Raw genomic sequence first — 922746 nt, 5'->3', positions numbered from 1 at the left:
GATCTAGACTTTGCACAGCAAGCTATGGAGTTGGGTTTCTATATTTCTATCTCAGGAATAGTGACCTTCCGCCAGGCAACAGAGCTAAAAGAGGTAGTTAAAGCCATTCCTCTAGAAAGATTGCTGATAGAAACCGATTCTCCTTACCTTGCACCTGTACCACATCGCGGAAAAGAGAACCAACCGGCCTATGTTGTTGAGGTAGCAAGCTATATTGCTAACCTAAAAGAGGCTTCGTTAGGTCAAGTTGCTGAAAAAACCACCCAAAACTTCAAAGATCTTTTTTTGCGGCGCTAAGTTAGTTTTTGTTCAATTAAGGGGCTTAAGCCCCTTTTTTATTCCACTTTCTAATGTTTTTACTATTATTGTTTATGTTTACTGGTTGGGTTTAAAATCGGCGTCACACTGTTTAATGAATAAATTTTTGCCCGAGAAATAAGTAATAATTCGCCTCATAAAACATAAAAAAAACTGATATTTTTCTTATTATAATTAATTAAAACAAAGGTTTATGTTGGACTTGTTGCTGTTAAAAAATCAAAGTTAAGTGTGATCTGGAATGGCTTTTTTAAGATTGGTTTTTGGCGAATGAAGAAAGTTGAGGCGCATCAATATATATTTAGAGGCGAAAAATATAATCCTTCATGTGGTTACATATTTCTGGGTGTCTAACATCGAGGCTACGGGGGTAAGCCGTTAGTACCCATATAATTTAAAAAAATACAATTCAGGAGCATAAACATGTTTAAGAACCTTTTTGCGAGCCTGCAAAAAGTTGGTAAGTCACTGATGCTACCAGTATCGGTACTTCCAGTTGCAGGTATCCTACTAGGTGTTGGTGCAGCCGACCTAGGCTTCATCCCAAGCGTCGTATCTAACCTTATGGAACAAGCTGGTGGCTCGGTATTCGGCCAGATGGCACTTCTATTTGCTGTTGGTGTAGCACTAGGCTTCACTGATAACGACGGTGTTGCAGGTCTAGCTGCAATCGTTGGCTACGGTATCATGGCGGCGACTCTTTCTGTTATGGCAGAAGTAATGGGCGTTGATAAAATCGATACTGGTGTTCTAGGTGGTATCCTTGTGGGTGGTGTGGCTGCATGGTCATTCAACCGCTTCTTCAAGATCCAACTTCCAGAGTATCTAGGCTTCTTCGCTGGTAAGCGTGCTGTGCCTATCATCACTGGTTTCCTAGCTATCGCACTAGGTATCGTTCTAGCGTTCATCTGGCCACCAATCGGTAACGGCATCTCTGCATTCTCTCATTGGGCAGCGAACCAAAACCCACAGGTTGCATTCGGTATCTACGGTATCGTTGAGCGTTCGCTAATCCCATTCGGTCTGCACCACGTTTGGAACGTACCTTTCTTCTTCGAAGCAGGTTCTTGTGTGAACGCAGCAGGCGAACCACAAACTGGCGTACTAACTTGTTACCTAGTTGCTGACGATGCATCTCGTGCAGCAGGCAACGGCTTCGGTCAGCTAGCTGGTGGTTACATGTTCAAGATGTTCGGTCTACCAGCAGCAGCGATTGCTATCGCTCACTCTGCTAAGCCAGAGAACCGCGCTAAAGTAATGGGTATCATGGCATCAGCAGCACTTACCTCGTTCCTAACAGGTATCACTGAGCCTATCGAATTCTCGTTCCTATTCGTTGCACCAGTACTATACGCAATCCACGCTCTACTAGCTGGTTCTGCATACTTCGTAGCGAACACTATCGGTTTCGTACACGGTACTTCATTCTCACACGGTCTAATCGACTTCATCGTTCTGTCTGGTAACGCTCAGAAGCTAGGCATCATGGTTGTTACTGGTCTTGTTTACGCAGCTATCTACTACGTAGTATTCCGCGCAGTAATCAAGGCGATGGACCTTAAGACTCCAGGTCGCGAAGACGAATCTGAAGAAGCATCTACAGTTTCTAGCTCTGAAATGGGTGGCGAACTAGTAGCAGCATTCGGCGGCAAAGGTAACATCACTGGTCTTGACGCATGTATCACTCGTCTACGTGTAGCAGTAGCTGACACAGACGCAGTTGACCAAGACAAACTGAAGCAACTAGGCGCAGCAGGCGTAGTAGTTGTAGCAGGTGGTGTTCAGGCTATCTTCGGTACTAAGTCTGACAACCTAAAAACTGAAATGGATGAGTGGATCCGTAACCACGGCTAATCATTCTCAGTAACCACTGTTTAAAAAGAGGGCTTTAAGCCCTCTTTTTTTGTGCCTAAACAAAGGGTTTCGCAAAACACTCATACTATACATAGCTTTTTGTTATGGAAGCCCTAGCCAGCAAGGGTGTACCGGTTCTCAAAAAATACATCTTCTTGCAAATGACTGACAAAATGTACCGATATTTGGGTAGAATAAGCGCAGTTTGTGAATATTTAAGGGATAGACGGAGTGAATATCGGCAAGTTAGCGCTAGTGACTCTAGTGCTAGGTGGCGTGGCGACCTATGTAGGTGCGGCCAAAGCTGCAGATGTGAAAGTAGGTATGGCGTTTGACCAAGGCCTGAGTGCAGTAGCAAAGTTTGATGACCGTTTTGCACTTTCCATCGGTAACGATGGTATGGCTTTTGATTACCATATCGTTAAAGGTAGCTTTGATCAGGATGTACCTTTTGATTGGTATGTAGGTGCAGGCGGCTGGTATGAGTGGGACGATGATTTCGGTCTGCGTGTGCCACTAGGTCTAGACTGGAACTTTGCATCGAACTGGAATGCTTACGGCCAAGTAAGCCCAGAATGGCAGATCCATGACAAGTCTAAGCTTAAGTTTGGTGCTGCTATCGGTGTAACTTACCGCTTCTAGTTTGAATCCATTAAAAAAGCCGAAGTATCAACTTCGGCTTTTTTGTGTCTGCGAATCAAGCTTACTGCTTGTTCATTGCTTTTCTGATACAGATGGCTGCGCCGCCCCAAGTGATGGCGAGGCCAAGTACCATCATAATGATTGCACCTGTAGTCATATTAAGCCTCCTTCTTGCTAAATGTGTTGATTAGTACCCCAATTACTACAAGCAGAGCAAGCAGGCCCCAGCCTAGAGTAAGTAGATCAGACTGCGCGTAACCGCCGTAGCCGTCAGTCACAGTAGTTTTAAGGGTGTTAAACAGGGTGATAGCTAGTATAGCTGGGCTTACAAACTTCAAGCAGATGTCATACCAACCACCAATCTTAAAGTCAGACACATTGTTTACGTAGTTACGGATGTTAGCGGCTTTCACTACCATTACTACAAGAATAACCTCGATAAAGCATGCCAGTACGATGCCGATCTGGTTAGTGAAGTAGTCGACGAGGTCAAGAAGCAGTAGACCGCCATTGGTAGCAAATGCCAGCGATACTAACGCACCGATACCACACACTAGTGTTGCCGCTTTTTTACGAGCAATCTTGAATTTATCGATAATAGCTGAGGTAACAGCTTCGATGATCGAGATGTGCGAGCTAAGACCTGCAATAGTCAGTGACAAGAACAATAGTGGGCCAAGGATATATGGCGCTGGAAGCTCGTTAATTGCTGCAGGTAGGGTAACGAAGGCTAGGCCAACACCCGCTGAAACAACATCTGTAAGCTCTTTGCTTTGCTCGTGAGCCATAAAGCCAAGGACGGCGAAGATCATGATGCCGGCAAGGATAGAGAAGCCACAGTTGATCAATACCGTCATGAAGGCGTTGTTATTGATGTCTGATTTCTCTGGCAGATAGCTAGAGTACGCCAGCATAATGGCAAAACCGATACTTAGGGTAAAGAAGATCTGACCGTAAGCGGCAGCCCATACCTTAAGATCCATGATCTTGCTGAAGTCTGGTTGGAACAGGTAGTTAACACCGTCTAATGCACCTGGTAGGAAGATAGTACGACCAATCAGTATTAGAACCATGATAAACAGGATAGGCATCATGATCTTAGCGGCACGTTCGATACCTGCTTTAACACCACCCACGATAGCCGAGTAGGTGATCGCCCAAGCGATCAGCATAGTACCGGCAATCTTCCATTGGATAGAGCCAAGGTTAGAAGGTGAGTTGTCACCTAGGTTTAGATATTGGCTAAAGAAGAAGGCGTTGGTATCTGTACCCCAACCTTGGTTGAAAGACATGCCAAGGTAAGAGATAGACCAGCCGATAACTGCAACATAGTAAACAGCGATACAAGCTGCGATACCTACTTGGAACCAACCTAACCATTCAAATTTAGGGTTGATAGATTTTAGTGCTGCTGGTGCAGAACCGCGATACTTCTGACCGATCTTGAATTCCATAATCATGAATGGAATACCGGCTGTTAGCATGGCAAAAATGTAAGGGATAAAGAATGCACCACCGCCGTTCTCATAAGCCATATACGGGAAACGCCAGATGTTGCCGAGGCCGATCGCCGAGCCAACTGCTGCTAGGATGAAGCCGGTTCGGGAACCCCACTGCTCTCGCTTCATGTAAACTCCTTCTCGTTGTGTTCGATATGAAGCCATACACATATTTGAAAAGTATTAGTAACTTTTGCTATCAAAAACTAAAAATGGAAAAGAATAATTGGTCAATAACGGAATTGAATAGTTTTATTCTCTAATAAAGTGTTTTTATATGGATGTATGTTTCAATAGATTTATAGGTTGAGTGAGAAAAATAGAATTAATCACTCATTGGACAGGGCGAGAGTATCGCTTTATCCGTACAGTGGCAAGAATAAATAACTGCGAGGAATAGCTAATAAAGCTAACTTTTGGTTACGAGGTGCGCATTGGGTGGAGGCTTTGTCTGTATTGGTGTAGTAACTTGGTTATATTAACTGCTGAAATTAAATTTGAGAGCCAGATCACCCAAAATAGGGCTAACGGAGTAAACGTCTAGGTAAACGCGACTCCGTTAGTGAAATGTTATTTTTCAGTTATGCGTCCGGTTGAGTATCCCGAGATCAGAAGCTGAAGGTTAAGCCGAGGTTAGCTTGAAACTGAGACATCCAATCGCTCTTAAAGAAGAATTGGCAACTGGTGCTGCTGCTGTCTCCTTCGCAATAAGAGATAGAATCACTATCGACCAGTGTGCCTAGGTAGCGCAGTTGCCCTTGTAGTGCAAAGTTGTCGGTGAACTTGTACTCAAGCCCGGTATACACGCCAGCAGAGAATTTATACTCAGCGTCTACGCGCTGTATATCGATCTGTGTGCCCCCCAGGCTCAATCCAAAGTAAGCCCCCCAGTTTTCCCTAAATTCACTAAATACAGCGCTTTGGAAATGGAGATAACGTACCGTAGAGTCAAGATTAAGGCCGTTGATTGTCACGTCGGAATCTTGTTGAGAATAAAATAGACCAAGACGTCCCTTCTCTACATCGGTCTCGATAGAAATGCCGTAGGCCAGAGCATTATCTATATCTGCATCGTTACCTTCAGCATCCTCAAAGGTGCCACCCATTCCATAACCAACTAGAGGGGTAATATAGACTTCCGCGTACGCGCCGGAACTGAAAGAGGCTAGAGCTACTGCTAGGCCAAGGAGATTTCGATTCATGCCACACCATCCATAGTGAATACCTAGTTCAATTGTGACAGTAACTACATAATTCTGCACGATTTTTTAACAACTCTTGAGCGATTGTCACAACGGTGCTAGAAAATAGATATAACCTTAAGGTATTCAAGGTTTCTTTGTTCACTAAGGAGAGGTATATGGACACTGAACTGAAGATGGCGCTCGCCATAGTAACAACCACCTTCGCGGTTCTAATCGGTTTTGGCATGATGGCTCTGTTTGGCTAACGGCTAGCTATGAATAACAGCGGCTTAATCTGGGGAAACGGCGCGCTATATCAACCTGATGTTTTCTCTGACTACCTCGGTGGTAAGACGGCACTCGTCGCACAAGGAGGTGGGCAGAGAGGCATCTTTACTGCAGGCGTTTTAGACGCCTTTCTCTATTCTAACTTCGACCCGTTCCACACCTTCTTTGGTACCTCTGCTGGGGCCATGAACCTCTGCGCTTATCTATGCAGGCAACCTGAGTTGGGTAAAGCATTCTTGTTAGATCTGACAACGGACGACAAGTTCTTCAACCTGTTTAGCTTCATTCGCCAAAAACACTATATCGGTCTGGACTGGGCGCTAGATAAGATATGTCATGCGCCGTACAAGCTTGATGTGGATATGGGGCGCGAGATGCTTTACGGGCGCACCGCCTATGCGGCAAGCACTCGTGTTGAAGAGTTTAAGGATGCCTATCTCCCTATGCTTGAGCATAATTGGATCGATGTTCTAAGAGCCAGTTGTGCTATCCCAAATCTGGTATCCCGCGCAGTAAATATTAATGGTGAGCATTATGTCGATGGCGGGGTGTCGGCCTCAGTGCCGGTTCAGGAAGCGTGGCGACGAGAATCGAGAAGTATCATAGTGATACGAACTGAAAAACCCGAGCATCCGCTGTTAGATACTCCGACTATGCCGGTACCTGTTGATGAAGAGTGGTACAAAAGGCCAGTGGAGGCGGTGCAAGGCTTGTGGCGCGACGCACTTGGACAGGGAAGAAAGAGTTTCGGTGAGTTTCTCGATGAGAGGATAGAGCAAAGCAAGCTTAAGCAGAAAAGCCCGGGCGTGGATATGCTAAACGGTGGACGTTGGCTGTTTGGGGCCGATAATGTCTATCGAGTGGCACATTTGCTGGGTAACGAGTTTGAAGCGGGTTTGGCAGATATGTTGATGATCCATTATCAGACTTACGCACTGACTCAAGACTTTATCGCGAAACCACCGTCTGATTGCTATGTGATGCAGATTATCCCAGAGCAACCACTTCGCTGTTCGACCCTGATGAGCAGTGTTGATGATCTACTGTTTGACTACCAGCAAGGTCTCAATTCTGGCTATCGCTTTATTGATGAATACCAAAGCACGAAGAAATTGGTTAAAGTGTGCAACCCAGTTTGATCTGGGTCTGCCTTCGAAAAAGAATACTGCGCGATAAGTGAGCAGGCTCACGCCTTTGTATGACTACGCTTCACATTTGTTTCGAGGTGTAAAAAAATAGCACATAGGCGTATCCGGAGGCTATATGTACACGTCACAACCAGGCCACATCGATTATATCAAGCAAGTGAATGCTGGAAGGGTCTACCAACTGATTGATCAGTTTGGTCCTATTTCGCGAATCGACTTGTCAAAGCTCAGTGCGTTAGCACCGGCGAGTATCACCAAAATCACCCGTGAGCTTATCGACGCTCACCTTGTGCACGAGACCATAGTGCAAGAGGTGACTAGTCGAGGCCGTCCAGCGGTCGGGCTACAGACTAACAATTCGGGTTGGCAATTTCTCTCTATGCGTCTAGCGCGAGGCTATCTCTCTATCGCTTTGCACGAATTGGGTGGTGACGTTATTGTCCAAAGCCAAGTGGAGATAGAAGAGCTGCATCAAGACGATGTACTCAAGCGCCTTATCCTAGAAATACATCGTTTCTTTGAACAGCAATCTGCACACCTAGAGCGTGTTACCAGTATCGCTATAACCTTGCCAGGCTTGGTTCACTCCGAGAGTGGGGTTGTGTTGCAGATGCCATATTACGATGTGGAAAGGCTAGAGCTTGGCCCTGCGGTGTTTAAAGAGACCGGACTTCCGGTATTTATTGCCAACGACACCCGTGCTTGGGCATTGGCTGAAAAGCTGTTTGGTAACTCTCAGCAAAACAAGAACTCAGTGCTTATCTCGGTTCACAACGGTTTAGGCGCAGGTATCATTCTAGAGGATAAGCTTCTGGAAGGTCGCTTGGGTAACGTGGGTGAGCTTGGCCATATTCAGATAGATGCTAACGGTAAACAATGTCACTGTGGCAATACTGGTTGTCTTGAAACCGTTGCCAGTGCGCGCGCTATCGTGCGTCAAGTGCGTGGGCTTATTCAGCAAGGAGAAAAAACCTCACTGACTGTTGAAGGCCTCACTGTGGTGGGCATCTGTGAAGCTGCCAATCAGGGCGATCCGCTAGCACTGTCCGTGATTAAAGAGCTAGGTCAAAATCTGGGGAAAGCTGTGGCGCTGGTAGTGAATATGTTCAACCCAGAGAAGGTGCTCATCGGCGGTGATATCAATGCTGCTAAAGACCTCCTGCTTCCAGAGATTTTTAACTGTGTGAAACAGCAGGCCTTGCCTATCTATTGCCAAGATCTAGAGATAGTGTCATGTCGCTTTATTAAGAACGCCACCATGCCAGGTGCGGCGCTGATCAAGCAGGCTCTGTATGATGGCGAGCTTTTGATGCGTGTTGTTGAGGGCTAGTGTAGCGAGCTTAGTTCAGGGAGAGGGTGTGATAGCTCCTCTCCCACATCCAGCAGCATATGATCGTAGACCCTAAAGATCACCAGCGATAAAGCCTCGCATTCGTTCATCACCTCTTGCTGTGTCAGCCTTTGTAAACCACCATTCGAATCCACTACCTCATCTAACCAACGCATAGCGGTAGCTGAACTTGGCGCGCTCACAGTGAGTGGTGCAATGAGTCCAAGTTGGTTGAGCTTTCTTTGTAGCAGCCGAGCTTTTAGTGTCACCCTATCTAAAGCCTTTGGGTTGTCGTCCAGATAATCAGCAAAGGCGATTTGAAAGCGGGTGAGTGCGTCTAGACTATCGATAATATGATTCCACTGGGCCGAATAGCGCTCGCTCAGGTCATATTTTTCCGATTCGATGAGCCAACTCAGGGTCATTTCGTCTATTAAATACAGGCAGACGCGTATCGACTTACTATGGCTCATCTGACTGCGACTCGGCGTCATTTCAGGCCAGTTTCCTAGCAGTATCCGAACCTGTTTCCTGAGTAACCTGAGCATTGGCCTTTTACTCATCTCCGCATTAGATAACAGCGCAGATATGGTATCTACGATACGATGCTTAAGCTCATTGCATTGGGAGGGAGGAATATCGCACACACAAAGATGAGTATGAGCTAAGGTACGATGCTCGCGCAAAAGCTCAATCAGGTTTCTAAGCTCGCAGATAAGCTGGTACTTGCGGTCGCTCTGTCGCACTTGTTGCCCATGTCTAACAAGCAGGGTAACGACTAACAAGGCGCACAAGCTGGCACTGATCACGATAAACATGGCGAACTCCTTTTCAACAACATGCTGAGCTAATAAACAGGTTGCACAAAGCGTGCCATGCTAAATCCAGAGTAACTCATTGAATATACGCCATAAATAGAACTCTGTTGCCCAGTTTTGGTGCAATTTGGCATTATCAGGGCACAAAAAAACCGGCTACGAAGAGCCGGTTTTATTATTCAATGACAGCGAGATTACATCACGCGCATGCCAGGCTTAGCGCCTTCGTGTGGCTCAAGGATCCACAGATCTTCGCCACCTGGACCCGCAGCCAGAACCATGCCTTCAGACATACCGAATTTCATCTTACGAGGCTTAAGGTTTGCCACCATTACGGTGTGCTTACCTACAAGATCCTCTGGCTTATACGCTGATTTAATACCAGCAAACACCTGACGAACTTCACCGCCAATATCCAGTTGTAGCTTAAGAAGTTTGTTTGCCTTTGGCACCTCTTCGCACTCAACAATCTTGGCAATACGAAGGTCAACCTTAGCGAAATCATCAAATTCGATCTCGTCTGCGATTGGCTCTTTAGTCAGCTCAGTTTCCGTTTTTGCTGCCTCAGCTTTTTCTTTCGCCGCTGCTTCTGCCGCTGCATCTTCTTTCGATGCTTCGATCATAGCTTCAACCTTTTTAGGGTCGATACGGCTAAACAGTGCTTTGAACTTAGTGATCTCATGACCCGTTAGTGGAGCACTGATGTTTTCCCAAGTCAGTTTTTGGTTTAGGAAGGCTTCAGTGCGAGCCGCAAGCTCAGGCATTACTGGCTTCAAGTAAGTGATAAGCACGCGGAACAGGTTGATACCTACAGAGCAGATATCTTGCAGTTCTTGGTCTTTACCTTCTTCTTTCGCCACAACCCAAGGTGCTTTCTCATCCACGTATTGGTTTGCTTTGTCAGCCAGTGCGGTGATTTCACGGATAGCACGACCAAATTCGCGAGTCTCGTATAGCTCAGCGATACGGTCAGCAGCATCAACAAACTCTTGGTATAGAGCAGGCTCAGCAAAGGTATCAGAAAGCTTGCCTTCGAAGCGCTTGGTGATGAAGCCTGCGTTACGAGAAGCAAGGTTCACGATCTTGTTAACCACGTCAGAGTTCACACGCTGGGTGAAGTCTTCAAGGTTAAGGTCAAGGTCGTCGATACGGCTGTTTAGCTTAGCCGCGTAGTAGTAGCGAAGACACTCTGGGTCTAGGTGGTCTAGGTAAGTGCTTGCCTTAACAAAGGTGCCTTTAGACTTAGACATCTTAGCGCCGTTTACGGTTACATAACCGTGTACGAATACGTTGTTTGGCTTACGGAAACCTGCGCCTTCTAGCATTGCTGGCCAGAATAGAGAGTGGAAGTACACGATATCTTTACCGATGAAGTGGTAAAGCTCAGTGCTGCTGTCTTTCTTCCAGTACTCGTCAAAGTCTAGGCCTTCGGTCTTGTTACATAGGTTCTTGAACGAAGCCATGTAGCCAACCGGTGCGTCTAGCCATACGTAGAAGAACTTGTCTTTTTCGCCTGGGATCTCGAAGCCAAAGTATGGTGCGTCACGAGAGATATCCCACTGTTGTAGGCCAGATTCGAACCACTCTTGCATCTTGTTCGCTGTTTCAGCTTGAAGCGAGCCAGAGCGAGTCCACTCTTGAAGCATGCTTTCAAACTGAGGCAGGTCGAAGAAGAAGTGCTCAGAGTCTTTCATGATAGGTGTTGCACCAGAAACCGCTGACTTAGGATTAATTAGGTCAGTAGTGCTATAGGTTGCGCCACAGTTGTCACAGTTATCACCGTATTGGTCTTCAGATTTACACTTAGGGCAGGTACCCTTAACAAAGCGATCTGGAAGGAACATTTCTTTTTCTGGATCAAACAGTTGCGAAATAGTACGGGTGCTAATAAAGCCGTTTTTCTTCAGCTCAAGATAGATCTGAGAAGCCAGCTCGCGGTTCTCTTCACTGTGAGTGCTGTGATAGTTGTCGAAGCTGATGTTGAAACCAGCGAAATCTTTCTGGTGTTCTTCGCTAACCGCGGCAATCATCTCTTCTGGGCTGATGCCCATCTGCTGAGCCTTAAGCATGATTGGAGTGCCGTGTGCATCGTCAGCACAGATAAAGTTAACCGTGTTGCCACGTAAGCGTTGGTAACGCACCCAAATATCAGCTTGAATGTGCTCTAGCATATGACCAAGGTGGATTGAACCGTTGGCGTATGGCAGTGCACAAGTGACAAGCATTTTTCTTAATTCTGTAGTCATACTTTACTTTTCGCAGATAGGTTACATTTTGGGTCGCTATATTACCCCAAGCCCGACTCTACGGAAAGGATCAACATATAAAACCACAGTGCTTTCATGGCTGATTTTTCTCTGATAGCGCACTATGATGGTTAAAAAAGGAAGCATTTATGTCTGAATCTCTACAAAGTATTCAAAGCTGGCTCAATCAGTTTTCTCATCCTCTGCTTATCGAAGAGTGGGCCAGCGTTCAGGGTGTGGTTACCCTTGATGAAAGCAGTGTCACTGCGACCATCGAATTTCCGTTTAAGCTCAACAGCCTAGAACAAGATCTAGAAACCTGGCTTATTCAAAATCCGCTGCCTCAGTGGGAAACCAAGATCACCAGTACCTGCAAAGCACTAGACTCTGTTGTTCCTTCAAATCTCAATCAGGTTAAGAACGTGATTGCGGTTACCTCAGCCAAAGGTGGGGTGGGTAAATCTACCACCGCAGTCAACCTAGCTTTAGCCATTGCGCAAAATGGTGCCAAAGTCGGCGTTCTAGATGCGGATATCTACGGTCCATCCATTCCACTCATGTTTGGCAGTCAAGGCTCGCAGATGGAAGTGGTTGACGGTAAATGGATGCAGCCTATCGTTGCTCTAGGTGTTCAAACACAATCTATCGGTTACTTGATGGGTGATGATGAAGCGACGGTTTGGCGTGGTCCTATGGCCTCAAAAGCCCTGGCTCAGCTCCTGCAGGAGACTCAGTGGCGAGAGCTAGACTATTTGATTATCGATATGCCACCGGGCACGGGTGATATCCAGCTTACTCTTGCTCAGCAGATCCCGCTCACCGCAGCTATCGTAGTGACCACTCCGCAAGATGTGGCGCTAGCAGATGCCTCTAAGGGGATCGCTATGTTTGATAAGGTGGAGGTACCTGTATTGGGCATTGTCGAGAACATGAGTTACCACATCTGTTCAAACTGTGGTTCTAAAGAGCATATCTTCGGTACTGGAGGCGCGGCTAAACTGGCTCAAGAAAAAGGCGCGGCGCTATTAGGTCAGATCCCACTGCATGTGAATGTCCGTCAAGATGTCGACCAAGGCTTCCCAAGCGTGCTCAATCCGCAGTCGGGAGAGCAAGCATCCCACTACCTTGAGCTTGCCGAGCAGGTAGTAAGCCGTTTGTATTGGACCGGCAAACCTAAGCCTGACACCATCCAATTCGTGGCGGTTTAAGCTCTACTTACCAGCTAGATTATTCGGGCAGGCTCTAAACTGTCCGAATAATGCGCAACTATTCTGTATTCTTATATAAGCGCTGGTATCAAATTATTTCCCTCCCTATAATTACACGGTTTACTAGCCGAATTTTATTCTTCAAGGTCATTCAATGTCTGATAATAACCAATGTGTAATTGTGGGGATTGCTGGTGCATCCGCTTCCGGTAAAAGCCTGATTGCAAGTACGATTTATAATGAGTTGCGTGCCAAGGTTGGCCCAGACCAAATCGGTGTCATTACGGAAGATAGGTACTACAACGACCAAAGCCATCTGAGTATGGAAGAGCGTGTAAAGACCAACTATGACCACCCGAAAGCCCTAGACCATGACCTTCTGTGTGAACACCTGCAATCACTTATCGCAGGTAACTCGGTTGAAGTACCAGAGTACAGCTACTCTGAGCATACCCGCACAGCGAATACAGAAACCATGACCCCGAAGAAGGTAATCATCCTTGAGGGTATCCTGCTTCTTACTGACCCGCGCCTTCGTGACATCATGCACGCGAGTGTATTTATGGATACTCCGCTTGACGTATGTCTGCTGCGCCGCGTTAAGCGTGACGTAGAAGAGCGTGGCCGTACCATGGAGTCGGTTCTGGATCAGTATCAGAAAACCGTTCGTCCTATGTTTATGCAGTTTATCGAACCTTCAAAGCAGTACGCGGACATTATCGTTCCTCGTGGTGGTAAGAACCGTATCGCCATTGACGTACTTAAGGCTCATATTGCTAAACTACTGAAATCTTAGTAGTTTGTAGAAATCTGCCATGAGGTAAGTGAAAACTATTACTTACAAGCCTCAGTTTTTGGTCTTCAATTAAATGGCACTTTAACAGTGCCATTTTTTGTTTGTGATTCGTCTTAGAAATACAGGGAAGAAAAGATGAAGAAGTTCTCTCTCATTATCCTTACTCCGATACTGCTGATCGTGCTGGCGGTGGCCGCACTATTGCTGTTCGTTGACCCTAATCAGTTCAAACCGCTTATCGTTGAACAAACCAAGAAGCACACTCAGCTCGACCTCACCATTGAAGGTGATATTGGCTGGAAGTTCTTCCCAAGCATCGGATTCACTTTGGGACGCACGACCTTGAGCAACCCACAAGGCTTCAGCTCTTCGAATATGCTTTCTGTGGATGAGGTAGGCCTAGATATCTCGGTATTGCCGCTTCTCGATAAAGAGCTTCAGGTGGGTAATGTGACCCTGAAAGGCGCGCAAATTTATCTGGAAACTAAGGCGGACGGCAGTAGCAACCTAGACGTGTTTACTGCGCCTGCAACAGAAGAGACGGCTGCTGCTGAACAAGCGAGTACAGAAACAGCGCCAGCCGAGACGGCTCCAGCTGAGCCTTGGACCATCAGCCTGCAGGGTGCAAATATCGAGAATGCACTGCTGGAGATCAAAGATGATTCAGCGGGTCTGTATACCAAACTTGAGAAGGTGAATCTGAATGTCGCTAGCTTCGAGTTTGACCAATGGACGCCGGTCACCTTTAGCTTTGAAGGTGTGAATAATGAGCAGAAGTTTGCCATTTCTGGTCAAGCAAATGCCAAGACCAATGCAGACTTTACCGATTATCAAATCAAGGATGTGTCTGTAAACGGTAGCTTCTCTCAGCCAGATTTTGACCTACAGAAATTCGAACTGAATCTTGACCAGTTTGCTCTGGGATCATTTGCTAACGTTAAGCTTACTGCCAACGGTGTAGCCGCGGGCAATAAGTTTGATATGAGCACTGCTCTGCAGGCCAAACTAGAGAAGGATCTAAAGACCTTTGCCGTTCAAGAGGTTGCGCTTCAAGCAAGCCTTGATGGCCCTGAGCTGGATGTAGAGCGCGTTACCCTTGATCTGAACCGCTTTAGTTTCGGTGAGCCGGGGACATTCCAGTTTGGCCTTAAGTCTAAATTGGCGGATATGACTCAGAACTTAGTCGCTTCGGGCAACCTGCTGGTGGACGAGGCGATTTCTAAGGTGTCCGTAAATAGCCTGCAGATGAATGGTACCGTTGAAGGCAAAGCACTACCTCAGACGCCAATGAGCATCGGACTTGAGTCTGATCTTAGCTTTGATCTTAACAAGAGCCACCTCGACCTAGTGCTAGCCAAGCTTGCCCTAAACGATCTGCAATTCGATGGCTCGACCCAGGTTACCCTAGCGGATATTCCTAAGGTGCGTTTCAAACTGCACTCTCCAGAAATCAATGTCGATGAATGGACGGGAGCCGGCGAACAGGCCCCTGCGGAGCAAGGTGCTGCGAGTTCAGGCAGTGGTACTTCTGGCAATCAAGCGGCGACTGAGCCTGACCTAAGCGCGCTGAAAACAGTAGATGTTGCCGGCACCATCACCATAGATAAGCTCACAGCAAGTAATACAAAACTGCAGAACGTATTTACCAATGTTGCAATTAAAGATGGGGTATTGAACCTTAAAGCCCTCAAAGCACGTCTTTATCAGGGCAGTATCGATGCCAAAGCTGTGCTGAACGGTAAAGGTGCAGTTCCAGCATACGATTTTGATGCCAAGGTAACAGGGGTTAAGGTTGGACCGCTTCTAAAAGATGTAGCGGACAACGAGATGCTTGAGGGGACGGGTAATATCACTGTAGACCTAAAAGGTAAGAGCCTAATACCTGAAAAGCTAAAACAGAACCTTGCGGGTAGCATTAATATGACTTTCACTGATGGTGCGGTAAACGGCATCAATGTGGCTCAGATCATCCGAACTAACTATGCCAAGTTTAAAGGTGATGAAGTACCGGCTGAACCTGAGGTTAAAAAGACGGACTTCAGCTCTATGTCTGCGAATGTGAAGCTAAATAAAGGCGTAGCGAATATCTCTAGTGTTAAGGCGCAATCACCACTGCTTCGCGTCGATGCTTCGGGTCAGGCGAACTATGTGCAAGAGACCATGAATATCCTGGCTAAGACCTCTATCGTGGGCTCCCTCGAAGGCCAGGGTGGTAAGAGTATCGATGATCTCAAAGACCTAACACTGCCGCTTCGCGCTGAGGGAAGCTGGGCACAACCTAAGTTCAGCCTAGACTTGGCGGCACTTCAAAAGCAAGAGCTTGAGCGCAACAAGAAGAAGCTAGAAGAGAAGGCAAAGAAAGAAGCGGAGCGTGGTATCAAGAAGTTACTGGGTGATAAAGCCAGTGATGAAGATGCGAAGAATGTGACCGACTCGCTACTGAAGAAGTTTTTCTAATTGGAGCTGTAAATGAAAACTTTGGGACTTATCGGGGGAATGAGTTGGGAATCTACCCAAACCTATTATCGTCTTATCAATGAGCAGGTTAAGGAAAAGCTCGGCGGATTACACTCAGCAAAACTAGTTCTGTATAGCGTGGATTTTGCTGAGATTGAAGCTCTGCAACATAAGGGTGAGTGGGATAAAGCGGGAGAGGCACTAGCAGAAGCGGGTAAATCGCTACAAGCTGCCGGCGCGGACTCTATCGTGATCTGTACCAACACCATGCATAAGGTGGCGCCTGAGATTGAAGCGCAAACTACTATTCCACTACTGCACATTGCCGATGCTACAGCGCTAGAGCTAAAGCGCCAGGGAATTACTAAGGTGGGTTTGCTGGGCACCGCCTTTACTATGGAACAGGCGTTTTATAAGGATCGCCTAACAGAGAAGCATGGTATCGAGGTGGTCATTCCAAACGATGCCGAGCGCAAGCTAGTGCATGACGTTATCTATGAAGAGTTGTGCCTTGGCACCATTAAGCCAGAGTCAAAGCGTGCCTATCTTGAGATAGTGGATAGCCTCAGCGCCAATGGTGCTCAAGGGGTGATCCTTGGCTGCACAGAGATTGGATTGCTGATCCAGTCGCAGGATACCGAAGTGCCTCTGTTCGATACTACGCATATCCATGCTACCGAAGCGGTAAATTGGGCGCTGTCATAACGCCCAGCAACTCATTACCAATCGATACCTTTACGCGCCTTCAACCCTGAGTCGAAGGCGTGTTTTACATTCTTCACCTCAGAAACCGTATCCGCCATTTCCATTAGGCTTCTATGAGCCGCGCGACCTGTGATCACAACAGATTGCTCGCTAGGACGATTGTTGAGCGCTTCCACGACTTCCTCAAGCTCGATATAGCCGTAGCTCACCATATAGGTCAGCTCGTCGAGAAGCACTAGGTGGATGCTAGGGTCGGCGAGCATACGCTGACACTCTTTCCACACCACTTGCGCCGCCTTTGTATCCGCTTCTTTGTCTTGCGTATCCCAAGTAAAGCCTGTGGCCATTACATTAAACTCGACCCCATGCTGCTCTAGCAGGTTGCGTTCACCATTATCCCAAGTACCTTTGATAAATTGCGCCACACCGCATTTAAAACCATGCCCTACAGCGCGTGCAACCGTACCAAAGCCAGATGTCGATTTACCTTTACCATTGCCGGTAATCACCAATAGCAATCCACGCTCTTCCTGCGCTTGCTCAATGCGCTCATCGACCTTTTGTTTAAGTTTTTGTTGCCTTTCTTTATGACGTCCTTGCTCTTGAGTCATCATATTTCCCAATTATTTAACAAAGTTTGGCTATCATAACGTTGGAAGTGTCCAAACATAAGGAAAAAGAGCATGAAGGTTCTAGTTGTATGTATGGGAAACATCTGCCGTAGCCCAACTGGTGAGGCAATTCTAAGAACCAAGGCGGAGAATAAAGGCTTGCTGGTGGAAGTGGAATCTGCAGGCACTATAGATTATCACCATGGAGAGAAGCCTGACTCAAGAGCAATGCAAGCTGCGAAGGCTCGTGGTTATTCGTTAGCAGGTAAGCGTGCTCGCGGTGTTACACAAGAAGATTTCTACTATTTCGATAGGATCTTGGCTGCCGATAGGCAAAACCTCGCCGATCTTCAGGCTATGTGCCCTGAGGAGTATCAGCATAAGTTGGGGCTATTTTTAGAAGGGGCAGGTTTGGATACCGACGAGATACCCGACCCGTATTACGGCGGTGAAGAGGGATTTGAGCATGTGTTGGACTTAGTTGAATCTGCTAGCGATCACATTTTAGAACAAATGTCTCATCGTGCGGCTTAATCGGCAAACCCATTTCTAGCACGTTATTTGTGCATAAATTGCTTATTAAATAATCCGGCATTGTCCTATGTCGGATTTTTTGTGGCACGTACAAAATATTGTGTGCGTAGAGTCACGTCTAGGACACCGATTCTGTCAACGCTCAAAAATAGAATATTAGGTTTCATTTGATTTTATAAAATTCGTCTCTGATAGCTTTCGTCAATAGATCGTTTTACTTTTGGGTTTATTGACATGTTGGAATTGCTAATTGGGTTAGTGGCCACAGTGATTGTGGGCTACTTCATTATCAAAGGCTATCGAGCCGCGGGTGTGCTACTGACTGCGGGTCTGGCACTACTTATTATCACAGGCATCTTAGGCCATACCGTCTTGCCATCCAAGGTGGCCTCAACCGGTAATACCTTTACCGATGCTCTGGAATTTGTGAAGTATATGCTTCAGTACCGAGGCGGTGGTCTGGGTCTACAGATCATGTTGTTGTGTGGCTTCGCTTCTTATATGACCCATATTGGCGCCAACAATGTGGTGGTTAAACAGTTCTCTAAACCACTTTCTGTAATCAAATCTCCATACGTCCTCTTGGTTGCCGCTTATATCGTGGCTTGTTTGATGTCTCTAGCGGTGAGCTCGGCAACAGGTCTTGGCGTGCTATTGATGGCAACCCTGTTCCCTATGATGACGGCAATGGGTATCTCTCGCCCGGCAGCGGTAGCTGTGTGTGCATCACCAGCGGCGATCATCCTTTCGCCTACCTCGGGCGACGTGGTTGTTGCAGCAGAAAATGCTGGCATGGCTCTGGACGTGTTTGCGTTCCAGACTGTACTGCCAGTATCTATCAGCGCTATCGTAGTTATGGCAGCAGCGGCTTTCTTCTGGAACAAGTATCTGGATAAGAAAGAGAACACCCCGATGGAGAAAATCGATCTTTCTGAGATCGAGGTAAAAGCGCCGGCTTATTACGCGGTAATGCCTTTCTTGCCAATTATCGGTGTATTCGTATTTAACGGCCGCACCATTCCTGGCTTGTCGCTAGATATCTACACAATCGTGGTGCTTTCTATCTTTATCGGTGCGGTAGTGGATTACGTAACCAAGCGCTTTGACGGTAAGAAGACCCTAGAAGATTTGGACTCTTGCTATGCGGGTATGGCAGATGCGTTCAAGGGCGTTGTGATGCTCTTGGTTGCCGCCGGCGTATTTGCTCAAGGCCTGATGTCTATCGGTGCTATCGACAACCTAATCCATCTAGCGGATAACGCAGGTGCTGGTGCCATTGCCTTGATGCTTCTACTTACCGGCCTTACGGTTGCGGCAGCTATCGCAACCGGTTCGGGTAACGCACCTTTCTATGCGTTTGTTGAACTGGCGCCAGCGCTGGCAGGTAAGATGGGCGTCAACCCAGCCTTCCTGATCATCCCTATGCTACAAGCGTCTAACCTGGGTCGCACTATCTCGCCAGTATCGGGCGTAATCGTGGCTACCTCAGGCATGGCAAATATCAGCCCATTTGAGGTAGTAAAACGTACCTCGGTTCCTGTATTGTGTGGTCTAGTGACCGTTATCCTAGGTACCGTCTTCCTTGTACCTATGTATGCATAAATAATGTTGTAGGCTCCCCAAATGGGGAGCTTTTTATTGAGGTTTCCTATGACGAATTCATTCCAGCTTGATACCTATATCGAGCAGCTCTCGAGCCTAGTTAACGTCGACTGTGGCAGTCATACCCCAGAAGGGGTTGCCAAGATCGCAGATATCCTTACCCCAATGTTTGAAAGCATCGGCTTTAGCGTAACTAGGCATACCGTTGCGCCAAACGCAGGTCCTTGCCTTGAGATCACCAACAAGCCTGATGCTGAGCAGTTTGATGTGATGCTTTGCGGACATATGGATACGGTTTTCCCTGAAGGTACGGTCGAGAAGCGCCCGCTGAGCTTCGACGAAGAGAAAATCTACGGGCCGGGTGCAACGGATATGAAATCTGGGATCCTCAGCGCTTGGTATGCATTGCAGCAGATGAGTACCGAGCAAAGAGATAAGCTCTCTATCTTGGTGGCGCTTAACTGTGATGAAGAGATCGGCTCTCGCTATTCCCGTGATTGGATTGAGAGCATGGCGCGTAAGAGCAAGCGAGTGCTGGTATGTGAAGCGGCGCGTGTGAGTGGTAATTTGATTCGTTCACGTAAAGGCAATGCGAAGTATGAGCTGACCTTTAATGGTGTTGCATCTCATGCCGGTTCTGCGCTAGAGCAGGGCGTATCCGCTATCTATGAGCTTGCCCATTGGTCATTGGCTATCAAGGATATGGTGAACCTAGAGACAGGTACTACCATGAACGTAGGTGTTATTGAGGGCGGTCTTGCAGTAAACGTAGTGCCAGATTATGCCAAGGCGACCGTTGACCTAAGATTCTGGAATACCGATGAGGCAGAGGCTATCGATGCTAAGCTTCGTGAGATGGCGAAAATGCCGTTTGAAAAGGGCGCTAGCGTTGAGGTTAACCGTGTGACCTTTAAGCCTTCTATGATCCCAACTGAGGCGACGGAAGAGCTTATTTCCCTAGTAAGTGAAGAAGCCGATAAGTTAGGGCTTGTTTACGGCTGGGAGAACGCTGGTGGCGGCTCTGACGGTAACTTCACCGCCAATGTAGGTACGCCAACCTTAGATGGTTTTGGTCCTATGGGTGCTGGCTTTCATTCGGACAAAGAGTATCTACTCATAGACTCTATCAAGCCACGAATCGACCTGTTAGCCAACGTACTTAACAGGTTATAAAACGAAAAAACCTGCCAAACGGCAGGTTTTTTTAGCTTCAATTATTGAGGCTCTAGGATTTCGTAATCCGTGTAGCCTTTGGCATCGCCACCGTAGAAGGTCGCGTGCGCATCGTAATCTACAGGGGTAAGATCTAGGCTGTTCTTGATGCGGTAGACGAAATCAGGGTTAGTGATAAACGGCTGGCCGAATGCCACCATATCAGCGTAATTGTTGTCAAGCAGCGCTTGAGCACTCTCTTGGGTTAGTTTACCCGCTACCATGATAGGGTTTGGATACACCTCACGTGCCTTGATACGAAACTCTTCGGTAGCTTCAGTGTAGTTTGAGATGTTCTCTGAGAAATGCACGTAGGCAAGCTTCATTGGAGCTAGCTTTTCTAGCGCACTTAGCGTCAGTTCAACAATCTCATCATCTTCTTGAGCGTAGCCTTCGGTTACAAAAGGAGAGAGACGAATTGCAACCTTGTCACCGCCTATGGCATCCACAACCGCCTGTGTTGTTTCAAGCATAAAGCGCATACGGTTTTCTTGAGAGCCACCATAGATGTCATCACGTTGGTTGCTCGCTTTACGCATGAACTGGTCGATCAGGTAGCCGTGTGCGCCGTGCAATTCAACACCATCGAAGCCTGCTTCAATCGCATTCTTAGCTGCTTGCACAAAATCCGCTGTGGTTGCTTGGATCTCTTCAATGCTTAGTGCTCTTGGCACGCCAGTTTCAATCATGCCGTATTCGCCATCTTGAGTTGGACCAAATACCTGATCTTTCTCCTTGATAGCAGAGGCAGAAACGATCTGCTCGCCGGCAATGCTCTCGTGAGATCGGCGGCCAACGTGCCAAAGCTGAATAAAGATCTTGCCACCGCGAGCGTGCACCGCATCTGTAGTCTTCTTCCAACCCTCGATGTGCTCTTGGGTATAGATACCAGGGGTCAATGAGTAGCCGCGACCTACCGCTGAGATAGGCGCACCTTCAGTGATGATAAGGCCAGCGCCAGCGCGCTGTTTGTAATAGGTTGCCATTAGATCGTTTGGCACATCACCTGGCTGGTCGGTACGAGAGCGAGTCATAGGTGCCATAGCGACACGGTTGTCTACTGCAAAGTCATTGAACGAAAATTTAGAGAAAATCATAGTCATATACTCGAATTTTGGGTGTACGAAGCCAGCCCCCTGAATACTCAGGGAGTTGGCTTGTCAGAAATTGGGGTTACTCTTGGTCTAGAGTTGGGTAGTCGATAAGGCCTTTCTCGCCGCCACCAAACAAGGTGTTTGGATCGTGCTGTGCCCACTGGGCGCCAGTGCGAATGCGCTCAGGAAGGTCAGGGTTTGCCACAAATGGGCGACCAAAGCCAATCATGTCAGCTAGGCCCTCTTTTACCGCCTCTTCGGCAGATTCAGGGTTATAGCGACCTGCGTAGATAAGCGTGTTCGTAAATGCTTTGCGCAGCGCTTGCTTGAATGATTTTGGCGTATCAGGTGCATCATCCCAGTCTACCTCTGCGATATGCAGATAAACGATGTCCTGCTTGTTAAGAAGTGCAGCTACCGCTTCATAGGTTTCTTCCGGATTTGCATCCACAGTACCGTTAAGGGTCGTCAGCGGAGCAAGACGCACACCTACGCGCTCAGCGCCGATCGCTTCAACCATAGCGCCTACCACTTCATCTAGGAAGCGAAGACGGTTTTCTAGGCTGCCACCGTATTGATCAGTGCGACCGTTAGATTCTGAGTCGATGAACTGGTTGATGAGGTAGCCATTAGCTGCGTGAAGCTCGATGCCATCAAAGCCCGCTTCAACAGCATTAAGCGCTGCTTGGCGATACTCTTCAACTACCGCTTTGATCTCATCTACCGAAAGCTCACGAGGCTCTACAACATCCACAAAACCAGGCTCGTCAGTGCCGTTGTCGATAAATACCTTAACGTTCTCTGCTTTGATTGCAGAAGAAGAAACAGGTTGCTTACCACCGATGTTGTCAGGGTGAGTTACACGACCTACGTGCCAAAGCTGAGCAAAGATAGTTCCGCCTTTCTCATGAACTGCTGTTGTCACCTTTTTCCAGCCAGCGATTTGCTCTGGAGTATAGATGCCAGGAGTCCAAGCATAGCCTTTACCCATTTCAGAGATCTGAGTACCTTCAGATACGATAAGACCCGCACCTGCACGTTGTGCGTAGTAGGTCGCCATCATATCGTTCGCTACATCGCCTGGCTGAGAAGCGCGAGAGCGAGTCATAGGTGGCATAACGATACGATTGTTAAGGGTTAGCTTGCCTAGTTTTACTTGGTCAAAAAGAACAGCAGTCATAGCAAAAATCTCTTGTTTGATTAACTGAGACTGAGAATACCAAGACAGGGTTTTTCAGAAAACGTCAAAACACACAAAAGACTTTTGCAAAATATGAAAAAATTAGTGCAGGTAGCTCTCGATACCGTTCAGGAACATCTGAACTGCGATCATTAGAAGTAACATGCCCATCAGACGTTCCACCGCTTTAAGGCCTTTTTCACCCACCACGCGCTGGAATAGCTCAGAGAACATCAGTATCACGGTTGAGGCCGCCCAAGCGCCAAACAGCGCCAGTGACCAGTCCATCATGCGCCCCGGCTCTTGGTGAGCAAGCAGGATAAGGGTTGCGATAATAGAAGGACCAGCAACCAAAGGAATCGCAAGAGGCACAATAAGTGGCTCTTCACCCGCACCTAGGCTGGCACTCAGGCCGCCCTCTGGAGGGAAGATCATCTTAAGGCTGATAAGGAATAGGATGATGGCGCCAGAGATAGAGATGGCTTCTTTATCTAGACCCAAGAAGTTTAGGATGGTTTCACCGGCAAACAAGAACAGTAGCATCACCAACAGGGCAATAACCAACTCACGAATTAATATCAGTCGACGACGCTTTTTATCTATGTGCTTGAGTAGCGCAGTAAAGACGGGTAGGTTGCCCATAGGGTCCATGATAAGAAAAAGCATTACAGCCGCAGAAAGAGTATCCATTCCAGTGCCTAAATTTGTAAGAAATTAATAGGGCGCGATTATGAATCAATCACTTGCCTCGTGTACAGAATAATAGTTGAGGAATTGAAGAGGATTAGCACAAACAATCAGCAGTTGTGAGCCAAGGGTTTGATTAGTCGATTTGGCTATGTTACATAATCTATTCCTCCCCTTAGTTCATTTGGATAGAACGCGAGCCTCCTAAGCTTGAGAGACAGGTTCGAATCCTGTAGGGGAGGCCACTCTTCTTATACTTCTTCTAAAATTCAATGGCTTAAGACTTAACTTCTCCTGCGATGGGTGCTTTTGGGGTGCTTTATTTCGTTAGGTTGCTCTTGGCATACAGGCTGAGCCTAGAAGTTTTGCGTGGTCTCACCATCATTTTACAATTTTCCTTTTTAGATTTTCCCTATAATTGGGTCTCAATGTGAGTCGAGTTAACCTTCTTTAGATCCTTTCCCCTCCATGATGCGGACTCTAAGTTATCTCGATTTGTTGCCTACCCCTCACGATGAGCATTTATATTCCTCAACACTCTCCAAAGATTGTTTTCCTACTTCTTACAGACACCAATTTGTCTGCGATTGAGGCAAGCGAAGTCGCATTATTCAAAACTGAATAACTGATATTTATATTTCCATATAAGAATCGCTATACAGGAAATACGATTCTGTTAATTTATATACCTAATAACATACGTAACTTATAACAAATCTGCTTACAGTTTAATTAAATTTTCGGATTAATGTTTTCCATAGATTATGGTTAACTTTATTTTCACGTATGACTACAGATAACAATTATAAAGGGATAAATATATGAGAGTTAAAGCACTATTAGCGTCTGCTATTCTATTACCGTTTTCATTGACCGCAGTTGCAGAGGGTGTTGATTCAAGTTTTAGCGAAGCAGAAGTATTGGCTGCTCAAAACAACTGGTGTGACGCTCTAGTTAATATCAGCAGCACCTATGAGGCTCAAGGTCACGAAGTCGCACAGGCACTTGCTAAAGAGGTGATTGATTCAGCGTATGCTTACCAGGTAGGCCCTGTGCTGTTTAAACCGACACTAACCGTTAACCCACAAACTTTCCGCACTGATAGCGAAGGTGCTCTGTCTTACTTTGTTGCGGGCAATGAGAACTACCCTCAAGACAGTGGGTTTGCTCTGAAAAACTGGACCAAGTGCGAAGTCGAAAATGCAGGCGTATTTATTACAGATGACAGTGCAAGCACCATGGGTAAGGTCCATTTCACCAATGCCGATGGCGAAGTAACGTCAGTAGATAAAACGTGGAAGTTTGTAAAAGACGAACAAGGCACAATTAGAATTGCATTGCATCACTCGTCGCTAGAATATATTTCTGAATAATAAAAATTACTTCTCCATTAAAAATCGTAAATAATAGCTACTAATATTAGGCTCAGGTGATTCTGGGCCTTTTTTGTTTTCAATCTTATATCACCGTCTAGCTCGCCCTTTTCGTGTCATGCATGGAAAGGGCCTTCATACGTGTGCTTAGAGAAAAAGTTGTATGGCGTGATCTGACAAGAGATACGAGTTGTTCGTAGAGTATGATTAATGCTCCAATTTGAGCGTTCGTAAAGGCGCGTTGAGCCCTGAAACAAGGAGTATTTGTAGTGTCTGATTTACTATCTCAATTGAGTCCCACTAAGAACAAGAAGCAAGCAATAGAGGATATTCTTGAGAAGCAGTTAAAAGACGAAGGTAGGGCTTTGGATGCGGTAGCCAAGCGACACAGTAAGAATGCATTGCTTCTGTTTATCGCGTGTGTATCGTTACTATTGTTTGCTGTGATCGGTGGTTTTTGAAAAGTACACTACACAGATTTGACCTGATTTAACATTGTACTCAGTTTGGCAAAAGTTATGACGTAAGTAATCGATCGTTACGCGAGCAAGAGGCTTTATCTAAAAACTGATACATGTTTGAAACTACTACACTGTGACCTTGTTTTGAAATTTGAAACATTATTGGATTATGCGACATTTTTCATATTTAGATCAGGGTGTTAGCTTCAACAAGTGAGCATTATGATTCCATCATTCTAAAAGAGGAATTGTTATGTTTTATGTTCATATGCTGCTCCTTCTGGCAGTGATATTTGTTGGTATTCGCTATGGAGGGATCGCCTTTGGCCTGCTCGGTGGTTTAGGCGTTTCTATTCTCAGCTTCTTCTTTGGTATTGCACCTGGCCAGCCTCCTATTGGCGTGATGCTTATTATCCTTGCGGTGGTTGCAGCCTCGGCAACACTTGAAGCGACGGGTGGTCTAAAACTACTTGTAAAGTACGCTGAAATATTACTGCGCAAACACCCTTCAAAGGTTGTTTTCCTTGGCCCTCTATGTACCTACTCCCTTACCGTTCTGGTGGGTACTGGGCACTCGGTTTATCCGCTACTTCCGGTTATTTATGACGTCAGTATCAAGCGTGGCATCCGCCCAGAGCGCCCAATGGCAGTCTCAACTATTGCATCGCAAATGGGTATTACCGCAAGCCCGATTGCGGCCGCAGCCGCTGTTGTTATGGCGACTGCTGCCACTAACCAGCTAGATATTACTCTCGGCCAAGTGCTAATGGTGACCATCCCTGCCACACTCACAGGTGTGCTTGTTGCCGCTACCTGGAGCTTGAAGCGTGGTAAGGAACTGAACGAGGACCCAGAGTTTTTAGAGCGTATGAAAGATCCTCAATTCAAGGAGCAGCTGATCGACAGAAGCGAAGTCAGCACTGGCACAACGGGCATGGAGGCAGATAAAAAGGCTAAGCGTGGATTGACTGTATTCCTACTCGGGATTCTGACCGTGATCTGTGTGGCGATGTTTGGTAAAGATCTAGGCTTGTTGCCAGCTGGGGTAAGCACCTCAACAGCGCTTCAGTTCTTGATGTTGTCCGTGGGTGCGATCATTTTGCTGACTACGAATGTAGATCCTAAAAAAATCGTCAATACCAATGTGTTTATTGCTGGTATGAGTGCGGTTATCATCATCTTTGGTATCGCTTGGATGAGTGACACTATCATTGCGCATAATAAGCCGTACATCATCAGCTTGGTAGAGGATGTAGTTAAAGCGCATCCGTGGACATTTGCTATCGCAATGTATGCATCTTCTGTGTTTCTAAAGAGCCAAGCAGCTGTGCTAACAATTATGTTGCCACTGGGCTTTGCGCTGGGTATTCCTGCTGAAGTGCTGATAGGTGTACTGCCGGCGTGTTACGCATATTACTTCTTCCCATTCTACCCATCCGACTTGGCGGCTATTACCTTCGACCGCTCGGGCACCACAAAAATTGGTAAGTACATACTCAACCACAGCTTCCTAATCCCTGGCTTTATTGGTGTATTGGTGGCGACCTTTATTGGCTATTCGTTGTCGGTTGGTCTCCTTCCTATTTGGCTGTGGGCGGTTGCTATAGTTGCTCTGGTATTTGGGGTGAATAGCTATATGAACCGATTGAGCTCTGAAACACTTAAGTTGGCTTGAGTGTATTTTCTGAGATGAGCTGAACCTTATCTGCTTGGTTGAATTGATGGTTTTTAACCTAAACTATCCTTGTAAAAAAGCGCTACCTAGTGGTTCACTAGAGTAGTGCTTTTTCGCTTTCAACCCTAAACCAGCGACTAGGATTGTCCCTCTACTATTAAGCAAAACCACCTTCTTAGAGGGTGGTTTTTATTCCTTTCATTTCTAACTTTTCGATCAAGGGAGACTGGTTACCCCTTACACCATTTCATTTCCCTTGCGCCAAAACAAGGTTTGCTCAATTTAGCAATCTATAATTGCTCGCCTCGTATTTGCATCTGGGTTGTTAATATCCATGCAAACTCCATGAGTTGCATACTCATGATGATTCCAGCTATTAAAGAAGGTAAGGCGTGAGCAAGCTATTTACTCCAACTCGTATCGGTTCTCTGACTCTAAAAAATCGCTTTGTGCGAAGTGCTACATGGGAAAATATGGCCACTGAAGATGGTCATATGACGGATAAGCTGTATGGCATCTATCGTGAACTGGCAGAAGGCGGGGTAGGTTTAATCGCAACGGGTTACGCTAACATCGTTGCTGACGAGAAACCAAACGCTGGCATGATGGGTATGTATGATGACTCATTTATCCCAGAGTATAAAAAGCTGACTGACCTTGTGCATCAACACGATAGCAAGATCATGATGCAATTGGCTTATGGTGGTACCAAAACGACCTACAACCTAGGTGAGCGAGTGATCTTTGCTCCAAGTGAGGTTGCTGAGCGTGGCACGCAGACGCTTGGTAAGGCGATGACTATAGATGAGATCGCTTATATTGTGGAAGCTTTTGCTAAAGCGAGTCTACGCGCGAAAGAATCAGGATTTGATGGTATCGAAATCCACGCCGCGCACACATATCTGATTAATCAATTTTTGAGTCCTTACTACAACCAGCGCACTGATGAATATGGTGGCAGTTTTGAAAACCGTATGCGTTTCTTGCTGGAGATCTTTGAAGCGACTCGAAAGCTAGTTGGCGTCGATTTCCCTATCCTAATCAAGCTCACTGCAACTGAGTTCTTTGAAGGCGGCTTAACTTTTGGTGAAACGCGTAAGATCTGCAAGAAGCTAGAGCAAGTAGGCGCAGATGCGCTAATCATCTCAGGTAACATTCATGGCAAGGCCATAGATATGGTGGGTGAAAGCTTTGATGGTTATATGCTAGAAAAAGAAGGCTTCTTTCATCAGTACGGCGATGTGATCAGTAGAGAGGTCAATATTCCGGTAATTACCGTAGGTGGTTTGACGGATATCGAAGCTATTGGGCAGATTGCTGAAAACACTAGTATTGAATGTTTCGCACTTTCCAGGCCTCTGCTTTCTGAGCCAAACCTGATTAAACGCTGGGAGGAAGGGGATAGAAGCCCTGCTTTATGTGAGACATGTTCGAAATGTCGAACCAAACGGGGTAATTTCTGTGTGGTAAATAAAGAGCGGAAGGCGCAGATAGCGGCACTTTAATCCTAATACTAGTAGTAGCTGGACGATGGTCTGAAGGGCGATACAGGCTAAGAGTACAACTTAGCCTTTTTCCTTTTTAGATGGTGAAAAGTTACTCCCTATCTACTTGGTTGATTTATAAGTTGCGAAATTTGCATGTAAATTAGTCAGGCTTATTTAATCTATTTTGATGGCACTAAATGTCATAGTTACTTTTATATATTATTAATTATGCTAGGAATTAATTATGCGTAAGCTATCGAAAAGTCTATGTTCAGATGAAAAGGGGGTTACAGCAATTGAATATGGCTTAGTAGGAGTCGCAATGGCGACTGTCCTTGCTGTTATTTTTGCTGACGTTGAAAATGGATTTATCGCCACCTTAGTGGATGCTTATCTTAAAATAATCGCGGTCTTTGATTCCTAGATTAACTCTTCTCCTTGAGTAATTACACTCTGTTACAAAGCTCACATAGTCACATTAAATCTGAAAAAAAATAGCAATACATAAAAAGTTAAAGTTTATGTAATTAGTCTGGTTTTGTGATCTATATCATCTTGATATCTTTAATAAGCACATATTTCGAGCAGTGGTAATGGTTTTTGTTAATTTTTTGTAAAGCGCATTAATTTTCCTTATTTAGACTCCTTTGAGGGGGAGGGACCGTCTTTCTAGTATCTAGGAGCATCTTTTAAACAGGGAACTCCCTGAATCAATCTTAAGGAACTTGAAAATGCTTAAATCTCTTATCTCTCGCTTTGTGAAAGACGAACGCGGCGTAACTGCGATTGAATATGGTGTAATCGGTGTTGCTATTGCCTCTGTACTTGGCATTGTTATGTATACAGGCGGAACTAACGGCGGCCTTGCTGGTGAAATTCAAGCTGCATTTAATGCAATGATCGGCGCATTTAGTAGTTAAAACATCCAAAGTGTTTATTCTGTACTTCTTAATCTCATGTTCAGTGTGTCTATCAGATATTACGAAAAGACGTATATATAACGTTCAGATAGTAGCGATGTTAGTACTTTGTTTAACAATCACTGAACAGTCGATCACCCAGATATTAGTTTCAATATTATTAATATTAAGCATCGCCTTGATTTTATTTAGTACAAACATATGGGGGGGAGGAGATGGTAAGTTGCTGACTGCTCTCTCCCCTTTATTTCCAGTTTCTCAAGTACCAGATTTACTGTTTTCAGTCTTGCTTTGTGGTGGTGTGGTTTCTTCCGTCTACCTATTAAAGAAGCTATTAGTCGAAAAAAAAAGAAGTTCTTTTGGTATTCCATATGGCGTTGCCATAGTGTGCGGAGCAAATCTCTCTCTCTACTTTTCTAAAGGACTTCCTATTTATTCATGAACTCTCGTTTGATATTTATCTTATCTTTTGTTTTCGTAGCATTTGGCCTGTTTGCTGTAATGCAGAATGTGAATGCTAGAGCAGAAGCCAATGCTAAAAAACAGGTGGAAGCGCAAGCTGAAGAGCGCAGAGAAGTTAAGTATGTTCTTTGGAAAACTAAAGAAGATATCAAGCGTGGTGAACCCGTCACCAAAAATAAGCTAGAGCGAGTGATATTACCCGAAGCAGAAGCTAATGCTCTGGGTGTAAATCGTGATGTGGAGTTGGCTCTAGTAGAAGATAGTCGAGCCAATCACGATATCGACGGAGGGACGTATTTCTTCTCCGAAATGTTTACCAATCCAGACCAAGCAGGTTATCTAGATCTTTTGGCATCTGAAGGGAAAATTCTTTATCCGCTCCCTATTTCCACCATTAACTTGATTAACAACTATATCCGCCCGGGTGATCTAATTGACATAATTTCAGTGAGTTCGCCTCTGACCAACCTAGCAGATACTGGAGCGCGAATTACTCAGTTTCAGGGGGTTAAAGCCCGAACTATCAAACGCGGTGTGAAGGTCTTAGCTTTTGAACAAAAGCCTGTTGACCCCAATGAGCAAGTTGCTCAGAGCGGCTCATCTATTAGCCCTCGAGTTTCTGCTACTGGCAATTCAAAAACTACAGTTGTGATTGAGGTAGAGCCAGATTTTGTTTCACGTCTCTCTCTTGCTCAGCGCACAATGCATCTAGAGATATATCGCTCGCAACTTAACAGTGAAATTCCGTCGGCAAACATGAGCGATGTTATAGAGAATTATCAAGGTATTCGCGAACTACGCGGCGCCGACACACAAACGACTAATGTAGAGGTTTACTAGTGCTACATAAATTTTTGGGCAAATTGCTGTTATTACTTTGCTTGGTATCACTAAATGCCTTTGCTTATCAAATTCCCCTAAATGATGCTCGTTCTGTGCGTACCAAACAACAGATTGGTACTGTATTTATGAGCCAGCCTAGTATTGCTGATTATAAAGTCATTAATGAGCGTCAGATTATCGTCTTTGGCAGTTCTGTCGGTCAGACTCGCTTGATGATATATGATCTAGAAGGGCGTTTGGTTGTCTCACGACTTGTTGAAGTGACGTTACCACTAAATCAAGTTCGTGCTGAGGTTAAAAAACGCTACCCAGACCTAGATATCGAAATAGTGCCTATGGGAGCTAAGATAGCGGTTAATGGTACTGTTTTTACCGAGAAACAACGCGATGGTATTTATGCATTGGTTGCAAGTATGCTTGGAATGGAAACCACTGAACGTTACCCAAGCTCTGATGCACCAATGTCATTGCCAGAACCATTTGTTGCTGACCCACAAGTAGAGTTCTATCGAAATAATACCTATGAAGGTTTGATTGAAGGTTTGGAACTTAGCTTTCCTTTTCAAGTAAACGTGCGTACAACCATTGCTGCTGTAGGAAGCGAGTTTAGGGAAACTGTGGGTGTTGATTGGACCTCAGCTGGCTCTCCCGGCGTGTTTACATTCCCTGACCTCACAGCGTCAGATCTATCTGCGACCATTACTGCTCTGAACAACGACAACTTAGGCGAGGTGCTAGCGGAACCAAACCTCACTGTCCTCTCAGGACAAGAAGCATCATTTCTTGTGGGTGGAGAGATCCCGATGATTACCTCTGATACCAATGGCACCACTATATCGTTCAAGGAGTTTGGTATCGGGCTAGACATTGCGGCCAAAGTTTTTAATGAAGAAGAAATTCGTCTTCGAGTTCAGCCAAGTGTGAGTGTCGTAGACCAGATAATCAGAACTACAACGGCGGAAGTTCCCCAACTGTCTACTCGAAAGGCCACAACTACTATAGAAATTGCTGACGGTCAGACATTTATGATTGGCGGCTTGATGAACAGTGAAGATATTGAGTCACTGCAGAAGATTCCAATCCTTGGTGACATTCCTTTCTTTGGTGCGCTGTTTAGTAAGGCCACAACCAACAGAAAAACGACGGAAGTTGTGATTATCGCTACCGTGAACTTGGTGAAACCAACTCAAGCGGACAAGCTTAATATCCCTCGTATCCATAAGACCAATACCTTCACCCGTTGGATGGGGATGAGTAGCGAGTTTGATAGTCAACGTCAGCAAGACGCTGAGTTTGTTGAGATGCTAAACAGCGGAGGTTTTGCACAATGATAAAGCCTTTTTTGACATTGCTTGGCGCACTTTTGTCAGTCGGTTGTGCAGACCATGCATTGCAACACAGGGGTACAGAAAGTATTGCCTATCAAGAACAGCATAGGTTTGAGCTCAGTTTTGAGTCCGATGATAAGAAGATCGAATTAGATCGAATTGAGTCGATTGTAAACCAGTTTGATCTGCGAAAAGCAAGGTTTGAATTGTCTTACCCTACTCAATATGAGCAACAAGCGTTGAGTATTGTTGAATTTATGTATGACATGAAAATTCGCCCTGACTGGGTCTCTGTATTCCCTAAAGGTGAAGAGAGCCCATTTGTTCTTACCGTTTATCAGTGGCAGTCAGTGATTGACCAGTGTAAGCCAATCACGATAACCAAATCTAACCCACAGGCGGGTTGTACTGTTGAGGCTAATCGAACTATTCAGTTGATAAATCCGGGAAGTAGGGTGAATTAATGGCAAATATATTTGACCTTTCTGAAGAGCTATCCCTCGATATAGACAAGAAAAAAAGCAGTTCTCCAAAACCTAGTCAACCAGCACAAACAGGTGGCGCAACTCTTTTCTTTAGTAGTAGCGATTGTCGTGATGGTGTTATAGAGGCTTATAATTTCGAAGGTTTGGAAGAGCCTAAATGCATCAAGGGCTTACCAACTAGTACCAAGGAAAAAGAACTAGGGGATGTTGTCATTGTAGAAATGACGAACTCCATAGATATTCAAGCTGACGCTCAAGAAATCAATGCTCAACTTCCAAATAGCAAGACGGTAATCCTGTTAGGTCAAACAGACTCAATTCAGGTTCTGCGCAATTTGGAAAAGATGGGTTTTTATTACCTTCCGTGGCCAAGTGACAAGTTAGAGCTTATCGAGTGTTTGAAGCAAGCCAGTCGTGACGAGAGAAAACGTTATGAAAGTGGTTACTTTAGGAAGGCTAAGCGAATTGCCGTGGTTGGTGCGAAAGGTGGAATCGGTACTTCTGTTATCTCAACAGAGTTGAGTGCGCTTTTGGCAAAAAAAGGTAGTCGCACCATCTTGGTCGATCATCATTACTCCCAGAGCAATATAGATATCATTCTTAGCCAAAAAGATCTTGAACAGGTTGATGTGAGCACTATCACCGTGGAACCTTCCAAGCTTGATGAAGAATCGGCTACGAGTTACTTGAATGAAGTAGAACACAATTTTCTTTATCTTGGTTTCACAGGCAAAGATAAGATAGAAGAATTAGAGAAATACACGAATACAGTAAGTAGTCGTCTTAGCAGGCAAGCAAACTTTATCATTTCGGATTTTTCTGGATCCTTAGACTTCCCATTGGATGCCGAAAAAATGGTGACAGAGAACGATGTAATTGTTCTGGTCACTGAGCCTTCGGTTTCAAGCGTGCGCGCAACCCAGCGTTTGTTAGACAGGATTAAAGATGTAGCTATACCCCAGTTGGTCCGCCCTCGTGTAATGGTAGTTTTGAACCATCATCGTCCAGAAGCATGCTTTAACCTCAATTTTGAAGAAGTAGAGCGTTTTCTGAAGATCAAGCCGGAAGTGGCAGTTCCATTTTACAAGACTGCAGCTAAGCAACTCATAGAAGGCAAAAGGCTCCAAGGGCTAGAAAAGGGAAAGACAAAACCATTTACGTCACTAGCCCTGTCAATAAATGGTAGAAACCCAAATAAGAAGACGGGTTTGTTTTCTAAGTTCTCTTTTAAAAGGAATAAGAAATGAGCCTGACAAAAGAGCTTTATGAGCAGTTTCGTGCACAAATCTTTGAGGTGATTGATGCTGGCATCTTGAGTGAGATGACGCCACAGGAGCTCACCTCACAGATAGAAAAAGCCATTGGCAAGCTTTGCGAAAACTACTCGATTCCGGTTCCTGCGGTTACTCGAGCCGAGCTAACCACAAACTTGGTTGACGAACTGATTGGCCTTGGTCCACTGCAACAGTTAATGGACGATGAATCCATTTCCGACATCATGGTAAACGGTGTCGATGAGGTGTTTATCGAGCGTAATGGTAAAACCCAGAAGGCAGATATTTCATTTATGAATGAGAAACAGCTGCTGGAGATAGCCAAACGTATCGCTAACAACGTTGGACGTCGTGTTGACGAATCTAGCCCTCTTTGTGATGCTCGTCTAGCCGACGGAAGCCGTGTAAATGTAGTAATCCCGCCGATTGCCCTTGATGGTGTTGCTATTTCGATTCGTAAGTTTAAAGAGCAAAAACTAGGTCTTAGAGAACTAACTGGGTTTGGTGCAATGTCACCTGCTATGGCGCGAGTATTAATGATAGCTGCCCGTTGCCGCTTGAATATTATTATCTCCGGGGGTACAGGGTCAGGTAAAACGACCATGCTTAATGCGCTATCTCAGTATATTGGTAATGATGAGCGTATTCTTACTATTGAAGATGCGGCAGAGCTAAGAATTCAACAGCCCCATGTTGTAAGGCTAGAAACCCGCCCTGCGAGTACTGAAGGCTCGGGAGCAATTACCCAGCGTGACTTGGTAATTAACGCCCTTCGTATGCGTCCTGAACGCATTATTCTAGGTGAGTGCCGAGGTGCTGAGGCTTTTGAGATGCTGCAGGCTATGAATACTGGACACGACGGCTCCATGTCAACATTACACGCCAACACTCCCCGCGATGCAATGTCTCGTATCGAATCTATGGTGATGATGGCGAACCTTGCATTGCCACTGGCCGCAATTCGAAGAACCATAGTTTCAGCAGTGAACATTATTATTCAAGTAAACCGGCTTCGCGATGGTAGTCGTAAGGTTACTAGTATTTCGGAGATTTACGGTCTTGAGGGCGAGGCTCCGGTAATGGAGGAGATCTTTAAGTTTGTGCCGGATGAAGATCAAGCAAAAGACAAGATCACCGGCAATTTTGTAACCTCAGGTTTATCTAGTCGTTCTCAAATAACGATGCGTGCATCTGAGTATGGTTTGTCACGTGAACTAGAAGCTGCATTTGATCTTCAACCGGAGCATGCATGAATATCTGGCTTGCTCTGATTCCATTGTTGTTTGGTTTGGGGTTGCTAGTTTATGCGAAGCGTAGGCCTGATCCGCGTTATATGTTTTTGGAGCAGGTATCAGAAGCAAAAAGCAAAGAGTTGTACGCTGTAGATTTAAAAGGTTTGACCAAATCAAACTTTTTACAAGGACTGACGAACTTCTGGAATGTTCTCAAAGCGTCCTTAGGTAAGTTTCCGATATCGAAAACAATAGTTTTTATTGCTTTGGTTAATGGCGTTGTCTTTTATGTCAATCAACGTTGGTTAAATTTCCCTGAACTAGAAGTTCATGTTTCTACAACAATACTATTCCTATTTTTTGGCGTCCGTTTTCTTGTAGATAGAAGACGTAAAGCCTTTGATAATGACTTTCCGGATGCACTAAATATTTTAATGAGTGCTGTTACAGCAGGCGAAAGTATTAATTCTGCATTTTCTTATGTTGCAAAAGTTTCCGATACCGATGTTGGTAGAGAATTTAAGGATATCTCTGATCGAATGAGGTTGGGTGAATCTTTGGAAAGTATTTTCGAGCGTTCATGTAAACGATTTCCATACCCTCCATTTCTATTTTTTGTCATTACTATTCGCGCTAATATGGAGCGTGGAGGACAACTTAAAAGTGTATTAGGTAAACTGATTCGAGTTTTGGTTGAAGCAAGAAATTTGGAAAAAAAGAAAATGGCTATGACCTCTGAAGCTCGTATATCTGCAAAGATAGTTGGAGCCATACCGTTCTGCTTCATGTTTCTTCTGAACTGGATTAGTCCAAAAGACTTAGAGTTTGTATTGTTTAATCCAGATGGTAAATGGATACTTTATTATGTTTTGATAAGTGAAGGGATCGGTATGTTTATTGTTTGGTGGTTAGTCAAGAGTATACGATAATGATAATTGCTATTTTTTTGATGGTTACTGCAGTTATAGCCTTTTGTATAACCAAATATTTAGACTATAAGTCAAAGCAATATAGAATCCAGCGATTGCTTGAAGGAAAAAAACAGATTAATTTTAGTTTTTTTCATGATGTCCTCGGAGGGGTGGGTAGGGGAACTCAGCGAGAAATAAGAGACAAATTCGAAGATGCTGGAATTTATAATCGAGAGTTGCTTAGGTACTATACGCCGATGAAAGCACTATTATTACTAGTATCTTCAATATCTATAGTAATGTTTGTTCATAATACCAATAACATGCTGATATCATTTATGTTGTCTCTTGTACTGGTTATCATTGTTCCAGATATGTACCTAGCTTTGCGTAAAAAAAGATTAGTGGAAAAAAACTCGCGCCAATTACCCTATATGCTGGATATGATGTCGGTGTGTATTCAAACAGGTATGACTTTAGAAGCCTCTTTTAGATATTTGGGTGACGAACTGAAAAGCTTTGATAAAGATCTATGCTACCAAATTCGCAAAACATCGGATGCAGCGGAAGTTAAAGGTATGGAGGCAGCTCTAAAAGATCTTACAAAGCGAGTGCCTACTCCACAGGTAAGGAGCTTTGCACTAACTCTTACTCAAAATATTCAATACGGCACTTCGGTTGCTCCAGTTTTATCTGACTTAGCTGAAGACTTTCGTAATGAACAGATTCTAGTCATGGAAGAAAAAATAGGTAAACTTGCAGCAAAAATGAGTGCTCCTCTTATTTTGTTTATTATGTTTCCAATCGTGATTTTGATATTAGCACCAGGTATTACTCGAATGATGACAGGCAATTAACATGAAGAAAATAATCCTAATTGTAGTTTTAGTTCTGTCTGGTTGTGCAAGTAACTCTCAGAATCAAGAGCAACAAAATATTGAGCAGCTAACGGTTAGTAACAACTACTCAGGTTTGGTTGATATTTATAAGACTAAAGTTGTAGAAAATGAAAGTGATTGGGATTCCCAGTTGAAATTATCTGAAGCTTATTTAAACAACAGTGACGTAGAGTCTGCTGATTTTTATATTTCTCGAGTCTTAGAACTTTCTCCAAATCCTCCGGCACAAGCTCATCTTATTAAAGGCAAGATTAACGCAAAGAACTTTTTATTTGATGATGCAATTGAACAGTATTCGAAGGCGATTGGCTTAGGTCTTAATAGTGGTGAGCTTTATATGCACAGAGGTATAGCGTTAGCTCAAACTAAAAAGTATGAAACCGCTATAGATAGCTTTAACCTTGCACGTTTAAGAGGCTATGACGAAACAGCAGTGAAAAACAATATTGCTATGGTTCATATTTATGAGGGGGATTTTCAAGCTGCGGTTGATATCTTGCTCCCTGTCTATGAACAGGATACAAGTAACAATAAAGTTAGCTCTAACTTAAAATTGAGTCTCATGAAATTAGAGGGCCAAGAGCAAAATGATATTACTGAGACAACTGATTCTGGATTGATTGAACCTGAAATAGAAAATGTTGCTCAAATTGAAGAGGTTTCAGCAGTAACCGCCGAAGAGTTCTTTGAAGCTAAAGAGCCAATCAACCAGTTAAAAAACACTGGACGTAAGTATCATATCCAGTTAGGTGCATACGACAATATGGCAGAGGCACTGGAGAAAAGAACAGAACTAATTGACACTGAACTTCCGATAGCAATTCGCCCCGTAGATCTTGGTGACTCTGGGACTTGGTATCGTTTATTGGTAGGGGATTTTAATACTTATCGTCAAGCTAGAAACTTTGCTCGGGAGAATAATGCTGTTTTGGAGAACCATGACTATTTTATTCAGGTGATCAATTGATATGAATAGACTAAGAGTTTCCAAACAGAAGGGCATAGTTTCTGTTGAATTTGCACTAGGTGGTTTCGCTCTTTTTTTCGCCCTGTTTGTAGTGTTTGAAATTGGTCGTTTTTCTTACATTGTTAATTTAACTGATGCGACTTTATCAGAGAGCACACGAAAGGTTAGGATTTTTGAGGGTGAGAAGCTTGAAACTAAATATGAAGAGCGGCTGATAGAAGTCCTAGAGAGTGACAATTCGTTTTGGAACAACCTTGGGTTTGTCAGTTATAAAGATTTTTCGTATGACATCGAAACTTACCGAACCCTAGAGTTACTTTCTCAGAAATTACCAGCGGAAGGCTGTGAGCGTTGCCCACTCGTTATGTATCAACTTACTTACAATTATCGACCAGTAGTATTTGAGACTATTCTGCCTAGCTCAACAATCTCAAGGCGTATTCTAACCGTTCAAGAGCACGAGGGGTGGGAAGATGAAGAGTCCTAAAGGGCAAAACGGTGCTTTTACCGTTGAAGCAGTTTTTGGGATGACAATATTGATTACGATGATGTTTTTTATCGGAGATTTAGCGTATGTATTGTCTGGTAAAACGCAGTCTATGCAAGTTAGTTACGCTATAGGCACAGCGACTAAAGAACGACTGCGGTTTTTTGATTCTCGTCAGACGCTAACGCAACAAGACTTCGATTTGATGAATACTATAGCTGCAGACATGCTCGAAAGGCAGGCTCCTGAAAAACAAGACGGTTATGGTTTGACCATTGAAGCTTTGACAGATGCTGGATCTCAACGTTTTACCAAAGACTTCGACAATGGTGAAACATGTAGTCCTGCTCAAGAGATTGAAACACTTGAGCACCTGAGGCCTGTTCGTGAAGATGGTGTAGTTTTCCCTATTTATCAAGTCACAGTTTGTATCAAGATGGAAGGTTTCTCTCAATATTTCCCTGGTATGAGATATGTAAATAACTCGTCGGTTTTACCAGGCCGTTAATACAAGGAAGTTCAAAATGAAGAGTTTCAAGAAGCAAAAAGGGGTCGCAATAATAGTTGTTGCTCTGAGTATGGTAGCTATTGGTGGTATGGCTCAGTTGGCTGTCGAAGGTAGTAGAATAATTCAGGAGCGTAATCGTCTGGCTGATGCCGCAGAGGCTGCAACCCTCGCGGTTTCAATCGCCAATCGCTCTGATAAAACATTTTCTGACCAAATGGCACGTGACTATCTTGAAAAATATCTACCAAATGTAGATATCGAAAACGTAAATGTTATTCGTAAAGAGGGTCAAGAAGAGGTTGATGGAAATAAACTCTACTATGTTCAATACGAAGTTGAGGCCGACGCTAAGTTTGGTTCACAGTTAAGTTTTATAAATAGTGGTTCTGGGGACTCTGATTCGAGAGCGATTGGGAATGAAGCGATGGCCAAAACTTATATGCTACCTTCAGATCTTGATTTAGTTTATGTCGCTGATTTTTCTGGTTCAATGGACGAGGACTGGAGCAGAACTCAGACAAGATTGGAAGTTCTTAAAGAGCAAGTAAATATAATTTCGGATGATTTACTCTCAAGCGGTGCCGTCGAAGCTGGCTATGCACATAGGATTGGATTTGTGCCATATAACATGCGAACACAAGAGTTAGTTGATGGAGAGAGAAGGTGTGTAACTGAATTGGAGTATAAGTCCGCGACAGTTGATGGAGTTAGGGTTAATCATAGTGATATTGATTGGTATCAATGGGGATACAAACGTGTTGGCGATGTCTCTGAATGCAGTAAAAAAGCAAAGAACTGCCCTGATTTCTCAACTCAAGCTCATGCATCTGTTATATCAGATATCTTCGATCAGTCTAGGCGAGAGACTGGATACGGTAAAGATACTGCTAGGTGGCCGGATCCTCTTAGTTATATCGATATTGATAAGACCGTAAGGAATTGGAATATTTCGAAAACTGTCCAACATAATTTACATCCGAATTACTCAGATAGTGGAATGAGATTGTTTGGAGGAAGTATATGCGGCTCAAAAGCTAAGTTTGAAACTATCGGGCTTTCAAACCAGAAACCAATTATCGATGACATGGAGGCCTCTGGGGGTACTTCAGTTTATCAGGGCTTCATTAGAGGAGCACAAATTTTAGCTTCAGCTCGTCCTGACAAAGACAATCCTGACGATCTTGAAGAATATTTTGAACGCTCACAGATGTTACTAATCTTAAGTGATGGGCAAGAAGACCCGTATAGGAATACTTTTTCTAGGCTAGTAAATGCGGGTCTTTGTACAGAGATCAGAGAGCATTTTAAAGACCATGAGCGACCATTATACATAGGAGTTATTGGCATAAGTTTTGACGCTTCAGGACAGACTGGATTTAGAGATTGTGCCGATGAGATTATAGATGTGTCCAATAGTGAAGATCTGTTGGAGAAGATTCAAGAATTGATTCAAAAGGGTGCGGCCACCAGTGGTGTATCTCGCCTGTACGATAAAACACTTTAGGAAATCTTTATGAAGTTTATCGTTGGGGCATTTGCCCTTGCAATGGGAACCTCAGTAGCATTAGCTGCTGAGGGTGATGTTAATGCTAATATTGAACAGCTTTGCTCTAGTGAGCATATGCTGATTAAGCACTCTGTTAATATTGCCGGTGCTAACGCTGTTGTTGCAAACAGAGCTCAGTATTACCAGATTCAACCTGAATTGTCTGATGAACAAAAATCGCGATTAGCTACAAGTAACATTTCATTGGGAGATGACTGTATCGAATATCTTGCGAAAGCAGAGGTGCTTGAAGTTGATTCAGATGGTGTGGTTGCTCGTGTCTATTTCAACTTTGATAAAAGTGAACTCACTGAGACTTCTAAGTTGACACTAACGACTCTAGCTGAGCGTTTGCAATCCCTACAACAGGTGCCTGATTTAGATGTTGTCGGGCATACAGACAACTTAGGCTCTGAGAAATACAACCAAGGTCTGGGGGAAAATAGAGCACTTACCAGTCAAGTATTTCTTGTTGATTCTGGTGTAGAAAAAGAAGTACTTTCTACACATTCAAAGGGTTTGTCTGAGCCGATTCGAGATAACGCAACTTCAGAAGGTCGAGCGATTAACAGACGTGTGGAGATTAAGCTTTCAGATCCTTCCTAGCACCTTCGTCTAAGTGGCAGACTCAAGTCTTGGTCTGCCACTTTGTATAAATATATTTTTTATGATCACTAAATTACTTAGCATTGTTGCATTAGTTGGCATTTCTCTATTTAGCTTTAATCTAGTTCTATTACCAGACCAAGGTATTATTTTATATGATTCCAAGCGTATATTTCTTTGTTTCTTAATTGTATTATCGTGTCTGTTTATTGTTGTGTCAGAAAACTTTAGGGAAAAGCTTGCACTTAGATTCCTTTCATCAAATTTTAATATTAAACTATTCACTATTGTATTTTTTTTACTAGCATTTCTTAGTGATATATCGGGGGATTATTTTACTCAAAGTATCACAAACTACTTTTATTATTTTGGATTGTTCTTACTCATTCTTATTTTTTCAATTGGGAGACCGGCAAAACTCCACTTTAGGTTCTTGTCGATAATTTCTACTTTATGTTTCCTTTCTGTATTTGTTGGATACTCAGTAGCTAACTTTTTGGGTGATGGTGCAGGAATATTTCATATTCTTAGCTACGCCAACCCAAGGTTTATGAATCAGGTCCAGATCTGGTTAATGATTCCTTTGTTGTACATTGCCTTAATTTCGAGAAGTAAACTCGCCTTTATTTTTCCTATCTTGAATTGTGCTGCAATAGTTGCTTTGGATGCTCGAGGCTTAGCTGTCGCGTCTTTTGGAGGTATTTTGCTTTGGTGCTTAATTGATAGACGAAGAGCCCCAGAGATCCTGAAAACTGCTTTAATTTGCTTTTCTACAGGGGCAGTAATTTCTTATATATTCTTAACACCCCTCCCAAGCCTATTGCTTCACGGGGAACAATCTCGCTCGCTTCTAGATATGCGCGGTACCACTGAAGATAGATTGAGTCTTTGGAAATATGCTATTGATATGTCGAGTTTTTGGGGGCTTGGAAGTGATGGCTTCGTTTGTAATTCCGTTCGAGAAGTAAGACCACATAATTCCATCCTAAAGATAATATTGAATTGGGGAGTAGTACCTGCATTTTGCTATATTTGTTTGTGTCTAATTTTGCTAAAGCAAGTTTTTCAAGAAAAAAATTATAGATATCGGATTATCGGTTTGTCGTTGCTTTCAGGGCTAGCTCATAGTTTGATATCAGGTGTATTGGATTCACCTTTAAGCCTATTGCTGGCTTGTTTATTTACCGGATGGTTCTGCAGCAGAGCAAAATACGACTCTATTGCTCCATTGAATAAATGGTATCATGGATTTTTAATCGTTATGTGTAGCCTCTCTATCTATTCTGTGACTTTAAAAGTCTATGAAAGGGTAAGTAATGACTTCTATAGGTGGAATGTTGAAGAGGTTGTCAGGCCTCAGTTTTGGGCAGGTAATAATTGTCCGGCAAGAAATTTGGATTTTAATTCAGTAGAAGTGAACAGATAGACGTAAGTCATTGTTTCTACATAGAGTGACCAGATGCCATTTTTTGCAAAGTAAGTTTCAAATTGTTGATTTACTTAACAAACTTGTCATGGAAATGTCAGAGAAAACTAGGTATAAATATACTCCTCAGACCATTCATAATAAAAATCGGTTTGTAGCCTAGTAGAATAGAGAAAAATAATATTCATGATGGAAATGTGACCTTGTTTTGGTTGTTTAATCATCGAACTGCTGGGTGGAGTATTTTATGTTCATTGGATGAACGCATTAAGTAGGTTTGAAATAAAATGATCGAAGCGATTGAAGCATTTATTTTAGCCGCCGAACACAACTCTTTTAGTATCGCAGCAAAGAAACTGGGTAAAAGCCAATCGGCGGTTAGTCAGTTGATACATAATTTAGAAATTGATTTAGGGTACGACCTGTTCACTCGAAATGGTCGCTTCATTTCCCTTAATGATAACGGCGAAGCTCTTTTAAAGCAGGCGCGCATGGTGAAGGCGCAGCATGCTAGATTTATGCAGCAAGCAGAGCAGCTAAAACATAATCAAAAACAACAAGTTAGAATCGGTATAGACCCGCTTCTTTCTCCGAGAAATATCACCCGTCTTGTGCAAGATTTTGAGGCTACCTTTCCTTCAGTTGAGGTATACCTTATCTATCGTGACAGTAAGACCTTAAACGACCTTCTAAGCGCCCATGATCTCGATATCGTAATTGGTGGCTGTGATGATTTTCTTCCAGCTTCTGAGTTCCATACCGAGAGCATAGGGGTAGCAGAGAATGTTTGGGTGGCGACAGAAGAAAACGCTAAGCGAATCAACAAGGCGCAAGAGCTGTTTGAGTTGTCTACTTATCGTTATCTAATACCGCCGCAGTTCAATTCTGATCTGCTCAAATCGATTACTGATTTTGCTTCAGTATGGTGGGTAGATGACGTGGTCACTCTGTTTCAGATGTGTCACTCGAATTCAAACATTGCCTGTATCCCGAGAAACGCTTTGGACTCCCTTTCTCAGTATGACTCGTTACGAGTGCTGAATTCCCGTTTTCTTCCAAAGGTGAGTAAAGGTTTGGTGCTGAGTTGGCAGTTGGATGCGCGAACTAGGCCGTTTTGTCAGTGGATTAGTCAAGCATTAGAGATAGCCAGTAAGCAGGATTATCGTGCTACAGTGAGTATCGCAAGCTAAAATAATAAAACCCAGCCTAGGCTGGGTTGTTAGGGTCTGTTGACCTTTTGAGTTTGTTTTTGTAGCGAATTGTTGGGTATTTATACAAGGCAGACGCTTTTGGGTGTAGTGGTTCTACATGAAAAGTGTCTAACGCGGTAGAAATGCCCAACAAACGCTACCCGAAGGGCTCGGCCAGAAACGATTTACTCTTTGTTGAGCCCCTTTTGCTTAGATGACTAGGCTACAAGGTTCTCGCCGCGATTAAATCGTTTCTGACTCGAGCAAAATTCAACCGCAAAAGGTCAACAGACCCTAGTATTTACAGTGCAGATAGGTACGCTTTTAGGGATTTTAGACGCACAGTTGCAGCACCTATGATATCCATGAAGCCAAGGATTGGAGCTGGTTTCTCTGCTGAAATCCAAGCTGATCCTGTTGCGCCGATTGGGATGGTCATCCCTTTTGGCTCTTTAAACTCGATGACTACGGTACGGCCATGGGAGCCGGCGTTTTGCGCTACGTGCTGGGTCACGTTTTGAGTCCCTTGTCTTGGGGAAACCGTCGCTTCACCGGTCCCTGAGGTGATGCTGTGAACCTTGCCTCTAAACACGTGTCCTGGATGAGAGTTTACATAGAACTCTGCAAACTGGCCTTTCTTAATATAGGTAAAGGCTTGGTCGCTGATGCGCATCTCCAAGAACTTCTTCTTGGTTTCATAGATGTGCATGTTCCCCATGCGTGAACCGTTACTGATGTTGACCACACCGATTACACCGTCAAATGGCGCAACGATTTGGTTAAGTGAACTCTGCCATTGGTTTTCTTTGATTTGAGCGGTAATCGAGGCCTTCTCAGCCTGCTTAGCTTGGATGTCGGCAAAGCCTTGTTGGATCTTCGACTCAAGGTCATCACGCTCCATGTCACTGCCATACTCACCAAGCTTCTTTAGACGAGCTAGGTTTTGTTGGTCATTCTGGATACGCTCTTCAATTGCTTTGATCTGATGATCAAGGGCGTTGATGTTTGCCTCTAGGCTTTTGATCTGCTCATCGGTATCTGTGCTCACCAAGGTATAGATAAGCTCACCTTTTTTGACCTCTTGGTTGTGCTTAACAAAGATCTGGTCAATCTTTTGGCCTACTAGTGGGCTCAGTACTGCTTGTGGGGCTTTTACCGTCGAACTATCAGTCAGGTCTACCGGTGCCCAAAAGCGTGAAGCGGTAAATAGCGATGTGGCTAGGAAGGCACCGAAACCAACACAGATTACTGCATTTCGCATAGTCCACTTTATGATGCCTAGCTTTACAAGAATCCAAATGATCAGGATATAGGGCAGCATTATCTCTTTCATTATGCTTGCTCCTCTTTGCGTTTCGACACACCGTTGCTGATGATCTTACTCATGTTTTTGCCGATGATGTCCCAGCGAGTGAAGGCGATAACAATAGCTAAAACCCACCAAGTCTTGTTGATAAATAGGCCACACAGAGAAAGTGCGAACACTAGCGTTGTGTGAGCGCTATTTTTGTGCTGACTCTCGTGGACCGCAATCTCGTGTAGGTCCCAGAAAAGCTTACCCACATAGATGAAGATACCTAGGGTGATCACAAAGATCAGTCCCATGAACAGCTCGGAGTTGATCAGCTTGATGATGGTTGGGTAGCCGTTAACGAACTCTTCCGCCGGCATCTGTTTACCGTGGATATTAGATAGCAGAGAGAAAAATTTTGCGGTCGCTGCGATTGAGGCCAAAAACAGCGCAATCTTGATCAGTTTGAAAACAAATCGCCATACCTTCCCCAGTATTGATTTTGCTTTCGAAGTCTTTTCGGTAACAACGTTCCCTGTTGCCGTCACTTGCTGCTTAGACATATGTGTCACCGTAGGTTTTTAGAAACAGGCTCAGTGTAAGAAAGGGCGTTGCTGAATAGAAATTGCCTTTTTGCATCTTAGGTATAACTAGTGTGCATATCAGGATAAATAGCTGTGACTAGCTATTTATATCAATAACCTAAGGTAAAGCTTCGACAAAATGCTGATGATGCATATCAGAAATGCCTATTTTTGATTGGATGTGGTTCACATAAGTAACTAAAACTAGCCTTTTTGCGCGTTCTGAATGCTATGAATCGTCTCAATAGGCTCACATTCGCCCTGATAGTTTTTCTGGGGGCTGCTCCCTTTTCCGGTTGGCAGGCTCGAGCTGAAAAGAACAAAGACCCTAACCGCACTCTATTTTCAATCTTGGGTGGTCCGGGCTATATGCCAGAAACCGGCCTGATGCTGGCAGTAGGTGGTCTGCTATCGTTTAAAACCGAGGATGACCTAGAGCTTCAGCGCTCATCCGTTACCTTAGTTGGGGTAGCGAATGAGCTTGATGATGGAATAGGTTTTGGCGTTCGCTCAAAGCAAAAAATCTTCTTTAACAATGATGATGTTCGTTATTTTGGTCACCTAGATGCCGGGCATCAAAGCCTTTATTACTGGGGCGTGGGTTATGATGCAGGCAAGGCTCAGGAGTCAAGTGATGAGCTTTTGGTCGATATCGAGTATGTGAAATATAACGCTGACCTGACCTTTAGGGTGTATGAGCAACTCTATGTCGGCCCTATCCTGAGACTAAAATACTTCTCTCCATCGGATGACCTGCCAGATTCAGCCATATGGGACCCGAACTTTAATCAATACAAAGATCTGCCACTGGGTGTTGGCCTAGGAGCAGTCGTTCAGTGGGATAGCCGCGATGTGGCGGTAAATGCCAGAAAGGGACATTTCTTTAATCTAGAGTTCACTGGTTACTCACCGGAGTGGGGGAGTGATTCAAGATATCAAAAAGCCCTACTGGATTATCGCTACTACTATACCCCGAGGCTTGGCTCTACCTTTGCGTTTCTTAATCGCATCGAGCTTAGTGATGGTGATGTGCCTTACTACGATATGGCAATGTTAGGTGGCATGGACTTCATGCGTGGCACTTATATGGGGCACTTTCGCGATTTGAATGCCACTGAAAATACCTTTGAATACCGGCATACCTTTGCCGATGGAAGTGGTCTTAGCCGACATGGCGTTACCGCTTGGATAGGGGCGGGTTCTATCTCAGATGAGGCGAGCAGTCTGTATCAAGATTGGATAGTGACTTATGGAGTGGGCTATCGCTATGAATTGCAACCTAGGATGAATGTTCGCGCCGACCTTGGTTTTTCTAGCGAAGATGAGGTGGGCTTTTATCTCACCTTTACAGAGGCGTTTTGATCATGCGCCTGTGTTTCTTCCTGATCGTTTTATTCAGCCCTTTGGCGATTGCTGAATCTGCTCGCGTTGATTTTCCTAATCAGGTTGAGCAGGAGAGGCTAAACAAGAAATACGATCGTATGTTGCCGTTTCATGCTCAGCAAGCCATTGACCTTGGGTATCATCTGCCATTGCCGTTTTCACTCTCTTTGGTTCCTAGTGTGGCAAAGCAAGGCTACGACATACATTCTCTGGAAGTAGGATATGGAGACAACAATCTAGGGGACAAATATGATCTGTCACAGGTAACCTGGGGTGATCCTGAGATAGAGAGCGCGACCCTGCAATTAAGGGCGGCCGCTTGGGTGTTGCCAAATTTGCAGATGGGCGTGCATGGCGGACGATTTCGAGGTCGAACGGCCCTAAGTGTTGGTATACCTACTTCCATATTTGAGCGTTTCTCAGAACATTGTCAGAGCGATCCGCGACTGGGCGGAGAGCTGTGTGACAAGCTTGGAGAGGTGATTGAATTCCCTACTTTTGAGATAGACGATATCGAAGGCACCAACTGGGGGCTGTCAGCCAACCTTGTAGGACAGTTTGGCGGTTTTACCTATGTGTTGCCTATAAGCATGACACAGTCGAAGACCGATGATGGCAGAACTCAAGCAAAGACCACACTAATTAGTCCGAGAGTGGGGCAGTTATTTCCTGTTGAGGGATATGGCGCTATCTATGGCTATCTCGGCTTAGCTTATATGAATACGGAAGGTACGGTCGCTGAAGAGAACGCATTGGGTGTTGAAGGGCTTAGTTATTCATTGAAGCAGAGCAGTTCTTCGCAGTACGCCGCAGTAGTGGGAATGAACTGGAATTTCGCCAAGTCTTTCGGAACTAGCCTAGAAGTGGTATCCGGACCGGAACGAAATCTGGTAAATATGGTAAATATGGTAATCACTTACTCCTACTAGGGTCTTTATTTGTTGGGAATATGACCCGATTCAAATCCTAGCGACATACTTCACTAATTGTGTGAAGAAACGCTTACTTATTAATCGTTTACATTAGTTGCGTATTCAAAGCCTGTGGTACTATGCCACTTCTGTGTGTTTTGTGCTGTCGGGCTATGCTAGAAGTAAATGGATTAACTGCAATTCGCGATGAAAGAGTTTTGTTCCAAGACCTGTCTTTCTCTGTACAGTCTGGTGACCTTATCCAGATTGAAGGACGAAACGGTACCGGGAAGACAACACTATTGCGCATCATTGCAGGATTGGGTGACAAGGAATCAGGCTCTATCACCTGGAAACAAGAATCAATTTTTAGCGACCGCGACGCATATCATCAAGATCTGTTGTTCTTAGGGCATCAGACGGGTGTTAAGCGCGACCTCAACGCGTTTGAAAACCTCTCCTTTTATCTTCAAATGACCAATCAAAGCTTCGCTGAGGACGAGATCTGGCAGGCTCTTACCAAGGTTGGCTTGGCAGGCCGTGAGGATGTCCCAGTTGCTCAGCTCTCTGCCGGACAACAGCGTCGCGTGGCCTTAGCAAGGCTGTGGCTAAGTAAGCACCCGTTGTGGATTTTGGATGAGCCTCTAACTGCTATCGACAAGCAAGGGGTTAAGGTACTTGAGCAGCTGTTTCTGCAGCATACCGAAAACGGCGGCTCTGTGCTGCTTACTACCCACCAAGATATGTTTACCAGCAGTGATAAGCTGAAGAAGATAAGGCTGGGGTATTGAGATGCTGAATAATATGCTGGCCATTATTCGAAGAGAGTTGCTTATCGCATTTCGCCGCCGCGCAGATGTATTCAACCCGCTGTGGTTTTTTATCATTGTCATCACGCTATTCCCGCTAGGTATTGGTCCTGAGCCAAATCTGTTGATGCGCATTGCACCGGGTATTGTGTGGGTAGCTGCTCTGCTTGCGGCCATGCTCTCGCTGGAGCGCCTATTTCGTGATGATTTCCAAGATGGCGCCCTCGAGCAATTAATGCTGATGCCAATTCCGTTGCCTTTGGTGGTGATCTCTAAGGTCATCGCCCACTGGCTGTTGACGGGGCTACCTCTGATTCTGATTAGCCCGCTGTTGGCAATCTTGCTTAGCCTAAATTTTGATACCTGGCTTGCGGTAGTGGTAACGCTTCTACTGGGTACACCAACCTTGAGTTTTCTTGGGGCTATCGGCGTTGCATTAACCGTTGGCTTGCAAAAAGGTGGGGTTCTGTTGAGTCTCTTGATCCTACCTCTTTATATTCCGGTACTAATATTTGCCACCTCTGCGATCGATGCAGCGAGCTTGGGTGTCAATTACAACGGACAAATCGCAATTTTAGCCGCTATGTTAGTGGGCTCCTTAACACTTACGCCGTTCGCGACTAGTTCAGCGCTACGGGTATCGGTAAATTAACACTATTCGAGTTTAGAGAAGAAACTGTATGTGGAAGTGGTTACACCCTTATTCCAATCCTAAAACAACCTACAACCTTTGTGGCACGTTGCTCCCTTGGTTCACCACATTGGCGGTTGTTTGTCTGACCGTGGGTACCGTTTGGGGACTTGCGTTTGCGCCTTCTGATTATCAACAAGGTGATAGCTTCAGGATTATCTATATACATGTGCCATCGGCTATCTGGTCAATGGGCGCTTATATGTCTATGGCGATCGCTGCGTTTGTCGGTCTAGTCTGGCAGCACAGACTATCAAGCATTGCCGCTTCTGCAATGGCACCTATTGGCGCTGTATTTACCTTTATTGCTCTGGTCACCGGTGCTATCTGGGGTAAACCTATGTGGGGTACTTGGTGGGTGTGGGACGCGCGTCTGACATCGGAGCTGGTACTGCTATTCTTATATCTAGGGGTTATCGCCCTTTATCATGCGTTCGATGATCAGAAAACCGCAGCTAAAGCTGCCGGCATTCTGGCTGTAGTAGGCGTTATCAACCTACCGATCATTCACTTCTCAGTGGAGTGGTGGAATACATTGCACCAGGGTGCAACCATCACCAAGTTTGAAAAGCCTTCTATTTCTAATGATATGTTGTGGCCTTTGCTACTGAATATCTTTGGTTTCGCCTTCTTCTTTGGTTCAGTTACCTTAACCCGCTTCCGCACTGCCATCTTGCAAAAAGAGGGGCACAGACCTTGGGTTCAGCAACTGGCCAGTGACACATTTAAACGAGGATGAGTATGCACTTTGACTCCTTTTCCGATTTTTTAGCCATGGGTGGCTACGCAGACTATGTATGGGCTGCGTTCGGCATCACCTTTGGTTCTTTAGCCCTGCTGTTTGTTCTCAGCAGACGTAGCAGCAACGCGGTACTCAAAGAAGTACAAAATAAGATGGATCGTCAGGCGCGAATCGAGGCGGCCAAAGATGTGGAGAATACCTTATGAACCCGAGACGTAAAAAAAGGTTAGGTTTGGTGTTGGCGCTGGTCGTTGGCCTAGGCGCAACCGTTGGTTTGATGCTATATGCACTTAGTCAAAATATGGACCTTTTTTATACCCCGACAGAAATAGTGAACGGCAAGGCAAATGGTGAAAAACCTGAAGTCGGCCAACGTCTGCGTATCGGTGGTATGGTGGTTGAGGGTTCGGTATCTCGCGACAACCAATCTTTGAAGGTTTCTTTTGACGTTGCGGATGTGGGTCCTGCGGTCACTGTAGTTTACGAAGGTATCCTTCCTGACCTGTTCCGTGAAGGACAGGGTATTGTAGCGCAAGGCGTTTTGACTGATGCGACCACGGTTGAAGCATTCGAGGTGCTAGCAAAGCACGATGAAGAATATATGCCTCCTGAGATTGCTGAGGCAATGAAAGTGGTACACGAACCGCTTCAATACACAGATGAACAGAAACAAGGAAGCGCTCAATGATTGCTGAGTTAGGGCATTTTGCCATGATCGCCTCTCTGGCGATGGCCGTGCTTCTTAGCGTGTTGCCATTGTGGGGGGCGAACAACAACAACGGCCTTCTGATGAACACCTCCAGACCTCTGTCTTGGGGTATGTTCATCCTTTTGGCTATCTCTTTTTATATTCTGTGCTACTCATTCTATGTGAATGATTTCACCCTGACCTATGTTGCGAACAACTCCAACACGGCACTGCCTTGGTATTATCGCATTACAGCGGTTTGGGGTGCGCACGAGGGCTCGTTGCTGCTTTGGGTGTTGATTCAAGCTGCATGGACGGTAGCGGTAGCAACCTTTAGCCGCGGCATGCCACAAGAATCGGTTGCACGAGTGCTTGCGGTAATGGGCATGATCACAGTGGGCTTCCTACTGTTTATCATCATGACCTCAAACCCGTTTGAGCGTACTCTGCCATTCTTCCCTGTTGACGGTCGTGACCTTAACCCACTTCTGCAAGACCCGGGTCTTATCATCCACCCGCCTATGCTGTACATGGGTTATGTGGGTTTCTCAGTTGCCTTTGCGTTTGCTATCGCATCTTTGATGACAGGTCGTTTGGATACAGCATGGGCTCGTTGGTCTCGTCCTTGGACGATTGCTGCATGGGCCTTTCTGACTCTCGGTATCGCACTGGGTTCTTGGTGGGCGTATTACGAGCTTGGCTGGGGCGGCTGGTGGTTCTGGGATCCAGTAGAAAACGCGTCCTTTATGCCATGGCTCGCGGGTACTGCATTGATGCACTCGCTAGCAGTAACGGAAAAACGTGGTACGTTCAAAGCTTGGACTGTACTGCTTGCTATCTCGGCATTCTCACTCAGCTTATTGGGTACCTTCCTTGTACGTTCAGGTATTTTGGTATCGGTGCACGCATTCGCCTCTGACCCATCACGCGGTATGTTTATCCTAGCTTTCTTGGTGTTTGTTATTGGTGGTTCGCTACTGCTGTTTGCTTTGAAAGGGCAGTCGGTGCGCGTGCGCGGCAACTTTAGCTTGGTGTCTCGTGAGAACGCCTTGCTTGCTAACAACATTCTATTGATGGCAGCTCTGGTGGTTGTGCTGGTTGGTACACTGCTTCCGCTAGTGCACAAGCAGATTGGTCTGGGCTCGGTCTCTATCGGTGCTCCGTTCTTTAATACCTTGTTTACTTGGCTGATGGTGCCGTTCGCCTTCCTACTAGGTATCGGTCCTCTGCTTCGCTGGAAGCGAGACAAGCTTGGTAACTTCATGAAGCCGCTTATCCTCAGTGGTATCGCTTCTGTAGGCTTTGCTCTACTGATGGTCTACTTGCTAAGCGATCATTTCACAGGTCTTGCTTTCCTTGGTTGGTTGATGGCTATCTGGATCATTACGCTGCATAAGTACGAGGTGTATCAGCGTGCTACCCACAGACACAGTTTCTTCAAGGGTTTAGGTAAGATCCAGAAGAGTCACTGGGCGATGATGTTTGCTCATATGGGTCTAGCAATTACCGTTATCGGTATCGCTATGGTGCAGAACTACAGCATCGAGCGTGACGTTCGTTTGGCGCCGGGTGATAACTTCGAGATCCAAGGCTATAACTTCTACTTTGATCAAGTGCGTGATAACGATGGCCCTAACTATGATGGCTATATCGCAGACTTCGACATCACCAAAGATGGCCGTAAGATCAACACTCTACACGCAGAGAAGCGCTTCTATACTACGCAACGCTCGATGATGACCGAGGCGGCTATCGACGCAGGCGTGACTCGTGACCTGTATATCGCACTGGGTGAGAAGCTTGATGACAATGTGTCTTGGGCAGTTCGTATCTACTACAAGCCATTTGTTCGCTGGATCTGGGCGGGTAGCTTACTAATGGCTATCGGTGGCGCTATTGCGATCAGTGACCGCCGCTATCGTTTCCGCGGTAAAGCACAAGCGAAGGAGGCGTAATGAACAAGAAAGTATTATTTGTCCCTCTAGTCTTATTCATGATTCTGGCCATAGTGTTTGCCACTCAGTTGGTGCGCAACGCTGGTGGTGATGACCCAACTAAGCTGGAGTCGGTATTGATTGGTAAAGAGGTGCCTGAGTTCACCTTGCAGGATCTTGAAAATAAGACATTGCAACACGACCAAGCCATCTTTAAAGGCCAGCCTCTGCTTCTAAACGTTTGGGCCACTTGGTGTCCAACCTGCTATGCAGAGCATCAGTATCTGAACGAGCTTGCGGCTAATGGCGTGAAGATCGTTGGGCTTAACTACAAGGATGACCGCACCAAGGCAATTAAGTGGCTGAAAGAGCTAGGTAATCCTTATGTGACCAGCCTGTATGACGGTAGCGGTATGCTGGGTCTAGACCTTGGCGTATATGGCGCACCTGAGACTTTCCTTATCGATGCTAATGGCGTGATTCGCTATCGTCACGTGGGTGACGTGAATGCGAAGAATTGGCAGGAGAAACTGGGCCCTATGTATCAAGAGATGCTAGCGGAGGCGAAATCATGAAAAAGTGGTTAATCGCCCTAGCCATGTTCTTCAGTTTCACCGCTTATGCTGTGATTGAGGTGCATGAGTTTGATAGCCCCGAGCAAGAGCGTCAGTTCCATGAGCTCAACCAGACACTACGCTGCCCTAAGTGTCAGAACAACACCATAGGTGACTCCAATGCCGAGCTTGCATTGGACCTTCGCCAAAAGGTGTATGAGATGACCAAAGCGGGTAAGTCGAAGCAAGAAATCGTCGATTACATGGTAGCGCGCTACGGCAACTTTGTTACCTATAAACCGCCGTTTACTGCTGCGACTGCGATTCTGTGGTTCGGTCCTCTTCTTGTAGTACTTGGTGGTTTTGCCATCATGATCACTCGAACCAAACGTAATCAAACCACGCGTAAAGAGAGCCTCAGCTCCGACGACAACGAGCGCCTAGATGCTTTGCTGAATGATAAAGACGGAGACAGCAAATAATGACGATATTTTGGATTGTAACCTTAGTTATTGTTTTGCTGTCTGCTCTGCTTATCGTTATCCCTTTGACTCGTCATAAGGTAGCAAACGATGCAGAAAGACGTGATGAACTGAACAAGGCTATTTACCGTGAGCGCGTTGCGGAGCTTGAAGTGGAAGATGATGAGGGTATCGTGGTAAACCGCGATGAGCTTATCACTGACCTTAAGCAGTCTCTTTTGGATGATATCCCTGAAAATCAGCAATTGGCGGCGAAAGAGCTTAACTCGCCTATTTTGGTTGCTGTTGTATCTGCGGTTCTTTTATTTGGTGTAAGCTATGGTTTCTATGCCAAGTTTGGTGCCATCGATGAAGTGAAAAACTGGCAAGAGGTGAGCGCAAGTCTGCCTGAGCTGAGTAAGAAGCTGATGAATCCGAGCAGTGAAGGTATGACAGAGCAGGAGATGAAAGATCTGACTCTGGCATTGCGCACCAGCCTGCATCGCAATGGTGACGATGCGACCGGTTGGCTGCTGTTGGGGCGTATTGGCCTAGCTAACCGTGATGTTGAGACCGCAATCGGCGCTATGGAGCGCGCGCGCAAGCTTGAACCAAAAGACCCTGACATCCAGCTTGGTCTAGCGCAAGCACTAACTATGTCCGCTGATCCGGTTGACCAAACCCAAGCAGACCGTCTTCTGAAAGATCTTCTACACCGTGATTATGTGGATGTGCGCGTGCTATCACTTCTTGCTTTCACTGCCTTTGAGAAGCAAGACTATAAGAGCGCCATTCGCTATTGGCGCGGTATGCAGCAGATGATAGGCCCAGAGGACAGCCGTTACGAGATGCTAGAACGCAGTATTGCCAGTGCTCAGCGTGCTATGGGTGATACCTCAGCTGCGCTACCAGGCGCGGTTCGTATTGAGGTTTCTCTAAATGATCAGGTTGAGATGCCGGAGCAGGGCGTATTGATTGTCTCTGTGCACCGCTCAGATGGCTCTCCTATGCCGGTGGCAGCAGCTCGATTTGGACTTGGCTCTTTCCCACGTACTATTATGATGGATGACGGTAATAGCATGATGGAAGGTCAGAAACTGTCTGATTTAGATGAATTTATTGTTCGCGCTCGTATCGATACCGATGGTAACGTAGGTACTCGAGATGGTGATTGGTACGGCGAAAGCGCCATCACGGCGCAAGGCGGTCAAGCAACACTGGAGATCAACCAGCGTTACTAGGCTCTAAGGGGCTCCTTTCGAGCCCCAATTAAACTTCAGGAGACGGATTTCCTGTTATGAGAATATTGTGGCTATTGATTGCCTCACTCTTGGTGGGGTGCTCTTCAACCCCAGATGAGGATGTTGAATCCCATCCCAATGACCCTTTCGAAGGGTTTAACCGCACCATGTGGGATTTCAACTATGAAGTCCTAGACCCTTATTTGGTTCGTCCTGTTTCCCTTGGCTACGTAAACTACACGCCCGGCTTTATGCGAACCGGCATTAGTAATTTCCTCTCTCATCTTGATGAGCCCTCTAGCGCCTTAAACAATCTGCTAATGGGTAACGGTCAGCTTGCCTTTAACCACTTTAACCGTTTCTGGATAAACACTACCTTTGGTGTTCTGGGGCTCTATGACGCTGCCTCTGAGGGAGGTATTGCCAAGATGGAAAGCCGAGCCTTTAGTGACGTGGTTGGTCACTACGGTGTTGGCAGTGGGTGGTACTTTATGTTCCCGGGTTATGGCCCTTGGACAGTGCGTGAGGTAGGGGATTTTGCTGATGATCTTTATCCACCACTCTCATTCCTCAATATCTGGGCCAGCTTTGGAAAGTGGGTGTTTGAGGGCATGGAGAGCCGAGCGGCTTTAGTGCCTCAAGAAGAGATTTTAGAAAACTCTCCAGACTCCTACTCGCTCACGCGTGATGCGTATCTGCAGCGCCGTGACTACAAGGCTATGGTGACGGACAACGAAGCCGTAGATGAGGAGGAAGAGGACTTCCTCGATGATTATCTGGAAGACGAGTTCTAGAGTAGCTCGTTAAAACGGTAGCCTAATGTCCAAGAGAATTGCCTAATGTCGTACTGCTCTTGGACATCAAATCGCAGGTCTGAATAGATACCGTTGCGCATCTGTAGCCTCACACCACCACCGTAGTTGAAACTGGTCTCTTCATGCTTAAAGGTATGTACGCCTTGTACCGTGTGAAAATCTTGTCTGTTCTTCATATAGGCAGCGCCTAGCAATGCGTAGGGCTTGATCGCCAAATATTCGAACACAAAGGTATAACCAAAGTCCAAAGAGCTTTTAAAGGTTCTACCCTCTACATCTACTCCAAGTCCTTCAAACATATCATGTGCTTCGTTGTACTCGTATGAGAAATTAAAGCCAACTAGCTTATTAAAGTCATAGCCATATTCGTACTTTAAACCCTCTCCCCATGACTGCTCTGTATCACCTACTTGGATCTCACTGTTTGAGTATCCGGCACCGAATCTGTGGCCTCGAAATTCTTCGGCTTGAGTCGGCAGTGAGAATAGAAGTAATAGCGCTGATGGGATAAGTATCGAACTGGATTTTGGCACGGTATTTAGGGGCATAGTTTCACGAGCGGCGATTATACATAATTGGGTTGATGAGTCATCAAGCTAATAGATTGATTTGTTTGATTGTTTATATTTCAAACAGCAAAGCAACCGGTTGCGTCATAATTGGACCACTTTGGTTCAAATTTGTTGGTTTCAATATGTAATTACTGACACCTTCGCTTACGTAAAGTGTTGTTTTGTATATGAATAAATATCCTTGTCATTGAATGTTACTTCTCGACACTCGGCGTCAAATTGTTGTCATGATTATTCACCGGAACTGTCATATTTGATTTCTAGTATGCCCTTGATTTTTCAATCACTTATCTCACAGAGGGCAACAATGAAATTCAAGGTTAGTGCTTTAGCATTCGTAACCGCAGCTCTGCTAGCTGGCTGTAACGACAGCTCGTCCAGCAACAATGACCATGGTGACAAGCCAGGTAATCTTCCAGAGAAGCCGCCAGTAGAAATCGAGGGTGTAAAGATAGCCTTCATGCCAGATATCCATTTCCACGATGTGTATGGCGATTTCAAAGATGGTTCATTTGATGGGCTGTATAACAGCATCACTGGCAAAGGCGCGACTATTCGTACTATGCAATCTCAGATGGAATCCACACGCCTGTTCAATGAGAACTACTTCGCGATGATTGCAGCTTTGGATGATGTGGTTGCTCGCGGTATTAAGCACGTTGCTCTTCCTGGTGATTTTAGTGATGATGGCCAGCCTGTGCATATGCGCGGCTTGGTGAGTATCTTTGACTACTATGCAGACAAATATGATCTAGAGTTCTTTGCCGCTCCTGGTAACCACGATCCAACGCGTCCATTTACTATTCCAAATGGTAAGCGTGACTACCTGGGTGCTGGTGGTAAAGAGCAGCGCATCTATAGCCGAGGAAGAGATGGTTGTGAGGGCTATGATGGTGATTGGACGGTTATTCATAACCCAGATTGGGAACTGCCTCAGATCTGTACTGAAGAGGTGAAAGAGTGGGGTTATAAGGAGATCATGGAAATCCTTGCTCCGCACGGCTTCCACCCAACACCTGAGCACTATTACTTTGAGACCCCATACTCATCTCAAGGTGCACGTGACAACTACCGCTATGAGACGGCTTATATCGAGTCTGCGTTTGAAAATCGCTTCTTTGAGATTTGCCATGAAGGTACCGGTGGTGACTATAAAAAGCCTGACTACACCTCATGTTCTATGGTCCCAGACACAACCTACCTAGTAGAGCCAATCGAAGGCGTTTGGTTGATGGCTATCGATGCCAACGTGTATCGCCCTAAAGCTGGGACTCCAGATAACTCTACTGACGGCAATGATTTCGATGGTTCGAGCAATGCTGGCTATAACATGATGTTGACCCATAAGCAGCATGTGATTGAGTGGATCACAGATACAGTGGAAGCAGCCAAAGAGCAGAACAAGGTACTTATCTCGTTTAGTCATTTCCCAATGACTGACTTCTATAACGGCGCCTCTGAAGAGATCGAAGACATCTTCGGTGAGGGTAACTTCCAGCTTAAGCGTGTACCTGAGGATGATACCTCTAAGGCTCTGGCACAAACGGGTCTTGGCATCCATGTCGGTGGTCACATGCACTTTAACGACACGGGTAAGAAGCAATACCACATCGGTGGTGAGACCTATACCCTGTTCAACATCCAAGCGCCTTCATTAGCTGGCTATATCCCAGCGTATAAGGTTCTGGAAATCAAAGGTGCAGGCCAAGTTGAGGTAGAAACCGTTATTATCGAAGAGGTTCCACGCTTTAATGAGCTGTTTGAGCACTATGCAGAAGAACATGCTCATCTAACTGCTAGTGGCAAAGAGAATGTTTGGACTCGCGAGATCCTAGATTCAAAAGATTACTACCAGCTAACCGATTGGCATATCAAAGAGCTTACACGTCTTCGTTTCCTACCAAGCGAGTGGCCGCAAGATCTGAAGAACATGCTATTCAACATGAATGGTAAAGATATGCTGATTCTGTCTCAGCTTGAAACTGACATCACTGTTTGTCAGTTAAAAGCAGCGCTAGATATGCCGTGTGCTGATGCATACAGCCAAGACGATCTGAATGAATTCATGAAGGATTGGAATGAAGCCAAGACTAAGGCAACACTACTTGCCCAAGAGCACGGCCTTACCCTGATTGAATTTGCAGAGTGGGACGGCACTGAGCTTGCGACAGACTTCTATCGCCTGCGTAACGCAGATGAACTGGCGTTCCGTGACATTAAGCAGTCTCGTCTGCCTCAGTACAAGCTACTAAGTAATGAGCTATCTGAGATGGAAACAGAAGTTCGTCTTCCGACTGAGTCTGATGGTCATACTCCGGTAGGTCAGGTATTCAAGGTTCGTTTCGGTACTCTGTTCTACATCCTAGACAGGTTCGCAACCGGTGAAGCAAGTGATCACTTCCTAATCGATACCGAGATGGGAGAGATTATCGACCTTAAGAAGGTGGCTGACCGCGAAGCGATGCAACAACAGTAGATTTTAAGATTAGACTCAAGGCGCTGGAAACAGCGCCTTTTTTGTTGCCTCAAAAATGAGTAACCTAGTGGTAGAAAAAGAGGTGAATATGAATCTAGAAAAGTTTGAAGATATCTATTTTAGAGCTGCGGAAAGAAAGGGTGGGGAAGCTGAGCTTGAAGCACGCTTATCATCGCCACTGTTTGATGATGAGATTGCTGAAATACCTGATGATCGCTGGTTGGCTGCATTCAGTCAGAAGGTGTTTCAATCAGGGATTTCTTGGTCGGTAGTTCGTAAGAAGTGGCCAAACTTTGAAGAGGTCTTCTTCGGCTTTAAGCCTGAGCATCTTTTGATGCTTTCTGATGAGATGTGGGAGAAAAAGGCGCAAGATCCACGCATTATTCGACATTTTGCCAAGGTAATGACCATACAAGCCAATGCCCAAATGATCATTGGCTCAAGGCGCGAACACGGCTCTTTCGCCGATATGGTAGCGAACTGGCCAGCAGAGCGAATTACAGAGCTTTGGGACTACTTGAAGAAAAACGGTAAGCGATTAGGTGGTAATACGGGTCCGTACGCCTTAAGACAGCTAGGCGTAGACACTTTTATCATGTCATCAGATGTTGAAAGTTATCTAAGAGCCTACAAGATTGTAGAAGGTGGTCGCGACACAAAACGAGCACGAACTTCGGCCAACAAAGCCTTTTGTGAATGGCAACAAGAATCAGGTCGAAGCCTTACCCAAATTAGTCAAGTTATTGCCTTCAGTTGTGGTGATAATCGAGTTTAAAGACCGTATATCCTAGTCTCAACGGTAAACGTGATACTGGCGTGCTCTTAAGCTGGTATCTTCATTGACAAACTTATCACCTTAAAAACAAAAAAGGTGTTGAACCAAGTTCAACACCTTTTCTTTTAGCTGGTTTCAGTCAAACCAATATTAGAATTGGTGGCTGTACTGAAGACCTACTAGGATAGCATCCGCGCGAGTTGTTGCGCTTAGGATACCTTGGTCTAGAACATCAGTGTCTGAACCTACTAGGTAAGTAAAGCCGAAGTCTAGGTTTTGGTCTTCGTTGAAGTGGTAAGTGAAGCCACCAGAGAACCAGTTACGATCTGAGTCAGGTACTGAGATTGAAGTAACTTCGTCTTGAGCGCTGGTATCGTGCATGTAACCAGCACGTAGTGTCCAAGCGTCGCTTAGGTAGTAAGTACCACCAATGGCGAAGCGCCAGCCATCTTGCCAATCGTATACTGACTCGTAACTACCGCTCGCGTTCATGCCTTGACCTTGAAGGTTTTCGAACTCAACTACGTCAAATGCGCTCCAACCGATCCACTGTACAGAGTAGTGAGCCGCAAACTTGGTATCTTGGATTCGGTGGTAACCAGAGAATTCAACCATGTCTGGAAGTGGTAGAGTGATCTTTTGACCAGCGTCATCTTTAGCTTCGATTTCTGGGCTGTAACGATAAGATAAACCGAAGCGGTTATTTTCGTTTAGCTCGTAAACTGTGCCTACGTTGAAACCTACACCCCAGCCTTCCGCGTCTTGTACGTTAATGAAGTCATTGCCAGGGAAAAGAAGGTCACCTGCTGGGCCAGCAAGAGCTTTAAGCTCTTGGTTACCACGACGTAGAGTACCTTTACCATAGATGATATCTAGGCCCGCACCGAAGCTCCATTGCTCGTTCAAGCGGTAAGAACCAGCAAGACCGATGTTCATGCTCAGGATGTCTGTTTCACCGCCGAATAGAGAGTTATTGTACTGAGGGCTATCAGAGAAGTCAGTGTTAGTACCAAAGTTTGAGTACGCGTTAACACCCCATGCAAACTTGTCATTTACTGGAACGATCAAGTGGATGTTTGGTGCTACAGATGTACCACCAACATCGTCGTAGTCTGGATAGATAGATGGTGCAGCTGAATCTTTAACAGAGATGTCAGTAATGATGGTTTCAAAACCTAGAGACAAAGAAGTTTTATCAAAAAGGGCCATTGTCGCTGGGTTACGAGCCATAGAAGACGCGTTATCTGCGATTACTGCGTCACCTGCAAATGCACGACCGATACCTGTCGCTGACTGTGCGTTAAGTTGGAAACCTGCTGCGTGAGCCTGAGAAGTGGTTACTGCTACTGCAACTGCAAGTAGAGAGCGTTGAAAAACACGCGTCTTATTCATGTTAACTTGTTCCTTATGTTTTACGCCAAATTCCTAGCGTATCAACCGGTTTTGCCCCTCATTTTCGTGGGCATTTATAATTAAGGTCGGCTGATACTATTGATTATTCTAATTTAAACAACTCAGACCACTACGAAAATTCCATAGAAAATCGCAAACTGGGCGCTATATAACGTAAAAAATCTGGAATATGGTTATTTATAGAGTTATTGCTCTAAGTCAATTATTGGTTCGAAAAATGGGAGGGAAGTGGGATCCCCTTAGCAATAGTTGATCTAAGGGGATGATTTATATGCAGTTTATACCTATGCCTTAGGTTCAATAATAGTAGAGAGGTGCTTAGCAATCTTCTCTACGTCTTCGTCCATACTACCGACAACTATCATAGAAGCGCCTTCGAGTGGCATCAAAGTACCTGACATTTCTCTATCGACGAAGTTAGCTGCATTTTCCGATGGGATATCGGTAATAAACAGGGTAACTTTGCCTTTTTCACCTTGGAACACCATATGGAAGGCGTTACTTGTACCAAATCCACAGTGATTTAGGTAGTACACGTGATAAGGGAAGGTCTCTTTAAAGCGATAAGCAAATGGAGACAGCTTCATGTTCACTTGAGCTGAGTCAGCTTGTTCATCCAAGTTACGGATAAACGGTTTTTCAGCCACAACGTGGTCCATCGCGGTGTCCGCTAGACTCGCTTGCGCAGTTGGCACTACAGCCGGAGTCCAGTTTAATTGGCCTACCATCACACCAAAGGCAAAGGCGATAGACGCGGCTAGCGCAAAATGACGTTTCACAAAACTTGGTCTTACAACCTTTTCAGTTGTGGACTGCTGAAACAGTATCTTGTCGGCCAGATTATCTGGCGCATCAACACGCATCGCTTGTTCGATTCGCGCATCTAGGCTTAACACGTCGTCAGCAAATCTCGCATTGCTTTCATTTGCCGTTATGGCCGCGATCAGCTCCTCGTCTCTCGCTTTGGGGTCTGACATGATGCGGCGACGAAATTCTAAATCATCCATTCTGCATCCCCTGTGTTTCTTTACTTGAATCCAATAGGTCTTTGAGCTGGTTTCGAGCTCTAAACAGTCGAGTCATCACGGTGTTTTTGTTGAGATCCAGAATGTCTCCGATCTCTTCCCCGCTGAACCCACCAATGACCTGCAAAAATAATGGTTCCCGATATTCAATATCGAGGCGCATAATCTGGGCTTGAAGCCATTCCCTTTGATGAAACCCATCATCGTTAACCTGACCCTCGTTACCGGGGTCATCAATATCAACTAGGTCTAACTGCTTACGTTCGAATCGGCGAGCATTCTCACGGCGTAAGATAGTGATTAACCATGACTTAGCCGCCTTTTCGTCCTGCAGAGAATCTAGAGCTTTCCATGCCCGTAGACAGGTTTCTTGCACAAGGTCTTCTGCCACGCTTTTGTCTTTACACAACCAATAAGCGTATCTAAACAGGTCCTTGTGATAGGCACGAACTAGTGCCTCGTATTTTCTTTGCTTGTCCATGTTAGATTCGACCGAGGAAGTCGAATTTTTATTTCGCGGACTTTGCTTTTTTTTGAAAAGATTTAATACGGCCACACTACCTCCTTTGTGAGCGGGCTGTTACAAGGTCAGGCATTACCATCTATAGATTTGCGTAATAACTTGTGATCATCAAGCAAAGTTTGATCTATTTCAAAGAATCAATATCCATAGTCCTTATAGTAGCGACCAGTCATTCAATCTGCTTATTTAAAGCAATCAATGACGGTTTCCTTTTAGACTGACTTCAATTTGCTCACTACCACATTTTTGCTCTGTTAGAGCCATCCTTTTTCAGTGAGATTGAGATTCAATGAGTAGTACATTGAATTAACAGTATATTACCGCACCTCTGGGTGCGGTTTTTTTTTGCCTTAGATCTAGTTTGGCAAATTTATCTTTTGAACTCATTAACAATTTCGTTACACTGGATCAGGTCTGACCTGTGATAAAGGAAGTGTAATGGGAATACAGCAGTTGACTACGCGTCAGGGAGACAGAATCGCTGTCGTCGCTGGCCTTAGAACGCCGTTCGCAAGGCAAAGTACTGAATTTAAAGATGTTCCGGCCCTAGACTTGGGCAAGATGGTAGTGAGTGAGATGCTTGCTCGCACCGATATTGACCCTAAGTTGATTGACCAGGTGGTGTTTGGTCAGGTGGTGCAGATGCCGGCTGCACCCAATATCGCTCGTGAGATAGTGCTTGGAACGGGCATGGATGTTAATACCGATGCCTACAGTGTTACCCGAGCCTGTGCGACCAGCTTTCAAGCTACGGCTAACGTCATTGAGTCTATCATGGCGGGTAGTGTAGAAGTGGGTATTGCTGGCGGTGCGGATTCGTCATCTGTTCTGCCAATCGGAGTGAGCAAATCTCTAGCCGCTAATCTTTTGGCGCTAAGTAAAACCAAAACCCTTTCTCAAAAGCTAAAGATTCTTAAAGATTTCAAACTCAAAGACCTTATGCCAGTGCCACCTGCTGTTGCAGAGTACTCTACTGGTCTTTCTATGGGGCAAACCGCCGAGCAGATGGCGAAGACCCATGGTATTTCTCGTCAAGATCAGGACGCGCTAGCACATCGCTCTCATTCCTTGGCCGCACACGCTTGGAATGAAGGTTTAGTGCGTGATGAAGTGATGACTGCCTATCCTGAGCCTTATAGGTCATGGATAGATAAAGATAATAACATCCGCTTTGATTCCACGATTGAGGGTTATGCCAAGCTAAGACCTGCTTTTGATAGACAATATGGCTCTGTCACTGCAGCAAATGCCACTCCGCTGACCGATGGCGCAGCCGCAATTATGCTGATGACGGAGAGCAAGGCCAAAGAGCTTGGTTTAGAGATCCTCGGCTTTATTCGCTCTTATGCCTTCAGTGCCACACAAGTGGAAAAAGATATGTTAATGGGGCCGTCTTACGCCACGCCAATCGCTTTGGACAGAGCAGGGATCTCTTTGGCCGATCTTGACCTTATCGATATGCACGAAGCGTTCGCCGCTCAAACCCTTGCCAATCTCAAGATGTTTGCCAGCGATAAATTCGCCCAAGAAAAACTAGGTAGAAGCCAAGCTATTGGTGAAGTTGATATGGACAAGTTCAATGTCCTAGGTGGCTCTATTGCTTATGGTCACCCATTTGCTGCAACTGGCGCTCGTATGATTACTCAAACCCTAAGAGAGCTGAAACGCAGAGGCGGCGGCTTAGCGTTGAATACCGCTTGTGCTGCTGGTGGCTTGGGCGCTGCTATGATCCTGGAGGTGGAATAATGAGTGATGTAAAAACCTTTAATTTAACCATCGACAGCGAAGGGCTTGCTTGGCTCTCAATAGATGTGCAGGGCGAGAAGATGAATACCCTGCAAGCAGCCTTTGCCGATGAGATCAAATCTATCCTTGAAGAGCTAAAAGGCAGTGATGCCAAAGGCCTTATTATCCATTCGCTCAAACCTGACAACTTTGTTGCGGGTGCGGATGTGCGTATGTTGGATGCGTGTACCAGTGCCGAAGAGGCCACTAAGCTTGCCACTACGGGGCAAGAGATGTTTAACGAGTTGTCGAAACTGCCATTCTCCGTTGTGGCGGCCATTCATGGTCCGGCCCTTGGCGGTGGTCTAGAGTTGGCGCTTGCGTGTGACTATCGCGTTTGTAGTGATGATGATATTACCCGCCTTGGTCTTCCTGAGGTACAGCTTGGTCTGTTGCCTGGCTCTGGTGGTACACAGCGCCTGCCTCGCCTTATCGGTTTGATGGCTTCGCTGGATCTTATCCTTACCGGCAAGCAGGTACGTGCAAAGAAAGCCAAGAGGCTGGGTATAGTAGATGCCGCTGTGCCGGATTCTATCTTGTTTGAGGTTGCCAAGCAGTTCGCTACTAAATCGAAACCTAAGCGCAAGACTCCACCTAAAGAGAAGCTTATCTCTAATATCTCGGTTAGCCGTAAGGTTATCTTTGATCAAGCAGCGAAAAAGACTCGAGCAAAAACCCGTGGTAATTACCCTGCAGCAGATAAAATCCTTGAGGTGATGCAGTATGGCTTAGAGAAGGGCTTTGCAAAAGGCTTAGAGAAAGAAGCGAACGAGTTTGGTGAGTTGGTGATGACCCCAGAGTCTGAGGCGCTTCGCTCTATCTTCTTCGCAACTACCGAGATGAAAAAAGAACATTTTGGCGATGCGAAACCCCGCACGGTTAATCAAGTAGGCGTGCTAGGTGGCGGTTTAATGGGTGCGGGTATTGCCCATGTCTCCCTTGGTAAAGCCAAGGTGCCGGTCAAGCTAAAAGATGTGTCTGAGGATGGGGTGCTTAACGCTCTGTCATACAACTACAAGTTGTTTAGCAAGCAACGTAAACGTCGCATCCTTTCCAAAGCTCAGCTTCAGGCGAAGATGGGGCAACTACGAGGCGGTACAGACTATCTAGGCTTTGAGCAGACGCAAGTGGTTATCGAGGCGGTATTTGAAGACCTGGCGCTTAAGCAGTCTATGGTTAAAGAGGTGGAAGCGCTTAGCGACAAAGATATTATCTTTGCCTCCAACACTTCCTCTCTGCCTATCCATCAGATTGCAGAGGGTGCTTCTAAGCCAGAGAATGTAGTGGGTCTGCATTACTTTAGTCCAGCAGAGAAGATGCCGTTAGTGGAGGTTATCCCTCATGCGACTACCTCAGATGAAACCGTAGCTACTGTGGTTGCGCTGGCTAGAAAGCAGGGTAAAACCCCTATCGTAGTCAAAGACAGTGCGGGTTTTTATGTAAACCGTATTCTTGCACCTTATATGAATGAAGCTGCACACGTTTTGATGGCGGAGCAAGAAATAGAGCACATAGATAACGCCTTGCTCAACTTTGGTTTCCCTGTTGGCCCAATCACCCTACTTGATGAGGTGGGTGTGGATATCGGTGCCAAGATAATGCCGATTTTGGTGAATGAATTAGGTGACCGATTCCAAGGCCCAGACCTGTTCGACACCTTGCTTAATGATGGCCGTAAAGGTCGTAAGGTCGGCAAGGGTTTCTATACCTATAAGGGTAAAGACAAGAAGGTCGACAAGTCGGTGTATGGTCTGCTGAAGTTGACGCCATCTAAGTCTATCTCTGAGGATGACATTGCCCTTCGCTGCGTGATTCCGCTACTTAACGAGGCGGTGCGCTGTCTGGATGAGGGAATTATTGCCAGCGCAAGAGACGGTGATATAGGTGCCATCTTTGGTATTGGTTTCCCTCCATTCACCGGTGGTCCATTCCGGTTCATGGATCATTATGGGCTGGATAAACTTATCGAGAAGATGGGTGAGTTTGAACTCAAGTACGGCGAAAGATTCAAGCCATGTCAGGCGATGCTGGATAGGGCAGAGCAAAATCGCACTTTCTACTAAAAATTTGGCCGGTTTACCGGCCTTTTTTTTTGTCTGAATTTCAAAGGGGTTTCTCCTTCTGCTTTTTTGAAGGCGCGGCTAAAGTGGTTGGGGTTTTGGTATCCAAGCATATACGCTATATCTATCACCTTTAGTTGGCTGTCTCGTAGGTACTGTTTGGCGGCTTCTAGCTTGGCTTTGTTGACTAGTTCTCGATAGGTGACCTTGTCTTGCTCTAAGCGAGACCTTAGTTGTCGGTTACTGAGCTCTAATTTATCTAAGAAGTACCTTTTGCTTGGCAACCCGTGGGGTGCAAAGGCCAGTAGAAGCTGATAGAGGCGTTCGCTAAAACTGAGTTCAGATAGAGAATGGTTGGAAAGTTCAGACTTACTTGGAACACTACTTTTCCGGTAACAAAAGACGCCAGTTTCGCTAGATAAAATGATATCTGCATTTGGAAATAGCTTTGAGAAGAGTAGTTGGTTTTGCTTGTTGATGACTTTAATGGCATCCGGCGCCCAGCCCTCTCCGAGCTTGAAGCGGCCTAAACGAATAAAATTGCACACCACTAACTGCTCTATCTGAGGGTAGTGTTCAACCCTCTGCTCTGTCCCAGTTCCCAAAAGCCACAGCCCTTTTTCAGTAGTATGTAAGCTTAAGGCGGCATTGCTTGATTGAGTATGGCTAAGGGTGGCAACTTCATGCCAGCAGCTTGCCAAGGTTTTGCTTTGATAAATGGCAGAACCAAACTGAGACATCAATGAAAAACCGCGGTCTTGGGCTTCGATATTCACACCTAACTGGTTGTTCTCAAGTTTGCTTGCGGCGAACTCTAGCAGCTTCCACCATCCTACAGAGGGGACTCGGCTCTCTACTTGGTCTAAAAGGGAGGGTGGCAGGCCGCAGTCGTGTAACCACTCTGATACAGGCGCTTTTTGAGATTTTAGATAGTTAATTGAAGCATATAGGCTTCTAGATTCTAGGATAGAGAGCATACAAAACCGGAATCGAATAATTAGTGTCAGTGTATGTCATAAAATGGTCTTTTAGTAATTATTAAGAGCCTAAGATGGACGCAGTTAAAGGCGAACTCATAGGAATTAATGATGCAAAAGACCCTCGTGGCTCTAATTATCGGTGCGACGATCTGCAGCACTGCGGTGGCTCATGAGATTGGACATGAGCATAAACACGTCAAGGATGGTTGGACAACAGATGCGGGCTTTGTGTCAGATGTAGATGTAAAGGCGAAGCTCTGGAATCCTCGTGGTAAATCCCAAGATGAGATAAACGAGCGGGCAGAATATGTGGCTCAGTTCTTCGATGCCGGTCGTACACCAGAGGACAGGACGGGCGACGAGCAGATCAAACAGCGTTATCAAGATGCAATCGTGATCAATTCCTTAATGCCATCGGGTGTCGGCATTCAAGGTGTGACCGAAGAGAAGTTTGCAGAAGCGGTAGAAAAGAATCGTGATAATGGCATTACCCTGATCTCAACATCTGTGTGGGCGTTTGAAGGGGTCAACGATGTCTCATTTGAAGAAACTATCCAGAAAACCAATAAGGTTTCTGAAGAGATGGACCTAGTTCGCGTAGTACGAGCTGAAGATATCCGCCGAGCAAAAGCCGAAGACAAGATGGCGATCATGTACAACTCTCAAGGTGCAGATTTTGTAGAGCAAGACTTAGAGAAGGTCGGGTGGGCGAAAGAGAATGGCATCATGGTGATGAACTTTACCTACAACAACGACAATGCCTTAGCGGGTGGTGGTCAAAGTGGTACTAATGCGGGTGTCTCTGAACTGGGAAAAGCGTTTATTCAAAAGATGAACCGAGAGGGTGTCATCATAGATTGCTCTCACTCCTCAAATCAGGCGTGTATTGATGCCGCTAACCTTTCTACTAAGCCGGTGCTTGCTACGCATTCGAATGCTAAAGCGCTGCGTAATCATGGCCGAAGTATCGATGATGAGGCTATACGCGCTATCGCGAGCACAGAGGGTGCGGTGTGCTCGGTAGGTGTGGGGCTTTTCTTGAATGAAGAGGGCACGGCAACTATGGAGGACATTGCTGAGCATGTTGATTATGTGGGTGACCTAGTAGGTCGAGACCATACCTGCTTTGCTTCAGATTACTCACACACCTACCAGGATTTCCTAAAGGCCTTCATCGGTGTGGTAGACAAGTATCCACCGGAGAAAGGCTTTGGTGCCCCTACCCAGAATGCTAGCGGCGGTGATATCTGGGGCGTGGCCCGAGTGCTGGAAGATAAATATGAATGGTCAGAGTCTGATATTCGAGGTTTCTTGGGTGAAAACCTAATGCGAGTGTATGAGGCTAATTGGCAGTAATACCAAAAGAGATTGGGATATCCCAACCTCTTTTTCTAACCGTTTTTCGGCGGATAGAGCGAATAAGCGGTCACTTGTCCTGCCACAATTGCAGAGAACATGAATAGTGCTGACAAGCCTATGCTGGGGATTGGTAATATGGATTGGTCAAATACCGTCTGACTGGCGCTGACCAGTACCCGACTCCCCGGTACCAAGATGATGATGCCCTGCAAAATATAGATAGAGCCAGTTAGCTTCATGATCTTGGCAAGCCAAGTGCCATAGAAGGTGATGAGCATAGTGGTCACCCAAGTTCCCACGATCCAGCCACTGCCAAAGTCTAGATACAGCGGTCCCCACATACCAAGAATTGCCACTGGCAGACCTAGCATCATATCGCGAGGCTTGGCATTAAATATCACGCCGATAGCGATGGAAATCAGAGGCACACCAGCAACGTGTAGCCAGACCGGCACGTCATTGGTGTAGTTGATGGAGTGAGATGCAGCCCAAAGGTTTTCACCAATATGGATACCCATAAAGATACCGATAAATAGCTTGAGTAGGACCAAGGCGCTTTGTCCCAACAGGCTAGTGCCAGAGACGAGATCGTTAAAGGCGAGACACTCTAGGGCGTTGGCGATGGAGAGGCCGGGTACAAACAAGACCACAGAGGCAATACACAAGGCATAGACTGGGATAGGTAAACCCGTTGAGCTGAGCCACGCCATGCAGACACCCACCAAAAGTGCTGAAACGAATTCGATAGCGATGCTGCGTCTGTCGGTTAGCATTAATTGAACCAGCCAGACTAAAAAGCCCAGAACCACTGAGCACCCAATGGCTTCCATAGTGCTACCCACTAGCATCAAGTAGGCAGGAGGGATGGACATATTAGCCAGCGCCATTACCCATTTTGGATAGAAGAAGGGTTTTTCGACTTTATTTTTTTCTGGGCTGTGTAAGCGTTCAATTGTTTGGGAGAGCAAAGCAAGATTAATAGAGGCTGGCGCCATACGGCGCATTACAACCTTACTGTTGTCACTGATAAACTGATAGTTAACCGAGGTCGGTAGAGCCTGAACCATAACCTCGGTGCCTTGTTGTTTTGCATACAGTTGGGTGTACTTTTCTACCTTGTAAGGAGGGCAGCCACTGCGGTGAAGGGTATCACCAAACTCGACGATTTCGCGTTGTTTCTGATCCATAGTTTCGAGCGTTTATTCGGTTCAGGGGAAAATTTCGCCCGAATGTAACAGAAGTTGCGCAAACGATAAAGCTAACCGAGTTCGATATCTTTTGGTCGTAGCTGAAATTCTTTAATAGATCCGATTTCTTGGCCAAGAGCGAGCTTTGGTGCATCTTGATGAGACTCACCTTGGGTGTGCATCACCAAGCGATTCGAGGTGCGTGGCTTAAGCTTGTCCACTACAAAGCGGATCATATCCGCGCGAGTAAGCTTGTGCAGATTCTCGACCACCTTTTCTCGGTTATTGAAATCCAGGTCTTTATTACCAATGGACACCCACAGCCTTTGCCCTTTAGCGCGCATATTGGTATCTGGCGCACCGATCTGATTAATAAGTCCAAGCTTACTGCTTTGCCACTGCGCCTCGGTAAGCTCCAAAAGCACCATATAAAAGGCGTTTAGGAATTCATCTATAGCTTGAATAAGAAGGCTTGGAGGTGCCACTGGTGATTGCACGTAGGCAACAATACCCGGATGTCGATTCATTGGCATATTGCCCGTGCCTACCATATAGCCCAGTTGTTGCTTGGTGCGGATTTCATTAAAGAAAGCCGACGACATAAGGTGATTGGCTAGGGTAAAGGTAGCGATGGTTTCTGGCTCCGAATCCGCCCCTTGATAGTAAACGGCCACCGCAGAGTCGTTTTGATTGCACCATACCTCGCGCTGGAAGGTGCCGTTCTCACCAAGCTTTATCAAAGGTCTCAGCGATTCTTTGTACTCTTGGTTTTCTACTCTAAGGGCATCTTTAAGCTCGCTAGCAACATTTTCAGCCGCATCTCGAGTCCAATCGCCGTAAACAAACATCTCAACATAGAGCTTACCTAGGAACTGCTCTACAAACTTTGGCAGTTCATCTACTGTCACCTGCTCCAATGCTTCTAGAAGCACTCGTGCTGGCGGGTTATTGGGTTGTAGCAGGCCAGCCATGTTGTTAAATAGCTGAGAAAGGGGCCTGTCTTTGCTGGCATTATTGAGTTTTCTTAGCATCTGCGCCTTGATGATCTCAAAGCGCTCAGGATCGAAATTTCTGGTGGCAAACTTATCTAGAATCATGCGAAGTAGCTGAGGCTGCTTCTCACTAAAGCCGTTTAGCGTAAGGGTAATACCACCTTGATGGGCGTACATGTTATAGCCCATTCCCGCAATCTCAGCCTGATAGGAGAGGCGGGACATGGTCTCCATAAACATTTCTACACAAAGCCTAAGGGTGACTATGCTCTTTGGATTTTCGACCGAGCATGGGCTATCGATAGCTATATATAAAGAGCCTTTAGGCACTCTGAATTTTGGCTCTTGTAGGTGCCATAAACGAAAGCCTGGCAGTTCCTCAATTAGCTCTGGCAGTTGTTTATCACCATCTAAAGGTTTAGGGTCCAAATCGTAGCTGATAAACGGGTTTTTCTGCGGAAGCAAAAACTCATCAACGGATTTCGGATTCTTCCAACGAGCGATCTGTTCGTCGCTAAATGGAGTCATAGAGTAAGGGGTGTCGTACCACTTAGCTTTGCGATCATAGTGACGCTCTTTAGCCGTCACCCAAACCCTGAGGTTCTCTACACAAAAGTAAGGAATGAAGCTTCGGATCAGCCCCTCATCATAATCGCTCATGCGATAGTCGCCGTAGATGACATCTTCGATAGGGTAGTTCTGCAGATTCATGGTCAGGTAACTGGCAAGGTCCATAGGCTTGATGGATTCTTGGAATCGAAACGCCGATTCGAGTACTGCCTGTTTTTCAAAGTAGCGCCAATCCTCGATCCCTTGTTCACACACTAGCTTGATGTAAGAGAGGATAAGCTCAACGATCTCTTCAGTGTGTTCGAGCCCTTCTTGGGTTAGAAGACAGCCGACCGTGAATTCTCTAAAGTTACTGCCGCTTACACCACCACCGGCCGCAAGTGAGGTAATCCAGTGCTTGTTTTTAAGGTAAAGGGTTAGACTCCCCGGCCCTTCATAGCCAATCAGATGCGCTAGATAGGAGAGTGGCTTAGTCTTGTAGTGCGAATGCATGTTGGGAAAAGAGAAGGAAAGACTTAGCTTACGCACGTCTTTTTCTGGCTCTAGCTCTATCCAAAGTTGCTGTTGCTTCTCGGTCAGTAGCGGGATAGAAACCGTTTTGTCCTTTAAGTCTTGATTATTGATATCGCTAAATAGAGTCCTGGCCAGCTGTTCTTGGTTATTCAGGTCTTGCGGGCCGACGAGGACTAGGCTCATTAGATCTGCCGAATAATGCTCAGCATGAAACGCTATGATTTCATCTCGGGTAGAGCCGGTTTCTCTGTCTGCAAGGGTTTCTTCATTACCTACAGAAAACTTTGAGAAAGGGTGTTCTGGGTTTACGGATTCCTTCTGCACCTGATAAAAGCGGCGAGCATCATCATGCACCTTCATCTGATACTCAGAGTTCACCGCTTGGCGCTCTTTATCCAGTGCCTCTTCGTTAAATAGAGGTGCAATAAAGAATTGACTGAATCTATCTAATGCAGGCTCGAAGTGGTTAGGTGAAACCTCGAAGAAGAAGTTGGTGTGCTCAGTGCCCGTCCAAGCGTTATTAGAGCCGCCGTGTTGACTGATAAAGGTCTGGAAATCACTAACTTGAGGGTATTTTTCCGTACCTAAAAACAGCATATGCTCCAAAAAGTGCGCTAAGCCTTCTCGGTCAGCGGGATCATCGAAGTGACCAACACGCACCGCTAGCGATGCTGCCGAGCGAGTAGCCTCAGAATCTTGCACCAAGATAACCTTGAGTTGGTTATCCAAAATGAGAGAGCGGTAGAGATTGCTGTCGTTTGGGCTAGTGTGCACCTTTGCCACCTAAGTTATTGGAACGCTTGTAGTTATCAAGTATGACGGAGCATGGCAATTGAGCAAATAGAATCGCGCTTTTTTTAAGAAATGTTTGTTTGGTCGAAGTGTTTGTAACAGTAATGGTGTAGGCTCAATTGAAGCGAATAAAGTTTTAAGAGAATTGGAGTCAATGAAAGTATTTATTATGCGTCATGGAGAGGCGGGCACTTTTGCTCAGTCTGATGCTGAGCGTACCCTTACCGATAGAGGTGAAAGTCAATCTCGTCAGGTGGCTCAGGCGGTGGTTGAACAGGGTGTATCCCAATTCGATTTGGTGTTGGTCAGTCCTTATATCCGCGCGCAGCAGACTTGGGATTGCATTTCTTCTAACTTTACAACCGGCTCTGTGGAAACCTCAGACGATATTACGCCGTATGGTCAAGCTGACGATGTATACCAATACGTTTGTGCGCTGGCAGAAACCCGCAGCCTAGACTCGGTGCTATTGGTCTCTCACCTTCCTTTGGTGGGCTACTTAACGGCTGAGTTTGTTGATGATATGTCGGCTCCAATGTTCCCAACCTCTGGCTTTGCCGCGGTAGATTTTGATCTCGAAAAGCGCTCCGGTGCTATCGAATGGCACATCGCTCCTTAAATACCTGTTGCCCGCGGCATGCGGGCGGTTTTCCTTTCCGTTTTATCAGCATCTAATGTAGAGCCACTGCGTCAACTTTTTCTTGTCCACCTAGCCTGAGACTTCTTTTGCAGCTACCTCCTCACTTGGCTCAATGCCGTGTGACGTCCGTCATATTGAAGTGTGAGCAATCAAAGTGACGGATTATATTCATCTCCAGCTTATACAGAGCAATAGATTCATAAATACTGGAGAAGTCTAAAATGTCTGATTACACCAAACTCGATCAAGAAGTGACCGAAATTGCCGATGAACTGTGGTCGGTCTCATCAAGGGTTTGGCAACTAGCTGAATTGAGTTATCAAGAGATTGAAAGCTCAGCCATCGAAAGTGCGCTGCTTGAGAAGCACGGCTTTACCATTGAAGCGCGAAATATCGCCGGTCTTGAAACCTCTTGGGTTGCGACCTGGGGTTCGGGTAAACCTGAAATTGGTTATCTTGTTGAGTTTGATGCGCTTCCTAGCCTTGGCAACGAAATCACTCCTCACCAACAAGCCACAGAGAACAGTAATGGTCATGGCTGTGGTCACAGTACAATCGGTCCAGCTTCCATTGGTGGGGCTGTCGCGCTTAAGAATCATATGCAGAAAGAGGGCATTCCGGGCACTATTAAGGTATTTGGCTGTCCTGCTGAAGAGGCCTTAAACGGTAAAAACTATATGGTAGCGGCTGGCGTATTCGACGGCTTAGACGTGGCGCTTCACAATCATCCATTCGATGTGACAACCGCGGTTAACTTCCATACTACCGCATCGGTGGATCTGATCATGGAGTGGCATGGTGTTACAGCCCACGCGGGCGTTTCTCCATGGGAAGGACGTAATGCTCTACATGCGGCAGAGATATTCTTAGTCTCAGCGAATATGATGCGTGAGCAGCTTGAGCCAACAGCGCGTTTGCACTATCAAGTGCTTGAAGGTGGCGCTGCGGTAAACGTGGTACCTGATTACGCCAAGGTCTTGGTTCGCTATCGAGGTAAAAGTGCTGAGGATGTGCGTAAGCACAAGGCATGGTTAGAAGATATGGCGAGAGGCGCAGGTCTGGCGACGCAGACCAAGTCGCAAGTAACCAATCTAGGTGGCATCTATGACATCATGCCCAACGACAGGTTCGCGGAGAGTATCACCACACACCTGAAGCGCTATTTCCCAATTCAGTGGAGTGAGGCGGAGCAGGAGTTCGCTCGCACCATTCAACGTGAAATAGGCAAGCCGGAAGCCGGTTTGACCGATGCTGTGCTCGAGCCACAAAAAGGCGTAGAAGTAGGCGGGTCGTCTGATGTTGGCGATGTAAGTTGGATTGTGCCAACCATGGGTGTTGCATTCTCGGCATGGCCAAAACACGTCCCTGCCCACCAGTGGGGTGTGACGGCATCAGTAGGTTCCAACATTGGTCGCAAAGGCATGATTTCTGCGGCGCATACACTAGCTGCACAAGGCTTGGAGCTGATGACAAATCCAGTATTACTTGAGGAGATTAAGCTGGACTTTGAGCAGAAAAAAGCGGGTCGAGAGTATCTAACCCTAAATGATCTTAGCGAGAACCCAGCATCTAGCCTGACCGAAGCGCAGCGTGCTGAGTATCAAGAGCTGTTGCAGTCATCTAAAGAGATGTTACTTAGTGCTCTAGAAAAATAGTCTTGGAGTGTACCAAACATACAAAAGCCCGCTTAGTGCGGGCTTAATTCGTTATGGGTTCATTATTTTGGAATAATTACAGTATCGATAACATGAATCACACCATTGGACGCTTTGATGTCGGTAGCAGTGACCATGGCATTGTCTACCATCACGTTGCCACCATCGACTTTGATCATCACCATGTCACCATGGGCCGTTTTGGCACTGTCCATTTTGACCACATCCGCCGCCATGACTTTTCCCGGCACTACGTGGTGTGTGAGCACTGCCACTAGTTTGTCTTTGTTCTCTGGCATGAGCAATGCGTCTAATGTGCTCTTCGGCAGTTTAGCGAATGCTTCGTTGGTTGGAGCAAACACGGTAAATGGACCTTCCCCTTTCAAGGTATCCACTAGGCCAGCTGCTTTTACAGCGGTCACTAGGGTAGAGAAGTCTGGATTACCCGCTGCGATGTCGACGATGTCTTTCTTCATACCGTGGTGCGCTGCGTTGGCACTGAAGCTAATAATGAACACCCCTAAAAGCCAAGCAAAATGGTGTAGGAATTTTTGTTTTAGTGTGTGGATTGCAACTTGAGTCATAACCTGTCCCTCGTAAATTGATTATGCAGATCTGATTACGAGGGGCAGGGGGAAAAGATCATTACTTTTCAGGGATAGAGAGCAGAACTAGGAGTGCACCGTCACCGCCAAACTCTAGGGGTGCTTGGTGATAGGCCATTACATCAGGATGTTGGGCAAGCCACAGCGGCACTTTCTGTTTGAGTATGTGTTTACCGATACCGTGCATCACGCTGGCACAATGGATCTTCTCTTTTACACAGTGTGCAATCATGGCACCGAGCTCACGCTTGGCTTCGTTTTGCGTCATGCCGTGCATGTCCAGAAATACGTCCGGCACATACACGCCGCGGCGCAGTCTTTTCACTTCGTACTTAGAGACGTCATCACGGGCATAGCGAGTCGGGCCTTCCTCATTTAGGTGCGGAACAAACTCGTCTGAGAAGAAAAATTCATTGTCTCTTGCTTCACGACTGAATCTTTGTTGCTGTTTTTGCTTTGTCTCTCTTTTTGGCTTCTGGATTATGGTATCCTGATCCAGTTTTTTAACGCCCTGTACTGCCTCTTGAAACAATGCAAAGTCGTCATCTTCTGTGTTGCTCATGTGGTCACTAACCAATCAAACCTTAATTGGGCAGTATTGTAGCGCTTTTTGGAGAAAATTTTGGATAAGATTTTTGTAGATGAAGCGGTGTCTGAACTCCATACACTGCAAGATATGATTCGTTGGACCGTTAGCCGTTTTAATGCTGCGGGTCTGTTTTATGGCCATGGTACAGATAACGCATGGGATGAAGCGGTACAACTGATCCTACCTTCTCTCTACTTACCTATCGACGTTCCGTCTCATGTCTTGAACTCGAGACTGACCAGCAGTGAGCGTCTGCGCATCGTTGAGCGCGTAATTCAACGTATTAATGACCGCACCCCAACCGCTTACCTTACTAACAAGGCTTGGTTCTGCGGTCTTGAGTTCTTCGTAGATGAGCGAGTGCTAGTGCCACGCTCTCCAATCGGTGAACTGATTGAAAACCAGTTCCAGCCGTGGCTACTAGAAGAGCCTCGTCGCATCATGGATATGTGTACCGGCTCTGGTTGTATTGCTATTGCTTGTGCGCACGCCTTCCCTGATGCAGAAGTGGATGCCATCGATATCTCGGCAGATGCGCTAGAAGTAGCTGAGCAGAACATTCAAGACCACGGTCTTGAGGCTCAGGTTACTCCGATTCGCTCAGATTTGTTCCGTGATCTTATCGAGGACAAATACGATCTTATCGTGACCAACCCACCTTATGTGGATGAAGAGGACATGAACTCTCTACCTGAAGAGTTTAAGCATGAGCCAGAGCTTGGCCTTGCAGCTGGTAGTGACGGTCTTAAGTTGATGCGTCGCATCATTGCTAACGCACCTCGCTTCCTGACTGAGAACGGCATCCTTATCTGCGAAGTGGGTAACTCTATGGTGCATGTGATGGATCAGTATCCGAACATCCCATTCACTTGGATTGAGTTCCAAAATGGCGGTCATGGCGTGTTTATGCTGACTCGTCAGCAGTGCGTAGATTGTGCGGATGAATTTTCTCTTTATCTCGATTAATTAGAGAATGCCAATTGTTTGAAAACAGCCCTTATGGGCTGTTTTTTTGTTTGTGCTCTTTACAACCTGAGTGGATCTATGGAGTATTGAGGGATTGTCAAAAAACGATTGAGTTACAACGAGGAAGTAATGGCAGGAAATAGCATAGGACAACACTTTCGAGTGACCACCTTTGGCGAGAGTCACGGTATTGCACTTGGCTGTATTGTAGATGGTTGTCCTCCGGGTCTAGAGATCACCGAAGCGGATCTGCAAAAAGATCTCGACCGTCGTCGCCCGGGTACTTCTCGATATACCACTGCGCGTCGCGAACCTGATGAGGTGAAGATCCTTTCAGGTGTATTTGAGGGGCAAACCACAGGCACCTCGATTGGTCTACTGATTGAAAACACAGACCAACGTTCAAAAGATTACTCTGAGATCAAAGATAAATTCCGACCAGGTCATGCGGACTACACCTACCATCAAAAATATGGTGTGCGTGATTATCGTGGCGGCGGCCGCTCTTCTGCACGTGAGACAGCGATGCGTGTTGCTGCTGGTGCTATTGCGAAGAAGTATCTAGCCAAAGAATTTGGTGTTGAGATCCGTGCATACCTTACCCAGATGGGTGACGTGAAGATCAGCGAAGTTGATTACAACGAGATCGAGAACAACCCATTCTTCTCACCAGATGCGAAAGCGGTAGAGCAGTTTGACCAGCTTATCCGTGATCTGAAGAAAGAGGGTGACTCTGTGGGCGCTAAGCTACAAGTAGTTGCAAAGGGTATCCCTGTTGGTCTTGGTGAGCCTATCTTTGATCGCCTTGATGCCGATATCGCACATGCGCTAATGAGCATTAACGCGGTGAAAGGCGTTGAGATTGGTGATGGCTTCGATGTGGCTGCGCAAAAAGGCAGTGAACACAGAGATGAGCTGACTCCTGAGGGCTTTGCATCTAACCATGCTGGTGGCATCTTAGGTGGCATCTCAACCGGTCAAGATATCGTTGCTAACATCGCGCTTAAGCCGACTTCTAGTATCACGGTACCGGGTAACACCATCACCAAAGAAGGTGAGCCGACTCAGCTGATCACTAAGGGTCGTCACGATCCATGTGTAGGTATTCGCGCTGTGCCGATTGCAGAAGCTATGTTAGCTATTGTATTGCTGGATCATCTGCTTCGTCATCGTGGTCAAAACCACGGCGTAGTGACCCAAACCCCGAAGATTTAGCCTCTGTTTGAGTTTGAAAGGCGCGTTTATCGCGCCTTTGTTGTATCTTGAGCCAAAAATCCGCACAATGTGCCCAGTGAAATTGAGCTAGAAGTTTTTATGCCTCACAAGATTGAGCACCTTATCGAACTCTTCGATACCACCTTTTTTGAGGAATTTCAGACTCGCCTTATTAAGGGTGACGATGAACCTATTTATCTGCCAGCCGATGCTGAGCACAATTACCATCGCATTATCTTCGCCCATGGCTACTACGCGTCAGCCATGCATGAGATTGCCCATTGGTGTGTGGCAGGCCCTAAGAGAAGGCTTCTTGAGGACTTCGGATATTGGTATGAGCCAGATGGCCGTGATGAAAAGACTCAGGCCGAGTTCGAAAAGGTAGAGATTCGCCCTCAAGCCTATGAGTGGATCTTATCGCAAAGCGCGGGTTTTCGTTTTCAGGTGAGCTGTGACAATCTTCATGGTAGCTTCGAGCCAGATCGACTCGGTTTTACTGCCAAAGTGCACGCTGAGGTGCTAAAGATTTTACAAACAGGATTGCCAAAGCGTGTTGAAATGCTGTCTAATGCACTCCGTGATTTTTACAACACGCCACCACTTAAGGCGCAAGATTTTAAGGTCGTTTAACCTATGATTTTACAGCTAGAAGAGCAATTGCTTGACCATATTGACCAGCAGGTAGCGACTGCTTCTGATGATGAATTGTTTGCAGGTGGTTACCTACGTGGCCATATCTCACTGGCCGCGGCCGATTGTGAGAGCGAAGCGATTGCTGACGTGGCACAGTTCAAACAAAAGATCGTAGAGAGCCTAGATAAGGCGCAAAGTGAACTGACTCCTGCTGACCGTGTGATCGTACAAGACATGTGGGATAACCTGTCGAATATGATTCAGGCGTAACGCTTATTCAAATTTTTCGAATATGATGTTAAAAGCTCTTAGGTGGTAACCCCTTAAGAGCTTTTTTATTATCTAACTCAAGGTCAAAACACTCCATCGCAAAAGGATACCAAGATGAAAATTGTCGCTTTCGGTGCAAGCACCAGCTCTACTTCAATTAATAAAACTCTAGCGGCTTACGCTGCGAACCTGATCCCAAATGCTGATGTTGAGGTGTTGGATCTTAAAGAATTCGATGCGCCATTGTTTAGTGAAGACAAGGAAAAAGAGATCGGTAAATCGGAAGATGCTCAGCGTTTTCTAGCCAAGCTTGGTCGCGCCGATGCCATCGTGGTTTCGTTCGCTGAGCACAACGCTAGCTACACCGCGGCCTACAAGAGCCTATTTGATTGGGCAACCCGTATCGACCGCAATGTGTTCCAGCACAAGCCTGTTGTCTATCTTGCTACTTCACCTGGCCCAGGTGGCGCGCAGAACGTGCTAAATACGGCAGTAAACTCGGCCCCTTACTTCGCGGCTGACGTCAAGGCATCACTGTCGGTACCGAGCTTCTATGACGTGTTTGATGTGGAAGCAAATGAGTTTAAAGACCCAGAGATGGGCGAGAAGGTAAAGCAGACGGTTGAAACCTTGATTGGCGAGTTAGTGTGAAGAGAAGGGGCATTAAGCCCCTTTTTTACGTTTGAAGTTTATAGCTCGACTATAGCTTTGCCTTTTCTGAGCTTTCTTACCCACATACGGCTTGGGTGCAGGGCTTCTAAGATATCCGTGGATAGCGGCAGTGGATGCTGGTGTATCTGAGAAGCAAGCACTTCACCAAGCAGTGGTGCTGTAGTTAGGCCCCTCGAACCTAGACCGAATAAGCAGTATAAACCCTCGTATTGAGCCACGGGCTGAACCTCTTTTTGATGTTGAAGGTCAGCATATTCGGTTTTGATTTGCTCAAACTTTCCTACATTACCTACAAACGGCAGATGGTCACGAGAGACACAGCGTACGCCTTGGCGAGACTGATTGTCTGAGGTGTCCACGCTTTGTGGCCATTCTTGATTTGGTAAGCAGGTTCTTAGCTTATCGCCATTTTGCTGTTGCGCGTCTGGGTCAAAGGCATTGGATAGATCTGAGCGATCATAGCTGGCACCAATACAGTGACTATTGGTTTTAGGATTGGCTGGGGTCATATAGCCATCGTAACAAAGTACTGTCTTAAGCTTCGACAAGGTTTCGTTGCTCGGGATATGACTCACTTGTCCCTTAACCTTGCCTAAAGGCACAGAGCAGGTTTGCTCAAACTGATCAAAGTGATGACCATTGGCTAAAACTACCACCTGATGTTCAAAATCGCCATCGGAAGTGGTGATCTTCCAATTGCCATTTTCCAATTGAGCTAAGGACTCAATTTGATGCGAAGTTTTTAGCACGCTCAAGCTTTCTAATAGGTTTTGGGTACACTGCTTGGGAGAGAGCCAGCCGCCCTGCTCATATGAGACTGCTTCCAAGTCGCAATCCAAACCCACGGCCTGATTGGTTTGCTCGGCAGTCAAATGCTTGACCAAGCTTTCTGGAAACTGGCCCTGTACGAGCTTAGTTAGCTTGGTTTTCTCACTCTCTTGCCACATTAATTGGGTTACGCCACACCAGTTATGGTCAAACTCATTCTGCTTAGCCGCATCGTCGTAAAAGCGCCTTGCAAAACCAAAACCGGACCCAAACAGTTTAGAGATGGTGGTCACCTCTGGTGTAAGTAACGGATAAAGCGCGCCTTGACGATTGCCAGAAGCGCCTTCGGCGGCAGTCTCATCTTTGCAATACACCGTCACTTTTGAGCCCCGTGCGATCAAAGCTTTAGCCAGAGTCGCACTTGCGATACCACCGCCGATAATAGCGATATCGTCGGTTTTGCTACTGGCACGGTCAAACATGGGTGAGATATTGGTATACGGAGTTTTTTGTTCTACTCGACCTGCCAGCATGTCACGCTTGGTGCCAAAGCCCTTTACTTTTTGCATAGCAAAGCCGGCTTCAATAAGCCCGCGACGTACAAAGCCTGCGGCGCTAAAGGTAGCCACGGAACAGTTAAGCTTTGCCAGTTCAGCCATGCCATTGAATAGGTCTTGATTCCACATCTCTGGGTTCTTGCTTGGGGCAAAACCATCTAAGAACCAAGCATCCACGATGCCGTCACTGTAGGTAGGCACCTTGGGCATACAGTCGGCGATATCGCCAAACCAGAGATCGAGAGTGATGGCGCCGTTATCTAATACAAGACGGTGGCACTCGGGTAGGGCATCTGGGTAAGAGGCTTGCAGTTCTTTGGCAAGCTCTGCTAGTTCGGGCCAACTGGCGTGAGCTTTCTCTAAGTCTTCTCGAGTAACCGGAAACTTCTCGAAAGAGATAAAATGAAGCTGGTTGAGCTTAGCATCTGGATTTTGAGCCCTAAAATCCTTGAATTCCTGCCAAAGGGCAAGAAAGTTGAGGCCAGTGCCAAATCCGGTTTCTGCCACTACGAAACGCGATTGCTGGTATTCATTCCATCTACTTGGGATATGGTTTTGATGCAAGAAAACGTAGCGGGTTTCCGCTAAACCGTTCTGGTTTGAGAAGTAAACGTCGTCGAAATGCTCGGAAACTGGGGTGCCAGCTTCGTTCCATTCAAGCTGTGCGTATTTAATTTTGCTCATTTAGATCATAAAATCTGCCACTAATAAGACAGATTGTACAAATTACAGGGAAAGCTGACCACTTTGTGTAGTCTTTGTCGGTATTATCTAGCGGAAAATTTGAATTATAGGATTGTCACATGAAACGAGTCGTGATCACCGGTATGGGTATTGTCTCAAGTATCGGTAACAACGTCGAAGAAGTACTTGAATCACTGAAAGCGGGTAAATCAGGCATTGAAGCTTCAGAACAGTTTAAAGAGAACGGCCTGCGCTCTCAGGTTTGGGGCAGTTTAAAGATTAACCCAGCAGAGCATATTGATCGTAAGCAGATGCGTTTCATGGGCGATGCAGCGGCATACGCTTACCTATCTATGGAGCAAGCGATTGCTGACTCTGGTCTAACTCCAGAGCAAGTTTCAAATGAGCGTGCTGGTATTGTTGCAGGTTCTGGTGGTGCATCATCACTGAACCAAGTCGCTGCAATCGATACTCTACGCGAGAAGAACGTTAAGCGCGTTGGTCCTTACATGGTAACTCGTACTATGGGTTCAACCGTTTCTGCATGTCTTGCAACACCATTTAAGATCAAGGGTGTTAACTACTCAATCAGCTCTGCATGTTCTACTTCAGCGCACTGTATTGGTCATGCGATGGAGCTTATCCAACTTGGTAAGCAAGACGTTGTATTCGCTGGTGGCGGTGAAGAACTAGACTACAGCATGTCTATGATGTTCGATGCTATGGGCGCTCTATCGACTAAGTACAACGATGACCCAACACGCGCTTCACGTACCTATGATGCGAACCGTGACGGCTTCGTTATCTCTGGCGGTGGCGGTATGATGGTTATCGAAGAGCTTGAGCACGCACTAGCACGTGGCGCGAAGATCTACGGTGAGATCGTAGGTTACGGTGCTAACTCTGACGGTCACGACATGGTAGCTCCATCAGGTGAAGGTGCAGTTCGTTGTATGAAGATGGCTCTGCAAAATGTAGATGGCGTTGATTACGTGAATACTCACGGTACTTCTACTCCAGTAGGTGACGTGAAAGAGCTTGGTGCTATCCAAGAAGTATTCGGTGGTAACAGCCCAGCGATTTCTGCAACTAAGGCTATGTCTGGTCACGCACTAGGTGCGGCTGGCGTACACGAAGCTATCTACACGACTCTAATGCTAGAGCACGGTTTTGTTGCACCAAGCATCAACGTAGAAGAGCTAGACCCAGCAGCTGAAGGCCTAGACATTGTAACTGAGAAGCGCGATGTTGAGCTGAAGACGGTAATGTCTAACAGCTTCGGCTTTGGCGGCACTAACGCGACTCTTGTTATCAAGAAGTACGAAGGCTAATTTTTGGAATTAATCCAAATCTGAATCTTTTGAAAAGCCCGACTGGCAATGCTGGTCGGGCTTTTTATTTACATTATTTTAAGCAGGGCTTAACCTAGCCTGATAATCAACAACGACCTACCTGTATGAAAATTATCATTGATGAAAACATGCCTTATGCCAAGGAGCTTTTTGGCCAACTTGGTGAGGTAATTCCCCTTTCTGGACGCACAATCACAGCCGATGACCTAGTGGATGTGGACGGTCTTATGATCCGCTCGGTGACCAAGGTGAATGAAGAACTGCTGTCAAAAGCCAACAAGCTAAAGTTTGTGGGCACGGCGACTGCAGGCTATGACCACTTAGACCAGGCTGCGCTTGAAGCTAAGGGTGTGCACTATACCCATGCACCTGGCTGTAACAAGGTTGGCGTAGCTGAGTATGTAGTTTCTTGCCTTATGGTACTGGCTCAAGAGAAAGGCTTTTCAATCTTTGATAAAACCGTTGGTATTATCGGTGCGGGGCAGGTAGGCAGTTATCTTGCTAAATGCTTGCAAGGCATTGGTATTAAAGTGCTTATCAATGATCCACCGGCGCAAGCAAAGGGCGATAAGCGTGAGTTTACTGAGCTAGAGACCTTGCTAGAACAGTGCGATGTTATCTCTATGCACACCCCAATCACCAAAGATGGCGAGTACCCAACTCACCACATAATCAATGAAGCACGCTTGAATAACCTGCGTGGCGATCAAATCTTGATTAATGCTGCTCGTGGCCCTGTGGTAGATAACTCGGCGCTTAAAGCCCGACTAGAAAAACAAGATGGTTTCACCGCGGTGCTGGATGTATTCGAGTTTGAACCAGAAGTGGATATGGAATTGCTTCCGCTGCTTGCATTTGCAACACCGCACGTGGCTGGGTACGGCCTTGAGGGTAAGGCGCGTGGCACCACAATGATCTTTAATTCTTTCTGTGAGCATATTGGCAGCGAGCTTAGAGCGAGTGCCAATGACCTATTGCCACAAGCGCCAGTGCCGTTTGTTCGACTTTCACGCGAGTGGGACGAAGCAACACTGCACAATCTGACTCAGTTGATCTATGATGTGCGCAAAGACGATGCTCTGTTTAGAAGAGAGATTGCCAAGCCTGGCTCTTTTGACAAGATGCGCAAGCAATACTGGGACCGCCGAGAGTACGGTGCAGTGACGGTTGCAGGTACAAAAGAGACCAACTTGAGCCAACTAGAGCAGCTTGGATTTAAAATTGAGGAAACGCAATGAGTCAAAAGTTTAATATTGCCATTTTAGGGGCAACCGGTGCAGTAGGTGAAACCATCCTAGAAGTTCTTCAGGAGCGTGATTTCCCAGTAGAAGAATTGCACCTGCTTGCCAGTGAGCGTAGTGAGGGTAAAAGCTACCGCTTCAACGGTAAGACCATTGCAGTACAAAATGTAGAAGATTTCGATTGGTCACAGGTGCATATTGCGCTTTTCTCTGCTGGTGGCGATTTATCCGCAAAGTGGGCACCAATCGCGGCAGATGAAGGCGTTATCGTGATCGATAATACCTCACATTTCCGTTATGAATATGATATTCCACTGGTTGTGCCTGAGGTTAACCCAGAAGCTATCGCTGAGTTCCGTAACCGCAACATCATTGCTAACCCGAACTGTTCTACCATTCAGATGTTGGTGGCACTAAAGCCTATTCATGATGCTGTGGGTATCGAGCGTATTAACGTATCGACCTATCAGTCAGTATCTGGCGCAGGTAAATCAGGTGTTGATGAGCTAGCCGGTCAAACCGCGAGCCTACTAAACGGTCGCCCTGTGGAGCCGAATGCGTTCAGTCAGCAGATCTCATTTAACTGTCTTCCACAGATCGATAAGTTCATGGAAAACGGCTACACCAAAGAAGAAATGAAAATGGTGTGGGAAACCCAGAAGATCTTCAATGATGCTTCTATCATGGTTAATCCAACCTGTGTACGTGTACCTGTATTCTACGGTCACGCAGAAGCGCTACATATCGAGACTAGCACCCCAATGGATGCAGAGTATGCGATGGAGCTTCTAGAGCAGACGGAAGGCATTGAAGTATTCCGTGGTGAAGACTACCCAACTCAGGTTCGTGATGCAGGCGGTAAAGACCATGTAATGGTGGGTCGCGTTCGCAACGATATCAGTCATCACAGTGGTCTAAACATGTGGGTTGTTGCCGATAACGTGCGTAAAGGCGCGGCAACAAACGCAGTTCATATTGCAGAAGTTCTAATCCGCGATTACCTATAAAATCGAGTGATTTTTAAGCTGAAGCCCGCCTTGATTGGCGGGCTTTTTGTTTATGACACATTTTTTGCTTAAAACTCGGGGTCAAAGTTGAGTTTTATGGTGAAATCTAGGAAATTAGTATTTCTACTGTTTCAAATGGATTTGTGAATGACTTTTTGGGCGAAACTTCTTATGAGTTTTCGAGTTAAATTTGTCGCCCTAATGGCGCTAATTACGCTAGCTACACCTGCGTTAGCGGAAGAGATTCGATTAACTGGACCTGATGGAGAACTTCAGGCCGTACCTACCTATATTGTGCCAGACACCTTTGACGGTAAAACTGTCATTAATCGTGCTGAGAATAAGATCTCCATAGAGCGCACCTATGGCCCGACTGGCATTGATGAAACCTTGTGGTCTATCGCCAGTAAGGCGATTACCAGTGAGGACCAATCGGTTTACAAGATGGTGCTGGCCATCTATCGAGCAAACCCAACCGCATTTGAAGACCGCAATATCCATCTGTTGAAACCGGGCAGTACCATCTCTATTCCAACAGAGGCGGAAGTGGACAAGCAAAGCGAAAGTGAAGCTATTCGCTTGATGAAGATTCACGAGAGGAAACCTAGCTATCTAGCTAAACTTGCGCAGGAAAACGGCCCCACACGAATCCAAGTTGAGGACTCCGGTGCTCGCGCTATCCAAGATGAGCAGATTGCGTTTTTGAAGCAACAATTGCAATCCTCTCAGAAAGATTCACAACGCCTGCAGCAAAACAATCAAAACTTGATGCAGCAACTTTCAAGCATCCGCACCGATGTGGTCGACCTTAAGGGAAAGCTAGAGCTTGAAGCTGAGAGGCGCTCTAACTTTGAGCAGCAGATCATCCAATCTAGAACGACGCCAGCCGAGCCTGAGAGTCTACTGACTAATGTGTGGGTTATCGTAGCGCTGTCTGTGGTGATCACGGCTCTTATCATGCTGCTTATGGTGCGAATGACCCTAAGCAGTGTTAAGGCGCTACCAAATCTTGCAAATGAGAATAACAAACCGAAAGAGCTGAACTCTATACCTGCTAGTACGGCTGCGGCTGAACAAGAAATAGAGAGTGCGGAAGCCAAGCCTAAAGCTGATGATGAGCCAGTTCAGCATGTAGTGAGTCCGCTTGATCAAGAGTTTGAGCAAAAACTTGATGAAATCTTGGCAAAAGAGAATCAGGTTGAAGAGGAAGAACCTGAAGCTTCCGAAGAGAAAGAGACGTGGCGGGACGAAGATCTGCCTGAATATGGTGAAGAAGAGGCCCTTGCTGAGGCTTTAGCCGAAACCGATGACAAGCCAGTGCAAGAAATGGCTGAGTCTGAAGCTTCTATTCAAGAAGAGAAAGCTCAAGAGAAACCAGAACCGGAGAAAGTAGAGCCTAAGAAAAGCAACTACAAGTCTATCGACGATATTCTGGCGGAGAACGACTCACAGCCTCAGGTAAATCCAGATGAAGAAGACTTAGATCTAAGGGTTGGTCTGGATGAGTTTCCTGATGTCATTGGCAAGGTTGAGCTGACCGATGTTGATGAGAGAGGGGAGATAGCCGGTCTTATTGACTTAGCCTCTGTTTATATCCAGATGAACGACTTTGTGCATGCCACTAAGCTTTTGCAAACGGTTATCGACAAGGGTGATAGTGAGCAGAAACAGCAGGCACAAACGCTTCTGGATTCCATCTCTAAGTAGTTTGAGAGCAATCAGAGCTTGGTTTATACTGCTCGCCCATTTTACATCGGTCGGCAGGCCTTAAAGAGTATCAAATAGATGAGAATTGCCCTAGGTATTGAATACGACGGCTCACGTTACTACGGCTGGCAAAGACAGAATGAATTCGATTCTGTGCAAGAGCGATTAGAGAGGGCGCTTACAGCGGTGGCTAACCATCCGGTCGAGGTTCAGTGTGCAGGTCGCACCGACGCGGGCGTGCACGGCACAGGGCAGGTGGTTCACTTTGATACCGAATCTAAGCGTAAGCTGGTGGCATGGCAGATGGGCGTTAATGCCAACCTTCCTAAGGATATCGCTGTGCGCTGGGCTGTTGAGGTTGACGAAGAGTTTCATGCTCGATTTAGTGCTACTGCACGTCGCTATCGTTATGTCATCTTTAACCATGCACTGCGTCCGGCAATTCTAGGCAAGGGCGTGAGCCACTATCATGGTGAGCTTGATGTTGAGAAGATGCACGAAGCTGCCCAGTTCTTGCTTGGTGAGAATGATTTCACCTCATTTCGCGCTGCATACTGCCAATCTCTAAGTCCGTTTCGCAATATGATGCACATTAATGTGACTCGTCATAATCACTATGTTGTGGTGGATATCAAGGCCAATGCCTTCGTGCACCATATGGTGCGAAACATAGTGGGTAGCCTTCTTGTAGTAGGGCGCGGAGAGCAACCAACAACTTGGATGAAATGGCTTCTGGAGCAAAAAGACAGAAAGCTTGCCGGAGCTACCGCCAAGGCTGAAGGCCTCTATTTGGTGAGTGTGGATTACCCAGAGCAGTTTGGTATTCCACAGGCGCCGATGGGGCCACTGTTCCTTCCTGAGGAACTTTAATTTTTACAACTTGCCCCAAAGGTGAGTTAGGTACCATTTTGGCAACAATCGACCCCAAAATGAGTCAAATTTTAACCATATTCTGATAGGTACAACCAGTTTTTTATCTACACTGATGTGGATATATGGTTTAATCCTTGCAAATTGTTCACCTCTTGTCTAAAGGACGGGAGCTCAAAGAAAAAGGTCTTTCATGAGTTGGCTTGAGAAGATATTTAACAAAAGCAGCATTTCATCGTCTCGTAAGGCAAGTATCCCAGAAGGGGTATGGACTAAATGTACTTCATGCGAGCAAGTGCTGTATCAAGCAGAGTTGCAACGTAATCTAGAAGTATGTCCTAAGTGTGATCATCACATGCGCATCGGTGCGCGCGCACGACTAGACAGCTTCCTAGATAAAGATGGTCGTGAAGAGCTAGGCACAGAGCTAGAGCCTAAAGACAAACTGAAGTTTAAAGATACTAAGCGTTATAAAGACCGTATCTCTACCTATCAGAAGAGCAGTGGCGAAAAAGACGCGCTTATCGCTATGAAAGGCCAGCTTATGGGCATGCCTATCGTTGCCTGTGCCATGGAGTTCAAATTCATGGGCGGCTCAATGGGTTCGGTTGTAGGTGCTCGTTTTGTTCGCGCAGTAGAAGCGGCTATCGAAAACAACTGTGGCCTTGTGTGCTTCTCAGCAAGTGGCGGTGCACGTATGCAGGAGGCGCTGATGTCTCTTATGCAGATGGCGAAAACCAGTGCCGCTCTTGAGCGTCTGTCGAACAAAGGCCTACCGTTTATCTCGGTAATGACTGACCCAACTATGGGTGGTGTATCAGCAAGCTTCGCTATGCTGGGTGACATCAACATCGGTGAGCCACGCGCAGTAATCGGTTTTGCTGGTCGTCGTGTAATCGAGCAAACGGTACGTGAAGACCTACCAGAGGGCTTCCAAACCAGTGAATTCCTGCTGGAGCACGGTGCTATCGATATGATCGTTGATCGCCGTGAAATGCGCCAGCGTGTGGGTGGTATCATCGCCAAGTTGACCCAACACAGCTCGCCAATGGTAGTACCTGTATCTCAAGGTGAAAAAGAGCCTGAATACGAAGTACCAGTTGCTAAAGAAAAATAGTAAAGTAGTACTCATTATCCCAAGCTTTGCGTAGATAGATGAGTTCTCAACGTCCACAAGCCACATCGCCACTATCGGTGTGGCTTGATTATTTGCAATCCATTCATTCCACCGCCATCGACCTTGGCCTAGACCGCATTACTGAGGTTGCCAAGCGAGCCAATCCTAGCCTTACTAAACCCGCACCTAAGGTGATTACCGTTGCCGGTACTAATGGTAAGGGTTCGACCTGTGCCATCATGGAAGCTATCTTACTAGATGCTGGTTACAAGGTAGGCGTATACAGCTCCCCCCACCTGATTCGTTACAACGAACGCGTTCGCATCAATGGCGAAGAACTTAGCGATCAGCATCATGTTGATGCCTTTGATTACATTGAATCCCTTCGTGGTGAAACCAGTCTTAGTTTCTTTGAGATAGCGACCTTAGCTGGGCTGCATCTTTTCCAACAGCAGCAGGTCGATGTGGTCCTGCTTGAAGTGGGTTTGGGCGGTCGGCTCGATGCCACCAATATCGTTGACCACGATGTCTCCGTTATCACTAGCTTGGCTGTAGACCATGTGGACTGGCTCGGTGATGACATCAATGTGATTGGTTTTGAAAAAGCCGGCATCTTCCGCAGTGGCAAGCCTGCTATTTGTGGTCAGCCTGATGCGCCGATGACGGTTGCCGCGCATGCCGATGACATAGGGGCGCCCTTGTATCAGGTGGAATACCAGTACAGCTATAAGCAAGATGGCGAGCGTTGGCATTGGCAATCTGGAAGCTTCGATCTGAATGACCTGCCACTTCCAAATCTTCCATTGGCAAACGCCGCTACCGCATTGATGGCACTTGGTGTATCCGAGCTGGATATAACCGATGTGAATGTGGTTAAAGGGCTAGAAGAGGCAAACCTTGCAGGACGTATGCAGAAGCTTGGTAGTGAACCGACCATTATCTTGGATGTGGCACACAACCCGCATTCGGCCGAGTATCTGGTCAAGCAAGTTAAACAGCGTTATGGCGATAAAAAGCTGCATGCTGTGATAGGTATGCTTCACGATAAAGACGTAGAAGCTACCCTAGAAGAATTAAAGGCGTGTGATCCTATCTGGTATCCCGCGTCGCTAGAGGGCCCTCGAGCGGCCAGCGCCAGTGAATTAAGTCAGCACCTCTCATCTGATACCCCAGAATTTGATAATCCGATCGATGCATTCAATGCGGCTTTATCGTCCGCTAGCAAAGAGGATGTAGTATTAGTGCTGGGTTCATTTTTCACGGTTGGCGCAGTATTAGAGTATTGGCAAACAAGGAGTTCAAATGGCAAGTAAGTTCCAAAGCCGTTTAGTTGGAACCATAGTTTTAGTGGCTGTGGGTGTAATCGTCCTGCCGGATGTTCTAGATGGACAGAAGCTCCATTATAAAGAGGAGTTTGTTGCTATCCCGATCAAGCCTGAACTGGAGTCTGAGGTTGAGTCTTTTGAGGTGCTAGAGCCGGTTGAAGAAGACGTGAGCTTGCCACCGAGTCCAGTTGAAGAGGTGATACAGGAATCTACACCAGAGCCTGAAGCGCCAAAACAGACGGTGAAGATAGAATCTAAACCTGTAGAAGTGGTTGAGGTTAAAGAGCGTGAAGTGCCTGAGCGCAACCAGTATCAAGATGGTGCTTATATCATTCAGCTAGTCGCGCTTCGCAATGCAGAGAATGCGGCAACCATGGTTAAAGATCTTCGCAGTCGTGGTTTTCAAGCCAACGTGAAAAAAGATAAGGACCTTTCTCGAGTAATTGTCGGACCTGACGTTTCCCGCTCCAAGCTAGAGTCTCAGTTGCCTGAGCTGAAAAAAATTACTGGCCTAAATGGTCAGATTCAAACATTTAAGCCACTAAATCCATAAAGAAAACGTTTGCGTCGCGCATTTTTCTGTTAGAATGCGCGCCAACATGAGGAAGTAATGCTCATGAACTGGGTAGATTTTACAATTTTAGGTGTGATCGGTTTATCTGCGCTGATCAGTTTAGTTCGAGGATTTGTTAAGGAAGCGCTCTCTTTGGTGATTTGGTTTGGTGCCTTTTTTATAGCCAGCCAATACTACGCCAAGCTCGCGGTTTACTTTACTAATATCCAAGATGACATGGTGCGAAATGGTGCGGCAGTAGGCGCGCTTTTCATCGCTACCTTGGTTGTCGGCGCGGTGGTCAACTATGTTATTGCCCAGTTGGTTCAAAAAACCGGGCTGTCGGGTACCGACAGAGTCTTAGGGGTGGTCTTTGGCTCCCTAAGAGGTGTGCTAGTTGTGGCGGCTGTATTGTTCTTTATGGATGCCTTCACTAGCTTGCCAAGTTCGGATTGGTGGCGTCAGTCGCAACTGATCCCTGAATTCAGTCGAATCATAGCCCCGTTTTTTGAACATTTGAAACAAACGTCTAGCTTTTTATCCGGCGTGGTATAAAGCGAAATAGGTCAATACTGAGGGTAAAGACATGTGTGGTATTGTTGGGATTGTGGGCACAACCCCTGTCAATCAGGCTATTTATGATGCACTAACCGTGCTACAACACCGCGGCCAAGATGCTGCGGGTATTATTACCATAGATAGCAATCGTTTTCGTCTGCGTAAAGCGAACGGTCTAGTTAAAGATGTGTTCGAAGCAAAACACATGCAGCGTCTTCAAGGCACAGTAGGTATCGGTCACGTTCGTTACCCAACTGCAGGCAGTTCAAGTGCGTCTGAAGCACAGCCTTTCTATGTGAACTCGCCATTTGGTATCACCCTTGCACATAACGGCAACCTGACCAACGCAGAAGAAGTTCGTCAGCGTCTGTTTGAACAAGACCGTCGTCACGTAAATACGACTTCTGACTCTGAGGTTCTGCTAAACGTTCTAGCTCATAACATCGATATGACTAAGAGCCTTAAGTTAACCAAAGAAGAGGTTTTTGAAGCGGTTGAGCGCGTTCACGAGACAGTAAAGGGTGCTTACGCAGTATCTGCAATGATCATCGGTCAAGGCATGGTGGCTTTCCGTGACCCTAACGGCATTCGTCCTCTTTGTCTTGGTAAGCGCGATGTAGACGGTAAGACCGAATACATGGTGGCGTCTGAGTCTGTAGCGTTAGATGCAGTTGGTTTTGACTTCATGCGTGACATCGCACCGGGTGAAGCGGTTTACATCACTTTTGATGGTGAGATCGCAACTAAGCAGTGTGCGAAGAATCCTCAACTGAACCCATGTATCTTTGAGTTCGTTTACTTTGCGCGTCCTGACTCTTTCATCGACAAGGTTTCTGTTTATGCCGCTCGCGTAGAGATGGGTAAGAAACTGGGTGAGAAGATCAAGCAAGAGTGGGATGACCTAGATATCGATGTGGTAATTCCTATCCCAGAGACGTCTTGTGATATCGCGCTTCAGATCGCTCAGATCATCGACAAGCCATATCGCCAAGGTTTCGTGAAGAACCGTTATGTTGGTCGTACCTTCATCATGCCTGGTCAAACCCAGCGTAAGAAGTCTGTGCGCCGTAAGCTGAACGCTATCCGTTCTGAGTTCAAGGGCAAGAACGTTCTTCTAGTAGATGACTCTATCGTTCGCGGTACTACTTCAGAGCAGATCATCGATATGGCTCGTGATTCTGGTGCAAACAAGGTTTACATCGTTTCTGCAGCGCCTGAGGTTCGTTTCCCGAACGTTTACGGTATCGATATGCCAAGTGCTAACGAGCTAATCGCTCACGGTCGTGAAGTCGATGAGATTGCGAATATGATTGGTGCTGATGGTCTGATGTTCCAAACTATCGAAGACCTAGTATCTGCGGTAGGTGAAGGCAACCCAGATATTAAAGAATTTGAAGCGTCTGTATTTAGCGGTCACTACGTAACTGGCGATGTAGACCAGGAGTATCTTGAGTACCTAGACTCTCTTCGCTCTGACGATGCAAAACTTCAGCGTGATATCGCGCAAGACCTCGCTAACCTAGAGCTGTATAACGAAGCTTAATTTAGCCATATATAGATACTAAAAAACCCAGCTGCCAGAGCTGGGTTTTTTTATGCTTAAAGACTTATGCGAAGTAGTCGCGGATAAAGTCGATAAGTAGACGAGTCTTCTCTGGGATATGGTCTTTGTGGTTGTATAGCACGAAGATATCACGCGGGTTTGCTGCCCACTCAGGAAGCACGCGCACTAGGTTACCCTCAGCAACATGGTGAGTCACCATCACATCAGGCACAAGTCCGATACCAAGGCCCGCTGAACATGCGTGACGCACTACATTAAGGTCAGACGCTTCAAGGCGACCCTTAGCCTTGTTTACCACAGTTTCGCCATGGTTGTTCACCAGTGACCAGTGAGTCAGTGGCAGACCTTTAAGAAGGGAGTGGTTTGCTAGGTCTTCAGCGTGCTGCAGAGAAGCTGAGGAGTTTTGCAGATACTCAGGGCTAGCAACCAGGATGTCTTTTACTTCCGTTAGCTTACGAGCAATAAGGTTAGAGTCACGTTGAGGACCAACGCGGAAGATCATGTCCCACTCAGTTGGATCCAGCTCGTCAGCTCGGTTAGTCATAGAAAGATCCAGATGGATATCTGGGTAGGTTTTCATGAACTTCTCGAACATCGGCATCAGCATACGCTTGGTTAGGTTTGCTGGTGTGGAGATACGCAGACGGCCTGCTGCACCACGACACTCTTCACCGAGCTCAACTGCAGAGGCAGAAATTTGTTTTAGAAGGGGACCGCATTCTTGATAGAAGCGTTGACCTGCCTCGGTCAAGGTTAGCTTGCGAGCGTGTCTATTCAAAAGTCGTAGGTCGATGGCATCTTCCAGAGCTTGAATACGGCGGGTAATGGTAGCCACCGGAATTCGTGTCGCTCGAGAGGTGGCTGTATAGCTTCCATGCTCCACTACTTGGCGGAACAAGTTAAGGTCATCGAGTTTCATAGTATCTTTCATGATCTTGAAATACACTCACTTAAGTTAATCAATTGATCGCATATGGATCGGGGAAATATCTTTTTATTATCAATTAGTTTTACATATTTGTCGCTAATTTAAAGGAATTATCTTTGAGATTCTATTGTCTGACACCTAAGGTTAAAGCGAATGAAGTAAACTTAAGGGGTAAGTCGTGCAACAAATGAGCGTAGAAGCGGAGCTGCCGATGGAGCAAGAAATTGCAGCTAAACAGGTTTTAGTTCTGGATGACGATGCTGTCTTCAGGGCTCTGGTGCGTTCTTTGTTGGAGTCGCAGGGTTACGATGTCTCTGAAGCCGATAATGGCCTAGAGGGCTTAAAGAGCTTAACCACGCAGGTTCCTGACATAGTTATCTGCGATATAGAAATGCCTCTATTAGATGGCATCGAGTTTGTGGAGGAGGTGAGTCATCAATATCCGTCTCTTCCTATGATAGTGGTTTCCGGTACCGACAAGATGTCGGTAGTGGCTAAGGCACTTAAGTTCGGTATTAAGGATTTCGTCACTAAACCCATCGTAGACCCGTCACATCTTTTGAAAACCGTTGCTAGCACCCTGAAAGAGTCTCAAGATGCGCTACTTGCGCAAAGAGATTTCTCTAGCCAATGGTTTCGCTTAAACGAGCAGGGTGAGCTTCCAGAAGACCAAGAACTACATTGGCACCTAGATTACCTTCATCAACATCCTGACGTCTCCCGCGAGCTTCTACAGGCACTTTTGCCAGAGCCTAGAACCCGTGAAGGGGATTGGGCGCTCAATTTCCGTATCCTACAAAACCCTAACCGTGTCCCTTTGGTGTTTGATTACGCCTGGAACATCAATGGTCAGTTCCTGTTTTACATTGTTGATGCCAATGTGGCAGGGGATCTGGCAGTTTCTTCTACGCTGCTGATCCGCGCCCTGTTTAACGATTATATCCGTAGCCAAGACGATCAACTGTTTCATATCGACAATCTAGTGGCGAACGTATCAAAGGCTATTCAGTTTGCCGATTGCGCGAAACCGTTTAACGCAGTTATTGGCCTTATCGACTTTCCATCCCAAAAGCTCAAAGTGCATGCCGCAGGTATCGGTTGTGTTTGGAGTTCAGACCAAGGCAGTATTGATATCTCTCCAAGCCGACTTCTTGGTGCTTCTGAAGATAAAGATTATGTCGCCTGTCCTATGAGTACCAGCGACAGCAACAGCCTCAAATTGAAAAGTATGGATGGAAGTAGCTGTCAGCTTATCATTCAAAACTGCCGTGCTTGAGGCCTGTAAATAGATCTTTACCCCAGATTTCAGCTTGGTTAGATTACTCATCTAAAGAGTTTGAAGGGGATCGTTTTGATCAAGGCATTGTGGGTTACAGCAGGTAGCGTGAGTCTAGGGTTAGGCTTGCTCGGGATCTTGCTACCTCTGCTTCCTACCACTCCGTTTATCTTACTCGCCAGCGCCTGCTATATGCGCGGGTCGACTCGACTGCATAACAAAATGCTGTCACATCCGACTGTGGGCCCGATAATCATCAATTGGCGAGCGTCTCGCTCCATTGAAAAGGGTGTAAAGCGAAAGGCCTATGTGTTTATCGTGCTCAGCTTCACTTTTTCTATCTTTATGGCGCCAATAATCTGGGTTAAAGTCCTGCTTGGCGTGATTTTTATACTGCTCATGACCTGGTTTATACAAGTACCAGAAACCAACTCCAGCAAATGTGATTAAGCCCTAAGTTTGTTCCGCAAACTTTGCTGTGAAATGGTATGATGTCATCCAATGTTCACCTGTGGTTCCCACCGATACAAGAAATTATTATGAATAGCGAAAAACAAGCGCTGATCAAAGCAAGCATCAAATCTATCCCAGACTATCCAAAACCAGGCATTCTTTTCCGCGACGTCACCAGTTTGATGGAAGACGCGGCCGCATATAAAGCGACCATCGAAGCCATGGTTGAGAAATACAAAGATATGGGCTTTACCAAGATTGTTGGTACTGAGGCTCGTGGTTTCTTGTTTGGCGCGCCACTAGCATTAGAACTAGGTGTAGGCTTTGTGCCAGTTCGCAAGCCAGGTAAATTGCCTCGTGCAACTATTGGTCAATCTTATGAGCTTGAGTACGGCACGGATACCCTAGAGATCCACACCGACGCCATCGTTGAAGGCGATAAGGTGCTGATGGTTGATGACCTACTTGCAACCGGCGGTACTATCGAAGCAACGACTAAACTTATTCGTAAGCTAGGTGGTGTTGTGGAGCATGCAGCGTTCGTGATTAATCTTCCAGAAATTGGTGGTGACAAGCGCATTGAGAAACTGGGCATTGAAGTGTTCAGCCTGTGTGAGTTCGAAGGCCACTAAGTTTCATCAATCTAGGTTAGTTAATGAGTTATTTAGCGTTAGCAAGGAAATGGCGTCCGAAGCGCTTTGGTGAGGTTGTTGGACAGGCACATGTTCTAACGGCTCTCGAAAACGCCCTTGATCAGAATCGACTGCACCACGCTTATCTGTTCAGCGGTACGCGAGGTGTAGGTAAAACTACCATTGGTCGTCTGTTCGCCAAGGGTTTGAACTGCGAAACCGGCATTACCTCAACACCTTGTGGTAAATGTCAGAGTTGTATCGAGATTGACCAGGGTCGCTTTGTTGACCTTCTGGAGATCGATGCTGCCTCTCGTACCAAGGTGGAAGATACCCGTGAACTTCTCGACAACGTGCAGTACAAACCTGCACATGGTCGCTTTAAGGTCTATCTGATCGATGAAGTTCACATGCTCTCGAAGCACAGCTTTAATGCTCTTCTAAAAACCCTAGAAGAGCCACCTGAGTATGTGAAGTTCCTACTAGCAACAACCGATCCGCAAAAATTGCCAGTGACAATCTTGTCACGCTGCTTACAGTTCCATCTAAAGCCAATCAGCTCAGATGATATCCATCAGCAACTTTCGCATGTGCTGACTGAAGAAAAGCTAGAGTTTGAAGAGCGTGCTCTGACTCTCCTCTCTCATGCTGCAGACGGCAGTATGCGTGATGCGCTGAGCTTGACTGACCAAGCGATTGCTCTGGGTAACGGCACTGTGGTGTCTGATACAGTTTCTCGGATGTTAGGTACGCTTGATAGTGAGCAAGCTCTGCACTTGATTGAAGCGATTGTGAAGAAGCAAGCGCAAGCAACTATGGATGCATTGAGTTTGCTTGCAAGCAATGGCGTTGATTGGGACGGTCTGCTTCAAGAGCTTTCCATGCAGCTGCATCGCATTGCTATGTATCAGGCCTTGCCTGCGACTTTGGATGAGGCTCATGACGTAGCGCGTATCAAGCTGATCGCAAGCCAGCTTCCGCCGCAAGAAGTGCAGCTCTATTATCAGATTGCTTTAAAAGGCAGACAAGAGCTGACAATGGCACCGACCGAGCGTGCTGGGGTTGAGATGACCCTACTGCGTATGCTCGCTTTTGCTCCTGCAAGCAAAAGCCAAGCGAATGTGATCAGTGTTGAAACCGTAAAGCCTCAAGCTGCACCAGCGAGTATTCCAGTCGTTGATACGCATCCTATGCCTGAACGCACTTCGCCTGTTGAGCAGGCGCGCAAGGCGGTTGAGAGACCTCAGCCGACTCAAGCAGTACCATTGCAGGTACCGCCTATGACTGAGGATCCGCGACCACAAGTGCAAACAGCACCGCCGGTTGAAGAGGCTTCCGTACAATCTGCCAGACTGCAAGGCTCAGGTTTAGGTGGCATTCGTCATCAGCTACGCTCTAGAAGACAGCAAGGCGGTCAGAGCGAGGGTGGTAACGGCGCAAAAAAGGCCGAAACAGCACAGACTAAAAAAGATAGCGTTCTTGCGCGTGTGACTAAAAAGCACCCGCCGTCAGCGCCTTCTGAGTCCGTGCTGTCGACCCCTAATGAACCTGTTACACCGCAAGAATACCAATGGCGTCCTTCACAACAAAAGAGCAGTGAGAATGAGACGCCAAGCATAACCCCGGCTATGCTCAAGGAAGCCTTGATGCATGAAAAGACCCCTGAAATGGTGCAAAAACTGCATACTCAGGCGGTTGAAAAGGATAGCTGGAGTGCACTGATTAATCAGCTAACTACAGGTAAAATGGTTCAACAGTTGGCACTTAATGCCCACCTAGTTGAGAGCGAGCAAGCTTTGGTGCTTCACCTTAGAGAGAGCCAAAAGCATCTCGACGGTGATAAATCTCGAGAAGAGCTTGCTAATGCCATTGCCGAGGTTAGAGGTAGCTTTAAGCCGGTTGAGGTGACCATCAGCAACGAAGGTACTTCACCACTTGAGCTACGTGATAGCTTGTATCAGCAGAAGCTGACTCAAGCGTTTGATAATTTACACCAAGATGAACACGTACAATTCATGCAGACTCGCTTTGCGGCAGAGTTGGATGAAAGCAGTGTTCGACCGATTTAAACTTGATAATGGCGCCGATAAGCCCCATTTAAAGTAATAACCAACAGTACCGATATCAAAGAGAGACAGAGAATGTTTGGAAAAGGCGGTATGGGCAACTTAATGAAGCAAGCCCAGCAGATGCAAGAGCGTATGCAAAAGCTTCAAGAAGAAATTGCTAACATGGAAATCACTGGTGAGTCTGGTGCTGGCCTTGTTAAGGTAACCATCACTGGTAGCCACAGTGTACGTCGCGTTGAGATCGATGAGAGCTTGATGGAAGACGACAAAGAGATGCTAGAAGACCTGATTGCTGCAGCATTTAACGATGCAGCGCGTCGCGTTGAAGAGACTCAAAAAGAGAAAATGGCTTCAGTAACTGGCGGAATGCAACTTCCACCAGGCATGAAGATGCCATTCTAATCAGAGTCTAAAAATATGCGCACCAGTAATATGCTGGAGCAATTAATGGAGGCCTTGCGTTGTCTACCTGGGGTGGGTCCCAAGTCGGCACAGCGTATGGCCTTTCATTTATTGCAACGAGACAGAAGTGGTGGGGTGAAACTGGCCGATGCTCTGAGTCAGGCGATGACAGAAGTAGGGCATTGTAGCGAGTGTCGCACCTTTACCGAACACGACGTGTGTAATATCTGTAGCAACCCTAAGCGTCAAGAAAGCGGTCAGATCTGTGTGGTTGAAAGCCCAGCAGATATCGCAGCGGTAGAGGCAACGGGTCAATACTCGGGTCTTTACTTTGTTTTGATGGGGCACTTGTCTCCACTTGATGGCATAGGGCCAAGCGATATAGGTCTGGATTCACTGGATTTCCGCTTGCAGCAGGGCGGTATCAACGAGGTTATCCTAGCCACCAACCCAACGGTTGAGGGGGAAGCGACGGCGCAATATATCGCCGAGCTTTGTCAGCTAAACCAGATCAACGCATCGCGTATCGCTCATGGTGTACCTGTAGGTGGTGAGCTTGAGTTAGTTGATGGTACAACCCTTTCTCATTCTTTGATGGGACGCCACAAGCTTTAAATACTCAAAAGCCGCTTCAATTGAAGCGGCTTTTCTCTATCTGATTGTCTATTATTCTTTCCCTGCAACAGCCTTGTAAACCACCGCACCTATAATGCCACCTATGATAGGCGCCACCCAGAATAACCACAATTGACTCAGGGCATAATCACCCACAAACACCGCAACACCAGTGCTTCGTGCTGGGTTCACCGAGGTATTGGTTACCGGGATACTGATAAGGTGAATCAAGGTCAGGCAGAAGCCGATTGCAAGTGGAGCGAAGCCAGCAGGAGCTCGGCTGTCGGTCGCACCCATGATCACAAACAAGAACACAGCCGTTAGGACGATTTCAGTCACCAAGGCCGCTGTCATGCTATAGCCATCTGGTGAGTAGTCGCCATAGCCATTGGTTGCAAAGCCACCTATATCCGCGCCCGCTTTACCTGTTGCGATAACATACAGCACGCCACCTGCGATAATGCCGCCGATTACCTGCGCCACTATGTATGGCACTACATCCTTGGTTTCGTGGCGACCGCCAGCCCAAAGGCCAATCGTTACTGCAGGGTTGAGATGACAGCCGGAGATATGGCCGATAGCGTAAGCCATGGTGACTACGGTGAGACCAAACGCCAGTGATACGCCAACGAATGCGATACCGAGGTCGGGGATGCCTGCGGCTAAAACGGCACTACCACACCCGCCGAGCACTAGCCAAAAAGTACCTATGACTTCTGCTAAGTATTTATTCATAAGTCGTCCTTTGTAACTGATTGAATAATCGAATTAAACATAGACGTTAAATGAAAAAATGGGAAAGGCTTGGCGAGAATTAAACCAAACAGGCTTTAGGTTAATGTCTCGAGCTCGGTAAGGATTGCGATAGCTTCCGAGCTTGTGTTGCCACATACCCATTTGGCAGCCTTAAAGCCATGACAAACTGCAGGGCGCTCTTCTTTACCAAATAGCTTACAAAGGTTGTCGTCTGTCAACTGTTTGCATCGCTCACCGGCAGGTTTGCCGTTGGGGTGCAGAGGAAACGAGCTTGAAATACTAGGCGCAATACAGCATGCACCGCAATGAAGTCGACATTCCATATTGTTTACCTATGAGCTTGCTTGTAGAAATTGAGGGTGAATTATCGACAAATTGACCATAATTGAAAGGGCTTTATGGAAATTAATTGAAATCCTTGCTTGCTTGCCTTTTGAGCATGAAATAGGTATAAAACGCGCCCACGCAGTAAATTTTAGGTATCACTATGTCCACTCCATTTTGGCAATCCAAATCTCTTGAGCAAATGAGCGAACAGGAATGGGAAGCTTTGTGCGACGGTTGTGGCAAATGTTGCCTGCATAAACTGATGGATGAAGACAGTGATGAGGTTTACTACACCAATGTGGCATGTAGCTGGCTCAATAGTAAAACCTGCAGCTGTAAGGACTATCCAAATCGTTTCGAGTCTGGCGAGGAGTGCCTAAAACTGACTCGAGATAAAATCGATGAGTTTAACTGGTTGCCTGAAACCTGTGCCTATCGCTTACTGTCGGAAGGTAAAGAGTTGCCAGAGTGGCATCCGCTTATCACGGGCTCTAAATCAGCAATGCACGCAGCGGGCGAAAGTGTGCGCAACAAAGTGGTTTATGAGATCGATGTAGTGGATTGGGAAGATCATATTCTAAATCACCCAAATCGCTAACGCTCTTTTTTAGACGCAATCTCACATCCAGAATGGCCATTCACATGCGGATGGCTATAGTCCCCCCCACCATGGCCTGATGTTCCGACACTCTGCTTTGGCAGGGGAAGTACTAACAGTTGATACTCAACAAATGGCGAGTTGCTGGTGTCCCCAATCTCGGTAACTGGTGTGATGAGCGCTATGTTAGTCTCAGGTGACCGCTTCTTCAGCGAATAGGCAATGCCGTCTCCATTTTCCACATGAAACTTACCAGCGGTGTGCATCACGTGGGCGCCCGGGTTTTGTTTAAGGTGATTCGCTATGCTCTCGGCCATGGTCTCATCCCAAGAGACTTGAGCGGCATACATGTTCTCAACCATCTTACCTTCCATGCCCTGCATCAAGGTCATGAACTGCGCTTTATAAGGGCGATCTGAGGTATCAAGCTTGGCTGCAACGAACTTCTTATCCTTTCGAGACAACTGCTTTATATAACTGGGGCCGACCTGACCAATGCAGTGAACGATATCTCGCGGAGCATTGGCTGCAATTACCCTTCTTTGTGCCACCTTTGCCTGTTCGATTAGAGCGCGATAGTCACTGGTGTAATTTGGCCAAGCGCGACCGTGCGCAATCAAGGCTCGTTCTCCAATCTCATCTTCGAGGTATTGATCCAATGTGCTCTGAGCGGGTCGGCTAAACTGCTCCATAGAAAGATCTGTTTTAGGGTTCTTTTGGAGAAGGGTTTTGTACAGGTCTGATTGAAATCTATGAACGGCAGAGTGAGAGTGCCATTCCCCAACAAGTATAACCTGATGATCAGCAATCGCCTTGGTCACCTCCTCAAGAGTGACGGTTTCACCGCTTGGAGTCAGAAGTTGGTATTCGAAAAAGGTTTGTGGCGCAGAAAAAGCAGTGGATGTACTGCACATCAGAATAGAAAACCAAGCTAGCCCTTTCATCACGCACTCCCTTTTGATGATTCCTCAAAAGGATAGTACGGCTTTGACTGGTAAAAAGGCTAGCAGGTCAGAATTTAATCTTTTTTATAGCGAGAGATCACGAAGTCAGCCTCACACAAAAACTGCTCGCTACCTGCAAGGCTAGCTCGAAGTTCATCCGATGCCTTCCACGCAAATGGTGTCATTTGTAATAACTGAAGGACCGAACCGTTTTCTAGTGCCATTTCATAGTGGAGAGGGGTTTGATCGACGAGAGCGAGTGTGTTGAACTTTTCGGTTTCATCCTGATGTGGACGCACGGTTTCGTAGATACGCTCCCTTAGTTGATATAGATGCCTTTCCCCTGGGGTTACTGAGATAAGTACTCCCCCAGGTTTTAGGCAGCGAAGCAGCTCTTCTTCGCTCGATGGCGCATACACCTTGACGATGACCTCTAGACTATTATCTGCAAACGGCAGGCGATAGCTGGACGCCACACTAAAATTGCATTCTGGATAGCGCTTTGAGGCGTAGCGCACGGCAACCTTAGAGATGTCGAGTCCGTACACCTGTGCTGTTTCTGGGAGAGCCTTGCGAATGCCATCTGTGTAGTAGCCTTCACCGCAGCCCATATCTAGAAGGGTAACGTTGTCGCTTCCTGATACTGAGTCCATAGCTACCTTTGCAAGAGTCTCGCTTAGTTTGGCATAGTGCCCAGTTGCCAGAAACTCTCTTCGCGCCTGCATCATCTCTTTACTATCACCCGGATTCTTAGAGTGCTTATGGTTGGCTGGCATCAGGTTCACATATCCTTCTTTAGCCAGATCAAAGCTGTGTCTGTTTCCACAACAGAAGGTGCGCTCGGTAAGGGTCAAGGGAGAGGCGCAAATAGGGCAGATATAGTGCATACGGGACTCGATTCGATAGCAGAGCGCCTAGTATACGGATTTACGCTCGATTTTAAATATTGTCGAGATCATCAAGGAGCTGCTGAGCTCTGTTAAGAACCGCAGATTGCGATTCCACATCTTGTTTATCCCAGTTTCGATACACCATATTCATCCTTGGGTTCTTAACTAGGGTTTCTCTGTGCCTTTGCATGAAGTGCCAATAGAGGCTATTGAGTGGGCAGGCTGTATCTTCCGCCTTTTGTTTGACCGAGTAGTGGCAATCTCCACAGTAATCGCTCATCTTGTTGATGTAGTTACCACTGGCCGCATAAGCCTTTGAGCCGACTATACCGCCGTCAGCAAACTGGCTCATACCTCGGGTATTGGGTAGTTCTACCCACTCGATAGCGTCTATATAGATAGACAAGTACCACTCATCGACTTGCTCAGGTTCTATCCCTGCCAGCATACAAAAGTTGCCCGTGACCATTAAGCGTTGGATATGGTGTGCATAAGAGAACTCTAGGCTTTGGCTGATGGCTTGCTTCTGGCAATTCATCTTGGTGTCGCCATCCCAAAACCACTTTGGTAGGTCTCTGTTGGCCTTGAGAAAGTTTAGGGTTTTGAACCTGGGCATATGAGTCCAATAAAGACCACGGATAAACTCTCGCCACCCTAGGATTTGCCTTACAAAGCCCTCTATTTGAGCTAAAGAGATTTCAGGATTGTTTCTGTAATGTTCAATGGCAGTTTGTATCACCTGCATGGGGTGGAGCATTTTGCTGTTCATCGAAAACGACAGCCTAGCGTGATACAAACTCCACTGTTTGTTACCGAATATGCCATTGGCTTTGTCCGTCATTGCGTCTTGGTAGCGCCCAAAGTTGACTAGACAGTGGCGACAAAAAAAGTCCAGCAGTTGCAATGATTGCTCCCGATTCACTGGCCATAACAAAGTGTCAGTGCCTTGGCCTATGCTGTGGATCTGATGCCTTGCGATTCTTTGGTTTATCTCCGTAACGTCGTTGCTAAAGAGTAACGGCTCTGGAAGCTCATCGATGGCACCTTTGGAGAGTTTCTGACGATTATCAGTATCGTAATTCCATTTCCCTCCTTCAGGCTCGCTCTCATCATCAAGTAGGATCTGGTACCTTTTGCGCATCTTACGATAGAAGGTTTCCATGCGCTGTTTCTTATCTGGATTGAAGTAATCTGCAATCTCTTCAAAACCCACTAGGAAATGCTCGCTACTGGTTCTGTGAGTGCCAACTCCGAGTTTGTTGAGCTCTAACTCGAGCCTACTCATCTGCTCTAATAGGCGATACTCATCGGCTTGCTGGTATTCAAACACTTGAATCTGCTTTTGAGCGCAGATGTGCAAGATGAGTTCGGTCAGGGAGAAACCTACAGTATCGTCGAGAGTCAGATGAAGGGTTTGATGTCCTGCTTGTTGCAGAGCGGATGCGAACCCTTGCATGGCGCAGAAGAAGGCCTGTATCTTTTGGATGTGATGGGGAACGTAGGTGGCTTCTTGGTGCAGTTCCGCGATGAGATAAAGGGTATTGCTGTCTTGCTCTTGATACCAAGAGTGATGAGCGTTTAACTGATCACCCAGTATGAGGCGCAGCCTGGTGACTGAGTCTGGAATAGAGCTGAGTTTATCTTCAAGCATAAGCAGAACAATCCGACTAAAAACAAAAGTTTAGACGAGTTTGCTCTGCCTATGGATCAACTAGATGGAAACGATCTTAGTTGATAGGGTGTGGCTCTCGCCTGGAGCAAGCTCAGTGCCTGATTCTAGGTCTTTTGCCCACTGACATGCCTCAATGCAAAGCATGGTCTTAAAGCCATCGTTTTGCATGTCGCCCATAGATTCTGCGCCTTGTGCCCAAGGATTCCAAAGAACGGCTGAGTTTGCACCGTCATTACTAACCTGAATGCGACGCTCGAAACCTGTATCAGAGAGCTCAATGCTTGCTTCCGGCTTAGTGTAGATTCGGTCTATGGTGTCGGTTAACACTAGCGTATCGCCACCTTGCGTCAGTGCGCCATTGTTTAAGCTGTCGATGTACTCACCGCCCATACCACGGGTTTCGACCTTGGTGATGTCTGAAATATTAAGGTAGGTGTGAAGTGCTCCTGAGAACTTCCAAGGGGCTTCGTCTGTATTGTGCATGGTCAGAGAAACCGTAAGCTCATCACCAATTTGAATATCTAGGAAAAGCTCAAACTTGTGCGGCCAGATTGCGAATGTCTCTTCGCTATCGGTTAGGCCTAGACGAAGCATCACACCTTCATCGTTCTCTCTGTGCTCAACCAATTTCCATTCATTGCTAGTACGGCAGAAACCGTGTGCTGGGGTTGCCATGCGTGCAAACCAAGGCCAGCAAACTGGGATACCACCACGAAGGGCTGTGGCACCGTCGTATTTTGCTTCTGCGCTCATCCAGATAGTTTCTGGTTTGCCCTCTGGAATATAGGAAAGCAGATGACCGCCAAACAAAGAAACCGCGCACTTTGCTTTTGGATGCATGACGCGGATGATTTTGACGTTATCTTTTTGGGCTGTGGTGACGCAGTCTGAGAGGGCAGTTAGGGTAGGTAATTGATAATAATCCATTGTTTTACCTCGATATAAAAACAAAAAAGGCGACTCGAGAGCCGCCTTTTCAAAATTCATACGCTAATTGCGCATCCTAAGAAATTACTTAGAGATGTGAGCGATTAGGTCTAGAACCTTGTTTGAGTAACCGATTTCGTTGTCGTACCAAGATACAACTTTAACGAAGTTGTCAGTTAGAGCGATACCAGCTTTAGCATCGAATACTGAAGTTTGAACTTCGCCGATGAAGTCTTGAGAAACAACTTGGTCTTCAGTGTAACCTAGAACACCTTTTAGCTCGCCTTCAGAAGCTTCTTTCATTGCTGCACAGATAGCTTCGTAAGATGCACCTTCTTTAAGGTTAACAGTTAGGTCAACTACAGAAACGTTAGCAGTTGGTACGCGGAAAGCCATACCAGTTAGTTTGCCGTTGAGCTCAGGAAGAACAACACCTACAGCTTTAGCTGCACCAGTTGATGATGGGATGATGTTCTGAGAAGCACCACGACCGCCACGCCAGTCTTTAGCAGAAGGACCGTCAACAGTCTTCTGAGTAGCAGTAGTAGCGTGAACAGTAGTCATAAGACCAGACTCGATGCCGAACTTGTCGTTAAGAACTTTAGCGATTGGCGCTAGGCAGTTAGTAGTACAAGAAGCGTTAGAAACGATGTCTTGACCAGCGTAAGTGCTGTCGTTAACGCCCATTACGAACATTGGAGTAGCGTCTTTTGAAGGACCAGTTAGAACAACTTTCTTAGCACCTGCAGTGATGTGCTGACGAGCAGTTTCGTCAGTTAGGAAGATACCAGTTGCTTCAGCTACAACGTCAACACCGATTTCGTCCCACTTAAGGTCCGCTGGGTTGCGCTCTGCAGTAACACGTACAGTCTTACCGTTAACGATTAGGTTGCCGTCTTTTACTTCAACAGTGCCGTTGAAACGACCGTGAGTTGAATCGTACTTAAGCATGTATGCCATGTAATCTACGTCGATTAGGTCGTTGATACCTACTACTTCGATGTCATTACGCTCAACTGATGCACGGAAAACGAAACGGCCGATACGACCAAAACCGTTAATACCTACTTTGATAGTCATTATAGTTGCTCCACAACTTATTTCTGATTAAAGATAAACTGGTAGTAAAATTACAAAACTCAGTTTTCAACCGCAATAGATAATCGTGTTTAATTTGTTTAAAGTCAAAAAAAACAGTGTTCTTTAACACCTAGTAAAATCAAGCGGTTGAATTATATGCATGTGATTGGTGATTTATTCACCTATTCAAATTTACGTAACAAATTTTCATAATTTATTTCGCAAACTTTTAGCACATTCACATAAGTGGAACAAAGTATGTGCTACAACCTTTCACTAGGCAAGTACAAAATCCTCAATGACAGATTGCTGTAATAAAACCATCATGAGCAAGATAGAAAAATCCCAGTCTGAGTGGCAGAACGAACTGACTGCCGACCAATTCCACGTATGCCGAGAGCAGGGCACAGAGGCCCCGTTTAGCGGTAAGCTACTACATAATAGAGAAACAGGTGATTATCTTTGCACCTGCTGTCAGTCCTTGTTGTTCAAATCTGAAAACAAGTACGACTCTGGTTGTGGCTGGCCGAGCTTCGATGCGCCGGCCGATAAAGAGTCGATTCGATACCTAGAAGATCATTCCCATGGAATGCACCGTATTGAGATCAGATGTGCAAACTGTGACAGTCATCTCGGTCATGTGTTTCCAGATGGGCCGCAAAGTACCGGAGAGCGCTACTGCGTAAACTCCATATCCCTAATTTTTAATAACGAACAAGGCACCAAGCAGGGCTAAAAGTGTTACGTTATTTTATTACAAGGCATTCAAGGAAGTAACCAAACATGAGTAGACCTAGCCTAGAAGAGATGGTCAACGCCATCACCCCTGAAGCGTATGATAGATTATTGTATGCGGTTGAAACGGGTCGTTGGCCAGAAGGTGCCGAACTAAACGAAGCGCAGCGCGCCCATTGCCAGCAAGCAGTGATGCTGTATCAGAGTAAACATAACTCGGATGCCCAGCACATGACTATCGATAAAGAGGGAGAGATTGCCTTCAAATCTAAGTCTGAGCTAAAGAGGCAGTTTGTAGAAACGCCTATCACTAAAGTTAAGGTATAAAAAATGGGGCTGCTTAGCCCCATTTTCTTTAGTGGCTCATTTCGCCACGCAGGATCTTTTGCATCTCTTGCTTTATCTCTTCGTAGCTAAGTCCTTTGCTAAGAAGGTAATGCAACTTAGCGAGCGCCGCCTCGTGCGTCATATCGTAACCGCTAATAACTCCAGCATCAGCCAGAGCACACCCAGTCGCGTAGCCACCCATGTTCACCTTACCTGCAAGGCATTGGGTTAGGTTTACCACAATCACGCCTCGCTCAGAAGCCTCTTTAAGGTGCGCAAGCAGCTCTGGATTTTGTGGTGCATTGCCTACGCCAAAGGTCAGCAGGATCATGGCATTAACCGGCTGGCGCAATGTGTTCCGGATCACCTCGTGAGAGATACCAGGGTACATGGTAATCACACCGATTGGTTGAGGTGTGATCGGGTGCACCTTGAACTCGCCATCTGGCTTTTTGTCTACCTCAGCATTCGGACTTACCTGGATGTTGATACCCGCTTCTAGAAGTGGCGACAGGTTTGGAGAGGTAAATGCCGAGAAACCATCCGCGTGTGATTTAGTGCTACGGTTGCCACGCATTAACTGATTATTGAAGAACAAGGTTACTTCATTGATAGGGTAGTTAGCGGCAATGTGCAGTGCATTAAGAAGATTCGCTTGGCCGTCTGAGCGAAGCTCTGCCAATGGGATCTGTGAGCCTGTCACAATTACTGGCTTGCCTAGGTTCTCAAACATAAACGAAAGAGCAGACGCGGTGTACGCCATGGTGTCGGTGCCATGCAAGATCACGAAACCGTCGTATTTGTCGTAGTTGGCCTTGATGTCGTCAGCAATCTGTTGCCAGTCCGCCGGTGACATATCGGAAGAGTCAATCAGTGGGGCGTACTCATGGATTGTATACTCTGGCATTTCTGGGCGGTTGAATTCAGGCATAGCCGCTAGCTGAGATTCCATGAAACCTGCCACAGGTACATAGCCGTTCTCCGACTTTTGCATTCCGATAGTGCCGCCCGTGTAGGCGATGTAGATGTGTTTACGTTGAGATTGGGAGGCTGACATAAAAGGTTAATTTACTAGTGAGGTGTTGAGCCGAAGTATAACTAAATTCGTAATTCAAGTAACCCTAGCGAGCTAGAGAAGTGTGAGCACCGAAACTTGGTAGTGTTAACGCCGTTGATGTGAACTTTTCCAAGTAGCCTTGCTTTGAACCTAGGCTCAGAGATCACCTGGAGCGTGCTTTGAATTTTATCCAACGTTTGAGTTTGTCTGCACTGCTGATTAGCCCCATGGCAATTGGCGGCCAGTGGACTGTCGAAATAGGGGCGTTTTATGCGTTTTCTGACACTGACTGGTCCACATCCTCACCAAATGGCAGTGGTTCAAGAGAGGTAGACTTTGAGTCTGATCTGCTATTAGAAGAGAAAACGACGCTACCTTATTTCAACCTATCTTATGCGTTTAATGACCGCCATGCGATCTACTTTGACTGGCGTCGATTACATCGTGATTCCAGTCTTTCTTTGATAACCGAAGCGTTTGAAATAACTACCGGCGGACAGACCTATGTAGCCCAAGTCGGCGCAGATATAGCGACTTCTCTGGATTTCGATATCTATCAGTTCAACTACCAATATCGCTTTTATAAGGCAGACCAGTTTTCGTCTGAGCTGATGCTAGGTTTGCATGTGATTGATTTAAACCTTGAGCTAGAAGGGGAGCTGCGCCTAGAGACCGATGCCGTCAATGGCAATGCATCGATCGATAGAAACATCTTCAGTGATCTGACTGCGCCTCTGCCCAATCTTGGTCTGGGCATGGAATACATATTGGGACCAGATTGGCTGTTAGATGCTAAAGCGCAAGCCTTCTACATTAGCTTCGATGAATTTTCTGGCTTTTTGTATGAGCTGGGTGCGGGCGTCAGTTATTCGCTATTGGACGATTTGTCCGTAAAAGCCTCTTACAGCTACTTCCAAATCGACTTGGATTACGTCAGCAACAGTCGAGATGTGGATGTGAATTATCAGTTTCACGGACCTATGTTGTCACTCCTGTACGACTTTTAGCGTTAAGCATAAAAAAACACGCCACAGATTGGCGTGTTTTTTATTGTCGGCTTACTGTACCTGACAGGGTAGGCAGAGAGTGTAGTAACCGTTAGGGTCGTTAAACTGCTGCATCAAGCTAAGGTCTTGCTGCATCTGAGTTGCTACTGGTACTAATGGCTCTGGGATAATGCTCTGTATATCCAAGCCAGCGCTGACCATGACACGTTTGCCTAGATCACGAATAAACTTCTGAGCTGGAGTGAGCGATTTCTCAAGCCAGTTCAGCTTGTACTCTTCTATGCTGGCAAGCTCTGCCGCGCGAGCAATGGCATCATCGAAGTCACCTATTGTGTCTACTAGGCCTCGCTCAACTGCATCTTGGCCAGTCCAAACTCGACCTTCTGCGATCCTCTCTACTTGATCTGCACCTAGATCGCGATTGTCTGCTACCAGGTTGGTGAAGCGGCGATAACCGTTTTCGATGCCGAGCTGCATCGCTTGCTTGGTGACATCGTTGAGACCCGTTACCGCACCCACACCTGAGAATGGCGAAGTGCCTATACCATCCGCATAGATGCCGTACTTGTTAAAGCCTTTCTCAAAGGTAGTGATAACGCTAAAGATACCAATAGAGCCGGTGAGGGTGGTTGGCTGGGCGAAGATTTCGTCTGCTGACACAGAAATCCAGTAACCACCAGAAGCCGCGAGGCTAGACATAGAAACGACCACAGGTCTACCAGTCTCTTTAAATGCCACGAGCTCATCACGAATTACCTCTGAGGCGAAGGCACTACCACCCGGGCTATCAACACGAAGCACCAAGGCCTTGATATCTTTATCCTGACGGGCTTTGCGGATGAGCGCGGCGGTTGTGTCGCCACCAACAGAGTTGCGCTGTTGCTGTCCATCCATAATGGCACCACTAGCAACCACCACAGCAATCTCGTCTTTGGCTGTATTCGGCTCAGGGTTCATATCTGCACGATAGCGGTAATAACTGACTGAGTTAAAACCATCTTTATCATTCCCACCAAACTGCTCAATAAGCGATTTACGCACTTGCTGGCGGTTTGCTAGTTCATCCACAAGGCCCGATTGCATCGCAAGTTGCGCTAGGTTGCCATCCGCCTTCTTGAAGTCTCGGATAAAGGAATCCGCACTCGGATTTAGAACCGAACTTTCAATGCCGCGGTTTTGCGCCACATCATTTACATAAGCACCCCATAGCTGCTTCAACCATACGGTCGCCGCCTCTTTAGCTGGAGCCGACATATCGTTGCGTGTAAAGGGTTCAACGGCTGACTTATAGGTACCAACCTTAAACACATGGGTGTTTACATCTAGATTTTCTAGAAGGGTCTTGTAGTACAACGAGTAAGAACTGTAACCGCGAAGCAAGACGCCACCATCTGGAGCGAGGTAAACCTTGTCTGCGTAGCTGGCTAGGTAGTACTGGCTCTGGTTATAGAAGTCACCCACGGCAATAACAGGCTTTCCGGATGCCTTAAATTCATTGATCGCTTTAGCAATATATCTCAGCTTGGTGAGGTTGGTTTCTGGCATCTTCTTCAGGCTAAGTACTAAGCCTGAAATGTTGTCGTCTTGGCCTGCATGGCGAACCGTCTCAACAATATCGAAGAGAACATTTTCACGGGGTCTGTCTTGACCCAGTAGTGATTCGGTAAGCGAGTCCATCGGATTGACGAAACTGCGTTGTTCGACAATGGGACCAGACAGATTCAACACTAATGCTTCCGGATCTTTCTGCTCTGGTTCTGGGGCCTTAGTGTCCATTCCAGTAAAGCTGAAATACACGATGGCTAGGGCTGCAAAAAATAGCAAATTGGTGAGAGCGAGACGGATGAATGTGATGATCTTCCATATGCCCTTGAATATTTTGCCGATGAAGCGAAATACTTTTTTCATAGTTTACCCGTCTTGATCCTTTCCAAGCTCAATAAAAGAGGGTGGATGTTATATGACAACTCTAAGGTCACCAAGGTATAGAGACTTAGGTTCCATTAAAGAGTTCAATAAAATCATAGGTCTATACACACTTCACCTCAAGCACCTGACTCTTTTAGTTACGAAATTTACTCAACTCCGTATCAAGTAGATAAGTGCATGGCCTCTGTTGCAGAAATGTAAAATTTAAGTTGCCAACTCAAAATTGGCGTTTTATTGTGGTCTGACCAGGTTAGGAATTAGGAAAGGAATCTGTATGTACTCTCACTTGCTACAACCGCTTGATCTTGGCTTCACTCAACTGCGCAACCGAGTCTTAATGGGCTCAATGCACACTGGGCTCGAAGATAGTGCCTCTGGCCTTGCGAAACTGGCAGCCTTTTATGAAGAGAGAGCGAAAGGGGGAGTTGGGCTGATAGTTACTGGCGGTTTTTCTCCAAATCTGAGAGGGCGCCTTTATCCTACCGCAGCTCAATTTAGCCGTTCTAAACATGCTGAATCCCATAAAATTATCACTGAAGCGGTACATAAACACGACGGAAAGATCTGTCTACAGATCCTCCATGCGGGTCGTTATGGTTACCACCCGCTCGCCCAGAGTTCCACACCCGCAAAAGCGCCGATCGCGCGCTTTGCGCCAAGTGAAATGAGTACTAAGCAGGTACTCGGCACTATCGAAGATTTCGCCAATAGCGCCAAGCTTGCCCAAGATGCGGGTTATGATGGCGTTGAACTGATGGGCTCTGAAGGATATTTGATTAATCAGTTTATCTGCCAAAGAACGAATCAAAGAGAAGATGAGTGGGGCGGAGAGTATGAAAATCGAAAACGCTTCCCGATTGAGATAGTTAAAGCGGTACGGCAGAAGGTTGGTTCAGATTTCATCATAGTATTCCGTCTTTCCATGCTGGATCTGGTTGAAGAGGGAAGTACACTCGATGAAGTCATTGAGCTTGCAAAAGACCTTGAGCAGGCGGGTGTAACTATTATCAATACGGGCATTGGCTGGCATGAAGCGCGTATCCCAACCATAGCAACCTCAGTGCCACGCGGCGCCTTTACTTGGGTGACCGAGTTGGTTAAACCGCATGTCACCATTCCGGTTGTGACTACTAACCGAATCAACAATCCAGAGCAGGCTAATGAGGTTATTGGCTCAGGCAAAGCGGATATGGTGTCGATGGCACGTCCTTTCCTTGCTGATCCTGAGTTCGTGATTAAGGCTCAAAATGACCAAGCACATCTCATTAATACCTGTGTGGGGTGCAATCAGGCGTGTCTTGATAATGCATTTAAGGGCTTGCGAGCGACTTGCATGGTCAATCCACAGGCCTGTTATGAAACAGAACGAGTCATCCATAAATCCGATACACAGAAACGAGTAGCGGTTGTGGGTGCAGGTCCGGCGGGGCTCAGTGCAGCGCTCTATTGCGCCAAGCGTGGGCATCAGGTGGACTTGATTGAAAAGAGCGATCGCATTGGTGGTCAGTTCCGCCTAGCGCTTCAGATCCCCGGTAAAGAAGAGTTTCGTGAAACCATTCGTTATTTTGCTAATCAGCTTTCTGAGCATGGGGTGAATGTCCTTCTAAATATGGAAGCGACCGAGCAGGTGCTCAGTGAATACGACGAAGTAGTTCTCGCAACCGGCGTTATTCCCCGCGAAATCAATATCCCTGATAGCGGTGAAGGCCCTAAGGTATATGACTATCAAACCGTCATTCGCGAGAAAACCTATCTTGGACAAAAGGTCGCTATCGTTGGTGCGGGTGGTGTAGGTGTTGACCTTGCATCCATGCTAACCGAACCATCGCAGCACTCTTTAGATGAGTGGCTAAATGATTGGGGGATAGATAAGCAGTATCAGCACGCGGGTGGTTTATATCCATTCCCAGAGATCAAATCATCAACCGAGGTTTGGCTGCTTCGTCGCAAGCCTGGCACTGTGGGCAAAGGCCCGGGCAAAACCACAGGTTGGATACACAGAGCAACCTTACAGAAGCGTGGTGTTCATCTTCTGTCTGGTGTGAGTTACGAGAAAATCGATAAGTTAGGGCTACACGTTACCGTAGAAGGAGCCAAAGAGGTTCTGGATGTGGACAGTGTGGTTATCTGTGCAGGTCAGGTATCGGTCAGGCCATTTGAGTCTCATTGGGAAGGACGCACAGTTCATGTTATCGGCGGCGCCGATGAAGCTGGAGAATTGGACGCGGTTCGAGCGATCAGGCAAGGCTTTGAAATCGCGACACAGATCTAGCGATAAGGGTTACTTGAGAACTATTTGCATGTAGAATCGAAGGGTAAAACATCAAATAATTCAAAGGACTGTAAATGGACGCCCTCGATCTGCTGTTAAATCGTCGCTCTATTGCGAAACTCACCGCACCTGCACCAAGCGGTGAGATTCTGGAAAATATCATCAAAGCGGGTATGAGAGCCCCAGACCATGCTGGTCTCACTCCATGGCGATTTGTGATAAGCGAAGGTGAAGGGCTGCAAAAACTGGCAAACATCTTGGTCGATGCCGCAAAAACGTCGGGTGCGGAGTCAGCAGTTGTTGAAAAGCTTTCGAACGCCCCATTTCGAGCGCCTATGGTGATCACGGTTATTGCAAAGACAAGGCCACATCCGAAAGTGCCTGAATTTGAACAATATTTGTCTGCAGGGTGTGCCGTTCAAGGCATGCAGATGGCGGCGATGGCGCAAGGCTTTCAGGGATTTTGGCGTTCAGGAACTTGGATGTTTGATGAAAATGTTGAACAAGCCTTTGGCCTTGAGGGCAATGACAAGATCGTCGGCTTTCTTTATTTAGGCACTCCAGAATGCGTTCCAGCAAAAACTCCAGAGCGCGATATCTCAAAGTTCGTTGAATATCTCTAACTAATGATGGATACTGGATAAAATAACAGTATCCATTTTTGTTTGTATGTCTCGACTCTTCATTGCCGAAAAACCTAGCCTTGGGCGAGCAATCGCTTCTGCACTTCCAAAACCGCACAAGAACCAACAAGGGTTTATTGAGTGCGGGAATGGAGATGTTGTCACCTGGTGTATCGGTCACCTGTTAGAGCAGGTCATGCCAGAAGAGTACGATGAGCGCTACAAGAGTTGGTCTATGGACCACCTCCCTATCGTGCCGCAGACATGGAAGCTCAAGCCGCGCAAAACCGCCTCAAAACAGCTTACCGTTGTTAAGAAACTGGTCAAAAAACACAAGCAATTAATTCATGCTGGAGACCCAGACCGAGAGGGGCAACTCTTAGTGGATGAGGTGATTGATTATTGCAAGGTAGCCAATAGCGAAAAGCAATCTATGCAACGCTTGCTGATCAGTGACTTAAACTTATCTGCGGTTAGGCGCGCTCTTGGCCAGATGCAATCTAACTCCAGTTTTATCCCTTTGTCCGTCTCTGCCTTAGCGCGCTCCAGAGCCGATTGGCTTTATGGCATGAATATGTCCCGCGCTTATACCTTGCTTGGCAAACAGGCCGGATACAATGGCGTACTGTCAGTGGGTCGTGTGCAAACGCCTGTGCTGGGCTTAGTAGTAAGGCGTGATAGAGAGATTGAAGCCTTTGTGCCGAGAGATTTCTTTACCCTAGATGCACTTATTCCCTATGGCAGTCCTGAGCAAGATATTAAAGCGCGCTGGGTACCAAGTGAAGCGTGTGAAAAGTGGCTTGATGAAGATGGTCGGGTTTTGAGTTTAGCCCTAGCTGAGAATGTGGCGAATCGCATTAAAGATAAACCTGCCAAGGTTGTAGATTCTCAGCAGAAGCAAACCAAACAGAGTGCGCCGCTTCCTTATTCACTAAGTGCTCTGCAGATAGATGCGTCAAAGCGCTTTAATATGAGTGCGCAGATGGTGTTGGATATCTGTCAGGCCTTGTACGAAAAGCACAAGGTAATCACCTATCCGCGTTCGGATTGTCGCTACCTTCCTAACGACCATTTCAAAGAAGCGGCTTCGGTTACTAGGGCTATTCAGGGCCTAGCTTCGGATCTTTCTAAAGCGGTCAGCGAGGCTAACCTTAGTCTCAAGAGCCGTGCTTGGAACGATAGTAAGGTAGAAGCTCACCACGCCATTATTCCTACAGCCAAAGGCTCAGCTTCTCTTTCTGCTAATGAAGCTAAGGTTTATCAGCTCATTGCTACTCAGTACCTGATGCAGTTTTATCCTGCAGCTGAATATGCAGAATCTAAACTCGAGTTTGAGATAGAGGGAGGCAAGTTTGTCGCCTCTGGTCGTGAGCTTTTAAAACCGGGTTGGAGAGTATTGGTTAGGTCCTCTAAAAAGGAGTCTGATGTCCCATTTGTACCTGCTCTTGAAAAAGGACAAATACTGACGTGTCGAGAGGGAGAGATCACCGCAAAGAAGACCGAACCGCCAAAACATTTCACTGAAGCAACTTTGTTGCAAGCAATGACAGGGATCGCCAGATTTGTGCAAGACAATGGCCTGAAGAAGATATTGCGAGATACCGATGGGCTGGGCACTGAGGCAACTCGAGCGGGTATATTGGATACCTTATTTAAGCGAGGCCTGCTTTCAAGAAGTGGCAAATCTGTGCTTAGTACTCAAGCAGGAAAAGGGCTGGTGGATGCGCTTCCAGATATTGCGACCTACCCAGATATGACTGCCCATTGGGAAAGACAGCTACACGACATGAGTGAAAAAAGGCAAGCCTATGCCCCATTTATGTCTCAGCTTGAGAGTCAGCTTGATGGCTTGATTGATGGCGTGAAATCGAGTCCAGTACCTGAATCACTGCGCTCCCTTCCTAAGGTTGAGAAGAAGCCCTACCGTAAAAAGGGAGCGAAAGGTCGCACAACTCGCGCCAAGAAAAACTACCAGGGTAAAGGCTGACCGTCGTAGTTGTAGAAACCGCCGGAGTCTTTTTCGGTGACGTTTTCTAGAACCTTTGCTAGCCCTGCCACGGATTCACTCACAGTAATAAGGGCGTTCGGTCCGCCCATGCGGGTTTGAACCCATCCTGGATGAAGAGCAAGTACCGTAAAGCCCTGTTCATTTAGGTCATTGTGGAGACTCTTTACCACAGAGTTTAAGGCAGCCTTTGAAGATCGGTAGATATAACCGCCCCCTGAGCTGTTCTCAGTAATGCTACCTACCTTTGAAGAGACGCAAGCAACCTGTCTGACTGAGCTTTTCTTCATCTTTGAATAAAGGGCTTCGACCAGTTTTAAAGGCGCTATGGTATTTACCTCTAGCACCTTTCTCCACTCCTCAACGTCGGTAAAACCGAAGCTAGTGCCTTTAGGCCCGTAATAACCCGCGTTGTTTATCAAAATATCCAGCTGTTCGAATTCATGAGAAAGCTGATGCACAGCGTCATAATCAGTGATCTCGAGCTGCCTTACCTTGAGGTTGTCATAGTTACTACACAGAGCAAGTAGCTCTTCACTATCCGCTGGACTTCGATAGGTGGCCGTTACTTGAGCACCAATACGAAGATAGTGTTTGGTCAAACCTAGGCCGATACCTCGGTTTGCACCTGTAATTAGAACTGTGCTCATTGGGCCTCCTATAACTACTTAGGTTGAGCGTCGATACATAAACCGTTGATTTCTTGTGATTGTTCACTCATTAGATACAAGTATAGAGGCATGATCTCGAGTGGTGTTTTAAGTAGCATGCTGTCCTCAGCAGGGTAGGCGCTAGCACGCATGGTAGTGCGGGTTGCGCCCGGATTGATAGCGTTGACACGAATAGTGGTATTGCTTAGCTCATCGGCTAAGATCTGCATCATGCCTTCGGTAGCAAACTTAGAAATAGAGTAGGTGCCCCACAGCGCGCGACCATCGTGACCAACGGTAGATGAAGTGAAGATAATTCGTCCCATCTCCGACTTTCGAATAACCGGCAATAACGCCTGAGTCATCAAGAACTGAGCTTTAACGTTGACTTGCATGATCTCATCGAAGGTATCTTCTTCGATCTGGTCGAACTGACTAAGAACGCCCAATAGGCTGGCATTTTGCAGTACGCCATCGAGGCGGCCATATTGACCTTCGATGGTCTCGGCCATATCTACATAGTTTTGCTTGGTTGCGCCCATCATATCTAGCGGGATAATCGCCGGCTCAGCGCCACCTGCTGCCATGATCTCATCATAGGTTTGTTCGAGTTTTTTTACTGTGCGGCCAAGCAGCAATACCTGAGCACCGTGCTCAGCAAAAGAGAGAGCTGCTTGTTTGCCAATGCCATCACCTGCACCGGTTACGAGAATGATTTTGTCTTTCAGTGCGTCTTTAGCAATCGAGTAATCCACAGTTTAATTCCTTGTCGTGCGGTTTTGATTTGTCTCTATGCAGAGTACAATACCTGAATAATCTAAATCAGGGAGAAGACATTGGAATTTTTGTTAGATTACGGGCTGTTTTTGGCCAAAATTGTTACTTTTGTCGCCGCTGTTATCGTGGTGCTTATCGTAGCTAAATCAGCATCGACTAAATCTTCAGCAAAAGGCACGCTAGAAGTCACCAACCTTTCCGAGCAACATCAGCAAAATATCGAACTGATGGAGCACCACCTGCACGATGAAGCCTTTATCAAGGCGCGCGACAAAGCGGAAAAGAAAAAGCTTAAGCAAGAGCACAAAGATCGTGAAAAAGAGATCAAGCAAGCGGCTAAAGAGGGAGAGCTAGACGCCAAGCGCAAGCCTCATCTATTCGTCCTTGATTTTGTCGGCAGTATCGACGCCAAAGAAGTGACCAACCTAAGAGAAGAAATCACCGCCATCCTTGCCTGCGCAAGAGAGGGCGATGAGGTGCTGGTACGCCTCGAGTCTGGTGGCGGTATGGTGCATGGTTATGGCCTAGCAGCCTCTCAACTAGACCGCATCAAATCAGCAAACATTCCACTGACTATTGCAGTAGATAAAGTGGCGGCAAGTGGCGGTTATATGATGGCGTGCGTGGCAGATAAGATTGTCAGTGCACCTTTCGCTATCGTGGGCTCTATCGGTGTTATTGCTCAGCTTCCTAACTTTAATAAGCTGCTCAAGAAGAATGACATTGAGTTTGAACAGCTTACCGCAGGTGAGTACAAGCGCACCCTGACCATGTTTGGTGAGAACACCGACAAGGCACGTGAGAAATTCAAACAAGAACTTGAAGAGACTCATGTGTTGTTCAAAGACTTTATTGCTGAGCGTCGCCCTGATCTTGAACTTGATAAAGTTGCAACAGGCGAGCATTGGTATGGCACTCAAGCCCTGGACCTTGGTCTGATTGATGAGGTAAAAACCTCGGATGATATCGTGGTCGATGCTTGCAAGGATAAAACAGTACTTGCTGTTCACTATGTGCAAAAGAAAAAGCTAACAGACCGATTAGGTAAATCAGCTGCCGACGCCGCTGATGGACTATTGATGAAGTGGGTTCAACGCGGTCAGCGTCCTATTGTTTAGTCCTGATAGAAGACGGCTAGCCAGATGGTTTTCTGGTTAGGGTCCGTCCAACACACTTTATGCTTTACTCGGGCGGGGATGTTCAGATGATCTCCCGCCTTCATTTTTTCTATTCGCTCATCTTCGAACTCAAGGTGTCCCTCACCTTGAATAATCAACACCCATTCATGCAGGTCTTGATCGTACCAACCTGACTCAGGTGAGATGTGTCCTTCAGAAACAATTCTCTCTATTTTTACCGCATTATGTTCAAGGAGAGAGTTAAACGCTTCTTGCTCAAGCTTTTCCGGTATCGCATCGAATAGATTTTTCACCACTATCTTTCCTTGGTTGAGTGATAAATGAGAGGCATGTAAACGGCAATTTTATGCCCCAGTTTTCCTCGCGAAATGAACCTTTTATCTCTATAATAGGCGCGCTCACAGTGACGTGACATAAAATATACTCGAGTGCTCAGGGAACTAGCCCAATGATTCGAGAATACGCCCGAGCGATCGGGTCGATAAGAAAAAACAAATGGAGCAAGTATGTCCTCTGATTCTCCTGTCGTTACCGTCGATGGCCCAAGTGGGGCAGGTAAAGGCACTTTATGTATGATGTTGGCTGAAAAGCTTGGCTATCAACTACTGGACTCTGGTGCGATTTATCGCGTGCTGGCCCTAGCGGCAATCCACCACGGTGTGGACCTTGAGTCTGAAGATGCTCTGGTACCTCTAGCAACGCATTTGGACGTGCAGTTCATTGCTAAAGGTGACCTAGTACAAGTGATTCTAGAAGGTGAGGATGTGTCGGGTGAACTTCGTCGTGAAGAGACCGGCATGGCCGCATCTAAAGTCGCGGCTCTACCGCGTGTTCGTGAAGCTTTGCTGCGTCGTCAGCGAGCGTTTAACACTGAGCCGGGTTTGGTGGCAGACGGCCGTGACATGGGAACGGTGGTTTTCCCGAACGCAGTGGCAAAAATCTTCCTTGATGCAAGCGCCGAAGAGCGAGCGAAAAGACGCTATAAGCAGTTGCAAGACAAGGGCTTAGAGGTTAGTATTGACCACCTTTTGAGCGAGATCCAAGAAAGGGACTACCGAGACCGCAACCGCGCAGTTGCACCTCTACGTCCTGCGGAAGACGCTCTAGTGCTTGATTCTACTGAGCTTTCTATTGAAGAAGTGATGGTAGAAGCACTGAAATTTATCGAATCTAAGGTGTCTTGATTCCGGTCAAGATACATGGAACGTTGGTCGCATGGATGATGACTGGCGAATTTATCAACCCCCACGCGGTAGGATGCCCGTGGACGTTTAAATATTGAAGATCAAATAATGACTGAATCTTTTGCTCAACTCTTTGAAGAGTTCCTAAACGAAACTGAATTCCAACAAGGTACTATTGTTAAAGGTACTGTAGTTGCTATCGAAAATGGCTTTGTACTAGTTGACGCTGGTCTTAAGTCTGAATCTGCTATCCCAGCTGAGCAATTCAAGAACGCTGCAGGCGAACTTGAAGTTGAAGTTGGTTCTGAAGTAGACGTAGCTCTAGACGCTGTTGAAGACGGTTTCGGTGAAACTCAACTTTCTCGTGAGAAAGCTAAGCGTCACGAAGCTTGGATCGTACTTGAGAAAGCATACGAAGAAGCTGAAACTGTTGTTGGTATCATCAACGGTAAAGTTAAAGGCGGCTTCACTGTAGAACTAAACGGTATCCGTGCGTTCCTACCTGGTTCTCTAGTAGACGTACGTCCTATCCGTGACACTGCTCACCTAGAAAACAAAGAGCTAGAGTTCAAAGTTATCAAGCTAGACCAGAAGCGTAACAACGTTGTTGTTTCTCGTCGTGCTGTTATCGAATCTGAAAACAGCGTTGAGCGTGATGAGCTACTTGAAACTCTACAAGAAGGCAGCGAAGTTAAAGGTATCGTTAAGAACCTTACTGACTACGGTGCATTCGTTGACCTTGGTGGTGTTGACGGTCTTCTACACATCACTGACATGGCTTGGAAGCGCGTTAAGCACCCTTCTGAGATCGTTAACGTTGGTGACGAGATCCAAGTTAAAGTTCTTAAGTTTGACCGTGAGCGTACTCGCGTATCACTAGGTCTTAAGCAACTAGGTGAAGATCCATGGGTAGCAATCGCTAAGCGTTACCCAGAAGGTCACAAGCTAACTGGTCGTGTTACTAACCTAACTGACTACGGCTGCTTCGTTGAAATCGAAGAAGGCGTTGAAGGTCTAGTACACGTTTCAGAAATGGATTGGACTAACAAGAACATCCACCCATCTAAAGTTGTTAACGTAGGCGACGAAGTTGAGGTTATGGTTCTTGAGATCGACGAAGAGCGTCGTCGTATTTCTCTGGGTCTTAAGCAGTGTAAAGCTAACCCTTGGCAGTCATTCGCTGAAGCTCAAGCTAAAGGCGACAAAGTTACTGGTAAGATCAAGTCTATCACTGACTTCGGTATCTTCATCGGTCTAGAAGGCGGCATCGACGGTCTTGTACACCTATCTGACATCTCTTGGAACGTTGCTGGTGAAGAAGCAGTACGCGAATTCAAGAAAGGTGACGAAATCTCTGCAGTTGTTCTAGCAGTAGACGCAGAGCGTGAGCGTATTTCTCTTGGCGTTAAGCAAATGGAAAACGACCCGTTCAACAACTACTTAGCTGACAACAAGAAAGGTGCTCTAGTTAACGGTACTGTGACTGCAGTAGACGCAAAAGGTGCTACAATTGAACTTGTAGACGGCGTTGAAGGTTACATCCGCGTTTCTGAAGTGTCACGTGACCGTATCGAAGATGCGTCTCTAATCCTAAGCGTTGGCGATAACGTTGAAGCGAAGTACACCGGTGTTGACCGTAAGAACCGCGTAATCAACCTATCTATCAAAGCTAAAGATCAAGCGGAAGAGCAAGAAGCAATGGCTTCACTGAACAAGCAAGATGAGTCTTCGTTCGGTAACGCTATGGCTGACGCATTCAAGGCTGCGAAAGGCGAATAATTACTTATTCTAAGTAACTATCGTTAAGAGGGGGCCTTATGGCTCCCTTTTTTTAATGTTGAAAGAGGGAAACTATGACTAAGTCTGAGTTGATAGAGAGATTGTGTGCAGAACAAACACACCTTTCTGCAAAAGAGATTGAAGACGCAGTAAAAGAAATTATCGAACATATGGCTGAGACTCTAGAAAGCGGTGAACGCATCGAAATTCGAGGCTTCGGCAGTTTCTCCTTACATTATCGTGAACCTCGTGTAGGGCGTAACCCTAAGACTGGTGATCAGGTGGATCTGGAAGGCAAATACGTTCCCCACTTTAAACCGGGCAAGGAATTACGTGAGCGAGTTAACGACAGCCTGTAACTCCCTGTTTTTATAGAAAAGCGGCACCGTTTGAGTGCCGTTTTTTTGTACCTGAAACGAATTTTATCGTACGAGAGTAGGGTAAAAATAGTGGAATTGTTTACCTCTACTGCAGTCGAGAGTAGAGAATCATATTTTCATGGTGTCGTGGTCGGATTTGCTGCATAATCGTCTAACGTACTGTGTTGTAAAAGGTAGTTTGAGTGAGAATCCTAAAAATTGCATTGGTTTTGGTTCTGTTTCTGATTGCTTTGGCGCTTGGCGCTCAAAACCAAGAAGTCGTGACCTTCAATTATCTTCTCGCCGAGGGGAACTTCCATCTCTCATCTCTCATCGGTGGCGTTTTCGTGTTGGGTTTTGTGATTTCTGGGCTTATCTTTGGCTCCATGCATTTCCGCTCTCAACTCCAAGTTCGTAAACTAAAACGCAAACTGAAAAAGCTGACACCACAAGTTGAAGTGCCATCCAAACCGAGCACTCAAATGCCAGTTGTGAAAGAGCCGAGTAAATAATCACTCTCTATGCTTCAGTTACTGTTTCTACTTTTGCCGATCGCTGCTGCCTATGGATGGTACATGGGGCAGCGCAGTGCGCGCCAAGAAAGTCAGAGACAGTCTAACCAGATTTCCCGTCAATATGTTCGTGGTCTTAACCTGCTTCTATCGGAGCAGTCTGACAAGGCCGTTGACCACTTCATCGAGCTGCTTCAGATAGACGATGAAACCATAGATACCCACTTAGCCCTGGGTAACCTGTTTCGCTCCCGTGGCGAAGTAGACCGAGCTATCCGTATTCACCAGAGCTTGATCGCTCGTACTGAGCTGACCATAGATCAGAAGAACATCGCGCTGCAGCAGCTAGCGCGAGACTACATGGTATCGGGCTTTCTGGACCGTGCGGAAAAGATCTTCGAACAGCTAGTAGAAGAGCCGGATCACAAAGAGCACGCTCTTTATCAGCTTGTTGCTATCTATCAACAAACCAAAGAATGGAGTAAGGCGATTCATTACGCCACCATGCTGGTGAAGATGGGTAAGCGCCGAATGAGGACCAGCATTGCTCACTACTACTGTGAACTGGCTCTGCACGAGAAGGCCTTTGGTAAGCGCTCAAAGGCGATAACCTTGTACAAGAAAGCGCTCTCGGAAGACCCTAAATGTGTGCGTGCCACCATTGCCTTGGGTCGTATCTACCTGGAAACGGAAGAGTACAGCAAGACCATTAAATACCTAGAGTCGGTACTTGAGCAAGATTCTGATTTTATTAGCGAAATCTTGCCAAATCTTGCAGATTGCTATCACCACCTCGGACAAGAAGATCAGCTCATTGAGTTTTTGCGTCGCTGTACTGAGAAGAAAGCGGGTGTGTCGGTTGACCTGATGCTCGCTCAGGTCGTGGCTCAGCATGAGGGTATCGAAGCTGCACAGGGGCTCCTTACTCGCCAGCTTGTAAAGAACCCGACCATGAAGGGCTTCTATCGTCTTATCGATTATCATATCGCTGAGGCGGAAGAGGGCAGTGCGAAAGATAGCTTGAGCACCCTACAAGCCATGGTTGGTGAGCAGCTTAAGGTTAAACCCCATCATAGATGCCGCCAGTGTGGCTACTCTACCCATGCCCTGCATTGGCATTGCCCATCTTGTCGTAGCTGGGGCAAGATCAAACCTATCCGTGGCCTAGACGGCGAATAAGGCTAACAATTTTCTGCGTTCGTGGTTAGAATAGGCGCGCTTTCATTTGATGCTCAACCTATGGAGAAACCACATGGACCAAAAAGTTATCGTTGCCCTAGATTACGATAAAAAAGATGACGCTCTACGCTTCGTTGATCGAATTGACCCAGCTTCTTGTCGCCTAAAAGTCGGCAAAGAGATGTTCACCCTGTTTGGCCCAGAATTTGTTCGTGAGCTGCATAGCCGCGGTTTCTCTGTATTCCTTGACCTAAAATTCCACGATATCCCAAATACCTGCTCGAAAGCGGTAAAAGCAGCCGCTGATCTGGGTGTATGGATGGTGAACGTTCACGCAAGTGGTGGCGAGCGCATGATGACTGCATCACGAGAAATCCTTGAGCCTTATGGTAAAGACCGTCCACTGCTTATTGGTGTGACTGTGCTGACCAGTATGGAGCAATCTGATCTGAGTGGTATCGGTCTGGATGTTGAGCCTAAGCAGCAGGTATTCCGCCTTGCTAGCCTTACCAAGAACAGTGGCCTAGACGGTGTGGTATGTTCAGCGCAAGAAGCGAGCTTCCTTAAAACTGAGCTTGGAAAAGAGTTTAAGCTAGTAACGCCGGGGATTCGCCCTGCAGGTGCTGCGGTAGGCGATCAGAAGCGCATTATGACGCCGGTAGATGCTATCTCTGCAGGTTCTGACTACCTGGTGATTGGCCGTCCTATCACGCAGGCTGAGAATCCATCTCAGGTACTGGCTGATATCAACGCTAGCCTAGCGTAAAGAATCAAAAAACCCGCTCTCTAGCGGGTTTTCTTTTATCTGAACTAAGCTGGAATTCCACTGTGGAATTTAAACTCTTCATCAGGCGTTGAGATAAGCTCAGCCTCAACCTTGGCAAAATGCGCCACTCTCTCTTCAATGCTTCCTCCCGCTACCTCTTCGGCAAGGGTTAGGTAATCCTGATAGTGCCTTGCCTCTGAACGAAGTAGGGATATGTAGAAGTTTGAAATGTCTTCATCCATATATGGCGCAAGGGCGGCAAATCGCTCACAAGAGCGGGCTTCGATAAAGGCTCCCACAATCAGCTTATCAATCAGAGTTTGGGGTTCATGGGTAGTGATGTGCTTGATCAGCCCCTTTGCATAACGCCCAGCGCTGACATTGTGATATTCAATACCGCGGCTATCCATTATCTCTAAAACTTGATAGAAATGGTGCAACTCTTCTTTTATCAGTAGCACCATCTTATCGATCAGAGATTGAGAGTAGGGTGAGTCAGATTTAGCGATAATCGCCTTAGAGATATTGCTCTTGCCTTTCAGGGAGTTAAGGTCACCTACACCACGATATGCGAAGTCCTCATAGGGCTGAAACCATTTAAGAAGTTGCTGCTTGCTGTCGGTGTCGGCCGCGTACTTTCGAATCAAAAACATCGCAGATTGCGCCGCTTTCAGTTCACACAATAGGTGGTCGATAAGCACGGTCGAAAGGCGCTGCTCTTTTTGCGCTTCATCAATCCAGGCTTGCGGGGTTTCGCAGTTAAGGAACTGCTTAATTGGCGTCAATAACTCTTGGTACATGCTAAAGAATCTAGAAAGGTGTAACAAATTTGAAGGGCTAGATTAACCAAATCCAGTCTGAATGTCTGCCACTCAAATGCCATTAACTTCAATTATATAGATAAAACCACTTCTCAATTTTTTCAAATGGCGTTATAACTAACGATTATATTAAACGTAATGGATGACAAGGATTAGCATGAAGCTACAACAGCTAAAGTACATAGTTGAGGTGGTTAACCATAACCTCAATGTGTCAGCGACAGCAGAGAGTCTCTACACCTCTCAGCCCGGTATCAGTAAGCAGGTTCGCCTTTTAGAAGATGAGCTTGGGATTCAGGTATTTGAGCGAAGCGGAAAACACCTTACTCAGGTCACCCCTGCAGGCGAGGAGATCATCAAGATCTCTCGTGAGATTCTTTCTCGTGTTGAGTCGGTAAAAGCCGTGGCCGCTGAGCATACACATCCTGAGATGGGCACACTGAACATCACAACTACTCATACTCAGGCTCGCTATGCGCTTCCTGATGTGATCAAAGGCTTTACTGCGCGTTACCCTAAGGTTTCCCTGCATATGCACCAGGGAACGCCGTCACAGATGTCTCAGGCAATCGCCAAGGGCACCGCAAACTTTGCTATTGCGACCGAAGCCCTTCATCTGTATCACGATGCCATCATGCTACCTTGCTATCATTGGAACCGCTCTATTGTGGTTACGCGTGACCATCCATTGGCGCAAAAATCTCATGTGACCATCGCTGACTTGGCTGCTTATCAACTCGTGACCTATGTATTTGGTTTCACCGGTCGCTCAGAGTTGGATGCCGCATTTGATAAGGCAGGCTTGTCTCCAAAGATCGTCTTCACTGCCACCGATGCTGACGTGATTAAAACCTATGTGCGTATGGGGATAGGGGTTGGCGTGATTGCTAGTATGGCGATCGATCAAGAGCAAGATAAAGACCTAGTGGCTATCGATGCCAGTCATATCTTTGGTGCGAGTACCACTAGCATTGGTTTCCGTCGCGGTACCTTTCTACGTAGCTATATGTTTGATTTTGTTGAGCGATTTGCGCCACACCTAACGCGCCCTGTGGTGGAACAAGCGATTTCGCTTAAGAACAATCAAGAAATCGAAGAGATGTTCAAAGACATAGTGCTTCCTGTGCGCTAGTTGCATTTAGCGCTCCGACTCGGTAAAAAGAGCGCTATGCAGACAAGATTCCAATCTCTAGACGCCATACTGCAGCAAAGTCAGCACTATTGGCGCTTCGAACCCTTCCATGAAAGTCGTAATGGCCTGACTCGATTTGGCTCGAATCAGGCTTTAACCGCTTGGCTTTCCTCACTTGAGCTATCTCAAGTAGAAGAACTAAAACAAAACTCTTCGCTTCTTACTGACGCTCTTGCTCGGTTTATTCAGGTAACTGAAGCGCTTAGCAGTCTATCCGAACTCAAAGATACCGAGTACAGAGCACAGAGGCTGGATTCACATCAAGCCAGTGGCATTCCTGGTCGCAAATTAACTCAAATCGAGGCCATGGGTTCGGCGGCGATGAGCCATCACCAAGGTCAGAGATGGCTCGAATGGTGCGCGGGAAAGGGCTTTCTGGGGCGAATGCTGGCGGTAGGAACCAAGCAGCCTGTAACCAGCTTTGAATGGCAACAGATGCTATGTGACAAAGGGCAAGCCGAATCAGATAAGCTTGAGCTTCCGGTTGAGTTTGTGAATGGGGATGCGTTTTGTTGTGAGAAGCATCAGCTCTTTTCAAATGATTTACACGCGGTTGCCCTGCACGCCTGCGGCGACCTGCATGTAGTCTTGATGAAGCAGGCAAGCCAGCATCAGATCAAGAACCTTTCTATTGCTCCTTGTTGTTATCACCTGATTCGAGATGACAGCTATCAAGCTATGTCTGAATATGGCAAGGCATCCGAGCTGAGCCTTTCTAAAAATGAGCTTCGAATTCCGCTGCAAGAGACTGTTACAGGTGGAGAGCGCGTATCTCGTCACCGTCACCAAGAGATGGTGTATAGATTGGCTTTAGATGAGTTGCTTCGCGACCAAACCGGAAAAGATGAATATCAGTCCATTCCAAGTGTCAAAAAATCCCAGTTGCAGTTCGGCTTTGAGGCATTTTGTCGTTGGGCGTCTGACAAGAAAGGCTTCGAGTTATTAGAAGCTGATTGGGCGGAATACGAAAGTAGGGGAGAGGCGCGCTTTTTGGATATGGAGCGTCTAGGACTAGTGCAGCAGCTTTTCCAAAGACCCTTGGAGCTCTGGCTGGTGCTGGATAAGGCGCTGTATTTACAAGAGCAGGGCTATCAGGTTGAGCTAAGCCAGTTTTGCGACAAAAAAATAACGCCGCGGAATATTCTTATTCAAGCGGCGTTAGATGAAAACTAACTGTTAGCTGTTAACACGCTGTATTGCATCCATAGGAGCAACGTATTCTAGGTCGAAGTTCTCAGCAACTTCCTTACATGTCACCATACCGTGGATAACGTTTAGGCCATTTAGGAAGCCGTTATCTTCGGTTAGCGCTTCTTGGTAGCCCTTGTTTGCCAGTTTTAGGATGTATGGCAGGGTTACGTTGTTCAGCGCGTAAGTAGAGGTGCGAGCAACCGCGCCCGGCATGTTTGCTACGCAGTAGTGAACTACGTCATCAACCATGTATACAGGGTCTGCGTGTGTTGTCGCGTGTGAGGTTTCAAAGCAGCCGCCTTGGTCGATAGCTACGTCAACAACTGCCGCACCACGTTTCATCGCCTTGATGTGCTCTTTAGTTACCAGTTTAGGAGCCGCAGCGCCTGGGATAAGTACTGCCCCGATAACAAGGTCAGCTTCGGTTACGTGGCGAGTCAGCGCCTCTTCAGTGGAGTAAACCACCTTAGCACGGCCTTGGAACTCTTCGTCTAGAGCACGTAGGGTGTGGATGTTGCGATCAAGGATTGTCACGTCTGCACGCATGCCAACTGCCATACGAGCTGCGTTAGATCCTACTACGCCGCCACCGATTACCACGATTTTCGCCGGTTCAACACCTGGAACACCACCAAGCAGAAGACCACGACCGCCATTTGATTTTTCAAGAGCTTGAGCACCGGCTTGGATAGCCATACGTCCTGCTACTTCTGACATCGGAGCCAGCAGAGGTAACTGATTTAAGTGATCAGTAACAGTTTCATAAGCAATACAAACCGCTTTGCTATTGATTAGTTCTTCTGTTTGTGGAAAATCAGGTGCTAAGTGTAAATAAGTAAACAGTATTTGCCCTTCGCGCAGCATAGCGCGCTCGACCGCTTGAGGTTCTTTAACCTTCACGATCATCTCAGCTTGAGCGAATATGTCTGTTGCACTTGGAAGAATGGATGCACCTGCAGCGATATAATCTTCGTCGCTGAAACCTATGCCAGAGCCGGCCTGGGTTTCGACAATGACTTGGTGTCCGTGTGAGATGACTTCTCTAACACTGGCTGGAACCATACCTACACGATATTCGTGGTTCTTAATCTCTTTAGGGATACCAATGATCATCCTGACTCCTTAATGTTTTTTAGTTATTGTTTCTAGGGTTTTGCGTTTATCACGAAATTAATGACTAGTATAATGTGTTTTAATTGAAATTTGATGCTAAATATTCTCTAAATGTAGCGTATATTGTTGCAAGGAAGTAAAAAGGTGGAATAAAACCATGGTAGAAGTGACTAAGCCGTCCAAGGAACTGGACCGTATCGACAGGAATATTCTGAACGAACTGCAAAAAGACGGTCGTATCTCAAATGTCGAGTTGTCCAAGCGAGTCGGCCTCTCTCCAACGCCCTGCTTAGAAAGGGTTCGTCGACTAGAGCGTCAAGGCTATATCCTTGGCTACACTGCGCAACTTAACCCTCAATATCTAGATGCCTCACTATTGGTATTTGTTGAGATTACCCTGAATCGTGGTGCACCAGATGTATTTGAACAGTTTAACAGTGCTGTGCAAAAATTGGACGATATTCAGGAATGTCATCTAGTTTCTGGTGATTTTGATTACCTATTGAAGACTCGCGTATCGGATATGGGCGCTTATCGTAAGCTGCTTGGCGATACCCTGCTTCGCCTCCCTGGTGTAAACGACACCCGTACCTATGTGGTTATGGAAGAGGTTAAGCAGAGCAACCAGTTGGTTATCAAAACCCGCTAAATCCATGATTAACAGAGGTTTGACTTGGGTTTTTACCTCTGCATGTGTTTAAATAAAACTATCCACGGGCGGCATTAGCCGCTCTTGTTGTATCTTCGCACACATGGATATGTTGAAAAGAAATTCCAAGATTCGAACCGTAATCCACACCTCTCCCTCAAAGACTAACTCGAACCTAACCGGCTCTCAGCGTCTAAGAGAAGGGTGTTTCATCGTCGGTATTCTCATCGCTGTCTTAATGGCAGTAGCCCTGTTCACCTTCAGCCCAGCTGATCCTTCTTGGTCCCAAACTGCTTGGGGCGGGGAAGTACAAAACGCTGGGGGCCTGTTTGGTGCCTGGATAGCAGACACCCTGCTGTTCACCTTTGGTGTGCTTGCTTATGCATTGCCACCGGCGCTGATACTGCTCACCTGGACAACCTTCCGCAAGCGTATGCCTGATGAGAGCATAGACCTTATGCTGTGGGGGACGCGTCTGCTTGGTGGTGCCTTGCTCATCGTGACCAGTTGTGGTCTTGCCGACATCAACTTCGACGATATTTGGTACTTCTCCTCAGGTGGCGTTATTGGTGATGTGATCACCAGTCTCGCGATTCCAACGCTAAACTCCCTGGGTACAACACTCGCGCTGCTGTTCTTATGGGGCGCATCCTTTACCCTATTTACCGGTGTTTCTTGGCTATCAATCGTTGAGTCTATCGGTCAAGCTACTCTAGATGCGTTTGCTAAGGCACTTAACTTTGTACGTGGCGACAAAGAGCAGGTTATCGAGCCCTCTCGCTTGGACGATCAGAAGCTTGTGTACGCAGATACGTCTGCAGACGAAGTCGTGATCGATAAAGCGGATGAGGATGACCCTCTGCTCAGCCCTATTGCAGAAGTGCCTAAGCAAGAGGAAGAAGAGTACAAGATCTACATTCCGAATGAGGCCCAGCCTCAGGAAGAGAGCTTCGAGTTCGATCGCACGGCTAACCTGCATGCACCTATTGAACAGCTTGAGAAAGACGCTCAACTTGCTAATGATTTTGTCGAGTCTGAAGAGCTTGTTATCGAGCGTAAAGAGCCTGAGATTGTGCTTCCTAAGACAGAAGAGCCAACCATCGAAGCTGTAGTTGCCAGTGCGCCAAGCTTTGAAGCCGTGGTGGAACCACAACAGCCAGCCGCACCTGAATCTAGTGCGCCGGAAGTTAATTTGCCGCATGATGAAGTCATTGATGAACCTTTCTCAATTGAGATTGAGGAAGAAGAGAAACCAGAGCCTACTATCAACATGGATCTGGTGGATGAAGAGCCACAACAAGAGCTTCAAGCCGACTCCGAGCAGCCAGTACAACAGCGAATCACTGAGGAAGTGGTCGCTGATCAGGTATTTGAGATTCCAGCTGAGCAAGAGGCGGATACAGACTCTGTTGAACAGCCGAACCAAAATCTTGAAGTCACGGAGGTAGCCCAAGAAGAAACTGTCGCTGTAGAGGGTGAAGTGGTCGAGGAAGAGCCAACCAATGATGCCGCAGCATTTGCAGCAGAGGTTGCCAAGGCTCAGGCTCGTGCTCAGGCCTCACAAAACCCGTTCTTGATTCAAAAAGACGCCAATCTGCCGAAACCGACTAGCCCGATGCCGACGCTAGAACTGCTCTATCATCCGGAAAAGCGTGATAACCATATCGATAAAGAAGCGCTGCAAGACATAGCTCGCCTAGTAGAGGCGAAACTTGCGGATTATAAGATCAAGGCGCAAGTTGTGGGCATCTTCCCAGGCCCTGTTATTACCCGTTTTGAACTAGACCTAGCACCGGGTGTCAAAGTATCGCGTATCTCGGGTCTTTCTATGGACTTGGCCCGCTCGCTATCGGCGATGGCGGTACGTGTGGTTGAAGTGATCCCAGGCAAGCCTTATGTGGGCCTAGAGCTTCCAAATATGTCTCGTCAGACGGTTTATCTGTCTGATGTGATCAGTAGCCCAACCTTCACCGAGAACAAATCACCAACGGCTGTGGTACTTGGTCAAGATATCGCAGGTGATGCGGTTGTAGGTGACCTAGCCAAGATGCCGCACGTGCTGGTGGCAGGTACTACAGGCTCAGGTAAGTCTGTGGGTGTGAACGTTATGATTCTGAGCATGTTGTATAAGTCAACGCCAGAAGATGTTCGCTTTATCATGATTGACCCGAAAATGTTGGAGCTTTCTATCTATGAAGGCATACCACACCTGCTTTCAGAGGTGGTCACCGACATGAAGGATGCGTCTAACGCACTGCGCTGGTGTGTGGGCGAGATGGAGCGTCGCTACAAGCTGATGTCAGCGTTGGGCGTACGTAACCTGAAAGGCTTTAACGATAAGCTTAAGATGGCTGCTGAAGCCGGCCATCCTATCCATGACCCGCTATGGCAGCCGGGCGATAGTATGGATGCAGAACCGCCACTGCTTGAGAAATTGCCGTATATCGTTGTGGTTGTGGATGAGTTTGCTGACCTAATCATGGTGGTGGGCAAGAAGGTAGAAGAGCTGATTGCTCGTATCGCGCAAAAAGCGCGTGCGGCCGGTATCCATCTTATCTTGGCTACCCAGCGTCCATCGGTGGATGTAATCACAGGTCTTATCAAGGCCAACATCCCAACCCGTGTTGCGTTTACCGTGTCTACTAAGACGGACTCAAGAACCATCTTGGATCAGGGCGGCGCAGAATCGCTGTTGGGTATGGGTGATATGCTTTATTTGCCACCGGGCTCAAGCCACACCATACGTGTGCACGGCGCGTTTGCTTCTGATGATGATGTACACGCGGTCGTAAATGATTGGAAAGCTCGAGGCAAGCCACAATATATTGAAGCGATTACCCAAGCTGAACAATCCGCCGATTCTCTGCTTCCAGGAGAGAAACCTGAAGGCGATGAGGATGTCGACCCACTGTTTGACCAAGTGGTTGAGCATGTGACTGAAACCCGTCGCGGTTCAGTATCTGGCGTTCAGCGTCGATTCAAGATTGGCTATAACCGTGCCGCGCGAATCGTAGAACAATTAGAGGCGCAGGGCATAGTGAGTGCACCTGGCCATAACGGAAACCGCGAAGTATTGGCGCCACCGCCAATCAAAGACGTGTAAGAGAACAGAATGAAGAAGATTTTAGTGAGCCTGTTGGCTCTGGTATCAGTGAATGTTTGGGCAAATGCTCAGGATGTGCTGGTGGAGCGTTTGGCAAAAACCGACGGTTTCAGTGCTAATTTTGAGCAAACCGTTGTCAGCCCTGACGATGAAGTGGTTATGGAAGGCACAGGTAAGGTGGAGATCGCAAGGCCTAGCCTGTTCCGCTGGACTAGCGAAACCCCAGATGAAAACATCCTAGTGTCAGATGGTGAAACCCTGTGGTACTACACCCCGTTTGTTGAACAGGTAAGTATCTACTGGCAGAAGCAAGCGACTGAGCAGACGCCGTTTGTTCTACTGACTCGCAATAAGGCGAGCGATTGGGACAAATACAGCGTGGTGCAAAATGGCGATCGCTTTACCCTAACTCCGACTGACGTAAATAGCACTCAGGGCCAGTTCCAGCTAGATATCGATGCCCAAGGCACCATCTCTGGCTTTAATGTGGTTGAACAAGACGGCCAACGTTCTAAATTTACCTTTAGTGATTACAAAAATCAGGTGCCAGCCAAGTCTCGCTTCGTGTTTGAGATCCCAAATGGGGTTGAAGTGGACGATCAACGCAACTAATTATGAGCAACTATCAGCTGGATTTTTCGTCTGGAGAGGATTTTCGACCATTAGCGGCTAGGATGAGGCCGCGCACTCTTGAAGAGTACATCGGACAGCAGCACATACTGCAACCGGACAAGCCGTTAGCACGTTCACTGCGCTCCGGGCATCTGCACTCTATGATCCTATGGGGACCTCCGGGCACGGGTAAAACTACCCTAGCTGAGGTGGCGGCAGGTTATGCCAATGCCAAGGTAGAGCGCGTATCCGCAGTAACCTCAGGTGTAAAAGAGATCCGCGCCGCTATTGAGAAGGCGAAAGAGAATCAACTGATGGGTACTCGCACCATTTTGTTTGTGGATGAGGTGCATCGCTTCAACAAGAGCCAACAAGATGCGTTTCTTCCGCATATCGAGGATGGCACTGTCACCTTTATTGGTGCCACTACCGAAAACCCTTCTTTTGAGCTCAACAACGCACTCTTATCCCGTGCTCGTGTGTATAAACTCCAGTCCCTTAATCAAGACGATATCCTTGAGGTTATTCACCAAGCTCTGAATGACAAAGAGCGCGGTCTGGGCAATCTTAAAGCTGACTTTATCGATGAGAGCGACAAACGCCTTGCAGAGCTCGTGGGCGGCGATGCTCGCATGTCTCTCAATTATCTTGAACTGCTGTTTGATATGGCGGTTGAAAAGGGTGGGGTGAAACAGATCGACCTTGAGCTATTGGCTCAGGTAGCCGGTGAGAAGGTTGCCCGTTTCGATAATAAGGGTGATATTTGGTACGACCTTATTTCAGCTGTGCACAAATCTATCCGTGGCTCTAGCCCAGATGGAGCGCTCTACTGGACTGCGCGTATGCTCACAGCAGGTTGTGACCCTCTCTATATTGCCCGCCGCTTACTTGCGATTGCCTCGGAAGATATCGGTAACGCTGACCCAAGGGCGATGGAGATAGCTATCAATGCCTGGGACTGTTTTACCAGAATTGGGCCTGCAGAAGGTGAGCGAGCACTTGCTCAAGCGGTTGTGTATCTCGCTTGTGCTCCCAAGAGTAATGCTGTGTACAAGGCTTGGAAGGAAGCACTCAATGATGCGCGCCAGACGCCTGATTTAGAAGTGCCACACCATCTTAGAAATGCGCCCACAAAACTCATGGCTGATCTTGGCTATGGCGCCGAGTATCGATATGCCCATGATGAGCCTGGGGCATATGCCGCTGGTGAGAGCTATTTTCCGCCCGAGCTCGACTCTCGCAGGTACTATTATCCTGAAAATAGAGGTTTGGAGACCAAAATCGCTGAAAAGCTAAACTATCTTCAATCTTTAGACCAAAAAAGCACGCAAAAGCGCTATAAAAAATAGTGTTTTTTCGATATCTTTACCTTTCCTTTTAATTCTCACAAATCAGAGAGATTTGTGAGTACGTACTAACCACTCGCAGGATTAGCAATGCTAGATTCTAAATTATTTCGTACAGAGCTGGACGAAACAGCAGCAAAACTAGCGCGTCGCGGATTTATCCTAGACGTAGACACCATTCGTCAACTTGAAGAACAACGTAAATCCATTCAGGTTGAAGTTGAAAACTTGCAATCCACGCGTAACTCCATCTCCAAGCAAATCGGCCAAAAAATGGCAGCTGGAGACAAAGAGGGTGCGGAAGAAATCAAGAAGCAGATTGGCACACTAGGTGCGGATCTGGACGCTAAGAAAGCAGAACTAGTAGAAGTTCAAAACAAGCTAGAAGACATCACTTTGTCTGTGCCTAACCTGCCAGACGATGAAGTGCCAGATGGTAAGAGCGAAGACGACAACGTAGAGGTTTCTCGTTGGGGTACGCCTAAAGAGTACAACTTTGAGGTTAAAGACCACGTTGATCTAGGCGAGCTAGGTGGCGGTCTGGACTTTGCAGCAGCAACCAAGATCACTGGCGCACGCTTTATCGTGATGAAGGGGCAATTTGCACGCCTTCACCGCGCTATCGCTCAGTTCATGCTAGACCTTCACACTGACCAGCACGGCTACACAGAGATGTATGTGCCGTATCTTGTGAATGCAGACAGCCTATACGGCACAGGTCAGCTTCCTAAGTTCGGTGAAGACCTGTTCCACACTGAACCTCTGACTGAAAAGGTAAACGATGAGGAGCCGCGTAAGCTGTCTCTTATCCCTACCGCTGAGGTTCCAGTGACCAACATGGTTCGTGACACCATCACTGACGAAGCAGATATGCCTCTTAAGATGACGGCGCACACCCCATGCTTCCGTTCAGAAGCAGGTTCATATGGTCGTGACACTCGTGGTCTAATCCGTATGCACCAGTTCGACAAGGTTGAGCTTGTTCAGATCACTAAGCCTGAAGAATCAATGAACGCTCTTGAAGAGCTAACTGGTCACGCTGAGAAGGTACTTCAGCTTTTAGAACTGCCTTATCGCAAGGTTGTTCTATGTACAGGTGATATGGGCTTCGGTGCTCGCAAGACCTACGACCTAGAAGTTTGGGTTCCAGCACAGAAGACTTACCGTGAGATTTCTTCTTGCTCAAACATGTGGGATTTCCAAGCTCGTCGTATGCAAGCGCGCTTCCGTCGTAAAGGCGAGAAGAAGCCTGAGCTGGTTCACACGCTGAATGGTTCTGGCCTAGCGGTTGGCCGTACTATGGTTGCTATCCTAGAGAACAACCAATTGGAAGACGGTCGCATCGAGATCCCTACAGTGCTACAGCCATACATGGGTGGTCTGACTCACCTAGACTAATGCCAAATACGATAATTAGAAGCCGACCTCAGGGTCGGCTTTTTTGTGCCCGTTAGCTAAAACATTCAGGCCTCGCCAATGCGCTATCTATTGCAGAGATTAGCTTTAATAGCTCGTCTGGCTGAATAATATAAGGCGGCATCATGTAGATGAGTTTACCAAACGGGCGGATCCATACTCCGCTGTCTACGAAGTGCTGCTGGATCACTTCCATATTGACGGGTTTGTGGGTTTCAACCACGCCGATAGCGCCAAGATAGCGCACATCTTTCACCATTGGATGACGTTTGAGACTCGGTAAAGCCTCGGCAAACAGGGTCTGTATACTATGAACCTGCTGTTGCCAATCTCCCTTTTGTAAAATACCAAGGCTAGCATTGGCTACCGAGCAGGCGAGAGGGTTGCCCATAAAGGTTGGGCCATGCATAAAACAGCCAGCGTCTCCACTGCAGACGGTATCTGCCACTTTTTTGCTGGTTAAAGTCGCGGATAAGGTCATATAGCCACCGGTTAGCGCCTTACCCACACACAAGATATCAGGCTGTATATCAGCATGTTCAACCGCGAACATCTTACCGGTGCGACCAAAGCCAGTGGCTATCTCATCAGCAATTAGCAGCAATCCATACTTATCGCATAGTGCTCTTACTGTCTTTAGATAGTTAGGGTGGTAGATGCGCATTCCGCCAGCGCCTTGCACGATAGGCTCAAGGATAATGGCGGCGATATCCTGATGATTTTTCTCTAGTGCTTTTTCGAGAGGCTGAATGTCAGTTTCATCCCACTCATCGAAAAAGCCACAGGTCGGTGAGTCTACAAAGATATGCACTGGCAAGAACCCCTTATACAACGAATGCATTGAATTATCTGGGTCTGTCACTGACATGGCCGCGAAGGTATCTCCATGATAGCCGTGTCTGAGTGTCAAAAATTTAGGACGCTTTTCCCCCAGTGAATGCCAGTACTGCAGCGCCATTTTAAGACTCACCTCAACTGCTACCGAGCCGGAATCGGCCAAAAAGATATGCTCTAGGTTATCTGGGGCAAGGTCTAAAAGCTTCTTTCCTAACTCTATAGCTGGCTCATGGGTCAAGCCACCAAACATTACATGTGACATCTTATCTATCTGCGAATGAGCGGCTTGGTTGAGCTGTGGATGGGAGTAGCCGTGAATCACAGACCACCATGATGACATACCATCGATAAGCTCTTGACCCGTTTCAAGCTTGATCTTTACCCCTTTTGCAGACTCAACGCCAAAGCAGGTCAGGGGATTTAAAGTGGAAGTGTAAGGATGCCAGAGGTGTTGTTTATCAAACGATAAATCCATATTCGATTGATTTTTGTGCATTAGTAAACTTTTGTGGTGTTGTTTTGTTGACAGTGTACATGGCGTCGATAGACTAGCCAAGTGATCAAAACAGGTAAAAAGGAACACCACAGTGGAATTACGTCATGACTGGACAGTAGAGCAAGTACAACAACTATTAGCTCAGCCCTTCATGGATTTGCTTTATCAAGCACAGACCATTCATCGCAATCACCAACAGCATAACTATGTTCAAGTGAGCACGCTGCTTTCTATAAAAACCGGCGCTTGCCCAGAGGATTGCAAATACTGCCCGCAAAGTGCTCACTATCGCACTGACGTCGATAAAGAGCGCTTAATGGAAGTAGAGCGAGTATTGGACGCCGCACAAAAGGCAAAGCAATCAGGCTCGACCCGTTTCTGTATGGGGGCGGCTTGGAAGAACCCTAAAGCGCGCGATATGCCTCTTTTGACTGATATGATCAAAGGGGTGAAATCCTTGGGTCTTGAGACCTGTATGACCTTGGGTATGCTGAGCCCAGATCAAGCTAAAGAGTTGGCGACTGCAGGTCTGGATTACTACAACCACAACCTAGATACCTCACCTGAGTATTATGGCAACATCATCACCACTCGTACCTATCAAGACAGGCTAGATACCCTGTCACACGTGCGTGATGCGGGTATGAAGATCTGCTCCGGTGGCATTATCGGCATGGGTGAAGGTCTTTCCGATCGAGCGGGTTTGTTAGTAGAACTGGCTAACCTACCAGTTCACCCTGAGAGTGTGCCGATCAACATGCTAGTGAAGATCAAAGGTACCCCACTCGAGGACGCTGAAGAGGTAGATCCTTTTGATTTTATAAAGCTTATCGCTGTTGCTCGCATCATGATGCCTGAGTCTGCGGTTAGGCTTTCCGCAGGCCGTGAAAAGATGAATGAGCAGATGCAGGCACTCTGCTTTATGGCTGGTGCTAACTCTATTTTCTATGGCTGCAAACTGCTGACTACGCCAAACCCAGCCGAAGATAGCGATATGTTGCTGTTCAAGAAGCTGGGCATCAATAGCCAACCTGCAGTGAGTCAGAAGCCCGATGAGGTCCAAGAAAGCGAATTGTTAGACAGGGTAGTTGAGCGTGTTGCAGCAAGACCGACCAAGGAAGACCTTTTCTACGATGCCAGCGTTTGATCAGAGGATTCACCAAGAGAATCAGAAGCGCAGGGAATTGGGGCTTGAGCGTCAAGTAACGGCCAAAGCTCATGGAAACTCGGCTTTTATCGAACTCGAAGGAAAGCGGTTTAATAACTTTTCGAGCAATGATTATCTTGGTTTAGCGTCGGATAAAGAGCTAGTTAAAGCCTGGCAACAGAATCTTGGGTTCTATGGTTCAGGTAGCGCGGCGTCTCCGCTAGTGGTGGGACAAAGCTTTGCTCACGCAGCCCTTCAAGATGCGCTTTGTGATTGGCTCGATTATCCAAGAGCGATTTTATTTAACTCTGGATTTAGTGCCAATCAGGCTGTTCTGTTTTCCCTTTTACAAAAACCGGACACCCTTATCCAAGACAAGCTTAATCACGCCTCCTTAATGGAAGCGGGAGTGTTGTGTGATGCGCAGATGAAGCGCTTCGCACATAACGACATGAGCCAACTAGCAAGGCTTCTTAAGTCGAATACAAATAACTTGGTGGTGACCGAAGGGGTTTTTAGCATGGATGGTGATACCTCTCCATTAGCTAAGGTACATGAGCTTTGTAGTGAGCACGATGCGTGGTTGATGCTTGATGATGCTCACGGTATCGGCGTTATTGGAGAAGAGGGACGAGGAAGCGCCCACACAGCAGGTGTTAATCCACAGCTATTAATAGTGACCTTTGGTAAAGCGATGGGCATTTCTGGCGCGGCGGTAATGTGCAGTGAAGAGACGGCAGATTATCTCACTCAGTTTGCTAGGCATTATGTTTACTCTACGGCCATGCCCCCGGCGCAAGCGGCAACCCTAACTCAAGCTATAAGCAAGGTTCGAAAAGAACAGTGGCGAAGAGACAAACTTGTTGAACTGCAGTACTGCTATCAGCAGCAGCTGAGTCATTTAGCAGGCTATGTAGAGACTCAAACCCCTATTAAGCCACTGATAATCGGTAGCAGTGGTGATGCCTTATATGTGGCTAAAGCCCTGCAAGCCAGTGGTCATTGGGTCAGTGCCATTCGCCCGCCATCGGTGCCTGCCAATACGGCAAGGCTGCGCATTACTCTCAGCGCCTCTCACTCTCTAGAGCAAGTAAAAGCACTGGGACAGTCGTTAAAAAGCCTTCTTGGCTCCAAGGAGGCGGTATGACAGTACTTGCTCAAAATAAAATCGAGATAGCAGAAGCCTTCGGGCGAGCAGCCATGAACTACGATCGGCATGCCGAGTTTCAGCGCGATGTGGTGGAGAGGCTACTTGACTACTTGCCGGACGATTTATCGGGCATTAAGGCTTTAGACGTTGGCAGTGGCACCGGATACTTTGCGGAAAAACTGTTGCAACGAGGCGCTGAGGTGACCTGCCTTGATATCTCAAGTGCCATGCTGTCACAAGCTGAGCAAAGGCTCGGAGCCTCGGCGCAATATTGCCTTGCCGATGCCGAGTCCATTCCGTTTGACGACAATGACTTTGATTTGGTGGTTTCTAGCCTAGCAGTGCAGTGGTGTGATGACCTGACAAAGCCTCTCATTGAGATGCAGCGGGTATGTGCATTTGGTGGCAGAGTGCTATTTTCTACCTTAGCGGAAGGCAGTCTGTTTGAGCTGAAACAGGCGTGGCGCTGTATAGATGATTACCAACATGTGAACACTTTTTTATCAGAAAAGCAGATAAAATTTGCGCTAGCTCAATCGAGTACTAGCCACTATCGAATAGACTTCCCGAAAATTACGCTCTGGTATACCTCGGCCTTGCAGTTGATGCGAGACCTGAAGGGGATTGGAGCCACTCGCGTTTCAGGGCGGAGTGCTGGGCTAACCAAGCCGAGTATCTTGAGCCGAGTGGATGGCCACTACCGAGAGCTGTTCCAGCAAAACCAACAATTACCGGCTACTTATCGGGTATGTTTAGGGATCATAGATAAATGAGTAAGACAATTTTTGTTGCCGGTACGGATACGGACGTAGGCAAAACCGTAGTATCAAAGGCACTTTTGCAGGCATTTAACGCACGCGGTATCAGCACTATCGGTTATAAACCGGTAGCGGCGGGTTCAGACATGACAGAGCAGGGGCTAAGAAATTCAGACGCACTGCATTTGCAACAAACCGCGAGCATTGAGCTTGATTACGAAGAGGTGAATCCAATTGCGCTTAAAGCGCCTGCCTCTCCACATATCGCTGCTGAAATCGACAGCACCAGTGTTGATTGTGCACTGCTTTCAGAGAAGCTTGAACAGCATAAATCTAAGGCTGAGCTCGTACTGGTAGAAGGTGCGGGTGGCTGGCGTGTGCCTATTTCTAAAAACGGTTTTCTCTCTTCTTGGGTAGCTGAAGAAAAGCTGCCAGTAGTATTGGTTGTTGGTGTGAAGCTAGGCTGTTTGAATCATGCCATGCTGACCGTTGAGACTATTAAGAATGATGGTCTCGAGATTGTGGGCTGGGTTGCCAACCGTGTAAACCCTTGCGAAGAGCACTATCGCGATATCATTAACTTCCTCGAGCAGAATATTGATGCTCCGAAGATAGGTGAGATCCCTTATGTGGCAGGGGTAATGAAAAAAGACCTCAGCAAATACATACAGTTGGATGCCATTATCTAAATAAAAACGGCGCACCTTGGTGCGCCGTTTGTCTACTTATTCTTCAACCTTACCTAGGCTTGCCTGAAACTGGGCGATGTGTTCGTCCACACTTGTGTCTTCATCACCCATTCCCAATTGCTTCAGCGCTTCTTCCTCGCTTAGGCCCAGATGTGCTTGCAGCAGGTCTACTGCCATTTGGTGTTTATTCTCAGACATAACTCTCCCTCAGTTACGTTAAACTTATCCTTAAGCACGTTGTCCTAAATATGGTAGACAACAACTGCCTGTTTCAAATTGCATCGTTAGCTTTTGATTGCACTCGCTAATTTTTTAACCATTTCTTTGATTTTGCGCAAGGGTTAATCAGTAATAAATGTGAAGTTGCAAGCCTACTTCTTAGTTTGTTGCAATTTGTTACGGCTCTTGAGTTTTGTTTGAGAGCCCATATCTATATAGTTGTGATACCTGATGGAGCAGTTCCATCACCTTTAACTTGGCTTCTTACTTGGAGAGAATGAATGAAGCGCGTAGCGTTATTTTTACTTACTAACTTAGCTGTAATCGCAGTGTTGAGCGTAGTGCTTAACCTGGTTTACGCCTTTACCGGAATTCAATCGGGCAGTCTTTCTGGCCTATTGGTACTGGCTGCAGTGTTCGGCTTCGGTGGTTCTTTTATTTCGCTATTAATGTCGAAGAGCATGGCCCTGCGCAGTGTAGGTGGTCAGGTTATTGAGAGCCCACGCAACCAAACTGAGCACTGGCTACTGGAGACAGTCTCTCGCCAAGCTCAGCAAGCTGGCATTGGCATGCCTACCGTTGCTGTCTACGACTCACCAGACATCAACGCATTTGCAACGGGTGCTAAGCGTAATGACTCTCTAGTTGCCGTATCTACCGGTCTTTTGCATAACATGACTCAAGATGAGGCAGAGGCGGTACTGGCACACGAAGTTAGCCACATCGCGAACGGTGACATGGTGACCATGACCCTGATGCAGGGTGTAGTGAACACCTTTGTTATCTTCCTATCTCGCTTCATTGCAAACCTAGTTGCAAACAATAATAACGAAGAGGGTGAGGGCGGTACCAACTATATGGTGTACTTCGGTGTGTCCATGGTACTTGAACTGGTATTTGGCTTCCTAGCGAGCTTCATCACCATGTGGTACAGCCGTAAGCGTGAATTCCATGCCGATGCAGGCGCGGCGCACCTAGTGGGTAAGCACAAGATGATAGCTGCCCTTGAGCGTCTAAAAACCAGCCACGAGCCACAACTGGAAGGCTCAATGATGGCATTTGGCATCAATGGTAAAAGCACACTAACAGAGCTTCTGATGTCGCACCCTCCACTGGATAAGCGAATCGAAGCACTAAGAAACACGCAAAGTTTCTAACCCGAATCACAGAAAAAGCTTGGTTTTATGACCAAGCTTTTTTTTTGATCTATTCCTTAATAAACACGTACTTATCTCAAGTTTAGGATTTATCTGCCATCATTTGAGAGATTGCCAAGGATGTGGCGACAAACACGAGTACAAGGACACAGAATATGAACGTAGAAATCGTTGCTGATGTTTATCAAAAGCTCAGCAAAGAGACTCTAGAAAGCCTCACCCAGATATATCATCAAGATGTGGTGTTTGAAGATTCCGCCCATCGCTTAGACGGCTGGGATGCTCTTTCCCTTTATTTTGACAATCTGTATCGAAACGTCATCGATTGTCGCTTCGATATACAAAGCTCACACCAAAGCCAAGACTGCGGCTTTATCGTGTGGGTGATGTATCTGCGCCATCCAAAGCTCAAGGGAGGTTCTGAGGTGGCGGTTAACGGCATTAGCCATCTTAAATTCTCCGACGGTAAGATCATTCACCACCGCGATTACTTTGATATGGGTGAGATGCTGTATGAGAACCTACCTCTGCTAGGCTCTGTAATCAGAGGCATTAAGAAGAGGCTAGGACAATGAGCAGTGTCTATTTGATCACCGGCGCTACCTCCGGAATAGGCGAGGAACTTGCGAGACAGTACGCCGCGAATGGAGACACTGTCTGGGCCTGTGGTCGAAATCAAGCCAAGCTTGATGAGCTCGAATCGCTAAGCCCAAACATCAAAGGGCTGGCTTTCGATCTGACTGATCTAGCACAGACTAAGCAGGCGCTAGAATCTCTCGAGCCAGCTCCAACCACTTGGATTCTAAATGCAGGTGATTGTGAATACATAGACGATGGCGTCATGGATGCGACTCTGTTTAAGCGTGTTATCGACATTAATGTTATCGGTCTCGCTAACGGCATCGAAGCCTGCCAGCATCATTGGCAATCGGGACACAGGGTGGTGATTGTCGGTTCCATTGCCAGCGAAATGGCGCTGCCAAGAGCTGAAGCCTATGGCGCCTCAAAGGCCGCCGTGAGTTATCTGGCGCGCACCTTGGGTGTAGACCTTGCCAAAAAAGGCATCGAGGTGAGCACTGTCTTCCCCGGCTTTGTAAAAACTCCTCTCACAGACAAGAACGATTTCCCTATGCCGATGATCATTACGGTAGAGCGTGCTGCGACAGATATCATCAAGGGCATCGCTGAGGGGAAGAAGTCCATCTACTTTCCAAGACGCTTTACCTCAATCTTGCGTCTCATCGGCGCGCTGCCTTATTCATGGCAGGCAAAATTTTCTCAAAAACTGATAAAGGAATAACAAGGATGAATATTGCTATTATCGGAACCGGCATTTCAGGGCTAACGTGTGCCTACCGCCTTCACCAAGAGCACGAGGTTACCCTGTTCGAAGCTAACGACTACATTGGTGGCCACACGGCTACCGTAGACGTCACCCTAGACGGTAAAGAATATGCGGTAGATACCGGCTTTATCGTTTATAACGACCGTACCTACCCAAACTTCATGCAGATGATGAGTGAGATAGGCGTGGAGGGTATCCCGACAGAGATGAGCTTTAGTGTGCGCAACGACGCTAACGGCCTCGAATACAATGGCCATTCTGTATCGAATCTATTTGCTCAAAAGCGCAACTGGCTCAATCCCAAATTTTATTCGTTTATTCTCGAAATCCTCAGGTTTAACAAGCTAGCAAAAGCGTTCGCAGACCAAGATATTGATGCTGACAGCACATTGGGCGAATTCTTAGAAGAACACGAATTCAGTGATTACTTTTGTGATAACTATATCCTACCGATGGGCGCGGCAATCTGGTCATCTACCCTTGCTGATATGCGCGGATTCCCACTGCGCTTCTTCTTGCAGTTCTTCTTGAATCACGGACTACTGGACATCAAAAACCGCCCACAATGGTATGTAGTCAAAGGTGGCTCTCGAGCCTATATCGACCCGCTTACGCAGGGCTTTAAAGACAACATCAGGCTGAGCAGTCCAGTGCAGAAGGTAGAGCGCTCGGATACAGGTATCAGGCTTCAAGTTAATGGAGAGTGGCATCAGTTTGACCAGGTTATCTTCGCTTGTCATAGCGATCAAGCCCTAGCTATTTTGGGAGAGCAAGCCTCTGACGCAGAGCGAGAGGTGCTAGGCGATATGGCCTACCAAGAGAATGAAGTAGTGCTACACACAGATACCCAGCTGCTACCAAAGCGTAAGCTTGCTTGGGCATCGTGGAACTATCACCTGAAAGGTGGCGCGGACCAAGAAATGAGGCTGCCGACCCTCACCTACAACATGAATATACTGCAGCATATCGAATCTGAACACACCTTCTGCGTTTCACTGAATAATAGCAGTATGATCTCATCAGATAAGATCCTGAGAAGCTTTAACTATCACCACCCAGTGTTTACTCGCGCCTCTATCGCGGCGCAGAAAAAGGCGGGGCTCGTTCAAGGTAAGCAGGGCACTTGGTTTTGCGGAGCTTACTGGCGAAATGGTTTCCATGAGGACGGGGTGGTCAGCGCCCTTGAAGTGGTCAAAGGAATCCAAGCATCCCAGCCTGCTGCCGCGCCATTCGAACAAAAAGGCGTAGCATGAGCAGTCTAATTATGCTTGGCGATGTAAGGCATAGAAGGTTCACGCCCGTTGAGCATGAGCTTAACTACTCTCTTTTCATGCCCTGCATCGACTTGGATGAGCTAGAAACTCTCAAATCCAAGGTATGGGGATTCGGTGATAAGTGGTATCACTGGGCTCGCTTTAAGCGTAGCGATTTCATCGGAGAGGGCTGTCTTAAAACAGCTGTGCAACAAAAGGTGTTTGAGCTTTCAGGTGAGCGGTTTGAGGGTAAGGTGGAAGCGGTTTGCCATCTTAGATACCTCGGACTCTATTTCAGTCCAGTTAATTTCTACTATGTTTATGATAAGCAAGGGAATTGGCGCTACCTACTCGCTGAAGTGAGTAATACACCTTGGAATGAAAGGCATTACTATGCACTAAATGCCGATGCTGGGGAAAATGGAGAGAACTGGCGTCACGACAAGGCATTTCATGTGTCTCCCTTTAATCCCATATCGCAGCTCTATCAATGGAAGCTTTCTAGAAAGGCCGATCGCCTTTTGGTGCATCTTGAGTGCCATAGAGAGCAGAAAGAGTTCGATGCGACTATGGCGATGCAGGGGATAGAGTTCAACTCGAAAAATATGCTGAAAATGCTGATCGCCACACCAGTGATGACAGTAAAAGTGGTGGCAGGGATATATTGGCACGCTCTCAAGCTTTGGCTCAAACGCGCTCCTTTCTATCCACACCCAGCTAAAAATAATAATTGAAGGTCAAAGCAGGAGGCTTTTTCATGATTAACTCAGAGTCACTAGCGGTAGACAAGGACTCCTCAATCTCAGAGATGTCGGCCGTGCAGAAGGCGGCTCGTTCGTTTCTTTTGGGACATCTCGAATCCTTGTCGTGGGGCGCGCTAACTATCACAGAATCTTTCACCGCCTCAAACGAATCCTTTCAGTTCGGTGACGAACAAGCTCTAGTGAATGCCGAGGTAGAGGTCAACCATCCAGATTTTTACGCTCGTATGCTAAAAGGTGGCAGTATTGCCGCTGCCGAAGCCTATATAGATGGCTGGTGGGAAAGCCCAAATCTTGCAGCCGTGATGCAGGTGATGGCGCACAACATCTCAAAGCTGGATCAGATGAACGGCAAAATGGGTTTAGTTAATAGAGCCTTAAACGTCATCGGGCATTGGAAGAATCGCAACACTCAGCAGAACTCAAAGAAAAACATCCTTGCCCACTACGATTTGGGCAACGCCCTATACGAGCGCTTTCTCGACAGCAACATGCTCTACTCAGCAGGCGTTTATCAAAGCGGTGAAGACTCACTGGAGCAGGCGCAACTGAACAAAATGGAGCGTTTGTGCCAGCAACTGGAACTTAAAGAGACAGATAGCGTGATTGAGATAGGTACGGGCTGGGGCGCCATGGCGATTTACATGGCGAAAAACTACGGCTGCCATGTCACCACCACTACTATCTCTGATGAGCAGTACGACTACACCAGGCAGCGAATCGAGCATGAAGGGTTGCAAGACCGAATTACTCTTCTGAAGAAGGATTACAGGCTGCTCGAAGGTGAATACGACAAGGTCGTTTCTATCGAGATGATAGAGGCGGTTGGACGCTCCTTCTTGCCCTCATACGTGGACAAATGCAACAGCTTGGTCAAGCCGGGCGGGCGCGTGGCAATACAAGCCATCACCATTTCTGATCAGAGATTCGACTCTTACAGCAAGGGTGTAGACTTTATCCAAAAATACATCTTCCCTGGCGGTTTTTTACCTTCAGTCACCTATTTGTTGGGGCAGACCACCAAGCACAGCCGCTTAGTGCTAGAAGACCTGCATGACATTGGCCTTGATTACGCCAAGACATTAAGAGAATGGCTGCACAGGTTTAACCTTGCTGAGCATGAGCTTACTGAACTTGGCTTTGATGACAGGTTTAAGCGTATGTGGCGCTATTACCTCTGTTACTGTGAGGGTGGCTTCTTAGCTCGCTCTATCAGTACCGTACACCTCACATTCCGCAAGAGCTACTAGGCATGAATAGGGCATTGGTAATCAAATCTCTCTGGTTCCAGTCCCTATGGTTTGTGGCGGTTATCGGTAGAGAGCAGACATTGGTTCTACTTACCGCCGCTATCTTGTTTACTCTGGCATATAGTGTTAGGAAGCAAGAGATACGGATGGGTTGGCTTGCAGGTTTCGTTATATCCGGTATCGCCCTAGACTATTTCAATTCTGTACTCGGCTTCTTCCTTTTCCCTACGGCGTTTGTGCCCAACTGGCTTATCGCCTTATGGGTGATCTTTATTTGGTACGCCTACCAGATGAAACCGGTTTTGACCCTTTATCCAATATGGGCCGTAACAGTGGTAGGCGCACTTGGAGCAGCTGGCAGTTATTTTGCTGGACTCAAGCTTGGCGCCGTAGAGTGGCCGCTTAGCAATTCTCTCACCTTTGCGGTGGTCACGGTGGAATGGATTATCCTCTTCTCTGTGATAGTGACATCATTGGGAGGAGAAAAGAGGGCACTCTCATGAAAGGGTTCATCACAGCAGTAGCCAGTCTGGCTCTCTCTAGTGTTTTATCAATCAGCCACGCCAGCGACGTGGACTCTCCAAAACTCGATGACCAATGGCAATCATGGCCAACAGTCGGTTCGGCTGATTTGGACTTCTTGTTCTTTGACATCTATACCTCTGAGCTAAAAGCTCCCCAAGGCAGTTATCAGCTAGGTGATGACCTCACTCCGCACCCTGTCGCGCTCTCTATCGTCTACGAGCGAGACATCTCTAAAAAACATCTACTGAAAGAGACCAAGAAACAGTGGGCTCATCTGGGTTATAAAGAAGAGCAGTTCACCCGCTGGGAGCGCAAACTTGCAGGCATTTACCCTGAAATCAAAAAGGGTGATCGCCTTGTGTATGTAACCAGCGGCGATAGTGGTGTTTTCTATTACTTCAAAGGAAATCAGGGCGCAACAGTAGTGGGTGAAATTCAAGATGAAGAGCTCAATGATGCCTTCTTAGCCATCTGGCTTTCCCCCAATACCGAGTACCCAGACCATAGGGCTAGCCTGATAGGGATGAATCAATGAGAGTGATGAAGGCGTTTTTTCTTGGATTGGTCGCAATGATGCTAGGGTGTAGCGCTGAGCTTTCAGACTATCAAGATGCATCGCCACGCTTCGATCTTTTTGGCTACTTTGATGGCCGTGTAGATGCGTGGGGTATGGTGCAGGACAGAAGCGGCAAGCAGACAAGGCGTTTTTATGTCGAACTTAATGGTTCCATTGAGGGGAATGTTTTGACCCTAGATGAGCAGTTTGAGTTTGATGATGGAGAGCAGTCTACTCGCATTTGGGTGATCACACGTTTAAATGATGGTACCTACGAAGGTAGGGCTGACGACATCATTGGCATAGCCACAGGTAAAGAGGTCGGGAACGCCTTACATTGGACCTATGACTTTGAGTTGCCTCGAGGAGACTCGACCGTAACCGTATTTTTTGACGACTGGCTTTATCGTCAAGACGATAAACACGTCTTCAATCTCACCTCAATTCGTAAGTTCGGTCTCGAATTTGGTCGCCTTACCCTGTTTTTTCAGAAGCAATAACGTGGCAGAGATCACTGTTTGTTACAAAAGCAGAACCGGCTTTTTTTGCCAGATCTTAGTTTGTGATAGTATTCTAAGTTCAATTGTATGATTTATTTGTATTATTAATGAGTTCTGCTGTTTCTTCTTCACTGCTGTTTCACAAGACCTTTCCTCACCCTTCTTCAAAGGAGTGGGTAGTGTTCGTGCACGGCGCAGGCGGCAGTTCTTCCATTTGGTTTAAGCAGATCAAGGCGTACAAAGAGCACTTCAATGTTCTGCTTGTAGACCTTCGCGGTCACGGCAAATCAAATAACCTTCTCGCTGATATCATCAACAAACGCTACACCTTTGAAGCGGTAACCAAGGATATCGTCGCGGTTCTGGATCATCTAAAGATCTCATCAGCCCATTTCGTGGGTATGTCTCTTGGCACCATTATCGTGCGCAACATGGCGGAGATCGCCTCTCATCGTGTTCGCTCTATGGTTTTGGGCGGTGCGGTAACTCGCTTCGATGCTCGTTCTCAATTCCTAGTTAAACTCGGTGACCTGAGTAAGAACTTTATCCCATACATGTGGCTGTATAGCTTGTTTGCATGGATCATCATGCCGCAAAAGGGCCAGGTAGAGTCTCGCCATATGTTTATTCGCGAAGCGCGTAAGCTGTGTCAAAAAGAGTTTAAGCGTTGGTTTAGATTGGCGGCTGAGGTGAACCCTCTGATGCGCTACTTCAAGGAGCGAGAGTTGGATATTCCAACCCTCTATCTGATGGGCGACAAAGACTATATGTTTATTAAGCCGGTTAAAGAGATGGTTTCAGTGCACGAGCACAGTAAGCTGATCGAGATTGAGGATTGCGGCCACGTGTGTAACGTGGAAAAGCCTCAGCAGTTCAACCGCGAGTCCATCGCCTTTATTCAGTCGGTGAGCTAGCCCCGCAGTTCCAGCAAAGGGCAAACTGCCCTTCGTTAACCTCACCACATTCACTACAGGTCCAATCGGCCTGCTCGTCCGCTTCCATATATGCCTTGATAATGGCTTCCGCTTTCTCTTTGTAGGCAGGGTCTAGCAGCCACACATGGGGCTGGGTGGAATCATCCATCGGTAGTTCGCCCTGAAGGCCAAACAAGCCAACACTTCGAACCTCAACAGGTATCTTCTCCGCAAGTAAAAGCTCACTGATAAAGTGAGCTTCGGGTGGATTTTTTGCAATATATATCTTCATCTAAGCGACCGATTGATTGGGTCTTATCTTGTTCATTATCCATTTAGCGATAAGTGGGAACAGGCCCAAGAGTGCAAAGGATGCCAGTACGGTCGGGGATACTATGCCTGCTAGGCTGTCTATCTCAGCAAGTTGAGTACCAGCGTTTAGATAAACCATAGTCCCTGCCAACATACCTAGCTGACTAAATAGGTAGAATTTTGCCACTGAGATTGGGGTCAGACCCATCAAAAGGTTGATCAGGAAGAATGGAAATACTGGAATAAGGCGAAGCGAGAATAGATAAAATGCGCCGTCTTTTTCCACGCCCTTGTTGATGGTATCTAACTTATTACCAAACTTAGCTTGTACCCAGTCGCGAAGCAGGTAGCGAGAGCTTAGGAAAGCCAGAGTCGCACCTATAGTGCTGGCAAACGACACCAATACTAAGCTGGTCCAAAAACCGAATAGAGCGGCACCTAATAACGTCACCACGGCAGCTCCTGGGATAGAAAACGCTGTGATAAAGATGTAACCAATAAAGTAGAGAGCAGCAGACAGAACGAAGTTTTGTTCTATATGAGCGTTTAACGCAGCTTGTTGCGCTTTAGCGTTTTCGAGGGTGAGGTATTGCCCAAAGTTGACCGCAAGTAGAATGATAGCTGCAACCAAAATTACGCCAATTATCAATTTCTTATTCATCGTCCTGACCTAAGTAAGTTCACTTAGCTATAGGGACAGAGTAGGACATAGAAAAATTTCATACAAAATAAAAAACGGCACGTTTATTTACGTACCGTTTGGAATTGATTGGATAATTCGAGCTTGGATGAGGTATCATCCGCTTTCGAAGTTAAGCGTTTAGGTTCTTAACGCTATCGCGTGAGATAAGTTCTGGCTGCATCTCAAATACGCGGCGATCGTGCTCTTTGTCGTTGATACGCTCAAGCAGGATTTCAAATGCTGTCTTACCCACACGACGCTTAGGCTGGTGGATAGTGGTCAGTGGCGGCGCAAAATAAGCGGCTAGGTCGATGTTGTCATAACCGATAACTGAGATATCTTCAGGAACCTTAAGGTCGTGCTGTTGCAGGCGACTGATAAGGCCAAGTGCCATGATGTCGTTAAAGCAGAACACAGAAGTAGGGCGAGTCTCGATTGGCATAGCGGCAAGTCTGTCAGCGGCTTCTACTGCGGTATCACACTCGAAGTTACCCTCAAGGATATATTCAGGATTGAACTCGATGTTCGCTTCAGCAAGGGCACGCTTGTAGCCAGCAACACGCTCGATACAAGCCAGTTTCTCTGCTTGACCAGTTAGACATGCAATCTTGTCGTGACCATTCTCAATCAGGTGTTTCGCAGCAATATAGCCACCTTCTTCAGAGTTATCGATGATCTTATCGGCCATTGATGACTCTGGGCCCCAATCCATAACAACTTTCGGGATGTTAGGGTGTGAGTCCAGCATTTCACGCAGCTCTTCTGTTAGGTCAGAACACATAACCAGAAGTCCATCTACACGCTTTTCAGCCAGCATGCGGATATAGTCGCGCTGCTTCTCGTAGATACCACCAGTGTTACACAGGATCAATGTATAGCCCTGACGGTAGCAATAGCTCTCAACACCATCTACAACCTCAGCAAAGAAAGGGTTAGTAGACTGAGTTACCAGCATGCCGATAGTACGAGTGGAGTTACACTTCAGGCTACGGGCTACCGCACTTGGCGCGTAGTTTAGCTCTTTAACAGCTTTCATTACTCGCTCTTGGGTAGACTCTGCTACGAAGCGCGTCTTGTTAATTACGTGCGAAACTGTGGTCGTCGAAACGCCAGCCAGCTTTGCTACATCTTTGATGGTAGCCATGCTTTACCTTGTAAACCTGAAGAAGTGTAGGGACCTACTTAAGAGTAGTGCAATCGATTGCGGAGGGCAGTCTAGCTAGAAATGCGTCAAGTGACAACGCATTTCTATACAAAATGAGAATTCATCAATCGTTCGCAAGATAGTGACTATCCAGCTCACAAAACGCCACCAAAAGCTCGGCTACAGAGGCGTAAAAACCGAATTCGTCGAACTTGGTGCAGTTTTCTGAAAACTGAGGCACCCAGGTCAGCAAATGTTGTTCGATGAAGGCTTGTTGCTCGGCTAGGGCTACCTCCATATGGGCTTCTTGCTCAAGCTCGTTTGAGCGGATGATGAGATTTCCGAGAAAGTCGAGCTGGATAGCAAGGTGATCCGCCGGCTCGTTGAAGTTCTTATCAACCTGAATGCCTTTTTCCTGCATCAAGGCCGCCATCTCTTGCGCTGGTTTGCCGTTAAGCAGTTTGCTGTCATCGAGATAGATAGAGGCATAAGGAAGTGCCGCATGTTTATCGGAGGTTAGAAACAGCTCACAGAAGTCGGCAGATAACTCTAACTGCGCATCCTCTCTGTCTTGAAGCTTGTTTAGAGACTCGATGACGCCATCAGTGGCTTTCTTTAGCTCTTCGTTTTCAGATAGGCCTTGTAGGAAGCCGCGAACTTGTTGGCTTTGATACGCCTTGAGCTCTTCGTCAGTCAGCTCTTTTGAGAATAGGCTTGAGAACCACCAGTAGATTTCGGCGCGTTGCTCATTGAATTTCTTGATTTCTTGCATTGTAAGATCCAACAAAGGGCGCATCGGCGCCCTTGTAACAAAATTTAACTATATGAATTATGAATCAGTTATTTACTACTGACAAGGTTGCGTATCTTCTGCCACCAAGTACCGAGGGTCTCATGCCAGTAGCGTTCTGTTTGCTCTAGATACTGAGCTTGTGGGGTGTATTTTACCCAAGCCTGTTCAATGTTGGAGTGAGCAAGGTAGTTAGTCGGTGCAGGCACCGGCTCTAGACCCGCCTCATTAAACTCCCCCAGAGCCCGATTCATATGGCTAGCTGAAGTCACTAACACCAGCTTCTTATTGCCAACAAAGCCGGCAGCTTGATGCGCCTCTTCCCAGGTATCTTGCGCGGTTTCAAGCAAGATAATATCAGGCTTAGCAACCCCAAGCGCCAGAGCAACCTGCGCCATCATTCTCGCTTGGCTGATCTCTGTACCGCCTGAATAACCTGAGAGAATCAATTTACTGCCAGGATACATACGCAGAATACGAATACCCTCAGACAGACGCATTAGGGCAGTACGGCTTAACTCAGAAGTGGGTGGGATCTCCGCATCTACAACATGACCACTGCCAAGAACCATCACGTAGTCAATATTCTCAGTGGTCGGCAAGAAGGCAGTGTATTTGCGTTCTAGCGGTTTTAGTAGAGAGGTCGAGATAGGTTGGAACGAGATGGCAAAGATAGAAAACAGTGATATGAAAATGACGATGCAGCCAAACTTATGCTTGCGTGTGAACATCACCAGAGCGAGACCAATGAAGCCAAGAATGAGCATGGCAGGCAGAGGCATCAAAAACGCAGAAATGAGTTTCTTAAGTTCAAACATGATTACAACAATATATCCCTAAATGATTTTAAGTCGAGGTATGCATAATTACGGCTAATAATGCGCCCAGATTGGCCGAAAAAATCGCCATTCAAAGCGCTCCCTCTTTATTCTTCATCTTCTTGTGACACAATACCAAACTTGATTCTATAACCACATGCTCGCCGTGAGAAAAGATCGCAATTTTGACGACATCGCCGATAAATTTGCCGAGAACATTTATGGTTCTGACAAAGGTAACATCAGGCAAACAATAGTTTGGGAAGACCTAAACCGAATTCTATCTCAAATGGATGGGAACTCGAAATCGCTCACCATCTTAGACGCAGGTGGCGGCTTAGCACAAATGTCGCAAAAACTTGCTGAGCTCGGACATAAAGTCATTTTGTGTGATGTATCTAACGAAATGCTGAACTTAGCAAAGCAAGAAATTGCGAACAAGGGGTTGCTGGAGCAGTATCAATTTATCCACGCTCCTGTACAGGAGTTACACCATCACCTCGATGAACAGGTCGATCTGATCCTATTTCATGCGGTGATGGAATGGCTTGCCGAACCGGAGGATGCCCTCAAGAAATTGATGACGCACCTAAAACCGCAAGGCATGGCATCGGTCATGTTCTACAACCACCACGGATTGGTGATGAAGAATGTGGTCTGTGGCAACATACCTCATGTTTTGCAGGGAATGCCTCATCGAAAAAGATTTAAGCTTCAGCCACAACAAGGCCTAGTCCCGAAGGACGTCTATCAGTGGCTGGAAGAATGTGACCTCACCATCTGCGGTAAGTCTGGCATACGTTGTTTTCACGACTATGTAGGCTTTACCCAGTATGTGGGTGATTATACCCCAGAACAATTGTTGGAGCTTGAACAGCAGTTATGCCGAACTGAGCCTTATCTGTCTCTGGGCAGATATATCCACGTTTGGGTTCAGAAGTAGTTAGCAAGGATCGGAATGAGCCAAGCACAAGAACAAAATAACGACCAGTTGTCGGTAGACGAGCTGGTTGGCTGGGTAAAACAGCACGATTTTTCATTAAACCTCACCAGTGAACGCCTTAGTTTTCTGGTGGCTATCGCCCTATTGAGCCAAGAAAGATTCGATGGTGAATTGGGTGAGGGTGAATTGCACGATGCATTCACCATAGTAGAGGGTCAGTTTCAAGACGCTGAGGTCAAGGGCAACAAGTTATTCAAAGCGAACAACGCCATCAACGACCTCGTCAGTCAGCGTCTATTAAACCGCTTTAATGCCGATGACCAAGAGGGCAATAGCATATATCGCTTGTCACCTCTGGCGATGGGCATTTGCGAATATTACTTACGTCATCGTCAGTTCTCCAAGCTCAAGCTGTCTGTGCAGCTGGTGCTGGTGGGCAAGGAACTCTCGCAAGCCGTTGAAACGGCGCAGGGTGAGCTCTCTATCGACGAGTGGCGCCGCGATGTATACGGCACGTTGAAATACACCGTCGGTGAGATCTTCGACCAGATAGACCTTAACCAAAGGGTGATGGACGAAGAGCAGGCTGAGGTTAAACAACAGATTGCCGCGCTTCTTAATCAAGATTGGCGCGAGGCGATCAGCCAGTGTGAAGGGCTTCTATCCGCCACATCAAATACCCTAACCGAACTGCAATCGTCACTGCAGGCAGCGGGTGATGAGCTTCAATCTCAACTGCTTGAACTGCAGCAGATGGTGTATGGCGAGGAAGAACTCGACTTTATCGATGCAGTGCTGTTTAGCCTACAGATAAAACTCGACCGTATTGTCAGCTGGGGTCAGCAATCCATCGATTTGTGGATTGGCTATGACCGCCACGTACACAAATTCATCCGTACCGCTATCGATATGGATAAGAACCGCGCCTTTAGCCAAAGGCTTCGTCAGTCTATTCAGGACTTCTCACAAAGCCCATGGTTACTTACCTTTGCCGATGCCGAGCGATTGCGTGACTTGCGTGATGAATCCTTGGTGTTGAAAAACGATGAAGCGCTAGGTGAATTACCTCCTGAGGTGGAATACCAAGAGATGCAACAGGTGAGCAATGAGCTTGCTGAGCATGTGAAGGCGCTACTCCATGAGCACAAGCAACAAGGCTCGAACATCGACCTTGGTGCGGTTCTAAAAGATTACCTGTCGAGCCATCCACAGGCACGACACTTTGATTTAGCGCGAATGGTGGTTGATCAAGCCGTTCGCCTTGGATACTCAGAACAAGACTATGCCGCCATTCAGCCTGACTGGCAGTCGATCAACGAATATGGCGCTAAGGTACAAGCAAATGTCATCAACAAATTCTGAACACTACATGCCAGAGGAACTGGCAAAAGCGATAGCTAACCCGCTGTTTCCGGGGCTAGACAGCCTATTGCGTGCCGGTCGTCACATCACTCAAGACGACATGGACAACTATGCACTGCTGTGCGATTTCGAAACCGATTTGGCGCTGTTTTATCAAAGATACAACGTTGAATTGGTTAAAGCGCCGGAAGGCTTCTTCTATCTGCGTCCTCGCTCAACCACATTAATTGGTCGTAGCGTGCTCTCCGAGCTGGATATGCTGGTGGGTAAGGTGCTGTGTTTCTTGTATCTAAGCCCAGAGCGTCTGGCGCAAGAGGGCATCTTTACCAATCAGGAACTGTTTGAAGAGCTGTTGAACATTGCTGAGCAAAAGACCTTGATGAAGTTTGTGACCAACAAGGCAACCGGTACTGACCTAGATAAAGAAAAGCTGTACGAGAAGGTTCGTACTTCGCTACGTCGCTTGAAGCGAATCGGTATGCTTTTGCCTATCGGTGAAGGTGAGAAATTCCGTATCAGCGAGGCGGTATTCCGCTTTGGTGCTGACGTGCGCGTTGGCGATGACGTACAGCAAGCTCAGCTTCGTCTGATCCGTGATGGTGAAGCGGTAGTTGAACAGAAAACAGAACAAACCAGCTTATTGGATGAAAGTGAGGAACAGGCATGATTGAACGAGGAAAATATCAATCCCTGACCATGATCAACTGGAACGGCTTCTTTGCCCGTACCTTTGATATTGATAATTTGGTTACCACACTTTCTGGGGGTAACGGCGCAGGTAAATCCACCACCATGGCGGCATTTATTACCAGCCTTATCCCAGATCAGAGCCTACTTCATTTCCGAAATACCACAGAAGCGGGTAGCTCTCAGGCATCTCGTGATAAGGGTCTTTACGGTAAGCTTCAGCCAGGCGTCTGTTATTCCGCCCTTGAGGTAGTGAACTCGCGTAAGCAGCGCCTAGTATTTGCAGTTAAGCTGCAGCAGGTAGCAGGCCGAGACAAGAAGGTAGATATCAAGCCATTCGTGGTGCAAGGTCTGCCGAGCCATATCAAGGCCTCTGAGCTATTTATTCAGTCGGTAAGCGAGACTCAGGCTAAGGTTCTTTCTCTGAATGAGGTGAAAGAGCGAGTTTCTGAGTTTGAAGGCGTTCAGTTTAAGGCGTTTAACTCGATCACTGACTATCACAGCCAGATGTTCGACTTTGGCGTGATCCCGAAGAAGCTGCGTAACTCAAGCGAACGCTCAAAATTCTATCGTCTGATTGAGGCATCCCTATACGGCGGTATCTCGAGCACCATTACCCGCTCTTTGCGTGATTACCTACTGCCACAAAACGGCGGGGTGAAGAAGGCGTTCCAAGACATGGAATCGGCCCTTCGTGAAAACCGCATCACCTTGGAAGCGATTAAGAATACCCAAGCAGACCGTGACCTGTTTAAGCACCTGCTTACCGAGTCGACCAACTATGTAGCGGCTGACTATATGCGTCACGCTAACCAGCGCCGCACTAAGCTAGAAGCGACGCTTTCCCTGCGTAAAGACTTGTTTGGTGGTCGCCAGCAGATCATCGACAACAACAAGCTTCTTAATGAAACTCAGCAACAGCTGAATATCCTAGTTGAAGAGTATTCCGCGCTTGAGCAAGACCATCAGGCGGCCAGTGATTATCTTCAGTTGGTGCAAAATGCCCTTCAGCAGCAGCAAAAGATTGAGCGTTACGAAGAAGACCTTCTAGAGCTTAGTGAGCGTCTAGAAGAGCAGATCATGGTGGTGGAAGAGGCGCACGAGTCTCTGGCTCAATCTGAAGAGCAGATGGAGCTGACGGAATCTGAGGTAGACAGCCTTAAATCTCAGCTTGCGGACTATCAACAAGCGCTAGATGTCCAGCAAACTCGTGCCTTGCAATACCAACAAGCGGTAAAGGCACTGGCGGATGCCCGTGAGCTATCTGGTCTAGAGATCGAAAGCGTTGAGGCCATTCCTGCACTATTAAGTGACTTTGAGAAACAGCAGAGCACTCAAACACAGACCCTGCTTACCCTAAAGCACAAACTAGATATCAACTCAGCTAGCGTTGAGCAATTTGCCAAGGCGTTTGAGCTATTGAAGCAAATCGTGCCAGAGGCGAGTCGTGAAAACGCAGAAGTGGAAGCTCGTCGTGTGCTCGAGAGTCTGCAAGCGGCTAAGCATGAGGTGGCTCAGCTGTCACATTGGCAATCACAAGCTCGTGACTTAACTAGGCGTGTTGAGAAGCAAGCTCAGGTTAAAAAGCTGGTTTCTGATTATGCAGCGCAAAATGCGGTGCAAATTCGCGATGAATTGGACATTGAAACCGAGCAGGCACGTCAGTTTGAGTCTATCGAGCAGAGTGAAAACGCTTTAGAGCAGGGACGAGAAAACCTGATCGATCTTCGTCGTGAAGAGCAAAAGCTCAGCGGTGAGATTTCACGCTTCGAAGGCATTGCTCCTGCTTGGATCAAAGCAAACGAGGCCCTAGAACAGCTGTGTGAAAGCACCGAATCTGAATTGACCGATGCTCAATCTGTTATGAACAAGATGCAGAAGGTGCTAGAGGCTGAGAAAGAGGCGTTGTCTCTGAAAGATCGCCTTGCACTTGAGCGCACTCAGGTTGAAAAAGAGATTGAAGCACTAGCTACACCTGGCGGTGCTAACGACCCACGCCTTAAGGCTCTGTCTGACAGCCTAGGTGGCGTGCTGCTATCTGAAATATACGACGATATCACTATCGATGATGCACCGTACTTCAGCGCAATGTACGGTCCTGCTCGTCACGCAATCGTGGTTTCAGACCTAGAAGGCGTCAAAGAACGTCTTGTAGAGTTCGATGATTGCCCTGAAGATGTCTACATCATCGAAGGTGACGTGGATGCATTCGATGACAGCCTGTTTGAAGTAGAAGAGTTTGAAGGTGCAGTTTGTGTTCAGGTAAGTGAACAGCAACTTCGTTATTCTCGCTTCCCAACCGTGCCTCTGTTTGGCCGTGCGGCTCGAGAGCAGCGTCTAGAAGCGCTACGCGAAAAACGTGATCAGCTGGTGGAAGACCACGCAAAAGCCGCATTCGATGCGCAAAAAGCACAGCGCCTATACCAAGCGTTTAACGACTTTGTGGCAAACCATGTAGCGGTAGCGTTTGAAGACAACCCAGAGCACGCCATCGGTGAGCTTCGCTCTGAGCGTAACAAGGTACTTGCCTCGCTAAATGAGGTAGAAGGTAAAGAGGCTGAGTTTAAGCAAGCTATTACTAAGGCAAAACAAGCTCTTTCTCTATTAGACAAGCTAGCCCCTAGCATCGACCTTATTGAAGACGAAACGCTAGCAGAGCGTGCTGACGAAGCAAAGGCTCGCGTTGATGAGCTTATTCAAAGCAAGGTAAACCTAGACCGTCATTTGGCAACGGCAGATAAACTGCGACCAATCGTGTCAGCGCTAGCAGCGGACCCAGAGCAGTTTGACGCCATTGAGCAAGAGTACAAAGAAGTGGATGAAGCGTTGCAGTCGCTGAAATCTCAATCTTTTGCACTGTCTAACGTTTATGAGCGTAAGGCGCACTTTGGTTATGCAGACTCTGAGAAACTGCTTGAGAAGAGCAGTGAACTGAGCGAGCAGCTTAAAGCCAAGCTAGTAGTTGCTGAGCAGCAAAAAGAGCGTGCTCGTGAAGGCTATAAACAAGCACAGCAACAGCACAGCCAATACAACCAGCTTCTTGCGACCTTGAAGAGCTCGCACCAAGCTAAGACAGAAACGGTTCAAGAGTTTAAACAAGAGCTATCTAGCGCTGGTATCTTGCTAGATGATGCCATCCTTGAGCGTGCGACTACGCGTAAGCAAGAGCTGCATCAGGGCATAGAAACCTCTCGTTCTCGCCAAGCTGAACTGTCTAAGACAGTAACCGCGACCGAGCTTGAGCTTAAGAGCGGTACTAAGGCACTTAAGAAACAGCAGAAAGAGTATCAAGAGCTGCGCCGCTTCGTGGTAACCGCAAAAGCCGGCTGGTGCGCGGTACTGAAACTGGCGCGTGAACACGACGTTGAGCGTCGCTTGCACAAGCGTGAGCTGGCGTATATGTCTGAGGGAGAGCTTCGCTCTATGTCGGATAAATCTCTGGGTTCACTGCGTCTTGCGGTGGCGAATGAAGAAGACCTGCGTGATGCGCTGCGTGCGTCAGAGGATAATGCTTATCCAGAGCGCAAGGTACTATTCTATATCGCTGTGTATCAGTTCCTGCGTGAGCGTATCCGTCAGGATATCATCCGCACCGATGATCCGGTTGAAGCAATCGAGGAGATGGAAGTAGAGCTAGCGCGTTTGACTGAGGAGCTTAACCAGCGTGAGAGCCGCCTTGCGATCAGCTCTGAGTCTGTATCTAGCATCATCAAGAAGACCATTCAGCGTGAGCAGAACCGTATCCGCATCCTAAACCAAGGTTTGTCTAACATTCACTTTGGTCAGGTTAACGGCGTGCGTCTGAACGTGAACATTCGTGAGAGTCATCAGATCTTGCTTGATAGCCTAGCGAATCCAGAGAAGTCTCATAAGCAGCTGTTCGACAACTCGCGTTTGACCTTCTCTGAGGCGATGGCGAAGCTGTTCCAACGCGTTAACCCGCATATTGATGTCGGTCAGCGTTCACCTCAAGTATTTGGTGAAGAGCTTCTGGATTACCGTAACTACCTAGAGATGGGTGTTGAGGTTAACCGTGGTTCAGAAGGTTGGTTACAAGCTGAGTCTGGGGCTCTGTCGACGGGTGAGGCGATCGGTACTGGTCAGTCAATCCTACTAATGGTAATTCAAAGCTGGGAAGAAGAGTCTCGCCGCCTGCGCAGCAAAGATATCGTGCCTTGTCGCTTGTTGTTCCTCGATGAAGCAGCGCGTCTGGATGCGAAATCCATCGCAACCCTGTTTGAGTTGTGTGAGCGCTTGAACATGCAGCTTCTGATTGCGGCACCTGAGAATATCAGCCCAGAGAAGGGCACCACCTATAAACTGGTGCGTAAGGTATTCAAAGACCACGAGCACGTACACGTTGTTGGCTTAAGAGGCTTTGGTCAACAAAGCGAAACCGCTCAGGCTATCGACGAAGCCGAGCTGATATAAAAGAAAAAGGGAGGCAATCATTGCCTCCCTTTCTTTATTCTGGCTATATCAGCTATCAGCTATCAGCTATCAGCTATCAGCTATCAGCTATCAGCTATCAGCTATCAGCTATCAGCGTTTAGGTCTGTCATACCTAATATTTACGTCATCCCCGCGAAGGCGGGGATCTTCCACCGCACCTAAACCAACTCCAACGTATGCTTGAAGCGATAAGAGTACCCAAGTCTTTCTGATAGCGAGCTATCAATTAACTTATCCTGAACTTCAGTAATTTTAGGAAGCTCAAGCGAGCTATCCACACTATCCAGCGCTGCTTGATAGAACTCTGCCTTACTACAAGTATTAGGCGTAGACGCATTGATAACTTGATTGGCAAGGGACTCACTCGCAAACGCGGTTATCCCCACAGCATCCAATCTATGCAGCATATTGGCAGGTGCTTGATTACTTACCGATTTCAGATGCGCCACAAACCGAGAAGGATGGCGCTTCTCATCAACTAAACCGCTACAGCGAATTACCACATAATCAAGGCCACTGTCGATAACCCGTTGTTCACCCTTCAGGAGCGCGACGCTCTTCTTACTAAAGCTCGAATCAGACAAAGCCATTTCATAGCTGGCATCAGATTCAAGCATTGCGCCTGAACGACTCGGATAAACCGCAGTAGAGCTGATCATCACAACCTTTTTCACACCGGCTTCTTTTGCACCAGAGCAGATCTGTTGCCACTTGTGAGCATAGCTATCCCAATCGGGCTCAGTGCCATCTTTGGGTTTTCGCAGACCTGGGGTGATGCATCCAATAACGGTCGTGATTTGAAGCTCTTTGAGTAGCTTAACGTAACTGTCTATGGAATCGAGAGGGAAGGAGAGTTGATGAGCACTTAATCCAAGTTGCTCGCTTTCAGAGATACCGCCAGCCGAGGCATTACTCACATGGACATTTTTGCCTTGCTGCAAAAAATGAAGCGCCAGAGGGCGACCAAGCCATCCAGCGCCTATAATTAGGGTTGCTGACATTTAGTGACTCAAAACTCGCAAGATCTTATCAGCTTGCTCTGCCACCTCGATACCCTCATCAGTGAGATAGCCTCCATCTTTAAGCGTGCACAGTCCTTTATCAAAAAGACGCTCAATGGCTTGGCGGGTAGATTCGGGGGCATCGGAATGAACCTTAATGCCGGTGGCGGCGCTACTTAAATCAAATTGAACCAGTAGGTTGAGCTCATCGATTAGTTGTTGGTCAAATTTCATAGCTTCTCTTTCTTTTATGTGTTTCAAGATTCACAGTAGACCTGCAACATTTTCCCTGCAACCGCTATTTCATCAAAACGTTAGCTCAAGCGATTTCGTTTTCATTGATAAAAAACTTAATTTTTGTGTTGACTCTTGCTCATGCTAATCAGCAACTGGCTTTAAAGGCTTTATCCACAAAAACTGTGGATAAAGCGCAGATCTTGGATGATAACTGTTTGCTTGTTTTTCGTACCGCAAAACGCGAAATATCATCTAAATTAGATATTTACATTTCCTTACAAGTGTAAATGCGTATAATCCCGCAATCTTTATAGGGGTATGCAATTCGATGCGTGATTGATGAGTTGAATATAAAAAACTCTCAATAGAATCAGGCACGTTTAAGGCGTGCTCCAGAAAATTGGTCTAAATTTTTTACTAACGTCTGACCTCGCATTCGCGCGGTCAATTAACCAGTGCAAGGCAAGATGCTATGAGTGATTCGAAGAGTATTCCTGAAGAGGAGACACGCTCCTTGGAGTGGAAGTCGTTTTTCTTTATCGCTGTCGTGATGTTCCCAGTGTTGAGCGTCATTTTAGTCGGCGGCTACGGATTTATCGTTTGGATGTTACAAGTGTTCGTTTTAGGTCCCCCTGGCGCACACGGCTAACTCAAGATTGACCAACTAAATATCCGATAAGTGAGAGCACAATGAAGTCACTAATTGTCAAAATGTGGAAAACCATGAGTCGTCCCGCCAGACACATCAGTCTAGGCGTGCTGACTCTCGGCGGCTTTTTAGCCGGCGTTATTTTCTGGGGTGGTTTCAACACCGCGCTAGAAGCAACCAATACTGAAGAGTTTTGTATCAGCTGTCATACAATGCGAGATAATGTTTACGTAGAACTTCAGGAAACGGTTCACTGGAAAAACCATTCTGGTGTAAGAGCAACCTGTCCTGACTGTCACGTACCGCATGAATGGACCGCAAAAATTGCCCGTAAGATCCAAGCCTCTAAAGAGGTGTACGCACAGATCTTCGGTGATTTAGGTACACCAGAAAAATTTGAAGCACGTCGCTTCGAACTTGCTCGTCATGAGTGGGATCGCTTTGCTGCCAATGGCTCCCTTGAGTGTAAAAACTGTCATAATTACGACTCAATGGACTTCGAGCTAATGTCTCCAACGGCACGTATCCAGATGAAGCAAGCGGCTGAACGTGATCAAAGCTGTTTGGACTGTCACAAAGGTATCGCTCACAAGCTACCTGAAAATATGGACAGCTCAGGCGGTATGGTCGGCGAGCTTGAGCAAATGGCACACTCTACCTCCTTCTCTAAAGACAACACTTATGTATCAGTGCGCCACCTTCCTCTATATGAAGATGAAGCCCTTAGCGTGGAAGCGGGTCTTCTAAACCCAGCCTCTGAGGTTAAGGTTCTTCAGGTTAAAGGCGATGCCATCCAAGTTGAGATTGCCGGTTGGCGTAAAGACAAGGGCTTTGGCCGTGTAATCCAAGAAGACTTTGGTATGAACATCCCTGTTGCTTCTCTTATGAAAGAAGCGGCTCAAAACGACCAGATTGTCGAGAGCTTTGAAGAGAAAGAGGATGAGCTAACCGGTCTTCCATGGGGTCGTGTTGTGGCTAAGGTATGGATGAAGCAAGGGTCTATGATCCAAGGCTACGAGCCTATCTGGGAAAGAGCGGCAGAGTCTTATCAAGTTAACTGTTCTACCTGTCACACCCAGCCAGCGCCAGCGCACTTCACTGCAAACGCATGGCCTGGCATGTTCAACGGTATGTCGGCGTTCGTTAACCTAGATACCGATAGTGAAGCCTTGGTACTTAAGTACCTACAGAAACATTCATCTGATTTCTCAGATGAGCATCACTAATTCTGACGGAGAGAAATAATGTCATTATCAAGAAGAAGCTTTCTGAAAGGTTTAGGTGCAACGGGTGCAGCAGCTTCTGTAATTGGTCCAAGCCTTCTGGTTTCATCTGGCGCGAGTGCGGCCGAATCTACTGACGGCGTATGGAAAACTAGTGGCTCACACTGGGGTGCTTTCCGAGCTCGTGTTTGGGCAGGTAAGGTTCAAGAGGTCACGCCTCTAGAAGCCGACAAGTATCCAACGGACATGCTAAACGGCATCAAGGGTATCATCTATAGCCCTTCACGTGTGCGTTACCCTATGGTTCGCCTAGATTGGCTGAAGAAACACAAATATGCGGCCGACACTCGTGGTAACAACCGTTTTGTGCGTGTGACCTGGGATGAGGCTTTGGATCTTTTCTATCGTGAGCTAGAGCGCGTCCAGAAAGACTACGGTCCATGGGCACTGCACGCAGGTCAGACTGGCTGGCGTCAAACCGGTCAGATGCACAGCTGTAACAACCATATGCAGCGTGCTATCGGTCTGCACGGCTACTCAGTGAAGAAAGTGGGAGACTACTCAACCGGTGCAGGGCAAACTATTCTGCCTTACGTTCTAGGTTCGACCGAGGTATACGCACAAGGTACCTCTTGGGAGCTTATCCTAGAGAACAGTGACAACATCATTATCTGGGCAAACGATCCGGTTAAGAACCTGCAAGTAGGTTGGACCTGTGAGACCCACGAGTCGTTTGAATACCTAGAGCAGCTTAAAGAGAAGGTTGCTAAGAAAGAGATCAACGTGATCTCGGTGGATCCGGTTAAGAACAAGACTCAGCAATACCTAAACAACGAACACCTATACGTTAACCCGCAAACCGACGTAGCCTTCATGCTAGGTATCGCGCATACCTTGTATAAAGAGGAGCTGTACGATAAGAAATTTATCGACCTTTACTGCCTAGGCTTTGACGACTTTGTTCCTTACCTAACCGGTGAGTCGAAAGACAAGGTTGAGAAAACTCCTGAATGGGCGGCTGAGATCTGTGGCGTACCAGCGGATAAGATCCGTGAGTTCGCTCGCATGCTGGTTAAGGGCCGTACCCAAATCCTGTTTGGTTGGTGTATCCAGCGTCAAGAGCACGGTGAGCAGCCATATTGGATGGGTGCAGTTGTCGCAGCCATGATCGGCCAGATCGGCCTGCCAGGTGGTGGTGTCTCATACGGTCACCATTACTCAGGTATCGGTGTATCGTCAACGGGCTTTGGCGCACCGGGTGCGTTCCCGCTGAACATAGATACAGGCCAACAGCCAAAACACACCAACAAGGACTACAACGGTTACAGCAGCGTAATTCCGGTAGCTCGTTGGGTAGACTGCTTACTTGAGCCGGGTAAGAAGATCCAAGCCAATGGTAACCAAGTGACACTGCCACCATTTAAGATGATGGTGATCAGTGGTAACAACCCATGGCACCACCACCAAGATAGAAACCGAATGAAGAAGGCGTTCCAAAACCTTCAAACTCTGGTCACTATCGATTTTGCTTGGACAGCAACCTGTCGTTTCTCCGATATCGTTTTGCCTGCTTGTACTCAGTATGAGCGTAATGACATTGATGGCTATGGTGCCTACTCTGGTCGTGGTCTGGTCGCTATGCATAAGCTAGTCGATCCACTGTTCCAGTCTAAGACTGACTTTGAAATCATGACCGAGCTGACTAAGCGCTGGGGCCGTGATAAAGACTACACTCGTGGCATGAACGAGATGGAGTGGGTGAAGAGCCTATACGATGGCTGTAAGGCGTCGAACCCGAACTTCAATATGCCTGAGTTTGCCGAGTTTTGGGAGAAAGGCTTCCTAGACTTTGGTAAAGGTAAACCTTGGACTCGTCATGCCGACTTCCGTGAGGACCCTGAGATTAATGCTCTTGGTACCCCTTCAGGCTTTATTGAGATCTCAAGCCGAACCATTGGTCGCTTTAACTATGAGCACTGTCAGAACCACCCTATGTGGTTTGAGAAGTCTGAGCGCTCACACGGTGGTCCAGGCTCTGATAAACATCCATATTGGCTGCAATCTTGTCACCCAGACAAGCGTTTGCACTCACAGATGTGTGAATCGGAAGAGTTCCGCGCTACCTATGCGGTACAAGGTCGTGAGCCTTGCTATATGAACCCGAACGATGCAAAAGCAAAAGGCATTAAAGATGGTGACCTAGTGCGCGTATTCAATGACCGTGGTCAGCTGCTTGCCGGTGCCGTAGTGTCGAGCGCATACCCTGAGGGTGTGGTTCGTATCGAGGAGGGGGCTTGGTATGGCCCTCTGAACGAGAAGATAGGCGCTATTGACACCTATGGTGACCCGAATACGCTAACCCAAGATATCCCATCTTCGGAGCTTGCTCAGGCAACCTCGGCAAATACCTGCTTGGTGGATTTTGAGAAGTTCAAGGGTGAGGTACCACCGGTCACAGCATTTGGTGGACCGATTGAGGTAAGCTAAAAGCAATTAGTCAATTGCAAAATAAAAACCAGTGGGGAAACTCGCTGGTTTTTTTGTATCTGAAAAGGGGTCACTAAACGCAAGGTAAAAAAAAGCCAGCCCTTAATAAAGATGGGCTGGCCTGTATTCTTGTGAACAAAAACTACGTTCACTAACAACGTCAGTTGGCTAGGTGATCCTTGGCTTAAAAGGATCACTGTACACTATGCACGGAGCGTGCCAACTTTTTATTTTTGTTGTTAAGTCTTTGTTTTTAATGGGAATGGTTATTCTGATGTTCGCAAGTTGCAAAATGCAAAGGCGTTTTGCAATAGATAATGTCTTTTTGCATATGTCTAGCTGTGCATAAAGCACGCAAATGCATTAACTTATCCAAACATAATTGAACTAAATTGCAATTTGATTAAATCAGCGCCCTGAAAACCAGGGTTTCTAGCGCAAGTAACAAAAATAGTGCCGGAAATGCGATACGACAGATGATATCCAGACGATGAGCGAGATGCATTTTGCCATCTTTTGCCAGTGCAGAGGTAGCGATGCATTGCAAAAGGCTCATAAACACCAAAATAGTCGAGGCAAGAATGAAGTAATCGAGGCTGGTGAGGTAGGGCAGTCTTGGTAATATGGTATCCGCAGAAAAGCGATAGGCGATTAGGGTCAGCATAGAGGTAATTGCGATACCAACATTACTAGATACATTCAAAGGGTCCATCCAGAACACCGCCCAAGACATAGCCACTATGAGCGTCAGTGGCAGTATCATCTTAAGTACGTAATAACTCGTTAGCCTCTCGGCGATAAACCCATAGTTGATACCCGAGACATTGATATTGTCGTTCTCATACGGTTGATAAGAGCGGGTCTCAGCAAACCAATCGATGATCTTCCAGTCAGCCAAAGAGAGACTTTTAGCAATCCCTGAAAGGTTTACTCTATCCACCATGATTATCTCATCAGGATTATATCCGGGCGCAACGATATGAAAGTTAAAGTCCTGCACATCAAAGGGAAAGCGATACAGTCTCATTGCTTGTGAGTATGAACCCCAGCTAGCAATCATCAGGGAGACCTGACCTTCGGGAGAGATGGTGACCCTGTCTTTGTTGTGAAAGAAGATCTTTTGCTGATTGACGATTTGAAACTGCGGATGCCACACATCATTAAGGTCTTTGGTAATAGGATCGGGTCCTGGGTGTGCTTCACGGGAGTCCATCCAACGCACGCTGTAGAAGAGGCGGATATCAAAGCTCTGTGATGAGGTGTCTATACCATCAACATCAGCAACGAATAGGGCAGTGTCTATTTTAAGGGGAAGAGGACCGGGAGGCAGTCCTTTATGAGCAAGGCTTTGCGGGGCAATCAGCAGAAACAGAATTAAGGCTATGACTTTGCTCATAAGTAATCCCAACCATGACAATGCAGTTAAGTATAGTTGGGATTACAGATAGGATTATCAGTTACTTAATGGCAAACATAGAGCCGAAGTTAAAGCACTGGAACCACACTTCACTGCTACTAAAACCAATCTTGGCGAAGCGCTCTTTGTGGGTTTCAATCTTGTCTGGACGCATCACGTTCTCAATAGCGCTACGCTTTTGGCTTATCTCAAGCTCGCTATAGCCATTAGCACGTTTAAAATCATGATGAAGGTCGATAAGTAGTTCGTGTGAAACCGAATCCTCAAATACGAATTTCTCCGATAGGATCAAGATGCCGCCAGGGTTTAGGCCAGTATAGATCTTCTCGAGCAGCGCTTGTCTGTCTGCAGGTGATAAGAACTGCAAGGTGAAGTTTAGAACCACCACAGAAGCGTCTTTGATCTCGATATGACGGATATCATCTTCACGCACCTCTACAGGTGTAGTTGCACGATAGGCATTCACATGCAATTTGCAACGCTCCACCATGGCTGGCGAGTTATCCACTGCGATGATCTTACAGCCCTCAACCTCTTCCAGACTGCGACGCATTGAAAGCGTTGCCGCTCCCAAAGAGCAACCTAGGTCATACAGGTTTGAATCCTTGGTAGCAAAGCGGTTTGCTAGCATGCCGATGGCTGAGATGATGTTGCTATAGCCCGGCACCGAGCGCTGGATCATATCTGGGAAGACCTCAGCAACGCGCTCATCGAAGGTAAAATCGCCGATCTTGTCGATCGGAGCGGAGAAAATATTGTCTTTGCTCATGAAGTTGTTTGAAATAATTACGACACCTAATTCTAGGAAATGGCGACATGGGTGTCACCCACTGTGTGGTGAGATCTTAGCTTTTAATGCCGCTATTGTTCAAAAACAGAGCAAAGCGAAGAGATAAGCCATAAAAAATCGTTAAGGCAGTCGATTTTGAGGCTATTTCCAAGTATAAATGTCAGCTAATTGCGTCAAGATCGAGAGATCGTTTACGCCACCTCTTTCAACATCAAAACATTCAGGAAATTGAATATGCGTAGCCATTATTGTGGTCAACTGAACAAGTCCCTTGCAGGACAAACGGTAGAATTGTGCGGCTGGGTTAACCGTCGTCGTGATTTAGGCGGTCTTATCTTTATCGATATGCGTGATCGTGAAGGTATCGTTCAAGTTGTTGTTGATCCAGATATGGCGGATGTATTTGAGGTTGCGAACCTTCTTCGTAACGAGTTCTGCATCAAGCTAACCGGTGAAGTGCGCGCGCGTCCAGACAGCCAAATCAACAAAGATATGGCTACCGGTGAAGTAGAAATCTTGGCTACTGGCCTAGAGATCATCAACCGTGCTGACGTTCTGCCTCTAGACTTCAACCAAAATAACTCTGAAGAGCAACGTCTAAAGTACCGCTATCTTGACCTGCGTCGCCCTGAAATGAGCGACCGCATCAAGCTACGTGCTAAAGCATCAAGCTTTGTTCGTCGTTTCCTTGATGAGAATGGTTTCCTAGACATCGAAACTCCAGTGCTGACTAAAGCGACTCCAGAAGGTGCTCGTGACTACCTGGTACCTAGCCGTGTTCACAAAGGTAGCTTCTACGCGCTTCCTCAGTCTCCACAGCTATTCAAACAGCTTCTAATGATGTCTGGTTTTGACCGTTACTACCAAATCGTTAAGTGCTTCCGCGATGAAGACTTGCGTGCTGACCGTCAGCCTGAGTTCACTCAGATCGATATCGAAACTTCTTTCATGTCGGCTGATGAAGTTCGCGCAACCACTGAGAAGATGGTTCGTGACATGTGGCAAGAACTACTAAACGTAGACCTAGGTCAATTCCCAGTAATGCCGTTTAGCGAAGCTATCCGTCGTTTCGGTAGTGACAAGCCAGATCTACGTAACCCACTAGAGCTAGTGGACGTTGCCGATCTTCTAAAAGACGTTGAGTTCAAAGTATTCTCAGGCCCAGCTAACGATGAGAAAGGCCGCGTTGCCGTTCTTCGCGTACCAGGCGGTGCTAAGCTGACTCGTAAGCAAATCGACGGCTATGCAGAGTACGTAGGTATCTACGGCGCGAAAGGTCTAGCTTGGATGAAGGTTAACGACCTTGAGGCTGGCCTAGAAGGTATCCAGTCTCCTGTTGCTAAGTTCCTAAATGAAGAAGTGATCAACGGCATCGTTGAGCGCTCTGGCGCACAAACTGGCGATATCATCCTATTTGGTGCAGACAAAGCAACCGTTGTAGCAGAAGCTATGGGCGCACTTCGTCTGAAAGTAGGTAAAGACCTAGAGCTGACTGACGAGTCAGCATGGGCTCCGCTATGGGTTGTAGACTTTCCAATGTTTGAAGAAGACGGTGAAGGTAACCTGCACGCGATGCACCACCCATTTACCTCTCCTCTAGGCGTTTCCCCAGAAGAGCTAAAAGCTAACCCAGCGGCTGCGAACTCAAACGCGTACGACATGGTAATCAACGGCTACGAAGTAGGTGGTGGTTCAGTACGTATCCACAACGCTGACATGCAATCTGCAGTATTCGATATCCTAGGTATCGAGGCAGACGAGCAGCAGCAGAAATTCGGCTTCCTGCTAGATGCACTTAAGTTCGGTACTCCACCGCACGCAGGTCTAGCATTCGGTCTTGACCGTCTAGTTATGCTTCTGTGTGGCACTGAGAACATCCGTGACGTTATCGCATTCCCGAAAACCACGGCTGCAGCGTGTCTGCTAACAGATGCACCTAGCCTAGCTAACCCAGCGGCTCTTGAAGAGCTAGCTATCGCGGTTACAGCAGCGAAGAAAGAAGCTGAATAATTACAGCCTCGGACTTGAAAAACTCCCGCTTTTGCGGGAGTTTTTATTTATAAGCTATAAAAAAGAGAACAGCATGACCATTATCTTAGGTATCGACCCAGGCTCAAGAATCACAGGCTATGGGGTTATTCGCCAGACAGGAAGAAAGCTGCAATACCTAGGCAGTGGTTGTATCCGCACCTCAGAAAAAGAGCTGCCGGGTCGCCTAAAGCAGATCTACGCAGGGGTGAGTGAGATTATTACTCAGTTTAATCCTGACGTATTTGCTATCGAGCAGGTGTTCATGTCGAAGAATGCCGACTCGGCACTTAAGCTTGGTCAGGCTCGTGGCAGTGCTATTGTTGCAGCGGTTAATGCTGATCTTCCAGTACACGAGTATGCAGCAAGGCTTATCAAGCAGGCGGTCGTTGGCACGGGCGGGGCAGATAAAGCCCAGGTTCAGCACATGGTTCAGCAGATGCTCGTACTGCCAGCCAAGCCTCAGGCCGATGCAGCGGATGCCTTAGGTGTGGCTATCTGTCATGCCAATACCAACAAGACGCTGGTGGCATTGGCGGGTAAGGCAACCTCAGCCAGACGTGGTCGTTATCGCTAGTACCTCAGAAATTATACGACTCCTTACCCACTCCTGACGATGACTACTGGCTATCCGTCCAGTTATTGATTATCATCTTTGGTTAGAGTTATCCCAATTGGAAATATGCAGTGATAGGACGTTTACGAGGCACCCTCATCGAGAAACAACCACCAGAACTTTTGATTGAAGTATCTGGTGTTGGCTATGAAGTTCAGATGCCAATGAGTTGTTTTTATGAGCTCCCTGAAGTTGGTCAAGAAGCCATTATTTACACCCATTTTGTTGTTCGCGAAGATGCACAGTTGCTGTACGGTTTTAACACCGTTGCTGAACGTGCGCTGTTCCGCGAAGTCATCAAGGCAAACGGTGTAGGCCCTAAGCTTGGCCTTGGTATCCTATCTGGTATGACCGCCTCTCAGTTTGTTAGCTGTGTAGAACACGAAGACATTTCCACTCTAGTTAAACTGCCGGGTGTAGGTAAGAAAACTGCTGAGCGCCTAGTAGTTGAGATGAAAGACCGTCTTAAAGGCTGGGGCGCGGGCGATCTGTTCACTCCTGCCACAGATGCCGCGCCTATTGATAACGGTGTATCTAAAGAAGATGCGGCGCTAGAAGAAGCAATCAGTGCGCTTCTGGCACTGGGCTACAAACCTCAGATGGCCTCCAAGGTAGTGTCTCAAGTAGCACAGCCAGAGATGAGCAGTGAAACCCTAATCAAAGAAGCGCTAAGGGCTATGGTATAAAGCATGATTGAAGCGGATCGCCTAATCGCAGCCGATAACCCAACCTTTAAAGACGAAGAGGCCATCGACCGCGCCATTCGTCCTAAAAAGCTGGCCGATTATCAAGGTCAGGATCACGTACGTGGCCAGATGGAGATCTTTATTAAAGCGGCTCAGCTGCGAAATGAGGCCCTAGACCACCTTCTTATCTTTGGTCCTCCCGGTCTTGGTAAAACCACGTTAGCCAATATCGTTGCTAACGAGATGGAAGTGAACATTCGCACCACCTCTGGCCCAGTTCTGGAAAAGGCCGGCGATCTAGCAGCGCTTCTTACCAACCTTGAAGAGAACGATGTGCTCTTTATCGATGAGATCCACCGCCTTAGCCCTATGGTTGAAGAGGTGCTCTATCCGGCGATGGAAGACTACCAGTTGGATATCATGATAGGGGAGGGCCCAGCGGCGCGCTCTATCAAGATCGATCTGCCTCCGTTTACCCTGATTGGTGCGACTACTCGCGCCGGTTCATTGACCTCGCCGCTGCGCGATCGCTTTGGTATTACTCAGCGCCTTGAGTATTACAAAATTGAAGATCTGCAGCATATCGTGCAGCGCAGTGCCGATTGCTTAAACCTTTCTATGTCTCCAGAAGGAGCATTAGAGGTAGCGCGCCGTGCTCGTGGTACGCCACGTATCGCTAACCGCTTGCTTCGCCGCGTTCGAGATTACGCCGAAGTAAAAGGTGATGGTCATATCGATGCGGATATTGCTGATAAAGCGCTTAACATGCTCGACGTCGACACTCTAGGTTTTGATTATATGGACCGTAAACTGCTACTGGCGATCATCGAGAAGTTCTCCGGTGGTCCCGTTGGTTTGGACAATATGGCTGCTGCTATTGGTGAAGAGAAGGATACGATCGAGGATGTACTCGAACCGTATCTCATTCAGCAGGGCTATCTGCAAAGAACCCCACGTGGTCGAATTGTTACTGAAAGAGCCTATCGACATTTTGGGTTTGATATCGAATCGTAAATTAGTGTTAAGGGGCTGTAAGCCCCTTTTTATTTGTCTGACAATAGCCTGGTTGTAATTGTTATCTTGTTCACATTTCAATCACCTATCGTTTAATAATCAACCTATTTCACTTCACTCTTCTTGATTCAAATCAAGGAAAAAATCTCAAATAAACCTTTTGAATCCCGCAAATGAAACCATTAATATTACTGTCAGGTATATTAGAGGTTGCTTAACAACTGTTTAACTGTTGATTTTAATAGAATTAATCTTTAACGCAGTTTCTTAACAACTCAGAATAAAATTTAACTTTTGTTTTTTGGTTGAACCTGTGTCTAGGAAGACACCCAAGGAGTTCTTATGATAGATGTCGTTGATCTGTCGCGATTACAATTCGCAATGACAGCAATGTACCATTTTCTATTCGTCCCGCTTACCTTAGGTATGGCTTTCTTGCTTGCCATCATGGAATCCGTTTACGTGATGACTGGCAAGCAAATCTACAAGGATATGACTAAGTTCTGGGGTAAATTGTTCGGTATTAACTTCGCCCTAGGCGTAGCTACCGGTCTTACCATGGAGTTCCAATTCGGAACAAACTGGTCATACTATTCTCACTATGTAGGCGATATCTTCGGTGCGCCACTTGCTATCGAAGCCCTTGTGGCCTTCTTCCTAGAATCTACCTTCGTTGGTTTGTTCTTTTTCGGTTGGGATCGACTGTCTAAGCGTCAGCACCTTTGTGTGACTTGGCTAGTAGCAATCGGTTCAAACTTCTCTGCTCTATGGATCTTGGTTGCAAACGGCTGGATGCAACACCCTGTGGGCGCAGAATTCAACTTTGAAACCATGCGAATGGAGATGGTGAGCTTCGCTGAGGTTGTACTAAACCCAGTAGCTCAGGTTAAATTCGTTCACACAGTAGCATCGGGTTACACCACAGGTGCGATGTTCGTTCTTGGTATCAGTTCTTACTACCTACTGAAAGGTCGTGATGTGGCGTTCGCTCGTCGTTCGTTTGCAATTGCAGCGTCTTTCGGTATGGCAGCAATCCTATCTACCATCGTTCTTGGTGACGAATCAGGTTATGAGCTTGGTGACGTGCAGAAGGTGAAACTGGCAGCAATTGAAGCAGAGTGGCACACAGAGCCAGCTCCTGCGGCATTTACTGCATTCGGTATCCCGAACCAAGAGACCATGGAAACTGATTACGCGGTTAAGATCCCATACGTAATGGGTATCATCGCAACACGTTCACTAGACAAAGAAGTAACGGGTCTTCGTGACCTGCGCGAAGAGCACGTAGTGCGTATCCGTAACGGTATGTACGCTTACGAGCTTCTAGAAAAACTTCGTGCGGGCGATAAGAGCGAAGAAAACATCGCCGCCTTTGACGAGGTTAAACAAGATCTAGGTTACGGCCTACTTCTTAAGCGCTACACAGACAACGTAGTAGACGCAACAGAGCAGCAAATCCAAATGGCAGCGGATGACTCTATCCCGACCGTATGGCCACTGTTCTGGTCATTCCGCATCATGGTCGCGTGTGGTTTCATCATGCTATTTATCTTCGGTATGGCATTTATCCAGACCTGTCGTCAGAAGATCGAACAGAAACCTTGGCTACTTAAAGCCGCTCTATATGGTATTCCACTACCTTGGATTGCAGTTGAAGCCGGTTGGTTCGTCGCAGAATACGGCCGTCAGCCGTGGGCTGTAGGTGAAATCCTACCAACTCACGTGGCCGCCTCCGCATTGACCATAGGTCAGCTATGGAGCTCGCTCATCGCCATCATTGCGCTGTACACAGTGTTCTTGATTGCAGAGGTTTACTTGATGCTGAAATTCGCTCGTAAAGGCCCAAGTAGCCTTAAGACGGGTCGCTATCACTTCGAACAAGAAGGCAACGAAGACGCACAAACTCGCGTTGGCCGCCAAGTAGAAGCGTAATAAGGGAAGCGCAAATATGTTTGATTATGAAGTTTTAAGATTTATTTGGTGGCTGCTGATTGGCGTACTGTTCGTCGGCTTCGCTATCACAGATGGTTTTGACATGGGGGTAGGCGCGCTAGTGCCTATCATCGGCAAGAATGACACCGAGCGTCGTGTGATGATCAACTCCATCGCACCTCACTGGGATGGTAACCAAGTTTGGCTGATCACCGCGGGTGGTGCGCTATTCGCGGCTTGGCCTCTAGTGTACGCAACGTCTTTCTCTGGCTTCTACTTTGCCATGATCCTGACTCTAGCGGCGCTATGGCTTCGTCCTCTTGGTCTGGATTATCGTTCAAAGATTGAAGATCCAAAGTGGCGCAGTGCTTGGGACGTATGTATCGGTATCAGTGGTTTCGTACCACCAATCATCTTCGGTGTAGCGTTTGGTAACCTGCTTCAAGGTGTACCGTTCGACCTAAACGAATTTATGATGCCAACCTACCACGGTTCATTCTTCGGTCTGCTAAATCCATTTGCTCTGCTATGTGGTCTAGTGAGCCTGTCGATGATCGTGATGCAAGGTGCAACCTGGCTACAGATGAAGACTACTGACGATATTCATGTTCGTGCTCGCGCAGTAGCGCAATGGATGGGTCTAGCGACTGTGGTTCTGTTCGTTATCGGTGGTATCTGGATTCAAAACATTGACGGCTTTGTTATCACTAGCGACCTAGACCTAGCGGCAGCATCTAACCCACTAAACAAAGAAGTGGCTACAGTTGCAGGTGCTTGGATGAACAACTTCGCTGAGTATCCAGCAATGTGGTTAGCTCCAGCACTAGGTGTGCTGATGCCTATCCTAGCTGTAATGATGTCTCGCGCTGAGCGCTGTGGTTTTGCTTTCCTGTTCTCAAGTCTAGGTAACGCAGGCATCATCTTTACAGCAGGTCTTGCGATGTTCCCATTCGTAATGCCATCGAGCCTGAACCCAGACGTTAGCTTGACTATGTGGGATTCAACCTCGAGTGAATTGACTCTGAACCTAATGACTGCTGTAGCGTTCGTAATGGTTCCAGTTATCCTAGGTTACACCACTTGGTGTTACTACAAGATGTTCGGTCGTCTGGATAACCAGTTCATCGAAGACAACAAAAATTCACTTTACTAAGGAGTACAAACCATGTGGTATTTCGCTTGGATTCTAGGTGTGCTACTAGCTTGTGCTTTTGGCATCATCAACGCTCTGTGGCTTGAGCACACAGAGATGATGGATAAAGATAAAGAAGACTAATCTCTTTAAGAATTGTCTTTAATAAATAAACGCCCCAATCAAATCTGATTGGGGCGTTTTTCGTTTGTTTAGGTATAAAAAAGGCCTATCAAGAGATAGGCCAACGGAGAAGAAAATCATTATTCGATGGAGTTACTTTCCATTTAGCTTAAGCGCTGAGAAAGTAACGCTGTTGTAGTCGCCGTTTTTCTTATCGATAGCAAAATCACCGGTACCTTCACAGCCAGGGCCCCATACTGGGTGCGACTCTTGAACACTGCATTGACCGTAGGCACCCGCTTTGAAATAGAAGGCATCTTTGGCATAGCCGTTTGGATTATCTTTGGCATCAACACCTTTAGCTAGGTCGATTTCGTAGGTTACCGTGTCGTGACGTTTAGTCTCGAAGGTCAGATACATAGTGGTGTCTTTCACTTCAATCTTGTAGCTAAACTCTTCACCAAGAGCGATACCCGCATCACCTGGCTCAGCAGTATTTTCCCAGGTATTGCCCCATACTGGATAAGCGATGTCAGCACGATCAGGATCGTTCTTTTCTAGGTTACGTTCATAGTTCCAGAACACTGAACCCATCTTGTGGCCAGGAAACTTCTTGTAGAAGATCTTAATAGGTTCGTTGCCATGACCATAACCTGTCTTAGCTTCGATCTGTGCTTTGTCTTTCTCGGCATGGATCTGACCAACAACGACTGAATAAGCAGGGTATTTTTCAGGATACTTCGCATGCAGTGATACATGGTTAACCTTGAGAGTAGCTTCAAGAGTGCCGCCGATAGCGCTGAAGGTTTTCGCATCTGGGTGGCTGGAAAGGGCCCAGTTGTTTAGATTGTCATGGGTATCGATAGAGAAGTCAGCTCCACGAGCCATTTGACGAAGCTCGGAGCGCGCATTCTTGGAGTTCTTGGTGGTAATGGCTTTGTTGTGAACCTCAAATACCATGTTTCCATCTTTATCTAGGAAGAAGAAATCTGAGTGGGAGTAGCTCATCATGGCAACGCCTTCTATTTCGTCCACGCGGCCATCTTGGTTAATGTCAGATGGAATAGTGATCTTCCAGTTACGCATATCGAATTTGTCAGCAGGAACTGGGTAGGAGACACCGTTGTTAGCAACGTCGGCCATTGCAGGGAGAGCGAGTAGGATTGAACTGGCAAGAAGGAGTTTTTGTTTCATTATGTAATTCCTTGTATGTATTATTGTCATACATAATACGATCGGAATTTATGGCGAATAGTCCAGGATTATCATTCTGCATGCCGCCTCACACTTCTGTTCCTCGGATTCTGAGCCAGTTCAAATAAATGAATATTCAACGGCTAACTTGTGTGATTTATTCACGAGAAATACTACGGTCGAAGTAATTGTTCTCAAACTCAAAACCTATGGGTAAGAGACGAGACAAATTGCCTCTTATCCGAGCCACTTTGGCCGTACTCGGCTTGTAAGGCCCAAGAGCGGTTGAAGTTATAACTCGCTCCAATCAGCCCCATCCATTTATCTAGGTTCTCTTGTTTTATCTTGTAATTGATGTGCTCCCCTTCAAGGGCGTCGGTTTTGAAGTAATGTTGTCCCTTGATGGTTAGCGTGCTGTCTAGGTAACTGGCACCTACGTATACATCCAAGCTAGTAGAGTCTTTAAGATGGAACTGTTTACCGATGCGGGGGGAGACATTGATAACCAACTCCTCAGCTTTTGCATTTTTCATATCCACATAACTCACCGATGCCGGTATTGCGAGAAAGTAGTCTTGCCAGCCCGCCGCTAATACAGTGCCGAGGGTGTAGTTCCATCCGTCCAAATCAACATCTAAAGGAACGGTTACGGATTTATCCTGCAGTCGACAAACTGGTGGTGTAAATAGACCCGAGCAATCCGCTCCAGAGTTTCCGACCAAGGTGTTACCGTCCATATCAAATTCAACATGCGCTATACCATTTACTTTACCCACAGTGGCGAATACGTTCATAAATGGAAATACCCAAGCATCGAGTTTTAATTGTGGTGACTGGCTGTGAGAGTAGTTATTGTCGAAGGTGACAAATTCAATAGGCCGAGTACCGTTTCCTCGCCAACTCATACCTGCTTCAAGATCGGTTATCGACATTCTTTGATAGGTATCCGCATAGATAATGCTAACCCCAAAAGGCAGTGGTAGGCTAAAGCCTTTATCGATAACGTCTTGTGCATAGAAAGGCAGGGGTCTATCCCAGCTTGGATTAGCAGTGTCACTGCTGCTGATATGGTTTGCGACCTTGGCTTCACCTAACCCTGTTTCTGTGAGCTCCTCATTAACAGAGACAGATAATAGACGTGCGCTACCAACGGCGGAGGCATTCGATTCAAAGATCACATAGGTTGGAAACTCGCTGTCCTCGACATAGTAAACCTGTTGATTTTCAAACCCACTGGTAGTGATGTTCCAGTCCGTGCCCCAAATAGGCTCACTAAAGCCTTGATTGAATCGCTCTAGATCTTGTTCAGATTCAAGAATAGAGATAACTCGATAGCTACTGGCACCCAAACCAGCCCCAAGGTCATATCTGTGTAAGTTTATGTAGGTAGTAGACTCCTCACCATACACTGCACCTATACCTGTACCTCCCCCCACTAATGGCACCTTGATATTGGACATTACTCCAGAAGCATAGCCTTCAGCGTCGGCGATTTGAGTCTTAATCTCCGGATATTGCTCGGCTAATTCTTCTATGATGAGTTCGGTCTCATAGTCGATAGATTCTCTTAGTTCCTCTCTCTCCTCATAAGACGCTGCAGAGCTGCATCCGGCTAAGATAAACAGAGATGAGAGCATAAGTTGATAGTTTCGATGCATACTAGTCAAGCACGTAGGCGATTAAAAAAGACGCGCTACGCTAGCATGTGAGTTCTACCTAACCTATCCAGGCTATTTATTTCATTCCTCAATCTGATTTATAGGAAGGTGTGAGATTTATTGATGTCTTTTTTACAGGTATTAATTAAGCACGAACCTATCTAGTTTGAGAGCTTTGTTTATGCTCAATAAGTATAAAAAATTGTTTGTTTACTGAGCGCTGACATATGGGTGTTGGTGCTTATTAGTATCTGCGGCTGAGAATAACAACTGAATTAAGCCCTTATGCTAAGAAGTAATCTGATTAAGAATGCCGGTGTGTTGTCAGCGCTTGTGATTTGCTCTCCAGTGATGGCTGAGGAGGAGGAGCTGAGCCCATGGGAGGGCAGCGCTAAACTAGGTTTTATTTTCTCCAAAACAACCACACGTTCTCTGTCTGTAAATACGGGCGCGACGGTGAGTTATGATGTGGATGACTGGAAGCATAGCGCCGAGTTCTCGAGTTATTACACAGACACCGAAGATAACGAAGATGGCACAAACAAATATAAGATGAGTTATGGGGTAGAGTACTCTCTGACAGACAGGCAATTTCTTTATCTAACCAATCATTATGAGCATGATAGGTTTGCAACCTATCGACATCAATTGACCATTGCGACGGGCTTTGGTGCTACTTTGATAGATAATGGCAAGACAAGCCTATCTGTGGGTGCGGGTCCCGGTTACCGCTTCTCACAACGTCAAGACTTTGACCCTGATTTCCCAAAGCAACAGCAGGATGAGGTGATAGCTAACGCCTTTATCGACCTTAGCTCGAGTTTAACCGAGAGTCTTGAATATGGCGGAAAAATCAATACCGACTACGGTGAGGCGAATACCTCGACCAATGTGAAGGCTTATATTAAAAACCAGCTTATTGAGGACGTTTCGTTACTGGTGGATGTGGAGTATATCTACAATACGGTCGTCGCATCAGACCAAACCAATGATGAAATCTACAGTACCATCAGCCTTAACTACGACTTTTAACTCTTTACTTTGCCTATCTGTGATGACCCTAGGTTAACTCTAGGGTTACCTTCCTCCTTTGCTAAACGCTAAAATCAGCCAAAAAACCACCAATTAACATTTAAAAGTCATACGTTTATCAAAAAAAACGTGTTAGATAAAAAAGAATGTGGTTTGATTCTGTATAGTAGAAATTAACTATATCCAGAGTATCAATAAAACCTATGAACGCTAGCACGGCGGACACACCTAAGGTGTTCGAATGGCCAATCCGCATTTACTACGAAGATACTGATGCTGGTGGTATCGTCTATCACTCCAACTATCTGAAATACTTTGAGCGAGCGCGTACTGAGTTATTGCGTGCGCAAGGCATCAATCAGCAAGTTTTGTTGGAACAGAACACGGGTTTTGTAGTCAGAAAAATGGATATCGACTTTTTACAAGGTGCAGTACTGGACCAAGAATTGACGGTAAAAACACAGGTTTCGCAACTAAAGCGTGCCTCTCTCGATTTTTGTCAAGAGATAGTCAATCTAGATGGGAAAGTATTGTGCAAGGCAGAGGTTAAGGTAGCATGTATCAATACAGTGAATATGAAGCCTACTGCTATTCCAAGTTTTATTATTTCGGAGCTTTCGTAACGTGACTGCGGAAATCAATTTTATTGACCTAATTTTAGAAGCCAGCTTACTTGTTCAGTTGGTGATGTTGACCCTAGTAGGCATGTCGGTGGCATCCTGGGCGATGATTATCAATCGCAGCAAGATCATCTCGGCGGCAACGGCGCATACCGCGCGCTTTGAAGATAAATTCTGGTCTGGCAAAGACCTTGGCAAGCTTTACCAAGAAGTGAAAGCACGCAAAGACAATATCTCAGGCATCGAAGAGATCTTCTACTCAGGCTTTACTGAGTTCGCTCGTCTGCGCCGCACCAATGCTGGTTCTCCTGATTTCATCATGGAAGGTACTGGCCGTGCGATGCGCGTATCGGTAGCACGTGAGGTTGATGAGCTAGAGACCAACCTACCGTTTCTAGCCACCGTTGGTTCTATCAGTCCATACATCGGTCTGTTCGGTACGGTGTGGGGTATCATGCACGCCTTCATCGCTCTTGGTGAAGTGAAGCAAGCGACCCTAGCCATGGTAGCACCGGGTATCGCAGAGGCACTGATTGCAACGGCAATGGGTCTATTTGCTGCTATTCCAGCGGTAATGTTCTACAACCGTCTAAGCAACCGAGTGGGCAAACTCGAGCACCAATTTGCAACCTTCTCTGAAGAGTTTCACGCTATCTTGCACCGTCAAGCAATGAGCGATAAGGCTTAATCCATGGCGGGTTATCAACCTAAAAAGCGCAAGCTAACCGCAGAGATAAACGTAGTGCCATACATCGACGTGATGTTGGTGCTATTGATCATCTTTATGGTTACCTCACCATTTATCACTCAAGGTGTAGACGTTGAGTTGCCAAAAACCTCTTCAGCAACACCAGCCTCTGAATTGGCTGGTGATTCTGAAGCGAGCTTTATCATCGTAGAGATCGATAAAGACGGTCAGCTTGGTCTTAGCGTTAACGACGATGAGGTTCAGCGTGGTCTGAGCCTAGATGACCTGATCGTTCGCGTTAAAGCAGAGCGTCAAGTATCGCCTGATGCACCGGTTGCGGTGGGTGGTGATGCGGCAACCCCTTATGCCGATGTGGTTTTGGTTCTGGATGAACTGAACCAGGCTGGCATTGAGAAGGTGGGCTTGTTAACGGATATCAAAGGATAGATACCGGAGCGCATGAAAAAGGATAAAAAGTTCACGAGATCATTGATGATATCAGGGGGAGCACACTTGCTTCTCCTTGTTGCTTTGATCTGGGGAACTAACTTCAATATGTCAAAGCCAGAACCTACGCCAAACATGGTGCAGGCGGTGGTGATTGATCCTAACGTTATCTCCCAGCAAGCCAAGCAGATCCGCGCCGACCGTGATGCCGCTAAGAAAGCGGAAGCTGAGCGTATTGAAAAGCTACGTAAGCAGAGCGAGCAGCTAGAGAAAAACCGCAAGGCAGAAGAAGAGCGTATTCGTCGTCTAGCCCAAGAGAAAGCAGAAGCGGCGAAGAAGGCTCGTGAAGCAGAGCAGCAACGCATTCTTAAAGAGAAAGAAGCGAAAGCCGCTGAGGTAGAGCGTCAGAAGAAACAAGAAGCGGCGCGTAAGGCCGAACAGCAGCGCGTTGCTAAAGAAAAAGCAGCCAAAGAAGCGGAGCGCAAAGCTAAGCTAGAGGCTGAAAAAGCCGCAGCAGCCGAAGCGGCCCGTATCGCTAAAGAGAAAGCGGCAGCCGAGGCAGCAGAAAAAGCACGTAAGGCCGAGCAGCAGCGCATCGCTCAAGAGAAAGCAGCAAAAGAAGCCGCAGCTAAAGCTGAGAAAGAGAAGGCACGTCTAGCGCAACTAGAACGTGAACGTAAAGAGCAAGAAGCCGCCCTTAACGACATCTTCTCTGGTCTTGAACAAGAGTCACAAAGTAACTCGGCGGCTAAGAGTCGTTTCGTTGCTGATGAGGTAAGCCGTTACGGCGCTATCTACACTCAGTTGATACAACGAAATCTTTTGGTCGAGGATTCATATCGCGGTAAACAATGCCAAGTAGATTTGCGCCTTATTGCAACGGGCTCAACTGCTATTGTTAGTGATGTGAAGACAATCGGTGGTGACCGTACCCTGTGTAGCGCGACCAAGCGTGCGATTGCTCAGGTTGGTAACTTCCCATTACCGAGTGACCCAGCTGTGGCTGAAAAACTAAAAAATATTAGATTAACCGTTGCACCTGATTAAGGAATATATGGTGATTAAACGTTTATTTGTTAGCGTAATGCTATTTATCGGCATGGCAACTTCTGCTCATGCCTCGCTAGAATTGGTGATCACCGAGGGTATCAACTCTGCGCGTCCGATCGCCGTGGTTCCATTTAAATGGGATGGTCCGGGCAAATTGCCTCACGATGTGAGTGCGGTTATCGCATCCGATCTGCAACGCAGCGGTAAGTTCAGCCCAGTGCCGACCAACCAGATGCCACAAACTCCATATACCGACAGTAATATCAATTATTCTGCTTGGTCTACCATGGGCGTGGATGCACTGCTTACTGGTACTATTACCAAAACCGAAGACGGCAAGTATCGCGTTAACTACAAGCTTATAGATATTACCCGTGGCGCACTGACTAACGGTCAGTCTAAGTCTTTGCAGGACGGTAACCTGGTTCTGTCAAAAGACCACATTCTATTTAATAAGGTAGCCACAGTACCGGGTCCGCGTCTGCGCGAGTACGCACACCGCATCTCAGACCTAGTGTATGAGCAGCTAACCGGCGAGAAGGGCGCTTTCTTGACCCGTATCGCTTATGTGGTGGTTAACGATAAAGACAGCTATCCATACCAGCTGCGCATCGCCGATTACGATGGCTATAACGAGCGACTAGTGCTTCGTTCTAAGCAACCGCTGATGTCTCCAGCATGGTCTCCAGATGGTCGTAAGCTTGCTTATGTAAGCTTCCAGAATGGCCAAGCTGAGATCTTTATGATGGACATCTACACGGGTAAGCGAGAGAAACTGACCTCGTTCCCGCGTCACAACGGTGCGCCAAGATTCTCTCCTGATGGCAAGTCGATGGCTTTGGTTCTATCCAAGTCAGGCAGTCTTCAGGTATACACGCTTGACCTTGCAACACGTAAGTTAAAGCAAATCACGCGTGGTAGATCAAATAATACCGAACCGTTTTGGCATCCAGACGGTCATTCACTTATATTCACCTCTGATAGGGGTGGTAGACCTCAGATTTATCAAGTAAATTTAGGTTCAGGGGCTACTAAGCGATTGACTTGGCAAGGAAACCAGAACTTGGGCGGTCAGATTACTCCAGATGGTCGATTCATGATTATGGTGAATCAATCACGCTCTGGATTTAATTTGGCGAAGCAAGATTTGGAGACTGGTGCGGTTCAAGTGTTGACCAAAACACTACTAGACGAGTCTCCGAGTATTGCTCCAAATGGCGGAATGGTGATATACAGCTCGATGTATAATAAAAACAACGTGTTATCGATGGTTTCTATTGATGGGCGTTTTAAAGCCAGACTTCCAGCAACCAACGGGCGTGTACGAGCTCCCGCGTGGTCACCATTTTTGTAACTTAGTTACTTTTTTATACGAGAAGGAAAACAAAACATGCAACTTAACAAGGTTTTCAAGGGTCTGCTAATTGCACTACCTGTTCTAGCTGTTACTGCTTGTAGTTCATCTGACGATGCAACTGAAGCGTCTGATGCTCAAACTACTAACCAAGAAGCTCAAGCAAACGCGAACGAAGCAACTGATACAACTGTAGTTTCTCCAATGACTGAAGAAGAGAAGCTAGCTGCTGAGCGCGAAATGAAAGAGAAAGCTCTAGCTGAAACTTCTACTCTGTACTTTGAGTTCGACAACTCAACTATCGGCGCACAGTACGAAGAGATGCTATCTGCTCACGCTCTATACCTAAGCGAAAACCCAGACGTTAAAGTTACTATCGAAGGTCACGCGGATGAGCGTGGTACTCCTGAGTACAACATCGCACTAGGCGAGCGTCGTGCTAACGCAGTTTCTAAGTACCTTCAAGCATCTGGCGTTCAAGCTGACCAAATCTCTATCGTGAGCTACGGTGAAGAGAAACCTCTTGAGCTAGGCCAATCTGAAGAAGCTTACGCAAAAAACCGTCGTGCGGTTCTAGTTTACTAATCTCAATAGGTAGTAAACATGTCTCTCAGTAACAAAGCAGTTGCGCTTACGTTACTAGCTAGTGTGGCGGGTTTTGCATCCGCCGCACCGGCTCCTGTTTCCGATTTAGACTCTCCAACAACGCAGACTACCGCGTCCACCACCGCGACTACGAGCAGTTCGGCTAGTCGAAATGAAACCGACGTACAGCGTCTAGAACGCCTGCTTAGAAACAGCAACCGAGTTCAAGCCAACCTGCAACAGCAAGTAGACGACATGTCTATTGAGCTGAGCGAAATGCGTGGTGAGCTAGAGCGAAATCAACATGAAATGCGCCAACTTGTTGAGCGCCAGCGCGAACTATTTATCGAGCTAGATAAGGTACGCACCGAGGCTGCCAAAGCGACCGTCGCTCCAGTGCCAACGGACACCAAGTCGACCTCAGGTAAGTATTCCGCCAACCAGAGTGAGCAACAAGCGTATCAAAGCTCTGTTGATCTCATCCTCAAGAATAAAGATTACGATGCAGCTACCGTGTCCTTTGAGAAATTCCTCAAGGATTACCCAGAGTCTGTATATGCGTCGAATGCCCACTACTGGCTAGGTCAGCTCTACTTCAGTAAGAAGAAAGACGTTGAATCTGCCAAATCCTTTGCGTCCGTTGTGTCTTTTAAAGATTCTAACAAGCGTGCAGATGCCTTGGTTAAACTAGGTGACATCGCCGTTCGCAACAACAACGCTAAGGCCGCTAAGAAGTATTACCAACAAGCTATTGATGAGTATCCAAATACCTCATCGGCCCAATCGGCTCAGTCGAAAATCGGCAAGCTTTAAGCAATATTTCTTGATAGAAGAGCTCAGCAGAAATGCTGAGCTTTTTGCTTTTGGCAAGGGCATGCATAAAAGTGTACAATGCCCGGAGTTATTGACGTTAATCAGGCGTAGTCATGAGCCAGATCTTAGAGACAGCAGAAACCATTTATCCATTTCCACCTAAGCCAGTACCACTTTCTATCGAGCAGAAAGCAGAGTACAAGGCGAGCATCAAAACTCTTCTAAAGGAGCGAGATGCTGTTCTAATCGCACACTATTACACAGATCCAGAAATCCAAGCCCTTGCCGAAGAAACCGGCGGCTTTGTGGGTGATTCTCTGGAGATGGCTAAGTTCGGTAACCGCCATGAGGCGAAGACGCTTATCATCGCAGGCGTTCGCTTTATGGGTGAGTCGGCTAAGATCCTGACCCCTGAAAAAACCATCTTGATGCCAACCCTAGAAGCAGAGTGCTCTCTAGATCTAGGTTGCCCAGAAGACAAATTCACCGAGTTCTGTGATGCGCACCCTGACCATACAGTTGTGGTTTACGCAAACACCTCAGCTGCAGTTAAAGCGCGTGCTGACTGGGTGGTAACCTCAAGTATCGCTCTTGAGATCGTAGAGCATTTAGACTCAGAAGATAAGCCAATCATCTGGGGCCCAGACCGTCACCTAGGTTCATACATCGCAAACCAAACCGGCGCAGACATGCTCCTGTGGCAAGGCGAGTGCGTAGTACACGACGAGTTCTCTGCAAAAGCCCTTCGCGACATGAAAGGCGTTTACCCAGATGCTGCTATCCTGGTTCACCCAGAATCACCAGCAAGCGTAGTAGAGCTAGCCGATGCAGTAGGCTCAACCAGCCAGCTGATCAAGGCTGCCAAAGAGCTTCCTCAGCAGCGTCTGATCGTTGCAACTGATAAGGGCATCTTCTTCAAGATGCAGCAACTAGTGCCAGAAAAAGAGCTAATCGAAGCACCAACAGCAGGTGCAGGCGCAACCTGCCGTAGCTGCGCACACTGCCCGTGGATGGCAATGAATGGGCTAAAAGCTATCGAAGCAGCACTAAAAGAGGGTGGTGCAGAGCACGAAATATTCGTAGATGAAGAAGTTCGTGTGAAGTCACTAATCCCACTAAACCGCATGCTAGATTTCGCAGAGCAGCTAAACCTCAAGGTAAAAGGCAACGCCTAATACCTAGCTCCAGAATACAAAAAACCTCGGTAGTTCACCGAGGTTTTTTTATTTCTGATAGCTTGCGGCTGACAGCTAAAGTTTTACTGCTCTTCCACCAAAGCCGCAGCGCGCTGAGTCAACCCACACAGCATAGCCGGCATAGCATTAAAGATCTCCGCAAACTGATCCAACCCATTCATACCTTCCTCCGAAAGCGTCGCTAGCGAAGTCTCCGGATCGTAAAGCATGCTGATAGACAGAATCACACCACCAAGTAGCGCGTTGTCTTGGCTATGCTCAGGCATCAATGTCTGCCAGTCATCTTGAGCCAACTGCCAACCTTGCAAAAGGCCTTCACAGAACATCTTAGTCTCAACAGTCACAATCTCTTCAGAGTCCAAGTCACACTCAACAGGCCATTGCCAGTTACCTTCAAAGAGAGCAGGGCGGGTCGCATTCCAAGAGTTGATAATTGCTTCTAGGTATTGCTCTAGTTGCTCACCACTAGAAAAAGGAGCAGTCTCGTCGCCACCCCAAAGGTAAGCCACCCATTCCGCCGGGTCCAATACATGTGGAGCCGCCGCCATAGCGGTCACAAAGCCTAGGGTTTGATGATAAGGTAGTAGGCGGTTTTCAAGCTCAGGTTGAGCAATAATTTCTGCTAAATCCACAATAAAGTTCCGTTTATATATTTCTCGTCATTCTAACCGCTGACGAGCGCGAGATACAGACTAGGCAAACTAAACCGCCAACAAATGAGACATATCGACGCATTAGCTGACAAAAATTCGCCGTTTAACTTAATTATTGTGCAAACGAATCAAAAGCCTCAAAAAACTTGCACCTAGTCCTTGACCATAAGCACACAAATCATTAAATTAGCGCCTCGTTGATTGAGCAAATCAACCCACAATTCGATTACGGTGAGTTGTCCGAGTGGCTGAAGGAGCACGCCTGGAAAGTGTGTATACGGCAACGTATCGAGAGTTCGAATCTCTCACTCACCGCCACATTCAAGATCAAAGACGTCCATGGGCGTCTTTTTTCGTTTCTAATCAATAGTTTACCCTTCAGTAGCGTCTATCGGTGCCTATAGTGTCTCCTATTTGATGTATAGAAATTAGTATTGTTTAATGTATATCGCCGGCAGCAATATACAAAACTGAGCAATATTATTTAGGTTTGAATCATTTTTGTTGAAGCATTTTTTGCTTATTCGAAAGCGAGAACCACATAACATTCAATGTGTTACGCTAAGTTTTGTATATAGCTAGATCTATCTCTTTTTACTGTTCAACGCTATACAGTTTCGGAGGTCGAAAATGGCAAAAGGTAAACTATCTTCAGCGCAAGTTCGCGCATTAAAACCGCTTAAAAATAAGATTAGCCAACGTTTCAGTGATGGCGGTGGTCTCTATTTTCACGCTAAACAGCGTGGTCAACACGCATGGGAATTTCGGTACAGAAGACCCACTGGTGGTGATACCTATATTGTTCTCGGGACATACCCGTCTCTTTCGCTCTCCGATGCTCGTCAAAATGCACTTGAGTATCGGGGATTATTGAAAGATGGGGTAGACCCTCAAGTAGAACGTCAAAGGATAGAGTTGGAGAAGAAAGCGGCTCGATTAAACGTTTTGAAGTTGGTGTTTGAGTCTTGGCTTGAGAGCAAGGAAGGACAATTGAAGCCTAAAACTCTGCAGGACATTAGACGTAAGCTTGAGATTCATGTGATGCCAAAGTTGGGCAACATGCCTGTTGAATCAATAACAGCGCCGATTGCAATCGGTGTGTTTAGACCTCTAGCTGAAAAACGTAAATTTGAAACTATAAAGAGGTGTATCCAACTTCTTAAGGCAGTCATGAATCATGCAGTGAACCTCGGAATTATTCCGAGTCACAACTTACATGGGATAGGTGAGGTCTTTCAAAAGCCAAGAGTGCGGCATGTAGCCTCTTTGGAACCTAGTGAGCTTCCTGAGTTACTGAGACATGTCGCGCTTTCAACGATGAGACCTTCCACAAAGCTGATGTTTGAATGGCAGTTACATACAATGGTTCGATCTGCCGAAGCTGCTACGGCCAAATGGACAGATATTGATTTGGAAACTCGTATTTGGACTATCCCGGAAGCAAGGATGAAAAACAATCGAGTTCATAAAGTACCACTTACAGACCAAGCTATCGCTATTCTTGAGCAACAACGCATTTACAGCGAAGGATGTGAGTATGTATTTCCGGCTATAAGTAATCGCAAAACACATGCGCACACTGAGTCGATAAATAAAGCTTTCAACAGATTGGGACTTCAAAATCGAACCACCGCTCATGGTTTACGCTCTTTAGCGAGTACAACCCTCCATGAGCAAGGGTTTGATACTCATGTTATAGAGGCTGCGCTATCGCACTCGGACAAAAATAGAGTTCGAGAAGCTTATAACCGCTCTAATTTCTTTAACGAAAGAGTGCGATTGATGTCGTGGTGGAGTACCCATATATCTTCCAGTTCTGTCATTGATTTATCTAAGTAATTTCAGATATTTAATGATTTTTTTGTCTATAACGTCTACAGAAAACTATTGAAGCAATGAGGCTTCAAAACTGCGCGTAGCTGAGTATATCTTGGTCTCTCCTGATTTTTGAGAGGCTACTGATGGCGACCAATAAACTTAACAAGACAAAAATTGAGAAGTTAATTTCGGATTGCAAATTTTACGGTAAGTTAAAGCGGGTCAATGACGGGGATAAACTCTATATCTGTGTAGAGGCTAACGGAAAGGCACACTGGGAGTTTCGTTACAGGAGGCCTCTCGATGGGAAAGATACCTATATGCGTATTGATTCTTACCCGCTTCTTGGCATAGCAGATGCTAGAAAGCAGAGCTGGCCTCTTCATCAAGCTTTACACGATGGTATTGACCCATCATTGGTCAAAAGTGGAGTTATAGAGTCTATCGAGCACTTAGGTAATGTTCGGTTTCACGATTTTTCTGAACATTACTTCTCCAAAAAACCTAAGAAATGGGGGACAGTCACCATAAAAGACAAGGAAGGTATAGTTAAAAAGCATTTAGTACCTACTATTGGGAATACCCCGCTAAAATCGCTTCGTTTGAATATGATTTGGGGCGCTCTTGATACCATAGAGTCAGCCAATGTTAGAAATAAGGCTTTTTTGATTATAAAGGATGTTCTGGAGTTTGCTGTTGCAAAAGGTGGCTTGGAAGATACAGTCGAACTGGATAAATTGAAGGCGTACTTTAAAAAGCCAAAGTCTAAGCACTATCCAGCCATGAAACCTGAGGAAGTAGGCCAGTTGATAAGCGATTTCGTGCACTCGAATACATCAGTGCTCGTTTTCTTGTTGTTTCTTTGGCAATTGCATTTGTTGTTGCGTCCCGGTGAGGCAGCGAGCACAGAGCTTGCAAATATTAATCTTACTGAACGAATGTTTATCATCCAGAATCTAAAAAATGATACTGAGCATGCGGTACCTTTATCGGAAAGTGCAATTCGAATCTATGAGTTTGTGACTGCTAATTTCCCAGATGAAAAGTATCTTTTCCCAGGGAGATCCAAAGCCGGTTGTATTGGAGATGGAACTGTAGGCAATGCTATTCGAAATACTTTGAAACTCAAGGGTAAAATGACAGCGCACGGCACTCGTAGCATGGGCAGCACCAAGCTGCATGAAAGTTTGGTGCCGAGCGAAATTGTAGAAGCGTGTCTTTCTCATATTGATAGCAATAACGTGCGTGCTGCATATTATCGGGACAACTTCTACGGTCCACGTATTGAGGTAATGGAGGGGTGGAGTGAGTTTATTGACCTTCAGTTGAAGAAGGTGGTTTCTAACTGTTACCGTGATAGTCCTCTAATAGAGGTTGTCAAAGCAATCTTGATTCAAACTCATATCGAATATTGATTCTTATTCGCCACATCTGTCATCTCTTGTCTAGGACCCCAATGCATTTCGGCTCAGAAGTGTGCTGGCGGTTCTAGCATTAATTCGTAAACGTCCAGAGACGTGCTGATGCTTCCTTAGTTAACACGCCTTTGCCCCTTTATGATTCAGAATAATTTTAATCCGTTAAATAGTGTCACCAACCATTCGCGCATATCCGTTTCGCTCGGCCTGAAGAAGTGATGCTCATTTTCTTCCTGAAGTTCTCACTCTTTAACATGTTTAGCCCAGAGACACTCGCGAATAATCATGCAAACTTACTTAAGTTGTAAGGATGATGGAAGTGAACATGAAATCGATTTAAATTATTTCACTAAACAGTTTTTACGCGATTGGGAGGGTTGTTTTGAAGCTTTAAGTACCGTTGTATCTTGTTCTCAAATACTCGAATCTATTAGAAGTCCATTGCATTCAAGTGTGACACTTATCTCTTCCATATTCCCTCAATAACTTAATGGATAATTCTTGCATATTAATCGAGTAGTGTGACTCCAGGAATAGTCGCCCCTTCTTCCGCCAGCGCCTTTTTGAATGCTAGGTCACTATGTAAACTTTTTGCTCCAATTGTCTTCAAGATTTTTTTTAGGTTATCCACAATATCACTGGCATCTAAAGGGATAATCATATTTCTGTTTAGAGTATCGTCAGTGTATTTAAGTGCCAGACACGCATAGAAATTAAGATTGTCGGTCATAAACACTTCCAAGATGTATCCATAAAGGGTTAAAACAGAGTCGCAATCAATCATCCTGAAATCTAGGCTACTTTCAATGAACCTGAATGAGTTGGCAGAATAGTCAGTTACAAATTTCTCAGTTCTCTTAGCTAATTTATCGTTAAGTCGACCCTCATCTTCAAATATACAATTCCCTTGAATTATGAACTCTTCACTAACTGGAATCTTTTTTATTTTCGTGTTTTCAAAGGCAAAGTTTTCAATACTTTCAAATAGGAAATGCATCATGCCCAATCTTTGGAAAAATGCCTCTATCTGCAGTCCAGGAGCCTCATTGACCGTGATGTTAAAGTAATCAAGAATAGATTGAAGCGTAGGGTAATCAGGTGCTTTAGGACTACCGCCCAATAACTCTGATATTGAACTGATATCATGACTTGGATGGTATAAATCAAACCATTCTCGGAATTCTTCTAATGACAGCAGTTCTTTCAGTATCTCTGTCAACCGTTGATATTTGTTTGCTCCTTGCTCAAGATGTGCATCTTTCAAATTCAGCATTAAGGTCATATTTTTTTGGAATTCTTCTCTTTTCCAATAACCTAACTGTTGATTAGCTAGGTATAATTCGTGACCATCTCTAAACCCATCTGTAAATTCTTCCACACTAGAATAACGTTCTGACAACTTGTATACACCAGATTGAAGGAAGCTTGGTTTCCCATATTCATCGATTAGGCTTGTTAGTTTATCTAACGAAAGAAACTTTTTCCCAGATTTACATTTTGAAAAGTAGCCAGCATCAACATCAATAGCAGCGCATATATCCGTTTGGCGCTCACCTCTCTTGATTGCTACCTCACACGCATGGTTAACGATGGCACATGATTGAACTCTACTGTAATTTTGCATAATTGCTCTCTTAATCATTTTAAACAACTTCATTTTATACAAAGTAAAGTTACTTGTAATTGACCCAAAAAGGACAATAACAGGTCAATATCAAAGTCTTCTACTGACAATAATCAAGATACACACAACTCCGACAGTTTGCGACAGAACTTATAGAGCAAAGTTCTCACTGCCAAATAATGAGGTAAAGTTGGTCAGGAATAGACTATATTTTGCATCTCCTGGACGAAATCCTGCATAGAGTGAACCTGTCAACACGCCTCTAGGGTGAGAGTTTCTCGTCCAATTTCGCACACGAGCAACATCACCTGAAGTGCTGCTGCTGAGCCTGTTTGGGCGATGGAAAAATTTCTGGTAGGTAGATTTAGTCCGAAGTTTTAAACTCATTTATGTCCAAAAACGTGTTTGAGAAGTGTATCTAGGAGCACAAATCAAGAACGGATAAGAACGTGCCACATATTCCGAGCTCTCTAAATTTTGCTCACCTCAATTGAAGAGTTCCAGTAGGTCGCTTAACGTATTGGGGGCGAAACCTGAGTGGTTGATGAAGTCCTTTTTTAACTAACCACCCGTTTACCCTCTAAAGCTAATACATGAGATCACAACCTTTGATTCAGTAGCTATAATTTTGTCTGTTCCAGCTATTTTCATGGGATTTTAATGTTTGTTTTAAAAATGACACCTTTATTTCTTGTCTTCTTTATTACCGCCTGCACTTCCTTAAAACGAAACCCATCTCCTGTTGAACAGATCCAAAACGCACATATTGTTGGCTTTCCAAAGCACATTAGAGCTTTAGGCTTGGATAAGAGTGAAGCGCTACAACAAGACTTTTCCAAAGCTATGGTTGATGGTGGTGCGCAACAGGCTTGTGACACAGACGAAGATAAAATAGTTTTCTGTGTCCTAGTAATCTCAGGTGGTGGAGGATACGGTGCTTATGGTGCCGGGTTCTTGAAAGGATGGACATTAACAGGTAACAGACCAGAGTTTAAAATTGTTACCGGTGTTAGCACCGGAGGGCTGATCGCTCCTTTCGCATTTTTAGGCTCTGACTGGGATGATGAGTTGGAAAGTGCTTACACAACGATTGAAAACCAGTCTTACATCGTGGAGCAAAGAAATTTGCTTGGGCTGTTTTGGAGTGACTCTATCACTACTGTCTCTCCGCTAAAAAAACTGCTAGATACTCATATCACTGAGGCTTTGATTGATGCTATAGCGGTTGAATACCAGTCGGGTAGACGTCTATACATTGGTACAAGTAATCTTGATAGTCAGACATTTACAGTTTGGAATATGGGGGCAATTGCTTCTGAAGGAGGTGATAAAGCGCTAGAACTGTTTAAGCAAGTACTGTTGGCTTCCGCTTCAATTCCAATCCTCATGCCTCCAACTCTATTTGAAGTTGATATTGATGGTAAAAGTTATGATGAAATGCACGCTGATGGCGGCGTGAATACACAATTCTTTATTCCTTTGAGAGTTATCAACTTAAATGAGGCAATTGAAAACGCTCAAGATAATGGCTTCCAGTTTACCCCAAGACCTAGAATGTACATCATCCGCAATGCACGCTTTGTACCTCACCCAAAAGTGGTTGATCGCAATTTAGCATCAATTACTGAAGGAACTATTACTTCGATGGTACAAGCTATGGGTAGAGCCGATCTTTATCAGATCTTTTCTATCGCGAGAGCGAGAGGAAATGACTTTAGGTATACCGAGGTGCCGGAGGATTTTGAATGGCAATCAGAGGATGAATTTAACGGCCCTGAAATGCGAAGACTGTTTAGTATAGGGGTTGAACAGGGATTACATAAGGATCCTTGGAAGAGAACACCGCCTGGGCTCTATCATTTGAATAGTGGCGATTGATACTAATAGCAATAGCTTTGAGTAGGACCAAAGATGCTCAGGAGGTCATACATTGCTTGATGCTGTGCTCTCTCAACAGTCACCTTGGTTAACATTTTTCGGAGTCATTAAGATCAGATTCTGTCCATTTTCTATCAGACATAAAAACCATCTAAAGACGGGACGGTAAAATTACCTTCTTAAAGAGTAAACATTCTTTCTATTGGCAACCTCTGAGGTCTAGTTCATCTGCCAGTTCTTCAAAGTCTTTAAATACGACGTAACCGTTGTTGTGGTTATAGACTAGGTTCACTACATCCTTGATAGTCTTTGCAACAATTCCTTGGGCTCTGGTCATAACCTTAAATGTGCCTTGTTCGCCTCTATCTGTATCTGTGATCGTAAAGGTGTTTTTGTAGGTAGTGATATCTAGTTTCATATGGTTACACTCCGCAAGTGGTCAAATGTACGTATATCTCTTCCATGTTGGCAAAGGTTCTAGAGCCGTTGTTGTGGTTGTCTACCGCATCTTCAATCTTTAGCAGTGCTCTAGTGCTATTGAACTCAAATATTTCTACTTCGTTTGTGTCTTTATTGGTTACTGTTGCTAGTCGGGTACACGGTGCAATATTTAGATATAGTTTCATATTAAAAAGCCCTTATAGACGTTAGATAGATTTTGTTGGTGTTGTACTCTTCCCTGAGGTATTCCATAAGTTCAAATTGTGCCTTGTTGGGGTTGTCGCTCTCTGAAGTAAATACTCCGTTAATGTCTCCGTTGTGTCCTAGGCAATCATTAATATAAGTTGAGTAAAAGAGTTTCATATTTAGCAACTTTAAAAGAATTTTAGTGAGTACCCCATACTTGGGGCGGTGGTTCTTCCTTTAGAGTCGATATACAAAAACTTCTGCGTCTTGCTTTAATAATCATTCTTTGTACCTCTTTTTTTCTGATGTGTGCATAGTACTGCTTATCTGCACACCCCAAGCCCTGGTTTTGCCTTGTTCTTCACGGCTTGTAATATCGATCGATATATCAATTCGCATTCCTTGGCCTGTTTCTGGTTGGTTGAAGCAGATACTGCACTTACTATTATCTACACTAGCTGAGGAGGTCATAGATAGATCGCTTGATACTGCGCTCTCTCAACTAAACACTCTGGCTAACATAGTCCATGAAGAAGTTTTGCTCGCAAAAATCGTCAATAGATAGCTTACTCTCTTGAGCATCGTTTAACTTATCCGACTTTCGTTCGGTATCAACCAAGTATTGATTATTACTTTTAATCATGGAGAGATTGCGGTCCATATTTGTATTTAGGTTTTTCATCTGGAAACTCGAGAGTTGCAAATCAATATGAAAATTCTAAATAAACGATGAGTTGATTGATGTGTTCAAAAAAGTATCTAATGTGTGTTTAGGATATTGAACGATAAACACCTATCGGCAAATAGCTAAGCCTATGGTTTGTGGATTCTTATCACCATAACGGCTAGATTTTGCGAACGCATAAAAAACCTCCCAGAGGGAGGTTCTTATCGAGAGGCTAGCGCTTATTTCGCCTTCATCTTTTCAACAATTTCTTTGGCGGTAAAGATGTCACTGGCGATCATTCGGTAGTTGGTCAGTGCTGATAGCATGCCATCGAGGCCCGGTACTTTAGCCGCCGCCGTTGCATCAGCGACAACCGCTACTTCAAATCCGCGCTCAACCAGTTCACGAAGGTGAGATTCAACACAAAGGTTGGCAGACATACCAGCTAGGATAACCTTTTCGACGCGCAGTTTTTGCAGTTGTAGGATTAAGTCGTTGTTTTCTGGGCCATAAACCTTGTGAGCGCCACAGATTACAGTGTTTTCGTCATTGATTGCCGGCTTAAATTGTTCCATCCAATCTGCGCCGCTGCCTTCAAAGCCATCTACGTCTAGCGCGCTTTTGCGGTCAAACATGTTAATAGCGTGCATCAGTTTTTCTAGAGTACCTTCAAATTTCCATTTGTGATCAGTTGGGAAGTAGTAGTGCGGGCTGATAACAAGCGGGAAGCCTTCGGCTACAGCGGTGTTCATTAGGAGTTCCATATTGGCAACGGTGTTGTTCTCAACCACGCTCTCGCCAACCGCGCCCCAAGCCACACCTTCAGGGTGCAAGAAGTCTACTTGAGGGTCCGTAATAACTACGGCGGTGCGACCCGGTTCGATATCAAAGCCAGTCACGGGTAGGCCGTGTTCTTTAGTGTCTTGAAGCCATTTTTCCACGCGGTTCAGTTTTTGTTCAGTCATGGTTCTATTCCTTATAGAGTTTTATATGCGGTGACAGAGTTGCCAATATTGTTTTGCTTTAATCGTTAATTCGTTGGTTTGATTTAAGCTCGGGATAAATATTATGATTTTTGAGTGATATTGGATGTGTGTAACTTGGAGCTAAATGTGCACAGTATTAGGAGCAAAGTGCTGCACTTAGGGACTGATTCTTAGAGTTGAACATTTGATGCATCAGCCGCTGGAGTAACAGGAATGGGCAGAGCCAGGTAGCACGGCTTTTACGTAGGAGAGGAGATGCACTGTTTAGGCTTATTGGAAAGGCTCAATGAGTGAGCTTAGGTTCGCTTTGAGTTTTGCTGTGTTGGACGGCTTTAAGCTCGAGATTTGAGCCTCTGTCTCAGTCATCAAAAAAAAAACAAAAAGACCCCACCGAAGTGAGGTCTCTTAAGAAAGAGTTAGACTTATTTTGCTTTCATCTTTTCAACAATTTCTTTGGCAGTAAAGATGTCACTGGCGATCATTCGGTAGTTGGTCAGTGCTGATAGCATGCCATCGAGGCCCGGTACTTTAGCCGCCGCCGTTGCATCAGCGACAACCGCTACTTCAAATCCACGTTCAACCAGTTCACGAAGGTGAGATTCAACACAAAGGTTGGCAGACATACCAGCAAGGATAACCTTTTCGACGCGCAGTTTTTGCAGCTGTAGGATTAAGTCGTTGTTTTCTGGGCCATAAACCTTGTGAGCACCACAGATTACAGTGTTTTCGTCATTGATAGCTGGCTTAAATTGTTCCATCCAATCGGCACCGCTGCCTTCAAAGCCATCTACGTCTAGCGCGCTTTTGCGGTCAAACATGTTAATAGCGTGCATCAGTTTTTCTAGAGTACCTTCAAATTTCCATTTGTGATCAGTTGGGAAGTAGTAGTGCGGGCTGATAACAAGCGGGAAGCCTTCGGCTACAGCGGTGTTCATTAGGAGTTCCATATTGGCAACGGTGTTGTTCTCAACCACGCTCTCGCCAACCGCGCCCCAAGCCACACCTTCAGGGTGCAAGAAGTCTACTTGAGGGTCCGTAATAACTACGGCGGTGCGACCCGGTTCGATATCAAAGCCAGTCACGGGTAGGCCGTGTTCTTTAGTGTCTTGAAGCCATTTTTCCACGCGGTTCAGTTTTTGTTCAGTCATGGTTCTATTCCTTATAGAGTTTTATATGCGGTGACAGAGTTGCCAATATTGTTTTGCTTTAATCGTTAATTCGTTGGTTTGATTTAAGCTCGGGATAAATATTATGATTTTTGAGTGATATTGGATGTGTGTAACTTGGAGCTAAATGTGCACAGTATTAGGAACAAAGTGCTGCACTTAGGGACTGATTCTTAGAATCGGACATTTGACGCATCAACCGCTGGAGCGACAGGGAAGGGCAGAGCCAGGTAGCTCGGATATTACTTAAGAGAAGAGATGCGCTGTTTAGGTTTATTCGAAAGGCTCAATGAGTGAGCTTGGGTTTGCTTTGAGTTTTGCTGCATTGGACGGCTTTGAGGTAAGGGAGTTAGCTCATGTGAATATCATGGTAAGTAATTGGTCAGCTTTGATGAGGTAGCTTTAAGCTCAAGATTTGAGCCTCTGTCTCAGTCAACAAAAAACAAAAAGACCCCACAGAAGTGAGGTCTCTTAAGAAAGAGTTAGACTTATTTCGCTTTCATCTTTTCAACGATTTCTTTAGCGGTAAAGATGTCACTGGCGATCATTCGGTAGTTGGTCAGTGCTGATAGCATGCCGTCGAGGCCCGGTACTTTAGCCGCCGCCGTTGCATCAGCGACAACCGCTACTTCAAATCCACGTTCAACCAGTTCACGAAGGTGAGATTCAACACAAAGGTTGGCGGACATACCGGCAAGGATAACCTTTTCGACGCGCAGTTTTTGTAGCTGTAGGATTAAGTCATTGTTTTCTGGGCCATAGACCTTGTGAGCACCACAGATTACTGTATTTTCGTCATTGATTGCCGGCTTAAATTGTTCCATCCAATCGGCCCCACTGCCTTCAAAGCCTTCTACGTCTAGCGCGCTTTTGCGGTCGAACATGTTAATAGCGTGCATCAGTTTTTCTAGAGTACCTTCAAATTTCCATTTGTGGTCAGTTGGGAAGTAGTAATGTGGGCTGATAACTAGGGGGAAGCCTTCCGCTACAGCGGTGTTCATTAGGAGTTCCATATTGGCAACGGTGTTGTTCTCAACCACGCTCTCGCCAACCGCGCCCCAAGCCACACCTTCAGGGTGCAAGAAGTCTACTTGAGGGTCTGTAATAACTACGGCGGTGCGACCAGGTTCGATATCAAAGCCAGTCACGGGTAGACCGTGTTCTTTAGTGTCTTGAAGCCATTGTTCCACGCGGTTCAGTTTTTGTTCAGTCATGGTTCTATTCCTTATAGAGTTTTATATGCGGTGACAGAGTTGCCAATATTGTTTTGCTTTAATCGTTAATTCGTTGGTTTGATTTAAGCTCGGGATAAATATTATGATTTTTGAGTAATATTGGATGTGTTCAACTTAGAGCTAAATGTGCACAGCATTGAGTACAAAGTGCTGCATCTAGGGAGCATCTGTGTAGGATGAAGGAATGTATTGCTTTAGTGGCGAGAACGCGTGGCTATTTAAGGGCACACTAGTATAAAAAGGCATTTATCTAGTGAAAGTTATTGAATCCACGGTTCAACGCAGGTCTAGGTTTATTTTTGTATCCACTTCTTTTCTTTTTAGAAAGGCGAACAAACACCAAGGCCGATAAGCAAGTACGTTTCGATGGAAGCCGTGAGCAAGAATCTTGTGTGAGTGCCCAAGAGAACCAGACAAACCCTGCAAAAGTGTTACACCTCAATGTTGCAGGGTTGAAATCATGGCAAAGCAAGTTAAGAGGCTGCTACTGGAGGACTTGAGACTTCAGAGTATAGGAATCAAAAAGCCCCACAGGGAGTACCTGTGGGGCTTTTGTAGTGATTATTAATATAATTGGCGTATTAGACTAGAGTCACTAGCATAAATAGACCGATAGCTAGGAAAGCAATTGAAATAGCAACTTTCATTTTATCCTCTGGTACGTATTGCTGAACCTTAGGGCCAAGTTGACCACCAATGATAACGCCTGGGATGGTAAATATAATCACGTTAAGTACTTGTTCAAGTACATCTCCACCTTCTTTAGCAAACTCGTAAAAATGACCAATCGATGCTGTCAAAACTGTAATTACAACAACAAAAATTGAGGTTGCAATTGCCACTGGAGCAGGTACACGACAACGTGCAACTAAGTGATACTCTTGTAATTCAGCTAGACCTACGGAAATCATACCAACAAATGCGCCGCCAATACCTGCAAAGGTTTTACCCATATTTGGGTTACAAACTGTGTAGTGATAGGTGTGGCCTGCGGAATCAGTAAGTGTTGATTCGAAATCTTCAGAGAACTCCTCTTTTCGCGTTTCTTCATGTTTTTCACGCTCTTCTTTTCGCCAAGCGCTGAAAAGTTGTGTGCCAATGAACACTAAGCCAACAGCGAAGATTGCCTTAAGAATGACAGGTGGTACTAGGTCAGAGTACATGGTGCCTAGCAATGCGGATGGGACAGAGAAAACAAGCAGTTTCTTGGCCAACTTGAAGTCGATCAATTTTGCTTTTAGATAAGCAAACAGACCACTACTAAATCCAGCTAGTTCGGTTGCGAGTGCCGCACCAATAGCGATCTTGGGCTCTAAGCTTAGTGCGATCATAAATAGCGGGGAGAAAAATACAGCGCCTCCAATACCACTCGACATAGCTATAGTAGCGATAACTGTGGCTACCGGTAATAAATACCAAAGTTCCAAACTTATATTCATAACTTCCTCTCTATATTAACTAGATGCTCTCAATAATTTGTTTCTATAAACAAACAACAGATTAAAAATCACTCTATGTAATATGGAGTTGCGTCCAGAGGCTTTAGCCAAGTTTTACCAGAGTGGATGATTTTCTTTGGCTAAGAATAAGGGAAGTCGTCGTGTATGAATGTGCTTATACGGGTGGCTTATGTGTCTATACGAAAGATCTACGTGACACTATTGGCTAACTGGTAGCAGGTTATAGCGACTGAATTCATCAGTCGCTATAAGTTATTTAGCATTACTTGGGTTCGGTAATCGGTGGAGGATTAGGCTTGGACTGAGTGGATGAACAAAGAAGTCGTTTACGCCCACCGCTAAACCTTTCTGATAGTGTTGCTCTTCCAAAGGTTCAGTCAACATACAAAAATGAGTACCCGGGTTTTGTGTTTTGACTTGTTTGATAAAATCAATTGCATTCCCCAGTTCATCTTCAGAGGATGAAATGCATATGGTGTTTGCGTGGCCTACCTGTTGCAAAATGGAGTGCGCGTTTTGAAAATCGGTAGCGATACTCACTTTGTATCTCTGTTTTAACTCGTTAATTAAGACTCTTAATCGCTTGAAATCATCTGAAATGATTAATATTCGATCTATTGATGGAGGCTCTGGAGTAGTTTCAGGGGTTTGTTGAACGACAGTAGCAAGTTCGGAGTGTTGTAGGAGTTTGGAACATGTTTGCTGCAGCTGGTTACTAAAATCATCGAGCTGATACGCTGACGGCCAGCGCTTTAAGCGGCACAAACTTTCAAGTGAACCTGCTGATAGAGCAACCGAAGACAGTCCTAAGTTCGCAGCAGTTCCTTTGATCGTATGAAGTGACGTATACAGATCTGCGGTTGTAAGTTGTTTGTAGTCAATTGGTGAAGTGTGTTGTTTGGCAAATTTGACCAGCAGTTCTTTGTATAACTGGATATTTCCACCACAGCAAAGAATACCTTCATGGGTATCGACGTTGCTAATCGTCAGCGTTTGATGGTCGTTGGGTGTCGAAAGTGTCTGAACACCTTGTACATTTGGAAGCCACTTTACTAGCAGTTTTGAAATCATATCCGGATCTAACGGTTTAGTAATATAGTCATCCATTCCCGCCTTTAGAAACCTTTCCCTGTCGTTGCTCATCGCGAGAGCGGTCATAGCAATAACGGGTATCTTTGAGTTGTCATACCCTGTGCCATGTATAGGCGAGAGAGCTCTTATCTCCTTGATCGCTTCCAAGCCACCCTTGTATGGCATCTCTATGTCCATAAAAGCTAAATCAAAGTGTTTCTCAGCGAGCTTATTTACCGCTTCTATACCATTTCCTACGACGGTGACCACCAACCCTTGTTTGATCAATAGTTCAGTAACTATCTGTTGGTTAACTTCGTCGTCTTCAGCCACCAGTATTCGGTATGATTTGCTAAACATGGGTGCTGTTGGCAGATAATCGGTATCGAGACTTCTCTTTTCTAAAGTGTTTTGTAGGCGTCTTGAGCTACACGGAACTGAAAGGTGGTAGCTTGTGGCCATACTGCTAAGCCAATTTAGTGGAGTGTTTGTGGCATGGATTACAGGTATGACATCGACCTTTAGTTTGAGATCTTGCAACTGACGAAGTGTTTCTATAGAGGCATTGTCTGTAAATTCTAATAGCACCTTGTCTATTTTGAGCTGTTTGTTACTCGAAGCAATCTCCTGAAGATCAGATAGGTCCTGTCCTGCGTCAATTACCTGATGAGAAAGTGACTGTACCTGCCCTGTTAACTGGGTTATAAACGGCTTAGAGCCAATGATTGCAACAGTAAACAAGTCGTGAATATTAGTGTTATCTGTTTTGCTATCAACGTTGAACCCTAGATCAAACTGTAATCTGCTGCCTACTCGCGGTGTACTTTGGATGTCGAGTTCACTGCCCCATAAACTAAGTAGGTCGGTGCAAAACTCCAACCCGAGCCCTATTGGTAGGTGACCTTTCTGCTCTTTATTCAATGTGCAGGAGATTTTTTTTGCCGAAAACCCTATACCTGAATCTTGGATAATAAAGCTCAGATTAATCTGGTTGTGAACCAATGACAAGACTCCCACTTTAAGTGAAATCGTGCCTTCTTCCGTAAATCTGATGGCGTTGGACATTAGATTTAGAATCAGTTGTTGTAGCCTTACTGGGTCACCAATGATAGGAGGGGTAGTCGGGAGCTCTACCTTTAGTTCGACCGAGTTCTCATGCATTTTGGGCGTTACTATGTCTATGACATTGTCAATAATGTCATCTAACCAAAAGGTTTCGTGTACTAAAGTGAGTTCGTTGCGCTCTAGCTTGTTGATATCAACAATATCATTCACCACGTTAAGCAAGTATCCGGCCGAGCGGTATATTTTAGAGAGGTAATCTTGGATAAGTGGGGAACTATCATGTTGCATTGCCAGAAACCCCAGACCTAATATGCTGTTAATTGGCGTTCTAACTTCTTTACTTACGCGCGTAACAAAATTGCTTTTGGCACTGTTTGCGGACTCTATTCTGGTATTTGCCTCTCTCAACAATTCAAGCGTATTTTTGAGCTCTTTTTCGGCTTGTTCCCTGCTTTTAACTTCTTCAATAAGCCGAGTGTTGCTCTCTTCCACTTTTTTCTGTTCGACCGTTTGGCTAGCAGCGATGAATCGGTAGTCGAGTTCTGGCAGATGCTTGTTCTCAGACCAAGCCTTGGCATCGGAAAGGGCTTCTCCGGATAAAAGGTACGCATCATCGTTTGTTTTGTGCCACAGTTTGAAAGCCTCAGAGTAAGGCCTTTTCTTCTCTAGTAGATCATCAATCCAATCCGAGTTAAATACTTCTCGATAAATTCTGGTTCGGACACGCAAGGTGTTTTCATGGTGGGATATGATTCCTGTGAGATATAGGTGGCGCCAGCTATCATCGCCATTGGAATCGATCTGGTAGCTGCCAGTTTTTAGTAGCTGTGAGTAGAGATCTAAGTTTAGAGTGCTATAGGCCTCATCATGTAATAGGCGGTCCATGATGGTTTTTAAATGCTCTGGGTTGTCCTTATTTTCCCAGCTGTCGATGATGTGCTCATATATTGAGGTGTCAACAAAGTCCTCAAGTGAACTACCTGTATCGCTAAAGGTTTCTATATTTTGCTTTTCTAACTGGTTGTTAATGAGTTGGCATACTTTCTGCGTTAAAAAGGGTTGGCCACCAGTCCAATAAATAATTCGGCTGAGAACAGCTAGAGCACTTTTCTCTTCGATTTTCAGCCCTGAAGCTAGTGGTGTTGCCTCAGGTAAGGTGAAGCCTTCTAACTTTATCGCGGTTCCGATATTAAAAGGCGAACGACTGGGTTCTGAAACTAAATCTGATGGGAGCGCAACGCCAAAGAATGCGAAATTAACCACATTTTGCGCCAACTGGTCGGCACGTTGATTGAAACTTGCCCTGATGACCGAAAAAAAATCATCGGCAGGGAAGGGCAGACTGAGAACGGAATCAATTTCATCAATAAATATCACCATCTCAAGGTCGGCGAGGCTTCTCGGCAACTTATCTTGGATAAAGTGGCTGAATTTTTGAGCAGCGGGTATATCTCCTTGTTCGTTCCACCATTCAAACATTGCCTGACCTTTGGGCAATGAAAATCCGCGCCAAAGCTCTGAAATGATCCCTGCATACCATTGTTCTTGAGTAGGCTGGATACTGCCGATTCGACTCATGTCCAAAAAGCAACATCTAAACCCAAGTTCCATTAAGGCGGATTTAACGCTCACCAGTAGCGATGATTTGCCAACCTGGCGAGAGTTAAAGACGTAGCACAACTCTTGGCGTTTTAGGGCTTCGAATAGCTCAACATCGGCAGCTCGTTTAATGTATATGGAGCTTTTTTCTGAAATGCTCCCACCCACTTGAAAACGATTTTTCGCTTGCTCCATATTCATCTCTGCCTAAATGTTACTCAAAAGATATTTGTAAATCATTTGATTCACTATCTGTGGCTCGCCTTCAATTATGTTGATCACACCGAGTCTTTCGAGTTGATACATTTCTACTCGGGTTAAGGGTTCTTGAGCACTTTCAAGCTTTCTAAGGGCAGACATGGCTGATTGATTATTATTCAAGTCGACAAGAATGAGTTGTAAGAAGTGGCTAAAAACTCCCCCTGGTTTGCTTGCATTGCTCAGAAGTTGTTTCAGTGACTGAGTAGGACTCTCAATAATCTCTGAAGAACTCGCCATGCTGTATAGCGCCAATTGACACAGATAAGGGTGCCCTCCTAGGCTGGATAGAAGCATGGTGATTGGGCTTGTCGCTTTACCATCATTTTTCCATCGGTAACCGTAAATGTTTGCAAGAGATTCAAGTTGGTCGCCATCGAAGCCTTTGAGTTCGATAGGAAGCCCCACATTGAAAGGGGATAGATTGATATCTAGGTTTACATACACTTCGGTAGAGTAAATTAATAGCTGCCTCAGTTTTTTCATTGCTGGTGCGTGTTTGGACTCCTCAAACCATGAGCGTAATAGAGGCAAGAAGTTTTTACTGACGTCTTCATACTCATAGACTAGGTTCAGTTCTTTGATAACGAGTAGCAATGGTCGGTCAAGGTCATCCAAGATATCGTGAAGCAGATTGCTGGTACTCAGCTTGCTACCTATAAGAGCGTTCCAATGATCATCTAGGTCTATGCTCAGTCTTAGCTGAGAAATAACCTGTGTCATTGTCCAGTAGAGCAGTTGGTCCAAATCAGAAAGTGTTTTGCTAGAAGCGTGTGTAAAGTCGATATTGACTATGCGATAGCCTTCCGACTCAACATGGTCTAATAGCCTCAGTGCGAGAGAGCTTTTACCCATTTTTCGGGGGCCTTTGATTCTGATCACCGCACCATCGCGAAGTACTTCATTGTAAACGGCTTTTTCTTGTTCTGTTCGTTCAATATAAAATGGGGATGTAAACGATATTATGCCACCCGGATACTCTAGTTCATGGGCAAGGGCTTCACTGTTGGCGGCAAGCGCTTTTTCTAGCAAAGGGCGGAAATTTCTCTTAGTAACAGAGCACTCCAATACTTCGCTAAGCGTTTTCCAAAGCCATGCGCCACCTTTCCGCACATAGTCGTGATCGTACCCTGTTTCTTCTGAAATTATGTTGTAGCCTTTCCCTTCCCAAGAGAGTCTGAATACTTCAACTCTGACCATATTGAGGCTTTCTGCGGGCAGAAGAGTGCTCAAAAGATCTTTGGCTTCTTGGTGATTCATCATAGCTGTGTGTCCTTTTAGCTATCTCCCCTTAGTAGAATCAAGGGGCAAATATACTTGTCTATTTATTGCTTAGTAGATTCTCTATGTTGGTGAGTAGATCCTCTCCAACCAATGGTTTTTGTAGGCAGTACGAGGCGCCTACAGTAGATGATTTCTTTACTGAGTCTTCATCCACAGTAGAACTGATTAAAATGACCGGTAATGATTGCGACTCTGGAGTTGACTTGATTCGTTCACAGGTTTCAAACCCACTCATACCAGGCATATTTATATCTAACAGAACCAAATCTGTGTTCTGTTTTTTAATAATTTGTAGCGCACTCTCGCCAGAGGTGGCGGCTAGAACACGGTATTGGTTCTTTAGGTAGCTGGTGATTAATCGGATGTTTGCTGGGGCATCATCGACAACTAAGATTGTGTGACCCTGTTTGCTCATTCTTTCTCGTCCTTAGTTTTGAGAACTTGATAACTTCAGATTTGGTTTACATATAAAATGAGGCTACATACTTTAGATAATCATCAGGCCTTTAAGCTTCTTGAAATAATCTAGTGCCTCTTTGAAGTCAAAGTCATAAATGTATCCCTCAAGTGTGGTTAGCTCGAGATTGTAATCTTGAAGATTGGGATCATTAACTAGCTGTACGATCACATCTTGTGCCTCGATATCACTCTCTATCAACAGCTTTTCTAGATGCATCAGAGTGGTTCGTGCACTAGAAACCGCCTCGCTATCAGAGGTTGAACTGGTGTGCGTAGCTTCAGTGTTTTCTGTTGGCGTCATGGCATTAATTTGAGTAACTGCTTTTTCAAGGTATAGCTTGAGTCCTTCTAGTATCGTAGATATCTCGGTTTTATCTGCTTTATCTGCTCTTTCAAGGCTACTCGCTAATTCACTAATCATAGTGGCTCCAATATTGGCTGATACGCCTTTTAATTCGTGTGCGAGGTGACCCAATTTTTCAGGGTCACCTTGCTCAGTAGCATCATTGAAACGCTTGATGAAGGAGGCTTGCGATTTCGCAAAGTCGTTTAGTAGATTCCAATATAGGCGTTGATTTCCCTGACAACGAGCGAGCCCTTCTTTAGTGTTTACGTTTTCCAGGGTGGAGAAATCAATCTCTATACTAGGTTCTGATACTTGATTCTTCGAAGGGCTGTTGGATAAAGGGGCTTCAATCCACTTTGCAAGCGTTTCAAAGACCGCTTCGACATCAATAGGTTTAGATATGTGATCATTCATCCCTGCGGAGATTTCTTTTTCTCTATCTCCAGCCATTGCATTTGCGGTCATCGCAATGATTGGAATCTCACTGGCTTGCGGTAATTGACGGATTTTTTGCGTTGCTTCATAACCATCCATGATAGGCATTTGACAGTCCATTAATATGGCGTCAAATGTCTTTTCATTTGCTAACTGTGTCGCTTCCAACCCATTGTTTGCGATAGTGACCCGCATGCCATTGGAACGCAGAAGCTCTTGAGTGATTTCTTGATTTATCAAGTTGTCTTCCACAACTAATATATGAGCAGAGCCGATTCGAGAGACAAACTGTTCAATGCTCTTGTCGCTAACATGAGATGTGATTGGCTCTTGGTGTTTTGAATTGACGGCTTTAAGAATCACGCTCATCAATGAAGAGGGTAGATAGGGCTTTGATAGCGAGAAAATATTTCTACTCTGCGCTTCAATCGAATCTCTATCTATGTTTTGTGGTGTTAATACGATAAGAGAGATCTTGTTATGGCTGTTTGAGATAACACTCAAGGCCTCATTTAAACTGTCACTGAACAATGAGTAATCAATGAATATCAGATAGTGGCTTGATTGAGATTCATTATTAAGTGATAGGCTTTGCTGTATTTGGTGTAGATCACCAAAGTTTACCTTCTGAACGCCCAGTTCACAGAGGCGACGGTCTAAATGGGTGAGAACAGTCGCTTCAGACTTGATGATAATAGCTTCAACGGGTTTATCTGCGATTTCATGTTTCAACGAGTATGCAGGAGCTGTCTGGTCACTCTTAGTTAAGGGAAGAGTGAATTGAAAATCGCTACCTACTGACTCTTCACTATCAACCCAAATGGTTCCGTCCATCAGCTCAACTAAATTCTTGCAAATCACCAATCCTAGCCCAGTACCTCCGAAGTCCCGTGTAGATGAGCTATCAAGTTGACTAAAGGGTAAAAACAGCTGCTGAGCTTGGTCTTTTGGTATACCTATGCCGGTATCTGAAACGGTAAAATGTAGTTCACACTGGTTGTCTGTCATCGTCTTGGCAGAGACGGAAACTGAGATGGAGCCGCTGGGCGTAAACTTAACAGCATTGTTGACTAGATTTATCAGTACTTGGCTGATTCTTAAAGAATCTCCAATCAGAGGACTCGGGATAGTTGTAGGGAGGTTGAACGCCAGTTCTAGCCCTTTTTCTTCGGCTTGGAAGCTTATCAAGTTGCTGATATTTTCGAACAGATCATCGATATAGAATTCCTTATGTTGAATGGTGAGCTTTCCATTTTCTATTTTCGAAAAATCTAAAATGTCATTGATAATAGCGAGCATGGACTTCGCCGAGCTATGCACTTTTTTAACGTAGTTGTACTGTCGCTGATTCAGGTCACTTTCCAATGCTAGATGCGATAGGCCAATGATGGCATTCATCGGAGTACGGATTTCGTGACTCATATTTGCTAAGAACTGACTTTTAGCGATGTTGGCAAGTTCTGCCTCTTCTTTTGCAATCGCAAGCGCTTGCTCTTGAGCTTTACGTTCACTGATATCTAGTAAGGTGCAATGTACTCGAACCGCTCTGCCTGATTCATCGTATTCTGCTTGGCCCTTTTCATAGACCCAGACTGTTTTGCCAGCCTTGTGAACAATTCTGTATTCGAGCTCAAAGCTCTGTTTTGACTCAACCGACAGCACTATGTGGTCTTTTACTCGTTGAAAGTCATCTGGGTGTATGTATTCCATCAAGGTTCGAGTTTGTTTTCCCACAAACATTGATGGGCTGAGGCCAGTGAGATGTTCGACATCATCACTGATGAATTCAACCGTCCAATCTTTGTCTATCAAATGTGTGCACGTCGTTCCGGGGATGGTATGAACAAGCGTCTCTAAATGGCTTTCCTTGGCTGCGAGTTCTCCTAAGAGTGCCAGTTGCTCTTTATCCCTTCTCATGGTTTGGCGGATAAAAAATGCAAGACTGAACGCAATAATCAAGATAGTGAGTGGAGGTAGAGCAATGGCAAATGAAAAAGAAGGATATAAATCCGTGTTTGCAGCTGAAGCGGTTAAAAGCCAATCGCGATTGGCAAATTTCAACGTGATATTTTTGGTTAGTTGTTCACTTGGTTGCGTCTTGGTCGCGATGCGTGATGTGTGTGAATAGAGAGGCGCAACTAGACTGTTATCTATAACATCGGAAAAGGTAAGATTAAGTCCCGTGGGTTCTAGATATTTATCTAAAATACCATCGATCATTGGTCCCACCTCAATAACCAGAACAACGAAGCCCTGTAATGCATCATTACGATCCGCTGAGCTAGCTAAACCTTGGTCGAGCTTAAAAACGGGTAGGGCAGCCAGCACACCAAATGAGTTTTCAGGCGTCTGTATTAAATCGATGCGTTTTGTCGCAATCACCTCATTGAGTTGCACTGAAGATTGCAGAATACGTTCAATCTCTTGATTGTAATTTAGGTCAATACCGAGTGCGGCAGCGTTCGGAGTGAAAGGCTCTAAATAAGTGACCGGATAGTAAAACTGTCTAGGCTCGGCTTTAGTAAGTGTCCGGTTTTCTTCTATTTGTTTTATTTCATATGGTCGCTTTAAGCTAGCGCTAATTTTGGCCTCAAAGTCATTGCGCTCTTCGTTATCAACCTTGGGAATCCATTGCAGAGAACGAATTCCAGGCAAGCGCTTAAGATCGTGTTGCACTATTTGTTGAAATTCATAGGGCTCCACATGTTGCGAGGCTTGGAACAGAGACCTCAGATCATAGAGAACTTCTGAATAGGCACCCATGGCAAAACCCATCGATTTGCCAAGATCCTCTGATGCCTTGTTAAACTGAGATGTCACCTTAGCTTGAAAATTATTGTGCAGTAGTTGCAACACAGCACCTGAAAGAAGAAAGCCAAGCACTATGGTGATGACAGGAGCAGACTTGCGATTCAGTGACGGCTCGACTCTTGGGACCGTGTAATATGTGCTTCGCACGGCCCAAGCCACGACTATGGTTAACAAAATACCAAACACCAACAAGCTTTCTGTAGCTAACCCTTGACTAATGTAGTGGGGTTTTAAGTTGCTTAGATTGTATTGATTGAGTGCTTCCCATATGGTGATTGTGATAGTAATGCCCCAGATTCCTATGGGCCAATGTAACCATGATGGAAGGCTGTTGTTTGAGTCTTTCTCTTGTTCTTTACCAATGGCGTAAGACAGGAAAATCACACCAACAACGGTAAAAGCTGTTGCAGTATGTACTGCCATGTAAGTGACGGAGCCCCATCCGTAAGCGGTGTTGATGTCCGTTAGATAGCCGCCCAGAGCTACAAAACCGAGAGCGAAAATAAAAGAAGCAAGGCTACCTATAACCGCATTGGAGTTACTAACCTTACTAGCACCACAAACTAGGGCTAAACCCGTCGCGATAAATCCTAAAGCTGTATTTGGAGCCATTCGGCCCGGATGAGATGTGTAAAGGTCACTCGATGCTGCAATGAAAAACTGATCAAATCCTGCATTAAATCCAAAAATATACTGGGATAGCGTGATGCTACAGGTCGCTACAGTCACTAAGCCAAATAGAGCTGTGAGCTTTAGACGTTCACTTAAAAGAGACAACAAACCAAAGCCAGACAATACAAAGTATAACGCTGTGTTGAACTGCATTGACACAAAGTTTGGGTTCATTTTGGTTAGAGTGTCATTACTGGTGAACCAGCCAAATATGACTATGAAGCCCATCATAATGACAGCGAGGGTTGGTATCACAAACAGCAGATGACGGTTGTTATTGAGGCTCATATTTCTCTCTTTTCAAAGCAAGAGTAATGGCACTTAAGCGTTAGTATCATCGCCGTCCATCTCACAATCTAATGCCGAAAGTAGTTTTTGGCATGAGGCCATTGCTTGATTGAAATCGTAGTTGTCTGCTGCATTTCTTAGCTCATTCAATAGCTTCTCAATCTCATCACCATGATGAGTGATTGAGATGTCTTCTATCTGCTCAATAGCCTCTGTATCCGATGACTCCAGTAGTATCAAAATAGAATGAAGTAGCTCACAGAGATCTTTATCAGTGAGCAGATTCGGTTTCTCAATGGCTAGGTCCTCAATCGCAACTTTAATGTTTGAAAGTAAATCCTCTAGAAGCCTAAAAACAGGCTTCGCGCGCTCATGAATCTGCTCATAATTACCTTGCTTACACGCTTCTTCCAACTCAAAAGCAGCTTGATATACCTTTTCAGCAGCAAGGTTGCCGGAAACGCCTTTAAGAGTGTGCGCACATAGTGTGGCGCTTTTGATATTGCGGTCGGCAAGGTGATGCTGGAATCGAGCTTTAAAGTCACTCTCTTGTTCCACTAGATTTTTAAGAAGTGAAAGATAAAGAGAGGGGCTATCATTGCAAATCGCTAGACCTGCATTAAGGTTTATTCCCTTAATTTCAGGAATGGATACTGGGTCTTCTGTTTTTTCTTTCGGCGCTTTCTTTAATAACGGTTGCGCTGGTTTTATCCATTTGGCCATTGTTAAGAAGAGCCTACGGCGATTTATTGGCTTTGTGATGTGGTCATTCATTCCAGCCTCAAGGACTTTCTCTTTATCGCCTGCCATGGCGTTTGCGGTCATAGCAAGGATAGGCAGCTGCTTAAAGCTTTCGTTGTTGCGAATGTTTCGGGTTGCCTCGTAACCATCCATTATTGGCATTTGGCAATCCATCAGTACACCATCGAATACTTGTTGTTCCAGTTGTCGTATTGCCTCAACTCCATTTTTGGCTGTGATAACATCGATATCTTGTCGATTAAGGACGTCGACAGCCAACTCCAAGTTAATAGCATTATCTTCAACAAGCAGAATTTTAGCGCCGCGCAGTCCGTCTATAGCCTTTTCAACTTCTTCTTCTCGCACTGCTGCTCGGTTTTGGTGAAGTATCTCTTTTCCTTTTTCAACCAAAATAGAGTCTAGTAGTGTTGAAGGGGTGACTGGTTTCGTTAGAAACGACTTGATCGGAGTTCCGCTGGCGGCCTCTTGAGCCTTTTGTTTACCATGCGCGGTCACCATTACAACAGCTGGTGGTGCCGATACAATGTCTAGTGTTTGTATGCGTTTAACTACCTCGATACCATCGATCTCTGGCATCTGCCAATCAATGATTATCAGCTCATAGGGTGCTCTATTTGAGTCCGCAGTTTTGATTTTTTCTAGTGCTAAGCTTCCGTTCTCAGCTTGATCGCAAGACATACCGAACGAAGTCAATATGTTGTTTAATATGTCTCTTGAGCTCTGATTGTCATCGACGATTAGAACTTTATAACTTGGATAATTTGTTGTGGGGCTACTCTCTTGCACCTCATCTTGCTGAAACTTGGCGGTAAATGAAAAGGTAGACCCTTTGGATAGCTCGCTTTCGCAAGTTAATTCGCCATCCATAATTTCTGCGATCTTTCGACTAATGGTAAGGCCCAGGCCTGTCCCTCCAAACTCTCTGGTTGTAGAGGTGTCAGCTTGTGTAAAAGAGTTGAATAGGGAATCTATCTTTTGTTTATCAATACCTATACCACTATCTTTGACGCTAAATTTGAGACGACACCATCCCTTAGCTTGTTCGATTAGACGTACGGAAATGATGACTTCACCGACTTCGGTAAACTTGATGGCGTTATCTCCAAGGTTAATTAAAACTTGATTTAACCTAAGCGGATCACCAATTAGACCTTCAGGTAATGCTGGAGGGATGTCGAAGAGAAGTTCAACCGACTTTTTTTCAGCTTTAAAACTGAGCATGGCAGCCAATTCATCGAGTACATCCTCTATACGGAAAGGAATACTTTCCATATAAAGCTTACCCGCCTCAATCTTTGAGAAATCTAGAATGTCATTGATGATGCCAAGTAATGAGTTGGCAGAGCGGTTGATGTTGTAAACGTAGTTATGTTGTTTTGAATCGAGTTTTGTCTCCAATGCCAAGTCAGACATACCAATAATTGCATTCATTGGTGTGCGTATTTCATGACTCATATTCGCCAAGAACTCACTTTTTATACTATTTGCTTTTACTGCTGACTCTCGAGCCGCTTTGAGTTCGTCTTCTCCTTGTTTTCGAGCACTAATGTCTCTAGATATTGTACTAAAGACATAATCATTACCTTGTAGAATAGGAGAGAAGGTGAGCTCTATGGGAAAAGCTTGGCCATGTTTACTGTGAGCCATAACCTCTAGCCTCTTGTTTTTTAGAGGGTTAACTCCCGTCGTTAGCAGAGTTTCAAGTTCAGAAGTGTAGTTATACGTGTCGTTATCCAGCTCGAAGATATCGGTAATAGGCTTGCCCAACACTTCTTGCTCTGTCCACCCATAGGTTAGATTTGCATGTTTATTCCAAGTAATAATGCGAGCGTTTTTATCAATTAGAATGATTGCATCCAATGCCGTTTCAATAATTGATTTTGTCATTGCTTCGCTTTTTTCTAGCTCTAGTGTCCTGCCTCTAACCATTGTTTCTAGGTTGTTCTTTTCGGCTAATAAAGCCTGTTCTAATCTTTGCTTCGATTGATAGGTTTTGATGTAGTCGAGTAGGAGGCCGATGAAGGGTACAGCGTAAGCAACAATCTTTAGGAAATGAGCAATGTTGAAATGACTGTCGTAGAGACCAGTGGAACCGAAAGCCATATGTAGCTCAGTCATAATCTGAGGAATAAGACTTATCCATAGAGCTTGAGTGAAAAGGGAAGGCTGGCGCTTGTAAAACTTAGGATACAGCCAAAGTCCACACACAAAGTACAATACTAATGGCCCTATATCCCAAGGTCTTGAAATGAATGCATTGGGATAGATCGTTTGTGGGAGAGAGGGTTGGGTTGCACAGAAGGCCATAATTGCATAGGCCACTAACCCAAAGATCACTGTGACCGAAAAGACGAAGCTTAGCTTCGCCTTTTTATTACCATAAATCAGCAATAGACATACACCTGCCATGGTTATGCTAGCGTTGAAAAGTCTTGCTATTGCCCAAGTAAAAGGGACGAAATATTCGTTCGGTGCAGCAGCTGAGATTAGTCTATCTGCGGCTAAGGCATGAAAAGCATCCATTAAACCAGCAGTAAATAAAGCGACCCCAATAATAGGGGTAACCGCATCCCTCTTAATTTTAAAGTGAGCAAAGGCAACGAATACGGTTAACACCGCGATACTTATTGATGCCCACTCTAAAATGGTGTGAGTAAACGAACCAGCGAAGCTTGGATATATAGCTTCTTTGATTTCAGTGAGAGAAGCGTTCAGCAGGGGTTCAATATCAATCAGTTGGCTTGATGTATCGAAGCTAATCCCAAGTAACAAAAGTGCTGCGGGGAAAAAGGATATAAATGCAGTGCCCCACACAAATGTAGATGGAACTTTTAACAACTGAGACATGATTTTGAACTAACTCCCTGTTAAATATCATGATATCTGAGTATATGTGACTTTTATTAAGGGTGCTATCCAACTGCAATTATTTCGATAGACGTCATTAGTTAATGACTTTGTACACTTTTTCGGTCTTCTAAGACACATCCAAATTCGTCATTCCTCGATAAGTTACTAATCAAATTAAGACACTGGAAAAATGGAGTGACCGACATGTTTAACATTAATAACCTAACTCGAGGTTTCGTTGCTGGTTTTATTGCAACGGCTGTACTTACGTTGTTCATGATGATTAAAAGCGTGCTAGGAGTTATGCCTGCTTTTAATCCCATTCATATTCTTAGCAACCTTATCACTGAATATATTGGCTTGAGTCTTGGCATGGGTGTCGGTTGGGTCATGCACTTTTTGCTAGGCAGTCTTGTATGGGGCGGTGCTTTGGTAGTGCTCAATAAAATTCTCCCAGGCACAAATCAACTGACTAAAGCCGTAGCACTCGCGATTTCTGCTTGGTTGGCAATGATGGTTGTACTAATGCCTCTGGCTAATCTCGGGCTGTTTGGCTTGGCATTGGACATCAAGGTGCCAGTAATGACATTTGTCCTTCACTTGGTGTTTGGCGTTGCTCTAGGTGTTTCGTACTCGAAGCTTAACAAAGGCTAATGACTCACTAGATGGCAATAAAGGCACTATTTGTGAATAGGTAAGGTGTCTAACAGGATGAGATTCACATCTTCAAAGCTGTAATGGGATAGCACCTTACTGTTCACTTTGTAAACCAATCTATATGCAACTAGCGTTAATGCTGGATTTAACTTGGTGGAAGAGAGCTTTAAATGACCCACTAAATAGACACGTAGATTGAAATCAATGAGTTAGAAAAAGAAGGTTCCAATGAAAGCATCAGACTTATTTGTAAGGGCACTCGAAAACGAAGGTGTGGAGTTTATTTTTGGCGTCCCGGGTGAAGAGAATCTCGATATGGTCGAGTCTTTGAGAAACTCTAACATCAAACTGGTGTTAACGCGTCATGAGCAAGGAGCAGCCTTCATGGCGGCAACCTATGGTCGTTTAACGGGCAAAGCCGGTGTTTGCATGGCGACGCTAGGGCCAGGAGCAACAAACTTCGCAACGCCAGCAGCTTATGCACACTTAGGCGCGTTCCCTTTGGTCATGCTGACAGGTCAAAAGCCGATAAAGAAATCTAAGCAGGGTCAATTTCAAATCATTGATGTCGTAGGTTTGTTTGACCCGGTTTGCAAAATGTCTAAGCAAATCGTTCATGGTAATACTATCCCATCCATCGTTAGAGAAGCCTTCCGCCTTGCCGAGGAAGAGAGACCAGGTGCAGTACTACTCGAGTTACCCGAGGATATTGCTAGAGAGGATTGTGATGCAAGCGTGATCACACCGCATCCTCGTTGGTATGCAAGGCCAGAGGATAATGTTATCCAGCAGGCTGCAGACCTCATCCGTTCGGCAAAATTTCCTCTTGTGCTAGTAGGTGCCGGTGCCAATCGTAAAGCAACTTGTAAAACCCTGCAAAGTTTTGTCGAGCATCTTCAGATTCCTTTTTTCAATACACAAATGGGCAAAGGGGTTGTCGATGAACGACTTGATATGTGCTTAGGTACAGCCGCGCTCTCCACAGGAGATTATCTGCACGAAGCAATCGCTAATGCCGATTTGATTATCAATATTGGTCACGACGTGGTTGAGAAACCACCTTTCTTTATGCATGAAGGCGATGACAGAAAGGTTATTCACATCAACTATAAATCCGCTCAAGTCGATCAGGTCTATTTCCCACAGTTAGAAATTGTCGGTGATATCTCTGCCTCTATCGAGCTCCTGAAGAACCACTTTGAACAGCCAATTGAATTTGACCGTTCCATCTTTAACCTGGTTAAAACCGAGGTAGAAAAGCATCTGCTTGAGGGAGTGGATGACCCGAGATTCCCAATCGTGCCTCAAAGGCTGGTGGCGGATGTCCGTCGAGTGATGGCCGCTGGAGATGTCATTGCCCTCGATAATGGTATTTACAAAATTTGGTTTGCTAGAAACTACAAGGCATACCAGTCAAATACTGTACTGCTCGATAACGCATTGGCCACTATGGGGGCGGGTTTACCGTCTGCAATGATGGTTGCGAAAATGCACCCTAACAAGCGAGTAATGGCAATTTGCGGCGATGGCGGTTTTATGATGAACAGCCAAGAAATGGAAACCGCAGTGCGCTTGGGGCTCAACTTGGTTGTTGCTGTCCTTAATGACAACTCCTACGGCATGATTCGTTGGAAGCAAGCCGCCGCTGGTTTTCAGGATTGGGGATTGGAGTTTAACAACCCAGATTTCGTTAAATACGCTGAATCTTATGGTGCAAAAGCAAGTCGTGTTCCGAGTGCAGAACAGTTAGTGCCCATTTTAAATGATGCTTTTGAGCAAGGCGGTGTTCACCTTATTGAAATCCCAGTGGACTATTCGGAAAACCAAAAGGTTCTGATTGATGAACTATCCAAGAGAGCGTGTGTCGTATGCAAAAAATAGCCAAAATTCATAACCCTTTTGACCTCTCTGAAATAGGGGAAGTGCCTTTCACTGATTGGGACACGGTCGAAGAATTTCTAGCCGAAGCTTACCATCTGTATCGTCATCGAGCACATTGGCAACCGAAACATAAACGCATTACGATTCTTGGCAACATTGCCAGAATTATGCAGGAAGAGTTTGAGCAGCTCGCTATGTTGATCGCTTCAGAGGGTGGAAAACCGCTTATCGATGCGAGAATCGAAGTAGACCGCGCAATTGCAGGCGTTCAGCTATGTATTTCGGAGTTGCAGAGTGAACGTGGTGTGGAGATTCCGATGGATCTTACTGCAGCAGGTGCTGGCAGAACGGCTTTCACCTCACGAGAGCCAATAGGGGTTGTGGTCGCTGTCTCTGCATTTAATCACCCTTTGAATTTGATTGTTCACCAAGTTGCTCCTGCTATTGCTGTCGGTTGTCCCGTGATTGTTAAGCCGGCTATGGACACACCTTTAAGTTGTCAGCGTTTTGTTGAAATAGCCTATGAAGCGGGATTGGACGATAGTTGGTGCCGAATGGTTTACCTTGAAAATGAGGTAGCATCGAAATTGATTACCGACCAAAGAGTCGCTTTCCTGACGTTTATTGGCTCAGCAAGAGTTGGTTGGATGCTCCGTTCACAATTAGCTCCTGGTACACGTTGTGCGCTGGAACATGGGGGCGCTGCCCCAGTTATCATGGCTGAAGATGCAGATCTCAACAGTGCCTTGCCGGCCTTGATGAAAGGTGGGTTCTATCACTCTGGACAAGTGTGTGTTTCAGTGCAACGTGTGTTTGCTCCTAAAAAGTACGCAAGAGAGCTAGCGCAGTTAATGGCATATGAGGCCAATAAGCTCGTTGTGGGTGACGCGAGAGAAGAGGCAACACAATGCGGTCCTCTGATTCGACCCGCAGAAGTGACCAGAGTTGCGCAGTGGGTCGATGAGGCGGTTCAAGAGGGAGCTGAAGTACTCTCTGGAGGGAAAGCTCTATCAGATACCACCTATGCACCCACCATACTGTTTGAGCCTTCGCAGCAAAGCAAAGTTTCCCAAAAAGAGATTTTTGGGCCGGTGGTGTGTGTGTACACCTACGATGACATTGATCAGGCTATTGAGTTAGCAAACTCTTTGGATGTGGCGTTTCAAGCTTCTGTCTTTACCGAAAACCAGGCCATTGCACAGCACTGTATAAAGCACCTGGATGCTACCGCAGTTATGGTAAACGACCATACAGCGTTTCGTGTTGACTGGATGCCATTTGCTGGCCGACATACCTCGGGATATGGAACTGGTGGTATTGGCTACACAATGCATGACATGACCCAAGACAAAATGGCGGTGTTTAAACATGGCTAATTACCAATTTGATGTAACAAAACTGACCGTTTTTTTAGTGATTTCATAAGGAGTTAAAATGGGTGATTTCATGTTTTCTGCCACCTCTTTTTTAGCGAGTATGCTGATAGTCGTAATAGGTATTGTAATTCTGGCCGTCATATACATGTATATTGTGGATAAGAATCAGTACGAGCACGCGATTCGTAGGAACTATCCTTTTATAGGGCGTTTCCGATACCTATTTGAAAAACAGGGTGAATTCTTTCGCCAATACTTTTTCGCTCTAGATAGAGAAGAGATGCCATTTAACAGAGCAGAGCGTTCATGGGTGTATAAGGCCGCAAAAAACGAAGACCGCACCATTGCGTTTGGCTCGACACGTAGTTTAGACCCATCCGGTACGATCTTATTTTTGAATCATGCTTTTCCGGTGATGACTGAGGACGCCGTTGAACCTGCAGCTGTCACCATTGGTGAGTACAGCCGAATACCCTATACAACTAAATCTGTTTTCAACATATCGGGAATGAGCTTTGGCGCTTTGTCTGCACCTGCTGTGCGAGCACTTTCTAGTGGTGCGAAAATTGCGGGGTGTTGGATGAATACCGGAGAAGGGGGCCTGAGCTCATATCACCTTGAGGGTGGAGGCGATTTGGTTTTTCAGATAGGTACAGCCAAGTATGGAGTTCGAGATGAAAACGGTAAGTTGAGTGATGAGAAGCTAAAAGAGGTAGCAGCTCACGAACAAGTACGAATGTTTGAAATCAAGATGAGTCAAGGAGCTAAACCTGGTAAAGGAGGGATACTGCCGGGTCGTAAAGTGACTGCCGAGATAGCACAGATTCGTGGCATCGAGGCGGGTAAAGATTCTATCAGCCCCAATGGACACCCAGAGATTAAGTCTGCTGCGGATCTGCTCGATATGATAGCTCACGTTCGAGAGGTGACAGGTAAGCCGGTTGGGTTCAAGTTCGTAATGGGTAATTCAGCTTGGTTAGAAGAGTTATTCGACGAAATAGAATCGCGTGGTATTGAGTCTGCCCCGGACTTTATTACGCTAGACAGTGCCGACGGGGGGACAGGGGCTGCTCCACAACCCTTGATGGATTATATGGGTTTACCTTTGAAAGACAGCCTACCTTTGATGGCAAAATTGTTGCGGGAAAGAGGCCTTATGCCCCGAACTAAGTTGATTGCATCTGGCAAATTGATCACTCCGAGTAAAGTTGCTTGGGCGCTCGCTTTAGGGGCTGACTTTGTTGTATCAGCCCGTGGCCATATGTTTGCACTGGGTTGTATTCAAGCACTTAAGTGCAATAAAGATACTTGTCCGACTGGCATTACGACACAGAATAAATCGCTGCAAAAAGGATTGAATGTCGAAGACAAAAAGCAACGTGTAGCAAACTACAACAAGTATATCCATTACGGCGTCGGGCTTATTGCGCACTCGTGCGGAGTGACCAACGCAAGAGACATTAAAATGGATCACGTTAGGGTTGTCACTGAGAATGGTTTGTCCATTGCACTTGATAAGCTCTATCAGCATCATGAGTAGTATGAGTGCTTTTATAGGGAAGAATCGCTCAATGGTTTCTTCCCTTCCTTGTTTTCGTAACGGCACCCCGTCACTCACTCGCATGTTTAACACTCACCAACCTAGTACACTTTTTCAAGCTTCTTAGACACATCCAAATGAGTCACTCCCGGATAGACTGTAAACCAAATCAAGACACCGGATAATAATGGAGTGGCCGACATGTTTAACATTAATAGTCTAATTCGTGGTTTCTATGCAGGTTTTATTGCAACACTTGCACTTACCTCAGTAATGATGATCAAAAGTGCTCTAGGGGTTATGCCCGAGCTTAATCCAATTCATATTCTTGCCAACCTAGCTACTGAACAAATTGGTTTGAGCATGAGCATCGGGGTTGGGTGGGCGATACACTTTTTACTAGGTAGCGCTATATGGGGTGGGGCGCTAGTAATTTTAAATAATACTCTTCCTGGAAGTAAGCAATTAACTAAAGCCTTGGTGCTTTCGACAGCGGCATGGCTTGCAATGATGGTCGTATTGATGCCTCTGGCAAACCTAGGACTATTTGGGCTAACCCTAGGAATTAAAGTACCTGTTATGACATTAATTCTTCACCTAGTGTTTGGTCTAGCCTTAGGCGTATCGTACTCGAAAATTAACAAAGACTAAGACTGATTTTTAGTTAAACAAAATCCAAGAAAATATTTATTAATTAAAGACGTAAGCAACTTGAGGAAACAATTATGAGCAACCTAAAGAACTTGAACCTAGCATTATACTACTTCGATGGATGTCCTTTTTGCACAGTAGTTAGAAGAGCAATCGATCAGCTCGGACTCGATGTGGAGTTGAGAAATACTATGACAGAACCAAAATATCGTGAAGAACTCCTAGAGGCAAGAAAGAGAGGTACTGTTCCTGTGCTCAAGATTACCAATGAACAGGGAAGTGAAACCTGGATGCCTGAATCAATGGATATTGTGGAATATCTGAGAAGCCTGAAATAACTTCTGTTGTAAGAGTAAATAACTGTAACGATAACGCCTTAATGTGTAGAGAGTTTAATAATGAACAAGCAATTTGATCTAATTTGGATAGGAACTGGTCAAGCAACGATGAGTATTTTACCTCGCATTCTTAAGGCGGGAAAAACGGTAGCGATTATTGAAGAAGATAAATTTGGAGGAACCTGTGTCAATAGTGGCTGTACACCAACAAAGGCTTTGGTTGCAGCCGCCAAGGCAATACATCAAGCCAAGCGTGGTTCTGATTTCGGTTTTGACATAGGCGAGCTCAAAGTTGATTTTGAGAAAGTAATGGAGCCGCAGAAAAAGACTCGCTCTAAGTCTACTCAAGGTATCGAGTCATGGCTTCAAAACGCAAAAAACTGTACGGTTTTTAAAGGCTCGGGGGAGTTTACTGGCAGTCACACTGTAAAGGTTGGTTCCGAGGAGCTTTATGGTAAAAATATTGTCATCAATGTCGGTTCAAGACCAAGGCAAGTAGCGACTCCAGGGGCAGAAACAGTCAATTGTCTAACCAATAAAAGCTTATTGGATCTGAATACCTTACCAGAGCATCTTGCGATTGTTGGCGGAAGCTATATTGGACTCGAATTTGCTCAAATCTTTCGCCGATTAGGCAGTAAAGTAACTGTCTTTGAGCGAGGTGAGCAGTTGGTCTTTCGGGAAGACCCTGATGTAGCCGAAATTGTAAAAGATGTCTTGTCCTCAGAAGGCATCGATATTGTCTATAACAGCGCTGTGGAGCAGGTTGAGCCTAAAGATTCTGGAGACTCTGTACTGGTAGCGTATTCTGAGTCAGGGATAAAAAAGACCTTGAAGGCATCACACATATTATTTGCCGTTGGACGAGAGCCAAATAGCGATAAGTTAGGGTTAGGTAAGGCAGGTGTAGAGGTTGATAGAAGGGGGTTTATTGAGGTCAACCAAACCGTTCAAACAAGCCAGAGTCACATTTATGCCGTTGGTGATGTAAATGGAGAAGGAGCCTTTACTCATACTTCTGTAAATGATGGTGAGATTTTTTGGGATCATTACAGTCGCTTGATGGATATGAACCCTGAGCCTCAGGAGCTCGATAGAACCTTATCCATGCGAACTACTATCTATTCCATGTTTATTGATCCGCCACTTGCTAGAGTTGGAATGAGTGAGACTGAAGCGAGAAAATCGAAACGAAATATACTCATGGCAACGCTACCCATGGAGCGCATTGCGCGCGCTCGCGAGAAACAAGAAACTTACGGGATCGTTAAAATCTTTGTTGATAAAGACAGCGAGCAAATTGTTGGTGCAACAGTATTTGGTACTGGGGGAGACGAAGTAATTGGAATCTTTGCGGCCTTTATGCAGACAAAATTATCATACAGAGTACTGCGAAGGACTGTTTTCCCTCATCCTACAGTTGGCGAGCTAATGCCCTGGATTATGGATGACTTAAAACCTTTTAAATAACTAGCAATATTTTCAATTTAAAAAATGACATCCTAGTTTATTTTAAAAGAAAGGCTCGTTGTAACTGCGATGAGTCTTTCTTTTTGTATTTTAATGGGGTTGAAAAATTAAATAAATCATGGCTAGGTAGGGTTAGAAATAATGTGAGTTCAGTTGAGAATAACTTTGCACACAATTCGCTAAATTTCTCACACATAAATAATGGGCAGTCCAATTCATAATTAATCTCATAGCTGACAAGAATACCTCAGTTAAAGCAATAGATATTGAAAAGGTAGGTAAATTATGACTATGAGAGCACACCCAGACGCAGAGTTGATGTCCACTGAAGTTGAAACCATTTCAAATTCTTTAATGAGTTTGAGAGAAGAAATTGACGCCCAAAATTCAGTCCATTTAGCCAATGTAATGAAAAAGTATGATTGCTCTTTAACTGACTTTGCAGATGCAGCAAGTCAATCAGAGCAAAGCTACAAGTCTCTTATTTTATTAAATAATAATAAAGAAAAGCTGCGCTTAGTTGAGCGGGCGATAGCTAAATTAAAAAAGGGAACATACGGAATAAGTGAATTAACTGGAATGCCAATCCCTTTTGAAAGATTAAAGCTGGTTCCATGGGCAACAACTTGTATTAATGATTAGGTGAGGAATACTCTAATGTTAATTTTTATTCTATGCTCTTGTATATTAAATAAATTCTAATATTGTGATTTATTCAGTATTGATTATTGAAGTATGTTCTTAATATGAGAATAGACAACCTGAATAATTCACCTATCTTGCGAAATGAAACGTTTAAGCTAACCTTAATCTAGTTCGGATTCAACAACCTTTGGCCACCACAACGTGCACAGGCTGCTTACGTTAGTCGAGTAGCGTATTAACTGTTTAGCAACTGAGCTCACCTCTAACCGACACTAGGACGTTATAATCATGAAGCGAGAAAATAAAACATTGGGAAAAGTTGATTCCGAAACCGAAGTTCAACCGGAAGCAGTAGATGATTCTCGTCGCTCTTTGCTCAAAGCCAGTGCAGCAGTAGCAACGGTGGCTACTGCTGCAGGCATCTCGGGTGTGGCAAATGCCGCAACTCCTGAAGCTGAAAAAAAGTATGCTGACCCCGAGAAAGGCGTATTACCACCAACAAAAATGAAGATTGATACCAATCGAACAGCTTTGGTGGTCGTAGATCCGCAGATCGATTTTTTGTCTCCAAAAGGAACAGCATGGCCGGTCGTTGGCAAAAGTGTCGAAGAAAACCAAACCGTTCCTAATATTGAGAGCATGTTCAAAGTGGCCAAAGAAGTGGGCATGCCCGTGTTTATCTCACCTCACTACTATTATCCTTGGGATAATGAACATCACTTTGGCGGACCGCTTGAAAAAGTCATGCACAACTTACCGATGTTTGTCCGCAAGGACCCATTAAGTTTGGATGGCTTTGACGGCTCTGGTGCTGACTGGATGCCTGAGTTTAAGAAGTATATAAATGACGGAAAGACAATTGTGTGTAGCCCACACAAAGTTTATTCATTGCAACAAAATGACTTAAACCTACAAATGAGAAAAATAGGTATAGATAAAGTGATTTTGTGTGGGATGTCAGCAAACTTGTGCGTACAGGCTCATTTGTATGAAATGCTAGAGTTAGGCTATGAAGTAGCAGTTGTGCGTGATGCAACTGCGGCTGCTCAAATACCAGAGGGTGACGGTTATTTAGCAGCACTTATTAATTACCGAATGGTTGCTAATGATTTGTGGTGGACTAAAGATGCTGTGGAAGTTGTTAGAGCAGCCTACAAAGCCAATCCGCCAACAATGAAGGACGACCACGGACACTAGGGACTTTGAAGCATAGCTCAAACTAGTTTTGCAGTCTGATTTTGACTGGCAAACCGACCTCAAGGCGCTCGATTAACATCGAGCGTTTTTTATTTCAACCGATATCAATGCAAAGGTGATGGTGATTGTTTTTCAGCCTGTATCATCCCCTCGAACCATAGAGCTATCTTTTGGCTATATCGGAACTGTTAAAGGATTCTCTACTTACGCCACTGAACTAAATAGACTCCCCATCACTGCTCGTTGGAATACACAGCTTGGTTGCTAACAGGCTATAGATTACTTTGAAGAAATAGTAGAACACCGAGGGATTAAGGGGACGACTTTTTGGTTCACTTACTTTTCATATACGGAGGACAGCCGGCTCTTATAGGTGTCTATACGATACTATTGATTAACACTAGGAGAGGCCACGAGTAGCTTAGTCGAAGGCCTAGATAGTAGCTCGGTAGAAGAAGTCGGTGTGGTAGGTATTGGATTATCTTCGCGATAGAGTGTTGTTATAGGTTGAAGGTGGGGTTTTTATTGGTGCTGTATTGATCTCTTCTTAACAGTTATTTTGTTATGTAATTTAGCGTTCTACCTATGTTTTAAATAACTATATATGACACCATATAAAAAGAAAGCCCCATATTTTCATATAGGGCTTTTGGGTGCGATATTGTTGTTGATGGTATGCTTCTCCTTATTGCAAGTATTAGCGATGGCGATTTTTATCTTCTGATGGTTGTAGCGAGTACCCACCTCCTGTTTTGTTTGATGGGTCTTCAAAAATTCCACCGCCACTCTTATTAGATGGGTCTTGCCAAGTATATTGTGAAAGACTATCAGTTGAGTTACCAGATTTGCTTTCTGCATATGCAACACCAGCGGTAGAGGCGATTGTAAGTAGAATTAGGTTTAGTGTATTGAATTTCATGATGCTGTCCTTAAATAGATGTTTGTTGTGTTTTTCTGTTTACGGGTTCTATTATTGTCGAATTTAAGGTTTGAGTATGTGCTCTTATTTAGAGAGGATGTGACTATATCAATTAGCTTTGGGTGCATGGATTGCTATTCATACTTGAGATGAGTTAGATAAATTTTGACGGATGTGTATGGGGCTCGTTCTCTGGGGAAATGTCGCACAACGTCGGTGTAGAGAGCGAGAATCGATATAGAACAAGATGTCACTGATAGATAGCCTGGCCTATATATTCGACTAATCAATTTTGTCTAGTCGAAGTATAGGCTGCACAGTGTTTTTGGAGTGCAGATAGGCTTATTTGAGATAGATGGCCACTGGCTTAATTTTTACAGAATGAGATTGGGTTAATGCCATAAAATAAAAAAGACCCTATGTCAGTATAGGGTCTTTAGAAATTACTTTTAAGCGAGAGCTTGGAATAAATAGCTATCTGTGTATTTTTTAAATGGGTCTTCCCATCGCAATTTAGTAGAGGTTAAACTCTCTGAAGTGTTTCTTTGTCCATGTTTTATGTACATATTAAAGGTGTGATAGAACGTAGAAAACGCAAAGCTAAAAAAATCCTTGTTCATAATGTTCTGCTCCTAAAAATATTTAATTTTTTATATGGCTCTGTATTAAGTTGCCGATTATAATCCCATGCCCAATTATAATCGGCAGCCTAGATTAACGATGACGATTTTTTGATTGATTGTTTTTGCTAGGGTCTTCTAACCAATAGCCACCGCCAGTTTTATTTGATGGGTCTGTCCAGTAACCGCCACCGGTTTTGTTCGATGGGTCTGCCCAATAACCGCCACCGCTTTTATTTGAAGGGTCTTCCCAAGTGTATTGAGATAGATTGCTATTAATTGATGCTGTTACAGAGTTGATTGCTGGAGCTGCTGCCTGTGCAAGACTTGCACTAGAAGCAAGAGTAACTAGAGCTAGAGTTAGTGATTTGATTTTCATAATGTGTTCCTCAGTTTTTAGATGTTTGGTGTGTTTTGTTTACGAGGCTCATTATTGTTGATAGCGGGGCAGGGGTATGTGTTCTTATTTATTGCTGTTGTGCCTATTCTGGAACACTATGGGTGCTACAAAGAACTAGCTACCTAGGTTCGCCGAAGCACGGGGTGCTGAGCCCAAAAGAAGCTAAAATTGTTTTATCAATTAGGTAGGAACCGGACGTTACCATGATCAGTTGCAGCCAATACGACTACATTGAGCTTATTTGTTTGTATCGTTATCCAGTTAAACTAGAACTCAAGTCCGGTTCTGTCGTCACCGGGAGTGCGCTAGAAAGTCGATTTTTAAGAAAAATAGAAAAAGTTTTTAGGCCGATAGCTCAGGTAGGATAAGGCTTTGTTGTCGAAAAGTCACAGTTAAAACAAAAAGAAAGCTGAAGATCAAAATCAACACTGATTGGTTGGACTACATCAAGTGCAAGGCAGAGGGAACTTCCCCGGGAACCACTGTTAAGTGGAATGACCGACGATTTCCGGGGAAGGGATAAATGTCCTCGTGTCCACCCTCTGTCTTGCATTTATTGAGATGTGTATTCCCTTAGCACCAGTGCCGGACTGAAAAGTCGGCACCATATACCAAATGGCTGAGAGGTCGGTTAGGGCAATCTTCGAGAGAAAGGTAATGAGAAACTATGGAAATAAAGTCACTGACATACTGCTAGTCGGTGACTTTGTTCCTCCCATTTAAGACGCAAGCAGGTCATGCCTTCTAGTTGAATTTAACCTTATTCTTTACTATCTGAAAAGCGTACTCAATGCATGCTCAAAAAACGCAAGGAGCCAGTGCAGTCCGCCTGTCTTATGGGGTTGAGGAACTGGCTCCTTTAGCTTGGGTTTGTTTTCTGTACCGGAATTTTCAGTAGTATCAATCGACTTCTGAGGCAGAGCAATTGATATGAGTGAAATAGATTTGCTTAGGCTTTCTGAGGTTTGGGTTTCAGGGACAATAGATGTGTCATTGGCCGCTTCGCATAATAAATATGTCTGGTAACGCTGTGATAGAATGCGAGCACTAGCCTCTTGTAACACAAGAGAGATATCTGCAGGTTTAGCGTTTTTCCTGAGGTTTTTAATCATTTTTCCAAGGTCGTTCTTCAGAACACCGGCTATGTATGCTTCACGTGTCAGGCAGCGAATTTGTCGAATGTAGTTATTGATAGTTGAGGGTGCCAAGTGTTTAAGATAGCGGTTAATGAACTCAACAATATCCTCTAGTGTGAGTTTAGTGAAATTCAAGTTATTGCGAATGTAATTACAGAATTTACGAAGGCACGGAATGTACACTAGCAGTGTTGAAGGTTTGTAGCGAAGCTTGTGGTTCTTTTCAATCATTGCTTGTAGTTCGTCTAATTTATCTATTGCTTTATTTACTTTCTGACTCATTGTCTGACCCTCTATGCAACACACACTGTGCGGTTGCTTCTGAGCGACGTAAGTCAGTTAAATTGGTAAAAAATCAGTGTTGCCACAGAAGTGGAACTTAACTCTTTCAGACCCAGCTTGGCTTGCTTTGAAGGCTGGTTTGGAGGGGCTTATGCGCTCGGCAGTTATGTGCTTTTCACCTATCTTTTTTGAGTGTTTCTACAAGGGCTTTCGGGCTCTATTCGACCTGATATGGTGGTTATGAAATTAACCCAATCACTAAGGTGGAAATCATGTTGAGACTTTATGGTGCAATGTTCATTGCAATTATGCTAACGCTGATAAGTTCAGTAGGGGTATACAAAGCTCAAGGCCATTCGCTGAGCATATACGAGTGCGCTAATCTTCACTGCCCGTATACCAGTGAAGTAGCGGAAGACAAATACTATGTTGGGCTCGAATGGAATGGATGGGTAGACCTGTTCGCCTCAAAGGCTGATGCTGTGCCCGCAGAAGAGCTTGAGCTCCAATTCATGGGTATCAACCCTTTGATAGGCGGAGTAAGTTGGTTTCATTGGTTATTGGCGCTTTGGCTGGCCTATATCGCGGTGACGAGTGCTAAATATCGAATGCGCTATGATATTCTGGATGAACGGTTCAAAGTGACTCAGGACGAACTTTCGGACAAGTTGTTGGAGCTTGCCAAGTACAAGGGAACGCACGATTTATAGTATGAGTAGTTATCATGAGGAAGCACTCCATAAGGGAGTGCTTTCTTTTTGATTCTAGACAATATGGTCGTATAGAAAGGAAAGTCATCATCAGGCACAAACTTAGGTCCTGAGTCCTCAGCGTTTGTTACTTTTTCCTTTTCAGATTCTTCCTGCAACAGGCTCTCAATGAAGGCTGTATGCAGTTCCCGAAGGTCATTTTTTAACCATGACGTCTGGTGTTCCAACATCCCGATTTTTTCCTCAACTTTCTTAATAAGCTCGTTAAAATCTTGATATTTCATGGGGTACTCCCTAGATAAATTAACATCGTTGATGTAGACCGAAATTGGTCTGCACATGAGTTAGGCGAAGAAAAAGAAATAAAATTTTGAGTCACGCTTTTTTTCTGTTCGTGGTTGAGGGTTATTGCTATCTCAAATAGACAAGCGTGATATCAGGTCTGAGATGCCCTAGCTCTTGTGAGACGGCCTTAAGCGCCTCTTCGTAACAGCAATGGTGCAGTAGCTCTTCCATTCGTCTTTGGGCATAGGTGTGTCGTAATCCATGTGCACCATTGCTCCAACCAAGTACGCGATTTGAGGCTTTGGAAAAAGAGTCTGACCATTGTTTGCCAAAGCCGATGTCGTAATGCGTTTTGTAGGGGATGTCTCGGTCAGTTTTCCAGATAGGTTTGTCGAGCCTGTGCTCCTCTAACTCATCCGCAAGTTCTCTGGGAAGCATCGCTATTCGGCACAAGCCCCCTTTACCAACGACGGTGTAGGCGACCCAACCTTCTTGTCCAGCAAAGCGGTAAGGAGAGTGCTCTATACGAAAATCGGGTTCCCTTTCTTCAAGGGGTAAAATCGTCCCAGGTTCATGGGCTCTTAAACCTGCTGCCACGGCTATTCGAGTCGTAAGGGAGTGCTTAGTGCTTTGAGCTTGTTGGACTGAATCAACTTGCTCATCTCTATAAGATCGAGAGTGGATGACTTCTTCTAGCTCTGTTTTGATGACCTCGAGAGTTTGCTTAGACTCCAACTCACCATTGTGTTGCAGTAGAGATTGTATGGCTTGTCTGTCCATATCGAGCTGCTTTTGTCCAACAACGACTGAGCGATCTGCCAGAAATTGCATGGCTTGAGTCTTGGTAGCGTTTCGAAGGCTGGTGTTCTTCTCTAGATTTAAATGTTGAGCAAACTTGATCAGGGAACGAGCGTAGTTGCGTTTGGTCCCCAAGCTACGAATACTCAGTTTCTTCATTACGTTTTTTGTTTGCTTCTTTGCGACCAGAAGCGGGTCTTTAATCTTTGGCATGTTTCTTAATCCATCTATAAACAGTGGTCCTAGCCACTTTGATTCTTGTGTTTGCGATTAGCCATGCGTGAATTTCAGAGGGGTTAGCCCCATTGCAGTGAAGTGCTAATATCTCGTAACCATACCTATCTAACTTTGAGGCGAGGTAAGGCTTGCTTTTGCGTTGTATGTTTCGTTTTTCTCGCAGATTTCTTAGCTCTTCTTCAGCATTAAACTTTTCCATGGTTCATCCAGCTCTGTTGTTCGAGACCTCGTAAGAGATACCCCTATGGGTACCGGCTCAGCCTTCGACTTAATGCTTGCCAGCGTGCGAGTGACTTCAGCGTGTTTGACCACTTTTAACCCTTGGTTCGAGCGGTTTCTTCTCGTCTTGTGTGGGACAAGCCCCCCTGTTTTATCTGTTCAGCTCAGAATACTCATGCTTTTCAGCGCCCTATCTCGGTAGGGTTCCGGCCCTATTCTGTGGCTAGACTCGATTTCATCTGTTCGAGGTCAGTCGGTCTCATCTACTTCGGGCGTTTCGGCCTTTACGTGATGAGTCATATCGCTTCACGCTCTTTTATGAGCCCCAATACCTGCCAATGCAGGCGCCGGTTCGGGTTTCCGGACTTTGCAGTGATGCTCACTGTTACTTTGGATATGCCCAAAAGCAGGGGAGGAAAGTAGGGTTGCGCTCCAAAAGCGGAGCTTTTGGTGTGCGCGGCGTTGTCACTGTGGATGTGTGCGCGTCAGCGCTGTGATGCCTTGTGTGGATAGAGGCCTCGCTGTGTCGAAGGTGGTCGACACAGCGAGGCCGATAGGCCGAGAAAAATTTTTGAGCCCATGCACACTTCAGTGTGTATGGGCGAGGAGATTTTAAGACGCGGTTTTACGTTTTAAATTTCGTGAATGACGAAATGTAGGTATGAAGTTCAGCATGATCTGGCACGTTCGATAGAGTAAAAATGCACTTCAACTAGCTCTTGATGTTTGTAATTTGTAATTACTTACAACTCATTTTTAAGAGGTTTTTTCCGCTCTCATATTTGATTTTTCTTAGTAAAGTCAACGGTTTAAATTGTTACATTTCTATCTTTGCGAGTTGAGACGAAGGATAAAAAGTAGCTGCACCGCGCAAGTATGAGTTGGGGTATGTTTTTTGCGAGAGAACAGAGCTCTTTTGTAAAGAGTGAGTTCATTTTTTATCCGAATAAGGAGCATGATTTATGACCCAGAAAGTTAAAATTTTGGACATCGACCGCTTAGTTGTCGCAATCGCAATTTCTCGCAATACTATCAATACCTTGATTGAGAATAAGGCCTTCCCCGCGCCTATTCAGATCCTAGGCAAGGCTAAGCGTTGGGACGTGAAAGAAATTGAGTCCTGGATGCGTGCGAAGATTTTGGAACGCAACCATAGCCCAAAGGAATACTATGATTATCATCGCCCCGAGAACGAAAACAAACTTCTAAGGTTTCACAGCTATGCGACTTTAAAGGCGGAGTTTGGAGTAGCGCGTTCGAGTTTGTACGTCTTAATGCGTGATGGTGGTTTTCCGCATCCTGTTAAACTATCAGCGCGTCGTGTTGGTTGGGTGGAAAGCGAAGTCATTGATTGGTTTGAGGCTCAAAAACTGAAGCGTCAGATGCTATAATATCTGGACAATACTCACGACTAAAAAAGCCGGTTTGCGCCGGTTTTTTTGACCACAGTAGACGCTTGTTTGTGATGCTGATCACATTTGTTAAAAGGATAGGAAATTGGATAGAAAAATCGAATTTCTAAAAAATAACTCATTAAAATCAGAGAGTTAAAAGCGTGCTTGAAAGTTCTCACTCACCGCCACATTCTAAAGGTCTGATTTATCAGGCCTTTTTTTGTTTTTCTTCTCAATAACTCTTCTGATAGAGACAATGTAAGCGACAATACCCGAATGTCCATATTCTTGCTTCATCAGTCATACATCAACTCTTTCGCTTTCTTACCATCAAACTCTTTCAAGAATTTACGAGCCTGATATCGCATTGGCACTATCTTAAGCACCTGCTCGAAGACCGTAATGGCGTAGACCCAGAAGATTGACGCCTTTAGAACGAGTACAGCGAAGGCAAATAATGGCAGGGCTATGATCCAGCGGGTGACAAAGTTGATGTTAAATACTGCAGTGGTTTTGCCTAAGGCTCTAAGAACTTGTCCGTGCACGGTTATATAGCCTTGGATTAATGGCATTAGGATATAGAGCGGGGCTATGGTGGCCAGTGCCTCGTAGGTTTGTTGGGAGTGACCTGGATAGATTTTATCTATGATAAGGCTGAGTCCCAGAGAGGCACAAGAGATGAGCGCCGATACCGCTATGGTAACCTTTATGCTGAGGTTTACATCCGCATCTAGGGTTTCTAGGTTGTTGGAGCCTATGGCCTGAGAGATGGTAATTGCTGAGGATACGGCCCAAGCAACAACGAACTGAGCTAGGGCGGAGAGCCAAGGAGTGACCATGACTACAGCAGCATACACTTCGGTCGGAAGCTGTGTATACAAGAGGTTATACACCGCGAGGCCCATGGCTAGAGCCATCATATTGGCGGCGATGGGGAAGATCTCTTTGAAGTGCAGAGTGACGTTTCGTTTTATCCCATCAAATGCTTTGGAGAAAGAGAGTTGAGAGGTTTTCTGAAATCGTAAGCAAGCGAGCAAGAAGGTCATTCTTAGACCTAGCGCGATTACTGAGCCCAAGGCTGCACCGGAGATGCCTATACCATTGAAGCTGCCAATGCCGTTTATCAGATAGTAAGAAACCACGGCGTTTACTGGCATGGTCAACAGATAACTCAGAAGCGGGATATGTGTCTTACCCATAGCATTGAATAGCGCGATAGAAACCTGAGATATACCCGTTAGTATCAAGGTGTATTTTATCACCGACAGATAGGCATCGATGTCTTGGTATAGGTGTGTATCTTGGCTGAGGAGTTTTATCAGTGGCCACTTTAGTACTGAGATCATTAGGAAGAATAAGATCGCAGCCGACAAGTTGATGATCATTCCAGACAGAAATGATTTTGAAATAAGGTCAGCTTTGCCGGAACCAAAAGCGCGGGATAGAACGTTTTGTGAGCCGTTTGCTAGCGCATTTTGCACCCCAAGTAGTAGCGCGACTATCGTGCTGGCGATACCCATAGCCGCTAGTGAGCCTTCACCAAGGGGAGAGATCAGCAGGGTATCTATCATCAACATGCCTTGCATTAGCAAAGCATTGAGTGCGATAGGCCAGGCCATTTTTATGTTCTTTTTGATGTAGTGACTGTTCTTAAACACGAATATCCTTTTTCATCTGTAAATCAACGAACCTCCATCCCTAGCATCTGATTTTATTGAATAAAATTTCTTCATTCTATAGCCCTTATTCAAAGGCTTGATTGCATTTCTGAAACATATGGCGGCTTAGGTGAAGTTCAAGCTTTGATTGGTCGGGCTTGTATCTTATTGAATTACATGGCTATACTCTGGCTTCATCTTGTCGGAGTGCCTTTTGGCTGAGACCGTTAATTCGGGATCCGTTGAACCTGTCAGGTTAGAACCTGCGAAGGAAACAAGCGAAATTCAGAGAAGTTCAATCTGAATTTCAACCGTTACGTATTTATCGCCCTGGGGCGAGGGGTGCGTTCAACTTTCACATTCTCATTTCTCCAGACAAGCAATTTCATTTCGTTATAAAAGTGAGTTTGCTAATGTCCAATCGTCGCGAAACCCGAGCTAAGGCTCAACAATTTATCGATACCCTAAAACCTCTTCAGCACCCTAATTCAGAGAAGATCTATCTTGAAGGAAGTCGAGTTGATATCAGGGTAGGTATGCGCCAAATCCATCAAACCGATACCTTGGTTGGTGGCACTAAAGATGCTCCAATCTTTGAGTCCAATGCGCCTTTGAAAGTGTATGACTGCGCGGGTGCGTATTCCGATCCTAGTGCGGATATTGATGTTCGAAAGGGGCTAGAAAAGCTTCGCTCCAACTGGATTTTGGAGCGAGAAGATACCGAGCAACTGGTACAGGCGAGCTCTGGATTTACCCAGCAGAGGCTTGCTGATGATGGCTTGGATCATCTTAGATTTGAGGCACTTGAGCCCCCACGCAGGGCAAAAGAGGGTATGCGTGTTACTCAGATGCATTATGCCCGCCAAGGCATTATTACCCCGGAAATGGAATACATTGCTCTTCGAGAAAACATGGCTCGCGCTGAGGTCACTGATCCTGTGCTTACCCAAAAAGCACCCGGTGAGAGCTTTGGCGCCGTAATAGGTGAGCCGATCACACCAGAATTTGTGCGCGAGGAAGTAGCTCGAGGGCGCGCAATTATTCCGCTAAATATCAATCACCCCGAGGCGGAGCCAATGATCATCGGCCGAAACTTCTTGGTGAAGGTGAATGCCAATATAGGTAACTCTGCGGTGACCTCTTCTATCGAAGAAGAAGTGGAGAAATTGGTGTGGTCTACCCGCTGGGGTGCAGATACGGTCATGGACCTCTCCACCGGTCGCTACATCCACGAAACTCGTGAGTGGATCATTCGTAATTCTCCGGTGCCTATCGGTACGGTTCCTATCTATCAGGCGTTAGAGAAGGTAAACGGCATAGCCGAAGATCTGAGCTGGGAGATCTTCCGTGACACCTTGATTGAGCAAGCCGAGCAGGGGGTGGACTACTTTACTATCCATGCCGGCGTGTTGCTTCGTTTCGTACCTATGACGGCTAAACGCCTGACAGGCATAGTCTCTCGTGGTGGCTCTATCATGGCGAAATGGTGTTTGTCTCATCATAAAGAGAACTTCCTGTATGAGCACTTTGAGGAGATCTGTGAGATCTGCGCTGCCTATGATGTATCACTTTCGCTGGGTGATGGTATGAGGCCAGGCTCTATTGCGGATGCCAACGATGAAGCGCAATTTGCGGAGCTCGAGACTCTCGGAGCGCTTGTAAAGATCGCATGGCAATACGATGTGCAGACCATCATCGAAGGTCCGGGGCATATTCCAATGAATCTTATCAAAGAGAATATGGATAAGCAGCTTGAGCATTGTGATGAGGCGCCTTTCTATACCCTAGGCCCGCAAACCACAGATATTGCCCCAGGCTATGATCACTTCACCTCAGGAATAGGGGCCGCCATGATTGCTTGGTATGGATGCGCCATGCTTTGCTATGTAACCCCGAAAGAGCACTTGGGGTTACCCAATAAAGAAGATGTAAAGCAAGGTCTTATTGCATATAAGATTGCCGCTCACGCCGGTGACGTGGCAAAAGGCCATCCAAGTGCGCAGATGCGTGACAATGCCTTATCAAAGGCACGTTTCGAGTTTCGCTGGGAGGACCAGTACAACCTTGGATTAGACCCAGATACAGCAAGAACCTATCACGACGAGTCCTTGCCTCAAGAGTCAGCTAAGGTCGCACATTTCTGCTCTATGTGTGGTCCTAAATTTTGCTCAATGAAGATCACTCAAGAGGTGCGCGAGTTTGCGGCCAAAAACGAGGCGCAGACTATCGAGCTCGAATCAGCTGAACAAGGTATGGCTAAGATGTCTGCTGAGTTTAAGGCGAAGGGTGCTGCTATCTATCATGAGACCTCTGACTAGGGTTCAAAATAGAGCCTAGTTAGCACTGGGTAATGGTCGGAGCCTTGGATTTCTCTGAGGCTTCTTCTTTCACAGATAGCGCTGTCTGTATCCCCTTGATACCAGAGGTGGTCGATGGCGCTAGCCATTAGAGGTACATCCAAGCCCAGTATGTCGAACGCCGCCCAACTGAGTACTGGTTCGTTCTCATATTGAGGGAACAGGGCTTCATAGCGAGGCGTGGTGGATGAGAGATTAAAGTCCCCCATGATGAGGTTGTGCTTAGTGGCTGAGAGAGCGGCAAACTCTTGAATAGTGGCTATCATGCTATTTCTTTGGTACCACAAAATTTCCGTGCGTGGTGAGGGTGGGTGAGCAAAGTAGGTAGCTATGTCTAGTCCTATTCTTGGCTGCCAAACTCCTCGAATGAGTTTGCCACCGTAGGGCGCTTCATACAGGTTAAGTCCGTAAAGCAACTCTTGGCTTAGGATCAATTGGTTCGATGGATAGCCAACCTTAGGTTGTCCGCCAAAGCGATATGGATACAAGTTAGAGAGCTTATCAAATTGCTCGCCATGCTCAGGGGAGACTTCCTGCATTACCACTAAGTCTGGTTGTTCTTTTTCCAGATAGTCGATGAACTGCGTGAGGTTTTGATTCTCAAATGCGAGGTTGTACTGGACTATGGTAAGGGCGTCACCACACTCTTGGGCAATAAGGGCTTTTTCTGGCGGGGCAAAGGCGTAAAAGAGCCCACCTGTGACTAGCGCGATTATGCCAAGCAGGTGTAGCCTGATGATAAAAGAGAGTGCGGCAATGACGAGGTAGAGATAGAAAAACAGCCCCGGTAGAGAGAGCAGGTTCTCAGTCCACCAGTTATTGTTGTACACCCAGCATCCAGCCCACACTAAGGTGAGCAGCACGAATCCTGTGGCTAGCAACTTCTCAACCATTCCTTTGGCTTTGATAGGGTGCTTCCTTTCCTCTTATCGTTTGATAACAGTATAAGCCACACTTGGGAAACTGCCTTACATTCAATGGCTTGCTCCCCATTTATGTTCGCTTTAAACTCTCACTCAAATTACTAGCAGAGAACAAACGTGGCTAAACGCACTCCCATCGTCGAAATGACCTCCTATGGTATCTACTCCCACTGGGATGCCGACTCCAAAGACCTTCCAAGAATCAAAGAATTCACTACCACTGTAGTGGCGGACGAAGAGGTTGAATTTGGCTTTATTGTGAACATCAAAAAGGCCAAGGGCGTACTGCTTAATTACTGCATCTATCACCCTGGCATTATTAACAAGAAAGGTAAGGTGCTAGCCCCGTTTGATGGAGACATCTATGTGCGCAGCAATGACTGGAACTTCTATCTTGGGGATACTATTCAGTTGATGCATCCAATCGATGGCCTGGAGAGTAACCTTGGGGAATGGCGCATGGTGCTGGAGATGAACGGCAAGGTTGTCGCTGAGAAAACCTTTAAGGTCGTTGGGCGAGATGAGGCGCAGTTTTGGAAGAATCGTGGCTACTAGGGTCTGTTGACCTATTTCACCCGAAGCAGTCGATAGGTAATGTCTTTAAGCTCAAAGTCCATGGTTTGCGAGCGATTCATCTTTTCTACTCGAGCTAGCATAGATTCATCGAAACCTTTGCGTTTCATCCACGACAGGGGCTCGCTGAAGCTGTCTTCATTTACAATATAAGACTCGCCTTTGCCCTTGCCTGCTTGTACGCTCACCACCCAGACGCGAGAACCAAAATCCATGACTTCGGTGAAAAAGGATTTGAGTTGCTTGAGTTTTGACATGTTGAACCTATAGAAAAAATGCGAGCTGATGCTCTTATATTTTCTGACCAGGGTCAACTGTAAAACGCCCCAGTGTGGGGCGTTATCTTGGCTTACTTACCTTGTTCGTTTCGGATATACATGATGGCTATCATGCTAAAGGCGATGAATTGCCATAGGTATTTACCATCGCTTGCGCCTGCGAGTGTTTGAGTGAACACCATGCAACCGGCCACAAAAATTGAAGCAAACGCGCCGCGAAGTAGCCAAGGGCGCTCTTTCTCTGCCATAAACTCGCCCGCTAGCACAGAGCGAATAATCAGAATGAAAGGCAGGCATTGCAGCAGGATCAAAATAGGGAACATAAAGTCGAAGGTAGGACTTAGTACTGCATGCGCAACCTGACTCTTGTCCCAAGTGCCTACGATATAGCCTTTCCAGCCCGCCCAGGTATCACCTTGATATGCCGTTTCCGGGGTAATAATGCCTAGGGTTACACCCATTACCTTGTCGATAAAGCCGTTCTTAAACCAGAAGATAAAAAAGAAAATTTGGATTGGGATGATCTGAAAGGCGAGCTTTTTAATCATGTTTTGTGCCTCTAAAAGGGTTAATTGAAACTGGGCACAGTGTGCAATCTTCAATGTGTAACTCTTTTGAGGCAAGGCAAAGGTTTACCCATGCAAACCTTTTTCAAACCCTTTTAGCTTTTTTTATTTCAATGCTGAAAGCACAAACAGCCCGTCCAATGGTTTGTTTGCCATAGATTGAAAGCGTTTGTGATAATAATCCGCACCCTTGTCGTTTTGGGTCTTTTGGTCAACCTTGTACAGCAGGTAAAAACCTAAGGCGCTAGGTGCGGTTTCTACCGCATAACTCAGGTAGGGGTAGGCTTGGTCATATTGCTGGTTGATGATAAGCGCCAAGCCTAATGAGAGATTGCTGATATCGCATCTTGGATCTTGCTCGAATGCCTCTTTTGCAAACATGAGTGCCTCGGCTTTAGTGCTTTCATCTTGACGCTTGAGGTATTCCACAGAGCTTGAATAAGAGAGCAGGGCGTCCACCAAATAATTATCTCTGCCTTGTTGGTGGATCTCATCGAGCTCAGCCGTGATCGAATCAAGCTCATCACTGCCACTGTAGAGGCTTTCAATCCCTTCAGAGATCACCTGCCAATCATCGAAATTGTTCACCGAGGTCACTTGATGATTACTTGGCTGATATTGCCAGTCATCATGATTTATCTCGGTTTTAAGTTCGGTGGCGAGATCGCCTATTGCGGTGAAGTAGTCATCTAGGGTAAAGGTCTTTTCTAGCTTGATGGCTTGTCCTTCACCCTCATCCAGAAACAGAGTGAGCTTGTAGCTGTTTCCTTGCTCGGTAAGGCTTCCTCTAAGCTGATCTGCATCGCTATTGAGCCTATGCCTATAAACATCTATGCCCTTGGAATTAAGCCCGTAGAAAAGGTAATTCTCAATGCTGTCTGATAGGTCGCTGTCTTGTTCACTCTCCAGCGTGAACGGGTGAATAACCAGCTTGGTCACTTCATTGATGCGCTGGCTTGGTGCTGAGTGAGAGAAAAAATGAATTCCGCTTAAAGTGGCGCATCCAATCAAGGCAACACCTGCGCCCCACTTCCAATACTGCTTGATCTTAGCTCCGAGAGTGGGCTGGCCAATCTTGCTTTGCGTGACCTCAATATCTAGCAAATAACCCTGCTTGGGAATGGTTTTGATGATGTGATAGGGCCTAGCGTTATCGTCCAGATGCCCTCTTAATGCGCTGATGACCTGACGAACCAGATTGTCGGATACGTGCGAGCGCTGCCAAACCTTTTGCACGATATCCTCAAGGCTGACTACCTGTGCTCGATGTTCTATCAAATGGACTAGAAGCCGAGATTGTAGTGGCTCGAGGTGTATCGCAACATCGTGAATCAAGAGCTGATTCATGTCTGGCTCGAAATGAATATCTGTTTGGGCGTGCAGTGTGTAGCGCAAGACGGTAGTAATTGAAATTATTGGATATTTGCAGTCTACAGCAGCTATGTTGCATAAGGATTGCTGTCATCTTTGTTTTCGCTTTTCACTATAAGCCACTAGTAAATCTTCATCGGTTCACTAGTAAATCTACCAGTAACGAAAGCCTGTGCCCTCTGCCATGTTTTGGTTAGGTATTTCTTTTTAAAATTAGACTCTAGGGTGAAGATTCAATTTTACGGTGACAGAAAGCTATTTGAGGCGTTAGAGGCCAGCCTAAAGTCTGAGCTATCTCAGGTTAATTTTGTGTATTCAAGCGAGGGTAAAGAGCCAGCATTGGAAGAAGGGGATGTGCTGGTTCTTGATTGTGCTTATTACAAAAGAGTGTTGGATTCGGGACTGCATCATGCCAGTAAGGTATTCGTGATTGGCCCTTACCTTGATCACTACGACATGAGTGCATTTAGTAATGAAGGCAGATGGCTGTATCTACCTCTTTCTCAGCTTGAATCTCGATTACTGCCTGCACTAAAACGATTCTTTGATCAGCACTGAGCCTGAAAACCCAGTCCAGAGCAGGCCGATAGTCTATTCGCTTATTAAAGCACCTGCTTTTTCTCAATCTTATTTCACATCGTCATCGCAAAATCGTATTCTGCTATCTTTCGATTTTTGAGCGCGATTGCTGAATTTGAGTGGGACGGTAATGGATAGAAAACTAAGAGATAAACTGTACGTGGGTATTGCACTGATTGTGTTTGGCCTGTTCGTTACCATGAGCGGACAAGGTAAGGCAAATCACTCTTACTCCGTCGATACTGCATCCATTAACGCTGGTGATGTCCCAATTACTCTGCTTTTTAAACACTTTGCTAACTGTGAGGCGTCTTCTTCTCTAGAAGTAGCCTGTGCTCGAGGTGTCAGTGACTATCAGCTAAATGCTCCGGATTCGGTGTCACTGATTGCCCTATCACTCGATAACGAAAATGATCGACTGGTCTTTAGAAAAGACCAAAACGACAACTGGAGAATGGTTACGGTAATTGATGAATTTTCCACTTCATTACAGCGGCACATGCTAGCGAGTGGTGTAGGAGATAAAGTGTTGGGCTCTCTTCTAACGGTGAATGCAGAAAATTATGCCATTACCTATCTCAATGGTGAGGGCAACCTGGTTAACGCTATAGGTGCTAGTAACTTAGAGTCAGTGAAATCTACTTTGTCGAAGGCCGGATCTCAGGCTAAAACATACAGGATTGTCATGTATGTAGGTATCACAATGATGCTGATAGGTGGACTGGCAATTATCTGGGTGATGCGTAAGAAAGCTCAGAAGATCAAGAAAGGCTAGTGCATTGGTCAAGCAGCGAATTGATGACTTAAAAGGGTAAGGTGGGCCTGTTGTTGTGCTTCGCCTTACGCGAAACTGAACAGGTCGCCTTCAATAACATTTCTGAGCATCTTGCGCGAGACAACGTTTTCTTTTTCGTCAACCAAGTCCACTCGATAGATTAAATCTCCATGGTCTACATACTCTGTGCTCATCTGTGAGAACAGGTTAGAGCACTTGGCGTAAGTACCTTTAATGCTCTCGCACGTCGTGAAATGACCACTAGGTTTTTGAACTGAAAGTACAATCGAGGCTGAGTTCATATTTCTGCCGCTCCACTTCTTACCATGTAGATAATTTACGCTGGCAGAGCGACTAAGATAACTCGGGAAATTACTAGTGGCTTTTAGAAAACTTGCTAGTCCAAATAAAGAAGTCGCACTCCTAGGTGCGACTTAAAAGGGTTAGGCGGTTGCTATGGCTTTCATTCTTCGGTTGTTATGTAACAAGAACATTAGGCCGATAACGGGAATGATGATGGCAAAGTAGGGCAATGACTGAGTGCTAAACGCTCGGGCGTCGATAACGCTACTGCCTATCATGCCGCCGATGGCGTTGGCTAGGTTGAAAGCTGAGATATTCGCGGTTGCTGCCAGCTCCTGTCCTTCTCCACCATGGGTCATAACCCTTAGTTGCATTGCAGGTACTTTGGCAAAAGAGACCACACCGAAGATAAAGGCGAGCACGATAAAGGCAGTGGTATTGCTGGCAAAGCTGCCTAGAGCAATCAGCACAACGATTGTTGCAACAAGCCAAAGGGTGAGTGATTTACTGAGATTCATATCCGCGCTTTTCCCGCCTAGGTGGTTACCAATTACCAGACCTGCACCAACTAGAATAAGTAGCCAGGTGACATTGTCACGTTGCATATGAGCCACGTTTTCAGCGATAGGTGAAATGTAGCCGTAGAAAGCCATGAAGCCGGACCATCCCAATACTGTGATAACAAGACCAGAGAGTAGGGCAGGGTTTTTAAATGCGCCCACTTGCTTACTAAGAGGAGTCGCCTCCGCTTGCGGCTTGATCTTGATAACAAAGGCAATCAATACCGTTGCCAGTACTCCAAGTACGGCAACCGCCCAGAAGGTTGTGTTCCAGCCAAACTCATTGCCAATCCAAGTGCCAGCAGGTACGCCAAGCACGTTCGCTAGAGTAAGGCCTGCAAACATCTGACCTACCGCGCGACCTGCCATTTTTTCTGATACCAGCTGGGTTGCCACTACCGCGCCGATGCCATAGAAAGGACCTTGTGTAAGACCAGACAACACGCGACTTAGCAGCAATAGATGGTAAGAGTGGGTGGTCGCAGAGATAAGATTGCCCAGAATAAATAGCCCAAGTAGAGAAAGTAGCGCTTTACGCTTGTCTACCTTAGATAGCGCCAGCATCAAAATCGGACCGCCGACAACGATGGCCAACGCATAGGCGGTAATAAGGTTGCCCGCCTGTCCTTCGGTGATGTGCAGAGATTCTGATACCTGGGTCAAAATACCAGCGATAACAAATTCAGCGGTGCCAATAGCGAACGCCGAAAGGGTAAGTAGCCAAACTGAAAGTGGCATTTTTTCATTGTGTGCATTTTTCATCATATGCTCCTTACAGCAGTGCGCCGCCATTGATATCGATAACTGAACCTGTGATTACAGGATTCTCTATTGCCAGCAGATAGCCGCCTACCAGATCATCTGCAGTGGCGACTTTGCCTAAAGGCAGAGACTTAGATGCGTTTTCGAACATGGCTTGGCGAGAATCTTCACTCATGCCTGAATAGGCTTCTGTTTGAGTAAGGCCGGGGCTGACTACGTTAACTCGGATTGGAGCTAACTCTTTTGCCAGTACCTTTGCACTTGCTTCGAGGGCAGCATTGGCGGCGGTTTTTACTAAGGTATTTGCCACCGGTTTTCGAGACAGCATGCCAGAGGTAAGGGTAATTGAGCCTTTTAGGTAAGGGATAGCTTGCTGAACTAGGCGCATGCTTCCCCAGAATTTGGTATCGAAGGCATCTGCTGCCTCGACAAGGTCTAGCTCTTTAACCCCACCGCTCGGGGCATAAGAGCCAGCGGTGATAATGAGGTGGTCGAACTCTCCCGCGTTTTTGAAGAAGTTCTGAATAGATTGATTGTCTTGAATATTTAGACCAGCTCGACGACTGCCGACGATGACTTCATGACCTTGTTTTTCGAGGGTATCTGCTAGTGCTTTGCCGATGCCGGATGTGCCGCCGACGACAATAAATTTGTTCATGTTCCGCTCCAACTGTTTGGTATGGAGCAGATAATACTGCTTGTTATTATTTTAATAATTAGCAAAAATTTGAATTAACTATTCAATAATTTTTAATAATGGTATGAGTATGGATAAGCTTCAGGATATGCGAATGTTTGTCGCTATTGTGGACAACTTAAGCTTGGTAGGAGCCGCGAATCAATTGGGCTTGTCGGCAGCAACAGTGACCACACGACTGAAGGCTATCGAGCAGCGCTACGGGGTAAAACTATTGCAACGTACCACGCGCCATATCTCATTGACCGACTCTGGTGCTGAGTATTATCGTCAGTGTCAGCAGATACTAGAGCAGGTAGCTGAGCTTGAGAATGTGCTCACTCATCAGTCGGATGATGTGCGAGGTACGATTAAGATCAGCGCGCCCAAGGATGTGGCCAAACAGATATTATTGCCACTTTTATCCGAGTTCTGCACTCTCTATCCAAATGTAACCCCACAGCTCAACTTCCATGACCACCTGTTTAATGTCACCGAGGCGGGTATGGATCTGATTATCCGCTATGGGGATCTGCCGGACAGTTCTCTTATTAGTCGCAAGTTAGCAAAGAGTCATCGCTTACTGGTGGCATCTCCTGATTATCTGAAAAATTATGCACCCTTACGCTCGCCGAGTGAGCTTAAAGACCACCGCTGTTTGGTAATGATGCGAAACAACGAAGCACTGAGAAACTGGCACTTTAAAGATAAGCAGGATCAATATTCCATTACGGTAGAACCAGCCATGCTCTCCGATGATGGTGAGGTGATTCGCTACTGGGCAAGCCAGGGGCAGGGTATAGCGCTTAAGTCTAATCTGGATGTAAAGCAAGACTTGGCCAATGGGATATTAGTGCCAGTTTTACAAGGGTTTAAGGTGAACTTTAATCATCTAAACCTAGACAGTGCGGATTTGAACCTTATCTATGCCAGCCGTTTGCATCAGCCAAAGCGCATCAGCTTATTGATTGATTTCTTGGTTCAGGCGTTTGAGAAGCGATATGGCTGACCAATATTATAAAGTTCATAAATGAGCTATTGTTCACACTTGTATTTCAAATAGTTACATTTTGCTCACATTTATAGTTTGCAAAAATGGACGCCTTTAAACACATCAGTATTCTCGTATCTTGAATAACTAGCTACGCATGCAGGCTCGATTGCATACGTATTTATATCAAGGAGAAGATAGTGTTAAAACGTAAATTTCTTGGGGCAGTGTTGGCTATGCTGCCGTTTGTTGCGAGCGCAGCAAACTACTCAATCGGTACTGGCGGTCAAAGCGGTATCTACTATCCATTTGGTGGTGCTCTGGCAAAGGTATGGAGTGAGCATGTGCCGGATGTAAACGCAAAAGCTGAGGTAACAGCAGCTTCTGTTGAAAATACCATCAAAGTGGTTCGCGGTGACATGATTGCTGGTATTGCAATGGGCAACGTAGTGCTGGATGCTTATAAAGGTGAAGGCAAATTCCCTAAAAAGATGCCAGTGAAAACCCTTTTCGCACTGTATCCAAACCTAGTGCATACATTGACTTTAGATAACTCAGGCATCAACTCTCTAGCAGACCTTAAAGGTAAGCGCGTTTCTCTTGGCGCACCAGGAAGCGGTACTGCGGTAACTTCAGCAGCACTGCTTGAGTCTATCGGTATCGATGTGAAGAACGACATCAAAGCGGTTTACCTAAACTACTCTGAAACCACAAATGCGCTAGCGAACGGGCAGGTTGATGCTGGTTTTATCGTTGGTGGTCAAGGTGTTGGCGCAGTAACTCAGGTTGCCCTGACTCATAAGATCAAGGTGCTTTCTATCTCAGATGCTGAGAGCAAGGCATTCATTGAGCAGAACCCAGCGTACAGCTCTTATGACATCCCAGCGAACGTTTACAACAACGTAGGTGAAGTATCGACTTTGAGCGTATGGAACGTACTTGTGGTTAACGCGAACATGGATGAAGAGATGGCGTTTAACCTAACCAAGGCGGCATACGAGAACATGGAAGAGGTTCGCAAGGTCGTTAAGATGGCTGAGATGACTACTCCAGCAAACGCTGAGCGTCTGCAAGGTGTGCCTCTACACGAAGGTGCGAAGAAATATCTAGACTCTGTTGCACAATAATTTAGCTCTACTAAAGCAAGGCTCTAACTAGAGTCTTGCTTTTTCTGTATTAAAACCCAACCAGCCAGAGTGAACTATATGGAAGTTGTCACTGATAAAGAATCAAATTTGCCGTACCACAAGCTGACGCAGATGCTTGGGTATTTGGTGCTGACCGTTGCGGTCGCGCTCTCGGTGTTCCAAATTTGGCAGGGTATTACCTCAACCATTTCTGCAACCTATTTTCGTCCAATACATCTGTGTTGGGTGCTAGTGCTGATCTTTTTGCACTACCCACTGATTAAAAACCCTCATAGCAAGCTCTACCTGCCGGGTAGGGTGTTTGATGTCGCGCTAAGTGCCTTGGTGGTATTTGCTGCCTATCGCATGACGGTGTTCGACTATAACGATATCGACTATCTCTTTTATGGCCTTTCTGACCTAGATATGGCCGCAGGCATCGCCTTGATTGCACTGCTGATGGAAGGGTGTCGCCGCACTGTCGGTTTGGTTATGGTGCTTATTGCCATGCTATTTCTTAGCTATTCCATGTTTGGGGATATGCTACCAAGCGCCTTTGCAACCAAGACCTACAGCCTTCAAGAGCTGATCCAGTTCCAGATCTTCTCTGCCAACGGTATTTTTGGTTCAGCCCTAGGTATCGCTGCGACCACAGTATTTATCTTTGTACTCTTTGGCGCTTTCCTTGAGGTAACCGGCGCCGGTAAGTTCTTTATTGATCTGGCATTTTCCATCGCCGGTAAATACCGTGGCGGACCAGCGAAAGCGGCAGTGCTCGCCTCGGCAGGTCTGGGTTCTATTTCAGGCTCAGCTATCGCCAATACAGTAACCACCGGGTCTATCACCATCCCTATGATGAAGAAGCTAGGTTACAAGCCTGAGCAAGCAGCCGGTATTGAAGCCGCTGCCTCGACAGGTGGTCAGATCATGCCACCTATCATGGGGGCGGGCGCGTTTGTAATGGCGCAGTTTACTGGTGTGCCATACAGCGACATCATGTTTGCCTCTATTGCTCCGGCTATCTTGTACTTCTTCTGTACCCTGTTTTATGTGCATTTGATGGCGTGCAAGCTGGATCTTAAAGCAGCTAGTCGCACTGAAGCCGTGATTGAGGTGATGAAGCACGGTGCGCACCACCTGGTCCCGCTTGTACTGATCACTGTGCTACTCATGATGGCTTACTCGCCTCTACTGGTAGGTGTCGCAGGTTGTGCCGCTATTCTAGTAGTGGCTTCGATGCGTAAGCACAGCCGAATCAACTTCTCACAGTTTTTGCTGGGTATGAAAAACGGTGCGCTACTGGCCCTGCCAATCTCGGCAGCATGTGGCGCAGCGGGCATTATCGTAGGTGTAGTTGGACAGACGGGTATCGGCCTGCAGTTCACTCAGTTTGTGATGGACTTCTCCGGTGGTCAGATGCTAGTGGCTTTGGGTCTTATCAGTATCGTTGCGCTGATTCTAGGTATGGGACTTCCAGTTACCGCCGCTTATATCGTACTAGCGGTAATGGCGGTGCCTATGCTGACCGACTTTGGTTTGCCGCTCCTAACCGCGCACCTTATCGTATTCTGGCTATCTCAAACCTCGAACGTAACACCGCCGATTGCGCTAGCTGCATTTGCTGGTGCGGGTGTAGCAAACGCCAACCCAATGCGCTCGTCAGTTGAGGCGTTTAAGCTTGCTGGCGGTCTATTCATCATTCCAATCATGATGGCCTATACGGACATAGTGAATACTCAGGATGGCGTCGTGGCTGTGCTTCTATCAGTGGCACAAACTCTAGCCATCATTATTGCGGTAGCGATTAGTATCGAAGGGTATCTATTGAAGAGCCTGAAGCTAGTAGAGAGAGTGGTGGCCTTTATTGCGATTCCGCTATTGCTACTGAACCCTTATAACCTCGGTATTCTTGGTGCGGCACTCGTGCTAGGTATATTCCTGCTGCAACTGAAATCACAGCGGGCTGAAAGCGTGGGTGTTTAGGTAAAATACTTTATGAATTAAGCACATGCTGCCTAAGGTGGTGTGTGCTTTTTATTTGGTTCATCGCAGATTAGCGGGAACAACTATGACTTCAGGTTGGCGTACCCACTCTGCTAGTGATGCATGGCAAGCCGCCGTAAATACCTCCCTGTAGGCTTGGTTTCGGCATCCATGCCTCAAACACTTGCCCTGCAACAACGCCTGTCGCTCACAACTCCTGGAGAGTGATTGATGGAGCAAGGTGTCGCTCGCAGGGAGGCGAGCGTCAAGCGCCCAAGGATGGGTTCACCGCGGCCTTGTGAATCAATCGCTCGGAGGGAGTGACTGGCTCAGAAGGAATTTTAACGATCCTCTCTAATCTGCGATGTACCTTTTATGTCCAAGGGAATTTCTGCTTTTGATGCAGAACACGCATCACTCGGATGTTGGTATCATCTTTCCAGTAAGAGACGATCATGGATATCTCTGGGATGATTAACAGCCGACCGCGGATACTATCACGTTGTACACCCATTTCTGGGTGTGACTTTAACTGTTCTACATTCTGCTCAATGAGTTCGTCGGTTCGTTCTGCTGCTATTGGATTAAAGTCGTAAAGAAACTCGAAGATCTTTTCTCTATCATCAAGCGACTTTTCTTCCCAGAAAATCATTACTTGTCTCGGTTTCGAATCTTAGCCTTGCGTTGTTCAATAAGGCTTTTAGCTGAGTCGTGGTTATGGAATACGGCCTTACCTTCGTCATATTTGGCAAAGGCTTCATTCACCTGCTCGGTCAACCAAGTTTCTTGTGACATCGCTTGGCGCTGTTCTTCTGCCAATGATTCAGTGAGTTCTCGACATGCATCGCTTAAGGTTCGACCTTGGCTTTCCGCTCTTTGCTGAGCCAGACGTTTGGTCTCTTCATCGACTCTGAATTGAATTCTGGTATCCATAGCTATCTATCTTCGATGTGTGTGTACAAATGTTAGCACTGCGGTCCATGACTAACAATATACAAGACTTTAGATAGCAGCCATTTGGCTAAGGGTATAAATACCATAGGAGCAAGATGCGATAAGGATAGCGCCAGATAGCACCTTTTTAACCGTCACTTCCATATCAGAAACGGCCATATGATTGGCAAAGGGTTGGGAGAATCGTTTACGATTATAGAGAATGCCGAGCACCGCAAGCACCAGCATAACCACACCAAGAACCTCAAAAATCCGTTGCTCTAGGTGCTCACCTGACTTAATCAGGATAAGGCTCATACCGAACATCAAAAGTACGGTTCGAAACCAAGACATCCAGGTGCGTTCGGGTTGCAGGCCGGGGTCTCTATCACTCATAGAGAGATGACCAAAACAAGGGCGAGGGTAAAACAGACCACCACTCCGCTAATGACCTTAAGAAAGCTGGTGTACTTGAGCTCTTCTTTTTTCCTCATCGAGGCTTCATTCGCTGCCCATCTTCGGTAGGCAAAGATGGCGAGCAGCCCTGAACAGGCACAAAGAAAGGCAGAGAGAATGCCACGCACAACGGGGTTGGCAAGATCAGGAGTCAGCTGGTCCACGGCAATGGCGCCGGCTAATAGAGCGAGGGCTGTGCGTATCCAAGCAAGATAGGTACGTTCATTGGCAAGGGAGAATCGATAGTCTGGAGCTTCTCCCGTTTGTCGCCATTTAATCTTCTTTCTTCTGAGTTTCTCGTGCATCCGATCTGATTTGCTCCTGTCAAAATAGTCTTTAAAGCCTAATCGCTTAAGATGAAGCTAATCAGACTCTTAGTATGACATTGTAGCGAATCAACAACAGGAATAGGGGATTTTGAGTCTTTTAGTAGCAGCGGAAACTCGGTACAACCTAGTATAACCGCTTGAGCCCCTTGTTCGGCAAGATTATTTATTACCTTCAGGAAAATCTCTCGGGTTTCATCGTCATATACCCCAATGGATAGTTTGCTATAGAGTAGTTGTTGGATTTGCTCTTGCTCTGCCTTCGAAGGAACCAAAGTCGTTATTTCATACTCTGCACTTAACCTGCCCTTGATGAAATCCTCAGACATAGTAAAGCGAGTGCCCAGCAAGCCTACCTTCTGGAACTCGTTCGCGTTTAGATGCTCACCAATGGCATCAGCGATATGGATGATTGGACAGCTTACACTCTGTTGAAGCTGGTCGAATACCTTATGTGGTGTGTTTGCACATAGCGCAATGGCATCCACAGAAACGCTTTCTAGCTCTATTGCTGCTTCACCAAAGATATTGGCGATAGCGTCCCAATCGTTTTCACGTTGTAGATCATGAAGTTGTTTCTGATTAAGGTTGATCAATCGAAGTGGTGGATTGGTATTGCTCTTATAATGCTCATTAACCCCTTGGTTTATATCGGAATAATATTCCAAAGTAGAGTGCCAAGAAGTACCACCAATGAGTCCTAGTTTTTTCATTTACTAACTCCTATCCATCTGAGAAATATAAACTTTATTGTTATCATAGGCAGTCTGGTGGATGAAGTACTAGGGTTCGGAAACTTTGATTTCGTCTATAGCGTTAATAGAGAAGCTCTAGGCTGTTTAGGATGATCAAACCGATAGTGGTGGTAATCACCGAGGCAATAGTAGTCAAGGCAATGATGTTTGCCGCTAAGGTAGAATTACCTCCCATAGCGCGCGCCATGACATAGCTGGCTGCTGCAGTTGGAGAGCAGGTCATAAAGAATATGATACCAAGCGCCTGGCCGCTAAAGCCTAGTAAATAGGCGGCTACAACACACAGTAGTGGCATAGCGATAAGCTTAAGTGACGATGCTAACCAAGTAGGTGCGGTGTCGTGTTTGAGCGACTTAAGATCAAGAGAGCCACCGGTGCACAAAAGTGCCAGAGGCAGTGTCATACTGGCAAAATAGTGGCCTGCATCTGAGGCAATCTTAGGGATAGGTAAACCTAGTGTTGAATACGTAAAGCCTGCAATTATCGAGATGATAAGTGGGTTGCTTGTAATACTTTTACCAATGGTTTTTAGCGGGCTTGGCGTCTTACCATTGCTGGAATTTCCATCTTTTGGAGTTAGGCAAATCACCGCGAGCACATTGTAGAGCAAGGTAGTCGCCGCCACATAGATAGCTGCCGTTGCAAGTCCATCATTACCGTAGAGGTTCGCCACATAGGCAAGGGCGATGATTCCGGTATTGGCGCGAAACCCGCCTTGAATTACCACCCCTTTATCTGCGTGCTGCTTTAGAATCAGTCCAACAACAATCGCACAGAATAGATAAAACAGTATGTTACTGCCGACACTGAAACTCACCAGCGATAGGCTACTGGCAAAGTCGTGATCAGATTCCACTAAGCTTAAGAACAGCATAGTGGGTAGGGTGACCTTGAAGACTAAGGTTGACGCTCCTTGAATAAACTCATCATTGATTACCTCAGTGCGCTTTAGCACTACACCCATAACGAGAATCAGACAGATAGGTCCTGTGACTGAGATAGAGAACAGCAGTTGGTCGAGTAGTCCCATAGTGATTCCGTTAAATTGTAATACAAAAGAGCGAGTTTGATTTTGCCATGGTTACGTATGCTTAGCAAAACCAATCATAACAATGACAAATAAAAAGCTCCGCGACTGCGGAGCTAATCACAAACCTTTTATGCGTTTTACATTATCCACTTCCACCAAACGAACAGTGCTAGGAAGCCAAACAGATAGACCAGGCCGACAATAGACAATGCCTTTAACTTCGGACCTACCGCTAGCTCAGCAGGTAGTGGTGTGCGGGTTACCAAGATGTAGTTCAATAGTGCAAAGAATGGTGTGGTGATAAAGGCCAATACCATAGCGAAGTCCAACATAGGCAGAAGCGCCTTGGCTAGGAATACCACTATGCATAGCGCAACCACTGAGATGGCAAACATCCAAACTTGGTTAGTCACAGGTGCGATTGTTTCTTTCTTAGTAAGCAAACGCTGAGATTCAGTGATAACGCGAGCGTAGCCATCGATTACTGTAATGGTACTGCCAAAGATACAGAAGAAAGCGATAACCGCGATCAGGTATCGAGACCACTCACCGATAGTGCTAGCGTACAGGCCAACCAACTGATGCGAGAAGCCAACGCCTGATTTTTGTAATTCAATGCCGGTGCCGTGCATCAACAGCGCACCTAGCGACAGGAATACGATAGCTAGTACAGCGGTGCCGATATAGCCAACGTTGAAGTCAAACAGTGCTGACTTAGCTGTTACCTCTTGGCCTTTACACTGACTTTTCAGCCACATAGAGGTAAGGCTAGAAATCTCAATAGGTGCGGGCATCCAGCCCATGGTTACTACAATAAAGCCAACCGCCGCTAGCGTCCAAGGAGATGGAGCAACGAAGTCAGCAGCTTGCACTGGAGCTGGCTTGCCAATAGCGATAAAGACCGCTGCAAGGGTTGCTACCGTTAGCACAGCCATGATGCCCTTAGACAGCACATCCAATGCCTTATAGTGACCGACAAATAAAATGGTTAGACAGGTTAGAAGCACGATTATGCACAGTACCGGCATAGAGAGGTCAAACGGAATAAAGTACTTCAGTAGGCTGGCACTGAACATCAGAAGCGCGGCTGTATTTACCACGGCAGATATCACGCTAAGAAGAGCGAAAACTACTAGGTAAGGGCGACCAAGCTTTGCATAGCCCTCTACTAGACTGTTTTTGGTGCCAACCGTGTACTGAACGCCTGCTTTAAAGAATGGGTATTTGAAAAGGTTTACCAGCAGGATCAGCGCCGCCAATTGCCAACCATAGATGGCACCGGCTTTGGTGGAGGCAACTAGGTGAGAACCGCCAACAGCTGCAGCTGCGGCCATGATGCCTGGTCCTAGTGAACGTAAAAAATTATTTACGCGTGATGGTTTTTGTTGGGTGTCTAGCGTGCTTTCCATGTCCCTTATATCCAATAGTTCTTGTCAATAAGCTATAGAAATAACACATTGAAATCGATCGTCAATTTAAATTTACACATTTACAGTTTTCGTAAATGCAAGTGTGCAGAAGATCGGCTTTCGGGGTAAAAAAGGTTCATCTCAGATTAGCGGGAGCAACTACAACTTCAGATTCGTGTGCTCACTCTGCCAGTGACGCATGGCAAGTCGCCGTAAATACCTCCATGTAGGCTTGGTTTCGGCATCCTTGCCTCAAACACTTGCCCTGCATCACAGCCTGCCACTCACTACTCTGGGATATTTGAGCCTTGCTAAGATGGGGTTCCCACCGATGCTGACGCTGGAGAGCGATTGATGGAGCAATGTGTCGCTCGCAAGGAGGCGAGCGCCAAGCGCCCACGGAGGGGTTCACCGCGGCCTTGTGAATCAATCGCTCGGAGGGGGACTGGCTTAGAAGGAGATTTACGCCCCCCTCTAATCCGAGAAGAACAAAAAAACGCCGATGCATGGCATCGGCGATAGTAGAGGTTAAGACAGTTTTTTAGTGTTAGTAGCTGGCGTAAACAAAGCTACCCTCATCGGTAAAGGCGATGACATCGAAGTCACGGTAGGCCTCTCCCTCGCGAGCCATACCTGGCGAATGCATAGGCATACCCGGAGCGGCAAGCCCTTTAACCCCTTCCGGGCGCTCTTTGAGTAATCGAGCTATCTCACGCTCAGGCACGTGGCCTTCGATAAGGTATCCATCAATGATGGCAGTGTGGCATGAGGTCATCTTGGCTGGCATTCCAAATTTCTGCTTCACATCATTCCATTGATTTTGCTCGTGAATCTCCACTTGGTAGCCTTTTGCTTCTAGGATTTCAGCCCACTCGGTGCAACAACCGCACTGAGGTGATTTGTACATTTCGACATCAAATTTTGCAGCATAACTGAGGCTAGTAAAAAGTAGGGATACAGATAGAACAATCTTGTTTACAGATTTCATAATAATTCTCCGAATGGGTGAGTGTTATACGGACTCGCCCTAATAAAAATGTTAGTTAAGTAGTGTGGATTTTGGGGTTTAGATTGGAGAATTAAGCGATCGGGGGGCGCAGCAATTGCTGAGTAAACTCAGGTAATTGTTCGCTTTTGCTTGGCACTAGTCTAAAGGGTTTAGGCTCGGTAAATGTGAAGCTATAAACTGTGCTTGGTAAGGAGAGTAGCGTTCCGCATACCTGGCCACCGCAGTTATGGGTGCTTCCAAAGCAGTGTTCCATGCTTTGCGCTGAAACCTTGTCACAACAATCATGGCTGAGGCTAGATTGAATATCTGAGCTTTGATGATGAACAACTGATGTGTTGGCGATACTCATGGTGCTGGCAAAAAGCAGACATAAGGTCAGCAAGATACTGATTATGCTCTGATTATTAATTTTGTTTGCCATGAAATACACCTATATGAAACTTCTTTTGTTATATCTCACCTTTTTCAATTAGGTCAATTAAGTTTTTCCAAAATTTGCTGTTGACCTGAGACCTACACACAGCTTTTAAACTGCACCCATATTCTCTAAATCAACCAAGGGGAAAGTCATGGGATGTTGTAATCAAGCACCTAATGGGGGCACCAAGCAACTAGGCTTGCTGTTTAAACTTATCGCCGCGATTTTTATCGTGATCATGGTGATTGGATACTTTTCAAATTAAGCTTGACCTAGGAGCTACACCTAGGTTTTAAACTGACCCTATCAACAACAGAATCAACAGCGGATAATCGTATGATCACTTCAGTTCTAGCAAAGCGAGCCAACGTCAGTTCAGATACCGTGCGTTACTACACAAAGCGCGGACTACTCACTCCGACGCGTAACCCTGACAATGGATACAAGGAATACGATATCCATGCATTGCAACGACTGAAGTTTATTCATCAAGCGCGAGAGATTGGTTTTAGTCTCAAAGAAGTAGAAGAGATCTTAGCCTCGGCAGAAGACGGTACCTCTCCTTGTCCTCGAGTGCGCGAAATGATGATAGAGAAGATCGAAGAGACACAAGCGCAGATTGTACGCCTACAAAATCATGTGCAGATGTTGCAATCCACCTTTGCTGATTGGGGTGAACTACCTGATAGCGAACCAACCGGTGAGTCTATCTGTTGTTTAATAGAGTCTTGGACTGAGGAACAAAAGTGATGAATGAGTATTCCATCCACTTGTCTGGCGTGTCCTGTGGCGGTTGTGTCAACAAGATTCGACGCTCGGCGCTAGAGCAAGATGCCAATTTTTCTATTGAGGTGAGCGAAGACAAAAGCCTAGCGAATATCTCAAGCTCATTGCCTGTGACCAGTATGATTCAAATCGTTGAATCCCTTGGCTACAAGGCCTCTGAAGTAGCCAGCAATACCTATGTTGGCAGTGTGCAGAAGGTCAAATGTGGTGGCTGCGTCAATAAGATACGTAAAGCTTTGGTTGAACTAGACCCAGAAGCAGAACTAGAAGCTGATATTGAGGCGCAGCAGATCACGGTGCAGAGCAAATTATCTGATGCACAGATTGAGTCGGAGCTCGACAAGCTGGGTTATCTGCCTGCGGTTGAATCAGAGCAGGCTCCGGCTCAAGAGAAACAAATTTCAGAGGAAGTAGCCACAAGCGCGGATAGCCCTCTGGTTCGCTTGAACCTGCAAGGGGTGACCTGTGCCAGCTGCGTTAACACCATAGAAAAAGCCTTGAATGGGGTTAAAGGTGTGGACTCAGTGATGATCAACTTTGCCAACCGCACCGCTCAGGTGCATGCAAGTGTTGGAGCTGCGAGCCTAATCACCGCCATCGAAAACTCAGGCTATGGTGCTACAGAAATCTTAGATGAGGAAAAGGCGGAGGCGGAGCGAGAACAAGCTGAGCAAGCCGAGTACAAACACAAGATGCGCCAAACTTATCTGGGCTTGGGCTTAGGTGTGCCTCTTATGCTGTACGGCATGCTTGGCGGCTCTATGACGGTAGATACAGGGACTGAGCAGTTTGCATGGGGCATCATAGGTTTGCTTACCCTAGCGGTGTTAGCAACCTGCGGTAAGCACTACTTTAAGGGTGCAAGTAAGGCGTTCATCAATCGTAACGCGAACATGGATACCCTAGTTGCTCTGGGTACAGGTAGTGCGTGGCTCTATTCCATGGTTATCGTGGTCATGCCGAGTATCTTTCCTGAGTCTGCAAGACATCTCTATTTTGAAGCGAGTGCAATGATCATTGGCCTTATTAACCTAGGTCAGGCGCTAGAGCTTAAGGCTCGAGGACGCACATCCCAGGCGATTAGACGTCTGCTTGATCTTCGCGCTAAGACCGCCTTGGTCATTCGTGACGGCGAGACTGTTAAGCTTCCAATCGAGCAAGTAATTGCGGGCGATAAGGTGGTGATTCGCGCCGGTGAAAAGGTGCCGGTGGATGGTGAGATTATTGAAGGCAGTGCCCTGATAGATGAGTCTATGTTGACTGGCGAGCCGATTCCGGTTGCCAAAGAGTTAGGTGATAGCGTTTCAGCAGGTACAGTAAATGGTAACTCGAGCCTGACTATAGTTGCGACCAAGGTTGGTAGCGATACCGTATTGGCTCAGATCATCAACATGGTGACCGAGGCGCAGAATTCTAAACCTGCTATTGCTCACCTTGCGGATAAGGTTTCTAGCATCTTTGTACCGAGCGTAATGATCATTGCAGTATTGACTGCGCTAGGCTGGTATAACTTTGGCGCCGACCTAGTAAGGATTCATATGTTGGTAACAGCGACCTCGGTACTTATTATTGCTTGTCCTTGTGCGCTGGGATTGGCTACTCCAATTTCAACCATGATAGGTGTGGGTAAAGCTGCCGAATTTGGTGGACTTATTCGAAATGGCGATGCCTTACAGCGCGCATCAGATATCGATGTTGTGGTGCTAGATAAAACCGGTACCATCACCCAGGGTAAGCCATCGGTAGTAGAGGCCGAGCTGTTTGATGACCAAGCTGTAACTGTGCTGAAAGCATTGGAGCAGGGCTCGACTCACCCATTAGCTGAGGCCATTGTGGGCTACTGTGAATCATTGAATTTAGGGTCATCGGTCGCTGTGGAGAACTTTGAGTCTTTAACTGGACTTGGCGTTAAGGGTGACTACAACAATGAAACCTATTTCTTGGGCAACGCTCGTTTGATGGTCTCAGAAGGTGTCTCGCTAGATAAAGTGACAGCAACCGCAAACCGTTGGGAGTCTGATGCAAATACCGTGGTGTATTTTGCTAAGCAAAATAAGCTTCTGGGCATATTGGCTATCCAGGACCCAATTAAGAAAGAATCGGTTGGTGCAATCAAGGCCATGCATGACTTGGGCATCAAGGTTGTGATGCTTACCGGTGATAATGCAGCGACGGCCAGAGCGGTAGCCGAGGTAACCAATATCGATGAATTCCACGCAGAGCTTTTGCCTCAGGATAAACTTGCTTGGGTTGAGCGCATGCAGAACCAAGGTAAGGTCGTGGCTATGGTGGGTGATGGCATCAATGATGCGCCAGCGCTAGCTCGCTCAGATGTGGGCTTCGCCATTGGGCAGGGCACGGATGTGGCTATCGAGAGTGCGGATATAACCCTGATGCGTGGCTCGCTGTACGGTGTATCTCAGGTAATCGAAACCAGTAAAGCTACCATGAAGAACATCAAGCAAAACCTGTGGGGCGCCTTTATCTACAACTCGCTGGGTATCCCAATTGCGGCAGGCGTGTTGTTCCCATTGACTGGTTGGCTGCTTAGCCCAATCGTTGCTGGTGTAGCTATGTCACTGTCGTCGATTACCGTAGTGAGCAACGCTAATCGGTTAAGATTGTTTAAACCAAAATCATCGGAGGTGTAAGATGTTGGTTAACGTATTAGGTATTCTAGCCATCATCGGAATCGTCTGGTGGTTTTGGTTGAAATAACAAAAGGTTAAGGTCGCGTTAAATGCGGCCTTTTTATTTGTATTCGCTAGATCGATTGTTTACCTTTAACGGGTGAATGGTACAATTCCGATGTAATAAAAGTGTCATATTAAAAGTAAGGAAAATAGCTCGCACCATGTTGGATCTAAAGATCACCGCTAAGAAGAAGATTGAAATCCAGCAGACCCTGTCCGCAGACTCGCAGTCTGAAACTAAGGTAGAATTTGTCATCCCGAGCAGTATTGATCTAGGGGATAGCTTTTCTGCAGGCGAGTTCTTCGATAAGTCTTTCTTACAGACCCGACGTTTCCACAAAGGCAAGAGCATCAGCTTGATGCTTTTGTATATCAAGATCCTTGAAAAAGAGCATCTGCCGTACGACTCCTATAAGACCTCTATCAGTCTGTTCTCTTATCTGTTTATCAACGATATTCGTTCGTTTAAGACCAATCTTGAGAAGGGTGAGCAAGCGGTTGAAGAGATCGTTGATAAGGCTAAAGGCCATTCCAATATCTTGGCTTCATTCCGCCGTTTTAACCTTGAAGACGACCAGAAGTTTGAGCGTTTCCGCAAGGTTGATGCCATCCTATCTTATGAGTTTGAGCAATATCTTCTGCGTCAAACCGCTTACTTGCAGAGTATTAAGGGCGCACAATCGGCTCGTGATTATTTAGCGCAACTTTCGATGGCTGAGGATGAGTATCGTATTACCCAGATGTACGAAAACATCTACTCGGTAAAGAGCATTGAAGCGGATGATGAAGAAAAGCTGACTCGTGTTTTCAACCAAACTGATCTGCAGAAAAAGCTCCTTGAGCTACCCCTGAAGGTAACCAGTAAAAGCACCCGTGTTGGGGAGAAGGAGAAGTATCTTTCTCTTGCTATTGCTACCGGCCTTATCATGCTCGGTTTTAGTGTAGTGATCTTCCAGTTCCGTTTGATGGGACTGGATACCGATCTGCAATTTGTACTGGCCTTCGCCGCACTCTATGTGGTGCGAGATGTGTTTAAGGAAAGCATCAAGTCGTGGGTGTTTGAGAAGATCATCCGCAACAAGCCTCGTGTGATTTCCCAATACACTATGCCGGACAAAAAAACCAACATAGGTAGTGGTGAGACCTGGTTTAATTCTCAGCCAAACTCGAAAACGGCTATCGCTAACAAAGAGAGTGTCTCTTTGTTCTTCCGTGAGTTGGTGAGTCTTAAGAACTTTGAATACAACGGCTTTAAGAAGATTAAGACTAACACCTCTATTAACCTTACGCCGCTGATGAACTGCTTCCCGAGTGAGAACCGCGATATGTATGTGTACTCCTCGACCAACAAGCCGCGCAAGGTAAGTATTTCTCGTCGTGGTCGTATCGAGGTGAAGATCCACGAGAAAAAGACTGAGCCAAGTGGCGTCAAGGAGCGTACCCAGCGCTATCGTGTCACCTTTGATAGAAGCAAAATAATCAAACTAGAGTTGATCTAACTTGCTTCTAATTGCGAATAAAACCTCTCATACTTTTTTACTTTGACTAAACTTTAAACAGGGTTTAGTACGGGTGAAACCGAGCCCCTCAATGCAAGGACTGCAGGAGGATGGCATGCAACAATACACAATTCATTCCAAACAACGTGGCTTAGTGATCATCTTTGCCACCTTAGCCATGCTTGTTTTTCTTATCATAGCGGGTCTAGTCATAGACACTGGCTATGCCTACTACAAGTACCGACAAGCTCAGACAGCTGCCGATGCGGCCGCTCTAACCGGCGCCTACGAGATCAAAAACGGGCGCGATACCTATAGCAACGTTTCTACTAAAGCACTTGCTGCCGCCGCCGAGCTTGGATTTGCATCAGGCACGGACGACACCCTTGTGACTATCGAGAGTTCCACCGTTGGGGGCAATCAAGTGGTATCGCCTACAACGGGTGCCTACGTGGGTGATACCAGCGCGGTAAGAGCGATTGTCTCGGATGCCTTTCCAAGTTTCTTCCTCAGCGTCATCGGAATCGATCAAATTGACTACAGCGTTTCGGCCACTGCCCGTGGGGGGGTAGGTGTGAGTAACAACTGCATCTATGTGCTAGGTGAAGAGAATAAGGAGAAGATGCTGTATGTGACTAGTGATTCAGAGCTGATTGCTAACTGCGGTATCGTCGCTAACTCTACTAGTAGCGATGGATTATATGTTTCCAGTGGCTCTAAGATCGAAGCGACGACAGTAGAGACGGTAGGCGGTACACATAAGAGTGGCAGTACCATTACATGCTCAGTAGAGGGTGCTGATTGCCCAACGGACAAAAACAGCGATAACCCACCGACCAAGGTTGCTGATCCACTCGCTAATATTGCGGCACCAGCAGTCTCGTATACAAATGGGGAATGCCAGCATGGTACCTCTCCTGGCGACGGTCAGAAAGAGGTCGAAGACACTACTATTAATCCCGGTGTTTATTGTGGCGGGTTACTGCTCAAGGGAAACATCAAAATGCGTGATGGCTTGTATGTCATGCGTGGTGGTGGTTTTACGGTAGATGGGTCTGATACTTCAGTTGAAAATGCGGGATCAGGTGGCGTAACCATCTATAACACCTGCAAGGATGCTTGCACTGGTAATGAGGAAGATAAAGAAGATTACTGGCAGATAGAGTTGAAGTCTGGGCCTTCTATCGATTTAGAAGCGACAAAGTGCAACGGCAGTTGTGAAGGCTATGAAGGTATTTTGTTTTTCGCAGATCGTGATGCACCAGAATCACCGGAGCCAGAAACAGAACCAAGAAACTATTTTGATAGTAGTGCTTCCTCTAGCTTCAGTGGAATCATCTATCTACCCAATCAGAGTTTTGAGGTCACCAGTGGCTCCACAGGATTTGGTGCCCAGACCATCATCATCTCTAAATACCTGTACCTATCGAGTAGTTCGGTACTTAATATTTCGAGCCTGAGTTCAGGTGAGAACCCAATTACTTCAGAAGTAACACTAGTGGAGTAAGGTTATGGACAACTTTAATAAACAATATGGATTTGCGGCAGTAGAAACTGTCGTGGTAACCCCAATCTTAATACTTCTTTTCGTGATTATTGTCGATGTAGGCCGCGTCATGTATCACAGCCTATCCACTGCCGCCGCCGCGAGGGCTGCGGCTGCCTATGGCGCACAGAGTACCAGTTTTATCTCTGATGCAGCTGGAATGGCGAGTATTGCCAAGCAAGATGGTGTGAGCTTAGGTAAAACGGCAGAGAACCCGGATATTTTTATCGTGAACAGTTCGCAATACTGCGTATGTGTAAATGGTTCTACCAAGTTTACTGGTTGTGTTCAGAGCGACTTAGATACCTGCAGTTCAGGCCATGAACGTTATGTATCTGTCACCGTAGGACGCACCTTTGAAACCCTGATGAACTACCAGCTAGTACCATCGACCATCGCATTATCAGAGACAGCAGTATTGAGAGTTGAGTAAGCCTATGAAGTATCGAATCAAAATGCCTCATTTATCCTTCAAGCAGCGCGGTATCACTATTACCGAGTTCACCATAGTGCTGCCCATCTTCTTGATTCTGATGTTTTCCATCATCCAAGGGGGCGTGGTGATATTTATGTACAATCAGGTATCTCACGCGGCCAAAGAAGGCGTTCGTTATGCGGTAGTAAGAGGAACAGAGGCAGGAGCTGATCCTGCTAGAGTAGGGGATGCTCCGGCCACATCGCAAACGGTCAGCACCTATGTAAAGAGCAAAGCCAGCCTAGATAATCTAACAGTTACAACTAATTGGCCAGTTTCTAAAGAGCCAGGGCAAGCGGTAACCGTGCAGGTGTCATATCCTTTGGCATCGGACTTTATCTTCTTCCCAACTTTTAATATAACTGCATCATCGACGGGCATTATTCACTACTAAATTGCAGACATCTACTTGGGCACTGATTGCTGACATCTATACACCGCTACTCCTCGCTTTAGCGGTGTATTTACTAATGGGGCGAGCCAAATCGCAGCAGCGTGGCTTCTGGCTTTGCGCTAAACCGCTTATCTACTCCACCATCTATCTCTATGTGATGCGATTTGTCGATATCGCGTTGGATATCTGGCCATCGTTTGGCTCTGATTACAGCACCCATACCGCGGTCGCTTTAGTGCTGGTAGTACAGATATGGATGCTTAACCTCAAGCTAGGGGTGTTATCCGCGTTTTCTCTGCTTGCGTATATGCAGCTAATGAACTTTCTCGATTACCATACCTATCTAGATATGGTATCAACTAGCCTGTTTTTGCTGCCAGTGTTTGTGCTTATTTGGCGTAATCAGAAAGGCTGATTGATCATAAACCACATATAGCTACCTTCCTCGGATACCGCATAGTCGGCGCGAACCACTAGGCCAGCGGTAAGGGCGCGCAGTGATACGCCGCCATCGAACTTCATATCACTAGTTAGGTCTTTGAGGTTGTAATCACTGGCTACCTGACCGGCTTCTACAAAGCCAACCAGTTGGAACCAGTCGAGGTTCAAGAAGCGTAGCCACTCTACATCTCTCACTGGGTTGTATTTTAATGTGTAGCGATATTCGGCGCTGGCGTAGATGCTGGCCTTATCGTGAAAGCGATTGGAGTCGTAGCCGCGCATGCGCTTGTAGCCGCCTAAGGTCGCACCTTCGTTATAGGGAGGGGCGTCTTCCACGATTCGGGAGTCATTGCCGACTTGTTTTACTTTCCAAGACGGGGAGTAGGCAGTCCAAAAATTGAAGGCGAAGATCCGCTGAGAAGCCCATTCACTTTCACCTATATTGGTGTATTTGCTGAGATCTAATTGCAACGCATCCCAGTTATCTTCTGGGGTTAACCATGCCCCTTCAAAGGTATAGCTAAGGTACTGTCGGCTACCCATACTCGGGTTGGGTGCAAAGTCGGTGTTGTCGTATTGGATGCCGAGTTCTACCGCATTTACGTCACCGCTCTGCTTGCCGTTGCCGTCGTCATAGGATTGATAGCGGTTAAACTGACGCAGGATCAGTATGGTGGTCCCGCTATCCAGTGGATTCCAGTTCGTGCTCGTTGGGGCATCGGTTAGCAAACCGCCACGCAGGTTGTATTGGATAATAGGGTCGGATTTACGCGAGCCTATTGGAAGCACGTATTCCATTTTCAGATCGAGCCAGTTGGAAAAGCCGTCACCCTCGATAAACTGATCTTGGCTCGAACCACTACTGCCCGGTAGGGGCTGATCATTTGGGGTAGGCGTTGATTTGTTGCCAGTATAGGCGCGCTGCTCAGGAAAGTAGGCGTACATGCCAGCAATAGAGAAAAAGGTACGATTGGAAAAGCTCGGTCTGTAGTTCCAGATCCCTCCGGAGAAACCATAGCTTTCAGCGCCACCCCAACCGGTTGCACCCATAGCCATTTGATCTTGACCTATACCCTGCACTACGCCACCTATACCCAGGTTAAAACCCATGGTATCTGAGGAAAAGAAGTAGGGAAGCACCATGGTATTGTTCTTCTTGGTGTTCTCGGCACGATTGACCGTGTATTTAATACTAACGGGTGTGGTTGCCAAGCAGGCACTCGATACTGCAGTAAGTGCTAGCGTCGCTAGGCTTGCTTTGGAGATTTTACGGATAGACATCGAACTGCTATGTGCTTCCTTGCTTAGAGTCGCTGAAGCAATAGTAACAGCATAAACAGTATGTTTGTCCAACTTGCATTAAAAAAGGAGCCATAAGGCTCCTTTTTGTACATTTGGGGTCAAAAGACCACCGAACTCAATCAGTTATTCTTCATATGGTCTAGCATCTGTGTTTTATACACATCACTGTTGCCGCCGAAGATAGCTTGAACACCAGTACCTACACGCACTACACCTGCAGCACCCAGTGCTTTTAGTTTGTCCTCGTCTACTTTTTCTTGGTCTTCAACCTGAATACGTAGGCGAGTAATACAAGCGTCGGTAGATTTGATGTTTTGCTTACCACCGAAGGCTGCTACGAGTTCGCGAGTGAAGTCGTCACCCGTAAGCGCTGGACCCTTCTCTTCTTTCGCGTCTTCACGACCTGGAGTCTTAAGGTCAAACTTGCGGATGAACCAAGAGAACACCACGTAGTAGATAGCGGCATAGGCAAGACCCAGTGGGATGATCATCCAGCCTTTGGTAGAGATACCGAAGAAGGTGACATAGTCGATAAGACCTGCACTGAAGCTATAGCCGTGTTTCACACCTAGGATGATACATAGCGGGTAAGCAAGACCTGCGATGATAGAGTGAATCACATATAGCGCAGGTGAGATGAACAAGAATGCAAACTCAACTGGCTCAGTGATACCGGTTAGAAATGAGGTTAGGGCTGCTGATGCCATGATACCCATTACTTTTACGCGGTTCTCTGGCTTAGCGGCACGACCCATGGCGATAGCGGCTGCCGGCAGACCGAACATCTTGAATAGATAGCCACCTGCTAGGTTACCTGCGTTAGGGTCACCTGCGAAGAAGCGTGGGATCTCGCCAGTGAACACCTGACCTGCGGCGTTGGTGAACTCACCCGCTTGGAGCTGGATGATAACGTTGATCACGTGGTGCAGACCGAATGGGATCAATGCACGCTCAGCTGTGCCGTATGCCCAGAATGCTAGCACTGGGTTTTGCTCTGTTGCCCAGTGACCGAATGCATCGATGCCTGCGCCAATTGGCTGCCAGATAAACGCAAGGATGATACCTAGGAACAGCATCGCAAAAGAGGTCACGATAGGAACGAATCGCTTACCGGCAAAGAAGCCCAAATACGCTGGCATCTTAATGGTGTAGAAGCGGTTGAACATATACGCACCAACAGCACCAGAGATGATACCGCCTAGCACGCCCATATCAATGTGGTCTACGCCCAGAACGCCTGCCATAACCTTTAGCGTTGCAACTAGAACGTAGTAACCGATACCGGCAGCTACTGCGCCCACACCATCGTTTTCAGTAAACGAGATAGCAACGCCTAAAGCGAAGATAAGAGGAAGGTTGCCGAATACCGCACCGCCGGCTTCTGCCATCAGTTGCGATACGATTGGAGGAATGATATCGAAATTGGCTGAACCAATACCTAATAAAATACCTGCTGCAGGCATGGATGCTATTGGCAGCATCAACGCCTTACCAACCTTAGAAAGGCTGGCGAAGAATTGACTAAACATGTGATTACCCCGTGTTATATATAGTTTTTTTAGTAGCCGAAAGAAGCTACTCCCTTCATTGCAATTACTCAAAATCTAAAATTGGATCTTAATTACTTGTTTTTATATGCAACCTGCTTGGTGGCCTTGTCGGGTCTAGTTTTCCCGCTCCCTAAATAGGGAAAGGACCAATTGTCTTCGAATCCATGAAGAGCAAATTGGTCCTTTATTTGTCCTAGCTATGCTAGGTTGAGATTTGAGTGCCCTTGTTTCTGTGCACCTCTAAAAGGGTGCGATAGCTTATCCATCTACTGTTTCTATAGGGGGGGGGATGGAGCAAAACCATAGATAAGCAAGCTATCGCTAAATCGTCGGCTAATTCGCCTTGAACTGGCAGGTCATCACTAGTGACGCTAGAGCTGCGCTCTGCAGTGAGCCTTTCTTGCCACGACTTACCTTTACTTGGTAGAAGTCAGACATTGGCTTTTTCGCTTTAGCAGTTGTCTTTTTCATTGCGTCACCTCGTTTGTGTTGTTCGCCTCAGTTGTTGAATGTAATTATTCATCCAAAGCATGAATTAAAAAACAGATAGGTTTTATCTATTTTGTTCCTTATTTATTGATTTTTTGCGATATCTGGCACATGTTTAGATTTAATAAGGAAAGGATTAGGCTATTAAGGTATGAAGCCACATAAGTTGGTTAGATATTTTGCGCGACTAGATGAATATCAGGTGGGTGTGGAGCACGCTGTTCTATTAGAAGAGATCGCTAATCATCTATATACAACAACACGTTATGCTCGAACCCTGTTGGGTGACATGAAGTCTCAAGGCTGGATCGACTGGACACCTAAAATAGGCCGAAACCAACGTTCTTTACTTTTCAAACGCGCTTCGGAGCAGGATATTAGGCAAGGAATTGCCTTAGAATTTATTGGCAAGCAAGAGTTTGAATCGGCGCTTGAGGTGCTTAATCAGGATCAGAATGTCTTTGGACAACTGCTAGCACGAGCCTCAGGCGCAGGGCTGGTGGATGGCAAACTTCATGTTCAGCTCACCTACAATCGCTTATTCAGCACATTATTGCCTCATGTATCCCTTCGAAATAGTGAGCGCTTCTTTGTGCGTCAGCTATATGCTTGTCTGGTGCAGAGTGATAGACAAGGCAGGGTGTCACCAAATATTGCCCACCATTGGGACTCGGCTAAAGAAGGTCGAGTATGGAGCTTTCATCTAAGACCTAAGGTCAAATTCCATAATGGTGAGCCGATAGACAGTACCGCAATAGCTGAGCTCTTCAACAAGCTAAAGTCCCATCCAAGGTATCTGAGTGAACTGGAACACCTAGTCGATATAGAAGCCGAGCACCCAAGGATCGTTCGTTTTCACCTAAGCGAGCCAGACCTAGGCTTTGCCGCAAAGCTGGCTGACCTTAAGTACGGTATTCAGCCTGCAGAGCAGGTCTCGATTAAACAGAGCAGTCAGGTGATCGGCAGTGGCTGTTTTAGAATGCTAGAGCAGAGCGATAAATGGCTGAGGCTAGAGGCATTTGATGGCTTCCATGGTTATCGCTCTCTGACCGATGAGCTGACGGTTTGGCTGGTTGAAAAAGAGCGGACCTCTAAAACCTATGGCAAGAAAGCACTCTCCGAAGCCGAGCATGAGCAAGAAGACTCCACTAAGCGCAATTTCGACATAGAAGATGGCTGTCTGCTTGCTATGATAAACGCTAATGCGAAGAAAGCCCTTAATATGGAAGAGCGTCAAGGCGTGCTGTCACGCATCAGTGGCGCCGCGTTGTGGCAGGCTTTAATAGAGCTCGACTCTACCTTTGGTTTGCACCTAGCGCAGAATCTATTCCCATTTTGGAAACCGACCTACCTTCCGCACGGCGAGGGTAAGCTTCCTAAGAAACTCTCTATTGCTGTGTACGACCATTTTGGTCTTAAGGCGTGCGCAAGTGCTATTACCCATGTGCTCTCACAACTTAGGGTGGAGGTGGATACTAAGGTTTATAGCGTTGCTGAGTTTGCCTCCCTTGCTGAGAACAAAGCCTTTCCACAGCAGCTAGTCCTGTCCAACCTGTTCTTGGATGATAATGTTTCAAGCTCGGCGTTTATTAAGTTCCGCAGTTATCTGCCGCTTAGGGCGTGTCTCGAGGATTCTGTCGCAAGCTGGCTCGACCAAAACCTTGATCATATTCAGCGAGAGGTCGAGGCCACTGACTACCTAGAATATCTTGAACCTATTGGTGGCTATTTGATGCACAGCCTTTCTGCTATGCCTATGTTCCACCATAGACAATCACTGAGTTTTCAAGGCATATTGCAAGGCGTTGCCATGACCCCTTGGGGCTGGCCAGATGTAAAACAGGTTTGGCTCGAAGAGTAATCAATGAACACAGAATATTTAAAAGATGTAATCGACGGATATCCGGTGATATCTAAACTCAATGTGAACGACTTAGAGGCCGGTGACCATACCTTCTGGTTTCGAGTGGGCACCAATGCACTTGGACAATGGCAGCACCTGCCGGTGATGGTGTTTAAGGGTAAAGAGGCAGGTAAGCGCTTTGTAATCACCGCGGGTGTTCACGGCGATGAATACAACGGCATTCTTACCTCGCACCAGATAGGTGAAGCACTCAAAGGTAAGGTGACCCGCGGCAGTGTGGTGATCGTTCCTACTATCAATCTCTCTGGCACCTTGAATCATAACCGCGACTACATTTCTAACGATCCAGACCATTCCACTGCTAATCTCAACCGCTTCTTTCCTGGAAACAAAGAGGGGAACGAAGCTCAGCGCTATGTGTTTAACATCTGGGAGTATCTACTAAAGCCAAATGCAGACCTTGCCATAGATCTTCATACCCAAACCAGCGGTACGGTCTATCCATTGTATGCCTTTGCCGATTATCGAATGCCAGACTGCGTCAAGATGGCAAAGCTTATTGGCCCTGATGTGATTTTGGATGATCCAGGCGACCCAGGTATTCTGGAAACCGTATGGAACAGAAGTGGTATTCCTTCCACCACCCTTGAAGTAGGGATGGGGCGCTATAGCGACTATCCCTTGATTGAGCGTTCAGTGAAAGGGGTTCTGAACTGCCTTTGTGCCTATGAACTGATAGATGAGGGCAGTTGCGAGGTAGAAAGGCTGGTTTTTGAAGGAAAAGAGGTAAGCTCGATTCGCGCCATCACCGGTGGTTTTTATCGGCCTCAGGTAGAGCTTTTACAGTTGGTGAAAGAGGGAGATTTACTCTCTATTCAAACCGATGCATTTGGTCGTGAGGTTAGGCGATATCTAGCACCGCGCGATGGTCTAGTTTTGAGCCTTAACGTTGAGCCGATGCGCGCCACAGGGGCGCTGATCGTTCGTCTTATCCATTAAACGCTCAGTTTACGTACAGGGTCGAATAATTTACTTTCAATTTACGTTTAGCGTAAAACTGTGAACTCTATCATAATATTTCTGACAGCTTAAAACGGCGCCGAACAGCCGTTTGGCTTCCAACCATTGAGAGGGGACAAAATGATGAAAGGTTTAATTATTGCTCTAGCACTTACGATGACCGCGCCATTGGTATTCGCCAGTAATGGTAGCCACAGCTCTCGCTCAGAGCGTTATGAGCTTTGCTATGTAGACGGCTCTGCCCGTATGCTTCAACCAAACATGTGCTACGCACTCGGTGGCAAGCGCGCTCTATAATCGCTTATCTAGTCGGATAGAAAGAGACCACGCAATTGCGTGGTCTTTGTGTTTCTGGGGCTCAACTTTGGTTCTTCGCGGGTTAGAGGGAGTGTAAATATTTCTTCTGAGCGAGCGACCCCTTGCTCCATCAATCACTCTCCTGTGACAGCATGAGAGGGAACCCCAGCTTAGCAAAGCACAAAGTCATCGCTGACATCCCTGCATCACTGGCAGAGTGAGTACACCAACCAGAAGTAGTAGTTGTTCCCGCTAATCAGAAAAGAACCTTAACTTTGAGTACCAAAGTAGCCTGCTAGCTCGTTAAGCTCGTCGGTTTCGGTCAGTGCCAGCATCAGCATGATGCGCGCTTTTTGCGGATTCAGATCACCAGAGCCAATAGCGTGCTCCTTGGCGGTCACAAAGCCTGAACCGGTGCGAGAAGAAAGCACAACTGGGTAGCCCGACTCATTTAGCTCACTGATCTTGTCACGTACCGCTTTCGGTACAGAACCATTACCACTGCCTGCAACAACAATGCCTTTCGAGCCTGACTCAATCAGCGCATCGATCATCTCTGGCCCCATATCTTGATAGCTGTAGATGATGTCTACCTTTGGCAGGGTTTCTAGTTTAGAGACATCAAAGCTAGGTTTGCCAGTAACCTTAGCCGGCTCGAAGTAGAACTTAGGTGCACCACCGGCGAAGGTGCCAAGAAATCCTTGATCATACGCTTTGAAGGTATCCATAGAGATAGAGCTGGTCTTAGAGATGTAATACGCCGCGCCTATCTTATCATTAAGGATAACCATGGTGCCGCGGCCGTTGGCCTCATCGCTTGCAGCAAGCGTTACCGCGTTCAATAGGTTCATAGGTCCATCTGCACTGATAGCGGTGGCTGGGCGCATGGCACCGACTACAACGATAGGTTTATCACTCTGGTTTACTAGATCCATGAAGAATGCGGTCTCTTCGGTGGTATCCGTACCATGGGTAATCACTATGCCATCGGTATCTTTGGCAAGGAGCTCATTGGCGGTTTTTGCCATACCAAGCAATATCTCGCTGTTGATATTAGAGCTACTGGTGTTAGCAACCTGAATGCCATCAACGTTTGCTACATCAACGATCTGTGGCACCGCTTCTATGAGTGTAGTTACCGCGATCTCACCTGCTTTATAACCGGTAACGTCGGTAGATTTAGCGGCAGAACCAGCAATAGTGCCACCTGTGCCTAATATAGTGACGTTGGGCAAGGTATCCGCTAATGCATTAAATGAAAGTAAAGATGAAATAATAATGGCGCTGGTTAATTTCTTCATGGTTTCCTCACGGTATTTTTATTAACAGTGGGGTATTGCACGAAGGGTGCCAAAAATGTGATTTAGAATACTTGGTGGATAATTATTTGCATATTTATCTCTCTATATTATCTGTAAATATAAAGTTCGTAACTTATTGAATTTAAATTGTAATTATTTGTAAGTTATAAGTGATCCATATTAGTGCGGCAGCACCATTTTATTACATCAGTATTATATTCTGTTAAATCTGAGAGCTGTATCAATTCATTCATGTAATAAATATTTTCGCAATAAAGTCTCAACCTAATTGAAATAAAACTGAATTAACTTGCTTCTCGATTTATATCTCAATTAGGAAATAACAAATGAAGCTAGTTAAAACTGCAGTTGCTGCTGCGCTTATGTTTTCTGCAGCCTCTTCTGCAATGGACGCTCGTTATCAAGACCGTAGTGGCAACCTAGTCGCTGATCTGCCACAAAATGAGGCGGAGTGGGTGAATCCAGGTACCCTTATCTTTGCTTACACGCCGGTAGAAGACCCAGCAGTTTATGCAGACGTTTGGAGTGAATTCCTTACGCACATGGAAAAGACCACAGGTAAAAATGTGCGTTTCTTCCCTGTACAGAATAACGCAGCACAGATTGAAGCGATGCGCTCTGGTCGTCTACATATCGCTGGCTTCAACACAGGCTCGACCCCTCTTGCGGTTAATTGTGCGGGCTTTGCTCCGTTTACGATGATGGCGGCAGAAGATGGTTCATTTGGTTATGAGATGGAGATCATCACCTATCCAAACTCTAGCATTGAGAAGGTAGAAGACCTAAAGGGTAAGAACCTAGCCTTTACCGCTCAGACTTCAAACTCTGGCTTCAAAGCGCCTTCTGCTATCTTGGCTGCTGAATACAATATGACGCCGGATAATGACTTTAAGCCGGCCTTCTCTGGTGCGCACGATAACTCTATCTTAGGTGTTGCTCATAGAGACTATGATGCGGCTGCGGTAGCAAATTCCGTATTGAACCGTATGCTTTCTCGCGATGTGGTAAAAGAAGAGCAGATCAAGAGCATCTACAAGTCTCAAACCTTCCCAACTACAGCCTATGGACTAGCGCACAACCTGCACCCAGAGCTTCAAGAGAAGATCAAACAAGCCTTCTTTAGCTTTGACTGGGATGGAACCAAACTAAAACAAGAGTTCGAGCGCAATGGTGAAGCACAGTTCATCCCGATCACCTATCAAGAGCATTGGGAAGTGATCCGCACAATTGATACTGCAAACAACGTTTCTTATACCTGTAGCTAAGGAACGTTATGTCAGCACTCACTCTTAAAGGCCTTACTAAGCATTACTCAGCTCATGATAAAGCACTGACTGATGTAAATATGAAGGTGGAAGCTGGCGAAGTAGTTGGACTTATCGGCCCCTCTGGGGCCGGTAAATCGACACTAATTCGTTGTATTAACCGTTTGACTGAACCTACTTCTGGTGAGGTTCTCTTTTCTAATCAGAACCTAGTTAATCTGTCCAAGTCTGGGCTGCGTTCGGCACGTCGAGAGATAGGCATGATTTTCCAGGAGTATGCCTTGATTGAGCGTTTAACCGTCATGGAGAACGTTCTGTCTGGCCGTCTCGGCTATGTAGGATTTTGGCGCAGTTTCACTCGTCGCTACAGCTCAGAAGATATCCAAACCGCGTATGCCTTATTGGATCGCGTCGGATTACTAGAGCACGCCAATAAGCGAGCCGATGCGCTTTCTGGTGGCCAGCGTCAGCGCGTGGGTATTGCAAGGGCTCTAGCGCAGAACCCTAAGCTTCTGCTTATCGATGAGCCAACCGCCGCGCTTGATCCCAGAACCGCTCGTCAGATCATGCGTCTTATCCGTGAAATCTGTGAAGAGAAGGGATTGCCGGCCATCATTAATATCCATGATGTTCAACTGGCCAAGCAATTTGTGGATCGCATCGTCGGACTGAACTCAGGTGAGGTTGTGTTTGATGGCACGCCAATTGCTCTTGATGAGTCTGTGCTGACCAAGATCTACGGTGAAGAGGATTGGAACCTCACGGTTCAAGAGGAATCTAGTGAGCTAGAGTTGGTTGAGGCTGTGGCATGAGCAAGCAGTACTCGACCACTTGGAAAAAGCCGCCACTGATAGCGAGTGCCTATTTAAGATATGGCTTGGTATTGGCCTCCATTATTTATCTAATCCTGGCCAGCCAGTCAGTTCACATCAACTGGCTTCGAATCTATGAAGGGGCAGAGCGTGGTTGGGCGTTTGTACTAGCCTTTATGTCGCCTGATTTTACCGGACGCTGGAATAACATCTCACAAGGCTTGGTTGAGAGTCTCACCATGACCTTAACCTCCACAGTAGCCGGTGTACTGCTCTCGATCCCTTTTGGTTTAGGTGCGGCGAAGAACATAGCGCCAAAGCCTGTGTATCTGTTCTGCCGCGGATTCATTGCGGTCGCGCGAAGCTTTCAAGAGATCATTATTGCCATCTTGTGTGTGGCCTTGTTTGGCTTTGGCACCTTTGCCGGCTTCGTGACCTTAACCTTCGCCACGATTGGTTTTCTCGCCAAGCTGTTTGCTGATGAGATTGAGGCGATAGACCCAGCGCCATTGACCGCTATGCGATCAACGGGTGCTAGCTGGCTTCAGCAGATCAACTATGCGGTGCAGGCGCAGGTAATACCGCGTTTTATTGGGCTGTCTATGTACCGATTGGACATCAACTTTCGAGAGTCGGCTGTTATTGGCATAGTGGGTGCGGGCGGTATAGGTGCAACCCTGAATACCGCAATGGACAGATACGAATACAGCGCTGCAGCGGCCATATTGCTTATTATCATCGCGATTGTGATGGTGTGTGAGTATGTATCGACCTTGATTCGTCAGCGCGTGCAGTAGGGGGAGCAATGACAGATACGACAACATGGCAGAAATACAGCCAAAAAGAGAGTCTTGCTCGCTGGTTAGCCTGGTTTAGTTTTATTTGCCTAGTGGTGTTTTGCTGGCAGGTGATGAACCGCGAAACCATCTGGTTTTTTGTGACCGATGCGCCGAATCAGTTTTCTGATATCTCATCACGCATGTGGCCTCCTCGCTGGAGTTACCTCGACCAATTATGGCAGCCATTATGGGACACCATTAATATTGCCACCCTAGGTACACTGTTGGGTATTGTATTAGCTTTTCCAGTGGCGTTTCTGGCAGCGAACAATACCACCCCGAGTACTGTGTTTGTGAGACCGATAGCTCTGTTCATCATCGCCGCAAGCCGTTCGATCAACTCATTGATTTGGGCGCTGTTGCTGGTGGCAATTCTAGGCCCTGGCTTGCTAGCGGGCATCATAGCCATTGCGCTTCGCTCAATCGGCTTTGTCGCCAAGCTAATGTATGAAGCAATCGAGGAAGTAAATGCGACACAGGTATCGGCTATCAGAGCAACCGGTGCTTCACCACTTCAGGTATTGGATTACGGCATTATGCCGCAGGTGATGCCAAGTTTTATCGGGACTAGCTTGTTCCGATGGGACATTAATATCCGTGAATCGACCGTATTGGGGCTAGTGGGCGCAGGCGGTATTGGCTTGAAGTTGCAAGAGTCGATGGCGGTATTGGCATGGCCTCAAGTTACTGTGATCTTCTGTGCGATCTTGGTGACTGTGGTCATCTCGGAGTGGGTATCCGCGAAGGCACGACACGCACTTATCTAGCTTTTCGTAAACTATTCGATATTTTGAACAGGGTCTGATTTTCAGGCCCTGTTTTTTTAGTGATATGAATAGTTTAGGTTTCTGAATCTCTATGTAAGGTTTCTGTGAAATTTCATACATCGGCTTGTAATACAGGTCTTTGGCCCCTTAGTGTAAACGCGCCTTTCGCTAGACACTCAATTCACGTTGTAGAGCTTAAATTGAGAGGTATAGATATAAGCATTAAAGGGTGTTTAGCCATGTTTGCAATGCTCATGGCAATAGGTGGAGCTGTTTGTGCGGCTTTGGGATTACTGGTTCTATTGGTGTTGTGCTTTGTGTAGGACACATTTAGATACCATTTGGAAACGCCAAAATAGGGAGAAATGGACAATAACAGTTGCACTGATTTGTTAATACTTCACACTAATTGTTAATTCGTTCACCAGTTCGCAAACATGTTATTCGCATCCCATAGGCAACATTCGTTTAAGTGGTCTTTGATCCTAGTTTTCTGGGTGATCACTGTGTGTCTGGCGAAAAATAGTGGTGTGTTTAACGCGTGCTCGACGAGTTATGTGGGGGAGGAACAAGCATCTTCTTCTACCTACATCGATAGTGGTGAATGTGATCTATCTGAACAATTGCTGAGTGCTCATCAGCATCAGGTTGATTCACAGGTGTTAACTCTGTTTGTGTTGGCCTTGGTTATAATTACTTGGCTGTTGGTGACACAAAATCAATTTGACCCATTCACTGAGCCCATAGTCAATAAGACTAGGGTGCATCTGCTCCTGTGTGTATTTAGAGAATAAACGAATCAAGGATTGGCTATCGCCAGAACATCTCGATTTCTTTATTTTATAGGTACATTTATGAATTATTCTAGGGCAATAAAACGTACATCCTTATTAGGGCTGTTCGTAATTCTGATTGCCACTTTTTCTTTAGCCGTCAATGCCGACAGCTCAGAACAGAGTTACGCTTCAGACGCCCACATGCAAGGCGTATCTGAGTTTGCTTCAGAACAGGCAGTTTCAAACTCTACCAAGCTAGAAAGCCAACCCGTATCTGAGAGTGAGCCTCTCACTGCACCAAGTTCCAACAGCACACCGCCAAGCGAGGATTCCATGCTACAAATGTTTCTATTCGCTTTAATTGGCGGCCTTATCTTAAACATCATGCCCTGTGTTTTACCTGTACTGGGAATGAAACTTGGAAGCGTAATCTCAGCGAAAGGGCTAGAGAAAAAACAGATCCGCTTGCAGTTTATCTCGTCGGCTTTGGGCATATTGAGTTCGTTCTGGCTGATTGCCGGTTTTCTTTCACTGCTTAAATTCTCCGGTAGCGCAGTCGGGTGGGGAATTCAGTTTCAAAGTGGATGGTTTATCGCCCTAATGGTACTCGTCACTGGCCTGTTTGGATTCAATATGCTGGGCCTGTTTGATATTAGGCTCTCTTCATCAGCGAGTACTTGGATGGCGTCAAAAGGTGACAACTCATATCGAGGACACTACCTGCAAGGTATGTTCGCGACCTTACTAGCCACCCCTTGCACAGCACCTTTTCTTGGCACCGCGGTCGCCTTTGCGTTGACCACTAGTATCCCCACTATGATTGCGATTTTTAGTGCCCTAGGTTTAGGTATGGCTCTGCCTTGGATTTTGGTCGCTTGTTTCCCTTCTATCGCGTTGGCTCTCCCAAAAGCGGGCCCTTGGATGAATAAGGTCAAGCTGATATTTGCCGCTATGATGCTGATGACCTGTTTATGGCTGCTGACACTACTGGCTAATCATCTACCTATCTTTTGGGTCTATGTTATTGGTATTGCTGGCTTTGTTTCCTTGGTACTAAGGGTACTTAAGATTCATGGTCCAAAACCAACCGCATGGCTGGGTGGGGGAGCCCTCTCGTTTGTCACCTTGGGCATGATAGTCGCAAGTCTTAATGCGGACAGTTGGGCCACACCATTGCCAAAAGACCCAGATTGGGTGCCACTATCTACACAAGCGATAGATGATTACGTTGCGGACGGTAGAACCGTTTTTGTAAACGTCACCGCCGACTGGTGTATAACCTGCCGAGCAAACAAGATAGGAGTCCTGCTGCAAAACCCTGTCTATGACTCGTTGACAAACAGCACTGTGGTGCCAATGGAAGGGGACTGGACCGTAGCCAGTGACCCTATCACTGATTATCTGAGACAAAACGGCCGGGTTGGCGTGCCCTTTAATATGGTTTACGGACCAGCAACACCCGAAGGGATCCCGCTACCGATTATCCTAAGTGAAGAAGCGGTTATGTCTGCTATTAAACTTGCGAGTGGGCTTTAGGGCTTTACCAGCACTTTTGCAGGTAAAGGAATTTCAATCGGCTTATAGTTTATGGCATAGGCTTTAACCGGAGAGCACCTTGTCGCCCGTTTTGTATTCACTGCACAACTGTCCTTATGCCATTAGGGCCAGACTCGCACTGCTCAGAGCGAAGCAAACCGTGCGCATGCGCTCCATCAAGCTCGACAATAAACCCGATGAGATGCTGCAAGTTTCTCCTAAGGGCAGTGTGCCTGTGTTGGTGGTTGAAGATTCCTTAGTGATTGAAGAGAGCCTAGAGATCATGCTCTGGGCTCTCGAGCAAAACGACCCCGATGATCTTCTCTGGGCTGACAGTCCAAGTGCACTGCCGGAGATGCTGACTTTTATTTATGAGTTTGAGCGCACTTTCACCCCGGCGATGAATACCTTTGCCTGCGCTAAGCGCTATCATGAAGACAATATCAATGTGCTTCGGGCGCATTGTGAGGCGGAGCTATCAAAGCTTGAGCACCGCTTAAGTCAGCATGCGTTTGTCTTCTCAGAGGAGGAGACTTTGGTTGATATCGCTTTGCTACCGTTTCTACGTAAATATGCCCGTATCGACAAGCAATGGTTTCGTAACAGCTCATATTTGAACCTGAAAAACTGGTTGAATGGCTACATTCAAAGCCCGCTATTCTCAAAGGTGATGAAGCACTATGAATTGTGGACGGATAATCGAATCGACCAGGATTTTGGTCCTAACTAGATTGAGTTAAAGGATGAAAGAATGTTAGTGAATGACACAGAAAAACAAGAGTATCGAGTGGCGTTAGAGGGTGATCACTTTGCTGTGGCGAAATACTCAATACAGGGCAAGGTTATGGAGATCTATTCCACTCGCGTGCCGGATGAGTTGCAAGGGAAAGGCTACGGGAAAGTAATGATGGAAACCATACTGCCCGAGGTTGAGAAACAAGGTTATAAGGTGATTCCTACCTGTAGCTATGTGGCGCACTATTTGAATCGTAATGCTCAATGGCAGTATCTTTTAGCGGATTAACGCCCACTTCAAAGTCGCAGGTAAAGCTTTGTAAATAACATTTCAGCTGACCCTATTTAGGCATAGTGTAATTAGAACAATACCGACAAATTAGGGACTGCTAGGGTGCGTATGTTTCGGCTTGCTTTGGGTTTAGTGTTATTTACCTTCCTTTCTACGGCAATGGCTCAAGATAGCAAAGCCGTTCGCGATATCACTCAGTATCAAGTGGATGAAAAGGCGCTAACCGACGCCGTTGCTTCACGCACCTTATCTTGGCTGACCGGAAGTTCATCTAACAATGACTATGTTTCCGTTGGTCGCACGGCGAACTATTTTGGCTTTGTCGGTCTGCGCGTGGCAAGTGGCCATAGTTTATCTAGAAGCCAGATTGCCAAACAAACTCTCTCCGTGCTCGACCCCAAGCAAAGATCGGCCTTGATATCCTTAGTCGAGAAGCAAAAATCGCCTTTCAAGCAGGTCTCCAACAGCCGTTTGGCAATGAATAGGGCGCTCGAAGGGCTGTTAGTCGGAGAGAATATTTCTGAAGAAGACTTTATCGCTCTTGGTCGAGCCTATGGTGAAGATGAAGCCAAGCTTGGCGAGGTGATAGCTGAAACCTTTGGCCAAATCATTCAATCTTTATCTAACGAACAGCAACAGCAATTGATGCGAATTCGAGAGGCGCACCTCGAAGGGAAAGGGCAGCAGTTGTCTCTGGTGAATGGCAACCCCAAGATTAAGCTAGGAAAAGAAGATAAAAAGGAATTAGTGAATCTCGCTGCCCGCTTATTAAGCTGGTCTACGGGAGATGAGGCATTCAATGACTTTGAGGTGGTAGGTAAGCCCAGTCAGCATTTTGGTTTTGTGAGTTTGAGACTAGCTTCAAATCATGGAATTAAGCGAGGTCAGGTATCGAAAGAGGTGATGTCCTTGCTTAACGAAGAACAGAGACAAACACTGGTACTGTCAGCAAAAAGCAATATTGCGGATTTTGATGACTTCTTGAAGCAGCGCGCAATGTTGATGAGAAGCCTAGATGAAGCGCAAAAGGGCGAACTGATCGACAGTGAAAAGGTAGTTGAATATGGCCGTGAGGTTGGGAAACTAGAAGCTAGGATGACCTGGGATCAGGCGATGGCGATGCTAGCGGTTAGAGAATCCTTAAGCGATGAGCAGTCTCAAGCCTTGCTCGCTCTTCGCAGTAAATATACCTTGAGTGAAGAGCTATCAGCGCAAAACTCCCTCGACCGAGGCCGTCAGCTGTACGCCCAATGCGCCTTGTGTCATCTGAGTTCATCGGCACCGAGCCTAGACTCCATTGTTGGGCGAAAGGTCGCCTCAGACAGCGGTTATAGTAACTACTCAGCTGCATTGGTGGAGCTTTCAAATCGTCAGCCTATCTGGACAGAGGCACTATTGAGTGAGTTTATTGATTCGCCCAAGAAACTCATCCCCGGAACTTACATGGGATATCGAGGACTGAGCCAAGCTCAGGATCGACAGGCACTCATAGGGTATTTGAAGACGCTGAAGGAATGACTTCATCGATAAACTAGACCTATTCTCGAACCGCAATCTATCATTGAGATAAGTGTCTAACTATCAATGAGTTAAATATGGATCCTCTGACACAGGGACTGCTCGGCGCCTCGCTGTCTCTATCTGCATGTAAGAAGCAGCATCTGCGTGTCGCAGGTGTCTTGGGGTTTCTAGCTGCAATGGCGCCAGATTTAGACGTACTGATTCGCTCTTCGAGCGATCCTTTGCTGTTCTTGGAATACCATAGGCACTTTACCCATTCGCTTCTATTTATCCCTTTTGGCAGTTTGATTTGTGCTTTGGCATTGCATCCAATTTTTGCCAAGAAACGGGGGCTTTCATTTAAACAAAGCTGGCTTTATTGCGCTCTAGGATATGGCACTCATGGTCTGCTAGATGCCTGTACCTCTTACGGCACTCAGTTATTATGGCCTTTGTCCTCCGAGCGATATGCATGGAATCTTATCTCGGTTATCGACCCGCTGTTTACCCTTCCAATATTGATACTTATTGGGTTTTCTTTGATGAAAAGAAAGCACTCGCTTGCTCGATTGGCTATCGCATGGGCACTGATTTATTTGTCTGTAGGCATAGTGCAAAAAGAGAGGGCAGAGGCAGTAGGCTCGAAATTGGCTTATGAGCGAGAGCATGTTCCGGTTCAACTGATAGCTAAACCAAGCTTTGGCAATATTTTGCTATGGAAGGTGGTGTATGAATATGAGGGCAAATTTTATGTTGATGCAGTTAGAACAGGGGATGTGATAAGCACCTATTCAGGGGAGTCTATAGATAAGTTAGTTCTTTCCAGAGATTTTCCTTGGCTCAACAAAAGTTCTCAGCAGGCCAAAGACGTTGAACGATTTCGCAATTTTTCAGATGGATTCTTAGCACGAGATCCAGATGATGCATCTCGTGTTATTGATGTTCGATACTCTATGGCACCGAATCAAATCCAGCCTTTGTGGGGAATTGAATTGTCAGCCGAAGCTTCAGCTGACAGCCACGCAAAATATGTGACTCTCAGAGATAACAGTTCTGCTTCGAGAAAGATCTACTTAGGTATGCTTTTGGGGCACTAAAGAGAAAAAACCTTTAGCTCTATTGTTTTTAGAGCTAAAGGTTATGTTGAGTGTGTGAAGGTTGGCTTTAGGTAATGATGTGGATACAGCCACATTAGTTTCATCACCGTGGTTACCCTAGGTGGTAACCACCGCCAGTACGTTTACTCGGGTCGTCCCATGTGTAACCGCCACCGGTACGTTCGCTCGGGTCATCCCAGGTATAGCCACCGCCAGTTTTTTCTCTGTGGTCCACATATGCAATACCACCACCGGTTCTTTCACTCGGGTCGTCCCAAGTATAACCGCCACCACCAGTACGTTCGCTCGGATCGTCCCAGGAATAACCACCGCCGGTTTTCTCACTATGGTCAATGTAGGCTATGCCACCACCGGTGCGTTCGCTAGGGTCATCCCAAGTATAACCACCGCCAGTTTTCTCGCTATAGTCAATGTATGCAATACCACCACCGGTTCTTTCACTCGGGTCATCCCAGGTATATCCGCCACCGGTACGTTTACTAGGATCATCCCATGTATAACCGTTTTGGGCACCCATGTTTGGATTGACGTTGATGCTCGATGCAAAGGCAACAGGCGCGACGAACAGTGATGTTAGTAGTAGAGTAGATAGAGTTTTCATGGTTTCACCTATGTAGTTGTATTTCTCGATAGCTGAACCGCGTTTCCTGTCGACTTGAAAATATTGCGTTCACATTAAGAGACCTCAGGCCCCTGAAAAATATTTCATTCAATTTCAAACAAAGTGAATAATATTTTTAACAGTGAAGTATTCAGTGTGATAAAAAGAGGCTAATTTATGTGCGAATTGAATGCTGCAACATCCCGTTAGAATTAATTTATTAAGGTTATATAAATCAGTGAGTTACCGGTTTTTAAAGGGTGAGTTCTATAGCCAATGAGTAATCATGTTTAATCGCGATTTTCATACTGCTTTTGAACCCTGTTATTTATGAGAATAAATTGAATATGAGTCTATTTTCTAAGTTATTAGCCGAAGTAAAGTCCTGCACACTTTGCAGTAAACACCTGCCTCTGGGCCCTAGACCCGTGGTTCAGATACACCCTGAAGCTAGGATTCTTATCGCCGGTCAAGCACCCGGAAAACGAGTGCACGATACTGGAATTCCATTTAATGACCCTAGTGGTGATAGGTTGCGTGAGTGGATGGGTGTGTCAAAAGAGGTGTTTTATGACGAAAAGCAGATAGCCCTGTTACCTATGGGATTTTGCTTTCCCGGAACGGGAAAGTCTGGTGATCTGCCACCGAGACCAGAGTGTGCACAAAGGTGGCGAGAACAACTATTGGCGCAACTGCCGAACATTAAACTCATACTGGTGCTGGGAAAACATGCGCAAAGTTATCATTTTGGGAAAAACAAACTGTCACTGACTGAGCTGGCGGCTGGATGGCAAGACTATTGGCCAAACAAGGTTCCCTTGCCGCACCCAAGTCCGCGAAATAATATCTGGCTGAAGCGAAACCCTTGGTTCGAGCAAGAGCTCATTCCGCAGTTGCAAACTAGGGTTGATGAGGTTTTATCACGCCCAGTAGATTAATAATGACTATCTTTATAAAGGTCTGAAATTTAAGGAGTGATCTCGATGAATACAGGTGGATGTCAGTGTGGCAAGGTGCGCTATCAGTTTACTGGTGAGCCTATCAATCAGATGTTTTGTTACTGCTCTGAATGTCAGCATAGAACCGGTGGGGACAAGTGGTTTGGCATCTGGGTGCAGACGGCGAACTTTGAGTTTGTAGGAGAGCTAAAACCGAGTTTTCATACCCGAAAGGGCAGTACAGGCAAGGATGTGCATCATTACTTTTGCCCAGAATGTGGGGTGAATGTATGCGCGGATATCACTGCAGGTAGCTTCTATACCGTAGCGGCTCCAACCCTAGATGAACCTGAAAGCTTCAAGCCTAATATGGCGATTTTTGCTGCTTCTGCTCCTACTTGGGCCGTATTGCCGACAGATATTCCCGTTTATGAGAAATTCCCACCTATGTAACGGGCAATAAAAAGTTTTTGCGGATTAGAGGGAACAACTAATAATTTAGGTTCGTGTGCTCACTCTGCCAGTGATGCATGGCAAGTCGCCGTAAATACTTCCCTGTAGGCTTGGTTTCGGCTGATGCTAACGCTGGAGAGTGATTGATGGAGCAAGGTGTCGCTTGCAGGGAGGCGAGCGCCAAGCGCCCACGGATGGGTTCACCGCGGCCTTGTGAATCAATCGCTCGGAGGGGGTACCACGCTCAGAGGGAGTGTTTGCGCTATCCCCTAATCTGAGAACAACCAAAAAAAAGACCATCAGTGGCAACGAAACTCCTGATGGTCAAACAGCAACACAATTAAACTTTTAACGAATCTTTCTTTCTAGCCAATCGCTTACGATAGATGCTACCTCTATCGGTTTTTCCATACTCGACAGGTGCCCACATTCAGGGATCACATGTAGTGAGACGTCTGCAATGTGCTCTGCCATCAATAGGTGATTAGCCATAGGGCACAGTGCGTCTTGCTTGCCGGTGATCACCAAAGTAGGGCAGGTGATGTCAGAGAGTAGTGGCCTCTGATCTGGTCTGGTGGCAAGGGCTTTGGCGTGCGCCTTTAGCGCTTCGAGCCCCACGCTGATTGTCATCTGGCTTACTCGCTGAGTAAGCTCGGTATCGTGCAATCGAGATTCATGTATAAGCACCGGCATCAATACCTCTGGGGTGATGGCTTCAAACTCACCGTTTACGGCACGCTCTACCAAGGCATCACGCTTTACAGAAACTTCAGGCTTCTCATCGGCTGCATTGGTGTCCATCAGGATTAATCCTTTAACCCTATCTGGTGCTTGCCTGTAAACCTCAAATGCTAAGATGCCACCCATAGACAGGCCGCCCAAAATAAACTCTTTCGGTGCCTCATCTAGAACTTTTTTCGCCATTGCTTGCATAGAGTCTAGGGCGCCAAGCTTTGCGGTTTGTGGAGCTACCCAATTGGGCAACTCCGCGTTCATATCCGCAAACAAGTCTTGGTCGCATAGAAGACCCGGTAGCCAAATTAGCGGGGTTTGACTCATGCCAATACCTCAGGCTGCTCCGGACGGTCACTACCAAGGATGCAGTAGGTTAAGCTCTCGCCACGCAGATTCTGTAGCGAAATAGCCGCACCCTCTGGCACATTAAAAACATCACCTGTAGTTAGAACTACTTCAGCTTTCTGACCGTTTTGTTCAACCGTCACCTTGGTATCGCCGGTGTAGTTGATCAGCACCTGCTTCTCCTTGCGGATGTGCTTAGGTAGCGCAACTTGGTTGTTTAGCTTGTAGGCGTGGATGCTCACCTCATCGGCACTCTTCACTTGGAAATCATAGCCAGCCAGTGGGTGACCGGTCAGCGCATACTGCTGATAATCAACGCCTTCGAAGTCTTGCTTCACAGGGACGTAATCTTTCGCTAAAGCCACAAATGGCATCATCTCTTGAGCTGTGTAGGTATCAAACTGAGACAGTTCTTCTTTGGTCAGCAGAGGCATTAACTCATTCTCTGATGGAGGAGCATCACCAAGGTGTGTATCCACTAGCGTTCCGTCAGCTTTCAAGTAAAGGCCATAGCCCTGGCTGTCTTCGATTACCTTCGGGTGCCAGATAACGCCGCCGCCTGAATCGTCACCGCCCAGTACAGAGTACATAAAGCCATAGTCACGACCGACGACTTCGAAACCGCGGAACAGATTAGTTGGGATAGAGATAACATCACCATGAGATAGCACAGCTTCGTGCTCACCGTCGTTGCCCCAATAGAAACGGAACTGCCCCTTGAAAACTAGAAATAGTTCAGCGGTACGGTGCGAGTGTAGAGAGTTTTTGATGCCAGGAGGTTGGCCCGCTGCACCGATATTAAAGCCTGATGTTTCACGGATATGAACGTGTTGGCGAGTGCTTTCAGCAACGCCTGCGCCAATAATACAGAAGTTGTCTTTTTTATCGCTACCCGGCGAACGTGCGTCGATGAATGCGCTAGTGCCAGGGATCAGCTCCATATAGCGAACGAGATTTTTATCTATTTGGTTTTGTAGGGTCATGGTGATGTCCTTAATCAATTTCCTAAAGGTCTGCCGCCGTCCACAGCGAGCGTGATACCGGTAGAGAAGGTCATGGTTTCAATGGCGGCGAGAACGGCGTTGCCTACCTCGGTTGGATGTGCGAGGCGATTAAGCGGCGTAGCGCCTTCTTGTTTGTTGCGCCAATCGTCGTCCAGCCCTTCTACAAATTCGGTGTCTACAAGCCCGGGAGCCACAGCCAATACTCGAATATCAGGGGAGAGGGCGCGGGCAAGAGAGCGGGTCATATTCTCGGTTGCTGACTTGCTGGCACAGTAAGCGATGTTGCTACCCATAGCGGTTTGCGCGGCGATAGAGGTGATGTTGACCACGCAGCCTTTTGCCTGCTTGAGCGGCGCTTCGAAGGCGCGGACCATAGCAAATGGCGCTCTTACGTTAACGCGCATAATGTTGTCGAACAGCTCGTCAGTAAGGCCGTTTAGGTCTGAGTGTTCCACAAACTTGGTCATGCCGGCGCAGTTAACTAGTGCATCCAAAGGAAGTTGGTCTTGTTGCCATTGCGTGGCAAATGCTTCTATGGCTTGGCTATCGGCAACGTCCAGTTGCTGCGCGGCATGGCCAGAGCCAGGCAGGCTCGCAAGAACCTGCTCAGCCGCTTCTGGTTTGCTGCGATAGGTCAGCACAACGCGATAGCCATTACTGGCAAGAGAGTGGCAGATGGCAGCCCCCAGACCGCCATTGCCCCCTGTCACTAAAGCGACTTTGCTCATATTAAGCCTCTTGCGACTGCTTTTTATAGCGACGCACGCGGATATCAGCTTGCTCTTTGTGTCCAGCAAAGCCTTCTAGAGCACATAGGCGAGAGCAGTATTCGCCCACTTTCAGTGACGCTTCTTCTGTTGCGCGCTGATAAGTACAAGTCTTGATAAACTTACCTACCCATAGGCCGCCAGTGTATTTCGCTGCCTTGTTGGTTGGTAGAGTGTGGTTGGTGCCGATACACTTATCGCCGTAAGAAACATTGGTTTCACGACCTAGGAACAGCGCACCGTAGTTGGTCATGTTGTCTAGGAAGTATTTAGGATCTTCGGTCATTACCTGAACGTGCTCAGAGGCAATCTCATCAGCGACTTCAACCATCTCTTCGTAGCTGTCACACACGATGATCTGACCGTAATCTTCCCACGCTTTACCGGCTACTTCTGCTGTTGGCAGGATAGTTAGCTGACGTTCAATCTCTAGTACCGTTTGCTTAGCAAACGCTTCGCTGTTAGTTAGTAGAACCGCTGGAGAGTTGTAGCCGTGCTCTGCTTGACCAAGAAGGTCAGCCGCGGCTAGCTCAGGGTCACAGCCTTTATCGTCAGCAATAACTAGCGTTTCAGTTGGACCTGCGAATAGGTCGATACCCACACGACCAAATAGCTGACGCTTGGCTTCAGCAACGAATGCGTTACCTGGACCAACAATCATATCTACTGGTGCAATGCTCTCTGTACCGATCGCCATTGCGCCAACCGCTTGCACGCCGCCCATGCAGTAGATCTCATCAGCGCCAGCCATTGCCATGGCTGCCACGATAGCCACGTTTGGCTGACCGTTGAAAGGAGGCGCACACGCGATAACTCGCTTCACACCTGCAACCTTAGCGGTTAGAACACTCATGTGCGCTGAAGCAACCAGCGGGTACTTACCACCTGGGATGTAGCAACCTACGCTGTTTACTGGAATGTTTTTATGACCCAGTACCACGCCTGGTAGTGTTTCTACCTCAACGTCTTTCATTGAGTCGCGTTGGATCTGAGCGAAGTTACGTACTTGGTTTTGAGCGAACTCGATGTCATGACGAGTCGCTTCATCTAGCGCATCCACACACGCTTGAACTTGTTCTTCAGTTAGACGGAACTGCTCTGGTGACCAGTTATCGAATTTTTCAGATAGCTCACGAACGGCAGAATCACCTTGGGTTTCAATGTTCTTTAGGATCTCTTCAACTGTGTTACGCACTTTTTCGTTGTTCGATGCCGATACTTCTGCGGTGATGCCTTCTTTAAGGTAACGAGCCATGAAATGTTCTCCTTGTCGGTGTTCAGTAGGGGATGAAGATGCCTTCTTCAGCCTGTTTTTGTAATTTTGGATACGAATGCAAAAAGAACAATAAACAATAATTTAACATTGAGCAAGGGGTGTTTGTTTTGTTTGAAAAACTGTGTTTAAGCCTTGTAAATGCTGGGTTTTGTCATGCTATGTAGGGTTTGGTGTGCGGTTTTCTTGAACAGCTTTTGTAATAATTGTTAACTTGATCACGATCAATATTGCTGGATTGTTGCAATTTGCGTGATATGTTTTTGCATACCAATGCAAAACAATATGGAGAACAGCAATGTCACTGGCTAAACAGCTTCAATCGCAGAAACAACTAGGTACCTTTGTCAAAACCCCACACCCACATGTGATTGAGGTGCTGGCGCTCAGCAACCTTGATTTCATTATCTTAGATGCAGAGCATTCTCCTTATGACAGGGCTTCTCTAGACCTTTGCATCATGACGGCGCGCTTGTCTGGCCTACCATCTTTGGTGCGTGTGCCGGATGCCCAGCCTTCAACCCTGCTCAATGCCTTAGATTGCGGCGCGAGCGGTGTGCAGGTGCCTCATGTGTGTACAAAAGAGCAGGCTGAACACATCGCTAAGATCACTCGCTATGGTGAGGGCGGCAGGGGATATGCAGGCTCTACTCGTGCTGCGAGTTATGCTACTAAACCTATGCCGAAACACCTTGCGGATAGTAAAGCGAGCACTACGGTTGTAGCCCAGATTGAAGACCCAATCGGTGTTGAGAACGTAGAAGAGATCGCCAAAGTTGAGGGTATCGATGCTCTATTCATTGGTCAGGTGGATCTTGCGGTTGCCTATGGCGCAAGCTCGGTTGCAGATGATGTGGTAACCCAGGCGAGCCTTCGCATCATTAAAGCGGCTAAGGATGTCGGTAAGCCGGTAGGTATGTTCCTAGCGTCGGGAAGCATGGTACCGCAGTGGAGCGAGGCTGGGGTGACCTTCTTCGGCGTTGGTTCTGAGCACAAAATGATCATTGAAGGCTTTAAATTAGAACGAGATCGTATGCTATCCGCTTAGTGCTTTCACAAGATGTAAGAAAAGGTTAATCTTTTGGAATAGCTAGATTACACAGGGCTTATTAATAACCCTTTGTTTTAATTTGGCAAATGGAACGTCCCATAGGTTCTTGGGGCGGCAAGGAGAGCAATAATGAGGAGTGCAGCTATCAAAGCGAAAGTCACCTCTATCGATGTCGCTAAGATGCTTGGGGTATCCCAATCTACCGTGTCGCGAGCTTTTAGCCCGACAGCGAGTATCAGCGAAAAGAAACGTAAAATGGTCATGGAAGCGGCGGCCAAGCTTGGCTATACGCCAAACGCCATTGCCCGTGGACTTATTTCAAACCGCTCTGGTTTGATAGCTATTGCCCTCGATAGCGAATCTAACCCTATGTATGACCTACAAGTGAGAACACTCTCCGCTGAGATACAACGTCGTGGTGGTCAGGTGGTGTTGTGCCCAATCGACCAAGATGACCTAGATCTTGCGATTTCTCGCGCCATTGAATATCAAGTGGACGGCCTGATCATCGCAACCAGCCGTTTATCGGGTAGGGCGTTAGCACAGTGTGAGAAATACGGTGTGCACCTGAGTCTTATTAACCGCTATATCGATGGCATCAACGCCAACAGTGTCGGCTTGGATAATTATCTGGCAGGGCAGATGGCGGCAGAATATCTAGTGAGCAAAGGATATACCAAATTAGGTTATGTCAGCGGTGAAACCGGCTCTATGACCAGTGATGAACGTTGGAGTGGGTTCTCGCAAAAACTTTCGAACTTAGGAATAGCACCACCTATCTTTATTCAATCCCGCTACAACTTTGATGCCGGTATGCAGGCGGCTAAAGAGCTATTGTCGTTGTCAGATCAGCCGCAGGCCTTGTTCTGCGCCAATGATATCTTGGCAATGGGGATGATGGATGGATTGCGACGACAAGGGAAGAAGATTCCCGAGGATTACGCGCTTATCGGCGTGGATGACATCCCTATGAGTGCTTGGCCTTCCTATAATCTGACCACAATTAGGCAACCTTTAGACGATATTACCAAGCAAGCAGTGGACGACTTGATGCTTCGCATCGAGGACGAGCGAGATGCCAATGGTGACTATTTATTGGTTCAAGGTGAGGTTGTGCAAAGAGGAAGCGCCTAAAAGGACGTTGTTCCTCAATACAAAATCACTAAAACAGCGCTCCTCCAACCAGAGGGGCGTTTTTTTATTCTGTGATTTATGCTCCATTTTTCATAATCCGACGGATTTTCATGCACACTTGTTGGGTTTTGTTGTTGACTTGTTACTGTGATGTTTTATTTTTGGATTCGTATGCAAGATTTGGATATGGAATGCACCGAATTGCATCAACGAAATAAATGCTTGTTGCCCCCGAAGGTGATTCAACAAGCAGAACAAGGAAGATAAAAATGAATCATGTAGTAAAGGCTGCAATAGCCACCCTTGGTCTAACCCTAAGTTTTCAATCATTTGCTAGCAACGTCATTCGTTTGGCTCACGACAGCCAAGAAACCTCGCCAGTTCACAAGGCTATGCTTCACTTTGAAAAAGAACTAGAGAAGCGCTCGAACGGTGAACTGGAAGTGGAAATCTATCCAGCGCGTCAGCTAGGTGATGTTCGTGAAACCACAGAGCTTGTACAGCAAGGCAACCTCCAGATGACCTTTGGTGCATCTGTTTTGCTTGCTCCTTATGTACCTGAATTTAACGTTCTGGATGTGTTCTATCTGTTCGATAGCACGGAGCAGGCGCACAAAGCACTAGATAGCGACAATATCGGTAAACCGCTGCTTCAGTCTATGGAGTCAAAGGGCTTCCACGGTCTTGGTTTTATGGAAGTGGGCTTTAGAAGCGTAACCAACAGCAAGCAGCCAATTCAATCTTTGGATGACTTGAAGGGCCTTAAGATCCGCTCGGCGGCAAACCCAACTCAGATAAGCGCTTGGCGTTCAGTAAGCACGGCTCCAACTCCGCTGTCTTGGGGAGAGATCTTTACCTCACTGCAACAGGGCCTGATCAACGCACAAGAGAGTTCTTTGTACTCTATCTACGCAGAGCGTTTCTATGAGGCGCAAGGCTACCTATCTCTAACTAACCACATCTACACCAACTATGTGCTGTTCATGAACAAAGAGTTCTGGGATGCATTGCCAAGCGATCAACAAGCGTTAGTAGATGAGGTTTCTCGCGAGACTATCGCTCTTCAACGCACCCTAGCAGCTGAGCAAAATGCATCGGTAATCGCTGACCTAGAAGAAAAAGGCATGAAGGTAAACGATGTGCCAGCTGAGGTTCGTGAGCAGATGAAAGTGAAGATGAACGCAGCAGTATATGACTCGCTACGTGAGCGTACTGGCGAAGAGCTGTTCGACAACATTATGACTGAAATCCAAAGCCTTTAATCCGTGTTTGGCGCCAGCTGCGGCGCCTTTTTTTTCACCCTCATTATTGGCTAAGGAGAGTTGTATGAAATGGTTTCGTTTCTTAGACAAATATCTAGAACCTAGCCTGATTGTGATTGCAATCAGCGCTATGACTACACTTTTGTGTGTGCAAATTGTACTTCGCGCGTTTGACGCTACCATCCCTTGGGCTGAAGAGTTGGCTCGTTACCTGTTTGTATGGGCTATGTATCTCAGCATCAGCTACTGCATCAAGGATGATCGTCATATTCGCATACGTATCCTTGTTGATAAGCTGCCTGCAAAAATAGGGCAGAGCATGCTTATTCTGTCCGATCTTATCTTTATGGCGTTTATGCTTGCCGTGACCTGGTATGGTCACAGCGTGATCGAGCGTAGCTTGAAGCTTGGTCAGATAGCACCAGCGATGGAGATCCCGGTAGCTTGTCTGTACGCCTCGGTACTGGTGTGCGCGGTACTGTCGGTTATTCGTCTCGGTGTAAGTATCAAACAGCGTGTGTTGAGCCTGTTTGAACCGAGTAAAGTGGTTCAGCGTTTCTCTTCTTCTCGCTATATCCATCTTAAAGCGAAGCACCGCACCTCGAATCGACTACTGGAGCTACAAGCATGACGTCTGCACTCTTGTTTGGCAGCTTTGGTATGCTGCTACTTATTGGCGTACCTGTAGGTATCGCCTTGGCAGGGGCGAGTATGATCGCCATCATGAGCCTGCCATTTTTGAACCCAGAATTTTTGGTTCAAGGCCTAGTAACGGGTCTGGACTCTTTCCCACTATTGGCAGTGGTTCTGTTTACTCTTGCGGGTAATCTGATGAGCCAGGGTGGGATCTCGAAGCGTCTATTGCATGTTGCTGAGGTGTTCTTTGGCCACTTTACAGGTGGTCTTGGCATCGTTGCTATCGTGGCTTGTATGTTCTTCGCCTCTATCTCAGGTACAGGCTCGGCAACGGTAGCCGCTATCGGTCTGACCATGATCCCGAGTATGGTGAAGAAGGGCTATAGCCGTTCATTCTCTGGAGCTTTGATAGCATCGTCGGGCGGTATCGGCGTAATCATTCCTCCGTCGGTAGTAATGATCGTGTACGCCATCACCGCAGAGGTCTCTGTAACCAAGATGTTTATGGCGGGGATTATCCCCGGCATCGTTGTTGGTATTGCGCTTATCGGCTACTGCGTGATTGTCTCTCATATTAAGGGCTATCAGGGTAACGATAGAAAAGCGACTTGGTCAGAAAAGTGGGCAGCACTGCGCGAGGCCAGTTGGGCTATGTTATTGCCGGTCATCATCCTCGGCGGTATCTACTCTGGCATCTTCACTCCAACCGAATCGGCGGCGATCGGTGTTATGTACGGACTCTTCTTTGGCATGTTTGTGTATAAAGAGTTGGATGTTAAGACGGTAGTGAAAACCATCTTGGAGTCTTCGCTGCTGGTGGGTGCGGTTCTGGTTATCGTAGGTGCTTCGGTTACCTTTGGACGCATCCTTACCTTAGAGCGTCTACCTACTGAGATTGCGACCTTTATTCTCTCTCTAACTGAGAACAAGATACTTATCCTGCTTTGCATTACCTTGCTTCTGTTGATTGTCGGTACCTTCATGGAGACCTTGGCTGCAATCGTGATCCTAACCCCGATTTTGTTGCCTATCGTTACAGCCCTGGGTATGGACCCTGTGCACTTCGGTATTGTGATGATCGTAAACCTAGCCATTGGCTTTGTGACGCCACCATTAGGGGCCAACCTCTTTATGGCCAGTCAGGTGGGTAAGGTTCCAATAGAGTCCCTTTCTCGAGCCATCATCGGCTGGATAGGTGCAATGTTAGTAGCACTGATGCTAATTACCTTTATTCCGGCAATTTCAATGACGCTGCCGAACCTTTGATTGAATGTGTTTGTGAGTTTGCCCGCGACGAGAGTTGCGGGCTTTTTTGTCTGTGGTGAAATGCGATTGTTCGGTAGGGGAGATTCCCGCTCGAATGGCTCGGCCATTCGTCGGGAATGACGGGGTGTTGTATGTAAGTCAGTGGAGGAAGGGCAATAGAACAGGCCCCCACGCTCGACCCAAAGTTCGTCACCCCGGTAGTCTTGAACTGACCCCCAATAGTTGGACAACCAATTATTGTGGGTCTTTTTATGTCCAAATACAGCAGAGAGTTTAAACTATCGGTAGCGAAGCAATGCAGTGACGGAATATCGTCTAGAGCACTCGCTAAGATATTTAATGTCAACTCCAGACAAATACGATACTGGACGCGTGTCTATGAAGAGAATGGCGAGCAAGCGTTTCTTCATAAACACCTCACAACAGCGAAAGCGAAGTTCGACGCTTTATGCCTAATGTGGGAAAACAACTGGTCGATCAATAAAACAAGCGCTGTGCTTAACCTCTCTACTCCATCTGCTTTATCTAGGTGGCTTCACCAGTACCAAGACTCTGGTGTCGTAGGGCTTGAGCCAAGATCGCGAGGACGAGCCACTATGAAATCTAAATCGCACACTACCAACAAACCAGACGATGAGATGACATTAGAGGAGCTAAAAGAGGAGCTTCTATATCTTCGTGCGGAGAATGCGGTTTTAAAAAAGTTGAAGGAGCTAAGACTGGAAAAAGAAGGACAAACCAAGAAAAAGCGCTGACTGTTTTAGCTCTAAAGCCTGATCATCCTCTTAAGTACCTATTGCGAGCGATAAAACTTGCTCGGAGTGTGTTTTACTACCAAGTAAAGGTGGCTCAGAAACCCTCGAACTATGCTAGTGAGCGTGAGCTTATTACTCGTATCTTTTATCAGCATAAAGGTCGTTACGGTTATCGACGTATCTACTGGACCTTGCGAAATAGGGGCATTCAAATAAACCATAAAACGGTCTACAAATTAATGAGAGAGCTAGGACTTAAATCCACTGTTAGACCGAAAAAGTATCGCTCCCATAAAGGAGAGTTAGCTTATGCAGCACCGAATAAGCTCGACCGAAACTTCTTTGCATCCAAGCCAGATGAGAAGTGGGTTACTGATGTTACAGAGTTTAAGGTCAAAGGACAGAAGGTCTACCTATCACCTGTCATCGACCTCTTCAATCAAGAAGTGGTGTCTTATCAGGTGACAAAACATGTTCGACTTCCGCTGGTACTAGATATGTTGAAAGCTGCGATTAACAAGCTCCCAAAAGGAACTCAGCCATTACTACACAGTGATCAAGGTTGGCAGTATAAACACAAGTTGTACGTCAGGATGCTAAGAGAACGTGGAATAGAACAAAGCATGTCTCGAAAGGGCAATTGCCTAGACAATGCTGTGGCGGAAAACTTCTTCGGTCTATTTAAAACGGAGATGTATCATGGTCGGGACTTCGACAACGCGGATGACTTGATTAGAAGCATCAAAGAGTACATCCATTACTACAACACTGAGCGAATCAAAGTGAAACTGAAAGGCCTGACTCCGATAGAATATCGAAACCAAGCCTTGAAAGTTGCTTAAGAGAAATGTCTAACTTTAAGGGGGCACTTCAGTCTTTTGAGCCGGGGTCTTCTGCTGTATCGGGTTTCAACACCGACTAGGGCTGCTTCATTCGCTCTGTGTTACAGACTGCTGAAAAGGTAAGTTTCAACAAATGAACTGGTTTGCCCCTAGAGATTCCCGCTCGAATGGCTAGGCCATTCGTCGGGAATGACGAAGTAGTGGATGTGAACTGGTGGGGGTACTCAGACGGCCAATTTAAGAGTGCTAGAGTTGCATTAAGTGGGGAGTGTATGGAACAGTCAGCTCACAGCTCACAGCTCACAGCTCACAGCTCACAGCTCACAGCTCACAGCTCACAGCTCACAGTGGCAATCTCTTGAGCCGGGGTCTTAATACTGCAGTAGTATTTTCATTTCACCCTAATTCTTCTCCACACTACAAAACACTATCCAGAACCTTTCGTTTAAAACAATTCACCATCTATCTGTGGTACGAATAGTTATTCTTCATTTGTGTTTTGGTTTACCTAGTCAGAGCTAGTTTTGCATTCCTATCCAAAATGAGAATGACTTCGTGATCTTGCTCAAAAAGTGTCTTTAATTCGTATTTTATTTGTCCAGTGTCAAGGTTTGTTACGAATTTCACTGTGTTAACTGCTTCATTTATGAGCGAAACCACATATTTGTAAACTGCTGGCGATATTTGTTAATGAATTGTTGTTTTGTGCGTTATGAATGTCATTATGAATTCGTATGCAAAATTATGCTTCGGATGAATCATTTTCCTGATCCGAGCATGTTTATGAAACATGGAGAGACACATGGCATCAATTTCGTTAAGGAACATCAAGAAGTTTTGGGGTGATTTCACCGCAATCGAAAATCTATCCCTAGAGATCAAGGACAAGGAGTTCTTGGTACTGCTTGGCCCTTCTGGCTGCGGTAAGACAACTACTATGCGCATGATCGCGGGTCTCGATACCCCGAGCACAGGTGACGTGTATATCGACGATAAATACGTGAATGATACGCACCCACGTGATCGTGACATCGCTATGGTGTTCCAAAGCTACGGCTTGTACCCGCAAAAGACCGTTTACGGCAACATCGCTTTCCCACTTGAGATGCAAAAAGTGCCAAAAGAGGAACTGCATGAGAGAGTAATGCGTGCTGCTAAACGTGTTGAGCTCGATCACCTACTGGATCGCAAACCAGCAACCCTATCTGGTGGCCAGCGCCAGCGTGTTGCACTGGCGCGTGCCATTGTACGTGAGCCAGCTCTGTTCCTGATGGATGAGCCTCTATCAAACCTAGATGCAAAGCTTCGCGTTTCGATGCGTGCACTTCTCAAGAATCTGCATCACGAATTCCAGCGCACCACGGTTTATGTAACTCACGATCAGATTGAGGCGATGACGCTGGCAGACCGTGTTGCTGTTCTTTATCAAGGTAAGATCCAGCAGCTTGATACGCCAAAAGAGATCTACAACAACCCATCGAATCTGTTCGTAGCGAGCTTTATCGGCTCACCTGGCATGAACTTCATCAAGGGTGACCTAGTAGATGGCACCTTCACTGGCGAAGGTTGTCAGGTGTCAGGCTTTGGCAACGTCTCAAACGAGGGAACAACCCTTGGCGTACGTCCTGAGGATGTGCAGATCGTTGATGAGAGCGAGGCAAACCTAGTCTCTGAGGTGTATTCAGTTGAGCTAACTGGTGAGTGCACCTTGGTTACCGTGCAGGTTGAAGACCACTTCATTATCTGCCGAGCGGATAAACACTGCGACTTAGCCATAGGCGAGAAAGTAGGCTTCAAGTTCAATCTAGAGCACACCTATCTATTTGATTCAATTACGGAACAGCGCATTCGTCCAGAAGAGCTATACACAGAGCGCGCAGCATAAGGAAGGCATGATGAAAAAGACACTAACTACATTGGCGCTTGTGACGGCGTCACTATTCTCAGTAAACGCGATGGCATCATGCGACCTTGGCGATATGGAAGCGAAAGGCAAGATTTCATTGCTTTCAAACAGCTACCCAGTGCTAAAACACTTCTCTGACAAGATGGAAGAGTGCGCATCACCACGTCTACAGATCAAAAACAAGCTAGTGAGCGGAAGTGCAGTGCAAGAGCAAGCGCGCATCGTGCTTTCTAGCCGTCGCGGTAACTCGCCATATGACGTGATTCAGGTTTCAGCGCAAAGCTTTCATGAGTTCATGATTAAAGAGCAGATCCAGCCTATTACTGACCTAGTTGAGAAGTACTGGGATGAGTACGACCTTGCAGACATTCCAGAAAGTATCTGGGATCTATCGCGAGTAGATGGTGAGATCTATGCACTGCCTATCCAGCTGAACATGCAAGAGTTCTTTTATCGTGAAGACGTGTTTAAGCAATATGGGCTAGAGGTTCCGACTAACTATCAAGAAGTGGTCTCTACCGGTCAAGCTCTGCAAAAAGAGGGCATTCAATACCCAGTATCACAAGCGATGGGTCGCGGTTGGGACGTAGCGACTGAGTTCACCAACATCTACCTATCACTAGGTGGTGAATACTTCGATGAGTCGGGTAAACCATTGTTTAACAATGAGAAAGGTGTAGAAGCGGCAAACATCCTAAAAGATCTACTTCCTCTAATGTCGCCAAACGCACTGTCTCTGTCCAATGACCTGGTCATGGTTAACTTCCAACAAGACAAGGCTGTAATGGGTAATGTCTGGGCAACTCGCGCAGCGGAAATGGACAACTCTGAAGTATCTAAGGTAGTAGGCAAGGTGAATTACGCGGCTGCGCCAACTGCGACTGCAAATACAACCGTGCCAGCCACCAGTATCTTCTGGGATGGTTATGTATTCCCGAATCGTATCGGTGCGGATCGCGAGCTTGTGTTCAAGATCATGATGGAAACCATGAAGAAAGAGAATATGGAGCAGGGTAATCATCTTGCGTTCCTATCTCGCACCTCAGCAAGCCAAGTGGAAGGGGATGAGTACCGTTACCTGACCGCTCTAAACCAGATGATGGAAAGTGGCGCACGTCCTTTCCCAACAGAAGGTTTCTATGGCTTGGCACACACCGAGATTGGCAACAAATTGCCTGATGCGTTGGCAGGTAAAACCGATATTCGTCTAGCACTAAACGATGCTGCTGAGACCTACTATCGCGAGGCTCGCTCGCAAGGCTACCTCGATTAAGGAGACAGGATGAACTTACGTAACTTTCTAGGTTTCTCAGGTCCATCCATCGCGTCCATGGTGCTGCTTATGGCTGCGCCATTGGTGATGACCTTATACCTGTCATTAAACCGATTTAACTTTAAGGGTGAGCTGAGATACGTCGGCTTTGAAAATTATTTCGAAATCCTCGCTGACGATGCGTTTTGGTCGGCGTTTCAGTTCACCCTTATCTATACCGTGAGCGTAGTTATTTCTGTGCTAGTGCTGGGCTTTATCGTGGCCCTTGCGCTAAACAAGCTAAGTAAAAAAGTACGCGGCATCTTTATGGCGGCAACGCTTCTACCATTCGTGGTAACGCCAGTAGTAGGTACGCTGATCTTCTCATGGCTGTTCCAAGACTTTGGCTATGTAACCTATCTGCTTAGCTTGATCGGCGTTGAGATCTACTGGTTCTCTGATGTGTTTGAATCGCGCCTACTTATCATCATGTATGGCATTTGGCAGGTAACGCCATTCGCGGCGATTGTGTTCTTCGCAGGCTTGCAAGCTATCCCGCAAGACACACTAGAATCAGCTGTGCTAGATGGCGCTCATCAGTGGGATCAAATCAAGCACGTGGTACTGCCAGCACTACAGCCTCTAATTCTGTTTATCTCGATGATCTGCATTATGGATGCCTATCGCTTGTTTGACTCGGTGGCGGTAATGACAGGTGGCTTGAACGCCACAGAGACACTCATGTATTACAACTATCGCGTGGGTATTGTGCAGGATGCAGTGGCGAAAGGAAGCGCAGTATCTGTGTTAACCATGGTGGGTATCTTCGTTCTACTGATCCCGTTCTTGTATCTAACCTATCGTGAGCAAAAAGGAATTCGCCAATGAACCCAACCAATATGAGCGTACAACGCATGATGGTTTACGCCGTTATGCTCCTTTGGATTGTGTTCTGCGCCTTTCCATTTTTCTGGACCATTATGACGTCCATTAAGTCTCCGGTAGATGCCTTTTCAAACCCGCCGGTGTGGGTGTTTGAACCAACCGCAGGCAACTATGCCAGCCTATGGCTAGAGTTTGGCTTCAGTGAGTATTTGTGGAACTCGGTCATCGTCACCCTAGGTGTGGTGGTTATCTCTCTGTCCATCGGCTGCTTGGCGGGTTACGCACTGGCGCGCTACCCAGGAAAACTTGGTTTCTGGCTATTGATGCTGGCGCTGGTATTCCGCTCGCTACCACATACTGTGTTCCTTATTCCTTACTATGAGTTCACTCGTATGGTTGGACTGTACGATACACACATCGTGCTTATCTTGGTGCTTGTGGCTATCAACCAACCGTTCACTATCTGGATGATGCGTTCGTTCTTTATGAATATTCCTAAGGAGCTTGAAGAGTCGGCAATGATGGATGGTTGTACCCAATTCCAAGCGTTCAGAAAAGCCATCGTGCCAGTAATGTGGCCAGGGATTATCACTACAGGTCTGTTTACTTTCCTATTGGCTTATAACGAGTTCTTGATCCCACTAACGCTGACAGCGACCAATGCCTCGACCATGCCAGTGGCCATCTCGCAATTTGGCGCCGATGACATCAAGTACTGGTCTATGAGTGCGGCCGGCGCGGTATCAATCACGCTGCCAATCGTGGCGCTTATCATCTTCTTCCAGAAGAAAATCGTATCTGGTCTCGTTGCCGGTGCAGTAAAAGGTTAACTCACATTCACTATTACCTCCCTCTGCCCTTAACGGGTGGGGGAGAGGCTTGTCCAAATAATAACAAAGGAGGTTTTTATGAACTCGCCACTAGAACTTCGTCGTCCTGAACAAGGCGTGCTAACTAAGGATAACGACTTAACTAAAACCGAAGAAACCCTAGCTGTTGTGGATGCCATGGTTGATGGCTTGAATGACCATGATATCGATAATATGGGACTTTTCTTTGCTGAGTCCTTCCGCTGGATGGGTAACGGCGGTTGCGGCTTCAAGAAAGACCTAAAAGAGTTTCAAGAAAATTGGCAGCGACCATTCCAAGCAGCGTTTTCTGAGAAAGTCTGTACCGATGAAGCACGCATCACACAAGGTGAATGGTGCGCAGCCTTTGGCAGACAAGAGGCCGTACACACTGGCGAGTTCATGGGCATTGCACCAACGGGTAAGAAGGTCATCATCCGCTACATGGATTTTTGGAAGGTCGTGGATGGCAAGATAGTCGATAACTACGTGATGGTGGATTTCCCAAGTGTGATGCAGCAGCTGGGTGTTGACCCGTTCAATGGTGGCAGCTGGGAGCAGCGTGATAGCGAGGAGAATCCGCTTTACAAAGTGGGAGAGCCAATATGCTAGAGCTGGGCGCAAAGGAGCTTATTCAATCCCTTGATAAGCTGATGTATGACTTTGATCTAGAGAAGATCAGTGGCTTTATAGACCACAACTTTGCCCCAAATGCCAAGATACAGCTAGCGCACCCGTTTGAGACGCTTTCTAACCCACAAGCACTGGCTTATGAGGTCTATCAACCACTATTAGAAGCTGTGCCAGATCTAGAAAAACGTACCTATATCTCGATGGCTGGTGAGGCTCGCGGTGCCTACTGGGTGGGCGTGGCTGGCTACTACACAGGTAGTTTTCTCGAACCTTGGCTGGATATTCCGCCAACCGGTCATCAGATGTCGATGCGCTTTCACGAGTTCTATCGCGTTGAAGACAATAAAGTGGTTGAAGTACAAGCCTTGTGGGATATTCCGCAGCTTATGATGCAAGCCGGGGTTTGGCCTATGGTGCCAAGCCTGGGCTGGGAGTGGAACCCGCCAGCGCCGGCCTCCAATGATGGCTTGGTAGCGGGTACTGATATTGCTCAAGCACAGGCGAGCCTTAATCTTGTGGGCGATATGCTAACAGGCCTTTCCAAGCATGCCACAGGCGGTGTTGAGGCGATGGAGCTAGAGAAATACTGGCATGAAAAATGTAGCTGGTATGGGCCATCGGGCATAGGTACCGCACGCGGTATTCAAGGTTTTCGCAACTGGCATCAGATCCCGTTCTTGAATGCCCTGCCAAACAGGCGCACCAAAGAAGGCATGGGGTATCTTTTCGCAGATAAAAACTATGTTGGTTTTACTGCTTGGCCGGGAATGGAGATGACAGTCAGCGGCAGTGGTTGGCTGGGCATTGCGCCAAGTAACAAAGAGATCACTATGCGCAGTCTCGATTTTTGGCGTTGTGAGAACGGCAAGATCCGCGAGAACTGGGTGCTGGTGGATCTTCTGCATGTTTATGATCAGCTCGGCGTCGATGTGCTCGGGCGAATGCGCGAATTGAATAAGGCGCGTTACAGACAATTTGATAGATAAGGAGGTTTTATGTCTATGCAAGGATTCGATCCAAAGTGGAAAGACTTTCCCGATTATATCTTGGGTATCACCAGTGAGATCTGGGAGGCGCGCGGCCTACATACCCTACACGAATATTACTCACCAGATATTATCGTGCGCACCCCGCAGGCAATCACCGTGGGCAATAAGCAGGTGATAAACGCCACCATGGAAGTGCTGGCACAGTTTCCAGACCGCACCCTGCTTGGCGAGGACGTGATCTGGTCAGGCACACCAGAAACGGGAATGCTCTCTTCGCACCGTATTATCTCCACTGCAACCCACAAGGCGACTGGCAAGCGTTTGAAGTTTCGAATCATTGCCGATTGCCATGCCATCAATAATCAGATTAACGATGAGTGGCTGATTCGAGACCAAGGCGCCGTAGCAAGACAGATAGGTATTGAGCCAAAGGAGATGGCGCTTCAGCAAATTAAAGCTGAGGGTGGGGCGCAGGTGTTTACACCAGATTTGGATGTAGCCGGTCCTTACCAAAGCCCAGGAAACGATAGCCCTTGGGGTTTGAAATATGCTCAGATCCTAGAGTCCATCATGGCGGCCGAGTTTAGCGTTATCCCGAGAGAGTATGACCGCGCCTGTATTGGCGAGTATGCCGGAAATCAAACCGCACTTTCACACGCCGAGATAGACGCTTTCTGGATGAGCCTTCGCTCCGCCTTTCCAAATGCTGAGTTTAAGATAGAGCACTGCATCGGCCTTGAAGAGCAGATGATGTCACCACGTGCGGCGATTCGCTGGTCTCTAAAGGGTAAGCATGAAGGCTATGGTGCGTTTGGTGAGCCAACTGGCGCCGAGGTATATATCATGGGCGCAAGCCATGCAGAGTTTGGGCCTTGGGGTCTTCGCCGAGAGTACGTATTGTTTGACGAAGTGGCGGTTTGGCGTCAGATCTTAGCTAAATAAGGTCATAATACGGTAAACCTTTGTTTTCATGTATTTAAACTTTTATTGCGTCGTCTATGCTTAGCAACAAGGTTAACGTGCAATTGAGAGAGTAAGGATGAAGAAACTGGTTATCGTAGCGGTAGTAGTCGCACTTGGTGCTGTATTTGTTTGGAACAACAACACGGCATTGTCGACGGTCTGCTCATCAGTCAGTGCCGTACAGAATCAGTTCCCAGTGGAATGTACTAAGGCACGAGCCGCCTCATTATTTAACTAGGTCAACAGAACCTAACAAAAGAGCGCCAAATTGGCGCTCTTTTCAGTTTTGGACGATTAGCTAGCCGTTGCAGCGGTTAGCTTAGTCTGCTTTTTTGCGTGGCGTACTCCAAGTACTAGGGTTAGGCCGAATGCAACAGCAAACGCGATAGCCATACCAATCACATACTGGGTTAGGTTCTCAGGGCGGATAGAGATGATGCCTGGAAGACCCGCCGCGCCCAGAGCTTGGGCTTTGACGTTGAACAGCGTGATGTATGCACTTTCGGTTGCCGCACCTATGATAGCCGCGATAAACGGATAGCGAAGCTTAAGGTTTACACCGAACATGGCTGGCTCAGTGATACCTAGAAGTGCTGTGACACCTGATGGCATAGCAACGCCTTTAAGCTTGGTATCGCGAGTTCTAAAGCCAACAGCTAGAGCCGCTGCGCCTTGAGCAACATTAGACATAGCTGCGATAGGGAAGATGAAGGTACCGCCAGTAACCGCGATGTCTGTAAGAAGCTGAGTCTCGATTGCGATAAAGCTGTGGTGCATGCCCGTGATAACGAATGGCGCATAGATAAAGCCAAATAGCGCACCGCCGATAAAGCCAGCAGAGTCATATAGCCAGTTCAGGCCATCACCCAATAGGAAGCCAGCATCGCGCGTGATAGGACCTACTAGAGTAAAGGTTAGGAAACCTGTGATGAAGATAGCCAGCATAGGTGTTAGCAGGTTATCGAGCACCGATGGAATGACCTTACGTAGGCCGTTTTCAACCTTAGCCAGTATAAACGCCGATACCAGTACAGGTAGAACAGAGCCTTGATAGCCCACCTTTTGGATCTCAAAACCAAAGATGTTCCATGTCGGGATAGTGCCACTTACTGATGCGCCGCCAAAGCCCCAGCCGTTGAGAAGATCAGGGTGCACCATCAACATACCTAGCGCCGCGCCAAGGAAGGGGTTACCGCCAAACTTCTTCGATGCTGAGAATGCCAACAGAACAGGTAGATAAACAAAAGGTGCGTTAGCAAAGGTGTTGATCATGGCTGCAAGATCAGCAAGACCTGGGTTGGCATCAATCAGCGATTGTCCTTCAAGGAAAAGGCCCGGAGCGGTCAACAGGTTAAAGATACCCATCAATAGACCACCCGCCACGATAGCTGGGATAATAGGAACGAAGATGTCAGACAGACCTTTCACCGCACGCTGAACGATGTTCTGCTTCTCGCTACCTGCCGATGCTACTTCGCTGGTAGACATCTCGGTCATGCCCGTTAGCTTCGCCATTTCAGCGTGAACTTGGTTTACGATGCCTGAGCCAAAGATGATCTGATATTGACCCGCTACTTTAAATTGGCCTTTAACGCCTTCAAGGTTGTCGATCGCATCTTCTTGGATCAGAGAGTCGTCTTTAACCGCTAGACGAAGGCGGGTTGCACAGTGGGCTAGAGCAGAAAGGTTCTCTTTGCCTCCAAGCATTTCTAATAGTTGTTTTGCTATGACTGGGTAGTTCATACCAAGCTCCGGTAATTAGGTTTGGAAATTTTAGAATTCGTTTTGGGAACGTTTGCAATAATATTTTTGAACGTCGTACTGTCAAAGCGACTTATTCACCTTTGTGATGATGATCTATAAATTAGCCACATGTATCTAACCTGTATTAGTGTTAAGTACGCATTTTTGAGACACTTATTCTTGTGTTGTGCACTTTAGTATCGAGCGCACGCATTTTACTTGGTTGAAGGTTTACACCTAGGGCTATTTGATGGATAGTCCAAAACGTTAATAGTAGGGAGTTCTATATCATGGTTAGTCTGCACGACGTTGCAAAACGTGCTGGTGTTTCAAAATCCACCGTTTCTCGAGTCGTCAACGATGAATACGGGGTAAAGCAGAGCACGAAGGACAAGGTGCAGCAGGCGATAGATGAGCTTGGCTACCAAACTAACCTAGTGGCGAGAGATCTCAAGTCTCAGCGCACCAACCTAGTTGGGGTTATCGTGCCGCGCGTTGCCTCAAACGCCACATCACAAGGGGTTGACGGCCTTAGCCTTGCCTTTGAAGAAGCCGGAAAACAGGTGCTACTTGCCAGTACCCAGCTCTCTTATCAAAAAGAGATAGACTTCATTAAGCTATTTAACCAAAAGCGAGTAGAGGGCATCATCTTGTATGCGACACACCTCGATGAAGCCTTGGTATCAGCCATCTCTAACTCTCAAGCACCTGTAGTTTTGGTAGGGCAGGACGGCTCTTTATTTAATATCCCGAGCATAGTGCACGATGACCTAAGGGTAGGCTTTGCCGCGGGCAGTCGCTTGGTGGAAGCAGGCTGTGAGAACATCGGCTTTATGGGCGTAGCCAGCAAAGATATCGCGGTAGATAAACTCAGATACCAAGGGCTCGAACAGGCACTGATGTTTAAAAACAAGCGTGAACCTATCTTCCATAGTCATGGTGACTTCTCTATCGAGTCTGGATTTGAGCAAGCGACTGAGCTGTTAAAACAATATCCTGATCTCGACGGCCTCTTCTGCGCAACAGACCGCATCGCTATTGGTGCGATTAAGGCTATTGAGCAGTCAGATAAGCGCGTCGGCAAAGACATTAAGGTGCTAGGTGTAGGTAACGATGAGCTTGGTTTTGTTTCTAGTCCGTCTCTTTCAACCTTTAGCTATACCTTTGATAAAGCGGGAGAAAGCGCTGCCAAGACCTTGCTTGAGCTTATCGATGGCCAGCCTGCTGTAACGAGCAAGGTAGTACTGAGCTTTACGGCTGTTGATAGGGATACGTGTTAAGGGAAGCTTTTAGCTGTCAGCTTTCAGTTGGTGGTCTTTTTGATGTGGGGCTTTGCTTGAAGATCCCGGCTAAGAGCCTGCCGGGATGACGTATTTCCTATATGTAGCTTGCGGAACAAAACTTTCTAGAACCTCTGTCGCGTCGCCTTTCTTAATTCTCATTAATCTAAAAAGCCCGTCATGCCGGAGCTCATCCGGCATCTTTGTAACGCACTTACTCTATATTCGAATGCGCTACGTTAGAGTGTCAAAGATCTCGGCTAAAAGCATGCCGGGATGGCGATGCACACGAACTTAAACCACCTCAAACCGACGTCATGCCGGAATCTATCCGGCATCTTTACCACTGAACATACTCAACCAACCCCCTCATCAAAGCCACCAAACAACTTTAGATCACGATCACACTTTTAATCTGCATATCAATTGAGCGTTGTATTTTTCTATCCCGATGAATATTATTGCAAACGTTCCCAAAAATGATATGCGGTATTTCAATGAGTAATCAGTCACAGTCAGTGCTAGATCTGGTGGAGTTTTGTGGTGGTCAATCTAACCTTCGCCGAGTACTAAAGGCAGAAGGGCAGCAGTTTATTGAGGTTGTAGATGCAGGTCTTCTTACCTCACAAACCGAAAACTGGGTAAAACTGGATGTATTGGGCGAGACTCAGGTTGTTCTTCCTATTGAACGTCAACTAACTGACTCTGAGCTTCTAGAGCTTGGTACCTTGATTGATGAAAATCTGCGAGTGCTCGCTGATGCTTGCGTTCAGCCTACTGAATGTGAATTCAGCCCAAGTTGGCATGTGGCTCCGCCACAAGGTCTACTTAATGACCCAAACGGGTTTATCTACCACAACGGCGAGTACCACCTCTTCTATCAGTGGTATCCATATGCATGTGTGCACAAAGACAAGTACTGGGCACACTTGACCAGTAAAGATCTGATTAACTGGGAGTGGAAGCCGCTAGGGTTAACGCCATCTGATTGGTTCGATAGCCACGGCGTATTCTCAGGCCACGCGCTAAGCAATGGCGATGAGTTGATGCTCTTCTACACCGGAAATACTCGCATCGGTAATGAGCGCATTCGCCAAACCACACAGTGTTTGGCTGTATCTGAAAACGGGATTGATTTTAAAAAGCTCGGTCCAATTGTTCCTGAATTACCCCCAGGTGTGACCGAGCATATTCGCGACCCTAAGATAGTGAAGCGTGGTGATGAGTGGTTGATGTTCCTTGGCGCACAGACTACCGACCTTAAAGGTCGCCTTGCTATCTACAGCTCTGCTGACCTAAAACAGTGGCAGTTCAAAGGCCTGTTTGGTGAAGAGCAGGGTGATTTCGGCTATATGTGGGAATGCCCAGATTTCTTCGAACTAAATGGCGAAAGCTTTGTGGTTGCAGGTCCTCAAGGTATTGAGTCTGAGAGCAAGCACCATACTATCCCTCATCACAACGGCATCTTCAAATCTGAGTTTGGCCAAGACAACGGTATTGCTCTGAAGGAGTTTCAGAACCTAGATATGGGTTTTGACTTCTATGCGCCGCAGTCTTTAGAGACACCAGATGGTCGCCGTATTATGTCCGGTTGGATGGGGCTTCCAGATGAGATTGAACACCCAAGCAATAATTGGGTGCATCAACTGACCGCACTGCGCGAGTTAACTTACGTTGATGGCAAACTTATCCAGTGGCCAATTTCTGAGATTGAATCTCTTCGCGGTGAAAAACAGCAGTTTGAACTTAATGAAGGCGAGGCGTATACCGGCCTAACTAGTAAATCTTTTGAATTGAATGTGACGTTAGAGCAGGGCGGCGAACTTCGTTTGCATAACTCTGGTGAGCAGTATGTGTCTATCAAGCTAGAGAATGGCACTCTGTTATTAGACAGAACCCACACTCAAATCCAGCAAGGCGATACGATCCGTGAGTTGCCGCTTGCAAGCGAGAAAGTAGAATTACGCATCCTTTCCGATAACTCTTCTCTAGAGCTGTTTGTTAACGGCGGCGAGCATGTAATGAGTGCGCGAGTATTTACCGATGGTCAAAGCATCAAACTAGAGAAAGGGAAGGCGAGTATTGAGCTTTATGAGCTCAAGAGTGCAACTAGACCTTATATCTAATCAAAAAAAGAGTGAGCTAAAACGCTCACTCTTTTTCTTTGTGTTGAAAGATTACGGCACCTCTATATTGAGCTCTAACACTCCGTCGGATGAGGTTAATACGTCCTCATATTCTTGAATGGTGTTGTTCATGCCTATCTTGATCCCAAGCTGAGCTGCACCACCGGAGACATGACGGATGATGATTCGGTGTTTGCCTTTCGGGGTTCGTTTATCTGACCACATGATGGTTTGCGTACCATTCATAGGGTCTTGGGTGAAATGACCGCCCTTTGAGCCGTTGGCACTTGCTTCGTTTATCGTTTCTCCGCTCGGAGTGACTACTTCGAGGGATAGTATTGCTGAGCTCGGTACCCAACCAAAGGCGACCTGCATTCTACCGTCTATCATATCTTCGATCTTTAGCCTTTCCAGTGGGGTCTTTTGGCTCTGCTTGTAGTCATTGATTTCGGTGACTAGCTTAGTCTGCTCTTCTTCGAATACTTGGATCTTGTCTCGAAGTTCCTGATTTGACGTTTCAAGTTCTTCAACACCTACTTGAGCGATACTTACTCTCGATTGCGCAGAGATACCCGCCAAGGTGAGCAGTAGAACTGATAAGAAGAGGGCCGCACCGTAAACAGTGTTACTCGATGGGGAAGGGGTGTCGGTTTCGGTATTACTCTCTAGCTGATGCTCGAGGATCTCACTTTCCAGCTCAGCCTCGCTTTCAGTTTCGGCTTCTACCTGTTTTTTATGAGTCAGGCTTTGCAGCTCTTGTTGGTATTTGCGAATGTTCTGCAGCAGCAGAAAGCAGGAGATCAGCGCCACGATTGCGGGGCCAATGATCAGAAGGTTATCAAAGATGAAATTGCCCATGAATTTTCCTCTCAAGTAAACGGGGAGGGGTCATACAACAAAGAGAACCGTAGAAATAACAATAGCACTAGATGCGCTAACGCGTTATTCGAAGCGGATATCGGGGCTTGGCTAAGCGTGTTTAATTTCTGTGACATTCATTGATTAACAGCCAATTTCAGAGAATAAAATTTCAGCTTACACTTGTTCGCTAAACGTGACATACTAGCTCGGTAATCGTGCAAGAGGGCGAGCAAATGTCGCAGTCACAGGCTCAATATTCAGTAAAAGAAGAGATAGCTAACTCCATTACCCACGGGGCGGGAATGGTATTTGGCATCGTTGGTTTGATCATGCTTTTGATAAAAGCGATAGACCACTCCGCTGATGGTTTAACCATTACTAGTATGGCTATCTACGGCTCGAGCATCATAGTGCTGTTCTTGGCCTCGACTCTCTACCACGCGGTTCCTTTTCAAAGGGCTAAGCGCTGGCTTAAAACCTTCGACCACAGTGCCATCTATCTGCTAATTGCCGGAAGTTACACGCCATTCTTGTTAGTAAGCCTAAGAACTCCGCTAGCGATTGGCTTGATGATAGTAATCTGGAGCATTGCGCTGCTTGGCATCATTATGAAGGTGGCCTTTGTCTATCGCTTCAAGCGTTTCTCTCTCATCTCTTATATGGCCATGGGTTGGCTGTCGTTAATCGTTGTTTATCAACTGGCGATGCACCTAGAAATAGGCGGGTTGGTACTCCTTGCCGTTGGTGGCTTGATCTATTCCTTGGGCGTGATTTTTTATGTGGCTAAGCGCATTCCGTTTAATCATGCCATCTGGCATTGCTTTGTATTGGCGGGCGCGGTATGCCATTTTCTGGCGATTTATTACTATGTCGAGCCAATCTAATCTAAACTTCTGATAAAACTCGTTTTTTGACTGATATATCGGAATTAGGTTATGAACGGAATCAAAGCTTTTTCAGGTGTGGCATTAGCCATTATGTTAGCGGGTTGCCAATCTGCCCCTGAAACTAGTAAGCAGACCCAAGCTGAAGTTAAAACTCAAGGCCCTCTGCCAAGCTATGCACAGGTTACCTTTCCTGAAGGGGAGACGGCCGATGGCACTAAATACAATTCCGGTAAAGCTGATCTGAATGGTGATGGCAGTGATGAGATCCTTATCTTAATGGAGGGGATGGAATACTGTGGCACAGGTGGATGTACAGCCTTTATTATCGATAGCGACAACAATCAGATTGCCCGAATGACGGTCACTGAACTACCAATTATGTTGGGTCATCGTGAGACAAACGGCTGGAAGAACCTAATCGTTTGGAGCAATGGTTATCTTCGACTGGTTAAGCACGATGGTACGAGTTATCCAAGCAATCCATCCACCATGCCTCGCTACAATCAAGAATCAAATAAAAAGCGCGCCATGACTTTTCTAACCAGTTCGCCTGAATATCAAGCTGATGGCTACGGCATTAGTTATTACGAAGACACGCCGATATTACTGCCCGTGTCCCAGTTCAAATACAAGTTCAAATCTGAAAGCTCTCCAACTGTCCACTATAAGGCAGTGGTAGATTCTCTGACTGGCAGTGTAGATATTGAACGCATCGATACACATCACGACCAGTAATGGCCAATCCGGAACATAAAGAAGAGTTAGATACCCTAGATAGGCTGAGCGTTATAGGGTATCGCTTCGGCATTTCATTACTGGCGTTCTCCTACCTTTTCTTGGCTTATATATCCATCGCGCAAGTCGCTGCTTCAGTGATGAGTTTGCTTGCCATAAGTGCTGCTTTGATTGCCGCTAACCTTCATATCTATGATAAGAATATTCGAGCGATCATAGTGTGGAGTTCATGGGTCGGCTTATTGGTTATTGCTGTCATAGGCCAGCCTCTCATCGCTCAACTGCTTTTCTGCGTTACCTTTTCCGGCATTGCTCTAAAAGAGTCCTTTTGTTTTAAGGTTCCGGGCCTAAAGCTTATCCCTGTTTTTATCGGTTTGGCTCTGATTGGTCAATATTTCTATCTAGACATATTAACGGCGATGAGTGCTTTGTTTACTGGATTAATCTTTGGTTTTTTGAGTATCAAAAAATGGCAGATGCCGCTTCATTTTGATATTGGAAACAAAGCCAATTATCAGGTATAGCTGTCGTCTAATGGCTAAGAGAATAAGCTCAATAGCATTAGAATTGAGGTGTCGAACCAAATGGATAACCCTATGCTCAAGTCTATATTCTCCTCTCTTGTTTTAGTTAGCTCAGTGGCCTTTGCGTTCGATGCGCCCGAGCCTCTTAAAGGCCAAATACGTTTCGCCATTATTGGTGACCTTACTGGTGGTGAGCGAGACGGCGTTTTTAAGGTAGCCTCAAAGGGTATCGAGCAGATGCAACCAGATTTCATCATGAGCATCGGTGATCTGATTGAAGGTGGCACCGAAGACGAAGCACAAATGAATAGTGAGTGGGCGACCTTCCAAAATAATCTAGGGAACAAGGGTATCCCGTTTTATCCAGCAGTAGGCAACCACGATATATCCAATGCCAAGATGCGAACCTGGTATGAGAAGACCATAGGTCCCCGCTACTACCACTTTGTATACCAGAATTCGCTGTTTATTGTGATGGACAGTGAGGATTTCACAGATGCCTTCTTTACCGACCTTAAAGTCAAAAGAAATCAGGCTATAGAGGTATATAAGAAAGACCCAGCACAGTTTGAAAATACCGAATATGCCAAGTTAAGCCAGCGCTACTATGGTGAAATTAGCGATAATCAACGTGATTATGTGATTGATGCGATCCAAGAGAACCCTAATGTTCGTTGGACCTTTATCTTCATGCATAAGCCGGTATGGCAGAATGAACAAGAGAAGAATTTCAAGGCCATAGAAACTGAATTGATGGGGCGCAACTACACGGTATTTAACGGTCATGTGCATAGCTATCAATATACTCAAAGGCTAGGGCAGGACTACATCCAACTGGCGACCTCCGGCGGTAAGATCTTTGAAGACCAGCTTGTGAATATGGACCACATAATGTGGGTAGGCCTTTCAGGAGACAAGCCGACTTACCTAAACATCAAACTTGATGGTATGCGTGATAAGAAGGGAGAGATTCCTGCCAGTGGTCAGTCTCTTTGCTTTGATAATGCCGATTGCAAATAATCGCCATATCAACCAAGAGTCCTACGTCTTGCATGCCTAAAAGATGATTGATACTTAACTTTCATCCAAGCTCATTAGTCGTGTTAGACTTAGCCCAACAAAAATAGGGTGCGAACATACTATGACAATCGATAGAGAAGGCTTACAAAACAATCCGCTGCATGGCTTGGGATTGGAACAAATGGTGACTGAGTTAGTGGAACACTACGGCTGGGATATCCTAGATACCGCCATGCGTTTTAACTGCTTTCATACCAACCCTTCGATTAAGAGCAGTGTAAAATATCTGCGTAAAAGTGATTGGGCTCGTGAGAAGCTAGAAGCATTCTATCTGTCTCGATTCAAGCGAATGCCTCGTCCGACAGAAGAAGAGAAGGGCATTCCTCCACGTATGAGAACCTTTGCCGACGGAATTGAACCAAGAGAGCCGATGAAACTCACTGTTGACTCAATTCTGGATTCACAAGCGAAAGCAGCTTCTGCGTATAAGGCTGCCAAGGCTCGAAACAGAGGTAAGCAAAGACGCTAACTTTACCGAACTAGCTATTTATATTAAAGATGAAAGAAGCCTGTATTAAACAGGCTTCTTCTGTTTCTAATCGCTGTGAATAAATAAGCACATCAGAATCGTTATTTATAAATGTTCAATATTCAACCGAGTAAAATAGGGGGTATATTTTGCCAAAGGAATATAGCCATTTATAAACTTGATGTTTCACAGATATATTAGAAAACGTATGTCAGCCTAACGCGAGCACCGAAATCATCGTCTTCGGAAAACACGCTCATGTTGTCGGTCTTATTTTCAACTGTGGTGTAGTAAGTACCAAGCGCGATGCCGAAGTCTTGAATGTCTAGCACATCTTTAAACTCATACGAGGCATAGGTGGTGTGCACATTCACGTCACCCACAGCAAAGCTGCTATTGTCGTATTCATTGGTAGCGTAGACGTGCCCTAAGCCAAAGTTCTTATACACGGCGTTTAGACCCATAGACATGTTCTCTTCATCTACCGCATCCATATAAGCGAAGTTGGCATTGACAGACCAGTCATCATTCGCCCAGTTTACCGTTGCGCCGTAACCGGTACGGTCGGAGATATCTCTACCGTTCACGTCAACTATCGCATCACTGACTAGGTTGCTTTCCATGGATGCAGCTAAGGTAAAATCACCGAGCTGATAAGCCACAACAGGGCGCACCAAGAAGGAGTCTTTCACATTGTCTCTATCCACTTGAACGCCTTGATAGCTGTCTGCGAATAGAGATGAGCGGTCGCCAATCATAGTCGCAAGCTCAAGGTACAGATTGCCAAAGCTCTGGTTATACATGATTTGACCGTCAGAGCCACGGCCACGCGCCTCTTTCATCTGGTAGATATAGGCACTGCCATCGGTATATAGGTCGTTTGAGGTATCGCCCGAATACTCAAGGAATACATCTAGCCCAACAGGGAACATGTCATAAGCCTCGAAGCGACCAGCAGTGATGGCCCAGCCATCTTTCTTACCGAAGGTTAGGTAGACGTCATCCACACCTACATCACCATCGGTCCTAAATAGCGACTCTACATTCACGCCCACGAAGTGACCGCTGTCGCTGTATCTCTCTCCAGAGAACTCGACTAGGATACGACCGTCTTGGTTAAACTCACTGCTACTGCCTTGGGTAGAGTCTCTATCCTGATAGTTGAAGTCCAACTCCACGTCACCACCGATAGAAAAGTGCCCTTGGTCATTGTCCAAGATCTTAATGCCAGCATTCGCCGAAAGGGCAGTAGTCGTCAACACTGCAACCAAAGAGTACTTAAATTTATTAATCATTTTTTCTCCAAAGATATATGTTTCTTTCGAGACGCATGATTATTGATTTGGTCTAGGTTGACGATGAATTAGAGATATTCATATTTGGGTGTGAACACTCTTAAATAAGCGAAACACTTTCAACTGCTAATAGATATTCGAGTGCGAGAGCTATTCATTGGAGGTCGTTTATGCTCTCTTCTTTCGACTGCTTCCAGTCTCTGTATCTGAGGCGCTCAGTTTTTCTGTATAGGTACATTGGTCGTGCGATAAACTGTAACCAGAGCAACCCCAGAAAATCCCTTTTTTTCCTGTTCGTTTTACCATAGGTCTGCCACAGGCAGGGCAGACTTTGGATTTATGTCCGCAGGCTGGGTTGTGACACACACTGTAGCTTCGCGTATCGGAAGAAGGAGACCCACATTTGGAGCAGCTTCGTACGTTTTTAACAGCGCATCCATTGCCCGTGCTGCAAGTGTAGAAGTCACCATATTGACCTTCTATTCGTTTCAAGAAGCCTTCTTCACAGTGCTTACATTTAAAGGTGGTTCGGTAGGCCTGCTTGAACGACTCAGAATGTATACCAACGCCAAATTTAGGGTTGAGTAGCTCAGTCACGAACTTAGAAGGTGAGCTTGGATCAGCAATAATATAGGCTTTCTTTTTTGCTCGAGTTACCCCGACGTAAAATAACCTGCGTTCCTCAGAGTCCGGAAAGCTGTCTATGGAGGGAAGGAGCGCCTCAACCACTGTATTTTCTAAAGTATCACTGGGAAACCCCTGCTTACCTTGACTGAACCCAATTAGGATACAGTAGTCCGCTTCCAAGCCTTTTGATTTGTGAAAAGTCCAGAACTTTACTCCGTCTCGAGCATTACGTTTACCTAACGCGATGTTCGCTTCAGAAAGCAAATAATTGTAGCGACCTATTATTGCTATCGAACCTTGGCTGTCATGACTTCTTATCTTGCTAACCACCTCGTATATTTTGGTCTCAAGGGCATCTTTCCCATTTTTCTTATCATCGAGCAAGTAAACTTGAGGTGTGTCGACGACGGTATGGGTTTGGATTTGCTTTTGATACTGCTCTGGGTTCTCCATAACAAACAGACCAGCTGTTTTTGCAATGCTATTGTTATACCTAAATGTTTTTTGCAGCTTGGTTTCACTGTAGGAACCAATGAGATCTGCAAATCGAGTAGTTAGTTCTAGTTTTCCACCAGAAAAACGATAGATAGATTGCCAGTCGTCACCTACAACCGTTAAAGCGGGTTTGGTTTTCGACATTTCGATAATAGTAGTGATTAGCTTCATTCTCGACGCTGAGATATCTTGGAACTCATCAATCAGTATTTGGCTCCAGGAGGGAGTAAACTCGTCTGAAGCAACCACCTCGGTTGCCAGATTTATCATGTCATCGAAATCGATACTTTCATTCGACCTAAGTTCTTCTATATAGTCGTCGTGAAGTTGAGTCAGCAAGTCAGTGGTGCTTTTGGCATCTATGATGTCGTTATGGGTAAGCCGCTGGAATATAGTAGCAGGCGACAGACCTTCTGAGCGGATAGCGGAAAGACACTTTCTTAATATCTTTGCCCCATCAGATATATAGTCAGATTCGTTAATGTGTTTAAGAATTTCATCTTTGTTCTTAGGGTGTGCTGGTATCTCGAGCTCGGATATTAAGGAATCTAAGCGATTGTTTAGAGTACCCTCTACCCAGTTGTAGTGATAAGTTTCGACCAACTTCGTTCCATTCGACTCATGAAACTGCCTCTTCCACTCGATATCACTGTTGTATTTCACTGAATCAATGTCGATGCGTGTAGAGCCGTCCCTACTGATTCCAAAGTGTTCCAAATAAACATCTGCTTGAGGGAGGTAGAAATCAGGTCGATAATCGACCCCAGCCGAGACTCTTTGCTTCACTGGATATTGAGGTTCGTATTCATACTCAACCCCTTTTATGAACAAGTAGTTTGCGATAAGGAGCTCTTGAAAGCCTTTGACCTTCTCTCCCTTGATTGTGCTGAAGGTGTTATCTCGCTGATAACGTTGAAATGCGGCAGCGCTGCGATAACTCATTGGGTCGATTGGGGGAGCAATCATTTCTATTAGAGTCGGCAATTTATCGAAGTGTTTTAAGAGGTAGGTTTGTAACCAGCGCGAGACCCAAATGTCTAATTTGTCGCTATCCTGAGTAAGTTGGCTTAGTCGCGTGTCGATACCACTTTCTTGGAGTATTTTTCTGCCGAGAGCGTGAAAAGTTGAGATTTGGGGTCTCTCTTCAAGATGAACATTGCTCTTTTGTGCTTTTTCAGAGAGGCGTTCATCTAGCTCGGTTGCTGCACTTTTGTTGTAAGCCATCGTCAATATTTGACTTGGGCTAGCGATTTTTCGGTCAACAAGATCCAGTATTTTTGCCACCATCACTGAGGTTTTACCTGTACCAGCCGCAGCAAGCACCATGTTGCGATCATTATTGCGTATAACCGCTAAACGTTGTTCTTGGGTTAGCGGATTTGATTCTACAGCGTCATAAAACTCCTCTCGTTGTTGAAGTTGATTCCCTTCGTGAAATGCGCGAAGAGATGCTATATCAAGAGGATAGAAGTCAGCTATCAAACGAACTAGGTTCCGGTCAGAATCTCCGAAACTAGATAACAAGCTTGGTCTCTGTGTAGTTAGAAGATGGATAGATTCACAGATTTGTGCGAGATGTTTGGACTCAGAATCTCTAGGGAATGAATTAACTGCGTTAAGCTCAAAATCTTTGATATCTGATAGAGTGCGGCTTGCAACTCTCTTCTCAATTGCAGTGTTTATGGCCTCGGTAAACGATGAAACTTGTTTTGGATTTAGACCATTTAAACATGTGCTTTTAGGAAGTGTTATCGAACCACCCAACCACGAAGTTGAAGATACAGTGAACGATTGAAAATTGTCAGTATCGATTGTATCTATTCGACGACCTTTTCGATAAAGGTTTATTGTTCCATCTTCAAAAGTGACAGTGTCAAAACTATTGGTAAGCTTGCCCCAAAGGTTTACAGAGATTGAGACTACGGACACGACACAGATTCCTTTGTTACAGCATTGATTACAGAACACCATAGGTGTAGAGAAAATGCATCATAAGATATGACAAGTAGTCTTGCTACAAGGAATGAGGCGAAGTTTAACCGAGATCATTTAACAGGATTTGCAGGGTTCTAAATGACCTTGCCTCGCAATGACTTAGTCGTTGAGCGTTTCTTTTTGCCTTCAAGTCGTCGCTTTTGCGAAGCTTTAGTTGGTTTGGTAGGACGACGCTTCTTCTGAACCACCATAGCTTTCTTTATGAGCTCGACCAATCTATCCAGAGCATCCTGCCTGTTCTGCTCTTGAGTGCGGTAGGTCTGTGCTTTGATGATAATAACGCCATCGCTACTGATGCGACTGTCCGATAATGCCAACAGTTTTTCTTTGTACACGCTAGGCAGGGTAGAGCGGTTGATATCGAATCTGAGATGTATTGCTGAGGAGGTTTTATTGACGTTCTGACCACCCGCACCTTGGGCACGGATGGCAGTCATTTCAATTTCCCAGTCGGCTAGGACTACTGTGTTGGAGATTTTAAGCATCTGAATTCAAAAAGTAAGTTAGATAACAGCAACAATTTAAATGCTGAGAGAATGTTTTAAGAAACTAATATTGGCACAAAGATAGTTTTGTCTTTTAATAAAGAGATTGTCTTGATAGGTAGAATTATGTCTGATAAGTCATCAGTTTACGACAAGTTTGCTCTTAAGTTCTATGAGCAGTATACATCGACCACATTTAGCGAAGTTCACAAATCTTGGAAATCGTTTTGGCCTCTTGAAGGAGATACGGTTTTAGATGTTGGAGCAGGTATTGGACGTGATGCTCTTCGAATGAGTGAATTGGGAGCTGATGTATATGCCGTAGAACCATCAAAAGAGATGTTGAAGCTAGGGAAAAAACATACAGGTGATAAAGTGACATGGCTATCGGATTGTTTGCCTAGCTTGGCTAAGGTTATCAATCTCGGAGTTAGATTTGATGTCATCTTGTTAAGCGGAGTTTGGATGCATATTCCTTCTTCTTATCGGGAGAGAGCATTCCGAAAACTATCAAATCTCCTAGCCCCCAATGGAAAACTAGTTATCTCTTTAAGATATGGAGATTTTTCTGACAACCGTATTTCTTATGGAGTCTCTGAGACAGAGATTGACCAACTTGCCAAGCATAATGCACTTCTGAAGGTTTTTTCTTCAGAAGTGCAATCAGATACTTTGAGCCGAGAAGATGTACGATGGCAAACTATTGTATTGTCATTACCCGATGATGGTACTGGAGACTTAACAAAAATTAGACATGTGATTGTCAACGACAATAAAACAGCAACCTATAAGCTAGCCCTTCTAAGAACTTTGCTTCGGATAGCAGATGCACACCCTGGAGCTGTGATTGATAGGCACGATGGGAAAGTTGTGTTACCCGTTGGTCTGGTAGCACTTTACTGGATTCGCCAGTACAAGCGTTTGTTGGACAAGCATTCTATCCAACAAATGAAAAATGGAGATAAAAAACTGGGCTTTGTCCGTGAAAAAGGATGGAGTAACCTTTCTGAATTTGGACCTGATGACCTTTCTATAGGGTCGATATTTTTGAATGGTGATGCAGAAGCGATCCAGCAAACCATCAAAGATTGTATTTCTACCATCAAGGATGGGCCAGTAACTTATACGTATCAAGGAGATAGGTCTAAACCATATTTTCAGATCGTAACTGAACGAGTTAAGAAAGCAGAAAGTATTGTTCTCGATTTGAAGTATTTAAGTAGCTTTGGAACTTTTATTCTGGATGAAAGTTTTTGGGAATGTTTGAGAATTTATCACTCTTGGATAGAGCCTCTGGTAGTCAATCAGTGGATCACACAAATGCGAAGCTACAAGTTAAATCAAACTAGAGAGATTACATTGGAGCAATACCACGCTTGTTTAGCTTGGCACGAAAGAGACCACGATACCAAGATCGTGCGAAAAAGAGTTTCAGAACTAGTTGATGAAAACTCAAAGGTTGAGAGTATTTGGAGCGGTAAAAAGATAAAGAACAATTATCACGTTGATCATTGCTTACCTTTCGCCTATTGGCCAAACAATGATCGATGGAATCTATTTCCGGTCTTAGCATCTGAGAACTTAAATAAAAGTGATAGATTACCAAGTTTGGAAAGGCTAAAAGACTCTAGAGAGCGAATTTTAAATTGGTGGGAGCTGGCTTGGGGGGATGATAATACTCAAGGAAGGTTTTTCAACGAAGCGACTTTATCTTTACCAAATATTCCACCTGAATGTCGTAACTTCGAGGACGTTTTTGAAGCAATGAGTTTACAGGTTCGCGGAGTCAAAAAAAGGCTTTTAGTTTCTGAATGGTAAAACAAACGACCCGAGCTTAGCTCGGGTCGTTTGTTTTGATTAAGCTGGCACCTCAACTGCCGTTAAAGCAATGGGTGTGGCTTGGTGATGAAGGAACTCTTCCAGTACGGCGCGGTTTTTACCCTTGATGGTGATGCCCCACTTTGAGAATACGGCTTCTTCGAAGCTCATTTCTGCTAGGTTGGTGTCGTGGTGACAACATGGCATCTGCACTGCAATTTGGTCAGCTGGAACGATAGTGAGCTTGCTGTTGAATTGCATTAGCTCTGCAGCGTCGACTGTGTGGTTGTGGTCGCAACGTGGGCACGATACCTCTTCGCTATCTTTGAACTTGCCGCTTTGGGTAACAAAGTCGGACTCCCAGAATGAGATCTCGGTTTCGCAGAAATAGTCTTGTAGCTTGGCAACTAGGTTGTTCTTTAGCTCAGGAGAAAGAGTCTGGTTGTTTGTCGGACAAAGATTTACTGAAAACATATTTAGCCACCTGCTTAAAATCTGAAAAGGTTTTACCAAGCAACAGAGCCTCAGTTCCGTGGAGATACTGCTGTGTACGGCGCCATTATATGGGCTATTTGTTAGAGTTACTTATCATATCGCGCCAGTGGATTGAGAAAGTGGGCTGAATCAAAAGTCAGCGAAGTATTCGTGAGCCTTATCAATCTTCACTACCTTTGCTAACACGCGGTCGCCGTTTTCTTTGGTACGGCGATATTGGATGTATCGGCTATGATCAGGTCCGAAACTCACATGTAGTGGGCGGTCTTTGCCATAGAAATAGAGACGATCGAAAGGCAGGTTTTGGGTGATGTAGAGGGCGACCTTGTGCATCTGGTTTTCATACCCTTCCACATAAAGGTCGCATGATGCGCCGTCTCTAGTGCAGATGCGTTTTCCTTTGAGGTTCAGCTCTTTACTGGCGTGCTGGTCTTCCTTTGGGCCGGTATCTTTTGCGTTGATACGTTGAACATAACGGTTGAGTTCGGCACTGTTAAAACCATAGGTGATAGAGACTTCGCCTAGAGCCTTTTGTAGCGGCTCTAAAATCTCTGAAACCAGTTCATGTAAGCAGGCTTCCGACTCGGGATTGGGCGTATTGGCTTTGGCATACTCTGGGTGTTTATGCTGATGCCAGTCGATGAGCTTATCAAACAGAATTTGATGCGATGCTGTGTTCATGGTTTGTCTCAATTTTCGGGAGTGGCTCTATCCTAGTTGTAAAAGAGACTAAAAGTGTCTGTTTGAAAGCTCAGATAAAAATATGCCCAACCAGTATATACCCGTCTTACTTGAAGATGCTGGGGTGTTGGCTGGCACTCCTCACTGGATGGCCAGCCCCGCTCCATCACATAGTTCATCTATGCTCAGGCGCTTGGCTCGTTTGCCGCCTACGAGCATCTCCAATTACTTAGGGTAACACCGGGCATTGATGTTACTTAGCTTGTTTGGCGGTGTTTTCCGCTATCTTGCAGATCACCTTAACCGCTTGTTCCATACCCTCTATGGTGATGAACTCATGGATACCGTGGAAGTTATAGCCGCCGGTAAAGATGTTTGGACAAGGCAGGCCCATGAAGGAAAGGCGAGCGCCATCTGTGCCGCCACGGATAGGCTTGATCTCTGGGATGACATCGCAATCAATCATAGACTGCTTGGCTATCTCGATGATGTGCGGATGAGGCTCAACCATTTCACGCATATTGAAATAAGCATCGGTCAGCTTTAGTTCAACATGGCCTTTAGTTAGTTGGCTGTTTAGCTGCTCAACCTGAGCTTGCATAAAGGCTTTGCGACGCTCAAGCCCTTCGCGATCAAAATCGCGAATGATATAGCCAAGCTCAGTACGAGCCACCGATGGCTTCATGGATTTAAGGTGATAAAAGCCTTCATAGCCTTGGGTACACTCTGGGGTTTGACCGGCTGGCATCATCATCTGAAATTGAGCAGCGATGTTCATTGAGTTGATCATCTTGTCTTTGGCAGTGCCTGGATGCACGTTTACGCCATGGCAGATGACATCCGCTGAAGTCGCATTGAAGTTCTCGTATTCCAGTTCACCCACAGGGCCGCCATCTATGGTGTAAGCCCACTGCGCGCCAAACTTTTCAACGTTAAACATATTGGCACCACGCCCAATCTCTTCATCTGGGGTGAAACCGATACAGATGTCACCGTGCTTGATGTCAGGGTTGGCGATTAGGTGCGAAACAGCAGTGATGATTTCGGCAATACCTGCTTTGTTGTCGGCACCAAGAAGGGTGGTTCCGTCTGTGGTGATCAGGTTATGACCGAGCAGCTTTCTCAAATCTGGGTATTGCACAGGTGACAATACTTCATCGCCAATGCCTAGGGCGATATCACCCCCTTGATAGTTCTCAACGATCTGAGGTTGTACATCCTTACCAGACGCATCTGGCGCGGTATCCATATGGGCAATGAAGCCAATTGCCGGCACTGGATAGTCGACGTTGGAAGGCAGGCGTGCGGTGAGATAACCATTGAAGTCCAGTGATACGTCAGAAAGGCCCAGTTCATTGAGTTCTTTCTCAAGTTGCTTGGCGAATAGGCGCTGCCCCTCAGTACTCGGGCAGTGATTGTTTTCGGGATCTGATTGAGTATCAAAGCTTACATAGCGTAGAAAGCGCTCTACTAGGTTGTCCATATCTCACTCACGGTAACTTATTGATTTGTCGAATCAGTATCCTCTTCTGAATGGTGCAAAGAATTGCGATGAATCAGTTTTTTGTGAATTAACAGGCGCACTTACGAGTTAAAGGCGGGATTGATGTGATCTACCGCATTATTTTTGACCATCAGCATTAGCCTTTAGTCTAAATTGTAAACAATTTGATTGTTATTAGTTGCATATAAGCCTAAATTTTAATCAGAAAAAGCAGATTGTCGACAATCTTGGGGCTTAGATGAATATTCCGCAGTTAGTAAAAGACACCACTAAATCAGAGAACCTCACCGAGTTTCTTATCGAAGCCGTGGTGTGTGGTGAGATAGCAGAAGGCAGTAAGATTTCCGAGCCCGAGCTTGCCAAACGCTTTGAGGTGAGTCGTGGGCCACTTCGTGAAGCCTTGATGCGTTTGGAAGGGGTAGGTCTTATTGAGCGCATCCCCCATGTTGGCGCGCGAGTGATCAGCGTTTCGAAACAGCATCTGATAGAGCTTTACACAGTGCGCGAGTCTCTAGAGGGAATGGCGGCAAGGCTTGCTGCCAAGCACATTACTGAGTCAGAGCTTGAGCGTTTGTCTTCGTTGCTACAAGCGCATGCTGAGCACCTCAACAACAAAGATGGTGAGCCTTATGCCCTGCAACAAGGGGATTTCGACTTTCATCATCAGATCATTCACGCCAGTAGGAACGGGCATCTTATTAAGCTTTTGTGCGGTGAGCTTTATCACCTAATTCGCATGTATCGCTATCAGTCGCCGCGCCGTCATAACCACCCTCATAAGGCGCTAGCCGAGCACCAGTTCATATTAGAGGCGATCCGTAATCGAGATGAAGAGCTTTCTGAAATCTTGATGCGTCGTCATATCTCGGGCAGCAGACGCTTGCTCGAATCAGAGATTGAGTAAGGGAAAATTGATGAGTCAGGGTAAGAAATTCAGACAGGCGGTGGCGCAAAACGATCCGCTACAAATCGTCGGCACGGTGAACGCCTACTGTGCCTTGATGGCAAAAGATGTTGGGCATCAGGCTATTTATCTTTCGGGAGCTGGGGTGGCGAATGCTTCCTATGGATTGCCGGATCTCGGCATTACTGAGCTTACTGATGTGCTTATTGACGCTTCGCGCATCACCAATGCCTGTGATCTGCCTTTGCTGGTGGATATAGATACCGGGTTTGGCGGGGCGTTTAACATCTCCCGCACCATTAAGGCGATGGAAAAAGCCGGTGTGGCCGCCGTGCATATCGAAGATCAAGTGGCGCAGAAGCGATGTGGTCATAGACCAAACAAAGCGATAGTAACCCAAGAAGAGATGGTAGACCGCATCAAGGCGAGCGTTGATGCCAGAATCGACAGTGATTTTGTGATTATGGCAAGAACCGATGCGCTAGCGGTAGAGGGGATGGAGCGAGCACTAGAGCGTGCTATCGCCTGTGTGGAAGCGGGCGCGGATATGGTATTTCCTGAGGCGATGAATGAACTGTCTCAATACCACGATTTTTCTACCGCGCTTAAGTCTGCCATAGGCAGAGATATTCCTATCTTGGCCAATATTACCGAGTTTGGTCAGACGCCTCTGTATGGCTGTGAAGAGCTAGCCGAGGTGGGCGTGGATATGGTGCTTTATCCGCTATCGGCGTTTCGCGCGATGAATAAGGCTGCTGAAACAACCTATCGTCATCTGCTTTCTGAGGGCAATCAACAAGCATTAATAGAACAGATGCAGACTCGAGCCGAGTTGTATAACTACCTGAATTATCATGATTTTGAACAGAAGCTAGACGAGCTATTTCGTCGATAACATTTGAGCGAACCTGACGCGTTTGAGTTGGAAGTAGTACAAACGTAAACAGGTCACAAGGAGTGATTATGTCGTTGGAAACTACCGCACCTATCGGAGGTGCAGGACTCAGAGGCCAGTGTGCAGGGGTAACCTCCCTATGTACCGTGGGTAAGTCGGGTACGGGCTTAACCTATCGTGGCTATGATATCTCAGATTTGGCCAAGCACGCTGAGTTTGAAGAAGTGGCGCACCTACTACTGAAGGGGCACCTTCCAAATCAAACTGAATTGGATAACTACAAGACAGCACTAGTGGCACAACGCGGTCTGCCGGAGGCACTAAAACAAGCGTTAGAGTTGCTGCCTGCAAGCGCACATCCAATGGATGTGATGCGTACTGGCTGTTCGGTGCTCGGCAATCTAGAGCAAGAGATGAGCTTTGATGAGCAGCAACAAGCAACGGAGCGAATGTTGGCGCTGTTTCCGGCCATCATCTGCTATTGGTATCGCTTTAGTCATGATGGTGTGCGTGTGGATACCGAAGATCAGAGCGAGCCATGCATCGGTGGCTACTTTCTAAAACTACTTACGGACAAGACACCGTCTGAGCTGCATAAAAAAGTGATGCATTGTTCTTTGATTTTGTACGCCGAGCACGAATTTAACGCCTCTACCTTTGCCGCCCGTGTGTGCGCGTCCACTCTCTCAGATATTCATTCCTGTATCACAGCCGCTATCGGTACCTTGCGCGGTCCACTGCATGGCGGTGCGAATGAAGCCGCTATGGATATGATCAACGACTGGACGAGCCCGGAGGAAGCGGAGCAGAACATCCTAGGAATGCTAGAGCGTAAAGAGAAGATCATGGGTTTTGGGCATGCGGTGTATCGAGAGTCAGACCCGCGAAATGCACTGATCAAATATTGGTCGAAACAGCTTTCTGAAGAGGTAGGAGACACCCATTTATATGCGGTATCTGAGCGAGTAGAGTCGGTGATGAAGCGCGAGAAAGGCCTATTCTGTAACGCCGATTTCTTCCATGCCTCTGCTTATCACTTTATGGATATTCCAACCAAACTGTTTACCCCAATCTTTGTGATGAGTCGCCTGACTGGCTGGGCCGCACATATCTATGAGCAGCGAGAGCACAACCGCATTATTCGTCCGAGTGCTGATTACGATGGTCCTGAGCATCAAGACTGGCTACCAATTGAACAACGTTAATTTAAAGGAATAGATGATGAGTCAAAATGTAGATCTAAACGAGCGCCAAGCGCCGGATGAATTGCTTGTTCAAATTGCCGATTACGTGATGAACACCGAGATTGAATCTAGCGAGGCGTATGACACGGCGCGTAACTGCTTGATGGACACCTTAGGCTGTGGCTTGCTGGCACTGCGCTTTCCTGAGTGTACCAAGCACCTAGGACCGGTTGTGCCGGGCATGCAGGTAGCTAATGGTGCTCGCGTGCCGGGAACCTCTCATGAGCTAGACCCTATTACCGCTGCGTTTAACATCGGATGTATCGTTCGTTGGCTTGATTTCAATGATACCTGGCTTGCGGCAGAGTGGGGCCACCCATCGGATAACCTAGGCGCAATTTTGGCGGTGGCGGATTATCTTAGCCGTGTCGCTGTCTCTGAAGGTAAAGCACCTCTGACTATGAAGGATGTGCTCACAGCCATGATCAAGGCACACGAGATCCAAGGCGTGTTAGCGCTGGAGAACAGCTTTAACCGAGTTGGCTTAGACCATGTGCTCTTGGTGCGTGTGGCTTCGACCGCAGTGGTAACCATGATGCTTGGCGGCAATCGAGATCAGGTGATAGATGCCTTGTCACACGCTTGGGCTGATGGCGGCGCGTTGCGTACCTACCGCCATGCGCCGAATGCTGGTTCACGTAAGTCGTGGGCTGCCGGCGATGCTACGTCTCGAGCGGTGCGTCTTGCGATGATTACCATGAAGGGCGAAATGGGCATTCCAACAGTGCTTTCAGCGCCAAACTGGGGCTACTTCGATGTGCTGTTTAAGGGTGAGCAGTTTAAGGTAAGCCAAAGTTTTGAGAGCTATGTGATGGAGAACGTGCTGTTTAAGATCTCTTTCCCAGCGGAGTTCCACTCTCAAACAGCGGTTGAGGCGGCGGTGATCTTGCACCCTGAGGTTAAAGATAAGCTCTCTGAGATAGAGCGTATTGAGGTGACTACCCATGAGTCTGCTATTCGCATCATTTCTAAAGTGGGTGAGTTGGCAAACCCAGCCGATAGAGATCACTGCCTGCAATACATGATTGCGGTGCCGCTTATCCATGGTGACCTGATTGCGGAGCATTACGAAGATAGCTTCCATAAGGGCGATGCTCGCATCGATGAGTTGAGATCTAAGATGACCATCATAGAAGATGAGCGCTACAGCAAGGAGTATCTGGACTCGGATAAACGCTCAATCGCCAACGCAATTCAGGTGTTCTTCAAAGATGGCAGCTCTACGCAAAAAGTGGAGGTGGAGTATCCGATTGGGCATAGAAGACGTCGCGCTGAGGGCATTCCAGTTCTTGAGCAAAAGTTCTTGTCGAACTTACGTACGCGCTACCCAGAAGCTCAATGCCAAGCCATTTATAAGCTTTGTAAAGACCAAGCCAAGCTTGAGCAAACAAGCGTTAACGAGTTTATGCAGTCTCTAGTCATTAACTAGGAGCCTAGTATGTCTGATTATCAAACTGAGTATCAAAGATCTGTATCCGACCCTGAGGTTTTTTGGGCGGAGCAGGCCTCAAAACTAGAGTGGTTTACTATTCCGAAAACCATCCTTGGAAAGGACGAGCATGGCATAGAGCGCTGGTTTGCTGATGGCGAGCTAAATACCTGTTATCTGGCGTTGGATCACCATGTGGAGCAAGGGAGAGGAGACCGAACGGCGCTGGTTTATGACTCTCCAGTGACCGGAGTGAAAGCAAAGTACAGTTACAGCGAACTGCTGACTGAAGTCGAAAAGCTAGCGGGCATGTTGGCAGGGCTGGGCGTAGAAAAGGGTGATCGCGTGGTCATCTATATGCCGATGATCCCTCAAGCCGTGATGGCGATGCTTGCTTGTGCAAGGCTTGGCGCAGTGCACTCAGTGGTGTTTGGCGGCTTTGCTCCTGGTGAGCTTGCGGTGCGCATTGAAGATGCCGAGCCTAAAGTGATTTTAACTGCCTCTTGCGGCATAGAGATCGACAAGGTGCTTGCGTATAAACCGCTGGTGGACAGAGCCATCATGGAAAGCCGTTGGAAACCGTCTAATGTGGTGGTTTATCAGCGCCCAGAGCTTGAAGCTGAGCTGAGCAATGAGCGAGACCTAGATTGGAGAACCGAGGTGGCGAAAGCTGCGCCAGCGCCATGTACCAGCGTTAAAGCGACCGATGCCCTGTATATTCTCTATACCTCAGGCACCACAGGTAAACCTAAAGGGGTGGTGCGGGACAACGGTGGTCACGCGGTTGCGATGAAATACTCAATGAGCACCATCTATAACATTCCGGAGGATGGCGTGTTTTGGGCTGCATCTGATGTTGGTTGGGTAGTAGGGCACTCTTATATCGTTTATGCACCTCTGATCCATGGCTGCACCACCATCTTGTATGAAGGCAAACCAGTGCGCACGCCAAACCCAGGGGCATTCTGGCGAGTGTGTGAGGAGTATGGGGTGCAAGCATTGTTTTCCGCTCCCACCGCATTTCGAGCTGTGAAAAAGGAGGACCCGCAAGGGGAGTTCTTACAGCACTATGACCTTAGCAAGCTACAAACCATCTTCATGGCAGGGGAGCGTTTAGACCCGCCAACCCTAGAATGGGTGACAGAGGTAAGCGGCAAGCCAGTCATTGACCACTGGTGGCAGACGGAAACCGGTTGGGCCATTGCAGCGAACCCAACGGGTATCGAGACTCTACCGGTGAAACCAGGCTCAGCAACGGTTCCTGTCCCGGGGTATCAGGTAGAAATCTTAGATGAAGCTGGGGAGGCTTGTGCGCCCAATCAGCAAGGTTTTGTCACGGTAAAACGTCCAATGCCTCCGGGCTGTTTACCAACGGTATGGCGAAACCATGACCGATTCCAATCGGGTTATCTAAGCCAGTTTGAAGGGTATTACCTTTCAGGCGACGGTGGGTATATCGATGAAGATGGTTACCTGTTCATCATGGGTCGTATTGATGATGTGATAAACGTGGCAGGCCACAGGCTCTCGACTGGTGAGATGGAAGAGGTAGTAGGTGGCCACCCTGCAATTGCGGAATGTGCTGTTGTCGGTATTCATGATGACCTCAAAGGACAGAAACCTCTTGGCTTGGTTGTGCTTAAAGATGGGGTGTCAGTTGAAGACGCCACCATCGGCAAGGAGCTCATTGGTAAGGTGCGTGACGAGATAGGCGCCGTAGCCTGCTTCGACCAGGCGTTGGTGGTGGATAGGTTACCCAAAACACGCTCAGGCAAGATCTTACGCAGGGTGATTCGTCAGATAGCCGATGGTGAGCAGTATGTGGTGCCATCGACCATCGATGACCCGAGTAGTTTGCAGGAGATTGAGAGGGTGCTTAAAGGGTAGAAGAGATAGCTGTCAGCTGTAAGCTATCAGCGATCAGACAGGGGAACTGTTGCGAAACGGTGCCATACACAACAGATCACGGAAAGCTTTGCTTATCCGTGATCTGTTGTGGTGCAAAGCGTTGACCCTGTGCACTCGAAGAACCACCCCTTAAAATTGGACATTTCTGTTGAGCGACTTTTAAGGCCTGATTTCGATTTCCTATCGGAGTCAGGCCTTTTAGCTTCACTTTGACTCACTCGGTGTTGTAGTAAATTTAGGTGAATCAATTATTTAATGCGTTGAGTGTATTAATTGTAACCTTGTTTTAAATCAAGAGGCTCAGTGATACTGCGCTATCTTGGGCCTTTGTTTAATTGGTATCGGTTGAATATCTACTAAGCTATCTGCTGTCAGAATGGCAGATAGGTGATGACTATGGAACTATTATTGGTGGTACATGGGATAGGCACGCATACAAAAAAAAGTATTGAGGAGACGGTTAATGAGGCGGGCAATATTTGCCTCAAGAGGTACGGCCTTAAAGGCAAGAATGCTGAGTATGCTAAGTATGTAAAAGTAGTTGGTATTGGGTATGACGAGGTTTTTGAGGAAGAAAGAAAAAGAATTAAAGAGAATCGTGATGAATTCTTTACCCTTTTAAAGTCGGCTGGCTTGCAAGTGCCCGGGATGCTTAAGTGGCTGAAAAAAATAGACGATGACAATTGGTTTACGACGCATGGTTTAGACATTCTTCTTTATGCTGGCCTACATTCTGAGTTGGTTCGCTACAAAGTCGCTAGGAAGATAACTGAAGCCGTTGAAGAGGCCAAAGGTGAAAAAATACACAAATCAGGATTGAAGGGCGTTCATATTGTTGCGCACTCTATGGGGACGGCGGTTGTGCACGACACGCTTCGTAAAATGTACGGTAGTGGCGTCTCCGATCCAGAAAAGAAGGGGAAAACTTATTCTTTAGACCCTTCAAAAAATAAGCTCTCGACGTTATGGATGTTTGCCAATGTGACGCCCTTGTTTCATTTCTTTGGTGAGCTCATAGACGGTATGACGTCTACCACAGACCCCCTTAAATCCGTTGTGCGACCAGCTCCAGGCAAAAAGGGTTGCTTGTATAGGTTTTACGACATATCTCATGAATACGACTACGTGAGTCGTTGGCTTCGACTAATCCCCCTTCAATCTTGGATGCCACCGCCAAGTCAGATGTATGAGTTCCGTTCTATAGAAACCGAAGATTTTTATGAAGAACTCGACCCGCACAGTTTGAAAGAATATATCTGCAATCCTGAGGTGTCCTATTTGTTTCTATCAAGAACTATGGACTCGGGTGATTTCAATGTTTCCCCAATTGCAGCTGAAAAAATTGATGAGAAACTTGATGCGGCATTGAAAGGTGCAGACGAGCTTATTGATGAGTTAGCTGAAATAGAGAAGCCGAAAGATGTGGTTGAGTGGTTTAAGTTGCTTAAGGAATATGGAGAGTATGTAAAAGACTTCGACCAAGAAGACCCTCAACCAAAAGAGTGACAGCTTCACTAAGGAGAGTGCTATGAAATGCTTTGGAAAAGCGATACGCCTTAGCCTTCTTTGCGGGGTGTTTATGACCAGCTTTGGTGTATGGGCTGATGATGTGTGTGAGCCTCAAACTGGTGAGGACTACTGGAAATCGCGGCTGTATGCGCCTGCTAGTGAGTTTGGTTCATTCCAAGTGGAGCGCAAAAAATTAAAGGAAAAAATGGACGACAAGTCGCTGAGTGCAAAAGTACGAGAGGAGGCGAGTCAAGCATACTATGCGAGTGCTGGGGTTGCAGAGCAGGCTTATCAGCGTTATTTGGTAGCATTAATGCAGTCTGGAGCGAATGTCGATATTACTACAGGTAACGATATCTCTAAGCATATAAAGACCACAATTGATTCTGATTTGGTTGGGTATAAAAGCAGTGACAACAGCGGAGATGTGTTGCAGTTCACTGGGGATGACCCGACTAGACGGAAACTGCCAAAGAACCAGGAGTACGTTGTGGAGATTGTCCCGTATCCCGAAAATGGTAGTACTGAGGTAGAGCTGACGTTTAGCGATGACGCTATAGCGCAATGTGAGGAGCAATTGAAGTGTACTTCAGCTGAGGGGTCGGAAGGTGTTAAGGGCAACGCATGTGTCGTTTTTGTAAGTAAATGGGCTGAAGCTGCGGATAGTGCGAGCAATCCAGAGCGAAACGAGACTCTTGCGAATTTGAAAAAAGGTCTGATAGCGGGTGAGAGAGAGTGGGAGCGCTTCTTTAACGAGTCTCGCTACCAATACCTGTGGGAGAAGTCTTTTACCGCTTGGGTGTATTCGGATGAATTGAAGCAGGACAAGTTTGTTCCCCCTCCACCTTATCAAATTCACTTGGTTAGACCTTGGTTTGTCATGGAGTATGTTGGAGATGCTGATGATGGTAACCAGTTTGAGGGAGCGATATCGCTAGAGGTTATTGGGATAAATTATTGGAATGGTGGCTATGGTTCCTTTGATTGGATTAATTTTCCTTTTGGTGTTTCTGCGGTCGTAACATTCTCAGATAGAGCTGGTGTTGATGATGTTGCTTATGGTGCGATGTTCCATGTACTGAATTCTTATTCCTTTGGTGTGACAGCACGGGGAAGTGGTGAGGTCGGTGTATTCTTAACGGCTGATCTCTTGAAGGTGTTCTCGGATAAAAAATCCGAGGTCGAATACTGGGGGAAAAAGATAGACGATTATGTACCTTAGCTTCGACATAGGGCATAAGAAGATTCCAGCTAACCTGCGGGAATGACGCACCTAGAACTGAAAGCTGACAGCTTGTAGCTTACAGCTAAAAAAAAGACCCCTTCCGGGGTCTTTTTTCTTACTTACTCAAATCAATCTGATAAATCGCGAAACCACTTTCGTCTGTGTCTACACGTTTCATTGGGTATTGACCCTTGTCAGCGATGAACTCAGCTGCTTTGTCACTAGGAGCTGTCTCGAAGCGGATATCTAGCTTGGTATCGCTTGAGATTGGAGCAAAGCGCCAGTTGTTGTCTGCACTTGGGGTTACTTCACCTTTCTCTTTGCTCACCTCTGAGATGTAGTTCGCTAGGACGGTGCGGTTTTCATCTGGAGATTCGAACGCGATGAAGTCAGCACCTGTGCCCGGGAATTTAGCGCTGAAGGCGCGGTAGTTGTTGGTTGCGATAATAAACTCTTGTTTAGGATCGATAGGCTTACCTTGATAGGTTAGGCCCTTGATACGTTGAGAGTCTTTGTTCACTATCTGACATTCGCCGTTGTACTTCGCAGGCTGGGTCACGTCAATTTGGTATTCAACACCATCCATCACATCAAAGTTGTATGTGCGGAAGTTATCCCAATCGATAAGAGATTGAGGCTTGTCGCTGTTTACGTCGATTTGGTTGAATTGACCTGCACTACACTCAAGCCACTCTTGTACTTCGTGACCGGTTACGCGCATTGCTACTAAGGTATTTGGATAAAGGTAAAGATCGGCTGCGTTACGGAAGGTAAGCTGTCCTGATTCAACCTCGGTGAAGTTGTTTGGATCATTCTTACGACCACCCACTTTGAACGGTGCTGCCGCTGAAAGTACAGGGATGCCGTCTAGATCTGGGTCGCCTTGGATAAAACGCTCGACGTAAGCTTTTTGTGCAAGGTTAACGATCTGAATTGTTGGGTCATCCTGCACTAGCGCAAGGAAGCTGTACATTACATCGTTAGCTTTACCGATAGGCTGGTTAACAAACTCTCGAGTGCCGTCGTGGTCTTCTTTAACTGCTTTCACCATTTCTTGGTCAGGTTCAGCTAGAGACTTGTTGTTAGCGGTGTCAAAGATAGGGCGCGCGTCAGCTTCGCCGTCGGTTACAACCCAGCTGCCATCTTTTTGCGATAGAGTCAGGTCCATAACACCCACATGGCTACCCCAACGACCTGGCATAACTGCGGTCACGCCATTGATGGTGCCTTTCTCGTTATCAACGCCTTGGATTGCTTCAAAGCCTTTGCCAGGGAATACTGCGTGTGAGTGACCGAATGCGATAGCATCGATACCTTTCACTTCTGATAGATAGTAAACCGAGTTTTCAGCATCTAGCTTATATGGGTCGGTGGATAGGCCAGAGTGAGGTATAGCAACAATCACATCAGCGCCTTCTTTTTTCATCTGAGGAACCAGCTTTTTGGCTGTCTCAGTAATGTCAGCAGTAGTTACACGACCTTCAAGGTGCTTCTTATCCCATACCATGATTTGTGGCGGTACGAAGCCGATGTAACCCACCTTGATGGTGTGCTCTTCGCCATTCACATCTTTAACTGTGTGCTCTTTGATGATGTATTGTTTAAACAGCGGATCACCGGTTTTCGCATCAAATACGTTGGCACTGATGTAAGGGAAGTTGGCATCGTTGATGCTTTCAAATAGGAACTCAAGACCGTAGTTGAACTCGTGGTTACCTATGTTACCTACATCGTAATCAAGCAGGTTCATTGCCTTGTAAACAGGGTGTACTTCGCTTGGCTTGATGCCCTTTGAAGCCATGTAATCGCCCATTGGGCTGCCCTGAATTAGGTCACCATTGTCCACAAGAACGCTATTCTCTACCTCAGCGCGTGCTTCTTTAACTAGCGTCGCAGCGCGGGTCAGGCCGATCTTTTGAGATGGCGAGTCCTTGTAGTAGTCGTAATCCATAATGTTGGTATGGATGTCGGTGGTTTCGATAATACGAAGTTTGATGGTGTCAGCCAGAGCTGGGTTTGCCATGCCTAGAAGGCCACCCAAAACGGCGATAGAAATTGGTTTTAGTGAGGTTTTCATAATAAAAATTCACGGAAAAGGATTGACCTGACAAATGTAGCAAAATGTAACGCAAACGCAGTCTGGTTTTGCTTTTTCCTGTGAACTCAGCGAGCTAAATAAAATATCGCTATGTATTTATTATGCTTTTTGTGTTTGGCCAAATTTTCTTTGATAGCGCGGTAGCATGGTCTCATTACCCAAAATTCCACCTTGATGAAGATAGAGTAATTCTTTGCCTGAATTGTTCTCTAGCCAAGGAAGCAAGCATTCCCACATATACGGGTCATACAGAAGGTCAAACTCTACTAAGGTAGAGTCAAACAGCTCCTGCCATAGGCGATATTCGTTTTCATACAGCTTACCGAAATGGTGCTTATAGTCGGCCTGCAGGATAGTTGGAGTATCGGTTGCTCCGAGTTCTTGCCACTGTTTTTTTAGATAGGACTTACCACCTACACAAGAGCAGGTGATGACTGGAATATTGTGTCTTTGTAGATGCTTGTGCAGAAATAAGGCTGTGGTGCCAGTACCTGAGGGTAGGGCAACCACAAATTGTTTGTCGCTGCGAAAGCGAGTCCAGTGCACTATCTCTTGAGCCAAGCCCTTGATGCCATATTCTGAAATCTGCGCACGGCCACCCTCCGGTAAAACCAAGCAGTTCTCTTCTGGCTTTCTGACTGATTCGATGAAATCGAGCGGATGCATATCGCGACACTCGATGATCTCAGCACCAAGCTCCATCGCACCGCGATAGTTGCCGCTTGGGTTCTCTTTGAGCCACTCCGGAATGCGGTGCACATAGAATTCAAGCCTCCACTTTTTAACGCGGCATAGAGCAGCTAGTGAGTAAAGAGAGTTGGCTTGAACTGAGCCGTAACAGATCAAGGTATCGATTCCAGGCTGCGCTTCTTGCAGTAACTGCATAAATTTTCGAGCTTTATTGCCGGAAAAATGTTGATGCAATTGGTCATCGCGTTTTAAATAAAACGTGAGGTCGCGAAAATGGTGCTGGGTAACTGGGCTGGATTCGAGTTTCATATTGGTTACGGATAAATCAGAGCCGGCACATATTAGTGCAATGGAAAAGGGATGCAAAGGATGCGAAGACAGTTTTTTCGATTTGCAGTAGTGGGTGGCGTTGGCTTTGTGGTGGACATTTCGGTGTTCAGTCTCTGCCTGTATGCGATGAATATGCCGACTACCTTATCGCGTGTGGTTGCCTTTCTTGTCGCGGTTGGTGTTACTTGGTTAGGTAACCGTATCTACACCTTTGGTAGCAGTGCCGATGTTTGGCCTCAGCTAAAGCGTTTTGCTATCTCCGCTTTTATTTCAATGGTGCCTAACTTTTTGGTATTCCATCTAGTGCTTGCCCATTTGGGTGAAAACGTAATTACCCATATGCTAGCTTTCGTATTGGGCGTTGCCACTGGCCTTTGTAGTAACTTTGCCTTAAATACCTTTTGGGTATTCAAAGAAAAATCCCCCAGCTAGGCTAGGGGACTTCAATCAGATATAGACTTTTAGATTAAGCAGTTTGTGGTTTGCCTGCTTCTTCTTCAACCTCAGCCTTAGATTCCGCACCGTGCATCCAGTGCACAAGCTTGTTCGACATCAGAAGCAGTAGAACCGCTGAGATAGTCGCTGCTGCTGCGATACCACCGAAGATAGACATAGCGCCAAGGTCACCTACGTGAGAACCAATCAGGCCTGCTACATAGTTTGCGATAGCGTTGAAGCCGAACCATGCACCCATCATTAGAGATGACAGACGAAGCGGCGCTAGCTTAGTTACCATAGATAGACCGATTGGAGACAGGCATAGCTCACCAAGGGTGTGAAAGAAGAACGCGCCTACTAGCCAAAGCATAGAGGTCTTAACCGTTGCGTCACCGCCTTGCTGTAGTACTGCGCCAATCATGAATAGGAAGCCCACGGCTAGGAAGAAAAGACCCAGTGCAAACTTCACTGGTGAGGTCGGCTCTTTAGGACCAAGTTTCACCCATACCGCGGCTAGCAAGGGTGCTAGAACCATGATGAAAAACGGGTTAAGAGACTGGAACCATGCCGCTGGTACTTCGAAGCTACCAATCATACGGTCAGTGTACTGCTGGGTGTAGATGTTCATTAGACCGCCAGCTTGCTCGAAGCCTGCCCAGAATACGATTACGAATAGACCCATCACTAGGATAACCTTCATGCGGTCCACTTCTTCTTTTGTGAGAGGTGCTTTCGCTTTTGCTTTACGACGCTCATCGCGCTTAGCTGCGGGTTCAACACCAATGTTGCCAAGCCAAGAGTTTGCTAGGGTTAGCTGAAGTACGATACTCAGTACCATGCCGATACCCGCTGCTAGGAAACCTGCATTCCAACCGAAGTTGTTTGCAACAGAGCCAGCTACAACACCTGCGATTAGCGCACCAAGGTTGATACCCATATAGAAGATGGTGAATGCACCGTCACGACGGTTGTCGCCTTCTTCGTATAGATCACCCACCATGGTAGAGATGTTTGGCTTAAATAGACCGTTACCTAGGATAAGTAGGCTCAAACCTAGATAGAAAGAGGTGTGCACATCAACACCGAACGCGCCCGGTGGTAGTGCTAGAGAGAATTGGCCCAGTGCCATTAGGATGCCACCGATCATGACTGATTTTCGTTGGCCTAGATAGTTATCAGCAATCCAACCACCAATCATTGGGGTTACATACACAAGACCTGTGTAGATGCCGTAGAGATCAAGTGCGTCCTTGGTACTCCAACCTAGACCTCCATTCATAGTGGTATCTGTTAGGTAAAGTACTAGGATTGCACGCATAGCGTAGTAGGAGAATCGTTCCCACAGTTCAGTACTGAAAAGTAAAAAGAGCCCACGTGGGTGGCCCATAATAGTTTTTTGATTAGTCATAGTTGTGTTTGTATCAGATGTTTTTATTAGAAATCGCGGGCTTTGCCCGAGGTGCTGCGAAGAAAAGGCTCAAGGCAAACACTGTCTCCCCCCAGGGATGACTTGGGATAGATATACCTATGAAATGAATTGTTATCAATTGTCACAAAATACTGCACTTGAGAGGGTTGACGAGATTAACCCCTTGTTTTAACAGGTGTGAATAGTGATTCATCGGGTGAAAAATGCGTGCCAGAAACTTACATTGCATTTTTGCAGATTAAGAGTTGAGCGTTTTATGCGGCTATTTGCAGATATGTGTTTAAGGCTTAATCGGGCGTGAAGAGGGAAGGGTTTTCGACGGAGGGCACTATGCTGGCAAGGTATAAACATGGTGGAGTTGCATCGAATCGATTGGATTAATAAAGACCCCGGCTTAGAGCCTGCCGGGGTGACGTCTTTTTTCTATTCATCAGCAGGGGTTGAACTGCTACGAAAAGTATTTCGTCATTCCCGACGGATGGCATAGCCATTCGAGCGGGAATCTTCTGAACAAAGAAAGCCGAAAAGACCCTGAACACTAGCCAATAAAAAAGCCTGCACAAGGCAGGCTCTCGTAGCAAAGGTTAGATTAGCGCTTACGCTAGCTCTTTAGCATGCTCTGAGCGACATACCGCAGCGGTGAATACCACGTCGGTTGAGCTGTTCAGTGCTGTCTCAGCAGAGTCTTGGATAACGCCGATGATAAAGCCAACACCTACTACCTGCATCGCCACCTCGTTTGGAATACCGAATAGGCTACATGCTAGAGGGATAAGCAGTAGTGAACCGCCAGCAACGCCAGATGCGCCACACGCCGATACCGCTGCAACCACACTTAGAAGTACCGCTGTTAAGAAGTCTACTTGAATGCCTAGGGTATGAACCGCCGCTAGAGTCAGTACGGTAATGGTAATTGCCGCGCCGCCCATGTTGATGGTTGCGCCTAGAGGGATAGATACCGAGTAGGTGTCTTCATCAAGGTCTAGCTTCTCACACAGCGCCATGTTCACTGGGATGTTAGCCGCACTTGAGCGAGTGAAGAAGGCGGTTACGCCACTCTCACGTAGACACTGAAGAACTAGAGGGTAAGGGTTTTGCTTAGTCTTGTAGTAAACGATAGCTGGGTTAATCACTAGGGCAATGATTGCCATTGCACTTAGCAGTACAAACAGTAGGTTTGCATAGCCAAATAGGGCTTCAAAGCCAGTAGTTGCAAAGGTAGAAGCAACAAGACCGAAGATACCAAACGGTGCTAGGCGAATGATGAAGCGAACAATGGTCGAAACGCCGTGGCTCAGGTCTTCAAATACCGCTTTAGTGGTCGCAGATGCGTGGTGTAGAGCCAGACCTAGACCGATACCCCAAGCAAGGATACCGATGTAGTTCGCGCTCATCAGTGCGTTAACTGGGTTATCTACCACTTTGAATAGAAGCGTATGTAGAACCTCGGCAATGCCTTGTGGTGGCGTTGCGCCTGTTGCGCTTTCAACCAGAACTAGATTGGTTGGGAAAGCAAAGCTTAGACCAACTGCGGTCAGGGCTGCTAGGAAAGTACCAATCAGATACAGCACCACGATTGGGCGCATATAGGTGTGTTGGTTTTTCTTTTGGTTTGCGATGGAGGCTGCAACGAGAATGAATACCAGAATGGGAGCCACAGCTTTAAGAGCGCCTACAAATAGGCCACCAAGAAGACCGACCTTAACCGCCGCATCAGGTGCGACTGTAGCCAGTACGCCACCGGCAAGGATACCGGCGAGGATCTGCATTACCAGGTTGCCCTTGGCCATGCGTGCTAGGAGAGTGTTTTGCATAATTGTCTGTCCGTGATTGCAAGTGTCGTTAAAACGAACCTGCTATTTGTAATAGTTGTGTTTGTTTTATGAAACTGGGATAGGGTACTTTTATGAATATAAATGTCTACACTTAAGGGCTTGGCTAGATATAAATGATTGCGTAATCATACAAGTGCAACCAATTACACTGGCTGACTTTGTGCAATCAATACCTGTTTATGGGGTAAAGTTTAGTCAATTGGATGGTTTGGGCTGTGCTGTGACCTAGCTGTTCACAAGTGTATGTATCCAAATTGGGTACGCAACCATTGAGGCGAAATTTAAGTTTCTATTACTTATAGGATGCAGTGTCAGGCTGTTTATGCACAGCCTGACACATTAGAGGGCCTAGCTTGCGGTTTGAGCCTGAAGCCTTTTCTTACTTGGCTTCATGAACAAGCGGAAGCTTGCTGGAACGAAATAGAAAGAGATTAGGGTCGTGAGTGTAGTACCACCTGCGATAGCCACTGCAAATGGAGGCCAGAAGCCACCACCGGCAATGATTAACGGCATAAAGCCCCCTACGGTGGTGATGGTGGTAGAGGTGATATGACGAGTACAATTCATCACTGCCTCTAAGATGGCGTCTTGATCGCCAAGCATAGCCTTAGGACTTGCTTTAAGTTCAGCCAAGATAACGATAGCAGCGTTGATAGCAAGACCTATAATACCTAGCATGGCGATGATTACGGTGAAGCCAAACGGATAGTTAAATAGGTATACCGAGAGCAAGCCAAGACCTGAAGCCAATCCAGCTACGCTGAAGATGATGCTACTTAGTCTAAAGGAGTTAAAAGACACCACTACCACTAAGATCATCAGCACGATCACCATCGACATATTGCCTACTAGGCTATTTACCGACTCATCTCGCTCGGCAGATTCACCCCCGAACTCGATACGATAGCCGGTCGGCAGTTGGTACTTAGCAAGGTTCTCTTGGAATGCATTTAGCGCCGTTTGAGGCAACACACCTGCTTGGATATAACCCTCGATAGTATTGACGCGTTCACCGTTTCGACGAGGTATGGCGCCGCGACTCGGAGTAAGCTCAAGGCTAGCAAGGGTGGAGATATTCACCCCTGTAGTGTAGGTCTCAGAGGCGATAGGCAGTCTTAAATTACTGAGGCTATCTAAATTCTCACGTTCGCTGTCGCCTACACGCACTCGCACAGGTACAGATTCGCTGCCCTCGATAATACTGCCACTCTCCCGGCCAACTAAGGTGGCCTGCAGCAGGTTAGCAAACTGGCTAAGGGTGATGCCACTAAGCTGGGCTGTATCCTCATCCACCTTTAACCACACCTTAGGGGTACCAGGCTGTAGGGTTTCTCTGGTATGGGTGACATATGGGGTGTTAGCCAAAATAAGGCGTATATCTTCGCCTATGGCTTTTAGTCTATCTAGGTTTTCACCGTAAACACGAAGCTCTATTGGTGCATTAAAAGGAGGACCTTGCTCGAGCTTGCGCACTAAGATCTGCGCATTGGGCACTGCGCTGTTTAACTGCTCCTGAAGCTTAGGGATAATCTCGTTAGCGCTAGAGAAATGGTCGGTTTTGACCATAGCTTGAGTGAAATAAGGGGCGCGGTTATCCGTTACTATCAGGTTGTAGTAAAAGGATGGGAAGTTAGCGCCAACCAGCCAGTCTATGCGCTCGATACCATCATATTCACGCACCAGTTCATCAACCTTCATCGCGGTGTCTTGCGAGGCAAAGATGCTCGCTTGAGGAGGCAGATAGACTCGGATCTCAAACATATCTCTATCTGATGGCGGGAAGAATTGCTCGGTTAGCTGTGAAGCGCTCCAAAAACCAGTGAGCGGAACCAGCATTACTAAAGCTATGGCTATTAGTGGGCGCTTGATAGCAAAGCGCACTGACGCAGAAAAAGCCCGCGTTAGTGGCGGAATCGACAGCCCTGTTTGATACCAAGCGTTTGAACTGGTGTGGCTTGGTAGGAACCTCGCCGAAAAGCCGGCGATTATGGTGTGTGAGATAAGATAGGAGCCTGCCAATGAGAAAGATACGGTAATCGCGATTGCGCCCACAAATTCCCCAGTTGCGCCCGGCGAAAGAAAGATAGGCGCAAAGGCTAGGATAGTGGTTAGGGTAGAGCCGAGTAGCGGTACCCATAGGTGTTTCACCGCTTTAACCGCTGACTCTAGTTTTTCCATTCCCTTCAGTCGGTAGCTCTGTATGGTATCCACCATAACTACGGCGTTATCAACCATAATACCCAGCGCTACTATGAGTCCGGTGACCGACATCTGATTAATGGGTATGCCGGTAAACTTCATTAGAAGCAGGGTGAGCATAGAGGTTAGTGGTAGGGCAATTGCCACCATTATGGCAGCTCTCAGGCCCAGCGTGATTAGCAGTACTACCAAGATGATACTAAAACCCAAGATCAGGCTTTTACTCAGATCAACTAGGCGAGTCTCGGTATAACCCTGCTGACTGAACAGCACATTGACCTTGATGTTGCTTGGAACCTCGGCCTGATAACGCTCGATAAGATCCATGGCACGTTCGGTCCACTTATCGACACGTAACGAGGGTAGCATACGCGCCGCAACAATAACCCCAGGTTCTCCATCGATGATGGCTATTTGTTCCGCCGGCTGTTTGTAAGACCTATGCACGGTAGCGATATCATCAAGTCGGGTCATGTGCCCTTGAGGGTCGATACTAATTGGCACCTGACGAATTCGTTCAAGTGAGTCCAGATCTGATGACACCTCTAGGCCGAATCGGGTATAGCCATTAACCAACTCACCGGCGGAGTTTTTCGCATCTGCCCCTTCTAGAGCCGTTGCAATATTGGTGCTTGAACGACCCAGAGCCACCACGCTTGGAGTATCTAGGCTCACTAGTATCTCTTCTTCAGGCATGCCATATTCATCCACAAACTCAGTGCCTGACAGGGCGCGAAGGCGTGAAGCGAGCTCTTTGGAGTACCGACCAAGAGTCAAAATATCGGAGTGGGAGTTACCCTCCCAAGTGAGAGCCGTGATGATGGTAAAGGCGTAGGTATGGTCACTGTCGAGCTCTGGTGGCATAGCGCCTTGGGGCAGAAGAGGCATCAAATCGGTGATCTTATCTCGCGCTTTCGACCATACCGGCTCAGGCTCAGTGATATTGTCGTTAAGCTCAAGAGTAACAATTGAGACACCGGGCCTAGAGGTAGAGGTAATCAGTTTTACCTCTGCCAGCTCGCGAAGTTTGTTCTCAACCACTTCGGTAACCAAGGCCTCAACGCGCTCGGCGCTGGCTCCGGGAAAGGAGGTGGTGATGTTGGCAAAGCGGTTACTGATAATTGGGTCTTCTGCACGTGGCAGATTATTAAAGGCTGAGAATCCGCTCACTATGATAAAAGCGGTGATCAGTATCAGCAGTCGGCTGTTGGCTATGATGGAGTCGATTTTCATGTTCGCTCCTTAGTCCAGTTTTGGCTGAACGCGCTGACCGGGAACCACTCGATGCAGTCCGTTTGAGATAAGCATCTCATCTGCGCTTATCGCTCCCTGAACAAAGGCGGCTTGATTGTCGGCATACAGCACCTGCACGCTGCGACGCTCAACTATGTTCTGCTCGGTAACCACAAACACATTCCAAACCCCGCGAAGCCCATCGGTCAGAGAAGAGTTCGGGATCCAGAATCCAGATTCAGAAATTTGCTCTGGGTATCTAAGGTAGGCAAGTTGTCCATCCAAAACCTTGGCCGATTCGGGTAGTAGATATCTAAGACCTAGACTGCGGGTATTCAAATCTACCCTAGCGCCGGGGTTGAGCAGTTTTACCGGATACAGGTTATCGCCAACGCGTATCTCTGGCGTATTAAGCTCGTTGATCTTAGCTAGCTGAGCGCTCGGAATGCCGATAAAGACCTCTTTGTCCTGCTCGGCTAGTAGAGTCAGAGTAGGGGTGCCCATGCCAACAACGTCGCCAAGAGAGACAAAGCGTTGACTCACCGTACCTGCATACGGCGCTTTGATGGTGGATTTGTTTATCTTGAGTTGGTTTGCACGCAAGGCGGCGTTAACCCGCAGTGCATTGGCCTCTAATACGCCTTGTTGGCTGGTAAGGGAGTCAATCTCAGCTTCAGCACTGAAGCCTTTCGCTTTCAAGGATTGTTGACGCTTTAGGTTAGCTGCGACCAGTTTAAGTTGCGCTTTTATTTCGTTTTGCTGTGCACGAAGCTGTTTGGCCTCGGTAGCGAGAAGTTGAGTATCTAGGCGGATAAGGGCATCACCCTGATTCACTCTATCGCCGACATCCACCATGATGTTCGATACCTTGCCTGCAAGCTCGAAACCAAGCTGTGCCTGCTGGCCGGCGCGCACTGTGCCCACGTATTCGCGCATGACTTGATAGTGTTCGCTCTGAACCAAAGAGTGAGTTTCAACGGATAGGATAGGTTCTGGAGCAGCGAGTTGGGCTTCACTGCTGTCACATCCAGTGAGCAGTACCATGGCCAACATAATCGGGCTGAGGCGAAGTAACGACATCATGACTTCCTTGAGAGTTTCATTGCATATTATAAATTAAAAACCAATCAAACTAGACTGTCCAGTTTGATTGTGTTAAAAGTTAGTTACATCACAGATTTTGTACGAGTGGAAGGCGAGCAAATGAGTAGTCGTAGTGAGAAAAAACGCGCTCAAATTTTAGAAGCTGCGGGTCAACTGTTTAATGAACAGGGTTATGGGGTAAGCATGGATAGCGTGGCTAAACTGGCCAATGTGTCTAAACAAACCGTTTATGCCCACTTCAAAACCAAAGACATACTGTTCGAGACCTGCATCCAGTCAAAATGTGTTGCTAACCAGATTGATGAAAACTCTTTTAATGCTGACGCGCCACTACGACAGGCTCTGGTAGGCTTTGGTATTCGTTTTCAAGAGATGTTGATGGAGCCTGTGGTACATCAAACCTTTCGCAATGCGGTGAGCCAGTTAGAGACTCACCCTCAACTTGCGGAGATCTACCTTCAGTCGGGACCTAAACGCACCACACAGGTGTTAGGGGAGTTCCTCGAACTTAAACAGCAAAAAGGCGAGCTTAAACTGACACTCTCTGCTGAAGACTCGGCAATGCAACTGCTGTTAATGTTCCATGGTCGGGCAGTCTATTGGGGTCTTCTAGGTGGAGATTCAAAGGAGAGTGAGGCTCAGCGTCACGCTTATATCGATGATTGCGTAGATCTTTTCTTAGCTCGAAACACCTAGCTTGAAACTGATGCGAAACTTCTTGCTTAACCTTGTTCATAAAAAGACTGATAGACCCAGAAATGTGAGCTAATACAGCTAATCATTCTCGATTTTTAACTCGAATATGTAACAATATTTTCCTGAACAGAACCTCAAGGAAGATAGATGAAACGCTTTGGACTAACCGCACTGGCAATCATGTGCGCGACCGCCTTTTCCAGTCAGGCGAGCGAGTTTGAAGGAGTAACCCTAGCCAAGGAGCAGGAGTTAGTGCGCGGCAACGATGCCGAAGCAGCGACTCTGAACCCACTGCAGGCAGAGGGCATGCCAGAGATGCATGTGATTCGTGATCTGTTTGAGGGCTTGGTTATCCAAGATGAATTTGGCAATGTCATTCCTGGTACGGCTGAGCGTTGGTCTAATCAAGACAATCAGGTGTACACCTTCTATCTTCGACAGGATGCAAAGTGGTCCAATGGTGACCCTGTCACAGCTGACGATTTTATCTATAGTCTGCGTCGAGCGGTCGATCCTAAAACGGCCTCTCCCAATTCTTGGTATCTAAAGCTTACTGAGATTAAAAACGCTCAAGCCATTATCGAGGGCAAGGCATCCCCTGAAAGCCTTGGCGTTGAAGCGATAGACGATCACACCCTAAGATTCACACTTAATAAACCCGTACCCTATTTCTTGGCGATGACCGGGCATACCGTGATGATGCCAATACATCAAAAGAGTGTAGAAGCGCACCCGAAAGATTGGGCCAAGCCCGGAAACCTAGTATCGAATGGGGCTTTTACCCTGAACAACTGGGTAGTGAATGAATACATAGAACTGGTACCAAACAAAAACTATTGGGATGCCAAGGACACGCATCTGAGTAAGGTTACCTATATCCCGTTTGAGAATCAGTTAGCAGCGGTGAATCGATATCGCGCGGGCGAGGTGGATATCACCTCTGATGTGCCGGCGCAGATGGGGATCAAACTTAAAAAAGAGATGCCTGAGGCGTATCAGGTTTCGCCACTTCTCTGCACCTACTACTATGCGTTTAATACAAAGAAGCCACCTTTGGATGACCCTAAGGTGCGCCAAGCGCTCTCTTATTCCATCATGCGTGATGTGATCACCCAAGGCATCACTAATAGCGGAAATGTGCCTGCGTTTACCTTTACCCACAAAGACGTGGCGGGCTTTAGTGCTACACAGCCAAATTATGCCACCTTAAGTCAGATGGAGCGTGATAAAAAGGCGCAAATGCTGACGGGCAACTTGGCTCTAGAGCAAAGCAAACCACTGCACCTTTTATATAACACTAGTGAGAGCCACAAGGTAATCGCGACTGGCGTTGCCTCGATGTGGCATAAGACGCTAGATCTGGATGTTGAGCTAGAAAACCAAGAATGGAAGGCATATTTGGAAGCTCGAAAGAGTGGCGACTTTGATGTGCTACGCGCCTCTTGGTGTGGCGATTACAATGAGCCTTCTACGTTTCTTTCTCTGTTTACCACAGGCAATGATAGAAACTATGCCTTCTACTCAAACCCTGAGTATGACGATCTGCTAAATCGAGCCCAGCATGAAACCGATACGCAAAAGCGCATGGCTTTATACGATAAGGCCGAGACTATTTTGAGTGAAGATATGCCGATAGCGCCGATCTTTTACTATATGCAGGCGCGCTTGGTTAGACCTAACGTTGGAGGAGTGCCCCTTCATAATGCGGAAGGACGTATCTACTCTAAAGACTTGTATATTAAGAAGCTGAATCCATGATCAAAAAGGGTGACCTACCAAGCAAGAACTGTAAGGTGTGTGGACGCCCATTTAATTGGCGTAAAAAATGGCAGGACTGTTGGGATGAGGTGCAGTACTGCTCAGAGCGCTGTCGTCGAAACAAGAGAAAGGCAATTACCAAGGGATAGGCCGGCCCTTAAAGTCCATGAAACCGCCCGAGTCTTCTAGGGTGAGGTTCGCTATCTGGGTAAACAGATGTTCTGCACCCTGCTCAGCGCTCATCAGTTGACCGTCTGGTAGGTTGCGTTGGAATGGTCTCGATAGCTCGGTGTCTGTGGTGCCAGGATGCAGCGCCATCACTGCAATGTCTCTATTCATTCGTTGCCATTCAAGATGGAGCGTTTTGATCGCCATATTGAGCGCAGTTTTCGATGCGCGATAACTGTACCAACCGCCAAGACGGTTATCTCCAATGCTACCCACCCGCGCAGAGAGAGTGACTAATTTGGCGTAAGTTTGCGGATTGGTCGAGTTGGGCATCAGTTTGTCTTGGAAATACTTCGCAAGTAGCAGTGTAGGCAAGGTGTTGCGCTTGATGTTGTCCATGAAGAAGTCTGAGTCGAGCTGTCTGATGCTTTTCTCGGGGCCATGGTGTTTGCAGTGCAAAATCCCTACGCAATTGATGAGCCAATCCACTTGCTCAAATTGGTGACTAAAGGTCTCTATTTGGTCTTCCTTGGTAAGGTCGAGCTGATGCCAATTGACCTTACCGCCGTTAATATCCGGATGTCTGTTGAGGTACGTGGCCTCTATCTGGGTTGATGGGAGCATGTCAGCGCAGCGCCTTAAAAGCGCATTCCCTATGCCACCACCTGCTCCAATCAAGACTATCCGCATTTTCTTTCCTCTCTATCCAGGTCATCGGACTCCGTCCAGAAGTCGATGAATTCGCGCTCTGGGTCGTACATTTGGGTTTGTTTTTCTAGGTCAAAGCGTCTTACGGGTTTTGCATCAGCGCCAACACCGGCGATGTATTGCCAGTTACCCCAGTTTGAGCCCACGTCATAGTCGATGAGGTTGTGCTCAAAGTAGAGCGCCCCTAAACGCCAATCCAAACCCAACTCGTGAATCAAACAGCTGGCAACCAGTTGTCTGCCTCGGTTAGACATAAAGCCGGTGTGATTGAGCTGGTTCATACAGGCATCAACGATGTCATAGCCAGTATTGCCTGAGCACCAGTTTTCAAAGACTCTCTCATCTTGACCCCAGTCTCGCTCGTTTTCTTTCAAACCCGATGATTTAAATAGGTCTCTGCCATGCCAATGAGCATACCAATGGAAGAATTCGCGCCAAAGAAGTTCGAATTTAATCCAGTAGGTTGAGTCATTTTCACCGTGATGGGCTTCGTGATTGTTAACTTCATACCACACTTGGCGCGGGGACAGGTTACCCTGGGCCAGCCACGGCGACATCTTGGTTGAGTTGTCCCATCCATCTAGCTCGTTTCGAACTAGCTTGTAGGTCTGAGGACGTTGAGAGTCGAAGTAGCTCTCAAGATGCGCTTTTGCCTGCGCTTCACCACCATTGAAGTGGTAGAAAATAGAGGCGTTGACCTCGGATAGCATGCAGACACGCGGAATAGCTAGATCAATGTGTTGCGGAAGAGCATCTGGTGAGGGCAGTGGGCGAACGACGGCAAGGTTTTCAACTCGTTTTCTAAATTGAGTGAAGGTTTTTGGTAGCCTTTCCTTGCTAAATGGCAATTGGCCTTCGTGAAACAGAGACAGCGAGTAAGCGGTGTGAAGTTCTAAATCGAAGAGCTCCATTAAGTGCTGAAGCGCTTCTTTTTCATAGTCACCTGGATGGAAGGCTCGGTATAGGTCCGTCACATTCTGGCTTTTGATTATGCCTGCTAGCTCTGTAAGGTCGCATGGTTTGTACAAGACCTGCTCCAAACTCGCCAAAGACTGAGCGAGATTCGCCGCAGACTGATGCTCAAATCGCTTGTTGTGCTCCGAGCGACCGAATCCCATTTCAGAATCCTGCCCGCTTATTCTCTGGTATGGAAGGTATACGCAGATGAGACTTTCTACGTCTCGCGCTGCGCGGATGAGTAGGTTGTTGTCTTCAATTCGACAATCTGCCCCACACCAAATAAGTCCTATGCGCTTTTTCATTTTTGCTTTCCACTGCTCGTTTGCACTGTTTAACTTTACGCACCAACAACAGACAGCGATCAGACTATCTGTCATCAAAGAAGTCTTTATTTCGTATGTACTTACTCATCAGGTGATAGGAGAAGGGACGTATCAGCCAGCTAACAATAGAGCGTCCGAAACGTATTGCAGTAGGCGTATTTTCGTAGATGCGACCGTTATACAGCCACAGCATCTTGCCCACGTGCCAGTAGGCAAGGGGAACAGGTGGCAAGAAGGTGACGATATCCAGATCGCAACAGACGCGATAGGTGCGGTGAGAGAGGGTGTAGCGTTTCTTAAAATGCCAATTTCCTACAGCAGGCTGACCAAAGGTGACAATGCGTTTTATGGATTTTGGATGTCTTTGTTCAAGATAATCACCTAGGATGCAACCTATAGCACCACCGGAGGAGTGACCGGTAATAGCGACCCGCATACCCTGTTCTATTAGTGGCTCGACGATATCGACAATCCGTTCGAATACCGACTGGCCGAGTTTGTCTGATTTGTGAGACGGTGGGCTTTCTTGGGACAATAGATAGTGGAACCCCGCATGAATGGAATAATCGAGCTGCCATTTGTGGCAACCTCGTTGCCAGAAGGCTAGGGTTAATAGCCAGTCTTTGACGCTGTGGGAGCCCTTTAATACCACAATGACTTCGCTCCGACTCTTGGTCCATAAGATGCGTGCCATGATCTTGCCTTGCACGTTTCGTACAACCCTTTGTCCATTCGGGTCAAAGCCAAAAGCGGTCTGTTTGAACACGCGGGGATAGGCGAGGCGACATAACACCGCGTAACGCTCATACTGGTAGCGCTTTAAGCTTTTCATTAGGGTTTGTTGACCTTTTGAGTTCGTTTTTGTAGCGAGTTGTTGGGCTTTTACACAAGGCAGACAAACATGCAGCGAGTGGGAAAATTCAGTGTGCAGGGGATAAGTGAAGGTTATATGACTCTTTTGCTAACGAAATTTGAAACTCAGATCATTGCACTCGTTGCCGTTGCGCACTAGGATTTGCTGTTCAATAATTTCCGCGCTTTTATTCGTTTCTATTTGAGGCTCAGGTCTTTGCAAGCTTTCACCAATATCATCATCCGTTTCCCAAAACTTTTGGCCCTGTTACTTATCTTAGTTACAGCAGGTGCCGCCTATTATGGCAAGACTCACTTTGCGATGAACGCCGACCTCAGTGACCTTGTGAAGCAACAAGGGGAGTGGCGTGACAATCTAGATGCCGTAGAGAAAGAGTTCCCTGAGTCAGGAAACGTGGTAGTGGTGATCTCGGGCGAGGATAGCCTAGCTAATGCCAAAGTAACCGAAGAGCTCGCACATGCCTTTGAAAAGCAGTCGCTGTTCAGTGAGGTGTTTGCCCCCTCTACTTATGACTGGTTTGAAAAATATGGGCTGGGATTCTTGTCTAAAAGCGAGTTTGAGGATCTGAAACAGAGTCTGTCACTAGTATTGCCGGATCTCATGGTATCGGCTCAATATCAGAGTATCGAGCCTTATCTAGGTGGTTTAGATGAAAAACTTAGCTCCAATGAACTGAGCGCGGAAGAGGCCACGACACTCTTGCAACCTCTAGTCGAAGCTCTTAATCAACAAAATGTCGATTGGCAGGAAGTCTTATTCTCTAATGTGGAGAAGCCAAAAGGGTATGTGATCAACTTGAACGCCCACCCGGACTTTAACGCCACTGAGCCAAATAAACTCATTATGCAAACGGTGCATGACACCATAGAGCAGGCGGATGTAGCCAACGGTGTTCAGGTTCGAGTGACAGGGCAAACCGCGCTGGATTACGATGAGATACAAGATGCAAATGAGAGTGTCGCTCTGGCGGGTACGGTTTCGCTGGTAAGCCTAATTGCCATTTTGGCCATAGGTATCCGCTCTTTGCGCATTATTCTAGCCAGCTATCTGGCGGTGATAGTGGGCTTGGTATGGACCTTTGCCACAGGTCTTCTGCTGGTGGGTGCGTTTAATACCATCTCCATCGTGTTTATGGTGATTTTTATTGGCCTTGGGGTCGATTTTGCGGTGCATCTCAGTCTGCATATCTACGAGCAGAGACTCAAGGGCTATGATAACGATGAGAGCTTGAAGCTCTCTATCTTGCACTGTATTTCACCTTTAGGCCTGTGCGCACTCTCTTCTGCTATCGGCTTTTTGAGCTTCTACCCAACGGCTTATACCGGACTAGGAGAGCTTGGCATTATCTCGGCCGCTGGCATGGTTCTTGGTTTGCTCGCTACCTTCCTAATTATTCCGATTTTCTTCCAGTTTTTTGGCTATCCGAAGGTTAAGGTTGCTAATGCTAAACGTAGCAAACTAGCGCTGGATCTGAGTGAGTTTATTGCTCGTCGTCATAGTAGAATTATCGTCTTAACCTTGTTTGGTGCCGTGGTAACTGGCGTTGTTGCGAGTAAATTCCAATTTGATTTCTCGACTCTGGTACTAAAAAACAAGCGTTCGGAGTCTGTCGAGACCCTGCAATGGCTGCAAGACAACAAGCTGGGTTCGAGTTATCAACTGTTTGCGGTTGCAGATGACGAGAAACAGGCACTAGATTGGCAAGCAAAGCTTGAGACCATGCCTGAGGTGACCAATACCGTGAGCGCAATGAGCTTTATGCCGACGGACTTTGATGCTCGAGTAGCGGAGTTGAGAGAAAGTGCCACGCCAGATCCAAGTCAGATCTCAACCCTATCGCTGGATGCCTTTTTAGATAAATATGGCTCTCATCTGTCGCTACTAGGCTGGAATGGTGAGCGAGATATCCCGCAAAGCCAGTTGCTGGGGTATTTGACCGCAGAGCTGCCAGACCTTTCAGGACAAAGCGAGGTGGTAGCGCCTACGGTTGCTGACTTGCCAGACTCTATCTTTGATAACTACATCTCAGCCAATGGTAAATGGCTGGTGTCAGTGACGCCATCTGGCGATATGCGTGACGTGTCTGAATTGAACGCCTTTATCTCAGCGGTGCAAAGTGTGGTGCCTGATGCGACCGGTCGTGCAGTGGCTGAGCAGCAGGTGGGTAAGATCATTGTTAAGGCGTTCTATACCGCTATAGCTATCTCTTTGGCAGGTATTACCGTGATCCTACTTTTCAGCGTGCGCTATAAGCTGGATATCATCTTTATCTTTATACCTCTTCTTCTGACCACAACCACGACCCTAGCCATAGCGCATTGGTTTGGTCAGTCCCTCAATATGGCCAACATCATAGTAGTGCCGCTTATCTTTGGCCTAGGGGTGGATAACGGCATCCATATCGTGAAGCGTTTTAGACACGAGCAGACTATTACTCGTTTCTTCTCTTCATCGACGCCTAAGGCAACGCTGATTAGCTGCTTAACCACCATTGCAACCTTTGGCGCTTTGACGCTGGCAGAGCATCAAGGCATGCACTCTATCGGGTTCTTGCTAACGGTGGCGTTGACCGCTGTACTCTGCTTTAGCCTACTTATTTTGCCTGCGTTCTTGCATCGATTTGAGCCTACCCACCATGAGCCTAATCGAGCTTGGGCTGGAGACGAGTAAGCGGTTTAGCAATAAAAAGGTTCATCGTAGATTAGGGGGGGCGTGAAAATTCCTTCTGAGTCAGTCACTTCCTCCGAGCGATTGATTCACAAGGCCGCGGTGAACCCATCCGTGGGCGCTTGACGCTCGCCTCCCTGCGAGCGACACCTTGCTCCATCAATCACTCTCCAGGAGTTGCATCATTGGGAACCCCAGATTAGTAAGTCTCAAAGTCATTGCTGATATCTCGGAGTTGTGAGCGGCAGGCTGTGGTGCAGGGCAAGTGTTTGAGGCATGGATGCCGAAATCAAGCCTACAGGGAGGTATTTACGGCGACTTGCCATGCATCACTGGCAGAGCGAGTACACGAATCTGAAGTCGTAGTTGTACCTGCTAATCCGCGAAGAACCATAAAAAAGGCATCCAATTGGATGCCTTAGTTTTATCTTCTGCGCTTAGGTCTAGCCGGTTTGCCTTGATGGGCCTTGTTGCCCGCTGGCTTACCTTGACCGCCTTTATTACCACCTTGCTGTTTGTTTCCAGCTGAAGAACCGTTTGTTTTCGGCTTGCCATTTGATTTCGGGTTACGAATATCTGGCTGGTTCTTGGTGTGCTTGGTGGCAAAGCGATTGGCACCGTGACGACCAGATTTACGACGCTGAGCAGGAGTAGATTTATCTATGTCTTCTGCCGGCACTAGACATCCTGGCTTGTCACCAATTAAGTATTTCTTACCCATGCTGATAAGGGCTTCACGGATCATTGGCCAGTTATCTGGATCATGATAGCGAAGCAGGGCTTTGTGTAGACGACGCTGACGCTCACCCTTAGCCACAGGTACTTCTTCGCGCTTTTTATATTTCACGCGCTTAAGTGGGTTGGTTTCTGAGTAATACATGGCCGTTGCGTTACACATAGGCGATGGGTAGAAGTTCTGAACCTGATCGCACTCGTAGTTATTCGATTTAAGCCACATTGCCAGATTTACCATATCTTCATCTTCGGTACCCGGGTGGGCTGAGATGAAATAAGGGATCAGGTATTGTTTCTTACCAGCCTCTTTCGAGTACTTTTCGAACATCTCTTTGAAGCGATCATAGGTACCCATGCCTGGTTTCATCATCTTGTCCAGAGGGCCTTTCTCGGTATGCTCGGGAGCAATCTTCAGGTAGCCACCTACGTGGTGCGTCACTAGCTCCTTCACATACTCTGGCGATTCGATAGCAAGGTCATAGCGCACACCAGAGGCGATCATCACCTTCTTGATGCCATCTACCTTACGCGCAGCGCGATACAGGTCGATGGTGTGTTTGTGGTCTGTGTTTAGCTTGCTACAGATACCCGGGAAAACGCACGATGGGCGACGACAGGTTTCTTCTGCCTTAGGTACGCTACAGCCAAGGCGATACATGTTCGCCGTTGGACCGCCCAAGTCAGAGATAGTGCCAGTAAAGCCTGGTACCTTGCGCTTGATGTCTTCTAGTTCTTCCAAGATAGATTCTTGAGAGCGGTTTTGAATGATTCGACCTTCGTGTTCTGTAATAGAGCAGAATGAGCAACCTCCAAAACAGCCACGCATGATGTTAACTGAGGTCTTGATCATGTCATAGGCAGGGATCTTCGCCTTGCCATACATAGGGTGTGGTACACGCGCGTACGGCAGACCAAACACATAGTCCATCTCTTCAGTAGAAAGTGGGATTGGCGGTTGGTTTACCAAAAGCTCGCGATCACCGTGCTTTTGTACTAGAGCACGGCCCGAGTGCGGGTTGGTCTCTAGGTGCATGATACGGCTTGCGTGAGCGTAGAGAATTCGGTCGTTTTTCAGCTTTTCAAATGCCGGGATACGAACCACAGAGTTGGTGGCATCATGGCGAGAAGGGCGCGCGACAGCAGGTTTAATTTCGACCACGTCGCTTTGCTCTGTCGCTTTATCGCTGCAATTTTCTTCAACCACATAAGGGTTGGTCGGCACGAAAGCCTTACCCGGTTTTTCGATGCGGCTTGAGTCGATGACGGTGTAACGCTCTGGCACCTCGGCAAGATTAACTGCGGTACCGCGGATATTGGTCAGGGTCGACATATCTTCGCCATCAGCAAGGCGATGGGCTACTTCGATTAGCGCACGCTCTGCGTTACCGAATAGAAGCAGGTCTGCTTTTGCGTCAAACAGCACTGAGCGACGTACTTTATCCGACCAGTAGTCGTAGTGAGCGATACGGCGAAGGCTTGCCTCTATACCACCTAGAACGATAGGTGTTTCTTTATAGGCCTCTTTACAACGCTGAGAGTAAACCAGGGTTGCACGGTCCGGGCGCTTGCCACCTTCATTATTAGGGGTATAGGCATCGTCGTGACGCAGTTTACGGTCAGCGGTGTAGCGGTTGATCATGGAGTCCATGTTACCCGCAGTAATGCCAAAGAAGAGGTTAGGCTTACCAAGAGACATAAAGTCGTCTTTATTGTTCCATCTTGGCTGAGCAATGATGCCGACGCGAAAGCCCTGCGCTTCGAGCAGTCTGCCGATGATAGCCATACCAAAGCTTGGATGGTCAACATAGGCATCGCCGGTCACGATAATAATGTCACAACTGTCCCAACCAAGAGCGTCCATCTCTTTGCGACTGGTAGGCAAAAATGGAGCCGTGCCGAAGCACTCTGCCCAGTATTTTTTGTGCTCATGGATTGGAGTAATCTGGTTGTGCATTTTTTAACCTCTTTTAGCAAGCGGTGCATTATAGCTATTTGTCGTGGCGACCGCTAGCGCTTATGAAAGTTTAGCCTAAGCCATTAATTATTCGTTAAAAAACTAGCCGAAAACCCTTTTATAACAAGGGTTATTGAACTAGTTGCTTTTGTTTGTCGTAACGATAAAAACGTTTTGTTTGTTAATTTTGGGTGGCTGATTATTATCCGCTCGAAAACAACAATCCTTAACAGAAACCCCCAATAACTTTTATCGGAATAAACGTCATGCGTATTGCAATCCTATCTCGTAACGAATCTCTATATTCTACTCGTCGTCTAAAAGAAGCTGGCGAAGCACGAGGTCATCAAGTGGACATTATTGACCCTTTGCATTGCTATATGGATATCACCAGCAGTAACCCTAAGATGCGTTATCAAGGTCTAGAGTTGCCAAAATACGATGCCGTTATTCCGCGTATCGGTGCGTCTATCACCTTCTACGGAACGGCGGTTGTGCGTCAGTTCGAGATGATGGGTACCTTTTGCGTAAACGAGTCAGTGGCGATCAGCCGCTCTCGTGACAAGCTTCGCTCACTGCAGCTTCTATCTCGTAAAGGTATTGGTCTGCCACGCACTGGCTTTGCTAGCCGTCCAGATAAGATCCAAGACCTTATCAAAAACGTGGGTGGTGCACCGCTAGTGATCAAGCTTCTAGAGGGTACTCAAGGCATCGGCGTAGTACTGGCTGAAACAGATAAAGCGGCAGAAAGTGTTATCGAGGCCTTCATGGGTCTTAAAGCTAACATCCTAGTGCAAGAGTTCATCGAAGAAGCAAACGGCGCTGACATTCGCTGCTTCGTTGTGGGCAATAAAGTGATTGCAGCAATGAAGCGTCAAGCGAAAGAAGGGGAGTTTCGCTCTAACCTGCATCGTGGTGGTAGCGCTGAGCTTGTGCGCCTAACCAAAGAAGAGCGCGCGACTGCGGTAAATGCAGCAAAAGCTATGGGCTTGAACGTATGCGGTGTGGATATCCTTCAGTCAAAACGTGGTCCTGTGGTGATGGAAGTGAACTCATCTCCTGGCCTAGAAGGCATTGAAACTGCAACCGGTAAAGATGTGGCTGGCATTATTTACGACCTGATCGAGAAAAACGCGCGCCCAAATGCGAACAAGACCAAAGGCAAAGGCTGATGAACAAAGACTTAGTCATAGCGAATGTAACAATAAGACCGGGAGAGAAACGCAAAGTCGATATCCCGGTTGCCAAGCTTTATACGGACACCCAGTTGTCGATCCCTGTGCATGTTCATAGGGCTCGCAAGGAAGGTCCAACAGTGTTTGTGAGCGCGGCGATTCACGGTGATGAGCTGAACGGTATCGAGATCACCCGTCGCTTAATGGCGGCTGATCTCGATGTGATCCGAGGCACCCTAATCTTGGTGCCTATGGTGAATGTCTATGGGGTACTTAACCAGAGTCGTTACTTGCCTGACAGGCGAGACCTAAACCGCAGCTTCCCTGGCTCTGAAAAAGGGTCGCTAGCAGCACGGCTTGCAAACGACTTTATGAAGAATATTGTCGAGCATTGCGATTACGGAATCGACCTGCACACAGGGGCGATACACAGATCTAACTTCCCTCAGATCCGTGGAGATTTGAAGGATGAAGAAACCTTAAAGCTGGCGCAAGCCTTTGGCGTGCCAGTACTGGTGAACTCAGTGTTGAGAGATGGCTCGCTTCGTCAGGCGGCAACAGAAAACGGCACCCGCGTGCTTTTGTATGAAGCAGGCGAAGCGCTTCGCTTTGACGAACTTTCTATACAAGCTGGAGTGAACGGCGTTCGAAACGTATTGGAGAATCTGGGCGTGCTTAAAAAACGCAGACGCAGTAAGCGCCGAGTTGAGCCGTTTGTGGCAAACAAGAGTGAATGGATTCGCGCATCTGGCAGTGGCTTCGTGCAAGAGCTGGTAAAGCTTGGTGAGCATGTAGACGAGAAACAAGTGCTTGCTGAGATCTACTCTCCAATGGGTAATCTGATTGAGAAAATCTATTCAACCCGCTCAGGGATCGTTATCGGTAAGCAGAATATCCCATTGGTTCAAGAAGGTGATGCCATGTTCCATGTCGCCTATTTCGGGGATGAAGCGCAGGATGTGGCGGAACATATTGAATTGATCCAAGAGACCATGATTTAGGAGTGCACGATAAAGTGGACAGATTGGTAATCGGTAACCTCGAGCTGTGCAACCTGCCTCAGCTTGGGATATATGACCTCGAAGTGCGGGTTGATACAGGGGCAAAAACATCGTCTCTGCATGTAGATAATATCCGCCGTTACAGAGAGAAGGGTAAGCTTTATGTCTCTTTCGACCTGCATCCGGATATCTACAACCTTAAGCAGACGGTTCGATGTGGCGCACCTGTAGTCGACTCTCGAAAAATTAAGTCATCCAATGGTGAGTCAGAGCAAAGGTATGTTATCGAGACTCTGTTCTCTCTCGGTGGTCAGGAATGGCCGATCCAAATCTCCCTTACCAACAGAATGGAAATGAGTTACTCCATGCTATTGGGTAGAGAAGGGATGGGCAGCCGAGTTTATGTGGACCCAAGCAAGGCGTTTACCTTGCTCAGCGATTGATTTAAAAAGCCAGAAGCAGATTCTGGCTTTTTCATTTACAATCAAGATAACTGAATGTTTTAGAAGAGAATTTCGTGGATATTCGAGTATTAAGCACCTTTCTAGAGGTGGCGCGCGTTCGCCATTTTGGCCGCGCTTCAGAGAACCTACACATTACCCAAGCAGCAGTGAGTGCCCGTATCAAACAGCTTGAGGGCTACTTTAACACCACGCTATTCACCCGCGATAGAAACAACATCAAGTTGACCTCGTCAGGTGAGCGTTTGATTGGCTACGCGGAAGCAATGGTATCCACCTTGCAACAGGCCAAGTATGAGCTTTCTTTAGAAGACTCACAGGCGTTGCAACTTACCCTTGCGGGTACACCAAACCTTTGGGATGCGTATTTGCAGAATGGTCTTAGCATGATCACAGCTAAGTTCAGTGGCTACGGCTTTAATGCAGAGGTACTAAGTCGCGAGCAAGTGAACCGCGGCTTGATGGAGCGCACTCTGGATATCGGTTTCTTGTTCGATCCTCTTCGCGCTGATGAGCTAGAAAGTAAGCGTGTGGCAGACCTTGAGCTTGTGTTGGTGTCAACCAATCAAACCTCAGTGGAGAATGCGCTTAGCCAAAGATATGTGTATGTGGATTGGGGCACAGCGTTTGCCTCTGAGCATGGTTTGAGGCATCCACAAAAATCGGCACCTTATCTTCGTACCTCAACCGGTAAGATAGCGTTGGATTTTATCTTGGAAAAAGGCGGAAGCGCCTATCTGCCACTCTCGTTAGTCGAACCTTTCATTAATAGCGGACAGCTGCAGATAGTAGAGGGAAGCCAGTCTGTGATGAGACCGTTATACATGAGCTACCGCAAAAACAGTACCTCTATTGAGGCTATCCGTGAAGTGGAGGCCTTGGTTAACAAGATCGATCCATCTTCTGCGTACAGCTTGGCTCAAGCCGGCGAAGCAGAGATCAGCGAATAACAAAAAGGCACCTAATTGCTTAGGTGCCTTTTCTTTTTGAATTAGTACATCTCTAGTTCTTCTTCCATTTCGCTCTCAACCACTTTTGGTCGGTCGTAGCGCTTACTCATTCCAGTAAGTGGATAGAAGGTTCGTCTTCCTCTAGAGAGAAGCAGATATTTAAGCCAGATTTGCTCAATGCGAGAGCGAGCTTTACCTGGGTTTTTCAAAACCTTGAGGAAGTGTTTTTCCTCAGCGTTGATAGGTAGCAGTTCGCCTGATTCTAGCTGAATTAGAGTCTGACCATAACTGCTCAGAACATCGTCTTCAACAAAGGTGAAGTTACCAGACTTACCGAATCCACGTGGGAAGGCTTTGTTGTCAAAATACCGTTTTTCACCCACTCTAATTTTTGTATCTATCATGTTTTCCTCCAAAAAAGCAGGCTGCTTTCTGTAGGAGTGAAAATAATGAAAAGCGATACGGAAATAAAACAAATAGTTTTTATGGTTTTAATAAATTAAATATATCGATATATTCCCAATTTAAATATGTAAATGACAAAGTAAGATTTCATTTCTTCCCTATTTAATATGCTCAAGTAACTTATGCACACAATCTTTAGGGTTAAATGCCCTGTGTTTAATAATTGAGGTTCCGGGGGGAAGCCAATGAAAAAATTAAGTTTAATTGCTCTAACTGTTGGAGCGACAACTTTGCTTGCTGGGTGTAATCCAGATTCGATAGAGAAGGCCGTTAAAAAAGAAGTGAAGCATGTTGGCCAAGTCAAAGTCGCAACTGACTTTGCAATTGCTTTGATCAATGTTGACTGGGTGGGTGAAACTGATAGTTGCTACGCGATTGCTGAGTCATCGGTAACGGGCAGCTCAAGTTCTTTGTGGGCGACACGTGACCTTACTAATCTGCAGGATCGAGAACTGTCTAATTCATTAATGAAATCCTTTAAAAAGATCGATAGTGCAGAGCAGTGCAAAGACCTCGGCTTAAAGGACTTGGTGCAAACAGTACAAGTAGAATTTGACGATGAAGGCAACGTCAACACGCTTTATCGCGATTGGGGTGGTGTGGAGACTAAGCAAGAGTTTTCGGACCGTCATCAGATTGAATACAAGTCACAGAACTACGGTAAAATATCGGTACGTCTACCAGAGGAAGATGATTCCAACATTGATGATAGTTTTGTTGTAGAGTCGAAAGCTCCGAACAGTAAACAGTTATATGTGACAACGGCTAAGGTTGCGCACAACCAAGAGCAGTTTAGTGAGGAAGAGCAGACGAGCTTTTCAAGCTTTTCTCAATTTTTAGATAAAGGTGCTATGCCTGAAGTACCAGCTCAGTTGATTAGTCAGAAAGAAGCCAATGACAAATGGGATATATCGTTAGTTGATGGAATAAATAGTTACTAAATGAAATGAAAGCCAGATATTCTATCTGGCTTTTTTAATGATATCTGAGTTGAGAAGAGCAAACATAATTTAGTTATGTGCTAAGTAGAATAACGCAATCGACAATTTTAGATTACATTAAGCCCCTATGCCTCACTATGCAGTAATTTAAATGCACACATTAGAGTAATTACTTGCTTTTTTGTTGATTTAATTTCGGTAGGGGGAATAAATGAAGAAATTGAATATGGCTCTCGTAGCAATAGGTGTAGCTACGGTTTTAAGTGGATGCAATGCAGACGATGTTAAAGATGATATCAACAATGCGATTGATCAAGCTAAGATCGAAGCTGAGTTGAAACTCGCTCAAGGTCCTCAAGAGTCAAAAGAAGGTATGTTCCAAGGGTGCAGAATCCAAGTTGGTACAGCGGATGAACACCCTAACAATGTTAGTTTCTCGGCAACTAACGTGGAAGACAAATATCTTGGAAATATAGGTTCGTTTGAAGGAACTACTTTAGTCACTGACCCAAGCTTCTGTAACGATCTAGGCCTTAACGACAAACTTCATTACGTAGAGATCGAATATAGCAGAGATGATAACGGCAAAGTCACATCGGTGCAGTCTTCGATAAGAATGTGGAAGGATTTGTTGATTGCCCAAGAATATGACCGTGGAAATCAAAATGTTTATCGAGGCAAGGATAACCTTGGTTTAGTTGTGCTACACCATAGACTTCACCACAACGAAGGTGCAGAGTTCATCATCCGTGGAGAGGGTAACCATGTACGTTTGGGCTTTAATAAGATAGATAAGTTTGACCAGTCTCCACGCTTTGGTCGAGCTGATGATAGTTATAAGTACAGCAACTACTACAAGCTACCTAACACAGACGCACTTCGTGCACTGGTTAGCCAAGATAAAGCATTAAGCTCCTGGCCTGAATCTCTTTATAATGAGGTTAATGACAAAATAAACACTGCATCGAAATCTTAAGTCACCCAAACCAGAGCCCAGCCTCTGGTTTTTCTTTTTATATCTCAGAGGTTTAACGCACAAAGGGAATAGGTATACTAGTATTCAATTGAGTTCCTATAGTTAGCAAGGAAAGGAGTCCTTCTCTATGCCTTCCCCGCGTTTCACGCCCCTTCTTATCGCGTCTTCGCTACTTAGCGCCGATGCATTTGCGGTTTCTTTTACCGACCCTGTGGATGGCATGCTGGATATGGGGGAGTATCTTGCTGAAAATGCCTACGGATTTCTTCCCATTCCAATCATTATCACTGAACCTGCTGTGGGATACGGTGGCGGTTTTGCTGGTATGTTCTTACATGAAACAGAAGAGCAGAAAGAGAAGCGTAGGAAGCTTGCGATGAGCTCGCTAGATGGTGGTGCTCAGTTGATCCCACCAGCAGTAACCGTAGCGGGCGGTGCGGCCACTGAGAATGGCACTTGGTTTGCGCTTCTAGGGCACAGGCGTGTGTGGCGCGAAGACAGTATTCGCTATCTCGGTGGTATCGGAATGGGCACGGCGATAATGGATTACTATCCGTTTTCGCAAGGGGCGTTGCAGGATGTAGGTTTTGAGATTGAAACGGAAGGGTTCGGTGGAATGCAGAAGCTTCAGTTTCGTATTGCCGATACCAAGCTATTTCTGGGTGTACAGCAGTTCTATGCCAATAGTGAGGTCAGTGTAAAACTGCCTGCCAACCTTGGAACCTACAAATTCGGTGATACCACATCATCGGGCTTGGGTATCAATCTGCAATACGATTCTAAAAACAGTTTCTTCTTTCCTACCTCAGGGTGGGATGTAAACGCGGAGTACCTTTGGTATCGAGATGGTATTGGCAGTGACAATGACTATGATACCTTGCTGGTGGAATCCACAGCCTATGTGCCTTTGAGTGACAAATGGACGCTCGCCTTTGGTGTTGAGTACAACTCTTTAAGCACAGACGAAAGCAGTTTGCCACCATTGGCTTATCCAGATATCAACCTAAGGGGTATCCCTACCAACCGTTATCAGGGCAACTACACCAGCTCCTACCAATCTCAAATCATGTATCAGATAAACCCACGCTGGCACGTATCTGTGTTCGCGGGTATCGGCGGGGCCAGTGGAGTGAACAACGACAGCGCGTCAGATATGTTTGAGGATATGGAATATGCCTATGGTGCAGGCTTTCGCTATATGATTGCCAGACGCTACGGTCTGCATTTTGGTATGGACTTTGGCTTTAGTGAAGACGATAGCGCATTTTACTTTAATGTAGGTTCAGGGCTTTAGTCTTGAGCTGATCGTTAGCTGTAGGTAAACTGCCGAGCCAGAACTCCCGTACGTACAGATTGAAATGGAACTTTATACCAACTTTACTCAAGCCTTTTTGTCACCAGCGCTAATCGGCACCCTAGCTCTGTTTATTTTGGTGCTGACCAAGGGTGAAATCTGCCCGGGTCAAAGGGGTCGATTGCATAAGCAGCTATTGGTTTGTCTTGGACTGCTAGCGGTTTGTATTCCAAATAGCTGGCCAACCATAATTCCATTTGCCTTGGTGGGTTTCTTTGTCTCCCAAACCAAGCGAGGCAAGACCCGAGATGAAGGTCCAGTCTGGGCTCTGTACGCATCTGTCGTAACCCTTGTTTTTTCAACATTTTACAGTTGGCCGACAGTGACACTGGGTAGCGGGTTATACATTATCGTTTTGGTTGCACTGCTAGGTGCGAGCCTGACGCATCTTCTTATGACTCTAGCTCGTACCCGCCTGCAGGCTTTCCATACTATTTTGCCTATCAGTGGAGTAGTGAGCGCTATGGTGTTAGTGCTTGTGGTGCTGTTGCAAGCATACAGCCATTTTGGTGACGACTCTGACTTGGTTGTCGACGCGATTTTGGGCGCATTCCCTCTACTGCTAACGGCTATTGTCGTTTGGTGCTGGCATCTGTTTAGAAATGCTAAGCCGAACAACCCACAGCTTGCCATCGCACTTGTGAGCAACCTAGTCGGCGCGTATATGCTATTGCCTCTTTTTTAGGCAAAGATCACTGTTAATCCCTTGGTTTAGAGCTAATCTGATATTAGGTCATAAGCAAAGAGGTGGACTATGGACTTGAGCAACCTTAAGAACTGGGACAGCAACATACTGCTTGGTATCGTCAACGAGAAGTTGCGTCTTGAGTGTGACAGCATAGAAGAGTTAGCCAGCGTCTATGATTTAGATGCTAATGTGCTAACCGATAAACTGGGGAATGGTGGCTTCCACTACGACCCTTTGACCAATCAATTTAAGGCTCACGAGTTTTAAAATGCCAGATACAGAAAAGCCCGCTTTGAAAGCGGGCTTTTTGATGTTTGTCGTATTTTAGAATACGAAGCGCGTGGTCAGCATGAACTGATCGCCATAGAAGTCGTTGATCTTGCCTTCTAGACCAAGAGAGAACAGCTCAGTTGCGTGGAAGCGGCCGTAGATGCTACCGATCCAATCGTCTTTGCTGTCGATAGTCACGTAACCAACGTTACCACCCATCTCGAATTGTGGACCAAGCCATTGACGCCAACCTAGGTTCACTTCCATACCCAGTTCAGTGTCCATGTTCTTCTTGTCTACGATACGAGCCAGCATTTGACCTGTGATATCCGCCCAGTTAGTCACTGGTGCGTGGAAGCCAAGACCGGTACGCGCGTTGAAATCGCTCTCGAACTCAGAATCGATAGTCGCGATGAAGTGCGCATTTGGGTGAATCGACTTGCTGAAACCTGCACCAAAGGTCAATGGTGCCATGCCTATACGAGCGTCGAAATAGTCGTAGTTGAAGTTGCTCATTACGTTTGGATTATTTGCAAACGCCGTCCCTGAAAAAGTGGCTGCAACAGCTAGAGCAGCACAAGCTAGTTTACGCATAGTCTTTGAAAAACCTTTGGTGAATCTTATGGTTAGGGCTCAATAGTAAAGGAAGCAAATGTTTAGCTCCACAAAAACCGAGCCCTAGGAAAGACAATTTTTGGTTAATTCACGGAATCAAACAAAAGTTGTTGATTTATTCACCAAATTGAATGCGTTTGTCCGCCATTGCCTGTAGAATTTTTGCGCTGTCTAGGTGCTGTGCCCACTGCATTGGGTTCTCAAATTGCTCGATAACGTAATCGGTCAGGTGCTGCTTGATGGTTTGTTGCAACACTTCCACTTTCCATGGCTTGGCAACGAAGAAATCTAGACAGTGATGATTTACCGCCTCGACCGTATCATTCAGGTCTGCCTGTCCGGTGAGCAGTATCTTTTTACACGCCTTGGTTTCACTCTTTTGGTTGAGTTCGATAAGGAAAGGGATACCTGTCTCTTCTGGCATTATGTGGTCGCACAATATCAGTGCCAAGGGAACAGATTCTGCTTGGTACTCTTCAATCACCTCGCGCGCCTCTGCAACAGATTCTGTGGCCTCCACTTCGCAGAACGCGGTGAACGGGCCAAGGTCTCGCACTACGCTATCCAATACATCTCTTTCATCATCCACACAGAGCAGAAGTAATTTATCCATAATTATTCTCGTTATTTGCCTGCTTTAGGGGCAGGGTGACTATCATTTTGGTTCCAATGTTTGGGGTTGACTCAACCCGTATCGAGCCCGAATGGCGGTGGATGATCTGTTGGCAAACGGAGAGCCCAATGCCCAGACCAAAGTCGCCTTCGGTTTTGGTGGTGTAGTTAAGATCAAATATTCGTGCTTGAAGCTCGAGGGGTATTCCGCAGCCGTTGTCTTCAAAACTGACTTCTATCAGAGCGTCGTCCTTAAGAGCAGTACGGACAGTCAGTTCGCCCTTTTCTTGCATAGCATCTATCGCGTTAGCGACGAGGTTAGTCCATATCTGCTGCAGTGCGATAGGCTGACACTCAGTGATCGGCAGGGGCTGGTAATCCTTGGTGAGTTTGAGCTTCTTGAGTTTGTTTTCAAAGATGACCAAGGTGTCCTCAAGGCCTTCATGAATATCCACCGTTTGTACCGATTCTTCGTCGGAACGGGAGTAACTTTTAAGGCTTTTGACCATATTGGCTATGCGCTCAGAGCAGACATTAATGGACCTTAGGGTCGCTCCACAGGTATGGAAGTAGTCAAGCTCGTTAAGTAATGCTTCGAGCGAGGTGGATTGACTGCTGAGCTCTTCTATTTTATTGGTTAGTCCCATTGCAACCAGCTTGCGAGCCATCTGCTTGTCACCTACCAATTCGACAATTTGATTGGCTTCCTTGCGCAAGGTTGAGGTTGGAATTGGGTTGGACTGCAGAGCTCGCTTTAGCACCTCGATTCCCAGCTGTTTACTCAGTGGGTGAAAGGCTTCGGTATCGCGGCTAAATTCACTCTTCAAGGTATCAGAGCTTCGCAGTATTGCCGCCACCGGATTATTGAGTTCATGGGCTACTCCGGCAACTAATTGACCTAGTACCACCATCTTCTCATTCTCAACCAACTGAGCTTGCGCGGCGGCTAATGACTCATAGGTATGCTGTAATCGCATCTTGGTATGTATGCTGCGTTGCAAGCGTCTGTTGGCATGACGCAGTAACAAGTTAGTAAAAAGAGGCAGTAGGGAGCTGTTGGAGTGCATTACCTCGGTAAAGGTCTTTTTTCCCAGCTTGATCACCTTTGTCGGGCTTAAGGTAATGGCGGTAGAGAAGGACTTTTCCCCGGTTACGAATGACATACCGCCGATGATGCCTCCCTTGGCGTGACGTATTACCTCACGGCTTTTTCCATGCTCATCTTTTTTATACAGGGCTACCTCGCCTTGGGTAATAAACCACAAGAACTCGTTGCTTTCTCCTTCACGGGTAAGCAGGTGAGAAGGGGAGTATTGGCGTATAGCCCTTGTTTCGTCACCCTTGGAAAAGAATTCTTCAAGGGCGGTGCACACCTTTTCCGAAAGCTCTTCGTCATTGATGGAGTGGTAGTCCTTGATAAAATCTTGGCGATAGTCATGGATGCGGCGGTCGATGTGCGCCCTGATGATGCGTTGGCTATCCAATATAGAACCGAAGCCCAGCCAGTCGAGCTTGGGTGTATCTAGGATATAGCTGGTCAGCTCTTTGCGTATGATATTGATCGCTTCATCGATTTCTAACGGCTTGGTAAAGCAGTGGTCGAGGCGACCGTCGTTGACTGCGGTGAGTATGCTGGCAAGTTGGGTAGGATCGCACACCAGCACCTTTCGACACTTGTCCTGAGAGTGTTCGAGTTCCACTAAAAGCTCGGCCGCTTGTGTGGTTTCAGATTGAGAGGCGATGATCATAGCCAGGTGCTTACCTTGTGCTTTGATATCCGCAATTTCAACGCGAGCTTGATGTTCGTCTTTGACGAAGCGGGTACAGAATTTTTTTGCAAACGGGTTCAAAGCCCATTGCAGCGACTGCAGGGATTTTGGATCGCTTTCAATACACAATATGCAATGGTGAGCCATAATTACCCCAGATTTTTCGATTACTGTACCAATTTTGACCAAGATTGTATGAGAGGTAGTTAAAGTTCTGTCTCCTGTTCAAAAATATCGTCGAAAATACTGATTTATCTCAATATTTTAACCTGGGCTCTGTACAATGGCTTTTGAGTTGGATTAGAGTCGACTTAAACAGATACACAACCCTTTGCAGATACGAGCCATGCTCGGTCCTAAAACTAGAAAAGTTAAATATGCGACAACTTAAATCAATTGCCGCGGTAGGTGGCGCAGTAGCACTCATCGGTATTTGGCCTTTGGCTGTGGGTCAGATTGGTCAAACCGTGTTGACTGATGCTATCCAGAATGTAAACAACACAGATTTCAATGTTGAGTTGGTGGAGTATGACCGAGGCTATCTTGGTTCGACGGCCACAACTCGCATCACAGTGGTAGATCCACAAGCAAAAGCTCAGCTTGATGCCTATGGTCTGCCTGACAGCTTTGAGCTGAAGCACCAGATTTCGCACGGTATGTTTAGCCTGGGCGGTGAAACCCATGTCGATGGCTATCCTGAGCTGAAGCTAATCACTACTACTCAGCTAAATGGCAACACAGAGTTTAACTCAGACATGCCAGCGCAAGAGTTTACCTTCCAAGATGATGAAGTAGAGTCTATTTCTATCGGTGAATCCAGCCTGAAAGGCTCAATCTCGGTATTGGGCAAGTTGGATTATGATTTCTCAATGGCAAGGCTAGAGCTTGATTATACCAACGGTACCGTCATGTCTTTCAATGGTCTATCTAGTGCAGGTGTTGGCTCTTTTGAGCAGAGCATGTGGCTAGGGCAGCAGACCCTTGGCCTAGACGGCTTCTTGGTAAGTGACCCGGAGCGCGTGGCTATTGTTGAAATGAATGGCATGAAATACCAGCTAGAAACAGGTGAAGATAAGACGACCAATACTCTCCAAGGCGATTATCAACTGACTCTGGATGAGTTCAGCAATGTGGATGGTGAGGCGCAAAACCTAGACCTACAATTTACCGCTGGCGGCTTTGATAAGGATGCATTCCTAGCGCTTAGCGATATGTATAAGCAGAGCCCGATGTGGACTGACGAAGATACAGTGAAGGCGCTACCTCAGGTAGACGCACTGCTTCAGAAAGGCTTCCATCTATCGCTTAAGAAATTCAGTGTAGATGTGGATATGGGGCACTTCGATTCAAGCTGGGACATTCGCCTTCCAGAAAACGAAGAAAACTCAACTCAAGACTTCTTCAAGCTACTTGAGCAGATGCAGGGCAATATGAATGCGTTTGTTTCTAGCGATTTGGTTCTGGCGTATCCATACATTCAGCAAAACCTAGATGAGCTGCTGATCATGGAAATTGCCACACAAACTGACAAAGGCTACGAAGTAAACCTTAAGCTGCATGACGGTAAGGTAGCCTTTGCCAATGGTAAAGAGGTGCCTATGATGGCGCTGATGATGCCTATGCTGATGCCTAAGCCTCAGTAAGCCTACGCGGTGTCGTAAAATCCACGTAAAACGGTCCTTTCGGGCCGTTTTTTATGTTTGTTATAAAAGTGACTTATATCTTGTTTCGAGCTGGGTTATAGTCAAAAGCCTTGCTAAAAATTTTCAGGAGAATTGGGAACAAATGGACGCAGTCTATAACTTTAGTGCAGGCCCAGCCGGGCTACCGAAAGCGGTAATGGAATTAGCTCAAAAAGAGTTTGTTGATTGGAATGGCCTAGGCCGTTCGGTAATGGAAATCAGCCACCGAAGTAAAGAATTCATTGCGGTAGCAGACCAAGCGGAGCAAGACCTGCGCGATCTATTGTCCATTCCTGATAACTACAAGGTTCTATTCTGCCAGGGCGGTGCGCGTGCGCAGTTCTCTGCAATCCCTATGAACCTACTTGGTGATAAAACCAAGGCAAGCTACATCGACGCTGGTTATTGGGCTGCGAGCGCAGTAACTGAAGCGAAGAAGTATTGTGATGTCCAGGCATTCAACGCTGTTACTGAGCGCGATGGCAAACATGCGGTTCTGCCAGCATCTGAATGGCAAATCGACCCAGAAGCGGCCTTCGTTCACTACTGCCCGAACGAAACCATCGATGGCGTTGAGATCAACGACCTGCCTGAGACAGACCTTCCTATCGTAGCGGATATGTCTTCAACCATTCTTTCTCGTAAGATTGATGTGAGCAAATTCGGTGTTATCTATGCGGGCGCGCAGAAGAACGTGGGGCCTGCGGGCATCACCATCGCTATCGTTCGTGATGATCTTCTTGGTTTGGCGAGCCAATACCTGCCAAGCACTCTTAGCTATAAAGAGCTAGCTGAGAAAGATTCTATGTATAACACGCCACCAACGTACGCTTGGTACCTATCTGGTCTAGTGTTTAAGTGGCTGAAATCTATCGGTGGCGTGGAAGAGATTGAAAAGCGTAACCGTCGTAAGGCTGCTGCACTTTATTCGGCTATCGATGAGTCAGACTTTTATAAGAATGATGTGCATGCGGACAACCGCTCTTTGATGAACGTACCGTTCCAGTTGGCGAAACCAGAGCTTGATGGTCTGTTCCTAGAGCAGGCAGAAGCGGCGGGTCTAAAGGCTCTTAAAGGTCACCGCGCAGTAGGCGGTATGCGAGCGTCTATCTACAACGCTATGCCTGAAGAGGGTGTTGAAGCGTTGATTCAGTTCATGCGTGAGTTTGAAGCGAAAAACGCATAATCGATGAAAGGGCTCAGTTGAGCCCTTTTTCTTTGCTATTTATTTGGATAGAAGCGCTCTAACTCCTGTTCTAAAAATACCTTAAGTGCTTTGAATATGGCGTTGTACTGAATCCTGTCGGTGAACACCATATACAAAGGCGCATGCTCTCCCTGCCACTCTTCACAAACCTGAATGAGCTTTCCTGTTTCTAGGTCTTGGTGTGCATCTAGCAGTGACTTATACGCTACCCCAAATCCGTCTATCGCCCACTGTCGCACCAATGCACCATCGCTGGATTTTCGGTTGCCAGTCACTTGGATTAGCTGTTGCTGTTTAGATTCTTGGTGGGTGAACTGCCAGCGGTTATGCCACTTATCGTGCAGAGTGAAACAAAGACAATTGTGCTGCTGAAGATCCTCAGGCGATGCTATTTTCGGATGAGTGTCGAGGTAGCTTTTTGAGGCCACTAGAGCGCGGTAGTTGTGCTTCAAAAGGGGCAGGGCAACCATGGACGAATCTTCCGGCTTACCTATGCGTATCGCAAGGTCGACATTCTGCTTATACAGATCCGCATAACCATCAGATAGGTGAAGATGCACGCTAACTTTTGGGTGGAGTTCTATAAATCTGTCTATCAGTGGAGCCAGCACACCTCGCCCTGTATCTGAAGGCATGGAGAGGCTGATGGTGCCAGAGAGTTCGAACTCATCTTCTCTTAGCTCACTCACCCCTTGCTCAAAGATACTCATGGCTTGCTGACACCTAGGGAGAAATTTCTCCCCTTGAGGTGAGAGGCGCAACTTTCTTGTCGAGCGGATAAACAGTGGTGCACCCAATTCCGATTCTAATCTTTGAATAGTTCGGCTTATGGCGGCTGGGGTTTGGTCTAAACTTCTAGCGGCCGCGGACAAACTGCCCAGCTTTGCCGTTTCCAGAAAGACCTTAATGTCATGCAGAGACTTCATTTTCAAATATTTGTAATAAGTGTTTTGACTAATGAGAGGTTTTTCAACCAATTCGTGTTAATTAGAATAGTACCCAGATTTAGAGCAGTTGTAACCCGTGGAGAAAAACAATGAAAGCTGTTGGATATGAAGCGAATCTACCAATCGAAGACCCTAACTCACTTCTAGATATCGAATTGGATATGCCTATTGCCTCAGGCAAGGATATCTTGGTTAAGGTGGAGTCTATTTCAGTAAACCCAGTGGATACTAAGATTCGCGGCAATGTTGCCCCAGAAAGTGGTTATAAAATTGTAGGTTGGGATGCCGTTGGCACCGTAGAGCAAGTGGGCGAAGACGTTTCCCTGTTCCAGGTGGGTGACAAGGTTTGGTATGCAGGCGACCTGACTCGCCAGGGTAGTAATGCTGAGTTCCAGCTTGTTGATGAGCGTATTGTTAGCAAGGCGCCAGTATCGGTTAGCTCTGCACAAGCGGCAGCGCTTCCGCTGACGACATTGACCGCATGGGAGATGCTGTTTGACCGTCTTCAGGTTGAAGGTGAGAAATCTATCCTTATCATCGGCGCCGCTGGTGGTGTTGGCTCTATCATGGTTCAGCTGGCTAAGAAGCTAACCAAGCTTAAGGTGATTGCGACAGCGTCACGTCCAGCGTCCGTTGATTGGCTTAAAGAGCTTGGCGCGGATCAGATCATTGATCACAACCAATCATTAAGTGAGCAGCTTGGTCTAGAAGATTGTATTGATTACGTGGTGAGCCTAAACAATACTGAACAGCACATGCCAGAGGTGTATAAAGTGATTAAGCCTCAGGGTAAGTTTGGTTTGATTGATGACCCTAAGTCTTTCGACATCATGCCGTTTAAGCGCAAGAGCGTATCAGTACATTGGGAGTTTATGTACACCCGCTCTATGTTCGAGACCGAAGATATGGCGCAGCAACATGAGATTCTGAACAAAGTAGCTAGCATGATTGACTCTGGTGAGCTTAAGACCACATTGGGAGAGCACTTCGGCACCATCAATGCTGAAAACCTTAAGCGTGCGCATGCACTAATCGAGAAGATGCAGGCTCGCGGTAAGATAGTGTTAGAAGGTTTCTAACCGAAAAGGCCCCAACATAAGCCATCAGGCTTTTGTGGTGCAGAATATAGAAAGGAGTTCATTGCGAACTCCTTTTTTAGCTATCTGAACAGCAACCCCTATCTTAACCTTTCCAAATTTTGACGATTTTCCCTTCTGAGTCGACTTCGATGTTTACGCGATCAGGGTTGTGATCCATGGTAAGCATTGAGCCGCTGGTGTAAGTGCGCAATGGATGCCCCATCAATGAACCAATTTCCTGTTGCTCGATGTTATCGCTCATCTCTTGTTTTGCATCCATATCTTTGCCGTCCATATTACTGGTCGTAGACATTGACTCGCAGGCAGTCAAAGTAAAAAGGGCAGTTGCAGTGATCATTGCAAGATGCAGCGTTTTCATAATGTTTCTCCTACTAATGGGCAAGCGGTTTTCATGTTTACGTCCTAGAGTTTGGGTTATATCTTGAAAAAATTCACGCCGCTTACAAGGTTTTTTTGGCGTAAAAACAATACTCTAGCAAACGAATGAGGCGTAACATTGCTAGTCACTCATTCAAATAAGATTGTATTCCCTTTTTCAGTTCACGAGTACGTCGTAATAAGGAAATTATGCGAGCTTCACGGATTCTAGATCGCCCTGACACCCCTATTAACTGGCGTGTGTTTTCTCAACTCACTCCTTACCTGCTTGAGTTCAAAGCGCGTGTCGCGATTGCGCTTTTTTGTCTGGTATTGGCTAAAGCGGCTAATATTGGTTTGCCCTTCATCCTTAAACACATTGTTGATGATTTGGATTCAGCGACAACCCAAGCTATTGCAGTGCCCGTGGCGTTAGTGCTGTCTTATGGCGTCGTGCGGTTGATTAATACCTTACTGGGAGAGATACGAGATACCCTGTTTGGTCGCGTCACTGAGAGAGCCATGCGCCGCTTGGGGCTGGAGGTGTTTCAACACCTGCACAAACTCGACTTGGACTTTCACTTGGAGAGGCGAACCGGCGGTCTATCTAGAGACATAGACCGCGGTACCTCTGGCATCAGTTTCTTGATGCGTTTTATGGTGTTCAATATCGTCCCCACGTTTTTAGAAATAGCCGCGGTGATCATTATCTTCTTTACCGCCTACGGTCCTTGGTTTGCCTTGATTACCCTGATTGCCATCGCTCTCTATGTGGCATTTTCTGTGGTTGCCACGGAAAAGCGCACCAAGTATGTCAAAGAAGCCGCTCTCGCTGATTCTAACTCCAACACTAAAGCAATCGACAGCTTACTTAACTATGAAACCGTTAAGTATTTCAACAACGAGCAGTTTGAAGCGAACCGATATGACGAGGCACTGCACAAGTGGGAGCAGGCACGTCGAAGTAACCGTCTGTCGTTGTTTGCGTTAAACGGTGGGCAAGCTTTTATTATTTCTGCCGGAATGACTGCGATGATGATGCTTGCAGCGTTCAACGTACATTCAGGAGAAATGAGCTTGGGTGACTTCGTGCTGATCAACACCTTTATGATGCAGATGTTTATTCCGCTTAACTTCCTAGGATTTGTCTATCGTGAAATTCGTGGGTCTTTGGCCAACATTGATCGTATGTTTGAACTGCTCGATACGCCGCCTAAAGTGGTCAACAAGGGCAACAGCACCAAGCTTAACCTATCTTCAGGAAGCATTGAGTTTGACAAGGTTACCTTTGCGTATGATGACAAAAGACCCATATTGAAAGGGGTTAGCTTTACCGTTCCCGCAGGTAAAAAGGTCGCTGTTGTGGGCGACAGCGGTGCGGGTAAATCGACCTTGGTAAAACTGCTTTTTCGATTTTATGACATCGACTCGGGTGACATTCGATTAGACGGACAATCTATTTCGAGCGTGACCCAAGAATCGCTTCGCCAAGAGATAGCCATTGTTCCCCAAGATACAGTGCTATTTAACGACACCATATTCAATAATGTTAGCTACGGTCGTCCAGATGCCAGCGAAGATGAAATCTATCAAGCTATAGAGATGGCTCACCTGAAAACCTTTATTGAGAGTTTGCCAGATGGTTATCAAACCACGGTTGGTGAGCGCGGTTTAAAACTCTCTGGTGGTGAAAAGCAGCGCATTGCTATCGCTCGCGCCATACTCAAGCAGGCACCAATAATGCTGTTTGATGAAGCGACCTCAAGCCTAGATAGTCGCTCAGAAAAATCAATTTTAGAAGCGATGGATCAACTTGCAAGTCAGCATACTAGCCTAGTGATTGCTCATCGCCTCTCTACCATAGTTGATGCCGACAACATTGTAGTATTGAGTCAAGGTCAAGTGGTTGAGCAAGGGACGCACGATGACCTTCTGATGAAAAATGGCTTTTATCGCAAGTTATGGGACATCCAACAAGAAACCTACAAAGAGTAATAACCAAAGACTCGGTACCCAAAAGGTTTCTAGCCAGAGTCGCCATCAAAGCGAATATCTGGGCTCATAAACTAGAAAGATACAATCAAAGTGACATTTGTATTAGTCCTGGACAGATGTCAGTTATTTCTCGCAATTAATTGCCTCTGCATTTGAAGAGGTTTCATTAACTTGGGCAAATGACATCTTCAATCGTTTTTGTGTCAAGTTACCCAGAGTTATGTTTCAACATTTGGTGTGTTAGATGACAGTACTCATCTGATATTCCAACAGATTTTGGAATTTATGGAGAAACAACGTATTTGTTCTGAAAACTTGATTTATATGGTATTCGGTCAACACTTTTTAAGTCTTAGAAGTAATTAGTGGGGATCGCTTTGAATAAGAAAACCGTGTTGTTGGCGGATGACCATGTTTTGGTAGCAGAGGGTATCAAGAACTTGCTTGCCAACGAGTATGACGTGGTAGGTCTAGTTGAAGATGGTATGGCATTAGTGCAGAAGGCGAAAGAACTGAAGCCAGATGTAATAGTGTCAGATATCTCAATGCCAATAATGAATGGTATCAATGCCGCTGAGAAAATATTGGCTACAGACAAGGACTGCAAGATAATTCTTCTCACTATGCACCCTGAAGTAAAGTACGCAATGAGGGCTTTGGATGTTGGGGTTAAGGGATACTTGTTAAAGCACTCGGCATCAGATGAGCTGCTCAATGCGATTAAAACCGTATTGATGAACAAGACCTTTATCACCGCCACATTAGCGGCAGAGATAATGGAGGCATATAGGAACAATCATGGGCAAGCAGAGGATCCTTTAAGTTTGCTTACTCCTAGGCAACAGCAAGTTCTGCAGTTACTTGCTGAGAGTCATTCAGCTAAAGAAATTGCCAACATCTTGAATGTGTCGAGTCGCACCGTTGAGTTTCACAAATATAAGATGGTAGAGATCCTTAAGCTTAAAAATGCCAGTGAACTGGTTCCCTTTGCCATAAAAAATGGGCTAGTTTAGCTGCTCTTTTCGGTAACCTTAATGAGCCCACAGTCTTGTGGGCTTTCTAACGTCTATGAGGTAGTAATAGGCGAGTTAAGAACCATCTTTATTTGCCCAAGTTTTTGTTTTACATAGCCCAACGTTAGCTTAGTTTCGTGCCTGAACAGCTTATTTTGCAATTGCACAAACGCCTCTTCAATCGCGTTTGTCAACTCTCTATCTTGGCTTACTACGGTGTAGGTCTTTTTTTCGAGATAGAGAGTCAGGCTCACTTGGTAGCAGCGTTTCGTGGTTTGAAGCTTTTCGATGTCGCACTGCAAAAGAAGAATGAAAATATTAAATCGGTAGAGATACATATGTTCTTCTTCGATCAACGAGCGTAACTCTGATGCTAGCTCTAGGTTGTAAGTGTTAATTTGCATCTTGGTCTCCTGCATGCGGGCATAAGTTTAAGTAATAGAGCTTGTCGTGCGCAAAGTTGAGCCCCTCCTAATCGGAGTTTCAGTCGATGTAGAATCTAAGGCCGCCGGTGAAGTGAATGTCCGTAGAGTTATCCATATTGCCAACGTTTTCTGTTGCGGATACTTCGAGAGCCATCCAGTCGTTATAGGTGTAGCGATAACCCAAAACGACCTCTTGTGACGGATCAGAGAAAGCGCTGTCGTCATCAAGGGCGCCCTCGTAGATATGGTACTGAGCTATCAGTTCATGATTGTCGAATATGCGATAGGCGTAACCAGCAGAGAAGGCGAGAGTTGAGTCATTAAGTAGTGAGCCAAAGATAGCTTCACTGTCATCGTGAAAGGAATAACCCAAGCTTGAGAATAATGTGTGATTTTTATTTCTATAGGAGTAGTTAAGTTGGATTGCTTGTTCAAAGCTAGAACGTTCAAAAGGAGAATTATTCACATCATTAAAATATAGAGTGGCACCTAATGCTAATCCATGATGAGCATTTTCAATTAATTGATATTGAAAATATGCATGCAAGGCGTTCGCCATGGTTTCGCCTTTAAAATCAGTATTATTATAATTATAAGACCGACTTCTTATATTAAATTGGTTTTCACCAACTAACTCTCGGCCATTGTGACCAATTCCAAACGCATCGTGAAAATCTGCGATAAAAGAATCTAGACCATTATCAGCAGCCCAAGAATACTGATACATAAACTCGGCAGAAAGCCTCTCTGTGGGCTGGAGTTGGAACCCAAGGAAAGCATGGTTTTGATAGTAATCTAGTTGAAATTCATCGCTTTGTCCCCAAACACTCGCCATGCTTGCTGTGGCGAATACCTCTGCTTTTTGATGCTTGAATGCACTGCGAAGTTGCATTGCTGAGGTAAGCGATTGAATAGGAGAGGAGGCGTATGTGCGCAATGGTGTTGACTGTACCTGTGCATAAACGACATTTGATGTTAATAAAACAATAGGCAACAATAGTTGCGCACTAATTGACTTATAACCAAACATATTTAAATCTCACGAAATAAAATCCATGAGGTGATGTTAATTGGATTCTTATATATCTTTTACTCGTTAATATACGAGACGTTGCTGATATATTTACTAGCTAGAAAATGTACTACTTATAACTAGTAAATCCCCCAGTCTAAATAAATAATAAAGGGCGTTAATATAAGGGCTCTTAGGTTTCTTATATTATGGAATTGGCTATGTTTGGATTGAAGACAGTAACGGACAAGCCCGCTTTAAAGCGTTTAGGTGGAGTTTTTGTTTTGCTGGGTAGTACCTTGTTTGTTCTGCAAGTCGACGACCACATCCTAGGCATTTCGCTGATTATGCTATTAGCTACGGCTTTAGGCTTTAGTTCAATGTTTGGGTTAAATTCATCTACTCTCAGATTACAAATAGGCCTCGGAAGTACTTTATTACTGGTTTGCTCTTTAGCCACTGTCACTCCATTGCTGTCCCTTGAACCATCGCATCTTTTTGTTCGATTAACTTCGTTTTTGGTCGTGGTATTAATTCTCATGATCGCTTTTGATCATCTTATAGAAGGGCTGAACGCACTAGTAATGAACCGCTCTTTGGGTGGGAACCTTTTCGTAAATTCTGTTGCTATGTTGATCTTAACGTATTTGCTGTTCTTAGATTTTGCTGAGACTACTCCAGATCAGATGATCGCTTTCTTGAGGCTAAAATTTATTCTGCTCGGTGGGTCTATGCTCAGTTTTAATCACGCAGTGATAGGCCAACTACCAGAGTTAAAGTTCTTTGGACAGAATCGAGGTTTAACCATGTACGAGGAACGATTTTAGGGAGAGCCTCAACACAGTGAAAGGTTAATTTAGGCTCCATTGATGGGGTCTATTTTTTTGAATGTGTTTCCAACTAGATTCGCATCACAATTCCCCGTTCCACTTGTACAAGAGTCTCTCACTGGTAAATAAACCTTAATTGACTGGTACTTTTACGAGTCCATTTAGGCAATCTCCACTTTTATAATTTCGCTATCAAAGTTAATTAAGAGGTAGGAGGAATTATGAGTTTAATCAGTACTCCCTTTGTGGGAACCGGTGCAGACATAGGGCTACATGCCGTGGCCACTATAGTGCTGGTCGGTTCTATTGTTGCCGCCGTTGTCGCCTTTTGGAAACTGCATGAACTTCCTATCCATAAAGCTCAACAGAGTGGTCATCGACAGCTAGGGCTCGTCACTATACTCACCTGGATTGGCTTTATTTGGCACTGGGTATGGGTCATCGCCATTATCGTTGCCTTCGCAGATATCGAAAGTTCTATCGTTCGCCTGCGCGATCTATGGCGATATGGAGAAACCAGTGTGGAGGAAGAATCATGTTAGAAGGTTTAGCGATTTGGGCGCTGTTTATCTATATCTTGCGCCTGTTGGGTATTCCTTGGAACAAGCCATTTAAGCTTTTTGCCTATATTGGCGGCGGATTGTGGTTAGGCTTTGTTTGGATTGGTTTGATTAACTATACCCCTATGGACCTGTCTGGTGGCTCTGTTGTCCAATCACCACATATCCAGTTGAGGCCAGGTAACACTCAGATTAAGGGTAAGGTTCATAAGGTCTACATTGAGCCTAATAGTGAAGTTAAAAAAGGCCAGCTAGTTTACGAGTTAGACTCTGAAGTGTATGAAATTCAGGTTCATCAAACGCAAACACAGATGGAGGCGGCTCAGGTTGCTAACTGGATGGCATTAGAAGATATTCAGATGTATCAAATGAATTACAAGACCAAGCAGATAAACCTACAGATTGCCAAGAGTGAACTTCAGTCCGCGATTGATGACCACAGGTATCAAGCCAAAACCCTTAAGCGTTATGTAGAGCAAAATGCTAAGGCGAGACATACGGTTCCACAAAGTGTGATTGATGAGCAAAGAACAAAGGTGTCTATGGCTCGTAATAAGATTATCTCACTAGAGAATAAAGTGATGGCGAGTGAAGTGGGTGTGAAAAAAGCGGCCGTAGATGTTGAGCGTTCTCAGCTCAAGGTAATTGATACCGAAGTCGCTCTGCGTTCGAGTGAGGAAAAACATGCGAAAGCGATCTGGGATCTGGAGCAGACCAAAGTATACGCACCAGCCGATGGGTATGTGACTAACTTTATTCTCCGCGAAGGCCAATATGTGGGCATCCTTTCTCGCATGCAGATGTACACCAATGAAAAGTACGTATTGATGCGTGTAAACCACCAAGCGATTCGAAACGTGAAAGTAGGGCAGAGCGCTGAGTTTGTTTCTCCAGTCTATCCGGGCAAGGTGTTTTCGGCCGAGGTGCAAGGCATAGTAGAGGCAACAGGCGAAGCGCAAGCGGGAAGCATGGGGCGCGAAGAGTCAGTGTCTCAAACTACGCTGAAGAACGTGAATAACAAGTTTCACTTTGTGCGACTGAAGCTCGAAGAACCTGAGGGCTACGATATCCCAGTCGGTGCGGTAGGCTTAGCCTGGGTTAGCGGCGATAAACCAAATCACTTGCTGTCATTTTTAGATGTTATTCGCGGCATTATTATTCGAATGAAGGCTCAGATCTACTACGTATATTCTCTTTAAAAGCCACTTTGCCCCGACTTCGGTTGGGGCTTTTTTTAACTTCTTCGTTCACATATCTGCTTCTTCATCTTGCATGTTTGGAACAGAAAAGCTCAGCTCTATGGTTGTGCCTTTGTTTTTTTCTGAGTGTATGTGAAGTTCTCCATTTATAAGCTTGGCGCGCTCCATCATACTTTGAATGCCGAGTCCTGGAGAGCGCTTCGCCTCGGCTACATCAAATCCCATTCCATCATCTTTTATTTGCAGAACAATCGTTCCTTTGACGAGGTTAAAAGAGACTTGAGCTTTATTAGCTTCCGAGTACTTAGCTATGTTTCTAAGGCTCTCTTGTACGATTCGAAATAGCACTAATGCCACATCTTTAGCTAGGTGCATTTCTTTTGAGGTATATAGGAATTCGACCTTGATCTTTTCTCTTAGCTGAAAGCTCTCTATTTCTGAGCGAAGAGCATCAATCAAACCCAGATCATCAAGAATGGAGGGATGGAGTCTGCGTGATAGACTATGGGTGTCCTCGGCAATCTTGCCAAGTGAGTGTTTGATGTTCTTCAGTTGTTCCCCCAACGTCTCAGACTCAACCGACATTTGGACCGCTCCAAGGTCTATGGCTACCACGGCTAAGCGCTGGCTAAGGTCATCATGCAGATCTCTTGCGACTCGTTTGCGCTCTTCCTCTTGGACACTCAAAAGCTTGGAGGTCAGCATACGCAGTTCGTCTTGGCTCTCGATGAGCTTTTCTTGTTGTATCTTAAATTCGCTGATGTCCTGAATCGTTGTGCTCGCTGAGACGAACTTGTTGTGATTATCAAACTTTAACTCAGAGACCTCTTTAACCCATTTGAGCTGATTATCGACAGTGATGCGATACTCAACGTTCAGAAGCCCTGTTTCGATTGCATCATCGAGTTTTCTTAGATAGTTTTTTCTATCCTCATCGTAGATCATTTGCACATAGTCGATACGCCGCATAGATTTGGTTTCGGCAACGCCCAGTATATGGGCAGCTTCAACAGATAGGGAGGTAATGGTGCCGTCGCTGCTGACATCCCAACTGCCCAGTTTTGCCACCCTTTGTGCGTTTGATAGCCTTTGAGTTACTTTCTTTATGACTTTAATGCTCTTCTTTCTATTTAGATAATTGAACAACAAGATTATAAAAATAATGCCAAATACAAAGGCGGCAGCCCATACGATATAAACCTGCCAAGGGTTTTTCTCAATGATTTGTAGGTTGTTCCATTTCTCCAGAATCAGAGTCATTTGGGACTCATCGACCGAAGCGATGACCTTGTTAAATAGACTCACCAATTCGGGCTTGGAAGGGTGAACCGCAATCGCCGTTGCTTGACGATATGAGGTAGTGCCAGAGTGAACAAGATCATCGAGCCCCAACGTGGCTATGTGATGTTTGGCTACGAATCTGTTCACAACCGTAAGGTCAATCTCTTCGTTGGATAGTGCGACCAATGCGTCATCTAGTTTGGCAAATTCAACCACGAGCAGTTCTGGGAAGTCACGCTTAATCGGCGCAACCCAAGCACTGCCTTTTGCTAAGCCTATTTTCTTGCCGGATGCTCGGTCTAAAGTACTGTAGATAGCTCTACCAGCTTTTGTATAGATGGCAGCTGGCATCTCAATGAAGGGCTCGGTAAACAGTAGGCTTTGCTTACGCTCCTCGGTTATGTTCATACCAGGAACAAAATCAATCTCGCCCGATTGAACTGCGTCAACAATTTGTTTCCAGCTAGTGTATGGAATGAAGTGGGCTTCTATCCCATATTCTTTTTCGAACCGGCGTACGAAGTCATCGGCAATACCTTTTGGCTCGTCATCGACCACATAAGCGAACGGCGGCAGTTTGAGGGGCAAGCTAAACGCGATTCGCGTGTGGCTTTCAATCCAAGCTCGCTCCTCATCGGTTAGGGACTCGACGAGTAACTTCTGCCGATTATTCTTATCTAGCCATTTATCGGCTAAGATTTGCCTCTGTTCTTCAGTAATCGCATCAATGGCCTTGTTGATGATGCTATTAAGCTCTGGCCAGTCACTTCTAGTCGCAAACCGAGCTTGGTTTTGTTTCTCTAGCTCTGGAATACCCAGACTGCCGACAATCTCTAGGTTGGATAGAAAGTTTTGATAGATATAGGTTTCACAGGTGTTAGCACTACAAATAAAATACTCTGCTTCGCCTCCTAAAACCGCATTTAATCCCTCGCCTGTAGAGTTGACGATTATTAGGTCTAGGTTAGGGTAGTGGGTGCTTAGATATCGCTGTTCTAAGAAGTCTCTTCGCACGGCGATGGGCTTATCTTTTATACGACCAATAGAGCTAACTCTGGGCTGGCCGTCCCTACCATAAAGAACAGCAGAACTGCCGGATAGATAAGGCTGGGTGAAATCCATATAGCGATCAATGCTTTTGCGCTCACGCACTAATTGCAACATATCAAGCTGGCGCTCCTCGGCTTGTTGCAGCTGCTCAGACCAATCCTCTTGATACTCAAATATAAAGGTTAAGCCCGTTATTTCACTCAGCAAGTCGATGTAATCGATAGAGTAGCCCACCACTTGACCATCTTGTTTAAAAGCAAGAGGCGGCAGGTCAGTAGAGTTACTCACGCGAATGTTTGGATGCTTCTCTATCCAAGCCAGTTCTTGTTGGGTAAATAAACCTTTGGTTGTAAGGCTAACTTGTTCAGCCCAGCAGATTAGACTGAATAAACTGAGCGCGGAGATAAAAATGAAGCGCAGAAACCCTGCCATGCATTACTCCTGAATCGATGCAGTCTGGATGCGTGAAGAGACTGAATCGTAATGGCTAGTTGTTGATATTACTAAACTATAGAAGCCATTAGGTTATGATGCAGAGTTGTTGGATTAAACACATGAATTATATAAAAAAACGAGCGGGCAATTGCCCGCTGTCGTAATCGTATTTTTGGTTTGGTTTGGTTTAGAAGTGGTAGTCCACTGAAACCATGATCTGTTGAGTGTTCTCTAGCTTCGTGTTGTTCTCCTCGTAGTCTTGGTCAAGATACTGGTATGAAAGCTCAGCCGACCATGATTCGTTGAACTGGTACATAGCACCTACTTGGCCACCCCAAACGAAGTCTGTAGAACTCTCACTCGCGATCTCACTGTCTGCAACACCCATAGAAACACCAGCGAATAGGTTAACATTCTCGTACACAGGCAATAGGTAGTCATATGAAGCTAGGAAAGAGTGCTGCTCTAGCTTATCCATGTAGCCGTAAGTACCCATAACACGGTGATGGTCGTTCAAGATTGCGCCGCCACGCAGTTCAAACGCTACATCTTCACCATTCATGTCATTTGCACCTGTTACATCGTCAATTTGATAACCTGTACCCACACCTGCGAACCAATCAACATCTAGATCATTTGCAAGGCTTGGTGCTGAAACAAGAGCAGTAAGAAGTACAGATGAGATAGCAGTTAGTTTTTTCATATTTAGATTCCTATAAAAGATAGTTAATATTTTTGTATCAAGGTGAGCATTTATATTGCTTCGTTTTGATGTGGTAATTATTTATATTTTTTAATGGATAATTAACTAGGGTATTTACTAGATCAGATAGTGAGATATACCAGTCAGTCATTGGCAAATTTTCAGTAGGTAAATTTTAAATTCTGAACAGGTAATTTTACCAGTGGCTTTAGACCTAATATAAGTGGATTATTTAATAATGTTTTTATGGATAGGTCTGAGGTTAAAATGAAAGTTATAAAGGAAAGCTTGCTATATTGCCTTATCGTGGCTCCGTTCTCTTTTTCATCTTTTGCTTATGAGAGTTCAGAACACGACAAAGATGAGTCGTCTTTATCCATGACTGAGCAGCGCATCAAATACGAGCAGGATACCCAAGACAATCCATTTGTTCTGACGCCACATAAGATGAACTACATTCTGCCATTTACTCAGACTGATTCGATCAACACAGGTGCTTATGGGAGCAACCCAGATTGGCAAGAGAATTTTGAGGATCAAGAAGCCAAGATACAACTCAGTATTAAGGTACCACTAAACTATGGTGATCTTCTTGTCGAGGGGGATGCTCTTTACTTTGGTTTTACTGCCCAATCATGGTGGCAGATCTACTCGGAAAACATCTCTGCTCCGTTTCGTGAGACCAATTATCAACCGGAATTCTTCTATCTAGCTCCAACAGAGTGGAAGCCGTTTGACAGTAATTTTGGCTGGGGTGTGGGGGTAGAGCATCAGTCCAATGGACGCAGTCAACCTTTATCTCGCAGCTGGAACCGAGCTTATCTAGTAGGACTATGGGAAAGTGATGATTGGGCAGTGGGATTCAGGCCTTGGCTAAGATTGGAAGAGGATGCTGAAGATGATGATAATCCAGATATTGAGGATTACATGGGGCATTTTGAGGTAACTGCAGCCTATAGATTTAACAAGGTCAAAGTCTTTGGTACGGCGCGTAATAATCTTGCCACACACAAAGGATTTATAGAGCTTGGAGTAACTTTTCCAATATGGAAGCGTTTAAGAGGATATATTCAATACACTGACGGATATGGAGAGTCTTTAATTGATTATAATCATTCTCAGCGACGTTGGGGAATAGGGTTGGCCTTAACTGATCCAATATAGAAAATTATTGAGCCACACTAATAAATTTAATTGTTAGTGTGGTTTTATACTTTAACTAGTGTTAATAAAAGGCTGGTGAAATTTGCTAGGGAAACCTAGTAAATTTCCCAGCCTTTACTAGTAAATATTACATTATCCACTGGTAAGTATCACAGGTTCGAAATGCCCACTCCTGAACCAGAATTATATTACTTGAAAAAAGAAATGAACTTTTCTTTTAAAAATGAATCCGGTGTTCGCTTAAACAGTAATGCCACCATTAAGTAAGGATAATTCTATGAAACTTCAATCTACCAATGCCCTTATAGCCTTGAGTGTCGCTACTGCACTAGCAGGATGCAGTGAACAACCTGCAGAGGTTGTAGATAAATCACCGCGTCCGGTAAATGTAATTGAGTTAGGCGACTACCAAGGTGATTTCCAACAGATCTTTGCCGGTCGCTTGGAGTCGGTATATGAGGCTCATGTTTCTTTTCGTGTGCCAGGCACTATTGAAGCCATTTACGTTTCGCCTGGAGACCAAGTTAAGAAGGGTGACAAGTTAGCTCAACTTGATGCCCATGATTATCAAGTAGCCTTAATCGAGCTTGAAGCTCGTTTATCAGAAGCAGAATCGGCTAAGCGATTAGCAGAGTCAGAGTTGCGTCGTGTGAAGCAAGCTATCTCAGAAAATGCGATAGCCAAGGTTAATCTTGACCGTGCTCGCAGCGGCTATGAGCGAGCTCGTGCTGCAGTTGAAGTAGTGAAGCAGAACATCATCAAGGCAGAAGATGCGATTCGCTACACCACTCTGAGGGCCCCATTTGATGGCGTTGTTGGCCAGCAAAAAAGTGAAGAGTATGAGCAAATCTTACCGGGTATCCCAGTATTTCAGGTACACAAACTATCTCAACTAGAGGCTGTGGTAGATGTGCCGGAGAGCCTGATTCAGCAGTTTAAGTATGGTCAGTCAGTAAATGTAACTTGGCAAGATGCCAATCAGTCATTCACTGCGTTTGCTCGTGAAATCGGTACTGTTCCTCATCCAATCAAACAAACCTACAGCGTTGTGTTTCAAATTGACCAAGCCAATATTCCTGCTTTACCAGGTAAAGCCGTGGTAGTCGAAGCCGATTTTAGCACCAAGGCTGATGTGCACTGTTTGCCTTATGGGTCTGTAACCAAACACAACAGCAAGCATAGTGTGTTCTTGGTTCAAGACCACAGAGCCGTCCCAACGCCAGTGCACGTTGAGCGCCTTCGTGGAAACGATGTGTGTGTATCAGGAGCCCTAGTAAACGGTGACAAGGTGATCACCTCAGGGGTTGGATTTTTAAAAGCGAACCAAGAAGTAGGTGAGCTTATTGAAATGTACTCAGCTAACTAGGAGGCAATTATGAATCTTGCAGAATTCGCCATTAGACAAAGAACCTTTGTCGCCTTTTTTACCGTGCTGTGCGTGATTGCCGGTATCGCCTCTTATTTTAAACTGGGTAAGCTAGAAGACCCCACCTTTACAGTAAAAAGTGCAGTTGTAGTCACTCTGTATCCTGGTGCATCAGCCAAAGAGGTTGAAGAGCAGGTAACGGATAAGATAGAGACCAAACTTCAAGAGATGGCAACCCTAGATGAGCTCCGCTCTTTATCTAAACCTGGTATGTCGATGATCTTTGTCGACCTTGCAGAGACAACTACTTCATCTGAATTGCCACAACAATGGGATTTGTTACGCCGTAAGGTGAATGATGGAAAGTTACTGCTGCCACCTACGGCTCAAGTGAGCATAGTTCAGGACGAGTTTTCTGAGGTGTACGGTATGTTATTTGCGATAACCAGTGATGACATCCCGATGGCTCAGCTTAAAGACTATGCCCAAGAGCTACAGCGTCGTCTTAAAGCGGTGAAAGGTATCAAAAAGATTGAGCTTCACGGTGTGCAACAACAAGTCGTGAATATCGACCTTCCGGAAGAGCGTCTTGCTCGTTATCAGCTTTCTGCCGCTCAGGTTATTAGCCAACTAAACAGCCAAAATGCCATTTATGATGCAGGCCGATTTAAAGCCGGTATCGAACGTGTTCGAGTTGAACAAAACAGTGAGTTCCAGTCGGTTAATGATATCGCCAACTTCGTAATCAAAGGGGGTGTTGGTGACCTAAGTACCGGTCTAATCCGTCTTGGTGACATTGCTGACATTACTCTAGATTATCAAGAGCCAGTGCTTAGCCAGAGCCGCTACAACGGTAAGAACGCGATTACTTTAGCCGTAAGCCCAGTAGATGGAGTGAACGTTGTATCTCTTGGCGACACCTTGCGTCAAACCATCGATGACTTTGAGCAAACCTTGCCTTTGGGTGTAGATATCCAAGATATCGCATTCCAGCCAGATGAAGTGACTAAATCAATCAACAACTTTGTAAGTAACCTTCTTGAAAGTGTCCTAATTGTTGTGGCAGTACTTTGGGTCTTCATGGGGATGAAGAGCGCATTGATTGTGGGTTCAAGTCTTCTTATCACCATCCTAATTACCCTTGTGTTTATGAATGTGATGGGCATTGACCTGCAACGTGTATCTCTAGGTACCTTCATCCTAGCGCTAGGCATGCTGGTGGATAATGCCATCGTGATTGTTGACCTATTCATCGTGAAACTAAACAAAGGTGTAGAGCGCACTAAAGCGGGGATCGACGCGGTAAAAGAAACAGCCTTACCACTGCTTGCCGCTACAGTTATTGCGGCCATGGGTACTTTGCCGGTAATCCTGTCTAATACGGATGCGTCAGAGTTCTCCGAGTCAGTACCTCAGATCATGATGTCATCTCTGCTGTTCTCTTGGATTGTGGCGGTAACGGTTACAGTTCTGATGTGTTGGTACTTCATCAAGCCAGCAGCGCAGGGTGAAGAACAGAAAGAGTCTAAGTTCGCAGCAGGTTTTCGCAGTGCGGTAAGTTGGATGGTAGACAATCCAAAGAAAGGCCTAGTGGCTGTGCTCCCACTGATTGCTCTGACGATAGCCCTTATCCCACAGGTTCGAGTAGTGTTTATGCCAACTTCTGACCGCGCGATCGTGTTTCTTGATTACTGGCTACCAAACGGAGCTCAGATTGAGAAAACATCAGCCGATATGCGCAAGATTGAAGCTTGGCTACTGGAGCAACCTGAGGTAGATAACTTTGCCACCTATGTCGGCGCAAGTGCACCTCGCTTCTCAGTAACCGTAGAGCCAGAACCGTTTGACCCAGCCTACGGGCAGATCCTTATCAACACTGAAGACTATGCATCAATTGCGACATTGGTTGAACGTGGTGATGTGTGGTTAAAGCAGGAATTCCCGCAGGCTGAGCCTCGCTTTAGAGCACTAAAACTGGCGACATCAGATAAGTACAGCATCGAGGCGCGCTTTAGCGGCCCTGACCCTGTGGTACTAGAACAGCTATCTCGCCAAGCGCAAGATATCTTAGAGCAAAACCCATATGCCAAATACATTCGTGACGATTGGAGACAAGAGAGCAAGGTTATCAAACCGATCATAAATGAGGAGCAAGCACGTCGTGCTGGTATTAACCGTACTGATATCTCGCTAGCTCTGAAGCGTGCTTCTGAAGGCTTCCCTATTAGTCAGATGAAGCAAAAAGATGAGCTTATCCCAATCCAAGTTCGTGGCATCGATGTGACCCTGGCTGACCTAGATACCATTCCAGTCCAATCACTGATTGGTATTCACTCTGTGCCTCTGGGACAGGTTGTCGATGGTTTTGATTTTGATACAGAGGAGTCAATGATCTGGCGTCGTGACCGAGTGCCAACCATCACAGTACAGGCGGGCGTTAAAGGTACTACCGTTGCGCTAGCGCGTGAATACAGCCGCGAAGCGATTGAGTCTATCGAACTTCCATACGGCTATGAGCTGAAGTGGGGCGGTGAGTACTATGACGAAAACAAGGCAATCGTAGATACCTTGTCTAATCTGCCAGCTGCGATGCTTGTGATGGTTATCATCATGGTCGCTATGTTTAACGGCTTTAAGCAGCCAGTAATCATCTTTGGCACCGTACCTCTAGCACTGACCGGTGTGGTGGCAATGCTGCTGATTGCAGACAAAGCATTTGGCTTTATGGCACTGGTGGGACTTATCTGCTTATCGGGCATGATCATCAAAAATGGCATTGTCTTGATTGACCAGATTGAGTTGGAACGAAGCAATGGCGCGAATTTATCTGACGCCATTAAAGAGGCGACCATGAACCGTACCATGGCCATCTCCATGGGTGCACTAACCACAATGCTGGGTATGGTGCCTCTCATGTCTGACCTACTGTTTGACCAGATGGCTGCGACCATCATCGGGGGCCTCGCGGCCGCAACCTTCCTTTCTTTGTTCGTAATGCCAGCACTATACAAGCTGTTTTATCAAAACGAAGAAGGACAGCAAGAAGTTACTGAAGTATCACTTTCAACCGAGGAAATGAATTATGAAATTTAACAAACTGACGCCAATTGTTTTGTCGATGATTCTAGCCGGTTGCGCAGTGGGCCCTGATTATCAAGCTCCTCAAAGTGAGGTAGGTAATGAGTTCCTATACAGCCAAGTAGAAGGTGTTGATGCCACACAACAGATCAAGCAGTCACAGTGGTGGTTAGCGTTTGAAGATCAGAAGCTAAACCAACTGGTTAATGAGGCGCAAACGCAAAATATCGCTTTGAAAATAGCGGCTGAACGTATCAAGGCGGCACAGGCTTATCAAAGAGCTATCGAGTCATTCAAGGTTCCAACGGTTAGTCTCCAAGCTGGGGCTACTAGCTATCAAATCAGTGAGAACGACCCGCTCGCGGGTCCACTGGTTACTCCTGGTGGATTGGGGCCTCAGGTGAGCGCCCTTACTGGAGGTGATGCTCTGATTGATAACCAATATGAGTTTGCAACATTGAGCGCAAATATCACTTGGGAAGCGGATGTCTTTAATCGCTTGGGTTATCAGGCAGAGTCTGCGGAAATCCGAGCCCAGCAGGCAGAAATTGTGAAGCAGGGCATGACCACATTGATCACCGCAGATGTGATTCACAACTATCTGCAGTATCGCGGAGCAGAGCAGCGCAAGGAACTAGCAAAAGAGACAATTCAGTCTCAAGAGCAGACCCTTGAGCTTGTGAAAAGTGTTGTTAAAAGTGGATATGGCTCAGAGATGGATCTTGCTCAAGCTCGAGCTGCGCTTTCAATGACCAAGTCAATTGTGCCTCAGCTTGATATTGCGATGAATGTGCACAAACAGCGTCTTGCAATCCTTATGGGTAAGACCTCTGCTGAGATGAACCTTCTGCTGGAGGGGGCACAGCCAATGCCAAACTACCGTGGTGTCGTGCCGATCGGTATGCCATCGGAAGTATTGCAAAACCGTCCTGATATCGCTCTAGCTGAGCGTGAAATGGCCGCTATTAACGCAGATGTGGGTGCGGCAGTTGCCAACAAATATCCGAAATTCTACCTGACGGGGAGCCCAGGCGTGCTCGCCGGTGACTTTAGCGACCTGTTTAGCAGCGATTCCGCAGCTTGGGTTGCGGGTGTCGGCGTGAGCTGGACTGTATTTGATGGTGGTCGCTCAGATGCTCTAGTCGAACTGCAGGAAAGCCGCTTTAAGACTGCTGTTCTTTCCTATGAGCAGTCGGTAAATACCGCCATTACTGAAGTAGAAACACTGCTTTATGCCTACGGTTCGAGCCAGGAGTTAGAAGCGCTCACTCATGAAACTCGCGAGCAAGCAGATAGTACTCTGGCAAAAGCTGAGTCTCTCTATAAAGCTGGCTTAGTGGATTATATGACGGTGTTAGATGCACAGCGTCAACAAAACCTAGTCAAAGACCGTGAGATTGCTGCCAACCTTCAATCATCACAAGTCGTTGTTGGCCTACATAAAGCTCTTGGCGGCAACTGGGAAGTTAACCCAGAGCTTGCAAAGAACTAAAAACAACTTCTTCAACTTTTACAATCAATAAATGGTAGGACAGTTATGGATTTCGACAACAACATTCTTCACATGAGCTCCTTTTTTGCCGTGACTATGGGCATAGTGGTGCTTTTTATCGGCCGAAGGCTCAACCAAACCATAGGCTTCTTGAAGGAGTTCAGCATCCCTGAACCAGTATCAGGGGGCATCTTGGTCTCAGTATTGCTAGCGCTGGTATATGCATTGACCTCGGTAGAAGTGACTTTTGATCTGACCGCACGTGACGTGCTCTTGGTGTACTTTTTTACCACTATAGGCATAAACGCAAGCCTGAAAGATCTACTTAAAGGGGGCAAGCCACTTGTCATCCTTCTGGTCGTAACCATCTTCTTCATGTTAATGCAAAATGTGGTGGGAATCTCTGTGGCTTCTGCATTTGGTCTAGAACCAGTGTTTGGTCTACTCAGTGGCAGTATCTCACTGATTGGTGGTCACGGTACCGCTATCGCCTGGGCGCCTAAAGTCGCGGATGAGTTTGGACTCGAAAGTGCAATGGAGATAGGTATTGCTAGTGCCACTTTCGGTCTTATCTTAGCAAGCTTGATGGGTGGACCCATTGCTAAGTTTCTTATTAAGAGACATAGCTTGGTGGCATCTGAAATTGATACCTCTAAGCAAGACGAGGGAAAGAAGGCAGTAGAAAAGCTCACTTCTTTTGATTTCCTTGATGCTGTTCTCGCGATCCATGTGTGTATTGTGGTGGGCGTACTTCTGAATGAAGCAATCAGTCAAACAGGCCTGCAATTGCCTCTGTTTGTCTCATGCTTGTTTGCTGGCATCGTAATTACCAACCTTATTCCGCAATCTTACCCGCGTATTACTGGTACGAAATGGCCAACACGAACTGCTGCGGTGGATCTGATTGCAGATATCGCGTTAGGCACCTTCTTAGCAATGTCGTTAATGAGCATGCAACTTTGGACGCTCATTGATCTTGCAGGACCTATCTTCGCTATTCTAGCGATGCAATTGCTGCTGGCTGTCGTAATTAACATCTTTGTTGTGTTCCCTGCCATGGGTAAAACCTATGATGCAGCGGTTGTGTGTGCGGGTTTTGGTGGTATCTCGCTAGGTTCTACACCAACGGCAATGGCGAATATGTCTGCTGTGAGTCAAAAATACGGCTATTCAGCTCAAGCGTTTATTGTAGTGCCATTAGTGTGTGCTTTCTTTATCGATTTAGCGAACGCACTGATCATCCCTTACTTTATGGGCATGATGTAACCTGAGGGTGATGTAGATGATTGACCGAGTACTTAAACTACTGTTTTTAATCGGCTTCCTATCAGGCTGTGCAACGGTTAATCAGCCTGCGAATACCTTCAAGGATACCGATTTTTCCGATAAAACATCTATTCCGAAAGTTGCACTGAACCCAGAAAATGACGTTACCGTTATATTGGCATTTTCTGGTGGCGGTACTCGAGCAGCGGCTCTCTCTTATGGAGTATTGGAAGAGCTCAAGCGCACTGAGATAGAGATCAACGGCGAGAAGAAACGCCTGCTGGACGAGGTGGATGTTATTAGCTCGGTCTCGGGTGGCAGTTTTACATCGGCATACTACGGCGTTTATGGAGACCAAATCTTTCAAGACTATAAGGAAGATTTTCTCTACATGAATGTCAAAGATGCATTGGTGTCACGCTTCCTTAGTCCATCGCACTGGCTCTCGAGTTGGGGGCGCACGGAGAGTGCAAGCCAATACTATCAAGAGCAGTTGTTTGGTGATGCGACCTTAGGTGATATGCAGTCAGAGCATGGACCAAGGATCATTATCAATGCATCGGACATCACGACAGGTCTTCGTTTCTCGTTCATTCAAGAGTACTTTGGACTGATCTGCTCAGATGCAGAATCTTATCCTGTGTCAAAGGCCGTCGCTGCCTCTGCGGCTGTGCCTGTGTTGTTTGAACCTGTCGTGCTTGAAAACTTGGGCGGTTGCCAGCAGGACGCGTATGAACAACATCTTCCTGAGAATGTCTCCAGCCTTTCTTATCAGTCGCAGCAAACCATGCGGGAGATAGGCGAGTATTCGGATAAAGAGAAGAACAAGTATATCCATCTAGTGGATGGCGGTATTACAGATAACCTAGGTCTATTGGCCATCTATGATCTGTTGGAGCTTGGTCAGATCCATAAGTTTGCCCACTTTCAGCCCTCAGTGACTCCACATCATGTGATCGTGATTTCTGTAGATGCTTCAACCAACCCTGATGACTCCATTGGTTTCAGCGCTGATGTGCCTACTATTGAGCAAACACTGCAGTCGGTTACAGATATTCAACTTCATAGATATAACGATGCCACCAAAGATCTGTTTAAGAAGTCGATGGAGAGGTGGGCAGAGGAGGCATCATCAGATCAAGTCGAGGTTGTTCCTCATTTTATAGAGGTTAATTTCCAAAGCACTGCCAACTTGAATAAGCGTCATTTGTTTAACCAGGTGGTGACTGATCTTTCGCTAGATGATGAGGTGGTGGATCAAATAATCCAAGAGGGCAGTGGACAGTTACGTAACAAGCCAGAGTTCCGAGAGCTGGTTGTTGCACTGAACTAACACTTTTCAGTGAATGCATCTTATTTAGATATATATATTCTAGAAAATAAGGTCTGTAGATTTATTAACAACAACTAAGAATAAGACTAGTAATTTGAGTTAGTAATTTCAGTATATTTACTAGTTATATCACTCTACTTATGCGTGTATATTTTTTGTAAAGAGGAAAATGACCGTGAGTAATGTAATATGAATGAGCATGAAAATATAATTAGAGATTTTCGTTGTCTCAAGTTAATTTTGAATTTGGATTTTTTAAATAATCTTCTTTCTCTAATATCTATATTTGGTTGTACTTTCCTCGTTGCCCTGTCTTGGAATGAAAGTAACTATCTAGCCTTGGTGCTTTCAATCGCAACTATCTTTTATATTTATTCTCGCTATTACGGGCGCGACTTGGGTAACATGCACCGTTTGCCATTGTCTGAAAAGCTTCTGACCGGCTCATTTGTCAGGAAGTATCAGCCGCTAATTGCCAATAACTTCTTCCGCTATTTGTCTACGTTTGAGCGTGCTGAGCAATCTTTAGATAGTTGGGAGTTAGAGAAAGTACGTCAATTCAAGCAAACTAAGTGCTTAGATAATCCAACGGCATTTATTATCTATGACCTTTATCAAGCACACCTAGAAAAGAGTGCTTATTCAATTCCAGAATATAAGTAAGTCTTAATTAAATAATCGCAATAATACTTGGGAGATATTCTTATGAAATATCTTAGAACACTATTATTTAGCTTCTTAGCTATGTGTATACCTCAATATGCGTTAGCCTTTGAATCTCACTCTGAACAACTTGTAGCGATAGATAGTCCGTTAGCTATTTTAGCTTTGGTTATATTCTTTGCTTCTTACCTTTTGGTGATATTTGAAGAGAAACTACACCTTCCAAAATCTAAGCCAATGATCTTTTCAGCGGGTTTGCTGTGGGTTGTGGCTGCTATTGTTGGGAATCAACTAGGAGTAAGCCATGAGACTATGCAAATTGCGGTGACTCATAATCTTGAGGAGTTTGCTGAGCTGTTCTTGTTTCTTCTAGTGGCGATGATTTACATCAATGCGCTAGAAGAGAGGAACATATTTGAAGCATTGAAAGGGTATCTGATTAACCGTGGATTCAATTATCAGCAGCTATTTTGGGTAACCAGTGGTATTGCGTTTGTGCTGTCACCAGTGGCAGATAACCTTACAACAGCTTTGATTATGGGGGCTGTGGTCATGGCGGTTGGCCGTGATAGTCCGAAGTTTATCGCTCAGACTTGTATCGTTATTGTTGTGGCTGCGAATGCGGGTGGCGCTTTCTCTCCATTTGGAGACATTACCACCTTGATGGTGTGGCAGTCCGGACACGCAACGTTTTTTGATTTCTTCCAACTCTTCGTTCCTTCTTTGGTTAATTACCTTATTCCTGCTTTGATCATCTCTCGGTATGTGCCTAAGGGGCAGCCTCTAAAACAAGGTGAGTTTGTAGAGGTTAAAAGCGGAGGGTTTCTGGTGGTAGGCTTGTTTCTAGCAACGATTACGCTAGCAGTGACCTTCGAGAACTTGCTAGGTTTGCCACCATACTTAGGGATGATGTTCGGCTTGTCTTTGCTATTCCTAACCATTTATTTGAAAAAACGTCAGTTGCAAAAGGGGCATGAGGATTCAGAGTTCAATGTGTTTAGTAAACTGGCTATACCAGAGTGGGATACCTTATTGTTTTTCTTCGGCGTGATGTACTGCGTTGGCGCACTGGGTTTCTTGGGATATCTCACCTCCATTTCACAGGTGATGTATGGTGATTGGGGCGCGACTGCGGCTAACGTAACAGCAGGTGCAATATCAGCCATCATCGATAACATCCCCGTTATGTTCGCGATTCTAACCATGCAACCAGACATGGATCACTTCCAGTGGCTATTGATTACCTTTACGGCGGGTGTTGGTGGAAGCTTGCTGTCGGTAGGCTCGGCCGCTGGTGTGGCACTTATGGGCACAGCTAAGGGGCACTACACCTTTATGGCGCACCTAAAGTGGACTTGGGCAATTGGTCTGGGTTACGCAGGGGGAATTATTACCCATTTCTTGTTGAACTCTTAGCTGAGTTTCAATAAGCAGAAATCTTGTACTCACACGTGATATTTGCTGAGCACAACGCCTCAAATTGAGGCGTTGTGTGTTGGGGAAAGTGATCAGCGATCTAGAGGAAGATCGACGGTAATGATTGTGCCTTGGTCACTCGATTGGATGTCCAGTTTAGCTTTAATGAGACGGGCTCGTTCAGTAATGCTTTGCAGACCAAGACCAGGGGAGAGCATAGCCTCTTGGACATCAAAGCCAATACCGTCATCCATCACCTTCAGAATTAAGTGTTGATTGATGATACTGAGGGTCACTTGTACCTTTGACGCCTCTGAGTATTTGGCAATATTGCGCAGTGATTCTTGGGTAATTCGAAACAATCCCAACTCCGCCTCTTTACCAAGCTCTACCTTATTGGCTGTGGTTTCGAAATCCACCGCAATCATTTCCCGATCCACATAGTTTTTAATCTCTGATTTCAGTGCGTCAATCAAGCCTAAATCATCGAGGATAGAAGGATGGAGTCTTCTAGAGATACCGTGGATATCCTTAGCCACTGTAATGATGTTCTGTTTTACTGCATTGAGCTTATCTTTTGCCGGCAAGAGGTCCTTATCTTGCTCTAGGGTACCGATAGAGAGTGAGAGCACAGCAAGGCGTTGGCTTAAGTCATCGTGTAACTCGCGCGCGACACGTCGTCTCTCTTCTTCTTGAACGTTGAGTAGTTTAGAGGTCAATGAGCGAAGTTCGTTCTCATTTTGAATGACTTTCAGTTCGGCTATTTTTCTTTCGGTAATGTCCTGAACGATGCCTGACGCGTGGTTGAGCTTACCGTTAGATTCAAAGGTAAGCTCTGCAACTTCACGCACCCACTTTTCTTCATTGCCTACACTGATGCGGTATTCGTGTTGGTACAATCCTGTCTTGAGCGCGCGTTTCCAGCTTTGTTTGATTCCCTCCAAGTCGTCTGGGTGGACAAAACTGCGGTAGTCTTCCTGAGTAAGAGAAAACTCTGAACCCAAACCAAGCAGGGTGCGGATTTGGGGGGATATCTGAACGAGCTCTCTTCTGTCGTTGAGTTCCCAACTGCCAATCTTAGCGACTCGCTGTGCATTGGTCAGTCGTTTGTCGTTTTCGGCCAGTATTTTAATGGTCTTGGCTTTATTGAGTGTAATCAAGATGGTCGACAAGGTGATGAGCAGTAGTGTTACACCTAAAACCCAGAAGATAATCGACTGCCAATCTATGCGGTGCACAATTTTAACCGTGGTCCATTTGTCCATCAGTTTGTCGATTTCATCCGGACCCAGATTCGTGATCATCCTATTGAATAGAGTGAGTAACTCTGGCTTAGATTTGTTGACGGCTATGGCTAATTCAAATCTGAATTCTGTTTCAGCTGAGGCAACAATATTCTCGAGGTTATACTCGTTGATGGTGTGGTACATCACATGTGGACTGGCGGCTGCCGCGTCTATCTTGCCATCGGATAGTGCTCGATAGACATCCACGCCATTTTTATAGGTAACAAAGTTGAGGTTAGGGTAATTAGCCCTTAGCAAATTAGCGACCGAAGAATTCTTACTAATACCAACGCGATAACCCGCTAGTTCATCAAGGTTGTTAAAATACGGGCCATCATCATGGGAAAATATAGTGAGGTTGTAGGTCAGTATGGGAGTCGTTAGCAGCACTTCCTGCTTGCGCTTTTCGTTGATGTTAATAGTAGGTATGTAGTCGATCTTTCCGTCTAGCAATGCCTGATAGGTTTCACTCCAATTTGGATAGTCCACATAATAGCTGTCGACCTTATACTGGCTGTTGAACTCTTTAATAAGATCTGATGCCAGTCCTCCAAATACGCCATCTGAATCCACATACGAGTAGGGAGAATATTTCTTCGGCTGTGAGAAGACCAGCCTGCGATTGCTGTCGAGCCATAGTTTTTCCGCATCGGTCAGAGATTCAATGAGTGATTTCTGGCTGTAAGATCGATTGAACCACTTTTCTCTGAGTTGCTTCTTCTCTTCTGTGGTTACCGCCAATATCGCCTTATTTAATATAGAAACCAACTCCGGCCAATCATTCCTTACCGCAAAGTGCGCCTTCTTTGGTTTTTCTAGCTCTTCTATGCCTAGATGTCCCCGTGACTCCAGGTTGGTTAAAAACTTTTGTGCGATATAGGTATCACAAATGCTCGGGTAACAGAGGAAGTAATCGGCTTCGCCTTTGAGCACCGAGTTCAAACCACCTAGATTAGTGTCGACGCTAAATAAATTAATGGAGGGGTAGTTCTGGCTCAGATGCCTTTGCTCGACGCCATCCCGCAATACCGCGACCCGCTTGTTTGCTAATTGCTCGAAGTTACTGATAATGGCTTGGGATTTTCTGCCATAGAGCAAGTTAGGAGAGCCCGTATAGTAGGAGTAGGTATAGCTGAGATACCGCTCCCTATCATCCGTCTTGCTCGCTAGATGGAGCATGTCTATGTGTCTGTCTTCTGCGAACTGTTTGAACTCACTCCAGGTATTTCCTTGTACGAACTCAAAAGTCAGTCCCGCTTTTTGACCTAATAGCTTGAGGTATTCCACTGAATAGCCAGAAGGTTTCCCGTTTTCATTGAAATCAAAGGGGGAGGAGTCACTGAGGTTGTTGGTACGAATAACAGGAGTGCGTTCTATCCACTCTTGCTCTTGTTGAGTAAGGTTAAGGCGTGCTTGCTGCGGTTGTCTCAAAAGCCATTTATCTTGTAAGACTTGCAGTTCTTTGGGGCTTATATTGGCTCTTGCTTTCTCTAGCAACGTCATCATGTGAACCGGTTCACTCCTGCTATACAGGACATGTATGGGCTTAAATAGGTTGCTAATTTCATCGATGCTAGATTGCGATTCTATATTGTTGATCAATGCGGTTCGAAGGATATAGTTGACGATGGCGTAATCGGTGAACAGGACATCCGCTTTTCCTGCAGATATCTGGGCGATAGATTCTTCTACACTGTCAGACTCTACGAGTGTTAGCTGAGGGTATTTCTCTTTTAAAAGCTTTGTAACGGTAAAGTTTTTCTGAGTCGCCACCCTAAGCGGGAATATATCTTGGAGGCGATTAATCGTGATGTTGGCGTCTTTGCGGGTAAACGCGTGGATGACTCTAGGTACTATTATGTCTCCAAAGTAAAAATCATCTCTGTATTCTTCCTTTATAGAAGAGGTGATCATGTTGTCTAAGCCACTTTGGATTCTTGCGCGCTCTTCGGCTCGATTATTTACTATGGTCCAACTGACTGGTACCCCAGCTTTTTTTCCCATCAAGTTGATGTAGTCAATCAGGTATCCGGTTGGCTGATTGTTTTGCACATAAGTGAAAGGTGGTAGGCCCGATCTTGACACACTCATACTGATTTGACCGCCGTCATCTAACCACATTTTTTCTTGAGTGCTTGGTTTAATTGGTGAGGCGAGAGCGCTTTGTAAGGCTAGTAAACAAATAATGAGGAAGGTAATGAGGTGTCTGTACTTATTCATTTCTACCCATGTAAGCTGATGGATGTCGTTTGGCTTATAAAGCTTAGGACAAAACATGGGTATCGTAGATTTGAGGTCGTAAAACTGTGAATAAACGGGGCGTTTCGTGTTTTGTTGTCTATCTAATAGTCAGCCAGATAGAAATGCACTTTTCGGTTAAGGAGGTTCTGTCCATTTACGTGCTAGGGATTAGTTTCGAAGATCGATGAAATAATTTTTTGTTTCTGAAAAACACCTTACTAGGTTTATAGAGACTAGTAAGGCGTTCGAGATCATGTACTAACCCAAAACAAAAGGAGCGCGCAATAGCTTGCCCCCAGGGGTTATTGGGTTGCAACTTTGGCAAAGTTGGCCAGTGCTTTGGATACCTTGTTTAGCACCTCATCACAGCCTTCGATTTGATGGCGCTGCTTTAGATACATAGGGTCGTTGTAGCTAAGCCATACCTCGCCGCTTTCATCCTCGTAGATTAATGCTTTTTGTGGCAGATCTATTGCTACGGATTGCTCACATACCATTAAGGGAGAGCCGACCTTGGGGTTACCAAACACGACTAACTCCGTGGGCTTTAAATCGATTCCAACGCTTTTTGCTCCTGCAGAATGGTCGATGACCGCAAATACCTTCATCCCTTTGGACTCCAGTGCTTTTTCGAGATTATCTACCGTAGTATTCACGTCATGGGCACTCTTTACCGCAATAATGCCATCACTACTGTCTGCGAATACCGAACTGCTTAATAACACCAAGATACTGAGAAAAAGAACCCTCATGGTTGGAACTCCTTTAGAAAACTTGGATAGAAGTATAGCGGGTAATAAAAAGGCCAGATTGATATCTGGCCTTAGTGTTTATGCTAGTGACTGATGCAGCTCAAAATAGCGCTGCTGCTGTTTAAGCAAAGTTTGATGATCACCTTGCTCTACTATCTCGCCTTGTTCGAGGACAACTATGTGGTCCATCTTATCCAGTCCCACTAGGCGGTGCGTTACAAACAGAACCGTCTTGTTTTGGTAGTGAGATTCAAGAAGCTCGATAATTTGCGCTTCGGTATTCTTATCCAAGCCTTCGGTTGGCTCATCAAGAAGCAGGATAGGGGCGTTGTGCAGTAGACCACGCGCGATGCCAATACGGCGACGCTCGCCACCGGATAGCTGACGACCACCCTCACCAAGCCACTGTTCTAGCCCCTTGTTATCTAGAAGGTGCGCTAGACCCACGTCGATAAGCACGGCTCTTAAACTATCATCTTGCGCGTTTTCATCTGCAATCAGAAGGTTGTCGCGCAGACTGCCATTGAGGATATCCACACGTTGGCTTACTACCGAGATAAGTTGACGAAGCTGAGCCTCATCAAAGCTTGATATAGCACGGTCACCAATGCGAACCTCGCCACCTTGAACATCCCAAAAGCGGTTAAGGAGCTGCAGTAGTGTCGATTTACCACTACCTGTTTTACCTAGAATAGCGACCTTATTACCACCCTTGATAGTTAGCGAAAGCTCCTTAAGGACGTCAGCTTTGTCATAGGCAAAGCTGACCTTGTTAAATTCAATGGCTGGCGCAGTAGAGGTCTCTAAGTGCTCGCTGTTTTCAGGGAACTGAACCTCAGGTTCAGCGCTGATGATCTCGTTAAGACGGCGCGCAGAAGAGAGTGTTTGACCAAGGTATTGGAAGGCACCTGCGATTGGCATTAGCAATTCAACGCTCGCTAGGGTGGCAAATACCACCAAGGCGATTATTGGACTCGGCTCAGCACCGCCGATACCGTCAGCTGAGATCCAGAAGATAAGTAGCAAGGTAAAGCCGTTTGCTAGCAGAAGTAGGCTGTTGGCAAGGCCTGTAATATGCGCATTGAAGGCTTGGTTCTTCATCAGCTCATATTGAGCGTTCAGGATCTTATCGCGATAGCGTTTTTCTGCGCCGAAGATAAGAAGCTCGCTATGACCTGAAATCCAATCCAATGCACGAATACGAAGGTCGGCACGATGCTCAGTAAGACGCTCACCATTGCGCTTACCTAGCTTATAAAAGATGACTGGCCAGCTAAGAACCAATACCAGCAAGATACCAGCAAGGGTAATACCTACGCTTGGGTCAAACCAGGCTAGGAAAGCGCCAAGACAGGTGATACCCATCAGGCTCAAGATCACCGGGCTTACCAGTCGCAGATAGACATGATCCATCGCGGATACATCGGCAACTAAGCGGTTTAGCAGGTCGGCATCACGTACGTTAGCGACACGACCGGGTATTAGAGGCGTTAACTTTTCAAAGAAGAATACACGCAGATCAGTAAGCAGCTTAAAGGTAGCGTTGTGCGACACCACGCGCTCACCCCAGCGACCTGCTGTACGCCCCATAGCAAGGCCACGTACACCGCCACCCGGTAGCATATAGTTAAAGGTTTCACGAGCGATCGTTAGGCCAGCAACTGCAGCGGCGGATAGGAACCAGCCAGACAGGGTCAGAAGGCCGATAGAGGCAAATAGGGTCAAAAAGCCCAGTAGCATGCCCAGAGATAGACCGAACCAGTGCTTTTTATATAGTTTCAGATAAGGAAGCAAATCACGCATCTAGGTCACCTCCTTCTGTGTTTTGGTGCTTAAGCATGGTCTGGAATGTGCCTTGCTCTTTGAGTTCATCGAAATGACCTTGCTGAGTTATCTGACCACGTTCTAGAACTAGGATCTGATCCATCTTCTGTAGGTTATTGAGTTGGTGAGTGACCATAAGCGTGGTTTGCGCCTCAAGAACTTTATCCAGACTCTGATTAATCAGTTTCTCACTTTGAGCATCTAGGCTTGCGGTTGGCTCATCTAAGATCCAGAACTTGCCTTGTTGCAAGATGGCGCGGGCTAGGGCGATACGCTGCGCCTGACCCACAGATAGGCCTCCTGAGCGATCTGAGATGGCGTAATCTAGACCCAGATGGTCGACAAACTCATCGGCATGGGCATCGATAATCGCAGATGAGATCTGCTCTTTGCTAAATGGCTTTTCAGAAAGGTTGAGGTTCTCTTCAATAGTGCCGTGTACTAGAAGCGGGTTTTGACCAACCCAACTGATAGCATCGCGATACTGCTCTAGGTTCAGTTCGCTAAGTTCAACACCATTTACCTTGATACTGCCTTGATAAGGCAAGAAACCGAGCAGAGCATTGACCAGTGAGGTTTTACCTGCGCCACTTGGGCCAACCAGAGCAGTCTTCTTGCTTGTATCTAGATTGAAGCTCACAGGGCCAACTAACTTAGTGCCATCCGGAGTGCTAACGATAAGCTCGGTTGCTTGTATAGAAAGCGAATCCGTTTCTGGAAGCGCGGTATTGCTCGAATCCTTTTGCTCGCTCTCTGGCGTATTTAGAAAATCAACGATGCTTTCTGCTGCACCTATCGCTTGTTGCTTGGCGTGATAGAAGGTGCCAAGGTCTCTAAGAGGTTGATAGAACTCAGGCGCAAGGATCAAGATAAACAGACCGGTAAACAGGGTAACGGTCGTACCGTAGTGACCGAAATTCAGCTCGCCAATAAAGGTAAAGCCGAAATAGACCGCGGTTAGCGCGATGGAAATCGAAGTAAAGAATTCAAGTACCGCAGAAGATAGGAAAGCGATACGTAGCACGCCCATGGTGCGCTCTCGAAATACCTCCGAGGCTACGTGCATGTGCTCTTTTTCCGCTTTGGCGCGGTTAAACAGCCTGATGGTGGTCATTGCCTGCAATCGGTCATAAAAATGACCCGACAGACGCTGGAGCGCTTTGAAGTTCTTGCGGTTCGCTTCTGCGGCTTTCTTACCCACCAATGCCATAAAGAATGGGATCAAGGGTGCAGTGAGCAGGAATATCATGCCGGCAACCCAGTTTTGTGGGAATACCACCACCAAAATTATCAGAGGGACTATGGCAGAGAGTGCCATCTGCGGTAGGTATTTAGCGAAGAAATCTTGCATCTCTTCCACCTGCTCGATGAGCATAGTGCCCCATGCCCCTGCAGATTTACCCTTAATATGGGCAGGCCCCAAACGGCGCATTTTATCTAGGATAAGACCACGGATATATTTACGGATTTCTTCACCGCTGCGATAGCCAGTGATTTCTCTTACCCAGGCTAAAGCACTGCGGATAACAACAGTCACACCTAGGCCAATGAAGTAGGGGATCAGCTCGTATTTGTCTCTGTGCTCAATGATCAGACTATGCAGGGTATGAGCAATAAGCCCAGCCTGTATGATCAGAGCGATAGCCGAGGCAACGCCGGCAAGAACGGAGATAGTTAACCAGCGTTTAGCCAGTTTGCTTTGAGACTTAAGCCACTGGCTTAAATCTCGCTGGGTCTTCTTATCCATGAAACCTGAATTTTCTTGGGAATAACGAAAAGCGCCCAGTTTATAGCAAACTGGGCGAAATAGAATGAGAAGTTAGTTTTCTTGTTCGTCTAGGAAACGCTCTGCATCTAGGGCTGCCATACAGCCACTACCTGCTGAGGTGATTGCTTGACGGTATTGATTGTCCATCACGTCACCGGCTGCGAATACACCAGGGATGCTGGTTTGGGTTGCGTTACCGTTTAGACCCGAGTTCACCACGATATAGTCGTGGTTCATATCCAGTTGGTCTTTAAAGATGCCCGTGTTTGGCTGGTGGCCGATCGCGATAAATGCGCCCATTACATTCACAGTCTCCACTGCATCGCTCTTGGTGTCTTGGATCTTAACGCCCGTTACGCCCATATCGTCACCCACGACTTCAGCAAGAGTGCGGTCGGTATGCAGAACGATATTCCCACTCTCAACCTTATCCATTAGGCGTTTGATTAAGATCTTTTCAGCGCGGAAAGTATCGCGGCGGTGGATCAAATGTACTTTAGAAGCGATGTTTGAAAGATATAAGGCTTCTTCAACGGCTGTATTACCGCCACCAACAACAGCGACTTCTTGGTTACGATAGAAGAAACCATCACAGGTAGCACAAGCCGAAACGCCGCGACCCTTGAATGCCTCTTCTGACTCTAGGCCAAGGTATTTCGCTGATGCGCCGGTCGCGATAATAAGTGCATCACAGGTGAATTCGCTGCTGTCGCCATAAAGCTTAAATGGGCGTGACGAAAGGTCTACCTTGTTGATGTGGTCGAAGATGATCTCAGTATCGAATTTCTCTGCGTGAGCCTGCATGCGCTCCATCAGCAGAGGACCTGTTAGCTCGTTTGCATCACCTGGCCAGTTTTCCACTTCAGTGGTGGTAGTGAGCTGACCACCTTGTTGCATACCAGTTACGATCACTGGGTTTAGATTAGCGCGCGCGGCGTAGATGGCTGCGGTATAGCCAGCAGGGCCTGAGCCAAGGATAAGTAGTTTGCAGTGCTTAACAGTAGTCATAGATTTTTATCATTGTTGTTGCGAAAAAGAAGGCGTTTAATCTGTATCTAACGCCTTGTTATAACTCGATTGTATGTAATTCGGCTAAGTAATTAAAGCAGGTTTAATACTTGCTAATAGTTCTTTAAAAAACAGCGATTTATCTTAATACATGGTGATTAATTCCAAATTTTCAAGGTCTCTCGTTGCAAAACTGGATTGTTATAATGATAAGCGTTCGCAATTTGGTCTGTTGTTCTGTTTATTTCATAAAGTCGAGAAATTTAACTGCTAAAACTTGATTTGGGAGTATAAATAATAAACATTTTAGTAAAGATACAAGTTTATATGCGGTGGTAAGTAGACAGAACTCATCAGGAGGTGACCTATGTTACATGGACATGAAAATTTGTTGCAGATCGCTCACTTAAGTCAAGCCTGTGTAGAAGAGCTTACCCCAAGCTTCGATGCACTCCCTCACACCAAGCATGCCGATGGTGATTACCGACTAAGGCGTTATTCAGTCGTCACACTCAACGGCGATAAAGTTGTCGAAGAAGACCAACACACTTTTGTTCAAACCTCTGATATTAATCATTTTCAAGGCGACGTCGTACGCCGTTTTGAACCCCTCGAACTGAACACTCTAAACAGTAAAGGCCTTCTTGAGATGTGCCAGATCTTCTCTGAAGCCAACGAGCTTGAAGATGGCCATCCCATTGAAATTCACCAAATGCGCATAGACGCTATCTATGATGAAACCCCAGTTGCTCCGGAAGGTGTGCATCAAGACGGCTTCGATGCCATCGCCCTAGTTGGGATTCATCGACACAACATAGTCGGCGGTGAGGTGATGCTGTATGAAGATAGCCATCAGGCACCTTTCTTTAGGAAGGTACTTAATGATGGTGAGATTACGCTTCTTGATGATCATGACCTTTGGCACAACGCCCAACCTATCTATCGTGTCGATTCAGAGCAAGAGGGGCACATGGATGTGTTTGTGCTAACGGCGCACAAATGATGGATGCCCACAAACTAGCGAGTCAGTTTCCTTCAGTGGTGAGCGTCCGATATCAGGGGATCGTTCTGGCCGATGGCCCAGGTGGCGCTCAGTTCTGTCAATCTGCCATAGATGCGGTGACTAGGCAGATGCAATCATTGAATGCCAATCTTGGCGGGGAGTTTGAGGCAAGTCGAGAGTTGGTGGAGTTGACTGGGAATACCCGGCAATCAGTAGCGACATTCATGAACGCAGAATCCCCCAACTGCATCAGCTTTGGGCCTAATATGACCAGTTTGGCGTTTCACTTTAGCCGTATGTTGGGACAGAAGATTAGCCGCAATCACAATATCCTAGTCACTGAACTCGATCATCACGCCAATGTTTCATGCTGGCAACAGGTTTCAAAAGACTCTGGTTGTGAGTTACGGGTAGCCCCTTGTGATGTTTTGGGAGAGTTAGATATTGAGGCGCTATTGTCGCTCATTGATGACAATACCTCTATTGTTGCGGTGACTGGCGCATCTAACATTACCGGTTCTATCACCGAGCTTGGACCCATAATTGAAAAGGCACACAAACATGGCGCCATGGTATTTGTTGATGCCGTCCATTTAGCGCCCCATTGCTTGATAGATGTGCAGGCGTTGGATGTGGATATCCTACTTGCCTCAGGTTACAAGTTCTTTGCCCCCCATGTGGGCATAGCTTATGTAAAGCCAAGTCTAGAGATAAGTCCAATCAAGGTTTCAGTCGCACCAAGTGCTAGACCTAACTGTTTTGAAACCGGGACGGTGAATTTTCCGGCTCTTAGCGGTCTCAATGCTGCGATTCATTATCTTGGAACCCTTTCAGAAGAGGCATTTTCGAGGCAGTCGCTATCTAAAAGCTTTCAATTAATCTCGCAGCACGAACAGGCGCTAAGTGAGCGTTTTATAGCTGGCTTGAAAGGGTTACCTAAGTTCATCCTGTATGGACGAGAAACCGAACGCACTCCAACTTTTGCACTTTCCCACCGTGAAGTAGATGCGCCACGACTCGCAAAACTATTGGCAGAGCAGGGCGTAAATAGTTGGGCCGGACATATGTATGCCGAGGAGCTGATCAAGCGAATTGGTTTATCCGAGCGCGGCGGGATCTTAAGGCTCGGCTTTATGCACTACAACACACTGCAGGATGTGGATGATGTGTTGGACGTATTAAGAAGCGTTAATTAGTCGCGCTCGCCTGACTGACCTTTTCAGGAAATACATATTGCGGCATCAGAGGTTCATATTGGTAGGGTAGCAGTTCCAGAATCGGAACCTGCGGGCCCATAAACTTGGGTTGAGTGTTGATGATATAAAGATCCAGCAGTGCCTTTATACGAGCAAAGACCTCACGCACCCTTACGTTAAACCATGAGGTAGGCATAGGCGAGGGCACTCCCACACAGATGGCATCTGCATCGTAATATTTCGCGATAAACAGAGCGCGGTCGCAGTGGAAGGTTTGGGTCACTACCGCAAAGTCATTCAGATTAAAGATCTGTTTGGCACGAACGATAGAGTCTAGGGTTCTAAACCCTGCGTAGTCCAAGAAAATCAGCTGTTCAGGAACGCCCGCTTTAAGCAGGTCTCGTTTCATGGTCCAAGGCTCATTGTAGCTTCGATGGGCGTTGTCACCGCTTAGCAGAAAGCCTTTCACCTTGCCTTGTTTGTATAACTCGATGGCAGCATTGATGCGATAGGTGTAGTAAGGGTTGAGGGTTCGACCAATATATTTGCTGGTGCCTAATACTAGGGCGATATCGCGAGAGGGGGCGGCTTCTACATCTTTATAGATACGGTTTTGCGCACTGAAGCTCATCCATACATCGACTGAGCTCAGCAGTATGATAACCGACAAAAGCATGCCTGTAGCGACTAAAAGCAGCCACAGGCCAAATCGATACAATGAGCGCCAATTTAGATATTGGCGCCATTGTGTTAGGCGATGCTTTAACTCCCTTAGCATGCCCAATCGCTTAGAACGAGGTACGTTTGTAGCGACGGTAAACAGGTTGCCAGAAGTGGTTATCGATAGCCTGTTCGATTGCTTGGTCAGTGATCTCAAGCGCCACGCCTTGCTTGATAGCTTGTTTCGCTACCGCAAATGCGATCTTCTTAGACACGCCGTGGATCTCTTCTAGAGGCGGTAGCAATGCACCACGACCTTGTTGCGCCAGCGGAGAACACTCTGCCAGTGCACGGCTCGACTCCATCAGCATCTCATCAGTGATGCGAGAAGCAGAAACCGCCAATACACCTAGACCGATACCAGGGAAGATGTAGCTGTTATTACACTGAGCAATCTCGATGCGCTTGCCTTGATGAAGCACAGGCTCAAATGGGCTACCGGTTGCTACAAGTGCAGCGCCATTAGTCCACTCGATGATGTCTTTAGGCACAGCTTCAACTCGGCTAGTCGGGTTTGACAGTGGGAACACGATAGGGCGCTCGCAGTGCTTGTGCATGGTTTCAATAATTTGCTGACTAAAGATACCAGGTGCACCCGATACACCGATAAGCACGGTAGGTTTTGCGTTTTCTACTACGTCCAATAGAGAGTAGTCAGCACCTTCTGCTTGCCAATCTTGCAGGTTCTCAGGCTTCTGAGCCAGAGGTTTTTGGAAATCAAGAAGGTTAGACATACCCTCTTGCAGTAGGCCCCAACGGTCTACCATGTAAACCTGTGAGCGTGCTTGCTCTTCGCTTAAGCCTTCTGCCTGCATCTGAGCAACGATAGCTTCTGCGATACCACAACCTGCTGAACCTGCACCTACAAAGGTCACACGCTGATCAGACAGCTTGCTGTTTGCCGCATGACAAGCCGCCATCAGTGAGCCAACGGTTACCGCAGCTGTACCTTGGATATCATCATTGAAGCAGCAGATACGGTCTTTGTAGCGGTTTAGAAGAGGCATAGCGTTCTTCTGCGCGAAGTCTTCGAACTGCACAAGCGCGTCAGGCCAGCGGCGCTGAACCGCTTGAATGAACTCTTCTACAAACTCATCGTACTCGGCACCCGTGATACGCGGATGACGCCAACCCATATACATAGGGTCTGCCAGGCGCTGCGGGTTGTTGGTACCCACATCTAGAACGATAGGTAGGGTGTAAGCTGGGCTGATACCACCACACGCGGTGTATAGCGATAGCTTACCGATTGGAATACCCATACCACCAATACCTTGGTCGCCTAGACCAAGAATACGCTCGCCATCGGTCACTACGATTACCTTAACGTTATGAGTCGAGGCGTTGTTCAGTAGATCATCGATGCGATCGCGGTTTTGGTAAGAGATAAATAGGCCACGGCCACGGCGATAGATGTTCGAGAACTTCTCACATGCTGCGCCTACAGTCGGGGTATAAATAATTGGCATCATCTCCGTGATGTGATTTTGTATCAAGCGATAGAATAGGGTCTCATTCGTGTCTTGAATGTTTCGCAGATAAATATGACGATCCATGTCATTGTCGAACTGTTGATACTGCTGATAGGCACGTTCAACCTGCTCAGCGATGGTTTCAGTTGCCTCAGGCAATAGGCCTTCAAGGTTGAAACTCGCACGCTCTGAAGCGGTAAAAGCACTGCCTTTATTAAGAAGAGGAGTACTAAGGAGCGCAGGGCCTGCGTGAGGAATATACAAAGGACGTTTGTCGTTTTTCATGGAGATTCGCGTGTGGGTGGATTAGGCGTTAAATTTGCTGTGCATTGTACGAGATCCATTTCTCAAATTGAATTGGCAAGGGACTAAATTTTTGTCAATTGTTATGCAAAACCGTGTTCGAGTCGTGCTTTTGGTTGCAATCTTGTTGCATGCCCCAAGTTGCCTAGCCTCGGCTAGTACTTTATGGGTAGATTCTAGAGCTATGATATAGAAAGTATAGAAAAGCCCTGGATGGTTGCTTCGATAATCCATTGCCAGAATTTATGAATCTAACCTCAACAGTCTTTAAGAAAAACTGGATTCGAGCGCAACAGAATTCTAAATCTTTGTTACACAAAAGAAGGTTTAACTTGTAATTTAGTTAACAAGCTGTTGCATATAGAACTTTGAGGTATGAGTAAAGGATATATTGGAACGATAATTTATACGCTCTTGTTATCAATACGCCTACAGTTAATAGTAGATAACAAGCGATAGATACCAGAGTGTTATTCATGGAAAAGTCACAGCGCATTACCGCAAGTTTTGACTATACAGATTTCTTAGCGCACTCCAGCGCAAGTCCAAGGTGGCGATTTATTGATGCCCTGCAGTCTATTGCTCCGATTTTTTCTACCACATGGCGTCATCAACTCGCCTCTGAGAGCAAGCAGGATAAAGAGCAGTTATTGTGGGAGAGTGCCCTAGTGCATCTTTCTTCTACCAATGGAGATGAGAGCAATCTGTCGAGGTTGATGAAACTGGCACGTTCACAAGGCATTGAGTGTCTAATGCTGTCACTACCGTATTCGTTTGAGCCGTCTCAGATTGAAGATATTGAGGTGAAAGGTCGGGTGGAGATAAAGGTGCTCGATGAAGAGCATTGGAAGGTTAAAATAAAAGCTGCGCATTAGCGCAGCTTTTTTATATCCCCTTCTTACTTGAAGATGCTGGGGCTGGCCTCCCAGGGGTGTTGGCTGGCCTCGCCACTGGAAGGCCAGCCCCGCACCATCACATAGTTTATCTATGCTCAGGCGCTTGCCTCGTTAGCCGCCTACCAGCATCTCCAATTACTTTGGGTATATCACAAGTTTGGAATTAGTTTTTCCAATCTTTCAAAGTGAAGGTTAGGTTATGCTGAGAGTTGTGCAGTTCAAGCGTCTCTTTAGTTAGTTTCACTTCGCTCCACTCACCTAGGGCTTTAGAGAAAGCCATCTCAGTATCCATTACACCTTCAGGGCACATTTTCATGGTCATACCCATCTGCTCGATGCGGAACTTGCCGTCTTTTAATTCAGCCTGACCGAAGAAGTTGTTACAACCCGCGTGGCCGTTCGCCGACATTTTCTCACCGACTTCTAGGGTAGGAGCTTTGAAGTTCTCCATTACCTCTAGTGGCTGACCGTCAATCGCTGTCAGTTCCCAGTGATGGTGTTGCAGGCTAGCTTCGCTCACTTGCATCATTTCCATCGAGTCTTCCATTTTTCCATCTTTTGCCATGTTAGCCTCTTCCGATTTACCCATAGTTGAGCAAGCTGATAGCAGCATAGCGACAGAAACAGCGGTTAGCGTTTTATACATAGTTATACTCCAATTGAGTCATTTACCCTTCTTACTAGAAGTTGCAGGGGTGTTGGCTAGCACTCGCTCTCCCCATCACATAGTGTATCTATGCTCAGGGGCTTCGCTCGCTTGCCGCCTACCTGCAACTCCTATTACTTTGGGTAAACATGCATTTTGTTGATGTGAAATAAGTCTAAGACATTAACCGGATAGTGTGTCAAAAATGGGTTAAATACATGGAAGACAACGCATTTTTCTGATTCGAAATAGGTTAGATATTGGCGTATATAACTGGCCTGCATTAATCTTAAGTGAAAGTAATTGATAGGATGTATTGAGTGGAGCAGTTAGATTTTTTTGATGTACCGAGCCCTTGCATAGGCGTGTGCAGTGTCGATGATCGCGGCTACTGCAAAGGGTGCATGCGAAAAAGAGAAGAGCGCTTTGCTTGGCAGACCCTAACTCCTGTTCAAAAACAGCATGTGATCAAACTCTGTCGCCAAAGATACAGACGTAAGATAGCGAAGAAAAATAACAAACCCGCCGAGATAGAAGAGGTAGAAAATAACCCTCAAGATTCCCTATTCTAGTTACGTATATAAAAGCCAACAAAAATACGCTGGATATGCAATAGCTTTATATTCCGCTTCACTGTAAAAATGCATTTATCTGATTTGCAATTGTATTATTTAATAAAACTTCCTCCTTATGCGTAGATCGCAACTAAAACAGTGGGTTACGTGCTTTGAAAATATAGTTTCCATATTTCCATATTAAACCTTGCTCTGGTTTTCATTATTTTGAAAGAAATTTGAAGATAACTGGGCAAGGAATTAATGAGCCAACTACTGCAAATAAACGATCTCAATGTCGCTTTTAAGACCATGCAGGGTCAAAAGAAAGTGCTTCACGATGTCAGTATTGATGTGAGTAAAAACGAAATACTGGCTGTAGTAGGGGAGTCTGGCTCAGGTAAGTCGGTGATGAGTAAAGCCATCATGGGATTACTTGGCAGCAAGGCTTCAAAACAAGGACAGATCTTCCTTCACGACAGCAAGCTTAGCGACAAACCTTTGGAAATGGTTTCTATGTGTCGTAAGCAGGCTCAGCAAATCCGCGGTGATGAGATATCCATGATATTTCAGGATCCAATGACCTCTCTTAACCCGCTAATGACAGTGGGAATGCAGATCGCAGAAGCGGTGCAGATCCACCAGAAAAAATCCAAAGCCGAAGCCATCGAAGAAGCGGGTCGTATGCTAGATCTGGTTCGTGTGCCATCAGGCCGTCAGGTTCTTAACGTATATCCACACCAACTCTCTGGTGGTATGCGTCAACGTGTAATGATTGCAATGGCACTGGCTTGTAAGCCAAAGCTTCTGATTGCCGATGAGCCGACCACAGCGTTGGATGTAACCATTCAGGCGCAGATCTTGGGTCTGATTCGTGAGCTTCAGACTGAGCTTGGTATGGGTGTTATCTTTATTACCCATGACATGGGCGTGGTGCATGAGGTGGCAGACCGAGTAGCTGTGATGTATCACGGTGATATCGTTGAGACTGGTACTCTAAATCAGGTATTCCTTGAACCAAAGCATGCCTACACCAAGGCGCTTTTAAAGGCGGCGCCTAAGCTTGGCTCTATGCGTGGTAAAGCCGTACCGCATAGCTTTCCTGTTCTTTCTATGGAAGAGGAGCTCAAGGGCAATACCACCTCTGTTGAGATCCCTGGTAAGCCAGTAGATTACTCAGAAGCACCGCTGCTGACTGTCGACCGTTTGCACGTTGTTTTTCCTCGCAAGCATAACTTCTTTGGCAAGGTGACCCATCAGGTTCACGCCGTTAATGATGTGAGCTTTAAGCTGTGGAAGGGTGAAACCCTTGGCGTAGTAGGTGAGTCTGGCTCAGGTAAATCAACAATCGGTAACGCGATTCTCGGTCTTCTTGAAGAAGCGACTGGCGATATTCGTTACAAGGATATCGACCTTTTAAATCCAACCTCAGCCGAGCGCAAACTGGTGAAGAAAGACGTTTCCTTTATCTTCCAAGACCCACTTGCGTCCCTAAACCCGCAGATGACCATAGGTGAGTGCGTGGAAGAGCCGTTTATCATCCACGAGCCACAGATGAGCAAGCACGAACGTGAGCAAAAGGCCAAAGAGCTACTGCAAAAGGTAGGCATCAAACCAGAACTTTACCGCCATTATCCGCACGAATTTTCCGGCGGTATGTTGCAGCGTGTAAACATCGCTCGCGCCCTAACGACACAACCAAAGATCATTGTTGCCGACGAGTCCGTATCGGCGCTAGATGTATCGGTGCAGGCGACCGTGCTTAACCTAATGCTTGAGTTGCAAAACGAATTTGGCATCTCATTCATCTTTATCTCTCACGATATGGCCGTTATCGAGCGCGTATGTCATCGCGTGGCTGTATTGACCAAAGGTCAGCTTGTTGAGATTGGTCACCGCCAAGAGGTATTTGAAAATACCCAGCACAGCTATACCCAAAAGCTGTTAGCGGCCATCCCATCTATCGACTCAGAGCGCGAAGCGCCGAAGCAATTCGAACTCTTAACTGACGATATCCCAGATCCAATTTTCCCAGTCGGTCAGATCCCAACGCCTGTCCAGCTGGTGGAACACTCTCCAACTCATTTTTCAGCAAATGAATAACAAAGGAATGCAAAATGAACACAACTAAAAAAACTCTAGTGCTAGCCGTGGCACTCGGTCTAAGCGCGAATGCGTTTGCCGCTCAAGACAAGGTAGTGGTTGCTTCAACCGCAACCGTTCAAACGCTTAACCCGCATAACGCGGGTGTGACAATGGATATGAGCATCGCCAATGCTATCTATGATGGTCTATTCAAGTTCGACGAGAACATGCAGGTTCAGCCAAACTTAGCCACAGGCTATGAGGTTAAAGACAATGGTAAAACCTATGTGATTAACCTTCGTGAAGGCATCAAGTTTACTGATGGCACAGCGTTTAATGCTGAAGCGGTGAAGTTTAACTTCCAAGATGAGATCGATAAAAAGCAGCGTCGTGCCTCTCTTCTTAGCAACGTGGAAAGCTTCAAGGTTCTGTCTGAGTACTCACTGCAAGTTAACCTTAAATCGCCTTCCAACACCTTTATCAACAACATCACTCACCCAAGCCAGGGCATAATCAGCCCAGCGGCTATCGAGAAATACGGGGAAGATATTAAGTCGCACCCAGTAGGTACAGGCCGTTTTGTACTGAACAAGTGGATTCGTGGTTCTAAGATCGTAATGGATGCGAATCCGAACTATTGGGGTGAACCGGTTAAGGTTCAGCACCTTGAATTCCGCGCTGTACCTGAGGCGGGCTCTCGTCTAGCTATGCTGAAAAGTGGTCAAGCACAGGTAATGCTTCAGCTTCCAACCACCATGAAGCCAGCGGTTTCAGGTGACAAGAAGCTAGATGCTATTGCATCGCCTTCAATCATTGCGCGTTACTATGCGATTAATACTCAAAACCCAATCCTAGCGAATGCTGATGTGCGTCGCGCCCTTAACTATGCCATCAACAAGAACGCATTTAAGAAGGTGGTATTCAGCGGTCAGGCGGATCTGATGGAATCGGTTATTCCAAACAAGATCGAGACCTTCGAAGCGCAAACCCCTTACGGCTATGACGTAGCTAAGGCGAAAGAGCTTCTAGCGAAAGCGGGTTATGCCGATGGTTTTGAGGCGGTGATCTGGGCTAAGAACACTACGACCAGCATGCGTGCGGCTGAGTTTATTCAGCAGCAACTGTCCGCTATCAAGGTTAAGACTACTATCGTTCCTCGTGACGTAGCCAGCCACTACTCGGCAGGTGATGGCATCAACAATGATGGTACGCCACCAGTGCTGTTTGATTCAGGTTGGTCTTCTTCATCAGGTACGGTTGACTGGGCTACGCGTCCACTGTTTAGCTCTAAGCAAGACGGCACTTCAAACTACAGCTACTATCAGAATGCGAAAGTGGATCAGTGGTTAGTGGATGGTCAGAAGACGCTAGACCCAGTAGAGAAAGCAAACATCTACCACAATGTTCAGTCGACTATCTGGAATGACGCTGCAGGTCTATGGACCACAGTTGATACACAGCTTTGGGCTAAGTCTAAAAAGGTGAAAGGCATCACTATGCTACCGGACGGTTCTCTAGCTATCACTGACGTTCACTACGAGTAATAAAGCATGTCGCAGTATATTGTAAAACGACTACTAGGCATGATCGGCGTGATGTTCCTGATCGCTGTGATTGCATTCTTGTTCGTTCACATGTTACCGGGCGACCCTGCGAAAATGATTGCTGGCTTAGATGCCAGCAGTCAAGACATTGCAGCTGTTCGTCATGAGTTAGGACTTGATCTACCACTATTTGTGCAGTTCCAGCACTTTTTGGTCAATCTGGCTCATCTCGACCTTGGTAAGTCCATGGTAAACGGCGATTCAGTATTCCAACTGATCGCAGCCCGTTACAAGGTAACCGCTACTCTAGCACTAGTGTCTCTATGGTTTATCCCTGTGGGCATCATCCTTGGCGTTATCGCTGCAGTTTATCAATCGAGACTGCCTGACCGCGTGAGTATGGTGGTTGCGGTATCGGGTATCTCAGTACCGGACTTCTGGTTTGGTTTGATCCTGATCCAGATCTTTGCGGTGAAACTAGGCTGGTTTAACCCAACCGGTTTTGAGGGTCTAAAAGACTTGGTTCTTCCGTCATTGACTCTAGGTACGGTAGGTACGGCTATCATTGCACGCTTCTCTCGCTCGGCGTTTTTGGATGTGCTTTCTGAAAACTATATTCAGACCGCACGAGCTAAGGGTTTGATGGAAACACGAGTGCTGTTCAAACATGCATTTCGTAATGCCATGCTGCCTATCATCACGGTTATTGGCCTACAGATCGGCTTTGTTCTTAGCGGTTCTATCGTGGTGGAAAGCATCTTTGGCTTGCCAGCGCTCGGCTCGTTTTTGATCGATAGCGTAAATGCCCGTGACTATCCGGTGGTGCAGGCACTGCTGATCCTCTATTCGTTCCACTTTGTATTGATCAACTTCGTGGTTGATATCCTGTACTCGGTGGTAAACCCACAAATTAAGATGAAGTAGGTCATATGAGCTCTAAAACTCTATCTCCAATGGCGATGTTTTTGATTCGCTTTAAACGAGAGAAAACCGCAATAGTAGCGCTGTGCATCCTGCTTGTTATGGTCGTTATGGCTATCGGTGCACCCATGTTCTTGCACTACACAGCAACGGATGTGGACTACAACAATATTCTTACCACTCCTTCATGGGAGCACTGGGCGGGAACCGACCTCTATGGTCGCGATAACTTTGCTCGCTTGGTTTACGGTGCACGTATCTCGCTATCGGTAGGCTTCTTGTCGGTCACCATAGGTGTGATTGCGGGGACCTTCTTAGGTGTCGTTGCGGGTTATTATGGCGGTATCCTAGATGCCATCATCATGCGTGTCGCAGATGTACTATTCGCCTTCCCAAGCTTCCTGCTGGCTATCGGTATCGTGGCGGTTCTGGGTGGCGGTATTGTGAACGTAATTATTGCCATCGCTATCTTCAGTACCCCAATGTTTGCTCGCATCGTGCGCTCTCAGACGCTATCGGTTTTGAACTCTCAGTATGTGCGTGCGGCTAAAACCATGGGTGCGAGCAGCGCACGCATCATGTTTAAACACATTATTCCATCTACGGTAAGTAGCGTATTGGTGTACTTCACCATGCGCGTGGGTACCTCGGTTCTGACAGCTGCTAGCCTTAGCTTCCTTGGCCTTGGTGCTCAGCCACCGTCGCCGGAGTGGGGCGCTATGCTGGCATCGAGCCGCGACTTTATGGCGGTGGATGGCTATATGTATCTGACACTATTCCCAGGCCTTTGCATCTTCCTAACGGTACTGTCTTGTAACGTGCTAGGTGATGGCATTCGCTCGGCACTTGACCCTAAAAACTAAGGACGTTTTATGCAGGTATTAATCAAAAACGGTGAGGTTTACGCACCGGATTATGTGGGCAAAAAGGATATTCTGTGTGCTGGTGGCAAATTAGTTGCCATTGAAGAGCACATTGATGAAGCAGGCCTTGCGGGTGAAGTCGAGGTCATCGATGCCAAGGGCAAGAATGTGGTTCCAGGCTTTGTGGATACCCATCAGCACTTTATCGGTGGTGGTGGTGAAGGTGGCTTTGCTACCCGCACCCCTGAGCTTAAGCTGACCGACCAGACACTAAATGGTGTCACTACTGCTCTTGGTCTTTTGGGTACAGACGATCTGTCTCGTCATGTTGAGAGTTTGCTGGCTAAGACCATGGGCTTTCGTGATGAGGGCATTAGCACCTATATGATCACAGGCTCTTATTTCTTGCCATCGCCAACCATTACTGGCTCGGTGATGAAAGACATCGCCTTTATCGAACCTGTGGTTGGCGTGAAGCTTGCAGTCTCTGATCATCGCGGCCCGTATGTGACCAACGAAAACCTGACTCACTTGGTGGCTGAGGTACGTAATTCCGCTTTGGTATCAGGCAAAGCGGGCATTATTACTGTACACGCGGGTGCGGGTAAGAAGGGACTGTCTCAACTCCTAGAAGTTCTGGATGAGAGTGACTATCAAGCGGAGCGCTTTGTACCGACCCATATCAACCGAATGGACGTGTGGGAGCAGGCGGTGGAGCTTGCTAAGCGCGGCGCCATCATAGACGGTACGGCGGTTTCTGAAGACTCATTGCAGTCCGGCCGTAAAGCGCTTTCTTGCGCCGAGGCAACCAAGCGCTCTATAGAACTTGGTATTAAGGATAACTTTACCTTTAGCTCGGATGCGGGTGGTTCGTTACCAAAATGGAATGAAGACCGCACTCGTATTGTCGGTATGGGTGTGGGTACGCCAAGCTCACTATTAGAAGAGGTGAAGCGTGGCGTGGAATGCTTTGAACTTAGTCTAAGCGATATCCTAACCCCTATCACCAAGAATGCAGCAAGGCAGCTCGGTCTAGATAAATTCAAAGGTCAGCTAGCGGTGGGCTTTGACGCGGATGTGGTGCTACTTGACTCACAAAGCCTAGATCTCACTCATACCTTAGCTAAGGGCCGCGTGATGGTGGCTGACGGCGTGGCAGTGGTAAAAGGCACCTTCGAATAATCAGGCTGCTAACTAAATAAAGATATGCGTCCATGGCATCTTGTTGCGATGGGCGCTTTTTTGTATGTTGGAGAAAACCAAAAGGGACGTTATGAAGATTCAAATAGAAGTAGTGGATTGGTCGCGAGAGGCGGATATCAGGTCTGTACGAAATGCAGTGTTCAGTGAAGAGCAGGGCATAGACTCAGCGCTAGACTTTGATGGGCAAGATAAAGATGCGATGCATGCGCTAGTGATTGCGGAAGGCAAGCCAGTTGGAACAGGGCGCGTTTTATCGGATGGTCATATTGGAAGAGTATGCGTATTGAAGTCTCATCGCGGTTTAGGGCTTGGAAGAGATATCACCAAGGCGCTTGTGGAGAGTGCGAGAGAGCAGAAGCTGTCCTGGGTATATTTGAATTCTCAGGCACATGCTATCGATTTTTACAAAGAGCTTGGCTTTGAGACCCATGGTGAAGGGCATATGGAAGTGGGAATACCGCATCAGGCGATGAGGCTAGAGTTTTAGTTTATTCAAAAAAGGTGAAAGCCCGATTGTTGGTAGCAATCGGGCTTTCTAATTTTTAAGAAACTTCAGATGGTAAGGCTGAGTTCTTTATATATGCAAAAGGTTTGGATTTAATCCGATTTAATTCTTTGGTAGAGAATTAGATGCGGATGAAGTCCATGTGCTCAACTTTTGGCTTGAACGCGTGACGTTGAACGTCTTGTGGCTTAACCTTAACTTCTGCGCCGTCGATCACTAGAGTGATGCCTTCGTAGAATGCTGGCTTGTCCATTTGGTTGATCACGTCATCGTGGTTTAGCGCGATAGATACTGGCGCTGCTTCACCACCGTAAACGATTGCTGGGAATTGGCCAGCGTGACGTAGGCGGCGGCTCGCACCCTTACCTAGTTCAGTACGTACTACTGCTTCAAATTTCATAGTAATTACTCTCAAATTAGTAATGTAAACAAAGCGCTGTGGCGTAGCGACCTAGCCAGAGCGATTAAACACTTTAGGTGGAAACCGTAAAGTGAGCGCGGATACTATCACTGAAAATTGTTTTGAGCAATAGCCGTAACCCGCGCGCGGCAAATTATCGCAGTTTTCAATCAATTAGAGAAGATCTGGCGTCACAGAAAACTCATTTTCGAAGATAACATCACGCAGTGCCCAGAATCGTCCTTGCTTACGCGCAATCACAAACTTAGGTAGCCTGAACCTGTGTTGCTGACGAACCGCTTTGGTTGGGCTGTAGCCATCAAACTCTTGGTGTTTGTCGGCTAAATGAGAGCGCACAAAGCTGGCATCGAATCGACGTTTTTGGGCTTGAGTGCCCAAATAGAATTGCTGACTGACTTTTTGTCCATTATCCCCAACATAAGAGACTCTTAGATAAGACTTACCTTTGTTGTCTTTTTGCGCGGTGAGCTCCATATCCGTGCATTCATACACCATGGCATCTTTTAGATTTAGCGCTTCTTTGAGCTTTTTATCAGGGTCAACCAAGACCGCATCACACTCACAGCAGACTCGAGCAGCGATATCATTGTCTGCGCCACATTCGCGGCAGAACTTGGCGCGAAAGCGATAGTCACAATGCTCGCGGGTGCCGTCTTCTTCCTCGAAGTAGCCCTGACACTTACGTCCGTAGTGCTCTATCACAAAGCCGTTATCGGCGGTCTTACCCCAGAAGTTATTGTTAAAGCCGCACGCAGGGCAGGGAACGGTAACGATTTCACTATCACCATCTGGTTTGGGAGAGCCTACCTCTGGTTGATACAGGTCATAACAGTTGCCGGCATACTCGAGCACTAAGCACTCTTTCTTGCCTTCACTGAGGCGAAGACCTCGACCTACGATCTGCTGGTAAAGGCTAATGGACTCAGTCGGTCTTAACACCGCAATAAGATCCACATGCGGCGCATCGAAGCCGGTGGTCAGTACCGAAACGTTAACCAGATACTTTATCTTTTGCGCCTTGAACTCTTCGATAATGCGATCGCGCTCTTTGGTGTGCGTATCACCAATTACGATGGCTGACTCATCCTCTGGCAGGAGTGAGAGTACTTCTTGGGCGTGCTTGACGGTGGCTGCAAACACCATGACCCCTTTGCGATGTTTAGCCGCCTCAACAATCTGCTTTACGATCTGCGGAGTGGCTCGTTTGGATTGTTCTATCACCATGTCCATGTCCGACTCACGGTAGCGTCCCATATGGGTAGGGGCTATCTGTGAGAAGTCATAGCTGAACAGAGGAGCGTCGATTATCTTGGCAGGGGTCAAAAAATTATGATCTAGCAGATAGCGTATGGGCAACTCGAACACGCAATCTCGAAAGAACCGGCTTTCGTCGTGTCTCACCTGACCTCGGGTATGGTATTGATACAGCCAGCCCATTCCAAGGCGATAGGGTGTAGCGGTTAATCCAAGGATCTTCATATCAGGATTGAGGTCACGAAGGTGGCTTATAACCTTTTGATAGCTACTGTCTGGCGATTCAGGCACGCGGTGACACTCATCGATGACCACAAGTGAAAAGGGCGTATTGAATTCATCGAGGTTGCGAGAGACAGACTGCACCGAGGCAAACACCACCTGCTGCTCAGTCTCTTTTCGGCCAAGACCAGCAGCAAAGATGGCGCCTTCAAGATCATAGCTTTCATACTTTGCGTGGTTTTGCTCCACTAACTCTTTTACATGGGCAAGCACCAATACCTTACCCCTGGCAAGGCGTGCGAGCTCCGCTATCACCAAGCTTTTACCTGCGCCGGTAGGCAACACAATAAGTGCAGGGGAGGTGTGTTTACGAAAGTAGTGGACCACGGCTTTTACCGCATCCGATTGATATGGCCTCAGTTGATACATCTTGGAAAGGAATTTTTCTGATTCATGGCGTTAATGGGTATATACTACCCGACTTCCACTCGAAGGGGTAAAAATGAGACTTGATAAATATTTGTGTGACGGCCTAGGCATCACTCGTAAACAGGCAACTAAGTTACTGAAAACTGGTGAAGTTACTGTAGATGGCGAGATGATCAAAAGCGGCGCTTTTAAGGTTAAAGATGGCGCTGAGGTAGAGTGGCAAGATAGGCCACTGGTGCTAAGAGGACCGCGCTATCTGATGATGAACAAGCCTGAAGGCTTTGTTTGTTCTCACGAAGATGGCTTTAATCACACGGTATTTGTTCTTCTTGACGAGGTTCGTTATGAGGACCTTCACTTTGCCGGCCGCTTGGATGTAGACACCACAGGTCTGCTATTGATCACCGATGATGGTCAATGGTCTCATCGTATTACTTCTCCAAAACACAAATGTGATAAGACCTATCGAGTTTGGTTAGCCGATCCAGTGCAAGACAATTATGCAGATGCCTTCCAAGAGGGCATCTTACTGCGCAATGAGAAAGAGCCGACCCTTCCAGCTGACCTTGAAATCATTGATGAGAAAGAGGTTCTGCTGACCATTCACGAGGGTAAGTACCATCAGGTTAAGCGTATGTTTGCCGCCCTTGGTAACCGAGTAGAGGCGCTGCATCGAGAGCGTATCGGTCAAATCACTCTAGATGAAGACCTAGAGCCAGGCGAGTATCGCGACCTCTCTGAAGAAGAGATCCAAGTCATTTTCTCTAAATAGGATATCTAATCCATGAATCAAAATTCAGCCACCCAGCTGAGTGTAATGATGTTTATTCTGCTGGGGGCGATCAGTGCGCTGACGCCGCTAGCTATCGACATGTACTTGCCTGCCATGCCTGCGATTGCCGAAGATTTTGGTGTAGGAGCGGGTGATGTTCAGATTACTCTAACTATTTATACCCTAGGCTTTGCCATTGGCCAGCTATTTTATGGGCCGCTCTCAGATTCTATTGGTCGTCGTCCAGTGTTGCTGGGCGGTGTTGCACTGTTTTTTATTGGTGCCATAGGTTGCACCATGGCGCAAACCGTCGAAACCCTTATCTGGGTTCGCGCCGCGCAAGGTTTTGCAGGTGCTGCCGCGGCGGTAGTTATCCAAGCGGTAGTGCGCGACCTTTACGAGAGTGAAGACTTTGCTCGCACCATGTCATTTATCACCCTTGTGATGACTATGGCGCCGCTGGCTGCGCCTATGATAGGCGGTCATATCTCTGTGGTTGCAGGCTGGCGTGCAATCTTTGCTGTCTTGGCTATCTTTGCTGCGATCATGCTGGTTGCTATCTATGTGCGTATTCCTGAAACCTTAGCGGAAGAGAACAAGCAGCCGTTTCATGTGCGTACTAGCCTGAGAAACTTTGCTTCGCTTCTATCTAACAAGCAGGCGGTTGGCCTTATCATGTGCGGCGCTTTCTCGTTTTCCGGCATGTTTGTGTTTCTAACCGCAGGTTCGTTTGTTTATATCGACTACTTTGGCGTAGCGCCACAAAACTTTGGTTATCTATTCGCGCTGAACATTCTAACCATGGTGTTCTTTACTACCCTAAACGGGCGAGTAGTGAAGAAGTTTGGTTCTCGAAACATGCTGATGTTTGGTCTGAGTATTCAGCTTTTAGCCGGTATTGGCCTGATTGTGTGCTGGTTGGGCGGCTTTGGCCTTTATGCGATAGTGCCTTGTGTGATGCTGTATGTGGGAACCATCTCAACCGTTGGTTCTAACTCTATGGCGCTACTCTTGACCAAGTATCCAAATATGGCGGGTACGACATCGTCCCTTGCAGGCACGCTAAGATTTGGTTCGGGCTCGATAATGGGCTTTGTGGTCGCACATATGCCGGGCGATCAAAGCTGGCCTATGCTGACCATGATGGGTGTGTGCTCGTTTGCCGCCTTCTTGATGTTTAAACTTTTTGGAGATGTGAAGTGAAGAGTTACGCGCAGCAACTATTAAACCTTGTAACCTTGGCCATTGATGAGCTAGAAGCGGATCATAAAAAGGGCAGGCTTGCGAACACGCCAGTGAGTAACACCAACTTTTTGCTACGTTGGGTCACCAAAAGCCTTAAACAGCAACGCTTCTCTAAGTTGATGGTGAAAGATCTAACGACTTGGCAAAAGCAGGGCAGAAGCAAGGGCACTCAGACGGCGCTGTATCAAAGCTTCAGTACTATTCGTGATTTCTATCAGCATTATTTCCCAGATTTTGAGGCGCCAAAGCCAATCTTAGACTCGCAGATCAATCAATTTATCGACCATATGGAATCTATTGGCTGGAGTGTTTGTACCGAGTATGACCTAAGCGGCGATGAAAAAGGTCAGCTGTTTACCGAGGGTGACAGCTCTTTGGTATTGTGCGCGCACCAATGTGATGACTGCTTTGTCGATGGTAAAAACGAAGACGGCACTGAAAGCCTAACGAAGCCGATGAGCTTTTATGTGCGTGGTAATCACGCTGAGTTTATTAAAGAGGCCACTAAGGCGGGCTTCCTGGTGCACAAGCAGACCGACTACAAGTCAAAGGTAAAATACCACGGTGAATACCTGATTTATCCAAATAATCTTGGTGGTCAACTTGCTGAGATCCCAATTGGATTTAACACCGAAGAGTATCCATAAGAGAGTGAGCAAAAGCCTAGAGAAATCTAGGCTTTTTTGCAGATGGCTCGCACCATGCCTTTAAAGATAAATAGGTGAGCGGGGAACATAGCCCACCAGTAAAGCAGCCCTAGAAAGCCCTTTGGGTGCCACCAAGCTCTTACATCTAGCTCTCTGTGGTCGCCATGGTCGATTATGGTGCACTCTAATCGCCCGAGACCTGGCCCCTTCATACCAAACAGCAGAGATAAAAACTGTCGCTCTTTTATTCGAATAACCTTCCACGAATCGATATGATCCCCAAGCTTTAAAACTGGACCGGCTGGAATGCGGCGTTTGGGCCTGCCACCGCCAAAGAAGAGATCAAGCCATTCGCGGGTGCGCCATAGAAAATTGGCAAAGAAATAGCCTTCTTGTGGGCTTCCTAATTTCACCACGACATCCCACAACTCTTGCGCGCTTTTCTCCGTCTTAAAGCTTGCACCTGCATCTTTGGCGTAATAACCAAACCCTGGTTGCCAACGTTTTAGTGCACCGGGATCAAACCCCCATACCTTGGAGCGTACAAAGTCGCCTTCATGGCTGATGGCGTCTTCGACCATATCGTCATAGCCAATCAGGGATTGAGGGTATTTTTGTCTTATCTTGTTGGAATCTGCCACAAAGTCATGACTTAACCCCGCTAACAGTGCACGGCCTATATTACTTGGCACCGAAGTCACTATCCCAAGCCAAACGGCGGCCATAGATGGGGTAAGTAAGCGGGTTGAAAATAATCGATAGCGGTTGTTGGTTGCCTTAGCGACGACTTTAAACTGCTCTCGATAACTAAGCACATCAGGGCCACCTACCTCGAAGAAATCGCTCTCGGTCACCTCTTCGTCGGCAAACGAAAGCAGATAGTGATTGAGGTTCTCAAGGGCGATAGGGTTGGCCTTTGAATCCACCCATTTTGGCGTAATTAGAATCGGCAGGTTGTAAACAAAATCGCGCATGATCTCAAAGGCTGCTGAGCCAGGGCCAATGATCACCCCCGCTCTTAGCTCAACGACTGGGGTAGGGGTAGAGCGCAGTATATTGCCTGTCTCACGACGCGCTTTAAGGTGTTCAGAGTCGCCAGTTTGCGGCTGTAGAGAACTAAGATAGATCACTTGACCTATGCTATTTTGGCTTAGCGCTTCGGCAAAGTTTTGCGCCAGATTCAGTTCGTAATCGATAAAGTCGTGGCCGTGGTTCATTCCGTGTACTAGGAAGTAAACCACGTCGTAGTCACTGACTACCTCTAGGGTGGTTTCTTTGTCGGCTAAGTCGAGCTGTTTGAAATCTAGGTTACCAGCTTTGCTGATTCGTGATGTGAGTAGAGGAAGATTTCGAGCCGTCGCGGTGACTTGGTGACCTTGTTTTAATAAAAGTGGGATAAGTTGAGAGCCCACGTAACCAGAAGCCCCAAGTACCAAGACCTTTTTTCCCGACATCACATTTCCTTATTGGTTCTATGTTCAAGATAAGAGTATACTATTTCGAGAAAACTCCCACTTTTTCAGCATCTTGCTGATAATTTCATCGTTATTGTCACTTTTTGCATTCTTTTTGATGATTTTCGGGTGGGACAGCAAGTATCAATAGGTAAAAAGTTTCATGTTAAAACTGGTCAGTGTTAGCAAAGGATATGTTGACGGCGGAGAGTTCCACCCAGTTCTCCAAGGCGCTGATTTAACGATTCAAAGTGGTGAGCAGATCGCTTTGATGGGAGAGTCGGGGGCAGGGAAGAGTACCCTACTTAATTTGATTGCCGGACTGGATGTGCTCGATTCGGGTGAAATCTGGTATGGCGATTACGCCATGCATGATTTTAAAGAAAATAACCGCACAGAGTATCGCAGAAACCACATTGGACACGTTTTTCAGCAATACAACCTATTAACCACACTTAACGTCGCTGACAATATTCGCTTCTGTCGTCAGCTAAAGGGCCTTCCCGAAAATACCCAGCTTTGGCGTCAGATCCTCTCAGCACTAGACCTTATGCCTCTACTCGGGCGCTATCCTGAAGAGCTCTCAGGTGGTCAGCAACAACGCGCTGCTATCGCAAGGGCTCTGTATATGGAGCCAAAGATCTTGCTTGCGGATGAGCCCACAGGCAGCTTGGATGAGAAGAATGCAAAAGCGGTAATGCGCCTGTTTGCGTCGCTGACAAAAGAGTTTAACTGCACCTTGCTTCTGGTGACCCACAGTGAGACGGTGGCGGCCTACATGGATAAGACCGTTCGCCTACAAGGGGGACAGCTGCATGTTATGGCCAATAGCTAAAGCGCTACTCGGCCATTATAAGCGGCATCCTCTACAGATTTTTCTTGTTTGGCTGGGCCTTTCGCTCGGCATCTCAGTCCTTGTTGGCGTTCTAGCCATCAACCAACACGCTAAGCTTTCTTACACTAGCGGTGAGCGTCTTTTTTCTAACCCTCTGCCTTACCGTATTCAATCTAAGAACAGCGCCAACACCATACCTCAAGCCTTCTATATTCAGCTTCGCCGTTCAGGCTTTAATCAATGTATCCCGTTTGATATCCATAGAGCGCGCACCGAGAACAATGTCGATGTGCAGATCTTGGGTATGGACAGCCTAGCGACCGCCGAGATTTTCCTAGGAGGAAATGTTCTTAATAACCCGATGCTGAAGATGATGCAGGAGCCCTATCCTGTGTTAGTAAACCAAGTGTTTATGAAGTTCATGGGTTGGAAAGAGGGCCAGATGATCACCTTATATGATGGTGAACAGTTGGGGCCTCTGGTTGTGGATAGCCAGGGCTTGGTTAATGGCTCTAACCTTGTTGTGGATATGGCGCTCAGTCGCAAGCTGCGACGCGGTACCGGATTTTCGGTTATTGGTTGTACCGATATGCCAGAAGAAAAACTGGTAGCGATTAAGAAAATGCTTCCCGAAGGGATGACCCTGCGTAAGAACTCACGCGCAGAATTGGTATCTCTCACCAAGGCCTTCCACCTAAACCTAACTGCTTTGGGTATGCTGTCGTTTTTGATTGGCCTGTTTATCTTCTATCAGGCCATGTCCCTCTCCTTTATTCAGCGCCAGCCAGTGGTAGGTGTGCTAAGGCAGATGGGAGTCTCGGGCAGGCAACTTATCGGCGCTTTGTCGGTAGAGCTTGTTCTATTGGTATTGTTTAGTTGGCTTTCGGGGAATGTGCTAGGACTCTTCTTAGCCAACAAGCTAGTACCTGCGGTTTCCATGAGTATTGGCGCCATCTATAACGTGCAAATTGATATGGTGGTGAATTGGAGTTGGTCATGGAGCGGCAAGAGCCTTCTGATGGCTCTGTTAGGTGTGGCTCTGTCCTGTACTTGGCCTCTGGTTCGATTGATCCACTCTCAACCTATTCGTCTTACTGCACGTCTTTCCTTGGTGCGCTTTGCTGGCCGAGAGTTCTTCTGGCAGGCGATTTTGGCTGCTCTTTGTCTATTTGCGGCCGTGTTTATATTGCAGTTCGGTAGCGGTATCTACGCAGGCTTTATGATCATCGCTTGTATGCTGATAGGCGTTGCTTTGGTCGTGCCTTTTATCGTATTCGAGCTGTTTACCTATCTCTCTTATCGATTGCGCTGGGTGAAAGCGCGCTGGTTCTTCGCTGATGCGGCGGCTTCCATGAGCTATCGCGGCGTGGCACTGATGGCGTTTATGCTGGCGATTACCGCAAACGTAGCGGTAGAAACAATGGTAGGCAGCTTCCGTGTCACTACTGAGCAGTGGCTGTCACAGCGTCTAGCGGCCGATGTCTATATCTATCCAACCGTAAATGCTGCGCCTCGTATGGGTGCTTGGCTGGAGAAACAGCCAGAGGTTGATCAGGTTTGGGTTCGTAAAGAGACCGAGCTTGTGGCCATGGAGAACAACATTAGCCTAGTGAGCACAGGTGAGAGTAATGGTGAAAAAGCTTCGCTAGCTGAGAAGGTAACCGTGCCCGATTACTGGTACCACCTGCATCATTCACGCAGTGTGATGATTTCTGAGTCCATGTCTATTAGGCAAAGTATACGGGTGGGGGATTATATCTCCTTGCCTGCACCATTAGGTCAGCAGTGGCGAGTGGTGGGTGTCTACTATGACTATGGCAACCCGTATGATCAGGTATTGTTGTCAGATAAAAACTGGGATCTACTGTTACCTGGACAGGGCTCTATAGGTCTTGGTGTGCTGCTGCATGACAAGTCTACGTCTAGAGAGCTCATAGATAGGATGGTATCTATCTATCGCACCCCTGCCGAGCGGGTAGTAAATAACAGTCGTATCTATAAACAGGCGATGACGGTATTTGATAGAACCTTTGGTATCACGGATACCCTAGGCAACCTAACCTTGATGGTCGCTGTATTTGGTATTTTCTTTGCCACTCTTGCAGGGGAAGCGACGAGGCTTCGTAATATCGCGCTATTGCGATGTTTGGGGGTTTCAGGAAAAGAGTTAGTAATAGTGGGCGGTGCTCAGTTATTTGCCTTTGGCTTGGTCGCTGCTCTCGTGGCTATCCCGCTTGGTATGGCGATGGCCAATAATGTGGTTGAGCTTATCCTTAAGAAGTCCTTTGGTTGGAGTATGCAGCTGCAACTTGTGCCGTGGGATTATCTGGGCACACTCGCTTGGACTATAGGCTCGCTTATCGTTGCCGGCGCTATTCCTGTGCTTCAGGTTATCAGACGTACCCCAATGAAGTCCCTGCGTGACGCTTTGTAATAGAAGAAGAGATGTTTAAGAAACTGTTTAACCGAACCCTAGCTGTATTGTTGACCCTGCTGGTATCAGTGGTACTGATCCTCGCGGGTATCTACGTGATCTGGTATTCGGATAACACAGCCGATCTTACTATAGAGAACCTAGAGCCGACCAATGAAGCGGTGTTTGAACCTGTTCTTCCGGGAGTGGCGGTAAAGTTTCCTCAAGACTTTCGAATCCATTCTAAGTTTCGATATGAGGTTTGGACTTATGTTGCCATGCTTAATGATGAGCAGGGCAATGAGTATATGGCGCAGTGGTATCTTTACCGCACTGCAACCTCTGAAAGCGATAAGAGCGGCTGGCAATCACCACAGATTTACGCCTCACAAGTGGTGCTCTCAACGCCAGATCAGATCTTTTCTGAGCAACGCTTTGCACGTGGAGGTATAGGACTTGTAGGCATGCGAGCTCGTCCATATCAGCTTTCTATCGATAACTGGGTGTGGCGCTCATTCAGTAGCTATCCAGCTCCGGGGCAGCTCTCTGTGTCTACCGATGACTTCAATCTAAAGCTCAAGCTTCGTCAGGATGGCCCTTATGTGCCTATGGGGGACAATGGCTATCAGGTTACCAATCAGCTGCTTTCTAGAGCAATCTATGGCTATCAGTCCCCTTATATTCGCACTCAGGGCACGGTAGAGATCGACGGTAAGACGGTCAAGCTCAGTGGTATGGGGTGGCTTAATCAGGTGTGGGGTAGTGAAGCTGCTCCGTCAGACAAGCAAGTTTATACCCGTTTTCAGTACCGCTTTAATGACGGCCGAGTTATGTATCTGACGCGTGTGGATTTTGAGAGTGGGCAACCACATGTATATGGCGCGATAATGAGCAAAACGGGCGTAGTTCACACTTTGAATACATCGGATGTTGAGCTGTATCCTGTCGGCACCAGCACATTGAGCAACGGTAAGTTGCTTCAATTGCAGTGGGTGGTGAATGTGCCAAAGTTTAAAATCTTTTTAACATCTGATGCACATAGAAGAGAGCAATGGGTCGATCTTGCGATTCCATCATGGTCAGGTTCGGTTCGCGCATCCGGCAGTGAGAATGCTCGGGGCTTCATGCAGATCATCGAACAATAAGTATTATTTAAGGCTTAATACTAAATCCTAGCCCTTTACCGTAAAGGGCTACACCAACCCGCTTCAAATACAGAAAGATCACCTAACTCTCTCTTTTTTAGGTGATAATTGTCTATGCTTTCCTATGCTCCAATCATCTAGTGTTTGTCGTGGTGATAAACCAGTTGAATTGATAAATTTGGTTAATCTCAGTAACATTTTGAAGCAAAGTCGTTGTTCTTTTGTAAACTGAATCTGTGAGCTATATGGAAATTTGCAGGTTATATGGCCTTTACTTCGGATATTTCGAATAAAAACGTCCAAACAATCGAATTTTGTAAATCTTCGCAATGGGTAGACTTATGTCCACTTAGTTGTGTGATATCAATCACAAGTAATGGGTTTTAATAATGAGTCAAATGCTAAAAGATTTTTTTAAGATGGAATCAGCCGGAGGTATCATTCTGGTTATCGCTGCTGCACTAGCTATGCTAGTGGCGAACTCTCCACTTAATGAAACCTATCAAGGCGTGCTGTATTTTTATGTAGCAGGCATGTCTGTAGAACATTGGGTTAATGACGGCCTAATGGCAATCTTCTTCCTACTGATCGGTTTGGAAGTAAAACGTGAACTTCTAGAAGGTGCACTTAAGTCTCGTGAAACCGCTATCTTCCCAGCAATCGCTGCTGTAGGTGGTATGGTTGCTCCGGCACTGGTTTACGTTCTGTTTAACTATTCTAATCCTGAAGCACTTCAAGGTTGGGCTATCCCTGCAGCAACGGACATCGCGTTCGCTCTGGGTATCATGGCGCTTCTTGGTAACCGTGTTCCAGTAAGCCTAAAGGTTTTCCTACTAGCACTAGCTATCATCGATGACCTTGGCGTTGTTGTAATCATCGCTCTGTTCTACACCAGTGATCTTTCTACACTAGCTCTAGCGGTTGGTTTCGCTATGACAGGCTTGTTGTTCTACATGAATCACAAGAAGGTGACCTCACTGAAGTGGTACCTACTAGTCGGTGCCGTGCTTTGGTTCGCTGTTCTTAAGTCTGGTGTACACGCAACCCTAGCAGGTGTGGTAATTGGTTTCGCTATCCCACTTAAGGGCAAACCTGGGGAGCACTCTCCACTTAAACACCTAGAACACGCACTACACCCATATTCGTCGTTCCTGATTCTACCTATCTTTGCCTTTGCAAACGCAGGTGTATCACTAGAGGGTATTTCTCTATCTACACTAGGTACGGCTCTTCCAATGGGTATTGCATTGGGTCTTCTGCTTGGTAAGCCTCTGGGTATCTTTACCTTTAGCTATGTAGCGGTTAAGACTGGTGTTGCTAAGATGCCAGAAGGGATCAACTTCAAGCACATCTTTGCAGTATCTATCCTGTGTGGTATCGGCTTTACCATGTCGATGTTCATTGCATCGCTTGCCTTTACCGGCGCGGCAGCAGACCTGAATACTCACGCTCGTTTGGGTATCCTGATGGGCTCAAGTATCGCAGCTATCCTTGGCTACGCTATGTTGAGATTCTCTCTGCCAAAAAAGCAGCCTAGCCACAGCACTGTGGCAAGCCACTAAAATTTAGTAATCAATGATAAGGGCCAGCAGAAATGCTGGCCCTTTTTTTTGTCTGTCGCAGGCATAAAAAAAAGCCTAATCAAAGTGATTAGGCTTATACAATCATAGGAGTCAAATGAAAAAAACAGTGGTTTGTAAACAACAGAACAAATTCGTTTCCAACCTTCAAATTCATACCGCGCTGTCGGTTACAGTATTTAAGACTGGACCTTCCTCCTTTAGTTCAAAGTTTTTCGCACTTTTTTGATCTTTTTTCCTAGCCTTTTCTAACCTCTTGTTTCTACATAGGTTAAATCTTAATTTGTGACCAATATTTGATCTGGTCAGATCTCTTTGCGTAAAAATATTGTGTTTATGTAAATCGTTTGTTAAATTCAAACGTGTGTTTGATACGGGCGTTTGCAAACGGGAGTGCACAATGGGCTCAGCGTTACATACCAAGAAAAAAATTATCTCTGTTGCAGAGATCCTGTTCGCAGAAAAGGGTTTCAAAGAGACCTCGCTACGGACTATCACGGGGCAAGCCAAGGTGAACTTAGCCTCTGTTAACTATCACTTTGGCGACAAGAAGAATCTGATTCGAGCTGTAGTAGACAAATATCTTGAGGCATTCATGCCTGCGGTTGGGGAAGAGCTACTACTCCTTGAAGGTAAAGATGAGGTGAGCATGGAGGAAGTGTTCTCAGCACTTAAGAAACCTCTGGTTCAGCTCGATGATGTGGCACCGAACGGGACAGAGCGCTTTTTGCAGCTCATCGGTCGTGGCTATGCAGAGGTGCAAGGCCACTTAAGATGGTTCATCACCACCCGATACGGGGATGTATTAGACAGATTTATCGCTCAGGTAAGCAGAGCCAATCCTGAGTTAGATAGAGAAACCTTGTTTTGGCGACTTCACTTCACGCTCGGAACTTGCGTATTCACTATGGCGTCGAGTGAGGCGCTGATTGATATAGCAAATAGTGAGTTTGAACCAAAACAACACGTGGAACGAATTTTTGATCAGATAGTGCCTTACCTAGCGTCTGGCATGAATGCGAAATAACAAACAGTCAGGGAACAGAAAGATGGATATGACTTCTTATCGTAAAAAGTGGGTGAGCGACCCGGCTTTCAAACTATTTAAGAAAGTGCTGCCGCCGTTATCGAGTACCGAGAAAGAGGCGATGGAAGCCGGTAGTGTTTGGTGGGAAGGGGAGCTATTCTCCGGTAACCCTGATTGGTCAAAGCTTCATGGTTATGACAAGCCACAGCTCACAGAAGAAGAACAGAGCTTTGTTGATAACCAGGTTGAAACCCTCCTTGAGATGCTCGATGACTTCGAAATCGTAAAGCATCAAAGAGACCTTCCAAAAGAGGTGTGGGATTACCTAAAGCAAGAACGCTTCTTTTCATTAATCATTTCCAAAGAGTTCGGCGGTCGAGATTTTTCTTCTCTAGCTAACTCTACCATAGTGACCAAAATTGCATCTCGCAGCCTAAGTGCTGCCGTTACCGTGATGGTGCCTAACTCACTAGGGCCGGGTGAGCTCCTATCTCACTACGGTACTGAAGAGCAGAAAAATTATTGGCTACCACGCCTTGCTAACGGTGAGGATATCCCTTGCTTTGCATTGACTGGTCCTGAAGCCGGCTCTGATGCCGGTGCTATTCCGGATTCTGGTCACGTTTGCTTTGGTGAGCATGAAGGTAAAGAAGTTCTAGGTATCAAGCTTAACTGGAACAAGCGCTATATTACGCTAGCACCTGTTTCAACTGTACTTGGCTTAGCGTTCAAACTGTACGACCCTGAAAACCACCTTGGTAAGGGCGAAGAGCTAGGCATTACTTGTGCGCTGATCCCAACCAGCCATCCTGGTGTGGTTGTCGGTGAGCGTCACGATCCACTCGGCCTTGCCTTTATGAATGGTCCAACCCGAGGTAAAGACGTGTTCATTCCGATGGAGTGGCTGATCGGCGGGGCTGACTATGCAGGTAAAGGCTGGCGCATGCTGGTTGAATGTTTGTCGGCAGGTCGCGGTATTTCACTACCGGCACTAGGTACAGCCGTTGGGCAACTGACCGCGAAAACCACGGGCGCCTATTCGCTAGTTAGAAAGCAGTTTGGTTTGTCGATTGGTAAGTTTGAGGGGGTAGCAGAAGGACTGGCGCGCATCGGCGGCTTCAACTATCTATTGGAGGCGAGCCGAACCTTAACCACCACAGCGCTGGATAGCGGTGAAAAGCCGGGTATTGTTACTGCCATCGCTAAATATCACATGACAGAGATGGCGCGCACCGTTCTTGATGACTCGATGGATATCCACTCAGGACGCGCTATCCAACAAGGCCCGATGAACTACTTGTCGCATCACTACTATGGCATCCCGGTTGCGATTACAGTAGAGGGTGCAAATATCCTGACTCGAAACCTGATGATCTTTGGCCAAGGTGCAACCCGCTGTCATCCTTATGTACTGAAAGAGATGGCGCTGGCCTCTGAAGAGGATCAAGAAAAAGCGGCTGAAGAGTTCGATAACCTGCTGTTCAAACACATCGGCCATGCAACCAAGAATAGCTTTGGCTCTCTGTTTGGTGCGCTGACCGCATCCAGTTTCACCTCAGCACCTGTTTCTGGCCCAACCAAGGGCTATTACCAAGATATGACCCGCCTAAGTAAGGCGTTGGCGGTAAGTGCTGATTTTGCAATGCTGACCCTAGGAGGAGATCTCAAGCGTAAGGAGCTTATCTCAGCACGCCTTGGCGACCTGCTAAGTTATCTATACCTATCATCGGCGGCTCTTAAGAAGTTCCACGATGAGGGACAAAAATCAGAAGACCTTCCATACCTTCGTTATGCAGTAGAGCACTGCTTACAGCAAGGCGCTAAATCTCTGCAAGAAGCGCTAAGTAACTATCCGGTCGTTTGGGCTAAGTATCTTATGAAGCTACTGGTCTTCCCATTGGGTAATAACTTTAAAGGCCCGAGTGACAAGCTAGTGATGCAGGTAGCAGAGCTTCTCATGACTCCGGGAGAGCAGCGAGATCGACTGACTGACCTATGTTATGTAGGTTCAAAAGATGGTGACGCTGTCGGTATTATGGAAAGGGCCTTCGTTGCCATGCATGAAGTAAAACCGCTAGAGAAGAAGGTTAATCTTGCTATCAAAGAGGGCAAGGTTGAGAAGAAAGCCTCTTTACTCGATAAGCTAAACGCTTGTAAGCAGCAAGGCATTCTATCTCAGGCAGAGGTAAACCAAGTGCTTGAGGCTGATAAGCTGAGATACCGTGCAATTCAGGTGGATCACTTTAGCCATGACCTTACTCAAGTGCTAACCGATGCACCAACGGAAATCCGTTCGGTCGAGAAAGACGATGCAGCTTAGTGAAAGCTAGATAAGAAAAAACGCCCTGTGATGGGCGTTTTTTTATGATTAGAATTTAAGGCTGAGCTGCATACCGACAAACTGTGCGTCATAAGGCGCTCCAGAATCGAGAGCAAAGGCAGCGGCATCTTGTGAGCCAAACCATGGGTTAGTCACAAAACTGGCTTCAGCATCGCCGCCCCATGCATCGGTAATCCAATAGTGGATGTGACCCACTGGGTTTAGGAAGAATAGGGAAACGCTACCCATGGTAGATGAGCCCCAAACCTTACCGCCATTTGCCAGAACCTCTTGCTCACCTTGTAGCATAAGCTCACCCACAACCGCACCAAACATAGGTGTGATGAAAAGATCCTGCCAAGAAGGGACTTCAGCAAACGCTTCTACGCCGTATTCCCAGAAAAGGGCAGACATAGCAAAGGAGTAACCAAAGGATTCAAACTCGTTGAAGCCGGCGTGACGCGCTGCGGTATAGTAAACACCACCAAAGTATGGGTGCATGATGTAGTTTAGGAAGTGTTCATCTCGGTCCCAAGTAGGACCCGCTTTCACGTTTTCTACCCATTTATCGCCAAGCTTGCTAAGGTCGCGTGCGTCATCGTCCCATTTGGTGATACTTTCTGGTAGCAGTGTCATCAAACCAACGGTAACCACACTAAGGCCCAAAATGGTGTAGGTTTGCTCGGCGAGGTAATCCCAGTCTTTACCGTCTGAGACACTTAGGTGCATAGGATAATGTTTAGCGTCGAGATCCAACGCTGTTTCTTTCGAATCTAGCGAGAAGGAATGCAGGTCGACATTAGATTTTGCACAGTATTGATAGGCATCGTCGCATTGATAGCTGTATGAAAACTCGTTATGTTTGTTAGTATCCTGTAGAGCATAACTCTGGGCACTGACTAGCATGCCAAGCGACGCAGCAATTTTCTTGAATTGCACTCAAGACTCCCTTGCAAAATAATTCTCGATCGTTATCACAATTATCTATTATTTTAGTTCTAATTAAAACAGAGGCTTAGCTCGATTTTTGAGCGGTCGCTCATGTTGCATATAAACGTCGCTTAAGATACGCGAATGTGTCGTGAACTAAGGGACTAAAACTAGTATAGACACTAATAAAGGCAAAATTTTGGTACAAAGTAATCCCCCTAAGATAGCCATGCTGAGCACAGGTGAAGAGGTTCTGTTTGGTGACATCGTCGATACCAACGCCAGTTGGCTCTCTTCGACCCTATTTGAGTCTGGCTTTCAAATGACTACGCGCACCACGGTAGGGGACAGTTTAGAAGCCATTTCATCGGCCCTGAACCATCTAGCAGACAAACATGATGTGGTAATAGTTAATGGTGGTTTAGGACCAACCAGCGACGACTTGACCGCAGAAGCGGCTGCGCTATCCGCAAACACCCAATTAGAACTGTACCCAGAGTGGGTAGAGCGAATCCAGCAGATGTTTGATAGCTGGGGGCGCGAGATGCCGGAGTCGAATATTAAGCAGGCCATGCTGCCCCAAGGCAGTACCATCTTAGATAATCCTCGTGGGACAGCTTGCGGATTTACCGTGAATATCTCAGGAGCGCAGTGCTATTTCACACCTGGTGTTCCCCATGAGTTTAAGACCATGGTTAATCAAGAGATCATTCCGCATATGCAGGCCAATCACGCCTGTATCGAGGCGAAGAAGATCCACAGACTCTTCACCTATGGGCTCTCTGAGTCTGGCATCGCTAATACGTTAGAACCACTATCTAGGCCACAAGGCGTTATCTTGGGCTATCGCTCAGCGCTTCCTTATATTGAGGTTAAGGTATTTTATAGCGAGCTCTCTACTGAGGTAGAAGAGTATGTCGGCAGGGTAGAGCAGCTTCTTATCGACAATACGGTCTCGACCAACTGTCATCCAGTAAAAGCGGTGTTTGATAAGCTTCCACAGCGAATCGCTATTTTTGATGGTGTAACTCAAGGCTTTTTTCACAGCTGGTTGGCCGAGTCCACCGAAGGGACAGCGAACCTAGTGTCTGTCAACCAATCTAGCAATGAGCGATTAGATTCTGGCTTGGCTGGTAATGCCTTTTATAGCTTGAACTTGCAACAAAGTGGCGAGAAACAGTGGCAACTCAAGCTAAAAACACAGAATAATATCTTGTCACAAACCGTTGAATTTAAGAGAGATTACAGTTTTAAGGCGAGATCTATAGTGATTTCCGCTATCGCTTTGGATATGTTACGTCGTGACGTGAATGAGCTAGAGCCTTGGGGAAACTACGGCTCAGTGGTGCGGCTCTCGTCAGAGATAGTCAAACTGTGATGTTTAACCAAAACGCATTGTAAAACTTTGAACTTAATCACGGGATATATAACAAAAAGATCTATCGCTTAAGGCCTTGTCGTTCAAGGGGTTCTTGTCGAGAAGGGAAATTAGCATGATTCACTACTTCCCTAAACAAACCGTCAACTTATAATGAAGGTTCCCTAAAAATTTGTTGCTTTCAGACAAGGGCGTTTTGCCCCTTAACGACAAGGAGGACTTTATGCAAAATCATTCAAGGATTGAGGTTTGGTATCGAGTCGGAACTGAACAGGTACTGCTAGGAGAGGTTGAACATTCGGATCAGATTAACCTTTTCTCTATGTGGCGCAGTGTGCAGATTCTTGGTACGCCAATCTCCTCTGAGGCTTCAGCCAATTATACCCTCAAACTGTTCGATGATGATGGACAGGAGATAGGGCGTAAGGTGGTATCTGAAAAGGATGCTGAAGCGATTTTAGGCAATCATCATTGGATGGTGCGTCAGTGCCGCAACCTGTTTACTCAGTCGACTCCAGAGACACTTCAGGTCGTGGCAGGCTAGATTCAATAGTGAAGATAAAAAAAAACGCTCTGCAAATGCAGAGCGTTTTTTTGTGCTTGGAACTTGTATCAAGAAGCGTGTTTAACCTGGTTGTGCAGGTTGACCTGCGCTAGGTCCACATCACTTTTTGCTCGGCAGATACATGGCAATATCTCATCTTCTTTAAGATAGGCCATGGCAAAGCCGATGTACTCGACTTCACCGCTTTCGAGCTTGCAACGGCACGCACCACAGTGACCATCTCGGCAGTTATATTCTGGCTTTAGTCCAGACATCTCCATCGACTCTAGCAGTGTAGAGTTCTTTGAATTGACCAGGTTGGTGACTTTATTGATGGTGACCTTATGCATGATTAAAGTTCGAAGTCCTCAAAGTCTTCTGTCGATACTTCGTTATCAATCTGACCTACAAGGTACGAGCTGATCTCCGCTTCTTGAGGCGCAACCTGAACGTTGTCAGAAGATAGCCATGCGTTGATCCAAGGGATAGGGTTGTTGGTCGCCTCTGGGTATACAGAAGGAAGACCTACCGCTTGCATACGGATGTTGGTGATGTACTCAACGTATTGGCACAGGATGTCCTTGTTAAGACCAATCATAGAGCCGTCTTTAAACAGGTATTCTGCCCACTCTTTCTCTTGCTCTGCCGCATCTTTGAAGATGGCAATACATTCATCTTTCGCTTCTTCAGCAATCTGCAAGAATGCAAAGTCGTCTTGACCGTTGCGTAGTAGGTTCAGCATGTGCTGAGTACCAGACAAGTGAAGGGCTTCATCACGTGCGATAAGCTTGATGATCTTTGCGTTACCTTCCATTAGCTCACGCTCTGCGAAAGCGAATGAACAAGCAAAGCTCACGTAGAAGCGGATCGCTTCCAGCGCGTTTACAGACATTAGGCAAAGATACAGCTGCTTCTTAAGCGCCATCAGGTTCACGTCAACCGTTTCACCTTGGATCTCGTGCTTACCTTCGCCGTAGCGATGATAGTCGTTGGTCATTTCGATAAGCTTGTCGTAGTAGTGAGCGATGTCTTTAGCACGCTTTAGAATGTGCTCGTTCTCTACGATATCGTCAAATACAACCGCTGGGTCGTTAACGATGTTACGAATGATGTGTGTGTATGAGCGAGAGTGAATAGTCTCAGAGAAAGACCAAGTCTCAATCCAGGTTTCAATCTCAGGCAGAGAAACCAGAGGCAACAGCGCCACGTTCGGGCTGCGGCCTTGGATAGAATCAAGCAGCGTCTGATACTTCAGGTTACTGATAAAGATGTGCTTCTCGTGCTCAGGCAGCTTGTTGTAGTCGATGCGATCGCTCGATACGTCTACTTCTTCTGGACGCCAGAAGAAAGAAAGTTGTTTTTCGATCAGCTTCTCGAAGATCTCAAATTTTTGCTGGTCATAACGAGCAACGTTAACCGGCTGACCCAAAAACATAGGTTCTTTAAGCTGGTCGTTTTTATTTTGGGTAAAAGTGCTATAGGCCATTGTAACCTCGAATTATTCCTTAATATGTAACGTCAATAGGGGAGCCCACGGCTCCCTCAGCTTAAACTTAGATTTTGCAACCGCCGCCAGCGCAATCGTCATCTTGCTCCACAGCCACGTCTTTCTGATCGTCTTTCGCGCCGTCACGGGTGTTGTGGTAGTAAAGGGTCTTCACACCAAACTTATACGCAGTAAGAAGGTCGCGAAGCAGCAGCTTCATTGGCACCTTGCCGTTCTCGTATTTGTTCGGGTCATAGTTGGTGTTCGCAGAGATAGACTGGTCTACGAATTTCTGCATGATACCCACAAGGTTCAGATAACCGTTGTTATTCGGGATATCCCACAGTAGCTCGTAGTTCTCTTTGTACTTAGTAAACTCAGGCACTACCTGCTTCAAGATGCCATCTTTTGACGCTTTCACTGATACGTAACCACGTGGTGGCTCGATACCGTTAGTCGCGTTCGAGATCTGAGAAGAGGTCTCAGAAGGCATTAGAGCTGTTAGGGTCGAGTTACGCAAACCGTGCTGTTTGATCTCACGACGTAGCTCTTCCCAGTCATAGTGAAGTTCTTCTTCAACGATGCCATCTAGCGAGCTCTTATAGGTATCGATCGGTAGGATACCTTGAGAGTAGGTGGTTTCGTGGAAAGACGGGCAAGCACCTTGCTCTTTTGCTAGCGCAACCGATGCTTTTAGCAAGTAGTACTGCATCGCTTCAAAGGTGCGGTGAGTCAGACCGTTTGCACTGCCGTCTGAGTATTTCGCGCCATGTTTCGCAAGATAGTATGCGTAGTTGATCACGCCCACACCCAGAGTACGACGGTTCATGGTCGATATCTTCGCTGCTGGAAGAGGGTAGTCTTGGTAATCAAGCAGTGCGTCTAGAGCACGAACCACTAGCTCAGAGAGCTCTTCGAAATCGTCTAGGTTTTGGATTGCACCTAGGTTGAACGCAGATAGCGTACACAGTGCAATTTCACCGTTTTCATCTTCTACGTTCGCCAGTGGCTTAGTAGGAAGGGCAATCTCAAGACACAGGTTAGATTGACGAACTGGTGCTACGCTCGCATCGAACGGGCTGTGAGTATTACAGTGGTCCACGTTTTGGATATAGATACGACCAGTAGATGCACGCTCTTGCATCAGGATGCTGAACAGCTCAATCGCTTTAACCTGCTCTTTCTTGATGCTGTCGTCCGCTTCGTATTGAACGTATAGACGCTCAAACTCGTCTTGGTCTTGGAAGAAGGCATCATATAGACCCGGTACGTCTGATGGCGAGAACAGGGTGATGTTGCCACCTTCAATCAAGCGGCTATACATTAGCTTGTTAAGCTGAACGCCGTAGTCCATGTGACGAACACGGTTTTCTTCTACACCACGGTTGTTCTTAAGAACCATAAGGTTCTGAACTTCACCGTGCCATAGTGGATAGAATACTGTTGCTGCACCGCCACGCACGCCACCTTGAGAACAGCATTTAACTGCTGTTTGGAAGTATTTATAGAAAGGAATACAACCGGTGTGGAAGGCTTCACCACCGCGGATCTCAGAACCTAGGGCACGGATGCGACCAGCGTTGATGCCGATACCTGCACGCTGGGATACGTAGCGTACGATAGAGCTCGCTGTTGCGTTGATAGAGTCTAGGCTATCACCACACTCAATCAGTACGCATGAGCTGAACTGGCGAGTAGGGGTGCGCACACCAGACATGATTGGTGTTGGCAGTGAGATCTTAAAGGTAGAAACTGCATCGTAGAAACGACGGATGTAATCTAGGCGCGTTTCGCGTGGATACTTCGAAAATAGGCACGCAGCTACAAGGATATAAAGGAACTGAGCACTCTCGTAGATCTCTTTAGTTACGCGGTTTTGCACAAAGTACTTACCTTCGAGCTGTTTAACCGCAGCATATGAGAAATCTAGGTCGCGTTTGTGGTCAATGAAAGAGTCCATCAACTCGAATTCTTCGCGAGAGTAGTCTTCTAGTAGGTGTTGGTCGTATTTGCCCATGTCTACTAGTTTTGCAACGTGATCAAACAGCGCTGGTGGCTCATATTGACCATAGGCTTTCTTACGCAGGTGGAAGATAGCTAGGCGAGCCGCTAGATATTGATAATCTGGAGTTTCTTCAGAGATCAGATCAGCAGAGGCTTTGATCATGGTCTCATGAATATCTGACGTGGTAATACCGTCGTAGAATTGGATTTGAGACTTAAGTTCTACTTGAGAAACAGACACATTGTCTAGGCCTTCCGCTGCCCAGGTAATAACGCGATGGATCTTCTCTAGATCTATCGGCTCAGTACGTCCATGACGCTTTGTGACGGTAAGATTGTGGTTCATTCTGTTAGATATCCATAACATCAACGATGAAAGCCACATTTTTCATTATTTGAAATGAATTACATGTGACTTTGTGATCCAAGTCTAGCTTGTTAGAAAGCTAGAAACACTACATATAGGGGGTCACCCTTAACTGAGTTACAAGATAGTGCGGTTGCCTGAGGTTTTCAAGTTTCCGTTCCTGTATTAGTTGTGGATAACTGGTGGGTGGAAAATTTTCAGTTAGCGTTCACTTACTTTGTGGTTTAGCGCCACTTTGACTTTGTTTTTATACGCGCTTGTGAGTGAATTAAATTTGTACTTCCCAAAAAATAAATTACTTGATCTTTATCAGGGAATTGGATCGAAACGGCTGTTTTTGAGGTGCTGAAAAAGGCAACAAAAAGCCCCTCAAGGAGGGGCTTAATTAGTCAACTTTTTGGGTGTGGACTATGTAATTGACGTCCACATTTGGTGTTAGCTGATAGCTATCACTGAGCGGCCTGTAACCGATACCCGTGATGCCCTTATCCTGAAGCGGGGTTTGGTCGATAAAGCGAATAAGCTCAGACGGCTTTAAGAACTTGTTGTAGTCGTGGGTACCTTTAGGTAGCAGTTTCAAAATGTATTCCGCACCTAGGATGGCGAAGGCGTACGACTTAGGGTTTCTGTTTAGGGTAGAGAAGAAGACATGACCGCCTGGCTTAACTAACTTGGCGCAAGAGGCGATAACAGACATAGGGTCTGGCACATGCTCAATCATCTCCATGCAGGTGACCACATCGTAACTTGCTGGGTTTTCAGCGGCGTGCTCTTCTACTGTAGTTCGTACGTAGTTTACCTTGGCCCCAGATTCGAGTGCGTGCAGTCTTGCAACCTCAAGTGGCTCTTTACCCATATCTAGCCCAGTTACATCGGCGCCTTCCAGTGCCATGCTTTCGGCCAAGATACCGCCACCGCATCCAACATCTAGCACCTTCTTACCAAATAGGCCCTGCACATTGTCTTGAACGTATTGCAAGCGAAGAGGGTTGATTTGGTGAAGGGGTTTGAATTCTCCCTGTTTGTCCCACCAACGAGAGGCGAGGTCTTCAAACTTTTTGATTTCGGCGAGGTCGACGTTTTTTCCCTGAGTCATACTTATTATTGAGTTACCAATTTTGGGGCATTATATACACAAACTATTACGCCGCGCAGTAACAAAAGGGGCATTTTGCCGCCCATGCAGGCAGTTGGTTGATTTTTAGCTGTTGTTGAAATCGTCGAAAATGCTTGTTTTTCATACCAATAATTCTGATTAGTTTATTTTATGCGCATTTGAGTTAAATGTGAGGTCTGAGCCTAGGTTCTGACTAATGAAAGTAATGCCAGAGTCGGCATTTGTGTGTTATATTTTTTAGATTATTAGGGGAAGATATATCTAAGAAACCTTAGTAAGAAGAGACTTCACTTGAGGTTGTTTGGATATAGTACGATCTAACAATAGAGGGATAATGCTCTATGAGCGATCTAGCAAAAGAGATCACACCGGTTAACATTGAAGACGAGCTACGAGGTTCATACCTTGACTATGCGATGTCGGTTATTGTTGGCCGTGCACTGCCGGATGTAAGAGACGGCTTAAAACCAGTACACCGCCGCGTTCTGTTCGCAATGAACGTTTTGGGTAACGACTGGAACAAACCTTATAAAAAGTCTGCACGTGTTGTAGGTGACGTAATCGGTAAATATCACCCACACGGTGATAGCGCTGTATATGACACTATTGTACGTATGGCTCAACCGTTTGCACTGCGTTATATGCTTGCAGATGGTCAAGGTAACTTTGGCTCCATCGATGGCGACTCTGCTGCGGCGATGCGTTACACCGAAGTGCGCATGTCAAAGATTGCTCATGAACTGCTGGCCGATCTTGATAAAGAGACGGTTGACTATGTACCAAACTATGATGGTTCAGAGCAGATTCCTGCAGTACTTCCTACTAAGGTACCAAACCTACTGGTTAACGGTTCTTCTGGTATCGCAGTTGGTATGGCGACCAACATTCCGCCACATAACCTAACTGAGGTTATTGATGGCTGTCTTGCCTTCATTAAGAATGAAGAGATCACCATCGATGAGTTGATGGATTACATTCCTGGTCCAGATTTCCCAACCGCAGCTCTTATCAGTGGCCGCAAGGGCATCGTTGATGCTTATAAGACTGGTCGCGGTAAGGTTTACATGCGTGCTAAGGCTGAGATTGAAGCCGACAGCAAGGGCAAAGAAACCATCATTGTTACCGAGATCCCGTATCAGGTTAACAAGGCGCGCTTGATCGAGAAGATCGCAGAGCTTGTTAAAGATAAGAAGGTTGAAGGCATCAGTGCACTGCGCGACGAGTCTGATAAAGATGGTATGCGTATCGTTATCGAATGTAAGCGTGACTCAGTAGGCGAGGTTGTTCTTAACAACCTGTACGCTCACACTCAGCTTCAAACTACCTTCGGTATCAACATGGTTGCTCTAGATAAGGGCCAGCCTAAGCACTTCAACCTAAAAGAGATGTTGAAGGCGTTTGTTGATCACCGTCGTGAAGTAGTAACTCGTCGTACTATCTTCGAATTGCGTAAAGCGCGTGAGCGTGCTCATATCCTTGAAGGCTTGGCGCTGGCACTGGCGAACATCGATGAAATTATCGAGCTCATTCGTCAAGCACCAACGCCAGCAGAAGCGAAAGCGGGCCTAGTGGCACGCGGTTGGGATTTGGGCATGGTTGCTACCATGCTAGAGCGCGCGGGCACCGATGCCGCACGCCCAGAGTGGTTAGAAGCCGAGTACGGTATCCGTGATGGACAGTACTTCCTAACCGAGCAACAAGCGCAAGCTATCCTAGACCTACGTCTACAAAAGTTAACTGGTCTTGAACACGAGAAAATCCTAGACGAATACAAAGCGCTTCTAGAAGAGATCGCAGAGCTGATGCATATCCTTGCAAGCACTGAGCGTCTGATGGAAGTGATCGTAGAAGAGCTTGAAGCGATTCGTGAAGGCTACGGCGATGCTCGTCGTACCGAGATCACAGCGGCTATCCATGACATTGATATGGAAGAGCTGATTGCACAAGAAGACGTAGTAGTGACCCTGTCTCACGAAGGCTATGTTAAGTATCAAATCCTGAGCGACTACGAAGCACAGCGTCGTGGTGGTAAAGGTAAGAGTGCAACTAAGATGAAGGATGAAGACTACATTGAGCGTCTTCTAGTGGCGAATACCCACGACAACATCCTTTGCTTCTCTACTCGCGGTAAGACGTATCGTCTGAAGGTGTATCAATTGCCTCAAGCAAGCCGCACCGCACGTGGTAAGCCAATCGTGAACATTCTTCCTCTGGAAGAGGGTGAGCGCATCACAGCTATCCTGCCTGTTTCTGAGTTCAGTGAAGATAAGTTTATCTTCATGGCAACCGCTGACGGTACGGTTAAGAAGACTTCGCTAGACCAGTTCTCGAACGTTCGTTCTAACGGTCTGATTGCGGTTAACCTACGCGATGAAGATAGCCTAATTGGCGTTGATATCACCTCAGGTGAAGACGACATCATGCTGTTCTCGAAAGCGGGTAAAGTGGTTCGTTTCAATGAATCTCAAGTTCGTGGCATGGGTCGTACAGCCGCTGGTGTTCGTGGTATCAAGCTAAACGGTGACGACCAGGTTGTGTCTCTAATCGTTCCTCATAACGAGGGTGACATCCTAACCATCACAGAGAACGGCTATGGTAAGCGCACGGTACTTGAAGAGTACCCAGCGAAGAGCCGTGCAACTCAAGGTGTTGTTTCTATCAAGGTATCTGAGCGTAACGGCAGCGTTGTTGGCGCGGTTCAGACCGAAGAGGGCGATGAGTTCATGGTTATCACTGACGGCGGTACGCTAGTACGTAGCCGCGTTGCTGAGGTGAGCCAAGTAGGTCGTAACACTCAAGGTGTGACCATCATCCGCACTATTGAAGATGAGCGTGTGGTTGCTCTTCAGCGTATCGATGAGATCGAAGAGCTGGAAGCTTCTGAAGAAGAAGGCGAAGCAGTAGCGACTAACGAGCCTGAGCAAAATAGCGACAGCGAGTAATCGTTAAAAGAGAGAAAAGCGTTTAAAAGCCGAGCAAACAGCTCGGCTTTTTTTATTGATACAGATCAACGCCTTGAATTATGATAGCCGAGCCCCTATGTGGTAATTGGTAACAGGACAATCAGAGAACGCTAATGGCAGATGTAAGAGCGCGAGTTCATTTAAAAGTAGGTAGCAAGAGTGATATTGAGGCTGAACTGCTTTCGTTTAACGGATTAAAAACCGAGAAAGAGCATGTAGCCCTTATCTTCAAATCCGCAGATATTAATCAAACGGCACCTATCGTACGCATGCACTCGGAGTGTTTAACCGGCGATGTATTCCACTCATCTCGCTGTGATTGCGGAGAGCAATTGGATGAAACCATCAACAAGATGGCGACCGAAGGCGGCGTTTTGCTCTATTTGCGTCAAGAGGGCCGTGGTATCGGTCTGTATAACAAGATTGATGCGTACCGATTACAAAGTGAAGGCCTGAACACCTATGAGGCGAACAACCACCTAGGCTTTGCTGACGATCTGCGTGACTTTGAAGAAGCGGCGCAAATGCTTAAAGCTCTCGGGGTAAACCAGATCCGCCTAGTGACTAATAACCCTAAGAAGATCCGTGAACTGAAAGAACACGGAATTGAGATTCAAGAGGTTATCAACACCATGGCCCACGTTAAGGCGGGTAATGAGAACTACCTAAAGGCCAAGGCTTCACACGGTAAACACAACCTCGACCTGTAATAAAATTTCCTCCTCTCGCGAGTCGAGAATCTTAGCTATGTTTGCCATACTTGAGGTATCCGTTTGGACGCTTCAAGTAGGTGAACATGGTTTGTTTTAAACGCAGACTCCTCTCTCTACTCTTGGCCAGTCTCTGTGCCATGCCTCTTTCTGCGTCCGACAAAAGCATGTTCCACACCCTAGGTTGGGTGAATCCTAATGTTGAGCTAAACGGCTTTTTAGAATATCCAGCGCTGGTACAGCAGGTTTACCGCGCTCATCACCATCAATTGATATGGCTTCAAATCGAAGATCAACTGCTCATTGAAGATATGCTTGAGATGCTCTCTCTTGCGGAGCTCTCCCCTCAATTTGAACAGCGGCTAGATGCATTAAGCCAGCTGCGCATTCAGCACAATTACTTTCAATACGATCTAATTGCCACCGACACCTTGCTGATGATCATGAGTTATCGCGCGCGCCTTATGGAGAATCAAGAGACTTGGCTATTTGGTGAGGGTATCCCAGACCTTTGGTCAAATCCGCCCCAGATGGAGCTTGATGCGCTTGAACTCGCGATAGATAACAATCGATTGAGTCAGTTTCTGATGCAGTTTGGCGGCTCGGAGCCTAATTATCGCGCCTACCAAACCGCCATCAATTATCTACAGCAGCGACAAGACGAGGCCAGTGTCGATTATGAATCTGACACCTTGATCAGAGTCGGGGAAGAGCTCCCAAATCGAGAGCTATTACATATTAAGCTTGAGTTGGCTGGCCTTGATTTAACTACTGTCGATACACAAAAGGAATGGTACTCGAGAGACCTTGAGAAACTGGTTAAACAATTCCAAGAACAACATGGGTTACAACCTGACGGCATCATAGGGCCGAATACTATTGAGTGGCTTAACTATCCCATAGCGGAGCGTATAAGACGGCTCGCTCTCAATGCAGAGCGCTCGCATTTGTGGCCAACTCAGAGAGAGGCCTTGGTGTTGGTGAATTTGCCTAGCTTCGAGCTGAATTACTTCTTTAGAGGCGATGTGGCGTTTTCTTCTAAGGTAATCATTGGTAAGAAAAAACGGAAAACGCCTATGATGGCCATCAAGATGGACTCTATGGTGCTTAATCCAGTGTGGAATGTACCGCCTAAAATCATGCGTGAGGATATCATTCCAGCTACGAGGCGAAATCCTGAGTATCTCAGCAGTCGAGGCATCCAGGTGATAAAAGGGTGGAGCGATCCAACTATAGTCGACCACAACCTGATTGAGTGGAACAAGGTTAACCCAAGAACCTTCCCTTATCGGATGCGCCAGATCCCAAGCTCTGCCAATGCCCTGGGGGCGTATAAATTTAACACCCCAAATAGACGGGCAATTTATTTGCACGATACGCCGTCAAAGCACCTGTTTGATAAAGAGTCACGTGCCTTTAGCTCTGGCTGTATTCGCGTGCAGTACGCCGATAAGTTTGCCCACACCTTGTCAGATACCCAAGGCTTTAGAAAGCGAAATATCTCTCCGATAGACAGCGATGACAATACAAGAGTGGCTCTCAAGCGTCGTATACCCGTGCATCTTATCTATAAGACCTCATGGGTAGAGGATGGACGCATCCATTTCCGCGATGACGTCTATGGGTATGACCAAAGCCCAAAGTCTTCTAACTTGGCAAGCCGCTAGCCATAGAGCCAAGAGTCCCATTCCATGTTTGATTTGAAGCCGCTGTGCGTGCTGTTAGCCTTGAGTTTAAAGGGCTTTGCTGTCATAGTCGGTGCCAGTTAATTTAGTTGTTTAGGTAAGTTATGGCTCTTCAATATCAGGTGGTTCCGGTAACCAGTTTTGCGCAAAATTGTTCTATCGTTTGGTGCGATGAAACCATGAAAGGTGTAGTGATCGACCCAGGCGGTGATGTAAAGCAACTAGTAGCTCTTATCAAAGAGCTTGGCGTTGAGGTAGAAAAACTGGTACTGACTCACGGTCATCTTGATCATGTTGGTGGTAGTGAAGAGCTCGCCGATGCACTCAGTTCACCTATCGTAGGCCCGCACAAGGCAGATAACTTCTGGCTACAGAGTCTAGAAGGCCAAAGCCAGATGTTTGGTTTCCCTCTAACAGAGGCTTTCGAGCCGAGCGAGTGGCTAGACGAGGGTGACAAAGTTACCTTTGGCAATCAATCGTTGGACGTGATTCATACTCCGGGTCATACCCCGGGCCACGTAGTTCTGTATAGCGAAGAAGCCAAGCTGGCGTTTGTCGGTGATGTGCTGTTCAAGGGCGGTGTAGGTCGAACTGATTTCCCTAAGGGTGACTTTAATACCCTGATCGCTTCTATCAAGCAGAAACTGTGGGCACTGGGTAATGAAACGCGTTTTGTCCCGGGCCATGGTCCAGAGTCTACTTTTGGCGCTGAGCGTGCATCGAATCCATTTGTAGCCGATGAGATGCCTCTATACTAGAGACTAACTAGTACGTGCGGCAGCCCAATACTGCCGCATCAGTCCCACGAATTCATCCCCATCACGGTCAAGATCGCCTACAGCGATAAAGAGATCGTATCCCCAAAATTTCCTTTGGTGTTGCATGCGCCTGTATAGGCTCGCTTGCAGGCCTTTTAATACATACTCTTCTTTCACTACTTCTCTTGAATCGAGCACCATATCCTGAAATTGCTCTTGTGCCCCTTGTTCACTAGCCCCTAAGTAGAGCAGTGCCCTTTGCTGTAACAAGATCTCACTGATCACACGAGGGGAGATACTATTAATGAATCTATCGGGTTCGCTTAATTTAATACCGATCCAAGGTAGTGGCTCTGCGGCAGGGTCTTTGCTGATGCAACGACCAAGGTTACCAATATTGCGCCATTGTAATACCCAGCCCCCTTTATAGGTGTGTTGTTGAAAGTGGGTGTTGGTGATGGTGAATTTAATAATGCTGCGTCTATAGAAGTGCAGGGTTAGGGTGTAGACGACGGCTGCAACGAACAAGATGCCTAGCGTCCCTTGGGTCGAGTGTGAAAAGGTACTTAGCCAAACAGACAATAAGATGTAAGCAAGGGTTACAACGCCACTGGTTTTTCGCCCTATCTTAAATTTTTCATTGGTTAGCTGCAGGGTACGCACGTCGATTTCTCTCTATGTCCTTGTTTTTACTCTAGCGCAATTATTTAGGCGGATCGTTAATACTAGACCTAAATTTGCTTTCTCACCTTATTACGTTTTGTTTCCGTGCTTGGATGCACCATTTTGGTTAAATTTTTTATAAGTCACTGAATTAGGTCCATATTTAACCCAATGCTTATAAAAAAGCAGTACCTCTACGAAGATATAGTCACCACTTCAGGTGGCGTCCAGGGACAAAGGGAGAAACGTATGGCGTTTAAATCTAAATGGATTAAAGCGTGTGTGAGCAGTGTGGCTTTGGTTGTTGGCCTAATCGGGGCTAGCGGCGCCGCTGCAGATGACAAGGTATATCGACTCAAATTAGCAGAAACATGGGGACCAAACTTCCCAATTTTCGGTGATGCGACCAAGAACATGGCGGCCATGGCAGAGAAAATGTCTAATGGTCGATTGAAGATCCGTATCGACTCTTCTAACAAACATAAAGCACCATTCGGTGTGTTTGATATGGTGAAGTCCGGACAATATGACATGGGCCACTCGGCTTCTTATTATTGGAAGGGCAAGGTTCCAAATACGCTTTACTTCACTACCATGCCATTTGGCATGACGGCACCTGAGCAATATTCTTGGTTCTACTACGGCGGTGGTATGGAACTGATGGAAGAGGTGTATAGTCCCCATAATCTAATGTCCTTCCCTGGTGGTAACACTGGCGTACAGATGGGAGGCTGGTTCCAAAAAGAGATCAATTCTGTGGATGACCTTAAGGGTCTGAAGATGCGTATCCCAGGCTTTGCCGGAGAGGTTCTAGCAGAACTAGGTGCGAAGCCAACTAACATTGCACCAGGTGAGCTTTATACAGCCCTTGAAAGAAAGACCATCGACGCCCTTGAGTGGGTAGGCCCTTCACTAGATCTTCGCATGGGCTTTCATAAGATCGCGCCGTACTACTACACAGGTTGGCATGAGCCAGCGACTGAGCTTCAGTTCCTAGTTAACAAGCGTACTTGGGATAAGCTTCCAGCAGATCTGCAAGAGATCCTGCGTGTAGCTATGCGTACCGCTGCTTACGATATGTACACCCAATCTACCTATGAAAGTGGTAAGAACTGGGCAAGCATCAAGACTGACTACCCAGATGTTCAGGTGAAGGACTTCCCACCTGAGGTTATTAGCCAGCTACGTGCAGCAAACGATAAGCTTCTTGCTGAACATGCGGCTAAAGATGCTACAGCCAAGAAGATCCAGATGTCACAGGCTGACTATTTGAAGCAGGTGCGTTCTTGGACGGAAATCTCGGATAAAGCCTATCTAAATAGTTCAAATTAATCCCCGCAGGGTGACCTTTCGAGGTCACCCAAATAGGTTTCGATGGAGCAAGGCAGGGAGGTCGTTTGCTGAAATCTTTAATGAAAATAACCGATAAGATTTGCAACACACTCGGACATTTGTCGAGTGTGTTGTTTTTGTTATTGCTAGCAAATGTGGTGTATGACGTAGTGATGCGCTACGTATTCAATGATGTGTCGATTGCGATGCAGGAATTAGAATGGCACCTGTTTGCGGCTGTGTTTCTTTTCGGTGTGCCGTTTGCGGTTAAAACCCACGGCCATGTGCGCGTTGATATCTTCTATGAGCGCTTCTCACCTAAGGTTCAATCCATTATCGACATTCTAGGTGTGCTGTTTTGGTTGATGCCATTCAGTCTCTTGGTCGCTTGGTACGGGATAGACTTTGCTTATCAAGCCTATGACATAGGCGAGACATCGGGTGACCCTGGTGGTCTACCGTATCGCTGGATCATCAAAGCCACCATCCCAGTGTCTTTTCTATTTATTGCAATCAGTGGTATCGGTTTGATCCTCCACTCGCTTGAGCGCTTAACCAGGGAGGGAGCTCGATGATAGGCATAGTCATGTTTTTTGTGGCGCTGTTTGCGCTGTTATTGGGTTTCCCGGTTGCCTTTACCTTTGGCGGTATTGCACTGATCTTCGGTGTTTGGTCTGAAGGTTGGGATATGTTCGCCTTTATGCCGTATCGCATAGAATCCATCATGCAGAACACGGTTTTGATGGCGGTACCTCTGTTTATCTTCATGGGGTTGGTACTGCAGAAAACTAGATTGGCAGAGCAACTCTTAGAAGCCATGGGTCGACTATTCGGCGGGGTGCGTGGTGGTATCGCCATCTCTACTGTAGTGGTGGGGGCGCTGCTAGCAGCATCTACTGGCGTAGTGGGGGCATCGGTTGTGGCTATGGGGCTTATCTCGCTGCCTGTGATGCTCAAATACAATTACGATACGCGCCTTGCTTGTGGCACCATCTGTGCGTCAGGCACACTTGGCCAGATCATTCCGCCATCCATCGTTTTGATCTTGCTGGGTGACGTGCTTGGTGTGCCGGTAGGGGATTTGTTTCAGGCCGCTATTGGCCCGGGCGTGGTACTGGTCATAGCCTATGTTATTTATATCGCAGCCTTTGCCTACTTCAAGCCAGAAGCGGCGATGCCAATCCCGCAGGAGGATGATCTAAGTAAAGGACAGCAGTGGGCTTCAGCATTAAAAGCCATAGTGCCTCCGCTCGCGCTGATTATTGTGGTGCTGGGCTCTATCTTTGCCGGTATCGCAACGCCTACTGAGTCGGCAGCTTTGGGTGGTGCCGGGGCTATCTTACTTTCGGTTCTGTATCGCCAATTTTCATGGAAGCTTATTTACGAGTCTTCTGTTGAGACGGTTAAAGTAACCGCCATGGTGTTTGCTATCTTGCTAGGCGCGACTGCATTTTCAATGGCCTTTACTTACACAGGTGGTGACTACTTGGTAGAGGAGTGGATGCTTGCACTGCCGGGTGAGAAGTGGGGCTTCTTGATCCTAGTGATGCTGGTTATCTTGTTGCTGGGCTTCTTTATCGATTTTGTCGAGATCTGCTTTATTATCGTGCCCATCATAGCGCCGGTGGCTGAACTCCTTGGCATTAACATGGTGTGGTTTGCCATCTTGGTGGCAATGAACTTACAGACCTCCTTCTTGACCCCGCCGTTTGGCTTCAGTCTCTTTTATTTAAAAGGGGTAGCGCCTAAGTCGGTAACAACCAAGCAGATCTATCAAGGGGTGATTCCCTTTATCCTTATACAGATAGTGGTGTTAGCCAGTATTTTATTTATACCCGCATTGTACGGTTTATCAGCATTTAGTTAAATAATGTGCTTTATTTTCAGCGTGTTAGCGGATTTATTGTTCAAATTACGATATAATTGAAAGTTAATTACAAACCATGCCCTGCATAAGGAGGCTGCATGACTAAGGGTATCGATAAATACAGCATCGATAGTACCGACTACCAGATAGGACAGGATAATATCCAGAAATGGGGCTTAGACGTACACAACGCCGTGTTCTCGGCAAGTGCGGGTCTAACCATTCTGTTCCTTCTCACTATGGTGTTTCTGGATGCAGAAACAGCCAAAACCGCACTAGACGGTTTGAAGAATAGTATCATCACTAACTTTGATGCTCTGTTCATTTGGGCGGGTAACATCTTCGTTATCTTCTGCTTGATCCTGATTGTTTCGCCTTATGGCAAGATCCGCCTTGGCGGCAAAGACGCCACTACAGATTATTCCTTGTTGTCTTGGATTGCGATGCTATTCGCAGCGGGCATGGGTATTGGTCTGATGTTCTGGAGTGTGGCTGAGCCTGTGGCTTACTTTACAGGTTGGTTCCATACCCCGCTTAACGTAGAACCGAATACTCCAGAGGCAGCTAAGCTCGCTTTGGGTGCCACCATGTATCACTGGGGTCTTCATCCTTGGGCTATCTATGGCATCGTAGCGCTTTCATTGGCTTTCTTTACCTATAACAAGGGCCTGCCTCTTTCTATCCGCTCTATCTTCTATCCGATCCTAGGTGACCGTACTTGGGGCTGGGCAGGTCATATCGTAGATACGCTGGCGGTTCTTGCAACCTTATTTGGTCTTGCTACCTCATTAGGTTTAGGTGCTCAACAAGCGGCATCGGGTATCAACCATGTGTTTGGTATCTCTAGTGGCTTTGGGTTGCAGGTTGCGGTAATTACCGTGGTGACCATATTGGCTATAGTCTCGGTAATGCGAGGTATCGATGGCGGTGTTAAGGTTATCTCCAACATCAACATGCTGATCGCATTCTTGCTACTGGGCCTTGTGATGTTTATCGGTTATCACGTCACCTTCAGCTCTATTACGACTACGATCGCAGCGTATGCTGAAAACCTAATTCCACTGAGTAATCCTCACGGTCGTGAAGATGAGGCGTGGTTCCAGGGTTGGACTGTATTCTACTGGGCTTGGTGGATTTCATGGTCCCCATTCGTAGGTATGTTCATCGCTCGTGTATCTAAAGGTCGTACTGTACGTGAGTTCATCACCGCGGTTCTGATTGTTCCAACAATCGTAACTGTAGTTTGGATGTCTGTATTTGGCGGTTTGGCTATCGACCAGGTAGTGAACCAAGTGGGTATTCTAGGTAGCAAGGGTCTGACCGACGTATCATTGGCTATGTTTGAGATGTTCGATTCTCTGCCTATGGGTAAGATGCTATCTATCATTGCAGTAGTCTTGGTGTTGGTGTTCTTTATCACCTCGTCTGACTCTGGCTCACTGGTAATCGATAGCATCACAGCCGGTGGTAAGGTTGATGCTCCCGTTGTTCAGCGTGTGTTCTGGGCATTTATGGAGGGTGCAATCGCGGTTGCTATGCTATGGGTCGGCGGCTCGGAGGCGGTTCAAGCGCTTCAAGCGGGCGCTATCTCAACCGCACTACCGTTTACCTTCGTATTGCTGGCGATGTGTGTCAGCTTGCTAATGGGTATGGCGACAGAAGAGCGCTAAACCCATATATCTGAAAGTAGGGTCTCTTCATCATAATGATGAGAGACCTGAGCTTGAAGAAGTTCTGCCGTCGCTATGGCGTCTATCAAGGCGTCATGCGGCGTATAAGTTGGCAGGTTGTAGCGACTGCGACTTGCCCCTAATCTCACCGAAGCAGGTTTCTTACCCTGCAAACGCTTCCAAAGCCCTGACGTTAATCGCTTCTGATAATCCCACTCAATCTGCAGAGTATCGATCACCGGAAACTTGATCCCTTCTCCAAAACGTCTCTTGAAGGTGGCATTGAGAAAATCACGCTCTATCTGTCTATAGTGCACCACACAGATCTTACCGGCGATGGCCTCTAAAAACTCCGGCAGTATCTTGTTCAGATCCGGCGCATCTTCAAGGTCAGAGTGGGTAATACCATGTATCACCACAGAATCAGTGTTGAGCTTTTTCTTAGGCTTAATCAGCCAACTCTTACTTTGTCTAAGATACACACGATTAAGGTCAAACGGCACAAGACCGATTGAGATGATCTCGTCTTTCTTTGCATCAAGGCCGGTAGTCTCAAAGTCTAGAGCCAGCAGTGGGGTATCCTTGATGCTGGTTCCCACCTCGGGAAGTGGCGTTTCATAAAACTCTCTTAGCCAAGGCACCTTTGATTCACTGGCCTGCTTTTTTTGAAACTCATACCAATCAAATTTATCCATTATTGAATGAGTTCCCTTGGTAGCGGAACTTCAAGAAGTTCTGTGCATTACTTAAGATCTGGAAGGCATCTTTTAAATTACGACGCTCAAAGTCAGACAGATTATCTGGCTCGATATTGTTATCTGGCTCGTTACCTTGCTCAATATCGATTGCTTGGTGTCTGATACGAACCATAGAGATAAACTCGAGCGCGTCCTTTAAATCCTGCGCTTTGCCTTTAGGAAGAAGCCCTGAGTCTAGAATGTCATCCAGTCGCTCGAAGGAGTTCTGCTGTGTGGAACCTACCGCCAAAGCATGAACACGGATCAGGTCTGCCAATGGCGCAGTACCGCGACGTTTAAGGTTGATAGAGTTTTTATGCTTGCCGTCTTTCTCCATTACGAAGCTCTTAAAAAAGCCCAGTGGCGGAGTGCGGTTTAGTGCATTGCGAGCAAGGAATGTCAGGAATTTAGGGCTCTTACGCGCTTTCTTCACAATAAAGCGATTGAGCTGCTCAGCCCACTTGATCTGACCGTGCACACCGACAAGGTCGAAGAAGATAGAAGCGTTGAGTAGCGCTTTAGGGTTTGGATTGTCTATCCAATCGGAGAAGCACTCTTCCCACTCGGTCTGGGTCATACGCCAGATAGGGTTAGTGGCCATGATGTCACCGGTGCAATATGGGTAGCCACATTTATCCAAGCCATCAGACACCCATTGAGCCAGTTTGGCAAAGTATTTGTCGTGTTTGTCTTTTTCAAAGCTGTTGGAGAGGATGATAGCGTTGTCTTGGTCGGTAACAATAAGCTGCTCATCTCGAGCCATAGAGCCCAATGCTAAGAAGCAATAAGGAATCGGGGCAGGGCCGAGCTCTTCTTCGCCAAGTTCGATAATACGCTGTTTAAAGCTTTGACCAATAACCGACATGGCGCTGCCTACCATGTGTGAGTTAGCGTCCTCATTCACAAGTCGAACAAAGCTGTCTTTCACCTGCTCAGAGAGCTGGGCAAGCTCTTCGATGCTGTTACTCTGGAAGATCGAACTTACGAGAAGTAGCGAGTTCTGCGATTCATAACGCACAATATCCGATGCCTCGATAACCCCTAACGGTTTGCCTTTACGCATGAGAGGTAGGTGGTGCACGTTATAGCGTTGCATGGTCAGCATGGCTTCATAGACATAGGCGTTGCTATCGAGCGTAATTACGTCCTTGGTCATTACCGAAGAGAGAGGAGAATCAAGGTCAGCACCTCGAGCAATGGCGCGGGTACACAGATCTCGGTCAGTAAGAATGCCCTGAATCTCATCTTTAAGGTGTGGCTCTTCGGAGTTGATGATAAGACAGGAGGTGTTCTCCTCATCCATCAAGATAGCAGCATCACGAATGGACTCGGTATCGTTAATGGTAAAAACTGGTCGCGAGATAAGCTCTCGCACCTTGATGGTGGTAAGGTCATTATCATCATTGCTGGCAATCGCGCGGCGCAGACGAGTACTGTCCTCTGCTGCAACGAAGTCAGCAAAGCTGTCATAGTTGTCATAGAGGTTTTGGAAGATCTCGGACGGGATACAGTAAAGAAGGGAGTCCTCGATAGCTTTCGCTGGGAACAATACGCGTCCGCTACTTAGCAGTGCCATCTGACCAAATACCGCGCCTTCATCTAGCCTATTATAAAGCTGACCATTGCGACGGCTTATTTCTATCACGCCACTTCGAATTACATAAAATTCTTCAATGGTCTCACCTAATTGCACCACGCTCTTGCCTTCCCGCACATAGGAGATCTCTGTGTTGTGAGTGACCTCGGCAAGAACCTCTTCCGGCAATGCGTTGAAAGGAGGGTACTGAGCCAAAAATTGCTGTATCTCGAGAAGTTCTACTTCCATTGTTTTTCCTGCTTTAAAGCTGATTCAATTATTTTGGATTGAAATGAGGAAATAGTCACTAATCTGAGGCTAACTTATTGGAATTTCTATACTAAACTCTACTCATATTGCGCATATTCCATCAGCAAAAGGAGAGTAGATTGCAAAAATCCGTTCTTATTGCGTTGTCGGGTGCCCTCATTTTGAGCAGTACTGTGCAGGCCTCACAAACAACCCCAGTTCAATACACTTTCTTTAGCGCGGCCATTGGTGGCGGTAAAGTAGACTCTGATAACCTTCCTGGACGTGACGATGTCACGGTAAGCGATTTTAATCTGCAGTGGCTCGTTACTGAACATTATCTAGTTAACTTTCAGTATAAAGGGCGATTCACCCACTTTGATGATGAAAACGACAGGGCAGACTATCTTACTCTGTCCGGCGCTAGGCGGTTTGGCTTAACTGATGATCTCGATCTTGTGGCGGGTATTAAGATCGGTGGTTCTAAAATCAAACTCAGAAACTCGCAGGGCTCGACCGTATTCTCAGAAAAAGACTTCCTATTAGGTGTATTTGCAGGACTTAATTACGGATTGACCGAAAATTGGGAGTTGCGGGCAAGCTTAGAGTATCTCGACTATGACGTGATTTATGAATCCTCGTTTGAGCTCGGTACGGATTACTATATCTTCGATAACTTTTCTCTTGGCCTTTATGGGCGAACCACATGGAATGACGATAGCGACCTTACCCAAGGCGGGCTGGTGGCAAAATTCAGTTTCTAAAAACAAAAAAGAGGCTCCTAATAGGAGCCTCTTCTCATTCTAATCCGCAATTAAAGTACTGCTGCGATACCCTTACATAGCGGACCCATGTTTTCTTTAGTCATGCCCGCAACGCTGATACGACCAGAGCCTACGATATAGATAGCGAATTCATCTTTTAGACGCGCTACTTGCTCTTTGCTCAGACCAGAGAAAGAGAACATGCCATTTTGCGCTTCGATAAAGCTAAAGTCGTGGGTCACGCCTTCCGCTTTTAGCGTCTCAACGAATAGGGTACGCATCTCTTGAATGCGATCGCGCATCTCTTTTACTTCTTGTTCCCACTCCTGACGAAGCGCCGCATCGTTTAGGATGTGAGTTACTACCGCTGAGCCGTGTGCTGGTGGGTTAGAGTAGATAGAGCGGATAATGCCTTTAACTTGAGAGAACGCAGTTTGAGCAACTTCGTTGTTAGCTGCAACCAGGGTAAACGCACCTACGCGCTCATTGTACAGACCGAAGTTCTTTGAGAAAGAGCTTGCTACTAGGATTTCTGAGTTTACTTCAGCAAATGCGCGTAGACCCGCAGCATCCTCTTCAACGCCTTTTGCGAAGCCTTGATATGCAAAATCAAATAGAGGAATTAGCTTCTTGTCAGTGGCAAGTTTTGCCAGTTGCTTCCATTCATCAGCCGTTGGGTCGATACCGGTAGGGTTATGACAGCAGCCGTGAAGAAGAATGATGTCACCTGCAGACGCTTGCTCAAGATCAGCCAGCATAGCAGCGAAGTCTTTGCTCTTAGTCTCTGCGTTATAATAGGTATATTCAGCAATCTCAACACCTGCGGCAGTGAATACGCCTTTGTGGTTTGCCCAAGTTGGGTTACTGATCCAGATCTTAGCGCTACCTAGGTGACGCTTGATGAACTCAGCAGCAACGCGAAGTGCACCGGTACCACCTGGTGCTTGCGCGGTTTTTGCGCGGCTTGAGGTTACGATCTCGCTATCGGCACCAAATAGCAGTTTTTGTACTGCTAGGCCGTATTCCGCTGTACCTTCAATGGTGAGATAAGATTTAGAGGTTTCCGTTTCCAAAATTGCTTGTTCTGCTTTTTTAACGGTAGCAAGAACTGGGGTAGCGCCTTGTTCGTTTTTGTAGATACCAACGCCAAGATTAATCTTCTCTGCGCGTGCATCTTTTTTAAACTCTTCGGTAAGGCCAAGGATAGGGTCGGCTGGGGCCGCAACTACTTTTTCAAACATGGAAATCGTCCGTGGTTAATAGATGGAAAGAACAAAACTCCTTCCTTTATACATTCATCGCACTTTTAAAACAATACCTATCGATATTCCATTGATTATCGGGAGTTAAGATATAAAAAAACCGCCTAGATAGGCGGTTTTCAGTTAACTCTTCTTTTTTAGAAGTTTGCGCTACGTGGCGTACGTGGGAATGGGATAACGTCACGTACGTTGCCCATACCAGTTACGTAAGATACTAGACGCTCGAAGCCCAGACCGAAACCAGCATGTGGCACTGTGCCGTATTTACGTAGGTCGCGATACCAGCTCATGTGCTCAGGGTCGATGCCCATCTCACGCATACGCGCATCTAGAACATCTAGGCGCTCTTCACGTTGAGCACCACCGATGATTTCACCGATGCCCGGAGCAAGAACGTCCATCGCAGCAACCGTTTTACCATCGTCGTTAGAACGCATGTAGAATGCCTTGATGTCTTTCGGGTAGTTCTTCACGATTACTGGTGCTTTGAAGTGCTCTTCAGCTAGGTAACGCTCGTGCTCAGAAGACATATCGATACCCCATTCAACTGGGAATTCGAACTCACGACCAGAATCCAGAAGGATTTGGATTGCGTCAGTGTAATCAACCTGTGCAAAGTCAGAAGATACGAACTGCTCTAGACGAGTGATTGCTTGCTTGTCGATACGCTGTGCGAAGAACTCAAGGTCGTCACGGCACTCAGCCAATACTGCTTTGAATACGTACTTCAGCATGTCTTCAGACAGCTTAGCGATATCTTCTAGGTCAGCAAATGCTACTTCAGGCTCAACCATCCAGAATTCCGCTAGGTGACGGCTGGTGTTTGAGTTTTCAGCGCGGAACGTAGGACCGAAGGTGTATACCTTGCTTAGTGCACACGCATAAGCTTCAGCGTTAAGTTGGCCAGATACCGTTAGGAAGGTCTCTTTGCCGAAGAAGTCTTCGTTAAAATCTACGTTGCCTTTTTCAGTGCGAGGTAGGTTTTCCATATCTAGAGTAGATACGCGGAACATTTCACCTGCGCCTTCTGCATCAGATGCAGTGATAAGCGGAGCAGATACCCAGAAGTAACCTTGCTCGTGGTAGAAGCGGTGGATCGCTTGAGACAGGCAGTTACGTACGCGAGCAACCGCGCCGATAACGTTAGTACGAGGACGCAGGTGCGCAACCTCACGCAAGTACTCGATAGAGTGGCGAGTCTTTGCCATAGGGTAGGTTTCTGCGTCTTCAACCCAGCCAACAACCTTAACTTCGGTTGCAGCTAGTTCAAAATCTTGACCCTTAGCAGGAGATTCAACAATCTTACCTGTTACTTCAACAGAGCAGCCGGTAGTCAGCTTAAGTACTTCGTCTTCGTAATTATTAAGATTATTTGGGACCACGGCCTGAATCGGGTCGAAACAAGAGCCGTCATAGATGGCAAGGAAAGAGATTCCAGCTTTGGAATCACGACGTGAACGGATCCAGCCACGAACAGTTACTTCACTGTCAGTCGCTAGTTTGCCGCCAAGTACGTCTTTTACAGGCGCGTAAGTCATTAGATATCAATCTCCAATGGGTGATAGGTCAAAAGACCCTACTAAGAAAATAAGAATTAGATTGAACTTCTCAGTTTACTTAGCAAATCTTTTGCATCAAGTGGAGAGTGACGATTTACTGAGGTTTTTTCAACAAGCGGTGGTTATTCAAGCAAGTTGGCGCCCCATAGCATCAATAATCTGCGCCGTTACCCCCCAGATAAAGTGTTTTTGATAAGGAATAGCGAAGATCTTGTGTCGGCTATGTTTGAGCTCGAACTGACTCTCGAAGATGTTTTCCCGGGAAAACAAAAAGCTTGCGGGTACTTCAAAGGCCTCAGCGACCTCGTTGTCATCCAGTTCTATGGAGTAATCGGCATCCACAAAGGCGATAAAGGGAGTAACAGCGAATTTACTGATAGTGGGAAGAGCAGGGAGCTCGCCAACAACCGTGATTTGTTCTTCTTTTAACCCAACCTCTTCACACGCTTCGCGCACTGCGGTAAAGCTCAGATCTTTATCGCTCTCTTCATATTTTCCACCGGGGAAACTTACCTGGCCCGGATGATGTTTGAGATGCTCGGCTCGCTTGGTAAGTAGAACATGCAGTGAATCGCCTCTGTCGACCAAGGCGATGAGCACAGCGGCAGGTCTTAAGCTGTCAGGATTTACAGGGAGAATACGCTCGAGACTCTTGCTGTCATAAGCCCTTGTTGGCGAAAAGGTAAAACGATTTAAGAATTGCTCGCGATTCACATCCTATCCCTGTGAAGAAAACTAGTTTTTTAATATTGGCAGAATCTTACCCAGTTTATCCAATGTTTCTTGATATTCATCCTCAGCAACACTGTCTGCGACTAGCCCACCGCCGGCCCAAGCATAGATGGAGTCCTGCTGAGTAATAAGGGTGCGTATAGTAATGCTGGTATCCATATTGCCGCAGCGACTGATATAACCAATGCTACCGCAATAGACGTTGCGCCTGTGCGGCTCTAGCTCTTCAATGATCTGCATTGCACGCACCTTTGGCGCTCCAGTAATAGAGCCTCCAGGGAAGCAGGCACGAAGCAAATCATACACATCGTGCTTATTATCTAGATCACCGGTAATGGTGCTCACCAAGTGATGCACGGCAGGAAAGCTCTCCACATCAAATAGGTTAGGTACTTTAACGCTACCCGGCGCGCAGACGCGGCCAATATCGTTTCTGAGTAAATCGACGATCATTAGGTTTTCAGCCTGATCCTTAGGCGCGGTTTTAAGGTCACTAATCTGCTCGGCATCCAGCTTAGGGTCTGCAAAGCGAGGGCGTGTGCCCTTGATTGGCTTGGTTTCTACTTTATCGCTGTGGCACTGCAAGAAGCGCTCTGGAGAGATACTCAAAACCGCGTGCTCAGGCAGTCGAACAAACGCTGAAAATGGCGCGACGTTAGCACTTTCAAGGGTCTTATAGGCCTGCCATTCGTCACCCTCAAATTGTGCACTAAAGCGCTGGGCAAGATTGATCTGATAGCAGTCGCCCGAGAGAAGGTACTCTTGCACCTGATTAAACTTGTGCGTGTATTCAGCTTGGGTCATGTTGGCGTGCCAATCTGAGGCAAGTCTGAACGAACCTTTACTAGATGCCTCTGTGGTTGGGGTTTGAACCTCGCCCACCCAATAGGCTGACTTGAGTTTGTGGTCCACAATCAAGGCACTGTGATACAAGCCAAGAGCAAGGTCTGGCGCATGGATATCATGCTCGGCCAGCTCTGGTATGTTCTCAATCTGGCGACCTAGGTCGTAGCCAAAATAACCGAGCCAACCCCCGCAAAACGGCACATTTTCAAGCTCAGGTGAGTAGGGCAGATATTCATGTTGCAGTTCGCGGATTAAGGCAAAGGGCTCCTGCCTTGTTTGGCTAACCTGACCATTTATGGAGACCTTGCTGGTATCTCCTGTGGTTTCCACTGTGACTATTGGGTTTAGCGCAACAATATCGTAACGACTATTGGGATGAACGCTATTTGCAGAGCTCAGTAGTATCGCCCACGGCTGATGATGGCAGGTTTCAAATAGGGTATGAGCAAGGTTTTGCTTATAAGTTACGGGAGTAATTTGCGGTTTGTGAACAAACATGAATCAATTTGTACGAATTGTGACAACACCGATATGGTGTGTCTGGTTTGAGAATCGCGACAAGGGTATCATAGTTTGCATAAAAAGTTAGAGCGTTGTGGTTATTGACCCGCGCCATTACAACCACTGGAATCAGACTGTCACTAAAAGGGGCACTACGAATGACTGTTATTCGTAAGCAAGACGTTATCGATAGCGTCGCGGACGCACTTCAATATATCTCCTATTATCACCCTCTAGATTTTGTTCAAGCGCTTGAAAAGGCGTATCACGCAGAGCAAAGCAGCGCAGCTAAGGATGCTATCGCACAGATCCTTATCAACTCGCGCATGTCAGCAGAAGGGCACCGTCCTATCTGCCAAGATACGGGTATTGTTACCTGTTTCGTTAATATCGGTATGGCTGTGCAATGGGACGCCACCGATATGACGGTACAAGAGATGATCGACGAAGGGGTTCGTCGTGCATACACCAACCCAGATAACCCACTGCGTGCATCTATCCTGCTAGACCCTGCAGGTAAACGCACCAACAGTAAAGACAACACCCCATCTGTGGTTCATATCAACATGGTCCCGGGTGACAAGGTTGAGATTCAGATTGCAGCTAAAGGCGGCGGCTCTGAGAACAAGGCCAAGATGGTGATGCTAAACCCATCTGATGACATCGCCGAGTGGGTAGAGAAGACGCTACCAACTATGGGCGCAGGCTGGTGTCCACCGGGCATGCTAGGTATAGGCATCGGGGGCACCGCTGAGAAAGCCGCGGTACTGGCAAAAGAGTCTTTGATGGAGTCGGTGGATATCCACGAGCTTAAAGCGCGCGGCGCTGAAACGACTGAAGAGAAGCTTCGTCTTGAGATCTTCGAGCGTGCCAACAAAACGGGTATCGGTGCACAGGGCCTTGGCGGCCTAACCACAGTACTTGATGTTAAAATCAAAACCGCACCTACTCACGCAGCTTCCAAGCCAGTGTGCATGATCCCTAACTGTGCCGCCACGCGTCACGTACACTTCACTCTAGATGGTTCAGGGCCTGCAGATCTGAAAGCGCCTAAGCTTGAAGATTGGCCAGAGATCTCATGGGATGCGGGCGATAAAGCGCGCCGTGTAAACCTAGATGAGGTGACTCAAGCGGATATCGAAACCTGGAAGACAGGTGAAACATTACTTCTGTCTGGCAAGATGCTGACCGGCCGTGATGCAGCGCATAAACGTATTCAGCAACTACTCGAGAGCGGTGAAGGCCTGCCAGAAGGTGTGGATTTCAACGGCAAGTTTATCTACTACGTGGGTCCTGTAGATGCGGTTGGCGATGAAGCCGTAGGTCCAGCGGGTCCAACGACTTCAACCCGCATGGATAAGTTCACCGACATGATGCTTTCGGAGACCGGCATTGCTGGCATGATAGGTAAAGCGGAGCGTGGTGAGCAGACGGTTGATCTAATTAAGAAGCACAAGTCTGTGTATCTAATGGCTGTAGGTGGCGCGGCTTACCTCGTTTCGAAGGCGATTAAGAGTGCCAAGGTAGTTGCATTCGAAGAACTGGGTATGGAAGCCATCTACGAGTTTGATGTAGAGGATATGCCAGTCACGGTGGCGGTAGACTCAAGCGGTGCCAATGCTCACCAAATTGGTCCTGACACTTGGAAAGTGAATATTGCGCAACTGGATGAAGCGTAACGGTTAAAAGAGCGACACTCGTCGCTCTTTTTCTTTAATTTTCAGTAATATGGGGCTAGTGTAGTAGCAGCTCTATTTATATCGGACTACAGGGGAAGTTGATGCCGCGTTTTATTCAAATCCTACAAATCATTATTGCAGTACTCATCGGTGGTGTGTTCGCTTATGACCTTATTCTGCAAGGTATTTCTATCTTCGAAGAGAAGTACATTACCATCACGCTAGCGCTAACCGCGCTTCTAGAGTTGGCGCTGTTCGTTATCTACAAGCTGATTGTGGATGATTAAATCTTTGTAATCTTCGCCTCCGACGCGAAATATCGTGATATTTTAGTGGTTGGAGAGAAATATGAAGATAACGAAACACACTAAAGAACTGATCAATCGAGGTCTCGACGCCCATGTAAGAATAGGGGTGACGGGACTTTCGCGCGCAGGTAAGACTGCGTTTATCACCTCATTTGTAAATCAGCTTATCTCAAGCGCTACCGACGATAACCTGCCACTGCTCGATGTTGCCGAGCAAGGGAGGCTGCTCGGTGCAAGGCGTGTTCCTCAAAAAAGCTTATTAACCCCAAGGTTCAACCTTGATGCCAGTATCGAGGCGCTTTCAAGCGAGCCTCCAACATGGCCAGAGCCAACCCGTGATGTAAGCGAAATTCGCTTGGCCATCAAGTATCAGCCTAAAAGTCGCGCTCGAAAGCTGCTCTCTAGCAGCTCCACTCTTTATTTAGATCTGGTTGATTATCCTGGGGAGTGGCTCCTCGACCTTCCTATGCTAGAGATGGATTACGCTACTTGGTCTGAAAGTCAGATAAGACGGCTTGAGCAGATAGCTTTGCCTGAGGCGAAAGAATGGCTCGGTAGAGTGGTTGATCTTAGCCTGAATCAAGAGCAAGACGACAAGCTTGTTAATCAGCTCTCTCGAGAATACACTGAGCTGCTTCAGCTTCTAAAGCAGAAGGGCTATCACCATATTCAGCCGGGACGCTTTGTGCTGCCTGGAGAGCTTGCAGAAGCGCCGGTACTGCTGTTTTTCCCTTATGTGGGAGAAGATAAACCCCTTAAAGGCTCGGCTTTGTCGCTGCTGCATAAGCGATATAAAGAGTATCAAAATCAGGTGATTAAGCCTTTTTATAAACGCTATTTTGCCGAGTTTGACCGTCAAATCGTGCTGGTGGATGTGCTTTCATCGTTAAACCAAGGCTCACACGCATTTAGTGATATGCAGTTGGCGCTGTCCGAGATCATGAAGAGCTTTAGCTATGGTAGTAACTCTATCCTGCGCCGGATCTTCTCGCCACGCACCGATAAACTGTTGTTCGCTGCTACCAAAGCCGACCATGTAACGCCAGATCAACACAGTAATCTCACTATGCTGCTGAGACACCTAGTTCAGCCAGTGTGGCAATACGTCTCGTTTGAGAACGTAAAAATGGAGTGTCTGCCGGTGGCCTCGATTGCCGCGACCGACGCCGGCTATGTAGAGAGCAAAGGCAAGGCGCAACCGGCGATAAGTGGCACACTCATCGGTGGTGAGAGAATCACCCTCTATCCGGGTGAGGTGCCAGCCACCTTGCCTAAAGCGGATTTCTGGCAACACTCTGGCTTTGAGTTCAGCAGTTTTCAGCCAAAGCATTATGTGGAGTCACAAGCACTGCCACATATCGCCATGGATAAGGCACTTCAATTCCTACTAAGCGATAAATTGAGGTAGTCATTTGAATCAGTACAAAGAAAAGCAGGTGTTCAGTCAGGGTGAGCCTGATGATCAAGCACCTGATCTCGATAAAAAGCAGACTTTTTCTGAGCAAGAGTTTGTTGTAGAAGCGCCGATAAGCCTTGATGATGATCAGGCTCTAGAAACCGATGTAGAGAAAGCACTGAAGCCTAAAAAACGTGGCTGGAAATGGCGAATTCTTCTCAGCGTGTTTTCTGCCTTGTTGGTGTGGCAGTTGATAGACTCCTTTATCAGCGCCTTCACAGGTAAAGATTATTTAGCCCTGTCTTGGGGGGCGTTATGCGTTGCAATAAGTAGCGTAGGCTTTATTGCGCTGGCAAGAGAGCTAATCAAGCTTCGCAGGCTCAAAGGGCAAGCCGAGATCCAAGAAGAGTCTCGAGCGATTGCACAAGATAATGGTCACGGCAGGGCATTGCCGTTTTGTGAGTCCATCAATAAGAGCCTGTTCGATAAAGGCGTTGAAGCGAGCGGACGAGACAAGTTTGTTGAGCGTGTAAACGCTACCCACAGCGATAGAGATGTGTTTAAGCTCTACGAAGATTCAGTGCTTTCATCGATTGACGCCAGAGTCAGCAAACTGGTTGCCAAATACTCGTCAGAGGCGGCAGTGATGGTGGCGGTCAGCCCAATTGCTATCGCGGATATGGCGCTGGTGGTGTGGCGAAGCCTTGCTATGGTCAGTGCCATTTCTAAAGCCTATGGGGTTGAGCTTGGCTATTGGTCTCGCATCAAGTTGCTACGTTCTATCTTTGTCAATATGGCGGCCGCAGGTGGCAGTGAGTTGGTATTGGATGCCGGCATAGATTTTCTGTCTATGGACATGACCGCAAAGCTTTCATCACGCGCCGCACAAGGCGTGGGTGTAGGGCTTTTGACTGCCCGATTGGGTATTAAGGCGGCTGAGCTGGTTCGCCCAATTGAGTTTTCCACGGATAATCGTATCAAGCTGTCGCATATTCGTGATCGAATTTTGGGCAGTGTTAAACAGCGTTTACAACTTTCTATCCAAAAAAAGCACGATAAAGTCTGACTTTAGCGCAATTCTCTTGACGCTTGCGGGCGTATACTTGAAACTGGTGTAAACATAATTAGACACCATAAAGAGATTTACGTGCGCTTAGAAGTACTGTGTGAAGACCGTATCGGTCTGACTCGAGAGTTGCTTGATATCTTAACCGCGCAAAACATAGATTTGCGCGGCATAGAGATTGACCCTGTTGGCATTATCTATCTCAACTTCCCAGAGCTAGAGTTCGAATCTTTTCGCGACATTATGGCGCAGATCCGCCGAATCGATGGCGTTGAAGATGTAAGACGCATTCCTTTTATGCCGGTTGAGCGCAAGAATACTGAGCTAACCGCACTGTTTAATAACCTCTCTGAACCGCTTCTCTCTGTAGGCTCCAATGGCAAGGTAGACATGGCCAACCAGTCTGCCCATAAATTGTTTGCCTCTGAAACCTTGATTGAAACCTCAATAAGCTCGCTGCTACCCAAGTTTGACTACGAACAGTGGCGAGAGCATTCTCGTCAGCGCGAAAAGCAGAAGGTGGTAATTCGAGGTATCGATTATCAGCTCGAAGCCGTCCCTGTTTACCTTGATGTAGAAGCCCAGGAGCCAATCCTTGCTTCCATGGTTATTCAATTGCGTCAAGCTAACGGAGATTTTAATGCCAATGAGCAACTCGCAGATCATAACCCGCTTGGTTTTGAGCACTTTGTTGGGGTGTCTAATCGTCATAAAGCATTGATCACGCAGGCTAAAAAACTGGCAATGCTGGATCAGCCACTGCTGATTGAAGGTGATACCGGCACAGGCAAAGAGATGCTAGCCCGTGCATGCCACGCTCGATCAAGTCGAGCAACTAAGCCGTTCTTGGTCCTCAGCTGCGCCTCTATGCCAGATGATGTGGCAGAGACCGAGCTATTTGGTCAGGCACCAAGTGCAGGTCAAGAGAAGTCGCCAAAGGGCATCTTTGAAACCGCTGATGGCGGCACAGTATTTTTAGATGAGATCGGTGAGATGTCATCGCTACTGCAAAGTAAGCTGCTTCGCTTCTTACAAGACGGCACCTTTAGACGTGTAGGTGAGGATGAAGAGGTGCATGTTAATGTGCGCGTTATCGCCTCTACCAAACACACATTGGAGCAACTGATTGAGTCGGGCAGTTTTCGTGAAGACCTCTACTTTAGATTGAACGTGCTTAATCTGAAGATCCCACCACTGCGTGAGCGCAGCTCCGATATTGAAGCCCTGCTGGATATGTTTTCTGTGAAATACGCCAGCCAATTAGGTATTGATAAGCCTTCGCTGGCCGATGATGTTTTGCCGGCGCTAGCAAGCTATCCGTGGCCAGGTAATATCCGCGAGTTTGAGAATGCGGTTTTGCGTGCCTTAACTGAGCTCGACGGTGATGAGCTTTGCGCACATCATTTCCACCTGCCAAATCTCGAAAGCTTTGCTGCCCTTGAAGCCAAACTCGACCTTGATGGTTCGCTAGATCAGATCATGAAACGTCATGAATCAGCGGTACTGGATAAGCTCTATCAAGCATTTCCATCGAGTCGTAAACTGGCAAAACGTTTGGAGGTTTCGCATACCTCTATCGCCAATAAGCTTCGCGATTATGGAATAGGGAAGAAGTAGTGCTGTTTGCTGGAAAATCAACAGAAGTGCATGAGGCCGATGAAGAGCTTCCGTTCAATCTTCGCTCAGCAAGAAAAAGCGATGCGGCCATCTTGGCTAACTACTTTGAGCGCAACCGTGAGTTTCTGCAGCCTTGGGACCCTAAGCGTGATGTAAGCTTCTATACCGAGTCCGGATGGCGATACAAGATCCATCACCTGCAAGAGTTGGAGAAGCTAAACCAGAGTCTTTATTTGCTGATTGTGGATAAAGAAGACACCACGGTACAAGGGGTGATCTCGTTTAGTAATGTCAGTGGTTATCCATTTCATAACTGCAACCTCGGTTACTCACTGGACAAAGCCCGTGAGGGGCAGGGCGTAATGACCACCGCACTGCCTAAGGCGATCAACTATGTGTTTGAGTCGATGCGAGTGCATAGGATTCAAGCCTCATACATGCCGCATAATCATCGAAGTGAGCAGGTCTTGAACAAGCTCGGCTTTGAGCGAGAAGGATTTGCCAAAAATTATCTTCTGATCAATGGGCAGTGGGAAGACCACGTGTTAACCTCGCTCACAAATCACAACTGGACCCAAGAATAATGACATCATCAGAGCAGCGTCTAGAGCAACAGTTAACCATGCTGATGGAGCTGGATCAGCTAAAGAGCGTATTGCGCCGCACGCGAGTAAAGAGTGCAAATGCCCGTGAAGAGAATAGTGCCGAGCACAGCTGGCATGTGGCGACCATGGCTATGTTGACTCAAGAGCACGCCAACAGCGACGTGGACATTTCTAAAGTGCTTAAGATGCTACTTCTGCACGATATTGTTGAGATCGACGCCGGCGATACCTTTGTGTATGACGTTGCCGCGTCGGCTGAACAAGAGCTTAAAGAGCAGCAAGCGGCGGATAGATTGTTTGGTTTACTGCCAGACGGTCAACGTGAAGAACTGCGCGCTATCTGGGAAGAGTTCGAAGCGGCTCAATCTGAGGATGCCAAATTTGCTAAGGCACTAGACAGATTCATTCCTATGCTTTTGAACTATCATAACCATGGACAGAGTTGGGTTGAGCACGGCGTTAAGCGCAGCCAAGTAATTGCGATAAATGGACGTATTGAACAAGGCTCGAAAACCCTTTGGAACAAGGCTCTGCAGATCATTGATGAAGCGGTGCAAAATGGCTGGCTGAAAGACGAATAATATGGCGTATCTATCCTTAGACGAATACTCTAGAAAGTGGATTTTCACTCACAACTCTTTACCTGTACCAGAGCAAGATCTTGCTGAGATCAAGCCGATGACTCAGGCGCGCAGTGCTGAGTTCTGGAAAGAGAACATCAGTAAGCAAAGTCCAGATGCTGAGCGTTTTAGCAGTCAGGATTGGCCGGCGCAATCTCAAGCTTGGGGTGAGCATATCGATTGGATGCAGGCGTGGGAGGCGGATGAAGCCGACATGCCAGAAGGCGTTCTTGAGCATATCGATTGGCAAGACGATGTGACCGTCTACTTTTGTTATGAGAAATACAATGTGGTGCAAACCACATGGAAGATCTTCAAGAAGCACTGGAAAAACTTTCTATTTTTTGATGACGGTCCGATCTTAGTTGGTCGAAGACGCAAGCAAGCGCTATGGTTTAAGTCGGATGGGCAAGTGGAGTTAGGTCAGCGCCCATAAGAGAGGGTGCATGTGGCTTGATATTCTGATCACTGTCTTATTGGTGTCACTTGCGGGGTTGGCTATGCTGCCTCGCTGGTTGAGCCACGAAAATCGCTATCTTTCCGAGGTGCTCAAGGCCTCTCCCGATATTCAGACTGTACGTTTACGCCACGGCGACACTCATTACCAACTCAAGGGTGAAAGTCATAATCCCATCGTAGTATTAGTGCATGGCTTCTCAGTACCCAGTTTTGCATGGGAAGCTAACCAAGACGCATTGATTGAGAGTGGGTTTCAGGTGCTGAGCTTTGATCTCTATGGCAGAGGTTTCTCCGCCAGACCCAGCGTTAAATATTCTCAGACCCTATTTGTTGAACAGCTAAACGACCTGTTACAAGCGCTAAATATCCATAAACCTGTTCATCTGGTTGGGCTTTCTATGGGCGGCGCAGTAGTCAGTTTCTTTAATAAAACCTATCCAGATAAGGTGGCCAGTACCTGCCTTCTTGCTCCATTTAGCAAGCCTATTCCTATCGGCCCACTCAAGTTGCCTGTGCTCGGTCGCTACCTTGCGTATGTGTTCTATATTCCGAGCATGCTGAAGAATCAGATCAAGGATTTTGTAAAGCCGGAGATGCTCGATTATTGGCAAGGACGCTATGAAGAGCAGATGAGCATCAAGGGTTTTCGCAATGCGATCTTTTCTTCTGCCAACTACGCCATTCAAGAAGATCCTCAACCGGCCTTTCACTCCTTTAGTGGTAAGCCTTGTCTATTGTTGTGGGGAAGGGAAGATGAGTTGTTCCCGCTAGAAGAGTCCAAGCTCGTTCGTGAAAGTTTAGGAGCATCACACGAGTTTCAAATAATCGATGAAGCGGGGCATGGACTTCAGTTTGAGCAAGCAAATAGGGTTAATCACGCCCTAATCGAGTTTTTGAAAAAGCATAGCTAACTCAGCGCTGGCATCTGTTACACTCTGCGCTGAATTTTATTATTAAGATACTATCTATGAGTCAAGAGCAGCCAAACAATCCATTGCACGGAATTACCCTAGAGAAACTCCTTACGCGTCTAGTGGAGCATTACGGCTGGGAAGAACTGGACTCGCGCATTCAGATTAACTGCTTTTACAATAATCCTTCAATCAAGTCGTCATTGAAATTCTTGCGCCGCACCCAGTGGGCGAGAGATAAAGTAGAGGCGCTATATATTGAAACCTTCCATGGGGATAAGTCATGAGCCTAATGCAGATGACCTTCTTCGAGCGCTTTGAGGCGGATATCCTCTCAGGCAAGAAGACCATCACGATTCGAGATGAATCAGAGAAAGATTACCAAGTAGGCACGACCGTACAGGTTTCAACCTACGAAGATGGTCGCTGGTTTTGCGAGCTTAATATCCTCTCGGTCACGCCCATTTTGTTTGATGAGCTTTCTGCGTTTCATGCAGAGCAAGAGAACATGACACTGAGCGAGCTAAAAGCGGTAATTCGAGAAATCTACCCAGATACCGATGAGCTGTATGTGATTTCTTATCAGCTAGCATAATAGATTTCTGAGTGCTCACCCGCATCTGAACGCTTGACTAAGTCATTGATTAAATTGATTTAACCAGGCGTTTTTCTTATTCGATAAAACTATTGGTTATGAGGGTTATTCTGTATCCCAGTTATTTTTATTTGTTTTATCGCTAGACCGACCGGTTTGTTTTGTGTAATCTTTTTGCATCCCAACCAAGAGGTGAAACAAGTGAATAGCATTACCACATTAGAAATGATGCAGTCGCATCATAAGAAAATGAAAAAGGCTTATAGCCTTAAACCAATGCCATCAATGGACTCTCGTATTCAGAAATTGACGAGTCTGAGACAGGCTCTGATTGACTACAGCGATCGCATCTGTGAATCGATGAATAAGGATTACGGTCAGCGCAGTACTCAGGATACCTTGATTGCCGATGTTCTACCTTGCATCGCCAATATTGATTACAGCATCGAGAATATTGCCCAGTGGATGGCGCCATCCGTTCGCAGTTCAGGGGCACTGCTTTCTATGTCAAACGTTGAGGTGGTTTACCAGCCGAAAGGGGTAGTAGGCATAGTCACTCCTTGGAACTTCCCAATTATGCTTTCGGTTGGGCCGCTTATTTCTGCTATCACAGCGGGTAACCGCGCCATGATCAAGATGAGCGAATTCACGCCAAACACGAACAAGGTGTTGAGTGACATGCTGGCGCAGATCTATGATCAAGATGAAGTGGTGGTGGTTGAAGGCGAAGCGGGGTTGTCTGCAGAGTTCACATCACTTGCGTTTGATCACCTGTTGTTTACTGGCTCAACTGCAGTGGGACGCCTAGTCATGAAGGCCGCTGCACAAAACCTAACGCCATTAACCCTTGAACTGGGTGGTAAATCTCCGGTGATCGTGGCCGATGACGTCTCTATGGAGCTTGCCGTTGAACGCATTATTTATGGTAAGAGCCTGAACAATGGTCAGGTATGTGTGGCCCCGGATTATGTACTCGTACCACAAGCGAAGAAAGATGACTTTGTTGCTGAGTATAAGTGTCAATACCAAGCTCTGTTTCCTCAGGGTGTGAATTCTGAAAATCTCACATCAGTGGCAAACGAGCGTCAATACAACAGAGTGAGTTCTCTTTTGAATCAAGAGATCACCCGTGGTACGCGCATTGAACCTTGTCATGATCAGAGTATTGATGAGAGCAAACACCGCTTAGTGACTCACTTGATCGTTGAGCCATGTCTTGATTCTGACATCATGAATGAAGAGATATTCGGACCTCTACTTCCGGTGATAGGTTATGACGATATCGACGAGGCTATTTTGCTTATCAACGATAAGCCACGTCCACTTGCTCTTTACTTGATGTCGTTTGATGAAGAGCTTCAGAAGCGAGTTAAAAACTCCATACATTCCGGCGGTATGTGTATCAACGATTGTGTGTTCCACCTTGCGGTAGATGATGCTCCATTTGGTGGTATTGGTGAATCGGGTAAGGGCAACTATCACGGTAAGGAGGGTTTCATTACCTTTTCACACGCGAAAACCGTCATGACCAGTGGTGAAGAACACCAGATCAAACATTTGTTCTCAGCGGAAGATAACGAATTCAAAGTAGCTGTACTTGCGATGCTTGGAAAGTAGTCAATACCTTCCCAATAAAGAGGCAAACATCATGTTAGAACGTTTTTTTGAAAAGACTGTACGAGGCTATTTGCTGGTCACGGGTTTTCTTACCGCTACCGCATTTGCGACGTTTATCGCTCCAGAATGGAGTATGGTGAACCTGTTCTCATACAATGAACAGATGATGATCAATAAAGAATACCTGCAGGCGACCTATCAACACTGGGGAGTTATGGTAGGCTGTATTGGCGTACTGCTTATGGTTTCGGCTTATGTAAAGCCACTGCGCACATCGACCATGATTTACAGTGGATTCGAGAAGGCCATGTTCGTCGGGCTTTTCATCTACAACGTGTGTGTAAATGAGTATTCCTGGTTCTGGGGATGGAGTGGGGTGTTGGCTCTAGATGGCTTCGTTACCCTCTATTCGCTACTGTATCTCTATTATTATGTAACTCGCGATAAGAGCAAAGTCCCAGCACATCTTCGTTAATTAACCCTATTTAATTCAATAATTTAACTTTTAAATCTTAAGCAGTTACATGTCGCTTTGCGGATCCATGTACTAGTAAACTTGAAATTAGCACTAGACCGACTGGTCTGTCGGTGGTATTGTAACTGCAACCAATCAAGAGGTGACCAAAATGGCAACAACAAACTTTAGCTTTAATCTTAAAACTATCATTCATGCTCATGAAAATGGAATTCAAGATATCCCTGCTTTGTTTGAGCGCATCGGCGCAAAGAAAGTAGTGCTATTTACAGATAAAGGATTAGAGTCGTTGGGTTTTGTTGAGAAGTTTGGCGAGGTATTCGCAAGTCAATCTCAGGTAGAGATAGCTGGCGTTTACACTGATATCGAAGCAGATGCTTCATGTGACAACATCAACGCGGCAATCGAGTTTACCCGCAAGGTAGGTGCTGACGGCATTCTATCTATCGGCGGTGGTAGCGTAATCGATGCGTCTAAGGGTGTGAAATACGCAATGCACAAGGGCATTAGCGACATCCGTGAAGTCATCGCTGGTGGCGGTCATATGGAAGTTTGGCCAAACAACCAAGATATCAAGGTTCCTCATATTGCCGTGCCAACCACAGCAGGAACAGGTGCTGAAGCGTCACCTATCGCTGTGTTCTTCAATGAGCACGAAAACATCAAGGCGAGCCTAGTAGTTTCAGGCCTAGAGTCGGATATCGCAGTTTTGGATCCAACACTAACGACGAAACTGCCAGCGGGTCTTACTCGTTCAACGGGTATGGATGCACTGACGCATGCGTTAGAAGCGCTTGTTTCTCCAATGAGCAATGCCTTTACCGACGCTTATGCAATGCAAGCGACTAAGCTAATCATGGCTAATCTGCCTATCGCAATTAATAATCCAGCAAACATTGAGGCGCGTGCAAACCTTCTTCAGGCGAGTACCATGGCTATCTCTGCGTTCTATTCGTCTCTAGGCGGCATTCCAATTCACAACGTTGCCCACGCATTTGGCGCCATCAGCCATATCCCACACGGCGATGCGAACACAGTGCTAATGCCAGTAGTCATTGAGACACTGCCAGAGTTCTACATCACTAAGGCAGACAAACTGGCTGAGGCTCTATCGGTAGAGCGCACCGGCAGTGAAGAAATGGTGTATGCCCGAGTGGTAAACAAGCTTAAAGAGTTCCAGCTTGAAACTGGCGCAATCACAAACTTTAAGCAGTGGCAGATTGAAGCCGAGCAGAAAGGCCAAATCGTTGAAGCGATCAAGAAAGACATCTGCTTCCAGTTTTACCCAATCGCAGATAGCCATATCGATACCATCATCGAAGCGGTTATCTAACCCCTTTCGTTTCCATTATTTAGGGGAGAGTTTGTCAAAGGACTGGCACTTTTTTTAGTGAAGTTAAATGCCTTTAATGCGCATTGAACGGTTAAAAGAGTTCTTATCATGAAGAAACAAAATCTATTTCTATTGATGGCCGCTATCGGGATCTTCCCAGTGGCATTGTCATACGGTTTTCTACCTAGTTTCCTATTTGGTGTAGAGATGAACAGCGTCGAGGTGGTTAACATCTTCCGCGCCATCATGGGCTTATACACAGCCATGGGCATCTTCTGGTTAATGGCCGCATTTGATTCAAAGCTTACTCAAGCTGGCCTTTATAGCCTAGTGGCTTTTATGAGTGGTTTGTCGGTGGCTCGAATCGTGAGTATCAACCTAGATGGTATGCCTAATGCCATTTTGCTTGGCTACACAGCCATAGAATTAGCATTGGCCTCTGTCGCTTACCTATTTATCAAGCAAGAGAAAGCACAACAGCAGCAACAAAACATGATTGCGGAGAAAGCGTAATGAAAAACAGAATCGTTATTAGCCTTGGACTAGTTGCTCCTTTCATCGCATATCCTGCAATTGGTGCGGCGTCTGCAGAGGCTACATCAGAGCAAAGCCAGCCCAATATTCTGCTTATTGTTGGTGATGATATCGGTATGGGTGATCTTCAGCCATTTGGCTCAGAGATCAGCACCCCGACGCTTAACTCACTGGCGCAAGAGGGGATTCGTTTTAATAACTTCCACGCATCGCCAGTATCTTCGGTAACCCGTGGTCAGTTGTTTACTGGTGCCAACAGCATCGAGGTTGGTCTTGGCTCGTTTGATTACTCTATCTATCCACCATCTAAGGGTAAGAAAGGTTATGAGGGTTATCTAACCAAGGATGCAGTAACCATTGCTGAGCTTCTTCGTGATAGCGGGTATAACACCTACCACGCTGGTAAGTGGCACCTAGGCTCTGGTGATGGTCACGGTCATCCACCACAAGATTGGGGCTTTGACCAAACCTTCGGTGTTTACTCGGGTGGTTCTGCGCACTGGGATGATACCGATATGTATCCATCGGTGAAGGTGGCGCAAAAAGCACTGGCTGAAGGCAAGAAGCCGCCACTGACTAAGCAGAAGTTTTTTGAGAATGGTCAGCAGGTTGAGCGTGTTAAGGGTATTTACTCAGACGATCTCTACACAGGTAAGATGATCGAATACATCGAGCAGGGCCGTGAATCAGGTAAGCCATTCTTTGGTTACCTAGCTCTTACTACCGCGCATTTCCCATTGCAGGCACCGTCGGCGCTAATCGATAAATACACTGAAATGTATGAAGAGCTCGGTTATGACGGGCTTAAAAAGCAGCGCTATGAGCAGATGATCGAAGCGGGTGTATATAAAGAAAGTACACCTTTCCCTGATGCGAACCCTATCGTTAAGAAATGGGATGACCTAACTGCTGCAGAGAAGAAAACTCAGGCGCGTTTGATGGCAACCTACGCAGCCATGATTGAAGCGCAGGACTTCTATATTGGCCGTGTTATCGATTATCTTCGTGAAACCGGTGAGCTAGATAATACCCTGATTATCTATATGCCAGATAATGGTCCAGAGGGTGCCGATGCAATGGGGCCACTGGCGAACGATTTGTGGAAAGATTGGACAGAAGATCACTTCGATATGTCAGATGAGGCAATTGGTACCTCAAGCTCTAGCCGTCAGCTAGGAATCGAGTGGGCAAACGCAACCACCGGGCCGCTGCAGTGGTGGAAATGGTTTGTCTCTGAGGGCGGCGTTCGTGTTCCTCTGATTGTATCGCCACCAAGTGATACCGGCTTTGATAAGCAAGGGGAGATGTCAAACACCACATTAAGTGTTAAAGATCTGCCGATGACGATTCTTGACTATGCGGGTGTGGCTCATCCAGGTGAAACCTATCGAAACCGTAAAGTAGCAACGCCATCAGGTGTGTCTATGGCACCGTTCTTGTCCGGCAAAGCCGATACGGTGCGAGATGACAAGGATTGGTTCGCTTTTGAGCTGTTCGGTAATGGCTTTGTGATTCAAGGGGATTACAAGTTGATGAAGCTAAGAACGGGTATGTACGGTGACGGTGAGTGGCATCTGTATAACATCAAACAGGACCCAGCTGAGTCAGTACCTCTAGAGGATAAGCACCCAGAGATCTTCAACTCTATGATGTCGCTGTACAAAGAGTACAAAGCTGAGCATGGCATTGTAGATGTAGCAGAAGACTGGAACCCGTGGCTAGGGGCCGCTGGCCACACCATGTCACATTAATTAGCGCATCTTAAATTGTTTAAACCCTCTGGTTTTTGACTAGAGGGTTTTGTTTATACAAACACTAGACCAACTGGTCTGTTTGTTGTATTCTGTTGATATCGCTAAGGCAATGGATCTATTGAGAAGGAATCTCCAAACCAGGAGACAACAATGACCAACTTATTTGCACCTCAGTTTAACGGCAAGGCCCATACCAAGATGCAGGCACTGGCCAAGCCAATTGGCGCAATATGCAATATCGATTGTAGCTACTGCTATTACCTAGGTAAGAAAGAGCTTCTCAACTACTCAAAAAGTGATGCAGAGGTTATGTCGGGTGAGCGCCTTGAACAGTATATCCAGCAGTATATTGAGGCTCAGAATACCCCTGAGATCATATTCTCTTGGCACGGCGGAGAACCCACGCTGCTGGGTGTCGATTACTTCAAGAAAGTGGTAGAGCTGCAAAAGAAGTATTGTCCACAGCACTCCAATATCACTAATGATATTCAGACCAACGCAACGCTGTTAGATGATGAGTGGTGCCAGTTCTTTAAACAGAATGAGTTTGTGGTGGGGGTCAGTATCGATGGCCCGGAGCATATCCATAATCGTTACCGCACCAATAAAGCAGGGCGAGGTACCTTTAAGCAGACGTTCCGTGGTATCCAACTTCTAAAGAAACACCGGGTGAAGTTTGCCACCCTTACTTGCGTCAATGACCTAGTAAGCACAAGTCCACTAGAGGTATATCGTTTTCTTCGTGATGAGATAGCCCCTTCACAGATGCAGTTTATTCCAGTTGTGGACAAGATAGATGCGCCTACTAAGGGCAAATGGCACAGCTACGCAAGCCTATCCATTATTCCAGTGAGCACCAAGTCAGTGACGGATTGGAGTGTCACGGCCGACGAGTGGGGCAACTTTCTGATAAGCGTTTTTAATGAATGGCTTTATAAGGACTTTGGTAAGGTGTTCATCCCATACTTTGATAACTTCTTTGCGGTTTGGGCGGGGCAGGCAAGCAGCATGTGCACCCTTTCTGAAATCTGCGGAAAAGGCTTAGCGATTGAGCCCAATGGTGATGTCTACTCATGCGATCACTATGTATATGAGGAGTTCAAGCTGGGTAACTTTCAAACGCAGAGCTTAAAAAAATTGGCGTTTTCTGCGCGTCAGCAAAGCTTTGGGTTTGCTAAGCAAAAATCATTGCCTTCACAGTGCAGAAGATGTGAGTACAAGTTTGCTTGTCATGGGGAGTGCCCTAAAAATCGCATCACTAAGAGTGTGGATGGTGAAGAGGGTCTAAACTATTTATGTTCCGGTTGGCTTAAATTTTTTAAACATATCGACCCTATTGTTAGCCAAATTCTGACTCGCAATAACATCTCACTTGGAGAACGATAATGTCGACTATTGTGGAAACTTACCTCATCGTAGCCTTGACCATGGCGCTTCTGAGTTTGTGGAAGACATACTCCGGCCCGGCGATTGCGGCGGTAATGTCTTATTCCTATCCTGAAATGTTGCTGTTTAACATGCTACCTGCACTTATCGCAGCCTACGTAGGTTGGAGGCTTGGGCCACTCAATCTAGCTTTACTAAAGCGCAACAAGCCAGTTGTTTTCCGACCTAAGCTAAAGCGTTTTATGCAGCGTTGGAATCGATATGGTCAGGTGGTGATGGCGATACTGGCTCCGGTGCTGGTGGGTATACCCAGCTATACCTTTGTCTCAAAGAGACTTCATCAGAGCGCAGTGAAAACCTTTGGTTTACTCATCCTATCGATATTGTTCTGGAGTGGTGCGGCTTACTTTATATTTTCACTGATGGATGTTGGGCAGTATATCCCAGTCGATACCGTGATACCTCAATCCATCTTAGATAGGATGGAATAATCAAAAAGGCTCATCCATGTGGATGAGCCTTTTTGCTATTGGGTGAGCTTGATGGTCTCTTTCATGGCATTGTCCAACAAGGTGCGGTCTTGCTGCATCGCTGCCAGCAAGGTGCTTCCAAGCCACAGTCCATAGATAGTGCGCGCGGCTTCGTAGCCATCTTGCATATGGAAATGGCCCTCTTTAATACCGTGCTCAAAGAACTGGCTCATTCTCTTGATCACCTTCTCAGCGCCGTCATTCATGGCTTTTTGCATCTGATTCGAGGTCCCAGATACTTCACCTGAAAGCTTGGTTACCAGGCATTTTATCTGATAATCGTGAGTAAGCTTTTCACTGCACCAGTAGTCGAAGTATGCCTTGATGCGTTCTTGTGGAGTTTCATCGGTATCGATCAAGTAGCTCTCTAGGGTCTCTAGGTGATCTTCAAAGTAATCAGTGAGCAGGGTAGTGCCGAAATCTTCTTTGGATTTGAAATGGTGATAGAAAGAGCCCTTGGTCGCATTTGCTTCATTTAGGATCTTTGTTAAGCCAATACCAGCGAAGCCTTGTTCGCTAATAAGCTCGAAACCAACGTCTAGCAGTTTCTGTCTTAAGTCTTTCATATCAATACCTCAAGTTATTACTGAGGCTAATTGTAAAAGCTAACTATACCGACCGTCCAGTTTGTTTGGAAAAAATGTGACAAACATCTAGACCGGTCGGTTTGTTTGGGTTATATTGAACTTGTCCCATAAATCCAAGCGAGCCATATCTCGCTACTGAATGTGAGAACCTATGACAATGAACACTTCTATCGTGATTGCCGGAGCAACAGGTCTAGTAGGCCGAGAAACCTTAGAAGCTCTATTGCAAGACGTGAGAGTCGCGCAGGTTATTAGTCTTTCTCGTCGAAAGATAGAGATGGAACATTCTAGATTACAACAATGGATCACGGCTGACTTGAGTAAGCCTAAAAGCCCCCTTATGAATGTGCAACCGTCAGTTGGCATCATTACGTTAGGCACTACTTTGAAGAAAGCCGGCAGTAAAGAAAACCTAAGGGCTATCGATGTTGATCTGGTGGTAAACACCGCCACCAAAATGAAGAAAATGGGTGTAGAGCGCCTGTATGTTGTTTCTTGTTTAGGAGCGAACACTAAAGCCATGTCTCACTACTTGCAATGTAAGGGTGAGATGGAAGCGCAGATTGAGGCCCTTGGATTTACTGGGACAACCTTTATGCAACCAGGACCGCTGGCAGGTAACAGGGATGAGCAGCGCACTGACGAGAAACTTCTGCAAGGTGCAATGAAGTTGATTAGCCCACTCATGATTGGAAAACTTAAGAATTATGTACCCATTGAAGCGAAGCTTGTAGCCAAGGCGATCAACAGACTTGTATTTATGAATCAGGAATCTCGAGTCTCACGAGTCACCTCGCAAAAGATGAGAGTGTTGGCAGCCTAATTTACAGGCTCTGTTAACTCATTTTTTTCTTTAAATTAAAAACAGACTGGTCGGTATAAATGAAACCCAGAACTCTTTTAACCTTAGCTTTAGCCGCAATGCCTTTAGGTGCTATGGCGGAGGGCTCTATAACGGCATCGAGCGATGCATCTCAATCTAAATGGAGTCACCACAGCTATCAAACTGTCGCTAAAGGGACCCGAACAACTTGGTTTGTCGATTACTACGACCTTGAGCACAAGCGAGACCAACAGGGTAATCACGCTCTAATCATGACCTTCTTGCCTGAGAAGCTTACTAAGAAAAAGGTGCGTACGGCTTTCATTGAAGCGCTGGGGAAGGCGAATCCTTCATTGGATACCAATGATCTCATTATTCGAGGTCTGATTGAGAATCTTTCTATAGCGCTATCTCAAGACGACACAGTGACCATAGTCGAGCGCAACAACAAGATTCAGATCCAACACAACGAAAAGGTGATTTATCAATTCGCGGATGCGGGCGGTCAGAAACAGGCGTTGCTCAACATCTGGTTAGGTGAGAAACCGGTCGATGATTTTCTTGTCCAGGTTTAAGCCAACAACTTATGCCTTGGCAGCTTTAATAATGTTAATTGCCCCGTTTAGTGTGAGTAGTGAGGAGAGAGTTGTGCAGCCGTTAGACAGTAAAACTCAAAAACAGTTTGTGGATGGGCTTAAGTACGAACTTATGTTTCGAAAGCTAAGTCGCCAAGTGTTCGCGGAGTTTGAACAGAACCCTAGTGGCAAGATGCAAAGTGACAGCATAGCGCTTTTAAATCGAATCGAAGCCCATAACACACGTGTAATGGCGCCTGTGCGAGAGGCTTTTAATGTGGATACCAAGATTGGCTGCGGCGACAAAGTACTCGCTAGCACGGTAACCACAACCTTAAAGGTTATGCCTTCGTTGGGTTTTAAATATCTGGAGGGGAGTGCGCGTCGATTCGTGTCGCAACTTGAAGATATCGCCAAGCTGAGCCCTGAAAAATACCAAGATCAAATGGAATACATGGTCGAGCATGAACGAGCGCTTTATCGTTACTTGGTTCTGTTTAATCGAGGGCGATATCAGGCCGCGGACTCTATCTTCAAGCAGTTCATTAAGCAGTATCAGGTTCATTAACCTAAGTCGGAAAGGGATTTCTCCAAATCATTATATTTTTGAGAGATATTAAACATGAAAAAATTTCCACTTATTGCCCTATTAACTATCCCATTGTTTGGCTGCGGTGTATCCCCGGATCAAGAAGTGCAACAGACACAACTTCTTAAGGTAGACAGCAATGCAAACCTGGTCGCAAACAATGCCGATGCTGAGCAACTACCCCACGTTTTGACCATAGATCATGCACGACTGGCCGCCAAAGAGGGTGAATACTTAGACGCGAGCCGAGTGGATTTCTATGTAAATAATGAAGTTAATACTATGCTGCTTCAAGAAAACATCATGGCAGGGCTAGACCTTCCTCTTCGCGTGCTGAACTACGCAGAAGAGGGTCAGATAAAAACCATGTACACAGATGCTGAGTTTCTTGCTAAGCGACATGGGCTGAGCAACCTCGATGCACTGGCAAAATATCAACAGCAGGTTGAGACAATGGTTGAAGATACACCTGAAGCCGAGCCAGCACCAACCGGAGAACTGACCAAGGATTACGGGATTAAAACCCTTACCTCCGATTACGATTTTGAAACCACCATAGCCAAGATTGAGCACGACGTGCTTGCAGAAGGTGACACGGTTTGGTTTATGAACTGGGACTACCAAAAACAGGCTGAGAAACTAGATGAAGAGCTACCTAAAGCCACGCTTCTGGTATTTGGTGGCCCGGCTCCGGGTGCTAAAGCCATGACAGATTTTTCAAGCATAGGTCTGGATGCCTTTGGTCAGAAGGTGTTGGTATTTGAGCAAAATGGTGAAGTGCAGATTGCTTACAACGATATCGTCGATTTTGCCGAGCTTCACTATCAAGATGCCGCCATTCCGCACCGAGTCATCAACTATCGTCTAGGCAGTACCCTAAAAGGCGCCATCTTAGACGACTAATAGAATCTAAACCTATCTGTTCTGGATAGGTTTTCACCCCAACAGCCGAAACAATGACTGCCAAAAGTAGGTAGGGGTTAAGTGCGTCTGTTGGATGCTAGGGGCTTGAAGCTCTAGCTAGTACAAGGAGTACGAGTCATATATGGAATTTGTACTAAACAGGCCCGAACTATTTGGGCTTTAACTTTGGATAGAACATGAAAACGAAAATTGTTTCGCTCTCTTCGCTACTACTTATTTCGGTAACGGCTCAGGCTAATGAACAAGAGACGGCGGATGCGACGGTCGAGACCCAAGTAAATTCTTATCACGCTCAAGATGTGCGTAATGTGCAGACCAAGCTTGAGGCAGATTACTTTACTCATGACAACTTTGACGGTTATGCAGTAGGCGGTGAGTTTGGTATTGCTGGCAAGGCTAGTGTAGGTGTGACTTATACGGCTCTTGAATACACTTGGAACGACAGATTAGGACGTGAAAATAGCACCGATAGCGACGCTATTGCGATTACCGGTCAATACAACATCAATGAAAACATAGTGATCGACGCCCTTTGGAATGTGTCCGGCGACTTTGACCAACTGACATTCGGTGCTAACTATGTTGCAGATGCGTCATTCGGCGTTTGGAACATTGGTGCCAATTACTCAATGGGTGATTTGAATGATAGTGCTGATTTTGAAGCCGGAATTTTGATCCCATTTGCGACCAATTTTTACTATCGAGGTGACTTTACTTACTTTCTTGATAACGAGGTAGATAGTCAGTTCGAAAACAAACTTGGCTGGACCAATGGTACGGTTGACATCAACGCCTCTTACAACATGTACGAGTTTGATGACTCTTACGTAGGCATCCACTTTGGCTACTTGTTCTAAATCTTTGCTGAGCACTAATCATGAAAAAGTTTAAAAAATCACTGCTGGTGGTAGCAGTAGCGCTGACCGCTCCGGTTCTTTCTGGCTGTGTGGGCAGTAACTTCACGACCAAGAAGCTAATGGAATTCAACATCAAGGTGGTGGATAACCGCTATGCCCGTGGTGGGGTGAACTTCCTACTGGCGCCAGTGTATGGCTTTACCACCCTGGCCGACTACTTTGTCGTGAACTCCATTGAGTTCTGGACCGGCAAAAACCCTTTTGATGGTACGCCACACATCTTTGATAGCAAGGCAGAAACCTATATTGATATCAATGGCGATCTCGACCCATCTCTGACCGAAGCACCTATCGAACCGATCAGCTACAAGCAGGTAGAAGAGAGTCAGCTTCGCTCAATCGATGAGAACACGGTTGAGATGGAAGTGACCTTTGTGGATGGTACCCGCTCAACGTTAGTAGGTGTTAAACAAGGCTCAAACATTACCTTTAGCGTCGATGGCGAGGTAGTTTCAACGACCAGCATCCAGGCGCTAGAATCAGCATTCGTACAGCAGTCGTAAAACAAAAGGGCTTCTCAAAACGGAGAAGCCCTTTGGCTTAGAGTGGGGTAGATTAGTTAGCCGCAGCTGCCCACGGGTTCCAATCTTCAGCCACCTCTACAATGTTGTGATCCTTCGCGTATTGCTGATAGATCTTCATCATAGATTCAAACTTCTCTGGATATTTATCCTCCAAAGGAACTGTTTCGGCAGGGTTCTCTTTGATGTTATACAGGTGCCACTTACCATCACCGTACATGCCGGTTCTGAGTTTCATTAGCTTGAAATCGCCTTGAATAACGAATCCATTACCAAATAGCTCGAACGCAAACCAATCTTTTTCGGTGCGAACGGTTTTCGATTCACCCTCTAAGAAAGGCTTCATAGATACGCCCGATGGCACAGGGATCTTACGGTCTTTATAGGCATTGCCCGGGTGTTTCACCTCAGCATAATCCAGCATAGTCATTGGCAGGTCTTTCACGCTTAGGGTAGTGCTAGACATGACGCCCTGTTGATCAAAGTCGCTATCTTGTGGCGGTTTCACAATAAGCGGTACGCGAATACCACCTTCGGCGATAAACCATTTCCACCACTGCAGCGGTCCTGTGGTTGCGTTTGCCCACTCTAGGCCAAGTTGACGGCTGGAATTTGCGCGACCGATAGCTTCATCACTCATATCAAAGTGGTCTTCGGTCCAGTTTTTCCAAAGGCTGTTCGCTAGAGGGCCAAAGGCATCAGAACCTTCAGGGCCGTTATCCGGCAAATACACGATCAGGGTGTTTTCTAGCTGACCACTCTCACGCAGATAATCCAGTACACGACCAATATAGAAGTCATGTGACTCAACCATAGCCGCGTAGGTTGCCATCAGACGCGCTTGGGTTTTCTTCTCAGCATCGGTAAGGTCATCCCATTTCTTAGTGAGTGGGTTACCCTCAGGAAACGGCGTGTCTTCTGGATAGATGCCAGCCTTGATCATCGACTCATAGCGCTGTTTCTTCAGGCCTTCCCATCCCAGTTTTTCATACATTGGGATGTATTTATCAATCAATGCAGAAGGAGCCTGCAATGGGAAATGGCCGGTAGTTAGCGCCAGATAGCCAAAGAAGGGTTTACCTGATTCACGACCTTGTTCGATGTATTCAATCATCTTACCGGTGTAGAGATCGTCCGAGAAGATCCCTCGCACGCGGTCAATCTTCTCGCCATTCTCATAGAACTGCTGATAGGTAACCGGTGGCTTTTTTCCTTCTTTGAGGGCTTTGTTTGCTACCTTGGTGGACGGGTACATATCCGTGTTATCCCAGTGGGCTGAACCGCCTGAGTAAACACCGAATGTTTGCTCAAAGCCCCAATCTTGTGGCGGGAGACCATGCCCGTGGCCAGAGCCAAGGTGCCACTTACCAGAGTGATAGGTGTTATAGCCATTGTCACGCAGGAGCTCGGCGACGGTCACGGTGTTGCGCGTCAAATAGCCTTCATAACCCGGCTTGCCTTTCGCGGGTGGATAGAAGGAGTAATCGAAGGAGCCGAGGCCTACTTCGATACTGTTCGCACCGGTAAGCATTTGTGCGCGAGTAACAGAGGACACTGGAGAGGCGTGAAAGTTGTTAAAGCGAATGCTCTCTTCTGCAAGATTGCTCAGGGTTGGAGTGTTGATTTCTGAGCCGAAGGGCGCCAAGTCACCTAGGCCGATATCATCACTAACGATAAGCAGGATATTGGGTCTATTGTCGTCGGCGGCCAGAACTAGGTTGGGCACGACCAGACCAAAACAGATGGTTATTTGTATCTTCATTAATAAATCTTCCTTAATTTAACTCTGCTTCAACTATTCAGTTTTTTGTTTTAAAAGCAGCAAGCCAACAACGCCAAATCCGAATTCTAGGATCAGATATAGCCACAACACACCGTTTGGATTTCCATCCACAGCGATACTCAGGATTCGTCCAAACGCCAGACCAAACATAAAGATGATGAGATTGATGATGGCACCCTTGGTATGTTTTGGATTAAAGGCGCCGATTAACCAGTAGAGAGCCGTTGCCAAGTACAAGCCCATTACCGCACGAAAGATATGTGAAACCTCAACGCTGTTTACATCGATATCGAATAAGAACGCGAGTGAAGCATTCGGGGAAAAGCCATAGGAGAGGGCTATGGGGATGAGCCCTGCAGTGGCGAGTAGTAGAAAAATCTTATGTTTATTCACAATACCTCCTTGTTTTAGTTCCAGCGATGCAGTTCAGTATCTTGATACTTTCCATGAACGACTTTTTGCTGGTTGATCTTTAATAGTTGGCTGATCCTCGGGTCCACATGTTGGAAGAAGTCGAGCCAGCCACTGCACAAATAGTTGAGCCCAGGTTCACCATCTTCAGTGGTCAGAAAACGGTTTTTAGGACACTCGCCATGACAGGCAAAGCGATAGTCACATTCGCGGCACTTTTTAGGCAGCGATTTGTATTTCGCTAAACCAAAATCCGCCTGCTTACGAGACAGGGCAATCTGCCCAAGCTTGGTTTGTGTGATATCGCCAATCTCGAACTCTGGATAGACATAGTGATCGCACGAGTAGACCTTGCCGTTTGGCTCAACCGCAAGTCCCTTACCACAGAGTTCAGATAGGGTACACATGGTGCTTTGTTCACCCATCCAGATACCGATAAAGTTCTCAAAGTAGGGGATAAATACCTTGCCAAAATCCTTTTGCATCCATTCATCGAAGATGGTTTTAAGAAATACCCCCCACTGCTTGGCAGAGACTGACCAGGGCTCCATAGTTTGAGTTACTGGAATGATGGAGTTAGAGCCATTACTGGTCCATTGACTGTTCAGTGCCGAATTGCTTTTATCCACCACAGGGATAAATTGGATCTGATTAGGCTTAATCTCATCGCGAAGGAATCGATACACCTTGAGTGGCTGCATAGAGGTGACATCATTTACGCAGGTCAGGGTTGCGAATGTCACACCATGTTTTTTGAGTAGCTTGGCACCGCGATAGGTTTTCTCGAACGTTCCTCTGCCTGCATGATTCTTGCGGTAGTGATTGTGCAGTTCTTCTGGACCGTCAATGCTAAGGCCCACAAAGAAATCATGCTTTTTGAAAAACTGGCACCACTTGTCATTGAGCAGTGTGCCGTTGGTTTGAAGGTCATTAACTATTTTCGAGTGCTTCGGGCTGTACTTAGCTTGCAGCTCAACCACCTTTTCGAAGTATTCGAGGCCTAGAATAGTGGGCTCGCCACCATGCCAGGTAAATACGATCTCGGGTGTGTTTTGCCCTTCGATATACTGCTTGATGTATTCCTCAAGCAGGTCAAAGGACATTCTTTTCTCTTCACGCTTGTCGTAATCTAGAAGCTGCTGTTTTCCTAGATAGTAGCAATAGGAGCAATCGATATTGCACACCGCACCTATAGGTTTAGCGAGCGCCTGAAACTTTGTATGGGCTTTGCCCTGATACTGCGGGACTTGAAATTCCATTTACTTATCACTTATACATCGAGTGAAACAAAAAGTTAGAAGTGAGCGGCCCAGCCAATCAAGAAGCCTTGCGAGGCGGTGTTGTAGGCAAAGGTGTCACCGTTGTCGTAATCAACCCAGGTGGATTTGTAGGCGAGGTTGATGTCAGACCAAGAGTTGATGTGATAGCGCACACCGGTTTGCACTGAGCTAGTAAAGTCGGTATCACCACTAAATCCGACATCGCCATTGAGATAGAAGTCCCAGTTTTTGCTAAGCGGAGAGGTCAGGCGAGCACCAATGAGGTAATCGACCCAATCTTCCTTGATGCCGTTTTTCTGGTCGATAATGCCATTTTTACCTCGTAGTGAGGCATCGATGTCGTTGTCCCACCATCGGATACCCGCCATGTAATCCACGGAACCGAATCCATATTGGTAGCGTTTGAAGGCTTTGGCCTCAAGAACACCTTGTCTGACTTCGACCTTGCCGGTGACCAGATCCAGATTCAAATCAACAAGGTTAGTTTTGCCAGAGAGCTTCATAAAGCTGTAATCGAGGTAGAAACCCCAAGTGTTGTTGTAGATGGTTTCCCAGTGAAGCATGGCACCCATATCAATATTGTTCATGATGAACTCGGGGTCTACATCGACACCTGATGACAGCCCTGCTATCTCAGCATCACCGCGGATATTGAGTGCCAATGCGTAGATTTCGATAGAGTGCTTCCAAGCAGATTCTTGCTCGGTAGGTTGTGCTGCGTGGGCAGATGGAGAGGAAAGCATTGCTAGCGGTAAAGCGGCGCTTATTCCTTTTAATAGACGTTTCATAATTTCACTAATCCATGTGTATGAAATGTTTGTAAGGCATTGATTTAAATATTAGTCTTACTTACAAACTGATAACAAATATTTATTAATCCAGATCACATAACTTCAAACTAAGCGTCTAACTATTGGTAGAAATCATCACAAAGGATGGAAGTATGAGAAAGACAATCGCTTTACTATTCAGCTCAGTGTTTATTACTGCATGTAGCGGTGTTCCTCAGCAGACACAGCAAGATCTGGATTCAGTCGATAGCAGGGTAGGATTGATTGAAGCGAATGCAAATAAATTGAATCTAGTGCCGGTACTTTCTATCGATCACTCGCGTTTGGGAAGCGAAGCTGAGCAAGACCTTGCGGCGAGTCGGGTTGAATTGTTTTCCGATGATAAGCTCAACACTGAGCTTCTAAAGCAAAATATAGAAGTGGGCTTAGATCTGCCATTTCGAGTGTTGAGTTATTCGGAAGATGGGGTGATAAAGACCCGATACACCAATGCTGAGTTTCTGAAAAAACGGCATGCTCTTGAAAACTCTCGTGCCTTGAACCAATTTGAAAACAGCGCGCAGAAATTGGTGAGCTCTGTTGCCGATGCTATGCCGGTTACCACGCAGGGACTAGAAAAGGGTTACGCAATAACTCGAGTGGAATCGGAACTCGACTTCAATGCTACCATTGAAAGCATCAAAACGAATGTACTGGATCAAGAGGGCACCGAGTGGTTTTTGACCCTTGATTACACTAACAGGGCTAAGTCTCAAGGGGAGACCTTGCCACCTGTTACTTTGTTGGTGTTTGGCGCGCCGGGCCCTGGTGCCAAAGCTATGAAAGATTACATGAGTATCGGCTTAGACACCTTTGGACAAAAGGTGCTCGTGTATCAGCAAGGTGAAAAAGTCATTGTTGCTTACAACGACATTGTTGAAATGGCGCGCCTTCACTATCAAGGTTCAGCACTGCCACATAGAGTGGTCAACAAGATGTTAGGCAAGACCATCTCGAATTCCATCGAGAAATAAGCACGACTAAAACGAGAAAGCCCAGAGGTGAATGCTCTGGGCTTTTTACTGTCATAAGACTGAATTTTACAGCTTTGGAACCGTTGCAAACACAGCGGCTAGCATATCGTGACCAAAGGCTACGCTGCGATCTGGTGACCAACCGTAAAGCTCATCGGCTTGGCTGATGTGGTCTTTAAACGGCATCTCGACCGTGTAAGACAGGCACTTAAACTGCTCGCCAACCCAGTTTGAACCGACGGTAAGGTTTGCCTTACCCGGTTCATCCTTGTCGTAACCCACCTCATCTTGGAATTCAGGGGTAATAGTTAGAAGCGCTTGTTTAAAGTGCTCTTCTAGACCTTGAATACGCTCATCATAAGATGGAATACCTTCACTACCGGCAACAAAGTTGTATGGTATAGCTTCATCACCATGGATATCTAGGAACATGTCTACGCCAGTTTCTAGCATGCGCTCGCGCACCAGATAAACCTCAGGGCTGCGCTCCATAGAAGGGGTTTGCCACTCACGGTTTAGGTTTACACCAATGCCATTGGTACGCAGGTGACCACGAATGCTGCCATCTGGGTTCATGTTTGGCACAACGCGGATAACCACTTTGTCTAGCAGCGCACGACCTACGGTGTCCGTTTCATCTAGAAGACGCTGCAGGAAGCCTTCGATAAACCATTCTGCCATGGTCTCGCCTGGGTGCTGACGACCAATCATCCAGATGTTCTTCTTCTCTGGGCTTGGCTCACCTATGGTCAGCAGGCTGATGTCGTTGTTGTCTAAGGTGTGACCTAGGGTTTCTAGCTTACACGCAGGGTGGGTTTGCGCATCATGTAAAAGGTCCTGGTGACGGTCATATGAGTAAGGTGCGAAATAGACGAAGAACATGGAGTCATGTTCTGGGATGATATCGAAGGTTAGCGCATTACCATCGAACTTTGCCGGAATGCGGAACCACTCTTCACGGTCGTAAGAGGCGACCACATCATAGTCACTCCAGCCTTCAGGATAAGCAGAGGTAGCCAGCTCACTGATAGTAAAGTGATGTGGCTGCTGTGCTTCGCTCTCTAGGCGAAAGTGAAACCACTGCGCGATATCCGTTTGGTTATCTGCAGGGATAGTAAGTTGAATGTCTTGTGGTGAGTCTGCTGAAACAACATGAATGTTGCCGCTCTCAAAGTTACTGAAAATTTTCATTTTTGTTGTTATCTCGTGAGGGAGGTGGGCTAAGGTTAGCACACTTTATTTCCAGCTAACTACCAAAGCGTAATGAGTCTCACTTAAATTGAGATTGAGTGATGAAAACGTCAGCAAAGGTTAGGCAAAAATCAGCGAAGTGAGATAGATACCGAGTGCTGCGCAACCTGCGCGGACCAATGCAAGTACCAGTAGATTTACTTTAGGGTTCATACACACCTCCATGTGTGGTTTATCGTCTTGTAAGTAGTGCTAACAAAGCGATTGGAATGGAAATAATCACTCCTAGGCTCATCAAGGTACCTAGGGTGTTTAGCCAATATAGGACGACTTGCTCTAGCTGTGAAAGATACACAACTCCCAAGCTAAGCAGGATATAGATAACCAAGCTTAGATAAAGTGAGCCCTCGAGCGCGCCTTTAATGTCTGTCAATGATGGCAACATATAAAGAGTAACACTTGCTAAGGCGAATAAACTCAACATATCTCCCAAACCTGCCTTTGAGAGGTGAGTGATTAAAGTCAGCGGATAATTGACCAGTGATTGAGCTTGTAATTGACTAGCAAGGCTATTAACAAAGGGGATCTGACTTCCAAAATAGAGGCAAGTGGCACCGATTAGCAGAGGTGCAATGGATACCAGAACATGACCAAGTGAGCCCAGAACAGTGTGAGGCCGAGTAAAGGCAACGTAACCCATATTTGGGTTTAATCTTGTTGGCATCTGAAACCAACGTACCTGGGTTATTTTAAAACCAAAGGCTTTAGCAAATAGGTAATGGGAAAACTCGTGCAGGGTGACGCCAATAATGCCGGTAGAGAGAAGTAGCCAATGTCTGAAGCGGCTGTTGCTAATACACAGGTTTATCGAAGCTATGGCTAAGATTGAGAATAGAAATATCACGCTTGTCTCATCAGTTAGGTTGCTGACTTTTAAGATGAGCAAGTACGCAGCGCAGAGTCGCGTAGTCTACTTCTTCGTTTAGGGCCTCATAAAGCGGCTTCAGCTTATTCTCTTTGAGGCTGTTAAGTTTATCGGCAGCCTGGCTGATTTTATCTATTATTGCTTGCTCCAAACTGATGACCTGATTGAGTGAAACTTTGCCAACCTCAATACCTGAACCTAGGTGTGATAACACAGTATTAAGTGCGATTTTTCGCTGTTCGCTTATTTGAGTCGGTGTTAGTCCACTTAGTAACAGCTCTACCGTATTTGATTCAGTTGCGCTTAGAGTCTTAATCTCTTGTGGTTTTTCCTCAACAACCTCAAGTAGTTGCGCGCCGTACTTCTCTACCTTGGTCTGGCCAAAGCCAGAGATGGTTGCAAGCTGTTCAAGGCTGATGGGTCTTTCCGTTGCAATTTGTTTTAGGCTGGCATCATGGCAGATCACATAAGCGGGTACATCCTGCTTTTTTGCCAGATCTGCACGAACCTGTTTTAAAGCCTCAAATTGGCCTAGGTCCACAGCTGAAAGGGTGTCGGTAGCTGAGCTTTTGCTGGTTCTCTTGCTGCTGGATTTTCGCGGTTCTCGCATTTGGACGGATTGTTCGCCACGTAAGATAGCTCTGCAGTTTGGAGTGAGTTTTAGGGTGTTGTATTCCCCTTCAACTCGAAGATAGTTCATAGCGATAAGTTGTCTAAATACGCCTTTCCATTGTGTCGCGTTAAGGTCTTTGCCTATGCCATAGGTGGATACCTTGTCGTGACCGAATGATAGGATTCGGTCGTCCGATTTACCCAGCAAGACGTTGATCAGGTAGGTTGCTCCAAAGCGCTGGTCACAGCGATAAACGGTCGAAAGTGCCTTTTGGGCAGCCTGCGTACCATCCCAAGTTTTTGGAGGAGAGATGCAGTTATCACAGTTGCCGCAAGGTTCTTGTTCCTCACCAAAATAGGAGAGCAGATTTTGACGGCGACAGCTGATGGACTCACAGAAACTAAGCAGAGCATTTAGCTTTTGTACCTGAATTTGTTTGTAGGCTTCGCTACCTTCAGAGTTCGCCACCATCTGGCGCTGCAACACTACATCTTGCATGCCGTAAGCCATCCAAGCGTTGGACGCTTCACCATCACGTCCCGCACGCCCTGTTTCTTGGTAATAGGATTCAATGCTTTTAGGTAGGCTTAGGTGCGCAACAAAACGAACATCAGGCTTATCGATACCCATACCAAAGGCCACGGTGGCGACGATTATGATGCCGTCTTCTCGAAGAAATCTCTGTTGGTTGGTGTTTCTTAGTTCAGATGACATACCCGCATGGTATGGCAGCGCAGTGCGACCTTGGTCATTCAGCCATTTTGCAGTTTCTTCAACCTTCTTGCGAGACAGGCAATAAACGATCCCTGCATCCTCTGCATGGTCGCTAGATATAAACTGCCACAGATCCTTCTTTGCATTGGACATTTCACCCACATGATAGCGAATGTTGGGCCTATCAAAGCTATGCACGAACACGCGTGCTTGCTCAAGACCAAGCTGTGAGATGATTTCTTCTTTCGTACGCTGATCTGCAGTAGCCGTTAGCGCAATACGCGGGGTAGATGGAAAGCGTTGCTGCAACACCGAAAGTTGTTGGTATTCAGGCCTAAAATCATGCCCCCACTGGCTCACGCAGTGCGCTTCATCGATAGCAAACAGAGAGAGCTGACACTGAGCGAGCAAGTTTAATGTTCGCTCCATCATCAGTCTTTCTGGTGCGACATACAAAAGTTGAAGCTCGCCCTGCAGTAGCATGTCCTCTATCTGCATCTGCTCGTACTGATCTTGAGTTGAGTTCAAGTATGCTGCTGACACGCCCGCTTGTTGAAGGGTATCCACCTGATCTTTCATCAATGCTATCAATGGAGACACCACAATGCCCACGCCAGGTCGAACAATAGCAGGGATCTGATAGCAAAGGGATTTACCGCCGCCGGTTGGCATCAGGGTTAGCACATCTTGTCCAGCAACTAGGCTTTCGATGATTTCTTGTTGTTGATGACGAAAATCGTCGTAACCAAAGACTGTATTTAGAACGTTGAGCGGGGTAGGTGACACTGGGATTCCAATTGCGATTTTCGTAATTGGATAGAGTGTAATGGATCTAGAAAAGAATCACAGCGCTGTTGTTGATGCTCGCGATATGGGTGCAAAAAGTAAGCAGTCGTAGATGTGTATGATCACCGCATGGTTTGGATTGAAGCTAAGCTTTAATTGAAAATGCCCCAAGCCAAAGGCTTGGGGCATTTGTTCTATCGTGATGTCGATTAGAAAAGAGCCAGATACTGTCCGTATCCTTGAGACTCTAGGTCTTCTTTGGCAATAAACTTAAGCGATGCTGAGTTAATACAATATCTCAATCCAGTGGGTGCTGGGCCATCATTAAACACATGTCCTAAGTGAGAGTCACCGAAGCGACTACGAACCTCAATTCGTGTGTAAAACAGCTTATTGTCTTTGTGCTCAGTAATGAACTTGTCATTAATAGGCTTGGTGAAGCTTGGCCAGCCCGTACCAGATTTGTATTTGTCTGTTGAGCTAAACAGTGGCTCTCCGGAGACGATATCTACATAGATACCCGCTCTCTTGTTATCCCAATACTTGTTCTTGAACGGGCGCTCCGTACCATCCTCTTGGGTAACATAGTATTGAAGCTCGGTGAGCATAGCTTTTATTTTGTCTTCAGATGGCTTTTTATAATCGCTCATCTGAATATCCTTGTTCTGCTCAATCATTGAAACAAGGGTGATGCCGTTTTCATCTCTATCTTTGCCAAAGATGGTATCAAGATATCGATCTCGACCACTACCATGACGATAGTATTTGTAGCGAATAGGGTTACGTTTGTAGTAATCCTGATGGTAATCCTCGGCTACATAGAACTCTGTGTATTCAATAAGCTCTGTTTTCAGTGGTTTTTTGAATACGCCCAAGGCTTCAATATCTTGCATGAAGTCCGATGCAATCTGCTTTTGTTCTGCGTTGTGATAGAACACAGCAGGGCGATAATGTGGACCACGATCGACAAACGAACCCTTGTCATCGGTTGGGTCAATATGGCGGAAGAATTGGTCCAGCACCTCTACATAGGTCACTTTTTCAGGGTCGTAGGTGACCTGAATGGTCTCTATATGACTGGTTTTTCCAGACGCAACCTGTTTGTAGGTTGGGTTTTCCTCAGTACCACCGGCATAGCCGGAAACCACATCAATAACTCCTGGAAGTTTTTCAAGATCAGCTTCCGTACACCAGAAACAACCACCGGCTAGAGTTGCAATCTGAGTATCGCCTGAGTGTGGCATGCCTTTAGAATCGGCATTAGATGCGGTGGAAACCATCCATGCAAGGGGCGATGTGATGCCAAGGACAATCAGTAATTTTGAGAAGCGTTTCATACCTGACCTCTACTTTGTGTGACTTTAGATGCGTTGGTGTATATGACAGATTCTTGTAACAAAAACTTTCATTAAATGTTTAGTTTTTAATACTTTGTAATGCAATTAGGAGATCAAGGAAGGGCACTGGTCGCGCTGGAAATAAAAAAACCGGAGGCTTAGCTCCGGTTTTGGGGTTAGATAAGGTGAAGCCCTGCAGGCAGTGAGTCACCAAAGGCTTTGGCCGCCTGCTCTTGTTTGAGGCTGCTTGCATCAAGCAGGATCTCTTTCCAAGACTCAGGTGTTTTGCTTTTCGAGAGTTTGTCTGCAATCTTGTCACGGACTTCGTCTGAAACATCGATAGAGCGATCGCCCGTTTTTGAAGCCATCAGCACGGCGGCAAAGCCCGCCATGGTCTGTTTACTCCAATCAAGCTCCAAGATAGACGCGAGCCATTCTTCTACTTGAGTGGATGGAATGACATTGTGCTGACTGCCGTAAAGAGGTCTGCGACTGGCAAGGCGCGCCAGTGCCCACCAGTGAGCATCTTTGTAGCTATCAAAGTTAATTGCTTTGGTCAGGAACCAAGTACCTAGCAGTACTTTGTCATCATAATGAAGGTGTTCTAGAGAGGCAGACAGGCGAACCATGGCTTCATAGCCGTTTTGGTGCGCGGTTTCCGCAGACTTTGGATTCTTCAGCATTCCAGGGTGCAGGTACTTGGCAATATCGGCCAAGATCTCTTCTTGCTGCTCTTGGTTTAGGCCGCCACTGATACGACGCCAAAAGATCCACCAATCACTCCAAGACTGCTGACTCTTAAACTGAATACCCTGCTGGTACAAAAGCCATACTTGGTCCATGCGCCAGCCATCGACGGCGTCACCAAAGCCTGGACGCAGTGAGTAACCCGCCAATCGAAGCCAGTTTTTTTCGTGCTGATCAGACCGGCGGCGACGCTTACGTCCTAAGGCAAAGGTATCGAATAGCGCACGAGAGGTGGCAAGGTCCCAGTTTTCACGTTTGCCTAGAGACTTCTCCAGTTGTTTGCTAAGAAGCTTAATAGCCTTAGCATCGGTTTGCTTTTTGTTGCCACTGTATAGAGAAGAAATAAGCTCACAGGCGTCTTTGACCTTTGGTGATAGCTCTTTGGTCTCATGACGTTTGCCGTGGCGCACTTCAAATTCAACCTGCCAACGCTGGTCGTCATCTATGCTGACACACTCGAGTTTAAGCGTGCCTACCTCGGTTAATCGACAGCTTAGCTGAACCTCTTGCTTACGCTTTTGGTTCTGTGCTAATTCAGTTTCATCATCACTGTTTAGCGAAGCAACATAAGGCGGTAGCGGTAGCATCTGCTCTTCATCGATAGGATGCAGAGAACCGTTTTGCGGCTTGTTGCCATCGTTTAGCTGATCGACTGTAGTGGTCAGAAGATTAAAGCGCACCGGCTGATCTAGGGTTAAAGCGAAGCGTCGTCCAGTTAAGCGGACCTCTTGCTCTTCTTCCGCACCTTTTTGCAAAAGACACAAGGCTTGTGACTTGCTGCCTTTTCCTTGTAGATGCAGGAAGTAGGAGCGAGGACTACCACCACCAATTTTCAGTTGAGCACCACGCCTTGCCTTACTGTAGGCAACCGCGCCATAGGCGACCGCATAGTCAGGGTGTGGATTATCTAGAAGGGTGATCTCCTCACCGCGCCACTCTTGCATAACCTCAACCAAGCGCTGCTTGATAAGATCACTATTGAAGGCGCCGCCGTTGACTAAAAGTGCCACCGGAACTGTGTTGCCATCCTCTTTCAGTGCTTCCTGGCAAGAGTTTCTGTGCTGAGCCAGAAATTGTGCGATATGTTTGGTTACAGCTGGATCTGACACATATGGCAGACCAAACTCAACCATGGCGCTGCGCTTGGAGTTGGGTAGTACATCGATGCTGGTTTTAGGGAAGAACCCTTCTAAGCCAACCTGACGCACTTGATCCTTACTTAGATGTACACTGCGCGAACCACCAATTAGGCGTGAGCCACCGCCCAGCAAGGTTACCTTACCTTGCTCTGGGGCATCCTTGGATAGCAATGATTCTTTAACGCGTCTGGTTTGTTGGATAAGTTTACTAAGTGCACCGGCTTTCATCGGCTTGTTGCCGTTGAGTTCACGCTCACTCATATGTGCCAGTGCAAGGTCGATATTGTCACCGCCAAGCATCAGGTGTTCACCAACCCCGATACGGCTGAGGGAAAGGTCACCTTGATCGTAGCTCGCTTGGATCAAACTAAGGTCGGTGGTACCACCTCCCACATCACAAATCAGCATAAGAGGGAGATCAGAGAGATCTTGGTCTTGATGTCGTCCATACCAGTCATAACAGGCGGCTTGTGGCTCTTCTAGAAGAAGTACTTCGCCAAGCCCTGCAAGCTGTGCGGCTTTCAGGGTTAGATTGCGCGCCGTCTCATCAAAAGATGCGGGAACCGTGACCACCACTTCTTGTTCTTCGAGGCGATTGATTGGGTTTCTATGATTCCAGCTTTGTCTGATGTGATTGAGATAACTGGCGCTGGCGATAAGCGGAGAGACTTTCTCTACATCTTCGCCACCAGTCCAAGGCAGGATGTCGCCTTCTCGATCTACCTGCTGGTGGGAGAGCCAACTCTTAGCACTGGAAACCTGTCGTCCTTCAACGCTAGTGCCCAGTTCTCTGGCCCATTCACCGATAATTGGATTTGCTAGATCGCCTTCGACTCCTTGCTGTTCCCAAGGAAGTTGCAGACTCTGCGCATCAAACTGGTTGGGCGCGGCATGGAAGCGAAAAGAGGGCAGTTGTGGGCGTCTTGCCACTTCGCCCTGACCAATGAGTTGATCGATATGAAACAGTTCTACCTTTGAGTCGGCAAGGGGAGAGGTGTTCTCGCAGAAGGCGACAACTGTGTTGGTGGTACCAAGGTCAATACCGACCAAGTAGCGAGCTTTTTGGTTGGAGGCCATTTTGTTCCTGATATTTCTAAAGAAAAGCACCGCATTTGCGGTGCTTTTAAGTTTAGCTTACGCTTCGTCGCGCACGTCGAATTCGACATGCCATTTCTGGCCATTGTCTTTAGCGATAGCTTCTAGGTATAGAGTACCTAGTTCTGTTACGCGAGCGGCTAGGGTAACCGCAACCACGTCACCGACTTGGCGACCGTCTGTAGCATCAAGGGTTACGTGGATCTCTGGCAGCTCTTCAAGCTCATCTTCACGCCAGTAATCTAGGTGAGTACCCGCGATGTCATCACGACGGGTGGTTGAGCCGTAGAATTGGAAGTGAACTGGCTGACCGATAATAAGGCCAAACTCTTTGTCAGTAACTTCAACTGAAGAGCCTTCTTCCATACCAAATGGAGCCACACACAGCGCTTCCATTGGAGGCGCCATACCTGGGATAGCTGGCATCGCGCTCTCGATACCCACGTAGTAGCTCGATGCAATACCGCCGCGGATACGAACGCCTTTGCCTTGACGAACGTGACCGTAATAAGCTGCGCCAGATGCCACTGCTAGGTCAAGGTCAGAACCTTCCAACAGTTTTGCAGACTCTGCATCAGCGTCGTTTAGCCAAAGGTTGATCACTTCAATCAGACGCTCAGATAGGGCTTCTGCTTTTAGTACACCACCGTTAAATAGCACAGCGGTTGGCTTAACAAAGTCTGGTTTCTCTTGTTGGCCAAACATGCCACCAAACACGTTCTGAGTGGAATCAGATTGTTTTGCAAGGAAGGCAGCAATGTGACGAGTAATGCCCGCATCTTGTGCGTATGGCAGACCCATTTGAGTCAGTGCACCGCGAGATTTTTGAACTGGATGCTCGTCGATATCAACCACAGGGAAGAAACCGTCTACTAGGGTCTCTTTCACTTCTTGTTTGGTTAGATCAGTCTTAAGTGTGCTGCCTAGAAGCTTTGAACCTCGGCTTGGTACTACGATTGGCACAGATTCAAGCTCTTGGTCTTTAAGTAGGGCTTCTTTTGCGTCACGACACGCGTGGGTAATGGCTTGGATTTGCCAAGGCTGAAGGTCTTTACCCTCTTGAGCCAACTTCATCTTCAGGCGATACGCTAGAGCTAGGTCCATGTTGTCACCGCCAAGCAGGATATGCTCACCAACCGCGACACGGTCTAGAGTTAGGTTACCTTCCTCTTCGGTTACAGCAACTAGTGAAAGGTCGGTTGTACCACCGCCTACATCCACAACTAGCACTACATCACCAACGCTTAGCTGGTTACGCCAATCATCGCCGGTTTTTTCAATCCAGTTATAAAGTGCCGCTTGAGGCTCTTCTAGAAGAGTTAAATGTTCGATGCCAAGATTGCGCGCTGCCTCAGCAGTTAGATCACGTGCCGCTGGGTCAAATGACGCAGGCACTGTGATGGTCACATCTTGTGAAGTTAAAGGATGCTCAGGATTAGCATGATCCCAAGCATTCTTTAGGTGTTGAAGATAAAGCTCAGTTGCGCGTAGTGGTGAAACCTTAGCGATCTCCTCTGGGCTGCCTGCTGGAAGAAAGGCTTCACGGCGGTTAACCGCTGAATGGCATAGCCAAGATTTAGCACTTGCTACTAAGCGAAGAGGGGTCTTGCTACCTAGTTTGCGCGCAACCGCACCCACTAGGGCTTCTGAAGTCGTAGTCCAAGGCAGGCTGCGAGAGCCTTCACCCATTTCATGCTCACTTGCTTGGTAGATGAAAGATCCCAACTGATTTAGGCTTTCTACCTGACCAGGCGCGGTCAGCTGAGGGATCGGCATGATCTCAACAGAGGCATCTTCAAGGTGTTTTTCAGTGTATGAAAGAACACTGTGTGTGGTACCAAGGTCGATACCAAGAATGTACTTTGCAGACTCGCTCATTACAGCTCAACCTCCGCAGGGGCAATGATCTTAGCGTCGTAGTTTTCAGCAAGCTTAGGCAGGGTGATGTTTTCTACCTTCCAACCTTTGTGAATAAGGGTGCCGTTAAATGGCGCATTGCCAGTTACGTTGCCCACTAGGCGGATTTGCTGTGCATCGAAGCCTTCAGGGATAGTGACCTGAGTTTCTTCTTCTTCGGTGCGAACTGGGGCAAGGGTTAAGTACTCATCCAGTACTTTCTTACCACCACCGTGGATAACGCGAGCAGCTGCGCCCACTTCTTCGTCACTGAATGCACTGACGTCTTCATTTAGGAAATCGATAAGGCGAGCTTCTTGCTGCATCAGAGATAGCAGTTGCAGTGCGCTGTCGGTAGAAGCCGTTTTCAGTTTCGATTCAACCTCAACAACCTTCTCTACGACTTTCTCAACTTCGACAACTTTCTCTACTTCAACGATTTTCTCAACCGGCTTTTCAACCTCAACGATCTTCTCTACTGGTTTTTCTACGATTTTCTCGACGGTTTTTGGTTTTCTAGCAATCGCGATGGCAAGAAGGGCAACGCTCGAAACGGCAAGGCCAGCGTGAAGCATGTCGATAGTTTGTGGTACCGATGATAGGTCGATAATCATGATGAATTCTCATTAAACATAGTTACTAGGGGTAATGTGTGGGCTACATAGATAAAATTCAAGAAAAATTCTGACAAAATCATTTGCTTGGGTTAACAAAGCCCATTCGGTTAAACTGTATATCAGTCATAGAGTTAAGATTAATCAAGTTGCATGAATTTTAATCGAGTGGTCTGTTTTGACCTTGAAATGTGCTGTTGGAATGTCGATGGAAAGGGCACGACCGGCGAAATTATAGAGATTGGTTTGGCGGAGATTGATCTCGCTAAACAAGAAATCGTCAAACGCGCCCAATATTATGTGAAGCCGGAAAAAGACGAGGTCTCTCTTTTTTGTACTGAGTTGACCGGAATTACGCCTCGAAAGATAGAAAAGCAGGGGCGACCTCTAGATTCTGTCATTAAGTCCATGATCAAGAATTTCGGTGGTGCCAACAAGATCTACGCGAGTTGGGGGCGTGATGACCTGATTTTTCAGGCCGAGTGTGAGGCGAAGGGAATAGATTTCCCGTTCGTAGAGTTTCTTAACCTAGCGACCATCTATCGCATCCAGCATAGACTGAAAGACAAACGTATCGGCCATAGAGCGGCGCAAGAAGCGTTAGAAATAGAGTGGGAGGGGCGCCAGCATTCTGGTTACACCGACGCTTATAATCTGGCAAAACTTGCGTTAAAAATGCTGTAGTTATTCACCCTGAGCTTCAAGCTTGGCGCGAATAAACTCGTTGTGGTCGAGGTAGATAAGCTCGGCCACCTTGCGAATCACAGACTCTTCAATTGGGTCGAGCACACCGTCTGCAAAGGCGATAACCCACATACTTTTGATCAATTCAAAACGTTCTGATTGAGCGAGGTCTCTAAGTTGTGAGGTGAAGTCATACAGGGATGCAGACTGATCAGACTTATCGCGTGCCTGTTTAAGCATCAGTTTGGCTTCTTCGGCGGTGAACCCTAGCAGGTTTTGTAACATCTTTTGTTCGGCTTGTATCTCTTCTTCAGATAGAGTGTGGTCGGCCTTTGAAACTTCACAAAGAAGAGCCGCCATAGCGAGCTTTGGTTCGGATTTCGCTTGGCTAGAAAGGTCTTCTCCTTCAAGCAGCTCTTTAAACAGTGATTGGATCTTATTAAACATCAATTTCGGACTCCAAATAATAATACCTCTTATATGGAGTATGACCGCCATCTGAGTCAATGACTCAATTTAATTTTATGGGGATGCAATATTGGAAATCTTAGGTATCACATTATCGCAGGATGTACTTGCGGCTATGGGATTGATTTTCTTGGGCTCTTTTGTACAAACCGCCATCGGTTTTGGATTAGCTATTGTTGCCGCTCCCTTGCTATTTCAGATCTCTGTGGATTATGTCCCAGCGCCCATCTGTCTAGTGGCGCTGTTTATCTCCCTAATTAACTCTTATAAGCACAGAAGTGATATCTCTATTGGCGGCCTCAAGCTTGCTTTGTACGGGCGCATACCTGGCTCTATCGTGGGTGGTTGGTTACTGCTTTACGTTTCTGCTTCCCTGCTATCTTTGACCCTAGGCATCTTCGTATTGATTGCAGTGCTTATCAGTGTGCTTCCGTTTCGCTTAGAGCCGACCCCGAGGCGTATGTTTGGCGCAGGCTTGCTGTCTGGCTTTATGGGAACAAGCTCCTCTATCGGTGGCCCACCTATGGCGCTGCTGCTTCAGCACCAAGACGCCAATGCACTTAGAGGTAACCTCTCTGCCTTCTTTGTGTTCAGTTCTATTATCTCGCTTATTGTGCAGATAGCGGTAGGAGTGATGTCTTACAAGCACCTAGTGATGACCTTGCCGTTAATCCCAGCAGCTCTACTAGGTTATTGGCTTGCGATAAAAGCGGTGCCATACCTGTCAAAGGTATGGATGCGACGCGGAGCTTTGACCCTGTGTTTAGCCAGTGGAGTGACCGCAATCTGGCAAAGTGTCCATTTTTAAAGCGTTTAATCGTAATTTGTCGTCAAATGCCCTACGCACTGTGATATCTAAGTCTATAATTCTTTTGAATATTTAGATGTAGCCGAATCCTTTGGCTCACCATTTCTAAAGAAAGGATTTCATGCAAAAATTTAAGCCAACTCTGCTCAGTTTATCTGTTCTCTCCGCGCTTTCTCCAAGCGTATTTGCAGAAGAAACGACAGAAGCAGAGTCTCAAGAGCCTCTCTACGAGCACGTCATTGAAGAGCAGACTTGGGGTCTTGCCGGCGTGGTTCGTAGCGCCAGTGTTCCTTATGTAAATGCTCTCGAACTAGACGATTCGGAGAGGGTAAACACCTTTATCCCTATGCTCTATTTCGAGAACGAACACGTCTATGTAAAAGGGCTAATGGGGGGTGTTTACCTTTATAACCCAGAAGATAGCGACTGGAATGTGTCCGCACTTGGGCGACTTCGTTTTGTCGACATTCCAGCTGAGATACAAAATGAATTCGGTGCCGACGCTTTTGATTTTGGTTTAAGGGGGGAGTATCAATACTCGGACGAATGGTTTGCGTATTCTGAGCTTATGACCGAAAAAGACGGTAATTGGCATATCAATTTTGGTACCGAAGGTGAGTATTTTGTTGGTGACTTTCAGATCCAACCGCATGCCTCTCTGCGTTATAAGAGTGAAGACTTCAACACTCAATACTATGGGTTGAATGCCGAAAAAGTAGATGCGGGTGTGGATGCTTTTGTGGGGGTGCGTGCCAGCTACCACGTTGTCTCTAACCTTTACCTTCTCGGTGCAGCCAATGTCCAGATACTGGATAACGCGGCTTATGATGCAGCGGTCATCGACAACCGTGTTCAAACGGAATATTACCTTGGCTTCGGTTTCTTTAACGACAAAGACAAACCGCGTAAAACAGAGCTAAGCAATAAGCGTTACTTTAGAATCTCGCACGGTTGGGGCACGCCATCTAACCTAGGGGATATCCTAGCTGGCGACATTGAAGACGATCCATACAACAGTCAGATCACTACACTTTTCTATGGTCATCCTTTGACTGATGAGTTGTTTGGCTTACCTTTGGATATCTATCTAACCCCGGGCTTTGGTTGGCACTGGAGCCACGAAAATCAAGCTTCAAGTCAAGAATATATCCTAGCTATCAAAGCTTATTACACCATATCTTGGCCGTTTGACTGGCGCTTGGGTGTAGCAGAGGGTATGTCTTATACATCGAAGATCAATTCACTGGAGAAAGAAGAATTTGATAGAAAGGGCTATGAGCCAAACAACTTCTTGAACTATCTCGACTTCTCGATAGATGTAAACCTAGGTTCCATGTTTAACGCTCGCTCTATGGACGGCGTATGGCTTGGCTATGCTATCCACCACCGCTCTGCAATCTTTGAAAAGTCCTCGCAATATGGACGAATCAAGGGTGGTTCGAACTACAACACGATAACCTTGACAGTAGACTTCTAAAAGCAAGGATAAGCCTACGGGCTTGTCTGGCGTTAACTGGCAAGTTTTTAATTGCGAGATATGTAAACTCCAAAAGCCCGTCATTAGATGGGCTTTTCTTTTATGGGGTTTTTATGGCTATCGCTTATTCTTATCGTCGCTTCAGTTCCAAGGCGCAGGAACAGGGAGATTCAATCCGAAGACAAACTGAACTAGCTGAGCAGTATTGCTTGGATCATCAATTAGAGCTGAGTACACAAACCTACGAGGATTTGGGTGTTAGTGCTTGGACTGGCAGCAATGCGGACGAGGACGCAGGGTTAGGGCAGTTTCTGTTGGCTTGTCAGCAAGGCAAGATTCCTAGTCAAAGCGTTTTGCTGGTGGAAAGTTTAGACCGTCTAAGCCGTGAGAAAATCAAGAAAGCGATGCGCCAATTGATGGATATCACGGATCATGTTGATGTAGTTACATTGATAGATAAACGCCGTTATACATCTGATATGGATTTCTCTGACTTCATTATTGCTGGAGCGACTATGCAACGCGCCAATGAGGAAAGTGAGGTCAAATCCAAGCGTCTTAGCGCTGTTTGGGAGGCTAAACGCAGAGATCCCATGAACTCCAAGAAGACTCGAAAATGCCCATTCTGGCTTGATGTAACCGACGATAACATGGGTTTTGTTATCAACGATAAAGTCGAAATAGTAACAAAGGTATTTGAACTAAGCGCGCAAGGTTTAGGTGCAATGAAAGTAGCTAAACATATCAATGCACAGGGCTTTAAAACGGCTAGAGGCAAGATGTGGAGCCATTCAAATATCTCGGTATTGTTGAAAGCTAGAACGGTTCTTGGTGAGTATCAGCCTTGTAAAGTAATCGATAGAAAGGTCGTTCCTCAGGGCGATCCTGTGGCAGGTTACTATCCCCAAGTCATAACCCCTGAATTATTCCACAAAGTGCAATTGAGTATTAAAGAAAGGGCGCGCAATGTTCGCATGGGAAGCACTAGTTCCCATCGAAATTTGATCAGGCACAATGGGCGTTGTATGTGCGGTGGTGAGCTTCACATTACTTCTAAGAGACAAGGTGTGCCTTACTTTCAATGTCAAAGCAGGGCTAGTTCTAAGTGCCCTCATGGGTTGTTTAGATATGATGTCTTTTTGCAGTTCGTTCGGGAGCAAATTATCAGACCTATGTATTTTAATGCTTGGGCAATAGATCAAAACTCTGAACTAGAGTCAAAAAAAGACGCGCTTGAAGTCCAAAGAATAGCCGAACAAAAACAACTAGATAGCTTATTGGACGCTGATTTATCCAACAGTAGCGTTATGCGCAAAGTAAGTCAGCTGGATAGTAACGTCGCTAGCCTAGCAGAAGAAATAGAGAAGATTGAACAACAAATCGCTAAGGCTAGATTGAGCGGTTCAAAAGCTCATAGCACCCAAACCATGCTTCAGCTAATTGATATAGCAGATGAAAGTGATTCTACGGATAGGCAGATTTCAGCGCGTGTTGAACTGAGTCGTATGCTTAGTCATTTTGAGTTCGAGCTTGGTGGGGAAGACCGTAGATCTTTAATTACAGTAAAGCATTTCGATAAGCAAAGGCAGGAGTATTCAAAGCAGAGTTTCATAAGTGCTAAGACGCCAAGTAGGGCAATAACGCGTGATCGAAAGCTCGGTAGACTGAAGGGTATATGGAAACTAAGCGACTTTTCTCTTACGTCGTAAAAAGCATATTATTTCGCTATGCGTTGCTTATTATCCGCGCATTACTTAAATGTGTGGATTTAAAAATGAAGAAACTGGTATTGGCTGCATTAGCAGTAACTCTTGTTGGATGTGGCGGCGGATCAAACGGTGAGAATGACCCAACCGATAAGCCTATTGAACCTACTCCTCCGCCTACGCCTGAGTTTTGTATCGAGTGCATTGTTGACAATGAACTGCCTTTGCCTGAAGTCGGGCACCCTGATTTACCTGATGATTATGTAGATGTGTGGGATATCCCATTCATGCCTTGTAATGATGACCAAGAGACATTGACACTGCATAAGCGTGGCAATCATTATTCTTTCAGCCGTGATGGTGATGTTAACAATATTGCATGGAATCTGTGCGAGAGTACCTACCCAGACCCAGCTGGTGTATCTTATGTTCATTATGATGTAAACACAGATAGCGTATATGAATATTACACTTCTAGCTTCTCATACGATCCTGAAATGAGTGATATGGCTAGCGGGGGTATTGCTAAAACAGTATTTGATGAGAACAATCTATTCGTAGAGGCGTATACATGGAGTTTTACGCACTACACTGATACTGGTACAACAACTGTCAATACCTTAACTGAGAATCGTGTTATAAACGGTGAATATTACTATCGTCACTGGAATCATGAAACAGGTGATTGGCATCATTGGTACCCGCAGGATAATCAGTATATCCCTACTCACGAAACTGCTCTTGAAGCAGTGAACCATACCTTCCGTAGGGACTAGAACTTATAACCCCCTGTGTGACTATTGCGTGATAAACAGTATTACACTTAGTTAGATTTGAGCCTCAAAGGTGTTTGCCTTTGGGGCTTTTTTTATTTGATGAGGGAAGATTTAATAAGAAATAACTGCATTTTGTGGCGCGTAATGGGCGTTATTTTTATTTGGTTTGAGTAAGATCCGCGCGAATCAGAGTAATGTGGGTTTAGATAAAATGAAAAAACTGCTTTTAGCTGTAATTACCGCGGGGCTAATTGGTTGCGGTGGTGGATCAGGTGGTGGTGATAATGGAGGTGGTGACAAGCCTACAACTCCACCTGCTGTACCTGAGAAGCCTCCTGTGGATCCTGAGGTGTGCGTTGATTGTTACGTGGACAACGAGTTACCTGCATTGCCAGAGATACCACCTGAGGTGTGTCTTGAGTGCTATGTAGATAATGAACTGCCAGAGTTACCCAACGTTATCCCACCAGCCCCACCTATTGATCCTGAAGCGCCAGTTGATCCAGAGCCTTGTATTGAATGTGGTACTGAAAAGCCACCTACTGAGCCTGAGTTCCCACTTGAGCCACCTATCGGATATTCAGTAGACGGCAAGGTCTGTGGTATGGATACAACTAAGTTCGACATCGATGGATTCATTGGTTTATATTCGGCTGAACATGAGGGTATTTATAATCACTGCACAAGCACCGATGGTGGTAATGATTACCATGCTGTAATTTATGATGAGAATATTGATACTGTATTAGTTGGATACTCGTCTGATTATATCCGTACTATTGGAGGTATCAGTAGACATTGGACGCATATTACCTATTACGGCACAGAGGGTAGTCAGAACATCCTAGCTGTTCTTCAGTGGGCTAATGATCTTACACCTTATTTCTTCGTTCGTGATGGTAATGGTGGATGGAACCGACACCGAGTTCTTAATGGTGAAATCCAAGAAGAGCCGATGGATAAAGTGGCTCCCCAAGGTGATGTTCCTAAGCATGAAGAAGCAATAACGGGCATGGAAGAGATGTTATCCCAATTTGTACCGAACCAAGACTAAAACTTATGTGCACTTGGCGTTGTACAAGACCGAGCGGGCTGCGCGGTTTGGCCACTGATCCAAGTATGATTTAAGTCTACTTTACACAGTATTACACTTAGTTAGATTTGAGCCTCAAGGGTGTTTGCCTTTGGGGCTTTCTTGTATCTACGGAAAAGGGGAACAACGTTACAGCATAGCTGGTTGGCGCAGCTGCTATTTAGTTGATTAAGCAAGTGCAGGTTCTAAGTGGAACCAATATCGCTTTATTCGCTTGTAACTGCATAAGAATTGAATAATGCCCAGTCTCTAATACCTGATTTGATTGCTTGGTTATAGGTTGCTGTGTGTGAAATCTGGGATCGTTTGCGTATCTAACTTAGGATCGAGAAGCACAGCGCGTAGTCTATTTAACATAATAGCGATTATCCGCATTATATTGAATTTGTTTGTAGTTGTAATCGATCGTAAGTTATTGATTTATATGTGTTTGGATTTGTGTCTGGTACGCGCTAAAACCACTAATAATTTGTAGTTGGTGGTAGTGTGAATAACTAAGCGTTAAAACTGCATATGGAGCGATACAGAGCGATATAGAGCCGTATAGGCGTACTGTGTTATCGGTAATTGATCGATTTCAAGTTTGCGGATTGGTTATTTGAAGCGCTGAGTCTAGGGTCTCTGTAGAAATAGTGTTAGTAAGTGTCACACAACCAAGCCAACTGCATACTATATAAAAGAGGATTTTAGAAGTTGATAAGTCAGTAACTTATTGATCTATATCCTTTTTATTTGTTAGTTAGAACACTAAACAATACTAACTAATGATCTTTAATAGTTTTATTAGAACTTACTAACGCCGTGATGGCAGGAGTACAAATGAGAAATAGAGATACAGAGGCGCGGTTGTTCGTCCGTGGAGCTGAGCTGGAGGCACTGAAAAAGCTAAGCCAGCAACATCAAGTAAACCTAACAGAGATGGTTCGTATTTTAATAACAAACGCTATTACCAACGCTGAGAGAGCAGGGGTGAATGATGAATCTACAACAAATATTTAAACCGAAGAAGATGGCTGAGATCGTAGGCAGTATGACCGAGACCGAAGCATTGGTTGACGGCTTGTGGAACAAAGGCGAGACAATGATGGTTTTTGCTGGTTCGGGCGTAGGCAAGAGTTTGTTTAGTTACAACTTGGTCGAAGCGCTGAGTACAAGCAGGGGCGAGTTCTTGGGTCAGGTATGCGCGGTAGATAAGACAGTGCTTTATTTGGACGGTGAGATGAGTACCAACTCGATTGGCAGTAGGGTAGACCCTGAGATGCTTGGAGAGATTCATAGGATTGATTACATCGCTTCAGAGGTTAACGAGCAGGTCATAGATTTAACTTTGGCTGACCATCGGGACTACTTGATAGAGCAAGCTAGAAGCTACGACATTGTTGTTTTGGATTCAGTTAGGGTGTTGTTTGGATTGACTGATGAAAACAACGCTGAGAGCTGGAAGAGCGTCAATAAATTAGTTGTTGCTTTACGCGCGGTTGGTTGCTCTGTCTTGGTTATCCACCATGCCAACAAATCAGAATCGGAGATACCGGTGTATTCGGGCAGTACTAACGCGATTACTGTCTTTGATCGTACGTTGGCTATATCGGGTCAGGAGTACAAGTAATTACACGGACAAAAAAGCCGTAATGATGCTTGGGGTGACTGGTTAGACGAACTAGTGTTCTTTGCTGGCGCGTATGGGAAGTTGGAGACCAAGACCCAAGCACAGCAAGACAGTTGGAAGCTAGACGCGATTGTAGATCTGTTGAAGCAGAACCAAGGCACTGATAACCAGAGCAAGATGGAGAAGCGCAGGAAAATAAATAAGATTCTTGAAGCGGGCTTAGGCAAGCAACCAACTAACTCCAAGCTCTGGTCTGCTTGTGAGTATTTGTTTGATGGCATTTGGGACAAAGACGACTTCGATCATGCGATTGCTGGACGCTGGGAAGAATTGGAGGTAGTAGATGCCTAAGGCCAATGTATTGTTTGATATTAAGGGCTCTGAAGCCGAGCGTAAGTTCGCTGATGAAACAGGGCTAGTTCAGAACCGCCAAGGCGTAGGATGCTATTCGACCGGCAAGGAGCACTTTGTTGTGCCTGACTTTGTTGTTTTGGATCAAGACGGTAACCGCTGTTTGATCGAATACAAGCATGGAAACAAGCTGAATACAGACGGTGCGCGCGGTGGCAAGCTAACCGCTGAGAAAGCCAAGCAACGGTATTTAGATAGCAGCTACGGGTGTTATAGAAGCCGTAGAGCTTACGCTGAAAGCCACCTGGGTTGGAATCACTCGCTATATAAAATGATCGAGATGCGGAAGATTTATGACCGCGTAGTTGTTGTCGATCCTAAATTAAACAAACACTCGATAGATCCCGAGTACCAAAGAAAGGTGCTTAACAAAGGCAAAGCCAACAAGGTTGAGTTTATGACCAAGACCGAGTTCTTGGATAAATTTGATAATTGTTTGGATGTTGGTGTGAGCGAAATCAAATAGTAAAACTGCTAAGCGATATGCTGATATGCAGTATTACATAGGGCATATCGGTAAAGCATATCGGTATGCCTATTTTAAAAATTAACGTTGGGAGAACGTAAATGAATTTAGAAATACTAGAAACTAACCGCGCGCGCTTTATTAAAGTGATCAAAGAACTCGCAATAGAGTTTGAAGTAAGCGCTGAAGCGATGGCAAAGCTTCTAAGCGCAAGCCTAGATGATTATGAAGTTATCGAGGGCTTCCCAAAGTACGAGCGCCACAAGGTCACTGGAGTAATCCGTAACCGTAATACTAGGCGTATCCTAAAGGCTAACCAGAACGGTCAAGTGGGTTTGTTTAATGGCTCTATCCGTAAGTTTATGAAGCAAGGCGGTAAAGCGATTATTGAAACTAAAGGAGGCGCGTAATGGATAGCTTGCAGATAGCTGAGCACGTAGTCGAGCAGATCAAAGCTGGTACTCAAAAAGGCGAGAATCTTGAAAAAATTGTTATCCAGTTATTAGCCGATGATTTTAAGAATCTGGATTGGATTAGCGCGTCTGAGATCGTACTGAAAGAACAGGGTGCATTCGATGAATAGGAATAGTAAAGGTCATTTCCAGAAAGGCCACCAGCTCGGGGGAAGACCCAAAGGTTCAAGAAATCGATTCACTTTGGCGATGATGGATGAACTGATGCAGGGTGAAGATGGACAATTAGATTTCCATCCCATGCTCGAAGCCAAAAAGCTATACCGCGCGACTGATGACGATCGAATCAGGGTCGCTCTTCTAAAAGAGATGCTTTCGTTTGGTAATGACAAGCAGTTCACTGAACCAGAGCAACCCGAGGTTGAAGAGATCAGTGATGATGCAATGAAAGAGGTTTATGAAGCTCTCAAGCAAAGGTTTGGTTAGTGCGCCTGGTGTACGCTTGTTAAGCGATTCAGCCGTTATTTTGTGGGTCTATTAAAAACTAAAGTACGGTTTATCTGCAATTTGATTTCTAACAACAAGGCCTAGCATCTGCTAGGCCTTTTACTTTCTATCTCAGCAGTATCTTAGCGAGCGGGGTTTTCCCAATCCCCCAAGTAAACAAGACAGCCATCACTATAGTTCCACTCCAAACCAGCATATCTTTGGCAAAGAATTCGAGCCCTAACATACCAGCCAGGTTGTTCATGTAGATGGTGAACAGCAGGTGGCTTACGTATATGCCGAGGGTCATTTTGGCGAGTTTAAATACTATCGGATGGTTGCCTAGATTTGGCTTAGCTAATAAATAGAAGAAGAAACCCAGTGCCCAGATTGGGGTGGCGAATAGGAAATCGTTTAATCTGAAGTCCATCCCGTGGCCTGATAGTAGGTAGGCTTCAGCAAGGTGGAATAGAGCACCGACTGCCATCATGATAAATGCAGCCTTAGCCGAGATCTTGATGTTGTTTTCTCGAATCCAGCCACCTAAACAGATCATAATAAGGCTAAGGAAAGGGCCATTTCGGGTTAAGAACGGCGCTTCAAGATCTGTCAGTACGGCGTAGCTTCCAGCTAGTACACCATAAAGAAACAGAACTATAGATAGTGGAATAAGCGCCTTTTCTAGGCCAAGCTTTTGCATGATGGCTATGATCAATATGCCGATTATTAGCGACATCAAATACCACAAGTGAACCAATCCGCCTTCAAGAAATGAATTGAGAGGGGTTTGCATCAGAAAGCCCCAGTACTTATCTCGCTCAGCTAGATAACCATCACTCATTAGGGTTGCTAGATTAAACGGCGCTGCAAGATAGATAAGACTCCATACCATCCAGATCAGCAGTATTGGCTTGCAGTAGTTAATGGCGGTGTTAATCGGATCAGTTTTGAGCTTAGGCTGAATCAAGAACCCAGTTAGTAGAAAGAAGAAAGGTACAGCAAAGCGACACAGCTGATTGATAATATGTCCAAACCAGGCCTCACCGCCCAATAGTGGGTAAGTGACAAATAGTTGGCAGTGTATGGTGATCACCGCAAAAATGGCGATGACGCGGCCGAGCTCGAAGCTGGCAATCTTGTTCGTAGACATAAGTTAGATAAATAAATGAAACCGCCGAAACAGTATCAGCCATAGTGGTTACTGGAATATCTAGCGGATCATGTTTTTACTTGTTGAAACGAATGCATATCTTGTTTGGTGCATTTTTGAACTAATCTTGTTTAAAACCAACTTCTTATCTATTGCTTAGGATCACAGTTGTGCCAGTTATGCTACAATCGCGCTGCTAAAAATTAATTAACCGTTCGGAACCGTTTTGACCCAAGCTCAATCTCCAAAAAAAGCCAATACCGCACAATCTCTTAAAGCTGCAATCAAAGACTGTATGCAGAAGGACCGCTTTCGTCTGAGTAAGCGTATTCAAGGCGCTAGCAGAATTAAGAACGAGGAATCTCGCTCTGCTGTGTTTGATGAAATTGCCTTAGATATCGCATCTTCGATGATGACGGTGGCGCAGCGTCAGCAGAATGTGCCTCATATCGAGTACCCAGAGATACTGCCGGTAAGCCAAAAGCGTGATGATATCGCAAAGGCAATCCTGGAGAATCAGGTAGTGATAGTTGCGGGTGAAACGGGTTCGGGTAAAACCACACAGCTTCCAAAGATCTGCGCTGAGATTGGTCGCGGTAAATTCGGTGTGATCGGTCATACCCAGCCGCGTCGTCTAGCTGCGCGCTCGGTGGCATCGCGTATTGCAGAAGAGATGCACACCCAGCTTGGGGAGTACGTAGGTTATAAGGTTCGCTTTAACGATAAGGTAAGCGAAAACACCCAGATCAAACTGATGACCGACGGTATTCTGCTGGCTGAAATCCAGCATGACAGATTCCTTAATCAGTATGACACCATCATTATCGATGAGGCGCACGAGCGCAGTCTAAATATCGACTTTATTCTGGGTTATCTAAAGAATGTATTGCCAAAGCGTCCCGATTTAAAGGTTATCATTACGTCGGCGACCATCGATCCAGAGCGTTTCTCAAAGCACTTTAGTGATGCGCCAATTATCGAAGTTTCCGGTCGTACCTATCCGGTGGACACCCGCTATCGTCCGCTTTCTGGCGAAGATGATGTAGATAGAGACCAGTTGCAAGGTATCTTTGATGCGGTAGATGAGCTTTGCGATGAAGGCTTAGGTGACATCCTTATCTTTATGAACGGTGAGCGTGAGATCCGTGATACCGCCGATGCACTGAGCAAGCGTGGCCTTAAAGAGACCGAGATAGTCCCTCTGTATGCGCGACTTTCTGCTGGAGAGCAAAACCGCATCTTCCAGCCTCATACTGGGCGTCGAATTGTTCTTGCCACCAACGTGGCTGAAACCTCTTTGACTGTGCCGGGCATTCGATATGTTATCGACCCGGGTACCGCGCGCATTAGTCGCTATTCATACCGAACTAAGGTTCAGCGCCTGCCGATTGAGCCTGTCTCTCAGGCGAGCGCCAATCAGCGTAAAGGTCGATGCGGTCGTGTGGCAGAAGGTATCTGTATTCGCCTTTATTCTGAGGAGGATTTTGAAAGCCGCCCAGAGTTTACCGACCCAGAGATCCTGCGTACTAACCTAGCGTCGGTTATCTTGCAGATGACAGCCCTTGGCCTTGGTGATATCGAAGCTTTCCCATTTGTTGAGAAGCCAGATCGCCGTAATATTCAAGATGGTGTGCGTCTACTTGAAGAGCTAGGCGCGATCAATAGCGATGCTAAAGACCCGCGCAAGCGACTAACAGGTATCGGTCGTAAGTTGGCACGTCTGCCTATCGATCCACGTCTTGCGCGTATGGTGATTGAAGCCCCGCGTCTAGGGTGTGTTAAAGAGATCATGATTATTGCCTCGGCGCTGTCTATCCAAGACCCGCGTGAGAGACCGTCGGACAAGCAGCAATCATCCGATGACAAACATCGCCGCTTCTTTGATAAAGAATCGGACTTCATCACCTTTGTAAACCTGTGGAATTATGTTCAGAAACAGCAAAAAGAGCTGTCGAGCAATCAGTTCCGCAAGCAATGTAAGCAAGATTACCTTAACTACTTGCGTGTGCGTGAATGGCAGGATCTTTACTTCCAACTGCATGAAGCCATCAGAGAGATGGACATTAAACTGAATCAGCAGGAAGGGGACTATCAGTCTATCCATTCGGCGCTTCTGAGCGGAATGCTGTCGCACGTGGGTGTAAAAGACCAAGAGAAGAGCGAGTATCAAGGTGCTCGCAACGCGCGTTTCCATATCTTCCCAGCTTCCGGTCAGTTTAAGAAGCAGCCTAAGTGGATCGTTTCAGCAGAATTGGTTGAAACCTCTAAGCTTTGGGGGCGTATCGTAGCCAAGATCCAACCTGAATGGATCGAGCCTTTAGCGAAACACCTTATCAAGCGAAGCTACAGCGAGCCGCACTGGTCGAAAAAGCAGGCTGCGGTTCAAGCGTATGAGAAGGTAACCCTATACGGCATTCCTATCGTACCTAAACGCCTTGTGAACTACAGCGCTATCGACCCGACTTTGTGTCGTGAGCTCTTTATTCGCAGTGCTATGGTAGAAGGCGATTGGGAAACACGTCATGTGTTCTTTAAGCAAAACCGCAAGCTTTTGCGTGAGGTAGAAGAGCTTGAGCATAAGTCTCGTCGCCGCGATATCTTGGTGGATGATGATGAGCTGTTTGATTTTTATGATCAGCGCGTTTCAACGGATGCGGTATCTGGTCGTCACTTCGATACATGGTGGAACAAAGAGCGCAAAGCGAATCCTGAGCTTCTGAACTTTGAAAAGTCGATGCTGTTTAAGGGCGATGCGTCACATATCACTGATCTCGATTATCCAAACTTCTGGCATCTAGAGAATCTTAAGCTGAAGCTGAGCTATCAATTTGAACCGGGAGAAAATAGTGACGGTGTCACGGTTCACATTCCGATCCCAGTTCTAAATCAGGTTACCCCACAAGGCTTTGATTGGCAGATCCCAGGTTTGCGTCATGAGCTGGTGGTGAGCCTGATTAAGTCACTACCTAAAACTCTTCGTCGTAATTTTGTGCCAGCGCCAAACTACGCCGATGCGTTTCTTGCTAGGGTAACCCCGCTAGAAGCGCCACTTCTGGATAGCCTTGAGAAAGAGCTTCGTCGAATGACGGGTGTAGAGGTATTGCGTGAAGATTGGAAACTTGAGCAAGTACCGGAACACTTGAAGGTAACCTATCGCGCGGTGGATCATCGTAATCGCAAGCTAAAAGAGAGCCAAGACCTATATGAGCTAAAAGAACAGCTTAAAGAGAAGGTGCAGCAGACCCTGTCTAAAGTGGCCGATGATGATATCGAGCAACAAGACCTGCGCACTTGGAGCTTTGGTGAGATCCCTCGTGTGTATCAGCAAAAACGTGGTGGCTATCAGGTGAAAGCCTTCCCAGCGATTGTTGATGCTAAGCAGAGTGTTGAGATCAAGCTATTCGAGACTGAGTATGAGCAGCAGCAAGCGATGCAAGCGGGTCAGCGTCGACTAGTTTTGCTTAATGTGCCATCACCAATTAAGTATTTGCATCAGAACCTGCCGAATAAATCTAAGCTTGGCCTGTATTTCAACCCATACGGCAAGGTGCTTGATCTTATCGACGACTGCATTGCTTGTGGTGTAGATAAATTGATTGAAGAGCAGGGCGGTTTGGTTTGGGAGCCAGAAAAATTTGAAGCTCTTAAAGAGCATGTTCGCGCCGAGCTTGGCGACACAGTAGTAGAGATCGCCAAGCAGGTTGAAACTATACTGACCACCGCCTTTAGCATCAATAAGAAACTGAAAGGGCGTGTGGATTTGAGTATGGCGTTTGCCCTTTCTGATATTAAGGCTCAGTTAGAAGCGCTTATCTATCGAGGCTTTGCTACCGACTGCGGATGGAAGCGTCTGCCGGATATCCTTCGTTATATGAAGGCTATCGAGCGCCGCATGGAGAAACTGCCGATCGATCCGAACAAGGATAGGATTCAGCTTCTCAAGATTGAAGCCGTGACCAAAGAGTATCAAGAGCTTAAGAACAAGATCCCGAAAGGGGCAGTGGTGCCTGAAGCGGTGAAAGAGATCCACTGGATGTTGCAAGAGCTTCGTGTAAGCTTCTTTGCACAGCAATTGGGTACTCCTTATCCGGTTTCAGATAAACGTGTACGAAATGCCATCGAAAATTGCTAAACCCTGACAACAAATTGTTAGGCAGAGAGCATTTTTATGGTGCATAATTTCGAAGAATAACAATCAATACAGGAAGTTAGAATGAAACTGGTAAAACACGCATTAGCTATCGGTCTGATCGCGGCATCTTCATCTGCAATGGCCGATTCGTGGCTATATGCGGGTGGTTCTGTAGGTTCATCTTCATTCGATAGTGATAACACTTCGACCTTTGGTTTCCACGTAGGTACTGGCATCCTGCCAATCATTGGCATCGAAGCGGGTTACTGGAACCATGGTAAGTTTGAGATCAATAACGAAGACTACGACTTTGACTCTTTTTACGCGGCTATTAAGCCAAGTGTGGACCTAGGTCCAGTTCATCTTTATGGTCGTCTAGGTGCTCATACTTATTCTGGTAACGTACCTGGAGATTATGATGGCAAAGATGATGGCGTTGATCTGATGTACGGTGTAGGTGCTGAGTACTTCGTTATCGATATGCTGTCTGTAGGTGTGGGCTATCAGAACTTTGAGTTCGATAAGACTAACATCGACTCTTGGACGCTAAACGCAACCTTCCATTTCCTATAATAGGAAATCAGAATTTCAAAACCGCCTCTAAAGGCGGTTTTTTTGTGCCTGAAATCCTGATAACAGTATGCTGTTTAACCATTGTTTGACTAAGTCATAGTCAATGCCCAAAACATGCTTGACACTGAATAAGTATGACAAATTATTTAGGTAAGCTATTGATTTGAATGAAAGTTATATGCATAAGAACCCAATTTCATAAATTGTGTGACTAAGATCAACATTCCGTATGCGCATAGTATAAGCCGCGTGTATGGAACGCTATCCGTTTATAACGGATGGCGTGAGAACGTTGTTTTAAGAGGATTTATGAAATATCGAATCAAACGTAGATGGTGGGAGCGCCTTCTGTTCAAAGAAGTGTATTGGGATACCGAGACAGATAAAAAGCATAGAGTGCCGCGCTTCGGCGATTGATGGTAGCGAGACCAGAGCTCTCTCTTTTCACAATTTATCTCTGGGATCGAATTAAGAGTAGCTTAGGTTACTCTTTTTTGTATCTAATTAATAATAGGCACTTTAAAAGTGCAGGTTATAATATTTCTATTGCAAATAAATTGATGCTGGTATTTATTATTTAAATTATATTGGATGTTAATTTAGCAGAGATTAAATATAGTTCTTTAACTGAGCTTATCTAGATAAGTAGTTGAATTATTGTGGTTTTCTATTGATATATGCATATATCAAATCTATTATTTTGATTGTGCAGTCTAATTGACATTAAAGTGACATTATTAAATGGAACGATGTGAATTCTCTTATGTCTCAGGAAAATAGACCAGCCAATATATAGAGATAATATGTTTAGTCGAACACTACTATTTGTTTCATTAGTACCGTCAGTTGCATTTGCGGACGCCATGCAAATCCCAACCGAGCCTTCAGATGAGGGTGACAAGTTTATGGTTAGTGCAACCAATCAATACGTTACCAAAGCGGGATATGACGTATTGAAGCGTGGCGGTAATGCGGTAGATGCCATGGTTGCAATGCAAATGGTTATGACAGTGGTAGAACCGGACATGACGGGTTTAGGTGGAGGCAGTTTTGCCCTCTACTATGACAACCAAACCAAAGACTTCACTGCCTTTGATGGCAGAGATAGGGCGCCAATGTCAGCGACGCCAACTATGTTTCTGGGTGAAGATGGCAAGGCTATCCGTCGCAATGAGATACTAGGCCCTAAATCTGTCGCAATCCCGGGCACCTTGAAACTTCTCTACACCACACATCAAAAGCACGGTTCTTTACCTTGGAAGAGTTTGATAGAGCCTGCGATCCAGTATGCGAAACAGGGCTATGCGATGAATAGCTATACCTTTGATATCTTGGTAAGAGAGAGCGCACGCCTGGTTGAAGACCCTGAAATCAAACAGCTTTATTGGCAGGATAACCAAGTCAAGCCCGCTGGTACCTTGATGACTAACCCTAAGCTTGCACTCACGTTAGAGGAAGTGGCAGAGCAGGGAGACAACTATATGTATCAGGGCGATTTAGCAAAACGTATAGTAGAAACCGTGAATGAGAGGCTAGGAGACAATCCACATAAACTGAGTGTAGAAGATTTTGCTAGCTACCAGGTAGTAGAGCGAAAAGCCGTTCAATCGGATTATCACAATCACAAAGTTGTCTCTTTTGGGTATCCAGCCTCTGGCGGCGTATTGGTTTCACAAGCCCTAACAATGCTTGAAGGTCATGACCTTTCTCAATACCCAATAACTGATGCAGAGCCTTGGCGTCTTATGGTTGAGTCGATGAGACTCGCCAAAGCGGACCGCATTGCCTATGCCGGTGACCCGAGTTTTATTAGTGATCCTACCGCAAAATTGTTGGATGAAACCTACCTTAAACAGCGGGCAGCTTTGATCCCTGCTCGCGGTATTAATCAAGATGTATCTTCCGGTTCTATTTATGAGACTGCACCTGCGATTGATGAGAGTTTTGAGAGTCAAGATACCGGGCATATCTCGATAGTTGACGGTAAAGGCAATGCCATTGCAATGACCAGCACGGTGGGCACTGGGATGGGCTCTGGCGTTATGGTTGATGGTCTGCTAATGAATGCGCAAATGGCGAATTTTTCATATACACCGGTTCGAAATGGTAAAAAAGTACCGAACGCCATAGAGGCGGGTAAAAGGCCTCGCTCGGCTATCACGCCTACCATGGTGATGGGACCTGAGGGGGAACTTAAGCTTGTGCTTGGTAGTCCGGGTAGTTCTCAAATCCCAGGCTATGTGTTGAAGACAATTGTTGGCGTGGTGGATTGGAATCTATCAGCACAAGAGGCAATCGATCTTCCTAATATCCAATACGGCATTAAGATAGACAGAACTAAGTCGAAGAACCCAAAAGGGCTTCTGGTCGAGAAGCGAACCTACGCAGAACTGCTGGTACCGTATTTTATGAAGATGGGGTATCCGGTTGAGGTGATTCCGGTAGTAAGCGGGATAAATGCAATCGAAATCGAAGATGGCAAATTAAAAGGGGCGAGCGATAGAAGACGCGCTTCCACTTCGATGGGGGAATAGTAAAAAGGCTTGGTGTTTACCAAGCCTTTTTCAATTAGAGATAACGCTCTGTTAGATGCTTTTTGAAGTGCTCGGCATTGAGCGCTTCACCAGTGGCTTGAGTGACCAATTCATTGGTGCCAAGCAAACTGCCTTTGCTCCATATTTTCTGCTCTAGCCAATTAAAGATAGGGCTAAGATCACCTGATTCAATGGCTTGTCCGATATTCAGGTCTTTTGCCATACTCGCTTTGAACTGAGCGGCGTACATAGCGCCCAGTGTGTAGCTAGGGAAGTAACCAAATGCGCCATCTGTCCAGTGGATGTCTTGCATACAACCGTTGGTGAAGTTCCCTTTGGTCGATAGACCGAGGTATGCCTGCATCTTGGCATCCCAGGCCTCAGGTAGATCTTTATAGTTGATATCGCCGTTGATAAGGTCACGTTCTATCTCATAACGCAGAATAACGTGTGCAGGATAGGTCAGCTCATCGGCATCCACGCGAATAAAGTCACGTTTAACTTGGGTGTAGATACGGCTTAGGTTTTGTGGCTCGAAGATCTTTGAATCGTGCTGTGCAAAGTGTTTGTTTGCTAGCTTGCTAAGGTGTGTGATGAACTCGTCACTGCGGCCCAGTTGCATCTCAAAGAACAGAGACTGCGATTCGTGGATCCCCATAGAGCGGGCCTCACCAGCGGGTAACCCAGTGATGTATTTTGGCAGGCCTTGTTCGTAGCGAGCATGACCTGTCTCATGGACAATCCCCATCAGGCTTTGTACAAATTCTTGTTCGTTATACCTAGTCGTTAGACGAACGTCTTGTGGTACACCACCGCAGAATGGATGCACGCTTTCATCCAGACGGCCATGGTTAAAATCGAACTGCAACAGCTTCATTACTTCAAGGCCTAGGGCTTTTTGGCTCTCGGTAGAGTAGGTGCCCGTTGGCAATAAGATAGACTGCGAACTCTGCTTTTCGATGGCTTTATCGATAAGATCTGGAAGCCAGGTTTTCACCTCATCAAAAAGCTTTGTCAGTTCAGCTTGATTAACCCCAGGCTCGTAGATATCCAGCATGGCATCGTATGGGGTACTACCCAGAATGTCGGCGCGGATCTGTGCCTCTTCAATACTTAGCTCAACCACTCGCTTCCAGTTCTTAACAAAACCTTCCCAGTCGTTTTCACCACGTTGGGTTCTCCATGCATGCTCACACTTAGAACCTGCTAGAGACTTAGCTTCCACTAGCTTTGCAGGCAGCACGTTTGAGAGTTGCCAGTTGCGTTTCATCTCACGAAGCTGAGATTGTTGATCTGTATCCAACTGCTCGGATTCGGCTTTATCGAACCAGTCTTCGAGTTGAGATTCTGTTTTCAATCCATGGATATGGACGGAGAGTTCAGCCATTGCCTTTGAGCGAGAGTCATTACCGCCGGCTGGCATCATAGCCGCAGCGTCCCAACCACATATGGCGGCAAGGTGATTAAAATTGGCAATCTTTTGGAAGTGCTGATTTAGATTGTCGAATGCAGACATAGTTCTTCCTTGAAGTGGGTAAGGTGGTTTAGACTAGCAAAATTCTGCTGTGAACACAGCAATATCAATGAGTTGCCCATGTTATCCAATCTGCCCGCATTTATCATCGCCATGTCTTTGCTCACTATCACGCCGGGCTTGGATACTTTATTGGTGATACGAAATACCACCCGTGGCGGTTTAAGAGATGGCTTTGTGACAAGCCTAGGTATCTGTTTAGGGCTTTATGTTCACGCTACTTGGTCAGCCATTGGTGTGGCAGCCATTATTAGCCAAACGCCAGCACTGTTTGCTGGCTTAAAAACAGTCGGCGCTCTCTATCTCGTCTATCTTGGAGCATCAGGATTGCGGTCTTTGAAGCGTGGCGGTGGATTGGTGCCCACTGAGGTCTCTCTTAATCACGTGAGCCAGTTGCAGTCTTTAAAAGAGGGCTTCTTATCCAATGTGCTCAATCCCAAAACCGCCATTTTCTATCTAGCGTTTCTGCCACAGTTTATTAATCAAGAGCACTCTATTTGGCTGCAGTCTATGCTCTTGGCCTCTATCCACTTTATGCTGGCGATGGTGTGGCAATGTGCGTTAGCCATGGGGCTGGAAAAAGCGAAGAACTGGCTTGCCAGCAACAAGGTTAACTTTCGTTTGCAACTGGCAACCAGCTTGATGCTGTTAGGATTGGGTCTGCAACTGATTGTTAGCGTTTATGCGGGTAGTTGATACTGACGTACTCTGGCTCTTCGATACCCATCTCTTGGTTTAATACACGCGTAAGGGCGAAGTAGTAGTTCACCAGAAGGTTAGCGAAGCGAGGTAGGGTTTCTGGTACCTTCTTACCATGCTTTTCTACTAGCACTAGTTGCCTTACTACCTTTTTAGACAGGCTTCGACATTGATGTAAAGTGATCACAGGCCCAGTACCGCGAGGTAGTACGAAGCGCTTAGCATCATCTTCTACTTGAGAGCGGAAGTGATGATACTCTTGGGTAAGAGTTTGAATGTCTTCTTCAAAGATACCGTTCTTGCCGCGAATAGAACCATTAAGATGAAAGATCTTTGGTTGTAGGGATTCTAGTGAGGCACGAATCTCTTGGTTCTCGATATTGGAAAGTGCTAGCCCGGTTAAGGTGCACAGCTCGTCCGTTAAGATCTCGAAGTCGCACAGAGGGCTTTCTTCAAAGATAAATGGGTAGGCAAGCTCATCAATATTGCCGCTAAATTTCATTTTTGTTCCTTGGCATTTTGGCGTACAGCGGGCGATAAACTGGTTAATCTATCAGCAACCTAAGTTTTCTTGTTCCATTGTCAATTGACACTGCACAAAGCGGATGCTTCAATTCCACTCCGTAACAGGTTGTAATTGTACAGGTTTATATGATGAAACGCTTGGGATTGCTAGTAGTTGGTCTTTTCTCACCCTTGGTATGGGCACATTACCCGCTAACGGTGCAGGATGCCAGTGGCACGTCTGTGGTCATCAAGGCTAAGCCTGCGCGCATTTCATCAAAAACGCTGTTTAGCGATGAAGTGCTAAAAGAACTTGTTGATGATCAGCGTCTTACCTCAGTTACCGCTCTTGCCGATAACGAAAACTTTTCCAATGTCGTTGATCAGTATCCGACCTCTATACCGCGCATGGATATGAACGTCGAAGCCATATTGGCCAATAAACCCGATATATTGTTTGCCGCAAACTGGAGTGAGCCGAATAAGGTGGCTCAGCTTCGCGCTGCTGGGGTGAATGTGTATATCCTTCCAACGCCTTATACCTTGGACGAAATTGAAGACCTAATCGAGCTGGTGGGTGATATCGTTGGCGAAGAAGATAAGGCTGAGATGGTGGTAATGGAGATGCAGCGCAAACTTCAGCAATCTTTGGTACCCAACAGCAACGAATATTCGGTGATCGACTATAACAGTTGGGGAAGCTCGAGCACCAAGCATTCCACTTGGCAACTAATCCTAGATGAAGCGGGCTTTAAAAACGCTACTGAGTCTTTTCAAGCGGACAAATACGGTCAGACACCGCTTTCGAAAGAGATGCTGATTGCACTGGATCCCGATGTGATGTTTCTTCCATCTTGGGTATACGGTGAGGTGGATGCGGCTGAGAAATTTCGTGATCAGGTGATTGATGATCCAGCGCTTCAGAATCTAAAGGCGATACAACAAGGGAACGTGTTCCAGATGCCAGAGGCACTGAGAGGTACCTATAGCCAACATATCGTTGATTCTATCCTTTACGTGAACCACGCTGTGTTGGGTGAGGCCGCCCCTTAATGGTTAGCCATGCTAGTCAACGCCTAACCTTACTTCTCAGTTTCTTTACGCTTCTACTGTGCGTGTTTTTAGCACTGACACTAGGTGCAGTCTCTATCTCTTTTACAGAGCTCGCTCACTTCTTTTATCTGTTTGCCACCAGCGGCAGTGAGTTTGCCAGAGAACAGTATCCAACCCTGCACGCGATTGTGCTTCAAATACGCCTTCCGCGTGTTATTGCGGCGGTAACGGCGGGTGCTGCTTTAGCTATAGCAGGTGTCTGCACCCAGGGTCTGTTTCGTAATCCACTTGCGAGCCCAGATATCCTTGGGGTGAGTGCGGGGAGCAGTTTCGGTGCCGTGCTCGCGATAAGCTTTGGCTATTCCTTAGCTAGCCCACTGGCGACGCCTTTAGCGGCGTGCGCGGGAGCACTCGTGAGTGCCGGGTTTGTCTATTTCCTGGCGCGCAAAAGTCATAGCGGTCAGACTCTTTACCTTATTTTGGCGGGGTTGGCGTTGTCATCACTTCTTGGTGGCATGACCATGGGCATATTGCTGTTTGCCAAGCAGTATGAGATCAATCAGTTTGTCTTCTGGACCATGGGTGGTTTGGAAGGGCGCATGTGGCAACATGTTTTATGGCCGATCCCCGCGGTTGCGCTGGTGGCTCTGTTTGCCTTCTCTAAGTCTCACTGGCTTAATCAACTGGCTTTGGGTAACGAGGCTGCGCACGGACTGGGACTGAATGTAAGCCGCGCCAGGTTGATGATATTAGTCTCGGCAACCCTGCTGACGGCCATGTCCATTGCCATCGCAGGTCCGATTGGCTTTATCGGTCTTATGATCCCGCATCTAGTTCGGCTCTTGTTTGGTGCAAACCACAAGACGCTTCTACCAATTAGCGCACTGTTTGGCGCCATCTTGTTGCTGATTTCAGACCTTGCTGGACGATATCTGATTGCACCCTATGAGATAAAAGCAGGGGTGATCATCTCAGTTATTGGGGGGATCTACTTTGTGGCTCTGATTGTACGTGTGCAGCAACAAGGGAAGTTGTTATGAGTGATTTATCTCTAAATCAGGTTAGCTTCGAGCGTGGTAATCAACGCATTCTGCAAGATATTGATCTTGAAGTAGGTAAGGGGCAGCTACTTGGTATTATAGGGCCAAATGGCGCGGGAAAATCGACCATTATCAAGCTATTGAGTGGCTATCATCAACCAACTCTAGGTCAGTGTACGCTAGATGGTAATCCTTTGCAGAGTATTAAGGGTGAGGTGAGAGCGAAAAGAATCGCCTATCTTCCGCAGTCCAGTCAGGTGGAGTTTCCCTATTCAGTGAGCGAGGTGGTGAGCCTAGGTCTTCAAAATAATGCGCTCACACGTTCACAAAAGATAAAATCAATAAACCAGTATCTTGCCAAGCTAGATATAGAGCACCTAGCTCAGCGTCAGATAAATAGCCTCTCTGGAGGTGAGCAGCAACTGGTGCACATCGCCCGCATCCTTGCCCAGCAAACGGACATCATTTTGTTGGATGAGCCTTGTTCTAGCCTAGATATCGGTCATGAAGCGCAGCTGATGAATCTGCTGCATGGATATGCTACATGTGGAAAGGCGGTCGTTGTTGCCCTGCATAACCTTAATACTGCTGCCGAGTTCTGCGATAAGATCTTGCTGATGGATAAGGGTAATGTGATTGCCTTTGGTAAACCATCTGAGGTATTAGTAGAAGAGCACCTGCATCGTCTTTATCCGCATAACGTTGCAATAACCTATAACCCGCAAACGGGTAATCCGAATATCTTACCCATCAAAAAGTAGGCAGCGAACATGGATGATTCAGTAGCTATCGCGCTGAGATGGCTAAAGGAAGTGCTCGATAGCGAGAATATTGAATATCAAATAGTGGGCGGTCTCGCGGCTAATATACATGGTGGCCGTCGAGAAGTTGCTGATATTGACGTATATATTCGAAACTCAGATATAGAGAAAATACTGTCAAAGCTTTCTCCCTTTATATCCAAATCCCTGGCTCACTACATCGGTCACGGTTGGGATCTTGAGTATCTGCAGCTTATCTATCAATCGCAAAAGATTGAGATAGGGTTATCTGATAGAACTAAGATCCAGTCCAGTATCGATGGGGAATGGCATGAACTCGTGATTGATTATTCGTGCTCTGTAATTGGCTCTTACAAAGGCGTAGAAGTACCGGTAATTCCAATCGCCAATTTAATTGAGTATAAAAGGCACCTTGCGAGAGAGGTCGATCTAATCGATATTCGAGAGTTAGAGAGTAAATAAAGAAAAAGGCTAGAGAATCTCTAGCCTTTTCTATTAGTTAGTTGGTAACGACCTTACCATCCATGGGCTTCAACTTATCAAAGAAGAGCTTGGTTTCTGCAATGACCACCTGACGAAGTGCAATCAAACCAATCAGGTTAGGTACTGCCATCAGGCCGTTCACGATATCCGCGATTAGCCAGATCATATCCAGTTGCAGATACGCACCAGAGAAGACTAGGGCAATGAACACCATCTTATATGGCAGGATAGCCTTGGTACCGAATAGATATACCACGCAGCGCTCACCATAGTAGTTCCAGCCAAGGATAGTGGTAAAAGCGAAGAACAGCAGGCCAACCGAGACCAAGATAGGGCCTAGGGTTGCCGCGTTTAGACCAACAGCAAAGGCGTGTGTGGTCATCATGGCGCCAGCAAAATCGCTCTGCCACGCACCGGTGATGATAAGCGCAAGACCTGTCATGGTGCAGATGATGATGGTATCGAAGAAGGTACCTGTCATTGAGATAAGGCCTTGACGAGCTGCTGAGTCAGTCTTAGCCGCTGCCGCTGCCATAGGAGCACTACCTAGACCTGACTCGTTTGAGAAAACGCCGCGAGCAATACCCGACTGGATCGCCAGCATAACGCTTGCACCAAAGAAACCGCCGGTTGCTGCTGTTGGGGTGAAGGCCGATACTACTACCAGCTCGATTGCACCTAATATCTCACTGCTGTTGTTTACTAAGATACCTAAACAAGAGACAACGTAGATCACCGCCATGGTTGGCACTACTTTACCCGCCACGCGTGAGATAGATTTGATACCACCTAGGGTAACGGCTGCCACAAGCAGGGTTAAAATGATGCCAGCAATAGTGCGGTCTGCACCAAGAGTAACTTCAGACGCATCCAAGATAGCATTTACCTGTGGGAAGGTACCGATACCGAATAGGGCAACACCGAGCGCGAATACCGCAAACAGAGTTGCTAGTAGCGGTGATTTAACCCCATCTCGCAGGTAGTACATAGGACCGCCTAGCATGCCACCTTTGTCATCTGTGGTGCGGTATTTTACCGCCAGAAGACACTCGGCATATTTGGTTGCCATTCCGAATAGAGCTGCAAGCCACATCCAGAATAGGGCACCTGGGCCACCAAGTTTGATAGCGGTAGCAACACCCACGATATTACCCGTACCTATGGTTGCAGATAGGGCCGTGCACAGTGCAGCAAAGCTTGAAACGTCACCTTGCTTACCGTTTGTGTCGGATTTGCTAAATACCATCTTTAGCGCGGTAGGAAGGTGTTTAAACTGGATTAGCCCAAGGCTGAAAGTGAAGTAGACACCTGTACCCACCAGTAAGATCAATAGTGGTGGACCCCAGACAAAGCTGTCTATGGTTTGTAGAAAAGAATAAAACGTAGATTGTGAATTTGGCATGGTTTCCCCTTAAAAAACAACATAAGGAGAAGAGTGAACACGAGGTCCAGTTAGGCTGGTATTAAGGAATGTGACTTAATACAGTTTGGCTGCAATTATTTTTCGTTTTCCACTCCTCTGTCCTTTTTGCCTGAGAGTTTCACCCAATAATGGGCTTGCTCCTTCGGCGACCGATTTAACGGTTCTCTCCAGAGATTCCTCCAACTGCAGTCCTCACTTGTCGAAACAAGAACCTGAAAGATTTACTTCTTCGGTAGGCCTTCGGCCTTCTCCAGCAGTCTTCATCGGAACTAGCGTTTCCGCTAGGCGTGTAAGTAATTTACTTACAGGAAGGTAAGTTATCACAAAGAAATTGGAAGACAAGGGTATAAATTGGTTTATTTATTACAAAATTAGGTGTTCGGAATTAATTGTCGATAAAATCCACAAAAGTGTAAAACAACTACGTTAAACTCAAAAAATGAATGGGATTTTATAAACTTACCTCAAGCTTTGACGTAATATTGATAAAATGATTACGCAAAGGGGATAATATGACCCGTCTATTTGCCATAGCTGTACTTGTTGCTATCGCTTTCCTATTTATCAGATACAATACCAACGAGAAACTGCAGCGTTGGGTCATTATTGCGCTCTGTGTAGGCATTGCAGGATACGCTGTCTCTCTAATGGTATTTGAATTAATTCGATGAGGAAGAAGCCTTGGGAACCGAACAATCACTGACCGTGACAAAAATAAAATATGCTGTTGCGGGCCTAGTGGTGGGAGCATCTATTGCGACCTACTTTACCCACGCTCATTTCGACTCTTCGTCTAAAGTACAGCTTGCACAGCAAGCTCAGTTGCAGTCAGACTCCGAAGCGCTCCAACAGCAAAAACAGCAGCTGCAAACACAATTGGCGGAAAGCCAACAGCAAGCCACTCAAGCTAGCTCAGATCTAACTGTTCAGCTGGAGGAAACCCAAGCCAAACTCGCAAAAAGTGAAGCCCAGGTCAAAACCCTGAAACAGCAAGCTGCGTCCGATTCCCAGAAGCTGAAAGAAACGCACGCGCAAGAGCTGGAAGTAAAACAGCAACAGCTAGTCGCGCTTCAGGAAAAATCGGATAAACAAAATGAGGTATTGGAGCAATCTAAGACCTTCTTCCAAAAACAGCTGACCCTTCAGCAAGAGCTGACCAAGCTCAATGAAGAGCGCGCTAAGATCATCCCTCTTTTAAATAAGGCTGTGGATGAGTGTCAGATATTCCTAGAAGGGAAGAGCTGGGATGCTAAGTCGGATGCTTGTGAACGCAAAGAGAAAGCGTCCACTAAGTTGAAGCAAATCGATGATCAGATAGATGCTAAGCAGAGCAAGATAGTGGCGATTGACTCCACTAGCGAAGCCATTGGCTTGCAAAAGCGTATCGACTAAGCAAATCCAACAAAGCCTTGAGCTTTCAGAGCCTTACCTCTAGCATAGACTTTTCGACTTTTTTAAACGCTATGTATTCAACATGACTCTCGATGTTTGGCTCTCCCTTTTTGTAATCTGTCTCCTTGGCGCTATGTCGCCTGGACCTAGTCTGGCTATGGTGACTAAGCACACCTTGGCTGGCGGTCGTGGCAACGGACTTGCTACTTCATGGGCGCACGCCCTTGGTATAGGTTTCTATGCCTTCATTACCGTTACTGGTCTTGCGGTACTTCTGCATAAATCTGAATTCCTGTTTGTGATGATCTCCCTTGCTGGCGCAGCTTATCTTGGCTATCTGGGTTGGAAGTCACTCAATTCTCGCGGCGGTATCGCTGAAAAGCTCAAAACTGGTGAGGCAGTGGGTCCTTTGACTGCGGCCAAAGAGGGCTTAATGATCTCTCTTCTAAGTCCTAAGATTGCGCTGTTCTTTATCGCGTTGTTTAGCCAGTTTGTCGCGGTAGGCGAGAGTGTGTCAGCTAAAATGGTGGTTGTGGCAACCCCGCTTTTGGTCGATGGCATCTGGTACAGCATCATCACTTTCTTGCTCTCATCACCTATCTTGTTAGAGAGACTGCGTGCTCGAGGCAAGCTTATCGACCAGATTTCTGGCGTGGTCTTGATCCTATTGGCAGTTAGAGTGGTTTGGCAAAATGTCGGATATTTCCAAGGTTAGAATCGCAACCCCGAATGATGCAGAAGCGTTGCTTCCACTATGGCTGGATTTATATCGCTTCCACATCGCAGAACTTGGCGGGAAACTCAATAGGGCTGAGGTTGAAACTCAGCTTAACAATTATCTTAGCCATCCCGAGTGCCTGCACTTCTTAGCCCAAAGAAATGATGAGGTGGTTGGTTTTGTGGCTGGGGAGTTATCGCGTTTTAGTTCGCCTCTAAAGCCCTCTAGCTATATTGGCTCAATCGATCACTGGTATGTGGCAAAGGATGCTCGAAAGCTAGGTATAGGTCGGGCGCTTTTAGAGAAGATCGAACTGGCCTTTGCGGGTTTGGGCGCGCAAAAAGTGCAAGTAGAGGTGTGGGACTTCAATAAAAATGCGCTCAAATACTACCAAAAACAGGGGTATCGAGCGCATATACAAGTACTTGAGAAGACGCTTTAAGCGTTTAACACATACTTCTCAATAGCGATGCCAACACCAGAGTTGTTGTTGGTATCGGTCACCACATTAGAAAGTGCTTTGGTCACGTCGTCGGCATTTTCCATCGCAACGCCAAGGCCTGCGTATTTCAGCATTTCATGGTCGTTGCCTGCATCACCAATACACATCACCTCAGATTGAGCAATGCCTAGGTGGTCAGCCAGAGCCTTCACACCTGAACCTTTATTGCCTTCTGGATTGTTAAACTCCAAGAAAAAAGGTGCACTGCGCACTATGCTGTACTCCTCAGAAAGTTCAGCAGGCAAAGATGCAACGATAGGCTCAATGATTTCAGCTGGGTCAACCAACATGGTTTTCACCATAGAGTGATCATCAGATAGGTCATCAAAGCTCATAAAGGTCAGATCTAGACCGTTAATATTGGCTTCATGCTGGGTGTATTTACTGTCTTTCTCAGCAATTAGTCCATGCTCGACACTGAAACCGTGGAAGTTACAGTTGTGCTGTTTGGCGAGTTTTGCAATACGCTTAGCGTCCTTACCTGTGGTTAGGATTTCACGAATCACTTCGCCTGTGCCTAGGTTCATTACCTTGGCGGCGTTAAAGCAAAGCACAAAGTCTTTGTCTGTGTTCATCTCCAGCTCAGCCAGGTAGTTTTTCATACCTTCATATGGACGCCCAGAAGCAAGTACGACAGTGACGCCTTGAGCACGTGCATCTTGGATGGCTTTTTTGTTACGTTCAGAGATGATTTTGTCGCTATTAAGAAGGGTGCCATCCATGTCGATGGCAATCAGTTTGTACATCTTTAACTGCTCTTAGTTGGCAAACATCTTAGCTAGGTCTTGAGGCTCAACCTCTTTACCTTCTAGCTGTGCATTCCAGTTGGTACCAACCAATACGCCATCTTCAGATAGGGTGATCAGCCAATCTTCAACAAAGATATCTAGAGGGATTTCTAGCACTTCAAAATCAGACCACTCTTCAACATTATGAGCCGCCGCATCTTCGCGGTTAGACCAAAATGGCATCACTTCGCTTTCTTCAAATTCTGTAGAGTCTACAGCTAGCCAACCATCTTCATTTTTCAGGCCCCAAACCAGTTTGGTTTTTGTGCATTCATCAACAAAAAGCTCTAGGTTCAGTTCTAGGTTGTCGGTTAATTGACTCATGGTGTTTTCCTCGGAAATAATTTTCCACAGTGTAGCACTTCATAACCCTATGAAGTAGCCATAAAAAAGCCGGGAACTTGTCCCGGCTGAGTAGGGTCTGTTGACCTTTTGAGTTCGTCTTTTGTAGCGAGTTATTTAGGAAGACTGGTGAATATGGTCCACTCTTTAATAAAGTCGCCTTTAAAGCCGACTACCGTGGCCTCAACGCGCCTATCTAGCGCCTCTTCGGTTGGGTCGTCATCTTGACTGCTATCTTCTTCACCAAAGCCTATGATTCTGATGCGGTTGGGCTCAACACCGAAACCAACCAACTGATCTTGAACCACGATGGCGCGGTTGCGGGACAGTTCCTTGTTATACTCATTTGCACCTGGCGAACTGGCAAAGCCCTGCAGTTCAACTGAGGTTTCAGGGTATTCTTTCAAGAACTCAGCCATACCCTCAATCTGGCTACCAAATACAGGGTTTACCTCGGTAGAGTCATTTTGGAATAGAATCTTTAGAGTCTGCTGCTGTGCAACCTCGTAATATTCCTCACAACCATCATTACTTACCTCTGCGCCTTTTGGTGTATTTGGACATCTGTCCCTAGCGTTGATAACACCGTCGCTGTCAAAGTCACGAAGATCGGCTTGTTGATCAGGAAGGGGGGTTGCAATGTACTCTTCGGTATCATTGGCACAGCCCACGACTAGTAAGCTGACAAGAGAGGCTAAAACTAATTTTTTCATGATTAGTACTCCACAGCCGTGTTCCACTCTTCGGGAACGTCAACTAACAGGGATTCAAGCAAGGTGCCGGTAGCGTTAAGTACGCGGAATTTTGCGTATTGCTCAGCGTATAGCGCGTCTACATAGCCTTTACGAGATTCGAATAACTCATTCTCTGTGTTAAGAAGGTCGAGTAGGGTACGACGTCCAATCTTGTATTGCTTGTCGTAGGCTACAACGGTCTCGGAGGCTGCATCTACGTGGTCGGCTAGGAACTCTTTCTCTTGCAGTGTCAGATCCAATGCACTCCATGATAGACGCAGTCCTTCTTCTACAGTTCGGAAGGCGCGGTCACGCAAATCTTTTGCTTTATTCATCTGATAAGCGGCGCGGTCTTTATTCGCTGAATCTACACCACCGTTAAATAGGTTATAGCGCATTCGCAAAGTAGCGTTCATTTCATCACGGCGGCCGGCAACCCCTTCGGCGTCGTCGAAGTAGTCGTAACCCGCCTCGATAGTGAAAGTAGGAAGATTAGGACTGTTGGATTGCTTGTATTGGAACTTAGCCGCATCCACGTCTACTTGAGCGGTCTTGATAACTGGGTGCATTTCAATCGCCAGTTCAATCGCCTCGGTTATAGTGAGTGGGATAGCGGTGGCGTCAGCTCTAGGAAATACCAAGCCTTGCGGTGACTGCCCGACCAATCGCGTGAATTGGGTATGGGTATCAAAGAGGTTGTTCTGCGCCGCTAGCAAATTACCGTGGGCTTTCGCAATACGCGCTTGCACCTGCGATAAGTCCGCGGTGGAACCGACACCGGATTCGGTGCGCTTCTTGATGTCTTGATAGATCTCTTTGTGAGTCGCTAGGTTGCTCTCAGATAACGCCAAGATTTCGTAGGCTTTAAGTGCATCCAGATATACCTTTGCCACTTCTAAAGCTTTGTCTGATGCATCACTTAGTACCTTGTAGCGAAGTGATTCTGCCTCAGCAGCTGTTCGGTCCATATTGTTAAGAGTGCCAGACCCATCCCAGATAAGTTGGGTTAGCTTGATGGACGCATCTATGGCGGTGTAATCATCGTCTCTATTACTGACATCTGCTTGATAGTTTTCCCAGCCCACACCAGCGGTAAGGTCTAGCTTTGGATAGTACTCACGCACCGCAGCTTTATTATCGTAAACATACGACATGAAATCGTTGTATGAGGCTTTAACTTCGGGGTTGGTTTTGAGGGTGTGCGAAATTGCTTGTTCGAGCGATTGAGCTGACACGGCATGGGACAGCATAGTCGCTAAAGCAAGCGCACTTAGCTTGATTCCTTTCAAGGTCGACTCCTGTAATCCTTTACATTTGACCTAAATGTTGCGGTAAGAACCGTTGCAACACACTTATTGCGAGTTAAGTTGATAATAGTTTTGATCTTTTTATTTTACAACTCAAAAACATATGCAACAGGATAAATAATATGTTGTACGGTTGATATGAATCCTTAAAATGGAGGTATCAGTAAAACAGTACTAAATTTATACAGTGCGCCGGAGTTGAAGCCTTAAGGATGAAGGCAAATTCAACCTCCAATAAATAGGCGCCATAAGGAGAAAACATGGATGGTATCTCGTTCGCACAAGACGTTGTGTTTGGTGATGCATGGATCATCGTTAACGCCAACGGCGACCTCATAATAAATCCTCAGAACTATGCCCCTCAGCCCGGTGACGTTGTGCTCTCTGTTGGCGAGGGTGAACTGGTAAACCCTAACCCACAAGAGATCGCATCAGAGATCAATGTTTCAGTCGTAGGCGCTGACGGTCAGATTAACTCGGTAGATGTTACAGAAAGAGTGCAACAGGCGATCGATGCTGACGATACCGGTAATGATGAACCACAATCCGAAGATAGGGACGAAGGCTCAAGCCTAACCGCCTCCACTGCAGTTCAGCGTGACGGAGCTGAAATCATCGCTCAAACAGCGTTTGATACTGAAGGTCTAAACGGTGCTCCCTTAACCTCAGCGCAAGAAACAATAGTTGAGCAGTTTATCTTCGAAACGGTTGCGCTTATCAATAGCATCCCAGAAGCTAGCGATGACGCCTTTGAAACCAGTGAAGACGCAAAACTCTTTGGCTCAGTTCCAATCGCGACCGATAGCGACGGTGAAGTAGTCCGTTATCAGCTTTCAAGCGGCGTAGACTCAGGCGAACTTATCTTTAGAAACGATGGGTCGTTTGATTTTGACCCAAGCGGTCAGTTCGATGAGCTTGCACCCGGAGAAACCAAAGAGATCACCTTCGAGTACGTTGCGGTAGATGACCAAGGTGACTCGAGTGAGCCCAAGACCATTACTATAGTGGTGACGGGCGAGAACGATGCTCCAACTGCTGTTGATGACAGCTATCAGACTCAAGAATATCAATCTGTCCTAATTGACCCACTAGCGAATGATTTTGACGTAGATAGCGATGAGATCTCTATCGTTTCTATCAGCGTGCCTGAAGACCAGGGCGTGGTGTATCAAGACGAAGGCGGTCAATACTACTTCCAACCTGCTGAGGGCTTCAGCGGTGAAGCGACCATTAGCTACACGATACAAGACGAGCTTGGCCTTCAAGACAGTGCAGAGATTAAGGTTTCAGTTGAAGAGATAAATGAGGCACCAGAGATCACCGTTACTCCTCTGACTGTTACTGAGGGCGAGGCGTCGGTTGGAGACCCTGTTGCTGACTACGAAACCTATGACGAAGAAGGTGATGAGCTAGAGGTCGACTTTACACCCGGCACCAACGACGACGGATTTTATGAGTTAGTAGATGGACAAGTAGTTCTGACTCAACCTGGCGTTGACTGGGTGAATGCGGGTAACGTGCTGCCACCTGTTGATTTGACCGTCAAGGAGGTACATAGTGACCTCAGTGGCAGTGACAACGGAACTCCTACTGTAAATCTGGAAAACGACGCACCGACCATAGAAATTACACCTCTGACTGTTTTTGAGAACCAAACAGATGAGGGTGATGCAGTTGCAACCTATGTTACTTCTGATGAAGAAAACGATGAGGTTATTGTCAGCTTTGCTCCAGGCTCGAATACTGATGGATATTATGCGCTAGAAGACGGCAAGGTTGTGCTTACTTCAAAAGGTGCCGAGTTTGTTAACGCTGGCAACGCATTACCACTTATCGCTCTGGTAGTAACTGAAACCAAAGCTGGTGGTCTCTCTGGAAGCGATGATGGCACGCCAACGGTAGTTGAAGCAAACGACCCACCTGAGATCACAGTCGTTGCTGGTATGGTTACAGAAGATGCTACTAATGAGGGTGATGAGGTAGCGACCTATACCATCAATGATGAAGATGAAGACCAACTAGAGGTCGACTTTACTCCGGGCACGAATGACGATGGATTTTACGAGCTCGTAAATGGCAAGGTCGTACTTACCGAAAAGGGTGCGGACTGGGTAAATGCAGGCAATGAACTTCCGCCGGTAGATCTAACCGTTCGTGAGGTGGGTCCTGAGGGTCTTACCGATTCTGCGAGCGATACTCCGACAGTGAATACTGTAAACGACAAACCTGTCCTAACCGTCACTGACACCAACGACTTTATTGAAAACCAAGCGTCTGAAAACGATGTGGTTGCCAAGTATGAAACCTACGATGAAGACGGTGATGAGGTAACAGTAACTCTATCTGATGAAACCTATTACAAGCTTGATGATGACGGTAATGTGCTCCTTACTGAAGAGGGTGCAGATCTAGTTAACTCTGGCCAAGAACTACCTCCGTTTACGCTAACTCCAAATGATGGAACGGTTGATGGTGATGCAGAAACGGTTGATCCATCTGTTACTGAAGTTAATGATAAGCCTGTTCTGACCGTTACTGAAACCAATGACTTTATTGAGAACCAAGCGTCTGAAAACGATGTGGTCGCTAAATACGAAACCTACGATCAAGACGGTGATGAAGTCACTGTAACCCTATCAGATGAGACTTATTACAAGCTAGATGAGGACGGTAATGTCCTACTAACAGAAGAGGGTGCAGACTTAGTTAACTCTGGCCAAGAACTGCCACCGTTTACCCTGACGCCAAACGATGGAACGGTAGATGGTGATGCGGAGACGGTTGACCCATCTGTTACTGAGGTGAACGACGCACCAGAGTTTATCTCTGGCAGTGATGTTGCTGGTGGCCCGGTAAATGACGACTCCTATGACTTTGGCTCAGTTGCTGAAGGCACTACTGCCGGCACTGTAGTTGAGCAAGTTGAAGCCTTTGATGAAGATAACGATACGCTCGAGTATTTGTTCTCAAACGGAACGGACACAGACGACATCTTCACTATAGACACAGAAACCGGTGAGATTTCTCTTAACGTCGATGTTGATGATGACCAGTTGGGACTTTATCAGTGTGAGGTGATTGTTAGAGATCCTAGTGGTAGGGAAGATAGTGCGCTTATCACTATTGACTTAATAAACGTTGACGATCCGACAGCGACTGAATCTGACACCAACCAAACTAACGAAGACACCACGCTGACGGTAAATGCGGCCAATGGCGTGCTGAGCAATGACAGCGATGTAGATGACACGTTGACCCTAGCGAGCTTCAAAGTGGCGGATGACGACACTACTTACAGCTTCGGCGATACCGCCGTGATTGATGGCGTGGGTGAGTTCACTTTGAACGCCGACGGCAGCTATGAGTTTGTGCCAGCGGCGGACTTTAATGGTGACGTTCCGACCATTACTTACACTACCAATACCAATGCCAGCGATACGCTAGACATTGATGTTGTGGCGCAAAACGATCCAACCGTAACGGCTTCTGATACTAACCAAACTAACGAAGACACCACGCTGACGGTAGATGCTGCGAACGGTGTATTAAGTAACGACAGCGATGTGGATGACACGTTGACCGTAGCGACCTTCAAAGTGGCCGACGATGACACCACCTATAACTTTGGTGACACCGCCACTATTGATGGCGTGGGTGAGTTCACTTTGAATGCCGACGGCAGCTATGAGCTTGTGCCAGCGGCGGACTTTAGTGGTGACGTTCCGACCATTACTTACACCACCAATACCAATGCCAGCGATACGCTAGACATTGATGTTGTGGCGCAAAACGATCCAACGGTAACGGCTTCTGATACTAACCAAACTAACGAAGACACCACGCTGACGGTAGATGCTGCGAACGGTGTATTGAGTAACGACAGCGATGTGGATGACACGTTGACCGTTGCGACCTTCAAAGTGGCCGACGATGACACCACCTATAACTTTGGTGATACCGCCACCATTGATGGCGTGGGTGAGTTCACTTTGAATGCCGACGGCAGCTATGAGTTTGTGCCAGCGGCGGACTTTAACGGTGATGTTCCGACCATTACTTACACCACTAATACCAATGCCAGCGATACGCTAGACATTGATGTTGTGGCGCAAAACGACCCAACCGTTACCCAATCTGACACCGATCAAACCAATGAAGACACCACGCTGACTGTCAATGCAGTCAATGGCGTATTGAGCAACGACTCGGATGTTGATGACACACTAACGGTTGCCACCTTCGAAGTAACGGGTGACGACACCACCTATACCTTTGGGCAGACAGCTGATATCGACGGTGTAGGTGAATTCACGTTAAACGCTGACGGCAGTTATGAGTTTGTACCTGCGGTTAACTTTAACGGTGATGTGCCGACCATTACCTACACCACCAACACGGGTGCGAGCGATACGTTGGATATCGATGTAGTGGCGCAAGACGATCCAACGGTAACGCAATCTGACACCAATCAAACCAATGAAGACACCACGCTGACTGTCAATGCAGTCAATGGCGTATTGAGCAACGACTCGGATGTAGATGACACGCTAACGGTTGCCTCTTTCAAAGTAGCAGGTGATGACACCACCTATAACTTTGGCGAGACTGCTGATATCGACGGTGTAGGTGAATTCACGTTAAACGCTGACGGCAGTTATGAGTTTGTACCTGCGGCGAACTTTAACGGGGACGTGCCTACAGTTACTTACACCACCAACACGGGTGCCAGCGATACCCTAGACATTGATGTGGTGGCTCAGAACGACCCGACGGTTACTCAATCTGACACCAATCAAACCAATGAAGACAGCACTTTGACAGTAAATGCTGCCAATGGGGTTCTGAGCAATGACTCGGATGCAGATGACACCCTAACTGTAGCGACCTTTAAGGTCGCAGGTGACGGCACAACATACAATGCAGGGATGACAGCCATTATTGCAGGTATAGGTAGCATTACCCTAAACGCCAACGGTAGCTATGAGTTTGTGCCTGTGGCGGATTTCAATGGTGATGTACCAACCGTTACCTACACCACCAACACGGGTGCCAGCGATACCCTAGACATTGATGTGGTGGCTCAGAACGACCCGACGGTTACTCAATCTGACACCAATCAAACCAATGAAGACAGCACTTTGACAGTAAATGCTGCCAATGGGGTTCTGAGCAATGACTCGGATGCAGATGACACCCTAACTGTAGCGACCTTTAAGGTCGCAGGTGACGGCACAACATACAATGCAGGGGTGACAGCCATTATTGCAGGTATAGGTAGCATTACCCTAAACGCCAACGGTAGCTATGAGTTTGTGCCTGCAGCGGACTTCAACGGTGATGTGCCAACCATTACTTACACTACGAATACAGGGGCATCAGATACGTTAGATATTGATGTAACCCCTCAGGCTGACCCAACAATTACTGCCTCAGATTCAAACCAGACCAACGAAGATACAACCCTGACTGTCAGCGCAGCAAACGGTGTGCTGAGCAATGACTCTGATGTGGATGGACCGCTTAGCGTAGCAACATTCAAAGTATTTGGAGACAACACTGAGTATGTTGCTGGCGATTCTGTTGATATCTCAGGTATTGGTACTGTCACACTGAACGGCGATGGTAGTTATGAGTTCGTACCATTTACAAACTTCTCAGGTACTGTGCCTACCATTACTTACACTACTGATACTGGCGTTAGCGACACACTCGATATCGATATCGTTGCAGTTGCTGATGAACCTAATTTGTGGGTTGATAATGAGCAAAAAGAGGCGTCTATTGATTTCCAAGATGCGGAGGTGCTACTTGGCGCCGATAAAGATTGGAGCTCAGATATCGATGTTAGTCAGGTACTGGGTGATAACACCTTAGGTACTTGGTATGCCAATGATGACAATAAGGTAGAGATTGGCAGAGAGTCGATCTATCGCTCGGGTGCGAGTGATGCAAACCTGATTCTCGAAATCGAGGGCGACAATGGTGATAACTCTATCTACACAGACATCTCAGTAAAAGAGGGGCGCTATTACAGCTTTACTTTTGATGTTGCAGCGCGTCGTTGGGAGAATGGAGATAGTGACCTCGATGTGATTTGGGTTCGCCTTGATGATCAAGGCAATCCAATCATGGATGAGGCGATGACCCTGTATCAATTCCGCCCAGAAGATAACGGATGGGAGCGAGATATTCAGATAACTTTGCCGTCTGATATGGACGGTAACTATCGCTTGTTGGTGCAATCGACTGACGCAAACAGCTATGGTGCCATCGTTGATAACCTTGTGCTTGAATCTTCGGATGCGAGAGGCTTTGAAGATACCTTTGTAGACTTGTGGGACTTGGGTGCGAGCCTAGCCGATACCGATGGTAGTGAAACCTTGGTGGTGACCATGGCGGGGCTTCCTGAAGGCACCATAATCAAAGATGGCAATGGCGTAGAGGTTGTTGCTGGCGCAGATGGCATCGTTGATATCACTGCATTGGATATTGCGACATTAAAAGCAAATGTGCCAGTATCCGGCGAGTATACCGTCACTGTAACCGCTACCGCTACTGAAACGAGTAATGGTGACCAAGCTAGCAAATCCGTTGAACTACCGTTAGTTATCGAAGATAGAGGATATCAGCTAAAAACAGGCTCATTTGGTGATGATGTTATCGATGGCACAGAAGCCAACGAGCTTATTGTTGGTGATGTGCAGGGCTTCCAGATAGTCGCGGGTGAGGATTACAACATTGCGTTTATCCTAGATACCTCGGGTAGTATGCGTAACATCATTGAAACCGCAAAGACAGAAATTATCTCAGCTGTAGATCAGATTATTGATTCTGCTGTGCAAGAGAACTCTGGCATGGTGCGAATCATGTTGTCAGAGTTTGCTAGCACATCCCAGATAGTTGTTGAATTAGATCTTAGCGTACTTTCCGCTGAAGAAGCTAAGTCTCAGTTTGCTACAACAGTTAGTGCTTTGAATGCAGAGAACTCGACTAACTATGAAGGTGCTTTTGAAACGGCTATCGACTGGTTTGTGGATAATGGCATCACAGGAGCTAACAATCAGACTTTCTTTATTACTGACGGTGAACCGACTCGTGCAGTAGAGCTTGATGACGCAAGTGCTGATCAATTTCTTATGGCCTATACGCCAGAAGACGGCTTACTTTCACTTCTGGACCTTTTACCTGAAGGTTTCGAAATAGATGAAGATGCTGACGATGTTTATTTTAATGGTCAACTGGTAGTTGAACAGCGAAATGATGGTGATGTGGCTAGAATATACTCTCCGTACACAGGTGTTCGTTTAGGAGTCTTAACTGAAGAAAATGGGGAATTCTTATTTACCGATCGCTGGGATAATGATGAGCAAGAAGTTCGCCAAGGTGAGCACTACTTTGCCATCTTAAATGAGATATCTAATGTAGATGCGATTGGCCTCGGTAGCGGAGTAGACATAGATACCTTGGTTAAGTTTGATAGTGACGGCGTAGTAGAGCCAAACATCGATGTATCTGAACTCGAAGAGGTGATTTTAGGTAAGAAGACATCACTACTGCCGGGACAAGACGAGATAAGCTCTGCTGGTGGTGAAGATATCCTATTCGGTGACGGAGTTCAGTTTGATGGTATCGAAGAGCAAGGTGTTGCAGCGATTCAAAAATACGTTGCCCAGCAATTGGGTGAGCTAGAGGCGAATGTTTATCCTCGTGATCTGTTCGAATACATCGAAGAAAATGTGGCTGAATTTAATCTATCAACCGAGAACGACAAGGGCGACGACCTAGATGGAGGCACAGGTGATGACATTCTGTTCGGTCAAGGTGGAGATGACATACTAGTTGGGGGGGCCGGTAACGATTTACTTGTTGGTGGCTTAGGAGAAGATACGCTAACTGGTGGCGCGGATGCTGATACCTTTATCTGGACCGAGGCGGATCTTACTGACTCACCAGAAACAGACACCATTACCGACTTCTCTATCAATGAGGGTGACACCATAGACCTTAGCGATATCTTTGGTGATGTAACTGATCAGAATGAGATAGATGCGATACTGCAGAATATTGAAGACAGCGTTCAAGACAATGCGGGTACCTCTTCGATTACTGTGGAGAAGGACAGTAAGAGCGTTACTATCGAATTTGAGGGAGTGTCTGGTTCAGAACTCATTAATAATCTGGATACCATAGTCAATCTCAACGACACCTAAAACTAAGACGCCCATTGGGCGCCTTGTTGTTTATAGCACTTTAGCTGCAAAGCCTTTCAGGTACAGGCCCTCAGGGTAGGCGCTGTCAACAACGTGGTCTTGAGCTTGCGTAAAGCTCTCAATGAACTTCACCTCTCGGCCAGCATCTAGCGCTGCGTCGGCGATGATCTTCTGGAATAGGTTACTCTCCATTAGGCCAGAGCAAGAGTAGGTCAATAGGGTGCCACCTGGTTTAAGGATTTGAATCGCCAGCATGTTAAGGTCTTTATAACCGCGTGCACCGCTGTTTAGATTCTGCTTTGAGCTCACCATCTTAGGTGGATCCATGATCACCACATCAAATTTAGTGCCCTGGTCTCGGTACTCGCGCAGGATCTTAAATACGTCAGCGTTTAGGAATACCGCTTGTTTTGGAGTGAAACCATTTAGTTCAGCATTCTGCTTTGCAATGTCGAGCGCAGGCTGAGATACGTCTACGTTGATAACGCGCTCAGCGCCACCTTTTTGTGCGTACAAGCCAAAACCGCCAGTGTAGCTAAAGCAGTTAAGTACTTGCTTGTCTTTTACATACTTCATTGCATGCAGACGGCTGTCACGCTGGTCAAGATAGAAGCCGGTTTTGTGTCCGTTAGGAATGTCCACCTGAATTTTCACGCCGTTCTCTTCGATAACTATCGGCTTAGTTGGCTCAGAGCCATGCAAAAGACCGGTTACTTCTTCAAGCCCTTCTTTCTTGCGTACTGCAACGTCTGAGCGCTCATAGATAGAGCAATTAGGGAAACACTCGACTAGCGCATCTACTATGTTCTGTTTGTGGAACTCTGCGCCTGCGCTTAGGAACTGACACACAAGATAGTCTTGATACTTATCGATAGTCACGCCCGGCATGGAATCAGACTCTGCGGCGATAAGACGATAGCCAGTTAAACCACCTTGCTCAATGCATTCCTCACGCAGAAGTTGTGCGCTTTGAATACGGTTTACGAAGAAGGCTTTATCGATGTTTTGTTTGGTAAAAGACCAAACGCGAGCACGGATTTGAGATTTAGGAGAGTAGGCCGCTTTAGCTAGCCACTGTCCATTATGAGCTAACACATCAACGGTCTCACCAAGTTGTGGGTCGCCTTTAACGCTCTCAATACCACGGGAAAATATCCATGGATGACGACGACGAACGGACTTATCACGTCCTTTGGCTAGGGTAATTGATGCACTCATTTGGGATCTCATTAGAAAATTTGTGACATTGTGGGTGAAGGCCAGGGCAAAAGCAAATGCTAAACACAAACTGGATATCGGCTTGGGTATATACTCATCACAACCGGTTTAACAGAGGGATGTGCTATGAGTTATTGTTGTAAATTCAGGGTCACAGGTATAGTGCAGATGGTTGGGTTTCGCTATCACACGGCCCATGAGGGGAATAAGTTGGGGTTAACGGGTTATGCCAAAAACTTGAATGATGGCAGTGTCGAAATTGTGGCTTGTGGAACCGAGGCTCAAGTAGAGCAACTTGGAGAGTGGCTGAAACAGGGACCAAGGACTGCATCAGTAAACACTTGGGAGAGTGAGCCGATGCAGTTTACACACTATTCAGATTTTAGGATCTTATAAGCACTTAGCTGGCTTTGGCAGGCCTGCAAGCTTAGTCGCTTGTTTAGCTGGGCCTTGTTTGAACAGCTTGAATAGATACTTGCTGTTGCCTTTCTCTGGACCGTGCGCTTTTTCCATTGCTTTAACCAACATTCGCACGGCAGGAGAGGTGTTGAACTCTAGGTAGAAGTTTCGAACAAAGTGGACAACCTCTAGGTGCGCTTCGGTTAGCTCAATGCCTTCTTCTTCAGCTAGTACCGAAATCATACCTTCTTCCCACTCTTGGTAATTCAGTAGATAGCCTTCGGCGTCGGTTTCAATTTGTTTGCCTTGATACTCAAACATGGTGATGTCTCATCGATTTAGTTAATTGAATTATCGATAAAAATAAAAAAGCTCGCAACCAGTGCGAGCTTTTAAAGGTGTTGAATGTCGACCTATTAGTCGTTGTTCATGATACCCAAGATGCTTAGTAGGCTGATGAACAGGTTGTAGATAGAAACGTACAGGCTCACTGTTGCTGAGATGTAGTTAGTTTCACCACCACGAACGATCTGTTGAGTCGTTAGTAGGATTACACCTGTTGAGAACAGGATGAACATGCTGCTCATTGCTAGGTGAAGCATTGGCATCTGTAGGAAGATGTTTGCAACCATACCGATTAGCAGAACCACGAAACCAGCCATTAGCACACCGCCTAGGAAAGACAGATCACGCTTAGTAGTAAGAGCGTAAGCTGACGCACCCATGAAGGCTAGCGCTGTACCGCCAAGAGCAGTAACGATGGCATCGCCCATACCCGCGCCAATGTACATGTTTAGGATAGGGCCTGTGGTGTAGCCTAAGAAGCCAGTGAACAAGAAGGTAAACACCAGACCCATGCTGTTGTTACGGTTCTTTTCAGTTAGGAATAGCAGGCCATAGAAGCCAACTAGCATAAGAATTAGACCTGGACGTGGCAGATTCATTGCCATTGAGAAAGCGGCAACAACAGCAGACCAAAGCAGGGTTAGAGATAACAAGAAGTAGGTGTTACGAAGCACCTTATTTGTTTGTAATACACTCTCTTGAGAGCGAGTACGAGAAACCATTGGACTGTTCATAGTTTTCCTCAGATAGACCTTTAATTGTTTAGTAATTATATGGGGCGAAAAGTTCCATTTTTCAAGCCTGACCGTCGCCAAAGCCAAACTTGATTTTAAGTAAAAGTGCTTCTGGAGTGAATCTCTAATTGTAACAATCAGTGACACACTTTTAACGTTACACAACTAATTGTACGCGAAATCAAACGAATAGGGGCAGCTTAAGCTGCCCCAAAGTGTTAGCCATCTAGCAATTAATGGTTAACGATTAGTGGTGAAGGATCTGTGCAAGGAAGTTCTGAGTACGATCCGATTGTGGGTTCTCGAAGAAATCCACCGGATTGTTCTCTTCAATAATTTCACCAGCATCCATGAAGATAACCCGATCGGCCACCTCTTTTGCAAAGCCCATTTCGTGCGTTACACACAGCATGGTCATGCCTTCTTCAGCAAGCTCAACCATAACGTCCAGTACCTCACGTACCATCTCTGGGTCGAGCGCTGAGGTTGGTTCATCAAACAGCATTACTTGAGGGTTCATACATAGAGAACGAGCAATCGCTACACGCTGTTGTTGACCACCGGAAAGCTGTCCAGGATACTTTTCAGCTTGGTCTGGGATCTTAACGCGCTCTAGATATTTCATCGCTACCGCTTCAGCTTCCTCTTTAGGCATCTTCTTAACCCAGATAGGCGCTAGGGTACAGTTTTCTAGAACCGTTAGGTGAGGGAAGAGGTTAAAGTGCTGGAAACACATACCCACTTCTTTACGCACCGCTTCGATGTTCTTAAGGTCTTCGGTCAATTCTGTGCCTTGCACTATGATTTGACCTTGCTGATGTTCTTCAAGGCGGTTGATGCAGCGAATCATGGTCGACTTACCCGAACCTGATGGGCCGCAGATAACGATCTTTTCGCCTTTCTTAACCTCAAGGTTAATGTTCTTTAGTACGTGGAACTCACCGTACCATTTGTTCATGTCCTTCAGCTGGATCATGTAGTCTTGTTGTTGCGTCATAATACGTCCTTGATAATTATCGTTTGTGACCTGTGTGCAATTTGTTTTCTAGCCAAATCGAATACCTCGACATGCCAAAACAAAATACCCAGAACACTAACGCGACAAATACATAGCTTTCGATAGCAAAACCAAGCCACTCAGGGTCGGTGTTTGCTGATTGTCCAATGCCCAGTACGTCAAACATACCTATGATAAGCACCAGACTGGTATCTTTAAAGAGACCAATGAAGGTGTTTACGATCGAAGGAATGGTGATTTTAAGCGCTTGAGGAAGAATGATTAAACGCATTTTCTTCCAATATGTGAGCCCGAGAGCATCCGCCGCTTCATATTGACCCTTTGGAATTGCTTGCAGACCGCCACGGATAACCTCCGCCATGTAAGCTGCACTAAACATTACCACACCGATGAGGGCGCGAATAAGTTTATCTGTCTCAGTACCTTCAGCAAGGAAAAGCGGCAGCATTACCGATGCCATGAACAGCACGGTAATCAAAGGAACGCCACGCCATACCTCGATATAGACGGTACAGATACTGCGGATGATTGGCATCTCAGAGCGGCGACCCAGAGCCAGAGCCACACCGATAGGTAGCGAGACCACGATACCGACAAGGGCAATAATTAGGGTTACTAGTAGACCGCCCCATTTGTGAGTCTCAACCACTTCCAGACCAAATACACCGCCGTACAGCAGAGCCGCGATGATAAACGGATAGACGTTTACGAAGAATAGCCAGATCCATGTACGCTTTGGTGTTTTCTCGTACATGAGTGCGACGATAAACACAGCCAGCGTTGCGTAGAATAGGCGAGGGCGCCAAAGCTCAGCTTCTGGATAGAAGCCGTACATGAACTGCTCCCAACGTACGCTGATGAAGACCCAACATGCGCCGGCACTGGTGCAGTCGTTACGGGTAGTCCCAATCCAATCAGCGTTGATAAAGGCCCAATCTATGATGCTAAGAATGGTTGTGAATGCGAGGTAACCCAAGATAACAGTCAAGACTGAGTTAACCGGGCTATTAAATAGGTTCTTTCTAAGCCAACCTACCAGACCCACCGAGTTTGCCGGTGGCGGAAGATCGGGCTGAAATTGATGTACTTTCATGCTTACTCTTCCTTATCTTTCTACCAGAGCAACCTTGCGGTTGTAGATGTTCATAATCAGTGAGGTCAACAAGCTCAATGTGAGGTATACCGCCATTGTCATCGCGATGATCTCGATAGCCTGACCCGTCTGGTTTAGGGTGGTTCCTGCGAACACCGATACCAAGTCTGGATAACCAATCGCCATCGCAAGAGAGGAGTTCTTGGTCAGGTTTAGATACTGACTGGTCAGTGGCGGAATGATGATACGCAGTGCTTGTGGAATAACCACAAGGCGCAGGGTACGACTGCGAGGCAGACCTAAAGACATCGCCGCTTCTGTTTGGCCATGGCTAACAGCGTTGATACCGGAGCGTACGATCTCAGCGATGAACGATGCTGTGTAGATACTTAGCGCTAGAGTCAGAGCTGCGAGTTCTGGGATGATGCTGACACCACCACGGAAGTTAAAGCCTTTAAGCTCAGGCATCTCTGCTGAGATTGGCATACCTGCAAGGAAGTAAACCACAAGCGGAAGACCTAAGACCAAACCCAGTGCAATACGTCCCATAGGGGTTTGCTGACCGGTGAGGCGCTGCTTGTTGCGTGCCCAGATGCTGATAAAGATAGTGGTAACAATACCGACAACAAAGGCTGCGATTACAAAGCCGCTTCCCGCTTCAAACACAGGTGCAGGGAAATAAAGGCCGCGCACGTTCAAGAAGATGGCTTCACCTAAGCTCAAGCTTTGGCGAGGCGAAGGTAGGGCTTGAAGTACCGCAAAGTACCAGAAGAAGATCTGCAAGAGCAGAGGAATATTTCGGAATACTTCAATATAGACAGCCGCCAAACGACTCACTAGCCAGTTGCTAGAAAGTCGGGCAATACCCATAACAAAGCCCAAAATCGTTGCAAAGAAAATACCAAGCACAGAAACCAGTGCGGTATTCAAAAGGCCTACTATAAAGGTGCGACCATAACTATAGGTCTCATCGTAGGCAACAAGATGGAGGCCAATACCAAACCCAGCTTCTTTTGATAGAAAATCAAAACCTGTTGCGATACCACGTGCCTCTAGGTTTCCTAGGGCATTGTTTACTATGGTGTAGAAAAACCATACAAGAGCCAGAACGGCAATGATTTGGAAGGCAACAGCGCGGAAGGTAGGGTTGTAGAGGAGGTTGGTTTTGCGAGAGGCACCTTGGCCTTCGTCTTTGGAAACCTTGGTTGGATTCATACTACTTCCTATTTTACATCCGTATAAACGGAAGGGCGGCGGTGCCGCCCTTCGGTTCCTACATAAGTGTTTCCTGCAAAGGAAAAAGTATTAACGCATTGGTGGCGCGTACATGAAGCCGCCAGCGTTCCATAGTGCATTCACACCACGGTTGATCTGAAGTGGAGAACCTGTACCAACGGTACGCTCAAAGCTCTCACCGTAGTTACCTACTTGTTTGATGATCTGATAGCCCCAGTCGTCTTTCAGACCAAGAGCCGTACCTTTAGGACCATCAACACCTAGGATACGCTTCACGTTTGGATCGGTAGATTTCAGCATCTGATCAGCATTTTTCGATGTGATGCCGTACTCTTCTGCGTTAACCATCGCGTTTAGTGTCCACTTAGCCACGTTAAACCACTTGTCATCGCCTTGACGAACAACAGGGCCTAGAGGCTCTTTAGAGATGATTTCTGGAAGTACCACTGCAGAAGTTGGATCTTTAAGGTTTAGACGCAGTGCGTAAAGGCCAGATTGGTCAGTAGTTAGTACGTCACAGCGACCTGCATCGAAACCCGCTGAGGTTTGTGCTGCTGTATCGAATACTACTGGCTTGTAGCTCATACCTGATGCACGGAAGTAGTCCGCAAGGTTAAGCTCGGTTGTTGTACCAGATTGAACACAAACCGCTGCGCCGTCTAGTTCAGTTGCACTCTTAACGCCAAGGTCTTTCTTAACCATGAAACCCTGACCATCATAATAGTTAACACCAACGAAGTTCAAACCAAGAGCGGTATCGCGGTGCTGAGTCCAAGTTGTGTTACGAGATAAAACGTCGATTTCACCCGATTGAAGTGCGGTGAAACGCTCTTTTGCAGTTAGTGGAACATATTTAACTTTGGTTTTGTCGCCCAGTACTGCTGCTGCCAGAGCTTGACAGTACTCAACATCAATACCTTCCCATTCACCCTTTGAGTTAGGGTTCGAGAAGCCAGGAAGGCCGGTGCTCACACCACAGGTTAGTGAGCCAGCGGCTAAGACTTTGTCCAACGTGCTGTCAGCTGCTGATGCTGAACTTGCCATGACAGCAGTTGATGCCGCTACTACTGAAGCTAGAATGGTGAGTTTTTTTGCCATCTCTTCGTATCCTTGTCTGTAATTTCCATAGTGACCAATATCACTGAGTACATCTTTGTCCCGGTGAGTCGAAACCAGTTGTTTGAATCACCAAAGTGGGGCATATTTTTACGACCCGTTTACAAAGTAGTAGAAGATGCTAAGTATCTCAATTAATTAGAATTTGTTAGATACTCGCAAACCACGGCTTTAGAATGACTAAATGTTAAGTGTTTGTAAATAGTGCAACAGTGCACTTACATGGTGAAACGGTATTACTTCTTAATGAACGGCGTTCACTTAGTGCTTGTAACTAACTGAAATCAAATAACCAAATTTATATATGGGTCTGAAGGATATTTTAGAGTATTAATCTTTTGTGACCTAGATTACTGTTTTATGTCTGCACCGTTTTGGTTGCATATCGACACCTTACGCATGTTACAAAGAAGGAACATTATGCGATATTTTCCTCTGTTTTATGATCTCAATCACAAACCTGTTTTGGTCGTTGGAGGGGGTGAGGTTGCCTGCCGTAAGGTTGAAAGTTTGTTAAAGGCTGGGGCTCTAGTGACAGTCGTATCACCGAGCTTGGATAGTTTTCTAGAGCAGCAGTATGAAGAAGGTGGAATTACTTGGATTAAGGGTTTTTATCAGAGCGAACTTATCGATGATTTTGTGCAGATCTGGGCTACTACAGATAATCCAGATTTGAATCACAGGGTCCACCATGATGCGAAGCGGGCGGGGATCATGGTCAACGTGGTTGATGACACCCCTTATTGTGATTTCATTACGCCCTCCATGATCAATCGAGGCAAGATACAGATCGCCTTCTCAAGTGGCGGCGGATCTCCCGTACTTATTCGTAATCTAAGAAAAACCTTCGAAGCAGTGTTACCGCAGAACTTATCTCTACAAGCAGAGTTTGCCGCCAGTAAAAGAGATGACATCAAACAGAAGTTGCCCAACGTGCGCAATCGCCGACTGTTCTGGGAAGCCTTTTTCGATAAGAGTGAGGTGATACAAGCGAGCAGTAGTGCAGAGCTCGAGTCTTGCTATCAAACCCTTATCACAGAGCAAGACTTTGAGCCTAGTTACGCGGTAACTTGGGTCGAGACAGGAGAGGATTTCGAGCTTCTCAGCCTGAAGGCTTTGAGGTTAATGCAAAGCGCCGAGATGGTATTGCATCATCACGGTATAGCGCCAGTGTTTATCGATGGGGTAAGGCGAGATGCAGAAAGGGCATCTTGGCAGACGCTAGCGGAATTAAAGCCGCTATTAGATGCAGAGAAACAGAAACTAAGCTCTGTAGTGGTATTGCTACCTCGTTTAACTCAAGCACTGCAGACTGAGCTTGAATTAGGCTTTGGCGAGATAACGCTTTTGAAAAGCCTGTAAAAAAATACCGGGCTAAGGCGCCCGGTATCACTCAATGCTTGTGCGAGATTAGTCGCGGAAGTTTTCAAACTGGAACGGTTGGCCAAGCTCGCCGTTCTTCACAAGCGCCATAGTCGCTTGTAGGTCATCACGTTTCTTACCTGTGATACGAACCTTGTCACCTTGGATACTCGCTTGAACCTTGATCTTACTGTCTTTAACCAGTTTAACGATCTTCTTAGCCATATCCTTATCAATGCCTTGCTTGAATAGCACGGTTTGATACCAGTTCTTACCTGACGCGTCTTCTTTTTGAGATTCCATGCTATTCACATCAACGCCACGCTTAGTTAGGTTGCCACGTAGGATGTCACGCATCTGCTTTAACTGGAATTCAGCTTGTGCCGCAAGCTTTACTTGATCGTCTTTAAACTCAAAGCTCGCTTCAACGCCACGAAAATCAAAGCGGGTTGCGAGTTCGCGGTTTGCGTTCTCTACCGCATGACGAACGTCAACGATTTCAATCTCTGAAACGATGTCAAATGAAGGCATCTGGTCTTCCTTATTGTTGTGTTTTTACAGCGTCAGATAGGATATCAAGCATTTCTACTGTGTGCTCCCAACTTAGACACGGATCTGTGATGGATTTACCATATTCTAGAGCTGTTAGGTCATCCATTGGCTGGTTGCCCTCTTCGATGAAGCTCTCAGCCATGATGCCCGCAACGTATTGGCTACCAGATTTGATTTGGCCTGCGATGTCTTTAGCAACGTCTAGTTGACGACGGTGCTGTTTCTGACAGTTTGCGTGGCTGAAGTCTACGATAAGACGCTCTGGCAAACCTACTTCACCAAGAGATTTACACGCTTTCTCAACAGATTGCGCATCATAGTTAGGACCAGTATCACCACCACGCAGAATGACGTGACCGTATGGATTACCTGATGTGCGGTATACCGTCATGCGGCCGTTTTTGTCTGGAGAGTAGAAGTAGTGTGATGCTTTTGAAGCGCGCACTGCGTCAATAGCAATCTTAACGCTGCCGTTAGTACCGTTCTTGAAACCCACTGGGCAAGAAAGAGCTGAGGCCATCTCGCGGTGGATCTGAGACTCAGTGGTACGTGCGCCGATAGCACCCCAAGAGATAAGGTCTGTGATGTACTGACCTGTGATCATATCAAGGAACTCGGTTGCGGTAGGCAGACCTAGCTTATTGATATCAAGAAGCAGTTTACGTGCCTTGTTTAGGCCAGCTTCTAGTGCGTAAGAACCGTCTAGGTTAGGGTCAGTAATCAGACCTTTCCAACCGATAATAGTGCGCGGCTTTTCAAAGTAGGTGCGCATCACGATAAACAGTTGGTCTTTGTATTTCTTTTGTACCGAAACAAGACGCTTAGCGTAGTCGATAGCCGCATCGGTATCGTGGATTGAACAAGGACCAACGATAACAAGAAGGCGCTTATCTTTACCGGTTAGGATTTTTTCAATCTGACCGCGTGATTCGTCAATGTGTTTTGCTACGTCATCGGTAAGAGGATGATTAGTTGATAGCTCGGTTGGAGTCGGTAGCGGACCTAGTGGTTGGGTACGCAACTCATCAGTTTGTAGTGGCATAACAGAGTTCTTTAATTCGTTAAATCTGGCTAAAGATAGCGGAATTGTTATCACGAATAAACTTGTAAACGCATTTTTATCTTAAACCGGGTTCATTTGGGTAAGTTTTATGCGCCTTTTTTCCTTTATTAATGGTATGTTGAGGGTAACTGTTTCTATTTAAACGAGATATCAAGGAAGCCCATGTCTCAATCTATTAAGCTAGGTACCTCCCTACAATATCAAGCCGCTCAAGCGGAACACGTTTTCCTTTCACTTGGTGACCTTCTACAAGAAAGACTCTTCTTTCACCCAAGCCTACTTCTAGAGCGTGAACCTCTAGATGAAGCCGATCAAATGGCGCTCGATGCCATCCTTGAGGGACGAAGCGTTCAAGAGTTTTACCAGCAAGTCCTTGCTGGTGTGGTTGAGTCTTTGGCTCTAAATAAAGAACAACGTATTCGGGTTCAGCTAAATAGCTGTGACAGCAGCGAGCTGGCATCGCTGATTGGTGGTGACTTCGAAGTTCAAGAAAATAATGCGCTGCTCGGTCTTCGCGGCGTGTCTCGCTTTACCGATGCCGACAACAAGAGTGCATTCATTCTAGAGTGTGAGTTTATCAAGTCTCTTCGTGAGCAAGGCTTCGATGTTGAAATCGTAGTGCCGTTTGTGAAAACCCTTAGCGATGCTGCACGTGTTATCGATGCCCTTGCTGAACAAGGTCTGCCTCGCGGTCTAAATGGCCTTAAGGTTCTGTTTGGTGCAGACACACCTTCTTCTGCGCTTTTGAGCGAACGTCTATTGAAGTATTTCGACGGCGTCGCCATCGACCTTGAGACTCTAGCTCAGTTGACCCTAGGTGTGGACATGGCTAACGAGCGTGTGTCTCAGGCGTTTAGCCTAGATAACGAGGCAGTAATCGAGCTCGTGAGCCACGTATTTGGCTATGCACAGGTGGCGCGTAAGTCTCATGTGTTGCTTCTTCCGGGCACTGAGATTGCCTCTGGCAAGCTGACCGAACTTCTGAACGAGCACATTGGCACAGACGTTGTACTGAAAGGCTAAGCGAAAGAGCTTGTAAAGTTTGCTCTGCGCACTACAATCACCCCGAAATCACAGTTTAGAGAAATACAATGATCAAAGTTGGAACTATCAACAACTTAAAAGTTACTCAAGTTGAAGAATTTGGGGTGTTTTTGGATGCAGACGATTACGGTTCTGTATTGCTACCTAAGAAACAACAACCAGAGGACGTGTCCGAGGGTGACTACCTAAAGGTATTCTTGTATTTCGATTCTGATAATGAGCTGTGTGCCACACGTGAAAACCCAATCGCTCAAGTAGGTGAGTGGGGCTTGATGAAGATCACCAACATCAATAGCACGGGTGCATTTGCGGATTGGGGTATCGAGAAGAAAGACCTGCTTATCCCATATAGTGAGCAGCGTGCGCGTTTTCGTGAAGGCCAGACCCTACTTGTTTATGTATATAGCGATAAAGCCAGCGGCCGTATTGTAGGTACTACCAAATTCAACAAGTGGCTAGATAAGACCCCTAAACACTACAAGCCAAACGAGCAGGTAGACCTAATCATTGCTGAGCGCAGTGACCTGGGTTTCAAGGCCATCATCAATGGCGAGCACTGGGGTATGATCTTCAGTTCTGACGTAATCGGTAAGATCTTTGTGGGTAAGCGCCTAAAAGGCTTTGTTAAGCAGGTGCGTGAAGACGGTAAGATTGACTTGTCTCTGCAAAAGGTTGGCGTAGCTAAAATGGACGACCTTGCAGAAAAAATTCTTAAGCTTCTGCAAAAGAAAGAGGGTTTCTTACCGGTTAACGATAAATCAGACCCTGAGACCATCTTTAGCCTGTTTAGAACCAGTAAAGGCACCTTTAAGAAATCCATTGGTGGCTTGTACAAGCAGGGTAAGATCACAATCGAGAAAGACGGTATTCACCTAGTAAAGTAAGTCTAGGTACCGCCCAAAAAAGAGCCTAGGCTATCCTGACCTAGGCTTAGGGGAATGGCTCCATGTTAAGGAGCCTGCGCTAACTAATGGTCTAAGTTTAGTACAGCACGGCTCCATTTCCAGCAAGGGCTAAAATAGATTGGTATCGCGTACCATCTCACGCGGCAAGCCATTTTTGATTCGGCTACCAACCCACTTTCCAAGACCTATAGTAAAGCCTTGATAACGCACTAAAACTTCCCCGTGTTTGTTATTGGATTCTGGGCGCACATCTCGACCCATAAACCACTCGCGAGCTTCATCAATATTAAGCTCAACACCGTTTTCTTCCTGATTATTAGTCAGTGACGTGATTGCTTGATGCTGCCAGCGATAACCTTTCTTGTGTGTCTCAGCAAGCTTAATACCGATGCGCTGAAACTTAAGCTCTTTAAGCATTGGCTCGATAAGAGCAGGGAACAGCCACACCTCGTTGTCGCGCTGCCACAGGGTAAAACTATCTGGGATCTCGATATCCAAACTCTGTTTCAATGATTTAGTTACCGCGTCACATTCTTTGCGAGTCAAAGGAGAGAACGGGAACTTGCCAAGGCGTTTCTTAACCTTTGGTGCTTCTACCGATTCAAGCTTTTTAAACTTGGCAATAAAGAAGCCTTCGCAATCATAGATCTGAGGGTAGACGTGGATATGACCATCGCTTGTGAGTGACTTTTCAGAGCCTTCGAACAAACCCTCAGAAGATACAGGTTCGATTGCATCACCAAAGGTCTCCAGAAGATGTGAAACGACACCTTGGTTCTCTTCATGATTCAGGGTACAGGTTGAGTAAACTAGCGTACCGCCGGCTTTAAGAGCGTGGAATGCGCTCTCGATAAGGTCTTTCTGTGTGGAAGCGATATCAGCAATAGAGTCTAGGCTCCAGTTTTTCATTGCATCGGCATCTTTACGTAAAGAGCCTTCACCAGAGCAAGGGGCGTCTAACAAGATGGCATCAAAGCGCTCAGGAAGCCAACCACCAAAAACTCGCGCATCAAAGTTAGTTAGCGCCATGTTGCCCACGCCACAGCGCATAAGATTACCAAACAGCACCTTAACGCGACTCGCAGCATACTCATTGGCCACTAACAGACCTTCGCCGCCGAGTTTAGCTGCGATCTGAGTCGTCTTAGAGCCAGGGGCTGCCGCCATATCTAAAAGGCGCATATCACTATCTATCTTAAGATCTGAAAATAGAGCAGTAACTGGCACCATAGAGCTCGCTTCTTGGATATAGAAAAGTCCAGACAAATGCTGGCTGGTGTTACCTAAGGAGACGTTTTCATCTTCGTTTTCTAGCCAAAAACCTTCCTCACACCACGGAATAGGAGTGAGTTGCCAACCAAGCTCATCGGCATGTTTTTTAAACTCTTCCACACTTATCTTGAGTGTGTTTACACGAATACTGCGCTTGAGAGGGCGACGACAGGCATCAAGCAATTCATCGAGGTTAAGATGCGAGGGCATCTGCTCTTGCATAAGATCGATAAAGGCTTGAGGGATGAAAACGTTTGGATGCACTTGAGAGTTCCTCGAAGAGATGGGGCGCCGCAAGTGTAACAGCACCCCAATTAAAAATTAAGGCTTAGGTATGGCAGTGCGCCACTCTAACCAACTCGGATCAGCCTGTTTGTACAAATAGAAAGCACGACCGTTTTTGGCGGCCGGGAGTAGATTGCCATCTTCTGGTGTGGCGAAAGCAATACCACCACGAAGAAGACTCTCAACGGTGCCAGCTTTAACGTTGGCGCCGCTTAGGCCAATGGACACATCTAGGCCAGATACATTCCAGAACAGGGTATTTTCGCGAATCAAGTAAGCGTAGTCAGGATCGATAAGGGTCTTGATAATCACTCTATCGGCGAGCTCACCAAGTCGCACATCGGTCACGCGACCAACCTCAATCTCGCGATATAGGATAGGGGTGTTGACAGCGACTGACCCCTTGGTTTCAGCCTGTAGTACAAACTCATAACCACTGGCTAATGGCTTGTTTGATGCAAGTTGGAACTGGGTCTTTGCTTTGCCCTTGCCAGACGGCATTACCTCTATGGCAGGGGCAATCGCGCTGGAAAGGTTTTTGATGCCAGTTAATCCAATCTCTGGAGTAACCAACCAGAACTGAGCGCCTTCACGGGCGATAGTCTTAGCATATTCAGGATAGATGCGCGCCTTAAACTCCACCTCAGATTGAGCAAACTGTGGAGAAACTAGAGTAATTTCACCCACCTTTACACCTTTAAAATTAATGGCTGCGCCTTTTTTAAGACCGTTGCTGTCATCTGCTACTAAGGTGATCATCTCACCAAACTGGCGAGCGGCATCTTGATTGTCGTACAGCTTGTAGAAACGACCGGTTTTGTTCTCAACTCCGGGTATGGTATCAAAGGCAATACCGCCGGAAAGTACTCGAGATAGGGGCTCAGCGTTGACCTTCACGCCACTTAAACCGGCATCAATCTCTACACCCGAATGATTCCAAAACACGGTATCTTTGTTGATAAGGTGACTGAATTGCTTCTCTATTAGCACCTTGACTTCCATACCGGAATGTCCCAGCTGATAATCCAGCACTTGTCCTACTGGCAGGTTTCTATAGTAAAGCGGAGTGCCACTTGATACCGGAGGTAGATTTGGTGAAAGCAGGGTAAGAACCTGTTTGTTCGCGCCATCAAACTGAGCCAATTGTGCCAACTCTTTGCTTGAATAGAGTGGATATTCGTTATGTATCTTATTGCTGCCCGCACTGTAGAAGCTGATGCTACCCGTTAGAAGATGCTGAAGCGGTGGCACCTTCACGTCAAGTCCGGCTGCATCAAAGTTGGCAGAGACGCTAGAGGCGATATAGAACTTGTTTTGTGAGCGAATAAGCTCTCTGTACTGGGAGTCGATTAGAAGGTTTATCTTAACTTTTTCTCCTGCAAGATGTGACGACGTAACGTGTCCAACACTAATGCCTTTATAGAGGACCGCAGCCCCAGACTCTAGGCCAAAGCTTTGATCTGCAAGTAGAGAAATAGAGAGGTTCCCACTAGTTTGAGTGTTGAGCTCATCTTGCTTCACCGCCCTGAAATCACGCGTTGGCTCACCGCTGCCAGGTAATAGAGTAAGGAAGTTACCACGAATGAAGTTAGACAGATTATCTACGCCGGCAAGGGAAAGAGAGGCCTCTTCTAGCAAGAACTGAGAGCCCGTTGTCAGCATATCTTGATAAGCAGGCTCAACAGTCGCCTGTGCTATGATGTCTTGTCTGTCTCGGCTCAGTCGAACCCCGGTGATTTGGCCCACCTCAATACCGCGATACACCAAGGGTGCTCCTCCTGGGCTGATATTGTTATCGTCCGGAAGTTTGATGTTGATAGGAATGCCTCGGCCAGCCGTCGCTAGATCAGGGTAGAGCTTAAACTCAGTATCTGGCTCCACACTGTCACCCTTGGCAGGAGAATCGACCGCTATTCCGCCACCAATTAATGCGGCTAAGCTTTCTACGCTCACATCCACGCCATCAAAACCTACGCTGGCGTTGATACCTGAAACGTTCCAAAAACGGCTTTCGCTGGTGATAATGTGGTCATATTCCTCGTCGATATAAGCGCGGAGTACGACTGAGCGTCCATCATCATCTAGGTTAAAGCTGTAGATCTCGCCGATAGGTATTTTACGAAATAGGATCTTAGAGCCTATGTTGACCGAACCTAGGTCTTTACTTCTTAGAGTGATGCGAAGTCCATTCGGGTTAGAGCTGTGCAGGTCTTGCGGTGTCTTGGTCAGCGCCTGATAGACATCAGGTAGATTATTTGATTGTTTGCTTGCACCTTGAATGGCGATGTAGTTACCCGAGACCAGAGCATCCAGACCCGAAACCCCGCTTAAGCTCGCTGTGGGTTTAACTAGCCAAAATTGCGTATCTTTACCGAGTAACTGCCTTGCTGAAGGATAGACTTCGGCGTCCACATAGATACCTTTGAGATCCTCGGCCAGATCGAGTTTACGCACCATGCCCACTTCTAAGCCTTGGTACCTTAGTGTGGTTCGGCCAGCGATAAGGCCAGCGGCGTCTGGGAAGTGAATGCGAATATGATCCCCAGACTCACTTATGTTTTTGTACATAAGCCAACCGCCAAGCAGCAGGGCCAAGATAGGCAACGCCCACATTGGAGACAGGCCGGTTGCTCGCTTTACTTCTGGTTGTGAGGGGGATGAATTACTATTTTCTGCCATTGTTTTTACTTATTTTGAGTAATTTTTCCAAATCAATTTGGGATCAAGGGTGTCTGCTGCGAACATGGTGAAGACCACAACCACGCCAAAGGCGACGGCGCCATAGCCGGGTGTGAAGTTCAGTATCTGCCCTCTGTCGACTAAGGTTAGCATGATTGACATAACAAAGATGTCCACCATGGACCATTTTCCTATCCATTTCACTATGTAAAACAACATCATACGTTGCTTATGGAAGACAGTACGCTTGAAGTGAATACAGAGTAGAAGATACAAAATCCCCAATATCTTGGCTACTGGAACTACGATACTGGCAATAAAGATGATGATGGCGATGACCAACATGTCGTTGTTGACCAGAGATATGACGCCGGAAAATATGGTGTCTTCTATACGCACGCCGTTGGCATACAAAATGGAGATAGGGATAACATTGGCCGGTATCAGTGCAATAGTGGCCACAATCAGATTGGCCCAAGTCGCCTGCAGAGAGCGAGACTCTCCCGGCTTCATCTTGTGATGGCAGCGAATGCATCGGGTTGTCTTTTTCTGTACTAGATGGCAATGGTGACAATCTTCAATCTGACTTTGGTCAGAGAAGCAGTACTGCCGCTGCTCATTGTTGATTTCATCCCACCTTGCCCAGTAGCGACGCGGACTGACTCTCGCAACCAGTACTAAACAAACCAACTGCAGTATCACTAATATGGGGAGGCCAGCGCCAAACAGCAGGTCACTGTAGTCGGTAAGTTTAAAGCAGCAGATGGCGATACTAACGATATAGACATCAATCATCATCCAATGTTTGAGGTGATGTACGCCAAACATACTCCAACGCATCACAGAGATACTTCGTTTTTTCAACGCCACATTGCCCGCGAGCACAGAAACGCAGTGCAAAAGAGGCAGTAAAAAACCGCACAGCAAAACAAGAAATGCAACAAAAGGGTAGCCTTCATCTATGAGTAGACGAACACCATCGAGCATGGTTGCGGAGATTATCTCACCGAACAGTCTTATTGACAGAAAGGGATAGATGGCAACGGGGATGAACAGCATGAGTGCAGTTACTGCAAGCGCGACATCCCCAGAAAAAGAGTGTGAGTGTCCGCGATAGAGTTGGGTTGAGCAACGAGGACAATAGGCATCGTGTTTCTCTTCGAGCTTAACAAACTCGACAGCCAGTCCGCAGCCTTGACAGAGTCGTAACTGAGGTGATGGGGGTTCTGACTGACATGTATCCTGCATTCTGACCTACTTTTAACCCGACATTTTAAAATTCGCGGTTTAGATTCAACAAGTTATGAGGTAAATTCAAGTACTGAGTTAACAATAGCTTAGCCTAGCAGCGAATAATCCTGCATCGTGAAGGTGTTACTGTATAGGTTTACTACAGATTTAGTTACAAAATTTTTGACGGGGATATCAGTTGAACCTTTCAGATTATCAAAGAGTTACGCTTCAAGTTGAAGCTATGTTAAGCGGCGAATCAAACATGATTGCCAACCTTTCTAATGTCAGCGCCATTCTTAATATGGAGCTAGGTGATATCAACTGGGTAGGATTCTATCTTACTGAGGGTGATCAACTGGTATTAGGTCCTTTCCAAGGTAAGCCGGCGTGCGTGCGCATTAATTGGGGTAAGGGTGTATGTGGCACTGCAGCGGCAACGAATACCGTTCAGCGCATTAAGGATGTACACCAGTTTGAAGGGCATATCGCCTGTGACGCAGCCAGTAACTCAGAGATCGTTATTCCATTTTCAATCAATGGCAAAGTGGCTGGCGTGCTGGATATTGATAGCCCTAACTTCGACCGATTCAGCGAAACAGACCAAGAAGGTCTGGTTTTGGTGATGAAAAAAGTAGAAGAACTGCTCAATACTCAAGCTAACTCTAAGTAAAATGATGTTCGGGTGTGGTTTTTCAATCGCATGCCTTTATAATAACGACCATTATTGTTGATGAAACACGCGGAAGGGCCGCGTCTCAATCAGGAACCCTCATGGAAAACACCGAAAAACTAAAAACTACCAAAGAAGTGATTGCGTACATTGCCGAATGCTTCCCTAAATGCTTTACTTTAGAAGGCGAAGCTAAGCCACTGAAAATTGGTATTTTTCAGGATTTAGCCGAGCGTCTAAACGAAGATGAAAAAGTAAGCAAGACTCAGCTTCGTCAAGCGCTTCGTCAGTACACGTCATCTTGGCGTTATCTGCACGGTGTTAAACCTGGTGCAGTTCGTGTTGACCTAGACGGCAACGAATGCGGTGAGCTAGAGCAAGAGCACGTAGACCACGCTCAACAAGCCCTGGCTGAGAGCAAAGCTCGCGTAGCGGCTCGTCGTAAAGAACAAGCTGATAAGGCACGTGAAGAGCAAAAAGCAAAACGCGCTGCTAACAAGAGTAAAAAGGTACCGGCTCGCAAGTCTAAGCCACGTACTGAGCAAAAACCAAAAGCACCTGTAGAAACTCGAGCGCTTAACAGCGACGAAATTGCTGTAGGAAACAACGTTAATGTCAACATGGGTAAAGGCAACATGGCCGCTACCATAGTTGAAGTCAACAAGGACGACGTGCGAGTGCAACTAAATAACGGCCTGCAAATGGTTGTTAAAGCGGAGCATCTTCGCGCTTAAAAGGAGTTTATCCTGCGAATGAAAATGCGTGCAAAGATTACGCTGATTGCGGCTAGCGTCATGCTAGCCGCTTCTGCAAATGCGGTAGAAGCAAACCTTTCTCTCGAAAACCTGCCGACCTTGACTCCAGAGGTTCAGCATCAAACTTCGGCAAAGCGTGTTACATCACGTTTTACCCGCTCTCACTACAAGCAATTCAAACTAGACGATCAGTTCTCAGAGCAAATCTTCGATCGCTATCTGAATATGCTCGACTACAACCGCAACTTGTTTACTCAAGCGGAAGTAGACGGGTTTGAAAAATGGCGCACTCAATTAGATGATGCCCTGAAAGCGGGTGATAATACCATCGCATTCGAGCTTTATACTCAGTCCATGCGCAAACGTTTCGAGCGTTTCGACTATGCGTTGGAGCTTCTGGATAATGAGATCAAGTTTGATAAAGATGAATCTATCGAGCTCGACAGAAGTGAAGCAGCTTGGCCGAAAAACGAAGCTGAAATCGATGAGTTGTGGCGCAAGCGTGTAAAATACGATGCGTTGAATCTGGCACTTACTGATAAAGAGTGGCCAGAGATCAAAGAGGTTCTCACTAAGCGTTATAACAATGCCATGAAGCGCATCTCACAGACTCAAAGTGAAGATGTGTTCCAGCTTTATATGAACGCCTTTGCGCGCTCAGTGGATCCACACACTAGCTATTTGTCACCGCGTAACGCAGATACGTTCCAATCTGAGATGAATCTTTCTCTTGAAGGAATTGGTGCGGTATTGCAGATGTCTGATGACTACACTGTTATTCGCTCTCTAGTAGCGGGTGGTCCTGCAGCTAAGAGTAAAGAGCTGGGTGAAGGCGATCGCATTATCGGTGTTGCCCAAGAAGGTGGCGAGGTTGTTGATGTTATCGGCTGGCGTCTAGATGATGTGGTTGACCTTATTAAAGGACCGAAAGGTTCCAAGGTGATTTTGCAGATCTTGCCTGAAGGCAAGGATGCGAAAAGCCGCAGCGTCACTATTGTACGTGACAAGGTTCGCCTAGAAGACCGCGCAGTTAAGTCTGAGGTCATTGAAAAAGATGGCAAGAAGTTTGGCGTACTAGAAGTACCTAGCTTCTATGTGGGTCTTTCAAAGGATACAGATAAGTTGATCAGCGAGCTTAAAGAGCAAAACGTTGATGGCATCTTGGTTGACCTTCGAAACAACGGCGGTGGTGCACTATCTGAAGCGACCGCACTTTCTGGTCTGTTCATTGTAAATGGTCCAGTAGTACAGGTGCGTGATAGCTATGGTCGCATTAATGTTAACGCCGATACCGGTGATAGCATCAGTTATGACGGCCCGCTTACGGTCTTGATCAACCGCTACAGTGCTTCTGCATCTGAGATCTTTGCCGCTGCAATGCAAGATTACGGTCGAGCCATTATCCTGGGTGAAAACTCATTTGGTAAAGGTACGGTTCAACAGCACCGCTCGCTAAATCATATCTACGATCTGTTCGATAAAGAATTAGGTTACGTGCAGTACACCATTCAAAAATTCTATCGAATCGATGGTGGTAGTACTCAGAACAAGGGTGTAGTCCCAGATATTCAGTATCCAACGCCAATCGATCCGGCTGAAACCGGTGAGAGCGTAGAGGACAATGCACTACCTTGGGATAGTATCGAGGCGGCAAGCTATAAAAAGCTTAACGATGAAACTGCATTGATAAGTGAACTGACCAAGCAACATGAAGCTCGCGTTGCGAAAGATCTAGAATTCAAATTTATCCAAGACGACATCACTCGTTATAAAGCGGAGAAAGATAACAATCTATTATCTTTGAGCCGTGCTGCGCGTGAGAAAGAAGCGGATGAAAAAGAAGCTGAACGTTTAGAGCGCATCAATGAGAGACAAAAGGCACACGGTGAAAAACCGTTTAAGACTTTGGATGACATTCCAAAGGATTACGAAGCGCCGGATGCTTATCTTGATGAATCCATCGCCATCATGGTGGACATGCTAAACGACACGCAAAGCTAATAATTTAAGCTGACTGTTTTAAAGCCCTGATGTAGAAATACATTGGGGCTTTTTTGTTGTTAAGCAGTGCATTTGCTCATTTATTCCTTGATAAGCTAGTGATATAACCGAATAAAAATGTGATTTTGGTCAAATTTTTTCGCGTTATCGTACAAGTCTACCTAAGCTTAAAAATGTTCAGGGAGTGAGGGATACACGATGCGCAAACTAATAATGACCATTATTCTAGCTGCCATCTCTTTTGGCAGTGTGGCAGAAGATAAACTAAAGCCACAGTTTCAATATCCGTTCTTGTTGGGTGAGTGGTATGTAAATAACCCTAACCCAGATGAAAACGCCGCTTTTCGTGCTATTCGAATTCAGTTCGACTCAAACTTTGTGTTTAAGATAGATGTTCAAAAACTCGATTACTCGCTAGAGCATTGGCAAGGAACATACAACGCGAGCGATGATACCTTAGTGCTGGGTCTTAACACCTCGACTCCACAAATCTACGAGTACAAAACTACGCACAACAAACTTAACCTTAACGGTATTACCTTTGTAAAATCCCTGAGCATGCCAATTGCGGGCATTTGGTCGAGCACGTCACTGTCCGGTGACGACATTCTTGCCAGCAAGGTGGCGAAGCTTGATCTTATCCTTCAGCCTGATTTTGTATTTATGTTTAGAGCCAGTGGTGACGATGGCGAAGAAACTATTAAGCGTGGTATCTACTATATAGAGAACGATCAATTAGTTCTTCTTTATGAAAACGGGGAAACTTCCTCAAGTTATTCATTGGTCGACGATACCTTGACCTTGTCGGGAGAAGGGGTAGACATGCAAGCCGAACTCGCTCGGGTGCGGTAAATATATTCAATCGGTTGAGGCGCCTATGGGCGCCTTTTCTTATTTACGCACACTTTTCAATCACACACTCCGCTCAAGCTTGTATTTTTTCGTAGAAAGGAGGAATCTAGCTTCTTCTACTTTGCAAAACCAAGGAAAAGGAATGAAAGACGCAACCTCTGCTCAACCAACCGCCAAATATCGCAAAGACTATCAGCCACCTTCACATACTATCTCTCACGTAGACCTTAACTTTGACTTACATGAGTCAGCAACCAAGGTAGTGGCAACTTCTCAAGTAAAAGCGCAAGGGGAGGCAAACACCCTTGAACTTCATGGCGAACAACTTTCTCTAACTAGCATTCTGGTTAACCAGCAACAGTGGACCGACTTTGAACAAAAAGAAGATGGCCTGGTGATTTCAAACCTTCCATCTGAATTTGAATTGGTGATCACCACCGAAATTGACCCATCTGCCAATACAGCCCTTGAGGGTTTGTATATGTCAGACGGTGCATTCTGTACTCAATGTGAGGCAGAAGGATTTAGACGTATTACCTATTTCTTGGATAGACCTGATGTACTGGCTAAATACACAGTAACTGTAGAAGCGGACAAAAAGGCGTTCCCGTTCTTGCTCAGCAACGGTAACAAGATTGATTCTGGTGAGGCAGAAAATGGTCGTCATTGGGTGAAGTGGCAAGACCCGCATCCAAAGCCAAGCTATCTATTTGCCTTGGTAGCAGGGGACTTTGATCAGCTCGTCGATAGATACACCACGCGATCTGGCCGTAGGGTTGACCTTGAGATCTTTGTCGATAAAGGCAATCTAAACCGCGCGCATCACGCTATGTTGAGCCTTAAGAACTCGATGAAGTGGGATGAGGATCGTTTTGATCTTGAATACGATCTTGATATTTATATGATCGTTGCAGTGGATTTTTTCAACATGGGTGCGATGGAGAACAAGGGCCTGAATGTCTTTAACTCCAAGTACGTGCTTGCGGATCAAGAAAGTGCTACAGATACCGATTATCTTGGTATCGAAGCGGTGATCGGTCATGAGTATTTCCATAACTGGACCGGTAACCGTGTTACCTGCCGTGACTGGTTCCAATTGAGTCTAAAAGAGGGCCTAACTGTATTCCGCGATCAAGAATTCTCGTCCGATCTTGGCTCTCGCGCAGTGAACCGCATTAACAATGTACGCATTATTCGCGGTCCTCAGTTTGCAGAAGACGCTAGCCCTATGTCTCATCCGATCCGCCCAGAGAAGGTGATCGAGATGAATAATTTCTACACCTTAACTGTTTATGAAAAAGGCAGTGAAGTGATCCGTATGATCCATACCTTGCTTGGTGAAGAGAACTTCCAGGCAGGTATGACGCTCTACTTCGAGCGTCACGATGGTACGGCGGCAACCTGCGACGATTTTGTGGCGGCAATGCAAGATGCCTCAGGTGTCGATCTTTCTCAATTCAAGCTTTGGTACAGCCAATCAGGCACACCAGTGGTGAATGTTGAAGACAGCTATGACGTGACTACCAAGACCTACAGCCTGACTATCAAGCAGCACACCCCAGAGACGGCAACACAGAAAGAGAAGCACGCACTGCACATCCCGTTTGATATCGAACTATATCGTCAAGACGGCAGTGTGATCCCGCTTATTTCTGATGGTAAGGAGCAGGGCTCTCTTCTTCATGTTACTCAAGATAGCCAAACCTTCGTGTTTGAAAATGTAGATGAAAAGCCAACGCCATCGCTGCTACGTGAATTTACCGCGCCAGTAAAACTTGAGTATGACTACAGTGAAGAGCAACTGGTGCTACTTATTGCCTGCGCCACCAACGAAGTTGCGCGTTGGGATGCGTCTCAGTCTCTAATGGGGCTGTATATTAAGAAGATGGTCGAGCAGAAAGAGAAGGTTGCGCTCAGTGATGAAGTAGTCAATGCATTGAAATCTCTTCTACTGGATAAGAGTGCGGACAAGTCATTGGTTGCTGAGGCATTGCTTCCACCTCCATACAACGAGGTTTCCGGTTGGTATGAAACTATCGATGTGGATGCCGTATTAGATGCGCTGGATGCGCTTCGTTTGAATATCGCTACTAGTCTAGAAAGCGAGTTGGTTGAGGTATACCGAGCGCTTACTGCTAGCGACTACGATATCTCTCATTCGAGCATGGCTAATCGCAAACTGCGTAATCTATGCCTGCGTTATCTCTCTCTGACCGAGAATCATGATGGGCTTATTGAGGCTCAATATGCGGACAGTGATAACATGACCGATACCATGGGCGCGCTTCAAGCGGCAAACTGTGGTTCGGTTAAGGCTCGCGAAGACCTAATGACGTCGTACAGTGATAAGTGGTCGCACGATGGATTGGTGATGGATAAGTGGTTTGCTCTGCAAGGGACTTACCCAACTGAAGAGGCTTTGGATAAGGTGCACGCTTCTATGCAGCATGAGGCGTTTAGTCTGCAAAACCCAAACCGTATCCGCAGCCTAGTAGGCAGCTTCTTGTCTAATCCATACGCGTTCCACGCCAAAGATGGTTCAGGTTATAAGTTTGCTGGTGAAATCTTGGAGAAGCTTAACGAAAGCAACCCTCAAGTTGCATCGCGTTTGATAGACCCATTGCTTAAATTTGCTCGTTACGATGACTCGCGTAAGGGCATGATGCGCAAAGAGCTAGAAACTCTGCGTGCGAATCCTAAATTGGCGAAAGATCTATTTGAAAAAGTAGAGGCCGCACTTAAGTAAGTGTTAATTTTTGAGCAAAAGGCTTGGTTTGTACCAAGCCTTTTTTAGTTTTAAGTTCAAGGACTAATCCTACTTATTAACAGATGCTTCACACATATTGGAGATTTTCGAGATTTGTGACTTTAATGGGTTAACAGAGTTGAAATAAAAACCTTACAATACGCGCAACAGATAGAGATATCTGCCCCATACTTAGAACAATAAAATCTAGATGGAGTGTTCCAATGAACGCACGTGAACCCCTAGTCCCAGTCCTTCTCGAGAAAGTGTATAACTTAATTCAGGACAAGGTTGCTGCCGAACATCAAAAGGTAGTAACTCAACTCGCAAAACACCTATTCAGTCATATCTCCCACGACGACCTTATCTCACGCAACGAATCGGATCTTTATGGTGCGGTTGTGAGTCTTTGGCAGCATATGAAAGAGACGCCGCACCAAGAATTATCGGTGCGTGTATTTAACCCAACCCTTAGCCGACACGGCTGGCAATCTACTCACACCATAGTAGAGATCTTGCTACCGGACAGTCCATTCTTGGTAGATTCTATTAAGATGACGCTCTCACGTCTTGGACTATCTAGCCATGTGATGTTGCATGGTCCTGCGCAAATCAATGTAAACAAGCAGGGTAAGATTGAAGATATCAACGCCGGTAAAACAGGCACTGAGCTTCTTTCAGTTTTCCATCTTGAGGTGGATAGGCTGAGCAATAAAGCGCAGATGCAAGAGCTTGAAAGCGAACTGTTTAGCGTGCTTGGTGATGTGCAGGCGGTGGTCAACGATTGGCAGCCTATGTCGAAGGCGCTGAATGATGTCGTTAAACAAGTAAAATCTCTTGAGAAAATCAAGAGCATCGACAACGAGCATATCCAAGAGGCCATCGACTTTCTGAACTGGGTTGGTGACCACAACTTTACCTTTATGGGCTACAAAGAGTATCGCCTTGTTGATCAAAAAGACGATCAGCTTCTTGAGCCTACAGAAGAAAAGGGACTTGGCCTACTTGCTGATCCATCGCGCGTTCGCGCCACTAAGCTCTCTGAGTTTTCAGAGTCCGCGCGCAATGAGGCGAACAAGCCGTACATTCTGATCCTAACCAAGGGTAATCGTCCATCACGAATTCACCGCCCAGCTTATAACGACTATATCGGTGTTAAGACCTTCGATAAGAACGGCAAGGTGATTGGTGAGCATAGATTTACTGGTCTTTATACCTCAGCGGTGTATAACCAAAGCGTTGAGCGTATTCCATTAGTACGAAACAAGGTTGCTCGTATCCTTGAAAGCAGTGCTTACCTGAACGGTTCGTATGCCTTCAAAGCGCTACACAATATCCTGGAAACCTATCCGCGCGATGAGCTTCTTCAAGCGGATGAAGAGGAGCTATTGCAAACGGGTATCGGCGTAGTCCAGATGCAGGATCGCGATATGATCCGCTTGTTCGTACGCAAAGACCCGTTTGGTCGATTCCTTAGTTGCATGGTGTATGTCACCAAGGATAGATACAACACCGAGCTTAGACGTCAGACCCAGCGAATTTTCAAGCGTGTATTTAATACCGAGCAAGAAGTAGAGTTCACGACCTATTTTTCTGAAAGCCCTCTGGCTCGCACCCACTATATTGTGCGTATCGAAGACGATGATCTTGAGTTTGATATCAAGAGCATCGAGCGAAATCTGATGGAGGTTTCCTCTACTTGGGGTGATAGGCTAAAACAAGCCATCATTGCTAATTTAGGTGAAAGCAAAGGTCTGCCTTTAGCCAAGCACTATATGGATGCGTTCCCACGCTCCTACCAAGAAGCGGTACTGCCAAACTCTGCAGTTGCGGATATTGAGCGACTGCAAAAGCTGGATGAAGAGAATCCGCTAGGCATGTTGTTTTACCGTCCACAAGAAGAGCTGGTGGATAGCAAGGTTGTGCATCTTAAGCTGTATCACAAAGACAGGCCGATCCATCTATCAGATGTGATGCCTATGCTGGAGAACTTTGATCTTAGAGTGATCGGCGAGTCTCCTTATCAGATCACCACAGCCAATGGCGAGACGTATTGGATCCTAGATTTCTCCATGCTGCACAAGGGCAGCAATGCCGTTGATTTTAATAAAGCGCGCGACAGATTCCAGCAAGCCTTTGCAGGTGTATGGCAGGGCGTGTTTGAAAACGACGGCTTCAACCGTTTGGTTCTTGGAGCAGGTCTTACTGGCCGTGAGGTAACTATCCTTCGCGCGTACGCCAAGTATATGCGTCAGGTAGGCTTCCCATTCAGTCAGGACTATATTTGCGGAACACTGGCAACCCATCCAAAATTGGCAACTCATATCGTTTCTCTATTTAGTAAGCGATTCGATCCTAAAGAAAAGGGAAGCGAAGCGCCCCAGGTTAAGCTTATCGAGCAGATCAATGCTCAGCTTGAGAAAGTAGAGAGTCTAGATGATGACCGCATCCTAACTCGTTATGTAGAGATGGTCCGAGCGACCTTACGTACCAACTTCTATCAGGTGAATGAAGAGGGTGAACCTAAGGCGTGTCTTGCTCTTAAACTTGCACCAAGAGAGATTCCAGAGATCCCGCAACCTGTGCCTCACTATGAGATGTTTGTATACGCACCGGATATTGAGGGTGTGCACCTGCGCGGTGGCAAGGTCGCACGTGGTGGTCTTCGTTGGTCCGACCGATTTGAGGATTATCGCACCGAGGTGCTTGGTCTGGTTAAAGCGCAGCAGGTTAAGAATACTGTGATTCTGCCGGTAGGTGCGAAAGGTGGCTTTGTCTGTAAGAAGCAACATCTATTCACTAGCCGAGATGAGATTTTTGCCGAAGGTCAGCGCTGCTACCGTGCGTTCATCAGTTCACTGTTGGATGTGGCAGATAACGTCGTAGAAGGTAAGGTTGTGCCGCCAGCGAATGTGGTTCGTCACGATGATGATGATCCGTATTTCGTAGTTGCGGCGGATAAGGGCACTGCGACCTTCTCAGATATCGCAAATAGCGTTTCTGAAGCATACGGTTTCTGGCTAGGAGATGCGTTTGCATCTGGCGGTTCGAACGGTTACGACCATAAGGTAATGGGTATTACCGCCAAAGGTGGTTGGGAATCAGTTAAGCGTCACTTCCGTGAGATCGGCATTAACTGTCAGACCACAGACTTCACCGTTATCGGTGTAGGTGATATGGCAGGGGATGTATTTGGTAACGGTATGTTGCTGTCGAAACATATTCGACTGCAAGCCGCCTTTAACCATCTGCACATCTTTATCGATCCAAATCCAGATTCAGCCAAGTCTTATGTTGAGCGTGAACGTCTGTTTAATACGCCAAGAACCGGTTGGGATGATTACGATAAGTCATTGATCTCAAAAGGTGGTGGTGTCTTCTCTCGTAAAGCTAAATCAGTGACGTTGTCACCTGAAATTAAGAAGATGCTGGGTGTATCTAAAGATTCGATGACGCCAAATGAACTGATCAAAAACATCCTGTGCATGGAAGTGGATCTTCTATGGAATGGTGGTATCGGCACCTATGTGAAATCGTCGAAAGAGACGCATTCTGATGTAGGTGACCGCGCCAATGATTCTCTGCGCATCAACGGTAATGAGCTTAAAGCGAAGATCGTTGGCGAGGGTGGTAACCTAGGTCTGACTCAGCTTGGGCGTATCGAGTTTGCTTTGCATGGCGGCCGCGTAAATACCGACTTTGTTGATAACGTAGGCGGTGTAGATAGCTCGGATAACGAAGTAAACATTAAGATCTTGCTTAACTCAGTAGTAGCGAATGGCGATCTTACCTTCAAGAAGCGTAACCAGTTGCTAAACGTTATGGAGAACGAGGTTTCCGACATCGTACTTCAAGATGCCTACAACCAGTCTGAGTCTATTTCGGTCTCTGAAGCGCAGGGCGTTGCTGGCGTAAAAGAGCAGATGCGCTTTATTCATACTCTGGAAAAAGCAGGCCAGCTAGACCGCCAGTTGGAATATATCCCTGATGATGAACAGCTTCTAGAGCGCGAAAAGCAAGGGCAAGCGCTGACTAGACCTGAGCTTTCTGTGCTGGTGGCCTACGCGAAAATGCTGTTAAAAGAACAGCTTGCGGTAGAAGCCATCAGTGAAGATGAGCATCACAGTAAACTGCTAGTGAACTACTTCCCAACTGAGTTACGTGGTAACTTTAACAAGGAGATCCATCAGTATCCATTGCGTAAAGAATTGATCGCAACCGTGCTTGCTAACGATATTGTTAACGAGATGGGCTGTAACTTCGTGACTAGACTTCAAGAAGAGACGGGCGCAAGTGTGGTCGACATAGCCAATGCATTTGCGGCGTCAAAAGAGCTGTTCCATTTCGACAAAACGTTCGAGAAGATCCGCCAACATGACAACCGTCTACCAACCTCAGTTCAATACGAATTGATGTTTATGATTCGTCGTATCCTTCGCAGACTAACCCGTTGGATGCTGCGCAACCGTTCACAGAAGAGTAGCGTAACCGAATTGGTTGCTCGCTTTGAAAAAGATGTGGCGATTGTGGTTGATAAGCTAGATGAACTACTGGTTGAAGAAGAGGTTCAGCAACACAATGAGCAAGCGAAAGCTTGGATTGAGCAGGGCGTTGATGCCGAAGTTGCCAACTATATCTCAAGACTGTCGAGCCTGTATTGTTGCTATGATATCTCCATTGCGGCTAAAGAGTGCAACACCACAGTAGAGCGTGCGGCTAAACTGTACTTCCACTTGGGTGATAAGTTGTCTCTTCACTGGTTCCTATGGCAGATCAACAATCAGGTGGTCGATAATCATTGGCAAGCATTGGCTCGAGCCGCCTTTAGAGAAGATCTGGATTGGCAACAACGCCAGTTGACAGTCCAAGTTCTCAACTGCGGTTGTGGTGATTCACTGGATTCGGTTGAGCAGACCATAGAAAACTGGATGCATAACAATAAAGAGGCGTTATCCCGCTGGGAGAACACGCTTAAGGAGTTTAAAGTGGGTAATGTGCATGAATTTGCAAAATTTTCCGTGGCATTACGAGAACTTATGCTTTTAAACTTGAATTGTGAAGCAACTAAGTAAATAATACAGCCCCGTTTATTCGGGGCTTTTTTTTCGGAGGCAGAATGCTCTACCGTCTCGCCAGAACTGGCATATTTCAACTCGACGCTGAAACAGCGCACGATCTTGCAATTAAATATCTTCCTAAAATGACGGGCACTCCGCTCGATCTATTTTATCGTCAGCAACTGCCAAACCGTCCTGTGGAATGTATGGGACTTACCTTTAAAAACCCAGTAGGCCTTGCAGCAGGCCTAGACAAAAACGCCGAGTGTATCGAAGCGTTTGGTGCTATGGGTTTTGGTTTTATCGAGGTAGGTACAGTTACACCACGTCCGCAACCAGGCAATGACAAGCCTCGCATGTTCCGTCTGCTTGAAGCAGAAGGTATCATTAACCGTATGGGTTTCAATAACCTAGGTGTGGATGCTCTTGTAGAGAACGTGAAGAAGTCGACCTACGATGGTGTGCTTGGTATCAACATTGGTAAGAACAAAGATACCCCAATCGAAGAGGGTAACAGCGATTATCTTATCTGCATGGAGAAGGTGTATCAGTACGCGGGTTATATCGCGGTGAACATCTCATCTCCAAACACTCCAGATCTTCGTAGCCTGCAATACGGTGAAGCACTGGATTCTCTACTGAGCGAGCTTAAAGCTAAGCAAGCTGAACTAGAAGAGTTACACGGTAACTATGTTCCACTAGCTCTTAAGATCGCACCAGACCTAAGTGATGAAGAGATCAGCCAAATCTGTCAGTCTTTGCTGAAGCATAAGATTGATGGTGTTATCGCAACTAACACTACGCTAGACCGCAGCGTTGTTGAAGGCATGAAGCATGCAGATGAAATGGGTGGCCTAAGCGGTCGTCCGGTTCAACTGCGCAGCACCGAAGTCGTTAAGAAGCTTCATCAAGAATTGGGCGAAGAAATCCCAATCATTGGTGTAGGTGGCGTTGACTCTTACGTTTCTGCGAAAGAGAAGATGCAAGCGGGTGCTAAGTTGGTTCAAGTGTATTCTGGTTTCATCTATCACGGTCCAACTCTGGTTCGTGACATTGTCAAAAACCTGTAGATTTGTAATCTTTAAAATCAATAAGTTATAGAAAAGGGGGAAGTGGTTTTCCCCTTTTTTTTTCGCCTCCTGTTTGTAGAATTAGCCAAAAGTAACGTAGACCTCGATTTCAGAGGGAGCTGTAACGTCTTACTTAAACAAGGTTTTGAGACAGGGCGAAGGGTATGCTTAAGTTAAGCGACACATGGAATTGGTATTACGACGAGGAGAAATCTTCGTTGATGCTAGAGATCAGCGAGGAAATGGTTTTCCGCGCCGATTTGCCACGCAAAGTTTTGGTAGAGTCTGCGTTTAAACCTCAACCATTCTCAGTTGAAGATGCACATCTGTATGAGATGTTCCAGCACTCGGTAAGAGGGCTCGATATCTCGGTTCCGCGCCAGGCGGAACTTATCCTTAAGGCCGTCACGGTCAAGCGCTTCCATAAGCCGGTTCAGCCCAAGAGCTGGTTCTTTGATTCCTGCGGCGACGACTATCAACCCGAAGAGGGTGAGATCGTTGAGCTGAGCAATGGACTCAACAGTGGGGTGTTTTTGGTGGTAGAGGCATCAGAAACCGCCAGTATCGTGGTTTCGGTCAATCTAGAGGACTTCTACTTAACCGAAAGCAAGACCTTAGCGTTCTGTCAGCCTATCAAGGTTATGCACGATAGAATGCGCCCAGCTAACGCTATCTACACACAAACAAACATTCGCTTGGTTTCTTAATACCAAGCTGCAAATTCCCCTCAAGAGCCGTTTCTGACTATCCCAGAAACGGCTCTTTTTTTGTGTCTGCAAACTTATCCGTACTCCAACATCAAGAGCTAAGTGTCCAAACTGTTAGCTCAAATCAAAATAATTTCATTTTTTTAAACCCATTAGAGGGCAGTTTTCGTCCTAGAATTGTCCGTATTGCATCATTTATTTCCCTGTTTGAGCTCATTTGTAGGTTAATTACATACATAAAGTGGTTCTGGTATATACCAAAATGCAAGAGAATAAGTATTCACTTCCAAAACAAGAGCCATTTTTAGGTAAAGAAGAAAGTGAGGCGGTATGGAGTGGACTGGTAACAAACCTTCATTTGTTGTGGTGGAAAGTTAGGCGTTTGGAGGCAAGAATCTGAGAAATATCGGTATTTCAAACGATTAAGGTTTATAATTGTCACCATTTTTCATTGATTAGTGACCAACATGCATCAATACCTAGCGGTTACCGCAAACGGCTTAGAAAACCTCCTTGTAGATGAGCTGACCCAATTAGGGATTCGCGATCCAAAACCTGTACAAGCAGGGGTGAGATTTAAGGCGGATTTAGAACAGATTTATCGTGCTTCTTTGTGGAGCCGCACAGCTTCAAGATTTGTGCGCGTATTGGCAGAGTTCCAATGCCAGGACGATATGGATCTGTATCTCGCGGCAACAGCGGTTCGTTGGTCATCACACTTCGATTCAAGCAAACGCTTTGTTGTGGACTTCAACGGTACCAACCGTGAAATTCGTAACAGTCAGTACGGCGCAATGAAGGTAAAAGATGCCATCGTTGACAGCTTTACCAAGCAGGACCTGCCAAGACCACAGATCAGTAAAGATCAACCTGATCTTCGTGTGCACGTAAGACTTCATAGAGACAAGGCAATCCTTGGTATCGACATGGTCGGCCAGGCACTTAACCAACGTGGCTATCGCACAGAATCAGGTCGTGCACCGCTGCGTGAAACCCTAGCTGCGGCTATTGTAATGCGCAGTGGTTGGGATAAAGCCTCTCCACTGGTAGACCCTATGTGCGGCTCCGGTACCTTGCTAATTGAAGCGGTAATGTGGGCAGCAAACGTCGCACCTGGTCACGCTCGTAAAGACTGGAGCTTAGAGAATCTAAAAGACTTTGATTATGAACTGTGGACGGAGGTTAAATCTGAAGCGCGCGTTCAAGGTCGCCGTGGTATCGCTAAGTTTGATCAACCGATTGTGGGTTATGACAACGACAAGCGAGTGCTTGAAACCGCTCGTAAGAATGCTAAACGCGCAGGCATTGAAGACTTAATCGATTTCCGACTAGGTGATGCAACCAAGGTTACAGCTCCTGAATCTGAGCTTAAAGGCGCTTTGGTGTGTAACCCTCCGTATGGTGAGCGTCTGGGCACTGAGCCAGGTCTTATTGCTCTGTATTCTGAATTTGGCGCACAGCTGAAGAATGAGTTTGGTGGCTGGAAGGCCTCTATCTTCTCGAGTTCTGATGAACTGCTTAGCTGTTTACGTATGCGTGCTGATAAGCAATATAAAGTAAATAACGGCGCACTTAAGTGTCTGCAAAAGAACTATTCAATCTCTGATTCGGGCGCACGCACTGGCGAGAGTAAGGATCAAGTGATTGCACCAGATTTTGCCAACCGTCTTAAGAAGAACATCGGCAAGATAGGTAAGTGGGCTAAGAAGGAGAATCTAGATAGCTATCGTATCTATGATGCTGACCTTCCTGAATACAATGTAGCGATCGACGTATATGGTGACCACCTTGTGATTCAAGAATATGCTGCACCTAAATCAATTGAAGACCACGTAGCTAAGCGCCGATTGACCGACGTTATCCGCGCTTCTGTACAGGTAACAGGTGTAGAGGCTAATAAGGTTGTGCTTAAGGTGCGTCAAAAGCAGAAGGGCACTAATCAGTATCAAAAGCTCGCGCAAAAGCAGCAAGAGATGCGTGTTAACGAGTATGGTGTTCAGCTTAAGGTAAACCTATTCGATTACCTAGATACTGGCCTGTTCCTAGACCATAAACTGACTCGTCGTATGCTAGGTCAAATGTCTCAAGGCAAAGACTTCTTGAACCTGTTCGCTTACACCGGCAGTGCGACCGTACATGCTGCAAGCGGCGGTGCGAAATCTACCACTACAGTGGATATGTCTAAGACCTATCTAGAGTGGGCGCAAGAGAACCTTGCGATTAATGGCCATAAGGGCCGTGCACACCAGTTTGTTCAGGCGGATTGTTTGCAGTGGCTTGAGAAAGCGCAGGGCAGTTATGATCTTATCTTTATCGATCCGCCGACATTCTCAAACTCAAAGCGTATGCAGCAGACGTTTGATGTACAGCGTGACCACATTGTTTTAATGCGTAACCTAAAGAGATTGCTTCGAGCGGGTGGCACTATCGTATTCTCAAATAACAAGCGTCACTTCAAGATGGATATGGATGCGCTTTCTGAGTTAAACCTTAAAGCGCGCAATATTTCGGATAAGACCCTTCCATTGGATTTCTCTCGTAATAAGCACATCCACAACTGTTGGTTGATCACTCATGAGGAAGAGGCGTGATTCGTCTCTTTAGCACAGAAGGGTGCCACCTGTGCGAGCAGGCGTATGCCATGCTCGTCGAATTGGGCGCGGATGTGGAAGTCGTGGATATCGCCTTTGATGACGAGCTATTTTCTCGTTACGGCGTCACTATTCCTGTGGTTAATCTTAATGGTGAAGAGCTCAATTGGCCCTTTACCATTGAAACTCTTAATTCTTGGTTAGAGATAAATGGCATTACTAACAATTCATAACGGACAATTGGCGTTTGGCGATCTACCTCTTTTGCAAAACGCTGACTTCCAACTTCAAGAGAACGAACGCGTCTGTTTAGTAGGGCGCAACGGTGCTGGTAAATCCACCATGATGAAGGTGATTGCTGGTGACATCCAGATGGATGATGGTCGCATCCAGATCCAACAAGATGTAGTTGTATCGCGATTAGAACAAGATCCACCTCGTGACCAAGAGGGTACGGTCTTTGATTATGTCTCTGAAGGTCTAGCCGAGATTGGCACTCAGCTCAAGATCTATCAAGATCAGCTCGATCTTGTGGCAACTGAGCCTACTGACCGTAACATCAATAAGCTGGCTAAGATCCAAGAGCAGCTTGAACATAGCGGCGCATGGCGCTTTGAAAGCCGCATCACCAACGTTCTAGGTGCACTTCAGTTGGACGGGCATACCAAGCTTACCGACCTCTCTGGTGGTTGGCAGAGAAAAGCAGCCCTTGCGCGCGCTTTGGTAAGAGACCCTGATGTATTGCTTCTAGATGAGCCTACTAACCACCTTGATGTTACTACTATCGAGTGGCTAGAGACCTTCCTAAAAGACTTCCGCGGTTCAATCATCTTTATTTCTCACGACCGTAGCTTTATCCAGTCAATGGCGACTCGTATCGTTGATCTTGACCGTGGCAAACTTGTTTCTTATCTGGGTAACTACAAGCAGTACCTAGTGGACAAAGAAGAAGCGTTGCGCGTAGAAGAGATGCAGAACGCCGAGTTTGATAAGAAGCTTGCGCAAGAAGAGGTATGGATTCGTCAAGGCATTAAGGCCCGCCGTACACGTAATGAAGGGCGTGTGAGAGCGCTTAAACAGCTTCGTAGAGAGCGAAGCGAGCGTTTGAATGTTCAAGGTAAGGTAAATCTGAATATCGATGATGCGGCCAGAAGCGGCAAGATCGTATTTGAGGCAAACAATCTTGGGTATGCCATCGATGGTCAGAAGATTGTTGATGACTTTACTTTCTCAGTAATGCGCGGAGATAAGATTGCTCTTATCGGGCCTAACGGTTGTGGAAAGAGTACGCTTTTAAAACTCATGCTAGGGGAGCTTTCTCCATCTGAGGGCAAACTTCACTGTGGTACTAAGCTAGAAGTGGCTTATTTTGACCAATATCGCGAAGCGCTCGATCCAGAAAAGTCGGTTATCGATAACCTAGCCGATGGTAAGCAAGAAGTAATGGTAGGCGGACGAGAGCGTCACGCTCTTAGCTATCTTCAAGATTTCTTATTTTCACCAAGACGAGCACGCTCTCCAGTAAAAGCGCTCTCTGGTGGTGAGAAAAACCGCCTTCTTTTGGCTCGAATCTTCCTTAAATCGAACAACTTATTGGTGCTCGATGAACCAACTAACGATTTAGATATCGAAACATTGGAACTTTTAGAGGATTTGCTTGCCAATTATCAGGGGACCTTGTTATTGGTGAGTCACGACCGTGAGTTTGTCGATAACACAGTAACCACAAGTTGGATCTTCGAAGGTAACGGCAAGATTGAAGAGTTCGTTGGTGGATATCACGACGCTCAACAGCAACGTTCTCAAGCAAAACAGGCTAGGGGCGGTGTGTCAGTTCAGGCTAAACCGGAGAAATCCAAGTCAAATAACAAGCCAGATGTGAAGTCGGCTAGTAAGACGAACAAAAAGTTATCCTACAAGTTGCAACGTGAGTTAGAATCACTTCCGCAATTGTTAGAACAACTTGAGCAAGATATAGAAGCTCTTCAAGAGAAGGTGAATGACCCCAGCTTTTTCACCTCAGCCGTTGAGGAAACACAACCAGTGTTAGAAGAGCTTGCGAATAAAGAGCAAGAATTGGAAATCGCCTTTGAGCGCTGGGAAGAGCTCGAAGAGATGCAACAGGACTAAGATATAGTGAAACGCAGTAATATCTTTAAACTTTCTACCGTCGCCACCTTGGTGACGGTGTCACTAGGTGCAAATGCAAGTCTTTATAACGTTGAGATGGTGAGTCCTAGCGTTACAGCTAATGAATTCTACGGAAGCGCAATTTCTCCTGCAGATACTTTAACTGCCACTGGTGGTGTCGAAGAAAAAGGCACACTGGCAGGTGATACGCGTGATGGTACCGATGGATTTCCATTTCGAGAAGAAGCGCCATTCGGTATCGATAACAACTTTTATTACCTCGATTGGGATGATCTAGAAAGCTATTGCTATCGAGAGCGCGGCTATAACAGTTGTGAAAACTGGGCGAGCCGTGAGTGGAATGGTATCAATAATGCTGGTGGCCTGCAGCGTGAGCGCGAAGCATTTACTCAAGGTTATACCTCCAATGCTAGAGGCTTCTCTGGTACAAGCGCAATTATGCTAAATCCTACCAGCGATTATACGCCGGGGGATACCTCAGGTGGCGCAACACCAGAAGCAGATAGCAACAATGTAACGGTCAATAAATTCAGCGCTTCTGGTGACGTTATTGGTAGCACGAGTAGCGGCTACTACAACGTTAACGGTAACTATGGGTTGGCGTATCGCGAGCGTGGCTTCATCGGTAATACTATCTTATTACCTCGCCAAGACGGCGATAATATTGTCAAGCTCATGGGGCGCACCATGGCGTTTGATTCGTTCACTTACACAGGCACCGATAATGTAGAGAGAACCTATGTAGTGGGCAGTGCCGCTGTGACTCCTTTTAACTATAACGATGGCGATAAAAATTATCGTGGCAGTGTTAGCAGTTGTTTTAATGATGACGATCCAGGCAGCTTAGAAGCATGTCAAAACTTTGCTTTTTCAACTAAGGGTTACGTTTGGGAATCTACTGATCCACTCTCTGGTTTGAGTGTTTCTACGTGGCCTAATACTAAGGATAATGATGATACTACAGGCTGGCGAGATGATACTTCTTACATGGGAAGTGTCCGTGGAGCGGTAGTGCGAGATCCGAGTGTAGACACATCTCTTTCATCTACACCATACGACGAAAAGCCTGTTCTTGTGGGTTACAACACCTATCGTGATGACAACAATCTGCTAATGCAAGCTGCAGTTTTCTATCCAAAAGAGGGCTTTAGTGATGTAGCAGCTGATCAGTGGGATACCAAGTTCATCCGTCGCGTTGAGGTTGAACAGGATGGTGATTACATTTACTCAAACTCTAAAGCGACTGATATCAACAACAACCTACTAGTGATCGGTGAGGCTAAGCGTCGTGGTGATAAGCCATCGAATGGTGCAGCTAATAACCGACTATTTGTTGCTGATGCGTCTGAGGGTGAGCCAGAAGCGATTTTCCTTGAAGACTCAGGACAATCTATTTTCTTCAATAGCGCCGGCGGTCAGGCAAAAGCAGTTAACAATCACAATGAAATCGTTGGTGTTATCGATGCAGAGTCTGCTCGAGAATATAACGGGAAACAACGCCGTCAAAGAGGTTTCATCTATCCATATAGTTTCGAAGGTACTAACGCAGCACGCGCAGCTAAGTTCCAGAACAAAGCTTGGTGGTTAGATGATTTGACTAACGACGGCCAAGTTGATGGTAACAACAACAAGTTCCGTATCGTAGCCGCGTCGGATATTAATGAAAAAGGTGAGATATCTGCGACAGCTCTTTACTGTGCAGAAGGTTACGATAATACAGGCCACAACGCATATTGCGGTGGTGGTACAGGTGTTGAGAAGGTCGTTGCTGTTAAGCTAGTTCCAACCATCGATTTGGATTCTGAAGACGATACTGTGCCTGTTCCAGCTATTGAACCACGTAGTGTTGAACAAGCCCCAATCGAACGCCAAGGCGGTAGTTTCGGTCCATGGATGCTTGGTTTGCTTGGCCTAGTTGCGTGGAATCGTCGACGTAAATAGTTCCGAGTAATTATTCAAAAAAAGGACAGCTTCACATTTTGAAGTCTGTCCTTTTTTTTGCCTTGAGAAATCTTCGTTTTTGGTCGAATCTTATATAGGGTCGTTAATCAGCTGCGCATTCTCACGGCTAACTAATTAGATCGACAAACGACGAAGTGCAGGGCCCTCAGATTTGTGTATTTATGTTAGAGGAATTAACTATGAAGAGACAAAAGCGTGATCGTCTAGAACGAGCTCAGTCCCAGGGTTATAAAGCGGGTCTTAACGGTCGCTCTAGCGAAACCTGTCCTTACCAACAAGTAGATGCAAAATCATATTGGCTAGGCGGTTGGAGAGACGCGAAAGATGACATAGAGTCTGGTCTTTTTAAATAACAACCTCAACAACGGAGTAAGACCCCTATATGGGGTCTGATTTTATATATCTTAACGCACTATAACTAAATATATTTAACACCAAAATATAAATCCATAACCAACGTAACTTACACAACTTATTCTTTAGGGGAGAGGGAGCACGAAAAAACCGCACTAAAGAGTGCGGCTCAATATAATTTCTATAGCTGTACTGCCTTAGAAGTTTGACGTATCTTGGAATAGCCCAACTTTAAGATCTTTAGCTACGTAGATTTCTTTGCCATCTACTAGTACGCGGCCATCGGCCATACCCATAACTAGTTTACGGTTAACTACACGCTTCATGTGAATTTCATAAGTCACTTTCTTCGCTGTTGGAAGAACTTGGCCAGTAAACTTAACTTCACCAACACCTAGTGCGCGACCTTTACCTTCGCCACCGATCCAACCAAGGAAGAAACCAACAAGCTGCCACATTGCATCTAGACCAAGACAACCAGGCATTACAGGGTCACCTGGGAAGTGACAATCGAAGAACCATAGGTCTGGTTTGATATCCAGTTCTGCAGTAATAAGACCTTTGCCAAACTCACCTTCGGTTTGTGACATCTTAGTCACACGATCCATCATTAGCATATTTGGTGCAGGAAGTTGAGGTCCTTTAGGGCCAAAAAGTTCGCCGCGGCTCGATGCCAACAGGTCTTCCAGGTCGTAAGAGTTTGCTATATCGCAAGGTTTTTGTTGCATTTTCTCGGTTCTCCAATTTTTAGAAATTGCATCTTATGTGAATCAGTGCAGGTGCTACAACTCCGATCAGTCCCTAAATAGCGTCCTTTTTAGGCGATCGAACCATTTCTCGTCCAAATCGTGATGATTGAGACGATCTATACGCTCTGCAATCTTGTTTAATATTGTGTCGTTGTCTTCGCCTCTAAATTCTTGCCCGGTGATAATTGGCAGTGCTTCATCGACGTTCTCTACACTCCAGATATGGAACTTGCCTTGCTTGATGGCATCAATCACGTCTTTGTGTAGTGACAAATGTCTGAGATTAGATTTCGGCAGAACAACACCCTGATCACCGGTTAAGCCTTGGTGCGCACAAACGTAATAGAAGCCTTCAATCTTCTCGTTTAGTCCACCTACGGCCTGTACTCGACCGAATTGGTCTACTGCGCCTGTTACAGCGATGTTTTGTTTGAGCTCATAGCCAGATAGTGCGCTTACTAGGGCGCATAGTTCGGCAAGGGATGCACTGTCACCATCGACCTCGCTGTAAGACTGCTCAAATACAATAGAGGCAGAATAGGGAAGCGGCTCATCCAAATCTAAGGCGCTGCTGAGGAATGCTTGCATGATCATCATGCCTTTTGCATGCAAGTTACCGCCGAGTTCAGCCTTTCGCTCTACATCGGAAATATCACCGTCGCCAAAGTGCATGACACAAGAGATACGCGCAGGCTCGCCGTACGAAACAGGATGACCTGGGATATCAATAACGGTTAAGCCGTTTACCTGACCAACTTGCTGGCCTTGTGTCTGGATCAGAACCTGACCTTCAAGAATGTCATCTAGGGCACGGTTTGGTAGGTAAGATTCGCGGTAATAACGACCTTCAAGGGCTTTATCTAAGTGATCGGCTTCAATGGTCTCGCCATTAGACTCGATAGCACTCTCACGTATAAGCGAAAGAATCCATTGCTGTGACAATGGTGCGAAGTGTTGTTCTTCGCATACGCGAGCGCCAGCGGTTAGAAAGCGAGTGATAGCTTCTTGAGAGAGATCGGGTAATCCGTTTAGTCTAACCAAGCTTGCAACATAACCAAGGTAGTGAGCAGAGCTCGATTGCGTGATTCGAATATCTGTCTCAATTTCAGCGAATAAGGTAAGTGATGAGCTGTAACTAGGGTCTAGATAATCCAGATCACCTAGCTGATTGCGATCACCAACAATAATCACGCGAACGCTACTATTAAATGCTTGCTGATTATCTAGGTTTTGTTTGCCCGTATTGATGCGCTTTATCGATTCACCTGAAATAAGGGCACGTATTGCTACCAATAGCTTTGGATTCACCAGTACCGAATTAGCAGAAAGGATCAGATACCCATCGTCGTAACTTTCTAGAAGGCCTATGCGTGTGTGGCATTCATTATCATCAACAACATAGCTACCCACAATCTCATCGATTTCAATCGACTCCGAATAACCAACTTTCGAATTAGTAAAAGCTTGCAAAGCACTTGCAAGATTACGACGTTCATAAACAGTATCTGCACCATTTATCACCATCAAAGGTGCTGCTTGTTTCAACTCGCAGAATCGCTTTAGAGAAGCATTCAAACGAGGCTGAAGATCTGAAAAGGTACAGTCACTGTATTGAAAAAGAGAGAGGTTTGAGTCGATGACTTGGTCATATTGCGGAGTAGCAAGGCGCCAATCTATTGAGTTCATGTGGTACTCGGTGAATTTTGTATCTGCTCAGTATACCGAAGCGAGCTAGAATTATCTGGAAAATTTGAAAGTTCAGTGGGCTTGAACTCCGTTATTCGCAAAATTAATGTGTTTGGTAACACATTAATAAACTTGACGCGTTGTAAAAAAGAGTATTTACAGTTACGCTGTCACCGTGCGCTTAAAAATCTGGGTTATTATCGATGAAATATCAACAACTTGAAAATCTTGAATGTGGCTGGAAATGGAATTACTTGATAAAGAAATGGAAAGAAGGCGAGGCCATAACAAGACACATCGATAGTAGCGAAGATGCAGCTGCAGTGGAGTTATTGCGCAATATTGAGCACGAACCAACACTTGTTTTAGATTGGATAGACAATCACATGTCTCTTGAGTTGGATAAGAAACTCAAGCAAGCCATCCGAGCGAAGCGCAAGCGTCACTTTAACGCCGAACAGGTCCACACTCGTAAAAAGTCCATCGATCTTGACTATCGTGTATGGGAAAAACTTTCACAGCGCGCCAACGAGCTCGGTTGCACCTTGTCAGATGCTATCGAGTATCTAGTCACTGAGGCGTCACGCAGTGAAAAAGCAAACAAAAAAGTAAGCTCACTAAAGGAAGACCTAAGCAAGTTGCTATCAGACTAAGGAGAAGTCGATGCTGTATGTGATTTTAATCGCGGCCATTTTGATATTTGCCATCGTTTTCTACGACAAGCCGTTAGCGGTGTACGTGTTCAAAGATGGAGAACTGGCAAGTAGCAAAGGCGATACAGACAAACAGTTTATTAATCGCAGCAGAGAGATAGCACGCAAACATCCATTCTCTGGAACAGTTAAAGTTTACAAGCGTCGCAAACAATACAGTGCCAAGTTTTCAAAGAACATTCCAAACAAGGTTAAGCACAATCTAAGAGAGCAATTGCCAGGCTCGAAAGCACACCATAATAAGAAGCGCTAAGTCTAGGATTTAGCGCTTTAATAGCAATAAATAAAGTGCGCATAATGTATATTATGTTAAATAAGATTTATTGATTTCTACATAACCTTAGATATATGTCCCTTCTCTCATTCTATTTACTTTAAAACTCTCATCGTCATGCGCATTACTTGCAAACTTTTAAATCTGCAATCAAATGCTTACACCTATTTGTTTTAACGAAACTTCTCTATAATCCTTTCTTCCTTTTCTTTAAATGAATCCATGTGAACGCTACCTCTCAATCAACAGCGCGCTTTAGTGCGTCTCGACATCTTTGGATTGCTCTCGCCGGTATCTTGTTGCTGGCGATAAATCTACGTGGACCATTTACCAGTTTGGCGCCGCTGCTTGAACAGATCATGCAGTCTTTGAATCTGAGCACCACTGTCTTGGGTTTACTGTCTTCGTTGCCACTAATTACCTTTGCGTTCGTTTCTCCGTTTGCATTACCACTTCTGAAACACTTACAGCTCAAAAAAAGCATTTGTTTTGCGCTGCTGAGTATCTTCGTTGGCATCTTGCTTCGTTCTGGCGGCCATGTTGTCCTTCTTTGTATTGGCACTATTTTTATTGGCATTGGCATAGCTATTGGTAATGTTTTGTTGCCTGTAGCGGTTAAACAGTCATTTCCTTACCGAATTGCGGTCATTACCTCTTTATATACTTTTGCTATGGGCATTGGCTCGACTTTGACCTCCGCTACTATGGTTCCTCTAAGCCATTGGAATCCAAGTACAGTCTCAGGTTGGCAATTTGCCTTGATGTTTAATCTGTTATTGACCATACCTGCACTACTATTTTGGCTTTTAAATAAAGACAAGAATGCTGAGCAAGGAAAAGCAGCCAAGCTACCTTTAACGCGTGTGCTCAAAAGCGCTGTAGCGTGGCAAGTAACGTTAGCAATCGGATTAAACTCAGTTACCTTTTATGCCTTTTCATCTTGGCTTCCGAAAATCCTAATTGATTCAGGCATGCCTGAAACCGATGCTGGCTATATCTATGGTTTCTTGCAGTTTGCGACCATCTGGCCAGGCTTGGTGTTGATTCCTTTTCTGGCTCGCCTCAAAAGCACTCAAATATTAATTCTCAGTACTGCTGTCGGCACAGTTACAAGTGTTCTAGGTTTGATGATCGCGCCTCAGTTTGCGATTTTCTGGACACTACTGTTTGGTTTCTGTAACTGTGCGACCTTCGTTATTGGCCTCTCGTTTGTGGGCCTTCGCACTAACAGTGGCGAAGAAGCTGCGGCTCTTTCGGCAATGTCTCAAAGTTTTGGATACCTGATTGCGACCTGTGGTCCACCGATTCTTGGTCTCATTCATGAATTAACTGGCAGTTGGAACTGGGCATTGAGCATAGTTATTGTGACAGGGTCACTATGCGCACTGTTTGCAGGTTTAGCGGCAAGAGATAAGAAAGTTTAGAAAAACAAAGGCCAAGCGTTCTATGCTTGGCCTTTTAAGTTATTGTATTTGCTTAACTTCTCTTATCTTAAAGTCAGCAAAGTAGACTTCATCCTGGTCTTGGTTGAGCTCATCTTCGGCATTGAGCGAGCGATAAATCCCCCACTTTGGTCTGACGAAATTGTCTTCTCCACCATCTAGACCAGAGCGCCACAACTCCAGATTAGACTCGTTGATCTCTATCATTGGTTTGCTTGCACCTAGTGGAGTGATGCTCATATATAAGCTACCGGTTTCGCTATAATCAACTCTAACAAAGGCCTCTAACCATTGACCTTGGATATCATTGCTCCAAGAAACATCATCCATATAGGCGGTGTGCGCTAATGTATTGTTCTCTGTCTTTCCTGTGGTTTTGTCTGCGTAATGTGTATGACGCACCTCTAGACCGCTTTTGTTGCTTCTAACATTGGCGGTGATAGTGAGAAGCGGACTGCTAACGTTGATGTTATCCGCCGCATCTTTACCTTTCACGGGTTTTAACTGGAATAAATGAGTGAAATGCTTGGTGACTTTGAGGTCATCACCAACCTTAAATTTCCAGCTGTACTCGAAGGTTTTACCCAAGAAGCCTTTGAGCTTGTCATCGGATTTATCATAAACCTTGATCTCATTGCGCTGTCTGTCGTCACGGCCTTTATCACGATCACCATCATCGAAATGTATGATGAATTTAAAGTAGTTCCCCACCAAATCATCATAGCCTTGAATAATATGTGAGCCGCCATTTGGATCGTTGTTGCTATATAGATCTGGGGCTTCTATTGAGCCTTTGCCAAAAACACTTTCGATTAAATCGTAAGTATCTTGACCACACAGCCCCTGCGAAATTAAAGAGGTAGAGCTTATATCTTCATAATGACCAGAAGAGACGTTGTGCGTATTTTCAACACTAGGTAGAGTTGAAACGGTTGAACTTGAACATTCCTCTACTGGAGGCGGATCGTTAGTCTCACCAGGTCCAGAAGATCCACCACTTCCGCCACAACCAACGAGGGCTAAAACCAATGCAGATGTAAGAACACTCTTGTACATAAGGATACTTTTTGTAACATTGAACATGAGTTCAACATAGCATCGGCATAAATATATTTGTCTTACAATATATGTAGAATGTTAACTGCGTTGGATTATTGAATTGTCATTTTTATGAACTTAGAGACGCATCTCATTTCGTATAGATTGCCTCGCTTCTATTCTTGCTTTGAATCTAAAACCTCACACTCAATATCTGATGTGCTGGTTACTTCCCCATCGATTGTGCATTCTTCATGCGTTGCTGTGCGCCAGAAAAACGCGGTTATCAAAACAATGAAGGTCAAAATAATCTGAATTAGCCTAGCTTTGGTTAATTTTTCTGCGGCCATATCGTTTACCTTTGTAACAAACTTCAAACTTTTTACATTAAATAGGATTTTGCCGATCAATCCTAGAGTTAAGTCCCTGTCATTCAAATGTTAATTCCGTATAATTCCACGTATAAATGTCAGTTTAAAAAGCATTTTTTAAGGGTTAGGACAATAAAAGTTATATTTCCTTATGTTTTGTGACATTTGTCGTTGCGCCAAATTGTTGGCGTTGTGTTGGAAAAGTGTAGTTAATACAAGAAATTGGAAGCATGTAAATGAGCCAGGAAAAGCAGCTTGAACATAACTACAACTACACCGTTGTTCGTCAATTTACCCTAGTTACCATTCTTTGGGGTATTGTCGGCATGGGTGTAGGTGTTTTGATTGCCGCTCAGCTAGTTTGGCCACAGCTTAACTTTGATACGCCGTGGTTAACCTACTCTCGTCTAAGACCGCTTCATACAAACGCGGTTATCTTTGCGTTCGGTACTAGTGCCCTGTTCGCTACGTCATATTACGTAGTTCAGCGCACGTGCCAGACGCGTCTTTTCGGTGGACCTCTGGTCGCCTTCACATTCTGGGGTTGGCAAGCGATCATTTTAGCCGCTGCTATTTCTCTGCCTCTCGGTTTTACATCGGGTAAAGAGTACGCGGAACTGGAGTGGCCAATCGATATCGCTATCGCTATCGTTTGGGTGGCCTACGCCATCGTCTTCTTCGGAACCATGATTAAGCGTAGAACCTCACATATCTACGTTGCGAACTGGTTCTTCGGTGCCTTTATCCTAACTGTTGCGGTGCTTCATATCGTAAACAGCATGGCAGTGCCAGTACACGGTATGAAGTCATACTCTATGTACTCAGGTGCTGTAGATGCCATGATTCAGTGGTGGTATGGACACAATGCGGTAGGCTTCCTTTTGACAGCTGGCTTCCTAGGTATGATGTATTACTTCGTACCAAAACAAGCTGAGCGTCCAGTTTACTCTTACCGTCTGTCTATCGTTCACTTCTGGGCACTAGTTTCGCTGTATATTTGGGCTGGTCCTCACCACCTACATTACACAGCGCTTCCAGACTGGACTCAGTCGCTAGGTATGGTGATGTCACTGGTTCTATTCGCTCCGTCTTGGGGTGGTATGATCAACGGTATCATGACCCTATCAGGTGCATGGCATAAACTACGCTACGACCCTATCCTGCGCTTCTTGATCGTTTCTCTGTCGTTCTACGGCATGTCAACGTTCGAAGGCCCGATGATGTCGATCAAGACGGTTAACGCCCTGTCTCACTACACTGACTGGACTGTAGGTCACGTACACTCAGGTGCTCTAGGTTGGGTAGCTATGGTTTCAATCGGTTCTGTATACCACTTGATCCCTCGCCTATTTGGTCAAGAACGCATGTACTCTGTGAGCCTAATCAACGTTCACTTCTGGCTGGCGACAGTTGGTACGGTTCTGTACATCGTAGCTATGTGGATCTCTGGTGTAATGCAAGGCCTAATGTGGCGTAGTGTTAACCCAGACGGCACACTAACTTACAGCTTCGTTGAATCTGTTCAGGCGTCTTACCCGTATTACACAGTACGATTCATTGGTGGCGCAATCTTCCTATCTGGCATGTTCTTGATGGCTTATAACGCATACAAGACCATCACAGCACCTAAGGCTAGCCTAAAAGCTACGCCTCAACCGGCATAAGGAGATTTCGACATGGCTAATAATCCAAAGAATCGCCACGAGCTCGTTGAGAAAAACGTAGGCCTATTGGCAATCCTAATCATCTTTGCAATCAGCTTGGGTGCGTTAGTAGAGATCACTCCACTAATGTTCCAAAAGCAGACTACAGAGCCGGTTAAAAACCTTCGTGTATACACTGCGCTAGAAATGGAAGGTCGTGACATCTACATCCGTGAAGGTTGTAACGTATGTCACAGCCAGATGATTCGTCCTTTCCGTTCTGAAACTGAACGCTACGGCCACTACTCTGTTGCCGGTGAGCATGTTTGGGAACACCCATTCCTATGGGGCTCCAAGCGTACAGGTCCGGATCTAGCTCGTGTTGGCGGTCGTTACTCTGATGAATGGCATCGCGTTCACCTGATCAACCCACGTGACGTAGTACCAGAGTCAAACATGCCAGGTTTCCCTTGGCTTGAAGAGAACGTTCTAGACGGTAAGCACACTCAGCGTAAGCTTGAGATCTTCAAGAACAACTTCGGTGTTCCATACACCGACGAGCAAGTTGCAAACGCACAGAAAGAAGTGGCAGGTAAAACTGAAATGGATGCTCTGATTGCGTATCTGCAGTCGCTTGGTCACGCAATGAAGTAAGGAGTGAATAATGGATATCAGCACTATTCACAGCATTTGGACTCTGCTTCTATTCGTCAGCTTTGCTGGTGTCGTTTGGTGGGCTTACGGTAAGAGCCGTAAGTCTCGCTTTGACGAAGCCGCAAACCTTATCTTTGATGACGAAGAGAAAAAGGAAACTAACGATCAGGGAGTGACTAAGTAATGACTACGTTTTGGAGTCTCTGGATTACCATAATCACTGTGGGCACCCTAATTGGTATCGCCATCATCCTGCGTTGGTGTATCAAAGACAAAATGGGCGTGCCAGTTGGTGATGACATGGGCCACGAATACGATGGTATTCGCGAGCTTAACAATGACCTACCAAAATGGTGGAGCTACCTATTTATCGGCACCTTCTTCTTTGCCGCTATTTATCTAGCTCTATACCCTGGCCTAGGTAACTACAAGGGCCTACTTGGCTGGACTAGCTCGGATCAAACCGTAACTAGCCTAGAAGAGTCGAAAGCCTCTATCGCACGCGCTCAAGAGCAGAAGCACCTTAACCAGTACGCTAAAGAACTGGGTGATGCGGATGCTTACTTTGGTGAAGCGTTCCGCCGCCTAGCGAAAACTGACGACGGTTCATCACTTCGCCCTATTGAAGAGATCGCCGGCAACCCTGATGCACTTAAAGTTGGTCAAGGTTTATTTGACCAAAACTGTGCTCAGTGCCACGGCTCAGATGCGCGCGGTCAGCTTGGCTTCCCTAACCTAACCGATAACGCATGGCTATATGGCGGTGAGCCTGAAGCTATCGTAACTACCATCATGGATGGTCGTATCGGTGAAATGCCAGCTTGGATTGACGTTCTCGGTGAAGATGGCGTTCAAGAGGTTGTGAGCTATACCCTTAGCCTATCAGGCCGTAAGGTTAACGCTCGCGAAGCTGCAGCAGGTAAAGCTCGCTTTGCAGTGTGTGCGGCGTGTCACGGTACAGATGGTAAGGGTAACCCTGCCGTTGGTGCTCCTGACTTAACCGATAACAACTGGCTATATGGTGATTCACGTGCGGCAGTAACGGAAACCGTTACCAATGGTCGTCAAGGCGTGATGCCAGCTTGGAAAGACATACTAGGTGAAGAAAAAGTGCAACTTGTTTCAGCCTATGTGTGGAGTTTAAGCAACCAAGAAAAATAGTAACAAGTAGTAATAATCTGACAACAGCCTCTGCATTGGAGGCTGTTTTTTTCTAAAGTACTCCCTTTCATTTTTCATCAGAGAAGTTTTTTATGGTAAAGCCTTGGTATAAAGAGTTTTGGGCTTGGTTCATACTTTTACTCATCCTTACGACCGTATTCGGCACCCTTTTGAGGGTCTACATCCTGTCTCAACACACTGTCTCGCTGGTCTCAGAGGATTACTATAAAAAAGGCAAAGGTATCAATGTCGACCTAAGTAAGGTCAACGTGGCAAACGAAATGAACCTAGATGCCTTGGTTTATTCAGAAGGTGATGAGGTCATTGTTGAATTCGATAAAGGCGAACTGCTTACCTATCCAGCAATTAACGCGCTTTTCACCCACCGCACCCTACCAGATCAAGATTTTAGTGTATTGGTCACAGCAAACGCTTCTGGCGTATATAAAATCAAACTGGATGAGCCTCTTTCAGGCCCTTGGTTTATCGAGCTCACTCCACATGACGAACATTGGTTAATCCAGGGACGTATGAACTTCCCTAGTTCGACCCCAGCTCCACTAATGAACTAGAAGCGCTATGACAAAATCGTGTTACCACTGCGGTGAAGAAGTACCAGAGAGCACGAACTTTCAGGTAAAAATCCTCGATGAGGTTCGAGACATGTGTTGTCCGGGTTGCCAATCGGTAGCCCAGACCATAGTCGACAGCGGCCTTGTCTCTTACTACCAATATCGCACTGAAAAAGCTGAGCGTGTTGACCTAGTTCCTGAGCAGCTGCAGTCCCTTATCCACTACGATAACGAAGAGATCCAATCCGAGTTTGTTCGCAACGATGAGAACACCTCCGAAGTGACATTGTCACTGGATGGCGTCTCTTGTGCCGCCTGCGCTTGGCTTATCGAAAAGCAGATGAACGGTCGCAAAGGCGTGGTGCGTATTCGCGTAAATACCGCGACCCACCGTGCCGTTCTTGCTTGGGACAACACTCAAACCAAGCTAAGTGAGCTTCTAGGAATTATTCATAAGCTAGGTTACAAAGCCGCTCCGTTCGAAGCAGACAAGCAAGAAGAGAACTACTATCGTCAGATGAAGCAATACCTGTATCGATTGGGTATTGCAGGCCTTGCCACCATGCAGGTGATGATGCTGGCGGTTGCCCTGTATTTGGAAGTGTTTGGTAATCTCGAGCCAGAGTTTAAGCATTATTTCCGAATCATCAGTTTGATCTTCGCTACTCCGGTAATGCTCTACTCTGCACTTCCGTTTTATATGAATGCGTGGCGTAGTCTAAAAGCTCGCACTTTAGGCATGGACGTACCTGTTTCGTTGGCAATGATTTTTGCCTATTTCGCCAGTGTAATTGCCACCTTTACCCAAAGTGGCGAGGTATTCTTTGAATCCATCTCTATGTTTGCCTTCTTCTTGCTTTTAGGTCGCTTCCTAGAGATGCGTGCACGAAGAAAAGCAGCGGCGGCCAGTGCCAACCTGCTTAAGTTGGTTCCAGCCATGGCGTCTCTAGATAATGGTGACCAGATCCCGGTTAAAACCCTAAAGATTGGCGATCGCGTACGCGTTCTTGCCGGCGAACACGTGCCTGCCGATGGCTTGGTTGTAGACCGTGAGGTATTTATCGATGAGTCTATGCTGACTGGTGAATCTCTGCACGTGAAAAAGACCATCGGTGAAACCGTATTTGCTGGTACAGTCAACGGCGAGCAGACCTTTACATTAGAGGTGAACTGCCAAAACCAAGAGAGCATGATCGCCAAGATAGTTCGACTGCAGGATGAGGCACAATCTACTAAGCCTAAGATTGCCGAGATTGCAGATGTGGTAGCTCGCTACTTTGTGGCTGCTATTCTGATCATCTCCGCAGCGACCTACTTCTATTGGCAGCAAAATCAACCAGAAGACGCCTTCTGGATCATGCTTGCGGTTCTGGTTGCTACCTGTCCGTGCGCCCTATCTCTTGCAACGCCTACTGCTATCACCTGCGGTACCTCTCGCATGAGCAACCTCGGTATCTTGCTTAGAAAATCTCATGCTATTGAGACTCTGTGCAAAATCAATCACCTTATCGTTGATAAAACAGGTACGCTCACCGAAGGCAAGGTGTCACTGAACGAAACCCAAACCTTTGGCAATTGGACAGAACAACAGGTACTCGCTATCGCGGCAAGTATCGAGTCACACGCTAACCATCCGATTGCTAGCGCATTTAAACCCTATATTGATACAGAGACAAAGGTTGAGTCGGTAGACAATCATATAGGCCTAGGCCTTAGCGGTCAGTATCAAGGTTTAGAGTGCAAGATAGGCAGTCATAAGTTTGTTGCTCCGAGCGATATGCAAAGCTGCCCACAAACGGTTTACCTGAGCATTGATGGAAAACTGGCGGCGGCCTTTACCTATACCGACCCGCTACGCGAGAGTAGCGCAGATTTCTTAGAAAAAGTGTCGGCACTTGGCATCAAAACAACGCTGCTAACCGGTGATAGTGAGCTGAATGCAAAACCTGTAGCCGACAAACTGCATATCGACAAAGTGGTTGCTGGCGTATCTCCGCAGGGCAAACTGGATTATCTAAAATCCTTGCCAAGCAAAGATGTAACCATGATGATTGGCGATGGTATTAACGATGCCCCAACCCTTGCTGGAGCTCACCTGTCGGTAGCCATGGGTGGCGGTACAGACGTTGCTAAGTCCTCGGCAGATATGGTTCTTTTGGGTGACAAGCTAGACAAACTGATCTCAGCGCGTCTATTAGCGCTAAAAACACGTAAAATTATAAGAGAAAACTTGGCTTGGTCTTTAGGTTACAACCTATTGATCTTGCCACTTGCGGTAGCCGGTATGGTTGCGCCTTACATTGCCGTTGCGGGCATGTCGGCCAGTTCCATCATAGTTGTTACCAATTCATTGAGGTTATTAAATACTGATGGAAAGCCTGTACATTCTAATTCCGATCGCCATAGTTCTGGTCGCAGTGGCGATAGCCGTGTTTCTGTGGGCAGTTAAGAGCGAGCAGTTTGAAGATCTAGACCGTCAAGGACACAACATCCTTTTCGAAGACGACATGCCTAAAGAATCAGACAAAGATGCAAAACATTGATTGGCTCGGTGCCTTTATGATTGGCCTGCTGGGTGCAGGCCACTGCATTGGCATGTGTGGTGGTATCGCAAGTGCAGTCGCACTAAATGGCCCGCAACAAAAGGTGCGTGTGTCATTTCTTTATAACCTTGGTCGCATCAGTTCCTACCTTGTGATTGGCGCCATTATCGGTGGAGCGGTTGCAAGCGGTGTGCAGTTGTTTGGCTTTGGCCAGGGACTAACGGTACTGCGCGCAATCGCTGCAGTGTTTATCCTAGTACTAGGTCTGTATCTTACTGGTTGGTGGAATGGGCTCTTACAACTGGAAAAACTGGGGCAAGGTCTTTGGAAAAAACTATCCCCACTTGCGGGTAAGCTTCTCCCACTAAAGTCTCCTCTCTATGCCTATCCTGTTGGCTTTATCTGGGGTTGGATTCCCTGCGGCATGGTGTATTCCATGGTCAGTTGGGCGGCAATGTCAGGTAGCGCCATTAATGGCTTGTTGATAATGGGCGCATTTGGTTTGGGAACACTACCCGCCATGCTATTGGTGGGCACAGGTGCATCGAGTCTACTCGCCTTTCTGCGCAAACCAAGTAGTCGTAAAGTATTCGGCATAATTATGATTCTGTACGCATTTTATTCGATCTTTATTTTGCTTCATTAAATAATACTTATACTAAATATCTGATATAACTCAAATTTATTGAGCTACCTTTTCATATCCGGAAATGGTAGAATATTGACGTAAATCAAGTTGAGCCATTTTGAGATCCTATGATTATCACTACTGAGAAGTCTACAGCTAAGCGTGTTCAGTCAGGTGGTTGTGCAATTCACTGCCAAGACTGCAGTATTTCACAACTGTGTATTCCTTTTACCCTTAACGACAATGAACTTGACCAACTAGATCAGATCATTGAGCGTAAGAAGCCAATTCAAAAGGGTCAAGAGCTATTCAAAGCTGGGGACGAGCTTAAATCGTTGTATGCTATCCGCTCAGGGACGATAAAAAGCTACACCATTACGGAACAAGGCGACGAACAAATCACTGCATTCCACCTAGCTGGTGACCTAGTTGGTTTTGATGCAATTAACTCTCACGCCCACCCTAGTTTCGCGCAAGCGCTTGAAACTTCTATGGTTTGTGAGATCCCGTACGAAATCCTTGATGACCTGTCAGGCAAAATGCCTAAACTTCGTCAGCAAATCATGCGTCTTATGAGTAGCGAAATCAAAGGCGACCAAGACATGATCTTGCTTCTGTCGAAGAAGAACGCTGAAGAGCGTCTAGCGGCATTCCTGTACAACCTGTCTGAGCGTTTCTCTCAGCGTGGTTTCAGCCCGCGTGAGTTCCGTTTGACTATGACGCGTGGTGATATCGGTAACTACCTAGGTCTTACGGTTGAAACCATCAGCCGCCTATTGGGTCGTTTCCAAAAGTCTGACATCCTGTCAGTTAAAGGTAAATACATCACCATCAACGACCATGATGCCCTAGCTAAACTTGCTGGCGCGGCTCGTTGCGAATAAAACTACCTCCTGAAGTGGCTCTTTTTGAGTCACTTCAAAATCCCCACTCTAATTCTTCTAAATTACTAATAAACCACCAATTTTTCGTCTAATCTTAGAATTAAGATTCCATCAAACTCGAGTCATTTTTTCGAGCTATATTGAGTCTTGTAATCTAATTAAATGAGATAAAGGTGGTCTATGAGTATTTACAACAACATCTTGGTTGTTGCCAATATCGATGCAGAGCAGCAGCCAGCACTGGCTCGAGCCATGCAAATCGGAAGAAAAAGTAAATCGCCATGCAAAATTACCTTCTTCCTTGCCATATACGATTTTTCTTATGAAATGACCTCCATGCTTTCATCCGATGAGCGTGATGCAATGCGGGCTGGCGTGATTCATCAGCGCGAGCAGTGGATGAAAGAGGTTGCCGCCCCTTATCACGATGACGATATCGAGTTAGATATCAAGGTGGTTTGGCATAACCGTCCTTACGAAGCCATTATCAGTGAAGTGTTCGCGCAAGACTTTGAGCTTGTAGTGAAAACCACTCGTAAACACGACGTACTTGAATCGGTACTCTTCACCCCTACCGACTGGCACCTCCTTCGTAAGTGCCCTTGCGCTGTGCTTCTGGTAAAAGACCATGATTTCCCAGAGCACGGTCATATCGTTGCTTCGGTACACGTGGGTTCTGAAAACGAACATCACCTAGACCTTAACCATAGAATGGTGCGTAAGACACTCGATCTTGCAGAGCGCCTGAATGCGACCCCGCACCTAGTAAACTCCTACCCAATCACACCGCCAAACATCACTGTCGAGCTTCCAGAATTCGACCCAACGATTTACTCAGATTCAGTTCGCGGGCATCACTTAAAAAGTATGAAGGCCCTTCGCCAAGAGTATGGTATCGATGAAGAGCAAACCATAGTTGAACAAGGCTTACCTCAAGATGTGATCCCTAAAGCGGTAGAAGACCTAAACGCTGGGTTAGTTGTGCTTGGTACTTCAGGTCGTACCGGTTTATCAGCAGTATTTTTGGGCAATACAGCCGAGAACATCATAGATAAGATCAACTGTGACGTTCTAGCGTTAAAACCAAGTGGCTATATCAGTCCACTCGACCCTAACGGCGAGTAGCCATAAAACCCTCGAAAATAGCGGTGTTTCACCGCTATTTTTTTGCCTCTCATAAACGCCAGCAATCTTTTTCACTGGAATCTGATGGGAATATCCGTATCATACCTCTCCCGAAAGTTTAACCATTAACCGGAAGCAGTATGAGCGAACAAGTTCAAGAGCGCACCAAGGCGCAGCAATACAACTTAAACAAGTTACAAAAGCGATTGCGTCGTAACACAGGTAATGCCATTGCCGATTTCAATATGATTGAAGAAGGTGACCGCATTATGGTGTGTCTGTCTGGTGGTAAAGACAGCTTTACCATGCTTGAGATCTTGATGAGCCTACAAAAGAGCGCACCGATTGATTTCTCCTTGGTTGCGGTAAACCTAGACCAAAAACAACCTGGCTTCCCTGGCCACATCCTGCCTGAATATCTAGAAAGTCTTGGTGTTGAATACAAGATTGTAGAAGAAGACACCTACTCCATCGTTCAAGACAAGATCCCTGAAGGCAAGACAACCTGCTCTCTATGTTCTCGTTTGCGTCGCGGCATCTTGTATCGCACTGCAAAAGAGCTAGGCGCAACTAAGATCGCTCTTGGCCACCATAGAGATGACATCATCGAGACCCTGTTCTTAAACATGTTCCATGGCGGCAAGATGAAGGCTATGCCACCTAAGCTAGTTTCAGATAACGGCGAGCACGTAGTAATTCGCCCACTAGCGTATTGCCGTGAGAAAGACATCATCAAGTACGCTGAGATGCGTGAATACCCAATCATTCCTTGTAACCTATGCGGTTCTCAGCCAAACCTGCAGCGTCAAAACATCAAACAGATGCTAAATGGCTGGGACAAGCAATTCCCAGGTCGTATCGAGACAATGTTCCGCGCGATGCAAAACGTTGTGCCAAGCCACCTAGCGGACTTCGAGTTGTTTGACTTTAAATCGGTAGATAAAGATTCAGGCGTGATCAACGGCGGTGATATTGGTTTCGATAAAGAAGAGATGCCAGAGGTATCGACCAGCGAAGCAGTCGAGTTTGACCCTAAGCTTCAGTTAGATGTGACTAACATCTAAGCATAAAAAAGAGGACCTAGGTCCTCTTTTTTATTTCTGAATATATGGCATAACTCGTTGAGTTGGCTGAGAAATATTAGCTGTGACCCCGTCACTTAAATCACTCAACATCAGGATAGCTTTACCATACTCATCCACATCTATCAGCTTACCGTTAGACAGTGAGATATTCTGAATTGAGCCAGGCTTAAACTCTAGGGTCACACCAGAAATCTCTGGAGTGAACCAAGATGAGAACATGCCACCCAAGTTTCCTAACATGTCATCCATCTGCTCTGTGCTGGTCTCAAGAGTTTGTTTATCTATATTTCCTTGCCAAGACTCCTTAGAAAGTACCACCAAAGAGTAATCACAACGGGCCTCTCCTTGAGTCACGATATAGACCAGTGGGTTCGCGCTGCGCAGATTGCTGTCTAAAGGAACGTTTACTTCACCGTTATCAGCAATCTTTAGCTCTTCGTAGTGCTCTTCTTTCTCCATCCACGCCTTTTTAATTGAGCACGGCTGTTTGGTAGCAAAATCAGTAAAGAACAAACCGACCTTAACATCGGAATCCGGCTGTTTAAGGTTGTGTTTTAAAGGAGAGTACAGCTTGCTGTAGGTAAACATATACTCTTCAGCGTGAGCAACAGAGGTTGCACATAGAGCGGCAATCCCAGCCGCTACTAACATCTTTTTCATTTCACTGCCTTATGCGTCAAAGGTATTCGAACCTGGACGATGGTTGTTATCTTCTTCAGGCTTGTCTTGTGGTTTTTCTTCAGGAGTAGAACCAGAGTCGTTGTTTGAATCATCAGAGCTTGATGGCCCTTTCGCTACAATCTGAAGGCGAATACCAAACATATTGCGATAGATAATGCCCTTCACGTGGAAGAAGAATGGCACAGCAATGATAAGGCCAAGGCCATACATCATTAGGCCAGCGAAGAACATCAGCATAGCCACAAGGTAGATAGTCGCCACAGCAAATAGGCGCTTGTTTACCCCACGTAGTGATGTCCATAGCGCGTTCATTGGTGTCATGCGCTTCTCACATACAAGCAAGATGGCATTACTAAACGCAATAGACAGATAGAAAGACAAGAACGGGAAGATAGCACCGGCAACCGCTTGTAGAAGCAGGTTGATCATCGCAACCAGAATGACCGGAACAGTAAAGCTAAGCCCTTTAGTAATGTGGCGAGTCTCAGTCTTAAGACCAGCCGCATGGCTCATTGCCATCATAGCAATGCCCGCGTAGATAGGCGCTGTGATCACCTCGTAGCTAAAGTTAGCCACAAAGATAGATTGGAAAATAGATGGGTCTAACGTCTCTGGGTCTTGGAACATATTCAAGACATTTGAAAGATCTCCAACTTGCATCTTAAGCGCAAAGAAGAAGATGACGGCTTGGATCCCGATCAAGATAAGCACTGCAGGTGAGAAACGCAGTAGGTTTTGCATGGTAAGTTGCCATGCTTCGCGAATTACATCTAAAGATTTCAGTTCAAAATCGCCCGCCAATGCCTTATCAACACTGCCGCCTAGATTAAAATCTTTTTCTATCGGGTTACTCATGTATCTGTAAATGTCCTTGCTACATAAAGAAATTCGGCTCGCGCAAGTATACCCACTATCGAGAGTAAGGTGTATCCCTTTTGCCACCTTGCGTTGCAACGAATTCGTTACATATGATGTGTCGAAATCGTAACATCAGAGGTGCATTTCAAACTTTTATTGGATATAATTCTGAGCTACATCACATTTTGATCCGATTTGAGTTTATAAAAGCAACAATGACAAACGCTGTACGTCTGATCCCTACCCTTGCTATTGCCGCATCACTGGCCGCATTTCAGCTATCTGCAGAAGAGATCACCTCACAATTTGAAGAAGTGAACGCTGAGGAAGCAACGGAGAATCAAGTTGAAACTCTATCCATCACCTTGTACGCCCCTAACAATCTAGTTCCAGTCAAGATACTGCACCAGTTTACCTCTGAAACTGGCATTCAGGTTGAGCAGCATGTGTATAACAATGTGCGCGATCCAAGACAGACCAGTGAAGCGGTAAATAGCGTAGACCTAGTGATCCTGCCATACAGCTTTTATCCAGGTCAAAGTACGATTGAACACTATTTTCAGCCAATCCAACCAGAGAAGTTGACTCATAAACAAGAGTTTAAACAAGAATTGGCGGGTACGAACCTTGCGCCATACAACCAATACTCTGTGCCTCTTCTTATTGAAGGCATGGGTGTTGCTACCAATGCGGATATGCTTCCAGCATCCATGGTAACGAGTTGGTCGGATCTACTGGATGCACAGTGGTCAGGGCAATTGATGTTTCCAAACGACTCACAGTCTATGCTTAGCGTTGCTTTGATGGAGCTTGGTTATTCCATCAACAACGCTTCTCAGAAAGAATTGAACGAAGCACGCCAATGGTTGGAGTCGCTGGCTTCAAATACTGCCTTCCTTGCAGATAACGATCCTGAAATGCACTTCCTATCAGGTCGTGTGTCTATTGGCCTGTTAACCAATGCACAGGCTTATGAGGCGAACATCGAAGGCGGAAATATCGATATGGTATGGCCGTCTGAAGGTGCGATTTTAGATGTGTATGCCCTATCTATCCTAGAGCACTCAGAGAATCACGAGCTTGCCTACGAGTTGATGAATTATCTGACTCGTAAAGAAACTCAGCTTGCATTGGCTAAACACACAGGCTTAACCCCTAACCTTGAAGAGCTAGATATCGACAATGACACTTTGGTGGTTATTCCAAACCGAGTGATTGAGCAAGGCCAGTTCAAACTAACCACGCCAAACAACCGCTTTAGCTACGAAAGCAGCTTCCGTTTAGTTAAGAACCAGCTTCGTTTACAGGCAGAGTAACTCGTCCACAAGCTTTGGTACTTCAGCGCCTGCGCGTCCATAGCGTTTTTCAGCAAATTCTGTCTCTACTGCGCTCGGCTCTAGATTAATTTCTATAGTATGGGCGCCATATAACCTCGCCTCATGCACAAACCCAGCTGCTGGATACACCACACCAGATGTACCGATAGAGACAAACAGGTCTGCTTCTTGTATTGCTGAGTAGATGTAATCCAATTGCAGTGGCATCTCGCCGAACCAAACAATATGAGGACGAAGCTGTTGCGGGATTTGACAGCAGTGGCACAGGTCACCAGTTTTGATATCTTGAGTTTGGTCGAACACCTGCCCTGAACCGCTACAGCGAGCTTTTAATAGCTCACCATGCATATGCACAATATTCTGTGTCCCGCCACGCTCGTGCAGGTTATCGATATTTTGCGTAACCACAGTCACCTTACCATCCAGTTCTCTTTCGAGCCTACCCAAAGCAAGGTGTGCTGGATTAGGTTCAACTTGAGGGGTTTGCAGTTTTTCGCGGCGCTTGTTGTAGAAAGACTGAACCAGGTCTGGATCGCGTGCAAAACCTTCTGGTGTCGCCACATCCTCGATGCGATGATTTTCCCAAAGCCCATCCTGAGCCCTAAAGGTTTTAATTCCCGACTCGGCAGAGATACCTGCGCCTGTTAACACTACGATATTTCGATAAGGGAAATTCACCCGCGCCTCCTAGCAAGGTTTCAGATTTGTAGCACCAGAGTAACACCCATTCTTTGGGTTAATAAAGAGAGCCAAGTCGCATATTCAAACGAAATCAGTTGCATCTAATTTTCTGTTTTTGCTGAAAAAATTTCAGAATTGTGACTCTCTGCACTACACTTGCATCTGAATCAATGTTTATGAAATTCAGGCCTAAAAAAATCATGAGAGCAAAGTTGCAATCAAACCTGCTAATTTCTCTTTTCATATTTCTAGTTTCATTTTCTGTTCGTGCAGAATTTACCTACGACATCAACGACGAGCCAGAAGTCGATGAAGTTGCGCTTACTATTGCGTCGGAAATAGAAAAGATACCTGAGCCACTGTTTATGTCTGCCGATGACAGAACCAAGGTAGATCAGTTGCTCAATGCAGTCATTCGTGAGCAAGCCGAAGACTCTGAGCGTTTTGCTACAGAGTTGCGCGCGTATCGAAAAGATTCTACCGAAGAAAACTGGCGTATCGCTGAGAAGACATGGCTAACGCTAGCTCACTTAGGTGGCAGTAAAGAGAAGCTGATCAACCTAGCTCGCACTTCCACTCGCGATATGGTGACAGGTTTTGGTCCATCCGGCGTAACTCAGTTCAAGCTAGAGTGGTATATCACTAGGCTAAACGGCGAGTTTCTCGTTCATTGGCAGATCCGCAGTTTTAAGGGCCTTATCAAAGATATCTTTATTTCACCTATTCCAGTCATCTGGGCGGGCTTGAAGGTATTGTTTATCTACTTTGCCCTGACATGGTGGCTAGCCAATAGCAAACGTCTGATTGAGGTATTTAGAAAGACTCAGTTAGAGCTAAATCAAAAGCCGCCACTATGGATTCGTCTGCTTTGGTATATCAGCAAGGCTAATCGCGCCATTGCGGTGCTTATTGCCATCACCCTATCGCTACGGGTATTAGCCACCATACCCAGCCTTAGTCAGCTTATCGTACTCGAGATCTTCACTTGGTGGGTATTAGGTGGCTCAATCGCTATCAGCTTTATTCTCGAATTCGCCTATCGAAACAGCCGAAGCTCATCGAAAGAGATAGTAGCGCTGCGCCTTTCTACCATACGTTGGTATGTGTGGAGCTTTATCGTAGTGGGCGTGATCCTGCAGATTTCCCACCGCACCGTCGGTAAAGGCACCATCTATCACTGGATCTCGACCCTTGTATTCGTTTGGTTTGTCCTTATCTCTATTCGCGTACTCAAAAAATGGCGCCCTATCATCTTCCGCCGACTGGAGAAGATGCAAGAGAAGCCTGTATGGGTAACCTGGGCGGAGCGAAATAAAGAGACTTTCCTACTTAATATCCCAGCGTCTGTTATCGGCATCATCTACATCATGGTGGTAACCTGCCAAGGTATGGTGGTAAGCAAGCTTTCAACCTATACCTTCTTTAGCCAAGGCCTTGCTTACTTGTTTAAGATTGAGGTGGCGAAGCAGAATGAGAGTGAAGCGCAGGCGCAGAATCTCGTACGCATTCGCGGTGATGAGGCGTTCCAGTACGTTACTCCAGGACATGAAGACAGCACCTTGATTGATTATGCTCGCGATGAGTTCAAGAACATCTCAAAGTATGTGCTCTCCAACAATCCCGCTGTATGTGTGGTTTCCGGTGAACGTGGGATAGGTACAACTACCTTCCTTAAGCAGCTTCTGCACAAGGTTAAGAACGCAACACCTATCTATCTTAACTGCCCGTACGCAGGTTACAGCGAGCTTATCCAAGAGTTTGCCGAGCAGCTTGGTCTTGAGCGTGATGCAGGCGAGATCCAGATCTTGACCCATCTTCGCAAAAGTGAAGAGAGCTACCTGATCGCGCTTGATAATGGTCAGCGTCTTGTTAAGCCTATGGTGGGTGGTCTTACCGGTCTTATCAAGTTCACTAACCTGCTACGTCGTTCTAAGAAGAATCACCGCGCTGTATTGGCAGTAGAGAAAGCGAGTTGGCGATTTGTAGACCGAGCCCGTGGGGAACGTCTGCTGTTCGACTGGGTCACCTTCCTGCCTCGTTGGAATGAACAACAGGTGGCTGAACTGCTGGAGTCTCGCATCAATCAAGGCGAAGAAAATCGCGTCTCCTTTGAAGGACTGGTGGTACCTAAACAGTGGGACCATGAAAACATCAGTGAAGAAGAACGCGCTCGCAAGGGCTTCTATCGAATCCTTTGGCACTATGCCGACGGTAACCCTACCGTATCGTTGCGCTTCTTCCGTTTGTCGCTACGTCGAAATAAGAACGACGAATCTGTGGTTGTAAGGCTCTTCAGAGCGCCTGAGTCTCAAGAGCTTGAGTCTATGCCTAAGCCTATGCTAGCTGTACTTCGCTCTATCGTGCAGTTAGAAGTGGCAAGCCAAGAAGAGCTATCAGAGTGTACTCAGCTCTCTCATGCTGAGGTCTTGGGCACGCTGCGTTACTTCCAGAGTCGCGGCTATATTGAGTGGAATGAAGACAAGGCTAAGATTTCGGATCACTGGTTCCGTCACATCACAAACGTTCTTCACCGTCAGCACCTATTGGTAAAATAATATGCAGAAGATTTTATTATTTGTTGTTATCGCCCTACTCAGCACCCCAACTTGGGCGGTGGAAGAAGTACCAAATATCGACTCTATCCAAGAGTTTGCTAGCCTGATCCGCTGGGGCGGCGTACTCTTCTCTATCGTTATTATCGCCTGTACTTGGGTACTGCTTAGATTTATCGACTCTATTGTAGAGAGCGTCAGTGCGCAGTTTGTGCAGTATCGAATGCTGTTGCAAAAGGCGCAGTCTTTCTTCCAGTTTTTCATCTATGTCACTGCCGGCCTAGTAGTGTTTATGATCAGTTTTCGAATTAACGATCATATCCTCGCCCTTATCGGTGGTACGCTGGCGGTATCGGTCGGTTTTGCGCTGAAAGACTTGGCGGCATCCTTCATCGCGGGCCTAACTGTGATGATCGATAGACCTTTCCAGGTTGGTGACCGAGTTACCTTTGAAGGCAACTATGGCGACATCATCACTATCGGTTTGCGCTCGGTGCGTATGCGCACACTGAACGATGACATCATCACTATCCCAAACAACAAGTTCCTGAATGAAGTGACCGTCAGTGGTAACTACGGGGCGTTGGATATGCAGGTAGTGATCCCCTTCTTCGTCGGCATCGAACAAGATATCGACCTTGCTCGTGACCTGATCCAAGAAGCGGCATCCTCGAGTCGCTATATCCATCTGCCGAAACCTGTTGTTGTTTTGGTCAAACAGACCATTTCTGACAACTATTTAGCCATTCAATTGACCTGTAAGGCTTACGTTGTGGATACCGCCTATGAGAAACTATTCGAAACCGACATTACCCTGCGCGTAATGAAAGAATTCCGTAAACATGGCATCACCCCACCGCGAATTGCGGTTAATGCCTCTTAAGGTAAGACTATGGCTCGAATCATCTTATACACATACAAGAAGCAGCAAAAAGAGTTGCTGTTCTCCTATCAGCAATTTCGCACTATTCACGAAGCGGTTGCCGATGCTGAAGGGATTGATATTAAAGAGTTCCTAAAAATGGAGCAGCAGATCGAAGCGGTATCAGATACAAAAGCCGCCCGAGACTATAGAGATAACTACTTCAAGCAACTCGGCTTTGGCAAAATCACGCTAAAACCGAAAGAAAATAGACCAATCGGTAAGAAGTAAAAACAACAAAGGGAAGCAACTGCTTCCCTTTGTTTTATCTCCAACACTCATGTCATTCAGACACAAGTTTTATTTGGCAATTACAGCGCTTTATATAGCACTTTGTTTGAAGCGATTTGCTCACGAGCGACTAGCTCAAGCTCTACTAGCTTCTTAAGTGCACCAGTTGCCCAAGATGCCGCTTTTGCGTCTTCTTGACCCGCTTCAAGGCCGATGCCTTTCGGGTTTATGCCTTCAGCATTCTTAACAACGATGTCTAGAACTTGTTGTTGCTTAGGAGTCAAAGCGATCTCTACTTTGTTCTCTACAACTGTTTCAGTTTTAACTTCCTTGATCTCTACTGCAACTTCCTTAGTTGGGCGGGCTGACGCCGGTGCAGCTTTCACAAATTTACGTAGTTTGTTCTGAACGTTACGTTTGTGTGCAAGTCTCATTTAAAAGGTCTCCTGTACGCTGCTTCTCAGCAGGGAAGAAAATTTGAAGCGCGATTTATACCAAAATCCCCAAGATTTTTGTAGGTAAAATTGGCAAACAGCGTTCTGGTTCACCTTTTTGAAACGCCATCGTTCATAAATAATACAAAAAAGGCGTTACAGACAAAATCTGTAACGCCTTTTTCAAAATTTTGACGCTTACTTGATATTCAAGAAAGCTGCACCGCGAACGCCGCCTGAGTCACCGTGTTTCGCTTTGATGATCTTAGGGCATTTAGCCACAGACATTAGGTATTTAGGCACACGCTTTGGCATCTCTTCATAGATCAGCTCAAAGTTTGATAGACCACCACCTAGAGGAACAACATCTGGGTCGTATGCAGTGAAGATGCCCGCAAAGCAGATAGCCAGTAGCTCCATAAAGCGGTCAACGTGCTCGACAGCTTTAGCTTCGCCTTCGTTGTATGCATTGATGATATCGATCGCTTTCTTCTGCTCTTCATAGTAGTGAGCGTAAAGAAGCTCGAAGCCACGACCAGAAAGATAGCTATCTAGACAACCCTTCTTACCACAACCACAGCCAAGTAGAGGTGCGTTCTCACCAAGGTGGAACCAAGCATCGATAGGAAGACGTGTATGGCCAAGCTCACCCGCGACGTGGTTACGACCTGAGTATGCTTTACCATCATGGATGATACCGCCACCGAAACCGGTACCTAGGATCAGACCCATTACGCAAGGCTCATCTTTAAGTTCATCATCCCAAGCTTCAGAAAGTGCAAAGCAGTTAGCGTCGTTTTCAATCTTAACTGGGCGACCAATCTTAGCTTCTAGGTCAGCACGAAGTGGCTTACCCTTTGCTGCTGGAACGTTTACCGTAAGAACCGTGCCATCATCTGCATCTTCCATACCAGGAAGACCAAGGCCAACATGACCTTCAGTACCGAACTCTGCGTCGTACTTTTCTACAAGACCCGCTAGCGTATCTACTAGTTTCTGGTAGTCATCACCAGGTGTAGGTACGCGTTCCGTTGCTAGACGCTCTAGTTTCTCGTTAAACGCACCAAATTCAATCTTAGTGCCGCCGACATCAAAGCCGTAATACATTATTCTCTCCCCAAAATCAGGATTCTTTTTAACCGCGAATTAAAATGCATTATCCAGATATGCGCCCCTACTTTCCGTGACGACTCGCATAAAATGGGTTGAGAGAAATCAAGCGTATAGATATCAGTCAGTCAATGAAGCCTAGAAGTTTAGGTCTAGTATAATCTCGAGTGCCTTGAGTTTTAGTCAGCATATAGCTCTCCGTCACCACCTCAAACCACTCAACAAGTGTGCTACTAGACTCAATAAAGCCGCTGTTGGCAAGAACTATACTTGCCACCTCACAGGTAGCCAGTTGTTGCTCGTGCACCGCCTTTCGCATCACATAGTCAGAGATAGACTTCTCACTGATAGAGATACATGGAATGTTTTGCAGATACTCAGATTTTCGATAGATGCGCCGAGCCTCGCGCCAACTGGCGTCTAAGAAGATAAATAAAGGCGTTTTTTCCAAAGTAGCTATCTGTTTTGGCTGAATAACCGAATTGCTCTCCAGAAGATAATTTTCAGGGAAAATCAGCACTGGCTGATATTTATCTGATTTGAATAGACTTTCTAATTCGGCAGGTCTATCTGTTCTGTGCCATTGAAAGGCATAGGTATCTTCACAGATATCTGCGATTAAACGCCCGGTATTACTTGGCTTAAGTACCTCGTTTTCCGAGTACAAGATAAGTGATGCAAAACCCTGATAAGGCTCGGGCTGAAATTGACATAGGCAGTATTTTTTTGCGACTCTGCATCTATTGCAGCGATCCACTTTTGCTCCCCTTGCGTTAAAGGGTTTAGTGGCATTATTCAGTCGCTGTTCAATCAAGCGATGTACCGCATGGATTCGCATATTAATGCTGCCTTCGTATAAATTAGTTAAGCTATTTTAAGGCGGGCAAGCATAATTGACCGCTAGGCGATTGTCACTCTATTGGAAGAAGTTAGATGGATAGTAACCTTCTCAGATTCACCGTTTTTCTTGGCGTACTTCTCATCTGTATGCTGATAGAAATCATAGTGCCTAGGCGCACCCTTTCCGAGCCTCGATGGTATCGCTGGCTGAATAATCTTAGTCTTGTTGGCTTTAACTCAATTGTCCTGCAACTGACACTTCCACTGCTGGCATTGGAAGCCGCAATCTGGGCGCAGAGCCAGCAGATTGGACTTTTGCATATTATTGAACTTCCTCTATGGCTAGCCAAGATTGTCAGCCTTTTGGCTATGGATATGATCATCTATTGGCAGCACAGGCTATTTCACACCATTCCTGTTCTTTGGGCTTTGCACAAAACCCATCATTCAGACCAAGACATAGATGTCACTACTGGGGCTCGTTTTCACCCTATCGAGATATGGCTGTCTATGGTTATCAAGATTGCAACTGTGGTGATACTTGGAGTTCCACCTGTTGCTGTGATTGCCTTTGAGATCATCCTAAACGCCTCGGCTATGTTTAATCACAGTAATATGCGCATTCCTTATGCAGTTGATACTTGGGTTCGTAAATTCTTGGTTACTCCTGACATGCACCGCGTTCATCACTCTACAATTCGAGCTGAAACCGATTCAAATTATGGGTTTTGTCTTGCGATATGGGATCGCTTGTTCGGTTCCTACATCGAGCAACCAAAATTGGGGCATCTAGATATGGACATTGGCATTCATCAGTTCCGTTGTCCCAATGAGCAGCGCTTAGACAAGATCTTAACCCAGCCTTTTAGGGAAGATTCATGAAATATCAATTCGCCTTGTTGCTGGCATTGACGCTCACCGGGTGCGCTTCTGGCCCCAAAGAAAACCCACAGGCCAGAGTCAACATGGCAGAACTCAATAAGCAACAGGCGCAACACAAAGACCAACTGTTCCTGTTTTATGAGCGCTGGCATAACACTCCTTATCGCTTAGGAGGACAGAGCCTACGTGGAGTGGATTGTTCCGCGTTCGTGCAAATAGCGTTCGACGAGGTGTTTAAACGCCCACTGCCACGTACTACCGATATGCAAAGCGATATGGGTGAGTCTGTTGATTATGAAAACCGCGAGTTTGGCGACCTAGTCTTCTTTAAAACTGGCATAAAGGTACGGCACGTGGGTATCTATATTGGTGACAACAGCTTTATGCACGCCTCGACTTCGCGCGGTGTGATCATCTCTCGTCTCGATTCCCCATACTGGGCAGACGCATATTGGCAAACTAGACGCGTACTGTGAGGCCGTGATCAATTTTTAGGCACCGATTTGGTGCCATAATCTACACTATATACGGTAACCAATTATGAGGGCGACTTGATGTGGCAAGCGATATCACAGCAGCTTTCAGATGTCTTGATGTTTGAATTCAAGATAATGGAGAAAACTCGCATTAGCTCAGGCGATATCAGCGAGAGCTATATGATCAGTGATGGAGAGCAGCGCTACTTCGTTAAGATTAACGGCAAAGAATTTCTCTCCAACTTTTCTGCAGAGGTCGATGCTCTGGCGGAATTGCGTGATTCCAATACGGTTACCGTTCCTGAGATTGTTCATCTGGGCAGTTCAAAGGACGCTTCTTTTCTTATCCTCAACTATCTCCCTACACGTCCTCTCGCTGAAGAGAAATCCAGTTATCAATTTGGCAAACAACTTGCTGAGCTTCATCTATGGGGCGATCAAAAAGAGTTTGGTTTCGATAACGACAACTATATTGGCAGCACCCTGCAACCTAACCGCTGGCAAAAGAAATGGTGTCAGTTCTTTGCCGAGCAACGCATAGGTTGGCAATTACAGCTTTTAAAAGAGAAAGGTATAGAGTTTGGGGATATCGACGAGATCATAGATAGCGTTAAGTATGCCCTTGCTAGTCACAAGCCTAAGCCGTCGCTACTACATGGTGATATCTGGTATGGCAACTGCGCCGAGTCGCCTTTCGGCCCCATCTGCTATGACCCAGCCTGCTACTGGGGTGACAGTGAATGTGATTTGGCGATGACCGAACTATTTGGTGGTTTTCCGCCAGCATTCTATGAGGGCTATCAGAGTGTGTTACCGATAAAAGCGGGCTATGAAGATCGCAAGTCTATCTATAACCTCTATCACGTACTCAATCACTGCAATCTCTTTGGCGGGCACTATTTACAAGACGCACAGGTGCGCATCGACAAGTTGATCCGCCTGTACGCTTAGATTGATGGCAACATCAATAGGAGCAAGACAATGAAAGACTATGCCGAACGACACGTTACCTGTCCGCACTGTGGACAAAGCATCACAGTGGCAATCGACACAACACAAGGCAATCAAGATTTCTACGATGACTGCCCTGCCTGTTGTCATTCAATACACATGAATATGTATCTGGATGAGGTTCGCGATAAGGTCGAATTAACAATAGACGCCGACGACGAACAGATATTTTAGTTACGCGGTAACCAAATCAAAGTCGATTCGCCAGAACACGCTCCACAGTATCCACAATCGCTTGGGTTTGAGGGTCTACCTCAAGGTTTACCAAGTCCCCTACGCTTCTTTGCCCAAACAAGGTACGTGTTAAGGTTTCTGGGATAAGGTTTACGCTGAAGCGATTCTCTTTCACTTCACCGATAGTCAAAGAACAGCCATCCAATCCAATATAGCCTTTCGGTAAGATGTATCGCATCTGCTCGCTTGGTGCTTCAAACCAGATGGTCTTGTTATTCGGCGAGGTCACCACATCCACGATTTTCACTGTAGAGACAATATGACCCGACATGTTGTGGCCACCTATCTCATCACCAAATCGAGCCGCACGCTCTATATTGACCGAGTCACCAACAGTTAACTCCCCTAAGTTGGTCAGATCCAAAGTCGCTTTCATCAAGTCAAAAGTAACGACACTTCCCTCCACTGAGGTTACGGTCAAACAGCATCCATTATGGGCAATAGAGGCGCCAAGATTAATGTCTGATGAGAGGTGTTCAGGCAGCTCAATAACGTGAGTGCTAAAGTCCTGTTTCTTTTTAATATCAATGACCTTAGCCATTCCTTGAACAATACCAGTAAACATAAATACCTCTCGATTTTGGTTGGTTTTCGTACTCGGCTGAATTACTATTCACGCTCTCAATTTTTCCACTCAGGATCCCACATTGCACCGATATAAGAAAGAAGCCAAAAGCCTTATCAAACTCGCCACCCCGGTACTTATCGCTTCAGTCGCTCAAACCGGTATGGGTGTCGTCGATACCATCATGGCCGGTGGCGTTAGCGCAACCGATATGGCCGCTGTGGCGATCGCTTCGAGTATTTGGCTGCCTTCTATCCTGTTTGGTATCGGGATCTTGCTGGCGTTGGTGCCTATTGTGGCGCAGCTCAATGGCCGCGGACATCAGCATAAGATCGCTAACGAAATTCAGCAAGGGGGCGCGCTTGCTGTTTTCATCGGTTTCCCTATCGCACTGGTGCTTTTGCAAACCAAAAACATTCTTGGGATGATGGACGTCGATGCGAAAATGGCTGAAATCACCATCGGCTATATGCATGCCATGTTGCCAGCCATTCCAGCGTTCTTATTCTTCCAAACCTTGCGTAGTTTTACCGATGGCATGTCACTGACAAAGCCTGCCATGGTGATTGGCTTCCTTGGTCTTCTAATCAACATCCCACTTAACTACATTTTTGTATACGGTAAATTGGGCGCTCCGGCTCTTGGTGGTATGGGATGTGGCGTCGCAACAGCGATCGTTTATTGGGTGATGTTTGGCATGCTGCTATTTTTCACGCTGACGTCCAAGAAGCTCGAAAAAGTAGGTCTATTCAAAACCTGGCACAAACCCAAGTTGCAAGCCCAAATCCGCCTATTCAAACTCGGCCTACCAGTAGCACTGGCCATCTTCTTTGAAGTGACTCTGTTTGCCGTAGTAGCGTTATTAGTCTCACCTCTTGGTCCTATCGTGGTTGCCGCTCACCAAATAGCAATTAATGTTTCCTCAATGGTGTTTATGTTGCCTATGAGTATTGGTAACGCGGTGAGTATTCGCGTTGGCCATAAGCTTGGTGAAGAGGATACCGAGGGGGCGAAAATCTCAACCCATGTTGGGTTATTGTTAGGCCTTGGGTTAGCCGCAGTAACCGCGGTAATAACCGTGCTGTTTAGAGAGCAAATAACCGACCTATATACAGATAACCGCGCAGTGACTGCGATATCAGTACAACTGCTGCTGTTCGCCGCGGTGTATCAATTTAGCGACTCTGTTCAAGTAGTCGCTGCAGGTGCACTTCGAGGCTATAAAGATATGCGCTCTATCTTTAACCGCACCTTCTTGTCCTACTGGGTAATCGGCCTACCATCAGGCTATATACTGGGCTCCACTGATTGGATTGTGGAACCTATGGGGGCATACGGCTACTGGTATGGCTTCATCTTCGGTCTTACCACTGCTGCTGTTTTGCTAGGCATGCGACTTCTTTGGATGCACAGGCAACAGCCTGAAGAACAGCTTAAATTCGCAGCGAGATAAACAAACCTCAACATATAGGGCTAAGTGATATAAACTACTTAGCCTCTTTTTTATCTAATAGAATCATAAAGTTAAGTATCCACTAAATTCGTCTGTGAGTTTTAAACCATAGTTAACTTTATTTAGTTATAGTGCGCTAAGGTGGTGTGTATTTTTAACCCACTCCCTATAACCTACTGATTTTTCTAGACTCAGATCATATACATTCATGCTTCAGGGGTTAAACTGATTGTAACAGTGCAACCTTATGCTGATACCAATCAGCGATATGCCCACTCTATCGAGGATATACAAATGCTTAAAGCCGTCATCTTTGACATGGATGGTTTAATGATCGACTCCGAGCCGTTCTGGCGTCAGGCACAATTAGAGATATTTCCAAAGTATGGTGTATCCCTCACCGAGCAAGATACCATCGGCACCACAGGCGTACGCATCGATAACATAGTCGAAATCTATTATGCAAAGCAGCCTTGGACTGGAATCAGTCAACTTGATGTTTGTGAAGAGATCAGCGATCGCGTAATTGAGCTCATCAAAGCACACAAACCTGCGATGGCAGGACTAAAGTCTCTGATCAGAGAACTCAAAACCCTAGATGTGAAATTAGCTGTTGCCTCCTCTTCACCAATGAAGCTAATAGTTGCAACACTAGACGCTTTGGATCTCACCAACCACTTCGATGCAGTACAATCGGCCGAAGCCCTAGAGTATGGAAAACCTCACCCGGAAGTTTATATCAATACCGCAAACGCTCTGCATGTATCCCCTACTGAGTGTCTGGCATTGGAAGATTCATTAACTGGGTTGATGGCAGCCAAAGCAGCTCGAATGAAAACCATCGTAGTGCCAGAGAACGCGTTTATCGATAGACCACAATGGAGCATTGCCGATCACAAGCTGGCTTCTTTAGAAGAAGTTACGCTAGATATGGTGAAGAACCTCTAGATCAAAAAAGAGCGGGATATACCCGCTCTTTTGTTTTGTGTAGTGGAGTTAGAAGAACACGCGACCACGTACACCGAATACTAGGGCTGTGTCTTCTAAAGACATAGCTGGATTATGGATAAACTGTACATCAGGTGTTAGCTGGAAATGATCACCAAACTGCATGTTGTAATACAGCTCTGCTGTCACTTGGTCATCATCAGCGAATGACTGCAAGGTATCACTGTTCGTTTCTGACCAGTTCACAGCAAAACCTAAGTTGTTCTTGGGTGCTCCCAGTCCAAAGTACCCGAAACCGACAGAGATAGACTTGTCGTACAGAGCAACATCACCCTCTGAGAAACCACCACGAATAAACGGCATGATTTGTGAAGTGACAAAGGTGCTATATGAAAAATTAATACCTTGACCTGAGTCACCACCAATCACAGTTCCATCATCCAATACGGTTGAAGAAAGGCTATGACGAGAACCTTCATCCATATGCCAGAACGTCACGTGGAAGTTTTCTGTATATATTTGATCTTGTGAGGCTGTCCAACCCAACTCTAAAGTTGTGAAGTAAGCTGCGTCGCTACCAAATGCAGTATCAAAACCGTCAAAGATATCGTCAGACTTACCTTTGGCATCGGCAATACCCGCTACAACATAGAAGTTGTCACCAATCATGTGACCACCAGACAGAGCTAGGATACCATCATCAGGTAGCCCCATAGCACCAGAACCAGTAGAGAATGCTAGGTTGGTGAAGCCTGTCCAAGGACTTGCTAGCGCGTAAGTGTCAACGTAGTTGGTCACATCTTGCCAACCAAATTGAATAGTACCTCGACCACCATTGATTTTTTGCTTCCAGTTCAAGTCCGTTACCCGAAAGCCTTGGTCACTGAATGCTGGAGCAATCATACCAACATAACCAATGTTGTCTTGAGCTTGGAATGTAATACCTGAATAGTCTTTAGGTGCATTGTCAGTGTATGCATGACGATGTTCAATCTTCCAAACTAGACCACCGGTATTACCCGACTCTTTACCAACTAAGTTCCATTGACCATAGATACGAGCTACGCCAGACGCAGAAGAAGCACTGTCACCAGTTGAACCATTCGCACTTGTTAAACCCAAAGCAAAATAATCCGCACCAAAGGTAAACCCTTTGTCCGCTAGATTTTCACGCCAATCTTTTTGGTCAGCTTTCTGAGCTGCAATGGTGTTTTCAACCGAGTCTGGGCCTTCAAAGTTTGCTCCTCCCGCCATTGCAAGCGTTGAAGATAGCGCAAGAATAATACCGGTAGAGATTTTTGAAAACTTAGCTGTCAGAGCCATTCTGAAACCTTCATAGTCTGGAAATTTGTCGATACTTTACTGTCAGTTGACTAGTGAAAATAGCCAACTGACGACAATACGCAATACTGTTTAATTACATTTCGTAGTTTTCTACAAGATCCGCATTGATTTGATAGACCGCTTCAACGTTACTCGCACCATCGCTATAGTTAACGTCTTGTTTAACCGCTTGGTTAAAGAGTTCACCCTCAACCCACACAGGCGTTGCAAGGCTTACCAATTCAATACCTTCGGGATAGTCAACTAGTACGATCTGGTTTGGCGGTGGTGGCGGTGTATGGATACACGCACCGGCAGTTGGCACTAAGAAGAACTTAGTCACCTTGGTTCCTTCCATCTCAACTGGAGTAATAAAACCAGGGATGCGGTGTTTCTTATCAAGAATCGCTTTGTTCGGTTGAGTGGCCGACGCCATACGTTGCTGTTTGATCTGCTCTCTCATTGAGAATAAGTGATCAACATCGATACCTTGCTTCTTAAGATTCGCCCGAATCTCAGCGATGTTCTTTTTCGCTTCCTCAGATGGCTTAAAGCCCGGCTCATTCAGAGACGCTTCGTAGCGGGCAATGGTGCCCAAGTCATACAGTTGATTAGAATCCAATGCGGCAAATGGGTCTGCCACTCGCTCAACTTGGGGAACGAGATCTTGCCAGTAAGTGGGCTTCATCTCTTGGGCGTTAACCGTTGTCCCTAGCGAAAATAAAAGCGCGCTTCCCAGCATGAATCGTTTCCAAAGTTTCATCAGACTACCTCATGGAAAATGAAGGCAGAGCAAGTGCTCTGCCTATATATCTTATATAAAGTTTAATTATAACAATGAGTTACATTTCGTTACGGTAGATTTTACCGTCTTTCATTACTAGCTTAATAGTATCGATTTTCTTGTACTCAGGATCAGCGTCGAACCACTTATCCGTTGCACCAATAATTGACATATCTTCAAGTGGGTTACCATCAACCAGCAGAATGTCCGCAATTGCATCTTTTTCGATAACGCCTAGCTTGCCTTTGGCCGTACCGCGAGGACCAGACATCGCCAGCATCTCACCGGCAGTTGAAGTCATCTGCTTAAGTACCTCGAAGTTGCTTCCAAATGCCTGAGTACGCCACCAGATCTCATATCGACGCGCACGCTCTGCATCCGAGTTAGCTCCCACATAATCCGATGCAAACACCACTTTTACATCGTTCTCAAGAAGGCGCTGTCCATAATCGCCATACTTCTCTTGAAGTACCGCTACCATAGGCAGTTTCTCTTTCGGCATTAGCGGGTTCTTAGCTAGGTCTGGAGATAGCCCCCACATCTGAGGAACTACATATCCGCCTTCTTTCGAGATACGCTTCATAGTGTCATCATTGATGAAAAAACCGTGCTCAAAGGTTTTAACACCACAGTCCAGAAGACGATTAACCGAGCGATCGTTGAAGGTGTGCGCTGCAACATAGGTGTTCCAATCTTTGGCAGCTTCTACGATGGCACAGGTTTCCTCTACTGAGTATTGAGTGGTATCGATTGGGTCAAAGCGAGATGAACCACCGCCACCAGCCATGATCTTAATCTGAGATGCACCGTTACGAAGGTTTAGACGAGTAGCACGCAGCACTTCAGGCACGCCATCAGCTACATTACCAATGCCCATACGCTCGAAGTTAGATATGTCGCCTTGCTGTGCCGTAGAGAAGCCAGCATCAGCACGGTCTCGGAAGTCACCGTGACCTGAGGTTTGAGAGATAAAACCACCAGATGGATAGATACGTGGGCCTTTTACATTGCCTGCTTCAATCTCACGCATCAGACCAAACGCTGGACCACCCATATCACGCACTGTGGTAAAGCCATCATCAAGGAAGCGCTCTGCAACCGTGATGGAGTTAATTGAAATGTCGGTAATATCTTTATTGTGTTCAATATCACCAAAGTTGTAGTTGATCATAACGTGCGCATGGCCGTCGATTAGACCAGGCATTAGGGTCTTGCCTTCACCGTCGATAACCACTGCATCGCCTTCAGCCTTGATCTCTTTCGATGAGATTTGAGCGATCTTGTTATCAACAACCATTACGTGATGATCTTCATACAGCTTTTCTTCTGTACCGTTAAAGATATCTACATTCTTAAAGATGGTTGTAGCAGCGTTTGCTGAGAACGCAGCTGTCATCGATAAAGCAACTGCAGACAATTTCAATGCTTTTTTCATGTTTGCTTACCTATAAAGCCTCAATGAGGTGAACTGGTTTACTCAAATCCGTGATAAAACAACAATTCCATCTATCAGCGTACGTATTGAGCTTTTATCGCATCGCTTTCATTGACAACAAAAATGAAACCAACAGAAACAATTACTTAACCTCAATAACTTAGGAAAGATTTTATAGAAAAGCAAAATGACAAGATTGCCATTTGATGACACTTAAAAAGAAAATGTAGGAAAATTAAACTGTAGATTATAAAAAATATAACTATCTGTTTTTATTACGAAAGTTTCCAGGCGTTATGTTATAACGTCGCTTAAATGCTCGAGTGAAGTGCGCAGCATCAGAATATCCGTATTTGCTAGCTATGAAGGTAATTGTCTCCTTGCTTGAAAGCAGCTCTTTTTCAATTATCTCGAAAGTCATGTCATCAACCAGTTCTTTGTAAATCACCCCCTCTTTCCCCAAGCGACGTTGCAATGTTCGAACATTGATTCGAAGGATCTCAGCGGCCAGCTTTATCGGCAGTTTTCCCCCTGAAAGATAAGGCGCAATGGCGAGCTTTAGCAGAGAAACAAAATCCATCTGCTTAAACTTGATAGCCTCGGCTTGGATCAAGGCCCTCTTGCGCCTGTACTTAATCACGGGCTTAGTTTTAGCCACATCATCAGAGAGTTTAATTCCAGTGACAGAGCGCTCTTGGATAAAGGTAATGCCATTCAGGGTTGGTAAAGAGTGATAAATCTCGACATCCTCACTCACAATCGAGATTTGATTCGGCATCCATTTCATATCGGTAAGGCTTCGAACAAACTCCACCATGAATAGGATGGAAAACAGTTCCGCATACTTAAACCAAAGTGCGTGTTGCTCAGATTTTTCGCGGGCAATCCAAAAACTACCACCTATCTCTATGGAGTAAACATTAGAGTTAGGTGAGATTACCTTTAGTAGCTCTGATAGATTCTGAACAGCCTCCACAACATTCTCGCTCTCAGGCAGTTGAGAAACAACGGATGGGATGTATTGCTCACGGATACCTCGCCAAAAGATGATGCCAAGTTCAGCCATCGTGAAATGTTTTGCCAGAAGTTCGAAGACATTCTTTAGCGCGGATTCAGGAAGATAGTCATAGCTCACCTGCCCTGCAATATCATTAGGAATGGTCGCTTCTCGTAAAAGGTCGTACGCCCCTTTATCTATCTGTTTCAAAAGGGATACAAAAAAACGCATATCCTCTAGGCGGATAAGGTTCAGTGATTCTGTATTGCTAGGCATTGCAAGTCCATTTTGGTAAACCCTATATCAGGATGGCAAAATACCATTAAAAATCAACAGGTTTCATAATTCACTCAATCGCTCGATTCCTAAACCTTAGTTTGTATTCAATCAGACCCATTCTTTTTGAATACCATTGACGCTCCAGAGCAAAAGACAAAGGGAACGAAATGGAACTTAACCTTGCAAACAAAAACGTGGTAATTACCGGTGGTTCAAATGGGATCGGAGCCGAAATAGTAAGAACGTTCGCACAAGAGGGTGCCAATGTATGGTTTTGTGCTCGAAACCAACAGCGAATCGACAAGATGTGCAGCTCATTTGGAGAAAAGGTACAAGGTCAATCGGTTGATATTTTGGATACTGACGCTTTTAACCGCTGGATAGATTCGATTCCTAAAATCGATATCTTCGTCGCTAATGTAAGCCCCATCTCCGATGATTGGTCAGAAATGGTAGAAACCGACATCTTAGGCACTCAAAAGAGTATCGAGCTCGTTATTCCCAAACTGCTTCATTCACGAAGTGCTGCCATTACTTATATAGGCTCGAAAGCCAGCAGTGTTACCATTGCAGGTGCAAATGCTTATGGTGCCGGTAAAGCAGCAATGGCTCACTATATGAAATCGCTGTCACTGACCTACGCCTCAACGATAAGAGTGAATACCGTCTCTCCTGGCGACACTTATGTTGAAGATGCTTTCTGGGGCAAATTCAAACGCGAGAATCCACAAGATTTTAAACAAGTGATTCAAAGAAACCCTCTGGGACGCTTGGCGAAGCCAGAAGAAGTCGCACGCGTGGTCACCTTCATCTCTAGCCCTGCGGCAAGTTTTGTCTCTGGAGCAAACTGGTATGTGGATGGCACCTCCACCAATCATATCCAGTATTAAGAAAATAACTTGCCTTGTATCAAGCCGTTAGCAAAATTGGTGCGCAAATTAAACGATTTGAACATTTACCCATCAAACGGTCACAGAAGTTCTATTTTCCTGTTGCAAGAAGCAGTTCGCCCGAATATATTACAACTCAAGCAACGAGACATGCTCTCAACGCTTGAAAATTTGGGTCCGTAGCTCAGTTGGTTAGAGTACTACCTTGACATGGTAGGGGTCGGCGATTCGAGTTCGCCCGGACCCACCAAATTTAGATAAAGCCTCCCTTGCGGAGGCTTTGTTGTTTCTGGGCTTTCAACTCTCTTTCCCCGTGTACCGATACACAGTACATCACTCCTACTTCATTAAGCCATCGATGAGCAAGGTACCTAAGATCTTTTCTCGAAATGTGTCTTTATATTTCGTTGGAGCTTTACTGACTTGTTGCTCAGTCTCATGACTATAGGAAGTTGTCACACATCCAACCAAAGCAATGATGACAGTAATCAAGAGTAATCTACGCATTGTTTACTCCAAGCCTTTTTCTGCTTTCTTCTGCTCACATAGCTCAGCCTGAATTTTGATGATTTCGGCTTGTTGCTCTGAGTTTCTCGCATGAGACGATAAGCCAGAGTATTGGTTACCTCCCGCTAGGGCATTCAATAGTGAAAGAGCACCAAGGGCATTGGCTTCATCAATACTTTCCTGTACCCCTTGCGTGCTACAGTTGTTCTCTAATGTTGGCTCTGTACTGGAACACGCTGCCATCAATACAGCTAGTTGCAAAGCAGCTATTGCCTTTATCTGTTTGCCGAGTGATGCCTTTCTTATATTCATGCTGTTTCTCTCTTTTTATCCCCCTCCCTAGGTGATAGTTTTTTGCTATGTCTTGGTTTTCAAGTTTGATGATTCGTCAGCGATAAATACAATGAGGAAGTATTAGACAATTAGATAGGTAAGGTAAAAAAGACCGCATATTGCGATCTTTTTAATAATTTGAAGACGGGTTTTTAGGTGCAATAAGACGCCGAATTGAAAGCTAGGTCTTGTAGACGAGACCCCATTCATAAAGAGAGTTTTTTTAAGAGGCTATCTCTCTATGCTTAAGCACAGGCGTATTGTCAGGAAGTACCAGTTTAATTGCCCTTGGCATCACCTCAATGACCACATTCGATGCAGAGAGTGGTTCACCATCTAGATTGATAGGCATATGCACATCTGAGCGCCACTCTACTCTTTTAACACTGCGGCGATGCACAAACTGGGTATCGATGTTGGACTTTATATCCTCAATCACTTTTGGAATATCCGCAGCGGTAAAGTCTTCTATGGTAAAGGCTTCTAACAGGCCATCATCGATATACGCATCTGGAGCTAAAGGCTGACCACCACCCGCGGTGCGACCGTTACACAATGCGCCTACCACCACATTGGCAAACTTCTGCTGATCATCGGCAACCACCACACCTGCAAACGGCTCAAAATTAATGGCTTGAACCAATCCTGATAGAGTGTAAGCACCGCCTCCAAGGAAGTTCTTCAATGCAACCGGTGTTGTTGCTGTAACTTGAGCGCCGAAACCAGCTGTTGCGATATTGATAAAGTACGAATCGTTTGCACTGCCAGCGTCTACCCAATATGGATTTTCCTTACAGGCAAGCTCGAGCGCAGCCAATGGCTCTGTAGGAATCTCACACGCGCTGGCGAAGTCATTCGCCGTTCCTAATGGCAAAACAGCAAGCTCGATATGATTGAGGTTGTGCTTTAACAGCGCACTTACTACCTCATTCACTGTGCCATCACCTCCACCAGCGATGATGCGTTTTATACCCTCTGCCTGCGCCTCGAGAACCAATCGCTCAATATCACCGCCTTCCCAAGTTGGTCTTACTTCAAGATCAACGCCCTGCTCTCGCAGAGAATAAACTGCAGCTCGTACATCCTCTTGTCCCGCTTTCTTTCCGTTTAACAACAAACGAATCGACATACCCATATCCCATCCAATTCTGACTTTCTCAATAAAGCTATTTTATGATTTTCTTTGCTGCCATTCCTGCCACATGTGGCGCCGCAGCCTTGATTGCATCTGGCGCAACCTTCTTACCCACTTTAACCGCTCGTCCAACTTGCTCTTTCATAGACTTTCCTTTCATCCTTGCTTCTAGTCGCTGTCGGTTCCTTTGCACATTGCTGGCATCGGTAATGCTCTCGAGTAGAGTTTGCTGCAAGATATCAACACCAAAACGCTCTTTATCTGATGAGATTGAAAGCGGCAAACAAACATCGGCTTCCATCAGCTTTCGGTTGTAGTCGATAGCCTGACTGATGATTTTTCCTTTGCCAGTAGTAGGCTTGTTCAAATCATAAGGTGGCTGCCATTCATGGATCGGTTTAAGCATGTCGACCTGATTCACCACCAGAATGACTTTAGGTTGCTTACGAGAGATGTTTTTCTCATCCATATAGTATTGGTCAAACTTCTGTTTGAGTTTTTTATCCAACTCACGAGCGGACTGATTGGCTTTAAGCACCCACAGAATCACATCGGCTTGCGTCATTTCGTCGAGCATGCGCTGTTCGGTTTTAGGCTCTCCATCTAGCCCCTGCAGATCCACCACTCGAACAAGATCTTCACCAACTACAGTTTCATAAACCGTCGCACTGTCGGTAGACGGCAACACATCTACTTCAGCAACGAGCTCCTGTTTAAGCTCGTTAATTATTGAGGATTTTCCCGAACTGGTTTGTCCGACCACGACGATACGAATTGGCTCTAACTCGGCCGCCATGCGCGACTCATCTTGTTGATGCACTTGCGATTGCGTCACACTCTCTTCTTCGATGCTAAAGCGACCGCTGTAAAGGTCTATCGAAACCGCAGCCACCTCATCAAGAAAGGCTTTTTTAGCGGTTGTCTGCATATCATCCACAACGCCCCGAGTCATGGTCGAGCCAGTTTGTTCGTTGATCACATCCACCGCTACCTTAATCGGGTTGGTATACACTTGTCTGGCACGATTTGCCCAGATAGCGGCTTTCAAGATCTTTTGCCCAACCTCCCCATACTTTTCATAGGCTTCATAGCCCGCTTTGATATAGGAGATTTTTAAATACTCTATCCCTGGGATATGGTTGGTAATAACGCGTTTATAACGGCGACCTACCTCTTCAAACAGTTTCAGGCCCTCAGGAATCGAAAATTCTAGAGCCTCTTTATTGAACCTTTTGGCAACGGCTTCTAGCACCTCGAGCGCGGCTTGGTCAAGATTGTTCCACTCCACCTCAGCATCAATTTTTGCGCGAGCTAGGTGTTTGCTTTCATTCCAAATAACCAACTCCCTTTGCGACCAATCCGAAGAAGCCTTCACAAGATCATCACTGATCTCTTCAAGGTTTGACTCTAGTGATTGCGGCTCTGGCTTGTTCTTTACTTGGCTGAGGAGAAACAGGGGAATACTCACCGACAGTGAACTGACCGCAATCAAGATGGACATCTCCAGAAGGTAGCCATATTTGAATGCCAATACGATGCCAAAGCCAACCATAATCAAGGTGGGGAAGATGGCCGAAATTACAACGATCGCCCAGCGGCCACCGGATAACTCCAACAGCACTCGAAATAGATTTCTAATCCTTGTCATAGCCAGATGCCGCCTTACCCTTCTTCATGGATTTACGATAGAGCTCTTGCATATCTTGCTCACAAACGCTCTCTCCCTTACTTTTATGGTAGAAGTAATAACATGCAGCGCGACCTAAGCCGTAGGTAGTACCAAAGCTCATCGCAGCCGCAGCCACTGCCCCCACCGTCTGACCATAACCAGGGATAAGTTTCACCAGTTGCCTTGTGCCCAGTTTCACGCCATATTGCACCGCAAAGCTACTGCCTAACGTGCCAATCAATTCACTAAAGGTCTGTGTGTTCCACTCAACCCCATATTGGTTGGCCAAACTGTGCAGCATCTTAGCCTGAATAGCTGGCACAGAAACCAAGCCCACTGCCGGAATCAAATCACTTGCCGATGCGCTGCCCGCATACCACAGCACTTCATTTTCAAGCCTATCGAAGTTCTTCTCTTCAACGCTGGTATGCTCCTTGTCTTCAACCATCATTCCAACAATAGGTAACATCTGGGCAAGTGTGTCGAGAAGCGGATCATAGTTGTAAACCTCCCCATCTTGGGTTTCAAAATCTACCGCCACATGCTCAACAGCTTTACCCCAAACATCCTCTACTTGCTTTTGGTTGAAGGTGATTTGGCGCTCCCTATCTTTCTCCAATGAGGTAAGCGTTGCAGTATGAATCACTATCAAATGCTTAATTTTCTTCTGCTTTTTTATAAGCTTGAGCGCTGCAATGACCGCCGATTGCTCCGGCTCATCGATCTTCATAACCACGACTAGTGCATGACCAGCATTACCCAGAGCCTCAATGTCTTCCTTGGGGTCATAATCCGCTTCACCGAGACCACGGGTATCCAGAAAACGCAAAATGGGCTTATCTTGGGGAAAGTCATAAGAGGAAGCGGTCATGGTGCAGGGTTCAAAACCATTGCCCACTTCAACAGAGCTCAAGCCAGTCATAGCCTGAACAAACGAGGACTTTCCCGCACCGGTTTTACCAAGTAGCCACAGCGTGGAGAGGTTTCGCCTTTGAAACTCATGTGCTGGCGTTAAATCTGGATTCTTACTTGGATTAATAAACTCTTTGAACGTATCAAACATTTCATTGAACTCTACTAACTAAGAGATAAATTGCATTGGGTTCTAGCGTCATGAGAAACACAATGCCAATAAACAATCATATAACCAAGTAAATCATAACTGTCTGTTAATAATGATGAATCTGTGTCAAAAGTATTTTTTAGTACGCTATGACGAATGGATCCGTTTGCAAATTCCGCTACTGACTCATAAGGACGAGGGTTTTTATTCCAAATGGGACAGGAAATCTTAACGGTAAAGGCGTAGAATACGCGCTCATTTTTGCGTGAGGTTTGCTTGTGACACGAGATCAGTTTGAATTATTGGCCCCTGGTGGTGATGTTGAGTCTATCAAAGCAGCGATCGCTGCTGGCGCAGATGCCATATACTGCGGCCTAGACAGATTTAACGCTCGTAATCGCGCAGCAAACCTTACTTTAGATAACCTCAAGGGTGTTTTAGAGCTTGCTCACGCCAATAACTGCCAGATCTTTCTGACTCTAAACGTACTTATCCTTGAAAGCGAAATACCAGCCGTGATGCGTCTGCTCGCGCAACTTGAGCAAACAGATATCGACGGCGTTATCGTTCAAGACCTAGGTTTGGCGTACCTTCTGAAAAGACACTTCCCTGCTTTAGATGTCCACGCCTCTACCCAGCTCAATACTCACAACACAGGCCAAATCGAGTTTCTAAAACAGCTGACGGCCAGTCGAGTCAACCTTTCTCGTGAGCTGAACATCGACGAAATTACGCTTCTAACCAAATTTGGTCATGAACATAATGTGCTTATGGAAGTGTTCGTGCACGGCTCTTACTGCATTGGTTTCTCTGGTTTGTGTTATATCAGTTCAGCGCGTAATGGTGCGTCAGGCAATCGAGGTCGCTGCAGTCAGCCGTGTCGTGAGCAGTACGAAACCACTCCCATGGGCTCTGACTATCCCCTAAACCTGAAAGACAATTCGGCGTTTAATGACCTTCAAGCGCTAGCGGATGCAGGCGTATATTCTCTCAAGGTAGAAGGACGAATTAAAAAGCCTCACTACGTCTACACAGTTGTCGATAACTGGCGCCAGCAGATAGACAGGCTGTGTGACGATAAACCTCTTTCTACCGACACCACTGAGCTGTATACGGTATTTAACCGCGATTTCTCTAACGCTTTCCTAAAGGGTAATTTCGGCAAAGAAATGTACATCGATAACCCGAGAGACAATGCGGTTACCCATTTCTCCAAGGTGCATAAATGCACCAGCCTAGATGAGATCAAACAAGTTAAACGTGACCTTTATGACAAGAAGACAGAGATCATAGAGAACGTTGAGCAGAAGATAGCTGAGATGAAGATTGAGAACTCTGAATCTGGTAGCAGCCTTAAAGGTGCAATCGATGCGCCCAAGCTTGAAAAACTGCCTAGCAATCCTGCTGAAGATAAACGCTTATCTGTGCTTATTTCAAACCCAAAAGATGCAACTCTGGCACTCAACACAGATATCGATGTCTACTTCCAGCTTCCAATGGGGCTAAAAGCAGAGCTAGCTAATATGCTCGAGCTATTTAACGCTCACCCAAACCTCAAGCCTTGGTTCCCTGCAATTCTCATTGGCGATGACTTTGAGGCAGCAAAGGCGCTTCTCGAAGAGATACAGCCATCGATGCTTATCACCAATAACTCAGGTGTTGGCCTGCATGCGAGTCGTTTGGGTATAGGGTGGGTAGCAGGTCCCCAGATGAATACCGCTAACTCGTATGCGCTTAAGTGTCTGTCTGAGGAGTATTCAGCAACAGGTGCTTTCTTATCTAATGAGCTTAGCAAAAAGCAGCTTAACTACATCAAGCGCCCTATCGGGATGCGTACCTTCTACAGCGCGTATCACCCAAATACCCTGCTTACCAGCCGTCAGTGTCTGTTCCAGCAAACCGAGGGCTGCAAGAAGATTAAGTTGAACAAGGGCTGCTTGAGAAAGTGCAGCAAGCACACCTCGATAATCAACCTCAAAGACAACCCGTATATCGTGGACAAGCAAGCGGGCTCACACAACAGTCTGTATAGCGAGCTTAATGTGCTGAACCTTGAGATCTTGAGCGATCACCGCGATCTCATCACGGATGTGCTGATTGACCTTAGAGACATACAGACTGAGACCAAGGTGAACGCTAGCAAGTCTGAGGTCATAGGCTCGTTCAAAGCGCTCCTCGATGAAGAAAACATCACAGATGCAAAGATAGCGACTTTGATAGCCCCGACCAACAACGCGCAATATCGAAAAGGCGTTTAATTGAAAAAGGCAGTGGGAAAATCCTCACTGCCTTTTTGCTATTTATTCCCCTGCAACCAAGTGCTTTTTGGTGCGAATGCTGGCAATAAACATGTAGATAGCGGTCGCCATTAAGGTTGCAAACAGATACGCCATTAGACCCTGACTGCCACTCATAAACCAATCCGCAAGCATAGGACCGCTCACTGAGCCTATGCTGTAACAAAACAGCATGACTTGGGTTACTGACACCACGAAGCTTTCATCTAGCTTGTCGCAACCTAGATTGATAGCAATGGGATACAGGGCAAAAGTCGCCATGCCAATCAGAAATAGACTCATCGCTAGCACAACAAGATCATCACTCAGAATCACCAAACCCACAGCAAACAAACCAAGTAGGCAAAATAGCCCCATCAGTGGCGTGCGTCCGGCAATCTTAATCAGCTTTGGTACTAGGGTTTGCACCGCCATGCCCCCTAAGATAACTAAGGCCATCAAAAGGCTCAGGTCAGTTTGCGATACCTTACGTGCAGTTAGCTCTATTGGCATCAGACCATAGATAGCGCCCAGAGTCAGCCCCGAAACCACGCAGCCGATAATGGCCGCATGATTGAGCTTGGTGATCTGCTTAAACGACAAAGTCGCTGAATGAGCACTATGCGGCTGAGTGGTTGGCACCAGGCTAAGAACCAAGATCGCCGAAACAAGCATGCTCAAAATAGCAATAAACGGCGCACTGCCCTCAACTCCAAGCAAACCAATGCCCAGTTGACCCAACGCCGAACCGCCATATAGCGATGCCATGTACAGACCTAAGCGTTTAGCACGGCTAGACTCAGCGCCGACCAGTAGCCAAGATTCAACGATAACGAATACACCCGCGACCGCAACGCCAGCAACAAAGCGCGCTACTAGCCATACCCAAACAAGTGGCGCTAAAGGCAACACCACTATGGTTACAATAAAGAGAACCAAACACGCAATGAAAGAGACTCGGTGCCCTAGGTATTTAACCGCAGGCTCGATGATCACCGCTCCCACCAGAAGCCCTGCATAAAAGATGCTAGCTAGCCAACTCGCATTGCTCGTACCAATACCATACTCAGTTAGCATGAGAGGGATCAGGCTCATCAAATAGCCCGAAGCAATAGCATAAAGGGTTAGCGCAATAACAGGGACTTTAAAGCCGGTATTCACCTCGAAATCAGAACGGTTCTCCACTGGGTTTTACCTCTTAGTCAGTCGTGGGAAATTTAAAATGAATTGAGATTTGATACGTTTTCGGGCGCGACTATGAGGCTTTAACAACCGACAGTGAAACGAAATATTTTGATCTTTACGATAAAAGATTTTTATCGAAAGAATTGGACGGCCAACAGAAGAACCAACCTCTTAATCAGAGCATTTAATTGAGCAAATACAAGCTATTAAGTATTTTGAATTTGTTTTAAAGTGCGTAACTAGAACTGGGAAAATGCGGACAAGTAAAAATGAACCTGAGACAACTGGAAGTCTTTTATAGCGTAATGAAGGCCGGTACCGTGTCAGGCGCCGCCAGACAACTTCATGTCTCACAGCCCAATGTCACTCGCATACTCTCCCACACAGAAACCCAACTTGGATTTCCACTGTTTGAGCGGGTAAAGGGTCGCTTAATCCCCACTAAAGAGGCGCTGCTTCTCGCCCCTGAGGCGGAGAAGGTATACCAGCAATTGGGGCAATTTAAAAACCTTACCAATAGGATAAAAGCGGGTGAAAAGCACCTAATCATTGGCGCCCCACCTATCTTGGCCACCAGCCTGCTCGCTCCGGTTGTCGCCAAAGCGTGTAAAGCAAGTGATTACACCATAGAGATCTCGACGGGGAATCAGGACGAACTGTGTGATGCACTAACTAAAGATCAACTGGATCTTGCTATCTGTTTCGGAAACAACGCCCCCTCTCCTTTAGTACAACAAACACTACTAGAGAGTGAAATGAAACTGCTCACACCCACGCAATATCAAGATCAGAGCAGCGTTAGTTTAGAGAATTTACTTAAAGACAAATCCCCGCTGATCGGTTTGGATAATCGCGATCCCCTTGGCATTCAATTGCAGCAAGCAATACAGACCATAGCACCAGATTTTCACCCTCAAATCACAGCCAGAAACTACAGTACCGCCGCAGAGTTAGTAGCAAACGGCGCAGGCTATGCAGTAGTTGACCCTTGGACGGCTGAGCAGTACCAGCACAGAGTTAATAACTACCCTTTATCGCCTGCAATTAAAGTCGAGGTCTCTTTGCTCTACCCAGAGCATCGTCCTTTGAGTATTACAGCTCGTTGGTTTGTAGAGCAGTTGCAAGACAGCCTATAACATCAGGCTATACCCTTGTTTCATATAAGTATTCGTCGCCTGGGTTAAAAGCACATAAAGTTTTCCTTCTCACTCTTGCCATTAAAAAGGATTCTTTATGTCTATCGCTCAGCCCTATCTACTCTTCTTAGGTGATGTTACCGACCCAATCGCCGCTAAAACGGCCAGAGGCATCGCCTTGTGGCGTCCAGATTCATGCGTGGGACAATTGAGGCTGACCTCAGAAACTGTCTCTCTAGGCCTATCCGACCTCTCCTTGGAGCAAGCAAAATCCAAAGGTGCGCAAACACTGGTGATCGGTACGGCAAACGCTGGCGGTGTTATCCCTAAAGTGTGGCAAGAGACTCTAATTAAAGCTGCTAAAATGGGCTACGAGATAGCATCAGGCATGCACTCTCGTCTTGCCGATATCCCTGAACTTGCAAAGCTAGAAGATGCCGGTCAAACCAAACTTTATGATGTTCGCCATTATGATGAAACGCTCGATGTTGGTAATGGCAAGCCACGCCAAGGAAAGCGGGTTTTGACGGTAGGCACTGACTGCTCGGTTGGTAAGATGTTCAGCGCTTTAGCGCTGGAAAAGGCGCTAAAAGAGCTCAATGTGGACGCCCAATTCAAAGCCACCGGCCAAACTGGGATATTGATTGAAGGCTCTGGCATCTCCATCGATGCGGTAGTGGCCGACTTTATTTCCGGCGCGGTTGAAACCATCAGCCCTGATTTTAACGACCATGATTGGGACATCATCGAAGGACAAGGCTCCTTGTTTAACCCATCATTTGCAGGTGTTAGCCTAGGCCTATTACACGGCGCACAAGCCGATGCCCTAATTCTATGTCATGAGGTGGGTCGCCCTCATATTCGCCACCTACCTCACTGTAAGCTGCCATCCATTAGCGTTACCATAGAAGTCAACCTAAGTGCTGCAAGACTCACTAATCCATCTGCACAAATCGCAGGGATCTGTCTAAATACCTCTTCATTGGAACTGGAAGAGGCACAAACATTGTGCGCTGATTGGCAGGAGCAGTATGGCGTGCCGGTGACCGACCCTGTTCGCTTCGGAATCGGGTCTATTGCTCGCAATTTAAAGGAAAATTTCTAGTTCACGGAAGATAAGATGCATATACAAGCAAAGCCACACTCCATAGCCCTCGCCACGCCGTTTGTTATTTCACGCGGCGCTCGTACTCATTGCCATACGGTGCACGTTACTATTCAGCATGGGGAATATAAAGGCGTTGGAGAATGTACCCCCTACCCAAGGTATGGTGAGAGCGTCGAGTCTGTGATTGAGCAGATCCAAAGTTGGACGGAGGAGCTTAGCGCTCTTTCTCCCATCGATGCCAAGCAAAGACTACAACAGATGCCCGCGGGCGCTGCTAGAAATGCCCTAGACTGTGCGCTATGGGATCTTATTGCAAAGACCGATGAACAGACCTTTCCTAGTCCTTATTTCGAGATTGAGTCCGCAATTGAAACGGCAATGACCGTCTCTATCGGTGAACCTGAAGCGATGGCAGAGCAAGCAAAAGGATACGCTCGGCTTGGCGCAACCCTGTTAAAAGTGAAACTTGATGGCGAGCAGATCGTTGAGCGCGTCAAAGCGGTGCGCCGTGCCTCCCCTAACAGCAAGATCATCTTGGATGCCAACGAGGCTTGGTCTGGTCTGGATCTAGAATTTCTGTTTGAAGAGCTACTACCTTATAACATCGCTATGATCGAGCAGCCCCTGCCGAGCGTTAATGATGAGCTGCTGTCTAGTATCTCGCATCCTATTCCGCTATGCGCCGACGAAAGTCTGCATACTCGTAAAGAGCTTAGCAAGCTGCGTGAGCGCTATGAGATGATCAATATAAAGCTGGATAAAACCGGCGGTCTCACCGAGGCTCTACTTTTAGAGAAAGAAGCTCGTGAGCTTGGCTTTTCTATTATGGTGGGATGTATGCTTGGCACCTCGGTTGCTATGAAAGCCGCGCTGCCGGTGGCGACTCGCGCCGAGATAGTGGATCTTGATGGCCCTGTGTTGCTCGGACAAGACGAGGAGAATGGGCTGAAATATCATAGCGGTCAGCTTCACCTGTAAAGGCAAGAATCGCTGGTAAATTTAGCCACAATGACTAGAATGCGTTCTTCACTTAACCACCAGAGCGATACCTATGCTTCGTGACTACACCTTTAACTGCCTAGTAACTATGCCCCGCCATGAACTTGAAGAGTTCAGTGCAAGAATGATCAGTAAGGTTGTCCCTGAAGATGTGATGAGTGAGCTGTTCACCTTCGAGCAAGAAGAGGTAGACAGTGAAGAGCGCATGATGTCAGCGCGTCTTGATGCCAACCTGCGTATGACGGCTATCGCTCTAAGTGAAATCCAGCAAGCCTTTGATGATTCAGAGAATGCCAAGCAAAACAGTATCCGCATGACGCGTCTTGTACTGTGGCACTTCTACGCCATCTCATTCAACCTTGAGCAGGCGATCACTCTAGAAACGCACTGCGAAGAAGTGGAAAAGATCGCGAGTAATGCTCCGAGCGACGCTTTTGGTTGGGTAAATACCCTAACCGAGCTTCTGCACACCTACGCTCGAATCAACGCTGAACAAAATTCTTAATTAGCCCATCCCTCATCTAAGCTTGTGATACAAGCAGAAAATATAGTGAGAGGGAATGAAGAGCTTTTTAATCACAGTAGCGGTAGCTTATGTACTCATAGCTATCGCTTTTTATTCTGCGCAGCGAAAATTCCTCTATTTTCCCCAATCAAGTAGCACTCTTTTTGGCGAGAAGAACTTCGCGATAAATATCGATCAAGAAACCTTCTCTGGTTGGGTATTAAATGAGGGGCAATCTAAAGCACTGGTCTATTACGGTGGCAACGTCGAAAATATCGAAGCCAATATTCCTTTCTTTCGAGACTCGCTTGCCCACTACACTGTCTATCTCATTCCCTATCGCGGGTATGGTGGTAACCCTGGCTCTCCCTCAGAAGAGGCGCTATACAGTGATGCCCTCAGTATTATTGCGTCCATCAGGCCTGAACATGATTCCATCTCTGTGATGGGTCGCAGCCTAGGGTCAGGCATTGCCACTTATGTAGCGGCGAATGAGGATATCGACACGCTCATCTTGGTTACGCCATTTGATAGCGTTGAAAACGTCGCCCGCGAGATATACTGGATGTTTCCTGTCTCTCTATTAATCAAAGATCGCTACGCATCCATCGACAGGGTTCAAAATATCTCAGCTCAAACCCATATATTCATTGCTGAGTATGACCGAGTGATACCAAGACAAAGAAGTGACAATCTGGTTGCTGAGTTTGGTTCCCGAGCACAAAGCGTGATCATCAAGAAAGCAAACCACAACACCATTTCTGAATATCCGGCTTATATCTCTGCCCTTAAACAGGCTCTCAAGTAAAAAGGCAGATGATTACTCACCTGCCTTTTCGACTAGTAGATAGCTATTTCTAGCGGAAAATCTGCTGAGATCCTGACCCTCTCTGCTCCTGTCGCCTCGCTGGCAGGAAGCACATCGATATCAAGCGAGCCCAAGTTTCCAAATTTCAGACCTTTCAACGAGAATGCATCATCAAGCTTAAGATGAACTGTCAGGCTGCGATTAGGCACATCCATCTTAATGCCGAACACAAACTCAATAAGAATGCTGACTAGGCTTAAACCGCCCCATCCGACAAAATCAGACTTGGCCGGAATCCCCTGCCTTCCGAGCTCAGGTGAGTAGTTCTCCCAGATAGTGCCCGTCTCAAAAAAAATGTTGGCTACATGCTGCACATGATTCAAGGCAATATCGAATGCTAGATCATGATAGCCGTGTTTCTCCAGCCCCTTGAGCACCATATAGTTAGTCGGAGCCCATACACCGCCGCGCCAGTAGTCGCCATTATCTGTGTAATGCTCACAATCCGCCGACATGGTTGGAATACGGTGCGGGCGCTTAAAGCTTCTTTCATCGTCAAGATGGGCGATAAACGACTGTAAACGTTCCTTCGGCACCATATCCGTCAATAGCGCCCAATAAGGGCCAATAGATTTAATCGAAGAGAAGCTATCATCGCGCAGAGTATCGAAGTAGAACTGGCGAGACTCATCCCACATCTTCTCGTTTACCACCTTCTTGAGATTGACGATCTCAGCTTGGATATCTGAAAGGTCTTCATCCGTACCGAGCTCTTGTTGCATCTTAAGTAGCAAGGTTGCCGACAAGTATTGATGCAGGGTTACATCAATCCAAGACGAATGGCTGTGGTGAGAAAAATCGTATTTCTTCTTATCGACACGAAGCTGATTGTCCATACCGCAGGACCAGCCGCAGCCCCAATAGGTGCCGTCTTTCCACGTGCGATTGTCTGCTATCCAGCGATGCAGTGCCAAAATAGGTACAAACACCTGCGCCAGACGCTCTTTATCACCACTCATCTCATAGTGTTGCCACTCCGCCCAAGGCAGAATATTCGGCCCTGTTGAGGTCGGGTCGTGACGATGGAAATGGTTTTGACCAGTTTCGATGGAGAGCTCGCGACCAATAAAACCATCCATCATCTGCTTGGCATACAGATTATCTAAGGTGCCGATAAACTCGAAGCAGTGATGCGCGTACTTACCAAACATGGTGATAAAGGCGCTATCCCACATAAACAGATGGTTGTTGAACGCAGTATCGATAAAATTACTCACAAAGCCATTCGACTCGGTCGGCTGCCTCAGGTTGCCAAACGCAATCTCCCAAGTCTTATAGTAACCCGCAACGGCTTTACTGTTAGCATCCCAAGATAGTTGAGGAAGCTCAGCCTTAATGTCAGCGAACTTTGGCAATTCCTTGTTAGCAGGCGGTTTGTTGATGAAGGGATTGTCTCCCTTCACCTCAGGATCCACATAGATCTCACAAAAATTGGTGTAGCGCTCTTCATGCTCGATAGCCGCGCCATCTATGGTTTTATCACCCCAACCCATTACACACGCTCCTCGTAGATTCTTACCTGCTCTGTCAGTTTACTCAGCGCTTGTTCAAGCTCCGGCTCGGTGAATTTCTCTTTGCAGAACAGTACCATATTCTTAATTGGGAAGAAGGAGATCACCGTTTCTGCGAAATTCTCATCGTTGTCACCCAGATTAAAGTCGATCCCCGAGTGCTCAATGAAATACTCAATAAGCTCATCGGCATATGGCTTAGTTGCGGGATGTCCGCGTAGCTCACCAAAGGTCGAGTTAGTATGCACCTTAAAGTTCAGCTTTTGCGTTGAGCGCACCGTTAGGATTTGGTTAAGTCGAATATCTTGGCACGACGCGCCAATACGAATCTCAAACTGACCGCTCTGCACGCGCCAGTCACTGAGCTTATCGTCATAAAAAGCAAAGCTGCGTTTGTCTAGCTTAAAGCTCACTGACTTGGTTTCACCGGCTTGCAAATCAAGCTTATCAAAGCCTTTTAGCTCCAGTTCAGGTCTTGAGATGTCCGTTTGCTTATCCGACACATACAACTGCACTACTTCTTTGGCACGTCGATTACCTGTGTTGGTCACATCAAGAGTCACGGTAACCGTTTCTTGGTCTGTGATTTCAGCTCTCGAAAGCGTAAGGTTTGAGTACTCAAACTCGCTGTAGGTTAAGCCATGGCCAAATGGGAACAGCACTGGCAGCTGCTTGGTCTCATAGAAACGATACCCCACATAGATGCCCTCTTTGTAGGACACCTCATAGCCTTCACCCGGGAAGTGTTCAAAGCTCGGGTTGTGCTCAAGCTGCAGCGGGAAGGTTTCAGCCAGCTTGCCGCTTGGTGAAACCTCACCAAACAAGATATCAGCTATTGCCTCTCCGCCTGCTTGTCCAGGAAGATAAGCCTCAAGGATTCCTTTGGCCTTTGATACAAATGGCATCTCGATTGGTGCGCCGTTATTTAGCACTACCACGATATTGGCATTAACCTTGGCAATCTCTTCAATGAAGGTTATTTGCGCCGCAGGAAGGCTCAAATGGGTACGGTCGATGCCTTCGGTTTCATAGCGCTCAGGAAGACCTGCGCAAATGACCACTTTGTCTTTGCTAAACGCGATACGCTTAGCCGTCTCTAGTGCCGCCTCATCGCACACTTCATCGAAGATGCCAAAGCCCTGCAAGAACTCAAGGTTGCTGGTATAGCCGCAAAGCGCATCTAGTGTGTTGGTAACCTTGGTCGGATTGGTATGTGAGCTGCCGCCACCTTGATAACGAGGGGTATCCGCAAACGCACCAAATACAGCGATAGAATCCTCACGCTTAAGCGGCAGAATTTGCTGTTCGTTTTTCAATAGCACCATGCTTTCATGAGCAATCTCGCGAGCTATTTGATGATGCGCTTCTTGATCAAACCCCTCTACCTCAGGTAGGTCTGTGGTCGTTTTCAAGACCAAGGTCAGGATGCGTCTTACAGACTCATCCAGTTGGGCACGCAGCTCAGGGTCACTCTCTAGCGCTGCTTCCACTTTCTTATCATTAACACCACCGCAAGATGGCATCTCTAGATCCATGGTCGCGAGCAATCCTTGGGTGCGGCTATTGGTCGCTCCCCAGTCGGTTACAACAACACCATCCCAGTTCCACTGCTTACGAAGCACCTCATTAAGAAGGTATTGGTTCTCTGCGCCGTATTCGCCATTTACCTGGTTATAGGCGCACATTACTGTGTATGGGTTTGCTTTAGTAACTGCGGTTTCAAAGCTCGACAAGTAAATCTCATGCAAGGTGCGTTTATCGACCTTGGTATCGATTGTCAGGCGCTTGGTCTCTTGGTTATTACACGCAAAGTGTTTCGGCGAAGTGCCCACCCCAACCGACTGCGCTCCTTCGATATAGGCCGCGCCAAGATGAGAAGAGAGATAAGGATCTTCCGATAGATACTCAAAATTACGACCACAAAGCGGTGAGCGTTTTATGTTAAGGCCTGGCCCCAGAATCACATGCACATCTTCATTGCGACATTCGACACCGATAGCACGCCCTTGAGCCTTGGCTATCTCCCGGTTCCACGACGCTGCAAGCCCAGCCTCAGATGGAAAACAGGTCGCTGGCACGCTTTCATTCTGGCCAAGGTGATCCTCTTTCTCGCCTTGCTTACGCAGGCCATGAGGGCCGTCGGTCAGCATAAGTTTAGGGATCTCGAGACGCTCGATGTTTTGGGTATGCCAAAAGCCTGAGCCTGACAATAAAGAGCACTTCTCTGAGACAGTCAGTTGCTCCATCCAGGCCTCTACCTGCGCTTGAATTGAGTTGTGTTTAATTTCGTTCATCATGGTGACCACTACAGAGAAAGGTTGAGTTCGCTGTCCATATCGAAGATATGGCACTTAATCATGTCGATGCAGAATTGATACTGCTCGCCAACATCACTGTTCCCTGCTTTTTCATGGGGTACGCGAGCGCTGCACTCCTGACCGCCAAGCTCGAAGTAAAGGTTTTCCTCAAAACCCATACGCTCTAACGACTGGATCTCTGAAGTAAAGCTGTTTTGCGTGCACTCTGGATGCGTTTCTGCATTGCCCACATATTCAGGACGAATACCAAACCACACGGCTTTGCCGGCATGTGAGCTGAGCTTTTCCGCTTTCTCTTTTGGTAGCGCAAATTGCTCTTCACCCACTTCTACATAAAGCCCCTGCTCTGTTTCCACTAGGGTTGCCTTAAGTAGATTCATTGCAGGTGAGCCAATAAAGCCTGCCACAAACTTATTCGCTGGGAAGTTGTAGAGATTCATTGGGGTATCCACCTGCATGATGCGCCCTTGGTTGAGCACGCAGATGCGATCGCCCATGGTCATAGACTCCACCTGATCGTGGGTGACATAGATCATGGTCGCCGGCTGGCCCGCTTGTTTTAGCTCTTTGTGCAGGTTGGTAATGCGAAGACGCATAGAGACGCGAAGCTTAGCATCTAGGTTGGATAAAGGCTCATCGAACAAAAATACATCTGGCTTACGAACAATGGCGCGACCCACTGCCACACGCTGACGCTGACCACCAGACATCTCTGCGGGCTTACGGTCGAGAAGGTCTGTGATCTGTAATTTCTCCGCCGCTTCGCGCACGCGCGCTTCGATCTCATTCTTTGGAAGCTTGGCAACTTTGAGGCCAAAGGACATGTTGTCGAATACTGTCATATGTGGATAGAGTGCGTAGTCCTGAAACACCATAGCGATGCCGCGGTCTTTAGATGGCACATCATTCATGCGCTCACCACCAATGCGAAGATCGCCACCGGTAATGCTTTCCAGTCCGGCAATCATGCGTAGCGTGGTGGATTTCGCACAGCCCGATGGACCAACGAATACCATGAACTCGCCCTCTCTAATATCAAGGTCGATACCGTGTACCGCTTTAAAGCCGTTGTCGTACTCTTTTTCAATTCCCGCTAGGGTAACTGCTGCCATAGTTTTACCTATAAATTCTGTATTGAAGGCGCCCGCCATGCAGGCGCTGAAAAATTCGTTTCGTTACTTCACTGCACCATCGGTAATGCCGCTCACGATTTGGCGCTGCATAATCAGGTAGAAGATGATGATTGGAACAATGGATAACACCAGGCCTGCCATAGCCAGACCGTAGTCACTGGTGTACTTGCCAAAGAAGCTATAAGTCATCAGTGGCAAGGTGCGCTGGTCTTGGTAAAGCACCAAGGATGGCAACAGATAGTCGTTCCAAAGCCACAGCGCGTTTAGCACTAGCATGGTGGCGGTAATTGGTTTGAGCTGAGGGAAGATAATCTTCCAGAAAATGGTGAACTTACTCGCCCCTTCAATCGCGCCAGACTCATCCAGCGAACGCGGGATCTTGGCGATAAAACTGCGGTACATAAAAGTAGATAGCGCCACACCAAATCCAAGGTAGAAATAGACCAGTGAGCCTTTACCATTCATTAGACCTAGCTTGCCGAACAGGCTTACAAACGGAATCATCACCGCCTGGAAAGGAATAATCATAGAGGCCACCAGCATATAAAAGACCACACTCTTAAACTTGCTTGGCTCACGCTCTAGGTAGTAGGCCAGCATAGCTGGGAAGATGGTCAGAACCACTAGCCCCATCAGGGTTACAATCAGTGAGTTGCTGATTGCATTTAGGTAGTCCATGCGCACGAAGGCTTCAGCAAAGTTATCTAGGTTAAACTGCGCTGGCAGAGCTAATGGGTCTTTCAGGATCTCAAACTTGGTTTTGAGCGAGTTGATGATCAAGATGGCGAACGGGAACACATAAATGAGTGCCAGTACCAAAGTTACGATAAACAGGCCGTTAGATTTCTGCTTCATCACCTATACCTCTCTCTTCTTGGTGAAATAAACCTGAGCCACGGCCACTAACACCACAATCAAGAACAAGATAATGGCCTTGGCCTGTGCGGTACCGTAGTTTTGATACAAGAAGGCTTCGTTGTAGATGTTTAGGGTTAACAGCTCGGTTGAACGATAAGGCCCGCCTTTAGTCAGCGCCAAGTTGACGTCAAACATCATGAAAGCGTTCTTCAAGGTCAGGAACAAACAGATGGTGAACGACTGCATCATCATAGGGATCTTGATAGAGCGCAGGATCTGAGACTTGCTTGCACCATCGATACTGGCCGCTTCTAGCAAAGATTTCTGAACCCCCATGATGCCTGCGATATAGATAAGCATCATGTAGCCCGACATCTGCCACACAGTAACGATAACCATGGCCCAGAACGCTTTGTCTGGATCAGATAGCCAAGGGTCTAGTAGAAGCTCAAACCCAGTCAGGTCGCCCACTGTGATAAAGATTCGATTGAAAATGAACTGCCAGATAAAGCCAAGCAAGATGCCACCAATCAGGTTTGGCATAAAGAAGGCTGAGCGAAGACCATTCTGACCTTTGATGCCTGATGTAATAAGCAAAGCCAGACCAAAACCGATCACATTGGTGAACACCAAGCAGAAGAACACATACTTCAGCGTGGTGGAGAAAATCTGAATAAAGCTCTCATCGGTAACTGCGTTGATGTAGTTCTGGAAACCAACAAACTCACCAATGGTGAAGCCGTTCCAGTTGGTGAAGGTCAAGACTACACCCATGATAAATGGGATCAGCAAGACCGTAGTAAACGCAAATAGAGGGATAAACGCGAAGGTGAAGAAGTCCTTCACACCCTCTTTTCGTAAGGTGCTAAACATTATTAATATCCTAAATCGCGCGAAGTGCGCAGGGAAGAATCAGGCGGGTGTTCACCCACCTAAGGGCTATTTAGAAGTCCAATACTTCTCAAATTCTGTCGCTAGCGCATGTTTATCGATAACGCCTGCCAGGTATTTCTGCATAGATGCGCCCATAGATGGGAAGGCGTCACCCGGATAGTACATATTGACCCAGTTCAGCGTCTCACCCGCTTTCATTTTGGCCAGTATGGTTTGAGAAAGCTTGTCGTGCGGCTCAATCTCGATGTTGTCGTAAACCGGAATAAAGTGCATCTTGTTTACATAGGCATCGGTGCCCTCTTGCGAGGTAAACAGCCAGTTGAAGAAGTCCAGTGCACCCTCACGTTGCTCAGGTGATGACTGAGAAGCGTCCACAGTAAAGTACATAGGCACGCCTACCGAGATGGCATTGTTACCCTTGAAGCTTTCATCATTGTTCACAGGCACTGGCAGGATGCCATATTCGCCTTCAGCATTTAGCTCGAGCAAGGTTGAATACGCCCAGTTGCCCTGGAACCACATGCCCACTTCACCGGCAGCCAGAGCCATAGCGCTGTCATCATAGGTAGGTGCCAGTGGCGCACGCTTAGACTTGTTGTACTCCTTCATAAGATCGAAGGTCGTAAGCCATCCCTGATATACACTGTTATCGTTAAGGGACACCTCACCCGCTTTGATCGCTTCTAGCGCTTCAAGGTTTGCGTCGATATCACCGGCCTGGTTAGCAAATAGAACGTTGGTAAAGTGAGCGCCAAGCGACCAGTCCATCGGCGAGACGCTTACTGCATCCACATTTTCTAGCGCTGAGACCTGCTTAAATAGATTTGAAAGGTCGTCCTGAGTGGCGATAGAGCTTGGGTCAAACTCGCCACCGACTGCTTTGTTTAAAACCGCTTGGTTATACAGGAACCCAAACGACTCAACCGTGATTGGTAGACCCAGTACGCGCTCGTCGTGAGTCACCACGTCATAGGTACCAGGATAGGCATGAGACAAGATCTCGGTTTGGCTGAAATCCATCAGCTTGTCTTGCAGCTCTTGTGCCTCTTGACCCATCACCATAATGGTCGGCGCTTTATTTGAGGCGTACATAGCGGTCATTTTCTCGTAGGCATTGCCATCTAGAGGAAGTGAAACCAACTCATACTGCTCTTGAGAGGCATTGTATGCATCGATGGCATCTTCAAATTGAGGACCTATCTCCCCTTTGATGGTACCTAGGATAGTAATTTGAGTTCTGTTGGACTTTGAGTTGTCATCCGCGCCACAACCTGCAAGCAGGACAGCTGGGATAAGTAGGGCTAGTGCTTTTTTCATTATTGGCTCCGCATTCAAACCGGCTTTATGACTAAACCGATTTAGTGTCAGTTCGCTTTGTTCATTATTAAGCTATCAAGAAATCTAATTGCATATCTGTGATCAAAGCGACACTTACGTAACCGGTTACGTAAGCCATAAGATCTACGTGACAGAAATCACAACTTTCATGAGTACAATGAATAGAAATACCTATATTTACCCCTAATTTGGCTTTTGAGAGGTAAACACTTGCGTAACCGGTTTCTTAGATACAGAATAGTCAGGGTCAAAGGAAAAGCCTCCCTAGAAAGGCGCAGTGGTAAATAGGATCGAATGAGCAGTCCAATAAATATAAAGAAAGTCGCCGAACTGGCTGGGGTCTCGGTAGCATCTGTCAGCAGAACCATAAATGGTAAAGGTGGTGTCGGTGAAGCTACCAGACAAAAGGTGCTCGACACCTGCAAAGCGTTAAACTACAACCCTAGCCTCACCGCCAGAAAACTCTCTAGTGGCAAGGACGTCACCGTTGCAATCCTGCTCTCGAGCAACGACTCGCAACTCTCGCCCTATGTCACCCTCTTCTATAATCATATGTTGGAGATGCTGCAACGTAAGGGATTGGTTGCAGAAATTGTCTATCACGAAGATGTAGATTCAGTAAAAGACAAGGCGTCGAGCTGCATTGTATTAGCGGCTAATGAGAACGATCACAGACTGGAAAGCCTGCGCAGACAAGGCATTCCATTTGTAAATGTAGGTAAGAAGATCAATGGCTGGTGGGTCGCACCCGATGAATTTATGGGGATAAGACAACTCACCCTAGATCTGATTAACCGTGGCAAGAAACGTATTGCTTTTGTAGTGGCGAAAGACACGGAATCCGCAGAGCAAAATAGCCGTCACCAAGGCTACACCAGTGCCCTAGAAAGTGCCGGCCTGCCCCCCCACACCATTGAATTTGTAGGCAATCATTTCCAAGGGATGCACGTCTGCTCCTACTTCTATCGTAACCTGCATCTACTAGAAGAATACGATGCGTTAGTGTGTAACAGCGATGAGATAGCCCTTGGCGTACTCGAGGTAATCAAACATCAACCTTTAAACGTTCCAAAAGATATCGCGGTGACGGGTTTCGATGATCTTCCTTTGGTATCGGGTGAGCTCACTACTATCAAACAGAATTTGGGACATATTGCCGAGAAGACGATTGAGAGCTTAGAGTTAGCTAAGAAAGGCGACGAAGCATTCGGGGTGATTAGTCAGGTTGAGGTGCTTAATCGTAAGACGAGTTGATAGCTTCTCTACGCTGATATGAAAGCAAAGCCCTATTTCGGCTTTGCTTTTTTATACCTAGGTTTATTCATCTAGGTTAATCACATAACCCATTGATACCAATTGAATTTGACCTAACTTGAACACAAGATAGAAAGAGAAATCTCATTCTTAAATATCTCCCTCTGATACCCAAGGACTATCCATGTGTGACGATAAATTAGGTATTAGGCGACTAAGCCATGGCGATGAAGAGCTTGCACGACTAGCAATAAAGGAGCTTCTTCCAAGAAACGAAGGCGATCTGCAGACTTCAACCACGAAACATTTACATAGCTTCCTGTCTAACACCAACAACATATTGATACTTGCAACATACGACGATAAACCTATCGGATTTCTGACTGCCTACATAATGCCAAGACTGGAACGAACCGCACACATGGCCTATTTCTATGAGATAGAAGTAAGCCCAAACTTTCGTAAAAAAAGAATCGGCACTCACATGGTTAACTTGCTAAAAGAACAGTTACGCAATCAAGGAGTATCAAGTTGCTGGGTCGGTACTAACATCGATAACAAAGCAGCATTATCACTATATGAATCTACGGGTGCAAAACGTGAGCCAGAGTTATTTCACGAACTGTGGTACGAGAACCTCACGTAAAACAATTTTTAACGGTGTAGATAATTGATTCTTTGGCCATGTATTTTCAAATTAGAAGGTGACTCTGAGCTAATTTACTTAGACTCAGAACGTCACCTAAAAACCGAGCTAGATGACTTAATTTGGTATAAAACAGACTGGCTCATAGATAGTAATGGACATTGCTTTACCATCTTAGCTAAGGGAGGTGAGTATATATTTGAGGCAGAAGAGAAACGGTTCTCTCTAGCCGCAGTAACTCAACTGATCCAAGAACATGAGTTTGCAAAGGCCGAAATGTGCTTAACCAAAATACAGTTTTCATCCATACAACAAGCCATAGAATCGCTCTCGCAAGAACTATAAACACCGCCGGCAGGGTGTTGGATGGCAGAATTGACAAACAAGACTAGTCTAAACAGGAAAGCTCAGGGCATATCATCTTTGGAAATGGTTAGTAGACAAAGCCCATCTATAGACATGTATAGGTGCACGCATGAAAAACGTATTAAATGATGAAGAAGTACTAATTGAACTCACCCGCCTCAATGAGAACTCGTCTTTAACTTGGGAGCTAAAAAAAGAAAAATTATTTACTTCCATCAAGTTCAACTCGTTCATCGAAGCATTTGGCTTTCTCACTCAAGTTGCCCTCTGCTCTGAGAAACTCAACCATCATCCCGAAATTTACAATTCGTACGCCAAGGTTGACTTGTCACTAACGACACATGAGGTAGGAAGCTTAACGAGTCTCGACTTTAAGCTTGCCAGCGACATATCAAAATTCCTTTAGCAATAAGCCATTATTCTATAAATACAATTAGTTTGATAAAGGCGCTCTATGAGCGCCTCAAAGTACTTAGCTAACCGCAAACTCTCGAGCCAATTGACTCTCACCCAGCCCTACTTTCTTGCTGACTTTGATCTGCACTGGCACTCGCTCTTTCAGGGCGTTAACGTGACTTATTACACCTATCATCTTGCCTGTGGCATTTAAGGTATCCAGTGCATCCAAGGCTAGATCTAAGGTTTCTGGGTCTAGGGTCCCGAAGCCTTCGTCGAGGAACAGTGAGTCGATACTGGTCTTATGGCTAACAAGATCTGACAGTGACAGCGCTAAGGCCAGACTTACAAGGAAGCTTTCGCCACCAGAGAGTGTCTTGGTATCTCGCACTACATCCCCTTGCCACAAATCCATCACTTGAAGAGCCAGTCCATCATCAAGATTTCGTTTCAACTCGTAGCGACCATGCAGGCGTTGCAGGTGTTTATTGGCTAAATAAACGAGGTTCTCAAGTGTTAGACCTTGGGCAAACTTACGGAATTTATCCCCTTTTTGCGAGCCAATCAGAGAGTTCAGATACGCCATGTCATCGTAGCTTGCTTGAGCCTTAAGGATATCTTCAAACAGCTGCTTCTGGTTTTCGCGGTTCTCATCGTCGAGCTTAATGCGCTCCGCTATACCACCCAACTTACCTTGCAAATCGGCTTGGCTAGCTTTGGACTCAGATAGAGCAAGCTCAACCTCTTCTTTCCGCGGAATGTTTTCAGCTATCTCGCTTTGCTTGAGTTTATTTAAGCCTGTGTTAGCAGCATCGAATCGTGTCTCTGCTTCAAGCGACTGTTTGTCCAAGGTAGTTTTAAGTGACAACAACTGCTCATGTTTTTCCTTTGGCAGCAACGCAGATACAAAGTCTTGTTCACTATCAAAGATGCTATTTGACAGTGCAATTTGCCACTCACTATTTGATTCAGACTCTCGGTTAGTCAGCTTAGTTATCTGCTCTCTTGAGGCTTCAAGTTTGGTGGTTTGTTTATCTACTTCACCCTTAGCTTCAGCATGCAACTGTTTGACCGCTTCTAGTTTCTCAGATTGCTGGAACAACTCGCTCTTCTGCCCTGAAAGCTCTGCTTCAATATCATCACCTTTGTAGATGGTGAGCTTTTCAGTAGTAACCTTATCTAAAGATTCTCGAAGCTCTCCGATGGTAAATTTGTGGGTCTCAATTCCTTTCTCGAGCTCTTCGGTTCGCCCCTGTAGCGTTCCTGTTTCACTTACAAGGCTTGCGATCTTGGTTAGGTTGTCTTGCTCGCGCTGTTTATTCCTCTTCCAGATTTGGGCTTCGAGTTCACGCTCTTCTAGCCACTTGAATATCAGAGAAAGCTCAGGAATTTCATACCCTAAACCAGTGATACGCTGTTGAAGTGCCAGCTTACTATCACGAACCGCATCAGTTAGAGCCTCCTCTTCTTTCAGAGCGGAAACCTCGTTCTCAATAAAAGTATTAAGACTTTGCCGCGCCAAATTGAGCTCATTTTGCAGACCATTAGTTACATTGTCACTTAAAGTGCTATTTGATTCTGCCTCTTGCTTAGCTTTTTCAAGGCTCACCAAATCCTTATTTAAGTCATTGATTATATTGAGCTCTTTAGAAACAAGTTCAATAAATGCAACAATGGAATCAGCGCTATCTAAAGCTAGTCCAACTAAAATCTCACCTTGGCCCACTGAGACCGCTTGTGCATTTAAGCCTTCGACCAAAGAAGACCATTGAGAGATAGCATCGCTCTTTTGTTTCTCGAAAGACTCAAGTGACTTGGATGTCGCTTTCAGCTTGTGCTCGATATCGATTAAGGACTCTCTTACATTTTTACCTCGCGCCTCTATTTCAGAGCAAAGCTCATCCTCTTGCTGCTTTTGCTGAGTCAATTCAACGATGTCTCGGCTTTGCTCGATACTATGTTCGCTTGAGCCACAAAGCGGACATGCTTCACCGTGCTTTAACATTGCACGGTACTTAGCAAGTTCACCCTCTTGGCCGATTTGCTTTTCGAGGCTGGCGATAAGTTTCTTCTTGTCCTGATATCGCTCTAACAAACGCTCGCGCTCAGCAGAATGTATTTGGAGATCTTTCTTAAGCTTACCCTGCTCTTGGTTTACATCTGCAATACCATTAACAGCGGAGATATAGCTACTACTTAGACGCTTCAGTTCTGCTTGCTGCATGTAGCAACGCTCAACAAAGTCTCGCTTCGCTTCGATATTTTCTAGGGAGTTTTGCGTTTTGAATTGCTCTAGCTTCTGCTTAACTTGTGCGAATGCCTGCTGAAGTTTCGTTTGCTCCTGCAGCTGAATGTTGAGTCTCTCTTCTAACTTACCGTTAGCTTCGGATTGCTCTTGTTTATCCTTAACCAACTTGTGCAAGCTCGATGTTTTATCTGCTCGTTGGTTCTGTTTATCCCCTAGGGTGTTGGCATCATTTCGTATCTGCACGATTTCGGTCGCTAGATGCTCATGCTTAGCATTATTTTTTAGATAACTCGTGATTTTTGCTTGAGACTCTTTGATCTCGTTCAGCTCACTTGATTTAGCTTTAAGCGCATCAGATTTATCTAACAGCTCATTGGCCGATTCATTAATGAGTTTACTCTTAGCATCTAGCTCTTTGTTTAAAGAGTTTATCTCAGTGAGCATAGGACGAACCTTGATTGCCAAAGCATCTAGATTGTCTAGCTTTTGCCTCTGTTCAGCATGAGATTTTTCAGCTGTGGTTTTCAGTTTATCTTGCTTAGCCAATAACTGAGTTAAATCTGCCAGTGCCTGTTTGCCCTGCTCAAGCCCTTGCTTTTCCTCAGCTAGATCACCAGCTATTTTTCGCAGTTCTGAGTAATTTGGGAAAATCGCATGCGCAGGAATACTCTTTTCTAACTTAGAAAGTTCGACCTCGTGAGACCTAAGTGTTTCAGCTAACTTTTGCTTCTCGTTACTAGCCTCAGTAACACTGCTTTGCGCCGTTTCTAGGTCACGCCACCAGCGCATCTGATCTTCAAGTTGAGCTAATGCCGTTGCTAACTTTTTCTGGTTCGCCTCGAGCTCAGTTCGAGTTTGAGTCAACTCTTCACGCTCTTCTTCACTTAGAAGATTCACACCGTCTGCTTTAGCTTTTAGCTGTTTCAGTTTTTCGTCTTCAAGCTTGAATCGGCTGTATACCGCCTCAGAGATCAAGCCGTAGATCTCAGTGCCGGTAAGCTCTTCTAGAAGCTCTGCTCTATCATTGGCATCAGCATTCAAAAATGCTGCGAACTGTCCTTGGGACAGCATCATAGATTTAGTGAAGCGTGAGAAATCCAGACCGGTTAACTCGTTCACCTTTTCTAGTTTCTGTTTGATCGCTGAGGCTAGAATCTTTCCACTTGCCACCTCCGCAATCTCAGCCTTGGCGCTTTGCATATTGCCATCGACCTTGCCTCTTGAGCGGCGCATCGACCAGTTAGAGCGATACGCGACACCTTTAACCTCAAACTCAACCTCAGCAAAACATTCTGCTGTGCCTCGGGTCATGATCTCGTTATTGGTATGAGTAACGGAACCAAGACGCGGGGTTCTGTGGTAAAGGGCTAAACATATAGCGTCGAGTATTGTGGTTTTACCCGCACCTGTTGGACCGGTGATGGCAAATAGGCCTGAATCGGTAAAAGGTTGCTGAGTGAAATCGAGCTTCCAGCGACCTTTCAAAGAGTTCAGGTTTTCAAATTCTAAAGATAAGATCTTCATTAATGCTGCTCCTCACCATCAAGCTCTACTTGGTTGAGTATCTCGCCAAAGGTAAGAGAAATACGCTCAATACGAGCTTGTTCTTGCTCGCTGGTGAGGGTTTCAAGCTCGAGTCTACGCTTGAACACGTCCTGCGGTTTTAGCTCAGCAAGGGTTTCAGTTTTCTTCTGCTCAATAGCCTGTTTTGCTGAGGTGCGGGCACGTCTTAATTGCAGAACCTCTACATTTAGCCCTTTCACCATTTCGGCGATGCGCTGTTGAAGATCGCTCAGAAAATCTTGTTCAGACACCTCAATGGAGAGCCAAATGGTTTGCTCACTCTGTTTGAATGCTGCAAGTTGCTCTTCGATTGAGTGAAGATCGCCTTTAAGGCTCGCCATAGGTTGGAAATTTGGCACTGCGATTGGATGGATGTTTGGTGTCGTATTTTCAAATTCGACCATTACCACCTGTTTATTGGATTTGAGCTCATCGAAACTAAGTGGAATTGGCGAACCTGAATAACGAATGTTCTCTTTCTTCCCCACGATCTGTGGTCTGTGGATATGGCCTAAAGCGATGTAATCAGCTGGCGGAAAGGCATCACTGGCAAAACCTTCCAATGTGCCGATATAGATATCCCTCACTGACTCTGACTGAGTCACACCAAGCGCGGTTAGGTGGCCAGTGGCTATGATAGGCACCTTTTTACCAAGCTGGGATTCAAGCTCTGCTTGCTGAGACTGAGCTTCAAGATAAAGCTTGTGGTAGTGCGCTTTGATGGCCTCTCCGAGTTGCTGCTGTTTTTCCGTAGCTTTAACACCAGACTGACTGCTCATCACATCTTGCGGCCTAATAAATGGAATCGCACACACCAAGGCCCCTACTTGGCCATCACTGTCCAAAATTGAAACCACCTGCTCTTTATCCTCTCCTGAAGCATGAGCCACAACATCTGCACGCAGATATTTCAGAAGGTTCTTCGACTCATTCAGAACAGAAACCGAGTCATGGTTGCCTCCAAGAAGGATCAGCTGGCAATCAAGCTTATTGGCCCCAACTACGAACTGGTTATAAAGCTCACGCGCATAACTTGGCGGTGTGCTGGTATCAAAGATATCCCCTGCCACTATGATGGCGTTGACATCATTTTCTTTTGCGGTGGTAAGAAGCCAGTCGAGAAAAGCCTGATGCTCAGAGCGTCTGTTTTTATTGAAGAAGTTTTGTCCGAGATGCCAATCTGAGGTGTGTAGAATTCGCATTACCAATCCATTTTTGAAAGTGCTTTGCCAATGATAAAGGAATGAGAATATAAAACTAGATACGGAGTATGGATTATGTAACGAGTGCCCAGATTTTCATCTGGGCATATGAAGGTTAGAATTTGTACCCTAAGTCAAACATTGTGTTTTCGTAGGAAAAATCGTTTTGTCCCTTAGAAGTTGTGTAACCAATACTTGTGACGAAATGATCTCCAAATTGGGTTTCAAGACCCACACCCAATAGCACACCATTATCATGATGCTTTTGAGTTTGACCTGATTGTTTACCTTTAAGTGAATTCCAAGCCCAACCCGTTTGGACATAAGGCTTCATTGAAATACTGTTCGCTACATGGAATGGATAACCCAAACCAAGTGATGCTTGATAACTTGTACGATCAAGTTTGAATTGTTGTCTCTTGCCCGATTCGGTGACCACGCGAAAGTCAGTAAAAAGATAATCTTTATATGACTTAACAAGATAGCCACGAGAAAAGACGCTGTATCCATCAGGTTTTACTAACGAGTCCCCGTCCATATTCACGCTACCTTTCGCGTAACCCGCCCCCATAGTAATCCCAGAGAAGAAGTTCTCCGCATGGGCCAGATTTGCGCCACCTAGTGTTAAGCCTGCAAAGATCAGAGCCAGTTTTACTTTATTCATGATAGAGATCCCCCTTTCGTCATTTAGGTGGGAAATTGTATAAATAACGTACATACTTAAAACACGAACACTTCTTCATGAACTGTTCGTGTTTTTAATTTCGAATCTGAATAAAGTAGTGGTGCCCCATATGAATAGTCTGAGTAATAGGCGTAGGCTGCAGGTCAGCCGCCATGCGAAGCACAGGAAACGGTTGCACCAACAACTGAATCGAAATGCCTTCCATGTCGCGACTCATAAAAAACTGCCACTGGTATTGTTCAACCCTCTTGCGTCCCGCATAGACGACTTAGATGACATCGATAAACTAGTGTAAAAATAGAAAAGCGGGGATCATGCACCGATCCCCGCTTTTTTATTGAATATTTAGTTTGTCTGGCTTGTTAGAAACGATAACCTAGGTCGAAACTTACTTGCTCCATCTTGAAGCCGCTGGTCTCTTTGGTGTAGTTCACTGTGCTTACGAAGTGATGGCCAAATTGTGCTTCTACGCCTGTACCAAGGGTGAAGCTGTTGTCACTTTTAGAGCCATGAGTATCGAATCCAGGATAAGTGGTATCGAACTTAGCTTTATCCCACGACCAACCCGTTTTAACGAATGGTTTCAACTGAACAGAATCAGAAACCTTGTATGGATAGCCTGCACCAACACTTGCTTGAAGGTGATCGCGCTTTAATTCAGCCGTTTTCTGATAACCTGCTTTTGTCTGAGCACTGAAGTCTTCTTGGGTCCAAGAGTATCGTGAGTCAACAAACAAATAGTCGTTGATTGGAGCTTGCGAATACAACTCAAAGCCATCTGAACGGTTAGACGAGCCTGAAACGTTTATATCCTTACCCGACTCATTAATGTAACCAGCACCAACTGATACACCATCAAAAAAGTCACTAACTGTCCCTGCATTTGCGAACGATGCGAATGCCACTGTCGATAAGAGTGCATATTTAAGAGCTTTCATATTAGTCCCCCCATGAATAGCCTTGCACGCAATATAGTGATTTAGATCACAATAAAACAGGAACACCTTTCCCGAACCTATTCCTCTTTTCAATGCATAAGGGTGCTTATATTGTCGCCAGAAATAACGAAAAAGGGTTCACCATGAAAAACATAACAATCAAAACTGCGACTCTCGGCGTGCTGATCGCCTCTGCTCTTACAGGCTGTGTTTCAACTGCAGTCATGCAAAAATCTGACGAAGTCGCCAGCCTGCCATCCATGGCTGTTTCTGTAGATGGACAGTTTGGCGGATTTGGTACAGAGGGTACCTTTGATGTTGCCGGTTTATATAAAGGTAAGTTTACACGAGATGCCTCAAGCACTGACTGGTTTGGTGTATATGGTACCGCTGAAGGAGGACTAGCAGCCGAAATCACTAAGGTAGATTCCAATCAAAACTGGAAACTCGCTTGCCATGGTGACCAAGGAGGCTTAACTCTTGGAGGTATCAATATGGCGAGTAGCGACCCGTTTGAATGTGACATTCTGGTGGAAAATCAAAAAGTCGGTAGCTATTCAATCAAGCCGGAGCGCAAGCTCATTGGCGATGCCGATGAAAAAGGCTCTATTACCCTTGATGGAACCACTCTTCAAGTTGCCGCGGTTAAAACAGCTCAAGGCTCCTCCTTCTCCGGCGGCTATCCACTGGGCTACAGCTTCATGCTGAACGGTAAAGAGGTAGCGGCTACGGAAACCAACAGCCATATCAGCATTCAAATGATGGAAGATCTGACTCCGGAACAAAAAGATGCGGTGGTCGTGGGTAGCATTGCCAGTGCTCTATCATGGCGCCCAGAATACGAAGACGAATAAGCCTTCCGTATTATTTTCTATATTGGGCAAAGTAGTCTTATTGGCATTAATGGTTTTAATGTTCTAAAAAGTCGAACTGCCCTTTTCTGATCTAAAATATTAACTTCTTGTTTTACGATTTGACTCATGATGGAAAGACCCAGCAGTACTATTCACCTGCAAAGATTAAAACAGCTCGACAGCTACTTTGGTACCGAAGCCACCACGGTAGATAGCCAGACTCTGGCAGATGTGATGTCTTGCTCTACTCGTAACGTTGCCAAGATCATGAAAAGCCTTAACGAGCTTGGGTGGATCCACTGGATCCCAGGTAAAGGCCGAGGCAATAAGACCCAGTTGCAGATCCTGAGCTCCTTTCACGAGAGATTTTGTAATGTGCTCAAGTCTTATGTGGCCAACGGTGAGCTGAATGAAGCTTCACGTTACGCCGATATATTTAAATACGACAACGTGTTTAAGCAGCACCTGCCAGAATGGCTAGCCGATCTTTCCGAAGACAAAGAACATTCCGATGAGTTGGTCTCTCTAGTGCCATACAGCCTTCCTTATTGCCACCCAATGAATATGACGGATCGCCATGCGGGTATCTATGTGATAGCAATGTTCGACACCCTGATTAAACTCAACACCAGTACTGGTGCATTCGAGCCACACCTTGCTCACCAGTTCTATCAAGAAGGGCTAACCCACTACTTTCGAATCAGACCCGATGTCTACTTTCATAACGGTGAGTTGGTAACGCCAGAGCATGTAAAGCAGAACCTAATCGCTCATATGGACGAGCATAGTGTGGCGCATCAGCTCTATTCCAGCATCAAAAGTGTCGAAGTAAATCATCAATGGGTGGAAGTAACCCTGACTCATGATGACCCTGTATTTTTGCACGCTATTGCCGATGTGCACGCGTCGATATTTCTAGACAACGATGCTGAGCCGGATTACCCATACGGCACAGGTGCTTATCACTGGGAATATCGCAGTAAGGATCATTGGTCTTTAGTTAAGAATGCTCAGTACTTTGCTGTACATGGGGTGTTAAAGCGCGCCGACTTTTGGCACGTCACTACCTCAAATAAAACCTCGGTAGGCCACCTATTTGAGTTCGAACACATCGACGATATCGCCAACAAAGCGGATCGCAGCTACTCCACCATGGGAACCAAGGCACTTTGCTTCAGTCATAGGTTGGACTTCAATACCCGGTTAGCTCTGAGTGCCTTCACCAATCAGGTACTCAATAAACACTACACCAATGACCGAGAGCTTACTTCCACCATACTGCCTAATCGCAAGATTCGTGAGCTGGAATCCAATGACGCGCTTAACATGAGCGACATCCCTACTAAGCTCAAAGTGCACGTGCAGAACCAAGAGCCCATACAACTGCTTTGGATAGAGTTAGTCAACGCAGGGATCAGTATCGAGTATGTGGAAACCGTGGCTGAAGCAGACATTTGGGTAAACAACTTCCTGTTTGGTGCAGACGTGCTGCTCGATCACTATTACTGGCTGATGCTGAGCGAATCTGCCTGCAATATGATCACACCATTTAAACAAAGACAGTGGATCACAGAGTTTCAGCAAACCCGAGCCTCTAAAAGTGCATTTTTAAATGATATAGAAGATCGCTACCTAGAAGAGAAGCGCTTGGTGCCACTTTGGGTGAAATCTGTGGCGTTCAAAAGCCACGATACTCTTCGCGGCACAGATGTTGATAGCCTAGGTATGATGACTCTGTGTAATATCTGGTTTGATAAACGAGAAAAAGCCAACTGATTTGATGTCTACCTTCTTACTAACCGGCCTTGCAATGCTGGCCTTTGCTGCGAACTCTATACTGTGCCGTCTCGCGCTAGCCAAAGGGCTTATAGACGCGGGCTCATTTACCCTGTTTCGATTAATATCGGGGGCAGTGCTATTACTGGTTATGCTACTTTTCACCGGCAAAGGAAAAGCCTCTGCACCGAACCTGAGATTTAGCCTGCTTGCAGGTGTATCCCTATTTGGTTACGCGGCACTGTTCTCTTTTGCTTATCTCAAGCTCACTGCAGGCACAGGGGCGCTACTACTGTTTGGTGCTGTGCAACTGAGTCTGTTGGCCCTTTATTGGTGGCAAGGTGAACGTTTTAAAGCTCTGGAAATCATCGGTATATCTGTATCAGTGGCAGGTTTTGTCTATCTGATGCTTCCGTCAGTATCTCGCCCAGATACGCTCTCTGCGCTACTCATGATAGGTTCGGGAGTTTGCTGGGCTGGCTTTACCGCGTTGGGTAAGCAGGCTGAATCCCCTAGCCTTGGTATTTCCTGGGGCTTTATCTCGGCCTCAATAGTGGCGCTGTTTTTGTCGCCATTTCTACTTAACAACATACACATTACTTTAAACGGGGCACTACTGGCTATTGCCTCTGGCGCCATTGCCTCGGGTCTTGGATACCTTCTATGGTATCAAGTAATGAAGAGTCTCAGCCTATTACAGGCGGCTGTGAGCCAACTTTCGGTGCCAGCTCTGGCGCTGGTGATTGGCGCACTGTTATTGGGAGAGTCGTTAACCGCACACGCGATAATCTCGGGCACGGTTATTTTAGGTGGCATCGCCCTAGTCTTTACCTCTAGGGCGAGTAATAAGGATTAATGTGGATTCAATCGCCAATCAAACTTAAATGATGTTTTCTGTTTGCTCGGCACAGTCGACATCAATCTCAACAGTTCCATCGCCTTCTCATGGGTAAAACCCTCGTTCGACTTCGAATAGGTCTGCTCAAGCATTTCTTGCCACAGAGGAAATCTTTCAAGTTCTACACCCTTAACTTGAGACAACTCTCGAGCCAGGTTGATCGCCTTATCGTACTCTTTGTGCTTAACAGCATTTAAGAAGAGCTTAGAAAGCGGAACCTTTGTCTGTTTAGATGTTAGCCTCGGCACTCGTTTTATCTTGTTAAAAGCCAGCTTAAGCGCCCATAGCAAGGCGATAACACCGAGAAGTGCATACACCCAGATCTGATCCAGCTTAGGCAAACTTGAAAGCAAGCTTGGCGTGCCCACCACAAACACCTGCTGATCAAGCTCGAGTGTTTTCATACTTTTCGACTCGGTCTCCCACCACTGCACAGTCTGACTAGGCACAGTAAAGTGCCCCTCGTTAGGGAAGATATAAGTCACCTCTTGAGTCAGTATCGCAGTGTTGGACTTTGACAGTCGATTGTATTGATTCTCTTTTTGTAGCGGTTTCACATAGCGCTCAGCACCTGCAATCTCCGCAGCTTTAAACTCAGGCAGTAGCATAGTGTGAGAGTCTTTTACGCTCAGTACATAGGTTAATGTTACCGCGTCCCCACTCTCTAGCTCTTCTTCACTTGCACCAGTAACAGTAAAACTGGCTGCACTGCCGGCCACGTACTCTAGTTGTGAACCTGAAGCTGTTACGTCAAAGCCCGCCTCAGGCGTCTGGATAGCGCCAGATACCGATGTTTTGTCATCTAAAAGAGTCACAGCTACATCAAAGCTTGGCAGTACAAAGCGCCCTTGTTGCATTGGGTAAACATAGATCTTGGTGCTTTGCGAATACCAACGCTCACCATCTACCATCTTGCTAGAGCGCAATACACCCTGCTCGTCAGATTTTACGATGCCATTATCTACATTAAGGTACGGCAAGACTATTTCATCTTTCAGAGGATATTTACTCACGATCTCAAGGGTAGCTTGTACCTGCTCACGCGGCACAACCTTGTCGCTGTCTAATTCGACACTAACCTTGATGTCACCCTTATCGATATAGCTTTGCAGCTCAGATGCCAGAAGGTTTTGGCTGGTGAACAAAGCACACAGAATCAGCAGGCTTTGTATAAACAGGTTTTGAAATTTCACTCTATTCACTTGCGTACTCCTGCTGAAATTTTTGTCTTAAGAACTTTGATGGGTCTTGGCGAACCTGCTTCAGCCATGCTGCATCGCTAAGTTGCAACTGCTCTGTTGCTTCCGCTTCAGTCTCTTCGTCAGCAAGCTGGCGATCATCAATCTTCTTCTCCGCTTCCATTGCCTCTGGCGGGGCATCTTTGATTTTCTGGATTGCATCCTTCATTACTTGGATGTTGTGAGTCGCTGCTTTGGCAAATCGCTCGCTCGTAGCAAGCTGGGTATACATCTCTAGCGCCTTTTCAAGCTGACCTGAGTAAGCGTTAGCATTGGCCATTAAGAACTGAGACTCATCATCTTGCGCATCTTTTAATAAGGTAATGGTCGAAGCAAAGTCACCCGCAAGATATGCGCTGTATGCTTTCCATTTAGTGTCCTGATACAGATTCGATGCTTGCTCAAATTCCCCCTTCTCAAAATGGAGCTGGGCTTGCTGATCCTGCGATAGCCAGAAATCTTTGAGAGAATTTGGGAACAAGGCGCCCCAACCTAGAGTAACCACCACTAGACCAAGCAAGATCCACCATTTGTATTTCACTACCATTGCAAGGTCCACCCACGTCTAAACCACATCAGTTGAATCGGTAATATCAAAAACAGCAGCCAGTAACCTGAGTCATGCCAAGGCTGATCATTGTCTTGCACCGCAAACAGATTATTCTCGATCTCACTGTTCACCGACTTAACATCACTGTCATCATGGGTGAACTGCACCAAAGAGCCATTACCTGATTTAGCCAGAGTTTCTAACTGAGTCAATTCGCTCTGGGATAACCCAGACTCTCCAATTGCCCACACTACGACCTGGTGCTTAAGGTCTGTAAACTTCTGCTCGAACGCTTCGATAGCCTCAGGCTCAGTTTTGTCGGTCACAATCAATACCGTAGAGGGTGCCTTTGATTGAGAAAGCAGCTTATCGATAGGCGCTAACACCGTATCAGGCTTGCTAGTCTTTTCTGGTAGCAAGTTAGGCTCTAGTGCATCTAAGAAATAAGCAGCCAAAGCCCTGTCTTTGGTCACTGGCATGGCAACATGGGCGCTGCCACCAAAGATGATCAAACCTGATTTTGCATCCCCTCGCATCTCTAGCAGTTGGCTTATCTTCTGTTTAGCTCGAACCAATCGAGACGGTGCTAGATCTTGCCCTTGCATAGAAACATCCAGCGCGATAATGAGCTCGGAGTTATCCTCAAACAGCGGCGAAGTCTCTTGCTTCCATGTTGGTCCGGCCATAACCACGGTTGCAATGAATGCAAACAGAGTAAACGCTTTTTTTGGCGTCACCTTACGCTTGCCGTCTGGGTTTACTGTTAGATGCTCGACCATGTTCTTAGACATGACTCCCTGCCACTGGGCAAGAGTATTGTCCTTCTTACTGAGTTGGCGACAGAAAAACGCCAGAGGCAATATCGCCAACAACCAGAACGGCCTCATGAAGTGAAAATTTGCCAAATTCTGTAGAGACAGCTGATTGATTATTTCACCCATTTTCTGCCTCCTATGAACTTTAAATTACCTAACAAAAGCAGTAGCACCGTGACTAAGTTAAGGACAAATCCAATACCGAATGCGTAGTGGTGCAGGCTGTGTTTCGGTCTGTGTGACAGTACCTCAAACTCTTGCTCTTCAAGCTCATCAATGGTTTTGTACGCCTGCTCTAAATCTTGACGGTTTAGGGCTTGGAACGTCTGACCGCCAGTAAGCTCAGATACCTTTTCTAGCGTTGGGATATCCATCTTGTATCGCCCTTCGGTGCTCGGGTCGCCCATAGCTATGGTGTAGATCTTCACCCCATATTTAGCCGCAATCTCAGCCGCTTTTATCGGTGGCATCTTTGAACTGGTATCATCACCGTCGGTTAATAGAATCATTACCCTCTGACGGCTTTGCTCTTGCTCAAATACCGAGATAGAAAGTCCAATCGCATCGCCAAACGCAGTCTGAAATCCTGCATAGCCAAGCTCTACGTCGCTTAAAAGATTCAGCCAGGTGTTAGTGTCTTCAGTAAATGGCGCTTGTACATAAGGAGCATCAGCAAACAAAATCAAACCGAGGCGGTCGTCTTTACGTTTCGCACCAAACTCTTTTAATACCTGCTTAGCTACGGTCAATCTGTCTTGTTTATTTCCCTCATCATCAACAAAGTCTCGCTCCGACATAGAGCCAGAAAGATCCAGCGCGACCATGATTTCTCGAGCTGATTTTCGCTGCTCAATAGGCTCACCCACCCACATAGGTTTCATCAGTGCTGCAACTAAAGAGAGATAACTCACTACTACGATTATCCACTGCAACCTGCGACGATTAAGCTCAGCTGCACTCTTGGTTGGCTGCTCACCTGAGACCTCGACCAAGCGTGTAAAGAACGGTACCTGCAAAGAAGATTTCGACTCTTTATATGCCGGTGAGAATCGATACACCACATATGGCAAGAGTAAAAGTATCGCCATCCATGGGTATTCAAATTCAATCATGATTCACCTCATGGTGTTTCAGCCAGTGCGCAACCTGAGCCTTGAATTGCTCGATTTGTTTATCCTGCAAAGCGCTACTTGGCATATAGGCAAGGTTTGATAAAAGCCCTGCAAACTGGGTCGAAAAGTGGCTACCCGCGCAGCGCTGATCTAGCCATTTCTCCCAATCTCTGCCAATCAAACTGGCCACGTCGGCCCTTGGGTAGGCATAAAGCGCTGCACGTCGAATTAGCACTGGCAATACTTCCAACTTCTGAAGGCTTGCCAGTTCTGCTAACGCAGCGCGGCGATAGGCGTTGGCTTGATACTGCTTTATCTTGAGATACACGCGATAAGCAAGGTAAAGGCATAAGAGTGCAAACACACATAACCAACCCGTAGATAGAGGTAACCAAGAGATAGCCGCAGGCGCGCTCGGTTCCACAATCTCCGTTAACAACGGACTTTGCATACTAGGTTTTAATGACATATCTGACTCCTAGTTTGCGCCAAGCGCTCTTCGGAGCTGTACGTCGCTGCTCTCCAAGGTATTGAACGGCAACACTGGCACTCGATATTTCTTAGCCACCTTTTTGAACGCTTCAATGGCGCGAACCACATCTTGATTAAAGTCATCTCGGAGTTTGTCTTTTGCCGAAACCGCGACTTGCAACTGACCATCGCTGACAATCATGGAGTCCAGCCCCGCCAGTTGATGCTCTAACGGGTCAGTTACATGACAAAGGATCAGGTCGTTTCTTTGACAAAGTGTTTTGATCTGCTCTTCACTGTTATCTCTGTATCCATAACCGTCAGAGATCAGAATCACTAGTCCATCGTGCTTAACCAGTCTCTGAGCTTGAGTCAGAGCCTTGGCAAACGAGTTGGTTTGGCACTCAGCCTTCTCACCTACTTTGAGTTTGTGATTTCGTCTAACGATCTCATTGAGCAAGGTCAGTACATGGTTGGCACTGCGCTGCGGCGCGATAGAAGTGGCATTGTTATCATCGAATACAATGGCACCCACACGGTCAGTGGTTTCTATCACTCGCCATGCAATCAAGGCCGCTAGTTCTGCAGCAATCACCGACTTGGTCTTTTCGGTACTGCCAAAAAACATGCTTGAGCGCTGATCCACCAAAAGGTAGACATTGCGTTCGCGCTCTTCTGAGAAGATCTTTACATGCGGCTTTCCGGTTCTCATGGTCACCTTCCAGTCCATCGAGCGAATGTCATCACCGATGTGGTAATGGCGCATCTCTTCAAAGTTCAGACCTCGCCCTCTTAGACGAGACACGTGGCGACCGTTAAGCAGACTATTGACCGGTTGCAATGGCAGAAAATCAAAGCCTTTGGCTTTATATTTCAACCCTCGCAGCGTATGCAGATCCGTGTAGATATTCGGGTCTTTTTTCATAGTTACGCCACTGCGACTTGAGACAGGATTTCATCAATAACGCGGTCAGAACTGATACCCTCTGCCAGAGCATCATAGGAAAGAATCAAACGGTGACGAAGCACTCCATGCACGACATCGCGCACATCCGTAGGATCAACAAAATCTTTGCCTTTTAGCCACGCCATGGCGCGGGCACATTTATCAAGGGCAATGGTGGCACGTGGGCTTGAGCCTACTGCAATCCAGTTTTTAAGCTCTGAATCTTCGAATGCTTCTGGCTCTCGAGTCGCAACTATGATGGCAACCATATACTTAAGAACCGCATCGCTGCAGTAGATGTCTCGGATTTGTTCTCGAGCCTTAAAGATTTGCTGCGGATCGATAGGCTCTGATTTGGCCTTGCTCGCACCATCTTCGCTTCGCATCATTCTTATGATCTGCTCTTCAGCATCAGCACCTAGATAATCGAGATTGATCTTCATGATAAAGCGGTCCATTTGAGCTTCAGGCAGCGGATAAGTGCCCTCCTGCTCAACTGGGTTTTGTGTTGCCAGTACCATAAAAAGCTCAGGAAGTTTGTAGGTCTTGCCTGCCACAGTAACCTGACGCTCCTCCATCGCCTCTAGCAATGCCGCTTGCACCTTAGCTGGAGAGCGGTTGATCTCATCGGCCAGCAATAGATTGTTAAAAACAGGCCCAGGCTGAAAATGCAGAGTCGGCTTGCCATCTACCTCTTGATACACCTCTGTACCCGTTACATCTGAAGGAAGAAGGTCCGGCGTAAACTGCACTCGTCCAAGATCCACGGTCAACGCGTCGGCTAGTGCCTTGATAGAGCGGGTTTTAGCGGTACCCGGCAGTCCTTCCAGAAGAACGTTGCCATTGGTAAGTAGAGCTACCAATAAGGTGTCTACCATATGCTCTTGACCGATAACAGACATGCCCATCTGCTTCTTTAGCTCAAGGATTGACTCTAGGGTTGGGTTCATTGCTTCGCTCATCTCTTCTGCCTCTGTAATAACTAGCGTGGCTAATAATTGCTCACCTTATGGTATGCATGATAGTTCTTTCATTTATTTTCTGCCATGCATTATATGGATATCAGCTATCAGCCTAAGTCAATGGTTTTTGTAAAGAGCGTTCTTAATATAGAAAAGGTCAACAGCACCTGCCTCAAGCGAACAACAGAGTTCGGCAGTGGGTGTTTAACCTGAATACAAGTTTGGAGTTACAGCATGAAGAAACTATCACTTAGCATTGCACTTGGACTGAACCTTATCGCACTGCCTACTTTGGCAAATACAGAGGTCTCTACACTGACCGATTACTTCAGCCCTGCAGGTGAAAAGACAACAGTTGAGAACTACCCAACCCTAGAAACTTCGCGCCAGTATCTAAAAAACCAAGAGCTAGTGGGCATCAACAACTTCCTGCACAAGCGCGAATTGACGCCAACTGACGAGCAGCCTGTTGTTCGAATGAACCGTGATACTTACTACTCAATGGCTGTTATCGATGTATCTAAAGGTGCGAGTGTAACCCTTCCTGAGATCCCAGTAGGCAAGTACATGTCGATGGAAATCATTACTGAGGATCACCGCATTCAGGCGATGAAATATGGTGCAGGTACTTTCGAGCTATCTACCCACACTGGCGATCACGTTTACGCCATCATCCGCCTAGACGCGACCTTTACTAAAGAAGAGGCACACGCGCTTCAAAACAAAATGAGCGTTCAAGCGAACTCGAATAAAGAGTTCACAGCACATCAGGTAGATAAGGCTTCTTTCGAAACAGTTGAGAAATCTCTAAAGGCGGAGATGCCAAAAGTGCTTAAGCGTGACGGTGCACAAGCAACATTCGGTATGTTCACCGACCCGAACGACAAATCTAAAGAGCTATTTACTGAAGAGAAATACGCTGTGGGCGCGGCTATCGGCTGGGGCGGTGCGCAGCTAGAAGACAACATCTATGAGGTGTCAGGTAACTACCCAATGAACGAGTGTTACCAAGCGACCTTTGATGACCCGAAGAACCAAGCATTTTGGTCTGTAACCGTATACAACAAGCAAGGCTTTATGTTCAACGATGTGGCTAACATCAACTCTAAACTTGCTGAGAAGAACGCCGATGGTACTTATACCTTAAGCTTCGGCTGTGGTGACGATGCACCGAATAACCTAGACATAAAGAACGACTCTGGCGTGTTTAATGTAGCTTTCCGTCACTACATTCCAAGCCAAAAGGTTCGCGATGGTTTCCGTATCCTGCCACTTATCAGAGCAGTGAACTAACCCTTCCCCCACAGAGGCTGCCTGCACATAAAACAGGCGGCTTCTATCTCTCATTATTCCACCAGCGAATGTTGCCTTATTCACTTGATGCATAACTCCTATCAGGATTAGTAAATAGGATAGATATCACCCTGTTGCTAGTATCTTTCATTAGATGGCATGCACACCTATTGCATGCAGATAATTTATGACTCTAGGAGCATTTGATGAAGAAGTTAGCACTTGTTGTAGCACTTGGTTTGAACATGGCAGCACTACCTGTAATGGCAGAAGAGGTTTCAACAGAAGCGGAGTTTTTCAGCAAGGATGGCGCTATTACTACGGCAGAGAACTACCCAATTTTCGAGAGCTCTCGCCAGATCCTAAAGAACCAAGATCTAGCGGGTATCAATAAACTGCTTCATAAGCGTGAACTGACACCAACGGATCAGCAGCCTGTTGTTCGTATGAACCGTGACACTTACTACTCATTTGCAGTAGTAGATGTATCTAAAGGCGCAAGCATCACACTTCCAGAGATCCCTGAAGGCAAATACATATCTATGCAGGTGGTTACCGAAGATCACCGCATTCAAGCTATGCAGTATGGCTCAGGCACCTTTGATTTGAGCACCCACACAGGTGAACACATCTACATCGTAGTGCGTCTAGATGCGACCTTCTCTAAAGAAGAAGCACGCAAGATCCAAGATCAAATGCACATCGATGCTAACTCAAACAACAAATTCAGCGCTGAGCAAGTTGACCAAGCATCATTCGTGAAAGTTGAGAAAGAACTTAAAGCGCAGATGCCGACCATACTAAAACGCGATGGCGCAACGGCGCTAACCGGCATGTTCACTGATCCGAACGATGAGTCTAAAGAGCTATTTACAGAAGAAAAATATGCTGTAGGTGCGGCCATCGGTTGGGGCGGCGCGCAGATGCAAGACAACATCTATGAAGTATCAGGCAACTACCCTGCTGATACCTGTCACCAAGCAACCTTTGAAGATCCTAAGAACCAAGCGTTCTGGTCTATCACCGTGTATGACAAAGCAGGTTTCATGTTTAACGATGTTGCGAACGTGAGCTCAAACACCGCTGACAAGAATGCTGATGGCACCTATACCGTAAGCTTTGGCTGTGGTGAAGGTGCGCCGAACAACATCGAAACCGCGAATAAGTCAGGCGTATTTAACCTAGGTATCCGTCACTATATGCCAAGCCAATTGGTAAAAGACGGCTTCCGAGTATTGCCAACGGTTAAGCCAGTAAAATAACCAAAAGGCCAGATTAGTAAATTGAGTCCCCTCCACCTTGGTGGAGGGGATTTTTATTATTTGAGCTACCTATACTGGTAAGCAATCTATTTAGCGATTTAAGAGGTAAAATACAAAGAAGCAAAACTCTTTTTTGACGGCTTCATGGGAAAGGAAACACAAGATGAAAAAGTGGCTCTCAACAGCATTACTCACGGCTTCTTTTATAGCTATGCCAGCGCTGGCAACTGAGCGGGCAGATATTGGCTGGGAGTGGATTGAACAGGGAGCCATGCTGGTGGATGTACGCACGGTTCAAGAGTTTGACGCTGGCCATCTCGACAATGCGCACAATTTTCCACTTTCTGATCTCGATAGACACTTCGCCAATATCGACAAAGATACACAGATTGTCCTCTACTGCCGAAGCGGCAACCGTTCTGGTCAGGCCTACCAATATCTAAGGTCAAAAGGTTTTAATAATCTGCACAATGCAGGTGGATTAGTTGAAATGCAGCAGGCCAGAAACCCATGATACAAACTAAATAATCTGGGCTTGGAAGCCGTTCCTAGAGCTGGAATTTGATGGCTTGCTTTCGCTTAACTTGATAATCATTCAAAAGTTCTGCCTGACTTTTTCCTTGGTTTTGATAAAACAGCGAGCCACTTTGCAATAAGAAGTCATAATTTTGCTCAAGCATATTCAGCACAAAGTCCACCCTCTTGATTGTCGTTCGGGTGCAGCTCTGGCCATCCAAGTCATCCTCAATATCCAGTACATGTGAGCGAAACATCTCAGATTTAAACAGAGACATTAGTTTGTTTTCTGAGACTAAAGCCTGCTCATATTTATCTATCACGGCATTCATATGTAAGATGACTTTTGTTTTCCCACCACTGGTCTGTAGCCATTCTCTTTTTTGTTGAAACATATCAAGAGCCTGCTCTTTCACCATTTTAAAGATCGAAAGAGCCTCTTCTTCTGATAAGTCATTTTCCAATAACCAACCAGACAAAAAGCGAGTCTCAAAACGCTCGCACGCATCAAACAAGGAGTCAGCTATGCCATTGCTGTTAAACTCGCTAGTGGAGTTAAAAGGATACATATAACCAAAATCAAACAGCATGAGCTGTTCATCTCGGTCCACCAGAAGATTGCCTGCACACAAATCCCATTCAAATAGCCCGATTCGCTCACAGGCCAATAGTGTTGTAAACAACTGCTTTAATAGGTCTTGGTTTAAGGCCTTAATATGAGAGCCTTCTATCCACTCGGATACGATAATGCCTAAGCGATAGTCAGCGTAGATAGTCTTAACGATATGTCTAAAGTCGGGATTGTGTTCAACAGCTTTGAAATCAGCACGTCTTTGAACTTCATTGAGGAAAGAGTATTGTCCATCTGGATTTTGCACCTTAGCCTGCGGGCGTCTTTTCTTTAGTGTGTAATCACGGCCTTCAACACGAATATGAAACACCTCAGCCGTAAGACCGCTATCAAAAGACTCAATCACATAGTCCGACTCTGCTGTAGTTAGAGCCAGTTGTTCTGGTGACAATGGGCATTCGTCGATGTTTCCGACAACCAGCGACTCACCACTTAAGTCAAATTTTTGCTGCTGTAACTGGCGTTCATTCATTGCATGCTCCCTGCTGACAATCTATCCATTGATTACTTTATCAGCAGGATTGCCTATCACCTCCCCCCAAAGCTTTTTATCTATGGCTGAGAGTTGGGGCGCAGAAAAGCGATTAGAACATCCCTATCAGCTATTTACGATGAGCAGCTGTAATGAGAAACGCCACCAGCAGAGAAGTACTCCAGAGGTCTTAAGCGATAATATTTCTCTTCAACCTGTTTAGATTGCTCGTCATAAGGGCTTGCTAAGATCTGTTGCAGTTCATGGATAAGAGAAAAGTCACCCTTCTGAGCTTGCTCATAGGCAGGAACAATCAGCCACTCTCGCCAAGTATACTTAGGGTTTACCTGTTTCATTTGACGCGAGAGCTCGGCCATATCCACACTAGGATTTAGTCGCTCTCTCCAAGTGCTTAGCCATTGCGTCCACTCCTGAACTAGCTCCTCGCTAGGCTTCGCATAGAAGCTCGCGCTGATATCTGATACCGCTTTTGGCATGTTTGACAGCTCACGAAAGAACAAGGTGTAGTCAACATGGGTTTTCATCATCAAGCCTAAAAGCTGATTAAACAGATCAACATCTAGTGTCTCTAATCCCAGTTTATCGGCCCACATCTTATTGGACTTCTCTCTCACGACTGAAGAGAACCCCTCAACTAGGTTATCTAGCTTTGCTTGAGCTTTTTCATCTAATAGCGGCTTTAGGGCGCCACAGAAAGTCTCATAGTTCTTCTCAGCCGCTAGGGGTTGATTGAAGAAAGAGAAATGGCGTCCACCGCCGGTCCAAGGTTGAAAGTAAGGATCAAAATATTCGCAAAAACCGAACGGACCATAATCGAGCGTAATACCTCCAGCGCCGCAGTTGTCGCTATTGAAATTGCCTTGGCAATATCCGACGCGAAGCCATTCTGTTACCAACGTAGTTAAGCGACCTCGAAACTCTTTAGCGAGAGCGAGCAGCTTATCTGGAAGTGGCAACTCTGCATCTATTTGCTCGCTGTATTCGCGCTCGATAATATGCAGCGCCATCATCTCGAGCTCTGACATCGCATTTGGATGCTCATTGACCCGAGCTCTTCGGCTAAACAACTCCAACTGACCTACGCGTAAGAATGAGGGAGCAACACGCGTTGTAATGGCGACTGGGTTGGCAACCATGATATCTGGATTTTCTGACTGAGAACCTTCACTGTACCAAGGACGATCTACCGTCTCTGATTGAGATGCAAACAGGCTTAAAGAGCGTGAAGTCTCCACACCCAAAGCGTGCATATACTCTTGCGCCAGAAACTCACGAACACTTGAGCGCAGCACCGCCCTGCCATCTGCTCCTCGGCAATAGGGTGTAGGGCCTGCACCTTTGAGTTGCATTTCCCATCTTTTATTGTGAAAAACGCCTTCAAAGACAGAGATGGCTCGCCCATCGCCATAACCGTTGCCGGTCTGGAAAGGACATTGCTGGATATATTCAGTGCCGAAGATTGAGAGTGCATAGCCTGTAGCCCACCCAACATTGCGCATTGGTTCTGGCAGATTAGTCATGTCACCAGAGAACAGGCGCCCGAATTCAGGAGTGTGCGCTAAGCTATCGTCCAGTCCCAACTCTTTGAAGAACCCATGGCTATGGCTGACATAAATAGCATCCGCAATTGGCGTCGGCTTTACAGGCACATAATGGCCGGAGAACACTTGCCGAGGAAAATGGTCCATGCCATCTGAGGTTGCTTCTGGATCTGGATTGAGGTTATCCATTAGAGAGTAATCCGACACCTTCGCAAGATCATCAAGATTAAAAATACTGATTTGGGCTGCCCCAATCTCCTGTTTACTCATCGTGTGGTACTCCATGTAATGCACTCGAACCAAGAACTATCGGCAATGATACGTCTGTATCACTGAAAAGACATCATCTGTTTGATGAATAATTATCAACGATAATTCCCACCCGCGACGGTTTCCACTAACTCATCAGCGGAAACAAGAAAGCGCGCCACTGTAACAGCAAACGCGCCCTCCTCGTTATGGCCTAAACAAGCATAGGAACTGATGTTATAGCGAGATTTCTTGTACCCCTACCAACTTGGCGAAACCGCCAACACTTACCTTGCTGATCTCATCCTCGGTCACTTCTATGGAAGCGGTGATTTCTGAGGTGCATCCCATGGCTCTTCCTTGTTCAAATACCAAATTCTGCTCGCTAGCTGCTAGTCCGTATTTGATCAGGTAAGAAGCAAGAGCGCCACTGGCACTGCCAGTTGCAGACTCTTCTGGTATGCCGAACAAAGGTGCAAAATTACGACAGTTTGCCGAAACTAAAGAGTCAGACTCGCACAACTCGAACGCATGAATACCAACCAAATCGCGTTCCTTGCAGAACTGACTGAGTCGAGTGTTGTTTATCTGCAGGTTATCTAGGTACCCCTTAGTAATTGGCACTATGATGTCTGGAAGACCAGTAGATACCACCTCGATAGGTAGCTCGGTAGAATCTAATAACTCGCAAGAAATACCAATCAAAGGTGATATCTCCTTACTTGATAACACGCCTAAGTATTCTGGCAGTTTCTGCTGCATTACGATTCGACCGCCTGGCTCGACGGTAACTGCAAGCAACCCTGCCTTAGTTCTTTGGGTGTACTCTCCTGGTGTAATGAGTCCTCGCTCAAGCATTACCGAAAATGCTACCAAGGTAGCATGACCACAAAAGTCGACTTCATCTGTCGTAGTAAAAAACGACACCTCAAAGTCAGCAACATGGTCTTCGCAAACAAATGCTGTTTCCGAGAAACCTACCAACTTTGCTACTTGTAGTTTCTGTTGGTCAGATAAGGTTTCAGCTCCCAGAACCACCCCAGCAGGATTGCCCCCAGTTCCTTGCTTAGTAAATGAGTTCACCAGCAAGGCTTCTACTTTGATCAAGGTTTTACTCTCCCTATTGCACCGTGATTTAGATTGGATTTCACTTTTTTGCTATCAAATTAAATACAAGATAAGGGATCCTAGCTCAACTACCAATTACGCAAGTATTGTTTTACTTCTGATGGAGGCGCAACTGGACTCGATGTCGCTCCTCGCATAGCCGGAAGCATCAAATTAGAATTTGGATTCCATAAAAATCTCTTTGGCATCTTCTATTCTGGCCTTGGTGTGGCTCTGCTCTCCATGAAGGCCAATTATGTACCGCTTACCCTCTTTCTCAACCAGCGCCATAGTGCCAATCTTTGCTTCTGTGGAGAGCGGTACCTGAGCTTGACTCACTCCCGAGTTGATAAATTCTGCAGCCACAGGGCACGCTCGCGAGCCCACATTCGGACTGCTTGATGCGACCAGATGGGATGGATACTCCCAAATAAAGGCATTGGTCAAGGTGAGATGGGAGATCAGAAATGCAGTTGTGGAGAGTGACATATAAACAGTACCGAAAAGAAACCAATGCTTAAGACTGTAACCAAGGCTGTCATTTCTCCTGTAACCATCTAGTGCCAACACAGGCAACCATCTCTAATCCATCTAACCCAATTCCCCGTACAAACTCAGTGTTAGGTTTAAACTGAATCGCTTAGAGCGACGGAAAGATAAACACTAAATACACACACATTTTCTGACTTACGAAGAATCCAAAAAGGATTCAGGCTTTCTCTAAGCCAGTCACGAGATATATTTCGGGCACAAGGAACTCTATATCGGCAGAGAATGTGATCCAATCATCGAGAGAAAAGCTATATAGGTGAAACAATGAAAACTCTATCTACTCTACTGATAACATCTCTGTTCGTTGCCCCCGCTGTATTTGCGAAGGATATCAACGCAAACCCAATGGCCAATCCCCAAAATGCATACTCTTGCAGTGACCATGAAGAAAAACGTGGTGGCTACACTTGGGAAGATCCGAGTGAGAAAACAGGTGGCTGCTTTGCGCTGATCAATCCTACCGAGAATTCAGCAAACGGCTATCAATGGGACGACCCAAGTGAAAGATCCGGCGGTGGTGGTTACGATTGGGATGATCCGAGCGAACGCTCTGGTGGTGGCGGATACGACTGGGATGACCCTAGCGAACGTTCTGGCGGTAGTGGTTTTGTATAAAGGGACTGCTAATCACTGGGTACCTAACCCGATTTATTGAAGAGTGCGTCATTTGACTCACTCTTTTTTTGTTTGACTCTTATTCAATCTGCCCATCCTCTGGGCTCTCTGATGACGCTTGAGAGAAGAGAAGCACCTACCGAGCTGAACTATAATTTACTGTGATATCTACACTGTTTGCTGAAAAATATGAGGGTATTTCTATGAAATTTAGTTCCCCCCTTGTGACAGCGCTGACACTCGCTATCGCATATAGCTTTAACGGATATGCTGCCGACAACCAACAAGGTCTATTAGAAGAAGCGCTTAGTGCCGCTCCTCCGACGTTAAGAGATAAAGTCACTGTTTTAGATTGGGAGCAGAATGTATTGCAAAAAGGGACTGGCCAATACACCTGTTTTCCAACCCCACCACATATGACAGGCGTTGCGCCAATGTGTATGGACGGTCCTTGGATGGAATGGGCAAAAGCTTGGACAAGTAAAGAGCCGTTCCAAGCCAAAGCCATCGGCATTTCCTACATGCTAGCTGGTGATGGTGGCGCCAGTAACATAAACCCATATGACACAGAGGAAACCGACGACAACCAGTGGATTGTTGAAGGGCCTCACTTGATGATCATTACGCCAGACGCTGCTCTGTTAGAGTCACTACCGACCGCCCCTAGCCAAGGCGGGCCTTATGTTATGTGGAAAGGAACGCCCTACGCACACATAATGGTGCCAATTGGTGAGAGAAAATAGTCACACCGAAAAGTTAAAAAGGGAAAGTCAGTAGCTTTCCCTTCCTTCATCACCACCAAAACAACATATACACCGAGAGCAACAGCCAAGTGCCTATAATCAGCCAGTAGATAATGGGATTGTGTTTTCGCTGCACAGGTTCGAAGAAGTGTGTCGACGCAGTGTAGATATCCGGTATAACCCAACTCAGAAATAGAGCGCCCCATATCCAGTTCATCTCTGTAATTACAGCTACAACGACAAGGCATAGCCCTAAGATCGCTCTCCATTTGGGTTTTGATTTGCGACTCAAAGAGTCTTGTGTCTCAGGCTCGACTAGATAGAAAGCCGCCCCCTGATTGTCATAAGCCAGAACCGCTCTTCGATCCCCCATTGGCTGATCACCGACTAGCTCACCTCCCATCTCTTGTATCCGTACTGTCGCTTTGTCCAAGCTATCAACCAGGAAATAGACACCCCAATACTCTTTATCACCCTTTATTTCATTTGGAGTGACTTGAATACCCGCAATCGGCTTATCTTGGCTAAACACCTGATATCGTTCATTTTCATCGGATGCCTCTATACGCCAATCAAACACCTTTTCATAAAAGTCCTTAATCAGAGTTAAGTCAGATACGTGAAGTTCATTCCACACCTGAGTACCATGAATCAAACTCGCATTTTTAGGAGAGAAAGCATCGCCTTGATAGCAGGTAAAACCCGCACCTGACGGGTCTCTGATCAGCGCTACCTGGCCCCCTCCCGATGCACTTGTCGGCCTTACCTCAACCTTAGCGCCATGTTGTTCAGCAAGTCCGACCGTCTGCTCGAGATCAGAAACTTGGATATAAGACATCCAAAATGGCGGCATGCCTATATTCTGAAATTTCTCTGGCATGGTATAGAGACCAGAAACTGGGATTTTGCTCGCCTCACAGCTCAGATATCCCTCGCCTAAGTCTTGATAGCTCCAGCCTAACAGGTTGCGGTAAAAGTCCTGCGCCGAGTCCAAATCAAAGGTCGATAAGTCTGTCCAGACAAAGCTATTTTGCATCGCGTGTTCCCATTCCTTGGTCATTGCTAATAAATGTAGAACATTAAAAAGCCCCGCTACCTAAGTAACGGGGCTTAATACAAGTTTGATGTTTTAAATTAAGACTTGATACCAGCGATAATTGGGTCCTCACTTGCATCCATCACCTTTTGATTTACACCATAATGACGAGTGGTAAAGGTGAAATCTTGGCCTTTAGTATCGATATTATTCTTCGCATCATCACCACAGTTAAATGATACCGTAATGGTGCCGTCCGAATTCTTCTCCCAAGTGTGAGAGTTGATGTTGCGCACGCCCTCCATCAGATACTTGTCTGCATCATAAGCGGTGATAGACGTGAAGAACTTATTCTCAGGGTCTGCAAAGGTAGTGGTATAACACACATCAGCTTTCATTTTTGGGCTGTTCGAGTATTTGTTACCAACAAACGCCTCAGGACTAGCACCGCCCCAACCCGCTGCGTTTTCCAAGTTCCACTGATGAAGATCCGTTACCGCATCAGAGGTGCGTGGGAAGGTATAAGTAAACTTAGACATATTGTTTACTTCAGTGGTGTATTTCTTCACCCACTGCTCTACTTCAGCGTAATCATAAGGATGCACCTTATAATCTGTCGCAAAATTGAAATCACTTACGTCAACTTTATCCAGTTGAGCGACCGCATTCTCGATGCCGTTTTCAGTGCCTGAACGATAGATAAGGAAGGCGTATTCTGACTCAACTGGTAGCTTATACTCGCCGTCTTCAACAACATAATGCTGACCATGACCACGCTCAGTCACTACCTGAACGGCCATATAGTTATTGGTTTCTGGAATAGAGAAAGTGATCTCTCCATTAACGGACTTAACGATAGCAACACCGTATAGAGTGTCATCGTTCATCTGTACCGTTGGTGCTGCTTTACCACGTGGTGGTAGGCCTTGCATCTTAACAAACTGCTGAGTTGCACCCTTGCTTGACCAGTTGCGGAAATTACGAGCCGTTTCCGCATGAGTGAAGTTCTGTTCGGTTACTTCTAGTGTCTCTGTTTGCTGAGTAGCTGCTTGTTGCTTTGTATCCTCAGATTGAAATGCAGAACATGCCATTAGTGAACCTGTAGCCAGTGCCAACGCTGTCAGTTTTAGTGCTTTCATACGACCTCATTTGATTAGACGGAAAGTCCTTTTCCTATTTTTAAACAATAGGTTACTCGCGAGTTTCATTTGAAAATCTATTTTCTTCTCGCCAGCAACGTAAAGATAAGCCGTCAACTAACTTTCATCCAATGACATTTAATCATTAAGAATTATTCGCTTATCGAATAATTACTTTAAGGTCTTTAAATACGCACTATGCACCCAAGCTCGCTTACCGGACTTCTCTATCAGTGTCCATCTGCCCTGAGTCATTTTGACAGGGAGTTGGGTTCCTTTATTCAGTTGAAAAAGGATTTTAGACTGGCTATTCGGCTCAAGGCGCGCATTCAATCTAAGTGCCGTAACCTCAACACGACGTTCATTCATGTAGCTAGATCGAGTCTGATATTTTGGCGATGCTTGAACGCTAGAATTTCCTTGGGTAGCAAATATCGCGCCGATGATCAGAGCCGCAATCAAAAGAATAGATAGGCCTGCTGCCATCTCCTGACGTTGATCAAAACTGCCCATACTCGATGCTCGTACCTTAGCCATATCAAACTTGTTTGAAACCAAGCTCAAAATATAGAGGCAACAGTTGAATGCCAACTTCAGCAACTCAAAAGCAATCGCAAACGCCATTGCAATCACCTTGAAGAAGAGCATCACACCAAAGAAGATAAACAATCCCCCCAGTATGCTTTCAATCAAACCCGCTTCATCTTCTTCACACATATTTACTTATCATTACTTTTGATAGCGACAAGATAACGTATAGAAGCGACAAAAGTTGGCCCTTTTGCGCCAAGCCTGAAAAACAAGTTATTCCTCGACTACAGCTATTCCTAGAACACGCCTACTAATCGAATCTATGAGAGTTCATCTTTTCCTTCATACAAAATAAACACGACAACCAGTGCACTAACTGTTCATCTTTTCGGAGGCTTATTGCTGTTTAAATTGCCCCAAATAAGGGGGGTACACCGCTAGCCGGGCTGAATGTTTAGTTTCAGCAAAGGAATTACTCCCTCTCTATTCACTTAAATGTGTTCGAGCCAGGAATCGATGGTTAAAACACTAGTTCGAATTGGTGGAAAATAATTCAATGAATAAACTAACTCTAATTGCAACTGCCGTTGCTACTACGCTTTCTGCTGGGGCAATGGCCGCAACTACACCCCAACACGTTGATGGTTCAAGCATCTCACAACTGGATGGCATCAATGGCGTTGGTAAAGTAATGACACCAGATGGCAACCGCGCAATCTTCTCAATGGATGGCAAGCAAGCAACTGCTGGTACATTCTCTACCAACAACCAAAATAAAGTTAGCCATCTGCACACAAGTGGAAATGCGCAACTAGACAACATTCGCGCGTCTATGGCACAGGCTGACGCGCAAGCCGAGGTTGATAAGAAACAAGATGACTTAATCTCTCATGTTCGAGCAAAGCAACATGCAGAAATGACTGCGGCTCATGCAAAGATTCAAGATAACTCAAATGCAATCACTCAAACTCTTGCTGTTGCTCAAGACAGCCAAGTTACCGCTAATGATGCAAAATCCATCGCCATGCGTGCAGAGTCGTCAACAAAGTCAAACGCAGATGAAATCTCAGCCGTATCAACTAGATTGAATACTGAGAAAGGTGAGCGCGCTAAAATTCAGCAAACTCTAAAACAAGTTGAGAGCGTCGTGGGCGCTAGCACCGCCAAAATACAAGAAAACTCTGATCGCATTGATGCGAACGAGCAGACAATCGCGACTACTCAAGACCAAGTTCGTTCGCTGCAAGGCGAAGCCACAAAAATGAAAGCTCAACGCGATACCAATACGCATATCGCTTCAACAGCAATGGCAACCGCCAATGAGAACAGCCAAAAAGTAGCAACTAACTTTAAGGCTATCGCAACTACCCAAGGCCAAGTTCGTTCATTGCAAGGCGAAGCAACAAAAGCGAAAACTCAACGCGACACAAATACACATATCGCTTCAACAGCAATGGCAACCGCCAATGAGAACAGCCAAAAAGTAGCAACTAACTTTAAGGCTATCGCAACTACCCAAGGCCAAGTTCGTTCATTGCAAGGCGAAGCAGCAAAAGCGAAAACTCAACGCGACACAAATACACATATCGCCTCAACAGCAATGGCAACCGCCAATGAGAACAGCCAAAAAGTAGCAACTAACTTTAAGGCTATCGCAACTACCCAAGGCCAAGTTCGTTCATTGCAAGGCGAAGCAACAAAAGCGAAAACTCAACGCGACACAAATACACATATCGCTTCAACAGCAATGGCAACCGCCAATGAGAACAGCCAAAAAGTAGCAACTAACTTTAAGGCTATCGCAACTACCCAAGGCCAAGTTCGTTCATTGCAAGGCGAAGCAGCAAAAGCGAAAACTCAACGCGACACAAATACACATATCGCCTCAACAGCAATGGCAACCGCCAATGAGAACAGCCAAAAAGTAGCAACTAACTTTAAGGCTATCGCAACTACCCAAGGCCAAGTTCGTTCATTGCAAGGCGAAGCAACAAAAGCGAAAACTCAACGCGACACAAATACACATATCGCTTCAACAGCAATGGCAACCGCCAATGAGAACAGCCAAAAAGTAGCAACTAACTTTAAGGCTATCGCAACTACCCAAGGCCAAGTTCGTTCATTGCAAGGCGAAGCAGCAAAAGCGAAAACTCAACGCGACACAAATACACATATCGCCTCAACAGCAATGGCAACCGCCAATGAGAACAGCCAAAAAGTAGCAACTAACTTTAAGGCTATCGCAACTACCCAAGGCCAAGTTCGTTCATTGCAAGGCGAAGCAACAAAAGCGAAAACTCAACGCGACACAAATACACATATCGCTTCAACAGCAATGGCAACCGCCAATGAGAACAGCCAAAAAGTAGCAACTAACTTTAAGGCTATCGCAACTACCCAAGGCCAAGTTCGTTCATTGCAAGGCGAAGCAGCAAAAGCGAAAACTCAACGCGACACAAATACACATATCGCCTCAACAGCAATGGCAACCGCCAATGAGAACAGCCAAAAAGTAGCAACTAACTTTAAGGCTATCGCAACTACCCAAGGCCAAGTTCGTTCATTGCAAGGCGAAGCAACAAAAGCGAAAACTCAACGCGACACAAATACACATATCGCTTCAACAGCAATGGCAACCGCCAATGAGAACAGCCAAAAAGTAGCAACTAACTTTAAGGCTATCGCAACTACCCAAGGCCAAGTTCGTGCCAATCGTGAGCAAGTGGTTCAAACTCAAAAGGTTGTATCTGCGAATAACGTTCAAATTCACCACAATTCAGACCAGATTGCTCACAATAGCAAAACCATCACTGAGAATCACAATGCTATTCAATCTAATAATCACAAGATTGGTCAAAACAGCCAAGATATCGCTCAAAACAGCCAAGATATTAAAGATCTTCGCAAAGCATTCGAGCATCAAGCAGAAGTAATGGACGGCGCTATGGCGCAAGGTATTGCAACTAGCTCGCTAGTTATGCCGTACAACGTTGGTAAGATCTCTACGACTGTGGCTCTTGGTCACTCTGGTAGTGCTGATGCTATCGCGGGTGGTCTTGGTATGCGCTTCACTGAAAACTTCACGGCTCGCGCTAACGTTGCCTATGACACAGGTTCAGAAAACGTATCTGTAGGTGCTGGTGTAGGATACGAATGGTAGGCCGAATTCTCGGTTCAATTATGGCGTTCGCAAGTATGATACTTGCGTTCGCCCAAGCCTCTGAATTTCATTATGAATATACCGTGAGTGGAGATCGTGAGCTTCTGAGTTTCTGTGCTGGTTACTGCTTGCTCGGACTCTCATGCATCATGATATGCGTCCTCATTAATCTAGATTAGCTAGAAAGCAATTTCTTAGTTTCAAGATTAGAGAACGCTCACTCTAAAGTTCAAAAGTTTTGACGCCTTTGTCATCCGCCAAGAGTTCCCTTACTGACTTTGGCGTCAATCTCCCACTTTCCTTCTACTACTATCAAGCCGAGTAAAACCTATGCTTGGTAGCTTTCCTAATTTAAGAAAATAGTCCATGAATAAACTGATCATTTGTGCCCTAGTACTTACCAGCCTCAGCGCTTTTGCAAGCGACACGGGCAATTGTCGTGATGCTCAGAATGACACCCATCCTGTGTTTCACTTTAAAAATCACAAGCAAAGCACGCCAACTCATGTAAATCCATCAGTAAGCAGAGGTTCGAAATAGTGCGGGCGGTAGTAGTGATTACGCTGATTGGTTTGCTTAGTGCTTGCGCAGCAAATCCAGCAACCTCACATGCCGTCGCAGCCCATCCGGCAAGTATTCTTGGTGGCTAAGTATAATTGCTGCATACCCCACTCAACATCTAAGCTCGAGGAGGGTTTCTACTGGTAATACCCATCTCCCAAAACTTCTTCCGACTTATACACTGGCTTCAAATGAGTCTATCCAGTTCAGCTCATAGCTTCGCGGTCTGGTTCCTTCCCCTAATAAACAAAACCTTGCTCACCTGATAGGCAAGTTAAGTGTTTTCTACCCTATCCCATATGAAATAAATACAGACACGTGCCATGCTGATTAATCAGAGGTTGGAGTTTGTCTCTCGTAGACAAATATCACTTTAAACACATGGCAGTGCATACATGAAAAACAATAACTGGACAAAACCCAAGAAGTTCGACCGAAACATGATTGTTATTGGTGCTGGTGCCGGAGGTCTTGTGACCAGTTATATCGCGGCAGCGGTTAAGGCAAAAGTAACCTTGATTGAAGCAGGCGAGATGGGAGGTGATTGTCTGAACTATGGCTGTGTACCCAGCAAAGCGATAATTAAAAGTGCCAATATGGCGAATTCAATAAAGAATGCCCATCACTATGGTTTAGAAGACTCCACTCCACAGTTCTCTTTCAAAAAAGTGATGCAGAGAGTGCATGATGTTGTTGCTGAGGTCGCACCTCATGACAGTGTTGAGCGCTACACAAATCTCGGTGTTGAAGTGCTTAAAGGATATGGCAAGTTGCTTGACCCTTGGACTGTCGAAATTGCATATGAAGATGGTACAACAAGCAAACTTACCACTCGCAGTATCGTAATTGCCACCGGAGCACGTCCGTTTGTGCCCCCATTGCCTGGTATCGAAAAGTCTGGCTACGTGACTAGTGATACGCTCTGGTTTGAGTTCGCAAAACTTGATGAGGCACCAAAAAATTTGGTGGTTCTAGGTGGCGGGCCAATAGGCTGTGAGTTGGCTCAGTCTTTTTCACGACTAGGCTCTAACGTTACCCAGATTGAAATGGCCGAAAGGATCATGATACGTGAAGACGTTGAGGTTTCAGAATTTGCTACACAGGCATTAAAAAATAGTGGGGTCCATATTTTAACTTCTCATCAAGCGCTTCGATGTGAGCTAAGAGAAGATAAGAAATTCATCATTGTGAAGCATCATGAACAAGAGATTGAGATAGAGTACGACCAATTATTGTGTGCTGTGGGGCGCAGTGCTCGCCTTGAAGGATATGGACTAGAGGAGCTGGGTATTGAAACCAATCGCACTATCATTACTAACGAATACTTAGAAACAATTCATCCAAATATCTATGCGGCTGGCGATATAGTTGGCCCTTACCAATTTACGCACGTTGCAGCTCATCAAGGCTGGTATGCTGCCGTGAACGCTCTATTCGGTAATTTTAAGAGGTTCAAGGTGGATTATAGAGTAATCCCATGGACAACGTTCATTGAGCCAGAGGTAGCGCGAGTCGGTATCAACGAGCGCGAAGCACAAGAAAAAGGTCTCGATTACGAAGTGACTCGATTTGAGTTTAAAGAACTTGATAGAGCGATAACAGATAGCTCTACTGAAGGGTTCATTAAAGTCATTACTCCCAAAGGTAAAGATAAAATCTTGGGTGTTAGTATAGTCTCCCAACAGGCGGGCGACCTAATAGCGGAATTCGTGCTTGCTATGAAACATAATCTAGGTCTAAACAAGATACTGGGAACGATACACAGTTACCCTACATGGGCTGAGGGTAACAAGTACGCAGCTGGAGAGTGGAAGCGTAACCATGCACCGCAGACCGTATTGAAACTGTTAGAAAAATATCACTCATGGAAACGCGGTTAACCAGACAACCTAATATAAATTTTCGGCTACAACAGTTTCTTTCGTCCTAAAGAGCAAACACAACTCGACCCGAGAGTCTCGCAGGGAACAGGTCAAGGTTGCGTGTTTACTCGAAAGATACAAAACCTACATGAGGATTATCTACCGTCACAATTAACGTAGAGATATCATCCAAAACCACTAACATTTCACCGCTATCGGTCATTAGTTTCAACGACTCATCGCCTCGCTGATTTCTTGCTGTATCGAACGCGCTCCCGGTGACGACAGAACCGGACTTGAGTTTTAGTTTAATGGGATAACGATACAAACAAATAAGCTCAATGTAATCGTATTGGCTGCAACTGATCATAATAACGTCTAGTCCCTACTTAGCTGTGATCTCATGTATTAGGTTTGTCATATGAATTAGTACGCTGCACCATTGATCTTACGAACTGGAATACCACAAAGCACTTCACTTTCCGCCATTCTCATATTTACAGCCAAGATATTTTCAGAGCATTTCTGCGTTGTTATGTAGTGGGTCAGACAACCGCATAAGTTGCAACGATGAAACTCTACTTCTTTGTCACCCCAGCAATAGAAAGCTGTTTTCTCATTCATGTTAATTTGAACTTGCTCTGGAGAAAAATATGCCCAAGCTGCGGCATAACGACGACAAATCGAACAGTTACACTCACCCACTTCTTCTGGGATAGAACTTATTTCTATGCGAATGTTGCCACAGTGACACTTCAATTCCATTTGATAATTCTCTGTATTGGCTCAAGGCCGCGCTAAATTGTGGACAACACGAACGATCCACTTAAACCACAAGGTCATAACTTGAGCGTAAAAGTTTACAGAAGTTGCACCGCCACTCACTGTAAACTTTACAAACGCTATCTAAGTTAATGATTAGAAAGGGATATCATCATAATCATCTGGGCTTGGTTGATAAGGCTGACTTCCACCTTGCTGGTTTTGATTACCACCAAATTGATTTCCGCCTGACTGTTGCTGGCCACCGCCTTGATACGTGCCACCCGACTGCGAGCCACCCAGCTGAGCACCATCGCCACGCCCACCAAGAAGTTGCATAGTGCCGTTAAACCCTTGTACTACGATCTCTGTGGTAATGCGCTCTTGACCGCTTTTGTCTTGCCACTTTCGAGTTTGCAATTGTCCTTCAATATAGACCTGAGAGCCTTTCTTTAGATAGTTGCCAGCAACCTCAGCTAGGCGTCCCATGACTGAAACGCGGTGCCACTCGGTTTTCTCTCGTTGCTGACCGCTTGCCTTGTCTTGCCAGGCCTCAGACGTTGCCACTGTGAAGTTTGCCACCGCATTGCCGTTTGCGAAGTGGCGAAGCTCAGGATCGTTACCTAGATTTCCGAGCAAAATAACTTTGTTTACGCCTCGTGATGCCATAATCCTACCCTCTGTTCCCTAAATTATAAGTTTATACCCTGTGGGATCGATTGCTGTGTCGACTCGATCTCCGGATTAGAAATTACCTCAAGCTCAAGATTGGCTTTCTCTACCATCTCTTGTGGTAGCTCGCGATTTACCGCAACGCCTAGCTCTTTGAATTCAGAAGCCTGCTTAATAAGGTTCCCTTTACCTGTATAAAGCTGACCTAATGCTCTGTCGTAGGTTTCTTTGGCCTTATCAAGCTGCTTGCCCACGCCTTCCATGCCGCCAAGGAAGGTGTTTAGCTTGCTATAAAACTTCTCGGCGCGACTTGCCAGCTCTTGGGTATGTTTGTTCTGCTCTTCAAAGCGCCATAGCTGTCTAACGATATTAAGGCTAGTGAGCAAAGTAGTCGGCGTAGCAACCAAGATGTTTTTCTCAAGTGCTGACTGGAACAAGTTGCTGTCGTATTTCAGTGCTTCCACATAGGCCGATTCAACCGGAATAAACATGATGACGACCTCAGGTGAGTTAATACCTGGCAGTCGGCTGTATTCCTTGCTTGCAAGCTCGTTGATACGATCGCGCACCGCATCCGCGTGTTGCTTCAAAGCATAATCACGCTCGGCTGAGTCTTCCGAGTTTACATAGCGGGTGTAAGCGTTAAGCGAAGTCTTGGCATCGATAACTAGGTGTTTATTTTGAGGAAGATAAACGATGGCATCGGGACGCAAACGCCCTTCCTCAGTGTTGATGCTTACCTCACGCTTGTAGTCCATACCTAAGCGCAAACCAGAGTTATCCAGCACGTTCTCAAGCATCAGCTCACCCCAGTTGCCTTGCACTTTCTTCTCGCCTTTCAATGCGGTAGTCAGTTTCGAGGCTTGATCAGTGATCTCTTGATTAAGCTTTTGCAGGTGTTGGAGCTCGGTACGCAGTTGAACCCTTTGTTCAGATTCCTTGCTATGAATGTCTTCGACTTTGGTTTTAAAGCCCTTAAGCTCCTGATGAATCGGGTTTAGGATGCTCTGCATGCTCTCGCTATTCATCTGTTTAAAGGCCTGGCCTTTACGCTCCAAGATCTCGCTGGCTAAGCGCTCGAACTCTTTACTCAGCTCTTGCTTGCTCTCTCTTAGAAGCGCAATTTGCTCATCGAAGTGTTGCTGCTTAGTTGCTAGTTCGGTCTGCAGTTTGCCTACAGAGTGCTGTGAACGCGCTAGATTCTCATTGCAGTTTTTAAGATCTAGCGTTAAACCTTCAACGCGTTCAAGCTCAGCTGACAACTCTTCGCTTTTCGACATCAAGCTGGCATTGGCTGCACTCTCGCGGCTCTTCGCTTGTAGCAGAAACTCTTGAAGTTGATTAAGGCGAAGCTCTAAAGAATTAGACTTTTCTTTATGCTCAGAAGCTGACTTTCTTGCTTCATTAAGCTCAGTCTGATTTTGTGCAAAACGCATCTGCAGCGCAATGTGTTGCTTTTGCTCTTCGTCTAGGGCTATCTCAGCTTGCTCAAACGCGGAGGCTAGATTCTCTTTCTCCGTTTGCAGACGCTCAAGTTCTAGTTCGCAACGCACAGTCTTGCGATACGCCAACCAATAACTCAAACCAGAACAAAATGCGATTGCTAAGCCAAATGCCACATAAATGGTATTCATCACTTTTCCTTTTACCCAACTTACCTCTATATTATGCCTAAGTTAGAGACAAAAAGTGTCCCTTGTTTGGAGTTTTTAGAGATGTCGAAGAATTTTGAGCGATTTCAGTTGGTATTGCAGAACATTCCTTGTGCACCTGACCACATTACCAGCAGTGAACTGCGCGAAATCCTGCTAAACAAAGACCTGCTGAATCCAGAACTGGATGAAAAAAGCCAGCTCAAAACAGTGCAGCGGGTGATCAGCAAGGTCGCATCTGACTACCATTCTGTTGAACTTGATACCTCCAAACGCCCTCACCAGATACGCATCGCTTCTGGCCACCAGCACCCGATAAACCCAGCCGCCATGAGTAGCGTTTTGTCTCTGCAAATTATCGAGCATGAAGTGCTAAAGATGCTGCCACCAAACATGCGTAAGACGGTTTCTAATCTGATAAGTACAGCAAACTCAGAGCAAGACAAGCGTGTATCCCTGTGGAAAGAGCGCTTTTATTACGCACCTATTGAGCTCCAGTTAACGACCCCAGAGTTTGAAGAGGCATATATTGAGGTTATCGAGAACGCCATACTCGAGAAACGCACCCTCAACATGACCTACCAGAAACGAGGCAATGCAGAGCCTGAGGAGTACGTTGTGGATCCGCTCGGTTTAATGCTCCATGGCAACAGCTTCTACTTAGTGGCATCTAAAGGCGATGACAATTATCGCACCTTTGCAATTCATCGTATTAAAGCGCTTAAGCCTAGCTTTACCTCTACCAAGCCAGTAAAAGAGTTCAACACCAAGAACCATATTGAAGCAAATACACCCCACTTCTCCGGTGGCGATTGGATTGAGGTAGAACTAAAAATCCACAACCACAACGGAATGCATCTAATCGAAGAAACCATGCTGTCAGAAGAGCAAGAGATCATCGCTAAAGATGATACTCACACTATAGTAAAAGCAAGGGTACGAGAGAGCCTAGGCTTCGAATGGTGGCTGATGAAAAATGCCAATATAGTGCAAATCATCAAGCCAGAAAGGATCAGAAAAACGCTAAAAGAAAATCTACGCTCAGCATTACAGCTATATAGTTAATGCCCTTTGTTTTTGGCTTGCAAGATTAAGAACATTTAGCTGGGCCAATTATCAAACTCTACCCTTTCATCGGCTATGTAAAACAGTGTCTCACCGCTCTCTATCTGTGTAGAGAGCTTTTGGTTGATGTTCACTTCTCCACTACGGTTTCGGCTGCCAATAATGGTTGCCTCATAGTTCTGCTTGAAATCTAGAAACACCTTTTCCAGCGTAAAACTCGGGGTCCCCTCAGGCACAGTAATACTGTATTGGGTTTGGCCCTTGTGCGCTGAGACCAGCTCACTGTGGACAAAGCTACTGCCAAAGTCGATAACGGACTTAGCGAGCAGTTCAGTTGATAGGTTTGAGATGCATTCAGCGTTCGGGCAGTGGTCTGAGAGGATTTTACATTTCACATCGTCGATAAAGTGAGCCACCAAATGCGCGTCTGGGTTCAGCCTAGATATGAATAAAGAGATGGTTAGGGTCATTTCATCGGTATCGGTATCTACAACGAGGCAAGAAGCTTTTTCAATACCGGCTCGGCTCAAATCTTCTTCTTCAGTAAAGCCATGAGCATTGATGAACTCTACATCATCACCGAGGGGGTTCTGTTTTTCTGTCACACTCACCAAAACGATCTCACGCTGCTTCTCTTCTCGCTTTAGCATCTGCACTAGGTGTGGGGTTCGATCGCGGTTGTACCCGATGATGACGATATGATTGCTATGATTCACGTTGTGTTTTCCTTTGAATTGGCGAAACCAGAGTGTAGAGAACCCACTGATCACCTTACCTATGATGACACCAAATAGGCCAAGGGATAATGGAATTACGAAGAATGCGGTAAACATGCGACCGCTAGCGGTGCTAGGTGACATATCACCATAGCCAACGGTCGAACCGGTAACCGCTAGAAAATAGATAAAATCGACCAGTTTATCGGTAAGTGCATGTTCGCCAGTCAATCGATAGCCAAAATAAACGAAAGCGGAGTAGCAGAGAATCAACAGTAAGGCGTTGGTTCTGGCCAATATTAGGGTGTATTTAGAGAGATACCTATCCCACCATTCAAGGAGTTTCTCTTTTAAGGTCACTATAAAGCCTGCGTATATTTTGTTATCTCATTGTAAAGATACATAAATTTTCACAAGTTGGCTTAATCAAAACGGTAAAAAGAGAAACAGATTGGTTTAGCTAGTCATCATGCTCGGAGTGAATATCAAGGTTAGCAATTGTCTTGATGCCAAGAATCTGGGATGGGCTGCCATTTATTTCGCATTTTTTCTATGGTTGAACGGGGTACGCCATGCACGGAATCAAACGCCCCGTCACACTCAAGGTAAAACACCTTCAACCCTAACTTCTTCGCCATCTGTCTGTAGGGTTTGATTTCCCATAGCTTTACCGAGGTATTAGACACCACAACCGACTGGTTATTCTTGAGAGACTCCCTAGCCTTGTTCTGACACCAAGAATGCGCATCTTTGATTTTGTCTGGTTCAAACTGGTACTCACCCTGCTCATTTTCAAAGAACATGTCGGCTTCTAGGTGTTGTAGAGAAAAACGCTTAGCTAACTCCCGCGCTAAAGTGGATTTTCCACTTCCAGGCAAACCCCTGATCAATAGCAGGTAGGGTTTGGTCTGCATTTCTGCAAACTCAATAAATTGAGGACGTTGCATGGACATAGATATGAGCGCTTTATTGGGATTGGCTAGTGTATTCAAATTTTTGACTTAAAAACAGCTTACACTTTGAGGCTAAGTTTAGATCTGTATTTTGAGTTTAAAACTCAATAGACTAGAGATATCAATGGATACAGACTTGTAGAGTCTATGGAATAAGAGGACAACTGCATGGTCAACAAATGGGCCAAACGTTTTTATCAAATGGCTGAACTTGTGGGTTCTTGGAGTAAAGACCCGTCAACGCAAGTAGGCGCCGTCATTACCAAAAAGAATCGCATCGTTTCAGTAGGCTTTAACGGCTACCCTCACGGTATTTCCGACAGTGCTGATACCGACGAGCGCGATATGAAATACTTGAAAACCCTGCATGCGGAAGAGAACGCTATCCTATTTGCCAAGCGCGATCTTGATGAGTGTGAAATCTGGGTTACTCACTTCCCTTGCCCAAACTGCGCAGCCAAGATCATTCAAACTGGTATCAAGGCCGTTCACTGCCCCGCACAGGATGAAGATTTCTTGTCTCGCTGGGGAGAAAAAATCCAGGTTAGCCAAGATATGTTTGAGCAAGCCGGCGTCGAAGTAGATTGGATGCCTGTTGAAGAACTGAACTAACTGTTCATATATTCGCCTTGCTTGTTAAGACAACAAGGCGAACCATTCACCACACAAATAGAAACAAACCCTCATATTCAGAAACATCGCAAACGATTAATCAGTTAAATATGTGTTTTTAATCACATTTTTGTTCAAACGGTTTATAATCAACGGTATGCTTACCCGTTTTCTCAAACCTTTGGATTTCTGAATGGAACTCAAACGCTTTACCACCACTGCTGCCCTTATCGGCGCATCCATCTCAGCACCTAGCTACGCGACTTCATTTGAACTGCCTATCTGGAAATCAGAGGCAGAAGAGCGAGGCTATATACTTCCCAAAGCGTTTGGTATTAGCGTTGGATACATGCACGTTGAGCAAGGTATTAATGTTAATTCGATTGACCTGCAAGGGCTGAAAACCAACTTAGGAAACCCGGGAACACCTGGCTTTCCAGGCTTCGGTTGTAATCCGATCACCGGTGATTGTCTGATCCCACCTATCCCGGGTATTCCCGCGGATATCCCAATCAACTCCATTGACGTTGATACCATAGGTGGTTATCAAGAGAGTGATGTTTGGACAGTGCGTGCAGATATGTGGCTGTTCCCATTCCTCAACTTCTACGCTATCGCGGGTAAGATCAAAGGCTATTCTGAAACTGACATCAAAGTGAACGTCAATTTCGGCAATGACCGCACTCTTACTACACCGCAACTTCCTTTCCGTCTGGACCTTGATGGCAACATGTATGGTGGTGGTATGGTATTGGCCGGCGGTTATAAAGAGTGGTTTACCATAGTAGATGCGAGCTATACCAAAACCAACCTTACTGTTATTGATGGTGGTATCGATTCTATTGTAATTACCCCACGTGTTGGCTACGACTTTACTAATCATGGTCATCCGGTTCGCCTTTGGGTAGGTGGTCAATACCAGAATATCCAACAAACCCTGAAAGGTAACGTAAGTGATCTGTTTGGGGCTGCCGTAGCCGCCGCCATCTCAGAAGATGGTAAGGATGCGCGTTTCGTCGTTGAACAAGAGCTTGCATCAGAATGGAACACAGTTGTTGGCTTCAACTACGTCATCAACCCAACATTCAACATCATTGGCGAGTTCGGTTTTGGAGACCGTCAGAGCGCCTTTATCTCCTTGGATACCCGCTTCTAAGATGTACATTACCTTCTTTGGACACCGCTCTAGATTAAGCAACATGAGTTACAAGCGAGTGGCACTTAAGTGAAGAAATTATTTAAGGCCACCTCCCTACTCATTTTCTCAAGTTTTACCTATGCCGAAGTCAGCACCATCACAGGTGAGGAAAAAGGCTGGGTGGACTCCTTGTTGGAATTTTTTGGTTCTAGCGATGAAGTGGATGTCTCAGAAGGTATGGATTGGGGAGTACTACCCGGTCCGTTTTCCAACCCAGAACAAGGCTTCGGTATAGGTGTTGCGGCAGTTGGTTTGTATGCCCCTCAAGGCACAGACTCTGGAAACCAACTCTCTACCCTAACCATTAGCGGCTATGCCTCGAGCGAAGGCACCTATGGTATAGGTGTAGACAATACTACCTTTCTTAATCAGAACACTTGGAAGCTTGGCCTGATGGCTCGCCTATCGCAAACTCCGAGTAATTATTGGGGTATAGGCAAAGACGCCGCTGAAATGGAGGCCAATGAAACCGAACACGAAGCCCTCTATTTGCGCATTCAACCTACGGTTTCTTATCAGTTTTCTCCCGGTTACTTCATAAAAACAGGTATAGATAGCACATTTCTGTTTAACCAAAGCGCCGATGGCATAGCGCTTGGGGAAAACGAGCTAGACGACAAAACCAATCTCGGCATTATTTTAGGCGTGGAATACGACACCCGAGATTATGAGACCAACCCTTACAGCGGTCGCTTGGTCAGCCTTGAACACAGATGGTATATCGATGCCTTTGGTTCGGACTATGACTATCAGGAATACACCTTTAACTACCGCGAGTATCAAAAACTCTTTGATGAGAACGTACTGGCGTTTGATTTTTTTGTACAAGGATTGAGTGACGAGGAAGAACTGCCTTGGTTTGCCATGAGCAAGCTTGGTGGTGATGCGCGTATGCGCGGTTACTATTACGGTCAATACAGAGACCGTTATCAGATGACTGCGCAGCTGGAGTATCGTCATAGATTTACACAACGACATGGAATGGTTGTTTGGGGTGGCGCAGGTAACATCGCCCCTCACTTTAACGAACTGTTTGAAGACAGCTGGCTCCCTACCTATGGTTTAGGTTACCGCTTCGCATTTAAGCCGAGGGTTAACGTTAGGCTAGATCTAGGTTTTGGCGATGAAACCACTGTCTACTTTAATATCCATGAAGCGTTCTAGATAACGCTTATACAGGTAAATGATGAAACTACGATCTCTACTTTTTGTATTAGCTACCAGTTTTTCTGCCTCGAGCTTCGCCGTCGATGCACCCAGCGGCGTGCGTCCATGTTGTGCCTTCGGTGTAAACATGAAATCTGAACTGGGCGTAGTGCCGGTTCCCTTCTTCCGCGTAAAAAACGTGGTTGAGATGTCAGATCTGGAAACACACCTATATAACGATGGTAGCCAAGGCGTTGCCAGTAGCCTCATGGGCACAGGTGATGAAGCTAACGGTCTTATCTATACCGCTCGTGGTGGGATTCTAGACACAGCGCACGTGCGCGATACTGCCGATTACACCCTGTACCTATACAGTAAGATCCGTGGTGAACTGGGTAATGAGAAAGAGATAGTTCTAGAAGAAGAGCTTCGCTCACGCGTAGTTAAGCTTAAATCTGTTGAACTTGAAATGAGCGACGAAGAAAAAGCGCAAGCGGAACTTAAGCTAAGTGCCCTACTGGCGTTTCGTTTAGCTCAGTGGCATGAGATTGCACAATGGTTTGGCTTTACTTCGGTTGCAGGCTTTAAAGAGTATCCATCGGCTTTTTCTCCTGAAGATCTCTATTCAAATATGCTAGGTGCTTTGATTGCCGTTGAGATCCTTGAGAATAATCCAACTCCAACTAAAGAAGAGTACCAACAAGCCTTTAGTCAGATCTTCTTGCGTAAACTAAAAGAACTTGGTGCTCAAGATGGTAAACGCACCGAGCAAATCATGAATGACCTAGATAAGAAATGGTGGGATAGCGGTAAACGTCTACCTAACAAATGGGTAGTAAAGACACGTGATTACACCCCGCGCCTGACTATCCATCCTCATTGGGGTGATAGTGATGATCGCGTGACATTGTCACTAGCACAGTACGAACAACTGGAAGATTATGGTTACCTAACACTGGTTGCGACCAAACATGAAAAGAGTTTCAGCGCCCTACCTGGTTATCTGAAAGAACGCAGTGTTTGGACCAAGAAGCAGTTCAATGACATCGCACAGTTCGCTAAGAAGATTGATGACGAGCACAAGCTAAGTAATAACCATCTTCTTCCTGCGTACGAGTAATTTTACTTTTCACTACTCGCAACTAGTTGAATTGCCAACTAGTCTTGCGCTAATGCTGACGATATTCAAAGAGAAGTATGACAAGGACACAAAACATATCCCTTGGTAGAGAGCTGTTCACCATGACTTGGCCCATGGTGTTCGGTGTTCTCTCACTAATGAGCTTTCAGCTTATAGACAGTGCCTTTATCGCACAGCTTGGCGTCTTACCCTTGGCAGCGCAAGGCTTCACCCTGCCTATCGGCCAATTAATCATTGGCGTTCAGGTGGGACTTGGGATCGCAACCACCTCTGTCATTTCTATCGCACTGGGTGCAAACCAAGAGAAATACTCCAAACAGCTGGGTGGTCTAGTGCTTGCACTTGGTGGTGTTGGAACAGCGGTTATCTGTTTACTGCTTTACCTTATTCGCCACCCACTCCTAGAGATGCTTGGCGCGACTGCCGATGTTATGCCGATCATCGATACCTATTGGATAGTATGGCTTCTCAGTTCTTGGGTTGGCGCGGTGCTTTATTTCCTTTATAGCGTATGCAGAGCGAACGGAAATACCATGCTTCCGGGTATCATGATGGTGGTGACCAGTATCTTGAACCTAGCGTTTGATCCACTGTTCATTTTCTATTTTGATATGGGTATTCATGGCGCGGCTGTGGCTACGATCTTGGCCTTTGGCCTTGGTGCACTTTACGTTGTCTATCGTATCGCGCCGAAGAACTACTACAGCTTTGATTGGAAGGACCTTGATCTTATAAAGAGTATCAAGTCGCTGTTTAATATCATGATGCCAGCCATGACCAGCCAGTTAATGCCACCACTGGCCGCTATGCTTTCCACCAAGCTACTTGCAAGTTTTGGCACAGCAGCAGTTGCAGCCTGGGCCCTAGGCAGTCGTTACGAATTCTTCGCCATAGTTGCAGTGCTAGCACTAACCATGTCTATGCCACCTATGATAGGCCGCTATGTGGGGGCTAAGCAGGCGGACAATATTATCAAACTGGTTAAGGTCGCTACCGCCTTTATCATTATCTCTCAGCTGGTTATTGCGCTTATTACCCTAGCCGTTTCGGGCGGGCTATCTTCATTGATGACTGCCGAAGATAATGTTGAGAAGATCCTAAATATGCACCTCATCATAGTGCCGTTTAGTCTTGCACCACTTGGCGTATGTATCTTACTGGTGTCGGTTTCGAATGCTTTAGGCAAGCCGATGCGAGCTCTTCTTGTCTCAAGTTTAAGGCTGTTTTTGTTCTTCTTGCCTTGTCTTTATGCAGGTGCGCATTTTGGTGGGATACAAGGACTTTTCTATGGCGCCGCCATTGGCAATACGCTAGCAGGTATCTTTGCTTGGGTTGCCTATCAAAACACCATAAACAAACTGCAAAAAAAATGGAGCGCTTAGCGCTCCATTTTCATATTCAGTTTTGAGGCAATTAACGGAAGTTTTCTTCTGTTACTAGAACCACACCACCCTCAGTTACTTCATACATTTCTGCATCTTTAACTGGGTCTTCACCGATGATAGTGCCATCAGGAATGATAGTGCCTTCACCAACGATAACCTTAGTCAGACGACAGTCTTTACCAACTAGTACGTCTGGTAGAAGGATGCTGTCTTGAACCTTAGAGCCTTCTTCGATGCGGCAGTTGTAAGACACTAGGGAGTGCTCTACTTCAGCGCCTGAGATGATAGTACCTGCAGAAAGTACTGAATCTACTGCGCTACCGCGACGACCTTCGTCGTTGAAGATGAACTTAGCACCAGGACGTTGCTGCTGCTGAGTGATAGTCGGCCAAGAGTGATCGTAAAGATCTAGTTCAGGCGTTGGCGCAAGAAGATCCATGTTCGCCGCGTAGTACTCATCTAGGTTACCTACATCACGCCAGTAAGCGTTGTGACCAGGGTGACCTTTCTCAGTAAACACATAACCACTTACATTGTAACGCTCTAGAAGGTTAGGAATGATGTTGTGGCCGAAGTCATGGTTGTAGTTTGGATCGTTCAGTGCGTCACACAGCTCTTTGTCCAGTACATCTGTGTTAAAGATGTAAATACCCATAGAAACTAGCGCTTGGCTTGGATCTTTTGGATGTGGACGCGGGTTCTCAGGCTTCTCATCAAATTGAACGATTTGACCGTTCTCGTTTAGAGACATAACACCAAATGAAGACGCTTGCTCTAGTGGCTTTTTGATACAAGCTACTGTTACGTCTGCACCGTTCTCAGCATGGAAGTTCAGCATGCGAGAGTAGTCCATCTTATAGATGTGGTCGCCACCTAGGATAAGCACCTGCTGAGCTTTTTGCTTACGGATGATATCAAGGTTCTGGTATACCGCATCCGCAGTACCACGATACCAAGCTTCACCTGTACGCTGCTGAGCTGGGATGATGCTAACACCTTCGTTTAGCGCTGAGTTTGTCATGAAATTCCAACCCTTTTGTAGGTGGTCGATAAGATCATGAGCCATGAATTGTGTAAGGACACCAACTCGACGAATACCTGAATTCACACAGTTTGAAAGTGTAAAATCGATAATTTTATATTTACCACCAAAAGATACTGCAGGCTTTGCAATCTCTTTGGTTAATCCCTTCAGGCGAGTACCTTTCCCGCCTGCTAATACTAGTGCAACAGTGCTACGCACTAGATTATTACTCGGTAGATGCGAGTAATTATTATTATGTTCCGTCATTTTGGGGGCCTCTAACATTGTTTAAGTATTGGTATAAGAATTTCGGCAATGTGGCTTTTTAGCTCTTTTTTGTTACCGATAAACGCATATTAAATTAATTGCTCGAAATTAATCGGTTTCAAATCACACTTTTCTGATAGACCAAATTTTTGTTCTACATTTTGGGATTTGCGTCACACATGTGAGCAATTTGTGTGCAGATCGGTGAATATAATCACAGAACGTGCTGATTTCAAACACCACTATCATGGATTCAAATTATGGAAAATTGGTGAAACTTGGATGACGTTTATCGCTATAATTTAGAAAGTGTGGCGCAAGTCGTTTTTTCTAATTAAAAACAAACGACTTAGCTCGCTGTATTCAAGCTGTAACAATGTTCATTTTTTATTCACCAGGGTTATATGGAAGAGAACCCACACAGCAGAATAAAAATGCAAATTTAAACTCACCTCTGAAATATAAATTCAGGTATCTGCCATTTGTTCCGGATAGAATTAATGCATAGACATGAAAAATCAGTCGTAATAACTACAATCGCACTCCTTCTCTCGGCCTGTGCTTCAGACCCAGAAAATCCGCAATTTGTGGAATCTGAGTCCCTTCAGCCATATATGCAGGCCAACTACGATACCTATCTTTCTGAAACTCAGGCTTGGGTTGAAAAACATCGTGTGTTTATCGGAGATAATCATCAAAAAGAACTCGATGCAGTATTACCGTTTGAGATAAAACCCGAGAATCCAAACGGCAAAGGCATCCTTCTCGTACACGGTCTTGGAGACTCGCCCTACTCCTACACAGACATCGCTCCTAACCTCGCCAAACAAGGCTACCTAGTTCGCGTTATCTTGCTTCCTGGTCATGGTACTCGAGCCGCTGATCTTGGACTACCAGAGCTGAAAGATTGGCAAGGTGTGGTGAAGCATCACTATGAGCTGCTTTCTAAAAAAGTCGATTCTGTTTGGCTTGGCGGATTCTCGACCGGTGCGAACCTAGTTACTGAACTCGCCTATCAAACTCCAGAGGTGGAAGGCCTATTACTCTTCTCTCCTGCTTTTATGCCAAGGGACTCTATGGCTAAGCTAAGCCCTTATGCGAACTGGTTTGTAGATTGGGCAGGAAAAGACGAAGAGGACAACTACACCCGCTATAACTCTCTACATATGAATGGCGCAGCGGTCTATTATCGTAGCTCTCAGGTAGCTCGCGATTACATCGAAGATGCTAAGTTTGAAAAACCAACCTTTGTGATGTTAAGCGAGAAAGACGAAACCATTGATTCGCAATATGCCGCCAGTCAGCTGAGCGAGCAATTTACCAATCAAGACAATGTGATGATCTGGTATGGCGACAACGCCCTTGCCGACAGCCGCATCACCAAGTTCAAAATGGACTTACCTGAAGAACAGATTGTGAGTGCGTCACACATCTCTGTCATGTATTCACCGGACAACCCGGTTTATAAACGCGATGGTGAGGTTCGCCTTTGCTTTAGAGATCAGCCTGAGGGTACACCCGAAGATTGCTCTGAGGTCGATGCCAATCAAGTCTGGTTTGCCGCTTGGGGCGATGGCGATGAAAACACGGTTCGTGCACGAACCAGCTTCAACCCCTACTTTGAGCAAAGTATGCAGATGCTAGATGAGTTTCTAAAAAAACAAGACGGATAACAATAAAGCCACCTTCAAAGGTGGCTTTTCTTTGACTAGTAGCTCCAATTGCCGTCTACAAACTCTGGCTGACAGGGCTTAACAATAAGTGCCGCTCTCTGCTTTAGCTCAACACCCGGGTTTGGAAAGACTATCGCACCGCTCTCTACTGGCATGGTGAGGAGCTCTTCCCCATCCCGACCTAGCTCAGCGCCTAACTCAAATGACGAGAAATTTGGCAGCTTGGCTTCGAAGAAAAACTCAAACGCTTCATTCTGACGATAGATAGAGTTTGCTACTTGATACGCCTTTAAACTTCCAGTCTGCGAAAGACTCTTTCCTTGCAACAGCTCGATTAGGGTTTGGTTGAACTGGGCTAATCTATTCATGTCATTGTGACCAAATTTAGCCACCTGCCCTAATTCAAGGGTTAATGCCTGAGCACCATACTTTGACGAGCTCAACCAACTGAAAGTGCTAGATGCCTCTTCCGAAAGCAGCACGGCTTCGATGCCAGACTTTTCGAGGAACTCAATCAGTTCTGGCGATCGAGTTTTATGATCAGACTGCGGGCTTATCGCAAAGGTGTAATGTATAGAGCTGCGAATAGAACAGTGCAGATCCAAATGCCAACGATTCTCTTGCTTGGTACCTTCGAAGAATCGCGCAACATCCTGTTTAAGCTTCTTAGCAATTACCAACTCTTGTGAGGCTGGGTAGTCTTTATCGGCAAAAAGTCGGTTAAGGTTGGTCTCAACGAAGCGCTTCTCTATGGCCATAGACTCGAAATGGGCAATGATAAGTAGGATACGGCATTCAGGTTGCCACTTCTGCGCAAGTATCTCGGTCGCAATTTGATCGACCATCTCAATCGGTGCGGTCTCATTGCCATGCACGCCACTGGATAACACTATATGCTTGGTCTGCTCGGTGACTGAGCTTGGAATGATCTCAATAACCCCACGACGCCACTTATTAACCGTAACACCGTTTTCTAGACGCACTTCATCTGAAATTGCATCTAAGTCCTTGATTGAATCTTGTAAAAATGAGGTATGGAACATCACTCCGGCCATGGAACCCTCCCTTGGTTATGGCTATGCTTCACTCAGATACCCTAAAATATCTAAGGGAACAGTATTAACTATCTGATTGGGTTGATGATATAGCGATGGAAAACAAAAAACAAAATCTCATCATTGCTGGAGCCACAGGCTTGATCGGCGGTCACGCTTTAGAGATTGCCAGCCTGCAATCTGACCAATTTGAAGGCATCTACAGCATTACTCGGCGAACCTCCAGTACGCATTCCTGTGTGCTGGAGTTAATCTCGGAAAACCTAGATATCGATCTCGACATCTACTGCAATATCGGAATGATTTGTTTGGGCAGCACTAAAAAACAGGCCGGCAGTAATGAGGCTTTATATAAGATTGACCACGACTTAGTCCTTCACGTTGCCAAGCAGATGAAAGAGATAGGCGTGACCAAACTTGCTGTGGTGTCGAGTATCGGGGCTAACCCTTCATCTCCCTCTCATTACCTTAAATGCAAAGGAGAAATGGAGCGCGATGTACAAGCGCTCGGTTTTACCAATCTCCTGTTCGTGCGTCCTGGTCCTCTGGTAGGACGAAAAGTAAAAACGCGAGCCGATGAAAAATTGGTGCAGATGATCCTAAACCCTCTGTCACCTTTAATGATTGGGCCACTGGAAAAATATCGACCTATTCATGCCCGAGATATCGCCCTCTATATGCTCAAATATCTGATGGAAAACGAACAAAGAGGCACCCACTATGCCTATCAACCAGAGATAACCGGCAAGTAGAACATCATTCTGATTATATGATATGACGATTTCAACTAACCGCAAATTTGAAAAATCGCTAACCTAGTTCTCTTACTTTTTTTATTCATACTTTCAGACAATTAGGTTAAAGGATTACACATGTCAGTTGCGGTTATTGCCAACCTAACGGTATTCGTTGGCATACTCTATTTCTTATTTTCACAACAACAAAAACAGAACACCCTTTCTCGCCTAGTACTTATCGGTCTTGTAACCGGTAGTGGCTTTGGTCTTGCTCTACAACTTATCTACGGTGAAGGAAATGCCGCCATCGCTCAAACTCTAGATTGGGTTAAAGTGGTGGGTAGTGGCTACGTTGGCCTATTGAAGATGATCATCATGCCACTGGTTATGGTGTCGATGATCTCAGCGGTCGTTAAGCTAGACAAGTCAGGCTCTCTAGGCAAAATCAGTGGCCTAACCATTGGTGTGCTTCTTTTCACTACCGCAATTTCAGCACTTATCGGTATCGGCGTTACCCATGTATTTGGTCTAACTGCAGAGGGCTTAACTGAAGGTGCTCGTGAAACAGCGCGAATTGCAGTACTTGAAAGCCGTGCAGGCCGTGTTGCGGACCTGACTATTCCTCAGATGCTAGTGAGCTTTATTCCTACTAACCCATTTGCGGATATGACGGGTAACCGCTCTACATCTATCATCGCAGTGGTTATCTTCTCTGTGCTTATCGGCATCGCTGCGCGCAAAGTAATGGTAGAAAAAGAAGAGCTGACTCAACCAATCACTACTTTTGTAGAAGTCGCTCAATCTACTGTAATGCGTCTAGTTAAGATGATCATGGCGCTAACGCCATATGGCATCGCAGCTCTTATGGCGAAAGTAGTGGCAACTTCAAGTGCCTCTGACATCCTAAACCTACTTGGTTTCATCGTTGCTTCTTATGTGGCAATCGGTCTGATGTTCCTAGTACACGGCTTCTTGGTGTCTCTCGTAGGCATGAGCCCAACCGAATACTTCAAAAAGATTTGGCCTGTGTTGACGTTTGCGTTTACCTCTCGTAGCTCGGCAGCAACCATTCCACTTAACGTTGAAACTCAAATCAACAAGCTTAAAGTGCCACCAGCGATTGCTAACCTTTCAGCATCATTTGGTGCGACAATCGGTCAAAACGGCTGTGCGGGTATCTACCCTGCAATGCTAGCGGTAATGGTAGCGCCAGCAGTTGGCATCGACCCACTAAGCTTTAACTTCATTATTTCTCTAGTAGCAATCATCACTATCAGCTCGTTCGGTATCGCAGGCGTAGGTGGCGGCGCAACCTTTGCAGCACTTATCGTGCTTCCAGCGATGGGCCTACCAGTAACAATTGCTGCTCTACTTATCTCAATCGAGCCTCTGATCGATATGGCGCGTACTGCCCTTAACGTATCAGGTGCAATGACAGCAGGTACTATCACTTCTCGCATTCTAGGCAAGAAGAAAGAGAAAGAAGCGCTACAAGAAGCGAACGCTTAACCTCAATCTCTGATGATATTGAAAGGCTCACCCTCGGGTGAGCCTTTTTTGTTTTTAATCCGCCCCTCTAATGATGGAGCTGGGGTAAAAAAGTCGAGCCTGAAAAACACAAACCTCAGACTATTAACAAGATTAAATTAGTTTAATTTCCCGTCCATTTTGAGTTTAAGTACCCGAGCTATATTGCTCCTACAAAGTTCAGAGCATCCCGCTCTGACACATATGTAAGAGTGGAACTGAAGATGGAAAAAGTTAGCATTGTCGTAATAACACTAAACGAAGCTGAGCGCATAGGTCGACTGCTTGAGGATCTAAGCAATCAGACCCATCAAGGGTTTGAAGTGATCCTTGTGGATTCGCAAAGTGAAGATGACACCTGTGAGATTGCACTTGGCTATCAAAGCCAACTGCCAGAGCTCACCGTGCACAAGATGGATGCTAGGGGTGTCAGCCTTGGCCGTAACACTGGTGCTAAACACGCACAATATGAACGCTTGCTGTTTCTAGATGCGGATGTGCGACTCTCTCCAGACTTCCTAAGCCGAGCCCTGCACAAGCTTGAACATACAAAGCTAGAAGTGGCTGGCGTTTACATGGGCGCAAACGGGTTACCACTTATGCATAAGCTCGGCTATGGTCTATTCAATCTAGGGCTGTTTGCCACACAATATGCCTTCCCAACCGCTGTTGGCGCCTGCATCTTTTCAACCAAAACCGTGCACGAACGCATCAGTGGCTTCGATGAAAATATCACCTTGTGTGAGGATTGCGACTACGTTAACCGAGCATCAAAAACCTGGCGCTATCGTTTGCTGCCTATCACTTTCGAGTTTGATTCTCGTCGCCTAGACCAAGATGGCATGGTGAGAACTGGGTTGACCTACCTACGAGCAAATCTGCGTCGTTTGTTCATTGGTGAGATGCGTAATCAAGAGATTCGCTACCCATTTAGTCACTACAATAATCAAGCCTGATAAACACAGGCGATGTTATGTTGAATGAACTAGGACTGTTTTTCGGCTCTCTTTTGGACTCTTTGATCGGGCCAAATCTGTTCGTGCCCGGTGAGCCTTTCTTGTTAGCTGCCGGCTATCAACTCTACCAAGGTGCCATCTGGGGGGTAGCTGCGGTTTTACTTGGAGGCTGGATTGGCGACCAGAGCAGTTACTGGATTGGTCGCCGCTCAGGAAAGCGCTTACTAAGCATCGTCACTAACAAACGCCCCAAAACCCGTCGCTCCTTTGCCAGAGCGAGACTTCTGATGCAGAAACACGGCATAAAAGTGATGCTTTTCTCTCGCCTCCTCGGCCCTGTTTCTTGGTTCGTGCCTTGCTTATCAGGGACAGCCAAGGTTTCTTGGCTTAGATTCACCGCCTGCTCCACTGTGGGATTACTATTAGGCGTCGGCCAGTTTGTCGTTATGGGCTATTTGCTGGCATCAGGTGTGAGCTTAGGAATAGATGTACTACCTATGGGGCAATCGCTAGCGCTGTTTGTTGATGAGCACACCTTAGCAATCACATTGGTTGGATTGTTTGTTTTAGTTAGTGCCGTCATCGCACGGTTTTGTCGCCGCAGAAGAGCGTATCTGATCCCAGTATTCGCTCTTCTCTGTCTGGGGCTGATGAACTACATCCATTTTTTCCAGAATTCAGATGATAACTTGGACAAAGCCAATTTGCAGAATCAATCGGTTTCTATCTCAGAGCTAGAGATGCAGGCTTATCCAGGGCGCTCACAGGTCTATAAGGCTCAAATGATCAACGTCGTCTATCTAGGAGAATCACCACAGGCTTTGATGCAGGACTTAGGGTGGCAGGAGAACCAGACATTCTCACGCCACGATTTAGAGCTGAGCGACTATATTGCTCTGATAAGAGGGAAAATACCTCCAGTATCGGATCTGTTCTGGCAAGGTGAGCCACAACTAATGGCATTTCAACAGCCAGGTTCATTACTCAAGCGCTCACATATCCGTTGGTGGAGTGCTGGCATCGATCGGGCTACGCAGAAACGCGTTTGGCTTGGTGCGCTAAGCTACGATGATGGATTAAAAATAGCTCACTATTCGGGCATCATTACCCTACTGCATCAAGTCGATTCTGACGTAGATATGGAACGTGACAAGCTTGCCAGCCAAGTTAGTGTGCAATCTGATAAGTACAGTACTCAGATCATGGCGCTGTTGCCACCCAATCAGGAGAACAAAAAGTCGGACTATTTCACCGACGGTGGAGTGTTATTGGTTGCAGAGCCAAGATATCAACAACTGCTAGTTGCCAGTAACTACCCATGATTGCAGTAATCAATAAAAAAGGAGCTCAATTGAGCTCCTTTGTGACTTATATATCTTTCAGCTAAGCACTGCGTCTTTTGTAAAGCACAGGACCTATAGTTGGTGTATGTGGAATGTTGTTCTTCAAATCTTGCATTCCTTTCACCATGCGAATAATCCAAAACACGATAGCTACAAAGGCAATGAAGCCACCCACGAAAGGAATTGCATAAGCGATGTTGTCGATCATGGTGTTTTTGTACCAGTAATCGTTCACCCCTTTCAGCAGACCGTTTGAGGTTGCTACCGTTACGATAAGGACCACAAAGAAGGTTAGATTCAAAAAGAAGGTTCGAATCAAGCCGTAGTAATGAGAAGCGACTACCTCTGAGTCTTCCCCCTTATCCAAGCGATAGCCTGCGTACACTATCGCTATCACACCTGAGATCAGGCAGGTGAAAGGAGTAAAGATACTCAAGATGTAAGCAACCCAAATCCCGTTATGAGGTTTGTTCATTTGCTGTCGCTCCTTTTACATCATCTTGCTTAGCATTTTGAGCTGAATCCAGCTCTCCATTTGCTTCTTTGGCTTTCATCTCTTCGTACCACAGGTCGTGGTGCTCTTTAGCCCAGGTCTCATCTACCTCACCGGTTACCATGCCTTCAAGCGCCCCTTCCATACCAAATAGGCCGATGTAGATGTGGAACACGAAGCCACAGATAAGGATCAGCGCCGAGATACCATGAACTAGGTTGGCAAGTTCCATATCTCGCCTTGTTTGGTCGAAGATCGGGAAGTCCAACACCAATCCACTTGCCGCAGCAATAGCTCCAAACACAACCAGTAGCCAAAATAGCGCTTTCTCACCACCGTTTGAAAACTCTGCTGATGGATGGCTGCCTTTATGCTTGCCTACCATACCGCCGAGCTTCATAAACCACTGGAAATCCACCTTGCGGAAGATAGATTTGCGCCACCATTTTAGAAGCACCAAAACTACCAAGATGCCAAACAATGGCCCCACATAGTTGTGATACTGCTTAGCTAACCAGATCACAAAGCCCCATAGATCGGTTGGAACATAAGGCTTCAAGAAGTGCTTACCATATACCAGCATCAAACCACTGAAGGCTAATGTTAGGAAGGTAAAAGCCATACTCCAGTGAAGTGCCCTATCCCAACGAGTCCAGCGAGTCATAGTGCGGCCCGTTCTTGCCTTGCTCAGCTTCAATGGACCAACGATCAGATAGAAAGCCACCACCATAAAGATACTGCCGAAGATAGCTACCGCACCTGCTGGTGACATCCATTTCTCTTTTAGGATGTACCAAGTCTCACCCGGAGTACTAATAAGCACCCCATGCTCAGCCGAGCGGGATGTGGTTGTACCCTCAACGCCACCCTTTACAGCTCGCCAGTAATCCGCGCCAGCAAGCTGAACCATCTCTTTCTGCGCCGTATTTGAAGCACCCTTAGGTGCTTCTTCAGAGGCCATAGAGAAGGTAGAGAACAAGAGCAGGATAGCTGCCATTATCGACAGCAATCCACGAGACATGTGTTTTATACCCTTAACCATATCTCTCTCCAGCATCAGCTCTTAGTTGCGTCGTAAGATAGGTCTTCGCCGTTACTCCAACCCGCTTCCTTAGCGCCACGATGAACAACACGATTACGGAAGATATCCGAGATAGTTGCTGCATCACCTGCAAGCAGTGCCTTAGTCGAACAAAGCTCAGCACACATCGGAAGTTTGCCTTCCGCAATACGGTTGGCACCGTATTTTGCGCGCTCCTCAGCAGAACCTGGTTCGGTCTCAGGGCCACCAGCACAGAAAGTACATTTGTCCATCTTACCGCGCTCAGCAAACGCTGACTGTTTAGGGAACTGAGGTGCACCGAATGGGCAAGCAAACAAGCAGTAGCCACAACCGATACATAGGTCTTTGTTGTGTCTTACTATGCCATCCTCGGTTTGCTCGAAGCAGTCTGTTGGACATACCGCCTGACACGGTGCATCCGAGCAGTGCATACAAGCTACCGAGATAGAGTTCTCACCTGGTTCACCATCATTTAGAGTTACTACACGACGACGTTGTATGCCCCACTCAAGGGCATCGTCGTTTTCGTTTTTACATGCCGTGACACAGCCGTTACATTCGATGCAGCGCTTGGTGTCACATAGAAATTTCATTCTTGCCATAGTGATGTTTCCTTACGCCTTACGAATATTACAAAGTGTCACTTTCGATTCCTGCATCTGAGTGACAGGGTCGTAACCATAGGTGGTTGCCGTGTTAGCCGCCTCACCAATGACATAAGGGTCGGTACCTTCTGGGTATTTATGACGAAGGTCTTCACCCTCGAACTTACCGCCGAAGTGGAACGGAATAAAGGCCATGCCAGGCTTCACGCGACGTGTCACCATAGCTTTCACCTTAATGCGTCCTTTCTCTGCACCCTCTACCCAAACTTCTTCGCCATCTTTAAAGCCAAGGTCATTCGCATCTGCTGGGTTCACCTCAACAAACATCTCTTGTTGAAGTTCCGCTAGCCATGGGTTTGAACGTGTCTCTTCACCACCGCCCTCATACTCAACCAGACGACCTGAGGTCAGAACGATTGGATATTCAGCCGATTTATCTTGGTCTTGGATAGACTTATAAAGAGTTGGCAGACGATAGATTGCTTTAGAGTCATTCCAAGTCGGATAGTCCGCAACCAAGTCGCGACGAGGTGTATACAGTGGCTCACGGTGAAGTGGCACTCGGTCTGGGAAGGTCCAAACGATAGCACGCGCTTTTGCGTTACCAAATGGGATACAACCGTGGGCAATAGCCACACGCTGGATACCACCAGAAAGGTCAGTCTTCCAGTTTTTACCCTCTGCTGCAGTTTTCTCTTCTGCGGTTAGATCATCCCACCAACCAAGCGCTTTTAGCATCTTATCGGTAAATTCTGGATAGCCGTCCTCGATTTCAGAACCTTTCGAGAAGCTGTCTACCGCTAGGATGTTCTCACCTTCATGCTCCACACCGAAGCGAGCTCGGAAGTTACCGCCACCCTCAGCAACAGGCTTCGAGGTATCATAAAGGATGTGTGTTCCCGGGTGCTTCATCTCAGCGTTGCCCCAGCAAGGCCAAGGCAGACCGTAGGTCTCACCGCTTGCAGGACCACCCTCACCAACGAGTGAAGTTTTGTGGAAGGTATGCCAGTTTCGCTGGTGCTCTTTCAAGCGTTCAGGGCTTTGACCTGTATAACCGATAGTCCACATACCCTTGTTAAATTCTCGGGTGATGTCTTCGATAACAGGCTCGTTGCCTTTGATTTCAATGTTCTTGAATAACTGCTCAGAAATGCCGAGTTTCTGGCTAAGAAGATACATGATCTCATGGTCAGGTTTAGACTCGAACAAAGGCTCAACGACTTTGTCACGCCACTGTAGTGAGCGATTAGATGCAGTCACACTACCGGTTGTTTCAAACTGAGTGGTTGCAGGTAGTAGGTAGATGCCATCAGTACGGTCATTCATAACCGCTGCATGAGTTGGATATGGGTCTACGATAACCATCATATCCAGCTTAGCCATAGCTTTTTTCATCTCAGGACCACGGGTCTGAGAGTTTACTGCGTGGCCCCAGTAGAACATGGCACGGATATTATCGTTCTGCTCAATTTTGGTCTTGTCTTCAAGTACGCCATCTACCCAACGTGACACAGGAATACCCATGTTATTCATCGGTTTCTTGCCGTTGTACTCGGTCTGATCGAAGCGATTCTTAACCCAATCAAACTCCAGATCCCAAACACGTGCCCAGTGCGCCCACGAACCATCTGCTAGGCCATAATAGCCAGGTAGGGTGTGAGATAGCACGCCAAGGTCAGTTGCACCTTGTACGTTATCGTGACCACGGAAGATGTTTGCACCGCCGCCAGATTTACCAATGTTACCTAGAGCAAGTTCAAGTACGCAGTATGCGCGGGTGTTGTTGTTACCTGTGGTGTGCTGAGTGCCACCCATACACCAAACGATACATCCAGGACGGTTTTCAGAAAGCAGTTTCGCCGTTTTATACACGTCCGCTTCACTCACACCGGTAACGCGCTCAACCTCTTCTGGGTTCCATTTCGCCACTTCGGCTTTGATTTCGTCCATGCCGTAAACACGCTGGCGGATAAATTCTTTATCTTCCCAGTTGTTTTTAAATACGTGCCATAGAAGACCCCAGATAAAGCTAACGTCTGTACCTGGGCGAAGTGAAACATAGTGATCAGACTTAGCCGCCGTACGTGTACGACGCGGGTCCGCCACCACAATCTTACAATTGTTCTTCTCTTTCGCGATCAGAATGTGCTGCATGGCAACTGGGTGAGCTTCCGCTGGGTTAGACCCAATGAACAGCATCGACTTACAGTTGTGCATGTCATTAAAGGAGTTAGTCATCGCACCATAGCCCCAGGTGTTTGCTACACCGGCTACGGTTGTGGAGTGACAGATACGCGCTTGGTGGTCAACGTTGTTGGTACCCCAAAGAGAAGCCATCTTTCTGAACATATAAGCTTGTTCATTGTTGTGCTTCGCACTACCTAGGAAATAGACCGAGTCTGGACCGGATTGCTCACGGATCTCCAAACACTTACTGCCTATCTCTTCAATAGCCTGATCCCAGCTAAGCTTCTTCCACTTGCCGCCTTCAAGCTTCATCGGGTACTTCAGACGACGTTCACCGTGGCCGTGTTCACGCAAAGCCGCACCTTTTGCACAGTGGCCACCGGCATTAAATGGGTGGTCAAACGCTGGCTCTTGCCCTGTCCACACGCCATTTTGTACTTCGGCGTAAATGCCGCAACCTACAGAACAGTGGGAACAGATGGTACGTTTTACTTCGGTCTTCGCATCTGGATCGACAGACTTTGCTTCCGCTTTCCGCATCATGCTAGGAGCAAACAAACCTGCCCCAACCATAGCACCACCAGCAGCTAAAGAGGTGTTTTTCATAAAGGAACGGCGGGAGACACCGAGCCCATTTTGATTCTTGCTGACGCTCTCGGAACGTTTCACTAATTTCATGTCACAGCTCCTTACAACGTATCGTAGTAATCACGAATATGTTGGGTTTCGTGATAGCCTTTCTTGTCTTTTTTGACACTTGGCGTCTCACCGGTAGCGGCGTTAGCTACTTTTGTAGTCCCAGCGGCGATCGTAGTTGCTACAGCGGCAGTGGTTATGCCTTTGAGCAGACTGCGACGACTGGTGTTCACGTCGTTCCTATCTTTCATGTTTGCTTCCTTTACCTTTCGGCATCTTGAAGGTTGAACCTTCTCGCGTTTATTTTTTATCACTTGATAGAATCAGTGACATTTTTCACGTTAATTGTGTTTAAGCTTAGGTTGGATGCGTGCTTATCGCTAAATCGCACCCTCTCTATTTCAAAGAATGTCGTCATAAGCTTGGCGACATTCACGTAAAAGTCGGCACTTTTGGCCTCGCGGATCTGCTTTTCTAGGTCGTTGAACCATGGCGCTATGTGTCTGTTAAAGAAGGCTTGAGCCTCTTGTTCTGAGTCTGGTAGTAGCATGGCCATCACCTCAGACAGAGCAGCGATATGATCCTCTGGCTCTTTAACGCTCTCTTCACGCTCAAAGCCCAACCTATCGAGGTCTTGACGGACATAGGCTAACGGCTTATCCATAAGAGAACCCATCTGATGCCATGAACCAAATGGCACGACTTCGCCTCGACCTACGCCAATAAACAGCTCTTGATATTCATCCTCAAGTGCTATCGGGTCAGCACTCTGCGCAGCAACAGCCAACGCCTGCCAAGCAGACTGCATTTCACTGCTCTCTTGCTCGGTTTCTAACGTAGCCAGAAACTTAAGCGCATCATCCGATGGCGCACCACGAAATAGACTCGCCAGTACCAAGTAGATGTCGCATCGAAGCCTAGTTTGTTCTTCCAAAGTGCTGCCCTTAATATTTGAGTTGCTGGGTTGGGTCATCGGCCATGGACTCAAACATATCGATCACTCGACAGTCTTCACACATGGCGATGCGGCGTAGAGAGGTTTCATCAGAGAAATGAGAGTGACCGCGTAACTTATCCTGTAGCATGTTCACCATAGACTGAGGTGCAAATGGCTTCTGACAACGTAGGCAAAGAGCCGGCTGTTCTTGATGAAGCGTTTGTGGGGCTTGCCTGCTTTCTTGATCCCAGTTGAATCGAGCCTGGATAGACAGTGCATTCTCAGGGCAGGCTTTTTCGCACATACCGCACTGCACGCAATCTTGTTCAACGAAGCTCAGGTTTGGAACGTCACCATCATGGTGGTGAAGTGCTCGTGTTGGACACACCGCCACACAGCTCATGCATAGCGTGCATTTGTCGGTATCGCACTTCACCTCACCAAACGGCGCCCCCTCTGGCAAGGTAGTGACCGGCGTATCGATCGGGTATTGCTGAGCCAGTGCATCGAGTGAGGCAAACAAACGCTCACGCTTATTGCCCTGCATGTCACCAAGGCGTAGGCCCAGGTCTTGAGTGATAAGCTCAGGTGGTCCTTGGCGAAGAGACTCTAGGTATAAGATCTCTATGGTCGATTTATTCAGACTAAGCTGTTCAAGCAGGGTCTGAGCTTGCGCCACCTCTGCAGTCAGCACGCGAATAATGGTCTCTGGCATGCGCTGGCTAGCCGCAAACATCACCTGAGTGGCACCGTTCACTAGGGCTGCAAACCAGGTATCGATACCGATCGAAGGCAGGTCTTCTACCTCTATCGGAATCACGTTCTCAGGCAGAGCTTGCAGCGCCATCATGTTGTACTGTTCGTGTGGCTTACTGCACACCAAGATGATTGGCTCAACACCACCGGCTTTGAAGTAGTTGGCCAGTGTGCGCTCAATAAACTTTTGTGTTTCTTGAGGTGTTGGCAAAGCGTAATGAATCGCTTCAGTAGGACAAGCGGTAGCACAGGTACCTACCCCTTGGCAAAGATAAGGGTTTATCTCTATCTTATAGCCGGTTTTGTCTGTACCGATACTCTCAAGAGCCCCAGCAGGGCAGGCATCGACGCAGCGCTCACACCCTTTTAGACCGCGTGAGCTGTGTGCACAGATATCGTTATTTAGACGGAAGAACTTCGGCTTATCAAAGGTGCCTTTCAGAGTTGGGATCTCTTCTAGGGCATCGGCAAGTTTCGGGTGCCCGCGCCCTACTGGGTAATAACCTGGTACTGGGACTTCTTCACGCATACAGCCATCAAGGGTCATATCCAAAATCACATCGAAGTGCTCTTGGTTTATCGCAACCTTAGATAGGTTTATCGTCTCACACTGATTTTGGATGAGTACTTGAAAGCTTCCCAAAAAGCCAGAGATAGCCACCTTAGAGGTGAAATAAAGAGACAGTGCCTCATCTTTCTCACCATCGGTAGAAAGTAGAGTAACCGTAGTCATATCTGACAGTTGGCTTGCCAAAGAGCCAATAATAGAGGTGGGGCCTACCACAAGGGCATTCCCTAGACTTTCATAAGAAACGGTTGGTGGGATCAGGTTAGTGAGCTCAACCGTATTCTCCAGTGCGTACAGGCGTGCGCGACCGTTTTCAGTATCTGCTTGTTTTAGTTGTTGTTTCAGCATCTATTCAATCCATATTAGCGACTTCAGCGTCGCTTCAGGTTATTAAAGCAATTACTGTTCCAACTTTTTAATATGTCTTAAATTACAAGGCATTAGGCCTGAGTGAGGCCTGAGAAAGCTCTAAAAAGTGTAGGCGAGACAATTTGTCCCACCTATAAACATAGCACCTGAGTCAAATTGTCCCTTGTTTTTATGTGGGATATTTTGTCTCACCCTCTGACTCACCTGGTTCATCGCTTTCCTGTTCAGCTGCGATTTCAACACTCTCCTGCTGTTCTTTCTCTTCAGCTTCGAGAGGTTCATGCTCTTCAACCACCTCATGTTCGGTGGTGATCTCTTCAGGCTCTTCTTCGACATCTTTCACCCAATCTCGAAGCTTTTCAGCCACCTCGGCGCCAAGCTTACCCACTGAGGCATAGTCATGGTCATAATCGTTAAGATTATCTACGGCACTGAACTCACCACTTAGAAACAGCTTACGCAGGGCGGCTTTCTTCACTGAGGCCGCGGCCGTAGTAGTAAGGAGTTCAGCCACACTGAGATCCTTGTACTTCTCTTCGTCCTCAATATCTTCCGCTACTTCTGATTCATCAGCCAAGGGCTCTGCCGTCGGCTCTTCAACTGCAGCCTCTTGCGCTAGCTCTTGAACCGACTCTTGAGCTGGCTCTTCAACTTCGGTCTCAGGATTTAGCTTGCGACGAGACCATCTATTTAAAAACTCACTGGCCACTTGAACGCCCCGCTCCTTTACGCTTCTTACGACGCTCTTCAAGAAGCTCGCCATTACGGCCAATAAAGGCCTCCATCCAAGCTTGGATCGCCACAGGCATATCCGCAGACAGCACTAGGTAATCTCCATCCATATATTGACCAGCAAGGCTTTGTGAAGCGCTGATAGCCACTAGGTTTGGCTCTTCTAGGCTTTGCAATATATCCAGAACAACAAACAGCTTGGGTTGTTGCGAGCTTAGGTTAAATCGATAGTCTGTACGCTCATCGCGAAACAGCTCAAGCGTCATTAAGAAATCAGCACTTGCTTCAGGATGCAATTCGAAGCCATCCAGGTGCCATTGAGATAGACCCCATTTGTTGCCAGCTACGGCCTTTAGCTCTAGCCCACAACCTAAGGTCCACCGGGTTTGGTCTTTTACTACTTTATCGCTCAAAGAAAGCCTCATGTTCAGTTTTCAAACGAATGTCTATTCAAAGGTTTGCAATTAACGCGCCAACTCTAAGTTTAGTGCCTAAGCCCAAGCTTTGTGGAACGAGATTTGCTTTACTTAAATCAATGACACTCAGCAATAAGGCAAACAAGTGGCCCATCCAAGTATTATTAAAACCAGTGAAAATCCGATGCAAACCATAGAGGTAGAGGTATTCGACGAGTATGGCGAGAAACTGGTCAAACAGATCGCCTGTGAGAGACCTCTTACCGTTATGCTTAACTGGAAAGAGGTGGTGACCCTGATGACTCTTGGCTCTAGACCTGAATCTTTGGTACTAGGTTATCTAAAGAACCAAGGCTTTATCTCAGATCCGGACGCTATTGAATCCCTTATCATCGATTGGGAAACCAGTTCAGCGGCGGTTATCACTAAGGAAAACATCGACCATATCGAAGGGGCACTTAAGAAAAAAACCGTTACCTCCGGCTGTGGTCAAGGCACCATGTACGGCAACGTGATGAAGCAATTGGAGAATTATCAGGTTCCACAGGTACCTCTCAAGCAATCCGAGATCTACGCCACTCTAGAAGCGCTCACCCATTACAATGACACCTATAAAAAAGCCGGCGCTGTACATGGCTGTGCGGTGTGCAAAGGCGACGAGGTGCTGTCATTTGTGGAAGATGTGGGCAGGCACAATGCGGTGGATACGCTAGCCGGAGAGATGTGGCTTAACCAAGACAGTGGCGAGGATAAGATTTTCTATACCACGGGCCGCCTGACATCAGAGATGGTGATCAAGGTTGCGCAGATGGGTATTCCAGTGCTCTTGTCTCGCTCTGGTGTTACCCAGATGGGGCTAGATCTTGCTAAGCAGTTTGGCATTACTACTATTGCTCGCGCGAAAGGCTTGAGATTCCAAGCCTTTACCGGAGCGGACAAGATCCTATTTGATGTGAAGGGTGCCGACACAGAGCAGAATTAAAGATTTGCCACCTGCAACTGAGGTTGCGCCACTCGAGGAAGCACTATAGTAAAGGTGCTTCCCTTTCCTTCTACCGACTCTGCTAACAACTCTCCCCCAACCTGACTGAGCAAACTTTGCGACAGGGATAGTCCAAGACCAGTACCCTGACGTTTAGTGGTATAAAACGGGTCAAAGATACGTGCCAATCTGGCAGGTGCGATACCGCAACCCTCATCGATAACACGGATAAGAGCGCCTTGTGTCTCGCCATGCTCTAACCAGTCTTCACTCTCTATGATGAGCTTGCCTCTGCTATCCATGGCGTGCACGGCGTTCATTTGAAGATTCACTAGCACCTGCAACAGTTGATTGCGATTAATTTCAACTGAGCTTCTCGCTTTGAGGTTTGTGATAAACTCAATACCGCGTTTTTTGTCGCCGGTTTTGACCAATACCACGCTCTCTTCGATGATGGGGTTTACATATTGCCAAGTCACTTCATCTTGGATACCGCCCTGACGGCTGTATTGAAGCAGGCTGTGCGTGATATTTCGGATGCGGTCTATCTGAGCTATGATGGTGGCCACTTCCTCGTCCACTTCAAGCTCGGCTCCTGCCATGCTTAACTCAAGCTTGATAAGCTCAATGTTGCCCAGAATCACAGCTACAGGGTTATTTATCTCGTGGGCAATACCTGCAGTTAGCTCCCCAAGAGCGGCCAGCTTCTCACTCACCACCAACTTATCTCGGGTCTGATTTAACAGCTTGATGTGGTGCTCTAGCTGCTGAGTTTTCTCATGCAGACTTTGAGTTCTTCGCTCAACCTTATCTTCAAGACTATGCGCAGCTTGTTGAAGCTCTTGATGGCTCGCCTCTAGGCTGTCGAGCATATTGTCGAACTGACGCGCAAGCTGAGCCAGTTCATGGTCTTCATTAAGGCCAAGATCACCAATTCGGGTCGGCTTACCAATCTGAACCAAGCGCACCACGCGATGAATGCGTTCAAACGGCGCAAACAAGTCACGAGAGCCTCGATAAACGGCAATACCGGAAAGGGCGAGAATTAGCACAGTGATCACCGCTACTTCGACGATATTGGTCAGGTAGGTGGCGAGAAATGGCTTCATTCGATAGCCGGTGTAGAGCATACCTATGGTTTCATCTTGCCCATTTTTAAGGGGAAGATAAGCGCTGATATACCAAGTGTCATTAATGGTTGCGAGATCCGACCAAGTATTGCCAGAAAGAAGCACCTGCTTTCTTACCTTGTCTGAAACAAAGGTACCTACAGCGCGGCTTTGATTGAGAGGAACATTACTCGCCACTCGCAAGTCATCCAAGAATAGCGTCACTGTGCCCTTTAACGACGGCACTTCCTTGATCTTCGGGTAGATGCGATCGCGAATGCTATCCACTAGCTGATCATTGTTATTGATTAGGCGACCAGCGGTTAAGGTTCCCAGAAATTTACCGTTTTGGTCTTCTACTCGAACATGGCTAACCAAAGACAGAGCTCGGCTCTCTATGCCATCTTCTCCCTTGATTGGAACGATCGCTTTTTGCTTTAGCTTTTCAGATAGCTCGCTCGCTAACAAAACCTCTAGGCTGGCTCCTGAATCGCGTGGCTTATCTTTAAAGCTAATGAAGTCCCAATGGTGACTGAGCTTTTCACTTTTTAGCCAAGAATCTAACTCTTGGCTTTGTAGTTTATCTCTGAACTGATAAGAGTTTGCCAGCGCATCCAACTGTTGCTGCTGCATCGTTTGTTCTTGAACTAGCGTGTTTTTGGCCTGCTCTAAACGCTCGGAAACATCATGAAGCGCGTTCTGCCAAGTGTATTGAATAGACCAATAGATAGTGATGCCGATAAGGGCTATCAGGGTCAAGAAAATAGGCGCTGAGGTTAAGAACATTAACCGATAGCGCACCATGGTTTGGAATCGGCGGCGCCATTTTTGCGCCCACTTAACCATTAGACGCATGGATAGCTCTCATTGCCCCACTCTTTGAACTTACGTTCTAGAGTTTTACGAGCAACGCCAAGATCCCTTGCCGCGGCAGATTTATTGCCTTGATGCTTTTCAACCACAGACAGTATGTGCGCCTTTTCCACCTCTTTTAGAGACCACTCCAGAGGATACCCTTCTTCACCTAACTCGGGTGTATCAACAGAAATCGGCTGCGCCACTTCAATACCGAGAAGCTGACTCGCGGGCGATTGTCTTAGCAAAATACTGCGCTCAATAAGATTTCGAAGCTCACGAATATTACCGGGCCAGTTGTATCCCATTAGTGCCTGTATATCTTGATGCGCCCATTTTGGCTCTTCTATACCAAGCTCTTTAGCTAGGATTCGGGTAAAGAAAGGCACCAAGTCTTGGATATCTTGTTTACGCTCTCTTAGTGGTTTTACATCGATGCGGAGTACATTCAGACGATAGAAAAGATCAGCTCGAAAGCGTCCTTGTTTTACCTCTTGTTCAAGGTCACGGTTGGTTGCCGCCACCACGCGCACATCTACTGGGATCTCTTTTTCAGTACCAACAGGACGTATCGCCTTTTGCTCTAGAACTCTCAATAGTGAGGATTGCATTGCCAGAGGCATCTCACCTATCTCGTCAAGAAATAGCGTGCCGCCGTTAGCCACACGAAACAGCCCTTCGCGAGATTTCTTAGCGCCAGTAAAGGCGCCAGATGCATGACCAAACAGCTCGCTTTCCAAAAGCTCAGGTGCAATCGCACCGCAGTTAACCGGAACAAATGGACCGCGCCTTTCGCTCGCTTGATGAATGCCACGCGCAACCAATTCTTTACCCGTTCCCGATTCACCCTCGACCAAGATACTCGCCTTTGAAGGAGCGAACTGTTGAATCAAGGTTTTTAACTGCTTGGTTTGCGCACTGTTACCTTTGATTTCTGCGCCAACGTGTCTTTCCACTTCATGTGCCAACGCACTCTGCCATCGCTCACCAAGGCGCTTATCGATACATCTGCTTACAGAGCTCATCATCTGCTCAAGGCTAAATGGCTTTAGAATGAAATCAGTCGCGCCAAGTCTCAGAGCCGATATCGCCGTTTCAAGGTCTGCATAGCCGGTCATAAAGATGACGTCATTGGGTCTGTCTTGAGCGGGAAATCGAGTAAGCCACTCTACCCCTGTTTCTCCGGGAAGATTGATATCAAGAATGATTAGGTCGTAGTGGTTATCGACTTTTAGCGCCTCAGCTTCAGCCACAGAGCTTGCGCTATCTACCAAGCCAAACCATTTACCGAGCGCTTTCTTGAGCATGGTCTGAATACCGACCTCATCGTCTACCACTAGGACAGAGAAAGCTTTATATTGAGAAATGTTAGAACCAATCGAAGACATTGAATAATTTACAGTTTTTATGTTTTCACTCAGTGTAACAATTACTCAAGAATACCCAAGTTTTGATGTGCGACATTTTATCCCACTTCAAATTTTTACTGAGTAAAACCAAGCTCAAGGAAGCCAGTTTGCATAAGCCTCGGTGATTAATTCGACTCAAAAACCGTCAATGGGTCTAATATTTAGACAGTAAAGACCCTTGTGCGGTGATTAATCTCCAAACTGGCATTGAAGTTGCTTAATTGGGTGACTGGCCTCTCTAGGCCGGATGACTCAACGTGCCCTGCAGTTAACCGCATGGCGACACAAGGAAATCTAGAATGAAAAAAACACTCCTGTTACTTGCTGCACTCCTCAGTCTCAACGTGCATGCCGCTGACGAGCATCGTATTCGCCTAGCCACCACCACCAGCACCTACCACTCTGGTCTGCTGGATTATCTGTTGCCAAAGTTTGAATCCGATACTGGCATCAAGGTTGATGTTATCGCAGCTGGTACAGGTAAGGCCCTTAAGATGGGCGAGAATGGCGATGTAGATGTGGTTATGACTCACGCGCCAAAAGCGGAAGCGAGTTTTGTTCAAAGCGGCTTTGGCGTCATGCCAAGAAAGCTGATGTATAACGATTTTGTGATTGTAGGTCCTAAGAGCGACCCTGCTCATCTTAAGCAAAGCGCTTCTGCGGAAGACGCCTTCTCACGTATTGCTGACAACAAGGTTATCTTTATCTCTCGTGGCGATGATTCAGGTACTAACAAGAAAGAATTGAACCTGTGGAGCCAAGCTGCAATCAAGCCTGAGTTTCAAGGTTATCGCGCTGTCGGCCAAGGTATGGGGCCTACGCTCAATATGGCGTCAGAGCTTCAGGGTTACACCCTTACAGACCGAGGCACCTGGCTTGCGTATCACTCACGCCTAGACCTGAATGTTTTGTATGAGGGCGACCCACAATTGTTTAACCCATATCAGGTAATCCTGATCAATCCAGACCGCTACCCGACCATCAAATACCAAGACGCAAAGGCATTCAGTGATTGGCTAGTGACTAACAAGGGGCAAGACCTAATCAACGGTTTTCGTCTGAACGGCAAACAGCTGTTCGTGGCTAATGCCGATACCAAGGATGCGAAATAAGCATGGATTTGTGGCAAACCACCACAGAAGCACTCAAGCTCCTTGTCAGCTTTGACATGGAGCTTTGGCAGATCGTAGCAGTTTCGTTTAGCGTCTCGTTGAGCGCGATTTCACTGGTGCTGCTACCCGCCATTATCTTGTCCTTCTTCCTTGCTTACACCCAGTTTAGGGGCAAGTGGTTCCTGCTCTCTATTATCAATACCATGCAGGCAATTCCGACTGTGGTGATTGGCCTGCTTCTATATATGATGCTCTCCCGCTCAGGGCCATTAGGTGATTGGCAGATGCTGTTCACGCAAAAGGCGATGATCTTTGGGCAGATGCTTATCTGCTTCCCAATCTTGGTTTCTATGATGCACGGCGCGCTTCAATCCAGCGACCGCCGGGCGGTTGAAACAGCTATCACCCTTGGAGCCTCAATTCCGAGGATTATGGCTACCCTTATCTGGGAGACCCGTTTTCCACTAATGGCCGCCACTATCGCAGGTTTTTCGCGAATAGTGACTGAGGTGGGCTGCTCCATGATGGTAGGGGGAAACATCTTAGGCATTACGCGAAACATCCCCACCGCCATCGCCTTGGAAAGTAGTAAAGGTGCTTTTGCACAAGGTGTAGCACTAGGAATGGTTCTACTAACGCTCGCACTTCTGCTTAACTTTATGTTGACCAGTATGCGAGGCAAAGGATATTTGAGAACGTAGGCATGACAATAAAAATAAACGCCAAGCAAGTTTCAATGCGATTTAGAGACAGGGTGCTGTTCCACATCCCTGAACTGGTTATCGGCCCTAACGACGCGATTTATCTCAAGGGTGATAACGGTGTGGGCAAGACTACCCTGCTGAAGATTTTATCTGGTCTTATCAAGCCCACCACAGGCAAGCTAATACCACCGAGTCGAAGCCTGCTTTCACGCTTTACCGGGCAGAGTGGTCGTAAAGACGTTATCTATCTGCATCAGAACCCTTATCTGTTTGATGGCACCGTCTATCAAAATGTGGCCTACGGATTAAAATTCCAGAAGCTGTCTCCGCAAGAAAAGCGCGCTCAGGTGATCAATGCACTGCGCCTTGTGGGGCTAGAGACCATCGCTGATGAGCATATCTCTGTATTGTCAGGGGGTGAGAAACAGCGCGTTGCAGTCGTCAGGGCATGGATTTTGAAGCCTTCTATCCTGATGATGGATGAGCCAAGCGCCTCTCTTGACCAAGAATCCATCGACCGAATCGTAGAGCTCTCCAAGGATTTGCTCGCTCGCGGGTCCAGTTTGATCATCACGAGCCACCAAAGTAATGCTTTGACCGCACTTTGCAAAAAGCAATGGTGGATTAAGGAGAATACTTTGATAGAGTCTCCTCTATTACAAATCGTGAAATCAACAACCTACGAGAATCCTTATGCCTCAACCAAGCTCAATTAGTTGGGTAATCCTAGCGGGTGGACAAGCCAGTCGCATGGGTGGCAATGACAAAGGGCTTATCGAACTAAACGGTAAGCCACTTGTAAAACACGTACTAGACCGCTTATCTGCTCAGACAGCACACATCACCATCAACGCAAACCGCAATCAAGACGCCTATGCAAGCTTTGCACCGGTTATCTCAGACTCAGTAGCCGACTTTCCCGGCCCCCTTGGCGGCATTCATGCTGGCTTGCAGAATACCGATACCGACTGGGTCGGCTTTGTACCTTGCGACACGCCAATGCTGAACCAAGACCTAGTAGAGCGCTTTACCAGCTCTATCACTGAAGCGAGTGACATCTTGGTCGCCCATGATGGCAACTTCGTGCAGCCAGTGTTTACCCTGTATCACAAGCGCGTTCTACCTAAGTTAACTGAGTTTTTAGAGCGTGGTGAGCGTAAGATCATCCTGTTTTACAAAGAGTGTAACGTGGTCAATGTCGACTTTTCAGACTCTCCAGACTGCTTCGTGAACCTAAACACGCCTCAAGAACTTGAACAATTCGGAAGCCTCTCATGATTCAAACTCGCCTTCCACTACTTGGATTTGCTGCCTACTCAGGCACCGGAAAAACCACCCTACTAGAAGCCCTACTACCGAAACTCACTGAAGCTGGACTTAGAGTGGGTATGCTAAAGCACGCACACCATAACTTCGATGTAGATAAGCCAGGCAAAGACAGCTACCGCCTGCGCAAAGCCGGCGCGTCACAGATGCTTATCTCATCAAGAAACCGCTTTGCGCTAATGACAGAGACGCCTGAAGCTGAGGCAAATTTCGAATATCTACTGACTAGTTTTGATCACGACAAGCTAGACGTTATCTTAGTTGAGGGCTGTAAGAACATAGCCTTTCCTAAGATAGAACTGCACCGCAAAGAGCTAGAAAAGCCGTGGCTTTACCCGTTTGATACTAATATCGTAGCGGTAGCGTCAGATGAAAATGTGGATACTGAGCTGCCTCAGCTTGATATTAATGACCTGGATGCTATCTCAGCATTCGTACTTAGCTATGTGGAAAACTACTCGCTTGCTAAGCCATCTTTGGCGGCAAGCTGCGACACCCTATCACCAGCTTTCTTCTCGGTAGAACAAGGACAACAGAAGATCCTAGAAGCGGTAAACCCGCAATCTCTAACCGAAACCATTGCAGTAGAAAATAGCTATAAACGCGTTCTAGCAGACGCTGTGCACTCACCAATTAATGTTCCGGCTTACACCAACTCGGCAATGGATGGCTACGCTATCCGTGGTGATGACCTTGAGCGTGATAGCTATCAAGTGGTGGCTGAGGTAATGGCTGGCTATGCCTACGACAAACCTCTACAAAAAGGTGAAGCGGTTAAGATCATGACTGGTGCGCCAACCCCAGAGAATGGCGATACAGTAGTAATGCGAGAACAAGCAACCCAAACTGATAAAACCGTTACCTTTGGCGATGCCACAATCAAGGCTGGTCAAAATGTGCGTCAGGCAGGTGAAGACTTGCCCGAGTCTGGCCTAGTGTTTGATGCCAACACCCGTATCTATTCCGCTGAGATGGGTATGCTAGCGTCCATTGGACTCGGCGAGGTACAGGTTAAACGCAAGCTCAAGGTTGCCATTTTCTCTACTGGTGATGAGGTGCAAGCCCCTGGCTCTAGCTTTAAAGCCAATACCATTTATGATTCCAACCGCTATACCCTGATGGGGCTTTTGGAGAATCTAAACTGTGAGATCTTGGATTACGGGATCCTTGAAGACAAGCACGAGGTGATTGTAGAGGCACTATCAAAAGCTTCAAATGAGGCGGACGTGGTACTGACCTCGGGGGGCGTCTCTGTAGGTGATGCGGATTACGTGAAGGATGCCCTAGAGTCTCTAGGAGAAATCAACTTCTGGCGTATTAATATGCGTCCAGGTCGCCCTCTGGCGTTTGGTAAAATCAGTAACAAGCCTTTCTTTGGTCTTCCAGGAAATCCAGTAGCGGTAATGGTCTCATTCCTTAACTTCGTTGAACCAGCACTGCGCAAGATGCAAGGAGAAACGGATTGGGAGCCACTTAAACTACAAGCCGTGGCTAGCGAGCCACTTCGTTCTCGTATCGGCCGCACTGAGTTTAGCCGAGGCGTATACAGCAAGGATGAGCATGGCCGTTTAACGGTTCGCACAACGGGCAAGCAAGGCTCTGGCATCCTGCGCTCTATGAGTGAAGCGAACTGCATTATCGAAATCGACCCAGCGGTTGATAATGTTAAGGCTGGTGAGTCAGTGACCATAGTGCCACTTCAGGGCCGACTTTGATGTAAGGCGTTATAAGTTAACACTTATAACGCCAGTGATGACTTGATATAATCACAAGTGGATTGCCCTTTGGCCAACACTTTGAATTATGGATAGTTTTTATGCAGGCTCCCCAACCGACTTTTTTCTTTTTTGATTACGAAACTTGGGGAGTAAGCCCAGCCAAGGACAGACCTTGTCAGTTTGCAGGTGTGCGCACCGACGCTGATCTAAATGTCATTGGCGAGCCCTTGGTGATCTATTGCCAACCACCCGCTGACTATCTGCCAAGTCCAGAAGCGGCACTAGTCACAGGTATCACGCCACAAAAAGCACTCAATGAAGGCCTGTCTGAGCCTGAATTTATTGCGACTATCCACGCCGAGTTAAGTAAACCCAATACCACCAGCCTTGGCTATAACAGCGTACGCTTTGACGATGAAGTAACTCGTTATACCTGCTATCGTAACTTCCTAGACCCGTATGAGTGGAGCTATAAGAACGGTAACTCCCGCTGGGACCTACTCGACGTGATGCGCGCTTGTCATGCACTGCGTCCAGAGGGCATCAACTGGCCAGAGAACGACCAGGGCTTTACAAGCTTTAAGCTGGAGCACCTTTCTGTGGCAAACGGCATCGAACACAGTAATGCGCACGATGCGATGGCCGACGTTTACGCGACTATCGAATTGGCTAAAAAGGTCAAGCAAGCCCAACCGAGGCTGTTCGATTTCTTCTATCAGCACCGTGGTAAGAATAAACTCAACACCCTAGTTAATATTCCAGAGATGACACCGCTTGTGCATGTCTCTGGCATGCTCAGCAATGAACATCTTAAAACCGGTCTGGTTGCCCCAATCGGCTGGACACCACAAAAAGCGCTTATCTGTGTCGACCTTACGCAAGACATTACCCCGCTTTTTGAACTCTCAGCTGAAGAGATTAAAACAAGGTTGTATACACCTAGAGCAGAGCTAGAAGATGGCGAGGTGCCTATTCCGGTGAAACTAGTTCATTTAAACAAGTGCCCTATCCTTGCGCCACTTGGGGTATTAACCCCAGATGCACTAGAGCGCACACAGATAGACAAGTCCCTATGTCTGCAAAGACAAGCTCAGCTTAAACAAGACCCAGAAGTGCGTGAAAAACTGGATTTTGTGTTCAGTGAAGGACGAGAATTTGCCAAGAATCCAGATGTGGATCAACAGCTGTACGATGGGTTTTTCAGCCCTGCCGACAAAGCTCAGATGCGCATTATCCGAGATGCTAACCCTGAAGCTCTAGGCTCGCTCGATATCCAACTGGGTGACGAGCGAATTAAACCGCTACTGTTTCGCTATCGTGCACGCCACTACTTCCATACCCTAACGGACCAAGAACAAAGACAGTGGCTTGGATACTGTCGTGATAAATTCGAGCAAGAGCTACCCGACTACATGCTCAATCTGGAGCGACTCGGTGAAGAACATCAAGCCGATGAGAAGAAGATGCGGGTGCTAAAAGCCGTGTTCCAATACGTTCAACAACTTGTTTCGTAAGCTATGCAAAAAGCCCTTTACTATATCTTAAGCGCCGCGCTCATCTGCCTTGCTCTGCTGGCCGGTAACTTTCTTCAGGTTCATCTGTCTCTGGCGATCCCGGGCAGTGTACTGGGGCTTATTATTCTGTTTTTGGGTTTGGTTAGCGGGCTTGTAAAACCGCACTGGGTACAACCGAGCGCTTCGCTGCTGATCAAATATATGATCATCTTGTTTATCCCAATCAGTGTCGGCTTGATGAACCACTATCATCTTCTGCTCGACAATGCGCTGGCGATTATCGTTAGTGTGGTTTTGGGAAGCTTATTTGTACTCTGCGTGCTCTCTTTAGCACTGGATAAACTTTTGGGAGAGAGTAAAAAATGAGTTGGCTGCTTCTTACCATAGTGGCCTACTTTGTGGCCCGCGCTATATCATCAAAGTTGCGTCATCCACTGGCAAATCCTCTGCTGATCTGTTTGTTTATCATTATCCCGTTCTTATTGTTTTTTAAAGTGCCATATCAGACCTACTTTGAGGGAAACAGTGTGTTGCAAATGCTACTTCAACCTGCGGTAGTGGCACTTGCATACCCGTTGTATGAGCAGTTGGGGGAGATCCGCGCTAAGTGGAAACTGATACTCACCACCTGCATCATAGGTTCGGTCGGTTCCATGCTCACCGCAGGCCTACTGGCAGTATGTCTTGGCGCAGAATCGACACTTATTGCCAGCATCATGGGTAAATCTGTCACAACCGCTATCGCGATGCAGATCTCAGCAGAACTCGGAGGAGAGCCAGCAATTGCAGCCATACTAGTGTTGCTAGCCGGTCTATGCGGCGCTTTGTTCGCTTACCCTATCTATAAAATGCTCAACATCCAGCACCCTATCGCTAAAGGATTAACACTTGGCACCGTCAGCCATGCCCTAGGAACAGCGACTGCGTTTGAACACAGTCGACGAGATGCCGCCTTTAGCTCGCTCGCCTTAGTACTGTGCGGTGTTATCACCTCGATCTTTGCTCCTATGGTCATGGGATTAATGCTGTCGCTTATGTGAGCGAAAACGTTTAGTTGAGGTAAAACAAGTTCTTAGTTAGATAGCCATGGGCTATTATGTCTCTAAGTTAATCTAACTAAGGAATCCTGATGACCTCTCGATTTCATGATATCTATGAAACCCTGCCAACCGAGTTGGTAGATTCATTTAAAGCCATCTTCGATGAGCCAGACTTCAAAGGTGTTGTCACTGAAGCGCAATTCAAAACCCTACAACAAGCATCGGCGCTAGACGAACAAGAGCTCAAATTGGCATTACTGCCATTTGCCGCAGCCTACTCTGTCGCCCCTATCTCGAACTTCAATGTCGGCGCTATCGTAAAAGGCAACTCCAACACCCTATATTTCGGTGCCAACCTAGAGTTTGCCGGCGCTCAATTGGGTCAAACCGTGCACGCAGAGCAGTCAGCGATAAGCCACGCTTGGATGAAGGGTGAAACGGGCATCCTAGATATCACTATCAATTTCAGTCCTTGTGGTCATTGCCGTCAGTTTATGAACGAGCTTTCCACTGCAGACAAGCTTCAGGTTCAGCTACCTGAGCGTGATGAGATGTCTCTTCAGGCTTACCTGCCAGAATCCTTTGGGCCAAAAGATTTAGGCATCGAAAGCGGTCTGATGAGCCCTGTGGACCATGGCTTTAGCTCTGAAGAGAGTGATGAGCTTGTGAACGTTGCTCTAGGTGCTCTCAATAAGAGCCATGCGCCTTACACTAAAGATCACAGCGGCATTGCCATTAAGGCGAAGAGCGGCGAAATAGTCAGCGGCAGCTATGCAGAGAACGCAGCTTTTAATCCTAGCCTGCCTCCACTGCAGGTTGCACTGGTGCATCTGCAGATGTCAGGTATCTCATTTAATGACATTGAAGAGGTCGCACTGGCGGAGATGGAGCAAGGTTCAATCTCTCACCTCGCCGATACTCAAGCGACGCTAGAGGCTATCGATCCGGACATTCCAATTCGCTACATTGCCATCAACGAATAAAAATCTTTAGCCCCTATTTTAGTCATCAAACCCAGCAAGTTGCTGGGTTTGTTTTACCAGATAAAAAATCGGTGAAATTCACTAAGCAAACGTTTGCGTTATGACTAGATTTGGGTATCATTTGCCAAAAATTTTCCACAATTAAGGTATTTAAAATGCTAGGTACTGCTACTGCTACTGGTGCTACTAAGGTTCTACTTCTTGGCTCTGGTGAGCTAGGTAAAGAAGTTGCTATTGAGTGTCAACGTCTAGGCATCGAAGTGATCGCCTGTGACCGCTACGAAAATGCGCCTGCTATGCAGGTTGCGCACCGCAGCTATGTTCTGGACATGCTAGATGGCGAAGCGCTAAAAGAGATCGTTGCTAAAGAGCAGCCTCACTACATAGTGCCAGAGATCGAAGCTATCGCGACCGATACCCTACTTGAGCTTGAAGCCGAGGGTACAACCGTGGTGCCAAATGCTCGCGCAACTAAGCTGACCATGAACCGTGAAGGCATTCGTCGTCTAGCCGCTGAAGAGCTTAAGCTAGTAACCTCTCCTTATCAGTTTGCGGATAGCCAAGAGCAGTTTGAAAAGGCAGTACAAGAGGTTGGCATGCCTTGCGTGGTTAAGCCAATCATGAGCTCTTCTGGTAAAGGTCAGAGCGTTATCCGCACTGAAGATGACATAGCTAAGGCTTGGGAATATTCTCAAGAAGGCGGTCGCAGTGGCGAAGGTCGCGTAATCGTTGAAGGCTTTATCGACTTTGATTATGAAATCACACAGCTTACCGTGCGCGCTGAAGATGGCGTTCATTTCTGTGAGCCGATTGGCCACCGTCAAGAAGATGGCGACTACCGTGAGTCTTGGCAGCCACAACAGATGTCAGAGAACGCTAAGAAAGCCGCGGAATACGTTGCTGAGCAGGTAGTAAACGCTCTCGGTGGCTACGGCATCTTCGGTGTTGAGCTATTTGTTAAAGGCGATACCGTTATCTTCAATGAGGTGTCCCCTCGCCCACACGATACCGGTATGGTGACGCTTATCTCTCAGGAGATGTCTGAGTTTGCTCTGCACGTGCGCGCATTCACAGGCAATCCTATCCACTCTATCAACCAAAACGGCCCTGCAGCTTCTGCGGTAATTCTTGGTCAAGGCACTTCGAACAACCTAAGCTACTCTGGTATCGATAGAGCGGTTAACAACCCAAATACTCAGATCCGTCTGTTTGGCAAACCTGACATCGATGGTCGTCGCCGTTTAGGTGTTATCTTGACTCGCGGTAAAGATACTCAATCGGCGGTTGATTCAGCGATAGAAGCAAGCAAGAAGGTTAAGATCCACTACTAAGTGGTTCTCATTCTCCAGACATTAAAAAAGAGGTCATTATGACCTCTTTTTTTGTGCATCCTGCTATGACTCTATGAGGCATCGCCTTTCTTCAATTCCTCAACGCGAGCTTTTAATTTCTGGCCCGGTCTAAACGTCACAACTCGGCGTGCTGAGATCGGGATGTCCTCACCCGTTTTAGGATTGCGTCCAGGACGCTCTCGCTTGTCTCTCAGATCAAAATTACCGAATCCGGACAGTTTTACCTGTTCGCCACTTTCAAGTGATTTACGAATTTCTTCGAAAAACACTTCCACGGTTTCCTTGGCATCCCGTTTACTGTATCCAAGATTCTCAAACAGGTTTTCCGCCAAATCGGCCTTGGTGAGCGCCATAAAACTTTCCTCAAAGCTAGATGTATCTTAGCTACTTTCAGCAGTAGCCCCTAAAAAGTGTCTAACAATCAACTACATATTGATGACTCGATCGAAAGTGTATGACAAGCTTTTCGGTTTCGCCAACTTTTTTCTGCTTAAAGTTGATAAGAATTAAACACTTAAACCCTTTTTTTGCGTTTCAACCCTAACCTTAGACCAAAATTGCAAAAAAATTAGCCAAAATGTAATGAGCAGTGAAATTTTATTTATATATATCAGTCACCTATAGGGGACAACTTGAACGAGAAGCCAGAGAATATCTAGGGTTTGAGAGGAACTACACTCAAATCAATTCTTGAAAGAAATCGGGTAAAAATTGGGACGATTTAGAGAAGTATCAAAGCAGAGATTTTGCAAATCGAACTCATAAAAAAAGCCAGCCCTGTAAACAGGACTGACTTTTTACTGAATCGGGTTTAGCGATTAGTCACGCAGAGTTGCGTCAAACTTCTCAGCTACAGCCGTTACAACCGCATCAACCGCGCTTGCAATATCTGCTTCTTCAAGAGTGCGCTCTACAGATTGCAGAGTCAGAGCAATAGCAAGGCTCTTCTTACCTTCCTCAACGCCTTTACCTTGGTACACGTCAAATAGCTTAGCGTCTGTCAGAAGCTCGCCACCGTTAGCTGCACACGCCGCTACTACGTCACCTGAAGCTACGCTTTCATCAACTACTAGAGCGATGTCACGACGGTTTGCAGGGAACTTAGAAACCGCTACTGCTTCTGGAAGCACGCGAGTATCGATTGCTGACCACTCGATCTCGAACACGATAGTACGGCCGTTTAGACCAAACTTGCGCTCAAGCTCAGGGTGAACAGTACCGATAACACCTACCTCTTTGCCATCAACGATGATAGCTGCCGCTTGGCCTGGGTGAAGTGCTGGGTGCTTAGTTGCTGCGAAGCTGTACGCTTTCTCGTTGCAAGTCAGCTCAAGGATCGCTTCTAGGTCACCTTTCAGATCAAAGAAATCAACAGTGTTGGTTTCGATGTCCCAGTGCTCTTCGCTACGGCTACCTGAGATTACGCCCGCTAGCATCATCTCTTGACGCATGCCGTTCTCAGCACCAACCTCAGGGATGAAACGCAGGCCAGATTCGAATAGACGAACGCGAGGCTGCTGACGCTTCTGGTTGTAAACAACCGTGTTTAGCAGGCCTTGTAGAAGCTGAAGACGCATTGCTGACATTTCCGCAGAGATTGGGAAAGGCAGGATCAATGGCTCAACGTCTGGCACGATCAGTTTTTGTTGCTCAGGCTCAACGAAGCTGTAAGTCACGGCCTCGTGGTAACCACGGTCAACAAGTAGGTCACGAACACGTTTAAGTGGCTGAGCCGCTTCTTGGTGGTCGTTCATAGTAAGTGATGCGATTGGCGCTTGGTTAGGGATGTTGTTGTAACCGAAGATACGGCCAACCTCTTCCACTAGGTCTTCTTCGATAGCGATATCGAAACGCCATGATGGAGATACTGCGCTCCAGCCGTTGTCGTTAGTTTCAACGTCGCAGCCAAGGCGCTCAAGGATCTCAACTACGTCTGCATCTGGGATAGCGTAACCTAGTAGGCGGTCAAGCTTAGTGCGACGAAGCTCTACCTTGTTTTGGCTTGGTAGGTTGTCAGCAAACTCTTGACCATTGATAGGTGCAACGTCACCGCCACAGATCTCAACTAGAAGCTCAGTCGCGCGCTCCATTGCTTTGTGCTGCAGTGCAAAGTCAACACCACGCTCAAAACGCATTGAAGAGTCAGTGTGCAGACCGTAAGAACGTGCACGGCCACGGATGAAGTCTGGTGCAAAGAATGCACTCTCAAGAAGCACGTCTGTGGTCTCAGTGGTTACGCCTGAGTCTTCGCCACCGAATACACCTGCGATTGCAAGCGCTTTGTTATGGTCTGCGATAACTAGCGTGTTTGCGTTCAGTTTCGCTTCGTTACCATCAAGAAGGGTTAGCTTCTCGTCTTGCTCAGCCATACGAACCACGATGCCACCTTCAATCTTGCTCAGATCGAATGCGTGCATTGGTTGGCCCTGCTCTAGCATCACGTAGTTAGTGATATCTACTACCGGGTCGATAGAGCGGATGCCACAACGACGTAGCTTCTCTTGCATCCAAATTGGTGTGCTTGCTTTAACGTTTACGTTCTTAATCACACGGCCAAGGTAACGTGGACAAGCAACAGACGCTTGGATATCAACCGCTACAGTGTCAGTAATGGTTTCTGTTACTGCGTTTGCTGCCGGCTCAGTTACCGCTTCGCGGTTTAGTACGCCAACTTCACGAGCAAGACCACGGATGCTGAAGCAGTCAGCGCGGTTTGCTGTTAGGTCAACGTCTACAGTTACGTCGTTTAGAGACAGATACTCACGGAAGTCAGTGCCGATTACCGCCGTCTCTGGAAGCTCCATGATGCCGTCAGACTCAACGTCGATACCTAGTTCAGTGAATGAGCAAAGCATGCCGTGAGAAGGTTGACCGCGAAGTTTCGCTTTCTTGATCTTAAAGTTGCCAGGAAGAACAGCACCTACAGTTGCAACTGCAACGATAAGGCCTTCACGGCAGTTTGATGCACCACAAACGATGTCTAGAAGTTCTTCTGCACCAACATCTACTTTGGTTACGCGAAGTTTGTCTGCATCTGGGTGTTGGCCACATTCAACAACTTTACCAACCTTAACGCCGGTAAACTCGCCTGCTACAGGAAGAACGTCGTCTACCTCTAGGCCAGCCATAGTGATTTGGTGTGTTAGTTCGTCAGTAGTAACCGCAGGGTTTACCCACTCACGAAGCCAAGATTCGCTGAATTTCATCTAGTTCTGCCCCTGAATTACTTGAACTGTTTTAGGAAACGAAGATCGTTTTCGAAGAATGCACGCAAGTCCGTTACGCCGTAACGAAGCATGGTCAAGCGCTCAACACCCATACCGAATGCGAAGCCTTGGTATTGCTCAGGGTCGATACCTACCGCGCGAAGTACGTTCGGGTGAACCATACCGCAGCCCAGAACCTCAAGCCATTTACCGTCTTTACGCTTAACGTCAACTTCTGCTGAAGGCTCAGTGAACGGGAAGTAAGAAGGACGGAAACGCACCTCTACTTCTTCTTCGAAGAAAGCAGTTAGGAACTCAGAAAGAATGCCCTTAAGTTGTGCAAAGTTGATGTTCTCATCGATCATCAAACCTTCAACCTGGTGGAACATTGGGGTGTGCGTTTGGTCGTAGTCGTTACGATATACACGGCCCGGAGCGATGAAGCGGAACGGTGGTTTGCCGTTTTCCATGGTACGGATCTGAACACCAGAGGTGTGAGTACGCAACATCAGGTCAGGGTTAAAGAAGAAGGTATCGTGGTCAGTACGCGCAGGGTGGTCTTCCGCGATGTTTAGTGCGTCGAAGTTGTGGAATGCATCTTCGATTTCTGGACCAGACTCAGTTGAGAAGCCAAGCTCACCAAAGAAGGTTTCGATGCGCTCGATAGTACGAGTTACTGGGTGTAGACCACCGTTCTCGATACGACGACCAGGCATGGTTACATCGATAGTCTCAGCAGCCAGTTTTGCTTCTAGCTCTGCTTTTTGCAGTGCGTCTTTACGCGCTGCGATAGCTTGCTGAACTGCGCCTTTCGCTTTGTTGATCTCTTGACCAGCGCTACGACGCTCTTCTGGTGGCAGTTTACCAAGGCTTTGGAGCTGTTGAGTTAGCTCGCCTTTCTTGCCCAAAAATTGAACGCGCACTTCATCCAGTGCAACAAGCGAATCTGCGCTTTCGATAGCTGCAGTCGCGTTCGCAATAATCTCTTGTAGATGTTGCATTATTTCCTCATCTGCCTCAGGCAGTGTCCTGCGGGATTTAGGGTATTTTTGAATAGCTACACATAGTAATAAAAGGCAGGCTTAAAGCCAAATCCAAATGGGGGAAATTCAGGAATAATTGGGCTTTCGGTGCAACTTGAGGAATATTGAGTCGTTCCTAGCGCTTTGATCTGGCTAGCAGAACGCAAAATGGAGCCTTTCGGCTCCATTTTTTGAATAGTATTTAAGAGTTTCTCAACCTAACAATACGCGTACGATTACTTCTGACCGCAATTCGAAGAGTATCGAGGTCTTCATTAACTCTATCGATAAACTTTTGCTCTTTTCTTCCACACCACTCTTTCTTATAGAGCTCTTCACCCGCGGACAATTCCGACAAAAGACTGCGTAGGTAAACACAACGTGCGGTAATTTCAACCTTTCTCACAATGAATTGAGTGACGTTTAACAGTAGCGTTTTTAGCGGCTTCATATTAATTCCTTCATTGCTTAAAAATCAGCACACTGAATACCGAACGAATGAAGCATTGAGTACAGTGTTGGAACGAGGTCGCTATTTTGGGAATTTTTTCCTCACAAATGTCAGGATCTTGCTAGAAAACACTTTACTCGGTCAAGCAAAGGTTAAAACTACTTAAATGATTGAGTCTTAAGTAAATTCATTTCACGTTCACTCTTTATGCTTAACTTAAGAGATCAAAAGCCACGGACCTAGGTATGCTCTCAAACAGTCTCGAATTAGTTTATATCCTCTTGCTTATCCTGATATTTATTGGGGGGAGGCAGATTCTAAAACGCCTATCTCAGCTCGAGACGGAGGTGGAAGACCTTAAATTGCAGTTGGCACTGAAGAAGGTGGCTGAATATCAGGGCGCGTCGCAGGTAGAAACAAGCGAAGTTACAGAATTCGAGGCGCGGGATAGCAAGGAACAACAAGCACAGCTTTGGCAACCTGAACAAGTCGACAAGAGCACTACCCTCTGGTCTGAACTGGGTAAACCCTTCAAGAAGCTCTTAGAGAAAATATCCAGCAATAGCTTACTTTGGCTAGGTGGTTTCGTTCTTGCTCTAGGTGGTGTGTTCTTAGCTAAGTATGCTATTGAGGCCGGTCTTATCTCTGCTGAAGCCAGAGTTCTATTAGGTTTCACATTTGGCATTTGTTTGCTCGCCATTGCCGAATATCTGATGCGTAATCCCGAGCGATTCAATATACAGTCGACCCAAGTAAGCGCAGCCCTAGGATCAGCCGGTATTATCACCTGCTTTTCTATGATGGTGGTCTCAACTCATTACTATAAATTTATTCCGCCCACTCCCGCGCTGTTTGTCACTTTACTCGTCACCAGTGTCGCGACCTTCATGGCGCTTAGGTTCGGCCCAATCGTCGCCTTTATTGGTGTAATAGGATCATATGCAGTACCGGCGCTATTTTGGTCCAATGAACTGACGCTTTTAGAGCTTTCGCTATTCGTCACCTTTATCAGTAGCTCTGCCATCTACATAACCTCTAAGGTCAGCAACCGCTATCTTTGGCAATTGAGTTTTCTTGGACACTTCAGCTATCTGCTGTTGGCGATATTTCTTTCTAAGAGTGGCAACGAGGTTGCAGTGCTGCTTTCATTTAGCCTTGCCTCGCTGTACCTGTTCACCCTCAGCCCAGTAATGGGTTGGCGCCTAGACAGCCAAAATCAGAAGCCATTGCCACTCAAGGTTCTGCTTATGCCCCGCAAAGAGCAGGCAGGGGTACTTTGCGCGATCCCGCCTATCTGGATTTATTATGCTATTTGGGGATACCAACCAGAATTAGTCGCCTACAGTTTGGTTTTCACCGCATTGCTGTTTTGGGCATCTTACCGTCATTCCGCCTTTGATAGCTGGCCCATTTTGGCGCTAATACTCAATCTCTCGACCCTTGCTATGCAGGTATCCTCCACAGACAAAACGGATATTCTGTTTATGTACACAGGCGCGCACCTGTTCACTCAGGTCAGTGGGGTTATCTTCTTTGCCTATGCGCTACTGATGCACTATAAGCTCCCAACAAGACCTGCTTTCTCTCTGCTGCTTGGGGTCTCGATTCCACTGCTATTCGCAATTACCTACGTTCTGACACCTGCTGAAATTTCAGAGTCGTCATATCCACTTTGGGCTGCAGAGCTCGCTCTATTTGGCGCGATAGCGGTCATGATCACCAAGCGCTATCAGCAGCCACATATTCAAGTCTCGGGTTGGCTTTTGGCAAATGCTAACTTGAGTTTGATCTTTACTATGCTGCTCGAGGCAGGAACCTTAACCTTGGCTCTTACCGCTCAGTTGGTATCACTGGCTTACTGGAGTCGCAGATTCAAATTCTCAGCGCCAAGCTGGTTGATCCAAGCTGTACTAGTTGTCATTCTCACCCGTCTCACGACCGCACCTTGGCTATCACCCTACGAGTCGGAAACCATACTCGGCATTCACTGGACTCTGGTTATCTACCCGGCTTGCTTTGGGCTTGTATTGCTAGCCTCCAAGCTATTTGAAAGGCCATCATTAGAGCCATGGTTATCCGGCGCAAGAATGCACCTCTTGGCTCTGTTTGTTACCACTGAGTCCAGTTACCTTTTGATTGGTGACTACCCCTCTCTTTTTAACTTTAGCTATCAAGAGTGTGTGCTCCTAGCGCTCAACTATCTGATCCTTGGGTGTGTATACCTCTATCGAGCCCCTCTAACCCAACATAACTTGGTTTCACATCTCTATCGTGTATTCGGCTATGCCCTGCTCATCGCATCAATTAGCTTGCACTTAATTCTTCTAGTGCGATTCAACCCCTTATTCACTAACCAAGATCTAGGCCAGATGCTTGTTATCAACTGGATCACCCCTATGTGGATCTTGCCGACTGTCATCTTAGCCACTGCATTGAAGCTAAGAATATTTGAAACACGTCTGGTTCAAGGAATTCGAGTATTAGCCGGCCTATTCGCAATTGGCAGCGTTAATGCCGTTATTCGCCACTTTTATCATGACGGCTACATCGGGATTGATTTTGGCATTCAAGAAGCAGAGCTCTATACCTACTCGGTGGTTTGGCTTGTTATTGCCGCCGCTACTATCGTTTGGTCACAAATCCATACCAGCAAATTGGCGCATCAAATTGGCTTTGGATTGATGTTTGTGGTGATTTTAAAGGCTTTTGTTGTGGATATGTCTGAGCTGACCGGGCTGTTACGCGCGTTCTCTTTCTTAGGTTTGGGGCTCTGTCTAGTGGCGATCGGTTGGCTATTCCAACGTCTAAAACACGGCTCGAATGACTTAACTCATTCGAGCCAATAGTACGTATGAACTGAGGTCGTGTAACTCGGAGCAATATGTTGAAACGGTATTTAGTGATAGTTTTTCTTTTGCTCACTGGCTGCGAGCCTGTGACAGTAGAAGATAAATTTGAAGACTATCTGCAACGCATCAGTAACGTTCAGCAGCAACAAAGCCCTGCCCTAGATTTACCTCGTCATGAATACCCTCGAAAGCGAGATCTATACATAGAACCACCTCGACATAGCGTTGGATTGATGGATTCATTACAGCTATCTGAGTGCCAACTGTTGTCTTTGATAGCAGAACGAAATACCGTGCTAGGAAAGGTACAAGACCAGTTTCGTAACCTCGAATATCAGGTGAATCTCTTGTCTGGTTTAAAGGAGTGTATCGACTCGAACGAACTCGACGCTGACTTTGCTAGTGAGGTGTATCAGATCTATCAAGCCAAGTGGCAGGAGCTCCCTATCCATATAAGCAACACCCTCTATACCAGTGATGCCATGTATGCCAATGCCTACTCTAACCTATGGTACAGCAAGGAAAGTAATAGAGGTTTAATTGCATTAAGAGACACATTAAAAGAGCACAATCAATTAAATCAGATGCATCAACAAGGAGATTTGATGCAAGGGTTTTCTATCCTCTCATTGCAAGAGGAAGTAGAAAAGTTTGATCAAATGGGTCGCATCACCAAAGCGCTGCAAGAATCTAGTTATTACCTAAGTGTGACTACTGCCCAGCTTAAGGCACACGACCACGAGGTTTTTTGTGGCCTCAATAGAGACCCCACTCGTTATCAGCGCCTCAAGAATGTGTTCTACACCTATTACATAGCCGAGATACAGCCATACCTCGCAGACTTAAATTCTGCCTACCAAACCCTTTCACCTTATCTTTCTGTTTTATATACAAAAAACCTACCGGAGCACCTTCAACACCCTATACTAAATGCATACAAGGACTATAAGGTCGCCAGCGTAAACCATGCGCAATATTGGATAACCCTTTTTGAGCGGTGTGGAGACAGGGTTGGTCGACAGGAGAAATTAGAGTGAAACTGAATAAATTGAGTCTACTGGGTATTTTGGGGTTAAGCTCCTTTGCAGCGCAAGGCTACGAGCTAACACAAATAGGCAGCGGTCTTTCAATACCTTGGTCTATTGAGTTTGTGGATAAAAATACCGCCCTTATCAGCGAACGCAACGGCTCAATCGTCGAACTCAATCTTGACTCAGGAAGCAAACAGGCACTGTTTAAGCCCGACAACGTTGAGGCGTCAGGACAAGGCGGATTAATGGATCTCGCTATTCATCCAAAGCACCCACAAACCATCTATCTCACCTACTCCAAGGAAACCTCGTCGGGTCCAAAAACGACCCTAGCTAGCTTTCACTACCAAGGCGGTGAAGTAACCGACTTCAAAGAACTTTACGTTTCTAATACCCGCTCTAGCTCCGGTCGTCACTTCGGTAGCCGTATCGCCATCGATGAAAACGACCATATCTACTTCTCCATCGGCGATAGAGGAACCCGAGATAATGGGCAAGACCTCCAGCTGGACTCTGGCAGCATACTGCGATTAAACGGTGATGGTAACTCACCAAAAGACAATCCATTCGCCAAAACAAAGGATGGGCTAGATAGCATCTGGAGTTATGGACATAGAAATCCGCAAGGCATTACCTTTGATAAACAAACTGGCCAGCTGTGGGCTATCGAGCACGGCCCTCGTGGCGGTGATGAGATCAACCTGATCCAAAAAGGCGCCAACTATGGCTGGCCTATCACATCACACGGTAAAGAATATTGGGGACCTTTGAAGGTAGGAGATGCTGAGCATATGGAAGGCATCGAATCACCAAAATTGGTCTACGTACCATCCATCGCACCGAGCGGTATGGTGCTTTATCGTGGTAAGAACTATCCAAAGCTCAATGGCAAACTTCTCGCAGGAGCCCTAAAGCTCACCCACATCAATGTAGTGGAAATCACAGGTAGTAATCTCAACGAAAAAGAGCGCCTATTTGAGGATCTGGGAGAGCGAATTCGTGATATTCAGGTCTCTCCCGACGATCTTATCTACTTCACCACCGACAGTGGCAAGGTGTATAGAATCGAGCCAGAGCTCTAAACTTCTACTGGCAGTGATTCGTCACTGCCCCACTCTGCCCACGAGCCGTCATACAGCTTGGTGTCTGTGAGGCCACATACGTGAGCCGCCAAGATCAAGATGCAGGCGGTTATGCCAGAGCCACACGACATGATCAGTGCATCACCGTCATCTAGCCCTAGATTGGAAAAACTTTTCTTTAACTCGGGTAAAGCTTTAAAGCACTCTCCATCCATCAAGCTAGCAAAAGGTAGGTTCTGAGAGCCAGGAATATGACCTGCTCGTACACCGGGCCTTGGTTCAGCTACCTCAGCATTAAATCGAGGCGCACCGCGCGCATCTAACACTTTTGCCTGTTTAGTCTCTATATTGCTCACCACATCTTGGGCATCACACACCAATGTTTGGATTGGTTTAGCTTCAAAATCACCCAAATTGGCCGGTACTTCAAACTCATGTGCGACATCAAAACCTGCGTCAATCCAAGCCGGTAAACCACCATCGAGCACTGCAACCTTATCAAATCCCATTAACCTGAAGGTCCACCAAGCTCGAGGCGCACTGTAGATACCTTGGTTGTCAAAAATAACCACGCTTGAGTTTTTGTTAATCCCAAGCTCACGTACCTTCTGCGTAAATTGCTCTGGTGTTGGCATAGCATGCAGCTGGGTTGAATCGAGGTCGCAAAAGTCGGTTTCTATATCGAATGCAAGTGCCCCCGGTATAGTAGTTAACTTATCATATTCAATCGGCTCCTTACCCACTACCTTCAACATAAAGGCATCTAACAAAATCACTTCTTCTTTATGCTCGGCGAGCCAATTTACATCTACCAGAACTTGATTCACATCTGCTCCTTATTCTTCCATTCTTCTCGGCTAAGACCATAGATAGCGTGGTCCACCACTCTTCCATTTAGATTCTCTGCCCGAGTTATGACTCCCTCTAGGGACATTCCTAGCCTCTCACACAGTGCGCGACTCGGTCTATTCTCAGTCGCAGCTGAGATTTGCACCTTATGCATCTCAAGTTCGGTAAAAGCATAGCGAATAAGGTAAGAAACACACTTACTCATAATGCCTTTACCTTGATGTGCAAAGCCAAGCCAATACCCTATCTCCACACTCGATAGTGAAGATGATATGGAATTGAACGACACGTTACCCACTAGCTCGTTCTCATAGAAAATGGCACACACCATCGCCTTGTTATTGGCATAATCGTTTAAAGACTTCTTAAAAAACTCAGAAAAGAACGCCTCGCCATCTGCATGGAGCGGCCAAGCAAGCCACTCACTCAGATAATTCCTATCCTGCTTAACCAGAGAGTAATAATCAGGGGATATTCTCGGATGAGCTAATCTCAATTCCAGATTCGGTTCTATCACTGCTCGAAACATACTACACCGCCAAACTCATCATATAGATACAGGCACTCACGCCTACCACAACCGTGATACTGCGAAGGGTCGCAATATTCATAAGATATAAAATTGGATGGATAACTCGGGTTATACCAAAGATCACAGCAGGAATGGTCAACAACTCCCAATCCACACCACTAAAACCACATACCATGATAACCGCTGCATAAAAGGCCAGCGCCTCCCAAGCATTAGACTGTGCAGCTATGACACGCGCTGTAATACCTGTCGCTGATTGCGCTTGTACCCTAGGGTGACGATTATCCAAATGGCCCAGTTGTTTTATTTTCATGTATCCGCCAAGCCCTGCTAGCAGATAAGGGACGATAGCAACAAACAATAAAACCCATAACGCTACTGGCATATTAGTTCTCCTCCGAGCCTTATCTCGACGCGCTCTTTGCCCTTACCAACATTCTTGCGCGTGAGGCGTATCTTACCCACCTCGGAGGTGCGCTTAAGATGAGTGCCACCACAAGGCACCTTGGCAAAACCATCCACTTGCCAGTATCTACGTTCATTCTCCTCATCAGAGAAAGCACTTTTAATTAGGCTATCAGATTCGATAATGGCCTGCGCCTTGGACTCTATTTCTGCAAGTAGCGGTTTTATATTGGTATCTGAGGCAAAGTCGATTCGGCTCTTGTCTTGTGAGATATGCGCGCCGATTTTATCTAGCTTGGGATAGAGTGTAGTGAAAAGCTCGAGCACAACCTCAGCAGCAAAATGAAGTTTCATTAGTGCATAACGCCTAGGCCACTCGATTGCGACTTCAACCTCATCTCCAACCTTAAAGTTCGGAGTCTCGGCTAATTGGTAGAGTATTTTAGTTGTGTGTTTTTGTGCAAAGAGGACTTGGATACCGCCGATAGTGCCAGCATCACTCTCCTGCCCTCCGGACTCGGCATAGAAAATGGTGCGTTCGAGCTGCACCACATCTTCCTCAATCGAGGTGATTTGTGCGGTGACTGAGGTGAGATAAGGGTCTTGCCAGAAAAGCTTTTGAACCAATCCATGTTCTCCCGTAATTCGGTTAGAGCTTTAACCTAGCAGGGAAACGGACGACTTGTCATGGGTTTGAAGAGAAAAGTGAGGGAAAAGAATATTTTAGGTATAAAAAAGGGAACCCTAGGGTCCCCTTTCTCTTAAACCTGACAACTGCTATTAAAGAGCAGCTTTTGCTTTTTCAACTAGAACTGCGAATGCAGCTTTGTCGAATACCGCGATGTCAGCAAGGATCTTACGATCGATCTCGATAGATGCTTTCTTAAGACCGTTGATGAAACGGCTGTAAGATAGACCATTTTGACGAGATGCAGCATTGATACGTGCAATCCATAGTTGACGGAATTGACGTTTCTTGTTGCGACGGTCACGGTAAGCGTATTGACCAGCTTTAGTAACTGCTTGGAAAGCTACACGATATACACGTGAACGTGCACCGTAGTAACCTTTAGCTTGTTTTAGAACTTTCTTATGACGTGCACGAGCTTGTACACCACGTTTTACGCGAGGCATTATGCTTCTCCTAAACTAAACGAATTATAAACTAAAAAGAATTAAGCGTATGGCATCATACGAGCAACTGCTGCTACTTCAACTTTAGGAAGTAGAGCGTTTGGACGTAGCTGACGCTTGTTCTTAGTAGTACGCTTAGTCAGGATGTGACGTTTTGTAGCGTGCTTGTACTTAATACCACCAGCAGTTTTCTTAAAACGCTTAGCAGCACCTTTGTTGGTTTTCATCTTAGGCATGATGAATAACTCCGCATTGTTGAGTTGTTTAAACAATAGTAATTAGGGCGAATGAAACCCCGCCACCCTTAAGGCAGCGAGGTTAGATTACTTGCAAAGCCTTTAATTACTTCTTCTTAGGGGCTAGCACCATGATCATCTGGCGGCCTTCGATTCGAGTCGGGAAAGATTCAACAACAGCAAGATCCACTGTATCTTCTTTCAGACGATTCAAAACGTCGACACCGATTTCTTGGTGTGCCATTTCGCGGCCACGGAAGCGAATTGTTACCTTCACTTTGTTGCCGTCTTCTAGGAAACGCGTCAGGTTGCGTAGTTTTACCTGATAGTCTCCAATATCAGTTCCAGGACGGAATTTTACTTCCTTAATCTGAATCTGCTTTTGCTTCTTCTTCTGCTCTTTAGCAGCTTTGCTCTTTTCAAAGAGGAATTTGCCATAGTCCATCACACGACAAACTGGTGGCTCGGCGTTAGGGCTGATCTCAACAAGATCCATACCAGCTTCTTCAGCAGCAGCAACAGCTTGTTGGATAGATACTACACCTACTGACTCACCATCTGCGCCGGTTAAACGAACTTCACGAACGCCACGAATTTCACCGTTTAGACGGTGCTGGTTTTGTTTGGCCGGTTGTTGGCCACGTCTTCCACCTTTAATAATCTTATTCCTCTAGATTGAGCTTACGGCTTGAAACCTCGGCTTGGATGTACGAAATAAAATCATCCACTTTGAATTTACCAAGGTCTTTACCCTTACGAGTACGTACTGCGATTTCGCCAGCTTCCATTTCTTGGTCACCAACTACCAACATGTACGGTACACGTTTTAAAGTATGTTCGCGGATTTTAAAGCCAATCTTCTCATTTCTCAAGTCCGCTTTGGCTCTAATTCCACTTTTTTGCAGTTTTTGCACAACTTCTTGAACATATTCCGATTGTTTATCAGTAATGTTCATGATCACAGCTTGTGTTGGAGCCAACCAAGTTGGGAAGAAGCCAGCGTAGTCTTCCATCAGAATACCGATGAAGCGCTCTAGAGAACCTAGAATCGCACGGTGAATCATTACTGGAGTATGACGCTCGTTGTCTTCACCAACGTAAGAAGCACCAAGACGACCCGGCATAGAGAAGTCTAGCTGGATAGTACCACACTGCCATGCACGGTCTAGACAGTCATAAAGAGTGAACTCGATCTTAGGACCGTAGAATGCACCCTCACCTGGCTGAAGCTCGAAGTCTAGATTGTTCGCTTTAAGCGCGTCTTCTAGAGCTTTTTCTGCTTTGTCCCAGATTTCATCTGAACCTACACGTTGCTCTGGACGAGTCGATAGTTTGATATCAACGTTTTCAAAGCCGAATGTGCTGTAAGTATCGAACACCATTTCGATGCACGAAGATACTTCTTGCAGGATCTGCTCTTCAGTACAGAACACGTGCGCATCATCTTGAGTAAATGAACGTACACGCATTAGACCGTGTAGAGAACCTGATGGCTCGTTACGGTGAACAAGACCAAACTCAGCCATACGGTATGGCAGGTCACGGTACGATTTCAAACCTTGGTTAAAGATCTGTAGGTGACCTGGGCAGTTCATTGGCTTAACAGCGTAAGTGCGCTTCTCAGACTCAGTAGAGAAGATCATGTCGCCGTACTTATCCCAGTGACCTGATTTTTCCCACATGCTCACGTCAAGGATAAGCGGAGCACGTACTTCTTCGTAGTCGAACTTAACTAGCTGCTCACGGATGAAGCCTTCTAGTGTCTTATAGATAGTCCAACCGTCGTTGTGCCAGAACACCATACCCGGTGCTTCTTGCTGCATGTGGAATAGATCCAACTGCTTACCAATCTTACGGTGGTCACGCTTAGCCGCTTCTTCTAAGCGAGTAAGGTGTGCTTTAAGAGCTTTCTTGTCGTGGAATGCAGTACCGTAGATGCGCTGAAGCATCTTGTTGTCACTGTTACCACGCCAGTATGCGCCTGCTACATTCAGGATAGTGAAGTGTTGGCAGAAGCCCATGTGAGGTACGTGAGGACCACGGCACATGTCTACATATTCTTCGTGATGGTAAAGGCCCGGACGATCATCTTTTGATACGTTCTCATCCAAGATTTCCATCTTGTAGGTTTCACCGCGAGCTTCGAAAGTGTCTCGCGCTTCCTGCCAGCTAACCTTTTTCTTGATTACTTGATACTTGGTTTTCGCCAGCTCTTTCATGCGCTTTTCAATCTTTTCAAGATCTTCTTGCGTTAGAGACTGCTCAAGGTCGATATCGTAGTAGAAGCCATTGTCGATCGTTGGACCGATAGCCATCTTAGCTTCAGGATAAAGTTGCTTGATAGCGTGACCTAGTAGGTGTGCGCACGAGTGACGAACGATCTCTAGACCGTCTACTTCGTCTTTATTTGTGATGATCTCAAGAGAAGCATCTTGCTCGATAAGATCGCAAGCATCAAAGCGTTCGCCGTTTACACGACCTGCGATGGTTGCTTTAGCAAGACCTGGACCAATTGATTGAGCGACTTCTAGAGTTGAAACTGGGTTGTCAAATTGACGCTGACTGCCGTCAGGAAGAGTAATTACAGGCATTGTCTGTCCTATTCCAGTGGTGTTACACACGCAGTAACACATGTTTAAAATATACCCTCGCCTTTCAATGCCTTAGAAAAGCGAAGCCGAGATGATTTCTATTCAAGGCAATCACAATTACCGATGTGACTGGACTCCTCGAACAGTAAGCGGGTTATTTTAACTAAATCCCTTAAAATAACAATCACAGATTCACTCGAATACGCTTGTATTTCAAGCTGGTTTATCGAGCAAAAAGCGAACGCCTCCCTACTGTAACCATCCAATATTACATCTTAATTGCTAGCAATTGTTACTGGATAGACCATTGAAATTTATGCGTTTGATATACTCCCTTAAAATTTTGGCTAGTCACACATAAATTTAATAAGCGGTTATGTTTCTAACTCCCTATTTTGTTCAAGAAAACAATCAGTTCCACTTCACGCGAGCACAAGCAAGTAACTTTGCAAAAGGCATCGCTGGCGACTTCAACCCTATCCACGACGAAGACAACTCTCGCTTCTGCGTACCTGGGGATCTTCTGTTTGCGGTAATGCTTCAACAAGAAGGCATCTCTCGCTCAATGGAGTTTACGTTTTCTGGCATGGTTACCGAAGGTACTGAGCTTCATATCAATCATGAAAGCGAAGAAAACAAAGCGGTAGTGGATGCGAACGACAAGGTTTACCTTGGTATGCATAGCGAGGGTGAAAACTGTCAAAATGCCGAGCTTATCGAAGAAGTAATTCGTGGTTATGTGAAATTCTCTGGTATGAACTTCCCGCACATCATGGTTCCTTTGATGGAACAAGAGCAGATGATGTTCAATACGAAGCGCCCTCTTATCATCTATGAGAGCATGAAGCTTGAGTTCACCAAGTACGATGTATCAAACCTTAACGTTGATCTTTCAAGCGCAACCTTCGATGTAAAAGGTCGCCGCGGCGTGGTTACCCTAAACTTCGAGTTCAAGGCTAACGGTGAGATCGTAGGTACAGGTAGCAAGCGTATGATCGCCAGCGGTCTTATCCCTTGGGATGGTGAGGCGATGGGTGCATATGTTGAGAAGTTCAACAACGCTAAAACCAGCTTCCTAGCCAAGCAATAAATTAGCACCAAATAGAAAAAGGGTTGGCCATTGCCAACCCTTTGTCGTTTTAGATGATGGCTAACAGCGCCTGCAGCGGATGCTTCACTGCCTCGCCCTCAAATCGCTTCACCTGACTTCGACATGAATAGCCTGTCACTAGGCAACGCTCTTTTGGAAGGTCTTGAAGTCTTGGCTTCCAACTTAAGGCATACACATCTTTAGACCATTGGTACTTGTCCGCTTCGTGACCGAAGGTGCCTGCCATGCCGCAGCAACCTACTGGTACCGTCTGCAAGCTGCCACCAAAATGAGCGAAGATAGCGCCCCACTCCTTCTCAGCGTTCGGCAGCATGGTCTTTTCCGTACAGTGCGCAAGCAGATACCAAGGCGTATTGTCTTTTGTTGAATTGATAGGTCCACACCGCTCGAGCCTTGGCAGTAGCCACTCATGCACGGTCAGCACATCAAAATCAAAACCTTTGTCTAGATGACGATACTCATCGCGATAGCAAAGCACCAATGCTGGGTCTACCCCTACCATAGGTATGCTTAGGCTAGATACCTGTTGTAAGAATTCCCCGGTAGAGCTCGCGGTCGCATTAAACTTCTTCAAGAAACCCTTGATGTGTTGCGCTTTACCATTTGGTTTAAATGGCAGTATCACCGGCTTAAAGCCCAGTTTCACCGCCAGAGATACAAAATCATCCACAACACTGGCATCGTAATAACTGGTAAATGGGTCTTGCACTATGATCAAGTGCTGCTGTTTCTGCTCTTCACTCAGAGCAGACAATTTCTGCATATCAAACGGGACTAATTGCTGAGCCTTTAAGCGTGATTTCAATGTCGGCGAAGACATCAATGGCGCGTCTAGATAGCCGATCGAGTTTGCCACCAAAGATTGAACCCATTTAGCATTCAATACACCATTGACCAATTTGGGAGATGTCGCCATGACCGGAAGCAAGCTCTCGATATTTGCCACAAAATAATCTTTCAGCGGTCTTTGGTAACGAGAGTGATACAGATTTAGGAAGCGCGCTCTAAAGTCCGGCACATCAACCTTAATAGGACACTGCGTGGCACACGCCTTACACGCGAGACAGCCTTGCATAGCCTCATACACTTCATGAGAAAAGTCATATTCGTGTCTTTGGTTGAGACGATTACGAACCCTATCCAACATGCCCTTTAGCGAGCCGTTGCTTTCTAGAGTCTTACTCTCTAAATCGAGAACATCTAAACCCTGCTCTGAAAGTTGTCGCAGCCATTCACGAACAATACCTGCGCGACCTTTAGGAGAGTGCCTGCGGTCAGCAAGTACCTTCATCGACGGACACATAGGTGATGAGGTATCGTAGTTAAAGCATAGGCCGTTACCATTACACTCCATTGCGCCGCTGAAACTATCGCGCACGGTAACGGGGATCTGACGGTCGAAATGCGCACGCTTGACCCCAGCAACTTTCACCAACTCGTCTTCAGAAGTAAGCGGCGTACAGATCTTGCCTGGGTTCATTTTATTGAGAGGATCAAACGCCCCTTTAACCCGTCTTAGCTGAGTAAACAACTCATCGCCAAAGAATTCAGGGCCGTACTCAGAGCGGAAACCTTTACCATGCTCACCCCACATCAACCCACCATATTTTGCCACCAAAGCTACAACTTGATCTGAGAGTTGGTGCATCAAGGCTTCTTGCTCTGGGTCACATAGGTCAAGTGCTGGTCTTACATGCAGTACGCCCGCGTCCACATGTCCAAACATTCCATAATGCAGTTTATGGCTGTCGAGCAGTTCTCGGAACTCAACAATAAAGTCTGCTAGGTTCTCAGGTGGCACGCAGGTATCTTCAGCAAAGGCTACAGGCTTAGCCGCCCCTTTGGTTGCGCCAAGAAGACCCACCGCTTTCTTACGCATCGCATAGATTTTGCCTATGCTAGCAAGGTCACTACATACTTGATAACCAATCACCCCGCCCTGCTTATCTGCAATCATCTGATCGAGCTTAGCGGTCAACTCTTTAATCTGGGCTTCAATCTCTTGTTCATCAGCGCCAGCATATTCAACCACATTGATACCCAAAAGCTCTTGCCCAGGTACTTCAGTAATCAACCCACTGACCGTGTGCCAGACAATATCCTGTTTGGCTAAATTTAGAACGATAGAGTCAATGGTCTCAACAGAAAGCGCGTTCGCCTCAACCATCATGGGTGCGCTTCGCAGTGCGGAATCGAAGCTGTCGTATTTGACGTTTACTAATACTCGCTTCTTAGGGATAGGAGTAAGGTTAAGTTTCGCCTCGGTGATAAAGCCTAGCGAGCCTTCGGAGCCACACAAAACTCGATGTGAAGCAAAGCGCTCGCCATCAAGAGCGTTTTTAAGGTCGTAGCCGGTGAGGAAACGGTTTAGGTCCGGAAATTTATCTTCTATCTGAGGTCGATACTCGCTACATATTTCGAAGGTGGTTTTCACTGCCTTGTCTGCAAAGCTGCCCTCAGGGTTCGAGTGCTGATTACTTGTGTCAAGAACAGAGCCATCAGCCAACACCGCTTTGAGCGCTAGAACGTGATCGGAGGTTTTACCGTAGCGCAGTGAGCCCTGCCCAGAGGCATCGGTATTGATCATACCGCCAATAGTAGCGCGGTTACTGGTGGATAGATCCGGAGAAAAGAAGAACCCATGGGCTCGTACAAGGTCGTTCAATTGGTCTTTCACCATACCCGTTTGAACCCTTACCCAGCCCTCTTCAACATTGAGCTCCAGCAGTTGATTCATGTGGCGTGAGAAATCCACCACCACGTGTTCAGTGAGCGACTGACCGTTAGTACCGGTACCGCCCCCTCGCGGAGAGAAACGAACGCTATGAAAAGCTTCTTCGTTGCAAAGAGCAGTCAGCAGTTCAACATCTTCCGAGCTTTTAGGGTGGACAACACCTTGCGGCAGTTGTTGATAGACGCTGTTGTCAGTTGCAACAGCCAGTCGGCTTGCATAACTGGTTTCAATATCACCACTAAAGCCACGCTCAACGAGGGCTTCAAGGTAACTTTTTACGGTTTCATTTAAAGAGGGAGTAAGATCCAATCTTGGTAACATAATGCTTCCTGCCAAAAACTTCACTGGAATCTAAGCGATGTTCGAAATGAATATTTAGTCGTTGCGCAACACTTTACATGATTTCAAGCGCTTACAAAACCACCTGATACATAGATCACAAAATGTCCTTTATGCGGACAAGGAAAACCGCTAAAATAGGTGCCCCTTTCGAGCAGTGTTAGAGTCTATGAATAAACATAAAGCCCTGAAAAAGATAGCGAAATGTCTAGAACTAGGTAATTCAGCAAACGTCAATGAAGCCGCAAATGCCATTAAAATGGCGCATTCTTTGATGCTGAAATACGGACTAGAGAAGGATGACATTGAGTTTATCAAGATGGGTAAGACTCAATCCTCTCATCTACTGCCGAGTAATGTTGGTCATAACCTTCTACGTATTATCCGTGGCATTAACACCAAGTTCGGAGTAGAGGCTGTGCTACTTAATCACAAAGGACTTAAGCGCGCCGAGTTTATCGGTGAGGCTGATCGTGCAATCTTTGCTGCCTTTGCCTTCGATGTTGTCTATCGTGAGATGAATGAACACACAGGTCGTTTCCGTAACAGTTTTGCTGGAACCGGTACTGCCTCAACTGAGGTGACCCGTCGTGTAAACTCCTTCCTTTCTGGTTGGATAGAAGGTGCTCTGGAGAAGCTTCCAACTATTGCGCCGGATGACAACTCCGAAAACAAGATAAAGAACTACATAGATAAAGAGTTCAAGAACATCGACCGTGAGACCTTCAAAAAACAACTTAAAGAAGCGATGAAAAACATCACTGAAGACTATGAAGTGGGACTTAAAAAAGGCCGTACTTTATCAGTGAGTCGACCGGTTGAGGGCGCTAGCCAACGCAAGTTGCTCAAATAGACGCCATACCGACGTGCCTTGGTCACGAACCCTTACACAAAACATTAACATTAGCTTTGCATGAATGTAATTTACCCTTTCTAATCTCATAGCGACGACAGGAAGTCGTTACTTGAATTGAGATTTGTTAAGTGCCGGAGTAAAGATTTCATGCAAAAAAAATTCGCTGCGTGCGACTGGTGTAAAAAAGTCGCATTTGTAGAGCCTCTCACCTATCTAGACGGATACACAAACTACACCTGTGACACCTGCAAGCAAACGGCTCTCATAGACGTAAATCGCTACAATCAAGAAGAGCTAATAGCTAATCAAAATAAGTCCGTCCGAGACAGCGTTCGCTAAGGTTTCAAGCAAACCCACAAACATGACCCAGCCCTAAGGCTGGGTTTTTTGTTTAAAAAATCGATATTTAATGCTTGATCTTTATCCATACAGGCATTACTGTTTATTCATACAGTATGTACGGAGATACAGTAATGCATTTCAACACCACATATGATTCAACCCCTACTAATCTTGCTCATCACCTTATGAGTGACAGTTCTTTCAGCCTTCTCGCTAAGGCATCTGCAGCACCTAAGTGGGTTCTATTTACCGCCCAAACTGAACTGCCAGAGAGAGACTATTTTGTTAAGCATCATGTGGAGTGTGAAAAGGTGGTACAACTAAAACCATCTAATCAACACAATGAAATGGAAGTGGTAATTCGTGCCCTTACTAATGGCAATGCCAGTGCCGTGGTTGCCAGCGACAATTTTGATGCCAATGCAAAGGCTCAACTCCTTTCTCTAGCTGAGCGCAGTAACTGTTGCCTTATCTTTACTGGCGCTACAAAAGCACTACTCCACTGATCAAAATCAAGTAAAGGTTTGTGATAGGAGAGGATTTGCGCAAACGTTTGCTTTAATAATGGATCCGTCATTATTTCCTGTGTATGATTCGCATCAGATTTTCCTGCACTGGATTCAAAATATGACTGTTGCGACTCAAGTATTAGACGTTAATGATGATCTACCTATCCGTACTGATAAGCCAGTACACAGTGGTAAGGTACGTTCGGTATATTGGCTGACGGAAGAAGATAGCCGTCGCCTAATCAAGGAAAAAGGCTACGATGTAGCAGAAGATGCGCCGCTGGCTATCATGGTGATCAGTGATCGTATCTCAGCGTTCGACTGCATCTGGCATGGTGAAAATGGCCTTAAAGGCGTTCCAGGTAAAGGGGCAGCTTTAAACGCTATCTCTAACCACTGGTTTAAGCTATTCAAAGACAACGGCTTAGCAGACAGTCATATCCTAGACATCCCTCACCCACTCGTATGGTTCGTTCAAAAAGCAAAACCTGTTATGGTTGAAGCCATCTGCCGTAAATACATTACAGGCTCCATGTGGCGCGCCTACGAAAAAGGCGAACGTGAGTTCTGTGGTATCGACCTACCCGAAGGTCTGGTCAAAGACGGTCTTTTGGACGAGCTACTAATCACCCCGTCCACTAAGGGTATATTGCGTGGTATTCCAAATGTACCAGAAGCCGACGATGTAAATATCACTCGTAAAGACTTGGTAAACAATTTCTCAGCATTCAATTTCTCTGCTGTTGAGGATGTCGATAAGTATGAAGTGCTTCTAAAGCAAGGCTTCAGTGTTATCGACAACGCTCTATCTGAGGTTAATCAGATCTTTGTCGATACCAAGTTTGAGTTTGGCTACGTGACAGACGCTGCGGGTAACGAAAAGCTTATCTATATGGATGAAGTGGGAACACCTGATTCATCTCGTATCTGGGATGAGTCAAGCTACAAGCAAGGTAAAATCGTAGAAAACTCTAAAGAAGGATTCCGCCAGTTCTTGCTTAACCATTTCCCTGATGCTGACATCCTTCTAAACAAAGAGCGTATGGACGAGCGTGAAGCACTTGCTCGCGAAAACGAACTGCCTCTTTCTGCAATGATGGATCTGTCTCGTACCTATACAGGTATTGCTGAGAAGATCACCGGCAAGCCTATCGTACTTAGTGATGACCCTAAAAAAGAGATCATTAAGGTACTAGGCGAGCAATACGGCCTGATCGATTAATCCCGACTCTTTATAAAAAACGCCTGCAAATATGCAGGCGTTTTTCGTCAGTAGCTATCGAGTTGATTACGGTTTATCTGACTGACCAGTTGGTTCTTTACCCTATGATCGAGCAGGGTATAGTGGATTTGTCTAAGCGCACCTTCGAGCTTCCATAGCAAGTTAAGACTCAGATCTTGACCATATATCTGCTTGAGCCGGACGAAAACACAGGCAGCGCCAAGGTTATTCAGTGTTTCAATATCGCAAACCCCAACTCGGACCAACATTCTCTCTATGCTTAGTTGCAGGTTTGGGAGATCCCTTAAGCGGCGACATTGTCCCCTGCAATCTTTGTCTTGATGTGCAAATGCCAGTGAGCGCTTTAATAGCACCTCAAAGTCATCACTCTGGGCGTCAAATAGATCGTCTATCTCGAAATATTCCACACGCGCACAACCAATACGCTTTTGAAATGCAAACTGCTGACACTGGTACTGCCTAAATTGTTCAGATAACTCCCCGCCACCTCTTAAATAAGTCTTGCCATCATAAACCAATAGAAACATGGCATCGCCTTGGAAATACCCGATACCGCCAAACATAGAATGAGTCGATATCCCATCCAACTCTCTAAGGTATTCGACTACCTTACTCTGTTTATCCTGATTTGAGTTCATCCTATCCCTCCTCTCCTTTTCCCTTTTAATCGTAAATTTCTAGCCGATAGAGTGCGTAATTAGGCAAGTAGGAAACGCAAAGGAAAGAGTATGAGAAAGTGCGACTTCACCCCAAAATCGTTTTCTGTTTAAAATCTGCGTAAATATGAAGAAAAAACGATTAGGAATGGAGATAGACAAAAAGTTTGCGCAAGTACCTGAACCCAATAAGAATTTTGCACCCGCTCACGCTTTGTTATACATTCTCACATTCATCTAATAAATACTTATTCATTGTCTGCGCATGTTATCTGGTCTGCTGTTTATCTTTCTTCCTTTAGTGGTGGGTTATCTCATTTCCACCTCAAATCAGTCATTGTTGGGACTACTCAACAAGCTTTGCTCTCACACGGTTCTGTTTATCTTATTTTTGATGGGACTGAGCATTGCAGACATGGAAGGACTGGGAGCGAATGTTCAGAACATTCTCACCGTTACCGCTACCTTTTTCATCGCTATCTCGCTGTGTAACCTCATGGCCTTGCCATTTATCGACAAAGTGATGCCATTAAAGGTCGAAGGCAAACAAAATAAATTGCCATTACTGCAGATGGCATCAGAGTCATTAAAGTTGGTCTTCATTGTGGCGCTAGGGGTAATCGTTGGTTTGCTGTTACCGGGATACTGGGCTTGGGTACACACCGCCAGCGAATGGACACTGTTTGTATTGCTTTTCTTTATCGGTATACAACTTCGTAATAGCGGTTTGACCCTAAAAGAAATACTTATCAACAAACAAGGCATCACCATCGCTGCAGTCATCGTTATTACGTCATGGATAGGCGGTATGATTGCAGCAACCCTGTTGGATCTGCCTTTAATGCAAGGTCTAGCCATGGGCTCGGGTTTTGGGTGGTACTCTCTTACTGGCATATTGATCAGCGACAGCTTTGGCCCTATGTACGGCAGTGCTTCGCTAATTATCGAACTGCTTCGAGAACTGCTGGCACTTATATTTATCCCTGTACTGATTAAAAGCAGACCTTGTACCGCCATTGGCTTTGCCGGTGCGACAGCGATGGACTTTACCCTGCCGATCATCCAAACCACTGGGGGTATTCGTTGTGTACCTGTAGCTATAGTTAGCGGTTTCCTGCTGTCACTATTAGTTCCTGTGTGCATCTTGGCTTTTGCTGGCTTTGTCGGTTGATTTAATCGCCACCAGCACGGCGCTTCATCACAACTCAGTAAATAGCTTGTGTCTTGAAGTGCCGAATTTGTTAGATTAAACGCACTTCAATCAAAGGGATTTAAACGATGAAAAAAGCGTTGTTTTTAGCATGTGCAGCGGTATCTACACTCTCTCCAACGTTTGCGTTCGCTGCCAACACTGAGTGCCAGATTAATAAATACAACACCTATATCGACGCCTCCATTCAGTGGTATCAGGACCTTGCTGAACTCACTAGTACAGCAAACCCAGATCTAAGAGAAGTAAGTGACTGGTTCCTTGATGGTCGCGAAAAGCACTTTGAGCTGAATCGACTTGCGGTTTCTACCTTACTGACTGAACAACCAGTTAAGGTGTCGACGGAGTTGGATGTGGAATCTTGGCTACAACTGAGTCAGCAAGATATTAAGGCTCTTTCTGAGCGTGACGATAAATTAGGCGAAGTCGCCAAGGCAAGCTTTGAATATCGTCAGGCGAAACCTCATCCACAAAATTACGAATTTCGCTCTGCTCTTGCTGAACTTTTAAGCCATCCGAACAAGATTCAACCTGTATTGGATGCTTATAACACTTCTGTTCAGCAAGCCAATGAAACTAATTGCAAATAATAGATAAAGCAATCTTATCTCATTTCAAAAAATACGGGACATTGACTAAATTATCTATTACATTGTCCCGCCTGTAATAGCGAAATATAAATTCGGATATGGTTTCACAGGAAAGAAAAGCACTGGTAGATTTTGAACGGTTGTTGAAGATATTCACTGTCCCGGAAGGGCCAGAATCAACCCTAACTCAAATTGAGCAGCGTTTGTCCCTCAACCTAAACGAATTTCTCAAAGAGCACATCGTTGCGGAAGAAAAGCCTCTGCGCGAGATTGAAAAAGACTTCAACTCAGCGGACCTTCCAGAGCAACCTACATTTGTTTCTGAGCACACCCAGCATCTTCTCGATACCCTAGTTTCGCACTCGGTTCATACCTCTGCGCCAAGCTTTATCGGCCACATGACCTCGGCGCTGCCTTACTTCTTAATGCCGCTGTCGAAAATCATGATCGCTCTTAACCAGAATCTGGTGAAGATTGAAACCTCTAAGGCTTTTACTCCACTTGAGCGTCAAGTATTGGGTATGCTTCATAACCTCACCTATGGTCGTGAAGAGTCATTTTATCAGCAGTGGTTGCACAGTGCTAAACACTCACTGGGCGCGTTTTGCTCGGGCGGTACTATAGCCAACATCACCGCTCTTTGGGTAGCGCGCAATAACGCCTTCCCTGCCGATGGTGACTTTGAGGGTATTCAGAAGCAAGGCCTTCTGAAAGCGCTTCTGCATTACGGCTATCAAGGTATGGCTGTACTGGTCTCTGAACGTGGTCACTACTCCCTTAAGAAAGCTGCGGATGTATTGGGTCTTGGTCACGACAACCTAGTTCGAGTAAAAACAGATGCGAACAACCGCATCGATATCGATGATCTTAAACTGAAGCTAGAAGAGCTTGAACAGAATAAGATCAAACCTATCGCTGTAGTGGGTGTGGCTGGTACCACTGAAACGGGTAATATCGACCCACTTAATGACATTGCAGATATCTGTGAACAACACGATTGTCACTTCCATGTAGATGCGGCTTGGGGTGGCGCGACCTTGATGTCAAGCACCTATCGTCATCTACTGTCAGGAATCGAGCGTGCTGATTCAGTGACTATCGATGCTCACAAACAGCTTTATATCCCTATGGGTGCGGGTATGGTGTTGTTCAAGGACCCAAATGCTATGTCTAGCGTCGAGCATCACGCAGCTTATATTCTGCGTAAGGGTTCAAAAGACCTTGGCCGACATTCTCTTGAGGGCTCTCGCTCTGGAATGGCTATGCTGGTTTACTCAAGCATGCATATCTTAAGTCGGCCGGGTTATGAACTTCTTATCGATAATGGTATCGATAAGGCTAGATATTTTGCAGATCTGATTAAAGAAGAAGACCATTTTGAGTTGGTAACTGAGCCTGAACTTTGCCTTCTGACCTACCGCTATGCTCCGCCACATGTACAACAAGCGATGGCTATGGCCAAAGGAAAACAGAAGCAAAAACTGAATGAGCTTCTCAATAGCCTTACCCAGTTTATTCAAAAGCGACAGCGTGAAAACGGCCTCTCATTTGTATCTCGTACTACGCTGACTCCACATCAGTTTGATAATCTGACCACAACAGTATTTAGAGTAGTACTAGCAAACCCGCTAACCACCAAAGAGATATTGCAAAATATCCTTAAAGAGCAAAAAGAGATCGCTATTCTAGCGCCGTCTCTAACTAAGCAAATTGAAGCTACAACCCAAGCTATTCTGGGTGAAAAACTGTAGTTTTTTTACTTCACAGCTCGAAATAATAGTGCAATTAAATCGCGATTGAACGCTTATCTCCTGCATATTTGATCGCCCAAGCCTCTCATATTTGAGGCTTGTCATATTCTAACGTTTTATTTGTTATAAAGTTTCGGATTTATTACACCGTGAAGGAAGTTCGGTATATACTGAAATTAATTTTTGGAGTCTCCTCCCCCTTTTCATGAGACTTCGTTTTCGACTATTGATTGTGCCAACCTTATGAATACTTTAGAAAAAGTTCAGAAGAACCTTGATAACTTCAGTAAATCAGAAAGAAAAGTAGCTGAAGTGATCATGGCGAATCCGCAGACTGCAATTCACTCTAGTATTGCGACTTTAGCTAAGTTAGCCGACGTGAGTGAACCTACAGTAAACCGCTTTTGCCGTCGTTTAGATACCAAGGGTTTCCCCGACTTCAAACTTCACTTGGCTCAAAGCCTAGCTAACGGCACTCCTTATGTAAGCCGAAACGTTGAAGAGAGTGATGGTCCTGATGCATACACGCATAAGATCTTTGAATCGACCATGGCTTGCCTTGATGTTGCTAAGAACAACCTCGATGCGCATCAGATCAACCGTGCTGTAGACCTACTTACTCAAGCAAAGCGTATCTCTTTCTTCGGTCAGGGTGCATCATCTGCGGTAGCAAAAGACGCGCAAAACAAATTTATTCGTTTCAACATCCCTATTTCTTGTTTTGATGACCCTGTTATGCAACGCATGAGTTGCATCAACAGCACAGACAATGATGTTGTGGTGTTGGTATCACACACGGGTCGCACTAAGAGTCTTATCGAAATTGCGACCCTAGCTCGTGACAATGGTGCAACGGTTATCGCCATCACCGCCAAGGACTCACCTCTACACAAGGTCGCTTCGCTTACTATTACCTTGGATATCTCAGAAGATACCGATGTCTACATGCCAATGGCGAGCCGAGTCGTTCAGATGACCATCATCGACGTACTTGCAACCGGCTTTACCCTGCGCCGTGGCAGCGGTTTTAGAGACAATCTAAAGCGTGTAAAAGAAGCCCTAAGGGATTCTCGATTTGGTAAAGACGAAGAACCTCGCTAGAATTTAAAAAAGCCCAGCAAACATGCTGGGCTTTTTACTACTTGTTGATTTTTAAGGCTTTAAAGCCAATACAGAATCAATGTCTGCTGCGCTGTGACGCTCCACCACCTGCTCATAGTCTTCGCCCCATGAGCGATTCACGATACGACCACGCTGAACAGCTTCTCTCGCATCAATATCCTTGGCCCAACGCTGTAGGTTCTTATACTCATCAACCTGCAGGAACTCGGCCGCGTCATATAAACGCCCAAGTACCAGACCGCCATACCAAGTCCAAGTGGCCATATCTGCAATAGTGTATTCATCGCCACCAAGATACTGATTGCGACCCAACTCTTTATCCAATACGTCCAGTTGGCGCTTGGCTTCCATAGTGAAACGGTTAATTGGATATTCAAACTTCTCTGGTGCGTACGCGTAGAAATGGCCAAAACCACCGCCTAGATACGGTGCCGAGCCTTGAAGCCAGAATAGCCAGTTCAGTACTTGGGCACGCTTGGCAGGCTCGGTTGGAACAAACTTACCAAACTTCTCCGCTAGATAGAGCAAGATATTGCCCGATTCAAACACGTTTACTGGCTCATCACCGGACTTATCCACCAGCGCCGGAATTTTCGAGTTCGGGTTAACCGAAACAAAGCCTGATGAAAACTGATCGCCATCGCCAATACGAATAATATGAGCATCGTAATCTGCTTCTTTCACACCCGCTGCTAGAAGCTCTTCAAACATGATAGTGACCTTTTGCCCATTTGGCGTGCCAAGTGAGTAGAGCTGAAATGGGTGCTCCCCTTCTGGTAAGGTTTTGTCATGGGTTGCGCCAGAGACCGGACGGTTTATCTTAGACCATTCGCCTCCGGTATCTGTGTTGGTCCATACCTTAGGCGGTACATAGCTAGAAGACATTCTCACTCCTTCGTTTAATGCATTTCTGAGAGATCGCCTCTGCGGGTTCTATCCGATGAGGCTTGATTAACAGGACAGTAACAAACTTGATTCAACACTTCTACTAGCCTGTCTTCTGTTAGTGGTAATGGATTACCTTGAATGGCCACCGACTTGAGCGCATCTTGCGCTACTACATCAAAAGCGGTGTCACACAACCCGTAATAAGAAAGGGTTGGGATCTCGAGTTTATCCAGCATCTGATTAACCCACTCGATGCCATCTTCCATTTGCGCATCCGAATCCTCAGTTAAAAGCTGTGAAATCTTACGATATCGGGTTAACAGATCATTGCGTCCATTTTGTTTGGCCGCGCGCATATTCTCACGCATGACAAAGGGTGCCAGGCGTGCGGTAATCACGCTGTGTGGCGCCGAGATCTTACCGCCTAACGCTGAAGCCAAGCCATGCGCTGCACCGAGTTTGGCATTTGTAATCGCCATACCACCTAGCATAGCGGCAAAAGAGAGATCCGCTCTCGCCCTTGGGTTGTCTTGACGACAGCCTGGCAGGATTGAGCGAGATAAGCGGCGAAGCCCCTCTTCACAAATCATATCCGTGAGTGGATTCGGCTCTCCACACACATATGCTTCCATAAGATGGGTAAAGGCATCCATTGCGCCTCTGCCTGACGTGCCTGGATCTGTGCCATAGGTTAGTGTTGGGTCAACAATAGCGACGTTCGGCAAGATATCTGGGCTTCTTAAACTCACTTTAACCTTGTCTTGTCCCGATTTAAGCACCGCGTTTTTAGTCACCTCAGCCCCGGTACTGGCCGTGGTTGGAATGGCAATCATAGGCACAGGCTCAGCCTTTATCGGCACGTTGCGACCTACAACTTCTACATAGTCATACAGGTCACCAGTGTTAGTCACCATGGCGGCCAATGCCTTACCCATATCCAGCACGCTGCCCCCGCCCATGGCAACAACCATGTCTGGCTTAAAGCGACGCGCCACCACGGCGGATTCTTCCACCATAGTAATGTTGGGTTCGCTGGTTACTGAGATGTGTTGATAGCGCATGTTTTGGCTTTTCAGATAACGCGTGATGACCTGAGAGCGAGATAGGTCCTTACCTGTGACCAATAAAACGCTGTAGCCAAACTGATTAAGAACAGACAATGAAGATTGGAGCGCCCCTTCTCCGAAGATGATGCGAGACGTAGTCATGAATTGGAACATATCTTTACTTCCCTTGTAATGATGATACGACCAGAATGCTTCCTAGCTAGCGATTAGTTATTGATTTAGTTCAATATACCTTATTGCATATTTACTATTTAGTTTAGATTACCTAGTTGATCACAAGTTAGCAAAGTTTGATTCTGCTTTAATAGGCATCACCTATCACACTAAACGGCAAAAGTTTCTTTATTTCCCCCAAGGCTTAAGGCATCATTTTGCAAAACAAATAAGGAGAAATGTATGTTTGTAGTAATTTTTGGACGTCCTGGTTGCCCATTCTGTGTTCGCGCTAAAGATGCAGCGGAAGAACTAAAAGCAAAGCGTGATGACTTTAACTATCGTTACGTTGATATTCACGCAGAAGGTATCTCAAAGGCTGACCTTGAGAAGACTGTAGGAAAGCCAGTTGAAACTGTTCCTCAAATCTTTGTAGATCAAGAGCACGTGGGCGGTTTCACCGAGTTTGAAGCTTACGCAAAAGAAAACCTAGGTCTTTACTCTTAATCGAGTACACCGGATATAAGAAAGGGGCGCTAACTTAGCGCCCCTTTTTACATTCTCATCAGCGAAGATTAGATGTCGATAACCTCAAACGTTACGTTTGGATTTACATCCGCTTCGTAATCGATGCCGTCGATACCAAAGCCAAATAGGCTAAGGAACTCATCTTTATACTCTTGATAGTCTGTTAGCTCTTTTAGGTTCTCAGAGGTGATCTGAGGCCATAGATCGCGACAGTGCTGTTGAATGTCATCACGCAGTTCCCAGTCATCCAGACGCAGACGGTTTTGGTCATCTACTTCAGGCGCTGTGCCGTCAGCTTTATACAGGCGCTGGCTGAACATGCGATAGATCTGTTCCATACAGCCTTCATGCACACCTTCTTCGCGCATCTTCTTAAATACCATAGCGATATAAAGAGGCATTACTGGGATAGCAGAACTTGCTTGAGTTACTACAGACTTCAGAACCGCAACGTTAGCTGTGCCGCCGATTGCAGATAGTTTCTCGTTTAGCTCGCTTGATGCACGGTCTAGGTCCATCTTAGCGCGGCCTAGAGCGCCGTCCCAATAGATAGGCCAAGTCAGCTCAGTACCGATGTAGCTGTACGCTACTGTCTTACAACCTTCGGCTAGAACGCCCGCTTCAGAAAGCGCGTCCATCCAAAGTTCCCAATCTTGACCGCCCATTACGGTAACAGTATCAGCGATCTCTTGCTCAGTTGCAGGCTCAATACTCGCTTCGATGATTTCATCTTTGTTAGTATCAACTGCAGTTGAGGTGTAAGTCTCACCGATTGGCTTTAGAGATGAACGGATCAGTTCACCCGTTTCTGGAAGCTTACGTACTGGAGATGCCAGAGAGTAAACCACCATATCGATCTGACCTAGGTCTTGCTTGATAAGCTCGATAGTCTTTTGCTTAGCTTCATTAGAGAAAGCGTCGCCATTTAGGCTTTTCGCGTACAGGCCTTCTTCTTGCGCTAACTTGTCAAACGCGGCTGCGTTGTAGAAACCTGCAGTGCCTGGTTTTCTGTCTGTGCCCGGCTTTTCAAAGAAAACACCGATAGTTGAAGCACCACCACCAAACGCAGCTGCAATACGCGACGATAGACCGTAGCCACTTGAAGAGCCAACAACTAGAACGCGCTTAGGTGCGTTCTCGATCTTGCCTTGAGCCTTGGTATATTCAATTTGTTTTTTTACGTTTGCTTCGCAGCCAACTGGGTGCGTTGTGGTACAAATAAATCCACGAATTCGAGGTTTTATGATCATATTCACTTCCTTAAAAATACCTGCGTAGCATAAAAGGTTATCCGCTGATTCGCATCACTTTTATGACAAATCGCCTCGAAATATGAAGTGGTTGGAGCACTTTACACCCATTCAGTGACCTCAATCTCACGCCCTCTATCCCTCGCAAAAAGAAAATTGTTAATGGAATCATATTTTTAGCATTCGAGTATAAGATTAGGAAGAATTGTTGATTGATATCATGCGCGGCCGATGATTGTTTCCTAAACTAAAGATATACCTATGTAATTCATAGACTTATAAACTGTGGAGGGATTCCCCATGAAAACATCATTCATCGTCAATTTCATTGGCACAGCTTCACCCTCGACGATAAAGCGGCTTTCAGCCATCACACATGAAAACGGCGGCAAGTGGCTTATCAGTAAGGTGAATTTTATTGATAATCAAGTCGCGGGGGTCATCAAGGTAGAGATGCCAGAGGTCAACGCCGAAGTGGTAAAAAACGCCTTTGCCAACGCTGAGAATCTAGTTTCACAAATCACAGAAAGCGATGATTCACTTCACGATACCAATGAGATCTTCAGCCTAAGAGTCGACGCTGGTGACCGCGCTGGTATCGTTAACGAGATCACTCAGGTTCTGGATAGCCAAGGCATCAGTATCCTAGATATGGACTGCCACCGTGTATTCCTAGCCGGTGGCGGCGGTGTAAGCTCAAGTCTGTTTACAGCAGAGCTCGCACTCAAACTGCCAGCCGAGGTTCAAGTAGAGGATGTTCGTAAAGAGCTTGAATCCTTGAGCGAGGATACGAGGGTTGTGGTCGAAGAAGCCTAAGCCCCAAAAACAACAAAGCCCTGCTCAGTGAGCAGGGCTTTTTGATATTCAGATTATACCGACCACTGTGACAGTGAGCGTTTAAAGTCTGAGTAATCAAACTCATTCAATTTTACTACCTCACCGCTTACACGCTGACAGTAGATAGATGGCATCTTGATGCCGTTGAACCAGTTGAGCTTCACCATGGTGTAGCCTGCACTGTCCATGATGTGCAGACGCTGACCAATCTCTAGCGGCTGTTCAAACTCAGTTTCACAGAACTGATCGCCTGCAAGGCATGAACATGAGCCAATCACATAATGATGCTCTGCTCCATCAGTGGCTTCACGAATAGAGGCTGGCTCGTCATAAATAAGGGTATCTAGACGGTGCGCCTCGGTTGCAGAATCAACGATAGCCGTCTTCTTCTCGTTCTCAACGATATCAACCACGGTTACTACAAGATCAGTAGTTTTGGTGATGATTGCCTCACCCGGCTCTAGATAAAGCTGCACGCCGTGCTTTTCAGAGAAAGCTTTAAGGGCTGCGGCTAGTTTCTCTAGCTCATAGCCAGGCCAAGTAAAGAACACACCGCCACCTAGGCTCACCCACTCCATCTTATCCAGATAGTGACCAAACTGCTCTGAGATAGAATCTAGAAGCGCGATAAAAGAGTCTGCACTCTTATTCTCACAATTCATGTGGAACATCACGCCATCGATACTCTCGAACACCTCAGGCTTGATCTGGCCAGCTTGAACGCCTAGGCGCGAATATTTACGCGCTGGGTTTGCCAAGTCTTGTCCTGCTACGCTCACACCTGGGTTTAGACGCAGACCAACAGAAGCCTTACCTTCAACAAGGTGACGATAATGCGCAAGCTGGCTTTGAGAGTTAAAGATCATCTTGTCGCAGATATCTGCAACCTCGATAACGTCTTGCTCTGTATAGCCAACGCTATAAGCGTGCGTCTCACCACCAAAGGTTTCATGACCTAGCTTCACCTCGTAAGGGCCACTGCTTGTGGTGCCCTCAAGGTAAGGCTTAATGATGTCAAACACACCCCAAGTAGAGAAGCACTTAAGCGCCAGCACTAGCTTCACGCCAGAGAGCTCTTTTAGGGTCTTCGCTTTTTCCAAGTTCTCGATAAGCTTGGCTTCATCAATCATGAAGAATGGGGTTTGCAGTTCAGAATGATTCATAGATTTCACTTTCATCATAAAAAAGCCGATGCGAGCATCGGCTTTGAATTCTCTAGTCGATCTTATTTAAGGATCTGAATGTCTGGTGTCGTTTCTGCGTCCAGCTCTTGAACGTGCCAATCTAGGCCGATCTCAGGCATGGTCTCTAGGAACGGATCTGGGTCTAGCTGTTCCATGTTGAACACGCCCGCTTCCGCCCACTTACCACGGAAGTATTGCAGTGCAGCCGTGATTGCAGGAACACCTGTGGTGTAAGAGATCGCTTGGTGCTCAACGTCTTCGTAAGCCACTTCGTGGTCAGCGTTGTTATAGATGAATACGCTACGCTGTTTACCATCTTTGATACCGCGAACCCAAGTACCGATACAGGTTTTACCTGTGTAGCCCGGTGCTAGAGAAGTTGGGTCAGGTAGAAGTGCTTTTAGTACGTGCAGAGGCTGAACTACAGTGCCGTCATGCAGAGTTAGCGGATCTGGGCTTAGCAGACCGATGTCACGCATGCAGTTGAAGTAGTTCAAATAAGTGTCACCAAAGCCCATCCAGAACTCGATGCGCTTAGCCGGAATAAACTCTTGCATAGAACGAACTTCGTCGTGCGCCATAGAGTAAACCTTGTGCTTACCTACTAGCGGGAAATCGAACTCAAACATACGAGAATGACAACCTACTTGCTTCCACTCACCATTTTCCCAATAGAAAGAGTCACCTTGGATTTCTAGCATGTTGGTTTCTGGGTCAAAGTTAGTCGCAAACTTCTTACCGTGGTCGCCTGCGTTCACATCCATTACGTCGATGGTCTCGATCTCATCGAACAGGTGCTTAACCGCGTAAGCAGCAAATACGCTTACTACGCCCGGATCGAAGCCCGCGCCTAAGATGCCAGTAATGCCCGCTTGTTTAAACTTGTCACGGAACTCCCACTGCCAATCGTAAGCTTGTGGTACTTGCTGGCCTTCTGAACATAGGTCAACAGCAACAGAAGTATCTAGGTAAGAAACCTTAGCCTGCAGACACGCTTCCATGATGGTGATGTTCACCCATGGAGGACCCGCGTTGATCACTAGATCAGGCTTCACTTCTTTAATTAGTGCAACTAGAGCTTCTACGTCATCAGCGTTTACTGCGCGAGATTCCAACTTCCTAGAAGGATCTTTTAGGTTGTTTTTACCCTTGATAGATTCAATGATCTTGTCACATTTCGCTACAGTTCGAGATGCGATAGTGATGTCTCCAAGAACGTCGTTGTTTTGTGCTGCTTTATGCGCAACAACCCAACCAACACCACCAGCTCCGATTTGCAAAACTGCCATATTGTTTTCCTTATAGTCCAGAAGCCGCTAGCTCAACCGCTAGCTTATCAATGTCATTTAAAAGTTTTTCAAAGTCTGAAAGAGTCAGACAAGGATTCAAAATAGTAAATTTAAGTGCAGAGTGACCGTCGACAACTGTCTCGCCCAAAACAGCCACACCACGAGTTAGCGCTTCGATACGCACCTTTTGATTTAGCTTGTCGAGACGCGCTTCATCTAGGTGCTTACAACGGAACAGAACCGTTGATAGCGCTGGGTCTGCTAGCAGATCAAACATCTCATGCTCGCGCACCATCTGAGCTACTTCTTGAGTCTGATCCAGCAGGTGATCATACATTTGACCAAGCGCCTTAGGACCCACGTTTTGCATCGTTATATAGACTTTCAATGCATCGAAACGCTTAGTGGTCGCAATAGACTTGTCTACTAGGTTTGGAAGCTCATCGTGCTCTCGGTTTAGGTAATCCGCGTGATGAAGCAGGTACTTAAAGTTCGACTTGTCTTTGATAAGTAGCGAGCCACAGCTGATTGTTTGATAGAACAGTTTGTGGAAGTCTACAGACACTGAATCTGCTTTCTCGATACCTTTTAAACGGTCTTTACGACTGCTTAGCATTAGCGCGCCGCCGTAAGCACCATCAACATGTAGCCATAGGTTTTGCTCACGAGCGACTTCGGCCATCGCATCTATGTTGTCGATAGCGCCGTGGTCAGTAGTACCTGCAGTTGCGACTAAAGCGAATGGCATCAGGCCCTGCTCTTTTAGCGCAGAGATTTCTTTTGAAAGCGCTTCGATGTGCATAGTGCCATCGGCATGAGTATCTACAGTTACTACCGCTTTCTCACCTAGCCCCATCCAAGCCGCGGCTTTTTGCACTGTAAAGTGAGATTTTTTCGAGCACACGATACGCAGTTTGTCTGCGTAGTCTGGGTTACCCATTTTCTGGATAGAATGACCACTGGTGATGTCTGCAAACCAATCACGTGCCAGCATTAGGCCCATTTGGTTACTCTGTGTGCCGCCACTGGTAAAGATGCCGTCAGCCTTATCACCCATTTCGTACTGCTCACACATCCAGTCCACAACCTTTTGCTCAACATAGGTGGCTGCCGATGCTTGGTCCCAAGAGTCCATAGACTGGTTAAGACCTGCGATCATCGCCTCTGCCGCTACTGCAGACATTAGAGGTGGCGTGTGTAGGTGTGCGATGCAGCTTGGGTGCTGAACCATAATTGAGTTCTTGGCAACCAGCTCAGAGGCATCATCAACCACGTCAGTAAGCTCACGATTACCCGTGCTCAGGTCAACGCTGTTGATCGCTTGTTCAAGCTCTACAGGGTTCATGCCTGAATATGGCTTGTCTGTTTGCTCGAATACCGCTTTCATTGATTCAGTGGTGTGGTGCATCACCTTAGCAAATTCAGCAGCGCCCTCTGCGCCTGTGTGAATGAAGTGCTTCTTCCACTCACTATTAGTTGGCGCTGGGTCAGTGTATGAACCGCCAGCTGCAATGATTGCTGCTTCCATTGTCTCAAGCGCGAAATCGATTTGCTCATGTGTGATGATCAGAGGTGGCAAGAAGCGGATAACACTGCCGTCACGACCACCCTTTTCAACCATCAAGCCGCGCTCAAGCGCCGCACGCTGAATGCCTAGCGTCAATGCACTATCAGCAACACGCTCGCCAAACTTGTTACGCTCGCCCGATGGTTTAACGACCTCAACGCCAAGCATTAGACCTTTGCCGCGTACTTCCGCGATACAGTTTACTTTCTTCTGAATTGCCTCAAGGCCTGCTCGCAGATATTGGCCCGCTGTCGCTGCGTGCTCAACTAAACCATCACGCTCGATGATCTCTAGAGCTTTAGCGCCAGATACCATAGCAAGTTGGTTACCACGGAAGGTGCCTGTGTGCTCACCTGCATTCCAGGTATCGATCTCTTTCTTGAACACAAGTAGAGACATAGGTAATCCACCGCCAATCGCCTTAGATAGACATAAAATGTCAGGCACGATACCCGCCTCTTCAAATGCAAAACGGTGACCGGTTTTACCTACGCCACATTGGATTTCATCTAGAACAAGTAGGATATCGTGCTCATCACAAATACGACGAAGCTCACGTAGCCAAGAAGCAGGAGCCGGAATAACACCGCCTTCACCTTGCACTGGCTCAACAAAGATAGCCGCTGGCTTCATAATGCCAGCTTCGTCGTCGTTTAGTAGACGCTCAATGTAACGGATACCCGCTTTCGCGCCAGCTTCGCCGCCAAGACCAAACGGACAGCGTAGGTTGTATGGGAACGGCATAAAGTGCACGTCAGCCATAAGACCAGTGCGACGCGCCTTGGTGCCTAAGTTGCCCATCATGCCCATGGTGCCATTGGTCATGCCGTGGTATGCACCACGGAAGGCAAATACGGTATTGCGACCCTTGGTTTGCTTAGCAAGCTTAATAGCTGCTTCTACTGCGTCTGCACCCGAAGGACCACAGAACTGAATAGCAGAGTGTTTAGCAAACTCTTCAGGTAGGAAAGCTTTCACTCGCTTGATGAAGTTGTCTTTAGCACGAGTGGTAATATCAAGGGTCTGATATGGCAGACCTGATTCTAGCTGCTCTTTCAGTGCTTGGTTGATCTCAGGGTGGTTGTAGCCCAGTGCCAAGGTGCCGGCACCTGCAAGACAGTCTAGGAACATTTGACCGCGCGTATCTTCTACTAGGGCACCATAAGCACGCTTAATTGCTAGAGGAAGGCGACGTGGATAAGAGCGAACTTCAGATTCGTGTTCAGCCTGGTCGATTAACATTTGGTCTGGGGTAAGGTCGTATACACCCTCTACCACAGGAACATCGCTTGAGAAGCCAGCGCTGTTTGCTGACATTTCAAATTCAAATGCAGAACTCATTTATATTTTACCTAAAACAAGAGTAATAAAGATTCCGAGGCGGCGACGTACAGACTGAACAGGCGCACAAGGAAATAAAAGCGTACTATCTCGATTTCGAGCTAGTTAAAAGTGGAGTGACAACAAGACGCTGTCAAAAAGGTAGATCAAGGCTCAGTAATGATACTGCTAGCTGGGAGAACAAAGCTGATTTTAGATTGTGATCGATTCATGTTGGGTGCCTATATGCATGCCATCACTGGCGATATCTTCCCGTCTACCAAACAAGGAGTGTTTGGTACCTACCCTACGTGATATCACAATCAGCTTAGAATGGTTATCACGCGTATCCCCCAGAGCCTCTCTGAGATTGCGCGAGAATTTAGCAAAAAACTGTGATCGTGGCAATGCCTTTCCTGCCCAGATTTCATACAAAACAGTAAAAAAATCATTGATTTTGTTAAGTAACGAAATGAGTTGAGCAGGTTCGAATCTGTACCGTTATCAAATATGATAAGGCGAACATTTGAATCCGGAAAAATCGCGAAGAATAGAAACAAAAAAACCCTAGCAACAAAGCTAGGGTTTCAAATGGAAACTAAGACTCTTTCATGGGGAATCTTTGTTCATACATCTCCATAAAATCTTGACGTATTAGCCCTTCAAGGTGATTGGCTTTGTCCGTCGGACAGAAGATCATAAAGTGCACCATCTGCTCGGCGTTGACATTGTTGGAGATATGGATATGTGGCTCAGCGCCAGGCAGATCCAAGCCGGCATGCTTTTCAATCATCGCATTGTAGCGAGTCGCTACCTCACTAAAATACGCGCAGTGCTCTTCTATCTTCTCTGTCAGCTCAGGGAATAACGGATAGAGATTAACGAAGTCCTTAACCACTATGGTGAAGTTGTGGTACACGTAACGCTTCATGAAATTCAGATTCTTAACCGGATAGGTAAAGAACATACTGTTAGGCAAGGTCGCAGTTTTACCTGTGTAATGGTATTGCCCATGATGCAGATCGATCTCTTGAATGACGGTCGCCATCATATTGTGCTCAATCACCTCTCCACTTAATTTCCCAACCTCAATCCAATCACCGATTCTGAACGAACGCGAACTCGCTCTTTGGATAGAACCGGTAAAACAAAGAATAATCTCTTTAGATGCCACCACTATCGCAACCGCAATTGCGGTCACGCTTAGCGCAAACTGATTAATCTCCGACTGCCACAAGATAAATAGAATAATCAGGGTGAAAACGAAGGTGCCATTCTTGGTTCTCGACATCCAATTTCGCTGTTTCTCAGAGATGAAGGCATCTTCACCCCTGATCATCGAAAGCAATAGACGACGTAACAACCAGATCACAAGCAAAACAAGTGCGGTTAATACGCTCTTGTAGGTAAGAAGAAAATCAACAACTTGCTGCACTTTCTCCATCAGTTTCTCCTAGTATAGATTTGAGTCAAGAACGCCCTATCCTTCAGATAATAAACGCTTTCCTGCCATGAGGAAGAATAGCATTGCTCGTTTTGCGAGGTGTGCGAAAAATAGATAGGACTCAACTAATAGAGAATAGATAGAAACGAAAAAGCCCCAGCATCTCTGCTAGGGCTTCTCTATATCTGGAGCGTCTCGACCAGACTGGGCACGAGGTTCCTCGTGTAAAGGTCCAGAACTCTTTATATTTTGGAGCGACACACGAGGTTCGAACTCGTGACCTCAACCTTGGCAAGGTTGCGCTCTACCAACTGAGCTAGTGTCGCATCTCGTAGCAAACAGCTTATCGCTGCAAGCTTAAGAATAATGGAGGCGCCTCCCGGAGTCGAACCGAGGTCCACGGATTTGCAATCCGCTGCATAGCCACTCTGCCAAGGCGCCTTCGATTTGTATTGAAACTGGAGCGACACACGAGGTTCGAACTCGTGACCTCAACCTTGGCAAGGTTGCGCTCTACCAACTGAGCTAGTGTCGCGTAATAGTTTCAAATTGTAAGATGGTGCCCCGGGCCGGACTTGAACCGGCACAACGCGAACGTCGAGGGATTTTAAATCCCTTGTGTCTACCAATTCCACCACCAGGGCACGCAAAACTTTTGCGATGGGTTAGACACCATCTGTGATTCCGCTAAAAAGCCAAATCTTTATATTTGGAGCGACACACGAGGTTCGAACTCGTGACCTCAACCTTGGCAAGGTTGCGCTCTACCAACTGAGCTAGTGTCGCAAATTCATTCTTCTTAAAGAGAGAATGGAGGCGCCTCCCGGAGTCGAACCGAGGTCCACGGATTTGCAATCCGCTGCATAGCCACTCTGCCAAGGCGCCGTCTTGTTGAAGAGGATTCCTCTTCGGTACGGGGAGGCATTTTACGGATTCACGGGGTTGAGTCAACACTATTTTTAAATTTTGGATTCGTTTGCTCGCTTTGCAAACAAACTTAAAATAAGTGATTAGATATCTAGCAATATGTGTCTATATTTCGTCTATTTAGTTGTTTATTTATCCAAGTCACATTTTGCTAAATATCTGTAATACCGAGACTATTAGTATAAAAAACTGTATCTCTGGGGAATAAATAGCAAAAAACCAGCCGAAGCTGGTTTTTTTATTAATCTGATTCGAGTAAATCGTCTTTGGCCGCCATTAAATACTGCACCATGGAGTAGATAGTCAGTATGGTTGCTACATACAAAGAAGCGTAACCAATCCACACCATCCAATCGTCGTAGCGCCAGATCAACACCCAAAGCGCGAACATCTGTGAAAAGGTCTTAACCTTACCTGTCCATGACACTGCAACGCTAGAGCGTTTACCGATTTCCGCCATCCACTCTCTTAGGGCTGAAATGATGATCTCACGAGAAATCATAATAATGGCTGGGATGGTAATCCAAAGTGTGGCGTAGTGCTCAGAGATAAGCAGCAGCGCCGTTGCCACCATCACTTTATCAGCAACCGGGTCAAGAAAAGCACCGAAGCGAGACATCTGGCCAAGCTTTCTTGCGATATAGCCATCCAACCAATCGGTAAAGCCTGCGACCCAGAAAACCATAGCAGCCACAAATGGCGCCCACGAATAAGGAAGATAGAAAACAATCACGAAGATTGGGATCAGGATAAGGCGAAGCAGGGTTAGAATGTTTGGTATTGTTAAACGCATTGTAACGACTCTAAGAGCACGACTACATCGTGCTGTGATGGCTTATCATTTAAAGTCAATGTTGCGGGATTTTACCTAGTGTTGCAACGCCTGAAATATCTTTTCTGCTAAAGAATGACTAATACCGGGCACTTTGGCGATTTCTTCGGCACTCGCGCGCTTCAACTCCTGCAGTCCGCCCATATATTTAAGTAGTGCTTGGCGACGTTTTGGTCCGATCCCCTCGATTCCCTCTAAAGCACTGGTGCGGCGCGCTTTACCGCGCTTGGCTCTATGACCTGAGATCGCGTGGTTATGACTCTCGTCTCGAATGTGTTGCATCAAATGCAGCGCAGGCGCATCACTGGCGAGGTTAAACTCCTCACCATCTGGGGTAATCATGGTCTCAAGGCCAGGCTTACGTGTTACACCCTTAGCGATACCGATAAGACGCGGCTTCTTAGGCCACTCATCCCAATACTGACTGATGATTTCCACCGCGCGATTGAGCTGGCCTTTACCACCATCGATGAACACGATGTCAGGGATCTTATCCACATCCAGTTGCTTTGAATAACGACGTTCAAGTACCTGCCCCATAGCCGCGTAATCATCACCACCAGTAATACCGGTAATGTTATAGCGACGGTATTCTTGCTTTAAAGGCCCCTCATGATTGAACACCACACACGAGGCAATAGTGTTCTCTCCCATGGTGTGACTGATGTCGAAACACTCCATTCGCCTAATAGATTCCATACCTAGCACCTCTTGAAGCTCTTTAAAGCGCTGCGAGATGGTCATCTTATGGTTTATCTTGGTGGTGATCGCATTCAAGGCATTGGTGTTAGCGAGCTTAAGATAGCGCCCGCGAGTGCCACTAGGGCTGACATGGAAGGTGACCTTGCGCCCTGCCATATCGGTCAGTACTTGCTGGAAGGCTTCTTGTTCGCTAAGCAAGCCTGAAGCGAAGATGAGACGGGCAGGCAATCCCCTTCCCTCAGACTGATTGAGATAATACTGGCTAATAAAACTGTAAAAAATCTCATCTTGCTGACTGTTGTTTGGGATCTTAGGAAAAAAGCTACGACTACCCAGAACTTTACCCTGACGTATCATCAAGATATGTACACAAGCCACACCTGTCTCTTGAGCATATCCGAGCACGTCTATGTCATCGAAGCTGTCTTCTGACACGTACTGCTGCTCTTGGATGCGACGAATAGCTTGGATCTGATCTCGATACTTAGCCGCTTCCTCAAACTTAAGCGTCTTACTCGCCTCATCCATCTTCTCAATTAGTTGAGTCACAACCTGTTTATCTTTACCTTGCAGGAAAAGACGCACCCACTCCACCAGCTCAGCATACTCCTCATCAGAGATAACCGAACTAACACAAGGGGCTACGCAACGACCAATCTGATACATCAGGCATGGGCGAGTACGGTTGGCATAGATGGTATCCTCGCATTGGCGCATGGGTAGCACCTTTTGCAAAAGGTGTAAGGTTTGCCTCACCGCACCAGAGTCTGGATAAGGACCAAAATACTCGCCTTTACGCTTCTTAGAGCCGCGATGCAAAGAGAGTCTTGGGTGCTTATGACCGCTGATAAAAATATAGGGGTAGGACTTATCGTCACGAAGCAGAACGTTATATTTAGGCAGATACTGCTTAATATAGTTGTGTTCGAGGATAAGGGCTTCGGTTTCGGTATGGGTAACCGTGACGTCGATATGCTGGATATGACTGACCAGCGCTTTGGTCTTTTCGTTGTCTAATGTCTTACGAAAATAACTGCTTAAGCGCTTTTTGAGGTCTTTTGCTTTACCGACATAAATAACAACCTGCTCGGCGTTATACATTCTGTATACGCCGGGCTGGTTAGTTACTGTTTTTAGAAAGGCAGTAGAGTCGAAACTCACTAAAGCGTCTCTGTATCGAGCATCCCGTGACGAATCGCTAAGTGCGTCAATTCCACGTCACCGCTGATATCGAGCTTATTAAACAAACGGTAGCGATAACTGTTTACCGTTTTCGGGCTCAAGCTCAGCTGCTCGGAAATGTCTGTTACCTTTTGACCTTTAGTGATCATCAGCATGATCTGAAGTTCGCGCTCCGAAAGGTCTTTAAATGGGTTATCAGAAGAGTGCGACACCTGGCTAAGGGCCATCTGCTGTGCAATCTCTGGTGAAATATATCTTTGACCACTGTTCACCATACGGATGGCATTCACCATCTCATCTGGACCAGCGCCCTTAGTAAGATATCCTGCCGCGCCTGCCTGCATCACTTTGGTAGGAAACGGGTTTTCTGTATGTACGGTTAGTACGATGATTTTAACGTCAGGATTAAAACGGAGAATTTTCTTAGTGGCTTCCAAGCCACCAATACCGGGCATATTCATGTCCATTAAAATGACATCAGCATGATTGCTACGACACCATTTTACCGATTCTTCACCGCTTTCAGCCTCTCCTGCTACGTTCATGCCACGGACGTCTTCAATAATACGTCGTATCCCTGTGCGAACTAGCTCGTGATCATCTACAAGAAAAACATTAATCAAGCTTGTATCTCCACACTAATTTTTTTTGTTCGCAAAGCCAGTCAATTGAGCCACAACTAACGAATTCAATTTTTATACTTAATAGAGTTTGAAACCTTAGCAATATGCTGTTCCAGACTCCGTTTGGCAATCTTTGAATGCGGTAATTATGAGCCATACCAAGTAATTTTGGTAATTTCGACCAATTTTTATTCTTATGATACGTGTTTCATGCATAAGTGACAGAAATATAAGTCATTTCTGTCACATAGTGAAACTGCGCGCATCAGGATATTACGATTAGCTACCCTAATTCAACATATCATTAGGTTCGCCCGCTGTTTTGTCTAAGATCTAATTTTACAAAACAGCGACAAATCCTAACCTCAACCACCACGACTTTTGTTATGATCAGGTAAGAAGTTCCTTCAAAGGCAAACACATTGCGCAGCGGTTTCATCCTCACTCGTCAAGCTAGAGATATTGGCTCCACCACACAAATCGACCTGTGGCTTTCTACTGATTCTGGTCCTGCTTTGGTTCAAATACCAAACCAAGAATCGGTTTTTTTTGTACGCTCAGATGATCATGCTGAAGTAGAGTCGCTAGCCAAGGCAAATCAAATTCAATGTCGCTATCGTGCGCTCGAGCTTAAAACCTTTCAGCATGACAAGGTCACCGCCTGCTATTTCAAAACCCAAAGAGAGGCTCGTAACTTCGAGACGGTGCTGAATGAGCATGGATTAAAGGTCTTTGAGTCGGACATTCGCCTCGCTGATCGCTATCTAATGGAGCGCTTCATCCAAGGCCAAATTGAGGTTGAAGGTACAGAGCAAGCCAAGCAGGGTTACTTGCAAATAAGCCAAGCCCAAGCCCGTAAAGCCGAGCACTACACCCCGAACCTTTGTATGGTTTCTCTCGACCTAGAGTGCTCAGCCAAGGGAGTACTCTACTCCGTTGGCCTTGATTGTCCTCGCGACCAGAGGGTAATCATGGTAGGAGAACCGCAAATAAGTGAAGGTGTTGCCATACAGTGGGTCGCGGACGAAAAGTCTCTGCTACAGGCACTAGTACAATGGTTTTATCAGTTTGACCCTGACATCATTATTGGCTGGAACGTCATTGGCTTTGATATGAGACTGCTACTGCAGCGAGCGCAGGCGCACAATATTAAATTGCCCCTAGGTCGTGGTCGCCAAGAGTGTCTCTACCGGCAAACGGCGCAAAACCAAAACGGTTTCATCAATGTTCCGGGGCGTGTGGTGATAGATGGTATCGACGGTTTGAAAGCCGCCACTTACTCCTTTGATTCCTGGTCTTTGGAGAATGTCTCGCGCGAACTTTTGCATGAAGGTAAGGCCATCAGCAATCCCAACGATCGAATGGACGAGATCAACCATATGTTCCATCACGATAAGTTGGCGCTGGCAAAATATAACTTCCAAGACTGCGCTCTGGTGACGCGTATCTTTGAGCACACCCATTTATTGGATTACCTCATTGAGCGAAGCAAGCTCACTGGCCTTGCATTGGATAGGATTGGCGGTAGCGTTGCAGCCTTCTCTAACCTTTATCTGCCACGTCTGCATAGAGGTGGATATATAGCGCCTAATCTAGAGCCGGAGAACTGGCTAGCCAGCCCTGGCGGCTTTGTAATGGATTCCAGACCGGGGTTATATGACTCAGTATTAGTGCTGGATTTCAAAAGCCTTTACCCCGCCATCATCCGAAGTTTCTTGATTGACCCTATGGGGCTAGTAGAAGGTTTAAAAGCTGAAATTGGTAAGGGTGATGACCAAGCCGTACCTGGTTTTAGGAAGGCACAGTTTCATCGTCAGAAACACTATCTGCCTCAGCTTATCGAAAACCTATGGAAGGCTCGTGACAAGGCTAAGCAGCAAAAAGAGGTCGCCTTCTCTACTGCGATTAAGATCATTATGAACTCCTTCTATGGGGTGCTTGGCTCTGGCGGTTGCCGATTCTTCGATACGCGTCTTGCTTCATCGATTACCCTTCGCGGGCACGAAATCATGAAGACCACTCGTAAGCTGATTGAAGAACGCGGTTATGAGGTTATCTATGGTGATACCGACTCCACCTTTGTCTCTTTGAAGAACAGTTGCAGTAAAGAAGAGGCAGACAAAATAGGTAACACCCTCACCCAAGAGATCAACACTTGGTGGACCGAACATCTCAGAGAGGAATATAACCTCACCTCCTATCTGGAGCTGGAGTACGAGACTCACTTTAACCGATTCTTTATGCCGACTATTCGTGGCTCAGAAACCGGTTCGAAAAAACGCTACGCCGGGCTTATCACACAAGGGGACAGCTCGCGCATTGTCTTTAAAGGGCTAGAAAGCGCGCGCAGTGACTGGACATCTCTTGCGCAAGAGTTTCAGCAACACCTGTACGAGCTCATCTTCGATAATCAAGACCCTACCGACTATGTGTTAGAAATCGTAGAAAAGATTGAATCTGGGCAACTGGATAACAAACTGGTGTATCGCAAACGCCTTCGACGCCGCTTGCATGAATATCAAAAAAATGTGCCACCTCAGGTACGCGCTGCTCGCCTTGCCGATGAGATAAACGAGAAGCTAGGTCGACCGCTACAGTATCAAAACCGTGGGCGCATCTCCTACGTAATGACTCTGCAAGGGCCTGAACCACTGGATTATGTCAAAGCGCCGATGGATTATCAGCACTATATTGATAAACAGATAAAGCCAGTGGCTGATGCCATATTGCCCTTTGTTGGGCTCAAGTTTGATGAAATCAATGCCCCTCAGCTTGGACTGTTTTAATTGACACAATTAACACGTACAATCGCCGAAAATATTAAGAGGATTAGAGATGACTGAACTTCTCTCATACGACGACGCCATCGACACGGCTTACGATATCTTCCTAGAGATGGCACCTGACAATCTTGAAGCGGCAGACGTAGCTCTATTCACCCTTCAGTTTGAAGAGCGTGGCGCAGCTGAGCTGGTTGAAACTGGCGATGACTGGGTACAACACGTGGGCTTTGAGGTAGACAAAGAGACCTATGCTGAGGTTCGTGTTGGCTTGGTAAACGAAGAGAGCGACACACTGGATGACGTGTTTGCTCGCCTTCTGGTTTCACGCGACCCAGAGCATAAGTTCTGCCACATCTTGTGGAAGCGCGACTAAGTTCGACTCTTCACTAGGTCGACAAAGGCCTGACTTGCTTTAGATAGATAGCGCTCGCGACTCCACATCAAGGCAAGACGCCATCGGAGCTCATCGCTCAACTCTCGAAAACAATAATCCTTGGGATTGAGATTTCGACAAATGGGCTCCGGTATAAAACTCACCCCAAGACCACTTTTCACCATAGCGGCAAGAAAATCCCACTGACTGCTCTTAATACCTACCCTGGGAACAAAGCCCTTATCTTTACACAACCTTTCGATTATCTGGGTAATGGTAAATTCAGAGGTATAGAGGTAAAAAGGAATATCCTTTAGCTCAGTGAGCTCTAGTTTTGACTCACCCAGCCATTTATCATCTTTTGGCAACACAGCATAGATGGGATAGTCGCCCACAGATTCATATTCAAACCTATCCTCTCGCGTCGGCAACATAGACAGTGCAACATCAATATCTCCCGAGAGAAGATCTTGCTCTATTTTTCTTCCGCCACCTTCAACTACCGTCACCTCAATGGATGGATGACTACGAGAAAATTCTTGCAAGAGCTCGGTATAGAGATGCCCCACCATAGGCGGAATACCGATAGTAATATGGCCCGACTTTAACTCTCGAATATCATCCAAGCGCTGTTGCATCTCGCTGATGTTATTCAAAATGGTGATAGCATGCTCGTACACCACCTTACCTGCCTCTGTCAGCTCAATATCCCTGCCCTTTCGATGAACTAAGGGCTGTCCAGCGCTATCTTCTAAAGACTTTAATGCCTTGCTAATGGTTGGCTGAGTTACAAATAGTTTTTCAGATGCACGAGTGAAATTCTGGGTCTCAACCAAGGTAACGAAGTAGGCAAGCTCTTTAGCTGTCATACGATCATTCCAAAAAAGAATACTTTTATCTCATATTATTCATTGGAGTGTGATTTATCAATTATTCATAATTGAACTCAAATCTCATCAGTTCAATTCGTTATGACAGTCGCAAAGCTCAAACATTTTACCCTCACCCTTTCTCAGGTAGTTGCCCTATGTCTGGTATGGATGTGCGCTGATATAGCGGTTAGGCAACTTCATATTCCATTGCCGTCGAATGTGTTTGGTATGTTTCTGCTGTTGGCACTGCTTACTTTTAAATTGGTCAAGGTTGATTGGCTTAAAGCTGGCTCCACTTGGTTAATTGCTGAGATGCTTCTTTTCTTTATCCCAGCGGTTATCGCCATCGTTAATTATCAAGACTTGTTCGCCGAGCAAGGAGGCAGAATACTGGCAGTGATTGGGCTTAGCACCATACTCGTGCTGTCGGTTACCGCGCTAGTGGTCGACAAGATCTACCACTATGAATTGAAGAAATTAGGAGAAGAGCAATGAGCCATAGCACTATCGCCTTTATCTGTTTTCTTTTGACTATTGGTTGTTACTACCTCAGCAAGCATCTGCATCGTCGCTTTAAAAAGGTGTGGCTGATCCCTTTGGTTTCTGTGCCTTTGGTGCTGGTCGCTATCGTGGTTTCATTAAACATTAGCTACACCGACTATATCAACGAATCCCACTGGCTGATCTGGATGCTCGGCCCTGCCACTGTCGCCTTTGCAGTTCCAGTGCACGAGAACAGAAACATCATCAAACGCCACTGGATGTCTATCTCAGCTGGGGTTGTGGTGGCGATTATCACAGCTATCAGCAGCACGGTTTATCTAAGCAAGCTATTTCATCTATCCGAGATGTTGCAACGCAGCCTATCGGTGCGCTCTATCACCACGCCATTTGCCGTAGAAGCATCCAAATCCATCGGTGGCCAAGCCGACTTAACCGCCATCTTTGTAGTACTAACCGGCGTGTTTGGGATTATTTGTGCTGAGGTGATCCTTGGAGTGATTAAGATCCGTTCGCCCCATGGCAAGGGTGCCGGCTTGGGTGCCAGTGCGCATGGTTCAGGTACGGCGATTGCTTATGGGATTCATAATGAAGCGGGAACAGTGGCGAGTTTGGTGATGCTGTTTTCTGGGGTGGTGACTGTGTTGATTGCACCGTTGCTTACTTGGATATTTTAGAGCTATCAGCTATCAGCTATCAGCTATCAGAACATTTTTATATGCCAATGAGATGATGACCACTGACAGCCTAAAGCTTGCCGCTCACAGCTAAAAAAAATAGCGACCAATTGGTCGCTATTTTTTTTAATTACTGCTGACGGCGTGTCTTCTTCGGCTTACGCTGCTGACCACCGCTGCTTACGCGCTCTTCGTGGCGACGTACTGCACGACGGATCTTCTGAGAGCGTGAACGCTCGCGCGAGCGAGAAGTGTTTTGTTTGCGCTCTTCAAGAAGAGTGCTCTTCTCTGCTGGTAGATCAACGAGTTCACGTAGATAGTTCACCTGCTTAAGGCTAAGCTCCATCCATCCCCCACGAGGAAGTTTCTTCTCAAGGAAGATGTCACCGTAGCGAACACGCTTCAGGCGGCTAACTGTCGTCTCTTGAGACTCCCAAAGACGACGAACTTCACGGTTACGACCTTCGTTGATCACAACGTAGAAGGTGTGGTTCATACCCTCACCACCCGCGTGAACAACGTCTTCGAAACGCGCCATGCCATCTTCTAGCTCTACGCCGCGAACCAGATTGCGAACTTTCTGCTCGTTCACTTCACCAAATACACGCACTAGGTATTCACGCTCAACCTGACGGCTTGGGTGCATTAGACGGTTGGCTAACTCACCATCGGTAGTAAATAGAAGTAGACCAGAGGTGTTTGCATCCAGACGACCTACCGAAATCCAGCGTGCGCCACGGATCTTAGGTAAACGGTCAAATACAGTGCGGCGACCTTCAGGGTCGTGACGGGTACACAGTTCGCCTTCAGGCTTGTAATAAGCCAATACGCGACACACCACTTCCTGCTCGGCTTTAATGTTCACAGTGTGACCATCGATACGAACAACCGCGTCTTCGTCTTCCAGACGCTCGCCTAGAGAGGCTACCTGTCCGTTTACGCTTACGCGACCTGATTTAATTAAAGCTTCAAGCTCACGACGAGAACCGTGCCCCGCTCGTGCCAAAATCTTCTGTAATTTTTCGCTCATTAATTTGCCTATATGTCGTCTTCACAGACGTCGAAAGTGGTTATGGTGTCGCCATCATTTGGCGGCCGCGTAGTATCGCAAAAAATCGGGGGAAATTCACCTCAATTTTATTCAAAAGGTGTCGAATCTCCCGCACCTTGACGCAATACCACTGGATCCTCATCGCTAAAGTCGATAACCGTGGTTGGTTGCTCACCTAAGTAACCACCATTAATTATCAGATCGACTGCATGCTCTAGCTTGTCGCGGATCTCTTCTGGGTCAGATTCTGCCACGTCACTACCTGGCAAGATCAATGAAGTAGACATCATCGGCTCGCCCAGAGCTTCTAACAGATCCAACGCAATACGGTTATCTGGGACACGAATACCGATAGTCTTACGCTTGGCATTCATCAAGCGACGCGGCACCTCTTTAGTCCCTTTAAAGATAAAGGTGTAAGGGCCCGGAGTGTTATTCTTTAGCAATCGGAACGCTGAGTTATCAACGCGTGCGAACAGAGAAAGCTCTGACAGGTCTCGGCACAGCAAGGTGAAGTTGTGCTTATCATCCAGCTTACGAATGCGACACACCTTTTCTAGTGCGTTTTTGTTCTCCAACTGGCAACCAAGGGCGTAGCCTGAATCTGTTGGAAATACCACAACCCCACCATTTCGAATGATAGCCACCGCTTGTGTGATAAGGCGCGCTTGAGGGTTCTCTGGATGAACGTAAAAATATTGACTCATTACAATTCCTCTGTATCCGATACAAATTGTGGCATGCTTTCCCAAACTGGCGTCACGCCGGAAGGGAGCCACAAATTTCTTCCCAGTTCCATCCACGGAGTCGGATAGTGAAAATCTGATCCCTGGGAAGCTAATAGGTTGTATTGTATAGCATAATCCGCCAGATTGCGTCTCTCCTGCTGACTTTGTTGTGGCTGTGCCACCTCCATGGCATCACCACCTGCTTCAACAAATGCACTGATCAAGCGCTTCTGCCATTTCGCCGTAAGATCGTATCGCCCTGGATGAGCCAAAACTGCAACCCCGCCGGCGGCATGGATAGCATCTACCGCATCTTTCATTGAACACCATTGTGGTGGCACATATCCCGGCTTATCACGGGTAAGAAACTTCTTGAACACCAATTGCATGGTCTTGGCATGACCATTATCCACTAGCCACTTTGCAAAGTGTGCTCGAGTCACGGGTGCATCACCGGCAATGGCTTTAACCTCTGGTAATGGGTCGACCTTTAAATGCTTAGATAAACGATGGGCAATCAATTCGGCACGCCCAACGCGGTGCGCCTTTTGTTTTTCAATGAGCGCATGTAATGCCTCACACTCCACATCGATATTTAGGCCGACAATATGGATGTCCTTGTTTGACCACAAGGTCGAGAACTCGATGCCATTTAAAAGCTCTATCGGCAACTGATTTTGCTCGATGTAGTTTCTAGCTTCAGGTATGCCCTCTAGGGTGTCATGGTCAGTAATCGCGAGCACACTGACTCTGTGTTCTATGGCCCTATCCACTAAATCTTGTGGAGATAGACGGCCATCTGAGGCGGTAGTGTGAGAATGAAGATCAAAAATCATATTTATGCTTGACTTTCCCTGCCTGTACTAGTTAACTAGTACGCAGTTAATTTACGAAAAGAAATCCTTTATGTTCACTCAGATGATACAGCAAGTAGCGATGAACGAAACCCAAACTATTTTGGGTCGTGGTGCTGTTGTATCTAAAGCATGGCGTTGGTGGCTTGAAACTTAAGCGAGCTGTGCATAAGAGTGCGTTAAACATACACTCAGGCTCGCATTAGTATGCGGGCCTTTTTTATGCACAAAACTTATTGTTTTAACCCTTTAGACACCAAAAAGTGATTCCAACATCACACCCTGTTTTAAGTGAGCAAAGTTTGAGCCAATTTCGGCCTAACAACTTTGGGTAGAGCGAAAGAATATGCGACTATGTCAGCCAACAAACGTAGCGAATTACAAGGAGGTCTTGTGACACAGACCATCAACAATAATCAACTCGGCCAACTCGAGTTGCATCAAAGAGACGTACTGTACTCTCAAGACCCAACTGAACTGTTTCACCATCTATGCAAGGGCAAAGATGACACCCTACTTTTAGAGTCTTCTGAAATTGAATCAAAAGAGGACCTAAAGAGCTTGCTTCTGGTTGACGCTGCTATGCGTATCGAGTGTCGCGGTCACAAGGTAATGCTGCGTGCTAACAGCGAAAACGGAGAAGCGCTTCTTTCTCGCCTAAAACAAAACCTAAACCCTGAGTTCATTACCACGCAATCAAGCACTGAGCTTGAGGTTGAGTTTGCTGAGCAAGACGTAAACCTAGATGAAGACAGCCGTATTCGTCAGCCTTCTTCATTCGATATGCTACGTATCGTGAAAAAGAGCTTCGACTGCGATAAGCACGACCCAATGGCGCTGTTCATAGGTGGTCTGTTCGCTTACGACCTAGTGGCAAACTTTGAGCCTTTGGGTGATGCGGCAGAGAACAGCCAGTGCCCAGACTACGTTTTCTATGTTGCTGAAACTCTGATTGTTATCGACCATCAAACCCAGCACGCTCACCTATACGGCAGTTTGTTTGATGCCAATGCGTCGAGTAAAGCAAAAATCGAAGCGCGCCTTGATCAAATCCAATCTGAGATGAACTCAGTGGTTGCTGCACCCAAAGCCGTGCAACTGGATACATGTGAAGCGACCCCTAGCGTTAGCGATGAAGACTTCTGTGACATCGTTCGTGACATGAAAGAATTCGTGGTAAAAGGCGATATCTTCCAGGTCGTACCTTCACGCTACTTCTCTTTGCCTTGCCCTTCTCCACTAGCGGCATACAAGCAGCTTAAGAAGAGCAACCCAAGCCCTTACATGTTCTACATGCAAGATGAGCTATTTACTCTATTTGGCGCTTCTCCAGAGAGTGCTCTGAAATACGAAACCGAAACCAATCAGATTGAGATCTACCCAATCGCAGGTACTCGCCGTCGCGGTAAGAACCTAGATGGGTCAATTAACAAAGACCTAGACAGCCGCATCGAGCTTGAACTTCGTACCGATATGAAAGAGAACGCCGAGCACATGATGCTGGTAGACCTTGCGCGTAACGACGTAGCTCGCATCTCAGCACACGGCACTCGTCATGTCGCTGACCTTCTTAAGGTAGACCGATACAGCCACGTGATGCACTTGGTATCGCGCGTTGTCGGTCAGCTTCGAGATGACCTAGACGCCTTACACGCTTATCAAGCGTGCATGAACATGGGTACCCTAACCGGCGCTCCAAAGATCCGCGCAATGCAGCTTATTCGTGACGTAGAAAAACAGCGCCGTGGTAGCTATGGTGGTGCAGTAGGCTACATGACAGGTCGGGGCGACCTAGATACCTGTATCGTTATCCGCTCTGCCTATGTAGAAGATGGTGTAGCTAAGGTACAAGCCGGTGCCGGTGTGGTATTCGACTCAGACCCTCAAGCTGAAGCCGACGAGACTCGCGGTAAAGCACAAGCAGTAATCAGCGCTATTCAAGCGGCTCATACCGAGGTATCCAATGGCTAATATCCTGTTTATCGATAACTTCGATTCATTTACCTACAACCTAGTGGATCAGTTCCGCACTCTAGGTCACAAGGTTACCGTATACCGCAACCAGATCTCGGTAGAGGTCATTGAAAAAGCGGTGCAGTCTGTTGAAGACCCTGTATTGCTGCTCTCTCCAGGCCCAGGCGCTCCAAGTGAAGCAGGCAATATGCCGGCTATTGTCCAACGTTTTAAGGGTGAAGTGCCGATTATCGGTATCTGTCTTGGCCATCAGGCTATCGTTGAAGCGTATGGCGGCACCGTCGCCGGTGCAGGCGAGATTGTGCACGGTAAGGTATCTATGATGGAGCACGCTGGACACGCTACTTATGCAAGTCTGCCGTCACCATTTGCCATCGCGCGCTACCACTCTCTAGTGGCGACCAAGGTGACGGATGACCTAACCATCACAGCTCAAGTGGATGACCTAGTGATGTCTGTTGTGCATGAGCAAGATAAAGTGTGTGGATTTCAGTTCCATCCTGAGTCTATTATGACCACCTACGGCGCGACCCTACTTGAGAACTCTATCGAGTGGGCCCTAAACAAACACGACGCAGCAGAATAAGAACAAGGAAGAATAATGCAACAGATCCTAGAAAAACTTTACGATCAGCAAAGCCTGAGCATTGAGGAGAGTCAACAGCTGTTTGACCAGATCATCAAAGGCGAAGTAGACCCTATCGTTTTGAGTGCTGCGCTAACTGCACTAAAGATCAAAGGCGAGACACCACAAGAAATCGCAGGTGCGGCGAAAGCACTACTGGCTAACGCTCAGCCTTTCCCTCGCCCAGATTATGATTTTGCCGATATCGTAGGTACTGGTGGCGACGGTTCAAACACCTTCAACATCTCAACCACTTCAGCGTTTGTAGCCGCAGCTGTAGGCCTTAAAGTCGCTAAGCACGGTAACCGTGGCGTATCGAGCAAGTCTGGTTCATCCGATCTTCTAGACTCTTTCGGCATCAACCTTGCGATGAGCGCTGAAGACACAGCTAAAGCAGTTGACGATATCGGTGTGGCTTTCCTATTCGCACCTCAATATCACCAAGGTGTGAAACACGCGATGCCAGTGCGTCAAACCCTAAAAACGCGCACCATCTTTAATATCCTAGGCCCGCTTATTAACCCTGCTCGCCCAAACATCGAGCTGATGGGTGTGTACGATGAAAGCCTAGTTGCGCCAATCGCAGAAACTATGCTGCAAATGAACATGAAGCGTGCTGCTGTTGTTCACGGCAGTGGTCTGGATGAAGTGGCTATCCACGGCTCAACCACAGTTGCAGAAATCAAAGACGGCAAAATTGAACACTATAGTTTAACTGCAGAAGATTTCGGCCTTGAGACCTATCCTCTTGAGGCACTAAAAGGTGGCACACCGGATGAAAACCGCGCTATCGTGACCAACCTACTCAGTGGCAAAGGCACGCCTGCGCAAGAAGCCGCTGTTGCGGCAAACGTTGCCCTGCTGATGCGCCTATTTGGCCACGAAGACCTAAAAGCCAACGCTCAGCAAGCAATCGATGCAATGCGCAGCGGCAAGGCGATGACACTTGTAGAACAACTGGCAGCTAGAGGTTAATCATGTCAGAGCACATTACCCAACAAAACCGCGACATGGCACAGGTACTGGCTAAGATTGTCGACGACAAAGCGATTTGGGTTGCAGAGCGCAAGCAAGCTCAGCCTCTAGAGACCTTTAGGGATGCTCTAGAGCCATCAGACCGCAACTTCTATGAAGCATTAAGCGGTGATAAAACTAAGTTTATCCTTGAGTGTAAAAAGGCATCCCCATCTAAGGGCCTTATTCGAGATGATTTCGACCTAGATTACATCGCATCTATCTATGCCAATCACGCCGATGCTATTTCAGTACTGACCGATGAGAAATACTTCCAAGGTAATTTTGACTTCCTGCCACAGGTTAAGAAACTGACGACTCAGCCTGTATTGTGTAAGGATTTCATGATTGATACCTATCAGGTTTATCTAGCGCGTCACTATCAAGCGAATGCTATCTTGCTGATGCTGTCTGTACTCAATAATGAAGAGTACAAAGAGCTAGCAGAAGTGGCTCACTCGCTTGGTATGGGCGTACTAACAGAGGTCAGCAACGATGAAGAGCTAGAGCGCGCTATCGAGCTCAAAGCTAAGGTTGTGGGCATCAACAACCGTAACCTTCGCGACCTGACTATCGACCTGAACCGTACTAAAGAATTGGCACCCAAGCTTCCTGAAGGCACCACGGTTATCTCTGAGTCTGGTATCTACAACCACCAGCAAGTGCGTGATCTATCCAAGTTTGCGAATGGCTTCTTGATTGGTAGCTCGCTAATGGCAGAGCAAAACCTTGAACTTGCAGTACGTAAGGTGCTGATTGGCGAGAACAAGGTATGCGGTCTTACCCACGCTGATGATGCAGCTAAAGCGTATCAAGCCGGTGCGGTTTTCGGTGGTCTTATCTTCGCTGACAAATCCCAGCGTAAAGTAGATGAAGAAGCGGCTCGTCTAACCATGGCTGGTGCACCGCTGAAATACGTGGGCGTATTCCAAAACCATAGTGTTGAGGAAGTAACAAATCTCGCCAACGCACTAGAGCTTAGCGCAGTTCAGCTTCACGGTGATGAAGACCAAGCCTTTGTAGATGATCTTAAGCAAAACCTCGATGATAGCGTTGAGGTGTGGAAGGCGTATGGCGTGATGGAAGATATGCCATCGTTTATCAACAACGTTGACCGTCACCTACTGGATTCCAAAGTAGGCAATCAAAGTGGTGGCACAGGTGTCGCGTTCGATTGGACTAAAATCAACGACAAGAATGTAATGTTGGCAGGCGGTCTCAACCCTGACAACGTAGCCGAGGCAGCAGAGCTTGGAGTGAAGGGCCTAGACCTTAACTCAGGCGTTGAATCTGAGCTAGGCAAGAAGAGCAAACAGAAGCTAGAACAAGCTTTCAAAGCGATTCGAAACTACTGATTTAAGCGTAAACACGCACAATTTTAAGGAAACACATCATGGCGAAATTAGATGCCTATTTTGGCGAGTTTGGTGGTCAGTATGTACCACAAATTCTAGTGCCAGCGCTTGATCAACTAGAACAAGCCTTTATCGATGCTCAGCAAGACCCAGAGTTTCGTAGTGAGTTTATGGGCCTACTTCAAGAGTACGCAGGTCGCCCAACCGCGCTTACCCTAGCTCGCAACCTGACTAAGGGCACTAAAACCAAGCTTTATCTCAAGCGTGAAGACCTGCTTCACGGCGGCGCGCACAAAACCAACCAAGTTCTAGGCCAAGCGCTTCTTGCTAAGCGTATGGGTAAGACAGAGATCATCGCTGAAACTGGCGCTGGTCAGCACGGTGTAGCATCTGCACTTGCTTGTGCCCTACTTGGCCTTAAGTGCCGCGTTTACATGGGTGCAAAGGACGTTGAGCGTCAAAGCCCGAACGTATTCCGTATGCGTCTAATGGGCGCTGAGGTAATCCCAGTACACTCTGGCTCAGCAACCCTAAAAGATGCATGTAACGAAGCGCTTCGTGACTGGTCTGCAAGCTATGAAGACTCTCACTACCTACTAGGTACTGCAGCCGGTCCTCACCCATTCCCAACTATCGTGCGTGAATTCCAACACATGATTGGTGAAGAGACCAAGAACCAGATCCTAGCGCGTGAAGGTCGCCTACCAGACGCGGTAATCGCATGTGTGGGTGGTGGTTCAAACGCTATCGGTATGTTCTCTGACTTCATCGAGGAAGAGAGCGTGAAGCTTATCGGTGTTGAACCAGCAGGTAAAGGTATCGATACCGACATGCACGGTGCACCACTTAAGCACGGTAAGCTAGGCATCTTCTTCGGTATGAAAGCGCCTCTGATGCAAGATACACACGGTCAGATTGAAGAGTCTTACTCTGTATCTGCGGGCCTAGACTTCCCATCAGTAGGTCCTCAACACGCGCACCTAAATGCAACTGGTCGTGCTCAATATGAGTCAATCAGTGATGACGAAGCGCTAGAGACCTTCCAATCTATCGCTCGTAACGAAGGCATCATCGCAGCACTAGAATCTTCACACGCTGTGGCCTATGCCCTTAAGATGGCACACGAAAACCCAGAAAAAGAACAGCTATTGGTAGTGAACCTATCAGGCCGTGGTGACAAAGATATCTTCACCGTACACGACATTCTAAAAGAGAAAGGAGAACTGTAATGGACCGTTACGCTGCGCTGTTTGAGCGTCTAGATGGAAAAAACCAAGGTGCTTTCGTTCCTTTCGTAACTATCGGTGATCCAAATCCAGAACAATCTCTGGCTATCATGAAGACCTTAGCTGACTCAGGTGCCGACGCGCTTGAGCTGGGTATTCCTTTCTCTGATCCATTGGCAGATGGTCCAACAATCCAAGGCGCTAACATCCGTGCTTTGGACTCAAAGACCACACCAACTATCTGCTTCGACCTCATCAAGCAGATCCGCACCGAGTACCCAGACCTTCCAATCGGTCTTTTGGTATACGCAAACCTAGTATTTGCTAACGGTATCGACACCTTTTACGCGTCATGCGCAGAAGCGGGCGTTGATTCAGTTCTGATTGCCGATGTACCAACAGGAGAGAGTGCTGAGTTCAACGAAGCAGCCAAGAAAGCTGGCGTACACGCTATCTTTATCGCGCCGCCAACAGCGACCGATGAAACCCTAAAAGAGGTTTCTACTCTGGGTGGTGGTTACACCTACCTACTTTCTCGCGCCGGTGTAACGGGTGCAGAAACTAAGGCAAACATGCCAGTTCAGCACATGCTAGATCGCCTAAACCAGTTCGATGCTCCACCAGCACTGCTTGGTTTTGGTATCTCAGAGCCATCGCAGGTGAAAACCGCTATTGAAGCTGGCGCTGCGGGTGCTATCTCAGGTTCAGCTGTGGTTAAGATCATCCAAGCAAATGTGGGTGATTCAAGCGCTATGCTAGAAAAGCTTGGTGAATTTGTTCGCAACATGAAGGCGGCTACTCAGAAGTAATTCTGACAAGGTGCAATTGGAAAAGGTGAGCCCAGTGCTCGCCTTTTTTTGTTTTCAAATACCTAACTAATTGAAAACTTAAGTTTAGGGTTCGAACCACTGCCATTTATCTGTCATTCTGGTGTGACAAACGGACACAAGTTATACGGATTCATGAACCCAGTTAAACAGCGCAATACCGCTATCTTGATGTATCTGCTTATTTCCCTTGGTGGGATAGTGGTAGACATCATAGTACCCTCTCTTCCCTCAATTCAAAGGGCGCTTCTATCCAACGAGACCGCAACCCAGTGGGCATTTACTATGGCTATGTTGGGATTTGGTTTTGGACAGATAGCAGCAGGGTTCGTGGTTGATGCGTTTGGGCGAAAACTGCCTATGCTACTGGGCGCTCTGTGCTTAACTTTCTCTTTGCTATTATCAGCCGTGGTTCCTGATATAGAGGCGCTAATTGCCCTTAGGCTTGTTCAGGGACTGGCGGTATCACTGGTTGCTGTAGGCGGTCGCGCTGTAATTAAAGACCTGTATCATGGTGAGGAATATCTAAAGGCAGTCAACTGGATAACTATCTCGTTTGCCCTAGGTATTACCCTATCTCCCTTTGTTGGCGGTTATATCGAAGAAAACTTTGGCTGGCAGATGGTGTTTACTGGATTAACCGCCTGGGTCAGCCTCGGCGCAGTTCTGCTTGCGTTTTTCTTCACCGAAACACATACCAATCATCAGCCTCTAAACAAAGAGACCATTAAGGGGAACCTTTCTGAGATAGTGTTAAACCGAGGATTTCAGCGCACCGCGATAACCTGCGGCGTTTTCTACGCGATTCTTCCCGCGTTTAATACGGTTTCCCCTTTCATAATTCAAGAGACTCTAGGTTATGGCCCCGTATTTTATGGTCATATCGCACTGGTTCTCGGGGGGGCATGGCTTGCAGGCAATATGGCAAACCGCGCCACATTTTCCATACCTGCAAAACCTAAAACTACTTTATGTCTGCTAGTCTCACTGTTCGCATTAGCTTTAGGCATTGGTTATCAGACTATCCAAGGTTTAAGCCTGTATGCCTTCATCGCTCCGGTAGCCGTCATTATCTTCTCTCTGGGTATGCTATTCCCCCTTTATTTGGGTAAGGCACTAGCGCCGTTTCATCATATCGCTGGTATTGCCAACGCCATCGTTTTCTCAGGGTGCTGGTTATGTACGGCCCTGATTTCATTCCTAGCATCGAGTTTGCCTCTCAACTCTGCACTTCCATTAATGATTTTATATTCAGCTCTACTACTATTAGTCGTACTACTAACCAGAAAAATGAATGACTTATGAGTGGAATGACGGACTTAGATGAGATTCTTTCTTCTCTTTCTCCAGAACTAAAACCGGGACGTTTTGTATTTTGCACCGTCCCCTCTTCTTTCGAGGCGTTCGCCTCTCTCTCTCCTGTGGCCATGTTTATGGAACAGGAAGGCCTCACTGTGGTGCTTCGTAGAGAATACGCCAATAGTGCCGGCTTGGATTTTCACGGTGAGTTCTCGCAGATAACACTTGCTGTACATTCCAGCTTGGAATCAGTGGGGTTAACAGCAGCTGTCTCAAGCGCACTGGCCGCTGAAGAGATCAGCGCAAATGTCATTGCGGCCTACTACCATGACCATGTGTTTGTTCCAGTAGATAAAACTAAAGAAGCACTGGAAGTGCTTCAAGGTTTAACCGGTAAATAGAGCTCTATTATCAATATTTTGTTGAAACTGTTTACCCCATAGCCTCGTTTATCAATATACGAGGCTAGTGTTATTCTCTGTGCTCAAACGACACACTGTCATATAAAACAAAGGGTTAATTCACATGCAAAAGACTATTCTGCTTACTGGTGCAACAGATGGTATCGGCCTAGAAACCGCTAAGATGCTTCTTGAGCAAGGTCATCGTGTGCTTATGCACGGCAGAAACCCAAATAAACTCAAAGATGTTGTCGACTCACTTTCCCCGCAATATCCAGAGCAGATGGAGAGCTTCATTGCAGACCTATCGAGCATGGCAGATGTTAAGCGTCTTGCTTCTGAGGTATTAGCCAAACATCCTAAGCTAGATGTACTGATCAACAACGCCGGTGTGTTTGGCGGCATCAGCAACACTACCTCCGTTGATGGCCTAGATGTTCGCTTTGCAGTAAACACCTATGCACCGTACCTGCTGACTCAACTGCTGCTTCCTGCGCTTGAGACAGGTCGCGTGGTTAACCTTTCTTCGGCAGCGCAATCACCAGTGAACATTAATGACCTAGCCAAGAAGACGGATATCTCTGATAACAGCGCCTATGCTCAAAGTAAGCTAGCTATCACTATCTGGACTCAGGACCTAGCGGAAAAGCTTGGCGATCAAGGACCTATGGTGGTTGCAGTAAACCCAGCTTCCCTGCTAGGCAGTAAGATGGTTAAAGATGCCTATGGTATCGCAGGCGGCGATCTTTTTATTGGCGCGGATATTTTGGTGCGTGCTGCGCTTTCTGAGGAATTCGCGGATGCATCGGGTAAGTATTTTGATAACGATTCAGGTCGTTTCGCAGCCCCTCACCCAGAGGCGGCTAACAAGGCTAAGGTGCAGCAGGTGGTTCAAACCATTGAAGATGTGCTAGCGACACTGTAAGACCCATAACCCAATCTCAGCCCAGCCGTCGCGCTGGGCTTTTTTATGCCTCAAACTCAATTATATAGTTTTTGAATAAACTGATTCTTCTATGGCACTTATTATCAACAAAGGCCATCAGGCGTATATTTCTTCCTCGGCAAGCAAGCCTTGCTCTTTATTACTCGCTTTCCACGTAAGAGGAAACCAAGCCGGAGAAACCATTATGCAGTATGAAGGAAAAGTTTATCGCCCTTGGCCTGAGGCAAACAGCATCCTGATCCAAACCACAATTGGTTGCAGCATCAACACCTGCACCTTCTGTAGCATGTTTGACGATAAGCGCTTTCGTATCCGTGACATCGACGATATCTTTGCGGACATAGATGAGCTGCGTCGCATCTTTCCACACGTTGAATCCATCTTCTTAATCGATGGCAACGTGATGACTGCGCGAACCGACTTTCTGCTTAAGGTACTAGACCGCGTTAAACAGGTTTTTCCTGAAAGCAAGAAGATCTCTATGTACTCTGGGCTTAACGATTTTCGTCGTAAGACGGTTTCTGAGCTAAAAGAGATCAAGGATGCCGGTCTAGATCTCGCCTACTGCGGTTTAGAGTCTGGCGACCCAGTTGTACTTGAGCGCATCAAAAAACGCATGACTCGTGAGCACGCCATTGAAGGTATGGCGATGGCAAAAGAAGCAGGCATTGAGACCCTACTCTCTTTCATCTTCGGTCTAGGTGGTAAAGAGCGCTCTCGTGAGCATATCGAAGGAACAGTCAGCCTACTGAACATCCTGCAGCCAGAGCAAATTGCACCTATGGCGCTAGCAGTTCAGCCAGGTACAGAGCTTGAGCGTGAAGTGCACAGTGGTGAGTTTATCCTGCCTACCCCGATGCAGGTACTGGAAGAAGAGAAGTATCTTCTAGAGAACTTAAACTTCCCGACCTATTACTGGGGCGATCACGGTAACAACATCGCTACCATGAGGGGTCAACTGCCACAATGTCAGCCAGATTTCTTAGAGCACATTAATCTGCACATTGCTAAGAACCCAGTGGCAAAAGAGAACGTCATCAAGACCTTCTCTTGGTAAAAATACAAACTCGAGCCTGTGCTCGGGTTTTGTTTTATTTGGCTAGCTTGGCTTCACACTGCGCGTCCCAATACGCCGGTGAGCCAAAATACTCAGTAAAATAATCGATAAAGGCGCGCACCTTAGGCGCAAGCAATCTCGAGCTCGGATACACTGCCCACAGTGCGGACTCTGACGCCAGTGGGGTCTGTTGCAAAATCGGCACCAGAGCACCATTTTGCATCTCTTTATACACGCACCACTGGGAACACATTGCGATCCCAAGGCCATCCACACAGGCATCACGCACCGCTTCACCATTGTCCGCTCGAAGTTGGCTCATGGGTTTTACTGTGACCACGCCATCATCCGTATTAAATGCCCATGATTCTAGGCCAGAGAGTTGCACGCAGGCATGCTGCTTCAACTCTTCCGGTGATTGGGGGGTGCCGTTGTTCTCAAGATATTCAGGGGATGCGCAGATAATACGTTTATCTGCCGCCAGTTTTCTGGCGATAAGGCTGGAGTCTTTAAGCTGTGCGTTTCGAATCGCAATATCAAAGCCCCCCTCGACCATATCAATAATGGAATCAGACAGTCTGAGGTCTAAATTAAGGCTCGGATAGGCTTTCATAAAATCTTTAAGCCCTGGGATCAGATGCATTCGTCCAAAAGAAGCTGGTGCGGTAATACGCAGAGTACCCGAAGGCAATGCATCACCACTTCCCACCGATGCCCTTGCAGCTTCAACGCTTGCCAATACCTCTTCAGCATGAGGAAGAAACGCTTCCCCCTCTTCAGTTAAAGAGACCTTTCGCGTGGTTCTGTGTACCAACCTAGTTTCCAATGCAGTTTCTAGCTTATTGATATATGTGCTGGCAACCGCAGGTGAAATCCCAAGCTCCTTACCTGCTTGGCTGATATTGTGAGTTGCGGATAACCTAACAAAGAGTTTTAAATGCTCAAGATTCACAGGGTATTCTTAATAAAAGATAAATAATCCTTTCTAGTGTACACCCATTGAGAAAGAGAGGTTATTGGAAGATTGCCAATAGTATTACTTAAGCCATGAGAAGTGGTGACAGTGTCATCAATGTGGAGCAATGCATAGAAAAAGACCTCGCATTTGCGAGGTCTTCATATTCTAGCCCTTTGCTGCGACTAGGCGCTTGTAGAGAGAGTCTTTCATTTCTGCCCGATCATGCTTTAGTTTGTGCATCGCCTCATCTTCAATAGGGGCACCATTCAGTTCAAGTACGCGGATTTCTTTATCCATTGCAGTGTACTCTTTATTATCTTTTGCAAAGTCTGGATCACTTTCCAGCAAGCTTGCAATCACATCAGTAAACTCAGGAAAGTCATTAACAAGAGAATGGTTTTCGCCCAACATAGGTAACCTCAAATGTAGTGATGAAAAGATCAAACAGTGAACAATAAATGTAGCACTTGCTTCGCAACTTGCTGAATTTGGTTATGTAATTACTGTGTTGTTCAATAATCCTTTGATCTGAGCGACAGTTTTATCTGCATCTGCATATTCAATTGGCAGTTCAGTAATGGTTGTCCCTACTTGTAAGAACAGAGATGGAAAGCTATTTCCACCAATGGTGCGCGCCATCTCTATCTCGCCACGCAGTCTCAAACGAGTCTCGTCGGAATGCAACTGTTCGGCAAATGCCCCCACGTCCAGACCGATTAAGTCTGCGGTCTCCACTAGCACCTCAGTATCGCTCGGATTCTTGGCATCACGATAGTAAGCATGCTGAATCGCTTGAATCATCTCCAGCTCTTTGCCTTCGTCTCGGGCAAGCAGGCATGCGCGACAAGCCGGATAGGTAGAGCGTCTTGGGGTATTGTTACGCCAGAAATCATGGTTGAATTCTGTACCTAGTAAACCAGAAATACGCTCCCAATAAGACTCAATGGCGGCGCGCATCTCCATCGGCATGGCTTCATCAGAATCTGGCGCAAGCCCTCCAAGTAAACACTGCACTTCAACCTCAGCTGGCAAGGTGGCTTTCACCTTCTCCCACGTTGGTTTGTACCCCCAACACCAGGCACACATAGGGTCATACACATAAAAGAGTTTTGGCTGGCTCATTGAACCTCCTGTTCTAAGCACGGTCGAAAGACGTAATTATTCGATAGAGTATCAGTCCACAAGCGAGAAAACTCAGATTGCAGTAGCATTTTGATACCCCCAAAGCCTTGTCAGCACTGTATTTCGCTGTTGGCATTAGGTAGACTGACGCAAACGTTATTCCCCAATAGAACTATGAAACAGCTATTAGATTTCATCCCACTGATAATCTTCTTTGTGTTGTACAAGATGTACGACATCTACACGGCAACAGGCGCCCTAATTGTTGCAACAGGCATTCAAATCATAGTGACCTATTTCATCTATAAAAAAGTCGAAAAAATGCAACTGGCGACCTTTATTCTGGTGGCAGTTTTTGGTGGCATGACCATCTTTTTGCACGACGACAATTTTATTAAATGGAAAGTAACCATAGTCTATGCGGTCTTTGCCCTTGGCCTCACCATCACTCAATTTATGGGAAAGCCGGTAATCAAAGGCATGCTGGGGAAAGAAATTACCCTGCCAGAAAGTGCATGGAATAAGATTAATTGGGCGTGGACAGGCTTCTTTTCTGCCTGCGCCATCTCAAATATCTATATCGCATTCAATATGCCACTAGATTTTTGGGTTAACTTCAAGGTATTCGGCCTACTCGCCGCGACCTTAATCTTCACGCTACTGACTGGCGTTTATATTTACAAGCAGATGCCAAAGGAGAGCGAATAGTGTCTGAATTGAAAGAACCAAAAGGCGAACTGCTGCTTCGCACCCTAGCCATGCCAGCGGACACTAACGCAAACGGGGATATTTTTGGCGGTTGGCTGATGTCTCAGCTGGACCTTGCGGGCGGTATTTTGGCCAAAGAGGTCTCAGAAGGTCGAATAGCTACCGTTTCTGTATCAAGTATCACATTCAAACACCCAGTTTCTGTCGGTGATGTGGTATGTTGTCATGGTTATTGTTCTCGAATTGGCAACACTTCTATGTCAATCGATCTTCAAGTATGGAATAAAAAAGTAATGGGTGACCGCACAGGTGAGCGTGAGCTGGTTTGTGAAGCCACATTCAACTATGTCGCTATCGACGAAAATGGACGCCCTCGCCCAGTACCAAAGCATAAAAAGGATTAATCATGTGGTATGTCATCTTCTCTCAAGACGTTGAAAATTCTCTAGAAAAGCGCCTTTCTGCGCGTGAAAAACATCTTGCACGTCTACAAGAGCTTCAAGACCAAGGCCGACTACTTACCGCAGGTCCTATGCCTGCTATCGACAGCGACAACCCAGGTGAAGCTGGCTTTACCGGCTCTACTGTTATCGCTAAGTTTGATTCACTGGAAGATGCCAAAGCATGGGCCGATGTCGACCCATATATCGAAGCTGGCGTCTATCAAAACGTTATCGTCAAACCTTTCAAAAAGGTATTCTAATTCTATGGTTATCAATTTTAAAAAAGTTCTACTAGCTCTAGTTGCTGGCGCAGTCTTAGCTGGTTGTGCATCGAAAGATGAAAAACAGAAAGAACTTGAGCTCAAAGCTGACCGTCGCGCGGGCATCCTAGCCTCTAGCTTGCCGATCACCTACGGTCCGCTGACTATTGCCAAAGCACAAGCGAAAGGCACTACGGTTATTATCGAGATGCTGTACAACCAATCTGGCAACAAGTCAGCTCAACAATTGGTTGAGAGCGCAAAGAACTACTACTGCTCTTCTGACGATGTTCGCGCATCATTAAACGAAGGTATTAACTACCAGATCAAGGTACGCAACAACCGTGGCCAAATGGTGGTTGAAGATATGATCACAGCGCAAACCTGCTCACAGCCATCTAAAGCAGAAGACCCGGCTAAAGAAGCAGAAGCTAAATCTGAGTAATTATCTCTGATTTCACGCCAAGAAAAGAAGCCCTCGTATTGCGAGGGCTTTTGTTTTTTTAGTCACCGACATAGTCACTTTGATATTCCTCACTCGGCTCAAAAGACTGCACTATATCTATATGGATTCCGTTCGGGTCTTCGATACAAAAATGCCGCTGCCCCCACTCTTCGGATTTCAGCTCAAATACAATATTGAGTCCTCGAGCTTGCGCTACGCCATAAGCCTTTTCCGCATCACTTACCTCCAAACTAAATATGACGCCATCACCGCTGTAGACTTTTTGAAAAATCTCGGGCTGAGTTGGCTGGTTCGGTAATAAAAAGCCAACCTGTATACCCGATGCTGAAACCATATGAAGATACCAGTCTCCGGAAAAGACTGCATTGAAGCCCAACTCCTCGGTATAGAATTTATTGGCTGCGTCCAGATCCTTGACGGTAAATACAGGGAAAGAGCTGATTGGTTCTATCATCTGTCACGCCTCACTTATTCAACTAGTTAGAATTGAGGATAAGTCATGAACCGAGAATATGCCCAAGCAAGTCTATATAAAGCACTTCCATTCAGATCTTTGCTTTAGAAATAGCGTTGTGAACAAGTTACGAGTAGTAGTTATTGTCAATAATGTTGCTTCGACCAGACACAAAACAGCCCTCTTCAAGAGAGGGCTGTTTTATCAATGTTTGTATCGAAAGGTATTACTATCGTCGATAATATCAATCCTGACGGAGATGAGTCCTTTGCTGGTATCCCCTACCTGCTCAAAAGCTCTTTGAGAGAGGTCAATTACTCGATTTTTCGCATAAGGCCCACGGTCGTTGATCTTAACCTGCACGCTCTTATTGGTTTCGGTGTTTGTCACCTTAACTATGGTGCCAAACGGCAAGGTCTTATGGGCTGCGGTTAACGCACGCATATTGTACTTCTCACCACTTGCAGTCAGCTTTCCGTGAAACTTACTACCATACCAAGACGCTTGACCAACAAGCTCGTGATTTCGCGCATACTCTCGGGTTTTCGCCGATGCACTGCTTGAAACAGAAGAGCAACCCACAAGCAAACCTAGCGCCATAGTAGTGAAGATAATCGACAATCTTTTCATTATTTTTAAAAAACTCGAATTGGAACTAAAGATAGGAAATCAGTATCACGCATCCTGCCTCTTCGCTTATCAATACAAGGTCAGGTGTTGGTTTAATTCTAGCGCTGTTCGCTCATTTGGATAAAATTCCCTCGATTAAACAACAAAGCCCTCGTAAAAAGAGGGCTTAGATTATTATTAAGTGAGCTTGGTTAGTTGCGGATGGTGATCTCTACTGGGTCGATATCGAGCTTCAAGTTCTCAAAGCTGTAGACATCCGCAGTGATATCTTGGCTCCAATAGCCCTGCGTTGTCTCGTCTTGGCTAAACACCAAACGCACGCCCTTCTGCTGCTCATTCAGCGCCCATGAAACCACTTGTGAAGCACTCTTATTGTCTACTAGGTTAAAGCCGATAAACTCATCTAGGTTTCTGTTCGAACTCATAATGCCGCTCACTGACTGGCTCGGCACCTCAAAGTACTCATGCCCTACAGTGGTATAACTCTTAGGGCGTGATTCATAGCTGTGTTCTGATAGAGAAAATTTATCGCCTGGCTGTAGGTAGCTCAAACGAATATTGGAGGCCTTGATTGGGTACTCACCACTAGTGTGCTGAGCATCTTTGGTATTCACTACCGTCACGCCACCGGTACCAACAACACTTGCCTGACCATCTTTAACCACCAAAGCGGTACCTTCGTCTATGCCGTAGGCGAAGTCTTGTTTCTTATCTTCAAGCAAAGAAACAATCAAACGACCCAAGCGCCCTTTACGGTCAAAGTGCTGATCGATGGTGCCATATGGGAAGAAATTCAGACCTCGACTGGTAACCACAGGACCATACTCTTGCTCATTCATGCTCGAGTAGTCATTTTTAAAGCCTTCAATCAGTGCGCCAGTACTGTTGCCACCCGCTATCATGGTTTGCGACATAATCGCCGCGCCTGCGCTAGTGCCACCCAATACGCCGCCTTTCTCATACACCTCTCGAATTGAACTCAGCACAGGAGTGTCGGTTCCATCTTCTTTAAGCAGCACCTTAGTGATCAGTGTTTGGTCACCACCGACAAACCAGATTGCATTTAGGTCTTTGATACTTTTCGCAAGCTCTGCATCATTACCATTTTTGCTCCATTGCGATTCATCCACATCCTTGGTTTTCTTGTCGTTTTTAACCGCCAACGGAAGAAGAATGACATTGTCTTTGCTTACCCCAAACTCAGCAAAGATATCTTGCAACGCCAAATACTTCTTGTTGATAGAGCCTGTGGCCGCTGGAACGATACCGATCTTGGCTTTTTCATTGCCTGCCGAATCGGCAAACGCTTGATAAACGTCCATGGTTGCTGAAGAGAGTGCGCCACCGGCAATAACTAGGGTGCCACTGTTTTCAGCCGCGATTGCAGGTGTTGCCAAAGACAAGGTAACGGCCAAAGCCACTAGATGCTGTTTCATATTGATATCCTTTTCAAAAGATTGAAATCATCGAATTAAACGATAAATACAGAAATACAAAGCCATAAAAAAGCAGTGTAAAAATAGATTTATGGAGAGGCGCACCGACTACACTCGCTATACAACGAACGCACTTGATGCTCATTCATTGAACGCTGAGAAATTCGGTATCGCTAAATCGCAGAGTCTACTCGTTGCACCATTCGCTTAGAGCGTGGCGACTGAGTTTGTAAAAACCGATAAAGGTACAAGCAGTAACCGAAGAGAAGGCGCGACGAATGGCAACGACATAGTTAAATCTGTTCGAACTAATCAGATTCATTGTTTTGCCTCGCTCCTTGAGGGGTTACTTGGAAAATAATCTAGTATTCAGCGCTATATTTGCAAAAACGTTGCCAATTCACTTTAGTGTGAAGGCTTTCTCTAGCATGGCTAAACCCAGATCTTTACCATATAAACATGCCATATAATGACATTTATACTCAATATTAAAGGCATGAAAATTGGGAGTTGAATCACAATATGTGGCCATCAATTAGACAGCTGATAAATAACTATCAGCTTTTTCTATTCAGCTCGAATTACAATTGATAAAGACTGACTATCTGGTTAACCGAATCATCATTTATCTCTATCGAAAGCGTATTAAGCCAAATAGCGTCCATTCCTGCCATCAAAGCCGGATAGATGTCATTGTTTAGTGAATCACCGACCATCACAAAATCACTGACTTGGCGCTTCAACTGGCACGCAATTTCATTGAAGAATTCAGCATCCCGCTTTCCAATACCTAGGCTTGCTTTGCAAAAATACCCAGTGACGTATTTCGCCAATCCCACCCTTTGAAACGCTTGCTCTATATCTAGGACTGAAGAATCACCCGCATTAGTAGCAATGTAAATCTCGTGCTTATTGGATAATTTATCTAGGGCTTCGTGAGCTCCATTTACTGCTTGAACCTTATCCCATTCAAACATCTTCCCTTCCTGATCCTCGAAATCGACCATTAAGGTATTCCCCCAATCGAACAGGTATATTTTGTTCATTCCTACTCCGTTTCACCAATATTTCATAAGCCTTATTTGATTAGAGTGTATGTCCATGATTCAAAATAAAAAAGCACACCCGAAGGTGTGCTCTCAATTAAGCAAATTTCAAGAATTGGTTTAGAAACCAGTAGTCATATGCAAGCTATAAAACAGGCCACGACCAATCAGCTCTGAACCAATAATCAGCGCAAGTGCCAAACCAAGGTTTACTGGATTTACCGACTTCTTATTAAGAAGTGGCAGTAGCCAGATTAGAAGACCCGCTAGTAGCAACGCTACTTGAACACCGAGATACATGCCTAGACCATCAACCAACTCACTCGCCTTCACTACCGATGTTTGTACATCACCGATGAAGTTCGCTTTTGAAATAGTCACGATTAGGCTCATTGCCACTGCAAGTACAGCCAGCATTGCGAAGTTACGGCTTAGTTTGAACTCAGCTTCGTCCACCATTGAGAATACAAAGTGAGATAGAAGCAGACCGGCAACCGCCATGGTCATCACGAAGCTCATTGGGGTATAGATGTTGTTCCAGGTAGGCACGGTATCAATCATATACACGTTGATCATTGCGTACATGAACACAACACCTAGCGCCATTGCGGCAAACATAAGGATCTTCTGAAGAGCTGCCCCACCCTTATTCAGAACAGACAGTAGCCATTGAAGACCACCTACCGCGAAGAAGGCCGCGCCGAAGAAGATCTCGTTCGATAACCAAGCTGAACCGAACTGGTTTAGCGCGTTAAACGCACGCAGTGGCGAGCCAAGGTGGGTGGTCGAGAACAGAAAGCCAACACCCATGATTGCCCAAAGGAAGAACATTGGGATCTTGTAGCTGTTGATCTTATCTGTGTCGTGACCATCCACAAGGGCACGGAAGCTAACCAGTAGATACGCGCCAACCGCTGTCTGTGCGAACACAGTAAAGAAGATCAGAGACCATTCATGGAAAATCATCTTACACCTCCTTCGGGTTAGCTAGGAAACCACTGGTATCGCCAGTTGGCTTAGAGTTCTTGTTCAGCTTGATAACTATGTTCGGCAGCGTCTGCGTCGAGTGCGGAAGAGGTGCAACGTCTGCGTTAGTGCCATATTTAGCACGCAGTTCATTGATTTCACCAAATTCTAGTGCACGTAGCGGACAAGAGGTCACACACATTGGCTGTTTGCCTTCAGCAACTCGCTGATAGCAACCGTCACACTTGGTCATGTGGCCTTTTTCTTTGCTGTACTGAGGTGCGCCATAAGGACACGCATTCTCACAGTGGCGACAACCGATGCACACATCTTCGCTAACAACCACAAGGCCGTCTTCCTTGCGCTTGTGCATTGCGCCCGACGGACACACCTTCACACACGCAGGATTTGAGCAGTGGTTGCATGCGATAGAAAGATAGTAAGAGAACACATCCTTCTGAATCCAGGTATCACCGTCTTGCACAAAGCCACCGCCCGCATACTCATAGATGCGGCGATAGTTACGCTTGATGTCTAGGTCTCGATAATCTTTACAAGCAAGCTGGCAAGTCTTACAACCTGTGCATTTACTTGAATCTATGTAAAAGCCGTATTGTTTCATTCCAGTCTACCTTATGCCTTTTTAACCGCTTGAATTTGAACCAGGTTCGAGTGCTGAGGGTTACCCTTAGCCAATGGACTTGGACGTTGCGTGGTCAATACGTTGATAGAACCTGCACGGTCGATCTTCTGACCATCAGGGGCATACCAAGCGCCCTCACCTAGCGCCACAACACGTGGCAGGATACGTGGGGTTACCTTGGCTGGAATATGCGTTTCACCACGGTCGTTGAAGATACGAACCATGTCACCATTCTCAATACCGCGCTCTTTCGCATCGATTGGGTTGATCCACACCTCTTGCGGGGCCGCCGCCTTGATCTCAGCTACGTTACCGTAGGTTGAGTGGGTACGAGACTTATAGTGGAAGCCGGTAAGTTGCAGTGGGTACTTAGCGGTTAACGGGTCATTGTGACCTTCAAAAGAATCGACATAGATCGGAAGTGGATGGATCACATCGCCCTCTGGAAGTTTCCAGGTCGCGGCAATATCAGCCAGTGCTTCTGAATAGATCTCAATCTTGCCGCTAGGAGTATTTAGCGGGTTCGCCTCTGGGTCTTTACGGAAGTCTTCATAAGCAATGTAGTGATGGTCGTAGCTACGCTTGTAGATACCCATCTTCTTCATCTCTTCGAAGGTTGGAAGCTCAGGGTCATTCTTGCGCGTTTCCGCGTATAGATGCTCTACCCACTCTTCTTGCGTGCGCCCTTCAGTGAACTCTTCTTCTACGCCCATGCGTTTTGCCAACTGGCTACACATCTCATAGATGCTCTTAGCTTCAAACTGAGGCTCGATCGCTTTCTGTGCATAGATGAAATAAGGCGTGTTCGCAGCCTTACCGTCCATCGCCCAGTCTTCTTGTTCTGAGGTTGTGAGGTCAGGCAGGATGATATCCGCATATTTCGCAGAAGAGGTCATGTGGTTATCAATCACTACGATCATCTCACACGCCTTGTCATCTTGAAGGATGTCATGGGTGCGGTTGATGTCAGCGTGCTGGTTGATAATACAGTTGCCTGCGTAGTTCCAGATCATCTTAATTGGATTTTCAAGGCGCTCAGCACCACGAACACCGTCGGTGATGTCAGTCATCTCGTTGTGGCGATAGATAGCGTCGGTCCACAGGAACATAGAGATAGAGGTTTTTACTGGGTTTGGAACCGTTGGGAAGCGAACAAACGGAATGTTGATATCACTTTCACGCGCACCGGTTGAACCGCCGGCAACACCTACAGAACCCGTAAGCAGAGATAGCATAGCGATGGCGCGACATGCTAATTCACCATTAGCGGTGCGCTGCAGGCCCCAACCTTGGTGGATAGCACATGGCTTATTGTTACCCATTTCACGGCCAAGTTTCACAATAGTATCGACTGGAATGCCAGTGATCTTCGATGCCCATTCAGGGGTCTTCACAACGCCATCTTCACCCTTACCTAGGATGTAAGATTTATAGTCACTGTTCTTTGGCGCAGATGCTGGAAGTGTTTTCTCATCGTAACCCACGCAGTATTTATCTAGGAACGCTTGGTCAACCAAGTCTTCTGTGATCATTACGTGTGCAAGACCCGCAACTAGTGCCGCATCGGTCGAAGGACGAATTGGGATCCACTGATCTTCACGGCCACCAGCGGTATCTGTATAACGCGGGTCGATGATGATGGTACGAACGTTAGAGATGTTCTTGCTCTCTACATAGTGGTGGATCAGACCACCGCCAGACATGCGCGTTTCAGCTGGGTTATTACCGAACTGAACGTTAAGCTTCGCATTTTGTAGATCAGAGAAAGAGTTGTTATTCGCCCAACCGCCATAGGTGTAGCTGAGGCCCTTGGCAATCTGCGCCGTTGAATAGTCACCATAGTGATTTAGGTAACCACCACATAGATTCATAAGACGTGCAATCAGGGTTTGCGCCGGCGGCCAAGACTTAGTTACTGTGCCACCTAGGGTACCAGTACCGTAGTTTAGGTAGATAGAGTCATTACCGTAATCCTTGATAAGGCGCTGCATAGTACCTGCAACTTCGTCATACGCCTCTTCCCAAGTGATACGCTTGAACTTACCTTCACCACGTTTACCGATACGCTTCATCGGATATTTTAGGCGGTCTGGATTGTAAACACGGCGGCGCATAGAGCGACCACGCAGGCACGCGCGTACCTGATGCTCTTTACCGTAAACGTCATCACCTGTGTTATCGGTTTCAACGTATTTGATTTCGCCATTTTGAACGTGCATACGAAGAGGACAACGTGAACCACAGTTAACGGTACACGCACTCCAAACCACTTTTTCATCAGCCACTTCGGTTACGGCTGCGGCGGCTGGCTTAGATTTGAATGGTAAGGTGATTCCGCTAGCGACAGCCGCCACACCACCAAGGGCGGAGGAAGCCTTGATAAACCCACGTCGGGTCATATTCAGAGCAGAATCTTTATCATTATTTTTCATATAAAGGTGCCTTCGATTATTTCAGCCTTCTACTTTAGGGGTAGAAATAGCAAGTGCACCTATTTATCAGGCCTATCTTGATTGGTATCAATTGAATATGAAATATAAATCTAAGATTGAGATTATGGGGTTTAAGTCAAAGAAACGCCGTACCAACAGGGCTATATTTCATCAAAGTAGTCTTGCAGTAAATAATAATGATTATCAATTCCAAAGATCCCGCTAAAATATTAGGGGCGCTCTTTTATCAGTGGCAATCCAAGGCAGAAACTAAATTCCTCGTATCTGCACTTGCTCTAGAACATGTGCTCTCATACGAGTGCGAATCTGCACTTATCTCCGATTCCGAAGAATCTCTAAACCACGAGTTTCAAACGCTTTTCAGCGGCATTGGTACAATGCCCGCACCGCCTTGGGGTTCAGTGTATCTGGATAAAGACCGAGTCATCTTTGGTCACTCTACGGTAGATTATCGCCAGTTCCTTCATCATCATGATGTGGATATGGACACAGGTACCCGTGAACCTGAAGATCAGTTTGGATTAATGCTTATGGCGTACTCTTATTTACTGGAAATGAATAAAGTTAAAGCAGCCATCGAGTTATTAGAAAAACACCTGCTTCCTTGGGCTATTGATTATTTAGAGCTGCTGTCGAACTCGACTGACATTAAATACTTTAAGCTCCTTGCGCTTGAAACCAACAATTGGCTAAAAGCGCTAATAGACGAAAACCAGCTAGAGGTTGAACAGAATAAACTCTATTTAGATGCCAGAGTCCATTGATAACCAACGCCGCGGCTTTTTAAGTAGAGTCGCCAAGCCGGTCCAGCAATTAAAAGCTGAAGCTGAGGTGCACCAAAGAACTATGCCCCGCCCTCCTCGTGCGGTGGCAGAACCTCTATTTGAACACCTTTGTGACAATTGTGGTGAGTGCGTATTCGCCTGCCCAAATAGCGTTATTGAAAAGCAAGAAGCCAACGTTAAGATCAATCTTGATTACAACGCCTGTTCTTTTTGTGACGCCTGTGCCCAAGTTTGCCCTACCGGTGCGCTACACATGACTACTGAACAGCACATTGACCTAATTCCTAGGTTCGCTGAAGCATGCAATAACCACTTTGGGCTGGATTGCGTGGAGTGCCAGAGCGCTTGTGGTAAGGGTGCTATCTCTATTGAAGATGGGGAGTTGCCAGAGCTGGGTGCCGATAAGTGTAATGGATGCGGCGAGTGTCGCAGAGCTTGTTATATTGGGGCGGTTTCTATGGAGTTAGTGCGGGTGGCGACTGTTTGAGTTCAGTAGGTTTGAAGGTCCCCGATCGAGTCGGGGATGACCGAAATTTTTAATCTTGTACGGATATAAAGAAAGAGCGCTCAAATTTGAGCGCTCTTTTCGTTTAGCCAATCTATTACAGATTATCTAGGCGAATGTGGCTGTTTTTAAGGTCATCACGAGTGATGCCTTTGCCTTCGTTCATGTCATTGAAATGGCGAAGCAATTCAGTAATCGCGTAGATAGAGGCTTTCAGATCGCCAGTATGCGCCGACTCTGATGAGGTGTGCATGTTGCGGATTGGGTAGCCTACAGTCATTGCCGCGCTGTCTACACCTGCAAGTGCTGCTGCCATGCCATCTGTACCCATGTCGCGGCCAGAGAAGTCTAGCTGATGTGGGATGCCTTTTTCACGACACACATTTACAAGCATTTGCACGAGTGGTTCAGAGGCTACCGCACCACGACCTATGGTAAAGCCTTCACCCATCTTAAGTGGGTTCATGTTACGAGCGCCGATACCAGGAGCGGCTTCATAGTCATGGTTTACGTCTGTCGCGATAAGGATATCAGGCTTAAGCTCACCCACTACTTGCGTAGAGCCAAAACGGCCAATCTCTTCATGAGTCGCGATAGTGTACATCACGCGTACATTATCTAGGTTCTCGCTTGCAAGCTTGCGAGCAATCTCTGTTACAGAGAAACAGCCAAGGCCGTTATCTAGATACGCACCATAGAAGGTATCTTTGCCCACACCACGCTTAATTGGTCGGTCAAGAAGGATTGGGTCACCTGGGCGCAGACCGAGGGCTTCAACCTGAGCTTTACGATCGTCGCCATGCATATGCATCTCTAAATAGATGGTCTCTGGCTTGATACCTTGCTCACCGGTGCGCTGAGCCGGCGTTGAAAAGTGAATCGCGCCTAGCGCTTCAACCGTACAGCCAGAGATAGACTTGTAAGAGCCCGGCTGTTCAGGGTTTTGGCAGAATACCTTAACCTCATGACCGATCAGTGTGGTCGGCAGGAAAGAGTCGGTGTTGATCCACACCTTACCATCGTTATCAATCTTACGTACTTGCATACGGATCTTATCCGCATGGCCCACGATCATAACGCTGGTTAGGTCGTCGCGACCTGGATGGCTATCGAACACTAGGCTCGCGTTGCCTTTAAACTGATGAATGCCCCAACCTTGTGGCATAAAGGATTCGAACTCTGGCTTGATCACGCCATAGCTCATAGCTGCTTCAAAACCGATTGGTGACGGTGATGCCAGCACCTTTGACATAAATTCGAAGGTCTCTTGAGACATCGGCTCAGCCCAAGGCTGGTTATTATTTTCTACACTCATTAGTTTCATTTCTCCATGCAGTGAATGCGGGTAAATTAAGCCCTGCACTCACTGAATTCAAGAAAATTAATAAAAACTAACGTTGCAATATGCAATCCTTGAAATAGTCTCGATCAACTAGTCGTCAGTTGGCTTATTGCTTGAACAGCTGAACCTTCAAACTGGCCTCTGGATCAACATCCGCAAACTCTTCTGGGTTGTCTAATCGACGCACATATTTGAGGTCTGGCGCATTCTCTTTCATCGCATCGATAACAAATTCTGAAGTTACTGCTGGCGAGTTTGCACAGGCTAAAACCAGCCCATCCTCGGTCAACAATTCTGGCAGGCGACGCAAGATTTTCTGATAGTCCTTGGTTAGGGCAAAGCTACCTTTCTGGAATGATGGCGGATCCGAGATAACGATATCGTAAGGCCCCATTCGCTTGATCTTGCCCCAAGACTTGAAGATATCATGAGCTAGAAATTTTGCTTTGCTGACATCAAGATTGTTAAGGTGATGATTATCGCGACCGCGATTTAGAGAAGAGCGCGCCATATCCACATTCACCACCTGAGTCGCCCCACCAGCGATAGCCGCCACAGAGAAACCACAGGTATAGGCGAACAGGTTCAATACCGATTTACCTGCAGCGTTTTCTCTCACCCAATCTCGCCCAAGGCGCATATCTAGGAAAAGGCCTGAGTTTTGGTTGGACTTCAGGTTCATCAAATATTTAAGGCCTGACTCAACAACCTCAATCTTTTCAGGAACCTCGCCGAATAAAACCTCCGTCGGTGCACCCTCTTGGTGACGATGCTGAATCGAGATAGAAATGATTTGTGGCAGGCCTTCTGTATCAATAAGCGCTAATAAGCTCTGCTTGAGACTCAACTCAAACTCTTCCGAAACAGGCTTGAATATCTGCACCATAAGATTGCCGGCGAGCCAGTCGCAGGTAAGTTGTTCTAGCCCTTCATAAACTCGGCCACGACCATGAAACAGGCGCCTTACTTCATTGGGATTAGTGGTTAAGCCCTCACGCACCTTCTCAAAGAAAAGCGTCAGTGCATTTTGGTCCATTGTTAGATTCATTCTTGTTCCTATACTCGTGGCCAATTCAGCGCTTCTGGCTGTCGCCACGAGGTCAATTGTTCTTCATTCCAAAGCTCCCCCATGCCCACAGGAGAACAGCGGTATTGATACTTTTCACCTTGATACTCAAAGGCCAAGCCATAGGCATGTAGATAACCTCGGTCCGCATTACTAGTCGGGTTATAAATAGGGTCACCCAAGATAGGACTGCCTATGGATTTAAGCGCCACCCGGATCTGATGGGTCTTACCGGTTTTAGGCTTACACAAAAAGACGCGCTTACCCTCACAAGCTTGAGAGAAAAACTGGGTCATGGCTGGGTTTTCATTCGTCGGAAGCAGTTTCCAAGCAGAGCGACGACTCTTTGTCATATCACCCTTGATAAGTCCCTGCTTCTTCTTTGGCTTTTTGTCAGACAGCGCTAGATAAAACTTCTCGACCTTTCTGTCGGCAAAGGCTTGCGAAAGCTCGGATGCAGCAGATTGGGATGTAGCCAGAAGCAAGATACCCGAAGTCATCTTATCGAGGCGATGTACTAGGTAGAGTTGGCCACAACCGAGCTGCTTTTGGATTTCCATCAGCAGTGAGCTCTCTTGCTCATCCTTATGCACGCTAACCTGTGGATGCTTATTGATCACAATAAAATCGGGTTGCTGGTCGAGGATGTCAAACATGTGGACTCACTTAAAAATCAAATATCGCGGGATTATATACGCTGACTCAAAAAATTGAGATAGAAACGGCAAAGGAATAGCAAAACTCCACCCTTTTTCTACATCCTGATTACAAGTGCTACAGCAAAACCTGACAGGCATAACACGAAACACTTATTTCGATACAGGGATACAAATTGCGTATACAATGATCTTAATAAGTATTTGAAAAATAAAAAGAGTGAAATGGAAGGCGTATATCACGTGTTGACCCTGGTTGGGGTCGCCCTCTACTGGATCTTAGTTGCGGGTGTCACGATTCGTGTGGTGATCAAGCGTCGCTCAGTCAGCGTCTCTCTCGCTTGGTTGATGATCATCTATATCCTGCCGTTTGTAGGGGTATTCTGTTATTTCCTATTTGGTGAATTAAACCTCGGGCGTAAACGTGCTGAGCGTGCTCGAACCATGTTCGAACCTTACAAATCATGGTTCCTGAAGCTTCTTGACTGTAATGCCCACCTTCCAGAGAAAACGCCGACACACATTACCCACATAGATGATCTCTGTACCAATCGCATGGGTATTCCTGCCCTTTGTGGTAACACTCTTTCTTTGCAAGACACCCCGGAGAAGATCCTTAAATCTATCGTTGAGGATATAGAACAAGCCAAGCGCGAAATCCGCATGGAGTTCTACATCTGGAACGAAGGTGGTCTTGCTAACTCTGTTGCCTCGGCCTTGATTCAAGCTGCAGGTCGCGGAGTGAAATGTCAGGTGCTGCTCGATGCCGCTGGTAGCCGTAAATTCTTCAAGAGCTCTTGGTATAAGATGATGCGCGCCGCTGGCGTAGACGTGATAGCTGCTCTTCAAGTAAACCCGTGGCGTATGTTCCTGCGCCGCCTTGATCTTAGACAACACCGTAAAATCATCGTTATCGATGATGAGATTGCTTATACCGGCTCCATGAACCTAGTCGACCCTGAGTTTTTCAAGCAAGATTCAGGTGTGGGTCAATGGGTCGATGTAATGGTAAGGGTAACGGGTCCGACCGTAAATGTTCTCTCCGCTATTCACTGCTGGGATTGGGAGGTAGAAACCGGTCAGCGTGACTTCCCTGCCCAACCTGAGTGCGATGTTGAGCCGGATAACCTGCTTCATCCGATACAGGTAGTGCCATCTGGCCCGGGTATGCCTGACAACCTGATCCAGCAGGTGCTGAATATTGCTATCAGCCGCGCGAGCGAATCGGTCACCTTTACCACCCCTTATTTTGTGCCGAGTGCTGAGCTTCTTGAAACCATTCGTACCACGGCACAGCGCGGGGTTAAAGTTGAGCTGATCATCCCGAAAAAGAACGACTCTATCATGGTGGGCTGGGCATCCAAGTCTTACTATTCTGAGCTTCTTGCTGCAGGAGTTATCATCCATGAGTTTGAAGGCGGGCTACTTCACACCAAATCCGTGGTCATCGATAAGCAGTATTGCTTGATTGGTACAGTAAACTTGGACGTTCGCAGTCTATGGCTCAACTTTGAGGTAACGCTGGTGGTCGATGACGCCGAATTTACCCAGCAACTGTATTGGCTTCAAGAAGAGTACATCAAGCAATCAACTCAAGTTGATAAGCATAAATGGCGTGAGCGAGGCATGGTTCATCGCTTCTTAGAGCGCAGTTTCTACCTGTTTAGTCCGGTGTTATAACTTTTTTCTTGCACTGATGTTGGGGCTCTGGTTTCATGGAAATAATTCATGAAATTCAAGGAAGGCAGATGTCGAAAAGCAATACCCCAGTCGCTAAAACCACCCAACTTATCGGTGCAGGTCGTGATAAAAAATGGACCCATGGCGTAGTTAACCCACCAGTACAGCGTGCATCCACCATCTTGTTCGATACCGTAGCTGAAAAAAATGAAGCTGCAATCAATCGCATGAACAAAGAACTCTTCTATGGTCGCCGTGGTACGCAAACCCACTTTGCGTTTCAAGATGCCATGGTTGAGCTTGAAGGCGGTTACGGCTGTGCCCTTTACCCTTGTGGCACTGCGGCTATCTCTAATGCCATCCTTTCTTTTGTTGAGACTGGCGATCATGTGCTTATGGTCGACACCTGCTACGAACCCACCCGCGACTTCTGCGATACCATGCTAAAGCGCCTTGGCGTAGAGACTACCTATTACGGACCAACCATCGGCAAAGAGATTGAAGAGCTTATTCAGCCAAATACCAAGGTACTGTTCCTAGAATCTCCAGGCTCTATCACTATGGAAGTGATGGACGTGCCGCTGCTGGCTGAGATTGCGCACAAGCACGGCATCATAGTTATGCTAGATAACACTTGGGCTGCAGGGCTGCACTTCTCTCCTTTTGAGCACGGCGTGGATATCTCTATCCAAGCGGCAACCAAATACATAGTGGGTCACTCAGATGTGATGCTAGGTACGGCTATCTCTACCGAGGAATTCTGGCCACAGCTTCGCGAGCACAGCTATTTAATGGGTCAGTGTGTATCGCCAGACGACGTTTATCTAGGTCTTCGCGGTATCCGCACCCTAGATGTGCGCCTAAAGCAGCATCAAGAAAGTAGCCTGAAGGTAGCTAAATGGCTAGCGTCTCGTCCTGAGGTGGACCATGTGCGCCATCCGGGTCTGGAAACCTGCCCGGGTCACGAATTCTTCAAGCGTGATTTCACCGGTGGCAACGGCCTGTTCTCGTTCGTGATGAAGTCGCAAAATACCAAGGCGACCACAGCGCTTCTTGATGGTATGAACCTGTTTGGTATGGGTTACTCTTGGGGCGGGTTTGAAAGCTTGATCCTAGCGAACGAGCCACGCTCGTTTAATAGTCTGCGCACGGTAGCGAATCCAAACTTCACCGGCACCCTATTCCGCCTGCATATCGGTCTAGAAAGTGTCGATGACCTGATTAAAGACCTTGAGGCTGGCTTTGCACGCTATAACGCTGTGCTTGAAGCTCAATCGGTCGAAGCTTAAACGACAAAGGGTCAGCAAATGCTGACCCTTTTTATAACTCTAAACGCTCGGACTATTTCAGAGCATTCTTTTCCATCAGATCTTCTTCAACACCTTTCAGCTTCATCTCATCCATCATGAAGTTTACTGTGTTAAGCAGTCGCTGCTCCCCTTTCGGGATAAGATAACCAAACTGGCTCTTAGTGAATGGGTCTGCACAGCCTGACGCCTCAAGGCGCTTATCGATGCTTTGGTAGTAAAGCGCTTCTGGCGTTTCGGTTACCATCACATCTACTTTGCCTTCAGCAACGGCCTCTGGCACGTCTAGGTTGTTTTCAAAGGTGGTGAATTTAGCGCTTGTGAGGTGCTCTTTCGCGAACAACTCGTTGGTGCCACCAATGTTGTAGCCCACTTTAGTGCTCGCTTGGTTCGCTTCCTCAATTGTATCGAATTTGTCTGCATTACCTTTAGCTACCAAAAAGCACTTACCAAAAGTCATGTAGCCTTGAGTCTGCTCAGCGTTTAGCTGACGTTGCATCTTACGCGTGATACCACCCATGGCGATGTCATATTTATCTTCTGCAAGACCATCAAGTAGGCCCTTCCATGTGGTTTCAACAAACTCAACCTTAACGCCAAGCTGATCAGCCATATATTTCGCGACATCGATATCGTATCCACTAAGTGCTTCACCATCGTGGTATGAGAATGGTCGATAGTCACCTGTGGTACCTACTCTTAGTACACCCTCTTTCTGGATATCGTCTAGACGGTCAGCGTGTGCAACACCAACAGTCATTAGGCCCAGAGAGAGACCTAAGATTAGCTTTTTCATGAATTAGTCCTTCTTAACTTCTGTAAAGTGGACTATACACCAAAACAAAAATTTAATTAAAGCCATTTTATTTACAAATCGAAATTTATCAGAAATCGAATTCAATTCGAGCTCGACGGACCTCGGTTAGATCGCACCCGGTTGCATCCACCAGCTCTGCCACAGTCAAGTCTGGCTGGTCTTTGAGAAGGCGCATTAACATCTCTTGAGGGGTTTCGGTTTTAGTGGCCCTGAGGACTGGAGTTATCTTAGATAGGAAGTAGGTTTCTTTGACTAATCTTAGCCTTGGCACCGCCTGTGCAAACGCATTCACATCCTGCCACATCCCTTGCAGTACCCAATTTCGAGAACGCCTGACACGCTTTAATTCGCACTTATGCTGACTCGCCAGCGTCTTTAATTTTGCAACGTCACTGCCACCGAGACGATGGATAAGAGATGGTAGAGGAACTGATATGGGATTCATGAATTAGCTGTCAAGGAAACTATACAGGTAACGGTATCAGGTTCGTTTGGGAAACGGAAGTTGGGTGGGCGGTTTTGGGGTGGCGAGGGTCGAAGATCCCCGATAGGAGCGCTCGGGAATGACGAAAGTGAGCTAAGCCGATTACATCAAAAGTCTAAAAACTTCCGTCATATAAAAGAAGTAGCCCTAAATAACATTGGCTATTTAGGGCTAAGCTAGGGTGAGAAGAAGAGACTAAATCGTCAAAAGCTACGAGCTTCTCGGTATGCCAAAGTCTCTTCTCGCTCTAGCGATTCTGAGCTTCTATAACAGGTAATCGCACAAGATCTTTAACCGATATGATAAAGCCATGAATCGCACTTACCTTCCAACATAAGGATAGTAGATTTATGAACACACTCTCTATTCCACACCTAAAAAACCTCACAGCTATTGGTATCGATGTTTCAAAAAAAGACGTTAGATTTTGCTGGTCTTACTGCTGAACGAACCGTGCAATATCAACTCAATAACACTGTCGAGTCGATAGAGAAATTGGCTAACAAACTAGTCAGTGTGGATTACAAAGGGAAGATAATTTGTGAGTCTACTGGTCACTACCACTTGAAGTTGGTCTCGGTATTTTCAAAGCATAAGCTCAATCTTTACGTCATTAACCCTCTGCTCTCAAGCAAGCATAGTCAAGCTAACATCCGCAAAACCAAAACTGAACCTGTCGATGCGAAAACGCTCGCAACTATGTGCCTTACTGAGAGAAACCTTCCTAAACCCACGCTCACGAATGATCGTAATCTATTGATTACATTGAAAGTTGGACAAATCAAAGCGATGGAGAAACTTATCCAGAAGATGAGAGGTAGTCTGCGCTTGTATGAAGAAACCTATCAGGGTCTAGGCTTTGATAGGAGTGAAATTCAACATGGACTTTCGCTAAAACTAGCTGAGTTAAAGTCGTTTCATAAACGTATGCTCAAAGAGCTTGAAGACTTGATTATCGAAGAGAATAACAGTTCGAACGATACCGATATTCTGAACAGTATCCCAGGTATATCTTCGACTACTGTTGCACTCTTAAGTCAATTAGACAGGAATGTTCAAAGTTGTCATTCATGGGTAGCTTTTATTGGACTGGATACTAGCATTCGTCAAAGCGGAACTTGGAAAGGTAAGGGGAAGCTGAGTAAACGTGGTAATACTTACCTAAGAAAGCGAATGTTCTGTGCTGCGTGGGGAGCAATGCTTCATGACGATAAGTTTAGAGCTTACTACGACAGATTAAGAGCTGAAGGAAGGGATTACAAAGAGGCATTATGCATTCTCGCCAAGAAGCAAATTAGGGTCGCTTATCACTTATTGAGTATCGGTGAAAAATACGACCCTAATAAGGCTTTTTGTGTCTAAAAAATTGACAAAGTCGTTTAACAGGCATACCGGCGAAGGCCGGTATCTCCCCTACACGCATACAAAAATGCCCGCATCAGCGGGCAGAATAAAAATAAGAAAAAACTAGAATCAAAGCTCCCGCAGCATAGCAAATGCCTTAGTAGTCAATTCCTGCGTCGCCACAAATCCTATCATCTTGTCTTGTTCATCAAAGCCCTTAGCAATAATGCCCTCAGGCAAGATATCGAAATTCCAGCGAGACACTGAATCAACATCGGTGCGCCCACCAATCTGGATTGGATAGCTCGGTGTTTTCACCTTGACCATGGCATGGGGCAATTTTACCGGTGTCGGTGTGCCAAGTAATGTCTTAGCAAGAGAAACAGCGCTGATGACTGTTGGTTGCAAATAGGCACGAACCATTCCCTCAAACTCAGCGCAATCTCCAAGCGCGTAGACATCAGGGGCGGAGGTTTGCATGGTGGCATCAACGCAGATACCGCGATTAACCACAATTCCCTCATCGATAGCAAGCTGAACATTTGGGCGAAGTCCAGCAGAGACCAGTACCTGATCCACTTCAATCCAACTGCCATCACTAAGGCCGACGCTAGTGGCTGATCCTTTGTGAGAAATAGAAGCCACCCCCTTACCTGTAATCACACGCACAGATTTATCCTGCAGTGATTGAACCAGCTTAAACGCAATATACTCAGGCAGCTGGGCTCGCATAAGCTGAGTATTAGGCTCAACTAGAGTCACTCTCTTGCCCGCGGTAGCCAGATCTAACGCCACTTCGACTCCTATCACGCCGCCACCGATAACCATTACTCGATTGGCATCAGCGAGCTTAGTGCGGTTTTGTTCAAACTCTTTCAAGCTATTTAGCGTTAGTAGTTCTTCTTTGTTCGCACCCTCTATTGGTGGAACGAATGCACTGGCACCGGTTGCAAGTACAAGCTTGGAATAAGCAATTGCCTTGTCATTTGCCACCACCTGCTTGACGCTTGTATCTACTTTGCTAACAACATGATTGGCAAGTAAGGTCAGGTTTTGGCTTTGTGCGAACTCTTCAGCTTTTGCTGTGATGACGTCTTCCACTGATTGGTTCTTAGAGAACACATGACTGAGGTCTGGCTTGTTATAGTCATGCCCGTCATCGGCTGTGATTACGGTGATGGCGGTATCAGCGTCACTACGACGTATGGTTTTGATCAGTTGGTAGGCGGCAAAGCCGCTACCAATGATGACAATAGGCTCGCTCATTACGCCACCTCTGACTTCGTATGTGGAGCAAACACGTCCTTACCTAGATTACATTCAGGGCATAGGAAGTGATCCGGCACTTGCTCCCACGGTGTGCCTTGCTCTACACCCTGGTTCGGCTCACCGGTAGCCGGATCATACACCCAGTTACAAACAGTGCAGATCATGCATTGGCAATCGTCACCGTGTGCTACATTTTTTGGAGTTTCAGGTACTTGCGCTGATAGTGGCTCAGCAGGCGTAGACTCCACACTCATAGGGGTTACATTAAGTTCATGCAGCGCCCACTTCTTAGCCAGCATTTGACCATAAGCGCGACATTCACGAAGTGCCTTACCGTCCGGACGCCATTTAGTTTTCTGACTCTCTGTGGTTTCAAAGCCAGCATCTACAAGGCGAGAGTGAATGCGGTCTACCGCACCGCCATTCCAGCCATAGCTACCGAAGGCTGCTGCTTTCTTCTGCTTAAAACGAAGACCCGTGATTTCTTCTAGCATGCCCGCAATCTTTGGCATCATGACGTTGTTCATGGTTGATGAACCCACCAGCACCGCTTTTGAGCGGAACACGTTAGCTAAGATCTCATTCTTGTCTTGACGAGAAACGTTGAATACCTTCACCGCAACGCCTGGGTCCACCTCATGAATACCTTGGGCAATGGCATCGGCCATCATACGGGTATTGTTAGACATAGTGTCGTAGAAGATGGTAATGCGATCTTCTTGGTAATCCCCTGCCCACTCTAGGTACTTTTCGATGATTTGCACTGGGTTTTCACGCCAAACGATACCGTGTGAAGTGGCGATCATATCCACTGGCAGATTAAAGCTCAGCACCTCTTTGATCTTCGCCGTCACTAGCGGGCTAAATGGAGTTAGGATGTTTGAGTAGTAACGCAGGCACTGCTCGAATAGCTCAGCTTGATCTACTTCATCGTTAAATAGGCGCTCATCGCAGTAGTGCTGGCCGAAGGCATCGTTACTAAATAGCACTGCATCTTTGGTCATATAGGTCATCATGCTATCTGGCCAGTGCAGCATTGGTGCTTCGACGAACACTAAGGATTTACCATTACCTATATCCAGAGTATCGCCAGTTTTTACTACATTGAAGTTCCATTCTGGATGGTGGTGGTGGCCCACGATAGAATCGATAGCCGCCTCAGTACAGTAGATTGGCGTGTTTGGAATACGTTGCATCAGCGCGGACAGCGCGCCAGAGTGGTCTTCCTCAGCGTGGTTGATAATGATGTAATCGATGCTGTTTAGGTCGATCTCCATCTCTAGGTTTTGCAGAAATTGTTGGCTGAATCTATGGTCAACGGTATCAATTAGAACGGTCTTTTCTTCACGGATAAGGTAGCTGTTGTAGCTGGTGCCTTTTGTCATTTTGTATTCTGTACCGTGGAAGTCTTGTACTTCCCAATCGCGTTGTCCTACCCAGTGAATATTATTTTTTACATGAATGGTCATAGTGTTGCCTTTATTCGGTTTTGCTCAAATTAACTAAGCTCACTTACTGCATCAGGCGTGCCAACTTTTTAAGCCATTGTTTTTATTAATCTTGTTACTTTTCAATCGAACCAAGCTTGTATTATCGACAATATTTATATCTTGTCATATTCACAACATTTATCTTTAAGACAATAAAAAGCCCCACATGTGTGAGGCTAGATAGTTACCAGTAGTTTTCGCAGGCAAAGTGCCCCGCTTTTCGTCTTAGATGTTTATGGTAGCCCCGCTCTTGAAGCACCTTGATGCCCTCGCGAACCATACCCGGATTTCCGCACAGATAGATGAAGCTCTTCTCAAAGTCTAGATTTAGGTCCAGTTCAGACTCTAATTGCCTATTTGCTAAAAGCTCTGGAATACGGCCACTCATGGCTCCGTCTACATCCTCTCTTGAAACAACAGGTACATAGCTTATTTGTGGATACTGTTGAGCCAACTCTTCAATCAAGGTTTTATAAGTAAGGTCCGCGCCGAGACGGGCGGCATGTACTAAGACTATCTTTTGATATTTTTCAACAAAACCTGGCTCAGTAATCATAGAAATAAAGGGACCTAGACCAGTACCGGTTGAGAGGAGCCACAATTCAGATGCTGTGTCTGGGATCTCATCTGGCACCATAAAACCGGCACCCTCGAGCCCAACATAGACGTCATCGCCCTCTTCTAACAAATGCAATTGCGGCGATAGTTTGCCATCAAGATCAGTCACTATGACAAACTCCAGCTCGTTGGTTTTTTCAAAATCAGCCGGAGAATTGACGATTGAGTATGCGCGCCTGACCAGCTCATCTTCGTCGTTTACCAGTGCTAACTTGGTAAACTGACCAGGTACAAACGGATGTGAATCTACCTTGATCCGGATAGAGAAGAGCGAGTCTGTCCATGACAGCTTTTGAGTGACCACACCTACTTGAAAGCTTTTAGGTATTTGCATGTTTTCCCCCGAAAAATAAATGTGCGTAAATAAAACAGCAAGATCTACGCCAAGGTATTAACTGCACTGACTAATTCGTTAAGTTGTTGTTTAATCAGCCATAAATAGCACTATAGCCCATTTTTCCGATAGCGCCTGTCTCAGATGATCATTCTCAATTGCACAAAAACACGATCACCTGTCTGTGTACTGTTCACCTTTTTGCCCCTGTTATTCAGACAAACTCTGAACAACTGGCATATCAATCAGACACTGCGTTAGGCGACCCATGAAATTTATAGACTTAGAAATCAACGACACCGTATTTGTTCTCACCCCTATCTATACCAAGCAACGCGGGGTTTCGGCTTCAAATCAACAGCAATATTTCTTGCCCTATAAGGTATCTAAGGTGACCAAGCAGTTTTTTGATGTTGAGGGGTTAGGTCGCTTTAAGCGAGACGATGGTCAAGCCCATGGCATTAGTCGTTTTGACAAACAAGCCTATATGCTAGGTGAAGCATCCAATGGCAATGGAATGGTTACAGACCAAAGCAATGAGCACGCTAAAGCGTGCGAAATACAGACTCTCATTGATGAGATCAATTACTACATTACTCGCTACACCGTAAACCACAAGGTCCTGCAAGACTCCGAATTAAAACAGCTTTACACCCTAATCAAGAAGAACGCAGAACAATTTTCTTCTTTTCGAAACCAAGTACCACTCGCCGCCAACTCTTAATAGTGAAAACTAAGTGTGAGTTCTTTAACTTCGGCAACTAAACTCTTAAAGTTGTTATCAAAAAGACAAACTATAAAGTCGGTTATGCCACAATTTCAGAACGACTGGGTACAGGTTGCCCTAGACATCACTTCAGGTCTTTCAGAGCAAGATAGGTTTGAACGACTGCTGTCGACTATACGCACCCTATTGCACTGCGATGCCTCAGCACTCTTGTTGTTCGACGAGCAGCACTTCATTCCTCTAGCTATTAATGGGTTAAGTGACAATGTTCTAGGCAGACGTTTCAGTATTGAAAAGCACCCAAGATTCGAAGCCATCGCCCGTGCTGGGGACATTGTAAGATTTCCTGCTGATAGCGATTTGCCAGATCCTTATGACGGTCTTATTCCCAACCATGACCATAACCTAGAAGTGCACTCCTGTATTGGCTTGCCGCTTCTGCAAGATGACAGATTAATAGGTGCGGTGACCATAGATGCCTTCGACCCCACCCAATTTGACTCCTTAAAGGATAAAGAGCTAAGACTCATCAGTGCGCTTGCTGCCAATAGCCTGCACACTGCCCTACTAATGGATCAACTGGAATCTAACGTTGGCGTGACCCAAACGCCAAAACACTCAAAACTCAAAATCAGCAAGCAGAGCTTTGTGGGCCAATCGCAGGCGATGCTTGAGCTCAAGTCACAGATAGAAGCCGTAGCCAATACAGAGCTCTCGGTTTTGGTGATGGGCGAAACCGGTGTGGGTAAGGAGCTGGTTGCTCACGCCATACACAGCCAATCCGCTCGTAAAGATGAGACTTTGGTGTATCTGAACTGCGCCGCTTTACCCGAGTCGGTGGCCGAAAGTGAGTTGTTCGGCCACATCAAGGGAGCCTTTACCGGTGCCATCAGTAATCGCAAGGGTAAGTTTGAACTTGCTAACAAGGGCACACTGTTTCTAGATGAAGTAGGCGAACTCTCTCTCGCGTTGCAAGCCAAGCTTCTGCGTGCATTGCAGTATGGAGACATACAACGCGTGGGCGATGACAGAGCCATTAAGGTAGATGTGCGTATCATCGCCGCTACCAACCGCGTCATGCATGAAGAGGTCAAGGCCGGTACGTTTCGTGCCGACTTGTATCATAGGCTCAGTGTCTTCCCCCTGTTCGTTCCCCCACTTCGCGAGCGAGGCAAAGACATCATCTTGCTTGCGGGATATTTTGCAGAGCAGTGCCAGCACAAACTGAACGTGTCTAGCATAAATTTGGACAGCAAGGTTCTGCCGCTACTGCAAAACGCAGCATGGGAAGGGAATGTTCGAGAGTTAGAACATACCATCAATCGTGCAGCGGTGCTGGCCCGAGCACAGTCTAATCAGTCACACCTGACGTTAGAAGTGCAGCACTTTGGAAATATGGGGATGACGGAAGGAGTTGTTTTGAACACACAATCTCCGGTGGAATCCTCCGGTCTAGGATTGGATTCATTTAAGAGTTTGAGCTTAAAAGACGCGGTTGAGCAGTTCCAGAGCCAGTTAATTCAAGATGCCTACAATGAAAACCAGCAAAACTTGAGTGCAACGGCAAAACAACTTGGCGTGAATGCAGGTAATTTACATCGATTAATGAAGCGCCTCAGCTTGAAATAATTGAGCTCGACTTCATTAAAAAAGGGAAACTCAACGTTTCCCTTTAAATTCGGCTTCAAGTATTACAGTTCAGACAGTTGGTCTGAGAACCAAATCTTACGTTGGAAGCGAGGGTTCTTAGAAGACATGTCGATCTTGTATGGATTTGCTTCTGCTGCAGGCACTGTTACGTCCAAGATTTTACCCAGCTCTTGAGCCAAGAACTTCTCAATCTTTAGCACCACCATTTTTTTGCGCAGTCGGCCTTGCTCATCACGATTCAAGATGGTTGGCATAGTGTTCAGAGTTAGGATCTCGCCTAGCGCTGGGTGAGACATGCGCTCGCGCCCTTCCGTGCTTGCGTAGAAGTGCGACACAGTAAATACCATACGCTCTGGTTTTAGCTGTTGTAGGAACTGACACGATTTCACTACGGTTGAGCCAGTGCGCACCATATCGTCAAACAGAACAATGCTTGGGTTGTCTAAACCCTCAAAGGTATCTTCACTCTCTGCATGCAGGGTAATTTCTACCTTGCGCTCAGCGGTGCGCTCCTTATCGAGCATAATAAACTTAGCCTTGCTCAAGCCTAAGGTGTTGTACATTTCTTTTACGAAATCGCGAGCACCTTTGTCGGGTGCACAAAGAACAAGCCCCTCACCTTCCGGTCCGTAATTCAGAATGTTCGAGTTCAATAGATAATGGGCGTAGATCTTATAAGGGATAAGGTTATGGAAACGGCCTTTGAAGACTTCACTAAACTTCTTCTGTACCGACACGGAATGGTTGTGCACAGTCACCACGTCATCAACGCCCGCAAGCTTGAGCATCTCTGCATAGAGCTTGGAAGTGAACGGTTGGCCATCAAATTTCTTTATGTCTGAGACATCACGCTCACCACATGTGTCGCCCAATTCGGCTCTAGGACCACGGTCTTGGGCAGAGAAAAATAGGTCTGGTTCAACCAATACCACACGCTTTGCACCATTTTCTTTGGCAGCTCGAGCAATGATAAGGTTGTGCATGGCTAATTCTTGACGACTGGTCACCAGATTACCGGTACTGACAATAACAACCGTTTTGCCTTCTAAGCTGTTACCAATATTCTCCATATCATCTTCATCTGAAATAAAGCGTGGGCAAAACTCTGTATTCATGAAGTGCTTCATGCTGATTACATCGGAGATATCTTCGTGTTGCCCCATTGCATAGGCGACATCGATCGCGAAAGGGTTATCGGAAGAATTACTAACAATCACTACATCATCGGATTGTGTATTCTGGATGCTCATGGCGTTCCTTTTCAGTTAGAAGGCGAATTGGTCGCGTGTATTCTATTACAGATTAGGGAAAACAGCAGGGAAAACGCGAACACAATTTGCAACTCGAAGTTGCTAGGAAGTGAAACCCACACCCAATACCGTAGAAATGCCAAGCATACGAGAAAGAATTGCTCATGTTTTAACGATGACCTAGACGGCCGAGATCAATTGTGTTTTCGGTTGGACAGATAAGGGAAACAGAACGCTTCCCTTGAGTCTTTACAGTAAACAGTTATTTAGGTTTTCTTGGACACGAAACTAGATGATCGTCGACCATGCCTACTGCCTGCATAAAGGCGTAGCAGATAGTTTCACCCACAAACTTAAAGCCACGCTTTTTTAGAAACTTGCTCATGGCCTTCGATTGTTCTGTAGAAGCCGGAACTTCTGACATGGATTGCCAGTTATTGACTATGGTCTTGTGGTCAACAAATTGCCATAGGGCTTTACTTAATGAGCCATACTCTTTTTGAAGTTCGATTGCCGCTCTAGCATTGAGATAAACCGAGGCTATCTTGCCCTTGTGCCGGATTACATCATAATTCTCCTTGATGTAATCCACGTTGCTCTCGTCTAACTTAGCTAACGCCTGGATATCGAAGTTCAAGAAGGCCTTTTGGTAGCCTTCTCGCTTTCTTAATACCGTTAACCAACTCAAACCCGCTTGCGCTCCTTCTAGTATCAGGCACTCAAACAAGTGCCTATCATCATGGCTAGGCACGCCCCACTCGCTGTCGTGATAATCACGTTCGATTTGAGTGTTCTGCGCCCAACCACAGGCTCCATCGTTTGGGATCTCGCTCATTACACCTGCTCTACCTGAATCTTATGGAATAGACGGTATAACACAGGCACCACGATAAGTGTCAATACGGTCGCAAAACCGAGACCAAACATAATGGTTACCGCCATAGGCTTAAAGAAGATATCCGGCAGTAGCGGGATCATACCTAAGATGGTGGTAATTGCTGCCATACATACTGGACGTACACGACTCAGCGCCGCTTCCACCACCGCTTTATAGGGTGATTTGCCCGAGTTGATCTCAAGCTCTATCTGGTCAATCAAAACGATACCGTTTTTCAAAAGCATACCCGATAGACTCAAGAAACCCAGCAGCGCCATAAAGCCAAACGGCGTATCTAACAAGAGCAGACCACTGGCAACCCCTATGACCGCCAAAGGCACAGTGAGCCAAACGATCAACGGCTCTTTCACTGAGTTAAACAAGAACACAGTGATCAAGAACATGAACAAATAACCCATAGGCATAGTCTGGAACAATGACTCTTGCGCGTCAGCCGAAGACTCATACTCACCGCCCCACTCTAGGCTGTAACCCGGTGGCATCTCGATAGCCTCAATCTGGCTTTGCAGACGTTTTTGCAGGGTAGCTGCAGTTTCTTCGCCAAGCAAATCAGGGTCGGCCATTATGGTCAGCATACGCTTACGGTTTTTACGTACGATAAGTGGGTCTTCCCAACGAACCTCATAGCCAAGCATGATTTGTTGCAATGGGATGTACTCGCTAAGAGCTGGACTCCAGATCTTCATCCCTTCGATATTACGAAAATCCACACGCTCTTTTTCTGTCAATCGACCGACAATCGGCATCAAGGTCGTACCGTCACGATATACACCGATAGACTTACCTGAGAATGACATCTGCAGGAAATCATCCATGTCTGACTTGGTAATACCGTAGCGACGTGCCTGACTTTCATTGAACAGAGGCTCAAGAACCTTGGTACGCTCACGCCAGTCATGGCGAATATTAGTCGCGCCAGGATCGGCATTCATAATATCTACAACTTGAGCGGCTATGGTGCGAAGTACAGTTGGGTCTGAACCGATAATACGCGCCTCAATCTTAGCTCCGCCACCAGGGCCTAGCTCTATCTTCTTCAGCTTATAGTTGATTTCAGGGAAGTTGTTCGCCACGTACTCACGATAGCGAAGCATAAGAGCGTCTAGCACTTCATAGCTCTCTACGCGAGTAACGATCTCACCATAGGAGGCATAAGATTTCTCCGGTGAGTAGGTCAGCATAAAACGCTGAAGACCCTTACCTGCGGTAGTGGTTACGTGTGATACGCCATCTTGCTCTAGAAGCCAATTCTCAATCACCTTAAGCTTGGTATTAGTGGCACGAATATCGGTTCCTTCTGGCAGCCAGATGTCAGAAAGGAACATAGGCGTGGTGGATGATGGGAAGAAAGCTTGTTTAATATAGGTGAAGCCGTACAAACTGCCTGCAAGCATACCTATAAGTAAGACCACAGTTAACCAAGCGCGGCGCATACAAAAATCCAAGAACTTCTTATACATCACAAACACGAAGCCGTTGTATGGGTCGTTATTCTCCCCCTCTTTTACCTTCTGTCCTTTAAAGAAGATATCAGCAAAGAAAGGTGTTAGAGAAATCGCGGTAAACCACGAGAGCATCAATGAGATAAGGAGCACGGTAAACAGGGTGCCACAATACTCACCGGTAGAATCTTGCGACAAACCGATAGGCGCAAAGGCAGTTACCGCAATAACGGTCGCGCCCAATAGGGGCCACTTAGTCTGGGTAACAATGTCAGTGGCGGCCTGTAAGCGCGTCCGCCCCTTCTGCGTCCCGACCAATATCCCCTCTACCACCACGATGGCGTTATCCACCAGCATACCCAGTGCGATAACCAAGGCACCCAAGGAGATACGCTGAAGGTCGATGGCAAAGTACTTCATAAACACGAAGGTGCCGAGCACAGTCAGCAGCAGTATCAAACCGATCAAGAGACCAGATCGAAGCCCCATAAAGAACAGCAGTACCACGATTACGATAGCGACCGCCTGCCCAAGGCTTATCACAAATCCGCTAACCGATTTATCTACCTCTTTTGGCTGGCTGTAGATCTCTGAGATCTCAATACCTATAGGTTGTTGGAACTTAAGCTCAGCTAGGCGCTTATCCACCATGGCGCCGATATCAACAACATTCACTCCCGAGTTGAAGGAGATTCCTACGTTCAGGGCCAGATTGCCGTTATAGGTAATCACATTCGACGGCACGTCGATATAGCCACGTTTTACTTCAGCTACATCACGTAAATAGATAAGCCCTTCAGTAGTCTCATCGGTAATGATGAGATCGCCCAATTGGTCGACATCTTGGAACTCACCGGTTGGATGGATACGAACATAATCATCCCCAACTCGGATGGCACCGGCAGGGGCTATGGTATTTTGCGTACTTAACAGGTTGTAAACCGTATCTGGTGCTATCCCAAGGCTAGTTAGGCGCTTTATCGACATCTCGATAAATACCTGCTCTTGCTGATCGCCAGTAACCGAAACCTTACTCACGCCATCAACCAGTTCGAGCTCCCGACGCAGGTAGTCTACGTAGTCGAGAAGCTCTTTATAGGAGTACCCCTCACCCGTGACCGCAAGCAAGATACCGTAAACATCACCAAAGTCATCGATGACCGATGGGTCTCCAACCCCGGGAGGAAGCGAGCCCCTGATATCATTTACCTTTCGGCGAAGTTCATCCCAGATCTGCGGCAGATCATCCGGGCCATAGTTGTTTTTCATGGTTACCGTAATCTGAGAGAGACCACGGCTTGAGATTGAGTTGATCTCATCAACATAGGTTAACTGTTGAATGGCCTTTTCCAACGGATAGGTCACCTCTTCTTCTACCTGTTGCGGGGTTGCACCAGGGTATGAGGTCACAACCATGGCATCCTTGATGGTAAAGGCAGGGTCTTCTAGTCTACCTAGGCCAAAGAAAGCAAAGGTACCGCCAATTAAGAAAATCAGGGAAATCATCCAACTGATGACACGGTTATTTATGAAATAGGCCGCGATACCTGTAGTATCCTCGTCGCCTTGCTGCTGGGCTAAATCCTTGCTCATTTCGCAGCCTCCTTCTTAATGACTTCCACTGAAACTCCCTCTCTCAGTTGGGCTAACCCTTTGGTTACCAGAGTCTCGGCCCCTTCTAAGCCACTGATTACTTGGACGGTATAGTTGTTGATCTTACCTATCTCGACTTGCTGTCTGCGAACCTTGTCACCTTCAAGAAGCCACACATACTTCTCGGTTCTATCCAGCGGATCACCATCCATATTGACCACAGCACTAAATGGCACTCGCGTACCTCGACTTACATTAAGCCCTGCCTCACTGCTCTTAGCCGTAACCTCTACAGCCATACCGTCGAGGATCAGCTCGTCTTCTGGCATGGGCATGGTTAGAGTCACGTTGTAGGTGCCTGATTGCGGGTCAGGCTCAGTAGTGAACTCCTTGATGCTGGCATCATAGATATTGCCACTTTCAACTTTCACCTTAGCGTTCACGCGGCGCAGGTCTCGCTGTGTTGGCTGGTGGATAAAGAGCCTATCTGGGATTTGAATAAGCACCTCTATCTCATCAACGCTATGGATGTTTACTATCTGCTGACCGACCTGAATATTCTCGAAGCGGTCGGCGCTCACACGAGAAATTACCCCATCTATGGGCGCTTTTAATGTGGTGTACTCTAGATGCAGTTTGGCTAGTTGCAGTTCCACTAAGGCGATTTGGCGCTTCGCGGCTAACTCATCAAATTGAGACTGAGCCAATAAGCCCTTCTCAACTAACGGACGCGAGCGTCGATACTGGCTATTTATGGCCTGATAAGAGGCGCGCGCGGTATCCACATCAATCTTAAAATCACGGGTATCTAAGGTTGCGATAACATCGCCCTTCTTCACAATATCCCCTTCGTTTACCGGAAGGTCGACTATCTCACCAGCAACGCGAAAACTTAGGTGTGAGCGAAGCGCTGCCTGAGCAACCGCTGGGAAGAAAAGCCTGTCGGTAACAACCGGTTCACCCAGTGTCATGACTTCTACTCTTGGCACATGCGAGATAGGTTCAATAGTTGGGCGCTCACAGCCAAAAAGCAGCACTGCACAAGCGACAACAGCGAGGGACTGGAAATTCATCTTCATCATAATCCTCGCTCCTTGATCCATTCGCGAACCTTCATTCCCGATTCAAGCTCACCAACACCAGACAGCACTATCTGATCACCATCTACCAGGCCCGATACCACGGCGCCGGTCTCACTCAAATCCACTGCAATCTGCTCAACTCGAGATTCTTCGTCGATACGCCAAACACATTTCTTGTTACCGCAATCAAACAGCGAGGTCTGAGGCAGTACCGAAGGCTTAGAGCGAGGTATCATGGCATGCACATGCCCAGACATACCCGGCAAGATACCGATATCTGACGGGCGGTCCATTATCATGGTCACCTTATAGCTACCTGTGGTTGGGTCTGATTCCGTATCTATCTCTTGGAAGGTAAGTGGGAATTTTCGGTCCGGAAATGAATCGAACACCATGTTTGACTGCACCTCAGTGCCACCAGCGAATCGCCTCAACAAAGAGTCCGGCAATTGGAAGATCACTTTTAACAATGAAGTGGATTGTATGTTCATTACCCCCTGCTTAGCCGCGACATATTCGTGATTGTCGATATTGACAATAGAGATGTTGCCATCAAAGGGAGCGAGTAATTTCGCGTAGCCAAAGTTAGCATCGGCTTGATCGAATGACGCTCTTGCTGACTTATGGTTTGCTACTGCTTGATCATACTCTTGCTCCGACACTACCTTGTCTCGGATAAGAGTCTCCATACGTTTCAGTTGAACACTGGCAAGATTGAAATTCGCCTTGGCTTGGTTTCTGAGTAGTTTGTACTCTTCATCATCAAGACTGGCTAACACCTGTCCCTTCTTTACTGGCTGGCCAGCATTGACAGGCAGGTCAATCAGTTCGCCCGGGACACGAAACGCAAGAACCGCCCTATCACCGGCGGTAGAACTGGCTGGAAATACCCGCTCAAAGGGTTTGTCTCCCACGGAGACGGTGAAAAGTTTAGCGGGCCTAGATTCTGGCTCTGGGATCTCTTGCTCTTTCTCCGAACAACCGGACACCCCTAAAGCGCACACTGATAATACAATCCAATGGAGGCGCATAATCCATCCTTGTTTGAAAAACTCTATTAAACATAGATGTATCAAAGTGTTAACGCCAAGTTTTACATCGAGAAAAGTGTCGAGATTACAGGTATTTACAAACCTTTGAAGATATTAGCTTTTATAGCGTAGACAACACAAAAAAGGCGCTCAAACTATGAGCGCCGTGGAGGAGGAATTTACGATTACAGATCGCGAAATGCTTTATTGGTTTTGTAGGTTTCGGAGGTGACATAAGCCTCCATATTGCGAAGAGAGTGCTCCATCTCTTTAAAATCCGCATCAACCACGCTAAGCAGTTCTTTCGCAGGGCGACCCGACTGCCAACTTTTTTGCTTCATTTGATGATCAAACTGCTGTTGCTTGGTCTGAAATATCTGTGGTGTCTGCTTCTCGAGCATTAAGCTAGCGGCGAAATAAGCCAGCACTACCAGCAAACCACCCCCTAACAGACCAGCAGAAACCACCAAGATGCGCACCACCCAAATCTCTAACCCGAAGCGAGCAGCGATACCTGCACACACACCGGTCAGCCAAGCCTTATTTGTATCGCGATAGAGGCCATTCATTACTTATTCCTCCATCCTGGAGTTTCAGCATCGAGAATTTTCTCGAGCGTTTCGATACGCTGCTTCATCTGCACAGCCTTGCCAGAAAGCTCCTGCAATTGCTCACGCTCTTGCTCTGTCAGACCCTGATCTAGGTTACGCTTGCTGCGGTAGTGCAAAAGTAGCCACAGTGGCGCGACAAAGATACAGAAAACTATTAACGGTACTGCCAACCATCCAGACATTGCGCCCCCTTATTGACTCTTGTCGATGTCTTGCTTCATTCTCTGAAGCTCTTTTTCAATCTCGTCATCTGCTTGAAGCTCGGCAAACTCTTGGTCTAGAGATTTGCTTTCATTCTTCAGACTGTAGCTCTCGGCATCGGCTTCAAGTCTGTCGATTTTCTTCTCGTACTCTTCAAATTTCGCCATGGTATTTTCAGCGCGGCCGCTGTGCAGGTGCTCCTGTACATCCTTGCGACTCTTCGCCGCTTTCTGACGCATAGCCAACGCCGATTGGCGAGCGCGTGTTTCATTAATCTTGTTCTCTAGCTTCACCACTTCATCGCTGAGCTTAGTAATGGTTTCTTCCACCAAGGTCTGTTCGGTATGCAAGGTCGCTAGGGTCTTAGCTATGCGCTGCTTCTCAATAAGCGCCGCTCTTGCCAACTCTTCACGGCCTTTAGTTAGCGCTAGACTTGCTTTTTGTTGCCACTCTTCAACCTGTGTCTCTACCTGATCAACACGGCGTTTGAGCTCTTTGCGCTCAGCCAGTGCTTTGGCTGAATTGGTACGCACCTCTACTAGGGTGTCTTCCATCTCCTGGATGATTAGGCGAATCATCTTTTCTGGATCTTCTGCCTTATCCAGTAGAGCGTTGATATTAGAATTTACTATGTCTGCAAAACGCGAAAAAATACCCATTGTTCCTCCAATCTTTATTCACGAATGTCTCTTTTCACTATTCAAATGCAGTGCCAACTTTTATCAGCCCCAGGCCAAGATAGATTAAATTCATATAAAACAGCCAGTTAAATATATTTCATCAAGATTTAATCTCTGCTTGCTCACTCAATTTCACTTGACTAAAAATCCAATTAGCAAAATATTAACCATATAGTGGTGAAAATGGCTAATCAGATGAAAGAGCAATCCCTTCTTGGGCAATCAACAAACTTTTTAAGTGTATTGGACAAGGTCTCACGCCTCGCGCCTATCAATAGACCAGTACTCATCATAGGTGAACGCGGTACAGGTAAAGAACTTATCGCGCGCCGCCTGCACTACCTCTCTAAGCGTTGGGATAAACCTCTGATCAACATCAACTGCGCCACATTAAGCGAAGGCGTAGTTGATTCTGAACTGTTTGGTCACGAGGCCGGCTCTTTCACCGGAGCAAAAGGACGACATCAAGGGCGCTTTGAACGCGCAGAGGGAGGCACACTGTTTTTGGACGAACTCGCCACTGCACCACTATTTGTTCAAGAAAAATTGCTTCGCGTCATTGAGTACGGCGAGTATGAGCGTGTAGGGGGAACTCGTTCCCTCGACTGTGATGTACGCCTAATATGCGCCACCAATGCCAATCTTCCTGAGCTTGCACAAAAAGGCGAATTTCGCGCAGACCTATTAGATAGGCTCGCCTTTGATGTGCTTCTATTGCCGCCACTAAGAGAGCGCCAACAAGACATTCCGCTATTGGCCGAGCATTTTGCGATGAAAATGTGCCAAGAACTAGGCTACGAGTTATTTGCTGGCTTTAGCGAAAAGTGTCATCAGAGCCTTCTCTCTTACCCATGGCCGGGTAACGTTAGGGAGCTAAAGAATGTGGTGGAGCGCGCTATCTATCAAAACCCCGACCCAAGTAACCCTATCGAAGAACTGGTTTTCAACCCGTTCGCTAACCACGCTGAGCCCAAAATCGAAGTTAAAGAAAGCCACTGGAGTTTGCCCCTGGATTATAAAGAGTGGCAACAACAGCAAGATACGCAGATGCTTAACCAAGCACTTACCGAGGCACAACACAACCAAAAACGAGCCGCTCAATTGTTAGGGCTAAGTTACCATCAATTTAGAGGAATGCTTAGAAAGTATAAAATGGTTTAGGATCAACGATTAACAAGGCCTCTATATTGGAGGTTAGCTCGGATAAATGCTAAATTAACCAGATCAATTTAAGTAAGCATCATTGGTGTTTCAGCGTATGAAAGCTGACCTTTGGCGAGTGTTAAAGACCGGAGCCCTGCTAGTTGCAGGCATTTACCTTACCGGTTGCGACGACACGGACGCTCGCGAACAAATAAAGCAAAATGGCTTTATCTTCTGTGGCCAAGGCACGCCACTGTCACTCAACCCGCAAAGGGTGGACAACGATATTGCAGCAGAAGCCCTAGCGCCTCAGCTGTTTAATACCCTTGTGCATCTTTCTGAAGATGACCACGAGCTAAAGCCTATGCTTGCCACTAGCTGGCAAATGAATGAGGCAAGAACTGAGTATATCTTCACTCTGCGTGACAATGTCACCTTCCAAACGACGGATTGGTTTACCCCAACTCGTACAATGAACGCCGACGATGTGGTGTTCACCTTCGACCGTATACTAGATAGTAGCCATCCATTCCACTACGTGGGAGGTGCTGATTACCCTTGGTTCTCAGCAATAGGCTTCAGCCAGACGGTAAAAGATGTTGTGGCACTGGATGACAGACATGTGAAATTTGTCTTGAGTGCACCTGACAACACCTTCTTGCCAAATCTTTCTACCATCTACTCTGCAATACAATCCAAAGAGTATGGCGATCTTCTGATCAAGTCAGACTTAAAGCAGTACATCGACACCCATCCTGTTGGTACTGGGCCATTTTATCTTGATGAATACAGCGTTAATGACTTTGTGCGTCTTCGCAGTAACCATGACTATTGGAACGGCAAGCCTAAGATGGAGCAGGTGGTGTTCGATATCTCCTCTCGTGGTACAGGTACGCTAGCCAAACTGCTTCGCAACAAGTGCGACGTGCTATATGCACCTAAATCAAGCCAGATCCCGACCATACAGCAAAACCCGAATCTTGTTTTGCAAGCCCACCCGAGCATGAACGTCTCGTTTATCGCTCTGCAAACGCAAAGCCCGGCTTTGAATGATGTTCGCGTTCGTAAGGCGTTAAACCTCGCCGTTAATCGCAGCGCCATCATAGATTCGGTTTACTACGGCTATGGCACCCCTGCTTTCTCTATCCTGCCGCCAGAATCCTGGGCTTATCAGAAAGATAGCTCACAGGTGCGATACGATAGAAATTACGCACGAGCGCTTTTAAGAGAGGCCGGTTACGGCAAGGGACTAGAGCTTTCTATCTGGGTTCAGGCTGAGCCTACGGTGTATAATCCAAGTCCGCGCAAGGTAGCTGAGCTACTTCAGTCCAACTTTGCGGATATCGGCATCAAGCTGGATATCTTGCTCGATGAAAGGCTGACCCGTACTCAGATCCGTGAGCGCGCCTCCGCGGATATGATTCTCTCTGGTTGGAGCGCCGACACTACCGACCCAGACAACTTCTTTAGACCCCTACTCTCATGCAATGCCGAGTTTGCAGGTCTGAACATATCTACCTGGTGTAATCCAGATTTCGACTTCCTGCTCAATCTTGCTAAAGAGACTACTGAGCAGCGTTATCGCCTCAATCTTTATCGACAAGCGCAGAATATGCTCAATGAAGAGGTGCCCGTTGTGCCTATCGCCCACGGCATGCAGTTCCAAGCCAAACACAAGTCTCTAAAAGGATTTAACGCCAGTCCGTTTAATACCTTGAGCTTTGAAAACGTTGAGAGGGAGAAGTAAGTGTTTATCTACACCATTCGCCGTCTCAACCTATTTATTATCACTCTATTAATCCTGTCTTTGGTGGGTTATTCCATTCTGAGGCTAGATGCCACCTCACCTTGGGCTATCGAAGATTTTTGGCCCGGCTGGCAGGAGTATATCTCTCAGCTTCTGCAGTTAAACCTTGGCACTAACGCTAATGGAGAGCCTATTTTCGAAGAGGTACGCATCGTATTTAGCGCTACCTTGGAGCTGTGCTTATTAGCCTTTATCTTGGCATTGAGTATCGGTATCCCGCTAGGTACTGTGGCTGGCGTTCGTATGAACAAATGGTCAGACCGAATTATCTCCTTCTTTTCAATGGCAGGGTATTCGGCTCCTCTATTCTGGGTGGCGCTACTTCTGGTAATGCTGTTCTCCCTAGAGCTAGAATGGCTACCTATCTCAGGGCGCTACAACCTTCTATATGACATTGACCACATCACAGGCTTTGCCTTGGTAGATGCTTGGCTGAGTGACTCCCCTAACAGAGAGGCCGCCTTTGCTAGCGTATTGAAGCATCTTATTCTTCCAGCATTTGTGTTAGCTCTTGCGCCAACAACTCAGTTTATTCGCCTTATGCGCGCCTCTGTAGCAGAGGTGATTAGCAAGAACTATATCCGAGTGGCGAAGATCAAAGGCCTTTCCAAGCTAGAGATCATGTTCCAGCACGTATTGCGTAACGCTATTCCTCCTATTATCCCAATGATAGGAGTGCAGCTATCCAGTATGCTCACCTTCGCCATCATCACAGAATCCATCTTTAACTGGCCAGGGATAGGACGCTATCTTCTCGACGCTCTGGCAACTCGAGACTATGTGGCAATACAAGCCGGCGTAATGGTTGTTGCAACCTTTGTACTTGCAACCCAGATCCTCTCTGAATTGGTCGGCACCATCATCAATCCACTGGCTCGTAAGGAATGGTATGCTAAATACTAGTGTTTATCTGGAAGAGAATATTCCAACCCAGCGCGAGCGATTCTGGCGTCATTTTCGTAGCAATAATTTGGCGATGTTTGGTCTGTGGAATCTGGGTGTGATTGCCCTTATTACCCTAACTGCGACCTTTATAGCGCCGCACGACCCTATCGCTCAATCTTCAGTCTTGCTTCAGCCGCCATCATGGGCAAAAGAAGGGGCAATCGAGTACTTCTTAGGCACCGATGACTTGGGTCGCGATATCTTATCTCGCCTCTTGATTGGCTCTCAAGTGACCATAGGCTCAGCGGTATTGATCACCATAATTGCCGCTATCGTGGGCAGCATTATCGGTGCGCTTGCAGGTATGACCCGAGGACTTCTATCCAGTATCCTAAACCACCTGCTGGACGTGGTGATGTCTATTCCATCACTGCTATTGGCGCTCATCTTTATCGCTTTCCTAGGTACGGGCATGGTGCCTGTGATGCTGGCTATCTGCTTGGCCTTGGTACCAAGATTTATCCGTTCTGCTTATCAAGCCATTCATAATGAGGTAGAGAAAGATTACATCATGTCGGCTAAGCTCGACGGCGCCGACAATTGGTATCTACTGACCGTTTCTATCTTGCCAAATATCTTGGCAGCCTTTGCTGCTGAGTTTACCTTTGCACTGACTATCGCCATCCTAGATATTACCGCGCTTGGTTTCTTGGGCCTTGGAGCGCAGGCACCGAGCCCTGAATGGGGCGCTATCCTGGGTGACTCTGTAGAGCTTATCTATCTTGCTCCATGGACAGTGGTGCTACCAGGTCTTGTTATTATGTATACAGTTATCACCATCAACCTAGTTGGTGAGGGTGTGCGTGACGCCCTAAATGCGGGAGTAGAGTAAATGCCGGTTTTAGATTTTCGTCACGTCACCATTGAGATTGAGACTCCGCAAGGGCTAGTAAAAGCAGTAGACCGCATGAGTCTGACCATTAACGAGGGCGAAATACGCGGTCTTGTGGGTGAATCAGGCTCAGGTAAGAGTCTTATTGCTAAGGCAATTGTTGGTCTTAGCAAAGAGAACTGGCGTATCACTGCGGACAGAATGCGTTTGGGTGATATCGATCTTTTAGCACTTAAACCAAAAGAGCGTCGCAAGGTTATCGCCGAACAGATAGCGATGATCTTCCAAGAGCCATCTACCTGCCTTGACCCTAGCGAGCGCGTGGGCCAGCAACTGGCTGAATCGATCCCATCGCGCACCTTTGAAGGTAAGATCTGGCAGCGCTGGAACTGGCGCAAGAAGACCTCTATCGCGCTTCTGCACAAGGTAGGTATCAAGGAACATTCGCGCATCATGCGTAGCTATCCATATGAGCTTACCGACGGTGAGTGTCAAAAGGTGATGATTGCCATGGCTATCGCCGCTAAGCCTAAGATCTTGATTGCCGATGAGCCAACCAATGACTTGGATCCGATCACTCAAACCCAGATTTTGAAGCTACTTAGCCGAATGAATCAGGTTGGCAACACTACGATTTTGCTGATTGGTCATGACCTTGCCACCATTACTCAATGGGCAAGCAAGATCACCGTAATGTATTGCGGTCAGAGTGTGGAATCAGCACCCACCGAGAAACTATTGGCTGCGCCAAAGCACCCTTATACTCAAGCGCTTCTCGAAGCGGTGCCTGACTTTAGTGGTTGGCTACCTCACAAGCAGAAATTGCAATCTCTTTCTGGGAGTATCCCTCCCCTACAGCACCTACCGATCGGTTGCCGATTAGGTCCACGTTGCCCGTATGCTCAGCATAAGTGCGTTAAAGCGCCTCAGTCTAAGAAAGAGAAAGACCACAAATATAACTGCCACTTCCCGCTCAATACCAAGGTGAAAGCATGAGTGCCCTGTTAGAAGTACGAAATCTGAGTAAGACCTTCGTTAACCGCTATGGCCTGTTCCGCAAACAATACTTTGATGCGGTGAAACCAGTAAGTTTCTCTCTGGAAGCTGGACAAACCCTAGCTCTGATTGGGCAAAACTCTTCAGGAAAATCTACCCTAGCTAAGATGCTAGCCGGCGTAATCGAGCCGACTTCCGGTGAGATCTTTGTAAACGGCGAAAAGCTAGAGCACAAAGATTACTCTACACGTTGTAAGCTTATCCGCGTTATCTTCCAAGACCCGAATCTATCTTTGAATCCGCGTATTCAAATAGGCCGTATCTTAGAAGGTCCGCTTAAGCGAAACACCAATATGCCACCTGAGGCGAGGCAGCGCCGTGTTATCGACACACTGCGCCGTGTGGGTCTGCTACCTGAGCACGCATATTTCTATCCGCAAATGTTAGCGGCGGGTCAAAAGCAGCGCGTCTGTATTGCTCGCGCCCTGATCCTGCAACCCTCCATCATCATTGCCGATGAAGCGCTTAATGGTTTGGATATGGCGATGCGCTCTCAGATCATTAACTTGCTTCTAGAGCTTCAAGATGAGATGGGTGTGTCTTTTATCTATGTGTCTCAGCAGATAGGTATCATCAAGCACATCTCAGATAAGGTGATGGTGATGTCACAGGGAGAGGTAGTGGAGTCCGGGGATACCTTAAAGGTGCTCACTGAACCAGAGCACACTATTACCCAGAAGCTGGTTGATAATCACTTCTACAAGAATCGCAACTACAGCCGTTGCTAGGTTTAAATTCTGGATAAAAAAATGCCGCTCAAATTGAGCGGCATTTTTATGTTCAATGACTAAGCGCGATTAAGCTAGCTCAGTTTGAAGCCATGGCCAGCCTTGCTTCTTACGGCTAAGGGTGTTTTCCATCATAAGTACGCCATTGTCAGCGTGCTTGTCTAGCTTCGCAGCCCACTCACCTTTGTATAGAAGACGAGTTGTTGCAGTAGTGATGTCAGTCAGCATTACTGCTGCAAACGCTAGGCCTTCTTCAGAGCAGCGGCGCTCTAGGTCTTGCTCTAGTGCTTCGATTTGACCGTCTACTTGCTCAAGAGTCGCAAGCTCAATCTGACCAACTACTACGTCGCGACCGTTGAATGGGTAAGCTTTAAGGTCTTTCTCAACTAGCTCAGCTGGGGATAGGCCTTCGATATCAGTCTTAGCGATTAGAAGCGCTTTGATAAATGCGTCTAGGTCTTCAACTTCAGCAATCTTAGCAAGTGCTTCAACTGCGTCCTTGTCTTTTTGAGTACAAGTTGGAGATGCAAAACCTACAGTGTCAGAAAGGATAGCTGACAGCATTACAACTGCAGTTGATTTAGGGATCTCGTAACCTTCAATCTGGAACATGTTGAACAGTACTGTACAAGAACAGCCTACAGGCCAGATCCATGCTTCAAGTGGGTTAACTGTCATCACGTCACCTAGACGGTGGTGGTCAACGATACCTAGAATTTCTGCTTCGTTGATGTCGTCTGGTGCTTGAGCCAGATCGCTGTAGTCAACAAGCCAAACTTTCTCGCCTGCTACTGAGGTACGGAACTCAGGTTGCTCAAGACCCGCTTGCTCTAGAATGTGTTGAGTCTCGCGGTTAATTTCCCCTTGGCGAATTGGCATTGCTTCAACGCCACGTGCTTTAAGAAAATCTGTAGCCGCTAGAGCTGCACAGATGCTATCGCTATCAGGGTTCTTATGACCAACAACTAAAATCATCACTATTCCTATAATGTTTTGTCCAATGTTACGTCTACTATTAGACGTTGTAGTGTCGCTATTATACTCAATCAAACTCAAGTTTCTAGCTATACTAAAACGCTGTCATATACCTTAATTTTACTAGGGATTTAGGGGCTATTTGCATAGGTCAAGAATTGGGTTAACCAAATTCTATTCAGTGAATGAATATTATATTCAGCAAGGATATGTATATCTAGCTAACAAACATTCACCATTTAACTCAATTTTGACATCAAAACTCCCAGAATCTCTATCAATTTGAGCCTTTGAGGTGTAAGGTTTTGCACGCTCAAACTATGTTGAATAACCAGTTGAAATAAATGTTTAATTTCGCCAATTTTTACCAACTTATCGCTCAGGATACTCGCCTCCATCCTTGGCTAGAAATCCTGCCAAAACAGCTTATCGAATGGCAACGTGCTGAACACGGTGACTTTGACCGCTGGCTGAGAGCTCTCAACAAGATTCCTGCCCTTTCTCCTGACAATATTGAACTCAAATATGAGGTGAGTGTATCTAACAAACACCCACTTATTGAGGGAGAGAAGAAGAAACTAGAAAACTTGTTAAGGACTTTCCACCCTTGGCGTAAAGGCCCATACAATTTGCACGATATCCATATCGACACTGAATGGCGCTCAGACTGGAAATGGGATCGCCTACTTCCACATATTTCGCCTTTGAAGAACCGTTCGGTATTGGATGTGGGCTGTGGTAATGGCTATCACATGTGGCGCATGCTGGGTGAAGGCGCGCGTTTATGTGTTGGTATCGACCCATCGCATCTGTTCTTGGTGCAATTTGAAGCCGTGCGCAAAATGATGAACAACGATCAGCGTGTTCACCTGTTGCCACTGGGCATCGAGCAGCTTCCTGAACTAAAAGCCTTTGACACTGTCTTTAGCATGGGCGTGCTCTATCACCGCCGCTCTCCACTGGATCATATTGTTCAGCTTAAGAACCAACTTGTCCCAGGTGGTGAGATGGTGCTAGAGACTCTAGTTATCGATGGAGACGAGAATGCGGTACTGGTACCGGCGGACAGATACGCTCAAATGCGTAATGTCTACTTCTTCCCTTCAGCGAAGGCACTTAAGGTATGGATGGAGAAGTGTGGCTTAGTGAATGTTCGTATCGTTGACGAGAACGTAACCTCGGTTGGCGAACAGCGCAGCACTGAGTGGATGACACACAACTCACTACCTGAATATCTAGACCCTACCGATCCAAGTAAAACCGTCGAGGGATACCCTGCTCCACGACGCGCTATCTTGATTGGTGAAAATCCTCAATAAATTGAGCGTTTTGTTTGTAAATTGCACAACTCTTTGTGAGATAACACGTTGAAACTTCACGAAGAATTTTTTATAAGCTACACTCGATTGAGAGTAATTGAATAGCCACAGATTGCACAAAATCAAAGTGGTTAAACTCGTTAAATAATAGAAAACAATAATAGGCCAACAATGCTCAAGCACATTGTCATCTTATCCGGTGTTTTAGTACTTTCCGGATGTGTTAGCTCTCAAAAAGCTCAAGAGGAAGAGAGACAATTTAGACAGGAGTCGATGCAAGCTATTGAGACCTCAGAGCAGAATATTACGCAGCAGCTAGATGCCCTGAGAACCACAATAGAATCCCAAAATTCAACCATAGTCAGCCTACAAGACAATGTATCTGTACTATCGAGAAGAGTAGACAATCTGGCTAAGCAGAACGCAAGACAACTGCTTGATGAAAGTCAGAAGAAACCAGAACCGATTGTGATTCCTGCGACGCCTATTGCAGAGACACAAACCGTGCTTGGCTCAATTGAAATGGTCGAGTTCGAACAGATCAACCAGAGCTTTGAAGCGCGTATCGATACCGGCGCTGCGACCTCGTCGCTAAACGCGGTCGATATTCAAGAATTTGAGCGTAACGGCAATAAGTGGGTGCGTTTCAACCTATCTACGGATAAGGAAGAGGATGCCGAGCCAGTATGGATGGAGGCGCCACTGATTCGCTACGCTAAGGTACGTCAATCCAACACTGCGAAAGCAGAGCGACGTGCCGTGATTGAGCTTTGGATTAAGCTGGGCGATATCCGTGAGAAAGCACAATTTACTTTGGCAGACCGCAGCCATATGACTCATGCGGTACTTTTGGGACGCGAGTTTATCAAGGACATCGCATTAGTAGACGTAAGCAAGACTTACGTTCAAACAAAACCACAACAGCAGTGACATTTTAGGTCGCATCGAGAATAAGGATTGTTATGACTTCACGAGTGCCGTTTTATATTTTTATCGCCTTGTTGATCGTCGCGGGTGCTACGTTAATGATCCAGCGCCACGACTCCTACGGGGTACCTTGGACTCCAGGCGAAAGCCGAGAGCTCTGGGATGTGGAAGCGCGCGTTGAGCTAGTCGCAAACGGGGAGCCAGTAACGGTTTCTCTTGCTGCGCCTAGCACGCAAAACGGCTATACCCTAGTCGATGAGTCAACCTCATCACCAGGCTATGGCGTTGCTTTCGTTACTTCGGACATCGGTCGCCGCGCGGAATGGACCATACGTCACGCTGAAGGCCCGCAAACCATTTATTATAAGGCACAGTTCCTTGTAGACCCTCAGGCTAAGGTTAAACCCCTACAGCCTGAAGAGATCGAACCGCCAACGTTCGATGGCCCCCAAGAAGCTGCCGCTCAAGCCATCATCGCAGAAGCCACTGAGCGAAGTGCCAACGATCAAACCTTTGCTCGTGAGCTTATTCGTAAACTAAACGATGAGAACAGCCAGAACGCTGCGCTACTTCTAAATCAGTTTACTAAGCCTGAAGCGCTAGCTGCCCTACTCTCTTACGCTGAAGTACCTAACAAAACCGTTGGCGTTATTCAGCTAGAAGACGGTCGCCGTCGTCAGACCATACAACCTATGGTTGAGGTGTGGAATGGCGAGGATTGGACGCTGTTCAATGCTGAGACTGGTGCGCAAGGGCAAGATGAGAACACCCTTATCTGGGATGAGTCTAACGTATCACTACTGGACGTAACTGGCGGTCGTAACAGCCAAGTGCTGTTCTCTATGATTGCTCAGGATATCTCCCCTCGCGCAGCAACGGCGAGCAAGGTGCGTTCTGATGACCTGCTAAATTTCTCAATCCATAGCCTGCCCCTAGAAGAGCAATCGATGTTTAAGACCATCATGCTTATCCCTATCGGTGCGCTTATCGTAGTATTCCTGCGTATTCTGATTGGTTTGAAGACCTCAGGTACCTTTATGCCAGTTCTGATTGCGGTAGCTTTCGTACAGACACAACTGGTCACAGGTATTGTCGGCTTCCTATTGATTGTAGGTACAGGTCTGGTTATTCGAAGTTACCTGTCCAAGCTTAACCTCTTGTTGGTGGCGCGAATATCGGCGGTGATCATTACCGTTATCCTGATCATTTCTGTGTTCACCATCGTTGCATTCAACATAGGTCTGGTTGAGGGTCTATCTATTACCTTCTTCCCAATGATCATCCTATCTTGGACTATCGAGCGTATGTCTATCCTATGGGAAGAAGAAGGTGCGAAAGAGGTAATGCTTCAAGGCGGTGGCTCACTACTGACTGCGGTGCTTGTATACCTTGCAATGACCAATACCTATGTGCAGCACCTAACGTTCAACTTTATCGGCGTACAGCTAATCGTACTGGCGGCGATCCTAATGCTAGGTAACTACACGGGTTATCGTTTGACAGAGCTTCGTCGCTTCAAACCTCTGGCGGAGGATTAAATTATGTTTAATCAATTTACTTCGCCATTTAAGATCCGCGCCAAAGGCATTATGGGCATGAACCAGCGTAACCACAGTTACATTGGTAAATATAATGACCGTAGTAAATTTCCTTTGGTGGACGATAAGCTTAAAACCAAGCAAATCGCTGAGCTTCACGGGGCAACCACCCCTGCCCTGATTGGTGTTATTAGCCATCAAGCGGAAGTGAAGCGCATCCATAAAATGGTAAAAGACTGGCCGGGCTTTTGCATTAAGCCCGCTCAAGGAAGTGGTGGTAAAGGCATCCTAGTTATCCTGTCACACAAAGACGGCGTTTACACCAAGCCATCCGGTGATACGGTTAACGAAGAAGACGTAGAACGCCATATCAGTAACACACTAGCGGGTTTGTTCTCGCTAGGTGGCAAGAACGACGTGGCCGTAGTTGAGAACCTAATCAAGTTCGATGACTGCTTCGATGGTTTCAGTTACGAAGGTGTGCCTGATGTGCGTATTATCGTATTTAAAGGCTACCCTGTGATGGCTATGATGCGTCTATCTACCTCAGCATCAGATGGCAAGGCGAACCTTCACCAAGGTGCGGTAGGTGTTGGCGTTGATATTGCGACAGGCAAGGCTGTGCGAGCGGTTCAGTACGACCTTCCAGTAACCCACCACCCAGATACAGGTAAGGATCTAATGAGCCTTCAGGTGCCACACTGGGAGCGTCTGCTTGTTCTTGCCTCGAGCGCTTGGGAGATGACCGGACTCGGTTATATGGGTACCGACATGGTACTCGATCGTGAAGAAGGCCCTATGGTACTGGAACTGAATGCTCGTCCTGGACTGGCGATTCAGATCGCTAACGGTACTGGTCTACTACCCCGCCTCAATCATATCGAAAACCTTGGCGTTACCGCTGAGTATCCGAGACCGGCAGAGCGCGTTGCCTATGCGGCTAAGCAGTTTGCTGCCAAATTCGATTAAGCGAAATACAAATAACTAGGGCTCCCAAATGGGAGCCCTTTTTTATACCAGTCGAATTACTTATTCAGCGCTTCTTTATAGTGAATACGACATACAGATACGTACTTGTCGTTGCCACCTATGGCCACCTGATCACCCTCAGCGATTGGGTTGCCATGCTCGTCAGTACGGATCACCATATTCGCCTTACGACCACAGTGACAAATAGTCTTCAGCTCAACCAGTTTATCGGCCCAAGCTAAAAGATGACGACTACCCTCGAATAACTCACCTTGGAAGTCAGTACGAAGGCCATAACAAAGTACAGGTACTCTCAGCTTATCTACCACTTCAGTCAGTTGATACACCTGTTCTTTGGTCAGGAACTGGCTCTCATCCACCAGCACACAGTGATATTTTGCTTCATCGCTGAACTCTTTCATCATGGTGTACAGGTCCGTTTGATTATCAAACAGATGCGCATCCGATTGAAGGCCGATACGCGAAGTCACCTTACCTACCCCATAGCGATTATCTAGTGCTGCGGTAAACACAATAGGGTTCATTCCACGCTCTTGATAGTTAAACGCCGATTGCAATAAAGTAGTTGATTTACCTGCGTTCATCGCTGAATAGTAAAAATATAGCTGAGCCAAAACCTGATCCTGAAAATTGGTTAAAATAAAGGGCTGAAAACTCAGCCCTAAAATATATTTCTTTTAAATCTAATTACTTACGACGCCACGTAGTGCCTTCAGGGCCGTCTTCTAGCACGATACCCATCTCGTTAAGTTTGTCACGTGCAAGATCAGCATTAGCCCAATCTTTAGAAGCACGAGAGTCGTTGCGCAGTTTGATCAGCGCTTCGATTTCTGCAACTTCATCATCAGCTTGGCCGCCCTGTAAGAAGGCTTCTGGCTCTTGATGAAGGATACCGATAACGTCTGCCAATTCACGCATTAGCGCACCTAGCTTACTCGCCGCCTCCAGGTCATCGCCCTTAATACGGTTGATTTCACGCGCCATTTCAAACAGCACAGAGTATGCCTCTGGAGTGTTGAAGTCATCGTTCATTGCTGCCGTGAAGCGAGATACATATTCTTCACCGCCCGCAGGCTCAACGCTTAGATCAAGACCACGTAGTGAGGTATAGAGACGTTCTAGTGAAGCACGCGCTTGGTTTAGATTATCTTCGCTGTAGTTCAGCTGGCTACGATAGTGACCTGACATTAGGAAGTAACGCACAGTTTCTGCATCGTAATGACCAAGTACGTCACGGATTGTGAAGAAGTTGCCTAGAGATTTAGACATCTTTTCGCGGTCAACCATTACCATACCGCTGTGCATCCAAGTATTTACATACTGGGTATCGTGGGCGCAGCATGACTGAGCAATTTCATTCTCATGGTGTGGGAACTGAAGATCAGAACCACCACCGTGAATGTCAAAGTGATCACCTAGGATTGAAGAGTTCATCGCAGAACACTCGATGTGCCAACCTGGACGACCTGGACCCCATGGAGATTCCCAAGTAGGTTCGCCTGGCTTAGACATCTTCCACAGCACGAAATCTAGTGGGCTACGTTTTGCTGCTTCAATATCAACACGAGCACCGGCTTGAAGTTGCTCTAGGTCTTGGCCTGAAAGCTTGCCGTATTGGTCAAACTTACCCACCTCAAACATAACGTCACCGTTGTCAGCAACGTAAGCGAAACCGCGCTCAATAAGCTTTTCAACCAGCGCTACGATCTCAGAGATAAACTCAGTAGCACGAGGTTCGATATCTGGACGCTTCATGTTCAGCGCGTCAAAGTCAGCGTGCATTTCGCCAATCAAACGCTCGGTTAGAGAGTCACAGCTCTCGCCGTTTTCGTTTGCACGCTTGATGATCTTGTCGTCGATATCAGTGATGTTGCGTACGAAGGTTAGGTCGTAACCTAGATATCTTAGATAGCGAGAAACAACATCGAAAGACACGAACGTACGACCGTGACCGATATGACATAAGTCGTAGATGGTTACCCCACACACATACATGCCTACTTTGCCAGCATGAATTGGTTTGAATTCTTCTTTTTGACGAGTGAGTGTGTTGTAGATCTTTAACATCGGCTCTTAGGTAAATTGGGAAAAAGTGGGCGACAGTATACCAAGGCTTATAGCGTTAGGTAACATAAAAGTCCGATTACGGTTGAATGTCCTGAGAGTTTGGTTAGAATTTGGGTCGATTTATCCATTCAATTAAAGGACATACCTATGATCACCCTTCACACCAACCACGGTGATATCAAGATTGAACTGAACCACGACAAAGCACCTATCACAGCGGCTAACTTCGAACAGTATTGTAAAGACGGCTTCTATGACAACACGCTTTTCCACCGCGTTATTGATGGTTTCATGATTCAAGGTGGCGGTATGACTTCTGGTCTTCGCGAAAAAGCAACTCGCGATTCGATCAAGAACGAAGCAAACAACGGCCTAAGCAACGAAGTAGGTACTCTTGCAATGGCACGTACTATGGAACCGCACTCAGCGAGCTCTCAATTCTTCATCAACGTTAACAACAACACCTTCCTAGACTTCAAATCTGAAGACATGCAAGGTTGGGGTTACTGTGTATTCGGCAAAGTAGTTGAAGGCATGGACGTAGTAAACAAGATCAAGGGCGTAAGCACCGGCAGCATGGGTATGCACCAAGATGTTCCTCTAGAGGAAGTTATCATCACTGGTACTACTATCGCTTAATCAGCTGATTATAAGAAATCGCCTGTATCAGGCGATTTTTTTTTGCTCGAGATAAACTATGCGTACACTCTTTATTTCCGACCTGCACCTGACGCCCGACCGCGAAGATATCACTGCCGCGTTCGAAACCTTTATGCGTCACGATACCAAAGGAGCGGATGCGGTTTATATCCTAGGTGACCTATTTGAATTCTGGGTGGGTGACGACGATGACACGCCATTCAATGTGAAGATTCTAGAGATCATCAAGGACCTGGTCGATTCGGGTGTTCCTTGTTTCTTTGTACAAGGAAACCGAGACTTCCTAGTTGGACAACGCTTTACTAAACGCACTGGCGCAACACTACTCGGCGACGAGACCCTTATCGATCTCTATGGCCGTGCAACGCTCATCATGCACGGCGATACCTTGTGTACCGATGACGTTAAGTATCAAGAATTTCGCGCTAAGGTTCATCAAAAATGGCTTCAGTGGGTCTATAACCACACTCCTCTCAGCTGGCGCAAAAAGCTAGTTAAGAAGGTACAAAGCGATGCAAAAAGCGAAAAGCAAACTAAGTCTTACGACATTATGGACGTGAACAAAGACGCTGTGCTTGACGCTATGGCGCGTCACAATGCAGACCTACTTATTCATGGTCATACTCACAGACCCGCCTTTCACGACTTAGAAAACAATAAACAGCGTATCGTTTTAGGTGATTGGTATACTAACAGCTCTATATTAGAGGTCACTGCCGATAATATAGAATTGATATCTAGCCCTTTATAAGTATATTTTGGGGTAGATTTACCCCTTTATTCTTTGTGACCCAGTTTAAAAACCCCACCCATCTGGTCAACTTTTAATCTTATTTTTAAGATAATAATTTCAATTATATTATTCTTGGCTATTATCAATATACCTTTTATCGCTTTGCTCTCTTCATGTTCAGCAATTTTATAGCCAGACAACCTATCTTCGATAGTCGTATGCAAGTTCATGCTTATGAGCTCTTATACAGGCAAAGTGAAGAAAATTTTTTCCCAAATATCTGTAAAGAGCATGCTACGCGTTCAGTAGCAACAGACTTTCATCTGGATAACAGTTGCTATCTAGCAGGGAAGAACAAAGCCTTTATTAACTTCACCCATGACTCTATTATTCAAGGCCTGCCCTATTTTCTTGATGCCGAAAAAATAGTGGTTGAGGTCTTAGAAGGTGAGGAGCTGTCAGCTGATTTGTTAAAAGCGATTAAAGAGCTTCACCTTGCAGGGTATGAAATAGCGCTTGATGACTACACCCCGTCCGGCTCTTGGTCAAAGGCCTACCCTTTTATTTCCTATATTAAATTCGACTTTAAGCACCTCACCATGCTTGAAGCCGGTCAATATATATCCAACTTAAATTTTAAGCACATTACATTTATCGCTGAAAAGATAGAAACAAGGGGCCAACTCCTCGAAGCTAAACAAATAGGTTTTGATCTATTCCAAGGTTTCTATCTAGCCGAACCTCAGATATTACAGAAGCTGCCACAAAGCCGAGACTATAGAAAAACCTTTGAGGTGAACTATCAAACCCTAGCGGAGCTTGATTCCAAATATAGCCTCATTGCAAGCGAACAAAATCTAGTCGAATTCTTAAATCTCGACCAGATACCCGGTCAAGCCATAGGCAAATAAACTCGCGAGCTTAATTTAACCTGAATATAATGGGCATATTGCTTATTTTGTTTGTATTAAATTATGACTTCACACCTTACAAAGCCTTGTCGCTGCCACAGTGGCAAGTCTTATCAAGACTGCTGCTATTCCATTCACCAAGATGTAAAACTGGCCACTCGCCCAGAGCAGCTTATGCGAGCGCGCTACTGCGCCCATGAATTGGAGTTAGTCGACTTTGTAGTAGAAACCTATCACCCAAGTTGCAACGCTCAAGAAGAGCGCAACGCTATCGCTGAATCTATTGCCGGCAATTGGTGCCTGCTTGAAGTAGTCAGCAGTGAAGAGGGGGCTACCCCTGATGAGGGCTTTGTTACCTTCAATGCTTATTTTACTGAAGATAAACGACGCTACAGCATGACCGAGAAGTCTCGCTTTGTTCGCGAAAACGGTCGATGGTATTACCTAGATGGTGAAATGTACGACTTCCCACTTGCGGTTAAAAAGCCTGGGCGAAACGACCCTTGCTTGTGCGGTAGTGGCAAAAAATACAAAAAATGCTGCGGATAACAAAAAGGCCCTTGCGGGCCTTTTTCAGTCTTAATTACTTGTGACGCTCTTTAAGCTTATCGATAACATCGCTGAATGAGAGACCTTGGTCTTGCAACAGTACCATGAGGTGATACACCAAGTCCGCTGACTCACAGATTAGCTCCGCCTTATCACCCGACGTCGCCGCAAGCGCGACTTCAACGCCTTCTTCGCCCACTTTTTGCGAAATACGCTTGGTGCCACGGGCATACAGACTTGCTGTGTAAGAGGAGTCAGGATCAGCATTTTTTCGCTCAGCCAACAAAGATTCAAGTTGATGAAGCCACACCATCTGCGACTCCTCCTGCGGATCCAGATCCCAGCAAGTAGTATTGCCTAGATGGCAGGTTGGGCCTATAGGCTTAACCTTTACCAATAGAGTGTCATTGTCGCAATCCAGTGCCATGTTCACCAGCTGCAGGACGTTGCCAGATGTTTCACCTTTAGTCCAAAGACGCTGCTTAGTACGCGAGAAAAAAGTCACCTGCCCCGTTTCTGCAGTTTTTTGTAACGCGTCTTGGTTCATGTACCCCATCATTAGCACTTGGCTAGAGGTAAAGTCTTGAACAATAGCTGGTACCATGCCATCGACTTTATCCCAGTCGAGTCTTTCAGAAAGTGCTGTTACTTCGGCTGTTGAGAAGCTCATAGTCTTACCTCGATACCCTGTTGTTTCAAATATTGCTTCAGCTCACCAATATTGATGACCTGTTTATGAAATACCGATGCCGCCAACGCGCCATCTACATTAGTTTGCTTATAGGCATCAGCAAAGTGCTCCATAGCACCGGCACCGCCAGAGGCGATAAGTGGTACGTTACACACCTCACGAACCATATTTAGCTGCTCAAGGTCATAACCGTTGCGAACGCCATCTTGGTTCATCATGTTAAGCACGATCTCACCTGCACCGCGCTTTTGCACCTCTTGTACCCAGTCACGAGTTTCCCACTTAGTTGCCTTAGTGCGCTCCTCATCACCGGTAAATTGATACACCTGATACTTGCCGGTCTCTTTGTCATAGTAAGAGTCGATACCTACCACGATGCACTGCACACCAAATTTGTCTGCAAGATTGGTAATTAGCTCTGGATTCGCTAGTGCTGGCGAGTTGATGGACACCTTGTCTGCACCAAACTCAAGAATGCGTGATGCGTCTTCAGCAGATTTAATACCACCAGCTACACAGAATGGGATATCAATAACCTCGGCAACGCGAGCCACCCAGCTTTTATCGACAACACGACCATCACTTGAGGCCGTTATGTCATAGAACACCAACTCATCGGCACCCTCTTCAGCGTAGCGCTGAGCTAGAGGTACGATATCGCCGATGATCTCGTGGTTACGGAACTGAACGCCCTTTACCACCTGGCCATCGCGAACGTCCAAGCAAGGGATTATGCGTTTTGCCAACATGCGAACGCCTCCTCTGCTGTAAATTTGCCATCCAATAGTGCGCGGCCTACGATAACGCCACGTACACCGGTATCTTTCAGCGCTTCGATATCCGCAAGGCTGCCGATACCGCCAGAAGACTGGAAGTGCACCTGAGGGTAAAGATTACAAAGGTCGGTATACAGCTCAACGTTAGAGCCAGTTAGGGTGCCATCCTTAGAGATGTCGGTACAAAGCACATGCTTAAGGCCAACGGTTAGGAAGTCTTCGATAAGCGCTTCTATAGTCACACCTGAATCTTCCTGCCAGCCTGAGATAGCCACTTTACGATTACCAAAGCTGTCGATGTTCACATCCAGCGCCAGAACGATACGCTCTGGGCCGTATTTGCTCATCCACTCTTTTACCATCGCTGGATTCTTAACCGCAGTAGAGCCTACCACTACGCGCTCGGCGCCTGCTTCAAGAAGGCCGATAACGTCTTGCTCACTGCGAACACCACCACCGATTTGAATCGATGCAGGCGTACTTGCGAGAAGCTTAGCGATAAGGTCAAGCTGACGGGCTGTGGTATCTTTGGCACCGGTTAGGTCAACCAGGTGTAGCCAGTTAGCGCCCGCTTGATGATAAAGATTAAATTGCTCGGCTGGGTCGACTTTATACTCAGTTACCTGACCATAGTCACCTTGATACAAACGGACTACCTGTCCCTCAATTAAGTCTAATGCTGGAATAATCACTACAGCTCCAAAAAGTTTTTGATCAATTGTGAACCCGCTTTCGACGAGCGCTCTGGGTGGAATTGTACCCCATAGTAGTTACCGCTCTGAATCGCAGCGCTAAAAGGCATACCATAATCACAGCTTGCGATAGTGTAGTCACCGACCGGCATGGCAAAGCTGTGTACGAAGTAGAAATACTCGCCAGATTCTATGCCTTTGAACAATGGGTGCCCTGCTTTCGCTTCAACCGTGTTCCAGCCCATATGTGGAAGTGGATACTCTTTGCTATCCAGCTTGCGCACTTCGCCTTCACACAATCCAAGGCAAGGTACAATTTCATCTGCCTTCTGCCCTTTCTCTTCAGACAGCTTGCCGAGAAGTTGCATACCAAGACAGATGCCAAGCAGTGGCTTTTCAACCTGCTTTACTAGCTCAATCAAATTGCGCTCTTCAAGGTTTTGCATCGCTTCGCTAGCGGTGCCAACACCTGGAAGAAAGAGCTTGTCTGCGGCAAGTACTACCTGAGGGTCTTTTGATACAGTGACCTCATATCCTAGGCGCTCAATAGCGAAACGTACCGAAGATACGTTGGCACAACCTGTATCAATAATTACTACATTTTGAGAAGTCATTGGTTGTCCTTACAGCATGCCTTTACTACTTGGAAGTTCGTTACCTTCTACCTTGATAGCCTGACGAAGTGTACGACCAAACGCCTTAAACAGACTCTCAATAATGTGGTGGTCGTTATCACCAGTAGAAGATAGGTGCAATGTGCAAGCCAGTGCATCGGTCAGTGAGCGGAAGAAGTGAACCACCATCTCTGTAGAGAAGTCACCTACGTTTTCACGGCTGAACTTGGCATCGAACTTAAGGTATGGACGACCCGAAAGATCAAGACCACACTGAGCTAGACACTCATCCATAGGAAGAGAGAAACCGAAGCGGCCGATACCGCGCTTGTCACCTAGCGCCTCTTTGAGAGCCTGGCCTAGAGCAAGCGCTGTATCTTCTACCGTGTGGTGGTCATCGATGTGCAAGTCACCTTTAACACTTAGCTTCATCTGAAAACCGCCGTGCGTTGCGATCTGATCAAGCATATGGTCAAAGAAACCCATACCCGTATCGATCTCGTTACCACCGGTTTCATCAAGATTTACTGCAACGCGAATGTCGGTCTCTTTAGTAGTGCGAATAACCTCAGCAGTACGCGGATTAGTGGTTAGTTTCTTAACGATGTCCAACCAGCCCATGGTTTCTGGGTTGTATTGAATACCCTCGATAGCCATATTCTCAGCCAGTTGAAGGTCAGTTTGACGATCGCCAATCACTGCAGAGGTCTTAAAGTCTACCTTGCCCTGCTGAAGATAACCTTTCACAAGACCTAGCCTTGGTTTGCGGCAAGAGCAGTTGTCTTCTTCAAAGTGTGGACAGATAAGTACATCATCGAATTTCACGCCTTGAGATTCAAAGATGTGCATCATCATGTTGTGTGGTGCATCGAAGTCAGCTTGAGGATAGCTGTCGGTACCAAGACCATCTTGGTTGGTCACCATCACTAGGCGGTAACCGGCATCTTGCAGTTTAAGCAGGCTAGGAATCACAAATGGCTCTAGCACTAGCTTATCCAGTCTATCAACCTGAAAGTCTACTGGCGGCTCAACAATTAAGGTGCCGTCGCGGTCGATAAATAAAATCTTTTGTGGGTTGCTCATAATTGTTCCTTACTTATGTTGAGCGTCCTACACAGCAAACTGCTGTGTGATAAATTCGATGGTTCTTTGGCACTCTTGGTTATCACCAATACTGATGCGAACACAATCGGCAATCGGTGAGTTGCGAAGAATAATGCCCTCATCCCAAGCTGCCTTAAATAGTACATCCCCTTGTGGGAATTTAACCAACAGATAGTTGCCGTAACCTGGATATACTTCAACGCCAGGCAGTTCTGACAGCGCCGATTGAAGCTGAGCTCGATTCTCAGTGATGGTTTTTACCTGCTGAGTCACTCGCTCTAGGCCTTGCGCTGATAGCGCTTGAACTGCGATATCGGCTACTGGCACAGGCACTGGATATGGCGCTATCACCTTAAGAAGCACATTAATCAGCTCTTCATTTGCCAGGGTGAAACCGCAGCGAAGACCGGCAAGTGCAAACGCCTTTGACATGGTGCGAAGGATGGCTAGGTTCTGATATTCAGCCAGAAGCTCAACTGTAGATGCCTCTGGGCAGAAATCGATATAGGCTTCGTCCATCACCACGATAGCGCGGTCTTTGGTCATCTCCAGCAGAGCAACGATGTCTTCGCGGTTAATCAGATTACCGGTTGGGTTATTTGGCGAGCAAACGAATACCAACTTCACGTCGTCTAGGTTTTTCTCAATCGACTCAAGGTCTAGTTGCCACTCATCGGTCAGTGGTACTAGTTTGCGCTCGACACCAATGGTCTCAGCACTGATAGAGTACATACCATAGGTTGGCGGACAAAAAAGGATGGCATCTTGGTTCGGTTCACAATAAGCGCGAATCAAAAGCTCGATACCTTCATCGGCGCCACGTGAGGTCAGCACCTGGGCAGGTGCGACACCAGCATACGCGGCATAGGCTTCGATAAGCTCTTTTGGCTGACATTCGCTATAGCGATTAAGGCGTGACGCCTCAACCTGATATTGGTTGTCGAATGGGGATTCATTGGCATTTAGCCAAACATCGCCACTGCCACCGATACGTCTTGCAGACAGGTACGGTGTCAGGGCTTGAACTTGTTTTCGGGCTAACTTTTCCATGTCGTGATTCCTTTTATCTGGCTGCTAGTTTTTCTACTCGAATGGTTACAGCGCGTTTGTGCGCATCCAAACCTTCCGCTTCAGCCATGGTAACCACGGTTGGCGCCAATGCTGCTAGACCGTCTGCGCTTAGCTCTTGCACTGTCATGCGCTTGCTAAAGTCAGCCAGGCCTAGACTCGAGTAGGTGCGAGTGTAACCATAAGTTGGAAGCACGTGGTTCGTACCCGAGGCGTAATCCCCTGCTGACTCTGGAGACCAGTCGCCAAGGAAGATAGAACCAGCGTTGTCTAGGATAGGTAGCAGTTCACGTGGATTCTTGGTCTGAACAATCAGGTGTTCAGGGCCATAGTAATTTGAAATCGAGACTGCTTGAGTCAAAGACTCGGCGATAATGATAAGGCTTGATGCCAGCGCTTGCTGAGCGATATCACTACGAGAAAGCTCTTTAAGCTGACGCTGAACCGCATCGGTAACCTGGTCCGCAATCAGTACTGATGGCGTAACTAGCACTACCTGAGAGTCTGGACCGTGCTCGGCTTGGCTAAGAAGGTCTGCTGCAATGAAGTCTGCATCCGCAGTTTCATCAGCAATCACTAGCACCTCAGACGGGCCAGCTGGCATATCGATAGCCGCGCCGCGAAAATCATTGCTTACCTGACGCTTAGCTTCAGTCACATACGCATTGCCCGGACCAAAGATCTTATCAACCTTAGCCACAGTCTCAGTGCCGTAAGCCATAGCCGCAACCGCTTGACCACCACCCACGTTGTATACCTCATCGATATTACATAGCTTGGCAACATACAGGATCTCATCTGCGATCGGCGGAGGAGAACACAATACAACCTTACGACATCCTGCAATCTGAGCCGGCACACCCAGCATTAGAACCGTAGATGGAAGTGGCGCACTGCCACCTGGAATATAAAGACCAACGGTATTAATTGGACGAGTTACTTGCTCACACAGCACGCCAGGTTGAGTCTCAACCTTAATAGGCTGAGGCTTTTGTGCATTGTGGAAAACAGAAATGTTTTTGTAAGCCTGCTCAAGGGCCGCTTTCATCTCAGGGGTTAGACGCTCAGATGCCTCATCGATCTCTTGAGAAGTAACGCGGATGTTGTCTAGTTCAACACCGTCAAACTTTGCGGTTAGCTCTTTTAGCGCCGCGTCACCGTCTTGTTTAACCTTGTCTACAACCGCAGAAACCGCGGCTGTAATGTTCGCACCTTCAGCGATAGCAGGACGTTGCAATACTGCATTTTGCTGCTCGTCGCTAAGGGTTTGCCAAGTTACCGTTCTCATCGCTTACTCCATCATCTTCTCAATCGGTAGTACTAGGATTGAGCTCGCGCCCAACTCTTTTAGTTGTTCCATGGTTTCCCAGAACAGGTTCTCAGAGCTCACTAGATGGATAGCAACCTTAGATGAGTCAGATGACAGAGGAAGTACAGTTGGGTCTTCTGCACCTGGAAGAAGAGCGGTTACTTGCTCTAGCTTGTCCTGTGGTGCATGTAGCATGATGTATTTAGATTCTTTTGCCTGCTGAACACCTTGCATACGGGTCAGCAGTTTCTCGATTAGGTCTAGCTTGTCTTGTTCAACGATGCCATCACGTTGGATAAGAGTCGCTTTAGAGCGGAAAATAACCTCGGCCTCTTTTAGGCCATTCGCTTCAAGGGTTGCACCTGTTGAAACAAGGTCAGCGATACCGTCAGCAAGGCCAGCGCGTGGCGCGACTTCAACCGACCCAGTAAGCATACAGGTACTGAAATCGATGCCCTGCCCGTCCATGTATGCTTTAAGAAGGTGTGGATAGCTAGTTGCGATACGCTTACCGGCAAGGTCTTGAGGACCGTTGTAATCCAACTCTTTATCAACGGCGATAGATAGTCGGCAACCACCAAAGTCTAGGCGACGTAGCGTTTTAAACTCAGCTGGCTGACCAGTGGCTTTACGCTCTAGGCGAACTTCTTCTAGTTCGTTCTCACCGATAAAGCCTAGGTCGACCACGCCGTCCATAATAAGACCCGGGATGTCATCGTCACGAACCAGCAGCAGATCGATTGGAGTATTCAGTGAGTGGGCCACAAGACGCTCACCCATGATGTTAAATTTCACGCCACATTTTTTCAGAAGTTCCTGACACTCCTTGCTTAGGCGACCTTTCTTTTGAATTGCGATTCTTAGACGTTGTGTTTGCATTTGTGAATTCCCTGTCAGAGGTGAATAATTTATTTAAAGTTAAAACGAAAAAACCCTTGGGGCTGGGCTCCCAAGGGTTTAAATCTTTTGTATCTCTGATTTAACCGCCGGGAGCTCGTCTCCCGGATACGCGTACCTCGCCCGAAAGACTAAACTGGGTGATGGTGGTGATGATGTAGGTTCATACCTGCAGTGCGCATACGTGGTTTTCTCAAAATTATTGCTTACCCCCACACTAACTAAGGCCACTAAACTTTGCAACCGTTTAATCATGAAAAATTATCGAATCCATTAATTTTGTTGCACATAAGTAGCGTGTGAATAAGTCGTATACCTATTGATAACTGGTATAAAAAAAGGAAGCTAGGCTTCCTTTTTCATTTACAAAATCTTAATTATGCTTTTTGACACGCGGCCATCTTAGAGCGAGAAAGCGCCGAAAGAATAAAGCACATTACCACAAAGGCTACCGACGCTGCTGCAAACGATACTGCCACTGAAGTAGTCAGACCTAGAGTAATAAAGCCAACACACGATACTGCAGCTACAGACAACGCATATGGAAGCTGAGTCTGTACGTGGTCGATGTGGTTACAACGAGCACCTGTCGACGACAGAATTGTAGTATCCGAGATTGGAGAGCAGTGGTCACCAAATACTGAACCTGCTAGTACCGCACCAAGCATCGGAAGCATCAGCGCTAGGTCTGTTGCGGCTGCCATGTCACCTGCGATAGGTAGCATGATACCGAACGTGCCCCATGAGGTACCAGTTGAGAACGCCATTACACCCGCAAGTAAGAACAGAATCACTGGAAGCCAAGCGGTATCAATATTGCCTTGAGCAAGAGTAGATAGGTAAGAACCTGTCTTCATATCACCGATAACGCCACCGATAGTCCAAGCAAAGATAAGGATAAGGATCGCACCAAACATAGAGCGAGCACCAATCCAAAGCGTGCGAGTCACTTCGATAGTTGGGATACGCTGCTTAAGTACAGTACCTAGCGCAACAAGCAGACCTACGATACCACCGTAAACAAGAGAGGTACCTACATCGGTATTCTCGAACGCACCCAGAACAGAGAACTCAAGGCCGTCAGCAGCCAGAGTTTGACCACCGGTGTACATCATAGCGGCAACAGTTGCACCGATAAGCAGCACGATAGGTAGAACCAGATCAGATACTTTGCCTTTAGTGCTTTCAGTAATATCTAGCTCTTCATGATCTTCAGCAGAAACCTTTTCGTCTCCGTCAAATCCACGGCCCTTAGACGCTTCGATTTCATGACGACGCATTGCACCGATGTCGATACGGAACCAAGCCACAACGAATACCATCAGCAGCGCGAATACGGCGTAGAAGTTCATAGGAATAAGACGAACGTACGCGCCCAGTGCTGAGTAATCGGTCATGCCGTGAGTCACTAGGATGCCACCAACGATGGTCATGATGTACGCACCCCAGCTTGATGCCGGCATAAGTACACACATAGGTGCTGCCGTTGAATCAAGGATATAGGCAAGTTTTGCACGAGATACGTGGAAACGATCCGTTACTGGGCGTGAGATTGAACCCACAGCAAGGCTATTAAAGTAATCATCAATAAAGATAAATACACCTAAAAATGCCGCCAGTAGTTTAGAGCCACGCTTGCTCTTAACGCGAGATTGAGCCCATTCAGCGAATGCACGAGTGCCGCCAGAAAGGGTAAGTAGCGCCGTCATCATGCCTAGCAAAAGTAGGAAGGCAACGATGCTCATGTTCCAAGAGTTGATACTCCCTTCTTCGATGAATACGCCGAACACGGTGTCAAAAATGTAACTAGCTGCTCCAGAAACGGAGTAATCAGCCAAAAGGAAACCGCCAACGACAATACCAGCACCAAGAGAAAGTAGTACTCGACGAGTAATAATTGCTAGTCCCAATGCCAAAATAGGTGGCAACAACGAAATGGGAGAGGAAGCAAAATCCATTAAATTCATGATCTTCTTATAACCAATTTGGTAAGAGATCTACTGTAGAAAATATTCGACTTGATGTTGAACAAGCAATCGAATTGGCATTCGATTACCCCACAGTAGCGCTCCATAGTTTAACAACACAATAGACTATGGCAGTGTTGTCCCTTTCGGAAACAACCCCAGCAAGAGAGTTCGATACTCTTCTCTCACTTCGGCGATTAAGCCCTTTGGCTGACAATCAAACGGAATCACCCTTTCGTCAGTTACTCTTGCTTATCGCGCCTCTACCTCACCAGGGCATGAAAAATGCTATTTTATGCCGCTAGATGATCTAGGTGCGGTGCATTCTACTGATCGCATAGCGAAATGCAATAAAAATTCACTGTTGATTCAACAAGCGTACAAAACCTAACACATTACCTTTACTCGCCGTTTTTAGAGCAAATATTCTTTTACAGCCTTCAACACAAATCTCACTCTTTGTTACAGTACGAATGAACGAATTAAACAAAAATGATCAGTCCACTACCTCAAAAATAAATCGATAGCGTCAAAAGCATTTAATCATGGTTATACGAGATGGCATTTATCAATTCTATTAGTGGAAACTTTAATAAAAAATGGCATTCGAAAAAGTTCAAAATATTTGACGTTACATTTTCATAAAATATATTTACCCATCTGCAATTCTTCTTATATAATTACCTGTATCTTTTGGCACCCCTGTGCCTTATACTGCGCTCATATCTATGACGAATTAGAATTACGGGAATTTAAAATGTCTGAATTAACAAAAACTCTTCTTAATATTCGCAGCCTACGTGCATTTGGACGTGAGCTAACTCTAGAGCAACTAGAAGAAGCTCTAGATAAACTAACTATTGTTGTTGAAGAACGTCGTGAAGCAGAAGCTGAAGAACGTGCAGCTCGTGAAGAAAAAGAAGCGAAGCTTGCTGAATACGCAGCGCAAATTCGCGAGCAAGGTATTGATGTAGAAGACCTAATTGCAGCTCTTGCTGGCGAAGGTACAACTAAGTCAAATAAACCAAAACAAAAGCGTGCACCTCGCCCAGCTAAATACAAATATACTAACGAGCAAGGCGAAGAGAAAACTTGGACAGGTCAAGGTCGTACTCCTTCTGCAATCCAGAAGCAACTTGACGCTGGTTCTCAATTAGATGATTTCCTAATCTAATTAGAACGCTAGAAATAGAAAAGCTCCCAAAGGGAGCTTTTTTTATACCTGTCATATAAAGGGAGAATTAACGCTCCCAGTATGCCTCTTCTAGGCTATCTTCTCGTTCAGGTAGGCCTTTAGACAATCGCGGAGAGTGTTGAACCAACACCTCAAAACTTGCACGGTTGGCATATTTACACACTTGAGAGAATGATGAATAAGTCAAAAACTCATGATTGTGTTTGCTTGAATTCGGCACATTCGTTTTATGGAATCTATTTGCCGACAGATCATGTAGCAGTGCAGAAAGCGCAGCATCCCCTGCCCCATTAGTATTCTTAATTTTCTCAGGGCCACCCATATAAGGGGCAATATGAGAATAAACCTTGATTGGGTTTTCACACTTCGCCTTAATTGCAGGGCGACTGAATTCATAACGGTTAAATTCGGCAATCTCACCAGGAAGAAGTGGCAGTGAGGTTTCACGCTTCGCGCTTTCTTCGGTATAACCCGCCATGAATAGGCCTACTGGACCTGAGGTGCATAATACTAGGTCAGCCCAATCTAGCGCTTTATCAGCGGCCAACAAAGGATCTGAAAAACCCGTCAATGCTTCGGCTTCATCTTCGTTCATTGCAATCACAGAGATATGCTCAGAAATAAACTTCTGCCAGAACTCTGGATCATCTTGAATTACGAACTTAGTGCCTAGGGTTAATACCACAGGAACATCATACTTTTTTGCATACTCTATTGCTCTCATGGTTGCTTCGGGCATTGGCTCGTCTTCTTTACAACGAAGCAAATAAGAGGTTAATACCAAGGCAGCGGCATCTTTAAATACAGATTCAGGTACGCTATCAGCGCGTAATTGGTTCATCTGACCTTCACTGATTGCGAAAGTACGCTCACCATCTTCTGAGATAAGGGTAAAGCAGCGCCCAATAGCGCCATCTACACCTTGCAGGTGATTAAGATCCATACGGCTAGAGGTATTACATAAATAACGGAAGCCGTAACTACCGATCTTAATATCAGCACTCATTACACCTAATAGAATAGATTTATCGTCAGCCAATACCGAGTAGTTATGTAAGGTGTTACCTATAGTGCCACCGGCATATTCGTTAGAAATAAGCTGTTGGTCTTTTAGTTCATTGTATAAAGTCTCAGCGGTCTCATCATCGATTACCAAAGAGTGACCTTTACTCAGATTAAACTTGGCAATAAATTCGTCGCTGACCTTAGCTTCAATATCAACCAAGGTTTGGTCAATCCCGACCACATGAGTTTGCTTCGATGCACTTGGATGAGATTTAGAAACCAAAGGGTCTCGGCTGTTAACCGGAAAATAGTGTTTAGATTTACGTTGGCCGGGAAATTTCATGCAGATAATAAGGTTGAGATTAGAAGATCCCCTAATCTTAGACTCAGAGTTTTGTATGAGCAACACAGTGACCTTACGCAAACGGTTGGCTCTAACACCTTGTTACTTAACTGCACAGTAAATAAACAAAAACCGCAGCCTAGGCCGCGGTTTATATATTTAGCTAGCGTATTGATTAAGCCTTTGGCTTTTTACGCTTATCGGTGATTTCCCATTTTCCATCAATAAACAGACCTGTCCAACCAGAAGGCTTGCCGTCAATCTCACTGCGGATATAGTTCTCTTTGCTCTTACGGCTAAAGCGAACCACAGCTGGGCGACCATCAGGGTCGTGGGTCGGAGCATCTGCCAAGTAATGGAACTTAGGCGAGATACGCTCTTTAAATCGAGCTAGCTCTTCTACCAGTGGTGCACGCGTTTCACGTGATTTAGGGAAGTTGCTTGCTGCCATAAACAAACCAGATGCACCGTCACGCAATACAAAGTATGCATCCGACTGGGTACAAGGCAATTCAGGGAAATGAACTGGGTCTTCTTTTGGCGGCGCTACCTCACCGTTTTTCAGGATCTTACGGGTGTTCTTACAGTCCTCATTGGTACAGTCCATATACTTACCAAAGCGACCGTTCTTAAGCACCATGTCTGAACCACACTTGTCACACTCAACAACTGGGCCGTCATAGCCTTTCACCTTGTATTCACCGTGCTCAACCACATAACCATCACAGTTCGGGTTGTTACCACACACGTGGAGCTTACGCTTATCATCGATAAGATACGCATCCATCGCAGTTTCACACACTGGACAACGCTTTTTAGCACGCAGAGCTGCCGTTTCTGGATCTTCTTCCAGAACGTTGATGATGCCCTCTTCGTCACCAAGGTTGATGGTGGTCTTACAGCGCTCTTTCGGCGGCAGTGCATAACCAGAACAGCCAAGGAATACACCAGTTGACGCGGTGCGAATACCCATAGGGCGTGAACAGGTAGGACACTCAATATCGGTCAGAACGATATGGTTTTGCTCCATACCGCCATCATCGGCGTCAAGTTCTGCTTTCTCAAGATCGGTTGTGAAATCTTCGAAGAAGCTATCTAGAACGTTTGTCCAAGCTGCATCACCTTCAGCGATCTGGTCAAGCTTTTGCTCCATACGCGCGGTGAAGTCATAGTTCATCAGGTCTACGAAGCTCTTATCTAGGCGATCAGATACAATCTCACCCATCTTCTCAGCGTAGAAGCGACGCGAATCAACCTTCACATAACCACGGTCTTGGATAGTAGAGATGATAGACGCATAGGTCGAAGGGCGACCGATACCACGCTTCTCAAGCTCTTTAACCAGTGCAGCTTCGGTAAAGCGTGCTGGCGGCTTAGTAAAGTGCTGCTTTGGATCCAAGGCTTTAAGGTCTAGCTTGTCGCCAAGTTTTACCTCAGGCAGGATCTGATCTTCATTCTTACCCATAGGACGCTGAACGCGTGTCCAACCGTCAAACTTAAGGATACGGCCCTTAGCTTTCAGGGTGAACTCGTCAGCCTTAACACTGATGGTGGTTGAATCATATTGTGCTGGCGTCATCTGACAGGCAACAAACTGATTCCAGATAAGCGCATACAGCTTGTGTGCATCTGCATCAACACCGCTCAGGTCTTCTGACTTCACATCAACGCTAGATGGACGGATAGCTTCGTGCGCCTCTTGCGCGCCCTCTTTGCTTCCGTACACCAAAGGTTTAGCTGGAAGATATGCATCACCGAACTCACTGCCGATATAGCCACGTACAGCCTCTACAGCCTCTTTACTTAGGTTAGTGGAGTCAGTACGCATGTAAGTGATGTAACCTGCCTCATACAGGCGCTGAGCTAGCATCATGGTCTTCTTAACACCGTAACCCAGACGCGTACTTGCCGCCTGTTGCAGGGTTGAAGTGATATAAGGTGCCGACGGCTTGCTCTTAGTTGGGCGGTCTTCGCGCTTACACACTTCGTATTCTGCTTTTTCCAGAATCGACATTGCTGCTTTGGTTTCTGCTTCGTTCTGAGGCTTAAACGCTTCGCCACCGCGCTGCGCAACCATCAGACGGAAATCAGACGCCGCTTTAGTTACGGTGTCCGCATGAATATCCCAGTACTCTTCTGGAATGAACGCCTTGATCTCACGCTCACGCTCAACCACTAGCTTAACCGCTACCGACTGAACACGACCTGCGGATAGACCACGGGCAACCTTCTTCCAAAGAAGTGGAGACACCATAAAGCCCACCACGCGGTCCATAAAGCGACGCGCTTGCTGAGCATTAACACCATCCATGTTGAGTTCGCCTGGGCTCTCAAACGCCTGCTGGATAGCATTCTTGGTAATTTCGTTAAACACTACACGTTTGTATCGCTCTTCATCGCCACCGATGATCTCACGAAGGTGCCAAGCGATAGCCTCTCCCTCGCGGTCCAAATCGGTTGCTAGATAAACGTGGTCAGCGTTCTTTGCCAATTTTTGCAGTTCAGAAACCACCTTCTCTTTACCAGGCAGGATCTGATAGTTCGCTTCCCAACCATGATATGGGTCGATACCCATCTTCTTGATCAGTGATTTGCGATCTTTTTCTTTTTTAATACGCGCTTTTTCTTCGGCGCTCAGTCCCTTTGTGGATACAGGTTTGGCTTTTGCTCCACTGGACTGCCCAGCTGTCGGCAAATCACGTACGTGACCGACACTGGATTTTACGATGAAGTCTTTACCAAGGTATTTGTTGATGGTTTTTGCCTTGGCCGGTGACTCCACGATTACGAGAGACTTACCCATAACTGAACGTTTTGTCCTATTTAAAAGGCACGACAATTGCCGTGCTCTACAAAAAATCTTTTTTTACTATTGAGCGAGTTTTTTCCAAAATCAACCCATTTTTAGTGTTTTGTTTCTAATTGGGTGGGATTTAGGCAAGTTAATCTGCCATTAAAAACGGATGCTATTCGATATTTTTATGTCAACTTGACGTGAGTTTATGAGTTGGATCACACCCTAGGTGTGATATAGACTAAGCGAAAATCGTCACCCTAAAGGAATCGAATAAATTATGAGCGACAAAAAACCTATCTCAGAATTTGAGCTATTACTTATCGCCAACAACCTGATTCAAGAGCATGATGCCTATATAGAAGGCATGCGTGCTACTTCTGTAGAAGAAAAAGACGAAGTTCTGATCTTTAAAGGCGAATACTTCCTAGACGCTAACGGTCTGCCTACCCCAAACACCACTGCAGTATTTAATATGTTTAAGTATCTCGCGCACGTGCTATCTAAAGAGTTCACTATCAAATAAGCAGACTCGCCCAGATACCCTCTATTTGTCTGGGCCTTCCATTTCCAAGATTTAGAAACTGGAAACTTAAAATCAGCTAACCCCAAGCTGACATTCTCACATTAAACTGGTCCCCTATTCCAGTTTACGCATATTCGTAATTCAAATAACTGAGCGAATGTATTTGAATTCAATTCCCACAACGGAGAGCTTGGTGAAATCTATTACCAACAAAAAGCCATTATTCATCGCTTTAGGTCTTGCAACCCTTCTTGCCGGTTGCGGTGTTCAAGACAAAACAGAAACCCCAGATTTCAATAGCTACACAGATGTAAACCAGAAAAAAGAAGCCTTCTTTGACTATATTCGACCACACGTTGAGCATCAAAATCAGCTTATTTCAGAGCAACGCAAAGAACTATTAGATATCGCTAAAGACTTCAAAGGTGATGAGCTTACAGGCTCTGATCTTGATGATGTTTCTGATATCGCAAAACAGTATCGCTATGAGCCAAAACAGTTTGGTCCAAAAGAGCTAAAAGAGCTCCTATCTCGCGTAGATACCATTCCTGAAAATCTCGTGCTTATTCAAGCCGCTAACGAGAGTGGTTGGGGTACCTCGCGTTTTGCCCGAGAAGCGAACAACTTCTTTGGCGAGTGGTGCTTTAGCAAGGGTTGCGGCGTAGTGCCGAACCAGCGCGCGGCAGGTAAAACCCATGAGGTGGCTAAGTTCGATAACGTCGAAGGCTCAGTCGCCTCATACGTGAAAAACCTAAACACCAACACTGCGTATGCGCACTTTAGAGAGCTTCGCGCTGATTATCGCACCAAGCATCAAGAGCCGACGGCAGAGCAGCTGATCCATGGCCTTGATAATTACTCTGAGCGTGGCGATGAATACATCCGAGATATTCTGGCAATGCTAAGACACAACCAGAAATTTCTAAAACAGAGCTAGATGTTAAAAAGGGTTCCAATTGGAACCCTTTCTGTTTTTATTCGCTTACCAAACCTTGCAGTTTGTCGAAGTAATCTGGGAAGGTCTTCGAGGTACACTTAGGGTCGTTGATGGTAACCGGAGTATCGCTCAGTGCAACTAGCGAGAAACACATCGCCATACGGTGGTCATCATAGGTATCGATAGCCGCGTGCGTAAGCTGTGCTGGCGGGGTTACAATAATGTAATCCTCACCCTCTTCAACGGTTGCGCCTACTTTACGAAGTTCGGTCGCCATAGCCGCTAGACGATCAGTCTCTTTCACACGCCAGTTGTAGACGTTGCGAATCGCCGTAGTACCCTCTGCGAACAGCGCTGCAGTTGCAATGGTCATTGCCGCATCCGGGATATGGTTAAAGTCCATATCAACGGCCTTCAGCTCACCCTTGCGAGAAATGATGTAGTCATTGCCCCACTCGATCTCAGCGCCCATTTTCTCAAGAGCATCTGCAAACTGGATATCGCCTTGGATAGAGTCTTTACCAATACCCGTTACCTTGATCTCGCCGCCGCCAATAGCCGCAGCTGCTAGGAAATAAGATGCGGATGATGCGTCACCTTCAACAAGGAAATCGCCAGGTGCTGTATAGGTTTGGCCACCCTTCACAACAAAGCGCTGATAGTCTTGGTTTTCAACCTCAACACCGAACTGCTTCATGATATGCAAAGTAATATCGATATAAGGCTTAGATACTAGGTCACCCTCGATATTGATAACGATATCGCCCTCAGCAAGAGGTGCACTCATCAAAAACGCGGTTAGGAACTGGCTTGAGATAGAGCCATCGATAGACACCTCACCCGATTTAAGGCCTGTGCCCTTGATCAGCAGCGGTGGGAAACCATCGTTTTCCATATAAGTCACATCTGCGCCCGCTTCACGAAGGGCAGTCACTAGGTGACCGATTGGACGCTCTTTCATACGAGGCTCACCAGTCAACACAAACTCACCACGGCTAGCACACAGTGCAGCAGCAAGCGGACGCATTGCGGTGCCAGCGTTACCTAGAAATAGCTCAAGAGCAGAATCAACATTGAAAACACCACCTAGACCTTGTACTTCACACACGGTTTTATCAGCTGAAAGGGTGTATTCCACGCCCATCAATTTCAATGCGTTCAGCATGTGACGAATGTCGTCACTGTCTAGAAGGTTAGTAAGACGTGTTGTGCCCGAGGCAAGTGCCGCTAGTAGTAGCGCACGGTTAGAAACACTTTTTGAACCAGGAAGGTTTACTACGCCATTGACCTTGGCAATAGGTTGCAGAGTTAAGCTTTCCACTGACTTCATTTCCTTGAAAGCAAATTGGCACTTAGGCCGGATAATCAAACATAAAGTCAGACTATCTAAAATGCCCCAAGAAAAGAAGTCGTATTTAGAATAAATTGCGCGAAAACTCAGATTCGACGAAATCCAAGGGAGGTATATTTATCTCAGCCTGTGAATTAAAGGGCGATATCTACCCGAACACCTCGGTCAAAATAGAGGATACGTACCTCATCCCCGCGGCTGAAAAGCATATTAGGATCAACATCTTGGATGACATCTATCAAACGGCCATCGTCGGTTTTGATCAGGATCTCTACCAGCCTGTGCTCTACCGTATAGGTTTGATGTCCATAGTGTCTGGTTAGACCTGCACCGGCCACAGCACCGACCGCGGTCGCCACCTCTCGCCCCGTACCATCACCAAACTGATTACCAATCACACCACCAACTACCGCACCGAGCAGTGTGTGCCAACCCTTAGCCTCAGACTCCTTAATTTCTTGCTGAGTAATGTAGCGAACCGTGTCTACTTGACCGTAGACCACTTGGTTAACTGGCCTTGCCGTGTTTCTTTGATACGCGGCTTGTGCTAATAATGGGATCATTAGCAACAGCATTAATACTTTTCTCATTATTGCACCCCGATGACCTTCTATTTGCATCAGCTAGACGCTGACGACCTCACATTCCCTGATCCAAGTTTAGCATTGGAAGAACCCAACGGTCTTCTCGCCTTTGGCGGAGACTTGTCGGTAAATCGCTTGGTAAATGCCTACCAAAATGGCATCTTCCCTTGGTTTAGCGCAGGAGAGCCTATCCTATGGTGGAGTCCTGCCCCGCGCGCTGTGTTTGATCCTAAGACCTTTAAACCGGCAAAAAGTTTGGTGAAATTCCAGCGAAAACATAGATATAAGGTCTCAATCAATCAGGCCACAGAGAGAATTATTCGTCTATGCGCCAGTTCAAGACCCGAGTCTGAAACCTGGATTACCCAAGAGATGCAAGATGCCTACGTGGCACTGGCAAACCAAGGCCGTTGTCACTCCGTAGAAGTGTGGCAAGAAGATGAGCTCATTGGTGGCCTCTATGGGGTTGAAGTGGGGTCAGTGTTCTGTGGCGAGTCTATGGTGTCATTAAAAACCAACGCATCTAAGATAGCGCTGTGGTTTTTTTGCCTACACTTTATAAGACATCATGGCACCCTTATCGATTGCCAGATCATGAATCCGCATCTTGCATCGCTTGGTGCTATGGAGATAGAACGAACCGAGTTTCGCAAAGAGTTAGCCAAAGGAAAAAAGCAAACCTTGTCCAGAGAGTGTTATCAACCACAGTTTTTGAAAATCTAATATGCATCCAGAGATCCAACAAATTCGCGTCGGTTTTACTCAGAATCACCCATGCAGTTATCTGAAAGACCAACAAGAGCGTGTCGCCATAGCACTAGACCCAGAATTGCAAAATGCTCGTGGGTACGAACTTTTAATGGCCAACGGGTTTCGTCGCAGTGGAGACACCATCTATCGACCGCACTGTGAAAGCTGTAACAAGTGTGTCGCCATCCGCGTGGATGTTGAGCGATTTAAACCCTCCAAGAGTCAAAAGCGCTTATTAAATAAGGGCAAGGATCTGGTTTGGGAAGTAAAACGAGAAATCGACCAAGACTGGTTTGATATTTACTCTCGCTATATTACCGAAAGGCATCAAAACGGCAGCATGTATCCGCCCAATCACGATGACTTCGCCAAGTTTATCCAATCCACCCAGATCCCGACCTCTTACCTGCATGTGTATGAGCAAAGGCGTTTGATTTCTGTGGCGGTGACCGATCAGGTAGAAAATGCAAATAGCGCCTTCTACACCTTCTTCGATCCTGAACTACCCTTCTCTATGGGCACTCTATCGGTTCTGTATCAGATAGAATTTACTCGCCTTCAGGGCAAAAAGTGGCTCTATTTGGGCTATCAGATCGATGAATGTCCGGCAATGAACTACAAAGTCCGCTTTGATTCGCATCAAAGGCTAGTAAATCACCGGTGGCAAGGGTAGAATACCGCCCAATGTTTAAAAGGTTGCTGTTCGTGAGATTCCAACTCGCTCAATAGTGAAATCAGCACCTAATGAATTGTCCAATTTCAAAGAGGATTAAATGGCTAAAGAAGACGTAATTGAGATGCAAGGCACTGTCCTAGACACTCTACCAAACACTATGTTCCGCGTTGAACTAGAAAACGGTCACGTTGTGACTGCGCACATCTCTGGTAAGATGCGCAAAAACTACATCCGTATCCTAACGGGTGACAAAGTGACTGTAGAGATGACTCCATACGACCTAAGCAAAGGCCGCATCGTCTTCCGCGCTCGTTAATATTCTTAAAATCCAGGCTTGCTTGGATTTGCGATGAGCACAAAAAACGGAGCTTAATGCTCCGTTTTTTGCGTTTCTGCCTTCGAGAATTTAAAGACAAAAAAAGCGAGGCTCTTGCCCCGCTCTGTTTCTTAGTGATTAAGTGCTTCTTCTTCAGTGCCAAGATACTGGAATTTCAGCTCTTCACCCTCAAGATTCACCACAACCGAACCACCGTTGACTAGCGAGCCAAACAGTAATTCATTTGCCAATGGTTTCTTAAGGTTCTCTTGGATGACGCGAGACATTGGACGCGCGCCCATCGCCTTGTCATAGCCTTTAACGGCCAACCAGTGACGAGCATCCTCGCTTACCTCTAGAGACACACCACGTGAATCCAGCTGCGCCTGAAGCTCAACAATGAACTTATCCACTACCTGATGGATTACATGTTCATCTAGACTATTAAACCAGATGATGTTGTCTAGACGGTTTCTAAACTCTGGGGTAAATACCTTTTTAATTGCTGCCATCGCATCTGGTGCATGATCTTGCTGAATAAGACCTATAGATTGCTTCTCAGTCTCAACCACACCGGCGTTTGTGGTCATCACTAGGATAACATTACGGAAATCCGCTTTACGGCCGTTGTTGTCCGTTAGGGTGCCGTTATCCATTACCTGAAGTAGCAGGTTAAAGATATCTGGGTGAGCTTTCTCGATCTCATCCAACAGTACAACCGAATGAGGATGCTTGATTACCGCATCGGTCAACAGACCGCCTTGGTCATATCCTACATAACCTGGAGGCGCACCAATCAAACGTGAAATTGAGTGGCGTTCGCCATATTCAGACATATCAAATCGCAGAAGTTCAATACCCATTAGTTTAGATAGCTGAACCGTTACCTCTGTTTTACCCACACCTGTAGGACCTGCGAACAGGAATGAACCCACTGGTTTATTCTCCGCGCCAAGACCCGCGCGAGACAGCTTGATAGATTCACTCAACACATCGATAGCTTGGTCTTGACCGAACACCAGCAACTTCATCTTGCTATCCAGTTTTTGCAGGATATCTTTGTCTGAAGAAGAAACCGATTTTTCAGGGATACGCGCCATCTTAGCCACCATGGCCTCGATATCACCTACGCCCACAGTCTTCTTACGGCGACTGGTTGGAACTAAACGGCTTTTAGCACCCGCTTCATCGATAACGTCGATCGCTTTGTCTGGCAGATGACGCTCATTGATGTATTTGGCAGAAAGCTCTACCGCGGCGCGCAGCGCTTTGTTGGTGTAACGCACCTCGTGGTGCTGCTCATATTTAGATTTCAGACCCATCAAGATTTTAGTGGTGTCATCTAGAGAAGGCTCTACCACATCGATCTTTTGGAAACGGCGAGACAGTGCACGCTCTTTCTCGAAAATGGTGCTGTATTCTTGATAGGTCGTTGAGCCGATGCAACGCAGTTTACCGCTGCTAAGAAGTGGCTTGATCAGGTTAGCCGCATCGACTTGACCACCAGAGGCCGCACCCGCACCGATGATGGTGTGGATCTCATCGATAAATAGCACCGCATCTTCTTCTTTCTCTAGCTGCTTTAGGATGTTCTTAAAGCGCTTCTCGAAGTCACCACGATATTTAGTGCCCGCAAGAAGCGAACCGATATCTAGAGAGTAGATAACGCTGTTAGCGATAACCTCAGGTACGTCACCTTCAACGATACGCCATGCAAGACCCTCAGCGATTGCGGTTTTACCAACACCAGCCTCACCTACTAGAAGCGGGTTGTTCTTACGGCGACGGCACAGCACTTGGATGGTGCGCTCAAGCTCTTGGTCACGACCAATTAACGGGTCAATCTTGCCCGCGCGAGCAACCGCGTTCAGGTTGGTTGCAAAGTTTTCTAGCTTGTCTTCTTGATTAACCTCTTCTGCTGCTTCGGTATTACCAAATAGCTCAGAAGGCTCATCTTTTGGCGTCTTGGTGATGCCGTGAGAGATGTAGTTAACGATATCTAGGCGGCTTACATCGTTCTTCTTCAGAAGATACGCTGCATGAGATTCCTGTTCGCTGAAGATTGCCACTAGCACATTTGCGCCTGAGACTTCATTGCGACCAGAGGATTGTACGTGGAACACTGCGCGTTGCAGAACGCGCTGGAAACTGAGTGTTGGTTGAGTCTCGCGAGTGGTGTCATCCACCGCGATCAAGGGAGTGGTTTGTTCGATAAAGACATCTAGCTCTTGACGGATAACATCGAGGTTAGCGCCACAAGCCTTTAATGCGTCCTGCGCCGACTGATTGTCGAGTAGAGCCAAGAGTAAATGCTCGACTGTCATAAACTCATGGCGTTTATCGCGAGCTTGCGCGAACGCATTGTTCAAACTGGATTCAAGTTCTTTGTTTAGCATACAGGCCTCCCATAAACATCTAAAACAGCCATGCCAATTCTTTATGACCAGTTGGCTATGACTATGCTCTTTCCATAGTGCAAAGCAATGGGTGCTCGCATTCCTTTGAGTAGGCTGTCACTTGCGCCACTTTGGTCTCAGCGACCTCGGCGGTGAAAGTGCCGCAGCGTGCTTTCCCTTGATAGTGCACCTGTAGCATGGTTTGCGTCGCTTTGTCTTCGTCCATGCCAAAGAAACGCTCGAGAATCTCTACAACGAAATCCATCGGGGTGTAATCATCGTTATTTAGCATAACGTGATACATAGGTGGCGGTTTTACCTCAGTTTTTTCCTTCTCCAGCAAGTCAGAGTCTGGAGTCACCCATTCAAAAAATTTACTCATTTATACGACTTATGTAGAAAAAACAATTACCTTAGCAGCAGAAATTTTTCCCACTACTTAAGAGACTAATAGACCAATTGTATCCCTGCAAATAAAAGATTGCTATCGATATAATCGGTGAAATTTACTGACTCAAATGCCTAAAAATCAGGCATACATCACCCTTCTTACTGAACACCGTTCTTATATATGGTGAATGATTGTACTACCCCACCTGTGTGGTTATGATTCGGTTAAATAATAATTGCAAATTTATTGACGAAAGTCGTTCTTTGTCTAAATTTGATTATTGTCTGCGTAGAAAAGCGAAAGCAGTGGTTTTCTATTCAGACATCAGACCACAAGGGTCAAAAACGCATAGCAAGTAATTAATGCAAAAGGATGTAAAGCATGGCAACAGGTACAGTTAAATGGTTTAACAACGCCAAAGGGTTTGGGTTTATCTGCCCTGAAGGCGAAGACGGAGATGTGTTCGCACACTATTCCACCATCCAGATGGATGGCTACCGCACGTTGAAGGCGGGACAAACCGTAACCTATGAAGTAGAACAAGGGCCTAAAGGCTACCACGCCAGTGCCGTCGTCCCCATTGAAACTGATGCGTCGAAATAATTCCGCAACATATTTCGAAAGAGGCCAAAAGGCCTCTTTTTTTATTGTCTGTTCAATTCCGGATTGTTCTCGTCCACATCCACGTTGGCAAACTTACCTTGAGAGAGATAGTTCACGATAAGCTGAGTGACATAAGGGTCACTGCGCAAACTATCGTGCTTGATATCCACCTCTATAAAATCCTGCATTCCCGGCAATCGAGTCGAATTTACTGACACCAAGCCGTCGTTATCATTATCAAACATGTACTTAAGGATTGGGTAGCTGTCTGTGCCTGCGATTACGCCAAAGTCGTAATCAGGCTCAGGGAGAGTGTTTGGCAAGCTGTTTTGGTCAGTAGTCAAAGACTTGGCAGTATCACCCGCTAGTGGCAACAGCCAGATACTAGAGAAGAAGTCTGCCACATCGCTACCGTGATTTGGCGTTCCCACAAACACCACCTTGCCCATAGTATCTGACTTAACCAGCTCTTGATGGTCAGCCAGATATGAACGAATAACTAACCCGCCTAGAGAGTGACCTACAAAGTGGATAGTTCCGGTCTCATGCTCTTCACTAAGTTTGTGCTCAAACTTGGTCACGCACTCGTCTATCTGCGTAGAGCTCTGCTCTAGAGTTTTATCCACATTGCTCACTAGGGTTGGATAATCCACAACACAGACACGATAACCGCGCTGTTTAACCATGTCCGACATATCTTCCATCGAGGATGCACTGCGTGCCAGACCATGGACAATGATCACTTGCTGATTGTGGTTTTGCGGGTCAAATGAAGAATAAGCATTGGGATCAGATTTAGTACACCCAACAAGGAGTAAACAAAGCGACAGCGATAACATCCACTTCATGGTTTTTAGGTTCTCCTATTCAGTCTTCATTTGTAGTGGTTTGACCACTTTATCACCTTTTGCAAGCCGATGCATAAAACTTACTTTTCAGTTTGTTAACCACTTGAGCTCTACGCTATATCTACCAATAATTATCAAAAATTTATTGAGAATTAACGTGTTATTAGAAGACTTGAAGGTAGTCATTAAGGTGGCTGAGTGTCGCAGTATTACTGCCGCAGCGATTGAACTTGATATGAGAACCGCTACCGCCAGCGCTGCGGTCAAGCGAGTGGAAAAGTCCCTTGGTTTTGAATTGTTTACCCGCACCACTAGGCAGTTGCGGCTCTCAACATCTGGAGAGAAGTATCTACCTCAATGCGAGCAGGCTATGGCCATGCTGGACAAAGCCAGACAAAGTATGAAGGATGATCTGGATATCATAGATGGAGATATTCGCATCGCTCTTTCATCGGACTTAGGACGAAACGTAGTCACGCCTTGGCTTGATGAGATCATGGACAAGCACCCCAATCTCAAGCTGAGGGTTAACATCACCGATAGCAATGTGGACTTCTATCGCGACTCCATCGATATTGCCCTGCGCTACGGCTCACCTAATGATGCCAATGTTTATGGTTTTAAGATCTGCGATGTGCCTAGAGTTTTATGTGCCTCTCCCGAATATCTCGCGCACGCTGGCTCTCCCAAACATCCGAACGATTTGGTAAGTCATCAGGGTCTCTTGTATCAGCTTTACGACATCCTACATAGCACTTGGCAATTCCGTAAAGGTAAACAGCAGTTCAAAGTAAAGATAAGTGGAGAGCGGGCCAGCAACGATGGCGATCTAGTCAGGCGATGGTGTGTGGCAGGTAAGGGCATAGCGCTTAAGTCTTGCCTAGACATGTCCCAAGATCTGTTGAGCGGGAAAGTAAAAAGGCTACTCAAAGGATACCAAGCCGAGCAAACGGAGCTGTGGCTCATTTTCCCGAGCCGTCAGTCCATTACACCCGCTGCCCGTCTTATCCGCGACATGCTTCAAACCAACACTGATGCTTTACTAAAAGAGTTAAAGGCTAAGCAAATAATCTGAATAATTGTGCTGTGCTATCCATATCTAAGAATTAACTAAAGTTTTTTATCTTCGTCGAAAAGGCCTTTTTCTTTGGCTAAACAACCGTTCTTATGAGGTAGATCAAACATGCAATAATAGTTTGTTGCACAACTTAATATTCAAGCATTTCGCAAATCTATATAATCGCTCGCCCTATTGTGCATGCAGGAAAATCTTTGCAGATAAATATGCACGTTTTATGGCTAGAAGGACTTGGCCGAGTAAATTTCGAAGTAAATCAGAACTTTGCTTCGCTAACGGTTAAATAGATCCAATGAGCAATAAAAACACAGTAGGTCTAATCGGCCTTATCGCTATCGTATTCAGCTCTATGATAGGCAGTGGCATATTCAGCATTCCACAGAACATGGCTGAGCAAGCCTCCATCGGTGCGGTGGGCCTAGCTTGGCTTATCACAGGTATCGGCATGCTACTGCTAGTGCAAACCTTTAAGATCCTTGCTGAGCATAAACCCCACCTTAACTCTGGCATCTTCTCTTACGCAAAAGCAGGTTTTGGCGAGTACATAGGTTTCCATTCAGCATGGGGCTACTGGTTGATGACCTGTATGGGCAACGTTGCCCTTGCAGTAATGATCAATGATTCACTGGGTCTCTTCTTCCCTGCCCTTTTAAACCACGGTATCGAAACCGTTATTCTGTGCTCTGCTCTTCTTTGGGGTATGAATGCGATTGCCCTTCGCGGTACCGGCAGTTCGTCTTTCATCAACATCATCTCAACCATAATGAAACTGGCAGGATTGGTAATCATTATCGGTATCGTTCTATACAGCTTTGATAGCGACATGCTATCAGTGGATGTTTGGGGTGTAGAGAATGACCTAGGTCCAGTTGTGGATCAGATCCAGAGCACCATGATGGTTACTCTTTGGTGTTTCGTGGGTATCGAGGGTGCCGTTGTTCTATCTGGCCGAGCACGTAAGAAATCCGATGTAGGTAAAGCAACCCTGATTGGCTTCTTAGTTGCCATAACCATGTATACGCTGATCTCAGTTCTCTCCTTCGGCATCTTGCCTCAATCGGAACTGGCACAGCTATCTAACCCGTCAGCGGCCTCACTACTTGAAGCCGCGATTGGCCCTCATGGTCGCCTACTCGTGAACATCTGTGTGCTTATCTCTGTATTTGGCGCATTGGTCGCTTGGACCATGTTGGTAGCAGAAGTGCCTTACGAAGCGGGCAAAGTTGGCGAATTCCCGAAATTCTTTGCTCGCACCAACAAGAATGAAGCCCCAGTGATGGCGCTGAACGTGTCTACCTCATTCATGCAGGTGTGCGTGCTAATGGTAGTAATGTTCGAGAACGTTTACCTTGCGGCCATCAACATTGCGTCGGTCATAGTGTTGCCTTGTTATCTATTAAGCTGTTTGTATCTACTTAAGATCTCAATCAACTATAAAGAGTTGGGTCTAAAAACGCGCAACAATGGCTATGTGATTTTATCGGGTATCGCTGCTCTATTCTGCCTATGGCTGATCACCGCTGCGGGTCTTGAGTACCAACTTTTAGCAACCATCCTATACGCAACCGGTATTCCGTTTTTCCGCTACACCCACGCATCACGTATTAAGGCGGGTGAGATGATCTACTCAAAGTCAGATAAGTGGATTGAACTGATTTTGATTTTGCTAGCGCTAGTTTCGGTTTACCTACTGTTTACCGGACAGCTTCAAGCCTAACATCAGCAGATAAAACAAAGGGTAGTCAATTGACTACCCTTTGTTGTTCTTTATTGAACATCGACATACTGCACAACCGAGTCATCCAACAGACCCCGCTTGTCTATAGAATCAAAATCAAGGATCGCTCCGAGTATCAACGCGGTCTTTACCGCGATCGTGCCTATGGTCAGCACCACCACAAATCGGTTCATGCTAAGGCGCGCTAGGTTTTTGCGAATAAGCTCATCGTCACCATCATTTCTTTGCGCGTGTGCAATCACTTCTTTCAGTGATTGCATGGAACGCAGCATAGCTACGGCTAGCACCACCAACAAAAGCACACTCAACACATCAGAAAATACGGACCAAGACAAACTCTTCTCCACCCAAGGCTATAAAACAGAAAAGAATTATAATAATACAATTAAACTTTAACTATGTACTCATTCACACTTTTGATGGTTTATGAGAGCTTTATGAGTGCATTTAGGTGATCTAGATCTCAGTTAAACATCATGCATAACTTTGTGCAACATAACGGCAACAGTCGAACTTGGATACCAAGCAAGCAAAACTCGCCTAGTTTGCGAACAAAAAAAGCCCGAGGATCTCTCCTCGGGCTCTCTAGTTTTACTAAACGATTATGCTAGCGCATCGATAATCGCATTCAAGGTTGCACTTGGACGCATCAGTTTCGATGCCAGCTCATCTTGAGGTGCGTAGTAACCACCAAGCTCACCCGCTACACCTTGAGCGCCATTCAGTTCAGCAACGATAGTTGCTTCACTATCGCGTAGCGCTTTAGCTACAGGTTCAAACTGAGCTGCAAGTTCCGCGTCTTTATTCTGAAGAGATAGCGCCTCTGCCCAGAAGCTAGCTAGATAGTAGTGACTGCCACGGTTATCTAGCTCGTTCACACGGCGTGATGGTGACTTGTTCTCATCAAGGAAGCGACCCGTTGCAGCATCAAGAGTGCTTGCTAGAACCTTAGCCTTCGCATTACCAGTAACTTCACTCAGGTGCTCAAGAGATGCTGCTAGTGCTAGGAACTCACCTAGGGAATCCCAACGTAGGTGGTTCTCTTTCTCTACCTGTTGAACGTGCTTAGGCGCAGAGCCACCAGCACCGGTTTCAAACAGGCCACCACCATTCATCAGCGGAACGATAGACAGCATCTTAGCTGAAGTACCAAGCTCTAAGATTGGGAAAAGATCCGTTAGGTAGTCACGAAGTACGTTACCTGTTACTGAGATAGTGTCTTGACCCTTAGCGATACGCTCTACTGAGAATAACGTTGCGTCTACTGGCGATAGGATACGAATATCTAGACCGTCAGTATCGTGCTGAGGAAGATACTCTTCTACCTTCTTGATAAGCTGAGCATCGTGTGCACGGTTTGCGTCAAGCCAGAATACTGCTGGCGTATCAGACAGACGAGAACGGTTCACCGCAAGCTTCACCCAATCTTGGATTGGTGCATCTTTAACCTGACACATACGGAAGATATCGCCTTCCTCAACGCTTTGCTCTAGAAGCACTGCGCCACTTGCATCAACAACGGCTACGGTACCTGCTTTAGATAGGATAAATGTCTTATCGTGCGAGCCGTACTCTTCCGCTTTTTGAGCCATTAGACCAACATTTGGCACACTACCCATAGTGGTTGGGTCGAATGCGCCGTGCTCTTTACAGAACTCGATAACAGCTTGGTAAACACCTGCATAGCTACGGTCTGGGATCATCGCCTTAGTGTCTTTCTGCTTACCATCTGGACCCCACATTTGACCTGAAGAGCGGATCATTGCTGGCATAGATGCATCAACAATTACATCCGATGGTACGTGCAGGTTAGTGATGCCACGGTCTGAATCCACCATAGCCAGTGCAGGACGAGTCTCATATACAGCCTCTAGATCTGCAATGATCTTTGCTTTTTGCTCAGCTGGCAGAGATTCAATCTTGGCGTACACATCACCGATGCCGTTGTTCACATCAACACCAAGCTGCTCGAACACTTCACCGTGTTTCTCGAATACGTCTTTGTAGTAAACCTTAACCGCGTGACCAAAGATAACTGGGTCAGAAACCTTCATCATGGTCGCTTTCATGTGCAGAGAAAGCAGCACGTCATTTTGTTTTGCATCTTCGATTTGCTGTTCAAAGAATGCTACTAGCGCCTTCTTGTTCATTACAGCCGTATCGATGATTTCTTTGTCTTGAAGAGGGAACTCAGATTTTAGCGTTTCAACACTGCCATCCGCGCCGCGAAGTTCGATGCGAACGGAAGTTTCGCCACTGATTGTGGTCGATTTTTCACTGCCGAAGAAATCGCTGTCTTGCATGCTAGATACGTGAGACTGAGAGTTCGACTCCCACTTACCCATTGAGTGTGGGTTTTTCTTAGCGTAGTTCTTAACTGATGCTGGAGCACGACGGTCAGAGTTACCTTCACGAAGCACTGGGTTTACTGCACTACCCTTGATCTTGTCATAGATAGACTGGATAGCTTTCTCTTCATCAGAGCTTGGCTCTTCTGGGTAGTTCGGTAGGTCATAACCTTTCGCTTGAAGCTCTGCAATGGCTGCTTTTAGCTGAGGAATAGACGCTGAGATGTTAGGAAGCTTAATGATGTTCGCTTCTGGAGTTTTAGCCAGCTCACCTAGCTCGGACAGTGCATCACCAATACGTTGCTCAGGCTTTAGGTACTCAGCGAAGTTAGCAATGATACGACCCGCAAGAGATATGTCTCGAGTATCGACAGCGATACCACTAGATGCGGTGAAAGATTGGATCATTGGCAGAAGCGAGTAAGTCGCTAGCGCTGGGGCCTCGTCTGTAATGGTGTAGATAATAGTGGGCTTTTGATCAGACATGAAATTTCCCTATATTTATAATTTCTCGTCACTTGGCAAAGCAAAGGGCCTGCCTAGAGATCGTTCGTGTTGATAAATCGCATCTTGCGATAATTATGTTGTGTCTTATTCGGGTCTGTTGACCTCGTTAATGGGCTCAAGTATTAAATCAAGCGCACTAAGGCGCTGATTAAATTAGCACTTTTGTTTGAAAAGCATCCTTAAGCTAACAAAAACTCAAGCCTAATATCAATCTCAAACGTTTTTGATTAAGATGAATAGTGCTGCGCGTATCATAAAGCAAATCCCGATTTGAGAGAAACTTAGCGCACAGTTTGTTTACAAAATTGCAAGGTAGTTAACATGTCTCAAAAACCTCGCACTGGAGCAAGAGCGTTTAAAAAGCCCTTTTCCAAGCGACCTTCTACTGGCCGAAAACGCCCGTCTCAAGCCAAGAAACCAAGAGTTGCGCCAGAAGACAGAAAGGTCATCTTGTTTAACAAACCGTTCGATGTCCTCAGCCAGTTTACCGACGGCGATGGTCGCAAAACCCTAGCCGACTTTGTTAACGTCAAGGATGTCTATGCAGCCGGTCGCCTCGATAGAGACAGTGAAGGATTATTGTTACTAACCAATGACGGCATCTTGCAAGCCAAGCTTACCCAGCCAAATTCTAAGTCTCCAAAGACCTACTGGGTTCAGGTAGAGGGGGCACCTTCAGAAGAAGACTTGGATAAGCTCAGAAGTGGGGTCGAGCTAAAAGACGGTATGACGCTGCCCGCTAAGGTAGAAGTAATGGAAGCGCCACAGGTGTGGGATAGAAACCCGCCTGTAAGATTTCGCGCCGCTATCCCAACGACCTGGCTTTCAATCACCATCATAGAGGGTCGAAACCGTCAGGTGCGCCGCATGACCGCCAATATCGGTTTCCCTACCCTGCGCCTGATCCGTTACTCGATCGGAAACTACCGCCTTGACGATCTGCCAAATGGTGATTGGAAAGAGGTCAAAGCATAAAAAAATCGAGCCCTTCGGCTCGATTTTTCATTTCGGTTATTCGCCTTCCATAAAACCAAGATCAGGCAGTCGGTCTAGATGCTCAGCATAACGTTTTTGATTAAACTCAGCGCCGTTGTTCACTACATCAAACAACTCAATACCCAGAGCACAGCCAATAAGTGCGATGGAATCTTCACGGCTGTTACCTGTCATCATCAGGCGCATTAGGGTTTCAGTTACCTTTTTAGGTTCGCCAGATTCAATCTGATTTTCAACAATTTCAATGATTTGCTGTTCGGTTTCGTTTTGTTCTGTCATGGTTTTCAACTAGCTCTCATTAGTGTTGAGGCTATTATTGATCAACTCGCATACAAATTTCGACAAATATAAAAATGTGATTTGGCTCTCACACCTGTTACACCCAATTTGTTTCTGTTAGAATCCGTCTCCGTGTTTATTCAGTGGTGTTATGTGAATGTCTGACAACAGCCAAAAGAAAGTTATCGTCGGTATGTCCGGTGGGGTTGATTCCTCGGTTTCTGCTTACCTGCTTCTTCAGCAAGGTTATCAGGTAGAAGGCCTGTTCATGAAGAACTGGGAAGAGGACGACAACGAAGAGTATTGTACTGCAGCCGAAGACCTTGCCGATGCGCAAGCGGTGTGCGACAAGCTTGGCATCCACCTGCATAAGATCAATTTCGCTGCTGAATACTGGGACAACGTATTTGAATACTTCCTTGAAGAATACAAGGCAGGTCGTACGCCAAACCCAGACATCCTTTGTAACAAAGAAATTAAGTTCAAGGCGTTCCTAGAGTACGCGGATGAAGTGCTTGATGCTGACTACATTGCTATGGGTCATTACGTGCGTCGCACCTTCCCAACGCAAGAGGAGCTTGAAGCAGGCGTTAAGCCACAGATGCTTCGTGGCCTTGATGGCAATAAAGACCAGAGCTACTTCCTATATACGCTAAGCTCTGATCAAGTGGCTCGTAGCCTATTCCCTGTTGGCGAACTGGAAAAACCAGAAGTACGCCGCATTGCAGAAGAGCAAGACCTGATCACTGCGAAGAAAAAAGACTCAACCGGTATCTGTTTTATCGGTGAGCGCAAATTTACAGATTTTCTTTCTCGCTATTTGCCAGCGCAGCCGGGTAAAATCGAGACCCCTGAGGGTAAAGAGATTGGCGAGCACATGGGTCTGATGTATCACACCCTAGGCCAGCGTAAGGGTCTTCACATCGGTGGCCAAAAAGGCGGCGGCGGTAACGAAGCAGCTTGGTATGTTGCCGAGAAAGACCTAAAGCGTAACGTGCTTATCGCAGTTCAAGGTGCGGACCATCCTTTGCTAAAATCGGAAGGCTTACTAGCATCTCAGCTTCACTGGGTAGACAGAACACCTATCCGTGAGCCAATGAAATGCTCAGTGAAAACTCGCTACCGTCAGCAAGATATTCCATGTACCATCATTCCGGTAGATGACGAGAACATCAAGGTTATCTTTGATGAGCCGCAAGTAGCGGTCACCCCAGGTCAATCTGCGGTATTTTATAAAGATGATGTGTGCCTAGGCGGCGGTATCATCGAAAAGCGAATCTAATAAATAGAAGATAGGAGTTCTTAAGTGGCAAACACAAACTATGACCGTACCATCGCTTTTGCCGGCATCTGCCAAGCTGTTGCCCTAGTTCAAAAGGTGGCACAAACCGGAAATTGTGACTCGGCCGCGTTTGAAACCTCTATCAGCTCTATCATCAATATGAACCCTGCCAATACTTTGGCAGTGTTCGGTCATGAGCGTGAGCTTAAGCTTGGTCTTGAGACCCTATCACGCAACATCGATAGCTCAGCAACAGGCAATGACCTGACTCGCTATATCATCAGCCTTATGGCGCTAGAGCGTAAGCTAAGCCAGCGCCCTGATGCTATGTCTCAGCTTGCGGATCGCATTCGCCTTGCAGAGCGTCAGTCGGATCACTTCGACCTGTTCGATGAGCAGATGGTAAGCAACCTTGCGAGCATCTACCTAGACGTTATCAGCCCTATCGGCCCACGCATCCAAGTAACCGGTAACCCAGCTATGCTTCAGCAAACTGGGGTACAGGCTAAGGTTCGCGCTCTGCTCCTTGCAGGCATCCGAAGCGCCGTTCTGTGGCGTCAGGTAGGTGGTAAGCGTCGCCATCTTATCTTCAGCCGTAAGAAGATGGTTGAGCAGGCAGAAATCCTGCTCGCTCGAATCTAAAAAGTCAGCTCGCGCCTTGTCGCGAGCTTATTTTTTTGGCGAAAAGAAATTTAACGCAAACGATTGCGCAATATTAGTGACAACCGCGCTTGTTACTGGTATAAACCCCACAAAATTTGAAAAACTCAATTCAGGAGAAAATCATGGAACTGTCAGCATTGACTGCTGTTTCACCAGTAGACGGCCGTTACGGAAGCAAAACCATCGCACTACGTAGCATCTTTAGTGAGTATGGCCTCCTAAAGTACCGTACTATCGTTGAAATCCGTTGGTTGCAAAAACTAGCGGCTACTGCGGAAATCGCAGAGGTACCTGCATTTAGCGCTGAAGCAAATCAATTCCTAGATGACGTAGCAGCTAACTTCAACGAAGAAGACGCAGCTCGCATCAAAGAGATTGAGCGTACTACCAACCACGACGTTAAAGCGGTTGAGTACTTCCTGAAAGAGAAAGTAGCGGGCGTTCCTGAACTGCACGCTGTAAACGAGTTCATCCACTTCGCTTGTACTTCAGAAGACATCAACAACACTTCTCACGCTCTAATGCTTAAAGAAGCTCGTGAGACTGTGATTCTTCCTGAAATCAAAAACATCATCGACGCTATCAAAGCACTAGCAGTTGAGTATCGTGATATCCCACTTCTATCTCGTACTCACGGTCAGCCAGCATCTCCTTCTACCATGGGTAAAGAGATGGCGAACGTTGCATACCGCATGGAGCGTCAATACAAGCAGATCGAAAACGTTGAGATCCTAGGTAAGATCAACGGCGCAGTAGGTAACTACAACGCTCACCTATCAGCTTACCCTACTCTTGACTGGCACAAGTTCTCTGAAGAGTTCATCACTGAATCTCTAGGCGTTACTTGGAACCCTTACACAACTCAGATCGAACCACACGATTACATCGCTGAACTATTCGATGCTATCGCGCGTTTCAACACCATCCTTATCGACTTCGACCGTGACGTTTGGGGCTACATCGCACTAGGTCACTTCAAGCAGAAGACTATCGCTGGTGAAATCGGTTCTTCAACTATGCCGCACAAGGTTAACCCAATCGACTTTGAAAACTCGGAAGGTAACCTAGGTCTAGCGAACGCAGTATTTAGCCACCTAGCACAAAAACTGCCTATCTCTCGCTGGCAGCGTGACCTAACCGACTCTACGGTTCTTCGTAACTTAGGTGTGGGTGTTGGCTATGCAATCATCGCATACACTTCAACTCTGAAGGGTATCAGCAAGCTTGAAGTTAACCGTGAAGCACTACTTGCTGAACTAGACCAAAACTGGGAAGTTCTAGCTGAGCCTGTACAAACGGTTATGCGTCGCTATGGCATCGAGAAGCCATACGAGAAGCTAAAAGAGCTAACTCGTGGTAAGCGTGTTGACGGTGAAGCTATGCGTAACTTCATCGACGGCCTAGAGCTTCCAGAAGCTGAAAAAGCGCGTCTAAAAGAGATGACTCCAGCAAACTACATCGGTCAAGCAATCGAGCTGACTGACAAGCTGTAATCACTCTTTAAATGATTCAAAGGCTACCTAAATGGGTAGCCTTTTTTGTATCTGCTTACTTTTAAACCAAACGATCCCACCAAGTAGTAAAACTCAACTATAGTTGTTAGTAATCAGTAGTTTACTTTCACATTTAAGGGACTAAAAAGTGAGTAATGATAAAGGCAATCTGAAGAAGGTTTTGACCGAAGCTTTCACTTCCGCGCTAATCCGATTTTCCACCATCAGCTTTACCGTAATCGTGTGTTGGTTGGCCTTCGCCCCTTTCCTACCTATCCTGCTTTGGGCTCTGGTACTGGCTATTGCCTTGTTTCCAATTAGGCAGTTTATGGAAAGAAAATTCGGGCTATCCGCAACTAAAGCATCCACCGTCATCGCCTTGGTTGGGGTGCTTATTCTTGGCACACCTGTAACCCTTGTGGGTAACTCCTTTGCCACAAAGACTATGGATACCTATCAGGCCTATCAAGATGGTACGCTCGTCATTCCAGCGCCGTCTCAAAACGTCAAAAGCTGGCCTTTGATCGGTGAAAAAAGCTATACCGCTTGGAATGAGGCAGCTAACAACTTGCCTAAGTTCGTTGAAACACGACAGCCTCAACTAAAGAGCATCTCAGAGTTTATGGTGGATAAGGCAAGCAATACCGCACGTGGCGTGTTCCTGCTCATCGGTGCTGTGATCCTTGCTGGCGTAATGCTCGCATGGGCGGAAGAGGCCAAGGTCTCCATCAGGCGCATCTTTATTACCTTCTCCGATGAAAATAAAGGACCAGAACTCCACGACCTTACTACTGCAACTATCCGTCAGGTGGCGATAGGCATTATAGGTATTGCCTTCCTCACTGCCATGATATTCGGCGCCATCGTCGCTTTTGCCGGTGTTCCAATGGCGGCGCTACTTACCGTAATCGCCCTTGTGTTTGCTATCGCTCAGGTGCCGGTGACTATCGTCGCGCTTATCGCTGTGGGTCTGCTTTGGTCAACAGGGGACTCAGGCACTGTACACAACGTCATCTTCTCTATTCTGATCATTGCCTCTAGTCTAGTGGACAATGTGCTGAAACCTATGGTGCTCGGTAGAGGCTTAGATGTGCCTATGCCTGTGGTACTTATCGGTGCCCTTGGCGGTATGATGTCAGGAGGCATCTTGGGGATGTTTATCGGCGCGGCCTTCCTCACCGCTGGCTATCAAGTGTTTATGAAGTGGGTAGAGGCAGAAAACCAAAAGGTTGCCGAAACCATAGAAACGAATACCGCTGAAGAAGAGGCGAAATAATAAGTAAGGGCTGGAGAAATCCAGCCCTTGTTTTATACGGAATAGACCGGCCTTAGATTGTGGTTTTGCAACCTGCGAATAAACCACAATAAAAATAGTGAACCAAGCAATATGCCTGCGACCCCTTCCCCATTGATATACAAGATCTCACCATCAATAATACCGTGACGGTTATTGTAAATACTGCCTAGCACCAAGGGATTATAATAATTCCACACGAAGTGAAACAATATCGGAGGGATGATACTGCCCGACTTAAAATAGCAGTAAGCAAAAGGCAGTGAGAAAACAAACATTGCCACTACCTGCACGCCAACCAAGGTATATACATTCCCCACCTGGGTAAGTTTGGCCAAGAATAACACAGCTGGAATATGCCAAACCGCCCAAACAATCCCAACAGCAACTGTGGCAAATAGCTCACCAAATCCCGATGCAATATTTGGGAGCAAGAAACCCCTCCATCCGTACTCTTCAGCGCAGACCACAAGAAAGCCTGTCATAGCCACGGACAATGGTGGCAACCACTGCATGGTCTCAAGCCTGTGATGATCTATGGTGCCGATAAAACACACCACATCAAGGGCCGCGAGTAGCGTAATAAAAATGACTGGATAGCCTACGGAGAATCCAAGAATTTTAATACTTAGACGACGTGAGAAAGGCGCAGTTATGCCCTTAAAACTTCGATAGCGAAATGCGTTTAGAAAGAGTGCGACAATACCCGGAATAATCATGCTTAATGTATACATGGATAAATGGGTTTGATGTTTAAATATATAAAGATTAAACGCCCAGGTTATTCCCATAACCAGAACGATAAAAACGATAGCGTAGCGCTTTGATGAATCCATATCTTGCTCCTTTGCGCATAGATTAGGTTCATATCACCTATTTCCCAAGCGTTTGAACGAAAAGAGGTTTCAAAGTTAAATACCGTTTTTGCAAGAAAAAAGCCTGACTCGGATAATTCCAAATCAGGCTTTAGTATTTATTATCGATTTATCAGTGGCTTATCGTGCCTTTTGATACATCTCGATATAGCTTTCAGCTGCGATATTCCAACCAAAGTCTTGCTTCATCGCGCGTAACTGCAGTGCCGAGAATTCAGCAGGATTTTGCAGGTACAAGATAAGGGCGCGCTGCATGATAGTCAGCAGATCTGATGCTGTTGGTTCAGTAAACGCAAAACCAGTCGCGATTGACGGGTCTGTATCGTAGTCGTTTACTGTATCCTTCAGGCCGCCCACTGCACGAACGATAGGTAGCGTGCCATAAGCCATTGAATAGATCTGGTTAAGACCACAGGCCTCAAACTCAGATGGCATTAGGAAGAAGTCTGCACCTGCTTCTACTAGGTGAGCTAGCTTGTTGTCGTACGCTTCAACAAAAGCAAACTTGTTATCATACTGCTCTGCCACTTCATGCAGTTGAGCTGCGATATCTGGATCGCCAGTACCTACAATCACAAGCTGTACATCGTTGTGGAGGAACTTCTCTAGGATAGGCAGAAGATAGTGGAAGCCTTTCTGATGCGTCAGACGACATACCATACCAAACACAGGCACCTTCGCCACTGGAAGCTCTACAAGCTCTTGAAGAGCTGCTTTGTTGCCTGCTTTACCAGACTTGATGCTTGCTTTAGTTGGCTTGTACTTCTTAGCAAGGTATTGGTCAATTGCCGGGTCCCACTCACTGTAGTCACAGCCATTTACGATACCTGAGAAATCGTCAGAGCGAGCAAGGAAGTCATTTACTAGACCGTGAGAGCCAAGTGGGGTCTTCAGCTCTTCTGCATAGTTAGGACTTACTGCATTTATCTTGTCTGCATAGTGAATACCTGCACGTAGTGTGCTGATGCAGTCGTGACCATAGTTAACCGTGTGTGCTGGCGCTTCTTTAAGCTCTGGGATATTCGGCACTTCATTTAGTGGGAATACGCCTTTGAATAGTGCGTTGTGAATAGTGATAACGCTCTTAGTTCCTGCGAAGAACTCGCTACCTGCAAAACGGGTCTTTAGAAGGAATGGTACTAAACCTGTGTGCCAGTCGTTGGCATGAATCACATCTGGTTGGAAGCTCAGTTTCGGAAGTGCATCTAGGCTAGCTGCCGCAAAGAAGGCGAAACGCTCACCGTTGTCTGCATAGGCTTGGTTGCGCTCTGCATACATCTCTGGGCGATCAAAATACTGTTCACATTCAAAGGAATAAACGGGTACACCATCAAGCTCAAGCTTGCGCACTTGATAAGGTGTATGAGGCCAATGTTCAAGACGGGTTTCTAATACAACTGGAGCGCTGCTGAGATTCGGTAGCTTCGTGTAACCTGGAATAGCGATAGCGACATTCAAGCCAGAATTCTGAAGTGCCTTGGGTAGCGCCTTACCAACATCGGCCAAGCCGCCACTCTTGATTAATCCTTCAGCTTCAGAAACTGTAAACCAAACTTTTAATTGTGACATTTTTGGAAAGATCCTATTTATTTGTTCGAGCCCTGATGCCTTACTTGGCGGGCTTCTTATGCTATGAGTTAGTTAGAGTTATTTGTACTCAACTTTATCATAAATTTTAAACAGATCCTGCAATTGAAAACGGAAAGTAACAAAAACTCGCGATTGGTCTGATAAAGACATCATGACTTTAGTTTCTATTTCTTTTAGATAGTGAAGAATATCAAGGTACTTTCTAGCTATCTTTGGCCTACTCGAGACATAAATAAATATAAAAAACGAACATTAACAACGAGTTATGATTGAATTTGAAATGTAAAGACGAAAAAAAACCCGGCTCTCACCGGGTTTAGGAAATTGGAAAATATCTGTTTTAACTGGGATTACCAGTAGAAGCGTGCACCGATAGCAAAGTTGCTTTCACCGTCTGCTGTTGTTGCCTCAACTTGAGCGTCTTGGCCTTGGTTGTTATAACCAAGAGTTGTACCGTCGCCATAACCGTATTCAGCATATACACGAGCCCAAGAGTTAAACTTATGCTCAACACCTACGTAGATTACTGTACCATCTTCGTCAGCATCGATAGATTTTGCTTCTTGCATGGTGTATTCGTAGCCAGCATATAGAGCAGTTTTATCCGTAGCTTGGAAAATACCTGCGAAAGATAGACCGTTCTCATCGATAGTGTCACCAGATGCTTTCGCTTCTAGTTCAGCCCAGTAGTAAGTGAAACCAATTAGGTGATCACCAATTCCGTACTCAGCTGTGAATTCTGCGTATGTATTAGATAGATCTGCTTCGAACTCGTTACCTTGGTCATCTTCAAGCATAAATGCACGGTCACGGTTGTAACCACCACCAACGTGAAGACCTAGATCACCGAAAGAAGTACCTACATACAACTCGTAAAGGTCTTGGTTAGAATCGCCTTCATTTAGACCCCAGCCACCTTTAACCCAGAAGTTTTCACCATCAAAGTTGTACTTGATTTGAGAATCGTGCAGAGCGCCAGAAAGTGTTGAGTAACGTAGCGCAGAGCCACCAAAGAAGTAAGAGTAATCAGCACCGTACACGTCATCCGAAGTGGTCCACTGCTTACCAAACTTGATAGTACCGAAATCAGTGTCAGCACCGATATAGTGGTTACGGATATTCATATCAGAATTGTCACGCAGACCAAACTCTACTAGACCAATCACGTCTACTGAGTCAGAAACTGCATAGTTACCTTTCACACCAGCACGTGATGAACCAGAGCTTAGGTCAGCATCATGGTCATTTTTGTCTAGGAACTTAAGTTCTTGACGTAGTTGACCGTAAAAGTCTACTTTGCCGTCTTCTGATTTATAGATTTCTGCTGCGCCTGCTGAAGTAGCTACTGTTGCCACTGCTAGTGCTAATAGCGTTTTTTTCATGTTAACTCACATCCTTTTCGTTAAACTCGAACCCTAAAAATGTTGATTCGTATTTAGTTATTTTTATGACGATTCAGTAAACAGTTATTTGAGATTTGTTGTGTTCTGAACCCGAGCTCAGATTGCAAAAATCCTAAATCATTGTCAAACATTACAATTTACAAGGTTTGACAACAATTAAAGGTAATAAAAACAATAACTTAAATATTTTGAAAAGATTAAGATCACAAATAAACACCATTCTAAAACTTTTTGTTAACATTCGATAAACACCAATTAAATTAATATAAAACACCTAAAAATATCTATTGGATAGTTTTTTATATAGCAATCAAGCGCAATAACCAACCATTAACCACAGAAATGTCCACCCCAGCAGAGAGGGTAGAAAGTTCATTTTTTTATGAGCTAAATGTCATCTTTTAATTAAAGTGTGACTTACAACTCATTTATAACGAGTTAAAAAAGCTGTGGTATCCTATAGCGAGCATTCAAAGACCCCAAAACCATGAACCGAAAGATCCAAGACGCCATACGAAATAGCTACAAAAATCTGCACGCTCAGCTAGATAACTTCATTCCACGTCGAGCTCAAAACTACCTAGTTGCAGAAATTGCTAAGACACTGAGTGGTGAATATCACAAAAGTCGCAGAACCATAGTCGCCGAGGCCGGTACAGGGATTGGTAAGTCTTTGGCTTATCTCATGGCGGCGATTCCTGTAGCTAAATTCAATAACCGCAAAGTGGTTATTTCTACCGCAACAGTAGCCCTGCAAGAGCAGTTAATTAATAAAGACCTTCCTCTCTATCGTAGGTTGGTAGACTTCGAATTTTCTTTCATTTTAGCTAAGGGGCGTCAGCGCTATTGCTGTGCTGAAAAATTAGCCATTGCAGCAGGTGCAGAAGATTCGCAGCTAGCTATGTTCGAAACTAAGCCCAATAAGAGCGATATTGACCTGCTACAGCGCATGTATAAGGCACTTTCGGACAACAAATGGGACGGTGATAGAGATTCTTGGCCAAAGCCTATAAAAGATCAGGTTTGGCAAAGTATCGTTAGTGACAAGCACAGCTGCAATAATGGCCTTCCCGCACACAGGGGATGCCCATTTCAAAAAGCACGCTCGGAGCTAGATAAAGCCGATGTTGTAATCGCCAACCACAGCCTTGTCATGGCCGATTTAGATCTCGGTGGTGGTGTAATCCTGTTTGAACCAGAACAGACCATCTATGTATTCGATGAAGCGCACCATTTACCTAAGGTCGCCCGCGACCACGCTTCGGCATCAGCCAGTCTGAAGGGTGCGGCCGCGTGGCTAGAGACGCTCAACAAGAGCGTCGCAAAGATAAGCACGCTAGCAGAAGCAAAACGCGTAGACCGCTTTCAATCTGAACTGCAAACCTCTATTGCCGATACCATACCTAACCTGACGCAGGTTGCCCGAACTTTAGACCCGAGCCAGTTTAAGGAAGGCACCTATCGATTTGAAAACGGCGAACTTCCAGATTGGTTGGTCAATACCAGTAAAGAACTGAAGACCACCACCCAGAAATCATCTCAAGCGCTGGCAAAGATTATCGACCTTATTAGCGAGCGTGTAAAAGATGGCGAGCTATCACCAAAATTGGCCGAGCCAGCTCTAGCTGAGAGTGGCTTCTTTTTGCAACGTCTTGAAAATTTATCCAAGGTTTGGTCATTGATGGCCGAGCCACCGAGAGAAAAAGGGGCTCCCCTCGCCCGTTGGTTTGAGGTGAGTAAAGAGAGAGAGAACGACTATATCGTGAGCGTCTCACCCTTGGAGGTTGGCAGACACCTAGAGAAGCAGCTTTGGCAAAAATGTGTCGGTGCAGTAGCCGTATCCGCGACATTACGCGCCTTAAACTCTTTTCAGTACTTCTGTTTTGAAAGTGGTATCTCTATGGATAAAGAGGATGCAACCCAGTTCCTAGCACTTGCCTCGCCATTTGATTACCAAAACAATGCAGAATTGATCGTTCCAAAGCTTAAGTACGAGCCGGCAGCTCCTCAATTCACAGACTACCTTGCCGACGAGTTGATTAACTGGCTAGAAGCCGATAAAGCCAACCTTGTCCTGTTCGCCTCTTATTGGCAGATGAATCAAGTAGCTGAAAAACTCGAGCCTAAACTGCGTCGTAAGGGCTGGTACCTGCAGGTGCAAGGCGATGCTTCACGTATAGAGATCATCAGCAACCATAAAAAGACGGTAGAAAAAGGTAAAACCAGTATCTTATTTGGTACTGGCAGTTTCTCAGAGGGCTTGGACTTGCCCGGAAAGCTTTTAGAGAACCTGATAATCACTAAAATCCCGTTTGCTGTGCCAACTTCTCCAGTTGAAGAAGCCCACGCTGAATATATAGAGCAAAGAGGCGGAAATGCCTTTATGCAGATCACTGTGCCTGAGGCGAGTAAAAAACTGGTTCAATCAGTGGGCCGCCTACTGCGAAAAGAGCAGGATTCTGGTAGAGTCGTCATCTTTGACCGTCGTCTAGTGACCAAGCGCTACGGTAAAGCGCTTCTCGACTCACTGCCTCCCTTTAAAAGACGAATTGAATAATCGAGTAATTACATACTGATGGAATATCTGGAACCCTCCATGTTGCTTCTGCTGGCAATCGTCGCTTTCGTAGCGGGCTTTATCGATGCCGTTGCAGGAGGTGGAGGTATGCTTACTGTCCCTACCCTTCTCTCAATGGGGCTTCCACCGCATATTGCATTGGGTACAAATAAGTTAGCGGCTACCTTTGCCTCATCGACGGCTGCTTTTACCTACTACAAGAAGAAACTATTTAAACCAAGGCTTTGGCTGCCCTGTTTCGCTGCAACCTTGATAGGTGCGACCCTAGGTACTCTCGTGGTCGATGCTATCTCTACCCAGTGGTTGGAAAAGGTACTGCCGCTGGTGATCTTAGCCGCCGCCCTTTACACCATTTTTCATAAAACGCCTCACGCCAATACCAATGTGATGCCAGAACCAAATGCCAAGCATACCTATACTCAGATTGGTCAGGGTCTTACCCTAGGCTTTTATGACGGTGTAGCAGGGCCAGGCACAGGCGCATTCTGGACCGTAAGTAGCATGGCACTGCACAGATTGAATATTTTGCTTGCCTCCGGTCTAGCAAAGGCCATGAACTTCACCAGTAACCTTACTTCTCTGGTTACCTTTGCTTTGCTTGGTCATATTAACTGGGTGCTAGGCTTAACTATGGGTGTATGCTTGATGTTGGGAGCGTTTATTGGCGCTCACTCAGCAATACGCTTCGGGGCTAAATTCATTCGCCCTGTATTTGTGACCGTAGTAAGCGTACTGGCGGTTAAACTGGCGTACGATGCTTGGTTCGTCACCCTATAAGGAAGCCCAATGGCGAGTTTCTCAGAGCTAAAGCAAAAACTTGAACAGATGAAATTCGATGCAGCGCATCTCGATCGCCAGCGTGGTGAGCATCACTTACCTCTGTTCGATTCAAGCCTGTTTACCTGCCGATCAAGACTTTTGACTCCATGTGTCGAGGAAGCCACAGCCACTTTCAGTGCCATAGAACGAGAGCAACAACAAAAACTACTGACGGCTCAGCGGGCTGAGTATCTAACCGAGCGACTACTGGCACAAGTTTCCGCTATTCAGCGTGAGCTCTCCACTTCGCACTTTAGAAAAGACGAACCCAAGCATTCTAGCTATTATCGCAAGCCTATCAGTCAGCTATATCAAGAGCTATCCCAGCACAAAGAGTGGGAGCGACGATTGATGGATATGGTGTTGGACAAACATAAAGCTTTGGAGCAAGCCGCAGGTTTCAACCGTTCTAATGCGCAGCGAGCGGTGCTTCAAACTGAGCAACGCCTTGAGCGCTGTCGCCAGGCCATCATCAAAATAGAAAAACAGATCACCTTTAGAGAACAGCATCAATAATGTCCGATAATAACCCGCTAGATAATGCACCGGCTGATATCAAGCTTGCCGTAGACCTTATCTTCCTGTTAGAAAGCAATGAAATCGATACCGACACCGCTCTCTCTGCTCTTGAGATAGTGAAACAAGATCTACTGCGCAAAAAAGAGTCGAACGAAACAAATAGCTAACATCTGAAATAGGTCTAGTGGAAGCTTGCGGTTAGAATAAAGCTAACGTAACCAAACACTAGGGATATTATGAAGGTTATCAGCTTCAACATTAATGGCTTGCGCGCGCGTCTGCATCAACTGCAAGCTATCATCGACAAACACCAACCTGACGTTATTGGTCTGCAAGAGATCAAGGTTCACGACGAAGCCTTCCCGCTAGAGGATGTGGAAGCTATGGGTTACAAGGTGTATCACCACGGTCAAAAAGCACACTACGGTGTGGCTATGCTGTGTAAGAAAGAACCTCTTTCCGTTGTTAAAGGCTTCCCTACCGACAACGAAGAACATCAAAAGCGCATGATCATGGTAACCGTCAAAGACGAGAACGGTGAACCGGTTACGATTCTAAACGGTTATTTCCCGCAAGGTGACAATATCGCCCACGAAACCAAGTTCCCTTATAAGCGCCAGTTCTACAAAGATTTGATGACCTACTTAAACGATCATCACAACAACGATGAACAGCTTATTGTTATGGGTGATATCAACATCAGCCCAACTGATGATGACATCGGCATCGGTGAGCCAAACCGCAAGCGCTGGTTAAAAACAGGCAAGTGTTCGTTCCAGCCAGAAGAGCGTGAGTGGTTGAAAACACTTACCGACTGGGGCTTTGAAGATACCTTCCGTAATATCCATCCAGAAGTGAACGATCGCTTCTCATGGTTTGACTATCGCTCTAAGGGCTTTGTTGACAATCGAGGCCTACGAATCGACGTGATCTTGGCAACGCCTAAACTGGCCGCCAAGTGTATCGAGTCTGATGTTGACTACGAACTGCGCGGCATCGAAAAGCCTTCAGACCATGCGCCAATCTGGAGCACCTTTAAGGGCTAAAACGCAAAAAGCTGACTCAAGTGGGTCAGCTTTTCTTTTTCTACTAGCTTCTATCTAAACTCAAATAGCTCTTGATGGAAGTTCTTTTTACTGAGGCCTTTATCAACTAAATAATTGTTTAGCGAATTACCGAGTAAAGTTGCTCCACAAAACCATACGCTGGTATCAGATAAGTCGTCTATCTGGTCAAAGACATCTTTAACGCTAAGCCGCTCCTCTCGTTCAGTGATATACCAATGTAAGGTCACATTGGCATCCAATGCCCTCTGCTCCAATCTCGCTTGTATCTCAACGTTCTCAACCGGTACCGCTAAGAAGAGATCGACCTTATAACTCGATTTTGATTCCGCGCGCTCTTTCATCTTAGCGATAAACGGCGTTACCCCTATTCCGGTCGCTACCCACACTTGGTGCGAGCAGCTATCATCAAAATCAAAGTCTCCATAGGGACCTTCTACGGTGACTGGCATATCCAGCTTCATCCAGCCTCGTAGTTGCCTAGTCCAATCCCCCAAAGCCTTGATAATAAAGGTAAGTTCATTAGTATCACTGCGCCATTCAGAAGCTATGGTATAAGGGTGCGCCCCCTCCTTCGGGTTGGTCATCAAAAATGCAAACTGCCCTGCTTTATGTCCTTTCCATTTTTTATCTATCGCTATAGTCGCTTCAATAACGCCCACTTCATCATAAGGGGTTAACCCGACTATCTTGCCCTTTGCCCTGCGTCCTGTGCCTATGCGTCCAAACAAGGCATAGAAGGCGGCAATGACACTGATAAACATTAGAACGCCAAACACAGTGCCAACCATTGAGTCCCAATAAGCGTCACCAAATAATTTGATGGAGTGAAAGACCAAAACCACAAACACCAGGGAGATGATCTTGTGTGCCTTTTTAAACCAGTGATATGGAACGAACTTGGTGAGCGCAACAAGGATTAAGATAGTAATGATATAGAAACCTATCTCTCCTGCTTGTTCTGCTATTTCTCGTCCTTGATCGTGAAGTTTTACTGTACCCTCTCGCTTGGGCTCTTCCGTGTAAACACCGAGACTTGCCAACAAACCAGCAATATCTTTCCAAAAGAAATGAATGAAACTAAACACAAGCGAGGCAATGGCGAGCCATTTATGCAGTCGATAAGAGCGATCCAACCCACCGAGCAGATTGTCTACTCTTTGCAGCCTAAGGCTCAACACCATGACAATAGCCATCAAACAAATAGCCATGTAACCGGTGTACTGCATCAGGGCTTTAGCGCCAAAAAGTAGACTAAAGGTTTGCTCGCCACTTAGCAAAGACAAAAACCACAACAAACTCAGACCAAGCACTACAATCCAGAATCCAAGCATGACCTTTTTCATACAAACCTCGTTGCGACTTTGAAGCAAAAAGCCTGCATCATGCAGGCTTAACTGAAACTATTTGACCGGTTTAACGAAAGGTAGGAGTCGATATCCGTTTTGCACCTTCTCGCTTGGTTGGTAGTGGCGAACACCTAGATTAAACACACCGGATTTATTCTTGGTTGCGATATTATTTGGCGCATCTTTGCCACAACCAAAACTTACCGTGTAGGTACCATCTTCATTAGCCGTAGCTGTGTTAGAACTTACATTGGCGACGTCATTGAACATAAAGCCCGCTTTGTTATAAACCGTAAACGACCAGAACGCTTTATCTTCAGGATCTTCAAAGGTTGCTTGATGACACTCCTTAGTAGGATAGTTGCCAGAAACTTCATAAATATTGTCGATAAGCTGTGCTCCGCCCCATCCAATTGCGGCACCGACCTCGTACTTCTCCTGGGTAAAGAACTTGTTTGAGGAATCCGTTGGCGCGGTAAACATACCTACCAGTGCATCATCACCATCACGCTCATAAATGCCTGGCATCTTAGCTTTCAAAGCTTTTTCTACCTTATCGAACGAGACCTTGTCGACCGGTTCAGCTTCAAACTTATCCTTACTATTGGCTTTGATCTTCATCTGATCTTGGATGCGTTTAGCATCTTGTTTAGATAGGGTGGAATCGAGCCTCACCACTAGGTACATATGTGTTCCCATATGGGTCTTTAACTCATAGGTACCTGTGCCATAAAACATGGGCTGAATACGATGATCCTCAGTAACCGGTTGCACCGATACATATTTTCCGTCTGGAACATCTGGAATTGTGATCCACGCTCCCTCAGAAACGTCTACTACCGCAAAAGAGTAATAGGTGTCACGATTCATACGAACCACAGGTTGCTTGTCCGTTGGAGTCAGTTCACGCTTATGTAGAAACTGATTGACTCCTGCCTCGTCTTGGTTCTTCAACATCTGATGTGAGGTTTCCACAGTAGGATAATCCGCTGCAGTCACCATGTACCCGCCTTTAACAAAGAAGCCATCGAGGGTATCGACCGGTTTCGCAGAAAGACTGAATGAGCTAGCCAAAAAAATGCAAGAGAGAGCAGCTGATGTTTTAGTGAGTTTCATGTAGGCCTCTAATCAACAGATGACATTCATTAGAGTTTAGGCAAGAACTGTAAAACAAGATGATGTTTTATAAGCAAAAAAATGCCGGCTTGTTGCCGGCATCGAGTTTACTTTGAAGAGAGCGGTCTTAGGTATGCTAAGAAACGCTTCTCAGCTAGCTTAAACAGCCAGATAACCGTAAAGGTTAAACACATGTAGAAGAGACCGGCAGTCAAGAATGACTCAAACGGTGCGTAGTAACGTGAGTTTACTAGGCGCGCAGCACCGGTAAGGTCCATGATGGTTACGATACCCGCAACCGCAGAGCCGTGGATCATAAAGATCACTTCGTTACTGTAAGCTGGGAGTGCACGGCGCAACGCACTTGGCAGTGTGATGCGATAAAACGCCTTAAATGGACTCATACCGTATGCCTTAGCCGCTTCAACCTCACCCTTAGGCAAGCCGTTGATGGCGCCACGGATAATCTCCGAGGTATAGGCACAGGTGTTTAGGGTAAAGGCCACCAATGCGCAGAACCACGCGTTCTCCCACAGAGTATCTTTGACCGGAATAAACTGATCCATACCGTAGTAGATAAGATACAACTGAACCAGCAGAGGCGTACCGCGAAAGAAGTAGATAAATGCCCAGCTTGGCCCCATTAGAAGCCAGTTTTTGCTGTTACGCGCCACCGCAAGTGGGATAGCAAACGCAAGACCAATCACTAGCGCCGCGGCCACCAGCCACATGGTGGTATAAAGGCCATCAATATAGATATCCAGACTGTCGACTATGATAGAAAAATCCATGACTACCTCGCCTGAATACTGAATTTGCGTTCAACCAGCTTCAGCAGACCCGTTGAAACTGCAGTGAAGAACAAGAAGATGATGGATACTGCCATATAGAAGGTGAATGGCGCTTTAGTCGTGCCCGCCGCTAGCGAGCCCATACGAACCATATCCTCCAGACCGATAATTGAAACCAGTGCGGTGGTCTTTAGCAGTACCAGCCAGTTATTACCAAAGCCAGGTAGTGCGTGACGGATCATCTGAGGCATAAGGATACGTCTAAATGCCAGCGCAGGGCTCATGCCGTACGCCTTAGCGGCTTCCATCTCGCCTGCGTCTACCGCCATGATAGCGCCGCGGAAGGTCTCGGCCATGTAAGCACCGAAGATGAAGCCGATAGTAAGTATGCCCGCAATATAAGGGCTGACATCAATGTAGTCAGGAACGTACGAAACCCATTCGTGGTTCGGGTCGCTCTGGGTGAAATAGTTATTCAGCCACTCATTGATGCCATATAAACTGTTGTTAAGTAGGATCTGACCACCGAAGAAAATCAGCATCATCAGAACTAGGTCAGGGATGCCACGAATAATGGTGGTATAGACTGTCGCGACCGCCTTAGCGATGCGAGAGCGAGAAAGTTTTGCGAGCGCCCCGAGCATTCCCAGCACCATGGCTAAAAGTAGCGACAACACTGCCACTTGTACGGTTAGCCAAGCACCGTTTAGGATCGAGACTTCATATCCCTGTAAATCGAACATAATCATTTCCCAACGTTACATCTGCCCAGTATTCCTTGGGCTTGTTGGATTCCTAATGTTATTAAAGCGGTTGGTATAGAAGGTGTGCCCCCGCAAAAGCGGAGGCACAATCAAGGGTTTACCTTGTAGCGAGATTACTCGCCGTATACGTCGTAGTTGAAGTACTTAGCAGCGATAGTTTGGTATTCGCCGTTTGCACGTAGCGCTTCGATAGCCTTGTTCAGCTTCTCAGTTAGGTCTTTGTCTTGCTTACGCACAGCAATACCCATGCCCTCACCGAACCACTTAGGATCAGTTAGAGAAGGACCAACGAACTCGTACTGGTCGCCCTGTGCAGAGTTAAGAACACCCTCTTCAAGCGCAGATGCGTCACCTAGTACAGCTGCGATACGGCCGTTTGCTAGGTCAAGGTAAGCTTCGTCGAAAGAACCGTAACGAACGATCTCTACGTTTTTGTAGTTGTCAGTTAGGTACTTATCGTGCGTAGTTGCACGCTGAACACCAATCTTAACGCCTTCAAGACCAGCGTCAGTGAACTCTAGACCTGCATCTTTCTTAGCGATGAATTTGTTAGGGATCTGAGCGTACTTGCCAGTGAAGTCTACGCGCTTCTTACGCTCTTCAGTGATTGACATAGCTGCGATGATGGCATCGTACTTACGAGCTAGTAGAGAAGGAATGATGCCATCCCAGTCTTGAGCTACAAGTACACACTTCACTTCCATTTCTTTACAAAGTGCGTTGGCCATATCAACGTCAAAGCCACTTAGAGAGCCATCAGCTTCTGTTTTACTGAATGGAGGGTAAGCGCCTTCGATACCGAAACGAACTGTTTTCCACTCTTTAGCTTGTGCAACGCCAGATAGTGCTGTAGCTGCAATTGTTGCTGCCAATAACCACTTTTTCATGTCCATACTCCTGTGATTTGAGATTTGTTGTTGTGTTTTGTGAGCGCTTTAAGAACGCTTCGGTTAATAAATAGAAGAAATAAATTGCTGCAGTCGTTCAGATTCCGGATTGGTGAACAACTTAGAAGGTGCGCCCTGCTCTTCAACCAAACCCTGATGCAAGAACATCACGTGGTTGGATACATCGCGAGCAAACGCCATTTCGTGGGTTACTACTAGCATGGTTCGGCCTTCTTCAGCCAAGTCACGCATAACCCCTAGAACCTCACCTACTAGTTCTGGGTCAAGTGCTGATGTCGGCTCATCAAACAACATAACCTCTGGGTCTACCGCTAGAGCACGGGCAATTGCCGCACGCTGCTGCTGACCACCAGACAAGTGTCCTGGGTAGTAGTCTTTACGCTCGTAGAGGCCTACTTTCTTTAGTAGTAGTTCTGCATTCTCAATGGCTTGTGCCTTAGGTACGCCCAATACGTGTACTGGAGCTTCAATGACGTTCTCCAGAACTGTCATATGTGACCAAAGGTTAAAGCCTTGGAAAACCATGGCTAGACGAGAACGAATACGCTGAACCTGCTTTGCATTAGAAGGCATAGCCTCACCCTGACGACCATTCTTCATCTCGATCAATTCACCATTGACCCAGATTTCGCCTGAGGTAGGAGTTTCTAGAAGGTTTATGCAACGCAAGAAAGTACTTTTACCAGAGCCTGAACTTCCAATGATAGAAATTACATCGCCCTTGTGAGCATCCAAAGAGATACCTTTAAGCACTTCGTTCTGACCGAAGGTTTTATGCAGATCTTTGATTTGTAATGCGGGTACGTCTGTCATCCGCTTTTTACTCCTTGTTGGGCCCGAAGGCTCAAATTCCGTGTGTTGCGAGACAAGTTATCACTAAGGAAAACGATTGGCAACGGCTGATTCCCACTTTCCTTAAGCAATATTTAGTCACATTTATCGACTATATATCCCTTTCTTAGAATAAAAGGCATCTATTTCAGTTAAATACAGTGATTTATCACGAAACAAATGTAAAGCATTTGTACCCAAAAAGCACGCCAAAATACAAATAATTAACATTTTTAGGGGGTTTCAGTCACTTACACATTGAGTTGAACAAAATATGTATAAGTGAAACTAATTGTTTATTTTATCAACAGTTTATGAAAGATTATTTTGTACTTTTGTTTCACTAATTTTCCTAAACTGATCGAGATCAAGTGAATCCATAGGTCGGCTTGCTAAACTCGCGACAACAAATTCAAATTTGATGAGTATTTTTCAAATTTTCGCCTAAGATAAACACGTCGGTCACGTGCTAGAGCTCAACTTTTGGCGGTTCTCTGAGCAAACTGACATCTTTTACGAATCTTTGAACAGTAACTCTCTTTCATTTTTTTATACTTTTTAACGAGGATTTTATGTCCGACGCAGTGAATCAGACACAGTCAGAAGTAGAAGAAAAAAGCTACTCTGAACTTCACCGTCCTGCCTCAGAGTTTGCTAGCCGCTCTGACTACCTAGACCACGAACTTCAAATCATGAAGCCACGCCGCTTTGGTCTTAACCTACCTGGCCGTGACTTCCGTTTCGAACTTGAAGACTTGGTTCCAGCACTAGCAGGTACTATCGGCATTATCGCAATGTACTCTGCTGTAATGATGTCTTGGGCTGACGGCCTGACACAAGCTTGGCCACACGTTAACCTAGGCAAAGACTTCGCTATCGAAGTGGCTCGTGTAGAGATGCTTATCCCTGCACTTCTATTCTGTATTCTAGCGTCCGGCTTTTTTAACCCTCGTGCAAACCTTGCAGGTAACCACGGCCCGATGATTCCACTCATCGGTTCGATTGCACTTGCAGGTGCTCACCCTCTTGCGCTAGCTATCCTACTGGGTATCTTCGGTCTACTACTTAGCTACTTTAAAGGTGGCTCTAAACTAGTTAACCTCACCTCAGAAGGTACCGCAGGTGGTCTTCTTATCTTCCTAGGCTTTACTGGTACCATGAGCCAGATTGGTGACATCCAATCTTGGGCTGTAGGCCTTCAGTCAGCTGACGTTGCTCAAGGCAGCCTTGGTTACATCGGTTTAGTGGTACTGGGTATCAACATCGGTATCTACGCTTACCTAGCTAAGATCGGTATGCGCTGGCTAGCGATCCCTGTGTGTGCAATAGCCGGCCTTATTATCGCTCTAGCATTAGGTGCAGGTTTTGACCTTACCTTTGAAACTGAGATGGGCATCCCTAACCTAAACCCAGTTTACTGGTGGGGCAGCACTGAGCAAGGTTGGCAACTAGGCCTACCAGGCGTATCTCACTTCATCGCGTCTCTACCATTTGCAATCCTAGCGGTAGCTATGTGGTCGCCTGACTTCCTAGGTCACCGTATCTTCCAAGAGCTTAACTACCCTAAGAAGACCGAGAAGGTTCTTATGGACGTTGATGACACTATGACTATGTGTTCATTCCGTCAGATGGTAGGTACAGCTGTAGGTGGTGGTAACATCACTTCATCTTGGGGTACTTATATGATACCAGCAGCAATTGCTAAACGCCCTATCCCAGCGGGTGCAATCCTACTTGGTAGCCTTTGTATCATCGTTGCTATCCTTGGTTTCCCAATGGACGTAGCGGTATGGCCACCGGTAATGCGTGTTGCTCTTCTTGTAGGTGTATTCCTTCCTCTACTTGAAGCGGGTATGCAGATGGTTAAAGAGACCAAAGATTCTCAAGCAGCAGGTATCTGTATCTTTGCAGCGGTTGTAACTAACCCAGTTCTAGCATGGGCACTAACCATGTTCCTAGACAACAACGGCCTAATCGGCGACAAAGAGCGTGCTTCACGTCTATCGTTTGCTGACAAGATCATCATTCCAGTGGGCGTATTCATCGTATGTCTAGTGGCAATGCTTGCTGTAGGTATGCTTGAGCCACAATACGGCCTGAAAGCTTTCCTATAATGGTTGCAGGGTAGTGCAGATGCACTACCCTTTTACTACTTATCTAAGGTAGTTTCGTAACACCATCTAACAGTTCAGATTCAGATTTGGCTTCAATGTTTGCAAAAAAACGCTTTTATTGATTTAGTTTAAAAATTATAATTATTTTTGAAGTTACTATTGAATTTGAAACCTTAGTACCAATATCAATGAGTAGAAGTTAAGACTAAACTTATTCATATTGTTATTAATCTAAATAGTGTGCTGTGTCTGAGTTATTGGACACTCTTCATCCATAAGAGGGGGAAGAAAAGGCACGTTTCTTTTCTACTAAAAAGGTAGGTACATCATGGCAGAGCAATTTGCTAAAGCTTGGGAAGGTTTTGCTGCAGGTGAGTGGCAAAACGACGTAAACGTTCGTGATTTCATCCAGAAAAACTACACGCCGTATGAAGGCGATGAGTCTTTCCTAGTTACTGAAGGCACTGAAGCGACTAACACGCTTTGGGCTAAAGTAATGGAAGGTATCAAGCAAGAGAACTCAACCCACGCGCCTGTTGATTTCGACACTTCTGTTATCTCTACCATCACATCTCACGATGCTGGTTACATCAACAAAGACCTAGAAACTATCGTTGGTCTACAAACAGAAGCGCCACTTAAGCGTGCGATCATCCCTAACGGTGGTATCCGTATGGTTGAAGGTTCGTGCAAAGCTTATGATCGCGAACTTGATCCACAAGTTAAGAAAATCTTCTCTGAGTACCGCAAAACGCACAATGCTGGCGTTTTCGATATTTACACTCCTGACATCCTAAAATGTCGTAAGTCTGGTGTTCTAACTGGTCTTCCAGATGCTTACGGCCGTGGTCGTATCATCGGTGACTACCGTCGTGTTGCTCTTTACGGAATCGACTTCCTGATGAAGAACAAAGCGGCTCAATTCCACTCAACTCAAGCTGACTTTGAGAACGGTGAAGACCTACAAATGACCATGCAACTGCGCGAAGAGCTTCAAGAGCAATACCGCGCGCTTGGTCAAATGAAAGAAATGGCTGCTAAATACGGCTACGATATCTCTGAACCAGCTCAAACTGCTCAAGAAGCTATCCAGTGGACTTACTTCGGTTACCTAGCAGCTGTTAAATCTCAAAACGGCGCGGCTATGTCTCTAGGTCGTACTTCTTCATTCCTAGACATCTACATCGAGCGTGACATTGCTGCTGGCAAAATCACTGAAGTAGAAGCTCAAGAAATGATCGACCACTTCGTAATGAAGCTACGTATGGTTCGTTTCCTACGTACTCCTGAGTACGATGAGCTGTTCTCTGGTGACCCAATCTGGGCAACAGAATCTATGGGTGGTATGGGTCTTGACGGTCGTACTCTAGTTACGCGTTCAAACTTCCGTTTCCTAAACAGCCTATACACTATGGGTCCTTCTCCAGAGCCAAACATCACTGTTCTATGGTCTGAAGAGTTGCCTGAAGGCTTCAAGAAGTTCTGTGCAAAAGTATCTATCGATACTTCTTCAATCCAGTACGAGAACGACGACCTAATGCGTCCAGACCTAGAGTCTGATGACTACGCAATCGCTTGTTGTGTATCTCCAATGGTTGTTGGTAAGCAAATGCAGTTCTTCGGTGCACGTGCAAACCTTGCTAAGACACTACTTTACGTAATCAACGGTGGTGTGGACGAGAAGCTTAAGATCCAAGTAGGTCCTAAGACTGAAGCAATGAATGACGAAGTTCTAGACTTCGACAAAGTTTGGGCTGGTCTAGACAGCTTCATGGATTGGCTAGCGAAGCAGTACGTTTCTGCACTAAACGCTATCCACTTCTCACACGACAAGTACAGCTACGAAGCCGCGCTTATGGCTCTACATGACCGTGACGTTGCTCGTACTATGGCTTGTGGTATTGCTGGTCTATCTGTTGCTGCTGACTCACTAGCTGCTATCAAGTACGCTAAAGTAAGCCCAGTTCGTGACGAAGATGGCATCGCTATCGACTTCAACATCGAAGGCGACTATCCGAAATTTGGTAACAACGATGCTCGCGTAGATGACATCGCTTGTGAACTAGTTTCTGTATTCATGAACAAGATCCGTAAGCTTAAGACTTACCGTGATGCTCGTCCTACTCAGTCTATCCTAACTATCACTTCAAACGTGGTATACGGTAAGAAGACTGGTACTACTCCTGATGGTCGTCAAGCTGGTGCTCCATTTGCTCCAGGTGCAAACCCAATGCACGGTCGTGATGAGAAAGGTGCTGTAGCGTCTCTAACTTCAGTAGGTAAACTACCATTTGCTGATGCACAAGACGGTATCTCTTACACCTTCTCTATCGTACCTAACGCACTAGGTAAAGATGAAGATAGCCAACGCGCTAACCTTGCAGGTCTGATGGATGGTTACTTCCACCACGAGACTGACATCGAAGGTGGTCAACACCTAAACGTGAACGTACTAAACCGCGAAACTCTAGAAGACGCAGTTAAGCACCCAGAGAAATACCCTCAGCTAACTATCCGTGTATCGGGTTACGCTGTGCGTTTCAACTCTCTAACTGCTGAACAGCAAAAAGACGTAATCGCGCGTACTTTCACTGAGTCTCTATAAGTCAAAACTTTGACTTAGAACGAAAGTTATAACTAAAACCCCGCCTTGGCGGGGTTTTTTATTACCTTTTTATGGCATAATCGCCCCTAACGGATTAGGACATGAAGTATAAGCACGGAGCAGTATGTCATCTTTCCAGCGCACAGCGCGTCATCTTCTATTAGTTACACCCCTTTTTGCAGCGCCGACATTTGCTCAAAACAGTACCCTCTATTTTGGTATCGATAACGACAGTATCGTAACCACAGATCAGGACTACACTAACGGTGTCTTTATTAGCTACACCAGTGACTTTGATGTTACTCCGGGTGGCTTTTTTGACTCCCTACCAGGTACGCACTTTGATGCTGACCCAACAGGCAATGTACTGCATCGCTATAACCTTGAGGTTGGACAAAAGATGTGGACGCCTAAAGACATTGAGAGCCCAGATCCGGTTCAAGATGAGCGCCCTTACGCAGGCCTCCTATATGTGTCCTCTACCCTGTATTCCATTGCCCCTTCTGAGATCAATTCGTACAGCCTCATGCTAGGTACAACAGGTCCAAACTCTTACGCTGAGGAAGGTCAGAAGTTTGTACACAGCATCATCAAATCTGATGACCCACAGGGCTGGGGCAACCAGATCGAAAATCAGGTCGTGCTTAACTTTACCTATAACCGTAATGACAAATGGTATGAGTCTGAGCTTAGTGGAACGACCAAACATGAAGTTAGTACTCAGGCTCGCGTCATGGCAGGTAATTTTCGAAGTGAAATTGCAGGCAGCGCTATTTGGCGTTGGGGTGCAGGTCTAAACAACAGCTTTGGTAGTGCCAAGATCAACAATGAGTCATCGCTTGATCCTGGTCTTATCGTGCGTAGCAGAACCGGTTGGTACCTCTACAGTGGTGTCGAAGGTCGTGTGCGCTTTAACGACATCACCATTGAAGGCGACAGACCCGATGATGGCATTACCGCAACTGAGGTGGAGCACTTACAAGCAACCGCGACTATCGGTGCTGTGGGTTACTATAAAGGATGGGGCGCAAGCCTTGCCCTTTCCACCAAGACCCGCGATTATCAAGAAGACCCAAGGTCATTTCATACCAATGGCTCTCTTGCCCTCTTCTATCTGTTCTAAAAAAACCGGCGTAAAGCCGGTTTTTGTTATTTAACGATGCGGGCTCTGAATTTACGCCCTTTCATCTTCCCATTTTCAAGCTTCTTCAGCGCAAAGTTTGAAACAGACCTGTCGACCGCTACATACGAGCGCATATCGAACAGGTTGATCTTGCCTACCTTCTTGCCATCTACGCCGTTCTGACCAGTAAGGGCACCTAGGATATCCCCTGCACGAACCTTCTGCTTCTTACCACCAGCGATCTCAATAGTCACCATATTTGGTTTTAGCGGCTTCTGAGAGCCAGCCTGAGGAAGAGTCTCTGGCTCGATAGCGATATCCATATATTCGTCAATCATGGCAACGCGGTAATGCTCTTTGTCGCTATACAAACTACAAGCTACGCCCTTACTGCCTGCTCGACCAGTACGGCCGATGCGATGCACGTGCACCTCAGGATCGCGAGAAAGCTGGAAGTTAATAACCGCATCTAGGTTTTCTACATCAAGACCACGAGCGGCAACGTCGGTCGCAACAAGGATAGAAACGCTCTTGTTCGCAAACTGAACCAGAGTCTGATTTCTGTCTCGCTGCTCTAGGTCACCGTGAATATCGATAACGCTAAAGCCGCGGTAATGAAGCTCATCTGCCACGTCCTGCACTTCACGCTTGGTATTACAGAAAATAACTGCCGATTCAGGCTGATGTACCAATAAAAGGGTCTCTAGAGCATCCATACGCTCGTTATCATCTTCTACCTTGTAGAAGTGCTGCGAGATGCTGCTGTTGTCATGGGTAGACTCTACCTTCACCATTTCTGGCTTTTGCATGATGCGGTTGGCAATCTGTTGGATCTTCTCTGGGAATGTCGCACTAAATAGCAGTGTCTGACGCTCACTTGGCGCTTCAGCGATAATGGCATCTAGAGCATCTTGGAAGCCCATCTCTAGCATACGGTCCGCTTCATCCAGCACTAGAGTGTTAAGCTCGTTCAGATTAATACGGCCCTTCTCAAGGTGATCTAGGATACGACCCGGCGTACCTACAAGAATATGTGCGCCGTGCTCAAGGGAGCCAATCTGCGGCCCCATTGGCATACCACCACACAGGGTAAGCACCTTGATGTTGTGAATCGCACGCGCCAGCTTACGGATCTCTTTTGCTACTTGGTCAGCAAGCTCACGGGTTGGGCACAGCACTAGGGTTTGCACGCGAAAGCGCTTCACATTCAGGTTGTTAAGCAGAGATAAACCAAAGGCAGCAGTTTTGCCCGAGCCTGTTTTACCCTGCCCGATCACATCCTTACCCGCTAACATCATAGGCAGGCTCTGCGCCTGAATTGGCGTCATCTCGGCATAGCCAAGGGTAGAAAGGTTGTCTAATAGTGGTTTAGACAGCGGCAGTTGGTTAAATCTTAAGTCGCTCAAGAGAAGTCCTTGCATTGCACAAACGGATAAAGGGGCGACAAAATTATAGATTAATTGAACAGATTGCAAATGCTACATTTGAGAATCATTCCCAAGCGCATTTCTAGTTACCATATTGGGTAATGAAATTACGTAAAAAACCAAGAATATAAAGGGCTTAATCTAGGTTTAAAATCGCATTTGTAATACACTTACCAATATTGAGGTATATCAAAATTTGCTAGCGTCACCCTAGGCGCAACCGCAATCTAAACATCAGTTTGAGAGCTTATATGAAAGGCAGAATCCACTCCTTTGAATCGTGTGGCACCGTTGACGGCCCGGGCATTCGTTTTATCGTATTCTTGCAAGGTTGCTTAATGCGCTGCATGTACTGTCACAACCGTGATACATGGGACCCACATGGTGGCAAAGAGGTCACTGTCGATGAGCTGATTAAAGAAGCGCAATCTTACCGCCACTTTATGAATGCATCAGGTGGTGGTATCACCTGCTCTGGTGGTGAGGCTATGCTACAACCTGAGTTTGTACGTGATTTCTTCCGTGCAGCCCAAGAGAAAGGCATTCATACCTGTCTTGATACCAATGGCTACATCCGTAAACACACTGACGTGGTAGATGAGGTTCTAGAAGCGACCGACCTTGTTATGCTTGACCTTAAGCACATGAAAGATGAGATCCACCAAGATTTCATCGGTGTGTCTAACCGTCGTACCCTAGATTTTGCTCGCTATCTTCACAAGATTGGTCAAAAGACTTGGATCCGCTACGTGATCGTACCAGGCTATACCGACGATGAAGAAGCGGCGCACATGCTAGGTGAATTCATTAAAGATATGGACAACATCGAGAAAGTCGAGCTACTTCCATATCACAAGCTTGGCGCCCATAAATGGGAAGCGCTTGGCTACGATTATCCGTTAGAGGGTGTGAATCCACCGTCTAAAGAAACCATGGATACAATCTCTGGCATCCTTAGCCAGTATAATGACAACGTAAAATACTAATATTCTAAGCCTTCACTTTGAAGGCTTATTCGATTTGAGTCGAGGGAAACTTACTTATGGAAATGACTAACGCACAGCGTTTGATCCTTTCAAACCAATACTACCTGATGGCAAAGCTGTCACCAGAAAACAAAGAAAAATACGAACGTCTACAGAAGATCGTTGAGCGTGGCTATGGCCTGCAAATGCGTGAGTTGGACAAAGACTTTGGTCGCATCAGCGAAGCTGAGTGTCGTGAAATCATCGATATCATGGAGATGTACCACGCAATGCAAGAGTCTCACAAGATGCTTGATGCAGCAGACCAAGCACAAGTAGACCAACGTCGTCTAATGTTCCTAGGTTTCGATATCGCAACCGAAGCGCACATCGTAAACTACGTTCGCTTTATCACTGAAACTGAAGGTCTATACCCTCAGTTTGACAAGGCTGATCACCACTTCAACAGCCAGGTACCTATGCTAGACAAGTATCGCCGTATGCTAACCACATGGCGTAACTGTCCTCGTCAGTACCACTTATGTGCAACCGAGATCACCCAGATCTTCAACGCATAATTTAAAAACCCGGCCAATGAGCCGGGTTTCTTTTTCTAGAAGCTGTACACCAACCCTATGTTAACCGAGGTAGAATCGGTATCTCCTAAAAGCGGGCTATCTTCCAAATCCCCCTCAAGATTGGTGTAGCGAACACCACCGGTAAAGATAATATGCTGTGTTATCTTAAATAGTCCTCGTAATCCAACAAAGAATTGACCGTCACCATTCGGTGAAAAGCTGTCTACCCCTAGCCTATCCGCTTCGCTCTGTGAGATGCCATATAGATGGTTGTTTAGTTTAGAGGAATTCCACGAGTAACCTGCAGCGGGTGTCAACATCCAGCGCTCTCCACGAAACGGCAAGCGATACACAGCCTCGCCATATAAACCATCGTGTCTACCTAGCACGTCCCCTGCTACCGTAAATTCCACCTGACCGATTGAGCGATTCATATATTGATAAGTAACACCAGCAAGGCCGGTACTCTTACGTTTGTCTAGTTGTTGAATGAATGGGTTGTCTGAGTCTTCAGGCTTTAATGTTCTTGGGTCGTAGGCCAGTTTGAACACGATATTGTGCGGCGAACGTCGCTCCCAAATACGATATCCTGCTGTAAAACCGCGATAATAAAAATGTTCTCCTTCATATCCAATAATTGGAATGACAACTCGGTTTGAGGGGGTCTCTTTATATACGGCAGGTGAGTAGCTCGCTCCAACACCTAAGGACCAAGTGGCCCAAGAGGAGGCGGAAAAAAGCACCAATGAGGCTGTAACAAGCTTTAACAGTTTCATTAGCAAATCCTTTTGCGATTAAGTTACAATTTTGTTACCTGATCAAGCTTACGGTACCGTTCGTAAAATTGATCGGTTTGACTGCAAGGATAACGAAAAAAGTTATTATATTTCAAGCAAATCTGTTCAATCCTGACTAGGATTAATTTAGGGGGAGAGCGCTATCTTTCATCTGATCTTGTAACATTTTAAAGGGGATTTTTGTTATGAGTATTTTCGACCATTTTCAAGCTAGATACGAAGCTTCTAAGGAAGAGGAGCTGTCGATCCAAGAGTTTCTTACCTTGTGTCGCGAAGATAAAATGGCTTATGCCAATTCTGCGGAGCGACTGCTTCATGCCATCGGCGAACCTGAGCTAATCGACACAGCTCAAGACCCTCGCCTAAGTCGCATCTTTTCAAACCGAGTCATCGCCCGATACGACACTTTCAAAGACTTCTATGGAATGGAAGACGCTATCGAGCAAATCGTCTCCTATCTCAAACACGCGGCCCAAGGCCTGGAAGAGAAAAAACAAATCCTATATCTCTTAGGTCCAGTAGGTGGCGGTAAATCATCTCTTGCTGAGAAGCTAAAAGCTTTGATGCAGCAAGCGCCGATCTATGTACTTTCTGCCAACGGCGAGCGTAGTCCAGTTAATGACCATCCGTTCTGCTTGTTCGACCCGAGTGAAGATGCTGAGCTTCTTCGCAGTGAATATGGCATCGAGCAGCGCTATCTGAAATCCATCATGTCACCATGGGCGGCGAAACGCCTGCACGAGTTTGGTGGTGATATCACCCAATTTAAGGTTGTGAAGCTTCGCCCATCTATTCTTGACCAGATTGGTGTGGCGAAAACCGAGCCGGGTGATGAGAACAACCAAGACATCTCTTCCCTTGTGGGTAAAGTGGACATCCGCAAACTTGAGCATTTCTCTCAGGACGACCCTGATGCCTATAGCTATTCGGGCGCTCTGTGTAAGGCCAACCAAGGTCTGATGGAGTTTGTGGAGATGTTCAAAGCGCCTATCAAGGTTCTTCACCCTTTACTTACTGCAACCCAAGAAGGGAACTTCAACGGCACCGAAGGTCTGTCTGCCTTACCATTCGACGGCATGATCTTGGCTCACTCAAACGAATCTGAGTGGCAAACCTTTAGAAATAACAAGAACAACGAAGCTTTCCTCGACCGTGTATACATAGTGAAGGTTCCGTACTGCTTGCGCGTTTCTGAAGAGGTTAAGATCTACGAGAAACTGCTAGACAGTAGTGAGCTTTCCAACGCACCATGTGCACCGAGCACATTAGATATGCTGGCGCAGTTCTCAATTCTGTCTCGTCTGAAAGACCCAGAGAACTCATCTGTGTTTAGTAAGATGCGCGTCTATGACGGTGAAACCCTGAAAGATACCGACCCTAAAGCGAAGAGCCATCAAGAGTATAAAGACTTCGCTGGTGTAGATGAGGGCATGTCAGGTCTATCAACACGTTTTGCGTTTAAGATCCTCTCTCGCGTATTTAACTTCGACCAAACCGAAGTCGCGGCTAACCCGGTGCACCTCTTCTATGTCATCGAGCAACAAGTAGAGCGTGAGCAGTTCCCACAAGAGATGGCTGAGCGCTACCTTGAGTTTTTGAAGGGCTACCTAGTGCCTCGCTACGTTGAGTTCATCGGTAAAGAAGTACAGACAGCCTATCTAGAGTCTTACTCTGAATATGGTCAAAACATCTTTGATCGCTACGTGACCTACGCAGACTTCTGGATTCAAGACCAAGAATATCGCGATCCAGAAACTGGCCAACTATTCGACCGAGCTTCTTTGAACAACGAGCTAGAGAAGATTGAGAAAACGGCGGGCATCAGTAATCCAAAAGATTTCCGTAATGAGATCGTAAACTTCGTGCTACGTGCTCGTGCTAACAACGGCGGCACCAACCCAGTTTGGACGAGCTATGAGAAGCTTCGCACCGTTATCGAGAAGAAGATGTTCTCCAATACTGAAGAACTTCTACCGGTTATCTCGTTTAATGCGAAGACCTCGACCGAGGATCAGAAGAAGCACGACGACTTTGTGGCTCGTATGATGGAGAAAGGCTATACCGAGAAACAGGTTCGCTTGCTATCTGAGTGGTACTTGCGCGTTCGTAAGTCCTCTTAATTTAGCGAGACATAAAATGGAAGCAGCCCTCCCCTCGCGGGAGGGCAATGTTGTCGAGCAGGGAGTTTCCACTGTTTATCGATTTAGAGGTGGCACATGGCTCAGTTTATAGACAGAAGACTTAACGGTAAGAACAAAAGCACAGTCAACCGACAGCGCTTTATTCGCCGTCATAAACAAAAGATTAAAGAGGCGGTATCTGATGCCGTCAATCGTCGTTCCATCACGGATACCGAGAACGGCGAAGATATCACCATACCTAAGCAAGATATTTCCGAACCTGTATTTCACCAAGGTCAAGGGGGCGACCGTGAGCGCGTTCACCCTGGCAACGATCAATTCACCCGAGGTGACAGAATAGAAAGACCGCCCGGCGGTGGTGGCGGAAGTGGTTCAGGCGAAGGAGATGCCAGTCCAGACGGTGAAGGGCAAGACGATTTCATCTTCCAAATCAGTAAGGAAGAATATCTTGATATCCTATTCGAAGACCTCGCTCTTCCGAATCTAAAAAAGAAACAAGTAAACCGCATTACCGAATGGAAGACGCATAGATCGGGCTTCCAAACAGCAGGTATTCCGGCAAACATCTCTGTTGTGCGCTCACTTCAGCAATCACTAGCAAGACGTACTGCCATTACTGCAGGTAAGAGGCGTCTTCTAAAAGAGCTTGAAAGCGAGTTAGAGTCCCTTAAGAAGCAAGAACCTGCCCAACCATTTGAAGAGAAAGAGATAAAGCAGCAGATAGCTGAGCTTCGTCAGAAGATCACCAGCGTGCCTTTTATCGACACCTTCGACCTTAGATACAAAAACTACGAGAAGCGCCCTATTCCATCCAGCCAAGCGGTCATGTTCTGCTTAATGGACGTATCAGGCTCTATGGACCAAGCAACCAAGGACATCGCTAAGCGCTTCTATGTGCTCTTGTACATGTTCCTCAACCGTACCTATGAGAACGTTGAGGTTGTTTTCATCCGCCACCACACTCAAGCCAAAGAGGTGGACGAGCATGAGTTTTTCTATTCCCAAGAAACCGGTGGCACCATAGTGTCCAGTGCACTCAAATTGATGAATGAGATAGTCAAAGAGCGCTATCCCACTAACCAATGGAATATCTATGCTGCACAAGCTTCAGATGGGGATAACTGGGCTGATGACTCACCGCGCTGTCGTACCCTGCTAAGTGATGCCCTATTGCCACTGTGCCAATTCTATTCCTATATCGAGATCACAAGGCGCAGTCACCAAACCCTATGGCACGAATATGAAAAAGTGGGTGCCCAGTTCGATAACTTTGCCATGAAAAACATCCGTTCTCAGGATGATATCTTCCCTGTATTTAGGGAGCTGTTTCATAAAGAAACTAGCTAAGGAAGTGCGCTATGGATGTAAAGACAAAGGACGTTAAGTCAAATACCCTTCCCGATGGACCAGATTGGACTTTTGGTCTGCTGGAAGAATATCACCAAGAGATCAAGCGCGTGGCCCAGCACTACAGGCTTGATACCTACCCGAACCAGATAGAGGTGATCACCGCTGAACAGATGATGGATGCCTATTCCAGTATCGGTATGCCTATCAACTACCACCACTGGTCTTTCGGTAAAAAATTCATCCAGACCGAGCAGAACTATAAGCACGGTCAAATGGGTCTTGCTTACGAGATAGTGATCAACTCCAACCCTTGTATCGCCTATCTAATGGAAGAAAATACTGTGACCATGCAAGCGCTGGTAATGGCGCACGCAAGCTACGGCCATAATTCTTTCTTCAAAGGCAATTACCTATTTAAGACCTGGACCGATGCCAGCTCCATTATCGACTATCTGCTGTTTGCCAGAAATTACATCTCTCAGTGTGAAGAGAAGTACGGCGTAGAAGAGGTCGAGAAGCTTCTGGACTCATGTCACGCCCTAATGAACTATGGTGTAGACCGCTATAAGCGACCAGAGAAAATCTCTATCGCCGAAGAAACCCATAGGCAAGAAGAGCGTGAAAAGTATCTGCAGTCTCAGGTCAACGAGCTCTGGCGAACCGTGCCTAAGAGTACTCGTGAAGAACATACCGAAAAACAGCGCTTCCCAAGCGAGCCACAAGAGAACATCCTCTACTTCATCGAAAAGCACGCGCCTTTGCTGGAGTCTTGGCAGCGCGAGGTCGTGCGCATCGTGCGCAAGGTCAGCCAGTACTTCTATCCTCAGAAACAGACGCAAGTGATGAATGAGGGCTGGGCGACCTTCTGGCACTATACCATCCTTAACCATCTTTATGATGAAGGCGTGGTGACCGATAAGTTTATGTTGGAGTTTCTTCATAGCCACACCAGTGTGGTGGCGCAGCCGGCTTACAACAGTCCGTATTTTAGCGGTATTAACCCGTACGCTCTTGGCTTTGCTATGTTCCAAGATATTCGCCGTATCTGTGAAGAACCAACAGAAGAGGATAAAGAGTGGTTCCCAGAGCTTGCAGGCAGTGACTGGCTTGAAGCGGTGCACTTTGCGATGCAAAACTTCAAAGATGAGAGCTTCATTAGTCAGTATCTCTCTCCCAAACTCATCCGTGACTTTAAGTTGTTTGCGATAAAGGATGACGACCGTAAGAACTACGTTGAGATAAACGCTATTCATGATGAAATGGGTTATCGCCAAATACGAGAGGCACTGGCTGCTCAATATAATCTGAGTAATCTAGAACCAAACATTCAGGTTTGGAACGTAGATGTTCGTGGCGATCGTTCTCTGACCCTGCAGCACGTCCCACATCAGCGCATTCCACTGGCTAAAAGCTATGAGGATGTACTTAAGCACCTCTACCGCCTGTGGGGCTTTGACGTCATCCTTGAAGAGGTGAAAGAATCAGGCAGGCGAGATATCCTCGCCACCTGCCCTAAACGGGGAGACTACAGCCAACACATCTAAACCAATTAAGCCCGCAACAGCGGGCTTTTTCATATCTTAAGATCAAGATTTGTTACATTCACAAATGGTATGCTGTCCCGAGTTAATCTTGGAAAGCCGTAACATGAAACTCTTAGCCGATATCACAGGCGAACAATACTTACAGATCCTAGAGCAGGACGATGACAAGGTGCTGGTGCAATTCATCTCAAACGAGGGTATTGGCAAAGGTGTACCCTTTAAAGACTCACTCAAAGGGCTCTATCTAGCCGGATGGACACCTCGCGCTACTTCCACTGCCATAGGTTTCTATCGATTTAAACAAGGCATGATAGAGGATGCTCACGTGAGTTTTGCTCTGCATCAGCTCTATCCACTAGGTCGAAAAGTAAGACTACCGTCAGGAGAGGTGGTTAGAATTGCCAGCTACGCCAATACTCATAGCGATGGCTACTATATGTTTGTAAGGCATGACGGTGATGAGGACCTAACTAGACTCAAGATGAGCCCTGAATGGGAGCTAATGCCAGATGAAAAGCTGTTAGCGCTTCCCTATTACCCTGCGCCAAGAACACAGCAAGAGTGGGACAATATCGATGAGTTTGATAGTTGGGCAGGCGGATTCTAAGGTCTGTTCACTAGATAAAACAAAGGACCTTTAAAAGGTCCTTTTCAATCGCTTATTAGGCAGAGACGATTCGCCTCACTTCCTCTAAGTCCTCTGGAGTGTCAACACCTGCGGCTGGTGCAACCTTAGCCAGTTCCACATGGATCTTCTCGCCATACCAAAGCACGCGAAGCTGCTCTAAAGACTCGATACGCTCTAGCGCAGATGGTTCCCAGTTGATGTAGGTATTGATAAAGCCGGCGCGATAGGCGTAGATGCCAATATGACGCATCAAAGGCTGACGCAGACTGTCTTTATCATTCTCAAACTGATCTCTATCCCATGGGATGGTGGCACGGCTGAAGTACATGGCGTAGCCTTTCTCATTTGCCACCACCTTCACCGCATTTGGGTTAAAGGCTTCTTCAGCGCTGTTGATCTCTACACCTAGGGTAGACATAGGCGCGTCACTGTCCGCAAGATTCTGCGCTACCTGACTGATGATCTGCGGCGGGATCAAGGGCTCATCTCCCTGCACATTAACCACGATATGGTCGTCAGGAATAGCCATCTTCTCAACCACTTCCGCAAGGCGCTCGGTACCAGACTCGTGCTTATCTGAGGTCATGCACACCTCACCACCAAAGCGTTTTACTTCATTGGCTACCTTGTCATCATCGGTTGCAACGATCACCTTGTCCGCACCCGCTTGCATCGCTTGCTCATACACTCGCTCAATCATGGTCTTGCCACAGATATCTGCCAGTGGTTTACCTGGCAGGCGCGTAGATTGGTAGCGTGCAGGAATGATTACGGTAAAAGACATAGTTAGCGACCTTCGTCCATTGAGATGCTACGAGCCTCAGGCTCAAGAAGTACAGGGATACCTTCTTTAATTGGGTATGCCAGACGGTCAAACTTACAGATCAGCTCCTGCTTGTCTTTATCGTAAGTCAGCTTTCCCTTACATACTGGACAAGCCACAATCTCTAGCAGTCTATGATCCATATTCCTTTAAAACCTCATTAATCTTGTCTAAAACTGTTTTAGTATTTTCCTGAGAGATATTGGCCGAAACTGGCAGATACCACCAGTTATCTTCTGCAAAATCTCGACATTTGACCGCATCTTTTTCGGTCATAATCAGGGATTGTGTCTCTTTCATCAAAGGTTTGATGTCATCTGCGCTGAGCGCCTTATGATCAGTAAAACCTTTAGTGACTAATACCTCGGCGTGCATCTGCTCTAAGGTATTAAAAAATCTAGGTGGATGTCCTATAGCGGCGATAGCAGCAAGTGTTCCAAGCTCAGTGACTGGCTTTTTCTCACCTGTAACTAGGTTTATCGCCAAGTCTGGCTCTAGGCTCATGGCAAACTCGCCCTGCTCAGCCTCACCACCATTAGTGATCAAAAAGTCCACCTCAGCTAGGCGCTCAGTAGACTCTCTAAGTGGTCCAAGAGGTAGTAGCTTTTCATTACCAAAGCGGCGCGCACCATCAATAACGATAAACTCTACATCACGCTTGAGCGCATAGTGCTGAAGACCGTCATCAGAGATAACCAATTGCACATCGTGCTCCAAAAGCCCTTTAACTGCCTCTGAGCGCACAGGATCGACCATGACTAGAGCGCCGGTGCGCTGCGCGATCAGTTTAGGTTCATCACCACAATGCTCAGTTGGAGTATTATTACCCACCAATAAAGGATAATTCGGTGCCTTAGCGCCATACCCTCGGGAGACCACGCCAACCTTAAGCCCTTGCTTTTGCAAAAGCTCCACCAGCCACACTACAACTGGCGTCTTTCCGTTACCGCCTGCAGTAATGTTACCCACGATAACGATAGGCACAGGTGCTCGATAAGATTCTCGCTTACCAGCAACAAAGCTCTGTCGACGACCTCGACTTATAGAGCCAAAGATAAGGCTAAGAGGCCACAGCAGTGGCCAAAATAGAAACCTAAGCGGGCTATTACTAAACCACAACAAGTTAATCACGTCGATTAACCACCAAACTGGATACGGTGAAGTTGGGCATAAGCCTCATCTTTTTCGATAAGCTCAGCATGGGTGCCACGTTCGATGATCTCTCCCTCATCCACAACAAGTATCTCATCTGCATTCTCGATAGTAGAGAGTCGGTGCGCGATAACCAGAACTGTCTTATCTTTTTGAAGCTCATCAAGGGCGGCCTGAATCGCTCGTTCAGATTCAGTATCCAGTGCTGAAGTTGCCTCATCCAGAATCAGAACAGGGGCATCACGTAAAAGCGCACGAGCAATAGCGATACGCTGACGCTGACCACCAGAGAGGCTAGCGCCATTCTCACCTATCATGGTATCTAGGCCTTCAGGCATACGATCGGTGAACTCTAGTGCGTGTGCAAGCTTAGCTGCATGCTCTATCTGCTCTCTCGTGTACTCACCCTCAGCCGCATAAGCGATATTATTGGCAATGGTGTCGTTAAACAGGTGCACATTTTGTGAGACTAGAGCGAACTGACTACGAAGGTTCTTCAAGGTATAGTCCTTGATGTCATGCCCATCGAGCATGATCTCTCCACTATCGACATCATAGAAACGGGTAAACAGATTAGCTATGGTACTCTTGCCCGAACCTGAACGGCCCACTAGCGCAAGGGTCTTGCCTTCCGGAATGGTAAAACTTACATCTCGAAGCGCTGGCTTCTCTTTACCTTGATAGGTAAAGGTCACGTCTTTCACCTCAACCACGCCTTTAGCACGATCAACCTCGAGTTTGCCCTTGTTCTCTTCTGTTTCAAGATCCATCAGGCTAAACAGAGTATGAGCTGCCGCCATACCGCGCTGGAAGTCTGAGGTTACATTGGTTAGAGATTTAAGTGGGCGCATCATCCCGAACATAGCCGAGAAGATAACGGTAAAGGTACCTGGAGTCAGGTCTGCACGGATCTGATCGATACTTGCCAGATACAGAACTGCCACCAAAGCAAACGACGCAATAAGCTGAACAATAGGGTTTGCCGCAGCCTGAGCCGACACCATCTTCATGCTCTGCTGACGCATGCGGTTACTTACGTTATCAAAACGCTCTTTCTCTACGTCTTGACCGCCATAGCTCAGCACAACCTTATGACCCTTGAGCATCTGCTCAGCCGATGAGGTTACGTGCCCCATCATGGTCTGCATGTTCTTACTGATCTTTCTAAAGCGTTTAGAGACAGTGCGGATAGCAAAGGCAACAAATGGCGCCACCACTAATAGCACTAAAGATAACTGCCAGCTGTTGTAGAACATCAGAGCTAGCATACCGATAATCAGCGCACCCTCGCGCACTAGGCTAACAAGAGCCTTACTGGTCGCAGCGGCCACTTGTTCACTGTCATAGGTAATGCGTGAAAGCAAGCCACCGGTAGATTCACGATCAAAGAAGGCCACCGGCATGTGCATAAAGTGATTGAACACCGCACGACGCATCAGCATGACCACGTTGCCGGATACCCAGCTCAAGCAGTAGGTGGAAATAAAACCACTCACACCTCTGACGATTATCATCCCTAGGATGATCCAAGGTAGAATTTTAAGGAAGTTAGATTCAACATCTGCGAAACCTTCATCAAGAAGCGGCTTCAACAGGGAAATCATATAGGTGTCGGCAAATGCATTAACAACCAGCGCAACGGTTGCTACAGCCAAGCCCAATTTATACAGACGTATATATTTCCACAAACGCTTAAAGGTCTGCCACGTGGATTCGTCTGGGAGATTTGACATAAGAATTGCTTTATTTTTTATTCAGTTACTACTCATTCTACTCCCTTCCGTAAAATCTGCCTATACCAAGCATCAGATTGTCTGTCCCGATATGGACTCACCTGCATACCCTGGTCAAAAAATCGCACAATTATCCGTCCATGCTGGCCAGTATCTAGCCAACTGGCTCCATTTTGCTCATATCTAGAGCGAACATTTTGTGCCGGAAGGTTCCATTTTCCTGAGCTAGAAACCGACGCTATCGCCACTTTGGGCGAGGTGTGTTCTACAAATCTAAGACTGGATGAGGTATTACTGCCGTGGTGGGGCACAATTAACAGGTCAACTTTTCTAAGGTGACGTTGCAACTGGTATTCCGCCAACAAGTCGATATCACCCGTTAACAACACCCGATGCTTTTTGTCGCTCACTTCAACTACGCAAGAGTGAGGATTATAAGCTCGATATACCTGAGAGGTTGGCCACAGCACCTTTAACCTCAATCCTTGCCACCAAAGATGCATACCCTGGACACAGGGCAGAAAGCCGAGTTGGAATTGAGAGCTGAACCCTTGAGTCATAGGTGCAAATCTAAATATATCCTTAACCCCACCGCTATGGTCATTGTCCCAATGACTAACAAACAACTTGTCTAGGCTCAACCGCTCAGCTCTTATCACAGGTAATATCAGCTGCTGGGCAAAACTTCCCTGCTCCCACCCCGCGCCAGTGTCATATAAAATGGCTCTGCGCTCTTTACTTATCACAACAGCTAAGCCGTGCCCGACATCTAGTACATCAAGACTCCAGTTAGGTGGTGCTAGATAGCTAGATGAGGATACGGCTAAACCAATCCCCGCAATCGCTGCTTTTTGCCTAACAACCAAAACGGCGAAGCCTAGAAGCAAGATGGTTAAACCCAGTATAGGGGCCTCTATCCAGTGCCAACTGCTAGTGAGTTCGATAGTCCTCATCATCAAGCCGACTAAGCCATCGCACACCTGAAATAACAACACAGAGAAAGAATCGGCAATGAGCATAAACACAAAGCCTAAAAACAGAAGCGGTACTATCAATACAGAGACCAGAGGAATAAACACAAGGTTATAAAAGATAGCGACGGCAGAGAAACCGCCGAGTATTACCTGAGATACAGGGATCAAGCCGACAAACAGCCCTATTTGAACGCAGACTGCTCTTAACCAAAAGTTGCCTAATCGCCTTGCGCAGTGCGCGCTTATAAATACAACCGAAACCGCACCTAAACTAAGCCAAAGACTGGGATCTAACGCTGAAAAAGGGGATAGGAGCAAGATTATGGCCAACACTAAACTCAGCAGGTGCCAGTTATCTAACTTGATATCTAACATCCTAAGTCCTGACCAAAGCAGACACATAATCAAAGCCCTTTGCGTAGGAAGACTAAATCCCGCTAGCCATGCATAAAAGACAGCAACGCCCATAGCCAATACAAAGGGAGCATAGAAGAACTCTTTCACTGCCAGTCTTAGAGCAAAGCCAAGCCACCAGCCTATGCCAAAAGCCATACCTATATGCAGACCTGAGATAGCAATTAAATGCGCAAGGCCACTTTGTCTTAACCCCTGCCAGGTATCTGAATCTATCTCTGCTCTATCCCCAAACATCAGAGCGAGCAGCAAAGGCTGATTTTCCAAATTATCGGTGAGTATGGAAAATGTCTGAAATAACTGACCTCGAAGTGAGGGTGGTTCTACTCTTCGTATCACCTCTATCAGATCAACCTTAGCCAAAATAGAGCGCGAGAAGTAATAGCTTTCCGCATCAAAACCAACACCGTTGCGCTGACCTCGGATTGGAATAGGTTTAACTCGAACCTGCCAAATCTCGCCCACAGCGAATGGGACAGGTAAAGCTTTCACTCTAAGAAGTAGCCTTCCCGAAAGTGGCTCTCCACAGGTATTCTTACCATTAAACGCCACTGACGAACTTGAAAAATAAAGATTCGATTTAAAACTGCTTTCAATCCTGACATTTATGGTAATATCCTCAGCGCAATTGAATAAGGTGTTGGTTTGTCTAACAAATTGATGTGCGTGTACTAGACTAACCACAATTGCCAGAAAAACGGCGTACCCAATGCGAAGCTTTTCAAACCGGCAACACACTAGCACCGCGGCAAGTAAGGGAACTAGCCAGTAAGCATCAGGTAGGATGTGCCCATTCATTGCTACGATCACTGTCGTAGAAAACACAATCAAGTTTCGTTTAGCTAATAAGAGAGCCATATTCCCTTATGCCTAGAAAATTTATTCAACGCTTAATGCCTGACCATGAGTTGATCAAACGTCAAAAAGCGCTTCGAATATTCGGGAATGTTCTATACAACCCAAACCTTTGGGTATTGAATCGTCGCTCAGCCTCTGGAGCGTTCGCCGTTGGCCTATTTATGTGCTTCGTGCCACTGCCAAGTCAGATGATCATGGCGGCCGGCCTCGCCATTATGTGTGGTGTAAATCTCCCTCTTTCTGTGGCCTTGGTGTGGATAAGCAATCCTATTACCATGCCCATCATGTTCTACTTCGCCTACAAATTAGGCGCATTAGTGATGCAGTTGCCCCCCCAAAGTTTCCACTTCGAGTTGTCCTGGGATTACCTCGTGTCTCAGATGTCCACCATAGGCCCTCCATTTTTACTGGGCTGCGCTATCTGCGCTGTGGTCTCAGCAGTACTCGGTTACTTTGGTATTAGAGCACTGTGGCGATACTCAGTAGTGAGAAGCTGGCAACAACGCAAATTAAAGCTCAATCCTTTCTCTAAAAACTAGATACAAAAAAAGCGCATCCCATTGGAATGCGCTTTTTTAATGCTTTTTTCACTCTTACTTTGAGCTCAATACCGTCGCTGGGTTTAGCTTGGCCGCTTTACGAGCGGGGAACCAAGTCGCGAGTAGACTCAGTAATATCGCTGTACCCGACACCAAAGCCACATCCAGAAGATGCACCTCAGATGGTAGGAAGTCGATAAAATAGATATCACCAGAAAGGAATTGATGGCCAATAACGGTCTCGATGCCCTTGATGATAAGGGTGAGATTACTCGCCACGACCAAGCCTAGGATACTGCCAACTATGGCACCTAGTACCCCAGAGAAAACACCTTGCCACATAAAGATCGACTTGATCAAAGAGTCTTGCGCGCCCATAGTGCGCAGAATCGCGATCTCTGCTGATCTATCTTTTACTGCCATCATCAAGGTAGAAACGATATTAAAGCAGGCCACGCCGATCACCAGTACCATCACCAGATACATTATGGTGCGCACAGTCTGAATATCTCGGTAGATATAGCCAAACTCTTGCTTCCAACTATTGATATAGACATAGATAGGCAGACTATTACCCAAACTGCGCATCAAAGGCTGAGCATCAAATACATTGGTGGTCTTAACCGAAAGACCGTGCACGGTATCCTCCAGTCCAAGATAGGCCTGTGCATCTTGTAATGGGATCAGGGCCAAGCCATGATCCAGTTGCCCACCCAGAGCAAAGATGCCCGACACCTTAAGCCTCACACGCTTCGGCGCTTGAGTACGACCGTTTTTAGGCGGCGTTGGGATCATGATAGAGATGGCATCTCCAACTTTTACCCCGAGCTGGTCGGCAACACCCTGCCCTAGGATCATATTCTGCTCACCAGCAGCAAAGTTCTGCCATGCATCCCCTTGCACAAACTTATACAGGCTGGAAACACCTTGCTCTAAGCTAGGATCAATGCCACGTACTTGGATGGCCTTAAGCTGAGTCCCTTTCTCCGCCAGAGCGGTAAACTTAACAAAGGGAGCGGCCGCTTCAGCTTCGGGTTTGTCCTTGATGTACTCCACAAGAGGTTGCCAATCCTGGATAGGCTTGTTTACCGCAGTAAAATCACCATGAGGCACTACCGCCAGCACACGATTTTCCAGCTCACGCTCAAAACCGTTCATAGCCGACAGACCAATAATGATTACCGCCACACCAACCATGATGCCAATAGTCGAGGACAGAGAAATAAAAGAGACCATCTTGTTGCGCTGCTTAGCACGACTGAATCGGCCTCCAATAAATAATGAGAGAGAGGAAATCACAGGCTCTCCTGTACGCTAGCAGAGCTGATAAGTAGGCCGTCTTGCATATGCATCTGTCTGTCCATCTTGCCTGCCAGTTCACTGTCGTGGGTAACCACTAAAAACGCAGTACCAGATTTCTGATTAAGCTCTCGCATCAGGTCGTAGATATCCAGCGCTGTACTATGGTCTAGGTTACCTGTGGGCTCGTCAGCCAATACTAGCGCTGGCTCGTTAACCAAGGCGCGAGCAATAGCCACTCGCTGCCTTTCACCACCAGAAAGTTCAGACGGTCTGTGCTCAAGGCGATGCTCCAGACCTACCTTGGTCAGCAGTTGAACTGCTTTTTCTTTAGCGACAGAGGGCTTCTCACCGCCGATAAGAAGAGGCATAGCCACGTTCTCGATTGCCGAGAAGTCAGACAAAAGGTGGTGGAACTGATACACAAAGCCAAGGTGCTCATTGCGCAGTTTCGCTTGTTGGTTGGCGCTAAGCACACTCAGGGCTTGCCCTTTAAAGCTCACCTCACCCACACTCGCATCGTCCAACGCGCCTAGGATATGCAACAAGGTACTTTTACCAGAGCCCGAACTGCCAACGATAGAAACCAGTTCGCCACTCTTAATGTCAAAGCTCACCCCTTTGAGCACTTGGGTATCAACACTGCCTTCACGGTAGGTTTTCTTTACGTCATGACAGGTTAATAAATCACTCATATCTTAGTGCCTCAGCAGGTTTAACAGATGCCGCTCGGTAGGAAGGAAATAGGGTCGCCACTATACTCAGCGCAACCGCAAGTCCAACCACAACAGCAACTTGGGCAAAATTAATCATTACAGGTAGCTCACCGCCATAGGAATAGAGAGACGCGCCGACCGCTAGCAAAATAGAATTCAGGTTCATAGAAAGAAGCGCGCCAAGCAGACCACCACAGACCGCGCCTATCACGCCACTGCTCGCCCCTTGCACCACAAATACTGACATTACCTGACCTTTAGTCATGCCTTGGGTCTTAAGTATTGCCACCTCAGATTGTTTCTCCATCACCACCATAATGAGAGCGGAGATAATGTTGAACGCGGCTACACCGACAATCAGACCTAGCATCAGACCCATCATGTTCTTCTCCATCTTCACCGCTTGGAACAGCTCTCCACGCTGTGCTCGCCAGTCTTGCCACTGCCAGCCTTCTGGGAACTCGGTTTGAGAGAGAGTAGAAACCACAAATGGATCATCAAGATAGAGACGCCAGCCACTGATGGTCTCCTTTGGAAGGCGAAGCAGCCTTGCGGCATCTTCAATGTTAGTCACCATCAACTGAGCGTCGATGTCTGAGCCGGTATTGAAGATACCCGCCACGGTGAAGTTACGCTGACTTGGGATACGGCCGATTGGCGAGTATTGGCTGGCACTGGTAACCAGAAGACGCACTTTATCACCTTGGGTGACCTTTAGCTGGCGCGCCAAGGTGTGACCAATGAGGATGCGATACTTGCCTGCCTCCAATGAGTCCACACTACCAGAGAGCATATATTGACGAAGTGGGTCGTCTTCTGCTCCTTCAATACCTATCATTTGACCCGCCATCAGATGACTTGGGCTTTGCAGTACAGCCTCGCTCTCCACTATAGGCGCAACGCCCTCTAGATGCGGGAGCTGATTGATAAATTTTGGTGGCTCGGTTTGCTCTGGAGTGCGGCCACTTTCTTGGCCAACAATCGCCTGCGGTAATACGCCTAATATGCGCCCTTTAAGCTGGCCCTCGAAGCCATTCATCACCGACATTACTGTCACCAAAGACATCACCCCAATGGTGATACCTGCAGTAGACATATAAGAAACAAATCGGCTAAACCTATCGCCGGAGCGGCCCCTTAGGTACCTAAGTCCAACGAATAAAGAAACGGGTCGAAACATTAAAATTTTCCATGATGAAAAGTCTTCAAGCCAACAAGATAGAAACCATTAGCATCGGCCTGAATCTACTAATGTAACGACTATCCGCAATCGACTTCAAGTAATGCTTGTTTTTATTAAATATTTTGCAGATTTAAGGCAAATTTTGAGCGGTTACGCCTGAATTACCGCTTACCGGTTGATATGTAAGCGTGGTTTACGATAATGATAATCTACTTAGGGCGTGTAGGAATCACACACAAATATGGACAAGCAAACCTTGCTCTCTCTTCCCATTGCATCCGCCGCTGGCGATAAAAAACAGATCGGTAACCTTCACGGGGCGTCTTTGGCTCTGGCGATCGCCGAACTCGAGCGCGCTCATAACGGGCCGGTACTTCTTATAGTTAATGACCCGCAAACGGCGCTTAAGTTGCAGTCGGAAGTAGAACAATTTAGCTGCTCCAAGGTAACCCTGTTCCCAGATTGGGAGACCCTGCCCTACGATAACTTCTCTCCCCATCAGGACATCATCTCAGACCGCATTGCCGCGCTATACCAGATGCCGACTATCTCTGAGGGTATTGTTCTGGTGCCGGTAAGCACACTCTTGCAGCGTCAATCGCCGCGTGATTTTCTATTGCAACACACCCTGATGGTAAAAGCTGGCGACCTCTTCTCGTTAGATAAACTTCGCCTGCAGCTCGAAAAATCGGGCTATCGTAACGTAGATCAGGTATTCGGGGCTGGTGAATACGCCAGTCGAGGCTCTATCCTTGACCTCTATCCTATGGGCAGCTCAGCCCCATACCGTGTGGACTTCTTCGATGATGAGATCGACACCATACGTACCTTCGATCCGGAAAATCAGCGTTCTATAGAAGAGATAGACGAGATACGCCTGCTTCCCGCGCACGAATTTCCAACCAGCGAAGAAGCCATAGAGGACTTTCGCATTCGCTGGCGTCAACGCTTTGAGGCAAGACGCGAACCTGAATCTGTATATATGCAGGTATCTAAGGGGACTTGGCCTGCAGGTATCGAATACTGGCAACCTCTGTTCTTCGAACAAACAGAGACCCTGTTTGATTACATGCCAGAAAACACCCTAATGCTGACGGTGGGCGATATCGAAGCATCGGTTGATACCTTCTTGACCGATGTTGATTATCGATTCGACCAAAGACGCGTCGACCCACTCAGACCTCTACTCGAACCAGAGATCCTGTGGCAGACCAAAGAGCAGTTGTTTGCCGCACTTAAGAAATGGCCTCAGGTAAAACTGGGCAAAGAGTCCATAGGTAACCGTGGCGGTAAAAAAGACCTAGATATAGAAGCGCTGCCAATTATCGCCTCTGCGCCGCAGACTAAAGAGCCGATGAGCGCTCTGCGCCAATTTGCCGAGGGTTACACCGGCAAGATCATCTTCTCGGTGGAGTCTGAAGGCCGTCGTGAAGCACTTTTGGAGCTATTAAAACCGGTTAAGATCAAGCCAAAGGCGTGTGAGTCTATCGATGATGCCCTTGGCTGTGGTGACAAATTTACCCTAGTCTTGGGCGCGTCAGAGCACGGCTTTATCTATAAAAACCCTGACTTTGCCCTTATCTGTGAAAGCGACCTTCTTGGCGATCGCGTTATTCAGCGTCGCAAGAAAGACAAACGTGCAGTTAATAGCGATACCGTGATTAAGCACCTTGCTGAGCTTAAACCGGGTCAACCTGTGGTGCACCTCGACCATGGTATTGGCCGATATATCGGCCTGCAAACCCTCGAAGCTGGCGGCATCAAAACCGAATATGTAACCCTTGAGTATCAAAATGAAGCCAAGCTTTATGTGCCTGTAGCTTCCTTGCATTTGATCAGTCGCTACTCAGGCGGTGCCGAAGATGGCGCGCCTATCCATAAGCTAGGTAGTGAATCGTGGAGCAAGGCTCGCCGTAAAGCGGCTGAGAAAGTACGTGATGTGGCGGCGGAGCTGCTGGATGTCTATGCCAAACGTGAGCTTAAACCTGGCTACAAGTTTGATCTCGACAGAGATGGTTATGCCCAGTTCAAAGCGGGCTTCCCGTTTGAAGAGACTGAGGATCAGAACCAAGCCATTAACGCTGTACTCTCTGATATGTGTCAGCCTAAGGCCATGGACCGCCTTGTGTGTGGTGACGTGGGCTTTGGTAAAACAGAAGTGGCGATGCGAGCCGCCTTCCTTGCCACTGATAACGCTAAACAGGTTGCGGTGTTGGTACCAACTACCCTGCTTGCCCAGCAACACTTTGAGAACTTCCGCGACCGCTTTGCCAACCTGCCGGTGCGTGTTGAGGTGCTATCTCGCTTCAAGAGCGCTAAAGAGCAGAAACAGGTTCTTGCCGATGTTGCCGACGGCAAGGTCGACATCATAGTCGGCACCCATAAACTTCTACAAGATGACATCAAGTTCGCTGATCTTGGCCTTCTTATCGTCGACGAAGAACACAGATTCGGCGTGCGTCAGAAAGAGAAGATGAAAGCGATGCGCTCAGATGTAGATATCCTTACCCTCACCGCAACCCCTATCCCGCGTACGCTAAACATGGCAATGAGCGGAATGCGCGATCTGTCTATCATCGCTACACCGCCTGCAAGACGCTTGGCTATCAAGACCTTTGTGCGTCAAAGCGATGATGCCATCATCCGTGAAGCCGTCCTTCGTGAGATCATGCGTGGTGGTCAGGTTTACTTCCTGCACAACCAGGTAGAGACCATTCAAAAGGTTGCCGACGATCTTGCCAAGCTGATACCAGAGGCGCGCGTTACTACTGCCCATGGTCAGATGCGAGAGCGCGAACTCGAAACTATAATGAACGACTTCTACCACCAGAGATTTAATCTGCTGGTGTGTACCACCATTATTGAAACCGGTATCGACGTTCCAACCGCCAATACCATTATTATGAACCGCGCCGATAACCTCGGCTTAGCCCAGCTTCATCAGCTGCGTGGTCGTGTGGGTCGTTCGCACCACCAAGCTTATGCTTATTTACTAACCCCACATCCAAAGGCCATCACCAAAGATGCGGCTAAACGTCTCGAAGCCATTGCTTCTCTAGAGGACCTTGGCGCGGGCTTTACCTTGGCAACCCATGACCTTGAGATCCGTGGTGCCGGTGAGCTTCTTGGTGATGAACAGAGCGGTCAGATCCAATCGGTTGGCTTCACCTTGTATATGGAGATGCTAGAGCAAGCGGTTGAGGCGTTGAAAGAAGGTAAAGAGCCTTCCCTTGATGACCTACTTCGCGAGCAAACCGAGGTAGAGTTGCGCATCCCTGCCCTGCTGCCAGAAGACTATATACCGGATATCAATACCCGATTGTCTCTGTATAAGCGTATTGCCAGTGTCGGCAACGACGGTCAATTGACCGAGCTTAAGGTTGAACTCATCGACCGCTTTGGGCCGCTTCCAGATGCAACTAAGAACCTTCTTGAGGTCTCTAAAATCAAGCTATCGGCGGCGAGTATTAAAGTGGATAAGGTGGAAGCCCATGAAAAAGGCGGCTTCATCGAGTTTTATCCGGATGCTGACATCAACCCTATGTATTTGGTTAAACTGCTTCAAGCAGAACCACAAAAATACGCCATGGATGGACCGACTAAGATCAAGTTCATGCAGTCATTGGTAGACAGACGCGACCGCATAAACTTTGTCCATGACCTAATCGAGCGTTTCGCACAGAATCGAGCGGCTTAAATCAATTCTGCGAAACCGGTAAAAACTGATACAATTCATTAAGATAAACGGCATTAATCAAGCTACGGAGCCAAAATGAAGAAATTTATCCCACTACTACTGTCGCTACTGCTGATCCCCAGCTTAGCTATGGCACAAGGGAGAGAATTTGATATTGAAGTCTTGATCTTCAAACGCGCGGTAGACGCAGAGAAGACCCAAGAATCTTGGCCTGAGTCTCTACCAGAGATCAATATGGAAGGCGTTGAGCCGTTCAATAATCACGAATATCGTAAGAAGAAAGGGGCGCAAATGCTCTCTTACGATAACTACAAGCTAATTAAAGAGCGCGATGAACTGAAGAAGCACGCCGGTTTTGAGGTTCTGTTGCACACGGCATGGCGACAAGGTGACCAAGATCGCGCAAGTGCACCTAAGTTCCATATCCAAGCAGGTAAAGACTACTCTAAAGAGTTTAACCCTGATGGCAGCAAGATTGGCTCAGCTACCTCTGATTCAGCTCTAGGTGAAGACATCCAAGAGAACACTATCCCGAAGGCGCTATATGAGCTAGACGGCAAGCTACAAATCTATGTACAGCATTACTTGTTCGCGGAAACCACTCTGGATCTTCGTGAGCCAAGCGTGAAGAGCGTAACCTTTAAAGAGCTAAAACCTGAAGAACTAAAAGATAGCGAAAACTTCGCCGTACTTGCCGATACTGAGAACGACAATGTTCAAGCGGGCAATATGGAAGAGGTATCACCGAAGAAAGAGGTGGTGACCTATCTTAAGAGCTATCGCATGGAGCAGAAGCGCCGTATGCGTAGCGGTGAGACTCACTACCTAGACCACCCTCTTATGGGCATGATCATCCAAGTACGTCGAGTTCAAGATTAATTGAATCTCAATACTAAAAAGGGCTGCCATATTGGCAGCCCTTTTTGTTTGTCACCGAATTAGTGAAGCTTTAGGTTTGGACGTAGCACTCGGTTGATGCGTCCCACTAGCATCATAAGGCCAGTCTTGATAGTGCCGTGCAGCGCCATCTGGTGCATACGATATAGCGAGATATACACCACGCGAGCGATGCGACCCTCAACCATCATAGAACCTTTGGTTAGGTTGCCCATCAGGCTACCTACGGTTGAGAAACGGCTTAGAGAAACCAACGAGCCGTGATCCTTGTACTCGTAGCCAGTTAGCTGCTTGCCATTCATCATCGCCATGATGTTCTTGTAAGCGTGGCTTGCCATCTGGTGCGCAGCCTGAGCACGTGGCGGTACAAACTTACCGTCTTTCTGGGTGCACTGAGCTAGGTCACCGATAACGAAGATGTTATCATCACGGGTAGTCTGTAGCGTCTCTTTAACCACAAGTTGGTTGATGCGGTTAGTCTCAAGACCTGCGATATCCTTCATGAAATCTGGCGCCTTGATACCTGCAGCCCAAACCATGATCTGTGCAGGAATCTTCTCGCCATCTTTAGTAGTAAGACCATCAACATCTGCTTGAGTCACCATAGTCGCTGTGCGTACGTTAACACCCAGCTTAGTTAGCTCTTGGTGAGCTGCTGAAGAGATACGTGGTGGCAAAGCCGGAAGAATACGTTCGCCCGCTTCAACTAGGTTTACGTTTAGCTTGCTTGAATCTAGGTCGCCAAAGCCGTAGTTACGCAGTTCTTTGATTGCGTTGTGAAGCTCAGCAGAAAGCTCAACACCAGTAGCACCTGCACCAACGATAGCAATATCCACAGTGCCTTGGCCTGAGTTTGCGTGAAGTTTAAGGAATTGGTTGTTCATCTCTTCACGGAAACGGTGTGCCTGCTCTGGGCTGTCTAGGAAGATACAGTTGTCACGTACGCCTGGAGTGTTGAAATCGTTAGAGGTTGAACCGATAGCCATAACTAGGTAATCGTATTCAAGTTCGCGTGCTGGGATAAGCAGTTCGCCGCCTGCATCTTTTAGCTCATCAAGGATGATAACCTTGCGCTCACGGTCGATATCGCAAAGGCTACCCATTTGGAAGTCAAAGCCATGGTTCTTCGCGTGAGCTCGATAGCTAAGAGCATCTACACCCGCATCCAATGAGCCTGTTGCTACTTCGTGCAGCAGTGGCTTCCAAAGGTGACTCGCTTTACGGTCAACTAGGGTTACCGTCGTTTCTTGATCGCGACGGAATTTACGACCCAGTTTGGTTGCTAGCTCTAGACCGCCAGCGCCACCACCAACAATAATGATACGTGCCATGTAAACACTCCTTGATACTTCAAAAAAATAAAACTTAAAAATTTATACCTAAGCCATCTCGGCTCTAAGGTCGCTTAGGTATAAACCCGATTCTGATGTGAACATCGAATCACAATCTCAACTTTTTTTGATTTATATCAATTTTTGTTTAGTCCGCATTATATCCAATTCGATTTGATGAGCAACAAGCAAAACAGAGAAAACCACATTTTCTTTAATGAAATTGCGGTGAAAATTCTTAAACGCACAAAAAAGCCCGCTAACTAGCGGGCTTTTGTCATACCGTATGCATAAAATCGCTGAAATTATGCCTCTTTAAATGCCTTGATGGCTTGAAGATGATGGGAGATCTTCTTGAATTTATGGGACTCGTTTTCATCCCAGATGATCTGGTAGTAATCCTGAAGCTCGCCAGCGGTCACCTTGTTGTCGTGGATCTCATCGTTGGTCGAGAGCACAACTAAGCAGCGGTCTTTGTTCTTCATTCGATACTGTTCAACGCACTTAGTGGCAATATCGTCGTACTCTTCTGGGCGGTCGATACGGCCCAGCATAGTGCGCTCTGGATGCAGATTCGGGTTGAAGATAACCTGCTTGATACCGCACAAGAAGCCGATACGCTCTGACCAATAACCGCCTAGACCAACACCGCAAATAACTGGATGCTTGTCCTCCGAGGACTCTATTACCTTGTGCACCTCTTTAAGAAGGTGTGCCATATCATGCTTAGGATGAAGTGTAGAATAGTTGATAAAACGAACGTCATCGTCGATGAACTGCAACTGCAGCACCTTCTCATGGTTCCCTGGGCTGGTTGAGTCAAAGCCGTGAAGATAGATAATCATGAAGCCTTCCTTGTTTGCGACACTACCTAAGTCGCGTTTAGCCTGATATACATTAAATCTAACACGATTTAATGGTAGTGAAAGTCACAGAGTAACTTTTATTGTCAAACAAAGGTCCCCCGCGCAGAGTAAAGATTAAAAGGTTGATCTTAGTCAGGTTTTGTAGGCGTTTGCGCCAATAAAAAAGGCCAGCAAAGCTGACCTTTTTCAAACACTTTATAGGCCTAGAAGGCTTCTAGATTGTTGCTTACGAATCTCTGTTTCGTCAGCCCACTCAATCAAACCAGTCTCAAGGTCCATGAGGCGCATTGTCATCTTGTAGTAAACGTCTTTATCGTTACCCGCTTCCTTAACAATGCTCGATAGGTTCCCGTACAACATGTACTGAGCACCTACCATCTTACCAAACTGGATAGCGCTTGATTGATCCACAAGCTCATCGTTGTTTTGGAAGTTAAGCTGCTTACGAACAGACTCAACACGGTCCATATCAACGAAGCGGAACTTACCAGAATTCAGCATCTTGGTAGACACAGAGTCAGTGATAGATTCAGTATCGATATGCTCGCTGGTCTTGTTCTTAATGCGCTCAACGAACACGATCGGACGCTGGTCTTTAGTGATAGCCGCAACAGAACCTGAGTTCAGCATGCTATCTACCATTTCAGCAGCAATCTTTTGTAGATCGGTCGAACCAAAGTCAACGGTAGTGGTTTCAGTTGCTTGCGCATCACCATAGTTAACCTTGTTTGAACAGCCACCAAGAATGACAGCTAGACCCAAGAGTGCAATGACACTTTTTTTCATCATATTTCCTTAATTGTCTGCTTCTCGAATTTGAACTCTAAACTGAGTCCCTTCCGGATTTATTGAAACTTCTGATAGTGTGCGAGTTTCGAAACCACGCACCACATCTTGTCGCCAAGCGGATGGCTTAGTGTTTACCTCTAAGCCATTGTCGTCATACCAATAGAAGCGGTATTGAATGCGAAGATCCGCTTTGTAATTACTGCTAACCGTTACTATGCCACGCTTACGGCCGTCGTCTTTCTCGACCGTTGCAATATCGTCAACGATCAAACGGCTGCCCAGTACATTGTCACCAAACAGTACCTTTTGAGACTTACCGTCGACACGAAGGCCAGCGGTATTAGTCGCACAGCCTGCCACAGTAAACAGAGTTAGTAGCACTAACGCCCATTTTTTCATTAGATTGCCCCCAAGAGTTTGTGCCAGATAGTCACATTACCGCCCTGTCTCGAAAGCCAAACCAGAGTTGTCTGCCCTTCTCGAACTGGGAACTTATAACTTAGACCCGCAACAAACAGTTCATGTTCCCCTGCACTCAGTGTAGCACCCGAGCTATAGACTGAAGCAGGAAGAGATTGCCAACTGCGCGTATCGGGTTGCTCAGTTAGGGTGTTGAAAACATTGAACAATACGTTCGTGACATCATCACCGCGCGCCGCCTCTTTGCGCAATTGATCTTTTGTTACCGTGCGTAACACCTGTCTCAGCAGTATCTTCGGCATCTGCTCAGAGAGCTGATTGCTGGCCATCAGATTGACGTCCACCAGCTCATCACCGCGTATGCCTTTACCGTTCAGCTGCAGGGCACCAAATTTTTGAACACCGCTGTTATCGTAGTAAGGCAACGCCACCGAGTAGAAACCCACGTCCCCTCGACTGTCGTACACCGGTAGGGTCAGACGCCAATCGTTCATCTGCTTAACCGCACCACGCTCATCTAGGATGATAACCCTGCCCTCTCCTTTAGGAAGAGGTTGATAAGCGCCGTACTGCTTGGTTAAGAGCTCAAGATCCTGCCTCATGCCCAGTTCTGTGGCAACGCGAAGCGCACCATCGATAACCTGCTTATTATCTGGTGCAACGGCCAGTGCTCTTCGATAATCCACATAGGCACTGTTTGGGTCGCCTTGAGATTCATAAAGGAGTGCTGACAAGTAGAGCAGGTAGCCGTTCTGCACCGCCTTTAACTTATCACCCGCATCAGGATAGCGTGACAGGACACTGCCAAGATTCGGGCTAAGACCACTCTTTTTCATATCCGCTTCGGCGCGCTTTAGATCAGACTCACGCTGTTTTCGAGCACGCTCTTGCACCTGATTAGCGCGACGCATCTCAACCAGCGCCCCTTCCAAGCTGTTTTGCTCAATATAGTTAAGGCCCAAGTAGAGGTGCAAAAAGCCCAACTCATAATCGGCAGGCTCGTAATTGGTCAAGTTGTCATTGACCGCCAAAGCCCCGACGCTAGTGGCAGTATCCGAGATGGAAATAACCGCTTGATCTTGCCATTGGCGAACCGCTCTATCACTCGCCTCAAATGCTGACTTACTCTCAGGGTACGATGCAGCCAAGAAGTCGATGCGCCCCCTTTCCATATTATCTAGGATGTCACCTGCACGGCTCTCGGGCAGTTGCTCTTGAGCCTTGAGATAATCACCGCTGCTGACAGCCTGATAAACGGAACGATTCTGCGCAGAATAATGACTAAAAAGGTTACCCGCAGAGAGAGAGGCACAGGCGGTAAGAATCGCACTACAAAATACAACTGACGCGGTACGATACAGCTTTTTACCTTGTTTCATTAGCCAACCAGCATAGGTCCTAAAGGCTTGCCACCCACTAGGTGCATATGAATATGGTATACCTCTTGGCCACCATAAGAATTACAGTTCACGATCAAGCGATAACCGTCTTCTGCAATGCCTTCTTCTTTAGCAATCTTGGCTGCCACGGTAAACATGCGTCCTAGCGCGCGTTCATCGTCTTCGGTAACGTCATTTACGGTAGGAATAACGTGGTTAGGAACAATCAGAATATGAGAGGGAGCTCTCGGGTTGATATCTTGGAATGCTGTCACGAGATCGTCTTGATAAACCAGTTCAGTTTGGATCTCTTGACGTATGATTTTACTAAAAATTGTTTCTTCAGCCATGATAGGTCTCAGCTCAATTCAATGGTTTAACAAGAGTGCACCAAGGTGTCTAAAAAAGCAATTGCATCAACAATCTAGCGATTCTCAAACAACCAAAAATGAACAATAAGATTTAATGCCACGCCCGCTACTTGCAATTTTATGCAAAAACCCCAATCTTTCAGTAACCAGCGCACGTTAATTCCCATTTGTAAGTACGGCTAGGTACTTAATTTTTCTCAGTTTACAAACTAATGTGCGCCTCAATAATAAGAGGTATAAAGCATGCCAGTTCAGATTGGTATTATTGACCAAGATCCGATTCGCTTGGTCACTCCCCTGTTAGATGACCGCGCGGTCAGTCGCCATATGATCTTTATCGGGGTTGCAAATCAGCGCCCTATGTTTGAAAAGCTAGAAGTCGTTCTGGCAAAGCGCGATATCAAGAGTGAGTTCTTCGAGATCCCGAATGTTTCAAACACTGCCAAGATTAAATCTTGTGTGATGGAGTTGGCTAAGCGTTTGAAAGAAGAAGGCGACACCATCAAATTCAACGCCAGTTGCGGCCTAAGACATAGACTCCTTTCTGTCTATGAGGTTGTGCGTAGCTTTGATTGGCCAATCTTTGTCGTGGAACCTAATACAGATAGATTGAGCTGGCTTTACCCTGATGGTCAGATTGACGCTCAGGTTCAAGACCATATCACCATCAATGACTATCTCACCATCTTTGGTGCTGAAGCCGAATTCCCTACCGAAGAAGACATGATCCATATCGACGATGTGCTTCTTGGCGTATGTGAAAAGTGGGCAAGTCACGCCCTAGAGCTTGGCCCTGGTCTTGCCACCCTAAACTTTCTTGCTACAACCTGTCGTAAAGAGCAGAAACTGGATGTGGAGCTCTCCACCAAACAGCAAGGTTATCGTGAGCTGAATATCCTGCTAGAAGACTTGGTTCAAGCGAACCTTGCAGACTACGCTAACGGCGTACTCACCTTCCATTCTGAAAAAGCGCGTCGTTTCTCTAACGGCGAATGGCTTGAAGCACTGGTTCATGCTCATGTTAAGCAGATCCAAGCCGAGTTATCGACACTGCAAGACTGCTCATTGAACGTTCAAGTTAGTCGTAAAATAGGTGAGAAAGAGATCCGCAATGAGCTCGACGTTGCTACGGTTGCGAATAACAAGCTGCATATCATCGAGTGTAAAACCAAGGGTATGCGCGATGACGGCGATGATACTCTGTATAAGCTAGATACCCTTCGCGATCTACTAGGTGGTCTCCAAGCACGCGCTATGCTTGTAAGCTTCAGACCGCTGCGTCACAACGATATCACTCGTGCTGCAGACTTAGGCCTTGCACTTATTGGTCCGGATGAACTACTTGACCTTCATGCCCACCTGAAAAAGTGGTTCTTAGCTGCAGGCGGCACCGAAGACTTCCCTTATTGATAAACAAAAAACCGGAGCGCAGTGCTCCGGTTTTTATATATCTGTTTTAGTAATTAGGCTAGAACCTTACGCGCCGCTTCCACTACTGTTTTAATCGAAAGCGCTTCAATCTCCTTCATCTTAGCCGAATCTGGGATTTCTTGTTGGGTACGATTAATAATAACCCCAGCAACACAGCCTGCTCGCAGACCTGAGCTTGCACACATGGTCAACAGGGTTGCAGACTCCATCTCAAAATTCAGAACGCCCATCTCTTGCCACTCTTGCATCGAATCTTTAAAGCGACGCACAACGCGTCCAGTAAAGGTGTCGTAGCGCTCTTGGCCTGGATAAAAGGTGTCACTGGATGCAGTAACGCCGGTATGTACAGTCGCGTTTTGTTCTACTGCGGCCTCTTTCATCGCAAGGGCAATGTTGAAATCCGAAACAGCAGGAAACTCCATTGGAGCAAAGTGCAGGCTAGCACCGTCGAGGCGTACAGATGCTGTAGTCACTATCATGTCACCCACATTCACATGTGGCTGAATAGCGCCGGTAGTACCGACACGTAGGAAGGTATTGACACCTAGCTGCGCCAACTCCTCTACAGCAATAGAGGTCGATGGACCACCGATACCTGTCGAACACACCACTACCTTGTTGCCATCTAGCTCTGCCAAATAGAGCGTATATTCGCGATGACTAGCAAGAAACGTTGGATTATCCATACAATCGGCAATGCGTTTTACGCGCTCCGGATCGCCAGGAATGATAGCCAGTGTTGCCCCTTGCAGGTCGTTTTGATTTACACCTAGATGAAATACATTTTGTTGAGCGCTCATAGATGACTCGCTTATGTTCGTTAAGTAAGGCTTTACCTTAGTGAGTTTCCCCACAAAGCAAAGTGAGCTAACTCACAAGTTGTAGGGATTCCAAGTTGTTGATTTCATAGTTAAACGGTTGCCATCACAAAAAACGCCACCGCGAATGCAGTGGCGTTTAACTATTGGCGTTTTTTTATACCGGATGTTGGAAGCAGGCGTTAATGGACTCACCTAGCGCACGCAATACATCACTGCGTGAGATAATGCCCACTAGTTTCTCTTCATCCACGACCGGGTAAACCTTCGGCTTACCGACCTTCATCATCTCAGCAAGTTCGATGATGGACATGTCTGGGTGCACGCTCAGTACCTCTTCATACATCACGTCGCTAACGATGTGCGTGTCCTGGCAGTGATAACTTACCTTGATAAGTTTTTCCAAGAGGTCTTGCTCGGACAAGAAACCCACTACCTTTTCACTCTCATCGATCACCGGACCTCCTGGGTTCTTCGCTTTAAGAAATTTTTCCAAGGCCGCTGAAAGGGACATATCAGAGGTGAAGGTCACCGCTTGATGAGACATGTAATCTTTGACTTTCAATGATTGCATATGGGACTCCTTTCCAAAATCTTTGCTAATACAATTTAAGTGTCGACTAAATTTCTGAAATTTCTAGGTTATTTCAAGGATTTTGTTTTATATCTCATTCATAAACACTCTAAACACAAAAAAGTGGGATAAGTTACGGAAATTTCGCCACTTTTTACCAATATGGGCTAGGGTTTATCTGAGCAAATGGATTTGATGCCCTATGAGCCGGAAAACGTATCACCTCATTCTTACGTCGCTAACACTATTAATGGTCACTTCCCCCTCTTTCGCCGAAGAGGAAGAGCTTACTGCGCCTCCTTGGTCGGTGGAGATACCCGCTGTGCCCGAAAAGTTTGACTGGCTGCTGGTTAAAAAAGGCGAACTTCTTGGAGGGGACATCATCGCCATGTATGACGACAAGGTGGAGTTCGATAGCGATGAGGTGGGCATACATAAAATAAAGATGAAGGACATCAAGGAGCTTAGAACCAAAGACATAATGCAGCTTCGATTTCTCGACGGAAGCATTATAGAAGGTCATATCATCATTACCGAAGATAGCGTCTATACAATGGAGAATCCCGACCAGACGTTTCCGAGAGAAGAGCTCCTATCTATTACACCATCTGAAAAAAGTGGCGAAAGCCTCTGGGCCGGGGAAATCAGTGCTGGTCTTAACTTCAAATCTGGTAATACCGAAAGCTTTGATTATTACTTTGATGCTGAGGTTCGCTATCTAAGATCAACTGGTCGATTCATTTCCACCTATCGCGGTGTGTTTGAAAAGGTAAGAGATAAAACCACAGACACTGTGGTAACAACTGAAGACAACCACAGGTTTACCGCCAAATACGATTACTACTACTCCAAAAAACTCTTCTTAACCTTGCCTAGCTATGACTTGGTCGTTGATACCTTTAGGAATATTCGCTACCAAACCTCGCTAGGTGTTGCTGCGGGTTATGAGGTCATAGACATCAAGGGGATGGATCTTGAGGTTTACGCAGGTCCTAGCGTTCAGGCCACTCACTTTGAAACGGTAGAGCCGGGTGAAGATGAGGTCGTATACTCTCCGGTGCTCGCGTTTGGTTTCGACTTTGAGGTAGACCTCACTTCAGATATCGAGTACTTCCTGGTCTATGATGCCAAACTGGTCAATGAAGAATCGGGGCTTTATATACAGCGCACCGAGACTGGTTTTGAGATAGAGCTTATCGATGACTTTGACCTCGAAATCACTGCCGTCATAGACAACACACTAGAGCCTGTTGCCGACGAGAATGGCATCAAGCCTGAAGCGACCGACATTCTGTTCACCATAGGCATAGAATACGAGTTTTAAAGTGTTGATTTTAATAGAGATCAGTTTGATACTATTTAGGTCACATAAGTTGTTTAAACGGAATTAATCATACTATGAGCGAAGAAAAACAAGTTCCAGCCGAAGAAACTCAAGAAGCGGCTCCTGAAACCCCGACTCCACCAGCCAAAGACCCAGTTAAGACCTTAACTCGCAACGTCTTTATCGTGGTTGCTATCATCTTTGTTTGGTACCTGTTTGCTGATAGACACACTCCTTGGACAGACCAAGCTAGAGTGCAAGCCTATGTCATCCCAATCGTGCCTCAAGTTGCAGGTAAACTAGTCGAAGTCAACGTTACTCAGGATCAGGGCATCGAGCGTGGTGATAAGCTGTTTTCTATCGACCCATCTGATTACCTACTTGCGGTCGAGACAGCGGAAACGCAGTTAGAATTGGCCGGTCAAGACATCGGTGCTGGTACGGCCAATGTAGCTACCGCGCAAGCACAATTGGTAGAAGCGCAAACCAACCTTGAACACATCAATGCGCAGAGTGCGCGCGTTTTCGAGCTCGAGCAAAAGAAACTCTTCTCTAAATCTGAGGGCGATAAAGCCCGTGCTGCTATTAAGCAAGCCCGAGCTCAGGTTCGCAGTGCTCAGGCTAACCTTGAAAAAGCCAAATCTCAGCTCGGTGCTGAGGGTGAAAACAACCCGAAGATCCGCGCGGCTATGGCTCAGCTTCAAAAGGCACAACTTGACCTAAGCCGAACTACGGTGCTTGCCCCAACCAATGGCGGTATCACTAACCTTCAGGTCGATGTGGGGTACTATGCAAACCCTAGTCAGCCAGTGATGACCTTCGTCGATGCTGATGATGTATGGATTGAGGTTTACCTAAAAGAGAATAACCTAGCCAACCTCAAGGTAGGTGATGATGCGGATATCGTACTCGATGTATTGCCGGGTCGAATCTTTAAGGGCAAGGTGCGCAGTATTGGCTTTGCGGTGCAGACAGGCTCAACCAATCAAGTGGGCGGTTTGGTTTCAGTGAAGACCTCATCAGGGTGGCTACGCGACCCGCAACGCTTCCCTGTGATCGTTTCCTTCGAAGAAGAGGTGCCACAAGGGCTTCGCCGTGTTGGCGGACAGGCAGACGTGCAACTCTATACGGGTAGCAACTTTGTGCTAAACGCCATTTCTAAGGTATATATCCGTCTATTGAGCTGGATTTCCTATGTCTACTAACACCCTATCTTGGTGGGAAAGACTGACCGGTGATGCTAATAGTATTCGGCAGGTAAGGTTTGCGCTGGGGGTTTCCACCTCAGCCACCATTGCCTACACCTTCAACTGGCCGCTAGCCTTCCTATTCCCTATCTTTACCTGTCTGTTGCTCTCCTTTCCCATTCCTAGGATGGCCCCAAAGCAGATAGGCAAGATGATGGTGGATACCCTAAAAGGCTTTGCCTTCGGTCTTGTATTCTCGGTATCACTGACGCGCTTCCCGATCCTATTCTTGATCTTGATGTTTCCGGCGCTGTTCTACTGCTACTACTACCTGAACCGCGGTGGTTCGTTCTGGCTCACCCTAATGAGCATGCTATCCCTACTCATTCTGCCGATGCTCACCTACACAGCAGAGGGTTTGGCAATCGGTTTTTCTATGGGCTTTGTAGTCTCGGCGTGGGCGGCAATCCTATACACCTTTATCATGCACGTTTTAGTGCCTGACCCCCAGCATATTACTTTGCCAGAGAAACCGGGCTTTCAGGACGTATATATCCCAATAGCCGCTCAGTTTGCGCTAAAGAGTACCCTAGTGGCCTTTCCTATCGTGGCGTATTGCATCACCTTTGCGCGCATGGATTTGCTTCTTACTATGATCTTCGCAGCTATCTTTACCCTTAAACCAGAGCTAAGTGCAGGTAAGGATGCAGGCAGGAACTCCCTCATATCCACTATAATCGGTGGCTGTGTGGCGTTTGTCTTTTACTGGGCGATTGTGGCTGTGCCCATATTTGCGTTCTTTATCATCCTCTATTTTGCTATCGCCCTGTATATGGGCTCAAACATTTTCTCTACCTCTCCCAAGGCGAAGTACTTTGGGTCTGCGATGACCTGCATCATAGTCTTGATAAACGGTAACCTAGGAGCGGATTCAGACTTTCTCAGCTCCTTTATCTCGCGAATCTTTTATATCTCTCTTGCCATTCTTTATATCGTGGCCGCGCTTAAGGTGCTGGACGCGTTTTGGTTCAATAAAAAAGCCGCTCAATAGAGCGGCTTCTTCTTGATTAGTTAGCTTGTGCTAGCAGTTTGTTGTTGGTCGCTGTGGATAGCTTGTCCCAAGCTGCTTCAAAACCCATGATAAGGAAGATAAGACCAAAGAATACAACCACACCGTTGAAATAACCTAGCATCTGCACCTTTGGAAACAGAGTGGCAATTGCGCCCATGGCTGCGAATTTACCGCCTACTAATGAGATGTATGAGGTAATGCCACGACCAATCTTATATTTCTTTGCATCACCCTTCGCTTGCCATTTTGCGGCAAGGAAACCCTCAAGCCACACAAAGAAGCTCAGCATCAGAGAAATCAAGGCACCAACTACAAAGATATCTTCAACAGGGATTACCAACCAACTCCACATATCACTTGCGATAGCAGTTGCGATTACGCCTAGGGTTACTTTTTCTAGAATCTTTAGATTGCTTTTCATGCTTCACTCTCACTCTGTTTGGTTGCTAAGACTTAGGCTCTTAGTTTGGGCTTATTCCCTTCGATGAGATGTATTCTAGATTGACCAAGAATCATTACTTGCCATTTTGCGCCAGCTTTTCATTCAACCAAGAAAAAGTTTATTGCGGTGAATATTTCGCTGTGCAATTTGGCTCTATTAGACAAGAAATGTCAGAAACAAAAACGCCACTCGCAGTTGGAGTGGCGCTATAGGTAGGCTCTAGATTAGCGAATTAGAAGTCCGCCGTCATACCTACATACCAGTATCTTGGCTCAATAGAATAGCCACGCTGGGTAATATCGATATCATCGAACTGCTCGTCGGTTAGGTTTTTAACTCCTGCACGCAGACGAAGCTGTTCGTGGATAAAGTAGTTCATACCAAGGTCCGCAGTGACAAACGAAGGACGGCTTACATTGTCGTCGTTAGACACTATGGTCTCACCGGTGTAGTTCACACGCACAAAAGTATCTAGATTATGGTTTACCATCCAGCCAAGACGCGCCATCGCAGAATGCTCAGGGCGGTCCTCTAGAGACTCGTTAGTGGTCTTGTCTTCTGTATCCAAGAAGGTGTAGTTACCACGAAGATTAATGCTTGAGGTCAGGTCGTATTGGCCAGAGAACTCAAAGCCCTGAATAACCGCTTCGTCGATGTTCTTATAGGTGTAGATATCCTGGCCGTTGATGTTATCCACTGGGTTATCTAGATCACGGTCAATCAGGTTCTTGATCTCGTTTCTAAACAGGCCCGCCTCAATCTGCCAAACCGCTTCTACATAAGATGCAGAGATCTCATAACTTACACTGGTTTCAGGATCTAGGTCTGGGTTACCGACGATCTGGCAACTGCCTTTGCAGCTGTTGATGATGTTCTCATCTGACAGCTGCAGCAGAGTTGGCGCGTTAAACGCACTGCCCACACCACCTTTGATGGTTAGCTTATCGGTTGTGGTATTTACAAGGTATGCTCGTGGGCTCCAGTGAGTACCAAACTCTTCATGGAAGTCGACACGTGTACCATAGGTAAAGGTAAAGTCCTCAGCAAACTGCCACTGGTCTTGCACAAACAGCGCCTGCTGATTCACGCTCGCCTTGCCCGTCTCGGTTAGGCTGTCTGGGTTTTTCAGCTCAGAATAGTTCCAATCACCACCCATGGTTACCGTGTGGTCCCCCCAGTAGGTCGTAGCGTGACCATTAACGATATGGTTCACCTCATTGATGTCATAGAAACCCAGGCCAGCGTTTCTGTCGTTGAAGTTATCTTCACTCACTACCGCATCGCGATTGTAGCGAAGCAAGGCATCACCCCACTCATAACTACCGTTGTAGGTAATCGCTTGGGTATCACGCTTTACTCGCTGATCAGAGTCGGTCAAACCCGAAGTCGATTCGATGATACCTTCACGATCATCGTCAGAGTATGAGAAATCAAAGGCAAGGTCGTGGTTCGGGTTGATGTACCAAAGCAGACTACCTGCAACAGAAAGGGTATCACGCTCTTCTAAGGCCGTAGCTTGGGAGCGATCATACACGTTGCCATTGCTGTCTGTTGCCGAGCCTGAATAAGGACTCCACGCATCACGAGCGCTCTGGGCTACAGAGAACGAGAGATAAAGCTCGTCGTCAATCAGTGCGCCAGAGGTATTGAAACCGACGTTGTATTCGCCCCCGTTGTCATCATCACGATAGCCATAGTCACCATTTAACTGTGAGCGCCATTCGTTTTCTGGTTGCTTCGTGATTACGTTAATCACACCACCAAGAGCCTCAGAGCCATATAGGGCTGACATAGGACCACGGATCACCTCGATTCGCTGAATGCTCTCTTTAGGAATGCCTGATAGGTCAAAGTCATTACCTCGGAAAATAGCGTTGGAAGAGCTAAGCTTGCGACCATTTACCAAAATCATGGTGAATTTGGCATCCATACCTCGGATAGAGATCATCTCACGGCCTGAACGGCCGCCTTCCATCTGGCTTTCTACACCTGCAATGTTCTTAACCAGATCGTTAAGAGCACTGCCCGGCTCTGCCATGATTTCTTCTTCGGTGATAACAGAAATGGTCGCTGGCGCTTCAAGAACCGCCGTCTCAGTATGAGTAGCGGTGATTACCATCTGTTCGTCGACTTTGTGTTCTTGGGCGAGAGCTTGGCTTGAGAAAAGAGCGAGCGCGACTGCGCTAAGTTTAAAATGAGTACGGCTAAGCATGAATACCACTGCAATAATAATAGTAATGAGAATTTTTCTCATTACTCTACAGAGACAAACATCGCCTCAGCAATTGCAATCACATTCATAAGATGAATTATCAGTATGCAGTTTTTGAATGTGCAGTGTAATTAGTATTCGACTGATGGATTAGCTAACGCCATAAACCTCTTTGATGAGGCCTCTAAACCAGGTGCACATGCTGTCGTTATGAAATCGCTTGTGCCAATACAGATACACCTGGATCTTGCCGAAGCTTATCTCATCGGGCACCTTTTTGATCACCAGATCCCCTGACTTTGCCATCTCCTTGGCATAAGGCTCAGGCAGATGAAAGATCACATCACTGCTGTCTGCAATGCTAGCGGCAAGGTTAAAGTTGGTAATAGAAACAGGCACCTGCAGACTCTCCTCTTTTCCTAAGAAACCACGCTCACGAATACGCTCCTGGAGTGGAAAGCGTGTGTCCCCATAGATAGAAATCTGCCCGAAGCGCGCCTTAAGCAGGTCGGCTACATTCAATTCTTCTTCATCCGCGAGCGGATGTGTAGCGCTCATTAGAAAGCGAAAGTCATGCTCTGATATTGGCACTCGATAAAGGTTCTGCTGACGGTAATCCGGTTGAGCGGTTGAGATAACAAAGTGCACATCCCCATTTTCTAGGGCGGTGAAATGGTTTTGCGGAACCGTGTCGATGGCCATGTGCATGTTTGGAGCGCGCTCTCTTAATTCCGAAAAGAGTTTCGGCAGCAACACCATGGCTTGCGGCACCAAAGAGAAAATACGCACAGCCTGATTAGAGGTTTGAGGGTTAAAGGTATCCCCTTGCATCAAGGTTTCTATGCCTTGAAGTACCTTATCTAACTCTGATTGAAGACTCTTGCCACGCTCAGTGATTTGATAGCCATCCCCAGAGCGAACCAAAAGGTCATCATTAAACAATACCCTCAGTTTCTGTAGCGCTCGACTCACCGCGGGCTGACTCATACCTAAGGTTAACGCGGTATTAGAGACGTGCTTTTCTTCGAGAAGTTGCTTTAAGACCACCAATAGATTTAGGTCGAGCTGTTTGTTATTCAATAACTGCATAGTGAATATTCCAAGTATACATTTGACGGATTTTATGCATTTGATAACTTATGTCAATTGTTATTAATTCTCATTTGTATACTTGGTCAATAAATCACTATGTCAAAGAGTCACGCCCTTTCCAAAGTCTTAGCCCTAGCTACGCTAACCCTAAGCACCTTTTTTTCTGCCACCAGCATGGCGAAGACTTACACCCATAGCCTTGGTGAGATTGATATAGACCAAGTGCCTCAGCGCGTTGTCGTGCTGGGTCAAGGCAGCTTAGACCTGCTTGATGAGTTGGGCGTAGAACCGGTTGGCCTAGTCAAACCCTTGATGCCTCACTTTCTGAGCAAATACACCGCAGACCAATATCAAAGTGTGGGCACGCTACAAGAGCCTAATTTCGAAGCCATCTTCATGCTAAAACCTGACCTCATCATCGCTGAGGGTCGCGTAGCTAAGATGTATGATGAACTGAGCCAGATTGCACCTACCTATATGTTCCAGATTGATAACAAGGATTACTGGAAAACCACTCAAGCTCACTGGCAGACACTTGGAGACATCTTCAATCAAGAGCAAAAGGTGTCCGAGCTTATCCAAAAAACCGACGCCCGTATCGCACAGGTACACCAATCAGCGAAAGCGGACAATCTGCGCACCCTAGCGGTAATGAACAATGGCAACAACCTAGCTATGTTCGGTGTAAACAGTCGCTTTTCAATCATCTTCCAAGAATTTGGCTTTACTCCGGCTCACGCACAAAACACTAAGCCAACGGGTCCACATGGCAACCTCATCTCATTCGAGTACATTGCTGATGCTAAACCCGAAGCCATGATCATCTTGGATAGAGAAAAAGCCATCGGCCGCAGCAGTGGCCGTGCTGAGGTGCTGTTCGACAACCCACTCGTTCATGGAACCCCAGCCTACCAAACTAAGCACATGGTATTTATGGACCCATCAGCATGGTACATCAGCGCCGGTGGTTACAAGGCTACTCACATCATGATTGATGATGTCACCTCAATGCTTAACTAAGGCTAACTTGCTCATTTAGATGAAACTCAAACATCTTATTGCCGGCTCAGTATTACTATTACTTGGGTCGGCTTCTCTCTTTATCGGCGTTGCCAGTATGAACCTTGAGGCTCTGCTTCAGGGTGAGTCACATGCTTGGAGCATTCTTTGGCAGAGTCGTGTACCTAGGCTTTTAGCTATCTGCTTAGCAGGTGCAGGCCTAAGTATTGCCGGCCTTATCATGCAGCAAATTGTGCAAAACCGATTTGCTGCACCCTCTACCACAGGCACCATAGACTGTGCGCTTCTCGGCTATGTCCTTAGCCTAGTACTGTTTGCCGATATCAGTGGTTGGGCCCATTTGGCGCTTATCTTTGCCTTCTCGGTTGCTGGAACCTTGATCTTCGTTCGTTTCTTGCAGTCTCTTAAATTTAAGAACGCCATGCTAGTGCCTCTGATTGGCATCATGTATGGCAACGTGGTTTCAGCGCTTACCACCTTTGTGGCCTACAAGTATGACCTTGTCCAGACCATGAATTCATGGACGGTAGCGAACTTTGCTTCAGTGCTTCAAGGCAACTACGAGTTTCTTTATCTTGCTATCCCAGCATCGATACTGGCGTACTTCTTTGCCGCTCAATTCAGTGCCGCCAGCATAGGCGAGAGCTTTGCCAAAAACATCGGCCTTAATTACCAAAAGATTGTCTTTATCGGCGTGGTGCTAGTAGCGGTACTCTCCTCTTCGGTAGTGATGATAGTAGGGGTTATTCCCTTCCTTGGTCTGATTGTGCCCAACCTAGTGTCTATGTTTGTGGGCGATAACATGAAAAAAAGTCTGCCGTGGACGGCATACAGTGGTGTCATGTTGGTGCTAGCCTGCGACATATTAGGCCGCGTTATCATCTTCCCTTACGAGGTGCCAATCTCAATTGTGGTGAGCATTTTAGGTGGCATTGTGTTTATCCATCTTATCTTGAAGGATAAAAGCAATGCGTGACTCATTGAAACTTGGCTTGGTATTGCTCTTTTCCGCCACCTTTATCGCCTATTTTCTTGGAAATGGACTGACGATGGACAATTATCAGTTCTTTCTCTCAAGACGCATCCCTAAGGTACTCGCCATCGTCTTGGCTGGAATGGCCATTGCTGCCTCATCTCTGGTGTTCCAGACGGTGACCAACAACCGCATCTTGACCCCGTCTATTCTGGGCTTTGACTCACTCTACATCATGATTCAAGTGGTGTTGGTGGCAAGCTTTGGCGGCCTAAGCCTTTGGGTCACCGATACCAAGATTAACTTCGTGATCTCTACTGTGGTGATGACCTTCTTGGCTATGATGCTGTTTCGTTTTTACTTTAAGAAAGAGCGCGCCAATATCTTCACCCTACTGCTGATTGGTGTAGTGCTAAGTAGCCTGTTCAACAGCGTCACCGGCTTCTTTACCATGATTATTGACCCAGATGAGTTCATCAGCATACAGAACTCCATGTTTGCCAGTTTCAATAACGTCAGTACTGAGTTGGTCTACTGGTGCATCGCACCTCTGGCACTCTGCCTTGTTTATCTGTATAGACTCGCTCCGCAGTTGGATGTGCTCTGGCTTGGAGTAGATAACGCCAAGAGTTTGGGGGTGGATACGCAAAGGTTAACCCGAAAGGTATTGCTTCTGACCACATTGATGGTCGCTATCTCTACCGCCTTGGTTGGCCCAGTGCTCTTCCTTGGCCTGATTGTGGTGAGCCTAACCCGCCAAATATTTGTCAGTTATCGCCATAGCTTCTTGGTCTTGGCAAGCTGCTTGGTATCGGTAGCACTGCTTATCAGTGGTCAATGGTTTGTAGAACATATCCTAGATTTCCAAACCACTATCAGCGTCATCATCAACTTTATTGGCGGCAGTTACTTCCTAAGCCTACTTGTAAGAAATAAGATCGGTTAAACATGATTAAAATCACCGGATTAAGCAAAAAATACAGCGACAAATACGTTGTTAAGAACGCTGATGCGCTTTTCCCTAAAGAGATGGTAACCAGCATTATTGGACCAAACGGTGCCGGTAAGTCCACCCTACTCTCTATGGCGAGCAGGCTTACCTTCAGCGATGCGGGTCAGGTGCTTATCGAAGATAAGTTATTGTCTCA

The 922746-nt window shown here is 46.4% G+C and carries 837 protein-coding genes, 9 tRNA genes, 7 pseudogenes, 3 riboswitches and 1 other annotated feature (2 of these 857 only partly in view); of the genes and pseudogenes, 497 read left to right on the top strand and 356 right to left on the bottom strand.

Annotated elements, in window-relative coordinates:
• From Pcarn_RS09155 to Pcarn_RS09145, 3 genes are all read left to right on the top strand, one after another.
• On the top strand, positions 1-297 hold the 3' portion of the coding sequence (locus tag Pcarn_RS09155; protein WP_261833566.1) for a TatD family hydrolase. Its footprint begins 474 nt before the window's first position; the window shows 297 of its 771 coding nt (coding positions 475-771); the start codon falls outside the window, past its left edge; its stop codon occupies positions 295-297.
• 444 nt (positions 298-741) lie between these two features.
• Positions 742-2172 (top strand): PTS glucose transporter subunit IIBC, encoded by a 1431-nt coding sequence (gene ptsG, locus Pcarn_RS09150; protein WP_261833565.1) that lies wholly within the window; start codon positions 742-744, stop codon positions 2170-2172.
• Between the two features lie 231 nt (positions 2173-2403).
• A complete protein-coding gene (locus Pcarn_RS09145) occupies positions 2404-2814 on the top strand; it encodes a hypothetical protein (protein WP_261833564.1) in 411 nt (136 codons plus the stop codon).
• A 61-nt stretch (positions 2815-2875) separates the two neighbouring features.
• Here the strand turns inward: Pcarn_RS09145 and Pcarn_RS09140 are convergent, their stop codons facing one another.
• The 3 genes from Pcarn_RS09140 to Pcarn_RS09130 form a co-directional block, all read right to left on the bottom strand.
• Positions 2876-2971: a MetS family NSS transporter small subunit gene (locus tag Pcarn_RS09140; protein WP_261833563.1), complete on the bottom strand. Its 96-nt coding sequence runs from the start codon at positions 2969-2971 to the stop codon at positions 2876-2878.
• Between the two features lies 1 nt (position 2972).
• Positions 2973-4442: a sodium-dependent transporter gene (locus Pcarn_RS09135; protein WP_261833562.1), complete on the bottom strand. Its 1470-nt coding sequence runs from the start codon at positions 4440-4442 to the stop codon at positions 2973-2975.
• Between the two features lie 479 nt (positions 4443-4921).
• Positions 4922-5515, bottom strand: a complete 594-nt coding sequence (locus Pcarn_RS09130) for a porin family protein (RefSeq protein ID WP_261833561.1) — start codon at positions 5513-5515, stop codon at positions 4922-4924.
• 158 nt (positions 5516-5673) lie between these two features.
• Between Pcarn_RS09130 and cydH the strand changes: the two genes are divergently transcribed.
• The 3 genes from cydH (at position 5674) to mlc (ending at position 8263) form a co-directional block, all read left to right on the top strand.
• On the top strand, positions 5674-5763 hold the full coding sequence (gene cydH, locus Pcarn_RS09125; protein ID WP_261833560.1) for a cytochrome bd-I oxidase subunit CydH: 90 nt from the start codon (positions 5674-5676) through the stop codon (positions 5761-5763).
• A gap of 9 nt (positions 5764-5772) precedes the next feature.
• Positions 5773-6924: a patatin-like phospholipase family protein gene (locus Pcarn_RS09120; protein ID WP_261833559.1), complete on the top strand. Its 1152-nt coding sequence runs from the start codon at positions 5773-5775 to the stop codon at positions 6922-6924.
• A 124-nt stretch (positions 6925-7048) separates the two neighbouring features.
• The gene (gene mlc, locus Pcarn_RS09115; RefSeq protein WP_261833558.1) at positions 7049-8263 is read left to right on the top strand and encodes a sugar metabolism global transcriptional regulator Mlc; all 1215 of its coding nucleotides are present in this window, start codon (positions 7049-7051) and stop codon (positions 8261-8263) included.
• Here mlc and Pcarn_RS09110 read toward each other — a convergent pair.
• Entirely contained in the window at positions 8260-9081 is an 822-nt protein-coding gene (locus Pcarn_RS09110) for a hypothetical protein (RefSeq protein WP_261833557.1), read from the bottom strand. The genes mlc and Pcarn_RS09110 overlap by 4 nt on opposite strands.
• 194 nt (positions 9082-9275) lie before the next feature.
• A complete protein-coding gene (gene metG / locus Pcarn_RS09105) occupies positions 9276-11327 on the bottom strand; it encodes a methionine--tRNA ligase (RefSeq protein ID WP_261833556.1) in 2052 nt (683 codons plus the stop codon).
• 149 nt (positions 11328-11476) lie between these two features.
• Here metG and apbC point away from each other — a divergent pair, with 149 nt between their 5' ends.
• From apbC to Pcarn_RS09085, 4 genes are all read left to right on the top strand, one after another.
• Positions 11477-12535 (top strand): iron-sulfur cluster carrier protein ApbC, encoded by a 1059-nt coding sequence (apbC, locus tag Pcarn_RS09100; RefSeq protein WP_261833555.1) that lies wholly within the window; start codon positions 11477-11479, stop codon positions 12533-12535.
• Between the two features lie 154 nt (positions 12536-12689).
• Positions 12690-13331, top strand: a complete 642-nt coding sequence (udk, locus tag Pcarn_RS09095) for a uridine kinase (protein ID WP_261833554.1) — start codon at positions 12690-12692, stop codon at positions 13329-13331.
• Between the two features lie 135 nt (positions 13332-13466).
• On the top strand, positions 13467-15788 hold the full coding sequence (locus Pcarn_RS09090) for an AsmA family protein (protein ID WP_261833553.1): 2322 nt from the start codon (positions 13467-13469) through the stop codon (positions 15786-15788).
• Positions 15789-15800: 12 nt separating this feature from the next.
• Complete coding sequence (locus Pcarn_RS09085) at positions 15801-16493, top strand: aspartate/glutamate racemase family protein (protein WP_261833552.1); 693 nt, start codon at positions 15801-15803, stop codon at positions 16491-16493.
• A 14-nt stretch (positions 16494-16507) separates the two neighbouring features.
• Here the strand turns inward: Pcarn_RS09085 and cobO are convergent, their stop codons facing one another.
• Complete coding sequence (gene cobO, locus Pcarn_RS09080) at positions 16508-17104, bottom strand: cob(I)yrinic acid a,c-diamide adenosyltransferase (RefSeq protein WP_261833551.1); 597 nt, start codon at positions 17102-17104, stop codon at positions 16508-16510.
• Between the two features lie 72 nt (positions 17105-17176).
• Between cobO and Pcarn_RS09075 the strand changes: the two genes are divergently transcribed.
• From Pcarn_RS09075 to Pcarn_RS09065, 3 genes are all read left to right on the top strand, one after another.
• Positions 17177-17638, top strand: coding sequence for a low molecular weight protein-tyrosine-phosphatase (locus Pcarn_RS09075; RefSeq protein ID WP_261833550.1), 462 nt, complete (start codon positions 17177-17179; stop codon positions 17636-17638).
• Positions 17639-17872: 234 nt separating this feature from the next.
• A complete protein-coding gene (gene dcuC, locus Pcarn_RS09070) occupies positions 17873-19240 on the top strand; it encodes an anaerobic C4-dicarboxylate transporter DcuC (protein WP_261833549.1) in 1368 nt (455 codons plus the stop codon).
• A gap of 48 nt (positions 19241-19288) precedes the next feature.
• The gene (locus Pcarn_RS09065; protein WP_261833548.1) at positions 19289-20413 is read left to right on the top strand and encodes a M20 family metallopeptidase; all 1125 of its coding nucleotides are present in this window, start codon (positions 19289-19291) and stop codon (positions 20411-20413) included.
• A gap of 41 nt (positions 20414-20454) precedes the next feature.
• Here Pcarn_RS09065 and Pcarn_RS09060 read toward each other — a convergent pair whose 3' ends face one another.
• The 3 genes from Pcarn_RS09060 to Pcarn_RS09050 form a co-directional block, all read right to left on the bottom strand.
• Entirely contained in the window at positions 20455-21549 is a 1095-nt protein-coding gene (locus Pcarn_RS09060) for an alkene reductase (protein WP_261833547.1), read from the bottom strand.
• 76 nt (positions 21550-21625) lie between these two features.
• On the bottom strand, positions 21626-22726 hold the full coding sequence (locus Pcarn_RS09055; protein WP_261833546.1) for an alkene reductase: 1101 nt from the start codon (positions 22724-22726) through the stop codon (positions 21626-21628).
• Between the two features lie 102 nt (positions 22727-22828).
• Entirely contained in the window at positions 22829-23416 is a 588-nt protein-coding gene (locus tag Pcarn_RS09050; RefSeq protein ID WP_261833545.1) for a YhgN family NAAT transporter, read from the bottom strand.
• A 166-nt stretch (positions 23417-23582) separates the two neighbouring features.
• Between Pcarn_RS09050 and Pcarn_RS09045 the strand changes: the two genes are divergently transcribed.
• From Pcarn_RS09045 to Pcarn_RS08940, 22 genes are all read left to right on the top strand, one after another.
• A tRNA-Arg gene (locus Pcarn_RS09045) sits at positions 23583-23658 on the top strand.
• Positions 23659-24234: 576 nt separating this feature from the next.
• Positions 24235-24786, top strand: a complete 552-nt coding sequence (locus Pcarn_RS09040) for a hypothetical protein (protein ID WP_261833544.1) — start codon at positions 24235-24237, stop codon at positions 24784-24786.
• Between the two features lie 269 nt (positions 24787-25055).
• On the top strand, positions 25056-25247 hold the full coding sequence (locus tag Pcarn_RS09035; protein WP_261833543.1) for a hypothetical protein: 192 nt from the start codon (positions 25056-25058) through the stop codon (positions 25245-25247).
• A gap of 253 nt (positions 25248-25500) precedes the next feature.
• Positions 25501-26922, top strand: coding sequence for an anaerobic C4-dicarboxylate transporter (locus tag Pcarn_RS09030; RefSeq protein ID WP_261833542.1), 1422 nt, complete (start codon positions 25501-25503; stop codon positions 26920-26922).
• A 392-nt stretch (positions 26923-27314) separates the two neighbouring features.
• Positions 27315-28427 carry an NADH:flavin oxidoreductase gene (locus Pcarn_RS09025; RefSeq protein ID WP_261833541.1) on the top strand — a complete coding sequence of 371 codons (1113 nt, stop codon included), beginning with the start codon at positions 27315-27317 and terminating at the stop codon, positions 28425-28427.
• A gap of 226 nt (positions 28428-28653) precedes the next feature.
• A complete protein-coding gene (locus tag Pcarn_RS09020) occupies positions 28654-28833 on the top strand; it encodes a Flp family type IVb pilin (protein WP_261833540.1) in 180 nt (59 codons plus the stop codon).
• A 307-nt stretch (positions 28834-29140) separates the two neighbouring features.
• Positions 29141-29329 (top strand): Flp family type IVb pilin, encoded by a 189-nt coding sequence (locus Pcarn_RS09015; RefSeq protein WP_261833539.1) that lies wholly within the window; start codon positions 29141-29143, stop codon positions 29327-29329.
• Between the two features lie 10 nt (positions 29330-29339).
• Entirely contained in the window at positions 29340-29771 is a 432-nt protein-coding gene (locus Pcarn_RS09010; protein ID WP_261833538.1) for a prepilin peptidase, read from the top strand.
• Positions 29768-30631 (top strand): RcpC/CpaB family pilus assembly protein, encoded by an 864-nt coding sequence (locus Pcarn_RS09005; RefSeq protein WP_261833537.1) that lies wholly within the window; start codon positions 29768-29770, stop codon positions 30629-30631. Before Pcarn_RS09010 ends, Pcarn_RS09005 begins: the two co-directional genes overlap by 4 nt.
• Positions 30631-31965: a type II and III secretion system protein family protein gene (locus tag Pcarn_RS09000; protein ID WP_261833536.1), complete on the top strand. Its 1335-nt coding sequence runs from the start codon at positions 30631-30633 to the stop codon at positions 31963-31965. Before Pcarn_RS09005 ends, Pcarn_RS09000 begins: the two co-directional genes overlap by 1 nt.
• On the top strand, positions 31962-32426 hold the full coding sequence (locus Pcarn_RS08995; protein WP_261833535.1) for a hypothetical protein: 465 nt from the start codon (positions 31962-31964) through the stop codon (positions 32424-32426). Before Pcarn_RS09000 ends, Pcarn_RS08995 begins: the two co-directional genes overlap by 4 nt.
• On the top strand, positions 32426-33694 hold the full coding sequence (locus tag Pcarn_RS08990; protein ID WP_261833534.1) for an AAA family ATPase: 1269 nt from the start codon (positions 32426-32428) through the stop codon (positions 33692-33694). Before Pcarn_RS08995 ends, Pcarn_RS08990 begins: the two co-directional genes overlap by 1 nt.
• On the top strand, positions 33691-34974 hold the full coding sequence (locus Pcarn_RS08985) for a CpaF family protein (RefSeq protein ID WP_261833533.1): 1284 nt from the start codon (positions 33691-33693) through the stop codon (positions 34972-34974). The genes Pcarn_RS08990 and Pcarn_RS08985 overlap by 4 nt, the downstream gene beginning before the upstream one ends.
• The gene (locus tag Pcarn_RS08980; protein ID WP_261833532.1) at positions 34971-35882 is read left to right on the top strand and encodes a type II secretion system F family protein; all 912 of its coding nucleotides are present in this window, start codon (positions 34971-34973) and stop codon (positions 35880-35882) included. Before Pcarn_RS08985 ends, Pcarn_RS08980 begins: the two co-directional genes overlap by 4 nt.
• On the top strand, positions 35879-36721 hold the full coding sequence (locus tag Pcarn_RS08975) for a type II secretion system F family protein (RefSeq protein ID WP_261835662.1): 843 nt from the start codon (positions 35879-35881) through the stop codon (positions 36719-36721). Before Pcarn_RS08980 ends, Pcarn_RS08975 begins: the two co-directional genes overlap by 4 nt.
• Position 36722: 1 nt before the next feature.
• Positions 36723-37730 (top strand): SPOR domain-containing protein, encoded by a 1008-nt coding sequence (locus Pcarn_RS08970; RefSeq protein WP_261833531.1) that lies wholly within the window; start codon positions 36723-36725, stop codon positions 37728-37730.
• A gap of 1 nt (position 37731) precedes the next feature.
• A complete protein-coding gene (locus tag Pcarn_RS08965) occupies positions 37732-38217 on the top strand; it encodes a TadE/TadG family type IV pilus assembly protein (protein ID WP_261833530.1) in 486 nt (161 codons plus the stop codon).
• Complete coding sequence (tadF, locus tag Pcarn_RS08960) at positions 38204-38725, top strand: tight adherence pilus pseudopilin TadF (RefSeq protein ID WP_261833529.1); 522 nt, start codon at positions 38204-38206, stop codon at positions 38723-38725. Before Pcarn_RS08965 ends, tadF begins: the two co-directional genes overlap by 14 nt.
• A gap of 16 nt (positions 38726-38741) precedes the next feature.
• Positions 38742-40229, top strand: coding sequence for a pilus assembly protein TadG-related protein (locus Pcarn_RS08955; protein ID WP_261833528.1), 1488 nt, complete (start codon positions 38742-38744; stop codon positions 40227-40229).
• Positions 40230-40238: 9 nt separating this feature from the next.
• On the top strand, positions 40239-40877 hold the full coding sequence (locus Pcarn_RS08950) for an OmpA family protein (RefSeq protein WP_261833527.1): 639 nt from the start codon (positions 40239-40241) through the stop codon (positions 40875-40877).
• A gap of 61 nt (positions 40878-40938) precedes the next feature.
• A complete protein-coding gene (locus tag Pcarn_RS08945; protein ID WP_261833526.1) occupies positions 40939-42303 on the top strand; it encodes an O-antigen ligase family protein in 1365 nt (454 codons plus the stop codon).
• Positions 42304-42590: 287 nt separating this feature from the next.
• Positions 42591-43493, top strand: coding sequence for a LysR family transcriptional regulator (locus Pcarn_RS08940; RefSeq protein ID WP_261833525.1), 903 nt, complete (start codon positions 42591-42593; stop codon positions 43491-43493).
• A 301-nt stretch (positions 43494-43794) separates the two neighbouring features.
• On the opposite strand, the gene Pcarn_RS08935 is transcribed toward Pcarn_RS08940, so the two are convergent.
• Together Pcarn_RS08935 and Pcarn_RS08930 are read right to left on the bottom strand one after the other, a co-directional pair.
• Positions 43795-44826 (bottom strand): HlyD family secretion protein, encoded by a 1032-nt coding sequence (locus Pcarn_RS08935; RefSeq protein WP_261833524.1) that lies wholly within the window; start codon positions 44824-44826, stop codon positions 43795-43797.
• Positions 44826-45347, bottom strand: coding sequence for a magnesium transporter (locus tag Pcarn_RS08930; RefSeq protein ID WP_261833523.1), 522 nt, complete (start codon positions 45345-45347; stop codon positions 44826-44828). Before Pcarn_RS08930 ends, Pcarn_RS08935 begins: the two co-directional genes overlap by 1 nt.
• A 252-nt stretch (positions 45348-45599) precedes the next feature.
• On the opposite strand from Pcarn_RS08930, the gene Pcarn_RS08925 reads away from it, so the two are divergent.
• From Pcarn_RS08925 to Pcarn_RS08870, 12 genes are all read left to right on the top strand, one after another.
• Positions 45600-46730 (top strand): BamA/TamA family outer membrane protein, encoded by a 1131-nt coding sequence (locus tag Pcarn_RS08925; RefSeq protein WP_261833522.1) that lies wholly within the window; start codon positions 45600-45602, stop codon positions 46728-46730.
• A gap of 2 nt (positions 46731-46732) precedes the next feature.
• Positions 46733-47680, top strand: a complete 948-nt coding sequence (locus Pcarn_RS08920) for a hypothetical protein (RefSeq protein ID WP_261833521.1) — start codon at positions 46733-46735, stop codon at positions 47678-47680.
• A 155-nt stretch (positions 47681-47835) separates the two neighbouring features.
• Positions 47836-48453 carry a cytochrome c biogenesis heme-transporting ATPase CcmA gene (ccmA, locus tag Pcarn_RS08915; protein WP_261833520.1) on the top strand — a complete coding sequence of 206 codons (618 nt, stop codon included), beginning with the start codon at positions 47836-47838 and terminating at the stop codon, positions 48451-48453.
• 1 nt (position 48454) lies between these two features.
• Entirely contained in the window at positions 48455-49123 is a 669-nt protein-coding gene (ccmB, locus tag Pcarn_RS08910; RefSeq protein ID WP_261833519.1) for a heme exporter protein CcmB, read from the top strand.
• Between the two features lie 28 nt (positions 49124-49151).
• A complete protein-coding gene (locus Pcarn_RS08905; protein ID WP_261833518.1) occupies positions 49152-49901 on the top strand; it encodes a heme ABC transporter permease in 750 nt (249 codons plus the stop codon).
• Between the two features lie 2 nt (positions 49902-49903).
• Positions 49904-50110, top strand: coding sequence for a heme exporter protein CcmD (ccmD, locus tag Pcarn_RS08900; protein ID WP_261833517.1), 207 nt, complete (start codon positions 49904-49906; stop codon positions 50108-50110).
• On the top strand, positions 50107-50592 hold the full coding sequence (gene ccmE, locus Pcarn_RS08895; RefSeq protein ID WP_261833516.1) for a cytochrome c maturation protein CcmE: 486 nt from the start codon (positions 50107-50109) through the stop codon (positions 50590-50592). Before ccmD ends, ccmE begins: the two co-directional genes overlap by 4 nt.
• Complete coding sequence (locus tag Pcarn_RS08890) at positions 50589-52547, top strand: heme lyase CcmF/NrfE family subunit (RefSeq protein WP_261833515.1); 1959 nt, start codon at positions 50589-50591, stop codon at positions 52545-52547. The genes ccmE and Pcarn_RS08890 overlap by 4 nt, the downstream gene beginning before the upstream one ends.
• Positions 52547-53101, top strand: a complete 555-nt coding sequence (locus tag Pcarn_RS08885) for a DsbE family thiol:disulfide interchange protein (RefSeq protein ID WP_261833514.1) — start codon at positions 52547-52549, stop codon at positions 53099-53101. The genes Pcarn_RS08890 and Pcarn_RS08885 overlap by 1 nt, the downstream gene beginning before the upstream one ends.
• Positions 53098-53562 (top strand): cytochrome c-type biogenesis protein, encoded by a 465-nt coding sequence (locus Pcarn_RS08880; protein WP_261833513.1) that lies wholly within the window; start codon positions 53098-53100, stop codon positions 53560-53562. The genes Pcarn_RS08885 and Pcarn_RS08880 overlap by 4 nt, the downstream gene beginning before the upstream one ends.
• On the top strand, positions 53562-54782 hold the full coding sequence (ccmI, locus tag Pcarn_RS08875) for a c-type cytochrome biogenesis protein CcmI (RefSeq protein ID WP_261833512.1): 1221 nt from the start codon (positions 53562-53564) through the stop codon (positions 54780-54782). The genes Pcarn_RS08880 and ccmI overlap by 1 nt, the downstream gene beginning before the upstream one ends.
• A gap of 56 nt (positions 54783-54838) precedes the next feature.
• A complete protein-coding gene (locus Pcarn_RS08870; protein WP_261833511.1) occupies positions 54839-55576 on the top strand; it encodes an MlaA family lipoprotein in 738 nt (245 codons plus the stop codon).
• Here Pcarn_RS08870 and Pcarn_RS08865 read toward each other — a convergent pair.
• Positions 55573-56145, bottom strand: coding sequence for a porin family protein (locus Pcarn_RS08865; RefSeq protein ID WP_261833510.1), 573 nt, complete (start codon positions 56143-56145; stop codon positions 55573-55575). The two genes, Pcarn_RS08870 and Pcarn_RS08865, sit on opposite strands and share 4 nt — an antisense overlap.
• A 331-nt stretch (positions 56146-56476) precedes the next feature.
• Here Pcarn_RS08865 and Pcarn_RS08860 point away from each other — a divergent pair, with 331 nt between their 5' ends.
• Both Pcarn_RS08860 and Pcarn_RS08855 read left to right on the top strand, forming a co-directional pair.
• A complete protein-coding gene (locus Pcarn_RS08860; RefSeq protein ID WP_261833509.1) occupies positions 56477-58645 on the top strand; it encodes a metallophosphoesterase family protein in 2169 nt (722 codons plus the stop codon).
• Positions 58646-58733: 88 nt separating this feature from the next.
• Positions 58734-59420, top strand: coding sequence for a DNA-3-methyladenine glycosylase I (locus Pcarn_RS08855; RefSeq protein ID WP_261833508.1), 687 nt, complete (start codon positions 58734-58736; stop codon positions 59418-59420).
• A 150-nt stretch (positions 59421-59570) separates the two neighbouring features.
• Here the strand turns inward: Pcarn_RS08855 and Pcarn_RS08850 are convergent, their stop codons facing one another.
• The 3 genes from Pcarn_RS08850 to Pcarn_RS08840 all read right to left on the bottom strand — a co-directional run bounded on the left by Pcarn_RS08850 (position 59571) and on the right by Pcarn_RS08840 (position 62414).
• Entirely contained in the window at positions 59571-60812 is a 1242-nt protein-coding gene (locus tag Pcarn_RS08850) for an OmpP1/FadL family transporter (RefSeq protein WP_261833507.1), read from the bottom strand.
• Between the two features lie 305 nt (positions 60813-61117).
• Positions 61118-61840 carry a DUF3379 domain-containing protein gene (locus Pcarn_RS08845; protein ID WP_261833506.1) on the bottom strand — a complete coding sequence of 241 codons (723 nt, stop codon included), beginning with the start codon at positions 61838-61840 and terminating at the stop codon, positions 61118-61120.
• The gene (locus tag Pcarn_RS08840; protein ID WP_390904426.1) at positions 61833-62414 is read right to left on the bottom strand and encodes a sigma-70 family RNA polymerase sigma factor; all 582 of its coding nucleotides are present in this window, start codon (positions 62412-62414) and stop codon (positions 61833-61835) included. The genes Pcarn_RS08845 and Pcarn_RS08840 overlap by 8 nt, the downstream gene beginning before the upstream one ends.
• Positions 62415-62819: 405 nt before the next feature.
• On the opposite strand from Pcarn_RS08840, the gene fadI reads away from it, so the two are divergent.
• The gene (fadI, locus tag Pcarn_RS08835) at positions 62820-64127 is read left to right on the top strand and encodes an acetyl-CoA C-acyltransferase FadI (RefSeq protein ID WP_261833504.1); all 1308 of its coding nucleotides are present in this window, start codon (positions 62820-62822) and stop codon (positions 64125-64127) included.
• Entirely contained in the window at positions 64127-66229 is a 2103-nt protein-coding gene (gene fadJ / locus Pcarn_RS08830; RefSeq protein WP_261833503.1) for a fatty acid oxidation complex subunit alpha FadJ, read from the top strand. Before fadI ends, fadJ begins: the two co-directional genes overlap by 1 nt.
• Here fadJ and Pcarn_RS08825 read toward each other — a convergent pair.
• Positions 66226-67203, bottom strand: a complete 978-nt coding sequence (locus Pcarn_RS08825; RefSeq protein ID WP_261833502.1) for an AraC family transcriptional regulator — start codon at positions 67201-67203, stop codon at positions 66226-66228. The genes fadJ and Pcarn_RS08825 overlap by 4 nt on opposite strands.
• Before the next feature lie 111 nt (positions 67204-67314).
• Between Pcarn_RS08825 and Pcarn_RS08820 the strand changes: the two genes are divergently transcribed.
• Positions 67315-68562: a dipeptidase gene (locus Pcarn_RS08820; protein WP_261833501.1), complete on the top strand. Its 1248-nt coding sequence runs from the start codon at positions 67315-67317 to the stop codon at positions 68560-68562.
• Positions 68563-68597: 35 nt separating this feature from the next.
• Here the strand turns inward: Pcarn_RS08820 and Pcarn_RS08815 are convergent, their stop codons facing one another.
• Positions 68598-69752 (bottom strand): threonine/serine exporter family protein, encoded by a 1155-nt coding sequence (locus Pcarn_RS08815; RefSeq protein ID WP_261833500.1) that lies wholly within the window; start codon positions 69750-69752, stop codon positions 68598-68600.
• A gap of 71 nt (positions 69753-69823) precedes the next feature.
• Positions 69824-72601: an insulinase family protein gene (locus Pcarn_RS08810; RefSeq protein ID WP_261833499.1), complete on the bottom strand. Its 2778-nt coding sequence runs from the start codon at positions 72599-72601 to the stop codon at positions 69824-69826.
• A gap of 172 nt (positions 72602-72773) precedes the next feature.
• On the opposite strand from Pcarn_RS08810, the gene sixA reads away from it, so the two are divergent.
• Both sixA and Pcarn_RS08800 read left to right on the top strand, forming a co-directional pair.
• Positions 72774-73238 carry a phosphohistidine phosphatase SixA gene (gene sixA / locus Pcarn_RS08805; protein ID WP_261833498.1) on the top strand — a complete coding sequence of 155 codons (465 nt, stop codon included), beginning with the start codon at positions 72774-72776 and terminating at the stop codon, positions 73236-73238.
• Positions 73239-73480: 242 nt separating this feature from the next.
• Entirely contained in the window at positions 73481-74914 is a 1434-nt protein-coding gene (locus Pcarn_RS08800) for an amidohydrolase (RefSeq protein ID WP_261833497.1), read from the top strand.
• A 62-nt stretch (positions 74915-74976) separates the two neighbouring features.
• On the opposite strand, the gene Pcarn_RS08795 is transcribed toward Pcarn_RS08800, so the two are convergent.
• Entirely contained in the window at positions 74977-75498 is a 522-nt protein-coding gene (locus Pcarn_RS08795) for a fasciclin domain-containing protein (RefSeq protein WP_261833496.1), read from the bottom strand.
• A gap of 61 nt (positions 75499-75559) precedes the next feature.
• Positions 75560-76081: an endonuclease SmrB gene (gene smrB / locus Pcarn_RS08790; protein ID WP_261833495.1), complete on the bottom strand. Its 522-nt coding sequence runs from the start codon at positions 76079-76081 to the stop codon at positions 75560-75562.
• Positions 76082-76141: 60 nt separating this feature from the next.
• Between smrB and prmB the strand changes: the two genes are divergently transcribed.
• The 5 genes from prmB to Pcarn_RS08765 all read left to right on the top strand — a co-directional run bounded on the left by prmB (position 76142) and on the right by Pcarn_RS08765 (position 79843).
• The gene (prmB, locus tag Pcarn_RS08785; RefSeq protein WP_261833494.1) at positions 76142-77074 is read left to right on the top strand and encodes a 50S ribosomal protein L3 N(5)-glutamine methyltransferase; all 933 of its coding nucleotides are present in this window, start codon (positions 76142-76144) and stop codon (positions 77072-77074) included.
• A 129-nt stretch (positions 77075-77203) separates the two neighbouring features.
• The gene (gene aroC, locus Pcarn_RS08780) at positions 77204-78289 is read left to right on the top strand and encodes a chorismate synthase (RefSeq protein WP_261833493.1); all 1086 of its coding nucleotides are present in this window, start codon (positions 77204-77206) and stop codon (positions 78287-78289) included.
• Positions 78290-78388: 99 nt separating this feature from the next.
• Positions 78389-78919 carry an elongation factor P hydroxylase gene (locus Pcarn_RS08775; RefSeq protein ID WP_261833492.1) on the top strand — a complete coding sequence of 177 codons (531 nt, stop codon included), beginning with the start codon at positions 78389-78391 and terminating at the stop codon, positions 78917-78919.
• A 3-nt stretch (positions 78920-78922) separates the two neighbouring features.
• Positions 78923-79192: a YfcL family protein gene (locus Pcarn_RS08770; RefSeq protein WP_261833491.1), complete on the top strand. Its 270-nt coding sequence runs from the start codon at positions 78923-78925 to the stop codon at positions 79190-79192.
• A gap of 114 nt (positions 79193-79306) precedes the next feature.
• A complete protein-coding gene (locus tag Pcarn_RS08765; protein WP_261833490.1) occupies positions 79307-79843 on the top strand; it encodes an NADPH-dependent FMN reductase in 537 nt (178 codons plus the stop codon).
• 38 nt (positions 79844-79881) lie between these two features.
• Here the strand turns inward: Pcarn_RS08765 and mnmC are convergent, their stop codons facing one another.
• Complete coding sequence (gene mnmC, locus Pcarn_RS08760) at positions 79882-81873, bottom strand: bifunctional tRNA (5-methylaminomethyl-2-thiouridine)(34)-methyltransferase MnmD/FAD-dependent 5-carboxymethylaminomethyl-2-thiouridine(34) oxidoreductase MnmC (RefSeq protein WP_261833489.1); 1992 nt, start codon at positions 81871-81873, stop codon at positions 79882-79884.
• A 119-nt stretch (positions 81874-81992) separates the two neighbouring features.
• Here mnmC and fabB point away from each other — a divergent pair, with 119 nt between their 5' ends.
• The 11 genes and pseudogenes from fabB (at position 81993) to purF (ending at position 93146) form a co-directional block, all read left to right on the top strand.
• Positions 81993-83204 carry a beta-ketoacyl-ACP synthase I gene (gene fabB, locus Pcarn_RS08755; RefSeq protein WP_261833488.1) on the top strand — a complete coding sequence of 404 codons (1212 nt, stop codon included), beginning with the start codon at positions 81993-81995 and terminating at the stop codon, positions 83202-83204.
• A gap of 125 nt (positions 83205-83329) precedes the next feature.
• The gene (locus Pcarn_RS08750; RefSeq protein WP_261833487.1) at positions 83330-84463 is read left to right on the top strand and encodes a 4-phosphoerythronate dehydrogenase; all 1134 of its coding nucleotides are present in this window, start codon (positions 83330-83332) and stop codon (positions 84461-84463) included.
• The gene (locus Pcarn_RS08745; RefSeq protein ID WP_261833486.1) at positions 84460-85473 is read left to right on the top strand and encodes an aspartate-semialdehyde dehydrogenase; all 1014 of its coding nucleotides are present in this window, start codon (positions 84460-84462) and stop codon (positions 85471-85473) included. The genes Pcarn_RS08750 and Pcarn_RS08745 overlap by 4 nt, the downstream gene beginning before the upstream one ends.
• Before the next feature lie 147 nt (positions 85474-85620).
• Entirely contained in the window at positions 85621-87180 is a 1560-nt protein-coding gene (locus tag Pcarn_RS08740) for a FimV/HubP family polar landmark protein (RefSeq protein ID WP_261833485.1), read from the top strand.
• A 78-nt stretch (positions 87181-87258) separates the two neighbouring features.
• The gene (truA, locus tag Pcarn_RS08735; RefSeq protein ID WP_261833484.1) at positions 87259-88050 is read left to right on the top strand and encodes a tRNA pseudouridine(38-40) synthase TruA; all 792 of its coding nucleotides are present in this window, start codon (positions 87259-87261) and stop codon (positions 88048-88050) included.
• Positions 88051-88243: 193 nt separating this feature from the next.
• On the top strand, positions 88244-89167 hold the full coding sequence (accD, locus tag Pcarn_RS08730; protein WP_261833483.1) for an acetyl-CoA carboxylase, carboxyltransferase subunit beta: 924 nt from the start codon (positions 88244-88246) through the stop codon (positions 89165-89167).
• A gap of 38 nt (positions 89168-89205) precedes the next feature.
• Positions 89206-90480, top strand: coding sequence for a bifunctional tetrahydrofolate synthase/dihydrofolate synthase (gene folC / locus Pcarn_RS08725; protein WP_261833482.1), 1275 nt, complete (start codon positions 89206-89208; stop codon positions 90478-90480).
• Positions 90470-90692, top strand: a pseudogene (locus Pcarn_RS22160) (cell division protein DedD); the annotation flags it as partial. The gene folC and the pseudogene Pcarn_RS22160, both read left to right, overlap by 11 nt.
• Before the next feature lie 86 nt (positions 90693-90778).
• Positions 90779-91045, top strand: a pseudogene (locus Pcarn_RS22155) (SPOR domain-containing protein); the annotation flags it as partial.
• 63 nt (positions 91046-91108) lie between these two features.
• A complete protein-coding gene (locus Pcarn_RS08715; RefSeq protein WP_261833480.1) occupies positions 91109-91600 on the top strand; it encodes a CvpA family protein in 492 nt (163 codons plus the stop codon).
• Between the two features lie 31 nt (positions 91601-91631).
• Complete coding sequence (gene purF, locus Pcarn_RS08710) at positions 91632-93146, top strand: amidophosphoribosyltransferase (RefSeq protein ID WP_261833479.1); 1515 nt, start codon at positions 91632-91634, stop codon at positions 93144-93146.
• A gap of 64 nt (positions 93147-93210) precedes the next feature.
• Here the strand turns inward: purF and Pcarn_RS08705 are convergent, their stop codons facing one another.
• Entirely contained in the window at positions 93211-94086 is an 876-nt protein-coding gene (locus Pcarn_RS08705; protein ID WP_261833478.1) for a LysR family transcriptional regulator, read from the bottom strand.
• A 196-nt stretch (positions 94087-94282) separates the two neighbouring features.
• On the opposite strand from Pcarn_RS08705, the gene Pcarn_RS08700 reads away from it, so the two are divergent.
• The 6 genes from Pcarn_RS08700 to recR all read left to right on the top strand — a co-directional run bounded on the left by Pcarn_RS08700 (position 94283) and on the right by recR (position 99542).
• Positions 94283-95371 (top strand): response regulator, encoded by a 1089-nt coding sequence (locus Pcarn_RS08700; protein ID WP_261835661.1) that lies wholly within the window; start codon positions 94283-94285, stop codon positions 95369-95371.
• 75 nt (positions 95372-95446) lie between these two features.
• Positions 95447-95821: a YbaN family protein gene (locus Pcarn_RS08695; RefSeq protein ID WP_261833477.1), complete on the top strand. Its 375-nt coding sequence runs from the start codon at positions 95447-95449 to the stop codon at positions 95819-95821.
• Between the two features lie 89 nt (positions 95822-95910).
• The gene (gene apt, locus Pcarn_RS08690) at positions 95911-96456 is read left to right on the top strand and encodes an adenine phosphoribosyltransferase (protein ID WP_261833476.1); all 546 of its coding nucleotides are present in this window, start codon (positions 95911-95913) and stop codon (positions 96454-96456) included.
• Positions 96457-96479: 23 nt separating this feature from the next.
• A complete protein-coding gene (gene dnaX, locus Pcarn_RS08685; RefSeq protein ID WP_261833475.1) occupies positions 96480-98525 on the top strand; it encodes a DNA polymerase III subunit gamma/tau in 2046 nt (681 codons plus the stop codon).
• 72 nt (positions 98526-98597) lie between these two features.
• The gene (locus Pcarn_RS08680) at positions 98598-98927 is read left to right on the top strand and encodes a YbaB/EbfC family nucleoid-associated protein (RefSeq protein ID WP_261833474.1); all 330 of its coding nucleotides are present in this window, start codon (positions 98598-98600) and stop codon (positions 98925-98927) included.
• Positions 98928-98942: 15 nt separating this feature from the next.
• Positions 98943-99542, top strand: a complete 600-nt coding sequence (recR, locus tag Pcarn_RS08675) for a recombination mediator RecR (protein WP_261833473.1) — start codon at positions 98943-98945, stop codon at positions 99540-99542.
• Between the two features lie 51 nt (positions 99543-99593).
• Here recR and aqpZ read toward each other — a convergent pair whose 3' ends face one another.
• Both aqpZ and Pcarn_RS08665 read right to left on the bottom strand, forming a co-directional pair.
• Positions 99594-100277: an aquaporin Z gene (gene aqpZ, locus Pcarn_RS08670; protein ID WP_261833472.1), complete on the bottom strand. Its 684-nt coding sequence runs from the start codon at positions 100275-100277 to the stop codon at positions 99594-99596.
• Positions 100278-100372: 95 nt separating this feature from the next.
• Positions 100373-100621, bottom strand: coding sequence for a YkgJ family cysteine cluster protein (locus Pcarn_RS08665; protein ID WP_261833471.1), 249 nt, complete (start codon positions 100619-100621; stop codon positions 100373-100375).
• A gap of 164 nt (positions 100622-100785) precedes the next feature.
• Between Pcarn_RS08665 and Pcarn_RS08660 the strand changes: the two genes are divergently transcribed.
• Positions 100786-101223, top strand: a complete 438-nt coding sequence (locus tag Pcarn_RS08660) for a YcgN family cysteine cluster protein (RefSeq protein ID WP_261833470.1) — start codon at positions 100786-100788, stop codon at positions 101221-101223.
• On the opposite strand, the gene Pcarn_RS08655 is transcribed toward Pcarn_RS08660, so the two are convergent.
• The 5 genes from Pcarn_RS08655 to gap all read right to left on the bottom strand — a co-directional run bounded on the left by Pcarn_RS08655 (position 101220) and on the right by gap (position 106736).
• On the bottom strand, positions 101220-102167 hold the full coding sequence (locus Pcarn_RS08655) for a ChaN family lipoprotein (protein ID WP_261833469.1): 948 nt from the start codon (positions 102165-102167) through the stop codon (positions 101220-101222). The genes Pcarn_RS08660 and Pcarn_RS08655 overlap by 4 nt on opposite strands.
• 74 nt (positions 102168-102241) lie before the next feature.
• Positions 102242-103054 (bottom strand): 23S rRNA (guanine(745)-N(1))-methyltransferase, encoded by an 813-nt coding sequence (gene rlmA, locus Pcarn_RS08650; protein WP_261833468.1) that lies wholly within the window; start codon positions 103052-103054, stop codon positions 102242-102244.
• 52 nt (positions 103055-103106) lie between these two features.
• Positions 103107-104708 carry a cryptochrome/photolyase family protein gene (locus Pcarn_RS08645; protein WP_261833467.1) on the bottom strand — a complete coding sequence of 534 codons (1602 nt, stop codon included), beginning with the start codon at positions 104706-104708 and terminating at the stop codon, positions 103107-103109.
• A gap of 60 nt (positions 104709-104768) precedes the next feature.
• Positions 104769-105656 carry a D-hexose-6-phosphate mutarotase gene (locus tag Pcarn_RS08640; RefSeq protein ID WP_261833466.1) on the bottom strand — a complete coding sequence of 296 codons (888 nt, stop codon included), beginning with the start codon at positions 105654-105656 and terminating at the stop codon, positions 104769-104771.
• Positions 105657-105740: 84 nt separating this feature from the next.
• Entirely contained in the window at positions 105741-106736 is a 996-nt protein-coding gene (gene gap / locus Pcarn_RS08635; protein WP_261833465.1) for a type I glyceraldehyde-3-phosphate dehydrogenase, read from the bottom strand.
• 325 nt (positions 106737-107061) lie between these two features.
• On the opposite strand from gap, the gene msrB (Pcarn_RS08630) reads away from it, so the two are divergent.
• Both msrB (Pcarn_RS08630) and Pcarn_RS08625 read left to right on the top strand, forming a co-directional pair.
• A complete protein-coding gene (gene msrB / locus Pcarn_RS08630; RefSeq protein ID WP_261833464.1) occupies positions 107062-107472 on the top strand; it encodes a peptide-methionine (R)-S-oxide reductase MsrB in 411 nt (136 codons plus the stop codon).
• Between the two features lie 47 nt (positions 107473-107519).
• Positions 107520-107798, top strand: a complete 279-nt coding sequence (locus Pcarn_RS08625) for a YeaC family protein (RefSeq protein ID WP_261833463.1) — start codon at positions 107520-107522, stop codon at positions 107796-107798.
• Positions 107799-107826: 28 nt separating this feature from the next.
• Here Pcarn_RS08625 and ansA read toward each other — a convergent pair whose 3' ends face one another.
• Positions 107827-108855 carry an asparaginase gene (gene ansA / locus Pcarn_RS08620; RefSeq protein ID WP_261833462.1) on the bottom strand — a complete coding sequence of 343 codons (1029 nt, stop codon included), beginning with the start codon at positions 108853-108855 and terminating at the stop codon, positions 107827-107829.
• A gap of 179 nt (positions 108856-109034) precedes the next feature.
• Between ansA and Pcarn_RS08615 the strand changes: the two genes are divergently transcribed.
• Positions 109035-109862: an outer membrane protein gene (locus tag Pcarn_RS08615; RefSeq protein ID WP_261833461.1), complete on the top strand. Its 828-nt coding sequence runs from the start codon at positions 109035-109037 to the stop codon at positions 109860-109862.
• A 51-nt stretch (positions 109863-109913) separates the two neighbouring features.
• Here the strand turns inward: Pcarn_RS08615 and sppA are convergent, their stop codons facing one another.
• Complete coding sequence (sppA, locus tag Pcarn_RS08610; protein ID WP_261833460.1) at positions 109914-111770, bottom strand: signal peptide peptidase SppA; 1857 nt, start codon at positions 111768-111770, stop codon at positions 109914-109916.
• A 295-nt stretch (positions 111771-112065) separates the two neighbouring features.
• On the opposite strand from sppA, the gene Pcarn_RS08605 reads away from it, so the two are divergent.
• From Pcarn_RS08605 to Pcarn_RS08595, 3 genes are all read left to right on the top strand, one after another.
• On the top strand, positions 112066-114063 hold the full coding sequence (locus Pcarn_RS08605; protein WP_261833459.1) for an NADPH-dependent 2,4-dienoyl-CoA reductase: 1998 nt from the start codon (positions 112066-112068) through the stop codon (positions 114061-114063).
• A gap of 74 nt (positions 114064-114137) precedes the next feature.
• A complete protein-coding gene (locus tag Pcarn_RS08600) occupies positions 114138-114686 on the top strand; it encodes an NAD(P)H nitroreductase (protein WP_261833458.1) in 549 nt (182 codons plus the stop codon).
• 46 nt (positions 114687-114732) lie between these two features.
• The gene (locus Pcarn_RS08595) at positions 114733-116673 is read left to right on the top strand and encodes a DNA topoisomerase III (RefSeq protein ID WP_261833457.1); all 1941 of its coding nucleotides are present in this window, start codon (positions 114733-114735) and stop codon (positions 116671-116673) included.
• On the opposite strand, the gene Pcarn_RS08590 is transcribed toward Pcarn_RS08595, so the two are convergent.
• Together Pcarn_RS08590 and Pcarn_RS08585 are read right to left on the bottom strand one after the other, a co-directional pair.
• Positions 116655-117341: an SDR family oxidoreductase gene (locus Pcarn_RS08590; protein WP_261833456.1), complete on the bottom strand. Its 687-nt coding sequence runs from the start codon at positions 117339-117341 to the stop codon at positions 116655-116657. The two genes, Pcarn_RS08595 and Pcarn_RS08590, sit on opposite strands and share 19 nt — an antisense overlap.
• Before the next feature lie 14 nt (positions 117342-117355).
• Complete coding sequence (locus Pcarn_RS08585) at positions 117356-118096, bottom strand: YciK family oxidoreductase (RefSeq protein ID WP_261833455.1); 741 nt, start codon at positions 118094-118096, stop codon at positions 117356-117358.
• Between the two features lie 81 nt (positions 118097-118177).
• Between Pcarn_RS08585 and sohB the strand changes: the two genes are divergently transcribed.
• Complete coding sequence (gene sohB / locus Pcarn_RS08580; RefSeq protein ID WP_261833454.1) at positions 118178-119236, top strand: protease SohB; 1059 nt, start codon at positions 118178-118180, stop codon at positions 119234-119236.
• Here the strand turns inward: sohB and Pcarn_RS08575 are convergent.
• Positions 119233-119553: a cupin domain-containing protein gene (locus Pcarn_RS08575; protein ID WP_390904422.1), complete on the bottom strand. Its 321-nt coding sequence runs from the start codon at positions 119551-119553 to the stop codon at positions 119233-119235. The two genes, sohB and Pcarn_RS08575, sit on opposite strands and share 4 nt — an antisense overlap.
• 210 nt (positions 119554-119763) lie before the next feature.
• Between Pcarn_RS08575 and cmk the strand changes: the two genes are divergently transcribed.
• The 6 genes from cmk (at position 119764) to pyrF (ending at position 125036) form a co-directional block, all read left to right on the top strand.
• The gene (cmk, locus tag Pcarn_RS08570; protein WP_261833452.1) at positions 119764-120441 is read left to right on the top strand and encodes a (d)CMP kinase; all 678 of its coding nucleotides are present in this window, start codon (positions 119764-119766) and stop codon (positions 120439-120441) included.
• A 108-nt stretch (positions 120442-120549) separates the two neighbouring features.
• On the top strand, positions 120550-122220 hold the full coding sequence (gene rpsA, locus Pcarn_RS08565) for a 30S ribosomal protein S1 (protein WP_261833451.1): 1671 nt from the start codon (positions 120550-120552) through the stop codon (positions 122218-122220).
• 74 nt (positions 122221-122294) lie between these two features.
• The gene (ihfB, locus tag Pcarn_RS08560; RefSeq protein ID WP_261833450.1) at positions 122295-122579 is read left to right on the top strand and encodes an integration host factor subunit beta; all 285 of its coding nucleotides are present in this window, start codon (positions 122295-122297) and stop codon (positions 122577-122579) included.
• A gap of 203 nt (positions 122580-122782) precedes the next feature.
• Complete coding sequence (locus Pcarn_RS08555) at positions 122783-123091, top strand: LapA family protein (protein ID WP_261833449.1); 309 nt, start codon at positions 122783-122785, stop codon at positions 123089-123091.
• A gap of 9 nt (positions 123092-123100) precedes the next feature.
• Positions 123101-124270, top strand: a complete 1170-nt coding sequence (gene lapB, locus Pcarn_RS08550) for a lipopolysaccharide assembly protein LapB (protein WP_261833448.1) — start codon at positions 123101-123103, stop codon at positions 124268-124270.
• Between the two features lie 73 nt (positions 124271-124343).
• The gene (gene pyrF, locus Pcarn_RS08545) at positions 124344-125036 is read left to right on the top strand and encodes an orotidine-5'-phosphate decarboxylase (RefSeq protein ID WP_261833447.1); all 693 of its coding nucleotides are present in this window, start codon (positions 124344-124346) and stop codon (positions 125034-125036) included.
• Between the two features lie 44 nt (positions 125037-125080).
• On the opposite strand, the gene miaE is transcribed toward pyrF, so the two are convergent.
• Positions 125081-125836 (bottom strand): tRNA isopentenyl-2-thiomethyl-A-37 hydroxylase MiaE, encoded by a 756-nt coding sequence (gene miaE / locus Pcarn_RS08540; RefSeq protein WP_261833446.1) that lies wholly within the window; start codon positions 125834-125836, stop codon positions 125081-125083.
• Positions 125837-126014: 178 nt separating this feature from the next.
• Here miaE and cysB point away from each other — a divergent pair, with 178 nt between their 5' ends.
• Together cysB and Pcarn_RS08530 are read left to right on the top strand one after the other, a co-directional pair.
• Positions 126015-126989 carry an HTH-type transcriptional regulator CysB gene (gene cysB / locus Pcarn_RS08535; RefSeq protein ID WP_261833445.1) on the top strand — a complete coding sequence of 325 codons (975 nt, stop codon included), beginning with the start codon at positions 126015-126017 and terminating at the stop codon, positions 126987-126989.
• Positions 126990-127025: 36 nt separating this feature from the next.
• On the top strand, positions 127026-128222 hold the full coding sequence (locus Pcarn_RS08530) for an SAM-dependent methyltransferase (protein ID WP_261833444.1): 1197 nt from the start codon (positions 127026-127028) through the stop codon (positions 128220-128222).
• Positions 128223-128225: 3 nt separating this feature from the next.
• Here the strand turns inward: Pcarn_RS08530 and ald are convergent, their stop codons facing one another.
• On the bottom strand, positions 128226-129353 hold the full coding sequence (ald, locus tag Pcarn_RS08525) for an alanine dehydrogenase (protein ID WP_261833443.1): 1128 nt from the start codon (positions 129351-129353) through the stop codon (positions 128226-128228).
• Positions 129354-129510: 157 nt separating this feature from the next.
• Here ald and lrp point away from each other — a divergent pair, with 157 nt between their 5' ends.
• From lrp to serS, 5 genes are all read left to right on the top strand, one after another.
• Positions 129511-130002, top strand: coding sequence for a leucine-responsive transcriptional regulator Lrp (gene lrp, locus Pcarn_RS08520; protein ID WP_261833442.1), 492 nt, complete (start codon positions 129511-129513; stop codon positions 130000-130002).
• A 109-nt stretch (positions 130003-130111) separates the two neighbouring features.
• Entirely contained in the window at positions 130112-133105 is a 2994-nt protein-coding gene (locus Pcarn_RS08515) for a DNA translocase FtsK (RefSeq protein WP_261833441.1), read from the top strand.
• A 9-nt stretch (positions 133106-133114) separates the two neighbouring features.
• Positions 133115-133717, top strand: coding sequence for an outer membrane lipoprotein chaperone LolA (lolA, locus tag Pcarn_RS08510; protein ID WP_261833440.1), 603 nt, complete (start codon positions 133115-133117; stop codon positions 133715-133717).
• A gap of 2 nt (positions 133718-133719) precedes the next feature.
• Positions 133720-135066, top strand: coding sequence for a replication-associated recombination protein A (locus Pcarn_RS08505; protein WP_261833439.1), 1347 nt, complete (start codon positions 133720-133722; stop codon positions 135064-135066).
• Positions 135067-135153: 87 nt separating this feature from the next.
• Positions 135154-136461: a serine--tRNA ligase gene (gene serS / locus Pcarn_RS08500; protein ID WP_261833438.1), complete on the top strand. Its 1308-nt coding sequence runs from the start codon at positions 135154-135156 to the stop codon at positions 136459-136461.
• A 52-nt stretch (positions 136462-136513) separates the two neighbouring features.
• On the opposite strand, the gene bioA is transcribed toward serS, so the two are convergent.
• Complete coding sequence (gene bioA, locus Pcarn_RS08495; RefSeq protein ID WP_261835660.1) at positions 136514-137791, bottom strand: adenosylmethionine--8-amino-7-oxononanoate transaminase; 1278 nt, start codon at positions 137789-137791, stop codon at positions 136514-136516.
• 112 nt (positions 137792-137903) lie between these two features.
• On the opposite strand from bioA, the gene bioB reads away from it, so the two are divergent.
• Genes bioB through bioD form a run of 4 tightly spaced genes read left to right on the top strand, consistent with a single transcriptional unit; the run spans position 137904 to position 141556 of the window.
• A complete protein-coding gene (gene bioB / locus Pcarn_RS08490; RefSeq protein WP_261833437.1) occupies positions 137904-138959 on the top strand; it encodes a biotin synthase BioB in 1056 nt (351 codons plus the stop codon).
• Entirely contained in the window at positions 138946-140106 is a 1161-nt protein-coding gene (bioF, locus tag Pcarn_RS08485; protein ID WP_261833436.1) for an 8-amino-7-oxononanoate synthase, read from the top strand. Before bioB ends, bioF begins: the two co-directional genes overlap by 14 nt.
• On the top strand, positions 140103-140882 hold the full coding sequence (bioC, locus tag Pcarn_RS08480) for a malonyl-ACP O-methyltransferase BioC (protein WP_261833435.1): 780 nt from the start codon (positions 140103-140105) through the stop codon (positions 140880-140882). Before bioF ends, bioC begins: the two co-directional genes overlap by 4 nt.
• The gene (gene bioD, locus Pcarn_RS08475; RefSeq protein ID WP_261833434.1) at positions 140879-141556 is read left to right on the top strand and encodes a dethiobiotin synthase; all 678 of its coding nucleotides are present in this window, start codon (positions 140879-140881) and stop codon (positions 141554-141556) included. Before bioC ends, bioD begins: the two co-directional genes overlap by 4 nt.
• A 36-nt stretch (positions 141557-141592) precedes the next feature.
• On the opposite strand, the gene Pcarn_RS08470 is transcribed toward bioD, so the two are convergent.
• Complete coding sequence (locus Pcarn_RS08470) at positions 141593-141754, bottom strand: hypothetical protein (RefSeq protein ID WP_261833433.1); 162 nt, start codon at positions 141752-141754, stop codon at positions 141593-141595.
• Between the two features lie 302 nt (positions 141755-142056).
• Here Pcarn_RS08470 and htpX point away from each other — a divergent pair, with 302 nt between their 5' ends.
• The 10 genes from htpX (at position 142057) to Pcarn_RS08420 (ending at position 150036) form a co-directional block, all read left to right on the top strand.
• Complete coding sequence (gene htpX, locus Pcarn_RS08465; RefSeq protein ID WP_261833432.1) at positions 142057-142932, top strand: protease HtpX; 876 nt, start codon at positions 142057-142059, stop codon at positions 142930-142932.
• Between the two features lie 155 nt (positions 142933-143087).
• Positions 143088-143507, top strand: a complete 420-nt coding sequence (locus Pcarn_RS08460) for a nuclear transport factor 2 family protein (RefSeq protein ID WP_261833431.1) — start codon at positions 143088-143090, stop codon at positions 143505-143507.
• Positions 143504-144232, top strand: a complete 729-nt coding sequence (locus Pcarn_RS08455) for an SDR family NAD(P)-dependent oxidoreductase (protein ID WP_261833430.1) — start codon at positions 143504-143506, stop codon at positions 144230-144232. The genes Pcarn_RS08460 and Pcarn_RS08455 overlap by 4 nt, the downstream gene beginning before the upstream one ends.
• 5 nt (positions 144233-144237) lie before the next feature.
• A complete protein-coding gene (locus Pcarn_RS08450; RefSeq protein WP_261833429.1) occupies positions 144238-145530 on the top strand; it encodes an NAD(P)/FAD-dependent oxidoreductase in 1293 nt (430 codons plus the stop codon).
• A complete protein-coding gene (locus tag Pcarn_RS08445) occupies positions 145527-146264 on the top strand; it encodes a DUF1365 domain-containing protein (RefSeq protein ID WP_261833428.1) in 738 nt (245 codons plus the stop codon). The genes Pcarn_RS08450 and Pcarn_RS08445 overlap by 4 nt, the downstream gene beginning before the upstream one ends.
• Before the next feature lie 23 nt (positions 146265-146287).
• Positions 146288-147541, top strand: coding sequence for an SAM-dependent methyltransferase (locus Pcarn_RS08440; protein WP_261833427.1), 1254 nt, complete (start codon positions 146288-146290; stop codon positions 147539-147541).
• Positions 147542-147543: 2 nt separating this feature from the next.
• Positions 147544-148044, top strand: a complete 501-nt coding sequence (locus Pcarn_RS08435) for a DUF2878 domain-containing protein (RefSeq protein ID WP_261833426.1) — start codon at positions 147544-147546, stop codon at positions 148042-148044.
• Positions 148041-148601 (top strand): chalcone isomerase family protein, encoded by a 561-nt coding sequence (locus Pcarn_RS08430; protein ID WP_261833425.1) that lies wholly within the window; start codon positions 148041-148043, stop codon positions 148599-148601. Before Pcarn_RS08435 ends, Pcarn_RS08430 begins: the two co-directional genes overlap by 4 nt.
• Positions 148598-149122, top strand: a complete 525-nt coding sequence (locus tag Pcarn_RS08425; protein WP_261833424.1) for a DUF3833 domain-containing protein — start codon at positions 148598-148600, stop codon at positions 149120-149122. The genes Pcarn_RS08430 and Pcarn_RS08425 overlap by 4 nt, the downstream gene beginning before the upstream one ends.
• A 107-nt stretch (positions 149123-149229) precedes the next feature.
• Complete coding sequence (locus Pcarn_RS08420) at positions 149230-150036, top strand: alpha/beta fold hydrolase (RefSeq protein WP_261833423.1); 807 nt, start codon at positions 149230-149232, stop codon at positions 150034-150036.
• Here Pcarn_RS08420 and Pcarn_RS08415 read toward each other — a convergent pair.
• From Pcarn_RS08415 to elyC, 5 genes are all read right to left on the bottom strand, one after another.
• Positions 150017-150328, bottom strand: a complete 312-nt coding sequence (locus Pcarn_RS08415; protein WP_261833422.1) for a DUF7577 domain-containing protein — start codon at positions 150326-150328, stop codon at positions 150017-150019. The two genes, Pcarn_RS08420 and Pcarn_RS08415, sit on opposite strands and share 20 nt — an antisense overlap.
• Complete coding sequence (locus Pcarn_RS08410; protein ID WP_261833421.1) at positions 150329-151009, bottom strand: TVP38/TMEM64 family protein; 681 nt, start codon at positions 151007-151009, stop codon at positions 150329-150331.
• A gap of 151 nt (positions 151010-151160) precedes the next feature.
• Positions 151161-152174 (bottom strand): HTH-type transcriptional repressor PurR, encoded by a 1014-nt coding sequence (purR, locus tag Pcarn_RS08405; RefSeq protein ID WP_261833420.1) that lies wholly within the window; start codon positions 152172-152174, stop codon positions 151161-151163.
• Positions 152175-152298: 124 nt separating this feature from the next.
• Positions 152299-152946 (bottom strand): molecular chaperone TorD, encoded by a 648-nt coding sequence (gene torD / locus Pcarn_RS08400; RefSeq protein WP_261833419.1) that lies wholly within the window; start codon positions 152944-152946, stop codon positions 152299-152301.
• Positions 152947-153014: 68 nt separating this feature from the next.
• On the bottom strand, positions 153015-153782 hold the full coding sequence (elyC, locus tag Pcarn_RS08395) for an envelope biogenesis factor ElyC (RefSeq protein ID WP_261833418.1): 768 nt from the start codon (positions 153780-153782) through the stop codon (positions 153015-153017).
• Between the two features lie 166 nt (positions 153783-153948).
• On the opposite strand from elyC, the gene cmoM reads away from it, so the two are divergent.
• The 4 genes from cmoM to mukB are packed head-to-tail and all read left to right on the top strand — an operon-like array spanning position 153949 to position 161205.
• A complete protein-coding gene (cmoM, locus tag Pcarn_RS08390; protein WP_261833417.1) occupies positions 153949-154725 on the top strand; it encodes a tRNA uridine 5-oxyacetic acid(34) methyltransferase CmoM in 777 nt (258 codons plus the stop codon).
• A 15-nt stretch (positions 154726-154740) separates the two neighbouring features.
• Positions 154741-156087, top strand: a complete 1347-nt coding sequence (gene mukF, locus Pcarn_RS08385; RefSeq protein WP_261833416.1) for a chromosome partition protein MukF — start codon at positions 154741-154743, stop codon at positions 156085-156087.
• Positions 156068-156754: a chromosome partition protein MukE gene (mukE, locus tag Pcarn_RS08380; RefSeq protein ID WP_261833415.1), complete on the top strand. Its 687-nt coding sequence runs from the start codon at positions 156068-156070 to the stop codon at positions 156752-156754. The genes mukF and mukE overlap by 20 nt, the downstream gene beginning before the upstream one ends.
• Positions 156751-161205 (top strand): chromosome partition protein MukB, encoded by a 4455-nt coding sequence (gene mukB, locus Pcarn_RS08375; RefSeq protein WP_261833414.1) that lies wholly within the window; start codon positions 156751-156753, stop codon positions 161203-161205. The genes mukE and mukB overlap by 4 nt, the downstream gene beginning before the upstream one ends.
• 179 nt (positions 161206-161384) lie before the next feature.
• Here the strand turns inward: mukB and Pcarn_RS08370 are convergent, their stop codons facing one another.
• Complete coding sequence (locus Pcarn_RS08370; RefSeq protein WP_261833413.1) at positions 161385-162227, bottom strand: NAD(P)H-binding protein; 843 nt, start codon at positions 162225-162227, stop codon at positions 161385-161387.
• Positions 162228-162461, bottom strand: a complete 234-nt coding sequence (locus Pcarn_RS08365; RefSeq protein WP_261833412.1) for a TIGR02647 family protein — start codon at positions 162459-162461, stop codon at positions 162228-162230.
• A 475-nt stretch (positions 162462-162936) separates the two neighbouring features.
• Here Pcarn_RS08365 and torE point away from each other — a divergent pair, with 475 nt between their 5' ends.
• Genes torE through torA form a run of 3 tightly spaced genes read left to right on the top strand, consistent with a single transcriptional unit; the run spans position 162937 to position 166823 of the window.
• A complete protein-coding gene (gene torE, locus Pcarn_RS08360) occupies positions 162937-163113 on the top strand; it encodes a trimethylamine N-oxide reductase system protein TorE (RefSeq protein WP_261833411.1) in 177 nt (58 codons plus the stop codon).
• Positions 163114-163154: 41 nt separating this feature from the next.
• Positions 163155-164339 (top strand): pentaheme c-type cytochrome TorC, encoded by a 1185-nt coding sequence (gene torC, locus Pcarn_RS08355; RefSeq protein ID WP_261833410.1) that lies wholly within the window; start codon positions 163155-163157, stop codon positions 164337-164339.
• 18 nt (positions 164340-164357) lie between these two features.
• Positions 164358-166823 carry a trimethylamine-N-oxide reductase TorA gene (torA, locus tag Pcarn_RS08350; RefSeq protein WP_261833409.1) on the top strand — a complete coding sequence of 822 codons (2466 nt, stop codon included), beginning with the start codon at positions 164358-164360 and terminating at the stop codon, positions 166821-166823.
• Positions 166824-167226: 403 nt separating this feature from the next.
• On the opposite strand, the gene Pcarn_RS08345 is transcribed toward torA, so the two are convergent.
• The gene (locus Pcarn_RS08345; RefSeq protein ID WP_261833408.1) at positions 167227-168219 is read right to left on the bottom strand and encodes a ligand-gated ion channel; all 993 of its coding nucleotides are present in this window, start codon (positions 168217-168219) and stop codon (positions 167227-167229) included.
• 61 nt (positions 168220-168280) lie between these two features.
• Positions 168281-169009, bottom strand: coding sequence for a carboxy-S-adenosyl-L-methionine synthase CmoA (gene cmoA / locus Pcarn_RS08340; RefSeq protein ID WP_261833407.1), 729 nt, complete (start codon positions 169007-169009; stop codon positions 168281-168283).
• Positions 169010-169264: 255 nt separating this feature from the next.
• On the opposite strand from cmoA, the gene aspS reads away from it, so the two are divergent.
• The 7 genes from aspS (at position 169265) to cydX (ending at position 176582) form a co-directional block, all read left to right on the top strand.
• Positions 169265-171040, top strand: coding sequence for an aspartate--tRNA ligase (aspS, locus tag Pcarn_RS08335; protein ID WP_261833406.1), 1776 nt, complete (start codon positions 169265-169267; stop codon positions 171038-171040).
• A gap of 73 nt (positions 171041-171113) precedes the next feature.
• On the top strand, positions 171114-171635 hold the full coding sequence (gene ruvC, locus Pcarn_RS08330; protein WP_261833405.1) for a crossover junction endodeoxyribonuclease RuvC: 522 nt from the start codon (positions 171114-171116) through the stop codon (positions 171633-171635).
• Between the two features lie 110 nt (positions 171636-171745).
• Positions 171746-172360 carry a Holliday junction branch migration protein RuvA gene (gene ruvA / locus Pcarn_RS08325; RefSeq protein ID WP_261833404.1) on the top strand — a complete coding sequence of 205 codons (615 nt, stop codon included), beginning with the start codon at positions 171746-171748 and terminating at the stop codon, positions 172358-172360.
• A gap of 3 nt (positions 172361-172363) precedes the next feature.
• Positions 172364-173374, top strand: coding sequence for a Holliday junction branch migration DNA helicase RuvB (gene ruvB / locus Pcarn_RS08320; protein ID WP_261833403.1), 1011 nt, complete (start codon positions 172364-172366; stop codon positions 173372-173374).
• A 342-nt stretch (positions 173375-173716) separates the two neighbouring features.
• Positions 173717-175306 (top strand): cytochrome ubiquinol oxidase subunit I, encoded by a 1590-nt coding sequence (cydA, locus tag Pcarn_RS08315; RefSeq protein WP_261833402.1) that lies wholly within the window; start codon positions 173717-173719, stop codon positions 175304-175306.
• A 16-nt stretch (positions 175307-175322) separates the two neighbouring features.
• A complete protein-coding gene (cydB, locus tag Pcarn_RS08310) occupies positions 175323-176459 on the top strand; it encodes a cytochrome d ubiquinol oxidase subunit II (RefSeq protein WP_261833401.1) in 1137 nt (378 codons plus the stop codon).
• A 12-nt stretch (positions 176460-176471) separates the two neighbouring features.
• Entirely contained in the window at positions 176472-176582 is a 111-nt protein-coding gene (gene cydX / locus Pcarn_RS08305) for a cytochrome bd-I oxidase subunit CydX (protein WP_261833400.1), read from the top strand.
• Positions 176583-176714: 132 nt separating this feature from the next.
• Here the strand turns inward: cydX and Pcarn_RS08300 are convergent, their stop codons facing one another.
• Complete coding sequence (locus Pcarn_RS08300; protein WP_261833399.1) at positions 176715-177755, bottom strand: polysaccharide lyase family 7 protein; 1041 nt, start codon at positions 177753-177755, stop codon at positions 176715-176717.
• A 200-nt stretch (positions 177756-177955) separates the two neighbouring features.
• Entirely contained in the window at positions 177956-179392 is a 1437-nt protein-coding gene (locus Pcarn_RS08295; protein WP_261833398.1) for a lipid-binding SYLF domain-containing protein, read from the bottom strand.
• Between the two features lie 306 nt (positions 179393-179698).
• On the opposite strand from Pcarn_RS08295, the gene Pcarn_RS08290 reads away from it, so the two are divergent.
• The 9 genes from Pcarn_RS08290 (at position 179699) to nadA (ending at position 187177) form a co-directional block, all read left to right on the top strand.
• Positions 179699-180445 (top strand): DUF481 domain-containing protein, encoded by a 747-nt coding sequence (locus Pcarn_RS08290; RefSeq protein ID WP_261833397.1) that lies wholly within the window; start codon positions 179699-179701, stop codon positions 180443-180445.
• A 203-nt stretch (positions 180446-180648) separates the two neighbouring features.
• Positions 180649-181068 carry a tol-pal system-associated acyl-CoA thioesterase gene (gene ybgC / locus Pcarn_RS08285; protein ID WP_261833396.1) on the top strand — a complete coding sequence of 140 codons (420 nt, stop codon included), beginning with the start codon at positions 180649-180651 and terminating at the stop codon, positions 181066-181068.
• Position 181069: 1 nt separating this feature from the next.
• Positions 181070-181753 carry a protein TolQ gene (gene tolQ / locus Pcarn_RS08280; RefSeq protein WP_261833395.1) on the top strand — a complete coding sequence of 228 codons (684 nt, stop codon included), beginning with the start codon at positions 181070-181072 and terminating at the stop codon, positions 181751-181753.
• 3 nt (positions 181754-181756) lie between these two features.
• On the top strand, positions 181757-182200 hold the full coding sequence (tolR, locus tag Pcarn_RS08275) for a protein TolR (RefSeq protein WP_261833394.1): 444 nt from the start codon (positions 181757-181759) through the stop codon (positions 182198-182200).
• Positions 182201-183247, top strand: coding sequence for a cell envelope integrity protein TolA (tolA, locus tag Pcarn_RS08270; protein ID WP_390904487.1), 1047 nt, complete (start codon positions 182201-182203; stop codon positions 183245-183247).
• Between the two features lie 37 nt (positions 183248-183284).
• Positions 183285-184604 carry a Tol-Pal system beta propeller repeat protein TolB gene (tolB, locus tag Pcarn_RS08265; protein ID WP_390904486.1) on the top strand — a complete coding sequence of 440 codons (1320 nt, stop codon included), beginning with the start codon at positions 183285-183287 and terminating at the stop codon, positions 184602-184604.
• Between the two features lie 36 nt (positions 184605-184640).
• Complete coding sequence (gene pal, locus Pcarn_RS08260) at positions 184641-185189, top strand: peptidoglycan-associated lipoprotein Pal (RefSeq protein ID WP_261833391.1); 549 nt, start codon at positions 184641-184643, stop codon at positions 185187-185189.
• An 18-nt stretch (positions 185190-185207) separates the two neighbouring features.
• Positions 185208-186002: a tol-pal system protein YbgF gene (gene ybgF / locus Pcarn_RS08255; RefSeq protein ID WP_261833390.1), complete on the top strand. Its 795-nt coding sequence runs from the start codon at positions 185208-185210 to the stop codon at positions 186000-186002.
• 113 nt (positions 186003-186115) lie between these two features.
• Positions 186116-187177, top strand: coding sequence for a quinolinate synthase NadA (nadA, locus tag Pcarn_RS08250; protein WP_261833389.1), 1062 nt, complete (start codon positions 186116-186118; stop codon positions 187175-187177).
• A gap of 83 nt (positions 187178-187260) precedes the next feature.
• Here nadA and Pcarn_RS08245 read toward each other — a convergent pair whose 3' ends face one another.
• Positions 187261-187830, bottom strand: a complete 570-nt coding sequence (locus Pcarn_RS08245; RefSeq protein WP_261833388.1) for a UPF0149 family protein — start codon at positions 187828-187830, stop codon at positions 187261-187263.
• Between the two features lie 251 nt (positions 187831-188081).
• Between Pcarn_RS08245 and Pcarn_RS08240 the strand changes: the two genes are divergently transcribed.
• The 3 genes from Pcarn_RS08240 to Pcarn_RS08230 all read left to right on the top strand — a co-directional run bounded on the left by Pcarn_RS08240 (position 188082) and on the right by Pcarn_RS08230 (position 191084).
• Positions 188082-188169 (top strand) — tRNA-Ser (locus Pcarn_RS08240).
• A gap of 312 nt (positions 188170-188481) precedes the next feature.
• Positions 188482-189690, top strand: coding sequence for a tyrosine-type recombinase/integrase (locus Pcarn_RS08235; RefSeq protein ID WP_261833387.1), 1209 nt, complete (start codon positions 188482-188484; stop codon positions 189688-189690).
• A gap of 122 nt (positions 189691-189812) precedes the next feature.
• Positions 189813-191084, top strand: coding sequence for a tyrosine-type recombinase/integrase (locus Pcarn_RS08230; protein WP_261833386.1), 1272 nt, complete (start codon positions 189813-189815; stop codon positions 191082-191084).
• 511 nt (positions 191085-191595) lie between these two features.
• Here the strand turns inward: Pcarn_RS08230 and Pcarn_RS08225 are convergent.
• Positions 191596-192711 (bottom strand): hypothetical protein, encoded by a 1116-nt coding sequence (locus Pcarn_RS08225; RefSeq protein WP_261833385.1) that lies wholly within the window; start codon positions 192709-192711, stop codon positions 191596-191598.
• Between the two features lie 660 nt (positions 192712-193371).
• Between Pcarn_RS08225 and Pcarn_RS08220 the strand changes: the two genes are divergently transcribed.
• On the top strand, positions 193372-194589 hold the full coding sequence (locus Pcarn_RS08220) for a patatin-like phospholipase family protein (protein WP_261833384.1): 1218 nt from the start codon (positions 193372-193374) through the stop codon (positions 194587-194589).
• A gap of 199 nt (positions 194590-194788) precedes the next feature.
• On the opposite strand, the gene Pcarn_RS08215 is transcribed toward Pcarn_RS08220, so the two are convergent.
• The 12 genes from Pcarn_RS08215 to Pcarn_RS08160 form a co-directional block, all read right to left on the bottom strand.
• Positions 194789-195007, bottom strand: a complete 219-nt coding sequence (locus Pcarn_RS08215; protein WP_261833383.1) for a hypothetical protein — start codon at positions 195005-195007, stop codon at positions 194789-194791.
• 4 nt (positions 195008-195011) lie between these two features.
• Positions 195012-195215, bottom strand: a complete 204-nt coding sequence (locus Pcarn_RS08210; RefSeq protein ID WP_261833382.1) for a hypothetical protein — start codon at positions 195213-195215, stop codon at positions 195012-195014.
• A gap of 503 nt (positions 195216-195718) precedes the next feature.
• Positions 195719-195859, bottom strand: coding sequence for a hypothetical protein (locus tag Pcarn_RS08205; RefSeq protein ID WP_261833381.1), 141 nt, complete (start codon positions 195857-195859; stop codon positions 195719-195721).
• Positions 195860-196122: 263 nt separating this feature from the next.
• Positions 196123-196848: a cysteine hydrolase gene (locus tag Pcarn_RS08200; protein WP_261833380.1), complete on the bottom strand. Its 726-nt coding sequence runs from the start codon at positions 196846-196848 to the stop codon at positions 196123-196125.
• A 443-nt stretch (positions 196849-197291) separates the two neighbouring features.
• Positions 197292-198017 (bottom strand): cysteine hydrolase, encoded by a 726-nt coding sequence (locus Pcarn_RS08195; RefSeq protein ID WP_261833380.1) that lies wholly within the window; start codon positions 198015-198017, stop codon positions 197292-197294.
• 506 nt (positions 198018-198523) lie between these two features.
• Positions 198524-199249, bottom strand: coding sequence for a cysteine hydrolase (locus Pcarn_RS08190; protein ID WP_261833379.1), 726 nt, complete (start codon positions 199247-199249; stop codon positions 198524-198526).
• 602 nt (positions 199250-199851) lie between these two features.
• Positions 199852-200709, bottom strand: coding sequence for a sulfite exporter TauE/SafE family protein (locus Pcarn_RS08185; RefSeq protein ID WP_261833378.1), 858 nt, complete (start codon positions 200707-200709; stop codon positions 199852-199854).
• Positions 200710-200982: 273 nt separating this feature from the next.
• Positions 200983-204660 carry a response regulator gene (locus Pcarn_RS08180; protein WP_261833377.1) on the bottom strand — a complete coding sequence of 1226 codons (3678 nt, stop codon included), beginning with the start codon at positions 204658-204660 and terminating at the stop codon, positions 200983-200985.
• 12 nt (positions 204661-204672) lie between these two features.
• The gene (locus tag Pcarn_RS08175; RefSeq protein WP_261833376.1) at positions 204673-205986 is read right to left on the bottom strand and encodes an AAA-like domain-containing protein; all 1314 of its coding nucleotides are present in this window, start codon (positions 205984-205986) and stop codon (positions 204673-204675) included.
• Between the two features lie 58 nt (positions 205987-206044).
• Positions 206045-206422: a response regulator gene (locus tag Pcarn_RS08170; RefSeq protein ID WP_261833375.1), complete on the bottom strand. Its 378-nt coding sequence runs from the start codon at positions 206420-206422 to the stop codon at positions 206045-206047.
• A 72-nt stretch (positions 206423-206494) separates the two neighbouring features.
• Positions 206495-211018, bottom strand: coding sequence for a CHASE domain-containing protein (locus Pcarn_RS08165; protein WP_261833374.1), 4524 nt, complete (start codon positions 211016-211018; stop codon positions 206495-206497).
• A gap of 33 nt (positions 211019-211051) precedes the next feature.
• Positions 211052-214627: a response regulator gene (locus Pcarn_RS08160; protein WP_261833373.1), complete on the bottom strand. Its 3576-nt coding sequence runs from the start codon at positions 214625-214627 to the stop codon at positions 211052-211054.
• Between the two features lie 207 nt (positions 214628-214834).
• Between Pcarn_RS08160 and Pcarn_RS08155 the strand changes: the two genes are divergently transcribed.
• The 9 genes from Pcarn_RS08155 to Pcarn_RS08115 all read left to right on the top strand — a co-directional run bounded on the left by Pcarn_RS08155 (position 214835) and on the right by Pcarn_RS08115 (position 224385).
• A complete protein-coding gene (locus Pcarn_RS08155; protein ID WP_261833372.1) occupies positions 214835-215284 on the top strand; it encodes a DUF6789 family protein in 450 nt (149 codons plus the stop codon).
• A 231-nt stretch (positions 215285-215515) separates the two neighbouring features.
• Positions 215516-217168: an acetolactate synthase large subunit gene (locus Pcarn_RS08150; protein ID WP_261833371.1), complete on the top strand. Its 1653-nt coding sequence runs from the start codon at positions 215516-215518 to the stop codon at positions 217166-217168.
• Positions 217156-218544 carry an aldehyde dehydrogenase family protein gene (locus tag Pcarn_RS08145; protein ID WP_261833370.1) on the top strand — a complete coding sequence of 463 codons (1389 nt, stop codon included), beginning with the start codon at positions 217156-217158 and terminating at the stop codon, positions 218542-218544. The genes Pcarn_RS08150 and Pcarn_RS08145 overlap by 13 nt, the downstream gene beginning before the upstream one ends.
• A gap of 58 nt (positions 218545-218602) precedes the next feature.
• Positions 218603-220084: an FMN-binding glutamate synthase family protein gene (locus tag Pcarn_RS08140; protein ID WP_261833369.1), complete on the top strand. Its 1482-nt coding sequence runs from the start codon at positions 218603-218605 to the stop codon at positions 220082-220084.
• 201 nt (positions 220085-220285) lie between these two features.
• Positions 220286-220735 (top strand): DUF6789 family protein, encoded by a 450-nt coding sequence (locus tag Pcarn_RS08135; protein WP_261833368.1) that lies wholly within the window; start codon positions 220286-220288, stop codon positions 220733-220735.
• 74 nt (positions 220736-220809) lie between these two features.
• A complete protein-coding gene (locus tag Pcarn_RS08130) occupies positions 220810-221073 on the top strand; it encodes a glutathione S-transferase N-terminal domain-containing protein (protein WP_261833367.1) in 264 nt (87 codons plus the stop codon).
• Between the two features lie 60 nt (positions 221074-221133).
• The gene (locus Pcarn_RS08125; RefSeq protein ID WP_261833366.1) at positions 221134-222543 is read left to right on the top strand and encodes a mercuric reductase; all 1410 of its coding nucleotides are present in this window, start codon (positions 221134-221136) and stop codon (positions 222541-222543) included.
• Positions 222544-222828: 285 nt separating this feature from the next.
• Positions 222829-223185: a TraR/DksA family transcriptional regulator gene (locus Pcarn_RS08120; protein ID WP_261833365.1), complete on the top strand. Its 357-nt coding sequence runs from the start codon at positions 222829-222831 to the stop codon at positions 223183-223185.
• A gap of 291 nt (positions 223186-223476) precedes the next feature.
• Entirely contained in the window at positions 223477-224385 is a 909-nt protein-coding gene (locus Pcarn_RS08115) for a cysteine hydrolase (RefSeq protein WP_261833364.1), read from the top strand.
• 697 nt (positions 224386-225082) lie between these two features.
• Here Pcarn_RS08115 and Pcarn_RS08110 read toward each other — a convergent pair.
• Positions 225083-225304 carry a hypothetical protein gene (locus Pcarn_RS08110; protein WP_261833363.1) on the bottom strand — a complete coding sequence of 74 codons (222 nt, stop codon included), beginning with the start codon at positions 225302-225304 and terminating at the stop codon, positions 225083-225085.
• A gap of 714 nt (positions 225305-226018) precedes the next feature.
• Positions 226019-226303 carry a hypothetical protein gene (locus Pcarn_RS08105; RefSeq protein WP_261833362.1) on the bottom strand — a complete coding sequence of 95 codons (285 nt, stop codon included), beginning with the start codon at positions 226301-226303 and terminating at the stop codon, positions 226019-226021.
• A gap of 224 nt (positions 226304-226527) precedes the next feature.
• On the opposite strand from Pcarn_RS08105, the pseudogene Pcarn_RS08100 reads away from it, so the two are divergent.
• Positions 226528-226641, top strand: a pseudogene (locus Pcarn_RS08100) (Rho-binding antiterminator); the annotation flags it as partial.
• A 453-nt stretch (positions 226642-227094) separates the two neighbouring features.
• On the opposite strand, the gene Pcarn_RS08095 reads toward Pcarn_RS08100, so the two are convergent.
• On the bottom strand, positions 227095-227742 hold the full coding sequence (locus Pcarn_RS08095) for a phage integrase SAM-like domain-containing protein (protein ID WP_261833360.1): 648 nt from the start codon (positions 227740-227742) through the stop codon (positions 227095-227097).
• A 272-nt stretch (positions 227743-228014) separates the two neighbouring features.
• Here Pcarn_RS08095 and Pcarn_RS08090 point away from each other — a divergent pair, with 272 nt between their 5' ends.
• Positions 228015-228452, top strand: coding sequence for a hypothetical protein (locus Pcarn_RS08090; RefSeq protein WP_261833359.1), 438 nt, complete (start codon positions 228015-228017; stop codon positions 228450-228452).
• Positions 228453-228863: 411 nt separating this feature from the next.
• Here Pcarn_RS08090 and Pcarn_RS08085 read toward each other — a convergent pair whose 3' ends face one another.
• On the bottom strand, positions 228864-229748 hold the full coding sequence (locus Pcarn_RS08085; RefSeq protein ID WP_261833358.1) for a site-specific integrase: 885 nt from the start codon (positions 229746-229748) through the stop codon (positions 228864-228866).
• A gap of 1205 nt (positions 229749-230953) precedes the next feature.
• On the opposite strand from Pcarn_RS08085, the gene Pcarn_RS08080 reads away from it, so the two are divergent.
• The gene (locus Pcarn_RS08080; RefSeq protein WP_261833357.1) at positions 230954-231382 is read left to right on the top strand and encodes a helix-turn-helix transcriptional regulator; all 429 of its coding nucleotides are present in this window, start codon (positions 230954-230956) and stop codon (positions 231380-231382) included.
• A gap of 299 nt (positions 231383-231681) precedes the next feature.
• On the opposite strand, the gene Pcarn_RS08075 is transcribed toward Pcarn_RS08080, so the two are convergent.
• On the bottom strand, positions 231682-233004 hold the full coding sequence (locus tag Pcarn_RS08075; RefSeq protein WP_261833356.1) for an MATE family efflux transporter: 1323 nt from the start codon (positions 233002-233004) through the stop codon (positions 231682-231684).
• A 232-nt stretch (positions 233005-233236) separates the two neighbouring features.
• Positions 233237-233334, top strand: a riboswitch (TPP riboswitch).
• Between the two features lie 122 nt (positions 233335-233456).
• Between Pcarn_RS08075 and thiC the strand changes: the two genes are divergently transcribed.
• A complete protein-coding gene (gene thiC, locus Pcarn_RS08070) occupies positions 233457-235361 on the top strand; it encodes a phosphomethylpyrimidine synthase ThiC (protein ID WP_261833355.1) in 1905 nt (634 codons plus the stop codon).
• Here thiC and Pcarn_RS08065 read toward each other — a convergent pair.
• On the bottom strand, positions 235358-236293 hold the full coding sequence (locus tag Pcarn_RS08065) for an endonuclease/exonuclease/phosphatase family protein (RefSeq protein WP_261833354.1): 936 nt from the start codon (positions 236291-236293) through the stop codon (positions 235358-235360). The two genes, thiC and Pcarn_RS08065, sit on opposite strands and share 4 nt — an antisense overlap.
• A gap of 147 nt (positions 236294-236440) precedes the next feature.
• On the opposite strand from Pcarn_RS08065, the gene Pcarn_RS08060 reads away from it, so the two are divergent.
• Positions 236441-236878 (top strand): DUF3859 domain-containing protein, encoded by a 438-nt coding sequence (locus tag Pcarn_RS08060; protein ID WP_261833353.1) that lies wholly within the window; start codon positions 236441-236443, stop codon positions 236876-236878.
• 11 nt (positions 236879-236889) lie between these two features.
• On the opposite strand, the gene Pcarn_RS08055 is transcribed toward Pcarn_RS08060, so the two are convergent.
• The 3 genes from Pcarn_RS08055 to Pcarn_RS08045 all read right to left on the bottom strand — a co-directional run bounded on the left by Pcarn_RS08055 (position 236890) and on the right by Pcarn_RS08045 (position 239087).
• The gene (locus tag Pcarn_RS08055; RefSeq protein WP_261833352.1) at positions 236890-237153 is read right to left on the bottom strand and encodes a hypothetical protein; all 264 of its coding nucleotides are present in this window, start codon (positions 237151-237153) and stop codon (positions 236890-236892) included.
• A 92-nt stretch (positions 237154-237245) separates the two neighbouring features.
• Positions 237246-237722: a hypothetical protein gene (locus tag Pcarn_RS08050; protein ID WP_261833351.1), complete on the bottom strand. Its 477-nt coding sequence runs from the start codon at positions 237720-237722 to the stop codon at positions 237246-237248.
• 123 nt (positions 237723-237845) lie between these two features.
• Entirely contained in the window at positions 237846-239087 is a 1242-nt protein-coding gene (locus tag Pcarn_RS08045; protein WP_261833350.1) for a transcriptional regulator, read from the bottom strand.
• 249 nt (positions 239088-239336) lie between these two features.
• Between Pcarn_RS08045 and Pcarn_RS08040 the strand changes: the two genes are divergently transcribed.
• Complete coding sequence (locus Pcarn_RS08040; protein WP_261833349.1) at positions 239337-239669, top strand: hypothetical protein; 333 nt, start codon at positions 239337-239339, stop codon at positions 239667-239669.
• A gap of 151 nt (positions 239670-239820) precedes the next feature.
• Positions 239821-240465 (top strand): hypothetical protein, encoded by a 645-nt coding sequence (locus Pcarn_RS08035; protein WP_261833348.1) that lies wholly within the window; start codon positions 239821-239823, stop codon positions 240463-240465.
• Between the two features lie 65 nt (positions 240466-240530).
• Here the strand turns inward: Pcarn_RS08035 and Pcarn_RS08030 are convergent, their stop codons facing one another.
• The 3 genes from Pcarn_RS08030 to Pcarn_RS08020 all read right to left on the bottom strand — a co-directional run bounded on the left by Pcarn_RS08030 (position 240531) and on the right by Pcarn_RS08020 (position 242748).
• Entirely contained in the window at positions 240531-240767 is a 237-nt protein-coding gene (locus Pcarn_RS08030) for a hypothetical protein (protein WP_261833347.1), read from the bottom strand.
• A 141-nt stretch (positions 240768-240908) separates the two neighbouring features.
• Positions 240909-242090 (bottom strand): MFS transporter, encoded by a 1182-nt coding sequence (locus Pcarn_RS08025; RefSeq protein WP_261833346.1) that lies wholly within the window; start codon positions 242088-242090, stop codon positions 240909-240911.
• A 10-nt stretch (positions 242091-242100) separates the two neighbouring features.
• Positions 242101-242748, bottom strand: a complete 648-nt coding sequence (locus Pcarn_RS08020) for an SDR family oxidoreductase (protein ID WP_261833345.1) — start codon at positions 242746-242748, stop codon at positions 242101-242103.
• Positions 242749-242857: 109 nt separating this feature from the next.
• Between Pcarn_RS08020 and Pcarn_RS08015 the strand changes: the two genes are divergently transcribed.
• The 3 genes from Pcarn_RS08015 to Pcarn_RS08005 all read left to right on the top strand — a co-directional run bounded on the left by Pcarn_RS08015 (position 242858) and on the right by Pcarn_RS08005 (position 246867).
• Positions 242858-243775, top strand: coding sequence for a LysR family transcriptional regulator (locus Pcarn_RS08015; protein ID WP_261833344.1), 918 nt, complete (start codon positions 242858-242860; stop codon positions 243773-243775).
• A 182-nt stretch (positions 243776-243957) separates the two neighbouring features.
• Positions 243958-244884, top strand: a complete 927-nt coding sequence (locus Pcarn_RS08010; protein WP_261833343.1) for a TAXI family TRAP transporter solute-binding subunit — start codon at positions 243958-243960, stop codon at positions 244882-244884.
• A 78-nt stretch (positions 244885-244962) separates the two neighbouring features.
• Positions 244963-246867 carry a TRAP transporter permease gene (locus Pcarn_RS08005; RefSeq protein WP_261833342.1) on the top strand — a complete coding sequence of 635 codons (1905 nt, stop codon included), beginning with the start codon at positions 244963-244965 and terminating at the stop codon, positions 246865-246867.
• Positions 246868-247240: 373 nt separating this feature from the next.
• Here Pcarn_RS08005 and Pcarn_RS08000 read toward each other — a convergent pair whose 3' ends face one another.
• The 9 genes from Pcarn_RS08000 to Pcarn_RS07960 all read right to left on the bottom strand — a co-directional run bounded on the left by Pcarn_RS08000 (position 247241) and on the right by Pcarn_RS07960 (position 253206).
• Positions 247241-247519: a type II toxin-antitoxin system RelE/ParE family toxin gene (locus Pcarn_RS08000; protein ID WP_261833341.1), complete on the bottom strand. Its 279-nt coding sequence runs from the start codon at positions 247517-247519 to the stop codon at positions 247241-247243.
• Positions 247519-247800 (bottom strand): DUF1778 domain-containing protein, encoded by a 282-nt coding sequence (locus tag Pcarn_RS07995; protein WP_261833340.1) that lies wholly within the window; start codon positions 247798-247800, stop codon positions 247519-247521. Before Pcarn_RS07995 ends, Pcarn_RS08000 begins: the two co-directional genes overlap by 1 nt.
• A 69-nt stretch (positions 247801-247869) precedes the next feature.
• Positions 247870-248196: a DUF202 domain-containing protein gene (locus Pcarn_RS07990; protein WP_261833339.1), complete on the bottom strand. Its 327-nt coding sequence runs from the start codon at positions 248194-248196 to the stop codon at positions 247870-247872.
• Positions 248193-248561 carry a YidH family protein gene (locus tag Pcarn_RS07985; RefSeq protein WP_315972673.1) on the bottom strand — a complete coding sequence of 123 codons (369 nt, stop codon included), beginning with the start codon at positions 248559-248561 and terminating at the stop codon, positions 248193-248195. The genes Pcarn_RS07990 and Pcarn_RS07985 overlap by 4 nt, the downstream gene beginning before the upstream one ends.
• A gap of 38 nt (positions 248562-248599) precedes the next feature.
• The gene (locus tag Pcarn_RS07980; protein ID WP_261833338.1) at positions 248600-249295 is read right to left on the bottom strand and encodes an aspartate/glutamate racemase family protein; all 696 of its coding nucleotides are present in this window, start codon (positions 249293-249295) and stop codon (positions 248600-248602) included.
• A 103-nt stretch (positions 249296-249398) separates the two neighbouring features.
• On the bottom strand, positions 249399-250367 hold the full coding sequence (locus Pcarn_RS07975) for an AEC family transporter (RefSeq protein ID WP_261833337.1): 969 nt from the start codon (positions 250365-250367) through the stop codon (positions 249399-249401).
• A gap of 137 nt (positions 250368-250504) precedes the next feature.
• Positions 250505-251776, bottom strand: a complete 1272-nt coding sequence (locus tag Pcarn_RS07970) for an NRAMP family divalent metal transporter (RefSeq protein WP_261833336.1) — start codon at positions 251774-251776, stop codon at positions 250505-250507.
• Between the two features lie 547 nt (positions 251777-252323).
• A complete protein-coding gene (locus Pcarn_RS07965; RefSeq protein ID WP_261833335.1) occupies positions 252324-252764 on the bottom strand; it encodes a DUF411 domain-containing protein in 441 nt (146 codons plus the stop codon).
• Positions 252765-252855: 91 nt separating this feature from the next.
• Positions 252856-253206 (bottom strand): hypothetical protein, encoded by a 351-nt coding sequence (locus tag Pcarn_RS07960; RefSeq protein ID WP_261833334.1) that lies wholly within the window; start codon positions 253204-253206, stop codon positions 252856-252858.
• Positions 253207-253539: 333 nt separating this feature from the next.
• Here Pcarn_RS07960 and Pcarn_RS07955 point away from each other — a divergent pair, with 333 nt between their 5' ends.
• The 7 genes from Pcarn_RS07955 to Pcarn_RS07925 all read left to right on the top strand — a co-directional run bounded on the left by Pcarn_RS07955 (position 253540) and on the right by Pcarn_RS07925 (position 261011).
• Positions 253540-253953, top strand: coding sequence for a MerR family transcriptional regulator (locus Pcarn_RS07955; RefSeq protein ID WP_261833333.1), 414 nt, complete (start codon positions 253540-253542; stop codon positions 253951-253953).
• Positions 253953-256640 carry a heavy metal translocating P-type ATPase gene (locus Pcarn_RS07950; RefSeq protein WP_261833332.1) on the top strand — a complete coding sequence of 896 codons (2688 nt, stop codon included), beginning with the start codon at positions 253953-253955 and terminating at the stop codon, positions 256638-256640. The genes Pcarn_RS07955 and Pcarn_RS07950 overlap by 1 nt, the downstream gene beginning before the upstream one ends.
• Before the next feature lie 203 nt (positions 256641-256843).
• Positions 256844-258181 (top strand): hypothetical protein, encoded by a 1338-nt coding sequence (locus tag Pcarn_RS07945; protein WP_261833331.1) that lies wholly within the window; start codon positions 256844-256846, stop codon positions 258179-258181.
• Between the two features lie 115 nt (positions 258182-258296).
• Complete coding sequence (locus Pcarn_RS07940; protein ID WP_261833330.1) at positions 258297-259688, top strand: pilus assembly protein TadG-related protein; 1392 nt, start codon at positions 258297-258299, stop codon at positions 259686-259688.
• A gap of 4 nt (positions 259689-259692) precedes the next feature.
• Positions 259693-260160, top strand: coding sequence for a TadE family protein (locus Pcarn_RS07935; protein ID WP_261833329.1), 468 nt, complete (start codon positions 259693-259695; stop codon positions 260158-260160).
• 22 nt (positions 260161-260182) lie between these two features.
• Positions 260183-260596 carry a TadE/TadG family type IV pilus assembly protein gene (locus Pcarn_RS07930; protein ID WP_261833328.1) on the top strand — a complete coding sequence of 138 codons (414 nt, stop codon included), beginning with the start codon at positions 260183-260185 and terminating at the stop codon, positions 260594-260596.
• A 1-nt stretch (position 260597) separates the two neighbouring features.
• The gene (locus Pcarn_RS07925) at positions 260598-261011 is read left to right on the top strand and encodes a hypothetical protein (protein ID WP_261833327.1); all 414 of its coding nucleotides are present in this window, start codon (positions 260598-260600) and stop codon (positions 261009-261011) included.
• Here Pcarn_RS07925 and Pcarn_RS07920 read toward each other — a convergent pair.
• From Pcarn_RS07920 to Pcarn_RS07910, 3 genes are all read right to left on the bottom strand, one after another.
• A complete protein-coding gene (locus Pcarn_RS07920; RefSeq protein WP_261833326.1) occupies positions 260999-262318 on the bottom strand; it encodes a BamA/TamA family outer membrane protein in 1320 nt (439 codons plus the stop codon). The two genes, Pcarn_RS07925 and Pcarn_RS07920, sit on opposite strands and share 13 nt — an antisense overlap.
• A 140-nt stretch (positions 262319-262458) precedes the next feature.
• Complete coding sequence (gene ptsG / locus Pcarn_RS07915; RefSeq protein ID WP_261833325.1) at positions 262459-263868, bottom strand: PTS glucose transporter subunit IIBC; 1410 nt, start codon at positions 263866-263868, stop codon at positions 262459-262461.
• Between the two features lie 354 nt (positions 263869-264222).
• Complete coding sequence (locus Pcarn_RS07910; RefSeq protein WP_261833324.1) at positions 264223-264360, bottom strand: hypothetical protein; 138 nt, start codon at positions 264358-264360, stop codon at positions 264223-264225.
• A 169-nt stretch (positions 264361-264529) separates the two neighbouring features.
• On the opposite strand from Pcarn_RS07910, the gene Pcarn_RS07905 reads away from it, so the two are divergent.
• The 3 genes from Pcarn_RS07905 (at position 264530) to Pcarn_RS07895 (ending at position 267559) form a co-directional block, all read left to right on the top strand.
• The gene (locus Pcarn_RS07905) at positions 264530-266239 is read left to right on the top strand and encodes an SgrR family transcriptional regulator (protein ID WP_261833323.1); all 1710 of its coding nucleotides are present in this window, start codon (positions 264530-264532) and stop codon (positions 266237-266239) included.
• 3 nt (positions 266240-266242) lie between these two features.
• Entirely contained in the window at positions 266243-267241 is a 999-nt protein-coding gene (locus Pcarn_RS07900) for a succinylglutamate desuccinylase/aspartoacylase family protein (RefSeq protein WP_261833322.1), read from the top strand.
• Between the two features lie 141 nt (positions 267242-267382).
• Entirely contained in the window at positions 267383-267559 is a 177-nt protein-coding gene (locus Pcarn_RS07895; RefSeq protein WP_261833321.1) for a hypothetical protein, read from the top strand.
• A gap of 269 nt (positions 267560-267828) precedes the next feature.
• On the opposite strand, the gene Pcarn_RS07890 is transcribed toward Pcarn_RS07895, so the two are convergent.
• Entirely contained in the window at positions 267829-268860 is a 1032-nt protein-coding gene (locus Pcarn_RS07890; protein WP_261833320.1) for an asparaginase, read from the bottom strand.
• Between the two features lie 347 nt (positions 268861-269207).
• On the opposite strand from Pcarn_RS07890, the gene phnD reads away from it, so the two are divergent.
• From phnD to Pcarn_RS07840, 10 genes and pseudogenes are all read left to right on the top strand, one after another.
• Positions 269208-270146, top strand: a complete 939-nt coding sequence (gene phnD / locus Pcarn_RS07885; protein WP_261833319.1) for a phosphate/phosphite/phosphonate ABC transporter substrate-binding protein — start codon at positions 269208-269210, stop codon at positions 270144-270146.
• An 8-nt stretch (positions 270147-270154) separates the two neighbouring features.
• Positions 270155-270958, top strand: a complete 804-nt coding sequence (gene phnC, locus Pcarn_RS07880; protein ID WP_261833318.1) for a phosphonate ABC transporter ATP-binding protein — start codon at positions 270155-270157, stop codon at positions 270956-270958.
• Complete coding sequence (gene phnE, locus Pcarn_RS07875; RefSeq protein ID WP_261833317.1) at positions 270955-271755, top strand: phosphonate ABC transporter, permease protein PhnE; 801 nt, start codon at positions 270955-270957, stop codon at positions 271753-271755. Before phnC ends, phnE (Pcarn_RS07875) begins: the two co-directional genes overlap by 4 nt.
• A gap of 8 nt (positions 271756-271763) precedes the next feature.
• The gene (phnE, locus tag Pcarn_RS07870) at positions 271764-272564 is read left to right on the top strand and encodes a phosphonate ABC transporter, permease protein PhnE (protein ID WP_261833316.1); all 801 of its coding nucleotides are present in this window, start codon (positions 271764-271766) and stop codon (positions 272562-272564) included.
• A 437-nt stretch (positions 272565-273001) separates the two neighbouring features.
• Positions 273002-273358 carry a hypothetical protein gene (locus Pcarn_RS07865; protein WP_261833315.1) on the top strand — a complete coding sequence of 119 codons (357 nt, stop codon included), beginning with the start codon at positions 273002-273004 and terminating at the stop codon, positions 273356-273358.
• A 312-nt stretch (positions 273359-273670) separates the two neighbouring features.
• Positions 273671-274876, top strand: a pseudogene (locus tag Pcarn_RS07860) (protein-disulfide reductase DsbD family protein); the annotation flags it as partial.
• Between the two features lie 79 nt (positions 274877-274955).
• On the top strand, positions 274956-275606 hold the full coding sequence (locus Pcarn_RS07855) for a glutathione S-transferase (RefSeq protein WP_261833314.1): 651 nt from the start codon (positions 274956-274958) through the stop codon (positions 275604-275606).
• A gap of 21 nt (positions 275607-275627) precedes the next feature.
• Positions 275628-275900: a GNAT family N-acetyltransferase gene (locus tag Pcarn_RS07850; protein WP_261833313.1), complete on the top strand. Its 273-nt coding sequence runs from the start codon at positions 275628-275630 to the stop codon at positions 275898-275900.
• 105 nt (positions 275901-276005) lie between these two features.
• Complete coding sequence (locus Pcarn_RS07845) at positions 276006-277421, top strand: hypothetical protein (protein ID WP_261833312.1); 1416 nt, start codon at positions 276006-276008, stop codon at positions 277419-277421.
• A 77-nt stretch (positions 277422-277498) separates the two neighbouring features.
• The gene (locus Pcarn_RS07840) at positions 277499-278500 is read left to right on the top strand and encodes a metal-dependent hydrolase (protein WP_261833311.1); all 1002 of its coding nucleotides are present in this window, start codon (positions 277499-277501) and stop codon (positions 278498-278500) included.
• 112 nt (positions 278501-278612) lie between these two features.
• Here the strand turns inward: Pcarn_RS07840 and Pcarn_RS07835 are convergent, their stop codons facing one another.
• Positions 278613-279122, bottom strand: a complete 510-nt coding sequence (locus Pcarn_RS07835) for a hypothetical protein (protein ID WP_261833310.1) — start codon at positions 279120-279122, stop codon at positions 278613-278615.
• A 347-nt stretch (positions 279123-279469) separates the two neighbouring features.
• Here Pcarn_RS07835 and Pcarn_RS07830 point away from each other — a divergent pair, with 347 nt between their 5' ends.
• Together Pcarn_RS07830 and Pcarn_RS07825 are read left to right on the top strand one after the other, a co-directional pair.
• Complete coding sequence (locus Pcarn_RS07830; RefSeq protein ID WP_261833309.1) at positions 279470-280060, top strand: uracil-DNA glycosylase family protein; 591 nt, start codon at positions 279470-279472, stop codon at positions 280058-280060.
• A 45-nt stretch (positions 280061-280105) separates the two neighbouring features.
• On the top strand, positions 280106-280513 hold the full coding sequence (locus tag Pcarn_RS07825; RefSeq protein ID WP_261833308.1) for a GFA family protein: 408 nt from the start codon (positions 280106-280108) through the stop codon (positions 280511-280513).
• 348 nt (positions 280514-280861) lie between these two features.
• On the opposite strand, the gene Pcarn_RS07820 is transcribed toward Pcarn_RS07825, so the two are convergent.
• From Pcarn_RS07820 to hisD (Pcarn_RS07805), 4 genes are read right to left on the bottom strand one after another with little or no spacing between them, the layout of a single operon-like run.
• Positions 280862-281572: an alpha/beta fold hydrolase gene (locus Pcarn_RS07820; protein WP_261833307.1), complete on the bottom strand. Its 711-nt coding sequence runs from the start codon at positions 281570-281572 to the stop codon at positions 280862-280864.
• On the bottom strand, positions 281569-282576 hold the full coding sequence (locus Pcarn_RS07815) for a cupin domain-containing protein (RefSeq protein WP_261833306.1): 1008 nt from the start codon (positions 282574-282576) through the stop codon (positions 281569-281571). The genes Pcarn_RS07820 and Pcarn_RS07815 overlap by 4 nt, the downstream gene beginning before the upstream one ends.
• Before the next feature lie 14 nt (positions 282577-282590).
• Positions 282591-283325, bottom strand: coding sequence for an SDR family NAD(P)-dependent oxidoreductase (locus Pcarn_RS07810; protein WP_261833305.1), 735 nt, complete (start codon positions 283323-283325; stop codon positions 282591-282593).
• A gap of 1 nt (position 283326) precedes the next feature.
• Positions 283327-284619, bottom strand: a complete 1293-nt coding sequence (hisD, locus tag Pcarn_RS07805; protein WP_261833304.1) for a histidinol dehydrogenase — start codon at positions 284617-284619, stop codon at positions 283327-283329.
• A 316-nt stretch (positions 284620-284935) separates the two neighbouring features.
• Between hisD (Pcarn_RS07805) and Pcarn_RS07800 the strand changes: the two genes are divergently transcribed.
• The 15 genes from Pcarn_RS07800 to Pcarn_RS07730 all read left to right on the top strand — a co-directional run bounded on the left by Pcarn_RS07800 (position 284936) and on the right by Pcarn_RS07730 (position 299297).
• Positions 284936-285685 carry an HpcH/HpaI aldolase family protein gene (locus tag Pcarn_RS07800; RefSeq protein WP_261833303.1) on the top strand — a complete coding sequence of 250 codons (750 nt, stop codon included), beginning with the start codon at positions 284936-284938 and terminating at the stop codon, positions 285683-285685.
• Positions 285686-285868: 183 nt separating this feature from the next.
• On the top strand, positions 285869-286822 hold the full coding sequence (locus Pcarn_RS07795; protein ID WP_261835658.1) for a LacI family DNA-binding transcriptional regulator: 954 nt from the start codon (positions 285869-285871) through the stop codon (positions 286820-286822).
• Between the two features lie 269 nt (positions 286823-287091).
• Positions 287092-288084 (top strand): TRAP transporter substrate-binding protein, encoded by a 993-nt coding sequence (locus Pcarn_RS07790; RefSeq protein WP_261833302.1) that lies wholly within the window; start codon positions 287092-287094, stop codon positions 288082-288084.
• 64 nt (positions 288085-288148) lie between these two features.
• A complete protein-coding gene (locus Pcarn_RS07785) occupies positions 288149-288715 on the top strand; it encodes a TRAP transporter small permease (protein WP_261833301.1) in 567 nt (188 codons plus the stop codon).
• Positions 288712-289986: a TRAP transporter large permease gene (locus tag Pcarn_RS07780; RefSeq protein ID WP_261833300.1), complete on the top strand. Its 1275-nt coding sequence runs from the start codon at positions 288712-288714 to the stop codon at positions 289984-289986. Before Pcarn_RS07785 ends, Pcarn_RS07780 begins: the two co-directional genes overlap by 4 nt.
• A gap of 251 nt (positions 289987-290237) precedes the next feature.
• A complete protein-coding gene (locus tag Pcarn_RS07775) occupies positions 290238-290741 on the top strand; it encodes a helix-turn-helix domain-containing protein (protein ID WP_261833299.1) in 504 nt (167 codons plus the stop codon).
• A complete protein-coding gene (locus Pcarn_RS07770; RefSeq protein ID WP_315972687.1) occupies positions 290630-291583 on the top strand; it encodes an IS3 family transposase in 954 nt (317 codons plus the stop codon). The genes Pcarn_RS07775 and Pcarn_RS07770 overlap by 112 nt, the downstream gene beginning before the upstream one ends.
• 802 nt (positions 291584-292385) lie before the next feature.
• Positions 292386-293468: an ABC transporter ATP-binding protein gene (locus Pcarn_RS07765; protein ID WP_261833298.1), complete on the top strand. Its 1083-nt coding sequence runs from the start codon at positions 292386-292388 to the stop codon at positions 293466-293468.
• Positions 293469-293478: 10 nt separating this feature from the next.
• Positions 293479-294762 carry an ABC transporter substrate-binding protein gene (locus Pcarn_RS07760; RefSeq protein ID WP_261833297.1) on the top strand — a complete coding sequence of 428 codons (1284 nt, stop codon included), beginning with the start codon at positions 293479-293481 and terminating at the stop codon, positions 294760-294762.
• Positions 294763-294771: 9 nt separating this feature from the next.
• Positions 294772-295629, top strand: a complete 858-nt coding sequence (locus Pcarn_RS07755; protein ID WP_261833296.1) for a carbohydrate ABC transporter permease — start codon at positions 294772-294774, stop codon at positions 295627-295629.
• Complete coding sequence (locus Pcarn_RS07750; RefSeq protein ID WP_261833295.1) at positions 295626-296456, top strand: carbohydrate ABC transporter permease; 831 nt, start codon at positions 295626-295628, stop codon at positions 296454-296456. Before Pcarn_RS07755 ends, Pcarn_RS07750 begins: the two co-directional genes overlap by 4 nt.
• A gap of 78 nt (positions 296457-296534) precedes the next feature.
• Positions 296535-297086: an ester cyclase gene (locus Pcarn_RS07745; RefSeq protein WP_261833294.1), complete on the top strand. Its 552-nt coding sequence runs from the start codon at positions 296535-296537 to the stop codon at positions 297084-297086.
• Entirely contained in the window at positions 297080-298093 is a 1014-nt protein-coding gene (locus Pcarn_RS07740; RefSeq protein WP_261833293.1) for an ester cyclase, read from the top strand. Before Pcarn_RS07745 ends, Pcarn_RS07740 begins: the two co-directional genes overlap by 7 nt.
• 9 nt (positions 298094-298102) lie before the next feature.
• The gene (locus Pcarn_RS07735) at positions 298103-299038 is read left to right on the top strand and encodes a nuclear transport factor 2 family protein (protein ID WP_261833292.1); all 936 of its coding nucleotides are present in this window, start codon (positions 298103-298105) and stop codon (positions 299036-299038) included.
• A 97-nt stretch (positions 299039-299135) separates the two neighbouring features.
• On the top strand, positions 299136-299297 hold the full coding sequence (locus Pcarn_RS07730) for a hypothetical protein (RefSeq protein ID WP_261833291.1): 162 nt from the start codon (positions 299136-299138) through the stop codon (positions 299295-299297).
• A 56-nt stretch (positions 299298-299353) separates the two neighbouring features.
• Here Pcarn_RS07730 and Pcarn_RS07725 read toward each other — a convergent pair whose 3' ends face one another.
• Positions 299354-300802 (bottom strand): sucrose-specific PTS transporter subunit IIBC, encoded by a 1449-nt coding sequence (locus tag Pcarn_RS07725; protein WP_261833290.1) that lies wholly within the window; start codon positions 300800-300802, stop codon positions 299354-299356.
• 290 nt (positions 300803-301092) lie between these two features.
• On the opposite strand from Pcarn_RS07725, the gene Pcarn_RS07720 reads away from it, so the two are divergent.
• Together Pcarn_RS07720 and Pcarn_RS07715 are read left to right on the top strand one after the other, a co-directional pair.
• Entirely contained in the window at positions 301093-302082 is a 990-nt protein-coding gene (locus tag Pcarn_RS07720; RefSeq protein ID WP_261833289.1) for a LacI family DNA-binding transcriptional regulator, read from the top strand.
• A gap of 497 nt (positions 302083-302579) precedes the next feature.
• Positions 302580-304208 carry a glycoside hydrolase family 32 protein gene (locus Pcarn_RS07715; protein WP_261833288.1) on the top strand — a complete coding sequence of 543 codons (1629 nt, stop codon included), beginning with the start codon at positions 302580-302582 and terminating at the stop codon, positions 304206-304208.
• 51 nt (positions 304209-304259) lie between these two features.
• Here Pcarn_RS07715 and Pcarn_RS07710 read toward each other — a convergent pair whose 3' ends face one another.
• Positions 304260-305066, bottom strand: coding sequence for a hypothetical protein (locus Pcarn_RS07710; protein ID WP_261833287.1), 807 nt, complete (start codon positions 305064-305066; stop codon positions 304260-304262).
• A gap of 236 nt (positions 305067-305302) precedes the next feature.
• Between Pcarn_RS07710 and trhA the strand changes: the two genes are divergently transcribed.
• From trhA to Pcarn_RS07685, 5 genes are all read left to right on the top strand, one after another.
• Positions 305303-305953: a PAQR family membrane homeostasis protein TrhA gene (gene trhA / locus Pcarn_RS07705; RefSeq protein ID WP_261833286.1), complete on the top strand. Its 651-nt coding sequence runs from the start codon at positions 305303-305305 to the stop codon at positions 305951-305953.
• Between the two features lie 51 nt (positions 305954-306004).
• Positions 306005-306691 (top strand): hypothetical protein, encoded by a 687-nt coding sequence (locus Pcarn_RS07700; RefSeq protein ID WP_261833285.1) that lies wholly within the window; start codon positions 306005-306007, stop codon positions 306689-306691.
• Positions 306691-307215: a DUF2301 domain-containing membrane protein gene (locus Pcarn_RS07695; protein ID WP_261833284.1), complete on the top strand. Its 525-nt coding sequence runs from the start codon at positions 306691-306693 to the stop codon at positions 307213-307215. The genes Pcarn_RS07700 and Pcarn_RS07695 overlap by 1 nt, the downstream gene beginning before the upstream one ends.
• Before the next feature lie 72 nt (positions 307216-307287).
• The gene (locus tag Pcarn_RS07690; protein WP_261833283.1) at positions 307288-308235 is read left to right on the top strand and encodes a metallophosphoesterase family protein; all 948 of its coding nucleotides are present in this window, start codon (positions 307288-307290) and stop codon (positions 308233-308235) included.
• 121 nt (positions 308236-308356) lie between these two features.
• Positions 308357-308764 (top strand): VF530 family protein, encoded by a 408-nt coding sequence (locus tag Pcarn_RS07685; RefSeq protein WP_261833282.1) that lies wholly within the window; start codon positions 308357-308359, stop codon positions 308762-308764.
• Positions 308765-308961: 197 nt separating this feature from the next.
• Here the strand turns inward: Pcarn_RS07685 and Pcarn_RS07680 are convergent, their stop codons facing one another.
• The 3 genes from Pcarn_RS07680 to arfB form a co-directional block, all read right to left on the bottom strand.
• Positions 308962-310059: a carbohydrate porin gene (locus tag Pcarn_RS07680; RefSeq protein ID WP_261833281.1), complete on the bottom strand. Its 1098-nt coding sequence runs from the start codon at positions 310057-310059 to the stop codon at positions 308962-308964.
• Between the two features lie 168 nt (positions 310060-310227).
• The gene (locus Pcarn_RS07675; RefSeq protein WP_261833280.1) at positions 310228-313152 is read right to left on the bottom strand and encodes a UvrD-helicase domain-containing protein; all 2925 of its coding nucleotides are present in this window, start codon (positions 313150-313152) and stop codon (positions 310228-310230) included.
• A 98-nt stretch (positions 313153-313250) separates the two neighbouring features.
• Entirely contained in the window at positions 313251-313661 is a 411-nt protein-coding gene (gene arfB / locus Pcarn_RS07670; protein WP_261833279.1) for an alternative ribosome rescue aminoacyl-tRNA hydrolase ArfB, read from the bottom strand.
• A gap of 126 nt (positions 313662-313787) precedes the next feature.
• Here arfB and Pcarn_RS07665 point away from each other — a divergent pair, with 126 nt between their 5' ends.
• On the top strand, positions 313788-315479 hold the full coding sequence (locus Pcarn_RS07665) for a class I SAM-dependent methyltransferase (RefSeq protein ID WP_261833278.1): 1692 nt from the start codon (positions 313788-313790) through the stop codon (positions 315477-315479).
• Between the two features lie 39 nt (positions 315480-315518).
• Here Pcarn_RS07665 and Pcarn_RS07660 read toward each other — a convergent pair whose 3' ends face one another.
• The 3 genes from Pcarn_RS07660 to pepT form a co-directional block, all read right to left on the bottom strand.
• The gene (locus tag Pcarn_RS07660; protein WP_261833277.1) at positions 315519-315953 is read right to left on the bottom strand and encodes a hypothetical protein; all 435 of its coding nucleotides are present in this window, start codon (positions 315951-315953) and stop codon (positions 315519-315521) included.
• A gap of 150 nt (positions 315954-316103) precedes the next feature.
• Positions 316104-316655 (bottom strand): hypothetical protein, encoded by a 552-nt coding sequence (locus tag Pcarn_RS07655; RefSeq protein WP_261833276.1) that lies wholly within the window; start codon positions 316653-316655, stop codon positions 316104-316106.
• Positions 316656-316908: 253 nt separating this feature from the next.
• Complete coding sequence (gene pepT / locus Pcarn_RS07650; protein WP_261833275.1) at positions 316909-318138, bottom strand: peptidase T; 1230 nt, start codon at positions 318136-318138, stop codon at positions 316909-316911.
• A gap of 259 nt (positions 318139-318397) precedes the next feature.
• Here pepT and Pcarn_RS07645 point away from each other — a divergent pair, with 259 nt between their 5' ends.
• From Pcarn_RS07645 to Pcarn_RS07615, 7 genes are all read left to right on the top strand, one after another.
• Positions 318398-319063 (top strand): GntR family transcriptional regulator, encoded by a 666-nt coding sequence (locus tag Pcarn_RS07645; protein WP_261833274.1) that lies wholly within the window; start codon positions 318398-318400, stop codon positions 319061-319063.
• A 10-nt stretch (positions 319064-319073) separates the two neighbouring features.
• Entirely contained in the window at positions 319074-319958 is an 885-nt protein-coding gene (gene prpB, locus Pcarn_RS07640; protein WP_261833273.1) for a methylisocitrate lyase, read from the top strand.
• 68 nt (positions 319959-320026) lie between these two features.
• On the top strand, positions 320027-321163 hold the full coding sequence (gene prpC / locus Pcarn_RS07635; protein ID WP_261833272.1) for a bifunctional 2-methylcitrate synthase/citrate synthase: 1137 nt from the start codon (positions 320027-320029) through the stop codon (positions 321161-321163).
• 16 nt (positions 321164-321179) lie between these two features.
• Positions 321180-322631: a bifunctional 2-methylcitrate dehydratase/aconitate hydratase gene (locus Pcarn_RS07630; RefSeq protein ID WP_261833271.1), complete on the top strand. Its 1452-nt coding sequence runs from the start codon at positions 321180-321182 to the stop codon at positions 322629-322631.
• Positions 322632-322640: 9 nt separating this feature from the next.
• The gene (locus Pcarn_RS07625; protein WP_261833270.1) at positions 322641-324518 is read left to right on the top strand and encodes a propionyl-CoA synthetase; all 1878 of its coding nucleotides are present in this window, start codon (positions 322641-322643) and stop codon (positions 324516-324518) included.
• Between the two features lie 417 nt (positions 324519-324935).
• The gene (locus tag Pcarn_RS07620; RefSeq protein WP_261833269.1) at positions 324936-326045 is read left to right on the top strand and encodes a hypothetical protein; all 1110 of its coding nucleotides are present in this window, start codon (positions 324936-324938) and stop codon (positions 326043-326045) included.
• Positions 326046-326067: 22 nt separating this feature from the next.
• Entirely contained in the window at positions 326068-327270 is a 1203-nt protein-coding gene (locus tag Pcarn_RS07615) for a hypothetical protein (RefSeq protein ID WP_261833268.1), read from the top strand.
• Positions 327271-327388: 118 nt separating this feature from the next.
• On the opposite strand, the gene cpdB is transcribed toward Pcarn_RS07615, so the two are convergent.
• Positions 327389-329350: a 2',3'-cyclic-nucleotide 2'-phosphodiesterase gene (cpdB, locus tag Pcarn_RS07610; protein ID WP_261833267.1), complete on the bottom strand. Its 1962-nt coding sequence runs from the start codon at positions 329348-329350 to the stop codon at positions 327389-327391.
• Between the two features lie 120 nt (positions 329351-329470).
• Positions 329471-330370 carry a pyridoxal-phosphate dependent enzyme gene (locus tag Pcarn_RS07605; protein WP_261833266.1) on the bottom strand — a complete coding sequence of 300 codons (900 nt, stop codon included), beginning with the start codon at positions 330368-330370 and terminating at the stop codon, positions 329471-329473.
• 60 nt (positions 330371-330430) lie between these two features.
• Here Pcarn_RS07605 and Pcarn_RS07600 point away from each other — a divergent pair, with 60 nt between their 5' ends.
• A complete protein-coding gene (locus tag Pcarn_RS07600; RefSeq protein ID WP_261833265.1) occupies positions 330431-330823 on the top strand; it encodes a GtrA family protein in 393 nt (130 codons plus the stop codon).
• Positions 330824-330857: 34 nt separating this feature from the next.
• On the opposite strand, the gene Pcarn_RS07595 is transcribed toward Pcarn_RS07600, so the two are convergent.
• The 4 genes from Pcarn_RS07595 to Pcarn_RS07580 form a co-directional block, all read right to left on the bottom strand.
• Positions 330858-332237 carry a peptide MFS transporter gene (locus Pcarn_RS07595; protein WP_261833264.1) on the bottom strand — a complete coding sequence of 460 codons (1380 nt, stop codon included), beginning with the start codon at positions 332235-332237 and terminating at the stop codon, positions 330858-330860.
• 617 nt (positions 332238-332854) lie between these two features.
• Positions 332855-334072: a serine/threonine transporter SstT gene (gene sstT, locus Pcarn_RS07590; protein WP_390904416.1), complete on the bottom strand. Its 1218-nt coding sequence runs from the start codon at positions 334070-334072 to the stop codon at positions 332855-332857.
• A 369-nt stretch (positions 334073-334441) separates the two neighbouring features.
• Positions 334442-337525, bottom strand: coding sequence for an efflux RND transporter permease subunit (locus Pcarn_RS07585; protein ID WP_261833263.1), 3084 nt, complete (start codon positions 337523-337525; stop codon positions 334442-334444).
• Positions 337526-337534: 9 nt separating this feature from the next.
• Positions 337535-338608: an efflux RND transporter periplasmic adaptor subunit gene (locus tag Pcarn_RS07580; RefSeq protein WP_390904415.1), complete on the bottom strand. Its 1074-nt coding sequence runs from the start codon at positions 338606-338608 to the stop codon at positions 337535-337537.
• A 120-nt stretch (positions 338609-338728) separates the two neighbouring features.
• Between Pcarn_RS07580 and Pcarn_RS07575 the strand changes: the two genes are divergently transcribed.
• The 3 genes from Pcarn_RS07575 (at position 338729) to Pcarn_RS07565 (ending at position 341232) form a co-directional block, all read left to right on the top strand.
• The gene (locus tag Pcarn_RS07575; RefSeq protein ID WP_261833262.1) at positions 338729-339325 is read left to right on the top strand and encodes a TetR/AcrR family transcriptional regulator; all 597 of its coding nucleotides are present in this window, start codon (positions 338729-338731) and stop codon (positions 339323-339325) included.
• A 180-nt stretch (positions 339326-339505) separates the two neighbouring features.
• Positions 339506-341083: a peptide ABC transporter substrate-binding protein gene (locus tag Pcarn_RS07570; RefSeq protein WP_261835654.1), complete on the top strand. Its 1578-nt coding sequence runs from the start codon at positions 339506-339508 to the stop codon at positions 341081-341083.
• The gene (locus Pcarn_RS07565; RefSeq protein WP_261833261.1) at positions 341080-341232 is read left to right on the top strand and encodes a DUF2256 domain-containing protein; all 153 of its coding nucleotides are present in this window, start codon (positions 341080-341082) and stop codon (positions 341230-341232) included. The genes Pcarn_RS07570 and Pcarn_RS07565 overlap by 4 nt, the downstream gene beginning before the upstream one ends.
• Here the strand turns inward: Pcarn_RS07565 and Pcarn_RS07560 are convergent.
• The 3 genes from Pcarn_RS07560 to Pcarn_RS07550 form a co-directional block, all read right to left on the bottom strand.
• Positions 341219-341941: an SDR family NAD(P)-dependent oxidoreductase gene (locus Pcarn_RS07560; RefSeq protein ID WP_261833260.1), complete on the bottom strand. Its 723-nt coding sequence runs from the start codon at positions 341939-341941 to the stop codon at positions 341219-341221. The two genes, Pcarn_RS07565 and Pcarn_RS07560, sit on opposite strands and share 14 nt — an antisense overlap.
• Positions 341932-343221 carry a DASH family cryptochrome gene (locus Pcarn_RS07555; protein ID WP_261833259.1) on the bottom strand — a complete coding sequence of 430 codons (1290 nt, stop codon included), beginning with the start codon at positions 343219-343221 and terminating at the stop codon, positions 341932-341934. The genes Pcarn_RS07560 and Pcarn_RS07555 overlap by 10 nt, the downstream gene beginning before the upstream one ends.
• 64 nt (positions 343222-343285) lie before the next feature.
• The gene (locus Pcarn_RS07550) at positions 343286-344074 is read right to left on the bottom strand and encodes a lipase family protein (protein WP_261833258.1); all 789 of its coding nucleotides are present in this window, start codon (positions 344072-344074) and stop codon (positions 343286-343288) included.
• Positions 344075-344311: 237 nt separating this feature from the next.
• Here Pcarn_RS07550 and Pcarn_RS07545 point away from each other — a divergent pair, with 237 nt between their 5' ends.
• Entirely contained in the window at positions 344312-346786 is a 2475-nt protein-coding gene (locus Pcarn_RS07545; RefSeq protein WP_261833257.1) for an MMPL family transporter, read from the top strand.
• 421 nt (positions 346787-347207) lie between these two features.
• On the opposite strand, the gene Pcarn_RS07540 is transcribed toward Pcarn_RS07545, so the two are convergent.
• The gene (locus Pcarn_RS07540; RefSeq protein WP_261833256.1) at positions 347208-349472 is read right to left on the bottom strand and encodes a YgiQ family radical SAM protein; all 2265 of its coding nucleotides are present in this window, start codon (positions 349470-349472) and stop codon (positions 347208-347210) included.
• Positions 349473-349738: 266 nt separating this feature from the next.
• On the opposite strand from Pcarn_RS07540, the gene rimK reads away from it, so the two are divergent.
• The 4 genes from rimK (at position 349739) to Pcarn_RS07520 (ending at position 353059) form a co-directional block, all read left to right on the top strand.
• Complete coding sequence (gene rimK / locus Pcarn_RS07535; RefSeq protein ID WP_261833255.1) at positions 349739-350644, top strand: 30S ribosomal protein S6--L-glutamate ligase; 906 nt, start codon at positions 349739-349741, stop codon at positions 350642-350644.
• Entirely contained in the window at positions 350644-351648 is a 1005-nt protein-coding gene (locus tag Pcarn_RS07530; protein ID WP_261833254.1) for a succinylglutamate desuccinylase/aspartoacylase family protein, read from the top strand. Before rimK ends, Pcarn_RS07530 begins: the two co-directional genes overlap by 1 nt.
• 14 nt (positions 351649-351662) lie before the next feature.
• A complete protein-coding gene (locus Pcarn_RS07525; RefSeq protein WP_261833253.1) occupies positions 351663-352091 on the top strand; it encodes an ATP-dependent zinc protease family protein in 429 nt (142 codons plus the stop codon).
• A 74-nt stretch (positions 352092-352165) separates the two neighbouring features.
• Positions 352166-353059 carry a LysR family transcriptional regulator gene (locus tag Pcarn_RS07520; RefSeq protein WP_261833252.1) on the top strand — a complete coding sequence of 298 codons (894 nt, stop codon included), beginning with the start codon at positions 352166-352168 and terminating at the stop codon, positions 353057-353059.
• A gap of 41 nt (positions 353060-353100) precedes the next feature.
• Here the strand turns inward: Pcarn_RS07520 and Pcarn_RS07515 are convergent, their stop codons facing one another.
• A complete protein-coding gene (locus tag Pcarn_RS07515; RefSeq protein ID WP_261833251.1) occupies positions 353101-353463 on the bottom strand; it encodes a DUF413 domain-containing protein in 363 nt (120 codons plus the stop codon).
• Between the two features lie 246 nt (positions 353464-353709).
• Between Pcarn_RS07515 and Pcarn_RS07510 the strand changes: the two genes are divergently transcribed.
• The 5 genes from Pcarn_RS07510 (at position 353710) to Pcarn_RS07490 (ending at position 357750) form a co-directional block, all read left to right on the top strand.
• Complete coding sequence (locus tag Pcarn_RS07510; RefSeq protein WP_261833250.1) at positions 353710-354465, top strand: hypothetical protein; 756 nt, start codon at positions 353710-353712, stop codon at positions 354463-354465.
• 211 nt (positions 354466-354676) lie between these two features.
• A complete protein-coding gene (locus Pcarn_RS07505; RefSeq protein ID WP_261833249.1) occupies positions 354677-355441 on the top strand; it encodes a hypothetical protein in 765 nt (254 codons plus the stop codon).
• Positions 355442-355568: 127 nt separating this feature from the next.
• Positions 355569-356735, top strand: coding sequence for a BamA/TamA family outer membrane protein (locus Pcarn_RS07500; RefSeq protein ID WP_261833248.1), 1167 nt, complete (start codon positions 355569-355571; stop codon positions 356733-356735).
• 64 nt (positions 356736-356799) lie between these two features.
• Positions 356800-357480, top strand: coding sequence for a hypothetical protein (locus tag Pcarn_RS07495; RefSeq protein WP_261833247.1), 681 nt, complete (start codon positions 356800-356802; stop codon positions 357478-357480).
• A 69-nt stretch (positions 357481-357549) separates the two neighbouring features.
• A complete protein-coding gene (locus tag Pcarn_RS07490; protein ID WP_261833246.1) occupies positions 357550-357750 on the top strand; it encodes a DUF4250 domain-containing protein in 201 nt (66 codons plus the stop codon).
• 57 nt (positions 357751-357807) lie between these two features.
• On the opposite strand, the gene Pcarn_RS07485 is transcribed toward Pcarn_RS07490, so the two are convergent.
• The 3 genes from Pcarn_RS07485 to Pcarn_RS07475 form a co-directional block, all read right to left on the bottom strand.
• Positions 357808-358347, bottom strand: a complete 540-nt coding sequence (locus Pcarn_RS07485; protein WP_261833245.1) for a hypothetical protein — start codon at positions 358345-358347, stop codon at positions 357808-357810.
• Between the two features lie 136 nt (positions 358348-358483).
• The gene (locus Pcarn_RS07480; protein WP_261833244.1) at positions 358484-358981 is read right to left on the bottom strand and encodes a response regulator; all 498 of its coding nucleotides are present in this window, start codon (positions 358979-358981) and stop codon (positions 358484-358486) included.
• Complete coding sequence (locus tag Pcarn_RS07475) at positions 358974-360896, bottom strand: ATP-binding protein (RefSeq protein WP_261833243.1); 1923 nt, start codon at positions 360894-360896, stop codon at positions 358974-358976. The genes Pcarn_RS07480 and Pcarn_RS07475 overlap by 8 nt, the downstream gene beginning before the upstream one ends.
• 230 nt (positions 360897-361126) lie before the next feature.
• Here Pcarn_RS07475 and Pcarn_RS07470 point away from each other — a divergent pair, with 230 nt between their 5' ends.
• Entirely contained in the window at positions 361127-362392 is a 1266-nt protein-coding gene (locus Pcarn_RS07470; protein ID WP_261833242.1) for a YdgA family protein, read from the top strand.
• Between the two features lie 142 nt (positions 362393-362534).
• Positions 362535-363617 carry a 3-phosphoserine/phosphohydroxythreonine transaminase gene (gene serC / locus Pcarn_RS07465; RefSeq protein ID WP_261833241.1) on the top strand — a complete coding sequence of 361 codons (1083 nt, stop codon included), beginning with the start codon at positions 362535-362537 and terminating at the stop codon, positions 363615-363617.
• Positions 363618-363652: 35 nt separating this feature from the next.
• Here serC and Pcarn_RS07460 read toward each other — a convergent pair whose 3' ends face one another.
• Entirely contained in the window at positions 363653-364564 is a 912-nt protein-coding gene (locus Pcarn_RS07460) for a LysR family transcriptional regulator (protein ID WP_261833240.1), read from the bottom strand.
• 110 nt (positions 364565-364674) lie between these two features.
• Here Pcarn_RS07460 and Pcarn_RS07455 point away from each other — a divergent pair, with 110 nt between their 5' ends.
• Entirely contained in the window at positions 364675-365664 is a 990-nt protein-coding gene (locus Pcarn_RS07455; RefSeq protein ID WP_261833239.1) for a zinc-binding alcohol dehydrogenase family protein, read from the top strand.
• Positions 365665-365767: 103 nt separating this feature from the next.
• Here Pcarn_RS07455 and Pcarn_RS07450 read toward each other — a convergent pair whose 3' ends face one another.
• Positions 365768-366043, bottom strand: coding sequence for an I78 family peptidase inhibitor (locus tag Pcarn_RS07450; RefSeq protein WP_141270625.1), 276 nt, complete (start codon positions 366041-366043; stop codon positions 365768-365770).
• A gap of 209 nt (positions 366044-366252) precedes the next feature.
• On the opposite strand from Pcarn_RS07450, the gene Pcarn_RS07445 reads away from it, so the two are divergent.
• Positions 366253-368037, top strand: coding sequence for an ABCB family ABC transporter ATP-binding protein/permease (locus tag Pcarn_RS07445; protein WP_261833238.1), 1785 nt, complete (start codon positions 366253-366255; stop codon positions 368035-368037).
• A gap of 377 nt (positions 368038-368414) precedes the next feature.
• Positions 368415-369050 carry a response regulator gene (locus tag Pcarn_RS07440; protein ID WP_261833237.1) on the top strand — a complete coding sequence of 212 codons (636 nt, stop codon included), beginning with the start codon at positions 368415-368417 and terminating at the stop codon, positions 369048-369050.
• Between the two features lie 53 nt (positions 369051-369103).
• On the opposite strand, the gene Pcarn_RS07435 is transcribed toward Pcarn_RS07440, so the two are convergent.
• Together Pcarn_RS07435 and Pcarn_RS07430 are read right to left on the bottom strand one after the other, a co-directional pair.
• Complete coding sequence (locus Pcarn_RS07435) at positions 369104-369454, bottom strand: hypothetical protein (RefSeq protein ID WP_261833236.1); 351 nt, start codon at positions 369452-369454, stop codon at positions 369104-369106.
• A 79-nt stretch (positions 369455-369533) separates the two neighbouring features.
• The gene (locus tag Pcarn_RS07430) at positions 369534-370505 is read right to left on the bottom strand and encodes a DUF3187 family protein (protein ID WP_261833235.1); all 972 of its coding nucleotides are present in this window, start codon (positions 370503-370505) and stop codon (positions 369534-369536) included.
• Between the two features lie 203 nt (positions 370506-370708).
• On the opposite strand from Pcarn_RS07430, the gene Pcarn_RS07425 reads away from it, so the two are divergent.
• From Pcarn_RS07425 to Pcarn_RS07415, 3 genes are all read left to right on the top strand, one after another.
• Positions 370709-371314 carry a hypothetical protein gene (locus tag Pcarn_RS07425; protein ID WP_261833234.1) on the top strand — a complete coding sequence of 202 codons (606 nt, stop codon included), beginning with the start codon at positions 370709-370711 and terminating at the stop codon, positions 371312-371314.
• Between the two features lie 224 nt (positions 371315-371538).
• The gene (locus Pcarn_RS07420) at positions 371539-371859 is read left to right on the top strand and encodes an MFS transporter (RefSeq protein ID WP_261833233.1); all 321 of its coding nucleotides are present in this window, start codon (positions 371539-371541) and stop codon (positions 371857-371859) included.
• Positions 371853-373076, top strand: coding sequence for an HlyD family secretion protein (locus Pcarn_RS07415; RefSeq protein ID WP_261833232.1), 1224 nt, complete (start codon positions 371853-371855; stop codon positions 373074-373076). The genes Pcarn_RS07420 and Pcarn_RS07415 overlap by 7 nt, the downstream gene beginning before the upstream one ends.
• Positions 373077-373124: 48 nt before the next feature.
• Here the strand turns inward: Pcarn_RS07415 and Pcarn_RS07410 are convergent, their stop codons facing one another.
• Positions 373125-375839, bottom strand: coding sequence for a sensor histidine kinase (locus Pcarn_RS07410; protein ID WP_261833231.1), 2715 nt, complete (start codon positions 375837-375839; stop codon positions 373125-373127).
• Positions 375840-376029: 190 nt separating this feature from the next.
• Positions 376030-376545 carry a porin family protein gene (locus Pcarn_RS07405; RefSeq protein ID WP_261833230.1) on the bottom strand — a complete coding sequence of 172 codons (516 nt, stop codon included), beginning with the start codon at positions 376543-376545 and terminating at the stop codon, positions 376030-376032.
• Between the two features lie 267 nt (positions 376546-376812).
• Here Pcarn_RS07405 and Pcarn_RS07400 point away from each other — a divergent pair, with 267 nt between their 5' ends.
• The 8 genes from Pcarn_RS07400 to nhaD all read left to right on the top strand — a co-directional run bounded on the left by Pcarn_RS07400 (position 376813) and on the right by nhaD (position 388323).
• Positions 376813-377709, top strand: coding sequence for a phospholipase A (locus Pcarn_RS07400; RefSeq protein WP_261833229.1), 897 nt, complete (start codon positions 376813-376815; stop codon positions 377707-377709).
• Positions 377710-377986: 277 nt separating this feature from the next.
• A complete protein-coding gene (locus Pcarn_RS07395; RefSeq protein ID WP_261833228.1) occupies positions 377987-379075 on the top strand; it encodes an efflux RND transporter periplasmic adaptor subunit in 1089 nt (362 codons plus the stop codon).
• A gap of 9 nt (positions 379076-379084) precedes the next feature.
• Entirely contained in the window at positions 379085-382168 is a 3084-nt protein-coding gene (locus Pcarn_RS07390) for an efflux RND transporter permease subunit (RefSeq protein ID WP_261833227.1), read from the top strand.
• Entirely contained in the window at positions 382158-383645 is a 1488-nt protein-coding gene (locus tag Pcarn_RS07385) for an efflux transporter outer membrane subunit (RefSeq protein WP_261833226.1), read from the top strand. The genes Pcarn_RS07390 and Pcarn_RS07385 overlap by 11 nt, the downstream gene beginning before the upstream one ends.
• A gap of 45 nt (positions 383646-383690) precedes the next feature.
• Positions 383691-384911 carry a sodium/glutamate symporter gene (gene gltS, locus Pcarn_RS07380; protein WP_261833225.1) on the top strand — a complete coding sequence of 407 codons (1221 nt, stop codon included), beginning with the start codon at positions 383691-383693 and terminating at the stop codon, positions 384909-384911.
• A 16-nt stretch (positions 384912-384927) separates the two neighbouring features.
• Positions 384928-386244: a patatin-like phospholipase family protein gene (locus tag Pcarn_RS07375; RefSeq protein ID WP_261833224.1), complete on the top strand. Its 1317-nt coding sequence runs from the start codon at positions 384928-384930 to the stop codon at positions 386242-386244.
• A 396-nt stretch (positions 386245-386640) separates the two neighbouring features.
• Complete coding sequence (locus tag Pcarn_RS07370; protein WP_261833223.1) at positions 386641-386907, top strand: hypothetical protein; 267 nt, start codon at positions 386641-386643, stop codon at positions 386905-386907.
• 42 nt (positions 386908-386949) lie between these two features.
• Positions 386950-388323, top strand: a complete 1374-nt coding sequence (gene nhaD / locus Pcarn_RS07365) for a sodium:proton antiporter NhaD (protein WP_261833222.1) — start codon at positions 386950-386952, stop codon at positions 388321-388323.
• Positions 388324-388415: 92 nt separating this feature from the next.
• Here nhaD and Pcarn_RS07360 read toward each other — a convergent pair whose 3' ends face one another.
• The 5 genes from Pcarn_RS07360 to trxB form a co-directional block, all read right to left on the bottom strand.
• On the bottom strand, positions 388416-391700 hold the full coding sequence (locus Pcarn_RS07360; protein WP_261833221.1) for a transporter substrate-binding domain-containing protein: 3285 nt from the start codon (positions 391698-391700) through the stop codon (positions 388416-388418).
• A 452-nt stretch (positions 391701-392152) separates the two neighbouring features.
• Positions 392153-392602, bottom strand: a complete 450-nt coding sequence (locus Pcarn_RS07355) for a DUF302 domain-containing protein (RefSeq protein ID WP_261833220.1) — start codon at positions 392600-392602, stop codon at positions 392153-392155.
• Positions 392603-392680: 78 nt separating this feature from the next.
• Complete coding sequence (gene cydC, locus Pcarn_RS07350; RefSeq protein WP_261833219.1) at positions 392681-394405, bottom strand: heme ABC transporter ATP-binding protein/permease CydC; 1725 nt, start codon at positions 394403-394405, stop codon at positions 392681-392683.
• Complete coding sequence (gene cydD / locus Pcarn_RS07345; protein WP_261833218.1) at positions 394398-396173, bottom strand: heme ABC transporter permease/ATP-binding protein CydD; 1776 nt, start codon at positions 396171-396173, stop codon at positions 394398-394400. The genes cydC and cydD overlap by 8 nt, the downstream gene beginning before the upstream one ends.
• A 72-nt stretch (positions 396174-396245) precedes the next feature.
• Positions 396246-397202 carry a thioredoxin-disulfide reductase gene (trxB, locus tag Pcarn_RS07340; RefSeq protein WP_261833217.1) on the bottom strand — a complete coding sequence of 319 codons (957 nt, stop codon included), beginning with the start codon at positions 397200-397202 and terminating at the stop codon, positions 396246-396248.
• Positions 397203-397569: 367 nt separating this feature from the next.
• Between trxB and Pcarn_RS07335 the strand changes: the two genes are divergently transcribed.
• Positions 397570-398205 (top strand): 2OG-Fe dioxygenase family protein, encoded by a 636-nt coding sequence (locus Pcarn_RS07335; protein WP_261833216.1) that lies wholly within the window; start codon positions 397570-397572, stop codon positions 398203-398205.
• A complete protein-coding gene (locus Pcarn_RS07330; RefSeq protein WP_261833215.1) occupies positions 398202-399401 on the top strand; it encodes a cysteine desulfurase-like protein in 1200 nt (399 codons plus the stop codon). Before Pcarn_RS07335 ends, Pcarn_RS07330 begins: the two co-directional genes overlap by 4 nt.
• On the opposite strand, the gene Pcarn_RS07325 is transcribed toward Pcarn_RS07330, so the two are convergent.
• Positions 399394-400179, bottom strand: a complete 786-nt coding sequence (locus Pcarn_RS07325; protein ID WP_261833214.1) for a SanA/YdcF family protein — start codon at positions 400177-400179, stop codon at positions 399394-399396. The two genes, Pcarn_RS07330 and Pcarn_RS07325, sit on opposite strands and share 8 nt — an antisense overlap.
• A gap of 10 nt (positions 400180-400189) precedes the next feature.
• Positions 400190-401878, bottom strand: coding sequence for an NAD-dependent malic enzyme (locus tag Pcarn_RS07320; protein WP_261833213.1), 1689 nt, complete (start codon positions 401876-401878; stop codon positions 400190-400192).
• Between the two features lie 494 nt (positions 401879-402372).
• On the opposite strand from Pcarn_RS07320, the gene Pcarn_RS07315 reads away from it, so the two are divergent.
• A complete protein-coding gene (locus tag Pcarn_RS07315; RefSeq protein WP_261833212.1) occupies positions 402373-402771 on the top strand; it encodes a hypothetical protein in 399 nt (132 codons plus the stop codon).
• A gap of 184 nt (positions 402772-402955) precedes the next feature.
• Here Pcarn_RS07315 and Pcarn_RS07310 read toward each other — a convergent pair whose 3' ends face one another.
• Positions 402956-403438 (bottom strand): META domain-containing protein, encoded by a 483-nt coding sequence (locus Pcarn_RS07310; RefSeq protein WP_261833211.1) that lies wholly within the window; start codon positions 403436-403438, stop codon positions 402956-402958.
• 320 nt (positions 403439-403758) lie between these two features.
• Between Pcarn_RS07310 and Pcarn_RS07305 the strand changes: the two genes are divergently transcribed.
• From Pcarn_RS07305 to Pcarn_RS07275, 7 genes are all read left to right on the top strand, one after another.
• The gene (locus tag Pcarn_RS07305; RefSeq protein ID WP_261833210.1) at positions 403759-404010 is read left to right on the top strand and encodes a DUF1289 domain-containing protein; all 252 of its coding nucleotides are present in this window, start codon (positions 403759-403761) and stop codon (positions 404008-404010) included.
• Between the two features lie 246 nt (positions 404011-404256).
• On the top strand, positions 404257-406095 hold the full coding sequence (locus tag Pcarn_RS07300) for an ABC transporter ATP-binding protein (protein WP_261833209.1): 1839 nt from the start codon (positions 404257-404259) through the stop codon (positions 406093-406095).
• Between the two features lie 14 nt (positions 406096-406109).
• Positions 406110-407621 (top strand): ABC transporter substrate-binding protein, encoded by a 1512-nt coding sequence (locus Pcarn_RS07295; protein WP_261833208.1) that lies wholly within the window; start codon positions 406110-406112, stop codon positions 407619-407621.
• A 6-nt stretch (positions 407622-407627) separates the two neighbouring features.
• Positions 407628-408545 carry an ABC transporter permease gene (locus Pcarn_RS07290; RefSeq protein WP_261833207.1) on the top strand — a complete coding sequence of 306 codons (918 nt, stop codon included), beginning with the start codon at positions 407628-407630 and terminating at the stop codon, positions 408543-408545.
• Positions 408546-408550: 5 nt separating this feature from the next.
• The gene (locus Pcarn_RS07285) at positions 408551-409405 is read left to right on the top strand and encodes an ABC transporter permease (protein ID WP_261833206.1); all 855 of its coding nucleotides are present in this window, start codon (positions 408551-408553) and stop codon (positions 409403-409405) included.
• 9 nt (positions 409406-409414) lie between these two features.
• Positions 409415-410587 carry a beta-aspartyl-peptidase gene (gene iadA / locus Pcarn_RS07280; RefSeq protein WP_261833205.1) on the top strand — a complete coding sequence of 391 codons (1173 nt, stop codon included), beginning with the start codon at positions 409415-409417 and terminating at the stop codon, positions 410585-410587.
• Between the two features lie 91 nt (positions 410588-410678).
• Positions 410679-411095, top strand: coding sequence for a GNAT family N-acetyltransferase (locus Pcarn_RS07275; protein WP_261833204.1), 417 nt, complete (start codon positions 410679-410681; stop codon positions 411093-411095).
• 139 nt (positions 411096-411234) lie between these two features.
• Here Pcarn_RS07275 and rplY read toward each other — a convergent pair whose 3' ends face one another.
• Positions 411235-411513, bottom strand: coding sequence for a 50S ribosomal protein L25 (rplY, locus tag Pcarn_RS07270; protein ID WP_006071740.1), 279 nt, complete (start codon positions 411511-411513; stop codon positions 411235-411237).
• 174 nt (positions 411514-411687) lie between these two features.
• Positions 411688-413439, bottom strand: a complete 1752-nt coding sequence (locus Pcarn_RS07265; RefSeq protein ID WP_261833203.1) for a DEAD/DEAH box helicase — start codon at positions 413437-413439, stop codon at positions 411688-411690.
• Positions 413440-413512: 73 nt separating this feature from the next.
• On the opposite strand from Pcarn_RS07265, the gene rsuA reads away from it, so the two are divergent.
• The 3 genes from rsuA to Pcarn_RS07250 are packed head-to-tail and all read left to right on the top strand — an operon-like array spanning position 413513 to position 416103.
• On the top strand, positions 413513-414211 hold the full coding sequence (gene rsuA, locus Pcarn_RS07260; protein ID WP_261833202.1) for a 16S rRNA pseudouridine(516) synthase RsuA: 699 nt from the start codon (positions 413513-413515) through the stop codon (positions 414209-414211).
• A gap of 12 nt (positions 414212-414223) precedes the next feature.
• Positions 414224-415414 (top strand): Bcr/CflA family multidrug efflux MFS transporter, encoded by a 1191-nt coding sequence (locus Pcarn_RS07255; protein WP_261833201.1) that lies wholly within the window; start codon positions 414224-414226, stop codon positions 415412-415414.
• A complete protein-coding gene (locus tag Pcarn_RS07250; RefSeq protein WP_261833200.1) occupies positions 415411-416103 on the top strand; it encodes a DUF2913 family protein in 693 nt (230 codons plus the stop codon). The genes Pcarn_RS07255 and Pcarn_RS07250 overlap by 4 nt, the downstream gene beginning before the upstream one ends.
• Positions 416104-416129: 26 nt before the next feature.
• On the opposite strand, the gene Pcarn_RS07245 is transcribed toward Pcarn_RS07250, so the two are convergent.
• Positions 416130-417557: an SDR family oxidoreductase gene (locus Pcarn_RS07245; protein WP_261833199.1), complete on the bottom strand. Its 1428-nt coding sequence runs from the start codon at positions 417555-417557 to the stop codon at positions 416130-416132.
• 163 nt (positions 417558-417720) lie between these two features.
• Here Pcarn_RS07245 and Pcarn_RS07240 point away from each other — a divergent pair, with 163 nt between their 5' ends.
• The 6 genes from Pcarn_RS07240 (at position 417721) to Pcarn_RS07215 (ending at position 426877) form a co-directional block, all read left to right on the top strand.
• The gene (locus tag Pcarn_RS07240; RefSeq protein ID WP_261833198.1) at positions 417721-418392 is read left to right on the top strand and encodes an ABC transporter ATP-binding protein; all 672 of its coding nucleotides are present in this window, start codon (positions 417721-417723) and stop codon (positions 418390-418392) included.
• Positions 418373-420826 carry an ABC transporter permease gene (locus Pcarn_RS07235; RefSeq protein WP_261833197.1) on the top strand — a complete coding sequence of 818 codons (2454 nt, stop codon included), beginning with the start codon at positions 418373-418375 and terminating at the stop codon, positions 420824-420826. The genes Pcarn_RS07240 and Pcarn_RS07235 overlap by 20 nt, the downstream gene beginning before the upstream one ends.
• A gap of 11 nt (positions 420827-420837) precedes the next feature.
• Positions 420838-421950, top strand: coding sequence for a lipocalin-like domain-containing protein (locus tag Pcarn_RS07230; protein ID WP_261833196.1), 1113 nt, complete (start codon positions 420838-420840; stop codon positions 421948-421950).
• A gap of 389 nt (positions 421951-422339) precedes the next feature.
• Entirely contained in the window at positions 422340-423512 is a 1173-nt protein-coding gene (nhaA, locus tag Pcarn_RS07225) for a Na+/H+ antiporter NhaA (RefSeq protein WP_261833195.1), read from the top strand.
• A gap of 418 nt (positions 423513-423930) precedes the next feature.
• Complete coding sequence (locus Pcarn_RS07220) at positions 423931-424557, top strand: TetR/AcrR family transcriptional regulator (protein WP_261833194.1); 627 nt, start codon at positions 423931-423933, stop codon at positions 424555-424557.
• A gap of 28 nt (positions 424558-424585) precedes the next feature.
• Positions 424586-426877 (top strand): acyl-CoA dehydrogenase, encoded by a 2292-nt coding sequence (locus tag Pcarn_RS07215; RefSeq protein ID WP_261835653.1) that lies wholly within the window; start codon positions 424586-424588, stop codon positions 426875-426877.
• 48 nt (positions 426878-426925) lie between these two features.
• Here the strand turns inward: Pcarn_RS07215 and Pcarn_RS07210 are convergent, their stop codons facing one another.
• Positions 426926-427783 carry a DUF3943 domain-containing protein gene (locus tag Pcarn_RS07210; RefSeq protein ID WP_261835652.1) on the bottom strand — a complete coding sequence of 286 codons (858 nt, stop codon included), beginning with the start codon at positions 427781-427783 and terminating at the stop codon, positions 426926-426928.
• A 223-nt stretch (positions 427784-428006) separates the two neighbouring features.
• On the opposite strand from Pcarn_RS07210, the gene Pcarn_RS07205 reads away from it, so the two are divergent.
• Both Pcarn_RS07205 and Pcarn_RS07200 read left to right on the top strand, forming a co-directional pair.
• Positions 428007-429185: a molybdopterin-binding protein gene (locus Pcarn_RS07205; RefSeq protein ID WP_261833193.1), complete on the top strand. Its 1179-nt coding sequence runs from the start codon at positions 428007-428009 to the stop codon at positions 429183-429185.
• Between the two features lie 223 nt (positions 429186-429408).
• Complete coding sequence (locus Pcarn_RS07200; RefSeq protein WP_261833192.1) at positions 429409-429729, top strand: hypothetical protein; 321 nt, start codon at positions 429409-429411, stop codon at positions 429727-429729.
• A gap of 68 nt (positions 429730-429797) precedes the next feature.
• Here the strand turns inward: Pcarn_RS07200 and yfaE are convergent, their stop codons facing one another.
• The 4 genes from yfaE to ubiG all read right to left on the bottom strand — a co-directional run bounded on the left by yfaE (position 429798) and on the right by ubiG (position 434682).
• Positions 429798-430079 carry a class I ribonucleotide reductase maintenance protein YfaE gene (yfaE, locus tag Pcarn_RS07195; RefSeq protein ID WP_261833191.1) on the bottom strand — a complete coding sequence of 94 codons (282 nt, stop codon included), beginning with the start codon at positions 430077-430079 and terminating at the stop codon, positions 429798-429800.
• Between the two features lie 2 nt (positions 430080-430081).
• Entirely contained in the window at positions 430082-431215 is a 1134-nt protein-coding gene (gene nrdB, locus Pcarn_RS07190; RefSeq protein ID WP_261833190.1) for a class Ia ribonucleoside-diphosphate reductase subunit beta, read from the bottom strand.
• Positions 431216-431282: 67 nt separating this feature from the next.
• On the bottom strand, positions 431283-433565 hold the full coding sequence (gene nrdA / locus Pcarn_RS07185; protein WP_261833189.1) for a class 1a ribonucleoside-diphosphate reductase subunit alpha: 2283 nt from the start codon (positions 433563-433565) through the stop codon (positions 431283-431285).
• Between the two features lie 406 nt (positions 433566-433971).
• Positions 433972-434682, bottom strand: a complete 711-nt coding sequence (gene ubiG, locus Pcarn_RS07180) for a bifunctional 2-polyprenyl-6-hydroxyphenol methylase/3-demethylubiquinol 3-O-methyltransferase UbiG (RefSeq protein ID WP_261833188.1) — start codon at positions 434680-434682, stop codon at positions 433972-433974.
• 362 nt (positions 434683-435044) lie between these two features.
• Between ubiG and gyrA the strand changes: the two genes are divergently transcribed.
• The 4 genes from gyrA to Pcarn_RS07160 all read left to right on the top strand — a co-directional run bounded on the left by gyrA (position 435045) and on the right by Pcarn_RS07160 (position 440819).
• Positions 435045-437645: a DNA gyrase subunit A gene (gene gyrA, locus Pcarn_RS07175; protein WP_261833187.1), complete on the top strand. Its 2601-nt coding sequence runs from the start codon at positions 435045-435047 to the stop codon at positions 437643-437645.
• Between the two features lie 134 nt (positions 437646-437779).
• The gene (locus tag Pcarn_RS07170) at positions 437780-438376 is read left to right on the top strand and encodes a GTP cyclohydrolase II (protein ID WP_261833186.1); all 597 of its coding nucleotides are present in this window, start codon (positions 437780-437782) and stop codon (positions 438374-438376) included.
• An 86-nt stretch (positions 438377-438462) separates the two neighbouring features.
• On the top strand, positions 438463-440043 hold the full coding sequence (locus Pcarn_RS07165) for a L,D-transpeptidase family protein (RefSeq protein WP_261833185.1): 1581 nt from the start codon (positions 438463-438465) through the stop codon (positions 440041-440043).
• A gap of 122 nt (positions 440044-440165) precedes the next feature.
• Positions 440166-440819, top strand: a complete 654-nt coding sequence (locus tag Pcarn_RS07160) for an MBL fold metallo-hydrolase (protein ID WP_261833184.1) — start codon at positions 440166-440168, stop codon at positions 440817-440819.
• 3 nt (positions 440820-440822) lie between these two features.
• Here Pcarn_RS07160 and Pcarn_RS07155 read toward each other — a convergent pair whose 3' ends face one another.
• The gene (locus tag Pcarn_RS07155) at positions 440823-441482 is read right to left on the bottom strand and encodes a DUF2982 domain-containing protein (RefSeq protein WP_261833183.1); all 660 of its coding nucleotides are present in this window, start codon (positions 441480-441482) and stop codon (positions 440823-440825) included.
• 318 nt (positions 441483-441800) lie between these two features.
• Here Pcarn_RS07155 and Pcarn_RS07150 point away from each other — a divergent pair.
• The 4 genes and pseudogenes from Pcarn_RS07150 to Pcarn_RS07135 form a co-directional block, all read left to right on the top strand.
• Positions 441801-442814 (top strand): annotated as a pseudogene (locus Pcarn_RS07150) (TRAP transporter substrate-binding protein); the annotation flags it as partial.
• Positions 442815-442894: 80 nt separating this feature from the next.
• Positions 442895-443389: a TRAP transporter small permease subunit gene (locus tag Pcarn_RS07145; RefSeq protein ID WP_390904485.1), complete on the top strand. Its 495-nt coding sequence runs from the start codon at positions 442895-442897 to the stop codon at positions 443387-443389.
• Positions 443386-444681, top strand: coding sequence for a TRAP transporter large permease (locus Pcarn_RS07140; protein WP_261833181.1), 1296 nt, complete (start codon positions 443386-443388; stop codon positions 444679-444681). Before Pcarn_RS07145 ends, Pcarn_RS07140 begins: the two co-directional genes overlap by 4 nt.
• Positions 444682-444779: 98 nt before the next feature.
• Positions 444780-446351, top strand: a complete 1572-nt coding sequence (locus tag Pcarn_RS07135; protein ID WP_261833180.1) for a BCCT family transporter — start codon at positions 444780-444782, stop codon at positions 446349-446351.
• Here Pcarn_RS07135 and Pcarn_RS07130 read toward each other — a convergent pair.
• Both Pcarn_RS07130 and Pcarn_RS07125 read right to left on the bottom strand, forming a co-directional pair.
• Positions 446348-447046 (bottom strand): 3'-5' exonuclease, encoded by a 699-nt coding sequence (locus Pcarn_RS07130; protein WP_261833179.1) that lies wholly within the window; start codon positions 447044-447046, stop codon positions 446348-446350. The genes Pcarn_RS07135 and Pcarn_RS07130 overlap by 4 nt on opposite strands.
• Entirely contained in the window at positions 447039-448913 is a 1875-nt protein-coding gene (locus tag Pcarn_RS07125) for a putative nucleotidyltransferase substrate binding domain-containing protein (RefSeq protein ID WP_261833178.1), read from the bottom strand. Before Pcarn_RS07125 ends, Pcarn_RS07130 begins: the two co-directional genes overlap by 8 nt.
• A gap of 140 nt (positions 448914-449053) precedes the next feature.
• Between Pcarn_RS07125 and Pcarn_RS07120 the strand changes: the two genes are divergently transcribed.
• On the top strand, positions 449054-449677 hold the full coding sequence (locus Pcarn_RS07120) for an outer membrane beta-barrel protein (protein ID WP_261833177.1): 624 nt from the start codon (positions 449054-449056) through the stop codon (positions 449675-449677).
• 50 nt (positions 449678-449727) lie between these two features.
• Here the strand turns inward: Pcarn_RS07120 and Pcarn_RS07115 are convergent, their stop codons facing one another.
• From Pcarn_RS07115 to pabB, 4 genes are all read right to left on the bottom strand, one after another.
• Positions 449728-450918 (bottom strand): amino acid aminotransferase, encoded by a 1191-nt coding sequence (locus Pcarn_RS07115; protein ID WP_261833176.1) that lies wholly within the window; start codon positions 450916-450918, stop codon positions 449728-449730.
• A 158-nt stretch (positions 450919-451076) separates the two neighbouring features.
• Entirely contained in the window at positions 451077-452477 is a 1401-nt protein-coding gene (gene asnS, locus Pcarn_RS07110) for an asparagine--tRNA ligase (protein WP_261833175.1), read from the bottom strand.
• Positions 452478-452624: 147 nt separating this feature from the next.
• Positions 452625-453212 carry a CoA pyrophosphatase gene (locus Pcarn_RS07105; protein WP_261833174.1) on the bottom strand — a complete coding sequence of 196 codons (588 nt, stop codon included), beginning with the start codon at positions 453210-453212 and terminating at the stop codon, positions 452625-452627.
• Positions 453213-453233: 21 nt separating this feature from the next.
• Positions 453234-454574, bottom strand: coding sequence for an aminodeoxychorismate synthase component I (gene pabB, locus Pcarn_RS07100; RefSeq protein WP_261833173.1), 1341 nt, complete (start codon positions 454572-454574; stop codon positions 453234-453236).
• Between the two features lie 161 nt (positions 454575-454735).
• On the opposite strand from pabB, the gene Pcarn_RS07095 reads away from it, so the two are divergent.
• The 18 genes from Pcarn_RS07095 to Pcarn_RS07010 all read left to right on the top strand — a co-directional run bounded on the left by Pcarn_RS07095 (position 454736) and on the right by Pcarn_RS07010 (position 471423).
• Positions 454736-456256 (top strand): fumarate hydratase, encoded by a 1521-nt coding sequence (locus Pcarn_RS07095; RefSeq protein WP_261833172.1) that lies wholly within the window; start codon positions 454736-454738, stop codon positions 456254-456256.
• A gap of 101 nt (positions 456257-456357) precedes the next feature.
• Positions 456358-456543, top strand: a complete 186-nt coding sequence (locus Pcarn_RS07090; protein ID WP_261833171.1) for a hypothetical protein — start codon at positions 456358-456360, stop codon at positions 456541-456543.
• 61 nt (positions 456544-456604) lie between these two features.
• Positions 456605-457972 carry a YcjX family GTP-binding protein gene (locus Pcarn_RS07085; RefSeq protein WP_261833170.1) on the top strand — a complete coding sequence of 456 codons (1368 nt, stop codon included), beginning with the start codon at positions 456605-456607 and terminating at the stop codon, positions 457970-457972.
• A gap of 4 nt (positions 457973-457976) precedes the next feature.
• Positions 457977-459026: a YcjF family protein gene (locus tag Pcarn_RS07080; RefSeq protein ID WP_261833169.1), complete on the top strand. Its 1050-nt coding sequence runs from the start codon at positions 457977-457979 to the stop codon at positions 459024-459026.
• Positions 459027-459107: 81 nt separating this feature from the next.
• Positions 459108-460643, top strand: coding sequence for a transcriptional regulator TyrR (gene tyrR, locus Pcarn_RS07075; protein WP_261833168.1), 1536 nt, complete (start codon positions 459108-459110; stop codon positions 460641-460643).
• Positions 460643-461227 carry a ribosomal protein S5-alanine N-acetyltransferase gene (rimJ, locus tag Pcarn_RS07070; RefSeq protein ID WP_261833167.1) on the top strand — a complete coding sequence of 195 codons (585 nt, stop codon included), beginning with the start codon at positions 460643-460645 and terminating at the stop codon, positions 461225-461227. Before tyrR ends, rimJ begins: the two co-directional genes overlap by 1 nt.
• A complete protein-coding gene (locus tag Pcarn_RS07065) occupies positions 461227-461829 on the top strand; it encodes an HD domain-containing protein (RefSeq protein WP_261833166.1) in 603 nt (200 codons plus the stop codon). The genes rimJ and Pcarn_RS07065 overlap by 1 nt, the downstream gene beginning before the upstream one ends.
• Before the next feature lies 1 nt (position 461830).
• On the top strand, positions 461831-462304 hold the full coding sequence (locus Pcarn_RS07060; RefSeq protein WP_261833165.1) for a DUF2947 domain-containing protein: 474 nt from the start codon (positions 461831-461833) through the stop codon (positions 462302-462304).
• 10 nt (positions 462305-462314) lie between these two features.
• Positions 462315-463238 carry an alpha/beta fold hydrolase gene (locus Pcarn_RS07055; protein ID WP_261833164.1) on the top strand — a complete coding sequence of 308 codons (924 nt, stop codon included), beginning with the start codon at positions 462315-462317 and terminating at the stop codon, positions 463236-463238.
• Between the two features lie 56 nt (positions 463239-463294).
• Positions 463295-463525, top strand: coding sequence for a VF530 family protein (locus Pcarn_RS07050; RefSeq protein ID WP_261833163.1), 231 nt, complete (start codon positions 463295-463297; stop codon positions 463523-463525).
• Between the two features lie 11 nt (positions 463526-463536).
• Complete coding sequence (gene yqfB / locus Pcarn_RS07045) at positions 463537-463833, top strand: N(4)-acetylcytidine aminohydrolase (protein ID WP_261835650.1); 297 nt, start codon at positions 463537-463539, stop codon at positions 463831-463833.
• A 225-nt stretch (positions 463834-464058) separates the two neighbouring features.
• Positions 464059-465450 (top strand): coniferyl aldehyde dehydrogenase, encoded by a 1392-nt coding sequence (locus Pcarn_RS07040; protein ID WP_315972686.1) that lies wholly within the window; start codon positions 464059-464061, stop codon positions 465448-465450.
• A gap of 31 nt (positions 465451-465481) precedes the next feature.
• The gene (locus tag Pcarn_RS07035) at positions 465482-465925 is read left to right on the top strand and encodes a hypothetical protein (RefSeq protein ID WP_261833161.1); all 444 of its coding nucleotides are present in this window, start codon (positions 465482-465484) and stop codon (positions 465923-465925) included.
• Between the two features lie 151 nt (positions 465926-466076).
• Positions 466077-467258 (top strand): iron-containing alcohol dehydrogenase, encoded by a 1182-nt coding sequence (locus Pcarn_RS07030; RefSeq protein ID WP_261833160.1) that lies wholly within the window; start codon positions 466077-466079, stop codon positions 467256-467258.
• A 108-nt stretch (positions 467259-467366) separates the two neighbouring features.
• The gene (locus Pcarn_RS07025; RefSeq protein WP_261833159.1) at positions 467367-467771 is read left to right on the top strand and encodes a DUF4345 domain-containing protein; all 405 of its coding nucleotides are present in this window, start codon (positions 467367-467369) and stop codon (positions 467769-467771) included.
• A complete protein-coding gene (locus tag Pcarn_RS07020) occupies positions 467771-469543 on the top strand; it encodes an arylsulfatase (RefSeq protein ID WP_261833158.1) in 1773 nt (590 codons plus the stop codon). The genes Pcarn_RS07025 and Pcarn_RS07020 overlap by 1 nt, the downstream gene beginning before the upstream one ends.
• A 153-nt stretch (positions 469544-469696) precedes the next feature.
• Positions 469697-470932, top strand: a complete 1236-nt coding sequence (locus tag Pcarn_RS07015; protein ID WP_261833157.1) for an anaerobic sulfatase maturase — start codon at positions 469697-469699, stop codon at positions 470930-470932.
• Positions 470932-471423: a hypothetical protein gene (locus Pcarn_RS07010; protein WP_261833156.1), complete on the top strand. Its 492-nt coding sequence runs from the start codon at positions 470932-470934 to the stop codon at positions 471421-471423. The genes Pcarn_RS07015 and Pcarn_RS07010 overlap by 1 nt, the downstream gene beginning before the upstream one ends.
• 35 nt (positions 471424-471458) lie before the next feature.
• Here the strand turns inward: Pcarn_RS07010 and Pcarn_RS07005 are convergent, their stop codons facing one another.
• Positions 471459-472028: a TetR/AcrR family transcriptional regulator gene (locus tag Pcarn_RS07005; protein ID WP_261833155.1), complete on the bottom strand. Its 570-nt coding sequence runs from the start codon at positions 472026-472028 to the stop codon at positions 471459-471461.
• 172 nt (positions 472029-472200) lie between these two features.
• On the opposite strand from Pcarn_RS07005, the gene Pcarn_RS07000 reads away from it, so the two are divergent.
• The 6 genes from Pcarn_RS07000 to Pcarn_RS06975 all read left to right on the top strand — a co-directional run bounded on the left by Pcarn_RS07000 (position 472201) and on the right by Pcarn_RS06975 (position 476380).
• Positions 472201-472872 carry an NAD(P)H-binding protein gene (locus Pcarn_RS07000; protein WP_261833154.1) on the top strand — a complete coding sequence of 224 codons (672 nt, stop codon included), beginning with the start codon at positions 472201-472203 and terminating at the stop codon, positions 472870-472872.
• A 59-nt stretch (positions 472873-472931) separates the two neighbouring features.
• Entirely contained in the window at positions 472932-473447 is a 516-nt protein-coding gene (locus tag Pcarn_RS06995) for a chalcone isomerase family protein (RefSeq protein ID WP_261833153.1), read from the top strand.
• Between the two features lie 73 nt (positions 473448-473520).
• The gene (locus Pcarn_RS06990; protein ID WP_261833152.1) at positions 473521-474015 is read left to right on the top strand and encodes a hypothetical protein; all 495 of its coding nucleotides are present in this window, start codon (positions 473521-473523) and stop codon (positions 474013-474015) included.
• A 54-nt stretch (positions 474016-474069) separates the two neighbouring features.
• Positions 474070-474939: a DUF302 domain-containing protein gene (locus tag Pcarn_RS06985; protein ID WP_261833151.1), complete on the top strand. Its 870-nt coding sequence runs from the start codon at positions 474070-474072 to the stop codon at positions 474937-474939.
• A gap of 197 nt (positions 474940-475136) precedes the next feature.
• Positions 475137-475817 carry a hypothetical protein gene (locus Pcarn_RS06980; protein WP_261833150.1) on the top strand — a complete coding sequence of 227 codons (681 nt, stop codon included), beginning with the start codon at positions 475137-475139 and terminating at the stop codon, positions 475815-475817.
• Positions 475818-475837: 20 nt separating this feature from the next.
• Positions 475838-476380: a DUF3332 domain-containing protein gene (locus Pcarn_RS06975; protein ID WP_261833149.1), complete on the top strand. Its 543-nt coding sequence runs from the start codon at positions 475838-475840 to the stop codon at positions 476378-476380.
• A 52-nt stretch (positions 476381-476432) separates the two neighbouring features.
• Here the strand turns inward: Pcarn_RS06975 and Pcarn_RS06970 are convergent, their stop codons facing one another.
• Genes Pcarn_RS06970 through Pcarn_RS06955 form a run of 4 tightly spaced genes read right to left on the bottom strand, consistent with a single transcriptional unit; the run spans position 476433 to position 480660 of the window.
• Positions 476433-478160, bottom strand: a complete 1728-nt coding sequence (locus tag Pcarn_RS06970) for an arylsulfatase (RefSeq protein ID WP_261833148.1) — start codon at positions 478158-478160, stop codon at positions 476433-476435.
• Positions 478161-478193: 33 nt separating this feature from the next.
• The gene (locus Pcarn_RS06965; RefSeq protein WP_261833147.1) at positions 478194-478574 is read right to left on the bottom strand and encodes a DUF4345 domain-containing protein; all 381 of its coding nucleotides are present in this window, start codon (positions 478572-478574) and stop codon (positions 478194-478196) included.
• Positions 478575-478588: 14 nt separating this feature from the next.
• Positions 478589-479851 carry an anaerobic sulfatase maturase gene (locus Pcarn_RS06960; RefSeq protein WP_261833146.1) on the bottom strand — a complete coding sequence of 421 codons (1263 nt, stop codon included), beginning with the start codon at positions 479849-479851 and terminating at the stop codon, positions 478589-478591.
• 35 nt (positions 479852-479886) lie between these two features.
• Complete coding sequence (locus Pcarn_RS06955) at positions 479887-480660, bottom strand: hypothetical protein (protein WP_390904412.1); 774 nt, start codon at positions 480658-480660, stop codon at positions 479887-479889.
• Between the two features lie 155 nt (positions 480661-480815).
• Here Pcarn_RS06955 and Pcarn_RS06950 point away from each other — a divergent pair, with 155 nt between their 5' ends.
• Complete coding sequence (locus tag Pcarn_RS06950; RefSeq protein ID WP_261833145.1) at positions 480816-481676, top strand: DUF302 domain-containing protein; 861 nt, start codon at positions 480816-480818, stop codon at positions 481674-481676.
• Between the two features lie 66 nt (positions 481677-481742).
• Here the strand turns inward: Pcarn_RS06950 and Pcarn_RS06945 are convergent, their stop codons facing one another.
• The 7 genes from Pcarn_RS06945 to Pcarn_RS06915 all read right to left on the bottom strand — a co-directional run bounded on the left by Pcarn_RS06945 (position 481743) and on the right by Pcarn_RS06915 (position 492733).
• Positions 481743-482867: a M14 family metallopeptidase gene (locus tag Pcarn_RS06945; RefSeq protein WP_261833144.1), complete on the bottom strand. Its 1125-nt coding sequence runs from the start codon at positions 482865-482867 to the stop codon at positions 481743-481745.
• A 232-nt stretch (positions 482868-483099) separates the two neighbouring features.
• On the bottom strand, positions 483100-483771 hold the full coding sequence (locus Pcarn_RS06940) for a hypothetical protein (RefSeq protein WP_261833143.1): 672 nt from the start codon (positions 483769-483771) through the stop codon (positions 483100-483102).
• A 10-nt stretch (positions 483772-483781) separates the two neighbouring features.
• On the bottom strand, positions 483782-485905 hold the full coding sequence (recQ, locus tag Pcarn_RS06935; protein ID WP_261833142.1) for a DNA helicase RecQ: 2124 nt from the start codon (positions 485903-485905) through the stop codon (positions 483782-483784).
• A gap of 209 nt (positions 485906-486114) precedes the next feature.
• Positions 486115-487242 (bottom strand): peptide-methionine (R)-S-oxide reductase MsrB, encoded by a 1128-nt coding sequence (msrB, locus tag Pcarn_RS06930; protein WP_261833141.1) that lies wholly within the window; start codon positions 487240-487242, stop codon positions 486115-486117.
• A gap of 176 nt (positions 487243-487418) precedes the next feature.
• Positions 487419-490205: an Hsp70 family protein gene (locus Pcarn_RS06925; protein WP_261833140.1), complete on the bottom strand. Its 2787-nt coding sequence runs from the start codon at positions 490203-490205 to the stop codon at positions 487419-487421.
• Between the two features lie 57 nt (positions 490206-490262).
• Positions 490263-492101 (bottom strand): Hsp70 family protein, encoded by a 1839-nt coding sequence (locus tag Pcarn_RS06920; protein WP_261833139.1) that lies wholly within the window; start codon positions 492099-492101, stop codon positions 490263-490265.
• Complete coding sequence (locus Pcarn_RS06915) at positions 492101-492733, bottom strand: DUF2760 domain-containing protein (protein WP_261833138.1); 633 nt, start codon at positions 492731-492733, stop codon at positions 492101-492103. The genes Pcarn_RS06920 and Pcarn_RS06915 overlap by 1 nt, the downstream gene beginning before the upstream one ends.
• A 153-nt stretch (positions 492734-492886) precedes the next feature.
• Between Pcarn_RS06915 and Pcarn_RS06910 the strand changes: the two genes are divergently transcribed.
• On the top strand, positions 492887-493417 hold the full coding sequence (locus tag Pcarn_RS06910) for a 3'-5' exonuclease (protein ID WP_261833137.1): 531 nt from the start codon (positions 492887-492889) through the stop codon (positions 493415-493417).
• On the opposite strand, the gene Pcarn_RS06905 is transcribed toward Pcarn_RS06910, so the two are convergent.
• Positions 493418-493864: a tellurite resistance TerB family protein gene (locus tag Pcarn_RS06905; protein WP_261833136.1), complete on the bottom strand. Its 447-nt coding sequence runs from the start codon at positions 493862-493864 to the stop codon at positions 493418-493420.
• A gap of 136 nt (positions 493865-494000) precedes the next feature.
• Here Pcarn_RS06905 and Pcarn_RS06900 point away from each other — a divergent pair, with 136 nt between their 5' ends.
• The 12 genes from Pcarn_RS06900 to Pcarn_RS06845 all read left to right on the top strand — a co-directional run bounded on the left by Pcarn_RS06900 (position 494001) and on the right by Pcarn_RS06845 (position 503130).
• Complete coding sequence (locus Pcarn_RS06900) at positions 494001-494693, top strand: sulfite exporter TauE/SafE family protein (protein WP_261835648.1); 693 nt, start codon at positions 494001-494003, stop codon at positions 494691-494693.
• Between the two features lie 121 nt (positions 494694-494814).
• Entirely contained in the window at positions 494815-496170 is a 1356-nt protein-coding gene (locus tag Pcarn_RS06895; RefSeq protein ID WP_261833135.1) for a MipA/OmpV family protein, read from the top strand.
• A 113-nt stretch (positions 496171-496283) separates the two neighbouring features.
• Positions 496284-497879: a recombinase family protein gene (locus Pcarn_RS06890; protein WP_261833134.1), complete on the top strand. Its 1596-nt coding sequence runs from the start codon at positions 496284-496286 to the stop codon at positions 497877-497879.
• A gap of 80 nt (positions 497880-497959) precedes the next feature.
• Positions 497960-498652, top strand: coding sequence for a hypothetical protein (locus tag Pcarn_RS06885; RefSeq protein ID WP_261833133.1), 693 nt, complete (start codon positions 497960-497962; stop codon positions 498650-498652).
• A gap of 211 nt (positions 498653-498863) precedes the next feature.
• The gene (locus Pcarn_RS06880) at positions 498864-499706 is read left to right on the top strand and encodes a hypothetical protein (protein ID WP_261833132.1); all 843 of its coding nucleotides are present in this window, start codon (positions 498864-498866) and stop codon (positions 499704-499706) included.
• Positions 499707-500564: 858 nt separating this feature from the next.
• Positions 500565-500744: a hypothetical protein gene (locus tag Pcarn_RS06875; protein ID WP_261833131.1), complete on the top strand. Its 180-nt coding sequence runs from the start codon at positions 500565-500567 to the stop codon at positions 500742-500744.
• Entirely contained in the window at positions 500722-501354 is a 633-nt protein-coding gene (locus Pcarn_RS06870) for an AAA family ATPase (protein ID WP_261833130.1), read from the top strand. Before Pcarn_RS06875 ends, Pcarn_RS06870 begins: the two co-directional genes overlap by 23 nt.
• Positions 501355-501435: 81 nt before the next feature.
• Complete coding sequence (locus tag Pcarn_RS06865) at positions 501436-501705, top strand: hypothetical protein (RefSeq protein WP_261833129.1); 270 nt, start codon at positions 501436-501438, stop codon at positions 501703-501705.
• Entirely contained in the window at positions 501698-502231 is a 534-nt protein-coding gene (locus tag Pcarn_RS06860) for a hypothetical protein (protein WP_261833128.1), read from the top strand. Before Pcarn_RS06865 ends, Pcarn_RS06860 begins: the two co-directional genes overlap by 8 nt.
• A 101-nt stretch (positions 502232-502332) precedes the next feature.
• Positions 502333-502641, top strand: a complete 309-nt coding sequence (locus tag Pcarn_RS06855) for a hypothetical protein (RefSeq protein WP_261833127.1) — start codon at positions 502333-502335, stop codon at positions 502639-502641.
• Positions 502641-502814 (top strand): hypothetical protein, encoded by a 174-nt coding sequence (locus Pcarn_RS06850; RefSeq protein WP_261833126.1) that lies wholly within the window; start codon positions 502641-502643, stop codon positions 502812-502814. The genes Pcarn_RS06855 and Pcarn_RS06850 overlap by 1 nt, the downstream gene beginning before the upstream one ends.
• Complete coding sequence (locus Pcarn_RS06845; RefSeq protein ID WP_261833125.1) at positions 502807-503130, top strand: hypothetical protein; 324 nt, start codon at positions 502807-502809, stop codon at positions 503128-503130. The genes Pcarn_RS06850 and Pcarn_RS06845 overlap by 8 nt, the downstream gene beginning before the upstream one ends.
• 127 nt (positions 503131-503257) lie before the next feature.
• Here Pcarn_RS06845 and Pcarn_RS06840 read toward each other — a convergent pair whose 3' ends face one another.
• Positions 503258-504280, bottom strand: a complete 1023-nt coding sequence (locus Pcarn_RS06840; RefSeq protein WP_261833124.1) for an acyltransferase — start codon at positions 504278-504280, stop codon at positions 503258-503260.
• A gap of 283 nt (positions 504281-504563) precedes the next feature.
• On the opposite strand from Pcarn_RS06840, the gene hrpA reads away from it, so the two are divergent.
• The 3 genes from hrpA (at position 504564) to ggt (ending at position 511519) form a co-directional block, all read left to right on the top strand.
• On the top strand, positions 504564-508412 hold the full coding sequence (gene hrpA / locus Pcarn_RS06835; protein WP_261835647.1) for an ATP-dependent RNA helicase HrpA: 3849 nt from the start codon (positions 504564-504566) through the stop codon (positions 508410-508412).
• 81 nt (positions 508413-508493) lie between these two features.
• On the top strand, positions 508494-508985 hold the full coding sequence (locus Pcarn_RS06830) for a porin family protein (RefSeq protein ID WP_261833123.1): 492 nt from the start codon (positions 508494-508496) through the stop codon (positions 508983-508985).
• 803 nt (positions 508986-509788) lie between these two features.
• Positions 509789-511519 (top strand): gamma-glutamyltransferase, encoded by a 1731-nt coding sequence (ggt, locus tag Pcarn_RS06825; protein WP_261833122.1) that lies wholly within the window; start codon positions 509789-509791, stop codon positions 511517-511519.
• A 34-nt stretch (positions 511520-511553) separates the two neighbouring features.
• Here the strand turns inward: ggt and Pcarn_RS06820 are convergent, their stop codons facing one another.
• On the bottom strand, positions 511554-513035 hold the full coding sequence (locus tag Pcarn_RS06820; protein ID WP_261833121.1) for a carboxypeptidase M32: 1482 nt from the start codon (positions 513033-513035) through the stop codon (positions 511554-511556).
• Between the two features lie 78 nt (positions 513036-513113).
• On the opposite strand from Pcarn_RS06820, the gene Pcarn_RS06815 reads away from it, so the two are divergent.
• The gene (locus Pcarn_RS06815) at positions 513114-513749 is read left to right on the top strand and encodes a LysE family translocator (RefSeq protein WP_261833120.1); all 636 of its coding nucleotides are present in this window, start codon (positions 513114-513116) and stop codon (positions 513747-513749) included.
• On the opposite strand, the gene Pcarn_RS06810 is transcribed toward Pcarn_RS06815, so the two are convergent.
• Positions 513727-514254 carry an ATP:cob(I)alamin adenosyltransferase gene (locus tag Pcarn_RS06810; RefSeq protein ID WP_261833119.1) on the bottom strand — a complete coding sequence of 176 codons (528 nt, stop codon included), beginning with the start codon at positions 514252-514254 and terminating at the stop codon, positions 513727-513729. The genes Pcarn_RS06815 and Pcarn_RS06810 overlap by 23 nt on opposite strands.
• A 152-nt stretch (positions 514255-514406) precedes the next feature.
• Between Pcarn_RS06810 and Pcarn_RS06805 the strand changes: the two genes are divergently transcribed.
• Genes Pcarn_RS06805 through Pcarn_RS06790 form a run of 4 tightly spaced genes read left to right on the top strand, consistent with a single transcriptional unit; the run spans position 514407 to position 517593 of the window.
• Positions 514407-515309 (top strand): ABC transporter substrate-binding protein, encoded by a 903-nt coding sequence (locus tag Pcarn_RS06805; protein WP_261833118.1) that lies wholly within the window; start codon positions 514407-514409, stop codon positions 515307-515309.
• On the top strand, positions 515309-516349 hold the full coding sequence (locus Pcarn_RS06800; protein ID WP_261833117.1) for a FecCD family ABC transporter permease: 1041 nt from the start codon (positions 515309-515311) through the stop codon (positions 516347-516349). The genes Pcarn_RS06805 and Pcarn_RS06800 overlap by 1 nt, the downstream gene beginning before the upstream one ends.
• On the top strand, positions 516346-517110 hold the full coding sequence (locus tag Pcarn_RS06795) for a heme ABC transporter ATP-binding protein (protein ID WP_261833116.1): 765 nt from the start codon (positions 516346-516348) through the stop codon (positions 517108-517110). Before Pcarn_RS06800 ends, Pcarn_RS06795 begins: the two co-directional genes overlap by 4 nt.
• A gap of 9 nt (positions 517111-517119) precedes the next feature.
• Positions 517120-517593, top strand: coding sequence for a nucleotidyltransferase domain-containing protein (locus Pcarn_RS06790; RefSeq protein ID WP_261833115.1), 474 nt, complete (start codon positions 517120-517122; stop codon positions 517591-517593).
• Between the two features lie 37 nt (positions 517594-517630).
• Here the strand turns inward: Pcarn_RS06790 and Pcarn_RS06785 are convergent, their stop codons facing one another.
• Positions 517631-519016 (bottom strand): alanine/glycine:cation symporter family protein, encoded by a 1386-nt coding sequence (locus tag Pcarn_RS06785; RefSeq protein WP_261833114.1) that lies wholly within the window; start codon positions 519014-519016, stop codon positions 517631-517633.
• 107 nt (positions 519017-519123) lie between these two features.
• Positions 519124-519218, bottom strand: a riboswitch (glycine riboswitch).
• Positions 519219-519549: 331 nt separating this feature from the next.
• Here Pcarn_RS06785 and Pcarn_RS06780 point away from each other — a divergent pair.
• The 4 genes from Pcarn_RS06780 to Pcarn_RS06765 all read left to right on the top strand — a co-directional run bounded on the left by Pcarn_RS06780 (position 519550) and on the right by Pcarn_RS06765 (position 521589).
• Positions 519550-519708 (top strand): hypothetical protein, encoded by a 159-nt coding sequence (locus Pcarn_RS06780; RefSeq protein WP_261833113.1) that lies wholly within the window; start codon positions 519550-519552, stop codon positions 519706-519708.
• 10 nt (positions 519709-519718) lie between these two features.
• Entirely contained in the window at positions 519719-520429 is a 711-nt protein-coding gene (locus Pcarn_RS06775; protein WP_261833112.1) for a hypothetical protein, read from the top strand.
• An 82-nt stretch (positions 520430-520511) separates the two neighbouring features.
• Positions 520512-521144, top strand: coding sequence for a LysE family translocator (locus tag Pcarn_RS06770; protein WP_261833111.1), 633 nt, complete (start codon positions 520512-520514; stop codon positions 521142-521144).
• Entirely contained in the window at positions 521122-521589 is a 468-nt protein-coding gene (locus Pcarn_RS06765; protein ID WP_261833110.1) for a GNAT family N-acetyltransferase, read from the top strand. The genes Pcarn_RS06770 and Pcarn_RS06765 overlap by 23 nt, the downstream gene beginning before the upstream one ends.
• On the opposite strand, the gene yidA is transcribed toward Pcarn_RS06765, so the two are convergent.
• From yidA to Pcarn_RS06745, 4 genes are all read right to left on the bottom strand, one after another.
• Positions 521586-522395: a sugar-phosphatase gene (gene yidA, locus Pcarn_RS06760; protein ID WP_261833109.1), complete on the bottom strand. Its 810-nt coding sequence runs from the start codon at positions 522393-522395 to the stop codon at positions 521586-521588. The genes Pcarn_RS06765 and yidA overlap by 4 nt on opposite strands.
• Positions 522396-522407: 12 nt before the next feature.
• The gene (locus Pcarn_RS06755; RefSeq protein WP_261833108.1) at positions 522408-522761 is read right to left on the bottom strand and encodes a DUF2750 domain-containing protein; all 354 of its coding nucleotides are present in this window, start codon (positions 522759-522761) and stop codon (positions 522408-522410) included.
• Between the two features lie 131 nt (positions 522762-522892).
• Complete coding sequence (locus tag Pcarn_RS06750; protein WP_261833107.1) at positions 522893-523492, bottom strand: OmpA family protein; 600 nt, start codon at positions 523490-523492, stop codon at positions 522893-522895.
• Between the two features lie 2 nt (positions 523493-523494).
• Complete coding sequence (locus tag Pcarn_RS06745; RefSeq protein ID WP_261833106.1) at positions 523495-524802, bottom strand: TolC family outer membrane protein; 1308 nt, start codon at positions 524800-524802, stop codon at positions 523495-523497.
• Between the two features lie 278 nt (positions 524803-525080).
• Between Pcarn_RS06745 and Pcarn_RS06740 the strand changes: the two genes are divergently transcribed.
• Positions 525081-533030: an Ig-like domain-containing protein gene (locus Pcarn_RS06740; RefSeq protein WP_261833105.1), complete on the top strand. Its 7950-nt coding sequence runs from the start codon at positions 525081-525083 to the stop codon at positions 533028-533030.
• Between the two features lie 30 nt (positions 533031-533060).
• Here the strand turns inward: Pcarn_RS06740 and Pcarn_RS06735 are convergent, their stop codons facing one another.
• Entirely contained in the window at positions 533061-534248 is a 1188-nt protein-coding gene (locus Pcarn_RS06735) for a class I SAM-dependent methyltransferase (protein ID WP_261835617.1), read from the bottom strand.
• A gap of 126 nt (positions 534249-534374) precedes the next feature.
• On the opposite strand from Pcarn_RS06735, the gene yccX reads away from it, so the two are divergent.
• Positions 534375-534644, top strand: coding sequence for an acylphosphatase (gene yccX, locus Pcarn_RS06730; protein ID WP_261835616.1), 270 nt, complete (start codon positions 534375-534377; stop codon positions 534642-534644).
• On the opposite strand, the gene Pcarn_RS06725 is transcribed toward yccX, so the two are convergent.
• From Pcarn_RS06725 to Pcarn_RS06700, 6 genes are all read right to left on the bottom strand, one after another.
• Positions 534639-534968, bottom strand: coding sequence for a TusE/DsrC/DsvC family sulfur relay protein (locus Pcarn_RS06725; protein WP_261835615.1), 330 nt, complete (start codon positions 534966-534968; stop codon positions 534639-534641). The genes yccX and Pcarn_RS06725 overlap by 6 nt on opposite strands.
• A gap of 95 nt (positions 534969-535063) precedes the next feature.
• Entirely contained in the window at positions 535064-535726 is a 663-nt protein-coding gene (locus tag Pcarn_RS06720) for a Bax inhibitor-1 family protein (protein ID WP_261835614.1), read from the bottom strand.
• A 247-nt stretch (positions 535727-535973) separates the two neighbouring features.
• The gene (locus Pcarn_RS06715; RefSeq protein ID WP_261835613.1) at positions 535974-536723 is read right to left on the bottom strand and encodes an amino acid ABC transporter ATP-binding protein; all 750 of its coding nucleotides are present in this window, start codon (positions 536721-536723) and stop codon (positions 535974-535976) included.
• Between the two features lie 16 nt (positions 536724-536739).
• Entirely contained in the window at positions 536740-537837 is a 1098-nt protein-coding gene (locus Pcarn_RS06710; RefSeq protein WP_261835612.1) for an amino acid ABC transporter permease, read from the bottom strand.
• 12 nt (positions 537838-537849) lie between these two features.
• Positions 537850-539052, bottom strand: coding sequence for an amino acid ABC transporter permease (locus Pcarn_RS06705; protein WP_261835611.1), 1203 nt, complete (start codon positions 539050-539052; stop codon positions 537850-537852).
• Between the two features lie 90 nt (positions 539053-539142).
• Positions 539143-540171 (bottom strand): amino acid ABC transporter substrate-binding protein, encoded by a 1029-nt coding sequence (locus Pcarn_RS06700; protein ID WP_261835610.1) that lies wholly within the window; start codon positions 540169-540171, stop codon positions 539143-539145.
• Positions 540172-540609: 438 nt separating this feature from the next.
• On the opposite strand from Pcarn_RS06700, the gene Pcarn_RS06695 reads away from it, so the two are divergent.
• On the top strand, positions 540610-541551 hold the full coding sequence (locus tag Pcarn_RS06695; RefSeq protein WP_261835609.1) for a precorrin-2 dehydrogenase/sirohydrochlorin ferrochelatase family protein: 942 nt from the start codon (positions 540610-540612) through the stop codon (positions 541549-541551).
• Positions 541552-541599: 48 nt separating this feature from the next.
• Here the strand turns inward: Pcarn_RS06695 and Pcarn_RS06690 are convergent, their stop codons facing one another.
• The gene (locus Pcarn_RS06690) at positions 541600-542082 is read right to left on the bottom strand and encodes a YajQ family cyclic di-GMP-binding protein (protein ID WP_261835608.1); all 483 of its coding nucleotides are present in this window, start codon (positions 542080-542082) and stop codon (positions 541600-541602) included.
• Between the two features lie 10 nt (positions 542083-542092).
• Entirely contained in the window at positions 542093-543145 is a 1053-nt protein-coding gene (locus Pcarn_RS06685; protein ID WP_261835607.1) for a 3-deoxy-7-phosphoheptulonate synthase, read from the bottom strand.
• Between the two features lie 183 nt (positions 543146-543328).
• On the opposite strand from Pcarn_RS06685, the gene Pcarn_RS06680 reads away from it, so the two are divergent.
• Together Pcarn_RS06680 and Pcarn_RS06675 are read left to right on the top strand one after the other, a co-directional pair.
• Complete coding sequence (locus tag Pcarn_RS06680; protein ID WP_261835606.1) at positions 543329-544189, top strand: putative PEP-binding protein; 861 nt, start codon at positions 543329-543331, stop codon at positions 544187-544189.
• Between the two features lie 68 nt (positions 544190-544257).
• Positions 544258-545094, top strand: a complete 837-nt coding sequence (locus Pcarn_RS06675) for a CvfB family protein (protein ID WP_261835605.1) — start codon at positions 544258-544260, stop codon at positions 545092-545094.
• Between the two features lie 129 nt (positions 545095-545223).
• Here the strand turns inward: Pcarn_RS06675 and rsmF are convergent, their stop codons facing one another.
• From rsmF to Pcarn_RS06660, 3 genes are read right to left on the bottom strand one after another with little or no spacing between them, the layout of a single operon-like run.
• On the bottom strand, positions 545224-546651 hold the full coding sequence (rsmF, locus tag Pcarn_RS06670; protein ID WP_261835604.1) for a 16S rRNA (cytosine(1407)-C(5))-methyltransferase RsmF: 1428 nt from the start codon (positions 546649-546651) through the stop codon (positions 545224-545226).
• Between the two features lie 57 nt (positions 546652-546708).
• A complete protein-coding gene (locus Pcarn_RS06665) occupies positions 546709-549351 on the bottom strand; it encodes a PqiB family protein (RefSeq protein ID WP_261835603.1) in 2643 nt (880 codons plus the stop codon).
• 9 nt (positions 549352-549360) lie between these two features.
• Positions 549361-550599 (bottom strand): paraquat-inducible protein A, encoded by a 1239-nt coding sequence (locus Pcarn_RS06660; RefSeq protein WP_261835602.1) that lies wholly within the window; start codon positions 550597-550599, stop codon positions 549361-549363.
• A 181-nt stretch (positions 550600-550780) separates the two neighbouring features.
• On the opposite strand from Pcarn_RS06660, the gene Pcarn_RS06655 reads away from it, so the two are divergent.
• The 13 genes from Pcarn_RS06655 to rmf all read left to right on the top strand — a co-directional run bounded on the left by Pcarn_RS06655 (position 550781) and on the right by rmf (position 571499).
• Positions 550781-551254, top strand: a complete 474-nt coding sequence (locus Pcarn_RS06655) for a GAF domain-containing protein (protein WP_261835601.1) — start codon at positions 550781-550783, stop codon at positions 551252-551254.
• A gap of 101 nt (positions 551255-551355) precedes the next feature.
• A complete protein-coding gene (gene proQ, locus Pcarn_RS06650) occupies positions 551356-551988 on the top strand; it encodes an RNA chaperone ProQ (protein WP_261835600.1) in 633 nt (210 codons plus the stop codon).
• An 18-nt stretch (positions 551989-552006) separates the two neighbouring features.
• On the top strand, positions 552007-554010 hold the full coding sequence (prc, locus tag Pcarn_RS06645; protein ID WP_261835599.1) for a carboxy terminal-processing peptidase: 2004 nt from the start codon (positions 552007-552009) through the stop codon (positions 554008-554010).
• Positions 554011-554208: 198 nt separating this feature from the next.
• The gene (locus Pcarn_RS06640; RefSeq protein ID WP_261835598.1) at positions 554209-554862 is read left to right on the top strand and encodes a hypothetical protein; all 654 of its coding nucleotides are present in this window, start codon (positions 554209-554211) and stop codon (positions 554860-554862) included.
• A 142-nt stretch (positions 554863-555004) separates the two neighbouring features.
• Positions 555005-557608, top strand: a complete 2604-nt coding sequence (pepN, locus tag Pcarn_RS06635) for an aminopeptidase N (RefSeq protein WP_261835597.1) — start codon at positions 555005-555007, stop codon at positions 557606-557608.
• Between the two features lie 224 nt (positions 557609-557832).
• Entirely contained in the window at positions 557833-562680 is a 4848-nt protein-coding gene (locus Pcarn_RS06630) for an NAD-glutamate dehydrogenase (RefSeq protein WP_261835596.1), read from the top strand.
• Between the two features lie 44 nt (positions 562681-562724).
• Positions 562725-563735, top strand: coding sequence for a quinone-dependent dihydroorotate dehydrogenase (gene pyrD / locus Pcarn_RS06625; protein ID WP_261835595.1), 1011 nt, complete (start codon positions 562725-562727; stop codon positions 563733-563735).
• Between the two features lie 164 nt (positions 563736-563899).
• Positions 563900-564442, top strand: coding sequence for a cell division protein ZapC (locus tag Pcarn_RS06620; RefSeq protein WP_261835594.1), 543 nt, complete (start codon positions 563900-563902; stop codon positions 564440-564442).
• Between the two features lie 467 nt (positions 564443-564909).
• Positions 564910-567033 (top strand): bifunctional 23S rRNA (guanine(2069)-N(7))-methyltransferase RlmK/23S rRNA (guanine(2445)-N(2))-methyltransferase RlmL, encoded by a 2124-nt coding sequence (gene rlmKL / locus Pcarn_RS06615; protein ID WP_261835593.1) that lies wholly within the window; start codon positions 564910-564912, stop codon positions 567031-567033.
• Entirely contained in the window at positions 567030-567266 is a 237-nt protein-coding gene (locus Pcarn_RS06610) for a glutaredoxin family protein (protein WP_261835592.1), read from the top strand. The genes rlmKL and Pcarn_RS06610 overlap by 4 nt, the downstream gene beginning before the upstream one ends.
• Positions 567244-569163, top strand: coding sequence for an ABC transporter ATP-binding protein (locus Pcarn_RS06605; protein ID WP_261835591.1), 1920 nt, complete (start codon positions 567244-567246; stop codon positions 569161-569163). The genes Pcarn_RS06610 and Pcarn_RS06605 overlap by 23 nt, the downstream gene beginning before the upstream one ends.
• Positions 569164-569169: 6 nt before the next feature.
• Entirely contained in the window at positions 569170-571125 is a 1956-nt protein-coding gene (locus Pcarn_RS06600; RefSeq protein ID WP_261835590.1) for a DUF3466 family protein, read from the top strand.
• Positions 571126-571325: 200 nt separating this feature from the next.
• On the top strand, positions 571326-571499 hold the full coding sequence (rmf, locus tag Pcarn_RS06595) for a ribosome modulation factor (protein ID WP_261835589.1): 174 nt from the start codon (positions 571326-571328) through the stop codon (positions 571497-571499).
• A 198-nt stretch (positions 571500-571697) separates the two neighbouring features.
• On the opposite strand, the gene fabA is transcribed toward rmf, so the two are convergent.
• Both fabA and Pcarn_RS06585 read right to left on the bottom strand, forming a co-directional pair.
• A complete protein-coding gene (gene fabA / locus Pcarn_RS06590) occupies positions 571698-572228 on the bottom strand; it encodes a bifunctional 3-hydroxydecanoyl-ACP dehydratase/trans-2-decenoyl-ACP isomerase (RefSeq protein WP_261835588.1) in 531 nt (176 codons plus the stop codon).
• A 66-nt stretch (positions 572229-572294) separates the two neighbouring features.
• Entirely contained in the window at positions 572295-573935 is a 1641-nt protein-coding gene (locus tag Pcarn_RS06585) for a S16 family serine protease (RefSeq protein ID WP_261835587.1), read from the bottom strand.
• Between the two features lie 203 nt (positions 573936-574138).
• Between Pcarn_RS06585 and matP the strand changes: the two genes are divergently transcribed.
• From matP to Pcarn_RS06570, 3 genes are all read left to right on the top strand, one after another.
• Positions 574139-574588, top strand: a complete 450-nt coding sequence (matP, locus tag Pcarn_RS06580; RefSeq protein WP_261835586.1) for a macrodomain Ter protein MatP — start codon at positions 574139-574141, stop codon at positions 574586-574588.
• A gap of 10 nt (positions 574589-574598) precedes the next feature.
• Positions 574599-574901, top strand: a complete 303-nt coding sequence (locus Pcarn_RS06575; protein ID WP_261835585.1) for a DUF3634 family protein — start codon at positions 574599-574601, stop codon at positions 574899-574901.
• 245 nt (positions 574902-575146) lie between these two features.
• Positions 575147-576346: an MFS transporter gene (locus Pcarn_RS06570; RefSeq protein ID WP_261835584.1), complete on the top strand. Its 1200-nt coding sequence runs from the start codon at positions 575147-575149 to the stop codon at positions 576344-576346.
• Positions 576347-576385: 39 nt separating this feature from the next.
• Here the strand turns inward: Pcarn_RS06570 and Pcarn_RS06565 are convergent, their stop codons facing one another.
• On the bottom strand, positions 576386-577420 hold the full coding sequence (locus Pcarn_RS06565; protein WP_261835583.1) for a hypothetical protein: 1035 nt from the start codon (positions 577418-577420) through the stop codon (positions 576386-576388).
• A gap of 158 nt (positions 577421-577578) precedes the next feature.
• Positions 577579-577752, bottom strand: a complete 174-nt coding sequence (locus Pcarn_RS06560; RefSeq protein ID WP_261835692.1) for a hypothetical protein — start codon at positions 577750-577752, stop codon at positions 577579-577581.
• A gap of 257 nt (positions 577753-578009) precedes the next feature.
• Between Pcarn_RS06560 and ccoN the strand changes: the two genes are divergently transcribed.
• From ccoN to ttcA, 11 genes are all read left to right on the top strand, one after another.
• Positions 578010-579437 carry a cytochrome-c oxidase, cbb3-type subunit I gene (ccoN, locus tag Pcarn_RS06555; RefSeq protein ID WP_261835582.1) on the top strand — a complete coding sequence of 476 codons (1428 nt, stop codon included), beginning with the start codon at positions 578010-578012 and terminating at the stop codon, positions 579435-579437.
• A 12-nt stretch (positions 579438-579449) separates the two neighbouring features.
• The gene (ccoO, locus tag Pcarn_RS06550; protein ID WP_261835581.1) at positions 579450-580070 is read left to right on the top strand and encodes a cytochrome-c oxidase, cbb3-type subunit II; all 621 of its coding nucleotides are present in this window, start codon (positions 579450-579452) and stop codon (positions 580068-580070) included.
• Positions 580071-580080: 10 nt separating this feature from the next.
• The gene (locus tag Pcarn_RS06545) at positions 580081-580254 is read left to right on the top strand and encodes a cbb3-type cytochrome oxidase subunit 3 (protein ID WP_261835580.1); all 174 of its coding nucleotides are present in this window, start codon (positions 580081-580083) and stop codon (positions 580252-580254) included.
• Positions 580254-581231 (top strand): cytochrome-c oxidase, cbb3-type subunit III, encoded by a 978-nt coding sequence (ccoP, locus tag Pcarn_RS06540; protein WP_261835579.1) that lies wholly within the window; start codon positions 580254-580256, stop codon positions 581229-581231. Before Pcarn_RS06545 ends, ccoP begins: the two co-directional genes overlap by 1 nt.
• A 92-nt stretch (positions 581232-581323) precedes the next feature.
• On the top strand, positions 581324-581803 hold the full coding sequence (locus tag Pcarn_RS06535) for a FixH family protein (protein ID WP_261835578.1): 480 nt from the start codon (positions 581324-581326) through the stop codon (positions 581801-581803).
• A 7-nt stretch (positions 581804-581810) separates the two neighbouring features.
• Positions 581811-584252 carry a heavy metal translocating P-type ATPase gene (locus Pcarn_RS06530; protein WP_261835577.1) on the top strand — a complete coding sequence of 814 codons (2442 nt, stop codon included), beginning with the start codon at positions 581811-581813 and terminating at the stop codon, positions 584250-584252.
• Positions 584173-584346, top strand: coding sequence for a cbb3-type cytochrome oxidase assembly protein CcoS (ccoS, locus tag Pcarn_RS06525; protein ID WP_261835576.1), 174 nt, complete (start codon positions 584173-584175; stop codon positions 584344-584346). The genes Pcarn_RS06530 and ccoS overlap by 80 nt, the downstream gene beginning before the upstream one ends.
• Positions 584333-584992 (top strand): sulfite exporter TauE/SafE family protein, encoded by a 660-nt coding sequence (locus Pcarn_RS06520; RefSeq protein WP_261835575.1) that lies wholly within the window; start codon positions 584333-584335, stop codon positions 584990-584992. Before ccoS ends, Pcarn_RS06520 begins: the two co-directional genes overlap by 14 nt.
• A 110-nt stretch (positions 584993-585102) precedes the next feature.
• Positions 585103-585858 carry an FNR family transcription factor gene (locus Pcarn_RS06515; RefSeq protein ID WP_390904476.1) on the top strand — a complete coding sequence of 252 codons (756 nt, stop codon included), beginning with the start codon at positions 585103-585105 and terminating at the stop codon, positions 585856-585858.
• Positions 585859-586038: 180 nt separating this feature from the next.
• Positions 586039-586983, top strand: coding sequence for a universal stress protein UspE (gene uspE / locus Pcarn_RS06510; protein ID WP_261835574.1), 945 nt, complete (start codon positions 586039-586041; stop codon positions 586981-586983).
• A gap of 140 nt (positions 586984-587123) precedes the next feature.
• A complete protein-coding gene (gene ttcA / locus Pcarn_RS06505) occupies positions 587124-588047 on the top strand; it encodes a tRNA 2-thiocytidine(32) synthetase TtcA (protein ID WP_261835573.1) in 924 nt (307 codons plus the stop codon).
• Between the two features lie 30 nt (positions 588048-588077).
• Here the strand turns inward: ttcA and Pcarn_RS06500 are convergent, their stop codons facing one another.
• Complete coding sequence (locus tag Pcarn_RS06500) at positions 588078-588728, bottom strand: DUF2987 domain-containing protein (RefSeq protein WP_261835572.1); 651 nt, start codon at positions 588726-588728, stop codon at positions 588078-588080.
• 9 nt (positions 588729-588737) lie between these two features.
• Positions 588738-589604, bottom strand: coding sequence for a DUF2189 domain-containing protein (locus Pcarn_RS06495; protein ID WP_261835571.1), 867 nt, complete (start codon positions 589602-589604; stop codon positions 588738-588740).
• Between the two features lie 218 nt (positions 589605-589822).
• On the opposite strand from Pcarn_RS06495, the gene Pcarn_RS06490 reads away from it, so the two are divergent.
• The gene (locus tag Pcarn_RS06490) at positions 589823-590923 is read left to right on the top strand and encodes an extracellular solute-binding protein (RefSeq protein WP_261835570.1); all 1101 of its coding nucleotides are present in this window, start codon (positions 589823-589825) and stop codon (positions 590921-590923) included.
• Here Pcarn_RS06490 and cobB read toward each other — a convergent pair.
• A complete protein-coding gene (gene cobB / locus Pcarn_RS06485) occupies positions 590909-591622 on the bottom strand; it encodes a Sir2 family NAD+-dependent deacetylase (RefSeq protein ID WP_261835569.1) in 714 nt (237 codons plus the stop codon). The two genes, Pcarn_RS06490 and cobB, sit on opposite strands and share 15 nt — an antisense overlap.
• A 215-nt stretch (positions 591623-591837) precedes the next feature.
• On the opposite strand from cobB, the gene Pcarn_RS06480 reads away from it, so the two are divergent.
• The 3 genes from Pcarn_RS06480 to Pcarn_RS06470 are packed head-to-tail and all read left to right on the top strand — an operon-like array spanning position 591838 to position 595330.
• Complete coding sequence (locus Pcarn_RS06480; RefSeq protein ID WP_390904475.1) at positions 591838-594180, top strand: AAA family ATPase; 2343 nt, start codon at positions 591838-591840, stop codon at positions 594178-594180.
• Between the two features lies 1 nt (position 594181).
• On the top strand, positions 594182-595060 hold the full coding sequence (locus Pcarn_RS06475; RefSeq protein ID WP_261835567.1) for a mechanosensitive ion channel family protein: 879 nt from the start codon (positions 594182-594184) through the stop codon (positions 595058-595060).
• A 9-nt stretch (positions 595061-595069) separates the two neighbouring features.
• A complete protein-coding gene (locus Pcarn_RS06470; protein ID WP_261835566.1) occupies positions 595070-595330 on the top strand; it encodes a DUF2960 domain-containing protein in 261 nt (86 codons plus the stop codon).
• A gap of 80 nt (positions 595331-595410) precedes the next feature.
• Here Pcarn_RS06470 and Pcarn_RS06465 read toward each other — a convergent pair whose 3' ends face one another.
• The 3 genes from Pcarn_RS06465 to Pcarn_RS06455 all read right to left on the bottom strand — a co-directional run bounded on the left by Pcarn_RS06465 (position 595411) and on the right by Pcarn_RS06455 (position 597712).
• The gene (locus Pcarn_RS06465) at positions 595411-595764 is read right to left on the bottom strand and encodes a MarR family transcriptional regulator (RefSeq protein ID WP_261835565.1); all 354 of its coding nucleotides are present in this window, start codon (positions 595762-595764) and stop codon (positions 595411-595413) included.
• Between the two features lie 198 nt (positions 595765-595962).
• Entirely contained in the window at positions 595963-596871 is a 909-nt protein-coding gene (nagK, locus tag Pcarn_RS06460) for an N-acetylglucosamine kinase (RefSeq protein ID WP_261835564.1), read from the bottom strand.
• A 127-nt stretch (positions 596872-596998) separates the two neighbouring features.
• Positions 596999-597712 (bottom strand): tRNA-uridine aminocarboxypropyltransferase, encoded by a 714-nt coding sequence (locus Pcarn_RS06455; protein ID WP_261835563.1) that lies wholly within the window; start codon positions 597710-597712, stop codon positions 596999-597001.
• Between the two features lie 95 nt (positions 597713-597807).
• Here Pcarn_RS06455 and Pcarn_RS06450 point away from each other — a divergent pair, with 95 nt between their 5' ends.
• From Pcarn_RS06450 to Pcarn_RS06435, 4 genes are all read left to right on the top strand, one after another.
• A complete protein-coding gene (locus tag Pcarn_RS06450; protein ID WP_261835562.1) occupies positions 597808-598596 on the top strand; it encodes a sterol desaturase family protein in 789 nt (262 codons plus the stop codon).
• Positions 598593-599072, top strand: coding sequence for an NlpC/P60 family protein (locus tag Pcarn_RS06445; protein ID WP_261835561.1), 480 nt, complete (start codon positions 598593-598595; stop codon positions 599070-599072). The genes Pcarn_RS06450 and Pcarn_RS06445 overlap by 4 nt, the downstream gene beginning before the upstream one ends.
• A gap of 78 nt (positions 599073-599150) precedes the next feature.
• A complete protein-coding gene (locus Pcarn_RS06440) occupies positions 599151-600023 on the top strand; it encodes a fructosamine kinase family protein (RefSeq protein WP_261835560.1) in 873 nt (290 codons plus the stop codon).
• Positions 600024-600053: 30 nt separating this feature from the next.
• Positions 600054-600257: a CPXCG motif-containing cysteine-rich protein gene (locus Pcarn_RS06435; protein WP_261835559.1), complete on the top strand. Its 204-nt coding sequence runs from the start codon at positions 600054-600056 to the stop codon at positions 600255-600257.
• Positions 600258-600273: 16 nt separating this feature from the next.
• On the opposite strand, the gene Pcarn_RS06430 is transcribed toward Pcarn_RS06435, so the two are convergent.
• On the bottom strand, positions 600274-600882 hold the full coding sequence (locus Pcarn_RS06430; RefSeq protein ID WP_261835558.1) for a riboflavin synthase subunit alpha: 609 nt from the start codon (positions 600880-600882) through the stop codon (positions 600274-600276).
• A gap of 82 nt (positions 600883-600964) precedes the next feature.
• Between Pcarn_RS06430 and Pcarn_RS06425 the strand changes: the two genes are divergently transcribed.
• Positions 600965-602335: an MATE family efflux transporter gene (locus Pcarn_RS06425; RefSeq protein ID WP_261835557.1), complete on the top strand. Its 1371-nt coding sequence runs from the start codon at positions 600965-600967 to the stop codon at positions 602333-602335.
• Positions 602336-602629: 294 nt separating this feature from the next.
• Positions 602630-603283, top strand: coding sequence for a hexitol phosphatase HxpB (gene hxpB, locus Pcarn_RS06420; protein WP_261835556.1), 654 nt, complete (start codon positions 602630-602632; stop codon positions 603281-603283).
• Positions 603284-603331: 48 nt separating this feature from the next.
• On the opposite strand, the gene Pcarn_RS06415 is transcribed toward hxpB, so the two are convergent.
• The 4 genes from Pcarn_RS06415 to Pcarn_RS06400 form a co-directional block, all read right to left on the bottom strand.
• Positions 603332-604606: a carbohydrate porin gene (locus tag Pcarn_RS06415; protein ID WP_261835555.1), complete on the bottom strand. Its 1275-nt coding sequence runs from the start codon at positions 604604-604606 to the stop codon at positions 603332-603334.
• A gap of 94 nt (positions 604607-604700) precedes the next feature.
• Positions 604701-605369, bottom strand: coding sequence for a DUF3299 domain-containing protein (locus Pcarn_RS06410; RefSeq protein ID WP_261835554.1), 669 nt, complete (start codon positions 605367-605369; stop codon positions 604701-604703).
• 79 nt (positions 605370-605448) lie between these two features.
• Complete coding sequence (locus Pcarn_RS06405; protein WP_261835553.1) at positions 605449-606825, bottom strand: metal-dependent hydrolase family protein; 1377 nt, start codon at positions 606823-606825, stop codon at positions 605449-605451.
• Between the two features lie 262 nt (positions 606826-607087).
• On the bottom strand, positions 607088-608098 hold the full coding sequence (locus tag Pcarn_RS06400) for a helix-turn-helix domain-containing protein (protein ID WP_261835552.1): 1011 nt from the start codon (positions 608096-608098) through the stop codon (positions 607088-607090).
• Positions 608099-608268: 170 nt separating this feature from the next.
• Here Pcarn_RS06400 and Pcarn_RS06395 point away from each other — a divergent pair, with 170 nt between their 5' ends.
• Both Pcarn_RS06395 and Pcarn_RS06390 read left to right on the top strand, forming a co-directional pair.
• Positions 608269-608991 carry an SDR family NAD(P)-dependent oxidoreductase gene (locus Pcarn_RS06395; protein WP_261835551.1) on the top strand — a complete coding sequence of 241 codons (723 nt, stop codon included), beginning with the start codon at positions 608269-608271 and terminating at the stop codon, positions 608989-608991.
• Between the two features lie 173 nt (positions 608992-609164).
• Positions 609165-609241: transfer RNA gene (locus tag Pcarn_RS06390), tRNA-Val, on the top strand.
• A gap of 260 nt (positions 609242-609501) precedes the next feature.
• Here Pcarn_RS06390 and Pcarn_RS06385 read toward each other — a convergent pair.
• The 4 genes from Pcarn_RS06385 to Pcarn_RS06370 form a co-directional block, all read right to left on the bottom strand.
• On the bottom strand, positions 609502-609810 hold the full coding sequence (locus Pcarn_RS06385; protein WP_261835550.1) for a hypothetical protein: 309 nt from the start codon (positions 609808-609810) through the stop codon (positions 609502-609504).
• Between the two features lie 244 nt (positions 609811-610054).
• On the bottom strand, positions 610055-610960 hold the full coding sequence (gene yegS / locus Pcarn_RS06380) for a lipid kinase YegS (RefSeq protein WP_261835549.1): 906 nt from the start codon (positions 610958-610960) through the stop codon (positions 610055-610057).
• Between the two features lie 37 nt (positions 610961-610997).
• Entirely contained in the window at positions 610998-612614 is a 1617-nt protein-coding gene (locus Pcarn_RS06375) for a GTPase family protein (protein ID WP_261835548.1), read from the bottom strand.
• Positions 612601-613698, bottom strand: coding sequence for a YcjF family protein (locus Pcarn_RS06370; RefSeq protein ID WP_261835547.1), 1098 nt, complete (start codon positions 613696-613698; stop codon positions 612601-612603). The genes Pcarn_RS06375 and Pcarn_RS06370 overlap by 14 nt, the downstream gene beginning before the upstream one ends.
• A gap of 278 nt (positions 613699-613976) precedes the next feature.
• Here Pcarn_RS06370 and Pcarn_RS06365 point away from each other — a divergent pair, with 278 nt between their 5' ends.
• Positions 613977-615956: a peptidase U32 family protein gene (locus Pcarn_RS06365; protein WP_261835546.1), complete on the top strand. Its 1980-nt coding sequence runs from the start codon at positions 613977-613979 to the stop codon at positions 615954-615956.
• Between the two features lie 42 nt (positions 615957-615998).
• Here the strand turns inward: Pcarn_RS06365 and Pcarn_RS06360 are convergent, their stop codons facing one another.
• A complete protein-coding gene (locus Pcarn_RS06360) occupies positions 615999-617159 on the bottom strand; it encodes an MFS transporter (RefSeq protein WP_261835545.1) in 1161 nt (386 codons plus the stop codon).
• Positions 617160-617428: 269 nt separating this feature from the next.
• On the opposite strand from Pcarn_RS06360, the gene Pcarn_RS06355 reads away from it, so the two are divergent.
• The 5 genes from Pcarn_RS06355 (at position 617429) to Pcarn_RS06335 (ending at position 621715) form a co-directional block, all read left to right on the top strand.
• Entirely contained in the window at positions 617429-618295 is an 867-nt protein-coding gene (locus tag Pcarn_RS06355) for a LysR family transcriptional regulator (protein ID WP_261835544.1), read from the top strand.
• A 97-nt stretch (positions 618296-618392) separates the two neighbouring features.
• Complete coding sequence (gene dgcN, locus Pcarn_RS06350; RefSeq protein ID WP_261835543.1) at positions 618393-619400, top strand: N-acetyltransferase DgcN; 1008 nt, start codon at positions 618393-618395, stop codon at positions 619398-619400.
• A 15-nt stretch (positions 619401-619415) separates the two neighbouring features.
• Complete coding sequence (gene dgcA, locus Pcarn_RS06345; RefSeq protein ID WP_261835542.1) at positions 619416-620381, top strand: N-acetyl-D-Glu racemase DgcA; 966 nt, start codon at positions 619416-619418, stop codon at positions 620379-620381.
• Positions 620382-620454: 73 nt separating this feature from the next.
• Positions 620455-620907 (top strand): exoribonuclease R, encoded by a 453-nt coding sequence (locus Pcarn_RS06340; RefSeq protein WP_261835541.1) that lies wholly within the window; start codon positions 620455-620457, stop codon positions 620905-620907.
• Positions 620908-620962: 55 nt separating this feature from the next.
• Positions 620963-621715: an alpha/beta hydrolase gene (locus Pcarn_RS06335; protein ID WP_261835540.1), complete on the top strand. Its 753-nt coding sequence runs from the start codon at positions 620963-620965 to the stop codon at positions 621713-621715.
• 32 nt (positions 621716-621747) lie between these two features.
• Here Pcarn_RS06335 and Pcarn_RS06330 read toward each other — a convergent pair whose 3' ends face one another.
• The 6 genes from Pcarn_RS06330 to Pcarn_RS06305 all read right to left on the bottom strand — a co-directional run bounded on the left by Pcarn_RS06330 (position 621748) and on the right by Pcarn_RS06305 (position 629806).
• Complete coding sequence (locus Pcarn_RS06330) at positions 621748-623268, bottom strand: MGH1-like glycoside hydrolase domain-containing protein (RefSeq protein WP_261835539.1); 1521 nt, start codon at positions 623266-623268, stop codon at positions 621748-621750.
• A complete protein-coding gene (locus tag Pcarn_RS06325; protein WP_261835538.1) occupies positions 623268-625583 on the bottom strand; it encodes a beta-glucosidase in 2316 nt (771 codons plus the stop codon). Before Pcarn_RS06325 ends, Pcarn_RS06330 begins: the two co-directional genes overlap by 1 nt.
• A gap of 8 nt (positions 625584-625591) precedes the next feature.
• Entirely contained in the window at positions 625592-626716 is a 1125-nt protein-coding gene (locus Pcarn_RS06320; RefSeq protein ID WP_261835537.1) for an ABC transporter ATP-binding protein, read from the bottom strand.
• Between the two features lie 63 nt (positions 626717-626779).
• Complete coding sequence (locus tag Pcarn_RS06315; protein ID WP_261835536.1) at positions 626780-627592, bottom strand: carbohydrate ABC transporter permease; 813 nt, start codon at positions 627590-627592, stop codon at positions 626780-626782.
• Between the two features lie 3 nt (positions 627593-627595).
• Positions 627596-628468 carry a carbohydrate ABC transporter permease gene (locus tag Pcarn_RS06310; protein ID WP_261835535.1) on the bottom strand — a complete coding sequence of 291 codons (873 nt, stop codon included), beginning with the start codon at positions 628466-628468 and terminating at the stop codon, positions 627596-627598.
• 66 nt (positions 628469-628534) lie between these two features.
• Positions 628535-629806: an ABC transporter substrate-binding protein gene (locus tag Pcarn_RS06305; protein WP_261835534.1), complete on the bottom strand. Its 1272-nt coding sequence runs from the start codon at positions 629804-629806 to the stop codon at positions 628535-628537.
• 315 nt (positions 629807-630121) lie between these two features.
• Here Pcarn_RS06305 and Pcarn_RS06300 point away from each other — a divergent pair, with 315 nt between their 5' ends.
• The 4 genes from Pcarn_RS06300 (at position 630122) to Pcarn_RS06285 (ending at position 632499) form a co-directional block, all read left to right on the top strand.
• The gene (locus Pcarn_RS06300; protein WP_261835533.1) at positions 630122-631081 is read left to right on the top strand and encodes a LacI family DNA-binding transcriptional regulator; all 960 of its coding nucleotides are present in this window, start codon (positions 630122-630124) and stop codon (positions 631079-631081) included.
• A 184-nt stretch (positions 631082-631265) separates the two neighbouring features.
• On the top strand, positions 631266-631727 hold the full coding sequence (locus Pcarn_RS06295) for a GNAT family N-acetyltransferase (RefSeq protein ID WP_261835532.1): 462 nt from the start codon (positions 631266-631268) through the stop codon (positions 631725-631727).
• 24 nt (positions 631728-631751) lie between these two features.
• Positions 631752-632072: a DUF4144 domain-containing protein gene (locus Pcarn_RS06290; RefSeq protein ID WP_261835531.1), complete on the top strand. Its 321-nt coding sequence runs from the start codon at positions 631752-631754 to the stop codon at positions 632070-632072.
• Positions 632073-632202: 130 nt separating this feature from the next.
• Positions 632203-632499, top strand: coding sequence for a 4a-hydroxytetrahydrobiopterin dehydratase (locus tag Pcarn_RS06285; RefSeq protein WP_261835530.1), 297 nt, complete (start codon positions 632203-632205; stop codon positions 632497-632499).
• Between the two features lie 66 nt (positions 632500-632565).
• Here Pcarn_RS06285 and Pcarn_RS22195 read toward each other — a convergent pair.
• From Pcarn_RS22195 to Pcarn_RS06260, 6 genes and pseudogenes are all read right to left on the bottom strand, one after another.
• A pseudogene (locus tag Pcarn_RS22195) lies at positions 632566-633462 on the bottom strand (SbcC/MukB-like Walker B domain-containing protein); the annotation flags it as partial.
• Positions 633463-635543: 2081 nt separating this feature from the next.
• A pseudogene (locus tag Pcarn_RS22190) lies at positions 635544-636261 on the bottom strand (AAA family ATPase); the annotation flags it as partial.
• Positions 636261-637502, bottom strand: a complete 1242-nt coding sequence (sbcD, locus tag Pcarn_RS06275) for an exonuclease subunit SbcD (RefSeq protein WP_261835528.1) — start codon at positions 637500-637502, stop codon at positions 636261-636263. The pseudogene Pcarn_RS22190 and the gene sbcD, both read right to left, overlap by 1 nt.
• Before the next feature lie 115 nt (positions 637503-637617).
• Positions 637618-638166, bottom strand: coding sequence for a porin family protein (locus Pcarn_RS06270; RefSeq protein WP_261835527.1), 549 nt, complete (start codon positions 638164-638166; stop codon positions 637618-637620).
• Positions 638167-638260: 94 nt separating this feature from the next.
• On the bottom strand, positions 638261-638404 hold the full coding sequence (locus Pcarn_RS06265; protein ID WP_261835526.1) for a hypothetical protein: 144 nt from the start codon (positions 638402-638404) through the stop codon (positions 638261-638263).
• Between the two features lie 145 nt (positions 638405-638549).
• Entirely contained in the window at positions 638550-639125 is a 576-nt protein-coding gene (locus tag Pcarn_RS06260) for a porin family protein (protein ID WP_261835525.1), read from the bottom strand.
• A gap of 143 nt (positions 639126-639268) precedes the next feature.
• On the opposite strand from Pcarn_RS06260, the gene Pcarn_RS06255 reads away from it, so the two are divergent.
• From Pcarn_RS06255 to Pcarn_RS06245, 3 genes are all read left to right on the top strand, one after another.
• The gene (locus Pcarn_RS06255; RefSeq protein WP_261835524.1) at positions 639269-639979 is read left to right on the top strand and encodes a VV20781 family protein; all 711 of its coding nucleotides are present in this window, start codon (positions 639269-639271) and stop codon (positions 639977-639979) included.
• A gap of 126 nt (positions 639980-640105) precedes the next feature.
• Positions 640106-641755, top strand: a complete 1650-nt coding sequence (locus Pcarn_RS06250; protein WP_261835523.1) for an SgrR family transcriptional regulator — start codon at positions 640106-640108, stop codon at positions 641753-641755.
• A gap of 4 nt (positions 641756-641759) precedes the next feature.
• Positions 641760-642611, top strand: a complete 852-nt coding sequence (locus tag Pcarn_RS06245) for a DMT family transporter (protein ID WP_261835522.1) — start codon at positions 641760-641762, stop codon at positions 642609-642611.
• Here the strand turns inward: Pcarn_RS06245 and Pcarn_RS06240 are convergent.
• From Pcarn_RS06240 to Pcarn_RS06210, 7 genes are read right to left on the bottom strand one after another with little or no spacing between them, the layout of a single operon-like run.
• Positions 642608-643855 carry a hypothetical protein gene (locus tag Pcarn_RS06240; RefSeq protein ID WP_261835521.1) on the bottom strand — a complete coding sequence of 416 codons (1248 nt, stop codon included), beginning with the start codon at positions 643853-643855 and terminating at the stop codon, positions 642608-642610. The two genes, Pcarn_RS06245 and Pcarn_RS06240, sit on opposite strands and share 4 nt — an antisense overlap.
• Positions 643848-644438, bottom strand: a complete 591-nt coding sequence (locus Pcarn_RS06235) for a hypothetical protein (protein WP_261835520.1) — start codon at positions 644436-644438, stop codon at positions 643848-643850. The genes Pcarn_RS06240 and Pcarn_RS06235 overlap by 8 nt, the downstream gene beginning before the upstream one ends.
• On the bottom strand, positions 644432-645382 hold the full coding sequence (locus Pcarn_RS06230; RefSeq protein ID WP_261835519.1) for a vWA domain-containing protein: 951 nt from the start codon (positions 645380-645382) through the stop codon (positions 644432-644434). Before Pcarn_RS06230 ends, Pcarn_RS06235 begins: the two co-directional genes overlap by 7 nt.
• Positions 645370-646368: a vWA domain-containing protein gene (locus Pcarn_RS06225; protein ID WP_261835518.1), complete on the bottom strand. Its 999-nt coding sequence runs from the start codon at positions 646366-646368 to the stop codon at positions 645370-645372. Before Pcarn_RS06225 ends, Pcarn_RS06230 begins: the two co-directional genes overlap by 13 nt.
• Positions 646361-646837, bottom strand: coding sequence for a DUF4381 domain-containing protein (locus tag Pcarn_RS06220; protein ID WP_261835517.1), 477 nt, complete (start codon positions 646835-646837; stop codon positions 646361-646363). The genes Pcarn_RS06225 and Pcarn_RS06220 overlap by 8 nt, the downstream gene beginning before the upstream one ends.
• Before the next feature lie 9 nt (positions 646838-646846).
• Positions 646847-647764, bottom strand: a complete 918-nt coding sequence (locus Pcarn_RS06215) for a DUF58 domain-containing protein (RefSeq protein ID WP_261835516.1) — start codon at positions 647762-647764, stop codon at positions 646847-646849.
• 2 nt (positions 647765-647766) lie between these two features.
• Positions 647767-648747, bottom strand: a complete 981-nt coding sequence (locus tag Pcarn_RS06210; RefSeq protein ID WP_261835515.1) for an AAA family ATPase — start codon at positions 648745-648747, stop codon at positions 647767-647769.
• A 234-nt stretch (positions 648748-648981) separates the two neighbouring features.
• Here Pcarn_RS06210 and Pcarn_RS06205 point away from each other — a divergent pair, with 234 nt between their 5' ends.
• The 3 genes from Pcarn_RS06205 (at position 648982) to Pcarn_RS06195 (ending at position 651816) form a co-directional block, all read left to right on the top strand.
• Positions 648982-650040 carry a DUF1254 domain-containing protein gene (locus tag Pcarn_RS06205; protein ID WP_261835514.1) on the top strand — a complete coding sequence of 353 codons (1059 nt, stop codon included), beginning with the start codon at positions 648982-648984 and terminating at the stop codon, positions 650038-650040.
• Positions 650041-650246: 206 nt separating this feature from the next.
• Positions 650247-651302, top strand: coding sequence for a DUF1254 domain-containing protein (locus tag Pcarn_RS06200; protein ID WP_261835513.1), 1056 nt, complete (start codon positions 650247-650249; stop codon positions 651300-651302).
• Positions 651303-651465: 163 nt separating this feature from the next.
• Positions 651466-651816: a rhodanese-like domain-containing protein gene (locus Pcarn_RS06195; protein ID WP_261835512.1), complete on the top strand. Its 351-nt coding sequence runs from the start codon at positions 651466-651468 to the stop codon at positions 651814-651816.
• Between the two features lie 34 nt (positions 651817-651850).
• On the opposite strand, the gene Pcarn_RS06190 is transcribed toward Pcarn_RS06195, so the two are convergent.
• The 4 genes from Pcarn_RS06190 to Pcarn_RS06175 form a co-directional block, all read right to left on the bottom strand.
• Positions 651851-652921, bottom strand: a complete 1071-nt coding sequence (locus Pcarn_RS06190; RefSeq protein ID WP_261835511.1) for an AarF/UbiB family protein — start codon at positions 652919-652921, stop codon at positions 651851-651853.
• A gap of 134 nt (positions 652922-653055) precedes the next feature.
• A complete protein-coding gene (locus tag Pcarn_RS06185) occupies positions 653056-654753 on the bottom strand; it encodes a protein adenylyltransferase SelO (RefSeq protein ID WP_261835510.1) in 1698 nt (565 codons plus the stop codon).
• 216 nt (positions 654754-654969) lie between these two features.
• Positions 654970-655839: a PhzF family phenazine biosynthesis protein gene (locus Pcarn_RS06180; protein ID WP_261835509.1), complete on the bottom strand. Its 870-nt coding sequence runs from the start codon at positions 655837-655839 to the stop codon at positions 654970-654972.
• Positions 655840-656013: 174 nt separating this feature from the next.
• A complete protein-coding gene (locus Pcarn_RS06175; protein WP_261835508.1) occupies positions 656014-656328 on the bottom strand; it encodes a hypothetical protein in 315 nt (104 codons plus the stop codon).
• A 327-nt stretch (positions 656329-656655) separates the two neighbouring features.
• Here Pcarn_RS06175 and Pcarn_RS06170 point away from each other — a divergent pair, with 327 nt between their 5' ends.
• Complete coding sequence (locus Pcarn_RS06170) at positions 656656-657006, top strand: hypothetical protein (RefSeq protein WP_261835507.1); 351 nt, start codon at positions 656656-656658, stop codon at positions 657004-657006.
• Between the two features lie 203 nt (positions 657007-657209).
• The gene (locus tag Pcarn_RS06165; protein WP_261835506.1) at positions 657210-657749 is read left to right on the top strand and encodes a hypothetical protein; all 540 of its coding nucleotides are present in this window, start codon (positions 657210-657212) and stop codon (positions 657747-657749) included.
• A gap of 49 nt (positions 657750-657798) precedes the next feature.
• Here Pcarn_RS06165 and Pcarn_RS06160 read toward each other — a convergent pair whose 3' ends face one another.
• The 3 genes from Pcarn_RS06160 to Pcarn_RS06150 all read right to left on the bottom strand — a co-directional run bounded on the left by Pcarn_RS06160 (position 657799) and on the right by Pcarn_RS06150 (position 660641).
• Positions 657799-658785: a VOC family protein gene (locus Pcarn_RS06160; protein WP_261835505.1), complete on the bottom strand. Its 987-nt coding sequence runs from the start codon at positions 658783-658785 to the stop codon at positions 657799-657801.
• A 98-nt stretch (positions 658786-658883) separates the two neighbouring features.
• Positions 658884-659924, bottom strand: a complete 1041-nt coding sequence (locus tag Pcarn_RS06155; protein WP_261835504.1) for a DUF1214 domain-containing protein — start codon at positions 659922-659924, stop codon at positions 658884-658886.
• 171 nt (positions 659925-660095) lie between these two features.
• Positions 660096-660641, bottom strand: coding sequence for an SH3 domain-containing protein (locus Pcarn_RS06150; protein WP_261835503.1), 546 nt, complete (start codon positions 660639-660641; stop codon positions 660096-660098).
• 370 nt (positions 660642-661011) lie between these two features.
• On the opposite strand from Pcarn_RS06150, the gene Pcarn_RS06145 reads away from it, so the two are divergent.
• Together Pcarn_RS06145 and Pcarn_RS06140 are read left to right on the top strand one after the other, a co-directional pair.
• Entirely contained in the window at positions 661012-663615 is a 2604-nt protein-coding gene (locus tag Pcarn_RS06145) for a YadA-like family protein (RefSeq protein ID WP_261835502.1), read from the top strand.
• A 956-nt stretch (positions 663616-664571) separates the two neighbouring features.
• Complete coding sequence (locus tag Pcarn_RS06140) at positions 664572-666056, top strand: dihydrolipoyl dehydrogenase family protein (RefSeq protein WP_261835501.1); 1485 nt, start codon at positions 664572-664574, stop codon at positions 666054-666056.
• A gap of 106 nt (positions 666057-666162) precedes the next feature.
• Here the strand turns inward: Pcarn_RS06140 and Pcarn_RS06135 are convergent, their stop codons facing one another.
• From Pcarn_RS06135 to rmuC, 4 genes are all read right to left on the bottom strand, one after another.
• Positions 666163-666408, bottom strand: coding sequence for a Rho-binding antiterminator (locus Pcarn_RS06135; protein WP_261835500.1), 246 nt, complete (start codon positions 666406-666408; stop codon positions 666163-666165).
• Between the two features lie 56 nt (positions 666409-666464).
• Positions 666465-666803, bottom strand: coding sequence for a GFA family protein (locus Pcarn_RS06130; protein WP_261835499.1), 339 nt, complete (start codon positions 666801-666803; stop codon positions 666465-666467).
• A 153-nt stretch (positions 666804-666956) separates the two neighbouring features.
• Positions 666957-667469 carry a single-stranded DNA-binding protein gene (gene ssb, locus Pcarn_RS06125; RefSeq protein ID WP_261835498.1) on the bottom strand — a complete coding sequence of 171 codons (513 nt, stop codon included), beginning with the start codon at positions 667467-667469 and terminating at the stop codon, positions 666957-666959.
• A 23-nt stretch (positions 667470-667492) separates the two neighbouring features.
• On the bottom strand, positions 667493-669106 hold the full coding sequence (rmuC, locus tag Pcarn_RS06120; RefSeq protein ID WP_261835497.1) for a DNA recombination protein RmuC: 1614 nt from the start codon (positions 669104-669106) through the stop codon (positions 667493-667495).
• A gap of 81 nt (positions 669107-669187) precedes the next feature.
• Here rmuC and Pcarn_RS06115 point away from each other — a divergent pair, with 81 nt between their 5' ends.
• Entirely contained in the window at positions 669188-670189 is a 1002-nt protein-coding gene (locus Pcarn_RS06115) for a helix-turn-helix transcriptional regulator (RefSeq protein ID WP_261835496.1), read from the top strand.
• A 35-nt stretch (positions 670190-670224) separates the two neighbouring features.
• Here Pcarn_RS06115 and Pcarn_RS06110 read toward each other — a convergent pair whose 3' ends face one another.
• Together Pcarn_RS06110 and Pcarn_RS06105 are read right to left on the bottom strand one after the other, a co-directional pair.
• Positions 670225-671265 carry a potassium channel family protein gene (locus Pcarn_RS06110; RefSeq protein ID WP_261835495.1) on the bottom strand — a complete coding sequence of 347 codons (1041 nt, stop codon included), beginning with the start codon at positions 671263-671265 and terminating at the stop codon, positions 670225-670227.
• Positions 671266-671396: 131 nt separating this feature from the next.
• Complete coding sequence (locus Pcarn_RS06105; protein WP_261835494.1) at positions 671397-671858, bottom strand: AAA family ATPase; 462 nt, start codon at positions 671856-671858, stop codon at positions 671397-671399.
• A 168-nt stretch (positions 671859-672026) separates the two neighbouring features.
• Between Pcarn_RS06105 and Pcarn_RS06100 the strand changes: the two genes are divergently transcribed.
• From Pcarn_RS06100 to Pcarn_RS06080, 5 genes are all read left to right on the top strand, one after another.
• Positions 672027-672470, top strand: a complete 444-nt coding sequence (locus Pcarn_RS06100) for a dCMP deaminase family protein (protein ID WP_261835493.1) — start codon at positions 672027-672029, stop codon at positions 672468-672470.
• A 193-nt stretch (positions 672471-672663) separates the two neighbouring features.
• Positions 672664-673626 carry a hypothetical protein gene (locus Pcarn_RS06095; protein ID WP_261835492.1) on the top strand — a complete coding sequence of 321 codons (963 nt, stop codon included), beginning with the start codon at positions 672664-672666 and terminating at the stop codon, positions 673624-673626.
• A gap of 69 nt (positions 673627-673695) precedes the next feature.
• A complete protein-coding gene (locus tag Pcarn_RS06090) occupies positions 673696-674832 on the top strand; it encodes a BamA/TamA family outer membrane protein (protein ID WP_261835491.1) in 1137 nt (378 codons plus the stop codon).
• 22 nt (positions 674833-674854) lie between these two features.
• Positions 674855-675934, top strand: coding sequence for a DUF4056 domain-containing protein (locus tag Pcarn_RS06085; protein ID WP_261835490.1), 1080 nt, complete (start codon positions 674855-674857; stop codon positions 675932-675934).
• Positions 675935-676011: 77 nt separating this feature from the next.
• Complete coding sequence (locus tag Pcarn_RS06080) at positions 676012-677337, top strand: MATE family efflux transporter (RefSeq protein WP_261835489.1); 1326 nt, start codon at positions 676012-676014, stop codon at positions 677335-677337.
• Positions 677338-677368: 31 nt separating this feature from the next.
• Here Pcarn_RS06080 and glgC read toward each other — a convergent pair whose 3' ends face one another.
• Positions 677369-678631 (bottom strand): glucose-1-phosphate adenylyltransferase, encoded by a 1263-nt coding sequence (glgC, locus tag Pcarn_RS06075; RefSeq protein ID WP_261835488.1) that lies wholly within the window; start codon positions 678629-678631, stop codon positions 677369-677371.
• 500 nt (positions 678632-679131) lie between these two features.
• Here glgC and Pcarn_RS06070 point away from each other — a divergent pair, with 500 nt between their 5' ends.
• Entirely contained in the window at positions 679132-680304 is a 1173-nt protein-coding gene (locus tag Pcarn_RS06070) for an alpha/beta hydrolase (RefSeq protein ID WP_261835487.1), read from the top strand.
• 35 nt (positions 680305-680339) lie between these two features.
• Here the strand turns inward: Pcarn_RS06070 and Pcarn_RS06065 are convergent, their stop codons facing one another.
• Positions 680340-681359 (bottom strand): succinylglutamate desuccinylase, encoded by a 1020-nt coding sequence (locus Pcarn_RS06065; RefSeq protein ID WP_261835486.1) that lies wholly within the window; start codon positions 681357-681359, stop codon positions 680340-680342.
• Between the two features lie 95 nt (positions 681360-681454).
• On the opposite strand from Pcarn_RS06065, the gene Pcarn_RS06060 reads away from it, so the two are divergent.
• The 4 genes from Pcarn_RS06060 to Pcarn_RS06045 all read left to right on the top strand — a co-directional run bounded on the left by Pcarn_RS06060 (position 681455) and on the right by Pcarn_RS06045 (position 685901).
• Positions 681455-682111 carry a Rossmann-fold NAD(P)-binding domain-containing protein gene (locus Pcarn_RS06060; protein WP_261835485.1) on the top strand — a complete coding sequence of 219 codons (657 nt, stop codon included), beginning with the start codon at positions 681455-681457 and terminating at the stop codon, positions 682109-682111.
• Positions 682112-682231: 120 nt separating this feature from the next.
• On the top strand, positions 682232-683605 hold the full coding sequence (locus tag Pcarn_RS06055; RefSeq protein WP_261835484.1) for an L-cystine transporter: 1374 nt from the start codon (positions 682232-682234) through the stop codon (positions 683603-683605).
• Between the two features lie 242 nt (positions 683606-683847).
• Positions 683848-684579: a glycosyltransferase family 2 protein gene (locus Pcarn_RS06050; RefSeq protein ID WP_261835483.1), complete on the top strand. Its 732-nt coding sequence runs from the start codon at positions 683848-683850 to the stop codon at positions 684577-684579.
• 17 nt (positions 684580-684596) lie between these two features.
• Positions 684597-685901, top strand: coding sequence for an LssY C-terminal domain-containing protein (locus Pcarn_RS06045; protein ID WP_261835482.1), 1305 nt, complete (start codon positions 684597-684599; stop codon positions 685899-685901).
• Positions 685902-685962: 61 nt separating this feature from the next.
• On the opposite strand, the gene Pcarn_RS06040 is transcribed toward Pcarn_RS06045, so the two are convergent.
• The 9 genes from Pcarn_RS06040 to Pcarn_RS06000 form a co-directional block, all read right to left on the bottom strand.
• Positions 685963-686397, bottom strand: a complete 435-nt coding sequence (locus Pcarn_RS06040; protein WP_261835481.1) for a hypothetical protein — start codon at positions 686395-686397, stop codon at positions 685963-685965.
• Entirely contained in the window at positions 686381-687436 is a 1056-nt protein-coding gene (locus Pcarn_RS06035) for a formate dehydrogenase subunit gamma (protein WP_390904484.1), read from the bottom strand. Before Pcarn_RS06035 ends, Pcarn_RS06040 begins: the two co-directional genes overlap by 17 nt.
• Positions 687437-687471: 35 nt before the next feature.
• Positions 687472-688080, bottom strand: a complete 609-nt coding sequence (gene fdh3B, locus Pcarn_RS06030) for a formate dehydrogenase FDH3 subunit beta (protein WP_261835479.1) — start codon at positions 688078-688080, stop codon at positions 687472-687474.
• A gap of 12 nt (positions 688081-688092) precedes the next feature.
• Complete coding sequence (locus tag Pcarn_RS06025; protein ID WP_261835478.1) at positions 688093-690948, bottom strand: formate dehydrogenase subunit alpha; 2856 nt, start codon at positions 690946-690948, stop codon at positions 688093-688095.
• Between the two features lie 11 nt (positions 690949-690959).
• Positions 690960-691157 carry a twin-arginine translocation signal domain-containing protein gene (locus tag Pcarn_RS06020; protein WP_261835477.1) on the bottom strand — a complete coding sequence of 66 codons (198 nt, stop codon included), beginning with the start codon at positions 691155-691157 and terminating at the stop codon, positions 690960-690962.
• A 59-nt stretch (positions 691158-691216) separates the two neighbouring features.
• Positions 691217-691879 (bottom strand): TorD/DmsD family molecular chaperone, encoded by a 663-nt coding sequence (locus Pcarn_RS06015; RefSeq protein ID WP_261835476.1) that lies wholly within the window; start codon positions 691877-691879, stop codon positions 691217-691219.
• Positions 691851-693515 (bottom strand): 4Fe-4S binding protein, encoded by a 1665-nt coding sequence (locus Pcarn_RS06010; RefSeq protein WP_261835475.1) that lies wholly within the window; start codon positions 693513-693515, stop codon positions 691851-691853. Before Pcarn_RS06010 ends, Pcarn_RS06015 begins: the two co-directional genes overlap by 29 nt.
• A gap of 190 nt (positions 693516-693705) precedes the next feature.
• Positions 693706-694245: a DUF3306 domain-containing protein gene (locus Pcarn_RS06005; RefSeq protein WP_261835474.1), complete on the bottom strand. Its 540-nt coding sequence runs from the start codon at positions 694243-694245 to the stop codon at positions 693706-693708.
• Entirely contained in the window at positions 694235-694699 is a 465-nt protein-coding gene (locus tag Pcarn_RS06000) for a DUF3305 domain-containing protein (protein ID WP_261835645.1), read from the bottom strand. The genes Pcarn_RS06005 and Pcarn_RS06000 overlap by 11 nt, the downstream gene beginning before the upstream one ends.
• 130 nt (positions 694700-694829) lie before the next feature.
• Here Pcarn_RS06000 and Pcarn_RS05995 point away from each other — a divergent pair, with 130 nt between their 5' ends.
• Positions 694830-695666 (top strand): formate dehydrogenase accessory sulfurtransferase FdhD, encoded by an 837-nt coding sequence (locus Pcarn_RS05995; protein ID WP_261835473.1) that lies wholly within the window; start codon positions 694830-694832, stop codon positions 695664-695666.
• On the opposite strand, the gene Pcarn_RS05990 is transcribed toward Pcarn_RS05995, so the two are convergent.
• Positions 695663-697630 carry a sensor histidine kinase gene (locus tag Pcarn_RS05990; protein WP_261835472.1) on the bottom strand — a complete coding sequence of 656 codons (1968 nt, stop codon included), beginning with the start codon at positions 697628-697630 and terminating at the stop codon, positions 695663-695665. The genes Pcarn_RS05995 and Pcarn_RS05990 overlap by 4 nt on opposite strands.
• A complete protein-coding gene (locus tag Pcarn_RS05985; RefSeq protein WP_261835471.1) occupies positions 697621-699018 on the bottom strand; it encodes a sigma-54-dependent transcriptional regulator in 1398 nt (465 codons plus the stop codon). Before Pcarn_RS05985 ends, Pcarn_RS05990 begins: the two co-directional genes overlap by 10 nt.
• A gap of 320 nt (positions 699019-699338) precedes the next feature.
• Here Pcarn_RS05985 and Pcarn_RS05980 point away from each other — a divergent pair, with 320 nt between their 5' ends.
• The 10 genes from Pcarn_RS05980 to purT all read left to right on the top strand — a co-directional run bounded on the left by Pcarn_RS05980 (position 699339) and on the right by purT (position 708767).
• Positions 699339-700151 carry a substrate-binding domain-containing protein gene (locus Pcarn_RS05980; RefSeq protein ID WP_261835470.1) on the top strand — a complete coding sequence of 271 codons (813 nt, stop codon included), beginning with the start codon at positions 699339-699341 and terminating at the stop codon, positions 700149-700151.
• Between the two features lie 2 nt (positions 700152-700153).
• A complete protein-coding gene (locus Pcarn_RS05975; RefSeq protein ID WP_261835469.1) occupies positions 700154-700852 on the top strand; it encodes an ABC transporter permease in 699 nt (232 codons plus the stop codon).
• A gap of 2 nt (positions 700853-700854) precedes the next feature.
• Positions 700855-701571: an energy-coupling factor ABC transporter ATP-binding protein gene (locus Pcarn_RS05970; RefSeq protein ID WP_261835468.1), complete on the top strand. Its 717-nt coding sequence runs from the start codon at positions 700855-700857 to the stop codon at positions 701569-701571.
• Positions 701549-702133 carry a molybdenum cofactor guanylyltransferase MobA gene (gene mobA, locus Pcarn_RS05965; RefSeq protein WP_261835467.1) on the top strand — a complete coding sequence of 195 codons (585 nt, stop codon included), beginning with the start codon at positions 701549-701551 and terminating at the stop codon, positions 702131-702133. Before Pcarn_RS05970 ends, mobA begins: the two co-directional genes overlap by 23 nt.
• A complete protein-coding gene (locus Pcarn_RS05960) occupies positions 702130-703896 on the top strand; it encodes a bifunctional molybdopterin-guanine dinucleotide biosynthesis adaptor protein MobB/molybdopterin molybdotransferase MoeA (protein WP_261835466.1) in 1767 nt (588 codons plus the stop codon). The genes mobA and Pcarn_RS05960 overlap by 4 nt, the downstream gene beginning before the upstream one ends.
• Before the next feature lie 101 nt (positions 703897-703997).
• Positions 703998-705413, top strand: a complete 1416-nt coding sequence (sbcB, locus tag Pcarn_RS05955; RefSeq protein ID WP_261835465.1) for an exodeoxyribonuclease I — start codon at positions 703998-704000, stop codon at positions 705411-705413.
• Between the two features lie 3 nt (positions 705414-705416).
• Positions 705417-705779, top strand: a complete 363-nt coding sequence (locus Pcarn_RS05950; protein WP_261835464.1) for a CidA/LrgA family protein — start codon at positions 705417-705419, stop codon at positions 705777-705779.
• Positions 705776-706453 carry a CidB/LrgB family autolysis modulator gene (locus Pcarn_RS05945; RefSeq protein ID WP_261835463.1) on the top strand — a complete coding sequence of 226 codons (678 nt, stop codon included), beginning with the start codon at positions 705776-705778 and terminating at the stop codon, positions 706451-706453. Before Pcarn_RS05950 ends, Pcarn_RS05945 begins: the two co-directional genes overlap by 4 nt.
• Before the next feature lie 89 nt (positions 706454-706542).
• A complete protein-coding gene (cdd, locus tag Pcarn_RS05940) occupies positions 706543-707436 on the top strand; it encodes a cytidine deaminase (protein ID WP_261835462.1) in 894 nt (297 codons plus the stop codon).
• Between the two features lie 155 nt (positions 707437-707591).
• A complete protein-coding gene (gene purT, locus Pcarn_RS05935) occupies positions 707592-708767 on the top strand; it encodes a formate-dependent phosphoribosylglycinamide formyltransferase (protein WP_261835461.1) in 1176 nt (391 codons plus the stop codon).
• 71 nt (positions 708768-708838) lie between these two features.
• Here purT and ihfA read toward each other — a convergent pair whose 3' ends face one another.
• The 4 genes from ihfA to Pcarn_RS05915 all read right to left on the bottom strand — a co-directional run bounded on the left by ihfA (position 708839) and on the right by Pcarn_RS05915 (position 713467).
• Positions 708839-709141 (bottom strand): integration host factor subunit alpha, encoded by a 303-nt coding sequence (gene ihfA / locus Pcarn_RS05930; RefSeq protein ID WP_261835460.1) that lies wholly within the window; start codon positions 709139-709141, stop codon positions 708839-708841.
• Positions 709142-709606: 465 nt separating this feature from the next.
• A complete protein-coding gene (gene pheT / locus Pcarn_RS05925; protein WP_261835459.1) occupies positions 709607-711994 on the bottom strand; it encodes a phenylalanine--tRNA ligase subunit beta in 2388 nt (795 codons plus the stop codon).
• Between the two features lie 17 nt (positions 711995-712011).
• Positions 712012-712995 (bottom strand): phenylalanine--tRNA ligase subunit alpha, encoded by a 984-nt coding sequence (gene pheS, locus Pcarn_RS05920; protein ID WP_261835458.1) that lies wholly within the window; start codon positions 712993-712995, stop codon positions 712012-712014.
• 223 nt (positions 712996-713218) lie between these two features.
• Positions 713219-713467, bottom strand: coding sequence for a hypothetical protein (locus Pcarn_RS05915; protein WP_261835457.1), 249 nt, complete (start codon positions 713465-713467; stop codon positions 713219-713221).
• 245 nt (positions 713468-713712) lie between these two features.
• On the opposite strand from Pcarn_RS05915, the gene Pcarn_RS05910 reads away from it, so the two are divergent.
• From Pcarn_RS05910 to Pcarn_RS05900, 3 genes are read left to right on the top strand one after another with little or no spacing between them, the layout of a single operon-like run.
• Entirely contained in the window at positions 713713-716313 is a 2601-nt protein-coding gene (locus Pcarn_RS05910; protein ID WP_261835456.1) for a DUF2339 domain-containing protein, read from the top strand.
• A gap of 53 nt (positions 716314-716366) precedes the next feature.
• Complete coding sequence (locus Pcarn_RS05905; RefSeq protein WP_261835455.1) at positions 716367-717353, top strand: DUF3080 domain-containing protein; 987 nt, start codon at positions 716367-716369, stop codon at positions 717351-717353.
• Positions 717350-718429: a PQQ-dependent sugar dehydrogenase gene (locus Pcarn_RS05900; protein ID WP_261835454.1), complete on the top strand. Its 1080-nt coding sequence runs from the start codon at positions 717350-717352 to the stop codon at positions 718427-718429. The genes Pcarn_RS05905 and Pcarn_RS05900 overlap by 4 nt, the downstream gene beginning before the upstream one ends.
• Here the strand turns inward: Pcarn_RS05900 and Pcarn_RS05895 are convergent.
• From Pcarn_RS05895 to thrS, 8 genes are all read right to left on the bottom strand, one after another.
• The gene (locus Pcarn_RS05895) at positions 718426-719256 is read right to left on the bottom strand and encodes a sulfurtransferase (RefSeq protein WP_261835453.1); all 831 of its coding nucleotides are present in this window, start codon (positions 719254-719256) and stop codon (positions 718426-718428) included. The two genes, Pcarn_RS05900 and Pcarn_RS05895, sit on opposite strands and share 4 nt — an antisense overlap.
• On the bottom strand, positions 719253-719807 hold the full coding sequence (locus tag Pcarn_RS05890; RefSeq protein ID WP_261835452.1) for a GNAT family N-acetyltransferase: 555 nt from the start codon (positions 719805-719807) through the stop codon (positions 719253-719255). Before Pcarn_RS05890 ends, Pcarn_RS05895 begins: the two co-directional genes overlap by 4 nt.
• A 1-nt stretch (position 719808) precedes the next feature.
• A complete protein-coding gene (locus Pcarn_RS05885; protein ID WP_261835451.1) occupies positions 719809-720195 on the bottom strand; it encodes an MAPEG family protein in 387 nt (128 codons plus the stop codon).
• Positions 720186-720842: an alanyl-tRNA editing protein gene (locus tag Pcarn_RS05880; RefSeq protein ID WP_261835450.1), complete on the bottom strand. Its 657-nt coding sequence runs from the start codon at positions 720840-720842 to the stop codon at positions 720186-720188. Before Pcarn_RS05880 ends, Pcarn_RS05885 begins: the two co-directional genes overlap by 10 nt.
• A gap of 153 nt (positions 720843-720995) precedes the next feature.
• Positions 720996-721349 (bottom strand): 50S ribosomal protein L20, encoded by a 354-nt coding sequence (gene rplT / locus Pcarn_RS05875; protein WP_004401084.1) that lies wholly within the window; start codon positions 721347-721349, stop codon positions 720996-720998.
• A 41-nt stretch (positions 721350-721390) separates the two neighbouring features.
• On the bottom strand, positions 721391-721585 hold the full coding sequence (rpmI, locus tag Pcarn_RS05870; protein WP_038201401.1) for a 50S ribosomal protein L35: 195 nt from the start codon (positions 721583-721585) through the stop codon (positions 721391-721393).
• 106 nt (positions 721586-721691) lie between these two features.
• On the bottom strand, positions 721692-722243 hold the full coding sequence (infC, locus tag Pcarn_RS05865) for a translation initiation factor IF-3 (protein WP_261835644.1): 552 nt from the start codon (positions 722241-722243) through the stop codon (positions 721692-721694).
• 4 nt (positions 722244-722247) lie between these two features.
• Positions 722248-724176 carry a threonine--tRNA ligase gene (thrS, locus tag Pcarn_RS05860; protein ID WP_261835449.1) on the bottom strand — a complete coding sequence of 643 codons (1929 nt, stop codon included), beginning with the start codon at positions 724174-724176 and terminating at the stop codon, positions 722248-722250.
• 376 nt (positions 724177-724552) lie between these two features.
• On the opposite strand from thrS, the gene Pcarn_RS05855 reads away from it, so the two are divergent.
• The gene (locus Pcarn_RS05855) at positions 724553-725266 is read left to right on the top strand and encodes a DUF3581 domain-containing protein (RefSeq protein WP_261835448.1); all 714 of its coding nucleotides are present in this window, start codon (positions 724553-724555) and stop codon (positions 725264-725266) included.
• Positions 725267-725315: 49 nt separating this feature from the next.
• Here Pcarn_RS05855 and ydiJ read toward each other — a convergent pair whose 3' ends face one another.
• Positions 725316-728342 carry a D-2-hydroxyglutarate dehydrogenase YdiJ gene (gene ydiJ, locus Pcarn_RS05850; protein ID WP_261835447.1) on the bottom strand — a complete coding sequence of 1009 codons (3027 nt, stop codon included), beginning with the start codon at positions 728340-728342 and terminating at the stop codon, positions 725316-725318.
• 187 nt (positions 728343-728529) lie between these two features.
• On the opposite strand from ydiJ, the gene Pcarn_RS05845 reads away from it, so the two are divergent.
• The 4 genes from Pcarn_RS05845 (at position 728530) to Pcarn_RS05830 (ending at position 731289) form a co-directional block, all read left to right on the top strand.
• Positions 728530-729213 (top strand): DUF2786 domain-containing protein, encoded by a 684-nt coding sequence (locus Pcarn_RS05845; RefSeq protein ID WP_261835446.1) that lies wholly within the window; start codon positions 728530-728532, stop codon positions 729211-729213.
• A gap of 150 nt (positions 729214-729363) precedes the next feature.
• Entirely contained in the window at positions 729364-729555 is a 192-nt protein-coding gene (locus Pcarn_RS05840) for a hypothetical protein (RefSeq protein ID WP_261835445.1), read from the top strand.
• Positions 729556-729689: 134 nt separating this feature from the next.
• Positions 729690-730064, top strand: coding sequence for a SulA-like leucine-rich domain-containing protein (locus Pcarn_RS05835; RefSeq protein ID WP_261835444.1), 375 nt, complete (start codon positions 729690-729692; stop codon positions 730062-730064).
• Between the two features lie 121 nt (positions 730065-730185).
• On the top strand, positions 730186-731289 hold the full coding sequence (locus tag Pcarn_RS05830; protein ID WP_261835443.1) for a phosphoribosylaminoimidazolesuccinocarboxamide synthase: 1104 nt from the start codon (positions 730186-730188) through the stop codon (positions 731287-731289).
• Positions 731290-731336: 47 nt separating this feature from the next.
• Here Pcarn_RS05830 and Pcarn_RS05825 read toward each other — a convergent pair whose 3' ends face one another.
• Positions 731337-731948: a TfoX/Sxy family DNA transformation protein gene (locus tag Pcarn_RS05825; RefSeq protein ID WP_261835442.1), complete on the bottom strand. Its 612-nt coding sequence runs from the start codon at positions 731946-731948 to the stop codon at positions 731337-731339.
• 283 nt (positions 731949-732231) lie between these two features.
• On the opposite strand from Pcarn_RS05825, the gene Pcarn_RS05820 reads away from it, so the two are divergent.
• The 4 genes from Pcarn_RS05820 (at position 732232) to Pcarn_RS05805 (ending at position 736618) form a co-directional block, all read left to right on the top strand.
• Positions 732232-733137 (top strand): lysine exporter LysO family protein, encoded by a 906-nt coding sequence (locus Pcarn_RS05820; protein WP_261835441.1) that lies wholly within the window; start codon positions 732232-732234, stop codon positions 733135-733137.
• A gap of 107 nt (positions 733138-733244) precedes the next feature.
• Positions 733245-733766: a hypothetical protein gene (locus Pcarn_RS05815; RefSeq protein WP_261835440.1), complete on the top strand. Its 522-nt coding sequence runs from the start codon at positions 733245-733247 to the stop codon at positions 733764-733766.
• Between the two features lie 98 nt (positions 733767-733864).
• Positions 733865-735517, top strand: a complete 1653-nt coding sequence (gene panP / locus Pcarn_RS05810) for a pyridoxal-dependent aspartate 1-decarboxylase PanP (protein ID WP_261835439.1) — start codon at positions 733865-733867, stop codon at positions 735515-735517.
• Between the two features lie 243 nt (positions 735518-735760).
• Positions 735761-736618 carry a MurR/RpiR family transcriptional regulator gene (locus Pcarn_RS05805; protein WP_261835438.1) on the top strand — a complete coding sequence of 286 codons (858 nt, stop codon included), beginning with the start codon at positions 735761-735763 and terminating at the stop codon, positions 736616-736618.
• A gap of 51 nt (positions 736619-736669) precedes the next feature.
• Here Pcarn_RS05805 and yghU read toward each other — a convergent pair whose 3' ends face one another.
• On the bottom strand, positions 736670-737524 hold the full coding sequence (yghU, locus tag Pcarn_RS05800) for a glutathione-dependent disulfide-bond oxidoreductase (protein ID WP_261835437.1): 855 nt from the start codon (positions 737522-737524) through the stop codon (positions 736670-736672).
• A gap of 14 nt (positions 737525-737538) precedes the next feature.
• Positions 737539-738747, bottom strand: a complete 1209-nt coding sequence (locus tag Pcarn_RS05795) for an iron-containing alcohol dehydrogenase (RefSeq protein ID WP_261835436.1) — start codon at positions 738745-738747, stop codon at positions 737539-737541.
• A 243-nt stretch (positions 738748-738990) separates the two neighbouring features.
• Between Pcarn_RS05795 and Pcarn_RS05790 the strand changes: the two genes are divergently transcribed.
• Complete coding sequence (locus tag Pcarn_RS05790; protein WP_261835435.1) at positions 738991-739254, top strand: GrxA family glutaredoxin; 264 nt, start codon at positions 738991-738993, stop codon at positions 739252-739254.
• A 68-nt stretch (positions 739255-739322) separates the two neighbouring features.
• Here Pcarn_RS05790 and fabV read toward each other — a convergent pair whose 3' ends face one another.
• On the bottom strand, positions 739323-740525 hold the full coding sequence (gene fabV, locus Pcarn_RS05785) for an enoyl-ACP reductase FabV (protein WP_261835434.1): 1203 nt from the start codon (positions 740523-740525) through the stop codon (positions 739323-739325).
• 300 nt (positions 740526-740825) lie between these two features.
• Here fabV and Pcarn_RS05780 point away from each other — a divergent pair, with 300 nt between their 5' ends.
• Positions 740826-741341 (top strand): glycine cleavage system protein R, encoded by a 516-nt coding sequence (locus tag Pcarn_RS05780; protein WP_261835433.1) that lies wholly within the window; start codon positions 740826-740828, stop codon positions 741339-741341.
• A 53-nt stretch (positions 741342-741394) separates the two neighbouring features.
• Here Pcarn_RS05780 and nspC read toward each other — a convergent pair whose 3' ends face one another.
• From nspC to uvrY, 13 genes are all read right to left on the bottom strand, one after another.
• On the bottom strand, positions 741395-742525 hold the full coding sequence (gene nspC, locus Pcarn_RS05775; protein WP_261835432.1) for a carboxynorspermidine decarboxylase: 1131 nt from the start codon (positions 742523-742525) through the stop codon (positions 741395-741397).
• A gap of 62 nt (positions 742526-742587) precedes the next feature.
• Positions 742588-743835 (bottom strand): carboxynorspermidine synthase, encoded by a 1248-nt coding sequence (locus Pcarn_RS05770; RefSeq protein WP_261835431.1) that lies wholly within the window; start codon positions 743833-743835, stop codon positions 742588-742590.
• A gap of 10 nt (positions 743836-743845) precedes the next feature.
• Positions 743846-746743 (bottom strand): pyridoxal phosphate-dependent class III aminotransferase, encoded by a 2898-nt coding sequence (locus tag Pcarn_RS05765; protein ID WP_261835430.1) that lies wholly within the window; start codon positions 746741-746743, stop codon positions 743846-743848.
• 577 nt (positions 746744-747320) lie between these two features.
• Positions 747321-748166 (bottom strand): mechanosensitive ion channel family protein, encoded by an 846-nt coding sequence (locus tag Pcarn_RS05760; protein WP_261835429.1) that lies wholly within the window; start codon positions 748164-748166, stop codon positions 747321-747323.
• Positions 748167-748416: 250 nt separating this feature from the next.
• Positions 748417-748492: transfer RNA gene (locus tag Pcarn_RS05755), tRNA-Gly, on the bottom strand.
• A 41-nt stretch (positions 748493-748533) separates the two neighbouring features.
• Positions 748534-748607 (bottom strand) — tRNA-Cys (locus Pcarn_RS05750).
• Between the two features lie 18 nt (positions 748608-748625).
• Positions 748626-748701, bottom strand: a tRNA-Gly gene (locus Pcarn_RS05745).
• 22 nt (positions 748702-748723) lie between these two features.
• A tRNA-Leu gene (locus Pcarn_RS05740) sits at positions 748724-748810 on the bottom strand.
• 66 nt (positions 748811-748876) lie between these two features.
• Positions 748877-748952 (bottom strand) — tRNA-Gly (locus tag Pcarn_RS05735).
• Between the two features lie 25 nt (positions 748953-748977).
• Positions 748978-749051 (bottom strand) — tRNA-Cys (locus Pcarn_RS05730).
• Positions 749052-749334: 283 nt separating this feature from the next.
• Complete coding sequence (gene pgsA, locus Pcarn_RS05725; RefSeq protein ID WP_261835428.1) at positions 749335-749886, bottom strand: CDP-diacylglycerol--glycerol-3-phosphate 3-phosphatidyltransferase; 552 nt, start codon at positions 749884-749886, stop codon at positions 749335-749337.
• Between the two features lie 75 nt (positions 749887-749961).
• Entirely contained in the window at positions 749962-751788 is a 1827-nt protein-coding gene (uvrC, locus tag Pcarn_RS05720; protein ID WP_261835427.1) for an excinuclease ABC subunit UvrC, read from the bottom strand.
• The gene (uvrY, locus tag Pcarn_RS05715) at positions 751788-752432 is read right to left on the bottom strand and encodes a UvrY/SirA/GacA family response regulator transcription factor (RefSeq protein WP_261835426.1); all 645 of its coding nucleotides are present in this window, start codon (positions 752430-752432) and stop codon (positions 751788-751790) included. Before uvrY ends, uvrC begins: the two co-directional genes overlap by 1 nt.
• Before the next feature lie 422 nt (positions 752433-752854).
• Between uvrY and Pcarn_RS05710 the strand changes: the two genes are divergently transcribed.
• Complete coding sequence (locus Pcarn_RS05710; RefSeq protein WP_261835425.1) at positions 752855-755218, top strand: DNA polymerase II; 2364 nt, start codon at positions 752855-752857, stop codon at positions 755216-755218.
• A gap of 49 nt (positions 755219-755267) precedes the next feature.
• Positions 755268-755588, top strand: a complete 321-nt coding sequence (locus tag Pcarn_RS05705; RefSeq protein WP_261835424.1) for an HI1450 family dsDNA-mimic protein — start codon at positions 755268-755270, stop codon at positions 755586-755588.
• On the opposite strand, the gene Pcarn_RS05700 is transcribed toward Pcarn_RS05705, so the two are convergent.
• Complete coding sequence (locus tag Pcarn_RS05700; protein ID WP_261835423.1) at positions 755585-756457, bottom strand: LysR family transcriptional regulator; 873 nt, start codon at positions 756455-756457, stop codon at positions 755585-755587. The two genes, Pcarn_RS05705 and Pcarn_RS05700, sit on opposite strands and share 4 nt — an antisense overlap.
• A 102-nt stretch (positions 756458-756559) precedes the next feature.
• Between Pcarn_RS05700 and Pcarn_RS05695 the strand changes: the two genes are divergently transcribed.
• Entirely contained in the window at positions 756560-756955 is a 396-nt protein-coding gene (locus Pcarn_RS05695; protein ID WP_261835422.1) for a CidA/LrgA family protein, read from the top strand.
• Positions 756952-757638 (top strand): LrgB family protein, encoded by a 687-nt coding sequence (locus Pcarn_RS05690; RefSeq protein WP_261835421.1) that lies wholly within the window; start codon positions 756952-756954, stop codon positions 757636-757638. The genes Pcarn_RS05695 and Pcarn_RS05690 overlap by 4 nt, the downstream gene beginning before the upstream one ends.
• Positions 757639-757768: 130 nt before the next feature.
• Here the strand turns inward: Pcarn_RS05690 and rluB are convergent, their stop codons facing one another.
• The 3 genes from rluB to rnm all read right to left on the bottom strand — a co-directional run bounded on the left by rluB (position 757769) and on the right by rnm (position 760253).
• On the bottom strand, positions 757769-758668 hold the full coding sequence (gene rluB / locus Pcarn_RS05685; RefSeq protein WP_261835420.1) for a 23S rRNA pseudouridine(2605) synthase RluB: 900 nt from the start codon (positions 758666-758668) through the stop codon (positions 757769-757771).
• A 107-nt stretch (positions 758669-758775) separates the two neighbouring features.
• Positions 758776-759396, bottom strand: a complete 621-nt coding sequence (locus Pcarn_RS05680; RefSeq protein ID WP_261835419.1) for an L-threonylcarbamoyladenylate synthase — start codon at positions 759394-759396, stop codon at positions 758776-758778.
• Positions 759396-760253 (bottom strand): RNase RNM, encoded by an 858-nt coding sequence (rnm, locus tag Pcarn_RS05675; RefSeq protein ID WP_261835418.1) that lies wholly within the window; start codon positions 760251-760253, stop codon positions 759396-759398. Before rnm ends, Pcarn_RS05680 begins: the two co-directional genes overlap by 1 nt.
• Before the next feature lie 411 nt (positions 760254-760664).
• Here rnm and Pcarn_RS05670 point away from each other — a divergent pair, with 411 nt between their 5' ends.
• The 10 genes from Pcarn_RS05670 (at position 760665) to Pcarn_RS05625 (ending at position 770995) form a co-directional block, all read left to right on the top strand.
• On the top strand, positions 760665-762242 hold the full coding sequence (locus tag Pcarn_RS05670) for an anthranilate synthase component 1 (protein ID WP_390904474.1): 1578 nt from the start codon (positions 760665-760667) through the stop codon (positions 762240-762242).
• On the top strand, positions 762235-762831 hold the full coding sequence (locus Pcarn_RS05665; RefSeq protein ID WP_261835416.1) for an aminodeoxychorismate/anthranilate synthase component II: 597 nt from the start codon (positions 762235-762237) through the stop codon (positions 762829-762831). Before Pcarn_RS05670 ends, Pcarn_RS05665 begins: the two co-directional genes overlap by 8 nt.
• A gap of 15 nt (positions 762832-762846) precedes the next feature.
• A complete protein-coding gene (gene trpD, locus Pcarn_RS05660) occupies positions 762847-763845 on the top strand; it encodes an anthranilate phosphoribosyltransferase (protein WP_261835415.1) in 999 nt (332 codons plus the stop codon).
• A gap of 2 nt (positions 763846-763847) precedes the next feature.
• Positions 763848-765239, top strand: coding sequence for a bifunctional indole-3-glycerol-phosphate synthase TrpC/phosphoribosylanthranilate isomerase TrpF (gene trpCF / locus Pcarn_RS05655; RefSeq protein ID WP_261835414.1), 1392 nt, complete (start codon positions 763848-763850; stop codon positions 765237-765239).
• Positions 765240-765277: 38 nt separating this feature from the next.
• Positions 765278-766468, top strand: a complete 1191-nt coding sequence (trpB, locus tag Pcarn_RS05650; RefSeq protein ID WP_261835413.1) for a tryptophan synthase subunit beta — start codon at positions 765278-765280, stop codon at positions 766466-766468.
• Positions 766468-767274 (top strand): tryptophan synthase subunit alpha, encoded by an 807-nt coding sequence (gene trpA / locus Pcarn_RS05645; protein ID WP_261835412.1) that lies wholly within the window; start codon positions 766468-766470, stop codon positions 767272-767274. Before trpB ends, trpA begins: the two co-directional genes overlap by 1 nt.
• Positions 767275-767427: 153 nt before the next feature.
• Positions 767428-768597 (top strand): MFS transporter, encoded by a 1170-nt coding sequence (locus Pcarn_RS05640; protein ID WP_261835411.1) that lies wholly within the window; start codon positions 767428-767430, stop codon positions 768595-768597.
• Positions 768594-768992, top strand: coding sequence for an ACT domain-containing protein (locus tag Pcarn_RS05635; protein ID WP_261835410.1), 399 nt, complete (start codon positions 768594-768596; stop codon positions 768990-768992). Before Pcarn_RS05640 ends, Pcarn_RS05635 begins: the two co-directional genes overlap by 4 nt.
• 124 nt (positions 768993-769116) lie before the next feature.
• Positions 769117-769917, top strand: coding sequence for an SDR family NAD(P)-dependent oxidoreductase (locus tag Pcarn_RS05630; protein WP_261835409.1), 801 nt, complete (start codon positions 769117-769119; stop codon positions 769915-769917).
• A 205-nt stretch (positions 769918-770122) separates the two neighbouring features.
• The gene (locus Pcarn_RS05625; protein WP_261835643.1) at positions 770123-770995 is read left to right on the top strand and encodes a radical SAM protein; all 873 of its coding nucleotides are present in this window, start codon (positions 770123-770125) and stop codon (positions 770993-770995) included.
• A gap of 34 nt (positions 770996-771029) precedes the next feature.
• Here the strand turns inward: Pcarn_RS05625 and Pcarn_RS05620 are convergent, their stop codons facing one another.
• The 3 genes from Pcarn_RS05620 to Pcarn_RS05610 form a co-directional block, all read right to left on the bottom strand.
• A complete protein-coding gene (locus Pcarn_RS05620) occupies positions 771030-771947 on the bottom strand; it encodes a LysR family transcriptional regulator (protein WP_261835408.1) in 918 nt (305 codons plus the stop codon).
• Positions 771948-772118: 171 nt separating this feature from the next.
• A complete protein-coding gene (locus Pcarn_RS05615) occupies positions 772119-772364 on the bottom strand; it encodes a YdcH family protein (protein ID WP_261835407.1) in 246 nt (81 codons plus the stop codon).
• Between the two features lie 81 nt (positions 772365-772445).
• Positions 772446-773075, bottom strand: coding sequence for a DsbA family protein (locus tag Pcarn_RS05610; protein WP_261835406.1), 630 nt, complete (start codon positions 773073-773075; stop codon positions 772446-772448).
• 174 nt (positions 773076-773249) lie between these two features.
• Here Pcarn_RS05610 and Pcarn_RS05605 point away from each other — a divergent pair, with 174 nt between their 5' ends.
• From Pcarn_RS05605 to Pcarn_RS05590, 4 genes are read left to right on the top strand one after another with little or no spacing between them, the layout of a single operon-like run.
• Positions 773250-773783, top strand: a complete 534-nt coding sequence (locus tag Pcarn_RS05605) for a septation protein A (protein ID WP_261835405.1) — start codon at positions 773250-773252, stop codon at positions 773781-773783.
• Complete coding sequence (yciA, locus tag Pcarn_RS05600) at positions 773783-774187, top strand: acyl-CoA thioester hydrolase YciA (protein WP_390904473.1); 405 nt, start codon at positions 773783-773785, stop codon at positions 774185-774187. The genes Pcarn_RS05605 and yciA overlap by 1 nt, the downstream gene beginning before the upstream one ends.
• A 2-nt stretch (positions 774188-774189) precedes the next feature.
• A complete protein-coding gene (locus Pcarn_RS05595; protein ID WP_261835404.1) occupies positions 774190-774486 on the top strand; it encodes a YciI family protein in 297 nt (98 codons plus the stop codon).
• 4 nt (positions 774487-774490) lie between these two features.
• Positions 774491-774931, top strand: a complete 441-nt coding sequence (locus Pcarn_RS05590) for a GspS/AspS pilotin family protein (protein ID WP_261835403.1) — start codon at positions 774491-774493, stop codon at positions 774929-774931.
• Positions 774932-774989: 58 nt separating this feature from the next.
• Here Pcarn_RS05590 and Pcarn_RS05585 read toward each other — a convergent pair whose 3' ends face one another.
• The 8 genes from Pcarn_RS05585 to Pcarn_RS05550 all read right to left on the bottom strand — a co-directional run bounded on the left by Pcarn_RS05585 (position 774990) and on the right by Pcarn_RS05550 (position 782559).
• Entirely contained in the window at positions 774990-775406 is a 417-nt protein-coding gene (locus tag Pcarn_RS05585; RefSeq protein ID WP_261835402.1) for a VOC family protein, read from the bottom strand.
• Between the two features lie 204 nt (positions 775407-775610).
• Positions 775611-776036 carry a septal ring lytic transglycosylase RlpA family protein gene (locus Pcarn_RS05580; protein WP_261835401.1) on the bottom strand — a complete coding sequence of 142 codons (426 nt, stop codon included), beginning with the start codon at positions 776034-776036 and terminating at the stop codon, positions 775611-775613.
• A 191-nt stretch (positions 776037-776227) separates the two neighbouring features.
• Entirely contained in the window at positions 776228-777472 is a 1245-nt protein-coding gene (locus Pcarn_RS05575; RefSeq protein WP_261835400.1) for a cyanophycinase, read from the bottom strand.
• 187 nt (positions 777473-777659) lie between these two features.
• Complete coding sequence (locus Pcarn_RS05570) at positions 777660-777794, bottom strand: hypothetical protein (protein WP_261835399.1); 135 nt, start codon at positions 777792-777794, stop codon at positions 777660-777662.
• 259 nt (positions 777795-778053) lie between these two features.
• Positions 778054-778518, bottom strand: coding sequence for an HAD family hydrolase (locus tag Pcarn_RS05565; RefSeq protein ID WP_261835398.1), 465 nt, complete (start codon positions 778516-778518; stop codon positions 778054-778056).
• Positions 778519-778638: 120 nt separating this feature from the next.
• The gene (locus Pcarn_RS05560; protein ID WP_261835397.1) at positions 778639-779484 is read right to left on the bottom strand and encodes a dimethyl sulfoxide reductase anchor subunit family protein; all 846 of its coding nucleotides are present in this window, start codon (positions 779482-779484) and stop codon (positions 778639-778641) included.
• A 1-nt stretch (position 779485) separates the two neighbouring features.
• Positions 779486-780106: a DMSO/selenate family reductase complex B subunit gene (locus Pcarn_RS05555; protein WP_261835396.1), complete on the bottom strand. Its 621-nt coding sequence runs from the start codon at positions 780104-780106 to the stop codon at positions 779486-779488.
• 11 nt (positions 780107-780117) lie between these two features.
• Positions 780118-782559 (bottom strand): DmsA/YnfE/YnfF family dimethyl sulfoxide reductase, encoded by a 2442-nt coding sequence (locus tag Pcarn_RS05550; RefSeq protein ID WP_261835395.1) that lies wholly within the window; start codon positions 782557-782559, stop codon positions 780118-780120.
• Positions 782560-782756: 197 nt separating this feature from the next.
• Between Pcarn_RS05550 and Pcarn_RS05545 the strand changes: the two genes are divergently transcribed.
• The gene (locus Pcarn_RS05545) at positions 782757-783344 is read left to right on the top strand and encodes a molecular chaperone TorD family protein (protein ID WP_261835394.1); all 588 of its coding nucleotides are present in this window, start codon (positions 782757-782759) and stop codon (positions 783342-783344) included.
• Entirely contained in the window at positions 783328-783852 is a 525-nt protein-coding gene (napF, locus tag Pcarn_RS05540; protein WP_261835393.1) for a ferredoxin-type protein NapF, read from the top strand. The genes Pcarn_RS05545 and napF overlap by 17 nt, the downstream gene beginning before the upstream one ends.
• Before the next feature lie 115 nt (positions 783853-783967).
• Here the strand turns inward: napF and Pcarn_RS05535 are convergent, their stop codons facing one another.
• The 3 genes from Pcarn_RS05535 to Pcarn_RS05525 all read right to left on the bottom strand — a co-directional run bounded on the left by Pcarn_RS05535 (position 783968) and on the right by Pcarn_RS05525 (position 786934).
• The gene (locus Pcarn_RS05535; protein ID WP_261835392.1) at positions 783968-785185 is read right to left on the bottom strand and encodes a M20/M25/M40 family metallo-hydrolase; all 1218 of its coding nucleotides are present in this window, start codon (positions 785183-785185) and stop codon (positions 783968-783970) included.
• Between the two features lie 133 nt (positions 785186-785318).
• Positions 785319-786248, bottom strand: coding sequence for a class I SAM-dependent methyltransferase (locus tag Pcarn_RS05530; RefSeq protein WP_261835641.1), 930 nt, complete (start codon positions 786246-786248; stop codon positions 785319-785321).
• 20 nt (positions 786249-786268) lie between these two features.
• Positions 786269-786934, bottom strand: a complete 666-nt coding sequence (locus Pcarn_RS05525) for a TIGR01621 family pseudouridine synthase (RefSeq protein ID WP_261835391.1) — start codon at positions 786932-786934, stop codon at positions 786269-786271.
• Positions 786935-787159: 225 nt separating this feature from the next.
• Between Pcarn_RS05525 and cls the strand changes: the two genes are divergently transcribed.
• Together cls and Pcarn_RS05515 are read left to right on the top strand one after the other, a co-directional pair.
• Entirely contained in the window at positions 787160-788614 is a 1455-nt protein-coding gene (gene cls, locus Pcarn_RS05520) for a cardiolipin synthase (protein ID WP_261835390.1), read from the top strand.
• 68 nt (positions 788615-788682) lie between these two features.
• Positions 788683-789903 carry a cystathionine beta-lyase gene (locus Pcarn_RS05515; protein ID WP_261835389.1) on the top strand — a complete coding sequence of 407 codons (1221 nt, stop codon included), beginning with the start codon at positions 788683-788685 and terminating at the stop codon, positions 789901-789903.
• Between the two features lie 52 nt (positions 789904-789955).
• Here Pcarn_RS05515 and Pcarn_RS05510 read toward each other — a convergent pair whose 3' ends face one another.
• On the bottom strand, positions 789956-790717 hold the full coding sequence (locus Pcarn_RS05510) for a transporter substrate-binding domain-containing protein (RefSeq protein ID WP_261835388.1): 762 nt from the start codon (positions 790715-790717) through the stop codon (positions 789956-789958).
• 88 nt (positions 790718-790805) lie between these two features.
• Positions 790806-791183, bottom strand: coding sequence for a ribosome recycling factor family protein (locus Pcarn_RS05505; protein ID WP_261835387.1), 378 nt, complete (start codon positions 791181-791183; stop codon positions 790806-790808).
• A gap of 441 nt (positions 791184-791624) precedes the next feature.
• On the opposite strand from Pcarn_RS05505, the gene Pcarn_RS05500 reads away from it, so the two are divergent.
• Positions 791625-792584, top strand: a complete 960-nt coding sequence (locus tag Pcarn_RS05500) for an IS110 family transposase (RefSeq protein ID WP_261835386.1) — start codon at positions 791625-791627, stop codon at positions 792582-792584.
• A 111-nt stretch (positions 792585-792695) separates the two neighbouring features.
• On the opposite strand, the gene norW is transcribed toward Pcarn_RS05500, so the two are convergent.
• From norW to Pcarn_RS05485, 3 genes are all read right to left on the bottom strand, one after another.
• The gene (norW, locus tag Pcarn_RS05495) at positions 792696-793832 is read right to left on the bottom strand and encodes an NADH:flavorubredoxin reductase NorW (RefSeq protein WP_261835385.1); all 1137 of its coding nucleotides are present in this window, start codon (positions 793830-793832) and stop codon (positions 792696-792698) included.
• Complete coding sequence (gene norV, locus Pcarn_RS05490; protein WP_261835384.1) at positions 793832-795304, bottom strand: anaerobic nitric oxide reductase flavorubredoxin; 1473 nt, start codon at positions 795302-795304, stop codon at positions 793832-793834. The genes norW and norV overlap by 1 nt, the downstream gene beginning before the upstream one ends.
• A gap of 205 nt (positions 795305-795509) precedes the next feature.
• The gene (locus Pcarn_RS05485; protein ID WP_261835383.1) at positions 795510-796277 is read right to left on the bottom strand and encodes a ferredoxin--NADP reductase; all 768 of its coding nucleotides are present in this window, start codon (positions 796275-796277) and stop codon (positions 795510-795512) included.
• A 268-nt stretch (positions 796278-796545) separates the two neighbouring features.
• Between Pcarn_RS05485 and Pcarn_RS05480 the strand changes: the two genes are divergently transcribed.
• Together Pcarn_RS05480 and norR are read left to right on the top strand one after the other, a co-directional pair.
• Positions 796546-797001, top strand: a complete 456-nt coding sequence (locus Pcarn_RS05480; RefSeq protein WP_261835382.1) for a hypothetical protein — start codon at positions 796546-796548, stop codon at positions 796999-797001.
• An 84-nt stretch (positions 797002-797085) separates the two neighbouring features.
• Entirely contained in the window at positions 797086-798633 is a 1548-nt protein-coding gene (norR, locus tag Pcarn_RS05475) for a nitric oxide reductase transcriptional regulator NorR (RefSeq protein WP_261835381.1), read from the top strand.
• 62 nt (positions 798634-798695) lie between these two features.
• On the opposite strand, the gene Pcarn_RS05470 is transcribed toward norR, so the two are convergent.
• The 8 genes from Pcarn_RS05470 to pspA all read right to left on the bottom strand — a co-directional run bounded on the left by Pcarn_RS05470 (position 798696) and on the right by pspA (position 807421).
• The gene (locus Pcarn_RS05470; RefSeq protein WP_261835380.1) at positions 798696-799904 is read right to left on the bottom strand and encodes a phosphoribosyltransferase family protein; all 1209 of its coding nucleotides are present in this window, start codon (positions 799902-799904) and stop codon (positions 798696-798698) included.
• Positions 799905-800166: 262 nt separating this feature from the next.
• Complete coding sequence (locus Pcarn_RS05465; RefSeq protein WP_261835379.1) at positions 800167-800739, bottom strand: DNA-3-methyladenine glycosylase I; 573 nt, start codon at positions 800737-800739, stop codon at positions 800167-800169.
• Positions 800739-803837, bottom strand: coding sequence for an efflux RND transporter permease subunit (locus tag Pcarn_RS05460; protein WP_261835378.1), 3099 nt, complete (start codon positions 803835-803837; stop codon positions 800739-800741). Before Pcarn_RS05460 ends, Pcarn_RS05465 begins: the two co-directional genes overlap by 1 nt.
• Positions 803834-804910, bottom strand: a complete 1077-nt coding sequence (locus Pcarn_RS05455) for an efflux RND transporter periplasmic adaptor subunit (protein ID WP_390904483.1) — start codon at positions 804908-804910, stop codon at positions 803834-803836. The genes Pcarn_RS05460 and Pcarn_RS05455 overlap by 4 nt, the downstream gene beginning before the upstream one ends.
• 5 nt (positions 804911-804915) lie before the next feature.
• Positions 804916-805950, bottom strand: a complete 1035-nt coding sequence (locus tag Pcarn_RS05450; RefSeq protein WP_261835377.1) for an efflux RND transporter periplasmic adaptor subunit — start codon at positions 805948-805950, stop codon at positions 804916-804918.
• Between the two features lie 185 nt (positions 805951-806135).
• Complete coding sequence (gene pspC, locus Pcarn_RS05445; protein WP_261835376.1) at positions 806136-806519, bottom strand: envelope stress response membrane protein PspC; 384 nt, start codon at positions 806517-806519, stop codon at positions 806136-806138.
• A complete protein-coding gene (pspB, locus tag Pcarn_RS05440) occupies positions 806519-806743 on the bottom strand; it encodes an envelope stress response membrane protein PspB (RefSeq protein WP_261835375.1) in 225 nt (74 codons plus the stop codon). Before pspB ends, pspC begins: the two co-directional genes overlap by 1 nt.
• Before the next feature lie 9 nt (positions 806744-806752).
• A complete protein-coding gene (gene pspA / locus Pcarn_RS05435; protein WP_261835374.1) occupies positions 806753-807421 on the bottom strand; it encodes a phage shock protein PspA in 669 nt (222 codons plus the stop codon).
• 216 nt (positions 807422-807637) lie between these two features.
• Here pspA and pspF point away from each other — a divergent pair, with 216 nt between their 5' ends.
• From pspF to Pcarn_RS05405, 6 genes are all read left to right on the top strand, one after another.
• Complete coding sequence (gene pspF / locus Pcarn_RS05430; RefSeq protein WP_390904481.1) at positions 807638-808603, top strand: phage shock protein operon transcriptional activator; 966 nt, start codon at positions 807638-807640, stop codon at positions 808601-808603.
• Between the two features lie 97 nt (positions 808604-808700).
• The gene (locus tag Pcarn_RS05425) at positions 808701-810332 is read left to right on the top strand and encodes an ABC transporter substrate-binding protein (RefSeq protein WP_261835372.1); all 1632 of its coding nucleotides are present in this window, start codon (positions 808701-808703) and stop codon (positions 810330-810332) included.
• Positions 810333-811295 carry an ABC transporter permease gene (locus Pcarn_RS05420; RefSeq protein ID WP_261835371.1) on the top strand — a complete coding sequence of 321 codons (963 nt, stop codon included), beginning with the start codon at positions 810333-810335 and terminating at the stop codon, positions 811293-811295.
• The gene (locus tag Pcarn_RS05415) at positions 811282-812169 is read left to right on the top strand and encodes an ABC transporter permease subunit (RefSeq protein WP_261835370.1); all 888 of its coding nucleotides are present in this window, start codon (positions 811282-811284) and stop codon (positions 812167-812169) included. Before Pcarn_RS05420 ends, Pcarn_RS05415 begins: the two co-directional genes overlap by 14 nt.
• Positions 812170-813165: a peptide ABC transporter ATP-binding protein gene (locus Pcarn_RS05410; protein ID WP_261835369.1), complete on the top strand. Its 996-nt coding sequence runs from the start codon at positions 812170-812172 to the stop codon at positions 813163-813165.
• Complete coding sequence (locus Pcarn_RS05405; RefSeq protein ID WP_261835368.1) at positions 813162-813953, top strand: peptide ABC transporter ATP-binding protein; 792 nt, start codon at positions 813162-813164, stop codon at positions 813951-813953. Before Pcarn_RS05410 ends, Pcarn_RS05405 begins: the two co-directional genes overlap by 4 nt.
• 69 nt (positions 813954-814022) lie before the next feature.
• On the opposite strand, the gene Pcarn_RS05400 is transcribed toward Pcarn_RS05405, so the two are convergent.
• Positions 814023-814928 (bottom strand): manganese-dependent inorganic pyrophosphatase, encoded by a 906-nt coding sequence (locus Pcarn_RS05400; RefSeq protein ID WP_261835367.1) that lies wholly within the window; start codon positions 814926-814928, stop codon positions 814023-814025.
• 344 nt (positions 814929-815272) lie between these two features.
• Here Pcarn_RS05400 and cmoB point away from each other — a divergent pair, with 344 nt between their 5' ends.
• From cmoB to Pcarn_RS05380, 4 genes are all read left to right on the top strand, one after another.
• Positions 815273-816247, top strand: a complete 975-nt coding sequence (gene cmoB / locus Pcarn_RS05395) for a tRNA 5-methoxyuridine(34)/uridine 5-oxyacetic acid(34) synthase CmoB (protein ID WP_261835366.1) — start codon at positions 815273-815275, stop codon at positions 816245-816247.
• Between the two features lie 171 nt (positions 816248-816418).
• The gene (locus Pcarn_RS05390; protein ID WP_261835365.1) at positions 816419-817177 is read left to right on the top strand and encodes an ATP-dependent zinc protease family protein; all 759 of its coding nucleotides are present in this window, start codon (positions 816419-816421) and stop codon (positions 817175-817177) included.
• 32 nt (positions 817178-817209) lie between these two features.
• Positions 817210-818712 (top strand): inactive transglutaminase family protein, encoded by a 1503-nt coding sequence (locus tag Pcarn_RS05385; RefSeq protein WP_261835364.1) that lies wholly within the window; start codon positions 817210-817212, stop codon positions 818710-818712.
• Positions 818713-818715: 3 nt separating this feature from the next.
• A complete protein-coding gene (locus tag Pcarn_RS05380; RefSeq protein WP_261835363.1) occupies positions 818716-819681 on the top strand; it encodes an alpha-L-glutamate ligase-like protein in 966 nt (321 codons plus the stop codon).
• A gap of 56 nt (positions 819682-819737) precedes the next feature.
• On the opposite strand, the gene Pcarn_RS05375 is transcribed toward Pcarn_RS05380, so the two are convergent.
• Together Pcarn_RS05375 and cysS are read right to left on the bottom strand one after the other, a co-directional pair.
• Entirely contained in the window at positions 819738-820316 is a 579-nt protein-coding gene (locus Pcarn_RS05375) for a thymidine kinase (protein WP_261835362.1), read from the bottom strand.
• A 73-nt stretch (positions 820317-820389) separates the two neighbouring features.
• Positions 820390-821769 (bottom strand): cysteine--tRNA ligase, encoded by a 1380-nt coding sequence (gene cysS, locus Pcarn_RS05370; protein ID WP_261835361.1) that lies wholly within the window; start codon positions 821767-821769, stop codon positions 820390-820392.
• Positions 821770-821916: 147 nt separating this feature from the next.
• On the opposite strand from cysS, the gene Pcarn_RS05365 reads away from it, so the two are divergent.
• Together Pcarn_RS05365 and lpxH are read left to right on the top strand one after the other, a co-directional pair.
• Positions 821917-822408, top strand: coding sequence for a peptidylprolyl isomerase (locus Pcarn_RS05365; protein ID WP_261835360.1), 492 nt, complete (start codon positions 821917-821919; stop codon positions 822406-822408).
• A 58-nt stretch (positions 822409-822466) separates the two neighbouring features.
• A complete protein-coding gene (gene lpxH, locus Pcarn_RS05360) occupies positions 822467-823180 on the top strand; it encodes a UDP-2,3-diacylglucosamine diphosphatase (protein ID WP_261835359.1) in 714 nt (237 codons plus the stop codon).
• A gap of 26 nt (positions 823181-823206) precedes the next feature.
• On the opposite strand, the gene Pcarn_RS05355 is transcribed toward lpxH, so the two are convergent.
• Positions 823207-823392: a hypothetical protein gene (locus tag Pcarn_RS05355; RefSeq protein WP_261835358.1), complete on the bottom strand. Its 186-nt coding sequence runs from the start codon at positions 823390-823392 to the stop codon at positions 823207-823209.
• On the opposite strand from Pcarn_RS05355, the gene Pcarn_RS05350 reads away from it, so the two are divergent.
• Together Pcarn_RS05350 and Pcarn_RS05345 are read left to right on the top strand one after the other, a co-directional pair.
• Positions 823381-824073 carry an EAL and HDOD domain-containing protein gene (locus tag Pcarn_RS05350; RefSeq protein ID WP_261835357.1) on the top strand — a complete coding sequence of 231 codons (693 nt, stop codon included), beginning with the start codon at positions 823381-823383 and terminating at the stop codon, positions 824071-824073. The two genes, Pcarn_RS05355 and Pcarn_RS05350, sit on opposite strands and share 12 nt — an antisense overlap.
• Positions 824074-824136: 63 nt before the next feature.
• Positions 824137-824622: a YchJ family protein gene (locus tag Pcarn_RS05345; protein WP_261835356.1), complete on the top strand. Its 486-nt coding sequence runs from the start codon at positions 824137-824139 to the stop codon at positions 824620-824622.
• 34 nt (positions 824623-824656) lie between these two features.
• Here Pcarn_RS05345 and hisIE read toward each other — a convergent pair whose 3' ends face one another.
• The 9 genes from hisIE to Pcarn_RS05300 all read right to left on the bottom strand — a co-directional run bounded on the left by hisIE (position 824657) and on the right by Pcarn_RS05300 (position 833740).
• Positions 824657-825292, bottom strand: a complete 636-nt coding sequence (gene hisIE, locus Pcarn_RS05340) for a bifunctional phosphoribosyl-AMP cyclohydrolase/phosphoribosyl-ATP diphosphatase HisIE (RefSeq protein ID WP_261835355.1) — start codon at positions 825290-825292, stop codon at positions 824657-824659.
• On the bottom strand, positions 825289-826062 hold the full coding sequence (gene hisF / locus Pcarn_RS05335; RefSeq protein ID WP_261835354.1) for an imidazole glycerol phosphate synthase subunit HisF: 774 nt from the start codon (positions 826060-826062) through the stop codon (positions 825289-825291). The genes hisIE and hisF overlap by 4 nt, the downstream gene beginning before the upstream one ends.
• Positions 826044-826781, bottom strand: a complete 738-nt coding sequence (gene hisA / locus Pcarn_RS05330; protein ID WP_261835353.1) for a 1-(5-phosphoribosyl)-5-[(5-phosphoribosylamino)methylideneamino]imidazole-4-carboxamide isomerase — start codon at positions 826779-826781, stop codon at positions 826044-826046. Before hisA ends, hisF begins: the two co-directional genes overlap by 19 nt.
• Positions 826781-827395: an imidazole glycerol phosphate synthase subunit HisH gene (gene hisH, locus Pcarn_RS05325; RefSeq protein WP_261835352.1), complete on the bottom strand. Its 615-nt coding sequence runs from the start codon at positions 827393-827395 to the stop codon at positions 826781-826783. The genes hisA and hisH overlap by 1 nt, the downstream gene beginning before the upstream one ends.
• A 9-nt stretch (positions 827396-827404) precedes the next feature.
• Positions 827405-828478 (bottom strand): bifunctional histidinol-phosphatase/imidazoleglycerol-phosphate dehydratase HisB, encoded by a 1074-nt coding sequence (gene hisB, locus Pcarn_RS05320; protein WP_261835351.1) that lies wholly within the window; start codon positions 828476-828478, stop codon positions 827405-827407.
• Positions 828479-828505: 27 nt separating this feature from the next.
• Positions 828506-829549 carry a histidinol-phosphate transaminase gene (hisC, locus tag Pcarn_RS05315; protein WP_261835350.1) on the bottom strand — a complete coding sequence of 348 codons (1044 nt, stop codon included), beginning with the start codon at positions 829547-829549 and terminating at the stop codon, positions 828506-828508.
• A gap of 13 nt (positions 829550-829562) precedes the next feature.
• A complete protein-coding gene (gene hisD, locus Pcarn_RS05310) occupies positions 829563-830855 on the bottom strand; it encodes a histidinol dehydrogenase (RefSeq protein WP_261835349.1) in 1293 nt (430 codons plus the stop codon).
• A 3-nt stretch (positions 830856-830858) separates the two neighbouring features.
• Positions 830859-831755, bottom strand: a complete 897-nt coding sequence (hisG, locus tag Pcarn_RS05305) for an ATP phosphoribosyltransferase (RefSeq protein ID WP_261835348.1) — start codon at positions 831753-831755, stop codon at positions 830859-830861.
• 44 nt (positions 831756-831799) lie between these two features.
• Positions 831800-831929 (bottom strand) — a sequence feature (His leader region).
• Between the two features lie 221 nt (positions 831930-832150).
• Positions 832151-833740 (bottom strand): Na+/H+ antiporter NhaC family protein, encoded by a 1590-nt coding sequence (locus tag Pcarn_RS05300; RefSeq protein WP_261835347.1) that lies wholly within the window; start codon positions 833738-833740, stop codon positions 832151-832153.
• 88 nt (positions 833741-833828) lie between these two features.
• A riboswitch (Lysine riboswitch) is annotated at positions 833829-834014 on the bottom strand.
• 483 nt (positions 834015-834497) lie between these two features.
• Between Pcarn_RS05300 and Pcarn_RS05295 the strand changes: the two genes are divergently transcribed.
• Positions 834498-834914: an H-NS family histone-like protein gene (locus Pcarn_RS05295; RefSeq protein ID WP_261835346.1), complete on the top strand. Its 417-nt coding sequence runs from the start codon at positions 834498-834500 to the stop codon at positions 834912-834914.
• Positions 834915-834981: 67 nt separating this feature from the next.
• Here the strand turns inward: Pcarn_RS05295 and Pcarn_RS05290 are convergent, their stop codons facing one another.
• Positions 834982-836283 (bottom strand): inosine/guanosine kinase, encoded by a 1302-nt coding sequence (locus tag Pcarn_RS05290; protein WP_261835345.1) that lies wholly within the window; start codon positions 836281-836283, stop codon positions 834982-834984.
• Between the two features lie 175 nt (positions 836284-836458).
• Positions 836459-839086 (bottom strand): type I DNA topoisomerase, encoded by a 2628-nt coding sequence (topA, locus tag Pcarn_RS05285; protein WP_261835344.1) that lies wholly within the window; start codon positions 839084-839086, stop codon positions 836459-836461.
• A gap of 271 nt (positions 839087-839357) precedes the next feature.
• Between topA and Pcarn_RS05280 the strand changes: the two genes are divergently transcribed.
• Together Pcarn_RS05280 and Pcarn_RS05275 are read left to right on the top strand one after the other, a co-directional pair.
• A complete protein-coding gene (locus tag Pcarn_RS05280; RefSeq protein ID WP_261835343.1) occupies positions 839358-839603 on the top strand; it encodes a YciN family protein in 246 nt (81 codons plus the stop codon).
• Between the two features lie 193 nt (positions 839604-839796).
• Entirely contained in the window at positions 839797-840540 is a 744-nt protein-coding gene (locus Pcarn_RS05275) for a glucosaminidase domain-containing protein (RefSeq protein WP_261835342.1), read from the top strand.
• A gap of 37 nt (positions 840541-840577) precedes the next feature.
• Here Pcarn_RS05275 and aroA read toward each other — a convergent pair whose 3' ends face one another.
• Both aroA and Pcarn_RS05265 read right to left on the bottom strand, forming a co-directional pair.
• Complete coding sequence (aroA, locus tag Pcarn_RS05270) at positions 840578-841861, bottom strand: 3-phosphoshikimate 1-carboxyvinyltransferase (RefSeq protein WP_261835341.1); 1284 nt, start codon at positions 841859-841861, stop codon at positions 840578-840580.
• A gap of 164 nt (positions 841862-842025) precedes the next feature.
• Positions 842026-842481, bottom strand: coding sequence for an outer membrane lipoprotein (locus Pcarn_RS05265; RefSeq protein ID WP_261835340.1), 456 nt, complete (start codon positions 842479-842481; stop codon positions 842026-842028).
• A 12-nt stretch (positions 842482-842493) separates the two neighbouring features.
• On the opposite strand from Pcarn_RS05265, the gene aat reads away from it, so the two are divergent.
• The 3 genes from aat to infA all read left to right on the top strand — a co-directional run bounded on the left by aat (position 842494) and on the right by infA (position 844217).
• Positions 842494-843198: a leucyl/phenylalanyl-tRNA--protein transferase gene (aat, locus tag Pcarn_RS05260; protein WP_261835339.1), complete on the top strand. Its 705-nt coding sequence runs from the start codon at positions 842494-842496 to the stop codon at positions 843196-843198.
• Between the two features lies 1 nt (position 843199).
• Positions 843200-843898: an arginyltransferase gene (locus tag Pcarn_RS05255; protein ID WP_261835338.1), complete on the top strand. Its 699-nt coding sequence runs from the start codon at positions 843200-843202 to the stop codon at positions 843896-843898.
• Positions 843899-843998: 100 nt separating this feature from the next.
• Positions 843999-844217 (top strand): translation initiation factor IF-1, encoded by a 219-nt coding sequence (gene infA, locus Pcarn_RS05250; RefSeq protein ID WP_001040192.1) that lies wholly within the window; start codon positions 843999-844001, stop codon positions 844215-844217.
• A gap of 131 nt (positions 844218-844348) precedes the next feature.
• Here the strand turns inward: infA and clpA are convergent, their stop codons facing one another.
• Positions 844349-846613 (bottom strand): ATP-dependent Clp protease ATP-binding subunit ClpA, encoded by a 2265-nt coding sequence (gene clpA / locus Pcarn_RS05245; RefSeq protein ID WP_261835337.1) that lies wholly within the window; start codon positions 846611-846613, stop codon positions 844349-844351.
• A 61-nt stretch (positions 846614-846674) separates the two neighbouring features.
• Complete coding sequence (clpS, locus tag Pcarn_RS05240; protein WP_261835336.1) at positions 846675-846995, bottom strand: ATP-dependent Clp protease adapter ClpS; 321 nt, start codon at positions 846993-846995, stop codon at positions 846675-846677.
• Between the two features lie 390 nt (positions 846996-847385).
• Between clpS and cspD the strand changes: the two genes are divergently transcribed.
• Positions 847386-847607 carry a cold shock domain-containing protein CspD gene (cspD, locus tag Pcarn_RS05235; protein WP_261835335.1) on the top strand — a complete coding sequence of 74 codons (222 nt, stop codon included), beginning with the start codon at positions 847386-847388 and terminating at the stop codon, positions 847605-847607.
• Positions 847608-847648: 41 nt separating this feature from the next.
• On the opposite strand, the gene Pcarn_RS05230 is transcribed toward cspD, so the two are convergent.
• The gene (locus Pcarn_RS05230; RefSeq protein ID WP_261835334.1) at positions 847649-848455 is read right to left on the bottom strand and encodes an alpha/beta fold hydrolase; all 807 of its coding nucleotides are present in this window, start codon (positions 848453-848455) and stop codon (positions 847649-847651) included.
• 157 nt (positions 848456-848612) lie between these two features.
• Here Pcarn_RS05230 and Pcarn_RS05225 point away from each other — a divergent pair, with 157 nt between their 5' ends.
• Both Pcarn_RS05225 and Pcarn_RS05220 read left to right on the top strand, forming a co-directional pair.
• A complete protein-coding gene (locus tag Pcarn_RS05225; RefSeq protein WP_261835333.1) occupies positions 848613-849530 on the top strand; it encodes a LysR family transcriptional regulator in 918 nt (305 codons plus the stop codon).
• Between the two features lie 295 nt (positions 849531-849825).
• On the top strand, positions 849826-851250 hold the full coding sequence (locus Pcarn_RS05220) for a basic amino acid/polyamine antiporter (RefSeq protein ID WP_261835332.1): 1425 nt from the start codon (positions 849826-849828) through the stop codon (positions 851248-851250).
• A 50-nt stretch (positions 851251-851300) separates the two neighbouring features.
• Here Pcarn_RS05220 and Pcarn_RS05215 read toward each other — a convergent pair whose 3' ends face one another.
• Positions 851301-851606, bottom strand: coding sequence for a hypothetical protein (locus Pcarn_RS05215; protein ID WP_261835331.1), 306 nt, complete (start codon positions 851604-851606; stop codon positions 851301-851303).
• A 267-nt stretch (positions 851607-851873) separates the two neighbouring features.
• Positions 851874-854105: an NADP-dependent isocitrate dehydrogenase gene (locus Pcarn_RS05210; protein ID WP_261835330.1), complete on the bottom strand. Its 2232-nt coding sequence runs from the start codon at positions 854103-854105 to the stop codon at positions 851874-851876.
• Between the two features lie 342 nt (positions 854106-854447).
• On the opposite strand from Pcarn_RS05210, the gene Pcarn_RS05205 reads away from it, so the two are divergent.
• Entirely contained in the window at positions 854448-855101 is a 654-nt protein-coding gene (locus Pcarn_RS05205) for a pseudouridine synthase (RefSeq protein ID WP_261835329.1), read from the top strand.
• 36 nt (positions 855102-855137) lie between these two features.
• On the opposite strand, the gene Pcarn_RS05200 is transcribed toward Pcarn_RS05205, so the two are convergent.
• A complete protein-coding gene (locus Pcarn_RS05200) occupies positions 855138-855401 on the bottom strand; it encodes a hypothetical protein (RefSeq protein WP_261835328.1) in 264 nt (87 codons plus the stop codon).
• 157 nt (positions 855402-855558) lie between these two features.
• On the opposite strand from Pcarn_RS05200, the gene mnmA reads away from it, so the two are divergent.
• The 4 genes from mnmA (at position 855559) to Pcarn_RS05180 (ending at position 860115) form a co-directional block, all read left to right on the top strand.
• Entirely contained in the window at positions 855559-856683 is a 1125-nt protein-coding gene (mnmA, locus tag Pcarn_RS05195) for a tRNA 2-thiouridine(34) synthase MnmA (protein ID WP_261835327.1), read from the top strand.
• Positions 856684-856707: 24 nt separating this feature from the next.
• Positions 856708-857325 carry a high frequency lysogenization protein HflD gene (hflD, locus tag Pcarn_RS05190; protein WP_261835326.1) on the top strand — a complete coding sequence of 206 codons (618 nt, stop codon included), beginning with the start codon at positions 856708-856710 and terminating at the stop codon, positions 857323-857325.
• Positions 857326-857468: 143 nt separating this feature from the next.
• Complete coding sequence (purB, locus tag Pcarn_RS05185) at positions 857469-858839, top strand: adenylosuccinate lyase (protein ID WP_261835325.1); 1371 nt, start codon at positions 857469-857471, stop codon at positions 858837-858839.
• Positions 858840-858987: 148 nt separating this feature from the next.
• Positions 858988-860115: an AI-2E family transporter gene (locus tag Pcarn_RS05180; RefSeq protein ID WP_261835324.1), complete on the top strand. Its 1128-nt coding sequence runs from the start codon at positions 858988-858990 to the stop codon at positions 860113-860115.
• A 32-nt stretch (positions 860116-860147) separates the two neighbouring features.
• On the opposite strand, the gene Pcarn_RS05175 is transcribed toward Pcarn_RS05180, so the two are convergent.
• From Pcarn_RS05175 to Pcarn_RS05165, 3 genes are all read right to left on the bottom strand, one after another.
• Positions 860148-860969, bottom strand: coding sequence for a CPBP family intramembrane glutamic endopeptidase (locus Pcarn_RS05175; protein ID WP_261835323.1), 822 nt, complete (start codon positions 860967-860969; stop codon positions 860148-860150).
• Positions 860970-861128: 159 nt separating this feature from the next.
• Positions 861129-862577: a glycogen synthase GlgA gene (gene glgA, locus Pcarn_RS05170; RefSeq protein ID WP_261835322.1), complete on the bottom strand. Its 1449-nt coding sequence runs from the start codon at positions 862575-862577 to the stop codon at positions 861129-861131.
• A 371-nt stretch (positions 862578-862948) separates the two neighbouring features.
• Positions 862949-863980: a porin gene (locus tag Pcarn_RS05165; protein WP_261835321.1), complete on the bottom strand. Its 1032-nt coding sequence runs from the start codon at positions 863978-863980 to the stop codon at positions 862949-862951.
• A 508-nt stretch (positions 863981-864488) separates the two neighbouring features.
• Here Pcarn_RS05165 and dinG point away from each other — a divergent pair.
• The 5 genes from dinG (at position 864489) to xthA (ending at position 868963) form a co-directional block, all read left to right on the top strand.
• The gene (dinG, locus tag Pcarn_RS05160; protein ID WP_261835320.1) at positions 864489-866558 is read left to right on the top strand and encodes an ATP-dependent DNA helicase DinG; all 2070 of its coding nucleotides are present in this window, start codon (positions 864489-864491) and stop codon (positions 866556-866558) included.
• 18 nt (positions 866559-866576) lie between these two features.
• On the top strand, positions 866577-867356 hold the full coding sequence (locus tag Pcarn_RS05155; RefSeq protein ID WP_261835319.1) for a sulfite exporter TauE/SafE family protein: 780 nt from the start codon (positions 866577-866579) through the stop codon (positions 867354-867356).
• Positions 867357-867365: 9 nt separating this feature from the next.
• Complete coding sequence (locus Pcarn_RS05150; RefSeq protein WP_261835318.1) at positions 867366-867914, top strand: primosomal replication protein; 549 nt, start codon at positions 867366-867368, stop codon at positions 867912-867914.
• Positions 867914-868084, top strand: coding sequence for a pleiotropic regulatory protein RsmS (gene rsmS / locus Pcarn_RS05145; RefSeq protein WP_261835317.1), 171 nt, complete (start codon positions 867914-867916; stop codon positions 868082-868084). The genes Pcarn_RS05150 and rsmS overlap by 1 nt, the downstream gene beginning before the upstream one ends.
• A 69-nt stretch (positions 868085-868153) precedes the next feature.
• The gene (xthA, locus tag Pcarn_RS05140) at positions 868154-868963 is read left to right on the top strand and encodes an exodeoxyribonuclease III (RefSeq protein WP_261835316.1); all 810 of its coding nucleotides are present in this window, start codon (positions 868154-868156) and stop codon (positions 868961-868963) included.
• Positions 868964-869013: 50 nt separating this feature from the next.
• On the opposite strand, the gene Pcarn_RS05135 is transcribed toward xthA, so the two are convergent.
• From Pcarn_RS05135 to Pcarn_RS05110, 6 genes are all read right to left on the bottom strand, one after another.
• Complete coding sequence (locus Pcarn_RS05135) at positions 869014-870327, bottom strand: ferredoxin reductase family protein (RefSeq protein ID WP_261835315.1); 1314 nt, start codon at positions 870325-870327, stop codon at positions 869014-869016.
• Positions 870328-870384: 57 nt separating this feature from the next.
• Positions 870385-871446 (bottom strand): DUF1254 domain-containing protein, encoded by a 1062-nt coding sequence (locus Pcarn_RS05130; protein WP_261835314.1) that lies wholly within the window; start codon positions 871444-871446, stop codon positions 870385-870387.
• Between the two features lie 107 nt (positions 871447-871553).
• A complete protein-coding gene (locus Pcarn_RS05125) occupies positions 871554-872237 on the bottom strand; it encodes an ABC transporter permease (protein WP_261835313.1) in 684 nt (227 codons plus the stop codon).
• Between the two features lie 2 nt (positions 872238-872239).
• A complete protein-coding gene (locus tag Pcarn_RS05120; protein WP_261835312.1) occupies positions 872240-872980 on the bottom strand; it encodes an ABC transporter permease in 741 nt (246 codons plus the stop codon).
• 134 nt (positions 872981-873114) lie between these two features.
• Complete coding sequence (locus tag Pcarn_RS05115) at positions 873115-873888, bottom strand: ABC transporter substrate-binding protein (protein ID WP_261835311.1); 774 nt, start codon at positions 873886-873888, stop codon at positions 873115-873117.
• A gap of 63 nt (positions 873889-873951) precedes the next feature.
• On the bottom strand, positions 873952-874722 hold the full coding sequence (locus Pcarn_RS05110; RefSeq protein ID WP_261835310.1) for an ABC transporter ATP-binding protein: 771 nt from the start codon (positions 874720-874722) through the stop codon (positions 873952-873954).
• Between the two features lie 590 nt (positions 874723-875312).
• Between Pcarn_RS05110 and Pcarn_RS05105 the strand changes: the two genes are divergently transcribed.
• The 3 genes from Pcarn_RS05105 (at position 875313) to Pcarn_RS05095 (ending at position 880582) form a co-directional block, all read left to right on the top strand.
• On the top strand, positions 875313-876854 hold the full coding sequence (locus Pcarn_RS05105) for a DUF3360 domain-containing protein (protein ID WP_261835309.1): 1542 nt from the start codon (positions 875313-875315) through the stop codon (positions 876852-876854).
• Positions 876855-877182: 328 nt separating this feature from the next.
• Positions 877183-879459 (top strand): formate C-acetyltransferase, encoded by a 2277-nt coding sequence (gene pflB, locus Pcarn_RS05100; protein ID WP_261835308.1) that lies wholly within the window; start codon positions 877183-877185, stop codon positions 879457-879459.
• A 124-nt stretch (positions 879460-879583) separates the two neighbouring features.
• The gene (locus tag Pcarn_RS05095; protein WP_261835307.1) at positions 879584-880582 is read left to right on the top strand and encodes a lipid A deacylase LpxR family protein; all 999 of its coding nucleotides are present in this window, start codon (positions 879584-879586) and stop codon (positions 880580-880582) included.
• A gap of 26 nt (positions 880583-880608) precedes the next feature.
• Here Pcarn_RS05095 and dbpA read toward each other — a convergent pair whose 3' ends face one another.
• Positions 880609-882003 carry an ATP-dependent RNA helicase DbpA gene (gene dbpA / locus Pcarn_RS05090; RefSeq protein ID WP_390904472.1) on the bottom strand — a complete coding sequence of 465 codons (1395 nt, stop codon included), beginning with the start codon at positions 882001-882003 and terminating at the stop codon, positions 880609-880611.
• 257 nt (positions 882004-882260) lie between these two features.
• On the opposite strand from dbpA, the gene pflA reads away from it, so the two are divergent.
• The gene (gene pflA, locus Pcarn_RS05085; protein ID WP_261835305.1) at positions 882261-882995 is read left to right on the top strand and encodes a pyruvate formate lyase 1-activating protein; all 735 of its coding nucleotides are present in this window, start codon (positions 882261-882263) and stop codon (positions 882993-882995) included.
• Positions 882996-883051: 56 nt separating this feature from the next.
• Positions 883052-883552: a YfbU family protein gene (locus Pcarn_RS05080; protein ID WP_261835304.1), complete on the top strand. Its 501-nt coding sequence runs from the start codon at positions 883052-883054 to the stop codon at positions 883550-883552.
• A gap of 35 nt (positions 883553-883587) precedes the next feature.
• On the opposite strand, the gene Pcarn_RS05075 is transcribed toward Pcarn_RS05080, so the two are convergent.
• The gene (locus Pcarn_RS05075; protein WP_261835303.1) at positions 883588-884328 is read right to left on the bottom strand and encodes a MipA/OmpV family protein; all 741 of its coding nucleotides are present in this window, start codon (positions 884326-884328) and stop codon (positions 883588-883590) included.
• A 206-nt stretch (positions 884329-884534) separates the two neighbouring features.
• On the opposite strand from Pcarn_RS05075, the gene Pcarn_RS05070 reads away from it, so the two are divergent.
• The 4 genes from Pcarn_RS05070 (at position 884535) to Pcarn_RS05055 (ending at position 889991) form a co-directional block, all read left to right on the top strand.
• On the top strand, positions 884535-886469 hold the full coding sequence (locus tag Pcarn_RS05070; protein ID WP_261835302.1) for a PrkA family serine protein kinase: 1935 nt from the start codon (positions 884535-884537) through the stop codon (positions 886467-886469).
• Between the two features lie 96 nt (positions 886470-886565).
• Positions 886566-887837 (top strand): YeaH/YhbH family protein, encoded by a 1272-nt coding sequence (locus tag Pcarn_RS05065; protein ID WP_261835301.1) that lies wholly within the window; start codon positions 886566-886568, stop codon positions 887835-887837.
• An 11-nt stretch (positions 887838-887848) separates the two neighbouring features.
• Complete coding sequence (locus Pcarn_RS05060; protein WP_261835300.1) at positions 887849-889384, top strand: SpoVR family protein; 1536 nt, start codon at positions 887849-887851, stop codon at positions 889382-889384.
• Positions 889385-889487: 103 nt separating this feature from the next.
• Positions 889488-889991 carry a hypothetical protein gene (locus Pcarn_RS05055; RefSeq protein ID WP_261835299.1) on the top strand — a complete coding sequence of 168 codons (504 nt, stop codon included), beginning with the start codon at positions 889488-889490 and terminating at the stop codon, positions 889989-889991.
• Positions 889992-890046: 55 nt separating this feature from the next.
• Here Pcarn_RS05055 and kdsB read toward each other — a convergent pair whose 3' ends face one another.
• The 5 genes from kdsB to Pcarn_RS05030 are packed head-to-tail and all read right to left on the bottom strand — an operon-like array spanning position 890047 to position 895966.
• The gene (kdsB, locus tag Pcarn_RS05050) at positions 890047-890796 is read right to left on the bottom strand and encodes a 3-deoxy-manno-octulosonate cytidylyltransferase (protein ID WP_261835298.1); all 750 of its coding nucleotides are present in this window, start codon (positions 890794-890796) and stop codon (positions 890047-890049) included.
• A gap of 2 nt (positions 890797-890798) precedes the next feature.
• Complete coding sequence (locus tag Pcarn_RS05045; RefSeq protein ID WP_261835297.1) at positions 890799-890978, bottom strand: Trm112 family protein; 180 nt, start codon at positions 890976-890978, stop codon at positions 890799-890801.
• Entirely contained in the window at positions 890968-891966 is a 999-nt protein-coding gene (gene lpxK, locus Pcarn_RS05040) for a tetraacyldisaccharide 4'-kinase (RefSeq protein ID WP_261835296.1), read from the bottom strand. Before lpxK ends, Pcarn_RS05045 begins: the two co-directional genes overlap by 11 nt.
• A 5-nt stretch (positions 891967-891971) precedes the next feature.
• Positions 891972-893720, bottom strand: coding sequence for a lipid A ABC transporter ATP-binding protein/permease MsbA (msbA, locus tag Pcarn_RS05035; RefSeq protein WP_261835295.1), 1749 nt, complete (start codon positions 893718-893720; stop codon positions 891972-891974).
• A gap of 32 nt (positions 893721-893752) precedes the next feature.
• Positions 893753-895966 (bottom strand): DNA internalization-related competence protein ComEC/Rec2, encoded by a 2214-nt coding sequence (locus tag Pcarn_RS05030; RefSeq protein WP_261835294.1) that lies wholly within the window; start codon positions 895964-895966, stop codon positions 893753-893755.
• An 8-nt stretch (positions 895967-895974) separates the two neighbouring features.
• Between Pcarn_RS05030 and Pcarn_RS05025 the strand changes: the two genes are divergently transcribed.
• Positions 895975-896505, top strand: a complete 531-nt coding sequence (locus Pcarn_RS05025) for a DUF2062 domain-containing protein (protein ID WP_261835293.1) — start codon at positions 895975-895977, stop codon at positions 896503-896505.
• A gap of 54 nt (positions 896506-896559) precedes the next feature.
• On the opposite strand, the gene lolE is transcribed toward Pcarn_RS05025, so the two are convergent.
• From lolE to lolC, 3 genes are read right to left on the bottom strand one after another with little or no spacing between them, the layout of a single operon-like run.
• A complete protein-coding gene (lolE, locus tag Pcarn_RS05020) occupies positions 896560-897804 on the bottom strand; it encodes a lipoprotein-releasing ABC transporter permease subunit LolE (protein WP_261835292.1) in 1245 nt (414 codons plus the stop codon).
• The gene (gene lolD, locus Pcarn_RS05015; protein WP_261835291.1) at positions 897801-898499 is read right to left on the bottom strand and encodes a lipoprotein-releasing ABC transporter ATP-binding protein LolD; all 699 of its coding nucleotides are present in this window, start codon (positions 898497-898499) and stop codon (positions 897801-897803) included. Before lolD ends, lolE begins: the two co-directional genes overlap by 4 nt.
• Positions 898492-899700: a lipoprotein-releasing ABC transporter permease subunit LolC gene (lolC, locus tag Pcarn_RS05010; protein ID WP_261835290.1), complete on the bottom strand. Its 1209-nt coding sequence runs from the start codon at positions 899698-899700 to the stop codon at positions 898492-898494. Before lolC ends, lolD begins: the two co-directional genes overlap by 8 nt.
• Before the next feature lie 244 nt (positions 899701-899944).
• Between lolC and mfd the strand changes: the two genes are divergently transcribed.
• Both mfd and Pcarn_RS05000 read left to right on the top strand, forming a co-directional pair.
• The gene (mfd, locus tag Pcarn_RS05005) at positions 899945-903400 is read left to right on the top strand and encodes a transcription-repair coupling factor (protein ID WP_261835289.1); all 3456 of its coding nucleotides are present in this window, start codon (positions 899945-899947) and stop codon (positions 903398-903400) included.
• Between the two features lie 75 nt (positions 903401-903475).
• Positions 903476-904279 (top strand): peptidoglycan binding protein CsiV, encoded by an 804-nt coding sequence (locus Pcarn_RS05000; protein ID WP_261835288.1) that lies wholly within the window; start codon positions 903476-903478, stop codon positions 904277-904279.
• A gap of 59 nt (positions 904280-904338) precedes the next feature.
• Here the strand turns inward: Pcarn_RS05000 and Pcarn_RS04995 are convergent, their stop codons facing one another.
• The 6 genes from Pcarn_RS04995 to hinT all read right to left on the bottom strand — a co-directional run bounded on the left by Pcarn_RS04995 (position 904339) and on the right by hinT (position 909432).
• Positions 904339-905628 carry an NAD(P)/FAD-dependent oxidoreductase gene (locus Pcarn_RS04995; protein ID WP_261835287.1) on the bottom strand — a complete coding sequence of 430 codons (1290 nt, stop codon included), beginning with the start codon at positions 905626-905628 and terminating at the stop codon, positions 904339-904341.
• 305 nt (positions 905629-905933) lie between these two features.
• Entirely contained in the window at positions 905934-906473 is a 540-nt protein-coding gene (ycfP, locus tag Pcarn_RS04990) for an alpha/beta hydrolase YcfP (RefSeq protein WP_261835286.1), read from the bottom strand.
• A gap of 216 nt (positions 906474-906689) precedes the next feature.
• Positions 906690-907280, bottom strand: a complete 591-nt coding sequence (lpoB, locus tag Pcarn_RS04985) for a penicillin-binding protein activator LpoB (RefSeq protein WP_261835285.1) — start codon at positions 907278-907280, stop codon at positions 906690-906692.
• 9 nt (positions 907281-907289) lie between these two features.
• The gene (locus Pcarn_RS04980; RefSeq protein ID WP_261835284.1) at positions 907290-907682 is read right to left on the bottom strand and encodes a YcfL family protein; all 393 of its coding nucleotides are present in this window, start codon (positions 907680-907682) and stop codon (positions 907290-907292) included.
• Positions 907682-909082 (bottom strand): COG3014 family protein, encoded by a 1401-nt coding sequence (locus Pcarn_RS04975; RefSeq protein ID WP_261835283.1) that lies wholly within the window; start codon positions 909080-909082, stop codon positions 907682-907684. The genes Pcarn_RS04980 and Pcarn_RS04975 overlap by 1 nt, the downstream gene beginning before the upstream one ends.
• Positions 909082-909432 (bottom strand): purine nucleoside phosphoramidase, encoded by a 351-nt coding sequence (gene hinT / locus Pcarn_RS04970; protein ID WP_261835282.1) that lies wholly within the window; start codon positions 909430-909432, stop codon positions 909082-909084. The genes Pcarn_RS04975 and hinT overlap by 1 nt, the downstream gene beginning before the upstream one ends.
• A 264-nt stretch (positions 909433-909696) precedes the next feature.
• Between hinT and Pcarn_RS04965 the strand changes: the two genes are divergently transcribed.
• Positions 909697-910863, top strand: a complete 1167-nt coding sequence (locus tag Pcarn_RS04965; RefSeq protein WP_261835281.1) for a DUF1887 family protein — start codon at positions 909697-909699, stop codon at positions 910861-910863.
• 53 nt (positions 910864-910916) lie between these two features.
• Here the strand turns inward: Pcarn_RS04965 and udp are convergent, their stop codons facing one another.
• Positions 910917-911684 carry a uridine phosphorylase gene (gene udp, locus Pcarn_RS04960; RefSeq protein ID WP_261835280.1) on the bottom strand — a complete coding sequence of 256 codons (768 nt, stop codon included), beginning with the start codon at positions 911682-911684 and terminating at the stop codon, positions 910917-910919.
• A gap of 175 nt (positions 911685-911859) precedes the next feature.
• The gene (locus tag Pcarn_RS04955) at positions 911860-912276 is read right to left on the bottom strand and encodes a CBS domain-containing protein (protein ID WP_261835279.1); all 417 of its coding nucleotides are present in this window, start codon (positions 912274-912276) and stop codon (positions 911860-911862) included.
• Positions 912277-912478: 202 nt separating this feature from the next.
• On the opposite strand from Pcarn_RS04955, the gene Pcarn_RS04950 reads away from it, so the two are divergent.
• From Pcarn_RS04950 to Pcarn_RS04940, 3 genes are all read left to right on the top strand, one after another.
• On the top strand, positions 912479-913600 hold the full coding sequence (locus Pcarn_RS04950) for a DUF481 domain-containing protein (RefSeq protein WP_261835278.1): 1122 nt from the start codon (positions 912479-912481) through the stop codon (positions 913598-913600).
• A gap of 74 nt (positions 913601-913674) precedes the next feature.
• Positions 913675-914805 carry an HlyD family secretion protein gene (locus tag Pcarn_RS04945; RefSeq protein WP_261835277.1) on the top strand — a complete coding sequence of 377 codons (1131 nt, stop codon included), beginning with the start codon at positions 913675-913677 and terminating at the stop codon, positions 914803-914805.
• Positions 914795-915838 carry a DUF2955 domain-containing protein gene (locus tag Pcarn_RS04940; RefSeq protein ID WP_261835276.1) on the top strand — a complete coding sequence of 348 codons (1044 nt, stop codon included), beginning with the start codon at positions 914795-914797 and terminating at the stop codon, positions 915836-915838. Before Pcarn_RS04945 ends, Pcarn_RS04940 begins: the two co-directional genes overlap by 11 nt.
• A gap of 16 nt (positions 915839-915854) precedes the next feature.
• On the opposite strand, the gene Pcarn_RS04935 is transcribed toward Pcarn_RS04940, so the two are convergent.
• The 3 genes from Pcarn_RS04935 to Pcarn_RS04925 all read right to left on the bottom strand — a co-directional run bounded on the left by Pcarn_RS04935 (position 915855) and on the right by Pcarn_RS04925 (position 919602).
• Positions 915855-916280, bottom strand: a complete 426-nt coding sequence (locus tag Pcarn_RS04935) for a hypothetical protein (RefSeq protein ID WP_261835275.1) — start codon at positions 916278-916280, stop codon at positions 915855-915857.
• 253 nt (positions 916281-916533) lie between these two features.
• A complete protein-coding gene (locus tag Pcarn_RS04930) occupies positions 916534-918555 on the bottom strand; it encodes a TonB-dependent receptor domain-containing protein (protein ID WP_261835274.1) in 2022 nt (673 codons plus the stop codon).
• A gap of 108 nt (positions 918556-918663) precedes the next feature.
• Positions 918664-919602 carry a LysR family transcriptional regulator gene (locus tag Pcarn_RS04925; protein WP_261835273.1) on the bottom strand — a complete coding sequence of 313 codons (939 nt, stop codon included), beginning with the start codon at positions 919600-919602 and terminating at the stop codon, positions 918664-918666.
• Positions 919603-919701: 99 nt separating this feature from the next.
• Between Pcarn_RS04925 and Pcarn_RS04920 the strand changes: the two genes are divergently transcribed.
• The 4 genes in view from Pcarn_RS04920 to Pcarn_RS04905 are tightly spaced (at most 19 nt apart) and all read left to right on the top strand, a layout consistent with a single transcriptional unit that may run on beyond the window.
• Complete coding sequence (locus Pcarn_RS04920) at positions 919702-920625, top strand: siderophore ABC transporter substrate-binding protein (RefSeq protein ID WP_261835272.1); 924 nt, start codon at positions 919702-919704, stop codon at positions 920623-920625.
• Between the two features lie 19 nt (positions 920626-920644).
• Positions 920645-921601: an ABC transporter permease gene (locus Pcarn_RS04915; RefSeq protein WP_261835271.1), complete on the top strand. Its 957-nt coding sequence runs from the start codon at positions 920645-920647 to the stop codon at positions 921599-921601.
• Positions 921594-922544 (top strand): iron chelate uptake ABC transporter family permease subunit, encoded by a 951-nt coding sequence (locus tag Pcarn_RS04910; protein WP_261835270.1) that lies wholly within the window; start codon positions 921594-921596, stop codon positions 922542-922544. The genes Pcarn_RS04915 and Pcarn_RS04910 overlap by 8 nt, the downstream gene beginning before the upstream one ends.
• A 2-nt stretch (positions 922545-922546) precedes the next feature.
• Positions 922547-922746, top strand: partial view of an iron ABC transporter ATP-binding protein gene (locus Pcarn_RS04905; protein ID WP_261835269.1) — the 5' portion only. The gene runs 559 nt beyond the window's last position; only the first 200 of its 759 coding nucleotides appear in the window; it begins with the start codon at positions 922547-922549; its stop codon lies beyond the right edge, outside the window.

The sequence above is a fragment of the Vibrio ishigakensis genome (genome assembly GCF_024347675.1).
Classification (GTDB): domain Bacteria; phylum Pseudomonadota; class Gammaproteobacteria; order Enterobacterales; family Vibrionaceae; genus Vibrio; species Vibrio ishigakensis.
The sequence above is the reverse complement of the archived record's forward strand: the minus strand, read 5'-3'. Positions and strand labels throughout refer to the sequence as shown.

Bases quoted from the DNA above. Each gene is read 5' to 3' on its own strand.
- ptsG (WP_261833565.1), top strand. From the start codon at position 742: ATGTTTAAGAACCTTTTTGCGAGCCTGCAAAAAGTTGGTAAGTCACTG.
- Pcarn_RS09140 (WP_261833563.1), bottom strand. From the start codon at position 2,971: ATGACTACAGGTGCAATCATTATGATGGTACTTGGCCTCGCCATCACT.
- Pcarn_RS09135 (WP_261833562.1), bottom strand. From the start codon at position 4,442: ATGAAGCGAGAGCAGTGGGGTTCCCGAACCGGCTTCATCCTAGCAGCA.
- Pcarn_RS09130 (WP_261833561.1), bottom strand. From the start codon at position 5,515: ATGAATCGAAATCTCCTTGGCCTAGCAGTAGCTCTAGCCTCTTTCAGT.
- cydH (WP_261833560.1), top strand. From the start codon at position 5,674: ATGGACACTGAACTGAAGATGGCGCTCGCCATAGTAACAACCACCTTC.
- Pcarn_RS09120 (WP_261833559.1), top strand. From the start codon at position 5,773: ATGAATAACAGCGGCTTAATCTGGGGAAACGGCGCGCTATATCAACCT.
- mlc (WP_261833558.1), top strand. From the start codon at position 7,049: ATGTACACGTCACAACCAGGCCACATCGATTATATCAAGCAAGTGAAT.
- Pcarn_RS09110 (WP_261833557.1), bottom strand. From the start codon at position 9,081: ATGTTTATCGTGATCAGTGCCAGCTTGTGCGCCTTGTTAGTCGTTACC.
- metG (WP_261833556.1), bottom strand. From the start codon at position 11,327: ATGACTACAGAATTAAGAAAAATGCTTGTCACTTGTGCACTGCCATAC.
- apbC (WP_261833555.1), top strand. From the start codon at position 11,477: ATGTCTGAATCTCTACAAAGTATTCAAAGCTGGCTCAATCAGTTTTCT.
- udk (WP_261833554.1), top strand. From the start codon at position 12,690: ATGTCTGATAATAACCAATGTGTAATTGTGGGGATTGCTGGTGCATCC.
- Pcarn_RS09090 (WP_261833553.1), top strand. From the start codon at position 13,467: ATGAAGAAGTTCTCTCTCATTATCCTTACTCCGATACTGCTGATCGTG.
- Pcarn_RS09085 (WP_261833552.1), top strand. From the start codon at position 15,801: ATGAAAACTTTGGGACTTATCGGGGGAATGAGTTGGGAATCTACCCAA.
- cobO (WP_261833551.1), bottom strand. From the start codon at position 17,104: ATGACTCAAGAGCAAGGACGTCATAAAGAAAGGCAACAAAAACTTAAA.
- Pcarn_RS09075 (WP_261833550.1), top strand. From the start codon at position 17,177: ATGAAGGTTCTAGTTGTATGTATGGGAAACATCTGCCGTAGCCCAACT.
- dcuC (WP_261833549.1), top strand. From the start codon at position 17,873: ATGTTGGAATTGCTAATTGGGTTAGTGGCCACAGTGATTGTGGGCTAC.
- Pcarn_RS09065 (WP_261833548.1), top strand. From the start codon at position 19,289: ATGACGAATTCATTCCAGCTTGATACCTATATCGAGCAGCTCTCGAGC.
- Pcarn_RS09060 (WP_261833547.1), bottom strand. From the start codon at position 21,549: ATGATTTTCTCTAAATTTTCGTTCAATGACTTTGCAGTAGACAACCGT.
- Pcarn_RS09055 (WP_261833546.1), bottom strand. From the start codon at position 22,726: ATGACTGCTGTTCTTTTTGACCAAGTAAAACTAGGCAAGCTAACCCTT.
- Pcarn_RS09050 (WP_261833545.1), bottom strand. From the start codon at position 23,416: ATGGATACTCTTTCTGCGGCTGTAATGCTTTTTCTTATCATGGACCCT.
- Pcarn_RS09040 (WP_261833544.1), top strand. From the start codon at position 24,235: ATGAGAGTTAAAGCACTATTAGCGTCTGCTATTCTATTACCGTTTTCA.
- Pcarn_RS09030 (WP_261833542.1), top strand. From the start codon at position 25,501: ATGTTTTATGTTCATATGCTGCTCCTTCTGGCAGTGATATTTGTTGGT.
- Pcarn_RS09020 (WP_261833540.1), top strand. From the start codon at position 28,654: ATGCGTAAGCTATCGAAAAGTCTATGTTCAGATGAAAAGGGGGTTACA.
- Pcarn_RS09015 (WP_261833539.1), top strand. From the start codon at position 29,141: ATGCTTAAATCTCTTATCTCTCGCTTTGTGAAAGACGAACGCGGCGTA.
- Pcarn_RS09005 (WP_261833537.1), top strand. From the start codon at position 29,768: ATGAACTCTCGTTTGATATTTATCTTATCTTTTGTTTTCGTAGCATTT.
- Pcarn_RS08995 (WP_261833535.1), top strand. From the start codon at position 31,962: ATGATAAAGCCTTTTTTGACATTGCTTGGCGCACTTTTGTCAGTCGGT.
- Pcarn_RS08990 (WP_261833534.1), top strand. From the start codon at position 32,426: ATGGCAAATATATTTGACCTTTCTGAAGAGCTATCCCTCGATATAGAC.
- Pcarn_RS08985 (WP_261833533.1), top strand. From the start codon at position 33,691: ATGAGCCTGACAAAAGAGCTTTATGAGCAGTTTCGTGCACAAATCTTT.
- Pcarn_RS08980 (WP_261833532.1), top strand. From the start codon at position 34,971: ATGAATATCTGGCTTGCTCTGATTCCATTGTTGTTTGGTTTGGGGTTG.
- Pcarn_RS08970 (WP_261833531.1), top strand. From the start codon at position 36,723: ATGAAGAAAATAATCCTAATTGTAGTTTTAGTTCTGTCTGGTTGTGCA.
- Pcarn_RS08965 (WP_261833530.1), top strand. From the start codon at position 37,732: ATGAATAGACTAAGAGTTTCCAAACAGAAGGGCATAGTTTCTGTTGAA.
- tadF (WP_261833529.1), top strand. From the start codon at position 38,204: ATGAAGAGTCCTAAAGGGCAAAACGGTGCTTTTACCGTTGAAGCAGTT.
- Pcarn_RS08955 (WP_261833528.1), top strand. From the start codon at position 38,742: ATGAAGAGTTTCAAGAAGCAAAAAGGGGTCGCAATAATAGTTGTTGCT.
- Pcarn_RS08950 (WP_261833527.1), top strand. From the start codon at position 40,239: ATGAAGTTTATCGTTGGGGCATTTGCCCTTGCAATGGGAACCTCAGTA.
- Pcarn_RS08945 (WP_261833526.1), top strand. From the start codon at position 40,939: ATGATCACTAAATTACTTAGCATTGTTGCATTAGTTGGCATTTCTCTA.
- Pcarn_RS08940 (WP_261833525.1), top strand. From the start codon at position 42,591: ATGATCGAAGCGATTGAAGCATTTATTTTAGCCGCCGAACACAACTCT.
- Pcarn_RS08935 (WP_261833524.1), bottom strand. From the start codon at position 44,826: ATGAAAGAGATAATGCTGCCCTATATCCTGATCATTTGGATTCTTGTA.
- Pcarn_RS08930 (WP_261833523.1), bottom strand. From the start codon at position 45,347: ATGTCTAAGCAGCAAGTGACGGCAACAGGGAACGTTGTTACCGAAAAG.
- Pcarn_RS08925 (WP_261833522.1), top strand. From the start codon at position 45,600: ATGAATCGTCTCAATAGGCTCACATTCGCCCTGATAGTTTTTCTGGGG.
- Pcarn_RS08920 (WP_261833521.1), top strand. From the start codon at position 46,733: ATGCGCCTGTGTTTCTTCCTGATCGTTTTATTCAGCCCTTTGGCGATT.
- ccmA (WP_261833520.1), top strand. From the start codon at position 47,836: ATGCTAGAAGTAAATGGATTAACTGCAATTCGCGATGAAAGAGTTTTG.
- ccmB (WP_261833519.1), top strand. From the start codon at position 48,455: ATGCTGAATAATATGCTGGCCATTATTCGAAGAGAGTTGCTTATCGCA.
- Pcarn_RS08905 (WP_261833518.1), top strand. From the start codon at position 49,152: ATGTGGAAGTGGTTACACCCTTATTCCAATCCTAAAACAACCTACAAC.
- ccmD (WP_261833517.1), top strand. From the start codon at position 49,904: ATGCACTTTGACTCCTTTTCCGATTTTTTAGCCATGGGTGGCTACGCA.
- ccmE (WP_261833516.1), top strand. From the start codon at position 50,107: ATGAACCCGAGACGTAAAAAAAGGTTAGGTTTGGTGTTGGCGCTGGTC.
- Pcarn_RS08890 (WP_261833515.1), top strand. From the start codon at position 50,589: ATGATTGCTGAGTTAGGGCATTTTGCCATGATCGCCTCTCTGGCGATG.
- Pcarn_RS08885 (WP_261833514.1), top strand. From the start codon at position 52,547: ATGAACAAGAAAGTATTATTTGTCCCTCTAGTCTTATTCATGATTCTG.
- Pcarn_RS08880 (WP_261833513.1), top strand. From the start codon at position 53,098: ATGAAAAAGTGGTTAATCGCCCTAGCCATGTTCTTCAGTTTCACCGCT.
- ccmI (WP_261833512.1), top strand. From the start codon at position 53,562: ATGACGATATTTTGGATTGTAACCTTAGTTATTGTTTTGCTGTCTGCT.
- Pcarn_RS08870 (WP_261833511.1), top strand. From the start codon at position 54,839: ATGAGAATATTGTGGCTATTGATTGCCTCACTCTTGGTGGGGTGCTCT.
- Pcarn_RS08865 (WP_261833510.1), bottom strand. From the start codon at position 56,145: ATGCCCCTAAATACCGTGCCAAAATCCAGTTCGATACTTATCCCATCA.
- Pcarn_RS08860 (WP_261833509.1), top strand. From the start codon at position 56,477: ATGAAATTCAAGGTTAGTGCTTTAGCATTCGTAACCGCAGCTCTGCTA.
- Pcarn_RS08855 (WP_261833508.1), top strand. From the start codon at position 58,734: ATGAATCTAGAAAAGTTTGAAGATATCTATTTTAGAGCTGCGGAAAGA.
- Pcarn_RS08850 (WP_261833507.1), bottom strand. From the start codon at position 60,812: ATGAATAAGACGCGTGTTTTTCAACGCTCTCTACTTGCAGTTGCAGTA.
- Pcarn_RS08845 (WP_261833506.1), bottom strand. From the start codon at position 61,840: ATGGATGATTTAGAATTTCGTCGCCGCATCATGTCAGACCCCAAAGCG.
- fadI (WP_261833504.1), top strand. From the start codon at position 62,820: ATGGGAATACAGCAGTTGACTACGCGTCAGGGAGACAGAATCGCTGTC.
- fadJ (WP_261833503.1), top strand. From the start codon at position 64,127: ATGAGTGATGTAAAAACCTTTAATTTAACCATCGACAGCGAAGGGCTT.
- Pcarn_RS08825 (WP_261833502.1), bottom strand. From the start codon at position 67,203: ATGCTCTCTATCCTAGAATCTAGAAGCCTATATGCTTCAATTAACTAT.
- Pcarn_RS08820 (WP_261833501.1), top strand. From the start codon at position 67,315: ATGCAAAAGACCCTCGTGGCTCTAATTATCGGTGCGACGATCTGCAGC.
- Pcarn_RS08815 (WP_261833500.1), bottom strand. From the start codon at position 69,752: ATGGATCAGAAACAACGCGAAATCGTCGAGTTTGGTGATACCCTTCAC.
- sixA (WP_261833498.1), top strand. From the start codon at position 72,774: ATGAAAGTATTTATTATGCGTCATGGAGAGGCGGGCACTTTTGCTCAG.
- Pcarn_RS08800 (WP_261833497.1), top strand. From the start codon at position 73,481: ATGTCTGATTACACCAAACTCGATCAAGAAGTGACCGAAATTGCCGAT.
- Pcarn_RS08795 (WP_261833496.1), bottom strand. From the start codon at position 75,498: ATGACTCAAGTTGCAATCCACACACTAAAACAAAAATTCCTACACCAT.
- smrB (WP_261833495.1), bottom strand. From the start codon at position 76,081: ATGAGCAACACAGAAGATGACGACTTTGCATTGTTTCAAGAGGCAGTA.
- aroC (WP_261833493.1), top strand. From the start codon at position 77,204: ATGGCAGGAAATAGCATAGGACAACACTTTCGAGTGACCACCTTTGGC.
- Pcarn_RS08775 (WP_261833492.1), top strand. From the start codon at position 78,389: ATGCCTCACAAGATTGAGCACCTTATCGAACTCTTCGATACCACCTTT.
- Pcarn_RS08770 (WP_261833491.1), top strand. From the start codon at position 78,923: ATGATTTTACAGCTAGAAGAGCAATTGCTTGACCATATTGACCAGCAG.
- Pcarn_RS08765 (WP_261833490.1), top strand. From the start codon at position 79,307: ATGAAAATTGTCGCTTTCGGTGCAAGCACCAGCTCTACTTCAATTAAT.
- mnmC (WP_261833489.1), bottom strand. From the start codon at position 81,873: ATGAGCAAAATTAAATACGCACAGCTTGAATGGAACGAAGCTGGCACC.
- fabB (WP_261833488.1), top strand. From the start codon at position 81,993: ATGAAACGAGTCGTGATCACCGGTATGGGTATTGTCTCAAGTATCGGT.
- Pcarn_RS08750 (WP_261833487.1), top strand. From the start codon at position 83,330: ATGAAAATTATCATTGATGAAAACATGCCTTATGCCAAGGAGCTTTTT.
- Pcarn_RS08745 (WP_261833486.1), top strand. From the start codon at position 84,460: ATGAGTCAAAAGTTTAATATTGCCATTTTAGGGGCAACCGGTGCAGTA.
- Pcarn_RS08740 (WP_261833485.1), top strand. From the start codon at position 85,621: ATGACTTTTTGGGCGAAACTTCTTATGAGTTTTCGAGTTAAATTTGTC.
- truA (WP_261833484.1), top strand. From the start codon at position 87,259: ATGAGAATTGCCCTAGGTATTGAATACGACGGCTCACGTTACTACGGC.
- accD (WP_261833483.1), top strand. From the start codon at position 88,244: ATGAGTTGGCTTGAGAAGATATTTAACAAAAGCAGCATTTCATCGTCT.
- folC (WP_261833482.1), top strand. From the start codon at position 89,206: ATGAGTTCTCAACGTCCACAAGCCACATCGCCACTATCGGTGTGGCTT.
- Pcarn_RS08715 (WP_261833480.1), top strand. From the start codon at position 91,109: ATGAACTGGGTAGATTTTACAATTTTAGGTGTGATCGGTTTATCTGCG.
- purF (WP_261833479.1), top strand. From the start codon at position 91,632: ATGTGTGGTATTGTTGGGATTGTGGGCACAACCCCTGTCAATCAGGCT.
- Pcarn_RS08705 (WP_261833478.1), bottom strand. From the start codon at position 94,086: ATGAAACTCGATGACCTTAACTTGTTCCGCCAAGTAGTGGAGCATGGA.
- Pcarn_RS08700 (WP_261835661.1), top strand. From the start codon at position 94,283: ATGAGCGTAGAAGCGGAGCTGCCGATGGAGCAAGAAATTGCAGCTAAA.
- apt (WP_261833476.1), top strand. From the start codon at position 95,911: ATGAATAGCGAAAAACAAGCGCTGATCAAAGCAAGCATCAAATCTATC.
- dnaX (WP_261833475.1), top strand. From the start codon at position 96,480: ATGAGTTATTTAGCGTTAGCAAGGAAATGGCGTCCGAAGCGCTTTGGT.
- Pcarn_RS08680 (WP_261833474.1), top strand. From the start codon at position 98,598: ATGTTTGGAAAAGGCGGTATGGGCAACTTAATGAAGCAAGCCCAGCAG.
- recR (WP_261833473.1), top strand. From the start codon at position 98,943: ATGCGCACCAGTAATATGCTGGAGCAATTAATGGAGGCCTTGCGTTGT.
- aqpZ (WP_261833472.1), bottom strand. From the start codon at position 100,277: ATGAATAAATACTTAGCAGAAGTCATAGGTACTTTTTGGCTAGTGCTC.
- Pcarn_RS08665 (WP_261833471.1), bottom strand. From the start codon at position 100,621: ATGGAATGTCGACTTCATTGCGGTGCATGCTGTATTGCGCCTAGTATT.
- Pcarn_RS08660 (WP_261833470.1), top strand. From the start codon at position 100,786: ATGTCCACTCCATTTTGGCAATCCAAATCTCTTGAGCAAATGAGCGAA.
- Pcarn_RS08655 (WP_261833469.1), bottom strand. From the start codon at position 102,167: ATGAAAGGGCTAGCTTGGTTTTCTATTCTGATGTGCAGTACATCCACT.
- rlmA (WP_261833468.1), bottom strand. From the start codon at position 103,054: ATGCACTATATCTGCCCTATTTGCGCCTCTCCCTTGACCCTTACCGAG.
- Pcarn_RS08645 (WP_261833467.1), bottom strand. From the start codon at position 104,708: ATGCTTGAAGATAAACTCAGCTCTATTCCAGACTCAGTCACCAGGCTG.
- Pcarn_RS08640 (WP_261833466.1), bottom strand. From the start codon at position 105,656: ATGGATTATTATCAATTACCTACCCTAACTGCCCTCTCAGACTGCGTC.
- gap (WP_261833465.1), bottom strand. From the start codon at position 106,736: ATGACTATCAAAGTAGGTATTAACGGTTTTGGTCGTATCGGCCGTTTC.
- msrB (WP_261833464.1), top strand. From the start codon at position 107,062: ATGAGCAAGATAGAAAAATCCCAGTCTGAGTGGCAGAACGAACTGACT.
- Pcarn_RS08625 (WP_261833463.1), top strand. From the start codon at position 107,520: ATGAGTAGACCTAGCCTAGAAGAGATGGTCAACGCCATCACCCCTGAA.
- ansA (WP_261833462.1), bottom strand. From the start codon at position 108,855: ATGTCAGCCTCCCAATCTCAACGTAAACACATCTACATCGCCTACACG.
- sppA (WP_261833460.1), bottom strand. From the start codon at position 111,770: ATGAAAAAAGTATTTCGCTTCATCGGCAAAATATTCAAGGGCATATGG.
- Pcarn_RS08605 (WP_261833459.1), top strand. From the start codon at position 112,066: ATGTACTCTCACTTGCTACAACCGCTTGATCTTGGCTTCACTCAACTG.
- Pcarn_RS08600 (WP_261833458.1), top strand. From the start codon at position 114,138: ATGGACGCCCTCGATCTGCTGTTAAATCGTCGCTCTATTGCGAAACTC.
- Pcarn_RS08595 (WP_261833457.1), top strand. From the start codon at position 114,733: ATGTCTCGACTCTTCATTGCCGAAAAACCTAGCCTTGGGCGAGCAATC.
- Pcarn_RS08590 (WP_261833456.1), bottom strand. From the start codon at position 117,341: ATGAGCACAGTTCTAATTACAGGTGCAAACCGAGGTATCGGCCTAGGT.
- cmk (WP_261833452.1), top strand. From the start codon at position 119,764: ATGTCCTCTGATTCTCCTGTCGTTACCGTCGATGGCCCAAGTGGGGCA.
- rpsA (WP_261833451.1), top strand. From the start codon at position 120,550: ATGACTGAATCTTTTGCTCAACTCTTTGAAGAGTTCCTAAACGAAACT.
- ihfB (WP_261833450.1), top strand. From the start codon at position 122,295: ATGACTAAGTCTGAGTTGATAGAGAGATTGTGTGCAGAACAAACACAC.
- lapB (WP_261833448.1), top strand. From the start codon at position 123,101: ATGCTTCAGTTACTGTTTCTACTTTTGCCGATCGCTGCTGCCTATGGA.
- pyrF (WP_261833447.1), top strand. From the start codon at position 124,344: ATGGACCAAAAAGTTATCGTTGCCCTAGATTACGATAAAAAAGATGAC.
- miaE (WP_261833446.1), bottom strand. From the start codon at position 125,836: ATGTACCAAGAGTTATTGACGCCAATTAAGCAGTTCCTTAACTGCGAA.
- cysB (WP_261833445.1), top strand. From the start codon at position 126,015: ATGAAGCTACAACAGCTAAAGTACATAGTTGAGGTGGTTAACCATAAC.
- Pcarn_RS08530 (WP_261833444.1), top strand. From the start codon at position 127,026: ATGCAGACAAGATTCCAATCTCTAGACGCCATACTGCAGCAAAGTCAG.
- ald (WP_261833443.1), bottom strand. From the start codon at position 129,353: ATGATCATTGGTATCCCTAAAGAGATTAAGAACCACGAATATCGTGTA.
- lrp (WP_261833442.1), top strand. From the start codon at position 129,511: ATGGTAGAAGTGACTAAGCCGTCCAAGGAACTGGACCGTATCGACAGG.
- Pcarn_RS08515 (WP_261833441.1), top strand. From the start codon at position 130,112: ATGTTGAAAAGAAATTCCAAGATTCGAACCGTAATCCACACCTCTCCC.
- lolA (WP_261833440.1), top strand. From the start codon at position 133,115: ATGAAGAAGATTTTAGTGAGCCTGTTGGCTCTGGTATCAGTGAATGTT.
- Pcarn_RS08505 (WP_261833439.1), top strand. From the start codon at position 133,720: ATGAGCAACTATCAGCTGGATTTTTCGTCTGGAGAGGATTTTCGACCA.
- serS (WP_261833438.1), top strand. From the start codon at position 135,154: ATGCTAGATTCTAAATTATTTCGTACAGAGCTGGACGAAACAGCAGCA.
- bioA (WP_261835660.1), bottom strand. From the start codon at position 137,791: ATGGATTTATCGTTTGATAAACAACACCTCTGGCATCCTTACACTTCC.
- bioF (WP_261833436.1), top strand. From the start codon at position 138,946: ATGCCAGCGTTTGATCAGAGGATTCACCAAGAGAATCAGAAGCGCAGG.
- bioC (WP_261833435.1), top strand. From the start codon at position 140,103: ATGACAGTACTTGCTCAAAATAAAATCGAGATAGCAGAAGCCTTCGGG.
- bioD (WP_261833434.1), top strand. From the start codon at position 140,879: ATGAGTAAGACAATTTTTGTTGCCGGTACGGATACGGACGTAGGCAAA.
- Pcarn_RS08470 (WP_261833433.1), bottom strand. From the start codon at position 141,754: ATGTCTGAGAATAAACACCAAATGGCAGTAGACCTGCTGCAAGCACAT.
- htpX (WP_261833432.1), top strand. From the start codon at position 142,057: ATGAAGCGCGTAGCGTTATTTTTACTTACTAACTTAGCTGTAATCGCA.
- Pcarn_RS08460 (WP_261833431.1), top strand. From the start codon at position 143,088: ATGAACGTAGAAATCGTTGCTGATGTTTATCAAAAGCTCAGCAAAGAG.
- Pcarn_RS08455 (WP_261833430.1), top strand. From the start codon at position 143,504: ATGAGCAGTGTCTATTTGATCACCGGCGCTACCTCCGGAATAGGCGAG.
- Pcarn_RS08450 (WP_261833429.1), top strand. From the start codon at position 144,238: ATGAATATTGCTATTATCGGAACCGGCATTTCAGGGCTAACGTGTGCC.
- Pcarn_RS08445 (WP_261833428.1), top strand. From the start codon at position 145,527: ATGAGCAGTCTAATTATGCTTGGCGATGTAAGGCATAGAAGGTTCACG.
- Pcarn_RS08440 (WP_261833427.1), top strand. From the start codon at position 146,288: ATGATTAACTCAGAGTCACTAGCGGTAGACAAGGACTCCTCAATCTCA.
- Pcarn_RS08435 (WP_261833426.1), top strand. From the start codon at position 147,544: ATGAATAGGGCATTGGTAATCAAATCTCTCTGGTTCCAGTCCCTATGG.
- Pcarn_RS08430 (WP_261833425.1), top strand. From the start codon at position 148,041: ATGAAAGGGTTCATCACAGCAGTAGCCAGTCTGGCTCTCTCTAGTGTT.
- Pcarn_RS08425 (WP_261833424.1), top strand. From the start codon at position 148,598: ATGAGAGTGATGAAGGCGTTTTTTCTTGGATTGGTCGCAATGATGCTA.
- Pcarn_RS08420 (WP_261833423.1), top strand. From the start codon at position 149,230: ATGAGTTCTGCTGTTTCTTCTTCACTGCTGTTTCACAAGACCTTTCCT.
- Pcarn_RS08415 (WP_261833422.1), bottom strand. From the start codon at position 150,328: ATGAAGATATATATTGCAAAAAATCCACCCGAAGCTCACTTTATCAGT.
- Pcarn_RS08410 (WP_261833421.1), bottom strand. From the start codon at position 151,009: ATGAATAAGAAATTGATAATTGGCGTAATTTTGGTTGCAGCTATCATT.
- purR (WP_261833420.1), bottom strand. From the start codon at position 152,174: ATGGCTACCATCAAAGATGTAGCAAAGCTGGCTGGCGTTTCGACGACC.
- torD (WP_261833419.1), bottom strand. From the start codon at position 152,946: ATGCAAGAAATCAAGAAATTCAATGAGCAACGCGCCGAAATCTACTGG.
- elyC (WP_261833418.1), bottom strand. From the start codon at position 153,782: ATGTTTGAACTTAAGAAACTCATTTCTGCGTTTTTGATGCCTCTGCCT.
- mukF (WP_261833416.1), top strand. From the start codon at position 154,741: ATGAGCCAAGCACAAGAACAAAATAACGACCAGTTGTCGGTAGACGAG.
- mukE (WP_261833415.1), top strand. From the start codon at position 156,068: ATGTCATCAACAAATTCTGAACACTACATGCCAGAGGAACTGGCAAAA.
- mukB (WP_261833414.1), top strand. From the start codon at position 156,751: ATGATTGAACGAGGAAAATATCAATCCCTGACCATGATCAACTGGAAC.
- Pcarn_RS08370 (WP_261833413.1), bottom strand. From the start codon at position 162,227: ATGTCAGCAACCCTAATTATAGGCGCTGGATGGCTTGGTCGCCCTCTG.
- Pcarn_RS08365 (WP_261833412.1), bottom strand. From the start codon at position 162,461: ATGAAATTTGACCAACAACTAATCGATGAGCTCAACCTACTGGTTCAA.
- torE (WP_261833411.1), top strand. From the start codon at position 162,937: ATGAGTGATTCGAAGAGTATTCCTGAAGAGGAGACACGCTCCTTGGAG.
- torC (WP_261833410.1), top strand. From the start codon at position 163,155: ATGAAGTCACTAATTGTCAAAATGTGGAAAACCATGAGTCGTCCCGCC.
- torA (WP_261833409.1), top strand. From the start codon at position 164,358: ATGTCATTATCAAGAAGAAGCTTTCTGAAAGGTTTAGGTGCAACGGGT.
- Pcarn_RS08345 (WP_261833408.1), bottom strand. From the start codon at position 168,219: ATGAGCAAAGTCATAGCCTTAATTCTGTTTCTGCTGATTGCCCCGCAA.
- cmoA (WP_261833407.1), bottom strand. From the start codon at position 169,009: ATGAGCAAAGACAATATTTTCTCCGCTCCGATCGACAAGATCGGCGAT.
- aspS (WP_261833406.1), top strand. From the start codon at position 169,265: ATGCGTAGCCATTATTGTGGTCAACTGAACAAGTCCCTTGCAGGACAA.
- ruvC (WP_261833405.1), top strand. From the start codon at position 171,114: ATGACCATTATCTTAGGTATCGACCCAGGCTCAAGAATCACAGGCTAT.
- ruvB (WP_261833403.1), top strand. From the start codon at position 172,364: ATGATTGAAGCGGATCGCCTAATCGCAGCCGATAACCCAACCTTTAAA.
- cydA (WP_261833402.1), top strand. From the start codon at position 173,717: ATGATAGATGTCGTTGATCTGTCGCGATTACAATTCGCAATGACAGCA.
- cydB (WP_261833401.1), top strand. From the start codon at position 175,323: ATGTTTGATTATGAAGTTTTAAGATTTATTTGGTGGCTGCTGATTGGC.
- cydX (WP_261833400.1), top strand. From the start codon at position 176,472: ATGTGGTATTTCGCTTGGATTCTAGGTGTGCTACTAGCTTGTGCTTTT.
- Pcarn_RS08300 (WP_261833399.1), bottom strand. From the start codon at position 177,755: ATGAAACAAAAACTCCTTCTTGCCAGTTCAATCCTACTCGCTCTCCCT.
- Pcarn_RS08295 (WP_261833398.1), bottom strand. From the start codon at position 179,392: ATGCTCTCATCTCTGTTTATCTTAGCCGGATGCAGCTCTGCAGCGTCT.
- Pcarn_RS08290 (WP_261833397.1), top strand. From the start codon at position 179,699: ATGCTAAGAAGTAATCTGATTAAGAATGCCGGTGTGTTGTCAGCGCTT.
- ybgC (WP_261833396.1), top strand. From the start codon at position 180,649: ATGAACGCTAGCACGGCGGACACACCTAAGGTGTTCGAATGGCCAATC.
- tolR (WP_261833394.1), top strand. From the start codon at position 181,757: ATGGCGGGTTATCAACCTAAAAAGCGCAAGCTAACCGCAGAGATAAAC.
- tolB (WP_390904486.1), top strand. From the start codon at position 183,285: ATGCTATTTATCGGCATGGCAACTTCTGCTCATGCCTCGCTAGAATTG.
- pal (WP_261833391.1), top strand. From the start codon at position 184,641: ATGCAACTTAACAAGGTTTTCAAGGGTCTGCTAATTGCACTACCTGTT.
- ybgF (WP_261833390.1), top strand. From the start codon at position 185,208: ATGTCTCTCAGTAACAAAGCAGTTGCGCTTACGTTACTAGCTAGTGTG.
- nadA (WP_261833389.1), top strand. From the start codon at position 186,116: ATGAGCCAGATCTTAGAGACAGCAGAAACCATTTATCCATTTCCACCT.
- Pcarn_RS08235 (WP_261833387.1), top strand. From the start codon at position 188,482: ATGGCAAAAGGTAAACTATCTTCAGCGCAAGTTCGCGCATTAAAACCG.
- Pcarn_RS08230 (WP_261833386.1), top strand. From the start codon at position 189,813: ATGGCGACCAATAAACTTAACAAGACAAAAATTGAGAAGTTAATTTCG.
- Pcarn_RS08225 (WP_261833385.1), bottom strand. From the start codon at position 192,711: ATGCAAAATTACAGTAGAGTTCAATCATGTGCCATCGTTAACCATGCG.
- Pcarn_RS08220 (WP_261833384.1), top strand. From the start codon at position 193,372: ATGTTTGTTTTAAAAATGACACCTTTATTTCTTGTCTTCTTTATTACC.
- Pcarn_RS08215 (WP_261833383.1), bottom strand. From the start codon at position 195,007: ATGAAACTAGATATCACTACCTACAAAAACACCTTTACGATCACAGAT.
- Pcarn_RS08210 (WP_261833382.1), bottom strand. From the start codon at position 195,215: ATGAAACTATATCTAAATATTGCACCGTGTACCCGACTAGCAACAGTA.
- Pcarn_RS08205 (WP_261833381.1), bottom strand. From the start codon at position 195,859: ATGATTAAAAGTAATAATCAATACTTGGTTGATACCGAACGAAAGTCG.
- Pcarn_RS08200 (WP_261833380.1), bottom strand. From the start codon at position 196,848: ATGACTGAACAAAAACTGAACCGCGTGGAAAAATGGCTTCAAGACACT.
- Pcarn_RS08195 (WP_261833380.1), bottom strand. From the start codon at position 198,017: ATGACTGAACAAAAACTGAACCGCGTGGAAAAATGGCTTCAAGACACT.
- Pcarn_RS08190 (WP_261833379.1), bottom strand. From the start codon at position 199,249: ATGACTGAACAAAAACTGAACCGCGTGGAACAATGGCTTCAAGACACT.
- Pcarn_RS08185 (WP_261833378.1), bottom strand. From the start codon at position 200,709: ATGAATATAAGTTTGGAACTTTGGTATTTATTACCGGTAGCCACAGTT.
- Pcarn_RS08180 (WP_261833377.1), bottom strand. From the start codon at position 204,660: ATGGAGCAAGCGAAAAATCGTTTTCAAGTGGGTGGGAGCATTTCAGAA.
- Pcarn_RS08175 (WP_261833376.1), bottom strand. From the start codon at position 205,986: ATGATGAATCACCAAGAAGCCAAAGATCTTTTGAGCACTCTTCTGCCC.
- Pcarn_RS08170 (WP_261833375.1), bottom strand. From the start codon at position 206,422: ATGAGCAAACAGGGTCACACAATCTTAGTTGTCGATGATGCCCCAGCA.
- Pcarn_RS08165 (WP_261833374.1), bottom strand. From the start codon at position 211,018: ATGAGCCTCAATAACAACCGTCATCTGCTGTTTGTGATACCAACCCTC.
- Pcarn_RS08160 (WP_261833373.1), bottom strand. From the start codon at position 214,627: ATGTCTCAGTTGTTAAAAGTTCCATCTACATTTGTGTGGGGCACTGCA.
- Pcarn_RS08155 (WP_261833372.1), top strand. From the start codon at position 214,835: ATGTTTAACATTAATAACCTAACTCGAGGTTTCGTTGCTGGTTTTATT.
- Pcarn_RS08150 (WP_261833371.1), top strand. From the start codon at position 215,516: ATGAAAGCATCAGACTTATTTGTAAGGGCACTCGAAAACGAAGGTGTG.
- Pcarn_RS08145 (WP_261833370.1), top strand. From the start codon at position 217,156: ATGCAAAAAATAGCCAAAATTCATAACCCTTTTGACCTCTCTGAAATA.
- Pcarn_RS08140 (WP_261833369.1), top strand. From the start codon at position 218,603: ATGGGTGATTTCATGTTTTCTGCCACCTCTTTTTTAGCGAGTATGCTG.
- Pcarn_RS08135 (WP_261833368.1), top strand. From the start codon at position 220,286: ATGTTTAACATTAATAGTCTAATTCGTGGTTTCTATGCAGGTTTTATT.
- Pcarn_RS08130 (WP_261833367.1), top strand. From the start codon at position 220,810: ATGAGCAACCTAAAGAACTTGAACCTAGCATTATACTACTTCGATGGA.
- Pcarn_RS08125 (WP_261833366.1), top strand. From the start codon at position 221,134: ATGAACAAGCAATTTGATCTAATTTGGATAGGAACTGGTCAAGCAACG.
- Pcarn_RS08120 (WP_261833365.1), top strand. From the start codon at position 222,829: ATGACTATGAGAGCACACCCAGACGCAGAGTTGATGTCCACTGAAGTT.
- Pcarn_RS08115 (WP_261833364.1), top strand. From the start codon at position 223,477: ATGAAGCGAGAAAATAAAACATTGGGAAAAGTTGATTCCGAAACCGAA.
- Pcarn_RS08110 (WP_261833363.1), bottom strand. From the start codon at position 225,304: ATGAAATTCAATACACTAAACCTAATTCTACTTACAATCGCCTCTACC.
- Pcarn_RS08105 (WP_261833362.1), bottom strand. From the start codon at position 226,303: ATGAAAATCAAATCACTAACTCTAGCTCTAGTTACTCTTGCTTCTAGT.
- Pcarn_RS08095 (WP_261833360.1), bottom strand. From the start codon at position 227,742: ATGAGTCAGAAAGTAAATAAAGCAATAGATAAATTAGACGAACTACAA.
- Pcarn_RS08090 (WP_261833359.1), top strand. From the start codon at position 228,015: ATGTTGAGACTTTATGGTGCAATGTTCATTGCAATTATGCTAACGCTG.
- Pcarn_RS08085 (WP_261833358.1), bottom strand. From the start codon at position 229,748: ATGCCAAAGATTAAAGACCCGCTTCTGGTCGCAAAGAAGCAAACAAAA.
- Pcarn_RS08080 (WP_261833357.1), top strand. From the start codon at position 230,954: ATGACCCAGAAAGTTAAAATTTTGGACATCGACCGCTTAGTTGTCGCA.
- Pcarn_RS08075 (WP_261833356.1), bottom strand. From the start codon at position 233,004: ATGGCCTGGCCTATCGCACTCAATGCTTTGCTAATGCAAGGCATGTTG.
- thiC (WP_261833355.1), top strand. From the start codon at position 233,457: ATGTCCAATCGTCGCGAAACCCGAGCTAAGGCTCAACAATTTATCGAT.
- Pcarn_RS08065 (WP_261833354.1), bottom strand. From the start codon at position 236,293: ATGGTTGAGAAGTTGCTAGCCACAGGATTCGTGCTGCTCACCTTAGTG.
- Pcarn_RS08055 (WP_261833352.1), bottom strand. From the start codon at position 237,153: ATGTCAAAACTCAAGCAACTCAAATCCTTTTTCACCGAAGTCATGGAT.
- Pcarn_RS08050 (WP_261833351.1), bottom strand. From the start codon at position 237,722: ATGATTAAAAAGCTCGCCTTTCAGATCATCCCAATCCAAATTTTCTTT.
- Pcarn_RS08045 (WP_261833350.1), bottom strand. From the start codon at position 239,087: ATGAATCAGCTCTTGATTCACGATGTTGCGATACACCTCGAGCCACTA.
- Pcarn_RS08035 (WP_261833348.1), top strand. From the start codon at position 239,821: ATGGATAGAAAACTAAGAGATAAACTGTACGTGGGTATTGCACTGATT.
- Pcarn_RS08030 (WP_261833347.1), bottom strand. From the start codon at position 240,767: ATGAACTCAGCCTCGATTGTACTTTCAGTTCAAAAACCTAGTGGTCAT.
- Pcarn_RS08025 (WP_261833346.1), bottom strand. From the start codon at position 242,090: ATGAAAAATGCACACAATGAAAAAATGCCACTTTCAGTTTGGCTACTT.
- Pcarn_RS08020 (WP_261833345.1), bottom strand. From the start codon at position 242,748: ATGAACAAATTTATTGTCGTCGGCGGCACATCCGGCATCGGCAAAGCA.
- Pcarn_RS08015 (WP_261833344.1), top strand. From the start codon at position 242,858: ATGGATAAGCTTCAGGATATGCGAATGTTTGTCGCTATTGTGGACAAC.
- Pcarn_RS08005 (WP_261833342.1), top strand. From the start codon at position 244,963: ATGGAAGTTGTCACTGATAAAGAATCAAATTTGCCGTACCACAAGCTG.
- Pcarn_RS08000 (WP_261833341.1), bottom strand. From the start codon at position 247,519: ATGATTTTCTGGGAAGAAAAGTCGCTTGATGATAGAGAAAAGATCTTC.
- Pcarn_RS07995 (WP_261833340.1), bottom strand. From the start codon at position 247,800: ATGGATACCAGAATTCAATTCAGAGTCGATGAAGAGACCAAACGTCTG.
- Pcarn_RS07990 (WP_261833339.1), bottom strand. From the start codon at position 248,196: ATGAGTGATAGAGACCCCGGCCTGCAACCCGAACGCACCTGGATGTCT.
- Pcarn_RS07985 (WP_315972673.1), bottom strand. From the start codon at position 248,561: ATGCACGAGAAACTCAGAAGAAAGAAGATTAAATGGCGACAAACGGGA.
- Pcarn_RS07980 (WP_261833338.1), bottom strand. From the start codon at position 249,295: ATGAAAAAACTAGGACTCATTGGTGGTACTTCTTGGCACTCTACTTTG.
- Pcarn_RS07975 (WP_261833337.1), bottom strand. From the start codon at position 250,367: ATGGGACTACTCGACCAACTGCTGTTCTCTATCTCAGTCACAGGACCT.
- Pcarn_RS07970 (WP_261833336.1), bottom strand. From the start codon at position 251,776: ATGGAAAGCACGCTAGACACCCAACAAAAACCATCACGCGTAAATAAT.
- Pcarn_RS07965 (WP_261833335.1), bottom strand. From the start codon at position 252,764: ATGAAATCTGTAAACAAGATTGTTCTATCTGTATCCCTACTTTTTACT.
- Pcarn_RS07960 (WP_261833334.1), bottom strand. From the start codon at position 253,206: ATGGCAAACAAAATTAATAATCAGAGCATAATCAGTATCTTGCTGACC.
- Pcarn_RS07955 (WP_261833333.1), top strand. From the start codon at position 253,540: ATGATCACTTCAGTTCTAGCAAAGCGAGCCAACGTCAGTTCAGATACC.
- Pcarn_RS07950 (WP_261833332.1), top strand. From the start codon at position 253,953: ATGAATGAGTATTCCATCCACTTGTCTGGCGTGTCCTGTGGCGGTTGT.
- Pcarn_RS07945 (WP_261833331.1), top strand. From the start codon at position 256,844: ATGTTGGATCTAAAGATCACCGCTAAGAAGAAGATTGAAATCCAGCAG.
- Pcarn_RS07940 (WP_261833330.1), top strand. From the start codon at position 258,297: ATGCAACAATACACAATTCATTCCAAACAACGTGGCTTAGTGATCATC.
- Pcarn_RS07935 (WP_261833329.1), top strand. From the start codon at position 259,693: ATGGACAACTTTAATAAACAATATGGATTTGCGGCAGTAGAAACTGTC.
- Pcarn_RS07930 (WP_261833328.1), top strand. From the start codon at position 260,183: ATGCCTCATTTATCCTTCAAGCAGCGCGGTATCACTATTACCGAGTTC.
- Pcarn_RS07920 (WP_261833326.1), bottom strand. From the start codon at position 262,318: ATGTCTATCCGTAAAATCTCCAAAGCAAGCCTAGCGACGCTAGCACTT.
- ptsG (WP_261833325.1), bottom strand. From the start codon at position 263,868: ATGTTTAGTCAATTCTTCGCCAGCCTTTCTAAGGTTGGTAAGGCGTTG.
- Pcarn_RS07910 (WP_261833324.1), bottom strand. From the start codon at position 264,360: ATGAAAAAGACAACTGCTAAAGCGAAAAAGCCAATGTCTGACTTCTAC.
- Pcarn_RS07905 (WP_261833323.1), top strand. From the start codon at position 264,530: ATGAAGCCACATAAGTTGGTTAGATATTTTGCGCGACTAGATGAATAT.
- Pcarn_RS07900 (WP_261833322.1), top strand. From the start codon at position 266,243: ATGAACACAGAATATTTAAAAGATGTAATCGACGGATATCCGGTGATA.
- Pcarn_RS07895 (WP_261833321.1), top strand. From the start codon at position 267,383: ATGATGAAAGGTTTAATTATTGCTCTAGCACTTACGATGACCGCGCCA.
- Pcarn_RS07890 (WP_261833320.1), bottom strand. From the start codon at position 268,860: ATGAAGAAATTAACCAGCGCCATTATTATTTCATCTTTACTTTCATTT.
- phnD (WP_261833319.1), top strand. From the start codon at position 269,208: ATGAAGCTAGTTAAAACTGCAGTTGCTGCTGCGCTTATGTTTTCTGCA.
- phnC (WP_261833318.1), top strand. From the start codon at position 270,155: ATGTCAGCACTCACTCTTAAAGGCCTTACTAAGCATTACTCAGCTCAT.
- phnE (WP_261833317.1), top strand. From the start codon at position 270,955: ATGAGCAAGCAGTACTCGACCACTTGGAAAAAGCCGCCACTGATAGCG.
- phnE (WP_261833316.1), top strand. From the start codon at position 271,764: ATGACAGATACGACAACATGGCAGAAATACAGCCAAAAAGAGAGTCTT.
- Pcarn_RS07865 (WP_261833315.1), top strand. From the start codon at position 273,002: ATGTTATTCGCATCCCATAGGCAACATTCGTTTAAGTGGTCTTTGATC.
- Pcarn_RS07850 (WP_261833313.1), top strand. From the start codon at position 275,628: ATGTTAGTGAATGACACAGAAAAACAAGAGTATCGAGTGGCGTTAGAG.
- Pcarn_RS07840 (WP_261833311.1), top strand. From the start codon at position 277,499: ATGGATCCTCTGACACAGGGACTGCTCGGCGCCTCGCTGTCTCTATCT.
- Pcarn_RS07835 (WP_261833310.1), bottom strand. From the start codon at position 279,122: ATGAAAACTCTATCTACTCTACTACTAACATCACTGTTCGTCGCGCCT.
- Pcarn_RS07830 (WP_261833309.1), top strand. From the start codon at position 279,470: ATGAGTCTATTTTCTAAGTTATTAGCCGAAGTAAAGTCCTGCACACTT.
- Pcarn_RS07825 (WP_261833308.1), top strand. From the start codon at position 280,106: ATGAATACAGGTGGATGTCAGTGTGGCAAGGTGCGCTATCAGTTTACT.
- Pcarn_RS07820 (WP_261833307.1), bottom strand. From the start codon at position 281,572: ATGAGTCAAACCCCGCTAATTTGGCTACCGGGTCTTCTATGCGACCAA.
- Pcarn_RS07815 (WP_261833306.1), bottom strand. From the start codon at position 282,576: ATGACCCTACAAAACCAAATAGATAAAAATCTCGTTCGCTATATGGAG.
- Pcarn_RS07810 (WP_261833305.1), bottom strand. From the start codon at position 283,325: ATGAGCAAAGTCGCTTTAGTGACAGGGGGCAATGGCGGTCTGGGGGCT.
- hisD (WP_261833304.1), bottom strand. From the start codon at position 284,619: ATGGCTCGTTACCTTAAAGAAGGCATCACCGCAGAAGTATCGGCATCG.
- Pcarn_RS07800 (WP_261833303.1), top strand. From the start codon at position 284,936: ATGTCACTGGCTAAACAGCTTCAATCGCAGAAACAACTAGGTACCTTT.
- Pcarn_RS07795 (WP_261835658.1), top strand. From the start codon at position 285,869: ATGCTTGGGGTATCCCAATCTACCGTGTCGCGAGCTTTTAGCCCGACA.
- Pcarn_RS07790 (WP_261833302.1), top strand. From the start codon at position 287,092: ATGAATCATGTAGTAAAGGCTGCAATAGCCACCCTTGGTCTAACCCTA.
- Pcarn_RS07785 (WP_261833301.1), top strand. From the start codon at position 288,149: ATGAAATGGTTTCGTTTCTTAGACAAATATCTAGAACCTAGCCTGATT.
- Pcarn_RS07780 (WP_261833300.1), top strand. From the start codon at position 288,712: ATGACGTCTGCACTCTTGTTTGGCAGCTTTGGTATGCTGCTACTTATT.
- Pcarn_RS07775 (WP_261833299.1), top strand. From the start codon at position 290,238: ATGTCCAAATACAGCAGAGAGTTTAAACTATCGGTAGCGAAGCAATGC.
- Pcarn_RS07765 (WP_261833298.1), top strand. From the start codon at position 292,386: ATGGCATCAATTTCGTTAAGGAACATCAAGAAGTTTTGGGGTGATTTC.
- Pcarn_RS07760 (WP_261833297.1), top strand. From the start codon at position 293,479: ATGAAAAAGACACTAACTACATTGGCGCTTGTGACGGCGTCACTATTC.
- Pcarn_RS07755 (WP_261833296.1), top strand. From the start codon at position 294,772: ATGAACTTACGTAACTTTCTAGGTTTCTCAGGTCCATCCATCGCGTCC.
- Pcarn_RS07750 (WP_261833295.1), top strand. From the start codon at position 295,626: ATGAACCCAACCAATATGAGCGTACAACGCATGATGGTTTACGCCGTT.
- Pcarn_RS07745 (WP_261833294.1), top strand. From the start codon at position 296,535: ATGAACTCGCCACTAGAACTTCGTCGTCCTGAACAAGGCGTGCTAACT.
- Pcarn_RS07740 (WP_261833293.1), top strand. From the start codon at position 297,080: ATGCTAGAGCTGGGCGCAAAGGAGCTTATTCAATCCCTTGATAAGCTG.
- Pcarn_RS07735 (WP_261833292.1), top strand. From the start codon at position 298,103: ATGTCTATGCAAGGATTCGATCCAAAGTGGAAAGACTTTCCCGATTAT.
- Pcarn_RS07730 (WP_261833291.1), top strand. From the start codon at position 299,136: ATGAAGAAACTGGTTATCGTAGCGGTAGTAGTCGCACTTGGTGCTGTA.
- Pcarn_RS07725 (WP_261833290.1), bottom strand. From the start codon at position 300,802: ATGAACTACCCAGTCATAGCAAAACAACTATTAGAAATGCTTGGAGGC.
- Pcarn_RS07720 (WP_261833289.1), top strand. From the start codon at position 301,093: ATGGTTAGTCTGCACGACGTTGCAAAACGTGCTGGTGTTTCAAAATCC.
- Pcarn_RS07715 (WP_261833288.1), top strand. From the start codon at position 302,580: ATGAGTAATCAGTCACAGTCAGTGCTAGATCTGGTGGAGTTTTGTGGT.
- Pcarn_RS07710 (WP_261833287.1), bottom strand. From the start codon at position 305,066: ATGGGCAATTTCATCTTTGATAACCTTCTGATCATTGGCCCCGCAATC.
- trhA (WP_261833286.1), top strand. From the start codon at position 305,303: ATGTCGCAGTCACAGGCTCAATATTCAGTAAAAGAAGAGATAGCTAAC.
- Pcarn_RS07700 (WP_261833285.1), top strand. From the start codon at position 306,005: ATGAACGGAATCAAAGCTTTTTCAGGTGTGGCATTAGCCATTATGTTA.
- Pcarn_RS07695 (WP_261833284.1), top strand. From the start codon at position 306,691: ATGGCCAATCCGGAACATAAAGAAGAGTTAGATACCCTAGATAGGCTG.
- Pcarn_RS07690 (WP_261833283.1), top strand. From the start codon at position 307,288: ATGCTCAAGTCTATATTCTCCTCTCTTGTTTTAGTTAGCTCAGTGGCC.
- Pcarn_RS07685 (WP_261833282.1), top strand. From the start codon at position 308,357: ATGACAATCGATAGAGAAGGCTTACAAAACAATCCGCTGCATGGCTTG.
- Pcarn_RS07680 (WP_261833281.1), bottom strand. From the start codon at position 310,059: ATGATTAATAAATTTAAGTACTCTTTGGTTGCAGTGTTGACGACTACT.
- Pcarn_RS07675 (WP_261833280.1), bottom strand. From the start codon at position 313,152: ATGGTGTTCTGTAATCAATGCTGTAACAAAGGAATCTGTGTCGTGTCC.
- arfB (WP_261833279.1), bottom strand. From the start codon at position 313,661: ATGCTTAAAATCTCCAACACAGTAGTCCTAGCCGACTGGGAAATTGAA.
- Pcarn_RS07665 (WP_261833278.1), top strand. From the start codon at position 313,788: ATGTCTGATAAGTCATCAGTTTACGACAAGTTTGCTCTTAAGTTCTAT.
- Pcarn_RS07660 (WP_261833277.1), bottom strand. From the start codon at position 315,953: ATGTTTTCAGTAAATCTTTGTCCGACAAACAACCAGACTCTTTCTCCT.
- Pcarn_RS07655 (WP_261833276.1), bottom strand. From the start codon at position 316,655: ATGAACACAGCATCGCATCAAATTCTGTTTGATAAGCTCATCGACTGG.
- pepT (WP_261833275.1), bottom strand. From the start codon at position 318,138: ATGGACAACCTAGTAGAGCGCTTTCTACGCTATGTAAGCTTTGATACT.
- Pcarn_RS07645 (WP_261833274.1), top strand. From the start codon at position 318,398: ATGAATATTCCGCAGTTAGTAAAAGACACCACTAAATCAGAGAACCTC.
- prpB (WP_261833273.1), top strand. From the start codon at position 319,074: ATGAGTCAGGGTAAGAAATTCAGACAGGCGGTGGCGCAAAACGATCCG.
- prpC (WP_261833272.1), top strand. From the start codon at position 320,027: ATGTCGTTGGAAACTACCGCACCTATCGGAGGTGCAGGACTCAGAGGC.
- Pcarn_RS07630 (WP_261833271.1), top strand. From the start codon at position 321,180: ATGAGTCAAAATGTAGATCTAAACGAGCGCCAAGCGCCGGATGAATTG.
- Pcarn_RS07625 (WP_261833270.1), top strand. From the start codon at position 322,641: ATGTCTGATTATCAAACTGAGTATCAAAGATCTGTATCCGACCCTGAG.
- Pcarn_RS07620 (WP_261833269.1), top strand. From the start codon at position 324,936: ATGGAACTATTATTGGTGGTACATGGGATAGGCACGCATACAAAAAAA.
- Pcarn_RS07615 (WP_261833268.1), top strand. From the start codon at position 326,068: ATGAAATGCTTTGGAAAAGCGATACGCCTTAGCCTTCTTTGCGGGGTG.
- cpdB (WP_261833267.1), bottom strand. From the start codon at position 329,350: ATGAAAACCTCACTAAAACCAATTTCTATCGCCGTTTTGGGTGGCCTT.
- Pcarn_RS07605 (WP_261833266.1), bottom strand. From the start codon at position 330,370: ATGAAACTCGAATCCAGCCCAGTTACCCAGCACCATTTTCGCGACCTC.
- Pcarn_RS07600 (WP_261833265.1), top strand. From the start codon at position 330,431: ATGCGAAGACAGTTTTTTCGATTTGCAGTAGTGGGTGGCGTTGGCTTT.
- Pcarn_RS07595 (WP_261833264.1), bottom strand. From the start codon at position 332,237: ATGACTAATCAAAAAACTATTATGGGCCACCCACGTGGGCTCTTTTTA.
- sstT (WP_390904416.1), bottom strand. From the start codon at position 334,072: ATGCAAAACACTCTCCTAGCACGCATGGCCAAGGGCAACCTGGTAATG.
- Pcarn_RS07585 (WP_261833263.1), bottom strand. From the start codon at position 337,525: ATGAAAATCGACTCCATCATAGCCAACAGCCGACTGCTGATACTGATC.
- Pcarn_RS07580 (WP_390904415.1), bottom strand. From the start codon at position 338,608: ATGATGTCGTTACTTCGCCTCAGCCCGATTATGTTGGCCATGGTACTG.
- Pcarn_RS07575 (WP_261833262.1), top strand. From the start codon at position 338,729: ATGAGTAGTCGTAGTGAGAAAAAACGCGCTCAAATTTTAGAAGCTGCG.
- Pcarn_RS07570 (WP_261835654.1), top strand. From the start codon at position 339,506: ATGTGCGCGACCGCCTTTTCCAGTCAGGCGAGCGAGTTTGAAGGAGTA.
- Pcarn_RS07565 (WP_261833261.1), top strand. From the start codon at position 341,080: ATGATCAAAAAGGGTGACCTACCAAGCAAGAACTGTAAGGTGTGTGGA.
- Pcarn_RS07560 (WP_261833260.1), bottom strand. From the start codon at position 341,941: ATGCGGATAGTCTTGATTGGAGCAGGTGGTGGCATAGGGAATGCGCTT.
- Pcarn_RS07555 (WP_261833259.1), bottom strand. From the start codon at position 343,221: ATGAAAAAGCGCATAGGACTTATTTGGTGTGGGGCAGATTGTCGAATT.
- Pcarn_RS07550 (WP_261833258.1), bottom strand. From the start codon at position 344,074: ATGAAAAGCTTAAAGCGCTACCAGTATGAGCGTTACGCGGTGTTATGT.
- Pcarn_RS07540 (WP_261833256.1), bottom strand. From the start codon at position 349,472: ATGCACAACCAGATTACTCCAATCCATGAGCACAAAAAATACTGGGCA.
- rimK (WP_261833255.1), top strand. From the start codon at position 349,739: ATGCGTATTGCAATCCTATCTCGTAACGAATCTCTATATTCTACTCGT.
- Pcarn_RS07530 (WP_261833254.1), top strand. From the start codon at position 350,644: ATGAACAAAGACTTAGTCATAGCGAATGTAACAATAAGACCGGGAGAG.
- Pcarn_RS07515 (WP_261833251.1), bottom strand. From the start codon at position 353,463: ATGATAGATACAAAAATTAGAGTGGGTGAAAAACGGTATTTTGACAAC.
- Pcarn_RS07510 (WP_261833250.1), top strand. From the start codon at position 353,710: ATGAAAAAATTAAGTTTAATTGCTCTAACTGTTGGAGCGACAACTTTG.
- Pcarn_RS07505 (WP_261833249.1), top strand. From the start codon at position 354,677: ATGAAGAAATTGAATATGGCTCTCGTAGCAATAGGTGTAGCTACGGTT.
- Pcarn_RS07500 (WP_261833248.1), top strand. From the start codon at position 355,569: ATGCCTTCCCCGCGTTTCACGCCCCTTCTTATCGCGTCTTCGCTACTT.
- Pcarn_RS07495 (WP_261833247.1), top strand. From the start codon at position 356,800: ATGGAACTTTATACCAACTTTACTCAAGCCTTTTTGTCACCAGCGCTA.
- Pcarn_RS07490 (WP_261833246.1), top strand. From the start codon at position 357,550: ATGGACTTGAGCAACCTTAAGAACTGGGACAGCAACATACTGCTTGGT.
- Pcarn_RS07485 (WP_261833245.1), bottom strand. From the start codon at position 358,347: ATGCGTAAACTAGCTTGTGCTGCTCTAGCTGTTGCAGCCACTTTTTCA.
- Pcarn_RS07480 (WP_261833244.1), bottom strand. From the start codon at position 358,981: ATGGATAAATTACTTCTGCTCTGTGTGGATGATGAAAGAGATGTATTG.
- Pcarn_RS07475 (WP_261833243.1), bottom strand. From the start codon at position 360,896: ATGGCTCACCATTGCATATTGTGTATTGAAAGCGATCCAAAATCCCTG.
- Pcarn_RS07470 (WP_261833242.1), top strand. From the start codon at position 361,127: ATGCGACAACTTAAATCAATTGCCGCGGTAGGTGGCGCAGTAGCACTC.
- serC (WP_261833241.1), top strand. From the start codon at position 362,535: ATGGACGCAGTCTATAACTTTAGTGCAGGCCCAGCCGGGCTACCGAAA.
- Pcarn_RS07460 (WP_261833240.1), bottom strand. From the start codon at position 364,564: ATGAAGTCTCTGCATGACATTAAGGTCTTTCTGGAAACGGCAAAGCTG.
- Pcarn_RS07455 (WP_261833239.1), top strand. From the start codon at position 364,675: ATGAAAGCTGTTGGATATGAAGCGAATCTACCAATCGAAGACCCTAAC.
- Pcarn_RS07450 (WP_141270625.1), bottom strand. From the start codon at position 366,043: ATGAAAACGCTGCATCTTGCAATGATCACTGCAACTGCCCTTTTTACT.
- Pcarn_RS07445 (WP_261833238.1), top strand. From the start codon at position 366,253: ATGCGAGCTTCACGGATTCTAGATCGCCCTGACACCCCTATTAACTGG.
- Pcarn_RS07435 (WP_261833236.1), bottom strand. From the start codon at position 369,454: ATGCAAATTAACACTTACAACCTAGAGCTAGCATCAGAGTTACGCTCG.
- Pcarn_RS07430 (WP_261833235.1), bottom strand. From the start codon at position 370,505: ATGTTTGGTTATAAGTCAATTAGTGCGCAACTATTGTTGCCTATTGTT.
- Pcarn_RS07425 (WP_261833234.1), top strand. From the start codon at position 370,709: ATGTTTGGATTGAAGACAGTAACGGACAAGCCCGCTTTAAAGCGTTTA.
- Pcarn_RS07420 (WP_261833233.1), top strand. From the start codon at position 371,539: ATGAGTTTAATCAGTACTCCCTTTGTGGGAACCGGTGCAGACATAGGG.
- Pcarn_RS07415 (WP_261833232.1), top strand. From the start codon at position 371,853: ATGTTAGAAGGTTTAGCGATTTGGGCGCTGTTTATCTATATCTTGCGC.
- Pcarn_RS07410 (WP_261833231.1), bottom strand. From the start codon at position 375,839: ATGGCAGGGTTTCTGCGCTTCATTTTTATCTCCGCGCTCAGTTTATTC.
- Pcarn_RS07405 (WP_261833230.1), bottom strand. From the start codon at position 376,545: ATGAAAAAACTAACTGCTATCTCATCTGTACTTCTTACTGCTCTTGTT.
- Pcarn_RS07400 (WP_261833229.1), top strand. From the start codon at position 376,813: ATGAAAGTTATAAAGGAAAGCTTGCTATATTGCCTTATCGTGGCTCCG.
- Pcarn_RS07395 (WP_261833228.1), top strand. From the start codon at position 377,987: ATGAAACTTCAATCTACCAATGCCCTTATAGCCTTGAGTGTCGCTACT.
- Pcarn_RS07390 (WP_261833227.1), top strand. From the start codon at position 379,085: ATGAATCTTGCAGAATTCGCCATTAGACAAAGAACCTTTGTCGCCTTT.
- Pcarn_RS07385 (WP_261833226.1), top strand. From the start codon at position 382,158: ATGAAATTTAACAAACTGACGCCAATTGTTTTGTCGATGATTCTAGCC.
- gltS (WP_261833225.1), top strand. From the start codon at position 383,691: ATGGATTTCGACAACAACATTCTTCACATGAGCTCCTTTTTTGCCGTG.
- Pcarn_RS07375 (WP_261833224.1), top strand. From the start codon at position 384,928: ATGATTGACCGAGTACTTAAACTACTGTTTTTAATCGGCTTCCTATCA.
- nhaD (WP_261833222.1), top strand. From the start codon at position 386,950: ATGAAATATCTTAGAACACTATTATTTAGCTTCTTAGCTATGTGTATA.
- Pcarn_RS07360 (WP_261833221.1), bottom strand. From the start codon at position 391,700: ATGAGTGTGTCAAGATCGGGCCTACCACCTTTCACTTATGTGCAAAAC.
- Pcarn_RS07355 (WP_261833220.1), bottom strand. From the start codon at position 392,602: ATGAGGGTTCTTTTTCTCAGTATCTTGGTGTTATTAAGCAGTTCGGTA.
- cydC (WP_261833219.1), bottom strand. From the start codon at position 394,405: ATGCGTGATTTGCTTCCTTATCTGAAACTATATAAAAAGCACTGGTTC.
- cydD (WP_261833218.1), bottom strand. From the start codon at position 396,173: ATGGATAAGAAGACCCAGCGAGATTTAAGCCAGTGGCTTAAGTCTCAA.
- trxB (WP_261833217.1), bottom strand. From the start codon at position 397,202: ATGACTACTGTTAAGCACTGCAAACTACTTATCCTTGGCTCAGGCCCT.
- Pcarn_RS07335 (WP_261833216.1), top strand. From the start codon at position 397,570: ATGTTACATGGACATGAAAATTTGTTGCAGATCGCTCACTTAAGTCAA.
- Pcarn_RS07330 (WP_261833215.1), top strand. From the start codon at position 398,202: ATGATGGATGCCCACAAACTAGCGAGTCAGTTTCCTTCAGTGGTGAGC.
- Pcarn_RS07325 (WP_261833214.1), bottom strand. From the start codon at position 400,179: ATGCTAAGGGAGTTAAAGCATCGCCTAACACAATGGCGCCAATATCTA.
- Pcarn_RS07320 (WP_261833213.1), bottom strand. From the start codon at position 401,878: ATGAAAAACGACAAACGTCCTTTGTATATTCCTCACGCAGGCCCTGCG.
- Pcarn_RS07315 (WP_261833212.1), top strand. From the start codon at position 402,373: ATGGAAAAGTCACAGCGCATTACCGCAAGTTTTGACTATACAGATTTC.
- Pcarn_RS07310 (WP_261833211.1), bottom strand. From the start codon at position 403,438: ATGTATAAAACGCTAACCGCTGTTTCTGTCGCTATGCTGCTATCAGCT.
- Pcarn_RS07300 (WP_261833209.1), top strand. From the start codon at position 404,257: ATGAGCCAACTACTGCAAATAAACGATCTCAATGTCGCTTTTAAGACC.
- Pcarn_RS07295 (WP_261833208.1), top strand. From the start codon at position 406,110: ATGAACACAACTAAAAAAACTCTAGTGCTAGCCGTGGCACTCGGTCTA.
- Pcarn_RS07290 (WP_261833207.1), top strand. From the start codon at position 407,628: ATGTCGCAGTATATTGTAAAACGACTACTAGGCATGATCGGCGTGATG.
- Pcarn_RS07285 (WP_261833206.1), top strand. From the start codon at position 408,551: ATGAGCTCTAAAACTCTATCTCCAATGGCGATGTTTTTGATTCGCTTT.
- iadA (WP_261833205.1), top strand. From the start codon at position 409,415: ATGCAGGTATTAATCAAAAACGGTGAGGTTTACGCACCGGATTATGTG.
- Pcarn_RS07275 (WP_261833204.1), top strand. From the start codon at position 410,679: ATGAAGATTCAAATAGAAGTAGTGGATTGGTCGCGAGAGGCGGATATC.
- rplY (WP_006071740.1), bottom strand. From the start codon at position 411,513: ATGAAATTTGAAGCAGTAGTACGTACTGAACTAGGTAAGGGTGCGAGC.
- Pcarn_RS07265 (WP_261833203.1), bottom strand. From the start codon at position 413,439: ATGTATCAACTGAGGCCATATCAATCGGATGCGGTAAAAGCCGTGGTC.
- rsuA (WP_261833202.1), top strand. From the start codon at position 413,513: ATGAGACTTGATAAATATTTGTGTGACGGCCTAGGCATCACTCGTAAA.
- Pcarn_RS07255 (WP_261833201.1), top strand. From the start codon at position 414,224: ATGAATCAAAATTCAGCCACCCAGCTGAGTGTAATGATGTTTATTCTG.
- Pcarn_RS07245 (WP_261833199.1), bottom strand. From the start codon at position 417,557: ATGTCGGGAAAAAAGGTCTTGGTACTTGGGGCTTCTGGTTACGTGGGC.
- Pcarn_RS07240 (WP_261833198.1), top strand. From the start codon at position 417,721: ATGTTAAAACTGGTCAGTGTTAGCAAAGGATATGTTGACGGCGGAGAG.
- Pcarn_RS07235 (WP_261833197.1), top strand. From the start codon at position 418,373: ATGTTATGGCCAATAGCTAAAGCGCTACTCGGCCATTATAAGCGGCAT.
- Pcarn_RS07230 (WP_261833196.1), top strand. From the start codon at position 420,838: ATGTTTAAGAAACTGTTTAACCGAACCCTAGCTGTATTGTTGACCCTG.
- nhaA (WP_261833195.1), top strand. From the start codon at position 422,340: ATGAGTCAAATGCTAAAAGATTTTTTTAAGATGGAATCAGCCGGAGGT.
- Pcarn_RS07220 (WP_261833194.1), top strand. From the start codon at position 423,931: ATGGGCTCAGCGTTACATACCAAGAAAAAAATTATCTCTGTTGCAGAG.
- Pcarn_RS07215 (WP_261835653.1), top strand. From the start codon at position 424,586: ATGACTTCTTATCGTAAAAAGTGGGTGAGCGACCCGGCTTTCAAACTA.
- Pcarn_RS07210 (WP_261835652.1), bottom strand. From the start codon at position 427,783: ATGCTAGTCAGTGCCCAGAGTTATGCTCTACAGGATACTAACAAACAT.
- Pcarn_RS07200 (WP_261833192.1), top strand. From the start codon at position 429,409: ATGCAAAATCATTCAAGGATTGAGGTTTGGTATCGAGTCGGAACTGAA.
- yfaE (WP_261833191.1), bottom strand. From the start codon at position 430,079: ATGCATAAGGTCACCATCAATAAAGTCACCAACCTGGTCAATTCAAAG.
- nrdB (WP_261833190.1), bottom strand. From the start codon at position 431,215: ATGGCCTATAGCACTTTTACCCAAAATAAAAACGACCAGCTTAAAGAA.
- nrdA (WP_261833189.1), bottom strand. From the start codon at position 433,565: ATGAACCACAATCTTACCGTCACAAAGCGTCATGGACGTACTGAGCCG.
- ubiG (WP_261833188.1), bottom strand. From the start codon at position 434,682: ATGACTCAGGGAAAAAACGTCGACCTCGCCGAAATCAAAAAGTTTGAA.
- gyrA (WP_261833187.1), top strand. From the start codon at position 435,045: ATGAGCGATCTAGCAAAAGAGATCACACCGGTTAACATTGAAGACGAG.
- Pcarn_RS07170 (WP_261833186.1), top strand. From the start codon at position 437,780: ATGGCAGATGTAAGAGCGCGAGTTCATTTAAAAGTAGGTAGCAAGAGT.
- Pcarn_RS07165 (WP_261833185.1), top strand. From the start codon at position 438,463: ATGGTTTGTTTTAAACGCAGACTCCTCTCTCTACTCTTGGCCAGTCTC.
- Pcarn_RS07160 (WP_261833184.1), top strand. From the start codon at position 440,166: ATGGCTCTTCAATATCAGGTGGTTCCGGTAACCAGTTTTGCGCAAAAT.
- Pcarn_RS07145 (WP_390904485.1), top strand. From the start codon at position 442,895: ATGAAAATAACCGATAAGATTTGCAACACACTCGGACATTTGTCGAGT.
- Pcarn_RS07140 (WP_261833181.1), top strand. From the start codon at position 443,386: ATGATAGGCATAGTCATGTTTTTTGTGGCGCTGTTTGCGCTGTTATTG.
- Pcarn_RS07135 (WP_261833180.1), top strand. From the start codon at position 444,780: ATGACTAAGGGTATCGATAAATACAGCATCGATAGTACCGACTACCAG.
- Pcarn_RS07130 (WP_261833179.1), bottom strand. From the start codon at position 447,046: ATGGATAAATTTGATTGGTATGAGTTTCAAAAAAAGCAGGCCAGTGAA.
- Pcarn_RS07125 (WP_261833178.1), bottom strand. From the start codon at position 448,913: ATGGAAGTAGAACTTCTCGAGATACAGCAATTTTTGGCTCAGTACCCT.
- Pcarn_RS07115 (WP_261833176.1), bottom strand. From the start codon at position 450,918: ATGTTTGAAAAAGTAGTTGCGGCCCCAGCCGACCCTATCCTTGGCCTT.
- asnS (WP_261833175.1), bottom strand. From the start codon at position 452,477: ATGACTTACGCGCCTGTAAAAGACGTACTTGGCGGCAAACTAGCGACT.
- pabB (WP_261833173.1), bottom strand. From the start codon at position 454,574: ATGTTTGTTCACAAACCGCAAATTACTCCCGTAACTTATAAGCAAAAC.
- Pcarn_RS07095 (WP_261833172.1), top strand. From the start codon at position 454,736: ATGACTGTTATTCGTAAGCAAGACGTTATCGATAGCGTCGCGGACGCA.
- Pcarn_RS07090 (WP_261833171.1), top strand. From the start codon at position 456,358: ATGCCGCGTTTTATTCAAATCCTACAAATCATTATTGCAGTACTCATC.
- Pcarn_RS07085 (WP_261833170.1), top strand. From the start codon at position 456,605: ATGAAGATAACGAAACACACTAAAGAACTGATCAATCGAGGTCTCGAC.
- Pcarn_RS07065 (WP_261833166.1), top strand. From the start codon at position 461,227: ATGACATCATCAGAGCAGCGTCTAGAGCAACAGTTAACCATGCTGATG.
- Pcarn_RS07060 (WP_261833165.1), top strand. From the start codon at position 461,831: ATGGCGTATCTATCCTTAGACGAATACTCTAGAAAGTGGATTTTCACT.
- Pcarn_RS07055 (WP_261833164.1), top strand. From the start codon at position 462,315: ATGTGGCTTGATATTCTGATCACTGTCTTATTGGTGTCACTTGCGGGG.
- Pcarn_RS07050 (WP_261833163.1), top strand. From the start codon at position 463,295: ATGAGTCAAGAGCAGCCAAACAATCCATTGCACGGAATTACCCTAGAG.
- yqfB (WP_261835650.1), top strand. From the start codon at position 463,537: ATGACCTTCTTCGAGCGCTTTGAGGCGGATATCCTCTCAGGCAAGAAG.
- Pcarn_RS07040 (WP_315972686.1), top strand. From the start codon at position 464,059: ATGATGCAGTCGCATCATAAGAAAATGAAAAAGGCTTATAGCCTTAAA.
- Pcarn_RS07035 (WP_261833161.1), top strand. From the start codon at position 465,482: ATGTTAGAACGTTTTTTTGAAAAGACTGTACGAGGCTATTTGCTGGTC.
- Pcarn_RS07030 (WP_261833160.1), top strand. From the start codon at position 466,077: ATGGCAACAACAAACTTTAGCTTTAATCTTAAAACTATCATTCATGCT.
- Pcarn_RS07025 (WP_261833159.1), top strand. From the start codon at position 467,367: ATGAAGAAACAAAATCTATTTCTATTGATGGCCGCTATCGGGATCTTC.
- Pcarn_RS07020 (WP_261833158.1), top strand. From the start codon at position 467,771: ATGAAAAACAGAATCGTTATTAGCCTTGGACTAGTTGCTCCTTTCATC.
- Pcarn_RS07015 (WP_261833157.1), top strand. From the start codon at position 469,697: ATGACCAACTTATTTGCACCTCAGTTTAACGGCAAGGCCCATACCAAG.
- Pcarn_RS07010 (WP_261833156.1), top strand. From the start codon at position 470,932: ATGTCGACTATTGTGGAAACTTACCTCATCGTAGCCTTGACCATGGCG.
- Pcarn_RS07005 (WP_261833155.1), bottom strand. From the start codon at position 472,028: ATGAAAGACTTAAGACAGAAACTGCTAGACGTTGGTTTCGAGCTTATT.
- Pcarn_RS07000 (WP_261833154.1), top strand. From the start codon at position 472,201: ATGACAATGAACACTTCTATCGTGATTGCCGGAGCAACAGGTCTAGTA.
- Pcarn_RS06995 (WP_261833153.1), top strand. From the start codon at position 472,932: ATGAAACCCAGAACTCTTTTAACCTTAGCTTTAGCCGCAATGCCTTTA.
- Pcarn_RS06985 (WP_261833151.1), top strand. From the start codon at position 474,070: ATGAAAAAATTTCCACTTATTGCCCTATTAACTATCCCATTGTTTGGC.
- Pcarn_RS06980 (WP_261833150.1), top strand. From the start codon at position 475,137: ATGAAAACGAAAATTGTTTCGCTCTCTTCGCTACTACTTATTTCGGTA.
- Pcarn_RS06975 (WP_261833149.1), top strand. From the start codon at position 475,838: ATGAAAAAGTTTAAAAAATCACTGCTGGTGGTAGCAGTAGCGCTGACC.
- Pcarn_RS06970 (WP_261833148.1), bottom strand. From the start codon at position 478,160: ATGAAGATACAAATAACCATCTGTTTTGGTCTGGTCGTGCCCAACCTA.
- Pcarn_RS06960 (WP_261833146.1), bottom strand. From the start codon at position 479,851: ATGGAATTTCAAGTCCCGCAGTATCAGGGCAAAGCCCATACAAAGTTT.
- Pcarn_RS06955 (WP_390904412.1), bottom strand. From the start codon at position 480,660: ATGAAACGTCTATTAAAAGGAATAAGCGCCGCTTTACCGCTAGCAATG.
- Pcarn_RS06950 (WP_261833145.1), top strand. From the start codon at position 480,816: ATGAGAAAGACAATCGCTTTACTATTCAGCTCAGTGTTTATTACTGCA.
- Pcarn_RS06945 (WP_261833144.1), bottom strand. From the start codon at position 482,867: ATGAAAATTTTCAGTAACTTTGAGAGCGGCAACATTCATGTTGTTTCA.
- msrB (WP_261833141.1), bottom strand. From the start codon at position 487,242: ATGAAACGCTTCTCAAAATTACTGATTGTCCTTGGCATCACATCGCCC.
- Pcarn_RS06925 (WP_261833140.1), bottom strand. From the start codon at position 490,205: ATGGCCTCCAACCAAAAAGCTCGCTACTTGGTCGGTATTGACCTTGGT.
- Pcarn_RS06920 (WP_261833139.1), bottom strand. From the start codon at position 492,101: ATGAGCGAGTCTGCAAAGTACATTCTTGGTATCGACCTTGGTACCACA.
- Pcarn_RS06915 (WP_261833138.1), bottom strand. From the start codon at position 492,733: ATGATTATCGACCTATCATCGGTACCACAAACTATCGACATGCTTCAC.
- Pcarn_RS06910 (WP_261833137.1), top strand. From the start codon at position 492,887: ATGAATTTTAATCGAGTGGTCTGTTTTGACCTTGAAATGTGCTGTTGG.
- Pcarn_RS06905 (WP_261833136.1), bottom strand. From the start codon at position 493,864: ATGTTTAATAAGATCCAATCACTGTTTAAAGAGCTGCTTGAAGGAGAA.
- Pcarn_RS06900 (WP_261835648.1), top strand. From the start codon at position 494,001: ATGGGATTGATTTTCTTGGGCTCTTTTGTACAAACCGCCATCGGTTTT.
- Pcarn_RS06895 (WP_261833135.1), top strand. From the start codon at position 494,815: ATGCAAAAATTTAAGCCAACTCTGCTCAGTTTATCTGTTCTCTCCGCG.
- Pcarn_RS06890 (WP_261833134.1), top strand. From the start codon at position 496,284: ATGGCTATCGCTTATTCTTATCGTCGCTTCAGTTCCAAGGCGCAGGAA.
- Pcarn_RS06880 (WP_261833132.1), top strand. From the start codon at position 498,864: ATGAAAAAACTGCTTTTAGCTGTAATTACCGCGGGGCTAATTGGTTGC.
- Pcarn_RS06875 (WP_261833131.1), top strand. From the start codon at position 500,565: ATGAGAAATAGAGATACAGAGGCGCGGTTGTTCGTCCGTGGAGCTGAG.
- Pcarn_RS06870 (WP_261833130.1), top strand. From the start codon at position 500,722: ATGAATCTACAACAAATATTTAAACCGAAGAAGATGGCTGAGATCGTA.
- Pcarn_RS06860 (WP_261833128.1), top strand. From the start codon at position 501,698: ATGCCTAAGGCCAATGTATTGTTTGATATTAAGGGCTCTGAAGCCGAG.
- Pcarn_RS06855 (WP_261833127.1), top strand. From the start codon at position 502,333: ATGAATTTAGAAATACTAGAAACTAACCGCGCGCGCTTTATTAAAGTG.
- Pcarn_RS06850 (WP_261833126.1), top strand. From the start codon at position 502,641: ATGGATAGCTTGCAGATAGCTGAGCACGTAGTCGAGCAGATCAAAGCT.
- Pcarn_RS06845 (WP_261833125.1), top strand. From the start codon at position 502,807: ATGAATAGGAATAGTAAAGGTCATTTCCAGAAAGGCCACCAGCTCGGG.
- Pcarn_RS06840 (WP_261833124.1), bottom strand. From the start codon at position 504,280: ATGTCTACGAACAAGATTGCCAGCTTCGAGCTCGGCCGCGTCATCGCC.
- Pcarn_RS06830 (WP_261833123.1), top strand. From the start codon at position 508,494: ATGAAACTGGTAAAACACGCATTAGCTATCGGTCTGATCGCGGCATCT.
- ggt (WP_261833122.1), top strand. From the start codon at position 509,789: ATGTTTAGTCGAACACTACTATTTGTTTCATTAGTACCGTCAGTTGCA.
- Pcarn_RS06820 (WP_261833121.1), bottom strand. From the start codon at position 513,035: ATGTCTGCATTCGACAATCTAAATCAGCACTTCCAAAAGATTGCCAAT.
- Pcarn_RS06815 (WP_261833120.1), top strand. From the start codon at position 513,114: ATGTTATCCAATCTGCCCGCATTTATCATCGCCATGTCTTTGCTCACT.
- Pcarn_RS06810 (WP_261833119.1), bottom strand. From the start codon at position 514,254: ATGAAATTTAGCGGCAATATTGATGAGCTTGCCTACCCATTTATCTTT.
- Pcarn_RS06805 (WP_261833118.1), top strand. From the start codon at position 514,407: ATGAAACGCTTGGGATTGCTAGTAGTTGGTCTTTTCTCACCCTTGGTA.
- Pcarn_RS06800 (WP_261833117.1), top strand. From the start codon at position 515,309: ATGGTTAGCCATGCTAGTCAACGCCTAACCTTACTTCTCAGTTTCTTT.
- Pcarn_RS06795 (WP_261833116.1), top strand. From the start codon at position 516,346: ATGAGTGATTTATCTCTAAATCAGGTTAGCTTCGAGCGTGGTAATCAA.
- Pcarn_RS06790 (WP_261833115.1), top strand. From the start codon at position 517,120: ATGGATGATTCAGTAGCTATCGCGCTGAGATGGCTAAAGGAAGTGCTC.
- Pcarn_RS06785 (WP_261833114.1), bottom strand. From the start codon at position 519,016: ATGCCAAATTCACAATCTACGTTTTATTCTTTTCTACAAACCATAGAC.
- Pcarn_RS06780 (WP_261833113.1), top strand. From the start codon at position 519,550: ATGACCCGTCTATTTGCCATAGCTGTACTTGTTGCTATCGCTTTCCTA.
- Pcarn_RS06770 (WP_261833111.1), top strand. From the start codon at position 520,512: ATGACTCTCGATGTTTGGCTCTCCCTTTTTGTAATCTGTCTCCTTGGC.
- Pcarn_RS06765 (WP_261833110.1), top strand. From the start codon at position 521,122: ATGTCGGATATTTCCAAGGTTAGAATCGCAACCCCGAATGATGCAGAA.
- yidA (WP_261833109.1), bottom strand. From the start codon at position 522,395: ATGTACAAACTGATTGCCATCGACATGGATGGCACCCTTCTTAATAGC.
- Pcarn_RS06755 (WP_261833108.1), bottom strand. From the start codon at position 522,761: ATGAGTCAATTAACCGACAACCTAGAACTGAACCTAGAGCTTTTTGTT.
- Pcarn_RS06750 (WP_261833107.1), bottom strand. From the start codon at position 523,492: ATGAAAAAATTAGTTTTAGCCTCTCTTGTCAGCTTACTAGTCGTGGGC.
- Pcarn_RS06740 (WP_261833105.1), top strand. From the start codon at position 525,081: ATGGATGGTATCTCGTTCGCACAAGACGTTGTGTTTGGTGATGCATGG.
- Pcarn_RS06735 (WP_261835617.1), bottom strand. From the start codon at position 534,248: ATGAGTGCATCAATTACCCTAGCCAAAGGACGTGATAAGTCCGTTCGT.
- yccX (WP_261835616.1), top strand. From the start codon at position 534,375: ATGAGTTATTGTTGTAAATTCAGGGTCACAGGTATAGTGCAGATGGTT.
- Pcarn_RS06725 (WP_261835615.1), bottom strand. From the start codon at position 534,968: ATGTTTGAGTATCAAGGCAAACAAATTGAAACCGACGCCGAAGGCTAT.
- Pcarn_RS06720 (WP_261835614.1), bottom strand. From the start codon at position 535,726: ATGAACAGTCCAATGGTTTCTCGTACTCGCTCTCAAGAGAGTGTATTA.
- Pcarn_RS06715 (WP_261835613.1), bottom strand. From the start codon at position 536,723: ATGACGCAACAACAAGACTACATGATCCAGCTGAAGGACATGAACAAA.
- Pcarn_RS06710 (WP_261835612.1), bottom strand. From the start codon at position 537,837: ATGAAAGTACATCAATTTCAGCCCGATCTTCCGCCACCGGCAAACTCG.
- Pcarn_RS06705 (WP_261835611.1), bottom strand. From the start codon at position 539,052: ATGAATCCAACCAAGGTTTCCAAAGACGAAGGCCAAGGTGCCTCTCGC.
- Pcarn_RS06700 (WP_261835610.1), bottom strand. From the start codon at position 540,171: ATGGCAAAAAAACTCACCATTCTAGCTTCAGTAGTAGCGGCATCAACT.
- Pcarn_RS06695 (WP_261835609.1), top strand. From the start codon at position 540,610: ATGCGATATTTTCCTCTGTTTTATGATCTCAATCACAAACCTGTTTTG.
- Pcarn_RS06690 (WP_261835608.1), bottom strand. From the start codon at position 542,082: ATGCCTTCATTTGACATCGTTTCAGAGATTGAAATCGTTGACGTTCGT.
- Pcarn_RS06685 (WP_261835607.1), bottom strand. From the start codon at position 543,145: ATGCCACTACAAACTGATGAGTTGCGTACCCAACCACTAGGTCCGCTA.
- Pcarn_RS06680 (WP_261835606.1), top strand. From the start codon at position 543,329: ATGTCTCAATCTATTAAGCTAGGTACCTCCCTACAATATCAAGCCGCT.
- Pcarn_RS06675 (WP_261835605.1), top strand. From the start codon at position 544,258: ATGATCAAAGTTGGAACTATCAACAACTTAAAAGTTACTCAAGTTGAA.
- Pcarn_RS06665 (WP_261835603.1), bottom strand. From the start codon at position 549,351: ATGGCAGAAAATAGTAATTCATCCCCCTCACAACCAGAAGTAAAGCGA.
- Pcarn_RS06660 (WP_261835602.1), bottom strand. From the start codon at position 550,599: ATGCAGGATACATGTCAGTCAGAACCCCCATCACCTCAGTTACGACTC.
- proQ (WP_261835600.1), top strand. From the start codon at position 551,356: ATGGAAAACACCGAAAAACTAAAAACTACCAAAGAAGTGATTGCGTAC.
- prc (WP_261835599.1), top strand. From the start codon at position 552,007: ATGAAAATGCGTGCAAAGATTACGCTGATTGCGGCTAGCGTCATGCTA.
- Pcarn_RS06640 (WP_261835598.1), top strand. From the start codon at position 554,209: ATGCGCAAACTAATAATGACCATTATTCTAGCTGCCATCTCTTTTGGC.
- pepN (WP_261835597.1), top strand. From the start codon at position 555,005: ATGAAAGACGCAACCTCTGCTCAACCAACCGCCAAATATCGCAAAGAC.
- Pcarn_RS06630 (WP_261835596.1), top strand. From the start codon at position 557,833: ATGAACGCACGTGAACCCCTAGTCCCAGTCCTTCTCGAGAAAGTGTAT.
- pyrD (WP_261835595.1), top strand. From the start codon at position 562,725: ATGCTCTACCGTCTCGCCAGAACTGGCATATTTCAACTCGACGCTGAA.
- Pcarn_RS06620 (WP_261835594.1), top strand. From the start codon at position 563,900: ATGCTTAAGTTAAGCGACACATGGAATTGGTATTACGACGAGGAGAAA.
- rlmKL (WP_261835593.1), top strand. From the start codon at position 564,910: ATGCATCAATACCTAGCGGTTACCGCAAACGGCTTAGAAAACCTCCTT.
- Pcarn_RS06605 (WP_261835591.1), top strand. From the start codon at position 567,244: ATGGCATTACTAACAATTCATAACGGACAATTGGCGTTTGGCGATCTA.
- rmf (WP_261835589.1), top strand. From the start codon at position 571,326: ATGAAGAGACAAAAGCGTGATCGTCTAGAACGAGCTCAGTCCCAGGGT.
- fabA (WP_261835588.1), bottom strand. From the start codon at position 572,228: ATGCAACAAAAACCTTGCGATATAGCAAACTCTTACGACCTGGAAGAC.
- Pcarn_RS06585 (WP_261835587.1), bottom strand. From the start codon at position 573,935: ATGAACTCAATAGATTGGCGCCTTGCTACTCCGCAATATGACCAAGTC.
- matP (WP_261835586.1), top strand. From the start codon at position 574,139: ATGAAATATCAACAACTTGAAAATCTTGAATGTGGCTGGAAATGGAAT.
- Pcarn_RS06575 (WP_261835585.1), top strand. From the start codon at position 574,599: ATGCTGTATGTGATTTTAATCGCGGCCATTTTGATATTTGCCATCGTT.
- Pcarn_RS06565 (WP_261835583.1), bottom strand. From the start codon at position 577,420: ATGTACAAGAGTGTTCTTACATCTGCATTGGTTTTAGCCCTCGTTGGT.
- Pcarn_RS06560 (WP_261835692.1), bottom strand. From the start codon at position 577,752: ATGGCCGCAGAAAAATTAACCAAAGCTAGGCTAATTCAGATTATTTTG.
- ccoN (WP_261835582.1), top strand. From the start codon at position 578,010: ATGAGCCAGGAAAAGCAGCTTGAACATAACTACAACTACACCGTTGTT.
- ccoO (WP_261835581.1), top strand. From the start codon at position 579,450: ATGGCTAATAATCCAAAGAATCGCCACGAGCTCGTTGAGAAAAACGTA.
- Pcarn_RS06545 (WP_261835580.1), top strand. From the start codon at position 580,081: ATGGATATCAGCACTATTCACAGCATTTGGACTCTGCTTCTATTCGTC.
- ccoP (WP_261835579.1), top strand. From the start codon at position 580,254: ATGACTACGTTTTGGAGTCTCTGGATTACCATAATCACTGTGGGCACC.
- Pcarn_RS06535 (WP_261835578.1), top strand. From the start codon at position 581,324: ATGGTAAAGCCTTGGTATAAAGAGTTTTGGGCTTGGTTCATACTTTTA.
- Pcarn_RS06530 (WP_261835577.1), top strand. From the start codon at position 581,811: ATGACAAAATCGTGTTACCACTGCGGTGAAGAAGTACCAGAGAGCACG.
- ccoS (WP_261835576.1), top strand. From the start codon at position 584,173: ATGGAAAGCCTGTACATTCTAATTCCGATCGCCATAGTTCTGGTCGCA.
- Pcarn_RS06520 (WP_261835575.1), top strand. From the start codon at position 584,333: ATGCAAAACATTGATTGGCTCGGTGCCTTTATGATTGGCCTGCTGGGT.
- Pcarn_RS06515 (WP_390904476.1), top strand. From the start codon at position 585,103: ATGATTATCACTACTGAGAAGTCTACAGCTAAGCGTGTTCAGTCAGGT.
- uspE (WP_261835574.1), top strand. From the start codon at position 586,039: ATGAGTATTTACAACAACATCTTGGTTGTTGCCAATATCGATGCAGAG.
- ttcA (WP_261835573.1), top strand. From the start codon at position 587,124: ATGAGCGAACAAGTTCAAGAGCGCACCAAGGCGCAGCAATACAACTTA.
- Pcarn_RS06500 (WP_261835572.1), bottom strand. From the start codon at position 588,728: ATGAAAAAGATGTTAGTAGCGGCTGGGATTGCCGCTCTATGTGCAACC.
- Pcarn_RS06495 (WP_261835571.1), bottom strand. From the start codon at position 589,604: ATGAGTAACCCGATAGAAAAAGATTTTAATCTAGGCGGCAGTGTTGAT.
- Pcarn_RS06490 (WP_261835570.1), top strand. From the start codon at position 589,823: ATGACAAACGCTGTACGTCTGATCCCTACCCTTGCTATTGCCGCATCA.
- Pcarn_RS06475 (WP_261835567.1), top strand. From the start codon at position 594,182: ATGCAGAAGATTTTATTATTTGTTGTTATCGCCCTACTCAGCACCCCA.
- Pcarn_RS06470 (WP_261835566.1), top strand. From the start codon at position 595,070: ATGGCTCGAATCATCTTATACACATACAAGAAGCAGCAAAAAGAGTTG.
- Pcarn_RS06465 (WP_261835565.1), bottom strand. From the start codon at position 595,764: ATGAGACTTGCACACAAACGTAACGTTCAGAACAAACTACGTAAATTT.
- nagK (WP_261835564.1), bottom strand. From the start codon at position 596,871: ATGTATTACGGCTTTGATGTCGGCGGCACTAAGATTGAATTTGGTGCG.
- Pcarn_RS06455 (WP_261835563.1), bottom strand. From the start codon at position 597,712: ATGCGAATCCATGCGGTACATCGCTTGATTGAACAGCGACTGAATAAT.
- Pcarn_RS06450 (WP_261835562.1), top strand. From the start codon at position 597,808: ATGGATAGTAACCTTCTCAGATTCACCGTTTTTCTTGGCGTACTTCTC.
- Pcarn_RS06445 (WP_261835561.1), top strand. From the start codon at position 598,593: ATGAAATATCAATTCGCCTTGTTGCTGGCATTGACGCTCACCGGGTGC.
- Pcarn_RS06440 (WP_261835560.1), top strand. From the start codon at position 599,151: ATGTGGCAAGCGATATCACAGCAGCTTTCAGATGTCTTGATGTTTGAA.
- Pcarn_RS06435 (WP_261835559.1), top strand. From the start codon at position 600,054: ATGAAAGACTATGCCGAACGACACGTTACCTGTCCGCACTGTGGACAA.
- Pcarn_RS06430 (WP_261835558.1), bottom strand. From the start codon at position 600,882: ATGTTTACTGGTATTGTTCAAGGAATGGCTAAGGTCATTGATATTAAA.
- hxpB (WP_261835556.1), top strand. From the start codon at position 602,630: ATGCTTAAAGCCGTCATCTTTGACATGGATGGTTTAATGATCGACTCC.
- Pcarn_RS06415 (WP_261835555.1), bottom strand. From the start codon at position 604,606: ATGGCTCTGACAGCTAAGTTTTCAAAAATCTCTACCGGTATTATTCTT.
- Pcarn_RS06410 (WP_261835554.1), bottom strand. From the start codon at position 605,369: ATGAAACTTTGGAAACGATTCATGCTGGGAAGCGCGCTTTTATTTTCG.
- Pcarn_RS06405 (WP_261835553.1), bottom strand. From the start codon at position 606,825: ATGAAAAAAGCATTGAAATTGTCTGCAGTTGCTTTATCGATGACAGCT.
- Pcarn_RS06400 (WP_261835552.1), bottom strand. From the start codon at position 608,098: ATGCCTAGCAATACAGAATCACTGAACCTTATCCGCCTAGAGGATATG.
- Pcarn_RS06395 (WP_261835551.1), top strand. From the start codon at position 608,269: ATGGAACTTAACCTTGCAAACAAAAACGTGGTAATTACCGGTGGTTCA.
- Pcarn_RS06385 (WP_261835550.1), bottom strand. From the start codon at position 609,810: ATGAATATAAGAAAGGCATCACTCGGCAAACAGATAAAGGCAATAGCT.
- yegS (WP_261835549.1), bottom strand. From the start codon at position 610,960: ATGTCGATTCGTTTGTTGTTAAACGGAAAGAAAGCGGGACAAGAGGAT.
- Pcarn_RS06375 (WP_261835548.1), bottom strand. From the start codon at position 612,614: ATGACAAGGATTAGAAATCTATTTCGAGTGCTGTTGGAGTTATCCGGT.
- Pcarn_RS06370 (WP_261835547.1), bottom strand. From the start codon at position 613,698: ATGTTTGATACGTTCAAAGAGTTTATTAATCCAAGTAAGAATCCAGAT.
- Pcarn_RS06355 (WP_261835544.1), top strand. From the start codon at position 617,429: ATGAACCTGAGACAACTGGAAGTCTTTTATAGCGTAATGAAGGCCGGT.
- dgcN (WP_261835543.1), top strand. From the start codon at position 618,393: ATGTCTATCGCTCAGCCCTATCTACTCTTCTTAGGTGATGTTACCGAC.
- dgcA (WP_261835542.1), top strand. From the start codon at position 619,416: ATGCATATACAAGCAAAGCCACACTCCATAGCCCTCGCCACGCCGTTT.
- Pcarn_RS06340 (WP_261835541.1), top strand. From the start codon at position 620,455: ATGCTTCGTGACTACACCTTTAACTGCCTAGTAACTATGCCCCGCCAT.
- Pcarn_RS06335 (WP_261835540.1), top strand. From the start codon at position 620,963: ATGAAGAGCTTTTTAATCACAGTAGCGGTAGCTTATGTACTCATAGCT.
- Pcarn_RS06330 (WP_261835539.1), bottom strand. From the start codon at position 623,268: ATGGGTTGGGGTGATAAAACCATAGATGGCGCGGCTATCGAGCATGAA.
- Pcarn_RS06325 (WP_261835538.1), bottom strand. From the start codon at position 625,583: ATGATGAACGAAATTAAACACAACTCAATTCAAGCGCAGGTAGAGGCC.
- Pcarn_RS06320 (WP_261835537.1), bottom strand. From the start codon at position 626,716: ATGGCAGCAGTTACCCTAGCGGGAATTGAAAAAGAGTACGACAACGGC.
- Pcarn_RS06315 (WP_261835536.1), bottom strand. From the start codon at position 627,592: ATGAAGCAGAAATCTAACGGCCTGTTTATCGTAACTTTGGTACTGGCA.
- Pcarn_RS06310 (WP_261835535.1), bottom strand. From the start codon at position 628,468: ATGTTTAGCACCTTACGAAAAGAGGGTGTGAAGGACTTCTTCACCTTC.
- Pcarn_RS06305 (WP_261835534.1), bottom strand. From the start codon at position 629,806: ATGAAAAAAGCACTAGCCCTACTTATCCCAGCTGTCCTGCTTGCAGGT.
- Pcarn_RS06300 (WP_261835533.1), top strand. From the start codon at position 630,122: ATGAGCAGTCCAATAAATATAAAGAAAGTCGCCGAACTGGCTGGGGTC.
- Pcarn_RS06295 (WP_261835532.1), top strand. From the start codon at position 631,266: ATGTGTGACGATAAATTAGGTATTAGGCGACTAAGCCATGGCGATGAA.
- Pcarn_RS06285 (WP_261835530.1), top strand. From the start codon at position 632,203: ATGAAAAACGTATTAAATGATGAAGAAGTACTAATTGAACTCACCCGC.
- sbcD (WP_261835528.1), bottom strand. From the start codon at position 637,502: ATGCGAATTCTACACACCTCAGATTGGCATCTCGGACAAAACTTCTTC.
- Pcarn_RS06270 (WP_261835527.1), bottom strand. From the start codon at position 638,166: ATGAATAAAGTAAAACTGGCTCTGATCTTTGCAGGCTTAACACTAGGT.
- Pcarn_RS06265 (WP_261835526.1), bottom strand. From the start codon at position 638,404: ATGAGTCGCGACATGGAAGGCATTTCGATTCAGTTGTTGGTGCAACCG.
- Pcarn_RS06260 (WP_261835525.1), bottom strand. From the start codon at position 639,125: ATGAAAGCTCTTAAATATGCACTCTTATCGACAGTGGCATTCGCATCG.
- Pcarn_RS06255 (WP_261835524.1), top strand. From the start codon at position 639,269: ATGAAAAACATAACAATCAAAACTGCGACTCTCGGCGTGCTGATCGCC.
- Pcarn_RS06250 (WP_261835523.1), top strand. From the start codon at position 640,106: ATGATGGAAAGACCCAGCAGTACTATTCACCTGCAAAGATTAAAACAG.
- Pcarn_RS06245 (WP_261835522.1), top strand. From the start codon at position 641,760: ATGTCTACCTTCTTACTAACCGGCCTTGCAATGCTGGCCTTTGCTGCG.
- Pcarn_RS06235 (WP_261835520.1), bottom strand. From the start codon at position 644,438: ATGGTAGTGAAATACAAATGGTGGATCTTGCTTGGTCTAGTGGTGGTT.
- Pcarn_RS06230 (WP_261835519.1), bottom strand. From the start codon at position 645,382: ATGGGTGAAATAATCAATCAGCTGTCTCTACAGAATTTGGCAAATTTT.
- Pcarn_RS06225 (WP_261835518.1), bottom strand. From the start codon at position 646,368: ATGATTGAATTTGAATACCCATGGATGGCGATACTTTTACTCTTGCCA.
- Pcarn_RS06220 (WP_261835517.1), bottom strand. From the start codon at position 646,837: ATGTCATTAAAACCTAGTATGCAAAGTCCGTTGTTAACGGAGATTGTG.
- Pcarn_RS06215 (WP_261835516.1), bottom strand. From the start codon at position 647,764: ATGAAAAAAGACCCGAATATCTACACGGATCTGCATACGCTGCGAGGG.
- Pcarn_RS06210 (WP_261835515.1), bottom strand. From the start codon at position 648,747: ATGAGCGAAGCAATGAACCCAACCCTAGAGTCAATCCTTGAGCTAAAG.
- Pcarn_RS06205 (WP_261835514.1), top strand. From the start codon at position 648,982: ATGAAGAAACTATCACTTAGCATTGCACTTGGACTGAACCTTATCGCA.
- Pcarn_RS06200 (WP_261835513.1), top strand. From the start codon at position 650,247: ATGAAGAAGTTAGCACTTGTTGTAGCACTTGGTTTGAACATGGCAGCA.
- Pcarn_RS06195 (WP_261835512.1), top strand. From the start codon at position 651,466: ATGAAAAAGTGGCTCTCAACAGCATTACTCACGGCTTCTTTTATAGCT.
- Pcarn_RS06190 (WP_261835511.1), bottom strand. From the start codon at position 652,921: ATGAATGAACGCCAGTTACAGCAGCAAAAATTTGACTTAAGTGGTGAG.
- Pcarn_RS06185 (WP_261835510.1), bottom strand. From the start codon at position 654,753: ATGAGTAAACAGGAGATTGGGGCAGCCCAAATCAGTATTTTTAATCTT.
- Pcarn_RS06175 (WP_261835508.1), bottom strand. From the start codon at position 656,328: ATGTCACTCTCCACAACTGCATTTCTGATCTCCCATCTCACCTTGACC.
- Pcarn_RS06170 (WP_261835507.1), top strand. From the start codon at position 656,656: ATGAAAACTCTATCTACTCTACTGATAACATCTCTGTTCGTTGCCCCC.
- Pcarn_RS06165 (WP_261835506.1), top strand. From the start codon at position 657,210: ATGAAATTTAGTTCCCCCCTTGTGACAGCGCTGACACTCGCTATCGCA.
- Pcarn_RS06160 (WP_261835505.1), bottom strand. From the start codon at position 658,785: ATGCAAAATAGCTTTGTCTGGACAGACTTATCGACCTTTGATTTGGAC.
- Pcarn_RS06155 (WP_261835504.1), bottom strand. From the start codon at position 659,924: ATGAAAGCACTAAAACTGACAGCGTTGGCACTGGCTACAGGTTCACTA.
- Pcarn_RS06150 (WP_261835503.1), bottom strand. From the start codon at position 660,641: ATGTGTGAAGAAGATGAAGCGGGTTTGATTGAAAGCATACTGGGGGGA.
- Pcarn_RS06145 (WP_261835502.1), top strand. From the start codon at position 661,012: ATGAATAAACTAACTCTAATTGCAACTGCCGTTGCTACTACGCTTTCT.
- Pcarn_RS06140 (WP_261835501.1), top strand. From the start codon at position 664,572: ATGAAAAACAATAACTGGACAAAACCCAAGAAGTTCGACCGAAACATG.
- Pcarn_RS06135 (WP_261835500.1), bottom strand. From the start codon at position 666,408: ATGATCAGTTGCAGCCAATACGATTACATTGAGCTTATTTGTTTGTAT.
- Pcarn_RS06130 (WP_261835499.1), bottom strand. From the start codon at position 666,803: ATGGAATTGAAGTGTCACTGTGGCAACATTCGCATAGAAATAAGTTCT.
- ssb (WP_261835498.1), bottom strand. From the start codon at position 667,469: ATGGCATCACGAGGCGTAAACAAAGTTATTTTGCTCGGAAATCTAGGT.
- rmuC (WP_261835497.1), bottom strand. From the start codon at position 669,106: ATGAATACCATTTATGTGGCATTTGGCTTAGCAATCGCATTTTGTTCT.
- Pcarn_RS06115 (WP_261835496.1), top strand. From the start codon at position 669,188: ATGTCGAAGAATTTTGAGCGATTTCAGTTGGTATTGCAGAACATTCCT.
- Pcarn_RS06105 (WP_261835494.1), bottom strand. From the start codon at position 671,858: ATGTCCATGCAACGTCCTCAATTTATTGAGTTTGCAGAAATGCAGACC.
- Pcarn_RS06100 (WP_261835493.1), top strand. From the start codon at position 672,027: ATGGTCAACAAATGGGCCAAACGTTTTTATCAAATGGCTGAACTTGTG.
- Pcarn_RS06095 (WP_261835492.1), top strand. From the start codon at position 672,664: ATGGAACTCAAACGCTTTACCACCACTGCTGCCCTTATCGGCGCATCC.
- Pcarn_RS06085 (WP_261835490.1), top strand. From the start codon at position 674,855: ATGAAACTACGATCTCTACTTTTTGTATTAGCTACCAGTTTTTCTGCC.
- Pcarn_RS06080 (WP_261835489.1), top strand. From the start codon at position 676,012: ATGACAAGGACACAAAACATATCCCTTGGTAGAGAGCTGTTCACCATG.
- glgC (WP_261835488.1), bottom strand. From the start codon at position 678,631: ATGACGGAACATAATAATAATTACTCGCATCTACCGAGTAATAATCTA.
- Pcarn_RS06070 (WP_261835487.1), top strand. From the start codon at position 679,132: ATGCATAGACATGAAAAATCAGTCGTAATAACTACAATCGCACTCCTT.
- Pcarn_RS06065 (WP_261835486.1), bottom strand. From the start codon at position 681,359: ATGGCCGGAGTGATGTTCCATACCTCATTTTTACAAGATTCAATCAAG.
- Pcarn_RS06060 (WP_261835485.1), top strand. From the start codon at position 681,455: ATGGAAAACAAAAAACAAAATCTCATCATTGCTGGAGCCACAGGCTTG.
- Pcarn_RS06055 (WP_261835484.1), top strand. From the start codon at position 682,232: ATGTCAGTTGCGGTTATTGCCAACCTAACGGTATTCGTTGGCATACTC.
- Pcarn_RS06050 (WP_261835483.1), top strand. From the start codon at position 683,848: ATGGAAAAAGTTAGCATTGTCGTAATAACACTAAACGAAGCTGAGCGC.
- Pcarn_RS06045 (WP_261835482.1), top strand. From the start codon at position 684,597: ATGTTGAATGAACTAGGACTGTTTTTCGGCTCTCTTTTGGACTCTTTG.
- Pcarn_RS06040 (WP_261835481.1), bottom strand. From the start codon at position 686,397: ATGAACAAACCTCATAACGGGATTTGGGTTGCTTACATCTTGAGTATC.
- Pcarn_RS06035 (WP_390904484.1), bottom strand. From the start codon at position 687,436: ATGTCTCGTGGATTGCTGTCGATAATGGCAGCTATCCTGCTCTTGTTC.
- fdh3B (WP_261835479.1), bottom strand. From the start codon at position 688,080: ATGGCAAGAATGAAATTTCTATGTGACACCAAGCGCTGCATCGAATGT.
- Pcarn_RS06025 (WP_261835478.1), bottom strand. From the start codon at position 690,948: ATGAAATTAGTGAAACGTTCCGAGAGCGTCAGCAAGAATCAAAATGGG.
- Pcarn_RS06020 (WP_261835477.1), bottom strand. From the start codon at position 691,157: ATGAAAGATAGGAACGACGTGAACACCAGTCGTCGCAGTCTGCTCAAA.
- Pcarn_RS06015 (WP_261835476.1), bottom strand. From the start codon at position 691,879: ATGACCCAACCCAGCAACTCAAATATTAAGGGCAGCACTTTGGAAGAA.
- Pcarn_RS06010 (WP_261835475.1), bottom strand. From the start codon at position 693,515: ATGCTGAAACAACAACTAAAACAAGCAGATACTGAAAACGGTCGCGCA.
- Pcarn_RS05990 (WP_261835472.1), bottom strand. From the start codon at position 697,630: ATGCGTCTAATGGTTAAGTGGGCGCAAAAATGGCGCCGCCGATTCCAA.
- Pcarn_RS05985 (WP_261835471.1), bottom strand. From the start codon at position 699,018: ATGTCTTCGATTGGTTCTAACATTTCTCAATATAAAGCTTTCTCTGTC.
- Pcarn_RS05980 (WP_261835470.1), top strand. From the start codon at position 699,339: ATGAAAAAAACACTCCTGTTACTTGCTGCACTCCTCAGTCTCAACGTG.
- Pcarn_RS05975 (WP_261835469.1), top strand. From the start codon at position 700,154: ATGGATTTGTGGCAAACCACCACAGAAGCACTCAAGCTCCTTGTCAGC.
- Pcarn_RS05970 (WP_261835468.1), top strand. From the start codon at position 700,855: ATGACAATAAAAATAAACGCCAAGCAAGTTTCAATGCGATTTAGAGAC.
- mobA (WP_261835467.1), top strand. From the start codon at position 701,549: ATGCCTCAACCAAGCTCAATTAGTTGGGTAATCCTAGCGGGTGGACAA.
- Pcarn_RS05960 (WP_261835466.1), top strand. From the start codon at position 702,130: ATGATTCAAACTCGCCTTCCACTACTTGGATTTGCTGCCTACTCAGGC.
- sbcB (WP_261835465.1), top strand. From the start codon at position 703,998: ATGCAGGCTCCCCAACCGACTTTTTTCTTTTTTGATTACGAAACTTGG.
- Pcarn_RS05950 (WP_261835464.1), top strand. From the start codon at position 705,417: ATGCAAAAAGCCCTTTACTATATCTTAAGCGCCGCGCTCATCTGCCTT.
- Pcarn_RS05945 (WP_261835463.1), top strand. From the start codon at position 705,776: ATGAGTTGGCTGCTTCTTACCATAGTGGCCTACTTTGTGGCCCGCGCT.
- cdd (WP_261835462.1), top strand. From the start codon at position 706,543: ATGACCTCTCGATTTCATGATATCTATGAAACCCTGCCAACCGAGTTG.
- purT (WP_261835461.1), top strand. From the start codon at position 707,592: ATGCTAGGTACTGCTACTGCTACTGGTGCTACTAAGGTTCTACTTCTT.
- ihfA (WP_261835460.1), bottom strand. From the start codon at position 709,141: ATGGCGCTCACCAAGGCCGATTTGGCGGAAAACCTGTTTGAGAATCTT.
- pheT (WP_261835459.1), bottom strand. From the start codon at position 711,994: ATGAAATTCAGCGAATCTTGGCTTCGTGAGTGGGTAAACCCTGCGGTT.
- pheS (WP_261835458.1), bottom strand. From the start codon at position 712,995: ATGCAACATCTACAAGAGATTATTGCGAACGCGACTGCAGCTATCGAA.
- Pcarn_RS05915 (WP_261835457.1), bottom strand. From the start codon at position 713,467: ATGAAGCCGCTAAAAACGCTACTGTTAAACGTCACTCAATTCATTGTG.
- Pcarn_RS05910 (WP_261835456.1), top strand. From the start codon at position 713,713: ATGCTCTCAAACAGTCTCGAATTAGTTTATATCCTCTTGCTTATCCTG.
- Pcarn_RS05890 (WP_261835452.1), bottom strand. From the start codon at position 719,807: ATGTTTCGAGCAGTGATAGAACCGAATCTGGAATTGAGATTAGCTCAT.
- Pcarn_RS05885 (WP_261835451.1), bottom strand. From the start codon at position 720,195: ATGCCAGTAGCGTTATGGGTTTTATTGTTTGTTGCTATCGTCCCTTAT.
- rplT (WP_004401084.1), bottom strand. From the start codon at position 721,349: ATGCCTCGCGTAAAACGTGGTGTACAAGCTCGTGCACGTCATAAGAAA.
- rpmI (WP_038201401.1), bottom strand. From the start codon at position 721,585: ATGCCTAAGATGAAAACCAACAAAGGTGCTGCTAAGCGTTTTAAGAAA.
- thrS (WP_261835449.1), bottom strand. From the start codon at position 724,176: ATGCCTGTAATTACTCTTCCTGACGGCAGTCAGCGTCAATTTGACAAC.
- Pcarn_RS05855 (WP_261835448.1), top strand. From the start codon at position 724,553: ATGTTTCTAACTCCCTATTTTGTTCAAGAAAACAATCAGTTCCACTTC.
- ydiJ (WP_261835447.1), bottom strand. From the start codon at position 728,342: ATGTTACCAAGATTGGATCTTACTCCCTCTTTAAATGAAACCGTAAAA.
- Pcarn_RS05845 (WP_261835446.1), top strand. From the start codon at position 728,530: ATGAATAAACATAAAGCCCTGAAAAAGATAGCGAAATGTCTAGAACTA.
- Pcarn_RS05840 (WP_261835445.1), top strand. From the start codon at position 729,364: ATGCAAAAAAAATTCGCTGCGTGCGACTGGTGTAAAAAAGTCGCATTT.
- Pcarn_RS05835 (WP_261835444.1), top strand. From the start codon at position 729,690: ATGCATTTCAACACCACATATGATTCAACCCCTACTAATCTTGCTCAT.
- Pcarn_RS05830 (WP_261835443.1), top strand. From the start codon at position 730,186: ATGACTGTTGCGACTCAAGTATTAGACGTTAATGATGATCTACCTATC.
- Pcarn_RS05825 (WP_261835442.1), bottom strand. From the start codon at position 731,948: ATGAACTCAAATCAGGATAAACAGAGTAAGGTAGTCGAATACCTTAGA.
- Pcarn_RS05820 (WP_261835441.1), top strand. From the start codon at position 732,232: ATGTTATCTGGTCTGCTGTTTATCTTTCTTCCTTTAGTGGTGGGTTAT.
- Pcarn_RS05815 (WP_261835440.1), top strand. From the start codon at position 733,245: ATGAAAAAAGCGTTGTTTTTAGCATGTGCAGCGGTATCTACACTCTCT.
- panP (WP_261835439.1), top strand. From the start codon at position 733,865: ATGGTTTCACAGGAAAGAAAAGCACTGGTAGATTTTGAACGGTTGTTG.
- Pcarn_RS05805 (WP_261835438.1), top strand. From the start codon at position 735,761: ATGAATACTTTAGAAAAAGTTCAGAAGAACCTTGATAACTTCAGTAAA.
- yghU (WP_261835437.1), bottom strand. From the start codon at position 737,524: ATGTCTTCTAGCTATGTACCGCCTAAGGTATGGACCAACACAGATACC.
- Pcarn_RS05795 (WP_261835436.1), bottom strand. From the start codon at position 738,747: ATGTTCCAATTCATGACTACGTCTCGCATCATCTTCGGAGAAGGGGCG.
- Pcarn_RS05790 (WP_261835435.1), top strand. From the start codon at position 738,991: ATGTTTGTAGTAATTTTTGGACGTCCTGGTTGCCCATTCTGTGTTCGC.
- fabV (WP_261835434.1), bottom strand. From the start codon at position 740,525: ATGATCATAAAACCTCGAATTCGTGGATTTATTTGTACCACAACGCAC.
- Pcarn_RS05780 (WP_261835433.1), top strand. From the start codon at position 740,826: ATGAAAACATCATTCATCGTCAATTTCATTGGCACAGCTTCACCCTCG.
- nspC (WP_261835432.1), bottom strand. From the start codon at position 742,525: ATGAATCATTCTGAACTGCAAACCCCATTCTTCATGATTGATGAAGCC.
- Pcarn_RS05770 (WP_261835431.1), bottom strand. From the start codon at position 743,835: ATGGCAGTTTTGCAAATCGGAGCTGGTGGTGTTGGTTGGGTTGTTGCG.
- Pcarn_RS05765 (WP_261835430.1), bottom strand. From the start codon at position 746,743: ATGAGTTCTGCATTTGAATTTGAAATGTCAGCAAACAGCGCTGGCTTC.
- Pcarn_RS05760 (WP_261835429.1), bottom strand. From the start codon at position 748,166: ATGGAGAAAGTGCAGCAAGTTGTTGATTTTCTTCTTACCTACAAGAGC.
- pgsA (WP_261835428.1), bottom strand. From the start codon at position 749,886: ATGCGTTTAACAATACCAAACATTCTAACCCTGCTTCGCCTTATCCTG.
- Pcarn_RS05705 (WP_261835424.1), top strand. From the start codon at position 755,268: ATGACTGAACTTCTCTCATACGACGACGCCATCGACACGGCTTACGAT.
- Pcarn_RS05700 (WP_261835423.1), bottom strand. From the start codon at position 756,457: ATGACAGCTAAAGAGCTTGCCTACTTCGTTACCTTGGTTGAGACCCAG.
- Pcarn_RS05695 (WP_261835422.1), top strand. From the start codon at position 756,560: ATGACAGTCGCAAAGCTCAAACATTTTACCCTCACCCTTTCTCAGGTA.
- Pcarn_RS05690 (WP_261835421.1), top strand. From the start codon at position 756,952: ATGAGCCATAGCACTATCGCCTTTATCTGTTTTCTTTTGACTATTGGT.
- rluB (WP_261835420.1), bottom strand. From the start codon at position 758,668: ATGAGCGAAAAATTACAGAAGATTTTGGCACGAGCGGGGCACGGTTCT.
- Pcarn_RS05680 (WP_261835419.1), bottom strand. From the start codon at position 759,396: ATGAGTCAATATTTTTACGTTCATCCAGAGAACCCTCAAGCGCGCCTT.
- rnm (WP_261835418.1), bottom strand. From the start codon at position 760,253: ATGATTTTTGATCTTCATTCTCACACTACCGCCTCAGATGGCCGTCTA.
- Pcarn_RS05665 (WP_261835416.1), top strand. From the start codon at position 762,235: ATGGCTAATATCCTGTTTATCGATAACTTCGATTCATTTACCTACAAC.
- trpD (WP_261835415.1), top strand. From the start codon at position 762,847: ATGCAACAGATCCTAGAAAAACTTTACGATCAGCAAAGCCTGAGCATT.
- trpCF (WP_261835414.1), top strand. From the start codon at position 763,848: ATGTCAGAGCACATTACCCAACAAAACCGCGACATGGCACAGGTACTG.
- trpB (WP_261835413.1), top strand. From the start codon at position 765,278: ATGGCGAAATTAGATGCCTATTTTGGCGAGTTTGGTGGTCAGTATGTA.
- trpA (WP_261835412.1), top strand. From the start codon at position 766,468: ATGGACCGTTACGCTGCGCTGTTTGAGCGTCTAGATGGAAAAAACCAA.
- Pcarn_RS05640 (WP_261835411.1), top strand. From the start codon at position 767,428: ATGAACCCAGTTAAACAGCGCAATACCGCTATCTTGATGTATCTGCTT.
- Pcarn_RS05635 (WP_261835410.1), top strand. From the start codon at position 768,594: ATGAGTGGAATGACGGACTTAGATGAGATTCTTTCTTCTCTTTCTCCA.
- Pcarn_RS05630 (WP_261835409.1), top strand. From the start codon at position 769,117: ATGCAAAAGACTATTCTGCTTACTGGTGCAACAGATGGTATCGGCCTA.
- Pcarn_RS05625 (WP_261835643.1), top strand. From the start codon at position 770,123: ATGCAGTATGAAGGAAAAGTTTATCGCCCTTGGCCTGAGGCAAACAGC.
- Pcarn_RS05615 (WP_261835407.1), bottom strand. From the start codon at position 772,364: ATGTTGGGCGAAAACCATTCTCTTGTTAATGACTTTCCTGAGTTTACT.
- Pcarn_RS05610 (WP_261835406.1), bottom strand. From the start codon at position 773,075: ATGAGCCAGCCAAAACTCTTTTATGTGTATGACCCTATGTGTGCCTGG.
- Pcarn_RS05605 (WP_261835405.1), top strand. From the start codon at position 773,250: ATGAAACAGCTATTAGATTTCATCCCACTGATAATCTTCTTTGTGTTG.
- Pcarn_RS05595 (WP_261835404.1), top strand. From the start codon at position 774,190: ATGTGGTATGTCATCTTCTCTCAAGACGTTGAAAATTCTCTAGAAAAG.
- Pcarn_RS05590 (WP_261835403.1), top strand. From the start codon at position 774,491: ATGGTTATCAATTTTAAAAAAGTTCTACTAGCTCTAGTTGCTGGCGCA.
- Pcarn_RS05585 (WP_261835402.1), bottom strand. From the start codon at position 775,406: ATGATAGAACCAATCAGCTCTTTCCCTGTATTTACCGTCAAGGATCTG.
- Pcarn_RS05580 (WP_261835401.1), bottom strand. From the start codon at position 776,036: ATGAAAAGATTGTCGATTATCTTCACTACTATGGCGCTAGGTTTGCTT.
- Pcarn_RS05575 (WP_261835400.1), bottom strand. From the start codon at position 777,472: ATGAAACAGCATCTAGTGGCTTTGGCCGTTACCTTGTCTTTGGCAACA.
- Pcarn_RS05570 (WP_261835399.1), bottom strand. From the start codon at position 777,794: ATGAATCTGATTAGTTCGAACAGATTTAACTATGTCGTTGCCATTCGT.
- Pcarn_RS05565 (WP_261835398.1), bottom strand. From the start codon at position 778,518: ATGAACAAAATATACCTGTTCGATTGGGGGAATACCTTAATGGTCGAT.
- Pcarn_RS05560 (WP_261835397.1), bottom strand. From the start codon at position 779,484: ATGATTTTCCATGAATGGTCTCTGATCTTCTTTACTGTGTTCGCACAG.
- Pcarn_RS05555 (WP_261835396.1), bottom strand. From the start codon at position 780,106: ATGAAACAATACGGCTTTTACATAGATTCAAGTAAATGCACAGGTTGT.
- Pcarn_RS05550 (WP_261835395.1), bottom strand. From the start codon at position 782,559: ATGAAAAATAATGATAAAGATTCTGCTCTGAATATGACCCGACGTGGG.
- Pcarn_RS05545 (WP_261835394.1), top strand. From the start codon at position 782,757: ATGATTATCAATTCCAAAGATCCCGCTAAAATATTAGGGGCGCTCTTT.
- napF (WP_261835393.1), top strand. From the start codon at position 783,328: ATGCCAGAGTCCATTGATAACCAACGCCGCGGCTTTTTAAGTAGAGTC.
- Pcarn_RS05535 (WP_261835392.1), bottom strand. From the start codon at position 785,185: ATGAGTGTAGAAAATAATAACCAGCCTTGGGCTGAGCCGATGTCTCAA.
- Pcarn_RS05530 (WP_261835641.1), bottom strand. From the start codon at position 786,248: ATGGACCAAAATGCACTGACGCTTTTCTTTGAGAAGGTGCGTGAGGGC.
- Pcarn_RS05525 (WP_261835391.1), bottom strand. From the start codon at position 786,934: ATGTTTGACATCCTCGACCAGCAACCCGATTTTATTGTGATCAATAAG.
- cls (WP_261835390.1), top strand. From the start codon at position 787,160: ATGGAAGGCGTATATCACGTGTTGACCCTGGTTGGGGTCGCCCTCTAC.
- Pcarn_RS05515 (WP_261835389.1), top strand. From the start codon at position 788,683: ATGTCGAAAAGCAATACCCCAGTCGCTAAAACCACCCAACTTATCGGT.
- Pcarn_RS05510 (WP_261835388.1), bottom strand. From the start codon at position 790,717: ATGAAAAAGCTAATCTTAGGTCTCTCTCTGGGCCTAATGACTGTTGGT.
- Pcarn_RS05505 (WP_261835387.1), bottom strand. From the start codon at position 791,183: ATGAATCCCATATCAGTTCCTCTACCATCTCTTATCCATCGTCTCGGT.
- Pcarn_RS05500 (WP_261835386.1), top strand. From the start codon at position 791,625: ATGTTTCAAAAAAAGACGTTAGATTTTGCTGGTCTTACTGCTGAACGA.
- norW (WP_261835385.1), bottom strand. From the start codon at position 793,832: ATGAGCGAGCCTATTGTCATCATTGGTAGCGGCTTTGCCGCCTACCAA.
- norV (WP_261835384.1), bottom strand. From the start codon at position 795,304: ATGACCATTCATGTAAAAAATAATATTCACTGGGTAGGACAACGCGAT.
- Pcarn_RS05485 (WP_261835383.1), bottom strand. From the start codon at position 796,277: ATGCAAATACCTAAAAGCTTTCAAGTAGGTGTGGTCACTCAAAAGCTG.
- Pcarn_RS05480 (WP_261835382.1), top strand. From the start codon at position 796,546: ATGAAATTTATAGACTTAGAAATCAACGACACCGTATTTGTTCTCACC.
- norR (WP_261835381.1), top strand. From the start codon at position 797,086: ATGCCACAATTTCAGAACGACTGGGTACAGGTTGCCCTAGACATCACT.
- Pcarn_RS05470 (WP_261835380.1), bottom strand. From the start codon at position 799,904: ATGAGCATCCAGAATACACAATCCGATGATGTAGTGATTGTTAGTAAT.
- Pcarn_RS05465 (WP_261835379.1), bottom strand. From the start codon at position 800,739: ATGAGCGAGATCCCAAACGATGGAGCCTGTGGTTGGGCGCAGAACACT.
- Pcarn_RS05460 (WP_261835378.1), bottom strand. From the start codon at position 803,837: ATGAGCAAGGATTTAGCCCAGCAGCAAGGCGACGAGGATACTACAGGT.
- Pcarn_RS05455 (WP_390904483.1), bottom strand. From the start codon at position 804,910: ATGAATTTCCAGTCCCTCGCTGTTGTCGCTTGTGCAGTGCTGCTTTTT.
- Pcarn_RS05450 (WP_261835377.1), bottom strand. From the start codon at position 805,950: ATGCGCCTCCATTGGATTGTATTATCAGTGTGCGCTTTAGGGGTGTCC.
- pspC (WP_261835376.1), bottom strand. From the start codon at position 806,519: ATGAATGGCCTCTATCGCGATACAAATAAGGCTTGGCTGACCGGTGTG.
- pspB (WP_261835375.1), bottom strand. From the start codon at position 806,743: ATGTCTGGATGGTTGGCAGTACCGTTAATAGTTTTCTGTATCTTTGTC.
- pspA (WP_261835374.1), bottom strand. From the start codon at position 807,421: ATGGGTATTTTTTCGCGTTTTGCAGACATAGTAAATTCTAATATCAAC.
- pspF (WP_390904481.1), top strand. From the start codon at position 807,638: ATGAAAGAGCAATCCCTTCTTGGGCAATCAACAAACTTTTTAAGTGTA.
- Pcarn_RS05425 (WP_261835372.1), top strand. From the start codon at position 808,701: ATGAAAGCTGACCTTTGGCGAGTGTTAAAGACCGGAGCCCTGCTAGTT.
- Pcarn_RS05415 (WP_261835370.1), top strand. From the start codon at position 811,282: ATGCTAAATACTAGTGTTTATCTGGAAGAGAATATTCCAACCCAGCGC.
- Pcarn_RS05410 (WP_261835369.1), top strand. From the start codon at position 812,170: ATGCCGGTTTTAGATTTTCGTCACGTCACCATTGAGATTGAGACTCCG.
- Pcarn_RS05405 (WP_261835368.1), top strand. From the start codon at position 813,162: ATGAGTGCCCTGTTAGAAGTACGAAATCTGAGTAAGACCTTCGTTAAC.
- Pcarn_RS05400 (WP_261835367.1), bottom strand. From the start codon at position 814,928: ATGATTTTAGTTGTTGGTCATAAGAACCCTGATAGCGATAGCATCTGT.
- cmoB (WP_261835366.1), top strand. From the start codon at position 815,273: ATGTTTAATTTCGCCAATTTTTACCAACTTATCGCTCAGGATACTCGC.
- Pcarn_RS05390 (WP_261835365.1), top strand. From the start codon at position 816,419: ATGCTCAAGCACATTGTCATCTTATCCGGTGTTTTAGTACTTTCCGGA.
- Pcarn_RS05385 (WP_261835364.1), top strand. From the start codon at position 817,210: ATGACTTCACGAGTGCCGTTTTATATTTTTATCGCCTTGTTGATCGTC.
- Pcarn_RS05380 (WP_261835363.1), top strand. From the start codon at position 818,716: ATGTTTAATCAATTTACTTCGCCATTTAAGATCCGCGCCAAAGGCATT.
- cysS (WP_261835361.1), bottom strand. From the start codon at position 821,769: ATGTTAAAGATCTACAACACACTCACTCGTCAAAAAGAAGAATTCAAA.
- Pcarn_RS05365 (WP_261835360.1), top strand. From the start codon at position 821,917: ATGATCACCCTTCACACCAACCACGGTGATATCAAGATTGAACTGAAC.
- lpxH (WP_261835359.1), top strand. From the start codon at position 822,467: ATGCGTACACTCTTTATTTCCGACCTGCACCTGACGCCCGACCGCGAA.
- Pcarn_RS05350 (WP_261835357.1), top strand. From the start codon at position 823,381: ATGCAAGTTCATGCTTATGAGCTCTTATACAGGCAAAGTGAAGAAAAT.
- Pcarn_RS05355 (WP_261835358.1), bottom strand. From the start codon at position 823,392: ATGAACTTGCATACGACTATCGAAGATAGGTTGTCTGGCTATAAAATT.
- Pcarn_RS05345 (WP_261835356.1), top strand. From the start codon at position 824,137: ATGACTTCACACCTTACAAAGCCTTGTCGCTGCCACAGTGGCAAGTCT.
- hisIE (WP_261835355.1), bottom strand. From the start codon at position 825,292: ATGAGCTTCTCAACAGCCGAAGTAACAGCACTTTCTGAAAGACTCGAC.
- hisF (WP_261835354.1), bottom strand. From the start codon at position 826,062: ATGTTGGCAAAACGCATAATCCCTTGCTTGGACGTTCGCGATGGCCAG.
- hisH (WP_261835352.1), bottom strand. From the start codon at position 827,395: ATGACTTCTCAAAATGTAGTAATTATTGATACAGGTTGTGCCAACGTA.
- hisB (WP_261835351.1), bottom strand. From the start codon at position 828,478: ATGAGCAACCCACAAAAGATTTTATTTATCGACCGCGACGGCACCTTA.
- hisC (WP_261835350.1), bottom strand. From the start codon at position 829,549: ATGGAAAAGTTAGCCCGAAAACAAGTTCAAGCCCTGACACCGTACCTG.
- hisD (WP_261835349.1), bottom strand. From the start codon at position 830,855: ATGAGAACGGTAACTTGGCAAACCCTTAGCGACGAGCAGCAAAATGCA.
- hisG (WP_261835348.1), bottom strand. From the start codon at position 831,755: ATGCAAACACAACGTCTAAGAATCGCAATTCAAAAGAAAGGTCGCCTA.
- Pcarn_RS05300 (WP_261835347.1), bottom strand. From the start codon at position 833,740: ATGAATTTAATGGATTTTGCTTCCTCTCCCATTTCGTTGTTGCCACCT.
- Pcarn_RS05295 (WP_261835346.1), top strand. From the start codon at position 834,498: ATGTCTGAATTAACAAAAACTCTTCTTAATATTCGCAGCCTACGTGCA.
- Pcarn_RS05290 (WP_261835345.1), bottom strand. From the start codon at position 836,283: ATGAAATTTCCCGGCCAACGTAAATCTAAACACTATTTTCCGGTTAAC.
- topA (WP_261835344.1), bottom strand. From the start codon at position 839,086: ATGGGTAAGTCTCTCGTAATCGTGGAGTCACCGGCCAAGGCAAAAACC.
- Pcarn_RS05280 (WP_261835343.1), top strand. From the start codon at position 839,358: ATGAGCGACAAAAAACCTATCTCAGAATTTGAGCTATTACTTATCGCC.
- Pcarn_RS05265 (WP_261835340.1), bottom strand. From the start codon at position 842,481: ATGAGAAAAGTATTAATGCTGTTGCTAATGATCCCATTATTAGCACAA.
- aat (WP_261835339.1), top strand. From the start codon at position 842,494: ATGACCTTCTATTTGCATCAGCTAGACGCTGACGACCTCACATTCCCT.
- Pcarn_RS05255 (WP_261835338.1), top strand. From the start codon at position 843,200: ATGCATCCAGAGATCCAACAAATTCGCGTCGGTTTTACTCAGAATCAC.
- infA (WP_001040192.1), top strand. From the start codon at position 843,999: ATGGCTAAAGAAGACGTAATTGAGATGCAAGGCACTGTCCTAGACACT.
- clpA (WP_261835337.1), bottom strand. From the start codon at position 846,613: ATGCTAAACAAAGAACTTGAATCCAGTTTGAACAATGCGTTCGCGCAA.
- clpS (WP_261835336.1), bottom strand. From the start codon at position 846,995: ATGAGTAAATTTTTTGAATGGGTGACTCCAGACTCTGACTTGCTGGAG.
- cspD (WP_261835335.1), top strand. From the start codon at position 847,386: ATGGCAACAGGTACAGTTAAATGGTTTAACAACGCCAAAGGGTTTGGG.
- Pcarn_RS05230 (WP_261835334.1), bottom strand. From the start codon at position 848,455: ATGAAGTGGATGTTATCGCTGTCGCTTTGTTTACTCCTTGTTGGGTGT.
- Pcarn_RS05220 (WP_261835332.1), top strand. From the start codon at position 849,826: ATGAGCAATAAAAACACAGTAGGTCTAATCGGCCTTATCGCTATCGTA.
- Pcarn_RS05210 (WP_261835330.1), bottom strand. From the start codon at position 854,105: ATGTCTGATCAAAAGCCCACTATTATCTACACCATTACAGACGAGGCC.
- Pcarn_RS05205 (WP_261835329.1), top strand. From the start codon at position 854,448: ATGTCTCAAAAACCTCGCACTGGAGCAAGAGCGTTTAAAAAGCCCTTT.
- Pcarn_RS05200 (WP_261835328.1), bottom strand. From the start codon at position 855,401: ATGACAGAACAAAACGAAACCGAACAGCAAATCATTGAAATTGTTGAA.
- mnmA (WP_261835327.1), top strand. From the start codon at position 855,559: ATGTCTGACAACAGCCAAAAGAAAGTTATCGTCGGTATGTCCGGTGGG.
- purB (WP_261835325.1), top strand. From the start codon at position 857,469: ATGGAACTGTCAGCATTGACTGCTGTTTCACCAGTAGACGGCCGTTAC.
- Pcarn_RS05175 (WP_261835323.1), bottom strand. From the start codon at position 860,969: ATGGATTCATCAAAGCGCTACGCTATCGTTTTTATCGTTCTGGTTATG.
- glgA (WP_261835322.1), bottom strand. From the start codon at position 862,577: ATGTCACAATTAAAAGTTTGGTTTACAGTTTCTGAAGCTGAAGGATTA.
- Pcarn_RS05165 (WP_261835321.1), bottom strand. From the start codon at position 863,980: ATGAAAAAAACGCTATTAGCACTAGCAGTGGCAACAGTAGCTACTTCA.
- dinG (WP_261835320.1), top strand. From the start codon at position 864,489: ATGAACCGAAAGATCCAAGACGCCATACGAAATAGCTACAAAAATCTG.
- Pcarn_RS05155 (WP_261835319.1), top strand. From the start codon at position 866,577: ATGGAATATCTGGAACCCTCCATGTTGCTTCTGCTGGCAATCGTCGCT.
- Pcarn_RS05150 (WP_261835318.1), top strand. From the start codon at position 867,366: ATGGCGAGTTTCTCAGAGCTAAAGCAAAAACTTGAACAGATGAAATTC.
- rsmS (WP_261835317.1), top strand. From the start codon at position 867,914: ATGTCCGATAATAACCCGCTAGATAATGCACCGGCTGATATCAAGCTT.
- xthA (WP_261835316.1), top strand. From the start codon at position 868,154: ATGAAGGTTATCAGCTTCAACATTAATGGCTTGCGCGCGCGTCTGCAT.
- Pcarn_RS05135 (WP_261835315.1), bottom strand. From the start codon at position 870,327: ATGAAAAAGGTCATGCTTGGATTCTGGATTGTAGTGCTTGGTCTGAGT.
- Pcarn_RS05130 (WP_261835314.1), bottom strand. From the start codon at position 871,446: ATGAAACTCACTAAAACATCAGCTGCTCTCTCTTGCATTTTTTTGGCT.
- Pcarn_RS05125 (WP_261835313.1), bottom strand. From the start codon at position 872,237: ATGGATTTTTCTATCATAGTCGACAGTCTGGATATCTATATTGATGGC.
- Pcarn_RS05120 (WP_261835312.1), bottom strand. From the start codon at position 872,980: ATGTTCGATTTACAGGGATATGAAGTCTCGATCCTAAACGGTGCTTGG.
- Pcarn_RS05115 (WP_261835311.1), bottom strand. From the start codon at position 873,888: ATGAAAAAGTGGTTATTGGCAGCAACAATTGCAGCTACAGCACTATCT.
- Pcarn_RS05110 (WP_261835310.1), bottom strand. From the start codon at position 874,722: ATGACAGACGTACCCGCATTACAAATCAAAGATCTGCATAAAACCTTC.
- Pcarn_RS05105 (WP_261835309.1), top strand. From the start codon at position 875,313: ATGTCCGACGCAGTGAATCAGACACAGTCAGAAGTAGAAGAAAAAAGC.
- pflB (WP_261835308.1), top strand. From the start codon at position 877,183: ATGGCAGAGCAATTTGCTAAAGCTTGGGAAGGTTTTGCTGCAGGTGAG.
- Pcarn_RS05095 (WP_261835307.1), top strand. From the start codon at position 879,584: ATGTCATCTTTCCAGCGCACAGCGCGTCATCTTCTATTAGTTACACCC.
- dbpA (WP_390904472.1), bottom strand. From the start codon at position 882,003: ATGCAAGGACTTCTCTTGAGCGACTTAAGATTTAACCAACTGCCGCTG.
- pflA (WP_261835305.1), top strand. From the start codon at position 882,261: ATGAAAGGCAGAATCCACTCCTTTGAATCGTGTGGCACCGTTGACGGC.
- Pcarn_RS05080 (WP_261835304.1), top strand. From the start codon at position 883,052: ATGGAAATGACTAACGCACAGCGTTTGATCCTTTCAAACCAATACTAC.
- Pcarn_RS05075 (WP_261835303.1), bottom strand. From the start codon at position 884,328: ATGAAACTGTTAAAGCTTGTTACAGCCTCATTGGTGCTTTTTTCCGCC.
- Pcarn_RS05070 (WP_261835302.1), top strand. From the start codon at position 884,535: ATGAGTATTTTCGACCATTTTCAAGCTAGATACGAAGCTTCTAAGGAA.
- Pcarn_RS05065 (WP_261835301.1), top strand. From the start codon at position 886,566: ATGGCTCAGTTTATAGACAGAAGACTTAACGGTAAGAACAAAAGCACA.
- Pcarn_RS05060 (WP_261835300.1), top strand. From the start codon at position 887,849: ATGGATGTAAAGACAAAGGACGTTAAGTCAAATACCCTTCCCGATGGA.
- Pcarn_RS05055 (WP_261835299.1), top strand. From the start codon at position 889,488: ATGAAACTCTTAGCCGATATCACAGGCGAACAATACTTACAGATCCTA.
- kdsB (WP_261835298.1), bottom strand. From the start codon at position 890,796: ATGTCTTTTACCGTAATCATTCCTGCACGCTACCAATCTACGCGCCTG.
- Pcarn_RS05045 (WP_261835297.1), bottom strand. From the start codon at position 890,978: ATGGATCATAGACTGCTAGAGATTGTGGCTTGTCCAGTATGTAAGGGA.
- msbA (WP_261835295.1), bottom strand. From the start codon at position 893,720: ATGTCAAATCTCCCAGACGAATCCACGTGGCAGACCTTTAAGCGTTTG.
- Pcarn_RS05030 (WP_261835294.1), bottom strand. From the start codon at position 895,966: ATGGCTCTCTTATTAGCTAAACGAAACTTGATTGTGTTTTCTACGACA.
- Pcarn_RS05025 (WP_261835293.1), top strand. From the start codon at position 895,975: ATGCCTAGAAAATTTATTCAACGCTTAATGCCTGACCATGAGTTGATC.
- lolD (WP_261835291.1), bottom strand. From the start codon at position 898,499: ATGAGTGATTTATTAACCTGTCATGACGTAAAGAAAACCTACCGTGAA.
- lolC (WP_261835290.1), bottom strand. From the start codon at position 899,700: ATGTTTCGACCCGTTTCTTTATTCGTTGGACTTAGGTACCTAAGGGGC.
- mfd (WP_261835289.1), top strand. From the start codon at position 899,945: ATGGACAAGCAAACCTTGCTCTCTCTTCCCATTGCATCCGCCGCTGGC.
- Pcarn_RS05000 (WP_261835288.1), top strand. From the start codon at position 903,476: ATGAAGAAATTTATCCCACTACTACTGTCGCTACTGCTGATCCCCAGC.
- Pcarn_RS04995 (WP_261835287.1), bottom strand. From the start codon at position 905,628: ATGGCACGTATCATTATTGTTGGTGGTGGCGCTGGCGGTCTAGAGCTA.
- ycfP (WP_261835286.1), bottom strand. From the start codon at position 906,473: ATGATTATCTATCTTCACGGCTTTGACTCAACCAGCCCAGGGAACCAT.
- lpoB (WP_261835285.1), bottom strand. From the start codon at position 907,280: ATGAAAAAAAGTGTCATTGCACTCTTGGGTCTAGCTGTCATTCTTGGT.
- Pcarn_RS04980 (WP_261835284.1), bottom strand. From the start codon at position 907,682: ATGAAAAAATGGGCGTTAGTGCTACTAACTCTGTTTACTGTGGCAGGC.
- Pcarn_RS04975 (WP_261835283.1), bottom strand. From the start codon at position 909,082: ATGAAACAAGGTAAAAAGCTGTATCGTACCGCGTCAGTTGTATTTTGT.
- hinT (WP_261835282.1), bottom strand. From the start codon at position 909,432: ATGGCTGAAGAAACAATTTTTAGTAAAATCATACGTCAAGAGATCCAA.
- Pcarn_RS04965 (WP_261835281.1), top strand. From the start codon at position 909,697: ATGCCAGTTCAGATTGGTATTATTGACCAAGATCCGATTCGCTTGGTC.
- udp (WP_261835280.1), bottom strand. From the start codon at position 911,684: ATGAGCGCTCAACAAAATGTATTTCATCTAGGTGTAAATCAAAACGAC.
- Pcarn_RS04955 (WP_261835279.1), bottom strand. From the start codon at position 912,276: ATGCAATCATTGAAAGTCAAAGATTACATGTCTCATCAAGCGGTGACC.
- Pcarn_RS04950 (WP_261835278.1), top strand. From the start codon at position 912,479: ATGAGCCGGAAAACGTATCACCTCATTCTTACGTCGCTAACACTATTA.
- Pcarn_RS04945 (WP_261835277.1), top strand. From the start codon at position 913,675: ATGAGCGAAGAAAAACAAGTTCCAGCCGAAGAAACTCAAGAAGCGGCT.
- Pcarn_RS04940 (WP_261835276.1), top strand. From the start codon at position 914,795: ATGTCTACTAACACCCTATCTTGGTGGGAAAGACTGACCGGTGATGCT.
- Pcarn_RS04935 (WP_261835275.1), bottom strand. From the start codon at position 916,280: ATGAAAAGCAATCTAAAGATTCTAGAAAAAGTAACCCTAGGCGTAATC.
- Pcarn_RS04930 (WP_261835274.1), bottom strand. From the start codon at position 918,555: ATGAGAAAAATTCTCATTACTATTATTATTGCAGTGGTATTCATGCTT.
- Pcarn_RS04925 (WP_261835273.1), bottom strand. From the start codon at position 919,602: ATGCAGTTATTGAATAACAAACAGCTCGACCTAAATCTATTGGTGGTC.
- Pcarn_RS04920 (WP_261835272.1), top strand. From the start codon at position 919,702: ATGTCAAAGAGTCACGCCCTTTCCAAAGTCTTAGCCCTAGCTACGCTA.
- Pcarn_RS04915 (WP_261835271.1), top strand. From the start codon at position 920,645: ATGAAACTCAAACATCTTATTGCCGGCTCAGTATTACTATTACTTGGG.
- Pcarn_RS04910 (WP_261835270.1), top strand. From the start codon at position 921,594: ATGCGTGACTCATTGAAACTTGGCTTGGTATTGCTCTTTTCCGCCACC.